Consider the following 680,981-nt stretch of genomic DNA (forward strand, 5'->3'; position numbering starts at 1 on the left):
TGATCTTCACCGGGATCGCCACCAACGTCTGTGTGGAATCAACACTGCGCGACGGCTTTTTCCTGGAATATTTCGGCGTGGTGCTGGAGGACGCGACCCATCAGGCCGGGCCGGAGTTTGCGCAGAAAGCCGCGTTATTCAATATCGAAACCTTCTTTGGCTGGGTCAGCACTGTCGCCGATTTTTGCGATGCCGTCTCGCCGCCTTCATTAGCCCGCATCGCCTGAGGAGCAACACTATGCCGAAATCCGTGATTATTCCCGCGGGCACCAGCACGCCCATTGCCCCGTTTGTTCCAGGCACTCTCGCCGACGGCGTGGTGTACGTTTCGGGCACGCTGCCGTTCGATGAGTTTAACAACGTGGTCTATCCCGATGACCCAAAGGCGCAAACCCGCCACGTGCTCGAGACTATCAGGCGCGTTATCGAGACGGCGGGTGGCACGATGGAGGACGTGACCTTCAACAGCATCTTTATCACCGACTGGAAAAACTACGCCGCGATTAATGAAATCTACGCGGAATTTTTCCCCGGCGATAAACCGGCGCGTTTTTGCATCCAGTGCGGGCTGGTAAAGCCAGAAGCGTTGGTTGAAATCGCCAGCGTTGCACACATCGCAAAGTGAGGCTGCCATGAAAATATCTCTCTCGCCGCCCCCTTTTGCCGACGCGCCCGTGGTGGTTCTGATTGCCGGACTCGGCGGGAACGGCAGCTACTGGCTGCCACAGCTCGCCGCGCTGGAGCAGGAATATCAGGTGGTGTGCTACGACCAACGCGGCACCGGCAATAACGCCGGGGAACTCCCCCACGGCTACACGCTGGGAAATATGGCCGACGAACTGTATCAGGCTTTGCTTAACGCTGGCATCCCGCGATTCACCGTGATCGGTCACGCGCTGGGGGCATTGGTCGGATTGCAGCTGGCTATTGCGCATCCCGACGCCGTGCGCGCGCTGGTGTGCGTAAACGGCTGGCTGTCGCTGAACGCCCATACCCGCCGCTGCTTCCAGATCCGCGAACGCCTGCTCCACGCAGGAGGTGAGCAGGCGTGGGTCGAGGCCCAACCGCTGTTTCTTTATCCGGCGGACTGGATGGCGGCGCGCGCCCCGCGCATGGAGGCCGAAGAGGCGCTGGCGCTCGCCCATTTTCAGGGAACCAATAATCTCCAACGCAGGCTGCAGGCCCTGAAACAGGCGGACTTTCGCGCTCAGGCCAAGCACGTTCGCTGCCCGGTGCAGATTATCTGCTCCACCGACGATCTGCTGGTGCCCTCCGTCTGCTCGACTGAGCTACACGCCGCCTTACCCGGCAGCCATAAGACGGTCATGCGCCAGGGCGGACACGCCTGCAACGTGACCGATCCCGATACGTTTAACGCGTTGTTGCTCAACGGGCTCGCCAGCCTGATGCACAACCCAGAACCGGTTTTTAAGGAGTCTCAATGAGCGAAGCCATCACCCCGACGGCAATGAAGACGCTGTTTACCGAGGCCAGGACGCACAACGGCTGGCAAGAAATGCCGGTCAGCGACGAGACGCTGCGCGAGATTTACGACCTGATGAAATGGGGTCCTACCTCCGCCAACTGCTCCCCCGCGCGAATAGTGTTTGTCCGCACGCCTGAGGGCAAAGAGAAGCTGCGTCCGTCACTCTCGAGCGGCAACCTGGCGAAAACGCTGGCCGCGCCTGTGACCGCCATCATTGCCTGGGACAGTGAGTTTTACGAGCGTCTGCCGGAGCTGTTCCCGCACGGCGATGCGCGCAGCTGGTTTACCTCAAGCCCGGCGCTTGCCGAAGAGACCGCCTTTCGCAACAGCGCCATGCAGGCGGCGTACCTGATTTTTGCCTGTCGGGCGCTGGGGCTGGATACCGGCCCGATGTCCGGTTTCGATCGGCAAAAGGTAGACGAGGCCTTTTTCACCGGCACCACGCTGAAAAGCAATCTGTTGATCAACATTGGCTACGGCGACGTCAGCAAAGTGTATGGCCGCCTGCCGCGGCTCTCCTTTGAAGACGCCTGTGGGCTGGTATAAGGAGCGAACATGAGCACTCTGGACGTACAAACCTTTCGCGATGCGATGGCCTGCGTGGGCGCAGCGGTCAATATTATTACCACCGATGGCCCTGCCGGGCAGGCCGGTTTTACCGCCAGCGCCGTGTGCAGCGTGACCGATTCGCCCCCAACCCTGCTGGTGTGTTTGAACCGCGGGGCCTCCGTCTGGCCGACGTTCAACGAAAACCGTACCCTGTGCGTGAACACGCTCAGCGCCGGACAGGAGCCGCTTTCCAATCTGTTTGGCGGCAAAACGCCCATGGCTGAACGCTTCGCTGCCGCACGCTGGCAAACCGGCGAGACGGGCTGTCCGAGGCTGGAAGACGCGCTCGCCTCGTTCGACTGCCGCATCAGCCAGGTGGTGAGCGTAGGCACGCACGACATTCTGTTTTGCACCATCGAGTCCATTACCCGCCACCCTGCGCCGCAAGGCCTGGTGTGGTTCGACCGCGGCTATCACGCACTGTTGCGACCCGCCTGTTAACCCTCCTTAAGGAGATAGCTCATGGCAATGTTCGGTTTTCCCCACTGGCAGTTGAAATCGACCTCTACTGAACACGGCGTGGTCGCGCCGGATGAACGGCTTCCCTTTGCCCAAACCGCCGTCATGGGGGTGCAGCACGCGGTCGCCATGTTTGGCGCGACGGTACTGATGCCCATCTTGATGGGGCTGGATCCTAACCTGTCGATTCTGATGTCGGGCGTCGGCACGCTGCTGTTCTTCCTGATAACCGGTGGACGTGTGCCGAGCTATCTCGGGTCAAGCGCCGCATTTGTGGGGGTGGTGATTGCCGCAACGGGCTTTAACGGCCAGGGCATCAACCCCAACATTAGCGTGGCGCTCGGGGGGATTATCGCCTGCGGATTCATCTATACCCTTATCGGGCTGGTAGTGATGAAGGTCGGCACCCGCTGGATCGAACGGCTGATGCCGCCGGTGGTGACGGGCGCGGTGGTGATGGCGATTGGCCTGAATCTCGCGCCGATTGCGGTGAAAGGCGTTTCGGGCTCATCGTTTGACAGCTGGATGGCAGTGATGACGGTGCTGTGCATTGGACTGGTTGCCGTCTTCACGCGCGGAATGATCCAGCGCCTGCTGATTCTGGTCGGGCTGATCGTTGCCTGTCTGGTCTATGCGCTGGTGACCAGCGTATTTGCCGTCGGAACGCCGGTGGATTTTACGCTGATGCAAAACGCCGCCTGGTTTGGCCTGCCGCACTTCACTTCGCCGACCTTTAACGGGCAGGCAATCATGCTTATCGCCCCGGTGGCGGTGATACTGGTCGCAGAAAACTTAGGCCATCTGAAAGCGGTCGCAGGGATGACAGGGCGCAATATGGACCCGTACATGGGCCGGGCGTTCGTTGGCGACGGGCTGGCCACTATGCTCTCCGGCTCGGTCGGCGGCAGCGGCGTGACCACGTATGCCGAGAACATCGGCGTGATGGCCGTGACCAAGGTTTACTCTACGCTGGTGTTTGTCGCTGCGGCGGTGATTGCGCTACTGCTCGGTTTCTCGCCAAAATTCGGCGCGCTGATCCACACCATTCCGGCCCCAGTCATCGGCGGCGCATCAATTGTGGTGTTTGGCCTGATTGCCGTTGCCGGAGCGCGTATCTGGGTGCAGCATCATGTCGATCTCAGCCAGAACGGTAATTTGATTATGGTCGCCGTCACGCTGGTCCTGGGGGCGGGAGATTTCGCCCTCACCATCGGCGGTTTTACGCTGGGCGGGATCGGCACGGCTACCTTCGGCGCAATATTACTGAATGCGTTGTTAAGTCGCCGAGGAGCGGGTTTACCGCAGACTGATGCCGTTCATCAGGATTCTTGATTAGCCGTGGCGCTGTCGGCTTCCGCCAGCGCCCTTTTCTTTCTTTTCAGCTTTAACTCACTGACCAGCACGCCCAGGATGATAAAGGCCGCACCGAGCAGCGCCAGCATCGGCAGGCGTTCGCCGGCAAGACGGCCAAAAATCCCTGCCCAAACCGGTTCACCGGTGTAGATAACCGTCGCGCGCGTGGGTGAAACGCTGCGCTGCGCCCAGTTCATCGTGACCTGAATAATGGCGCTGAAAATGCCCAGTCCCAGCGCGACAATTACTAGCCCCGGGGACATCGGCGGAACAGATTCCCCCGCTGGGACCATCGCGATAAACGCCACCAGCGACGCCGTCGCCAGTTGCACAACGGTAACGCGCTTGACGTCTACTTTCCCAGCCCAGGCGCTGATCAGGATAATTTCCGCCGCAATCGCCACTGCGCCAATCAGGGTAATGATTTCGCCCGGCCCCATGACCAGCAGGCTGTCGCCCGGTCCCGCGAGCAGGATCAGTCCAATAAACGCCAGCACGATGCCGATGCAGGACATCAGCCCAGGCATTCTGCCCAGACATAACCACTGCAACAACGGAACCAGCGGAACATACATGGCGGTGATGAATGCCGATTTGCTGCTGGGGATGGTCTGGAGGCCCCAGGTTTGCAGGCTATAGCCCATCGCAATCGAAATGCCAATTACCACGCCCGCTTTCAGCTCGACTAACGTCAGCCCACGTAAGGTTTTAAGCGATATCAGCGCGACCGCGATGGCTGCCGTCGCAAACCGCAGACCGACAAAGAAAAACGGGTCACTCAGCGTCACCGCATACTGTACCGCGAGGAAGGTTCCACCCCAGAACATGGTGATTAAAATCAGGATCGCTTCCTGCGGTTTGATAGAAAAGGCGTAACGAGAGAGGGACATCAGGCACCAGCAGCAAGAATGAAAAGCACGAGTCAATCCGGTAGTGTGCGTTGCCCTGGCTTTTTGTTCAACATCGCGGCAATAAAAAACCGCCGGGAGACCCGGCGGCAGGGGGGTATTTCAGGTTATCGGGCACTGAAATGGGGAGACAACGCGCTAACTTTTGTTACTCCCATGACTATTTTTACCCCCTTTTTTGCCAGCTTCGGATGCGCGCTGAGGATCATTTTTGAAGTTCCCCCCGCTCTGCTGGCCACCTTTACGACCTGCTTCTGATGCTCTGTCACGGTCTTCAGCGAAATTACCTGACCCACCACGATGGTTTGCCATCTCTAACCTCCAGAGTGTAAACATTAGACATCATACTGCATTCAGTAAAAGAGAATTCTTTCACCTGGCGGCGTAGGCCAGCACCTTTTCATCTGTCTGCGCCGCGTGAAACTAAGCTTAGCGGAATGCACCAGGCCAGCCAGTGAACGGTAATATTCTGCAACATGATATCAGCCATTCGGGTGAGATTTCGGGGGCCACATCCATAAGTTTCTCTTATCATTCATAAAAGACGATCCCGTAAAAATGTTTCATTTTGCGACAAAGAAAAATCTTAAATATATTGTTATAAATCAAAGAAATGGCTTTCAGATTTGCAGTCTGCCTGTGACGTCATATCTTTAAATGAACGCAGCGATTCGCTGCCAGCAACCCTAAACGAGGAGTAGTGCAAGATGGCTAAAGTTCTGGTGCTCTATTATTCCATGTACGGACACATCGAAACCATGGCTCACGCCATTGCGGAAGGTGCGAATAAAGTTGATGGCGTTGAGGTGGTGATAAAGCGCGTTCCTGAAACCATGAATGCGGAAGCGTTCCTGAAAGCTGGCGGTAAAACGCAGAATGCCCCGCAAGCGACGCCACAAGAGCTGGCTGACTATGATGCGATTATTTTTGGTACGCCAACCCGTTTCGGCAATATGTCTGGTCAAATGCGGACGTTCCTCGATCAAACCGGCGGCCTGTGGGCATCGGGCGCGCTGTACGGCAAACTCGCCAGCGTCTTTAGCTCAACCGGCACCGGTGGCGGCCAGGAACAGACCATCACCTCAACCTGGACGACGCTTGCGCATCACGGGATGGTGATTGTGCCGATTGGCTACGGGGCACAAGAGTTGTTTGATGTTTCGGCGGTTCGCGGCGGCACGCCTTACGGCGCAACGACGATTGCAGGCGGTGACGGTTCGCGTCAGCCGAGCCAGGAAGAGCTGGCTATTGCGCGTTTCCAGGGTGAACACGTCGCGGGTCTTGCCAAAAAACTGAACGGTTAACCCCAACAGGAGGACATGCATGCCAACTCAACAATCTAAAGCTCATCACGTCGGTGAGTGGGCAAGTCTACGGAATACCTCTCCAGAAATTGCTGAGGCCATCTTTGAAGTCGCGGAATACGACGAAAAACTGGCGGAGAAAATTTGGGAAGAAGGTAATGATGAAGTGCTGGTGCGCGCCTTCGAAAAAACGGACAAAGACTCGCTGTTCTGGGGCGAGCAAACCATCGAACGTAAAAACGTCTGATCGTTCCCCCCGCCTGGGCGGGGGGTTTACTCTTATTTTGCCGCGTCGTTCATGAGCGTATTGAATTGATCAATCGGACAGAAGCCGTTGGCATCGATTGGGCACCCCTTCAGCTCAAGCGTCACGCGCTGGGCGGGTGATTTCAGGGACAGCACATCGGCATTACGTAACTGCTCCGAGCTTTGATACACATACTCAATTTTCATCAGTTCGCGATTTGCGTTCTTGTCATGCCAGCGCTGGAAGACGATTTTCCCGCCAATCGGCGTGCGCTCGTGCTGGTCATGAAGTTGATACGGCTTGAAATCCAGCGCAGTCAGCAACGAGGCGATATTGGAATCATGCCCCACCAGCACCGTAATTTTGGGTGCTTTTGCCTGATCGGTCACCAGCGCGTTATCAATGTATTTTACCAGCGGTTTAGCGACGTTACGCGCGACTTCAGTCGAGGTGAACAGCGAATCCTGATAGCCATTTTTCAGCTGTGACAATACGCGCCACTGCTGATCGGTTTTAATTTCACCCCAGGCCACCTGGTCCAGCGGGAAGCCTTCGTAATATTGCAGAGTAAAAGCATCCACCAGCGAATTGCCCACTTTCAGCGGACCAGAAACGCCCGGCTCTTTTTCATATTCCGCGCTAAATGTGTCTTTCGCCTCGGTCAGAGAGCAGACTTTTTTCTCTTTGCAGGACGGAGAGTTGGCAAAATTCGTCATCTGCTCCAGCAGCTTGTAGCTTTCATCAAGCTTCATGCCCTGCCGCTCAGTTTCCATCGCTTTTAATGCTTTTTCGCGGAATTCAGGCGAGTTATCGGTAATCACCGGGTTAAAGGTCGGGTCCATAGTGCCCATTTTTTCCTGATGATGGACCGGGACATCACAGCCAGGGAACGCGCCGGTGATAAAGAACTGCGCGGTAGCAACGGTGCGCTGCAGGCTGTTGGCATAGGTATAGACCGCGTTGGCCGGTGGACATTCCCCCGTCGTCACCATCCCCTGCTCTGCCAACCATTCACGCATGTAATGACCCATATACACTTCGAGCACGCCGCCCTTAGTGGTTAGTTGTCCGCCCGGCACTTCCCATTCCGGCCATTTTTTGGGTGTTGACTGTTCAAGAACGCTGCCGTTGTTGCCCAGCGGTGCGCGCAGATTGTGGCGGCTCATGATCAAGACCTGTTGCAGCTGATAGCCTTCCGGGGCGGTTTGCGCCTGTACACCAGAAGTCATCATCACCGATCCTGCCACTGCGATTGCCAGTAGTGCTTTTCTCATCCCTACTTCCTCACGTCTTGTTATGGTCGATTTTAGTGTGACAGATTTATGACATATTTCCGGGAACCATTTCTCAAACTGATAGAAAACGCTTTTTACGGCGACGCAAAATGGTTTTATAATAAAACTAACAATGAAGGAGCCACTGTGAAACGAACCCGTCTTGAAGAAAGCACCTGCCCTGTCGCCCGCTCGCTGGATATCATCGGCGACTGGTGGTCGTTGCTGATTGTTCGCGACGCGCTGCGCGGTCTCAAACGCTTCGGTGAATTCCAAAAAAGCCTTGGGATTGCAAAAAATATGCTCGCCTCCCGCCTCAAACAGCTGGTTGAAGAAGGCATTCTCGTCCTGCAACCCGCCTCCGACGGCAGCGCCTGGCAGGAATATGTTCTGACCGAAAAAGGCCGCGCCCTGCAAACCGTGCTGGTTGCGCTGTCGCAATGGGGAAATGATTTCCTGTTTGCTGACAATGAGTTTGGCAGTGTTCTGGTGGATGCGCAAAATCGCCGGCCGCTGCGCAGGCTGACCATCGTGTCGAACGACGGACGCGAATTGTCCCCCGACGATGTGGTGACAAAACTGCCTTAATCGCACTGTTTCAAACAGTTAGTGTCACCTCGTGAAGCAGAAGGAAAATATTTCGCGCAAATTGGTTGCATTATAAAACCAATTAACACAATCTTAATTCAGTTTCATATTGAAACCAATCAATCTACTCTGCTTCGAGGCTACACATCATGACGACCCAACACGCTACCGCATTGATTACAGGCGCTTCATCCGGGATTGGCGCCGTTTACGCCGATCGTCTTGCCGCTCGCGGTTATGATTTAGTGTTGGTCGCCCGTCGCGAATCGCGGTTACAAACGCTGGCAGCCCAGTTGCGCGAACGCTATAGCGTCGCGGTCGAAATACTGGTCGCGGACCTGACCGAAGACGCAGGCATCCGCGCCGTAGAAGAGGTGCTTCAGAGCAACGCGGCGATCGGCACCCTCGTCAACAACGCAGGTACCGCGCAGATGGCCCCATTCCTGGCGGGCGATATTGCACAACATCAGACAATCAACACTCTCAATACCACCGCGCTGATGCGTCTGACTTACGCCATTTTGCCGCGTCTGGCACAAAATAATCGCGGTACGCTGATCAACATTGCGTCGGTGTTGTCTCTGCACGCCCGTGCTGGCAGCGCGCTGTATAGCGCCACGAAAGCCTGGGTTCTGAATTTCACCCGCGGTTTGCAGGAAGAGTTTGCCCAAAGCGAGATCCGCATTCAGGCCGTGTTACCTGCCGCCACCGCCACGGAGATCTGGGAGATTTCCGGCGTGTCGATGAACGATCTACCGGAAGGTTCGGTCATGACCACCGACAATATGGTGGATGCAGCGCTTGCCGGGCTCGATCAGGGCGAGCTGATAACGATTCCGCCTATGCATGATGTGCAGCTCTGGGAACGTTATGAACAGGCTCGACTGGAGCTGTTTAGCAGCGCCCGCACAGGCGTTCCGGCCCCACGTTATTTCAAACGCTAATCAGTGCTCCAGCTGTCCGCCGTATTCCTGCATCCAGGCGGCCAGCGGCGAAAGCGCCCCTTGAAGCGTCAGCCCCAGCGGCGTGATTTGATATTCCACGCGCGGCGGGATCTCGGGGAATATCGTGCGTGAGACCAGCCCGCGCTGTTCAAATAAACGCAGCTGTTTGGTCAGCTCTTTTTGCGTTATCGGCGCTGCTGCGCGCAGCAACTCGCCAAATCGCACGGGTGCGTTGAGCACAATCAGTCGGTAAAGAATGGGTATCGCCCATTTTCCTGAGATCAGGCTGACGAACTGCGTCATCGGGCAGGATTCGGTCGCAGATTTTTTTTCACAGCACAGTTCAAGTGTTTCCGCCATAGCACACCGTTCGCCTCGTTAGTATCCAAATGGTACGTGGTTTCTTTTGGATACTAACGTTTCTATAGTGCTTTCTCCAGTGACATTTCAGGAGAACAGCATGAGTCGTTTAGCAGGTAAATACACCCTGATTACCGGTGGCACCACCGGGATTGGGCTGGCGACAGCGCAGGAGTTTATCGCCGAGGGGGCCCACGTTGCAGTCACAGGACGCAACCCGGAAACGCTCGCCGAGGCGAAGCGAATTTTGGGTGATAGCGCCTGGGTGATCCCTGCTGATGCAGGCGACATTGCGGCGCAAAAGCAGCTGGCAGAAACGATAGCTGCCCGCTGGCCACGGCTGGATGCGGTGTTTATCAACGCCGGAGATGTGACGCATGGACTCATCGAAGAGTGGCGTGAAGATGCCTGGGATCGCCTGATGGGCATCAACCTTAAAGGCCCGTTCTTTTTAATTCAGGCGCTGCTGCCGCTGCTGAATAATCCGTCGTCCGTGATCCTGTGCGGGTCCGTCAGCGCGAGGATTGGGCTGCCTACCAGTAGCGTTTACTCGGCCAGCAAAGCCGGTTTACTGTCACTTGCGCGCACGCTGTCGGCGGAACTGTTACCGCGCGGAATTCGCGTCAACGGCTTAAGCCCAGGTCCGGTGGAAACCCCGGCGATGAACAAGCTTGGCCTGAGCGAAGACGCGCAAAAAGCCATGCAGGCTGACATCATCAATCTGGTTCCATTGGGACGGATGGGAACGCCTAACGAGCTGGCAAAAGCCGCGCTTTATCTGGCATCCGATGAATCGAGTTATACGGTGGGCACAGACCTGCTGGTCGATGGCGGCACGGGGAGCTTGTAGTCATCAAAGGGGAGCATCACTCCCCTTTTCCATTGCCACGGTCAATAACGACCCGTCAAAGCATTAGCCAAATAGCGGCAGTTTATACATGCGGAAGCACGTGATGTTATAGCGATAAAATCCGGTCTGTGAAGGTGGAATATTTCCGATATTTCTATAAAGCCCTGAGCTGATCGTAATATCCTGCAGAATTATGCCCTCTGCATTCATTTCACGAAGCGGCAGCCGCCCTTCCACTTCACCGTTTCCTGGTTCTAAAGCCACATCGCTGTAGCCCGGATCGCAGGTGAGCGGCAGTCCGTTGCTGTCGAACAGCGCGCCGCCGAAGCTGACGACGATATTCCCGTTGGGCATTTCCTGCTTACAGCCGCACAAGCTGCTGTAGCCCTCTGCGCCAGAGGTGTACTCAGCCAGCATTTGTACCGTCATGGTATTCAGATTAATGCGGTAGTGGCCAATTCGGCTCTCATTGTCCTGCGGCAACACGCTGTTGGCGTCAGATCGCGAGCGATAGTTGCTGTTATTGAACAGCGAAATATCAATGATGCCCGGCGTCGCATTGGGGATTTCCAGTACATTGTGTTGACCCCAGTTCCAGAACACGGCATCCGCTTCTTGCGCCTGTTGAGGATCGGTAAGGTCGTATGGCGTCCCGTCGGCTCTCAAAGGTGTCAGCAGATAACGGCTCAGTTCTTCAGGCCAGTCACCGTGAGTCCCCATAATGAAGCTCAGGTCGTATGTCCCCACTTTCAGGCCAAAGACGGCACTCTGATTACGACCGGATGTGATCAACATATTATTCGTTTCGTTGATATACGCCTGGTTAATGTGCAGCCAGTCAAGCGTACCACCGGCCGTATCCGGTGGGTTAGATGGACGAGTTGCGCGACTCAACCCTAAAACCTGCACCATATCGTAGTAATCAATCTCCTCACCGGTTTCGAGACTGATGATGGATACGCCATCCTCAATGCTTAATCCGCCGTCAGGCCGCGTGCCCGGCATATATTCCGATGCAGCAACCAAACAGTTATTCACGCCTTTATAGGCGTATGTGGAAGACTGCTGATATAACGAATGATGACAGGCGTTATCAAGATCGTACATGGCATGAACGCGGCCAACCATATCGAATTCATACATCTTCAGATAACTGCTTTGGGCGACAGCGGAAGAGACGAAATTCCCATTTGCCAGACGCAATAAATTATTCGATGGCATCGATTTCACCGTATACCAGCGCACATTTCCTTTGTTATCCAGCGCAAGATTATTACGATCAAAATACGAGATAAAATAAAGCCCGTCGGCCAGGAGTGATTCATCGGTTGCGAGTGAATTCACCGTAATCTGCGGGAATAAATTATAGTTGGCGGGGTCGGTCGGATCGCTGACTTCTGCATCGGTCGGGGGTAAAGGCGCGGTTTCAATTAACGGCAAAAGCGTTGAGCCTGATGCAGAAATCACCGTAATCTTATTTTGAATGCCAGGCAGTAATCCGGCAGCGGGAATTAAATTGGCACCCGCCACAACGGGTTGGGTAAACGTCAATATAGGGAATTTACCCTGTGCGTCAGATACGCTAATGGTGGCCGTATCGCTGGCGTCAGACCACAGGCCAATATAAAAACTTAACGGTGACGTGGTAAAGGGATCCAAAAATACGAGGGCATTATCCTGGGTATGCGAAGTCGTCACTTGTTCCATTAAAGCGCTGTAAATCTGGTTATGGCTCACCACAATAGGATCGTCAGGATTAATCCCCTGAGCAATTGACGGACGGGGCGCGGGCGCAGCATTGACATGAGAGAGCGTCATAATTTATTTCCTTATTAATATATGATTTATAGAGCTGGACGTACTAACCGGATCCTGAGTGTATTTATTACCGTCCCCGGTTATATTCTGCCGCCAGATATTCCAGCAGATGCACAATGTTACGCGGTGCGAGCCGGGTTAACTGCGGCCAAATAGGGTGTCTGAAAAGATATTCCTGAAATGCGCGTGCGGGCTTGAGTGTCGCCTGGCGAAATGACGACCGGTTTGTTTTCCCGGTAAGATGACAGACAGCAAGATTGTAATTTCTCTGCGAATAACAATTCCATGTATCACGCCAGACAATATCCGATCTCACCGTCTCACTGCGCAGGCGTTGTGTTGCATCTAAGGCCCCCTCCTCATAGACAAAACTAATGCCGCAGCGCTGCTGTGCGATATCCACACGATTGGCCATTAAGCACGCCCCGTAAATAAAGCACTCGTGCTCCAGCCAGTGATGTACCGACAGCAAACGATGATCGGTCAATGCATGTACCAGTGCAAAATGGCGATAAGCGGCAAGAACCGGTTTGACAATGGTGCCAGGGTCATTCGTCCGAACATTAGCGGGACCGTACGCAATATCAAACAAAAAGGGTCGTCGACTAATGACTCTGTCCTTATCAAACACTTTTCTCACCAGAATGGGGGAAACACCGCTTTCGGCGGGCATTGACGGATACCACCATTCCGGAGAAATACCGTTCTTGAGCGCCACGTAGTTGGTTGAAATCGCGATCACACATCCTGTTTTATTGTCAGCCGTGGCAATAACGAAAAGTTTATTGTGACTGTCATTAAATTCTACGGTAAATGTGATGGTTGAATATTCTCCGCTCAATGAGCCTGTCGGCAGATAAACTTGTTCTACTCTGGCTGAAAATGCCAGCCGCGTAAAATGGCGACTTAATGTCTGACTTTTTTCTCCTAATAACGTGAAATCTCCCCCGGCGGCAATGCACTCTGCGAGTGGTTGAAGTCCTGAAATATCCTTCATGAGGGTTGATTCATCCGTAAATGAGCTATTACAGGTGCGACAACGCCAGCGTTGCGCGCCCCTGAGTCCGCATCCGTTACGAATCAGCGCATCGCCCTGCCCACACGTCGGGCAATGTAGTAATACCTGTGGATAGAATTTATTACTTTGCTGATTAAACGCACTCAGCGCTGATGGTGATATGATCGGGAAAATATCACCACATTCCGGGCATAATCCATTTTGCCCGATATATTGATAATGCACCGTGTTAAACACACCAAAAAGGGAACACTCTACGTTTTTGCAACAATTGACATGTTCCCATTGATTCATTGTATTTATTCTCTATTCACACAATGTATGACGAATATCTGACGGCGAATATCCTTCATCGAGAAGAGATTTCATCATCAGCATATAAGGCTCGGTATATCTAAAAAATGTCTGGTAGCTGCTACAAAAATAATTGAGCTCAGCAATACCTCGTGAAGAGAGAGAAATACGATCTTTTGGACATCCCCCGTGGCACGCGAATTTAACGTTGCAGTGCAGGCATTCGGGTGCCGCCGGTTGTTTATTTTGTCCAAATAGACGGCTGGCATCGCTGTCCAACATTTCACCAATCGTGCTGTGCTGAATGTTACCCAGTAAATGTGCGCTATTCACGAAATGGTCACACTGATAGAGATCACCATTTTGTTCCAGCGCAAAAGCGTTGCCGCACGTCGGGGAAAACACGCACGTCAGCGGCGGTAAACCACACCAGGCGGCAAACGTATGTTCAAAAAAGGGAATTTCTATTACGCCAATATCGCGACGTATCCAGTGATAAAATATCGTTTTCAGAAAAATACCAAAACTCGACGGCGTCACGCTGCGTTTATTTACCCCTTCGGTGGTGGTTTCCAGCAGGGGAATAAACTGCATATGATGGCTGCCTAAACTTTTTAGAAATTCATACACCCGGATAGGATACTGGCTATTTAGGGCATTAACTACCGTCAGTGTATTAAACTGCACCTTGTATTTTTTAAGTAAATCGACCGCTTCCACAACGCGCTGATGGGTGGGTTTCCCAGAAACAGTTTTACGAAAAGCATCGTGCAGAATCGCATCGCCATCTATCGAAATACCAATCAGAAAATTGTGCTGATAAAAGAAACGACACCAATCATCATTCAGAAGAAGCCCGTTGGTCTGAAAGGTGTTCAGGATCGTCTTACCTTGCGAGAATTGTTTTTGCAATGCCACTGCACGTTGGAAAAACGCTAAACCCGCCAGCGTCGGTTCACCGCCCTGCCAGGCGAAAATAACCTCATCGGTTTCCTGAGCAGCAATATGCTGGCTAATAAATCTCGTCAGTGTTTCATCATTCATAGTGCGGTTTTTTCGTTCTGGATAAAGCTGTGCTTTTTCCAGATAAAAACAGTAATCGCAGGCAAGATTGCATGTCGCACCGGTAGGTTTGACCATGACATGGCAACTTTTCATTTTAACTCCCTTGTATCATGGCCTCATGAAATTCATCACAAGGCCATGAAAATCCTTTAGTTCCAGTCTACTGGTGTCGGTTTATCGCCCCTGGCCTTCATAAGTGAATCATTTTCAATACTGGACTGATAACGAGCTAACGCGGCTATCATTTTTTGCTCCAGCACGGGTTGTTTACCCAGTTGATTCATTGTCTCGCCACGATCCAGCTTGAGGTTATAGAGATATTTAGGTTTGCTATTGCGGTCAAATATCATCTTCCAGTCGCCGTCGCGTAGTGCCCACATATCCGTCGGATCATCCTGGAACGGCATATCAATCGCGAATAACAAAGGTTGCTGACGGTTCATCGTTTGTCCCTCAAGTACGGGCACAATAGATTCTCCATCAATAATCCGGTCGGTCGGCAAGTTAAAATGCGTCAGTTCTGCAAGAGTGGGTAATATATCCAGGCCGCTTACAGGCGTGTCGGTTACCGTGCCGGCGTGTAAATGCTGACCATATTTAATGATCGCTGGTACGCGTATTCCTCCCTCCCACAAATTATCTTTGCGGCCCCGTAAGCCATCCGTTTCACCCGCCATATTAAGTTCGTACCATTTACGCGCTTCGCGCGTGACAGGACCGTTATCGCTGGTAAAGATGACTATCGTGTTGTCCTCCTGCCCCATTGATTTGATTTTTGCGAGGACTTTACCAACCTGTTCATCCATGTAACTGATATTGGCGTAGTATTCTCCCGGACCACGATAAGGCTTATCCGCCCAGTCGGCATAAAACATATCGGGATGCTGCTTTTCATACTCGCTCATATAATTTTTATAAATTTCGAGATATTTTTTGGGTGACGCCAGTGGCGTATGGACCTCTGTGAAAGCCACATACATAAAGAAAGGTTTGTTATCTTTTTTATCGTTTAGCCAGTTAATGGCTTCCTGACTGACAAATTCACCGCTGATTTGGTTAACGGTCCCCAGCGCTTTACCGTTTCGATAAAACCCATTCGGGTACACCACGCCATTACGCGGACGCTCTTTCGCCTTATCCAGATCGCTGGTGACAAAACCAGCAGCATTGACCAACGTATAGTCGAAACCAGCATCTTCAGCCTGGGGCTGATCGTGGCGGTCAACACCGGCATTAAGATGCCATTTACCCATCATTGCCGTGTCGTAACCCTGGTCTTTCAGGTAACTGGCTATGGTCTTTTCGTTACGCCCCAGCGCGATATTTTTATTGGTCGGGATCCAGGATCGAATCCCCGTTCTGAAGGGGGTGCGCCCGGTCAGTAAACCTGCACGTGAAGGCGAACACAGTGGCGCGGGTGCGTAATATTGCGAAAACCTCACCCCTTCCTGCGCGAGTTTATCGATATTCGGGGTTTTAACGATAGGATGCCCATATATGCCTAAATCGCCATAGCCCAGGTCGTCGGCTAAAATAATCACGACGTTAGGCTTATTTAATTGATTCGCTGATTGCTCTGCCGCCAGAACATTTTCCATTCCCCCAGTCATGCCAATGACCGCGCTGACAAACACTGCTAACGTTGTCTTTCTCATTATCGTTCCTTATTATTTATTTTAGAAATCGTAACCGAGCATATAAATCAACTGGTCGCCAAAACCGTCGTAACCTAACTTGTTATCGAAATAACGCCATGTAGCACTGGCTTTAAAGTGGGGGTAAAATTTCCATGTTAAGGTCAACCCGCCATTAATACCGTTTTTACTGTGTTGTTGTTCGGCGTATGCGTCATTGCGATCCAACTCAAATTCATTCCAGTCGGAGAGCACCATTTTTTCGCCCCACAAATCGAAAAACCAGGCGCTTGTCCAGCCGACAACATATCCATTCAGACCACTGGCCTGACCATATTTGCTGGAGACATAGTCATTTGAAAGATTATGCAATGCCACATAGGGCTTAAAAAAACCAGATGGCCCGGACCAGCCTAAATAACCTAATCCGTACATCATATTCAGTTCATCACCCCACGTATTTTCAAACTGACCGTAGAGTTTTCCCATAAAACTGAAATCAGAATCGAATAACCGAATATGGGTCTGTGCAGAAAGCACATGGTTTCGACCTTCAACGGCATGATTTAATACGTTACTTTCATAAAATGAGTAAAATTCTCCTTTATCAAATATCGCACCAAAGTCAGCGGTTGCTTTCCAGACTTCCCCTCGGTGCGTATTTTCAAATCCCGTATTCCAGTTGGCATAACCCGCATTAATAGACCCATAAGAGGTTTTTAATTCGAGAGCATGCGCCTGGCAGGCAAATAAAATAGAGAGTGTCAGTAACGCTTTCTTGAAATGTTGATCTTTCATTATTATTCCTGCTCCATGCAGTATCCCAGATTAATATTCATTCCAGGCAACATAGTAATGAGAGACCTTCGGGACCAATGTGATGATTTTCACGCATTTTTTGTGGCAGGACGCGCAAAGCCAGGAGGTCACAGAATGTGGGTTTATTGCTCCACTAACCTATTGATTTACCGTATCGCTGATCCACAATTTCCTTTCACAATCCGATCTGTACCCCGCATTAACCGTTTTTTCGTTAAATCCGCCACCGACGGGACTTTTCATCGTCGTTTTGTGGCAAGCTGACGAAACGGTTAATCCCAACGCCCTTAGGCATCGCACATACAGCGTCTACGCCTTGAGGCAAGCTGGGTTTGTTAAGACGCTGAAGAAGGGTGTGAACTTATTCTGACGGTCACGCATTCGAGAGGTAAACGATGTTTTCAAAAACTATCCAGTTACAGGTTACTGAATCCCCGAAAAAATTTATCGATGTCGCTCCCGTAACGTTGAGTGACGCCACAATGCTGGAGCGCAAAAATAAAGTTCTGACACGTATGAATGATGAAGGATATGACGCGCTCATCATCTATGCGGATAAAGAGCATGGGGGGAATTTCGAGTACCTGACGGGTTTTGTTCCGCGCTTCGAAGAGGGTTTACTGATAGTCAAAAAAACCGGTGATGCGATACTGATTCTGGGTAACGAAAACCTCAAGATGGCGAACTATTCCCGCATCCCGGCGGCGTTAAAACATTGCCCACATTTCTCACTGCCTAACCAGCCGATGGACCACGAACGCCCTCTCGAGGAGATTTTCATCGAAACGGGTCTTAACACGATATCCAAAATCGGTTTGGTCGGCTGGAAAATGTTTACATCGACAACGGCGAATAATAAACACCTTTTCGACATTCCCTGGTTTATTGTCGACGCCGTGAAGAACAGTATTGCTTCGAACACTGTGCTGGAAAATGCCGCGCATCTTTTCATCCGGGGCGATCGTGGCGCAAGAATTACCAATAACGAAAACGAAATTGCGCACTATGAATATGGTGCCAATCTGGCCTCGAATTGTATCCTCGATGCGATGAACGCCGTTGAACCCGGCCTGCGGGAAACCGAGCTGGGTGCTCTGTTGGCTGCTGAAGGTCAATACCAGACGGTCGTGACTATCGCGGCGACGGGCCAACGTTTCGAGAAGGCGAATTTTTACCCTTCCTATAAAACGCTGGAGCGCGGACAACCGCTGTCGATGACAACCGGCTTTAAAGGCGGGCTTTCAAGCCGTACCGGGTTTGTTATCGCGGATGAAAGCGAACTGCCTGACAATCAAAAAGACTACCTTGAGAGAGTCGCAAAACCTTATTTTGGCGCTGTCGCCACCTGGCTTGAAAATATCAAAATAGGGATGCGCGGTGGCGAAATGTACGATCTGATTGAGAATGTCCTCAGCAAAGAAAAATACGGTTGGCACCTGAACCCAGGTCATCTCAGTGCTGATGAAGAGTGGATGTCGTCCCCCATTTATAAAAATTCGGCTGAGACACTGAAAAGCGGCATGATTATGCAGATTGATATTATCCCCTCTGTACCGGGATATACGGGCGTCAGCGCTGAAGAAAGTATTGCCCTTGCGGATGAAGAACTGCAGCAGAAAATTCAGCAGGTTTATCCACAATTATGGGCGCGAATCATCGCTCGCCGCGAATACATCCGTCAGGTTTTAAACATTCAGCTCACCGACGATGTCATTCCGCTGTCCAATACTGTGGCCTATCTTCGCCCGTTTCTGCTCGCAAAAAACAGGTCCTTCACGGTTAATTAAAGATGTCCTCATAGAAAAAGGCCTCGCGATGAGGCCTGCTAATAAGCGTGATTGATTCGAATGCACAAAAAGAGGGAATCGCTTTATTCCCTCTCTTTGCAGAGACTCAATGAGGAACTTACGATTGAGTCAAATCAATGCGCAAAATGCGCTCTTTAGCGCCCTCCACAAACACATCAGGATCCCATTCACGGTTGAAGCCTTCTTTGATGCCGATAAAAAGAGTATCAAAGTCCGGGGACAGCACCATCTGATTCGGGTAGACCGGCACGCTGAATTGTTTTTTTATCGCATAATGCGTGGCATCAATAACGCTTATCGTCCCGCTGGTAAAATTGGTGACGTAAACTTCGTTATATTTCGGGTTATATTTCACCGCATTGGTTCCAGCGCCGGTGTGAACATAACCGAGTTGCTTGCCGCTCTGGAGATCAAATACGTACAAACCGTCGTTTTCGCCCCGGCGATCTTCATGATCAAAGACCACCACAAATATGCGGTTGGAGGCGGAGTCCACCGCCAGATTTTGCGCACTGGTGATTTGCGGTTTAGCGTCTTTCAGGCTGATGGTGCGTAATACTTTTTGTTTTTTCGCATCAATTTCATTGACGTAATCTTTACCACCGATGTAAATCTTTTGCGTTTTATCATCCTGGGTTAGACCATAGGCTGTCCCGTTATACGCCCCTTTGACCTCGCCTTTCATCGCCAGAGAGGTGCCGTCCAGCATCAACAATTTATGCACCGACGTCATACCTTCGGCGGTCTTCAGCATATTGCTGTAGCTGACAAAAAGCGTGTTGGTTGACTTGTTGTAAACCATGTGGCGCAGGTGTTCAAAGCGTGAATCGGCGGCGTTCGCCTCTTTAAAACTCAACTTCTCGCTGGTTTTCGTCAGCTTGCCGGTCTGGGTGTTCACAGCGCTGATGCGCAAGGAAGCCGACTGCGTATGCCCCACATAGAGCTGTTGCTGGTCCTGATTCATCGCCAGCGAAAACGCGCGGTACGGCATATCAAGCCGGTTTTCGATTTTCAGCGATGCCGGGTTAAAGGTATATAAAAATCCTTTATTGGCTTCGCGATTTACGCGATCAGTCGCTGCAGCATAAAGTTTATGATGGGTATTATCGAAAGCCATTTCATAAATACCTTCATTGGCTTCCTGAAGATAATTGGTTTTCATCGCAAAGCGCGAGAGTTCACGCTGTGGCGGGTCAATGGCCAATGCGGCAGTGGAGAATAACGTCGCGATGAAAAAGCATCCCAACTGCTGTGTTACGTTTCGGCAATTCATGATTTATTCCTGCTAGTCATATTAATTTCAACGTCATACATGGGGACAAATACCCCTTGTGTTGCCAGGGCTTAAAATTGTATTTCCCCACCGAAAATATAAGTGCGCCCACGCGCGGTGGTATTAATCGTTGACCCTTCTTTGGCGTAATCAAGACTCTGGTTCATGCGGTTTAACGCTTCGGAATAATCACGATTAGTCACGTTCTGAACGCTAAAGCGCAGCAGCACGCTGTCAGTCATCTGCAGGGTGCTGTAGAGATCGATAACAGTTGGAATATCCGGCATTTTCTCTTTCGGCACGGTGTTGCTGTCGGTGCTGATCCCTTCGGTACTCAGACGTTTGGATTTGCCAGTGAATTTCACCAGGCTACCGATGGTCAGGCGCTGATCAAACAGGCGTCCACCCACATCTAACGTAGCGTAGCTGTCCGGCAAATCGCTGATATCGCTGTAGGCAAAGCTGTAAACGGTGCTGGCGATTGAGGTTGGCTGATCCGTGTGTTGTTTGCTCCACGAGATGTTCGCGTAGGCAAAGCCCATGTCGTATCCGGCTTCAATTTCATAGCCTTTGGTGGTGACCGGCGACGTGGTGTTGACATACACGTTGGCGTTAAAGCCACCAAATGAGTTGTCGAAGTCATGACACAATTGCCCGTCATAGCAGAGCATGAAGGATTCGCTGGTAATGTAGTCCTTAATGCGGGACTGGTACGCGAGCGCCTTCATGTGGAAACTGTCTTTCTCCACCAGCAGACCTTTTTTGTTGATGTTAAAGCCCGCTTCCCAGGTTTCAGCTTTTTCAGGCTTGAGGAACGGGTTCATTGAGGCCCCGCCTTCGTTAGCAAAAAAGACTTCCTGTACGTTTGGCGCGCGAGATGAGCGGCTCCAGCTCACGAAAGGTTGTAACCACGGCGTGACCTGAGCAGAAAACGTGGCTGACGGATTGAAAGCGTTGTCATCCAGGTTGAGATTGGCTTCACCCTGTGGGAAACACTTTTCGTTAGCGGAACAGGCCGGTTTATGGCCCTCAACCTGGCTGCGGGTATAATTTAGATTCAGATCCAGCTGATAAATATCTTTGTTCAGCGTCAATCCGGTATATAAAGACGAAATCTTTTGCGTGCCTGCGGGGGCAAACGCGTTACGGTCGGTTTCGGTCGATTGCACGAAACTGCGACTGTAACGGGTATCCATTAATTTGCCGCCGAGCTGATAGGTCGCGTAAAAATCATCCGCGAAGGTAAACCGGCTGGTATTGCTGATATCAAGGGCGTTGGATTTATTCGTCGTCGATGAGCTGTTGAAATTATACATGGACTCAGGTTTGTAATCCTGATTACCGCGGCTAGTGCTGGCCAGCACGTTTAAATCTACCAGTTCATTGAGTGGTGCGTAGTTATAACGCAGATAATAATCGTCGCTGGTAATATCGCGTCGAGTGAAAGAATTGCTGTAATTTCTGGCAGAGAATTCAAATTTATTGAATTGGTCCAGATTGAAATTCAATTTATAAAGCTGTGATTGCGGTTCCTGACGCAGATATTTATTGTCTTCGCCAATGAAATCTTTACTGCTGCGACCACCACCGTTTTTATAGGTTGCATAGGTACGAGTGCCGCTGATACCCACCAGCGCGCCAACCCCGCCGCCATTTTCAAAGGTTTCGGTTTTACCCGCCACCGCGATCATGCCTGTACGCCCCAGCCCGTTATCGCCCACTGAGAATCGAGACAGCACGCCGGTCTGGCGTCCCTCTTTTAACACGTCATCCACGCCAATCGTGCGCATATTCGCGCTGCCCGCCAAAGCGTTAACGCCCTGGGAACCGGCACTGCTGCCGCGTGTGACGTCAACTTCCGCGAGGAAATTGGGATCAAGCGGGACGCCCGCAGCGGTATTAGAGCCGCCGTGATAGTTTGCCGGTGCCATACCAAAATAAGTCTGGGTAACGCCATCGACCATGGTATTGACGCGCCCGAGACCGTTCATCCCGCGAATATTCACGCTGATCGAACCCTGCAACGGATCGATTTGAGTATAAGTGCCCGCCATGCTGCGCAGTGAGGCATCGAGGCTCTGTAAATTCTTATTTAGTGTGCGAGAACTGTACGCGCCCGGACGGGTATAAGTTTCTTCCGAGGAGCCCACCTGATTTTTATCGTCCAGCGAGTTGTCGATAATCGTTAACGGAGAAAAGACGGATTCCCCCTCTTTTTCTGCCGCATAGGCGTGGCTGTGCACAATAAGAAGCCCGGTCAAAAGCCCCTTGACCATTTGAGGTTTTTTCATAATCAAGTCCTGAGTTTAATTATCTTTAGCGCAAAAAATGAATAGCCCCACGCATCGCCCTTATTCTTTCAGACGATGGGAAAGCACCCATAATAAATTCATGTCATTAATGCGGTTGAGCAGGTGCGATAAATCACCCTGCTCTTATTCAGCGATTAACAAATATTATCTAAACCAAATTTACATCTCAGGCGAAATAATAAGCCTGATAATAGAAGACGTATTTTCTATATTTCTAACAAGCCAAATTCAACCGGGAGCGTCACTTTTTGTACGCCATTTTTCACCAGTTCTTTTGGGGGAGGCGGCAGCGGCCGCGCGCTGATTAGCGCGTTTAATGCCGCTCTATCCAGCGAAAGCGTGCCGGATGACGTGACTAACTTGGTGCTGAGTATTTCACCCTGCGCATCCACACTGAACGCAATCACGGCCGTCCCGGTACGTTTGCGACGTCGTGCATCCTCAGGATAGTGACGCATTTTGTTGATTTTGCCTTTCACCAGCGATTCCCAGCTGATTTCGCTTTTGCTGATCCGAGAAGAGTCCGTATCTAACGGAGCGGCATTGCGCTGAGTCTGCACCGTCTGAACCGGCGGTGCGGCCAGACTGGTGGTCGTTGAATTGCCTTTCTCTTCTTTCTGCTCGCGCTGGCTTTTTTTCTTCGTTTCCGTTTTCTTTTTGGCTTTCGGTTCGGGCTTTGCGGCGGCAATTTTGAGTTCAGCCTCTTCATGCACCAGCAGCTTTGGCATCTCTTTTTCTGGCCTGCGCTCTTCCTCCGTCATCGCCTCCACTTTACGCTGCTGACTGACACCAGGCGGCAGATCGGGTCTGACAAGGGAGACTTCAAACTCAGGTGAGTATTCCACCATCACCGCGGCAGGGGTTGCTATTGGCTGCTCCTGCGCAAAATGAAGGACAAATGGCAGGACTATCGCCACATGGAAAACGACACTGGTGGCCGTGCTTCTCATCCAGGGCGTGCGCGGCATGACGAGTTGTACATTCATATTAAGGTGCTTTTTCCACTGGCACGGACCAGACGTAATCCGCCTGTTTGGCGGTCAGCGTTGTTCCCTCGGTGGTGAGCATCACAACGACAGGTTTTTCGACATTCAGATCCGCCAGATGCAGTGGCACGCCGATATCTTTTGCCGCGTGATAGCCGCCCGCAATCAATAGTGCCGGGCGAGGTGCTTTGCGAATTTGTTCAGCCATAAAACGGTCGCGATGTTGCTGGATGGCGACCATGGCCTTGACCTGTTCGCCACTGATTTGGCCGTCATGCATCAGGTAAATAATGGCAGATAAGGATTCGCGGACCTGCGAACGAGACGATAAATCACCGCGTGGGAAATCAGGATTGTTATACAGCTCAGTGACCTGGCTACGGGTGATATTTGCCGCCAGCAGCGGGTAAGGCCCTTTCAATGCGGTCATGACGACATCACGGTAAAGCTCCCACGGCCAGCCACTTTTCCAGCGCATGGCCTCCGCCGCCCTGGTCGGGCTGAGGGTTGCGCCCATCAGGCTTTCCGCTTTTAAGCGATCCACTACGGCCTGCTGATCGCTATCGATCATTTCCATCAGCACACTTCCCTGCGCACGGGATTGATTCAGATGTTGCAGTAACCAGTGTTCAATCTGGTGGTGTCGCACATTGGTGTGCTCTTCACCGACGATCACAATGGGGGCGCTGGAGATCTTAGCGATGAGCTGCTCAGGCGTCATTACCGTACCGCTCGCTGCGTCTTTGATGCATAGGCACTCAATTGCGTTAGCGTTTTGCGCTGGCGTATCCTTCGGCGGGCTATGACATGCTGCGATCATTAAAACGCTGCCGAGAACCAGTGGTTTTAAGAAGTCATCCATATTTATCATAAGTTTCCGTTTACGCTTTAGCGCTTATTTTACGCTGCAAATTTTGGCGGGATTATAGCCATTGATGATAATGATTATCAAGATCATTCGCATTATCAATTATAGATCTGGGTGAAAAAGAAGGGAATTAACCGCCCATACGTTGCAATAGCCCTGCCACATCACAGCGTATCGGCGTCGCTTGTCGCTATCATGGTTTAGCCTGGCATCGTGGGTCATCGAGACTTAACGGCTATCGCGGTGTATTCCTGTGTACAAAGGCGCGGAACGAATATGCACTATCATTTATGCAATGCGAAATAACCGACGTCTTACTTAAACGGTGAGCATCCTTGAAATGGTGTCATATCGTGGATAAATGCATTCAGTTCATGACCACTTATCTTAAGGCAGGACGTCGGCGCGGATGCGCGTTATTGCTGAAAGAAATCTTCGCGATTCAGGTGATTATCGCGCTGCTATTATCAGTGGTCATTTCTGACCGGCTGGGCCTTGACTACCCAGGTTGGGCCGCGCTGAGCAGCTTTGCCGTGATGAATACGTCCGTAAAGACATCCACGGTTCGTGCTTTTCATCGCGTGTTAGGAACTGCGATCGGCGGAGGTTTGGCCCTGATGCTGAGCCCTTTTCTTATTCATAATTCTGTTTTTCTTGTGCTGTTTTGCGCAGCAATCGGAAGCGTGGCGGTATGGCGAGCGGAAGTCTCAACCTGGTCTTATTCGTGGGTGCTCGGCGCGGTAACCTCCATGATGGTGATGGCCCAAGCGCAGAAGGCCAGCGACTTACTCCATCTTTCCCGCTTTACGTTTAGCCGCATCGAAGAGGTGATATTAGGATGTGCGGTATGTGTTTGCGTCAGCTTGATTTTCACCCCTATTAACCGGCGCTCGCAGCGCGTATCGACTCAACAGAGTGAGCCTCAACCCTCACAACACTTTCTGTTACCCCTGCAGGCCGGTATTACGCTATTGCTGGTTACCCCTCTCCTGCTGATCTTTCATATGACGGGATTCTGGCAGGCGATGGTGTCCGTTCTGGCACTTTTTGTCCTTCCGCCCTCGACTCAGCCCGCGCAGCAGCAGATCAATCAGCGAATGCAGCAACGCTTTGCGGGATGTATGGCCGCGACGCTGCTAAGTTTGGTTCTGTTAGCGTTAATGCCCCCTTCCCCGCCAATTTATCTGGTTACGTTGACCGCAGGCGTGTGGCTAGGGTGCCACCTACAGCAGGGAAAACCCTCCGTCAGCTACTTTGGAAGACAGTTTACCGTCGCATGGATTATTGTTTTCATTCAGGATACGTTATGGGTAACTGAGCCCGTTCAGGCCGTCATGCGCACTCTCAGTATTGTGATGGCGATGATTATCATCGCAATGGTTATGCTATTTTTTCGGTCGCTAAAGATAACGCTCTGAGCATTATTTCCCATGATTAATCACAGGTCTGGAAGATATTTTATCCTGCCAGATGCAATAAAAGGATTTCCCCATGATCGTACTTCGCCCTATGCATGAAAAGGAATTTTCAGGCTATCTGGACTATTTCATTCCAGATTATGCACAGGAAATTGCCTCGAATTATCGACTTTCTGCTGATGAATCCCTAGCAAAAGCAAAACAGGAAATCGCTACCGATCTTCCTGATGGCGTTAATTCCTCCGGGCAGGTTTTGCTGTGTCTGTTTATCCAACAGGATGAACTGGACAGCCATGTTGGCTACCTGTGGTACAAACCGGATTCGGCTACGCGCACAGCCTTCATCTACGATTTTCATATCTTCAACGCGCGCCAGGGACAAGGTCTGGGCAAACAGGCGCTGCGCGCGTTTGAACAGATGTTGCAGGAACAGGGTTTTGAACATATCAGACTGCGAGTTGCTGGAGACAACGCCCGTGCCCGCCACGTCTACGAAGCCAGGGGTTTTGGGGTAACGGGATTTAACATGAGCAAGACGATAGCGGGTTAATATTTCCTCCGGGTAGACCTTACGTCCGCCGCTTCTGGCGTCTTTTCGACGTAAAGGATCTTAACCTGCCGCCAAATTCACCATGACATCTTCCTGCGAAAGATATACGCTTTATATATAAAATATAATAGAGTGTATGCTATGGGTATTGTTAAAATTTCTGACTTGCTGCATGAAGATGTCCGTGACGCCAGCAAAGCCATGTCACGTTCAGTGAATGCACAGGCTGAATATTGGATCCGCCTGGGAATGATGAGCGAGCTTTACCCGGAGCTTAACTATCAGCAAATTAAAATGATGATGCTGAAATCTGGCTCTGACCGTTTAATGGAGGTGATCAATGCCATCAATTCCCATTAAAACTGCTGATGAACTCGCCCGACAGCGGCATGCGGGCGCGTTACTTGCTTCCGTATTCGAAATGCTGGACACCTTTATTGTGCCGGGCGTGACCACCCTGGAAATCAATAATCGTGCAGAGGCATTTATTGTTGATACGTTACAGTCCCGCCCCGCCAGCAAAGGTCAATACGATTATCCTTATGTACTGAATACTTCGGTGAATGAAGTCGTGTGTCACGGCATCCCGAAAGCGAACGAACACCTTAAATCTGGCGCTATCGTCAATGTCGATATCACGCTGGAGAAAGAGGGCCTGATAGCGGATTCCAGCAAAATGTACCTCATCGGAGATGTCTCTCCGCTGGCGCGTCGGTTGGTCGAAAAAACATGGGAAGCCATGTGGCTCGGCATTAAAACGGTAAAACCGGGTGCGAGGTTAGGTGATGTTGGACATGCTATCCAGACGCATGTTGAAAAATGCGGCTATAGCGTTGTCAGGGAATATTGTGGGCACGGGATAGGCAAAGAGATGCATGAGGAACCGACGGTGCTGCACTACGGTATACCCGGGACGGGCGAAGTGTTGCAGGAGGGGATGGTTTTTACCATCGAACCAATGGTCAATCAGGGCAGCAGCAAAATAAAAACCAAAAAAGACGGTTGGACGGTCGTGACCCGGGATAAAAAACTCTCGGCCCAATGGGAACATACTATCGCTGTGACCGCAGACGGTTTTGAAGTATTAACGCTGCGAAAAGATGAGATTATTCCGGACCACATCGTATAAGACTGATGGCGCTCAGTTGAGCGCCCAGACTCCACACCCCATCCATAATCCGAACATTATAAATCAATTATCCTCCGGCACACTGTTCATTGTGCTTAGGGGGAACCATGAACAGCGTAAATTACATACTGAAATACACCGAATATTTAATCAGAAAATCTCGGGTGTTTTTTATTACAGACCTGAATTATCATTCTGCCGCTCTGAATAAAATATCCGGAAGGCATTCGAATTTAAAAAAACCAGAAACCCTGAATGAGAAGATTTGCCACCGACTTGTCTTTGATCATAACGAATTGTATACCTTACTCGCTGATAAACTGGCAGTACGAGAATATGTCCATGCACGTACACGGTTGGTCAAAACTGTGCCCTTGATTGGCATCTACAAAAAAGTAGAAGAGATCAATTTCAATCAACTGCCCGAAAAGTTCGTTTTGAAATGTAATCATGACAGTGGCAGCGTTGTAATCTGCAAAGACAGAAAAAAATTCAGCCCTGTGAAAGCATTAAACAGGCTTAAACTGGCACTCAAGAAAAACATGTATTATACAACCCGAGAGTGGCAGTATAAATCCATAAAGCCGGTCATTCTATGCGAGCCGTTTATCGATATATTTTCAGGACAGGCTAAAAACAGTACGCCAGAAATGTTAAGGATACATTGTTTCCACGGTGTCGCGTGTTTTCTTGAAGCTGACTTCACGGATGAGAGCGGAAATGAATTTATTAATGTCTACGACCGTTCATGGAATCTGCAACCTTTTCAGATGGAATATCCCAATACTCCGCAGGCTATTCCGGAGCCCAATTTATTCCATAACGCGATAACGGCAGCTCAAGAGTTAGCAAAGGATATTGACTATTGCCGTGTCGATTTAATGCTGAAGGGTGATGAAATTTACTTTAGCGAGATAACCTTAAGTCCTAAACGTGGGAAGCTTAAAATTACCCCCGCGATCTGGGATGCTAAGTTAGGCGAAATGTGGAATTTACCATCGGCTCAAAGCAGGTTTAATTAAACCTGCTCTGCCCTTCTACTTTTTGCACTCAAGAACGGGCCAGGACAACTCAAAAACTGAGTGGTTGTCTCGCGTGAGTTTGTAGCTCGCATTCCCTTTGTGGGCGAGCATAATGGCTCTGACCACAGATAACCCTAACCCACATCCCTCCGGGTTAATATTTCGTGCAAGTTCTCCCCGCTGGAAGGGCTGAAATAAATCCCCCTGGAATTCCTCAGGAATTCCAGGGCCTTTATCCTGAACGAGGATGAAATTATCTTTCCCATACGAGCCGTTTTTTATAATAAGCGTTCGTGATGTGGAATATTTTAATGCATTATCAAAAAGAACGGTCAGACACTGAATAATACGTAAAGGATCGCAGACACAATGCTGAGATTTCAATTCAGTTATGAGCGTAAATTGCTTACGCTGAAATTCTGGTAAGAAGTTTTCCAGTGCATTCCTGATGGTTTCTTCGAGATCGATCTCACGGAGTTTGAGCGAATAATCGGCGCCTCCGGAGGAACTGACAACCCGAAGATCCTCAATTAAATTAGTCAGACCTTCGGTTTGCTTGAGCAGATTTCTGAAGAGAGCTGGGTCTGGCTCGAACACACCGTCAACCAGCCCCTGAAGCCTCCCACGAAGAATCGTCACAGGCGTCCTCAGCTCATGCGCAATGGCAGCATTCCATAAATTCCGCTGGACATCCAACTTCTGCAATTTCTCAGCCATATCGTTGAAATTATTGACGAGATTATTCATTTCTCCCAGCTGAGAGTTCGTACAAGATGCCCTTGCGTCAAGATTCCCTTTCGATATTTGTTTCAGACTGTATGCGACTGCATTCAGTGGCGTCAGTATTCTTGATGAGAGTTTAACGGTAAAGAAGAGTGAAACGGCCAGGCTGATGGCTGAGGCAATCGCGATCCATGTCCAGTCCAGTCCAGTCCAGTCCAGGAGGGTCATCTCATCTTCATTTGCTGCGAGGCCGCCCCCCGGAAGATAATCAATCAAAAAACTATAAAATAACCAGGACCCCAATATGGCGATAACAATAATAATGAAGGTCAGCGAAAGCATGTACGTCAATATTTGACGACTGAGAATGGCTTCTTTATTCATTTATTCTCACCCAACCGATAGCCAAGTCCTCTGATACTATCCGGGACGCCTTTAAGCCCCGCGTTTTCTAGCTTTTTCCGAAGCTTACTCATGTGGCTGTCGACGGTGCGATCAAGTGAATCGCCTTCAGATAAACAGGCATCAAGTAATTCTTCGCATGAGCAGACCTTTCTGGGGTTCCTGGCCAGATGCGTCAGGAGCTTAAACTCAGTCGTGGTCAACACAGGCGTAACCACCTCACCCGCGACCGTGCATGCCATCAACAGGAAAATACCGCCAATTCCCCAGTACCAGGCGATACCGCCGCCGATCAACGCCGTTAAGAAATTCCCGGCATGGTTGAAGGCTTCATTTTTGCCCATCTGGGCGCTAAATCCATTTTGCCCCGTCAGACCCAACGTAATACCGGTGATAAGTGGGCCGACAAACGCCGCGCAGACACCGCTGATAATTTGGGAGAACGCGGCGATACCGTCACCTTGACTGAACCAAATCAGCAGAGTGCTCACGGTGATCATCACGCAAAGTACGGCCAGCAGAGCGCGTTTATTTTTAGAGGTGTCAGTGATAAATCCAGCAGGCAGTGTGGCCAGCAGTCCTGCGACGCCGCCTGCTGTCATTAAAAATCCCACCTCATCAGGTTGCCAGTGACGTTCAGTGAGAAATATCCCCAGAAAGGGACCCAAACCATCACGCACATCAGCAATAAAAAAACTGGTCAGGCACAGCGCCTGCAGTGAACGAAGAGACATATTTCTCGCCTTGAATGTTGTTATTGACTCTGATCGCGACGGTTTATGCTCAGCATTCGTCCACCCAAAACATCATGGAATATATCGATGTTCAATGAATATAAGATGTCTTCCGAAATTCTGCTCTGTTAAGCCATCCTCAACGGTGCAGCCTACGCCGCTTTAAAAAAACGTCAAAAACCCGACTAAAAGTACCGATCACAACCATCTGATAAACATCAAAAATAAAAAATATACAATTCTAAACTTGGACAAATAATCGTATTTGTGTAAGTTTTAAGTATGCAGTTACGTCACGTTATTTACAGTCAGGGTGAGACTCATGAGCACTATGCCGTCGGTTATCAATCGATTTATGGACTATTACGCAGAGCTCGATAGCCAGCCACCGTCGGCGCTGGCGGCGCTCTATCATCCTGATGCGGCCCTCATCGACCCATTCGGCGAGCATCAGGGGCTGTTTGCGCTCCAGCGTTACTTCACGCATCTGCTGGCGAACGTGGATCACTGCCGCTTTGTTATTGATGCCCCGCTCTGCGTCACCGACCGTTTTGCCGTGACATGGACCATGCACTGGTCTCACCCGCGCATTTCCGGAGGGGAGAAACTTGCCCTGCCTGGGTGCTCGGTGGTGGACGTGCAGGACGACCAGATTATTCGCCAACGCGACTACTACGATGCCGGGGAGATGATCTACGAACATCTTCCCGTGCTGGGCTGGGCGGTGCGTGGCGTCAAAAGGAGGGTGCGCTCATGATGACTGTCCTCATCACTGGCGCAAGCTCTGGCATTGGGGCTGGGCTGGCAAAATCCTGGGCGGATGAAGGGTGTCACGTTATCGCCTGCGGCCGGGATCCAGCCCGGCTGGAAGCGCTGCATCAGTACAACGCCAATATTACGGTTCGTCTGTTTGATATGACGGACAAAGCGTCCTGTCTTCAGGCGCTAGCCGGATGTCATGCCGATCTGGTGATTCTCTGCGCGGGCACCTGCGAGTACCTGGATAACGGTGTCGTGGATGCCGCGCTGGTCGAACGGGTGATGAACACGAATTTTTTGGGGCCCGTGAACTGCATCGCGGCACTTCAGTCGCAGCTGGTGGCGGGCAACCGCGTGGTGTTGGTCAGCTCGATGGCGCACTGGCTCCCCTTCCCTCGCGCAGAGGCCTATGGCGCGTCAAAAGCGGCATTGACGTGGTTTGCCGAGAGTTTGCGTCTGGACTGGGAGCCGAAGGGAATTGCCGTCACGGTAGTCTCGCCGGGTTTTGTCGACACGCCCCTCACCCGCAAAAATGATTTCTCCATGCCCGGTCAGGTCAGCGTAGACAGCGCCGTGAAAGCAATCCGTCGCGGTCTGGCAAAAGGGAAAAACCACATCGCGTTTCCCACGGGTTTCAGTCTGATTTTACGCCTGCTGGCAGGCTTACCCGGTTTTCTTCAACGCGCCCTGCTGCGCCGGATGGTGCGCTCATGAATATCGCAATTATTGGCAGCGGCATTGCCGGAATGACCTGCGCCTGGCGTCTGGCCGGGCATCATAATGTCACGATTTTCGAGGCAGAAGCGACACCGGGCGGGCATACCGCGACGGTCGATGTCACCACGCCACAAGGCACCTATGCGATTGATACGGGGTTTATTGTTTACAACGATCGTACCTATCCGCGCTTTATGGGTCTGCTCAGCGAGTTGGGTATTCACGGGCAAAAAACCCAGATGAGTTTCTCGGTGCACAATCCGCAAAGCGGTCTGGAATACAACGGGCACACCCTGACGTCGCTTTTTGCCCAGCGGCGTAATCTGCTCAACCCCAGATTCTGGGGTCTGCTGAAAGACATCACGCGCTTTAACCGTGAGGCGAAAGCCGCGCTGGCAAGCCGTGTTGACGAGAACGCCACGCTCCAGACGTTCCTGGAACAGCACGGCTTCAGCCCGTTTTTTGCCCGTCATTACATTTTGCCAATGGGCGCTGCCATCTGGTCGTGCTCTCTTCAGGAGATGCGTCGTTTTCCGCTGCCGCTGTTTTTGCGCTTCTTTGAACATCACGGCCTGCTGGATATCACCGATCGCCCGCAGTGGTATGTGGTGCCGGGCGGCTCACGAGAGTATCTCCGCGCCATGCTGGCGCAACTGGGCGATCGCGTGACCCTGCATCTTAACGCGCCAGTGCAGCAGGTATTCCGTCATGAAAAGGGCGTGAAGATTCAACTAGAGGCAACAAGCCATGCCTTTGACCAGGTGATCTTCGCCTGTCATTCCTCACAGGCGCTGGCGATGCTTGACGACCCAACCCCTGCTGAACGCGAGGTGCTGGGAAATATCGGCTGGCAGCGTAATGAGGTGGTTTTGCACAGCGATCCGCACTGGCTGCCGGTGCGCGAGCGCGCCTGGGCCAGCTGGAACTATCGCCTGAGCGAGCGCGATCAGGCCAGCGCGTGCGTCACCTACAACATGAATATTTTGCAGGGATTGCCAGCCGGAAGCCCGTTGTTCTGCGTCACGCTTAACCCCGAAACCGCCGTGGACGAGCGCTATGTCCTGAAACGTTTTGTCTATGAGCACCCGCTGTTTAATCCGAAAAGCTGGCGCGCACAGGCCCGTCGCCACGAGATTAACGGCCACCAGCGGAGCTGGTATTGCGGAGCCTACTGGTACAACGGGTTTCATGAGGATGGCGTTCGCAGCGCACTTGATGTAGTGCACGGCATTGCCTGCGGAGAGGGAAACTGAGATGAACAGTTGCCTGTATCAGGGGATTTTACGCCATCGCCGTCTCCAGCCTAAAGCGCACCATTTTCGCTATACCGTTTTTATGGCCTGGATCGATCTCGATGAGCTTGATGCGCTGCCTTCGGTCGGGATCCGGCGTAACCGGTTTGCTGCCGCAGCCTTTTACGATGCGGATTATCCCCTCGGCGCGCCGCTGAAAGAGAACGCGCTCAACCGTATTGAAAGCCTGACCGGTGAACGTCCCGATGGCCGCGTGATGCTCCTGACTCAGCTGCGTTATCTCGGTTTTCACTTTAATCCGGTCAATTTTTACTATTGCTATGACGCAACAGACACCCTGCGCTGGGTGCTGGCCGAGGTACGCAACACGCCGTGGAATGAGCGTCATTACTATGCCGTGGATGGCCAGACGACACGCCCAATTGAAAAAGCTTTTCACGTTTCACCGTTTAACCCAATGGACATGGTCTATCACTGGCGCTTTAACAATCCCAATAAAACGCTGCATATGCATATTGAAAACCATCAGGAATCGAAGGTCTTTGACGCCACGCTGATGCTGAAACGTGAGCCACTCACGCGCGCGGCCCTGCGATCCCTGCTGTTGCGTATTCCGTTGATGACCTTAAAAACCGTCCTGACGATTTACTGGCAAGCGCTGCGGCTATGGTTGAAGCGCGTGCCTCTTCACAACCACCCCGTTAGCAGGAGTGAACGCTCATGACCGATCCTGCCTTTGCGCTTGATCCCGATATTCCGCGCAACGTCCGTCTCGCTCGCTGGCTGCTCTTTCGTCTTTTAGGCGGTATCAGCAGCGGTTCGCTTACCGTACGAGAAGGGACGCAGGCCTTCCATTTTGGCGACTCGTCTTCCGCGCTGCGCGCTGAAGTGCAGATTCTGGCCCCGGACGTTTACTGGCGGCTGCTGACCGGCGGAAGCCTTGCCGCCGCTGAAGCCTGGATGGATGGGGAATGGGAAACACATGACCTGACATCGCTGTTGCAGTTGCTGGCGCTAAACAGCAGCGTGCTGGGGCGGCTTGAAAGCGGTTTTCGCGTGCTGGGCAAACCCGTGGAGCGCCTTCGACACTGGATGCGTCGCAACCACCGCGATCAGGCGCGGGAAAATATCGCCGCCCATTACGATCTCGGCAATGAGTTTTATGCGCACTTTCTCGACCAGGAGCTGCTCTACTCCAGCGCATTATTTACCGCTGATGAGCAGGATCTGACCCTCGCGCAACAGGCAAAAATGGCGCGACTGTGTGAACAGTTGTCCCTTAGCGCAAGCGATCATCTGCTGGAAATCGGTACCGGCTGGGGCGCGATGGCGGAATACGCCGCGCTTCACTATGGCTGTCGCGTCACCACCACCACGTTATCGCAGGAGCAATTCAACTGGGCAAAAGAGCGGATCGCCCGCGCGGGATTGCAGGATCGGGTTCAGGTATTGCTCTGCGATTATCGCGACTTGACGGGTGAATACGACAAGCTGGTGTCGATTGAGATGATAGAAGCAGTGGGTCAGCACTATTTGCCCGCGTTCTTCAGCACCTGCCAGGCACGCCTGCGCCCGGGCGGCAAAATGGCGATTCAGGCCATTACCATTCAGGATCAACGCTATCGCGACTACAGCAAAAGCGTTGATTTCATTCAGCGTTATATCTTCCCCGGCGGATTTTTACCGAGCATTACCGCGATGAGCGAGCTGATGACGCGCCACACGGATTTTGTTGTCCGCAATTTGTTCGACATGGGGCCCGATTACGCGCGCACGCTGGCTCACTGGCGGCAACGTTTTCTCCACGCCTGGCAGGATATTGAAAAACTGGGCTTTGATGAACGCTTCCGCCGGATGTGGCTCTATTATTTTGCCTACTGCGAAGCCGGATTTAATGCACGCACCATTAGCGTGGTGCAGTTGACTGCGGAGCGCGTATGAACCGCCACGTGCAGGTGTTTCTGATAGCGATTGCGTTCGATCTTTACTGGACGCTGGTGGTGCTGTTTCGCGAGCGTGGGCTGTTTTTGTGGCTCGCACTCGCGGTTCTGGCCTGCCTGATGCTCTCGCCTGCACATCGGCTTTATGCGCTTCTGCTGGCGGCGATGGGCAGCGGTCTGGATACCCTCTGGGCGTTGACGGGGTTGATCGACTTTCACGGGGAGGCGTTGTTACCGCTTTGGATGATGGCGCTGTGGCTGATGTTCGCCACCGTCTGGACCCATCTGACCCGAACAACCACGCTCCCGGGATGGATCCTTACGCTGATGGGAACCCTCGGCGGCCCGGTGGCGTACATCATTGGCGAACGGTTAGGCGCAATGACTTTTCTGGAACCGGCCTTTGTCGTCGTCAGTTGGATGGCGCTGGGGTGGCTTACCCTGATGCTGTTATTTCATATTCTGATGGGGAGACGACCATGCGATCCGCTTTAATGGCGCTGCTGTTGCTGGTTATCATCACGCCGGTGACCCATGCCGCCGACTGGTTAAGCTGGCGCAAAGTGGGCGATGCGACTCTCACCTGGGGGCCCTTTTCCGTCTACACCTCACAGCTGCGCACGCCGGACGGCATCTACACCGGGCCGGGGAAAAATCAGGCGCTAATCATTACCTATAAACGTGACATCAGTAGTGACGATTTGGTCGACGCCACGCGTGACCAGTGGCAGGCGTTGGGCATTATGGCGCGTGAACCGCAGAGTGAATCCTGGCTGCGTATGTTGCAATCGCTTTGGCCCGATGTGGTGCCAGGCACCCAATTAGCATTTGTTTTTAACGATCGGCAGGGACAGTTCTGGTATCGCGCCTCCGCGGCGCAAAAAACCTTCACTCCGCTCGGTCCGCGCCAGTCTGAAGTCTTTAGCACCCATTTTTTGGCGATATGGCTTGACCCCAATACGCAATATCCCGCGCTGCGTGAGCAGTTAATCGGAGGTAAAAAATGAAACGCATTCTGGCATTGGGCGCAGCCCTGATGATGTTACTGGCGGGCTGTAGCGCGGACATTAGCGATTATCGAAGCCAACAGCCGTCACTCGATATCTTCCGCTATTTCCAGGGGAAAACCGAGGCGTGGGGCATGGTACAAGATCGCAGCGGCAAGCAGTTGCGTCGCTTTCACGTTGAGATTGCTGGTGATGTCATCGGTGATACGCTGACGCTGAATGAACATTTTGTCTATGACGATGGCGAGAAGCAGCATCGGGTCTGGCACATTCGCCGCGTAAGCGCCGATCGGTACGAAGGGACTGCGGGCGATATTGAAGGCGTGGCAACGGGCCAGGCGGCAGGTAACGCCTTTAACTGGCGCTACAGCATGAACGTGAAAGCGGACGGCAAAACCTGGCTGCTGCACTTTGACGACTGGATGTACTTGCAGGACGGCACGCATCTGTTTAACAAGACAGAGATGAAAAAGTTCGGCGTCACCGTCGCAACCGTCACGCTGTTCTTCACCCGAAAAGAGCCGTAGCAGGTTTTTTAAAATCGGTTTTACAGATGACGAACGTTGCCATAGCCGTAAATGAAAAAACCCCTCGATATTGCTATCGAGGGGTTTTTCGTATTTGGCGGAAGCGTAGAGATTCGAACTCTAGAACCCTTTCGGGTCGCCGGTTTTCAAGACCGGTGCCTTCAACCGCTCGGCCACGCTTCCTAAGTGAGGCGCAATATAAACGTCTATTAGCGCCTTGTAAAGCAGGAATTTTTCTAAGTTTACTCGCGTGCATTTTTGCAACGTGTAAAATCAAAAAACCCTGCGATATTGCTATCGCAGGGTTTTCGAATTTGGCGGAAGCGTAGAGATTCGAACTCTAGAACCCTTTCGGGTCGCCGGTTTTCAAGACCGGTGCCTTCAACCGCTCGGCCACGCTTCCTAAGTGAGGCGCATCATAAACACCTCACCTTGCGCTGTAAAGAGTGATGTCATTCATTCGCTTCAAAAATAGCCAAAACGTGATTAATTGGTTGAAATAAAAACGCATTGACCATTTTATCAGCATGAAATCTCACTTGTTCGCCTTAATGCTTTTTGATGTACATATCTTTGGTGTAATAAAAGCCCAGTTTATCGGGCGTAAATCCACCGACCCATGGTTTCACCAGATGGGTTCTGACATAGTGATACACCGGAATGGCGGGCACATCCTGCGCCAGCAGATCTTCGGCTTGCTGGTAGAACTTGCCGCGCTCTTCAGGGGTTTTCGCTTTTGCCGCCTCCACCAGCGCATTGTCATAAGCCGGATTACTGTACTGGCTGGTGTTTTCACTATCACCGGTACGGAAGTTATTCAGGAAAGTCGCGGCATCGTCATAATCCGCAATCCATGCGTAACGCACCGCATCAAAATTATGGGTGTGCATGGTATCCAGCATGGTTTTCCACTCCTGATTTTGCAGCTTGGCTTCCACGCCCAGGTTTTTCTTCCACATCGAACTCGCCGCAATAGCGATGCGCTGATGCGATTCCGAGGTGTTATAGAGCAAATTAAAGCTGAGTGGATGGGTGTCGTTGAAACCCGCGTCGTTCAACAGTTTTTTCGCCTCCGCGATACGCTTGTCGATTGGCCAGCTCGCGTAGTCCGGGTTCTTAAGCTTAACGCCGCCAATGTCCGGCTGACTGACAAGCCATGCCGGACGCTGACCCTGCCCCAACACTTTGTCGGCAATAATGTCTTTATCCAGCGCCAAGTTCAGCGCTTTGCGCACGCGCACATCATTAAACGGCGGTCGGGTGGTATTGAATTCGTAATAATAGGTGGCGAGCTGCGGCGACACGTCCAGCTCCGTTCCCAGCGTTTTTTTAAGCTGAGCGAACTGGTTGATAGGCACCGTATAGACGATGTCGATCTCACCGGCCTTGTAGCGGTTCACATCGGACGCTTCAGATGTAATCGGCAGATACGTGACCTTGTTGATTACCGTATGTGCATTATCCCAGTAGCGCGGGTTACGTTCGGCGACAATGCGCTCGTTGACCACCCACTGCGAGAGCTTATACGCCCCGCTACTGACGAAATGCTCCGGTTTCGTCCACTTTTCACCAAAGCGGCCGATCAGCACTTTATCAACCGGGACGAGTGAGGGGTGCGCCAGCATGGCGAGAAATGCCGCATTAGGCTGGTTCAGCGTGACTTCCAGCGTGGTGTCGTTGATGGCTTTCACGCCCAGCGAATCCGGCGTTTTCTTGCCCTGCGCGATATCTGCGGCGTTGACGAGATGCATATTGCCCGGATAGCTGGCGTAAGGTGACGCCGTTTTCGGGTCAACCAGACGCTGCCAGCTCCAGACCACATCCTGCGCGGTGATGGCGGTGCCGTCGCTCCAGGTGATGCCAGGACGTAAATGGAAAGTCCAGACGGTGTTGTCTTTATTCTCCCATTTCTCTGCCAGTCGCGGCACAATCTCACCGCCTGGCGAGACGCTGACAAGCCCTTCGAACAAATCACTGATAATATTGAATTCGACGTCGCTTTCGACTTTATGCGGATCGAGCGATGCCGGTTCACTGCCGTTGTTTCTGACCAGTTCCTGTTTTTCTGCCAGTTGGGTTCCTGCTGGCACGCTAGCGGCCCAGCTCGCTGTGCTTGCGCACAGGATGCTCGCGGCCAGCAAAGAGAGTGTAAAGTTAATGCGTGATGGTGATTTCATTTATTCGCCTTATTGTCTATTTTTTGACGATGCGCATTCACTCTTAGCGCTCTAACTGTATTAAGGCAATATTTTTCAGTAACCTATAAGAGGTTGATCTGAATAAATTCGTCAAACCACGCTTCCTGCTAGTGAAACAAATTTATTCGGGATAAAGCTTCAGCACCGCCCCTAAGGTGTTGAGTAAAGATGGGTAAAACCATTTTGCTACAGGCGCAACCTTTCCTATTCTTGCCGTTAATTACATCTGTCATAAGAGAGTGGCTCATGGATCGTATTATTAGTTCTTCACGCGACCGCACGTCGCTACTCAGCACCCATAAAGTGCTGCGCAACACCTATTTCATGTTAAGCCTGACGCTGGCGTTTTCTGCGCTAACGGCGACAGCCAGCACCGTGCTGATGCTGCCATCTCCGGGCCTGATTCTGACGCTGGTGGGCATGTATGGTTTGATGTTCCTGACCTATAAAACCGCTGACAAACCAATCGGTATTCTGTCCGCGTTCGCCTTTACCGGCTTCCTGGGGTATATCCTCGGCCCAATGCTGAATTCTTATCTGTCTGCGGGCATGGGCGACCTCATCGGCATGGCACTGGGCGGTACGGCACTGGTGTTCTTCTGCTGCTCGGCGTACGTTCTGACGACCCGTAAAGACATGTCTTTCCTGGGTGGGATGTTGATGGCAGGTGTCATCGTTGTGCTGGTGGGCATGGTGGCGAACATCTTCCTGCAATTGCCAGCGCTGCATCTGGCGATAAGCGCGGTGTTCATTCTGATCTCTTCAGGCGCAATCCTGTGGGAAACCAGCAACATCATTCACGGCGGTGAAACGAACTATATTCGCGCAACCGTGAGCCTGTATGTGTCGCTGTACAACATCTTTGTCAGCCTGCTGAGCATCCTGGGCTTCGCAAGCCGCGATTAACCCCACACGCTTTGAACAGAGCCTCGCTTATGCGGGGCTTTGTTTTTTGGTACACTGCGCGGGTTTTGACTGACGTGTGAATGATTATGCTGAGCTTTGAAGGTAAAGAGATAGAAACCGATAACGACGGTTATCTGAAAGAGAGCAGCCAGTGGAGTGAAGCGCTGGCCGTCGCGATTGCTGAAAAAGAGTCGATTACGCTGTCGCCTGAGCACTGGGAAGTGGTGCGGTTTGTGCGTGAGTTCTATCTGGAATTCAACACGTCGCCTGCGATCCGCATGCTGGTGAAAGCGATGGCTAAAAAATTTGGCGAAGAGAAAGGCAACAGCCGTTACCTGTATCGCCTCTTCCCGAAAGGCCCGGCCAAACAGGCGACCAAAATCGCCGGCCTGCCAAAACCGGTGAAATGTATTTAATAGCGAATACTGAATTTGTCATATTCGCGGTCGGGTTGGTGAGGTTCCGTTAAGACTTTTTCAACCCGGGCGCTGCGCGGCCCGCCTGCTTTCAACCAGGCAATCAGTTGCTCAATGTTATCCGCCTCACCACAGGCAACAACTTCGACACTGCCGTCATCCAGATTGCGCGCGTAGCCCGTTAACCCGAGCTTTAACGCCTCGCGTTGCGTGCTGTAACGAAACCCGACGCCCTGGACCGTGCCGTGAACCCACGCGATTGTGCAGACTTTTGACATCATCGTTTCCCCTATCCTGCTCTGGCGCGTTGCTTTTCCTGACTGAACTCGGGAAAATAGCGGCCATTTTATTGAATCGACAGAAAAGCAAATTATGAGTGTACGTTTAGTGTTAACCAAAGGACGCGAGAAGTCATTACTGCGTCGTCATCCCTGGGTGTTTTCCGGCGCGGTTGCGCGCATGGAAGGCAAAGCCAGCCTCGGTGAAACCATCGATATCGTTGACCATCAGGGAAAATGGTTAGCTCGCGGCGCATACTCGCCTGCCTCGCAGATTCGCGCGCGCGTCTGGACGTTCGATAAAGACGAAACCATCGACATCGCGTTCTTTACCCGTCGTTTACAGCAGGCGCAGCAGTGGCGCGACTGGCTGGCGAAACGTGACGGGCTGGACAGCTATCGTCTGATCGCCGGTGAATCCGACGGCATGCCGGGCGTGACGATCGATCGTTTTGCCAATTTCCTGGTGCTGCAGCTCTTAAGCGCTGGCGCAGAATACCAGCGTGCTGCGCTGATCAGCGCGCTGCAAACGTTGTACCCGGAATGCGCCATTTACGATCGCAGCGATGTGGCGGTGCGTAAGAAAGAGGGTATGGAGCTCACGCAAGGCACCGTCACCGGTGAACTGCCACCTGCCCTGCTGCCAATCGAAGAGCACGGCATGAAGCTGTTTGTCGATATTCAGGGTGGGCACAAGACCGGTTACTACCTCGATCAGCGCGACAGCCGTCTGGCCACGCGCCAGTATGTTAAAGATAAACGCGTGCTGAACTGCTTCTCCTACACGGGTGGCTTTGCCGTTTCGGCGCTGATGGGCGGTTGCAGCCAGGTAGTGAGCGTTGACACTTCACAGGAAGCGCTGGATGTCGCTAAGCAGAACGTTGAACTGAACAAGCTGGATCTGAGCAAAGCGGAATTCGTTCGCGATGACGTGTTCAAGCTGTTGCGTAAATATCGTGACCAGGGTGAGAAATTCGACGTCATCGTGATGGATCCTCCGAAGTTCGTCGAAAACAAAAGCCAGCTGATGGGCGCGTGCCGCGGCTATAAAGATATCAACATGCTGGCGATCCAGTTGCTGAATCCTGGTGGCATTTTGCTGACGTTCTCCTGTTCTGGCCTGATGACGACCGATTTATTTCAGAAACTCGTCGCAGATGCCGCTGTAGATGCGGGTCGTGATGTACAATTTATAGAACAGTTCCGCCAGGCAGCCGACCATCCTGTGATCGCTACCTACCCGGAAGGGCTCTATCTGAAAGGGTTTGCCTGTCGCGTCATGTAACTTGAAAAGTGAAATGTTGCCCACACATCTTGTGTATGTAACATTTTTCGGGAGGTGACAATGATTGCCAGCAAATACGGTATCGGCCAGCAGGTTCGCCACTCTCTCCTGGGGTATCTGGGTGTGGTGGTGGATATAGACCCGGAATACTCACTTGACGAACCCTCAGCCGATGAGCTGGCGGCTAACGCGGAACTTCGCGCAACGCCCTGGTATCATGTGGTGATGGAAGACGATGATGGCCAACCCCTTCACACTTATCTGGCAGAAGCACAGTTAAGCAGTGAACCGCAGGACGAGCATCCGGAGCAGCCGTCGATGGACGAATTGGCGCAAACTATCCGTAAACAGCTCCAGGCCCCGCGCCTGCGAAATTAACCCATAAAAAAGCCCGGAATGCGCCGGGCTTTTTTTATTTCGCCAGACCTAAACGCGGTATATCAATTGCCGGACAACGATCCATCACCACATTCAATCCCGCATCACGCGCCAATACCGCCGCCTGCTCGTTGATAACTCCAAGCTGCATCCACAGCGTTTTCGCACCAATCGCAATCGCCTCCTGCGCTACGCCCCACGCCGCTTCAGAGTTTCGGAAGACGTCGACCATATCTACCTTTTCTGGAACATCCGCCAGCGTGGCATAGCCTTGCTGCCCCAATAGCGTTTTACCGGCCACTTTCGGTGATACAGGAATGACGTGATACCCCTGATCGAGAAGATATTTCATCACCCGATAGCTTGGGCGATCGGGTTTGTCACTTGCGCCTACCAGTGCGATGGTGCGGGTCGAGGTCAGAATGCCGATAATATCGTTCTCTTTCATGGTGTTTCTCCTGGCTTTTTTTAAAGTGTACGCCAAAGAACCGCAGGCAACCATTCATCCCATACATCTGTATGAGGGCAAAACGTCGGAATATGTCTATATGTTAGTAAACGTGTTTATCGAAAAATTTAGATACATTATTACGACGAAAGTATATTCGACGGGAGCGCCCTATGAAGACTGGCATTGTCTCAGCTGTACTTGCGTTAGTGATGCCGGTTTGCGTGTATGCCACGACGCTTCGGTTATCAACCGACATCGACCTGCTGGTTCTGGACGGAAAAAAAGTCTCCAGTTCATTACTGCGGGGGGCGGACAGTATTGAGCTGGATAATGGGCCGCATCAGATCGTCTTTCGTATCGAAAAAAATATTCGCCTCTCCAATCATGAACAACGCCTTTATATTTCTCCCCCGCTGGTAGTGAGTTTCAACACCCAAAAAATCAGCCAGGTGAATTTTAATTTGCCGCGTCTGGAAAACGAACAGGAATCCGAGGCGTTTGAGGCAGCGCCGCGAATTGAATTACTGGATGGCGATGCCATGCCCATTCCCGTGAAGCTGGATATTTTGGCATTAACCAAAACGCCGAAGGGAACGGATTATGAAGCGGACACCGAACGCTACAACAAAGCGGGCAAAAGCGCGTCGTTACCGGGATTCGCCACCATGATGGCCGACGACAGCACGCTTTTATCCGGCGTATCGGAACTGGATGTGATCCCCCCGCAATCTCAAACGCTGACCGAACAGCGGCTTAAATTCTGGTTCCAGCAGGCCGATCCCGAGACCCGCACGCGATTTTTGCAATGGGCGAAGCAGCAACCTTCGTCATAAGCCGCATTTTTTTGCCCTTTCTCTTGCAGCATCAGGCGCTTCCCGTCATCTTGTAGCCAGTTAACCTGACGGAAAGAGATTATGGAACTGACGACACGTACCCTACCAGAACGTAAGCACATTGCGCTGGTGGCACACGATCATTGCAAAAAAATGCTGCTTAACTGGGTTCAGCGCCACCAGCCGTTGCTGGAAAAACACAACCTGTCGGCGACAGGCACCACGGGCAATCTGATTCATCGTGAAACAGGGCTGGAAGTGAATGCGATGCTGAGCGGCCCGTTGGGTGGCGACCAGCAGGTCGGCGCGCAGATTTCGGAAGGCAAAATTGATGTGCTGATTTTCTTCTGGGATCCGCTGAACGCAGTCCCACACGATCCGGATGTGAAAGCCTTGCTACGCCTCGCAACGGTATGGAATATCCCTGTGGCCACTAACCTTTCAACCGCAGACTTTATTATTGAGTCACCGCACTTCAACTCATCGGTTGAGATTCTGATCCCTGATTACCCGCGTTATCTGGCCGAGCGTCTCAAGTAAAAAGATGCCGGGCTAACATTGAGCCCGGCACACACTAGGGTTTTCTCGCCACTGGTACATCGATATTTTTCAGAATATCCACAAAACAGGATGGATTATCCTTAGCGAACAGCAGCCAAACCCGGTGACGCGCACGGGTCATCGCGACATAGAGCAGCCGACGTTCTTCCGCATCGGGGTAATCTTCTGTCTCGGGCAACAGCGCCTGTTCCATAACTGACTCCCGCGCCGGTGCCGGGAAACCATCGCTCCCGTCCTGTAAGCCGAGCACAATCACGAAATCTGCCTCCTGCCCTTTGCTGGCGTGGATGGTCATGAAATCAAGCTGTAGCTTGGGCCAGCGCATGGCCGCTTTTTCCAGAAGTGACGGTTTAAGATGATGATAGCGCGCCAGAATCAGAATCCGTTCGTCTGCTTTGACAAATCCGCTCAACTTATCAAGCAGGGCTTCAAGCTGATCGTCTGGCAGCAGCATGACGGCTTTTTTATCGCCCGATGAAAGACTGTTGAGCGGTTTTGCCAGCTGATGGGGGTTTTGCTGAATAAACCGGTTAGCGATTTCACCGATGCGCGAGTTAAAGCGATAGGTGGTATCCAGATCGCTGCGATCGCCTTCGCCAAAGTAGTGGTGGAACGCGGTCGTTAACGACAGTTGAGCCCCACTGAATCGATAAATGGCCTGCCAGTCGTCACCTACTGCAAATAACGAGGTGTGTTTATTTTGTGCTCGTAATGCGGCCAGCAAAGCGGCGCGCTGCGGAGAGATATCCTGAAATTCGTCCACCAGAATATGCTTCCAGGGGCTGACGAAACGGCCCTTCTCGAGAATGATAATGGCCTGATGAATCAGCCCGGAGAAATCCACCGCGTTTTCTTCTTTCAGCGCGGTTTTCCAGGCTTTCACTAGCGGCGCCATCAGTTTGACGCGTTTTGTAAAGAGCGCGCGCACTTCCTCGGGCGCACTCTCAATCATCTCCGCCTGTGAACCACCATGCATGCGCATCAGACTCACCCAGCGGTCCAGACGCGATCCCAGACGCCGCATCAGTTTTTCATCCTGCCAGAAACTGCCTTCAGGTACCGTCCAGTTGAGTTCTTCTTCAAGCCACTGTCGCCATCCCTTTGCCATGGCCTTTTTTTCGCTACACTGCTGCTGCAACGTCTTAATAAACAAAGAAAGCCTGGCCTGGGTGTCGTTTTCCAGTTTACTGATAACAGGCGCTTTTTTACTGCCCTGCTGAATGATGTGCAGGGCCAGTGCGTGGAATGTTCTGGCCGTGATGTCTCGCGTATGCAACCGGTCGTGAATACGTTCGTCCATTTCTTGCGCGGCTTTACGCCCAAACGCCAACAGCAGAATTTGCTCGGCTGTCGCTTCGCCTCTGGCGAGCAACCATCCTGCGCGGGCCACCAGCACTGATGTTTTTCCGCTGCCTGCGCCCGCCAGCACCAGCAGTGAATGCTCCCCGTTGACCACGGCTCGCGCCTGCGCAGGGTTTAAAGGCGAAGATTCGATTTGGCTGAAGAATTCCGCGTGCTGCGCCAGCATCTCGTCGGTCCATGCCTGATTATGCGCGAGCCTGCTTTTATCTATATCGGTTAACCACGCCTGGCATTGACGCCAGGCATCGCGGCAATTTTCAAACTCATCAAGTCGTGAAACCGGAAGCGGAAGCGCGGTAAGGGCCTGGTGAATGCGTTGCTGCATGTCAGCCGTTTGGGCGCGCGTGAGCCATTTTTTTTGTTCACTGCTCTGCGCGATATCGGCTAAAACCTGCTGGAGCACTTGCCTCGCGACCTCGCTCATCTCATCGCTCCACTTTTGCCAGAGCGTATTGAGCTGATGATGAAATCGCTGGGTTTCGGCCCATTCCGTTCCATGCAAACGAACCACTTTATCCGCAGGTAAGACAAACTCCAGTTCGCCCCACACCAGGCCGCGCTTGCAATGAATAGCTAATAACTGATTGAACGGAATGAGGTACTCGTGACGCTCGCCCGAGACTTTCACGCCAGCGTTGAGCAGAACAACTTTATCGTAAGGATGTTGCGCCAGGCGTTTGCCTAATGATGTTGCTTTTAGTTCCATGTCCAGCCTGATCCACGCAGTGATAGTTTACGCATTAGTTTACCTGCCAGTTTTCAGGTGCTCCAGCCTAAAAAAACGTTACAATCATCAGGCTTTAATCATATCGAAAAGAAGTGAGGGTTTATGCGTACCGTTCTGAATATTTTGAACTTTGTCCTTGGCGGTTTTGCCACGACGCTTTCCTGGCTTTTTGCCACGCTGGTCAGCATTGTGCTGATTTTTACACTTCCGCTAACGCGCTCGTGCTGGGAAATCACCAAACTGTCCTTTGTGCCTTACGGCAATGAAGCCATTCATGTTGATGAACTCGAGCCCGGCAACAAAAATGTCCTGATGAATACTGGCGGAACATTGCTGAATATTTTATGGCTGATCTTCTTTGGCTGGTGGTTGTGCCTGATGCACATCGCAGTAGGCATTACACAGTGTATTACGATTATCGGTATTCCGGTTGGGATCGCCAACTTCAAGATTGCGGCTATTGCTCTGTGGCCGGTAGGTCGACGCGTAGTCGCCGTGGAAGTTGCGCAGGCTGCACGTGAATCCAATGCCCGCCGTCGTTTTCAGTAAATAAGGATAAGCCGCCCACATGCTAAGCCCATTGCTTCGCAGATACACATGGAACAGTGCCTGGCTCTATAACGTCAGGATTTTTATCGCGCTTTGCGGCGCGGCAGCGCTGCCGTGGTGGCTCGGCGACGTTAAACTCACTATCCCGCTGATACTCGGCGTGGTTGCAGGCGCACTCGCCGATCTTGACGATCGGCTTGTTGGTCGCTTGCGAAACCTCGTGATTACACTGGTCTGCTTTTTTATTGCTTCCGCATCGGTCGAGCTGCTTTTCCCGTGGCCGTGGTTATTCGCCCTCGGGTTGATGGTTTCTACCACCGGGTTTATTTTGCTGGGGGGGCTTGGGCAGCGCTATGCAACCATTGCGTTTGGCGCGCTGCTGATCGCGATTTATACCATGTTGGGCATATCGCTTTATGACCAGTGGTATCAGCAGCCACTCCTGCTGCTAATGGGGGCCATCTGGTACAACGTACTTACGCTGACCGGGCACCTCATTTTCCCGATTCGCCCGTTGCAGGATAATCTCGCCCGGAGTTACGAACAGCTGGCGCACTATCTGGAACTCAAGTCCCGACTTTTCGATCCCGATATAGAAGAAGAGAGTCAGTCGCCGCTATACGATCTCGCTCTGGCGAACGGACAGCTTGTGGCCACGCTCAACCAAACTAAAGTCTCCTTGCTCACCCGCTTACGTGGCGACCGCGGTCAGCGAGGAACCCGGCAAACGCTGCACTATTACTTTGTCGCTCAGGATATTCATGAGCGCGCCAGTTCATCGCATATTCAGTACGCTGCGTTGCGCGAGAAGTTTCGTTATAGCGACGTGATGTTCCGCTTCCAGCGACTGCTTTCGATGCAATCCCAGGCTTGTCAGCAACTGGCTCGTTCCATTTTGCTGCGAACGCCGTATCAACACGACCAGCGGTTTGAGCGCGCTTTTACTCATCTCGACGCCGCTCTGGATCGCGTTCAGGCAAGCGGTACATCGCCGGATCAGATGAAAGCCCTCGGCTTCTTGCTGAACAACCTGCGCGCCATCGATGCGCAGCTCGCGACAATCGAGTCGGAGCAGGCGTTGGCAAGGCCGGGTCATGATACTGAAAACCAACTTGCCGATGACGGACTGCATGGTGTTTCAGATATATGGCTTCGTTTGAGCCGTAACATTACGCCCGAGTCGGCACTTTTTCGTCATGCGGTGCGGATGTCTGCCGTGCTTTGCACAGGTTATGCTTTTATCCAAATAACGGGCTTAAACCATGGCTATTGGATTCTGCTGACCAGCCTGTTTGTCTGTCAGCCAAACTATAATGCGACGCGTCACCGGCTCGCGTTAAGAATCATCGGAACCCTTGTGGGGGTCGCCATTGGGCTTCCTGTGCTCTATTTCGTCCCGTCAATTGAAGGACAACTGATCCTTATAGTGATTACCGGGGTCCTGTTTTTCGCATTTCGTCACGTCCAGTATGCGCACGCTACGATGTTCATCACCCTGCTGGTTCTGCTTTGCTTCAACCTGCTAGGTGAAGGCTTTGAAGTTGCGCTGCCACGCGTGATTGACACGCTAATTGGTTGCGCCATTGCCTGGGCAGCAGTGAGCTTTATCTGGCCAGACTGGCGTTTCAGGAACTTACCGCGCGCACTGGATCTCGCGATCAATGCGAACTGCCGCTATCTCGACGCTATTCTTGAGCAGTACCATCAGGGTCGTGACAACCGTCTGGCGTATCGTATTGCCAGACGTGATGCGCACAACCGTGATGCGGAACTGGCTTCAGTTGTCTCGAACATGTCAACGGAACCCCGTGCAACACCAGAAATTCGCGAGGTAGCCTTCCGGCTTCTATGTCTTAACCACACCTTCACCAGCTATATTTCGACCCTGGGTGCGCATCGTGAACAGTTAACTAATCCCAACATCCTAGCCTTACTTGATGACACCGTATGTTACGTTGACGATGCGCTTCATCATCGTCCCGCTGACGAGCCACGTGTACAAATGGCGATTGACGAACTCAGCCAGCGCATCGCGCATTTTGATCCCGGTACAGACAGCAAAGCTCCGCTTATCCTCCAGCAAACGGGCTTGCTCATTGCCCTTCTGCCCGAGATCTGTCGACTACAACAACAAATCGCTACTTATCGGAATGATTATCAGGCTTTACAGAAAGCGCATTAAACCACTCATTAAGCTCCCGACGCCTGGCAGTCGGGAGTGCCGCCTCATGTAACCCTTCGATAGCCCCCGCGAGAGCAAACAGGACCTTAATGCCGAGGTGCTTGTTTTTAGCTCTAATTTTCAGCCAACTTTCTTCAGCGCCTAACATTCGGAGCATCGTTTCACTGGTAATACCCGCTTCGTAGAGGAGAACTTCAATCTGGAAAGTCAGGTTGGGCAAATCTTTGAGCCTGTGCCGATTATCCCGCTCGACACGTTCCAGTCGTGCTGCTTCTAATGCAAAGCTGGAAAGTTGCAGGAGCTTTTCCCGATCCTGCCAAAGCCCCTCATCCACGCGGTAATAGTTCAACAGAACGGGCCTGCCACGTTTTACCAATTCCAGATATGCCGAATTATGTTTTACACAGTACTGCGCGCTCTCTTCACACGCTCGCAGATACAGTTCGCCCTCCGACACCATGGCGAACACAGCCTCATTTACCGCTAATGTATAGCCACCAAAAAGTGCCCTATGGTGGATATCACCCAAAGATGAGAGGTATTCTTGGGATTTATAGATCCGTTCGTATGATATCTTTTTCATGATATTATCCTTTAAAATCATGCAGTAACAACGCCATTAATTACTATCGGATCCGCTAGCAGAAAAATAGGCAACTTATTGTCACTCGGCAAGATGAATTTTCCATATTGGCCGATCTCGAACGAAATTTGCGAGGCGCTTTCCGAAATTGAGGTTGATCTTTAGTCATACAGGGGTTACTGTATATTCATACAGTAACTACAGGGCTGGAATGATTATGCACACTTCAATCTATGCAAATCGCTCAACATCTTTTTCTCCATCCGCGGGAAATGACACGCAAAATACTTTCGAGCGTGTTTCGACCGGGATGATAAGTGAAGTGGTTTATCGTGAAGACCAGCCCTTGATGACACAGTTGCTGTTGTTGCCGTTATTGCAGCAGCTCGGTCAACAGTCACGCTGGCAGCTCTGGTTAACGCCAAAGCAAAAATTGAGTCGCGAATGGGTTCAATCTGCTGGATTACCGCTCGCGAAAGTGATGCAGATTAGCCAACTCGCCCCATGCCATACGGTAGATTCAATGATTCGCGCATTGCGCACTGGGAATTACAGCGTGGTGATTGGCTGGCTATCAGAAGAATTAACGGAAGATGAACATTTTCGTTTGGTTGAAGCCGCCGAAGAAGGTAACGCGATCGGCTTGATAATGCGTCCAGTTAATCCCGATTCTCTCGGCAGAGGACACCTGTCTGGGCTAAAAATTCACTCTAATTTGTATCATTAAGTAAATTTAAGATTTTTCCTGGAACTTTTTTTGACAGTTGGACAGCCGATTAGTTCCATAAGAAAAAACTTCGTCAACGCCTGTCTGGCGCGGTTTCCCTTAATTTTACAGCATAAAATCCGCATTCAAAATGTTAAATATTATGTATACGGAGCTTTTTTTTTCATATGCCTGACGGAGTTCACACTTGTAAGTTTTGAACTACGTTGTAGACTTTACATCGCCAGGGGTGCTCGGTCTAAGCCGAAGATATCGGTAGAGTTACTAGTTTGAGCTCGCCCCCCGGTGAAGGATTTAACCGTGATTTCTCAACGAGATCTTCATGGCGATTTTTGGATGATAACGAGGCGCAAAAAATGAAAAAGACAGCTATCGCGATTGCAGTGGCACTGGCTGGCTTCGCTACCGTAGCGCAGGCCGCTCCGAAAGATAATACCTGGTATGCAGGTGGCAAACTGGGCTGGTCTCAGTTCCACGACACTGGCTGGTACAACAGCACCCTGAACAACGATGGCCCAACTCATGAAAGCCAGCTCGGTGCAGGTGCGTTTGGTGGCTATCAGGTTAACCCGTATGTTGGCTTTGAAATGGGTTACGACTGGTTAGGTCGTATGCCATACAAAGGCGACAACGTTAACGGCGCATTCAAAGCTCAAGGCGTACAGCTGACCGCTAAACTGGGTTACCCGGTAACTGACGATCTGGACGTGTATACCCGTCTGGGCGGCATGGTATGGCGCGCAGACTCCAGCAACAGCATCCGTGGCGACGACCATGACACTGGCGTATCTCCAGTATTCGCTGGTGGCGTAGAGTGGGCAATGACCCGCGATATCGCTACCCGTCTGGAATACCAGTGGGTTAACAACATCGGCGACGGCAACACCGTTGGTGTTCGTCCAGACAACGGCATGCTGAGCGTAGGTGTTTCCTATCGTTTCGGCCAGCAGGAAGAAGCAGCGCCAATCGTTGCTCCAGCTCCGGCACCTGCTCCAGAAGTACAGACCAAGCACTTCACTCTGAAGTCTGACGTTCTGTTCAACTTCAACAAAGCGACTCTGAAACCAGAAGGTCAGCAGGCACTGGATCAGCTGTACACTCAGCTGAGCAATCTGGATCCTAAAGACGGTTCAGTAGTGGTTCTGGGTTACACCGACCGTATCGGTTCTGACGCTTACAACCAGGGTCTGTCCGAGAAACGTGCACAGTCTGTAGTTGATTACCTCGTGTCTAAAGGTATCCCAGCTAACAAGATCTCTCCACGTGGTATGGGCGAATCCAACCCAGTGACTGGCGCTACCTGTGACAACGTGAAACCTCGCGCTGCACTGATCGACTGCCTGGCACCAGATCGTCGCGTAGAGATCGAAGTTAAAGGTATCAAAGACGTTGTAACTCAGCCTGCGGCATAAGTTATCGTCTTATAAAAAAACCCCGCCATGCGGGGTTTTTTATTATCTGAAGAAACGTGGTTCACTCTTTTTTTCCCAGCATCGCCTGAAGATCGTTTTTCAGCGTAGACATCTGGTTGGCATATTTCTCTTTGTGCTCCGCATCTTCAATCAACTGTACGACCGTTTCAGAAAGCGTTTTACCCCGCCGTTGAGCAAGCCCCGCTAATCGTTGCCAGACCATGAACTCAAGATCGATTGATTTCTTGCGAGTGTGCTGATGCTCAGCGTTAAAGTGCCGTTTGCGGCGAGCGCGGATGGTCTGTTTCATACGGTTCAGTAATGCTGGGTTGATATGCTTCTCTATCCAGCTATTAACATGCACCGGTTCGTTTTCGAGTGTCAGTAATAAATCCACCGCTTCTTTTGCAGCACTGGCTTCGATGTAGCAGGTGATCAGCTCCCCTTCACGGTGCTTTTTGACCAGGTACTTCCATTTCCAGCCGCTTTCGAGATTTTCCAGTTGTTGATATTTCATTGCGATCTCAGTGTTACCTCGTAACTCTGTTCAGAATATCAGTTTTTTGACAATCTGCTGAAAAGAAATCATATCCTGTGAGCTGTTACGCCGCTTTCGCTGCCTGATTTACCTAATCCCGGTTGGGCAGAGACCGATGCTTACGGTATACTCCACGGTTTTACATCTAACTAAAAAACATCAACTTTGACCATTACGAAACTAGCATGGCGTGATTTAGTTCCTGATACCGAAAGCTATCAGACGCTATTTACACAGCCAAACCTCGCAAAAGAGCACGACTTCATACTTAGCGATACGCAACCGCGTTTGCACTACGCGCTTGAGCAGGTGTTAAGTCCATGGACAACCTCCCCTTTCATGCTGCTGAAGGCTCCTGAAGAAGCTGAGTATTTGGCGCTGATTGCCGATGCTGCGCGTGAGTTGCGGCCTGAAGAAAGCACTGTATATGGCGGCCAATACCGTATCGCGGGACGTGATGTTACTTTCGAGCCAGCCGCACACGCTGAAGATGACTTCGCCGCCATGGGCGAAGTCATAACGGCCGAGTGGGCTGAAGCTGAACAACTCTTTGGCTGCCTGCGTCATTTTAACGGCGAGTTGAGCTTACAACCGGGGCTGGTGCATAAAGCCAACGGTGGTGTCCTGATTATCTCGCTGCGCACGCTTATGGCACAACCGCTGCTGTGGATGCGTCTGAAGACAATTGTGACTCATCAGCGTTTCGACTGGCTCTCCTATGACGAATCGCGCCCATTGCCAGTTTCCGTGCCTTCGATGCCCGTTTCGTTAAAAGTGATTTTGACTGGCGATCGCGAGTCGCTGGCTGATTTCCAGGAAATGGAGCCGGAATTAGCCGAACAGGCTGTCTATTCCGAATTTGAAGATAACATCCAGATTGCCGATGCCGACGATATGTCGCAATGGGGTCAGTGGGTGATGGCCATGGCTGAGCGTTACGAATTGCCAATACCAGCGGAAGATGCATGGCCGAGTTTAATTCGTGAGGCCACGCGCTACACGGGTGACCAGGAAACGCTCCCGCTATGCCCTCTGTGGATTGGAAAGCAATTACGCGAAGTGGGCGTTATCTGTGGGCAGGAATCGTTTACGGGCGAACAGTTCTCGCAGATGCTGGCGCAGCGTGAATGGCGAGAAGGGTATCTTGCCGATCGTATGCAGGATGAAATCCTGTTTGAGCAAATCCTGGTCGAAACCGAAGGCGAACGAGTAGGCCAGATTAACGCGTTGTCAGTCGTTGAGTTCCCCGGACATCCGCGTGCCTTTGGCGAACCCTCGCGCATCAGTTGCGTCGTACACATTGGCGATGGTGAGTTTACTGACGTCGAACGTAAAGCTGAGCTAGGCGGGAATATTCATGCTAAGGGCATGATGATTATGCAAGCGTTCCTGATGTCAGAACTTCAACTTGAACAGCAAATCCCCTTCTCCGCCTCACTGACGTTTGAGCAGTCCTATGGCGAAGTCGACGGGGACAGTGCTTCGATGGCTGAGCTGTGTGCGTTAATCAGTGCCCTTGCCGATGTCCCGATTAACCAGAGCATCGCTATCACCGGTTCAGTCGATCAGTTTGGCCGCGCTCAACCCGTTGGCGGGCTGAACGAGAAAATTGAAGGTTTCTTCAATATTTGCCAGCAACGTGAGTTTAGCGGCAAGCAAGGAGTCATTATCCCTGCGCCAAACGCTCGCCATCTGAGTCTGAGTCAGGGCGTACTTGACGCAGTTGAGGCTGGACAATTTTCTATCTGGGCCATTGACGATATTACAGATGCGCTACCCTTACTGACCAATCTGGTCTGGGATGCAGAAGGTCAAACAACGCTGATGCAGGCTATCCAGGAACGTATTGCTCAGGCAATGCAACAGGATGCTCGTCATCGTTATCCGTGGCCGTTACGCTGGTTGAGCTGGTTTAGTCCCAACTGATCGGACTTGTTCAGCGTACACGTGTTAGCTATCCTGCGTGCTTCACTAAAATAAGGCTTACTGAGAACATGGTAGATAAACGCGAATCCTATACAAAAGAAGATCTTCTTGCCTCTGGTCGTGGTGAACTGTTTGGTGCTAAAGGCCCGCAGTTACCTGCTCCAAGCATGCTGATGATGGACCGTGTCGTGAAAATGACCGAAACCGGCGGCAACTTTGACAAGGGTTACGTTGAAGCGGAACTCGATATCAACCCAGAACTGTGGTTCTTCGGTTGCCACTTTATCGGCGATCCGGTCATGCCTGGCTGTTTAGGCCTGGATGCAATGTGGCAGTTGGTTGGTTTTTATCTGGGCTGGCTGGGTGGCGAAGGCAAAGGCCGCGCACTGGGCGTAGGCGAGGTGAAATTCACCGGTCAGGTTCTGCCGTCTGCGAAAAAAGTCACCTACCGAATCCACTTCAAGCGCATTGTGAACCGTCGTCTGGTGATGGGTCTGGCGGATGGTGAAGTGCTGGTAGATGGTCGCGTGATTTATACCGCAAACGATCTGAAAGTCGGCCTGTTCCAGGACACTTCTGCGTTCTGATTGCTGCTATGACAAGAGCATAAAGGCGAAACCTCCGCGATGCGGAGGTTTCTGTTTCTAAAGAGACGTGTCACGCAAGTAGAACCCTATCCCCAATGGCTTCTCGCCAGCCCCCTAACCAGTAAGAACGTTGATTTAACGTTTGGTAAGGACACATTTCTTTTGAGCGTCCGGCGATTCCAGCCTGGTATCCACGTTGGTGCGCCCGTTCCAGGCGATCTCGTTTCTGTCTCTTCATGCCTCGTTTCCCTCATTCTTTGGTCTGGTGGAAAGAAAACAGTGGCTGCAAAATACGCAAGCACAGTAAACGAATAACCTGAATCCCTCCCTGCGTCAATGCGCAAAATTCACGCCAGTGTCATATTTGTGAGCTACATGGAATATCATTTGTACAAAAATTGTGACGCCGCACAAGTATCAGCCTGAAATGAAAACGAAAAAAAGCCGCAATCAGCGAAACGCGAATTGCGGCTTTAGGTAATGAATTTTACTTATGGCAGGCGAGAAATTTCTTTCGCTATACTCGCCGACTCCTGGACCCAACCTTGCGCCAGCATCTTGACCATCTCGTCGTATCCGTCTTGCTGCTGTTTCAGCTCAAGATGGAACGGACGCTTAATCAGCTGCCCCTGGCGATTCAGAAGCCATTCTCCGCTAATGATAACCTTCCCATCATAACGGCCATGGAAGCCCGTTACGGTGACGTTGAGCGTATCCTGATCGCTACCCAGCGGCTGAGAAGCCACTATCCAACCCGGCAACTGACTGTTCAGATTCGCCACCAGCGTATTGCGTAGCTGCTGATCCAACGGGCTCGCCCATAAATTATTATTCGCAATCACGTATTGCACGTCGCTGGTCTGATACACCACGCCGTTGCCAGCGAGTGAATCAGGAATCACAACTTGCTCAACCCACAGCAGACGGTTGCCCTGAGAAGTACTTGTTTGCCCGCCCGTTTGCGCGGCGAGTGGCAGCTGGTAGTAACTTTTATTATCACTTCCTGAGCTACAGGCCGTTAAAACCATGACGCCAACGATGAATAGCCACTTTTTCATTATTTTGCCCTCTTCGGCTCAGGATCTTTTTTGTCCTTCGCTTCAAATACCAGCGCGTTACTCTTCTCATTCAGCGTTTTCAATACAGGCTGCAGTTCACGTAAGACCTGATCCAGGCGCTGCATGTCCGCCACCATTTTATTGTAAGCCGCTGAGCCAGGCTGGAAGCCCTGCATACTGCGATTAAGCTCGCGCAACGTTTTCTGCATGTCCTGTGGAAGCTGCTGCATCGACTGATTCGCGGTGATCTTATTGATATTATCCAGCGTGGTTTGCAAACGACGCATCGTCGCCTGGCTTTCCGCCAGGCTGTTTGTCGCTTGCTCAAGCATCGGATTTAGCGGCAGATTATTAATCTTATCAAGCGTTTCCATCAGGCGTTGCTGGATTTGTGCCAGACCACTGCTCACCGTCGGAATAATCTTGTAACCACCAAACTCGCGCACACCCGTCATCGCAGGCGCTTTCGGATAGAAGTCCATATCAACGTATAGCGCGCCTGTAACCAGATTACCGGTTTTCAGCGAGCCACGCAGACCACGGTTCATGAGGTCATTAATATGCCCACTGATATCTTTCGCTTCGCCTATTTGATTCAGTAAACGCTCCGGTTCGATACGAATCAGCACGGGAATTCGATAATCATCATCAAGAGACTGACGCAGACCAGGGACGAAATACGGGACCTGGCCGACGGTACCCAGACGGATGCCACGGAATTCGACCGGTGCGCCAGGCTGCAAACCGCGAACGGAATCTTTGAAGAACATCAGGTAATCAATATGATCGGTATAAAGCGCATCCTGAATGCTTTTCTGATCGTCGAAGAGTCTGAACGGCGTTTTTGCCGCTACCGGCTGACCAAGCTCCATGCCTTCCGGAACATCAAAACTCACACCGCCACCGAACAGCGTGGTTAACGAGCCCATTTCGACACGCATCCCCGCCGACGTCAGATCCACCGCAATACCGCTGTCTTTCCAGAAACGAACATTGCTGGTCACCAGACGATCGTTTGGCGCGTTAATAAATAGCTGATAGCTGATGGTGCGTTTTTGCGGATCGAACGTACTGGTTTCGACTGAACCCACACGGTATCCGCGGAACAATACCGGATCGCCAGGGCTTAGCTGCCCCGCTTTTTTACTGTCCAGAATCACCCGGATACCTTTCGCATCAGGCGGGGCCAGCGGCGGTGCATCAAGCAAATCATACCGGCCAGGCTGGTTTCCTTTCGATCCCGGTTGCAGCTCAATATATGCCCCCGACAGTAACGTTCCCAGACCGCTAATCCCTTCACGGCCTACTTGCGGTTTAACCACCCAGAATACGGAATCGCTGTGCAGCAGCTTTTCCATGCCGGCGTTCAGGCGAGCCTTAATTTCAACATGCGTTAAATCGTCAGTCAGCGTTGCGCTCTCCACGACGCCCACATCTACGCTACGGCTCTTGATGGTGGTTTTCCCGCCCTCAATGCCTTCAGCGTTGGTGGTGATAAGCGTCACTTCTGGCCCCTGATGACTGTAATGATAAAACAGGATCCAGGCCCCGATCAGCGCCGTCACGATGGGGAAGATCCACACTGGCGACCAGTTTTTGACCTTCTGAACTTTCGCCTCTCCACTCTTATTTTCCATGCTCTCACTCTTCCTCATGGCTTGACTCTGGCTCACGATCCCACGATAAACGAGGGTCGAAGGTCATGGCCGCAAACATCGTCATCACAACAACCAACGCAAACATCAGCGCACCCATAGCGGGATAAATACTCATCAGTCCGCCCATGCGCACCAGCGCAGAGAGAACGGCAATCACAAACACGTCGATCATTGACCAGCGGCCCACAAACTCGACAACTTCGTAAATCAAATGCATTCGTTCACTGTCGCGTTTACCGTGGCCGTTAGCATCCCAACACAGCCACGCGATCGCGATCATTTTCAACGTCGGCACCATGATACTGGCGATAAAAATCACCATCGCCACGGGATACGATCCTTCGCCCCACAGCAACACCACACCGGCGAGGATTGTCGACGGCATTTTGTCGCCCAGCAAATCTGTAATCATGATAGGCAAAATATTGGCGGGCAGATAAAGCATGATAGACGTCACCAGCAACGCTAACGTCCACTGAAGGCTATTTTTACGCCGGGCATGCCCTTTGGTCCCGCAGCGGGGACATTCTTCAAGATCGACTGGCAGCACCGCAGTACAGCATGAACATGAGCGTAATCCCTGACGAATACCGGGAACCCCCACTTTCACTGTTTGCGCTAACGTGGGCGCGGGGGCGATATCATCCCAGGCCCAGCGGCGGTCAACACACTGAAAAGCCCGAAGCTGCAGTACGCAGTAAAGACACCAGGGAATAAAACTGCTGCCGATCCCCACGTCACCATACGCCATTAGCTTGACGAAACTCACCAGAATACCGGCGAGGAAAATCTCCGCCATTCCCCAGCTTTTGAGCTGGAACAGGATTCGGGCGAGCGTGATTTTAAGCTTTATCGGCATCCGCACGCGATTGACCAGCAGCAAAATCACAGTGAGACAAAACGCGGGCACAATTTGAACAAACAGAAGGAAGAAGGTGCCAAGACTGGCGTAATCTTCCGAAAACATCACGCCAGGGATTTCCAGCAGATCCACTTCGCTGGTCATACCGCCGACTTTCATATAAATGAAAGGAAAAAGGTTCGAGAGTAAAAGCATAAACAACGCAGCAAGTGCGTAAGCAGTGGGACGCTGCCTTGGCGCGTCCCACTCCGTTGTCAGCGTTGCCCCACAGCGTGGGCATGCCGCCTTATGTCCGCGACCCATATCAGGCAGCGCCACGAGCATATCGCATTGCGAGCATAAAATATGCCGGTCGGCATGGTGCTGATCACACATAGTTTATCCCTGGTTATGCGCCGTTTTTCAGAGCCTCAAGGTACTCCCAGCGCTCGAATGCTTCCTCCAGCGCCTTTTCAGCCTGGGAAAGATCTGCCAATATTTTCTGAGTATAGTCGTGCGGTTGGCTAAAGAAGGATGCATCAGCAACCAGAGCCTGCAGAGTTTCCAGATTACCTTCCAGCTCTTCGAGGCGCTGCGGCAAAACATCGAGCTCACGCTGCAGGTTATAGCTCATTTTGGCCGTCGATTTTTTGACAGTTTCGGTTTTCGCGACAGCGCTTTCCGATCCAATATTAGCTTTTGCTTGTTTTATCGTCCGCGACTGTGACTGCTGTCCACGTGCATCGTGATACCCGCCGACATAACGACCGATGTGCCCTTCACCTTCGAAAATCCAGCACTCGGTCACGGTGTTATCAACAAACTGACGATCGTGGCTCACCAGCATAACGGTACCCTGATAGCCGTCGATCAGCTCTTCGAGCAACTCCAGCGTTTCAACATCCAGGTCGTTTGTCGGTTCATCGAGAATCAACAGGTTACTTGGTTTCAGGAACAGACGCGCCAGCAGAAGTCGGTTACGCTCTCCACCTGACAACGCTCGCACCGGCGTCATCGCACGTTTAGGATGGAACAAGAAGTCCTGTAGATAGCCCAGAACGTGACGGGGTTTACCGTTCACCATCACTTCCTGCTTACCTTCCGCCAGGTTGTCCATCACTGTTCTGTCGGGATCCAGCTCCGCACGGTGCTGATCGAAATACGCGACTTCCAGCTTGGTTCCGCAATGCACACGTCCGCTGTCAGCTTGCAACTGGCTCAACATCAATTTTAGCAACGTTGTTTTACCGCAACCGTTCGGGCCAATCAGCGCGATTTTATCGCCACGCTGAACCTGTGCGGAGAAGTCATTCACCAGCACTTTGCCATCAATCTGATAATTAACGTTTTCCATTTCGAAGACGATTTTGCCGGATCGGGACGCTTCTTCGACCTGCATTTTCGCCGTGCCCATCACTTCGCGGCGCTCGCTACGTTCGTTACGCATCGCTTTCAGTGCGCGCACGCGGCCTTCGTTACGGGTACGACGGGCTTTGATGCCCTGACGGATCCAGACTTCTTCCTGCGCCAGTTTGCGATCAAACTCGGCGTTCTGCAGCTCTTCGACGCGCAGGTTTTCTTCTTTTTCCAGCAGATAAGTGTCGTAACTTCCTGGATATGTCACCAGCTTGCCGCGGTCCAAATCGACAATGCGCGTCGCCATATTGCGAATAAACGAGCGGTCATGCGAAATGAAGATAATGGTGCCATTGAAGGTTTTCAGGAACCCTTCCAGCCAGTCAATCGCTTCAATATCCAGGTGGTTGGTTGGCTCATCAAGCAGCAGCACTTTCGGGCCGCTGACCAGCGCACGCCCGAGCGCCGCTTTACGCAGCCAGCCGCCTGAAAGCGACGCCAGCTCCATGTCCGCTTCCAGACCTAACTGATCCAGAACTTCAGTGATGCGACTTTCGAGCTGCCACAAACCGTGGTGATCAAGCAGGTCCTGCAGACGCGCCATTTCGTTAAGGTTTTTTTCACTCGGATCGGTCATTACCAGATGAGAGATCTCGTGATAGCCCTTCAGGTATTCGGCCTGTTCTGAGATGCCCTCGGCAACAAAATCATAAACAGTGCCCGCGACGTTGCGTGGTGGGTCTTGCTGCAAACGCGAAACAATCAGATCTTGTTCGTAAACAATACGTCCGTCATCCAGACCCTGTTCGCGGTTCAGAATTTTCATCAGCGTAGACTTGCCTGCGCCGTTACGGCCAACCAGACAGACGCGTTCGTTATCTTCGATGTGCAGTTCTGTATCATCGAGGAGGGGCGCATCGCTAAAGGACAGCCAGGCGCCGTGCATACTAATTAATGACATTTATATTTCCTTTCAGACCGCGGTAATCAACCAGCAGTTGTGAATTTGACGGTTACGGGCAAAGTCCTGAGACAGTGTTTTTTGGCTAATTTCTTGTGCTTTCAGTCCCAGCGCTGCCAGCCCGTCGTTGTCCATACGGAAGCCGCGTTTGTTATTTGAGAACATGATGGTGCCGCCTTTGCGCAGCAGACGTTTCAGGTCCGACATCAGACGGATGTGGTCGCGCTGAACGTCAAACGTATCTTCCATACGCTTGGAGTTAGAGAAGGTCGGCGGATCGATAAAGATCAGGTCGAACTGCTCGTCGGTATCACGCAACCAGCCCAGCACATCGGCTTGCAGCAGACGATGCTGACGCCCGGTCAGGCCGTTGAGGCGCAAGTTGCGCTCCGCCCATTCAAGATAGGTTCGTGACATATCCATCGTTGTCGTGCTGCGCGCGCCACCCAAACCAGCGTGCACGCTCGCGCTGCCGGTATAGGCGAACAGGTTGAGGAAGTCTTTACCCTTGCTCATCTGGCCCAGCATACGACGGGCGATGCGGTGATCCAGGAACAGACCGGTATCCAGATAATCAGTGAGGTTCACCCACAGGCGAGCGTTATATTCGCCCACTTCGATAAAGTCGCCTTTATCGCTCATCTTTTGATACTGATTGGTCCCTTTTTGACGCTCACGGGTTTTGAGCACCAGTTTGTTAGGCGCGATGCCCAGAACACCAATGGTGGCGGCAATAATATCCAGCAGACGCTGACGGGCTTTTTGCGCATCGATCGTCTTCGGCGCGGCATATTCCTGCACCACGATCCAGTCAGCGTAGCGATCTACCGCTACGTTGTACTCTGGCAAATCGGCATCGTACAGGCGATAGCATTCGATCCCTTCCTGCTTCGCCCATTTTTCGAATTTCTTCAGATTCTTACGCAGACGGTTCGCATAGTCTTCTGCCACGGTTGAGGGCTTGCTGTCGCCCTCTTTCTCCGTGAGATGATAGTTTTTCTGTACGCAATCCAGCGGGCCGTTTTTGGCTTTAAACTGACGCTCCGCACGCAGTTGCAGGCAGCTCAGCAGTTCCGGAGATCCGCTGAACAGCGACAGATTCCAGCCGCCGAAATAATCTTTCATTGAGCGGCCCAGCAGGCTGTGCAGCGCAATCAGCGCCGGTTCGCTATCGAGACGCTCACCATACGGTGGGTTGCTGATAACCGTTCCGTACGGGCCTTTTGGCAGCGGATTGGTCAGTTGTGCAACATCTTTCACTTCAAACGAGATCAGCTCACCAATGCCAGCACGACGGGCGTTGCTGGCTGCGCGTTCAATCACGCGCGCGTCGCTGTCTGAGCCGTAGAAACGTGAACCGTAATCAGCCAGGCCTTTGCGCGCGCGGACCTGCGCTTCGGCTTTGACTTCTTTCCAGATAGCGTCGTCGTGCTGCGCCCAACCGTTAAAGCCCCACTGCCCGCGGTGCAGGCCAGGCGCGCGATCGGTTGCCATCATCGCCGCTTCAATCAGCAACGTACCGGAACCGCACATCGGATCCAGCAGTGGCGTGCCCGGCTGCCAGCCAGAACGCATAACAATCGCGGCCGCCAGGTTTTCTTTAATCGGAGCAATACCCGCACGATCGCGGTAGCCGCGCTGATGCAAGCCTTCCCCACACAGATCCAGCGAAATGTGCGCAGTCTCTTTGTTCAGCCACACGTTAATACGCAGATCCGGGTTTTCGCGATCCACGTTCGGGCGTTCAAGATTTTTGCGCGTGAAGCTATCCACAATCGCATCTTTCACTTTCAGCGCACCGTACTGGCTGTTGCGGATTTCGTCGTTCAGCCCGCTAAAATGCACAGCAAAGGTCGCGCCTGGAGCAAAAATCTCTGTCCAGTCAGTCGCCTGCACGCCGAGATACAGGTCAAGGTCGCTGTAGACTTTGCACGCACCCAAAGGCAGCATGATGCGCGACGCCAGACGGCTCCACATCAGGCTCTGGTAAATAAGCCGCGTGTCGCCCTCAAAATGGACACCACCCTGAACGACCTGACACTCGCGTGCGCCAAGGCTTTCCAGTTCAGTTTTTAACAGCTCTTCCAGCCCACGGGCCGTACTGGCAAACAGAGAATTCATATCGTCACTTATTACTCATAGAAAATTGTTGCGCATTATACACAAATTCAATCGATTTGCCTCGCGCCAGCATGGTGGTCAAGCCAACAAAACAGCGCTGCAGCGAATAAAGTGTATATAGATAATCCGGGTGATATGTCATAAAGTTGAAGGCTTATTTTTATTGAAGGGAGTGTGCAGTGGCGACGTTATCCAGGCTTTTCATTCATCCAGTCAAATCAATGCGCGGCATTGGCCTGACGCATGCACTCGCAGACGTCAGCGGTTTTGCCTTCGATCGCATTTTTATGGTCACAGAGCCTGACGGGACGTTCATCACTGCGCGCCAGTTTCCGCAAATGGTGCGGTTCATTCCCGCGCCGCTGCATGACGGATTACATCTGACGGCGCCAGACGGTTCCAGCGTCATTGTGCGCTTCAATGATTTCTCGTCGGTTGATGCACCGACCGAAGTCTGGCGCAATCATTTCACCGCCCGTATTGCCCCCGAAGAGATCAACCGCTGGCTAAGCGGCTTTTTCTCTCGTCCGGTACAGTTACGCTGGGTAGGCCCAGAATTGACGCGCCGCGTTCAGCACTTTGAATCCGTTCCGCTTTCCTTTGCTGACGGTTTTCCTTTCCTGCTCACCAACGAGGCCTCACTACGAGATTTACAGAATCGTTGTTCCGCGAGTGTGCAAATGGAACAGTTTCGCCCAAATCTGGTGGTGACCGGTGCGCAAGCGTGGGAAGAAGATACCTGGAAAGTGATTCGCATTGGCAGCGTTATCTTCGATGTCGTGAAACCCTGCAGCCGGTGTATTTTCACCACCATCAGCCCAGAGAAAGGTCAAAAGCACCCTTCCGGCGAACCGCTGAAAACATTGCAGTCATTCCGAACCGCGCAGGATAACGGCGATGTCGATTTTGGTCAGAACCTGATCCCTCGCTCCAGCGGTGTTATTCGCGTGGGCGATGAAGTCGAAATCCTCTCCACTGGACCAGGTCGAATTTACGGAGCGGGCGCAGATGCAGATGAAGAAACGGCAGAAGTGGAAGTGCAACCCGCAACAGCGGTGACCCTTCAGTGGCAAGGGCAAACGGTGAAGGGAAACAATCAGCAAGTCTTGCTCGAGCAACTGGAGCAAGCCGGAATACGCGTTCCTTACTCGTGTCGCGCGGGGATTTGCGGTTGCTGTCGTATCAAACTGATAGAGGGTGAAGTCACGGCATTGAAGAAATCAGCGGTGGGCGAAGACGGCACCATTCTTTGCTGCAGCTGTGTTCCTAAAACATCGCTACAGCTAGAGCTTTAAACGGCCTGTTCCAGGCTAAATGAATCCACACGGAGCTGCGGTTTGAGTCTGTCATTCATGACTTTAATCGCATCACCCAGCTGCATCGTACGCCCGGCAATGATCACGCCGGGCTGTGCCAGCAAACAGAGCGCTGCATTTTCGCCAGGCTCGACCACCAGCAAACTTACCTCTTCCGACGTATCGCTGAGATGCACGCACGCTGCATCTCCCGTACCCGGCGTCCACGCCTGTCCATGAGCCAGAAAATGCCAGCTTTTCGGCATCTGCGGTTTGAGGAAACGAATAGCCACCAGCGCGTTCAATACCAGTTCGGCACGCTGTTCCTTCGTTAGCACGAAGTCGCGGCACTTCTCTTCAAACGAGAAATAAAGGGCGGCATCATCAACACAAAAGCCCGATGGGGCAAAGGCATCAGGAGTCAGCATTCGGCGGGCATAGCGAGAACGAAATAACATGCCATTGGCTAAATCGAGCATCATTCGATCGTGCTCTTCACAAAAATACCAGCGCCAGTTATCGTCAGGTTTAATTCGCATTTTCCTCTCCCGTCCCTCACATCCTGTACTAAAAATGTCCTGATTATCGCTTCGCTTATAACATCAATAAATAGAAGACCATAATGTCTAAATAAGCAACAATGACGGAATATAAAACAACCAGGGCCGGAAATAAAGCACTGGTTGTCTTATAGAGAGAAAAGTTTAGATATGATTAACGATTTCTTTAATCAATTGAGGGCCTTTAAAAATAAAACCAGAATAGATTTGTACAAGCGTCGCACCCGCAGCCATCTTCTCACGCGCAGCGATGACAGAGTCGATACCACCCACGCCAATAATCGGTAAACGCCCTTTTAATTCTGCGGACAATGCGCGAATAATTTCGGTGCTTTTTAATTGTACCGGACGGCCGCTTAACCCACCCATTTCATCACAATGTTTCATTCCATTTACCAGCGAACGATCGAGTGTCGTATTGGTCGCAATAACACCATCAATATTATGGCGAACCAAACTATCGGCAACCTGGATCAATTCTTCAACGGAAAGATCCGGAGCGATCTTTACCGCGACCGGAACATATTTATGGTGAATTGCCTGCAGTTCATTTTGTTTATTTTTAATGGCTGATAACAGATCGTCCAGCGCTTCACCATATTGCAGCGTACGCAAGCCAGGGGTATTTGGCGATGAGATATTCACCGCAATATAACCCGCATAAGCATAGACTTTTTCCATACAAATCAGATAGTCATCTTTACCGTGCTCTACCGGCGTGTCTTTATTTTTGCCGATATTAATTCCCAGCACGCCGTCAAAATGCGCTTTTTTTACGTTCTCGATCAGATGATCGACGCCGTGATTATTAAAGCCCATTCGATTGATCAACCCTTCGGCTTCAATCAGACGGAACAGTCGCGGTTTGTCGTTACCCGCTTGTGGACGTGGAGTGACCGTGCCGACTTCGATGGAACCAAATCCCATCGCGCCCAGCGCATCAATACACTCGCCGTTCTTGTCCAGGCCAGCAGCCAGACCCAGGGGATTCTTAAACGTCAGCCCCATACATTGAACAGGTTTTTCTTGCACTTTCTGGCGCACCAGCGCTTCCAAAGGTGTGCCTGTGATGCGACGTAACTGCTGGAATGTCAATTCATGAGCGCGCTCGGGATCGAGCTGGAAAAGGGCTTTACGTACGAAGGGGTAATACATGAACTCTCCTGGATTCCGGTGTGCAAACCGGACACGGATTATCAGCGATCGCGGCGTGAAAGGGAATTGACCTGAGGCAAAAAAACGTCTTTCTGCGCAATCGTTTTCCTTTCTGGCGGTTTCTTATGCAATTTCTGGATTTTTAATTCCAGATAAATCATTTAGTGGAATAACCCCGCAATGTCACACTCCTGAAAATTGTTATCAATGTTAGATAAAAGCAAACAAATAGTTATAAGGAGCATACATGCGCGTCATCACGTTGGCTGGAAGTCCGCGTTTTCCCTCACGTTCCAGTGCCCTACTGGAATATGCCCGCGAACAGCTGAATTCGCGGGATGTCGAAGTCTGTCACTGGAATCTGCATAACTTTGAGCCTGAAGATTTGTTGTATGCCCGGTTTGAAAGTCCGGCGCTTCAGGCACTGATTGAACAACTGAAGGGGGCTGATGGTCTGATTGTAGCGACGCCGATTTACAAAGCCTCGTTTTCCGGCGCGCTAAAGACGCTTCTCGATCTGCTGCCTGAACGTGCTCTGCAGGGAAAAGTCGTCCTTCCGCTGGCAACCGGCGGCACCGTCGCCCATATGCTGGCCGTCGATTATGCCCTCAAGCCGGTGCTCAATGCGTTAAAAGCCCAGGAAATCCTGCACGGCGTGTTCGCTGATGATACTCAGGTTATCGATTATCAGCACAAACCGCAGTTCACCCCCAACTTGCATTCGCGTCTTGATAGCGCACTCGAAACGTTCTGGCAGGCATTGCATCGCCGGGATGCTCAAGCCCCGACCTTTGGCCGTCTGAAAGGAGTCGCCCATGTTTAAATACCTCTTTCGTCTTGGGCTAACGAGTTTGCTGGCCGTCTCCGCTCTGGCTCATGCGGCAAACTCTGCGCCAGAAAGTTTACGTATCGGCTACCAGAAAGGCAGCATCAGCATGGTGCTGGCAAAGAGTCATCAGCTGCTGGAAAAACGTTATCCTCAGACCCAGTTTTCGTGGATTGAATTCCCTGCTGGCCCGCAAATGCTCGAGGCACTCAATGTGGGCAGCATTGATATAGGCAGTACGGGCGATATACCGCCGATATTCGCCCAAGCCGCGGGTGCAGATTTGGTCTACGTCGGCGTCGAACCCGCTAAGCCTAAAGCCGAAGTCATTCTGGTGCCTGAAAACAGTCCGATTAAGACCGTCGCGGATCTTAAAGGCCATAAAGTTGCATTCCAGAAAGGTTCCAGTTCGCACAACCTGCTGCTCCGTGCGCTGCAACAGGCGGGCCTGACGTTCAAGGATATTCAGCCGATCTACTTAAGCCCGGCCGATGCGCGCGCTGCTTTCCAGCAAAATAACGTGGATGCCTGGGCTATTTGGGATCCGTACTATTCTGCGGCTCTGTTGCAGGGTGGCGTTCGCGTTCTGAAAGATGGCGAAACGCTTAAACAGACCGGTTCGTTCTATCTTGCGGCGCGACCTTATGCCGAAAAGAACGGTGAATTTGTTCAAGGTGTGCTGAATACCTTCAGTGAAGCGGATGCGCTCACCCAAAGCCAACGTCAGGAGAGTATCGCCCTGCTGGCAAAAACCATGGGCCTGCCCGAACCGGTGATCGCCAGCTATCTGGATCATCGGCCAATCACCGTGATCAAACCAGTTGATGCCCACACGGCGGTATTACAGCAACAAACCGCGGATCTGTTTTATGAAAACCGTCTGCTCCCGAAAAAGATCGATATTCGCGACCGTATCTGGCAACCCGCTGGCAAAGAAGGATCGAAATCATGAGTCTGAATCTGTTCTGGTTTTTACCGACCCACGGTGATGGGCATTATCTTGGTACTGAGGAAGGGGCGCGTCCGGTCGATTACGGCTACCTGCAACAAATCGCGCAAGCCGCAGACAGAATCGGATTCACTGGCGTGCTGATCCCCACTGGCCGCTCCTGCGAAGATGCCTGGCTGGTGGCTGCGGCCATGATCCCGGTTACGCAGCGCCTGAAGTTTTTGGTCGCCCTGCGCCCAAGCGTAGTTTCACCCACCGTTGCTGCACGCCAGGCCGCCACGCTTGACCGACTCTCCAATGGACGTGCGCTGTTTAATCTGGTCACCGGCAGCGACCCGACGGAACTCGCGGGAGACGGCGTTTTCCTTGACCACACCGAACGCTATGAGGCCTCGGCAGAATTCACCCGCGTCTGGCGTCGTCTGCTTGAGGGCGACACCGTCACCTATGAAGGCAAACACATTCGCGTACGTGATGCGAAACTCTATTTCCCGCCCGTGCAGCAGCCGCGCCCTCCTCTTTACTTTGGCGGATCGTCGGACGTTGCACAGGATCTGGCGGCGGAACAGGTCGATCTGTATCTCACCTGGGGCGAACCGCCTGAACAGGTGAAAGAGAAAATTGAACAGGTCCGCGCCAAAGCTGCAGCACATGGCCGTAAAGTGCGTTTCGGCATCCGTCTGCACGTCATTGTGCGAGAGACGAATCAGGAAGCCTGGCAGGCCGCCGATCGTCTGATTTCACACCTTGATGATGACACCATCGCCAAAGCGCAGGCCGCCCTGGCCAAAACCGATTCAGTGGGCCAGCACCGGATGGCCTCCCTTCACAACGGCAAACGCGAAAATCTCGAAATCAGCCCGAACCTGTGGGCAGGCGTTGGCCTGGTGCGTGGTGGTGCGGGAACCGCGTTAGTGGGTGACGGCCCAACGGTGGCGGCACGCATCAATGAATATGCCGATCTGGGGATCGACAGCTTTATTTTGTCTGGTTATCCGCATCTGGAAGAGGCGTATAACGTCGGCGAGCTGCTGTTCCCGCATCTGGACGTCGCCATCCCGGAAATTCCGCAGCCGCGTCCGCTGCAGGTTCAGGGCGAAGCGGTGGCGAATGAATTTATTCCCCGCAAAACGGCACAGAGCTAACGAGGTCAGTATGGCGAATCCATCCCGAAAATGGCTCCTGCGTCTGGCGCCCTGGTTCTTGCCCGTTGGCATTGTCATTATCTGGCAAATCGCGTCGTCTGTGGGCTGGTTGTCGAGTCGTATTCTACCCTCGCCCGAGGGCGTGGTGGAGGCGTTCTGGTCACTCAGTGCCAGCGGTGAACTGTGGCAGCATCTGGCGATCAGTTCCTGGCGTGCGGCGATTGGGTTTTCCATCGGCGGCTCGATTGGGCTGACGCTTGGCCTGATCAGCGGGTTGTCTCGCTGGGGTGAGCGCTTGCTGGATACGTCGATTCAGATGCTGCGTAACGTGCCGCATCTGGCGCTGATCCCGCTGGTGATTTTATGGTTCGGCATTGATGAGAGCGCCAAGATTTTCCTCGTCGCGCTCGGCACGTTGTTCCCCATTTATATCAACACCTGGCACGGTATCCGCAACATTGACCGGGGATTAGTGGAGATGGCGCGCAGCTACGGTTTATCGGGCTTTTCTCTGTTCATTCATGTGATTCTGCCAGGTGCCCTGCCGTCGATTATGGTGGGTGTACGTTTCGCGCTCGGCCTGATGTGGCTGACGCTGATCGTCGCGGAAACCATCTCTGCCAATTCCGGTATTGGTTACCTGGCGATGAACGCCCGTGAATTTCTGCAAACTGACGTGGTGGTGGTTGCCATCATTCTTTATGCCCTGCTTGGCAAACTCGCTGACGTCAGCGCTCAGTGGCTTGAGCGCAGCTGGCTGCGCTGGAATCCGGCCTATTCCTTGAAGGAGGCAAACGCATGAACACGGCTCGCTTAACCCAGGGAACGCCTTTATTGCTCAACGGCGTGACAAAACGCTACGGCGAGAACACGATTCTGAACGCGCTGGATCTGCATATTCCCGCCGGCCAATTTGTTGCTGTGGTCGGGCGCAGCGGCGGAGGTAAAAGTACGCTACTGCGCTTGCTTGCCGGGCTTGAAGTGCCCAACAACGGAGAACTGCTGGCCGGAAATACCCCGCTTGCCGAACTCCAGGACGACACGCGCATGATGTTCCAGGATGCTCGCCTGCTGCCCTGGAAAACGGTTATCGACAATGTCGGGCTGGGGCTAAAAGGCCACTGGCGAGACGCGGCGCGGCAAGCGCTGGCATCCGTCGGGCTCGAAAATCGCGCAGGCGAATGGCCCGCGGCGCTTTCGGGCGGACAAAAGCAGCGCGTGGCACTGGCGCGGGCGCTTATTCATCGCCCTGGCTTGCTGTTGCTCGACGAACCGCTGGGTGCCCTTGATGCCCTGACGCGTATCGAGATGCAGGATTTGATTGAATCCCTGTGGCAGGCGCACGGTTTTACCGTGCTGCTGGTCACGCATGACGTGAGTGAAGCGGTGGCGATGGCCGATCGGGTATTGTTAATCGAAGACGGGAAAATCGGGCTGGACGTGACGGTTGATATTGCTCGCCCGCGTCGTCTGGGATCGGTCCGGCTGGCAGAACTGGAAGCAGAAGTGCTGGAGCGGGTCATGAAGCGGGGAGCAACAGAACGACAGCGTATTCAGGCAAATGCCTGATGCCCTGTCCTGCGGACTCAGGACAACCATTAAAAACGGCAACCCAGGGTTGCCGTTTTGCTTTTATCGTACCGCCGAGCCTTTTAACATCAGGCCAGTGCTTTGCTGATTTTCTCGAACAGATCGCCCGACAAATTCTCCAGCCCTTTTAGCTTCTCCAGCGCTGCTCGCATTTTCTCCTGACGCTTCGCATCGTAGCGTTTCAGGCGAATCAGCGGCTCAATCAGACGCGATGCAACCTGCGGGTTGCGGCTGTTGAGCTCAGTCAGCATCTCCACCATAAACTGATAACCGCTGCCGTCTTCTGCATGGAACGCCGCCGGGTTGCTCCCGGCGAACGCGCCAATCAGCGAACGGACACGGTTTGGGTTGCTCATGGTAAAGGAGCGGTGCTTCAGCAGGTTACGGACGTTGCTCAGCACATCGGCAGACGGGCTGGTGGATTGCAGAATAAACCACTTATCCATCACCAGACCGTCCTGATGCCATTTGTCATCATACTCTTGCATCAGCGCGTCGCGGCATGGCAACTCGGCGGCAACGGCGGCACCCAACGCGGCCAGCGCATCGGTCATGTTATCGGCGTCGTGATACTGCTTGCTGACTAACGCATCGGCGAATTCGGTGTCACCAAATGCCAGATAGCGCAGACAGGTATTACGCAGCGAGCGTTTGCCGATATCCGCGTGTTCGACGCGATATTCATCTAGCCTGTTGGCGGTGTAAATCGCCAGAAACTCATCCGCCAGCTCAGTCGCAAGCGTTCTGGTCAGCGCTTCACGCACAGCGGTGATGGCAATCGGATCGATGATATCGAACAGCTCAGCGATTTCATTCGCTGAAGGCAGAGTCAGAATTTCTGCGGCCAGCGCCGGATCGATGTGTTCATCAAGCAAAATAGCGCGGAACGCATCGGCAACGTGCACCGGCAATGACAGCGGCTGGCCCTGCTGATGACGATTCACGTTCAGCTTGATATAGGTCGCCAGCAGGCTTTGTGCCGCATCCCAACGAGAGAAATCGTTGCGCGCATGACGCATCAGGAACGTCAACTGCTGGTCGCTCCATTTGTATTCCAGCTTAACCGGTGCAGAGAATTCGCACAGCAGTGCCGGAACCGGCTGGAAGTAGACGTTATCAAAGATGAACGTCTGCTCGGCCTGGGTGACGTTCAGAACGTGATGCACCGGATGACCGCCTTTTTGCAGCGGGATCACGTTTCCTTCGTTATCGTAAAGCTCGATACTGAACGGAATATGCAGCGGATGTTTTTCTTCTTGCTCAGCCGTCGGCGGCGTGCGCTGGCTGATGGTCAGCGTGTACTGCTCGGTTTCTGGATTGTAATCGTCTTTCACAGTGACAATCGGCGTCCCGGCCTGGCTGTACCAGCGGCGGAAATGCGACAGGTCAACGTTAGACGCGTCTTCCATGGCCTGCACGAAGTCATCGCAGGTGGCTGCACTGCCATCGTGACGCTCAAAGTAAAGCTGCATCCCTTTCTGGAAGTTCTCTTCGCCCAGCAACGTATGGATCATACGAATAATTTCAGAACCCTTTTCATACACCGTCAGGGTGTAGAAGTTGTTCATTTCGATCACTTTATCCGGACGAATCGGGTGCGCCATTGGGCTTGCGTCTTCAGCAAACTGCAGGCCACGCATGGTGCGCACGTTGCTGATGCGGTTAACAGCGCGTGACCCCAAGTCAGAACTGAACTCCTGATCGCGGAAAACCGTTAAACCCTCTTTCAGGCTTAACTGGAACCAGTCGCGGCAGGTCACGCGGTTGCCAGTCCAGTTATGGAAATATTCATGACCAATCACGCGCTCGATATCGAGATAATCTTTATCCGTTGCGGTGTCGGTACGCGCCAGAACGTATTTGGAGTTGAAGACGTTAAGACCTTTGTTCTCCATCGCGCCCATATTAAAGAAGTCGACGGCCACGATCATATAGATGTCGAGATCGTATTCGAGGCCAAAGCGCTCTTCATCCCACTTCATTGAATTGATCAGTGAGGTCATTGCCCACGGCGCACGATCCAGATTACCGCGATCAACAAACAGCTCCAGCGCGACATCGCGGCCAGAGCGCGTTTTGTAGGTATCGCGCAGTACATCGAAATCACCGGCCACCAGCGCAAACAGGTAACACGGTTTTGGGAACGGGTCCTGCCACTGGGTCCAGTGACGGCCATTTTCCAGCTCGCCCTGCCCTATACGGTTACCGTTAGAGAGCAGATACGGATATTTTGTTTTATCGGCAATAATTTTGGTGGTGAAGCGCGCAAGCACATCCGGGCGATCCAGATACCAGGTAATATGGCGGAAACCTTCGGCCTCACACTGGGTACAAAGTGCTTCGCCCGACTGATACAGGCCTTCCAGCGCCGTATTTGCTGCCGGGCTAATTTCGGTCACGATGCGCAGCGAGAAACGCTCTGGCAGATTGTTAAGGACCAGCTGGTTCTCTTCTTCTTTATAGTCAGACCAGGCTTCATCATTAACATGGACAGAAACCAGCGTCAGATCTTCACCATCAAGACGCAGCGGAACCGCCGTCGCGCTTTGGCGGGTCACCTGGCTTACGGCCGTCACGACGGTTTTTGTGGCATCCAGGTCAAAAGTCAGATCGATATCGCTAATCAGGTATTCCGGCGCACGGTAGTCGTGGCGGTATTTGGCTTGTGGCTGTTGTGTCATAGAAAACCTTATGCATCGTTTGTCGAATAACGAGTCAGTCTATTCCTGTTGCGCAAAACGCGCTACGCAGAATCTTCATCTTTTCAGCAACAAAACCCTTTTTTGCTACATTTGTATAACACGGGGCACGAAATGCCCTCGACCATAACGATGGCTTATGTTGTGATCGGGGTTCAATAAATCGCTAAACAAGGTATACTCCAGCGGTTTCAATAGTTGTTTATTGTACTAAACGCTCCCGTGAGAGGATGCTACGGCGCACCTATGACTCAATTCGCTTCTCCTGTTCTGCATACGTTGCTGGATACCGATGCGTATAAATTGCACATGCAGCAAGCCGTTTTTCACCATTACTACGACGTACAGGTAGCGGCCGAGTTTCGTTGCCGTGGTGATGACCTGCTCGGTATTTACGCCGACTCCATTCGTGAACAGGTCGATGCTATGCAGCATCTGGCGCTGCAGGACGACGAATACCAGTGGCTCTCTGGCCTGCCGTTCTTTAAAGCCGACTATTTAGACTGGCTGCGCGATTTCCGCTTCAACCCTGAACAAGTCACGATTACCAACGATAACGGCAAGCTGAATATCCGTCTTGCTGGCCCGTGGCGTGAAGTAATTATGTGGGAAGTGCCGCTGCTGGCGGTCATTAGCGAGATTGTGCACCGCTATCGCTCTCCCGAAATGGGCGTTGAACATGCGCTCGCGACGCTTGAAAGCAAACTCGGCGAATTCGCCCAGATGACAGAATCCGTGGACATGTCCCGTTTCCGCCTGATGGATTTTGGTACCCGCCGCCGTTTCTCACGCGAAGTACAACAAGCCATTGTCGAGCGCTTACAGCAGGAGCCGTGGTTCGTTGGCACCAGCAATTATGATTTAGCTCGCCGCCGCAATCTGACACCAATGGGAACACAAGCCCATGAGTGGTTCCAGGCGCACCAGCAAATCAGCCCCGATCTTGCCACCAGCCAACGTGCTGCGCTGGCGGCCTGGCTGGAAGAGTATCCGGATCAGCTCGGTATTGCGCTGACCGACTGTATTACCATGGACGCGTTCCTGCGCGATTTTGGTCCTGAATTTGCACAGCGCTATCAGGGCCTGCGCCATGATTCAGGGGATCCGGTTGAGTGGGGCGAAAAAGCGATCGCGCATTACAAAAAACTCGGCATTGATCCGCTGAGCAAAGTGTTGGTTTTTTCTGATAATTTGGATCTGTCTAAAGCCCTCGAGCTTTATCGCCACTTTTCATCCAGAGTGAATTTGAGCTTTGGAATTGGTACGCGTTTAACCTGCGATATCCCTCAGGTAAAACCACTGAATATCGTTATTAAGCTAGTGGAATGTAACGGTAAGCCAGTCGCCAAACTGTCTGACAGCCCAGGCAAAACCATTTGCCATGACAAAGCCTTTGTTCGCGCATTGCGTAAAGCCTTCGATCTGCCGCAAATCAAAAAAGCCAGTTAACCTGTTGGGGGCCATTCCTGGCCCCTCCCCTCATATTTTTCTCTTTTCTTCTCTATTCTCTGCGAATTCTACTTGTCTGATGGCGGATGCCAGGTAACATAGATATCCCCCCGATATGGGCGGACAAGTGTCTATACCCTAAATAATAGGGTTGCAGGAAGGCGGCAAGGGAGTGGATCCCCGGAGCTTACATAAGTAAGAACGAGCGCAGCCAACCCACATGCAACCTGAAGTATGACGGGTATTTTTTCCGACTATTAACAGAGAGATTATTATGAGCGTTGTGCCTGTAGCCGACGTACTCCAGGGCCGCGTCGCCGTTGACCAAGAAGTCACCGTGCGCGGATGGGTGCGTACTCGCCGAGATTCTAAAGCTGGCATCTCCTTCCTCGCCGTCTATGACGGTTCCTGCTTTGATCCTGTACAGGCCGTCATTAATAATTCTCTGCCCAATTACAATGACGACGTTCTGCACCTGACGACCGGTTGCTCCGTCATCGTTACGGGCGTTGTGGTCGCTTCCCCGGGTCAAGGCCAGAGCTTTGAACTGCAGGCGACGGCAATTGAAGTCACTGGCTGGGTTGAAGATCCTGACACCTACCCAATGGCTGCTAAACGCCATAGCATTGAGTATCTGCGTGAAGTCGCTCACCTGCGCCCGCGCACCAACATGATCGGCGCCGTGGCCCGTGTGCGCCACACTCTGGCGCAGGCCCTGCATCGCTTCTTTGATGAGCAGGGTTACTTCTGGGTTTCCACCCCACTGATTACCGCATCAGATACCGAAGGTGCGGGCGAAATGTTCCGCGTTTCAACATTAGATCTGGAAAACTTACCGCGTACGCCTGAAGGCAAAGTCGATTTCGACAAAGACTTCTTTGGTAAAGAAGCATTCCTGACCGTATCCGGCCAGTTGAACGGCGAAACTTACGCCTGTGCGCTGTCAAAGATCTATACCTTCGGCCCTACTTTCCGCGCGGAAAACTCTAACACCAGCCGCCACCTGGCGGAGTTCTGGATGCTTGAGCCAGAAGTGGCTTTCGCGAACCTGAACGATGTTGCAGGTCTGGCAGAAGCGATGCTGAAGTACGTCTTCAAAGCGGTTCTGGAAGAACGTGCTGATGACATGAAATTCTTCGCTGAGCGTGTCGACAGCGATGCGGTTGCACGTCTGGAGCGTTTCGTCTCCGCTGATTTCGCTCAGGTGGATTACACCGACGCGGTGGCTATTCTGGAAAAATGCGGAGAGAAATTCGAGAACCCGGTTTATTGGGGCGTGGATTTATCTTCCGAACACGAACGTTATCTGGCTGAGAAACACTTTAAAGCTCCGGTCGTGGTGAAAAACTATCCGAAAGACATTAAGGCCTTCTATATGCGCCTTAACGAAGACGGGAAAACCGTCGCCGCAATGGACGTTCTTGCACCAGGCATCGGTGAAATCATCGGTGGTTCCCAGCGTGAAGAGCGTCTGGACGTGCTGGACGCACGTATGGAAGAGATGGGTCTGAACCCGGCAGATTACAGCTGGTATCGCGACCTTCGTCGTTACGGCACCGTGCCACACTCAGGCTTTGGTCTGGGCTTCGAACGTCTGATCGCCTATGTCACCGGTGTTCAGAACGTACGTGACGTAATCGCCTTCCCAAGAACGCCGCGCAACGCCAGTTTCTAATATCTAAATTAATAACGGTCAGCAATTGCTGACCGTTATTTTATTCTGCAGTGTCAATTAATGTCAGTCAAAAGTCAGCGTTTCTAAAGTGCAACCCCGTCATTTCCCCTAGCTGTTACGTTTTATTTCCACGAAATATCCATGTACAAAAAATAAACCGCATTCTTATTGCGTCTAATCACGAATCATTGCATTAGCACAAATTTCAATCAAAAACACAGACGTTCAGACGGCTAATGTTGACAATAAGAAAAACAGGGTTGTTTAGGTTCTGTTGATATGAAACGCCTTTATTGAAATTAAATATAAGCAATTCATATATATAGCAATGCGCCAGTCTTTTTATTCAGCAATCAGTTCTGAAATTTGAGGTGGTTCACAAAGTTCCAGTAAATTCACATTTAGTTACACATAATTGCTTTTTGTTACTCAATCTTTATATTTGTAGCACTTTCAGGCTAGCGAAACGGTTCTTTGAATGGAAAGATGCCTGTCAGATACATAAAGACACCAAACTCTCATCAATAGTTCCGGAAATATTTATTGACAGAATTTATTGAGGGCAGTGGCGAGTGTCATAAAAAAAAACCAATGAGGGTAATAAATAATGATGAAGCGCAATATCCTGGCAGTGGTTATCCCTGCCCTGCTGGTAGCCGGTGCAGCAAACGCTGCAGAAATCTATAACAAAAGCGGCAACAAACTGGATCTTTACGGAAAAGTTGTAGGTGAGCATGATTTCGTTACCTCTGGTGACAACACCAACAACAATGACAACACCTACGCTCAGATTGGTTTTAAAGGCGAAACTCAGATCAACAACGATCTGACTGGTTATGGTCAATGGGAATACCGTGCTCTGGCAAGCCAAGCAGAAAGCTCTCAGTCTCAGCGTACTCGTCTGGCATTCGCTGGTCTGAAAGCAGGTGATGCTGGTTCCATCGATTATGGCCGTAACTACGGTATCGTATACGATGTTGAAGGTCTGACCGATATGGCTCCATCATTCTCCGGTATGACTTGGGCTAACTATTCTGACAACTTCATGACTGGCCGTACCACTGGCGTTCTGACATACCGCAACACTGACTTCTTCGGTCTGGTTGATGGTCTGAGCGTGGGTCTGCAGTATCAGGGCAAAAACGAACGTGACGATGTTAAAACGTCAAACGGTGACGGTTTTGGTACTTCTGTGGGTTATGAATTCGGCGAAGGTTTCGGCCTGATCGGTGCATACAGCAACTCTGACCGTACTAACGCTCAAGAACTGGATGGCAACGGTAAGAAAGCTGAAGCATGGGCTGTTGGTGCTAAATACGATGCGAACAACATCTACCTGGCAACGGTTTATGCTGAAACTCGCAACATGACCCGTGAAGCTGACGGTGACTTCGCTAACAAAACTCAGAACTTTGAAGCAATCGCACAGTACCAGTTCGACTTTGGTCTGCGTCCATCCCTTTCTTACGTTCAGTCTAAAGGCAAAAACCTGGCTCAACGTGGCACCTTCACAGGCGGCGATGCTGACCTGCAGAAATACGTTGAAATCGGTGCAACTTACTACTTCAATAAAAACTTCAACATCTTCGTTGATTATCAGTTGAACCTTATTGACGATACTGACTACTCTCGCTCTGCTGGTATCGTAAATGGTAAAGACGACCAGGTTGCAATGGCTGTAACTTACCAGTTCTAATAAGCAGCCCTCTCTGCTAAATGCCTAGAAAACAGGACTTCGGTCCTGTTTTTTTTATGTCTGAAAGCAATAAATGGCGACTTTTGAAAAGGCGCACGCTTTTTGTCGCAAACGGTTGGCATTTTGTAGATCAACCGTTAACCTGATAGCGGATTTCACTTCTGTAATCACAATGGAACCTCGTCATGTTTGAGAACATTACCGCTGCCCCTGCCGACCCAATCCTGGGCCTGGCCGATCTGTTTCGTGCTGATGACCGCCCTTCAAAAATTAATCTGGGTATTGGTGTCTATAAAGATGAGACCGGCAAGACTCCGGTTCTGACCAGTGTTAAAAAAGCCGAGCAGTATCTGCTGGAAAACGAAAACACCAAAAATTACCTCGGCATTGATGGTATTCCGGAATTTGGTCATTGCACTCAGGAACTGCTGTTTGGCAAAGGCAACGCGATTATCAGCGATAAACGTGCTCGCACAGCGCAAACGCCTGGCGGTACTGGCGCACTGCGCGTCGCGGCGGATTTCCTTGCGAAAAACACCTCAGCCAAGCGCGTCTGGGTAAGTAACCCGAGCTGGCCGAACCATAAAAGCGTGTTTAATTCCGCAGGTCTGGAAGTGTGTGAATACGCCTATTATGACGCGGCAAATCACACCCTGGATTTTGACGGCCTGCTGGCAAGCCTGAATGATGCGCAAGCGGGTGACGTGGTTCTGTTCCATGGCTGCTGCCACAACCCTACCGGTATCGATCCTACGCTTGAGCAGTGGGAAACGCTGGCAAAACTGTCTGCTGAAAAAGGCTGGCTGCCGCTGTTCGACTTCGCCTACCAGGGCTTTGCTCGCGGCCTGGAAGAAGACGCCGAAGGCCTGCGCGCCTTTGCTGCGCTGCATCAGGAGCTGATTGTTGCAAGTTCCTATTCCAAGAACTTTGGCCTGTACAATGAGCGCGTAGGTGCTTGTACGCTGGTTGCGTCTGACGAGCAAACCGTTGACCGCGCCTTTAGCCAGATGAAATCCGTTATTCGTGCTAACTACTCGAACCCACCGGCGCACGGCGCTTCCGTGGTCGCGACGATTCTCAGCAATGACGCGCTGCGTGCCATCTGGGAACAAGAGCTAAACGATATGCGCCAGCGCATCCAGCGTATGCGTCTGCTGTTCGTGAATACTCTGGCGGAGAAAGGCGCAGATCGCGATTTTAGCTTCATCATCAAGCAGAACGGGATGTTCTCGTTTAGCGGCTTGACCAAAGAGCAGGTTCTGCGTCTGCGTGAGGAGTTCGGTGTCTACGCCGTTGCTTCTGGTCGCGTCAACGTTGCGGGTATGACGCCGGACAACATGGCGCCACTGTGCGAAGCGATTGTCGCTGTACTATAAGCTTCGATAGATAAAAATAAAGCCCGCTGATGCGGGCTTTTTTATTCGTCTTTACCAGACAGGCATTTCATCCTGCAGGAACGGATTGTGCAAACGTTCATATCCTAGCGTCGACATCGGTCCATGCCCCGCGATAAACGTTACGTCGTCGCCCAACGGCAACAGCTTCTGTTTAATCGACTGAATTAACTGTCCGTGATCGCCGCGTGGAAAATCGCTGCGTCCTACGCCACCTTTGAAAATCACGTCGCCTGAGATCAGCAAACGCGATTGGTCATCAAAGAAGACGATATGCCCCGGCGTGTGGCCCGGGCAATGCAATATCTGTAACGTCACATTCCCAACGTTCACGCTTTCGCCCTCATTTAGCCAACGATCGGGTGTCAAGGGTAGACACTCATCGAGACCAAACATGCGGCTTTGGGCGGGCAACCCTTGCAGCCAGAACTCATCTTCTTTTTCCGGTCCAATGACCGGCACACCGTAATGTTGCGCCAGTTCAGCCGCCGCCCCCACATGATCAAGGTGACCATGGGTTAGCAAAATCTGCATCAACGTCACGCCGGACGCTGCGACTTCTTGCTTGATCTTCTCAGCATCTCCGCCGGGATCGACAAGCGCGGCCAGTTTGGTTTGTTCACACCAGATAAGCGAACAGTTCTGGGAGAACGCAGTTACCGGAATAATACGATAGTTCATACTGCTCCTTCATTATTACCAGTGCCGATTTGGCCCGGTATCAATATGCACAAAGTTGCTACGTGGGTAATATCCTACACCACCTGCGCGCAGAGATAACGCGGCTTTGCGTACATTGGCTAATGAAATGCCTTCAATATGAAAATCCATCGCCTGCCCTTTCGTGTGATAACTTTTTTTAGCTACCCCACGGCTATGAGCTCGCAGTTCATTATTGGTATCGAGCGAACGATAACCAGAAACGAGTTGCACGGGCTTACGCGTTCCAAGCAATCCCTGAAGGCGAAAAAGCTGATCAAATAATCCTGGATCGATGGCTTTTATTTTATTCGCGCGATAGTCACGGAAAAAATGGTTAAGTTTTGCTAATTCATCCTGAATATAGCCTCTGCCATCGAAAAACTCCGCCTTAATTGACTCACCGGTGTGCAGGTTGTTTAAAGTCAAAATACGCGGACGAGGTGTCGAGAGGGTGGCAAATGCTGGCGTAGGCAAGATGGCCGCTGCGCCGAGCGCAACACCACCTAACGCCAGCAGTTTGCGGCGATTAGCGTCAAATTTGTCCATGGTAATCAGGTCTACAGGTCAATGTTATCGTAAATATGCTTAGCGCACGAAGGGCACCTTAACTGGCTCAACAGCCTGCGTCAAGGCGCCCAACCCCAGTAAACACGGGGCTTGCAGCGATTTAGCCCCATCTTCACCATAACTTACGACAATCATTTTTCCCGAACTACTTCATTTACCTGATTAATTGTTCAGCTTTTGGCAAAATTTGTGCGCCTGATCGCGCGGTGAGATCATAATTGTAAATATCTGTACGATACTGAGTACGCCCATCTTCGCCAACAAACGCAGTCAGATAGTAAAGGTTAACCGGAATATTGTGTCGAATATTAACGTAGCGCGTATTCCCCTCTTTGAGGGTGTCGGAAATCCGTGTGTCGTTCCACCCCGCATCGCCCAACAACATATTTGCCAGTTCAGACGCTTTATTCACGCGCACACAGCCGGAACTCAGCGCGCGTGCATCCTTCTGGAACAAGTTATGGTTCGGCGTATCGTGCAGATAGATCGCATCCGAGCTCGGCATATTGAATTTGTACCGGCCTAGCGAATTGCGCTCACCCGGCGCTTGCTGGAAGCGGAATGGCAGGTTTGACGGCGTAATCGTTGCCCAGTCAACCTGATACGGATCGATCGCCTGGCTGCTGTTCCAGCCGCGCATCACGGTATAGCCGTGACGTTCCAGGTAGCCTGGGTCATCCCACAACTTCGGCAGAATATCTTTGCGCGCCAGCGTTGGCGGGACATTCCATGGCGGATTGACGACCACATTGTTCAGCGCGCTGCTCATCATCGGCGTTTTACGATCCGGGCGTCCAACGATGACGCGTGACGCCAGAACTTCACTGCCATTCTGGTAATACACCAGCGAATAAGCCGGTATGTTCACCATTATGCCAGTAGAGAGTGTTCCTGGAAGCAGTCTCAGACGCTGAATATTGAGTGCCAAAACCCCTGCTCGCTGCGCCGGAGAGACATTTAACCAGTCGCGCGTTGATGGGCCAATTACGCCATCTGCGCCTAAACCTTGCGTCATCTGGAAGGTTTTGACTGCCGCCACCAGTTCGCGATCGTATGCCGCGGGTTTACCGGTCGGTAGCGCGGCTTTTACTTCAGGCGCAGGTGCGGATGGGCTAACCACGACGCCTTGCGGATCATCACCGGGGAGTGCAATTTTCGGTTCTGCCCCTGTTGCGCCTGAACGCAACAGAATTTCACGCAATGCAGGCACATCGCTGCTCCATTGACCCGGTCGCAGCGTGGCGGTACCGCGCAGTTGCGGCCACGGTCGCGTATCGGCCACCAGCTTCAGTAATGACTGATGCATCGTGGCATATTGCGGGTGTGCTGGCGCAAGGCTGGCAATAAAACGCGGTAAGGTTCCCTGATCCAGTGCCAGTTGCCACTGGTTAATCACGGAGAGCGCAGGTGTCGCTAATTTGTAGGCTTTATCGCTATAAAGCCAACGGTTGCCATTAACCGTAATCCCGGCGACAAACTGAAGATAACCCATCATGGCGTCGGAGAGTACGATATCCCGCGCCATTCCGGTGACAGCTGGATCGGTCAACAGCTCAACCCAGGCGGTAAATTGTGGTTGAAAACCCGCAATCGCTACCTCGGCCAGTTGCTGCTGGAAAGCGCGCACAGCATCGCGGTCTTCCCACATCGGCTTCATGTCGCGCGCGGCATACAGCAATGTAAGTTGACTGGTATACGCGGGTGTATAACCCGACGGCAGCTCGGACTGCAACTGCTGGTGCAGGGCTGCGGTATCGACACCGGCTGGCAAAAGTTTAATACCTGCCATAATGGCTGTGGCGGGAGACTGTTCCAGTGGTTGCGACAGCGAAGTTGGCTGCGTGCCCATCGTCGCGGAGCTATCAACCGGAACCACTTCAGGCTCATCGGCCTGCGCGTTAAACAGTGGAGCGAATATTACGGTCAGGCACACAGTCAGTGCTGATAGCTGACAACCACGGATTTTCTTTAGCAACATCCCTTGCCCCCTGTTTTCTTACGACTTGCCCACAACACTGGGGCTATTCTTAATTATAGAAAGGCATATACGCTGTTGCCTGACCTTATGTAAAGAAGTTTAAAGATAACGTAGTCTGGAATACAAGTTAAACAAATAAAAAGGGCGACACCAGAGTGCCGCCCTTTTCGTCAAAGCGCCTTACGACGCGTCAGCTGCTTCGGGTAATGATTCTGGCGGTTGCGGTGCAAAGCCGCGCAGACCCACGACATGAACATGCTCAGTATTCTGGAATACTTTACGCACCAGCTTATAGGTTGTGCCTTTCTCAGGGCTGATGTTTTCTGGCGCAGCGATGATCAGCTGCATGCCCAGACGATCGCACAGCTCGAACAGCGTAGCGATAGATCGCGCATCCAGTCGCGCGGCCTCATCGAGGAACAGCAGACGGCAAGGCGAAATATCTTTCCCGCGCAGGCGACGCGATTCGTCTTCCCAGCTCTGCACAACCATCACCAGAATCGACATCCCGGTACCGATCGCTTCCCCGGTCGACAACGCACCGGATTCGGCACGCAGCCAGCCGTCGGAGCCGCGGTTAACCTCAACTTCCATTTCCAGATAGTTGCGGTAATCCAGCAGTTCTTCACCGATAGTTTGTGGCGTACGCTGCCCCATATCGATCTGTGGATTGAGGCGCTGATAGAGTTTGGCCAGCGCTTCAGAGAAGGTCAGACGATTGCTGTTGAACAGATCCTGGTGTTGCTCATGCTGTTCTGAAAGCACATCCAACAGCGTAGCGTGAGCTTCGCGGACGTTAACGTTCAGACGCACGCTGTTCACCTGGCCAAACGACACGCTTTGCAGCCCCTGGTTGAGCATCCGAATACGGTTCTGCTCGCGCTGGATCGTTTTCCGAATAATATTCGCCACGCTGCGAGAGCTAATCGCCAGCGTCTGTTCACGAGACGTCAGCTCTTCGGTCAGACGGCCCAGCTCGATCTCCATTTGCTCAATAGCTTCGACCGGATCGTCCGTGCGGATAATATCCTGGCGGATACGCTCGCGCAGGTGCTGATACACTGCCACAAAGAACTGAATTTTACGTTCCGGACGTTTTGGATCTTCTGACATGCGCAGCACGTCGCGCAGATGTTCGTTGTCCGCCACTGCAGGGCGCAGCGCACCTAATGCCTTATCCGACATGGAACGCAGCTCATCGCCGGAAAGGTACGCCAGCTCACGGCGATGCAGACGGCGCTCAACGCCACTGTCTTTCACCAGACGCATCACCGCACACCATCCCGCTTTTGCGGTCACAACCTGCTCGCGCATTTCGTGATAATCACGTTCCAGCTTGCGCAGGCGACGGGTGAGATTATCCATCTCCGCTTCACACAGAGTCAGGGCTTTTTCCAGCTGATTACGACGTGAACGGTTATTGCTCAACTGGCTGTGCAGCTCATCACGACGAATACGCGCCCGCTCTTCAGCCCCGCTATCCGCACGCACACCGATATCCTGGAGCTCTTTTTGTAGATCGGTTAATAGCTCTTTTTTGGTATCAAATGAGCTTTTCAGCGACGCCAGAACCTGGCCATATTGGTTCAGTTGAGCCGCATGACTGCGCAAAGCGTCACGCGTACGGCTACGTTCTGTTTCCGCCTGCTCCAGACGATGACGCAGTTTTTCGTTGAGATCACTGTTACCGCTCAGCATTTCCGCTGAGTCGCTATAGCCAAAGTGAGCTCGGCGCTGCACTACTTCAGCCAGTGCAAACGCCTGCTGACGCGCATCACGCTGCACCTGCTGAGAATACGCGTAGTCTTCTTTCAGCTGTTCAAACTGTTCCGGGTCGCTTTGCAGAACGGACAATACCGGCTCAAGTTTCGCCAGTTGATTCCCATGCTGCTGGACAAAGCGAGCAGCTTCCTGCGCTTCATCCAGGCGTTCCTGAATTTCATCTACGCGGTCAGCGAGCGTGTCATCGGCCAGCAGATTCAGGCGCGGCAGGATGCGGTTAAGTGCTGCTACGCCCTCTTTCGCCTGTTCGAACTGAACGCGACTCTGCTGATTGTCGTTTTCATGAAGGCTTATCGCACGCTCAAGCTCACCGCGACGGGTGTTGAGCTTGCGGATCTCCGCTTCTGGATCGGGCTCGAACGCGACAGCGACGTGGCTACCGATAAAACGACTGAACGACTGGTGTAAACGCTGGGTTTTCTGCACGTCAAAGGATAACGTCGCGAAGCGCTCAGAAAGCGTTTCACGTTCCGCATGCAGACTTTCGATACGGTTTTCGCGCGCGGCACGACCAAACAGCGGCAGCGTTGGGAAACGGGAATAGCGCCACTGACGATCGGCGATTTTCACCACGACGGCTTTTTCAAGCTCATCGACGCTAAAGACGCTGTCATCAAAGGACTGCGGATCGCCTTCGATCAGATAGAGATCTTCCGGGCAATCTTCCAGGCCTTCGAGCTGGTCGGCGATCAGGGACAAGTCCGGTACAACGATGGCATTGCGGGATGGGCCGTAAAGCGCAGAGAAGTACGGCGCATCGTCCAGGCTCACGTCATCATAAATTTCAGAAAGCAGCACGCCGCCAAAACGTTCAGCGAGCGCATTGAGGCGAGAATCTTCCGCGCCGCCGGGCTGGCTTAAGCGCTCAATTTCTTCGTCAATGGCACGTTTACGCGCGCCAACTTCATCGCGTTCAACAATCGCTTCACGCTCGCGTTCCAGCAGTTGTTGCAAATATTCAGTGACATCCTGGCTGGATTCAAACTCTTCGCCGCACTGCTCGCTGAGCTGATTGAGGCTACTTTGCGCGGCTAACCAGACTGGTGCACGTTGCAGCAGTTTCTGAGTGCGTGACTGAAGTTGCTCCAGCTCCTGTCGCAGCGACATCCGTTGCTCACCGGCGTTTGAAACGCTGTCAGAAAGAGAGGCAATACGGGCTTCGAGTTCCTGATGCAGGGCTTCCAGATCGTCAATATCGACACGTTTTCCGTAACGCTTGCAGAATTCAGCCAGCAGACGATCGGCTTCCTGCTGTTCACGAAGACGCTGTTCCAGTTCGTTCAGGCGCATACGCAACGGCTGAACCTGTTCAGCCAGATGGCGCTGGTTTACACCGTCACGCAGAAGTTCACGTGCGACTTCCCACGCATCGCTTCGCGCCAACGGGCCGTTGATCGCGGTGACCAACTGGTAAGCCTGTTCGAACTGGCTGTGCGCAGTTTGCGCCACGCTCATTTTCTGATCGAGAGAGAGTAATTTATCTGTCGCTTCTTGCTGTTTAGCCTGGAAAGTCTCCAGCCATTCGTCCGCGCTTTCTGGCGTTAGATCCGGAAGATGGCACAGCTCTTTCGCGCGCTGCAACGCTTGCAGCGCCTGGGTGTACTGGATCGCACGCGTTTGCTGAACATCTAGCGCCTGCTGATAGTCGGCAAGCTGGTTTTTCAGCTCATCCACTTCCAGCTCAGCGGCTTCGGCGCGCGCTTCGTTCTCTTCCTGCATCTCGGTGGCTTCGGCCACCACTTCATTTTGTTCTTCGAGACGAATCTGCAGCTCATCGAGATCAGATTCGTAACGCTCGATTTTTTCCTGCTGACGCAGTGCGGTTTGCACCAAATTCAGGTGATCGCTGGCCGCCTGATAATCGGCTTCCAGATCGCCTTCTGCACCGTTTTGTTCGCCCAGTTCACGCGCCATCTCAACGTGTTTATACTGCTCTGCCACCAGCTGTTTACGCGAGGTGAACAGCTCGCGGCGATATTCAAGCGCCTTATCCAGATGAATCCGACGCTCATTCGCGTGGCGCATATAATCCGCCGCCACGTAGTTGGTCGCTTCACTGATCAGGTGCTTAAACAGGTCGCGGTCAGACTGGGTGACGCGAATGGCTTCCAGCGTCATGCGGTTTTCACGCAGCGCGGCTTCCATATCCTGGAAAGCTTTACGTACGCCACTGTTTTCCGGCAACAGGTAATCGCGCAACGAGCGGGTGATGGCGCTGGAAATACCGCCATACAAAGAGGCTTCAATCAGGCGATAGTATTTGCTACGGTCCGAGGCACTGCGCAGACGACGCGCAACAATGCCCAGATCGAACATCAGTGAGTGGTAATCGGTAATCGAGTTGAACTGTTTGAACTGAACCCCTTCGATCTCCTCAAGCTTCTCTTTCAGTTCCTGGAGAGAGAGGACTCGCGCCTGGCGGTCGTTCAGCGTTTCCGTCAGCATTGCGGTTGGCTGAACGGAGGTCGGCAAACCTTGAATCGCGAACGGTTTGATGTCCACTTTACGGTCACGGCCCGCGACCTGTTGCAAGCGAACACCCACCACTACGCGCTGGTGACGGGAGTTGATGACATCCAGAACGGAATAACAGACGCCAGCTTTCAGCTTACCGTGCAGACCTTTATCACGTGAGCCGCTCGTGGCCCCCGCTTCAGTGGTGTTACGAAAGTGCAGCAGCGTCAAATCGGGAATCAGCGCCGTAACAAACGCCGCCATGGTGGTGGATTTACCCGCACCGTTACCCCCGGAGAGCGTTGTAACCAGCTCATCCAGATCAAAGGTTCGGGCAAAGAAACCATTCCAGTTAATCAGCGTCAGTGAACGAAATTTACCACGTTCAATCATTACTCTTCCTCCCCGCTTTCCGTCTGACTCTCTTCAGGCTCGTCATTGAGCTGCAAATGGTTTTCGACCGGCATGGCTTCACCGTCACGGATCATGCGCAGCTGCGCTTCACGCGGATCGTCGCCCGCACGCACATCAGCACCAAAGCGGAAAACCGCTTCTGTGATACGGAATTTGCTGCTGTCATGCCCCATAAACCACACCATGCCGAGACGACGCAGACGGCTCAGGGAAGAGCGCACTTTTTCCTGTAATTTCTGACGATCGAGATCTGAACCGGTGGAACGATTATTCACCAGCTTCAGCAACTTGCCCTCTTCTGCCAGGGTCAGCAGCTCATCGTACAGCTCTTGCTGGGTGAAAATCCCCTCGTTGGCCAGACGCTCAGGGCTGAGATAGAGATAGCAAAGAATTTTGCCCACCATCATATCCAGCTCAGAGAGAACCGAACGCGGGATCAACGTGGTTGAGCGCGGGCGCAGATAGAAGAAACCTTCCGGCGCGCGGATCAGCTCCACGTTATAGCGGGCGTAAAACTCTTCCAGATACTCCTGGAAATCCATCAGAAAGGCGTGATTATCCAGTTCATCAAGCCCAATGTGGCGACCGGCACGCAATTGGCTATCCAGCGCCGGAAATAACGGATTCGCCAGCGCCTGGGCCAGCTTAACTGGCATCATTTGTTCAATATTTGTCAATGACATGCGCCTGTACCTTGGCTCCGTAATCGTTAATCGGCTGCCATTTTGGCGGCAGTCCGGTGAAATCTGCTTGCGCGACGCCCAGACGCACGGCCTGGTCGACGACGATGCGGGCAATATCGAAATGGCGCGCACGCGGGTATTGCACCAGATAGTCGCGCACCACGAGACCAAGATCTAGCGGCACTTGTCTGGATTTATAGACTGCCAGCTGTTCTTCGATCATGGCCGCAAGCTGTTCACGAATTTCGTTGAACTCTTCAAACTCCAGATCCGGCGGCAGTTCACCGGTGACCTCTTCATCGCGAAGCGTCATCTCTTCGTCACGCATGTCCAGCAGACGGTCGGCATTGGCGTAGGTCAGCGCCCATGGCGCATCGAAATAGGTTTGTACCGACTGACGCAGACGCTGCGCGAACACACGGTTTTTATCCATATCAATCGCGGTACGGATAAATTTATGTACGTGACGGTCATAGCCGATCCACAGGTCAATCGACTGTTGACCCCAGCTGATAATACGGTCGAGTTTACTTTGCAGATCGAACACCAGCTTGTCGACGAAATGCAGATTGTCATGCGCCATCGTCGCATCCTGGATGCGCAACAAATTGGCCTGGAGCTTATCGCCTGCTGCTTCCAGCGTATCCTGCAGTTCTCGCAGCGTACCGGAGGTTTCTGACAATAAAAGTTCACAGCTGGAGATCGCGGCACGCCAGTCTTTATTAAGCAACTGCGCGATGTCGTCTTTCACCTGCTGTTGCTGCTCATCCATCAAGCGCTGGGTCAGATCGATGCTGTCAAAAATCTCGGCGACAGAGTATTTCAGCGGAGCATAAACATTGCGATGCCAGTGGAATTCATCTCCATTTTCATCCGCCGCATCCGCTGCACGCTTGAGTTCGTCCGCAACGATCGACAGCTGCATGGAAAGGCGCAGCGTAGAAAACTCGCGCTGACGAATGTAATAATCCGTGATGCCGATGCCCAGAGGCGTCAAACGATAAATGGCGTTGCCTTCGGCCTGCTCGCTGGTAAAGCGGTTCAGCAGACGTTGACGCACCATATCGTTAATTGCGTTGTTGGCACGCACGCTAATGGTTTCGCTGGTTTGCTCAAACGCATCACTCACATGGCGGAAGGCATCCACCAGTTCACCCTCGCTCATTTCACCATCCAGGCGCTCGCCGTTCAGCGTGGCAATAGCCAGCAGAAAAGAGAGTCTGTCGACCGGCAGCGCGATGGAGAAATCGTTTTTTCTGGCCCAGGCAACCAGTTCGGGGACTGTCTGGGAAAAATCACTCATAGGTTTTCCTTGCATCTGCGGTGTAAGCCTAACTGTCCAGGCTTTTAATCGCGGTGACGTGTATATAGCGGCCAAGGCTCACAAACGGCTCCTGGCGGCAATACCGCGTTTCTATTTCTGTTAAGGCGTCCAGACATTCATGCTGTTTTTGTTTATCGCGCAGATAATCATGAAACACCCTGACGCCCGTTTTGCCGGTAATTTCCCAGCCAATCTCCTCCAGCCAGCCATAGACTTGCTGGGGATCGCGCGGAAAATCTGGCGAAAGCGTGCGTCGTTTCTTTTTATACATGCCCTGCTGCACATAACCGAAATTGCCCACCAGCACATTGCGCATCAATAGGCCATTGGCATTGTAGAACATCAGCGACAGTGCGCCGCCGGGGCTTAGCACAGTCCACAGCGTGTTTAACATAGCTTGCGGTTCAGCGACCCATTCAAGCACCGCGTGAAACAATATCAGATCAACCTGCGTTTCCAAATGCTGGGCAATGTCCTGAGCGGCGCAATGTATAAAATGCATGTTGTCGCTCACACCTTTCTCGTGTGCCGCGCGTTTCGCGCGTGCGACCATCTCAGCGGAAAGATCGCAAAACGTCACGTGATGACCGCGCTCGGCCATTAAAATGGCCGTCTGACCTTCACCGCCGCCGGCATCGAGAACGCGCAACTTTCGGCTACCGTAGGTGGCAAGCAGCGTATCCAGATCCTGCCAGAGGATCGTCTGACGCAACTGCCCTTTGGTGGTGCCGTAAATATTGCGCGAAAACTTTTCCGCGATGTCATCGAAATTGCGATCCCGCATTGGGAGAGTTCCACCCGCTACCAGCAAAACCGCTATTTTGTCACACCCGCGCGGATAATGAACCTCTCTGGTGTAATATCGCGGGTAATCGCCTGCTGTATGGTTAAAAAAGGAGCCAAAAAGGATGCTTTTTACCCTTAAGAAAGTTATTGGAGGCATGATGCTTCCTCTTCCACTCTTGCTGTTGCTGATGGCGCTCGGACTACTGCTGCTTTGGTTGACTCGTTTTCAGAAAACGGCAAAAACCGTGATGACAGCGGCCTGGCTGATGCTGCTGCTGCTGAGCCTGCAACCTGTCGCTGATGGGCTGTTGCGCCCTATTGAAGATAAGTACACGACGTGGCAGGGGAAACAGAAGGTGGATTACATCGTGGTGCTGGGTGGCGGTTACACCTGGGATCCCAATTGGGCGCCCAGTTCAAACTTAATCAATAACAGTCTGCCGCGTTTAAACGAAGGCATACGCCTGTGGCTGGCGAATCCGGGGTCTAAAATGATCTTTACGGGTGCGCCCGCAAAAAACAATCCGGTGAGTACCGCTGAAGCCGGGGCGCGCGTGGCTGAATCACTTGGCGTGCCGCGCTCGGCGATAATCACTCTCGACAGCCCTAAAGATACGGAAGAAGAAGCCGCAGCGGTGAAACAGGCCATCGGAAATGCCCCGTTCCTGCTGGTGACGTCCGCCTCGCATTTACCCCGCGCGATGATTTTCTTTGAACATGCCGGGTTACATCCTCTCCCCGCGCCAGCTAATCAACTGGCCGTTGATGCGCCTCTGAACCCATGGGAACGCGCGATCCCGTCACCGGTGTGGCTGATGCACAGCGATCGCGTGGGCTATGAAACGCTCGGACGCCTCTGGCAATGGTTGAAAGGATCGTCAGGCGAGCCAGGGCAAGAGTGATTTCGAGGCGAGATCGAAATTGGCGCGATTAAAGCGCCCGGTGTTGACGAGCTGCGCCACTTCATCCCACATGAGATAGACCCAGCGCCGCCAGAGGAAAGATTCCGAGACGGGCGCGCGCTGGAGATAATGCCAAAGCAAACCCTCTGCCAGGCCACTGTCGCTTAAACGGAAAAGCTCATATTCCCGCGGTGCCCAGAGCATAATTCCCGGCCCAACCATCGCCAGTAGCTGATCGCTGCGTGAATCCTTAAGCATGCTGCGCAGGGTGAAATTGCCATGAATCAACACGCAATTGTCGTTAAAACCGTCGAACAGCGCTGGCAGACATTCGCGCGTGCGGAATAAAATTCGCTTATCCTGCATCGTCAGGCCGGTATTACTGAATTGATTGAGCGTGCCCCACAATACTTCGACACGCTGGCGATACCAGTGAGGCCAGATATTTTCCTGGGTGCTGTCCACCGGGCCAACCAGGCCACGGCTATCCTGCCGGTGCCAGGCAAGCAGCGCTTCAACGATTTGGTCTTTCAGTTGCTCCCATCTGTCCGGCGTACGAGCGGGTGCCTCAACGGGAACACCGCGCAACCGTTCAATCAACAAAACATCCGGACCGGGATGTTCTTCATGCGTCATCACGCCATAGACGGTCGGCATACGCACCGTTCCGCTACGTGCGAGCAGAGACATTTTCCACGCCAGCTGTCTGGCGACACCGGGGGAAGAAAAACTCCTTGCCATTAGCGGCATCGGATTACCGTGACTGTCATACAGCGACCACAGCGAAGTGTCCGCCTTTTCATTCACACACTCCACCCGGCTGAGTTGTTCACCCAGCAGGTGGCTTAGCTCGGCACGCAGCTGTTCCATATCAGATTGTCCCCATCAAAACTACTGCTTTTATAATGAGCGCGTCGCAGACGGATGTCACCCTGATAAGATCAATTTGGATGAAGAAAAATGAGGGAAAACCTAGCGGTAGAGCATCCCCTCGAGTGAGGGGATGTGGGGATATTAATGCAGTTCAGCACGCACGCGTTCGAGATCTTCGGGTGTATCAACGCCCGTTCCAGGCACTTCCTGGGCAACCGCAACGTGGATTTTTTCGCCATACCAGAGCACACGCAGCTGTTCGAGCATTTCGATATGCTCCAGCGGACTTGCCGCCCAGGTTACATAGCGACGGATAAAGCCTGCACGATAGCCATAAATGCCCAAGTGTCGCAGGAACGTGTCGCCAATCACCTCTTGAGAGGCGGCAAAACGGTCGCGATCCCAAGGAATAGCCGCGCGGGAGAAATAGAGCGCGTAGCCTTCAGCATCCATCACCACTTTAACCGCATTCGGATTAAACGCTTCTTCAGCATGATGAATGGGCACGGCAAGCGTGGCCATTCCCACCTGACGCTGCGCGAGGTTTTCCGCGACCTGACGAATAATAGCCGCCGGAATCATCGGTTCATCGCCCTGCACGTTAACGATAACGGTGTCATCGCTAAAACCACATTTTTCGACGACTTCGGCCAGTCTTTCCGTGCCGGACTGATGATCGGCGCGAGTCATGCATACTTCGCCACCGGCCGCTTCGACAGCACGGGCAACGTCTTCGTGATCCGTGGCAACAATCACGCGATCGGCACCTGACTCACGTGCTCTTTCAAGCACATGGACAATCATCGGTTTGCCATTAATATCCACCAGCGGCTTACCTGGTAAACGCGTGGAGGCAAAACGCGCCGGAATAATGACGACAAAACTCATGGTCGGCTCTCTTCTGCCGCCAGCGAGCGGGCTTCCGTTTCAAGCAGGACCGGAATGCCATCGCGCAGCGGAAACGCCAGATTGTCCAGTTTGCAAATAAGTTCTTGTTTATCCTGGCTGTAATAGAGTTTGCCGTTGCACACCGGGCAGGCAATGATTTCAAGTAAACGGTGATCCATAGTTCCTCCGTATCAATAATGATGAAAGCTTACCACATTCCTTTTTCAGGCTATGTCTATTTCCCAGCCACTCCGACACGCGTCGAAAAGTTGATCGGGTAATCGCGAAAGGCTGACCCGATTTGCCCCCTGCCAACTGGCGAAATGGTTAAGTGCGGAGAAAAGCCCTTTTTCCAGCGCTGAACTGACTTTGACGCCCTCTTCCAGATACAACGCAATCACTTCCAGTACACCTGTTTTTCGGTGCATTTTGGCATCCATACGCCCCACCAGTTGGCCTTTATGCAGCAACGGCAAAACAAAGTAGCCATACTGACGCTTTGGCGCGGGGGTGTAACATTCAAGACGATACGTGAAGCCGAACAGCTGTTCAGCGCGCTTGCGGTCCCAGACGATGGGATCAAACGGTGACAATACGCTACTGTGCGACGCGCTCAACTTCCCGTCCAGAGCCTGGGGCAAGAGCGGTAATAAATCTGCATGCAGCCACATTTCACCTAACGTTTCTACCTCCACCTGCACGACGCGCTGCTTTTCTTGCCAGCATTCAAGCAGCGGTTTCAGGACGGGTTGTCGAAGCCGATAGTAATCCGCCAGCCACTGCGCACGGAAAATACCTAAACTACGGGCGCTATTCTCCAGCATGATGGCCTCTGCTGCGGTTTGACCAAGCAGATCGCGTGCATCGTCCCAGTGAGGCATCACACGATGAGTAAGATCGTAAACTCGCTGGAAGTTACGCCGCTCAACCACCATGACTTTTCCGGACGTAAACAGCCCCTCGAGATGGCGTTTATGCGGCTTCCACTCCCACCAGCCGCTTGTGCCTTTGCAGGGATGTTCAAAATCTGCTGAGCGGACCGGGCCGTTTTCGTGAATGTGCTCAATGAGTTTTTCGATTTCGTCCGCATTTTCGTGCATCCACTCCTGACGGTATTTCCAGCCCATTTTTTCTGGCGCCAGCATCCGATGACGGACCAGGCCAAAATCACTTCGCGGCAGGAAACATGCCTCATGAGCCCAATATTCCATGAGTTCTCCCCGACTCAGCGCGTCATCAAGCCATTGGGAAGGATAATCGCCCAGGCGACTAAAAAGGACGAGATAAGGGCTACGGGCAACGATGTTGATCGTATCGATTTGCAACAGCGACATACGCTGAACAGTAGAGAGAATATCCGAGGGTTGCGCACGGCGACGGGGTTTCTTTAAAAGGCCCTGTGCGGCAAGGTGCAGATTACGTGCTGCCTGGAGCGAGAGGTGCGGTAAGGGCATGCGTTTTCCTGTTCGTCATCGCGCTACCAGAACCGCATGCGCTTAACGCACCAGCGACATTAGTTCCTGGAGCAAGAGTTCTGGCTTTTCACCGCTGAATTCAGCATCCACCGGAAGATACCACCAGTTAGATTTTGCGAAAGCGCGGCATTTGACCGCATCTTTCTCGGTCATGATCAGGTTTTGGTTAACGGTCACCAATGGGTCAACATCCACAATGCTAAGAGCCTGATGATCGGCAAGAGGAATCCTGGCTTCAAGATGGGCACCACATTGCTCCAGCGTCGCAAAGAAACGAGGTGGATGTCCAATCCCAGCCATCGCAACCAGGGCGGGCAGTTGCGAAACCTCCCGCCTTTCTCCGGTCAGTAGATTCACGGCCTGACTGGGGATTAATCGCATCGGAATTTCACCTGGCAGCGCTTCACCGCCGTTGACGATTACGGCGTCGACCGTGCGCAGTCGCGACGCTCGTTCACGCATCGGACCCGCGGGTAACCACCAGCCATTACCGAAACGACGCACGCCGTCAATAACCACGATTTCTTTGTCACGTGCGAGAGCATAATGCTGCAAGCCATCGTCCGTGATGACGATGTCAACCGGATGTGCGGCCAGCAACGCCTGAACGGCTTCGCTTCGATTTGGTGAAACAGCAACCGGAGCACCGGTTCGCTGAAAGATAAGCACAGGCTCGTCGCCCGCTTGTTCCGTTGTAGTCTGGGATGTCAGCAGCAGAGGATAACTTTCCGCTTTTCCACCATAGCCCCGTGACACAACGCCAGCCTGAATACCCCGCTGAGCGAGTTGTTCCACCAGCCAAATGACCACGGGTGTTTTACCATTTCCCCCGGCCGTGAGATTGCCGACAACAACAACGGGTACTGGTGCACGCCACGGACGTTTAATGCCAATTCGGTAGCAAAGACGGATGATGCCGCTCACCAGGCCATACAGCCAGGAAAGCGGCAATAGCAGCAGCCACAGAGGTGATTCTCCGGACCAGATGCGTGCAATCATGCGCCAAACTGCATTTTATGAAGCTGCGCATAGACGCCGCGTTGCTCGATAAGATCCGCATGGCTTCCACGCTCGACGATCAAGCCATCTTCCACCACGACGATTTCATCGGCTTGCTCGATCGTGGACAAGCGGTGTGCAATCACCAGCGATGTACGGTTTTTCTGCAGTTCATCCAGCGCCGACTGAATCGCGCGCTCAGACTCGGTATCCAGCGCAGAGGTTGCTTCATCCAGAATCAGAATCGGACTGTCGCGCAACAGCGCGCGAGCTATCGCGATTCGCTGACGCTGACCGCCTGAAAGCAACACGCCGTTCTCGCCGATAATGGTGTCGAGACCGTTATCCATCTTGTTGATGAAGTCCATCGCATAAGCCATACGAGCCGCATTTTCGATTGCTTCACGACTGTACTCTTCCGTACGTGCATAAGCGATGTTATTGGCTACCGTATCGTTGAACAGATGGACGTTTTGAGAGACCAGCGCCACCTGATTACGCAGCGACTGAAGCGTATACTCTCTCAGGTCATGACCGTCCAGCAGAATTTCACCTTCATCGATATCGTAGAAACGGGTCATCAGGCTGGCAATCGTCGATTTACCTGATCCTGAACGTCCGACAAGCGCAACTGTTTTACCTGCTGGAATGCTCAGGTTGATATTGCGCAAGGCAGGGATTTCGCGGCCAGGATAGGTGAAGGTCACATTGCGGAACTCCACATCACCGTGAGCGCGTTCGATAACACGTTTGCCTTCGTCTTTTTCTTGTTCGGAGTCCAAAATACTGAACAGCGTCTGACATGCTGCCATACCGCGCTGGAACTGGGCATTAACGTTGGTCAATGATTTCAGTGGGCGCATCAGAGCAATCATCGATGAGAACACCACAGTTATCGTGCCCGCAGTTAATGTCTCCATAACGCTTGGGAAGCTGGCAGCATAAAGAACAAATGCCAGAGCCAGAGAGGCAATCAGCTGAATGATCGGATCCGAGATTGAAGAGGCTGAAACCAGCTTCATCCCCTGTAAACGCATTTTGTTGCTGACCTTGTCAAAGCGTTTAGTTTCGACATCCTGCCCACCGAAGATTAATACCTCTTTGTGGCCTTTCAGCATTTGCTCGGCACTGGTCGTCACCTGCCCCATCGTATTCTGCATATTCTTACTGATGCTACGAAAACGCTTGGATACGACGCGAATAGCGATTGAAACAATGGGTGCCAGGACGATTAGGATGATCGACAACTGCCAACTGTAATAGAACATCAAAACGAAGAGGCCGATAATCGAAGCCCCTTCACGTACGACGGTAATCAGCGCACTTGAAGATGACGACGCTACTTGCTCGGAATCATAAGTGATACGCGACAGTAAAGTGCCGGTAGATTGCTTATCGAAGAAAGCAACAGGCATTCCCATCATGTGGCTGAAGAGTCGACGACGCATGGTCATCACCACTTTGCCTGATACCCAGGAGATGCAGTAGCTAGAGACATAACTGGTCACGCCGCGAAGGATCATCAGCCCGATAACCACCAGAGGCATCCATAGCAACACTGAGCGATCCGTTTTACCAAAACCGTCGTCCAGTAACGGTTTGAGGAGCGATAGCATAAAGGTATCGCTTGCTGCGTTGAGGATTAATGCAACACCCGCCACGAGCAGACCTGTTTTAAAGGGTGCAATCATCGGCCAGAGTCGGCGGAAGGTCTGCCACGTGGAGAGATCTTTGTCGTTATGCATTCAAAAAACCAGCATTTGTTGAAATAGCCGCATATTCTACCCGTTATCTACGGGCACGCCAAACCACTGATGATACCAACGCGGTAAAATTTGATCTCGTAAGCGGCGGATTTGCCAACCTTGTGATGAAAAACTGACTGAGATTTGCCCATATTGCGGTGTATCGAACCAAGAGTAGCCTTCCTGTTTGTAACGTGTAACCACTTTGAAAGACGGAAATCGCCATGCGTTGTAACGCGCCGCCGAGGCTAACGCAATTTTCCCTGCAACACGCTGTACCAGCGCCTGAGACGAAGACGTGTTACTGCCATGATGTGGCACCTGGATAAGTGTAGACGCTAGAAACTGCCAGTGGTGACTGAGCATCGCTAACTCGGCCTTTGCTTCAATATCGCCCGTTAACAATGCACTGTGCTTGCCATCATCGATTTTCACCACGCATGAACGGTTATTACCTAACGCCTTGTACTCTCTCGGCGGCCAGTGAACCGTAAAGGTCAAGCCTTGCCACTGCCAGTGTTGCCCCTTGAAACAGGGCTGATGATTGGCCCAACCTAGCGGGCTTCTTATCCACATCATTGGCCACACCTCACGTAATGAATTCAACCCACCGATATGATCGCTGTGGTCATGGCTAATGATTACCCCTTCAGGGGTTAGATGGTGCCAGCGCAGCCAGGGAATAATGTGCTGCTTCGCGCTGTCTCCGCCCGGCCAGGCTAATCCGGTATCGTACAAAATGGCTCTGCCATTATGCTCGATGACCATTGCCAGACCCTGCCCAATATCCAGCATATGGACCGTCCAACCTTCTGATTTCACGGGGCGCCACAACAGATACGTGAGCAAAACACTGCTGACAATACTTATCACAGGAGCCGATACCCAGGCCCGAAATCGCCAGCCAATAATTGCGAGCCATGGCAAGAGCGTGACCGGTAGCCAGCGTTCATCAATATCTATCCAGCCGTCCGGTAGCCCTTTCAACAGCCAGAAGAGAACAGCCAGAGATTTATCCGCTAACAGCCAAACACACTCCTCGAACAGGTGTAAGGGACAAAGGTGTAACAGCATTCCTACCAGGATCAGCGGTACTGAAATAAACGTCACCAGCGGGACGGCAAAAATATTGGCGACTAACGATGAAATGCTCATCCCGTGAAAAATACTGACCTGAAGCGGTAACAGTAAAAACAGCATCCCCAATTGCAGATGCAGCAGAGTAATCAAGGGCTTTATCCACCGCGGATAGCCCCCTTCCGGCAAAGGCAGCCACTGATACCAAAAAATAAGCGCGACGACGGCAAAGGCGGAAAGCGCGAGGCTTTGTGAAAGGACCGCCAGAGGGTCGACAAAAAGAATTGCCGCTACACAGCATAACCACACCTGCCACGGAGACCACTGACGACCGCTGAAACGGAGTGATGCCAGTGCAACGAGCGAAACGACGGTGCGTAGCGCTGGCGGCTGCATACCGGTGAGCCACGCATAGAACGCAGCGAAACAGACGCCCGCCAGAAGTGGCATGCGCCATCCCGTCCAGCGACACGAAAGGAAGAACTGAATGCCTCGCACGATAAGCCATACGAGTGATGCCGCAAAGGCAATGTGTAACCCGGAAATCGCCATCAGGTGTAACGTACCCGTTTCCCGCATCAGGTTTTTGATCTCAGGAGAGATCGCTAATCGTTCCCCCATTCCGAGCCCGAGAATGACTGAGCCCCATGAATAAGGCGCTAAAGCTGAAGTGAGCGAAGAAAGATAGCGAGCCCGTAAGCTGCAGGTGAGATCTACTGCTTCTGCATGGGTGAAGCGCCCGCTCAGCGGCTGATGCATGCTTAGCACATAGCGCTGTGAATCAAATCCCCCATCATTGAGTTCGCCGTGCACAGCGCGAAGGCGTAACGTCATGGCCCACCGCTGTCCCGCGCATGATGGTTGCGGTAAATAGTTACCGTATAGAGTGACGCCTGTTGTTGAAAACCAGGGTTTTCCGTTGAGGCTCACGATTCGCCCTTGATGAGTGGTTGCGCCATCGGTCGATGTAATAACCATCTCAACTTGCTGCGGTCCTGCCGTTAAATGCTGCATAGGCCAAACGGATTCAAGAGCGGCTAACACTCCCCACGCAAAGAAAATCAACCACAAACCGACATAGCGTAGCCATCTCAACCGCTGGAATCCCAGCAAAGTCCCGGCGGTGATACAGACCCAGGTCATCCAAATATCGGGAAGTGAAGGCAACCACAACAGCGGTAAAATCGCTGTTATCAGACATGCACTTATCGCCGGAATACCCATAACACCTCCCTGTTCAGGACAGTGTGGTACGGTAATAGTGCAGAGTCAGCCCCGAAAAGGAGAAAATACGCGCAGTGCAGAAGGGATTCTTTCAGTGTGCAGTAACGACAAAGGGTACTTGCGAAGCGGCTTCAGGTTTATAGCTAAACCCATAAAAAAAGCACCCGAAGGTGCTTTCATTAGATAACCCAGTTTTGCCCGCAGGCAAACTCAGTTCCCGTAAATATTGGCGCGATCGCGCAGTTCTTTACCGGGTTTAAAGTGCGGAACATATTTGCCTTCCAGATCCACTTTATCGCCAGTCTTCGGGTTACGCCCGGTTCGTGGTGCACGATAGTGCAGAGAGAAACTACCGAAACCGCGGATTTCAATGCGCTCGCCCTGTGCAAGAGTCGAGGCCATATGCTCCAGCATCTCTTTAACTGCATCTTCCACTGCTTTTGCAGGAATGTGCGATTGCTGGCTGGCAAGTCTTTCAATCAATTCTGACTTGGTCATGATTCCTCCGGTTCCTTCAAACCATTTAGCTGAACAGCTTATTAAACAAGGGCGGCCGTAGCCGCCCTTTGTTATTGATTACAGGACGAATCCTGCAATCTGTCAAGTCTGCTCGTCATCCTTCGAGATGTAACAGAGTTACATCTCAATAAGATGCAGAGAACTTGATATTACTCGCCTTTAGCTGCTTTGAAAGCTTCAGCCATTGCGTTGTTGGAGAAACCAGCATCTTCCTGTTTGTTAACAGTTGCGATTGCATCTTTCTCATCAGCTTCGTCTTTAGCACGAACAGACAGGCTGATTGCACGGTTCTTACGGTCAACACCGGTGAACTTAGCTTCAACATCGTCGCCAACGTTCAGAACCAGAGTCGCATCTTCAACGCGGTCACGTGAAGCTTCAGAAGCGCGCAGGTAACCTTCAACGCCGTCAGCCAGTTCTACGGTTGCGCCTTTAGCGTCAACTGCAGTCACTTTACCGTTTACGATTGCGCCTTTCTTATTCACAGCAACCCAGTTGTTGAACGGATCTTCTGCGAGCTGTTTAACGCCCAGAGAGATACGCTCACGTTCTGCGTCAACCTGCAGAACAACCGCTGCGATTTCGTCGCCTTTTTTGTATTCACGAACTGCTTCTTCGCCTGTAGCGTTCCAGGAGATGTCAGACAGGTGAACCAGGCCGTCGATGCCGCCGTCCAGGCCGATGAAGATACCGAAGTCAGTGATAGACTTGATTTTACCTTCAACACGGTCGCCCTTGTTGTGGGTTTCCGCGAACTGCTGCCATGGGTTGTTTTTGCACTGTTTCAGGCCCAGGGAGATACGACGACGTTCTTCGTCGATATCCAGAACCATAACTTCCACTACATCACCAACGTTAACAACTTTGGATGGGTGGATGTTTTTGTTGGTCCAATCCATTTCGGAAACGTGAACCAGGCCTTCAACGCCTTCTTCGATTTCAACGAAGCAGCCGTAATCGGTCAGGTTGGTAACGCGACCAGTCAGTTTAGTACCTTCTGGGTAACGTTTAGCGATAGCGACCCATGGATCTTCGCCAAGCTGTTTCAGGCCCAGGGAAACACGGGTACGCTCGCGGTCGAACTTCAGCACTTTAACAGTGATTTCGTCGCCAACGTTTACGATTTCGCTTGGATGCTTAACGCGTTTCCACGCCATGTCGGTGATGTGCAACAGGCCATCAACGCCACCCAGATCAACGAATGCGCCGTAGTCAGTGAGGTTCTTAACGATACCTTTGACTTCCATGCCTTCCTGCAGGTTTTCCAGCAGCTGATCGCGCTCTGCGCTGTTCTCGGATTCGATAACTGCACGACGAGAAACAACAACGTTGTTACGCTTCTGGTCCAGCTTGATGACTTTGAACTCGAGCTCTTTGCCTTCGAGGTGCAGAGTATCGCGAACAGGACGAACGTCTACCAGTGAACCTGGCAGGAACGCGCGAATACCGTTCAGCTCAACAGTGAAGCCACCTTTAACTTTGCCGTTGATAACACCGACGACAGTTTCAGCTTCTTCGTAAGCTTTTTCCAGCGTGATCCAAGCTTCGTGACGTTTAGCTTTCTCACGGGACAGCAGAGTTTCACCGAAGCCGTCTTCTACTGCATCCAGTGCAACGTCAACTTCGTCACCCACCTGGATTTCCAGCTCGCCCTGGGCGTTTTTGAACTGCTCTGCCGGAATGGCAGACTCAGATTTCAGACCGGCGTCAACCAGTACGATATCTTTGTCGATAGCAACAACAACACCACGAACGATGGAACCCGGACGGGTTTCGATTGTTTTTAAGGATTCTTCAAATAGTTGAGCAAAAGATTCAGTCATGTTTAATCTTCAGGTTAATATAACGTCCACCTGGCTCCGTGCCGGATGGGGTTGTTTCACATACCCGCCGTCAATCCATTGCAGCGGGGGTACTACCAATTCTGTCGCAGTTAAGCGAGTGCCAATTTCTGGCGCGCATATTGTAACGCTTTTTCAATCACTTGCTCAATAGTTAAACTGGTCGAATCCAGAACTAGGGCATCTTCTGCCGGAACAAGCGGTGCTACAGCGCGGTTACGATCGCGGTCGTCGCGCTCTTTTATCTCGGATAAAAGGCGATCAAAGTTAACACTAAACCCCTTTTCCTGCAACTGAAGCATGCGACGTTGCGCGCGTTCTTCCGATGAGGCGTCAAGGAAAATTTTAACAGGCGCATCAGGGAAGACCACTGTGCCCATGTCGCGGCCATCAGCAATGAGCCCCGGCGCTTCACGGAATGCCCGCTGACGACGCAACAGCGCCTCTCGAACGCGCGGGAAGGCAGCGACCTGTGAAGCCGCATTCGCCACTTCCTGGGTGCGGATTTCACCGCTCACGTCTTCGCCTTCAAGAATGACTTCAAGGTTGCCATGCGTAGAGATAAAACGTACGTCCAGATGCGCAGCCAGAGGCACCAGCGCTTCTTCAGAGGCTACATCGACATGGTGATGCAACGCCGCTAAAGCCAGTACGCGATAGATTGCTCCCGAGTCTAAAAGATGCCATTGCAATGCTTCTGCCATCGCTTTACACAGAGTACCTTTCCCTGCGCCACTTGGCCCATCAATGGTGATTACCGGGGCAGCTGCCGTCATCGTTTTCTCCTTCATTAAGGCATACCGTTAACATGAACGCCGCGCATTATACGCGCCAAAGCAGGCAACTGTTATCTTTGCATGCAAATTACGGAATTAATGAACCAGAGTGTAGAAGAAATGGGCGGGAACACTGTCAGGAAGCGTAAGTCTTTGCCGCATCCGAAGATGCGGCAGGGATTTATCAAGCAAGAGTACTGATGCGTGCGAGCTGTTCGAAATAATCCGGGAAGGTTTTCGCGGTGCATTTCGGATCAAGAATCGTCACTGGCGTGTCGGATAACGCCACCAGCGAGAAGCACATCGCCATGCGATGATCGTTGTAGGTGCCTATCTCAGCGACCTGCAGTTTTGCAGGAGGCGTGACGCGAATATAATCTTCGCCCTCCTCTACCTGTGCCCCGACTTTGCGCAGCTCAGTCGCCATCGCAAACAAGCGGTCCGTTTCTTTGACGCGCCAGTTGTAAATATTTCGAAGCGTTGTTGTTCCTTTGGCAAACAGCGCCGCCGTCGCAATGGTCATTGCCGCATCCGGAATATGGTTCATGTCCATATCAACCGCATTGAGCTCGCCTTGCGTACAGGAGATGAAATCATCGCCCCAGGTCACCACCGCGCCCATTTTTTCCAGCACATCGGCAAAGCGAATATCGCCCTGCACGCTGTTACGCCCGATTCCTGTAACTTTAACCGTGCCGCCTTTAATCGCACCTGCGGCCAGGAAATAGGACGCTGAAGATGCATCGCCTTCAACAAGATAATTGCTCGGAGATTGATATTGCTGGGCACCGCGAACCACAAAGCGCTGGTACGTCTGGTTTTCGACCTCGACGCCAAACGTTTTCATCAGATGCAGCGTGATATCGATATAAGGTTTAGACACCAGATCGCCTTTGATGCTAATCACCGTATCCTGCGGGGCCAGCGGCGCAGTCATTAAAAGCGCGGTCAGGAATTGACTGGATACGCTGCCGTCGACTTCCACATTGCCGCCGGTAAACCCACCGCGTAAACGTACTGGCGGATAGTTTTTCTGCTCAAGGTAGTCAATCTGCGCGCCGCCCTGACGCAGTGCGTCGACCAGATGGCCAATTGGACGCTCTTTCATGCGCGGTTCGCCGGTCAGCACGATATCGTTACTTCCCAGACACAACGCAGCTGCCAGCGGGCGCATCGCCGTTCCCGCGTTACCTAAAAACAACTCCAGCTCGGTAGCCGATTTGAGCGCACCGTCGTTACCCACGACTTCGCAGCGGGTACGATCGGCAGACAGCGTGAACTGAACACCCAACGCCTTCAGCGCATTGAGCATATGGCGAACGTCATCGCTATCCAGCAAGTTAGTAAGGACAGTGGTGCCGTTTGCCAAAGCGGCCAGCAGCAGCGCGCGGTTCGAGACACTTTTTGAGCCAGGCAGATTAATGGTGCCATCGACTCGCGCGATAGGTTGTAACGTCAGGGATTCCATGAAGCTTAACTCTCAACTCGACATAATAAAAAACCCCGCAGCGACGCTACGGGGTGAACATAGCGCGATTAACCGTGGCGACGTTCGAAGTCGACCATAAAATCGGTCAGCGCGTTGACGCCTTCAAGAGGCATCGCATTGTAGATAGAAGCACGCATGCCGCCCACAACGCGGTGGCCTTTAAGCGCATGCAAACCTGCGGCGAAAGACTCTTCAAGGAAGACTTTATCCAGATTGCTGTCCGCAAGCTGGAACGGCACGTTCATGCGCGAGCGGTTGGCTTTCGCGACATCGTTACGATAGAAATCACTGCCATCAATTGTGCTGTAAAGCAGCTCGGCTTTTTGCTGATTGATCTTGTCCATCTGCGCCACGCCACCGTTTTTCTTGAGCCATTTAAAAACAAGGCCAGAAAGATACCAGGCGAACGTTGGCGGGGTGTTGAACATCGAGTCGTTATCGTTCAGCACGGTGTAGTCGAGAATAGAAGGACACGCCTTATGCGCTTTGCCTAAAAGATCTTCACGCACAATCACCAACGTCAAGCCAGCCGGACCGATATTTTTTTGCGCACCCGCATAGATGACGCCGTAGCGGCTTACGTCCAGCGGACCGGAGAGAATGGTGGAAGAAAGATCCGCAGTGACCACCACATCATTGCCAAAGTTTGGCTCTTCATGAATGGCGATGCCGTCGATCGTTTCATTCGGGCAGTAGTGCAGATATGCGGCATTGTCGGATAGCTGCCACTCGCTCATGGGTTTAACTGCGCGCAAGCCATCAACCGTCACTTTGGCATCGATCACATTGGGTGTGCAGTATTTATGCGCTTCTTTGACCGCACTGGCAGCCCAGTAACCGGCATCGACATAATCTGCGGCCGTTTTGTCGCCCAGCAGATTTAACGGAATTCCTGCAAACTGACCACGACCGCCGCCATGACAGAACAATACTTTGTAGTTCGAGGGAATATTCAGCAGATCGCGAAAATCCTTTTCTGCCTCTTCCGCCACGTGGATAAATTCTTTACCACGGTGGCTAATTTCCATCACCGATGTACCAAGGCCCTGCCAGTCGCAAAGCTCCTGCTGGGCTTGTTTAAGTACATCTACCGGTAACATTGCCGGACCTGAACTGAAATTGAAGACCTGAGCCATTTACCCTCACCACGCTAAAAGCACTAAGTTATAACTGTGGATATCGGTTTTATCATTCAGTGACACGCGCCGCAATGTCTAAAACTTATGACCCGGAAAATGTGTCCACCGTCACACAAAACATTCTGCCACCACATAGGCACAAAACCGACAAAATGGCTGTCAGGTGATACGTTTAGCCCTGCTAACCTTCGTCCATTCTGGGTGCGCACAGCGGGGACATAATTGATGTTCCCCCACCTGCATGGTGACAACATGGCTACAACGTATACAGGCATACTCGCCTGATTCTGGCACGACCATAAATCGCTTCACGCACTCATCGGGCAAAATACACAGACCCGGTTTTACATCTTCGTCGTCGTAGTAATACACGCTGATCTGGCCGTTGGTTTCCATAATAGCCAGTCGTACTTGCCCCAACTGCTCCACGCTGTTGAGGCGTAACTCCATGAAAAACTCAAATTCGGTCATGTTAGCGCTACGGACTTTCTCCCAGGCGAGCTGCCCCTCTTGCACAATCACCACCGGTTTACCTTCCAGCAAATCCTCAAGTTTTTCACTTTTCGACATCAGCCACATCACCAGGCGATACAGTAACGCTAGTGTGACAAAAACGATCAACACCGGGATCATCGGTACGTCATCGTAAAAGGCAACGTCCCCAGCCGCCGAGCCGAGGGTAAGGATGATTAATACCTCAAACAGCGACATCTGCCGTACGCCGCGGCGGCCCGTAATCTTGAGAAACAAAAAAACCAATATAAAGGTATAGAGGCTGCGAAGAGCCACTTCCCCTAAAAACTCTAACGGAACTTTGTCGAATGCCATCCGTTGAAGATCAAACGCTTTCATTTTTTCTATGCCTTAACAGTGAGTTACTGCCTGTAAGCATAGTCCAGCCTTTTATTTTCGCCGTATCCTTCGCGAAGATAGCGCCAGTCACGCAAAACCCGTATCATTGCGCGCTTTCCGTACGATAAAAGTGATAGCTATGACTCAAACATTCATCCCCGGCAAAGACGCCGCCCTGGAAGATTCCATCGCTCGCTTCCAGCAAAAACTGACCGACCTGGGCTTTAATATCGAAGAAGCCTCCTGGCTCAATCCAGTTCCGCACGTCTGGTCTGTTCATATTCGTGATACCGATTGCGCGCTTTGCTTTACCAACGGTAAAGGTGCCACCAAAAAAGCGGCTTTGGCTTCTGCGCTGGGTGAGTATTTTGAGCGTCTGTCCACGAACTATTTCTTTGCGGATTTCTGGCTGGGCGACACGATCGCCAACGGCCCGTTCGTGCATTACCCGAATGAAAAATGGTTCCCGCTGACGGAAGACGATGAATTGCCAGACGGCATTCTGGATACGCGCCTGCGTGCATTTTACGATCCTGACAACGAACTGACCGCCGGTATGCTGATCGATCTGCAATCCGGTAACGACGAGCGGGGTATTTGCGCCCTGCCGTTTACCCGTCAGTCTGATGAACAAACTGTCTATATTCCGATGAACATCGTCGGTAACCTGTATGTTTCTAACGGTATGTCTGCCGGTAACACCCGCAACGAAGCTCGCGTTCAGGGCCTTTCTGAAGTGTTTGAGCGCCATATCAAAAATCGCATTATTGCGGAATCCATCAGCCTGCCGGAAATCCCGAGCGACGTGCTGGCGCGCTATCCGGGCGTGGTGGAATCCATCGCTAAACTGGAAGCCGAAGGCTTCCCGATCTTTGCTTACGACGGTTCACTGGGCGGCAAATACCCGGTTATCTGCGTGGTGCTGTTCAACCCAGCTAACGGGACGTGTTTCGCCTCATTTGGCGCGCACCCTGATTTTGGCGTAGCGCTGGAACGTACCGTGACCGAGCTGCTGCAAGGCCGTAGCCTGAAAGATCTGGACGTGTTTACGCCACCGACCTTTGATGATGAAGAAGTGGGCGAACACACTAATCTGGAAACTCACTTCATTGATTCCAGCGGTTTGATCTCCTGGGACATGTTCAAACAGGACGCTGACTACCCGTTCGTGGACTGGAATTTCTCCGGCACAACCGAAGAAGAGTTCGCCACGCTAATGGCCATCTTCAAAGCCGAAGATAAAGAAGTGTACATCGCCGATTACGAACACCTGAGCGTTTACGCTTGCCGTATTCTGGTTCCTGGCATGTCTGATATTTATCCAGCAGAAGATCTGTGGCTGGCAAATAACGCAATGGGCAGCCATCTTCGCGAAACCTTGCTCGCCTTGCCGGGCAGCGAATGGGAAAAAGAAGAGTATTTGAACCTGATTGCCCAAATGGACGATGAAGGTCACGATGATATGACCCGCGTGCGTGAGTTGCTGGGTCTGGCGACCGGTAAAGACACTGGCTGGTACACGCTGCGTATTGGCGAACTGAAAGCAATGCTGGCGCTGGCCGGTGGCGATCTGGATCAGGCTTTGGCCTGGACCGAGTGGACCATTGAGTACAACCAGTCTGTATTCAGCGCTGAGCGTGCAAATTATTACCGCTGCCTGCAAACCTTGCTGCTGCTCTCTCAGGAAGAAGATCGCCAGCCGCTGCAATATTTGAACGCGTTCGTGCGTATGTATGGTGCTGATGCCGTTGAAGCCGCGAGTGCCGCCCTGAGCGGTGAAGCGCCATTCTATGGCCTTCAGCCTGTCGACAACGACCTCAAAGCGTTCCCGGCACATCAGTCACTGCTGAAAGCATACGAAAAACTGCAGCGTGCGAAAGCTGCTCACTGGTCAAAATAAGCGCACATAACACCATAGACTGTAGGCGTATCTAATCCGCTGAGCTATATTACGGGGCAATTTCATTGCCCCGTTTTTTATATTTATTCGCAATGAATTTTAATTGTAATAATAACGTTAATCACAGGTAAATATAATTATGTTTACTTGCGTTTTACTGTTACTTTTTAGGGCAATTACTCCATTTTAATTAACTGCCATCGGGAGCCTTCAGGAAATAATTCAACTCTTTTCATAACTTTTAAAATTTATTTTTATACGGATAATCAAAAACTTACGCCGCAATCGTAGCAAAACCATACGCTTTGCGGGCCTATAAGCCAGGCGAGATATGATCTATATCAATTTCTCTTCTATAATGCTTTGTTAGTATCTCGTCGCCGACTTAATAAAGAGAGAGTTAGTGTGAAAGCTGACAACCCTTTTGATCTAATACTCCCAGCAGCGATGGCCAAAGTGGCCGAAGAAGCGGGTGTCTATAAAGCAACAAAGCACCCGATGACGACGTTCTATCTGGCGATTACCGCTGGTGTGTTCATCTCCATCGCATTTGTCTTCTACATCACTGCGACCACCGGTACTGCTGCGATGCCTTTCGGTATTGCAAAATTAATTGGCGGTATCTGTTTCTCACTGGGTTTGATTCTGTGCGTCATCTGTGGCGCTGACCTCTTTACCTCAACAGTCCTTATCGTTGTGGCAAAAGCGAGCGGAAGAATCACCTGGGGCCAACTGGCGCGCAACTGGCTCAACGTCTACGTTGGCAACCTGATTGGCTGTTTGCTCTTTGTTCTGCTCATGTGGTTGTCTGGCGAGTACATGGCCGCCAACGGTGGCTGGGGGCTTAACGTCCTTCAAACCGCCGACCACAAAATGCACCACACATTTATCGAAGCCGTCGCTCTGGGTATCCTCGCAAACCTGATGGTGTGCCTGGCTGTCTGGATGAGCTACTCCGGACGTAGCCTGATGGACAAAGCCATGATTATGGTTCTGCCCGTCACCATGTTCGTCGCCAGCGGCTTTGAACACAGCATCGCAAACATGTTTATGATCCCGATGGGGATCGTCATCCGCAACTTTGCGAGCCCGGAGTTCTGGACCGCTGTTGGTTCAAGCCCGGAAAGTTTCTCTCACCTGACTATTATGAATTTCATCACAGATAATCTGATCCCAGTCACCATTGGGAATATTATCGGTGGGGGTCTGTTGGTTGGGTTGACATACTGGGTCATTTACCTGCGTGGCGACAATCATCATTGATGGTTTCTCAGGCAGTAAATAAAAAATCCACTTAAGAAGGTAGGTATCACATGTCCGAACTTAATGAAAAGTTAGCCACAGCCTGGGAAGGTTTCGCGAAAGGTGACTGGCAGAAAGAAGTCAACGTGCGTGACTTTATTCAGAAAAACTATACCCCGTATGAAGGTGACGAATCCTTCCTGGCTGGTGCAACTGACGCAACCACCAAGCTTTGGGACAACGTAATGGAAGGCGTTAAACTGGAAAACCGCACTCACGCGCCAGTTGATTTCGATACTTCCGTTGCCTCTACCATCACTTCTCACGATGCTGGCTATATCAATAAAGCCCTTGAGAAAATCGTTGGTCTGCAGACTGAAGCCCCACTGAAACGTGCAATTATTCCGTTCGGTGGCATCAAAATGGTTGAGAGTTCATGCAAAGCGTACGATCGCGAGCTGGACCCAATGCTGAAAAAAATCTTCAGCGAATACCGCAAGACTCACAACCAGGGCGTGTTTGATGTTTACACTAAAGACATCCTGAACTGCCGTAAATCTGGCGTTCTGACTGGTCTGCCAGATGCTTATGGCCGTGGTCGTATCATCGGTGACTACCGTCGCGTTGCGCTGTACGGCATCGACTTCCTGATGAAAGACAAATACGCTCAATTCTTGTCTCTGCAATCCGATCTGGAAAACGGCGTAAACCTGGAAGCAACTATCCGTCTGCGCGAAGAGATCTCTGAACAGTACCGCGCACTGGGCCAGATCAAAGAGATGGCAGCGAAATACGGCTGTGATATCTCTGGTCCTGCGACCAATGCTCAGGAAGCAATTCAGTGGACTTACTTCGGCTACCTGGCTGCTGTTAAGTCTCAGAACGGCGCAGCAATGTCCTTTGGTCGCGTATCCACCTTCCTGGATGCTTACATCGAACGTGATATCAAAGCTGGCAAAATCAACGAACAAGACGCTCAGGAAATGATTGACCACCTGGTCATGAAACTGCGTATGGTTCGCTTCCTGCGTACGCCTGAATATGATGAACTGTTCTCCGGTGACCCAATCTGGGCAACTGAATCCATCGCTGGTATGGGTGTTGATGGCCGTACTCTGGTCACCAAAAACAGCTTCCGTTTCCTGAACACCCTGTACACCATGGGCCCGTCTCCGGAACCAAACATCACTGTTCTGTGGTCTGAAAAACTGCCTCTGAACTTCAAGAAATTCGCGGCTAAAGTGTCCATCGATACCTCTTCTCTGCAGTATGAGAACGATGATCTGATGCGTCCTGACTTCAACAACGATGACTACGCTATCGCGTGTTGTGTAAGCCCGATGATTGTTGGTAAGCAAATGCAGTTCTTCGGTGCTCGCGCTAACCTCGCGAAAACCATGCTGTACGCTATCAACGGCGGCGTTGATGAAAAACTGAAAATCCAGGTTGGTCCTAAATCTGAACCAATCAAAGGTGACGTTCTGAACTTCGACGAAGTCATGGAACGTATGGATCACTTCATGGATTGGCTGGCTAAGCAGTATGTCACTGCCCTGAACATCATCCATTACATGCATGACAAATACAGCTACGAAGCCTCTCTGATGGCACTGCACGACCGTGACGTGGTTCGCACCATGGCATGTGGTATCGCAGGTCTGTCTGTTGCAGCTGACTCCCTGTCTGCTATCAAATATGCGAAAGTTAAACCAATTCGTGACGAAGACGGTCTGGCTGTCGACTTCGCTATCGAAGGCGAATACCCGCAGTTTGGTAACAACGACTCGCGTGTTGATGACATGGCGGTTGACCTGGTTGAACGTTTCATGAAGAAAATTCAGAAACTGACTACCTACCGTAACGCTATCCCGACTCAGTCTGTTCTGACCATCACCTCTAACGTTGTGTACGGTAAGAAAACCGGTAATACCCCAGACGGTCGTCGCGCTGGTGCGCCATTCGGCCCAGGTGCTAACCCAATGCACGGTCGTGACCAGAAAGGTGCTGTTGCCTCTCTGACTTCCGTTGCTAAACTGCCGTTTGCCTACGCGAAAGATGGTATCTCTTATACCTTCTCTATCGTTCCAAATGCGCTGGGTAAAGACGACGAAGTGCGTAAAACCAACCTGGCTGGCCTGATGGATGGTTACTTCCATCACGAATCATCCATCGAAGGTGGTCAACACCTGAACGTGAACGTGATGAACCGTGAAATGCTGCTTGATGCGATGGAAAACCCGGAGAAATATCCGCAGCTGACCATCCGTGTATCTGGCTACGCGGTACGTTTTAACTCCCTGACTAAAGAACAGCAGCAGGACGTTATCACTCGTACCTTCACTCAATCCATCTAACTGGAATTGACTGAAATCACGCCGTAAAAAGCGTACAATAAAGGCTCCACATCCGTGGGGCCTTTTTAACACCCTCTCCACGTTAGTCTCTTTTGCCCGGTATCTATACTGAATGGATAACAGCCAAAACAGACTCGACATAGCCAACTGAGCTATGCATATAAACAGGCCCCGGACGGGCCGAATCTGGAGATATCACCGCAATGTCAATTATTGGTCGTATTCACTCCTTTGAATCCTGTGGCACTGTCGATGGCCCAGGCATCCGCTTTATTACCTTCTTCCAGGGTTGTCTGATGCGTTGCCTGTATTGCCATAACCGCGATACATGGGACACGCACGGCGGCAAGGAAATCACCGTTGAAGAGTTAATGAAAGAGGTGGTGACCTATCGCCACTTTATGAATGCCTCTGGCGGTGGCGTCACCGCATCCGGTGGAGAAGCCATTCTCCAGGCAGAATTCGTCCGTGACTGGTTCCGCGCCTGTCGAAAAGAGGGTATTCATACCTGTCTGGATACCAATGGCTTTGTGCGTCGCTACGATCCGGTCATTGATGAGTTACTCGAAGTGACCGACCTGGTCATGCTCGATCTGAAGCAAATGAACGACGAAATCCACCAGAATCTGGTCGGCGTCTCAAATCACCGTACGCTGGAATTTGCCAAATACATTGCAGGCAAAGGAATCAAAACCTGGATTCGTTATGTCGTCGTGCCGGGCTGGTCAGATGATGATGATTCTGCTCATCGCCTGGGTGAATTCACCCGCGATATGGGTAACGTCGAGAAAATCGAACTGCTGCCGTACCATGAGCTGGGCAAGCACAAATGGGTGGCGATGGGCGAAGAATACAAGCTTGATGGCGTTAAGCCGCCGAAGAAAGAGACCATGGAGCGGGTGAAAGGTATTCTTGAGCAATACGGTCACAAGGTAATGTATTAATAAAAAAGCCCGGGCAATCGCACCGGGCTTTTTTTATCATGCATGCGCGACAGGCGTTGGATGCTCACCGGCTTTGCGCAGCAGCATCAGAAGATAAATAAACGCCACGCTGGCAATCATGATAAACAGCAAATTATCGGAATAATTCTGCATCAACATAGCGGTGAACGTAGGTCCCAGCAGACTGCCAATGGTGTAACTCAGCAGTAACGCCTGATTCATCGCCACCAACTGATGGTTCTCCACCTTTTCACACGCCCAGGCCATGGCAACAGGATAGAGCGTAAAGCCCGCCGCACCGAGAATAAACAAGGCAGGTGCCATTGCTGCATTTCCCAGCATCGCAAGACAACCCAAAATCACCACGAATACTTGAACACGCAGCACCAGCAAGCGACCGTAGCGATCCGCCAGTTTACCAATTGGCCATTGACCGACGATACCCGCACTCACCATTACCGCCATCCAGAATCCAATTCCGGAGTCGCTCACGCCCTGATGATTCAGATACAGCGGCATCAGGCCATACAGCGAACCCAGCACGATACCGGAGATAATGCAGCCATTGACACCAAGACGTGCATGGCGAAGCCTCAGCATTGGCCAGACCTGCGTGGCCTCGTGGTGTTCGCTGCCTTGATTCACAATACGGGTAAATAACAACGGCAGAATAGCGGCCAGCACCATGCCAGTGACCCATGGCAAAACGCTCATCAAATCGGTTGGCAGTTTGCTGATCATTAGCTGGCCCAGCACGGTACCGACGTAATAGACCATCATATACGCTGCCAGCAGACGCCCACGGTTCCGCGATGTACCGCTGCACATCAACGCACTTTCCACGACCACCCAGATCATTGCGCAGCCCACGCCCGCAATAAACCGCCATGTCATCCAGCTCCAGAACCCGACCATCAGGCCCAACCCCACGCATCCGGCAGCAAAAATCAGTGAGGCCAGGTAATAGCTACGATTAAAGCCAAAGCGCTTAATTAATTTACCCGTCAGCAATGTACCGAGCAGGTTGCCGGTAAAATAGGACGAACTCACCATGCCCACTTGCCATGTCGGTAAGTTTTCATGGGCGAGCCAAAGCGGGACGAGCGTATTTAAAACCGCAATCGCCAGGGTCAACAAAAGCAGGCCGCAGAGCAACAGCAGCACTGGCCGGGAATAGGTGGACATGGATTAAAAACCGTGAGGAAGTAAAGATTTCGAGCGCATCATGCCACCAGTAAAAACAAAGTCAATCCATAGGCTTAGCGGCCTCGCACGATTTGTTCTCTGTCGATTTAAAAAATTCATCCTCCTTAAGCGCCTAACGGCATACGCATTAATTATCTAACTGTTTTCATTCATCTAAGCGGTAAATAAGCCACGAGGCTCAGTTGAAAACTTTCATGATAGAAAATAAAAAAGCCGGAGCAATTCGCCCCGGCTCGATATAACCGAAAAATACGTTAGTTCGCGATGGCCACGCCCACAGTCATATGCAGACCGTAGAACACGCCACGACCGATCAACTCTCCGGCCAGCACTAATACAAATGCGAAGGACAGCAAAGGTAACGCGGGCTGATGTCCCTTGATCTGCGGAAGTACCCAGCAGGTCAGCGCAGCGGCCAGTAACACAATGCGCCACGCCATCAGCGAGCCATAATCCGGCACTAGCGAGGAGGCCTGCTGGATAGAGCTGTGGATTGCGGCCAGCTCTGCACCTTGCATCAACGCAACGACCGCGCTGGCGACCAACACTAACAATGATACCGCCGGCAACAGGCGCATCGCCCAGCCATCAATTCCGGCCACACGCAGAAGCAAGAAGCCCAATAGTGGCCCACCCATCAGCATCGTCAGGAAGAAACTGAGCGGCGTCCAGATGCTGTACCAGGTAGGTACGGTGTCGATAGTGTTATAAACGCGCACCATCATCCATACAAACACCACGCCCAGCACCATAGTGACAATCAGCCACAGGCTGCGTAAACCAGAAGGCAGTTTTTTTAGCGCCGCCAGCAACCAGCCCAGGCCACCCACCGCAAAGAAGATCGCGCCGCTGGCAATTTCGTTACTGAGTGATGATGCGCCGATGCGGTTTAGCGAGTTAAACGCACGCATCGGGGATCCAAGGTGAAGCGTTGAGGCAATAAAACCAATCCCCATCAGCACCCACAGGCCAAACATACTCATGACCAGGCGCTGCTGCTGGTCAGCCCGTAAATCACCTTTGAGTAAGGCTACCGCGAGGACGATAAACCCGCCTGCGACGCATTGGCCAAAGACGGTGAAAATCATCAGCGGCCACTCATGCCATCCACTTCCCATTTTACACCTCCTTCGGATTAGCCAGATAGCCGGTGGTATCACCTGTCGGACGGCTATTGGCATTCGGTTTAATGACGATACTCGGCTTGGTAAAACGTGCTCCCGGCAGTGGAGCAACCGCTGCAAGCTGACCGTGCTTCTGACGCAACTCTTCAATTGGGCCAAAGTCCAGTGCGCGCAGGGGGCAAGAATCCACGCAGATTGGCTTTTTACCGCCTGCAACTCGGGAATGACAGCCATCGCATTTCGTCATGTGGCCTTTTGCAGCGTTGTACTGCGGGGCACCGTACGGGCACGCCATGTGGCAGTAACGACAGCCGATGCAGACATCTTCATCTACGACGACAAAACCGTCATCACGCTTGTGCATCGCGCCACTCGGGCACACTTTGGTACACGCAGGATCTTCGCAGTGGTTACAGGCAATCGACAGATAGTAGGCAAACACGTTCTGATTCCAGACGCCGTTGTCCTCCTGCCAGTCTCCACCCGCGTATTCGTAAATACGTCGGAAGCTAACATCCGGGGTTAAGTCTTTGTAATCTTTACAAGCCAGTTCGCAGGTTTTACAACCGGTGCACCGACTAGAATCAATAAAAAATCCATATTGGGTGGTCATCGGTTACTCCTTACACCTTTTCAACCTGAACGAGGTTCGTGTGGGACGGATTGCCTTTCGCCAGTGGCGACGGGCGCTGCGTAGTCAGCACGTTAATGCTACCTTCCTGGTCGATACGATTTGCATCAGGGCTATACCAGGCCCCTTCCCCAAGCGCGACCACGCCAGGCATCATGCGCGGCGTTACTTTCGCTTCAATATGGACCTCTCCGCGATCGTTAAAAATTCGGATACGATCGCCGTTTGCGATGCCGCGCTTGCGGGCATCCAGCGGGTTAATCCACATCTCCTGGCGACAGGATGCTTTCAGCACGTCCACATTGCCGTAGGTAGAGTGAACGCGCGCTTTATAATGGAACCCGGTCAGCTGTAGCGGATATTTTGCCGTGAGAGGGTCGTTATAGTTTTCGAAACCCGGGGTGTAGATCGGGAGTGGATCGATGACATCGCCTTCCGGCAATTCCCAACTGGACGCGATTTTCGCCAGCGCTTCGGAATAAATTTCGATTTTTCCCGATGGTGTCGTCAGTGGATTCGCCTGGGGATCCTGACGGAATTCCTTGTAGGCCACATGATGCCCTTCGGGATCGCGCTGCTTAAACATGCCTTGCTTGCGGAATGTGTCGAAATCCGGCAGTTCAGGAACCGCTTTGCGAGACTGCTCGTGCAGATAACGCATCCAACCTTCCTGCGTGCGACCTTCTGTGAACTGCTGCTCAACACCCAGACGTTTCGCCAGCTCAGTGGTCATGTCGTAGATGGTTTTACACTCAAAGCGTGGTTTGATGACCTGGTCGGTGAAAATGACGTAGGACATGTTGCCGCATGAAGCATCAAGGGCAAAATCCATCTGCTCAGAGGCGGTGCAGTCCGGCAATAGAATATCGGCATATTTGGCCGAGGAGGTCATGTGACAGTCGATCACCACAATCATCTCGCACTTCTTATCATCCTGAAGAATGTCATGCGTGCGGTTGATGTCGGAGTGCTGGTTGATAATGCAGTTGCCTGCATAGTTCCAGATCATTTTGATAGGCACATCGAGTTTATCTTTACCGCGCACACCGTCACGCAGCGCCGTCATCTCCGGGCCACGCTCAATCGCGTCGGTCCACATAAACATCGAAATACTGGTCTGCACTGGATTTTCCAGCGTCGGCATGCGCTCAAATGGCACTTCATAGGAGCCTTCGCGCGCACCACTATTCCCCCCATGGATGCCAACGTTACCGGTCAGAATCGAGAGCATTGAAATCGCGCGAGTCGCAATTTCACCATTAGCATGGCGCTGAGGTCCCCAACCCTGGCTGATGTAGGCAGGTTTAGCCGAGCCGATTTCGCGAGCCAACTGTACGATACGCTCGACAGGAATCCCCGTAATCGTAGATGCCCACTGCGGGGTCTTCGCTACGCCATCAGTGCCCTGTCCAAGAATGTAAGCCTTATAATGCCCGTTTGCAGGCGCACTGGCTGGCAAGGTTTTCTCGTCGTATCCAACGCAGTATTTATCCAGGAATTGCTGATCAACAAGGTTCTCAGTGATCATGACCCACGCCAGCGCGTTAACCAGCGCAGCATCCGTACCCGGGCGGATCGGGATCCACTCGTCTTCACGGCCAGCGCCTGTATCGGTGTAGCGCGGATCAATGATGATCATTCGGGCATTCGATTTCGCACGGGCCTGTTCCAGATAGTAGGTCACCCCACCGCCACTCATGCGCGTTTCGCCAGGGTTATTACCAAACAAGACCACCAGCTTACTGTTTTCGATATCTGACGGGCTGTTGCCATCGGCCCAACCGCCGTAGGTGTAATTCAGCCCCGCCGCGATCTGCGCAGAAGAGTAGTCACCGTAATGGTTAAGATATCCGCCGCAACAGTTCATCAGACGTGCAATCAGCGTTTTGCCTGGCGGCCAGGAGCGGGTCATTGTCCCGCCAAGCGTGCCGGTTCCGTAGTTCAGGTAGATAGACTCGTTGCCATGCTCTTTAATCAGGCGTTGCATGTTGTCGGCAATCGTATCAAAGGCTTCCTCCCAACTGATACGCTCAAACTTGCCTTCGCCGCGTTTACCCACACGTTTCATCGGGTATTTCAGACGATCCGGATTGTAAACGCGACGGCGCATGGAACGGCCACGTAAACAGGCGCGAACCTGATGTAACCCTTCGTAGTTATCATCACCCGTGTTGTCCGTCTCAACGTATTTGATTTCGCCATCGACAACATGCATCCGCAGCGGGCAACGGCTGCCGCAGTTAACGGTACAGGCGCTCCACACCACTTTTTCAGCCACAGTCTTCGGCGCAATAACGTCAGCCGCCGATGCGATACGTGAGAAGGGTAAGGTGAACGCACTGCTGGCAACGGCCAGGCCGCCAATCGCGGTCGTTTTGACTAATCCGCGACGGCTCACCTCGGCAGCCAGTAAAGCATCAGGCGCTTTGATTTTCATAGATACTCACTTTGGTTGCTCACAAAAAAGATGCGGCATATACCGCTATATAGTTTTTTATATAGAGAAACAGTTATTCAGACACATAACGTGCTGGGTTTCATTCAAAGGAGTATTACTACTTTAGGAGGAGCAGACATTGCCTGGAGTCAAAGCAGAGGCATAAAAAAAGCGCCCTCAGGCGCTTTTTATTTTTAAAACAGATTAACCGATGTATTGCTGGCCTTTCATGTAAGGACGCAACACTTCAGGAATTTCGATACGGCCATCTGCCTGCTGGTAGTTTTCCAGCACCGCAACCAACGCGCGGCCAACAGCCAAACCAGAACCATTTAGCGTGTGAACCAAACGGGTCTTCTTGTCAGCCTTGGTGCGGCAACGCGCTTGCATACGACGCGCCTGGAAATCGCCCACGTTCGAGCAAGAAGAGATTTCGCGGTAGGTGTTCTGCGCAGGAACCCAAACTTCCAGGTCGAACGTTTTGGTTGCGCCAAAGCCCATGTCGCCTGTGCAAAGCGCCATACGACGATACGGTAAGCCTAACAGCTCCAGAACCTTCTCAGCATGGGCGGTCATTTCTTCCAGTGCATCCATCGACACTTCCGGGCGAACGATCTGTACCATCTCAACTTTGTCAAACTGGTGCATACGGATCAGACCGCGTGTGTCACGACCGTAAGATCCCGCTTCGGAACGGAAGCATGGAGAATGTGCGGTCAGTTTGATAGGCAGATCGTCTTCGTCGATAATTTCATCACGCACGAGGTTAGTCAGCGGCACTTCAGCCGTTGGGATCAGTGCGTAGTTGCTGCTCTCGGCTTCTTCGTCAAGCGGACGCGTATGGAACAGATCACCGGCAAACTTAGGCAACTGGCCAGTACCATACAGCGTATCGTGGTTTACCAGATACGGGACGTAGGTTTCGCTGTAGCCGTGTTGCTCGGTGTGAAGATCCAGCATGAATTGCGCCAATGCGCGATGCAGATGCGCAATTTGACCTTTCATCACGACAAAGCGAGCACCGGTCAATTTCACCGCGGCCGCAAAGTCCAGACCGGAGTGCATTTCGCCCAGCGTCACGTGATCGCGAACCTCAAAGTCGAATTCACGAGGAGTGCCCCAGCGTTTTACTTCAACGTTGTCGTTTTCGTCTTTACCGACAGGAACGCTATCATCAGGTGTGTTCGGGATCGCCAGTGCAATATCACGAATTTCAGCCAGGAGAAGTTCCAGCTCAGCTTTCGCCTGATCCAGTTCTTCGCCCAGTTTGTTCACTTCCAGACGCAATGGCTCAATATCTTCCCCGCGTGCTTTCGCCTGGCCAATGGATTTCGATCGAGAATTACGCTCAGCCTGCAGATTTTCAGTTTGTACCTGCAGAACTTTACGACGCTCTTCAAGAGCGCGCAGCTTATCTACATCCAGCTTAAAGCCCCGGCGTGCCAGTTTTTCAGCGACTGCGTCTGGCTCGTTACGCAAAAGATTGGGATCGAGCATGCTTATCCTGTGCTTATCGAATTAAATGAGGGAAATGTGACCACAGCCTGCGGCCACAGGGATACTATGCCAACATTACCGCAACGATCGCGCTAACGGTAGCGTTTTATAGGGCTATTTTGATCCTGTCCGGTAAGCCAGGCGAGCTTTTCGCCAATCTTGCCTTCAAGACCTCTGTTTGTCGGGCGATAATAGCGCGTTTGTGCCATCTCATGCGGGAAATATTCCTCGCCAGCGGCATAGGCATTTGGCTCATCATGCGCGTAGCGATATTCCTGCCCATACCCCATCTCTTTCATGAGTTTGGTCGGCGCATTGCGTAGATGAATCGGCACGTCATAATCCGGCCGCTCCCGCGCATCCGCCATCGCGGCTTTAAAGGCGGTATAGACGGCATTACTTTTTGGTGCACATGCCAGATAAACAATGGCTTGTGCAATGGCGCGCTCACCTTCTGAAGGACCCACTCGCGTAAAGCAATCCCAGGCTGAAATGGCGACCTGCATGGCTCGCGGATCCGCGTTACCGACATCCTCTGACGCTATCGCCAGACAGCGACGCGCAACATAGAGAGGGTCACCACCCGCTGTGATAATACGTGCATACCAGTACAATGCAGCATCTGGCGCGCTACCGCGAACAGACTTATGCAGGGCAGAAATCAAGTCGTAAAACCGATCGCCTTTATTATCAAAACGCGCGCTGCGTTCTCCAGCGATTTCCGTCAGCAACTCAGATTTCAGTACGCGTTTGCCCGCGTCACCCAACTCGGCCATATCAGCCATCATTTCCAGGGTATTCAATGCCCGGCGCGCATCGCCGTTCACTAACTCAGCAATTGCGCGACGCGTATCGTCCGGAAGAACAACGTCCTGCCCGCCATAGCCACGTGCTTTGTCTTCCATCGCCTGAGTGAGCACTTGTTCAATATCTTCCGTCGTTAACGACTTCAAAAGGTATACGCGAGCACGCGAGAGAAGTGCAGAGTTAAGTTCGAAGGAAGGATTTTCGGTGGTTGCACCGATAAAGAAGATAGTCCCGTCTTCAATATGCGGCAAAAAGGCATCCTGCTGACTCTTATTAAAACGATGAACTTCATCAACGAAAAGGATGGTGCGACGACCAGCGTTGCGGTTTTGCCGGGCACGTTCGATAGCCTCGCGGATCTCTTTCACACCGGAGGTAACGGCAGACAAACGTTCGACGTCAGCATCAGCATAGCGAGCAATCACTTCTGCCAGCGTGGTCTTGCCGGTGCCTGGCGGCCCCCATAAGATCATTGAGTGCAGATGCCCGGCTTCAATAGCGCGCGGCAACGGCTTCCCGGGAGCCAGCAGATGCTGCTGGCCGATATACTGCGCTAAATTTTCTGGCCGCATGCTAGCGGCCAGAGGTTGAAACGCATTCTCAGAAAAATCGAGCGAAAGATTGCCCACTCACGCCTCTTACTTATTGCGTTGATCATCCACCGTTACGCCCTGCGGCGGGGTAAAGGTGAATTTGGATGCATCAATAGCGCCATTTTGCTGGGATTTAAGCTGATAGCTACTACGCTGCTCATCTTGTTCCACAGCGCTAAACTGATTAATTGTCCCGTTGTTGCTCACATTAATTGTGAACTGCTTCAGGTTACCGTTGCTGGTCTTCGGCGTCAGAACAAAGTCATCACCGTTTTGTTTGATATTGTACTGCTGCCAGTCACTGGTCTGGTTACGCGCAATCAGCATAAACGGCGTATTGCTGGTCGCGTCTTTCAATAATGTCGCGGTAGCCTGTTCGACAAACGGATTGTAGAACCACAGGGTTTTACCATCGGAGACCAGAATGCTTTCATCCGGCTGCGTCATATGCCAGTTGAACAGATTGGGGCGCTTAACCCACAAATCGCCCTGACCTTCCTGCACTGCATTTCCGCTGCCATCAGTCACTTTCTGAGTGAAGCTAGCATGGAAGCTACTGACTTTATCCAGGCGGCTTTTAAGGTCACTTGCGGCATCGGCCCAGACGCTGCTGGCAACAAAGCTGGTCAATAATGCTCCGACGATTGCGATTTTTTTCATTATCAGTCCTTAAATTCGTCATCCCGAAATGGGGTTCTGTCATCCATTCTGAACCTGCCAACTGGCAGGTAACAGAAGAAAATGCTTAATTTTTACTGTTTTACCCATCTTTGCAAACGATGACATGTTACTCAAACGGCGGGGGAGCAAGTACTTCGCGGTTACCGTTGTGGCCGGGCTCGCTCACGATACCCTGTGCTTCCATCTGTTCAATGATACGCGCCGCACGGTTGTAACCAATACGGAACTGACGCTGCACGCCAGAAATGGACGCTTTACGTTTTTCCGTAATGAAGTTAACTGCCTGATCGAATAAAGGATCGAGCTCTTCAGCGCCATCATAGCCACCGCTGCCGCCCCCCTCACTTTCACTTTCCGAGGTGATACCGTCAACGTATTGCGGGCGACCGCGCGCTTTCCAGTCCTGCACGACGGCATGAACTTCCTGATCCCGAACAAACGCACCGTGCACACGCACCGGCGTTGTTGAGTTCGGACCGGAGTAGAGCATGTCACCCATGCCGAGCAGCGATTCCGCGCCGCCCTGATCAAGAATAGTTCGCGAGTCGATTTTGCTCGATACGGTAAAGGCGATACGCGTTGGAATGTTAGCTTTGATCAAACCGGTAATGACGTCGACAGAAGGACGCTGCGTCGCGAGAACAAGGTGGATACCCGCAGCACGCGCTTTCTGTGCCAGGCGAGCGATCAGCTCTTCCACTTTTTTACCAACCGTCATCATCAGGTCGGCGAATTCATCCACCAGCACAACGATATAAGGCAGTTTTTCCAGAACCGGATGCTCAGTAGCCATGCTGTCACCTGGCTTCCAGTAAGGATCGGGAATCGGACGACCCATGCGCGCCGCTTCTGCGATTTTATCGTTGTAACCTGCAAGATTACGCACGCCGAGCGCCGACATCAGTTTGTAGCGGCGTTCCATCTCATTGACGCTCCAGCGCAAGGCGTTGGCTGCGTCCTTCATGTCGGTAACCACTTCGGTCAGCAGATGCGGAATACCTTCATAAACAGAAAGCTCCAGCATTTTTGGGTCGATCATGATGAAACGTACGTCTTCCGGCTGGGCTTTATAAAGCATGCTCAGAATCATGGCGTTGACGCCGACAGACTTACCGGAACCTGTTGTACCCGCGACCAGCAGATGGGGCATTTTCGCCAGATCCGCAACCACAGGTTCACCCGCAATGTCTTTACCCAGCACGATAGTGAGCGGCGATGGATTATCACGGAATTTCGCGTTATCCAGAACCTCACGCAAATAGACGGTCTGACGTTTTTTGTTAGGCAGTTCCAGGCCGACATAGGGTTTGCCCGGAATCACTTCAACCACACGTACTGCGACAGTCGAGAGCGAACGTGCCAGATCCCGGGACAGGTTTGAAATTCGCGCAGCTTTAACGCCCGGCGCCAGGTTCAGTTCAAAACGCGTGATGACTGGGCCCGGAGAATAGTTCACCACATCCGCTTTAATGCGGAAATCCGCCAGACGCGTTTCAACCAGTCTCGCCATTTGCTCAAGTGCAAAGGTATCTACCGGCTCCACTTCAGAAGGCGGAGAGGTCAATAAATCCAGCGAAGGCAACGGCGTCGTTGGTCTTTGTACAGGACGGTTGTCACCATTACGCATCAGCAACGGGTGAATCAAACTTTCCTGCGCTTGTGCACGAGACGGCTGATGCTGCGCATATTGCGGCGGTGCAACGGCAGGCTGTTGCACCGCGACAGGTTGCTGAACATGTTGTGGCTGTGGCGGGGCGAACGACTGACGCGGTTGCTCCTGTTCTGGCATGACGCTCGGCGTAAATAACGGCGCACTCGGCGTATCATCAATCAAATCTTTTATCGGAGAGAATTCAAAATCTGACAATGAGAACGCATTCGCACCCGAAGGCTGATCGCCAGAATAACGTTGCTGCTGCGTCGCGGCGAACTGGCGCGCCAGTTCAGCTTCGGCTGCATCATCTTCACTGTCCTGGGCAGGATAATGCGACGCGTCATGTTGATGTTCTTCGCCATAACGCTGGTTCTGTTGCGCGGCAAACTGGCGAGCCAGCTCATCCTGATGCATTTCTTCAGCGTCGTCATAATCTTCTTCAGCCATTCTCTCTTCTGATGTTTGCTGAGAAGGAATTTTGATGCCAAAGGAGGCCGAAGCCAGTTCACGGCGGGTTGGCACACGCACACGGTTTGGTCGTGGTAACTGCGGTCCAATCCCCTCTTTCACCTGAGGGCGTGGTGCAGCGCCTGCCGCCAGATTAAATACTGGCGCAGCGACGCCTGCAGCGGTTGTCGCATGTGAAGTTGCCTGCTGAACACTCGCCGCAACAGGCGCAACGGTGGAGGCGGAACCCATACCAGAAGCAACGGAAGGGGAAAATGCAGGCGTGCTGGCTGGCTCTTTCGCAGGCTCAGGCACTGGCTGGTACCAGGCAGCGAGCTGCTCACGCTCACGTGCACGTCGCTCTTCCACTTCCTCAAAGTAATACATTGGTGGACGAGACGGTTTTGTCTCCTCCACTTCTGGCACAGGCTCAACATAATCCTGAATAGGCTCGACATATTCAGGCGCATGTTCCTGATACGGCTGAACTACAGGTTGTACAACAGGCTGTTCAAACTGCTGATATGCTTGCGGTTCATATAGCGAGTCAGGTTGATACGGCTGTTGCCAGTGCTCCTGATGCGGAGCAGGCGTGTAACTTTCTGGCTGAGGTGCAATAGACGGCTCCGGCGTGTGAACGCCAGGTGCGGTTTGCCAGTCAATAATAGGCTGCTGCAAATCGGTATCTGCCGTGAGTACAGGAGCAGAAGGCGTGACGGCTTCTACTGGCGCGGCGTAAACCTGCGCTGCCGTGGTTGCAATTGCAGCGGCGGCAACCGGTGTCGTCACCGATTGGCCATTTAATAAGGGATCATACTCATCATAATCGCCATGCATTGCCCGGCGACCAGAGAACAAAACATCATCCGGATCGGCGGCGACACCTGCGGCGCTGTACTCGACATGCTCTTCATCATCCATGCGTTTGCCGGAGAAAAGCGCTGCATCGGTTTTGCGGCCCAGAGGATTCGCGAATTTTTCAGCAACGCGTTTACGACGCTCCAGCGCACCTCGCATAATACGCGTGCGGCGAGACTCACGACGGTCTGCTGTTGACGATGCCTCTTCATCATCTTCGTATTCGTCTTCATCAACCCACGTATCGTCACGACGCGTACGATTGCTGGCGAAGGTCAAAATATTGAGGATAAAGTTACCCAGTTTTTCGGCAATGCTGACCCATGACCACCCTGTAAACAGCGTCAGGCCCGCAGCCCAGATGCACAGTAAGGTAATGGTGCCGCCGCTGCTGTGAAGCATAGGCTTGAGTGCAGTGCTTAAGAGACTGCCGATCACCCCACCGGAGGCAAAATACCAGATATCATCGGCATTGATCGCGGCCAAACCGCAGGACGTCAGGATCAATGCTAATGCACCAATAAGACGCAGTGATACCGCAAAATAGTCGATGTAATCTTCGTTCTGACGGTGACGCCAGGCGAACCAACACCCCCCGACGATAATCACAGGGATGGTGTAAGCCATGACGCCAAACACGAAGAACAGCGTATCTGCCAGCCACGCGCCAGGCACCCCACCCAGATTATGGATAGGTTCATGCCATGCAGTCTGCGACCAGCTAGGGTCGGAAGGGTTGAAACTGAGTAAGGCTGCCATCAACCAGACGGCAAAAAGGGCAACAAGAATCAGTAACGCCTCCAGGAGTCGGCGCCCGCTGCTTAACTTTGTTAAAGTGACTTCTTTGTCTTCAGTATATTCCTGGCTCAAAAAAGGCTCTCCAGGTATCAGGCATTTCCTGCCTGTTTGCTAAAACGGACAACAGCGCCGGGATACCCGGCACTGTTGCTGTATGGATTAACAGGAGTGTAATCAAATTACACTGATTTTGCACCTGTTCCGTATTAGCGTGTCTTAATTACCAGACGATTGCTCTGTTTGACTTCTTCCATTACCACGTAGGTACGGGTGTCGTTCACACCAGGCAGTCGCAGCAAGGTTTCACCTAACAGTTTACGATAGGCTGACATGTCAGGTACGCGGGTTTTCAACAAGTAGTCGAAATCGCCTGAAACCAAGTGACACTCTTGAATTTCTTCAAGTTTTTGTACAGCGGTATTAAATTGTTCAAACACATCTGGTGCGCCACGATTCAGAGTAATCTCAACAAAAACGAGAAGTGAGGCATCCAGATAATGCGGGTTTAACAGAGCCGTATAGCCCTGAATAAAACCCTGTCTTTCCAGTCGGCGCACACGCTCAAGGCACGGCGTCGGAGAAAGTCCCACACGTTTTGAAAGCTCGACGTTGGAAATACGCCCATCCTTTTGCAACTCATTAAGAATGTTACGATCGATGCGGTCGAGATCTTTGCCAGGGCGCTTTTTGCTATCTACCATTATTATTGTCTCTCTGTATTCCTTCCCTACTCCTGCCTGGACCCTTTGCACTTCACTGTTCAGAGTCTGTACCCGTTGCTTATCGCATCGCCTTTTATAATGTGTACGCGATGCAGATTCGGGTTCTACGGTAAGAAGACCGTTGCCCAGAGGCTGTCATGGATATCACTTAGGGTATCTGTCCACACCCTATGCAATTTTCGCTGACCCGGTAAAAATGGCGTATATGTGCATGTCTATGCGACACACCGTTAGCGCAGATTTTTTCTTCCTTCAATGTTTTCGCAAAAGCGCAGGGGATTGTCAAAGCAAAACATTGTTTTTTAGTACAACGTGCCAGTTATTCATTGCGCTCGGGTATTAATCCTCATTTTGTCGCCTTATAAACGACCGATTTGCATCAGAAAACGTTATATTGTTACGCTTTTAACGCCGCATCATCGCCGATGGCTATTGCACAAATCGTTTACAAAATTGCTGTGCTCTTTTTTTACGGCAACAAATTCCCTACAATCCGAGCAAATGTCTGCCAACACTAATGAGGATCTCATGGGCACGGCCAAACACAGTAAGCTGCTAATCCTTGGTTCTGGACCTGCGGGATATACCGCAGCGGTCTACGCTGCACGCGCTAACCTGCAACCGGTTCTGATCACCGGCATGGAAAAAGGCGGTCAGTTGACCACCACAACGGAAGTGGAAAACTGGCCAGGCGATCCGCATGACCTGACCGGGCCGCTGCTGATGGAGCGCATGCACGAGCACGCGACCAAGTTCGACACAGAAATTTTGTTCGATCACATCAACAAAGTTGATCTGCAAAACCGTCCTTTCCGTCTGACCGGTGACAACGGCGAGTACACCTGTGACGCGCTCATCATCGCGACAGGTGCGTCTGCTCGTTATCTGGGGTTGCCTTCGGAAGAAGCGTTTAAAGGCCGCGGTGTCTCTGCCTGCGCGACCTGTGATGGTTTCTTCTACCGCAATCAGAAAGTGGCGGTCATCGGTGGTGGTAACACAGCGGTTGAAGAAGCCCTGTACCTGGCGAATATCGCCTCTGAAGTGCATCTGATTCACCGTCGCGACACCTTTCGTGCCGAAAAAATCCTAATCAAACGTCTGATGGATAAAGTCGCCAGCGGCAATATCGTGCTGCATACCCACCGCACGTTGGAAGAAGTGACCGGCGATCAAATGGGTGTATCTGGCCTGCGCCTGCGCGATACGCAAAACAGCGATAATGTCGAATCTCTGGAAGTGGCTGGCCTGTTTGTCGCCATCGGCCACAGCCCAAATACCGGTATTTTTGACGGTCAACTGGAGCTGGAAAACGGCTACATCAAAGTGCAGTCGGGTATCCACGGCAATGCCACCCAAACCAGCATCCCTGGCGTCTTTGCTGCGGGAGATGTCATGGACCACATCTATCGTCAAGCGATCACCTCAGCGGGTACAGGCTGTATGGCTGCGCTGGATGCCGAACGCTATCTGGACGGACTGGCTGAACGGAGCAAATAATCTTTACAAGTCAGTAACAAACGTAAATAAAGGCGACGATAGGTCGCCTTTATTTTGCCTGGCATGTAACATTGCGAAGCCCAATTCTAATAATGTTACCTGCAAAGTACGCAATGGAAAAAAACCGTCAACAAGAGTTAACTCGCTGGCTTAAACAGCAAAGCGTTCTTTCGCGCCGCTGGCTGAATATTTCCCGCCTTTTGGGTTTTATCAGCGGTTTGTTGATTGTCGCCCAGGCATGGCTGCTGGCCCGCATTCTCAACCATATGATTATGGAAAACATCCCGCGCGAGGCGCTGTTGATGCCTTTTGTCGTGCTGGTGTTGGTCTTTGTTCTTCGCGCCTGGGTCGTCTGGCTACGCGAGCGCGTAGGCTTTCATGCCGGGCAGCAAATTCGCTATGAAATCCGACGCAAAGTACTCGACAGGCTTCAGGAAGCCGGACCCGCCTGGATTCAGGGAAAACCCGCCGGAAGCTGGGCGACGCTTATTCTCGAACAAATCGACGATATGCACGATTACTATGCCCGTTATCTCCCTCAGATGGCGCTGGCGGTTTTTGTTCCGCTGCTCATTGTGCTCGCCATTTTCCCAACCAACTGGGTTGCTGCGTTAATTTTGCTGGGGACTGCGCCGCTTATCCCGATGTTTATGGCAATGGTCGGAATGGGCGCTGCTGATGCCAACCGACGCAATTTCCTTGCGCTTGGCCGCCTGAGCGGACATTTCCTGGACCGACTGCGTGGGATGGAAACCCTGCGCGTCTTTGGTCGTGGTGAAGCCGAAATTGACAATATTCGCCTCGCGTCACAGGATTTCCGCCAGCGTACGATGGAAGTGCTGCGAATGGCCTTCCTGTCATCCGGCGTACTTGAATTCTTTACTTCGCTTTCGATTGCCCTGGTGGCCGTTTACTTCGGTTTCTCGTATCTCGGCGCGCTCGATTTTGGTCACTACGGCACGGCAGTAACGCTGTCTGCCGGTTTCCTCGCGCTCATTCTGGCACCCGAATTTTTCCAACCGCTGCGCGATCTGGGCACGTTTTATCATGCCAAAGCGCAGGCCGTTGGTGCCGCTGATAGCCTGAAAACATTCCTCGAAACACCGCTTGCCCATCCCGAGCGCGGTGATATCACGCTCAACAGCAAAGATCCGGTCACTCTGGAAGCCCACGATTTTTCGGTGCTTTCGCCAGAAGGCAAAATGCTGGCTGGTCCACTCAACTTCACGCTTGCTGCGGGCCAGCGCGTCGTTTTAGTCGGCACGAGTGGCTCGGGGAAGAGTTCGTTGCTGAATGCTTTATCCGGATTTATGGCTTACACCGGTTCGTTGCAGGTCAATCGAACCGAACTGCGCTCGCTTGAGCCTGATGCCTGGCGCAAACAGTTAAGCTGGGTGGGGCAAAACCCACAGTTACCAGCTTCTACGCTGCGCGAAAACGTCTTACTGGCGCGCCCGGATGCGCACGAAGATGAGCTCAAATCGGTGCTCGATCGCGCCTGGGTTAGCGAGTTCCTGCCGGGTCTGCCTAACGGCGTCGATACCGTGGTGGGCGATCAGTCGGCAGGACTTTCCGTTGGCCAGGCACAGCGCATCGCCGTGGCACGCGCCCTGCTTAACACCAGCCAACTCATGTTGCTCGACGAACCGGCCGCAAGCTTGGATGCGCACAGCGAACAGCGCGTTATGCAGGCGCTGAATGACGCGTCAAAGCAGCAGACGACACTCATGGTGACGCATCAGCTGGAAGGCATTGCCGACTGGGATCAGATTTGGGTGATGGAAAACGGCCGTATTGTTGAGCAAGGCGATTACGCTACGCTCGCAGCCGCTCAGGGGCCCTTTGCGGCTCTGCTGGCGAATCGTCAGGAGGATATTTAATGCGTGCCCTACTCCCCTATCTCGCGCTTTATAAACGCCATAAATGGATGCTCACGCTCGGCGTTGTGCTTGCCATTGTCACGCTTCTGGCAAGCATTGGCCTGCTGACGCTTTCAGGCTGGTTCCTGTCCGCCTCTGCCGTCGCAGGCTTCGCCGGGTTATACAGCTTCAACTATATGCTGCCCGCTGCAGGCGTGCGTGGTACGGCTATCGTACGTACCGCAGGTCGCTATTTCGAGCGTCTGGTCAGCCACGACGCGACTTTCCGCGTCCTGCAGCATCTGCGTATTTTCACTTTCAGCAAACTCCTGCCGCTCTCTCCTGCCGGCCTGGCGCGTTTTCGCCAGGGTGAACTACTGAACCGTGTTGTAGCTGACGTCGATACGCTGGATCACCTTTACCTGCGCGTGATTTCCCCGCTGGTGGGTGCTTTTGTGGTTATCGTCGTTGTCACGCTCGGGCTAAGCGTGCTTGATGTGCCGATTGCCCTCACGCTCGGCGGCATAATGTTACTCACGCTTCTCGTGTTGCCACCGCTGTTTTATCGCGCGGGCAAAGCAACGGGTGAAAAACTCACACGTTTGCGCGGGGACTACCGTCAGCAGTTGACATCATGGCTGCAAGGCCAAGCCGAATTAACTATTTTTGGTGCCAGCCGACGCTATCGCGCCCGGATGGAAAGCACTGAGCTGAGCTGGCATGAAGCCCAGCGCAGGCAATCGGAACTGACGGCGCTCTCTCAGGCGTTGATGTTGTTGATTGGCGGTTTCGCCGTGATTGCGATGCTGTGGATGGCCGCCGGAGGCGTGGGGGGAAATACCCAGCCCGGTGCGCTGATTGCTCTGTTCGTCTTTTGTGCACTGGCAGCATTTGAGGCGCTCGCGCCTGTGACCGGTGCATTCCAGCATCTTGGGCAGGTCATCGCTTCTGCGGTGCGAATCACGCAACTCGTTGAGCAAACGCCGGAAGTCAAGTTCAAGGAAGGCCACTCAGTCGTGCCAGAGCGCGTTGCTGTGCAATTGACGGATGTGACGTTTGCCTATGATGGGCAAACGCAAAATGCGCTTGATGGAATCACTCTGACAGTCCAGGCCGGACAGCATGTCGCCATTTTGGGCCGCACGGGCTGTGGCAAATCGACGCTTTTACAGTTGCTGACCCGTGCGTGGGATCCGCGCCAGGGACAGATTATTTTTAATACCACACCACTCACCGACTTTAACGAGCAGGCGCTGCGCAAAATGGTCAGCGTCGTTCCGCAGCGCGTGCATCTCTTTAGTGCGACCCTGCGCGACAATCTATTGCTGGCCTCCCCTACCGCTTCTGATGAAGCGTTATGCGCTGTTCTTGAACAAGTGGGTTTGCACAAGCTGCTCGAGGATGACGGTTTGAACGCCTGGCTTGGCGAAGGCGGGCGTCAGCTTTCCGGTGGTGAATTGCGCCGTCTGGCAGTCGCAAGAGCATTACTGCACGATGCGCCCTTCATGTTATTGGATGAACCGACAGAAGGCCTGGACGCAACAACTGAAAGCCAAGTCCTTGATTTACTTGCGCATACCATGAAAAACAAAACCGTGCTGATGGTGACTCACCGCCTGCGCGGGCTGGCGAATTTTGATCAAATAATTGTCATGGACAACGGACAGATTATTGAGCAAGGTAGTCACGCAGAATTGTTAGCGAAACAGGGTCGTTATTACCAGTTTAAACAACGTCTGTAGACTATATTTGAACCGATCCTAACTCGCGTATTGGAGTTCTGCTGTCATGCGCCTGGTCCAGCTTTCTCGTCATAATATTGCGTTCCCTTCGCCAGAGGGAGCGCTACGTGAACCCAATGGGCTGCTCGCACTCGGCGGGGATTTAAGCCCGGCACGCCTGTTAATGGCCTACCAGCGCGGGATTTTTCCGTGGTTTTCACCTGGAGATCCCATTTTGTGGTGGTCGCCCGATCCCCGCGCGATACTGGAACCATCGCAGTTTCACCTCAGTCGCAGCATGAAGCGCTTTCATGCCAAATCACCCTACCGCGTCACGCTTAATTATGCCTTTGGGCAGGTCATTGAGGGATGCGCGGCGGATCGTGATGAAGGCACCTGGATTACCCACGATATTATCAACGCCTATCTTCGCTTACATGAACTGGGCTATGCGCACTCGATTGAAGTCTGGGACAACGACACGCTGGTTGGCGGAATGTATGGCGTGGCGCAAGGGACATTATTCTGCGGTGAATCGATGTTTAGCCGCGCCGTCAATGCGTCTAAAACGGCATTGCTGGTTTTCTGCCAGGAGTTTTCCCTGCGCGGCGGCCAACTGATGGATTGTCAGGTGCTAAACGAACACACTGCGTCATTGGGTGCGGTAGAAATTACTCGTCGCCATTACCTTGATGAACTGGACAATCTGCGCCAGCAAAAGCTCCCACAAAACTTTTGGGTGCCCAGAACACTCTTTATGCCTCAGGTGTAAATGTTTTCCGCCCATTTTTGATGAGGAGTGTTATAATTGGTGCCGCAGAGTAGCTTCTGCCTGTTGCCCCGCCGCCGTTTGGGAATTCTTCGCATCAGATAACGTCCTGACGTTTATCCTGTCGTCACCCCTTTACGAATGCGCTTCTCGTACGGTTATACCGTGACGACTGGGCAATGCGCCGAAACTGTTTTGTTGCGTTTTAAACGCGCAATTCTTTACTTAATTGATGAATTTCGGCATTATCTTGCCGGTTCAAAACTTGGTAGTGATACCCCAGAGGATTAGATGGCCAAAGAAGACAATATTGAAATGCAGGGCACCGTACTTGATACGTTGCCTAACACCATGTTTCGCGTAGAACTGGAAAACGGTCACGTGGTAACCGCGCACATCTCCGGAAAGATGCGCAAAAACTACATCCGCATCCTGACGGGCGACAAAGTGACTGTCGAGCTGACCCCGTACGACCTGAGCAAAGGCCGCATTGTCTTCCGTAGTCGCTAATAGTTTTCGCCTGTAATGGCAGATGAATATTGAAAAGGCCGGGATAATTGCCGGCCTTTTTTATTATGCTTTTACAACATGCTGCTATTAACGATGCCGGGCAGGCGATAACAAAACGCAGCCTATATACGGATGCAGCCGGGATATATTAGAACCAAGGAATCGTCGCGGTTGCGCTTAATCCATAGCTGGAGAATTCGCCACACATTGGCATATCGACAATATCGCCGTGGCGAATAAATAACCGGAACGATTGGCCAGTTGAAAGACTCTGCAGATTCAGCCACGGCAAATCGGTACGTGCTTCCTGAAGGTTCAGCAGCCTTTGCTGAGCTTCCTCCTCGGTCAGCCAGCCTTTTTTGACGGATCGACGCATCAGACGCTGCGGGCTGCTTTTAACCTGCACGCGGCTCACGCATCTCCAGGCGTTGACATCTATAGCAGGCAATACCCCTTTACAGAGACAGTAATCGCTCAGCCCTTTTCGCCACGCCATCTTTTCCAGTTCATCCAACGACTGAGCGCTGCCGTGCAGTCGCAGCGTGTCTCCGGGTTTAAGAGAATATCGCGGGAAACTAACACCAATATCACCTTGGCCTCTCGCCCCTAGCGCACGATGCAGTTTGGCGAAAAGTGCCGCCATCAGTGTCTCTTCACTGAATTCGGGATCGGAAAGAACCCGGATCTCCAGATAATGATCCATTCCCGCTCCTTATTCGCTCTTCTCACCAAACACGCCACCGCGAATAAGCACTGCCATAACGTAATGCTGCTGATCTACGTCCGGCGTCTGTCCTTTTGTCACCCAATTATCAAGCAAGGTATAAAAATCCATTTTCTCTTTTGGCTGACGACAGGCAACGCCGCGACTGGTCACCGATCCATACGGCTCAACAGCAATCGCCCCCAACTCCTCGACATAAGAATGCCAGGTGTCAATTGTGCGCACCGCATTACCGATTTTCTGCGAGTGCATTCCCGCAACATTATCAACCTGATACAACAGGCGGCTCTTGGTGCTGTTACTGTCCAACACCAGCTCCTGCGACGGAAAAATCTCTTGCCCTGCGCCCAAAAGTACCTGCGCTTCGACATTCAACAAAACAAACCCCTTACCGCATAAACCCTTTTCAATCTCCTTTGCCAGCTCTTTCAGCTTGTCATCTTTGGCCGTAAAATCGCGGAGTGCAAAATCATACGCGTCAAACTCCCAGAGTTTGCTCCCTTTCACCTTCACGGTGATTTTTTCTGCGCCAATGCGGTTGCGCCATAAAAAACGGCCATTCGCCAGATTTGTTGCATATCGATGCGCAAGTTCGGCAAATCCATGCTCGCTGATATAGCCATCAATGACCTGCTGTAATTCAGTCTGATAAATCCGGTCATTGCATACGGACGGCGTAGAGAGATTCCCCAGCACACGAAGCGTGAATTTTACCTGCAGCGTATCTGCGTCTGCAGGTAATGCCGCCACATCAACGCGCTGTAAATTCGCCTTTTGGATTTCCGAATCCAGCTTAGCCGGATCGCTGGCGAGGGCATTTTTCAGGCGATTGGATATCGTGCCGCGCACTGCTTTTTCCTGGATACGAATGGGCTGCCAGCGTTCGCTTTGCCAGTGACCTGAAAACATGACGGCGTCAGAAGTTGCCAGCTTGCGTTCAAATGCCAGTACAGAAGCCGTTTTGACGGCGGTTGGAGCCTTTGCCATGAGAGAGTCCCTTTTCAGTTTTGATGTTGAGTTGCCAACGGTGCATCCGCGCCCTGGCAGTAATAGCCGGTTTCGGTGGTGTGATAACGCCAGAAGATCTCTTCCAGCGATTTGATGCGATGCAGTCCGCACCACTCACCCACCCCATAAACCGCTTCGGTAAAAGCGAACGGCGTCTGATCATCGCGCGCATTGGCGACGACACCCGGCGCATAGAGCTCAGAAATACGCTGATAACCGGTCATCAGCGGAACCAGATAACCGGGTTTGGGTTTAGGTATATGTTTCCATTGCGCCGAATCGCCCTCGTTGATATCACCTTCTTCTGGTGTTTCTGCCTGCATTTTTAGCGCCGCAAAATCAAGCCACGCATCCAGTAAAGTGGCATGTGGATGGTTACGGCAGTGAACTACGACAATATCGGCGTCGGCGCCGGTGTTAATTTCTAAGCTGCCTGTACGGCAGTGAACCCCTCCCGACGACTGACAAGTCGCCCCGTCATTTTCTAAGCTGCCTGTACGGCAGTGAACCACGACTAAGCGACCGATTCACGTTGCGATGGTTTCTAAGCTGCCTGTACGGCAGTGAACATGCAGATATAACGGGCGTGTTTTCCCGCCTCTTTCTAAGCTGCCTGTACGGCAGTGAACGAAGCGGGCAGCACGCCAGCCTGGGTTATTCAGTTTCTAAGCTGCCTGTACGGCAGTGAACATTGTCCCTGCGTAAATCGCTGCTTGATAAGCTTTCTAAGCTGCCTGTACGGCAGTGAACCGCCGTGATTCGAAACCGAAGTTGTGCTCTTTGTTTCTAAGCTGCCTGTACGGCAGTGAACATAGCTGGGATGACATTGAGCGTTGCAGCTTTCTTTCTAAGCTGCCTGTACGGCAGTGAACAGCCAGTCTGTCTTATGCTCTTCACCCGTTGTTTTCTAAGCTGCCTGTACGGCAGTGAACTGAATATGCCGCGCTCCATGACTTTAGCGAGATTTCTAAGCTGCCTGTACGGCAGTGAACTGGTGATAGTGGCTGGCGATTTTCCCCGCAGCTTTCTAAGCTGCCTGTACGGCAGTGAACAACTACAGTGAGAACAACCGCTGGGAGTATCATTTCTAAGCTGCCTGTACGGCAGTGAACCCGCAACTGGTTGGCGTGGGCATGCAAATCCCTTTCTAAGCTGCCTGTACGGCAGTGAACTCATCGCGCAATGCGTCATCCCGGCGGCTAGCTTTCTAAGCTGCCTGTACGGCAGTGAACGTGTATCGCTGCTGGTCCATCGTCGCGCGCTTTTTCTAAGCTGCCTGTACGGCAGTGAACCTATGACGTAGGGGGTGCAGGTATCGAGACGTTTTCTAAGCTGCCTGTACGGCAGTGAACCATGATGGGTGCCATTGCATCAGCCCACTGCTTTTCTAAGCTGCCTGTACGGCAGTGAACTCTAAGGACATGGCGCGCGAATTTATCGACGCTTTCTAAGCTGCCTGTACGGCAGTGAACTGGAGCGGATCGTGGACATCTTATTGTTCCAAAAGAAAATAATCAACTTTTGGAGTTTTAACCCTTTTTTCTGCAATCTTTTATAGCTGATTAAAATCAATATGTTACGAAGGCGTCAAAAAATAGGGTTTTGATAAACGCGCCGGGAGATGGCTCCCGGCGGGGAGCGTACAAAATTAGCAATGAATGATGTTAATGGATTTTTCCTGAGCTGATGCCGCAAGACCATCTGCCATTGCGTGGGCGATATCATGCAGCAAGCCGGTCAGATGCGGGAGCATATCGCGGTCAAAATGCGAGATCAGCAGCACATGATTTAAGGCACGACAATAGTTGCACTGTGTCTCTGTATCCTCCAGAAGCCAAACGCCTGGCTGAGGGAGCGACTGCTCATTAGAAAACTCAAGGATGCGGAAGTCAGCCATCGATTTATCTAACTCAGTCTGGAAAACATCCAGATACACCGCAAGACAGCGGCTAACAGGTTGTACTTGCGGAAGCGAAGTGCAGTCGAGCAGGATTTCGGTGAGCAATTTGCAGCGCTCGGCAAGCGTTGCAAGATCGGGAGTAAGGCTAAGTTCGCTATAAAGCTGAGTAAAATTGTTTTCTGTATTCATTGGGTAATTCCTTCACACACATTGAATTTACCACCGCAGGAAACGCCAGGTTCGCTGGCGGCGGGCGAAAAGGAATTGGCGTACCAGTGTGTGTGCATACTGGCGCTTCAAAAGAAGCTCCCGATTCGCCCGCCAGATGCAGAAGTATACCCTTTTACTTAGGGCGAACGAAGCTATGGCAGATTACTGCCAGACACACACTTTCAGGACGCCAATCCTGACACCTGTTTTTGCAGGTGCGTCGCCATTCTATTACTGTGAATTCATCCAGCAATAACCGTATCAAAATTCTGGAAAGCGCCTCGCAAGATTTCAGCTGTGGCCAATTTTTAATGGAATCCAGGCTTGCGGCGATGGCATGGTCTGGCTGTAAATCGCTGTGTCATTCACCAAAGGCCTTGCGACGCGCAGAGATGCACGGACTGTCATGAACCATAGAAAAAGATGATTCTGGAAGTGAATGGAATAACCTCCTGAGCGGTATGTTCCCCCTCACCCCAGCCCTCTCCCTAAATGGAGAGGGAGTACATCGTGCAAATCGTCATGATGAAACTCTGCGTGCGACTGAGCCGCTCTGACACGTTCAACGTTGCCGGAATCATAGAAAGGCACGAGTCTGGAAGTGAATGGAATAACCTCCTGAGCGGCATGTTCCCCCTCACCCCAGCCCCCTAAATGGAGAGGGAGTGCATCGTGCAAATCATCCATTACCGGAGAGGTCACCGTATGACAGGCATAAAAAAACCGGGTTAAAAACCCGGTTTTTAGACCAACGTTAGAAATTAGTGTGCTGCTTCCGGCTTGTGCTTCGCCGCACTCTGGAAGTCATACGTCAGTTCGCCCTTCGCCTGATCCAGCGCCACAGTCACCTGCCCGCCGTCCACTAAAGAACCAAACAGCAGTTCGTTAGCCAGCGGTTTTTTCAGGTTATCCTGAATGGCTCGCGCCATTGGACGCGCGCCCATCGCACGGTCGTAGCCTTTCTCGGCCAGCCAGTTGCGGGCCTCCTGGCTCACTTCCAGCGATACGCCTTTCTGATCAAGCTGAACCTGCAACTCGACGATAAACTTGTCCACAACCTGGTGAATCACCTCGGTAGACAAGTGATCGAACCAGATAATGTTATCCAGACGGTTACGGAATTCCGGCGTAAAGATCTTCTTGATCTCTTCCATCGCATCGGTGCTGTTATCCTGGTGGATCAGGCCGATCGATTTACGCTCGGTTTCACGCACACCGGCGTTGGTGGTCATCACCAGCACCACATTGCGGAAGTCCGCTTTGCGCCCGTTGTTATCGGTCAGCGTGCCGTTGTCCATCACCTGCAGCAGGATATTGAACACATCCGGGTGCGCTTTCTCGATTTCATCAAGCAGCAGCACCGCATGTGGATGTTTGATCACCGCATCGGTAAGCAAACCGCCCTGATCAAAGCCCACGTATCCCGGAGGCGCACCGATCAAACGGCTAACGGTATGGCGCTCCATATACTCGGACATATCGAAACGCAGCAGCTCAATGCCGAGCGCTTTGGAAAGCTGAACCGTCACCTCGGTTTTCCCCACACCGGTCGGACCGGCGAACAGGAAGGAACCGACGGGTTTATGTTCGTGGCCCAGCCCCGCACGCGCCATTTTGATGGCTTCGGTTAAGGCTTCAATCGCTTTATCCTGCCCGAAGACCAGCATTTTCAGGCGATTGCCGAGGGTACGCAGCGTGTCGCGATCGCTCTGAGAAACGCTCTTCTCAGGGATACGCGCAATACGCGCCACCACGGATTCAATGTCCGCTACGTTGACGGTTTTCTTGCGCTTGCTGACCGGCATCAGACGCGCACGCGCGCCCGCTTCGTCGATCACATCAATCGCTTTATCCGGCAGATGACGATCATTAATGTATTTCACCGCCAGCTCCACTGCCGCACGCACCGCTTTCGCGGTATAACGCACGTCGTGGTGCGCTTCGTACTTCGGTTTCAGGCCGTTGATGATCTGGACCGTTTCTTCAACGGACGGCTCAGTAATATCAATTTTCTGGAAGCGACGCGCTAATGCACGGTCTTTCTCGAAAATGTTGCTGAATTCCTGGTACGTCGTCGAGCCCATCACGCGGATCTTACCGCTCGACAGCAGCGGTTTAATCAGGTTAGCCGCATCCACCTGGCCGCCAGACGCCGCACCCGCACCGATAATGGTATGGATTTCATCGATAAACAGGATGCTGCTGGTGTCTTGTTCCAGCTGTTTCAGCAAGGCTTTGAAACGTTTTTCGAAATCACCGCGGTATTTTGTACCCGCCAGCAGTGAACCGATATCCAGCGAGTAGATGGTGCAATCCGACATGATTTCCGGAACGTCGCCCTGCACGATACGCCAGGCCAGCCCTTCGGCAATCGCGGTTTTACCCACGCCCGATTCACCCACCAGCAGCGGGTTGTTTTTGCGGCGACGGCACAGCACCTGAATCGCGCGTTCCAGCTCTTTGTCGCGGCCTATCAGCGGATCGATTCCGCCAACGCGAGCAAGCTGATTAAGGTTGGTGGTGAAGTTTTCCATACGATCCTCCCCGCCTGCTTGCTCTTCAGGATTGCTCGCCTGACTGCTGGAATCTGACGCCTGATTCGGCTCGTCTTTTCGCGTTCCGTGAGAGATAAAGTTGACCACGTCGAGTCGGCTGACTTCGTGTTTGCGCAGCAGATACGCCGCTTGCGACTCCTGCTCGCTGAAGATGGCAACCAGCACGTTTGCGCCGGTCACTTCGTTACGACCAGAAGACTGGACGTGGAACACCGCGCGCTGCAATACGCGCTGGAAGCTGAGCGTCGGCTGAGTGTCGCGCTCCTCCTCACTGACGGGCAGCACCGGTGTCGTTTGTTCGATGAAGGCTTCGAGTTCCTGACGTAACGCCACCAGATCCACAGAACACGCTTCCAGCGCTTCACGAGCAGATGGGTTGCTGAGCAGTGCCAGAAGCAGGTGCTCGACGGTCATAAACTCATGTCGGTGCTCACGCGCTCTGGCGAAAGCCATGTTTAAACTGAGTTCCAGTTCTTGATTGAGCATAGGCACCTCCCCCAATTTTATGCCTTTTCAGGCTTTTTCCAGCGTACACAGCAACGGATGCTCATTCTCCCTGGCATATTCGTTCACCATCGCCACTTTGGTTTCAGCCACTTCGGCGGTAAAAATGCCGCAGATGGCTTTGCCACGATAGTGAACGGTAAGCATCAGTTGCGTTGCACGTTCAACATCATAAGAAAAGAACTTTTGTAGCACGTCAATAACAAATTCCATCGGCGTGTAATCATCGTTCATTAACATAACTTTATACATAGATGGCGGTTTTAGCGCGTCGCGCACTTTATCTTCCGCCAGCTGGTCAAAATCCAGCCAGTCGTTCTTCTTACTCATTGTCAGTCGTCATCATCGGTTACGGTTTCCGGCAGAACATTTCGCTGACAGGAGTCGGTACATACTCTGAATCTACCTCAGATATCAGATAACAAACATCTATTAATGCCATCCGCGATATCTGTCACATTCCCGTCATTAGCGTTAACTGCTTCAAAAATTTGGTTGATTATTGTCCCAACTCCAGCGCCTGACACTTGACGCAATGGTTGGTTTATCTAAATTGTACAGGCGTGAGTTGGCGAGGTTTTGAACAGCCCCCACTCCACCACCGGTTCATTCCATCTTACTTAATAAGATATACGAAGGATGTCGAAGCATGGAAATGGGTACTGTTAAGTGGTTCAACAACGCCAAAGGGTTCGGGTTCATCTGCCCTGAAGGCGGCGGCGAAGATATCTTCGCTCATTATTCCACCATCCAGATGGATGGTTACAGAACGCTAAAAGCCGGGCAGTCGGTTCAGTTTGATGTTCACCTGGGGCCAAAAGGCAATCATGCCAGCGTCATTGTGCCCATCGAAGCAGAAGCCGTTGCATAGCCCTCTGATTCATTGTGTACATCCTCCAGTCAAAATGCCAGCCCGATCGGCTGGCATTTTTATTTCCGCTACTCGCGCGCCAGCGCATCCACCGGGTCGAGCCGCGCCGCATTGCGTGCCGGGAGCCAGCCAAACAAAACGCCCGTCGCTGTTGAACATAAAAATGCCGTCAGCAGCGCAAACGGTGAGAACCCAATTTCCCAGCCGGGTAAAAACAGTTGCAGCGTGAAGGCAATCAGCATCGACAACGCAATCCCCAGCGCACCGCCCACCAGACATACCAGCACCGCTTCAATCAAAAACTGCTGCAGCACATCACTTGCCCGCGCGCCGACAGCCATACGAATGCCGATTTCACGCGTGCGTTCCGTCACGGACACCAGCATGATATTCATCACGCCAATTCCCCCCACCACGAGCGAGATAACCGCTACAAGCGTCAGGAACATCTGAAGAGTACGTGTGGTCTTTTCAGCCGTTTTCAAGACCCCGTCCATGTTCCAGGTGAAGAAATCTTTCTTGCCGTGGCGCAGCGTAAGCAGACGCTCAATCTGTTGCTCAGCCTGGGTGCTGTCGTATCCCTCTTTCACCCTTACGGTGATGGAGTTCAGCCACGACTGGCCCATAATGCGCCCAGAAATTGTGGTGTATGGCAGCCAGACGCGCAAAATTTTGCTGCTGCCAAACATCGACTGCTTTTCTTCTGCCACGCCAATCACCGTTGCGGGCATGTTGCCCACCAGGATCACTTCACCCACTACGCTGGATTTGGTGGGAAACAGCTGTTTACGCGAGTTTGCATCCAGCACGACCACCTGCGCTCTGCCTGCGAGCTGCTCTGCGTTGAAGGTTGCCCCTTCACTGAACGTCATGCCGTAAACGTTGAAATAGTCGCCGCTGACGCCGTTCGCACTGGCCGCGACGTCAATATTCCCGTAGCGCAGGCGCAAATTTTGCGAAACGGCCGGTGTCGCCGAGTTCACCCACGGCTGCTTCTGAATTGCCGCCAGATCGTCATATTTGAGCGCCTGCTGATTCTGCGGCTCATCGTCACCAAAATCTTTGCCAGGGTAAATATCTATGGTGTTCGTGCCAATCGCACGAATATCCGCCAGCACCAACTGTTTGGCGGCATCACCCACCACCACAATCGACACCACCGACGCGATGCCGATAATAATCCCGAGCATGGTGAGCAGCGTGCGCATTTTGTTCGCCGCCATCGCCAGCCAGGCCATGGTTAACGCCTCGCGAAAGCCGCTGACAAACTGCCCCCATCCCGTCGGCAGCGGGAGCACCTCTTTGTGCACGCCCGCGTGGTTTTTTTTGGCCGGTGGATTGCTCACCAGTTCGCCGTCATGGATCTCAATGATCCGCTCTGCCTGCGCGGCGACCTGCGGATCGTGGGTCACAATAATCACCGTGTGCCCCTGATCGCGCAGCTGATGCAGGATCGCCATGACCTCTTCACCGGAATGACTGTCGAGCGCGCCGGTCGGTTCATCGGCCAGAATCACCTGTCCGCCATTCATCAGCGCGCGGGCAATGCTCACGCGCTGCTGCTGACCACCGGACAGCTGCGAAGGTTGATAATCAACGCGCTCCGCCAGCCCCAGGCGGGTTAACAGTGCCTGCGCCCGTTCGAGTCGTTTTTTGCGTTCAACACCGGCATAAACCGCGGGAACTTCAACGTTTTGCGCTGCCGTCAGATGCGAGAGCAAATGATAGCGCTGGAAAATAAATCCAAAGTGCTCGCGCCGCAGTCGTGCCAGCGCATCGCTGTCGAGAGTGGAAATATCAGTTCCCGCCACGCGATATGTGCCGCTGGTTGGTTTATCCAGACAACCCAGAATGTTCATCAGCGTGGATTTACCGGAACCTGACGCGCCGACAATAGCAACCATCTCGCCAGGCTCGACCTGAAGCGTAATACCCTTCAACACTTCCACCGCGCCATCCCCGGAAGGATAGCTCCGGCGAATATTATTCAGCTCCAGCAATGCCGTCATTTAGCGGCTCCGGACTGACTTTCGCCGATGACGACTTCCTCGCCCTCTTCCAGACCTTTGACTATCACCACGTCAGTATCATTGCGCTCGCCAATTTCAACCTCACGCTCGCGGGTTTCGCCGTTACGCAGCACTTTGACTTTATAACGATTCGCGCCCACCGGGTCACCCAGCGCCGCCAGCGGCACGGTCAGAACGTCTTTCACACCGGTGAGTTGAATATGGACCTGAGCGGTCATCTCCAGACGCAGTACGCCTTTTGGATTGGGCACTTCAAAACGGGCGTGATAGAAAATAGCGTCGTTGACTTTTTCCGGCGTCGGCAAGATGTCTTTCAGCACCCCTTCGTAACGCGTCAGCGGATCGCCCAGCACCGTAAACCACGCCTTTTGGCCCGGTTTGAGATGGATAACGTCAGCTTCCGAAACTTGGGCTTTGACCAGCATCGTGCCCATATCCGCGAGTGTCAGTATGTTCGGCGCTTGCTGCGCGGCGATCACCGTCTGACCCTGAAGCGTGGTGATTTGCGTCACTTCACCCGCCATTGGGGCCACGATACGAGTGTATTCGAGATTCGCTTTGGCCGTATCCAGCGACGCCTGGTTACGTTTTATTTGTGCATCAATCGTGCCAATCTGCGCCTGTTTGACCGCCAGCTCAGTGGCTGCGGTATCCAGATCCTGGCGGGAAACCGCCTGCGTTTTGGCCAGCGCCTGCTGACGACCGAGCGTGACCTGTGCAAGTTTACGTTCCGCTTCGGCCTGACCCCGCTGAGCGCGCAGTTCCATGAGCGTGGCTTCTACTTCGCGAATTTGGTTTTCTGCCTGCTCAGGATCGATAACCCCCAAAAGCTGGCCTTTTGTCACTTTGTCACCAATCTCGACAGAGAGCGTTTTTAACTGACCACTCACCTGCGCACCGACATCAACTTTGCGCAGCGCGTCCAGCTTTCCGGTTGCCAGCACGTTTTGCTGCAGCTCACCAGGTCGGACAATCAGCGTTTGGTATTGCGGCACAGGCGCGTTGAGAAGCTGCCAAAGCCAGAAACCACCGATGAATACCACCACTGCCAGCAGAAGATAGAGCTTCCTGCGTTTTCCCTTAAGGTTCATAAATATTCCAAATAAATGTTCTGGCAATCATAACCGTTGATTCTATCTAAACTGTTCGTCAACGAAACCCCTGTTTTTTGTCTCGTGAAACCTTTGTTGAAGCGTTGTTGATTATAGGCCTGCTGAAATACAGATCTTTTCCAGAAGCCGGTAATCATCATGTCTTCCATCGTCGATACACCTTATTCACAGCAGCCTCAGCCAAAATCGGGCTGGCAGCTTTTTAAAAGTCTTGCATCCGGTGAATATATGCCTGGCCTCGCCTGGCAAAACCCGTCGTATCGACGTAAATTCATGTTACGTTCACTGGCAACACCATTCAGTACCACACGCCTGCTGGCAAGCCTGGCAAAACAACCACGCCTGATGCAAATGATGCAGGTCCAGCCTGGGTTGCCGTGCCGTTTACATCGCCCGTGGCTGTCTGTGAACATGAATCGTCAGAAAACCCTCGACGCACTGGCCTGGCATTATCAGACAATGAATTCAGTTCTTCCCACCGCGTTGATGAATGGGTATTTATCCAAACAGGGTGTGACGTTACTGACTCTGACGGGAAAAGACGAGCAACAGTTTACCATTCGCCTTTGCGCCGATGCGTTCCTTGATAAAGAGGGCGAAGCGACGCTGGCGTTTTGCGATCGGGAAAACACCGTTCTGGCCGAGATGACCTTTACGCTTTGCCAGTTTGAGGGGAAATCGACGCTGTTTATCGGTGGCATGCAGGGCGCAAAAGCCTTTGTGCCGCATGAACTGATTCAAGGTGCAACCAAAGCCTGCCACGGCCTGTTCCCGAAACGTCTGCTGGTGGAAGCCGCCATGACCCTGGGCGCAGTCTTCCCGGTTGAGCAAATTTTAGCGGTCAGTAACGCTACGCATATTTATCGCAGTTGGCGTTATCGCAAGAAAAAAGAAGGCAAACTGCTGGCGGATTACGACAGTTTCTGGCGCTCCATCGGTGGCGAACAGCACTCAACCGGGAATTTCTCGCTCTCGCTCGCAATGCCCCGCAAGCCTATGGAAGATATCGCGAGCAAGAAACGCTCCGAATACCGCCGCCGCTATGAGCTTCTGGACAGCCTGATCGATCAGGTCAATCAGGCCGCACGCAGCTAATCGGCTTTCCCGCGTGCCAGCCACAGCACGCGGGAAAACATTTTCCGCAGCAGCGTTGGCACGGACTCAACGCCCCTTCTTCCTGCCTCCGCCGCAACTTCTATCGCCAGATCGGGTTTTGACGAGCGATGAATCGCTTTTGTAATTACCCGTCGCATGTTCATCGGCACATTAACCGGAATCATCGCCACCCGGTGAAAAACGTCATCAAAACCCTGACGATACATAAAGTGTTCCATGTCCATCGCCGGTAATGCCGTGAGATGCACGCGCTCCTCTTCCCCGCTATTACTCAGCACACTGCGCACGGTACTGGCATACTTTTTCCCGGCTTCATCACCATCCACCAACACGTGCCATTCGATGCCCATACGGCTCGCGAACTTGAGCAACGGCTTTAGCCCCGACTGGGCGAACTCAATGACTTTGATGCCTTCTGCATCGAAATGATGCCCACACTGTCGCGCCAGTTCGTTGATCACCCAGGTTTCAGTTTCCCCTTCAACCAGGAGCCAGCAGCGAGCAAACAACGACGACGCGCGATTGAAACGGATATGAAATGCAATGCGGCGACCATCTTCGGCGCTCAGGCCGCCAGGGCCGAGGCGGAACGCCGTGACGCGGGAAGACTCACGTACCAACCTACAGACGTGCTCGACGGGCGTTAATGAAAGCAGTTCACCGGAATTGGTGGTGGTAATGCGCTGGAGCGGCAGTAAATTGAGCAGATGCCACGCTACCGAGAGCATGATTGGATGCAGCCGCGTTTCCGGATCTTCGACGAGCAGCAGCGGACGGGCATCTTTGTCGAGCTGAACGTTGCCTTTCGCCTGCAACAGCGTGGAGAACAATCCCAACAGGATGACGCGATGCGTGCGCCCGCCGGGTTTATCGATCATCCGGTTGATAATATCCAGATAGCGCCAGCTGCGCTGCTCGTCATGCGAACGGCGGCGCATCAGGCGGATATGCGTTTGCGATGTTCCCTGCTCAGAAAAGTAGTGCTCCAGCAGTTGCACCATCGCTGACAGCCCCTGACGAATCTGCCCGTCAGTCAGATTCTGCGGACGCGCCACCAGCTCGCGCGCCAGAAAATCCAGCTCCCGGGCCGTCACTTCGACTTCAGGCAAATGAGGCACCGTACCGTTACGGATCCGGCGCATAAAACGCGCATCCCGTAGACGTAACACCGGCATCAGGCGCACCAGATGGCGAGCCTGTTCGTCGATATTTTCAAGCTCAATTTGATGACCTTTGGCATCCATAAACCCGCGCAGCGTCAGTACGGTGTCGTCTTGCGCCAGTTCACCTTCCAGACGGTAAAAAATGCGCTGGTAATTGTCGTCACACGGCACCCAGCAGGGGGAAAGCGGACGGTAGCGCCGAACGCGATGGCGACCGGGTTCAAGTTCGCGGAAGGTCAGAATGATATGCAGATGACGTTCTCGCCCCTGAATATCGCCGGGCGGGAACCAGAAATCTTCCCGAACAAAGCTGTACAGTTCCGATTCGGGCGCAAGCAATAAGGTTAATGCATCCAGAAGACTGGATTTACCCCAGGCGTTTTCACCGATCAGAACGTTGTTCTGTTCCAGCATCAGCGACAAACGATTAATGCCGCGAAACCCGACAATCTCCACACGCTCGAGAAGCATATAACCCCCGCGAATCAGCCACTTTTTCCTTTAAGTTATCAGGAGTATAGCGCCCAGCAGCAAGACAGAACACTTTGGCGTCGGTTTGTTAATTGTCCCATTGACTTAAAATCAGAATTTGCTCGCAAGCTTTCGTTTGAAATAGGCCCAATCGCGAAAGATACTACGCGTCCAGAATTGGGCTACGCTTTATTTTTGTCCAATTCCAATAATGATTAACATCACATTGCCTTAAATCAAATTAACAGAATTTATTTAAGTGGCGAGGCTAGGTTATTGCTTTTTAAAATATCGGCTCTTTGAGTCGTCATCCCTTTAGGCGATAGATAACCATACGCAGAACAGCATATGGAATTTAACGAGGTGGTTATGTTTAGAAAATTAGCGGCGGAATGCTTTGGTACATTCTGGTTGGTATTTGGTGGCTGCGGTAGCGCAGTGCTAGCGGCAGCATTTCCGGAATTAGGAATTGGTTTTGCAGGTGTGGCCTTAGCCTTTGGTTTAACAGTTTTAACCATGGCATTTGCAGTCGGTCATATTTCTGGTGGTCACTTTAACCCTGCCGTGACATTAGGTCTGTGGGCTGGTGGTCGTTTCCCGGCAAAAGAAGTGATTGGCTATATTATTGCCCAGGTTGTCGGCGGCATTATTGCGGCGGCGGTTCTGTATGTTGTCGCCAGCGGTAAAGCGGGCTTTGATGCGGCAGCGAGCGGTTTTGCCTCAAACGGTTATGGCGAACACTCTCCAGGCGGCTTCTCAATGCTGTCAGCGATTGTGATTGAAATTGTGCTCACCGCCGGTTTCTTGCTGGTGATTCACGGCGCGACGGACAAAAATGCGCCAGCGGGTTTTGCGCCGATTGCTATCGGCCTGGCGTTAACCCTGATTCACCTGATCAGCATTCCGGTGACCAATACGTCGGTTAACCCGGCACGCAGTACCGCCGTCGCTATCTTCCAGGGTGGCTGGGCGCTTGAGCAGCTGTGGCTGTTCTGGGTGATGCCAATCATCGGCGGTATTTTGGGTGGCGTGCTGTACCGTACCCTGCTTGAAAAGCGTAACTAATTCCGTTCTTTACTCTGCCGGGTAGCCATTGCGCCACCCGGCATTTATTTTGCATCTTTACTGAGCAGTCTTTATTGGGTAGTGTCTCTGGCGCTATTCAGTTACTTATAAAGGACAGGCTGTTCATGTTTTCAGGACTTTTAATCATTCTGCTGCCGCTGGTAGTGGGCTACCTTATTCCCCTTCGTCACGCCTCCGCATTAAAACTCATTAATCGCTTTTTGAGTTGGATTGTTTACGTCATCCTTTTTTTCATGGGGATAAGCCTAGCATTCCTGGATAATTTGGCCGCCAATCTGCTGTCTATTCTCCATTATTCCATTGTCACTATTGTGGTTATTCTGGTGTGTAATATTGCCGCACTACTGTGGCTGGAACGGACGATTCCGTGGAGAAATCATCACCAGCAAGAAAAATTGCCCTCAAGAATTGCAATGGCGCTCGAATCATTAAAACTGTGCGGCGTAGTATTGCTGGGTTTTCTGCTCGGCCTGATGGGGTTTGCATTTTTACAGCACGCGACGGAAGCCAGTGAATATACATTGATTTTCCTGCTGTTCCTGATAGGCATCCAACTGCGTAATAACGGCATGACGCTGAAACAAATTGTGCTGAATCGCCGAGGAATGATGGTCGCCGTAGTCGTCGTGGCAAGCTCTATGGTCGCGGGTGTCATTAACGCATTTATTCTCGATCTGCCGCTGAAAACGGGCCTGGCGATGGCATCCGGATTTGGCTGGTATTCGTTGTCCGGTATTCTACTCACCGAATCATTTGGCCCAGTTATTGGTAGCGCCGCGTTCTTTAACGATCTGGGGCGAGAACTGATCGCGATTATGCTCATTCCGGGGCTGGTGCGTCAAAGCCGCTCTACGGCGCTCGGCCTGTGCGGAGCCACGTCGATGGACTTTACGCTGCCTGTTTTACAGCGTTCGGGTGGGCTGGAGCTGGTGCCCGCCGCCATCGTTCATGGTTTTATATTGAGTCTGCTGGTGCCGATTCTGATGGCTGTTTTCTCCGCCTGATACCTCTCTGGCGGTAGCTCTCTACCGCCAAAATTGCGCTAAATCAATATCCCTCTACTTTATAGAAGAAAGACCTTTTCTACGTCCCGCCATGCGCATAACCTTAAACATGTATCTAAAATATAACTTTAACAGGTGTGATTATGTTTTGTGTGCAATGTGAACAAACCATCCGTACCCCTGCCGGAAACGGCTGCTCCTACTCGCAAGGTATGTGCGGTAAAACCGCAGAAACGTCTGACCTGCAAGATCTCCTGATTGCGGCCCTGCAAGGCCTGTCCGCCTGGGCCGCAAAAGCGCGTGAATACGGCATTGTGGATCACTATGTCGATAACTTCGCACCGCGCGCTTTTTTCTCCACGCTGACTAACGTTAACTTCGACTCTCCACGCATCGTGGGCTACGCGCGTGAAGCCATTGCCCTGCGCGAAGCGCTGAAAGCACAAAGCCTGAATGCAGATGCCAATGCTGCGGTAGATAACCCAATGGCTGACCTGCAGCTGGTGAGCGACGATCTGGGCGACCTGCAACGTCAGGCGGCAGAATTCACCCCGAACAAAGATAAAGCGGCCATCGGTGAGAACATTCTCGGCCTGCGCCTGCTGTGCCTGTACGGCCTGAAAGGTGCGGCGGCCTATATGGAACACGCCCACGTCCTCGGTCAGTACGACAACAACATTTACGCCCAGTACCACAAAATCATGGCGTGGCTGGGTACCTGGCCTTCCGATATGAACGCTCTGCTGGAGTGCTCAATGGAAATCGGCCAGATGAACTTCAAAGTGATGAGCATCCTGGATGCAGGCGAAACCGACACCTACGGTCACCCAACGCCAACGCAGGTGAACGTCAAAGCGACTGCCGGTAAGTGTATTTTGATCTCCGGTCACGATCTGAAAGACCTCTACAATTTGCTGCAACAAACCGAAGGGACAGGCGTTAACGTCTACACCCACGGCGAAATGCTGCCCGCACACGGCTATCCTGAGCTGCGCAAATTCAAACATCTGGTCGGGAACTACGGTAGCGGCTGGCAGAATCAGCAGGTGGAATTTGCTCGCTTCCCCGGCCCAATCGTGATGACCTCAAACTGCATTATCGATCCGACCGTCGGCTCTTATGACGATCGTATCTGGACCCGCAGCATCGTCGGCTGGCCGGGTGTCAGTCACCTCGAAGGTGATGATTTCGCACCGGTTATCACCCAGGCGCAGCAGATGGCGGGCTTCCCGTTCAGCGAAATCGAGCACATGATCACCGTGGGCTTTGGTCGCGAGACGCTGCTGGGCGCTGCTGATTCTCTGATCGATCTGGTGAGCCGCGAAAAACTGCGTCACATCTTCCTGGTTGGCGGCTGTGACGGCGCACGCGGCGAACGTAACTACTTCACCGATTTTGCCACCAGCGTCCCGCAGGATTGCCTGATCCTGACCCTGGCCTGCGGTAAATACCGTTTCAACAAACTGGACTTCGGCGATATCGAAGGCCTGCCGCGTCTGATTGATGCCGGTCAGTGTAACGATGCCTACTCAGCGATCATTCTGGCCGTGACGCTTGCAGAGAAACTGGGCTGCGGCGTGAACGATCTGCCGCTGTCTCTGGTGCTTTCCTGGTTCGAGCAGAAAGCGATCGTGATCCTGCTGACCCTGCTGTCGCTGGGCGTCACCAATATCGTCACCGGCCCGACCGCGCCAGGCTTCCTGACCCCGGATCTGCTGGCCGTGTTGAACGAAAAATTCGGTCTGCGTTCCGTGACGACCGTAGAAGAAGACATGCAGCAACTGCTGAGCGCGTAAGGAGGATTTATGACGATGCCAACCTCACAATGTCCGTGGCGGATGCAGGTTCATCACATCCATCAGGAGACGCCGGATGTGTGGACGCTTTCACTGCTGTGCCATGACTTTTATCCGTACCGTGCCGGTCAGTATGCGCTGGTCAGCGTTCGCAACGCGGCGGATACCCTGCGCGCATACACGATTTCCTCGACGCCGGGCGTGAGCGAGTACATTACGCTCACCATCCGCCGTATTGATGAGGGCGCTGGCTCGCAGTGGCTGACCAACGACGTCAAGCGCGGGGATTATATTTGGCTCTCCGACGCGCAGGGTGATTTCACCTGCGACGACAAAGCCGATGATAAATTCCTGATGCTGGCTGCGGGTTGTGGCGTGACGCCGGTGATGTCGATGCGTCGCTGGCTGGCAAAAAATCGTCCGCACGCTGACGTGCAGGTTATTTTTAGCGTGCGCTCTCCCGAAGATGTGATTTTTGCCGACGAATGGCGAAATTATCCTGTGACGATGGTGGCAGAAAATAATGCGACTCACGGCTTTGTGGCCGGTCGTCTGAGCCGTGAACTGCTGCAAAGTGTGCCGGACATCGCATCGCGTACGGTGATGACCTGCGGCCCCGCGCCGTACATGGACATCGTCGAAAAAGAGGTACAAGCGCTCGGCGTCACTCGCTTCTTCAAAGAGCAATTCTTTACGCCCGTAGCTGAAGCCGCGACCAGCGGCGTGAAATTCACCAGGCTGCAACCGGCGCAGACCTTTTTTGGACGCGTTGGCACCACGCTGCTGGAAGCGCTGGAAAGCAACAAGGTTCCGATTGTCGCTGCCTGCCGCGCTGGCGTGTGCGGTTGCTGCAAAACGAAAGTGGTTTCCGGTGAATATACCGTCAACAGCACCATGACGCTGACGGAGGCAGAAATCGCCGACGGCTACGTGCTGGCCTGTTCCTGCCATCCGCAGGGAGATTTGGTGCTGGCGTAACGTCGTTCCCGCCTGTTAAAACGCAAAAGGCCAGCATCAGCTGGCCTTTTTATTGAGATTATTTCTACGCGGCTTGTGCAGCAGTGAACATCTGAAGGCATGCAACACACATCGTGCGTCCCTTTCTAAGCCGCCTGTACGGCAGTGAACGACGCCCGGCGGTGACATCTGCGCATGTAATTTTTCTAAGCTGCCTGTACGGCAGTGAACCGCTTGTTGTCAGTGAACAACGCCAGCACTGTTTTCTAAGCTGCCTGTACGGCAGTGAACAGGGCGCTCAGCTGATGTGATCGACGCATTCGTTTCTAAGCTGCCTGTACGGCAGTGAACAGGGGCCGAGGTTCCTGATAATGACTTATTTTTTTCTAAGCTGCCTGTACGGCAGTGAACCAATTCCAATGGTGGGATCTGAACTCGGGGTATTTCTAAGCTGCCTGTACGGCAGTGAACTTGTATCCTGGAAATACCGTTACCGGGTCGGGTTTCTAAGCTGCCTGTACGGCAGTGAACCGTGTACTGGCACAACCGCATGAACGGGGAATTTTCTAAGCTGCCTGTACGGCAGTGAACAATTCAACTATACATTCCGGGTCGTCCCCTTCTTTCTAAGCTGCCTGTACGGCAGTGAACCCTCGCACAGCGTCATTATCGCAACTGAGCATTTTCTAAGCTGCCTGTACGGCAGTGAACGTCTGCGTACTGTCTGGTCAGTGTCCTTAAGTTTTCTAAGCTGCCTGTACGGCAGTGAACAGTGAAGTTGTGAATTTTTACAGCGATGGAAATTTCTAAGCTGCCTGTACGGCAGTGAACAGCGCTTCGGCCAATGTGATATCTTCTGTTGTTTTCTAAGCTGCCTGTACGGCAGTGAACACAATGTCGATACGATGCCAGTCACTGGCGCATTTCTAAGCTGCCTGTACGGCAGTGAACGCGTCAGAGATTTGACGCTGTTTATCGGTCAGTTTCTAAGCTGCCTGTACGGCAGTGAACCTTCTAGGGTAGACCGTCATTTTAGTTGGATCTTTCTAAGCTGCCTGTACGGCAGTGAACCGGGGTAATCACGTACATCATCAACGATGCGCTTTCTAAGCTGCCTGTACGGCAGTGAACGCGGTGTTCTATCATGGCGTTGTAGCGCGCAATTTCTAAGCTGCCTGTACGGCAGTGAACATTTACGTGGTGGATACTTTTCTGTGGTACATTTTCTAAGCTGCCTGTACGGCAGTGAACATGCGCTGAAAGCCGCTGGTAAGCCGACTGATTTTCTAAGCTGCCTGTACGGCAGTGAACTGAAGCAATCTACAACTTTCTTTTTGATATACAAAGTGAAATTCGATTCCAGCTAGCCAAACCCTTTTTTCGCAGATGTTTATTCCACTTATAAATATCAATAACTTAAATAGCACCCACAAAAAAGGGTTCCGAAGAACCCTTTTTATAGATGCTCGTTTTTATCTCGACATCACACTCGCGCTGTCCGGATAAAACCTTATTTCCAGGCCGGATCTTTGGCTAAGGCATAACGCCCTGCACCCAAGAACGCGACGGCCAACGCGCCAATAAAGAAATACACCAGGCTTTCGATCGCCCATGCGCCTACTGCATCCAGCGCGAACGTTTTGCCTGTGCCAACCATCAGCCAGGCGACAATCATCGTGAAGGCCAATACCAGCGCTGCCGGACGCGTCAGAATGCCCAGCACAATCAGCACAGGCGCAACCACTTCACCAATTAACACACCATAAGCGATAAACCCGGGTAATCCTTTAGCCACCAGCATGCCGCTAATGCCATCCACGCCGCCAATCAGCTTGTGCAGCCCGTGAAACAGCATGAGTCCGCCCACCGCCAGTCGCAGTAACAGCTTGCCAAAATCTTCATGCGTTAGCGTTTTATTAACAGCAATTAACAATGATTTAACCATCTGAAATGATTCCTGTTTTTACTTGAAGTTTCATCAGAATATGACGAATTGTTGCACAATGAAAGTAACTATTAATCAGGGGGATTTGACGGGCAGAACGGCCATTTTCTTCTAAGCTTGTAAGCGTTATCACATAACGGAGATGGACACCCATGAAACAGACCGTAGCGGCTTACGTCGCGAAAACGCTGGAACAAGCCGGAGTGAAACGCATTTGGGGCGTGACTGGCGATTCTCTGAACGGATTAAGCGACAGCCTGAACCGAATGGGCACCATCGAATGGATGCCGACGCGCCATGAAGAGGTCGCCGCGTTCGCCGCTGGCGCGGAAGCGCAGTTGACAGGTGAATTAGCCGTTTGCGCCGGATCGTGCGGCCCAGGCAATTTGCATTTGATTAACGGCTTGTTCGACTGCCATCGCAACCACGTTCCGGTGCTGGCCATTGCGGCGCATATTCCGTCGAGCGAAATTGGCAGCGGCTATTTTCAGGAGACGCATCCGCAGGAGCTGTTCCGTGAATGTAGCCACTACTGCGAGCTGGTTTCCACCCCCGAGCAAATCCCGCAGGTGATGGCGATTGCGATGCGCAAAGCGATCCTCAATCGCGGCGTTTCGGTCGTGGTTTTACCGGGCGATGTGGCCTTGAAAGCCGCGCCAGAAGGAGCAAGCACGCACTGGTATCCCGCGCCGCAGCCGGTTGTCACGCCAGCTGAAGAAGAGCTGAAAAAACTGGCGCAGCTTTTACGCTACTCCAGCAACATTGCCCTGATGTGCGGCAGCGGCTGCGCGGGCGCGCATAAAGAACTGCTGGAATTTGCCGGAAAATTAAAAGCACCGATTGTTCACGCCCTGCGCGGCAAAGAACATGTGGAGTATGACAACCCTTACGACGTGGGGATGACCGGCCTGATCGGTTTCTCCAGCGGCTTCCATACGATGATGAACGCCGACACGCTGGTGCTGCTCGGCACGCAGTTTCCCTATCGCGCGTTCTATCCCACGGACGCGAAAATCATCCAGATCGATATTAATCCCGGCAGCATTGGTTCGCACAGCAAGGTCGATATGGCGCTGATTGGCGATATCAAAGCCACACTCACGGCCCTGCTCCCGCATCTGGAAGAGAAAACCGATCGCAAATTCCTCGACAAAGCGCTCAGTGATTATCGCGACGCACGCAAAGGGCTGGACGATCTCGCTAAACCAAGCGAAAAGGCGATTCATCCGCAGTATCTGGCACAGCAGATCAGCCATTTCGCCGCTGATGACGCCATCTTTACCTGCGATGTGGGCACCCCCACCGTCTGGGCCGCGCGTTATCTGAAAATGAACGGGAAGCGCCGACTCATCGGCTCCTTCAACCACGGTTCAATGGCCAACGCCATGCCGCAAGCGCTGGGCGCAAAAGCCACCGCGCCAGAGCGTCAGGTTGTCGCCATGTGCGGCGACGGCGGATTCAGCATGTTGATGGGCGATTTTTTGTCGGTAGTGCAAATGAAACTGCCGTTGAAAATTGTGGTGTTCAATAACAGCGTGCTGGGATTCGTGGCGATGGAGATGAAGGCCGGTGGCTATCTGACTGACGGCACGGATCTGCACGATACCAACTTTGCAAAAATCGCCGAAGCCTGCGGTATCACGGGCATTCGCGTGGAAAAAGCTGCGGACGTGGACGAAGCACTACAACGCGCATTTTCCATCGACGGCCCGGTGCTGGTGGATGTCGTGGTGGCCAAAGAAGAACTGGCGATCCCGCCGCAAATCAAACTGGAGCAGGCCAAAGGCTTTAGCCTCTATATGCTGCGCGCCATTATTAGCGGTCGCGGTGACGAAGTGATGGAGCTAGCAAAAACCAACTGGCTCAGGTAAAAATATCCTTTTAAAGTCATACGCAAAATCATTCGTGATGCGTCAAGGCGGCGAGCCTGAAAACCCCAGGAACACAGAACGTGACTGGGGTTTGCGGGTGCCGCTAACGCGAAGGCGTGAAAGATGCGTGTATATAAGGATATGCCATGATTGATTTACGCAGTGATACCGTTACCCGTCCGAGTCGAGCCATGCTTGAAGAGATGATGGCCGCGCCGGTCGGGGACGACGTGTACGGTGATGACCCAACGGTCAACGAACTCCAGCGCTACGCCGCGGAATTAAGCGGTAAAGAGGCGGCGCTGTTCCTGCCCACCGGCACGCAGGCCAATCTGGTGGCATTGCTCAGCCATTGCGAGCGCGGCGAAGAGTACATTGTTGGCCAGGGCGCGCATAACTATCTGTACGAAGCCGGTGGCGCAGCGGTGCTCGGCAGCATTCAGCCGCAGCCGATTGACGCCGCGTCTGACGGCTCCCTGCCGCTGGATAAAGTCGCGGCCAAAATCAAAGCCGACGATATTCACTTCGCACGGACCAAACTGCTCAGTCTGGAAAATACCCATAACGGGAAAGTGCTTCCGCGTGAATACCTGAAAGCCGCGTGGGAGTTTACCCGCGAGCGCCATCTGGGGCTGCACGTCGACGGCGCGCGCATCTTTAACGCCGTGGTGGAGTATGGCTGCGAGCTGAAAGAGATCACCCAATACTGCGATACGTTCACCATTTGTCTTTCCAAAGGTCTGGGAACGCCGGTCGGCTCGCTGCTGGTGGGCGATGCGGATTACATCAAGCGCGCCAATCGCTGGCGTAAAATGACCGGCGGCGGCATGCGTCAGGCCGGGATTTTGGCCGCAGCCGGATTGTATGCGCTGAAAAACAACGTCGCGCGTCTGAAAGACGATCATGACAATGCCGCGTGGATGGCGACTCAACTGCGTGAAATCGGCGCGGACGTGATGCGTCACGACACCAATATGCTGTTCATTCGCGTGGGTGATGAAAACGCTGCCGCGCTGGGTGAATTTATGAAATCCCGTGGCGTGCTGATCAACGCTTCCCCAGTAGTGCGCCTGGTGATGCACCTTGACGTGAGTCGCGAACAGCTTTCTGACGTGGTGAAACACTGGCAGGCCTTTTTACAGCGCTAAGGAGCACACCGTGCCGCAACGTATTCTGGTGCTCGGCGCCAGTGGCTATATCGGTCAGCATTTGACGTCCGCATTAAGTGAGCAAGGACATCAGGTGCTGGCGGCGGCACGCAACACTGAGCGCCTCCAGAAGCTAAACCTGCCCAACGTCAGCTGTCACAATGTCGATCTCAACTGGCCGAAGGAACTGCCCGTCCTGCTGGAAGGCGTCGATACGCTCTATTACCTGGTGCACAGCATGGGCGAAGGCGGTGATTTTATCGCGCACGAGCGCCAGGTGGCGTTGAACGTACGCGATGCTCTGCTGGAAACGCCCGTTAAGCAGATTATTTTCTTAAGCTCGTTGCAGGCGCCTGAAAGCGAGCAGTCCGATCACCTGCGCGCGCGCCAGCTTACGGCGGAAACGCTGCGCAGTGCCGATATTCCGCTCACCGAATTACGTGCCGGGATCATCGTGGGCGCAGGGTCAGCGGCTTTTGAAGTGATGCGCGATATGGTTTACAACCTACCGATTCTGACGCCGCCGCGCTGGGTGCGCTCCCGCACCACGCCGATTGCGCTAGAAAATCTGCTGCATTATCTGATGGAACTGCTGAATCATCCCAGCACGCAACATCGCGTGCTGGAAGCGGCCGGACCGGAAGTGCTGAGCTATCAGGAACAGTTTGAGCATTTTATGAGGGTCAGCGGGCGTCGCCGCTTGCTGGTGCCCATCCCCTTCCCGACCAGTTGGATCTCCGTCTGGTTTTTGAATGTGATTACGTCCGTTCCGCCAACGACGGCCAAAGCGCTGATCCAGGGGCTGAAACACGATCTGCTGGCCGATGACCGCGAACTGCGCGCGCTGATCCCCCAGGATCTGATTCGTTTCGACGACGCCGTGCGCAACACGTTAAAAGAAGAAGAAAAACTGGTGAACTCCAGCGACTGGGGTTACGACGCGCAGGCCTTTGCACGCTGGCGTCCGGAGTACGGTTATTACGCCAAACAGGCGGGATTCACGGTGAAAACCAGCGCCAGCCTTGAAGCCCTCTGGGAAGTGGTCAATCAAATTGGCGGCAAAGAGCGCTATTTCTTTGGCAATATTCTTTGGCAAACGCGCGGGATGCTGGATCTGCTGGTAGGACACAAGCTGGCAAAAGGCCGTCCAGCACACGCCATGCTCCAGCCAGGCGATACGGTCGATAGCTGGAAAGTAATCATCGTTGAGCCAGAAAAACAGCTGGCGCTGCTGTTCGGCATGAAAGCGCCCGGCCTTGGGCGGTTATGCTTTACGCTGAAAGACAAAGGCGATCATCGTGAACTGGACGTGCGCGCGTGGTGGCATCCGCACGGAATGCCGGGGCTTTTTTACTGGCTGTTGATGATCCCGGCGCACCTGTTTATCTTCCGTGGCATGGCAAAACGGATTGCGCATCTTGCAGAACACAAGTCAGAAAAAGTCTGATTAAAACTCTGATTCTTTCACCTTTCCCATTGCATCGTGGCGTGATTCACGGAAGAATGCGCACGAAATTCTTTTCAACACAGTGGATTGATATGAAGGTACTGGTTACCGGCGCCACCAGCGGCTTAGGCCGAAATGCGGTCGAGTTTCTGCGCAACAAAGGCATCAGCGTTAGAGCCACCGGTCGCAACGAAGCGATGGGTAAACTCCTGCAAAAAATGGGGGCTGAATTCATCCAGGCCGACCTGACGGAGCTGGTTTCTTCGCAGGCAAAAGTGATGCTCGCCGGAATCGATACGCTGTGGCACTGCTCCAGTTTTACCTCGCCCTGGGGAACGCAGGAAGCCTTTGACCTCGCGAACGTTCGCGCCACCCGCCGTCTGGGCGAATGGTCTGTCGCGTGGGGGGTGCGTAATTTTATTCATGTCTCCTCGCCGTCGCTCTATTTTGACTATCACCATCATCGCGACATTCAAGAAGATTTCCGCCCCGCGCGGTTCGCCTGTGAATTTGCACGCAGCAAAGCTGCCAGCGAAGAGGTCATCGATCTGCTGGCGCAGTCAAACCCACATACGCGCTTTACCGTCCTGCGTCCGCAAAGCCTGTTTGGGCCGCACGATAAAGTGTTTATCCCGCGTCTGGCGCAGATGATGCATCACTACGGCAGCGTGCTGTTGCCGCGCGGTGGCGATGCGCTGGTGGATATGACCTATTTTGAAAATGCGATTCATGCGATGTGGCTGGCGAGTCAGCCGGAGTGCGATCATCTTGTTTCAGGGCGCGCGTATAACATCACCAACGGCGAACCGCAGAGCCTGCGTAACATCGTGCAGCGTCTGATTGACGAGCTGAATATTCACTGCCGCATTCGTTCTGTGCCGTACCCGATGCTGGACATGATCGCCCGCAGCATGGAGCGTTTTGGCAATAAATCGGCCAAAGAGCCCGCACTGACCCATTACGGCGTGTCGAAGCTCAATTTTGATTTTACGCTGGACACCACGCGTGCTGAAAATGAGTTGGGGTATAAGCCGATCGTCACGCTGGACGAAGGCATTGTGCGCACGGCGGCGTGGCTGCGCGATCACGGCAAACTGCACCGCTAACGCGAATTATCCCTGCCCGTACTTTTCTAATAACGCCTCGGCAATCGCCATGGACTGCGCATCCGCAATACCGTTCCAGACCTCGGGACGGTAGTGCATCTGAAACGCCATAATGACCCGTTTCTTCTGTGCCTCAGTGCTATTTTCCGGCACTTCATACCCGTAACGCGCCAGCAGATCGAGCAGTGCGTCAGGCTCTACGCTCTGATACGGGGGCTTTCCGTTGAGATAAAACGCGACGCGGGCCGGATCGGGCCATGCGCCAATCCCCTGCTGGGCGAGGGCGTGCCACGGGAATAGCGGGCCGGGATCGTCTTTGCGCTGCGGGGCTATATCAGAATGCGCCACCACGTTCTGCGGCTTGATGTCGTACCGGGCGATAATGTCTTTGGCGAGCGGAATGAGCGCGGCGATTTGCGCAGGTTCAAACGGGGTAAAGGTCTTCACGCTACCCGTTTTCTGCCAGCCCCGATTTTCCAGCTCAATGCCAATCGACGTATCGTTAATACGGTTCGTTCCGCGCCAGAAACTCACGCCCGCATGCCAGGCCAGTTCGCTTTCAGGCACCAGTTGCCAGATGCGCGGTTTGCCATCCGGTGCAGGCGGTTTTGCGGGAATAAGATAATGGGAACTAACGTGTTTATCGGTCAGCGTGGCCAGCGAACTGTCGAAATCATCAGCCGTATAATGGATGACCAGCACTTTGATGCGCGGATACGCTGCCTGCGCCTGATGGCGAGTATCCAGCTCATACGCCCCTTTATCGACGATGCCCTTTTCTCCCGCGCATCCCACAAGCAGCAACGCCAGCAGGGAAAGGGACAGCAAACGTTTCATCGACGCGTTTTCACCGCGGTACCGCTGACGCTCACCATCAGCATGCTGGCGTCTTTACCGACCGTTTCATAGTCGATATCAATCCCCACCACAGCGTCAGCGCCCAACGCTTTGGCCTGCTCGCCCAGCTCTTTAAACGCAATTTCACGCGCTTTGCGTAGCTCTTTTTCATAGGCTCCGGAACGTCCACCGACGATATCGCGGATGCCCGCAAAAAAGTCGCGGAAAATATTCGCACCCAGGATCGCCTCACCCGTCACCACGCCGCAATACTCGACAATCGGTTGTCCTTCCAGCGTAGGGGTTGTTGAAAATTGCATTGTGTCTCTCCTTTTTACCTATCCTGAACCCGCCGTGTGGCGACATCACATCGGCAACCCGACGAATGACGGGTATACCGTTCAATGCCTTAGCGCATCACTTCCCCAGCATTATCGGTTCGTTACGCTATGATTGAAAGGATAGTTAATCATTAAGGAAATCAACATGCGCTATTCTGCTTTGACGCTTTTGGTGCCCTGCGCGCTGCTGCTCAGCGCCTGCACCACGCCTGTTACACCGGCTTTCAAGGATATCGGAACCCGCAGCGGCCCTTGTATTGACGGCGGTCCTGATGCGGTAGCCCAGCAGTTCTACGACTACCGAATTCAGCATCGCAACAACGACATCACCGCCCTGCGCCCGTATCTGAGCGACAACCTGGCGAAACTGCTGAGCGATGCCACCCGCGACCCGCAGCACAACGCGCTGCTTCAGTCCGATCCGTTCTCCAGTCGCACCACGCCGCCTGACAGTGCGAAGGTTGCCAGCGCCTCGACCATCCCAAATACCGACGCGCGAAACATCCCGTTAAGAGTGAAACTGACTCAAGGCGACCAGTCCTGGCAGGACGAAGTTCTGATGATTCGCGAAGGCCAATGCTGGGCAATTGATGACGTCCGCTATATCGGTGGCAGCGTCCACGCCCCGGCTGGCACGCTGCGCCAGTCGATTGAAAATCGCTGAGTAAAAACCGTAACCCCCGTAAAATGTCCGGCATTTCATGAGGAATGCCGACATTTATTCTCGCCCCATTTGCCTTCCGCTATTTTGTGCTATGTTTAGATAGAATTACGGGTTATATTTAACTTTTAACGCATAAATATTGCATAACTATTCTGTCAACGGTACTATCTGCGGCCTCAATTGCTATAGATTGCCTGGATGAGTAAAGACTGCCCCGATGAGTATTCAACTAAACGGCATTAACTGCTTCTACGGCGCACACCAGGCGCTGTTCGACATCACGCTGAACTGCCCCGAGGGCGAAACGCTGGTTTTACTTGGCCCAAGCGGCGCAGGTAAAAGCTCGCTGCTGCGCGTCCTCAATCTGCTTGAAATGCCACGTTCCGGCACGCTTGCTATCGCCGGAAATCACTTTGATTTTGCCAAAACGCCGTCTGAGAAAGCGATCCGCGATTTGCGTCAGAACGTCGGCATGGTCTTTCAGCAATATAATCTCTGGCCGCATCTGACCGTGCAGCAAAACCTGATTGAAGCGCCCTGCCGCGTGCTGGGTTTAAGCAAAGATCAGGCGCTGGCGCGTGCCGAAAAGTTACTGGAACGTCTGCGCCTGAAACCGTACAGCGACCGCTATCCACTGCATCTTTCTGGTGGTCAACAGCAGCGCGTCGCCATTGCCCGTGCGCTAATGATGGAACCCGCTGTACTGCTGTTCGATGAGCCAACTGCCGCGCTGGATCCGGAAATTACCGCCCAGATCGTCAGCATCATCCGCGAACTGGCTGAAACGAATATCACGCAAGTCATCGTGACGCACGAAGTGGAAGTGGCGCGCAAAACCGCCAGCCGCGTGGTGTATATGGAAAACGGTCTTATCGTCGAGCAAGGGGATGCGAGCTGCTTCACCGCTCCGCAAACTGACGCCTTTAAAAACTATTTATCTCACTGATGTGTTAGGGAAAATGATAATGAAAAAAGTATTGATTGCCGCACTGCTTGCTAGCATCAGCCTTTCCGCTACCGCAGCACAGAGCATCCGCTTTGCCACTGAAGCCTCGTATCCTCCGTTTGAGTCTATCGATGCGAACAACAAAATTGTCGGCTTTGACGTGGACCTGGCCAACGCGCTGTGTAAAGAGATCGACGCGACCTGCACCTTCGCCAACCAGTCTTTCGATAGCCTGATCCCAAGCCTGAAATTCAAGCGCATCGACGCAGTGATGGCCGGTATGGACATCACCCCAGAGCGTGAAAAACAGGTTCTGTTCTCAACGCCTTACTACGACAACTCCGCCCTGTTCATCGGTCAGAAAGGCAAATTTGCCTCTATTGATCTGCTGAAAGGCAAAAAAGTCGGCGTACAGAACGGCACGACGCACCAGAAATTTATCATGGATAAACATCCGGAAATCACCACCGTGCCTTACGACAGCTACCAGAATGCGAAACTGGATCTGCAGAATGGTCGTATCGACGCGGTCTTTGGTGATACTGCGGTAGTCACCGAATGGCTGAAAGCCAACGATAAGCTGGCGCCAGTCGGCGATAAAGTGACCGACAAAGATTACTTCGGCACAGGTCTGGGCATCGCGGTACGTCAGGGCAACACTGAATTGCAGCAGAAATTCAACGCTGCTCTCGAAAAAGTGAAAAAAGACGGCACCTACGAAACCATCTATGCCAAATGGTTCCAGAAGTAAGATCTGATGAACGAATTTTTTCCTCTAGCAAGCGCCGCCGGGATGACCGTCGGCCTTGCCGTTTGTGCACTCATTATCGGTCTGGCGCTGGCGATGGTCTTTGCGGTGTGGGAGTCAGCGAAATGGCGCCCAATCGCATGGATTGGCTCCGCGTTGGTCACCGTCCTGCGCGGACTGCCAGAAATTCTGGTGGTCCTGTTTATCTATTTCGGCTCTTCACAGCTGCTGCTGACGCTGTCTGACGGCTTCACGCTAAACCTGGGTTTTGCCCAGATTCCCGTGCAAATGCAGATCGAGAACTTTGACGTCAGCCCGTTCCTGTGCGGCGTGATCGCGCTTTCTCTGCTCTATTCCGCCTACGCGTCGCAAACGCTACGCGGTGCGCTGAAAGCGGTTCCGATTGGGCAGTGGGAATCCGGTCAGGCGTTGGGTTTATCTAAGACGGCGATTTTCTTCCGTCTGGTAATGCCTCAGATGTGGCGTCATGCCCTGCCGGGCCTGGGAAATCAGTGGCTGGTATTGCTGAAAGATACCGCGCTGGTGAGCCTGATAAGCGTGAACGATTTAATGCTACAGACCAAAAGCATTGCCACCCGCACCCAGGAGCCCTTCACCTGGTATATCGTTGCGGCGGCTATCTACCTGGTGATCACGTTACTCAGTCAGTACGTTCTGAAACGCATTGACCTGCGCGCCACGCGCTTTGAACGGAGACCCGGCTGATGCTTGAGTATTTACCTGAGCTGATGAAAGGGCTGCACACCAGCCTGACGCTCACCGTGGCGTCCATCGTGGTGGCTCTGATTCTGGCGCTGATTTTTACCATCGTTCTGACGCTCAAAACGCCGGTGCTGGTGTGGATTGTTCGTGCGTACATCACTCTGTTTACGGGTACGCCGCTGCTGGTGCAGATCTTCCTGATTTACTACGGTCCGGGCCAGTTCCCGACGCTGCAGGAATACCCGGTTATCTGGCATCTGCTGTCTGAACCCTGGCTTTGCGCGTTGATTGCCCTGTCGCTAAACAGCGCGGCGTATACCACGCAGCTTTTCTATGGCGCGATCCGCGCCATTCCAGAAGGCCAGTGGCAATCCTGCGGCGCGCTGGGGATGAGCAAGAAAGACACGTTGGCGATCCTGCTGCCGTATGCGTTTAAACGCGCGCTCTCTTCCTATTCCAACGAAGTGGTTCTGGTGTTTAAAAGCACCTCTTTGGCTTACACCATCACATTGATGGAAGTAATGGGTCACGGACAGCTGCTGTACGGTCGCACCTATGACGTCATGGTGTTTGGTGCTGCAGGCCTGGTTTATCTGATTGTGAACGGTCTGCTGACGCTGATGATGCGCCTTATTGAGAACAACGCGCTGGCCTTTGAGCGCAGAAATTAATCAATAAACTGCATAAACTGTGAATTTGAAAGACGGGCAAGTCTAACCACTGCCCGTCTTTTTTTATAAACTAAATAATATTTAATCATTTTTATTGCATACAAATTCAATAAATGGCATTGTTGATTTATGCCGAAGACACGGCGCATAAGACAGATTGACAGACGGGAGCAGTAAAATGAAAAAGTACGTTCTGGCCGCATTACTGGCAACTTTCGCCGCTGGCGCATCAGCCGCAGATAAAATCAGCTTCGGCGTTTCCGCCACCTATCCGCCATTTGAATCGCTGGATGCCAGCAACCAGATCGTGGGTTTTGATATCGACCTGGCGAAAGCGCTGTGCAAACAAATGCAGGCCGACTGCACTTTTACCAACCACGCGTTCGACAGCCTGATCCCGGCGCTGAAATTTAAAAAATACGATGCGGTCATTTCCGGCATGGACATCACGCCAGATCGTAGCAAACAGGTCTCTTTCACCGACCCGTACTACGCTAACTCTGCGGTCGTTATTGCGAAAAAAGACGCCTACAAATCCTTCGCCGATCTGAAAGGCAAACGCATCGGGATGGAAAATGGCACCACGCACCAGAAATATCTGCAGGACCAACATCCTGAAGTCAAAACCGTGGCTTACGATAGCTACCAGAACGCGATTATCGACCTGAAAAATGGCCGTATTGATGGTGTGTTTGGCGATACCGCCGTGGTGAATGAGTGGCTGAAAACCAACCCTCAGTTGGGTAAAGCGACGGAAAAAGTGACCGACGCGCAGTACTTTGGTACAGGCCTTGGCATCGCGGTTCGCCCGGATAACAAAGCCCTACTGGAAAAACTGAACGGCGCGCTGAAAGCGATTAAAGCCGACGGCACTTACCAGAAAATCAGTGACCAGTGGTTCCCACAATAATCACGTCTCGCCGGGCACTCGCCCGGCTTTTTATTACCGATTTACAACGGTACATAAAAGCGGAAACGCGCCCCGCTCGCCGCCTCCATCAGGTTAATCCCGCCGCCGTGCAGCTCCAGCATCCTTTTCACGATCAGCAGCCCTAAGCCACCACGATTTTCTCGCGATGCCTGCTGACTCAGCGCAGACGGGCGCTGGAATAGATCGTCCCGTAACGCTGCTGCAATTCCCGGTCCGCTGTCCGTCACTTCTACCTGCAATTGCTGATTTTCCTGCCACACCGCCAGGCGAATATCACCGCCCGCAGGGGTATGACGCATGGCGTTATCCAGCAGATTCGTCACCACCCGCTCGATCATAGAGACGTCGGCATTGACCAGCGGCAGCCGCCCAGGCACATCAATATGCAGGCGAAGCTCGCGGGTCTGCGCGGTCAGCTCGAACTTCTGCGCCACATCGGAAATCAGCTCGCCCATCGCAAAGCGTTCGCGCTGCGGTTTGATGCCGCCATATTCCAGGCGCGCCAGCTCAAACAGCTGCTGCGAAAGATGCCGCACCTTTTGCCCCTGTCGCAGCGCCGTGGCCAGATACTTCTGGCTCTCTTCTGCCGTCAGGGTCGCAGATTTCATCGACAGCGTCTCCAGATACCCCAACAGCGAAGTGAGCGGCGTGCGCAAATCGTGAGAAATATTGGCGATAAACTCCCGGCGCTGGCGGTCACTGTCGGCCAGCTGATCCCACTGAGACGTAATCTTGCGCGCCAGTTCGATAAAGGTGTTGCGCAGCAGCGTCACCTCATCACCCGTGCTGTTTTCGAGCGGCTGGTCTGCAAGCTGTTTAATCGCGCTGATGCTGTCCTGCTCCAGACCGGAGACTTCCGCCGTCAGGCGCTTGACCGGTTGCGTCACCCAATAGCGCACCAGCAGGCCCGCCAGCAGGCCAAACAGGGCCACCAGCAGCAACGACCACATCGCGGTGCTCCACAGCGTTTTGTGCCACGCCATGTCCGCGAGTGCATTAAATTCTTCACCTTGCAGGATGATGTACAAATAGCCGCGAAGCTGGCCGTCCTGGCGAAGCGGCGTGGCGCTGAAGACTTTTTGCTTATCGAGACTGCGCGGATCGTCGCCATACACCGGCCACGTTTCGCCGCTAAGGAAATTTTGCAGCGGCTCAATCGCAATGCGTTGCCGCTGAATGTGCCCCGGCGGGGCCGCATCAGCCAGCAGCTCGCCGTCCGGCGAAATCACATACAGCTCAACGCTGGGGTTGAAGGTCATCAGCCGATCGAAAAGCGGTTTAAGACGACTGCGATCAACCTTGCCTTGCGCATCAAGAATCGACTCGCGCTGGGCAATCTGCTGCGCCAGCCCACCCGACAGGCGCTGGACCATGGCGTTGCCGTACTGCATGCTGGTGTAGAGCTGCACCACGCAGGCCACAGCCGCGCTAAGCATCAGCAACAGAATAAACAGCAGCGTGAGCCGCTGGCTGAGGCTAAACCGCCGCGTCATGAGTCAACTCCGCAAATTTATAGCCTTTGCCCCAGACGGTACGAATAATTTCCGGCTCGGCGGCGTCTTTTTCTATCTTGATCCGCAGGCGGTTGATATGGGTGTTGACGGTGTGTTCGTAGCCTTCGTGCTGATAGCCCCAGACCTGCTCAAGCAAAGCCAGACGCGAGAAAACCTCGCCGGGATGTCGGGCAAAGAAATACAGCAGCTCAAATTCGCGTGGGGTGAGCACCACCTCTTTGCCGTTCAACTGTACGCTGCGCAAAAGCGGATCCAGCGCCAGGCCGTGCGCACAAATTTGCCCGTTGGTTTGCGCCTGCCCCATCGCCTGCTGGCGACGAAACAGCGCTTTAATGCGGGCAATCAGCTCCTGCACGGAAAAGGGTTTCGCGAGATAGTCATCCGCGCCGGTTTCCAGCCCCGTGATGCGGTCGGTTTCGCTGCTGCGGGCGCTGATAATAATGATGGGCAGATATCGGGTGAGCTGGCGAATGCGACGACAAATCTCCAGCCCGTCAACGTGAGGCAACATCAGATCGAGGATCACCGCATCCCATTGCGCCTGCTCAAGCAGCAGCAACGCTTTGGCACCGTCGACCTCATGGGTGATGACGTAACCTTCGTCTTCAAGATGTAAACGCAGGAGAGACGCGATATCGCCGTCGTCTTCCACCAGCAGAATCTGTTTTGCCGCCGCCATCAGTAAGCCTTTTTCAGTGTTTAACCGTTAAAGCTTACCTGATTTTGGGCGGCAGAAGAGTTCACATTTTGTTTAAGATTTAACGAGCAGCGTCAACACTTCGTAGTGCGCGGTGTGCGGGAACATATCGAAAAGCTGCACGCGTTCTACACGGTAGCCCGGCAAATGGCCAAAATCCTTTGCCATGGTCTGAGCGTTACAGCTGGAATAGATGATGAAGTCAGGCGCCATCTGGCTCAGATAATCGCACAGCGTTTTACCGATGCCCCGACGCGGAGGATTCACCAGCACCAGTTCAGGCACGCGTCCCTGGCCGGTGGCGAACTCAGCAGAATCGAGCGCCTGAAAATGAAGATCGGTTAAGCCCAATTGCGCGGCAGATTGTTTGGCGCAGGCAATGGCCTCTGGTGAAATCTCAATCCCTGTCAGCGTCATCTGCGGCGTAGCACAGTGCAGGCCAAAGCCGCCAACGCCACAGAATAAATCCCACATATGATGAATATTTAGCGCCCGTATCCAGTCGCGCGCTGTGGCATAGAGCTGACTCGCCACCGTCGGGTTGGTCTGGAAGAAACTGTGCGGACGGATCCACAGCGGGACGTCGTTAAAGCGTTCCGCCAGCGCCTGCTGGTCGGTGAAGAAAATCTCTTTCTCCCCTTCCATAATCGCCATATGCACTGGCTGAATATTCGCCGTGATCACTTTCAGCTGCGGTAACTGCTGCTGAAGCCACGGCAGCGCCGCGCGCAGTTGTTCAAGTTTGGCTTCGGAACGCAGAACAAAGCGCAGCATCATTCCGCCGTTGAGCTGGCTTTCGGTTAACAGCAGGTATTTGAGTTCACCGCGTTTGCGCTCGACGTTATAGGGCGTTAAACCCGCGCGGGCGATAAAAGGTTTCAGCGCCGCGAAGACCGGCTCAAACGAAGCGGGATAGAGCGGACAGTCGGTCAAATCCTCTGGCGTACCGTCGCGATGCAACATCCCCAGCAGCGGTTTTTCGACGCTCCCACTCACCACCATTTTGGCTTTATTGCGAAAGCCCTGCTCCGGCCCGCTGACGGGTGCGCACCACTCCGCCACCGGGTGCGCAGCAAGTAACTGCTGCAAATCGGTCATTTTGGCAGAGAGTTGTTGGGAGACCGGCTGCTCTATCCACTGACAGGAGCGGCAACGACCGGCATCAAAGAGTGCGCACTGCATAGGAAAACCTTAAGAATAACGGGGCTGCGATTATATACACAAAATCATTCAAGTTGTATCAAGGCGGCAAGTCTGAGGATCCCCAGGAGTTTACTCAAGCCAGTGACTGGGGTGAGCAGACGCCGCCAACGCAGCGACAGCGTGAAGGATGACGTGTATATACGTTATTGCAGACGGAAAAACCGTCGACTGGAAGCGGGAACAAAGAGGAGGAACAACACCAGCAGATCCGGAAGTTTTTGCAGCATCAGCGAGCGGAAAATGTCCCGTTTCGACTCACCGGCAATACTGAACAGCTCGGGATAACCATAGCCGATCGACGCAGCCCAAAGATAGCCGGTGGCAATTACCTGCGTTAGCAGAAACACCCACCGCGCCCAGTTCCGCCCTTTCGCCAGGGAAAAAGCGCAGTAGATCTCAACGAAAACCAGCGCCAGGCTGCCCATGAAAACGAGCGTTAAATTCCACGTTTGCACGCTGCGATGGATAAATTCCCCCACGCCGCGCAGACCCAGCATATTAAACAGCATCACCAAATCCAGACAGCGGATCATGATAATGGCGAGCGCCGCTACCTGCACAAAAGCAGGTACGTTCAGGCGAGCATGTGCTTGTCGCGATTTAGTAAAGAATCCCAATGTTTTTACTTCCCTGAAAAACAGTGCCGCGACACGCGCGGCACTTCATTGAGAATTTTAAATGCTTCAGCCGCGTCTTGCACGCTGGATATCACGCACGCGCTGTTTTTCCGCGCGCGCCATCAGATACCAGGCGATAAAGCCCACGACGCCCACGACACCTAAAATGATTGACGCCAGGGCGTTAATCTCAGGGTTAACACCCATGCGCACGCTGGAGAAAACCAGCATCGGCAGCGTCGTAGCACCCGGGCCAGAAACGAAGCTGGCGATCACCAAATCATCGAGCGACAACGTGAACGCCAGCAGCCAGCCGGAGATCACCGCAGGCATAATCATCGGCAGCGTAATGATGAAGAAGACTTTCACCGGCGTGGCCCCGAGATCCATCGCCGCCTCTTCAATCGAATGGTCCAGCTCGCGCAGACGCGATGAAATCACCACCGCCACATAGGCTGTGCAGAAAGTGACGTGCGCCAGCCAGATGGTCAACATGCCACGATCCGCCGGCCAGCCAATCGCATGCGCGAGGGCGACAAACAGCAGCAGCAGCGACAAACCGGTAATGACGTCCGGCATAACCAGCGGAGCCGTAATCATAAACGCAAAGCCCGTTGAGCCGCGGAAGCGACCGAATCGCACCATCACCAGCGCGGCAATCGTACCGAGTACGCAGGCCATGGTGGCCGCGCAGGCGGCAATCGTCAGGCTCAACCCCACCGCGCTCATCATGGCGCTATCGCGGAACAGTTCGCCGTACCAGCGTGTCGACCAGCCCGCCCAGACGGTCACCAGTTTGGAACTGTTAAACGAGTAGATGACCAGCATCAACATCGGGGCATAAAGGAACGTGAAGCTCAGTACCAGAATCAGAATGCGCCACGGAGAGCGTACGACCGGTAAATTATTCATCCGTTACCTCCCATCTGTTTTTGCTGATGCTTGTGGAACCACATGATTGGCACGATCAGCAACAGCAGCATGACAATCGCGACCGCAGAGGCCACCGGCCAGTCGCGGTTATTAAAGAACTCCTGCCACAGCACGCGACCAATCATAATGCTGTCCGGGCCGCCGAGCAGTTCCGGGATAACAAACTCACCGACAGCCGGGATAAACACCAGCATTGACCCCGCGATAATGCCGCCTTTGGTGAGCGGGACAATCACGTTGAAAAACGTTTTCAGCGGACGGGCACCGAGATCCAGTGAGGCTTCGACCAGCGAGTAATCAATACGCGTCAGCGCCGTATAAATCGGCAGCACCATAAACGGCAGATAGGCGTACACAATGCCGATATACACCGCCAGATTGGTGTGCAATATCGTCAGCGGCTGATCGATAACGCCGAGCCACAGCAAGAAATTATTGAGCACACCGTTGTTTTTCAGGATCCCCATCCACGCGTACACGCGGATCAGAAACGAGGTCCAGGACGGCAGAATCACCAGCAGCAGCAAAATATTGCGCGTCGACGGTTTGCTATGCGCCACCGCCCACGCAAGCGGATAGCCGATCGCCAGACAGCAGATCGTCGACACCGCAGCTATCTGCAATGACTGCAAGTAGGCTTCGAAATAGAGCGGATCGTCGGTGAGCTGCAGGTAATTGCCCAAATTCAGCGCGATCGTCAGCGTTCCGTCCGCCCACTCCATCAGATTGGTATACGGCGGGATCGCCCGCGCCATTTCGGCGAGACTGATCTTGAAGACAATCAGGAACGGCAGCAGGAACAGCAGGATCAGCCATACGTACGGCATAGCGATCACCAGCTTGCGGCCATGCGCCATCTGCATATGCGTCAGCCATTTCGCGAATCCGCTGGTTTTAGGCTCGCGGACAGGGGGTTCAAGTGTACTCATTGCCGCTCCTTATACCGTCAGCACGACGCAACTGTCCGCGTCCCAGTAAAGACGCACTTCGTCGCCCCACGTAGGCAGCCCTTTTCGGTAACGGTGCTCGTTCTGCAACTGGGCGCTGATCATCTGTCCACTTTTGAGTCGAACGTGATAAATCGAGAGATCGCCAAGGTAAGCAATATGCACCACTTCACCGACGGCGAAGTTATAGCCATCAGCAGGCGATTCCTCGCAGAGCATGATTTTTTCTGGACGCAGCGCCACGTAAACCGGCACGTTATCCACGACCGAGGCGTCAGGATCCACTTTCAGCGGATGGACTAACCCTGGCGCTTCAATCACCAGTCCATCTTCCTGACGTTCTTTCAGCAGCCCTTCAAACACATTGACCGAGCCGATAAATTCCGCGCTGTAGCGCGTGGTCGGGTGCTCATAAATCTCTTCCGGCTCGCCGATTTGCACGAACTTACCGCGGTTCATGATCGCGATACGTCCGGCCATGGTCATGGCCTCTTCCTGATCGTGCGTCACCATCACACAGGTCGCGCCCACGCGCTCAAGAATATCCACCACTTCAAGCTGCATGCGGTCGCGCAGCTTTTTATCCAGCGCCCCCATCGGCTCGTCGAGCAGCAACAGTTTTGGCCGTTTTGCCAGGCTACGCGCCAGCGCCACGCGCTGACGCTGACCGCCAGAAAGCTGATGCGGCTTGCGCTTCGCGAATTCCTGCATGTGCACCAGGCTGAGCATTTCGGCCACGCGTGCCGTGATTTCTGCTTTAGGCAGTTTGTCCTGCTTCAGGCCAAACGCGATGTTCTGCTCCACCGTCATGTGCGGGAACAGGGCGTAAGACTGAAACATCATATTGATCGGGCGCTCGTAAGGCGGCACACGGGAGAGATCGACGCCATCCAGCATAATTTGCCCGGCGGTAGGTTGTTCGAAACCGGCCAACATCCGCAACAGCGTCGATTTACCACAGCCAGACGCGCCAAGCAGCGCAAAGATCTCGCCTTTGTAGATGGTGAGGCTGACATCGTCCACGGCATGCTGACCATCAAAGGACTTCGTCAGGTTACGGATTTCAAGAAGCGGGGTCAGCGCTTTACGGGTTTTCGCCTGCGGGCGGGGGGTCGCTTCATTCACGGGGTGCTCTCCGGCATCAATCTAAACTGGTGCAGGCGCACCCTTTCGGTGCGCCTGTTGCCGGGATGTTCTGCACATTCCCGGCCTGGAAAAAGTCGGTGAATGAATTATTTACCGCTTTTCACCTTCGTCCACGCACGGGTACGCACGCGGTCGATTTTCGGGTCTTGTACTTTCAGCGTGAACAGCTTGGCGAACACGTCTGCCGGCGGGAAGATAGCCGGATTGTCACGCACTTCAGCGCTGATCAGCGGCACCGACGCTTTGTTACCGTTGGCATAGAAGACGTGATCGCTGATATGGGCAATCACTTCCGGACGCAGCAGGTAGTTCAGGAACTGATAGGCTTCATCTTTGTTTTTCGCATCCGCAGGCATCGCGAAGACGTCAAAGAACGCCAGCGCACCCTCTTTCGGGATCGTATACGTCACGTTCACGCCATTCTTCGCTTCTTTCGCACGGTTAGCCGCTTGCCATACGTCACCCGCCCAGCCGATAGCGACGCAGATATCGCCGTTAGCAAGATCGTTAATGTACTGAGAAGAGTGGAAGTAGCGAATGTTTGGACGCAGCTTCAGCAGCAGGTCGGTAGCCGGCCCGGTGTAGTCATCTGCTTTGGTGCTGTTCGGATCTTTGCCGAGGTAATTCAGCACGGTGGCAAAAATCTCTTCAGGCGCATCCAGGAATGAGACGCCGCAGCTTTTCAGTTTTGCCAGGTTTTCCGGTTTCAGCACCATATCCCAGCTGTCCAGCGGTACGTCGGTTCCCAGCGCTTTTTTGACTTTATCAACGTTGTAGCCAATCCCGGTTGTCGCCCACAAATACGGTAAAGCGTACTTGTTGTCCGGATCGTGCTTCGCGACCATCTTCAGCACTTCAGGATCGAGGTTTTTCCAGTTCGGCATCTTGCTTTTGTCCAACGGCTGGAAAACACCGGCCGCCAGCTGGCGCTCGAGGAAACTGGCCGATGGAACCACCAAGTCAAAGCCGGTGCTACCCGCCATCAGTTTGCCTTCCAGCACTTCGTTGGAATCAAAGACGTCATAAACCACTTTAATCCCGGTCTCTTTTTCGAAATTCGCCACCGTATCCGGCGCGATATAATCAGACCAGTTATAAATGTGCAGCGTTTTTTGTTCCGCAGCGAGCGTACCGGCAGAGACAGCCATCAGAGCGCCCGCAACCAGACCCGATAACCATTTTTTATTAAAGGCGACCATATCGTTATTCCTTATGAAAGCTCGTTAACTGTTGTTAACAAACGAACTAAAAGCATGCATTGGGGGATATGCAAGAATCGTGCATATTTTGTCGCTCTGCCTGACGCAAAAGAAAAAACCTTCTGGCAGTTTTCGCTCGCTTTTTTAAGCTCCGCAAGAATAACTGTAGCCTGTGCCCCAGGCTATAGCCCAGATTAAAAAGCGGTTTTTATCAATTTTTTATGCAGAAAGGGTCTATGTGATAAGCCGAACTGGCCCGGAGATAGGTGAAATATTCTTTAAAGGAAGGTTAAAAGCAGCAGAATAAAGGGTGTTTTGCAGCCGCTGCGGTAGCGACTGCGTGAGTATCATTGTGTTTTAGTGCAGAAAGGGGTCGCGTGACTCGTTATTCTCGATTTCTTCATCTTCAGGCGTAAACAGCAGATGATGCGCGCTGGCCTCTAACATCACCATCGAGATTTGCTCTTCGCTCTGGCGCATAAACCAGGAAAACTGCTGAAATGATAGCCCCGCTCCGGCGCAGAAAGACTGGCAAACCACCAATTTTGGCAGATTATCATCCTGAATATCGAGAAATGCTTTTACGGTCAAAGAACCGGCATTGATCGCTGATAAATCAGAGGCCAGGGCCAGCAGTGCCGACGGTTTTACTTCAGCCAGCGCCGAGAAGAGAATCACGTCGTTGATCAGGTCGATTTTGGCGTCAAAAATGCCGTCGAAATTTTGCATGTGCGGCAGGTGCAACGCCTGACAGGAATCACACTCAAAGTAAGTGATACCCGCATCGTCGAGCCAGTGACGTAACGTATCCAGAGTTGGAACGACCTGTAAATCCATAGCAGTGCAGCCTCTTAATAAAAAACTTTTCCTAGAGTACGCAAAAAGCGCGTTCCTAACCACCCGTTTTAAGGCAATAGCCCGGCGTGGCGTGGCGCTCAATCCATGAGATCATTTTACCCGCAATGTCGACGCCCGTGGTTTTCTCTATCCCTTCAAGACCCGGCGAGGCATTCACTTCCATCACCAGCGGCCCCCGATTCGCGCGCAAAATATCCACGCCCGCAATATCCAGGCCCAGGGTTTGCGCCGCTGTGATGGCGATTTCACGTTCGCGCTCGGTGATGTCCGCGATTCGCGCCACGCCGCCACGGTGCAAATTCGAGCGAAAATCGCCGTCTTTCGCCTGACGTTCAATCGCCGCCACCACTTCATTACCAACGACCAGACAGCGGATGTCGCGCCCTTTCGCCTCTTCGATATATTCCTGCACCAGAATATGCGCGTTCAGGCCGCGAAATGCATCAATCACGCTTTCAGCCGCCTGACGCGTTTCGGCCAGCACGACACCAATGCCCTGAGTCCCTTCCACCAGCTTCACCACCAGCGGCGCGCCGCCCACCATCGCAATTAAATCGCTGGTGTCGTCGGGTGAATGAGCAATGCCGGTCATCGGTAAATCGATGCCCTGTCTCGCGAGTAGCTGCAGGGAGCGCAGTTTGTCGCGCGCGCGGGTGATGGCAACGGATTCATTCAGGGGGTAACTGCCGAGCATCTCGAACTGACGCAAAGCGGCGGTGCCGTAGAAGGTCATTTGGGAACCAATGCGCGGGATCACCGCGTCAAAGTGCGGTAAATGACGACCTTTATAATGAATAGAAGACGCCGCCGGGCTGATGTTCATATAGCACGACAGCGGATCGAGGATCTCAACCACATGGCCACGCTTATTCGCCGCGTCAAGCAGGCGCTTACAAGAATAGAGCGTTCCATCCCGGGACAAAATGGCAATTTTCACCCTGCACCTCTCCAAAATCTCAATAAGAGCCTGCGTATCATATACGCAGCCAGGCGCAGGATAAATGCGCTATCGCACGGCCCAGCCCTGTTTATGCAAATACTCGAGAATAAACGGACGGTTTTCTTTAATGATGGTGCGACGAATATGATCGCTCCAGGTGTCACGGCGATTATTGCTATCGCGCGTCAGATAATAGTTGGCAAGGTCTTCATCGTACTGCGCCAGTACGTCAGCATCCACGGGTTGATAGTGATTTTCATGCATCAGCATCGCGGCAGGGATGCGCGGCTTCACATCCGGATTATCAGCGGGCCAGCCAAGGCACAGGCCAAACAGCGGTAAAACATGTTTTGGCAGTTGCAGGAGTTCCGTCACACTTTCAATGTTGTTGCGAATGCCACCGATATACACGCCACCTAAACCCAGCGATTCGGCGGCTGTCAGCGCATTTTGCGCCATCATTGCGGTATCCACGACGCCCAGCAGAAGCTGTTCTGCCAACCCCAGCTGCGCATCCGGGCAAATTTGCAGATGGCGATTAAAGTCTGCGCAGAACACCCAAAACTCAGCCGCCTGTCCGACATGCTTTTGCCCGCCCGTGAGCGTCACCAGTTGTTCGCGCATGGCCGGATCGGTAATGCGGATAATGGAGGTGCACTGCAAAAAACTGGAGCTGGACGTCCCCTGCGCACTCGCGATAATCGCCTCCCGCTGGGCATCCGTAATCGGTTTGTCGGTGTAATGGCGGATAGAACGGTGGGAACGGATCACATCAATCGTCGGGGTCATTGGGTCTCTCTTTTCTCTCTCTTTATGCGGTTTCCAGCCAGTATAGGCAAAGATGGCGGACGTGTAATTGGCGAAATATAGCCTGAAGATATCAAAGCAACAGGTGAAACCTGCTTTTCATGAGGGCAGGTTATCGTGCACTATAAGCGTCATTCGCCGTCGGGCTTACGTTTTAGGAGAGAGATATGTTTGCAGTGATTTTTGGACGTCCGGGTTGCCCTTACTGCGTGCGCGCTAAAGAACTGGCAGAAAAACTGACCGCTGAGCGTGATGACTTTAACTTCCGCTACGTCGATATCCACGCGGAAGGCATCAGCAAATCTGACCTCGAAAAAACCGTGGGTAAACCGGTTGAAACCGTACCGCAGATTTTCCTCGATCAGACGCACATTGGTGGTTTCACTGATTTCGAAGCCTATGCGAAAGAGAATCTGGGTCTTTTTGCTGCCCAGTAACGTGTGAAGCGCCCTCTCTTGAGGGCGTTTTTATTTGTGACGCAGACGCCGAATCAAACTGCGCGCAAAGAGAAAACACAACGCGCCCAGCGCACACCAGAATATCCCGCTCATCAGCCACGCCAGTTCCTGCCACAGCGAACGAGACGGCACAAACACCCAACGCATCACCACCAGGCATAGCGGTGCCGCCAGGATCGCGCCAATCAGCGGTTTGAATACCTCTTCACCGCGCGTCAGAAAACTGGCCGCCATCCCAGGGAGAATGAAAAACAGTAACCCCAGCTCAGGATGGCCTGAAGACCGAAATGCGCCCTTCACATTCGCTAAAACAAGGCAAACCGCGGTAAACAACAAGAAACAGCAGGCGACCCCCGCCCAGTTCCGTTTTATGTTCAAAAATCCTCCTGACTTCATCTCTATCGAATAAACATTCGTCCAGCGGACGCCCAGTCAGATAAAGCAACGTGGCACTCCTTGCCAAAGCCCATAGGTGATATGCGATCTTTACTGGCTCTGAATATCCAATGCGATTAGACTATCGGCCAGTTATTGTTCTGCGGATATATTCTTAGTGTGTGGAAAGTGTATTTTTCAGCTCGCACACGGGACAAAACAGTAGCCTAAATAACCCTTCCTTTCAACAGCTTAACGGTAAACAAGAAGTTAGCCTCCGTGAATATAAACGTCGCAGATTTGTTAAACAGGAATTACATCCTGTTATTATTTGTTGTACTGGCATTGGGTCTGTGTCTGGGCAAATTACGCCTGGGTTCAGTTCAACTTGGTAATTCCATTGGCGTTTTAGTCGTCTCATTATTATTAGGCCAACAACATTTCAGCATTAACACCGACGCGCTAAATCTTGGGTTTATGCTGTTTATTTTTTGCGTCGGCGTGGAAGCTGGCCCGAACTTTTTTTCAATTTTCTTTCGCGACGGCAAAAATTATCTGATGCTGGCGCTGGTGATGGTCGGTAGCGCACTGATTATCGCGTTAGGGTTGGGCAAACTGTTTGGCTGGGATATTGGGTTAACCGCAGGCATGCTGGCAGGATCGATGACCTCGACGCCCGTTCTCGTCGGTGCTGGCGACACCTTGCGCCATTCGGGGATGGAAGGGAGCCAACTTTCCGTTGCGCTCGATCATCTGAGTTTAGGCTACGCCCTGACCTATCTGATCGGTCTGGTCAGCCTGATTGTCGCCGCACGCTATTTGCCAAAATTACAGCATCAGGATTTGCAGACCAGCGCCCAACAAATCGCCCGTGAACGCGGCCTGGATACCGACACCAAACGCAAAGTCTATTTACCGGTGATTCGCGCCTATCGCGTGGGCCCGGAGCTGGTTGCCTGGGCCGACGGTAAAAATTTACGTGAGCTGGGGATCTATCGCCAGACCGGCTGTTACATCGAACGCATTCGCCGCAACGGCATTCTGGCGAACCCGGACGGCGACGCGGTGTTGCAGATGGGCGATGATATCGCGCTGGTGGGTTATCCCGATGCGCATGCCCGTCTCGATCCCAGCTTCCGTAACGGCAAAGAGGTGTTTGACCGCGATCTGCTCGACATGCGCATCGTCACCGAAGAAATTGTGGTCAAAAACCACAACGCCGTGGGCCGCCGCCTGGCGCAACTCAAGCTGACCGATCACGGTTGCTTCTTAAACCGTGTGATCCGCAGCCAGATTGAAATGCCAATCGACGACAATGTGGTTCTCAATAAAGGTGACGTCCTGCAGGTGAGCGGCGACGCGCGCCGTGTGAAAACCGTTGCCGACCGCATCGGCTTTATCTCCATCCACAGCCAGGTGACCGATCTGCTGGCGTTCTGCGCCTTCTTTATTGTCGGTCTGATGATTGGGATGATCACGTTCCAGTTCAGCAACTTCAGCTTCGGCGTCGGCAACGCTGCAGGCCTCTTATTCGCCGGGATTATGCTTGGCTTCCTGCGTGCTAACCATCCCACCTTCGGCTATATCCCGCAGGGCGCGCTAAATATGGTGAAAGAGTTTGGCCTGATGGTCTTTATGGCGGGCGTCGGTTTAAGCGCGGGCAGCGGTATTGGGCACAGTCTCGGTGCCGTCGGCTGGCAGATGCTGGTCGCCGGTTTGATTGTCAGCCTGCTGCCGGTGGTGATCTGTTTCCTGTTCGGCGCTTACGTCCTGCGCATGAACCGCGCGATGTTATTTGGCGCCATGATGGGTGCCCGCACCTGCGCCCCGGCGATGGAAATCATCAGCGATACTGCGCGCAGTAACATACCCGCGTTGGGCTACGCGGGCACATACGCCATTGCTAACGTGCTGCTCACACTGGCCGGTACGCTAATCATCATCATCTGGCCGGGACTCGGATAACTCTCAAGTTTGCGCATTGATAAAATTATTTTGGTTATGCGCAGAACTTTTGCAAAAGGAGGCAGTCATAATTAGTGCCACTGCTTTTCTTTGATGTCCCCCATTTTGTGGAGCCCATCAACCCCGCCATTTTGGTTCAAGGTTGATGGGTTTTTTGTTGCCTGAAATTCATAGCATCTCCAGTCAAGCATCTTGATTCCTACCTTTCCGGTATCAAATACTGTCATCTGCATCAACAATTTTCACCCGCGATCCGTCCCACCATCTGTCGAATATCGTCTCGCGAGAGCGGCTGCCTGTCCGTCACAAAATGCAGCGTCATCCCTTCGATAAAGGCATCCAACGCGCGGGCGGTCACTGGATCAAACCACTGCTCAAGCGTCGACTGACTGGTTTGCATCCAGTCCTGCATCACCTTTTTTAACGCGGGCTTACGGCTCATCAGCGCGTAAAGTTGATACATCAGCTCCATATTATGTGGCGTGGTGACTTCGGAACTGTGGATCAGCGTGGTAATGGATTCACAGGCCATTTCCGGCCCGGTCACGCCCGCAAAAAAGTCGCAATATTGCTGTGACATATCACAGGTAAAACGCGTGAACGCCTCTTCCAGCAGTGAATCCATACCGTCGAAATAATAGGTCATCGACCCTAGCGGCACGCCTGCGCAGGTGGCGATTTTACGGTGCGTGACGGCATCTATCCCATGCTCTGCTATGGTCTCCAGAGTCGCCTGAAGTATTCTTTCACGGCGCAGTGGATCGTTCGGTCGTCTGCTCATAAATTCCTCTTTCACTTTGTGTACAAATGTACACAACCTTGCTAGTGTTGTCGCTATTGTTATGCTTCTGGTGTGATTCGAATGACCTTAACTTCTCCACGTAAGGCCCTGCAGCGACGCATGTGGGCGCTCTTTATGTTCTTCTTTATTCCCGGATTGCTGATGGCGTCCTGGGCCACGCGCACGCCCGCCATCCGCGACATTTTGACGGTATCTACCGCAGAAATGGGCATCGTGCTGTTTGGCCTGTCGATTGGCTCGATGAGCGGCATTCTGTGCTCCGCGTGGCTGGTTAAGCGCTTTGGCACACGTACCGTCATCCGCACCACCATGTGCTGCGCGGTACTGGGAATGGTGTTCCTGAGCGTGGCGCTGTGGTTTGCCTCGCCGCTGATGTTTGCCCTCGGCCTGACGGTCTTTGGCGGCAGCTTTGGCGCGGCAGAAGTGGCCATTAACGTAGAAGGCGCCGCCGTTGAACGCGAGATGAATAAAACCGTGCTGCCGATGATGCACGGCTTTTACAGCCTCGGCACGCTGGCAGGCGCTGGCGTGGGTATGGCGCTGACAGCGTTCGGCGTCGCGGCGAATTTACATATTTTACTGGCGGCACTGGTCTGCATTATCCCGATTCTCACCGGCATCACCGCCATTCCTGACGGCACCGGTAAAAACACGGCGGAAGAGCAAAAATCGGCGGAGAAAGGTTTGCCGTTTTATCGCGATATGCAGTTGATGCTGATTGGCGTCGTGGTTCTGGCGATGGCCTTTGCCGAAGGCTCCGCTAACGACTGGCTCCCGCTGTTGATGGTCGACGGCCACGGTTTTAGCCCGACCTCTGGCTCGCTGATTTACGCTGGATTCACGCTCGGTATGACCGTCGGGCGCTTTACCGGCGGCTGGTTTATCGATCGCTACAGCCGCGTGGCCGTGGTCCGCGCCAGTGCGCTGATGGGTGCGTTGGGCATCGCATTAATTATCTTTGTCGACGTGGACTGGATAGCAGGCGTATCGGTGATTCTTTGGGGCGCAGGCGCATCGCTGGGCTTCCCACTGACCATTTCCGCCGCCAGCGACACCGGCCCGGATGCGCCGACGCGCGTCAGCGTGGTGGCGACGACGGGCTATCTGGCCTTCCTGGTCGGCCCGCCGCTGCTCGGTTTCCTCGGCGAGCATTACGGGTTACGCAGTGCCATGCTGGTGGTGTTAGCGTTAGTCATCGTTGCCGCGCTGGTGGCCAAAGCCGTCGCCAAACCGGATTCGCAAGACTCAGCTATGGAGAAGGGATATGAGCGTTAAGTTAATCGCAGTCGACATGGATGGCACCTTTTTAAGCGATGCCAAAACCTACAATCGCGAACGCTTTCTGGCGCAATATGAACGCATGAAACAGCAAGGCATTCGCTTCGTGGTCGCCAGTGGAAATCAGTATTATCAGTTGATCTCTTTCTTCCCTGAGATCGCGCATGAAATCGCCTTCGTCGCCGAAAATGGCGGCTGGGTGGTGAATGCCCGTGAAGATGTGTTCAACGGCGAGCTGAGCAAAACGCAGTTTGACACGGTTGCGCGCTTTCTCTGTTCCCTCCCCGAAGTGGACGTTATCGCCTGCGGGAAAAACAGCGCTTACACCCTGAAATCTTACGATGATTCACTGAAAGAAATGGCGGCGAAATATTACCATCGGCTCGAAATGGTCGAGAATTTCGAGAATTTGAACGACATCTTCTTTAAGTTTGGGCTGAACCTGCCGGACAGTGAAATCCCACGCATTCAGGCCATGATTCATGCGGAGCTCAGCGATATTATGGTGCCGGTTACCACCGGGCACGGCAATATCGACCTGATTATTCCGGGTGTGCACAAAGCGAACGGCCTGCGTATTTTGCAGAAGCTGTGGGACATTGAGGACAGTGAAGTGGTGGCCTTCGGCGACAGCGGGAACGACATCGAAATGCTGCGTCAGTCAGGCTTTAGCTTTGCGATGGCGAATGCCAAAACGCATATCAAAGATGTCGCGCGTTTTGAGGCGCCGCACAATAACGAAGAAGGCGTGCTGGACGTGATCGAGAAAGTGTTAACTAAAGAAGCGCCGTTCAACTGATGGATTCGCCCGGTCGCACATAAATGCTGACCGGGCTACTCATACTGTTACGGCTGTAGCGCGTTGCCGACGCGTTTATTTTTCAGGAATATCACCATCAAACCTACCCACAGCACGCCGTTCGCCAGATTAAACAGGCTGAACAGGCCGTTACCGCCGACGATGTAAGCATGTTTACTGACTTCGATGCCGACGGTAAAAATCAACATTTGCAGCATACCCATCGCAGCCGACACCGTTCCTTTACTCATCTCGCTGGCAAACAGCGTCAGGCGCACAAGGCCTGCGTTGGCAAGACCAATCCCAAACGCGTAAATGCTCAGGCCAGCGGTCATCCACAAATAAGCATGCGAAGAAGCCACTGTGGCAACAGCGGCGAGAATCAAACCGCCTGCAATCGGCCAGCCGCCCAGGATGATTAGCGAGCGCACGGAGCGGCGTGACGTGAGACGCGCAAGCACCAGGTTACCGATAATCAGTGCGCCAAAAATCGGCACCTGTAACAGGCCATATTCATAGCTGCTGAGTTTCTCGCCGCTGATAATGATCACTGGCGACTGCGCAATCCACGCCAGCAGCGGCAGGCTGACAAAGCCGGTTGCCAGAGCGCCCGCCACGAAGCGGACGTTTTTCAGCACTTCTTTGTAATCGCGGCCTAACTCTTTGAGCGACAATTTTTCGCCCAGTCGGGTCGCGGTTTCTGGCATTGCGCGATGCAGCCCGAAGTAGGAGATCGCGGCGAGCAGCGCGAAGAGGATGAACATCCCTTCCCACGGAGCTACGTGTACCCAGGCCGCGCCCACCAGCGGGCCGAGCAGCGGCGCTATCAGCGCTACGTTCGCCATCAGCGCGGTAATTTTGATGCACACCGCCTCTTCAAACGACTCTTGAATGGCGGCATACCCCACGGCACCGATAAAGCACAGGCTCACGCCCTGCAAAAAGCGCAGCACCATGAATTGTTCGATCGTTTGCGCCAGCAAAATGGCGAGGCAGGTGACGATAAACCACACCACGCCCGTCAGCATCACCGGACGGCGGCCAATACGGTCCGACAGCGGTCCGAGCAACCACTGCAAAAACATGCCCCCCGCCAGATAGGCGGTCATGGATGTGGGTACCCACTCGATCCCGGCGTTGTATTGCGCGACGACCGTCAGCATACCGGGCTGGATCATATCGTTAGCGATATAGGTCGAGAATTCGTAAAGCACCAGACACAGCGGGAACAGTAACGCCTGGCGACCCAGACGATGACCGGAAGAAGAAGAACGGTTTAACATGCGGTCTCTTTATGATGAAAAATCGCGATGATTTTAATGAATTGGCCGTTATCGAGATAGTGAATTATTGAAGATAAACAGAAATACAGCACATATCGCTGTCGTTTAAGGTTTCCTTAAGTTGCCCCCCCTATGATAACCCTATTTCTCGTCATCGAATGTCATCATGGCCCAATTACCTGTCGCATCAGAATTATCTAAGTCACAGACAACTAAGACAAAACCGCTTTACCGTTTGCCGGCACGCTTTTATGGTTATCAACTTTTTGTGCTAGGCGTTCTGGCGGTGCTGTTTACCTGGCTTTCGCGCGACGAAATGCTGGACCGCTGGATAACGGGCTTTTGGTTTGACGCGGCAACGCACCGTTTTCCGCTGCAACAGAACCCCTTGCTCGATTTACTCAATCACCGACTGGCAAAGTACATCGCCATTGCCTTGGCTGCCGTCGCGCTGATTTACGGCGCCTATCGTCGCAACGCGCCGCTGGTAACCGGTGCGTTATTGATGGGGCTCGGCACGCTGGTGGTTGGCGTCCTGAAAAGCATGAGCCATCACAGCTGCCCGTGGGATCTGGTGGAATACGGCGGTAAGGCGGTTTCGTATCCCCTGTTCGGCAGCACACCGGTTGATAGCGGCCCCGGCCGTTGTTTCCCCGGCGGGCATGCGTCCAGCGGTTTTATGGTGATGGGGCTGTTTTTTGCGTTCTGGCGCGAGCGTCCACGTCTGGCCTGGGGCTTTGTCGCACTCGGCATCATCTTTGGACTGTTGATGGGTTATGGCCAGGTGATGCGCGGCGCGCATTTTTTCTCTCACAACCTGTGGTCAGGTTGGTGGGTGTGGTTTTCTCAGGTTTTGGCCTATGGCCTTGTTTCTGCCTGGTTTGCAAAAGAGTGATGATGGAATGCTAGAGAATCTCAATTTAGGACTGTTTTATCTGATTAATGCGACTCCGGCCTCGTCAGAGTGGACTATCGTCTTCGCCAAATTTATCGCCAAAGATCTGATTAACATTGTCCCGGCGCTGGTGGTGATCCTCTGGCTGTGGGGGCCGCGTAAACAGGTCAGCGCGCAGCGCCAACTGGTGATTAAAGTCGCCATGGCGCTTGCTGTCAGCATGACGGCCTCGTGGATGCTGGGGCATCTGTTCCCGCACGATCGTCCGTTTGTCGACCATATCGGCTCCAATTTCCTGCATCATTCGGCGGATGACTCCTTCCCAAGCGATCACGGCACGGTGATCTTCACCTTCGCATTGGCTTTCCTGTTCTGGCATCGCGTCTGGTCTGGCGTTGTCATGATGGGCATCGCGATAGCTATTGCCTGGTCGCGCGTCTATCTGGGCGTTCACTGGCCGCTCGATATGCTCGGCGGTCTGCTGGTCGGCATGATTGGCTGCCTGAGCGCGCAAATCCTGTGGAATCTGTTTGGTCAGCAGCTGTATCGCGGGCTCCAGCAGGTCTACCGCGTCTGCTTTGCCTTTCCTATCCGCAAAGGCTGGGTACGTGACTAATCCCGGTGCGACAGGTTACACTTGAGCCCCCGCGTTGCGGGGTTCACTTTTGATCCTGAGGACCTATGGAAACACGACGCGACGACCGCATTGCCCAGCTACTGCAGGCGCTGAAGCGCAGCGATAAGCTGCATCTCAAAGAAGCCGCGACGTTACTTGGCGTCTCTGAGATGACTATTCGTCGCGATCTGAACAGCGAAAGTGCCCCTGTGGTGCTGCTGGGTGGGTATATCGTTCTCGAACCGCGCAGCGGTAGTCACTACCTTATCAGCGATCAAAAAACCCGTCTGGTTGAAGAAAAACGCAAAGCCGCGCGCCAGGCAGCGTCGTTAGTCCAGCCGCATCAAACTCTGTTTTTTGATTGTGGTACTACCACGCCCTGGATTATCGAAGCCATCGACAGCGAACTGCCGTTTACCGGCGTCTGTTATTCGCTGAACACTTTTCTGGCCTTACAGGAAAAACCCGAGTGCCGGGTGATTCTCTGCGGTGGAGAATTCCACGCCAGCAACGCGATTTTCAAGCCGCTGAATCTGCAAGACACCCTGAGCAACCTGTGCCCGGATATCGCCTTTTATTCTGCGGCGGGCGTGAGCGTGCGCCAGGGTGCGACCTGTTTTAATCTCGAAGAATTGACGGTGAAGCATTGGGCGATGAACGCCGCGCAATATCATGTGCTGGTGGTGGATCACAGCAAGTTCGGGAAAGTGCGTTCGGCAAGAATGGGTGAACTGTCGCGTTTTGATGCGATTGTGAGTGATTGTCGCCCGGATGACGAACTGGTCGCTCATGCAAAAGAGCAGCAAATTAAGCTGATGTACTAGGCTGATGCCCTCACCCCCCCTCTCCCAAGGGTAGAGCGAGTAAACACTAAAACGGCAACCCTCGGGTTGCCGTTTGCTTTTACCTAGAACCAGCTCCCGAACCACTGGTGGAATTTCATCAGGACAAAATCCCACATCCGGCTAATAAAGCCGCCCTCGTCCACCGCTTGCATCACAATCAGCGGACGCTGCTCGATGGATTTGCCGTTAAGCTGGAAGTCGATTGTCCCGACTACCTGGCCCTTTTTCAGCGGCGCAGTGAGCTGCGGGTCGGTCAACGTATAGCTGGCTTTCAGGTTTTTCAGCTGCCCGCGCGGAATGGTCACTGAACCGGCTTCACCCGCCCCCAGATTGACTTCGCTCTTATCACCAAACCACACGCGCTGGCTGATAAACGTCGCATCCGGTTTAATCGGGGTGACGGTTTCGAAGAAGCGGAAGCCCCAGGTCAGCAGTTTTTCTGATTCGTTGAAGCGGATACGATCCGTTTTGGTCCCCAGCACAACGGAGATCAGGCGCATATCGCCCTGCGTTGCCGAGGCCACAAGGTTATAACCCGCGCCCGCCGTGGTGCCGGTTTTCATCCCGTCCACATTCACGTTGCTGCTCCACAACAGGCGGTTGCGGTTCGGCTGACGAATCTTGTTGAAGGTAAACTCTTTTTCTTTATGGATGGCGTACTCTTCTGGCACATCGTGAATCAGCGCCTTGCCGAGCAATGCCATATCACGTGCGGTACTGAATTGCCCTGGTGCATCTAAACCGTGAACGGTTTTGAACGTGGTTTTGGTCAAGCCCAGTCTTTGCGCGTAACCATTCATCAAACCAATGAACGAATCCTGACTGCCCGCTACATAATCGGCCAACGCGATACAGGCGTCATTGCCTGACTGAATGATTACGCCTTTATTCAGGTCGGAAACGGACACCTGATCGCCCGGTTTCAGGAACATAACGGACGATCCGCGCAGTGCCGGGTTACCGGTGGCCCAGGCGTCTTTGCCGATGGTGACCATATCGTCGAGTTTGATTTTGCCTGCTTTCAGCGCTTGACCCACCACATAGCTGGTCATGATTTTGGTCAGACTCGCCGGATCGAGCTGTTCGTCCGCATTGCCTTCCGCCAGCACTTTGCCGCTGGCGTAATCCATCAAAATCCAGGCGCGCGCGTCAACCGGAGGCGCTTCAGGCGCGGCTTGTTCAGCTGCATAAAGTGTTGGAGAGAACAGGAAAAGTAGCGCGGAGCCAGCTGCCAGGCCGCGCAGAGAAGAAGTTAGTTGCGTCATACATGCCCACCCGAGTGTCCATTCTAAAAATCACGTCACATCACCGTGTCGCAAGAAGCGATGAGTAATAGCGCACAAATGCGTTCAAAGAAACCTAAACGAGGTAAAGTTTTTAAAGTTTACGCAATAACATTCAGATACGCTTTGATAGAGACGATTTTTTTGTCACCTGTTGCGTAATTGTTGGGTTTATCTCACCATGGAATTCGTTAGATTTCATTCACAAAACCGATGGTTTGATGATTTCAGGAGTCAGTATGATTACGCTGTGGGGCAGGAATAACTCCACCAACGTCAAGAAAGTCCTCTGGACGCTGGAAGAGCTGGATTTACCGTTTAACCTGGTGATGGCAGGTTTGCAGTTCGGCGTGAATAAAGACGCCGACTATCTGGCAATGAATCCGAACGGCCTGGTGCCGCTGTTACGTGACGATGAGACGGATTTAACGCTGTGGGAATCCAATGCCATTGTGCGTTATCTGGCGGCGCAGTACGGCCAGAATCGCCTGTGGGTCGACGCCCCCGCGCAACGCGCTCAGGGTGAAAAATGGATGGATTGGGCGAACCAGACGCTTTCTCCTGCCCACCGCGTGATCCTGATGGGGCTGGTAAGAACCGCTGAACCCGACCGCGATTATCCCGCCATTCACGCGGCGCAAGACACCTGCGAAACGCTGTTCGCGATGATGGATGCCGAACTGGCCGACAACCCGTGGTTCTCCGGGGAAAACTTCGGCGTGGGTGATATTGCGGTGGCACCGTTCGTCTGGAACCTGACCCAGATTGGCCTGACCTGGGCACCACGCCCGAATCTTGAGCGCTGGCTGAAACAGCTCAGCGAGCGCCCTGCGTATCAGAACGTGGTGATGATCCCCGTCAGCTAATCACTGTTTAGACGGGCTGACTTTCCAAAGTTGCCCGTCTGATTCATCTGTCAGTACGTATAAATATCCATCTGGCCCGACGCGGACATCGCGGATACGGGAGTCTTTATCGCCCAGAATCCTGCCGTCTTCCGTCACCTTATCGCCGTTCACGCTCAGCACAATCACGTCTTTCTCTTTCAACGCGCCGATAAACAGCTTGTTTTTCCACTGCGGGAATACGTCGCTGTTGTAGAACGCCATCCCGCTGACTGCCGGCGATTTTTTCCAGACAAACAGCGGCGGCTCGGTGCCGTCGTGGTGCTCGCCTGTCGCTTCTGGGATCTTCAGGCCGCTGTAGTTGATGCCGTGTGTCGCCAGCGGCCAGCCGTAATTTTTACCTTTTTCCGGGATATTAATTTCATCGCCGCCGCGCGGGCCGTGTTCATTCAGCCACAGCGTATCGCTCCAGGGATTCATCGCCATCCCCTGCGGATTGCGGATGCCGTAGGACCAGATTTCTGGCCGCGCACCGGCTTTATCGACAAACGGGTTGTCGGCAGGCACTTTACCCTGATCGGTCAGACGCACCACTTTGCCCTGCAGTTTATCCAGATCCTGCGCGGTCGGACGCTGGTTGTTTTCACCCAGTCCGATAAACAGATATCCCTTACCATCAAAGACTAATCGCCCGCCGAAGTGGTTGCCGGTGGACAGTTTTGGCATCTGGCGCAACACCACCTGGAATGCTTCGATGCGCGACAGGTCATCGCTAAGACGGCCATATCCCACCGCCGTGCCCGCTTTACCGTCATTTCCGACTTCGGCGTAGCTCATCCAGATGCGGCGTGATTGTTCAAAATCGGGTGCGAGAACCACGTCGAAAAGCCCACCCTGCCCGCTATCCCACACTTTTGGAATACCCACAATCGGATCGGATAGCCCTTTACCCGCCTGCCAGTGCTTAAGCTGCCCGCCTTTCAGAGTGATCAGCATGCCCTGATTATCGGGCAAAAAGGCCAGCGACCAGGGGTGATCCAGTTTAGTCTGGAGAACATCGACCTTAACCGCTGCGGGAGCCGCTATTACCGACGTGGAAATCAATAAGACAGATATAGAAATAAGCGAGGATCGACGCATAACGCACTCCTTTTTCGACGTATGGCATAAAGACTAGCCAGATCGCACGGGCGCGTTAGCGTTTTTACAAAAGCTTAATCAGAAGGGGGAGTTGCCTCCCCCGTGGCTTAGTGCTGTTGGAGCGGAGTGTGCTCTTTCAGGCACATAATGCAGAGAGTGAGTGTTGTCAGGCAGTTTTCAAGCTTATCTGCGCTAACGGCTACAAACGTTGGGCAATCATGGTGCCCGGTCATCAAACAGACGGCGGCTTTAGAAAGCGCGTCTGCTGCGCGACGCAGAACGAGTTGTTCATTCGCATCATAATGATCCTTCAGGATCGGCGCGTGTTGACGCATGTAGGCGCTCAGTTCAAAACAATTTTCGCGCAGATGGTCGCTTTCGCTGACTGACATATACCCTTTTGCCACCCTTAACTGCAGATAAGCTGCAAGGTCAATTCGGGCATTGATCAGCTTGTTCAGCAGATCGCGTTTCAGTCTGTCAACGGACATGCTATTTCCTCCCTAATCAGCCATTGTGCACAGAAAGCATAAGTTCATTTTTTGTACAGATCACTGCCTGAGATCAATAAATGGCAACTGTTTAACATCTTTTACAATGTTAACACTTTCGTGCTAATGCTTTTTCTGACACAGGGGAAATCATCCCCGCGCTTAGCCTTTGATTCTGGGGTCCAGCGCATCGCGCAGTCCGTCGCCCAGCAGGTTAAACGCCAGCACCGTCAGGAAAATGGCCATGCTCGGGAAGAGCGCGACGTGCGGCGCAATCACCATATCGGCCCTCGCTTCGTTCAGCATCGCGCCCCACTCTGGCGTCGGCGGTTGTGCGCCCAATCCTAAGAACGACAGACTCGCCGCCGAGATAATCGACACGCCGATGCGCATCGTGAAATAGACCACAATGGATGACACGGTGCCGGGCAAAATGTGGTTGAAGAGGATGGTCGCGTCGCTGGCGCCGATGCTTCGCGCCGACTCGATAAACGTCTGCTGCTTGAGCACCAGCGTATTGCCGCGCACCAGACGGGCAAACGCCGGGATGGAAAACACTGCCACGGCAATTATCACGTTTGCCATGCCGTTGCCCATAATCGCCACCACCGCAATCGCCAGCAAAATACCCGGAAAGGCAAACAGCACATCGCAGATGCGCATGATAATGCGATCCCACCAGCCTTCGTAATACCCCGCCAGCAGCCCCAGCACCGTGCCTATCGCTGCGCCAATCAGCACAGCGAAAACACCTGCGGCCAGCGAAATCTGCGCCCCCACCAGCACGCGGCTGAAGATATCGCGTCCCAGCGAATCCACGCCAAACCAGTGCATCATTGACGGGCCGTCGTTCAGGCGGTCGTAGTCAAAATAATTTTCCGCATCAAACGGCGTTATCCAGGGCGCCAGAATCGCCACGACGATCAACAGCAAAACGAACAGCCCTGCGGTCATCGCCACGGGTTGACGGCGAAATCGCCGCCAGAATTCGAGCCACGGCGTGCGGATATGGTCCGGTTTTATCCCCGGCATCGCGTTTAACATGGCCTGACGGCGCCAGTGCAACAATCTCATTTACTTGTACCTGATTGCCGGATTAATGGCGGCGTACAGCATATCCACCACTAAATTGATAAGAATAAACTCCAGTGAAAACAACAGGACTTCCGCCTGAATTACCGGATAGTCGCGCATGTCGACCGAATCGACCAGTAAGCGACCCAGCCCCGGCCAGTTAAACACCTTCTCGACCACAATCGAGCCGCCCAACAAAAAGCCAAACTGCAGGCCCATCATCGTGACCACTGGGATCATCGCATTGCGCAGACCATGCTTGAGGATGACCCACTTTTCACTGACGCCTTTGGCGCGCGCGGTCCGCATATAATCTTCACTCAACACATCCACGAACGAGGCGCGCGTAAAGCGCGCCATCACGGCGGACACCGCAGCACCCAGCGTGATCGACGGCAGAATGTAGTGCTTCCAGGTGTCAGCCCCGACCGTCGGCAACCAGCCCAGCTCCACCGAGAAAATCTGCATCAGCAGCATGCCGAGCGCGAACGCCGGGAATGAAATTCCCGTGACGGCCAGCGCCATGCCGAGTTTATCCGGCCAGCGGTTGCGCCAGACGGCCGCAATAATCCCCGCCGCAAGACCAAATACCATCGCCCACAGCATACTGGCGATGGTGAGCCAAAACGTCGGCATAAAGCGGCTGGCAATTTCTTCGGACACCGGACGACGCGACACCATCGACGTGCCGAAATCGCCCTGTAAAACGTTGGTGATGTAATGCCAGAACTGGACATACAGCGGTTGATCGAGACCCAGCTGCTTGCGCACCATCTCAATGACCGTGGCATCCGCCTCTGGCCCGGCAATTAATCGCGCCGGATCGCCCGGCAGCATATGGACAAACAAAAACACCAGCACCGCCACGATCAGTAGCGTTGGAATCAGCCCCAGCAGGCGTTTAATAACGTAATTCAGCATGCCTTTCCCTCTCATCCCGCAAGCCGTCGCCTGCGGGAATGAGTTCTGTTATTTCAAATCCGCATCGTCAAAGCTAAAGCCCGTATCCGGCATAATGTAGAAACCCGTCAGCGCTTTGTTATGCGCGGAAACCAGTTTTTCCACCACCAACGGGATCCACGGCGACTCTTTCCAGATAGTATCCTGCGCGTCTTTATACAGCCGCGCTTTCTCTTCCGGTTTAGTGGTTTTCAGGGCGTCAGCCAGATCTTTATCCACCTGCGGATTGCTGTAAAACGCGGTGTTAAACAGCGTTGGCGGCCAGTTCTGCGAAGCAAACAGCGGCGACAGCGCCCAGTCTGCTTCGCCCGTTGAGGCTGACCAGCCGGTGTAGAACATTCTCACACCGCTCTCTTTCTGGCTTTTGCCTTCTACTTCTGCGGCACGCTGCCCCGCATCCATCGCGGTTAACTGCGCTTTAATGCCCACCTGTGCCAGCTGCTGTTGGGTGAACTGCAATACTTTCTGCGCGGTACTGTGATTGTGCGACGACCACAGCGTGGTGCTGAAGCCGTTCGGGAATCCGGCCTCTTTTAACAGCTCGCGCGCCTTGGCCGGATCGTACGGCCACGGCTTGAAGGTTTCGGCATATTGAATTGACGGCGGCACAACGCCGGTGGCTGGCGTCGCGTAGCCCGCAAAGGCCACTTTCACCAGCGCCTGACGGTTAATCGCGTAGTTGATCGCCTCACGCACTTTTGGGTTATCAAACGGCTTTTGTGTGACGTTCATGCTGATATAACGCTGCATGATCGACGGGCTGGCGACCAGCTCCAGCTTGCTGTTTTTTTGCAGGATCGCCGCCTGCTCGTAAGGGATCGGGAAGGCAAACTGTGCTTCGCCGGTTTGCAGCATCGCCGCGCGGGTGTTGTTATCCACCACCGGACGCCAGGTGATGGAGTCCAGCTTTGGCAGCCCTTTCTGCCAGTACCCAGCGAATTTCTTCACCTTCACGAAATCGGTTTGGTTCCAGGTGACCAGCTCATACGGGCCAGTTCCGACCGGATGGAAACCAATCTCTTTGCCGTATTTTTTCAGCGCGTCTGGCGAAATCATCGCCGTCGCCGGGTGCGCCAGAATATTGATAAACGCCGAGAACGGCTCTTTTAAGGTAATTTTAACGGTCGTGGGATCGACGGTCTCGGTGCTGGCGATATTCTTGTACAGGTTATAGCGCTTGAGGCTGTTCTCCTTGTTGCTGGCGCGATCCAGGTTCACTTTGACCGCTTCGGCATTGAAGTCTGTCCCGTCCTGGAACTTCACACCGCTGCGCAGTTTGAGGGTGTACACCAGGCCGTCATTGGAGACGGTATAGCTCTCCGCCAGCACGTTTTTCAGCTTCATCTCTTTATCAAGGCCAAACAGTCCCTGATAAAACGACTTCGCCACCGCCTGCGACAGCGTGTCGTTGGCGTCATACGGATCGAGCGTAGTGAAGTTTGATGCCACCGCAACAACCACATCTTTGGCAGCAAAGGCAGGGCTTGCCGCCAGCGCCGCCGTGACACTCGCGGCTAACAGCCATGGTCGAGCAACAAATTTTGTCATTTTATTCTCCTGTTGTTCCCTGTCTGTCAAACGTTATAAACGCGAAAACGCATTGTTCTGACGCGGAGGTGCGACGAAATGGCCGGGGCCAACCTCGCGTAATTCAACCCGTTCCGCGCGCTCACCGCGTTTACGAATATTGCCCGGCATTTCATCCTGGAGCAGTACGCGCTGGCCGTGGCGATGCGCCGGATCGGCGACCGGTACGGCCGCCATCAGCTTACGGGTATAAGGATGCTGCGGATTTTCAAACACCGCGCGACGTGGACCAATTTCAACAATTTGCCCCATGTACATCACCGCCACGCGATGGCTGATGCGCTCCACTACTGCCATATCGTGTGAAATAAACAAAAAGGCGATGCCCAAGTCGCGCTGCAAATCGAGCAGTAAGTTGATGATTTGTGCCCGGATTGAGACGTCCAGCGCAGACACGGACTCATCCGCGATCACCACTTTCGGGTTCAGCGCCAGCGCGCGGGCAATGCAAATTCGTTGCCGCTGACCGCCAGAAAATTCGTGCGGATAACGCCAGGCATGTTCCGGTTTAAGCCCTACGCGTTCCAGCAACCACGACACGCGCCGCTGGGCCTCTTCGCCCTGCAGCAAACCGTGCACCCGCAGCGGCTCCATAATCGAGTACCCCACCGTCTGGCGCGGATCGAGCGACGCATACGGGTCCTGGAAGATAAACTGAATATCACGCCGCAGCGGTTGCAGCTGGCTCGCCGACAGCGTGTCGATGCGCTTGCCGTTAAAGATAATGCTGCCTTCCTGCGACTCAACCAGCCGCAGCAACGCGCGTCCGGTGGTCGATTTGCCGCAGCCCGACTCGCCCACCAGCGCGAGCGTTTCGCCGGGCCACAAATCAAAGCTGACGTTTTCGACCGCATGCACTTCGCGCTTCACGCGGTTCAAAATGCCGCCACGCAGCGGGAAGCGCGTCACTAAATCACGGACCTGTAAAATCGGTTCCCCCGCCACCACCGTATCTTGCTCCGTTTCGGCTTCCTGATGCTGCGACTCGTTCATGGAGATCAGCGGGAAACGACGCGGTAAATCGCTACCGTTCATCGCCCCCAGACGTGGCACTGCCGCCAGCAGCGCTTTGGTATAGGGGTGCTGCGGCGCATGGAAAATCTGCTCGACGCTGCCCGTCTCCACCGCTTCGCCCTGATACATCACCAGCACCCGGTCGGCGATATCCGCCACCACGCCCATATCGTGAGTGATAAAAATCACCCCCATGTCCATATCCTGTTGCAGCACTTTAATGAGCTGCAAAATTTGCGCCTGAATCGTGACGTCCAGCGCCGTGGTCGGTTCATCGGCAATCAGCACCGCCGGACGGCATGACAGCGCCATCGCAATCATCACCCGCTGGCGCATCCCGCCGGAGAGCTGATGCGGATAACGCGAAAGGATCGTCTGCGCCTCCGGGATGCGGACCTGTTCCAGCATGCGTTTGGCTTCTGCCAGTGCATCTTCCCGGTTTAAACCCTGATGTAAGCGGATCGACTCGGCAATTTGCTCGCCCACCGGAAACACCGGATTGAGCGACGTCATCGGTTCCTGGAATATCATCGCCATGTCTGCGCCGCGCACGCTCTGCATTTGCGACTGACTCATGTCCATCAGGCTCACCACTTTCTGGCTGCGCTTGCGCAGCAGCATGCTGTCACACTCGACAGTAGCGCCAGACTGTTCCAGCAAGCGCATGAGCGACAGCGCCGTCACCGATTTACCGGAGCCGGATTCACCAACAATCGCCAGCGTCTCTCCGCGTTTGAGTGAAAACGAGAGTTGCTTTACCGCCGGTACGGGCCGCCGCTCTTCCTGAAACGCGATGTTCAGGTTGTGAACCGCCAGGACCTGCTGGCTGTCCAGATCGTTACGTTGCGGCACCCATAACCCCCTTATTCACGATAAATCCCCGTTGTTGGTGCATCGCCTGCATAACCCCAGGCGCGATACATGCCTTCACTGTTGAACGGCAACGCAACGTTGCCTTCGCGATCGACAGCGATAAGCCCGCCGCTCCCGCCCAGTGCGGGCAATTTTTCCATCACCACGCGCTCGCAGGCCTCAGCGAGACTTAAATTACCGTAATCCATTAGCGCCGCAATATCGTAGGCGGCGAGCGTGCGGATAAACACTTCCCCCGTGCCGGTGCATGAGACCGCCACGTTGGCGTTATTGGCGTAGCATCCCGCGCCAGGTAAAGGGCTGTCCCCTACCCGACCGGGTAATTTATTGGTCATGCCGCCAGTGGACGTCGCCGCCGCCAGGTTGCCCTCTTTATCGAGCGCCACCGCGCCAACTGTCCCCATTTTGGTGCTCTCTTCCAGCGGGGCCGAATGATCCAACTGGGTGATCCCCGCCGTGCGCGCGTCCAGTAATTGCTGATAGCGTTCAGGCGTGGAGAAAATGTCAGGTTGAACCGCTTCCATTCCGTGCTCAGCGGCAAATTTTTCTGCTCCGGCACCAATCAGCAACACATGCGGGCTTTGCTCCATCACCAGACGCGCCGCCAGAATCGGGTTGCGCAGATGGCTAACACCCGCAACGGCCCCTGCTTTTAGCGTGTTGCCGTCCATCACGCAAGCATCCAGTTCATGCGTTTCGTCGCGCGTAAACACCGCGCCAATGCCCGCATTAAACAGCGGACACTCCTCCAGAAGACGCACCGCTTCGGTGACCACGTCCAGCGCGCTGGCTCCCGCTTCCAGCATTTGCTGACCGGTTTCGACAATCGCAGACAGCGCATTGACGTAGCGTTTTTCCTGCTCAGGACTCAGCTTTGATCGGGTAATTGCCCCTGCTCCGCCGTGTATTGCGATAACCGCATTCACCATATCAATCACCCATCAGCGTAAAGGCGCTGCTTTTTCTATAAATATCATTATCGTGGCCGGAGCTTCAGATGATTTTTGAATATAGAAAGACGCAACTGTGATGTAAAGCGTACACCATCAGAGTCATACAGTTAGCGGCACTTTTCTGCCATAATGCCCGCTTTCGTTGCAATCCCGCAGGAGTGACCCATGGATTTTACCGCCGGACTGATGCCGCTTGAGACGGCACTCACGCAGATGCTCGACCGGATTTCGCCGCTGAAAGAGCACGAAACGCTACCTTTACTGCGCTGTTTTGGTCGCGTGACGGCGAGCGATATCGTCTCTCCGCTGAACGTGCCGGGATTTGATAACTCCGCGATGGACGGTTATGCGGTGCGTCTTGCAGACATTCAGGCGGGAAATGCATTGCCGGTCGCCGGAAAAGCCTTCGCGGGCCAGCCTTTCCAGGGCGAATGGCCGCAGGGAACCTGTATTCGCATTATGACGGGTGCCCCGGTGCCAGCGGGTTGCGACGCGGTGGTGATGCAAGAAGAGACCGAGCAAACCGACGACGGCGTGCGTTTTACCGCCAGCGTTAAACCGAACCAGAACATCCGCCGCGCCGGAGAAGATATCACGCTGGGCGCGGCTGTGTTTGCCGCCGGGAAACCGCTGACGGTCGCTGAACTGCCGGTGCTGGCGTCGCTGGGTATTGCGGAAATCGACGTGGTGCGCAAAGTGCGCGTTGCCCTGTTCTCGACGGGCGATGAGCTGCAGTTGCCGGGTCAGCCGCTGAAAGAGGGGCAAATTTATGACACCAACCGTCTGGCCGTACATCTGATGCTTGAACAGCTGGGCTGCGAGGTCATTAACCTCGGCATTATTCCTGACAATCCGGAAAAACTGCGCGCCGCATTTATCGAAGCGGACACATCCGCAGATGTGGTGATAAGTTCTGGCGGCGTATCCGTTGGCGAAGCGGATTATACCAAAACCATGCTCGATGAGCTGGGTGAAATCGGCTTCTGGAAACTGGCGATTAAACCCGGAAAACCGTTCGCTTTCGGTAAACTTGAACACAGCTGGTTCTGCGGCCTGCCGGGTAATCCGGTGTCGGCGGCGCTGACGTTTTATCAGCTGGTGCAGCCGCTGCTGGCGAAATTGTCCGGGAATACGGCGCAGGATCTGCCTGTGCGTCAACGCGTGCGGGCCGCTACGCGCCTGAAGAAATCACCGGGGCGTCTTGATTTCCAGCGCGGGATTTTGGCGCGAAACGCCGTGGGCGATTTGGAAGTGAGCACCACCGGCCATCAGGGTTCACATATTTTCAGCTCCTTCAGCCAGGGCAACTGCTTTATCGTCCTTGAGCGCGAGCGCGGGAACGTCGACGCGGGCGAATGGGTTGAGGTCGAAGCCTTTAACCACCTGTTCGGAGGCTGAGCATGACGGTTGAACTGAGCGACCAGGAGATGCTGCGCTACAACCGCCAGATCGTCCTGCGTGGTTTTGATTTTGACGGTCAGGAAGCGCTCAAAGCCGCCCGCGTGTTAGTGGTTGGTTTGGGTGGTTTGGGCTGTGCGGCGGCGCAATATCTGTCCGCAGCGGGCGTCGGGCACATGACGTTGCTGGATTTCGACACCGTGTCGGTATCCAATTTGCAGCGCCAGACGCTACACAGCGATGCAACGATTGGCGAGCCAAAAGTCGCCTCCGCGCACGCCGCACTGGCGCGTATTAATCCTCACGTTCAGTTCACGTTGATTGACGCGTTGCTCGATGACACCGCGCTGTACGCGCACATCGCGCATCACGACCTGGTGCTTGATTGCACCGATAACGTCACTATTCGCAATCAGCTCAACGCGGGCTGTTTTACCCATAAAACTCCGCTGGTTTCCGGCGCGGCGATTCGTATGGAGGGCCAGATCAGCGTATTTACTTACGCCGACGGCGAGCCGTGCTATCGCTGTCTGAGCCGTCTGTTTGGCGAGAATGCGCTGACCTGCGTCGAGGCGGGCGTGATGGCTCCGCTGGTCGGCGTGATCGGGTCATTGCAGGCGATGGAAGCAATTAAAGTACTGACGCATTACGGAACACCAGCGGCGGGGAAAATCGTGATGTACGACGCGATGACCTGTCAGTTCCGCGAGATGAAACTGATGCGCCATCCGGGATGCGAGGTGTGCGGAGGGTAACAGCAACGCGGATTGTTGTTGTGTGTGCCTGTTTCCCCTCACCCTACCCCTCTCCCGGAGGGAGAGGGAACTGTTCGCTGCCCTATTTTCTCCGCTGACACCTTTCTCCCCCTCCCCGTGGAAGAGGGAACTGTTCGCTGCCCTATTTTTTTCTGCTGGCATCTTTCTCCCCCTCCCCGTGGAAGAGGGAACTGTTCGCTGCCCTATTTTCTCCGCTGACACCTTTCTCCCTCTCCCCGTGGGAGGGGAAACTGTCCGATGCCCTATTTTCTCTGCTGACACCTTTCTCCCTCTCCCCGTGGGAGGGGAAACTGTCCGATGCCCTATTTTTTTCTGCTGGCATCTTTCTCCCCCTCCCCGTGGAAGAGGGAACTGTTCGCTGCCCTATTTTCTCTGCTGACACCTTTCTCCCTCTCCCCGTGGGAGAGGGAATTGCCACTGCCCTATTCTCTCCGCTGGCACCTTTCTCCCTCTCCCTGTGGGAGAGGGTCGGGGTGAGGGCATCAGGCAGCACAATCAAATAGACGTCCGGCCAAACGCGCTCTGCCAGTCCTGCTCAAACTTCGCCACAGCCGCATCCACCGCGGGAGCGCTAATAAACTGCTGCGCCACATCCAACGGCAAAGTGATGGCCTCGCAGCCCGCCAGCAAACAGTCCAGTGCCTGACGCGGCGTTTTAAAACTCGCGGCCAGCACTTTTGCGTGCGGGGCATGCAGCGTCAGCAGTTGCTGTAATTCCACCACCGTTTGAATACCGTCACCGCCCTGTGCATCCAGGCGGTTCACATACGGCGCAACATATTCCGCACCCGCCAGCGCCGACAGCATGCCCTGCGTAGCGCCGTACACCGCCGTGCCCAGCGTTGGGATCCCTTCGGCTTTCAGCATTTTAATGGCGGCCAGCCCTTCTGCCGTGACGGGCACTTTGACCACCAGATCGTTAATGATGGCGCGTAATTTTCTCGCATCTTCGACCATCGCTTCCGCCGAGGTTGCCATCACCTGCGCGAACAACTGGCCTTTTCCCCCCAGCGCGTCATGCAGCTCCGGCAACAGCACGTCCAGCGGCTTTTTACCCGCCGCCACAATACTGGGGTTAGTGGTTACACCCGCCAGCGGGAAAATACGCGCCAGTTTTTTGACTGCGGCAACGTCGGAAGTATCGAGATAAAGTTCCATGATCAAACCCTCAAAATTAGCCTGCCATAACACTACCACGTAAAAACCCGCCGCAGAGTTGATGTACATCAAAATAACTTTCATTCGAAAGTTATTTAATCTTCATACGCAATAAGAGGCGATATTATGATTTTCAATATTCAGCGCTACTCGACTCATGACGGCCCCGGTATTCGTACCGTGGTGTTCCTGAAAGGCTGCTCACTAAGCTGCCGCTGGTGTCAAAACCCTGAGAGCCGCTCTCGTACCCGAGACGTCCTGTTTGATGCCCGCCAGTGCCTGGAAGGCTGTGACCTTTGCCAGCAGGCGGCGCCAGGGATTATCGAGCGTGCGCTGAATGGACTGATTATTCATCGCGAAAAACTCGACGACGCAACGCTCAACGCCCTCACCGATTGTTGCCCTACGCAAGCGATGACCGTCTGCGGTGAGGATCAACAGGTCGCCGATATTATGGCCACCGTACTGCGCGATAAACCTTTTTACGATCGCAGCGGCGGCGGTCTCACGCTCTCCGGCGGCGAACCGTTTATGAACCCGGATCTGGCCCTCTCGCTGTTCAAAGCCAGCCATGGACAAGGCATACATACCGCCGTCGAAACCTGTCTGCATGTCCCGTGGCACGCTATTGAGCCCTCGCTGCCGTATGTTGATCTGTTTCTCGCCGACCTAAAACATGTCGATGGTGAGGTGTTTAAACAATGGGCTGGCGGCTCGGCTAAGCGCGTTCTGGAAAACCTGAAACGTCTTGCGGCAGCGGGCAAAAAAATCACGATTCGCGTCCCGCTGATTCCCGGTTTTAACGCAGATGAAGCGTCCATCAAAGCCATTACCCGTTTTGCTGCGGATGAACTCAACGTCCGCGAGATCCATTTTCTGCCCTACCACACCCTTGGCATGAACAAATATACCCTGCTCGGCCAACCCTACTCTGCCCCTGATAAACCGCTCGATAACCCAGCGTTACTGGACTTTGCCCTGGCGTGTGCTGGCCAGAATGGGTTAACCGCGACCTTACGAGGATAATGTTATGACACAGCTGAATCTGAACACCCTGACCGATCGTATTAAGGCGCATAAAACCGCTCTGGTGCATATCGTTAAGCCGCCCGTTTGTACCGAACGCGCGCAGCATTACACCGAAATGTACCAGCAGCACATGGACAAACCTATCCCGGTACGTCGCGCGCTGGCGCTGGCGCATCATCTGGCGAAGCGCACCATCTGGATCAAACACGACGAGCTAATCATCGGCAACCAGGCAAGCGAAGTCCGCGCCGCGCCGATTTTTCCGGAATATACCGTGTCGTGGATTGAAAAAGAGATCGACGACCTGGCCGACCGTCCGGGCGCGGGCTTTGCCGTTAGCGAAGAGAATAAACGCATTCTGCATGATATTTGCCCGTGGTGGCGCGGCCAGACGGTGCAGGATCGCTGCTACGGCATGTTTACTGACGAGCAAAAAGGGCTTCTGGAAACCGGGATTATCAAAGCCGAAGGCAATATGACCTCTGGCGACGCCCATCTGGCGGTGAATTTCCCGCTGCTGCTGGAAAAAGGCCTCGACGGGATGCGTGCCAAAGTGGCCGAGCGCCGTACTCGCATTAACCTGACCGTACTGGACGATTTGCACGGCGATCAGTTCCTGAAAGCGATTGATATCGTGCTGGACGCCGTGAGCCTGCATATCCAACGTTTTGCCAGCCTGGCGCGTGAAATGGCGAGCAACGAGATCCGCGAAAGTCGTCGCGACGAGCTGCTGGCGATAGCGGAAAACTGCGATGTGATTGCCCATCAGCCGCCAAAAACCTTCTGGCAGGCGCTGCAGCTGTGCTATTTCATCCAGCTGATTCTGCAAATTGAATCCAACGGTCACTCCGTCTCCTTCGCCCGTATGGACCAGTATCTGTATCCGTTCTACCGCCGTGACGTTGAGTTGGATCAGTCGCTCAACCGCGAACACGCGATTGAAATGCTGCACAGCTGCTGGCTGAAATTGCTGGAAGTGAACAAAATTCGTTCCGGCTCGCACTCAAAAGCGTCGGCGGGCAGTCCGCTGTATCAGAACGTCACCATTGGCGGACAGAAGCTGGTCAATGGCGAAGCGATGGACGCGGTGAACCCGCTCTCTTACGCGATTCTGGAATCCTGCGGTCGCCTGCGTTCTACCCAGCCAAACCTCAGCGTGCGTTACCACGCCGGTATGAGCAATGATTTCCTCGACGCCTGCGTGCAGGTGATCCGCTGCGGCTTTGGCATGCCCGCGTTTAACAATGATGAAATTGTGATTTCCGAATTCATCAAGCTCGGCGTCGAAAAAGAAGATGCTTACGACTATGCGGCGATCGGGTGTATCGAAACCGCCGTGGGCGGCAAATGGGGATATCGCTGTACCGGTATGAGCTTTATCAACTTCGCCCGCGTGATGCTGGCGGCGATGGAAGGCGGTCGCGATGCCACCAGCGGCAAGGTTTTCCTGCCGCAGGATAAAGCGCTTTCCGCCGGTAACTTCGATAATTTCGAACAAGTGATGGAATCCTGGGATAACCAGATTCGCTACTACACGCGTAAATCCATCGAGATTGAATACGTGGTGGACACCATGCTGGAAGAAAACGTCCACGATATTCTCTGCTCTGCGCTGGTGGACGACTGCATTGAGCGCGCGAAAAGTATTAAAGAAGGCGGCGCGAAATACGACTGGGTGTCGGGTTTGCAGGTCGGTATCGCCAACCTTGGGAACAGCCTGGCTGCGGTGAAGAAGCTGGTCTTTGAACAGGGCACGATCGGTCAGCAGCAGCTGGCAGCCGCGCTGGCGGATGATTACGAAGGGCTGACGCATGAGCAGTTGCGCCAGCGTCTTATTAACGGCGCACCGAAATACGGCAACGATGACGACAGCGTTGATTTGCTGCTGGCCCGCGCCTACCAGACCTATATCGAAGAGCTGAAGCAGTACCACAACCCGCGCTACGGCCGTGGTCCGATTGGCGGTAACTATTACGCGGGTACGTCGTCTATTTCGGCAAACGTGCCGTTTGGTGCGGCGACGATGGCAACGCCGGATGGACGTAAAGCGCATACCCCGCTGGCGGAAGGCGCAAGCCCGGCGTCGGGCACCGATCATCTCGGTCCGACCGCGGTTATCGGTTCCGTGGGTAAACTGCCGACGGAAGCGATTCTGGGTGGCGTGCTGTTAAATCAGAAGCTCAATCCGGCAACGCTTGAGAACGATTCGGACCGTCAGAAGCTGATGATCCTGCTGCGCACTTTCTTCGAGGTGCATAAAGGCTGGCATATTCAGTACAACATTGTGTCGCGTGAAACGCTGCTGGAAGCGAAACGGCATCCGGATCAGTATCGTGACCTGGTGGTGCGCGTAGCGGGTTATTCGGCGTTCTTTACCGCGCTGTCGCCGGACGCACAGGACGATATCATCGCCCGTACGGAGCATACGCTCTAACCTTTGCGGTCTGATGCCCTCACCCCGCCCCTCTCCCACAGGAGAGGGAGCACACACTAAAAACGGCAACTGGGGTTGCCGTTTTGCTTTACCTCCTCTGCTGTCTGATGTCCTCACCCCAACCCTCTCCCACGGGAGAGGGAGCGAACACTAAAAACGGCAACTTGGTTGTCGTTTTTAGTTTTTGGTTTCGAATGAAATAGATTTGTGGTTCGGGTCACATTGTTATTAGAATGTTTCTTGGTCGCAGTAATATTCTGGAGAACAATGTATGACCGTTAAAGTTATCGTCACCGATATGGACGGAACTTTCCTTGATGATGCCAAGCAGTACGATCGTGAACGCTTTCAGGCACAATTCGAGCAGCTTAAGGCACGTGATATTGAATTTGTTGTCGCCAGCGGTAACCAGTATTACCAGCTCATCTCGTTCTTCCCGGAACTGAAAGAACACATTTCTTTCGTCGCTGAAAACGGCGCGCTGGTGTTTGATCACGGCGAGCAGATTTTCCACGGCGAACTGACCCGCCACGAATCACAAATCGTGATCGGCGAATTGCTCAAAGATAAACAGCTGAATTTCGTCGCCTGTGGATTAGAGAGCGCATACGTGAGCAATAACGCGCCCGATGAGTTTGTAGCGCTGATGTCAAAACACTATCACCGTTTAAAGCGTATCAGTGATTATCAGGACATTGACGACGTCCTGTTCAAGTTCTCACTTAACCTGCCGGATAGCGATATCCCGGATCTCATCGACCAACTGCATGTGTCGCTGGACGGCATCATGAAGCCCGTCACCAGCGGTTTTGGCTTTGTCGATCTGATTATCCCTGGCCTGCATAAAGCCAATGGCATCAGCCGCCTGCTCAAACGCTGGGGCATTTCCCCGCAGGAGTGCGTAGGTATTGGTGACAGTGGTAATGACGCCGAAATGCTCAAGCTGGTGAAATATTCGTTTGCGATGGGTAATGCAGCGGAAAGCATTAAATCCATTAGCCGTTTTCGTGCTGACGATAACAATCATCAGGGCGCGCTGAATGTCATCCAGGCCGTGCTCGACAATACCGACCCTTTCAACGCGTAATCCCCTTCTGGCCGGGGCTAAGCTCCGGCACATCACTCTTTTTCGATCCTGCGGCATACGTCAATTTTTTAAACTTGCATTAACTAATTTTTAACTTAAAGTATCATTTGTAGATAACTTTACTTTCGAATGAAAGATGCGAGGCGGTTATGACGTTAACGTTTACCAGTGAAATTTTGCCTGCGGACCCTAAAGCCGCGATTCGCCAGATGAAACGCGAGTTACGCGCGCAGATCGGTGACGTTCAGGCGGTTTTCGACCGGCTGAGTGATAAAATTGCGACTCGTGTGGCGGAAATTAATGAACTGAAAAGCAAAGGGGAATCCGTCTGGCCGGTCATCCCTTTTGAAGATGTGAAGAACGGTCAGATAACGGCTGCGCAGCGTGAAGCGGTAAAACGTCGGGGTTGTGCGGTCATCAAATGTCATTTCCCGCGCGAGCAAGCGCTGGCGTGGGATAATTCAATGCTCGACTATCTCGATCTCAACCAGTTCGACGAGGTCTACAAAGGGCCAGGCGATAACTTCTTTGGCTCCTTAACCGCATCGCGTCCGGAAATTTATCCGATTTACTGGTCGCAGGCGCAAATGCAGGCGCGTCAGAGCGAACAAATGGCGCAGGTGCAATCGTTCCTGAATCGTTTGTGGACGTTCGAGAGCAACGGAAAACAGTGGTTTAACCCGGATGTCAGCGTGATTTATCCGGATCGCATCCGCCGCCGCCCGCCAGGAACAACGTCCAAAGGTTTAGGCGCACATACTGATTCCGGGGCGCTGGAACGCTGGCTGCTTCCGGCTTATCAGCAGGTCTTTGCGCGGGTGTTTGACGGGAATCTCGATCAATACGATCCATGGAATGCTGCGCATCGCACGGAAGTGGAAGAGTACACCGTGGATAACACCACCAAGTGCTCCGTGTTCCGCACCTTCCAGGGCTGGACGGCGCTGTCAGATATGATCCCAGACCAGGGATTGCTGCACGTCGTGCCGATCCCGGAGGCGATGGCGTACATTCTGTTGCGTCCGCTGCTCGACGACGTGCCGGAAGACGAGCTTTGCGGCGTGGCACCTGGCCGCGTACTGCCGATTTCCGAGAAGTGGCATCCGCTGTTGATCGAGGCGTTAACCAGCATTCCGGCACTGGAAGCGGGTGATTCGGTGTGGTGGCATTGCGATGTGATTCACTCCGTCGCCCCCGTGGAGAATCAGCAAGGCTGGGGCAACGTGATGTACATCCCTGCCGCGCCGATGTGCGAGAAAAATCTCGCCTACGCGAAAAAAGTCAAAGCGGCGCTGGAAACGGGCGCATCGCCGGGCGATTTCCCGCGCGAAGATTACGAAAAAACCTGGCAGGACCGCTTTACCGTGAGCGACCTGAATATCCACGGCAAGCGCGCGCTCGGCATGGTCTAAGCGTCGTAAAGCCCTTCCCGCTCCACGGCGGTGCGTCGTTTTCCCTGACGTATCCGCCGTACTGATTCCCGCACCGTCAGCGTTCCGTTTAGCAACAACGTTCCCACCGGCGCGTCCGGGCGCATCAGACGCTGCTGGAGCATATGCACCGCTTCCGTACCCAGCTCATCGCGCGGAACATGCACCGCCGTTAACGGAACATCCTGAATCGCTGCCAGATTAAAACCGTCGATGCTCATCACCGAGACATCCTGCGGCACCCGCAGACCATGCTTTTGTAACGCGCTAATGGTGCCCGCCGCCATGAAATCGCCCCCCACCAGAAACGCCGTTGGCAGGTTTTTGGCCGGCGTTCGGCTGAGCCATTCGCTGACCTGCTGTTCCGTTTCTGTAGCGCTGAAGCTGGGCACCACCAGCAGATCGCGTTTATCGTTAAATTTCAGATTGTGCGTCTGCCAGCTATCACGGATGCCCGCCAGACGCAGCTCCATGGTATACCGGCGCAGGCACAGTACATTCATGATCTCCCGATGACCCATTTCGAACAGGTACTCCGCGGCCCGTTCACCAATGGCGCGGTGATCGGGGGCGACGGCAGGCAAGCGCATCCGACTGTCACGACAGTTAATGAGCATGCAGGGCTTGGCAATATCAACGGCCAGATCGTGAATATGGGGATCGTCAATGCCCAGTAATATAGCGGCCTGGGTGTCCGTTTCATTCATACGAGCGAGAAAGAGCTGCGCGTCGCTGTCGTTCTCCTCCAGCGCACAGTAGCGAAGCCTGACTTCATGAGAGGCGAGCCCTTTGCTCACACTCTGGATCACGCGGTAGTAAAAGATGTCGGACCGCTCGTCAAATGCACGCTGCGGCGCGAAGACCACCAGGCTATTCAGCAGCAACCGCCCCGCAGCCATGCCATCCATGACGCCCAGTTCCCGCGCACATTCCAGCACTTTCTGGCGGGCTTTTTCGCTGGTGTTGGCCTTCCCAGCCAAAACACGAGAAACCGTGCTGATCGAGAGCTGCGTACGGGCGGCAATTTCGGCGATTTTTAGCCTTTTATCCATTTTGTGATCTCGCTCCATTTGCTAAATGCAAAAATTTTCATAGTGTGGAATTCGCATAAAAACAGGCTTACATGGCATCTTGCCAAAATATTAATGCCACTTATGAGAAAGCTTGCACAAAATCCACTATTGCCTGCTCATTTTCTGCCATAAGGTGAACTTGTCACACAACTTCCATACTAGTTGTATATCAACTTGAAGCGAAAAACAGATAACTTTCAACGTCATAATAATCTGTGTGACAACCGAAACGTACCTTCCCCCTACCGTCCGTCTTGTGGAGAGAGAAAATGAGTCAGGACATTAATACACCGGTTGTGGCAAGCAAAACCCGCCGCGTCATCAAAAACCTGCGCTGGTATGTACTGGTGCTGTTTTTGCTGGGCGTCACCGTTAACTACATTACCCGTAACTCCCTGGGCATTTTGGCACCCGAGCTGAAAGCGACGATGGGGATTACCACCGAGCAATACTCCTGGATTGTCGGCGCGTTTCAGATTGCCTATACCATTTTCCAGCCCTTATGCGGCTGGCTGATCGACGTGATTGGCCTGAAAATTGGCTTTATGGTTTGCGCCGGGATCTGGGCATTAATGTGTATTTTCCACGCTGGTGCGGGCAGTTGGGTGCACCTGGCTATCCTGCGCTTCTTCATGGGGGCATCGGAAGCCGCCGCTACGCCTGCAAACGCCAAAACCATTGGCGAATGGTTCCCAAAATCTGAGCGTCCGATTGCTGCCGGTTGGGCAGGCGTAGGCTTCTCGATCGGTGCGATGCTGGCACCGCCCATTATTTACTTTGCTCACGCGTCATTCGGCTGGCAAGGTGCGTTCATGTTTACCGGCGTGCTGGCTCTGCTGTGGGTGATTTTGTGGTGGGCGTTCTACCACAACCCGGAACAGCACCCGAATCTGGGCAAAGACGAGCTGGCGTTCATCAAACAGGATAACGAGCCACCAGCCGTTAAGCTGCCGTTCCTGACCGCACTCAAAACCGTGTCCAAAAATAAGCGTTTCTACGGTATCGCTATTCCCGCTTTCATGGCTGAACCGGCCTGGGCCGTGCTGAGCTTCTGGGTTCCGCTGTATCTTGCCAAAGAACACGGCATGGACCTGAAACAGATCGCGATGTTTGCCTGGCTGCCGTTCCTGGCCGCCGATCTCGGCAGCGTGGTCAGCGGATATCTTACCCGTCTTTATACCCGTCTTTTCGGCTGCTCGCGTGTTAACTCCGTGGTGGCCAGCTCTGTGACCGGCGCGTTCTTGATGATTTCTCTGGCTGCGGTTGCTATCACCCGCGACCCGTATATCACGATTGCGCTTATCTCTATCGGCGGGTTCGGTCATCAGATCATCTCCTGCATGCTCAGCGCCCTGGTGGTGGAATCGTTCGACAAAGGTCAGATGGCGACCGTCAACGGCATGCGCGGCTCGGCGGCCTGGATCGCCAGCTTCCTGTTCTCACTGTTAATCGGCGTCACCGCCGACAAAATCGGCTTTAACCCGCTGTTCATTGCCATGGGTTTCTTTGACCTTGTTGGCGCATTTTTCCTGGTCGCATTTATTGCTGAACGTCGCGCTAAGCGCGCCTGATACTGGATGTATTGCATATGAAAACGTTGAAAAACTGGACGCTGGCGAAGCAGTCAGCGAATCATCTGGAACTGCTGGTTGATTCTCAACATCACCTGAATCTGTATGTGCTGGAAGAGAATCTGTTCCGCGTGCTGATTAAGCGCAAAGGCGAGCTGGCGCTGGAGAAAACCTGGAGCATTGCGCCAGAACAGGACGTTCCGTGGGAAGGTCGGCATCGAGAAGATCTCAGCGGATTTAGCTGCCCGACGTGGACGCTCACGCAGCAGGGCGACGCGCTGGTAATTGCCACCCAACAGCTGCGCGTCACCGTGCATCAGCCGCTGTGGCTGGAGTGGCATTATCGCAATGACGCGGGTGAATGGCAGGCGCTGGTGAATGACCGCCCGACAAGTGCTTATCTGCTGAACGCTCACGGCGACGGCGCGGCCCACTACCTGAGCCGTCGTAAAGATGAGCGCTTTTATGGCCTGGGTGAGAAAGCCGGTGATTTGCAGCGCAACGGTAAACGCTATGAGATGCGCAATCTGGATGCGATGGGGTACAACGCCGTCAGCACCGATCCGCTGTACAAGCATATTCCGTTTACCATCGCCCGCCGCGATGACGTGAGCTACGGCGTGTTTTACGACAACCTGAGCAGCTGCTGGCTGGATCTGGGCAACGAAATCGACAATTACCACACCGCCTATCGCCGCTGGCAGGCCGAAGCGGGTGATATTGATTACTACATTTTTACCGGCAAACGCGTGCTGGACGTCACCAAAGCCTTCGTGCGCTTGACCGGGAAAACGCTTTTTGGCCCGAAATGGAGCCTGGGCTACAGCGGTTCGACCATGCACTACACCGACGCACCCGACGCGCAAAATCAGCTGATGAACTTCATCCGCCTGTGCGAAGAACACGCGATCCCGTGCGACTCGTTCCAGCTGTCGTCCGGGTATACCTCGATAAACGGCAAGCGCTACGTCTTTAACTGGAACTATGACAAAGTGCCGCAGCCCAAAGTGATGACTCAGGCGTTCCACGACGCGGGTCTCAAACTTGCGGCAAACATCAAACCGTGCCTGCTACAGGATCACCCGCGCTACAGCGAAGTGGCGGAAAAAGGCCTGTTTATCCGCGACTCAGAAACCGATGCGCCAGAACGCTCAAGCTTCTGGGACGACGAAGGCTCGCACCTCGACTTTACGAACCCACAAACGGTCGAGTGGTGGCAGAACGGTGTCACGACTCAAATCCTGGAAATGGGGATCGATTCCACCTGGAATGATAACAACGAGTTTGAAGTCTGGGATGGTGAGGCGCGCTGTCACGGCTTCGGTCAGGAAATTGCGATCAAGCACATTCGCCCGGTGATGCCGCTGCTGATGATGCGCGCGTCGATAGAAGCGCAACAGAAATTTGCACCAGAAAAACGGCCGTATTTGATTTCGCGTTCAGGCTGCGCCGGGATGCAGCGCTACGTCCAGACCTGGAGCGGCGATAACCGGACCAACTGGGAGACGCTGCGCTATAACACCCGTATGGGTCTGGGCATGAGCCTGTCCGGCTTGTTTAACGTCGGCCACGATGTGGGCGGTTTCTCAGGCGATAAACCTGATGCCGAGCTGTTTGTGCGCTGGGTACAGAACGGCGTGATGCATCCACGCTTCACCATTCACTCGTGGAATGACGATCAGACGGTAAATGAGCCGTGGATGTATCCGGGCGTGACGCCGGCCATTCGCGGTGCCATCGAGCTGCGCTATCGGCTGCTGCCATATTTATACACCCTGCTCTGGCAGGCTCATGCTGACGACGAGCCGATGCTGCGCCCAACGTTTCTCGATCACGAGCATGATGCGCAGACGTTCGAAGAGTGTGACGACTTCCTGCTGGGCCGCGATGTGCTTGTCGCGAGCGTCGTCGAAGCGGGACAACGTGAGCGCCGCCTCTGGCTGCCAGACAACGAAACTGGCTGGTATGATTTTTACACCCACGAATGGTTCTCCGGCGGTCAGTGGATTACCCGCGATGCGCCTCTGGAAAAACTGCCATTGCTGGTGCGCGCCGGGGCGGGTCTACCGCTGAGTGAACGCATTACGCATGTGTCAGCTGAAAAAGATGATATGCGCGAGCTGAAATTGTTCCCGCTGAAAGGCGTGGGGACGACGTCTGGCCTGCTGTTTGAAGACGACGGCGAAAGCTGGGGTTATCAAAAGGGCAACGCGTTGTGGCTGAACTGGGAAATGGTGTGTGAAGGGTCAACGATTGATCTGAAGGTGGAAGCGTGCGGTGATTATCGTCCGGCGTGGAATACGCTGAACGTGTCGTTACCGGTAGGCGAGAAACGTAAGCTGCTGGTGAATGGCGTTGAAGGGAGTGAGTGGGTGTTATAAAGCGGTCTGATGCCCTAACCCTCTCCCACGGGGAGAGGGAAAAGGACACGTTGATTTCCCTCGTATTTCTCGCTGCAGTATGGCGACAAACCTGCAAATCCCCGGAATCTTACATAAGTCAGTGACCGGGGCGAGCAGGTGCAGCCAACGCCTCTGCAGCGCGAAAGACGACGGGAAATTAGCCGTCGATGCCTTTGCTACGCAGATAATCTTCGTAGTTACCGGTGAAGTCCACGATGCGCTCTGGCGTAATCTCAATCACGCGGGTCGCCAGCGAGCTAACAAACTCACGGTCGTGAGAAACGAAGACCAGTGTCCCCTGATACATCTCCAGCGCCATGTTCAGCGATTCGATAGATTCCATATCCAGGTGGTTCGTTGGTTCATCCATCACCAGAATGTTTGGTTTTTCCAGCATCAGCTTGCCAAACAGCATGCGACCCTTCTCACCACCGGAAAGCACTTTCGCAGGCTTTTTGATATCGTCCTGGCTGAACAGCAGACGGCCAAGAATGCCGCGAATAACCTGCTCGTCGTCGCCTTCCTGTTTCCACTGGCTCATCCAGTCAAATACGGTCAGATCATTTTCGAATTCATATTCGTGATCCTGCGCGTAATAGCCAATTTGCGCATTTTCAGACCATTTCACCGTACCGTGATCGGGCTGAAGCTCAGCCACCAGGGTTTTCAGCAGCGTGGATTTACCGACGCCGTTGGCCCCGAGAACCGCAATTTTCTCGCCCACTTCCAGCAGCAAATTGAAGTTTTTGAACAGCGGACCGTTATCAAAACCTTTGGTCAGTGCTTCGACTTCTAACGCATTACGGAACAATTTCTTGTCCTGCTCGAAGCGAATGAACGGGTTCTGACGGCTGGACGCTTTCACTTCGTCCAGCTTGATTTTGTCAATCTGACGGGCACGAGACGTTGCCTGACGAGATTTAGAGGCGTTGGCGCTAAAGCGGCTCACGAAGGATTGCAGGTCGGCAATCTGCGCTTTTTTCTTGGCGTTATCAGACAACAAACGCTCGCGCGCTTGGGTCGCAGCCGTCATGTATTCATCGTAGTTGCCTGGGTAAACGCGCAGTTCGCCGTAGTCCAGATCAGCCATATGGGTGCAGACCATGTTCAGGAAGTGACGGTCGTGCGAAATGATGATCATGGTGCTGCCACGTTCGTTCAGCACCTGCTCCAGCCAGCGAATGGTATCGATGTCCAGGTTGTTTGTCGGTTCATCAAGCAGCAGAATTTCTGGGTTAGAGAACAGCGCCTGTGCTAACAGCACACGCAGCTTCCAGCCTGGCGCGACTTCGCTCATCAGGCCGTAATGTTGCTCAACGGGAATGCCGACACCGAGCAGCAGCTCGCCTGCGCGGGATTCGGAAGAGTAACCGTCCATTTCGCCGTAGAGGACTTCGAGGTCGGCCACTTTATAGCCGTCTTCTTCACTCATTTCTGCCAGAGCGTAAATGCGGTCACGCTCCTGTTTCACTTCCCACAGTTCCCCGTGTCCCATGATCACAGTGTCGAGCACCGAAAACTCTTCAAAGGCGAACTGGTCCTGGCGAAGCTTACCGAGACGTTCGTTCGGATCCAGCGACACGTTACCGAGCGTTGGCTCTAAATCGCCGCCGAGAATCTTCATAAAGGTGGATTTTCCGCTACCGTTGGCACCAATCAGGCCGTAACGGTTGCCGCCGCCAAACTTGACGGAAATGTTTTCAAACAGCGGCTTACTGCCAAACTGCATAGTGATGTTGCTGGTAACTAACACGGGAGATTCCTGCGAAAAAGTGTGATAAACACGTCATTATGCCACAATTCCTAAATGAGATCCCGTGTTGCAGCGAACCACTAAACTTTAACAAAAGTGAAAAAAATGTGATTTCGTACACATCTGAATTCCCAGTGGGCGGGAATGCACATATAATGCGCTCCCATCACTGACTCAGACTCATCAACTAATCGCCAGAGTGGCAAAGATACCTCGCATAACATGAATATGAAATTATCAACGCTTTTTGCGGCGGCGTTAGCCGTAGTAGGTTTTTGCAATACCGCTTCTGCGGTAACTTATCCGCTGCCGACAGACGGTAGCCGTCTGGTGGGTCAAAACCAGGTGGTTATCGTGCCGGAAGGCAACGACCAGCCGCTGGAATATTTTGCAGCTGAATATCAGCTGGGCCTGTCCAACATGCTGGAAGCAAACCCGGGCGTTGACCCGTATCTGCCGAAAGCGGGCACTGTGCTGAACATTCCTCAGCAGTTGATTCTGCCGGACACCGTCCATGAAGGCATCGTGATCAACAGCGCGGAAATGCGTCTGTACTATTACCCAAAAGGCACTAACACCGTGATCGTTCTGCCGATTGGTATCGGTCAGTTGGGCAAAGATACCCCAATGAACTGGACCACCAAAGTCGAACGTAAGAAAGCGGGTCCAACCTGGACGCCAACCGCGAAAATGCACGCAGAATACATCGCTGCCGGTGAACCACTGCCAGCCGTTGTGCCCGCTGGCCCGGACAACCCGATGGGTCTGTACGCGCTGTACATTGGCCGTCTGTATGCGATCCACGGAACCAACGCCAACTTTGGTATCGGCCTGCGCGTCAGCCACGGCTGTGTGCGTCTGCGTAACGAAGATATCAAATTCCTGTTCGAGAACGTGCCTGTTGGGACGCGCGTACAGTTTATCAATGAGCCTGTCAAAGCCACTTCCGAGCCGGATGGCAGCCGCTACATTGAAGTGCATAACCCGCTCTCTACCAGCGAAGACCAGATTAATAACAATGAAATCGTACCGATTAATCTGAAGAGCAACGTGCAGGCTGTCACTACCCAGCCAGACGTTGAAGCGACGGTTGTTGATCAGGCCGTGCAGAACCGCTCAGGGATGCCGGTTCGTTTGAACTGATTCAAATCGAGACATAAAAAAAGCGGGCTTTTTAGCCCGCTTTTTTATTATCCGTTATTCACGATGACGATTCCGCCATGATCGTAGCGGTAGTGGCAGTGGGCATATTCCAGCGGCGTACCGTCTTCCAGATAGATAACCTGCTCCACTTCCAGCACCGGATCGGTTTGTTCACATATCAAATGCTGCATATCGAGCGCCGTCGGTTTTAACGCACGAACCACCCGATACGACCCCATAATTTTCAGCCCCAGCGTCTCCTGAACGTACTGAAACACCGAGCTTTCTAGGTGGGTTTTATTCAGGCCCGGAACCAGATTCAGCGGCATTACGGTTGAATCCAGCGACATCGGCTCGCCGTTGAGCGAACGCAAACGGATAAAATCATACACTGGCGTATCGACATTAATCATCAGCGAAGACTGCTCTTTCTCATTCGGAAAACGCAGTTCGAAATGCACCACTTTGCTGCTGACAGTTCCAAGATGTTCCCAGGTTTTGGTCGCACCAAAATAGTCGCTGCCGGAAAGATCCCACTGCGACAGCTGCAGGAAGTTTTTACGGATAAACGTCCCCTGCCCCTGGCGCGTATACACCAGCCCTTCCACAATCAGCTGACGCATGGCCTGCTGAATCGTCATACGACTGGTGCTGAACTCCGCCGCCAGCGCAAACTGGTCGGGCAACGGTTCGTTGGCGGCATACTGCTGACTAATAATGCGTTTTTTAATTTCCCGCGCTATGGTGATGTACTTCGCCGCCATCGCCTTTTCCTTATGATTGATCCGCTATCACACTGTTTTTTAACGCCACTCGCTCAGCAATCTTGAGGAAAGGCAGGTAGAAGAATACACCAAATACAATGATTGCCAACTGCACCACCACCGCGCGCCAGTCCCCCGCCGTCGCCAGCCAGGCGCTGAGTATTGGCGGCGTGGTCCATGGGATCATGACCACGCAGCGCGACATCAGCCCTAGCGTGGTACAGAGCCAGGCAAAATAAATGCCGATGGCCGGCAGCAGGACAAACGGGATCATCAGCGGCAGGTTGAACACGATCGGCAAGCCAAAAATCACTGGCTCGTTGATATTGAACAATCCCGGCGCCAGCGACAGCCGCGCCACCTGCTTTGATGACTTTTGACGTGCAAAGATAAAAATCGCAATCAGCAGGGAAATGGTACTCCCGGTTCCGCCAATCATGCCGAACGTAGGGACAAAGATATTATTGATAATGTGCGGAATCGGCTGTCCGTTAGCGAACGCGATCATGTTCTCGTTGGTGTTGATCAATAAGAACGGTTCCAGAATCACGCTGTTCACGACCGACTGATGAATCCCCAGCGTAAACAAGAAATTACCAAAGCTGTAGATAAAAAGCGTGCCCGGCAGGCTGGTATTGATCAACCGCAGCGGCTGCTGGATAAACGTGGTGATCAGGTGAATCAGGTCCGTGTGCAGCACGTTGGCGAGCAGCGCCGCCAGCACGGCAAACAGAGAGAGCGTAATAATCGTCGGGATCAGCGTGGTGAACGATTTACTCACCGCGGGCGGCACGTTCTCTCCCAGCGAAATATGCAGCGATTTTAAGCGTGATATGGCGATAAAAATTTCGGTAGAAAGCAGGCCAATGAGCACACCCGCAAAGATCCCCGTCGAGCCAATATTGCTGAACGTCAGCACCTGCGTGACGTTCACCGCCGTCTGACTCCCCACGGGAACCAGCTGTAACTGCATCGGCATCATAATGATAAAACTGCTGACAGCGATAACCACTGCCGAGACCGGATTGTCGAAGTCTTTGTTGCGTGCCAGCGACCAGGCAATCATCGGCGCTAACAGCAGCGCCGCAATATTCAGCGTGCCGTTAATGATCGCCTCGCCCCACACTTTAAACTGGGCAAGCGTGTCGCCCTCCAGCACCCACGGAAACACCACGTTATTCACCAGCACCGCAAGTCCGGCAAGGATGAAAATGGGCATGACCGTGGCAAAAGCGTCGCGCAGAGAACGTAAGTGCACCTGATTTGCCAGGCGCGCTGAGAACTCAACAAACTTATCAACAAAAGACTGCATCGCAGGTGTAATTTTTGTATCAGACATAGCGGATATTCCCATCAATCAGTCACAAAAACGGTCCGGCAGCGTACGACTTACAACTCGCGTCCGTTACTATGGATAACCTGTTTCAACCAGGCGTAGCTCTTTTTCGGCACGCGTTTCAGGTCTTTCAGATCGTGGTTTTCACGGTTGACATACACCACACCGTAGCGCTTACGCATATCACCCTGTGAACTGAGAATATCGATCAACCCCCAGCCGAGATAACCGATGACCTGCGCGCCGTCTTCAAACATGGCCGCTTTCATGGCGTCAAAATGTTTGCGGTGATAGTCGATGCGATAGTCGTCTTCGACCTGATTGACCCCATCCCAGGATTCGATAACGCCGATCCCGTTTTCAATCGGGAATACCGGTAAACGCCAGTCGTTGTAATAGCGGGTGATAATGGTGCGAAAGCCCAGCGGATCGATTTGCCAGTTCCATTCGGTGGCTTTCAGGAACGGGTTATTTTTTTCGCCGTGCGCGAGATAATAATTAACAGGTGTGCCTTCTGGAATCGGATCGCTGTCCAGCGTTTTGCTGGCGTAATAGCTAAAGGCCATGTAGTCATTTTTGGTACGTGCCAGCAGCGCCAGATCCTCTGCGCGATAAATATCGCTGAAACCCTGCTGTTCCACCACCGCCATTACCGCAGGGCTATAGCCCTGACCGGCAAAGACGCGCAGCAGATTCTGGTTGAGGAATTCGTCATATTGCTGCGCGCAGAAGATGTCGCGCGGCTTGCAGGTAGCGGGGTAAATCAGCTGATGCGCCAGCATACCGCCCATTAACTGACCCGGTTTCGCCTGATGCAAATATTCGGTCAGCGCCATGTGCCCCACCATCGTGTGGTGCTGGATTTGATACAGCTCGCGCAGGGTTTGCTCGCCTTTCATATACCCTGAAACACGGAACGCTTCCGGCATATGGAAGATATTTTGCTCGTTGTAGGTCAACCAGTACTTCACGCGGTCTCCGTAGCAGTCGATCATTTTTTTGCCGTAACGGATAAATGCGTCCATCACTCGCCGGTCCATAAATCCGTTGTATTCGTTCGCCAGCGCCAGCGGCATGTCGAAGTGATACAGGCACACCATCGGCTCAATACCGCGCGCGATCAGATCGTTGATGAACCGATCGTAAAAAGCGATACCCTCTTCGTTAAATTCGCCGTCGCCTTGCGGACAGACGCGGCTCCAGGAGATCTGGAAACGGTAGCAGTTCATGCCCAGATCCTGCATTAAATCAAAGTCTTCTTTGTAGCGGTGGTACGAGTCGGTCGCCACTTTCCAGTCGGATGCGTTTTCGCCGGCTTCACGAATGTCGTACACCGACATCCCTTTTCCGCCCTCATTCCACGCGCCTTCCGTCTGCATGCTGGAAACTGAGTTTCCCCATAAAAAATTCGCCGGTAGTGATTGATTCATGTTCGCTCCTATATGACTAGTCATTTAAGTTTCATGACTAGTCATATAGCTAAAGATGAAAAATCAATCAAAGATAAGGATCGTTTTTTGTGAGCGGGATAGAAATAAAAAAGCCGGATGCGCAATGCGAATCCGGCTTGAAGATCAGAACTCAATATTACTGCTGAGCTAACTGATTACGGCGATACTCGCCCTGACGCTCCAGCATCCAGCCCGGATATTCACGCGGCAATGCGCTGACAGCATCCAGCTGTATTAACTCATCGTCGCTCAGGCGAATGTCCGTTGCAGCAATATTATCGTCGAGCTGATCGACGCGTTTTGCGCCAATAATCACGCTGCTGACCACTTTCTGATGCAGCAGCCACGCCAGCGCGATTTGCGCGACGGAGACGCCTTTGCTGTCGGCAATGGTGCGCATCACATCGACACAATCGAATGCACGGTCTTTATCCACCGGCGGGAAATCAAACTCAAGGCGGCGTCCGCCGGTTTCGCTTTTACCGTCGCGATCGTATTTGCCGCTCAGCAATCCCCCTGCTAATGGACTCCAGACCATTAACCCCACGTCTTCGCTTTGCATCATCGGCACCAGTTCACGCTCAAGGTCACGCCCAGCGATAGTGTAATATGCCTGTAACGACGCAAAACGGGCCAACCCAAGACGTTCAGAAATCCCCAGCGCTTTGGCGATTTGCCAGGCTGCCCAGTTTGACACGCCGATGTAGCGCACATGACCGTGCTGGACGAGATTATCCAGAGCGTAAAGTGTCTCTTCGATTGGTGTGGCCGGGTCAAAACCATGGAGTTGGTAGAGATCGATATGATCGAGCTGCATGCGTCGCAGGCTCTCTTTCGCGCTATTGATGATGTGATATCGCGAGCTGCCGCGAGAGTTAACGCCCGCCGTGCCGGTTTCGCCAAAGACTTTGGTGGCGACAACCACATTTTCACGCGGAATTTTCAGGTTCTTCAGCGCTTGCCCGGTGATGATTTCCGAGCGTCCTTCCGAATAGACATTGGCGGTATCAATAAAGTTGATACCCGCATCCAGCGCACGCCCCACCAGCTTTTCGGCATCGCTTTGCTGAAGCTGGCCAATCTTGCCCCACATGCCGTCTTCACCCCCGAACGTCATGGTGCCAAGGCACAGCTCGGAAACAAACAGACCCGTATTACCCAGTTTTTGATAACGCATACGACGTTCCTCGCAATCTTCGTTTAAAAGCTACCAGAGAGTTATACCTCTCTGGTCCCGATTGCGAATGTGTCGTTCCTGTCTATTTCTTGCCCATTTCTCTAAACCAGCATAAAGCCAATCAAAGCCGCCCAAATCAGCATCGGCAGCGACCAGACGTGAAAACGCCACCAGATACGCCGATCGTTCGCCATTCTGAGCGCGATCAGGTTCGCCAGAGACCCAGGCAACAGGCCAAATCCTCCGACGTTCACGGCCCAGGCCAACAGAGCGGTTGGCGGCACATAGTTGATCAGCAAAATGGTAGACGGCACGTTACTGATGAATTGCGACAATCCGATTGCCGTCAGCCACAGCCCGAGGGGGGACAAATCGGTCACGCTGTGTAGCGCGCCCTGCAAAGCGGGCAGTTGAATCAGCAGATGCACATCGATAAACATGGCGATAAACACCAGCAGCAACGTCCAGTCGACGCTTATCAGTACACGACGCGCCAGCACCAAAAAGCCCGCCGCCACCAGCAACGCGCCCCAGAGGGCGAACTTCAGTTCAAGAGCCGTCAGGAAAACGATATACAGCGCCAGACAAGCCCATACCAGGCGCGGCTTCCACTGGGGAGTGACGCTTCCGCTATGATAATTCAGCGCTTTATTGGGAAAAGCAAACCAACACACCACCAGCAGCGACGCCATCATGGCCAGCGCCAGCGGCGCCATTTGCCAGGTAAAGGCCGCGAACGACAGCCCCGAGCGCCCCCACAGCAAAATGTTTTGCGGGTTGCCGATTGGCGTCAGCAACGATCCGGCATTAACGGCCAGCGCTTCAAAGATAATCAGCCGGTTAACCGGGATTTCGCACAGCTTGCGTAACGTCAGGGTGAGCGGCACCACGATGAAAAGCGCCACATCATTGGTCAGAAACGTGGATAGCAGCGCGGCGGCCAGCACCATAAAAAGGGCTAATTTGCGCTCGGTGGCAAACCGACGCACCGTTTTTCGCCCCAGCACGTCAAAATAACCGCTGAGCTCTACGCCTTTGGTGAGCATCATCAGCCCGCTGAGGGTGATGATCGTGTGCCAGTCGATGGCCTCAGGCCAGTTTTTTGGCGCAAAGGGCACGAAAAAGCTCAGCCCGACACCAATGACTAATAGAAGGTGGAAAAAACGATCTCGGGCAAGCGCCTGCAGTCCAGGGATGTTCATTCTGCGGGCGCACCGTATTTAAGGGTAAATTCGCGGAATCTCTCCAGCGTCTCTGCACTGACGTGATGCTCGATCCCTTCCGAATCACGACGGGCCGTATCCTGACTCACACCCAGCACCAGCAAAAAGTTTTCGACGATCTGATGGCGCTCCCGGCTCTCCTGGGCCAGTTTTTCACCTTCCGGTGTCAGGAAAACACCGCGCCAGGGGATCATTTCGATCAGTCCTACTGACGCCAGGCGTTTTAACATTTTCGCGACCGTAGGCTGAGAAACGCCAAGGCGCGCGGCCATATCCACCTGACGGGCTTCACCGACTTCACGAAAGAGATCGGAAATCAGCTCGACGTAGTCATCAATCAATTCGCGACGGTGCGCCTCACGCACCTGACGAAACCCTTCAACATGCTCTTCAACATTCACCAGTTGCGTCTTTTTTTTTGTAGTTGGCTTACCTGCGCGACTGTTCATTGTACTTCCTCAGTGGGGTGACGCCCGTGGCGTCCTATAACGAGAGCGCACAGTGTAAACCATAGCTCTACAAGCACAAAAAATTAACGAATTAGCCATAGCTATACAATATAGCCTGTGCTATATCTGTATGTAATGCAGTCACCCTTCACGGATCGAAGGGATCTGAAATCAGGAGGTCACATGAACGAATTCAAGAGGTGCATGAACGTGTTTAGCCACTCCCCCTTTAAAGTGCGGTTAATGCTGTTGAACATGCTATGCGACATTTTTAACGGCAAGCCACAGCAGAACGACAAACCCAATCACTAAGCGGCGTTGCGGTACGCTGCTTCATTTTTCTGTCATATTCCCCACGTATTCTGGTCGTTTGCCCCCCATTCCCCGATCTTTTTTACGGATTTGCAGCCCCTCTCGCAAAACATCTTATTAGCAACTGTTGACCTAATTGCCGACTGGCTCTATCTTCTTGCAGCCCTGCACCATTTGCGGCTCGCTGAAGCGGACCCTCATTCCCTCTCCACGCACTGTCAGGCAGGCTTTGACCCTCGACGCCAGGGTGAGCACATGGCGTTTTATGATAGTGACCTATGAATTTAACCCTGAAAGACACGATCGTTACCCGCAGTCGGGCCTTAAGCCCGTGGACGGGATTCTACTTTCTGCAATCACTGCTGATTAACTTTGCGCTTGGCTATCCCTATAGCCTGCTATACGCCGTTGCGTTTACCTGCCTGCTGCATCTGATGTGGCGAAGCGCACCGCGTGTGCAAAAAGTGGTGGTGGGAATATGCTCTGTGGTTGCCGCAATGTATTACCCGTTTGGTCAGGCTTATGGCGCACCCAACTTTAATACCCTGCTCGCGCTGCACTCCACCAATATGGAAGAGTCGACGGAGATCCTGACGATTTTCCCGTGGTACAGCTACGTCATTGGCCTGTTCATTTTTGCGCTGGGCGTGATTGCCGTGCGTCGTCAGCCGCAAGAGAAAAAGTCATGGAGCAAAATTGATAACCTGTGCCTGATCGTAAGCATCGCGGCATTTTTTGTCGCACCGGTACAAAACCTGGCATGGGGCGGTGTTTTCAAGCTGAAAGACACGGGTTATCCGGTTTTCCGCTTCGTAAAAGATATCGTGGTGAACAATAAAGAAGTGATCGACGAGCAGGCGCGTATGGCTGAGCTTTCAAACATGAAAGACACCTGGAACGTGCTGGCCGTGAAGCCGAAGTACCATACTTATGTGGTCGTGATTGGCGAAAGTGCACGCCGCGATGCGCTGGGCGCCTTTGGCGGTCACTGGAATAACACACCGTTTGCCAGCTCAGTGAACGGTACGCTGTTTACGGATTACATCGCAGCAAGCGGATCCACGCAAAAGTCACTCGGCCTGACGTTAAGCCGCGTGATCGATGGGAAACCGCAGTATCAGGATAACTTTGTCACGCTGGCCAACCGTGCCGGTTTCCAGACGTGGTGGTTTTCCAATCAGGGCCAAATCGGTGAATATGACACGGCGATTGCCAGCATTGCCAAACGTGCAGACGAAGCCCAGTTTCTGAAAAATGGCGATTTCGAGGCGGATAAAAACACCAAAGATGAAGCCCTGTTAAAGATGACGTCGCAGGTATTTGCTTCTCAACGCACCCAGCCTCAGCTGATCGTCCTGCATCTGATGGGATCGCACCCGCAAGCTTGCGATCGCACGCAGGGGAAATACGCAGAATTCGTGCAATCAAAAGAGACGTCCTGCTATCTCTATACGATGACGCAAACCGACGATCTGTTGAGCAAACTGTACACCCAGTTACAAAACACGGGTGACAGCTTCTCTATGGTGTACTTCTCGGATCATGGTCTGGCGTTCAAAGAACGGGGTAAAGCAGTGCAGTACCTGGCGCACGATGATAAGTTTCAGCAGAACTTTCAGGTGCCGTTTATGGTGCTGTCGAGCGATGATAAAAAGCATCGTGTGATTAAAGCGCGCCGGTCAGCGAACGATTTCCTGAACTTTTTCGCGCAGTGGACCGGGATTTCAGCAAAAGAGATCGCCAACAATTATCCGTTTGTATCAAACAAGAAAGCGCCCCCTGCCTACATTACCAACTTTAAGTTACAGAAAGTGGAGTACACGCATTTGGGGACCGATGCGTTTGAGATAAAAAGTCGCTAACTTGTGCGGCCTGCTACTCTCTCCAGGTGTGAGAAAGTACAAATACAAAACGGCAACCCAAGGGTTGCCGTTTTTGCTGTTACCTTCAAAAAAAATCCGCCACAGTGGGCGGATTTTTATTTCATCACCGAAGTGATTAGAAGCGGTAACCCACGCCTGCGATCCAGGTGCCAACGTCAACGTTGCGGATGCGGCTCTGCTCATAGGAGAAGTCCAGAGCAACGTTTTCGATTGGGTTGAACTGCATACCTGCGCCGTAAGAGAAACCGTAATCGCTAGTGCTTGCGCTGCGGTTCAGGCTTTCGTTCTCGGTCTGCTGGAATTTACCGTAGCCAACACCTACAACACCGTAGATGCTTGCCCAGTCATTCAGGCGGAAAGCTGGACCTGCGGTAACACCGTAGTACTGAGCTTTGTTATATGCGCCATCTTCAAAGCGATCTTTCTCGGTGTAAGTGAAAGAACCGATCACGCCCAGCGGGTTATTGTCTTGCTCGTAACGATACTTCAGGTTGAAACCGTTAGCTTTGTTGACAACGCCCTGCATATCGCTCTGAGCGTAACCACCGGTAACGGTAGAAGTAGCAGCTACAGCAGTACCTGCGGAAACAGCCAGAACAGCGGCCAGTGCTGAAAGACATGCAATTTTTTTCATAACCACCTCAAATGTGCTTCAAGTAAATCCGTAAGTTTTAAATATATCAAAAAATCTGGTGAAACTCTTTGTGATTCGTAATGTCTAACCGAGTCTTTGATGTAACAGAACATTTCAACGAGCAGCTATCTCTTTCAAATAACTCCGAATTTCCACATTTATTCGCTAATTTTGCGCGTCAATGACGTTACATTCATCCAGATTATTCCTAATCTATTAGCTGATAAATTCATCAACTCGCCGCCATTTTACGGATTTACGGCAACTTTTTTTCAACAAAGTCTCAACCGCTCACCTTTTATTTCCATTACACTGCGGCTTTTACTCCCTTTGACATAAATTGACAGGAGAAAGGATGCCTGGTTTGTCTCGTAAAGCGCCGGTCTGGTTGCCCATCGTCGTGATACTTATTGCTATGCTCTCAATCCAGAGCGGCGCGTCGCTGGCAAAATCGCTCTTCCCTATTATAGGTGCACCCGGCGTGACCGCGCTGCGTATCGCGCTTGGCACCCTGATTCTGGTGATTATTTTTAAACCCTGGCGTTTGCGGTTTAAAAAAGAGCAACGTCCGCCGCTGCTGTTCTATGGCCTGTCGCTGGGGGCGATGAACTATCTCTTCTACCTGTCGATACAAACCGTACCGCTCGGGGTTGCCGTCGCGCTGGAATTCACCGGGCCGCTGGCGGTCGCGCTATTTTCTTCCCGTCGTCCCGTGGATTTTGTGTGGGTTGTACTCGCAGTGCTTGGGCTGTGGTTCCTGTTGCCGCTTGGGCAGAATATTTCCCACGTCGATTTAACCGGTGCCGCGCTGGCGCTGGGTGCAGGCGCTTGTTGGGCGGTGTATATCCTGACAGGACAACGGGCAGGCGAAGAGCATGGGCCCGCCACGGTGGCGTTAGGCTCACTGATTGCCGCCATCATTTTTGTTCCGCTCGGCATGGCGCAAGCGACTGAATCCATCTGGCAATGGTCTGTGTTGCCGATCGGCCTTGCGGTCGCCGTGCTCTCTACCGCGCTGCCCTATTCACTCGAAATGATTGCGCTGACGCGGCTGCCCACGCGTATTTTCGGCACGCTGATGAGTATGGAACCCGCACTGGCGGCGATGTCCGGCATGGTATTTCTGGGCGAAAGCCTGACGCTGGTTCAGGTGCTGGCGCTGTGCTCGATTATTGCCGCCTCAATGGGTTCAACGCTGACCATGCGATCTGAACCTAAAATCAAAGAAATCGACATACATTAATATGCCCTATTCTGCATGGTTTCTTGCCATGCAGAATATACGCCAATTCTTGCCCCCCGTTATTTCCGCACATACTTTGTCATCAAGGTGAAATATTTTTGTGTATTTCACATGATTTCGTGAAATTAAGACTCATCCGCAACAAATAAAATAAAAACCTATAAAATCAATGCATTAAAAAAATACATTATTATCACTATTAAATCGATAGGCACAGTCAACCCTGCAGAATGAAAAAGCGGTGCTATACTTATTTCCGGTAATTACCTGGAACACAAAACATCAAGAGGATATGAGATTATGAGTACCGCTAAACTGGTAAAAACGAAAGCGTCTAATCTGCTTTATACCCGCAACGATGTATCGGACAGTGATAAGAAAGCGACGATTGAGTTGCTGAATCGCCAGGTGATCCAGTTCATTGACCTGTCATTAATCACCAAACAGGCCCACTGGAACATGCGCGGCGCAAACTTCATTGCCGTCCATGAAATGCTGGATGGCTTCCGTACTGCGCTGGTGACTCACCTTGATACCATGGCGGAGCGGGCTGTACAGCTTGGCGGTGTGGCCTTGGGTACGACCCAGGTGATTAACAGCAAAACGGCGCTGAAAAGCTATCCGCTGGACATTCACTCTGTACAGGATCACCTGAAAGAGTTGGCCGATCGCTATGCCATCGTTGCTAACGACGTGCGCAAAGCCATTGGCGAAGCGAAAGACGAAGACACAGCCGATATCCTGACTGCGGCTTCCCGCGACCTGGATCAGTTCCTGTGGTTTATCGAATCTAACATCGAATAATCCATACGGAATTTCAATCAAACCCTCGCCTTACGGTGGGGGTTTTGCACATTTATGGTGCACACTTTTTCCTGCGACGCCTGCAAAAGTAAAAAAGTTGTAATAATCACCTCACAAAATCGTTAACGAACGATTGTTTTATCGTCGTTAATTGCGCTTAATATCCTTCCGTCTATTGACTACATTGAAACGCACCAAAATAGTGCCTCACTTTGGTGCAAATCGATACTCTTGCAACGATTATTGTGCAACGTAAGTATATATCCTCTTTGCAAAACAATAGGTTGTAAAGTTGGCACGATTTTTTCATATAGCCGTTTGCTCCCGCAGGGGATCGCCCCGTGGATATAAAAGGAAATACTATGAAGTCTGTATTAAAAGTTTCACTGGCTGCACTTACCCTGGCGTTCGCGGTATCTTCTCAGGCCGCAGACAAACTCGTTGTGGCAACTGACACCGCTTTCGTTCCTTTCGAATTCAAGCAGGGTGATAAGTACGTTGGTTTTGACGTGGATTTGTGGGCGGCAATCGCAAAAGAATTGAAACTGGATTACACCCTGAAGCCAATGGATTTCAGCGGCATCATCCCGGCTCTGCAAACCAAAAATATCGACCTGGCGCTGGCGGGTATCACGATCACCGAAGAACGTAAAAAAGCGATCGAATTCTCTGACGGCTACTACAAAAGCGGTCTGCTGTTGATGGTTAAAGCCGACAACAACGACGTGAAAAGCGTGAAAGACCTCGACGGCAAAATCGTGGCAGTGAAGAGCGGCACCGGTTCTGTTGATTACGCGAAAGCGAATATCAAAACCAAAGACTTGCGCCAGTTCCCTAACATCGACAACGCCTATATGGAACTCGGCACTAACCGCGCTGACGCTGTACTGCACGATACCCCTAACATTCTGTACTTCATCAAAACTGCAGGCAACGGCAAGTTCAAAGCGGTTGGTGAGTCACTGGAAGCACAGCAGTACGGCATCGCTTTCCCTAAAGGCAGCGACGAGCTGCGTAATAAAGTGAACGGCGCGCTGAAAACGCTGCGTGAAAACGGCACTTACAACGAAATCTACAAAAAATGGTTCGGTACTGAACCAAAATAATTATTATTAAAGACGTTGTACGCTCAGGGGCGGCTTTCGCCCCTGCATTTTTTAGAACCACGGTTACAGGAAATTATCATGCAGTTTGACTGGAGCGCCATCTGGCCTGCCATTCCTCTCTTGCTTGAAGGCGCTAAAATGACCCTGTGGATTTCGGTCCTCGGTCTGGCTGGCGGGTTGATTATCGGTCTTGTGGCCGGTTTCGCTCGTAGCTACGGTGGCTGGATTGCAAACCATATCGCACTGGTTTTCATCGAAGTGATCCGCGGTACGCCCATCGTCGTACAGGTCATGTTTATCTACTTCGCCCTGCCTATGGCATTTAACGATCTGCGCATCGATCCGTTCAGCGCTGCGGTCGTGACCATTATGATCAACTCCGGTGCCTACATTGCGGAAATCACCCGTGGCGCGGTGCTGTCGATCCATAAAGGCTTCAGTGAAGCCGGTCTGGCGCTGGGCCTGTCCCGTCGCGAAACCATTCGCCACGTTATTCTGCCGCTGGCTCTGCGTCGTATGCTGCCACCGCTGGGCAACCAGTGGATCATCAGTATCAAAGATACCTCGCTGTTTATCGTTATCGGGGTGGCTGAATTAACCCGTCAGGGCCAGGAGATCATTGCCGGTAACTTCCGTGCACTGGAAATCTGGAGCGCCGTTGCGGTGGTTTATCTGATTATTACGCTGCTGCTGAGCTTTGTTCTGCGCCGTCTTGAAAGAAGGATGAAAATCCTGTGATTGAATTTAAAAACGTTTCCAAGCACTTCGGTCCCACGAAAGTGCTGCACGATATCGATCTGAATATTAAACAGGGCGAAGTGGTGGTCATTATCGGGCCGTCAGGTTCCGGTAAATCAACGCTGCTGCGCTGCATCAACAAGCTGGAAGAGATCACCAGCGGCGATCTGTTTGTCGATGGTTTGAAAGTGAACGACCCGAAAGTGGACGAGCGTTTGATTCGTCAGGAAGCGGGTATGGTGTTCCAGCAGTTTTATCTGTTCCCGCACCTGACGGCGCTGGAAAACGTGATGTTCGGCCCACTGCGCGTGCGTGGAGCCAACAAAGCGGCAGCTGAGAAACTGGCGAAAGAGCTGCTGGCGAAAGTCGGCCTTGCCGAGCGTGCGCATCACTACCCTTCTGAACTTTCCGGTGGTCAACAACAGCGCGTGGCAATCGCCCGTGCGCTAGCGGTGAAACCGAAAATGATGCTTTTCGATGAGCCGACCTCTGCGCTGGATCCAGAACTGCGTCATGAAGTATTGAAAGTTATGCAGGATTTGGCGGAAGAAGGCATGACGATGGTGATCGTGACGCACGAAATCGGCTTTGCCGAGAAAGTGGCGTCCCGTCTGATTTTCATTGATAAAGGCCGTATTGCCGAAGATGGCAATCCGCAGGCGCTGATCGAAAATCCGCCGAGCCAGCGTTTGCAGGAATTCTTGCAGCACGTCTCCTGATATTTTCACGCTAATCATCCAAAGCCGGGCACATTATCGCCCGGCTTTTTAATGCCAGATTGTTCCCAAAAACTTCCCTCCCCCGTGCTCCTTCTATACTTATCATTTTGCTGAGCATTTTCTTCATCGGAGGAAGCCGTGCCGTGGATCCTGCTGCTACTGTTTTGCCTTTTCTGCGCGCCCGCGCAGGCGGTCACTATTCCGGGCGTCACGACCGGCGCGTCAACCTCCCAGCAAACCACGCCAGCCCCTGAACCTGACGTTGAACAAAAGAAAGCCGCCTACAGTGCGCTCGCGGATGTGCTCGAGAATGACACCTCGCGCCAGGAGCTGATCGAACAACTCCGTACCGTTGCTGCGACGCCACCGCAGGATCCGGTCCCAAAAATCACGCCTCCGGACGTGGTTGAACAAAAAACCGTGCTGGAAAACGTCACCGACGTGGGCCGTCATTATGGCGACGCGCTATCAGCACGCTTCGCTCAGCTCTATCGCAATCTGATCGGTTCCCCGCACAAGGCCTTTAATCCGCAAACGTTCAATAACGCCGCCAGCCATTTTCTGATGCTGGCCGCGATGGTCTTTGCCTTCTACTGGCTGGTGCGTCTGTGCGCCTGGCCGCTGTACCGCAAAATGGGGCAATGGGGACGCAAAAAGAATCGGGAAAGAAGCAGCTGGTTTCACTTACCGCTGATGATTGCCGGGGCGTTCATTATCGATTTGCTGCTACTGGCGCTGACGCTGTTTGTCGGTCAAATTCTCAGTGATAATCTCGATGCCGGGAACCACACCATCGCCTTTCAGCAAAGCCTATTCCTTAACGCCTTCGCCCTGATTGAATTTTTCAAAGCGCTTTTACGTTTGCTGTTTTGCCCACGCGTGGCGGATTTACGGCCTTTCTCCCTCAGCGATGAGCACGCGAAATATTGGGCGCTTCGCCTGAGCATTCTCAGCGGGCTGATTGGTTACGGTCTGCTGGTCGCAGTGCCGATTATCTCAAACCAGGTCAATGTCCAGATTGGCGCGCTGGCCAACGTGCTTATCATGATCTGCATTACCGTCTGGGCGTTGTACCTGATTTTTCACAACAAAAAAGCCATCACCGACGGGCTATTGCATCTCGCCGATCGGTCGCTCTCTTTCTTTAGCCTGTTTATCCGTGCGTTTGCGCTGATATGGCACTGGCTGGCCAGCGCCTATTTTATTGTGCTGTGCTTCTTCTCGCTGTTCGATCCGGGCAACAGCCTGAAGTTTATGATGGGGGCTACATTCCACAGCCTGGCGATTATTGGTATCGCGGCGTTTGTGTCGGGTTTGCTGTCGCGCTGGATTTCGAAAACCGTCACGCTTTCTCCACAGGTGCAGCGAAATTATCCCGAATTGCAGAAACGGGTGAACAGCTGGATCTCAACGTCGTTGAAAGTCGCGCGCATTCTGACGGTTTGCGTGTCCATTATGCTGCTGCTTAACGCCTGGGGGTTGTTTGACTTCTGGAACTGGCTGCACAACGGCGCGGGCGAGAAAACGGTGGATATCCTGATTCGTATCGCGCTGATCCTGTTCTTCTCGGCGGTTGGCTGGACGCTTTTGGCGAGTCTGATTGAGAACCGGCTGGTGTCAGATATTCACGGACGCCCTCTGCCCAGCGCGCGAGCCCGCACGCTGTTAACGTTATTCCGCAATGCGCTGGCCGTTATTATCAGTACCATCACCATCATGATTGTGCTTTCTGAAATTGGCGTGAATATCGCGCCGCTGCTGGCAGGTGCGGGTGCACTCGGCCTGGCGATTTCGTTCGGGTCACAAACGCTGGTGAAAGACATTATTACCGGGATTTTCATTCAGTTTGAGAACGGGATGAACACCGGCGATCTGGTGACCATTGGGCCATTAACCGGCACCGTGGAGCGGATGTCGATCCGTTCCGTTGGCGTACGACAAGACACTGGCGCGTATCACATCATTCCGTGGTCTTCGATTACCACCTTCGCCAACTTCGTGCGAGGTATCGGGTCTGTGGTGGCAAATTACGACGTGGATCGCCATGAGGACGCAGACAAAGCCAAACAGGCGCTCAGATCGGCGGTAGAGGAGCTGATGGAGATGGAGGATATCCGAGGGCTGGTGATCGGTGAACCGTCGTTTGCGGGGATTGTGGGGCTGACGAATACCGCCTTTACGCTGCGCGTCTCATTCACTACCCAGCCGCTGAAACAGTGGACGGTACGCTTTGCGCTCGACAGCATGGTGAAGAAACACTTTGATCTGGCTGAAGTGCGAACACCCGTTCAAACGTATCAGGTGCTGTCGCCTGCTGGCGCACTTCCGCCACCGCAGGAACCGACGCTTTAAAACAGGCCGGGCATTGTTGCCCGGCACATCAACAATACATCACGCTTAAAACGATTTGCGGCGTTTGGCGTCGTCCATAAATGTCCAGGCGATAAAGCGGCTTTGCTTCTGCCCTTGCGCCATCTCTTTTTTCACCACTTTTACCGCGCCTACGGCAGTCAAAGCACGATACAGCGGTGGTAAATTATCGCCACGAGAAACCAGCGTCGTAAACCATTTCACGTGACGGGCAAACAATTTGCTTTCCGCAATCATCTTCTCGATGAAAGCCACTTCGCCGCCTTCACACCACAGCTCGTGCTGTTGACCGCCAAAGTTCAGCGCACCATCTTCTGCCTGACCGAGGTTGCGACGCTTACGTTCGCTGCCTGCGCGGGCCGTCTCGGCTGAATCATGGAAAGGGGGATTACACATCGTGGCGTCGTAGCTTTCATTCTTATGAATGATGCCGTTGAAAATGTCGGACGCCTCTTTCTGACGACGTAATCGAATCGCGCGGGTCAGCCCCTCGTTCCCGTTCACGATCGCCTGTGCGCTGGCATACGCCTCTTTCCCGGTTTCGCTTCCGGTAAAGCGCCAGCCGTATTCCGCGACACCAATCAGCGGATAAATCAGATTCGCGCCCGTGCCAATATCGAGCACCGTCGCTTGCGGCGGGATCGTCCCGGCATTATCTTCCGCCAGCAAATCGGCGAGATGATGAACGTAATCAGCACGTCCAGGAACAGGCGGGCAGAGAAAACCTTCCGGAATGTCCCACTGCGTAACGCCGTAAAAATGGGCCAGCAGCGCCTTGTTCAGCGCTTTTACCGCCAGCGGGTCGGCAAAATTCACTGAGGGTTCACCCGCAGGCGTCTGCACGATGAACGCTTGCAGTTGAGGGCAGCTCTGACACAGGGCATTCATGTCGTAGCGGTTGCGGTGGCGGTTACGCGGGTGTAATCCCGGCTTTTCGGCAGTCATGGTATTCTCCTTTTAACAGCGGCGTAAGATACCCTCTGGCGGCGCAACGGTAAATAACTCTCTTCCGTGCACAATAATCCGTCAAAAATCAGCAACCTGTATGTCTATGATATGTCAATATTTTGTCAATAAACATCGTTCAAAAAACACGCAGATCACCATCAAATTTTTACGCTAAATCACATCAGGATTACTTCTAAACTTAGTCTGCATTACCCGTTGTCATTCAGAGGATGTGATTATGAAGAAATACCTGACACTACTTGTACTTGCTGGTTCGCTGGCGTCGGCCTCGTTCTCCGCCTGGTCAGCTGAATCACTCTCCCGCAGCGATACCGGGCAGCTTCGCCCGGCAGGCACTGTCTCCGTCACCGGCGCAGCAAACCTCGACGACCTGCAGTCTAAGCTCGCTGAAAAAGCCAAAGATGAAGGCGCAACAGGATTTGTGGTGAACTCTGCTGGCGGTGAAAACCGCATGTTCGGCACGGCCACGATCTATAAATGAGAGTTAATGCTCATATAGCTGCATCTGCCCCCCAACAGATGCAGTTCTCACTGACCCCACCTTGACTGTCTATTTTTTAACCCCATATTCATTATATGAATGTCTATCGTGCATGAGGAGGCTGGCATGGCATCCGGTTGGGCCAATGATGACGCCGTCAACGAACAGATCAACAGTACTATTGAAGATGCTGTCGCGCGTGTTCGCGGTGAATTAGCGCAGGGCGAGAGTTTATGTGAGTGCGAGGAATGCGGCGATCCCATCCCTGAAGCCCGGCGTAAAGCCGTGCCAGGTGTGCGGTTTTGCATTACTTGTCAGCAGAATAAAGATTCAAAAAACACTTCACACTCAGGATATAATCGCAGGGGATCGAAAGACAGCCAGTTGCGCTGACTCTTCTTTACCTTAAACAAAGTCACCCACATTTAGCTTTACGCTCACGCTTTTTTCCGTGTCGCGTAGCAAAACGTGCCCTCGATGCGCGTTGTGTAAAGCGAAACGGCAAGAACGGTAAAGCGAGGATATGAATTTATTAATATTCAATAAGTTATTTGTCATTCAGTTTTTTTGAGCAATGCTGTCAATTCTCTTAGATTATATCTTCCGCAAAAAAACGTGATACTTATCACATCGACGGAACATCGTCCCCTTAACAGAACAACCTGCGAGAGATTAACTATGAAAACCATCAAATATGCTGTTGCCGCTATCGCCCTGACTACCCTTTCTTTCGGCGCATTCGCCGCGCAGTCAGTGACTGAAGCTCAGGCACAAAACATGAATAAATTGGGTGTTGTCAGTGCTGAAGGCGCGACCACACTGGATGGTCTGGAAGCGAAACTGGCTGAGAAAGCGTCTGTTGCAGGTGCAAGTGGTTACACCATCACGTCTGCGAACAGCAACAACAAACTCAGCGGTACTGCGGTAATTTACCAGTAAGCCAAACGATTTAATGCTCGACCCTCGCTAACCCCTCTGGCGAGTTGCTCCAACCCTCATTGACCCTGTTGTTGTTACCCTTTGTTTGCCCGTTCAGGATTGGACGGGTTTTTTTTTATTTAAAATGTCTGGGCAATACGCGCAAGCCCGGCATCCACGGTTTCCACTTCACCCGTAGCCAGCAGGCAGCACGCCATCTGAAGCTTGAGAGAGTGAGGTACCGGCTCGCTTCCCGCAAGGCAACGCTCAATCCAGCGGGCCGTGGTCGCAGGATCTTTTGCCTCGGGCAGCGCAATCTCCCCGGCGGATTCTTCCGCGCGTTCAAGCACCACACGCGTTCCAGCATTGTCGATCAACGTCATCTGCGGGCAGCGCTGCGGATTCGCATACGCCTCTCCTTCCGTTCCGTGCATCAGTAGTGCTCTGCCACCGATATCGGCAAAAAAACCAGCGACACGGGTGACATATTCCGGGTGAGACACGCTGGACAGACGCAGCGCCGCATCTTCCGCGAACGGCGTCGCCAGTTTCGCCAGCGTATGCGCGCTGTTACGCACGCCCATCCGCCAGCGCATATCCAGCTGCTTTTCGAGCGGCGGACACAAGGCGTTAACCGGAATGTAAACGGGGTGAGGTCCATCGAGTTTGGCCTGAGCCTGACCGGCATGAAGCGTAGGCGCAACACCAAGCAGGGTAAAAATGGTTTCGGTCAGCACGCGAGTTGGATCGGCGCTCACCCCGTGCACCACCACCGGGAATCCCAGTTTGTGGAGCAACATCGCCAGCAGAGGCGTCAGGTTCGCCTGTTTGCGTGCGCCGTTATAACTGGGGATCACAATCGGCATCGGCTTGCCCACCGGCGGCGTCAGTTGCAGGGTGTGAGCCTGCATCGCCTCGTAAAAGCCCCGCATTTCCGCTTCGCCTTCCCCTTTGATGCGCAGCGCAATTAATATGCCGCCCATTTCAAGCTCTGGCACATCGCCATTCAGCATATGGGTATACAGCGCACGGGCGGTTTCCTGGTCCAGATCGCGAGCATGATTTTTCCCGCGCCCTACCTCTTTGATAATTTTGCGATAATCCACGACATTTCTCCTGGCGACATCTTTTTAACAATATAGCCCCGAAGAAGCGTTCGCCGACAGGTTTTTATTTACCTGCGGGACGACGCCCACGGGCACGCGGACTTTTTTTAGACGCGGGCACGACCTGAGTCGGACGCTTTTTGACTTCCGGCACGTCGGGCTGCTCGATAGGGAACACCGGCAGGGCATTCAGCAAACGCTGACCGTAGTTTTTTGTCAGCAGACGACGGTCATAAATGACGATTTCGCCCCAGCAGCCGCGGCTACGGATCAGTCGCCCGACCTGCTGAATCAAATTAAACGACGCAGCCGGCAGGCTTTGCACTTCAAACGGATAGCGATTCAGACTTTTCAGCCACTCGCCCTCAGTGATCACCACCGGACTGTCGATCGGAGGGAAGGCAATTTTGTGGATATGCACCTGCGTCAGATAATCGCCTTTCAAATCCAGACCTTCAGCGAAAGATTGCAAGCCCACCAGCACGCTGCGCTCACCGTTATCAATACGCTTACGGTGCGCTTCCACAAGGCGATAGCGTGGCTGATCGCCCTGCACCAGCAGCAGCAAACGCAGATCGGTGACGAACGTTAAGAACAGCTGCAGGGCACGGTTGCTAGCGAACAGCACCAGCATGCCGGGATATTTCTTGCTCTCCACCTGCTCGCGGAAATAGGCGGCCATTTCGGCAATATGCTGCTCTTCGTGCTCCATCAGCGGCTCATGCTGCATTTTGGGGATAACCAGTTTGCCCTGCTCACAGTGGTTAAATGGCGAATCCAGCGAGACAAAACGGTCACCCGCCTTCTCTTTTAGACCGCTCATCTCCTGCAAACGCGAGAAGCTGTTCAGCGAACGCAGCGTCGCCGACGTCACAACCACATGCGGCACGCTACGCCAGATCAGCTTTTCCAGCTGATCGCTCACGCGAATGCCCACGCAGTGGAAGAACAGATGGATTTGCCCATCTTTCACTTCGCGCGTCGCCCATTTGGTGACCGGCGCGCCAGATGCCTGGGCCATTGACGCCAGTCGCCACAGCTTGCTTTGGCTTTCAAACATGCTTAACGCGCGATTCATCTGTAATAACACGCGGTGCACGCGCACCACGTCGTGGGTACCGGTTTTCTCGCTGAGATCGTTCAAGAACATTTCGGCAAGCCCACGCAATTTTTCCAGCAGTTTCGCCAGCTGCTTGCAGATCGCCATCACCTCATCCGGCAGCTCGCCCATCGCAAAGCGGTGCTCCGCCTGCTGAGCCGCAGGAAGATAAAGGTCGAGGATAGCGTTCAGGGACGCAATCAGCGCGTAAACCTCTTCGCAGTGCTCGCTAAGACGTTCAGGCACTGCCAGCGGTGGCGTCGTTTTGGGGCGGAACTGCTCCATGCAGGTGGCGATCAGTTTGCAGAACAGATCGAGCTGGACACGGAACCACGGCGCGGTGATCTCCGCGCTCATTTCGAGTGCATCGCGCGCCACGTCCGGCAGATGGTGTCCTTCATCGAGCACCAGCAGTAAGTTTTTGGGATCGGGAAGCACCGCTTCGCTCTCGAGTGCCGCCATCACCAGCGCGTGGTTGGCGACCACAACTTCCGCTTCCTGAATTTCGCGGCGGGCAACAAAGAACGGACATTCACGGTAATAGTGGCAGTTGCGGTTAAGACAGCTGGCTTTATCGGTGCTCAGGCGTCGCCACAAATCGTCGCTGACAGCCTTATCAGTGTGATCGCGCAGGCCGTCCCATTTATAGCCGTCGAGATCGACCTTCAGCTTTGCGCACAGATCCTGTTCGGCTTTGTTGTTCGGGGTTAAATCGTCATCGAGGAACGCCAGCAAATCCTGCTGCGTCGCGTCGCTGCTGGCAAGCCCCGCCAGATTACGCGGGCAGACATAACGTCCACGGCCAAACGCCGCGGTAAACCGCAGATCGGGAATAATTTTGCGCAGTAGAGGTAAATCTTTGCTGTAAATCTGATCCTGAAGCGCCACGTTGGCGGTACTGATCACCAGCGTTTTTTGCTCTTCGCGGGCAATGGCGATCCCAGGAATTAAATAGGAGAGTGTTTTGCCGACGCCGGTCGGCGCTTCAATCGCCAGATGCCGCCCTTCGTCCCCGGCGAGCGTCTTCGCCACATCGGCAATCATCTGTCGCTGTGGGGCTCGGGGAATAAAGTCGGGGATCTGTTCCTGCAACGCCTTATACCAGGCGGCAATTTGCGCTTTGAGCGCAGCGGTTAAAGCCATCGGGGAACCTGAAATACTGTATAAACAGCCACTATTGTGGCACGTTCGAGGCGTTGTCGCAAAAAGAAAAGCCCGGCTTCAGAGCCGGGCTTCCAGATTACTGCGCGGAGGCAGGTTTACGCGGTTTGCGTCGGCGTTGGCCTTCGCCTGCGGGTTTGGCTTCTCCGCTGCGCCACGGGTTTTCGCCCGCCGGCTTTGCGTCACCGCTTCGGCGCGGAGGCTTACCTGACGCTTTCGGTGCGCCTCCTTCGGAACGACGCGGCTGCTGGCTGCGTCCACCGCCACCACCCTGTCCACGACCACCGCCGCCCTGACGACCGTTTTGAATCGGATCAGCTTTGATGGACTTATCCACTTCATAGCCTTCAATGGCGATGCGCGGAATCTCTTTCTTCAGCAGACGTTCAATGTCATGCAGCAGTTTGTGTTCATCGACGCAAACCAGTGAAAGCGCTTCACCGGTGGCCGCAGCACGACCGGTACGGCCGATACGGTGTACGTAATCTTCCGGTACGTTTGGCAGCTCATAGTTCACAACGTGCGGCAGCTCTTCGATATCCAGACCGCGCGCGGCGATATCCGTTGCCACCAGCACGCGAATGTCACCGGATTTGAAATCAGCTAATGCACGCGTACGGGCACCCTGGCTCTTGTTGCCATGGATTGCCGCACTGCGAATGCCGTCTTTATTTAGCTGTTCAGCCAGATGATTAGCGCCGTGTTTGGTACGGGTGAAGACCAGCACCTGCTGCCAATTGCCTTCGCCAATCATCTGCGAGAGCAGTTCCCGCTTACGCTTCTTATCGACGAAGTGAACGTACTGTGAAACCTGCTCAGACGCGGTGTTACGACGCGCGACTTCAATTTCCAGCGGGTTACGCAGCAGTTTTTCCGCCAGGCCTTTGATCTCATCAGAGAAGGTGGCGGAGAACAGCAGGTTCTGACGCTTAGCAGGCAGTTTCGCCAGCACGCGACGAATGTCATGGATAAAGCCCATGTCCAGCATACGGTCAGCTTCATCCAGCACCAGGATTTCGACCTGATCCAGTTTGACCGCGTTTTGATGTTCCAGATCCAGCAAACGGCCTGGCGTCGCGACTAAAACGTCAACGCCGCTGCGCAGTTTCATCATCTGTGGGTTAATGCTCACACCGCCGAAAACCACCAGCGAGCGGATATCGAGATAGCGGCTGTACTCACGCACGTTCTCGCCGATCTGCGCCGCCAGTTCACGGGTTGGCGTCAGGATCAACGCACGCACAGGGCGACGGCCCTTCGCGTGCGGCTCGTTCTGCACCAGACGTTGCAGCAGCGGCAGCGTAAAGCCCGCCGTTTTGCCGGTACCGGTCTGTGCGCTGGCCATCAGGTCACGGCCTTCCAGCACCGCAGGGATCGCCTGCTGCTGAATTGGGGTTGGCTCGAGGTAGCCCTGTTCTGCGACGGCGCGCAGAATTTCCGGGTTCAGGCCAAGGGTATCAAAAGACATAAAAACTCCGAACCGCCCCGACCGTCACAGGTGTAGTTTTCAGGGAGATAAGACGAATAGAAGAGGACAAAAACCACAATGTCACGAAGCTTCGGAGTGTAGCAGATTTTGTGACACGGCGCATAAAATATCCCTCCGTGATTCCTCAGCGAAATATTGCACCATGCGACTGGACAAGGTGAAAATTTATACATAATCTTAATCAATCGATTGATTAACTTTTAATGACGAGATGAATCCGACACCGACCACCACCAAAGGGGAACAGGCGAAAAGCCAGCTGATTGCGGCGGCACTGGCCCAGTTCGGCGAATACGGACTGCACGCCACAACGCGCGATATCGCTGCGCAAGCCGGGCAAAACATCGCGGCTATTCCGTACTACTTCGGTTCAAAGGAAGATTTGTATCTCGCCTGCGCACAGTCTATTGCTGATTTCATTGGCAGCAATTTTCGCCCACATGTCGAAGCCGCCACTGCGCTGCTTGACGCGCCATCGCCAGATCGCGACGCCATTCGTGGGCTGCTTCATGACGCGTGCAACAACATGATCCGGCTGCTGACCCATGACGATACGATGAACCTCAGTAAGTTTATCTCACGGGAACAACTTTCGCCCACGGCCGCCTATCAACTGGTCCACGAGCAGGTCATTTCCCCGATGCACACCCATTTGACCCGGCTGATCGCGGCATATACCGGTCGCGACCCCAACGATACGCAAACCATTTTGCACACCCATGCGCTGCTCGGCGAAATCCTCGCCTTTCGCCTGGGACGAGAAACGATTTTGTTACGCACTGGCTGGACACAATTTGATGAGGATAAAGCCGCGCAGATTAGCCAGGTTATCACCTGTCATCTCGATCTTATCCTGCACGGTTTAACGCTAAGGAGCCTGGAGTCATGAAAAAACCTGTCGTGGTCATACTGGCGGTCGTTGTTCTGCTGGCAGCCGGTATCGGCGGTTGGCTGTGGTATCAAAGCCAGCAGGATCGAGGTCTTACGCTTTACGGTAACGTCGATATTCGCACGCTGAATATGAGTTTCCGCGTGGGCGGGCGTCTGGAATCGCTCGCCGTTGACGAGGGCGATACGGTAAAAAGTGGGCAACTGCTCGGCCAGCTTGATAAAGCCCCGTATGAAAATGCGCTGATGCAGGCCAAAGCCAGCGTGTCGGTGGCGCAGGCCCAGTATGATTTGATGCTGGCGGGCTACCGTGACGAAGAGGTCGCGCAGGCAGAAGCCGCCGTCAAACAGGCGAAAGCGGCTTACGATTATTCGCAAAACTTCTATAACCGCCAGCAGGGGTTGTGGAAAAGCCGCACGATTTCCGCCAACGATCTGGAAAACGCTCGCTCCTCACGCGATCAGGCCCAGGCCACGCTCAAATCTGCCCAGGATAAATTGAGTCAGTACCGCACCGGTAACCGCCCGCAGGATATTGCCCAGGCAAAAGCCAACCTCGAACAGGCACAGGCGCAGCTGGCGCAGGCGGAACTGGATCTGCACGATACGACGCTTATCGCGCCATCAAACGGCACGCTGATGACCCGCGCCGTCGAGCCGGGCAGCATGTTAAGCGCGGGCAGCACAGTGCTGACCCTTTCGCTCACCCGTCCGGTGTGGGTGCGCGCCTATATTGACGAGCCGAATCTCAGCCAGGCGAAGCCGGGACGCGAAATTTTGCTGTATACCGATGGCCGTCCGGATAAGCCGTATCACGGCAAAATCGGATTTGTTTCCCCGACGGCTGAATTCACACCGAAAACCGTCGAGACGCCGGATCTGCGCACCGACCTGGTTTATCGCCTGCGTATTATCGTGACTGACGCCGACGATGCGCTGCGTCAGGGCATGCCAATCACCGTCAAATTCAACGATGGGGAAGGACATGAATGACGCGGTTATTCAACTCAACAGTCTGGTAAAACGCTTTGCGGGAATGGATAAACCCGCCGTCGCGCCACTGAACTGTACGTTGCAAAAAGGCTACGTGACCGGGCTGGTCGGCCCGGACGGCGCGGGGAAAACCACGCTCATGCGTATGCTCGCCGGGTTGCTAAAACCGGATGAAGGCAGCGCCACGGTGCTCGGGCTTGATCCGATTAAAAACGACAGTGAACTGCACGCCATCATGGGTTACATGCCGCAGAAGTTTGGTCTGTACGAAGATCTGACGGTAATGGAAAACCTGAATTTATACGCCGATTTGCGCAGCGTAACCGGCAAAACGCGGAAAACCACGTTTGCACGGCTGCTGGAATTTACCTCTCTGGGTCCGTTCACTGACCGACTGGCGGGCAAGCTTTCGGGCGGGATGAAGCAAAAGCTGGGGCTGGCCTGTACGCTGGTCGGCGAACCCAAAGTGCTGCTGCTCGATGAACCCGGCGTGGGCGTGGACCCGATTTCGCGCCGCGAGCTGTGGCAGATGGTTCACGAGCTGGCGGGCGACGGGATGCTCATTCTCTGGAGCACCTCTTATCTGGATGAAGCCGAGCAGTGCCGCGACGTGCTGTTGATGAACGAAGGCGAGCTGCTGTATCAGGGCGAGCCAACGGCGCTGACGCAGCAGATGGCGGGACGCTGCTTTCTGCTGCACAGCCCGGAGGAGACCAACCGCAAATTATTGCAGCGCGTACTGAAACTCCCTCAGGTCAGCGACGGCATGATTCAGGGGCGTTCGGTGCGAGTGATCCTCAAAAAAGAGGCCACTGCCGACGACATTCGTCATGCCCCGAAGATGCCGCCCATTGAAATGGACGAAACCGCCCCGCGCTTTGAAGATGCGTTTATCGACTTGCTCGGCGGTGCGGGCACGTCAGAGTCACCGCTCGGCGCAATTTTACATACCGTTGAAGGCACGCCCGGCGAAACGGTGATCGAGGCGAAAGCCCTGACCAAAAAATTCGGCGATTTCGCCGCGACCGATAACGTGGATTTTGCCGTCAAGCGCGGGGAGATTTTCGGCCTGCTGGGCCCGAACGGTGCGGGGAAATCCACTACGTTTAAAATGATGTGCGGCCTGCTGGTGCCGACCTCCGGCAAAGCGCTGGTACTGGGCATGGACCTGAAGGTCAGCTCAGGAAAAGCGCGCCAGCATCTGGGCTATATGGCGCAAAAATTCTCGCTGTACGGCAACCTCACCGTTGAACAAAATCTGCGATTTTTCTCCGGCGTGTATGGCCTGCGCGGGAAAGCGCAGAACGAGAAAATCACCCGCATGAGCGATGCGTTTAGCCTGACCAATATTGCTACCCACGCCACGGATGAACTGCCGCTCGGGTTTAAGCAGCGGCTGGCGCTGGCCTGTTCGCTGATGCACGAGCCGGACATTCTGTTTCTCGACGAACCGACGTCCGGCGTGGATCCCATCACCCGCCGCGAGTTTTGGCTGCATATCAACAGCATGGTCGAGAAAGGCGTGACCGTGATGGTGACCACCCACTTTATGGATGAGGCGGAATATTGCGATCGCATCGGGCTGGTCTATCGCGGCAAGCTGATTGCACACGGTACGCCGGACGATTTAAAAGCCCAGGCCGCTGATGATGACAATCAAGACCTCACCATGGAGCAGGCGTTTATCACGCTTATCAATGACTGGGATAAGGAGCACGCCAGTGAGTCATAACAGCTTATCCTGGCGCCGGGTGCGCGCCTTGTGCGTCAAAGAGACGCGGCAGATCGTCCGCGACCCGAGCAGTTGGCTGATTGCGGTGGTGATCCCCCTGCTGCTGCTGTTTATCTTCGGCTACGGCATTAACCTCGACTCTAGCAAGCTGCGGGTGGGGATTTTGCTGGAACAGCAGAGCGAAGACGCACTCGATTTTACCCACGCCCTGACCGGCTCGCCGTATATTGACGCCACCATCAGCGATAACCGGCAGGAACTGGTTCAGAAAATGCAGGCCGGGCGCATTCGCGGGCTGATCGTCATTCCGGTCGATTTTGCCGCCAATATGGCGCGGGCAAATACCGACGCACCGATTCAGGTGATCACCGACGGCAGCGAGCCGAATACCGCTAACTTTGTGCAGGGCTACGCCGAGGGGATCTGGCAGCTGTGGCAAATGCAGCGCGCCGAAGATCGCGGGGAAAAATTTGAACCGCTGATCGACGTGCAAACCCGCTACTGGTTTAACCCGGCGGCGATCAGCCAGCACTTTATTATTCCCGGCGCGGTGACGATTATCATGACCGTGATTGGCGCGATCCTGACCTCGCTGGTGATCGCCCGCGAATGGGAGCGCGGCACGATGGAAGCGTTGCTCTCCACCGAAGTCACCCGCGTGGAGCTGCTGCTGTGTAAACTGATTCCGTACTATTTTCTCGGCATGCTGGCGATGCTGCTCTGCATGCTGGTGTCGGTATTTATCCTCGGCGTGCCCTATCGCGGCTCGCTGATTCTGCTGTTCCTGATAACCAGCCTGTTTTTACTCAGCACGCTGGGGATGGGGCTGTTGATTTCGACCATTACCCGCAACCAGTTTAACGCCGCGCAGGTGGCGCTGAACGCCGCGTTTCTGCCGTCGATTATGCTGTCCGGGTTTATTTTCCAGATTGACAGCATGCCAGCGATTATCCGCGCGGTGACCTATATCATTCCGGCGCGTTATTTCGTCAACACGCTGCAAAGCCTGTTTCTGGCGGGCAACATTCCGTCGGTGTTAGTGGTCAATATTCTGTTTTTGATGGCGTCGGCGGTGATGTTTATCGGCCTGACATGGATGAAAACTAAGCGGCGGCTGGATTAAGGGGAAATTATGTTTCATCGTCTATGGACGTTAATTCGCAAAGAGCTGCAATCCCTGCTGCGTGAGCCGCAGACCCGTGCGATTCTGGTGCTGCCGGTGCTGATTCAGGTGCTGCTGTTTCCGTTTGCCGCCACGCTTGAGGTCACCAACGCCACGATCGCGATTTACAACGAAGACAACGGTAAACACTCGGTCGAGCTGACCCAGCGTTTTGCTCGCGCCAAAGCCTTTACCCACGTGCTGCTGCTGAAAAGTCCGCAGGAGATCAAGCCGACTATCGACACGCAAAAGGCGCTGCTGCTGGTGCGTTTCCCGGCTGATTTCTCGCGGAACCTGGATACCTTCCAGACCGCGCCAATGCAGCTGATTCTTGACGGGCGCAACTCCAACAGCGCGCAGATTGCAGCGAATTACCTGCAACAGGTGGTGAAAAATTATCAGCAGGAGCTGATGGATGGTAAGCCGAAACCGAATAACAGCGAGCTAGTAGTGCGCAACTGGTACAACCCGAATCTGGATTACAAATGGTTTGTCGTGCCGTCGCTTATCGCCATGATCACCACCATTGGCGTGATGATCGTGACGTCGCTGTCGGTAGCGCGTGAACGTGAACAAGGGACGCTCGATCAGTTGCTGGTGTCACCGCTCGCCACGTGGCAGATATTTGTCGGAAAAGCGGTTCCCGCGCTGATCGTCGCCACGTTCCAGGCCAGCATTGTGCTGGGAATTGGTATCTGGGCGTATCAGATTCCGTTTGCCGGATCGCTGGCGCTGTTTTATTTCACGATGCTTATCTACGGGTTATCGCTGGTGGGATTCGGTCTGCTGATTTCAGCGCTGTGTTCTACGCAGCAGCAGGCGTTTATCGGCGTATTTGTCTTTATGATGCCAGCGATTTTGCTGTCGGGATACGTGTCGCCGGTCGAAAATATGCCGGTCTGGCTGCAAAATCTGACGTGGGTAAATCCCATCAGGCACTTTACGGATATCACGAAGCAAATTTATCTGAAGGATGCGAGCATGGATATTGTGTGGGGAAGTTTGTGGCCGCTACTGGTCATAGCGGCCACGACAGGCTCAGTGGCGTACGCGATGTTTAGACGAAATATTGCGTAACTTTTTCTCTTTGGTCAGTAACGAAACCACTGCGGGTCCTGCAAGGATTGCCAGACCCGCCAGGGCCAGCAACAGGTTGTTTTGCAGCACGCGTGACAACAGCCACAGCACGATCATTGCCGCACCAAAATACCAGGTGGTGGTGAGCTCTTCGAGCACATCACCCACTTCGCGCCAGCGTGCTTCGTGGTGACGCTGTAAAAACAGCATCGACAGCACGGTCACGCCATACATGACGCATAGCCCTAAGCCGACACGCACCAGCGCGCCGCTCATCCAGCCCATTACCAGTACCGCCACGACCAGTAAATGCAACATAATCTGCCAGCAACTGAGGCCAGTTGTGACGCGAATGCGTTGTTGCCACTTCATGGCTTCTCTCCTGAAGGATATTTCTCTGCTAGTTCAGAGTACCGCACTTTACGGAAAATTCCGTAACGCCGCATCTTTTTGTGACGCCGACTACACTTTATTTTCATCAGGATAGTGACGCTGGCAGGAAAATATGACGCAAAAAAACCGGCATTTTTCATTAAAAATATTGACGATAAACACACACAAGGGCTTCACGGCATTTAACCGCCGCTTCATTTTACCCGAGCTACGGGATGCGGTACGTACCGTCGGTGCAGACATCGTGTGCCTGCAAGAAGTCATGGGCGCGCATGAGATTCACCCCATGCATGTCGAAAACTGGCCGGATACCACCCATTACGAATTTTTGGCCGACACCATGTGGAGCGACTATGCCTACGGGCGCAACGCCGTCTACCCTGAAGGGCATCACGGCAATGCGGTCCTGTCACGCTTTCCCATCGAACATTATGAAAATCGCGACGTTTCGGTGGGCGAAAGCGAAAAACGCGGGCTACTTTACTGTCGGATTACGCCGCCAGAACTGGCGTTTCCGATTCACGTTGGGTGCGTGCATCTGGGCCTGCGCGAAGCGCATCGTCAGGCGCAGCTGAACATGATGGCGAAATGGGTGAATGCCCTGCCGGAAGGCGAACCTGTGGTCGTCGCGGGCGATTTCAACGACTGGCGGCAGCGCGCCAACCATCCGCTGAAAGCTCAGGCTGGGCTGGATGAAATCTTTACTCGCGCACACGGCCGCCCGGCCCGCACCTTCCCGGTGAGTTTCCCGGTGCTTCGCCTCGACCGAATTTATGTGAAAAACGCGCACGCCAGCAGCCCAACCGCGCTGGCGCTGCGCACATGGCGTCATTTATCCGACCACGCCCCTTTAAGTGCGGAGATCCACTTATGAAAAGTTCATGGCGAGAAGGAAACCGGATCACGCTGCTGGAAAATGGTGACGAGTATTATCCAGCCGTGTATGCCGCTCTTGATAAGGCCCAGCACAGGGTGATTCTGGAAACGTTTATCTGGTTCGAAGATGGCGTGGGGCGTCAGCTTCATGAGGCCGTTTTGCGTGCCGCACAGCGCGGCGTCAAAGTTGAAGTGCTGCTCGATGGCTACGGCTCACCCGATCTGAGCGACGCGTTTGTCAACGAACTCACCTCGGCGGGCGTGGTGTTTCGTTATTACGATCCACGCCCTCCTCTGCTGGGCATGCGCACCAACGTGTTCCGCCGTATGCACCGCAAAATTGTGGTGGTGGATGATACGGTTGCGTTTGTCGGCGGGATTAACTATTCCGATGAGCACATGTCCGATTACGGTCCTGAAGCCAAACAGGATTACGCGATACGCGTTGAAGGCCCGGTGGTTCTGGATATTTTGCAGTTCGAACTGGAAAACCTGCCCGGCGAATCCGTGACGCGTCGCTGGTGGAAACGCCGTCACCGTCCGGAAGAAAACCGTCAGCCGGGCGAAGCGCAGGCGCTGTTCATCTGGCGCGATAACGATGAGCATCGTGACGATATCGAACGGCATTATTTGAAAATGCTGGCCAACGCGAAGCGTGAAGTGATTATCGCGAACGCCTATTTCTTCCCGGGCTACCGCCTGCTGCACGCTATGCGCAATGCCGCACGACGCGGTGTGCGGGTCAAACTGATTGTACAGGGCGAGCCGGATATGCCGATTGTCACCGTTGGCGCGCGTCTGCTGTACGATTATCTGGTCAAAGGCGGCGTGCAGATTTATGAATATCGCCGTCGTCCCCTGCACGGCAAAGTCGCGCTGATGGACGATCACTGGGCGACGGTCGGCTCCAGTAATCTCGATCCGCTAAGCCTGTCGCTGAATCTTGAGGCCAACTTGATTATCCACGATCGCGAATTTAACCAGACCTTGCGCGATAACCTGAGCGGGATTATCGCCCGCGACTGCGTGCGGGTGGACGATTCAATGGTGCCCAAACGGACCTGGTGGAACTTGACCAAAAGCGTGGTGGTGTTCCACTTCCTGCGCCACTTCCCGGCTCTCGTCGGCTGGCTGCCCGCCCACACGCCTAAACTGGCGCAGGTCCCGGCACCGGTTCAACCTGCCATGGAAACCCAGGATCGCGTCGAAGCCGAAAACACGGGGGTGAAGCCGTAATGAGCAAATCACATCCTCGCTGGCGAATGGCCAAAAAAATCCTCACCTGGCTCTTTTTTGTGGCGGTCATCGTCCTACTGGTGGTGTACGCGCAAAAAATTGACTGGGAAGAGGTCTGGAAAGTCATCCGCAACTATAACCGTACGGTGCTGCTCAGCGCCGTCGGGCTGGTTGTCGTGAGCTATCTGATTTATGGCTGTTACGACTTACTTGGACGCGCATATTGCGGGCATAAGCTGGCGAAACGCCAGGTCATGCTGGTGTCGTTTATCTGCTATGCCTTTAACCTTACGCTCAGCACCTGGGTGGGCGGTATCGGAATGCGTTACCGGCTTTACTCGCGGCTTGGGCTGCCGAGCAGCACCATCACGCGCATTTTCTCACTGAGCATTACCACCAACTGGCTGGGCTATATTCTGCTCGGCGGGGTGATTTTTACCATCGGCGTGGTGCAGTTACCGGCGCACTGGTATATCGACGAAACCACGCTGCGGATTTTGGGCATCGTTCTGCTGCTGATTATCGCGGTGTATCTGTGGGCCTGCGCATTCGCAAAACACCGTCACATGACCATCAAAGGGCAAAAGCTGGTTCTGCCGACGTGGAAGTTTGCCCTGATGCAGATGGCGATTTCCAGCGCCAACTGGATGGTGATGGGCACGATTATTTGGCTGTTGATCGGCGAAGACGTGAACTATTTCTTTATCCTGGGCGTACTGCTAGTGAGCAGTATCGCGGGCGTCATCGTGCATATTCCGGCGGGGATCGGCGTACTCGAAGCGGTGTTTATCGCGCTGCTGGCAGGGGAACATGTTTCTCACGGCAAGATTATCGCCGCGCTGCTGGCCTATCGCATGCTGTACTACTTCTTACCGCTTGCGCTGGCAACGGTTTGCTATCTACTTCTGGAAAGTCGGGCGAAGAAATTGCGGGCGAAAAACGAGAAGGCGATGGCGAAATAAAAGTAAAACGGCAACCTCGTTGCCGTTTTTCGTGTTGGTTCCCTCTCCCGTGGGAGAGGGTCAGGGTGAGAGCGCGAGACCGCACCGCCACCCGGCAAAACAACATTAACGACGGTTGCCGAAAATACGCAGCAGCATCAGGAACAGGTTGATGAAGTCCAGATACAGCGTCAAAGCACCAAGAATGGCGTATTTGCGCAGGTTTGAACTGTCGCGCACGTCGATTTGCTCGCCGATGTTTTTCAGCTTTTGGGTGTCGTACGCGGTCAGACCGACAAAGACGATCACCCCGATGTAGGTCACGGCCCACATCAGCGCTTCACTTTTCAACCAGAAGTTCACCAGCGACGCCAGCACGATACCGATCAGCGCCATAAACAGCATGTTGCCAAAACCGCTCAAATCACGTTTGGTGGTGTAGCCGTAAAGGCTCATCGCACCAAACATCCCGCCGGCAACCACGAAGGTGCTGGCGATAGACGAGTAGGTATAGACGATAAAGATGCTGGAAAGCGTCAGGCCGGTGAGCGCGGAATAGAGCATAAACAGCGTGGTCGCCATTCCCGCGCTGAGCTTTTGCACGAGACCAGAGAGCACAAAGACCAGCGCCAGTTGCGCGATAATCAGCCCAAAGAAGGTGATTTTGCTGGAGAAGACAAACATCATCACTGCGGGCGTATTTGCGGCATACCATGCGATAAACGCGGTTAACAGCAAGCCACAGGTCATCCAGCCGTACACCTGCGCCATATACGTTTGCAGGCCGCTACGGGTCTGCTGAACGATTGAATCCGAACGTGGAAATCGGTCCATGATAACTCCTCATTAAGTGGACATTTACCGTTAAGATTAACACATCTGCGGGCGTCGGTTACCAGCGGCTGGCGGCGTCTTTATCGCTGTCGCGTGATTCGACCCAGCGTTCGCCTTCCGGCGTGGCCTCGCGCTTCCAGAATGGTGCCCGGGTTTTAAGATAATCCATGATAAATTCCCCCGCTTCAAACGCGCTGCTGCGGTGAGAACTGGTGACGCCAACAAAAACAATTTCTTCACCCGGCCACATTTCGCCGATACGGTGAATCACCGTGATGCGTCCCAACGTCCAGCGCGAGCGCGCCTCTTGCACGATGTCCGCCAGCGATTTTTCGGTCATCCCGGGATAATGTTCGAGCGTCAGCGCTTTGACGCTGTCGCCCAAATTATGGTTGCGGACTTTGCCCGTAAAGGTGACGACCGCGCCGTCTTCATCGCGCTCGGCAAGCCAGGTGTATTCTTCCCCGACACTAAAACGCGCGGGACTGACGATGATTCGCGTGTCACTCATCGTTAACCCCCTGTCACTGGCGGGAAAAACGCAACTTCATCGCCAGTCTTAACGGGATGGCTGAAATCCACCAGCGTCTGGTTAACGGCGGCTAATAATTTACCCTCTTCCAGCGCGAGCGCCCAACGGTCGCTTTGCGTCGCCAGGTGCGCACGCAGCGCGTCAACGGTATCGAAAGAGCCGTCCACAGTCAGAGCGTCGGTATTCACCAGCTCGCGAACCTGCGCGAAAAACAGAACCTTAATCATGACTGTCGGCCTTAAAATCGCCGGATTTCCCGCCGCTTTTCGTCAGCAGTCGAACCGGACCAATCACCATATCTTTTTGCACTGCTTTGCACATGTCGTAAATGGTCAGTGCCGCGACAGAGGCCGCCGTTAAGGCTTCCATTTCTACGCCGGTTTTACCGGTCAAGCGGCATAACGATTCGATACGCACGCGGCTGTGTTCTGGTTCGGCCAGCAGGTTTACTTCGACCTTGCTCAGCATCAGCGGATGGCAGAGCGGGATGAGATCCCAGGTGCGTTTCGCCGCCTGAATCCCGGCGATGCGCGCCGTGGCAAACACGTCGCCTTTGTGGTGGCTGCCGTCGATAATCATCGCCAGCGTTTCAGGCAGCATGGTGACAAAAGCTTCGGCACGCGCTTCGCGCACTGTTTCGGCTTTGGCAGAAACATCCACCATATGGGCTTCGCCCGCGGCGTTAATGTGGGTGAGTTGCGACATAATTATTTCTTTAAATGAGGATGGAAATTACACGGACCGGTGCGGGCATCAAGCTGCGGGGCGATGATATTTTCCCAGGCCGTACGGCAGGCTTTGGTGGATCCAGGCATCGCAAAAATCAGCGTTTTGTTGGCAATCCCCGCGACAGCACGCGATTGCAGCGTCGAGGTGCCGATCTCTTCAAATGACAGCATGCGGAACACTTCGCCAAACCCTTCGACCTCGCGGTCAAACAGCGGCAGCAGCGCTTCCGGGACCTGATCGCCTGCGGTCAACCCCGTTCCACCGTTAATCAACACCACCTGCACGTCATCGCTGGCGATCCACTGTGAAACCTGCGCGCGGATGGCGTAGCGGTTCTCTTTGACGATGGCTTTATCGACGATATGGTGTCCCACCTCATGCGCCGCGTCACGCAGCCAGTGGCCAGAGGTATCGTCCTCTTCGCCACGGCGTTCTGAAACCGTAAGAATAGCAATACGCGTCGGGATAAACTCTGCGCTGACCTGACTCATTTTCTGATTCCTTTTAAGCCAATTACCCGCCGATGTAGGACAGGTTTTGTGTGATTCCTGTGTCGCCCTGGTGCAGGAAGTGGGTCTGCTTTTTGTGCGTCAACGCAGTAGAGATACGCGCTTCAAGGGCGTTCTGCTGCGCATCGTCTTCCAGCAAATCACGGAGATCGACGCCGCCGTCGCCAAACAGGCACAGGTGCAGCTTGCCAACCGACGAGACGCGCAGACGATTACAGCTGGCGCAGAAGTCTTTCTCATACGGCATGATAAGCCCGATTTCCCCTTCATAATCCGGGTGACAAAAGACCTGCGCCGGGCCGTCGCTGCGTTGGCGAATCTGATGGATCCAACCGCGTCTCAGCAGGGCATCACGCAACACCATCCCGGAAATATGATGGCGACGGAACAGGTCACTGCCCTCACCTGTCTCCATCAGCTCAATGAAACGCAGCTGAATGCGGCGCGGTTTGATCCAGGCCAGGAAGGTATCTAGCTGATGGTGATTCACATCGCGCATCAGTACGGTGTTGACTTTGACTTTATCGAATCCGGCCTCGAAAGCAGCGTCAATGCCGTCCATCACCTGCTGGAATTTATCCTGCCCGGTAATGGCGTGAAACTGGCGTGCATCAAGGCTATCGACGCTGACGTTAATCGCCGTTAATCCGGCCTCGCGCCAGCTTGCGACATCGCGCGCCATACGATAGCCATTGGTGGTGACGGCGATTTGACGAATGCTCTCGTTTTCACGAATAGCAGCAATAATGTCAGGAAAGTCACGACGAAGTGAGGGTTCTCCGCCCGTCAGGCGCACTTTTTCGGTGCCGAGTTCAGAGAATGCGCGCGTGATACGCCGCACTTCTGCCACGGAGAGAAATCCGTTATTGGTGACGCTGCCAGGCTTGTAACCGTTCGGCAGGCAATAGGTGCAACGGAAGTTGCACACATCGGTAATCGACAGACGTAAATAGAAAAACTTACGCGCGAAAGCATCAGTGAGTTGTGAAGCCATGTACACCTTTCCAGATACGGGAGGCACAGTCATTTCTTTCTGTACCCTGGTGGCGAAACCGCCACGGCCAGGGCGCCATATCATGTGACACAGGCGTCAAGGCTAGAGTGTATGTTTTCATCAGCGAAAACGTGGTTATGCCGATAGTAGCGCGGAAATGACGCTTCCGCCATTTTGCTTTCGCTGTATAATTCTATACATAGCGACATTATCGAACACTTTCACTACAGGATACGTAAAACTCAACGTTTCGCATTGATATACGTCATTTTGACGGGCGTAGGGCATCGTCTTTTAGGGGTAGTTGGGTTACTGTTACGCTGATCATTATGATAAGGAATGTGTATGCGCAATCGCACTTTTGCGGATCTTGACCGTGTCGTCGCTCTCGGTGGCGGGCACGGGCTGGGACGCGTTATGTCATCGTTATCGTCGCTGGGTTCCCGGCTGACCGGTATCGTGACCACCACGGATAACGGTGGTTCAACAGGACGTATTCGTCGTGCGGAAGGCGGTATTGCCTGGGGCGACATGCGCAACTGTCTTAATCAATTAATTACCGAGCAAAGCGTCGCGTCGGCGATGTTTGAATATCGTTTTAGCGGTAACGGTGAACTTTCGGGCCATAACCTCGGAAACCTGATGTTAAAGGCGCTGGATCACCTGAGCGTCAGGCCTCTTGAAGCGATCAATTTGATCAGAAACCTGCTGAAAGTCGATGCATTCCTTATCCCAATGTCAGAACAACCGGTCGATTTGATGGCGATTGATGTGGATGGCCATGAAGTCTACGGAGAAGTGAATATCGATCAGCTTGTCGTGCCACCAAAAGAGCTGATGACCTATCCGAATGTTCCCGCCACGCGTGAAGCGATCGAAGCCATTGCCGAAGCCGACCTGATCCTGATCGGCCCTGGCAGCTTCTACACCAGTCTGATGCCGCTTTTGCTGGTCAAAGAGTTGGCGCAAGCGCTACGCAGAACCCCTGCGCCGATGGTCTATATCGGCAATCTGGGGCGCGAACTGAGTCCCGCCGCCGCTAGCCTGTCGCTGGCAGATAAACTGCATCTGATGGAACAGTATGTCGGGAAGAAAATTATCGACGGTGTCGTCGTAGGGCCAAACGTCGATGTTTCCGGCATGGAAGGCCGCGTCGTGGTTCAGGAGCCGCTGGAAGCAAGCGATATCAAGTATCGCCATGACCGCCATTTACTGCGCCTGGCGCTGGAAAAAGCCATTCAGGAATTGGGTTAGCGCGAGTCATTGTGCAAATGATCACTTTGCGGGGATTTCTTAGCCCACAGGGACACTAAAAATGGCAGCCTCGCGCTGCCATTTTGCTTTGAGCTACGACGCCGCAATAAACAGTTGCCGTAGTTGATGAAGCTGATCGCGGACTTGCGCGGCTTCTTCAAACTCCAGGTTTTGTGCGTGCTGCATCATCTGCCCTTCCAGCTCATGAATTTTCTGCTGCAGCGCTTTTGGCGTCAGCACAAGTTCAACCGGATCGGCCTCAACCGGTGAGCGCGATTTGCCACGGCCTTTGGCTTTGGTTTTCGCCAGCCCCTGGCCCAGCGCCAAAATATCCACCACTTTCTTGTTCAAGCCCTGCGGCACAATGCCGTTATCCAGGTTGTACTGATGCTGCTTCTCACGGCGACGCTCTGTTTCGCTAATCGCTTTCGCCATCGACGCCGTAATTCTATCGCCATACAAAATGGCTTTACCGTTGATGTTACGCGCCGCACGGCCAATGGTCTGAATAAGCGAACGCTCAGAACGCAGGAAGCCCTCTTTATCGGCATCCAGAATCGCCACCAGCGACACTTCTGGCATGTCCAGACCTTCTCGTAACAGGTTGATCCCGACCAGCACGTCAAATTCACCGAGTCGTAAATCGCGGATGATCTCCATACGCTCGACGGTGTCGATATCCGAGTGCAGATAACGCACGCGCTCGCCGTGCTCTTCAAGGTATTCGGTCAGATCTTCCGCCATACGCTTGGTAAGCGTAGTGACCAGCACGCGCTCGTTGATAATGGCGCGCGCACGGATTTCAGAAAGCAGATCGTCCACCTGGGTTCCCACAGGACGGACTTCGATAATGGGATCCAGCAGGCCGGTCGGACGCACCACCTGATCCACCACATCTTCGCCTGATTTTTCCAGCTCGTAGTTGCCCGGCGTTGCTGAGACATAGATAGTCTGCGGGGCCAGCGCTTCGAACTCTTCAAACTTCATTGGACGGTTATCCAGCGCCGAGGGCAGGCGGAAACCATACTCCACCAACGTCTCTTTACGCGCACGGTCGCCACGGTACATGCCGCCAATTTGCGGAATCGTCACGTGGGATTCGTCCACCACCAGCAGCCCATCGGCAGGCAGATAATCAAACAGCGTCGGTGGCGCTTCACCAGGCCCACGGCCCGAAAGGTAGCGTGAATAGTTTTCGATACCCGAGCAGTAGCCCAGCTCGTTCATCATCTCCAGATCGAACTGCGTACGCTGGCTTAAACGCTGCTCTTCGAGCAGTTTGTTATTTTCCAGCAGCACTTTGCGTCGCTCAGCCAGTTCGACCTTGATGTCTTCCATCGCCTGCACAATACGCTCGCGCGGGGTGACGTAGTGGGTTTTCGGATAGACGGTGAAGCGCTGAATAACCGAATCAACATGGCCGGTGAGCGGATCGAAAAGCGACAGCCGCTCGACTTCTTCGTCAAAAAGCTCAACGCGTAACGCCAGATCGTCGGATTCTGCCGGGAAGATATCAATGACTTCGCCCCGCACGCGGAACGTCCCGCGCTGGAACGCCTGATCGTTACGGGCATATTGCAGCTCCGCCAGTCGCCGCAAAATGGCGCGCTGATCGATGATCATCCCGTTGGTCAGGTGCAGCATCATTTTCAGATACAGATCGGGATCGCCCAGGCCGTAAATAGCGGACACAGAGGCCACCACAATGACGTCTCGACGCTCAAGCAATGCCTTGGTCGCCGACAGACGCATCTGTTCGATATGCTCGTTCACAGACGCATCTTTCTCGATAAAGGTATCCGAGCTCGGGACGTAGGCTTCGGGCTGATAATAATCGTAGTAGGAGACGAAATATTCCACGGCGTTATCCGGGAAGAACTCTTTCATCTCACCATAAAGCTGCGCCGCCAGCGTTTTGTTGGGTGCCAGCACCATCGTGGGGCGCTGCAGATCGGCAATCACATTGGCGACGGTAAACGTTTTACCCGATCCGGTTACGCCCAGCAGCGTTTGATGTGCAAGCCCGTCTTCCAGCCCTTCTTTCAGGCGACGGATCGCCTCTGGCTGATCGCCAGAAGGACGGAAGGCAGAATTCAATTTGAACATTTTACTCATGGGCAACAACCTGATGACGATAAAAGCGGCAGGTGAGTAATTTTACGCGTGACTGGCAAATTTGCCAGTAAAAAATACTGGATGTAAATCCAGTGGCATGTAACGATATTTGGTACTGCATCCGGTGAATCAGCGAAAAAGTGGTCAATATCCAGACTACGGCACTATAAAACACCACTCTGAGGGGTTTATCCCCAGAACATTTCCATTTTTAACATTTGTCAAGCAGGGTAAAGTCAGATTTAAGCCCGCAGATGACACTTTCATTACGATGATTGCTTTTGTCTAACGCATTAATTAATAGAAGATATTTCTTAAAGCCGCGTTTCGCATCAATTCATGCGCAGGCCGCGTATTCTCTCGCTTACCTGAAGTTTTCTAACCCTAATGCACATGGTTATCCACAGGAATAGTGGATAACTGCTTCCAGCCCAAGTAGACAGCCACTCCGCAAAGTCCCGGTTTTTCCCAAAAGCCTGTCCGTAAAAAATATTTATAGCTCTTTTTCGATGATTAACAGTTGAGCGGATCATATACGACCGGTGAGATCTTACTCACATTTCCGCGATCCTCGCTGCACCACGACCCATCCTCTGTAGCACCGAAGGTGTGCAAATCCGCTCCTGTGTATCGCGTTAGCAGTGACATAGTCCGAAAAAAACAGCTTATTCAAGTCGATTTTCGGATATGGCAAGGGTTTTGCAGAATCATGATGACATCTCGCCCACGCGTTTTTTAAGGAGTGAATTATGCTGAGTCTGCGCGCAATAAATCAGTTTTACGGGAGCGAACACACGCTGTGGAACATTGATCTCGATTTGCCGCCAGGGATGTGTACAGGCGTGGTCGGGCTGCCCGGAATGGGAAAAACCACCCTGATCAACTGCATCACCGGGCAACTTCCGGTAGAGAGCGGTTCCATTATCTGGCATGAAGCGGGCGCACCACCACAGGATCTGCTGGGCGCTACGCGTGAGCGCAGCGAATTACCAGGGATCGGGTATGTCACGCAGGATCGGCGGATATTTTCGCAGCTCACGGTTGAGGAAAATTTGCATGTTGCAATGCGCGCGCAGGGGAAATCTGACGCGACGGCCAGCAGCGAAATGTACGACCTGCTGCCGCAACTGTGGCCGCTGCGACAGGCCCGTGCGATGGGGTTATCACCGGATGACAAATACCAGCTGGCGCTGGCGAATGCGCTGGTCAGTCGCCCTCGCCTGCTGATTCTGGACGAACCAATGCACGGGGCCAGCCCGACGTTTGCCCACAGGCTGGGGCTACTTCTGGCGCGTTTAAATCGAGATTTGGGAATGACGGTTTTACTGGCGGAACAACAGCTGTCGTTTATCCGCCGTGTCGCCGACCGTTTTTGCATGCTTTATCGCGGACGTAACGTGGCACAGGGCCACGTTACTGAGCTGAATGACGAACTTATTGCCCACTGGATGACGCTGGATGCAAGGCGCTGAGATCGAGATAATGTCCCGTCTTTGCGTTTTCAGCCGCGTCGGCAAGCCAGGGAATTTCGCCGAGAAATGGCGCATGAATGCAGTTCTTAAGCGTCGCCAGATACTCATGATGACGTTTTCCCGGCGCAACCACATCGTTGGCAATCCAGCCTGCGAGACGCAGACCTGACTGTTTCACCGCTAATGCGGTGAGCATCGCATGATTAATACAGCCGAGTTTTATTCCGACGACCAAAATTACCGGCAGCTGTTCGCCCGCCACCCAGTCGGCAAACGTCAGGTCATCACTGAGCGGGGTAAACCAGCCGCCCGCCCCTTCAACCAGCACCCATTCAGCTTGTTCCTCAAGCGACCGCAGACCCGCAGAAAGCACAGAAAACGAGATTGGGCGCTGCTCATCGGCGCTCACAATGTGCGGCGAGGTCGGTTCCGCAAAGGTATAGGGATTCACGGCCTGATACGACAGTGCCACGCTGCTGTTTCGTTGCAGCGCTAACGCGTCGGTATTGCGCAGCCCTTCTGCCGTCATTTCGCTGCCAGAGGCGACCGGTTTGTATCCAACGGTCTCGAATCCCTGTAAACGCGCGGCCTGCAACAAGGCACAGCTGGCCACGGTTTTCCCTACTTCGGTATCTGTCCCGGTGACAAAATAGCGTTCAATCACGTTCGATAATTCCATGGAAAAGTTGATAAGAGAGCGGGAATTCACCCCGCTGCTGCGGCCAGGCGAACTCCAGTCGCTGAAGCTCACCGCGCGTCAATGGTTTGCGCCCGCGCCCGTCATGCAAATGCGTTGCGCCAATGCCCTTCAGCGATCGCATGGCGCTGAGCGCATCCACGAAGGTCAGCGTCACTGTCTGCGTGGTCGCCCGATACCGCCAACCCTGCAGGGCGGAAATCACCTCTGCCTCGGACAAAAACCGGTTGGCATGAGGCCGCTCATCCACCGCCTGCCACGCCTGATTGAGTTCCGGCAGCGAATGGGCCAGCAGCGTGGTAAAGGCCAGCGTACCGCCTGGACGCGTCACCCGATACAGCTCCCGCAGCGCCTGCGGCAGGCTGGCGCACCATTGCAACGCCAGGTGGCTCCAGACCAGGTCAAACTGGGCGTCAGACAGGGTCATGGATTCGATGTCCCCCACCTGATAATCGTCTGCTGCCTGCTGATAACGGGCCTGCTCGATCATCTGCGGGGAAAGGTCGAACGCCGTGACGTGGCTGCCTCTTTCCCGCCAGACGCGGCTGTTTGTCCCCGGTCCACACCCGGCATCCAGCACGGCGTTAAAACGTTGATCACCGAGAAATGCGTGCAGCCCCTGCGCGCTCTGGCGCTGGAGTTCATCGTGTTGGGAATAGCATCGCGCCGCCCGGCCAAAGGCGGACGCAATGGCCTGCTTGTTAACCTGCGGCATACAGCGCCTCCAGCACGTTATCGATATCCTGCGTCTGGTGCGCCGCCGTCAGCGTCAGACGCAGCCGAGCGGTTCCCGCCGGGACGGTTGGCGGGCGAATCGCCGTCACCCACATATTGTGCTCACGCAACTGTTGCGCCAGCGTCAGCGCACGACGGTTTTCGCCCACGATCAGGGGCTGAATCGCGCTGTGAGAATCGGTGGTCTGATAGGGTAAATCCCGAACGCCTGTGCGGAAACGCTGAATGAGCGCCGCCAGCGTTTGCCGCCGCTGCTCACCGTCATCGCTTCGAATAACCTTCAACGCGGCCTGGAGGGCCACGGCCTGCGCGGGCGGCATACTGGTGCTGTAGATCAGATGTCGCGCGAACTGCAGCAGATAATCAGCAACGGAATCGCTGCACAGCACCGCCGCACCGCTCACGCCAAAGCCTTTGCCGAAAGTCACCACCAAAACCTCCGGCTGAACATGCTGGCTGAACGCGCTGCCGCGCCCCTCGTCGCCCAGCACGCCAATTCCGTGGGCATCATCGACCAATAGCCAGGCGTTATGCCGCTGAGCGGTTGCCTGCACATCGGATAACGGCGCGCTGTCACCGTCCATGCTAAACACCCCCTCCGTCACCACTAGCTGTTGCCCGTCGCAGGGCTTTTCCAGCAGCGTATTGAGCTGCGACGCGTCATTGTGCGCAAAGCGGCGCAATTGAGCCGGGCTGAGATTTGCCGCTTCCAGCAGCGAGGCGTGACTCAGCCTATCAGCAACAATCCGGTCGTCTTTCTCCATCAGGGCGGCAATGAGCGCCTGATTCGCGGCGAATCCCGAGATAAACAGCAGCGCGCGGGAATAGCCGAGCCAGTCGGCGAGCGATTCTTCCAGCGCATGATGCGCGGTGGTGTAACCGCTGACGTGACCGGAGCCGCCGCTGCCGACGCCGTACCGTTCAGCACCATCTTGCCAGGCGCGAACAATCGCCGGATGCTGGCTCAGGCCGAGATAATCGTTGCTGGAGAAATTGCAGAACTGACGCTGGTCGCGGATGATAAAGCGTCCAGCGCCGCCCTCGACTACCGTACGCACGCGAAACGCCTCTGTCGCCCGACGTTTCTCCAGCGCGGTCGTGATGCGCTGCTGCCAGGTCATACGGTGGCCGCGTTGTAATACTGTTCGGTATCGGCGTTGAAAAGCTGCTGCTCAAGGCGTTGCTGCTGTTCGTTATCGCCCGTCAGCACGTCCGTTTGCGTCGGGTTCAGCCCTAGTTTGCGGAACAGCTGAACGTCTTTGTCCTCTTCCGGGTTTGGCGTGGTCAACAGTTTGCAGCCGTAGAAAATTGAGTTCGCGCCCGCCATAAAGCACATCGCCTGCGTCTGCTCGCTCATCTGCTCGCGGCCTGCGGATAAGCGCACGAACGAGGTTGGCATCATGATGCGCGCCACGGCGATGGTGCGAATAAAATCGAACGCGTCCACATCGTCGTTATCGGCCATCGGCGTGCCTTTGACTTTGACCAGCATGTTGATCGGCACGCTTTCCGGTGGCGTCGGTAAATTGGCCAGCTGTAACAGCAGACCGGCGCGATCGTTCACCGTTTCGCCCAGACCAACGATACCGCCAGAACAGACTTTGATACCCGCCTCGCGCACTTTTTCCAGCGTATCCAGACGCTCCTGATAGGTACGGGTGGTAATAATATTGCCGTAGAATTCCGGCGAGGTATCGAGGTTGTGGTTGTAATAATCCAGCCCCGCTGCCGACAGGCGCTGCGCCTGGCTGTCATTGAGCGTGCCAAGCGTCATGCACGCCTCAAGCCCCATCTCTTTGACGCCCTGGACCATTTGTTCCAGATACGGCATATCGCGGTCGTGCGGGTTTTTCCACGCCGCACCCATGCAGAAACGGGTCGATCCGGCATTTTTGGCTTTACGCGCCGAGTCCAGCACCTGCTCCACTTCCATCAGGCGCTCGGCTTCCAGCCCTGTTTTGTAGCGCGCGCTCTGCGGGCAATATTTGCAATCTTCCGGGCATGCGCCGGTTTTGATCGACAGCAGCGTGCTGACCTGCACATGGCGTGGGTCGAAGTGCTGACGGTGGATCTGCTGCGCTTCAAACATCAGTTCCAGGAAAGGTTTGTTAAATAATTCGGTGACTTGCGACATTGTCCAGCGCGGGTGGTGAGCCATTGGGCTTCTCCAAAGGGTTTTGTTAATTGTCGGTTCAGTTTATAATGGTAAACCTAAATTAATACAAAATGGTTTACAAGTCGATTATGTTACAAGACGATCTCGCCTTCGATCAACGCCATATCTGGCATCCTTACACCTCTATGACTCAGCCCCTGCCCGTTTATCCAGTGGCGTCCGCGCACGGCTGCGAGCTGCATCTGGCGACGGGTGAAACGCTGATCGACGGGATGTCATCGTGGTGGGCGACGATTCATGGCTACAACCATCCGCGCCTGAATGCGGCAATGAAAACGCAAATCGACCAGATGTCACACGTGATGTTTGGCGGGATCACTCACCAGCCAGCGATTGATGTCTGCCGCCGTCTGGTGGCGATGACCCCAGAAAATCTGGAGTGCGTTTTCCTTGCCGATTCGGGGTCAGTCGCGGTCGAAGTGGCGATGAAAATGGCGTTACAGTACTGGCACGCAAAGGGCGAAACGCGACAGCGGTTTATGACGTTCCGCAACGGCTATCACGGTGACACCTTTGGCGCGATGTCGGTCTGCGATCCGGACAATTCGATGCACAGCTTATGGAAGGGTTATCTGCCGGAAAACCTGTTCGCCCCGGCCCCGCAGAGTCGTTTTGACGGCGAATGGGACGAGGCCGATATGGTGGGATTTGCGCGAACGATGGCGGCGCATCGTCACGACATCGCCGCCGTGATTCTGGAGCCCATCGTTCAGGGCGCAGGCGGCATGCGGATGTATCACCCTGAGTGGCTAAAACGCATCCGCAAGATGTGCGACCGCGAAGGGATTCTGTTGATTGCCGATGAGATAGCCACCGGATTTGGCCGCACCGGCAAGCTGTTCGCCTGCGAACATGCGGGCATCGCGCCGGATATTTTGTGTATTGGTAAAGCGCTGACGGGCGGGACGATGACTCTTTCTGCCACGCTCACCACGCGTCATGTGGCCGAAACCATCAGCGACGGCGACGCGGGCTGCTTTATGCACGGCCCAACGTTTATGGGCAATCCGCTCGCTTGCGCAGCGGCCAGTGAAAGTCTGGCGATCCTTGAAAGTGGCGAGTGGCAGGCGCAGGTGGCGGCTATCGAAGCGCAGCTTAAACGGGAACTGGCGAAGGCAACAGCGTCTGAATTTGTGGCCGACGTGCGCGTTCTGGGCGCGATTGGCGTGGTGGAAACCCGCTATCCGGTGAACATGGCAGCGTTGCAGCGTTTCTTCGTCGAGCAAGGCGTGTGGGTGCGTCCGTTCGGCAAGCTGATTTATCTGATGCCGCCTTACATCATCACCGCAGAGCAGTTGCAAAAACTGACTAGCACCGTGGTCAACGCGGTGAAGTATCCCGACCACTTTGTGATGTAATCCAGGACGCAAAAAGATGCCCGGTCAGATAGCTCTGCCGGGCATTTTTTTATAACACCGGTGGCAACAGCGCCACCAGACGCCCGTCATCCAGCAGTTCCATGGCCTTTTCGATGTCCGGCGCAAAGAAACGGTCATCGTCGTAGTGCGAAACCGCCTCGCGCAGAGTCTGGCGCGCCTGCTCCAGCAGTGGGCTGGATTTTAACCCTTCGCGCAAATCAATACCCTGCACCGCTGCGAGCCATTCCACCGCCAGCACGCCGCGCGTGTTCGACGCCATTTCCCACAGGCGACGCCCTGCGGCCGGTGCCATGGAAACGTGATCTTCCTGATTCGCCGATGTCGGTAGACTGTCGACGCTGTGCGGGTGCGACAGCGCTTTGTTTTCGCTCGCCAGCGCCGCCGCTGTAACCTGGGCAATCATAAACCCGGAGTTCACGCCGCCGTTGCGCACCAGGAACGGCGGCAACTGCGACATGTGTTTATCCATCATCAACGCGATACGGCGTTCGGATAATGCGCCGATTTCGGCAATCGCCAGCGCCAGATTATCCGCCGCCATCGCCACCGGCTCGGCGTGGAAATTGCCGCCGGAAACCACTTCATTTTGCTCGGCAAAGACCAGCGGGTTATCGGACACCGCGTTGGATTCGACCAGTAAAACCTCTGCGGCGTGGCGCAACTGGGTTAAACACGCACCCATCACCTGCGGCTGACAGCGCAGCGAATACGGGTCCTGCACTTTGTCGCAATTATGATGGGAATCCGCGATTTCACTGGTGTCCGTCAGAACATGGCGATACATCGCCGCCGCATCAATTTGCCCGCGCTGACCGCGCACCGCATGAATCCGCGCATCAAACGGACTCCGCGAGCCAAGCACCGCTTCGGTCGTTAACGCGCCGCACACCACCGCCGACGCGAACAGATCTTCGGCTTCGAATAATCCACGCAGCGCAAACGCGGTTGACGCCTGCGTACCGTTCAGCAGCGCCAGACCCTCTTTCGCAGCAAGGGTGATCGGCTCCAGTCCGGCTTTTTTCAGCGCGTCTTTAGCGGGCAGCCATTCGCCCTGCCAGCGGGCTTTGCCCTCGCCGAGCAACAGCAACGACATATGCGCCAGCGGAGCCAAATCGCCTGACGCGCCCACGGAGCCTTTCGACGGGATCCACGGATACACCTGAGCATTCACCAGTGCAATCAGCGCCAGAATCACGCTCAGTCGGATGCCGGAAAAGCCGCGCGCCAGGCTGTTGATTTTCAGCACCATCATCAGACGCACCATGTTGTCGTCCAGCGGAGCGCCTACGCCCGCGGCATGCGACAGCACCAGCGAGCGTTGGAGATTTTCCAGATCGTGCGTGGCAATGCGCGTTTGCGCCAGCAGGCCAAAACCGGTGTTAATCCCGTAGGCGGTCCGGTCTTCAGCCACGATCGCTTCGACGCAGGCCACGCTTTGGTTGATGGCTTCATGGGCGTTTTCATCGAGCACCAGCGGCGTCGGGTGACGCCAGACGCTGCGCAGCTGTTTCAGCGTCAGTGCGCCAGGAGTTAGGGTTAACGCATTCATCAGTGCTTTCCTTGTGTGGCGGCGATCATCGGCAAGTTCAGTCCCTGCTCTTTGGCGCAATCAATCGCGATGTCGTAACCCGCATCGGCATGGCGCATCACGCCTGTCGCCGGGTCGTTATGTAAGACGCGGGCAATGCGCGCGGCTGCTTCGTCGGTACCGTCGCAGACGATCACCATTCCCGCATGCTGAGAAAAGCCCATTCCCACGCCGCCGCCGTGGTGCAATGACACCCAAGTGGCCCCGCTGGCGGTGTTCAGCAGCGCGTTGAGCAATGGCCAGTCGGAGACCGCGTCGGAGCCGTCCTGCATCGCTTCGGTTTCGCGATTTGGGCTGGCAACGGAACCTGAATCCAGATGGTCGCGGCCGATGACAATCGGCGCAGAGACTTCACCGCTGCGCACCATTTCGTTAAACGCCAGGCCGAGTTTTTGTCGCCACTCCAGCCCCACCCAGCAGATACGCGCCGGTAACCCCTGGAAGTTGATACGTTCGCGGGCCATATCCAGCCAGTGATGCAGATGCGCGTCGTCGGCAACGATCTCTTTCACTTTGGCATCGGTTTTATAGATATCCTGCGGATCGCCAGAGAGCGCAACCCAGCGGAATGGCCCGATGCCGCGGCAGAACAGCGGGCGAATATAGGCGGGGACGAAGCCGGGGAAATCAAAGGCGTTTTCGACTCCCATCTCTTTCGCCATCTGGCGAATATTGTTGCCGTAGTCGAAGGTCGGGACGCCCATGTCGCTGAACGCCAGCATCGCGCGAATGTGTTCAGCCATCGATTTTTTGGCGGCCAGAACGGTGCCTTCCGGATCGGTTTTCGCTTTCTGCTGGTACTCTTCCCAGCTCCAGCCGGTGGGCAGATAGCCGTGCAGCGGGTCGTGGGCGCTGGTCTGGTCGGTGACCAGATCCGGGCGAACGCCGCGCGCGACCAGTTCCGGGACAATATCCGCCGCATTGCCGCACAGGGCAATCGACACGGTTTTTCCCTGGGACGTGTATTTATTGATGCGCGCCAGCGCGTCGTCCAGATTGTCTGCCTGCTCATCGACATAGCGGGTGCGCAGACGGAAATCGATGCGGCTCTGCTGGCATTCAATGTTCAGGGAACACGCGCCCGCAAGCGTAGCGGCCAGCGGCTGTGCACCGCCCATGCCGCCCAACCCTGCGGTCAGCACCCAGCGGCCTTTCAGCGAACCGTTATAGTGCTGGCGACCGGCTTCCACGAAGGTTTCGTAGGTGCCCTGCACAATCCCCTGACTGCCGATATAGATCCAACTGCCCGCTGTCATCTGGCCGTACATCGCCAGCCCTTTCGCATCCAGCTCGTTAAAATGTTCCCACGTCGCCCAGTGCGGCACGAGGTTCGAGTTGGCTATCAACACGCGCGGGGCATTTTCATGGGTTTTGAAGACGCCGACCGGTTTTCCGGATTGCACCAGCAGCGTTTCGTCGCTTTCAAGATGGGTCAGAGAGTCCACAATGGCGTCGTAACATTCCCAGTTGCGCGCTGCGCGACCGATGCCGCCGTACACCACCAGCTCGTTCGGATTTTCGGCAACCTCCGGATCGAGATTGTTCATCAACATGCGCAGCGGCGCTTCGGTGAGCCAGCTTTTGGCAGTCAGCGTGGTGCCGCGCGGGGCACGGATCTCCTGCTGGCGGTATTTACCTGACGACATTGTGTGGTCCTCATACGGGATGAAAGATACAAATAGATATACTTGTATAGACAACCCCACACAAGAATGGATTTAACAAAAAAGATACAATTTTGTTATATTGCGTTAGCTATCACGCTTTTAAAACTTATGACGTAAAGTGGCCCTGCAACCTATAGCGATCGCCGGGAAACAGCAGCCGCGCGTGGGATACGATTTGCGAGCCAGACCAGGTGCGGCGGCGGATGAGCAGGCATGGATCGTGCTCCTTGATGCGCAGCAGTTCACACTCCTGCAACGTGGCGCGCACCGCTTCGACGATGTGTTCGCCTTCGGTCAGCGGGGCGACCTGCGACAGCCAGGCATGCGGCGTGGTCTGGGTGTAATCCTGTTCAAGATAGTCCGGCACACGTGCGGCATTGACGCAGCGGTCTTCAATTTGTACCGGAATGTCGTTCTCAAAATGCACCATCACCGAGTGAAAAATCCGCGTCCCCTCATTGACGTTCAGCGCTAACGCCTGCTCAGCGCTGGCCTGCGTCTCTTCAAGAATTAAAACCTCACAATGATGCTGATGATTGCGTGCGGCGATCTCATCGGCGATGCTGCGGATGGCAAAGAGCGCGGACTCCCCTTTTGGCTCAGCGACAAAAGTCCCGACCCCCTGCAATCGCACCAGCATGCCTTCGTCGGTCAGTTCACGCAGCGCGCGGTTGACGGTCATGCGGCTAAAGCCAAACTGCGCCACCAGTTCCGCTTCGGAGGGAATGCGGTCGTGCGGCTTCCAGACGCCAGCAGCAATTTTCTCGCTGATCGCCTGTTTCACCTTTTCGTAAAAAGGTGCGGGCGCGCCGGGTGGCTGATTCGGTGAGCGTGTAAACATCGTGACTCCTCTAAACGTGTTATGCCCACCAGTGAGCAATTTGCCAGGCCAGACGCGCAGCGAGTCGTGCGCCCTGACCCTCGCGATCGTACAACGGATTAAACTCGACCAAATCGGCGGCCTGCAGTTTACCGCTCCGGCAGATTTGCTCAATCACTGGCATCAGATCCAACGCCGGGATACCGAGCGCCGCCGGGGCTGAAACCGCTGGCATTTCTCCTGCGGGCAGGACGTCCAGATCGAGGGTGAGATAAACGCGATCCGCCTGTGCTAAAACGGCATCTAGCGTGGATAACGCATCGCGGCGAAAATGCAGGTCTTCCACCAGCGTGACGTTCAGGCGACCCGCCTCATCCCACAGCGCCTGCGTATTCCCCGCGCGGCTGACGCCAAAGCAGGCGTACCGAAATTCACGCTGACGCGCTGCGCAATACTGCGCAAGCTGGCGGAATGGCGTACCGGAGGTGGCCCTTTCGGCGTTGCGCAGATCGAGATGCGCATCGAGATTAATGATGACAACGCGATCATCCGGGAATGCCTCCAGCACGCCGCGCCCGTGCGCCCACGCGGTTTCGTGCCCGCCGCCGAAAACCAGCGTACGCATCCCCGCTTGCTGGCAGGCCTGAACCCCATCGCTGAGCGCGTGCTGCGCGGCTTCAAGCTGGTCTGCTTCAACGGTGAACGTCCCCATATCCACCAGCCGATCGTGCCCGTGATGGCTGGCCATGTTCGCCAGCGCCTTGCGCAGCACGTCAGGTGCCTGTGCCGCGCCGGTTCTGCCGTGATTGCGCTTCACGCCCTCATCGCTGGCAAAACCCATCAGCGCGATACCGGAACTTACCGGAATAAAATGCTCAGACTGGCGCAGCGTCTGGAAAATACGCAGCGCATTGCTGGCCTCAGCGCGATCGTCTCGCCCTTGCCAGATATCGGAAGGCGTCGGTCGCCAGAGCGTCATGTTATTTTCCCGCGAAAAACACGTTGATAAAGTGGATTCCGTCCCGGCTCATACACCATTTCCACCGGACGCTCGGCATCCCAGACAATAAAATCGGCGACAAAACCCGCGGCTAATTGCCCGTGCGTGGCTCCGCGTCCCAGCGCCTGTGCAGCATGGCGCGTGACGCCAGCCCACGCCTCTTCCGGCGTTAAGCCAAACTGGACGCAGGCCATGTTCATTGCCAGATGCAGACTGGCAAACGGGCTGGTGCCGGGGTTGTAATCGGTCGCCACGGCCATCGGCACGCCCTGTTTTCTAAGCTGTGCAACCGGTGGGCGCTGGCGCTCCTGTAAGAAATAGAACGCGCCCGGGAGTAGCACCGCGACCGTGCCGTTTTGCGCCATCGCGGCAACGCCCGCATCGTCCAGATATTCGATATGATCGGCGGACAAACCTTTATAGCGGCTGACAAGTGCTGCACCGCCGAGGTTTGAAAGCTGCTCGACGTGGCCTTTGACGGGTATACCCAGTGCCACAGCGGCCTGAAAAACCCGCTCGGTTTGTGCAGGGGTGAACCCGACGTTTTCGCAAAAGACATCCACCGCGTCAAATAAGCGCTGCGCCCAGAGCGCGGGCATGATTTGCTCGCAAACCAGCGTCAGATAAGCATCCGGATCGTGACGGTATTCCGCTGGCACGGCATGCGCCGCCAGCAGCGTCGGGCTGATCTCGACCGCATGGCTTTGCGCAAGGTGCTGTGCCACGCGCAGCATTTTCGCTTCGGCCTCGTGATTCAGACCGTAACCGGATTTGATCTCAAGCGTGGTGACGCCCTCTTGCATCAGGCGTTGCAACCGCTGTTGCGCCAGCGCCAGCAGGGTTTCCGCTGAGCTTTCGCGCGTCGCCGCGACCGTAGCGTTAATCCCGCCACCTTGTGCGCTGATGGTTTGATACGAAACGCCGTTCAGCCGCTGCTCCCACTCGGCGGCCCGGTCGCCGCCGAACACCAGATGGGTGTGACAGTCAATCAGGCCCGGCGTGACTAATCGGCCTTCAAGATCGACCTGATTCACATGATTTGCCGGAATGTCAGTTTCCGGAATCAGCGCCAGGATTTTCTCGCCGCGCACAATCAGCGCGACGTTTTCCAGCATACCGTAAGGCTCAGGATTGGCCGGATTCAGGGTTGCCAGCCTTGCGTGATGCCAGATAACGTCATCGGGATGAAGCTGCTGCATAGGGCGTCCGCTTGTCATGAATTGTATAGACATTTATTTTCATTCGATCGCCCCTGTCAACCCGCTTTATCGAAAATGTTATTTATTTGTGACGACTTCCGCGCCAACTACAGGTGAAAAATGCAACTTTTTGCCAATTCGTCTTCCCGTTTCGCTCAACTTAGTATAAAAAAGCAGGCTATTTCGATTATCCCGTTAAGACTCGCGAAGCAAGGAGCTTTCCCTTGAACATTTCCAGGATTTCCCGTCTGGCGTTGGCGCTCGCATTTGGCGTGACGTTATCCGCCTGTAGCTCAACGCCTGCGGATCAGTTGCCTTCTGAGCAAGCTGCACCAGGTACGGCGTCTCGCCCGATTCTGTCTGCTGGCGAAGCAAAGAACTTCACCGCTGCACATTATTACTCAGCCATGGATCCAAACGCTGCGCCGTGGACGCCGTCCTCTATTCGTCTGCCTGAGCAGCCAAACTTCGTAGTTGGCCCAGCAGGCGCACAGGGCGTGACGCACACCAGCATTCAGGCTGCTGTTGACGCGGCTATCACCAAACACAGCGCGTCTCGCCAGTACATTGCGATTTTACCGGGTGAATACGAAGGAACCGTTTATGTTCCTGCCGCACCGGGCAGCATCACAATTTATGGTACCGGTGAGAAAGCGGTCGACGTGAAAATTGGCCTGGCGATCGACTCCGAAATCGACCGTAACACCTGGCGTCATCTGGTGAATCCGGCCGGTAAATACATGCCAGGCAAACCGGCGTGGTATATGTTTGATAACTGCCAGAGCAAGCAGAGCGCGACCGTGGGCGTAATGTGTTCTGCGGTAGTCTGGTCACAGAACAACGGTCTGCAACTGCAAAACCTGACCATCCAGAACACCGTGGGTGACAGCGTGGATGCGGGGAATCACCAGGCGGTTGCCCTGCGTACCGACGGCGATCAAGTGCAGATCAACAACGTGAACATTCTGGGTCGCCAGAACACCTTCTTTGTGACCAACAGCGGTGTGCAGAATACGCTGCAAAATAACCGTCTGACGCGCACGCAGGTGACCAATAGCTACATTGAAGGCGATGTGGATATTGTCTCTGGTCGTGGCGCAGTGGTGTTTGATAACACCGAATTCCGCGTCGTGAACACCCGCACTCAGCAGGAAGGTTACGTGTTTGCGCCGGCAACGCTGTCGAACATGTTCTACGGCTTCCTGGCCGTGAACAGCCGCTTCACCGCGTCCGGTGACGGCGTGGCGCAGTTGGGTCGTTCTCTGGATGTGGATTCAGCGACGAACGGTCAGGTGGTGATTCGCGACAGCGTGATCAACGAAGGCTTTAACATGGCAAAACCGTGGGCCGATGCCGCTATCTCCAAACGTCCGTTCTCTGGCAACACCGGCGCGGTGGATGATAAAGGCAACGTGCAGCGCAACCTGAACGACGCTAACTTCAACCGCATGTGGGAATTCAATAACCGCGGCGTGGGCAGTAAAGTCGTGGCTGAGCCTAAGAAGTAATCCGACATTCGGACATAAAAAAACCTCGCATTAGCGAGGTTTTTTATTTTCTCGCGCTTAGTACGCGTTCACCACCACCCACATTGGGCCCTGGCCGACGGCGTAGCGCCCTTTCTCTTCCAGCAGCCCTTGCACGCCTTGGATTTCATATAGCGCGATGTGATGGGATTTCTGCCCCGCCGCAATCAGGAATTTGCCGCTGTTATCGATATTAAAGCCGCGCGGCTGGGTTTCGGTTGGCTGGAAACCTTCGATAGCCAGCACGCTGCCGTCTTCAGAAATGCTGAACACGGTGATCAGGCTCGAGGTGCGATCGCAGGCGTACAGATGACGGCCATCCGGGGTGATATGAATATCAGCCGCCCAGCGGGTGTCGGCAAAGTCCGCAGGCATCATATCCAGCGTCTGGATGCACTCGATCTGGCCGTTCGGATTGTGCAGTTCCCACACGTCAACAGAGCTGTTTAGCTCATTCACCACGTAGGCGTACTGTTGATTCGGATGGAACACCATGTGACGCGGACCCGCGCCCTCAACGGTAGTGACTTCTGCTTGGTTTTGCGCCTGCAGGTGGCCATCGTCGCTCAAGGTAAACAGGCAAATGCGATCCTGCTTCAGCGCGGGAACCCACAGCGTGCGGTTATCCGGAGAGATATTGGCGGAGTGGCAGCCTTCCAGGCCTTCGACAATATCCACGGTTTCAATCGGAATGCCATCTTCCAGACGCGTCACGCTGACGCTGCCCGCATTGTAAGAGCCGCTGAAAATGAAACGCCCCTGGCGATCGGTGGAAATATGCGTCGGGCTGCCCGGCAGTGGCGCTTCGGCGGCGAAGGTCAGCGCGCCATCGTCCGGGGAAATACGGTAAGCCAGAACGCGGAATTCAGGACGCACGCCAACATACAAAAAACGTTTATCCGGACTGACGACCATTGGCTGGACCTGCCCAGGCACATCGACAACCTGCACCAGCGTGAGCGAGCCTTCGGTATTCAGACGCCAGACGTGGATCTGCTGGCTTTCAGGACTGGCGGTATAAACGGTTTGTTTCATGAATTCTCCTTTCCTCACTGCGCGTGAAAGTAATTAACTTTTAACGGTGAATGCTGAATTCTAGCCTGGCATTTTGCCGGCATCCTCTCTCGGTGTACCATACCAGAAGACGTTAAATTCAATATTAACCCGGAAGAACAAATGACCTCGCGTGTGATTGCACTGGATTTAGACGGTACACTGCTAACCCCTCAAAAAACCCTGCGTCCCTCTTCGCTTGAAGCACTTAAACGTGCCCAGGAAGCGGGATATCAACTCCTGATCGTCACGGGTCGACATCACGTTGCCATTCATCCTTTTTATCAGGCACTGGCGTTAGATACACCTGCAATTTGTTGTAACGGGACTTATTTGTATGATTATCAAACAAAAACGGTTCTTGAGTCCGATCCGCTGCCTGTCGCTCAGGCGCTGCAACTGATTGACCTGCTGGATGAACATGACGTTCACGGGCTGATGTACGTCGACGATGCGATGCTGTACGAACGCCCAACCGGGCATGTGATCCGCACCAGCAACTGGGCGCTGACGCTGCCCGAAGCCCAGCGTCCGGTGTTTATCCAGGTGTCGACTTTGCGTCAGGCCGCGCAGGATGTGAACGCTATCTGGAAATTCGCGCTGACGGATGAAAACACGCAAAAGCTGAACGAATTCGCGGCGCACGTGGAGCAAACGCTGGGGCTGGAGTGCGAGTGGTCGTGGCACGATCAGGTGGATATCGCCCGCAAAGGCAACAGCAAAGGCAAACGTCTGACGCAGTTTGTCGAATCTCAGGGCGGTTCAATGCGCGATGTGATTGCCTTTGGCGATAACTATAACGACATCAGCATGCTGGAAGCGGCGGGTACGGGTGTGGCGATGGGCAATGCCGACGATGCGGTGAAAGCGCGCGCTAACGTGGTGATTGGCGACAACACCACCGATAGCATCGCGCAGTATATTTATACTCACCTGCTGTAATCAGGTGGTGATCGAGACGCTCTTGATTTGCGCGTAAAGCCACAGGCCAGGCTTGATACCGAGTTCATCCCTGGCCCACGGGCTGATGCGCGCCCAGAGCGTCTTGCTGCCGATTTCAAGCTGTACTTCCACCTGCCCGTTATCATCGAAACATTGCGCCACTTTGGCGCGCAGAATATTTCGGATGCTGGATTGCAGCGGCGGCTGCAGCACCAGCGAAACGTCAGACGCCTGAATGCGGATCCGCAGCGCAGTCTGCAACGGTTTTTCAATCTTATTGACCCACAGATGCTGATCGCCCAGCGCCAGCGCCGTCATGGCGTAGTGCGGGTGGTGCTCAAGCACGCTCACTTTCAGCACGCTGCTTTGCTGCTCTTTCGGCAACCACGGGTGCATGACGCTGCTACCCCACACCTCTTCCAGATTGCCAAAGGCTTTCACGCTGCCGTTTTCCAGCACCAGCACCTTATCTGCCAGATGTAAAATCTCATCCAGAGAATGGCTGACATACAGCATCGGAATGTTAATTTCGCGCGCCAGACGCTGGAGATACGGCAACAGCTCACGTTTACGCGGGATGTCGAGCGAGGCCAGCGGCTCATCGAGCAGCAGCAGTTCTGGCGCAGTCAGCAGCGCGCGACCGATGGCGACGCGCTGTTTTTCACCGCCAGAAAGCGACGACGGCAGACGCTCAAGTAAGGTTTCAATCCCGAGCAACGCCACCAGCTTATCAAACTGACCGGCCATGCTTTTTGCCATGCCGTAGCGCAGATTGCCGCGCACGTTGTAATGCGGGAACAGTCGGGCATCCTGGAACACATAGCCAATGCGACGCTTCTCAGGGGCCAGGTAAATCTTCTTTTCGACGTCGTTCAGCACGCGGTCATTAAGCGCAATGCGGCCCGTTTGCGGGCGCGTCAGGCCGCTAATCGCGTTGATAAGCGACGTTTTACCCGCACCCGATACGCCAAAAACGGCGGTGATCCCTGTTGCAGGCAGCGTTTCGTTGAGCGTCAGCGTGTGCTCGCCCAGCGTTTGGGTGAAATTGAGTTCCAGCATGATTATTTCCCCATCCGCTCGCGGCTAAGACGCGCCAGCCATTCAGAAATCAACAGTGACACCAGCGCAAGGACGATGGAAATAATGCACAGTCGGGCCGCCGCGCTTTCGCCGCCAGGCGTCTGGATCAGGGTATACATGGCCGACGGGATGGTGCGCGTTTCGCCAGGTATGTTTGACACAAACGTGATGGTCGCACCGAATTCGCCCAGCGATCGGGCAAAAGCCAGCACCGTACCAACAATAATTCCCGGCAGGGTCAGCGGCAGCGTGATGGTGAAGAAGACGCGCCAGCGCCCGGCACCGAGCGTACGCGCAGCTTGTTCAAGTTTGATATCCACCCCTTCCAGCGCGAGGCGAATCGCCCGCACCATCAGCGGGAAGGACATCACCGCCGCTGCCAGCACCGCACCGCGCCAGGTGAACGCCAGCGTCAGGCCAAACCAGTCATACAGCCATTCGCCGATAAAACCACGGCGACCCATGGCGATCAGCAATAAATAGCCGACGACCACCGGCGGCAACACCAAGGGAAGATGAAGAATACTGTCGAGCAACGTTTTGCCCGGAAACTGGCAGCGAACCAGCAGCCAGGCAAAAAAGATCCCAAAGGGCAAACTAAAGGCTACGGCCAGGGAAGAGACTTTAAGGCTGAGAATCACAGCCTGCCATTCAGGATCGGTCAATATCATCAGTGAGTCGTAAATCCGTAACGTTTAAAGATAGCTGACGCTTCAGGCCCCTTCAGATAGTCATAGAAGGCGCTGACCGTCGCATTTTTGTGTCCATCAACAATCGCAATCGGGTACTCGACTTTCTTATGAGAGTCTTCAGGGAACGTACCGACCACTTTCACGCCTTTACCGGCAACCGCATCAGAGCCGTAAACGATACCCAGCGGGGCTTCGTTCCGCTCGACCAGCGCCAGCGCACCGCGCACATCTTCGGCGGGTGCCAGTTTCGGAGATAATGTATCCCAGGCACCCAGTTTTTGCAGCGCTTCTTTGGCATAGATCCCGGCTGGAACATGATCCGGATCGCCCACCGCCAGACGCCCGTCTTTCAGCAGGCGGGTCCAGTGGGTCTCTTTGTTAATCGCTACCTCGCCCTGTGCGCTCGCTTTAGGTGCGATAACAACCAGACTGTTGCCCAGCAGCGTTTCACGGGTTGCGGTGTCGATAGATTTCTTCTCGACCGCATAATCCATCCATTTCTGATCGGCAGAAATAAACAGATCGGCAGGTGCGCCCGCTTCAATCTGGCGCGCCAGCGTTGACGACGATGCGAAAGAAGAGACCACATCGACGTTTTTATCTTTCTTGTACTGCGCCGCGATATCCTGCAGGGCATTGGTCAGCGATGCCGCGGCAAAGACCGTGATTTTGCTTTCTTCTGCCAGTGCATGTCCGGTGAGAGAAAGCGTCAGCGTTGCCCCTGCAAGAAGGCGTAGTAATGTACGTGCCATTTTTATCTCCTGTTAGCTTCGTTATATACAAATAAATATAACGATATCTGCAGGGAAGTCCTAGCGTTAAATCGTACCGATTAATGAGTAACGCGTTCTGACATTGGGAATACTATCGGCGCAGGAGGGAGAAACTTGAGAGCAAAACGCCCGGTCAGACCGGGCGTTTAGAAAGGAATCAATGCTGCTTTTTAGGGTGGTCTTTATGACCGATGTTCGAAAATACGTTGAACACTTCACCCAGGCCGTAGATGGCGCCGAGGATGATGGCCATCACTACGGGTACCATGATCACGGCGAATACCAGACTTTTCAACAACTCTAACATGGTGTTCTCCAGACATTGTGAGTCACGTATTCTACCCTGAAAAGTGAGAAAAACATCCCCTTTTGTGCGGTAGTCTTTGCGCATCCGAGCAATTGGGTCACAATACTCTTTTTGCCAGGACTTTGTTATGCAGGCCGAAATTCTCCTTACCCTTCGACTTCAGCAGAAGCTTTTCGCCGATCCGCGACGCATTGCCCTGCTTAAACAAATAGAGCAAACCGGCTCAATTAGCCAGGGGGCGAAAAACGCCGGTATCAGCTACAAAAGCGCGTGGGACGCCATCAATGAGATGAATACTCTGAGCGAGCAAACGCTGGTCGATAGAGCAACGGGCGGTAAAGGGGGCGGTGGCGCGGTGTTAACGCGATACGGCCAACGCCTGATTAAGCTGTACGATCTGCTGGCGCAAATTCAGCAAAAAGCCTTCGATGTTCTGAGCGATGACGATGCCCTTCCACTCGACAGCTTGCTGGCAGCCATCTCCCGTTTCTCGCTGCAAACCAGTGCACGCAATCAGTGGTTTGGCACTGTGACCGCTCGCGATCGCGCTCAGGTGCAACAGCACGTGGATATTCTTCTCGCCGATGGCACCACGCGTCTGAAAGTGGCGATTACGGCACAAAGCGGTGAACGACTCGGACTCGACGAAGGCAAAGAGGTGCTGGTGCTGCTCAAGGCACCGTGGGTGAATATCACGCGAGATGCCGAACAGGCCAAAACGGCGGATAACCAGCTGCGCGGCACGATCAGCCAGATAGAACGCGGTGAAGAGCAATCAGAAGTGCTGATGACGCTGCCAGACGGACAGACCCTGTGCGCGACGATCCCGGCCGCTGGCGCAGACGATCTGACAGAAGGTGGCGAAGTGACCGCATATTTCAATGCTGACCGGGTGATTATCGCCACGTTATGCTGAGTACATTGACAAACCGGCCGACAGTGCGTATCCCTGAAGATTATCGCTGCACTAAATGGGATACTTCATGTCATCATTGCATATTTCGCAAGGCACGTTTCGTCTTAGCGACACCCAGACGCTGGCCCTTCCTGATATCACTTTGCGCGCAGGCGAAAGCTGGGCATTTGTGGGCACTAACGGTAGCGGAAAATCCGCACTCGCACGTGCGCTGGCAGGCGAACTGACGCAGTTGAAAGGCGAACGTCAGTGCAGCTTTACGCGCCTGACGCGTCTTTCCTTTGAGCAGTTGCAAAAACTGGTCAGCGACGAATGGCAGCGCAACAACACCGATCTGCTCAGTCCTGGCGAAGACGATACCGGCCGTACCACGGCGCAGATTATCCAGGACGAGATTAAAGACGACGCCCGCTGTCGACAGCTGGCTGAGCAATTCGGTATCTCCGCACTGCTGGGGAGGCGTTTTAAATATCTCTCCACGGGTGAAACCCGAAAAACCCTGCTATGCCAGGCGCTAATGAGCGCCCCTGACCTGCTGATTCTTGATGAACCTTTCGACGGGCTGGATGTGCAATCCCGCACGCAGCTGGCGTCCCTGCTAGCCACGTTGAATCAGGAAGGTTATACCCTCGTTCTGGTGTTAAACCGTTTTGATGAGATCCCCGATTTTGTGCAATTTGCAGGCGTGCTGGCCGATTGCGCTCTGGTGGAAACTGGCGAAAAAACAGCGCTGCTACAGCAAGCGCTGATCTCGCAGCTGGCACACAGCGAAAAGCTGGACGGTATCGCACTTCCGGAACCGGACGCGCCCGCTGCTCAGCACGAATTAGATAGCCATCAGCCGCGCATTCAACTGCACAATGGCGTCGTGTCCTACGACGATCGCCCTATTCTTAATCAGCTCACCTGGACCGTGAATCCGCACGAGCACTGGCAAATTACCGGCCCCAATGGCGCGGGTAAGTCGACGCTCTTGAGCCTGATCACGGGCGATCATCCCCAGGGATATAGCAACGACTTAACGCTGTTTGGCCGCCGTCGCGGAAGCGGTGAAACCATCTGGGATATTAAGAAACATATTGGCTACGTCAGCAGTAGCCTGCATCTGGATTACCGCGTTAGCATCACGGTGAGAAACGTGATTTTGTCAGGCTATTTCGACTCTATCGGAATTTATCAGGCGGTGTCTGACAGGCAGCAAAAACTGGCGCAGCAATGGCTCGATATTCTGGGTATGGATAAACGCGTGGCGGATGCACCTTTTCACAGTTTGTCGTGGGGGCAGCAGCGTCTGGCGCTCATTGTGCGCGCGCTGGTCAAGCACCCTACGCTGCTGATCCTCGACGAACCGCTACAGGGTCTTGACCCGCTCAACCGGCAGCTGGTCCGTCGCTTTGTGGACATTCTGATTAGCGAGGGTGAAACGCAGCTGTTGTTTGTTTCACACCATGCAGAAGACGCCCCGTCTTGCATTACCCATCGCCTGGCCTTTGTGCCGGAGGGCGAAGGCTATCGCTACGAATTCACCCGCATTGGCTGACATCACACAGGGGCCTCGACCCCTTTTTCAGACAAGTGGCATCATTACATCCCTATCTCTTTGATTTAAAATGCCTGAACATCGGCAGAAAGCGTGCATGACAATCGGTGTAACCGATTCCACTATTTTATCCCATGTCACACTTTTCGCGTCTCTGTTATGCTATGGTTAATACATACCATAAGCCTAATGGAGCGAAAAATGCGAGTTCTGGTAACAGGTGGTAGCGGTTACATTGGGAGTCATACCTGTGTACAACTGCTGCAAAATGGCCATGACGTCATCATCCTCGATAACCTGTGCAACAGTAAGCGCAGCGTTCTGTCCGTTATCGAACGCCTTGGCGGCAAGCAGCCCACTTTTGTGGAAGGCGATATCCGCAACGAAGCGTTGATGACCGAAATTCTTCACGATCACGCGATCGATACGGTTATCCACTTTGCCGGTCTGAAAGCCGTCGGCGAATCCGTCGCGAAGCCGCTTGAATACTACGATAACAACGTTAACGGCACCCTGCGTCTGGTCGCTGCGATGCGCTCCGCGAACGTGAAAAACTTCATCTTTAGCTCTTCTGCGACCGTCTATGGCGACCAGCCAAAAATTCCTTACGCTGAAAGCTTCCCGACCGGCACGCCGCAAAGCCCATACGGGAAAAGTAAATTGATGGTGGAGCAGATCCTGACTGACCTGCAAAAAGCGCAGCCGGAATGGAGCATCGCCCTGCTGCGCTATTTCAATCCGGTCGGCGCGCATCCATCAGGAGATATGGGCGAAGACCCGCAGGGCATTCCTAATAACCTGATGCCTTACATCGCGCAGGTTGCCGTGGGTCGTCGTGATTCTCTGGCGGTCTTTGGCAATGATTACCCAACGGAAGACGGCACGGGCGTGCGTGATTACATCCACGTCATGGATTTGGCCGACGGACATGTGGCTGCGATGCAGCAGCTGGCGCACAAGCCTGGTGTGCATATTTATAACCTCGGCGCAGGCATTGGCAGCAGCGTGCTGGATGTCATCAACGCGTTCAGCAAAGCCTGCGGTAAGCCAGTAGCCCATCACTTCGCGCCACGCCGCGATGGCGATCTTCCCGCTTACTGGGCTGATGCCACCAAGGCCGATAAAGAGCTTAACTGGCGTGTGACCCGCACGCTCGATGAAATGGCACAAGATACCTGGCGCTGGCAGTCACGCCATCCCCAGGGCTATCCGGACTAAGGATCATCCGTCATGACGCAATTCAATCCCGTCGATCATCCGCATCGGCGTTTTAACCCGTTAACCGGCCAGTGGATTTTGGTTTCACCACATCGCGCTAAGCGTCCGTGGCAAGGGGCGCAAGAAACGCCGGCCAAACAGACGCTGCCACAGCACGATCCGGATTGTTTCTTATGTCCGGGCAATACCCGCGTCACGGGCGATAAAAACCCCGATTATCAAAGCACTTACGTTTTCACTAACGATTTTGCTGCACTGATGACCGACACACCGGACGCGCCGGAAAGCGCGGATCCGCTGATGCGCTGTGAAAGCGCACGCGGCACCAGCCGGGTGATTTGTTTCTCGCCCGATCACAGCAAAACGCTGCCAGAACTGAGCGTCAATGCGCTGACCGACGTGATCAAAACCTGGCAAGATCAGACCGCTGAGCTTGGTCAAACCTATCCCTGGGTGCAGGTGTTTGAGAATAAAGGTGCGGCGATGGGCTGTTCTAACCCACATCCGCACGGCCAGGTATGGGCGAACAGTTTTCTGCCGAACGAAGTTGAGCGCGAAGACCGCCTGCAAAAAGCCTATTTCACCGAAAATCACTCCGTGCTGCTGGCCGATTACGTGCAGCGTGAAATGACCGACGGTAGCCGTACGGTTGTCGAGACTGAACACTGGCTCGCTGTGGTGCCGTACTGGGCAGCGTGGCCGTTCGAGACGCTGCTGCTGCCAAAAGCACACGTTCTGCGCCTTACCGATCTGACGGAAGAGCAGCGCGATGATTTGGCGCTGGCGCTGAAAAAACTGACCAGCCGCTACGACAATCTTTTCCAGTGCTCTTTCCCGTATTCGATGGGCTGGCACGGCGCGCCGTTTAATGATGAAGATAATCAGCACTGGCAATTGCACGCCCATTTCTACCCGCCGCTGCTGCGTTCAGCGACGGTACGCAAATTTATGGTCGGCTACGAGATGCTGGCAGAAACCCAGCGTGATTTGACGGCAGAACAAGCAGCTGAACGTCTGCGTGCCGTTAGCGATGTGCATTACCGCGAATCAGGAGTCTAAAAAATGAGTCTCAAAGATAAAACACAATCCCTGTTTGCTGAAACATTCGGCTACCCTGCCACCCACGCAATTCAGGCGCCTGGCCGCGTGAACCTGATTGGTGAGCACACCGATTACAACGACGGTTTTGTGCTGCCGTGTGCGATCGATTATCAAACCGTTATCAGCTGTGCAAAACGCGATGACCGCATCGTGCGCGTCATTGCGGCGGATTACGATAATCAAACCGACGAGTTTTCGCTCGACGCGCCGATCGTGGCACACGATACGCAGCAGTGGTCTAACTACGTACGTGGCGTGGTGAAGCACCTGCAAATGCGTAATAAGGGCTTTGGCGGCGCGGACCTGGTGATCGCCGGTAACGTGCCGCAGGGCGCGGGGTTAAGCTCTTCTGCGTCTCTTGAAGTGGCCGTTGGGACGGTCTTCCAGCAGCTGTATCACCTGCCGCTGGACGGCGCGCAAATTGCCCTGAATGGCCAGGAAGCTGAGAACCAGTTCGTGGGCTGCAACTGCGGCATCATGGACCAGCTGATCTCTGCTCTTGGTAAAAAAGAGCACGCGCTACTGATCGACTGCCGCTCGCTCGGTACCAAAGCGGTTCCCCTGCCAAAAGGCGCGGCGGTGGTGATCATCAACAGTAATTTCAAACGCACGCTGGTGGGCAGCGAATACAACACCCGCCGCGAGCAGTGCGAAACCGGGGCGCGTTTCTTCCAACAACCGGCGCTGCGTGATGTCTCTCTAAACGAGTTCAATAAAGTGGCTCACGAGCTGGATCCCGTCGTGACCAAACGCGTTCGCCACGTGTTGACCGAAAATGCACGCACCGTTGAAGCCGCGTCAGCACTGGCGCAGGGCGATTTGAAACGGATGGGCGAACTGATGGCTGAATCGCACGCGTCAATGCGCGACGACTTCGAAATCACCGTTCCGCAAATCGACACGCTGGTGGAGATCGTCAAAGCGACTATCGGCGATAAAGGCGGCGTACGCATGACCGGTGGCGGCTTCGGCGGTTGTGTTGTCGCCCTCATCCCGGAAGAGTGGGTCCCTGCCGTCCAGGACGCCGTTTCACAGCAATACGAAGCGAAAACCGGAATCAAAGAAACCTTCTACGTCTGCAAACCTTCACAAGGAGCGGGTCAGTGCTAAACGAAACACCTACGCTTGCCGCCGATGGCCTGCCGTACCGCCTGTTAACCCTGCGCAACAGCGCGGGGATGGTGGTCACGGTCATGGATTGGGGCGCAACTTTACTTTCTGCTCGCGTTCCGATGCCTGACGGCAGCGTGCGCGAAACGCTGCTCGGCTGCGCGTCGCCGGAGCAGTATGTGAATCAGGCCGCTTATCTCGGTGCATCCGTGGGCCGTTACGCGAACCGCATCGCGAAAAGCCGTTTTACGCTCGATGGTACAGATTACGCGCTTTTACCAAGCCAGGGTGAAAACCAGCTCCACGGTGGGCCTGAAGGGTTCGACAAACGCCGCTGGCGTATCGTGCAGCAGAATGACTGTGAGGTCCTGTTTGCCCTGGAATCTGCTGATGGCGATCAGGGCTTTCCTGGCAACCTGTCTGCGTCAGCGAAATTTACGCTGACAGAAGATAACCGCATCTCAATTGAGTACCGTGCGACAGTCGATAAGCCATGCCCGGTGAACATGACCAATCATGCGTATTTCAATCTGGATGGCGACCAGTCCGACGTTCGTCAGCATAAGCTCCAGCTGCTGGCCGATGCCTGGTTGCCGGTCGATGAAATGGGTATTCCTTCTGAAGGGCTAAAAGCCGTTGCCGGTACGAGCTTTGACTTCCGCACACCTAAAACCATCGCGAAAGAGTTCCTGAGCGATGATGACCAGCGCAAGGTGAAAGGCTACGATCACGCGTTCTTGCTGCAGGCGAAAGGGGATGTCACCCAGCCCGCCGCGCAGGTGTGGTCTGCAGATGAAAAACTGCAAATGACGGTGTTCACCAATGCCCCTGCGTTGCAGTTCTATTCGGGTAACTACCTCGGCGGAACGCCAGCGCGCGAGCAAGGTGATTACAGTGACTGGCAGGGTCTGGCGCTGGAAAGTGAGTTTTTGCCTGATAGCCCGAATCATCCAGAATACCCGCAGCCTGACTGCATTCTGCGACCGGGCTCGGAGTACGTCAGCCTGACGGAATATCAGTTTATAACGCATTAATCTCAAGCCCTCCGCTCGGAGGGCTTTTTTTGTCCATCTTGCTGAAAATAGCGCCATTCACAGACAAAATCATAACCCGCAATTCACAAGCAGCTTACACTGGGCCACTATTTTCGCTATGGTTAGGGTTAAGCGTTGCCGCTGGCCCCGCCACGGCAATATAATGAGAATTGTTATCATTCAACGCGTACAATCATTCATGCTGCGTCAAACCGGATAGCCTGAAAAAGCCAGGAGCAAATCTGTGACTGGGTTTTGAGAGCGATGCCAACGCAGAGGCAGCGTGAGAGATGAAGCGCAAATAAAGCTTATGAGGAGTGAGATATGGCTGTAACTAAGCTGGTTCTGGTGCGCCACGGCGAAAGTCAGTGGAACAACGAAAACCGCTTCACCGGTTGGTATGATGTTGATCTGTCTGAGAAAGGCGTTGGCGAAGCAAAAGCTGCAGGTAAACTGCTGAAAGATGAAGGCTTTAGCTTTGATTTTGCTTACACCTCAGTGCTGAAACGTGCCATCCATACTCTGTGGAACGTGCTGGATGAACTGGATCAAGCCTGGCTGCCAGTTGAGAAATCCTGGAAGCTGAATGAGCGTCACTACGGTGCGCTGCAGGGTCTGAACAAAGCTGAAACCGCTGAAAAATACGGTGACGAGCAGGTTAAGCAGTGGCGTCGCGGCTTTGCGGTGACTCCACCTGAGCTGACCAAGGACGACGAGCGCTATCCGGGCCACGATCCGCGTTACGCTAAACTGACCGATGCCGAGCTGCCCCAGACCGAGAGCCTGGCGCTGACCATCGATCGCGTTGTGCCTTACTGGAACGACACGATTCTGCCACGCGTGAAAAGCGGTGAGCGCGTGATCGTCGCCGCTCACGGTAACTCCCTGCGTGCGCTGGTGAAATACCTGGACAACCTGGGCGAAGAAGAAATTCTCGAACTGAACATCCCGACTGGCGTACCGCTGGTGTATGAGTTCGATGAAAACTTCAAACCTATCAAACGTTACTATCTGGGTAACGCTGACGAAATCGCAGCAAAAGCAGCGGCCGTAGCGAACCAGGGTAAAGCGAAGTAATTTTCGCCAGAGTAAAAAAAAAAGCGTGGAGCAATCCACGCTTTTTTATTTGGCCGGATAATTATCCGCGACGCGCTTTTACCGCATCTGCCAACTGACGCAGGATCGTATCGGTATCATCCCAGCCAATACAAGCATCCGTCACGCTCTTGCCGTAGACCAGCGGTTCGCCGCTCTCCAGATTTTGATTACCTTCTACCAGATGGCTCTCAATCATCACGCCAATCACCGCTTTCTCGCCGCTAATCAGTTGCTGACAAACGTCTGCGCCGACTTCCATCTGCTTTTTGAACTGTTTGCTGGAGTTGGCATGACTGAAATCAATCATCACTTTCGCTGAAAGGCCTGCTTTTTCCAGCCCCGCTTTAACTTCTTCGACATGCTTAGCGCTGTAGTTTGGCTCCTTGCCGCCACGCAGAATAATGTGGCAGTCGCCGTTACCGCTGGTATTCACGATCGCGGAGTGACCCCATTTGGTCACGGACAGGAAGCAGTGCGGCGCACCCGCTGCGTTGATAGCATCGATAGCCACTTTAATCGTGCCGTCCGTTCCGTTTTTAAAACCAACCGGACAAGACAGGCCTGACGCCAATTCGCGGTGCACCTGGGATTCGGTGGTACGAGCACCAATTGCCCCCCAGCTCATCAAATCGGCAAGGTATTGCGGGGTGATCATATCCAGGAACTCACCTGCCGCAGGTAGGCCAGCATCGTTAATTTCCAGAAGCAGTTTGCGCGCAATGCGCAGTCCGTCGTTGATCTGGAAGCTGTTGTCCATGTGCGGATCGTTGATCAACCCTTTCCAGCCCACCGTGGTACGCGGTTTTTCAAAATAGACGCGCATGACCACTTCCAGCTCACCTTTCAATTCCTCGCGAAGCGTGAGCAGACGCGCGGCATACTCTTTCGCTGCAGCGGGATCGTGAATGGAACAGGGACCGATGACGACCAGCAAACGATCGTCATTGCCGTTAAGGATTTTGTGGATCGCTTTACGGGCATGAGAAACGGTGTTCGCAGCGTTTTCAGTGGCGGGGAATTTTTCAAGGAGCGCTACAGGAGGTAATAACTCATTGATCTCTTTGATGCGTAAATCGTCATTCTGATAATTCATGATCGTTCCGGCTTAGCCATATATTTGGTAATGAATGCAATCCTTTCAATCTAACTTGTCGGCCAGGAAGTGTAAACGGGCTTTTACACTTCTCACGGATAATTCCTGGAATTACGCTAATAAACGCCACAAAGTAGCGAAAAGCGAGATGTACCCTACACTTTTTAAATGTAACCACTCTATTTATATGTTTTAACATGATTCTATTCTGACATAACGCCAGACTTCAGAATCTTTCACCATTGAGCGAAACCCTCTTTCTTTCGCCTTTGCACTGTTGGACGAAGTTATCCAGCAAATAACAACCAGAACAGGAGCATCATGATGAAAATGACTAAACTGGCAACGCTTTTCCTGACAGCAACGCTGACAATGGCAAGCGGCGCAGCACTGGCTGCCGATTCCGTAGGTTCAAACAGTAATGGACAAGCAAATGCTGCAGCTGACGCGGGTCAGGTTGCCCCAGATGCCAAAGAGAACGTTGCACCCAATAATGTTGATAACAACAATATCAACACCGGGAGCGGCAACAGCAGCGGAACGATGCTGCATCCGAACGGTACCGATTCAGGCACGATGAACCATGAAGGCATGACCAAAGACGAAGTGCACAAAAACTCAATGTGTAAAGACGGTAAATGCCCAGACATGAACAAAAAAGTGGAAACCGGCAGCGGTGACAACAGCGAAGTAGACACCAAAACGGACGGTACAACTCAATAACGGGTTGTTTTACGAACGTGTCGCCTGAAAATAAAAGGAGAGCTGAGGCTCTCCTTTTTTTGTGCAAAATTTTGTGCAAAGTGTTAAAAATTCAAGGTGTAATACATTTACTCATCAGGACATTTTCATGGCGCATGCTCATTCTCACTCCGATTCGCCGCGGGACGACAACGCTAAGCGCTTGATGCTCGCTTTTGGCATCACCGCGACCTTTATGGTGGTCGAGGTGATAGGCGGGTTGATCTCTGGCTCGCTCGCTTTGCTGGCTGATGCGGGCCATATGCTCACCGATGCCGCCGCTCTGCTGTTCGCTCTCATCGCAGTGCATTTTTCCCGTCGCCCGCCCAATACGCGCCATACTTTCGGCTGGCTTAGGCTCACGACGCTCGCGGCTTTCGTCAATGCTATCGCGCTGGTCGTCATAACGATTTTGATTGTGTGGGAAGCTTTCCAGCGTTTTCGCCATCCGCAACCCATCGCCGGAATGACGATGATGGTGATTGCCATTACCGGATTGCTGGCAAATATCGCAGCATTCTGGATCTTGCATCGTGGCAGCGGAGAGAAGAACCTGAACGTGCGCGCAGCAGCGCTACATGTCTTGGGCGATCTGCTCGGGTCGGTGGGTGCCATTGTGGCGGCGCTGGTGATTATCTATACCGGCTGGACACCCATTGATCCGATTTTGTCGGTCCTGGTGTCATGTCTGGTCTTACGTAGCGCCTGGGGTTTATTGCGGGAGAGCGTGAATGAACTGCTGGAAGGCGCGCCGGTTTCGATGGATATTCCTGCGCTAAAACGCAATCTGTCTCGCTCCATCCCGGAAGTGCGTAATGTCCACCACGTTCACGTCTGGCAGGTGGGCGAGAAACCCGTCATGACGCTGCACGTGCAGGTTGTTCCTCCGCATGACCATGATGCGTTGCTGGGCCGTATTCAGCACTTTCTTGAGCATCACTACACTATTTCACACGTCACCATTCAGATGGAGTATCAGCCCTGTAATGGACCGGACTGCCATCTCAATGAGACGCAGCCCGATCATTCACATCATCACCATCATTAACGGGAAAGTGCGCGTGAGCCACGCTGACGCGCACTGTTAATCCACATCCGACTGCCGTTGAGGGCGATAAATGTGAGAAGCAGATATTCCAGAGACATCGCGTAAACGCCCTGCAAGGCAAAGATCACCACGCTTATTACATTGATGATGACCCACAGCAGCCAGTTTTCGACGTATTTTCGCGTCATCAAAATCATCGCTGCGATGGAAAGCACCATCATGCAGGAATCCCAAAATGGGAAGGCGTCAGGCTGCAGCTCAGGCATTGTTACGTTGAGTCCAAGGCTGCTCATTACCGAGACGGCGATGTGCGTGAGATAGCCAAATACCGGGTTGATGTAGACCGTCATCAGACCGATGGCGACGACGCAAGCCGCAAGCCATGCGATAGCCTTAGGCAGCGGTAGCCAGCGAATTTGCAGTTCTGCCTCCTGCTGGCTGTTTTGCCGTGACCACGCGTACCAGCCGTAAATATTGGCAGCAAAGAAAAAAAGTTGCAGCAAGAGACTGGCATAGAGCTGAATCTGGAAAAAAATAATCGCAAAGAGCGTCACGTTGACCAGGCCGAACGCATAGTTACTGATCTTCTCCAGACTCGCCAGCCAGATACAGAGCAGGCCCGCTATCGTGCCAACAGCTTCAATCCATGACAGGTCGTAGCCACCCGCCCCGATCGGAATATGAACCAGAATATTCTGCGTGCTAAAAAAATCCATCTCTTCCCCTGAGCGCGTATAACGCGTTGTCTTAAATCAAGAACGTAGTGTAGCCGCAAATTCCAGCATCCGGTTAAGCGGAAGTAATGCGCCTTCACGTAAAGCTGCATCAATATGGATTTCGTGTGCCGCGCCGCCAGTCTCGAGGCCGTCGGCAATCGCTTTAAGCCCGTTCATCGCCATCCACGGACAATGCGCACAGCTGCGGCAAGTTGCCCCTTCCCCGGCTGTGGGTGCCTCAAATAGCTCTTTTTCCGGCACCGCTTGCTGCATCTTATAAAAAATACCGCGATCGGTCGCGACGATAAGCTTCTGCTGCGGTAACGTTTTCGCCGCGTTGATCAGTTGGCTGGTAGAACCGACGGCATCTGCCATGTCGACAATCGACTGGGGTGACTCGGGATGAACCAGAATGGCGGCTTCGGGATAGAGTGCCTTCATGCGTGCCAGCGCCTGGGTTTTAAACTCGTCATGGACGATACAGGCTCCCTGCCAGCAAAGCACATCCGCGCCCGTTTGCTTTTGCACATAGTTTCCCAGATGTTTATCTGGTGCCCAAATGATCTTCTGGCCGAGGCTATCGAGATGCTCGATCAGCTCGACGGCAATACTGGAGGTAACAACCCAGTCAGCACGGGCTTTGACCGCAGCGGAGGTATTGGCATACACCACGACGGTCCTGTCAGGATGCGCATCGCAAAATGCGCTGAACTCTTCGATCGGGCAGCCCAGATCAAGCGAGCATTCCGCATTCAGCGTCGGCATCAAAATAGTCTTTTCCGGACTCAAGATTTTCGCCGTCTCGCCCATAAAGCGAACCCCTGCCACCAGAAGCGTTGACGCAGAATGCTTTGCCCCAAAACGCGCCATCTCAAGAGAATCAGAAATACATCCGCCGGTCTCTTCAGCCAGCTGTTGAATTTCAGGATCGGTATAATAATGCGCCACCATCACGGCATCACGCTCTTTCAGCATACGTTTGATTTTTTCACGATAAAACTGTTTTTCGTCCAGATTTAACGGCAAAGGTTTAGGCGGAAAAGGATAGATTGCGGCTTCAGGATCAAACATCACGCTCATCAATTGTATCTCGTTTTGCTGGCTTAACCGTTTTGCGTTATTTCCTGTGAACTTAGCAAAAAGGTCAGCAACCATGTTTTATATACTAAACAAGATAGCGAATTTGAGGTGAAAAGTCACAGAAATTGAAAAGCAAAAAGTCGCCTTTTTACTTTGTTGGATCGCGTGGGATGATCCGAGTCTGCTCTAGAACGGAGGGCTTCGCCTGCGGCTCCGGTGCCTCACTGCGTTCGGCTCGAACCTGCCGCAGATTCGAATTGCTCAAATCGCAGATAGCAAAAAAGCGCCTTTAGGGCGCTTTTTTACATTGGTGGGTCGTGCAGGATTCGAACCTGCGACCAATTGATTAAAAGTCAACTGCTCTACCAACTGAGCTAACGACCCCTTTCGGGATTTACTTATCTTTATTCAGGCTGGTGGGTCGTGCAGGATGACTCGGCTTTGCCTCGCCCTACGGGCCGTTGCTTTCGCAACGTTATCCTTCACGTTCACACTCTTGCAATCCACCAGAAATTGGTGGGTCGTGCAGGATTCGAACCTGCGACCAATTGATTAAAAGTCAACTGCTCTACCAACTGAGCTAACGACCCATTCGGGTGCTGCCTGAATTTTACATTTTACCAATCTAAATTGGTGGGTCGTGCAGGATTCGAACCTGCGACCAATTGATTAAAAGTCAACTGCTCTACCAACTGAGCTAACGACCCAAATGGTGGGTGATGACGGGCTCGAACCGCCGACCCCCTCCGTGTAAAGGAGGTGCTCTACCAACTGAGCTAATCACCCTTGTACTGCTGTAATTTTTTGTGGTGTGTCGTGCAGGATGACTCGGCTTCGCCTCGCCCTACTGGCCGTTGCTGACGCAACATTATCCTTCACGTTTTACTATCGCGTTCCACCAGAACGATTGGTGGGTCGTGCAGGATTCGAACCTGCGACCAATTGATTAAAAGTCAACTGCTCTACCAACTGAGCTAACGACCCACTATTTTGCTGCTTTTGGGGTGTTTGATATCCCTTGGCAACGGCGGCATATATTACTGATTTAAGAATTGAGCGCAACAAAAATTTCGATGAAGATCACTTAACTGCTTACGAATCAGGCGGCACGACCAGAAAAAACGCGATTTCTGGTCATGCGATACTCATCCCATCGAACCAAGACGTTTTTGCGCTTGTTTAGCGCCTTCAGTACCTGGGTACTTACTGACCACCTGCTGATACACAGCCTTCGCTTTTGCAGTATCGCCTTTATCCTGCATGATCACGCCGACCTTAAACATTGCATCAGATGCTTTTGGTGATTTGGGGTAGTTTTTTACCACTGAGGCAAAATAAAACGCCGCATCATCCTTTTTCCCTTTATTGTAATTCAGCTGACCGAGCCAATAATTTGCGTTTGGCTGGTAAGTCGAATCAGGGTATTTCTTCACGAAGCTTTGAAACGCCGCGATTGCATCGTCCTGACGAGATTTGTCCTGAACCAGGGCAATCGCTGCATTGTAGTCAGTATTCGCGTCACCGCTTTGTACAGGAGCGCCAGCAGAGGCCGACGCACCGGTTGACGGTGCAGGCGTTGCTGTTGCAGCGCCTGTTTGATCTCCAGCCGCAGGTTGCGCACCCGCAGCACCGCTGCTGAGGCTATCCATCTGCAACAAAATCTGCTTCTGACGTTCGACAACCTGGTTTAACTGATACTGACTTTCCTGGATTTGTCCACGAAGAGAATCGATATCATTTTGGTTATCAGAAAGTTGCTGCTGAAGTTGGGTTAAAAGCTGACTGTGAGCATTAGAAATACGCTCGAGTTGGGTGACACGGTCTTCGACCGAGCCTGAGCCGACACTACTGATTGGCGCCTGAGCAAAAGCGGCCCAGGGGGCCGCTATACCAATCAGTAACGACAGACTCAACAAGTGATGTCTGAAGTTACTGCTCATGCAATTCTCTTAGTAAACCAGTACAGCACGACGGTTTTTGGAGTAAGCCGCTTCGTCGTGACCCAGTACTGCAGGTTTTTCTTTACCGTAAGAAACGATGGAGATCTGGTCAGCAGAAACGCCTTTACCCTGCAGGTACATTTTAACGGCGTTAGCACGACGTTCACCCAGGGAGATGTTGTACTCTGGAGTACCACGTTCGTCAGCATGACCTTCTACGGTGACTTTGTAAGATGGGTTGCTACGCAGGAAGTTAGCGTGTGCATCCAGCATCGCAGCGAAGTCAGAACGGATATCGAATTTATCCAGATCGAAGTAAACGATGTTGTTCTGCTGCAGCTGTTGCATCTGAAGACGAGCTTGTTCTTCAGAAGACATGTTGCCGCTACCGTTAGCGTCCATACCAGTACCAGCGCCCATCATGCCTTCGCCGCTCTGGTCGTTGCTTGCATTCTTGTTAGAAGAACACGCTGCGATTGCCATTACAGGCAGAGCGATCATCAGCCCCTTCAGCACTTTGTTCAGTTGCATTTCTAAGATTCCTTTAGTAATCAATTAATTATTATTTAGAGATACGGCGACCAGGCAGGTGATTTTACCTGTCCATCAGTTGCCGGAAGACGCGCTTTGAAACGCCCATCTGTAGAAACCAGATTCAACACGGATCCCATCCCCTGAGAAGAGCTGTAGATTACCATCGTGCCGTTAGGTGCCAGACTTGGCGTTTCGTCCAGGAACGTTGACGACAATACTTGTACGCCACCCGTCACCAGATCTTGTTTGGCAATGTGCTGCTGACCGCCAGCTGAACTCACCATTACCATCGTTTTACCGTCGCTGCTAACATCGGCGTCCTGGTTCTGAGAACCTTCCCAGGTAATGCGCTGCGGTGCGCCGCCATTGACGTTAACTTTGTAAACCTGTGGACGTCCCGCCTGATCGGACGTAAACGCCAGATTCTGGCTGTCCGGGAACCAGGTTGGCTCAGTGTTGTTACTGCGACCATCCGTCACCTGACGAATCTGACCGGAACCAACGTCCATGACATAAAGATTCAGGCTGCCTGTTTTAGACAGGGCAAACGCCAGCTTGGAGCCATCCGGAGAGAATGCTGGAGCACCGTTGTGACGCGGGAACGAAGCGACCTGACGGACAGCGCCATTGGACAACGTCTGGATAACCAGTGCTGAACGTCCGCTTTCGAAAGTCACGTATGCCAGTTTAGAACCGTCTGGAGTCCAGGCCGGTGACATCAGTGGTTGCGGAGAGCGATGCACGGTGAACTGGTTGTAACCGTCGTAGTCAGAAACGCGAAGCTCGTACGGGAACTGGCCGCCGTTGGTCTGAACGACATAAGCGATACGGGTACGGAAAGCGCCTTTAATACCGGTCAGTTTCTCGAACACTTCATCACTCGCGGTGTGACCCGCATAGCGCAGCCATTTCTTGTTCACTTTATAAGTGTTCTGAGCCAGCACTGTACCTGGCGCGCCACCGGTATCCACCAGCTGGTAAGTCACGTTGTAGTCGCCATCCGGGCTTGGGGTAACTTGCCCTACCACCACCGCATCAATACCCAGCGCAGACCATGCAGCAGGTTGAACTTCCTGCGCGGTTCCTGGCTGCTGTGGCAAACGAGAGCGATCTAATGGGTTAAATTTCCCGCTGTTACGTAAGTCAGCAGCGACGATGCCGCCAATGTCTTCAGGTGCGGCGCCAGGGCCCGCCCACTGGAACGGAACAACACCAATCGGACGTGCCGAGTCCACCCCTTGGGTGATCTCAATACGTACTTCTGCGTGCAGCACAGCTGCCCACAGCATAAAGAAACTCACAGCTACACGTAATGCCTGCTTCATTATATCTCCCTTATCTGAGTAACATTACCCACGATAATTAGCAGAATGTTAACAAACTCAAATAAACAAAACTACCGACACCCTGCGACTAAACCTGGCCTATTTTTTCTACTTTGCACAGAAAAAATGACTTAAGGTTTGAAGTCCAGCGGTGCATTTTTAAAGACTTCATAAACCGCCTGCGAAGGTGGTTTTGGCATTTTCGCCTGGCGTGCCGCAGCAAGAGCTGCAGTACACAAGGCTGGATCGCCCCCTTCGGACTGAATATCGAGCAACATACCATCTGGCGCCAGTTTTATACGCAACGTGCACGTTTTGCCGGCGTAAGATGAGGCATCATAAAATCGACTTTCAATAGCGGATTTAATCTGCCCGGCATAACCACTGATTTCAGCACCCGAAGCGCCGTTATTCTTAGTGTTACCGCTTCCTGCTGGTGACGCATTGTTTCCTTTCGCCCCACCGCCCGTTTTCGGTGCATTCTTACCTGAGCTCAAATCACCGAAAAGGTCGTCAACATCTGACGCAGAGGCTTTATCCGCCGCGGCTTTTTTGGCTGCGGCGGCTTTTGCTGCAGCAGCTTTATCGGCAGCCGCTTTCTTATCTGCGGCAGCTTTTTCGGCAGCCGCGGCTTTTTTATCGGCGGCAGCCTTCTCAGCAGCAGCCGCTTTTTCTGCGGCGGCTTTCTCTGCTGCTGCAGCTTTCTTAGCTGCCTCAGCAGTGGCTTTTTTCTCGGCTTCCTGAGCAGCCTTCTTAGCGGCTTCGGCTTCCGCTTTTTTCTGCGCATCAGCGGCAGCTTTTTTCGCGGCTTCAGCTTCGGCTTGTTTTTGCGCATCGGCAGCAGCTTTCTTCGCTGCGTCAGCGGCTACTTTTGCCTGAGCATCTGCTTTCGCTTTTGCATCCGCTGCAGCTTTGGCGGCCGCCTCTTCAGCTTGCTTCTGCTGCTGTTGTGCTTTCTTCGCGGCGTCTTCAGCTTGTTTTTGCTGATCCGCCTGCTCTTTTGCCGCTTCTTGCGCCTGCAAACGTTCTTTCTCGAGCTGTTTCAGACGCTCTTGCTCCGCGGCCTGCTTTTCACGCAGTTCTTCGGCTTGCTGTTGCGCCTGTTTATCACGCTGCTCTTCAGCACGTTTCGCACTCGCCTGTTGCTGCTGCTCACGGTTATAGTTTTGCACTACCGCACCAGGATCTACCATGACGGCGTCGATGGAAGATCCACCGCCAGCTGCTGCATCTATATGCTCATCGAACGAACTCCAGATCAGTGCTGCAAATAAAATGACGTGCAGCACTGCCGAGATAATTATCGCTCGCTTAAGCTTGTCGTTTTGTTCGGTTGCCTTTGACACTATCGGTTCCCAAAAACTGTGCAGATGATCAAATAGGTTGCGTCATCAAGCCAACCGACTTAACACCCGCGCTATGAAGCAAGTTCAGCGCTTTAATTATTTCATCGTAAGGCACGTCTTTCGCCCCGCCGATCAGGAAGACCGTTTTCGGATCGGCTCCCAGACGACGCTGCGCTTCAGCGATAACCTGCTCTGGTGGAAGCTGATCCATACGATCTTTTTCGACCACAACGCTGTATTGCCCTACGCCGGAAACCTCAATGATCACCGGTGGATTGTCATTGGAGCTGACCGCCTGTGATTCTGTTGCATCCGGCAGATCAACTTCCACGCTCTGGGTGATAATGGGCGCTGTCGCCATGAAAATCAGCAGTAACACCAGCAGTACGTCCAGCAACGGTACAATATTGATTTCGGACTTGAGTTCGCGACGACCTCGCCGTCCACGCGATCTGGCCATGGTTTACCCCTTGTTACTCTCGGTGCTGGTAAACGCCTGACGGTGCAGAATCGCAGTGAACTCTTCCATGAAGTTGTCGTAGTTCAACTCAAGTTTGTTCACGCGCTGGTTCAGTCGGTTATAAGCCATAACTGCAGGAATAGCGGCAAACAGACCAATTGCGGTCGCGATCAGTGCTTCTGCGATACCCGGTGCAACCATTTGCAGCGTTGCCTGCTTCACCGCGCCCAGCGCGATAAAGGCATGCATAATCCCCCACACGGTACCAAACAGGCCGATATACGGACTGATAGAACCCACTGTGCCGAGGAACGGAATATGGTTTTCAAGCGTTTCCAACTCACGGTTCATGGAAATGCGCATCGCGCGCGACGCGCCTTCGACTACGGCTTCCGGCGCATGGTTGTTAGCGCGATGGAGACGAGCGAACTCTTTGAAACCGCTATAGAAAATTTGTTCGGAGCCTGAAAGATTTTCGCGACGCCCTTGGCTTTCCTGATACAAGCGAGAAAGCTCAATACCAGACCAGAACTTATCTTCAAAGGCTTCAGCTTCACGACTGGCCGCGTTGAGGATACGGGTTCTCTGAATAATGATGGCCCAGGATGCGATTGAAAAACCAATCAAAATCAACATGATAAGTTTAACCAGAAGGCTTGCCTTCAGGAACAAATCAAGGATATTCATGTCAGTCACTGCTTAAACTCCGCGACAATAGACTTAGGAAGCGCACGAGGCTTCATAATGAGTGGATCAACACAAACAATCAGTACTTCTGCTTCGTTCAGCACTGTGTTCTCTGCATTGACGATCCGTTGCGTGAACACCATTGAGGTTCCGCGCATAGATGTTATTTCCGTTTGGACTTCGAGCATATCGTCGAGTCTGGCGGGTGCAAAATACTCCAGCGTCATCTTGCGTACCACGAAGGCAACACGCTCAGCCAACAAAACCTGCTGGCTAAAATGATGATGGCGCAGCATCTCAGTGCGTGCTCGTTCATAGAAAGCAACGTAGCTGGCGTGGTAAACCACACCACCGGCATCAGTATCTTCGTAATAGACCCGAACCGGCCATCGAAACAGCGTTGTATTCACTTTACATCCCGGTAATGCAACAAAAGTTGGAGCTTTCAAACTTCGCTACTATACGCGCGGGACTGATGGTTTGGAATGGGGGAAAGTAAACGGAGAGTAAATTTTTATGGGCTCAGGTAAGCCCATAAGATTAACGGACAGTTCTTATTCAGTTGAAGAAAAAGATCAATCCTGCAAGGAGCACCACATCTGCGATCAGTGGGCAGAAGATCCCCTGCCAGTGTACCGCTTTTGGACGAAATCCCACGCCGTGAATGATACCTGCGCAAACCGCCCACATGATGAGTAAACCATGCCAGATTTCCAGGTCACTTGTTTTCGCTGCAAAGCGCGAAGGATCCCAGAAAATACAACCCGCCAGCAGTAATGCCATCACTAAGGAAAGCGCCCTTAACGGACGCTTATCCATTACCGCATAAAGCATTGCGATAATTTTCATCATCAGTGATTTTCTTCGCCCGCGTTAGACGCTTCAACATGTTCAAGCGCCAGGGCAGTGATGACACCAAATGCACAGGCAAGAAGCGTCCCTAAAATCCATGCGAAATACCACATATTCAGCTCCTTACTTAGTACAGGGAATGGGTGTTGCTTTCGATGTCTTCTTTCGTGATTCGACCGAACATTTTCCAATAACACCAGGAGGTGTACAGCAGAATAATCGGTACAAACACACCAGCAACATAGGTCATCAAGTTCAGCGTCAGCTGGCTGGATGTCGCATCCCACATGGTCAGGCTTGCATTAAGCATCGTGCTGGACGGCATCACGAATGGGAACATCGCAATACCGGCAGTCAGGATGATGCATGCCAGGGTCAGTGAAGAGAACACGAATGCCCACGCACCTTTTTCCAGACGAGACATCAGTACGGTCAGCAACGGCAGCAACACACCCAGAGCAGGAATAGCCCACAGCGCTGGCATAGTGTTGAAGTTCACCAGCCATGCACCCGCCTGGCGAGCCACTTCTTTCGTCAGCGGGTTAGACGGCGCCGCGTGATTAATGGCAGATGTCACCACGTAACCATCAATACCGTATACAACCCAAACGCCAGCCAGTGCGAAGCAAACCAGTGTCACCAGCGCAGCAACCTGCGCAGTAGCACGTGAACGCAGGTGCAGTTCACCAACAGTACGCATTTGCAGATAAGTTGCGCCCTGAGTAATGATCATCCCTACGCTGACTACGCCTGCCAGCAGGCCGAACGGGTTCAGCAACTGGAAGAAGTTACCGGTGTAGTACAGACGCATATACTCGTCGAGATGGAACGGCACGCCCTGCAACAGGTTGCCGAACGCCACGCCAATCACCAGCGGCGGCACAAAGCTACCGATGAAGATGCCCCAGTCCCACATGTTGCGCCAGCGAGTGTCTTCAATCTTGGAGCGGTAATCAAAACCGACCGGACGGAAGAACAAAGACGCCAACACCAGTATCATCGCCACATAGAAGCCAGAAAACGCAGCGGCATAGACCATCGGCCAGGCAGCAAACAGCGCGCCGCCTGCGGTGATCAGCCACACCTGGTTACCGTCCCAGTGCGGGGCGATGGAGTTGATCATGATTCGACGCTCGGTGTCATTACGACCGAGGAAACGGGTGAGCATGCCCACCCCCATGTCGAAACCGTCAGTGACCGCAAAACCAATCAGTAAAATACCGACCAGCAGCCACCAGATAAAACGCAATACTTCATAATCGATCATTTCACGACTCCTGTCTTAGCGTGCCGGCTGAGTAGCCACAGTGGACTGTTCGTAGTGATAGCGACCGGTTTTCAGGCTGCTCGGACCAAGGCGTGCGAACTTGAACATCAGGAACAGTTCAGCCACCAGGAACAGGGTGTACAGACCACAAATCAGCAGCATTGAGAAGATCAGATCGCCTGCGGTCAGGGACGAGTTAGCCACTGCCGTTGGCAGCACCTCACCAATCGCCCATGGCTGACGACCATACTCCGCAACAAACCAGCCTGATTCGATAGCAATCCACGGCAGCGGCATACCATACAGCGCGGAGCGCAGCAGCCATTTTCTCTGGCCGATACGGTTACGAATCACGGACCAGAACGACGCACCAATAATCAGCAACATAATGATGCCGCTGCCCACCATGATACGGAAGGCGAAGTACAACGGTGCAACGCGAGGAATCGAGTCTTTGGTGGCCAGTTGGATCTGCGCTTCGGTCGCATCGGAAACGTTTGGTGTATAACGTTTCAACAGCAGGCCGTAACCTAGGTCTTTTTTCACATCATTAAACTGGTCACGAACAGACTGATCGGTAGAACCAGAACGCAGCTGTTCGAGCAGCGCGTAAGCCTTCATCCCGTTACGGATACGCTCTTCATGCTGCACCAGCAGATCTTTCAGGCCAGTCACCTGCTTATCGACCGAGCGGGTGGCGATGATGCCCAGCGCGTAAGGAATCTGGATAGCAAAGCGGTTTTCCTGCGCATCCTGGTCAGGAATACCAAACAGGGTAAAGGCTGCCGGTGCAGGCTGGGTTTCCCATTCTGCTTCGATAGCGGCCAGTTTGGTTTTCTGTACGTCGCCCATTTCGTAACCGGATTCATCACCCAGAACAATAACGGAGAGGATTGCCGCCATGCCAAAACTCGCCGCAATGGCGAAAGAACGTTTAGCGAAAGCGAAGTCACGACCGCGCAGCATATAGTAGGCACTGATACCCAGAACGAACATCGCGCCGCACACATAGCCAGATGCTACGGTGTGGACGAATTTCACCTGTGCGACCGGGTTCAAGACCAGCTCAGAGAAGCTAACCATCTCCATACGCATGGTTTCGAAGTTGAAATCAGACGCGATAGGGTTCTGCATCCAGCCGTTCGCCACCAGAATCCACAGTGCGGACAGGTTCGAACCGAGTGCCACCAGCCAGGTTACGGCCATATGCTGGACTTTGCCCAGACGGTCCCAACCGAAGAAGAACAGACCTACAAAGGTGGATTCGAGGAAGAAGGCCATCAGACCTTCAATGGCCAGCGGCGCACCGAAGATATCCCCAACATAGTGAGAATAGTAAGACCAGTTAGTCCCGAACTGGAACTCCATGGTCAAACCGGTAGCCACGCCCAGTGCAAAGTTGATACCAAACAACTTGCCCCAGAACTTGGTCATATCTTTATAAATCTGTTTGCCGGAGAGGACGTAGACCGTTTCCATAATGGCCAGCAAGAACGCCATACCGAGCGTTAGTGGCACAAACAGGAAGTGGTACATCGCGGTCAAGGCAAACTGTAAGCGCGACAGTTCGACTATATCTAACATCATGACTCCTTGCTCATCGCATGAAGACTCCGAGAGTGAATCACGCCCTAAAGCGGTTCACACGCATGCCCCAATACAAAATTATCTGCGTCCCTACTTCGTCACTCACTTCAGCAAAAGAAGAAAGTCATGATGAAAGGTTGCAAATACGTTAATTAAAAACTCAAATTGATCCCGTAAATATAATACGCTGCAAAGCCCTTACAATAAACAGGTTTTTATTGAATCAGATTTACGTTTTACGACGGTGATCAATATATAGCGAATTTACTACTTTTCAGCCAATTTGATCGGGGACAATTTAACGCCTTTTGTGGCCTTTTTCCAAGGATTAAACATTGATTTAAATCAAAGTCACTGCTTAATGTTAAAAGGTGTATAAGTCAGGTGATCATGGTAAAGACCATGTTAATGATATGTATGCCTGCCAGCTGCTGAGGTTATCAAGTGCGGGAATTCATATAAACAGAAGTCATTTTTATTAACTCAGTAAATTGTCCCTTTTTTTAAAAAACAAACAACTTTTGATATTAGTGATGCTACGTGACTTTTTCCTCTTTTCCCTTATCTAAATTTAATAACAAATAATTCACCTTTCTTAACTTGTTAATTAACACATTTTCTTCGCACCAAATTGCGAAGCTATCAATAAAAAAGGCCGCTCTTCAGCGGCCAACCATGTCGAAACGGACATTTATTATGTCAAAGCTCCCCTTCCGGAGAGCAGAGAGGATTTACTTAATGATAGCTTTCAGCGCGTCGCCGATATCCGCCAGGCTGCGAACGGTTTTCACGCCTGCCGCTTCCAGCGCAGCGAATTTTTCATCCGCAGTGCCTTTACCACCCGCGATGATAGCGCCCGCGTGGCCCATACGTTTGCCTTTCGGCGCAGTCACACCCGCGATATAACCCACAACAGGTTTGGTCACGTGGTCTTTGATATACGCAGCCGCTTCTTCTTCCGCGCTACCGCCGATCTCGCCGATCATCACGATCGCTTCGGTCTGCGGATCTTCCTGGAACAGCTTCAGGATGTCGATGAAGTTAGAGCCAGGGATCGGGTCACCGCCGATGCCCACACAGGTGGACTGGCCAAAACCGTAATCCGTGGTCTGTTTAACCGCTTCATAGGTCAGCGTACCGGAGCGAGACACGATACCCACTTTGCCCGGCTTGTGAATGTGGCCCGGCATGATGCCGATTTTGCATTCGCCTGGGGTGATAACACCTGGGCAGTTCGGGCCAATCATGCGCACGCCCGCTTCATCCAGCTTCACTTTCACGGTCAGCATATCCAGCGTCGGGATGCCTTCGGTGATGGTGATGATGAGCTTGATGCCTGCGTCGATGGCTTCCAGAATGGAATCTTTGCAGAACGGAGCCGGAACGTAGATAACGGTCGCGGTAGCGCCCGTTGCTTCTACGGCTTCACGCACGGTGTTAAACACCGGCAGGCCCAGATGCGTGGTGCCGCCTTTGCCCGGCGTTACGCCGCCAACCATCTGCGTACCGTAAGCAATCGCTTGTTCGGAGTGGAAAGTCCCCTGGCTACCGGTGAAGCCCTGGCAGATAACTTTAGTGTTCTTATCAATCAAAACGGACATTATTTCCCCTCCACGGCGGCAACAACCTGCTGAGCTGCATCCGTCAGACTTTTCGCTGCAATAATATTCAGGCCGCTGTCAGCCAGTTTTTTCGCGCCGAGTTCAGCGTTGTTCCCTTCCAGACGAACCACAACCGGGACGTTCACGCCCACTTCTTCGACCGCACCGATAATGCCGTCAGCGATCAGGTCGCAACGCACAATACCGCCGAAGATGTTCACCAGAACGGCTTTGACTTTGTCGTCAGAGAGAATGATTTTGAACGCTTCGGTCACGCGTTCTTTAGTCGCGCCACCGCCGACATCGAGGAAGTTTGCCGGCTCGCCGCCGTGCAGTTTAACGATGTCCATGGTGCCCATTGCCAGGCCCGCACCGTTAACCATGCAGCCGATGTTACCGTCCAGCGCCACGTAGTTCAGTTCCCACTGTGCAGCCTGCGCTTCACGCGGGTCTTCCTGAGACTGGTCACGCATTTCGCGCAGGTCAGACTGGCGGAACAGGGCGTTACCATCAGCGCCGAGTTTGCCATCGAGGCAGATCAGGTCGCCCTGCGTGGTGATAACCAGCGGGTTGATTTCGATCAGCGCCAGATCGCGTTCGAGGAAAATCTTCGCCAGGCCCATGAAGATTTTGGTGAACTGTTGAACCAGTTTACCTTCCAGACCCAGTTTGAATGCCAGCTCGCGACCCTGGTAAGGCATAGGGCCTGCCAGCGGATCGATAGCCACTTTGTGAATCAGATGCGGCGTTTCTTCCGCTACTTTTTCGATTTCCACGCCGCCTTCGGTAGACGCCATGAACACCACGCGACGTGAGCTACGGTCTACCACTGCGCCGAGGTACAATTCTTTGGCGATATCGGTCGCCGCTTCCACCAGAATCTGATTGACCGGCTGGCCGTTCGCATCTGTTTGATACGTCACCAGGCGTTTGCCAAGCCAATGCTCGGCAAAAGCACGAATCTCTTCTTTGCTCTTAACCACTTTCACGCCGCCCGCTTTACCGCGGCCGCCAGCGTGAACCTGACACTTAACTACCCAAGGGCCGGAACCGATTTTAGATGCGGCTTCTTCTGCTTCGCGTGGGGTATTACAAGCATAACCCACCGGAGCCGGTAAGCCATACCGGGCAAACAGCTGTTTGGCCTGATATTCATGTAAGTTCATGTGTTCTATCCATCCTTCAGGTAATCGTTAGGTGAGGCTTTTTATAGGCCCGGCAAACGCTGTGTCGCCGGGCAATACTGCAAAAACTACACGTCCAGCAGAAGACGCGTTGGATCTTCCAGCAGCTCTTTAATCGCCACCAGATAACCAACCGACTCACGGCCATCAATCAGACGGTGATCGTAAGAGAGCGCCAGGTACATCATTGGCAGGATCTCTACTTTACCGTCGACCGCCATTGGACGATCTTTAATGGCATGCATGCCCAGGATCGCGCTCTGCGGCGGGTTGATAATTGGCGTAGACATTAACGAACCAAACACACCGCCGTTGGTAATGGTGAAGTTACCGCCAGTCAGGTCTTCAACGGTCAGTTTGCCGTCACGGCCTTTCAGGGCCAGCTCTTTGATGCGTTTCTCGATGTCAGCCATGCCCAGGGTATCCACATCACGCAGAACTGGGGTCACCAGGCCACGCGGTGTAGAAACAGCCATGCTCACATCGAAATAGTTGTGATACACCACGTCTTCGCCGTCGATAGACGCGTTGACTTCCGGATAGCGTTTCAGCGCTTCAACAACCGCTTTCACATAGAAAGACATAAAGCCCAAACGAATACCGTGGCGTTTTTCAAACGCATCACCGTACTGCTTACGCAGATCCATGATCGGCTTCATGTTGACTTCGTTGAAGGTCGTCAGCATCGCGGTGGAGTTTTTCGCTTCCAGCAGACGCTCAGCCACACGCTTACGCAAGCGCGTCATCGGCACGCGTTTTTCGCTACGTGCACCCAGAGCAGGCTGTGCGGTAGCTGGAGCAGACGCGGCTGCCGGCGCTTTGGCTTCTTCTTTGGCTGGTGCTTTCGCCAGATGTTTTTCAACATCTTCACGCGTCAGACGGCCACCCACGCCAGTGCCTTTGATAGCGCTGGCTTCGAGGTTATGTTCACTCAGCAGGCGACGGATCGCTGGGCTAAGTGCATCGTTGCTCTGCTCTTCCAGAGAGGCTTGCTGACGCTGAGCCGGCGTGGACTCTTTGCTTTCAGACTTAGCGCTGGACTCTTTACCACCGCTATTGCCTTCACGCAGGCGACCCAGAATCTGGCGAGAGGTCACGGTCGTGCCTTCATCTTCTAGCACTGCATCCAGAATGCCATCCGCCGATGCCGGTACTTCCAGTACCACTTTGTCAGTTTCGATTTCTACCAGCACTTCATCGCGCTTAACGCTATCGCCCGGTTTTTTATGCCAGGTCGCTACCGTTGCGTCAGCCACGGATTCAGGCAGGTCGGGAACAAGAATATCTACGCTACTCATTATGTATCCTTTAATTAATCGACGTTCAGCGCGTCATTGACCAGATCTTGCTGTTGCTTCTGGTGAACGGACATATACCCTACCGCAGGTGAAGCGGAGGCCGGGCGACCTGCATAACGCAGACCAGACCCAAATGGAATCACATCACGGAAATGATGCTGACTGCAGTACCATGCGCCCTGGTTAAGCGGCTCTTCCTGGCACCAGACAAAATCATGTACGTGTGCGTACGGTTTCAGCGCTTCCTGCACCGCCTGGTGCGGGAACGGATAAAGCTGCTCGATGCGCACGATGGCGACATCTTTCTGATCGTTTTTACGGCGCTGTTCAAGCAGGTCGTAATAAACCTTACCAGAACACATCACAACACGCTTCACGGCCTGCGGATCCAGCGCGTCAATCTCGCCAATCGCTGGCTGGAAGGCGCCGTTCGCCAGTTCATCCAGCGTAGACACCGCCAGCGGGTGACGCAGCAGAGATTTCGGCGACATCACAATCAGTGGACGGCGCATACCGCGCAGCGCCTGACGACGCAGCATGTGGTAAACCTGCGCTGGCGTTGACGGCACGCAAACCTGCATATTCTGTTCAGCGCAGAGTTGCAAATAACGTTCCAGACGCGCAGAGGAGTGCTCTGGGCCCTGTCCTTCGTAGCCGTGCGGCAGCAGCATCACCAGGCCACACATACGGCCCCATTTCTGCTCGCCGGAGCTAATGAACTGGTCGATAACCACCTGCGCACCGTTGGCAAAGTCACCAAACTGCGCTTCCCAGATGGTCAGCGTGCGCGGCTCAGCCGTGGCGTAACCGTATTCGAAGGCCAGCACCGCTTCTTCAGACAGCACGGAATCCCAGACTCTGAACGAGCCCTGACCGTTATGCACATGCTGCAGCGGGGTGTACGTTGAACCGTTAGTCTGGTTGTGAATCACCGCATGGCGGTGGAAGAATGTGCCACGGCCCGCATCTTCACCGGAAAGACGTACCGGAATGCCTTCATCTACCAGCGTGGCGTAGGCCAGATTTTCTGCGCCACCCCAGTCGAACAGCTTCTCACCTGCCGCCATGGACTGACGATCGGTGTATATTTTCGACACGCGCGCCTGCATTTCGATAGCGTCTGGCACGGTGCTGATGCGCTTCGCCAGCTCTTGCAGGCGCTTGGTTTCCACCTTGTTCGGGTAGCTCTCGTCCCATTCGTGGTTGAGGTACGGCGACCATGTAAAAGAGTGCATATTCATCGGACGCAGCTCTTTCACCACACATTCGCCTGCGTCCAGCGCATCACGGTAAAGATTCACCAGCTCAGTGGCATCTTCCAGCGTCGCGGTTTTTTCAGCTTCTAGTTTGTCAGCGTAGATCTTACGCGGCGTCGGATGCTTTTTGATTTTCTGATACATCAGCGGCTGAGTTGCACTCGGTTCGTCCGCTTCGTTATGGCCATGACGGCGATAGCAGAACAGGTCGATGAACACATCGCGTTTGAACGTATTGCGGAAGTCCAGCGCCAGACGGGTCACGAAAGCGACCGCTTCCGGATCGTCGGCATTAACGTGGAAGATTGGTGCCTGTACCATTTTACCGATATCGGTACAGTACGGGCTGGAGCGCGCATCCAGTGGGTTAGAGGTCGTAAAGCCCACCTGGTTGTTGATAACGATGCGAACCGTACCGCCCACTTCGTAACCACGTGCTTTAGACATGTTCAGGGTTTCCTGAACCACGCCCTGGCCGGTTACCGCGGCATCACCGTGAATGGTGATTGGCAGCACTTTATTGCTGCTTGGCTCGTCGAGTCTGTCCAGACGCGCACGCACGGAACCGATAACCACCGGGCTGACGATCTCCAGGTGCGACGGGTTAAACGCCAGCGCCAGGTGAACCAAACCGCCGTCGGTTTCGATATCAGACGAGAAGCCCATGTGGTACTTCACATCGCCCGTACCGAGATGTTCTTTATGTTTGCCTGCAAATTCGTCGAACAGGTCCTGCGGTTTTTTACCCAGCACGTTGACCAGCACGTTCAGACGACCGCGGTGCGCCATACCCAGCACCACTTCGCGAGTACCGCTGTTGCCCGCATGGCGGATCAGCTCTTTCAGCATCGGCACTAACGCATCGCCGCCTTCCAGAGAGAAGCGTTTTGCACCCGGGAATTTCGCACCGAGGTAACGCTCAAGGCCTTCCGCAGCAGTCAGTTCATTCAGGAAGCGCTTTTTCTCATCCGTGCTGAAGCTCGGACGACCGGCTACTGACTCAATACGCTGCTGGATCCAGCGCTTTTCATCAGTAGACATGATATGCATGTATTCCGCACCGATGGAGCCACAATAGGTTTGTTTGAGCGCGTCAAGCAGCTCGCCCAGCTTCATCGTGTCTTTGCCGCTGGCAAAAGAGCCCACGTTAAAGGTTTCCTGGAAATCGGCCTCGGTCAGATCGTGGTAAGCCGGATCGAGATCCGAGACACGTTCTTGCTGCCACAGTCCCAGCGGATCAAGGTTCGCATGCTGGTGACCGCGGAAGCGATAAGCATTGATGAGCTGCAGGACTTTAACCTGCTTCACATTGGTATCAGGGTCAGAGATCGAGGAGGAGTAACGTGAGGCATCCTTCGCCAGACGACGGAAATAATCACGTGTTTTGGAATGGAATTGATCCGGTTTGACTCCCGTTCCAGGTAACTGCTGGAACATGGAACGCCAGTTAGCGTCCACTGAGTCAGGATCGGTTAAGAAGTCTTCATAGAGCTGTTCAATCCAGCTTTGGTTTGCACCAGAGAGGAAAGAAGAGTCCAGCCAGGCTTTCATTGCGCCGTTCTGCATCGTGATCCCTTAAGCATGTTTATGCTTATTTCGCCGTAGAAACTACCACGCACACCTCGTGTACGTGCCGGGGTTCACCTGCGAGCTCTTGTTGGCTCGCGAAGGAACCTTTAAAAACTGCCATTCATCTTTGTCGTTCAGGCTGCGACTTCGTTGGCTGCCTTCGCTTATCCCAATCACATAGTTAACTATGCTCCTGGGAATGCGCTCAGTTGCCGCCTTGTCTCGCTCAGAACGACTCGATGACTGGAACTGCCATGTGGCGGTTTTTAAAGATTTCCTGCTTTTCCGTCCCCTCTCCTGTTGGGAGAGGGTCAGGCGAGGGGAAAACGCTCCCCTCTTCTTACTTATGCACTGCGTTGCAACAGCATCGACTTAATGTGGCCGATGGCGCGCGTCGGGTTCAGTCCTTTAGGACATACACTGACGCAGTTCATAATGCTATGGCAGCGGAATACGCTGAAAGCATCACTCAACCCTTCCAGACGACTATCGGTTTCGGTATCGCGGCTATCAATCAGGAAACGATACGCAGCGAGCAGACCCGCAGGGCCGATAAACTTGTCCGGATTCCACCAGAATGACGGACAAGACGTCGAACAACACGCACAAAGAATACACTCATACAGGCCATCGAGTTTTTCACGCTGCTCTGGAGACTGTAAATGCTCGCGAGCCGGTGGATTTTGCCCATTATTCAACAAGTAAGGCTTAATCTTCTCATATTGTGCATAGAATTGTCCCATGTCCACCACCAAATCGCGCACGACCGGCAGACCAGGCAAAGGACGGATAACAATTTTCTGTCCCGCACGCTGCAACGCTGAAATCGGGGTGATACAGGCCAGACCGTTTTTGCCGTTCATGTTTAGACCGTCGGAGCCACACACCCCTTCACGGCAGGAACGACGAAACGACAGTGTCGGATCCTTTTCTTTCAGCAGCATTAATGCGTCAAGCAGCATCATGTCGCGACCTTCTTCCGCCTCCAGGACGTAATCCTGCATATGCGGAGCGTCATCAACATCCGGGTTATAACGATAAACTGAGAATTCGAGTTTCATTGTCCTGTCTCCGCATTAATAGGTACGAATCTTCGGCGGGAACGCCGGACGCAGTTTCGGTTCCATATTGACTTCACGTCGTGTCATGGATTCCGACTCTGGCAGATACAGGGAATGGCACAGCCAGTTAGCATCATCACGATCCGGATAGTCAAAGCGGCTATGCGCGCCACGACTTTCAGTACGGAAGTTTGCGGATACAGCCGTCGCGTAGGCGGTTTCCATCAGGTTATCCAACTCCAGACACTCAACGCGCTGGGTGTTGAACTCGCTGGAGGTATCGTCCAGACGCGCATTTTTCAGACGCTCGCGGATGGCTTTCAACTGCTCAAGCCCTTTCGCCATCGCGTCACCTTCACGGAAGACCGAGAAGTTGTGCTGCATACATTCCTGCAGCGCTTTGCGGATTTCGACCGGATCTTCACCGTCACGATTACCGTTCCAGCGGTTCAGGCGCTCAAGAGAAGCGTCAATATTCGCCTCAGTCGCATCACGCAGTTCACCCTGCTCGGCAATCGACTCTTGCAGATGTATCCCCACCGCACGACCGAACACCACCAGGTCGAGCAGAGAGTTACCGCCCAGGCGGTTAGCGCCATGTACCGATACGCAGGCGATTTCGCCGACTGCGAACAGGCCTGGAATCACCACGTCTTCGCCCTGCTCATTCACGGTCAACGCCTGACCAGTCACTTTGGTCGGAATACCGCCCATCATGTAGTGGCAGGTTGGGATAACCGGGATAGGCTCTTTGATCGGGTCGACGTGAGCAAAGGTACGGGACAATTCCAGGATGCCCGGCAGACGGGATTCCAGAACCTCTTTACCCAGATGATCGAGTTTCAGTTTGGCATGCGGACCCCATGGGCCGTCGCAGCCGCGACCTTCACGGATTTCGATCATGATGGAACGCGCCACCACGTCGCGACCCGCCAGATCTTTAGCATTTGGCGCGTAACGCTCCATGAAGCGCTCGCCGTGTTTGTTCAGCAGATATCCGCCTTCACCACGACAGCCTTCTGTGACCAATACACCCGCACCGGCGATACCGGTCGGGTGGAACTGCCACATTTCCATATCCTGCACCGGAACACCGGCGCGGATCGCCATACCAACGCCGTCACCGGTGTTGATGTGCGCGTTCGTGGTGGACTGATAAATACGGCCTGCGCCGCCGGTGGCCAGCACCGTTGCGCGCGCTTTGAAGTAAACCACTTCACCGGTTTCGATACACAACGCGGTACACCCGACCACTGCGCCATCTTCATTTTTCACCAGATCGAGTGCATACCACTCAGAGAAAATCGTGGTGTGGTTTTTCAGGTTCTGCTGATAGAGCGTGTGCAGCAAAGCGTGACCGGTACGGTCAGCCGCTGCGGCAGTTCGTGCCGCCTGCTCGCCGCCGAAGTTCTTCGACTGGCCGCCAAACGGACGCTGATAAATGGTGCCATCATCCAGACGGGAGAATGGCAGGCCCATGTGGTCAAGCTCGAGAATCGCTTCAGGGCCGGTCTTGCACATATATTCAATGGCGTCCTGGTCACCGATATAATCGGAGCCTTTCACCGTGTCATACATGTGCCATTCCCAGTTATCTTCATGGGTATTACCGAGCGCAACGGTGATGCCACCCTGGGCAGAAACCGTATGCGAGCGGGTTGGGAAAACTTTTGAGAGCAGCGCACAGGTCTGGCCGCTCTGGGAAATTTGCAGTGCTGCGCGCATACCTGCGCCACCCGCACCAATCACAACAGCATCAAATTCTCTGACTGGCAGTTTCATCACACACCCCACACCACAACAAATCCATAAATAACGTAAACCACCAGAGCAACAACGATAGCCAGTTGCAGAGGCAGGCGAATCGCCAACGGTTTAACGTAATCGGTCAACACCTGCCACATGCCAATCCAGGCATGAATAAGGATTGAGAACAGCGCCAGCAGGGTGAACACTTTGGTGAAGGCAGATCCGAAGAACCCGCTCCAGATTTCCCACGTCAGCTCGCCGCTGGTCGCAAAGAAACCGATCATATAGATGATGTAAAGCGTGAGGACGATGGCGGTAGCGCGGACCAGAATAAAGTCATGTACGCCGTTGCGTCCTAATGCGGAGGCGTTGCTTACCATACGAGGACTCCTGCGAGAATTGAAAACACGACAGTAATGGCAAACGAAATATAGGCAGAGCGTTTCCCTGCTTCGAATGTTTCTTCCAGATAACCAAAGTCCATCAGCATATGGCGAACACCCACAACCACGTGGAATGCCAGCGCGGTCAAAATGCCCCACATGATAAATTTCACGAAGAAGCTGCTCATGATGGCCGAAGCCTGGAGGAATCCTTCAGGAGAAGAGAGGCTCGTTCCCAGTAACCACAGCAAAATGCCGACCGCCACAAACGTAATCACACCGGATGCACGGTGGAGAATGGACGCTATTGCCGTTACAGGGAACCGGATCGTTTTCAGATCCAGATTGACAGGTCTTTGTTTTTTCACATTTCTTATCATGAATAACGCCCACATGCTGTTCTTATTATTCCCTTTGGATTTCGCGTAACAGGAAGGCGGCAAGTCCGGGAGACCCGAGATCATAGTGAACTATGTAACCGGGGTGAGCGGGCGCAGCCAACGCACCTGTAGCGTGAAAGACTATGGGATTTCCTTACTCCGGCTGCGATGCGGGTCAGACAGCGTCCTTTTCTATAACTGCGCGTCATGCAAAACATTGCTTCCAAATGCTAAAACGACACGTTACAACGCTGGGTGGCTCGGGATTGCAGGGTGTTCCGGAGACCTGGCGGCAGTATAGGTCGTTCACAAAACCATTACAATTAACCTACATACAGTTTGTCGGGTTTTATGCGGAACAGTGATCACAGTCACGATAACAACATTATTTTAAATTTTAATCATCAGATTTGACAAAGATTAAACAATATTGTTACAAACGTCAGCGGAAAAGGCATATAATGCGCAAAAGTTATGAGGTCTCTCTTTCACCTGAGATTTAGTTATGTAACAGTGTGATGGTATTGACCGAAGTTATCAGGACAGTTATTAGTGGTATACAGGTTTGAATAATTCGGACTGCGAAGACACTGATTTGCTGTTGTTTCTCTGATTTTTCATTCGTTTACCTGCAAGGCGCCATAGCTCTGTACCCTGGTTTCTCCTCGCGAGCTGAGCGGCAAGCCAAATAACAAACTGGTAACGGTGATTAACAGCTGAATGCAAATCCCAACACAGCGTCATTCGCGCTAGATCAAGGCGGCAAGTCGGTGAATCCGAGGCATCATCCATCGCGGTGTGACCCGGTTTCGTGGCGTTGCCAACGCAGAGATAGCGTGAAAACGAAGTGTTTTGGCAGTCTTAAGCAATAAGGCGCTAAGGAGACCGTAAATGGCTGATACAAAGGCAACGCTCACCCTAAATGGTGACACTGCTATTGAACTGGATGTGCTAAAAGGCACGCTCGGTCAGGATGTTATTGATATTCGTACTTTGGGCTCAAAAGGGGTGTTTACCTTTGATCCTGGTTTCACTTCTACCGCATCTTGCGAATCCAAAATCACCTTCATCGACGGTGACGAAGGTATCCTGCTCCACCGCGGTTTCCCCATCGATCAATTAGCCACTCAATCCAACTATCTGGAAGTGTGCTACATCCTGCTGAACGGCGAAAAACCGACGCAGGCACAGTTCGATGAATTCCAGACGACCGTCACCCGCCACACCATGATTCACGAGCAGATTACCCGTCTGTTCCACGCCTTCCGTCGTGACTCTCACCCGATGGCTGTGATGTGCGGTATTACCGGTGCGCTGGCGGCGTTCTACCATGACTCGCTGGACGTCAATAACCAACGCCATCGTGACATCGCAGCGTTCCGCCTGCTGTCCAAAATGCCAACCATGGCGGCGATGTGTTACAAATATTCTATCGGTCAGCCATTCGTTTATCCGCGCAACGATCTCTCCTATTCAGGCAACTTCCTGAACATGATGTTCTCCACGCCGTGCGAGCCTTACGAGGTTAATCCGGTGCTTGAGCGCGCGATGGACCGTATTTTAATCCTGCACGCCGACCACGAACAAAACGCATCGACCTCCACCGTCCGTACCGCAGGCTCTTCAGGCGCGAACCCGTTCGCCTGTATCGCTGCCGGTATCGCCTCCCTGTGGGGACCGGCGCACGGTGGCGCGAACGAAGCCGCACTGAAGATGCTGGAAGAGATCAGCTCTGTTGAGCACATTCCTGAATTCGTGCGTCGTGCGAAAGACAAAAATGACTCCTTCCGTCTGATGGGCTTCGGTCACCGTGTTTACAAAAACTACGACCCGCGCGCAACCGTCATGCGTGAAACTTGCCACGAAGTGCTGAAAGAGCTGGGTACGAAAGATGATCTGCTGGAAGTGGCGATGGAACTGGAACACATCGCGCTGAACGACCCGTACTTCATCGAGAAAAAACTGTACCCGAACGTCGATTTCTACTCTGGCATTATTCTGAAAGCGATGGGCATTCCGTCTACCATGTTCACCGTAATCTTTGCCATGGCGCGTACCGTGGGCTGGATTGCACACTGGAACGAAATGCACACCGACGGCATGAAAATCGCCCGTCCTCGTCAGCTGTACACCGGCTACGAGCAGCGTGATTTCAAATCAGACATCAAGCAATAATTCGATTTGTCTGTTAAAACGCGCCGGCTGGCGCGTTTTTTATTTGTACGGTCTGATGCTCTCTCACCGGGATAAGGTGAAAACATCAAAAACGGTAACCCTTAGGTTATCGTTTTACTTTTGACACACCGGACACCCGTAAAACGGTCGTGAAGAAAGCGTGCTGCGCTCAATCACCCCGCCGCACCGCTCGCAGGCTTTACCCTCTCGATGAAACACCTTAAAGCGAAACAACGCACCGTGATGCTTATTGTCATCCACCACGCCACGCGTGTTGTACGACAGACGCGGAATTTCCAGCAGGGCATGTGAAAGCGCATCAAGTTGTTCCTCGCTGAGCTGCGAAGCCTTACGCTGCGCCGCCAGCCCCACTTCCCAGAGAATTTCGACACGCAAATAATTGCCCAATCCGGCAAGAAAGGCCTGATCCAGCAGCAATCCTGAAAACTGTCGATTGCGGAATTTCGGCGACAACAACCGCGCTTTCACCTTTTCTGCCGTCAACCGCATATCCAGCACATCCGGCCTGACGCGTTGCAGGAAGGGGTGAGTGAGCAGTTGCTCCGGCGTTAACATCTCTATGTCAGATGCGCTGTAGAGCAAAATCGCTTTATCCGCTGTTTGCAGCCTGACGCGCAATATCCTTGAGGTTTGTGGGTGCTCACCTGCATCAACCACCCGCCAGACCCCATAAAGTTGATTGTGGCTATATAACGTCAGGTTATGGGAAAAATGTGTCAGCAACGCTTTGCCACGCGTTTCAATCTGCGTGACTTTTTGCCCAATTAACGACGACTCGAAAGATTTTAACTGAGGAAAAGCAAACCACGCATTGGTGAGGGGTTTGCCCTTTATCGCCGCCTCCAGGCTATCCGCCGCACGGCGGATCTCCGGTCCTTCTGGCATGTTTACATCCTTTTTTAGTGCATCGTTAGTGCGTTGCACCGCCCACGGCATTGATGTCAGATGCCTGGCGTAGCGCCACGGTCAAGGCGATTTCCAGCGCCGCTTTCACCGTCTGCGCCGCCATACTCGGTGCGCCAGCATGCGCCGCGGCCTGTTCAGGTAAGTACGGAATATGAATAAACCCGCCCTTCACGTTGGTGCGTTCACGGATTTTATGCAGCAAACCGTACATCACGTGATTACAGACGAATGTCCCCGCCGTCTGCGACACTGAAGCGGGAATGCCTTTTTTGCGCATCGCCGCCACCATTGCTTTGATGGGCAGCGAGCTAAACCATGCCGCAGGCCCGTTCGGCACAATGGCAACATCAATCGGTTGCTGCCCACGATTATCAGGAATTCGTGCATCATCGACGTTAATGCCGACACGCTCGACGGTAATATCCACACGACCGCCCGCCTGCCCAACGGCAATCACCACGATAGGATTCAGTTCGTCGATAGCAGAATTGAGCACCGTTAGTGACTCGCCAAACACGCAAGGCAACTGCCGCGTCACTACGCGACAGTCATCAATGGTCATCCCCTCGAGCTGTTTCACCACTTCCCAGGAAGGGTTCAGGGTCTCACCGCCAAAAGGCTCAAAACCGGTCACTAAAATATGACGCATCGCGCCTCCTTATAAGAACATCAGGAAGTACATCAGGAACACGTTGACGATCAGCAACAGCACGCCGGTCGGTATCTGCGCCTTGATCACCGCATTTTTATCCGGCAATTCCAGCAACGCAGCGGGCACAATATTGAAGTTCGCCGCCATCGGCGTCATCAGCGTTCCGCAATAGCCGGAGAACATCCCAATCGCCGCCATCACGGCCGGATTACCGCCGTGTTGCAGCACCAGAATCGGAATACCGATCCCCGCCGTCACAATCGGGAACGCGGCAAACGCATTGCCCATCACCATCGTCAGCACAGCCATCCCAATCGCATAGACCGCCACGGCGATAAAGCGGCTATCTACCGCGAGATAGGTTTTCGTGAGCCAGGAAATTCCATCGCCCACGCCTGCGGCGGTAAACAACAGCCCCAGCGTCGCCAAAATTTGCGGCAGGATAAACGCCCAGCCGATGGAGTCCAGCAGACGACGCGCTTCCTGTAGCGGTTGATGCACTTTTTCGTGCGTCATTTTTACCGCCATCGCCAGACCAATCAGCGAGCCTACGGTCATGGAAAACAGCGTCACCAGCGTCGAATGGTTGCCTGGCCCAAACAGCGTCTCCTGCATTCCAGGAATATTGTTGAACATCAGCACGCCGACAACGGTCACCACGGGAATGGCGAGCGCCGGAAAGAACAGTCGGTTACCCAGACGCGTTGCGCTGGCTTCACGTTCTTCCTGCTTGCGTTGATGATAGCTGCCCAGACGCACGCCGCCGAAACCGGCAATCAGCGCCAGCCCCACCACCGCAACGCCCACCGCAATATGCACGGTACGCTTATCGCCCACCAGCTGATACGTCCAGTCACCCAACAGGAACATCAGGCCGTAAATACCCCAGAACATTCCGGTCGTCACGCGGCGCGGGTTAGCTTTATCGCGAAATGACATCACCGCGACGATCAGCAGGATCAGCCCCGCCAGCCAGTACAAATAACTTTGCTGGAAATTCATGAGGCATCTCCCTGCGTCGGCGTGGTTTTCGCCAGCTCACGTTCAAGATGCTTATCCAGCCGCCACAGGCGAGTGGCGTGAATGATAAAGGCACAGATCGCCGTCGGGATGCCCCACAAGGCAATGTGCAGCGGCTCGGTCTGAATACCGCCAGACTCGAGCATAAAGTTATGCATAAAGATGATCGCGCCAAAGGCGACAAAAATGTCTTCGCCGAAGAACAACCCGACGTTATCGGTCGCCGCCGACATGGCGCGCAGACGGTAACGCACCGCGCCCGGCAGTTCGCCGTATTTTTTCTCTGCCGCACCTTCCGCCATCGGAGCCAGCAGCGGGCGCACCATCTGCGGATGACCGCCGAGGCTGGTCAGTCCCATCGCGGCTGACGCTTCGCGCACGAACAGATAGACAATCAGCAAGCGGCCCGCGGTGGCGCTGTGAATTTTGGCAATCCACGCCTGCGCGCGCTCTTTCAACCCATGGCGCTCCAGCAGACCGATCACCGCAAGAGGAATCAGCAGGATATACGGCAGATTACGGGTGTTCAGGAACCCCTCGCCGAGTTTTTCGAGGATAGTGGCGACCGGCATATGCGCCGCCAGGCCGGTCACGATACCGGCGACAATCACCACCAGCACCGGATTAAAACGTAATAAAAACCCGACCACAATCACCGCAATACCGATGAGTGGCCAGAGCGATAGCGTCTCTGCCATGTTCTCTTTCCTGTTGTTAAGTTGTGTTTGCGTTTGTGCGTTATGCACTGATTTTTATATTTTTAGCATCAAATTCTTTGCGCAGGCGACGGGCAAACGCCAGGGCGTGTTCGCCATCGCCATGCAGACAGACGGTCTGCGCCTGCACGCTGGCCCATTCCCCGGTGATACTTTTCACCCGACCCTGTTGCACCATTTCCAGGGTTTGGGCCAGCGCCTGTTCTTCATCCTCAATCAGCGCGCCCGGCGCAGTGCGCGGCACGAGGCTTCCATCCGCCTGATAACCGCGATCGGCAAACACCTCCTCACGCGTCACCAAACCATAGCGTTCCCCGGCGCGAATCAGTTCGCTGCCAGCCAGTCCCACCAGAATCAACGTCGGGCTAACGGCATGAACCGCACGCGCGATAGCATCCGCCAGCGTGGCATCTTTTGCCGCCTGGTTATAGAGCATCCCGTGCGGCTTAACGTGACGAAGTTGCCCTCCTTCGGCGCGCGCGATAGCCTCTAGCGCACCAATTTGATACAGCATTTGCGCGTACACCGTTTCCGGCGGCAGGTTCATCGCCGTGCGACCAAAGTTTTCCCGATCGGGAAAGCTTGGGTGCGCGCCTGGTGCCACACCATTTTTTAACGCCTCGCGAACGCACGTCTGCATGGTTTGCGCGTCTCCGGCGTGAAAGCCGCAGGCAATATTGGCGGAAGAAACAAGCGTCAATAATTCAGCATCGCTCGCGCAGCCTTCCCCTAAATCCGCATTCAAATCAACGACGATCATTCAACCTCCATGCCAGTTGTTCGATATGTTGCTTTTGTACGCGTCGCGCTTCAAGCGCCTCTTCCAGCGTGCATTGCACAAAGTGAATCGGCTGACCCAGCGGAATTTGCGCCAGATGGTACATATCCGCCTCGATGATGCAGGCGATACGCGGATATCCCCCCGTGGTTTGAGCATCATTCATCAGGACAATCGGTTGGCCGTTGTGCGGCACCTGAATCACGCCCGGCAGCAGACCATGTGACAGCATTTCGCGATCGGTAGTGCGCGCCAGCTGCTGGCCCTGTAAACGGTACCCCATGCGGTTACTTTGCGGGCTGAGCTTCCACGGCAGACGCCAGAAAGCATCCTGCGAAGGCTGGTCAAACTCATGGTATTCCGGCCCCGGCAGCGCGCGAATACGGTTGGTCCACAGCAGTTGCTTAACCCCCTGGGTTTCAGCAAATTCCCGCAAACCTGGACGAAGCGGCACTCTGTCGCCATCTTTCAGCAAACGGCCTTCAAACCCGCCGATTCCCGTTTTGAGATCGGTGCTGCATGAATTCATCATTTCCGGTACGTCAATGCCGCCATCGACAGCCAAATAGCTGCGCATCCCGTGCAACGGGCGATTCAGCGTCAGGCGCTGCCCGGCTTTGGCCTTCAAGCGCCAGCCGGTCCAGACCGCTGCGCCATCAAGCGTCGCGTCGCAACCTGCGCCAGTCAGGGCGAACCAGCTGTCGCGCTCAAACTCGACGCTGCATTGACCCAGTGTTATTTCCAGCGCCGCCGTATTCGGATCGTTGCCCACCAGCAGATTCGCAATCTGCAACGCCGGTTTATCCAGCGCGCCGCAATAGCTGATCCCCGACTGACGCAGGCCGATACGGCCCTCGTCTTGCACCGAGGTGTACAGCCCCGCACGAATAACCTTCAACATACCCCCTCCTTCTGCGGCACAAACCGCACGGTATCTCCCGGTCGCAACAGCACCGGCTCATCGCGTCTGGAATCAAATAGCGGCAGGCTGGTATGGCCAATCAGCTGCCAGCCGCCCGGCGAGGCCAGCGGGTAAATCCCGGTCTGTGCTCCGCCGATGCCGACCGAACCGGCCGGGACTTGCAGGCGCGGCTCAGCGCGACGCGGCGTGGCCAACTGTTCCGGCAACCCGCCCAGATAGGGGAATCCCGGCTGGAAGCCCAGGAACCACACCACGTAATCATTCGCGCTGTGCAGCTCGACCACCTGTTTTTCAGACAGTCCGGCATGTCGCGCCACCTCGCCCAGATCCGGGCCAACCGCCCCGCCGTATACCACCGGGATTTCGATAAAGCGTGACTCCGGCTCCAGCGCCTCGCTCTCTTCCCACCAGAGTTGCAACCGTTCGATTGCATCCAGCGCCAGAGACTGCGGATTGCGTAATACGACCGTAATGTTATTCATCCCCGGAATGGCTTCCACCACTTCGGGGATCTCCGCTAGCCGCTGCGTTAAGCGCCAGATCCTTTTTTGCGTCGCCAGCGTGACCGGAGGCTCAAGCTCCAGCACCACGGCGGTTTCGCCTAATAAATAACAACGCGCTCGCTGCACTTACGTACCTCTCATCAGGCAGGATTAGGAATATCAATAAAGGTCACGTCCAGATCGGTATTTTCCGTCAACCACTCGCTCAGGGCGCGAATGCCGCCGCGTTCAGTGGCGTGATGCCCCGCGGCATAGAAATGCAGGCCCTGTTCACGGGCGGAATGGATCGTCTGTTCAGACACTTCGCCGGTAATAAACGCATCAACGCCAAAGCGCGCGGCGTTATCGATAAAGCCCTGGCCGCCGCCCGTACACCAGGCGACGCGTTTGACCCGATCCGGGCCAGTATCACCGCTCCACAGCGGACGACGCCCCAGACGCGCCTCGATCCAGGAGGCCAGCTCCAGGCCAGGGACCGGCATTGACAGCTCGCCCCACGGGAGCAGCTCTTCAATTTCGCCCATCACGGTGATGCCGAGCAGCGCGGCCAGCTGCACGTTATTACCCAGCTCCGGGTGCGCATCCAGCGGCAAATGCCAGCCATACAGGTTGATGTCGTTTGCCAGCAGCGTTTTCAGGCGATTGCGCTTCATGCCCCGAATCACGGGCGCTTCGTTTTTCCAGAAATAACCGTGATGCACGATCACCGCATCGGCTTGCAGACGCACGGCTTCATCCAGCAGCGCCTGGCTTGCCGTGACGCCCGTGACAATCTTTTGCACCGTGTCGCGCCCTTCCACCTGCAGGCCGTTCGGACCATAGTCGCTAAAGCTGGCGCTGTTCAGTTTTTCGTTGATCAGTTGTTCAAGTTCGGTGTTTTTCATCATGACTCTCTTACACTTTGCGGGCGGCTTCATAGGCCGCCAGTGTGGCGACGCGCGCCTGTTTATGGTCGACAATCGGACGCGGATAATCGAGCGTCACGCCCGTTTTATCGGCCCACACCCAAGGTTCATGAAGGGATTTAATCGGCACATCACGAAGTGATGGCAGCCACTTACGGATAAACTCGCCCGTGGCGTCAAACCGCTGCCCCTGAGTGGTCGGATTAAAAATACGAAAATAAGGCGCGGCGTCCGTTCCGGTTGAGGCCGCCCACTGCCAGCCGCCATTGTTGGCGGCCAAATCGCCATCAATCAGCTGTGCCATAAAATATCGCTCTCCGGCACGCCAGTCGATAAGCAAGTCTTTCACCAGAAAACTCGCCACAATCATCCGCAGACGATTGTGCATCCATCCCGTTTCGTTGAGTTGGCGCATTGCCGCATCGACAATCGGATAACCCGTTTTCCCGTCCTGCCAGGCCTGCAACAGCACATCGTCGTGCTGCCACTGCACGTTGTCAGTCCAGCGAATGAAGGGCCGATGTTTACATAAATCAGGATGATAGGTCATCAGATGGCGATAGAATTCTCGCCAGATAAGTTCGTTCAGCCACACCGCGCCCTCACCGCCGTCCAGCGCTCTGGGCTGCTCCGCCAGCAGACGGTGCAAACACTGACGTGGCGAGAGCACGCCCAACGCTAAACAGGCCGATAACCGGCTGGTGCCGTCGATAGAGGGGAAATCGCGTCGCGCTTCGTACTCACCCGCGCCGTTTTGACAGAAATGGCGCAGCTGCGCGATGGCGGCTTTCTCGCTGGCAGGAAACAGCTCAGCATCAAAATCCTGCTGTGGGTAGTTGAATTCGATTTCAGCGGGCGGCGGCAGCTTTTGTTCTCTGACAGCGGGCGCGGCCACGCATTCCGGCAGCCCCTCTTTCAGGCGCTTGACGTACGCATTTTTGAACGGGGTAAACACTTTGTACATCTCGTGATTCCCGGTCATAACGCTACCTGGCGGCAACATCACGCTGTCGTCAAAGCCCTGACAGACCACGCCGTCGAGCATTTTTTCGAGCTGTCGGTCGCGCTGCTGTTCGTTGAATTCGTATTGATAGTTGTAGAAAAGATGGGTGACGTCGTGCTGCTGGCAAAGCTGCTGCACTTTTGCGCTTTGCGCCGCAAAATCACTCACCTCATCATAGATGAGCGGAATGCCTCTCTCCGCCAGCCCCTGCTGCAAACCGTTAAGATGCGCGCGCAGATATGCCGTCTGTCGCGGGGCCATGTCATGCTGTCGCCATTGATCGGGCGTGGCGATAAACACGGCCAGTACCCGCGCGTGTTGACTTCGGCAGGCAGCCGCGAGGGCGATATTGTCATGAAGGCGCAGATCCGCGCGAAACCAGACCAGATGCGTGGTCATAACACTCCTGAATAATTGTCCATAACCTAAGCGTAGCGTTTCCGGTCGCACGCTAACATCGCGTCGTCCGAAACAGCGTCGGAATACCTGACGCTATAATGTTTAAGTTATGTTACTGGAGCAAGCAGTACAACACCGTTAATGCAGGTTAACGGCGGAAGATTCCTGACAATCTGAAGGGATAAACCTTTAGCGCGGGCATAAAAAAACCGCCACATCTCTGTGGCGGCTCTGACATTGCTGTGTGTCATCTTTGTATTAATAGAAGTCGCAGGTCGCTTTTTCGGCCTGATCCATCCAGACCGGTTTCTCGCTGGTTTTCGCCCAGACGCGGTGCAGATAGCTGTAAAAACGGGCACGGTCTTTCCAGAAAAGCATCACCGGTAACGCCAGAACACCCGCCACTACAGCGAAGGTGCGACGTAAAAAGACAACATGTGCTGGATACTCTTTGTAAAGGTCCATTATTTTCTCCCCTATAGTTGGCCGGAAACGTTATCCGGAAAATTCAAAAGTGGTTATCTGGCTAAAATAGTACCGTTTTGTTTGTAATTTTACTACTCATCCGACCACTTATTTGCATTCATTTAATGAATATTTACACTTCGCCTGTAATTAAGTTACGAAAAAGTTAACAAAATACTTACCAATAGTTAAATCATGGTTTTAGCGTTTTTATACTTTTTTTACACCTCCCCCGCCGATTTTTGCAAAATCTTTGCGCCGTAAATCCTACCTTTTGCACAAAGACAAATGTCACCCGGAGGTGAATTGTGAGTGCAGGTCTGATTGCCGGCATCGTGTTGGTTTTCCTGTTATTAGGGTATCTGGTCTACGCCTTGTTTAATGCGGAGGCATTCTGATGGCCGCTCAAGGATTTTTACTTATCGCCAGTTTTTTATTGCTGCTATTTCTGCTGGCACGACCGCTGGGAAACGTGCTAGCGCGGATGATTAACGGCGTCCCGCTGCCCCTGGTTGGCGGTGTGGAAAACGGAGTGTGGCGCGTACTCGGCATCCAAAATCAGGAGATGAACTGGCGGCAATATCTGCTCGCTATTCTGCTGCTGAATGTGTTCGGCCTGTTTGTCCTCTTCGCGATGCTGATGTTGCAGGGCATTTTGCCGCTCAACCCACAGCAGTTGCCGGGGTTAAGCTGGCATCTGGCGCTGAATACCGCCGTCAGTTTCGTCAGCAATACCAACTGGCAATCGTATGCAGGTGAAACCACGCTCAGCTATTTCAGCCAGATGGTGGGGTTAACCGTACAAAACTTCCTGTCGGCAGCCAGCGGCATCGCGGTGATTTTTGCCCTGACGCGCGCTTTTGCCCGACAAAAAGTGAACACACTCGGCAACGCCTGGGTCGATCTCACGCGAATTATACTGTGGGTCCTTCTGCCCATTTCATTGGTTATCGCCCTGTTCTTTATTCAGCAAGGTACGCTGCAAAACCTGCTGCCGTATGCGTCTTACACCTCGCTTGAGGGGGTAAAACAGATGCTGCCGATGGGGCCGGTGGCCTCGCAGGAAGCCATCAAAATGCTCGGCACGAACGGCGGCGGTTTTTTTAATGCCAACTCCTCGCACCCGTTCGAAAACCCCACCGCGCTGACTAACTTTGTGCAAATGCTGGCGATCTTCCTGATCCCCGCCGCGCTCTGCTTCGCCTTTGGCGATGTGGTGAACGACCGCCGCCAGGGGCGCACGTTGCTCTGGGCGATGTCGCTGATTTTTGTGGTCTGCGCCGCGCTGGTGATGTGGGCTGAATGGCATGGCAACGCGCACTTTATGCAGCTCGGTGTCGACAGCAACATCAATATGGAAGGCAAAGAGAGCCGTTTCGGCATTCTCGCCAGCAGTCTGTACGCGGTGGTCACCACGGCGGCCTCCTGCGGCGCGGTGAATGCGATGCATGACTCCTTCACCGCGCTCGGCGGCATGATCCCGCTGTGGCTGATGCAGATCGGTGAAGTGGTGTTTGGCGGGGTGGGATCCGGTTTGTACGGCATGCTGCTGTTTGTCCTGCTGGCGGTGTTTATCGCCGGGCTGATGATTGGCCGCACGCCAGAATATCTGGGCAAAAAAATCGACGTGCGGGAGATGAAGCTGACCGCGCTGGCGATCCTGGTAACCCCTGCGCTGGTGCTGATGGGCACGGCGCTGGCGCTGATGACCGACGCCGGACGCAGTGGCATTTTCAACCCTGGCATTCACGGCTTTAGCGAAGTGCTGTACGCCGTCTCATCTGCCGCCAACAACAACGGCAGCGCCTTCGCCGGATTAAGCGCTAACTCTCCGTTCTGGAACTGCCTGCTGGCGTTCTGCATGTTCGTCGGTCGCTTTGGGGTGATCGTCCCGGTGATGGCTATCGCCGGATCGCTGGTCAGCAAAAACATTCAGCCCACCTCCAGCGGAACGCTGCCAACCCACGGGGCGCTGTTTGTCGGCCTGCTGATTGGCACCGTGCTGCTGGTGGGGGCATTGACCTTTATCCCCGCCCTCGCGTTAGGCCCGGTCGCGGAACATCTTTCTTTACGCTAATTGAGCGGAGACATAAGTCATGAGTCGTAAACAACTGGCCCTTTTAGAACCCGCGCTGGTTCGCCAGGCGTTGATGGATGCGGTCAAAAAACTCAGCCCGCGTGTGCAATGGCACAACCCGGTGATGTTTATTGTCTGGATTGGCAGCGTGGTCACCACCGCGCTGGCAGTGGCGATGGCAACCGGGCATCTGTCGGGCGATGCGGGCTTTACCGGCGCGATTAGCGTCTGGCTGTGGTTTACGGTGCTTTTCGCCAACGTAGCCGAAGCGCTGGCGGAAGGCCGCAGTAAGGCACAGGCCAACAGCCTGAAAGGCATCAATAAGACGGCATTTGCCCGCAAACTGCGCGAGCCAAAATATGGCGCGCAGATGGACCACGTCCCGGCTGACGAGCTGCGCAAAGGCGACGTCGTGCTGGTCGAAGCGGGCGATATTATCCCGTGCGACGGGGAAGTCATCGAAGGCGGCGCATCGGTCGATGAGAGCGCGATCACCGGGGAATCTGCACCGGTGATCCGTGAGTCTGGCGGTGATTTCGCCTCCGTCACCGGCGGGACGCGGATTCTCTCCGACTGGCTGGTTGTCCAGTGCAGCGTCAACCCAGGCGAAACCTTCCTCGACCGCATGATCGCGATGGTTGAAGGGGCACAACGTCGCAAAACGCCAAACGAAATTGCGCTGACCATTTTACTGGTGGCTCTGACGATTGTTTTCCTGCTGGCAACCGCCACCCTGTGGCCGTTCTCCGCCTACGGCGGCACGGCGGTCAGCGTTACGGTATTGGTGGCACTGCTGGTCTGCCTGATCCCAACGACCATCGGCGGATTGCTGTCGGCGATTGGCGTGGCGGGGATGAGCCGGATGCTCGGCGCAAACGTCATCGCCACCAGCGGCCGTGCCGTAGAAGCGGCGGGCGACGTGGATGTGTTGCTGCTGGATAAAACCGGGACCATTACCCTCGGCAACCGCCAGGCATCCGAATTTTTGCCCGCGCCCGGCGTGGATGAAAAAACGCTGGCCGACGCCGCGCAGCTCTCATCGCTGGCCGATGAAACGCCGGAAGGCCGCAGCATCGTGATCCTCGCGAAGCAGCGCTTTAACCTGCGCCAACGGGATGTTCAAAGTCTGCAGGCCACCTTTGTACCGTTCACCGCGCAAACGCGCATGAGCGGGATTAACATCCAGGATCGCATGATCCGCAAAGGCTCTGTTGATGCCATTCGTCGCCACATTGAAGCCAACAACGGCCACTTCCCGCCTGAAGTCGATCGTCTGGTGGAGAACGTGGCGCGTCAGGGTGCAACGCCGCTGGTGGTCGCCGAAGGCGCAACCGTGCTTGGTGTCATAGCCCTGAAAGATATCGTGAAAGGCGGCATTAAAGAGCGCTTTGCCCAGCTGCGTAAAATGGGGATTAAAACGGTGATGATCACCGGGGATAACCGTTTGACCGCCGCCGCAATCGCCGCCGAAGCGGGCGTGGACGATTTCCTGTCTGAAGCCACGCCGGAAGCCAAACTGGCGCTGATTCGTCAGTACCAGGCCGAAGGACGTCTGGTAGCGATGACGGGCGACGGGACCAACGACGCCCCCGCCCTGGCGCAGGCGGACGTGGCGGTAGCGATGAACTCGGGCACCCAGGCGGCGAAAGAAGCGGGCAATATGGTCGATCTCGACTCTAACCCCACCAAGCTAATTGAAGTGGTGCACATCGGCAAACAGATGCTGATGACGCGCGGGTCGCTGACCACGTTCAGTATCGCCAATGACGTGGCGAAGTATTTCGCCATTATCCCGGCGGCGTTTGCGGCGACCTATCCGCAGCTCAACGCCCTGAACGTCATGCACCTGCACTCTCCGGCGTCGGCCATTCTTAGCGCCGTGATTTTTAACGCGCTGATTATTGTCTTCCTGATCCCGCTGGCGCTCAAAGGCGTGAGCTATAAACCGCTGACGGCGGCCGCTATGCTGCGCCGCAACCTGTGGATTTATGGTCTGGGCGGGCTGGTGGTGCCGTTTATCGGGATCAAGATTATCGACATGCTGCTGACCGTGTTCGGGCTGGTTTAAAAGGTAAATCAAATGACTATGTTACGCCCCGCTATACTGCTGTTTATTCTGTTAACGCTGGTGACTGGCGGGCTTTATCCGCTGCTCACGACGGCGCTTGGCCAGTGGTGGTTTACCGATCAGGCCAACGGTTCGCTGATCATTCAGAACGGTGAAAATCGCGGCTCGCGCCTGATTGGGCAAAATTTTACTGACGCGGGCTACTTTCAGGGACGTCCTTCCGCCACTGCGGAAAGCCCGTATAATCCGATGGCGTCTGGCGGGAGTAATCTGGCAGGGAGCAATCCCGAGCTGGATAACGCGATCGGCGAACGCGTTTCTGCACTGCGCGCTGCCAATCCGCAGGCCAGCCGTGATGTGCCGGTTGAGCTGGTTACGGCCTCAGCCAGCGGGCTGGATTACAGCCTGACGCCCGAATCGGTCGCATGGCAGATCCCGCGCGTGGCGGCTGCCCGCCAGTTGACCACCGAACAGGTGCGCAAGGTGGTAGAGGAACATACGCAAAAACCGCTGGTCAATTTTATCGGTATGCCGGTAGTAAATATTGTTGAGCTGAATCTGGCGCTGGACGCGCAGAGGAAAAACTAAATGACCGACGAGCCTGTGCGCCCGGATCCTGACCGACTGCTTGAACAGACAGCCGCCCCTCATCGCGGCAAGCTTAAGGTGTTTTTTGGTGCCTGCGCGGGCGTCGGGAAAACTTACGCCATGCTGGCGGAAGCGCAGCGGTTACGGGCGCAGGGTTTAGATATTGTGATCGGCGTGGTGGAAACGCACGGACGCAAAGAAACGGCAGCGCTACTGGAAGGCTTAGCCACGCAGCCCGCCCGGCGAACCAGCCATCGCGGTCGTCTGGTGACGGAATTTGATCTCGACGCCGCCCTCGCCCGCCGTCCGGCGCTGATCCTGATGGATGAACTGGCGCACAGCAATGCGCCAGGCTCACGTCATCCAAAGCGCTGGCAGGATGTCGAGGAGTTGCTGGAAGCAGGTATCGACGTCTTTACCACCGTTAACGTGCAGCATCTGGAAAGCCTGAACGATGTGGTTAGCGGCGTCACCGGTATTCAGGTGCGCGAAACCGTACCCGATCCCTTTTTTGATTCCGCCGATGAAGTGGTGTTGGTCGATCTGCCGCCTGACGATCTGCGCCAGCGCCTGCACGAGGGCAAAGTCTATATTACCGGGCAGGCCGAACGGGCCATCGAACATTTCTTCCGCAAAGGGAATCTGATCGCCCTGCGCGAACTGGCGCTCAGACGTACCGCCGATCGGGTGGACGATCAGATGCGTGCCTGGCGTGACCGACAGGGACAGGATCGCGTCTGGCACACCCGCGACGCGATTTTACTGTGCATCGGCCATGGGAGCGGCAACGAAAAGCTGGTGCGCACCGCCGCACGGCTGGCGGCAAAATTCGGCAGCGTCTGGCATGCGGTTTATGTCGAAACGCCGCATCTGCATGCGCTGCCTGAACATCAACGTCGCGCGATTTTGAGCGCCTTACGTCTGGCGCAAGAGTTGGGCGCAGAAACCGCCACCCTGTCCGATCCCGCTGAAGACAAAGCCATTCTCCGCTACGCCCGCGAACACAACCTGGGTAAAATTGTGATTGGCCGTCGCCATCACCGCCGCTGGTTTAGCCGCGAGTCGTTCGCCGACAAACTGGCAAAACGCGCGCCCGACCTGGATTTAGTGATAGTCGCCCTTGACGACAAACCCTCTCCCCTGCCAAACCGGACAACAGATGTGCGCCCTTTCGGTGAGAAATGGCGCATTCAGCTTCGTGGCTGTCTGGTCGCGACGGTCCTGTGTGCGCTGATCACGTTCGTGGCCAGCCAGTGGCTTGTCGCGTTTGACGCGGCCAATCTGGTGATGATTTATCTGCTCGGCGTGGTGATTGTCGCTCTGCTTTACGGACGCTGGCCGTCAGTGCTCGCCACGGTGATAAACGTTGCCAGCTTTGATCTGTTTTTTATTGCCCCACGCGGAACGCTGGCGGTGTCGGACGTGCAGTATATTCTGACGTTCGCGGTGATGCTCACCGTCGGGCTGATCGTCGGGAATCTCACCGCGGGCGTGCGTTATCAGGCACGAATCGCCCGCTATCGTGAGCAGCGCACGCGTCATCTTTATGAGATGTCGAAATCGCTGGCGGTGGGCCGCACGTCGCACGATATCGTGCAGACCAGCGAGCAGTTTATTCGCTCAACGTTCCACGCCAACAGCCTGATTTTGCTGCCCGATGAGCACGGGAAACTGCGCCCGTTGACCTCGGCAAGCGGCATGACGCCGTGGGATGACGCGATTGCCCGCTGGAGTTTTGATAAAGGTTTACCCGCAGGCGCGGGCACGGACACCTTACCCGGTGTGCCCTATTTGATTTTGCCACTGCGCAGCGCCGGCAAGAATCTGGGGCTGGTTATCGTTGAACCGACCCATCTGCGACAGCTGATGATCCCGGAACAGCAGCGTCTTCTGGAAACCTTCACGCTGCTCGTCGCCAGCGCCCTTGAACGCCTGGCGCTGACAGCCAGCGAAGAACAGGCGCGAATGGCGAGCGAGCGCGAAAGCATCCGCAACTCCCTGCTGGCGGCGCTCTCTCACGATCTGCGCACGCCGCTGACCGTTCTGTTTGGCCAGGCGGAAATTTTAACGCTCGATCTGGCGGCTGAAAATTCCCCGCACGCACCGCAGGCTAGTGAGATCCGCCAGCACGTGCTCAACACTACGCGGCTGGTGAATAATCTGCTGGATATGGCGCGCATTCAGTCCGGCGGATTTAACCTCAAAAAAGAGTGGCTGACGCTGGAAGAGGTGGTTGGCAGCGCCCTGAAAATGCTGGAACCTGGCCTTGGTGGACGCCACATTTCTCTGAACATGCCGGAACCGCTGGCGCTGATTCACGTCGACGGGCCGCTGTTTGAGCGTGTGCTGATTAATCTGCTGGAAAACGCGGCGAAATATGCCGGTTCCAAAGCAGAGATCGGGCTGAATGCAGACGTGGCAAATCAGGCATTACGGCTTGAGATTTGGGACGATGGCCCCGGCATTCCGGTTGGGCAGGAAGCCGCTATTTTTGAGAAGTTTGCCCGAGGGAATAAAGAGTCTGCCATTCCGGGCGTCGGGCTTGGGCTGGCGATCTGCCAGGCCATTGTCGAGGTTCACTGTGGGACGATCGCCGCGCATAACCGTCCGGAAGGCGGGGCTTGTTTTTGTGTTACACTTCCGCTGGACACCCCGCCGGAACTGGATGAATTACCAGAGGATTTGTGATTAACGTTCTGATTGTCGAAGACGAACATGCTATTAGCCGATTCCTGCGCGCCGCGCTGGAAGGAGACGGATTGCGCGTGTTTGACGCCGGAACGTTACAGCGTGGCCTGATTGAAGCCGCGACGCGCAAACCCGATCTGGTGATCCTCGATTTAGGTTTGCCTGATGGCGACGGTATCGATTTTATCCGCGAGGTTCGCCAGTGGAGTCAGATGCCGATTATTGTGCTTTCTGCCCGCGCGGAAGAGATGGATAAAATTGCCGCGCTGGATGCCGGTGCCGATGATTATCTCAGCAAACCGTTTGGCATCGGCGAACTGCAGGCGCGGCTGCGCGTCGCATTACGTCGCCACAGCGCCACGACGCCCGCTGAACCGGTGTTTACCTTCTCGGATATTCAGGTTGATCTCGCCGCGCGGCGCATTCTTCGCGGTGCGCAAGAGATTCACCTCACCCCGATTGAATTTCGCCTGCTGGCCATTCTCCTGAACAATCACGGCAAGGTGCTGACGCAACGCCAGCTCCTGAATCAGGTCTGGGGCCCGAACGCCGTCGAGCATAGTCATTATTTACGCATATATATGGGCCACCTTCGTCAGAAACTCGAAGTTGACCCTGCGCGCCCCCGCCATTTATTAACTGAAACCGGTATCGGTTATCGATTTATGCTTTGAATAAATATTCACTTTATTTAAATCGCCAACTTAAAATCTCTCTTTTTATATTCCCATAATAACGAAAAGTTTATAGATGATTTATTTAGGATAAAACAACACATCCATTAAACATGGTGTTAACACCATCACTACAACACAGAATTTTGATCTGCACTATTCACTCAAAACGAATATTTATTTCTGATTTGATCTTTTAAGGGTGATCATCCTCACGGTTTGCAGCCTTTTCCTGGATAAAATGACCGTGCTTTCAATTACTGAAAGGAAAATAAGCATGGAAAACAATAATCGTTTAATGCCTCACATCAGGCGGACAACGCATATTATGATGTTCGCCCACCGCAACAGCTTTGATTTTCATTTCTTCAACGCCCGGTAGAGACCCTTCTGCTGGCGTGTCCGTACACAGGTCATCCTGAACCCTTTGTTTTACAGGCATATGCCTGTGAACGCGCACGCTCATTCTTTTAAATCCTGAGATCTTCGTCACCGGACGATTAGGGTTTAACTCATCAAAAAAAGCAAATTTACTGATTATTTTATCAGCGGGCACACTTTGTTTTTTTCCGGGAAATATCGATTTCTTATTTAAAAGAAACCGATGGGTGAATATTGCCAAAAATAAAGAGATGAATATGAAACTGCTAAAAATTGCCGTAAGTCGCGCCTGTCCAGATTGTTTTACCACCACACGTGAAATGGTCGACATCAGCGCCTCCGATTATATTGATATCGCCGCCGTGGTTTTGGCCGTCAGTGATATTTTCAACGGCACAATAGAAGAAATTGAAGCCACCGGATTTGGCATTCCGGTATTTATTGCTACTCATAAAGAAGAAATGGTTCCGGCAGAATATTTGTCACGCATTCAGGGCGTGTTTGAGTGCAATGACACCAGCAACGACTTTTACGGACGCCAACTGGAAGCCGCCGCACAGAAGTACGAAATTCAGCTGCGCCCGCCGTTCTTCCGCGCGCTGGTGGACTACGTTAAACAGGGCAACAGCGCGTTCGACTGTCCGGGGCATCAGGGCGGCCAGTTTTTCCGCCGCCATCCTGCCGGCAATCAGTTCGTGGATTTCTTCGGTGAGACGCTGTTCCGCTCCGATCTGTGCAACGCCGATGTGGCAATGGGCGATCTGTTGATCCACGAGGGCGCGCCCTGCACGGCCCAAAAACACGCCGCAAAAGTTTTCAACGCAGATAAAACCTATTTCGTGCTGAACGGGACGTCATCGTCCAATAAAGTGGTGTTGAATGCCCTGCTTACGCCGGGCGATTTAGTGCTTTTCGACCGCAATAATCACAAATCTAACCACCACGGCGCGCTCATTCAGGCAGGCGCGACGCCGGTTTATCTGGAAACTGCACGCAACCCTTACGGCTTTATTGGCGGTATCGACGCGCACTGTTTCGAAGAAAATTATCTGCGCGAGCTGGTGAGTGAAGTGGCGCCTGGCCGCGCCCGCGATGAGCGCCCTTTCCGTCTGGCGGTGATTCAACTGGGAACCTATGACGGCACCATTTATAACGCCCGTCAGGTGGTCGATAAAATTGGTCATCTCTGCGACTACATTCTGTTTGATTCCGCATGGGTCGGCTATGAACAGTTTATCCCAATGATGGCGGATTGTTCCCCGCTGCTGCTGGATCTGAATGAAAACGATCCGGGTATTTTGGTGACGCAATCTGTGCACAAACAGCAGGCTGGATTCTCGCAAACCTCGCAGATCCACAAGAAAGACAGCCACATCAAAGGTCAGCAGCGTTACGTTCCGCACAAACGGTTGAACAACGCTTTTATGATGCACGCCTCCACCAGCCCGTTCTACCCGCTGTTTGCGGCCCTGGATATTAATGCCCGCATGCACGAGGGACAGAGTGGACGCAACATGTGGATGGACTGCGTGGTCAATGGCATTGAAGCGCGCAAACTGATCCTGCAAAACTGCCAGTTTATCCGTCCGTTTGTTCCGGAGACTGTGGACGGCAAAGCGTGGGAAAGTTGGCCGACGGCCAATATTTCATCAGATTTGCGCTTCTTCCACTTCGTTCCCGGCGAACAGTGGCACGCCTTTGAGGGTTATGCCGAACATCAATATTTTATCGACCCGTGCAAATTACTGCTCACGACGCCGGGCATCAACGCGCGCACCGGTGAGTACGATGATTTCGGTGTGCCCGCCACCATCCTGGCTAACTTCCTGCGCGAGAACGGGATTGTCCCGGAGAAGTGCGATCTCAACTCAATTCTGTTCCTGCTCACGCCAGCCGAAGACATGGGCAAGCTGCAGCAGCTCATTGCGCAACTGGTGCGTTTCGAAAAACTCCTGGAAACCGACGCACCGCTGAAAGAGGTGCTGCCGTCGTTGTATAAACAGCATCCTGAACGCTACGCCGATTATTCGCTGCGCCAGATTTGCCAGGAGATGCACGATCTCTACGCCCGTCACAACGTGAAGCAGCTGCAAAAAGAGATGTTCCGCAAAGCGCATTTCCCGCAGGTGATGATGAATCCGCAGGAAGCCAACTACGCCTATCTGCGCGGTGAAGTCGAGCTGGTTTCTCTGCGCGATGCCGAAGGTCGAATTGCCGCCGAAGGCGCGCTCCCTTACCCACCGGGCGTGCTGTGCGTCGTCCCTGGCGAAGTTTGGGGTGATGCGGTCCTGCGCTATTTCACCGCGCTGGAAGAAGGCATCAACCTGCTGCCGGGCTTCGCGCCGGAACTGCAGGGCGTGTATATCGAAGAGTGTGACGGACACAAACAGGTACGTTGCTACGTGATTAAACAACCCGTTGCGCAGCCCGCGCTGCTGAAAGGGGAAAAACTATGAGCAAATCCAATAAGATGGGGGTGGTGCAGCTCACTATTCTGACAATGGTGAACATGATGGGATCGGGCATCATCATGCTGCCCACCAAACTTGCGGAAGTGGGGACGATCTCGATTATCTCCTGGCTGGTCACAGCCGTCGGGTCGATGGCGCTGGCGTGGGCGTTTGCTAAATGCGGAATGTTCAGCCGCAAGACCGGCGGGATGGGCGGTTACGCCGAATATGCCTTCGGTAAGTCGGGCAATTTTATGGCGAACTACACCTACGGCGTGTCGCTGCTGATCGCTAACGTGGCAATTGCCATTTCTGCTGTCGGCTATGGCACGGAGCTGTTTGGTGCAGCGCTTACGCCGGTGCAGATCGGCCTCGCGACCATTGGCGTACTGTGGCTTTGTACTATCGCCAACTTTGGCGGCGCGCGCATTACCGGGCAAATCAGCAGCGTGACCGTCTGGGGAGTGATCATCCCGGTCGTCGGGCTGTGCATTATCGGCTGGTTCTGGTTTAGTCCAACGCTCTACGCCAACTCCTGGAACCCACATCACGTACCGTTCTTTACCGCGGTCGGGTCGTCGATTGCCATGACGCTGTGGGCATTTCTTGGGCTGGAATCGGCGTGTGCCAACGCCGAAGTGGTGGAAAACCCAGAGCGCAACGTGCCGATTGCGGTGCTGGGTGGTACGCTGGGCGCGGCGGTGATTTACATCGTTTCAACCAACGTGATCGCCGGGATTGTGCCGAATATGGATCTGGCAAACTCCACCGCGCCGTTTGGTCTGGCTTTTGCGCAGATGTTTACGCCAGAAGTCGGGAAAGTGATCATGGGGCTGATGGTGATGTCCTGCTGCGGTTCACTGCTCGGCTGGCAGTTCACGATTGCGCAGGTGTTCAAATCCTCCGCGGACTCCGGTTATTTCCCAAAAATCTTCTCGCGTGTGAGCAAGTCAGAAGCGCCGATTCAGGGAATGCTGGCGATTGTTATTTTCCAGAGCGGTTTGTCGCTGATGACCATTAGCCCGTCGCTGAGCAGTCAATTCAACGTGCTGGTCAATTTGGCCGTGGTGACTAATATCATTCCGTATATCTTGTCGATGGCGGCGCTGGTGATCATACAGAAAATGGCCAATGTCGAACCCGGCAAAGCGAAAGTGGCCAATATTGTGGCGCTGGTCGGGGCCATTTACAGCTTCTATGCACTTTACTCTTCCGGCCAGGAAGCGATGCTGTATGGCGCAATGGTGACGTTTATGGGTTGGACGCTGTACGGTCTGGTGTCACCGCGTTTTGAACTGAAAAATAAGCACAGTTAAGATAACAGTTAATATAAAAGTAAAACGGCAACCCTGGGGTTGCCGTTTTTTTCCCCTCTTCCGTGGAAGAAGGTTGCGGGGAGGATATCAGCCCCGCGCAATCAAACACATTTACGCGTTTTTCAGCACTTCGCTGACAATCTCTACCGCTTCTTTCTCAATCAGCTGACGGTGTTCGTCGCCGAGGAAACTTTCGCAATAGATTTTGTACGCATCTTCCGTACCGGACGGACGCGCTGCGAACCAGCCGTTTTCAGTCATCACTTTCAGACCGCCGATGGACGCACCGTTACCCGGCGCCGCTGTCAAACGTGCGGTAATCGGGTCACCCGCCAGCGTGTTTGCACTCACCATCTCAGGAGAGAGCTTAGAGAGTGCGGCTTTCTGCGCCGAGGTCGCGCTAGCCTGAATACGGTTGTAGCTCGGTGCGCCAAATCGCGCAGCCAGTTCGTTGTAATGTTCCTGCGGGTTTTTACCGGTCACGGCGGTGATTTCGGCGGCCAGCAGGCACATGATGATGCCGTCTTTATCCGTCGACCACGGCGTGCCGTCGAAACGCAGGAACGAAGCACCCGCGCTCTCTTCGCCACCAAAACCGAAGCTGCCGTCATGCAGACCGTCAACGAACCATTTGAAACCAACCGGCACTTCCACCAGCTTACGGCCCAGATCGTTTACCACGCGGTCAATCATCGCCGATGACACCAGCGTTTTACCTACCGCAACGTCTTTGCCCCACTGAGGGCGATGCTGGAACAGATAGTTAATCGCCACCGCCAGATAATGGTTTGGGTTCATCAGACCCGCAGGCGTGACGATACCGTGACGGTCATAATCCGGGTCGTTAGCAAATGCCAGATCGAACTTGTCGCGCAGTGCCAGCAGACCGGCCATCGCGCACTCGGAAGAGCAGTCCATACGGATTGCGCCATCTTTATCCAGATGCATAAAGCGGAACGTCTGATCGACCTGATCGTTAACGATGGTCAGATCCAGCTTGTAGAACTCCGCGATACGTTTCCAGTATTCGATACCGGAGCCGCCCAGCGGATCGACGCCCAGCTTGAGTCCCGCTTTTTGGATCGCCGCGATATCCACGATATCCGCCAGTCCTTCGATAAATGGCTGAACCAGATCGATCGCTTTCACGTGACCAGAAGCCATCGCAGCATCCAGAGAAATACGCTTAACGCCTTTCAGGCCATCAGCCAGCAGCGCGTTCGCACGGTCCTCAACCACTTTGGTGACGTTAGTATCAGCCGGGCCACCGTTAGGCGGATTGTATTTGATACCGCCATCGTCCGGCGGGTTGTGCGATGGCGTGATAACGATACCGTCCGCCTGCGCGCCGCCTTTTTTGTTGTGCACCAGAATAGCGTTCGAGACCGCAGGCGTTGGGGTATAGCCGTTGTCTTCCTGGATAACGACATCCACACCATTCGCTGCCAGCACTTCCAGAACGGAAATGAAGGCCGGTTCGGACAGAGCGTGGGTGTCTTTACCGACGAAGCACGGACCGGTAATACCGTTTTTGGCGCGTTCTTCAGCGATGGCCTGAGCAATGGCCAGAATATGCGGTTCGTTAAAGCTGTGGCGTGCCGCGCCGCCGCGGTGGCCAGACGTACCAAACTTCACTGCGTGTTCTGCGTTGCCCACTTCCGGCTTCAATACATAGTACTGAGAGGTAAGCTGAGCGACGTTAATCAAATCGCTTTGTTGTGCAGGCTGACCCGCACGTTCGTGATTTGCCATTGCCTGGTCCTTCTTATGCAAGGGTTAAATTGTTCCGCAAACCTTTTCAATCAATTCCGCCGGGAATTGCATCGACTGCATGATGTGTTCGACCATGCTGCGTTTGCGTCCGGTGTTGGTATTGGTGATGACCCAATATGGGGTACCCGGAACCTGTTTTGGTTTGGTTTGGTTACCGTTTTGAATCAGCGTCTGCTCATCCGCCGCGAAGTACACGCGCGTACGGCCGTGGAGCGACTCGGTCGCCTCAGCAAACGCTTTGTTATCCAGTGAATAAAGTGTAGTCAGCACCAGCAGAAAACGGTTAACCGCTTTCTTTTGCTCTGCGTATTCATCGGAGAGCAGCAGTTCACGTACCGCACGCACTTTGTCTTTAACCGGCGCAACGGTTTTTGCTTCCGCCACGACGTTCGACGCGCGAACCTCTTTTGAAACCGGAGTTGCAGGCTGTGAAGCGGCAGAAAATTTCAGCATGCGACGTAAAATGTCGGACGCACTCTCGCCAATATGTCGCGTGTGGCTGGCAATATACGCATAGAGCTCATCATCAACTTCGATTGTTTTCATCTTAATCCAGTGCAATATCTTATCTGAATACAAGTCGTTGGGATTATAGGGGCTAATCCCAACCGCGGATAGGGTCAAGCCAGGGTGGCGGCAAAAGTCAGAATAAACTGGATCCTTGCAGCCGGGCGGCAGAATGGTCAACATAATACCCTAACCTGACATACGTAAAAAAAGAACTTTGCCATGAAATTGAATAGCCGAGCGCAATCTGCACAATCGCCGAACAATAATTCTCCCATCGTACTGGTTCACGGCCTTTTTGGCAGCCTTGATAATTTGGGCGTGCTGGCGCGCGATCTGGTTACCGATCACGATATTTTGCAGGTCGATATGCGCAACCACGGTATTTCAGCCCGCGATCCGGAGATGACTTATGCGGCGATGGCCCAGGATCTGCTGGATACGCTTGATGCGAATAACATCGAAAAAGCGACGCTGATTGGGCATTCAATGGGCGGTAAAGCGGTGATGGCCCTGACGGCCATTGCGCCAGAGCGCATCAACCAGCTGGTGGTGATTGACGTGGCGCCCGTGGATTACGATGTTCGTCGCCACGATGAAATCTTTGCGGCGATCAACGCTGTCACTGAAGCGGGCGCTGCAACCCGCCAGCAGGCGGCGGCGATTATGCGCGGGCAGTTAGATGAAGAAGGCGTGGTGCAATTTCTGCTGAAGTCGTTCGTCGAGGGCGCGTGGCGATTTAACGTGCCGGTGCTGTGGGATCAGTACGATAACATTGTCGGCTGGCAGCCGGTTCCCGCCTGGCAGTCCCCTACGCTCTTTATTCGCGGCGGTAATTCACCGTATGTCACCGAAGCCTATCGCGATGCGCTGCTGGCGCAATTCCCGCAGGCGCGTGCGCATGTGATTGCCGGTGCGGGCCACTGGGTTCACGCCGAAAAACCGGAAGCGGTGCTGCGCGCCATCCGTCGTTATCTCTCTGAGAACGCGATTTGATTAAAATGTCAGCGACTGGACGCCTGTTGGCCTCCAGTCGTTGGCGTGCTGATATCAGTAATGTATGATGTCGCGCTCATCGCCCCGGCAATAGCAGGGCCGCTCGTTTTCCCCGAATTATCTGAATCATGGCCAAAGAACAAACGGACCGTACGACATTAGATCTGTTCGCGACTGAACGTCGACCGGGACGACCTAAAACCAATCCGCTTTCGCGCGATGAACAGTTGCGCATCAATAAGCGCAACCAGCTTAAACGCGACAAAAGTCGTGGGCTTAAACGCGTCGAGTTAAAACTCAATGCGGACGCCGTCGATGCCCTAAGCGAACTGGCTGAGGCCCGTGAAATCAGCCGCAGCGAGCTGATCGAAGAGATGCTTATGCTGCAACTGCAGGCATTGCGCCATTCTCAGTAAAAGTCTGAAAAACCACCCTTACCCCACTTTCATGTAGCACAGAGTGCAGTCCCGCGTGATAGCTGTTTCCGCTGACTTCTCTGTTCTGCTATGATTGCCCTTATCCGTGGACAATTTGTGCCACCATACCATTAAGTTTCAAGAGGTTATTTTACTCATGGCAATCATCGGCATTTTCTTCGGCAGCGATACCGGTAATACCGAAAACATCGCAAAAAACATTCAAAAACAGCTTGGTAAAGACGTTGCCGACGTCCATGACATTGCGAAGAGCAGCAAAGAAGATCTCGAAGGCTACGATATTCTGCTGCTGGGCATTCCTACCTGGTACTACGGCGAAGCGCAGTGTGACTGGGATGATTTTTTCCCAACGCTGGAAGAAGTCGACTTCAACGGTAAGCTGGTCGCGCTGTTCGGCTGCGGTGACCAGGAAGATTACGCAGAGTACTTCTGTGATGCGCTGGGCACCATCCGCGACATCATCGAACCGCGCGGCGCGGCGATTGTCGGTCATTGGCCAACGGCGGGTTACCACTTTGAAGCGTCTAAAGGCCTGGCGGATGACGATCACTTTGTGGGCCTGGCGATTGACGAAGACCGTCAACCAGAACTCACCGCAGAACGCGTAAACCAATGGGTTAAGCAGATCCGCGAAGAACTTCACCTCGACGATATCCTGAATGCCTGATTGATCGTGCGGCGCTGCAAAACTGTTGCGCCGCATTGATAGGTATTTCCAATTAAAATAATTGCTACAAATTTTTAACTTTTGCTTTCAGACCTGTACAATATCCCAGGTTAAAGTGGATGCCTTCGCTCAACTTTGTTGGCGATACCACGTTTTTATAAGCATACTTTGCTTGAGACTTGCAGTTTTCATTTAAGCATGGCAGTTCTATAATGAAACGCATTATCCCAAGTGCATTTTCTGTCACTTCTTCTTTAGAAGTGAATCGTTTAGCAACAGGACAGATTCCGCATGACTGACAACAATACCGCATTAAAGAAGGCTGGCCTGAAAGTGACGCTTCCTCGTTTAAAAATCCTGGAAGTACTGCAAGGGCCGGACAATCACCATGTCAGTGCGGAAGACTTGTATAAACGTCTGATCGACATGGGCGAAGAGATTGGCCTGGCGACCGTTTATCGCGTTCTGAACCAATTTGATGACGCCGGGATTGTCACCCGTCATAATTTTGAAGGCGGTAAATCCGTTTTTGAACTGACACAACAGCATCACCACGATCACCTCATTTGCCTGGATTGCGGCAAGGTGATTGAGTTTAGCGATGAATCTATCGAATCTCGTCAGCGTGAGATTGCCACTCGTCATGGTATCCGTCTGACCAACCACAGCCTGTACCTCTACGGTCACTGTGCAGAAGGCGATTGCCGCGAAAACGATCACGCGCACGACACCAAATAATCGTATTTCATACTCTGAGCCAACCTAACGGTTGGCTTTTTTTTGCCTGCTATAAATGAAAAAGCCCGGTTGCGCTTCATCCTGCGAATTTCAGGATGAAGCACAACCGGGCGTGGCAAAAGAAGATTACTTGCTGTTGTTGCTGCGGATCTCCTGCCAGATCTTGTCACAACGCTTTGCCACTTCCTGATCGTTACCGGTTTGACGCGCCTGAATACAGGCCTGGTAATCCAGCACCCGCACATTTTCCTGCGTCGCAAACTGCTCGTGCGCTTTCTCTTTTTTCAGCACAGTCAGCACGCTCTGACAGGCCTGGATTTTGTCTGGCGATCCTTCGGCGGTGTTAATACAGGCGCTGTACGCCTCTTTCAGTCGTGAGTCTTCTTTTGGTGCCTGAGGCTGTGCGCAGGCGACCAGCCCCGATGCGAGCACCGCGACGATAATCAATTTTTTCAGCATTTCAGTCTCCATTCCGGCGGGATGGGGGGAATCACCCCGCCGGCGCGTTCATCAGAAAATGGTGAATGGCGCGATGACCATGAATTTCACGTCACGCTCATCCTGGAAGATGTTGCCGTAACCGCCCGAGTAGCTTGGAATATCGGAGTGGTTGTCGTACTGGGTGAAGTGCAGTTTGAACATCGTGCCCTTCGCGCGACCCTCCTGGAGGGTGTAGATCGCATCGAGGCTATATGAGGACTCTTTCAGGCGATAGTTCGGGTCATAGTAAGCGTCCGGCGTAGCCATATCTGCAGGTTTTGCGTCCCATGCATACGCGTAAGATGCGCCAACCGCCCAGCCCGGCAGATTCCAGTTTTTCAGGTCATACATGGCGCCGAAGAATACAGCTTTCTCACCATCGGCGTTGAAATCCGAACGGTTATCCCACCAGATATCCAGGCGACCATTTGATGACGCGTAGGTCGGTGTCATACGCTGCAAGAAGTAGCCCTGCTGGCCTTCGGCCTTCACGTATGTTCCTTCCAGACGCAAATCAACTTGCCCGACTTTGTAGCCGAAGGTCAATGCTTGCAGCCATGCCGTGCCGTTATACAGATCGTTCACGCTGCCATCGCTGACTTTGTCACGCGTGCCGTAGAACTGATAGCTGGTGGACAGCGGGCCGCCGACGATATCGAATTTATAGCTGGCTTTGGCGAAGTATTGATCCACGTATCCTTCTGCCTGACCAAAAGCCGCTTCCAGCACTAAATCGTTTTTAAAGTCATATTTCGCCCCTAACGAGTGGAGGTATTCGACTTTGGTTTTCTTGTCATTCTGATAGAACTTATCCATCTCCAGATGCCACGGGGCTTTATATTCGTTGGTCCACATGTAGGAGAAACTCAACGCGCCCGCATCACCGTAGTCAAAGTTTGCCCCGGCTTCGGCACCCTGATATGTACCAGGCATAAAGCTCCAGTGTGGGGCTAGCAGCGTCTGACCGGTTGGCTGAATATACCCGCCGCGAGCCCAAACCGGGCCGTATTTGAACTTAGCGGCCGCTTTATAGAGGCTTATTCCGCTCTTATCACCCGACCAGTCTTCTTTGTAGGCTTTGTTACTCGAGGAGAACGCGATTTCGTTCGGGTGCGCGCTGTCGCCATTTTCTGCCATCTCAATGGCAGTGAACGCCGCAATGTCCAACCCGAACATGTCCGCAGCATAACCTGACTGGAAATCGAGGTTGGCGTTCCAGGTGGAATGGGACAAGTTGGTTTTGTATTTGTCTTCGGTAACATCTTTACGGTCACGTTCACGTTGCCAGTAATAGATACCGCCCGTGAGCGTGGAATCATCGATAAAGCCTGCTGCCTGAGCCTGCGGTGAAGCGATAAAGCCAGACATTGCTGTCACACCGGCAATAGCCAGCGCCAGCGCACTACGTTTGCCACTGAACGTACGCATAGTTGTTCCTCTTTGACGAATTAAAGCGCCTTAAACGGCGAAAAATCTAAAAAGACCAAACGGTCAGGGGTAGTTATAAATACCCTCGAATTAACTACCGTCTTTAGACTATTTTTCGCGACGCGAATTATCAATGCTTTTCAGTGGGCAAAATGCAGGATTATGACGAAGTGCACATAATTGGTAGTGATTTGTAACATATAGGTCAGGAAGGGTTTTTACATTAAAAAATCAACTAAATTCAATCACTAATAATTATTGATAGCGATTACATCGTTTTATTTTACTCTCCTCATGCGCATCAAATTTTATTTAATAAAATAAGTAGCAGCTCATTGACCTCAATGTTAAACGTCTCTTTTTCGATGAAATACTAACAGCCTGATCGACAAGCAAAAAAAACGCCGCAATATGCGGCGTTTGTCTCTCATTGACCTGGATTACTCGCCAGCTTTGGCCCACGTGTCACGCAGACCTACTGTACGGTTGAAGACCAGTTTGGTAGCGGTTGCATAACGACTGTCAAGACAGAAGTACCCTTCACGCTCAAACTGGTAAGCCTTGCCGGTTTCCGCATTTTTCAGCGACGGCTCAGCGTAGCCCTGTTTGATCAGCAGGGATTCCGGATTGATCGTCGCCAGGAAATCTTCCGCAGCGCCCGGATTTGGCACGCTGAACAGACGATCGTAAAGACGAATTTCAACCGGCAGCGCGTGCGCAGCGCTGACCCAGTGAATAACGCCTTTCACTTTACGACCATCTGCCGGATCTTTGCTGAGAGTTTCCGCATCATAGCTGCAGAAAATCGTGGTGATATTGCCTTCTGCGTCCTTTTCGACGCGCTCAGCTTTGATCACGTAGGCATTGCGCAGGCGCACTTCTTTGCCCATCACCAGACGTTTGTACTGCTTGTTGGCTTCTTCGCGGAAATCGGCGCGGTCGATCCAGATTTCAGCACTGAATGGCACTTCGCGGCTGCCCATTTCCGGTTTGCTCGGATGGTTAGGCATCGTCACCAGCTCGCTTTCGCCCTGCGGATAGTTTTCGATAATCAGTTTAACCGGATCGATAACGGCCATTGCGCGCGGCGCATTTTCGTTCAAATCTTCGCGAATACAGGATTCCAGCGACGCCATTTCAATGGTGTTGTCTTGCTTGGTCACGCCGATACGCTTGATGAATTCGCGGATCGATGAGGCGCTGTAACCACGGCGACGCAGACCGGAAATGGTCGGCATACGCGGATCATCCCAGCCTTCAACGTGCTTATCCGTCACCAGCAGGTTCAGCTTACGCTTGGACATCACCGTGTATTCCAGATTCAGACGAGAGAACTCGTACTGACGCGGATGCACAGGAATGGTGATGTTATCCAGCACCCAGTCGTACAGACGACGGTTGTCCTGGAATTCCAGCGTACACAGAGAGTGCGTGATGCCTTCCAGCGCATCGCTGATGCAATGGGTGAAGTCGTACATCGGGTAGATGCACCACTTGTTGCCGGTCTGATGGTGCTCGGCAAATTTAATACGGTACAGAACCGGATCGCGCATCACGATGAAAGGTGATGCCATGTCGATTTTGGCACGCAGACACGCTTTACCTTCTTCGAAGCCACCCGCACGCATTTTTTCGAACAGGGCGAGGTTTTCTTCGACGCTACGATCGCGGTATGGGCTGTTTTTGCCCGGCGCGGTCAGCGAGCCGCGATATTCACGGATTTCGTCAGCAGACAGTTCGTCAACGTAGGCCAGACCTTTGTTGATCAGCTCCACCGCATAGGCAAAGAGCTGATCAAAATAGTCTGAAGAGTAGCAAATGTCGCCTGACCAGTTGAATCCTAACCACTGCACATCGTTCTTAATGGACTCAACGTATTCGATGTCTTCTTTTACTGGGTTGGTGTCATCGAAACGCAGGTTGCATTGGCCCTGATAGTCTTGCGCAATGCCAAAGTTCAGGCAGATGGATTTCGCATGGCCAATGTGCAGGTAGCCATTAGGCTCCGGCGGAAAACGGGTATGCACTGTGGTGTGCTTACCACTGGCCAGATCTTCATCGATGATCTGACGAATAAAGTTACTCGGGCGGGCTTCAGCCTCACTCATCGTGGATTCCTCAAAGGCGTAAATAACGTATAGCGGCGTATGATCTTATAAGCCGGACGTAGTGACAACCCTTTATACGTCCAGGAGGAAAATAATGGGGGCGATTGATGCAAAAAAAAGCGGCGGAGGATAACCCCCGCCGCTTAAGGCATGAACTCTACTCAGGAGCGATTACTTGCCTTTAATCTCATACAGCGGGGTCTGGCCTGCAACAACCTGACCTTTTGCCTGAATGACCAAGCCGCTAAAGTCGTCGATATTACTACAGACAACCGGGCTTATCATCGAGCGCGCATGGGCGTTCAGATAGTCCAGATCCATTTCCAGAATCGGTTCACCGGCAACCACTTCTGCGCCCTCTTCAACCAGACGCGTAAAGCCTTTACCACCCAAAGCGACCGTATCAATGCCCATGTGGACAACGATTTCGGCACCCTTTTCGGTTTCCAGGCAGAACGCATGGTTGGTGTTGAAGATTTTAACGATAGTGCCCGCTGCCGGTGATACCACGAGTTTTTCCGTTGGTACCACTGCCACGCCATCACCCACCGCTTTGCTGGCAAACGCTTCGTCAGGAACCTGTTCAATCGCGACGACTTCGCCGGTCACTGGCGAAACCAACGCTGCGATAGTTGTTGCGTTAGGCACCGCCTGTGGTTTCGCGGTGGTTGGCGCTGCAACCGGAGCAGAAGCGGATTCTGATGCGGCTACCGGACCGGTGGTTTTCATTGCGTTAGCGATTTTTTCTGCAACGAAGCCCACAATAATCTGCACGCTGGTTTTGTTCAGACGAATCACGCCTGATGCACCCAGGCGTTTTGCCAGCGCTTCGTTAACCAGAGAGGAGTCTTTCACGTTCAGTCGCAGACGGGTGATGCATGCATCAATACCCGTCAGGTTATCAGAACCGCCCACTGCGGCGATGTACTGACGCGCCAGACCGGCTACGTCCTGGTCTGCGTTAGCGCTCACATTCACGTCCTGACCATCCGCTTCGCTACCGGCAACAGCCAGTTCACGACCCGGAGTCATCAGGTTGAATTTAGTGATCGTGAAGCGGAACACCACGTAGTAGATCGCGAAGAACACCAGGCCCTGCGGGATCAGCATCCACCAGTGTGTCGCCAACGGGTTACGGGAGGACAGCACCATATCCACCAGACCTGCACTGAAGCCGAAACCTGCAATCCAGTGCATCGACGCGGCGATGAACACAGAGATACCGGTCAGCACGGCGTGGATGAAGTACAGCACCGGCGCAACGAACATGAAGGAGAATTCCAGCGGCTCGGTGATACCGGTGAAGAAGGCTGCAAATGCACCCGCCATCATGATACCCAGAACTTTCGCTTTATTCTCTGGACGCGCGCAGTGGTAGATGGCGAGCGCCGCACCCGGCAGACCGAACATCATGATCGGGAAGAAGCCCGCCTGGTAACGACCTGTAATACCGACAACCGCTTTACCTGATTCGATGGACTGTGCGCCACCCAGGAAGTTAGGGATATCGTTAATACCCGCGACGTCAAACCAGAATACGGAGTTCAGCGCGTGATGCAGACCGACTGGAATCAGCAAACGGTTGAAGAATGCATACACACCCGCACCGGCAGAACCCAGTTTCTGGATGTGTTCACCAAAGTTCACCAGACCGTCAAAGATCAGCGGCCAGATGTACATCATGATGAAAGCAACAAAAATCATCACGAAAGAGGTCAGAATCGGCACCAGACGACGGCCGCTGAAGAAGGAGAGCGCTTTTGGCAACTCTACGCTGCTGAAGCGGTTGTAAAGTTCTGCGGAGATAATACCCACCAGAATACCCACGAACTGGTTGCTGATCTTACCGAACGCAGCAGGCACCTGGTCTGCTGGGATCTTCTGGATCATCGCCACCGCTGCCGGTGAGCAAAGCGTGGTCAACACGAGGAAGCCCACAAAACCGGTCAGCGCCGCAGCACCGTCTTTATCTTTGGACATGCCGTACGCGACACCAATCGCAAACAAAACGGACATGTTGTCGATGATGGCGGCACCCGATTTAATGAAGAGCGCCGCTAATGCGTTGTCTCCACCCCAGCTAACCGGGTCAATCCAGTAACCAACACCCATCAGAATTGCTGCCGCTGGCAGCGTGGCAACCGGCACCATCAGTGCGCGGCCAACCTTTTGTAAATAACCTAGAATACTCACTTTCTTCCCCCTTGAGACCCCGTTTAAGGCACGTTCTCAGCTGTTTTTTATTGTGTCACTAACTTATCTATACAGTTGATGAATCACTGGCATTCTGAGTGTGTGAAAAATTAATTCGTATCGCAAATTAAATGCGTACTTTTTGTGAGTTTTGTCACCAAATATCGTTATTAACCCTCCCTTCCACTGGCTAACAGGCAAAACTTATTTTATCATTCAAAAAATCAAGACGGATTGCCCCTGCTTGACGTTATCCAGGTTACGCTTATTAAAGCTCCAGGTGCGCCATCCGCCCACTCTTTTACTTTAACTTAGAGGTGAACAATGAGACTGATTCCCCTGGCAACAGCTGAACAAGTCGGTAAATGGGCCGCTCGCCATATCGTTAATCGCATCAATGCGTTTAAACCGACTGCCGATCGTCCTTTCGTTCTGGGTCTTCCAACCGGCGGCACTCCGCTGACGGCGTATAAAGCATTAGTCGAAATGCATAAAGCGGGCCAGGTTAGCTTCAAACATGTGGTGACTTTCAATATGGACGAATATGTCGGCCTGGCGAAAGAACATCCGGAAAGCTATCACAGCTTCATGCACCGTAATTTCTTTGATCATGTTGATATCCCAGCTGAAAATATTAACCTGCTTAATGGGAACGCGCCTGATATTGACGCAGAATGCCGTCAGTACGAAGAAAAAATCCGCTCATACGGCAAAATTAACCTGTTTATGGGTGGCGTAGGCAACGACGGGCACATTGCGTTTAACGAACCTGCGTCGTCTCTGGCTTCTCGCACCCGTATTAAAACGCTGACGCATGACACTCGCGTGGCAAACTCTCGCTTCTTCGACGGCGATGTCAGCCAGGTGCCTAAATATGCACTGACTGTAGGCGTGGGTACGCTGCTGGATGCGGAAGAAGTGATGATTCTGGTGCTGGGCAACGTGAAGGCACAAGCGCTTCAGGCTGCCGTCGAAGGCAACGTGAATCACATGTGGACCATCAGCTGCCTGCAGTTGCATCCTAAAGCCGTCGTCGTGTGCGATGAGCCATCCACGATGGAACTGAAAGTGAAAACGCTGAAATACTTCAACGAGCTAGAAGCTGAAAACATCAAAGGTCTGTAATTGAATTACCGTCTCTTCATAATATAAAGAGACGGTCGTATTTTTAACCGGGGGTCGTTATGTACGCTTTAACCCACGGTCGGATTTATACCGGCCATGAAATTCTGGATGACCATGCGATTGTTATCGCTAATGGCCTGATTGAACGTGTCTGCCCACTGGCTGCCTTACCGCCAGGGATCGAACAGCGCTCACTCAATGGAGCAATACTCTCCCCCGGTTTTATTGACGTTCAGCTCAACGGCTGCGGCGGCGTGCAGTTTAATGATACCGCGGAGGCCGTTACGGTCGACACGCTGGAGATAATGCAACACGCCAATGAGAAATCGGGCTGCACCAGCTATCTGCCGACGCTTATCACCACCAGCGATGACCTGATGAAACAAGGTATCCGCGTGATGCGCGAATACCTGGCAAAACATCCGAATCAGGCATTGGGCCTGCATCTGGAAGGACCGTGGCTGAACATCGTCAAAAAAGGGACGCACAATCCAAGCTTCGTGCGTAAACCCGATGCCGAGCTGGTCGATTTCATGTGCGCGAACGCAGATGTGATCACCAAAGTGACACTCGCCCCCGAAATGACTGGCCCAGACGTGATCAGCAAACTGGCGGCGGCAGGCATTGTGGTATCGGCAGGTCACTCAAATGCCACATTAAAAGAGGCCAAAACCGGCTTCCGCGCAGGGATTACCTTTGCCACTCATCTGTACAATGCGATGCCGTACATTACGGGCCGCGAACCAGGGCTGGTAGGCGCAATTCTGGATGAGCCGGACGTTTACTGCGGCATTATCGCCGACGGTCTGCACGTGGATTACACCAATATCCGCAATGCCAAACGCCTCAAGGGCGATAAGCTGTGCCTGGTGACTGACGCGACCGCGCCAGCAGGGGCAAACATTGAACAGTTCATTTTTGCTGGTAAAACAATATACTACCGTAATGGATTGTGTGTGGATGAGAACGGTACGCTGAGCGGCTCTGCGCTGACGATGATCGAAGGGGTACGCAACCTGGTTGAACATTGCGGCATTGCACTGGACGAAGTGCTGCGTATGGCAACGCTCTATCCGGCTCGCGCTATCGGTGTAGACAAACAGCTGGGCGGCATTGCGCCGGGCATGGTTGCCAACCTGACCGCCTTCACGCACGATTATAAAATTACTAAGACCATCGTTAATGGTAACGAGGTCGTCACTGAGTAAGTAAAAGTATGACATCTGGCGGACAAGCTCAAATCGGTAACGTTGACCTCGTTAAACAACTTAACAGTGCGGCAGTGTATCGCCTGATTGACCAGCACGGTCCAATCTCGCGCATACAGATTGCTGAACAGAGCCAGCTTGCTCCCGCCAGCGTGACAAAAATCACCCGTCAGCTTATTGAGCGCGGATTGATCAAAGAAGTCGATCAGCAGGCCTCCACCGGAGGCCGACGCGCCATCTCTATTATTACCGAAACCCGCAATTTCCACGCCATCGGCGTGCGCCTGGGCCGTCACGACACCACGCTGACGCTGTACGATTTGAGTAGCAAAGTGATTGCTGAAGAGCACTACCCACTTCCAGAACGCACTCAGGAAACGCTTGAGCATGCGTTGCTCAATACCATCGCGCAATTTATTGAAAACAGTCAGCGCAAAATCCGTGAGCTGATTGCTATCTCTGTCATTCTGCCGGGTCTCGTGGATCCGGAAACTGGCGTGATTCGCTATATGCCGCACATTCAGGTTGAAAACTGGGGTCTGGTGGGCGCACTCGAAAAACGTTTTAACGTCACCTGTTACGTCGGCCATGACATTCGGAGTCTGGCGCTGGCTGAGCACTATTTTGGTGCGAGTCAGGACTGTGAAGACTCCATCCTGGTGCGGGTACATCGCGGAACCGGCGCGGGAATTATCTCTAATGGGCGCATTTTTATTGGCCGTAACGGCAACGTCGGTGAGATTGGTCATATCCAGGTCGATCCGCTCGGTGAGCGCTGCCATTGCGGCAATTTCGGCTGTCTGGAAACGGTGGCGGCTAACGCGGCTATTGAACACCGCGTCCGTCATTTACTTGAACAGGGTTACCAGAGCCGTATCACGCTCGAAGATTGTAAGATCCATACCATTTGCAAAGCCGCCAACAAAGGCGATGCTCTGGCATGTGAAGTTATAGAACAGGTGGGCCGCCATTTGGGTAAAACCATTGCTATCGCCATCAACCTGTTTAACCCCCAAAAAGTGGTGATCGCAGGCGAAATTACAGAAGCAGAAAAAGTCCTGCTTCCGGCGATTGAAGGCTGCATTAATGCTCAGGCGCTGAAAGCCTTTCGCCAGAATTTACCTGTCGTGCGCTCAACGCTCGATCACCGCTCGGCGATTGGCGCATTTGCGCTGGTCAAACGCGCGATGCTTAACGGTCTGCTGCTCCAGCGTTTGCTGGAAAGCTAAGCACCCTTTATAGTGACCCCTTCTTTTTTCGAGATGCCAGGTAGTCCATGACCATTCAGAATGTGATTTGTGATATTGACGGCGTGCTGATGCACGATAACGTTGCTGTGCCCGGTGCAGCTGAGTTTCTGAACCGCATCATGGAAAAAGGGATGCCGCTGGTACTGCTCACGAATTATCCGTCACAAACTGGGCAGGATCTGGCAAACCGCTTTGCCACCGCTGGCGTGAATGTGCCGGACAGCGTGTTCTATACCTCAGCGATGGCTACCGCTGACTTTCTGAAACGTCAGGAAGGCAAAAAAGCCTACGTCGTGGGTGAAGGCGCATTAATCCACGAACTGTATAAAGCGGGATTTACCATCACTGATGTGAATCCAGATTTTGTGATTGTGGGTGAAACACGTTCCTATAACTGGGAAATGATGCATAAAGCGTCTTACTTTGTCGCCAACGGCGCACGCTTTATCGCTACCAATCCAGATACCCATGGCCGCGGTTTTTATCCCGCCTGTGGCGCACTCTGCGCGGGTATCGAGAAGATTTCGGGACGCAAGCCTTTCGTTGTCGGGAAGCCTAGCCCGTGGATTATCCGCGCGGCGCTGAACAAAATGCAGGCCCATTCCGAGCACACGGTGATCGTGGGTGATAACCTTCGCACCGATATTCTGGCTGGATTCCAGGCCGGGCTTGAAACCATCCTCGTGCTTTCCGGTGTGTCGACCATAGATGACATCGACGCCATGCCGTTCCGACCAAGTTGGATCTACCCTTCCGTCGAAGAAATTGACGTTATCTGAAAATAAACCACGCCTAAGAGCGTGATTTTTCATTTTTAAGGCTCCCAAACGCAACCCCATCTAACAAAAAGCCTCAAAAACTGAATTATCATCAATAAAACCGCCTGCTAAGTGTTCGTTTTTCAACATTCAGCAATCACTATTGCACTTTTTACGTTTTACTCAGCAAAAGCCTTGCGCGCGCCCCCCTTTTTGCGGCATTTTCATAAGCAAGCAACATCACAATGCAACAGGGTTAACGGAGAAGGTTATGTGTTCAATTTTTGGCGTACTGGATATTAAAACTGACGCAGTCGAACTGCGTAAAAAGGCACTTGAGCTGTCTCGCCTGATGCGCCATCGCGGTCCGGACTGGTCCGGCGTTTATGCCAGTGATAAAGCGATTCTGGCTCACGAACGTTTGTCGATTGTTGACGTCAACGCAGGCGCACAGCCGCTGTATAACGATAAAAAAACGCACGCGCTGGCCGTAAACGGTGAAATCTACAACCATCAGGCGCTGCGTGCAGAATATGGCGATCGCTACGCATTCCAGACCGGTTCAGACTGTGAAGTTATTTTGGCGTTGTATCAGGAAAAAGGTCCTGAATTCCTCGACGATTTGCAGGGAATGTTTGCTTTCGCTTTATACGATAGCGAGAAGGACGCCTACCTGATTGCCCGTGACCATATCGGTATTATCCCTCTGTACATGGGCCACGACGAACACGGCAACTTCTATGTTGCCTCTGAAATGAAAGCCCTGGTGCCGGTTTGCCGCACCATCAAAGAATTCCCGGCGGGCAGTTTCCTGTGGAGTAAAGACGGTGAAATCCGTTCTTACTACCAGCGTGACTGGTTCGATTACGATGCCGTTAAGGACAACGTGACCGACAAAGCCGAGCTGGCGCAAGCGCTGGAAGATGCAGTGAAAAGCCATTTGATGTCAGACGTTCCTTACGGCGTACTGCTGTCTGGCGGTCTGGATTCTTCCGTTATCTCGGCAATCACCAAAAAATTTGCGGCGCGTCGCGTTGAAGATCAAGAACGATCTGAAGCCTGGTGGCCACAGCTGCACTCTTTTGCCGTTGGCCTTGAAGGTGCGCCGGATCTGAAAGCCGCGCAGGAAGTCGCCAACCATTTGGGCACCGTGCACCATGAAATTCACTTCACCGTGCAGGAAGGTCTGGACGCGATCCGCGACGTTATTTATCACATTGAAACCTATGATGTGACAACCATTCGCGCCTCAACGCCGATGTATTTGATGTCCCGTAAAATCAAAGCGATGGGCATTAAAATGGTCCTGTCAGGCGAAGGTTCTGACGAAGTGTTCGGCGGTTACTTGTACTTCCATAAAGCGCCAAATGCCAAAGAACTGCATGAAGAAACCGTGCGCAAACTGCAGGCATTGCATATGTTTGACTGCGCTCGCGCCAACAAAGCGATGTCTGCATGGGGCGTGGAAGCACGCGTACCGTTCCTGGATAAAAACTTCCTCGACGTGGCAATGCGGATCAACCCGCAGGATAAAATGTGTGGCAACGGCAAAATGGAAAAACACGTTTTGCGCGAATGTTTTGAATCCTATTTGCCAGCAAGCGTTGCATGGCGTCAGAAAGAGCAGTTCTCAGACGGCGTGGGTTACAGCTGGATCGACACCCTGAAAGAGGTGGCGGCGAAGCAGGTTTCAGATAAGCAACTGGAAACCGCGAGCTTCCGCTTCCCGTATAACACGCCAGGCTCAAAAGAAGCTTATTTGTACCGTGAGGTTTTCGAAGAACTGTTCCCGGTGCCAAGTGCAGCAGAATGCGTACCAGGCGGTCCGTCAGTGGCCTGCTCTTCTGCAAAAGCCATCGAATGGGACGAATCGTTCAAATCCATGAACGATCCATCAGGTCGCGCTGTAGGCGTGCATCAGTCTGCTTACAAATGATCCAAATGATTGACAACAGGCCCTTCGGGGCCTTTTTTATTGCGCGTGTTTCGTTAAATAAAATCGATTAATAACCAATAATTGCCGAATATTCGGTCACGCTGTTCGCAACCTAACCAAACACTCACATTCTGGCCATTTTCGTTGAAAAAGGTGTTGACGCTGCAAGGGTCTATACGCATAATGCGCCCCGCAACGCCGATAAGGTAGCGTGAAAAAAGATGGCTACGTAGCTCAGTTGGTTAGAGCACATCACTCATAATGATGGGGTCACAGGTTCGAATCCCGTCGTAGCCACCATCTTTTTTTGCGGGAGTGGCGAAATTGGTAGACGCACCAGATTTAGGTTCTGGCGCCGCAAGGTGTGCGAGTTCAAGTCTCGCCTCCCGCACCATTCTCAGTTAGCGTTGCACGGATGGGGTATCGCCAAGCGGTAAGGCACCGGTTTTTGATACCGGCATTCCCTGGTTCGAATCCAGGTACCCCAGCCATTTTTCTTCGATTTGCGGTTCTCCGTGGTTATTGGGGTATCGCCAAGCGGTAAGGCACCGGTTTTTGATACCGGCATTCCCTGGTTCGAATCCAGGTACCCCAGCCATCGAAGAAAGCAGTTTGGCTACGTAGCTCAGTTGGTTAGAGCACATCACTCATAATGATGGGGTCACAGGTTCGAATCCCGTCGTAGCCACCAAATTAGGGACGTATCGATTTACTTCGGTCACCCAGAAAAAATTGTTGGGGTATCGCCAAGCGGTAAGGCTCTGGTTTCTGATACCAGCATTCCGAGGTTCGAATCCTCGTACCCCAGCCAATTTTAAAAAGTCGTTGACCCTTTTGTTTAACGCAATTGGGGTGTCGCCAAGCGGTAAGGCACTGGTTTCTGATACCAGCATTCCGGGGTTCGAATCCCTGCACCCCAGCCAATAAGTTACAAAAAAGCCCGCTCTGCGGGCTTTTTTGTTTTTGCCGTATAGTTGGCTCTAGGCCCTCTCCCCGAAGGGATAAGGGCATTGTCGGTACAAAGATTAAAGACCCAGGGCGTACTTCAAAGCCTGACGCTTAAGACCACCGGCACGTTCCGCTGCCATTAAGCCTAAATTACGCAGAATACGTACCGGTCCTAAATCGTTGCTGAATCCCGCGTAAAACAGATCCATCCCCGACTGCATCAGGAAATTATCCGCCATACGCCGCGTCTGGTAGCGCTTAAGCACCGCTGCACTCGCCCAGGGCTCTGCGTGTCCTCGCGCACTGTGTAATACATCCAGCAAAGCCTCGACATCACGATAACCGAGATTCACGCCCTGCCCTGCCAGCGGATGAATGGTATGCGCCGCATCGCCCACCAGCGCCAGTCCGTCCTGGGCATATTGCAGCGCATGCCGACGCGTTAACGGGAAACCGCCCGCCGCAACCGGAGTCACCTTACCGAGCCGTGCCGGGAAGTGGTGCTCAATTTCGCGCTGTAACTGCTCCATCGACAGCCCCTGAAGCTGACGAATTCGCGCAGGTGTGTCGTACCACACCAGTGACGCCCAGTGTTCAAAAAGCGGCAAAAAGGCATGCGGACCGTTTGGCGTAAAATGCTGCCAGGTGCTGTTACCTGGATCGTTCTCGCATTTAACCGTAATAAGCATACAAGACTGCTGATACTGCCAGGCATGAATACCAATCCCCGCCATCTGGCGAACCTGCGAATTCGCGCCGTCCGCCCCAACGATCAGCTTCACCGCCAGCTCATCGCCGTTATCCAATTCGAGCAAATACCCACCGTCGTGACGATGAAGTGCTTTCAGCGAAGCCGGGACGCGCAACATGACGTTGGGATGTGCTTCAAGCGCCTGCCAGAGCGCCAGTTGCAGAACATTATTTTCCACCATGTAACCCAGCAGCGGCAGTTTGAGCTCAGAAGCGTCAAACGTGACATGGGCATTTTCCCACTCCCAAGTTTCGAGACGACGATACGGATGGGCGCGCATCGCCAGAATTGCATCCCATATCCCTAGCCCACGCAGAAGATCCACCGATGCCGCACTGATCGCGGAGATCCGCACATCGGGTTGCTGCGTATTATCAAACGCAGGTGGCGCGGCCTGTTCGATGACCGTTACCTGAAATCCCTGTTGTGCCAGCCCGAGCGCTAGTGCGCCGCCGACCATCCCGCCGCCGACCACGGCGATTTCGGTTTGTTGGAGTGTCATGGTCAATAATCCTTTTAAGAGAATCCCTTAAGTTTACCGGATTTTTACGCCCTTGCGGCTGCCAACCTTCATACTGGTCACAACCCCACCAAAGCATTACAATACGCGGCTTGCAATCCTGAGCCTGAGCAAGTCGATGACTAAAAAACTCCATATAAAAACCTGGGGCTGTCAGATGAACGAATACGATTCATCGAAGATGGCCGATCTGCTGAATGCGACCCACGGGTATGAACTGACCGAACTCGCAGAAGAAGCCGATGTGCTGCTGCTTAACACCTGCTCAATTCGTGAAAAAGCGCAGGAAAAAGTCTTCCATCTGTTAGGCCGCTGGAAACTTCTCAAAAAGAAAAATCCGGATCTGATCATCGGTGTCGGCGGTTGCGTGGCCTCCCAAGAAGGCAAACTGATTCGCACCCGCTCCCCTTACGTTGATATCGTATTTGGCCCGCAGACCTTGCATCGCCTGCCGGAAATGATCAACTCGGTGCGCGGCGACCGCAGCCCGGTTGTCGATGTCAGCTTCCCGGAAATCGAAAAATTCGACCGCCTGCCGGAGCCCCGTGCAGACGGGCCGAGCGCGTTTGTCTCTATCATGGAAGGCTGCAATAAATACTGCACCTACTGCGTGGTGCCGTACACCCGCGGCGAAGAAGTCAGCCGTCCGTGCGATGACATCCTGTTTGAAGTCGCCCAGCTTGCGGCGCAAGGCGTACGTGAAGTTAACCTGCTAGGACAGAACGTTAACGCCTGGCGCGGCGAAAACTACGATGGCAGCATCGGTACTTTTGCCGAACTGCTGCGTCTGGTTGCCGCTATCGACGGTATCGATCGCGTGCGCTTTACCACCAGCCATCCGATCGAATTCACGGATGACATCATCGACGTTTATCGCGATACCCCAGAGCTGGTAAGTTTCTTGCACCTTCCGGTTCAGTGCGGGTCTGACCGCGTGCTGAACCTGATGGGCCGCACCCATACCGTGCTGGAGTACAAAGCTATCATCCGTAAGCTGCGTGAAGCGCGCCCGGATATTCAGATAAGTTCCGATTTTATCGTCGGCTTCCCTGGCGAAACGACCGATGATTTTGAGCGCACCATGAAGCTTATCGGGGAAATCAATTTCGACGTCAGCTTTAGCTTTATCTTCTCCGCGCGTCCGGGAACACCTGCTGCCGATATGGTTGACGATGTGCCGGAAGAAGAGAAGAAACAGCGCCTGTATATTTTGCAAGAGCGTATTAACCAGCAGGTTACGGCCTGGAGTCGTCGCATGCTTGGCACGACCCAACGTATTCTGGTGGAAGGCACGTCGCGTAAAAGCGTTATGCAGCTTTCAGGCCGCACCGAGAACAACCGCGTGGTCAACTTTGAAGGCACGCCGGACATGATCGGTAAGTTTGTCGACATTGAAATTCTGGAAGTACTCACCAACTCCATGCGTGGCAAAGTGGTCCGTACAGAAGATCAGATGGGACTGCGGGTAGCGGAAACACCTGCCTCCGTCATTGCCCGTACGCGCAAAGAAAATGATTCCGGCGCGGTGGTGTATCAGCCGTGATGCGTCAGGCCTGCCCGTCTGGCAGGCCTTGTAATTCCCTTCTGCGTCCCCAATATGCAAGCATAAGCTTGCGCCTTTAATCTGTGGCGTGAATAATTTCGTTATGACGACTCGTCTGTAGGCCGGATTTGCATTTCGCAGTCCGGCAATACACACATTAAGAGGAACAGTTTGAATACAGAAACGCGTGAAATGTCCCTTGAGCCAGCAGACAACGCTCGCCTGCTGAGCCTGTGCGGGCCGTTTGATGACAACATCAAACAACTGGAGCGACGTCTGGGTATTGAAATCAATCGTCGCGATAATCACTTCAAACTCACCGGACGCACCATCTGCGTCAACGCCGCGGCAGATATCCTGCGCAGCCTGTATGTCGATACCGCCCCGATGCGCGGAGAGACGCAGGATATTGAGCCAGAAAAAATTCACCTCGCGATTAAAGAAGCACGCGTGCTGGAACAGAGCGCGGACAGCGTTCCTGAATACGGCAAAGTGATTAACATCAAAACCAAGCGCGGCGTCATCAAGCCACGCACGCCAAATCAGGCGCAGTACATCGCCAACATTCTTGATCATGACATCACGTTTGGCGTCGGCCCTGCGGGTACGGGTAAAACCTATCTGGCCGTTGCGGCGGCGGTCGATGCGCTGGAACGCCAGGACATTCGTCGAATTCTGCTGACCCGCCCTGCGGTTGAAGCGGGTGAAAAACTGGGCTTCCTGCCCGGCGATTTGAGCCAGAAAGTCGATCCGTATCTCCGCCCACTGTATGACGCCCTGTTCGAAATGCTGGGCTTTGAAAAAGTCGAAAAGCTGATTGAACGAAACGTCATCGAAGTCGCCCCGCTGGCTTATATGCGCGGCCGTACGCTGAATGACGCGTTTATTATTCTTGATGAAAGCCAGAACACCACCATCGAACAGATGAAGATGTTCCTGACGCGTATTGGCTTCAACTCGAAAGCAGTGATTACCGGCGATATTACCCAGATCGACCTGCCGCGCAGCACGAAATCCGGTCTGCGCCACGCCATCGAAGTGCTGGCGGATGTAGACGAAATCAGCTTTAACTTCTTCAACAGCGAAGACGTGGTCCGCCATCCGGTGGTAGCGCGCATCGTTAACGCCTATGAGGTGTGGGAAGAAGCAGAGCAAAAACGTAAAGAAGAACAGGCAGCGGAACGCAAACGCGAATCCCAGGAGCAAGAGAATAAATGAGTCAGGTGATCCTCGATTTACAGCTGGCATGTGAAGACAATTCCGGTTTGCCGGAAGAGAGTCAGTTCCAGAAATGGCTGGACGCGGTGATTCCCCAGTTCCAGGAAGAGTCAGAAGTGACGATTCGTGTGGTGGATGAAGCAGAAAGCCACGAGCTCAACCTGACCTATCGCGGGAAAGATAAGCCAACCAACGTGCTCTCGTTCCCGTTTGAAGCGCCTCCAGGTATTGAGTTGCCGTTGCTGGGCGATTTGATTATCTGCCGCCAGGTGGTTGAACAGGAAGCCAAAGAACAGCAAAAACCGCTCGACGCGCACTGGGCGCATATGGTCATTCACGGTAGCCTGCATCTGCTTGGCTACGATCATATCGAAGACGAAGAAGCGGAAGAGATGGAATCCCTTGAGACAGAGATAATGCTTGCTCTGGGCTATGAGGATCCGTACATTGCCGAGAAAGAATAGTCAGTTAAGCTTCAATAGCTGAACTGACAAATCATGCCGCCGCAAAGGGATATTTCCTGCGGCGGTGCGCTTTACACTGACGAGAGAACCCTTAACAAACGCCATGAGCGACGACAATTCACACAGTAGCGACACGACAACCAGTAAGAAGGGATTTTTCTCCCTCATTCTGAGCCAGCTTTTCCACGGTGAACCGAAAAATCGTGATGAACTTCTGGAGCTGATTCGTGATTCCGGGCAGAACGATCTTATCGACGAAGATACGCGCGAAATGCTCGAAGGGGTCATGGACATCGCCGACCAGCGCGTTCGCGATATCATGATTCCCCGCTCGCAGATGATTACCCTGAAACGCAACCAAACGTTGGACGAGTGCCTCGATGTCATTATCGAATCCGCCCACTCGCGTTTCCCTGTCATCAGCGAAGACAAAGATCACATCGAAGGGATTCTGATGGCGAAAGATCTGCTGCCGTTTATGCGCAGCGATTCCGAAGCCTTCAGCATGGAAAAAGTGTTACGCCAGGCGGTGGTGGTTCCGGAAAGTAAGCGTGTTGACCGCATGCTGAAAGAGTTCCGCTCCCAACGCTACCACATGGCGATTGTTATCGATGAATTTGGCGGCGTTTCTGGCCTTGTTACGATTGAAGACATTCTCGAACTGATTGTCGGCGAAATTGAAGACGAATATGACGAAGAAGACGATATCGAATTCCGTCAGCTAAGTCGTCATACCTGGACCGTGCGCGCGCTGGCCTCTATTGAAGAGTTCAACGAGACATTCGGCACCCACTTCAGCGATGAAGAAGTCGATACCATCGGTGGTTTGGTGATGCAGGCGTTTGGTCATCTTCCTGCGCGTGGCGAATCCGTTGAAATCGACGGTTACCAGTTTAAGGTCGCCATGGCCGACAGTCGCCGTATTATACAGGTTCACGTCAGAATGCCGGACGACTCCCCGGTACCAAAACTGGAAGACTAATGTAAATGGCATTTGCCCCATTATTTGAACGCCAGCGCGTACGTTTGCTGCTGGCGCTGTTACTCGGAGCCAGCGGAACGCTGGCTTTTTCTCCTTACGACATCTGGCCCGCAGCCCTTATTTCGCTGATGGGTTTGCAAGGATTAACGCTTAACCGTCGTCCGGTACAGGCCGCCGCAATCGGCTACTTCTGGGGGCTTGGCCTGTTCGGTTCAGGCATCAATTGGGTGTACGTCAGTATCGCGCAGTTTGGCGGAATGCCGGGGCCGGTTAACGTGTTCCTTGTGGTGCTGCTGGCCGCTTATCTTTCACTGTATACCGGTTTGTTTGCAGGCATTCTTTCTCGCCTGTGGCCTAAAACGACCTGGATTCGTGTGGCCATTGCTGCGCCTGTCGTCTGGCAAATCACCGAATTCCTGCGCGGATGGGTCTTAACCGGGTTCCCGTGGCTCCAGTTCGGTTACAGCCAGATTGATGGTCCATTGAAAGGGCTGGCACCTGTCATGGGCGTTGAGGCGATCAACTTCCTGCTGATGGTGGTCAGCAGCCTGCTCGTTCTGGCGCTGATTAAACGTCACTGGAAACCACTGGTTATCGCGGTTGTGCTGTTCGCACTGCCCTTCCCGCTGCGTTATATCCAGTGGTTTACGCTGGAGCCTGAACGCGCCACCCAGGTGTCTATGGTGCAGGGCAATATCCCTCAGTCCCTGAAGTGGGACGAGAATCAGCTGATTAACACCCTGAAAATCTATCTCGATGCGACGCAAAAAGAGATGGGTAAATCGCAGCTGATTATCTGGCCTGAATCTGCGATTCCGGATCTGGAAATCAATCAGCAACGTTTTCTGAGCATGATGGACGATCTGCTGCGTGCCCGTAATAGCACCCTGATCACCGGGATTGTCGACGCGCGGCTGAACAAGCAAAACCGTTACGACACCTACAACACCATCATTACGCTCGGGAAAGACAATCCGTACAGCTACGAGTCGACCAACCGCTACAACAAAAACCATCTGGTTCCGTTTGGCGAATTTGTCCCTCTGGAATCGATTCTGCGACCGTTGGCACCCTTCTTCGATCTGCCGATGTCGTCGTTTAGCCGCGGCCCCTACGTTCAGCCACAACTGCATGCGCATGGGTTAGCGCTGACCCCTGCTATTTGCTACGAAATCATTCTTGGCGAGCAGGTCCGCGACAACTTCCGCCCGGACACCGATTATCTGCTGACCATTTCGAATGATGCCTGGTTTGGTAAGTCGATTGGCCCATGGCAACACTTCCAGATGGCGCGTATGCGTTCGCTGGAACTGGCCCGACCGCTACTGCGCAGCACCAATAACGGCATCACCGCAGTGATTGGTCCGCAGGGCGAAATCCAGGCAATGATCCCGCAGTTTACCCGTGCGGTATTAACCACGAAAGTCACGCCGACCACTGGCCTGACGCCATACGCTCGTACCGGGAACTGGCCGCTGTGGATCCTGACTGCGCTGTTTGGTTTTGGCGCGCTGCTCATGAGTTTACGCCAGCGTCGTCGTTAAGCCCTTCCTCTAGCCCGGCCACGCGTTGTGTGCCGGGCAAACAAATCCTGCCTTATCTGCCATTTCTGGCACACCTATTGCTTTGTTAAATCACATATTCAGTCGTTTGGCTTAACGTGCAACTCAGTCGCACCATCGCAGTTCATAGGTAGCACCGAAACGGTGCAACGAGAGATTTTTGCCTTTGAATGGTGCGGCGCGCTTCGCAAAAATAAACAATAACGCAGCAAAATCTTTACATTAAGCCAGACTAAATGTTAACAAGCTTGCATAACACTGCACTCGCATAGCGCGAGATATAACAACATCACAATGGGTATCGATGCGTCTCTGGCGCAGATAATAAAAGGAGTTGGGTATGCAATTACGTAAACTGGCCACAGCAATGCTGGTGATGGGAATGTCCGCAAGCGTCGTTCACGCTGAAGACGCCCCGGCTGCCGGGAGCACTCTCGACAAGATTGCCAAAAATGGCGTGATCGTGGTCGGCCACCGTGAATCTTCCGTCCCGTTCTCATACTACGACAACACGCAAAAAGTCGTGGGTTACTCACAGGATTACTCCAACGCAATCGTTGAAGCCGTCAAGAAAAAGCTGAACAAGCCCGATCTTGAGGTGAAGCTGATTCCAATTACCTCACAAAACCGTATTCCGCTGCTGCAAAACGGCACCTTCGATTTTGAATGTGGTTCTACAACGAACAACCTTGAGCGTCAAAAACAAGCGGCCTTCTCCGACACCATTTTCGTGGTGGGTACGCGTCTGCTGACCAAAAAAGGCGGCGACATCAAAGACTTCGCGGACCTGAAAGGCAAAGCGGTTGTTGTGACCTCGGGTACCACTTCTGAAGTTCTGCTGCACAAGCTGAATGAAGAGAAGAAAATGGACATGCGCATCATCAGCGCGAAAGACCACGGTGACTCCTTCCGTACGCTGGAAAGCGGTCGTGCGGTAGCCTTCATGATGGATGATGCTCTGCTGGCTGGCGAACGTGCGAAAGCGAAGAAACCAGACAACTGGGAAATCGTTGGCACAGCGCAGTCCAAAGAAGCTTACGGCTGCATGCTGCGTAAAGACGATGCGGACTTCAAAAAGCTGATCGATGACACCATCGCGAAGACGCAGACGTCTGGCGAAGCGGAAAAATGGTTCGATAAGTGGTTCAAGAACCCGATTCCACCAAAAAATCTCAACATGAACTTTGAACTGTCTAGCGACATGAAAGCCCTGTTCAAAGAACCAAACGACAAAGCACTTAACTAATTAGAACCATAGGGGCGGGATCTCCTGCCCTCTCGATTGTCGGGAAGCGTGGACAGACTATACGCTGAGTGGTCGTTCCCCACTCAGCGCGAAAATTGAGCTTCTCACCAATCTTCGAGGGTAGCGCTGCTACCCTTTTTTTTCTGGAGTTGATTATGTCAATAGACTGGAACTGGGGCATTTTTCTGCAACAAGCCCCGTTCGGCAACACAACCTATCTCGGCTGGCTGTGGAGCGGTTTTCAGGTCACCGTTGCGCTGTCGATAACAGCCTGGATTATCGCTTTCCTTGTCGGCTCACTGTTCGGTATTTTGCGTACCGTACCTAACCGCTTTCTCTCTTCTCTTGGCACACTTTACGTTGAACTGTTCCGTAACGTTCCGTTAATCGTGCAGTTCTTTACGTGGTATCTGGTCGTTCCTGAACTGCTACCTGAAAATCTCGGGATGTGGTTTAAGTCGGAACTGGACCCTAACATTCAGTTCTTCGTCTCCTCCATGCTCTGCCTTGGATTGTTCACCGCGGCGCGCGTCTGTGAGCAGGTTCGTTCGGGCATCCAGTCTCTGCCGCGCGGGCAAAAAAATGCCGCGCTGGCGATGGGGCTGACGCTGCCACAAGCCTACCGCTACGTGCTGCTGCCAAACGCCTATCGCGTGATCGTGCCACCAATGACCTCAGAGATGATGAACCTGGTGAAGAATTCCGCCATCGCCTCGACCATCGGTCTGGTCGATATGGCGGCGCAAGCGGGCAAGCTTTTGGATTACTCCGCGCACGCGTGGGAATCCTTCACCGCAATCACGCTCGCCTATGTGCTGATTAATACTGTCATCATGCTGGTGATGAACTTGGTTGAACGTAAAACTCGCCTGCCGGGCAATCTGGGGGGCAAATAATGTACGAGTTTGACTGGAGTTCCATCGTCCCATCGATGCCGTATCTGTTGGACGGGCTGTTGATTACCTTAAAAATCACCGTCATCGCCATCGTTATCGGTATTGTCTGGGGCACAATTCTGGCGGTCATGCGCCTGTCGAGCTTTAAACCGTTCGCCTGGTTCGCCACGGCTTATGTCAATGTTTTCCGCTCCATTCCACTGGTAATGGTGCTGCTGTGGTTTTATCTGATCGTACCGGGTCTGTTGCAAAATGTACTTGGGCTTTCGCCGAAAGCGGATATCCGCCTGATCTCTGCGATGGTCGCTTTCTCGATGTTTGAGGCGGCTTATTATTCCGAAATTATTCGCGCAGGTATTCAGAGCATTTCGCGTGGGCAATCCAGCGCAGCGCTTGCGCTGGGGATGACTCACTGGCAGTCAATGAAGCTCATTATTCTGCCGCAGGCGTTTCGCGCCATGGTTCCACTGCTGCTCACGCAGGGCATAGTCCTCTTCCAGGATACGTCGCTGGTGTATGTGCTGAGCCTCGCGGACTTCTTCCGTACAGCCTCCACAATCGGTGAGCGTGACGGTACGCAGGTGGAGATGATCCTGTTCGCAGGTGCGGTTTATTTTGCAATTAGTTTAAGTGCATCGCTATTGGTCAGCTGGCTGAAGAAAAGGACAGTGCAATGATTTCCCTGAAAAATGTTTCAAAATGGTATGGGCACTTTCAGGTGCTGACCGACTGCTCAACGGAAGTGAAAAAAGGCGAAGTGGTGGTGGTTTGCGGACCGTCAGGTTCCGGTAAATCTACGCTTATCAAAACCGTTAACGGTCTTGAACCTGTTCAGCAGGGTGAGATTACGGTCGATGGCACTAAAGTGAACGCCAAAAGCACGGACCTCGCCAAGTTGCGTTCTCATGTCGGCATGGTGTTCCAGCACTTTGAGCTGTTCCCGCATCTGTCGATCATCGAGAACCTGACACTGGCGCAGATTAAAGTGCTCAAGCGCAACAAAACTGCCGCGCGTGAAAAAGGGTTAAAGCTTCTGGAACGTGTCGGGTTGTCTGCCCATGCGAATAAGTTCCCGGCGCAGCTTTCTGGCGGCCAGCAGCAACGCGTGGCTATCGCCCGCGCGCTGTGTATGGATCCGATTGCCATGCTGTTCGATGAACCCACTTCCGCACTCGATCCAGAGATGATTAACGAAGTGCTGGACGTCATGGTTGAGCTGGCTCACGAAGGCATGACCATGATGGTGGTGACCCACGAAATGGGCTTTGCCCGTAAAGTGGCGAATCGCGTGATCTTTATGGATGAAGGCAAGATTGTCGAAGATTCTCCGAAAGAGGATTTCTTTGCCAATCCGCAATCCGATCGCGCTAAAGACTTCCTCGCAAAAATCCTGCATTAATCAATACCGTGCGCAATCTTTGGATTGCGCACGACTTCACGCTTTGCCTCTCTTTTTCTCGTCTGTTTCACATCGCGGCGTTAACCTTGTCACAAACTCACGCTCAGAATGGAGAACAGAACGCTATGGCACTGCCTATTATTCTCGATTGCGATCCGGGTCATGATGACGCTATCGCACTTGTTCTTGCCCTCGCGTCACCGGAGTTAGCACTCAAAGCCGTGACCTCTTCCGCTGGAAATCAAACGCCCGACAAAACGCTGCGTAACGTATTGCGCATGTTGACGTTGCTTAACCGTACCGATATCCCGGTGGCGGGTGGCGCGCGCAAGCCCCTGATGCGCGACTTGATTATTGCTGACAACGTCCATGGTGAGACCGGCCTTGATGGCCCTGCACTGCCAGAACCGGCTTTCAAACCCCAGGCTTGTACGGCGGTTGAGCTGATGGCCAAGGTGCTGCGCGAAAGCGATGAGCCTGTCACGCTAGTGGCAACCGGCCCGCAAACGAACGTGGCGCTGCTGCTCAATAGCCATCCAGAGCTGCACCGTAAGATCGCGCGCATTGTGATCATGGGCGGATCAATGGGGCTAGGAAACTGGACGCCTGCCGCCGAATTCAACATGTTTGTCGATCCCGAAGCGGCTGAGATCGTGTTCCAGTCTGGCTTACCGATTGTGATGGCAGGCCTGGACGTCACCCATCGCGCGCAAATTATGTCAGCCGACGTTGAGCGTTTCCGCGCGATTGGCAACCCCGTTGCGACCACCGTAGCTGAATTGCTCGACTTCTTTATGGAATACCATAAAGCGGAAAAATGGGGATTCCATGGCGCGCCGTTACACGATCCGTGCACGATTGCCTGGCTGTTAAAACCAGAACTGTTTACCACTGTTGATCGTTGGGTCGGTGTGGAAACGCAGGGGAAATACACGCAAGGGATGACGGTGGTGGATTATTATTCGCTGACCGGTAACAAACCGAATACAACGCTGATGGTCGATATCGACAGGCAGGGCTTTGTGGATTTACTGGCGGAGCGGCTTGCACAGTTTAGTATACGCTAATGCCCTCACCGCAGCCCTCTCCCACAAGGAGAGGGAGCAAACATCAAAAAACGGCAACGAAGTTGCCGTTTTGCTTTTACCATGTGCGGTCTGATGCCCTCACCCCAGCCCTCTCCCACGGGAGAGGGAGCAAACATCAAAAACGGCAACAGGGTTGCCGTTTTGCTTCTACCTACGGCTCAAACGGCCGTCTCTGGAATTGATCGTGGCCACATTTAGGGCAGCGCGGCAGCACGTCGGGGGTGTACACCGCCAGGTGGAAGTGACAGTTTTCGCACACCAGATTCCCCAATCCCACCACTTCGCCGCTGTGATACACGCCGTGGTGATTTAGATCCTGGAAAACTTCGCGCCATTCCAGCTGGGTTTTATCGGTAATATCCGCCAGCTCCTGCCACAGACTTTCTTTGATGACGCGCATAAATACGCTGTCAGTGACCTCATTTTGGCTCTCCTGGTAGCTTCGCGCGAACTCTTCAAGATCGCGCCGCACGGCCCGCGTCACCTCTTCGACTTCGGTACGCGTTAATTCACCCGTTTGCACGACCCGCGCACGAGCCTGTTCCACCAGCGCGTCGATATCGCGTTCTCCGTTGCGCAGCCGTTCCGTCAGTGTGGCTACCAGTTCGCGGTAATATTGAGCAACCTTGTTCATCATTTCGCCTCCCGGGTAAGTAACTGTCTCTAATGATAGACCTTATTTGCGAAGCGCTGTGTCAGGTCATCCACACTCTGCGTAAATTCCTGCAAGCGCGTTTTTTGGGAAAGGCTGTTTTGAGGCGGACGTTTGGGCTATGCTAGGCGGATCTGAAATTCCCCATCCATTGGCTACGTTTGTAGCTGTATTGAGAACAGGACCACTGGCTGCCATGCAAGAGCAATACCGCCCGGAAGAGATAGAAACAAAAGTCCAGCAACACTGGGACGAGAAGCGTACTTTCGAAGTCACTGAAGACGAGAGCAAAGAGAAGTATTACTGCCTGTCGATGCTTCCCTATCCTTCTGGTCGACTACATATGGGCCACGTGCGTAACTACACCATCGGTGATGTGATCGCGCGCTACCAGCGTATGCTCGGTAAAAACGTCCTGCAACCGATTGGCTGGGATGCGTTTGGCCTGCCTGCGGAAGGCGCGGCGGTGAAAAACAACACGGCCCCTGCGCCGTGGACTTACGACAACATCGCGTACATGAAAAACCAGCTCAAAATGCTGGGCTTCGGTTATGACTGGAGCCGCGAGCTGGCGACCTGCACCCCAGAGTATTATCGTTGGGAGCAAAAATTCTTCACCGAGCTGTACAAAAAAGGCCTGGTGTACAAGAAAACCTCTGCGGTGAACTGGTGTCCGAACGACCAGACCGTTCTCGCGAACGAACAGGTTATCGACGGCTGCTGCTGGCGCTGCGATACCAAAGTTGAGCGCAAAGAGATCCCACAGTGGTTCATCAAAATCACCGCTTACGCTGACGAGTTGCTGCGCGACCTGGACAATCTGGATCACTGGCCAGACACCGTTAAAACCATGCAGCGCAACTGGATTGGCCGTTCTGAAGGCGTAGAAATCACCTTCAACGTTGAAAACAGCGATCAGAAACTCACGGTGTATACCACGCGTCCTGACACCTTCATGGGTGCAACTTACCTGGCCGTTGCCGCGGGTCATCCGTTGGCACAGCAGGCTGCTGCGAACAATCCTGAGCTGGCCGCTTTCATCGACGAATGCCGCAATACCAAAGTGGCAGAAGCCGACATGGCCACGATGGAGAAAAAAGGCGTCGCGACCGGGTTTAACGCGATTCACCCACTCACAGGTGAAGCGGTTCCCGTTTGGGCTGCCAACTTTGTGCTGATGGAATACGGCACGGGTGCAGTCATGGCCGTTCCGGGCCACGATCAGCGCGATTACGAATTTGCGACCAAATACGGTCTCAACATCAAGCCGGTTATCCTGGCCGCCGACGGTTCTGAACCGGATCTGTCTGAGCAAGCGCTGACCGAAAAAGGCACCCTGTTTAACTCTGGTGAATTCAGCGGATTGAGCTTCGAAGACGGCTTCAATGCCATCGCGGATAAACTGGCTGCCCTGGGCGTCGGCGAGCGTAAAGTGAACTATCGTCTGCGCGACTGGGGTGTTTCCCGTCAGCGTTACTGGGGGGCGCCGATTCCAATGGTCACCCTGGAAGATGGCACCGTGCTGCCAACGCCAGAAGACCAACTGCCGGTGATTTTGCCGGAAGACGTAGTCATGGACGGTATCAGCAGCCCGATTAAAGCCGATCCTGAGTGGGCGAAAACCACCGTTAACGGTCAGCCAGCGCTGCGTGAGACGGATACGTTCGACACCTTTATGGAATCATCCTGGTATTACGCGCGCTACACTTGCCCGCAGTATCAGGAAGGTATGCTGGATTCCAAAGCCGCGAACTACTGGCTGCCGGTGGATATTTACATCGGCGGTATTGAACACGCCATCATGCACCTGCTCTACTTCCGCTTCTTCCACAAGTTGATGCGTGATGCGGGTCTGGTTAACTCTGACGAGCCAGCAAAACAGCTGCTGTGTCAGGGCATGGTTCTCGCGGATGCGTTCTACTATGTCGGCGTGAACGGTGAGCGTAACTGGGTCTCCCCTGTTGATGCGATCGTTGAGCGCGACGAGAAAGGCCGTATCGTGAAAGCGAAAGACGCGGCGGGCAATGAGCTGGTTTATACCGGCATGAGCAAGATGTCCAAGTCCAAAAACAACGGCATCGACCCGCAGGTCATGGTTGAACGTTACGGTGCCGATACCGTGCGTTTGTTCATGATGTTTGCATCCCCGGCGGATATGACGCTGGAATGGCAGGAATCTGGCGTAGAAGGCGCGAACCGCTTCCTGAAACGCGTCTGGAAACTGGTCTACGAGCATACGTCTCAAGGTGAAGCGCCAGCCCTGAACGTCGGTGCGCTGAGCGAAGATCAGCAGGCACTGCGTCGCGATGTTCACAAAACCATCGCAAAAGTAACCGATGATATTGGTCGTCGTCAGACCTTCAATACTGCAATTGCGGCTATTATGGAACTGATGAACAAGCTGGCGAGAGCACCGCAGGAAGGCGAGCAGGATCGTGCCTTGATGCGTGAGGCGCTGTTGGCCGTCGTTCGTATGCTGAACCCGTTCACACCACATGCGTGCTTTACCTTGTGGCAGGAACTGAAAGGCGAAGGCGATATCGATAACGCACCGTGGCCTGTTGCTGATGAGTCAGCGATGGTTGAAAACACCACGCTGGTGGTGGTTCAGGTTAACGGTAAAGTGCGTGGTAAAATTACCGTTGCAGTCGATGCAACTGAAGAACAGGTTCGTGAACGCGCAGGCCAGGAACATCTGGTTGCGAAATACCTTGAGGGCGTTACCGTGCGTAAAGTGATCTACGTACCCGGTAAACTGCTGAATCTGGTCGTTGGCTAAGCGCGGGAGGAAACGTGCGACAACTGGCAACATTACTCTTATCCCTGACGGTGCTCGTCACCGCAGGTTGTGGCTGGCATCTGCGTAACACTACTGCAGTGCCTGAACAAATGAAAACGATGATCTTCGATTCGGGGGACCCAAATGGTCCACTGAGCCGTGCGATTCGTAACCAGCTGCGTCTCAATGGCGTTGAGCTGATCGAGAAAGGAACGCTGCGCCAGGATATTCCATCATTCCGTGTATTAAGCTCTTCACTGAGCAAAGATACCGCGTCCATCTTCCAGGATGGCCGTACCGCGGAATACCAGATGGTGATGTCGGTGAGTGCTGCCGTGCTGATTCCGGGTCGCGACATTTACCCGATAAGTACCAAGGTCTATCGTTCGTTCTTTGATAACCCACAAACTGCACTGGCAAAAGACGCCGAGCAGCAAATTATCATTAATGAAATGTACGACAAGGCTGCGGAACAGCTGATCCGCAAACTGCCAAGCATCCAGGTTGCTTCTAAAGAAGCGACAGCGGACCAGCCTGAACCGGCTGAAACCGCACCTCGCGTCTCTACGACGCTGGGTAACTAATGCTTCGGTTGTATCCTGAACAACTCCGCGCGCAGCTCAACGAAGGGCTGCGCGCGGCGTATCTGTTATTCGGAAACGATCCGCTTTTGCTCCAGGAAAGTCAGGACGCTGTGCGTCAGGCTGCTGTTTCTCAGGGCTTTGACGAACACCATACTTTCCAGCTTGATAACAGCACCGACTGGCAGACGATCTTTTCGCTTTGCCAGGCGATGAGCCTTTTTGCATCCCGCCAGACGCTCCTGATCCAGCTCCCGGAAAATGGTCCTAACGCGGCCATTAACGAGCAGCTCGCGACGCTGGTGAGCCTTCTGCACTCTGATTTATTGTTGATTGTTCGCGGCAATAAGCTCACCAAAGCGCAGGAAAATGCCGCCTGGTTTACCCAGTTGGCGACCCATTCCGTTCAAGTCACCTGCCAGACGCCTGAACAGGCGCAACTGCCAAAATGGGTTGCGGTCCGGGCAAAACAACTGAATCTCCAGCTGGATGACGCCGCGAATCAGCTGCTTTGTTATTGCTATGAGGGAAACCTGCTGGCACTCGCACAAGCGCTGGATCGGCTGTCGCTGCTGTGGCCAGATGGCAAACTCACCTTACCTCGCGTTGAACAGGCGGTGAACGACGCGGCGCACTTTACCCCGTTCTATTGGGTCGATGCTCTGCTGGCGGCGAAAAGTAAACGCGCACTGCACATTTTGCAGCAGCTGCGTCTGGAAGGCAGCGAGCCGGTCATTTTGCTGCGCACTATCCAGCGCGAATTGTTACTGCTTAACACCTTAAAACGCCAGTCAGCTAACACCCCGCTACGCGCGCTTTTTGATAAACATCGTGTCTGGCAAAACCGTCGGGCAATGACCACCGAAGCGGTCAACCGACTGAGCCACGAACAGCTTCGTCAGGCAGTACAACTTCTGACGCGCGCGGAGCTGACGCTGAAACAGGATTATGGTCAGTCGGTTTGGGCCGAACTGGAAAGCCTCTCGCTGCTGCTGTGTCATAAGGCGCTGGCAGACGTGTTTATTGATGGTTGAGATGAACTCTTTACAGGCACTTTTTGGCGGTACGTTCGATCCTGTCCATTATGGGCATTTGAAACCGGTTGAAATACTGGCGAATCTGATTGGCCTGCAGCGCGTGACAATCATGCCGAATAATGTTCCGCCGCATCGTCCTCAACCCGAAGCCACAAGTGAACAGCGTAAGTACATGCTGGAACTGGCCATCGCGGATAAACCTCTTTTTCAGTTAGACGAGCGAGAACTGCGCCGCGATACGCCTTCGTACACTTCGCAAACTCTGATGGAGTGGCGCGCAGAACAAGGCCCGATCCGGCCATTAGGATTCATCATCGGCCAGGACTCATTGCTGAACTTCCCCACCTGGCATCAGTATGAAACCATTCTGCAAAACAGCCATCTCATCGTTTGCCGTCGTCCAGGCTATCCGCTCACGATGAAAGACGAGCAGTATCAGTCCTGGCTTGAAGCGCATCTGACGCACAATGCGGACGATTTGCATAATTTGCCAGCCGGTAAAATTTATCTGGCCGAAACGCCATGGTTTGATATCTCTGCTACGTTGATACGTGAACGGCTGCAAAACGCACTTCCCTGCGATGAATTGCTGCCCACGCCCGTGCTTGACTACATTCGCCAGCAAGGTTTGTATCAGAAAAGCACAGATGCATCAGGCTAAGCGCGAAAAATCGGCTAATTCAATGCCGTGCCATTGACAGCCCCTTCCAGGCTGATATCCTCCGCAGCCTGACTTCTGCCAGTCATAGCTTTACAGAAATTGTTTTACAAAAATGGCGATGCATTGTCAGGCCGAGGATGGGATGATACCCGCCTTAAAAATTCCGTCTGGTGACATTTGTCCCGACACAGCCGTCAGTTCAGGTATACTGCCAGGCTACTCACTCATTGCTCAACTTCATTCACCCAGGGGGAAAACTTGCAGGGTAAAGAACTCCAGGATTTTGTTATAGACAAAATTGATGACCTGAAAGGTCAGGACATCATCGCTATCGACGTTCACGGTCGTTCCAGTATCACCGACTGCATGATTATTTGCACCGGTACTTCCACTCGCCACGTTGCCTCAATTGCTGACCACGTTGTTCAGGAATCTCGCGCTGCAGGGCTTATGCCACTGGGTGTGGAAGGCGAAGCCATTGCTGACTGGGTTGTTGTTGACCTCGGTGATGTGATTGTCCATGTCATGCAGGACGAAAGCCGTCGTCTGTATGAGCTGGAAAAGCTCTGGGGTTGATGCGTGAAGTTGCAACTGGTAGCCGTCGGCACAAAAATGCCAGACTGGGTACAGACGGGTTTTACTGAATATCTGCGTCGTTTTCCTAAAGACATGCCGTTCGAACTGGTGGAAATTCCAGCAGGAAAACGCGGTAAAAACGCAGATATCAAGCGTATTCTCGATAAAGAGGGTGAGTTGATGCTGGCTGCCGCTGGCAAGAACCGCATCGTTACCCTTGATATCCCAGGCAAACCCTGGGATACGCCGCAGCTGGCGCAAGAACTGGAGCGCTGGAAGCTGGATGGCCGTGACGTCAGCCTGCTGATCGGCGGGCCAGAAGGATTATCCTCAGCTTGTAAAGCGGCCGCAGAACAAAGTTGGTCCCTCTCCGCGCTTACGCTTCCTCACCCGCTTGTCCGGGTTTTGGTCGCGGAAAGCCTTTACCGCGCGTGGAGCATTACTACCAACCACCCTTATCACCGTGAGTAATGATTGACCAGGGCAAATTAAGCAGCGGATGAAACTACAGAATTCTTTTCGCGACTATTCGGCTGAGTCCGCGCTGTTTGTGCGTCGGGCTTTGGTCGCCTTTATCGGGATTTTGCTGCTGACTGGCGTGCTGATCGCCAACCTCTATAATCTGCAAATCGTCCGCTTTACCGACTATCAAACGCGCTCCAACGAAAACCGCATCAAGCTGGTGCCTATCGCGCCTAGCCGCGGCATTATCTACGACCGTAACGGCACGCCGCTGGCGTTAAACCGTACCATCTACCAAATCGAGATGATGCCGGAGAAAGTGGATAATGTGCAGGACGCGCTGGATGCGCTGAAAGGGGTGGTCGACCTCACCGATGATGACATCGCCACCTTTAAGAAAGAGCGCGCGCGTTCCCACCGTTTTACCTCGATTCCGGTGAAAACCAATTTGACGGAAGTCCAGGTCGCCCGCTTTGCGGTGAACCAGTATCGCTTCCCGGGTGTTGAGGTTAAAGGCTATAAGCGTCGCTATTATCCTTACGGCTCCGCGCTGACGCACGTCATTGGCTACGTTTCTAAGATTAACGATAAAGACGTTGAGCGCCTCGATAAAGACGGCAAGCTAGCAAACTACGCCGCGACCCATGATATCGGCAAGCTCGGCATTGAACGCTATTATGAAGACGTGCTGCACGGGCAGACGGGCTATGAAGAGGTTGAAGTTAACAACCGCGGTCGCGTTATCCGTCAGCTCAAAGAAGTGCCTCCACAAGCAGGCCACGACGTCTACCTGACGCTCGATCTCAAGCTCCAGCAGTATATTGAAACGCTACTGGCCGGCAGCCGTGCGGCCGTGGTCGTGACCGACCCGCGTAGCGGGGGAATTCTGGCTCTGGTTTCGATGCCAAGCTACGATCCCAATCTGTTTGTTGATGGCATCTCAAGCAAAGAATATTCCGGCTTGCTTAACGATCCGAACACCCCACTGATTAACCGTGCAACGCAAGGCGTCTACCCGCCAGCGTCCACCGTTAAGCCTTACGTCGCCGTCTCGGCGTTGAGTGCGGGCGTGATCAACCGCAATACCAGCCTGTTTGACCCTGGCTGGTGGCAGTTGCCTGGTTCTGAAAAACGTTATCGTGACTGGAAAAAATGGGGTCACGGTCATCTCAATATCACCAAATCGCTGGAAGAGTCGGCAGATACCTTCTTCTACCAGGTGGCCTATGATTTGGGCATCGATCGCCTCTCCGCGTGGATGAGCAAATTTGGTTACGGTCATTACACCGGCATTGACCTGGCGGAAGAGCGCTCAGGGAACATGCCGACACGTGAGTGGAAGCTCAAACGCTTTAAAAAACCGTGGTATCAAGGCGACACCATTCCGGTCGGCATCGGCCAGGGTTACTGGACCGCTACGCCCATTCAGATGAGCAAAGCGATGATGATCCTCATTAACGATGGCGTGGTGAAAGTACCGCACCTGCTGATGAGCACCGTTGAAGATGGTAAGCAAGTGCCGTGGTCGCAACCGCATGAAGCCCCGGTGGGCGATATTCATTCCGGCTTCTGGGAAATTGCCAAAGACGGCATGTATGGCGTGGCGAATCGTCCGAACGGCACCGCACATAAATACTTCGCAGGCGCACCGTACAAAGTGGCGGCGAAATCAGGTACCGCGCAGGTCTTTGGCCTGAAGGCGAACGAAACGTATAACGCGCACAAAATTGCTGAACGTCTGCGTGACCATAAGCTCATGACGGCATTTGCGCCTTATGATAATCCGCAGGTTGCGGTAGCGATGATTCTCGAGAACGGTGGTGCTGGCCCGGCAGTCGGGACAATCATGCGCCAAATCCTCGACCATATTATGCTGGGCGATAACAACACCGAGCTACCTGCTGAAACCCCAGCCGCCACCGCAGCGGAGGACCAATAATCATGAAGGATAATCCGAACAGAAAATCGCTGTGGGACAAAATCCACATCGACCCGGCGATGCTGCTGATCCTGCTGGCATTGCTGACGTATAGCGCCCTCGTCATCTGGAGCGCCAGCGGGCAGGATATCGGCATGATGGAGCGCAAAATCGGCCAGATCGCGATGGGCCTGGTGATCATGGTAGTAATGGCGCAAATTCCGCCGCGCGTTTACGAAGGCTGGGCGCCCTATCTATACTTTGTCTGTATCATTCTGCTGATCGCTGTCGATGCGTTCGGGGCGATTTCAAAAGGGGCACAGCGCTGGCTGGACTTGGGGATTGTGCGTTTCCAGCCGTCTGAAATTGCTAAAATCGCCGTACCGCTGATGGTGGCCCGCTTTATCAACCGTGACGTCTGCCCGCCCTCGCTGAAAAATACCGCTATCGCGCTGGTGCTGATTTTCTTGCCAACGCTCCTGGTGGCAGCGCAGCCAGACCTGGGGACATCAATTCTCGTCGCATTATCTGGCCTGTTCGTCCTGTTCTTATCCGGGTTGAGCTGGCGGTTGATTGGGATCGCGGTAGTGTTGATCGCCGCCTTTATACCGATACTGTGGTTCTTCCTGATGCACGATTATCAGCGACAGCGTGTCATGATGCTGCTTGATCCGGAAACCGATCCGCTCGGCGCGGGCTATCATATTATTCAGTCAAAGATTGCCATTGGTTCCGGTGGATTGCGGGGGAAAGGCTGGCTGCACGGTACGCAGTCGCAGCTTGAATTCCTGCCGGAGCGCCACACGGACTTTATCTTCGCCGTTCTGGCTGAAGAGTTGGGTCTGGTGGGCATCTTGATTTTACTGGGGTTATACCTGCTGCTGATTATGCGTGGCCTGTGGATTGCCGCACATGCGCAAACCACATTCGGGCGCGTCATGGCCGGTGGGTTGATGTTGATTCTGTTCGTTTATGTCTTCGTAAATATTGGTATGGTGAGTGGAATTCTGCCCGTCGTTGGCGTGCCGCTCCCGCTGGTAAGCTACGGAGGCTCGGCACTGATCGTCTTGATGGCTGGGTTCGGGATAGTCATGTCTATCCATACCCACAGAAAAATGTTGTCCAAGAGCGTATAAAAATAAGGGGATTGCAATGCGCAAGCAGTGGCTGGGTGTCTGCATCGCAGCAAGTTTACTTGCTGCCTGTTCAAGTGATGATGGTCAACAGCAGGCGACCATAGCGCCGCCGCAGCCTGCGGTTTGTAACGCTCCGGTGGTTGAAATCAGCGGTGCCGATCCGGTTTACGAGCCGCTGAATGCGACCGCTAATCAGGATTACGAGCGCGACGGTAAGCGATATAAAATCGTTCAGGATCCGTCCCGTTTCAGCCAGGCCGGCTTTGCGGCGATTTATGACGCAGAGCCTGGCAGCAACCAGACTGCATCCGGTGAAGCGTTTGATCCCATGCAAATCACCGCTGCGCATGCGACCTTACCTATCCCAAGCTACGTGCGCGTCACTAACCTCGCCAACGGTCGCATGATTGTGGTGCGTATTAATGACCGCGGGCCGTACGGCACTGACCGCGTGATTTCGCTGTCGCGCGCGGCGGCTGACCGTCTTAATACCTCGAACAATACCAAAGTGCGCATCGATCCTATTATTGTCGCGCAAGACGGGACGCTTTCCGGCCCGGGCACGGTGTGTACCACCGTCGCGAAACAGACTTATGCTCTGCCGTCACGCCCGGATTTAAGCGGGGGTATGGGCAGCGCTTCTTCGGCTTCTGAGCCGATGCCGCCTCAGGGCGACGTACGTGAGATCAGCAACGATACGCTGAAAAGTGACGATACGACTGGCGCTCCTGTAAGCAGTAGCGGTTTCCTGGGCGCACCGACCACGCTCGCTTCTGGTGTGCTGGAAGGGAGTGAACCCACGCCAGCACCCGTCGTTGCGACACCTGCCGCGCAACCTGCTCCCGTTGTGGCTCCGGTCGCTGCACAGAATACGGCTACCCCAGCCGCAGCCTCTACCGCAGGTGGATTTGTGGTTCAGGTTGGCGCTGTGAGCGATCAGGCACGTGCGCAGCAGTATCAACAACGTCTGACGCAGCAGTTCGACGTTCCGGGTCGTGTGGTGCAAAACGGCGCCGTCTGGCGTATCCAGATGGGACCATTCGCCAGCAAGTCACAGGCCAGCGCGTTACAGCAACGTCTGCAAAGCGAAGCGCAATTACAGTCGTTTATCGCTGTTGCAAACTAATTAATCGGCGGTATCCGAATTGTCAGCTTGTGTAACCAACGTTCACAAACTCGTGCTGAAAGTCGGATGCCTGCCTGTATAGCTTTTGCTATAGTAAGGCACTTTTTTTAATTCCATCACGGATGTCGTTGTTCTGACCATGAAGACCACTTTCTCCGCTCGTTTTCTGCAGCGCATGGCGCTGACCACGGCCCTTTGCGCAGCAACGCTGTCAGTTGCTCACGCTGATGACCTGAATATCAAGACCATGATCCCTGGCGTTCCGCAAATTGACGCGGAATCGTATATCCTGATCGACTACAACTCTGGCAAAGTGCTGGCTGAAATGAACGCGGATTCACGCCGTGACCCGGCTAGCCTCACCAAGATGATGACCAGCTATGTCATCGGTCAGGCCATGAAAGCGGGCAAGTTCAAAGAGACTGATCTGGTTACCGTGGGTAACGATGCATGGGCTACCGGTAACCCGGTGTTCAAAGGCTCTTCCCTAATGTTCCTGAAACCAGGCATGCAGGTTCCCGTATCGCAGCTGATCCGGGGTATCAACCTGCAATCAGGTAACGATGCCTGTGTTGCGATGGCCGATTTTGCGGCGGGCAGCCAGGATGCGTTCGTGGGCTTGATGAACAGCTACGTTTCCGCGCTGGGTCTGAAAAACAGCCACTTCCAGACCGTTCACGGCCTTGATGCTGAAGGTCAGTACAGTTCTGCACGTGACATGGCGCTGATTGGTCAGGCACTTATCCGCGACGTTCCCAACGAATACACCATCTATAAAGAAAAAGAATTTACCTTTAACGGTATCCGTCAGACCAACCGCAACGGCTTACTGTGGGATAACAGCCTGAAGGTTGACGGCATCAAAACAGGCCATACGGATAAAGCCGGTTACAACCTGGTGGCGTCCGCAACGGAAGGTCAGATGCGTTTGATCTCCGCCGTGATGGGGGGGCGCACCTTTAAAGGCCGTGAAACCGAAAGTAAAAAACTTCTGACCTGGGGCTTCCGTTTCTTCGAAACCGTGAACCCACTGAAAGCCGGTAAAGAGTTTGCCTCTGAGCCAGTGTGGTTTGGCGACAACGACCGCGCGTCGCTGGGTGTTGATAAAGATCTGTACCTGACAATACCTCGTGGCCGTATGAAAGACCTGAAAGCTAGCTACGTGCTCAACACCAGTGAACTCCACGCACCACTGAAGAAAAACCAGGTTGTTGGTACTATCAACTTCCAGTTGGATGGAAAAACCATCGATCAGCGCCCTCTGGTTGTTCTTGACGAAATTCCTGAAGGCAATTTCTTCAGCAAAATCATTGATTACATTAAATTGATGTTCCATCACTGGTTTGGTTAATAATTGAACACTTGAAAGTGTGATTTCCATCCCCATATACTAGGTATCCAGATAACTCCCACCCGTTGTGGGAGTTATTATTTTTGATGTACTGCCGGAGCTGACATGAAAACCAAACTTAACGAACTGCTTGAATTCCCAACCTCATTTACTTACAAAGTAATGGGTCAGGCATTGCCGGAGCTGGTTGACCAAGTGGTTGAAGTGGTACAGCGCCATGCGCCAGGTGACTACTCTCCGACGGTAAAACCGAGCAGCAAAGGCAACTACCATTCCGTCTCAATTACCATTACTGCCACGCATATTGAGCAGGTTGAGACGCTGTACGAAGAGCTTGGTAATATCGACATCGTACGTATGGTGCTGTAATCCCCGTGGTTACCCGCTTTGCCGGGTAACCCACTTTAGCCTCTGTGATATACTCCCCACACCCTTTTGTCGCCATATCCCCGGAGTTGCTGTTTTGTATCAGGATAAAATTCTTGTCCGCCATCTCGGGCTGCAACCCTATGAGCCTGTCTCTCAGGCCATGCATGATTTCACCGATTCTCGCGATGACCACACGCCTGACGAAATCTGGCTGGTAGAACATCATCCCGTTTTCACTCAAGGCCAGGCTGGAAAAGCAGAGCACGTATTAGTTCCAGGTGACATTCCTGTTATCCAAAGTGACCGCGGCGGGCAAGTGACCTATCACGGACCTGGTCAGCAGGTCATGTACGTTCTCCTGAATCTGAAGCGTCGTAAGCTGGGTGTCCGCGAATTGGTCACTTTGCTCGAACAAACCGTGGTTGATACCCTGGCTGAGTACGGTATTGACGCTCATCCGCGTGCTGATGCGCCGGGGGTGTATGTCGGTGAGATGAAGATCTGCTCGTTAGGTTTGCGAATCAGAAAAGGGTGCTCATTTCATGGGCTTGCGCTCAATATCAACATGGATCTATCCCCCTTCCTGCGCATCAATCCTTGCGGTTATGCAGGAATGGAAATGACCCAAATGCGTCAGTGGGTAGAAAACGTCACACCGGGTATTATTGGCCCCCTCCTGGTGAGTAAACTTTTAGCGCTGCTAAACAATCCCCCGCACGAATATATTCCCGCTTAATATATAATACATGATGGCCTCTTTATTTAGCCGGCCATCGCGTATTTGCCGCTTTTCAGCTTTACAATAATCCGCAGATTCTATATTTTCGAAGCGCTTGAGCGAGTGGAACTAATTTCATCATTCTTTATTCAGTAAATGAATATTTACTGAATAAATGGTCATCATTTGATCGGTAATTTTTCAACTGATTGATTTTGATAAACAAGTGAAATCCGCAAAACACTTTAAAAATCACTACAAGCATAATATATAAATTCAACTATCATTCATATTGTGAATGAATACGGAGTGACAGCGTGGATTATAATAATTTACCAGCTAAACGACTGATTGATCCCGGCGGACAAGACAAGCCGCAAGTTTTTCGGACTTTACGCAATATTGACCTCAATTTATTAACGATCTTTGAGGCAGTATATGTCCATAAGGGTATCGTTAATGCTGCGAAAATTCTTAATCTCACCCCGTCGGCAATTAGTCAGTCCATTCAAAAATTGCGTGCCATTTTTCCTGATCCTCTTTTTATACGTAAAGGTCAGGGAGTCACACCCACTGCGTATGCCACTCACCTGCATGAGTACATTAGCCAGGGGCTAGAGTCGATTCTCGGCGCGCTGGATCTGACCGGAAGTTATGATAAGCAACGGACCATTACCATTGGCACCTCCCCTTCGGTAGGTGCGCTGGTCTTGCCCACGATTTATCAGGCAGTCAAACGTGAAGCGCCGCAATTATTGCTGCGAAATATTCAGGTTAATGACACCGAAACGCAGCTTGCTCAGTTTCAGACAGACCTGATCATCGACAGCAACTCTTTCGGCTCTCGCGCCCTGGCTCACAGTGTCCTTTATGCCGATGGATTGCTGCTGGTTTGCCGCAAAAATCATCCTGCGCTAAGCCAGACCGCGACCATGGAAAATTTGCGCGACTATGAATACGCTTTATTCATGAATGATGGGCATAACCTAAACCATCTTCGCCAGCGTATTAACGATCTGTTCCCGGATCGCCAGATTAGCTTTAGCAGTTACAATATGTTCACGATTGCCGCGCTGATTGGCAGCAGCGATTTGATCACCATCATGCCTGCGCGACTGTACAATCTGCTGCGCCACTGTTGGCCGCTCGAGCAAATTCCTTTCGCGCCTCTAAATGCAGAATCTATCGAGATCTCACTGCATTACAACAAGCTCAGTCTTCGCGATCCGGTGCTGGAAAATGTTATCAACATTGTCCGCCAGGCTTTTTGAGGATCCGCCCAACACACGGCCTGCCCCAATAGGGGCAAAGGCACAAAACAACAACTATTTTACAATTTGGCGACCTCACAGGCTGCTTTATCGTCCGTATCAATGATATACTGCCTGTCGTTCGTTCAAAAATAGTTGATAAATACAACATTCCCTTGAATTGAAACGCTTTCCCTCGATTTCGCAACTGGAACACGCACGCTATGAGTAAACCCATTGTGATGGAACGCGGTGTTAAGTACCGCGACGCCGATAAAATGGCCCTTATCCCGGTTAAAAACGTGGTTACGGAGCGCGAAGCGCTGTTAAGAAAACCGGAATGGATGAAAATCAAACTTCCGGCTGACTCTTCACGCATTCAGGGTATCAAAGCGGCGATGCGTAAGAATGGCCTTCATTCTGTATGTGAAGAAGCGTCTTGCCCTAACCTTGCGGAATGTTTCAACCACGGTACCGCCACCTTCATGATCCTGGGAGCTATCTGCACCCGTCGCTGCCCGTTCTGCGATGTGGCGCATGGTCGTCCAGTCGCGCCCGACGCCAACGAACCGCTGAAGCTGGCTCAGACCATTGCTGACATGGCGCTTCGCTACGTGGTGATTACCTCCGTTGACCGTGACGATCTCCGTGATGGTGGCGCGCAGCACTTTGCAGATTGTATCAGTGCCATCCGCGAGAAAAGCCCAAGCATCAAGATTGAAACGTTGGTCCCTGATTTCCGTGGTCGTATGGATCGTGCGCTGGAGATTCTCACCGCGACGCCACCAGATGTGTTTAACCACAACCTGGAAAACGTTCCACGTGTTTATCGTCAGGTACGACCAGGCGCTGACTACAACTGGTCCCTGAAGCTGCTGGAGCGCTTTAAAGAAGCACATCCGCATATTCCGACTAAATCAGGTCTGATGGTCGGCTTGGGCGAAACCAACGCTGAAATTATCGAAGTAATGCGCGACCTGCGTCGCCATGGCGTAACCATGCTGACCCTGGGCCAATATCTGCAGCCAAGCCGCCACCACTTGCCGGTTCAGCGTTATGTTAGCCCTGATGAGTTTGATGAGATGAAAGCCGAAGCGATGGCGATGGGCTTTACCCACGCAGCCTGCGGCCCGTTTGTTCGCTCGTCTTACCATGCTGATATGCAGGCGAAAGGCGAAGAAGTGAAGTAACAAGTTATTACACTTCACCCATAAAAAAACCGGCTTATAAGCCGGTTTTTTTCTTTCCGAATGCCTGGAAAGATTTTGCCATTACTCTTTGTGCGAGAGCTTTTCCGCCGTAACGTCGCCATCTGCGGTTTTCTTCGCATTAGCGTCGTCATCGTTCATCGCTTTTTTGAAGCCTTTAATGGCCGTACCCAGGTCTCCGCCCAGCGTACGTAACTTCTTGGTACCAAACAGCAGAACAACCAGCGCCGCGACCACCAGCAGTTTGGTAATACTAATCTCACCCATAGATACCTTCTTTCACTGAAAACAGGCTGCATACTGCGCCAAAAAACCTGATCTAATTAACGGACATTCGACGCGCGGACACAATAGCAATCTGTAACAAGGTGAATCAAGCACTGATGAAAAAAACGTCATAATAATTGCGGTGGCGCAAACCGTCTGTTGCGTAGCACCGGTAATTGTCGACGCGCGAGTGCGATTCGCTCGCGATCAATCTCCGCCATCAGAAGCGCGGGTGCCTCGCCTGCCGCCGCGATAGTCACCCCGAGCGGATCAACCACACGGCTTTGCCCGATATTTTTATTGCCGCACTCTCCAGACGCCACCACATAGCAGGTTGTATCCAGCGCCCGTGCAGTGAGCAATGTTGCCCAATGATGCTCTTTAAGCGGGCCTTTCACCCATGCCGCAGGCAGAACCAATACATCAGCCCCTGCCAGGGCAAGGTTCAGTGCCATCTCCGGGAAACGTAAATCGTAGCAAGTCATCAATCCAAAACGGATGCCGTCGATATCAATCAGCGGCGGAATCTGATTCCCTGGGTCAACCAGTCGGGATTCCTGAATATTGAACGCATCGTAGAGATGGAGTTTTGCATAGTGCGCAATGATTTTCCCTTCACGCAAAACGACAAGCGTGTTTTCGGCTCTGCCCTGAGTCGTCGGAACGTGGACCGTTAAAATCGTGGTGAGTCTGTTACTTTTGCTCTCTGCCAGTAACAGCGTCAAAAAACCGCCGTCCAGCCGCTGCGCAGACTTAACGGAGAGATCAGGATCGTTATCATCACGCGCCAAAAGCGCTTCAGGCAGCACCAGCAATGCAGCGTCCTGTCTTGCAGACTGCGCCATCAATGCGATACAGAGACGCGCATTTTCATGCCAGTCTGCCGTTACGGCGAACTGCCCAACTGCAACAATCATATTTATCCCCTACGTAAATTAGCGCTACACTTGGCCCCTTACTACATCAAATAGCAGGAACTGACCGTGTTACAACTCTTTTTAGCGGTTTTTATTGGTGGTGGGACAGGTAGCGTAGCGCGATGGTTTCTCAGCATGCGCTTTAACCCTATGCATCAGGCCATTCCATTGGGGACGCTTACGGCAAACCTGATAGGCGCTTTTATCATTGGAATGGGGCTGGCCTGGTTTAATCGAATGACCCATATCGACCCGATGTGGAAACTGCTGATCACCACCGGATTCTGTGGCGGCCTGACGACCTTTTCAACCTTCTCTGCCGAAGTGGTCTTTTTGTTGCAGGATGGTCGCATAAACTGGGCACTGGCAAACATTGCCGTCAATATGCTGGGTTCGTTTGCGATGACGGCGCTCGCATTTTGGTTATTTTCCGCCGCAAGCGCGCACTAAACACAACAGCGTTAATGTTGGCTTAATTTTTCTCTGTCACTCTTGTCGCAATATTGATTGAGGGTGATGGCATGAAAGAAAATTTGATGAGCGCGGGAATGGTATTACTGAGCGTGTTGATCGTCGCCAGTTTTCTAAGATTATATTTATTTAGCTGATGATACGCCAAAAAAAACCCGCTCATTGAGCGGGTTTTGAAGTTCTTGCTGACCTGTCTGAATTACAGAGCAGTTACGTTAGCAGCAGAAGGACCTTTGGCACCGTTAGTGATTTCGAACTCAACGCGCTGGCCTTCAGCCAGGGTTTTGAAACCATTAGTCTGGATTGCAGAGAAGTGAACGAACACATCTTTGCTGCCATCTTCCGGAGTAATGAAACCGAATCCTTTGGACTCATTAAACCACTTAACGTTACCTTTAATCTTAGACATCAAAATTACCTTTGCATGAAAAATGGACACAAATGCTGTGTCGGGTATCAGTACAACAATTGTGGCGCATTTTGTCCAGAGGTTCTTTGTTAAAAAGTGACAAAAGTCGCGTTAATTTTATCGACTGGCAGTTTGTCCTTAACCCACGCAAAACAGGTCTGTTTTTACACTAATTTGTGGACAATTTTCAGTTAAAACTGGAAGCGCATCCAGGCGAAGTACACGTTTCCGTTGTTATACGTTCCAGGAATGTAGGTCATCTGGAAGGTCGCCGGGCCGTAGCCGATTGATGCCAGCGGTAACAGCACCGGAATGGGGATGTATTTCCAGTTATCACGCGCCGTAAAGCCTGCCGTGTACCCCAGACCCAAATGGAAATTATCATCCGCCAGCGGACGCCAGGTTTTCTCCCAGCCATAGCCGCCGATAGGTTCCCATTTGTTATAGGAATCTTTAAACGCCATCAGATACAAACCGTGCCAGTTGCCTTTGTCATCCCAACGTGACTGACCAAAACCCGCACCCCATGGGCGCTCGTTGTAACGGTCCGTTTTCTCTTTGTCGTACGCAAAACGGGCATGCCACGTTATAGCTGGCACATACAGATCGTAATGCTCTGGCTCATTCCATGTCTGAGTCACGTTGCCGGTGAACGTCGAGAACCACCCTTTTTGCGATGTCGTCTCATCTGCGACTGCCGATGTTGAAAGCGTAAGCTGTGCAAAAATAAACAACACAAACAAATAAATATTATTTTTTACCGTCACAATACAATTACCATTTTTAGTATTCGGCAGAATTTTAACAAACTTTAATTGAATGAAACCATAACGACATCGGTGAAAGTCCGAATTATTAAGTTACAAAATGGGAATAATCCTACAGAACGTGACGATGCGCCTTGAAATAAGCAAGGCGCTTACGCTACCTAACTTTTATGCAACAATTTATACAGTGCGGGAATAACTAACATCGACAACAAAGGCGCAGTGACCATTCCCCCTATCATCGGCGCGGCGATGCGCTGCATGACCTCGGAACCGCTGCCACCGCCCCACATAATCGGCAGTAAGCCCGCCATAATCGTCGCGACGGTCATCACTTTTGGCCGCACGCGCAGGACTGCTCCTTCATGGATCGCACGCATTACCATCCTGTTTCCACCCTCAGGATCTCGCTGACGATATTTATCAAGCGCCTGATTGAGATACAGCACCATAATAACGCCAAACTCGGCAGCAACACCGGCAAGCGCTATAAAGCCGACGGCACCCGCAACGGAAAGATTATATCCCAGCAGCCAAAGCAACCACACCCCGCCGATAAGCGCAAAAGGTAATGTCCCCATTATTAATAAGACATCAGAAATACGTTTAAAGGTCAGCCACAAAAGAATAAAGATAATCATTAAGGTTATTGGGAGAACGATTTTCAATTTCTCTGTGGCACGCTCCAGATATTCAAATTGCCCGGACCACGACAGCGATACCCCCTGTGGAAGCGCGATCGTCTCCGCCACCCGCTGTTGCATTTCGGTCACCGCCGACTTTAAATCTCGTCCACGCAGATCCACATAAATCCAGTTCGAGAGCCGCGCATTCTCACTTTTCAGCATTGGCGGGCCTTCGGTGACGACGATATCCGCCAGTTCACCCAGTGCAATCTGGCTCCCATTCGTGGTGATAACGGGTAACATTCGGAGCTTTTCGACGCTGTCACGAACGTCGCGGGGGTAGCGCACATTGATGGGGTAACGTTCTCGGCCCTGAAGCACTTCGCCGATATTGTCACCGCCAACCAAGGTGGAGACCATCCCCTGCAACTCGTCAACCGACACGCCATACCGTGCGGCTTTTTGCCTGTCGATACGGATATCCACGTAGCGCCCACCCGCCAGCCGCTCGGCCAGCGCAGACGTCACGCCCGGTACCTGTTTCACAATCTGCTCAATCTGAGCAGCGACACGTTCGATATCGGCAATATTGCTGCCGTTCACCTTAATCCCCACCGGGCTTTTGATGCCCGTCGCCAGCATATCAAGGCGATTGCGAATCGGTGGCACCCACACGTTCGCGATACCGGGTATTGAGACGATTTTATCCAGTTCTTCGACCAATTTCGCGGGCGTCATGCCCGACCGCCATTGTTCACGCGGGATAAAGTGGATCGTTGTTTCCAGCATCGTGAGCGGCGCGGGATCGGTCGCGGTGTCCGCCCGTCCAGCCTTACCAAACACGCTCGCCACTTCCGGTACGCTTTTAATTAACCGATCCGTTTGTTGCAGCAAACGGCTGGCTTCGCGCGCCGAAATTCCCGGCAGCGTAGACGGCATATACAGCAGATCGCCTTCGTCCAGCGGGGGCATAAACTCACTGCCAAGACGACTCAGCGGCCACAGCGTCACCAGTAAAAGCAGCAATGCCAGCGCCAGCGTCGTTTTGGGAAACGCCAGAACTTTATCGAGCAGCGGTTCATAAAGCCGAATCAAAAAACGGTTAATCGGATTGGCTTTTTCGTCAGGAATTTTACCGCGAATAAAATAGCCCATCAGCACCGGAATGAGCGTAATGCCCAGCCCTGCCGCCATGGCCATCGCCCAGGTTTTGGTAAACGCCAGCGGCGAAAACATCCGCCCTTCCTGCGCCTCAAGGGAAAATACCGGAATGAACGACAGCGTAATGATCAGCAGGCTACAAAACAGCGCAGGTCCCACTTCCACTGCGGCACGCTCCGCCAGACGCCAGTAGTCCGCCGATGCCGGTTCTTCGTCTGGATGATCGTGCCGCCACTGCTCGAGCACTTTGTGCATGTTCTCGATCATCACGATCGCGGCATCCACCATCGCCCCGATGGCAATGGCAATCCCGCCCAGCGACATAATGTTGGCGTTGATACCCTGATAGTGCATCACCACAAACGCGCCCAAAATCCCCAGCGGCAGCGAAACAATCGCCACCAGCGCGGAACGGAAGTGAAACAGAAACAGCGCACACACCAGAACGACGACGGCGAACTCCTCCAGCAGTTTGTGCGTCAGCGTTTTGACCGATTCCTCAATCAGCTTCGATCGGTCGTACACCGGAACAATCTCAACCCCTTCTGGCAACGTTTTTTGCAGCGCGCTGAGTTTTTCTTTCACAGCATGAAGCGTTTCAAGCGCGTTCTGGCCGTATCGCATCACCACCACGCCGCCCGCGACTTCGCCCTCGCCGTTAAGCTCCGCCACACCCCGACGGATCTCCGGCCCCAGGCCGACCGTCGCCACGTCTTTTAGCAATACAGGGATCCCGTCGCGCGTGGCGATCACCACGTTCCTGAAATCATCCAGCGTGCGCAGATAACCGGTGGTACGCACCATGTATTCCGCTTCGCCGCTCTCCAGCAACGCGCCGCCGCTCTCCTTGTTTGCCGCCTGTAACGCGCTCACGATCTGCCCGTGGGTGATATTGAGCGCACGCATTTTCTCGGGGGCGACCACAATTTGATACTGACGCACCATCCCGCCGATGCTCGCCACTTCCGACACATTCGGTACCGTTTTCAGCTCAAACTTGAGCGTCCAGTCCTGAAGTGCGCGTAAATCGGCCAGGCTGTGCTTACCCGTGCGAGCGACGAGCGCGTACTCATAGATCCAGCCCACGCCCGTCGCATCCGGTCCCAGAGAGGCTTTCACTCCCGCCGGTAACTGCGACTGCACCTGGCTTAAATACTCCAGCACCCGTGAGCGCGCCCAGTAGAGATCGGTGCCATCTTCAAACAGCACATATACATAGGCATCGCCAAACATCGAAAAACCGCGCACAGTTTTAGCACCAGGCACTGACAGCATTGACGTCGTTAGCGGCCAGGTCACCTGATCCTCAATCACCTGCGGCGCTTTACCCGGATAACTGGCTTTGACGATAACCTGCACATCCGACAGGTCGGGCAACGCATCCAGCGGTGCGCGTTGCACCGCCCACCAGCCCCAGCCCGCCATCACACAGGCCGCCAGAATAACCAGCAGACGGTTACGTAACGACGCACGAATCACGGCAGCAATCATTTCGTCACCTCCGGCAATGCGCTACGCAGACTGGCTTCAGAGTCGATCAGGAATTGCCCCGACGTCACCACGGTGTCGCCCGCCTGCACCCCTGTGAGAATCTCCGTCCAGCCATCGGCGCTCACACCCGTAGTAACGTTCACCGGATGGAAAAAGCCTTCGCCGCTTGCCAGCAGCACACGCTGCGATGCCCCGCTATTGATCACCGATTCCTCCGGTACCGCCAGCACCGACGCCTCCGTTTTTTGCCCTGCACGAACGACGTTCAGGAACATCCCCGGCTTAAGCGTGTGTTGCGGATTGTCCATCACAACGCGTGCCTTGAGGGTTCGCGTGGCGGTATCCAGCTGCGGCAATAGCTCGCTGACGGTGCCGTGAAAGCGCTGGCCCGGAAAGCTTTCCGACGTCGCCATCATTTCGCTGCCCACCGTGAGCGCTTGCACCTGATTTTGCGGGTAATCGACCACCAGCCAGACGCTGTCCAGCGAAGCCATATCAAACACCGGTGCAGTGGCCGCCACCTGCGCGCCCTCCCGGACGTTCAGCTTTGCCACATACCCCGCTTGTTCTGACCGCAGAGTTAATCGGGTTTGAGGTTTTCCACTGCGCTCCAGCGCGCGGATCGTCTCTTCTGGCATAAACTGGAGCGCCAGCCTGTCGCGTGCGGCGCGGGTTAACATCGCATCGCCAAGCTGACGGACGGCCAGATATTCCTGCTGCGCGGTCGTCCACTGCGGGACCCAGATCTCTGCCAGCGCCTCACCGGCCTTGACCTGCTGTTGCTCGGCGCGCACGTACAGTTTTGAAATCACGCCCGTGGTAGGCGCAGGGATCGTGGTCAGCATCCGCTCGTTGATCGACACGGTCGCAAATGCCGTAAACGGATGCGTAAGCTGACGCATCTGCACTTTGGCGGTCTTCATCCCGAGGTTTTGCTGCTGTTGAGCGCTCACTCCTACGCCCGTCGCTGCTTTCTCTTCGTCGGCATAACGCGCCACCAATTCCATGTCCATAAACGGTGATTTGCCCGGCTTATCAAAACGCTGTCCGGGCATCATCGGGTCGTACCAGTAGAGCACGTTGCGCTCCGCCGTTTTCACAACTTCAGGTGTGGCATGCGACTGGCGCTGTCCAAGGAAATATCCCCCGCCAGCAGCCAGCAGTACGGCGAGCGCCACAGCGGTTAATGTTGTTGTTTTCATTGTGTGATTTCCTGTGGGCTCAGCCATTGAATCGCGGCCCAGGTACGCGCCATTTCGCGCTCGGTCTGATTTACGGCCAGTTCGGTATCCAACACGCTGCGACGCGCCTCAAGCAATGCGGGCAGCGCCGACTGCCCGGAGCGATACTGCGCGGCGAGTACATTCAGCCGCGCGTACTGCAACGGTAAAATGTCATCGCGCTGGCGTAGCCACAGCGTTTGCGCGGCCTGATACTGCGCCACCAGAGACTGCACCTGCGCCAGATGTTCGCGTTGAATCAACGTCAACTGATCCACCGCCTGCATCGAGCGCGACACGTCAGCGGCATACTCTTTATCCTGTCGACGCGACTGAAACAGCGGCAGATCGACCGTAAACATCACCCCGGCCATATCGTCGTATCCTTCGGCGCGATGGGAATAGAACACTTCCACGTCCACATCAGGAATCGCTGCAACGGCCGACTGCGCCGAGCGGGCTTTCGCCGTTTCTGATTCGCGCTGCGCCGCCTCGACTTCGGGATGTCGGACTATCGCGTCGGCCAGCGTTTTTTCATCCGCCGGTAACCGCTGATAGCGTGGCAACGGGCCTTGCACCTCGGTTATCGCCTGGCCGGTCAACTGAAACAGACGGCTTTGCGCCAGTTGCACATCCCGTTTCGCCAGCGTCACGCTGTCGCGCATCGCGCTAAGCGTCATCTGGAGCGACAACACGCTGTCGGGTGTGGCGCTGCCTGCTGCCACGCTCGCCTTCTGCACGCCCTGCTGGCGCTCTGTTTCGCTCACGCGTTGATGAGCGATTGTTAGCGCCTGCTGAGCAAGCGCTAAATCGAGCCACGCCTGCGCGGTATCTCGCTGAAGCGCGGCGCGGATGGTCGCCGACTTCGCCACCACACCGCGGGCCTGCGCCTGCAAGGTCTGCGATTTACGCTCGCGCTTTTCGGCACTCACGTAACTCTGCATGATGCCAATCCGCTGCATGGTCATGCCTTCGCGGGTAAAGCGCTGGTCGTTACTGCCCTGAACCGGCACGTTTTCGATGCCGAACTTCAGTTTGGGATCGGGAAGTTGGGTGGCGGATTCCGCCATCGCATCCAGCGCCTGCGCTTCATTACGGCTGGCGGAAAGTTCGGCTGAATAGCGCTGGGCCACGGAAAGGGTTTGCGCCAGCGTCCATGGCTCCGCCTGAGCGGCGGAGCAAAACACGCCGAGCAGCACCCCACCGAGCCAGATGCTCAGTGTCGTTTTTTTCATGATGTCCTCGCTTAGTGCAGCGGCGTCAGAGAGCGTATCTGAAAGCCATCGCCCGCCCGCTCAAGCGTGAAGGTGACGCGATCGCCGGGCTTCACTAAGGACGTCTCAGCGGTTTTCGCGAGGGTGAAAGGCATGGTCATCGCAGGCCATTTCAGTTCAGGAATGGCCTGATGCTCAAGGATGATTTTGGGTGGTGAGATTTCCAGAACGCGTCCCTCCCCCTGCCAGCGCTGTGCGGCGGCAGACGGTTCGGTTGCCTGAACGGAAAAAGAAGAAAGGGAAAACAACGCGCCCATCAGCGCGGAAATAAATAAAGCTCGCATGATAAAACTCCTGTTAAACGTAAATTAAAAAATCAATTCAACGAATGAACAGGTTTCTACTCCCGGAACCGGCAAAAACGGATCGTTGCCGGTGGCCCCACAGCGGGAGGGGTGAGTGACCACACAGAATGCGCTATTTCGCTGCATTGTGGCGTGGTAAGGGCGAGCGTCATGACGGCGGGTAAGGCCACCAGATGCGGCTGCGCAGGATCTTTTTGTACCTGATCCGGCACGCAATGTTTTTCACACAGTGGGGAGGCACTGACGACATCGTGGGAAAGCGGTTTTGCCGTCATGTCCATATGCTGGATTGTGGCGGTTGCACCGCGCGGATCCAGCGAACAATCATGCGAAGCAATCGCCACCTGACTCTGGATCACCAGCCAGCCAAACGCGCATAAAAACATCAAAAGATGCTTTTTAAGAAATCGCAGGCGATAGGGCCAGTTGGCGTGCATATTCGCGTCGTCGGGTCATAAAAGGAATGCGAGTATAAGAACAGCTTTCGCAGAAATTAAAGTTATTTTAATCAGTTTTACGTTCTTAATCCGTTGCGCGGCAAAAGCACCGAATACCCTCAACAATATATTATCAATCCGATGACATACGTTAATGATTGATTCGGTCAATACTGTGATGACATAAATGGCACACTAATGGCAAAATATCGCTGATTACTCCTTTAGTAGTCGTTTTATTGATTTTAGTCATCAATGACTGACCATTAATTCGGCACATTCTCACCCTTCATTTTTTTGATTTTCCGTGCTCTCTGGGGAGCGCATTAACAGGGGAAACCATGCTTACCTTTCTCGAACTCCTCATGGGAGTTGTCGTCATTGTTGGCGTCGCACGCTACATCATTAAAGGCTATTCCGCGACCGGCGTTCTCTTTGTCGGTGGCTTGATACTGCTGATTGTTAGCGCGCTAATGGGCCATAAAGTATTACCCGCCAGCGCAGAGAGCACCGGTTATTCCGCTACGGATATTGTGGAATATATTAAAATCCTGCTGATGAGCCGCGGTGGCGATCTCGGCATGATGATTATGATGCTGTGTGGTTTCGCGGCGTATATGACACATATTGGCGCCAACGATATGGTGGTGAAACTGGCCTCCAAACCGCTGCAATATATTAATTCCCCGTACATCCTGATGATTGCCGCTTATTTCGTTGCCTGCCTGATGTCTCTGGCGGTGTCGTCTGCGACCGGTCTGGGCGTATTGCTGATGGCCACCCTGTTCCCGGTGATGGTGAACGTCGGGATTAGCCGTGGTGCCGCTGCGGCCATTTGTGCCTCCCCCGCTGCCATTATCCTCTCCCCAACCTCAGGTGACGTGGTCCTCGCCGCTAAAGCCGCGGAAATGCCGCTGATTGATTTCGCCTTTAAAACCACGCTGCCGATCTCCATTGCCGCGATTATCGGCATGGCGGTTGCTCACTATTTCTGGCAGAAGTATCTCGATAAAAAAGAAAACATCAGCCACGAGATGCTGGATGTCAGCGAAATCACCACCACCGCCCCGTCGTTTTACGCCATCCTGCCGTTCACTCCTATCGTGGGCGTACTGATTTTTGACGGCAAATGGGGCCCGCAGCTGCACATCATCACCATTCTGGTGATCTGCATGTTGCTGGCCGCGGTACTGGAATTCGTGCGCGGGTTTAACACGCAAAAGGTCTATTCCGGTCTGGAAGTGGCGTATCGCGGCATGGCGGATGCCTTTGCAAGCGTGGTGATGCTGCTGGTTGCGGCGGGCGTATTTGCCCAAGGTCTGAGCACCATCGGCTTTATTCAGAGCCTGATCTCTATCGCCACCTCGTTCGGTTCCGCAAGCATCATTTTAATGCTGGTGTTGGTGATCCTCACCATGCTGGCGGCGATGACCACCGGGTCCGGTAACGCACCGTTCTATGCGTTCGTGGAGATGATTCCAAAACTGGCGCACTCTTCCGGCATCAACCCGGCGTACCTTTCTATCCCAATGCTGCAGGCATCTAACCTGGGCCGTACTATTTCGCCGGTTTCAGGCGTGGTGGTGGCGGTTGCGGGAATGGCGAAAATCTCCCCATTCGAAGTCGTGAAACGCACCTCCGTCCCTGTTCTTGTGGGGCTGGTGATTGTGATTGTCGCGACCGAAATTCTGGTTCCCGCCACGATCGCAGGCTAAGCGTCACAGTTCTCAAAAGCGCCTTCGGGCGCTTTTTGTGCTTTAATAAGTTCCTGGAATTAATTTGCGTTAAATCGTCAGGAATTCACATGTTCAGGAAGGATATCGTTAGTCGATTCAGTGCGGCGGCCCTCGCCCTGTGCGCGTTCTCCGTAGAATCAGCCCCGCTACAGGCCACCCAGTACGCCGATTTTGATCGCTATGTTCTTGCCCTGTCGTGGCAAACAGGATTTTGCCAGAGCATGCACGAGCGCGATCGCAACGAGCCTGACGAGTGTCGTCTGCAAAAAGAGAGCAAAACCAAAACCGATTTCCTGACGGTTCACGGCCTCTGGCCGAGCCTGCCAAAATCCATCTCTGCACGGGGCGTAGACGACCGCCGATGGATGCGCTTCGGCTGCGCCACACGCCCTCTTCCTAACATGCCCGAGGCCAGAGGTAACCGCAAATGTGCAGCCGCCGAAACTGGCCTGTCGCTGGAATCTGCGGCAAAACTGAGTGGTGTGATGCCCGGCGCGGGCGGTAACTCTTGTCTGGAACGCTACGAATACGCCAAGCACGGCGTGTGCTTTGGTTTTGACCCGGATGCCTATTTTGGCACCATGGTGCGCATGAATCAGGAAGTGAAAGCCAGCGAGTTGGGCAAAGTGCTGGCAGATAACTACGGCAAAACGGTCAGCCGTAAAACCATTGATCGCGCCATCGCGAAAAGCTGGGGCAACGCGTCAGTCAAAGCCGTTAAGTTGACCTGCAGCGGCAATCCCGCTTATCTGACTGAGATGCAAATTTCCCTTAACGCCGCGACCATTAATGCTCCGCTGTCTGCCGCGTCGTTTGCCGAGCAGCCGCATCCCGGCAACTGTGGCAAACAGTTCGTCATCGATAAAGTCGGTTACTGATAATTGACCCGGCGCAGGCGCTGTGCCGGGTTAAAAAATCAGCCTCTGCTGCGTGCATCCGGGCGCACCAGGTCAAACCGCTGCGCTTCGCTTATCGAGTAATACGCGGTTGGGCCACCCGCGCGCAGAATCGGATTCGCTTTGGCAGTCTGATAAATTCCCTCCTCCAGCAGCGTTTCGCGGATATGAACCCCGACGACTTCGCCCAGCACCAGCCAGGTTTCAATCGGCGTACCGTCTGCGCCGGTAAGCTGAATGCACTGTGACAGACGACATTCAAAATTCACCGGGCTTTCCGCCACGCGCGGCGCTTTCACCAGCTGGCTGGCGACGGGCGTTAAGCCGGAAAAGGAAAATTCGTCTTCCTCATGCGGGAGCGTGGCGGAGGTTTCATTCATCGCCTGCGCCAGTTCAACCGTGGCCAGATTCCAGACGAACTCACCGGTCTGAACGATATTTTGCACGCTGTCTTTCCAGCCATTGCTGGAAAAACCAATGATCGGCGGGCGATAGTTGAAGCAATTAAAAAAGCTGTACGGGGCAAGATTGAGCCGCCCTTCGCTGTCCTGGCTTGAAATCCAGCCGATAGGACGGGGGCCGACAATGGCATTTAAGGGATCGTGTGGCAGGCCGTGTCCCTGGGATGGTTGATAGAAATACATGGCACTCTCTGCGTGAAATTTGACAGGCACGAATTACGCTTCGCTCATTCCCCTGATTCAGGACAATCAGCGTAGCGCAATCCGTTAAAAATTATGACTGAATAAATTTCAGTAAGTCTTCATTGATCTGGTGTTTATGCGTGGTGCAAATGCCGTGCGAACCGCCCTCGTACACCTTGAGCTGGGAATCAGGCAGGATCTCCGCTGCCACTTTTCCGCAGGTTTCAAACGGCACGATTTGATCGTCATCGCCGTGGATCACAAGCGTCGGGATGGTCATCTTTTTCAGATCGACACGCAGGTCGGTTTCCGAAAATGCTTTGATGCAGTCATATAACCCTTTAATCGATCCCTGAAGCCCTTGCTCGACAAAGCTTTCACGAACCGCTTTAGACTCTTTCGCGCCCGTGCGGTTATAGCCATAAAAGGCCGCTGTCAGTTCATAAAAGAACGCTGCGCGGTCGTTAACCACGCCTTCCCGAATACCATCAAACACCTCTTTCGGCACCCCATTGGGGTTGAAATCGGTTTTGATCATAATCGGCGTCACCGCGCTAATCAGCACGGCTTTTGCGACCCGTTCGGTTCCGTGCCGGCCAATATAGCGCGCCACTTCACCGCCGCCGGTGGAATGGCCGACATGCACCGCATCCTTAAGATTCAGATGCGCGGTCAGTTCCGCCAGATCGTCAGCGTACTGATCCATATGGTTCCCGTCCCAGGTCTGGGCAGAACGCCCGTGTCCACGCCGATCGTGTGCGATCACGCGAAATCCTTTCGACCCCAGATAAAACATTTGATCTTCAAAGGCATCAGCCGTTAACGGCCAGCCATGACTAAAGACAATGGGCTGCCCGCTGCCCCAGTCTTTGAAATGCAAATAACTGCCGTCTTTCAAGGTAAGTTTGTCGTAATCGCTCATGAGATCTCCTGAATGGAACACCGTGTGCAGATCGTCGCCCGTAAAAGGGCGCTTAAAAAGCATACTGCAAATCTGAGAACGATCACGTTTTTCGCCAAAAATTCATCTGCGCGATGAATGTGACATTCATCACTTCAAACTTCGGTGTTCAGCCAGTATCATCAGGAGAGATAAAACCCTCGCTGCCATACGGCGAGGGTTTTCTTTTGGATTGGTTTCTGCGCGACACGCAGCACTAAAGACATGGAGTAATAAATGTCCAGACCCACCATCATTATCAATGAACTTGATGCAGAACGTATCGACCGTCTGCTGGAGAAACCCGCGTTCGCGTCGCTGCCCATTGCCGATGCGCTGAACGACGAACTGGACCGCGCGCAGATGTGTACGGCAGAGTCGATGCCGCATGATGTCGTCACCATGAACAGCCAGGTAAGATTCCGCGATCTCACCTCCGGTGAAGAGCACACCCGCACGCTGGTTTATCCTGCGCAGATGACCGACAGCAGCACCCAGCTCTCTGTTCTGGCCCCCGTCGGCGCCGCGCTCCTTGGCCTGCGCACGGGCGATACCATTCACTGGGAACTGCCTGGTGGCGCCTCTGCACACCTTGAAGTGCTGGAACTACTCTACCAGCCAGAAGCTGCCGGCGATTACCTGCGTTAATCCCATCTGAATAAGCGTTAACCGCTTTGCCCAGAGGATGCGTCTGCATCCTCTTTCCGCAAAATCACCCATTTGTCCTATAGCGCGTAAAATCCCCTTAATCCAGGCTTAACCCGTTTCAGTGCCGCGGGGACGGTCATGAATGAGATATTGGGCATAACGCTGGTATATTTCATTTTTTTGGCGATTATCGTCACGGCCGTGCTGTATCTTGAACGCCACTGGTAGACCGTCTTCCTCTCATTTCTCCGCAAAGTTAAGTCAATAAACGCCAAAACGTGAAAAACTGCCTGACAGATATCAGAAACAGATAATATTTTATGTTTGAATGTTTTCAGTGTTTATAAACAAGGAGAAACGGGTATGTATCAGACAATCATTATGCCGGTTGATGTTTTTGAAATGGAACTGAGCGACAAGGCCGTGCGCCACGCAGAATTCCTGGCGCAGCAGGACGGCATCATTCATCTTTTACACGTCTTGCCAGGCTCTGCCAGCCTGAGTTTGCATCGCTTCGCCGCTGACGTGCGCCGCTTTGAGGAGCATCTGCAACGCGAAGCAGAAACCCGCCTGCAAACCATGGTGGGACATTTCAGCATCGATCCCGCGCGCATCAGAACCCATGTGCGGTTTGGCAGCGTTCGCGACGCGGTGAACGAAATGGCGAATGAACTCAACGCCGACGTGGTGGTGATCGGTTCGCGCAATCCTTCTATCTCTACCCACCTGCTGGGTTCGAATGCCTCCAGCGTCATCCGCCACACGCATATTCCGGTGCTGGTCGTCAGATAACGCGCATAAAAAACCCCGCTTTCGCGGGGTTTTTATTTTTGCAGGTGAAGCCTTACTTTCTTTTATTATGCTGTTTTGGTGCGAATCAGGTAATCAAACGCGCTGAGTGACGCTTTCGCCCCTTCGCCCGTCGCGATGATAATCTGTTTGTACGGCACGGTCGTACAGTCGCCCGCCGCAAAAACGCCTTTCACGCTGGTTTCGCATTTGGCATCAATCATGATTTCGCCCATGCGGTTGCGCTCAATCGCCCCTTCCAGCCAGGTGGTGTTTGGCAGCAAACCGATCTGCACGAAAATGCCTGACAGCGCCACGTTGTGTACATCACCGCTCACGCGGTCACGGTATTCCAGACCGGTAACTTTACTGCCGTCGCCTTTCACTTCCGTGGTCTGCGCATTCAGGACGATATCGACGTTTTTCAGGCTGCGGACTTTATCCTGCAATACCTGATCCGCTTTCATTTCAGGGGCAAATTCCAGCAGCGTGACGTGCTCAACCAGTCCTGCCAGATCAATGGCCGCTTCCACACCGGAGTTACCACCGCCGATCACCGCCACGCGTTTGCCTTTAAACAGCGGGCCGTCGCAGTGCGGACAGTAGGTGACGCCTTTGGTGCGATACTGATCTTCGCCCGGCACGTTCATGTTGCGCCATTTCGCACCCGTCGCGATGATCACGCTGCGCGCTTTTAGTACCGCACCGGAAGCCGTTTCAATCTGATGCAAACCGCCTTCTGTCACAGCCGGAACCAGTTTGCTGGCGCTTTGGCTGTCGATCACATCGACATCGTAATCATCGACATGCGCTTTCAGTGCGCCCGCCAGCTTTTGGCCTTCGGTTTTTGGCACGGAAATGTAGTTTTCGATATCCACGGTATCCAGAACCTGGCCGCCAAAGCGCTCACCCATCAGGCCGGTACGAATCCCTTTACGTGCAGAGTACACCGCTGCCGCAGCACCCGCAGGGCCGGAACCGACAATCAGCACGTCGTAAACATCACGCTTGTTGAGCTCTTCCACCGCGCGTTTTTCCGCACCGGTATCAATTTTGGCCACGATTTCGGTCAGCGTCATACGGCCCTGACCAAACTCTTTCCCGTTCACAAACACCGCCGGAACGCCCATCACATTACGTTCGGTGATTTCATTCTGGAACACGCCGCCGTCAATCGCAGTGTGTTTGATGCGCGGATTCAGCACGGCCATCAGGTTCAGAGCCTGCACCACGTCCGGGCAGTTATGGCATGAGAGCGAGTAGTACGTTTCAAACTCGAAATCGCCGTCGATATCGCGGATTTGCTCCAGCAGCGTCTGGGCTTCTTTCGATGGATGACCACCGGTCCACAGCAGCGCCAGCACCAGCGATGTAAATTCGTGCCCCAACGGAGAACCAGCAAAACGCGGGCCTTGGTCAGAACCTGGATTGGTAATCAGGAATGACGGCTTACGCACCGCCAGGCTGTTGTCTTCTTTAAAGGTCACTTTTGGTGACAGTTCGGCGATTTCCGCCAGCAGTTCCTTGATTTCTGCCGATCTGGCGCTGTCATCCAGCGTGGCAATCAACTCAACAGGTTTGGTCAGTTTCTCAAGGTAGGCCTTGAGCTGGGTTTTCATGTTGGTGTCGAGCATCGTTAATCTCCTGCTTTACGCTTCCTCATTTAAGCCGCCTCTTATTGGCGACCGCCGCGATGCGGCTTAAATGAGATTGCGTAATGAAATTTGAAAATCGGGTGCAAAATTTTGCACCCGAAAATGTATTTCCCTAAGTATTTCGCGCCAGAGTAAGGCGGCTAGCCTGAGAATCCCCGGGAGCTGACACAAGTCAGTGACCGGGGTGAACAGGCGACGCCAACGCCGCTATGGCGCAATAACCGAAGAAACTGTATTTCCCTAAGTATTTTGCGCCAGAGCAAGGCGGCTAGCCTGAGAATCCCCGGGAGCTGACACAGGTCAGTGACCGGGGTGAACAGGCGACGCCAACGTCGCTATGGCGCAATAACCAAAGAAACTGTATTTCCCTAAGTATTTCGCGCCAGAGCAAGGCGGCTAGCCTGAGAATCCCCGGGAGCTGACACAAGTCAGTGACCGGGGTGAACAGGTGACGCCAACGCCGCTATGGCGCGAAAGACGACGGGAAATTAGATTTTGCCGACCAGGTCGAGAGACGGAGCCAAGGTCGCATCGCCCTCTTTCCATTTCGCCGGGCACACTTCGCCTGGGTGAGACGCAACGTACTGAGCTGCTTTCACTTTACGCAGCAGGTCAGAAGCATCACGGCCGATACCTTCAGCGGTAACTTCGATTGCCTGGATGATGCCCTGCGGGTCAACAACGAAGGTTGCACGATCTGCCAGGCCTTCATCTTCACGCATGTTGTCGAAGTTACGGGTCAGGGCGCCAGTCGGGTCGCCGATCATCGCGTATTTGATTTTCGCGATGGTGTCGGAACTGCCGTGCCACGCTTTGTGGGTGAAGTGGGTGTCAGTGGAAACAGAGTAAACGTCCACGCCCAGCTTCTGCAGTTCGTCGTAATGATCTGCTACGTCGCCCAGTTCGGTCGGGCAAACGAAGGTGAAGTCAGCCGGATAGAAGAAGAACACGCTCCAGCGGCCTTCGGTGTCTTTCTCGGTCACTTCGATGAATTCGCCGTTTTTAAACGCCTGGTTTTTGAATGGTTTAATTTTGGTGTTAATCAAGGACATCTGTACTTCCTCCGTGTTTTCGTTGAGAGCTAAGGTAACGAACTTCATCTGATGGGGCCAATGCGTTTGCCGTATCAAATCAATCAGCGATACCTTACAACCCGACAATGACTTGCTGAACGTTGCTTTTCGGTCTGCAAAACGTAAAAAGGCCGCCTCAATGGGCGGCCCTGTTACCTGAACGTCCCGCAGGTCGATTCAGTGCCAGATGAACTGGCGATGCGTTGCGCTCTACAGGACCTTAGCCGATCCGTTACAGCGATGTGATTACACCACCCACGCAGGCGTTGGGCAATGCGCAGCAGCGGCATTCGTGCCTATGGCTGTGATAGGAATGACCGAATATCGTTATTCAGAAGCATGGACCGTCAAACAGTTACAGCATATTCAGACGCTCTGCCGCGGCTAACAGCGTCGATTCCTGCTTCGCAAAACAGAGACGAATCAGTTTATGCGGGAACGGATCGGCGCAAAACACCGATAACGGAATGGCAGCCACGCCCGCCTCTTTGGTGAGCCATTGGCAAAAACTCACGTCGTCCAGATCCGAAATGGCGCTGTAATCCGCCAGCAAAAAGTAGGTCCCTTCACACGGCAAAATCTCCAGACGGCTGGCGCCTAACGCGCTCACAAACAGGTCACGACGCGCGCGATAGAATTCGGGTAACTCACGGTAGTGTTCCGGCTCGGCGCGAAGCATATCCGCCAGCGCCAGCTGCGCCGGGGTATTTACCGCAAACGTCAGATACTGATGCACTTTGCGCAGTTCTGCGCTGATGGCAGCGGGCGCAACGCAATACCCCACTTTCCAGCCGGTCATGTGATAGGTTTTGCCGAAGGACGACACGGCAATCGCACGCTCGCGCAGCTGCGGATGCGCCAATACGCTGGCGTGCCCCTCTTCAGCAAAACAAATATGTTCGTAAACTTCATCGCTCAGAACATAAATTTCGCGTTCGGCGATCGCCTCCCACAGCGCGGCAAAATCGGCTTTTCGCCAGACCGTGGCCGACGGATTGTGCGGTGTATTCAGGATCACCAGCCGGGTTTTGTCGCTGAGTAACGCCGCAAATGCATGCCAGTCCGGGCGAAAATGCGGCGGCTGGAGCGCAATGCGTTTTACCACACCGCCCGATAATTCAATCGCTGGCGCATAGCTGTCGTAGCTCGGGTCAAAGCAAATCACCTCATCGCCCGCTCTCACCAATGCCGTAATCGCCGCGTATAACGCTTCCGTCGCTCCCGCCGTGACCGTCACATCGCTGCTGGCATCCGGTTTGTAGCCGTAAAGTTCCTGCGTTTTATCGGCAATGGCTTCACGCAGCGGCTGCGCGCCCGTCATGGGTGCATACTGGTTAGCGCCCTGTGCTACGTGGTACGCCAGGCGTTCCTGCAAATATTTTGGCCCGTCAAAATCCGGAAATCCCTGCGACAAGTTAATGGCGTTATGCTGCTGCGCCAACGCACTCATTTGCGTGAAGATTGTGGTGCCAAGGTTGGGAAGTTTGCTTTTCGGAATCAACGGGTTATTGCTCATGGTGTCATGCCTGCGTGTAATACTTATGTTGCTGACACTATAACACGATGTTAGTCTTTGGCAATCAAGACGCTTAGACGTCTAAATCATATCAATATTCCTGACCGACAGAGGGAAAAGGAAAATGACAGACAACCTGCAACTCACGCACCTGGTCGACGCCTGCCGCTGGATCGGCGCAAAAGGCTGGGCACCCGCGACCGGCGGAAATATGTCGATTCGCCAGAACGACGCCTTTTGCTGGCTCAGCGAATCGGGCAAAGACAAAGGCAGCCTGACGATTGACGATTTCCTGCAAGTGGACATCGCCAGCAACCGCGCGCCGTCTGGCCGTAAACCCTCGGCGGAAACCGGGTTACACGCGCTGATTTATCGCCTGTTCCCCGAGGCCAACGCGGTACTACACGTTCACACCGTCAACGCCACCGTGCTCTCGCGCCTGGTGAAAGAGACAGAGCTGCGTATCAGCGGGTTTGAAATGCAAAAATCCCTCACCGGACAAAGCACGCATCTGGACACGGTGACCATCCCGGTTTTCGATAATGATCAGGATATTGATGCTCTCGCGTCGCGAATCGCCCACTACGCGCAAGAACGCCCCTTTAATTATGGTTTTCTTCTGCGCGGTCATGGCTTAACCTGCTGGGGACGCGATGTGGCAGAAGCCCGCCGTCATCTGGAAGGTTTAGAATTCTTATTTGAATGCGAAATGCGTTTACGACAACTGGAGAAAATATGATTCGCGCGATTGTGACGGATATTGAAGGCACCACCAGCGATATTCGTTTTGTGCATAATGTGTTGTTTCCCTACGCGCGTGAGCGACTGGCGGCGTTTGTCACCGCCCAGCAATACGCCGAGCCGGTGAAATCCATTCTGGACAACCTGCGTGATGAAATCGCGGCACCACACGCCACTATTGGCGAGCTGGTCGACGCGTTGTTTACCTTTATGGATGAAGATCGTAAATCCACGGCGTTAAAGGCGTTGCAGGGAATTATCTGGCAGGACGGGTACGTTAACGGTGATTTTACCGGCCAGCTCTACCCGGACGTTTTGCCCGCGCTTGAAAAATGGAAAGCACAAGGCATTGATCTCTATGTTTATTCCTCAGGCTCCGTCGCCGCGCAGAAACTGTTATTTGGCTACAGCGATGAAGGTGATATTACTCATCTGTTCAGCGGCTATTTTGATACCCGCGTCGGTGCCAAGCGCGACGTTCAGTCTTATCAGAACATTGCAGCGCAAATCGGCGTATCGCCTTCGCAGATCCTGTTCCTCTCGGATATTCATGAAGAGCTGGACGCAGCTGAACAGGCAGGTTTTCGCACCCTGCAGCTGATTCGCGGCGATGATGACGGCGCAAGCCATCACCATCAGGTCCATCAATTTGACGAGATAAATCCGGAGCAGATCCCTTCATGAGTGCATTGACCATTTATTCGGAAACAGAAACCCGTGAGCCGCTGTGGCACAGTACCGACGCCGCAGAGATTGCCGATAAGCTGAACGCGCGCGGCGTGCGCTTTGAGCGCTGGGAAGCCGACCGCGACTTGGGTCAGGATCCGGCAGCGGAAACAGTGATCAACGCTTATCAGCACGCGATTGACAAACTGGTTGCCGAAAAAGGCTATCAGAGCTGGGATGTGATCAGCCTGCGCGCGGACAATCCGCAGAAAGAGGCGCTGCGTGCCAAATTCCTTAATGAACACACCCACGGCGAAGACGAAGTGCGCTTCTTCGTGGAAGGTGCAGGGCTTTTTTGCCTGCATATCGATGACCAGGTTTATCAGGTGCTGTGCGAGAAAAACGATCTGATTTCAGTGCCCGCGGGGACACCGCACTGGTTTGATATGGGCTCCGAGCCAAACTTCACCGCCATCCGTATTTTCGATAATCCCGAAGGCTGGATAGCCCAGTTTACCGGCGACGCCATCGCCGATGCCTACCCGCGACTGCCATAGGTAAATGCAAATGGCAGAAGGTGAATGTAAAACGGCAGAAGGTAAATGCGAAAGCTGCCGTTTTTAGTCTTTGCCCCCTCTCCCGTGGGAGAGGGCCGGGGTGAGGGCATCAAACATCACAACGTAAAAAAACAAACGGCAGCCCACGCTGCCGTTTTTAGTATTAGTTCCCTCTCCCTGTGGGAGAGGGTCAGGGTGAGGGCATCAGACCGCACTGCCATTTTAATGTTTGTTCCCTCTTCCCTGGAAGGGTCAAGGTAAGCTGCGGTTTTAGTGTTTGTTCCCTCTCCCCGTGGGAGAGGGCTAGGGTGAGGGCATCAAACGGCGCTGCTCTTAAACACGCCCTGCTCCACCGCTTCTGGCAATACCACGCCCGTATCCAGCACCCAACCGCTGATCAGCGCCGCTGGCGTCACGTCAAACGCCGGGTTATACACCTGCGCATTTTCAGGCGCCCACTGCACCGCACCAAAACTGCCCGCTACGCCGGTCACTTCACGCGCATCGCGCTGTTCAATCGGGATCGCCTCCCCGTTCGGACAGTGCGGATCCAGCGTGGTCTGCGGCGCGGCAACATAAAACGGAATACCGTGGAATTTTGCCAGCACGGCCAGAGAATAGGTGCCGATTTTGTTCGCCACGTCGCCGTTGGCAGCAATACGATCCGCGCCGACCCACACCGCATCGACCTGCCCTTTCGCCATCAGGCTGGCAGCCATTGAATCGGTGATCAGCTGATACGGCACGCCCAGCTCGCCCAGCTCCCACGCCGTCAGCCTGCCGCCCTGCAACAGCGGACGCGTTTCATCCACCCAGACGTTACTGACATTTCCCGCAGCAAAAGCGTGTGCAATCACCCCCAGCGCTGTCCCCACGCCCGCCGTCGCCAGCCCGCCGGTATTGCAATGAGTCAGCAACCGGCTGCCCGGTTTCACCAGTTGGCTTCCTGCCCGCGCAATCGCATCGCAGAGCTGCTTATCTTCCTCAATCAGGCGCAGCGCCTCCGTCACCAATGCCGGAACAAAATCTTCCTGCCAAAGCGCCTGCTTCATGCGATCGAGATTGTTCATCAGATTGACCGCCGTCGGGCGCGAAGCGCGTAGCGTGTCCAGCGCCACGGCCAGTTGGTCACGGCTGTGACCGTTTTCCGCTAACAGCGCCAACAGCAGGCTTGCAGAAAGTCCGATCAGCGGTGCGCCGCGCACGCGCAGGGCGTGAATGTGCCCCACCAGGGCTTCGACGGTGGAAGCATCCAGCCAGCGTTTCTCCTGCGGAAGCGCCTGCTGATCGAGAATAAATAGCTGATTATCCGCCACCCGCAGGCTGGTCGTCTGTAATGTCTGCATGTCGTTAATTCTCTGTTGCGTTGATGTATCACATTGTGTCAGGATAAAATTCAGATGTATAGACGTCTAAATGTCTTTATTAGCAAACCCATGAGGAACACGCAATGTCGCAATACCGTACCTTTACCGCCCAGGATGCCGTGGAGTATGCAAAGCAGTTTGGCGGCCTCGATAACCCATCATCGCTGGTAGAGGCGCAGGAGATAGGCGACGGAAACCTCAATCTGGTGTTTAAAATTTTCGACGCACAAGGCGTGAGCCGCATCATCGTCAAGCAGGCGCTGCCTTACGTGCGTTGCGTCGGTGAATCATGGCCATTAACGCTGGACCGCGCGCGTCTCGAAGCGCAAACGCTGGTCGAACACTACAAGCACAGCCCACAGCACACGGTCAAAATCCATCATTACGACCCGGAACTGGCGGTGATGGTGATGGAAGATCTCTCCAGCCATAAAATCTGGCGCGGCGAACTGATTGGCGGCGTGTATTATCCGCAGGCCTCACGCCAGTTGGGTGAATATCTGGCGCATACGCTGTTCCACACCAGCGATTTTTATCTGCATCCGCACGCTAAAAAAGCGCAGGTCGCAAAATACATTAACCCGGAAATGTGCGAGATCACTGAAGACCTGTTCTTCAACGATCCGTATCAGATTCACGAGCGCAATAATTATCCGACTGATCTGGAGGCTGACGTCGCCGCGCTGCGCAGTGACGACCAGCTAAAAATTGCCGTCGCGTCGTTGAAGCACCGTTTCTTTTCGCAGGCCGAAGCGCTTCTGCACGGGGATATCCACAGCGGCTCTATTTTTGTCGCCGAGGACAGCCTGAAAGCGATCGATGCCGAATTCGGATATTACGGTCCGATTGGTTTTGATATCGGCACGGCTATCGGCAACCTGCTGCTGAACTTCTGCGGCCTGCCGGGGCATTTGGGGATTCGCGATGCCGCGGCCGCGCGCGAGCAGCGTCTGACGGATATTCAGGAACTGTGGAATACCTTTTCTGAACGCTTCCAGGCGCTGGCGACCGAGAAAACCCGCGATGCCGCGCTGTCGGTGCCAGGCTACGCCTCTCAGTTCCTGAAAAAAGTCTGGACCGATGCGATTGGTTTTTGCGGCACGGAGTTGATTCGCCGCAGCGTGGGGCTGTCGCACGTCGCGGATATCGACACCATCAAAGACGACGCGATGCGACACGAATGCCTGCGCCACGCCATTACGCTTGGCAAAGCGCTGATCGTGATTGCCGACCGGATTGATAGCGCAGAAGCGCTGGTGGCAAGGGTGCGTCAGTACAGCTAAATCTTTGGATTTTTTCCTTCTTGTACAGCAATGCCTTTAGATATGCCCTGGTCCGGCTGTAAATCGCTGAATCGTTTTCCGCAGGCCGGGGCGACGCGACGAGGGCGCATTTACAGGGATGTTACAGCGCCCGTCCCCGAAAGCCGAAGGGAATAAGACGAAGACAAAATTGCCGGGAGCAATTTTGAACAGCGCTCTCGCTGGCCCCGAAGAGGCGAGCGCCATGGATGGGGCGAGTAATCCGCGAAGCGGCGATTTTCTTGCCGGGAGCCGGGATTGTTAAGGAGGCGGCGATAGCCCTCTTAACACGTTCACAAGTGCAATTGTTCAACTCAGCAGAAATCATGAAGTGAACGGAACACACCGGCGAACCGCCTGCTCCCCCTCACCCCAACCCTCTCCCTAAATGGAGAGGGAGAAAGGCAGAGCCACCTGCTCCCCCTCACCCCAGCCCTCTCCCTAAATGGAGAGGGAGAAAGTCAGAGCCGCCTGCTCCCCCCTCACCTCGACCCTCTCCCTAATGGAGAGGGAGAAAGCTTGTCTCCGGGCCGCCTGCTCCGCCTCACCCCGGCCCTCTCGCTGAATGGAGAGGGGTAATTTACGCGCGCACTTAAGCTTTAGCGATCCCTCATCCCAAATACTCAATCACCGACAAGCCGCCGTTATAATCCGTGCTGTAAATAATGCCCTGTGCATCCACAAACACATCACAAGACTGAATCACTTGCGGGCGGTTCGGGCGGGTATCCATCATTTTCGCGGGAGCCGCCGGCACCAGCGCACCGGTTTCAACAGGACGATAAGGATTGGAAATATCATACGCACGCACGCCAGCGTTTTGATAGGTCGCAAAAATCAGCGTCGAGCTGATGAAGCTGCCGGGGCGATTTTCGTGCAAATTATGCGGCCCGAAGTGCGCGCCTTTCGCCACGTAATCCCGTTCATCCGGCTGTGGGAACGTGGAAATACTGACCGGATTCGACGGCTCACGAATATCAAACAGCCAGATCAGCTTTTCGCCATCTTCCTGATTATCGAGCACCGCTTCGTCCAGCACCACCAGCAGATCGCGATCCGGTAACGGCAGCGCCGTATGCGTGCCGCCGCCAAACGGCGGACTCCAGTTGCGATGGCTGATAAGTTTCGGCTGCGTGCGGTCTTTCACGTCCAGCAGCGTCAAACCGCCATCGCGCCAGCTGCCGTAGGCCGTATCACCGGCAATAATCGCGTGATGCAGCGCATAGCGTTTTCCTTCCGGGAAAGAAGGCTTTTCGCCTTGCGCCTGATTCATCCCCGGCAGCCACCAGCGTCCGGCCACTTCGGGTTTGCGCGGATCCGCCAGATCGATAGTCAGGAAAATATAGTCGGTAAACCCGTCGATCAGTGCTGAGACATAGGCCCAGCGCCCGCCGACGTACCAGATGCGGTGAATGCCGATCCCGTCGAGTGACAAGAAGCTGATTTCGCGTGGTTTATCTGGCGTCGAAATATCAAAAATGCGCAGCCCTGCGCTCCAGCCTTTGTCCTGCACGTCGCTGACGGTTTCACCCACCTCACGGGTGTAATAAACCTTTTCGTCGGCAAAACGCGCATCGGCAAATAGATCGCGGGCGTTGATCACCAGCAGGAGATCGTCATGAGCCTGAAGATGCACATTCCAGGTGCCCGGCGGCGCAGGCACATAGCCCGCTGCTTTTGGATTTTTCGGGTCGCGCACGTCCACAATCGAAAACCCCTGCGACACCATATGACCGATATAGGCAAAGCCGCGATGCACCATCAGCTGAACGCCGTCCGGGCGACCGCCCTGATCGCTATGGCCGATCAGCCGCATATTGCGGCTGTATTCAGGGGTGGGTAATGAAGAGTTCATATCAAGTCCCTGTTGATTTTTACCCTCTCCCGCAGTGAGAGGGTGGGCGTGATTCTTTTCCCCCTCTCCCGTGGGAGAGGGCCGGGGTGAGGGCATCAGACCGCACCGCACTATTAATGATTTTTCGCTTCCAGCGTCGCAAACCATGGCGCGATAAAGTCTTCGGTCTGGCCCCAGCCTGGAATGATTTTGCCAAGGGAAGCTACGTTAACCGCACCCGGTTGCGCCGCCAGCAGCGCCTGCGGAATGGCAGCCGCTTTAAAATCATACGTCGCAGGCGTCGTCTCACCGGCAATTTTGTTCGCGATCAGACGCACGTTGGTCGCACCAATCAGCTTAGGATCCACCGCCACGCTCACTTTCCACGGGCTGCCGGACTCACGCATCAGCTGCAAATCCTGGTTGGAAATATCGATGCTGTAGAGTTTGATTTCGGTACGGCCATTCTCTTTCAGCGCCTTATACGCGCCCTGGCTAAACGCATCCCAGGTACCCCAGATCGCGTCGATCTGGCCTTTCGGATATTTCGCCAGCACCGCGCCGACTTTGTTCGCCGTATCGCCCTGCACGTCAGAAGAGACTGCGCCGATAGACTCCAGCTCTTTAATGCCCGGATACTGCTTTTGCAGTTCCTGATACGCCGCCTGACGGCGCTCCATCGGCGGGAAACCGGCAACCCACAGTTTGATGATATTGGCCTTGCCGTTGAAATCTTTCGCCAACTGGCCAAACGAAAGATTGGTCAGCGACGCGTCATCCTGCTGGGTAACCGTCACGCCGGGAATGTCACCGTTAACGGCAGTATCAAACACTGCCACTTTGATTCCCGCATCGACGGCTTTTTTCACCAGCGCGGTGGAATACGGGTCGCGGCCCTGAGACAAAATAATCCCGTCATATTTCTGGCTGATCGCCTGATTTACAAAGTCCTGGAATTTAGCGTCATCACCGTTACTCAGAAAAGTGCTGACCTTAAAGCCGAGCTTTTTACCTTCCTGAATCGCCCCCGAGACAAACTGCGTGGTGTTGTCATCGGAGCCCAGGTTACGGATCACCGCGATGCGGATCGGGCCTTCATGGTTAGCGATCGCCGCTGGAACCGGCGCAGGCGTTGCCGCGTAGCCAGGCAACGAACTCAGTAAACCCAGCGCCACCAAAGAGAGTGCGATTTTTTTCATTTTGTTATCCCGTTGTGTTGTGAAATGTTATTAGCGTTTTTGTATGTAGGTAATCGCCAGAGCCACGGCCAGCACCAGCCCTTTTATAATGTCCATCGCGTAATACGGCACCGAAAGCATCACCAGCCCGTTAGACAACACGCCGAGGATCACCGCCCCCACCAGCGTGCCGAGCGCGTTGGGCTTACCGGAACCCGCCAGCGAAAAGCCGATCCACGCCGCCGCGACCGCATCCATCAGATAGCCACCGCCCGCATTCACCTGCGACGAACCAATGCGTGACGCCAGCAAAATGCCGCCCAACCCCGCCAGCAGCGACGCAATCACGTATGCCGCCACTTTGTAACGGGTGGTGCGAATGCCGGAAAGGCGCGCCGCTTCCGGATTGCCGCCAATGGCGTACATACGGCGTCCATGCGTGGTCAGCGATAAGCCAAGCTGCGCCAGCAGCGTCACTGCCAGCATGATAATCACAATCGTGGGCACCTGACCCAGCAGGCCGAACGCTGCCGGAATGGTTCCTTCGGCCATGTCGCCGCTCGGCAGAACCATGTTTTCGGTAATCGATCCGCCGTAGCTGTAGGTCATCGCCACGCCCTGAATCACAAACAGGCTGGCAAGCGTCGCCAGCATGTCCGGAATACGCAGGATCACGATGAGAAAGCCGTTGAACAACCCAACCAGCGTACACAGCGCCAGGGTGATCAGAATCGACTCGGTAGTGCCAAAGCCGTGCCAGACAAACAGCGAAATCACCAGCGCGTTCGCCAGCGATGCCGTCGATCCGACCGACAGATCAAAGCCGCCGACGGTCAACGAGACAGAAACGCCAATGGCGATCACCGTCACGATGGCGATCGATCGCAGAATATTGATGATGTTAAAGGGATCGAGGAAGTTGTCCGATGCGATGCCAAAAATCGCGACCAGCGCGACAACGGTCAGCAACATGCCCCATTTATAGAGAAAATCGAAAAACTGCTGACGGCCCGACGCCGCTGTATTGACTGAAAGGGCCTTGCTCACGACGCCGTACCTCCGGTTGAATAATAAAGTAATGTCTCTTCGCGGGCCTCGGCACCGGCGATTTCCGCCACGATGCGTCCGTCCCACAGCACGCAGATGCGGTCGCACAATCCGACCAGTTCAGCGAACTCACCCGAGGCGTAAATCACCCCTTTGCCTTCGCGCGCCAGGCCATCAATAAGCTGGAAGAGATCGGTTTTGGCTTTGATGTCCACGCCTTTGGTGGGCTCGTCAAAAATCAGCACGCTGGCTTCATTGCGCAGCCATTTGCCGATCGCCACTTTTTGCTGGTTGCCGCCGGAAAGACGGCGCAACACCTGCCCAGGACCACGCGCACGCACGCCGACGCGGGCAATGACTTCCTCAGCCCAGCGCCACGCCTGACGATGACCGAACAGGCTCCAGCGCGAAAAGCTGTTATCAGCGCTCACTGACAAATTCATGCTCACCGGCTCGTCGATAAAAATGCCCTCTTTGCGCCGCTCCTCCGGGACCAGCGCCAGTCCGCGAAGCACGGAATCCGCCGGGTCACGTGGCTTCCAGGGTTGTTGATACAGTTCACCGCGCTCGACGCGGCTTTTGCTCGCGCCAAACAACGCCTTGCACAGCTCGGTTTTTCCCGCGCCCGCCAGCCCGGCGATGCCGAGAATTTCACCTTTGCGCAGATGCAGAGAGATATCTTTCAGCAGCGCGTCGTCGTGCAGCCCTTCTACGCGCAGCAGCGTTTCGTCGCTGTATTTTGGCCGCGCGGGCGGGTAGATATCGCTCAGCTCGTGACCGAGCATTTTTTCGACGATCGCTTCGCCGCTCAAATTCGCCATCGGGCCGGATTCAATTAATTTGCCGTCACGCAGCACGGTTAAAGTGTCGCAAATCGCTTTCAGTTCGTGGATGCGATGGGAGATAAACACCACGCCGATGCCCTGCTGTTGCAGGCGTTTGACCACCGCAAACAGGCGTTCGCTTTCGTGAGCATCAAGCGGCGCGGTCGGCTCATCGAGGATCAGAAAACGGCAGTGATGCGACAGCGCACGCGCCAGCAAAATTTGCTGTTTTTCCGCCAGCGAGCAGCTGTCTATCGAGCGACGCACGTTCAGGGACACATCGAGCTGCGCCAGCGCCAGCTTTGCCTGCTCGCGAATGGCGCTCCAGCGATAGCGATGCCCCGGGTGTGCCAGGTTGTCGAGCATGATATTTTCAGCGATGCTCAATCCGGGGATCAGCGCCACGTCGACTTCCTGCTGCACCAAATGAATACCGAGCCGTTTGGCGTCGAGCGGTTCGCGAATCGCTACCGGCTGATTATTAATGCTGATTTCACCCTCGTAGTGATCGTGGGTGCCGCACAGCACCGCCATCAGCGTTGATTTCCCTGCGCCGTTTGCGCCCGTTAGCGCGTGCACGGATCCGCCCGTCAGCGTGAAATCCACACGCGACAGCGCCTGAAACCCGGAAAAGGCCAGGCTGATACCGCGCATCTCAAGGCGACTGGATACCATCCGCGTAAATCCTTCATTAATATTTTGATTTATGGAATTTTTCACAGGTCGGGTTGACTGGCAATGATAGAAAAGGCATAAGATAAAGCTAAATATTATTAGCCATCCGGATGTCCAGACATAACATCAGGTTAGCGCTTCGCAAAAAAGGACACCCAAAATGAGCAATACCGATATTCGTGTCGTACCCGGCCCGGCCAACTACTTTTCCCACAGCGGCAGCCTTGCGCGCCTGAACGATTTCTTCACGCCTGAACAACTTTCCCATGCGGTGTGGATTTACGGCGAACGCGCAATTGAAGGGGCGCGCCCTTTCCTGCCAGAAAGCTTTAACGCCGATGGCGCAAAACATCTGCTGTTCAAGGGCCACTGCAGCGAGCGCGATGTCACCCATCTGGTGAATGAATCCGGCAGTGACGCCAGCGTGGTGATTGGCGTAGGCGGCGGCGCGGTCATGGACACGGTCAAAGCCGTGGCGCGTCGTCTAAACGTGCCGTTCGTCGGTATTCCAACCATTGCCGCCACCTGTGCCGCCTGGACACCGCTTTCCGTCTGGTATAACGACGCCGGTCAGGCGTTGCAGTTTGAGATCTTCGATGACGCTAATTTCCTGGTGCTGGTCGAGCCGCAAATCATTCTGAACGCCCCGGCGGAATACCTGCTGGCGGGCATCGGCGATACGCTGGCGAAATGGTACGAAGCGGTGGTGTTAGCGCCAAAACCGGAAGAGCTTTCGCTTACCGTTCGCCTCGGCATCAACGGTGCGTTGGCGATCCGTGACGTGCTGCTGGAGAGCAGCGAACAGGCGCTGGCGGATCAGGCGCGCGGGGAGCAAACGCAGGCGTTTCGCGATGTGGTGGATGCCATTATCGCGGGCGGCGGTATGGTCGGCGGGCTGGGCGAACGCTATACCCGCGTGGCGGCGGCGCATGCCGTACATAACGGTTTGACCGTGTTACCGCAAACCGACAAGTTCCTGCACGGCACCAAAGTCGCTTACGGCATTCTGGTGCAAAGCGCCCTGCTCGGTCAGGACGACGTTCTGGCGCAACTGATCGCCGCGTATGAGCGTTTCAATCTGCCGACCACCCTGCGCGAACTGGACGTGGACATCAACAACCGTGCGGAGCTGGATAAAGTGATCACCCATACGCTGCGCCCAGTCGAATCCATTCATTATCTGCCGGTTGCGCTCTCGCCTGAAGTTTTACGCGCCGCATTTGAGAAAGTGGAATCCTTCCGCCAATAATTGCCCTCCCCCGTTCAGCGCATTGACGGGGGAAAAACTCCCTCTATACCTAATGATGAATCTCACCACTCTCGTCAGAGGTCATCATGCAGATCGATTTAACAGGTAAAAAGGCGCTGGTCACCGGAGCCAGCCGTGGGCTGGGGCGCGCCATTGCGTTGTCGCTGGCACACGCAGGGGCCGATGTGGTTATAACCTATGAAAAATCCGCCGATAAAGCCCAGGCTGTCGCCGATGAAATCGCCGCGCTTGGACGGCACAGCGAAGCCATTCAGGCAGACAGCGCGAGCGCTCAGGCGATTCAGCATGCGGTTAATCAGACGGTGCAGACGCTCGGCGGGCTGGATATTCTGGTCAACAATGCTGGCATCGCGCGCGGCGGTCCACTGGAATCCATGTCCCTGGAGGATATCGATGCGGTGATCAACGTGAATATTCGCGGCGTCGTGATCGCCATTCAGGCCGCCCTTGCGCATCTTAAAGAGGGCGGGCGCATCATCAATATTGGCAGCTGTCTGGCCAATCGCGTTGCTCAGCCGGGAATCTCCGTTTATTCAATGAGCAAATCCGCGCTTAATTCCCTGACGCGTGGTCTGGCGCGCGACCTGGGACCACGGGGAATCACTGTCAATCTGGTGCATCCTGGCCCTACGGATAGCGATATGAATCCGGCGGACGGCGAACAGGCCGACTCACAGCGCCAGCTGATTGCCACCGGCCATTACGGCACGCCGGAGGATATTGCGGCGGCAGTCACGTTTCTCGCCAGTCCTCAGGCGGGACAGATTTCTGGTACCGGCCTCGATGTGGATGGCGGGTTAAACGCCTGACGGAAATTTGCGATCGCAATTCCGCTTTTTTGCACGCCTCTGTCGACTCACAGAGGCGTTTGCGAGCCATCCCGACGCGCTGCATTTTGCCTCTTTCACCCGCAGTCTCTCCGCTCTACAGTACCTGTATAAGAAAATCAGAATTTAACTAATAACCTTATTATTTCCTTATAAAATGCAGGGGCGTACAGTGGAGGTACGGATGAAGATTATCTGGTCAAGATCTGCAAAAAGAGATCTAGCCAAAATTGAGGTGTGCGCTCAAAAGAGAATCGAGGAGAAAGTGAACGCGATAACCGATAAAAATACGCCTCGACCGGATATTAAAAAGCTATCGTTGCCCGGCAATTACTATCGGCTTAGAGCAGGCGAATACCGCGTAATCTTCATGATTCAGGGCGAATCACGAGATGTTTGCTACATCGTGGCAGTCAAGCGAAGAAGCTCAACGGCCTATCTTCACGAGGAAAGTGTTCCCTATGGATGTACAACTGATCGCTGATGCTGATGGAAAACCACAGTACGCAGTCATTCCTTATGATGACTATCTTCGTATGGTCCTGCAAACGGCTGAATATGATGATGAAAATGAGGAAAACTGGGAAAGCGTTGATGACGAAAAGGATATCTACGATGATGTTGGATTACCTGCTGACGTTTGCAGCCTCATGACGTATCAGCAAGTCAGCCTGCAGGCCGCATGGCGAATTCTGCGCGGATTATCGCAGCAGGAAGTGGCCGACAAACTCGGCATCAGCCAGTCTGCCGTCTCGCAACTTGAAGCGGTAGATTCCCGCCCGCAGAAACGCACGCGTGAAAAGCTGGCTGCTATTTACGGCTGCACGCAGGAACAAATCAGTCTCTATCTGCCTAAAGAGGGCTAACAGCACTTCACGCCGCCTTTGGCACCGTAGCGAGCGTCCTGACGATCGCGGAAAAATTCTTCATAGGTCATCGGCGACTGATCGGGATGGGTGACGCGCATGTGCTCGACGTAGTTGTCGTAGTCCGGCACGCCAATCATCATTTTTGCTGCCTGGCCTAAGTATTTCCCTGCTTTGGATAACGTGTCGAACATGATGTTTCTCTCTTTCAATCCCTCTCTCATGAGAGCGAGGGTTTTCTATGTTCCCTCTCCCCGCAGGGGAGAGGGTTAGAGGGGGATTAGTTAATGCGCCCCTTTCGCCTGAGTCACAATGTCATCCAGGTTTTCTGGCATTGGCTCGTATGGCGTCTCTTTCGCCGTCGGTTTGTCTTCTTTGAGTGCCGCCAGCGCGGTCTTCAGAGAGTACAACGCCAGCACCACAACCACCACCATAAAGAAAATGGTGAGTCCGGCATCCAGACGGTTATTGAACACCAGCTGTGAAAGCTGAGACTCAGTATATTGCGCCGGGATTTTGCCGCTGTCGATCATCGCCTGGAACTTGTTAGCAATCGCCAGGAACCCGACTTTGTTGTCCGGGCTAAAGGCTTTTTGCCAGCCTGCCGTCAGCGTACAAATCAGCAGCCACGAGGTTGGCAACAGCGCCACCCATGCGTAACGCTGACGCTTCATTTTGAACAGCACGACCGCGCAGAGCATCAGCGCCATGCCTGCCAGCATCTGGTTGGCGATACCGAACAGCGGCCACAGGGTATTGATGCCGCCTAGCGGATCGACCACGCCCTGATGCAGGAAGTAGCCCCAGGCCAGGACGCACAGTGCCGTTGCCAGCAGGTTCGCTGGCAACGAATCGGTACGTTTCAGCCCCGGTGAGATCACCCCCAGCAGATCCTGCAACATAAAGCGCGCCGCACGTGTACCGGCGTCGACCGCCGTCAGGATAAACAGCGCTTCGAACAGGATCGCAAAGTGATACCAGAACGACACATCCATCAGCCCGCCGAGCGCACCGTGGAGGATGTACGCCATCCCCACCGCCAGCGTCGGTGCGCCGCCTGCACGGGAGATAATCGACTGCTCCCCCACCTCATTGGCAATGTGCGTTAGCGTTTCCGGTGTAATGGCAAAGCCCCAGCCGCTCACAACCTGCGCCGCAGAAGCGACCACGTCAACCGTGCCAGCAGGTGCCAGAACCGCCATTGGGCTGTTCATCGCAAAGTACACGCCCGGATCGATAATGCAGGCAGAAACCAGCGCCATGATGGCGACGAAGGATTCCATCAACATGCCGCCGTAACCAATCAGGCAAGCCTGATTCTCGTTCGCCAGCATTTTCGGCGTCGTGCCCGATGCAATCAGCGCATGGAAGCCCGATACCGCGCCACAGGCAATGGTGATAAACAAGAACGGGAACATATTACCGGTCCAGACCGGGCCGGTGCCGTCAATAAATTTGGTCAGCGCAGGCATGGTCAGCGTCGGGCGCATGATCAGAATACCAATCGCCAGACCAACAATTGTGCCGATTTTGAGGAAGGTAGAGAGATAATCGCGTGGGGCCAGCAGCAGCCAGACCGGCAGAACCGCAGCCACAAACCCGTAACCCACCAGCATCCAGGTCAGCTGTACGCCAGTAAAGTCAAAATACGGTGCCCAGGTTGAGCTTTCCGCCACCCAGCCGCCAGAAATAATCGCAAACACCAGGAAGAACAGGCCAATGATTGAGACTTCACCAATGCGCCCCGGACGGATGTAGCGAATGTAGATCCCCATGAACAGCGCCAGCGGAATGGTGAACGCCACGGTATAGGTTCCCCACGGGCTGTGGGTCAGGGCTTTCACCACGATCATCGCCAGCACCGCCAGGATGATCACCATGATCATAAAGGTGGCGATCAGCGCGATAACCCCGGCCGTTGCGCCCATCTCCTCTTTCACCAGCTCACCGAGCGAGCGCCCGTCGCGACGAGTCGAGACGAACAGCACCATGAAGTCCTGCACAGCGCCCGCCAGCACGACACCCGCCAGGATCCAAATCATGCCCGGCAAGTACCCCATCTGCGCCGCCAGTACCGGCCCGACTAACGGACCCGCCCCGGCAATCGCCGCAAAGTGGTGACCAAACAGCACTTTTTTATCCGTTGGAACATAATCCAGGCCGTCGTTATGCCGAACAGCTGGCGTCATGCGCGTACCGTCTACCACCAGCACTTTGTCGGCGATAAAACGTCCGTAGAAACGATACGCGATCAGATAAATGCAGACGGAAGCCACGACTATCCATAGCGCATTGATCTGTTCACCACGATTGAGGGCGATGTAGCCCAGAGCAAATGCGCCTACAACGGAGAGCATTGCCCAGATGAGGTATTTCCCTGAGTTGTTCATAGTTGTTGTCCGTTAGCGAGAAACAGTGAGATGTTACATTTTGTTTCTAGATCACGCCTTTAAATTTAACAACTTTGAAACGCAATAATGCGTGGTCAAACCAGATATTTACTTCACTGTGTTAAGCGGATCACTTTAGCGCGTGCCGGGATGGAAAATAGCACTGAGTTGATGTTTGCCCCTCACCCCAGCCCTCTCCCCAAGGGAGAGGGAGAATCGCGGAACGCATTAGGAGTGTTAGCGAGGAGGAAAAACCGCACAAGCGATTCCCTCTCCCCGTGGGAGAGGGTTAGGGTGAGGGCATCAAACCGCACCCACTACCCCAGCACCATCGTGCTCAATCGACAGGTACAGCAGCGCCGTCCCTGTTCGTCGAACACCACGATCTCCCAGCTCTGGTTCTGACGCCCAAGATGCAGCGGCTGACAAACACCGCGCACTTTTCCCTGCGACACCGCGCGATGATGGGTCGCGTTAAGCTCGGTCCCCACCACGTTTTGCCCATCACGGGTCATCAGAAAACCGGCCATCGAACCGAGCGTTTCCGCCAGCGCCGCGGACGCCCCGCCGTGCAGCAGGCCAAACGGCTGATGTGTCCGCGCATCCACCGGCATTTCGGCTTCCAGCGTGTCGTCGCCGATGCGCGTGTAAACCATGCCCAGATGCGCCACCATCGTGTTCAGGCTGGTGGCGTTGAGTTCTTCAAGCGATAAGTGACGTTTCCAGATCATTACGCCCCCAGCGTTGAGCCGCCATCCACCACGATGTCCTGCAGCGTGATGTGGCTGGCGTGGTCTGATGCAAGGAACAAAATCGTGCTTGCGATCTCCTGCGGACGCGCAATTTTGCCGAGTGGAATACCCAGCTTAAACTGCTCGCCAAAGCCGCGAATGCGCTGCTGTTCGGCGTCGTCGCTCACCCACAGCGTGCGCTGCATGTCGGTGTCGGTCGATCCTGGTGAGACGATGTTACAGCGCACGCCGCTGCCTGCCAGCTCAAGGCCGACGGTCAGCGCCAGGCTTTTCAGCGCGGCTTTCGATGCGCCGTAAGCGCTCATCCCGATACGTGGGGTGCGCGCGGCGTCAGAGGCCACGGTAACAATCGCCCCGCTCTGCTGGCGACGGAACTGGACCATCGTCTGCTGGAACAGGTTAAACGCCCCGCCGACGTTCACCGCAAAGGTCTGCTGCCAGTCGTCTTGCGACAGCTGATCGGTCGCGCCCATGCGCAAAATACCCGCCGCATTGACCAGCACGTCCAGGCGTTCCATCTTTGCCAGCACGCGCCCACAAACGTCATTTACCTGCGTCGCGTCCGCCACGTTCAGCGTTTCGGTGGCGAACGGATAATCGTTCGCCGGGAAGGCGAGATCAAAGCCAGTCACCCGCGCACCCGCCTCGACAAACGCCAGCGCCGCGGCGTAACCGATGCCCTTACCCGCGCCCGTTACCCAGACGGTTTTGCCGGAAAAATCAAATCCGGCCATCACTTCACCTCGCGGGACAGCAGCGCCCACCAGGCATCGAGGGTCGGATTTTTCGCCAGCATCACGAAGTCGATATCGCCGTGAACTTTGCGCCAGCGGGCGGCCAGCGCCATCATGCGCACGGAGTCGAGACCGTAATCAATCAGGTTTTCGTCGTCCATCGGTTCGTCGGATTCGTCCAGCAGCGGCAGAATCACAGCGCGTAGCGCCGCTTTGCTGGCGGGTACGGATGGCAGCAGCTCGTCGGTCATCACCACGCGTCCGGTGCGCCCCGCCACGTAGTTCAACGACATCAGATGCTCTTCACGGCTGAAATCGGCCAGCGCGTCGGCGATAAAGAACGGTTTGATATCGCGCATAAAAGCGTCGGTGGCGGTAGTCATACAGCCGATGTGCGCGTAAACGCCGGTGATCAGCAGCTGATTGCGACCGGTCTCTTTCAGCATCTGCTCCAGCGGCGAGCGGTGGAACGCGCTGTAGCGCCATTTCACCAGCACGGTATCGGCTTCATCAGGGGTCAGTTCCGATACGATACGCTGCTGCTCCGGCGAGCGGGTCAGGCCCGGTCCCCACATGTCGTTCAGCAACGCGCGGTCTTCGTCGCTCTGCTCTTTTGGCTGCGCGGTGTAATAGACCGGAATAGTGTGCTTTTTGCAGTAATCGCGAAGTTGCGCGATGTTCGCGACCACTTGCTCCATCATCGGGCAGTTTTCGCCCCAGAAGTTGAGGAAATATTCCTGCATGTCGTGGATCAGCAGCGCAGCACGCTCAGGCTCGAACGCCCAGCTCACTTTGTTGTTCGGCAGCTCAGCCGCCGTCGGCAGCGCGTAACCGGTTAATTTTGGAATCGCCATAATCTGTTCCTCAGCCCTGGGCGCGTTCAGCGAGCCACAGGCGCAATTGTTTCTTGTCTACTTTCCCGACCGGCGTCAGCGGCAGCGCGTCCACGCACTCGACCCTGTCCGGCAGTTTGAATTCTGCAATCCCCTGCTCCCGCAGGAATCGACGCACATCCACCGCGCGCAGGTTTTTTTTCACCACCAGATACGCGCAGCTTTTTTCGCCCAGCAGGCTGTCTTCCATGCTGACCAGCGCCGCTTGGATCACCGATTCGTGACGCAGCAATAAATTCTCGATCTCTTCCGCCGCGATCTTCTCGCCTCCACGGTTGATCTGATCTTTTTCGCGCCCCTGTACGGTGATGTAACCCTGCTCATCAATGGCGATCAGATCCCCGGAGCAGTAAAAACCGTCGGCATCAAAAGCGCTGGCGTTGTGTTCCGGGCTGTTGAAATAGCCACGGAAGGTGTACGGCCCGCGCGTCATCAAACGCCCGACTTCACCGCGCGGCAGCGGTTGTCCGTTTTCATCCGCCACCCACACTTCGTCATCCGGACACATTGGACGGCCCTGAGTGTTCATGATGCGTTCCGGGGTGTCGTCGAGGGCGGTGTAGTTCACCAGCCCTTCCGCCATGCCAAAAACCTGCTGCAGCTGACAGCCAATTTCCGCCGGAATGCGCGCCGCAAGCGTGGCGGAAAGCCGTGCTCCGCCCACCTGTAACAGCGTCAGTGATGCCAGTTGAGCGTTACCCGCCCCTTCTGCAATGGCCTGCAACCACAGGCTGACCGCTGGAGGAACCAAAGACGCAACGTTGAGCTGGTGTTTTTCGATCAGCGGGAAGCAGATCGTGGCACTCGGATCGTTCGCCAGCGCCACGCACCCACCGGCCATAAACACGCCCAGCGATCCTGGGGAACTCATCGCAAAGTTGTGCGCCGCGGGCAGCGCGTTCAGGTAGCGAGTGTCAGCCGTAATCCCGCAAATCTCGTTGCTGCGCAAAACGCTGTAGTAGTAGTCGTTGTGCGTGCGCGGGATCAGTTTTGGCGTGCCGGTGCTCCCGCCGGAAAGCTGAAAAAACGCCACTTCATCAGATGGCGTTGGGCTGGCGATAAAGTTGTCAGCCGGACGCGCGATGGCCTTCTCCAGCGCGTGTTCACCGTTATCGCCGCGCAGCAGCACCACACGCACAGAGCGATGTTCATCGACAAACGTATTCAGGAAATCATCGCCCGCAAACAGCGCGTGCTGGCGATCGGCAATCACCAGCGCAGGCGCGATTTGAAGTGCGTACGCGTTCAGCTCGCTGCGTTGATGGCTAAAGAGCGCATTCACCGGGGCAATGCCTGCCTGCAGTAGGGCAAAGAAAGTGATGTAAAACTCGGCCACGTTGCCCAACTGCACCAGCGCCGTTTCGCCGCGCTTAATCCCCTGCGCCTGCAGTGCGGAGGCAAGATTATTCGCTGCCTGGTGGAGCTGACGGTAGGTGTAGTGCCGTTCACCGTCGATCACCGCCGTCGCGTCGTTGTCAGCATGACGCGTCAAAATGTCGGTCAGCGGCACATCCTGCCAGTAGCCTTTTTCACGGTAGCGCCGGGAAAATTCCTCAGGCCAACGGGTAAAGGGAAGAGTCATGATTGTTCCTCAGTGCAAACCAAAAACGTTGAGCATGGTGGAGAGTTTGACGCCGGTTTCGCGCCATTCGCCGACGGGCGATGAGGCCGGGACAATGCCCGCGCCCGCAAACAGGCGAACCGTGTTTTCATGAATGCGCGCGCAGCGGATCGTCACGACCCATTCACCGTTGCCTTCGCTGTCGCACCAGCCTACGATCCCGCCGAACAGTTCGCGGTCAAACGGCTCGAGAGAGGCGATTATCTCTTTGGCGGCCTGATGCGGGAAACCGCTCAGCGCAGGCGTCGGGTGCAGCAGACAGGCCAGCGTCAGGGCGTTTTCGTTCTCTCGCGCTTCGCCTTCAATCGGGGTCGCCAGATGCCAGAGCGTAGGCGTGGTGATCAGCTGCGGAGAAGACGGCATCGCCAGTTTATGGCTGCGTTTTTCCAGCACCGTTTTCATCGCCTGCGTCACCAGATCGTGCTCGTGGCGATCTTTTTCAGACGCCAGCAGCTTGTTTCCGGCTTCGCGATCCAGCATATCGTCCGGCTGACGACGCGCGGAACCGGCCAGCGGCAGCGAGCTAAAATGTGCGCCCTCTTTGCGCAGCAGCAGCTCAGGGCTTGCCCCCAGCAGCACACCACCGTCTTCGAGTGGAACGTGGAAGTTAAAGCTCGCCGGGTTTTGCGCGATCAGGCGTTCTAATAACGCACCGCTGTCGATGTGCCGATCTGTGGCAATATCAATCAGGCGCGAGAGCACCACTTTATTGACCTGCGGCGTTGCTGTGAGCGCGGCGGCGCGGGCCACCATCTCTTCAAATACGGGCTGTGGCGGGATTTCCGTGCGGCTTACGACCGTCAGTTCCTGCGAGTCGGAATGGTAGCGTGCGGATTTCTGTCGCGCCGGGCGCGAAAAGGTTTGCCAGCTTTGCGGAATAAACAGTGACGACGGTTTGCGGGTATCAAACGGAATGGCGCCAACCATAATGGGATGCGAAATCCCGCTGGCTTTGGCGTCATTGAAGGCCTGCGCCAGCTTTTGCTGGAAGGCACCAGCCGGATCGTCGCCGCCTGCTGCGGACTCCGAAAAACGGGTAAAACAGCCAGATGTGGTGAAACTGCGGTTCGGCGACATAAAGAAAAAGCTGTCTGATTGCAGCGTGGTCGCGGTGTGTTGAACTTCCTCAGCCAATGACGTATCCATATCATCCTCCTAAAATGATAAACGCAGTAAGAATAATTATCATTTATATTTTCGATGGCTAACCTAATAGCAGAGCGCGACTCTGTCAACCGCCGACAGCGCATCTTGTGCGACTATCGCTTGCATCCCTTCGTCGCATTCATGAAAATGAGAAGCATTAACCTCAACAAAAACAGGATGCCGCTTTGTGAAACTCCCTGCTGTTTGTCGTCACGCCCTGCTTTTAGCAGGACTTTTTGTTTTAGGACTAACCTCAGCCACCGCCGCCGACTGGCCCCGTCAGGTGACCGACAGCCGTGGCGTTCATACGCTGGAAAGCAAGCCGATGCGCATTGTTTCTACCAGCGTGACGCTGACCGGTTCGCTGCTGGCGATTGACGCGCCGGTTGTCGCCAGCGGCGCGACAACGCCGAATAACCGCGTGGCGGATGCGCAAGGTTTTATGCGCCAGTGGGGGGATATCGCCAAAAAACGGCAGGTTTCGCGTCTCTATATCGGCGAGCCAAGCGCTGAAGCCGTTGCCGCGCAAATGCCGGATCTGATTCTCATCAGCGCGACCGGCGGAGATTCTGCCGTAGCGCTTTACGATCAGCTCTCGGCCATTGCGCCGACGCTTGTCATCAATTACGACGACAAAAGCTGGCAGGAACTGCTGACTCAACTCGGCACGCTGACCGGACACGAAAAGCAGGCCGCCGCGCGCATCGCCGAATTTGATCAACAGCTGACGTTGGTGAAGCAGCAAATGAAACTGCCGCCACAGCCGGTGAATGCGATTGTCTACACCGCCGCCGCGCACAGCGCGAATCTGTGGACCGCCGAATCGGCGCAGGGCAAGTTCCTGCAACAGCTCGGATTCCAGCTGGCTGAGTTGCCTGCTGGGCTGAACACCTCAAAAAGTCAGGGTAAGCGCCACGACATTATCCAGTTGGGGGGTGAGAATCTGGCGGCAGGGCTGAATGGACAAGGGCTATTTTTGTTTGCGGGCGACCAGAAAGACGTCGATGCGATCTACGCTAATCCGCTGCTGGCGCACCTGCCTGCGGTGCAAAACAAACGCGTCTGGGCGCTGGGAACGGAGACCTTCCGTCTGGATTATTACAGCGCCATGCTGGTGCTGGAACGTTTAAATGCGTTGTTCAAGTAAGCACGAAATTGATTGTCTTCTCCCTCTCCGGTCGGAAAGAAGATCTCAGGTTTACTCCCTCTCCCCGTGGGAAGGGATCGGGATGAGGGCATCCGACCGCACGAGGTAAAAGCAAAACGGCAATCCAGCTGCCGTTTTTTGTGTTTTCACCCTCTCCCTGTGGGAAAGAGGTCGGGGTGAGGGAATCAGTCTGCACAAGCTAAAAGCAAAACGGCAACCCAGTTGCCGTTTTAGTGTTTTCACCCTCTCCCTGTGGGTGAGGGCATCAGGCTGCACTATCCTTCAACACCGGTTCCTGACGGAATCGGCGCAGCTCCACCAACGTCATCAGCAAAATCACACCGACAATCGCCAGCACAAATCCACTGCTGCTGGCCGATGCCACCGGCGTCATAATCACGCCAAGCCCGCCCAGGATCGCTGCGCCAATCGCATCGCCCGTCACGTTCTGCGCCGTCCATAAACCGTTGATGCGCCCCAGCATTCCTTCCGGTGTCTGAGTCTGAATCAGGGTGTATTGCAGCAGCGAACTCACCGCGCTCAGCCAGCCAAACAGTGCCAGACACACCACGCCCAACGCCCAGAACGGCATCAGGCTAAAGAAAGCGATGGCGATAAACGAAGCGACGGTTGCAGAGAGCATAATCAGCCCCGGACGCGCGCTGTGCGCCAGATTGCCACTGGTCAGCGCGCCAAACGCCGCACCGAGCGGAATCGCCGCATACAGCAGGCCAATCTGCGAGGCGCTCATCTGCCACTCAATCGCCAGCGCCGGATAGAGCACGCGCACCGCACTCGCCATCGTCAGCAGCCCGCCCAACAGCGCGATGCCGCCAATCAGCGGATTGCTAAACAGAAAACGAATCGCCGCCATCAACGATTTCAGCGGGTGTTCGCGCGGCTGTGGCGGGGGTGGCAAAAGCGGCAAACGCAGCAGAGTTAACGTAGTGATAAAAGTGCCCGCTGCCGCCAGACCGTAGTTCCATGCCACGTTGCCGGTTGCCAGCAACAGGCCGCCCACCATCGGCGAAATAACCGAGCCGAGACGCACGGTGAGCATAGTGATTCCGCCCGCCTGCATCAAATTTTCACGCCCGACCAGCGCAGGCGTAGCCGCCAGCAGTGCCGTCACGCCCAGCGAGGCGAAGAAACCGTCCCATAATCCCAGCGCATAAATTGCAATGAGTGACGGCTCCGGGAGCATGGCGTTCAGGCACAGGCCAATAAAGCCAATGCCGCACGTGCCGCGCGCCAGCAGAATCAATTTTTTGCGCTCGTAGCGATCCGCCAGCACCCCGCCGACCATCAGCCCAATAAACATCGCGCTGCCCGTCAAGGTCACAGACAAACCAACCAGCCAGCTGGATTGCGTCATGGCCTGGATCTGTACCGGCACGGCAACGCCGAGCAGTCCGAGGGATAAAATGGAGATAAAACGCGCAATAAAAACGGCACGAAACGCGGGATGCGTCTTGAGCAGGCTGAGATTAAGCAGCCAGGATTTTTGATTCATGACAAGGCCTTGAGGTCTAACTCTCTACCAATTTCGTGGTCGCACATGCTAACATAGCCAAATAAGATAGATAACGATAATTACTATCATTATCAAATCATGGACGTTGCTATGTTGTCTTCTCCTCTCGCGGTACGCGCCGTTGCGCTGCCCGCTTTGTTGATGCTGTTAATTCTTGCTATGGCGCTCAGCCTGCTGGTCGGCGCAAAACCGCTGTCGGCATCCGTCATTGTTGATGCCCTTTCCGGCACATGCCAAAGCGCCGACTGCACGATTGTGCTCGACGCACGACTGCCGCGCACGCTCGCCGGATTGCTGGCCGGTGCGGCGCTTGGCCTGGCGGGAGCGCTCATGCAAACGCTGACTCGCAATCCGCTGGCCGATCCCGGCATTCTGGGCGTCAACGCGGGCGCCAGTTTCGCGATTGTGCTCGGCGCAGCGCTGTTTGGCTTCTCCTCCCCCACGGAACAACTGGTGATGGCCTTTTGCGGCGCGCTTGCCGCATCGTTGATCGTCGCGTTTACCGGCAGTCAGGGCGGTGGACAGTTAAGCCCGGTACGCCTGACGCTGGCGGGCGTCGCGCTTGGCGCGGTGCTCGAAGGGTTATCGAGCGGCATTGCGCTGCTCAATCCCGATGCCTGGGATCAGCTGCGCTTCTGGCAGGCTGGATCGCTGGATATTCGCACGCTACAGACGTTGCAAATTGTCACAATCCCGGTACTTATCGCCGCCGCCGTTGCGCTGTTTTTAAGCCGCGCACTCAACAGCCTGAGCCTCGGCAGCGACACCGCCACCGCGCTCGGTAGCCGCGTGGCGCGAACGCAATTAATTGGATTATTAACGATAACCGTGTTGTGCGGCAGCGCGACGGCGGTCGTCGGGCCGATTGCCTTTATTGGCCTGATGATGCCGCACATGGCACGCTGGCTGGTGGGGGCCGATCACCGCTGGTCGCTCCCCGTTACGCTGCTCGCGACGCCCGTTCTGCTGCTGTTTGCCGATATTATTGGCCGTCTGCTGGTGCCGGGCGAGCTGCGCGTGTCGGTGGTGAGCGCCTTTATCGGCGCACCGGTGCTGATTTTCCTGGTTCGCCGTAAGCGTGGAGGTGCGCTGTGATAACCCCTTCCCGCCGATTAGTCAGCACCTGCCTGCTGCTGGTGCTCGCCAGCCTGGTGGCCGCCGTCTGGAGTTTGCGCAGCGGTGCGGTGACGCTCGATTTCACCCAGGTCTTTAACGCCCTCACCGGCAGCGCCCCGCGCAATATCACGATGGTGGTCACCGAATGGCGTTTGCCGCGCGTGGTGATGGCAATTTTGGTGGGCGCCGCGCTTGGCGTAAGCGGTGCGATTTTCCAGTCGCTGCTGCGCAACCCGCTGGGCAGTCCGGACGTGATGGGCTTCAATACTGGCGCGTGGAGCGGCGTGTTGGTCGCGATGGTGCTGTTTGGTCAGCATCTCACGGCGATTGCCTTTGCGGCGATGGCGGGCGGCGTGCTGACCTCGCTTGTCGTCTGGGCGCTAGCCTGGCGCAACGGAATCGAGACCTTCCGCCTGATCATTATCGGCATTGGTATTCGTGCCATGCTGATGGCGTTTAACACCTGGCTGCTGTTGCGTGCGTCGCTTGAAACGTCGCTCACCGCCGGGCTGTGGAACGCCGGGTCGCTAAACGGCCTGACGTGGGCCAAAACGCTACCCGCCACGCCGATTATCATGATGATGCTTGTCTGTGCGTGGCTGCTGGTGCGCCGCATGCGCCTGCTGGAGATGGGTGACGATAGCGCCTGCGCGCTGGGCGTGAGCGTTGAACGCTCGCGTCTGACGCTGATGCTGGTCGCCGTTGTCCTCACCGCAGCCGCCACCGCCATTGCGGGGCCGATTTCGTTTATCGCGCTGGTTGCCCCACATATCGCCCGCCGCATCAGCGGCACGGCGCGCTGGGGTCTCACACAGTCGGCGCTGTGCGGCGCGCTTTTATTGCTGGTCGCGGATCTCTGCGCCCAGCAGCTGTTTATGCCTTATCAACTGCCGGTGGGCGTCGTGACCGTCAGTCTTGGCGGTATCTATCTCATCGTGTTGTTAGTTCAGGAGTCCCGCAAGAAATGATCCAGACAGCGACCCGCTTGCGCGGCGAAAACCTCACCCTCGGCTACGGCAAAAAAACCGTGGCGCAGGCGTTAAATGTGTCGATTCCCGACGGCCATTTTACGGCGATTATCGGCCCGAACGGCTGCGGGAAATCCACGCTGCTGCGCACGCTAAGCCGTCTGATGACGCCGCAGCACGGGAGCGTGTATCTCGACGGCGAACAGATTCAGCAGTTCGCCAGTAAAGAGGTGGCGCGGCGCATTGGGCTGCTGGCGCAAAACGCCACGACGCCGGGCGACATCACCGTGCAAGAGCTGGTCGCCCGCGGGCGTTATCCGCATCAGCCGATGTTTACCCGCTGGCGTAAAGAGGATGAAGCGGCGGTGACCGCCGCAATGCGGGCGACGGGCATTACCGATCTCGCCGGGCAAAGCGTCGATACGCTCTCCGGCGGGCAGCGACAGCGCGCGTGGATTGCGATGGTGCTGGCGCAAGAGACGTCGATCATGCTGCTGGATGAGCCGACGACCTGGCTGGATATCAGCCACCAGATTGATCTCCTGGAACTGCTGAGTGAACTGAACCGCACGCAGGGGTATACCCTGGCGGCAGTGTTGCACGATTTGAATCAGGCGTGCCGCTACGCCACGCATTTGATTGCATTGCGCGACGGGAAAATCGTCGCGGAAGGCGCGCCGAAAGAGATTGTGACGCCAGAGCTGATCGAGCGGATCTACGGGATGCGCTGCATGATTATCGACGATCCGATTGCCGGTACACCGCTGGTGGTGCCGATAGGACGGCGTGCGGTCTGATTCATCCCACCACAAAAAGGTGAAAGAGAAATATTAACGGCAACTTCGTGTTGCCGTTTTGCTTTGCTTCGTGCGCTGTGGTGCCCTCACCCCGCCCCTCTCCCACAGGGAGAGGGAGAAAAAATATCAGCGCTCCCACACCGGGGGAGAGGCCGAAACCCATTGGCGCTACCGATTCGCCGGAAGTTATCTGCCGGGCTGAATAGCTGCGCAGAACGGTTCCTTCCCGCATACAGAGAGGGAGAAAAACCACCAGCGATCCAGATTCGCCGGAAGTTATCTGCCGAGCTGAATGCCTGCGCAGAACGGTTCCTTCCCTCATACAGAGAGGGAGAAAACCCACTAGCGCTACCGATTTGCCGGGAGGTTATCTGCCGAGCTGAACGCCTGCGCAGAACGGTTCCTTCCCCCATATAGAGAGGGAGAAAAATCACCAGCGCTCCAGATTTGCCGGAAGTGACCTGCCGGACTGAATGACTGCGCAGAACGGTTCCTTCCCGCATACAGAGAGGGAGAAAAAACACCAGCGATCCAGATTCGCCGGAAGTGACCTGCCGGACTGAATGACTGCGCAGAACGGTTCCTTCCCTCATACAGAGAGGGAGAAAACCCACTAGCGCTACCGATTCGCCGGAAGTTATCTGCCGGACTGAATGACTGCGCAGAACGGTTCCTTCCCTCATACAGAGAGGGAGAGGGCTGGGGTGAGGGGGAAATCTACCCCAAAATCTCTTTCAGCACGGGGCCAATCTGCTCGAACGCCTGCGGGGAGATGATATCGACGTGGGCGCAATCCTGATGATAAACCACCAGCTCATTCACCCACGGCTCCCACGCCTGCTGCGGCTCCATCGTTCGCGTACGCTCGGCGACAAACAGCGTCGCTTTACCGTCAAATCGTGCACTGTGTGCGGTCGTCAGCAAGCGCACCGCATCCGCGTAGTTGCCTTCAATCGCGTTAAACAGCTCGCTGGATGCCTGCCCCTGCTGCGCCACAACGAACGCTTCGCGCTCGCGCTCGATTTCCGCCAGCACTTCAGGATCAAGACCGTTGGCCTCTTTCTCCGCCCAGTTTTGCGTCTCCGGCGGCCAGGTGTCCAACAGCCCCAGGAAAGCGACCTCTTCGCCCTGCTCGCGCAGACGCGCCGCGATCCCCTGCGCTAACGTCCCGCCGAGGGAATAGCCGAAAAGATAATACGGTCCGTGCGGCTGCTGCGCGCGCAGAGTATTGAGATGATGCGCGATCACCTCATCCAGCGTCGCACACTGCGCCATCGGTCCTTCCGGACGTGGCGACTGAATACCGGTAATCGACCAGCGCGGGCTGAGATAGCGCGCCAGCACGCTGAACTGCCACGCAAACCCGGACGCCGGATGGAAGCAGAACAGCGTCGGGCCATCGCTTTGACGCAGCGGCAAAATCGTCTCAAAGCCCAGACGCTGCGCCTGCTCATCGCTGATTTGTGACGCCAGCAGTGTGCTCAGTTGATTGACCGTGGACGCCACCATAATTTGTCCCGGCGTCACTTTGCGGGAAAACGCACGGCTCAGCTGTGCCGCCAGGCGCATTGCCAGCAGCGAGTGGCCGCCGAGCGCAAAGAAATCCGCCTCGATGTCATTCACGTCGCAGCCCAGAAGATCGGAAAATGCCTGCGCGACGGCGATTTCCGTTGCCGTTTCCGGCGCGCGCCCGGAGGTTTTGCGGGTCAGATCCGGCAGCGGCAGCGCTTTGCGATCCAGCTTACCGTTGGCCGATAGCGGCAGTTCGCTGATTTGCAACAACACCACTGGGACCATGTGCGCCGGGAGTTGCGCTTTTAATGCGTCAAGCAGCGCCTCGCGATCCAGCGGCAAACCGGATTCGGACACCACGTAGCCCACCAGCTGACGCGCATCGCCGCCCGTGGCCGCCGCCTGATTAAACACGCAGGCATGCGCCACCGCCTGCGCCACATCAGGAAGCGATAACATCGCACGGTCAATTTCGCCCAACTCAATACGCTGACCGCGAATTTTCAGCTGATCGTCGCTCCGGCCCAGATATTCCACCGCGCCATTATCCAACCAGCGGGCGACGTCACCGGTGCGATACATACGCTCGCCCGGGGAAAACGGATCGGCGATAAAGCGGCTGGCGGTCAGATCCGGTCGTCCCAGATAACCCTGCGCCAGCTGAATGCCGGTGAGATACAGGTCGCCCGCCACGCCAAACGGCACCGGGCGCATCAGGCCATCGAGAATACGCAGGCCGGTATTCCACACAGGGAAACCAATCGGCACGCTGTTGCCTGACACCGCCGCCAGCTCGTCGCCAAAGGCCGGATACCAGCTCACGTCCACCGCCGCTTCCGTCGGGCCATACAGGTTATGCAGCGGCGCGTGCGTCAGCTGTTCCCACTCGCGGCACAGCTCGGTCGGCAGCGCTTCGCCGCTACAGAACACCTGTTTCAGACTCACGCAGCAGTCCGCATTTTCTGGCGTCAATAAGGCGACAAACGCCGCCAGCATTGACGGTACAAAGTGGGTAGTGGTGACGCCGTTATGCGCAAAGAATTGCTGCATCGCGAGCGGATCGCGGTGCGCGTCCGGCTCGGCCATGACCAGTTTTGCTCCGGCGATAAACGGCCACCAGAATTCCCACACCGAGACGTCAAAACTGCACGGCGTTTTCTGCGCCACCACGTCCTGCGCGGTGAGCGGATAGTGGTTTTGCATCCACAGCAGACGGTTGACGATGGCGGTTTGCCCCACCATGACCCCTTTCGGGCGTCCGGTCGAACCGGAGGTAAAGATGATATACGCGGTCTGCTGCGGGGCACTCAGGCCCAACGGTTCACCGTCCGCAGCGGGTAAGAGTGTGTTGTAACTAAACGACGAAATCGGCAGGTCGCTAAAGCGCGGGAGCTGATCGTCGGTGGTGATCAGAAGCGATGGCCGCGCGTCTTCCAGCATCATGCGCAGGCGATCGTCCGGATAGCCGGTGTCGAGTGGCAGCCAGGCGGCACCTGCTTCGACGATGCCGTGCAGCGCCAGAGCCAGAAATACCGAACGCGGCAAGGCAACCGCCACGCTGTCGCCCGGCTTCACCCCACGTTCGCGCAGTAATGTCGCCAGCGCCACCACCTGCTCGCGCATCTGGCGATAGCTGAGTTCAATGTTGGCATCCGCCAGCGCGGGCGCATCCGGCGTTTTTTGCGCCTGCTCCGCCACCAGCGCACTCAGCGTGGTGAGCGGTAGCGCAACGCCCGTATCGTTAACGCGCTCGAGCTGCTGGTATTCCTGCGGCGAGACGGTTTCGGCGTCACCACATCTCAGGTCGACGTTGGCCGCAAATTGCGCCAGCAGCCTGTCCAGACGCGCAACGTGTCGCGTGAGCGTTGCTTCGTCGTAGCGCTGCTTGTTCGCCAGAATTTCAATACTCAAACCGCCCTGCTCGTCCGGGAAAAGCGCCAATTCCAGATCGTTGACCGGACCGGTCGCCAGCATGTGCGTTGTCGCCAGCACGCCGTCCAGCGCCAGTTGATAATCAAAGACTTTGACGTTCAATACCGGGCCAAACAGCGCTTCGTCGCCCGCTGTGCGACCACTGTCACGAACAATCTGCTCGGCGTCGTAGCGCTGGTGGCGACGCATCTTTTTCAGCTGATTCGCCAGACGCTGCGCCAGAGCTGGCAGCGTTTCGTTTGGATCAATATTCACCGCCATCGGCAGGACGTTCAGTACCGGGCCGGTCGCGGTGAGCGCCGCCGATCCCATACGGCGCATAAAGATGAATCCAGCGGCGTAATCAAGTCGGCCGGTCAGACGCCCCAACCACAGCGCGACCAGCGCCAGCGCCAGATCGGTGCGCTGAACCTGGCCTGATGCGCGGACAAGCTGGCTAAATGCGCGGCTATCGGCGGCTAGCTTAAGTCGTAAAATATCCGTCGTGACGGCACGCCCCGGCAGCGGCGCGGCAGAGAGCGACACTGGCGGTGGCAGCTGTTTGCGCTGCTCGGCCCAGAACGCGCCATCACGCTTGTAGGCCTCGCTTTCACGATAGCGGTGGTATTCATCCACCACGTCGGCAAACGGCGTAAACGGGGATTCGGGCGTCGGTTGGTTTGCAGACCACGCGCGATAAATAGTCACGATCTGGCGGGTAATGGCCGGGAAACTGAAGCCATCAACTACTAAATGGTGATAGCGCTGATACCAGTACCAGTGGTTTTCGCCCACGTGAATCAGCAGATGAAACGCCAGCGGTTGACCGCTGTCGACGCGCAGGTTCTGGTTAAGATCGGCCTCCATCAGCACCATCGCCGCCGCGTGCGGATCGGTGTGGTGACGCAAATCGATAATCTGCGGTTCAGCGAAAACCATCGACTCATCAATCCACTGCCACACTTCGCCGTTGTCTTCGCTAAAGCGCGTGCGCAACGTATCGGCCTGCATCATGCCTGCCACTATCGCTTTTGCCAGCAGCGGCGCGTTGATTTCGCCGTTCAGCTCGGTGTAGTGGGCCACGCTCCAGGCGTTTGGCAGCGTTGAAAGCTGCTCTGCCATCCAGATCCCCGTCTGGGCCGCCACAAGCGGAAGACGCGCGCTCATGCCTTGTCCTCCGCAAAATGAGAGGGCACAAGCGTCTGCCAGTTTTCGGTCAGCCATTGTTCGCAGGCTTGCGGCGATTGCGGCTCACAGATCACACGCCAGCCAGCGGGCAATGCGCACGCCTGCGGCCACAGGCTGTACTCACCGTGGTGATTTTGCAAAATAGCGAATTGCCCCTGTGGATTGTCGAAGGGATTACTGAATTCCATACCAAACTCCTGTCGAGAGAAATCGCCAGCCTGGCGTTAATGAATGAGCGGCTGCCAGAGGGTCATTAGCCCCTGCGTCAGCCCGCCACGCCAGCAAAGCGCATCATGTCCGCCGTCGACCTGACGCCAGAAAACCGTTTGCTGCGAGTGCTGTAGTTGGGCGTAAAGCGCCTGATTGGCGCGGAAAATCAGCGGCTCGCGGCGACCCGCTTCAAGCACGATACGCAGGCCCGTCGCCGATTTCTCACCCGCTTTGAGTTGTTCGATAAGCAGCCCGTCCTGATTCGCGCCGCGATGCGGCCACCAGTACGACCCCGACTGGCTGAGCACGCAGCCAAACCGATGCGGCCAGTTGAGCGCGGCATACAGTGATGACAGGCCACCAAAACTCTGCCCGGCAACCACGGTGCGATCCGCGCGCGCGCTGAAAGGCGTTAGCGCCTGTATTTGCGGGAGTAACTCTTCCTGTAACGCCAGCCAGAAATCGGGGTTGCAGGGCAACTCACGACTGCGGTGCGCGGTGTCGATAACATCAATCAGCACGTACACCGCGGGTGGCAGGTGGCCCTCTTGCGTCAGGGCGGTTAGCGGCGACCAGACCGGCATGCTTTCAGCCCAGAACTGACCGTCGAGCAGCACCGCCAGCGGACGTTCAGCCGGGTTCTTCTCATCGCCGGTGGTAAAAATCCACACGCGGCGGGAATTGCCCAGGCGCGGGCTGTGCCAGTCGATACATTTAGGTGGGGAATACGGTGTATCAGGATGATTCCAGCCGGGCTGCACTGCCGCGTGCGGCATTTCGAGCGCCGAAACCGGGTGCCCGCGCCCCCCGCGCCAGCTTTGCGGATTAAGCGGATCGGAAATCGCCTTTGGCAGCAGTTTGCGCCAGCCTTCGCGCAGCGCCATGCGATCGGGCGTTGCGGCGTTGAAAACCGCTTCGGCAAAATCCTGTTCGTTTTCAGAGGGGATAAAACAGTAACTGCCGCGCCATTCCGGGCTGAAATCGCCCTGCCACTGCCAGACGTCGGTATCGGGAATGCGTTCGAGTGATTGCGGCTGCGCGTTTTGATGGTGATCGGTGACGCCAGTGATGTAAATCCACACCCGTTTTATCGCCGATGAACGCGCCGTGCCAACCGGATCGCGCCACCAAAAGGTGACACGATAAAGGTCTTTTTCACGCGCCCATTCCGGACCGTTTTTCGACTGCCACCAGGCTTCACTTCCCGTTGTTAACGCCGTCACCCGCTTAACCTCATGTTTAACAGTATTTTGTTTCAGGACAAATTTTGTTGATAATATTATTGATAACTATTTTCATTTGCAATAGCGTAGTGCCCGCGCTGTGGGAAGCGCGCTCATAAAATAACCATGCCATGCATTGTGTGCGCTCGAGGACAGGGCTGCTTACGCAATATGCGGGTGACAACTTGCCGCCTCCTCTCCCATTCGGGAATGGAGCCAAGGGGACGCGGCACTGAAAAGCAGGACGTACAATGAATAACAAGATTCACTCCCTGGCCTTGCTGGTCAATCTGGGAATTTACGGGGTTGCATTGCCCGCGATGGCAGACGATGCCACCGCCAGCGGCGCATCGCACGAAGACACCATGGTGATCACTGCCGCAGAGCAGAATTTACAGGCACCGGGCGTTTCTAAAATCACTGCCGACGAAATTCGTAAAAATCCTCCTGCGCGAGACTTAGCTGAAATTATCCGTACCATGCCAGGCGTCAACCTGACCGGCAACTCCACCAGCGGCCAGCGCGGCAACAACCGTCAGATCGACATTCGCGGCATGGGACCGGAAAACACCCTGATCCTGATTGACGGCAAACCCGTCACCAGCCGCAATTCCATCCGTCTGGGCTGGCGTGGCGAGCGCGATACCCGCGGTGATACCGGCTGGGTTCCTCCTGAAATGGTTGAAAGCATCGAAGTGATTCGCGGCCCGGCAGCAGCGCGTTACGGTAATGGTGCAGCGGGTGGCGTGGTGAATATCATCACCAAGAAATTCGATGACCAGTGGCATGGTTCCTGGAACACTTATCTGAACGCGCCTGAGCACAAAGAGGAAGGTTCAACAAAACGCACCAACTTCAACCTGAGCGGCCCTCTGGGCGGCGATTTTAGCTTCCGCCTTTACGGCAATCTGGATAAAACCCAGGCCGACGCATGGGATATCAACCAGGGTCATCAGTCTGAACGTACGGGTATGTATGCCGACACGCTCCCGGCCGGTCGTGAAGGGGTCGAGAACAAAGACGTCAACGGCGTGGTGCGCTGGGACTTCGCCCCGATGCAGTCGCTGGAGTTTGAAGCGGGCTACAGCCGTCAGAATAACCTCTACGCAGGTGACACCCAGAACACCAACAACGATAACAGCAGCAACGGTCTGGTGAAAAAAAATTACGGTAAAGAGACTAACCGTATTTATCGCCAGAACTTTGCCGTCACCTGGAACGGCGGCTGGGATAATGGCGTGACCACCAGCAACTGGGCGCAGTACGAACACACCCGCAATTCACGTCTGGGTGAAGGCCTGGCAGGCGGTCTGGAAGGGTTGTTCAACAGCAATAAATTTACCGATACCGATCTGTCAGACGTGATGTTGCACAGTGAGGTGAACCTGCCGATCGATTTCCTGGTGAATCAAAACCTGACCCTGGGAACCGAGTGGAATCAGCAGCGCATGAAGGATATGTCCTCCAACGGACAGGCCCAGCAAGGCGGCACGATCCCTGGCATGAGCGACAATCGCAGCCCATATTCGCGGGCTGAAATCTTCTCTCTGTTCGCCGAAAACAACATGGAACTGACCGACAGTACCATGCTGACACCGGCGCTGCGCTTCGATCATCACACGATCGTGGGCAATAACTGGAGCCCGTCCCTGAACCTGTCTCAGGGCTTAGGCGATGACTTCACCCTGAAAATGGGTATCGCGCGCGCATACAAAGCGCCAAGCCTGTATCAGACCAACCCGAACTATTTGCTCTATAGCAAAGGCCAGGGCTGCTACGCCAGCGGTGACGGCGTCGGGTGCTACATGATGGGCAACGACGATCTTAAAGCCGAGACCAGCATCAACAAAGAGATCGGTCTGGAGTTCAAACGTGACGGCTGGATGGCGGGCGTGACGTGGTTCCGCAACGATTACCGCGATAAAATCGAAGCCGGTTATGCCCCGATTGATCAGACCTCTCTCGGCAAAACCAAAACCGATATTTATCAGTGGGAAAACGTGCCGAAAGCGGTCGTAGAAGGCCTGGAGGGGACGTTGAATGTGCCGGTTACCGAGACGGTGAACTGGACCAACAACATTACTTACATGCTACAAAGTAAGAACAAAGAGACCGGCGATCGTCTGTCGATCATCCCGGAGTACACGCTGAACTCAACGCTGAGCTGGCAAGTACATCAGGATGTATCGGTGCAATCTACCTTTACGTGGTACGGCAAACAGCAGCCGAAGAAATACAACTACAAAGGTCAACCGGTGACCGGTTCTGAGAGCGACGAAGTCAGCCCGTACAGCATCGTAGGCCTGAGCGCGAGCTGGGATGTGACTAAAAACGTTAGCCTGACCGGTGGCGTGGATAACGTCTTCGATAAACGCCAGTGGCGCGCGGGTAATGCGCAAACCACCGGCAACGACAAAACCGGAGCGTATATGTACGGCGCAGGCGCGTACACCTATAACGAGCCGGGTCGAACCTGGTATATGAGCGTTAATACGCACTTCTGATAGACTGTAAGCCCTCTTCCACCGAAGGGGGCTTTTTGCATCTAAGGGGATCCATGCGCACGCTTCACACCACCTTTTCCCTTGCCAGCCAAACTGTTCACCAAATCGCGTTTGAACCCGACACCTTTACTGACGCCGATTTGTTGTGGCTGCCCCATCATCAACACCTTGCTCACGCCGCCCACAAACGTAAAGCCGAACATCTCGCCGGACGCATCGCCGCAGCCCATGCGTTGCAGCATTTAGGTGTCTCCGCTATTCCCGGCATCGGTATTAATGGCGAACCGCTGTGGCAGACGGGGTGCGTCGGCAGTATCACTCATACCGCCGCCTGCGCGCTGGCCGTCGTATCGAATCACACGAAGCAGCTGTTGGGGATTGATTGCGAACAGATCCTGGATGCGCTTGAGGCACAAGAGATCAAAGACGGAATTATCGACCACGAAGAAGAGACGCTTTTACGTCGCACATCCTTGCCGTTTGCGCTGGCGCTCACCCTGACATTCAGCGCTAAAGAGAGCGTGTTTAAAGCGCTGTTTCCCAACGTTAATGCCCTGATGGGTTTTGACAGCGCACGCGTCATCGCGCTCGCAGCCGGGAGCCTGACGCTGGCACTGACCCGTCCACTAGCAGGCTTTCACGAAGGCACGCAGTTCACACTTCACTGGCTGCGCGATGACGATCGGGTGATTACCCTGCTGTCATATTTTCCCGCCGCTTAGCGTTCACGCTGGTCACGGCAAAAGTGATGATAAACACCAGCGCAAACAGCACTACGATGGTCGGCGCAGGCGCGCTGTCGAGGTAAAACGACAGGTATACGCCGCTGACGCACACCAGCATGGATATCATCACCGCCACCAGCAGCGCGACGTGGAAGCGCGTCGTTACCAGCACCGCTATCGCCCCAGGGGCAATCAGCAGCGAAATCGACAGAATAATCCCCACCGCTTTTAGCGTCGCCACGATGGTGAGCGAGACCATGCACAGCAGGCCATAGTGCAGCCACCGGGTGCGTAAACCGCTCACCTGCGCCTGCTGATAGTCAAAGCAGAACAGCAGGAAATCGCGCCATTTAAGGCCAATGACCAGCGTAATCAGCGCCGCCACGATCCCGCTCTGGGCGATATCCATTGCGTTAATCCCCAGCATATCGCCAAACAGAATATGGTCGAGATGCACTTCCGGCTTAACGGCGATATAGAGAATCAACCCTGCGGCGAACATGCCGGAAAACACGATGCCCATGACGGTATCTTGCTTGATACGGCTGTTATCTTTCAGGTATCCCGTGGCGACGGCGCAGAATAATCCCGCCACGAACGCGCCTAACGCCAGCGGCAGGCCGAGCATCCAGGCCAGCACCACGCCCGGAAAGACCGCATGACTCATGGCATCGCCCATCAGCGCCCAGCCCTTCAGGACCAAAAAGACCGACAGCAGCGCGCAGGGCACGGCGACCATCAGTGAAATCAGCATCGCATTATTCATAAAAGCGAACTGGAAGGGTTCGAGCAGTAGCGCGATCATTCCTGTACCTCCACCGCCTGACGCGCCCGACGACGGTTTGCCAGCAGGCCGTGCTTCGGTGCAAAAACAAAGGCCAGCAGGAACAGCAGCGTCTGCGCGACCACAATAATGCCGCCCGTTGCGCCGTCCAGATAATAGCTGGCCCACGCGCCGAGGAAACTGGTGAGACTGCCAATCGCCACCGCAATCATCAGCAAACGCGGAAAACGATCGGTGAGCAGCCACGCGGTGGCACCGGGCGTCACCACCAGACAGATCACCAGAAAAGCGCCGACCGTTTGTAGCGCCGCCACGGTGGAGACCGCCAGCAGCGTAAAGAACAGGATTTTCAGGCGCTCGGGACGCAAGCCGATGGCGCGAGCGTGATTCTCATCGAAAAACGTCACCATCAGATCCTTCCATTTGAACAGCAGAACCAGAATCGAGACCACGCCAATGATCGTGAGCTGCAGGATATCTTCTGGCGCGATGGCCAGAATATTGCCCAGCACGATGGTTTGAATATTCACGGAGGTCGGATTGAGCGACACCATAAAGAGCCCCAGCCCGAAAAAGGAGGAGAAAATCAGCCCAATAATGGCGTCTTCTTTCAGGCGGCTTCGCTGGTTGAGAAACAGCATGCTGGCAGCCGCCAGCCCACCCGACAAAAATGCCCCCAGCGAGAACGGCAGCCCGAGCATGTACGCCCCTGCCACACCCGGCACAATCGAGTGCGAGAGCGCGTCACCAATCAGCGACCAGCCCTTGAGCATCAAATAGCAAGAGAGAAACGCGCACAGACCGCCCACCATCGCCGACACCCACATCGCATTGAGCATGTACTCATAGCCAAAAGGTTCCAGGAGTGCATTCATGATGGTTCCCGCTTATCCGCAGGCAGACGATGCGAGACAAAAGGACGCTCGTCATCGGTAATAATGCGGTCTTCCGAACCGCTGAGCACCACGTGGCGCAGCACGCCGCTAAAGGCGCGCTCGAGGTTATCGGCCGTAAAGGTGGTTTCCGTCGGACCACTTGCCAGCACAGTACCTTTCACCATCACGGTGTAATCGCAAAACTCGGTCACTGAACCCAAATTGTGGGTCGAGACCAGCATTGTTTTACCTTCGTTACGCAACTCTCGTAGCAAGCTGATAATTCTGGCTTCGGTTTTGACATCCACGCCGGTAAACGGCTCATCCAGCAGGATAACTTCGCCCTGCTGCGCGATAGCGCGTGCCAGGAAGATGCGTTTTTTCTGCCCGCCAGACAGTTCGCCGATTTGTCGATGGCGTAACTCGAGCATATCGACGCGAGCCAGCGCTTCGGTGACAATCTGGCGATCCTTCTCTTTGGGGATGCGCATGAATCCCATGTGGCCGTAGCGCCCCATCATCACCGCATCTTCGACCAACACCGGAAACGACCAGTCCACCTCTTCCGACTGAGGGACGTAAGCGACCAGATTCTGACGCAGCGCCTGCTGGGTGGGCATGCCCAGAATCGCGATATTGCCGCTCGCCGCCCGAACAAATCCCATCACCGCTTTAAATAACGTTGATTTACCGGAACCATTCACGCCAACAAGCGCCGCAATGGAGCCACCCGGTACGCTGAACGTGGCGTTCCGTAAGGCGGTGTGACCATTGCGATAGGTCACCGTCACATCGGATACGACAATCCCCTGAGCCTGCATATTTTACTCCTTCATGCCGTCGTGAATGCCCTGCACCAGCGTGCGGGTCGTGACATTGAGCAGATCGAGATAGGTTGGCACCGGGCCGTTTTCGGCGCTCAGAGAATCCACATACAGCACGCCGCCGTAGTGGGTGTCGGTTTCACGCGCCACCTGACGAGCCGGTTTATCGGAAACGGTACTTTCACTGAACACCGCCGGAATGTGATTTTTCTTCACCAGGTCGATCACTTTGCGCACCTGCTGCGGCGTACCCTGCTGATCGGCGTTGATCGGCCAGAGATAAAGTTCCTTCAGGCCCAAATCCCGCGCGAGGTAGGAAAACGCCCCTTCACTGGTAACCATCCAGCGCTTGTCTTCTGGGATGTCAGCCACCTGCTTGCGCAGCGGTTCAAGCGTCTGGGTAATTTTTTGCTTATAAACCTCAGCGTTACGCTGATAAATTTGGGTATTCGTCGGATCGTACTTCACCAGTGCATCGCGAATGTTATCGACGTAAATCAGCGCGTTGTCCGGGGACATCCACGCATGCGGGTTGGGTTTGCCGTTATACGGCCCTTCGTTTATCCCCATCGGCGTGATCCCTTTCGTGACTTCCACTTCCGGCACGCCATTCAGATGCTGGAAGAAGCGCTGGAACCACAGCTCCAGATTCATGCCATTCGACAGAATAAGCTGTGCCTTTTGCGCGCGTTTGATGTCGCCGGGAGTAGGCTGATATTCGTGGATTTCTGCGCCAGGTTTGGTGATCGAGGTGACTTCAGCTGCATCGCCTGCGACGTTTTTCGCCATATCAGCAATGACGGTAAACGTGGTGATTACCCTGAATTTTTCCGCCGCAAATGCTCCCGAGGTGCTTACCGCGGTGAACAGTATGCCGAACAGCACCTTTTTAAATCCTTGCCATGGTCGCATCGCGAGAGCCTCCTGAAGTGGTTAAATTCAAAGCAAAATTAGCCTGTGCTATCTTATATAGCATAGGCTATATTTAAATGAAAATAATTATCATTAAAATTGTGTCAGTTCAGGCCTCTCTGTCGGAACGTGGCGTTTGTGTGCTTGTGCCTCTGCCATACTTTGTCGTTCTCACGATTAACGTTGCCGTCTCTATTATAACGCCATGGATAAATCCACAGTGTCGTATTATTGGCGAATGTTAATAATTGCGAAGCGGCTCGAATATAAAGTGAAATAGATTTGCCTTACATCGGTAATATTCCAGGCGCATATGTTGATTATTCAAATCGGTAATCATTGTCTCTTCGAAAAACAGCCAAAAACCGGAGTTTACACAGGGTTTTTAAAGGCGTTCAATGGTTTGTGGGTGAGTCATTCGGCCGTCCCCCCAGATTTCCTGGAATCGTACTGCTCAATACTGGAGTCAGAATCATGATCAAACGTATATTTCTTTGTGCTTTCATGCTGTTTAGCTTTTCAGTCAGTGCCGCAAATGGTGGGAATGGTGGCGACGGCGGAAACGGGGCTGACGGTGGGAATGGTTCAGACGGAGGCAGCGCAAATAACACCCCTGGCCGTTCAGGTTGCCCTGGAGGAACAGCGCCGAATAAAGCGGGGAAATTTTATCTTCCTGGAACTCACGAGCAATGTAATCCAGGTAAGCAGGACGCACTACGTACGAGGTAACGCTTTGTGACTGTGCCGCAAACAAAGGCTGAATTACGTTCAGCGATTGATAAAAATTTCAGTAAATTAATGGGCTATCTCAACACCATCCCTGAAGAGATGACGTTGGATAATGCCATGGATGGGCATGCGAAAGGCACGCAGATAAGTGTTCGCGATCTGGTTTCTTATCTGCTCGGCTGGAACCATCTGGTAGTGAAGTGGATCACTGCTGACGAAAAAGGGTTGCCCGTTGATTTCCCGGAAACCGGATTTAAGTGGAATCAACTGGGCCTTCTGGCGCAAAAATTTTATGCGGATTATAAAGAATTAAATTATCACGCGTTACTCACTGAACTCGAATCAGCAAAAGAAAATATAGTGAGACTGATTGATGAACGCTCGGATGATATTCTTTATGGTAAACCCTGGTATACGAAATGGACGATGGGACGCATGATCTCTTTTAATACATCATCACCGTATGCCAATGCGAATGGAAGAATAAGACAGTGGGCCAAAAATAATCAGTTCAGTCTAAAATAAAAGCCCACGCAGACAGATCTGTGCGGGCTTTTACTTTTCGGTGCAGAAATCCCCTCACCGAAAAGCATATTCATTACTCGCGAGCGTTAACTTTAGAGCGGCAATCTATATTCGATAACGCCTGGTTTTTCTGCCACCCAGTTATACAATCTTTGCGCCGTCACGTTTTTCTCCTGCGTATGCCAATATAACCGGCCACACTCACGCTCTTTGGCTTTTTGTTGGACATATTCAATCAGCTGTTTGCCGATATTATTTCCCCGGCTATTTTCAGCGACAAATAAATCCTCTAAATAACAAAAGTCATTTACAGACCAAGTTGAGCCATGAAAAACGTAGTGAACAAACCCAAGAACGGTTTGCCCTTTTTTCGCCACCGCACAATGCATGTCTTTATCGGCATCAAAAAAGCGCTTCCAGGTTTCAGAGGTCGTCTCTTCAGGCAACTGGACCTCATAAAATTGCTGATACTTCACCCAGTAAGGCAGCCACTTTGCATAATCGTCCTCTTGAACGGGAGCCACAGAGATTTTTAAATTTTCATCCATCATATCAATCACCTTATAGAACCTTATCAATCTTGATAGTGAAAGAGTACGCCCCTTAGTGGTATCATATAAGACACACTTTTTGATTTTTTCAGGGATCCACTTTGTGAACAAAAAAAGCGTTGTGAGTTTTCCCGGTTTAATACTTAAAAAAGGAAAAATCAAAGAGCAGTTTTATTTGACGATTAAAGAACTGATTCTCAATGGTCAACTGAAGGCGGGCAGTAAACTCCCCTCCAGCAGGACATTTTCTGAGATGATGTCAATTTCCAGAAACTCGGTGATAGCCGGTATCGATCGCCTTATCGATGAAGGTTATCTCACGACCAAACACGGCTCAGGAACCTTTGTCACCTCAACTGTTCCGGATGATGTGATTCATATTAAAGCCACCGCCCCTGACCAGGACACCAGCTCCGAAAATAGTGTGCCCACTATTCATCCCGACCGGGATGCACTGACAAAAATATGGGAGAAAACCGCGCCGCTCTCCGGGAACAATATGACGTTTAATATTGGTATCGGCTGTGTCGATTTATTTCCCTATGAGCTTTGGGGACGCATGTTAGGGCGAATCTGGCGTCAGTTTCGTCATCAGGATGGCAAACTCCATGAAGCCCTGGGATATAAACCCTTAAGAGCCGCGATTGGCGAATACGTACGCGCAACGCGAGGTTTGCATTGCTCTGACGAGCAGATTCTTATCGTCAATGGCACCCAGCAGGCGATGAATCTTACGGCGCACGTCCTTTTACAAAGAGGCGACGAAGTGTGGCTGGACGAGCCGGGTTACGATGGGGCGTTAGGCGCATTTACGTCCATGGGGGCCACAGTCCGCCCTGTCATCAGTGATAACAAGGGTATGGATATTTCGTATGCGATAAAACACTGGCCACAGGCAAAAATGATTTTCACGTCGCCCTCTCATCAATTTCCTCTTGGCGGCACATTAAGTTTATCCAGAAGAATTGCGCTGCTTGACTGGGCTTCAGAAAATAAGATGTGGATTTTTGAAGATGATTATAACAGTGAATTCAGATATACCGCACAACCCATACAAGCCCTTCAAGGACTGGATAAACAACAGCGGGTAATATATGCCGGCTCATTTTCTAAAATGATGTTCCCCGGATTTCATTTGGGTTTTTTAGTGATACCCGAGAGTCTCGTGGAGTCATTTAAAATCGCCAAATATTACGGCGATACGCGTACCCCTTATTTGGAACAAATGATACTTGCCGCATTTATTTCCGAAGGGCATTACGCGCGTCACGTCAGACGGGTAAGAAAAGCCTGTCATGAACGCCAGCGCGTAATGATCGAAGCCATACAGTTGTACTTACCAGAAATCACTCTCGCCGAACCTTTCGATTCAGGCATTCACATCGTGTGTTGGTTAGCCGATGGGATTCAGGAATTGTACATGATCGATAAATGCCGTAAAGCCGGTTTAGGCGCACAACCTCTTTCGCGGTACTGCCAAACAAAGCCCACGAAGCAGGCTATTCTGTTCGGTTTTGCAGCGCATACCCCCTCAGAAATAGTTGACGGTATAAAAAAACTGGCTCAAACAATGACGCGGTAAAATCATCTATGCCCACGACACCACAGCGCCGCGGGCCTGTTTTCTATTTCTGCGCTAACCGTTTGTTCAAAGCATCGAGATACCGCTGAGCACTGCGGGCTTCGGAAGGATCAGCCTGCTGGCTGGCGGCTTTTTCATACCAGTAACGCGCCTGCTCATTATCCTGCGGCACACCGCTACCGTTTTCGTAAAGAAAACCCAGTAACTTTTGATCGCCCGGGCTACCTTGGTCCGCCGCTTTGCGAGTCCAGCACGCCGCCTGTACCGGGTCTTTCGTGACGCCTTCACCCATCGCATATTTAGTGGCAATACTGGTTTGTGCGTACAAATAGTTTTGTTCGGCTGCGCGCTTCATCCATTCAAACGATTGCTGCTCGTTTTTTTCAACACCATGACCGTACCGGTAGCGTTCGCTTAACGCATACTGCGCTGGCGCATAGCCTTGCTCGGCGGCTTTGGTAAACCAGGATACGGCTCTGGGCGCATCAATACTCACGCCAATGCCGTTGTAGTAACAGTTGGCCAAATCGTGCTGCGCGACTTTATTACCGCGATTCGCCTTTTCAGTGGTTTGCTGAATATCGTTACACGCGGGGAAATGAGGATTAGCGGCACTGGCCGCTGCGCTCCATAACATCACGACGGCGCAGGCAACTTGCCAGGGAAAACGGGTGTTTTTCACTTTTTGTTTCTCTCTTCTTGGGATCGTGCCTTCGGGCATTCTAAGGTGATAGCGAGCGTCGCTCATTGTCAGGATAACCGATAACGAAACTCCTCAAGACGCTTTATCTGCCGCCCTTCTGCGTCAAAATTCTCCGCCGCCAGCCACGCGCGAAATTCCGCATCACGTTCCGGCCATTCGGCATCAATAATAGAAAGCATGTCACTATCGCGGTTGCGCGCTTTACGCACCAGTTTTTGCCGCAATCGCCCTTCCCAGACGAATCCGAGCCGTTCTGCCGCATTGCGTGACGCAACGTTCATCGAATCACATTTCCACTCCAGCCGACGATAATCATGCTCGAAGGCATTTTTCAGCAGAAGCCAGACAGCTTCGGTGCCCATCGCGGTGTTTTTCATTTTGCGCGACCAGGTGACGTGGCCGATTTCCACCGAGCCCATCATTCGTTCAATCGCCATGTAACTCACCAGCCCCACGGCCCGCTCTGAGTTCACATCCATCACGGCATAAGGTACCAGCCCGTCATCCATCACTTTGCCGATAATCCAGTGGGCCGTCGCCTCCACGTTTTCAGGCTGGGTGCTGGCAAGCCACGTCCAGTCGCTGTCATCGCCCATTGAATAGGCATCGAAAAGGTCGGCGGCGTGAAGTGCGGCATCCAGCGGTTCAAGCCGACAGAATCGCCCGATGAGCGGCGTGCGGGTTAAAAGCTGTGCCCCTTTCCAGTCCGGGACAATATCGTTAACGGTTTGACCATGTTGATTGATTTCCGGCACGTCTGTGACTCCCTGATATGTAATGCATTTGTTATATCAGGACAAAAAGCAGGCGGGAAGGGTTTGTTTGTTCGCAGCGCTTAATAGCCATTACGCATGCCTTATACCGTGCAGGCATAAGCAAAGCAGAATTTGAACTTTGCGGAATTTCTGACTGCGCCTAACGTAACGGAGCCTAAAACAATCACAATAAATCACTTCCAGGGATCGCTATGACGAAAAAATTGCTGCCGTTACTGGTGCTGGCTGCGCTGTCTGCCGCCGCCCACGCCGCTACTCCGCCAAATACACTGGTTGTCGCACAGGGTCTTGATGACATCGTCAGCCTCGATCCCGCCGAAGCCAATGAGCTTTCGAGTATTCAGACGGTGCCAAGCCTCTACCAGCGTCTGGTTCAGCCGGACCGCGATAATCCGGAAAAAATCACCCCAATTCTGGCAGAAAGCTGGCAGGAAGATGCCGCCGCCAAAACGCTCACAATCAAGCTGAAACCCGACACGAAATTTGCCTCCGGCAACCCATTGCGCCCGGAAGACGTGATTTTCTCGTATACCCGCGCGGTCACGCTGAACAAATCCCCGGCATTTATTCTGAACGTGCTGGGCTGGGAGCCAAGCAATATCGCCAGCCAGCTGAAAAAAGTGGATGACCATACGCTCACGCTGCACTGGACGGCGGACGTCAGCCCGGCGGTGGCGCTGAATATTCTCTCCACGCCGATCGCCTCGATCGTGGATGAGAAGCAAGTGTCCGCGAATGTGAAAGACAACGACTTCGGCAACGCATGGCTGAAAATGCACTCTGCGGGTAGTGGCGCATTCAAAATGAAGGTTTACCAGCCGCATCAGGCCATCGTGCTGGAGGCCAACGAAACGGCGCCTGGTGGCGCACCGAAGCTGAAAAATATCATTATTAAAAACGTACCGGATCCGGCCTCTCGCCGCCTGCTGATCCAGCAGGGCGATGCAGATGTGGCGCGCGATCTGGGTGCTGACCAAATCAGCGCGCTGGAAGGCAAAGCGGGTGTGAAGGTGCTGAGCATACCGTCCGCCGAGCAAAACTATCTGGTGTTTAACGCCGGCAATAGCGCCAACCCGCTGCTGAATAATCCGGCGTTCTGGGAAGCTTCGCGCTGGCTGGTAGATTATGAAGGCATCACCAAAAATCTGCTGAAGGGCCAATATTTTGTCCATCAGAGCTTCCTGCCGGTCGGTCTGCCGGGCGCGCTGGAAGATAACCCGTTTAAATTCGATCCGGCCAAAGCGAAAGAAATCCTCGCCAAAGCGGGCATCAAAGACGCGCACTTCACGCTGGATGTGGAGAACAAACCGCCGTTTATCACTATCGCCCAGTCGATGCAGGCGAGCTTTGCTCAGGGCGGTGTAAAAGTGGATCTCCTCCCGGCCGCGGGTAGCCAGGTCTATGCGCGCGTGCGCGCGAAGCAGCATCAGGCCGCGATTCGCCTGTGGATCCCGGATTATTTCGATGCGCACTCTAACGCGAGCGCCTTTGCGTGGAACGACGGGAAATCCAGCACCGTGGCAGGGCTGAACGGCTGGAAAATCCCCGAGCTGACCAAAGCCACGCTGGCAGCGGTCGCCGAACCGGATCCGGCGAAACGTCTGGATTTGTACACTAAAATGCAGCAGGAATTGCAGCATAACTCCCCGTACGTGTTTGTCGATCAGGGCAAAACCCAGATTGTGGTGCGCGACAACGTGAAGGGTTATCAGCAGGGGCTGAATGCGGATATGGTTTGGTACGATCGGGTGACGAAATAAATAAAACAGCGATGAAATATTAAAGTGACTAGAAGACATGCAGCAAGGGTTTTGATCCGGCTGTAAATCGCCGAAGCGTTTCCGAAAGGCCGGGGCGACGCGCAGGGATGCGCGGAGAGGGCGTGACCTGCAGGGATGCAGGATCGCGCCCGACCCGATAGCCTGAAGGAAAAAGCTGAGGGAATCGCGTAGCGACGATTTTCGTGCCGGGAGCCCGGGTCGCCAGGGCTGTGGCGATTGAGCCGCCCTGGCACGTTCACTGATCCGAATCGCCCAGAGAAGCAATGGACATGAGGTGAACGGAATCCCCCCTGGTATTGCATGTTTCCCCTCACCCCAACCCTCTCCCAAAGGAGAGGGAGAAGTAATACAGCTGATAAATAATAAAGAGTTTTTATGCCACATCTTTCTTCCGGCGTGACGCGCTTTTTACAAGGTCTCGTCACCCTACTCCTCACGCTGCTCGGGCTTTTGCTCGTCACCTTTGCGCTCTCCGCGTTTTCTCCCGTTGATCGCGTTTTACAGATCGTCGGGGATCACGCCAGCCAGTCCACGTACGATCAGGTTCGTCATCAGCTTGGGCTGGATCAGCCGCTGCCGGTGCAGTTCTGGCACTATCTGCAAAATCTTGCCCACGGCGATTTAGGGATTGCCAGCGCGACCGGACAGCCGGTGTTGCAAGATCTCCTGCACGCGTTTCCCGCGACCTTAGAGCTTGCCACGCTGGCGCTGATTATCGGTTCCGTTCTCGGCGTGATCGCGGGCGTTCTGTGCGCGCGCTTTGCAGGTTCGCCGCTCGATTTAGCTATTCGCACGCTGACGCTACTCGGCAACTCGGTGCCCATTTTTTGGCTCGGTCTGCTGATGCTGGCGCTGTTCTACGCGAATCTGCAATGGAGCGCCGGACCCGGCAGGCTGGATGATATCTGGCAATATACCGTCGAACCGCGCACCGGGTTTGCGCTGATTGATACGTGGCTGTCGGGCGACAGCGCGGCGTTCAAAAATGCGGTCAGCCATCTGGTGCTACCGGTGCTGCTGCTGGCCTATTATTCGCTGGCAAGCATCACCCGCCTCACGCGCTCCGCGTGCCTGAGCGAAATGAATAAAGAGTACATCCTGCTGGCGCGCGCCAAAGGTGCCGGGGAGATGACCATTCTGCTGCGCCATGTGCTGCCGAATATTCGCAGCACGCTGTTCACCGTGATTGCGCTGTCGTACACCAGCATGCTGGAGGGCGCGGTACTGACCGAAACGGTCTTCTCCTGGCCGGGTATTGGCCGCTATCTCACCACCGCGCTGTTCGCGGGCGATACCACCGCCATCATGGGCGGGACGCTGGTGATTGGCGTGTGCTTTGTGCTGATTAATAACCTCACTGACCTGCTCGTGCGGGCAACCGATCCCAGGGTGCGCTGATGCCGTTTTATCTTTTTTTGCGCCGCCTGCGCCGCTCTCCCGCTGCGTTTTGCGGGCTTATTGCTATCGCGATTTTAGTTTTTATCGCCCTGTTCGCGCCGTGGCTCGCACCGCTCGATCCCAACTGGCAGGATGCGGCTTCGCGTCTGCAAGCACCGAACAGTGCCCATTGGCTGGGCACCGACAGCTACGGGCGTGACCTGCTTTCGCGCCTGATTTACGGCAGTCGCCCGGCGTTGGGTCTTGTCGCGCTGGTCACCGTTATCACCCTGCCTGCCGGATTGCTGATCGGGATTATGTCCGGCTATTACGGCGGCTGGGTAGAGCGCGTGCTGATGCGCTTTACCGACGTGGTGATGTCGATGCCGCGCCTGATTCTGGCTTTTGCGTTCGTCGCCATGCTCGGCCCCGGCCTGGTGAATGGCGCGCTGGCGTTAGCGCTCACGACCTGGCCGGCATATGCGCGTCAGGCGCGGAGTGAAATCCAGCGTTTGCGCCACAGCGATTATCTGGCTGCCGCCGAGATGATGGGGATTCGCGGCGGGCGATTATTGCTCGGGCACATTCTGCCGCTGTGTTTACCCTCTGCGATTGTGCGTCTGGCGCTCGATCTGGCGGGGATTATTTTGGCTGCCGCCGGGCTGGGTTTCCTCGGTTTGGGCGCGCGTCCGCCGATGGCCGAATGGGGAGCAATGATCGCCGACGGCATGCAGGTGATTTTCGATCAGTGGTGGATTGCCGCCATTCCGGGCGGGGCGATTTTGTTCGCCAGCCTGGCGTTTAATTTATTGGGCGATGGCCTGCGCGACATACTGGAGCCGCATCATGACTGAACCCCGCGTCATCGTCGAGGCGCTGAATATCGACTACCCCGCCGCACGCGTGGTCAACAATTTGAGCTTTACGTTGGGCAACGAACGGCTGGCGCTGGTCGGCGAATCCGGTTCGGGCAAATCCATGTCAGCCCGTGCGTTAATGGGTCTGGTGCGCCAACCCGGCGTGGTGAGCGCTCGCCAACTTAACGTGCTGGGCAACGATCTCCTGACCCTGAATAACCGCCGCTGGCAGGCGCTGCGCGGCAATGGCATTGCGATGGTGCTTCAGGATCCGCGCTACGCGCTCAATCCGGTAAAAAACGTTGCGGCACAGTTGGAAGAAGCACTCACGCTGCATCAATCTTTGTCGCGTAAAGAGCGGGCAGAACGCGTTCGCGAGATGATCCACGCCGTCGGGCTAAACGATGCGGTATTGGCCCGTTACCCCGGGGAATTATCAGGCGGCATGGGCCAGCGCGTCATGATCGCCATTGCACTGATGAATAACCCGCAGGTGCTGATTGCCGATGAGCCGACTTCTGCGCTTGATGCGCGGCTGCGCAATCAAATCCTTGAGCTGCTGGTGCAACAGTGTGAACAGCGCCAGATGGCCATGCTGCTGATCAGCCACGATTTGCCGCTGGTGGCGGAGCATTGCGACCGGGTGCTGGTGATGTATCAGGGTGAAAAGGTCGATGAAATGGCGGCGAATCAGTTGCCACAGGCCACGCACCCGTATACCCGTACGCTGTGGACCTGTCGGCCCGATGCCAGTACCTACGGGCAAATGTTGCCCACGCTGGATCGCACTCAGTCATGGGAGGAGTCGAACAATGGCGCTCGTTGAAGTCAGTCAGTTACAGGTCGCGTTTGGCGAGAAAACGGCGGTATCGGCCGCCAGTTTTACGATTGAAAAAGGCGAAACGTTTAGCCTGATCGGTGAATCCGGCTGTGGCAAATCCACCCTGCTTCGCGTGCTCGCTGGGCTGCAGCGCCAGTGGAGCGGCAATCTCCGGCTGCTGGGCGAAAACCTGAAACCCGAAGCCCGGTTTACAGGCGCGCTGCGTCGCAACGTGCAGATGGTTTTTCAGGACCCGTGGGCGTCGCTGCATCCAAACCATACGATTTCGCGCACGCTGTCGGAACCGTTAAAAATCCACGGCGAAACGCAGATTGCGGAAAAAGTGGCCGAGGCCTTAGAGCAGGTCGGGCTTGCGGCAGATGCAGCGAAACGCTATCCGCATCAGCTCTCCGGCGGCCAACGCCAGCGCGTAGCTATCGCCCGCGCGCTGCTCCTTCGCCCGCAACTGTTGCTGCTGGATGAGCCCACGTCAGCGCTGGATATGTCGGTGCAGGCGGAAATTCTCAATTTACTCAACCGCCTGAAACAGCAGCATGGCATGACCTATTTGCTGGTGAGCCATGATGCGGACGTTATCGCGCATATGTCCGATCGCGCGGCGTTTATGGCGCACGGGCAAATTCAGCGGGTGTTTGATCGCCAGGCCATGCTGAACGGTGAACATCGCATGGGCTAACGCTTTGCCTTCAAGCCGGGCAGGTTCAACAGCCCGGCTCTTTTCCTCCTCCCTCAATCACATTTCCCGTGTGCCTAAAACCTGTTTCCGATCACAAGTCAAAAACTGGTAGGTAATTTGATAACTATTTACAATTGTAAATGATATACATTTTCATTATCATTTTTCGTTACGTAAGCAACTGTAAAGAAAAATGACATGATGACCTCAACGCTAAAAAAAACCACCTACTGTGCGCTGGCCATTTCTATGGCGATACACTCAGGCGCTGTATTCGCTAAGCAATTCACCGATAAGGATTTTCAGTCTCAGCCGCTGGGGCATGGCGTTTACGAACTGGCGTATGATAATGCGCAAAAGGCGCTGTACGCGGCGTCTGCGCCCTCTTTTGAAGCAGACAAAAAGGCCGGTCTGGTTTTCCGTCTGAATGCCGATTCCCTTCAAATCGATCAAAAAATCGCGACTGAACGCCGTACGTTTGCCGTCGCACTGGATGAAGCAAACCACATTCTGTATCTCGGTAACGCGATGGAAGGGTCAGTCACCCTGCTTGATACCCGCACCAACAAAGTGATCAAAACCATTCAGCTGAGTGATGACTCAAACCCGGACCGACAAGCGCACGTTCGCGAAGTGGTGCTGGATAAAAAACATCACCGCCTGTACGTCTCCGGAATCGGCAGCAAGGACAAAGGCCTGTTGTGGGTTGTCGATACGCAAAAACAAGCGCTTGCACAGACAATTGAGAAGCTAGAGCCCGTCGGCTTTGCGGTGGATGAAGCGGGTGACAAAGTGTACGTGGTCACCGGAACTGGCGAGCTGATCACGCTCGACGGAAAAACGTCAAAAACCCTCAAACGCGTGAAGGTCGATCCTGCTGACCCTGAACATTACTTCCTGAATATTGCCCTGAACACGTCCAAAGGTGTGGGCTATATCGCCGACACCAACACCGCGGATGTGCTGGTTGTCGAACTGGATTCTGGCAAGCTTATCCATCGAATCCCTTCGCCGAACTCCATCGCCGTGGTTTACCACCCTGCGTGCAACGAAATCTACGTTACCCACCGCAACGCTCATCAAATCAGCGTTATCGACGCGAACAGCTATGCCGTGAAGCACACCATTAAAACCGCCGCCATGCCGAACAGTCTGGTGCTTTCTGCCGATGCCAGCACGCTGTATGTGAGCGTTAAACAGGACGAAAAAGCGAAAGAAGCGGACTACGTGCTCAAGATTGATTTAACCCAATTCTAAGGATTCTGTTGTGATGATTCAGACACGCACGGCGGTGGCGGTTGCGCTCGCCCTGACCACCTCCCCGGCCGCTGTTTATGCAGCAGAGACCGCACCACTCAACGAAGATCAGATTGTCGTCACCGCGACCGGTTTCAGCCAGGAACGCCGCGAAGCCCCGGCAACCATTTCTGTCGTCAATGAAAAGGAACTCAATACCCGCTCGAATCAGAATGTGACGGAAGCGATTCGTGAGATGCCGGGCGTGCTGGTCGGCAATGGTCACGGAAGCCTGGCAACCGGTGACGTGCAGATGCGCGGCATGGATTCGACCTACACGTCGTACATGGTTAACGGCATTAAACAAGCCACCCGCGAATCGCGCCCTTACGGACACCATATTGGGACGGAAGCGGCCTTTATGCCACCGATAGCGGCCATCGAGCGCATCGAGGTGATCCGTGGGCCGATGTCTTCTCTGTATGGGTCTGACTCCATCGGCGGCGTGGTCAATGTCATCACCAAAAAAGCCTATAGCCTCGAAAACTGGACCGGGGTGCTGGAAAATAACTATTTCCTGCAGGAAAAGAGCGAATACGGCAACACCAACCAGACCAATGCTTTCTTAATGGGGCCGATTATCCCGGGTAAGCTTGGCGTCAGCGTGGCCGCGGATTATCTGGATCGCCGTGACGATGACAGCCAGTCGGATGAACGCTTCGTGAAGCATGAAGCCGGAAATCTGGATGCGACTATCGCCATGTCACCGACCGATACCCAGCTCTGGGATCTGAACGTCACAAAGGGTAATCAGGAAAAATCACATAATAATAAAGAATGGTATTGGGGCTTCGACCGCGATGCGGCGTCACTTTCTCAGCACGCATGGTATGGCGACGACCTGCTGGAAGTGAAGAACTACATCAGCTATGAAAAAGCTAAAACGGAGTATCGCGTGCCGGGGATGAGCTCGCAGTTTATCAAGCAGCGTAACTTTGAAGCGAACAGCGCGAATACCTTCTCGCTGGGCGATCACAAGCTGACGCTTGGCGCGAACTGGACGCGCAATGAGCTGGATGACACCTTTGGCATCGAGGACAAAGAAGCGCCTGGCGTCACGCCGGTCAGTAAAATCACTCGCGATGGTTGGGCGGTGTTTGCTGAAGATGCCTGGATGATAGTGCCAGACTTCACGTTGACCAGCTCCGCACGTCTGGATCACGACAGCTATTTTGGCTACCACGTCACGCCAAAGCTCTATGGCAACTGGACAATCGACGAAAGCTGGGCGCTGAAAGGCGGCGTGTCGGCTGGCTATAAGAAACCGGATTTACGTCAAAATAACGAAGGCTTTACCAGCGTTTATGGCAGCTATCCCTATTCTGAAATCAGCATCGGGAATGATGATCTGAAGCCAGAGCAGAGCGTGAACACCGAGGTGGGGGTTTACTGGCAACAGGACGCGCTGGCGCTGGATGCGACCCTTTTCTACACCAGGTTTAAGGACAAAATCAGCGACTACACCATCTGTACCCAGACGGCCACGCAAAAATGCGTATACAACGGTTACACCGCGGACAGCGTTTATCAGTACTTTAACGTCAGCGATGCGGAAATCTATGGTATTGAGCTTAACGGCGACTGGCAGGTGACCGCCTCGCTGAGAGCCAACGCCAACTACACCTACACGCACAGCGAGCAGAAAAGCGGTGATTACAAAGGCTATGCGCTGAGTGATTTCCCAACCAGTATGGCTAACGTGTCGCTGACCTGGAATGTGCTGAATGACCTGGAGTTGTGGACCAAATCGAGCTGGCGCAGCAATTCGCCGGACATTGGCAAATCCACTTCGACGGAAGCTTATGCGCTGGTGGATCTGGGCGCTCGCTACCATCTGAACAAGAACATCACGCTGATGACCGGGATTAACAACCTGTTCGATGCAAACCCGGTTTACACCACCACTTACAACCAGTCGGCCATGCTGGAAGGCCGTCGTTATAACCTTGGCGCTCGCTACGAGTTCTAACCTCATCCACCGGAGCCATCGGGCTCCGGTATCCTCTTTCCCCGCTTAAAAGGCTCAATCGCGCAAGATTCTGGAAGACGCCTCGCAAACCAAAAAGTTAGCGCGTGTAATGACTTTTCTTTGCCATTTCAGGGTCGTAAAGTGCGTGCATTGCGGCACATCCGCAATCGGGTGTAGGAACCCAGACTTCACGATACGACAATGTTTGTCGCAACAGTGCGTGTCCCATTAAGATCATGGCGGCGCTGGTGGAGCAGCCGAAAAGCTGGCCGTTTTTATCGTGTACGGTATTCCTACCTCCGTCAGCGCTACCATCCCTGAGCGTCGTAACTCGTGTGGTGGTCAGGAGATATTTACTCAAAAGGAAAACCACATGGCGATTATCCCAACTTTGCCTACTTCACAATCCGCTGACAGTTTTACTCACCAATTGCTTGCGCTGTCGCTTCCCGCATCTGCCGGTTCACTGCAAATTGCGGATGCCTGCACCGCATTTGCGAGCGTACTGGTTGAAACGGACGATACCGAAACACGCCGTGCGCTGTGCGAGCGTTTGCTGGATGCGCTTGGTCAGCTGCATTCACTCTGCAGCGATCTCTCGCCCTATCTGGTAAAGCATTTGCTTGAAGGCGAAAAAATCGACTCCTGCGCGCCCGACTGCTGGCAGAACACCGCTACACAGGTGGAGAACGCGCAGGCGCTCACACAGGCTATTCAAGGGGGAACACTTTCTGCAAGCGTAGAGAAAACGTTAACAGGATTGCTGCATGATATGGTCTGGCTGCTGGCGGAGTTTGTGAGGGAGTCTTCTGTCACGCAGGCGGCCTGATAGCCACCCCAACGTTCAATCAGCGGTGCCGAAATTCTGCACGCGTTAGCAGGATTTCGGCACTGGGTCGGTCTGAATAATGTTAGATCTTGAGCATTTTTACCGTGGCTTCGATGTCTATCTCATCGGCGGTGAAAATGAGCGTTGAGCCCTGGAAGGTGGTGATCGCCAGTTTTTTCAGCGAGCGCATTTCGCCAGGTTTAGCGGCGGCAGATTTCGGGCTGATGCTACTCATCAGTATGCCCACTGACAGCACGGCATTCTCTTTATCAATGCGGGTTTCAACAGGCACCTCTTCGCTGTACACCACGAAGGACTTGATGGACGTGAGCTTGATTTTCTCGCCCGCAATATAGATGTATTTGCTTTCGGGAAGGACTTTCACCGCGAACGCCGACAGCCCTTTATTATTGGTCGTCGGTTCAAACGTCACGGCGGCATCTTTTTTGATGAGCTCTGGGTTGGCGACCTTGATCACATGAAAATAACGGTTATCACCGTTTTCATCTTTGATAAATCCAAAACCTTTGTCTTCAAACCAGGTTGTGATTGTTCCGTTCATCGCCATTACCGCCTAATTAATCGTTCATCATCTCAATTTTTGCAGCGCGCAGTTTAAAGCACAATGCCCGCGCAGACCACGCCTTTGGGTTAAGTGTGGACAATAATTTTCTGCTGCGCGAGGGGATACCGATATCCTGAAGGCGGCCGTTCGATTCGCCAGTCGGCTGAAAAATGGTTATGATCCGCTCCCACTCGCCATCCGGGCAGCCCGATGTCTACCATTCTCGATACCTTTATCGCCCCGCCGTGCCATGACACGATAGAGATTCTCTATCAGGATGAGCATCTGGTGATTATCAATAAACCCAGCGGGCTGTTGAGCCTTTCGGGGAAGAATCCGCAAAATCTCGACTCCGTGCATTATCGGCTGGTCAAAACCTTTCCTGGCTGCACGCTTATCCATCGGCTGGATTTCGGCACGTCCGGATTAATGGTGATCGCCCGCAACAAGACGATCAATGCCGCACTTTGCCAGCAGTTCAGCCAGCGCACGGTGACCAAAATATACAGCGCCCTGCTCTGCGGGCATCTTGAGAACAATGAAGGCGCGATCGACGCGCCAATAGCCAAAGATCCGGCGCTGTTCCCGCTGATGTCGATTTGTGCCATCACCGGCAAGCCCGCTCGCTCGCGCTATCGGGTGATCGAGCGTTTTAATCGTGTAGGGGAAGACGGGACGGAACTGCCGCTGACGCGGGTTGAGCTGACCCCAGAAACAGGGCGTACCCATCAACTGCGCATTCACTGTCAGCAGTTGGGCCACCCTATTCTGGGCTGCGATCTGTACGGCGGTCTGCTACGGCCAGGGACCGAAAAGACGCCACGGCTGATGCTGCACGCTAGCGAGTTGCACTTTGTTCATCCCGTCAGTGAAGAGATAATCAAAGCGCAAAATGCCAGTCCGTTTTAAACGCAAAGAGAAGATTGACGATGCGCCGAAAGCAATTCGGCGCCGTGTTCAGAACAGACAGGAATGTGTTTGTCGCGGGCTGAATATGTGATGCGTGCGTTCAATAAATGCGGCTTACCACATCAAATCGTCAGGCACTTTAAAGTCAGCATACGGATCGTCTTCATCCTGCTCTTCCTGACTCAGCGCACTGTTTAAAACAATGCTGTTTGCATCGCGCTGGGCAATTTTATCGGCCACAACCGCAGGAATAATGGCATATTCGCTCTCGCCATTTTTATCCGTTGCCAGACGCGCAATCGCCAGGCGGCCGCTGATCAACTGCGCCTGAGTGGTCTTATCGACAAACACTTTTTTAATTAAATTACCGTCGGTGAAGTTAAAACCAATATCACCTTTTGAATCGGTAATTTTATTCATTTCAATAAGCTGTTTAACCTGAGCTTTATATTCTTTCGATAACACAGCCAGTTTTTGCTGTTCGCTCAACTGCTTATCACGCTCAAGCTGTGACTTTTTATTCTCTTCCACCGCCTCTCTTGCCTCACGGGCCTGAACGCGAGACTTTTTCGCTGTTCTCTGGACTTTGGCCATTTTTTTGCTGCTCACGAGACCCGCTTTTAGCATCTGCTCTTGTAAGGTAAGTTTTGTCATTTTCGCTTCTAAACCTGATGAATAATGAGTGGGATTATACCTGCAATTCTGGAGACTGTACCACTTTACAGGGCCCGCGCGCGCAGCGACTTTCGGAACGCCGGGCACGAATGGCGCTCGTTACGCTCTGTTTTTTCCGGCATCGGATTGCCAGTAAAGCGGCGTCCCGAACGCTTCAACGAAGTAATCAATCGCCGCCCTGACGTTCAACGGCGGGTGGCGGGTATGGGGATAAATCGCGGCAATACTCTGCGGCTCCGTCTTAATGGAGGTCTCTATCTCTGGCAACAACGCCACCAGCTCACCGCGTTGTAACCGCTCGCCAATCAACCAGTCCGGGAAAAGAACGATGCCCATTCCCCCGAGCGCCGCGATAAGCAGCGTTTCCGCATTATTGGAAGATAACCGCGGCGTGACCGGATAATGCACCCACGCCCCGCCCGGTTGACGCGCCAGCCAACGGTTTGGGCCGGAAGAGCCACGGTAGACAAGGCATTGATGCCGGGCCAAATCGGCGGGCCCTTCGGGTGCGCCATGCTTTTGCACATACGCCGGTGACGCAGCCAGATGGTAAAACTGCTGGCCGAAAATGCGCGCGTGGAAGGAGGAATCCGTCAGCTCACCGATGCGAAAGATCACGTCGGCAGCATCCTTGTGCGGATCGATATAATCGTCCGTCAGCGTCAGATCCAGGTTCAGCCGGGGATAGCGTTCTGCCAACGCGGGCAGCCAGGGGGCGATGTGCCGCTGCCCAAAAAACACGGGCGCATTCATGCGGATCACCCCGGACGGCTCACGCGTGCGTTCGTCGAGTTCCCGCCGCGCATCCTCCAGACTCCCCGTCACGGTTCGCGCATAACGGACGAAGAGATGACCACTTTCAGTCGGCATGACCGCGCGGGTATTGCGATAGAAAAGCTGCTGGCCGATCGCATCTTCAAGCTGATGGATAACGCGCGACACCTGAGACGCTGAAATCCCTTCGCGCCGCGCCACCACAGAAAAATTCTGCGTCTCATACACGTCAATAAAAAAGCGCAGCCAGCGGATACTGATGTTGGCGAAATCGTACATTGATGCATTTCCTGCACAGGTGTTTATCGCATTATGGCATTTTTCTCACCGATGTTTCGCCGTAGTCTTCCCGGCTCGACAACGTGGGACGGTGTGTTATGCAACTGGTATTCATTCTAATGGTGATCGCGGGCGGCATGGGGCTGTCTGTAGAAGCGGGCTTGCTGGGGCCGCTGGGCGGTGAAGTCGGTGATTTGTGGGCGACGTTCAGCGTCTTTGGCGTCGGTGCTGCGCTGACCTTTCTGCTGATGCTGTTTTTCAGCCCGCGCAACAGCCCGTCATTTTTCGCCCAGCCTTCGTGGCAACTTTTGGGCGGCGTGCTCGGCCCGGTCTACGTCATCATTCTGACCGTCGCTACACCCGCGATCGGCGTGGCGATGACCATGATTAGCGTTCTGGCCGGTCAGGTGTTTAAGAGCCTGATTATCGATCACTTCGGGCTGCTGGGAACGCCGCACCGTAAAATTGACAGTAAACGTATCATCGCACTGATGTTTATCATCGCGGCGCTGGTTCTCGTGGCTCAGGGATAACGTACAATGACGATAATCATGATTATTTTGGCCGTCATCGGCGGCGCGACGCTCAGCATTCAGGCCGCCATTAATGGGCAGTTGGGCAGTCGAGTTGGGGTGTTCAAGAGTGCATTTCTGACGTTTTCCGTCGGGGCGTTGATCACCGGGCTGCTGATTTTCTTCTTCGAGTCTCCCCACGCGGTCAGCCTGCTGGACGTGCCGAAATGGCAGCTATTGGGGGCGATGTTCGGGGTACCGTACATTGTCATCATGGTGCTCGCCGTGCAGCGCATTGGGGCTGCGGTCGCCACCGTCGCGGTGATATTCGGGCAGTTAACCATGAGTATGCTTATCGATAACTTTGGCTGGCTGCACAATCCGTCCATTCCGTTTTCGATGAGCCGTCTGGGGGCCATTGTGTGCCTGGGCCTCGCGCTGTGCTTTATTTACGCCAGCAGCAAGACCAAAACAGCGCCGACTAAAAAGTCACTGCGCCACACCGCGACGAACGAATAATCGCGTTTTACAGGCAATTAAAAAATAGAACTCTACAATTAGGAAAACGCGTATAACCGAGACGAAAATAAAAATGAAGGCAAACGTGGTGGCTTATGGCTTGGCTGTGCTGTGTTCAAGCCCAGCCTGGAGCGCTGACTATATTACGGGTCAGCAACAACAGTATATTCATGATGGCTTTTCACTTTCGTCTTCGCTCGGTTATTTGGGCGGTGAATCCAAAGAGTTTGTTTATGATAATGGCAGGCAGCTCAGCCGTCTCGACTGGAAAATCAACAACGCGGCCATCATTAAAGCCGAAGCCAATTACGATCTTCTGCCCTGGCTGAGTATCAATGCGGCGGGCTGGACGACGATTGCGTCAAATTCCGGTCATATGAATGATTACGACTGGCAGAATCCTAACTCCTCGCAAAATACCGACAGCTCATCGAGCGCAGCCACGTTAAATGAAGCCAATGAATACGATCTGAGCCTGCGGGGCTGGTTGCTCAACGCCGACAACTATAAAGCGGGCGTGATCGCCGGTTATCAGGAAACCCGTTTCAGCATGACGGCGAAAAACGGCACCTATGATTACGCAGGCACTGACGCCGACGGTAATTATGATCCCAACGCCCCGCGCGATCGCGGTACCTTTCCGCGCAATCAGTCGCTGGTGGGGTACAAACAAACCTATCGCACTCCATATATTGGCCTGGTCGGGAAATACACCGTCAACGACATTGAATTGAACGCACTGATGAAATACAGCCATTGGGTCGACGGCAAAGATAACGACAATCACTATATGACGGGAGCGACCAGCGCCACGAGCACCAGCAGCGCCGAGCTGTGGGCGGGACAGGTCAATGCGGGTTATTGGGTCACGTCGCACGCAAAAGTATTTACCGAAGCCACCTATACCTATTATCCCAACAAAAAGGGCGAGATTAAGCAGTGGGATAACGATGGCTATCAGTCAGAAAGCAATGGGGGCGGCATGCAAAACCGCAACTGGACGATTAGCGCAGGCGTGCAGTATCTCTGGTAAAACGGCGAATCCCGCTTATGTTAGTGAATAAACGTCTGATCGCCGTGATCTTTTCGGTCACGGTTTTTAGCCTGACCTACGGACTCAGCTCGCCGTTGATCGCCTTTAAGCTGCTCAACGCCGGGGTGAGTGAAAGCGTGATCGGCTTTAATGCCGCTATGCACGCCGTCGGGGTGTTTCTGATTGCGCCGTTTTTACCCGCCTTGTTCCGGCGATTCCGCCCTCTTACGCTCATTGTGGTGTCGCTCTGCGCCATCGCGCTTATTTTTGTGCTGTTCGGCGTCGTCTCATTCCCGATGTGGTTTTTGCTGCGAATGGGGCTGGGGCTGTTTAGCGAAATCATCATGGTGCAGACCGAAACCTGGCTTAACGGCAGCACGGTTGAACGCGCCAGAGGAAAAGTGCTGGCGCTCTACACCGCCGGAATGTCATTGGGATTTGCCACCGGACCGCTGATTCTGGCGTGGACCGGCAGCGACGGGAATCTCGCCTTTTACGTCGCCAGCATTCTGGCTGCGCTCGCTATCGTTTTCATTTTCACTTCCGGGATGCCCCGCGTCGAAGGGCACGAAGAGAACCCCGAAACGCTGCGTAACAGCCTGAAACTGGCCGCGCTTCCGGTAATGGCCACGGTGCTGAATGCCGCCGTGGAAGTGCTGGGAATGAATTTTCTTTCGTTATACGCCATCAAGCTGGGCTGGAGCGAATCCGCCTCCGCGCTGTTGATTTCGGTGCTGATGTTTGGCGCCATCATTTTACAGCTGCCCATCGGCTGGCTGGCCGACAGAGTCGATCGGCTCAGGCTGATGACCACGCTGGCCTTTATCGCCGCTGCGCTGGCGTTTGTCTGGCCGCATATTCTCGCGTTCCATCTGCTCTCTTACGTCATGCTGTTTATCTGGGGCGGGATTTTCGTGGGGATCTATACCGTCGCGATTACCTGGGTAGGCGAACGGTTCAAAGGCGGTCAACTGGCGGGGATTTACGCAGCGATGTCGGTGGCCTGGGGCGCTGGCGCGCTGGCTGGGCCGCTGTTGGGTGGTTTCGCGATGACGTTTTCACTGCATGGCTTGCCCTGGCTGACCGGCGCGCTGTGCCTTGTGTTTGCGCTGCTGAGCCTCTCCGGTCCGCTCAAAAGTCGTAGCTAAAACCGACGGTCAGCTCGGCAATCGCGTCCTTATTGACCATTGGGCTGTCGGTAATGGTGGACGAGTAGAAACGCCCCGTCACTTCAGCCCAGGTATTCCAGTTTTTTTGCCAGTTATAGTTAACCGCCAGCGAAACAAACGGAATCGCGCTGCTGTGAGGCCGCCAGGCGGATAACCCTGATGCCGACGCTTCATCATCCGAGACGCCATAGTAATAGCGGTTTTGCTGCCCGTTGTTCCAGTCCACACCCGCGATGGGCACAAGCGTAAAGCCGCCCCACTGCTTCATGACTATCCACGAAAAATTCGCGGTGACGCCTTTGCTCTGATTTAGCGCATCGACGCCAAGCGTGGTCTCAAAACCGCCAACGGGGGTCGTCAGAAGATAACTTGCGCCCGCCAGCATGGTGCTGTGGCGGTTGTTTAAACGGCGCAGCGCGGCGGTGCGCCCTTGAGACGCATCGTATTGCACGTCGAGATACCAGACCTTGAGTTTCAGCGTGTTGACCGGGTCGTCCACCAGCGTGAACCCCATCTCCGTGCCATCAATGTAAAACGGTTTATACTCCAGGCCGACATACGGCAGCACCCAGTTTTCTGCGTGGCGATCGTTGTACGGCGTGCCGTAACTCCCGCCCTCCAGGCCCAGCGAGACCGCCCCAGCCGTTCCCGGCGTGAACGCCACCAAAGCCGTCGCGACACACATGCCCACGTGCGTTTTCTGTTTTATCAGCATTCAAGCCGCCCTTTTGGTGGCATGCGCGCAAGCGGTTCGATCACGCGGGTGCAACGCGATGGTTATAAAGAGGCTGATGATTCAACCTCCACTTTCACTCGGGGTTTGGACAACAGGATCATAATCAGCTCCGTAAAGGGTACGGGCTTGAAGAAGTAGAATCCCTGCATAAAGGCGATGTTATTGCGGTTGAGATATTCCAGCTGCTCCTGCGTTTCGACGCCCTCGGCAACAATACTTATTTTAAGTTTACGCGCGAGATCGAGCACGGAATCCAGAATTCGCGTCGAGTCCTCATGGGCATTCACGCGGCCCACAAAACTGCGATCAATTTTGATGTAATCGATATTCAGATCATAAAGGTAAGAGATCCCGGAATACCCGGTCCCGAAATCGTCCAGCGCAATCGCAAAGCCATTTTCATGGAGGGTATTCAGGGTCTGGACAAGATGCTCATCAACATCCAGCGGCTCACGTTCCGTCACCTCAATCACCAGATTCAAATCAGGCCGGATAAAACTGTCTTTATATTTTAGGCACTCTTCCACGAAGGAAGGCGCGGCAATATGCGACGCGCTGAAATTAATTCCGACGTGAAACCCTTCGGGTAATTTACTGGCAATGGCATTCATATGAGCCGAGACCTGCGCCATCAGGCTCTGCGTGAGCGGCACGATCAGTCCTGTTTTTTCTGCCACAGGGATAAAGGAGGCCGGCGAAATATACCCGCCTTGCGGATGTTTCCAGCGAGCCAGCACTTCGACACCGCGCAACGTGCCCTCTTTGCCATTCACGATAGGTTGATAAAAAGGAACGATCTCGTTTCTGAAGATGGCCCGGCGAAGAGACTCTTCCGGCAGCGTATTTTTATTCAGGTATTTGTGCAGCAGGTAAGCGGAGAGACCAGAAATAAGCATTAAAAAAAGTAACACCCCTCCGGCCCCGTCGATTAATTTTTTCAGGCTGAATAACGGCGGCGAGTCGAAATCGATGCTGTAAGGGAAGTCAGTCGCCTGCACGCTTAAATCAGCACGGTGGGCATCGTTAACGGTCTCGACATCCCCCGTCATACCCAAAATATTTTTGCCCACTTTTATTGAATACAAAATGCCGTTTAACGGAATATCCATTGCGTCCCGAATATGACTGTCGCTCATGCTGATCATAATGCGGCTTCCGGCATATTCCGTTTGGTAAATCAGCACCGGGCGGCCATTGACCGTGCTTCGCGCAGGCACAAGAAGGAGTGAGGATTTCGGCAGCGCGGCGCTGTTTACCAGTAAGATACGGTTGCCTGGCAGAGAGGAACACCAGACCGCATCCTTTTTGAGAATGACGATGGTTCTGAGATGCGGTTGCAACGCCGCCTCGGTGCCCAGCCGGTACTGGCCTTCCACATCGCATTCGTTGTCAGCCAGCAGTATCGCCGTGCGGGTCGCATGACGGGCTTCCTCAAGAATGATGTTCATGTTTTTGACCGCATAGCGAGCGCCCGCCAGGCTGTCTACGCGTGCCGAATACCAAATCTGCGTATTAATAATAAAAACACCCAACAGAAACATTGCCACGGCCACAGCGAGAGGGATAAGTGCCTTGCGCATTGATATGTCCTGAGAATGAGAGAGACGAGGACGTCGAAAGTGTCTGATTTATAATTATATTGAGCATGGTCGACAAAATAAAAAATAACCATGCTCCAGGTAGAATTTTCTAACGAAGGCGGGCGTTTATTAATAAAAGCGGTGCATCCGATCTCATGCCGAATAAAAGGTTTCGTGCAGGTGTCGCCACATCACACACCCATCCGGATTGATGTCAAACACCGCTGTCGCAAAACGTTGCGTTGTGTTTTGCCCAGGTATTATCTGTCGTTCCGTATAGGTGACCGTCGCTCCCCTTTCGCTTTCCGCGATAATTTGCAGATCAATAATCTCAATAGTTAACCCGGCGCGCGCGCCCAGCTGCGCGCGGAAGAAACGGTTTAACGCATTAAAATCGAAAAACACGCCACTCGGAGGGACCATCGAGAAGTCAGGACTAAAACGCGATAATAAATCATCGCATGTCTCCACAGGCGTTTCGGCATTGCCCAGCCAGTCGCGGATCAGTTCATGCGTATCCAATACTTCTTTAAAATAACGATTCATTTTTGTTCCTGATTAAGGGTGAAAATAAGGGTTTTGTTCGCGATGCGCAAACAGCACAACAGCGGAATCACCGCGCTACAAGCCGCTAACACAAAGCTCAAATGATAGGCCTGGTCTACGGGCAACCCGGTATCTGCAATCACATTAAACAGCAGGCTGATGAGCGTCACGCCCAGGCAGAAACTCAGTTGCCGGTTAATGTTCCACAACGCGCTGGCATCGGCCAGATCCTCGTTAGTCATCCGAATAAATGCGGCACTTTGCGCCGTACTGCTGCACAAGCTGCTGCCGAATCCCATCAAGATGAACGCGAGTACCGCCACCAGGGTATGCGCGGTGTGGCCTGTCAGCGCCAGCAGTCCGATGCCCACACTGTGTATCAGGCAACCGGTGATAAACAGCGGACGTGGCCCCAGAACGTTGAAGATCTTCCCCGTCAACGTTATCGCCACAAAAGACGCCAACGCCCACGGGAGCATCATCGCGCCTACCTTCGCGGCTGACATGCCCAACTGGTTCTGCAGGTAAAACATGGCGATCAAACTCACCCCAGTAAAAATACCCGGAACGAACTGATAAATCAGCATTGAGGTCCGGAACAGAGGTTCCTTTATCAGCCGCAGGTTGAGCAATGGACTGGATTTTTTCATCGCGCCACGCACATACCCGCCCATGACGACAATGCCGATTAACAACAGCACAGCGCCCAGTTGTGCATGATGCGATTCGCCCAACACGGTCAGCCCAACAAGAATCAACGTTAGCGCCACACTGGCGCTCGCCAGACCGGACAGATCCAGCCGTGCACCTTTTTCGGCAGGGACATCGGGTTTAAGCCAGCATCTGGCCAGAATCAATGCCACCACGGCGAACGGTAAGCTTGCCAGAAATACCCATCGCCAGCTCAGGCTGTCAACGAAGAGACCCCCGATGGCGGGCGAGAGCGCGGGAGCCAGCAGCGCCACTAACATCACGGCGGATGACAGCTTTGCCCTTTCATGGCTGCGGTACAGCGCATAAGTCATCGTCTGACCAATGGGTATCAACAACCCGCCGCCCATCCCCTGCACGCCTCGCCACGCAATAAGCTGAGGAACCGAGAATGACGCACTTACGCCGCAGGTCGCAATAATGAATACCAGCAAAGAGAACATCAGCAAACGCCTCGACCCAATACGTTTTGCCAGCCAGCTGCTCAGCGGAATCACTAGCGTGAGGCCCAAAATATAACTGTTACTGATCCACGCCAGCTGGCTGACGGGGGCGTCAAATTGCCGACCTATTTCAGGATACGCCACGCTGGCGATAAACATATTCACCAGATCGACAAAGAACCCCAGCAGATAAACGCTGGCAACACGTGCGCGATACGTCATTTCATTCTCACTCAAAACAGCCAGGCCGCGCAGTATAGGCGCATGACGCCACGGGAAAAATCCACGTTTGCGGGTTACACTGTCAACGTGTTTTTGACAATTGACTGAGCAGAACGGGCAACAACATGATCAACATGCAGCGTCTTGGGATGTATGTGGCGGTGGTAGACGCCGGAAGTTTCACCGGTGCGGCGCAAACGCTGGGGCTGACCAAAGCCGTGGTGAGCTTCAACATTAAACAGCTGGAGCAGGAGCTTGGGGTTTCACTCCTCACGCGAAGCACCCGCCATGTGGCGACGACGGATGCGGGTGAACGGTTTTATCATCGCTGCCAGCAGTTGCTTCAGGATGCAGAGCGTGTGTTAGATGAAGTCCGAAGCGATCACGGCGGATTAAGCGGGTTACTGCGCATTACCACGACGCCGGAATACGGCGCGCGCGTGGTGGTGCCCGCGCTGGCGGCGTTTGCGGCTCAGTATCCTCACCTGCGCATCCAGCATGTCTCCTCATCAAAAAGTGACAATCTTATTTCCGGTCGCTTTGATGTGGCGATCCGACTCGGCCAACTGGCTGATTCGACTCATCACGCCAGACTTATCGATCAATTCGATATTTACCCTGTCGCGTCTCCCGCCTACCTGGACTCGCTCAGCGAAAAAGGCATCAACACGTTAGAGCAACTTGCCAGTGCAAAGTGGATTGCACACAGCCGCCTGTCCACGCCGTTAAACTGGCAGGTCTTGACGCCTGACGGCGACCACGTGATGTTTGCCGCCCACCAGCCCGTGACGATCATGGCCGACAGCGCCGCCACGCTGCTGGCGTTTTCGCTTAATCATGCCGGGGTGGCGCTGCTTCCTTCGTGGCTCGCGCAAGATTCGCTGGCAAAAGGCACGTTGCGCCGGGTGCTGCCGGATCACGTTTTCCCTCGCCAGGGCATTTATGCGCTTTACCCCAACACCCGCCATGTCCCTGAAAAGGTGAGAACGTTTATCGACTTTTTGCATAGCCGCGTGAATATGGCGCAACCGAATGAGAAATAAAGGGCAGCGCCTATACTCAAAGCATCCCACTCAACGGAGCGCGCTATGCCATTACCCGACTTTCACTCTTCCGATCCGTTCACTCTGGGCATTGAACTCGAACTGCAGGTGGTTAACCCGCCGGGCTACGATCTCAGCCAGGACTCTTCGGCGCTGATTGCCGCCGTCAAAAACGACATCAAAGCCGGTGAGGTCAAACACGATATCACCGAAAGCATGCTCGAAATCGCCACCGGGGTTTGTCAGAACATCGACCAGGCGGCGGCGCAGTTTTCTGCCATGCAGCAGGCGATCCTGCGTGCGGCGGGCGATCAGCATATTCAGATTGCGGGCGGCGGGACGCACCCGTTCCAGAAGTGGCAGCGTCAGGAAGTGTGTGACGATGAGCGGTACAATCACAATCTGGAGCTGTTTGGTTATCTCATTTTGCAGGCGACGGTGTTTGGTCAGCACGTGCACGTAGGCTGTCGAAACGGCGATGACGCCATCTATTTGCTGCACGGCCTGTCGCGCTTCGTCCCCCATTTTATTGCCCTGTCGGCCTCGTCGCCTTATATGCAGGGCAGCGATACGAAGTTTGCATCGTCACGGCTCAACATCTTCTCGGGGTTCCCGGATAACGGCAAAATGCCGTGGGTGAGCAACTGGCAAGGGTTCGAAGGATTGTTCCGCCGCCTGAGCTACACCAGCATGATCGACACCATCAAAGACGTGCACTGGGATATTCGCCCCAGCCCGCATTTTGGTACCGTCGAAGTGCGGGTGATGGACACGCCGCTGACGCTGGCGCACGCCATTAATATTGCCGGACTGATTCAGGCGACCGCGCACTGGCTGCTGACCGAGCGACCGTATAAGCATCAGGAACAGGATTATTTGCTGTATAAATTCAACCGTTTCCAGGCGTGTCGCTACGGTTTAGACGGGCTGCTCACCGATGTAAATACCGGCGAACAGAAAACCATTGCCGAAGATATGAAATGGCTGCTGGATCGCGTTGCGCCCTCCGCTGAAAAGCTGGGGGGCGCAAGCGCGATTGCCGAAATTGCCCTGATGTTAAAACAGGGCAAAAGTGAAGCCCAGCGGATGCGGGACTTTATTGCCGACGGCGGCTCGCTCATCTCGCTGGTGCAAAAGCACTGTGAGCTGTGGGCTACTCACCCGTAAGCCGATGCCCCCACTCGCGCAGGCGTTGGAACAGAACAAACAGCGCCGGGATAAAGACGATCCCCACCACGGTGGCCACCAGCATCCCGCTGAACACCGTGGTGCCGATGATCCGGCGGCTCTGCGCACCTGCCCCGGTCGCCAGCATCATTGGCAGGACGCCGATAATAAACGACACGGCGGTCATCATCACCGCGCGAAAACGGCGCGACGCCCCTTCGCGTGCCGCATCGACAATCGCCATCCCTTCATTACGCCGTGCACGGGCGAATTCAACAATCAGAATGGCGTTTTTCGCCGCCAGCGCAATCAGCAGTACCAGCCCAATCTGCACGTAAACGTCGTTGGCATATCCGGCCGTCCATAGCCACGTCAGCGCGCCGCCGATGGCGAACAGCACCGAGAGCATGACGCTCGCGGGCAGCGTCCAGCTTTCATACTGGGCAACGAGAAACAGCCACGCCATCACCACCGCCGCCAGCACAATCCAGACCGCCTGATTGCCCGTCTGCTGCTCCTGATACGACATTCCGCTCCACGCGTAGTCATAACCTGCTGGCAGATTGTCGACCAGCAGCTGGCCCATCGCCGCCATGGCGGTGCTGCTGCTCACGCCCGGCGCGGCAGACCCGCTGACCGAAACGGACGGGAACTGGTTGTATTGCTGCAAAAACGGCGCGCCAACGGTCGGCGTAATCGTCACCAGATTGCTCAAACGCACCCGCTCGCCGTTATTGCTGCGCACGTACAGCTCGCTGATTTGCTCCGCGCGCTCACGCCACTGCATCTCGTTTTGCATCACCACGTGATAAACCCGGTTGTTGATGCTGAAATCTCCAGCGCGTGTGCCGCCAAACGCCGTTTGCAGACTGCTGAAAATGCGTGAAACCGGCACATCCAGACGCGCGGCGCGCTCGCGATCCACGCTCAGCGTCAGCTGCGGCACGTTGCTGCTCCAGGTGGTGAAGACCCGGCTGAGCTGCGGATGCTGGTTGGCTTTCGCCAGAACCTCACGCGTGACGCGCTCAAGATCCGCCGGGCTTTGCCCCGCCTGCGCCTGAATACGCAGATCAAATCCAGACGCGTTACCCAGGCCAGGCAGCGTTGGCGGCGCAAAGGTCATGATCGTCGCTTCCGGCAGCGCCAACAGCTGGCGTTGCAGCGTACCCATCACCTCATCCAGCGGCGGACGTTCGCTCCAGTCTTTCAGCATCACCGAGATAAACCCGCCGTTCGAGGCGCTGGTGCCGTTAAGTAAATTAAAACCAGAAACCTGAATCACGTCGGCCACGGCCGGATTGGCCGCAATCAGCTGGCGCGCCGTGGACATCACCGCTTCGGTGCGCTCCAGAGACGCGGCCTCCGGCAACTGCACGCTGGCAAAGAAATAGCCCTGGTCTTCCTGCGGCAGGAAGGCTTTTGGCATGGCGGTAAAGCTGAAAACCACCACTGCCGCTGCGCCTGCGGTGGCGATAAGCGCCAGCAAAGGCCGATGATTCAATACGTTGACCAGACGCGCGTAAGCATCGCGCGTAGCATCAAGACCGCGATTAAAACCACGGAAAATCGCTGCCGGACGCGCGGGACGCGGGCGCAACAACATGGCGCACAGCGCGGGCGTCAGCGTCAGCGCCACCAGGCTCGACAGCGTCACGGCGGTGGAAAGCGTCACCGCAAACTGGCGGTACAACTCGCCAACAATGCCTGGCAGCAGCGCTACCGGAATAAACACCGCCAGCAGCACCAGCGTGGTGGCGATCACCGGTCCGGCAATCTGGCGCAGCGCAAGCGCGGTGGCCGCCGTCCGGCTTTGCCCTTCGGCCATCAGGGTTTCGACGTTTTCGACCACCACAATCGCATCGTCCACCACCATCGTCAGCGCCAGAATAATGGCGAACAGGCTCAGCGTATTGGCGGAATAACCCAGCGCATACAGCACGGCGAAGGTGCCGATCAGCGACACCGGGATTGCGATGGCGACAATCAGCGTCGCGCGCCAGCTTTGCAGGAACAGAGACACGATCACCACCACGGCCAGCAGGGTCAGCGCCAGCGAGACGCCAATCTCTTTGATAGTGGCGGCCACAAACTCGGTGGTGTCGAATTTCACTTCATAGGTGAGATCCGCCGGGAAACGAGCGGACAGGCGCTCAAGCTCGCCGCGCACCGCTTCCGCCACCCGCAAGGCGTTGGCCGACGGCGTGGGATAGATACCCAAATAGGCGGAGTCGTGGCCGTTAAGCTGCGCGCCAGAACTGTAGCTGCGCGATCCCAGCTCGATATTCGCGACGTCTTTCAGGCGCACCAGTTGCCCCATTTCTCCGGCGCGAATAATGATATTGCCAAAGGCGTCGGCTTCGTTCAGTCGCCCCAGCCCGTTGATGGTCAGCGTTTGCTGTTGACCGTTAAACACCGGCGGCGTGCCGACCTGCCCCGCCGCGCCCTGCACGTTTTGCTCGCGCAGCGCCTGCGAAATATCATCCGTCGTGACGTTCAGGGCATTCATGCGATCCGGACGCAGCCAGATGCGCATGCTGAAATCACGCGCACCAAAGATCTGCACCTGACCCACGCCCGGCAGACGCGCCAGCGCTTCGCGGATTTGCGTGCTGGCGTAGTTACTGACAAACAGCGGCGAATGGGTTTGTTCCGGTGAGTAAAGGCTTACCCCCATCATCAGATTGGTGGCGCGCTTGCGCACCTGAACGCCGTTTTGCTGCGCATCGGCAGGCAGTTGCGCCACGGCCTGCGCCACGCGGTTTTGCACGTCGATCGCCGCCAAATCCGCGTCGGTTCCCGCCGCAAAAGTGATATTCAGGCTGTACGCGCCCTCATCGGAACTGGTCGATTCCATATACAGCATGTGGTCCACGCCGTTGATCTGCGTCTCCAGCGGCGTGGCGATGGCCTCCGCCACATCAGCCGCACTGGCTCCCGGCCAGCTCGCGCTGACATTCACCACTGGCGGCGTGATCTGCGGATATTGCTCAACGGGGATCAGCTTCAGCGCGATAGCCCCAAGCAGGGTGATCACCAGCGCAATCACCATGGCGAAACGCGGGCGTTTAATGAAAAACGTCAGCATAGTAGCTCCTTAATTCGCAACCTGAACGGCAACACCGGGCTGCAAGCGCTGCGCGCCGTCGGTCACCACGCGCTCATTCGGTTTTACGCCGCTTTGCACAATAAACTGCTGGCCGATTTGCCCCCCGAGGGTCAGCGTGCGTTTTTCGGCCTTGTCGCGATCGTTAACGACCCAGGCGTAAAAACCGGCGTCGTTTTGCTGAACCGCGGCCGCCGGAATCACCAGCATCTTTTGCTCGCTCTGCGGGCGCAGAAACACATTCACGTTGCCGCCGGGCAGCAAACGATGCTGCGGGTTGGCGAATTCGGCGCGAAGCATCACGCTCGCCGTGCGGGGATCGATGCGGTTATCCACCGAGGTCAGCGTGCCGTTTACACGCTGGTCGCCGTTCGGTATTTGCGCCAGCCAAGCGCTTTTCATGGCGCTGAGATCCGCGTGTGCTCCGGCTTTCGCCGCAAAGACGCCTTCTTCGACAGCAAAGGCGACACGCACCGGATCGAGCTGGACGATCTCGACCAGCACACCGCTTGCCGGATTGACCAGACTGCCGGTGTGGAACTGGCTGTGCCCCATCCGTCCACTGATAGGCGCGGTGATCCGGGTAAAGCCGAGCGTGACGTTGCGGGCTTCAAGGCGCGCTTTGGCCTGTTCGAGCGCAGCGCGTGCCACGTCACGCTGCATCAGGGCGTTATCGACGTCGTGTCGGCTGATGGCGTTGCTGGTACCGAGGCTTTGAAAGCGCGTGAGCTGCTGCTGCGCCTGGCGTAGCGTGGCTTCAGCGCTCTTTACTTCGGCCTGCGCCAGTCGCACCGCCGCACGCGGTTCAGCGTCATCAAGTTCAAAAAGGGCGTCGCCTTGTCGGACGTATTGCCCGTCGCGGAAATGAACCTGGGTGATCACCCCTTCCGTGCGGGCGCGAAGTTCAACGGTGTGGATCGCCTCGACGCGGCCAGGGATCTGGCGTTCGGCGGCGTGATCCGTTTGATTAACGGTGGTGACACGTACCGGAATGGCCGCAGCCACGGCGGTTTGCAGGGTGCAGGCCAGGAACGCGCAGGCCGTGGCGATGCGCAGGAAAGTCGTTTTCATGGAAGTGCCTCGTTGAAATCCCTCACCCCGGCCCTCTCCCGGAGGGAGAGGGAGGTTAACGCCCCCGTCGCCCGCAGTGAGTGTGGTTAGAGTCCCCTCTCACACTCCGGGTGTGATCAGAGTTCCCTCTCACACACCGGGTGCGATCAGAGTCCCCTCTCACACACCGGGTGCGATCAGAGTTCCCTCTCACACACCGGGTGTGGTCAGAGTTCCCTCTCACACACCGGGTGTAATCAGAGTTCCCTCTCACACACCGGGTGTAATCAGAGTTCCCTCTCACACACCGGGTGTAATCAGAGTTCCCTCTCACACACCGGGTGTAATCAGAGTTCCCTCTCACACACCGGGTGTGGTCAGAGTTCCCTCTCCCCGTGGGAGAGGGTTAGGGTGAGGGCAAAGGTTATGCAGCCTTACGGAACCGGCGCGTCAGTCGCTTCTCGATCTCGACGATAAAGAACATCGCCCCGGCAATCACCAGCGTAATGCCCCAGTAGCGCAGCGGCAGCGCTTCGGTGCCGAACAGCATCTGCATAAACGGCAGGTAGATAATCGCCAGCTGCAGCAGAAGCAGCACGCCCGTTACCAGCCAAATCCCTTTGTTCGCCAGCAGACCCCGGTTCAGAGAGAAACCGTTGGTGTTACGACAGTTGATCATGTAGACCCACTGCGCGCTCACCAGCATTTGCAGCAGCACGGTGCGGATGAACTCTGCGCTGTGGCCGCGCGGGGCGAGCCAGGCTTCGAGGGCAAACGCCGCAATCGCAATCAGCGTACCGACGAACGCCACACGCCAGACCGCAAAGGCATCCATAACGTGCTGTCCGGTCTGACGCGGCGGACGCTTCATGATGTTGCGCTCGGCGGCTTCAAACGCCAGGCCGAAGGAGAGCGTGGCGGACGTCGCCATGTTCATCCATAAAATCAGCACCGGCGTCAGCGGAATGATATTTCCCGCCAGCAGTGCAATCACAATCAGCAACCCCTGCGCCAGGTTGGTTGGCATGATGAACAAAATGGTTTTCTTCAGGTTGTCGTAGACGCGACGCCCCTCTTTGACCGCGCTGGCGATGGTGGCAAAGTTGTCATCGGTGAGCACCATGTCAGCGGCCTCTTTGGTCACTTCCGTGCCTTTGATGCCCATCGCGATGCCGACATCCGCCTGACGCAACGCGGGCGCATCGTTCACCCCATCTCCGGTCATGCCAACGATTTCACCTTTCTGCTGCAAGGCCCTGACGAGACGCAGCTTATGCTCCGGGCTGGTACGGGCGAAAATGTCATATTCCACCGCCGCCTCTGCCAGCTCGGCATCGTTCATGTGCTCCAGCTCATAGCCCGTCACCGCCTGCGCGCTGTTGGTGATGCCCAGCATCTGACCAATACTCATCGCCGTTTGCGGGTGGTCGCCAGTGATCATCTTCACGCGAATTCCGGCCTGCTGACAGGCGTGGATGGCGTCGATAGCCTCCGGGCGTGGCGGATCCATCATCCCCGCGATACCCAGGAAAATCAGACCGTTTTGCAGATCGTCATGACTCAGCGCCTGCTGCCCCGCTGGTGCGGGCTTAAAAGCCGCGGCAACCATACGCAGGCCCTGACGCGCATAGCGCTCCATTTCGGTTTCCCAGTACGCGCGGTTAAACGCTTCGGCACCAGTGCGGGTTTGCTGCTGGTCGCACAGGTCGAAAATCACGTCCGGCGCGCCGGTTATCAGGATTTGCGCTTCACTGCCAATCAAGTAGTGAGTGCTCATGTACTTGTACTGCGAGTCGAACGGGATTTTACCGATAAGCGTGGTCACAACAGGCGCGAGATTCGCTTTCGCCGCCAGCACTTTCAGTGCGCCTTCGGTCGGCCCGCCGGTGATACCCCACAGACCGCGCTCATCCTGCATCATCTGGCTGTCGTTGCAGAGATCAATGGTGCGCAAATAGTGCTCCAGCACCGTTCCCTGCTGGATTTGCACCGGCTCGTCACTGCCCTCCAGACAGATATCGCCCACCGGCTCGTAGCTATTCCCTTCGACGCGATAGCAGCTGTCAGCGGTGATAATCGCTTTGACGGTCATTTCGTTCATGGTCAGCGTGCCGGTTTTATCGGAGCAGACCACGGTCATCGCGCCCAGCGTTTCCACGGTTGGCAGCTTGCGGATAATGGCTTTTTTGCTCGCCATCGCCTGTACGCCAAGGGACAAAATAATGGAGATAATCGCAGGAAGACCTTCCGGAACGGACGCTACCGCGAGGCTGATCAGGGACAGCAGCAGCTCGCCCAGCGGAATATCACGCAACAGCATGCTGAAGACAAACAGCGCGGCCATCATCACCAGAATCAGCGCGAAGATCGCTTTACCGAGTTTGTCCATCTGCACCAGCAGCGGCGTACGGTGCTTTTCGATGCCCGCCATCATCTGATTGATGTGACCAAGCTCGGTGTCCTGCCCGGTGGCAATGACTACGCCCACGCCACCGCCTGCGCTCACGGTCGTACCGGAGAACACCAGGTTGGTGCGATCGCCCAGCGATAATTCACCGCTCAGGGGAAGAATATGTTTATCCACGACCGTGGATTCACCGGTCAGAATAGCTTCTTCTACGCGTAAATTATGCGCTTCTATGAGACGCATATCGGCAGGAATTCGGTCCCCCGCACGCAGAACAATAATATCGCCCGGGACAATATCAGTCGTCGGAATGGTTTCGTGCGCCCCATTTCGAATAACCCGCGCTTCACTCGAAAGCATATTTCGAATACTTTGCAGTGATTTCTCGGCGTTACTTTCCTGAATATGGCCAATTAATGCGTTGATCACCGCCACACCTAAAATGACCAGCGTATCGACCCAATGGCCCATGAGCGCGGTTAATAATGCTGCCGCTAACAGAACATAAATCAGCACATCGTTAAAATGGGCCAGAAAACGCAGCCATGCCGGTTTGCCTTTTTTCTCTGGCAACGCGTTGGGGCCGTACTGCTGCAATCGAGCCTGAGCCTCATCACGGCTCAACCCATTGGTGTTACTCTTTTTTTCTGCGAGAACCTGCTCAACCGTCTGATGGTAAGGCCGATTTTCGGTGTTCATTTTGTTGGTCATAGATACATTTCCTTTAATATCCGGTGGACGTAAGCCTGAATTCCTTTCTGGCTTTAATTATTCAACTTTTACTCTTTTTAACGCTTGCAGAGTTATTTTCAGCATCGCAATATAATGACAGTTGCGTAATTAAATTCTGTGGGTCATTATTTCGATAAGATGATTTTTGCAAAATGTTTCTAAACGATAACTAAACGAGGGATAGCATGTTTGGGATTAATAGCACGCGGCGTCTGGCTTTGTATGTCGTTGTTGCAATTGTTATTGCGACGTTAATTGGATATAGCACTTATACGTTTGTAAAATTCTTCGCCTGAGCGTGACAATAATTTACATTACGACAGAGTAATTTAATTTCGGGGGCGTAATTAAATTAATTCGCGAATATTTGGCGGGTCATTTAGGGTTTATTATCGGAATACGTTAATCCGGGTGGATATTGCTTTACGTTGCAAGATGCCGGACAATAACTTTTTTAACTGATGATTAACATTAATATGAAGCACCCGTTAGAGTCACTGTTAACGGCAGGAGGCATTTTGCTGATGGCATTGCTCTCCTGCCTGCTGCTCCCCGCGCCCTCTTTTGGGCTGGCCGTCGCGCAGAAACTGGTCGCACAGTTCCATCTGATGGATTTGAATCAGCTGTACACGATTGTGTTCTGCCTGTGGTTTTTACTGCTCGGCGCCATAGAATTCTTTGTGCTGCGATTCGTCTGGCGCCGCTGGTTTTCACTGGCCGCGTAAGCCGCTGAAATCCCGCATCCCGTGGATCAGCGCTTCACACCAGGCCGCATAATCATGGCCGCTTGACCACGGATGGAAGCTCACGCGATAGCCTTTCTCACGCAATACCTGTTCGAACGCCTCGGTATTGCGATAGATCCCCCCGCCCGGCCCGGTCGTTTCGAATCGCCCAGCCTGCAACCAGAAGTGAATCGGATACTGCGGAGACTGCGCATACTGACGCGTCAGCCAGCCCGGCGCTTCGCCTTTCGGCGCCCACCAGTACGAACCGGACAAACTCAGAACGTTACCAAACAGCTGCGGATAGCGCAGCGCCACCCACGACGACGCAATGCCGCCGTAGCTTGAACCTGCCAGAACCGTTTTTTGACGCTGCATCGCTATTCCCTGTCCACGCAGCCACGGCATTAACTCTTGCCCCATAAAGTCGGCGTAATCGGGATTCGGCGGAAGCTCTTTGCCACGGCGGGCATGATCGAGACTGTCGATAAAGACCACGTTAACCGGCGGCACATGGTGACGGGCAATCAGCCCATCCAGCACGTTGGCAAAGTGGTATTCGTCCTGGTAAATCTGCCCGTCGAACAGGATCAGCGTCCAGCGCGCGGGCTGTGTACCACGCGGTTGGTAAATCATCACTTCCCGCCCGTTGCCCAGTATTTTGCTGGTAAATGCGTGTCGTGTGAGCGAACCGTGCGCCAGCGGCTGTGCGGCGGCAGCAGCGGAGCAGTAGCGCACGGGGCTGAGATCCAACAACGAATAGCGATTCCAGCGATCCGCTTTTTGATCGCCAAAGGTTTGCGGGTTAAGCGGATCGGCCTGCGCGCTGACCAGAATGGCACGGCGCTGATCGCGGGCGCTGCCTTCGATACGCGGGACATCTGGCGCGAGTTTGTACTGCGTCAGCGTATCAGCCGGCACAACGTAGCTGCGGAACCAGACGTCGGTTTTCCCCAGACGGAACAGCGGATCGTGATCGCCCGCGGGCGATCCGAGAATAAACACGTTATCGCGCGCACCGCGCCATAAAAACGTGATGCGCTTATGGCTGGCATCGAAAGGCTCCACCATCGGCGTTCCCTGCCGAATTTGCGCCTGCCAGAACGCATCAGTATTTCCACCGGCAGCAATCGTTTTAGCCAGTTTTTGCAGCGTCGGGCTTTCCGGCTCAATCATCTGTGTGCGTGGTAACGGCGCGGTTTCTTTCATTCGCCACTGAAAACGCCACGGCTTTCCCGCTTCGCCGTGCAACACCAGCGAGGTGTTTTGCTGAACAGGAAGCGCAAAAAGCAGAGAGTGCTCGCCATCCGCCGGGCCATTTTCAATCAGCGTGCGGATACGGCGGTTTTTGCCGTCCAGCAGACGGGCATCCGTCACGCCGTGCAGCGTCGCGGAGACATAGTTTTCACCGAGCGCGGGCAGGATAAAACAGACCTCGCCGCTGGCATCAAATTTCCCCTGCTGCTCGCCCTTAATGGAAGGGTGTTCACACGTCGCCGCCAGCGCTGGCAGCGTACTTATCCCTAATAACAGCCCACTCCATGCCCTCTTCATTCACACCCGCTTCCTGTAAAAATTTGTTACTTACGCTAATGCAAATGGGAATGATTTGCAATATCATCCTATCCGTTAAAGGGTGTTATGCCTGATTTTTAGCCACTTCAAATCAGGCATTTTATGGCGATAGCAACCAAGGAAGTTCAATTAACATGTTTAATAAGAATAAGATAATGCAACTCTGGCTGTTGAGTCTGGCCACCGTTAGCGTGGCCGCGCAGGCGCAAACCAAAGAAGAAACCATAGTAGTAACGCAGAGCGTCAGCGAAGAACCAACCGCGCCGGTGAAAGGGATCGTGGCGACCAAAACGCTCTCCGCCACCAAAACCAGCGCGGACATTGTGAAAACGCCGCAGTCGGTTTCCGTGATCACGCGTGACCAAATGGCGCAACTGGACGTCACCTCAGTGTCCCAGGCGCTGCGCTATTCCGCAGGGGTGTTCACTGAATATCGCGGCTCGTCGAACCGTAACGATGAGGTGTTTGTGCGCGGTTTTAGCTACGTGCCCAAATTCCTCGACGGGCTAAGCTTTGGCGCGACGGCGTCTTCGCAAACCGGCTCCGTTGATCCGTGGCTGCTCGAACGCGTCGAGCTGGTCCGTGGCCCAGCGTCGGTCTTATTTGGTCAGGTTAACCCAGGCGGGTTGATCAGCATGACCAGCAAACTCCCCACCAGCGAGCCGATTCACCACGTGCAGTTCCGCACCGGGAATCACGATCTGGCGGAAGGCGCGTTTGATTTTGGCGGGCCGCTGAGCGATGACGGCCGCGTGCTGTATCGCGTAAACGGTATCGCCCGCACCCAGCACAATCAGGTGGAAGATTATAAAGAAACGCGCATGGCGATTGCCCCGGCGATCACCTGGTATCCAAACGATCAAACGCGTTTTACCCTGCTGACCAGCTATCAGAAAGATCCCGACGCCGGTTATCGCAACTTCCTGCCAGCGTACGGCACGGTGACCAGCGCGAATGGCCGCTATATTCCGCGCGACTTTAACGTCAGCGATCCGGATTACAACCAGTCGTGGCGCGAGCAGACCATGATCGGCTACGAGCTGGAGCACCAGTTTGCCGATAACCTCACCTTCCGCCAGAACGCGCGTTACGCGTCCATCAAGCAGAAATATCGCTATCTGGTGTACGCAAACAGCGCGGCGGACAGCACGGTGCTGACCCGTCGCGCCCAGCACGAAGAGCGCACCACCAATGAGTTTGGCATCGATAACCAGCTTGAATCGCTGTTTGCGACGGGCGATGTCAATCACACCCTGCTCGGCGGTCTGGATTACAAAACGTCGAAAGATAAGCAATTGCTGGAGCGCGGGATGGGCGCGCAATATAACCTGGACTGGACGAACCCGGTTTACGGCATTAACGTCGATGAAAGCACCTTCAGCACCGCCACCGACGAACAGCAAAATCTCGATCAGATGGGGCTGTATCTGCAGGATCAAATGAGCTGGAATAACTGGGAGTGGCTGGTTTCCGGGCGCTACGACTGGACTGAAGTGCGCACCACGGATTTTGACGGCGGCACGCAAACTCAGCAAAACGACAATAAATTCACCTGGCGCACCGGTCTGCTGTACGCCTTTGATTTTGGTCTGTCACCGTACATCAGCTACAGCACGTCGTTTGAACCCAGCCTGCAAACTAACCGTGCGCCGGGCGTGGCGCCGTTTAAACCAACGACCGGCAAGCAAACCGAAATTGGCCTGAAGTATCAACCGGTCGACTCCACGCTGATGACGCTGGCGCTGTACGATCTGACCCAGAGCAACGTGGCGACGTACAACAGCGCCGAAGGCTGGTTTGAAAACGCGGGTGAAGTGCGCTCGAAAGGGGTGGAAGCCGAAATTCACTCCACGCTGATGGACAGCATCAACCTGATCGGCTCTTACACTTACACCGATGCGGAAACCCAGAGCACCACGGTGGCAGGAACCGAAGGCAAAACGCCCGCGCGTATCCCAACGCATATGGCGTCGGCTTTCGCGAGCTACACCGTACCTGGCGGCACGCTGAAAAGCCTGACCGCAGGCGTGGGAATGCGTTACATCGGCACCAGCTATGGCGATGCGAAAAACACCTTCAAAGTGGGATCGGTGGATCTGTATGACGCGATGGTGAGCTATCAGTTGGGCGAACTGAACAGCAGCCTGAAAGGGGCGAGCGTGCAGTTCAACGTCAATAACGTGGCGGATACGAAGTACGTGGCGTCGTGCGCCAGCGATACGGCGTGCTTCTACGGCATTGGCAGGACGATGACCGCAACGGTGAATTACAGCTGGTAAACCGTGCGGTCTGGGCCCCTCACCCTAACCCTCTCCCCAAGGGAGAGGGGATCGTCGGTGCGGTTTTTATCCCCTCGCCCTTTTGGGGTGAGGGGATCGTCGGTGCGGTCTTTTATCCCTCGCCCTTTGAAGTAGGAATTTCTTTCCCCTAACCCCTTTGGGATGAGGGGGCGTTTCAGTGCGTCTGGCTATGATTTTCTTTGCGGTACGCACCTGGTGGCAGGTTGAACGTACGCGTGAAGATGCGGGTAAACGTCTGCTGAGAATCAAACCCGTAGCGCAGACAGATGTCGTACACCCGCTCGTCCGATTCACGCAGATCCTTCGCCGCCAGCAGCAATTTACGCTCGCGAATATAACGCCCCAGGCTTTCGCCTTTGTATTGCATAAACAGACGCTGCAAATGCCATTTGGAATACCCCGCGTGGCGGGCGATCTCTTCAATGCGCAGCGGCTGATGAAGATTATCGTCAATCCATTCGACGATAGTATCGATGACCTGAGCGGAAATAGTCATGCTGCTCTCCCCCTCTGTTGCGTGATTAATCATTATTCCCACCACTCACGAAATTGCTGCGTCGCATCATTAACATGCACAGGCTCACCCAACTCAGGGGTCAGCAAACGATAATTTTTGTCCTGGCTGGCGCGCGTCAGCTGAATCACCGGATCGTTCCAGGTGTGTTTTGCCAGCACAAATCGCCCGTAATGCCCCGGCACCACCGCTTTAGCGTTGATGTCCGCCGCGGCCTGCGCCGTCTGTTCGGGCAGCATATGAATGTATTTCCAGTCCTGGTCGTATTGTCCGTTTTCCATAATCGCCAGATCGACCTCACCAAACTGCTCGCCGATGGCCTTGAAGTGCGGGCCGTAGCCGGAATCACCGCTGTAATAAACTTTCTGCTCAGGGGTGACGAACATAAAGCTGGCCCACAGCGTCTGATTGCGCTTCAGCCCGCGTCCGGAGAAATGACGCGCCGGAAGCACATGAATCATCAGATCATCGTTAATGCGTACCGTCTGATTCCAGTCGCGTTCGTCAATTATTGATGCGTCCATACCCCAGTAACGTAGGTGCGATCCCACGCCAAGCGGCGTGACAACGCGCTTCACTTTGGGCATCAGCGCTTTGATGGTGGCGTAATCGAGATGGTCATAATGGTCATGCGAAATAATCAGCAGATCGATTTCCGGCATGTTTTCGGCACGCCACGGATATTCCCCGGCGAAGGCTTTGTTCAGGAACGAAAACGGCGCGGCGTAATTGCTGAAAACCGGATCGATGAGGATGCGTTTGCCCGCCAGCTGTAAATACCAGGACGAGTGGCCGAGCCACACCAGCGTGTCCTGCTCCAGCGGCAGGCTGGCCAGATCGGTTTTGATAAGCGGTAACGGTTGCGCAGGACGGGCGTTTTCGCGTTTGGTGACGAGAAATTCCCACCACGCCGCCAGCATGCTTTTGTCGCCGCTGTAGCCCGGCGTCGGGAGTTGGTTATGGAACTGCCCGTCGCGATAATGCGGCGAAGCCTCAATTTCACTAAGCTGCTCACCCTGCGGCGGCTGGCCAAATCCGGCATTCAGTACAAAGGGTAAACTTGCCGCGGACGCTATAATCATGACAAACACCATGCTGATGAGAAGAGACTTTTTCATATCCTGACCCGACTACGCGCCCCATCCGATGGTTTACGCGGGTTAAACTTGATTATGAGTGAGTAAGCACTCATTATAGATGTGATGAATTTATCGTCAAGACGTTTTCGATCTTTGACATTCCGCGTTGCAGCGTGGAAGAGAGCATGTTTCAATCGTGGTTTTTGTAAATTTGATGCACACAATCATTCAACCTGAATCAGCGCGGCCAGGGAGATAACCTCAGAAACACATCACGAGTGTGGCTGAGATTTTCGAGCACCGCCAACGCAGAGCCAGAGTGAAGGATGACGCGTATGGAGGAGAATGAGTGGCACGTCCGAAGAGTGAAGATAAACGACAAGCGTTACTGGAAGCGGCAACTGTGGCCTTTGCGCAGTCAGGCGTTGCGGCGTCGACCGCGCTGATCGCCCGAAACGCGGGCGTTGCTGAAGGCACCCTGTTTCGCTACTTCGCGACCAAAGACGATCTGCTGAATGCCCTCTATCTGCACCTGAAACAGGACCTGTGCCAGACCATGCTGGCGAATCTCGATCGCGCCCTGAGCACGCCGAAAGAACATACCCGCAATATCTGGAACAGCTACGTTGACTGGGGGATCCGCAATCCGATTGCCCACGGCGCAATCCGCCAGCTGGGCGTGAGCGAGAAAATCAACGCCGAAACCGAACAGGCAGTGCATGAAATGTTCCCGGAACTTCATGAGCTGTGCCGCCGCTCGGTGCGCCAGGTATTTATGTCAGACGAATTCCGTACCTTTGGCGATGCGATTTTCTTATCGCTTGCCGAGACGACGATGGCGTTCGCCACCCGCGATCCGTCGCGCGCGGTAGAATTTAAAGCCCTCGGATTTGAATCAATGTGGCGCGCAATCGCCATCGAGGATGTGAATGGACAGTAAGTCACTGAAGGAACACGCGCATCGCGTGGCGCTGGAACTGCCTTTTATCGAGCATTGCTGGCCGTTTGGCCCGGAGTACGATGTGTTTAAGGTCGGCGGCAAAATTTTCATGCTCACCGCCGTTGCCCACGGGCGTCAGCACGTCAGTCTGAAATCCGATCCTGAAAAATCCCTGCTTAATCAGCAAATTTATCGCGGCATTGAACCCGGTTATCACCTGAACAAAAAGCACTGGATTTCGATTTACGCCGCCGATGACATCACTCCGGATTTGGTCACCGATTTGGTGCTCGATTCCTGGAATCTGGTTGTCGATAAGCTGCCTAAAAAAGACCAAAAACGCATTCGACCAGTCTGATTGTTCATTTCAAACGAACAGTGTAAGCGCATTTAACGCACTTATCTTTTCCCGCTTACGCTTGTATTCTGCTTTTCTTTCGCGCCCGCACATGGGCGAACTTCACTCCAGGAGCCGTTATGGATATCATTTCCGTTGCCCGCAAGCGCCACTCAACGAAGGCGTTCGACCCAACGTTCAAACTGACTGCAGAACAAGCAGAAAAAATTCAAACTCTGCTGCAATTCAGCCCGTCCAGCACCAACTCTCAGCCGTGGCACTTTATCGTGGCCAGCACTGAAGAAGGCAAAGCACGCGTCGCAAAATCGGCAGCGGGCACTTTCGTGTTCAACGAACGCAAAATGCTCGATGCATCCCATGTGATCGTGTTCTGCGCCAAAACCGCAATGGACGACGCATGGCTTGAGCGCGTGGTGGATCAGGAAGACGCCGATGGGCGTTTTAACACCCCAGAAGCCAAAGCCGCCAACCACAAAGGCCGCTGCTATTTCGCGGATATGCACCGCGTTGATCTGAAAGATGACGATCAGTGGATGGCAAAACAGGTTTACCTGAACGTCGGCAACTTCCTGCTGGGCGTTGGCGCACTGGGTCTGGACGCCGTACCGATTGAAGGCTTCGACGCCGCAATCCTCGACGCCGAATTTGGTCTGAAAGAAAAAGGCTTCACCAGCCTGGTGGTTGTGCCCGTGGGCCGCCACAGCGTGGAGGATTTCAACGCCTCCCTGCCGAAATCCCGCCTGCCGCTGAGCACCATTATCACCGAGTGTTAATCGCTTTTGGCACGCCGTTCTGCGGTGTGCCAAATCTTCTCGGCGTATCGCCCGATCACCGCCAACGACCCCGCCAGAATCAGGAAGAAAATCACTTTATTCATCCCGTCCCAGAAATATTCGAAATAACGGGTATACAGGTTGATTGCCAGAAACGTCAGGCCAAAACCGCGCAGCATCCCGTCGTCCGTTTTCAGGCTGATGTAAATACACACTACCGCTGCGACAGCGAACAGCAGCGCCCACGGAAGTAATGCTTCGCGCGTCATGCCATACCAGCTATCGATATCGTAGTTGCCGAAAATGGACATAATCCACAGCGCGACAAATAAATACGTCAGCCCCATCGCTTTGCTGGTCGTGTACAGATTGCGCTGTTGCAGCACCGCGCGCAAAACCCAGCACAACGCCAGCAGCGCACCGCCGAAGAAGATAAAGCGCACCGGATAATTCATTCCGAGCCAGTATGCACCCCAGCCGGACATATACCCTGTTTCCGCGCCAAACCAGTTGCCGAGCGATAACAAGAAGAACAGCCACACCAGCCCCGAGCGCCCAAAGAATCCCACCAGGCCATACACCGCGCAGCCCGCCAGGAAGAGCGGCGCAATGTGCCCGCTGCCGTTATCCAGCCGTTCGCCGAGTTGCCACAGTGCGATGGCGGTAAACAGCACGCCGAGAAACAGAATTGCTTCGGTAGAGTAGTGCCACTGGGTTTCGCGCCGCTGTCGGCTGAATCCCCAAAGATAAAACACAACAGCCAGCACGGCGGGTAATCCGATACGGGCGAGTGAAGAAAAAGCAAAGAATTCGATAAGGCGGGCCATCATCTCGCTGTCAGCAAACAGGCTGCCAACGGCAATAATGACGCAGGCCAGCGCAGTCCAGAAGGCGTAACGGCTGAGGCGTTGCCAGTCCAGCGTCACGCGCTTTAAGGTGCCAGCCAGGCGCAGATGTTCCTCATTGCTGAGCGTGCCATCCTGTTCCCATTCGCTGAGTGCGCGGCGCAGCAGACGTTCTTGTTTGCGGGTGACGTTCATTTCCATTCTCTGTTAAGGGTGACAACATAAAGTATATCAAACCCCTTACCGAAAAGTGTCCTGGCAAATTATTTTACTGGTGAACTAAGCAAATAATAATATTAAAAATAGATTACCTGCTTGGTCATATCTAAAACAAAATTACTGAAACGTAATATTCAAAACCGCCGTTGCATTTCCCACTCCCGCAACCACCTGTTCTTGAGTTTGGATATACCGAGCACTGAAATTAATTTCTACTGCGCCTCCAGTCGCCTCCATAATGTTCATTGTTTTATTGAGTGATAAAGGTGCATTGTTATAAAGAATTTGCACACCGATTCCTTTCGCCGAATTAGCACCAGGCGTCAGGGCAAGTACAGTATCGTCCGAAACTGAATTGGACTCAGCCGTACCCGTCAGAACAATATTTATATTCGTTCCTTTTTCACAATTCAGACCGACTTTGGAGGGACTGGATTCTCGTGAAAGGGTTCCTCGGCCTTTAAAAGTTGAAACCTCTATATTTCCGATATCCAATCGGATTGCAGGAGCATTAATGTCACATTTTAGTGTGGTCACTGAACCAGACAAAACAACGTTAATTAGCCCGACAGAGGCATCATCAGAACCCACGGCCGTCACGTCTCCATCTTGAACAAAGACGCTTTGCAAAGAATATGATCCGCTTAATGATCCGCTTCCACTTTCTGCATATTTGACTAAAGCCACTTGCGCTTCAACGGCACCATACCATTGGCGAGATGAATTTCCCCAGTTCGAGGTTAAAGCGGTATATGAAATTCCTGTTGGAGCAACAATAAACTCCCCCAGCCTGAATCCCAGTTCATTTGTGCATCAATCACAACCCCTCGTGACTTTACAATATACCCTATTCCCGCAATGTTTGTAGGGAAGACGGGAAAAGCCATTCCGTTGTAATAGATCGTATTGGGTCCACCCAAGGAATTGACCAGCGCATCAATCATAATCATTCCCCCGTCGGATGAATTACAGTTCAACCAATGGTCGCTACTTTTAATATTCACCCAACCTGAAATTACGCCGGTAGGCGAATCCTTTTGAACGGTATAATTCCCGGTTAAGGTGAGTGTTAAGGCTGCAGGATTGGTACATACTGCCGCTGGATTAACCGCCGCCACGGCTCTATTTGAAGAACATGTAAATAGGCAGAGATAAATCAAAAAATAAAAAACATTACGCGTCAAAATATTTTTGTGATGCATAACCCTATTCACCCTGTATCATTAATTTCATAATTAACCATTACTGATTGGTTATTTACATTCAATTTTTCTCTGAATAATCCCGGTGGTATCTGATGTTTCAGGGAAATCATAATCCAGGGAGCATTTTTGGTCCGGCTCGTCGCCCCATTGCACGTTCAGTGTCCCTTCCGGTGCAAGTCCCGATAAATAAACCTGCCCGCCATCAGCCACGATACTGCCCTCACCGCCCTCTTGTGTCGTGACGCTCGCGCCAAAGGGTACAGGCACATTGTTATGCATGAGCGTCAGCAGCGCGCGATTCCCCACATGTGTGATAAAACTGGCGCGAACCAGCGCACCTTTCGTCGGGACGACATCCACCACAGCATCATCAACCTCCACTTTATCGCCAAGCGAGGTGGTATCCAGCGCAATACGGTTTTTACGATAGGTCGTAGCAAACGGAACCACGGCGTAACCGCGCCAGTCGGTTTTAATGCCGGTCGCATTTTCCACTTTCACCCGATTTGCACCCGGCGCTTCCACCAGAACGTTCGTTTCACCCAGCGGCTGACTAAAGGTGACGCCATGTCGGTGAGCGATGACTCCACCCGCCACGCCGTAGTTCACCTGCTGCGAATTGCCATTCTCACTGTAGTTGTATGCGACGTTGGAATTACCGTAGCCGCCCTGATGCGAAAGGCTGGCGCTTCCGTTACTTCCCGCCCCCTGGTTTGCATGCCCTTGCTGAACGCTGTAGCTCAGGTTATTTCCATCCAGCAGCGTTCCGCTCACACCCGCGTTTCGGGTCACGCTACCCTGATTGTCCTGGTTCATATTGAGAGTGGTAAAAGCATTGTTAGTAGCAGTGCTCCCCGCAGGAGAGAGCCATTTCCCAAGCGGCAATGAGACGTTAAACGCAATGGCCTGGTCAGCTTTTGGCTGAGTGGACGATGCGCTGTAGTTAAAACTCACCCCCATATTGATGTCGTGCCACGAGGTGTTGTAGCCCAGTTGCAACAGCATCATTTTGCCATCGGTATGCCAGTACGTTTGCTGGCTACCGGTCGCATACAGTGAGCCTAATTTGCCAAGCTGCTGCGAAATATTGACCTGCAATTTTCCACGTTTGGTGTAATACAGGTTGTAGTAATCAAACCAGTGAGGTCGGTCGTTATCAGGATCGTCAAAATCATCGTCCGGATCGCTGTCGTACCCGTTCATATGCTTATAGGTCGTGTCGGTGAAAGTGTAAAAACCGGCCGTTGAGTATCGATATCCCGTCAGTTGAAAATTGGTCCCCGACTTGTTCAAGGATTTTGCATACAGCATTCGCCAGGATTGCCCGGTGTGGACGGTGTCATCGATAAGCGTACTCTTGGCCTGGGTCACGTCAACAGACACCGCGCCCCAGTTGCCCATGTTTAGCCCTGTACCGGTAGCCATCGCCTGGTAATTATCAGAAAGCTGAGTCCCGCCATAAAGCGTAAATCCCCGTGGTAAACCCCAGATAAGCGTGGCTTGTGTAAAGGGAACGGCCTCCTGCTGAGTGTTACTTGTGCGGTATGTTGCCGCCGTCAGCGCGTATTTAACGTGCCCTTCACGCTGCATTAACGGCACGGTAGAGTACGGAACTGAAAAGGTGACGATCTTCCCTTTTTGTTCTTTTATTTCCACCACCAGATCGCCGCTGGAGGAGGTCGGGAACAGATCGGTTATTTCAAACGCGCCGGGCGCGACATAGGTTTGATAAACGATGTAGCCATTTTGTTTAATCGTCACCTGCGCGCTTTGCTTCGCGATACCGCGTACGGTAGGTGCAAAACCTTTCAGACTGTCCGGTAACATATTATCGTCGGAGGCCAGTTGCAGACCGTGAAAACTGATGCTGTCAAAGACATCGCTCGCAGTGTAGCTATCCCCCACCGTCAACTGCCCTTTCAGCGCAATAATCGTGCGTGACAACGAGCCATTCACATGATCTAAGCGATGGGTACTTTGCCCGTTACTGGTGCTGCGGTTGAAGGTGGTGTAATGGCGGTAGCGCCATGCCCCAAGATTAGCGCCGCCATTCAGGCCGAGAAAATCGCTGCCGCTTTTGCTGTTACCGTCCTGGCTGTTGGAACCGCTATAGCTGTAATTTAACAACAACGCGGGGATCCCTTGATCCCATTTATCCGGTGAAATCAGTCCTCGCGCCGTGTTTTTCAATGCGATCTGCGGGACGCTCAGGTCCAGGCGCTGGCGACCAAAATCAAAACTCGATGTTGCCCCCTCAATCAATGACGCAATGGCGATGCATTCACCGTCACCGGCCTTTTTTTTCTCATCGGGAATATTGAGATCAATGCCCATATCGCTGAGGGTTTTTACGGAAAGGCAGGCTACGAGCCCCGTATCATCAGACGCTTTTGCGGTGCTGGCACTGAGGGACTTTTCATCCTTAAACACCACATCGTGACTGGTGATGAATTCATCATTCAGAATAATATCAACGCGATAGGTACCCGGAGCCTGACCTGCACCATTTTCAAAGCTGGACAGGTCCGCAACCAGCCCTTTGCCATCAGACAAAAAAGCTGGGTTAAAGTACTCATCGGCGCTCACGTTGCCAGCCAATAGACTGGCACCCATCGTGAGTGCCAGCGGAGATAGACGCCAACGTAATGCCGGTAGATATCGCGTTGTGCTTTCAAACCCCATCATATCTCCGCCTGCGATCACGCTTTACACATCAGTGCGGGGGTTAACGCGCCGTAGTCATTGAGCGTTTGATATGAGATTGAACCCTGAGGAATACCCGCCACGTTGACCTTCTGGCTCTCCATTGGGGGAACCATGGTGTTAGGCAATTTTTTGCCCGCGAGGGTAAAGTTAGTGATCGAGATAAAGTACGGCGAAGGGTTTGTCACTGTGACAGCCCCATCGGAAAGTTGGCATTTCAACATAGCTGGTGCATCTGACGGCTTGACCGATAAATGCTGAGGACGTACGAACAATTTAGTCACTGACTGCGTTGCAATCTGCAGCGTATTCATCGCCTTAATTTTTTCCATTACCGATGGAATAGCTTTGTTATAGAGATAAAAAATAGATTCTTTATCTTCGGGTAATGCGGAGCCAATATACATAATACGTAGAATATTTTTCTTTTCTGGCTTCAGGGAAAAGAGTGGCGGCGTAATAATGAAGGTATTTAATGTAGTTCCGTTTTGGTCTGCTACCCATGACTGCACCAGAAACGTCTCTTTTTTATCAAAGTTACTGATATTGACGCTAATCTGTTTCTCACCCATAGGATAGATTACACGTGTTGAATTTAGCGCAATCCCCCCCGCCATAACTGAAGGCGCCCCCCCAAGGAAAAGCAAAGAACAAATAGCCGGTGCAACGATGCTTTGTAAGACACTTGACGTAATAAATTTCATTTAATTATCTCGATATCACTTCAAATCAGAAATAGGTAATTTGAATAGTGGCCACTGACTCAACCGCACCCGCTGTCAATTTGTCGCCAGTCTTAACGTAATCCACACTCATCGGAATTTTGTTGGTTCCACTGACCAGTACCTGCTTTGACGAATCGGCACCGAGATCCAGGGCATTTCCGTCAGGTCCAAATAGCTCCAGCGCGACGCCTGTAGCGGCCCCAGCGCCCGCAGTGTTTGCCAGCGCCCCCGCAAGAGCTGGAGTAGACTGGCCGTTAAACACTACCGTGGCATTGGCATAGGTCGTGATATCACAGTCGTCGAGCACAATATTGAAAGATTTTGCCTGGCCAGATGGCTCCCCTTTTTCACCCATACTTTCCAGAGTGACCTGGTCAAGTTTGATAATGCCGTTCTCCGAGTCCGCATTGACGGCACAGGGCGCGTCGACGACAGACCCCACAAACTCGATGGTGCCACCGCTTACGGTTGTTTTATCCGCCGCTTGAGCAGCGCTAAAACCGACACCTGAAAATACAGACGCCATCACAACCAATTGAATATATTTATTCATAATGCAAATTCCCCTGGTATTTAAACTAAATTTATCCCTATTACTCTGTCTATCTACATGCTTATAAAAATATATTAATAGATCTATTTTAATAATATTAACCTCACGACTGGTAATATTGACAACCAAAATAAAATCCTAAAAAAGACTTTAAACAAGACCATAAAACCTAAGACACTTCCGAGGCACAAAGATAAATTAAGCATCTCAGATGGAACTGTCTTTTTATTGACGTTAAGGAATTATGTTTTGGATCACTCTGGAGTCATACTTTGAACACAATATTGCGTATAGTCGTGAGCTGCATTATTTTTTCCGTCATGCAGAACGCCAGTGCAACCGTAAATATAGGCGGAACCCGTGTCATTTACGATGGGTCGAAAAAAGAAGTTTCATTAAGCGTTCGTAATCCAGATGCCACCCCATATTTGATGCAAACCATTGTCGAAAATCTCGATAATAACCCGCAAAAACCGCCTTTTATTATTACGCCACCGCTGTACCGTCTTAACGGCGGAAAAGAGAACCTGATGCGCATTATCCTGGCGGGGAATTTGCCGCAGGATAAAGAATCGATGTATTGGTTACGGGTAAAAGCGATACCCTCTGCACCAAAAAGCAAAAACACCTTACAGATCGCCGTCGCAACCAGCGTAAAATTAATTTATCGCCCAGAAGCGCTGAAGAATATTGATGTCGAAAAAGAGAGTAATAAACTCGTTTGGCATATTTCAGGAAATAATCTGGAAGTCAAAAACCCATCTTCTTGCTTTATTAACTTTAATGAAGTCATGGTTTCAGGCAAAAAACTGTCGAATGTTTCTTATGTCGCACCGGGCGGCACTGCAACCTTTGCGCTGCCTGCTGGGGTGAATGCCGGAAACATCGAATTCAGCGTCATTAGCGACTTTGGTGCCGTTGGGAAACTGCATTCAGTATCAGCGTAAAGGGAATACGAATATGAAAATGGAAACGTTAAAGAAACATCTTTTATCCTCCACAGTGAGTCTTATTCTCGCTGCCTCTCTGGCGCAATTAGCCCAAGCGGCGGACCCTGTGGCTCTGAATATTACGGGAAATGTGATTGCATCACCGTGTGAAGTGAGTTCTGCCAGCAAGAATATGAATATCGATTTGGGCAATGGGACTGACTTACAGACTTCCAGCCTGAATGCTGCGGGGAGCTCTTCACCTTGGGTGAAATTCAGCGTCGGGCTTGAAAACTGTCCTGCCGGGACGTCGAGCGTCACCGCAACGTTCCACGGAACATCCGACCCGGCCGATCCTGAAACACTCTATTCGAATACCGGAACAGCGACCAATGTGGCCGTACAGTTAGAAGGCGAAGCCAGCGAGCCATACGGTGACGGGAAAACATCGACTATCGATATCGCCTCCGCACCAGACGCAAAACCCACGTGGAAATTACAAACTCGCGCATTCACTAAAAATGGCAGCGTCACGCCAGGCACGATTAATTCTGTTATTACCGTCTCGTTTGTTTATAACTAAAATATACGTTTTACTCGATACCCTGAAACGGGGCTGACAGGGATGTCGGCCCCTTTTCAACTTATCGCTCTGAAATGTTAAAAGCGCTTCTGGAAGGTTAAATATCTGTAATATCCAGACCCATCAAGTTTTTATTCTAAAAACTTAACGTTCAATAGTGAGATACTCAGTCCCCAAATACCCCAGCCTGTATAAATACCGACTTTCTGCTGCACGGATTTACACCTCCCTCTGGTATAATTCTGAGATATCTTTTTAAGAATCCTGTGACATGAAACCAGAAGCCATTATAAAAACACTGATCAATGAAATCTCCGATCCGTCCTGTATTCGGCACGGCCGGGAGCGCACGATTATATCGCTTGATAATTACGATCACGATATGACGTTTATTTTACATGCCGGAACCGTGGCTGTTCATCGAAGTAATGATCAATTGCTATTGAAATTCACTGAAGCGCCGATGATCATTGGAATGAACGATCTGTTCAATGCTCATGAAGGAATGTATTATCAGGTTTATGGCAATGTTGAATATGAAATAAGAAATAAAAGCGACATTCTTGCCATGATTGACAGTAAAAACCTTTGGAAAGAAGCCGCTTATTGCTATATGCATGGCGTAAAAAAATTGCTTGAGGCCCATAAAAAATCCGCGGGTCTAACAACTTACGAACTGATACGTCAGAGTTTAATGAGCTTAATGGGTAAAAAAGAGGCGTTACGCCAGACGATCAATACCTGCGACTATATTCAGGAAAAGACACATATCTCGCGTAGCCGCGTCATGAAAATCCTAAGCGATCTCAAAACAGGTGATTATATTGTCATCGAGCGCGGAGTGCTTATCAAAATCAATAAACTTCCAGAAACATATTAATCAACATAAAAGCCCTTAATCAATCAGAAGGGCTTTCGGTTAGTCATGATTTTCCGCCAGCCACGCCAGTACCTTTTCCCCTTCATCATCGACGGGCAAATACACCAGCAGCCGCGAGCCGTTACGCGGTGCGGAATACCAGTACATCTGCTGCAAATAAAAATCGCCCAGCTGCGGATGGGTAAAGAGCTTCTGCTGATTCTCAACCCCACGCACGTCATAGCCCTGATGCCACAAGGCTTCGAACTCTTCTGAGACCGCAAAGAACCGTGCCAGCTTGGCTTCCCACTGCGGATCGCCGCGATGCTCCGCCATTGCCGCGCGGAAATAGGAGACAAAAATCGGCAGCGCGTCGGCGCGCTTGCCAAGTCGACTGCGCCACGCGGGGTGAGTGAGAAAAAGGTAAATACAGTTGCGGTCTTCTTCGGGGATCGCGTTGAAATCCACGCCCATCAAATGACCAAAACTGTCATTCCACGCCACAATATCGAAATTCGGTTTCTGAATGCTGGCAGGTTTTGGCATCAACGTGTCGAGTAAACGCCGCGTGCCTTCGCTGATCCCTTCGCAGGGTACTTGCTGCGGTACTTCGCCCAAGGGCAATCCAGCCAGAACGAACAGATGACGCGTTTCGGTGGCGGTGCATTGCAGCGCTTTCGCGACCGCCAGCATAACCACGCTGGACGGGTTCACGTCCCTTCCCTGCTCAAGCCAGGTGTACCAGGTCACGCCGACATCGGCCAGCATGGCGACCTCTTCACGGCGCAGGCCCGGCGTGCGTCGCCGTCCACTTCGCGGTAAACCCAGACGCTGCGGATCGAGACTTTCCCGGCGCGCACGTAAAAAAGCGCCGAGTTGCTTGCGGTTGTCATCCTGCAACGAAGATACCGGTTCGGTCATCAGCGTCATACAGCCCCCTGCGTGGTAGTGCCAGTACCAGTATAAGCAAGAACTGGTACCCGTTTTTAATTTCCCTGATGCTACGACCATCTGCTGAATGACGCAATGGAGTTACCATGAATACGTCTGTTGTTTCACCAGGCCGTGCAGGCCTGATATTGCTTTTAACGGGCCAGATGCTGCCGCTGATTGATACGTCGATCACCAACGTTGCGCTGGATTCCATCACGCAATCGCTGCATACCAGTCCGACGCAGCTCGAACTGATCGTCGCCCTGTACGGCGTCGCATTTGCAGTCTGTCTGGCGCTGGGTAGTAAACTGGGCGATAACCTTGGCCGTCGTCGGCTGTTTATGTGGGGCGTTGCGGCATTTGGCGTGGCGTCGTTATTGTGCGGGATGGCGGGAACCGTTGAGCAACTGCTGGCTGCGCGCGTATTACAGGGCGCGGGCGCGGCGCTGATCGTCCCGCAAATCCTCGCGACGCTCCACGTCACGCTGAAAGGCACGGCGCATGCCAAAGCGATCAGCCTGTTTGGCGGCATCGGCGGGATTGCCTTTATCGTCGGGCAGATGGGCGGCGGCTGGCTGGTGTCGGCGGATATCGCCGGGCTGGGCTGGCGGAACGCCTTTTTTATTAACGTGCCGATCTGCCTGGTGGTCCTGGCCTTGAGCCGTTACTACGTCCCGGAAACCCGCCGTGAAACGCCCTCGCGCATTGACTGGCTAGGCACCGCGCTGCTGGCCGCTATCCTCTGCTGCCTGCTTTTTCCGATGGCGCTCGGCGCGGAGCTTCACTGGCCATGGTTCCTGCAACTGGCGCTGATTGCGGTGATCCCGCTTGGGCTGTGGATGCGCACCAGCGCGTTGCAAAAACAGCAGCGCGGCGAACATCCTCTGCTGCCCCCTCGCTTGCTCAAACTGACCAGCATTCGTTTTGGAATGCTCATTGCCCTGCTGTTTTTCAGCGCCTGGTCGGGATTTATGTTCTGCATGGCGCTCACGATGCAGTCCGGTCTGGGTATGGCCCCGTGGCAATCAGGGAATAGTTTTATCGCGCTGGGCGTGGCCTATTTTGTCTCGGCCTGGTATGCGCCAAAACTGATCACCCGCCACAGCATGGGGCGCATTTTACTGACGGGTTTGACGATACAAATCGCAGGTTTACTGCTGTTAATGGCGACGTTCTGGCGCTTTGGGCAGGCCAATACTGCCTTGACGCTGGCGCCTGCCACCATCCTGATTGGCTATGGTCAGGCGCTGATCGTGAACAGCTTTTACCGAATTGGGATGCGCGACATCAGCAGCTGTGACGCGGGGGCCGGAAGCGCCATTCTGAGTACCTTGCAGCAGGCAACCGTGGGTCTTGGTCCCGCCGTGCTCGGCACGTTGTTCCTGATGCTTGAGCGGCATAACGGCGGGCACTATCCGCAGGCGATGATCGGTTTTCTCGGCATTGAAGTGCTGATGATGCTGGCGCTGGGCGGTGTTGCGTTGTGGTTGCGCCGCCAGTTGAATGCGGGCCCACTCCCCGCCGCCTCGTAAAATCCGGCATAACGCCTCCGGGTTGCATAATAAAAGCGCAGCCTTCATGATAAAAAGGAATATATTCAGGAGACGTTATGCAGGAATTAATTGCTCAGGTTGAAGAACTGGGGATCGAAATTAACCACACCACTTCGCTGGTGATTATCTTTGGCATCATTTTACTCACTGCCGTGATTGTCCACCTTATATTGCATAAGGTGGTTTTACGTCTGTTCGAAAAACGGGCGCAGGCCAGTTCCCATTTATGGCTGCAAATCATTACGCAGAATAAATTATTTCACCGTCTGGCCTTCACTCTACAAGGGATTATTGTCAACATACAGGCGGCGCTGTGGTTACAAAAAGGCAGTGAAGCCGCAGAAATAACCATGACCTGCGCCAAACTGTGGGTCATGGTCTATGCCCTGCTGTCGTTCTTCTCTCTGCTGGATGTGATATTCAATTTTTCGCAAAAATTAGCGACGGCATCTCAGCTTCCGCTTAAAGGCATATTCCAGGGCGTCAAACTGGTCAGCGCCATTGTGGTTGGGATCCTGATTATTTCTCTGTTGATTGGTCAGTCTCCGGCCATTCTGATCAGCGGTTTAGGTGCTATGGCCGCCGTGCTGATGTTGGTCTTCAAAGACCCGATTCTTGGCCTTGTTGCTGGTATTCAGCTGTCTGCCAACGATATGCTCAAGCCCGGCGACTGGCTGGAAATGCCGAAATACGGCGCAGACGGGGCGGTCACGGATATCGGTCTGACCACCGTCAAAGTGCGCAACTGGGATAACACCATCAGCAATATTCCCACCTGGGCGCTGGTCTCTGATTCGTTTAAAAACTGGAGCGGCATGTCGGCATCGGGTGGACGGCGAATTAAGCGCAGCCTGAGTATTGATACCACCAGCATTCATTTTTTGGATGAGGACGAACAGCAATGTCTGATTAAGGCAAAACTGCTCAAGCCCTATATGGCCGCACGCCACGAAGAAATTAATCTGTGGAATCAGGAAAATGGCGAAGGCGAATCGGTATTAAATCTGCGCAAGATGACCAATATCGGGACGTTCCGCGCTTACCTGAATGAATATCTGCGCAACCACCCGCGCATTCGCAAAGATATGACGCTGATGGTTCGTCAGTTAGCGCCGGACGCGAACGGTTTGCCGATTGAAATTTATGCGTTTACCAACACGGTGATCTGGGCGGAATATGAAACCATTCAGGCGGATATTTTCGATCATATCTATGCCGTGGTGGAAGAATTTGGCTTGAGAATACATCAGTCGCCCACAGGAAACGATATCCGTTCACTGGCGGACGCCTTCGCGAAATAAGCCTCAGGTACTGGCGCGCGCCACATAGCGCCAGTCCAGCATCACTCGCTCGGTGGGCGCATCCGGATTATCGATTTTGTTGAGCAGCAGATCGACCGCTTTGCGCCCAATATCTTGCGACGGCTGCTCGATGGTGCTGAGCTGCGGAGAGACCATTTCTGCCAGTTCGGTGCCATCAAAACCCACAACGGCGATGTCCTGAGGAACGCGTAATCCCGCCTGTTCAATGGCACGCATCGCCCCCGCCGCCAACGTGTCCGACACCGCAAACACGGCATCCGGCGGATTATCCGCCAGCAGCTTTTTCATCGCCGCCATGCCCGCGCTGGAGCTGAGATCGCTCGCGTACTCCACCACCTGATAATCCAGATTGCGCAGATGCACCACGCTTATATAGCCGCGCTCGCGCAGACGTGCATATTTGTAGCTTAAATCATGGTTGATCAGCGCAATGCGGCTTCTCCCGCTGTCCGCCAGCTGGCTGACAACGTGCTGCGACGCGTCCACATCGTTGATCCCCACGCAGGAAACGGTGCCTGAATCGGCGTATTCGGCGCACTGCACCCACGGCGCATTGCCGATTAGCGCGGAGAGTTCCGGAAGTTTTGAGAACGCGTCCATAGTGATAATGCCGTCAACGATTTTACCGGAGAGCAGGCTCAAGCCAGAGCGCGAACGTTCGATATTGGAACCGGAGTTGCACAGCAGAATGCGGTAGCCCTTTTTCTCGGCTTCGGCTTCAATGCCTTTCACCACTTCGGCGCAGAACGGGTTAGCGATGTTCGAGACCATCACCAGAATCATATAGCTGCGGGATGTACGGAGCTGACGCGCCAGTAAGTTCGGCTGATAGTTGCTCTCTTTAATCGCCTGCAAAACGCGCTCGCGGTTGTTCGCTTTGACCTTATCGCTGTTATTAAGCACACGCGAAACGGTAGCGACCGAGACACCGGCCAACTGGGCGATTTTCTGAATTGACATAACGACGGCACATCCTGCGGTTAGCGTTTTACTCAGGCTAACATAAATTTGCTGCCCGGCGAACCGGGCAACGGGTCATCGCGCGACGCTGACCCAGCGCTGCTGCTGATGACTTTTCACTATGGCATCAATGATATACATTACGTTCTCGCCGTCATGGAAGGTCGCAAACAGCGGTTTTTCGGGCATGAAGCCTGTCTGCACCGCACGATAAAACTGCGCCATCATGTTCTTAAACGCGTCCGGCCAGCCTTCGATATGCCCGCCAGGGAAGTGGGCGCTGTCGGCGGCATCACGATTCATCAGGCTCGGATCGTCAGACAGCGTCTGATTGGCCTGCGCGCGATGGCCAATCCAAAGCTGTTGCGGCACTTCCTGATCCCACGCAAGCGACTTTTCGCTGCCGTTGATTTCAAAGCTCAGGCGATTTTTACGCCCGGCGCTGACTTGTGAAACGCTGAAGCTGCCTTTGCTGCCATCGTCGAAGCGGAACAGCACTGAGCCAAAATCTTCCGTGGTCACCGCTTTGTCCTCAAAGACCGCAGAATCGTCCTGCGTGAACGTCTGGTTGCCCGCCACATTCGCCTTGCGCGTCGGCCAGACGATAGACAGATCGGCCATTACCTCGACGATCCGTCGCCCGGTGACAAACTGCACCGTATCGCACCAGTGCGAGCCAATATCAGCGACGGCGCGGGACGCACCACCGAGCGCAGCATCCACGCGCCAATTGTAGTCGGTTTCGAGCAGCATCCAGTCCTGCAAATAGCTGCCCTGCGAAGCAAATAACCGCCCGATGCTACCCTCGCGCATCATGCTCTGCGCCTGGCGCACCATCGCAAACTGGCGGTAGACAAAACTGACGCCGTGGACAACGCCTGCCTGCACTGCTAATTCCACCAGCTCGCGCGCTTCATCTGGCGTCATGCACAGCGGTTTTTCCGAGAACACATGTTTGCCCGCGCGCAGAATCTGGCGATTGATTTGCGCATGCAGATGGTTTGGCGTGCAGTTATGCACGACGTGTAAATCCGGATGCGCAAGCAGTTCTTCTACGTTCCCGTAAGCGTGAGGAATGTTCAACGCCTGCGCCTTTTCCTGCGCTTGCTCGAGCGTGCCGTCGCACAGCGCGACGACCTGCACAAAACCGAGACGCCGCAGCGCCTCGATATGCGCCGGGCCGATAAACCCGCTGCCGATAATCCCGACGTTAATCATTCGTCTTTCCTGCAGCAAAGTCGTCAAATGCCCGCGCCGACACCGGAATAATATGGCGGCGGATGAATTCACTGCCTTCGCTCGCGCCCGTCTCGCCGTCCTTCATGCAGCATTCCCACTCCAGCACTGCCCAGCCTACAAAATCGTACTCGGTGAGCTTGCTGAAAATGCCTTTAAAATCGATCTGCCCGTCGCCCAGGGAGCGGAAGCGTCCGGCGCGGTTGAGCCACGGCTGATAGCCGCCGTACACGCCGCTGCGCCCGCTCGGACGGTACTCCGCGTCTTTAACGTGAAACGCTTTGATCCGCGAATGGTAGATGTCGATAAAGGCCAGATAATCCATTTGCTGCAACAGCATGTGGCTAGGATCGTAGAGAATATTGCAGCGCGGGTGGTTATCAACCAGCGCGAGAAAGCGCTCAAACGTCACGCCATCGTGCAGATCTTCGCCCGGATGCAGCTCAAAACAGAGATCCACGCCGTGCTCATCGAAGCAATCCAGAATCGGTCGCCAGCGATTCGCCAGCTCGCCAAATGCCTCGCGAAAACGCTGCTCATTGTGCGGCGGCCACGGGTAGACAAACGGCCAGGCCAGCGATCCTGAGAACGTGGCGTGAGCCGTGAGGCCCAGCTTCGCCGACGCCGCTGCCGCTTGCTTGAGCTTTTCTGTCGCCCATGCCTGACGCGCCGTATCGTTGCCACGCACCGCTGGCGGGGCAAAGTGATCAAACGCCTCGTTATACGCGGGATTGACCGCAATCAGTTGCCCTTCCAGATGCGTGGACAGTTCGCTGATCGCCAACCCGTATTCGGCCAGTTTGCCCGCGATCTCATCGCAATAGGTCTGGCTTTTGGCTGCCTTTTCCAGATCGAAAATCTGCGGATGGTGACAGGGAATTTGCACCGCCTTGTAGCCTTTGCCAGCCGCCCAACCCGCCAGCCCGTCGAGCGAGTTAAACGGGGCTTGGTTTCCAATAAATTGCGTCAGGAAAATGCCCGGTCCCTTAATCGTTTTCATACCACCTCCAGAACATTACGCCTTGTCGTCGTCGTATTTGAACGCGACCAGGAAAATCAGGGCAATCACCGCCGCAGCAACCGCCGGGATCCACCAGAATGTGACCCACGCCTGCGGTACGGTCTGTCCCGCCACCAGGCTGTTATACAACGCGCCGGAAATCTGCGACCCGAGCAGCATGCCGATACCGTAAGTGAACATCACGATCATGCTCTGCGCCTGGCCTTTCACCTTTTCGCCCGCCACGCGGTCGGTGTAGATGAAGCCGACAACAAAGAAGAAGTCATAGCACACGCCGTGCAGCAGAATACCGAGATACAGCAGGAAGCGCCCTTCTTCGCTGACGCCGAGCGCAAAGAACGCGTAGCGTACAAACCACGCCAGCATGCCGATCAGCAGCATGTATTTCACGCCGAGACGGCGGAACAGCAGCGGGATAACCAGCATAAAGACGATTTCAGACATCTGACCGAAGGACATCGCGGTGCTGACATCGGCGATTCCGGCATCAGCCAGATACGACGCGGTGTAGGCGTAGTACGTGCCCAGCGGAACGGAAATCAGCATTGCGCAAAGAGAGAAGATAAAGAAGTGACGGGTTTTGAGCAGTGCGAACGCGTCTGCACAGAACAGATCGCGAAGTTGCACCGGCAGACCTTTGGCAGGCGCTGGCGTATGCGGCAACGTCAGGCTGTAGAGCGCCAGCAGCACGGAACTTGCTGCCGCGACCTGGAAAATCGTGACGCTAGACGATACGCCCGTGACACCAATAAACACGCCCGCCACAATCCAACCGATAGTGCCAAACACGCGCACCACCGGGAACGTCTTATCGACATTATTCAGGCTGTGGAAGGCAATGTTATTCGTGAGCGCCAGCGTCGGCATGTAGCAGAGCGTATAGCCAAACAGCAGGCCGATCAGCAGCGCGCCGTTTTCAGCAATCAGCGCGCCAGGGACGAACATTAAGATCGCCGCGCCCGCCAGATGCATGACTGCCATCACTTTTTGCGACGGGAAGAAACGGTCAACCAGCATGCCGAGCACAAACGGCGAGAGAATCGAGGCGATTGGTCCGGCGGAAAACGCGTCGCCAATCAGCAAAGACATGTTGTGCTGCGTCATCACCAGACCGAGCGTGACGGACCAGCTACCCCAGATAAAAAATTGTAAAAACATCATCAGCGACAGACGCGGAACCAGCATTCGGTGCTGGGCTATCGCCTTTCCACTACTTTCAGTTGTTGACACCATGATGAGCCTCACCCAGAAAAAGTAATCGATTACAAAACAGTTCAAATAAAAAGTAATCGATTACAAAACAAAGATCTTGTGGATCGAGACAGAACTGGGAGAGGAGTCACGATAATGCTGCGAATGGATACTGAGGGGGGGTGTTCTGTGGGGCCTGATGCCCTCACCCCAGCCCTCTCCCACGGGAGAGGGAGAAAAAAATTAAAAAGCTACGTGCGTTGCCTTTTGCGTTGGCCTGATGCGGTTTGATGCCCTCACCCCAGCCTTTCCCGCGGGGAGAGGGAGAAAAAACTAAAAAGGCAACATGCGTTGCCTTTCGCTTTGGCCTTTTGCGCCCTGATGCCCTCACCTACGGTGAGAGGGAGAAAGGCAATGTGCATTGCCCTCCTCAGAGAGAGGGCGAAGAGAAAATCACTTTTTACGTGACAATTTGAACGCCACAAACAGGAAGACAATCCATACCGGCAGCAGGAAGGCTGACAGGCGCATGTCGTCGAGAGTGCACATCAGCACGAGGATCATCGCCAGGAAAGCGATGCAAATGTAGTTACCGGCCGGATAAAGCAGCGCTTTGAACTGCGTCTCGCGCCCTTTGCGGCGCATCGCCGCGCGGAATCGCAGGTGCGCCAGACAGATCATGATCCAGTTCAGCAGCAGCGTCGCGACAACCAGCGCCATCAGCAGACCAAAGGCCTCTTTCGGCAGCAAATAGTTGATCAGCACCACCAGCGACGTGATCCCACCGGAAAGCAGCAGCGAATTTACCGGTACGCCGCGACGGCTCACGCGGGTCAAGAACTTCGGTGCATTACCCTGAACGGACAGACCAAACAGCATGCGGCTATTGGAGTAGACGCCGCTGTTATACACGGACAGCGAAGCCACAAGAATGACGAAATTCAGCGCAGATGCCACCAGGTTGCTGTTCATATCGTGGAAGATCATCACGAACGGGCTGCTGTCGGATTTCACCTCGACCCAGGGATAGAGGGCGAGTAATACCACCAGCGAACCGATATAAAACAGCAGGATGCGGTACACCACCTGATTGACCGCTTTCGGAATGCTTTTCTGCGGATCGCGCGCTTCAGCGGCTGTAATCCCGATAAGCTCAAGCCCGCCGAAGGAGAACATAATGACCGCCAGCGACATGATAAGCCCATTCCAGCCGGTCGCCAGGAAGCCGCCGTGTTTCCATAAGTTGTCGATGTTCGCGCGCTCGCCGCCGTGACCGGAGAACAGCAGCCACAGGCCAAAGCCGATCATGCCGATAATCGCCAACACTTTTATCAGCGCAAACCAGAACTCGGTTTCACCGTACAGACGCACGTTAACCAGGTTGACGGCGTTGATGATAATGAAGAAGGCGGCGGCCCAAATCCAGGTCGGGACGTCCGGCAGCCAGTACTGCATGTAGATGCCAGCGGCGGTGAGTTCTGCCATGCCCACCAGCACAAACATCACCCAGTAGTTCCAGCCAGACAGGAAACCGGCGAACGGCCCCCAGTATTTGTAGGCAAAGTGCGCAAATGAGCCCGAGACCGGCTCTTCAACGACCATTTCACCCAGCTGGCGCATGATCAGAAAAGCAATCACGCCCGCAATGCCGTAGCCCAACAGAACGGCAGGACCGGCCATTTGAATCGCCGGCCCAATGCCGAGAAACAGCCCGGTACCGATCGCACCGCCGAGGGCAATTAATTGAATATGTCGATTTTGCAAACCACGTTGCAGCGTCGGTGTCTGTTCCGACGAGGCTTCAGATAAACCGTTTCCTGAAGCGGATGACGCGTTTTTCACGTCCTACCCCTGTGTATTTATAGAGAAGGGGCACCTTTTAACACTTCGTGTCAGCAGGAGCAAGTTATAGGATTGATGAATGGATGGGGCATCCGTGCCCCTGATAACGAGGGTAAAGCTTAGAACTCGTAGCCGACAGAAACCTTAAAGGTGCGCGCTTCGCCCTGGAACAGGTAAGTGCCGGAGTCGTCAACGCTCGACCAGTAGTTTTCGTCAGTGACGTTGTCGATGCCCGCGCGCACGGTCATCTGATTCTGGTTCTGATTAACCGCAAAGCGATAACGCATGCCCAGATCCAGCGTGGTGTAGCTGTCTAACTTTTTGGTATTGGTGAGATTCGCATACTGTGAACCGGAGTGGTTGACGCGCGCCGTGGCGGTCAGACCGTCAATCGGTTTGATGTCATATTCCGCGCCCAGAACGGCATAGAAATTAGGCACGCCAACCGCATCGTTACCCTGGTTCAGGCCGTTGTTGGTTTTGGTCAGCTCCGCCTGCAGCCAGGTGGCGCTGGCATTCAGACGCATGCCTAACATTGGTTCGCCGAATATATTCAGCTCCACGCCACGGTTACGTTGCTCGGCGTCAAGACCGTAATGTTTGGTCACGCTGTCGAGAATTGCCGAGGGCATTTTGATTTCGAACAGCGCCAGAGAGCCGCCGACGCGACCAAAATCGGCCTTCACGCCCACTTCGTTCTGTTTTGAATGCACGATGCCGGTGCTCTGGCCGTAGTTGGTTGCAGCTTCTGGTGCGGTTTTACCCGGCTGCAGCGCTTCGGTGTGGTTAGCGTAGAGCGACAGCTCATTCCACGGCTTATACACGACGCCGTAGGTCGGCATCCAGCGGCTGCCGTCGAAGCTATCCGCCTGGTTTTCTGCGCCTGTTACTTTGTTATAGCCGCGAATCACCACTTTCTGATGACGTGCGCCCACGGTGAACAGCAGTTTGTCGTCCAGCACGCCGAGGGTGTCACTCAGCAGCCAGCCCTGAGTACGGGTGCGACCGCTGGTCAGCGGGTCACTGTAATTCCCGCCGCTACCGCCTAAGTTGGTGCTGTCAGGCTTGTCCACGCCGGTATTGTGATAGATGTTGGTGATCGGATTGTCCGCCGCTTTTGACATCTTCCATGCGATTTTTTCATTTTTGGTCTGCGCCGAATAGCCGACGTTGACTTTGTGCGAGACAAATCCGGTATCGAAGTTGCCGCGAAGGCCCGCCATGCCGCTCACGCTGTCACTGATGCGGTTGGTGTCCAGACGCGTTGCCGTAGCTTTGCCGCTTTTATCGATAAGCTTCGCGCCGCTGTACAACCCCTCTTCATGCGCGTGCTGCGCGCCAAGGCCGGTGTAAGCCGTCCAGTTGTCGGTAATGTCGTATTCGCTGCGCCACATCCCGAATTCGTTTTCGATATTGCTATAAGCCCATTTCTGGGAATAGTTGCGATCGTTTTTCGGTGGCGTTGGTACGAAATCCACCGCGGAAATGTTGACGCCCGTTTCGCTGCCGTAGAAGGTTTTCTTCTGATAGCCCATGTCTAAGGACGTACGGAAGTTGTCGCCTTTGTAATCCAGGCCGGTAGAGAGCAGCGTGGTGCGGCGGCGATCGTTCGCTATAGGCGCTTCGCCCTCGCGATGGACCAGGTTTACGCGCGCGCCAAACTGGTCGCTCTCGCCAAAGCGACGGCCCGCGTCCAGCGTGGTACCGATCTGCGAATCAGAAGTGTAATCCACGCCGATTTTCGCCTGCGGCGTGTCGCCCGCGTGTTTTGGCTCGAGGTTGATCATCCCGCCGACGCCAGAGCTCGCCGCTCCGTTCATCAGGGCGTTAGCCCCTTTGAAAATTTCAATTCGGTCAACCATTTGTGCGTCAACCACCTGACGAGGCAGAACGCCGGACAGCCCGCCAAAAGTCATGTCGTCGCCGTCGAATTTCAGGCCACGAATACGGAAACTTTCCGCACTGTTGCCGTAGCCCTGCACGGACTGCACGCCCGCATCGTTCGCAACCACATCAGCGATGGTTTTCGCCTGCTGATCGTCAACCAGTTTTGAGGTGTAGCTGATAATGTTAAACGGCACATCCATGGCGCTTTGCTGACCCAGCATCCCCATGCGTCCGCCGTTTGCGACCTGCCCGTCAAGGAAAGCCGGCACCAGCCGATCGCCGCCCGGTTTGAAATCGCTCGCCGGGGCAGCCTGGACCACGAGGGTGTCTTCTTTTGGGGTTTCCGCGGCAGAAGCGGAGTGCATAACCGCGCCGATAGCGAGCGCCAGCAGCGTTTTATTCATGGTGGTGTTGTTCATAGTTAACTCGTTCAAGTACGCGCAAAATGGCCCGTTTCCGGGCCTAGTTATTTTTATTTCAAAGCGATTCTGACGACGCTGTCCGGACCGTTAGTGGAGTGATCTTTATTGAATGCCTGCTTAACAGTGACATACAGGGTCTGCCCGTCTTCCGACAGCAACAGGCTGTTTGGATTAGGCGGCAGATCCCAGCGCTGTTTCACCGCATACGTGGTGGCGTCCAGACTCAGCAGTTTTCCGCTTTCGCGCTGAGTGATGTAGATCTCGTTGCGTTTGGCGTTGAATTTCACCGCCATCGAGTCGCCCACATCCAGTTGTTTGAGCACTTTTCCGGTGTGAATATCCAGCACCAGCGTGGTTTTGGCTTTGGAGTTATCGGTTACGAACAGACGGCCTGTCGCGGTGTCCTCCGCCATATTCAGCAGCAGTGCGGGCTTGTCGCCCAGCGGTTTCCAGCGTTTTTCAATACGGTTGGTACGTGGATTGACCGTCAGGATCTCACCGCCACCGTTGGCCACGTAAATGCGCTGCGTCTGCTCCGACCACAGCAAACCCGTGACCCACTGGCCGGCATTTTTGATGGTTTTTTTCAGCTTCAGCGTGTTGGTATCCACCACCCAGACGACCGCCGGATCGCCGACACCGCCGATGTACAGTACGTCGCCATGAAGCAGAACCTGACGCGCGCCGTACGGATAACCTTCTTTGTTACGCTCGGTGAACAGCAGACGGTTTTTCACTTTGCCGTCAGCGGTATTGATCGCGGTGATGCCGCCATCCAGTGAATTGGTCGCATAAAGAGTTTGACCGTCAGGCGAGATCGCCAGCGCGAAGTTTTTCAGATCGGTATGGCTGCGGCCAATGGTTTTCAGCGTGGTCGGATCGAGTTTATAGACAACACCGCCCTGCACATCCTTGAAGCCCTCTGAGCTGGCGACATACAGCGCGTCGCCTTTCGGGCTGAGCACCATTTCGTATAAGCCGTCGGCCAGTTCGCGTGCCACCACACCCGTCTCTGCCGGTGCGGCGACGGCGGTTTTCGCTTCAGGCGCAGGGGTGGGTTTTACTGCGTGCTGCGCGGCGCAACCGGAAAGAGAGGCAGCAACAAGCAGTGCCAGCGCGGACAATTTTTTGGTCATCAGGAACATCCTTTACCATTCAGAAAGTGAATTCAGGCGGGAAACTGCGTCGCATGCGGCTTGGCGATTTTGGTTATATTGACAGGCGGTTAAGCCAGTGCAGATTCCACTGTTTACACTCAGTGTTCCGTGTGAGATCTGCGCTCACTGTTGATGCGGGAAGAGTCCGTCTGCGCCCACAAACACTAAAGAGAATGAGAACTATACTCATTATCTTTGTATGATCAAGTGTAAATAGGGGAAACAAACGGAAAAAGTGCGGGTTAAAGAGAAGCTAACGCCCCGCTTATCCTTTCGTACAATAAAATATAGGGAAATTCGCGTATATAAAGAAATAACTCGATGCGTTGGCAGACGTTAATTTAAATCTCAAACCGCGATCGCGGGCATGATAAAAATCTGGGATAGTTAATCTGTACGCTTCATCTTTTTTAGGGAGTTCATTGGTTTCATTAGAAATGAGCACTACTTCGCCATTTTCCCGCCACGCATTAAACAAAACTTTATTACTGACCGCCACGGGAGGGGCATTCAATGGAATATATTCCCCCGATGTTTCCAGCGTGCCAGAGTCGCCATGGAAAGTATAATCCATTATCGCGTCGACAACATACTTGTCATCTACGATAGTGGTATGCACCTCGCAGCTAAAATTACTGCGCTGGTAGTGAATATATCCGGCATAGAGTAAAGGAAAAAGGATAGCCAGCATTATGAGTGACCAGCGCAGAGCTTGTTTATTCATTGTCATCGTTTTGCTGCCTGTAAAATATTGAATTACATTGCGCCTGGGTATCGTGCGGGTTACGGTCACAAATCATTACCGAGCTCCCCCGCTGCGCATGATTTAACGTCATCCACACCATCCCCCCCGTATTACAATTAATCGGGTAACGTTTGGATAAAGAGGTAAACATACTGAGGCTTTTCTCTTTTTCATGCCACGACGAAAATATATCGCACTCATTAATCTTGCCGATATGTTGATAATTTTCAAAGGCAGGCTCATTACCTTTAAGCGTGAGGTAAAGCACGCTGCAAGAGAAGATAAACAGCGCGCCTGCCACGGCATATGCCAGTGGCGAAGCAAAAAAAGAGGCTTTCTGCGATGTCACAGACACCACTTTGCCGGGAATCGTCATTTCAGAAGATATGTCGGTTAAAGCTACCTCTGGTGACGCTTTCTGCGAGAGAACAAATTCATCGCGTTCGCCAGCACGTACCTGAGCAATCGACTTAAACCCTTCTTTTGGTATGGTTTTAATGATGTTTTCGTCGAGTCCCGATGACTTCAACGCTTTACGTATTGAAGCAATGGTTTGATAGAGGGCATTAGTGCTGACGATCGCCCCCTGCTTTTCCCATACGGAGGCAAATAAAAAGCGCTGGGTCAGCACCTGATCATTATGTTCCAGAAGCAGAAGCAGGCATTCATTAACGGGTCCATGCAGCGTCATGGCCCTGTGTGGGTATCCTTCCAGCGGTCCCAGACGGCGCAGATCAGGTTCAAAAAGCAAAGTATCGTTGATCAAAAAGACTTTCTTCATGGCTTCATCGCTAGTGGTCACAGAAAACCTGATTCAGATTTTAATTATTATATATCAGCAAGTTGAAAACGCCCAATTTCAGCAAAAAGAGTATTCTGATCGCCACAACCCAAGACTTCATTCAGTATAAATCATATAACTTCACTCCTCTTTATCTCAGGCAATTCTTAAACTTGTGGTCATCAAGTCCGGGACGTGGATGAACAATGAGCCTGAACCGTGACAGTCAGCGATTGATGCTGAGCATCAGTTGAAATTCGCAACATAATGTTGAGCGATAAGTTAAGTACGAAAATCTGGTACATAACACTGCATACAATGTCATGTGTGGAGTTAAAAACTATAAGCAGCACTTATGAAAATAGAAACTCTAGCAAACCGATCAGTCTACCAGGTTTCTGATAGCGCATAGAGTTGTGGATTGGATTGCCTTTATCGCAGCCCTATAATCCACCCTATAAACGATGTGGGTTATTCAGAAGTGTATATATCGTGGTGCAAGTCAGTTTACTCTAAAGTAGGTATTTAAGAGATGGGCTATCGTCTATATGGATTTATGATCGGTGATGAAATTCATTTCGATATTTCTAATCGCAGGCTATATCGACTCACCGGTAGCCATACCGATAAAAGTGTGGCGTTCGCATCAATATATTTTAATGAAACCATGTTAAGGCTTTTTCTTTACTTGCTCGAACATGGTCGTAAAAAAGTTGTCGCTAAAGAAGAGTTATTTGAGAAAATTTGGGAGGAGAATAATTTAAGTCCTTCCACGCAACGGTTATGGCAAGTGCTTCATAACCTGAACGGTAAACTCAATCTTCTTGGGCTGCCCGAAGATTTTATTCGAAATATTCGCGGGCACGGTTACATCATCAATTATCAAGATGTAACCCCAGTATATTACAGGATGAGTGAACTCCCAGCTCCTCCTGTTAAAAATAGAGGAGAAGACAGATACCCTGAGTGAGTGATGTCAATTCAGTGGTTTTCGCCCTGCGCATTTAATGCTAAGGGCTTTTTTTTTATGAGACATCAGGACGTCCTACCCATTTTTTAAAACGGCATATATCGCAAATTGACTGTTTATCGGTGGAACCCGATACTGGAAAAATATATGAGTATTATGAATCGCTTTGTAAACTTAAAAGTCAGTAAGAAATTATTCTTCGGCTTCACAACCGTTTTACTCGTTACCGTTGCCATTCTGGCATCGGGCCTGACAGGTCTTATCTCTGTGCAGGATCGCGTCGAAAAAAACGGTCACACCACCAATCTGTTTAACTCCCTTTCTGCTGTGCGTTTGAACCGTTTTAATTACCAGTACACGCTTGAGCAAAAGTATCTGGATAACACAACCGCTGCCGCGCAACAGATGCAGGGGATTGTTAAAGAGCTGCAAAACCATTCGTGGACTTCAGATGGACAGGCAATGCTGGATACCACGGCAAACGCTGTGAATAGCTACATTGAAACGCTGACGCCGTTTACCAGCGCGCTGACGGCTAAAAAAGCGAGTGAAGTCAAGCTCAGCACCAAAACGCTGGCGGATGACTCCGAGACCGCCTACAAGCTTGGCAGCAGCAACACACTGGATCTCCAGCACTCTTTGTTGGCAACGCAGGTAGCGTTTATTTACAGTGACATCGACTCTCAGGTCACCGTTTTTAAACAGCACCCTACAACTGCACTTCGACAGGCCATTTTGACACGTATCGCCTCAGCCACAACCAATTCACAACAGCTTTTACAGTCTGTTCCTGAAGAGCATAAAGCCTGGCTGCTGGCGGGAATTGCAGAAATGCAGCAAATTTCTGCAGAGCTTGATAACTATGAGCAAGTCTGGAATGCGCAGTCTGATATGTCCGACACTTTAAACACGAAAGCCGTGGTTCTGACTAAAGCAATCCAGGACATGTTTGCCCGACAGCAAATGATGGTGGTTTCGACGGTCGACCACGTGCAGATTCAGATGGGTATTGTGGCGGCTATCGGCATCGCGCTAGGCATTTTACTGGCGATGGGCATTACTGCATCGATCACCCGCCCACTGAATGAAACGTTACGCGTCGCTGAACTTATCGCTAAGGGTGATCTCACCGGCTCATTAAGCAGCAATCGCCGCGACGAGCCAGGCCTGTTAATGCAGGCCGTATCAACCATGAACGATAACCTGAAAAACATCATCAACGATGTGCGTGATGGCGTTGAGAGCGTGGCGCGGTCGTCTACGGAAATCGCCGCAGGCAATATGGATTTATCCGCTCGCACCGAGCAACAGTCTGCCGCCGTGGTTGAAACGGCTGCCAGTATGGAAGAGTTAACCTCAACCGTTGCGCTGAACGCCGAGAACGCGAACCACGCCCGCATGCTGGCCGAAGAAGCCTCTCAGAACGCGAGCGAAGGCAGCCAGATTTCGAAGAAAGTGATCGACACAATGAAAAACGTGCGCACCAGTTCGCACCGTATTTCAGAGATTACGACGGTCATCAACAGCATTGCTTTCCAGACCAATATCCTGGCCCTGAACGCCGCGGTGGAAGCGGCCCGTGCAGGCGATCAGGGTAAAGGCTTTGCGGTGGTAGCCGCGGAAGTGCGCACCCTGGCACAACGTAGCGCCCAGTCAGCGAAAGAGATTGAAAGCCTGATCAACGAATCGGTTATTCACGTCGATACCGGATTTACGCTGGTGGAAGGCGCGGGTGATGCGATGTCTAAAATCGAGACATCCGTCGCTCAGGTGCGCGACATCATGAGTGAAATCGCCGCAGCCACTGACGAGCAAAGCCGCGGAATTTCGCAGATTGCTCAGGCAATGGCGGAGATGGATACGACGACACAGCAGAACGCCGCGCTGGTGGAAGAATCCTCCGCTGCCGCCAGTTCGCTGGAAGATCAGGCCGTACAGCTTGAAAAAGTGGTGTCGATCTTCCGCGTGTCGAACGTACCGCATCAGCGTAAAGAAACCCGACCGGCGAGCAAGGCGGGCAGTGTTGTTGCGATGAACGCGGTCAAAAAAGACAGCCACCACGATCAAAACGACTGGGTTCAATTTTAACTCCAGCCCGATGTTTTAGCCCAACGCCGCCAGGCAGCCACATTTTAGGCTGTCTGGCGAGAGTGCGAGGAAAGCGACCCATGGAAAATATCCTTAATAACAACCAATCTGTACCTGCTGGCATGGGTTCAATTTTGACCCGCACTTTCTCCTGGCTAAAAAAATCAGGCTCAACGTCGCCCCTAAAAACGCTGCAAACTGCGATTGACCAGCGGCAGATCACCCCCTTTTACCAGCCTTTTATCAATGGTATCACCGGCGAAATTGCTGGCGTAGAAGTGCTCGCCCGATGGAAACATCCTTCTTATGGTTATGTTTCGCCAGACATTTTTATTCCTTTGGCGGAAAAACATAACCTCATCATTCCGCTAACGCACTCCCTTATCCAGCAGGTGATTGCAGATCTTCAACATCAGATCCACCGTTTTCCTGTGGGCACTTACATTTGCATTAATATCAGCGCACAAAACTGCCTCGACCCCAGTTTTGAAGTTGATACCTGCGAGCTTTTACAGAAGTTCACCGCCAATCAAAGCCATGTGGTAATGGAAATCACCGAACGCGATCCGCTGCATTTTACCCCTGAGCTAAGCGAGTGGTTCGCGGCGCTGCGACGCTCTGATATTTCAGTGGCGCTGGATGATTTTGGAACCGGATATTCGAACCTGTCGTATATTTCGGCGCTGAACCCTGAATTTATCAAAATCGACAAAATGTTTGTCAGCCAGATAGGCGTGAGCGACGATACGCGTTTGGTGGATAGCCTGATTGACTTGGCGAAAAATATGCACCTGAAAATCATCGCTGAAGGCGTTGAGACACAAGTGCAGGCCGATTATTTGCGCGCGAAACAGATCGACTTTATGCAGGGATTTTATTTTTGCAAACCCCTGCCAGTAGAAGAGTTGATGCGCGTTGTGATGGCGCAAGCGCTACCCCCACACTGAATGTGCAGGGGCGCTGCTTAGAACGCGTAGCTCATGCTGACGGAGAGATTTCGCGGTTCACCGTACACCGCAGAATCATCCAGATACGAGTAATATTCGCGATCAAACAGGTTGCTAATATTGGCCTGAACCGCAAGCTGTTTGGTCAGTTGATACTGGGCAAAGAGATCCACCAGCGGGTAACTTCCCTGATATAAGCGCTGCGTTTCGCCATCCGGTCCTGTCACATCCTTATACACGCGGTTTTGCCAGTTTACGCCGCCGCCCACCGTCAGCTCCGGCAGCACGGGCAACCGGTAGCGGCTAAAGAGTTTTAGCTGCGTTTGCGGCGCGTAACTGTTGAAGCGTCCATCCGTATCACGCGCAACGTAGCGCGTAGCGCTAAAGGTCAGCTGCAAATTATCGGTGACCGCACCGTTAACCTCAAACTCGACGCCTTTACTCACCGCCCCTTTTGTCGCGCGATACGCCTGTTCGCTGGAACCGTTCACAAACTCACCGCTAATCGCTTCTGCGGCATTTTCCTGCTCGATACGGAAAATGGCGACGTTAGTGGTCAGGCGACCGTCCATCCAGTCGGCTTTCAGGCCGGTTTCGTAGTTTTTACCCGTCACCGGCGAAAGCCACGCGCCGTCGTGGCTGCGCTTAGTTTGCGGTGCAAAAATCGAGGTGTAGCTTGCATACGCCGACAGGCTGTCGGTGATGTCGTACACCACGCCACCGTACGGCGTAGTGTTGTATTTACGCATGTCGCCGCTGCTGCCGTTGGTGCTGTACTGGGTGTAACGTGCCCCCAGGATCAGCGCGAGCGGATCGGCCAGCGAAAAACGCGCCGCCGTGTAGGCTGATTTTTGACGCACGATATCATCCGCATTCTGGTACCAGTCGCCCCACGTCGGCTCGGCTACGCTGCCGTCCCAATGGTTGTTAAAGATACCGATCTGGTCGCTGTCCATCGGGCCATCTTTACTGAACGTGGCGTTGTGCTGGCGGCTGTAACTTGCGCCCGCCATCAACTGATGCTGTCGGCCCAACAGATCAAAAGGACCGCTGACGTAGGAATCGAAGGAATCCAGGGTCCGTTTACCCCGATCTTTACTCCCCCACCCGCTCGCGCCCTCGCCCGTACTGGCGTCTGGATTGCCCATCACATACAGCAATGTGTCGTTAAAGGTTTGCTCACCATGAGTGCCGTTGAAGCGGAACGCCCAACCGTTGTCCCAGCGGTGAGTCAGATTGGCGAAGACTTTTCTGGACTCAATGTTATAGCCCGTCCAGTCCGCGGATGTATTGACGTTGCGATCGTAATGGGTGCGTGAACCGTTGCTGTACAAACTTGGCAGGCCGCCCCAGGTAGGATTAGCGGTGTTCGTTTGCTGGTAATCCCAGCCCAGAGAAAGTGTCGTGCGTTCGGTTAGATCGGCATCCATTACACCGTAGAGGAATTTTTTACGCTTACCGTAGCGGTCAAGCCAACTGTCCTGATCCTGATAACCGGCGATCACACGCCCACGCACACTGCCATCCGAATTTAAAGGCGCAGAGAGATCGGCGACATAGCGTTGCTTATTCCAACTGCCGTAACTGGCGCTCACGTTTCCAGTAAACTGTTTACTTTCGGCGCGTTTACGCACCATATTCACTGACGCGCCCGGATCGCCTGCGCCTGTCATTAATCCTGCAGCACCGCGGACAACTTCTATACGATCGTAAATCGCCGTGTCTTCTGTTGCGTCACCGAAATTCCACGCATCGCCCATGGATGTCGGGATTTCGTCATACGAGAAGTTGGTGATTTCAAAACCGCGAGAGACGTAGTTAGAGCGTTCGCTGTCTATTTGCTGCGACGATACGCCCGTTGCGTTGGTCAGAACCTCATCGATATTTTGCAGATTTTGATCTTTCATACGCTGCTGCGTGACCACGCTAACGGATTGCGGTACATCGCGAGGAGCCAGCAACATTTTGGTCCCTGCGCGCGTGGTTTTTACAGCGTAATCCTGCTGTTCGTCGGCGGCGCTGTTTGTACCGCCATAGACTACGATATCCTGTTCACTGCTATTTTCAGCCGCACGCGCTGGGTTGACCACCGCATGTATCGCCAGCGTAATAAGTGAAACAGTTAACGTTGTCGTGTTTGCCAACGCGGGAGATTTCCCGCCGAGATCCCTGCCCTTAAAAAACATCATTTTCTCATCTGGAATTATTTTTGTGTGTGCGTAAATTACACAAATGAGAATGGCAATGATAATTATTTAACTTACTGATTGGCGACTGGTTCGAGATTTAAATGTAAATAAATGTGTAAACATTGAATATCAAAGAATTAGGACTTTATCGACAGAAACAATGTTAAACGGCTGTGATGCAGTTTTGAGGGTATACGCAATTGTGCAAAGGCAGGCAGAGAGGGGGGATTGAGGCCACCCCAGAAAATGGGGTGGCTGTAAAAATAGTTACTTTTTCTTGTAGATATCGGCCGTGCCATGGATTTTGTTTTCGGTATTCCCGGAGGTTAATACCAGCACATCAGCGCCTTTTTCATCGGCTTTTTTGATGAGTTCTTCTTTAGCATCAGCAATCGCAGTCTCGCCAGAGGTCGACACAGAACCAATCTTTTCATACTGGGACTCAACTTTTTTGAAGTCTTCACGCGTGAGCAGCTCAGCAGCAAACGCATTCGTGGTGAAGAAAATCGCAGTTCCCAGCAAAAGGGCAGTCGTCTTTTTCATAACCTAATTCCTTGTGATTAATAAGAAACAACATCATCCTCACGATGAACAGCAAGGTTTAATCAGCATGGTAGAGAAATGACAGAAATGCCATTAAGGTTAGCCAAATCGTTTATAGCAAAACGTTAGAAGCTATATCCTGCGGGAATCGTTTTTTGAATACGAGTGGGTTTTGAGCGTGTTTTGGAATGGCAGAAAACAGATGGTACGCCCTGTAGGATTCGAACCTACGACCTACGGCTTAGAAGGCCGTTGCTCTATCCAACTGAGCTAAGGGCGCACGGATAGCGTGCACTTGCGGGGTGAAGCGCGTGGAATTATACGGCCAATGACAAGTGAGTCAATGCCTTTTAGCGCAATCGCCTGCCTTCTCAACAGCATCTCTCACATCCACTGTAAATACGTCTAATTTTTCAACATTCCGTCGATTTTCCTCGCATTTCATGTCACTACGAAAAGGCTTAAGCCTCTTTAAGTAACGCCTGGTATTTTCTTAAACGGATGACCCGCACACTAGCCTGCGGTAATCCGGCGCCTGGGAGCCCGGAAGATAACAGGACAGTGCAGTGACCGCGTTTGCCTCCTCCCCATTTGCAGCCCCCTCGACGAACAAATTCGCCAAACTGCGCAGCGTGTCGCGAGAAATCATTGGCATCAAATTAGAACCCATTGTCGCCCTTTCATCATCACGCATCGTCGGCATGGAGTTGTTGAGCGTTCTCGCTTCGCCTGAGAAAAGTGAACAATTTTTCCAGCATCAGTCAGCTAATCAGTCGCTTATGTTGCTTGAAACGCAACTCGCAGCCTTAAAAAACACGCCCTATAGCCGCAACCTTTTCATTAATCTGCCGATAACCGTATTTGTCGAGACAGAATATTTCGTCCGGATCCTGCCGTTGCTGGCCTCCGGACAAAATATTGAGATAGTTGACCCCCACTCATTCCTCCTTCTTTCAGTTGAATCAAGGGCGTGCGTGACCCAACGCCTGCAGACCCTCTCCAATCGCGGTTGCCGCATCTGGCTTGACGACGTAAACGACAGTCTGATCCGCTCCTTTTTACACTGCCGTTTACCCTTGAACGGTATCAAGATCGATAAACTTGTGTTCTGGCGCCAAAGGGGAACGCCTGCGTTGGCACAGCTGGTAAGTCGCTGCGCGCAGGTCGCCAGCAATGTGCTTATAGAAGGTATCGAATCACATTGGGATCGGGAGTGCGCACTGCAAGCAGGAGCGGGATTCGGTCAGGGATATTACTGGCCCTCCGTGGGCTGGTCTGAAGAGTAAAAGGACATTAGCCTGAGAGAGAATCTATGCGCATGACAGTACGCCGCTATCGGCGTCGTCGCAAAGGAAGCGATGCGCTGGGATTCTCGTTTTCACATTCCAGCCCCCCTTTTTTTGATCGCCTCGTGTCGCTGAGTCAGTCCATCAATCAGACACGTAAAACGGATACTCCCTTTCTTATTCTGGTTACACGCGATAATTTTCTGCACACGGGTGTACAGCATGGGCCTTCGCCATTGAGTCATTGCTGCGGTTTTGACGCGCTAGAGCCCGCATTTCATGCCCTGAAAAATTGGCCTACGGCAAGACTGGTGGTTGATGTTGATGGCCGATCGTCGCCCCTTCTGGAATTGCTCGATGCTTTACGAAGATTAATTCTTTATCCCCCTTTTATACCCATCAGCTTGCTGGTTCGCGCAGACGATTACGATACCCGTCTTTTTTGTAAGACCACCGGCCCTTTTGAGGTGCTTGAGCGCCAGGTTTCAGCCCCAGCTTTACATCAGGCGTTGGTGGCCACCAACCCACTGACTACAAACCGTAACCACTGGTTTTCACGCGAAGAGTGGACCATCCTGCAGTTTTTATCCCAGGGGCAGTCACTGCGGAACATCGCTCTCCTGCGTCAGCGCCCCTACAGCCGCATTGTTTATCGCCTTGGGCGTATTCTGGATAAATTGGGCTTAAATCATCGTCAGGAATTGCTGCATCTTCTCCATCGGCTGTCCGATCCCCTTCTTTAAGCCCTTAATTCCTAAAGGGGTTTAGGAAATGACTTACGATAATTATTAAAAACATGTTTTGATTTAACATTTTATTAATGATTACAACTATTCCTAATCCTCCCTCTCCCGCCACGTTTAACGCTGCTCCGCCTGAGGAAAGTAGGGATTTCATCCAAAAGTTAACTCTTCATAAAATCTGTTACTGCGATGTTCGGGATGTAAAAACCTTACTATTCAAGGTGTCACAAATAAGCCCATAGACGTCAGACAGTCGATTCTGCTGTCGGCCCTGATGGTGATCCTGAAGTGAGTGAATATCTTTCAAATGAAGCTTTAATGCGGGTAGGGACACTGAATTTGACTTAAAGATGGGCGAGTAGGTCTACGTATCGAAATCCTCAAAAAGAAACATAATATTAACATTGAGTCATTTGTATTATTTTTTGCAATTACATAAATATCATCACCCGCCTTCACTTCGACAATTGGTTATTTAGCCTGAATTTAAAATGAACGATTTCGCTCTTCAGAAGATTATATTAAGCAAGGAGCCTCAGATAATTTACAGGGTTTTCGGAGAAAACTTACAAGGTATAATAAGCCTGTTCCGGACCAAAATAAGAAATAGCACTACCTGGCCGTTAAATTTCAATTCAACCATCACGTTGAGGAAATGTTTCATTACAACATAACAAGGATGCTTTCGCTCTTTCCAGGGAAATACCCCGTATAAGGATCTGCAAAATTATCCTTCCGGCTTACCCGCGCTTTTACATTGCGTGTTAACCACCTGAGGCATAAAAAATGAAACCTGCATCCATTATCATCATGGACGAACACCCTATCGTCAGAATGTCGATAGAGGTCCTGTTAGAGAAAAATAAAAACATCGCGGTAAAACTCAAATCCGGCGACAGCCATGAAGTGCTCGATTACATTCGAAATTACCCTATCGATCTAGTGATCCTCGACATTGAGATGACGGGCTCAGATGGATTTACTTTATTAAAAAGAATCAAGAACTTAAACGAAAGCATAAAAGTTCTTTTTCTATCCGCCAAATCAGAATCCTTTTACGCCGGGCGCGCTATGCGTGCAGGGGCAAACGGCTTTGTGAGCAAAAGAAAAGATTTAAGCGATATCTATAATGCCGTTGAGATGTTGCTCTCGGGATATTCCTTCTTTCCCTATGAAACGCTGAGCTTTATAAATCATCACGGCTCGCACAAAGGGGCGCTAAATGATATGCCATTATCAAACAGGGAGGTGACCGTTTTACGTTTTCTGGCGAATGGATTGTCAAACAAAGAAATTGCAGAGCAATTATTACTTAGCAACAAAACAATTAGCGCGCACAAGTCAAATATTTACACGAAATTAGGCGTGCAGACAATTGTTGAGCTAATTGATTATGCTAAAGCTCACGAGCTGCTCTAAAATAAAGGTACTCCCGCCGCGCAGTCGCGTTTCAGGGAGTACCGTTCGGCTCAATAATAATTAATCATAAATGTCGCATCCGCGTTAGCACGACCTGGCTGAGGGTTATTTGCGGTGGCGATGTAATTGGCATAAAACGCCAGAACCGCATTTCCCTGCGCATCCACAACGACCTCCTGACTCGCCTGCTGAAGTGGCAAACGCATTTTATCCTGATCCCGAATCTCTATGGCGACATTGCTCGCCTGACTGTCATCATTGAGCGCAAGCAGTTGCGGATCGTGCGTATCGACCTTTCCCGTAAACGTTATCGAGGCTGCTCCCGGCGGGCAGCCGGTCAATTTTAGCGTAAAGGGCATCGCTTGCGTCCTGCTGCCCGTGGTGCTCAATTGCTTTGTCGGCCAGGTACCCAGCGTCACCGATTTGTTACTGTCGCTGCCCTCCGCCACGCAGGTGAAATCTATAATGTTCCCGTACAGTTCAATATTGATTTCACCCAGCGGCGTTGCCGCCAGCGATCCTTGCATCGGGGCACCTAACAAAGTCATTACCGCGATTAACATCGTCTTGCGCATCGTTCCCCCTCAGTCGTAATCCACACGCAGATATCCGCGTGAACGAAAGCGCCCTTCACCTGGTTTTTTGCCTGTAATGCTCACCGGCCAAGCGCTAATCCCCACCACCGCCGAGGCGTTATCATCCAGACGGAAAGGGATTTTGCTGGTGAGGCTATTCGGCGTGAGCGGCGTACCGCTGGCTGTTGCCACAATAAAACCTAAATCAGGGTTGTCAGAAATCAACGCGTTGCCAGACACTTTTTCCGCTTCAACGCGCATAGTGAGATACGCGTTTGCCTCCACGTTGGTGCACTTAATAGCGATGGTTTGCGTTTTGGGGTTCACATTTTGGGGACGATTCCCCGCACCGGCCTGGCTAAACAGTGACGCTCCGATATCACCAAAATCGAACTCGACGACTTTACCGGCGTTAATCGCGCAGCTTTGCGGCACCTGAATCGTGCCGCTGTAGCTGATGGTGTAAACCGGCGTCGTCAGCGGATCGGAGGATGTTGTCGTGACGTAAACGCGAAACATCGTCTGGCGCGGGATCTCGACCATGTTGATAAACCGCCGCGTCACTTTGAGGCGAAACACCAGTTTTGAATCCTGAACGCCAAAAGGCTTATTTTTTGAGACGTTAGGGTGATTACCCATCTGAATAAAACGCTGCGGAGGATAAAACACGCCCGCGTAGCTGTCGGTAATTTTCATCGCGCCATCGAGATAATCATTGAGCTTCAGGTACTTATAGCTGTCGATGGTGCTGGTAATGGGAAAATCGGTGACGTAACTGCGCTTAGTCGTATTGCCCGACGTCCCTTTCGGGCATACCGCATTCACGCCCACCCACTGTGATTTTTCCGCCAGCGTGACGATCTGCCCAATCTGATTATTCGAGCTGTTAAATTTATCCGTTAAGTCATAGTACACATCGGTCGGGACACCGTTTTCGTTGGCACAGACGGTCGCCAACGCCTGCGTCGCGGGCATAAGCGCCAGCAGTGCCGCGGCCAAACAGCGGGTCTTAATCACAGCGAATCTCCTTATGGGTGATGGCCTGTTGCAGGCTCTCTTCCGGCAGGGTGTAAGGCGCGCGGCATTGCGCGTTGGAACCATTGCCCCACTGAATCAATAACGTCCCCGCCAGCGGTAAACCGCTCAGGTAAATTTGTCCGTCATCACCCACCATGCTGGTCACGCCGCTTTGGGTTTCGCGTACCACCGCCCCAAATGGCACGGGCTGATTGCCGCGCATGACGGTCAGGAGCGCACGCACGCCGATGCGCGCGTCAAAACTGGCACGCACCAGCGCACCTTTGGTGGGGACGACGCTGCTGACGTTATTTTCAATATCGGTATTGTTATTCATGCTGTTGGTATCCAGCGCAACGCGGTTATAGCGATAGACCGTGGCGTAAGGCATCACCGCATAACCACGCCAGTCAGTTTTAACCCCGGTCTGGTTTTCGACGTTCACGCCCGACGCGCCTGGCGCTTTGATCAACACGTTGGTGTCGCCAAGAGGCTGACTGAACGTCACGCCGTCCGAGTGGCCCACCACGCCGCCAGACATCTGCCAGTTAAGATCGTGCTGCTCGCGCGAATAGTTGTAACCCGCGCCAAATGTGCCGTAGGCCGCCTGCCAGTTGGCACTGGCGCTACCGCTGCCACCGTTATTGCTGGTGTGCCCCTGCGTCACGCTGTAGGTGAGGTTTCTGTCCTCAAGAAGCGTGCCGCTGATCCCCGTTTGCCAGCTGCTGTCGCCTTCACTGTTCCGGCTGGCGGAGGCGGTTGCGTAGGCGCGATCGAAAGCGCTGTCGCGACGATAGCCGTGGCGGGTAAACAGGCTGAACGGAACGGAGACGTTAAACGAGGCAATTTTATCCGTACCGCCCATGCCCACCGCCTGGTTCCATGACCACGAGACTGAATAGCTCACCCCCTGCACGCCACCGGCGTATCCCAACTGATACCAGACGCTGGAATCGCTGGTTCCCCAGTACGTTTGCTCGCTGCCCGAGACGTAAACTGAACCGTAATCCCCCAACGATTGAGAGATGTTGAGCTGAAATCGCCCTTTTTTATTCCACGTCAGATTGTGATAGCTCTGCACATCCGCGACGCCGTTGTCATCTTTGGTATCGCTGTACTGATAGCCTTCCATCGATTTCCACGCTACGTCATCGAGCGTGTAAAACCCTTTTGTCGAGTAGCGATAGCCCAGTAGCTGGAAGTTGGTGCCAAAATCGTTCAACGATTTTGCATAAAGGAAACGCAAGGATTGGCCTTCATGACGGCTGTCATCGGCCAGCTGACTGCGAGCATGGGTCAAATCGACCGAAACGGCGCCCCAGTCGCCGAGATTTTTCCCCGCGCCTATTGCCAACGCGGTGTAGCGTGATGCCAGCTGCGTGCCGCCATACAGCGTATAACCATTGGCCAGGCCAGTAATCAGGGTGCCCTGGGTGAAAAATGGCGTCTCCTGATCGCGGTTGCCGCTGCGGTAGTCGCCAGCGACCAGATCGTATTTCACCCGCCCTTCACGCTGTAATAACGGCACGGTGGAATACGGCACGGTATAGCGCTGCGGATTACCGTCTTTCTCTTCCACCGTTACGTCGAGATCGCCGCTCGATGACGTCGGGTTCAGATCGCTGATGGCAAACGCCCCCGGCTGCACGTAGCTTTGATAAATCACGTAACCGTTTTGACGTATCACCACTTTTGCAGGCGTTCTGGCGATGCCGCGCACGGTTGGTGCGTAGCCCTGCATGCTGTCCGGGTACATGCTGTCCGACGAAAAGAGCCGTAAACCGCGGAATCCCATACTGTCAAAAACATCATTGCCACTGTTGCTGTCGCCTAAGACCAGCTCGCTTTTGAGCGGAATGACCGTACGTTCAGCCGACGTGCTGATGTTTTGCCATTCGCGATGGCTATTTCCGTTGCTTTGCGTGGCGCGCCACGCGCCGGTGTTTCGCACACGCCAGGCCCCGTAGTTCAGGCCAGTTTGCAGATTCAGGTAGTAGCTGTTGTCATCGTCATTCCCCTTGTTTCCGCTAAAGCTGTAGTTCAGCAAAATCGCCGGAATGCCCTCGTCCCACTGTTCAGGAGGAATATAGCCGCGTGCGCTGTTGTGCATCGCCACCTGCGGCAAACTGATGTTGAGGCGCAGAGAGGCAAAGTTGAATCCGATTTCGCTGCCAGGAATGGCCGTCGCCAGGGGAATACAGGTGTCGTCTGCCACCTGGGTCAGTTCAGGAAATGCGCTGATATTCACACCCAGGCGGTCAAGCATTGCGCGGGTGATACAGGGTGACAGCCCTCCCGCTACGGGAGCCGTGCTTTTTTCGTCCGTCTCAAAAAGCACATCCTGCGTGCCGATAAACTCCTCGTTACGCCAGATATCCACGCGGTAAATGCCCGGTGCCTGTTGATGCCCTTGCTCAAAGCGTGACAAATCCGCCACACCGGCAGTGTCATCGGATAAAAAACCCGGGTTGAAATAGCTTTCGCCCCATCCCACTTGCGGAAAGAGGATCGCCGCCAACGCCAGTGCACACGGGCAGTAACGCCATCGTGGAATGTTCATCGCCCTGACTCTGCTCACAGTGCGACGCGACGCGCCGGCGTGATGGCACCGTAATCATTTACGCTCTGCCAGGAAAGCGTGCCGCTGACGCCTGCCGGAAGGACCTGCTGCGCAGAGTTTTTCGGGGCAATCATCAGATTTTCCAGCTTCTGTCCGCCCAGCTGAAGATTGACCAGCGTGATGTAGTACGGCGACGCATTACTGACTTTCAGGTGGTTTCCAGCACGTTCAAACTTGAGCTGGGAAAGGGCCTCTTCCGGCTGCTTCGCTAGATTTTTTGGGCGTACGAAAAGCTTTATCCGCGACAGGATCGCCAGTTGCAGGACGTTTTTCCCTTCCAGATTCGCTTTATTTACTGAAGGAATGGCTTTTACGTTCATGAAAAACAGGGATTCGCGATCGGTTGCCAGCGGCGGACCCGCGTAAATAATGCGCAGCGTGTTTTCACTGTCGGGCTCACTCACAAACAGCGGCGGCGTAACGGCAAAGGTTTTTTCTTTTTGCCCGCGATCGTTTTCTATCCACGCGTTAATTAAATAGCGTTCTTGCTTATTGCTGTTCGTAATAGCCAGCGATGTTTGTTTGGCATCCGCTGGATATATCACGCGCGTCGCACCCAACGCGATCCCACCGGAAGCCTCTACGGACAGAGAAACCATCATTAAAATAATCGATAAAATGAGTCCGGGTTTATTCAAGGAGTTCATCACAACAATACCTTTAATATTATGTTCGCAGGTGTGTATACCGTCAGGGATAAATCAACGCGAACCAGACATCCGACTGGATATTGCCCGGCACAAGGTGTTCAGAAATAACCCGATAGCGTGCGCTGAAATGTAAGTCCAGCTCAGAAGTCTCTATTGGCCGCCAGTTATTCGCCGCCGCATTGGGGATAATTTGCCGCTTCTGCGAATCAAATAATGCCAGTCCCACACCGCTACTGACGCGGCTTTCGCCGGGTTGAGAGGTCGCCAGAAATACTTGCGGATCCTCAGTGGGCGTGACGCCCTCAAACATGACGCCGACCGTGCGCGAGACATCGACGCTGCACTCCACCAGCCGCAGGATGAAGGGCACATTGACCGTCGAAAAACTGCCCACACCGGCAAATGAATTGGTGCGGTATTGCCCCATTTCGATGCGCAGGTTTTGGCTATCGGGCGCGACGGCGCAGCCACCGTTCACCAGCTCGCCTTTCATATGCACTTTCCCGCCATCCACTACCACGGTATGCGCCATCACAGGCGTCACCACAGATAACAGCAGCAGAAAAAGTTGCCTTAATCTGGTCATACCCGACCCTCAAATTCGAATAGCTGGCCTCTTCCGTGAGGCCAAATCGTCCCTGAAAGCAGGTTATTCGTATTTCATTACGAAGGTGGCATCGGCGTTTGCCTGGCCTGGTGCGGTTGTTGCCGCGGTGGATTTATAGCGGGCAGTGAAATTCAGGGTGTTGGTGCCTTCAATCAGGGCTTTCGCTGCGGAGAATGTCGCGCCATCAGGGGTCAGCGTGCTGGACTGGCTATCGAGGATCTCAATGCCAACACCTTGTGCGGTGTTGTCGTTATTGCCTGACGTGACGGCCAGCAGCGTTTTATCTGTCGGGTCGATTTGACCAGTGAAGGCCACAGACGCCGTTTTAGCCACTTCTGGATCACAATCATTCAGTTCAATATTGAAAGGAATATTAGAGGTGGTGTCGCCCACTTTCGTAAATTTAGCCGTACGGTATTGGCCCAAATTAACGATCTGATCGGCAGATTCAGTATTCACCGCGCACGCTGCATTCACTAATTCACCTTTAAAATGCACAGTACCGCCATTAACGGAAACCGGCGGGACAGGATCTTCTGCATGAACGGCACCCGCAACGAATACCAGCGAAGCAATAACGGAAGAAGCAATATTGCTAAATTTCATATCTATTCCTTTGAAATGTAAAAAGCCCTTCCCGCGTAAAACGGGAATAAAAAATACATTCAATTGCGTAATTGAAAGTTTATTTTGGAAGAGACAAAGTAGCGTATGGAGGAATATTAAAACAGGTCAAAACACTGCGATTCAGCCAGGTCACATCCTAATTTACCTTAGGAAAAGACCCATCAAAGCGCAGGGTCAATGCGACACCGCGAGGCTGATTGTGGAAATCTCACAATGGGTGACTGACAGCAGCGCCCGCTTCTGACAAAATATAGGCAATTCCCCCTTTAAACGTTACAGACGGAATCTTCTCTCTGATGGCAGCAAAGATTATTGACGGTAAAACGATTGCGCAGCAGGTGCGCTATGAGGTCGCGGTAAAAGTGAAGGCGCGTACAGCGGCCGGAAAACGCGCTCCAGGGTTGGCTGTCGTGCTGGTTGGTAGTAACCCGGCATCACAAATTTACGTCGGCAGCAAACGCAAAGCATGTGAAGAGGTCGGTTTTGTCTCTCGCTCTTATGATTTGCCGGAAACGACCACCGAGGCAGAATTGCTTGAGCTGATTGATACGCTGAACGCCGATGAGGTTATCGACGGCATTCTGGTGCAGTTGCCGCTCCCTGCAGGCATCGACAATGTGAAAGTGCTGGAACGCATCGCACCGGATAAAGACGTGGACGGTTTCCATCCGTATAACGTTGGCCGCCTGTGTCAGCGCGCCCCGCGTCTGCGTCCGTGCACGCCGCGCGGCATCGTGACGCTGCTGGAGCGCTATAACATCGACACTTACGGACTGAACGCCGTGGTGATTGGCGCGTCCAACATCGTTGGCCGTCCGATGAGTATGGAACTGCTGCTGGCAGGCTGTACGACCACGGTCACCCATCGTTTCACTAAGAACCTGCGCCAGCACGTCGAAAATGCTGACCTGCTGATTGTTGCGGTCGGTAAGCCGGGCTTTATTCCTGGCGAATGGATTAAAGAAGGCGCGATCGTGGTGGACGTGGGCATCAATCGTCTGGAAAACGGCAAAGTCGTTGGCGATGTCGTGTATGAAGATGCCGCCGCGCGCGCGTCTTACATCACTCCCGTTCCGGGCGGCGTCGGTCCTATGACCGTCGCGACCCTGATTCAAAATACTTTGCAGGCATGCGAAGAGTACCACGATGTAGAGGAAGCGTAAGATGACCACATTTTCATTAGGTAAACACCCGCACGTAGAACTGTGCGATCTGCTCAAGCTGGAAGGCTGGAGCGAAAGCGGCGCGCAGGCAAAAATTTTCATCGCTGACGGGCTGGTCAAAGTCGATGGCAAAGTGGAAACCCGTAAACGCTGCAAAATTGTCGCGGGTCAAACCGTGAGTTTCGCCAGCCAGAGCATTACCGTTACGGCATAATCCCTTCGTATAACCCTCTCCTGCCTGGAGAGGGAATTTCTTCACATCACGCCAAACGCCCCTAAATCCATCACGGCTAATTATCGATCAACTTCAAAGAATCACTATTTCGTCTATTGAAATGTGAAAATTAAGTTGCGCGAAATTCACGCTTCTCTCACGATAAGTAGAACGTTCTACTAAAACGTTCTACTTACAATAACAGCGCCAATAAAAGCGCTTCTCGGGGGAAGTCAGCATGAGTCTGATATCAGGGTTTGTTAAATCGTTGTCAAAATTATCGATGATTGGTCGCGCATTAATGCTGCCAATTTCACTGCTTCCTGCCGCGGGTTTGTTACTGGCCTTCGGTGATAAATTCCATATGCCGCTGATGATGAACGCAGGCGGCGTCATTTTTGATAACTTGCCGATGCTCTTCGCAATCGGTTCCGCCGTGGGTCTGGCATCTGAATCCGGGATTGCAGCGCTGTCCGCTGCAGTGTCGGTGTTTGTCACCAACATCACCATTGGTACGGTTCTGAGCATCACGCCAGAGATGGCCTCATCAGGCGGAAAATACGCCATGGTGGTCGGTATTCCGACGCTGCAAATGGGCGTTTTTGGCGGCCTCATCTGCGGTATCCTTGCCGCGTGGTGTTATAACCGCTTCCACACGCTGCAGTTGCCCGAATTCCTGGGCTTCTTCTCCGGTAAGCGTTTTGTCGCGATTGCGACGGCCTTTCTGTCGTTCATTCTGGGTCTGCTATTGCCGTACGTCTGGCAGCATATTCAGTCTGGCATCGATGCGCTGTCGGTTATTGTTAACGGAGACAATCAGGCCGCATCGACCTTTATTTTTGGTCTGGTCGAACGCGCGTTAATCCCTCTGGGTCTGCACCACATCTGGTATCCCTCCTTCTGGTATTCATTTGGGGATTACACCACGCAGGCGGGTCAGGTCATCCATGGCGATCAGACAATCTGGTTCAAAATGCTGGAAGAAGGCGTTAAATCCTTTAGCAGCGATACCTATCAGAACGCCGGTAAATTCATGCAGGGTGAATTCCCGCTGATGCTGTTCGCGCTGCCTGCGGCCTGTCTGGCGATGTATCACGAAGCACATACCAAAAATAAAAAAATTGCTGCCGGTATTCTGTTCTCCGCCGCGCTGACCTGTTTCCTGACAGGGATCACCGAGCCGGTAGAGTTCACCTTTATCTTCGTGGCGCCAATCCTGTACGTCTTTAACGCCATCATGGCGGGCCTGGCGTATATGACCATGTATCTGTTGCATGCCCACATTGCCAAATCATTCTCTGCGGGCTTTATCGACTACCTGTCATTCGGCATTCTCCCGTCGTTCAACGGCTATCAGACCAACTTCCTGAGCGCGATTATTATCGGTATTCCGATGGCGCTGATTTACTACTTCACCTTCCGCTTCGTTATCCGCCGTTTTGATGTGAAAACGCCAGGCCGTACGGAAGTGACCGCGACAACTGACGATAAAACCGATAGCGAAATTGCGACCGACATTATCGGCCTGCTGGGCGGCGCGCAGAACATTAACTCTGTCGGTTCCTGTATCACGCGTCTGCGCCTGGAAGTGGCGAAAAGCGATGCGGTGGATAAAGACGGCCTTAATGGTTTAGGTGCGCGCGGCGTGGTGTTTGTGGGTGACAATGGTATTCAGGTGATTTTTGGTGCCAGAGCACAATTTATTGCCCAAACCATGTCCACGATGATCGGTAAATAATAAGATGTCTGACTGACACGTCTCCTGTACTCTGGGAGACGTTGTCATATCAGGCTGATAATAGAGAAATTTCAGGGAGCGGGTTTGAAGAAAGTCAGCATAATTGATGTTGCAAAACTGGCAGGTGTTTCGGTTTCAACCGTCTCGCTGGTTTTACGCCAGAAGGGGAAAATCTCAGAGGCAACGATTGAGAAAGTCCACGCTGCCATCACCACACTTGGCTATGTTCATAACGTCGCCGCTGCCAACCTTCGCGCCAACACCTCCAATCTTATCGGCCTGATTCTCCGCGATTTCAGCGACAGTTTTTCTATCAAAGTGATGGCGAGCATCGTTCAGGAACTGGAAAAGCAAGGCTTTATGGTTTTCCTCGGACAGCCGCTGAACGATCATGAACATCTTGAGCGCTGTCTGCTTTCGTTTAAACAACAGGGCGTTGCCGGCGTCATTTATCTCTCCTCCGAGACGCGAACGCCTACCCTGCCGAAACAGATCAGTGAGTGCCTGCTGCCATTGGTTGTGGTCTCACAGTCTTTAGTGAATGAGCCCTGCAATCTCGTGATGCGTGACAATCGTCAGGCAGCCAATCTTGCCACGCGTTACTTGATTGAACGGGGCCACCGTAATATCGCCTATATCGGCGGTCGCGAGGGGTGTCTTATCCGCGAGCAACGCCTTTTAGGTTTTCGCAGTGCGATGACGCAGTATGGCCTGGTGAATCGAGAGGAATCCGCGCCCGTATGTAGCGATGATACTCAGGCCGCGGGTTTTATTACGCGTCAGCTTCTGGATAAAAACAACACCATCACGGCTCTCCTGTGTCATTCACCCGATGCGATGATCGGCTCGATCTCAGGCATTCATCAGGTGGGACGCACCGTCGGGAAGGATGTGTTTCTGACGCAGCAGGTCGCTTTGGTAGGGTTTGAAGATATGTTACACGTAAATCTCACCTCTCCGTCATTCACCTATGTGTCGTCCGCCAGTGAAGAGACGGGCCGCCAGGCTGCGGGGCTAATGATTCGTAAACTGAAAGAGCCGGAACTTCAAACGCAGCGGATTACGCTGTCGGGGCAACTGATCGCGCGGGAATCAGCCTAAAAAAATGCGCCCCTACTGTGGGCGCATTTTTTCATTAGTTACTGTGTTTTTGCTTTCGGATTCACATCCATAACCTGAATCTCATAAACCATCGTCGCATTTGGTGGGATATCAGGAGCGCTACCCTCCTCACCGTACGCAAGCTCTGGTGGCACGACCATCTGGAGCCGACCCTGTTTATTCATTTTCATAATGGCGGACTGGAACAGCGGCGGGAATTTATCCAGCGGCAGAACCAACGCTTTGCCCATTTTGCTCATGTCTTTTATGACTTTGCCACCCGCGAGGCTTTCCTTCACAACAATCGCAACAGTGTCTGTCTTTTCAATTTTACCTTTGCCCTTCGCAGTCACACGGTAGTAATAGCCCATTTCGGATTTTTTAGCGCCCGGCTGTTTGCTGAAGGAAGTCATATAATTCTGACCTTTATCCTCGGCCACCTCTTTCTTCGCGTCCGACGGATGCGAGGTGACTTCTTTATCCATTTCTTTAAGTGATGCCACCATCTTTTCTTTAGGTATCTTGAACTTGCCCTGCAAGAAATCAGAGACACCACTCGCCACGTGCTGGCGCGAGAGAATAAGGCCGTCCGCTTCCATTTTATTCAACGATCCCAGAACCTCTTGTCCCCAGAACGCCCCCAATGAATAGGCTCGTACATCTTCCTTAGTCTGAGGTACTGGAGCATCGGTAGATGCGGCTTTGACATCGCTGCGCAGAGACGCGAGTTGTTTATCCTGCTCTCCCAGTTTGGAACTGGCGTCATCCCATTTTTTCTTCAGCTCATTTCGCTGACTCTCGCTATCCGTCAGCGCTTTCTGGGCATCCGCAATCGCCTTTTCTTTCAGAGAGTTATCAGCAGAGAGCGTTGCCATTTTTTTATCTTGCTCTACAGATTGCTTTTGATTGCCGTCAAGCGACTTTTGCAACTGCGCAAGTTTCGCTTCGCTTGCTGTGAGACTCGCGCCGAGCGTCGCAAGCTCAGTCGTCTTACCGCTTAACTGTTGGTTGGTTTTCTGCGAAGCGTTCTGCAATTCCGCGCGCTGTTTTTCGCTTTCGGCAAGGGATTTCTGTGTCGCCGCCAGGTCTTTGGCCTGTTTGTCCTGCTCTTGTTTAAGATCGCTTATCTGTTTCAGCATCTCTTTGGCGCGACTCTGACTTTCCGTCAGAGACTTGTTCAGCTGCGCGACCGCGCCTTCTTTATCAGCACCGGCGCTCATCAGCGACGCCATTTTCGTCGTGGCATCGTCACGTTGCTGGGAGGCCTCTTGATACTGTGTTTGCAGTTTACTGCGCTGCTGTTCGCTATCCGCCAGTGCTTTCCCGGCATCAGCAATTGCTTTCTCTTTAAGGGCGATAACGTCACTCAACGCTGCCAGTTTTTTATCTTGTTCAACGGATTGCTGTCGATTGCTATCAAGCGATTTTTGCAACTGCGCAAGTTTCGCTTCGCTGGCTGTAAGACTCGCACCAAGCGTTGCAAGCTCACGGGCCTTGTCGCTTAGCTGCTGGGTCGTTTTCTGGGAAGTATTCTGTAATTCCGCGCGCTGTTTCTCGCTGTCGGAAAGGGATTTCTCTGTTGCCGCCAGGGCTTTGGCCTGCTTGTCCTGCTCTTGCTTGAGCTCGCTTATCTGTTTAAGCATCTCTTTGGCACGAGCCTGACTTTCCGTCAGTGATTTGTTCAGTTGCGCGACCGCGCCTTCTTTATCAGCACCAGCATTCATCAGCGACGCCATTTTCTTCGTGGCATCGTCACGTTGCTGAGCGGCAGCCTGGTATTGCAACTGTAGCGCGCTGCGCTGTTTTTCGCTCTCTGCTAGCGCGTTCCGGGCATCTATAATCGCTTTCTCTTTTACGCCCATATCCGCAGTCAATGCAGCCATTTTTTTATTCTGCGTGGAGGATTCATTTTGATTTCCATCCAGCGATTTTTGCAGCTGCGCAAGTTTCGCTTCACTAGCGGAGAGGCTCGCACCGAGCGTCTCTAGCTGACTGGTTTTGTCGCTTAGCTGCTGGGTGGTTTTCTGCGAAGTATTCTGTAATTCCGCGCGCTGTTTTTCGCTGTCGGAAAGGGATTTCTCTGTCGCCGCCAGGGCTTTGGTCTGTTTGTCCTGCTCCTGCTTGAACTCGCTAATCTGTTTAAGCATCTCTTTAGCACGACTCTGGCTTTCCGCCAGTGATTTTTTCAGTTGCGCGACGGCACCTTCTTTATCAGCTCCGACGTTCATCAGCGACGCCATTTTCGTCGTGGCATCGTCAAGTTGCTGAGTGGTAGCTTGATATTGTGCGAGCAGTTCGCTGCGCTGTTTTTCGCTTTCTGCTTGCGCTTTCTGAGCGTCGGCAATCGCTTTCTCACTGGCCGTTTGCTCAGCTGCATATTTTGCTTTCAGCTCAGCTATGACTTTTTCTTGTTCAGCTTTGAGAGCAGACAGTTCAGTACTGGCCGTACCTGGTTGCGTTGGAGGAGTGTGTAATCGAAGACGCGCGATCTTCTTTGCCGGCGTTTTGTGATGCCGTTCCTCCGGAACCGCAGATGATTCCGGAGGTGCAGCGGGTGCTGCAAATAATATAGCGGGAATCTCGCTGGATTGAGCCGTTATTGAATCCAGCGATTTTATTGTCTCTCCATTATCACTCGCCTGAGCGAGTGGAGTGACGGTGCTAATGATTAAAGCGGGTAATGCAAAAAAAAAAGAGGCTTCATGCTGAACGCACTCATTTAAAGTTTTCTCCACGACTTATAAGTGCTTGTTGCACTGTTTGCTGAATATCGCTACACAGCTTTTGGGTTCGGTATTTAAAAAGCGCATCCATGGTATCTTTGGTTTGCGAAGCAATATCCCCGCGAACAGAGGCGTAAACGGACGCACTTGCTAATAAATCATCAAAGGCTGCCTTTTTTTGAACATACAAACGGCCATTGATTTTTGATAAGGCAGTCAACTCACGCTGACAGTTAGTCACGGAGCTATCGGACGCCATTTCAACAGGTGTTCCCGCAGGCTTGATATTCGTGTTAGTTGAGCCACCCTGCGCGGGTACGGAGCTTGAAACTGCCTGAGCGGATTGACCCGCTGGCGTCACTTTACTCTTCGGCTTACTCTGACAACCCGTTACCACCAGAATTGTTGAAATCGCAACCAACGCTAAAAAAGGCTTTCCCGCACAGTTATTGAGTTTGTCAAACAAAGTCACAATATTACCCTCATAAAATCCATTCTGGATCACATTACAAAACTGCACGCCTAACATTATCTGGAATGGAAAGCGCAGCATTATAGGATGAATAAGATTGCGTAAACAATCCCCGCCATTATCAACTAAACCCTGTTTGTTGTCCAAAAATGGACGCTAACAATAATGTCCTTTATAACTCAAGCCCCTATCCAAAATCATCCGATTCCCTTTATCCGTTAAAATAAATCTAATGAAACCCTTCAACAATTCATCACTAAAATTAATATTTCACTGATAAATATCGCGCATTGTTTTGGGCCAATAATGGGAACATTGTTTTACGGGGAAAGAGACGCTGTGAACGGGGTGTTTAGGCAGAGTGATGTTAAAAGCGAGGTTGCCCGGCAAGCATTGCGCCGCCGGGCATGGCAGAATTATTTACGACGCCAGATAGTGCCCTGCGGCCCATCTTCCAGAACAATGCCCATTTCCGTCAGACGATTACGTGCAGCATCTGCTGCCGCCCAGTCTTTCGCCTGACGCGCTTCCAGGCGTGCAGTGATCAACGCTTCGATTTCGGCCACTTCGTCACCATCATTCTGCGCACCGCTTTGCAGGAAGGTTTCTGGATCTTGCTCCAGCAGCCCCAGCACCGCTGCAAGCTTACGCAGATGAGAAGCCAACGCATCCGCCGCCGACACGTCTTCGACTTTCAGACGGTTTATCTCACGCGCCATGTCAAATAGCACTGAGTAGGCTTCCGGCGTGTTGAAATCATCGTTCATCACGTCGATGAAACGTGCTTCGAATGCTTCGCCGCCAGCAGGTGCGACGGATTTGTCAGTGCCACGTACCGCAATGTACAGGCGCTCCAGCGCAGAGCGAGCCTGTTTCAGGTTCTCTTCGCTGTAGTTCAACTGGCTGCGGTAGTGGCCAGACATCAGGAAATAACGCACCGTTTCGGCATCGTAATATTTCAGCACGTCACGCACAGTGAAGAAGTTATCCAGTGATTTGGACATCTTCTCGCGATCGACCATCACCATACCGGAGTGCATCCAGTAATTAACGTACTCGCCGCCGTGTGCACAGGTAGACTGCGCAATTTCGTTCTCATGGTGCGGGAACATCAGGTCAGAACCGCCGCCGTGAATGTCGAAATGGTTACCCAACTGTTTACAGTTCATCGCTGAGCACTCGATGTGCCAGCCCGGACGCCCTTCACCCCATGGCGATGGCCAGCTCGGCTCACCTTCTTTGGACATCTTCCACAGCACAAAGTCCATCGGATTACGTTTAACGTCGACGACATCGACGCGCGCGCCAGCCTGAAGTTGCTCAAGATCCTGACGTGAAAGCTGACCGTAACCTGGATCGGTTGGGACCGAGAACATCACGTCGCCGTTGCTGGCCACATAGGCATGACCGCGCTCGATGAGCTTTTCGGTGATCTCGATGATTTCATGAATATGGTGGGTCGCACGCGGTTCGCTGTCCGGACGCAGAATATTTAATGCATCAAAATCTTTATGCATTTCGGCGATCATGCGATCCACCAGCGCGACAAAGCTTTCACCATTTTCATTAGCGCGTTTAATGATTTTATCATCAATATCGGTGATATTGCGCACGTACTTCAGGGTGTAACCTAAGAAACGCAGGTAGCGAGAAACCACGTCGAATGAGACGAAGGTACGGCCATGACCAATGTGACAGAGATCGTAGACGGTAATACCACACACGTACATGCCGACTTCCCCGGCATGAATAGGTTTGAATTCCTCTTTTTGGCGCGTCAGAGTATTAAAGATTTTTAACATCAAAGATTCCATGTAAACGTGTGTGGATCGTAAAGACCGTATAATACCTATAATTCGGGATAGGATCAGCACGCAATGCAAGGTGATCGCATCCTGCGGTTATGCTATAACAAACCCCTATATGTGACCCTTATATGGGTCGAAGCACCACTATAACGGAACAGGATGAAAAAATGGTTACTTTCCACACTAATCATGGCGATATCGTCGTCAAAACTTTTGATGATAAAGCGCCTGAAACAGTTAAAAACTTCCTGGACTACTGTCGCGAAGGCTTCTACAACAACACGATTTTCCACCGTGTGATTAACGGCTTTATGATCCAGGGCGGCGGTTTCGAGCCTGGCATGATCCAGAAAGACACCAAAGAAGCGATCAAAAACGAAGCGAATAACGGTCTGAAAAATACCCGCGGTACGCTGGCAATGGCCCGTACTCAGGCTCCGCACTCTGCAACTGCGCAGTTCTTCATCAACGTAGCAGACAACGACTTCCTGAACTTCTCCGGCGAGAATCTGCAGGGTTGGGGTTATTGCGTGTTCGCAGAAGTGGTTGAAGGTATGGACGTTGTTGAGAAGATCAAAGGCGTTTCTACTGGCCGCAGCGGTATGCATCAGGACGTTCCAAAAGAAGACGTTATCATTACAAGCGTGACTGTCAGCGAGTAATTGGTGGCGACACTCTTTATTGCGGATCTGCATCTGCAAACAGAAGAACCGGCGATCACCGCCGGTTTTCTGCATTTTTTACAGGGTGAAGCGCGTTCAGCGGACGCCCTGTACATTCTGGGCGATTTGTTTGAGGCCTGGATTGGCGACGACGACCCGAATCCCCTGCATCATGACATGGCTGCGGCGATCAAAGCCCTGGTCGACTCCGGCGTTCCCTGCTATTTCATTCACGGCAATCGCGATTTTCTGATCGGCAAACGCTTCGCTCGCGAAAGCGGCATGACGTTGTTGCCCGACGAAAACGTGCTCGAATTATATGACCGCAAGGTCCTGATTATGCACGGCGACACGCTTTGCACCGACGACACGGGCTATCTGGCATTTCGCGCTAAAGTCCACACGCCCTGGATTCAAACCCTGTTTCTGGCCCTGCCTCTGTTTATCCGCAACCGTATCGCCGCCAAAATGCGTGCGGGCAGTAAAGCGGCAAACAGCAGCAAATCCATGACGATCATGGACGTCAACCCGCAAGCGGTCGTTGAGGCGATGGAAAAACATCGCGTGCAGTGGTTAATTCATGGTCACACCCATCGCCCGGACGTGCATCAACTCACCGCCAACGGCGAACCTGCGCATCGCGTTGTATTGGGTGCCTGGCACAGCGAAGGTTCGATGGTAAAAGTCACGTCAGAAGGCGTAGAACTCATCCAGTTTCCGTTTTAATCAACTCGCCTTTTTGCCGCCATTCCGGTGACGCAACCGTTTTCCTTGCCTGTATATCATGCTATTCTCTGTGCCCTAAAAGCAGTGTGTTCCGCACCACAGGAGTTTTAAGACGCATGTCCTCCCGCAATAATCCGGCGCGTGTCGCCATCGTGATGGGGTCCAAAAGCGACTGGGCTACCATGCAGTTTGCCGCCGAAATCTTCGAAATCCTGAACGTTCCGCACCACGTTGAAGTGGTCTCCGCGCACCGCACCCCCGATAAACTGTTCAGCTTTGCCGAAGGCGCAGAAGAGAACGGCTATCAGGTGATTATTGCCGGTGCGGGCGGTGCAGCACACCTGCCCGGCATGATTGCCGCCAAAACGCTGGTTCCGGTTCTCGGCGTACCGGTGCAAAGCGCAGCCCTGAGCGGCGTCGACAGCCTTTACTCCATTGTTCAGATGCCACGCGGCATTCCGGTCGGTACGCTGGCGATTGGTAAAGCGGGCGCGGCGAATGCAGCTCTGCTGGCGGCACAAATTCTGGCGACGCACGATAAAGCCTTGCATCAGCGCCTGGTGGAATGGCGTCAATCGCAGACCGACGAGGTGCTGGAAAACCCAGACCCACGAGGTGCAGCATGAAACAAGTTTGCGTTCTCGGTAACGGTCAGTTGGGTCGAATGCTGCGTCAGGCAGGTGAACCGCTGGGTATCGCCGTCTGGCCCGTTGGGTTGGATGCAGAACCAGAAGCCGTGCCCTTTCAGCAAAGCGTCATCACCGCTGAAATTGAGCGCTGGCCCGAAACGGCATTAACGCGTGAACTGGCGCGTCACAACGCCTTTGTTAACCGCGATGTCTTCCCCATTATTGCTGACCGTCTGACACAAAAACAGCTGTTCGATAGGCTGAATCTCGCCACCGCGCCGTGGCAATTACTCGCGAGTGAAAGCGAATGGCCTGCCGTTTACGATAAGCTGGGCGACTTGGCTATCGTGAAACGTCGCACGGGCGGCTACGACGGACGCGGCCAGTGGCGTTTGCGCCAGCACGAAACCGCAGAACTGCCGACGGATTGCTACGGTGAATGTATCGTTGAACAAGGCATCAATTTTAGCGGTGAAGTCTCGCTGGTTGGCGCGCGTGCGCATGACGGCAGCACAGTTTTTTACCCACTGACGCACAACCTGCATCAGGACGGAATTCTGCGCACCAGCGTCGTATTCCCGCACGCCGATGCCGGGCAGCAGGCGCAGGCAGAAGCCATGCTCTCAGCCATCATGCAAGAGCTGGGTTACGTGGGCGTTATGGCGATGGAATGCTTTATCACGCCTGCGGGTTTGCTGATTAATGAGCTTGCTCCGCGCGTGCACAACAGCGGGCACTGGACGCAAAACGGCGCGTCCATCAGCCAGTTCGAATTGCATCTGCGGGCGATTACCGACTTGCCACTGCCGCAGCCGGTGGTGAACAGCCCGTCGGTGATGATCAATCTGATTGGTACTGCGCTGAACTATGACTGGCTGAAGCTGCCGCTGGTTCATCTGCACTGGTACGACAAAGAGGTGCGTGAAGGGCGTAAAGTCGGTCACCTGAACCTCAACGATGACGATACGGATCGTCTGAGCGCAACGCTCGAAGCCATCGTTCCCCTGTTGCCGCCAGAATACGCCAGCGGCATTGCCTGGGCGCAGAGTAAGCTTAACTAGTTCACTTGCTCTAACTCTTTCGCATTTCAGAAGTGAATCCCCGGTCACAGTGACCGGGGTGAGCGAGCGCTGCCCACGCCTATGAAACGTGGATAATAACGGGTAAGTTGACCTTCCCTTTCCCCGGCGTACAATCCCCGCCCATTGCTATTTTGCTTTCCTCAGGAATTCATCATGAACGATGGGATGGACTATCGTGCGATCCTCGCGAACGATACCCCTTTAATTGACGTGCGCGCGCCCGTCGAATTTGCGCAGGGCGCGATGCCCGCGGCACTCAACCTCCCGCTGATGAACGACACCGAACGCGCTGCCGTAGGCACCTGCTATAAACGTCAGGGACCAGAAGCCGCGCTCGCGCTCGGCCATCGCCTGGTGAACGGTGAAACCCGCGAACAGCGTATTCACGCCTGGCGCGAAATCTGTCTGGCGAATCCGCACGGCTATTTTTGCTGCGCGCGCGGCGGACAACGCTCGCACATCGCGCAGGCATGGGTGAAAGAGAGCGGGATTGATTATCCGTTGATCGCAGGCGGCTACAAAGCGCTGCGCCAGGCGGCGATTCAGGCGACCGACGCGCAGGTGCAAAAGCCAATGGTGCTGATTGGTGGCTGCACGGGGAGTGGAAAAACATTGCTGGTAAAACAGCATCCCGACGGGATTGATCTCGAAGGGCTGGCGCATCATCGCGGCTCATCGTTCGGTCGCACGCTTCAGCCTCAGCTATCACAAGCCACGTTTGAAAATCATCTCGCGGTTGATCTGCTAAAGAAAGATGCGGCCCGCTGGGTGTTTGAAGACGAAGGACGGATGATCGGCTCTAACCATTTGCCGGAATGCCTGCGTGAACGTATGGCGCAGTCAATGATTGCGGTGGTAGAGGATCCCTTCGAGGTGCGTCTTGAGCGTCTGCGCGAGGAGTATTTCGAGCGCATGTGGCAGGACTTTGCGTCGGCTTATGGCGAAGACGCAGGCTGGCAGGAATACGGCGAGTATCTGCACCACGGTCTTTTCGCCATCCGCCGCCGCCTGGGGTTACAGCGTTTTGCCGAGCTAACCGCATGGCTGGATTGCGCTCTCATCGAGCAGCGGCAGACAGGCAGTACCGAGGCGCACTATGCCTGGCTTGCGCCGCTGCTCAATGACTATTACGACCCGATGTACCGTTATCAGCTTGAGAAAAAAGCCGACAAGATTGTCTATCGCGGGACGTTTAACGACGTGGCCGCCTGGCTGGCGGCCTAATGCGCTAGCGCCGATCCCGTTTATCGGCACGTTTCGCCAGCCAGTCACCCAGCACCTGAACGATCTGCACCAGAATAATCAGCGCAATCACCGTGACCACCATGACCTGGGTTTCGTAGCGGTAATAGCCGTAGCGGATCGCCAGATCCCCTACTCCGCCGCCGCCGACAATCCCCGCCATCGCAGAGTAGCCGATCAGGCTCACCAGAGTGATGGTCAAACCGCGCAGCAGTCCGGCGCTCGCTTCCGGCAATAATACCGTGCAGATGATGCGCATCGGGCTGGCACCAAAGGCTTCCGCCGCTTCGATAATGCCTTTATCCACTTCGCGCAGCGCGCCGTCCACCAGACGGGCATAAAAGGCAATCGCCGCCACGGAAAGCGGAACAGACGCCGCAATCGGACCAATGGTGTTGCCCAGCAGCAGTTGTGTGAGCGGCAACAGCAGCACCAGCAGAATGACAAACGGCACCGAGCGGATGATATTGACCAGCACGGAGCTGACCAGATACACAACGCGGTTTTGCCAGAACAGATTTCGGTCGGTGACAAAAATCAAAAAGCCCAGCGGCAGACCGCCAATAATCGCCAGTACCGTTGAAATGCTCAACATCTGGAAAGTTTCGTTAAACGCCAGGCCCAGATCGGCCACTAAATCATCCACGGATCACCTCCACCTGTGCGGTACGTTGACGGATATGTTCCACAGCCAGCTCCACGGCGGACGGGTTGTCCTGCGCGGTCAATTGCACCACCAGAATCCCCAACGCGCGTTCACCGATGTACTCAATCTTGCCGTGCAGAATATTCACCGCGACGCCAAACTTCACTGCCACCTCCGATAACACCGGCTGTTCAGCAGAATCGCCAATAAACAGAATCTTCAGCAGCTGTCCCGGAAGATGCTGGCGCAAACGTTCGGGTAACGTCAGATTCAGCGTGTGCGACACCAGTTGCTGGGTAAACGCGTGTTGCGGATGCGCAAACACATCGAACACCTCGCCCAGCTCGACCACTTCGCCACCGGACATCACCGCCACGCGATCGCAAATGGATTTGATCACGTTCATCTCGTGGGTGATCAGCACGATCGTGATCCCCATCTGCTCGTTGATCTTTTTCAGGAGCGCCAGAATGGTGGCCGAGGTTTCCAGATCCAGCGCAGAGGTCGGTTCATCGCAGAGCAATACGTCAGGATGATTCGCAATACCGCGAGCAATACCTACGCGCTGTTTCTGCCCGCCGCTCAGTTGTACCGGATAACGATTAGCTTTATCGGTCAGCCCGACTAATGCCAGAATTTCCGCGACGCGCGGCGCAATTTTACTGCGCTCCCAGCCTGCGGCTTTGAGGCTGAACGCCACGTTTTGCGCCACCGTGCGGGTATGCATCAGGTTGAAATGCTGGAAAATCATGCCGATACGCTGACGCGCTTTGCGCAGATTTGCGCCGTCGAGCGCTGAAATTTCTACACCGTTAACGTTCACGCTACCGGCGCTTGGGCGTTGTAGCGCGTTCAGCGTACGTAATAGCGTGCTCTTGCCCGCCCCGCTGGTGCCGACAATGCCAAAAATCTCGCCCGCCGCAATGGTCAGGCTGACGTCTGATACCGCGCGGGTAGAAGGTCCGCGTCCCGTTGAAAAATCAACGCACACCTTATCTAACTTAATCATGACTACCTCAGAAATGCGAAAAGGGCAGACTCGGCTGCCCTGTTTTTCAAACACGCGATTACGGTTTTGCTGCCGTCATCCAGTCTGGTTTCTGGAAAGCGGTATAAACATTTTTCGGATCGTCGATAACGGCGCGATACGCCGGGGACTGCACCACTGCCACGATATCTTTGGCGAAGGGTTTATCCGCATCTTCCGTACGCACGGCAATAATGTTTTTCAGATTTTCGTCGAGGTGTTCCTGCGCCAGAGCGCTGGAAAGATCTAACCCGGCAGCAATCGCAAAGTTCCCGTTGACCAGCGAAGCGGTCACGCTATCCAGCGTGCGTGGCAGCTGCGCGGCTTCCAGCGGCTTGAACACCAGCCCTTTTGGGTTACTGGCAATATCACGCTCGGAGGCTTTGGTCGGATCGATATTGTCTTTGATGGTAATCAGCTTCAGCGATTGCAGGAACCGCAGGCCACGCGCCAGATTGGTGGGGTCGTTAGACAGCGTGACGATATCGCCCTTTTTCAGTTCATCCAGGCTCTTGACCTGACGCGAATAAAAGCCCATTCCGGCCGTGGGTACGGTCAGCAGTTTGGTGAGCTTAAGCCCTTTATCGGCAGTAAATTTGTTGAAATACAGCGAGTGCTGGAACAGGTTGGCATCGATACTGCCGTTGGACAGCGCCATATTGGGCTGGACGTAATCGCTAAATTCACGCACGACCACTTTATAGCCTTTCTCTTTCAGTGAAGGGGCAATCGCCTGCTTCACCATATCGCCGTACGGCCCCGGCGCAACGCCGAAGACGATAGTGTGCGGATCGCTGTTAGCGTGAGCGGCCTGCATACCGCAGACCAACAAAAGTGCACCGACTGCGGCGCGAAACGTGTGACGTAATCCCATGAGATCTCCATTTCAAAGCGGTGTAGCGTTGTGTGAGTGCCCCGTACGATGCGGCGCAGTTCCCGTTAACATGACACAGATCACAGGCCGCGTCCTTGAAATTATTTCATGATGTTGCTGAATATGTCTTTGAATGTACAGGAGATGGGTTATGCGAAAGGTGAATAAGCAGAGGTCAAAAATGGGAATGCCGGGCGGCAAAATACCGCCCGGGCAGACGACTTAGAAGTCGTAGCGCAGACGCACCAGGTTCATATCGCCCAGATTGTCGGTGCTGGAGGTAAATACGTGTTCGTAATCAACACGGAAACCGTAATCCAGCTGGAAACTAATACCCACGCCGTTGTCGATGCGTTGGTAGTTGCGACCATTCACATACTCAATGCGATCGCCCATGAAGTAAGGCTGTACGGATTTAAGCGCATACTGACCCACCGGGATTTTGTAGCCCGCAAAGTACTCAATACCCCACGCATCACCGGCGAAGTAATCATTCACTGACACTTTTTTGGTGGTCATAAAGTTCTGATACCAGCCGCCGCCGACGGAGAAGGTCCAGTTGTCCGGCGTCCAGCTCAGCGCCGTACCCAGGATGTTCTGGTCGTACGTTTTGCTGTCGCCATTATCCGGGTTACGCATATCCGCGCGAGTGTAGTTCCACGCTGCACCCCAGGTCAGATCGGTGGTCAGATGATAATCCAGACCCAGTGAACCGCCGCCTTTACGCTTGTAACGCAGGCCGTTGCCCGGCAGGTATTCGCTGTCTTCAAACAGGTATGAGGCGTAAATATCCGCATCGCCGACGGTTTTCTTGTATTTCAGCATCTGGCGTGAACGATAAGAGCCGTCGTAGTCGCCGTTGATCCCGTTACCGGATGCCTGGCCGACCATATCGTAGTCCCAGATATCAGTCTTCGCGCCCACTACATCATAGTAAACACTGTTCTGTTGACCGAAGGTCAGCGTACCCCAGGTGTCGCTTTTCAGGCCGGTGTAGAGCATGCGGCGAGAGGTATCATGCGCACCTTCTGCATAGTGATGATCCCAGTTGAACTGCGCAGGAATATTCACGCCCAGCTCGTAGTAGCTCACCCAGCTGATGTCATCAAACAGGTAATAATCGGTCGCAAAGCGGAAACGCGTACCGCCGTCAAAACCGTTACGTTTATAGCTGTTTTTACCGTCGTCGCCGGTCATATTCTGGAACTGTGGACGAATACTGCCGCCTACGGTGAAGTTGAGGCGGCTCAGCGGATTACCCGCCTGAGGATCTTGCTTAAGAACGGTGATTTCCGCTTGTGCTGCGAAAGACATCAATGCCACTGCTGCGCCGATCGTTGTCGCCAGCGCTGTTTTAGTTATTGTCATTATTATTCCTTGATAGACACGCTGCTAATTATTTAGCAGCAGAATAATATCCGGAATTAAACGACTCGTGGGGACGGTTTTTAAATGATTTGTGCTGCTAAAAGGTGAGGTATTATCGTTTTGTGCTATTAAATGATTACGCACCAGTATATAAACCGGTGCGTAATCATCACGAAAGGTAACTAACTCACGAACTGGCGGAACAGCGCTTTGCCTTTTAGCAGACGTGTGCCAAGCCAACCGCCACACAGCGACAGCAGCAGCGCGCCGCACACCGGCAGAATCAGCCACAGACGCCAGTCAGGCTCCCACGGGAAATCGAACACCCGTGTTTGCAGCACCGCCAGCGCGGTCTCTGCGCCTATCGCCGCCACCAGCCCCGAGACAAATCCCAGCAGGGCAAACTCGCACCACAGCGTTGTACGCAGCAGTTTTTTGCCTGCCCCCAGCGTGCGATAAACCACCAGCTCCTGATGGCGCTGACGCATTCCCACCTGCACCTGCGCCAGCAACAGCAACACGCCGCAGGCCGTCACCAACACCACCATCACTTCCAGCGCACGGCTGACCTGCTCCAGCACCTGCCCGACCTGTTTCAGGATCGCGCCGATATCCAGCAGGCTGACCGTCGGGAACTCGCGGTTAAGCTGCGTCAGCATGCCGTTACCGTTTTCCCAGCGGAAGCTGGTGAGCCAGCTTTGCGGCTGTCCTTCCAGCGCGCCGGATGGGAAGATAAAGAAGAAGTTCGGGCGCAGACTTTCCCAGTCCACTTTGCGCAGGCTGGTCACTTTGGCGCTAAAGTCCTGCGTGTCGCCGGTGAACGTGACCGTATCGCCAAGCCCCACTTTCAGACGCCCTGCCAGCCCCTCTTCCATCGACACTTCACCCGCTTTCGGCGGCCAGCTTCCGGCGGTGATCGGGTTGTGATCCGGGCGTTTGTCCTGCCATGTCAGGTTCAGCTCGCGGTTGAGTGACTCATCCTCACTGCCTTCCGTCGCCTGCCCGTTGATTTGCGTCAGACGCGCGCGAACGATCGGATAGAACGATTCCGGCACAATCTGGTGCTCAGACAAGAACCCTTTCAACGGCGTGACCTGTTCCGGCGCGATGTTGATCAGGAAGTAGTTCGGGCTTTCCGGCGGAAGCTGTTGCTGCCAGCGGTCAAGCAGATCGCCGCGCAGCACCAGCAGCATCGCCAGCAGCATAAACGACAGCGAGAACGCCGACAGCTGGCTGAGCGTGGACCACGGCTGGCGCAGCAGTCGGTTTATTGCCAGACGTACCGGCAGCGATTTGACCGTCAGTCCTTTCAGGACGTTGAGCAACATCCAGCCCAGCACGCCGCACAGCAGCGCCAGTACCACCGCACCCGCCAGCACGGCCCACAGCAGCATACTGCCGCCCATCAGCCAGGCGAGTAAAAGCACCACAATGGCGACAACAATCGGCAGGTAGAACTTCATCGGCCAGACGCTGGCGACCGCATCGCGACGCAACACGCGCAGCGGCTGGGTGGCGAGCAACAGCCGATACGGGCGTAAGCCCACCAGCAACGAAATCACCACCATCGCGCCGATAGACCACAGCCACGGCCACAGGCTGGCAGGCGGGAGCTCCGCGGGCAGGACCGGTTTGAGCAGCAGCATCAGCAGGTTTTCAAACAGCAGGCCGATTATCCCCCCCGTGGCGGCGGAGAGCGCCAGCACCATTAGCCATTGGCCGACGATCAGCTTGCGCAGTTGCGCTCTGCCCGCCCCCAGCGTTTTGAGGATCGCCACCAGATCGTAGCGGCTGCGGCAATAATGCCCCATCGCCACCGCAACGGCGGCCACCGCCAGCAGCATGGTCAGCAGCGCTGAAAGCAGTAAAAATTGCTGCGAACGTTCAAGGGATTTGCCCAGTGCACCGTCGTCCTGCTCAAGACCGATCCAGCGATGCTCCGGTTTTAACTGCGGCAAAAGCCACTTTTCGTAGGACTCAAGCTGAGCAGGCGTGCCGCCAAACTTGTAGCGCCACGTGACGCGACTGCCCGGCTGAACCGCACCGGTTTTTTCCACGTCCGCCGTGTTCATCAGCAGGCGCGGCGCCATCTGGAATGGGTTAAATCCGGAGTCCGGTTCCTGAACCACTTCTCCTGAGATTTTCAGGGTGGCGTCACCCACATCAATATTGTCGCCGGTTTTCAGATTCAGCAGCGCCATCAGACGCGGGGCAAGCAGCACGGAACCAGCGCTTGGCTTCAGGCCCGGCGGATTGGTCTGCAAATCACCGTACATCGGATAGACATCGTCGACGGCTTTAACGCTGGCTAGCTGCGGGGTATCGGCAGCAAACGTCATGGTCTGGAAAGTCAGCTGTTTGCCCACTTTCAGTCCAAGCGTGCGCGCTTCATCAATCCAGGCCTGCGGTACGTCGCGCGAGCTGCTCAGCGTTCTGTCGCCAGCCATAAACTCGCGGCTTTGCTGACTCAGCCCTTTCTCCATGCGATCGCTCACGCTGCCGAGCGCCAGCACGCAGGCCACCGCCAGACTCAGCGCCAGCCAGACAATCAGCAGCGAAGGCGAACGCCATTCTCGCCAGAACCAGCGTGCAATCATGCTTCCTCCTGCAATTGCCCGTTCACCAGACGCAGACGCCGATCGCAGCGTGCCGCCAGTTGTGGATCGTGCGTGACCAGAATCAGCGTGGTGCCGTGTTCACGGTTGAGCGAGAACAGCAGATCGGCAATTTTGTCCCCGGTCTGCCTGTCCAGATTGCCCGTGGGTTCATCGGCGAACAACACATCCGGGCGACCATTAAAGGCGCGCGCCAGGGCGACGCGCTGCTGCTCGCCGCCGGAAAGCTGCGCCGGAAGATGATCAAGGCGCTTACCCAGCCCGAGCTGTTCCAGCAACGCTTTGGCGCTGGCACGGCTCTGGCGGGAATTTTCCCCCCGTAGCAGGCCGGGCAGTTCCACGTTTTCCAGCGCGTTAAGTGTGGGGATCAACATGAACGACTGAAAGACAAAACCGATATGCCTGGCCCGCAGCGCGGCACGCGCCTCTTCGTCCAGTTTGTGCAACGGCTGTCCGACAAGATTGACCTCGCCGCTGCTGCCGTCATCCAGACCGGCCAGGATTGCCAGCAGCGTGGATTTACCGGAACCGGATTCACCAATCAACGCGATGGTCTGCGCGCGTTTGACAACGAGTTCAACTCCGGTGAGGATGGACAGCTCGTGCTCACCCTGACCGACGGACTTCTTAAGATGATGAACTGCAACAATGTTTTCCGCTGGCATTTGCCCTTCCTGTTTCTGATTCTGATGACGTTTCGCGCCGCGGCGGCGGACACGTTACTGGTGCTGGGTGACAGCCTGAGCGCGGGCTATCGAATGGCGGCCACAGCCGCATGGCCCGCGCTGCTCAACGATAAATGGCAAACTAAAACGCCAGTGCTGAATGCCAGCATCAGCGGCGATACTTCGCAGCAGGGGCTTGCGCGTCTACCTGCCCTGCTCAAACAACATCAACCACGCTGGGTGTTAGTGGAACTGGGCGGTAACGATGGTTTACGCGGATTCCAACCGCAGCAAACTGAACAAACGCTGCGCAAAATTATTCAGGATATTCAGGCCGCCAATGCGCAACCGCTATTAATGCAAATTCGTCTGCCCGCTAACTACGGTCGCCGTTATAATGAGTCCTTTAGCGCCATCTATCCCAAGCTTGCCAAAGAATTCGATATTCCGCTGCTGCCATTTTTCATGGAAGAGGTCTATCTGAAGCCGCAATGGATGCAGGATGACGGTATACACCCCAATCGCGACGCCCAGCCGTTTATCGCCGACTGGATGGCAACACGGCTGGCCCCACTAGTTAAACATGACTCTTAATTCAGCGGAGATCCTGACAGGTAAAGTTATGCAAAAATCGGTCTTAATAACAGGATGTTCCAGCGGAATTGGCCTCGAAAGCGCCCTTGAACTCAAACGCCAGGGATTTTGGGTGTTGGCCGCTTGCCGAAAACCCGAAGACGTCGAACGGATGAACAACAAAGGCTTTAAGGCCGTTTTACTGGATCTGGACTCCTCAGAGAGTATTGAACAGGCCGCCGCCGACGTGATTGCTCTGACCGGAAATCGTTTATATGGCCTGTTTAATAATGCAGGCTACGGCGTTTACGGCCCGCTGCAAACTATCTCGCGCGAGCAGTTAGAACAGCAGTTTTCAGCCAATTTCTTTGGTATCCACCAGCTCACGATGGCGCTGTTACCGGCTATGCTCCCGCACGGTGAAGGCCGTATCGTGATGACCTCTTCCGTGATGGGGCTCATTTCTACGCCAGGTCGCGGGGCTTACGCCGCCAGTAAATATGCGCTGGAAGCCTGGTCCGACGCACTGCGTATGGAGCTGCGTCATAGCGGCATCAAAGTCAGTCTGATTGAGCCGGGTCCCATTCGTACGCGCTTCACCGAAAACGTCAACCAGACGCAGTCTGATAAGCCGGTTGAAAACCCCGGGATTGCCGCACGTTTTACCCTTGGTCCAGAGGCCGTTGTGGCCAAAGTGCGCCATGCTTTTGAAAGCGATCGTCCCAAATTACGCTATCCGGTGACGCTGGTCACTCATGCCGTCGGCTGGCTAAAACGCCTGCTGCCAGGCCGCATGATGGATAAAATTTTACGCGGTTGAGTTGAAGCCTCGCTCCTCACCCCCATGTATTTATCAAACCGATAAAAGAGAATGCCGTATGTCCGTACAGAATATCGTCAACATTACCGAAGCTAACCTGCAGCAGACCCTGGAATTGTCGATGACAAAACCGGTGCTGTTCTATTTCTGGTCTGAACGCAGCCAGCACTGTCTGGAGCTGACGCCCGTGCTGGAAAGCCTTGCAGCCCAGTACAATGGTCAGTTCGTTCTGGCAAAACTGGACTGTGACGCCGAGCAAAGAGTGGCCTCGCAGTTTGGTCTGCGCGCTATTCCTACCGTCTATCTGTTCCAGAACGGTCAACCGGTGGATGGATTCCAGGGTCCGCAGCCGGAAGAAGCGGTTCGCGCCCTGCTGGATAAAGTGTTGCCGCGTGAAGAAGAGCTGAAAGCGCAGCAGGCGCTGGAACTGATTCAGGAAGGGAAACACGATGAAGCGCTGCCGTTACTGAAAGACGCGTGGCAGCTGTCGAATCAGGATAGCCAGATTGGCCTGCTGCTGGCACAAACGCAGATCGAGCTGAACCGTTCTGAAGACGCCGAAGCGGTGTTAAAAACCATTCCTTTGCAGGATCAGGACACGCGCTATCAGGGTTTGCTCGCGAAGATCGACCTGTTGAAACAGGCCGCCGACACGCCAGAGATCCAGCAGTTGCAGCAGCAAGTGGCGAACAACCCAGATGACGCCGCGCTGGCAAGTCAGCTGGCGTTGCAGCTGCATCAGGTGGGTCGTAACGAAGAAGCGCTGGAACTGTTGTTCAGCCATCTGAAGACCGATCTGGCTGCCGCCGATGGTCAGGCGCGTAAAATGTTCCAGGAAATTCTGGCGGCGTTGGGCACCGGCGATGCGTTGGCGTCTAAATATCGTCGTCAGCTGTACGCACTGCTGTACTAACGTAAAGTCCCCTCTTCTCTACCGGGAGAGGGGAAACTCCCCGCTGCGCACTGAGACTTTTTACTCAACGTTACTGCCTGATACAACGCCCCCTTGCTTCTCTCACAATATGCCCCTGCCGCCCTTTCCCTTTGTTGATTCTGCCGCGACCAAATATTGTAGCCACGTTAATGGATTAGGGGCGAATTCCCCTGCAATAGCCGATATACTGTCGTTCAACAAACGAACAATTTTTGTTGTGACACGGAATGCAAAACAGGAGGTTTTTATATGTTGATCGTTATCCCTATCCTTATCTTCGTCGCGCTGGTGATCGTTGGCGCGGGCGTAAAGATCGTGCCGCAGGGTTATCAGTGGACGGTTGAACGCTTTGGACGCTACACCAATACCCTTCAGCCGGGCTTAAGTCTCGTGGTCCCGTTTATGGATCGTATCGGGCGTAAGATCAACATGATGGAGCAGGTGCTTGATATCCCCTCGCAGGAGATCATTTCGAAAGACAACGCCAACGTCACGATTGATGCCGTCTGTTTTATTCAGGTGATCGACGCCCCGAAAGCCGCTTATGAAGTCAGCAATCTTGAGTCGGCAATCATGAACCTGACGATGACCAACATTCGTACCGTGCTCGGCTCCATGGAGCTGGACGAAATGCTCTCACAGCGCGACAGCATCAATACACGCCTGCTGCATATCGTCGATGAAGCGACCAATCCATGGGGCATTAAGGTGACGCGTATTGAGATCCGCGACGTACGCCCACCTGCAGAACTGATTTCCTCGATGAACGCGCAGATGAAAGCTGAACGTACCAAACGAGCTTACATTCTTGAGGCCGAAGGTATCCGTCAGGCCGAAATACTCAAAGCCGAAGGGGAAAAACAGTCGCAGATCTTAAAGGCGGAAGGTGAGCGTCAGTCCGCGTTCTTGCAGGCGGAAGCGCGCGAACGTTCTGCCGAGGCTGAGGCCCGCGCCACGCAAATGGTCTCAGAGGCTATCGCGGCAGGGGACATTCAGGCGGTGAATTACTTTATCGCGCAGAAATACACCGATGCGCTGCAGCAGATTGGCTCAGCCAATAACAGCAAAGTCGTGATGATGCCGCTTGATGCCAGCAGCCTGATGGGCTCAATCGCCGGTATCGCGGAACTGGTTAAAGACAGCGGAAATGAGCGCAAAAAATGATTGAGATGATGGTGGCACACCCACACGTTTTCTGGCTCAGCCTGGGTGGCTTATTGCTGGCAGCGGAAATGCTCGGCGGTAATGGCTATCTACTGTGGAGCGGCGTGGCGGCAGTCATTACCGGCCTGCTCGTCTGGCTGTTGCCGTTCGGTTGGGAGTGGCAGGGCGCACTCTTTGCCGTGCTGACGCTGGTCGCAGCGTGGCTGTGGTGGCGATGGCTAAATCGCCAGGTGCGCAACCAAAAACCCGCCAACGCCGCGCTCAATCAGCGCGGACAACAGCTGATGGGTAAACGCTATACGCTGGATGATACGCTGATCAATGGTCGCGGACATGTGCGCATCGGTGACAGTTCATGGCCGGTCGTCGCTGATGACGATCTGGTTGCCGGAACACGCGTAGAAGTGATCGCGGTCGAAGGGATTACGCTTCGCGTCAAAGCCTGTTAAGCGCTCGTCTTACGATGGCAGCAGCCGGAAAGATTATCAATAATCGGGCACTCGGCGCTGTCATCACCCGGACAAGATTCCGCCAGTGCCAGCAACTGTTCACGCATCGCCTGCAGCTCAACAATGTGGCGTTCGATCTCCGCCACCTTTTCCAGCGTTCTGCTTTTGACATCCGCGCTATGACGCTCAGGATCGTTGAACAGATTAACTAGCTCGCCACACTCTTCAAGATTGAACCCCACCTGACGGGCCTGACGCAGTAGCGTGAGCTCATCCAGATGCCGTTGCGTATAGCTGCGATAGCCGTTTTCGCTTCGCAATGGCGGCGTCACCAGCCCTTTCTCTTCGTAAAAACGAATCGCTTTGCTGGTCAATCCGGTTTTTTTCGCCACATCACTGATATTCACATTTCCCCCTTGACCTTAACCTTGCTGGAAGGTTTAACCTTTATAACACTCAGTCAAAGCATTATTTTGGTCAATCGTTGACCGGATAACTATACAGGAGTTTTGTTATGTCTCACACAATCAACCTGACGCTGGATGGCCTCACCTGCGGTCACTGCGTCAAACGCGTTAAAGAGAGCCTGGAGCAGCGCCCGGACGTTGACCATGCTGAAGTGACCGTTGAGCACGCAGAAGTCACCGGCAGCGCGAGCGCCGATGCGCTGATCGATACGATCAAACAGGCCGGATACGGGGCGGAGCTCAGCCACCCAAAGGCTAACCCGCTGACAGAGTCATCAATCCCGTCGGAAGCACTGACAGCGGACACCCCTGAGCTTCCGGCAGCCAGCGATATCGATGACAGCCAACAGCTGTTGATCAACGGCATGAGCTGCGCCAGCTGCGTCTCCCGCGTACAAAAAGCCTTGCAGGCCGTACCGGGTGTGTCGCAGGCACGGGTAAACCTCGCGGAACGCACTGCGCTGATTATGGGCAGCGCGTCCGCTACAGAATTAGTCCAGGCGGTTGAAAAAGCGGGTTACGGTGCCGAGGCGATCGAAGATGAAGCCGAGCGCCGTGAACGCCAGCAGGAAACCGCCCTCGCCACCATGAAGCGTTTTCGCTGGCAGGCGATAGTCGCACTGCTGGTCGGTATTCCGGTGATGGTGTGGGGCATGCTCGGCGACAACATGATGGTCACCGATGAGAACCGCACGCTGTGGCTGGTGATTGGTGTGGTGACGCTCGGCGTTATGGTTTTTGCCGGCGGACATTTTTATACCAGCGCCTGGAAAAGCCTGAAGAATCGCACCGCCACCATGGATACGCTGGTGGCGCTGGGAACCGGCGCGGCATGGCTCTACTCCATGAGCGTGAACGTTTGGCCGCAGTGGTTCCCGATGGAAGCGCGTCATCTCTATTACGAAGCGAGCGCGATGATTATCGGCCTGATCAATCTCGGCCATATGCTTGAAGCCCGCGCGCGTCAGCGCTCATCAAAAGCGCTGGAACGATTACTCGACTTAACGCCGCCGTCCGCACGTGTCGTGACGGAAGACGGTGAAAAAACGCTGCCGCTTGCCGACGTGCAGCCGGGAATGACGCTGCGCCTCACCACTGGCGATCGCGTCCCGGTAGACGGTGAAATAACGCAAGGTGAAGCCTGGCTAGATGAAGCCATGCTCACCGGCGAACCGATCCCGCAGCAAAAAAGCGCGGGTGACGCGGTACATGCCGGAACCGTGGTACAGGACGGCAGCGTGCTGTTCCGCGCCAGCGCGGTAGGCAGCCACACGACCCTGTCGCGCATCATTCGCATGGTACGTCAGGCGCAGAGCAGCAAACCGGAAATTGGACAGCTGGCCGATAAAATCTCCGCCATTTTTGTGCCGGTCGTAGTCGGTATCGCGCTGTTTAGCGCTGCTATCTGGTACTTTTTTGGCCCCGCCCCGCAGATTGTGTACACGTTGGTGATCGCCACAACGGTGCTGATCATCGCCTGCCCTTGCGCGCTCGGCCTGGCAACGCCAATGTCGATTATTTCCGGCGTCGGCCGTGCCGCCGAGTTTGGCGTGCTGGTTCGTGATGCCGATGCGCTCCAGCGCGCAAGCACGCTCGATACATTGGTGTTTGATAAAACCGGTACGTTAACGGAAGGCCGGCCGCAGGTTGTGGCGGTGCGGACGATTAACCTGGCGGTTACCGACGCGCTGCGTCTGGCGGCGGCGCTTGAACAAGGTTCCAGCCATCCGCTGGCAAGGGCGATTATCGAGAAAGCCGGTAACGGGACGCTGCCGCAGGTGGATAATTTCCGCACGCTGCGCGGTTTGGGCGTGAGTGGCGATGTGGAAAATCATGCTGTGCTGCTCGGCAATCAGGCGCTGTTGCGCGAAAGCGGCATTGATACCGCTGCGCTGGACGATGAGCTGAACGCTCAGGCTTCACAGGGTGCGACGCCGGTTCTGCTGGCGGTTGACGGCCAGGCGGTTGCACTGTTTGCGATCCGCGATCCGTTGCGTCAGGACAGCGTGGCCGCACTTTCGCGTCTGCATCGCGCGGGTTATCGTCTGGTGATGCTGACCGGCGATAACCCCACGACGGCCAACGCCATTGCCAAAGAGGCAGGCATTGATGAAGTGATTGCAGGCGTGATGCCGGACGGGAAAGCTGACGCCATCAAAACGCTGCAAAGTCAGGGCCATCAGGTGGCGATGATCGGCGATGGCATCAACGATGCACCGGCTCTGGCGCAGGCTGATGTCGGGATTGCGATGGGCGGCGGTAGCGACGTGGCGATTGAAACGGCGGCGATTACGCTGATGCGTCACAGCCTGATGGGCGTGGCTGACGCGCTGGCGATTTCAAAAACCACGCTGCGCAATATGAAGCAAAACTTGCTCGGTGCGTTTATCTATAACGCGTTCGGCATTCCGATTGCTGCCGGCATTTTATGGCCGCTAACCGGAACCTTGTTGAACCCGGTTGTCGCGGGGGCCGCCATGGCGCTCTCGTCCATCACCGTGGTGAGTAACGCCAACCGGCTACTACGCTTTACGCCGAAGGATTGAACCTTAACCTCCTACGCGCTAGCATGAACCTTTGCATTCATGGAGCGCGTATGAGCCTGTTTAATCGTATAAAAACCACATTCCGCGCTCGGTTTCCCCGCCGTTATCCCTGGCCGGGGCTGGATATGATGCTCCCTGGCGGACAGCATTTGCATCTGGTCGGCAGCATTCATATGGGCACGCGTGACATGTCACCGCTGCCGCCTGCGCTGGTTGAAAAACTCAGTACCGCCGATGCGCTGATCGTTGAGGCGGATATTTCCGGCAACGAATTCCCCTTTGCAAACCTTGATATTCCGCCCCCCCTCAACGAGCGACTCAACGAGGCGCAGCTGGCCGAGCTTGAACGCGTTGCCGACGAGCTGGGGCTTTCCCTGTCGATGCTTGAAACCCAGCCGCTGTGGCAACTCGCCATGGTATTGCAGGCTACGCAGGCTCAACGGCTGGGATTGCGCGGCGAATACGGTATCGACTATCAGCTTCTCAACGCCGCGCGAGCCAGAAATCTCAGGGTCATCGAGCTGGAAGGCGCTGAAAGTCAGATTGCGCTGCTGCGTCAGCTCCCGGGCGACGGGTTGTCGCTGCTGGATGATACGTTAACGCACTGGCACACCAACGCGCGGCTGTTACAGATGATGATTAGCTGGTGGCTGGACGCGCCGCCCGCCGACAGCAAGATGGAGCTGCCCTCGACGTTTAGCGAATCGCTGTACGATGTGTTGATGCATGAACGTAATCAGGCCTGGCAAAAAACCTTGCAGGCGTTGCCCGCCGGGCACTATGTGGTCGCCGTCGGCGCGCTGCATTTATACGGGGAAGGGAATTTGCCGTCGCTGTTAAAATAAAAAAATGGCCAATATTTCTATTGGCCCGTCAAAGAGGAATTTCATCGTTATTATTATGCCGAAGGAGACCCTCGGTTGAGCCGATTGTCGCTCAAAGTCATCATCTCCGCCAATACTATTGCGCAAGATGGTGCTATTTTTTAGACAGCCGTCAGGCGTATGCTGAACGCGAAAATTGTCTGTCGTCAGAAGGATCACTATGACTCCCGCCGTTAAATTACTCGAAAAAAACAACATTCCTTTCAAGATTCATACCTACGATCACGACCCCGCCGAAACCAACTTTGGTGATGAAGTGGTGCGCAAGCTGGGGCTGAATGCCGACCAGGTGTATAAAACGCTGCTGGTTGCCGTGAATGGCGATATGAAACATCTTGCGGTGGCGGTCACGCCCGTCGCAGGCCAGCTGGATTTGAAAAAAGTCGCCAAAGCGCTGGGCGCGAAAAAGGTCGATATGGCGGATCCGATGGTGGCACAGCGCACCACGGGATATCTGGTCGGCGGCATCAGCCCGCTTGGTCAGAAAAAACGCCTACCGACGCTGATTGATGCCCCTTCTCAGACGTTTGAAACGATCTTTATTTCAGGCGGAAAGCGTGGGCTGGATATTGAGCTTGCTGCAGGTGATTTAGCGAAAATTCTTGATGCCCAATTTGCGGATATTGCGCGGCGGGATTGATCCTTCTGTACAAAAAAAAGGGCGTTATTGGTGAAGTCAGTTTGGACGCGGACAGCGCGCAGGAACCGGAGCGTACAGAGAGTACGTGAGGATTCCGAGCACTGCCCGCGTTCAAAATGGCGAACAAAATAGCCCTGTTATTGCCAGGTCACTTCACCTTTCGGCTCATACACATTCACATCCAGCGGTGAATTTTGCTGGATAAACTGCTTCAGCACTTCGGCGTCGATAAAGCCAGTATTCACATACCCCGGTTTATCATCGATATGCGGATAGCCGTCACCGCCGGTGGCGTTAAAACTCAGCGTCGCCATGCGGTAAGTTTTGGCGGGATCAATCGGTTCGCCTTTGATCTTCAGATCGTTCAGCTTGCCGTCTTTGGCGGTAAAACTGACGTTAGCAAACTGCGGATAGGCACCGGAATCAGGCTTCATTTGCGCCACGGCGGTCAGATAGTCGATCACTTCTTTACCACTCATATCGACGTACACCACGATGTTGCCAAACGGCTGAACCTTCAGCACATCTTTGTAGGTAATATCACCGCCATCAATGGAATCACGAATGCCGCCGCCGCTCATCACGGCAAAATCAGCACTGGTACGCGCCATTTGCGCTGCCAGCAACAGATGTCCCATATTGGTTTGCACAAAGCGAACTTTGCTGCGATCCCCTTCCAGACGACCATTAATATTGCCGATCTTCACATCCAGCTGCGCTTTGCCTTTATTCTGGAACGGCGTCAGGAGCGACAGCATTTGCGCGTTTTCGGCAATTTCTGGCGTGTAAAGTACGCGCTCACTTTTGCCGTCATCGTAAGTCACTTTCTTCTTCAGGTTCACCGGGATCAGCTGGTAATTCACCAGTTTCATCTCGCCGTTGCGGAACTCAAAGTCAGCACGGCCCACGTATTTGCCCCATTCATGAGCCTGAACAATCCAGATCCCGTTCTGACGATCGGGCGCGCATGGCGTTCCCGGCACGTAATCAACCTGCTTTTTATTCTCGGCAGCCATGCAAACTGGGTTTTGTGAGTGACCGCCCACAATCATTGCCAGCGCGCCCGCTGGCAGGCTGCGCGCCATTTCCACATCACCCGGCGCGTTTGAGCCGTGCTCGCCGTTATCGTAATGCCCCATATGAGTGGTCGCGATAATCACGTCTGGCTTTTCGTTTTGATTCAGCTCCTGAATCACCAGCTTGGCTTCATCAGCAGGTTTACGGAATTCAATGTCCGTAAAATATTCCGGGTTGCCGATTTTCGCGGTGTCGTCGGTGGTTAAGCCGATCACGGCGATTTTTAAATCTTCACGTTTGAAGAGTGCCCAGGGCTTAAACAGGCGCTCGCCGGTACTTTTTTGATAAATATTGGCGGAGAGGAACGGGAATTTAGACCACTTTTCCTGCTGGCGCAGTACGGTTAACGGATTATCAAATTCATGGTTGCCGACGGCCATCGCGTCATAACCAATTAAATTCATGCCACGGAAATCGGGTTCCGCGTCCTGTAAATCGGACTCCGGTACGCCGGTATTAATGTCGCCGCCAGACAGTAACAATACGCTGCCGCCCTGCGCCGCCACGTCTTTGCGAATCCCATCCACCAGCGTTTTTTGCGCCGACAGGCCGTATTCACCGTATTCGCTGCGCCAGAAATGACCGTGGTGGTCGTTGGTATGCAGAATAGTGATTTTGTAGATTTTATCTTTTTCGTATGCCTGCGCTTGCTGGCTTGCCAACGCCCATGTGGCTATCAGCGCCAATGCGACGCCTCGCTTCATTAACTTCATATTCTCGCTCCCTGACTAAAAGACAAACGCAAAAATTACAATGAGTAACAAGAATAGACAAATATGTTTTCAGAATTGCGACTTTCCTCAAATCTCACGGAAAGGTATGTTAGCGAGATAATAATGACATCCTGCATTTCTTATAAATAAAAGACGTGGAATTTTATGGCAATCAGTGAATCAACCCAGCCCACCACGGGCTCTCCGGCGTCACCGCCAAAAGCGCGCACCTCATTTGGTATTTTGGGCGCGATCAGTTTGTCGCATCTGCTGAACGATATGATTCAGTCGCTGATTCTGGCGATTTATCCCCTGTTACAGTCAGAATTTTCATTAACCTTCGTTCAGATCGGGATGATAACGCTGACTTTCCAGATGGCATCGTCTCTGTTACAGCCCGTCGTGGGCTACTGGACAGATAAATATCCGATGCCGTGGTCACTGCCGATTGGGATGTGTTTCACGCTCAGCGGGTTGGTACTGCTGGCGCTGGCCGGGAGCTTTGAGATGGTCCTGGTTGCTGCGGCCCTGGTCGGGACGGGCTCGTCAGTATTCCATCCGGAATCCTCGCGTGTGGCGCGTATGGCCTCAGGGGGTCGCCACGGCCTGGCGCAGTCGTTGTTCCAGGTGGGCGGCAACTTCGGTAGCTCGCTCGGTCCTCTGCTGGCCGCTGTCATCATCGCGCCATACGGAAAAGGTAATGTGGCCTGGTTTGTGCTGGCCGCATTGCTGGCGATTGTCGTATTGATTCAGATCAGCCGCTGGTATTCCGCACAGCATCGAGTGAACAAAGGAAAACCGAAGGTCGCCGTGGTGAATCCGCTGCCGCGCGACAAGGTCATTCTGGCCGTCGGAATACTGTTAGTGCTGATTTTCTCTAAATATTTCTATATGGCGAGCATCAGCAGCTATTACACCTTTTATCTGATGGAAAAATTCGGATTATCGGTACAAAACGCGCAGTTTCATCTGTTTGCGTTCTTGTTCGCGGTTGCAGCCGGTACGGTGATTGGCGGCCCTGTCGGCGATAAAATTGGGCGTAAATACGTGATTTGGGGCTCTATCCTCGGCGTTGCGCCCTTTACCCTTATTTTGCCGTACGCATCCCTTGAATGGACGGGGATTTTGACGGTGATAATTGGTTTTATCCTCGCGTCAGCGTTTTCAGCCATTCTGGTGTATGCCCAGGAGCTAATGCCGGGACGTATCGGTATGGTTTCTGGACTCTTTTTCGGCTTTGCTTTTGGGATGGGAGGCCTTGGAGCCGCCGTTCTGGGGCTGGTTGCTGACCACACCAGTATCTTCCTGGTCTACAAAATCTGTGCTTTCCTGCCACTTCTGGGGATACTGACCATATTCCTGCCTGATTATCGGCATAAGGCCTAGTTTCTCTGCGGCCAAAGTCAAACTTTGGCCGCACTCAGCACCTACTGCCGTAAGGCTTCCCTCTCGATCCTCGTGTTAATTTGTCCTAATTTGCTTTTTTTAACGCTTATTGCTGTTTTCTTCAAATTTCAACAATTATTCATAAACATAACGGTCAAAATTGTCATAAACTATTAATCGGGTTTTTGGCATTCACGCCAAAAATGGATCACCACACGACGAAAGGAGACGGAATGCATCACGCCACACCGCTTATCACCACCATTGTTGGTGGCCTTGTGCTCGCTTTTATCCTTGGCATGCTTGCCAACAAGTTACGTATTTCTCCTCTCGTGGGCTATTTATTAGCAGGTGTGCTGGCAGGTCCGTTTACGCCCGGTTTTGTGGCAGATACCAAACTGGCGCCAGAACTGGCGGAATTAGGCGTGATTCTGCTGATGTTTGGCGTGGGTCTTCATTTCTCCCTAAAGGATTTGATGGCGGTAAAGGCCATCGCCATCCCCGGTGCGATCGCCCAGATAGGCGTGGCGACGTTATTGGGTATGGCGCTTTCTGCGGTGATAGGTTGGCCGCTGATGACCGGCATTGTGTTTGGATTATGTCTCTCAACCGCCAGTACCGTGGTGCTGCTGCGCGCGCTTGAAGAACGACAGCTTATCGACAGCCAGCGTGGGCAAATCGCTATCGGCTGGCTGATTGTGGAAGATTTGGTGATGGTGTTGACGCTGGTTCTGTTGCCTGCCGTCGCCGGAATGCTTGAAAAAGATAACGTCGGCTTCGCATCGCTGGCGCTGGACATGAGTATCACTATCGGGAAGGTGATTGCGTTCATCGCCATCATGATGGTCGTGGGCCGCCGTCTGGTTCCCTGGATTATGTCGCGCAGCGCCGCCACCGGCTCACGCGAACTGTTTACCCTTTCCGTACTGGCGCTGGCGCTGGGCATTGCCTTCGGGGCGGTCGAGTTCTTTGACGTCTCCTTTGCTCTGGGCGCGTTCTTCGCCGGGATGGTGTTGAACGAGTCAGAGCTGAGCCACCGTGCAGCGCACGACACGCTGCCGCTGCGTGATGCATTTGCGGTGCTGTTCTTTGTCTCCGTCGGCATGCTGTTCGATCCGTGGATCCTCTTAGAGCAGCCGCTGGCGGTACTGGCAACGCTGGCGATCATTATCTTCGGTAAATCTGTTGTCGCGTTCCTCCTGGTGCGCATGTTTGGCCACTCTCCGCGTACCGCGCTGACCATCGCGGCAAGCCTGGCGCAGATTGGTGAGTTCGCCTTTATCCTGGCGGGTCTGGGCATGGCGCTGAATCTGCTGCCACAGGCCGGACAAAATCTGGTGCTGGCAGGCGCTATCCTCTCCATCATGCTCAACCCGGTGCTGTTTGCGGTGCTGGAAAAATATCTCGATAAAACCGAGACGCTGGAAGAGCAGACGCTGGAAGAGGCGACCGAAGAAGAGAAACAGATCCCGGTGGATATCTGTAATCACGCGCTGCTGGTCGGGTTTGGCCGCGTCGGTAGCCTGCTTGGCGAGAAGCTGATGGCTCAGGGCATTCCGCTGGTGGTTATCGAGACATCACGTTCCCGCGTGGATGAGCTGCGTGCGCGCGGTATCCGCGCCGTGTTAGGCAACGCCGCTAACGAAGAGATCATGAATCTGGCGCACCTGGACTGCGCGCGCTGGCTGCTGCTGACTATTCCTAATGGTTACGAGGCGGGTGAAATTGTCGCGACCGCGCGTGAGAAATGCCCGACGATTGAAATTATCGCCCGCGCGCATTATGACGACGAGGTGGAATACATTACCGAACGCGGTGCGAATCAGGTGGTGATGGGTGAGCGTGAGATTGCTAACACCATGATTACGCTGATTGAAAAGCCGCCAATTGAAGAGGCGGTGACGGGGTAAGATTGCAGCTGTCTGGTGCCCTCACCCCAGCCCTCTCCCACAGGGAGAGGGAGTAAACACAAAAAAGCAACTGACGTTGCCTTTTTGTTTTGACCCTGTGCAGCCTGATGCCCTCACCCTGGCCCTCTCCCACGGGGAGAGGGAGTAAACACAAAAAAGCAACTGACGTTGCCTTTTTGTTTTGACCCTGTGCAGCCTGATGCCCTCACCCTGGCCCTCTCCCACAGGGAGAGGGAGTAAACATAAAAAAGACAACTGACGTTGCCTTTTTGCTTTGACTCTGTGCGGTCTGATGCCCTCAACCAATAGATACGAGGAATAAAAGACGATTCCGTGCCATCCCCTCTCCCTTAGGAAGAGGGTTAGGGTGAGGGGTTATCTTTTAGCGATCCCAGTACGACTCTTCCAGACTGTCCTCTCTCTCCGGCAGCCCACGCGTTAAGCGCGGTGAATGCTGATTCAACACCTGATAGCTTACGCGGTTCGCGTATTTACATACTTGCGCCAGCGATGAATAGGTTAGCCAGTTGGATTTGTGCTTGCTGGAGTTCGGGACGTTAGAGCGGTGATAGGCATTCGCGGTGATATCGTGCAGCAGTGCCGCCAGCGCGCCATCGCCAGCACCGTTGGTGTTCATGATCTTCTCCGGTCCGCCCATGTAAGGCGCGATATGGGAGAAAATGCGCAGCGGATTTTCACAGTCTTTGTGGCGCATCGCGCGGCTGAATTCGTACTGGTTGAACTCGGCAATCGCGCCCGGCAATAACGGATGCTGAGTTTTGCGTTTGCTCTCTTCTTCCGTAAAGCCCGCCATAAACAGCCCCACAGGACCGGCGGTGCAAAGCACTAAATCGACCCAATCCAGCGCTTTATCAGACGCCAGCAGCGGATCGCTTTCGCCGGTCAACGCTTCGGCCTCTTCTTCATTCATCGCCAGAATGGAAACATGCTCTTTCAGGAACGCCTGCCACCACTCGGGGTTATCTGCAATCACGAATTTAGTCCCCAGCGTCAACACCACCGGCACATTGTATTTTTTCGCGTATTCAATCGCCTGCATGGTCGCTTCCGGCATCGGTTCACCGGGCTTACAGCGCACCAGATAGGAGGTCAACACCAGGGCAGAAGCGCCCGCGATCACCTCTTCCGGGATGCTCTCCGCGCGCAGCTTATTCATGTGACCAGGACTGATGGCAAACGTGCGCTCGCCGGAATCGCTGATCAGCGTAAAGCAGCGGCCAATCGCCCCGTCAACACCCTGCAGATAGTTCAGATCGGTACGGCTGGAGGTGTTGCAGAGATAGCGGTAGGCGTATCCGCCGATTTCAATGTTGCTGCACATCACGCCCAGCAGGACCGAACGGTCATCCGCCAGCACGGAATAGTTGTGCATCGTATTCCCGATAGTGCCACCGGCAAACTGATGGGTGATCAGGTTTTCGCGCACCAGCTCCTGATACAGCGCCTCAGCGACATCATCTTCAATCACCAGCGAATGACCGGAACTCAACCCATAACGTGCAACAAATGCATCATCTACTTTCGCTTCAATGTCGACCAGCGTCTGATCGATACCGACCACCCACGCCGCGCTGGTTTCATTTTCTGGCTGAATCTGTTGCAAGAGAGGATCGCGTGCGTTGACGGGGAAATAGTGTTTGGATTTGCGCTTACCGGGAAATTTCATGTTCAGGGCTACGAGTGACTAATGGGCCGGAAATGGTAGCACAAACCCGGCCCAATACGCGATTAGCGACGCGTCGTTACCAGCGAGACCATCATCTCGATATGCTCTGGCGAGTCATTCAGGGCTGGAATGTATTCGTACTTCGTTCCGCCAGCTTCGAGGAAAAACTCCCGGTTCTGCACCGCGATCTCTTCCAGCGTTTCCAGACAGTCCGCCGAAAAGCCCGGGGACATCACCTGAACGTGCTTCACGCCCTTTTCACCGAGCATTTTCAGCGTTTCATCGGTGTAAGGTGTCAGCCAGGGTTCGCGGCCAAAGCGTGACTGGAAGGTCATCATCACTTTTTCTGGCGGCAGGCCCAGCGCCGAAACCAGTTCGCGCGTGGTGTCGCGACAGCGTTGCGGGTAGTCATCACCTTCATCAGCGTAACGCTGAGGAATCCCATGATAGGAGAGTAAAAGCAGATCCGGCTCGCCGTGCTTAGCGAACGATGCGCGCGCGCTGTTCACCAGAGCCGCAATGTACATCTCATCATCGGCGTAATCGCGGATAAAGGTAATGCCAGGAATATGACGGCGCGTCGCAAGAATGCGCGCCAGCTCATCCCAGACTGCAGCGACCGTCGAGCAGGAATATTGCGGATACAGTGCCAACACCACGATATGCTCAACGTCCTGTGACAACAGATTTTCGACCGCACTTTCCAGCGACGGTTTGCCATAGCTCATGCCGAGCGCGACAGGCATATCCGGCAAACGGGCAGCAAGCGCTTTCTCCTGACGACGGCTGTAGACCATCAGCGGAGAGCCCTCTTCCATCCACACGGACTGGTAAAGTTTAGCAACGCGTGGGGAGCGAATCGGCAGAATGACGCCACGCAATAGCGGCCACCACAAGACTCGTGGGGTATCGACGACGCGCGTGTCGCTTAAAAACTGTCGCAGGTAACGCTTAACTGCTGCTGGAGTGGGTGCTTCTGGAGTGCCCAGATTGGCAAGCAGGATGCCGGTTTTCGCCTGACTCATTCACGCCTCTTAACCATTTGAATGGCTGATGATTGTAACTGAAAAGCGTGTAAACGGAACCCATTGCTGCGATAGGAAAGAGGAGAGAATATCTCACCCGAAGCGTTTCGGGTGAGTCCACGTCATCTTTCAGGCTGCCTCTTTGCTGGCTGCCCCCTCTCCCCCGGTCACAGAGTTATCTCTATTCCAGGGAGTCGAGTCCTTGCCGCCGTGATGCAGCCCGAATGATTGAGTGGCGAAAAGCGATTAGCCGAGGATCTTTTCCAGCTCTGCACGCACTTCAGCGACTGGCTTGGTGCCGTCAACTTTAGCGTATTGGGTGTTACCCGCCTGCGCTTCTTTAGAGTAGTAGCCGATCAGCGGCGCGGTCATCTGATGGTATTCCACCAGGCGTTTACGCACGGTCTCTTCCTGATCGTCTTTACGCGTGGTCAGCTCTTCGCCGGTCACGTCGTCTTTGCCTTCAACCTTCGGTGGGTTGAATTTGATGTGGTAAACGCGACCGGATGCAGCGTGGACGCGACGACCGATAATACGGTCAACGATCAGCTCGTCAGGAACGGCAAATTCCAGAACGTAATCCACGTTGATACCCGCTTCTTTCATGGCGTCAGCCTGCGGAATGGTACGCGGGAAGCCGTCGAGCAGGAAACCGTTACGGCAATCTTCCTGAGTGATGCGTTCTTTTACCAGGGCGATAACCAGTTCGTCAGTCACCAGTTTGCCAGCGTCCATGATGTCTTTCGCTTTTTTACCCAGCTCGGAGCCAGATTTAACAGCGGCACGCAGCATGTCACCCGTAGAGATTTGCGGAATACCGTATTTCTCCATGATGAACTGAGCCTGAGTTCCTTTACCCGCGCCCGGAGCGCCAAGCAGAATAATACGCATTGCGAAAATCCCCTCAAAAGTTGGTTCAATTTTTCAAAAGCGCTAAACAATACCATCAGAACGGGTATGGCTCAAGGAAGGCGGGGAGGCTGAAACGGTTAACGGGGGGATTATTTGGGATGATACAGTCTGATGCCCTCACCCCGGCCCTCTCCCACGGGAGAGGAGAAGACCAGGGGAGCGTGGTTAATTACGCCAGCAGCAATGCATTCACGCGCTTGATGAACTGGTTTGGATCTTCCAGCGTACCGCGCTCAGCTAGCAGGGATTGATCCAGCAGCAGCTCAACCCACTCGGAGAAGCGTGCTTCATCCTGCGTGTCTGCCGCGCGTTTAACCAGCGGGTGATCCGGGTTCAGCTCGAAGATGTATTTCACTTCTGGCATCGCCTGGCCCGCAGCAGCGAACAGTTTTGCCATCTGTGTACCCATTTCGTCGGCGTCAGTGGTGACGATTGCCGGGGTGTCGGTCAGACGATGGGTGAAACGCACCTCTTTGACGCGATCGCCCAGCAGGGTTTTCACGCGCTCTACGAAAGGCTCCAGCGCTTTCTCGGCTTCTTTCGCGGTTTCGTCCACTTCATCCGCCAGTTTATCGATGGATTCGTCCGCTTTCGCCACAGACTGGAACGCTTTACCGTCGAACTCCGTCAGGTAGTTCATCATCCACTCATCAATGCGGTCGGAAAGCAGCAGCACTTCGATGCCTTTCTTACGCAGCAGCTCCAGATGCGGGCTGCTCTTCGCAGCAGCGTAGCTGTCAGCGGTGATGTAGTAGATTTTCTCCTGCCCTTCTTTCATACGAGATACGTAATCTTCGAGCGACACGGTCTGCTCGGAAGAGTCGGTGTGCGTAGAGGCAAAGCGCAGCAGTTTGGCAATAGATTCCACGTTGCCCGAATCTTCCGCTGGGCCTTCTTTCAGTACCAGGCCGAACTGTTTCCAGAAGGTCTGGTATTTTTCCGCGTCGTCTTTCGCCAGTTTTTCCAGCATCTGCAGCGTACGTTTGGTCAGCGCGTTACGCAGATTGCGCGTCACGGTGCTGTCCTGCAGGATTTCGCGCGAAACGTTCAGCGGCAGATCGTTGGAATCAATCAGACCACGGGTGAAGCGCAGGTAATTCGGCATGAACTGCTCAGCGTCATCCATGATGAACACGCGCTGCACGTACAGTTTCAGGCCGTGCTTGTGATCGCGGTTCCACATGTCCCACGGTGCCTGCGCCGGGATATACAGCAGGCTGGTGTATTCCTGCTTACCTTCTACACGGTTGTGGCTCCAGGTCAGCGGATCGGTAAAGTCGTGGGCGATGTGCTTATAGAATTCGTTGTATTCGTCGTCTTTGATTTCAGACTTGTTACGCGTCCACAGCGCCTGCGCCTTGTTGATTTTTTCCCAGGAGACAACGGTTTCCCCGTCCTGCTCTTCCCGTTTTTCGATCTCAACAGGCAATGCGATGTGGTCGGAATATTTGCTGATGATCGAGCGCACGCGCCAGTCATTCAGGAAATCGTCTTCGCCTTCGCGCAGGTGCAGGGTGATTTCGGTACCGCGATCGGCTTTGGTGATGTCATCAACGGTGTATTCACCTTCACCGTGAGATTCCCAAAACACGCCGTTTTCAGCGCTGTCGCCCGCCGCGCGGGTGCGCACGGTGACTTTGTCCGCCACGATAAACGCAGAGTAGAAGCCCACGCCGAACTGGCCGATCAGTTGGCTGTCTTTCGCCTGATCTGAACCCATAGATTCGAGGAAGGATTTGGTGCCGGATTTGGCAATCGTACCGAGATGATCGATCACCTCGTCGCGATTCATGCCGATACCGTTATCAGCGATGGTCAGGGTGCGGTTGTCTTTATCGAAAGAGACACGCACGCGCAATTCACCGTCACCTTCATACAGATCCGGGTTGGACAACGCGCGGAAGCGCAGTTTGTCCGCCGCATCCGAGGCGTTGGAAATCAGTTCGCGCAGGAAAATTTCTTTATTGGAATACAGGGAATGGATCATCAGGTGCAGAAGCTGTTTGACCTCTGACTGGAAACCACGGGTTTCTTGTCCTTTCATATTCAATCGACCTCAACAATGCCATTTAATGAAGTGGATACCCTAAATAATTTGCGTTGCAGGAAGGCGGCAAGTAAGAGAATCCCCGGGAGCTTACTTAAGTAAGTGACTGGGGTGAACGAACGCAGCCAACGCACCTGTGACGTAAAGTATGACGGGTATAACGAGTTGAGTGAGAGATGGGGATAAGAACAGAATATTTCAAGCGGAGGCCACGAATGCAGCCTCCGTTTGGTCAGAAAATAAGCTTGTGACGTCCAGCCAGAGAGTGAGACAGCGTGGTGCCGTCCACCATTTCCAGCTCACCGCCAACCGGCACGCCGTGGGCGATTCGGCTGGCGCTCACGCCGTACTGCGCGCACAGCTCACCGATATAGTTCGCTGTCGCCTCGCCTTCCACCGTCGGGTTGGTGGCGAGAATCACCTCGGTCAGCGTCTCAGATTCAAGACGCTGTTCAAGACGATCCAGACCGATATCATCCGGGCCAATCCCATCCAGTGGAGACAGATGCCCCATCAGCACGAAATAACGGCCCGAAAACTGCCCGGTTTGCTCAATGGCGTAGATGTCCGCTGGACTCTCCACCACGCAAATCTGACCGTTTTCCTGACGACGCGGATTGGTGCAGATATTGCACACATCCTGCTCGGTAAATGTACGACAATCCGCACAGTGACCAATTTCTGACATGGCGCGGGTCAGTGCCTGCGCCAGGCGCATCCCGCCGCTGCGGTCGCGCTGTAACAGCGTAAACGCCATACGTTGCGCTGATTTCGGGCCAACGCCCGGCAAACAGCGCAGCGCTTCCATTAACTGCGTGAGCAGCGGACTGGTTTGCATCAGAACGGCATCTTGAAGCCCGGCGGCAATTGCATACCGCTGGAAACAGAGGCCATTTTCTCTTTCTGAGTTTCGTCGATACGGCGCGCAGCATCGTTAAATGCAGCAGCAACCAGATCTTCCAGCATGTCTTTGTCGTCTTCGAGCAGGCTCGGATCGATCTCCACGCGGCGGCAGTTGTGTGCGCCGTTAATAGTGACTTTCACCAGACCAGCACCAGATTCACCCGTGACTTCCAGCTGGGCGATCTCTTCCTGTGCCTTCTGCATTTTTTCCTGCATCTGCTGAGCCTGCTTCATCAGGCCACCCAGACCGCCTTTTCCACCAAACATAGGCTTCTCTCTCTTTCACGTTTAACGATTAAAACCGTAAGTCAGACTCACGATCAAAGGGGGCGAATACTTTCTTCATCCAGATCTGCGTCGAAGAAACGACGCAGAGTCTGGATATTGTTATCCGCAATAATCGACTCGCGCGCTTGCGCAAGCTTCTCTTCATAAATGGCCTGTCGCCACTCCAGCGGAGTTCGCATCTCGGGATTATCATCTTCAATGATAGTCAATTCAACCGGTGCACCGTGCAATGTGGCGAGCGCCTCCGTCAACACCTTTTGCGCTGACGGGGAATTAAGATGCCGCTGACTCGGACGCAGATGCAGGCGGATATGATTCCCGTCCTGCTCTTTCCAGGCATTCAGCGCAACTTGTTCCACCAGCTTCGGCAGCTGCAATTTGCTGACCTCAGCGGCCCATGCATCACGCTCAAGCGACTCTTCGGCGAGCTTTGCTGACAGCTCTGGCGTCTTCTCATGTTCGAGCGCTTTTTTAAGCGCTTTCGGCGTGGCAACTTCGACTTTCACCTCTACTGCGGTGTTGGTCGATTTCCAGCGGTAAGCCTCTTTCTTCGCCGGGGCTTTGACTTCGGCTGCGCTGGATGCGGGGCGCGATTGCACGCGCTCCGTTACCGATGCGAGTCGTTCGAGTGCGGCGTTATTAACCGGCCGCGCTCTTCCTGGCGCTGCCGGTTCACTCTTTTTTGGCTTGGTTGCCCCCTGCGCGCGCTGGAGCTGATTGCGGGCGGCGAGCACCGAACTGGTGGCATCCGGCAGCGAGACGTCCTGCCGGGGTGGTGGCGCAGCTTCCTGCGGCACTTGCGGCGGCGTCAACACGGCGGTTGGCGCGACCGGAGCAAAAGATGGTTGCGTGACTTCAGGCTCTGGCAGCGGCTTGCGCGGATGGAACGCCAGCGCACGCAGCAGCGTCATTTCGACACCCATACGGCGGTCCGGCGCAAACGGCAGCTCTTTACGGCCAATCAGCAGCGTCTGATAGTAAAGCTGAACGTCAGTTGGCGGCACGATGCGGGCAAGTTCGCGCATCCGCTGTTCTATCGCGGCCATATCTGCGCCAATGGCGGCAGGCGAAAGCTGCAACATGGCCACGCGGTGCAGCAAGGCGAGCATTTCTACTAACAGCGCTTCCCACTCCACACCGCGAGACGCCGCGACGTTGACCAGCGACATCACACGTTCACCGTTCGCCTCGATCACCGCTTCGACCAGCGACAGCGCCTGATCGTCGTCGAGCGTGCCAAGCATCGTGCTGACCGCGACCGTTGAAAGCTGGCCGTCACCGCTGGCAATCGCCTGATCGGTGAGGCTTAACGCATCACGCAGGCTACCGTCTGCAGCACGCGCCAGCAGTTGCAGCGCACGCGGTTCGTGGACGATTTTTTCTTCGTCAAGAATATGTTCGAGCTGCGCGCGGATCTGTTCAACGTCCAGCGCCTTCAGATGGAACTGCAGGCAACGCGACAGAATCGTGACCGGCAGCTTTTGCGGATCGGTGGTCGCCAGCAGGAATTTGACGTGCGATGGCGGCTCTTCCAACGTTTTCAGCAGGGCGTTAAAGCTGTGGCGCGACAGCATGTGCACTTCATCGATCAGATAGACCTTGAAGCGGCCACGCGCCGGGGCGTACTGCACATTATCCAGCAGATCGCGGGTGTCTTCGACTTTTGTGCGCGACGCAGCATCGATCTCAATCAGATCGACAAAACGCCCCTGCTCGATTTCACGGCAGTTATCACATACGCCGCACGGTGTGGCGGTGATTCCGGTTTCGCAGTTGAGGCCTTTTGCCAGCAAACGGGCAATAGACGTTTTGCCGACGCCGCGCGTGCCGGAGAATAGATACGCGTGATGAATACGTCCTAGCGATAAACCGTTCGCCAGGGCGGTCAGCACATGTTCCTGGCCGACAACGTCAGCGAAGGTTTGGGGTCGCCATTTTCGGGCTAACACCTGATAACTCATGGGCAGGCTCTGCAACGCTGGAAGGTGGAATTCAGGGGGGTCATGCTAACACAACCTCACCCGTTGGGCGAGGTTGCGGGAGTCGGGATTAATGACCCGGGAAAGGAACGAGACTGTAGCTGGTGATGCCCTGTTTTTCCAGGCGCTGTTCGCCGCCCAGATCGAACAGATTGATGATGAAGGCCGCGTCGGTCACTTCGCCACCCAGACGGCGGATCAGTTTCACGGTCGCTTCGATCGTGCCACCCGTTGCCAGCAGATCGTCGACAACCAGCACTTTATCGCCCGGTTTAATCGCATCAACATGGATTTCCAGCTGATCGGTGCCGTATTCCAGCTCATAACTTTCAGCAATGGTTTCACGTGGCAATTTACGCGGTTTACGTACCGGTACAAAGCCCACGCCCATCTCGAGCGCAACCGGTGCGCCAAACAGGAAGCCACGTGCTTCTGTTCCTACGACTTTGGTGATCCCGGCGTTTTTGTAGCGCTCAACCAGCAGTTCGATGCTGAGAGCGTACGCTTTCGGGTCTTCCAGCAAGCTGGTGACATCACGGAAAAGAATGCCAGGCTTTGGATAATCCTGGATGCTTTTGATGCTGTTTTTCAGATATTCAAGCTGCTGCGCAGTTGCGGTCATAAATGTATGCCTGGTTAAAAACGGTGTTACCCACGGTGTGCATAAAAGTACGGTCAAAGTTACAATTGATTAACCTTTGACCAGGCGCACCTGTGCTCGAAAACGGTCGAATTTACTGGCTACGCGGGATAAATGCAACAGCCATCAGCGCTCTTCAGTGCTTTTGTTGTTTTTCATCAACGACGGGAATTCGCCACATAAAGAATAGCAGGCAGGAGAGAATCACCAGCAACAGGATGCGTACCCACATCATCTTGACCAGCCATAATGAAATGGCAAAGGTAATGAGGATTACCGCAATGGCGCGAGGCTTTGCCCCAGGCGGCATCGCCCGGTATTGTTGCCAGTGGCGCAGATAGCCACCAAACCACGAGCGATAAAGCAGCCATTGGTGGAATCGCGGCGACGAGCGGGCAAAACACCAGGCCGCCAGCAGAATAAACGGCGTGGTCGGCAAGAGCGGTAAAACCACACCCAACGTGCCAAGCACTACCGCAAGCCAGCCAATGATGATTAAAATAGTACGCTTCATAATGCGAATCGTTATCAAACTGAACGGCTACTTTACCACTGGAGAGCGGATTGAAAACAGCCTTGCTTTTGGAAACCCTGCAAAATCAGCTGATCGCCCTGCGTGTGCAGGCCTCACCGCTGATGCAGCACGCGACGCTGAAACCCCGCTTTGACAGGCAGTTGTTCCGCACCCGCAGCACGCTCATGAAAGATTATCTTGATGAAGCGCAGGCTCACTTTGATGAGTTGCAGCGCGCCGTTAATCAGGCTCAGCCTGAGCAGGTGGCGTGGCTTGCAGGGCATCTGACCGAACAGATCACCGCCCTGCATCGCGAGATTACCGCATGGCCGCTGCGCGCCTGGGATAGCGCGTCGGCCGGCGCAGGAAAATGGCAACGCAAACGGCTGGAGCATCAGGAATTTGAGCGTCGGCTGTTTGAGATGAAACGGGATCGAGAAAAGCAGCTAGAATCCGCCGAAACGCTGGACGATCAGCAGCGCTTAATGCGTGAAGTCAGCACACTGGAAGGCCGTATCACGCGTTGTCGTCAGGCGCTAGAAGAGATCGAACGCGTGATTGCGCGTATGACCCGTTAATGGAGAGAAAAATGTCGCTGGAAAACGCACCGGATGAGGTCAAACTGGCCGTCGATCTGATTATGCTGCTGGAAAATCACGATCTTCCGCCCGAAACGGTGCTGAAAGCGCTGGAAATTGTGACGCAGGATTTTGAAAGCAAGGTGAAGGCTGCATGCCTTCACCCTACCCCTCTGCCACCGGGAGAGGGAATGTAATCAAGCCAGCTTTCCAGAATCAAGCCAGCGTTCAAGCCGGGAAAAATCAGGCTGGCGTAGGGTCGTCGCCCTTAATTTCGCGCTTCACTTCCGTATGCTCATCACCTTTCTCATTGCGCAGGTGAACTTCAAGTTGGTTGAAGGCGATATTAATGCCGTTTTCGCGGCACAGGCGGTCGATGGTGCGGTTCAGCTCATCAACGGCATAGCTGCGATCGCGCAGTTCACGCACATATAAACGCAGCTCGTGATCCAGCGTGCTTGGGCCAAAGGTGGTGAAGAACACCGCCGGAGCCGGATCGTGCATCACTTTTGGATGCTCCATCGCTGCCTGCAGCAGAACTTCTTTCACCCTGTCGAGATCGGAACCGTACGCTACGCCGAGACGGATCACCACGCGCGTGATGGTGTCGGAAAGCGACCAGTTGATCAGACGCTCGGTCACAAACGCCTTGTTTGGGATGATCACCTCTTTGCGATCGAAATCGGTAATCGTGGTCGCACGAATGCGGATCTTGCTGACCGTACCGGAGAAGGTGCCGATGGTCACGGTGTCGCCGATACGCACCGGGCGCTCGAACAGGATAATCAGACCAGAAACGAAGTTACCGAAGATCTCCTGCAAGCCAAAACCGAGACCCACGGAGAGCGCGGCAGCCAGCCATTGAAGTTTATCCCACGAGACGCCAAGCGACCCGAAGACGGTCATTGCCCCCGCCACCAGAATCACGTAGTTCAGGATAGTGGTGATGGCGTACGAAGAGCCCTGTCGCATGTTCAGACGCGAGAGCACCAGCACTTCCAGCAAGCCAGGCAAGTTGCGGATCAGCGCCCACGCAACCATCGACGAAACCAGTGCAAACAGCAGGCTGCCCATGGTGACGCTTTTCATCACCGCCGTACCGGCTTCGGTGCCGTTGTACTGCCACAGGGTGATGCTGTCGAGATAGGCGAATACGGTGATCAGGTCTGACCAAATCGCCCAGAACACCACGCCAAACAGCGCCACCATTACCAACATGGTGATACGCAACGTCTGCTGGTTAACCTGTTCGAGCGCGATGGTCGGCTCTTCTTGCGGCTCTGCCCCTTCTGCACCCTCTTTCACCATATTCTGCCGACGCGCCAGCGCACGGCGATAGGCAATACGGCGCGCTGCAACGCTCAGGCCACGCAGCACCGTCTGATACAGCAGGTTCCAGAGGATTACCAGATAAACGGTTTCAATCCAGCGGCCCGACAGGCGCAGCGTGGTGTAGAAATAGCCCGTCGCGGTGAGTACCATCAGCGCCAGCGGAATGATCGCCAGCACGGTAACGGTGATCAGCCGGATGTTGTGCGACTCTTTGTCGCGCCAGCTGTCGCGGCACATCGGCCACATCAGCACGGCAATCAGCAGCAGGTTGAGGAAAATAGCTAGCTGGCCGAGCACATCGTCCATCAGATGCAGCGGAGAAAGCTCTGCCACAACCGACCAGAAATGCAGCGGTAACAGCGCCAGACTCACGCGCACAATCTGGCGACGCCAGTGGCTGGTGAGCTGCTCAGGCATATTGAAGTGACGCACTGCCACGCCGTCTTTTTCCAGCACTTTCCAGCACAAGCCGAATACCAGCCAGAACAGCGCCAGTTTTTTACTGAACGCCCACAGCAGATCGCTGATGTTCAGCTGCATGGTCAGCAGAATAAGGCCAACGGCCAGAATCACCAGGCAGATCGGCATCGCGCGGATCAGATCGATAAGGATCGCTTTTGGCGTGTGAAGCTGGCTGTCATTACGCAGTTGCCCCACTTCGTCAGCCAGCTTCTCCTGGTATTTTCTCATCCAGCCGAGACGCCAGCGAATCAAGCCCGCAATCAACAGCAACGGCAAACCTGCGAGGAAGGCAATCATCACCGCAGGCCAGGCTTTCTCCCAGTTCACGGTAATTTTCATGCTCTTGATCTGTGATTTCAGCGTTTCAGGGAAGGATTTCACCCAGTCCCAGTCCATCGGTTTATTGCTGTTCACCCAGAAGATTTGCTGAGTCAGAATTTCCTGCAGACTTTTCGATACGCTCACCAGCTGCTGCTGGTTGATTTGCAGATTGATCGCCATCATCAGCTGATTGCCCAGCTGTTTGTTGAGCTGGTCGAGCAGCTCGCGGCGCATATCCACTACCTGCAACAGCGCATCGTGGACTTCGTCATTCACTTCGCTGGAATGGCCATCTTCCACTTTCGCGACAAAAGCGTCGCTCTGGAAAAGCGCATCGCGCTGCTGGTTCACTTCAAACTGCTCAAGACGCAAATCGGCAATACGATTCGTCATGTCTTCCAGCTCATCGGCGGAAGGCAGCGTCTGCTGCTGCTGATAGAGAATGCGCGATAACAACAGACTGCCCTTCAGCACCGCAATCTGTTCTTTGATATTGCGTTCCGCCTGCAGTGCGCGATCCAGCCAGTTTTTAACTTTAATATTTTGCTGAACCAGCGAGTTCCCGCTCTCCGTCGCCTGGATCAGGCGCTGGCTGAGCTGATGGTTCACATCCAACTCTTGCTTAACCAGGGGATTCGTCTGGATGCGCGTGGTTTCGTCCGGCGAGACGGCTTCCTGCGCGGTTTTTTCAGTGAGCGTCAGACGTTTGCTGTTCACCGCTTCCTGCAAGAGCTGAAGCTGGTGTTCCAGACGATTAATGTTCGCCGTGACATAATCACGTTGCTTTTGCAGGGTATCCTGCAAAACGGTATTGCCTTCCAGACTTTTACGCTGCTGGTCAATTTGCGCGTTGAGCAGCGCTTGCTGTGCCAGCAAAAGCGTTTGTTGAGTGGGACGCAGCGCGCCCTCTCCCATCGTCGTCCCGTTCAGGCGGTTACGAATCTGCTGAAGCTGTTGCGAGGCGGTGTACATCGCGTTCTGAACGCGTTCCGGCTGCGTTTGCAGGGAGACCAGTTGGCTGTTGTACGTCGCGAGATCGCTCTGCCCGGTTTGTAAATCGTCGAGCAGTTGCGTCATCCGCGATTCAAGCTGGCGCAGCGAGAGTGTCGTCAGCGTTTTGCGGGTTTCATCGTCGTTATCCACGTCGCTCAACGCGCTAAGCGATGCGGTAGCCTGACGCATTTTCGCAGGCGCTTCGGCCACTTTCTGACGCAACTGAGTGGTTTCCGTCTTCACGCGCTCGAGTTTATCGAGCGTCTCCAGCGTTTCCGTCAGATCGGCCAGGACGAGTTTATCCTGCGGCGTGAGGTCTTTTTGTTTGTTGAGCGTGTCCACTTGCGACTGTACATCCGCACGCGCCGGGAGCTCGGAGCTGTTTTCAGCTCGCGCCCAGGAGGCAGGTGCCGTCATCAAGAAAACCAGCACGGAGAAAATTAAGGCAAAAACAGGGTTTTGCAAGCGAGAATAGTGCAACATAGTTATGAGTTTGCTGTGAGAAGATGACCAAAAATAGCCAGGTGCGGAGAATATCACGCGCACAAGATGCAGAATAGCGAGAACGCCAAGCTCCAGGAAAATTCCTGGATGGATTAAAGCTGAGGGGTGGCGGAACCGGCGCGAAGCGTTGGGCAGAACTGGCACATCTCGAGTAAAATCTCGACGTAACTGCGCGCTTCATTTTTGAGGTCAAACGACTGCGGAGAAAAAAGCCAGTTTTCCATCAGACCGGAAATATAGCTGCGCATCAGAATGGCCGTCCGGCGAGTCAGCAGATCGGCAGGCAACATTTTCGCCTGAATACACTGATTGAGGGTGTACTCGATGCGGTCGTAGCTCTCCAGGCACAGGCTTCTTTGCGCCTGTTGCACGCTCTCCATTTCACCGACAAACTCACATTTATGGAAGATGATTTCCATCATCAGGCGGCGTCGTTCTTCAATGACTGTCGCCTCAAGAACATATACCAGTATTTCTCTCAAAACTGAGAGTGGATCGTCAGGGAATTTTGCCCGATACTCAGTCTCAAGATCGGTAATACTAGATTCTGACAACTCCCAGATTTCACTGAACAAGTCTGACTTATTTTTGAAATGCCAGTAAATCGCTCCCCGTGTGACACCCGCGGCCTGAGCAATCTGCGCCAGCGAGGTCGATGACACACCCTGCTGCGAAAACAGACGCAACGCCACATCAAGAATGTGTTGTCGAGTTTCAAGCGCTTGTTGTTTGGTTTTTCGTGCCATACGTGAGTGAATTTACAGTAGTCAGATTTACATACATTTATGAATGTATGTAACATAGCACGACGATAATATAAACGCAGCAATGGGTTTGCGGACTTTTGATCCATTGATCAATTTGAAATCGGACACTCGAGGTTTACATATGAACAAAAACAGAGGGTTAACGCCTCTGGCGATCGTTCTGATGCTCTCAGGCGGCTTAGCGCTTACAGGATGTGATGAGAAACAGGCTCAACAAGGAGCGCAGCAGGCACCCGAAGTCGGTGTCGTGACGCTTAAAACCGAACCTCTGCAAATCACAACAGAATTACCAGGCCGTACAAGCGCTTACCGCGTTGCGGAAGTTCGTCCTCAGGTGAATGGGATTATCCTGAAACGTAACTTCACCGAGGGTGGTGATGTAAAAGCAGGTGAGTCTCTGTATCAGATTGATCCGGCAACCTATCAGGCTGCTTACGAAAGCGCGAAAGGCGATTTGGCGAAAGCAGAAGCGGCAGCCCGAATTTCTCAGGTCACGCTTAACCGTTATAAGAAACTGCTCGGTACGCAATACATCAGTCAACAAGACTATGACACTGCGCAGGCAGATTCCCAACAAGCCAACGCTGCGGTTGTCGCCGCCAAGGCCACTGTTGAAACCGCCCGCATTAACCTGGCGTATACCAAAGTGACCTCCCCTATCAGTGGTCGTATTGGTAAATCCTCCGTTACTGAAGGCGCATTGGTTCAGAACGGTCAAGCGACCGCGCTGGCGACTGTCCAGCAGCTTGACCCGATCTACGTTGACGTCACGCAATCCAGCAACGATTTCCTGCGTCTGCAGAAAGAGCTGGCGAGCGGTGCGCTGAAGCAAGAGAACGGCAAAGCGAAAGTGCAACTGGTGACCAATGATGGCAGCAAGTTCGCACAGGAAGGTACGCTGGAATTCTCTGACGTGACCGTCGATCAGACCACAGGCTCCATCACCTTACGTGCCATTTTCCCGAACCCTGACCACACGCTGTTGCCCGGTATGTTCGTGCGTGCCCGTCTTGAAGAAGGGATTAACCCAACCGCACTTCTGGTCCCACAGCAGGGCGTAACGCGTACGCCACGCGGCGATGCCAGCGCGCTGGTTGTCGGTGCGGATGACAAGGTTGAGATGCGTCAAATCACTGCGGCGCAGGCGATTGGCGACAAATGGCTGGTGACCCAAGGTTTGAAAGATGGCGATCGCGTAATTATTACTGGTTTGCAAAAAGTACGACCTGGCGCGCAAGTGAAGGCCCAGGAAGTTAAATCTGACGAGAAACAACAAGCCGCAGCCGGTGGCGAGTCAGAACAAACCAAGTCTTAACTTAAACAGGAGCCGTTAAGACATGCCTAATTTCTTTATCGATCGCCCCATATTCGCGTGGGTGATCGCCATCATTATCATGCTTGCAGGGGGACTGGCGATCCTGAAGCTGCCCGTGGCGCAATATCCAACGATTGCGCCGCCAGCAGTTTCAATCACCGCCGTCTACCCTGGTGCTGATGCGAAAACGGTGCAGGATACCGTGACTCAGGTTATCGAACAGAACATGAACGGTATCGATAAACTGATGTACATGTCCTCCAACAGTGACTCCACCGGTACGGTTCAGATAACCCTGACCTTCGAGTCTGGTACTGATGCGGATATCGCGCAGGTTCAGGTGCAGAACAAACTGCAGCTGGCCATGCCGTTACTGCCGCAAGAAGTCCAGCAGCAGGGTGTAAGCGTCGAGAAATCGTCCAGTAGCTTCCTGATGGTTGTCGGCGTTATTAACACCAATGGCACCATGACGCAGGAGGATATTTCCGACTACGTGGGCGCCAACATGAAGGACGCGATCAGCCGTACTTCAGGTGTCGGTGACGTCCAACTGTTTGGTTCCCAGTACGCGATGCGTATCTGGATGGACCCGAACAAACTGAACAACTTCCAGCTTACGCCGGTCGACGTTATTGCCGCCATTAAAGCGCAGAACGCCCAGGTGGCAGCCGGTCAGTTAGGCGGTACACCGCCGGTGAAAGGCCAGCAGTTGAACGCCTCCATCATCGCGCAAACCCGTTTAACCTCCGCGGATGAGTTCAGCAAAATTCTGCTGAAAGTGAATCAGGACGGTTCACAGGTTCGCCTGCGCGATGTTGCGAAGGTTGAACTGGGTGGTGAGAACTACGACGTCATTGCGAAATTTAATGGCCAGCCGGCATCCGGTCTGGGTATTAAGCTGGCAACTGGCGCAAACGCCCTGGATACCGCCACAGCGATTCGTGCTGAACTGAAGAAAATGGAACCGTTCTTCCCATCAGGCCTGAAAATCGTTTACCCGTATGACACCACTCCGTTCGTGAAAATCTCCATTCACGAAGTGGTGAAAACGCTGGTCGAAGCGATCATTCTGGTATTCCTGGTGATGTATTTGTTCCTGCAAAACTTCCGCGCGACGTTGATTCCAACCATCGCCGTACCGGTTGTTCTGTTAGGCACCTTTGCCATCCTGTCGATATTCGGCTTCTCGATAAACACCCTAACGATGTTCGGGATGGTGCTGGCGATAGGCTTGCTCGTCGATGACGCCATCGTGGTGGTCGAAAACGTCGAGCGTGTGATGGCCGAAGAGGGTCTTCCGCCGAAAGAAGCTACCCGTAAATCCATGGGCCAGATCCAGGGCGCACTGGTGGGTATCGCGATGGTACTGTCAGCAGTATTTATCCCGATGGCTTTCTTCGGTGGCTCAACCGGTGCGATTTACCGTCAGTTCTCCATCACCATCGTTTCTGCGATGGCGCTGTCGGTACTGGTGGCATTAATCCTGACGCCAGCGCTGTGCGCAACCATGCTAAAACCTATCGCCAAAGGCGATCACGGTGAGAACAAGAAAGGGTTCTTCGGCTGGTTCAACCGTATGTTTGATAAGAGCACGAATCACTACACGGACAGCATCGGCGGCATCTTGCGCAGCACGGGTCGTTATTTGCTGCTCTACATCATCATCGTCGTAGGGATGGCGTTCCTGTTCGTTCGTCTGCCAAGCTCCTTCTTGCCGGATGAAGATCAGGGTGTATTCCTGACGATGGCGCAGCTTCCTGCGGGTGCATCGCAAGAACGTACGCAGAAAGTGCTGGATGAAGTGACCGATTACTACCTGACCAAAGAAAAAGCCAACGTTGAATCGGTGTTTGCGGTTAACGGCTTTGGCTTTGCGGGTCGTGGTCAGAACACCGGTATTGCGTTCGTTTCCTTGAAAGATTGGTCTGAACGTTCGGGCGATGAAAACAAAGTTGAAGCGATTACGGGCCGTGCCATGGGCACGTTCTCACAGATTAAAGATGCGATGGTGTTCGCCTTTAACCTGCCCGCGATCGTCGAACTGGGTACCGCAACGGGCTTTGACTTCCAGCTGATCGATCAGGGCGGTTTGGGTCACGAAAAACTGACTCAGGCACGTAACCAACTGTTTGGCGAAATAGCGAAACACCCTGACCTGTTGGTCGGTGTGCGCCCTAACGGTATGGAAGATACGCCGCAGTACAAGATCGATATCGATCAGGAAAAAGCACAGGCGCTGGGCGTTTCTATCAGTGACATCAATACCACACTGGGCGCAGCCTGGGGCGGTAGCTATGTGAACGACTTCATCGACCGTGGCCGTGTGAAGAAAGTCTACATCATGTCTGAAGCGCAGTACCGTATGTTGCCGAACGATATCAACAACTGGTTTGTGCGCGGTAGCGATGGTCAGATGGTTCCGTTCTCTGCCTTCTCAACCTCGCATTGGGAATACGGTTCACCGCGTCTGGAACGTTACAACGGCTTACCGTCGATGGAAATTCTGGGCCAGGCTGCACCAGGGAAAAGTACAGGTGAAGCAATGAACCTGATGGAAGAACTCGCCAGCAAGCTGCCTTCGGGTATTGGCTATGACTGGACGGGGATGTCCTATCAGGAACGTCTGTCGGGCAACCAGGCCCCTGCCCTGTACGCCATTTCTCTGATTGTGGTGTTCCTGTGTCTGGCGGCATTGTACGAGAGCTGGTCGATTCCGTTCTCCGTTATGCTGGTTGTTCCGTTGGGGGTTATCGGTGCACTGCTGGCCGCAACGTTCCGTGGACTGACAAACGACGTTTACTTCCAGGTGGGCCTCCTCACAACCATTGGTTTGTCGGCGAAGAACGCGATACTTATCGTGGAATTCGCCAAAGATCTGATGGATAAAGAGGGCAAAGGTCTGATTGAAGCAACGCTGGAAGCGGTACGTATGCGTCTGCGTCCCATCCTGATGACATCGCTGGCGTTTATCCTTGGGGTAATGCCGCTGGTTATCAGCACTGGCGCTGGCTCTGGTGCACAGAACGCCGTGGGTACAGGCGTAATGGGCGGTATGATTACCGCGACCGTACTGGCTATCTTCTTCGTTCCGGTGTTCTTCGTGGTGGTACGCCGCCGCTTTAGCCGCAAGAATGAAGACGTTGAACACAGTCACTCAGTAGATCATCACTGATACCGGTTTCACCCGATAAAAAGGCCGCAATAGCGGCCTTTTTCTTTTCCGTAAAATCATAAATTACGCTTAGTGTCAGTTCATTTATTTTCTGCCAACGTAATAAGGCATATCCTATTTAATAGAGAAATTAAGCCATAAATTCTGGGTTATTTAATTGGATCGCATTTCAGTATTATTAGGATTATTCCTGGTCGATTAAGTAAGGGCGACGTGTACCGATCCCGAGTTCATACGCAACAACAAGGTAACGTGATGAATCTTAAGGTAGCATTAAAAATGCCAATGCTGATTTAGAAAGTATTTACCCTGGCAGCGATAAGCATTCATTTAACTGTCACCATTACGGGTTTAATTGTAATTTTTCGTAATAGCGCGATGAAATTTTGATCCGAGTGGATTATAGTTAAAGACATCAGGAGAACTGCACCCGTAAAGGCTACGCTAGTTGTATCCATCCCGACATTGATGCTCGGTGAGTAAAGAATCACTCAAAAGGGGATGCGCTATGGACGAGTACTCGCCAAAAAGGCATGATATTGCGCAGTTGAAATTTCTCTGCGAATCCTTGTACCATGACTGCCTTGCCAATCTTGATGAAAGCAACCATGGCTGGGTTAATGATCCGACCTCTGCAATCAACTTACAGCTTAATGAGCTGATAGAGCATATCGCAACCTTCGCACTTAATTATAAAATTAAGTACAATGAAGATAATAAGCTGATTGAGCAAATTGATGAATATCTGGACGACACCTTTATGTTGTTCAGTAGTTATGGCATTAACACACAAGACTTGCAAAAATGGCGTAAATCAGGAAATCGGCTATTCCGTTGTTTCAGCAACGTCAGCAGAGCTAATCCGGTAAGTCATTCCTGTTAGAATTATTACAAATACTAAGGTGAATTTATGTCTGATAAACCATTAACCAAGACAGATTATTTGATGCGTTTGCGTCGCTGTCAGTCACTCGACACCCTTGAACGTGTTATTGAAAAGAATAAATATGAGCTGCCCGATCATGAACTGGCTGTATTTTATTCAGCCGCCGACCATCGTCTTGCCGAGCTCACTATGAATAAGCTGTATGACAAAATCCCGGTTTCTGTATGGAAATTTGTCCGTTAATTCCAGAGTTTGTTTTAGAGGCAGTATCGTTATCTTCTTACGCTGAATTCACCTTTCGATTTACGATCCCTGCGTGAAAGCAGGTCCACCGTTTCAAACGTGCGCGTCGGCAATTATGCTGTGACTCCGATCACATCAACCTATCGGGAACGTTCCCTTTCTGGATGAGGTTATTTACGCTGCTACCGAGCGTATCATTCCAGTGAGGCATTCCATGAGTGAAGAAAAACAAAAAATGATCGCCGGAGAGCTTTACCGCCCTTCGGACGAGACCCTGCGTGCGGAGCGCCTTCAGGCCCGCCATCTGATTCACCGCTACAATCACACTGCACCGGATGCGAAATCTGAGCGTCAGGCTTTGCTACACGAATTATTGGGACAAAGCGAAGGCGCTTATATTGAGCCAACCTTTCGGTGCGATTACGGCTACAACATTTATCTCGGCAAAGGGTTTTACGCGAACTTTGATTGCGTGATGCTGGATGTGTGCCCGATAAATATTGGTGACAATTGCATGCTCGCGCCTGGCGTGCATATTTATACCGCGACGCATCCACTGGACGCGACCGAACGTAACAGCGGCCTGGAATTAGGTAAACCCGTCACCATCGGCCATAATGTCTGGATTGGCGGACGTGCGGTAATTAATCCTGGCGTCACGATTGGTGATAATGTGGTGGTGGCCTCCGGAGCCGTTGTCACAAAAGACGTGCCGGCTAATGTCGTCGTGGGCGGCAACCCAGCCAAAATCATCAAAACACTGTAAACCTGAAATGAGTAACTGTTATGCTTTTTCCCGGCATAACTGTTACTTTTTTCCACCAAACCACTCCCCTAAAATGGGCAGATCCCCTGTATTTTGCAAAATTCATGAAGGTTATAAATGACAGAGATACAGCGCCTGCTTACCGAAACCATCGACGATCTCAATGCCCGCGAGAAACGCGATAATCGCCCGCGCTTTAGCATCAGCTTTATCCGTAAACATACTGGCCTGTTTTTGGCGATGTATGCCGCCCTGCTGGCAACACTCATCGTTATGCTATTGTCAGAAACGCTCATCGACTCGGTGTGGTTACTGATCGTTTTATTCGTCGTCTTTAACGCGTTCTTCTTCTTCGACGTTAATCCGCGCTATCGCTATGAAGATATCGACGTGCTTGATTTCCGCGTTTGCTATAACGGCGAGTGGTACAACACCCGCTATGTCCCGTCGGAGCTGATCACTCGCATTTTGCATTCGCCAAATGTGGAAGAAGAGCAAAAGTCTAAATTGCAGAAAATGGTCTCCACGAAAGGCGAACTGTCTTTCTACGACGTCTTCACCCTTTCTCGCCCCGAGACTGCATAATTAACGTCTGCAAGCGCCTGATGCAAGGCGTAAACTGAGACGCGGGGGTATTTCCGTACCCCAAAACCAAACCGGTTTGCCCCTGCCGCTCGTCAAGGTAATACCCGCTCAGCGCAGCGGGTGCCATCTGATACTGACTTGCCTGCCGTGCCACGGCTTTATCATCAATACCGTCGATAGCGACGGTCAGGTGCATGCCCCCTTCTCCGGCTAAAACCCGATGTGGAACATGGAGTTCCGCGTGAAGCGCATCGCGCAGCTGTTTATAGCGCTTGCGGTACAGACGCCGCATCGCGGCAAGATGTCGGGCGTAATGCCCCTCTTCGATAAACAACGCCAGCGTGCGCTGCTCAGCGCGATGCCCACCCCGCAGCAGCGAGCCAATCGCGGGCTGTGCGGCGTTCGCCAATGCCTTTGGCATCACCATAAAACCGATGCGTAGCGAGGGAAATAGCGTTTTGCTAAATGTCCCTAAATAGACCACGGGCGCATTTTTCTGCATGCCCATCATCGCGGGAACGGGTTCGCCGCTATAGCGAAATTCACTGTCGTAATCATCCTCAATAATCCACGCGTTATGCTGGCGCGCGAATTCCAACAGCGCGAATCGTCGATGGATGCTTAACACGCTCCCGTATGGAAACTGATGAGAAGGAGAGGTGAATATCAGAGTGGGTGAGTGCTCACCTTCTGTTTCCAGTCGCATGCCTTCTTCGTCGACAGGCATCCCAACCATGGTCAGGCCCGATTTCGCAAAAGCGCTTTTCGCACCGGCGTAACCCGGATCTTCTATCCAGGCAATATCGCCCGTCTCGCTCAGAAGTTGAGTGCACAGGTTCACCCCTTCAAGCGCGCCTTCGGTAATCACTATCTGGCTGGCATCGCACTCAATTCCACGTGAAAGCGCCAGATGGCGGGCGATGGCGCTACGCAGCGATCGTTCCCCCGCCGGATCGCCATAGCCTAACAGCGCGCTGCCTTCTTCTCGCAAAACGCGATCGTATAAACGTCGCCATAGCGGTAATGGAAAATAGTGAATCGCGGGCGTACCGGGCGTGAATGCAGGAACGGGTATGGCGCGAGATGTCGGCGCAGGGAGCCGCGCGACGCGCTGCGCAAGCTTAACCTCCAGCACCTGCGCGGGCTGGACGCTATCACGATGCCCGACGTGGGCCACGCGCGTTCCCTGCCGATTACGGTGTAAAAAGCCTTCCAGCGTGAGTTGCTCTAGTGCAGCATTCACTGTATTACGCGAAATCCCCAGCTGTTCAGCGATGATTCGGGAACCCGGCAAACGGCTCTCTGCCAGCAACCTGCCGCTTAATATGGCTTCTCGCAAACCCCGATACAGCGTCCGCTGAAGCGTCTCTGCACCGCGTCGCTGCAGCATGTCGCTGATTAATGCGTAAAAATCATCGCCTGAAATATTCATTGTTGCCTCCGTGGTACCACATTATTATACCCATGTGGATCTTCTTGTGGGGCCACAAATTTCCTAATCTGGAATTCACATCAGACAACGGGAATCAACATGAATCAATTCAATCAGTTTGGTCAGCCAGTGGGTAAAGCGATGAGCGACTGGCAGCCTCGGCCACATCCGAATCGCGTGGATTTAAAAGGGCATTATTGCACGCTCACGCCGTTAGGCCCGGAACATGCTGACGCACTTTTTGCTGCCTATCAGCAGGCTGAAGACACCCGCAGCTGGACGTGGCTTTTGCGTGAACCGGATGCGAATGCACAAGACTTTGCCGCGTGGGTGGAGAGCGTTTCTGAACTGTCCGATCCGATTCATTTCACGGTCATCAACAACCAGACGAAATTACCTGTCGGCACATTAGCCTTGATGCGTATCGATGCGAAAAACGGCGTGATCGAAGTTGGACATGTCCATTTTTCACCGCTGCTCAGCGGCACGCCGATGTCCACCGAAGCGCAGTATTTACTGATGCGTCATGTGTTTACTACGCTGGGATATCGTCGCTACGAATGGAAATGCAACAGTCTGAATGAGCCTTCACGCCGCGCGGCGCAACGTCTCGGGTTCCAGTATGAAGGGCGTTTTCGCCAGGCGCTGGTTATCAAAGGACACAACCGCGACACCGACTGGTTTTCGATTATCGATAGCGAATGGCCAGGCCTGGAAAGCGCATTTCAGAACTGGCTTGCCGCCGACAATTTCACTGCCGACGGCAAGCAGATAAGGTCCCTGGAAAATTGGCGCGAATCACGTCGTTAACGTCTTTTCTTTCTTCCCTGCACCGCTTTAAAGCGCGGGTTAGATTTGCAAATCACGTACAGGCGTCCTTTGCGTTTTACGATCTGGCAGTCCGGATGACGCTGTTTGGCGCTGCGTAGCGAGTTAAGTACCTGCATGGTTAGCCTCGCTTCGCATTGATAAAGCCACTAAAGCGCTGGCGGAAACGAGCAGCGCTGCCCTCTGTCGAGAAGGTTTTCTGCTTCCCGGTGTAGTATGGGTGCGATTTTGACGAGACATCGAGAGTAATGTACGGATACGTCTGGCCGTCGAGTTCAATTTCGCGATCGGTTTTAATCGTCGATCCCACTTTAAAAAATTCATCAACGCTGGTGTCGTGAAAAACGACGGTGCGGTAGTACGGATGGATATCAGGTTTCATCTTATGCTCGATATGTTTTGTTATAACATAACAAAAGTCTATCCGAGTCACAGGATAAAAACAACCCCCGCCCGAGTGGGCGAGGGAAACCACACTATGCGTCTTGCGAAGCCTGCTCTTTGCCCACCAGCAAAGTGGTCAGGAAAAACGACAGCACCAACGCCATCATTACGCCCGCGAGCGCAAAGATAAAATACGGGCCAATATAAGCAGGCAAACTGAAGATGCTCGACAGAATATAGCCGTAGAGCCGCACGCCGAAGAACGCGATAAAGGCTGAGGCCAGTGAACTGGCGACGGTAGCCGCAATAAACGCTTTTTTGTAGCGCGTCAGAACACCAAACAGCGCCGGTTCGGTAATGCCCAGCAGTGCGGAAATCGCGGCGGAAAGGGTAACGGTTCTCTCCTGGCGATCTCGGCTTAAACGCCAGATGGCAAACGTCGAACCGGCAATCGCCATATTGGCCATAAACATCATCGGCATCAGCATGTCGTATCCGCGATCGCTAAAGTTTTGCAGCGCGATCGGCGTCATCGCATGGTGCATGCCGGTCAGGATCGCCACCGGGCGAATCGCGCCCACAATCAGCCCGGCAAAACTTGCTGACACGCTAAACAGCCCTTCGATAAACAACGCCAGCCCTTTACCCAACCAAATGCCAATCGGGCCGATCACCACCAGCGCGGCCAGAGCGCCGATAAACAGCGTTAGCGTGGGGGTGAACACGGTTTTCAGCACGTCCGGCATGATGCTATCGACCCAGCGGTGTATATAGCTCAAGGCCAGAATCGAGAAAATTACCGGGATCACGCTGGAAGAGTAGTTGAACACCGAAACGGGTATCGCATTGAGCAACCAGAGCGCACTGACCGCCCCTTCCTGATGCGTTGCCAGCGCTTTGGCCGCGTCAATCAGCGACGGATACATCAGGCACGCCGCGACGGCCGCCGCCAGATACTCATTGGTTTTGAAGATTTTCGCCGCCGATACCGCGAGGAAAAACGGCAGGAAATAAAACACGCCGCTGGCAATCAGATCGATAACCATCACGGTATCGCTTTTGGCGGAAACCACTTTCAGTGCGATCAAACCTGCCAGCAGACCTTTGATCATCCCTGCGCCAGCGATGGCCGGAACGATCGGACCAAACACGCCCGACACGGTATCCATAAACAGCGATATCAGGCTCTTACGCCCCTTGGTCGCTGCGGGTGCCGCCGTATCGTTATTGCCCAATACGGTGAGCATCTGTTCATACCAGCTGTTCACTTTCGGGCCAATAATGACCTGAAACTGATCGCTTTGCAGCTGCGCGCCCAGCACACCGGGCAGTTTTTTTATCTCGTTTTGATCGACTTTATTATCGTCAATGAGATCAAAGCGCAGCCGCGTCATACAGTGCCAGACTTTATTAATATTCCCCTGGCCGCCGACCAGACGAATAATATTATTGATCGCTTCGTGCGTCCCCATAAAGACTCCTGCCCGATGTTGTTGTCGTTTTAATGTCGCCATGAAGAATAATTAAAGCATGACAACAAAACAAACCAATAAAATTAGACTTTGCTCACAATTACCCAGCAGAAAGCCACAAAATCGTAAAAGAGGACAAATTGGTACGGTTTTAAATTACATTTACGACAAATAACTGACCAAAATAAATAGTCAAAAAAACGGTTTACCCACTCACGATTTTAGGGCGATGATATTCGCCATAACGTATTCCCACAGTGCAGCAAAGGAGTTATTTCGTGACGCCTGTGATCATTAAAAATATTGAGTGTTTTATTACCCGCCCGGACCGACATAATCTGGTCACCGTCCGTGTGACCACCGAGCAGGGTATCACGGGACATGGCTGTGCCACCTTTCAGCAGCGCCCCCTGGCAGTCAAAACGCTGGTTGATGAATATCTGCAGCCGCTGCTGATTGGGCGCGATGCAAACAATATTGAAGACCTGTGGCAGATGATGAACGTCAACGCCTACTGGCGTAACGGCCCGTTGATGAACAATGCCATTTCAGGCGTCGACATGGCCCTGTGGGACATCAAGGGCCAGCTGGCCGGTATGCCGCTCTATCAGCTATTTGGCGGTAAATCCCGTGACGCGATCCCAGCCTACAGCCACGCCAGCGGAGAAACTCTGCAAGCGTTATTTGCCTCCGTTGATGCGCTCATTGCGCAGGGCTATCGTCATATCCGCTGCCAGCTCGGCTTTTATGGCGGTACGCCATCCGCACTCCACGCCCCGGATAACCCCACGCCGGGCGCATGGTTCGATCAGCAAGAGTACATGAGCAATACCGTCGAAATGTTCCGCGCCCTGCGCGAAAAATATGGCTGGAAGCTGCATATTTTGCATGATGTCCACGAGCGATTGTTCCCGCAGCAGGCCGTGCACCTGGCAAAGCAGCTCGAGCCGTTCCAGCCCTACTTTATTGAAGATATTTTGCCGCCACAGCAAAGCGCATGGCTGGAACAGGTGCGTCAGCAAAGCTGCGTTCCGCTGGCGCTGGGAGAGTTATTTAATAACCCTGCTGAATGGCACGATCTGATTGTGAATCGTCGTATCGACTTTATACGCTGCCACGTCTCGCAAATCGGCGGGATCACACCGGCGCTGAAGCTGGCGCATCTGTGTCAGGCCTTTGGCGTGCGCCTCGCCTGGCATGGCCCAGGCGATATGACGCCGATCGGCGTCGCGGTGAATACGCACCTGAATATTCATCTGCACAATGCGGCAATTCAGGAATTTATTCCTCGTTCTGCCACGACAAACGACGTGTTCCCCGGCGCGCCAGAGGTGAAAGAGGGATTTGTCTATCCTCCCGTACAGCCCGGTATCGGCGTGGGTTTCAACGAAGCGTTGGCGCTGGCGCACCCGGTTCTCTATCGACCGCACGAATGGACGCAAAGTCGCCTGCCTGACGGCACTATTCATACCCCCTGATTTTGACGCCAGGCCAGATTGTCGCGGTTGTACGGAATGACGTAGGTGCATGTGTAGTTGATATCAATAATATCGCTCACCTCAAACACGCGCCCGCCATCCAGAATACCGCGGTTATTGATGTGCATTGCCGGGCTGCCTTTCTTGCAGCCCAGAATAACCGCCTGTTCACGGCCTACGCTCACCGCGCGATAGGTGGTCAGCATATGAGAAATGGTAAACCCTTTGCTCAGAACATACTGCTGGATTGAGCGCTCAATGGCCTGCTGATTCAGATCCGGGAAATCGGCGGTAGGCATACTCGATATTTCCAGCTGTACGGGCACGTCATCGACGTAGCGCAAGCGGCAGAAATGCCAGATAAAACTTTCCTCATCAATACCGAAAATCTGCTGCGCCGCGCGATCGGGGCGTTTCTTATGCAGGCTGATCATCCGGTAACGAATCTGATCGAAACGCTTTTCCGTGATCGAGTTATAAACCAGAGGATTATTACGTGCTTGCTCGTTGATCCAGATCCCCGAACCCTGCACAATCCGCACCACGCCAATGCTGACCAGCTTTTCGAGCGCCTGTCGAATAGTGAAACGTGACACACCATATTCTTCCGCGAGCTGTCGTTCCGGCGAGAGTTTGCGCGGGCCAGGCGTGGTGTCCTGATAAATTTTGCTCAGGAGATCTTGCGTCACAAATTCTTTTTTCTTCATTACTTTTCCCTGAATGAAATCAATCACCGCGGCATGCTATAAGATTATCATTTTGAGGCGATTTAATTCAGCACTGCAGAAAGGATAACCCTGCATGACAACCCGCCATTTGGTCAGCCTGGTGACTGGTGTTCTGATTTTTTCCGTGCTGATCCCCATCAGCCTGAGTGTTTGGCTCGCGCATCGCCAGGCAGAAGACAAATTTGTCCAGGATTTGGATCGCTACTCATCGCGCGTGCTGATCCGCACGAACAAAGTGGTTGATCAGGCTAAAGAAGCGTTAACGCAGATCCAGTCGTTTAACGGCCAGCCGTGCAGCTACCAGCATTTACTGGCAATACGCCGGATCTCTTTCTCCTTCCGCTACGTTCAGGAAGTGATGTACGTCAATAACCGCCAGCCTGTGTGTTCCTCGCTCGAACAGGCCAGCAAAGCGACCGCATTTCCGCTTCCTATGCGCACCACGCACGACGGCTATGATGCGTGGCTAACGCAGCAAAACGATCTCGGCATTCAGCGCTATATGGCTGTGCTGGGTCTCGGAAATTATCTGGTCCTGTTGGATCCAGAATCGCTGATTGATGTCATTCCTTTCGGCGCCTGGCCGATCGAAGCCGCGCTGGTCGGCTTTGACAGCAATATTGTTTTTTCCAGCAGCAGTCCTCTCCCGCAGCACGTCTGGCAGCAATTACAGAAACAGAATTTTGCGCCTCTGCAGTACCGGGGGTCGATGTACGTCGTCAAATCCGTTCCTGATTTACGCTTCGCGGTCGTCGCCTGGGCTTCTCTCGAGCCGCTCAAGGAGAGCTGGCATCAGCAGTTGCTGTTCTGGTTCCCGTTTGGTGTTCTGGTCAGCCTGGTGGCCGCGGCCTTTGTGATGCGACTTTTACGCCGCCTGCAATCCCCGCGCAATCGCCTGCTGGATGCGATACACGCCCGTGAATTTGTTATCCATTATCAGCCCATCGTGGCGCTCGACAGCGGCAAGATAACCGGTGCCGAGGCCCTCTCCCGCTGGCCCCAGCCAGACGGCAGCCTGCTCTCGCCAAACATTTTTATTCCGCTGGCAGAGCAAACGGGCCTGACGTCTAAATTAACCCGGCTGGTGATTGAAAAGGTCTTTGAGGATATGGGCGAATGGCTGCGCCATCACCCACATCAACATGTTTCCATTAACCTTTCCCCGGCAGATCTGTTTTGCGTCGAGCTGCCGCAGGTGCTGAGTCGTCTTCTAAATCACTGGCAGATTCAGCCGCAACAAATTGCGCTGGAGCTGACCGAACGGGGATTTGCCGATCCTACGGTGAGCGCGCCGCTCATCGCCAGTTTGCGCCGCTCAGGCCACCCCATCTATATCGACGATTTTGGTACCGGCTACTCCAGCCTCAGTTATCTCCAGGATCTGGATGTCGATACGTTGAAAATTGATAAGTCGTTCGTGGACGCGCTTGAGTACAAAAACGTCACGCCGCACATTATTGAAATGGCAAAATCGCTAAACATGGCGATGGTCGCTGAAGGTATCGAAACCGAAGGGCAATTAGAGTGGCTGCGTCGCCACGGCGTGCAGTATGGGCAAGGCTGGTTGTACAGTAAAGCGCTGCCAAAAGGGGAGTTCATTGTATGGGCAGAGAACAATCTCGACCCGGGTGAATAAGTGGCCCGGCGCGCGATGCGTCGCCGGGCGCGAACCATCACTCATCCAGTAACGGCATAAACCCGCCGTAGATCATTCGCTTGCCGTCGAAAGGCATCGAATCCCCCCACTCTTTCATGCGTGGGTCGGACATCAGCTTTTTGTTCGCCTCATCGCGGACCTCTTTCGACGGGTATTCAATCCAGCTAAAAACGACTTCTTCGCCCTCTTCCGCTTTGACCGCCATGCGAAAATCGGTCAATTTTCCATCCGGAACGTCCTCGGCCCAACACTCAACAACCCGCGTCGCGCCAAACTCTTTAAACAGTGGAGCCGCCTTGGCCGCCATCTCGCGATAAGCCTCCTTATTTGCTGCAGGAACGGCAACCACAAAACCATCGACATACTTCATGAGTCAAACCTCCGAAGTGAGCGTGCGGCCACCAGCTGTGACCGCAACCGACGAGGTTAAGTTTAGTCCTGTCGCCAGCTAAACGCGTAACGCATCTCTCGGCGTTGCAGGATAAATTCCGGCGACACACTTGGGCTCCAGGAGTCATCGCCGCCCACGCCCATATGGAAGGCGTCGATATTGAGCCAGCAGCCCGGCTCTGCTTCCAGCAAATGATGATGGCTGGTATCACGCAACTGTTGCTGACTGTAGCGGCTTAATGAAAAGTGGAAATCACCCTGCATCTGATGAGTATCGAAAGTCAGTTCGCGCGTATCGCAGCGCAGGCCATTATCGGTCGGGAAAATATACGCCGTATGCAGCGCGTCGAGCGGCAACGTCCAGCGTCCCTGGCGGGCAGCCAGCTTTCTGTCCGGGTAGTTCTCGTCCGGCCCCAGGCCCAGCCAACTTGCCGTTTGCGGCGTTTGTGCCAGCTGACAACTCAGGCCAATACGCGCGGGCTGCGGAATATCATTTGCCACTTGCACCTGCACGTCACCATGCAGCACGCCAGCTCGGTCAATTTTCCAGACCTTACGGCTCAGGAACAGCGCTTTACCGTTGAATTCCCAGGCATGCAGCGTGGTAATTGTCACAGCCTGCGCGAGTTGTTCTCCTTCGCAGATCAACAGACGCGGCGTGAGGTTGTACATACCCGCCGCTTTCCAGCGCTCAACCCACGCATTCGGATCAATACGCGTGGCTTCGCTGACGCCGATATCATTATCGAGCGGCGCACGGGTGAAATTATCATTCAGCGGAGCGAGGAGCGTTGCGGTGCCGTTATTCCACCATTGGGTCAGATTTCCGCTGGCGCGGTCAAAGTGCCAGCGCTGCGACTGGTGGCTGACCTCAAGCACATCCTCTTTTACCTTCAGGTCTGGCTTAGCCGTTCCCTCAACGGGTGGCGCAATATAGAGCGGCGCGGGCAGTTGCCATTGATCCCAGGCGCAGCGATGATCTGCTGGAGACCAGGCGGTCGCCGCCGTTTGGACAATATCCACATTCAGCCAGATTTCGCCTGCCGCCGCGGCAAATTCCGGCGCGTCGATTTCAATCCGCTGCGTTTGCTGCGGGGCAATCGTCAGCGCCACTTCCCCGCTCGCCAGCACTTCGCCGTCGCGGGCAATATTCCAGCGCAACTGCTCGTTATCACACTGACGGAACAGATAATCGCTGTGCACGTCGATCACCAGAGGTGAGGTGCTGACCAGCGTAAAGGTGAAAAACTGCTGCGCGCGCTGCGCTTCAAACAGCGCCGGATGCGGTGTGCGATCCGGGAACACTAGCCCGTTCAGACAGAACTGACGATCATTCGGTGTATCACCAAAATCGCCGCCATACGCCCAGAAAGCGTTGCCGTTGTCGTCTTTTTTGGTCAGCGCCTGATCTACCCAGTCCCAGACGAATCCGCCCTGCAAGCGAGGGTGATTGCGAAACGCCTGCCAGTATTTTGCAAATCCACCAAAACTGTTTCCCATGGCATGGGCGTACTCGCACAGGATCAGCGGACGCGTCTCATCCGGCATGCCGATCCACTTTTTCAGTGACCATTTCGGTACGGCTTCAAACGGTTGATCCTGATCGACACGGGCGTACATCGGGCAGACAATATCGGTCGCAGCGGTGTTCGCGCCGCCGCCTTCATACTGCACAGGACGCGTAGGATCGGTGGTTTTCACCCAGCGGTAGAGCGCGTCGTGGTTAGCACCGTGCCCGGATTCATTGCCCAGTGACCAGATGATAATCGACGGATGGTTACGATCGCGCAGCACCATGCGCGTCACGCGTTCGCTCATCGCGGGCAGCCAGCGCGGATCGTCAGCCAGACGGCTCATCGGCACCATGCCGTGCGTTTCAATATTCGCTTCGTCCACCACGTACAATCCATATCGATCGCACAGCGTGTACCACAGCGGATGGTTCGGGTAATGTGAGCAGCGCACGGCGTTAAAGTTGTGCTGTTTCATCATCTCAATGTCACGGCGCATGGTGGCTTCGTCCATCACCTGCCCGTTTTCCGGATGGTGCTCATGGCGGTTGACGCCACGGATCAGCAGCGGTTTGCCGTTCACTTTTAACAAGCCGTTGCTGATTTCCACGCGACGGAAACCAACGTCGCAAGCCTCTACGTCGAGAATCTCACCTTGCCCGTCACGCAGTGCAAGGGTTAAGCGATACAGCTCCGGGGTTTCGGCGCTCCACAGTGCCGGATCATTCACCGGCAACGTGACGTTTAAACGCTCCGCCCAATTGCCACGCTCATCAATAATGGCTGAACCGGGTTTGGCGCTGGCCGTCGCGACTGAGAGCCCGTCACTCCACAGGGTCACCGTCACTTCGCAATCGGCAAACTGCTCACCAGCGAGCGCCACTTCAACCTGTAATTTTGCGCGGTCGTAATCAGCATTCAGCTCCGTCACGGCATGATAATCCGCGATATGGGTGTGCGGTTTATGCAGCAGCGACACGTCGCGGAAAATGCCGCTCATCCGCCACATGTCCTGATCTTCAAGATAGCTCCCGTCGCACCAGCGCAGCACCAGTACCGCCAGACGGTTGGTTCCTGGGCGCAAAACCGCGCTTAAATCAAACTCTGCGGGCAGGCGGCTGTCCTGCGAATAGCCCATCCACTTGCCGTTGCACCAGAGATAAAACGCTGAGTTCACGCCATCAAAAACAAGGCGCGTTTGCCCGCTTTCGAGCCACTGCTCATCCACTTCAAATGTGAGCGAGTAACAACCGGTTGGGTTCTCTGCTGGCACAAACGGTGGATTCACCGGAATCGGATAGGTAACGTTAGTGTAAATGGGCGTATCAAAGCCCTGCATCTGCCAGTTTGATGGAACCGGCGTCGTCACCGCGTCAGCGCAATCTTCTGTAACCCAGCAGTCTGGCACCTGCTCTGGTGCCGCGTAATAGCTAAACTGCCAGTCACCGTTCAGCGAGCGCTTACGGGAGGAGTTTTCATCGGCCCGCGCGGATGCTTCATCGCGCCAGCTATTGAACGGGGCATGGGCAGGCAAGCGATGCCATTGGGTCACGCCTGGGTTTTCCCAGTCGCGGCGGGCTAAGATTTTGCTAAGTGGCATCGGGGATGCAGTAAACATATAGACCTCTTTTGCGAAGCGCTCACAATTTTAGTCACAATGCCCTGGAGAAATGATCCGGTAAAGGATCGAACCCCTGCAAAGCGAAGTCGATCACAAAAGCGTTATTGCCGCGCCAGCTGTTCGGCCATGATGGCGAGTGATTTTAACTGCTGTGCCAGCGCTTCGCGATCGGCCTGCTGCGGCGAGAATCGCGCGCTGGAGTGCCGCTCGACCAGCGTCACGGGCAGCTGAGTTTGCCACAGTTCATTCGTTGCAGAAGAAAGCAGCCATTCGACGCTGCGCTCACCGGCATCGCGAAAGGCCTGGCGAATGGTGGTCAGCGGCGGTGAAAACCAGGCGCTGTCGGCGGTGTCATCGAAACCCACCACAGAAATTTGCCCCGGCACGGCGATCCCTTTTTCTGCGCAGGCGCGCATCACGCCCAGCGCCATCTGATCGTTGGCCACCAGAATGGCGTCGGGAAGCGTTGCGCCAGACAGAAGCTGATGCCCTTTCTCGTACCCGGAGGCGGCGCTCCAGTCACCGTGAGCGATGGCACACGGCGTGACATTCGCCTGCCCCAGCCGCGCCTGCCATCCAGATAAGCGCGCGCGGGAAGAGACCGAGCTTTCTGGCCCGGCAAGCAGTGCGATATGTTGATGCCCAAGTGAAAGCAGGTGTTCTGCACCCAACGTCGCGCCCTGCTCAGCATCAAAAGCCAGACGATGGACGTTCGCAGAAGGAGAAACATCAAAGAACAGAACCGGAACCGGTGCGGCCAGATGGCGAATTTTCTCCGCTTCGGCGTCGTCCAACGGAACGTTCACCAGCAAGCCCTCAACACGCTGCGCCAGTAATTCCTGCAATGCAGCCTGACAAAATTCGGGCTGTTCCACCATCGAGATCATCACGCTCGCGCCGCGCTCACCCGCACGGGATTTTACCGCAGAGGCAATTTGCGACGGCGCATGCAAGGCCAGATCGGTGGTAATCAGCCCGAGCGTGCGGGTGCGTTTCCCGGCGAGCTGCTGCGCGCCGCGATTGGGCACGTAATGCAGCTCGGCCATTGCCTGCTGCACTTTTTCACGGGTGCGTGAAGAGACGTGTTCCGCATCGTTAATCACGCGGGAAACCGTTTGATAAGAAACGCCCGCCATGCGGGCAACGTCATAGAGTGTAATGGCTTTCATGCTGTCTACATTGCAACGGGAGATGCCGATATTCTGGCATAGCCCGTCCGTTAAAGCATGTGAGCGCTTCGCAAAATTAAACAGCGCTTTCCGGTTGCGGGGCCACACTCATTTTTGGTTTCTGACGAAACCACGGCAGACAAATTTGAATCAGTGGGCCGATGGCGAGCGCATACAGCACGGTGCCGACGCCGAACGTGCCACCCAGCACACAGCCAATCAGCAATACCGAGACTTCAATCGCCGTACGCACACTGCGCACTGACCAGCCTGTACGGGCGTTGATGCCGGTCATCAGGCCGTCTCGCGGGCCAGAGCCAAAACCCGCGCCGATGTACATTCCGGTGGCGAGCGCATTCACCACTACCGCTGACAGCAACAGCACGCTGCGCGCCACCAGCGAACTCATTTCAGGGAGCAACGCCAGCGCGGCATCAGCCGCCAGGCCAATCACAATCACATTGCTGATGGTCCCAAGGCCTGGACGCTGACGCAGCGGAATCCAAAACAGCAACACCAGCGCGCCGGTTAAAATCATCACCGTACCGATGTCCATCGCCAGCAGTTTGGCTACGCCAAGGTGAAACACGTTCCACGGATCAGCACCCAGATCGGCGCGGACGAACATCGCGGTGGAAAGCCCGTAAAATCCCAGCCCGACGTAAAGTTGCAGTAAGCGACGCAGCATTCTTTTTCTCCTGAAGTTTATGCTTTCATCTTCGCCGGAAATGGCCCTATGATTAATGTCCAGTTTTCAAATAGTGGACTGCATATGTCATCACGTCGCTTTGGTAGCCAGTCGCTGGTGCGCCTGTTGGGTCACTGGCAGCAAATTACTTCGCGCACGCCGCTGTGGCGTCAGTTAGCCGATGCGCTGCGCCTGCTCATTCTGGACGGCAGGCTGGCGCTGGATACACGCCTGCCCGGCGAGCGGGAACTGGCGAGCGCGCTGAATGTCAGCCGTACCACCGTCAGTAGCGCACTGGCGCACCTGCGCGACGAAGGTTATCTGGAAAGCCGTCATGGCAGCGGGTCGCGCGTGATTCTGCCGGAAAGTCACGCCGTCCCGACTCGCGCAGCCATCACGTCGGCACTGGATCTCTCCACTGCCGCGCTCAGCGCCGGACCAGAAATTCATCAGGCTTATACCCACGCGCTCACCGCCATGACGCAGCATCTGTCGCTGACGGGTTACGATCAGATGGGTTTGCTGGCGCTGCGCGAGGCGATTGCTGCACGCTACAGCGCGCGTGGATTGCCGACGCGCGCGGATGAAGTGATGGTGGTTAATGGCGCGGTCAGCGGGCTGGCATTAGTATTGCGAATGCTTACCGGCCCTGGCGATCGGGTGGTGGTGGATCATCCGACCTATCCGCTGGCGATCGCTGCGATTCAAGGGGCATCGTGTCGTCCCGTCGGTGTTTCGCTGCCGGAATCGGGATGGGACACCGCTGGTTTTGCCGCCACGCTGGCGCAAACCGCGCCCCGTCTGGCGTACCTGATGCCGGATTTCCATAATCCGACGGGACGTTGTATGGACGCCGCCACCCGTCAGACGATAACGGATATCGCCGCCCAGACCCGCACGACACTGGTTGTCGATGAGACCATGGTTGACCTGTGGTTTGATGCGCCACCACCGGCACCGCTGGCGGCATTTAACTCGCAGGCCAGCGTTATCACATTGGGTTCTGCAGGAAAAAGCTTCTGGGGGGGATTACGCCTTGGCTGGATCCGCGCGTCTTCGCGCACCATCGCGACGCTTGCGCAAACGCGCGATACGCTCGATCTTGGATCACCGTTGCTGGAACAGCTTGCTACGCTCTGGCTGATTGAGAATTCAGCGTCGTTCCTGTCAGCAAGACGAGAGATGCTGCTTGAACGCCGGAACCGATGTGGCGCGTTGATGCGCGAGCATTTTCCTGAGTGGCGTTTCTGTGAGCCAGAAGGGGGGCTTTCTTACTGGGTAGAACTTCCAGGGATGGTGGCGACTCAGCTAGCGGCGCGAGCAGAAGCGCTGGGAATTCATCTGGGTACCGGCACGCGGTTTGGTGTCTCGGGGGCGTTTGATCGCTACCTGCGGATGCCTTTTTCATTGGATCCCGAGGAGCTTGAGAAAGCACTTTTGCAAATTAAACCACTATGGGCAAATTTGAATAAAACAGACGTTTTTTTAAAACGCGCTGTTATATAGCGCTTTAGAAATAATAAAAACTGCTGGCTGCAATGCATGCAGTCAGCAGTTTTCACAGGTTTGTTCTCAGTGCTGAGGAGGAATTGGGAAACCCTTCAGAGAAATAACAAAACTTTCTCCTTCTTTCTTTATTTTTGCGCCTGTGTCACACCAGTCAGATGCAATACGAAAGAACTCATCACTTCCTACATTCCAGCCAAGACGTACATGCTTTACATAGCCTGAGCGGAGCAGATCGCAGGCCTCTTTGTAGTCACTGGCATTAGACAGTTGTTGTTTCATTTTCTCTTCTTCAGAATTTTTCGTAGTGCTTTGATTTCTTTAGGAGTAAATGGCGCTACACTCTCTTCTTCCGTATGCTGATTATCGATATCCTCTTCCGATACTCCCGCCTCTTCTACTGCTTCAAAGGCCAGCAGCAGCAGTTTTTCTGTGGTGACACTTAAATTCTCGTTATTCACTTCTGCGTAATGGCGAAGTCTTTCTTTCAGCGCTTCATCTATTTTTACGTTAAGTACCGCAGTGACCATGTTTGTAACTTCCCTTCGGAATAAGTTATTTATTTAATACACGAAGTTATCAGCGCAATCCACATATATATTTTTTGCTTATGACAGAATAAAAACACCCAACAATAATTTGCCAGTCTATTATTACAGGTTTATGACAATAATATTTCAGATGAATGAATGATATATTACATAACCCATTTAAATGTAGGGCTAATAACGAGAATATCAATTGTGGGTTCTGTGGACGGTAGTGAAGTGTGGAAGGCCAGTGAAGATCGAAGGTGTTACGCGAGCGAGAAAGTCGAGACAGGTAGAAATGGGTGGGGGCCCTGCCAGCTAACAATAAGCCTTATTTTTCAATGCAATAGAAGCAAGTGAAACACACCATTTGTACCACCAGAAAGGAGAAGGAATGAATCACGGCAGGAGCAGAAGCCAACGCCGCCAGTAACCTTATGCTAAACATCTTCGCCGCTATGTCACAGATAGAACGTGAAATGATGTTAGAGCGTCAGGCAGAAGGATATGCCGCAGCCAAAGCCGCAGGGCGCAAAGGCGCTCGCGGTAATGGTGTATCGGTTGACCGTTTTGGAATTGTATCAGCACTCGCCGCTGGCGCGTCAATCCGTACCATTGCGAAGGATTTCAGCGTATCAAGGCTGAACAAGTTTCCTAAGTGTTCGACGAGGCCACCAGCGCCCCTGATATTTGGAGATGGCCCGGCGTGGAAATGGGTGCCTTCTTCGAACGACGTTAAGCGACTCACGCAATGGCGTAACTGACAACACCACCGACACATCTTACTCTATCGGATTAGGCAAATTCATTGACTGCGAGATCAGCTCTGAGCGAATACAATCAAGTTGAAAAGCGACAGTTTTGGCAGGACCAATAGGCGCTGAATGTCTGGCCCGCAGGAAATAAAACCATGTGAGTTTTTATCTGATTGACCTCATAGCATTTCGGACAAAATGCAGTTTCATCACCATCCTTCCAGTACAGCCCATGTTTGAAGGTGAAAGTTGATTTATCTTTTAAACTCCCCTCAAGATCTTTGATCTTTTGCTCGGCATCGAACAAAAGTGTTTGCATTGTCACGGCTTCTATCTTGGCGTTAGCAAGTTCAACCATCAGATTAGCTAACACAAGTTTGAGCGTTGCCTTGTCCAGTTCATCGCTGTTATTCGCCAGCTTTTGGGTGATGATCACCGCTTTATCGAGAATTCCTACCGCAGCCGCCATGCTTGCCAATACACCTGCCATAGCATCCCCTGCCTAAGATTTATCAAAGATCAACCGTCGCTACTTTTCCGGATAACGTTCTGTTACGAATAGAAATTTCTCTTAATCCTGCTATTTGTTGCGCATGTGATTATTGCTTGTAAAATGACCGCCATGATTATTCCCACAATAAGTAAATGGACTTATGCAGCAATACACCAATGAGCTAACCACCGAAATTATAAAATCATGCGCTCAACCACCATTCACACCAGAAGAGATCGCCACATTTGACGAAAGCACGGAGCAAGAAGTTTTAAACCTGATCACACGATTAGCCACCTACCCTGTCAAACTAATCTTCAGGATTGCAACGGTCGGGAGCCTTACCCGTAATGGTGGCGTTCTTCAAAAAGCATCGGGTAAGTGCACTGCCGGGGGATTTCAGGTTGCAAGGGTAGGAGATAAGGTTGTATACGCTGACGGAAGTGAAGCCACTATTATTTCCGGTGCTGGTGCAGCACGAGTCATGCAAGGAGCATCCGCCGCACTGGTTGGAAGTATGCTTGATAATGGCGATGAAATAATCTCAACGCCGCAATCCAGCAATCGACTGGTATTTCGCGAAGCTGACGAACTCCCGAATGGATTTTTAACCATGCCAGGGAGTAAGCACTAATGGGAGCTAAAGGAAACTATCTGTTCAGGGGTGATAAAACTGTTTGCGGTGGCAGGATTCTTGAAGGATGTACCGATCACCAGTTTTTCGACAAAGACATGGCCTGTGAAGGTCATAAAGTGACCTGTGGCAAACATCCAGGATATTACCGTATTTGTGGCGGTCTTAATAACGATGACATACATGGAAAAAGAATAGCTGGAACACTGCACAGCTATAGCTCCTGCCCATGCAAATCGAAATTCGTTCCTTCAAATTTCGTTGATGATTATGAACTTGAAAGCCAGTCAACAACAACCGCAGACAATTATCACAAGGTAGAGTTTCCAGTTCTGCCTGGCCCGATTGAGTCAGAACCAGATCAGCACGCCCAGGCAGCGAAAAAGAAAACAGGCATCGACGCAGGTTTTGCCGTTCTCCCCTACGGCGGCACCACAGAAGCCTGGCAACGTCTGCTATTCACCGAAAACCCACCAGCGGGGGCAAAGGAACTATTCGCTACGCTGAACGGCCCGGATCAAAGATACAAAGCTGGTTCGATCATGCTTCTGGTTGATCCTGAGAAGCAGGACGACGAACAAATCGCCCACATGAAAGCCGCGAAAGCACGAGTTGATGCGGCGTTAGAACCGCTGACAATCCAGGAAGCTAACTTTCTTCATAAGAACAAAGACACCATTGATCTTTTTACCTCTCACGCCAGTACGACAACAGGGATCGCCTCAGAAGCTGCGGGAAAATACTTTGAGAAGATCGAGAGTGTTCTGAGCAAGATTCAGCAAGCATACAAAAATCAGTACATAACCAGTGGGTCATTGATCAGCGAACAATTTTATGTTCAGAGACGGCAACTGTTCGGTGAACTCGATGGCATTCTGACGGATTTCACGCGCCACAAACTCGCATTGCAGGACTACCCAGACATTAAACGGGCGTTGGGGCTTTCAACCAATTCGATTACACATCGCTGGAATCAGACCGGAGTTGCAGACATTGAGGGCTACGCCACCTTCATCGAGAAAGCTGCTAAGTATGTGAAAATGATGAAAGCAGTTGGCTATGTCGGTATTGCTCTCGATGGGGCTAACAGGCTGGATAAGATTTATGAAGCCTGCACAGTCGGGTCTGACTGCGAGAAAACGGCGTATACCGAGGTTGAAAGTTTTAGCGTCGGCTTAGGTACCGGAATGGGCGCAGGTGCGCTTGTATCTGGTTCTGTGTCTACTACAGTTTGCTCGGTTGTCTTGGGTACACTAACGATTGAAGCTGCCGGTGCTGGAATGTTGGCCTGCGGCGTGATCTTCACTGGTTCGGTTGGCTATGCTGCAGGGGAGTTAGGTGGTAAGTTTGGCGAAATGATAGGTGAAAAAATTTATGAGGTAACAAAGTGACGGTCTCCGCTTTTGATGTCCTCGTTATTGGTACTGGGGGAGTCATACTGATCTCTACTGTTACTATGGTTGTACTATCAATCTTGAACAAAAAGCGCTTCCTTGAGGTGTGCCGTTTGTATGAAGGGGAATTTGGCTCCGTGCCACTTGCTGCCACGGTGTTAAGAGATGCTGATTTACTCGGTTTCACCGCTGGATACTCCACAAAAATGGACTTCATTATCCATCCATTGATCTTTGGCAAAAAGTCTATCCAGAGCAAAAATGATGATGTAGATTTTATACGAGGGCTGCCTGCAAACATCAAGTACTGGTTTATAGCCGAATTCTTGTGTTCATTGGTTATTTTTATTGGCCTTATTATTGGTAGCATCTGTCTTTGGGTCGATAAATGATTAATTCAGCAGACTGAGCATCTGCGGATTTGGAGGATTAAGCCTCATCTGCGGTATAGCTGTTGCGGTGCTCTCATTTATCAACAAAAAGCGTTTCTCCGCGATCTGCACGCTATATAAAGAAAAGTTTGGTTCTCTCCCTGTCGGAGCAATAATCTTCGATTATGCTGATTTCATAGGGTTTAGCTCAGGTTATGCAGCGAAGATCAACTTTATCGTGAATCATCTGATCTTTGGTAGAAGCTCAGTTGACAGTACAAATGATGATGTTGCATTCATCAGAGGCTTGCCACCTAACCTCAAAAACTGGTTCATAGTCGAATACGCATTCTCTTTCCTGGGATTGCTATCAATAGCTATCGCTGGATCGGTGTTGTACTTTCGATAAGATCCCCTGATCAAGCCAGCATAACTGCTGGCTCCCTTTATACATGGCTCAAAGAGTCTCTATCACTTCCACCAACCGCGAGACATCAACGCCCTTCCCGTATCGATTATAAGTGATCGTGGCGTTCGAGCACCTGGGAGGCGAATTGTTCGGGGAAGCTATTCTGCTTAAATGTTGTGGCGGCATCGTGTGGCAGCGAATGGTACTCAGGCAAACCATACTTGCCCCTGAACCTCGTAAACCAACGGCTGAAATAGTGACCATAGCTCCCAAGATGCAGTGTTAGCTCAGGGAACAGATGTCCTTTTCTTTCTTTGATGAAATCAAGTAGACCAAGTGTCAGCAGTTGCGAATTGATCGGAACGAATCGGCGCGAACTGTCCGTTTTAAGCGTCTGATTCGCATTCAAGTTATCAACACGGAAGCACCAAACTCCGTCAACTGTCATCACGTCATTGTGGTAAAGCTGGCAAATCTCGTTTTGCCTCATGCCTGAGTAACGAGCGATTAAAATAATCCAGCGCTTCCAATCCTTCGCACCACTCAAAGCGATGTGCAGACGTTTTAGATCGTTGAGAGTGAACGCAGGGCGGCGATCCATCGGTGCCGTGGTTTCTTTCACGCTCATACCTTCAAATGGGTTTCGGATATCTTCATCCGTGCGCGCGGCAAGCCATTTGAAAAATGCTGCATTCTTCTTGATGTAACGGTTTCTGGTGGATGCAGAACCTTCAAGTCTATCGACAAACTCAGCAGCACTACGCTTACTAAAAGGTTCTTTCGTGGCAGCAAGATACGACTTCACGCATCTATTGATCGTCAAAATCTCGCGTTCACCTACCGCTCCCTTTTTAGCATTGATGTACTTCTCAAGTTCTCTCCTGAGATCCGGAAATAATTGCCTCTTCTTTTTCACCAGGTCAGAAGCAGCAGAAGATGAGTGTGCCGGGATGGCCTGTGGAACACAGGCGAAAGGCTGTGAGGTGATGTATTGCTCTGCACGTTTCATAGCTTCACGCTTTGAACGTGTACGCAGAGAAATGCGAATCTCACGCCGTCTCCGAGGTGTTAGATATACTCTGCGGTAGTACCAGATTCCGTGAAGGGATAGCATCAGATGTGACATTGATTAGTCTTCTAAGTGATACACAAAAGTTGTACCACCAACGGATCAATGCAAAGAAATGAGATTTTTAGCTATAAAAATCATAGCGTTAGTAGAAATGGGTGGGGGCCCTGCCAGCTACATCCCGGCACACACGTCATCCGCTTTGGCTGCTTCCTTCCGGATCTGACCTGGTAAACAGAGTAGTGTTGCGGGAGAACCAACAGAGCCCCCATTGAGAGCGTTGTTCCCAACGCGCTGGCGCATTATCCCTGCACAGGATCGCAATTGCAAGTTAACCGCGCTCGGATGTTGGTTTATTGCGCAAACCCCATCATTTATCCGCTATTATCGTCATCCCGGCATGAAATGAGCGCAAGGATGAAGCATGGCAGTAAAAATAAGACTCGCAGTTCCAGGCGATGTTCCCGGTTTATTCGACGTCCGCACATCGGTCACGGAAAACGCCATGAACCAGGAAGAGATGCAGACGCTGGGCATTACGCCTGAAGCGATAACATCTATGATTCTGGCTTCTGACTGCACATGGGTCGCAGTTGATGACGAGCGCATCGTGGGTTTTTCCATGATTATCCCCGAGGATAACTGTCTTTTCGCCGCGTTTGTTCTTCCACAATTTGAAGGTTTAGGGCTGGGTAAAAAGCTGGTGCACATTGCTGAGCAGGCGCTTTTCACACACAGCGCTACGATTTGGCTGGAAACGGGAAAGCATACGCGAGCCGCGGGCTTCTATCGCCATCTAGGATGGGGCAATGAACAGGATGCTGGCGACGGCGATATCCGTTTAGAGAAACGCCGACAGGGCTAACGCATGGATAATAACGATACCTTCCCGCAACGGGTATGGCAGATTGTGGCCTCGATTCCGCAAGGATTTGTCACGACCTATGGCGACGTTGCCCGGCTGGCGGGTTCGCCACGCGCGGCGCGTCAGGTGGGCGGCGTACTCAAGCGCTTGCCGGAAGGCAGCACGTTACCCTGGTATCGGGTCGTGAATCGTCACGGAGAGATTTCCCTGATGGGGCCTGATCTACAGCGTCAGCGCCAGGCGTTGCTGTCAGAAGGCGTGCAGGTCTCGGGGAAAGGCCAAATCGATATGAAGAAATATCGGTGGGTGTATTAAAACCCTCTCCCCGCAAGGAGAGAGGGCGAGAGACGAGATTAGTACTGCGTCGGGGCAGGAACCGCTGAAGACGGATTAACTTGCGTTGGTGAGGTTGACGGAACGGTTGTTACCGAACCACCGCCCTGCTGCATCGGAACGGCTGTCTGCTGAACCGGTACCAGCGTCAGATCGGCTTTTGTCCCGCCCTGATTAATCACCGGCTGAACCGTATCGGTGATAAACACCAATTTGTCATTAACCGTCACCGCTGCGCTCAACAAGATGCGCGCGTTTGGCTGAATGTCTGCCGGGTTAAAGGGCAGCACGAAGCTGAACGGGGACTGTTTACCTTCGGTTCGTACCGCTTTCTGCGACAGCACTTTTGACGGTGCGTCAGCCAGCGAAGCATCCGACAGGGTCACGGTCAACACGGCATCCGGCGGCAGTGCCACTTTCTGACGGATCCAAACCGTACCGGAAACATTCGGTTGCTGCATGGTCGGCTGCGTTGTCGCCCCTGCCGCATTAGGGTTTGGCGCTGGCGTCTGAATGTCTGCACTTTTGTCCGCACACGCAGACAGAGCAACCGCTACCGCTAAACCACTTAACATGTGCACGAGTTTCATTGAGTTCTCCTTATCTTCAATGCCCAAGCGGGATCGATCCCGCCCGAAGTCGTTAACAAAAACATAACGTGACTAAGTGTGGCACATATCACTTATTTATGCCTGGTTTCGCCTCGTTATTCAGATTATTGCACCCATCGGACCACTTGCCATTCTGCGTTATAATCAGCGTACCTTTCGCGATGGCGCTTTATTGAGGACGACTATGAGTCAAGCACTGAACAATCTGCTGACATTACTGAATCTGGAAAAAATTGAAGAAGGACTCTTCCGCGGACAGAGCGAAGATCTCGGCTTGCGCCAGGTCTTCGGCGGTCAGGTCGTGGGTCAGGCGCTTTACGCAGCCAAAGAGACCGTGCCCGAAGATCGTCTGGTGCACTCTTTTCACAGCTATTTTTTGCGTCCCGGCGACAGCGCAAAACCGATTATTTATGATGTAGAAGTCCTTCGCGACGGCAACAGTTTTAGTGCCCGCCGCGTGGCCGCCATTCAAAATGGTAAACCGATTTTTTACATGACGGCCTCATTCCAGGCCTCGGAGCCGGGATATGAGCATCAAAAAACGATGCCGTCCGCCCCTGCTCCTGATGAGCTGAAATCAGAAACGGATATCGCGCGTGCGCTGGCGCATTTGTTGCCGCCGCAGGTCAAAGAAAAATTCCTGTGTGATAAGCCACTGGAAATCCGCCCGGTCGAGTTCCACAACCCGATGAAAGGCCATATCGCCGAGCCGAAGCGTCAGGTGTGGATGCGCGCTAATGGCGCGATGCCGGAAGATCTTCGCGTTCATCAATATTTGCTGGGCTATGCCTCTGATTTCAATTTCTTGCCGGTGGCATTGCAGCCGCACGGCGTGGGCTTCCTGGAGAAGGGAATGCAGGTGGCGACTATCGACCACTCCATGTGGTTCCATCGCCCGTTTGATATGAATGAATGGCTGCTGTATAGCGTGGAAAGTACGTCGGCATCCAGCGCGCGCGGCTTTGTGCGCGGCGAGTTTTATACTCAGGATGGCATTCTGGTGGCCTCGACGGTGCAGGAAGGGGTGATGCGAAATCGAGGTTAAGTCTGGAGCTGGCTGATGCCCTCACCCTGGCCCTCTCCCGTGGGAGAGGGAACAAACATTAAAAAAGGCAACTGACGTTGCCTTTTTGTTTTGACCTTGTGCGGTCGGATGCCCTCACCCCAGCCCTCTCCCACGGGAGAGGGTGACGACACAAAAAACGGCAACTGAAGTTGCCGTTTTGCTTTGACCTTGTGCGGTCTGATGCCCTCACCCCAGCCCTCTCCCACGGGAGAGGGTGAAGACACAAAAAACGGCAACTGAAGTTGCCGTTTTGCTTTTATTAGGCGTTATACGCATTCTCGCCGTGGCTGTTGACGTCCAGACCTTCGCGTTCCTGCTCTTCCGGTACACGCAGACCCACGGTCATATCAGCAAGTTTGTATGCGATGAAGGCGACGACACCAGACCAAACGATTGTCACGCCGATGCTTTCCAGCTGAACCAGAACCTGATGGCCCATGGTGACACCTTCTGCATAACCCACACCGCCCAGCGACGTCGAGGCAAAGATACCGGTCATGATGCAGCCAACAATGCCGCACACGCCGTGCACACCGAACACGTCGCAAGGGTCATCGACACGCAGAACACGTTTCAGTGCAGTCACGCCCCACAGACCAGCCAGACCGGCAACCAGACCGACGATCAGCGCTCCACCTACACCCACATAACCACAGGCTGGCGTGATACCGACCAGACCAGCAATCGCACCGGAACACGCGCCCAGCAGAGACGGTTTACCACGTACCACCCACTCGCCCAACACCCATGAAAGGATTGCGCCCGCGGTTGCGACAACGGTGTTCACAAAGGCCAGAGCGGCGATTTCGTTCGCGGCGCTCGCAGAGCCAGCGTTGAAGCCAAACCAGCCAAAGTACAGAATCGCAGTGCCCGTGAAGACCATCGGCAGGTTGTGCGGTTTGAACGCTTCTTTGCCAAAGCCCACACGCTTGCCAACAAGGTATGCACCCACCAAGCCTGCTACCGCGGCGTTAATGTGAACAACCGTACCGCCTGCAAAGTCCAGCGCGCCATGGGAAGCCAGCAGACCGCCGCCCCAGACCATATGCGCAATTGGCACGTAAGAGAGCGTCAGCCACACCACCACAAAAATTAGCACCGCTGAGAAGCGAATACGTTCCGCTAGTGCGCCGACAATCAGGCCAACCGTAATCGCGGCGAAAGACCCCTGGAACGCGACGTGGATGTACTGATAGAAACTGCCCATCAAGGCGGTCAGTTCAATATTTTTCAGCATCACCCAGTTAAAGTTGCCGAAGAAGGCGTTGCCTTCACCGAACGCGAGTGAATAACCGTAAACCACCCACAGCACACAGACCAGCGCGAACGTCACGGCAACCTGGGTCAGCATCGACAGGACGTTTTTACCGCGGATCAAGCCGCCGTAGAACAGCGCGATGCCCGGAATAGTCATGAACAGCACCAGCGCGGTGCAGATCATCATAAAAGCGTTATCGGCTTTATCAGCCACCGCAGGGGCTGCCATCGCCAGGCCCGGCAGCAGTGCCAGAGACCCCAGAGCCAGTTTGATTGTTGTTTTCTTCATTTTCTCGATCCCTATCACTGTGTGCCAGGAGTTACTTACAGTGCCGCTTCGTCAGCTTCGCCCGTACGGATGCGAATGACGCGCTGCAATTCGGCAACGAAAATTTTGCCGTCGCCAATTTTGCCGGTGTAGGCCGCTTTGCTGACCACATCAATCACTTCATCAAGCTGATCGTCAGCAATCGCCACATCAATCTTCACTTTAGGCAGGAAGTTGACGCTGTATTCTGCTCCGCGATAGAGCTCCGCATGACCCTTCTGACGCCCAAAGCCTTTCACTTCGGTGACCGTCAGCCCCTGAATACCCATTGAAGACAACGCTTCACGCACGTCTTCGAGTTTGAATGGTTTGATGACAACCGTAACCAGCTTCATAGATCCCCTCCAGTCAGAATTCAATAATGGCCGCAGCGCTTACGAAAGAGATATTGCAAGCGCTGTGCCAGAGTTGAAAAAGAGGACAAAATCAGGCTGGAGAGGTGAAGCGAGGGAGGATTTTGGTCTTAACGAAAAAAAACGCACCATGACAGTGCATGATGCGTTGTATTTTTGCACCAACAGAAAATCCCTGTTAGCGATGTGCTTAATTCTGGTGCATCACGCGCTCAGTGATTCCTCTTCACGCGTGCTGGCGGCCAGCTCTTCACCGGCGAGCTGCAACTGATACATTTGCCAATAGCGCCCTTTGGCCTCCAGCAGCTGGCGGTGATTCCCGCGCTCAACGGCTTGCCCGCGATGTAGCACCAGAATGGTGTCCGCATCAACAATCGTCGAGAGGCGGTGCGCAATCACCACAAGCGTGGTGTGCTCTCTGACGGCAGCCAGCGCCTGCTGAATGGCCTGCTCGGTACCCGAATCAATACTGGCAGTCGCTTCATCCAGAATCAGCACCTGCGGCGTCTCTATCAGCACGCGCGCCAGCGCCAGCAGCTGTTTCTGCCCGACGGAAAGCGTATTCCCCTGCTCACCGAGCATCGTGAAGAGTCCATCGTTCATACCGCGAACCAGATCGGCGAGCTGGACTTTCTCCAGCACTTCCCAGACCTGTTCTTCCGTAAAAGGCCGTCCCAGCGTGACGTTGGCAAAGAACGAGTCGGCCATCACCACCGGATCCTGCTGCACCATCGCGACCCCTTTGCGCAGCACGCTGTGACTCAGGGAGGCTAGCGGTCGGCCATCAATGCGGATTTCGCCGTGGCTCAGCGGATAGTAGCCCATCAATAAGCTTGCGAGCGTACTCTTCCCACTCCCCGTGTGCCCCACCAGCGCCACAAAGCTGTGCGACGGGATTTCAAGGTTGATGTCCTGAAGCACCAGCCGATCCTCACGATAGGCGAAGGAGACATTTTCAATCGCAATTGAGCCGCTTTGCAGCTCACGCTCATCATCGCCATAGGTCTGACGTGGGCGATCCATCAGCTCAAATACGCGTTCACCCGCCACCACCGCCTGTTGCAGCATGGATTGCTGCGTTGTCAGCTCGATCAACGGCTCGTTGAGACGCCCCAGATAGCTAATAAACGCATATAGCACGCCGACTTCAATTGTGCCGCCGGAGCCAAAACCAAACAGCATCAGCAGGCCACACAGCACCAGCGCCGAAAACAGGCTCAGGAGCGGACGCAGCAGGAAGCCATCCAGACGCAGCGTTTGCATTCGCGCCATGTAGTGCGAGCGACTCGCCTCGCCCATGCGCTCGCCAAAACGCCCCTGCTGGCGGAACTGTTGAATCACGCTCATACCATTAATGACTTCGTTGAAGCCGTCATTAATATCGGCGAGATAGGCGCGCAGTCGACGCACAATAGGCGTGCTGTAGCGCTGATAAATCACCATCACAATCATCACGGCCGGGAAAATAGTGATCGCCACCAGCGCCATGCGCCATTCGAGGCTGAACATTGCCACCAGCATAGCGCCAATCAATGCAGCGCTGCGCAGAACCGTGGCCACGACGGTGACGTACAGATCGCGGATCACTTCGGTGTCATTGGTGACGCGCGAAATCACCTGCCCGACGGGTTGGGTATCGAATTCACTCAGCGGCTGGCGCAGCGCGGCGTCCATAACGTCCGTACGTAGCTGCTGCACAACGCCAACCGCCGCCTGGTTAAACAGCAGCGATTGCGCATAATGCAGCGAGGCGGCGAGCAGCTGCAGGCCGATATAGGCCACACCCAGTCCGGCCACCAGCCCCAATGGCATGTAGCTTTTCGCGACCATATTGTCGATAAAATAGCTGATCAGCAGCGGACCGCTGACTTCGGCAATCGCCGCTATCCACAGCATCACGACCGCAATAGAAAGCGGTTTACGCCATGGCGAACCGTAGGCCAGCAGACGTTTTAGCGTCGGCCAAAGTTGCACGAATTTACGCATCGGTGGCCTCCTCATTCAGATCTGGCGCATCATTCAACGCTGCTTCCAACTGCTGATAGCGATACATATCGCGATACCAACCCGCCTGTTCGGCAAGCTGGTCGTGATGTCCGCGCTGGGCGATATGCCCGTGCTGCATCACCAGAATTTCGTTCGCTTCGGTCAATGCCGATAAGCGGTGAGCGCTGATGATCACCGTGCGTCCCTCACCCCACTGGCGCAGGTTGTGCAAAATCTGGTGTTCCGTCCGACCATCAACGGCAGAAAGGGCATCGTCCAGAATCAAAATTTCGGCGTTGAGCAGTAACGCGCGGGCAATGGAAATGCGCTGTTTCTGCCCGCCGGAGAGCATCACGCCGCGCTCGCCAACTTCGGTTTCATAACCTTGCGGCAGGCGCAGAATATCGTCGTGGACGCTGGCAAGCCGCGCCACATGCTCAATCTCTTCTTGTGTCGCATTCGGATGTCCCAACGCAATATTGTTCGCCACCGTATCGGAGAACAAAAATGGCGTTTGGCTGACGACCGCCAGGCGGCTGCGCCAGGCGTCGAGCTGCAAACGCGTCAGCGGGAGATCGTGAAAACAAATCTCGCCCTGCGTGACATCAAAGTGACGCTGAATCAGTGACAATACGGTACTTTTCCCCGCACCTGTCGGGCCGCAGATCCCCAGCATTTGTCCCGGACGCAGCGTGAAGTTCACGTTCTCAAGCGTCGGTTTTTCGGTTTGCGGATAGGTGAATTGACGGATGGCCACGTCCAGCACACCACGCCCTTCCGGGACGGATTCGGTGCCGTCGTTAACGACGGGCGCTTCGGCGAGCATCGCGCGAATACGGCTGTACGCCGCGCTGCCGCGTTCGACAATGTTAAACATCCACGCCAGCGCCAGCATCGGCCAAATCATCAGGCCAAGATACATGGCAAAGCTGGTCAGTTGGCCGAGCGTCATGGAGCCGTTGACGACCATCCAGCTTCCGCCGCCGATCGCCAGCAGGTTCGCCGTACCGATGGCGATATAAATCGTGGGATCAAACCGGGCGTCAATCCGCGCCACGCGCAGGTTTTTCGCGCCGGTGTCCGCGGCATCTGCGGCAAACAGCGCCGACTGGCGATCCTCAAGACCAAAGGCTTTGATCATCCGGATGCTGGTCATGCTCTCCTGGGTTCTGTCGTTCAGCGATGAGAACGCCGCCTGCGCCAGCTTGAAACGCTCGTGCAGCTGGTCGCCATAGCGCTTGATCGCCAGCGCCATAATCGGCATCGGCAACAGCGCCAGCAGCGTAAGCTGCCAGCTGATTTGCGTCGACATGACAATCAGCACCGCGCAGCCCATCACCAGCGAATCCACCAGCGTTAAGACGCCTTCCCCGGCGGCAAAGACCACGCGATCCACGTCGTTGGTGGCGCGCGCAATAAGATCGCCGGTGCGATGGCGAAGGTAAAACTCAGGATGCTGACGGCTCAACTGGCGATAAAAATCCTCGCGCAGCTCGACGGCCAACTGATAGGACGCACCGAACAGCAGCACGCGCCAGACGTAGCGCAACAGGTAGACAATCACCGCGGTCAGGACCAGCGTGCCGATCCACATCATCACCCGTGCGGTGGTGTAATGTTGTTCCGTGACGCCATCCACCACATATCCCACCACTTTGGGCGGAATCAGTTGCAGAATGGCAATGATAATAAGCAGGGCTACTGCGCCGAGATAGCGTCGCCACTCCCGGCGGAAGTACCAGCTTAATTGAGCAAATAATCGCACGCGGTAAATTCCTGAAGGTATTGTTCCGGCAAAGTCCGGATGTTATTCAATGGGTAAAGCTGTGGTGTATTTTATCTGTTCCATGGCAAAACTCGAGGTGACATCCGAGAGGCCCGGTACGCTGTTGACCAGCCGTTTGTAGAAATCATCATAGCGTTTCATGTCCGCCACCTGGACGCGCATCAGATAGTCATACTCACCCGCCATGCGCCAGAACCCGAGCACCTCTGGCATCTCCGAGACTTCGGTGACAAATCGGCAGTACCAGTCGCTACTGTGATGCTGCGTTTTTATCAGAACAAACGCGGTCAGTCCAAGCCCCAGTTTTTCGGGATCCAGCAGGGCCACTCGGCCCAGTAAAACGCCGTCATCTTCGAGACGTTTGAGTCGTTTCCAGCAGGGCGTGGTGGTCAGATTAACGGCATCAGCGAGTGCCTGCAAAGAGAGGGTGCAGTCCTTTTGCAGCAAAGAGAGCAGCTTGCGGTCAATTTTATCTAACATACCCCACCTCACAGAGAATATTTTTCTCCTGACATTCTATTTTAAAGGCCAGATAGCAACAATTTTTTCCGTGCTATTCGCTATGCTGGGCACAAAATGACAAACGGATTCCTACGATGAATAGCTCTTGGGTCAAACATGCGATTAGCGAGATCAATGCAGATTATCAACGTTCGGCGGATACGCATCTGATTCGCCTCGCGCTGCCGGGTTTTGCAGGCATTCAGCTCTATCTAAAAGATGAAAGTACTCACCCTACGGGCAGCCTCAAGCATCGTCTGGCGCGATCGCTGTTTTTGTATGGTTTGTGCAACGGCTGGATCAAAGAAGGCACAACGATCATTGAATCGTCATCGGGTTCAACGGCCGTGTCAGAAGCCTATTTCGCGCGCCTGCTTGGCCTGCCGTTTATCGCCGTGATGCCCTCCTGTACCGCGAAACGCAAAATCGAACAGATCGAATTCTACGGCGGCCGCTGCCACTTTGTGGAAAGCGCCTGCGAGATTTACGCCGCCTCGGAAATGCTCGCCCGTGAGCTGAACGGTCACTATATGGACCAGTTTACGTTTGCCGAGCGTGCGACCGACTGGCGCGGGAACAACAACATTGCTGACAGTATTTTCCGTCAGATGAACAATGAGCCGCACCCCCAGCCGTCGTATATCGTCATGAGCGCCGGGACGGGCGGCACCTCGGCGACGATTGGCCGCTATATACGCTGCCAGGGCTATGACACTCAACTGATGGTGGTTGATCCGCAGAATTCTGTGTTTATGGATTACTGGCAGAGCCGCGATGCCACGCTTCGCAGCCCAGTGGGCAGCAAAATCGAAGGGATTGGCCGCCCGCGCGTAGAGCCTTCTTTCATTCCTGATGTCGTCGATGAGATGTTGCGTGTGCCAGATGCGGCAAGCGTGGCGACGGCACACTGGCTGGAAACGCAGCTTGGCCGCAAAGTGGGCGCGTCAACCGGGACCAATATGTGGGGCGTTCTGCACCTGGCTTCACGGATGCGCGAGGAAGGCCGCACCGGTTCTATCGTTACCCTGCTGTGCGACAGCGGCGAGCGCTATCTCGACACCTATTACAACGCAGAGTGGGTGAAAACCCATATCGGGGATATTGAGCCGTGGAAAGCGCAGATCGCGCAGATGCTGAAATAAAAAAAGCCAGACCTCGGTCTGGCTTGCTGGAAGGGTCTCACTATTCGGGGGAATACGGGAGGTTTGGTTGATCCAGCCAATGTGTCAAAAAATGGGACACCGCTTCGTTACGGCAATGCCCGATAACCGGTAGATGGGATAGCTCCGCCATAAGCTGCGGCATCGCATTCCCCATAATCAGACCGCGACCCACGCTTCCCAGCATTTCGCGGTCGTTCATGGCGTCGCCAAACGCCATACAATCCTGCAGGGTTAAGCCCAGGTGGTCGCTCAGCACTGCCAGGGCGGAGCCTTTGTTACATCCCACGGGCAGCACCTCCAGACAATCCATCGCCGAAAACGTGAGATGCGCGCGGCGGCCTAACGCATCGTTAAGCTGAATGCGCAGGCGGCAGAGATCGTCGTGATCGCCGCAGAAACAAATTTTCGTCACCGAGTGCGAGGGAATACGGCGCAAGTCTGTCAGCTGATAGCGAAATCCGCTGTAAACATGGGCATGCAGCAGCTCAGGGATCTCTTTGCCCGTTAACCAACCCGTATCATTGAAGACGTGAATACTCGCCTCGGTCTCCCAGGTACTGTGCAGAACTAAATCTGCGACGTCAGGATCGAGATCCTGACGGTGTAATACCTCACCTTCGACAGAGTGAATGCGTGTGCCATTGCCGGTTATCAGAAACGCATCTAACGAAAGCGCCCCCAGCAAATGGCGCATCTCCAACACATGACGACCGGTGGCAAACGTCAGCGTGATATCACGATCATGCAGGCGCTTCAGCGTGCTCAGAGTTTTATCCCCTAAGCTGTGGTCCGGCATTAAAAGCGTGCCGTCCATATCAAATGCTGCAAGCCGCGCCATGATGACTCCTGAAATGTGATGGGATTATCTTGTGGTTCAGTATTGCCTGAGATATACGGAAGTAATAGTGAAAAGATGACAATAATTGTTCCGGGTTTAATATGCGCCAGCTAAATCGTCTCAACCAATATCAACGACTGTGGCAACCGTCTGCGGGTGCCACTCAACACATTACGGTAAACGAACTTGCCAGCCGCTGCTTTTGCAGCGAACGGCATGTACGAACGCTGTTGCGACAGGCACAGGATGCCGGTTGGCTAAGCTGGCGAGCGCAATCCGGGCGCGGCAAACGAGGGGAGCTGACCTTCCACGTTTCGCCAGACTCGCTGCGCAATATCATGATGGAAGAGGCGCTAAAAAACGGGCATCAGCATAACGCGCTGGAACTGGCACAAATTGCGCCGCAGGAACTCCGCACGCTGCTGCATCCGTTCTTGGGCGGTCAGTGGCAAAACGATACGCCCACGCTGCGTATTCCTTACTATCGCTCGCTTGATCCGCTGCACGCAGGATTTTTACCCGGGCGGGCTGAGCAGCATCTTGTGGGGCAAGTCTTCTCGGGGCTCACACGGTTCAACGGCAACAGTAGCGAACCCACGGGGGATCTGGCTCATCACTGGGAGGTGTCGGCCGACGGGTTACGCTGGCATTTTTACATTCGCTCGACGCTGCACTGGCATAACGGCGATAAGGTCGAGACGGCACAGCTTCAGTCCAGCTTGATAAAATTGCTCGATCTCCCTGCGCTGCGCCGATTGTTCAACAGCGTATTGCGCATCGATGTGACACATCCGCAATGCCTGACATTTGTTTTACATAAGCCGGATTACTGGATCGCCCATCGCCTGGCAAGTTATTGCAGCCGCCTGGCCCATCCCGATCGCCCGTTGACCGGCAGCGGTCCGTTTCGTTTGACGGCATACGAGCCTGATTTGGTCCGGCTCGTATGCCACGAGCAGTACCACCTCAGTCACCCTTTGCTGAAGGCCATTGAATACTGGATCACCCCGCAACTTTTTGAACAGAATTTAGGCACCAGCTGTCGCCACCCCGTGCAAATCGCCATTGGTGAGCCGGATGAACTGGCCAATCTGAGTCTGGTCAGCAGCAGTACCAGCCTGGGATTCTGTTATCTCACGCTGAAACAAAGCCCGCGTCTTAGCCAAATGCAGGCGCAGCGGCTCATCACTATCATCCATCAAACCACGCTGCTGCATACGCTCCCGCTGGATGAAAACCTGATTACGCCTGCACAGGAGTTGCTGCCGGGCTGGACTATTCCCGGCTGGCCAACGCTGAATACGGTCGCGCTGCCTGAGACGCTGACCCTGGTTTATCATTTGCCCGTTGAACTTCATTCCATGGCAGAGCAGCTCAAACGTTATCTGGCCAATCTGGGCTGCAACCTGACGGTCGTTTTTCATGACGCCAAAACCTGGGACGTATGCAGCGCGCTTGCCGATGCCGATCTGATGATGGGCGACAGGCTGATAGGTGAAGCGCCGGGCTATACGCTGGAGCAATGGCTCCGCTGCGATACGCTGTGGCCGCACCTGTTAAGCGCGCCGCAATATGCTCATCTCCAGGCGACACTGGATGCGGTGCAGATACAGACTGATGAGCAAGCGCGTCATGCGGGGCTGAAAGCCATCTTCACAAATCTAATGGAAAATGCCGTACTGACGCCACTGTTTAACTATCAATATCAAATCAGCGCTCCGCCAGGGGTTAACGGTATCCGCCTTAACACCCGTGGCTGGTTTGATTTCACGCAGGCGTGGCTTCCGGCGCCAAATACGTGAAGAAGCTGGTCGGCGCGATTATCAGACGTTACCATGACACCTTTACCGTTACTGATGAGATTATTTATGAAACGTGCCGTCGTCGTGTTCAGCGGAGGACAAGATTCCACCACCTGCCTGATTCAGGCTTTGCATCAATATGATGAAGTGCATTGCGTCACGTTTGATTATGGTCAGCGTCATCGGGCAGAAATCGACGTGGCTCGGGAACTGGCGCTGAAGCTTGGTGCACGTGCGCATAAAGTCCTGGACGTTACGCTGTTAAACGAACTGGCCGTCAGTAGCCTCACCCGCGACAGTATTCCCGTGCCCGACTACGAACCCGATGCCGACGGCATTCCGAATACCTTCGTGCCTGGTCGCAATATTCTGTTCCTCACGCTGACAGCGATTTATGCCTATCAGGTGAAAGCCGAAGCGATCATTACGGGCGTCTGCGAAACCGATTTCTCCGGCTATCCAGATTGCCGTGACGAGTTCGTTAAAGCGCTCAACCATGCCGTCGATTTGGGTATGGCAAAAGTGATTCGCTTCGAAACGCCGCTCATGTGGCTCGATAAAGCTGAGACCTGGGCGCTGGCAGATTACTGGGAAAAACTGGAACTGGTCCGCACTGAAACGCTAACCTGTTATAACGGGATTAAAGGCGACGGATGCGGACACTGTGCCGCCTGTAATTTGCGATCCAACGGGCTCAATCATTATCTGACGAATAAGCCCGCTGTGATGTCTGCAATGAAAGCCAAAACAGGGCTGAAATAACGCTCTTTGACGACCGTGCTGTCGAACAGTTTGCCGCGCCAGCACGGTCATGAAAATCCTTCCAGCCCCGCGCCTTCCAGGGGCGTTATACGATCATCAACTCGAGCTTTTCTCGCAACTCTCCTTCCAGCGGCAGCGCTTTCTGCGTTTTGAGATCGATACAGACGAAAGTGATCAGCGCATCCGCCACCACCTGCCCTTCGGGATCCAGCGTTACTATCTGACTCAGCACCCCGCTTTTGCCGTTTAGCTGCTGCACCTGGCTTGTTACCGTTAGCCTGTCGCCCAGGACTGCCGGGCGGCGATAGTTGATATTGATGTTCGCGACCACAAAAGCAATGTTGTGCGCCGTGAGCCACTGGAAGCTTTCGCTGTTTTCCAGCCCGTCCCAACGCGCTTCCTCCAGAAACTCCAGATAACGTGCATTATTCACGTGCTGGTAAACATCAAGATGATAACCGCGAACTTTAATTTGGGTCTGCATAGCGCAATAGCCTTTACTGTTGTTATAGGATGAGAGGTCACGACTGGTATGACCTCTTTATCCTGGCAAATTTTTGCTGCTCTGCAAGCTATTACATGATTACAGCGTTAAGTGTGTGAGGTTACGCTCAACCAGTGAGTTGCCAATGCCGGGAACTTGCTTGAGATCGTCGATGGTTTTAAAGGGGCCGTACTCATCGCGATAGGCAATAATCGCCTGCGCTTTTTTCAGACCTACACCGTTCATGGCATGGGCCAGATCTTCTGCTGATGCAGAGTTGATGCTGACCTGCGTGCCCTCTTCGTCCGTGGCTTTGGCGCTTGCCTTCGCCTTGGTTTGTTCAGATGCCGATGCCGACGGCGTCGCTGAATCCGCCGCAGATGAAGTGGCATGCGTTTTCGCCACGGGTGTCGCCGCCATAGCGCTAAAGCTCATTCCCGCCGTAGCGATTGCAAGCGTAATAAAAAGTGCTTTGATTCCACGTTTCATGCTGTTTTCTCCTTGTTTGTTGACAGCCAGGTGACGATAGCGCCCAAGCAAAACAAGAACAAACGGCAGATTGCAGAAATGGAAAAGGCCGCGAAAGCGGCCTTTGAATTTTGCAGTGCGTTACGAAAATCTGCGAGCAGCGACGTAATTACTGCTGCTGAGTGATGATATCGCCCAGCTTGATTTTCGCTTCTTTACGCAGGTTACTCATCAATGCTTCGAAAGCGATCTGAGCGTTGTTCTGAGTGATACCCTGAACCATCGCCTTTTTCTGCTCATCCGGCATTGTGCCTGCTTTCACTTCATCAAGCGCCAGCACAACGATGTTGCCCTGCATGTCGGATGCGGTGCCGTAGCTTGGCTTATCTTTCGCTGACAGGCTCAGACCAAAAGCCGCCTGACTAATCGGATCCTGACCGGTACGGCTTAAGGTTTTCGCTTCACCGAAGCTCAGACCTGCCGCTTTCAGCGCTGCGTCACCCTTGCCTGCTTTCAGTTCAGCCAGCAGTTTTTCAGCATCAAGCTTCGCCTGCTGTTCCGCTTTGGTGTGTTTCACCAGAGTAGCAATCTGATCTTTGACGTCTTCCAGCGGTTTAATGGCTTCTGCTTTATGTTCGGTAACACGAAGCACAAAGGCGCGATCGCCGTCGACCGTGATGATGTCAGAGTTGTTGCCCGGCGTACCGTTGTCACCTAACAGACCACCGTTGAAGATGGCATCAGAAACCGGTTTGAAGTTCAGTTCGTCCGGCAGGTTATCGTGCCCAAACCAACCGGTCACAACGGCTTTAACGCCTGCGGCTTGCTCAGCACCCGCCAGAGATTCGTTGTCATTGCTCGCAGCGTCGCTCACTTTCTGCTGCAGCGCATAGTAGGCGTCCAGCGCTTTTTCCTGCTTCACTTTCGCCGCGATATCATCACGAACCTCAGCCAGCGGTTTGGTTTTCGCAGGCTGGATATCATCCAGACGCACAACCAGGAAACCAACGGAGGATTTAATGACACCGGACAGTTGGCCTTTTTCTTTCAGGCCCGCATTTTTCAGCTCTTCTGGCGTGGTGGCATCTTCCAGCCAACCCATATCACCGCCATTTTTTGCAGAGATGATGTCGGTGGATTTTGCTTTCGCCACGGTCGCAAAATCTGCGCCTTTAGCGAGTTCGTCAACGACAGCCTTCGCGTCGGCTTCCGTTTTCGTCTGAATCACGCTGTAACGGTTACGCTGCGCCTGAGTGAACTGATCCTGATGCTGGTCGTAGTAGGACTGAATATCGCTGTCAGAAGCGGTTTCCGGCATGGTCGCCGCGTCCAGCTTGATATAGCTCACGCGGAACTGCTCAGGTGCGGTGAAGTTGTTTTTATTCTGCTCATAATAAGCTTTAACTTCTTCGTCGCTGGCCTGCTGTTTTGCCGCCAGGGCATTCACGTCGATCGTGGCTGCACGCACTACGCGCTGCTGTGACACCAGGGCCGCCAGCTCGTCGGTTTCGCCTTTGAGCATGAAATCGGTACCCACTACTGCGTTGATCAGTTGCTGAGAAGTCAGCTGATTACGCAGAGCCTGCGCATACTGATCCGCCGTCATCCCCATCTGGTTGACGATAGCGTTATAGCGGGTGTTGTCGAATTTGCCGTTTGTCTGGAAAGCCTGAGTGGAGAAAATGGCTTTTTTGACCTGGTCATCGCTGATGCCCAGACCCAAATGTTTGGCGTATTGATCCAACAGCGCTTCGTCGATAAGGCGATTTACCGTCTGCTGGCGTAAGGTTTTCATGTAGCCTTCGTTCGCTGCAAGCTCAGAAAACTGGTCGCCGAGCTGCTGCTGCATGCGATTACGTTCCCCGGCAAAGGCATTTTCGAACTGCCCGCGGCTAATTTCCTGGCCATTCACTTCAGCGGCGTAGTTGCTGCTACCGCCAATCAGGTATCCACTCACGCCGGTCAAAATGAATGACAGGATAATGATACCGAAAATAATCTTGAGCACGAGACTGTTAGCAGCCGTGCGTAAGCTGTCCATCATGGTGTGACCACACTCCGCTGTAGGTGACTGGTGACCTGACGCTGGCGGAAATCCTGACCGCAGCGCATAAAGTCGTATTGTGACAAGAAACCGGGGCAATTGTCAGCCCACAACTCGCATAAACTCGTATAAAGTCGTACTGGACAAACAAAAAAGGCACATCAAATGATGCGCCCTTGTACTTTTCAACTTCCCTTGAACGAGAATTCGATCAGTTTACTGCGTCTTTCAGTGCTTTACCTGCACGGAAACCCGGTACTTTGGCGGCAGCGATGGTGATCTCTTTACCGGTCTGAGGGTTGCGGCCAGTACGGGCAGCACGCTCTTTAACAGCAAAAGTACCAAAACCTACCAGCGCAACGTCATCCCCAGACTGCAGAGTTTCGGTTACAGAGGCAATTAATGCATCTAACGCACGTCCAGCCGCAGCTTTAGAGATATCAGCACCCGCAGCAATTTTGTCAATCAGTTGAGATTTATTCACTGTTCTCTTCCTCTCTTTATAATTTATATCGCGTCTGAATCCTTCACGACGCGACCGCGCAGCAGTTATATCAGGCCTGCCATGACCTTACAACACCCGTTGTTGATGGCTAGCCCAATCAGCAATCTAAATTAGCTATACAAAAAAAGGCTGGCAAGTGCGAATTCACCTACCAGCCCTGTTTTTATTGACGCTCTTTGCGCGAGGTCACTATTTTGCGGTCACAACCTGCATTCCTGAAGGCTCATTCTGCAATGCGAGGGTCAAAACCTCTTCAATACGCTTCACCGGATGAATATCCAGATCGGCAATAACATTGTCAGGAATCTCTTCCAGATCACGTTTGTTCTCGTGCGGAATCAATACGGTTTTGATACCACCGCGATGCGCAGCCAGCAGTTTTTCTTTTAGACCACCGATCGGCAGCACCAAACCACGCAGCGTGATTTCACCCGTCATCGCCACATCGGCGCGAACAGGGTTGCCCGTCAGGCAAGAAACCAGCGCTGTACACATGGCGATACCGGCGCTTGGACCGTCTTTCGGCGTCGCGCCTTCCGGAACGTGAACGTGAATGTCGCGCTTTTCGTAAAAGTCAGGATTAATACCCAGTTTTTCCGCACGCGCACGCACCACGGTCAGCGCTGCCTGAATGGATTCCTGCATGACTTCGCCGAGAGAACCGGTATAGGTCAGTTTTCCTTTGCCTGGTACACAGGCGGTTTCAATGGTCAGCAAATCGCCGCCCACTTCCGTCCATGCCAGACCAGTGACCTGACCCACGCGGTTTTCATTGTCCGCACGGCCGTAATCGAAGCGCTGTACGCCCAGATACTCGTGCAGATTGTCGCCGTTAATCTCGATATGTTTCAGGGATTTATCCAGCAACAGCTGTTTAACCGCCTTACGACACAGTTTAGAGATTTCACGTTCCAGGCTACGCACACCCGCTTCACGCGTGTAATAACGAATAATGCTGACAATCGCGCTATCGTCGACGGTAATTTCATTTTCTTTCAGAGCGTTACGCTCAATCTGCTTAGACAACAGATGGCGTTTAGCAATATTCAGCTTTTCATCTTCGGTGTAACCGGAAAGACGGATCACTTCCATACGATCCAGCAGCGGTGCTGGAATGTTCATGGAGTTGGACGTTGCCACGAACATAACATCACTCAGATCGTAGTCAACTTCCAGATAATGATCGCTAAATGCCACGTTCTGTTCTGGATCTAACACTTCCAGCAGAGCTGAGGCCGGATCGCCACGCATGTCTGAAGACATTTTGTCGATCTCATCCAGCAGGAACAGCGGGTTTTTAACGCCCACTTTTGCCATTTTTTGGATCAGTTTACCCGGCATAGAGCCGATGTAAGTACGACGGTGACCGCGGATTTCAGCTTCGTCACGCACGCCGCCCAGCGCCATACGGATGTATTTGCGTCCGGTCGCTTTGGCGATCGACTGCCCCAGAGAGGTTTTACCCACCCCCGGCGGTCCGACCAGGCACAGAATCGGGCCTTTAAGCTTGTTCACACGGCTTTGAACCGCGAGATACTCAAGAATACGGTCTTTGACGCGCTCCAGCCCGTAATGGTCGGTATCAAGGATTTCCTGCGCCTGGCGCAGGTCTTTTTTAACCTTGCTACGCGCATTCCACGGAACCTGAACCATCCATTCGATATAGCCACGAACAACGGTCGCTTCAGCTGACATCGGAGACATCATTTTAAGCTTCTGCAGTTCTGCTTCAGCTTTCTCTTTTGCCTCTTTCGGCATTTTTGCCGCGTCAATCCGGCGCTTCAGCGCTTCGTTTTCATCAGGAGCATCATCCATTTCACCGAGTTCTTTCTGAATCGCTTTCATTTGCTCGTTCAGATAGTACTCGCGCTGGGATTTCTCCATCTGCTTTTTAACGCGGTTACGGATGCGTTTCTCGACCTGAAGCAGATCGATTTCGGATTCCATCATCGCCATCAGATATTCCAGACGTTCATTCACGTCGGACATCTCTAACACTGACTGTTTGTCTGCCAGTTTTAACGGCATATGTGCTGCGATGGTATCCGCCAGACGCGCAGGATCGTCGATGCTATTCAGCGACGTCAGCACTTCTGGTGGGATTTTCTTGTTCAGCTTGATATAGCCTTCGAACTGGCTAATCGCGGTGCGCACCAATACTTCCTGCTCACGCTCGTCAAGCTGCGGCGACTCAAGGTACTCCGCTTTAGCAGAGAAGTGTTCGCCATCGTCAGAAAGTGTGGTGATACGCGCACGCTGCAGGCCTTCTACCAGCACCTTAACGGTGCCGTCAGGCAGCTTAAGCATTTGTAAAATAGAGGCCACGGTCCCGACGGTGAAAAGATCGTTAACACCCGGCTCATCCGTTGATGCTTCTTTCTGCGCAACCAGCATGATTTTTTTATCATGATCCATGGCAGCTTCAAGGCAACGGATGGATTTTTCCCGCCCTACAAATAAGGGTATGACCATGTGCGGATAAACCACCACATCGCGCAACGGCAATACGGGGATTTCAATGCGTTCAGAACGCTCAGGATTCATAGAGCTCTCTCTTAGTTTAGTGTCCGCCAGGGAAACTGGTTCTGCAACTGTGCTTTACACAACCATTAACATGTAACCAGTATATGGGGATGTTTCCCACACATTCAACGCTATGAATACGGAAAAATAAAAGGGGAGATAAAATCCCCCCTTTTTGATTAACTGCTTGTATGATTTGGTGAATTATTCGCCAGATGCCTGTTGCGCTTCTGGTTTGCCATAAATCAGTAGCGGCTTGGTTTGCCCACTGATAACGGCCTCATCGATAACCACTTTCTCGACATCTTCCATGGACGGTAAATCGTACATGGTGTCCAGCAGCGCCGCTTCAACAATAGAGCGCAGACCACGCGCACCGGTTTTACGGATCATCGCTTTCTTAGCAATGGCAATCAGGGCTTCGTCGCGGAATTCCAGATCAACACCTTCGAGGTTAAACAGCGCCTGATACTGCTTGGTCAGGGCGTTTTTCGGCTCTTTCAGGATCTGAATCAGCGCATCTTCACTCAGTTCGTTCAGCGTTGCCACAACAGGCAGACGACCAATGAACTCAGGAATCAGACCGAATTTGATCAAATCTTCTGGCTCAACCTGAGACAGCAGCTCACCTTCGTTTGCTTTCTCAGACTTCGCTTTCACCGTCGCGCCGAAACCAATGCCAGAGCCGGTTTCTACACGATGGGAAATGACTTTATCCAGGCCGGCAAACGCACCGCCACAAATGAAGAGGATCTTAGAGGTATCCACCTGCAAGAATTCCTGCTGCGGATGCTTACGACCACCTTGTGGCGGAACCGCTGCAACCGTGCCTTCGATCAGTTTCAGCAGGGCCTGCTGCACGCCTTCACCTGAAACGTCACGGGTGATTGACGGGTTATCGGATTTACGGGAGATCTTGTCGATCTCATCGATATACACGATACCGCGCTGGGCTTTCTGCACGTCGTAATCGCACTTCTGGAGCAGTTTCTGGATGATGTTTTCAACGTCTTCACCCACATAACCGGCTTCGGTCAGCGTGGTAGCATCAGCCATGGTAAAGGGAACGTCGAGCAGGCGTGCCAGCGTTTCAGCCAGCAGCGTCTTACCAGAACCGGTTGGGCCAATCAGCAAAATGTTACTTTTGCCCAGCTCAACGCCATTGCTGGTATCGCCATTGCGCAGACGTTTGTAATGGTTGTACACCGCAACAGCCAGCACTTTCTTAGCCGGTTCCTGGCCGATAACGTAATCATCAAGATGATGACGAATCTCGTGCGGAGTCGGCAATGCGCTGCGCTCACGGTGCGGGGCTACTTCTTTAATCTCTTCGCGGATGATGTCGTTACATAAATCGACACATTCGTCGCAGATATACACGGACGGTCCGGCAATCAATTTACGCACTTCATGCTGGCTTTTGCCGCAAAAAGAGCAATACAGCAGTTTGCCCGAACCATCTTTGCGTTTATCTGTCATGAGTCCAAACCTCTTTTTAAGTTCTTTGTGCCGCACATGACGACGCAAATGCCATTCTCGGACGCAAGTCGCTGTTCAGCAAAGTGCCGCCCTACCTTAGTATAGCGGCACACTCGCGCCGTGGGCATCAATTACGATGGGTCAAAATGGAGTCGACTAAGCCGTACTCAACTGCCTCTGATGCGGAGAGGAAGCGATCGCGCTCGGTATCACGCTCGATCTGCTCAAGTGATTGACCCGTGTGGTGCGCCATAAGTTCATTCATGCGCCCTTTTACCTTCAGGATTTCACGCGCATGAATTTCAATATCGGTTGCCTGACCCTGGTATCCGCCCAGCGGTTGGTGAATCATCACGCGGGAATTAGGCAAACAGAATCGCTTACCTTTAGCGCCTGCCGTAAGCAAGAACGCCCCCATGGATGCCGCCTGCCCCATACAAATGGTGCTGACATCAGGCTTGATAAACTGCATGGTGTCATAAATTGACATCCCAGCAGTAATGACGCCGCCCGGAGAGTTAATATACAGGTAAATGTCTTTTTCCGGGTTTTCCGCTTCCAGGAACAGCATCTGCGCCACGATCAGGTTTGCCATGTGGTCTTCAACCTGACCAGTCAGAAAAATGACGCGCTCCTTGAGCAGACGGGAATAGATATCAAAAGAACGTTCACCGCGAGATGTCTGTTCGATAACCATTGGCACCAAAGCCATATGGGGTGCAATGTTATCTCGTTCGCCATTGTATGACATTTCCGTCTCCTGGATAAAAATTGGAAAATACCTGCTGTACTGATTGTAACCTTATGGACGGATTATCAGCCAGTCTCATTCATCGTGATTACACACTTATGGGGACGGCAGCGCCATATTTCAAGCATAACAATATTTTGCTGTTACGCTAACACTGAAAGGGCGTTTTAGCACTCTTCCTGGTCTATTACAGCGATAAAAAAACCCGTCACCGGAAGGCAACGGGTTTTTGTTCAAACTTTAAACCGCTTGGGCAGAATTACGCCTGCTGGTTCATCAGTTCGTTGAAAGAAGTCGCTTTTTCAGAAACTTTAGCTTTCGCAAGAACCGCTTCAACAGCTTGTTCTTCCAGCGCTACGTTGCGCATGTTGTCCATCAGTTCTTTATTGCTGCCGTAGAACTGAACAACTTCGCTTGGATCTTCGTAAGCTGAAGCCATTTCTTCGATCAGACCTTTCACGCGCTCATCGTCAGCTTTCAGCTCGTGGGTACGAATCACTTCGCCCAACAGCAGACCAACAACAACGCGGCGTTTAGCCTGCTCTTCAAACAGTTCGCGTGGAAGTTCCAGCGCTTGCTGCTGGTTGCCACCGAAACGCTGAGCAGCCTGACGACGCAGAACGTCGATTTCGCTGTCGATCAGTGCAGCAGGGACGTCGATTTCGTTCGCTTTTACCAGACCGTCAATAGCCTGAGATTTCACGCGGTTGCGCACAGCGCCGTTCAGTTCGCGTTCCATGTTTTTACGCACTTCAGCACGCAGACCAGCAACGGAACCATCTTCAACGCCGAAACGTTTGATGAACTCTTCAGTCAGTTCTGGCAGTTCGCGCTCTTCAACTTTCTTCAGGTTGATAACGAACTTCGCTGCTTTACCTTTCAGGTTTTCAGCGTGGTATTCTTCAGGGAAAGTCACGTCGATAGTGAACTCTTCGCCCGCTTTGTGGCCTTTGATACCTTCTTCGAAGCCTGGGATCATACGACCCTGGCCCATCGCCAGTACGAAGTCAGACGCTTTGCCGCCTTCAAACTCTTCACCGTCTACAGAACCGGAGAAATCGATGGTAACACGGTCTTCAGCGTCAACAGCGCCGTCTTTGTCTTTCCAGTTCGCCTGCTGCTTGCGCAGGGTGTCCAGCATGCCATCAACATCAGCATCGGTTACTTCAACAACCGGTTTTTCAACTTCGATCGTTTCCAGACCTTTCAGCTCAACTTCTGGGTACACTTCGAACTCTACGGAGTAGGTGAAGTCTTCGCCCTGCTTGTATTCGCCTGGAACGTAGTTAGGTGCGCCAGCTGGATTGATTTTTTCTTTGATGATGGCATCAATGAAGTTGCGGCTCATCAGCTCGCCCAGCACGTCCTGGCGTACAGACGCGCCATAACGCTGAGCTACAACGTTCATCGGTACTTTACCTTTACGGAAGCCGTCAATACGTACCTTTTTTGCTACGTTGACCAGCTCGCTTTTCACAGCAGTTTCGATGCTGTCAGCAGCGATAGTAATCGTTACACGGCGGCCAAGGCCTTGAGTGGTTTCAACTGAAACTTGCATCTTGTTACCTCAAAAAAATCACGGTGCTCGGTCAACTCTGAATTTGTCTCGCAATCCCGGGATGCTCACTATTAGCAGATTCACATTCCCTGTCGCCAGAATCATCCCGAAGACATTCATTAAGACGCGGCATTATAGCGGCATCACATAGGTGAGTCGAGAACGGTTGGGGTATCTTCCTGCGGCTTTTTTCACAATTTAAGGCTATTTTTGGCCTAAAATCCGCCCCACACGCTCAAAACGCAGACAAAACAAAACGGCCCGCAGGCCGTCTTGATATCATTCTGCATGCAACATACTGGAAAAACTCCCGCCGTTGCAACCAGGATTTATTAAGCGATGCTTCCCGCGCCTCGACAAGGCGGAGAGGCGAATATGGTATCCTGCAACCCTTCCCACTCCTTAATGGTGTAGGTATGCAACGCTAGCGCATGCACGGTAGTGGAAAGCTCTTCCGTCAATGTCCCGTAAATCATACGGTGACGATTGAGAAAACGTTCGCCAGCGAAGCGATCGCTCACAAGCACCACTTTGAAATGACTCTCAGAACCAGCCGGTACATTATGACGGTAGCTCTCGTCGACGACTTCGAGAAACACGGGATTAAACGCTGTCCTTAGTTTTTCTTCGATCTGTTCACGTATCATCATGAAATTACTCCTCCGACAACGCTGATATGTCACCCATCCCTTTAAATGTTAGCCGCTTTTACCGCTTCCATTACATCAAGGCAACAAATATTTAGCTTTCGTCTGATTTTCTCAGTCAAACGGATGAAGTTAACTGTGTTGCTCATACGTTTTGTCTCGAATGAGCATAAGAAAGGACATAGGGTGGTCATATTTCAGACAAGGCGATGAATTTACATGCGTTGACCACTTCCCCTTGCCGATTGCGATGTTATGATGGCGGCAATTTCCTCTTTACTATGCTTACGATCCGTTGAGAACCTGAAATGTTAAAAAAACTCTTCTTTCCGTTGGTAGCACTCTTTATGTTGGCTGGTTGTGCAACACCACCGACGACTATTGATGTATCCCCAAAAATTACCCTGCCGCAGCAAGACCCTAGCCTGATGGGCGTAACCGTAAGTATTAACGGTGCCGATCAGCGTCAGGATCAAGCGCTGGCAAAAGTCACTCGCGACAACCAGCAAGTTACGCTGACAGCCTCTCGTGACCTGCGCTTCCTGCTGCAGGAAGTGCTTGAGAAGCAAATGACCTCTCGCGGTTACATGGTTGGCCCAAGCGGTGCCGTTGACCTGCAAATCATCGTGAACAACCTGTACGCAGATGTCTCTCAGGGCAACGTGCGCTACAACATCGCCACGAAGGCCGATATCGCCATCATCGCCACCGCGAAGAACGGCAACAAAATGAACAAAAACTACCGTGCTAGCTACTCTGTTGAAGGCGCTTTCCAGGCCACCAACAAGAATATTGCTGACGCGGTGAACAGCGTGCTGACCGATACCATCGCCGATATGGCACAGGACACCAGCATTCACGATTTCATCAAGCAGAACGCACGTTAATTCTGCACACTGACCCGGCGTTCCGTCGGGTCAGTTCTGTCTACTCATGCCCAATAATTACTTACGCATTTTCCAGCAACCTAAATCAGCCATTCTGCTGATTCTCGGTTTTGCCTCCGGTTTACCGCTCGCCCTCACTTCCGGCACGCTTCAGGCATGGATGACCGTGGAGAATATCGATCTTAAAACCATCGGTTTTTTCTCTCTCGTCGGTCAGGCTTACGTCTTTAAGTTCTTGTGGTCGCCAGTGATGGACCGTTACACTCCGCCGTTTCTGGGTCGCCGCCGCGGCTGGTTAATCATGACGCAGGTTATGCTGCTGCTGGCCATCGCTGCGATGGGGTTCCTGGAGCCTTCCACGCAGTTGCGCTGGATGGCGGCGTTGGCGGTCGTTATTGCCTTTTGTTCAGCCTCGCAAGATATCGTATTTGACGCCTGGAAAACGGATGTTTTACCTGCCGAAGAACGCGGTGCCGGTGCGGCGATCAGCGTCCTGGGCTATCGTCTGGGAATGCTCGTCTCCGGCGGATTAGCGCTGTGGCTGGCCGACCGATATCTCGGCTGGCAAGGTATGTACTGGCTGATGGCCGTGCTGTTAATCCCCTGCATTATCGCCACCATATTTGCGCCTGAACCCAGCGATGTCATTCCTGTTCCGCGATCGTTAGAGCAAGCCGTTGCAGAACCGCTGAAAGATTTCTTTGGCCGCAACAACGCCTGGCTGATTTTACTGCTGATCGTCCTTTATAAGCTTGGTGACGCCTTTGCCATGAGCCTGACCACCACATTCCTGATTCGTGGTGTCGGATTTGATGCGGGTGAAGTGGGTGTGGTCAATAAATCACTGGGGCTGCTGGCGACGATTGTCGGCGCGCTTTACGGCGGCGTGCTGATGCAGCGTCTGACGCTGTTCCGCGCGCTGCTCATCTTCGGCATTTTGCAGGGCATTTCCAACGCGGGCTATTGGCTGCTAGCCATAACTGATAAACACATGATCAGTATGGCAACCGCGGTGTTCTTCGAAAACTTATGCGGCGGGATGGGGACGGCAGCGTTCGTGGCGCTTCTCATGACACTCTGCAATAAGTCCTTTTCTGCCACCCAGTTTGCGCTCCTCTCTGCCCTATCTGCCGTGGGCCGCGTTTATGTGGGTCCGATTGCGGGCTGGTTTGTTGAAGCGCATGGCTGGTCAACGTTCTATCTCTTCTCCGTCATTGCCGCAGTGCCAGGGATACTTCTTTTATTAGTTTGTCGGCAGACTCTGGAATATACCCAGAAGACTGAACATTTTATGCCTCGCACGGAATATCACTCTGCCTACCGGTTTGCTCTGCGTTTATTGATGGCGGGTTGCCTGCTACTCACCCTGTGGCTGATAGTGCTTATCATCAGTGCAACAACGACGCTCGAAGTGCCGTTTGAAGCGCTTTTGCTGGATATCGGTGCTCTGCTCGCGGTGTCAGGAATCGTTACCGGCGGTGTCCTTGATTTTATGGCGCTACGTAAAACGCAGATGACCTAAAAAATACTCCCGACAGTTATTTCCCGTTGTAATCACGGCTCGAAATTATAACGGAGAAATAACCACGTCTGACGAAAAAAATATTTGTTGTTTTGTGCGGGATAGTTTCCGGAAATTACTGGAAAGCTGAACAAGCGCTCATTTTTCATTAACCGATTCAGCATCCAAAAGATTAAATTCCCGTATTTTAATTGTCTCTCAATTGGTGCTTTATTGTTAATTAATTGTATATTTCCAGCAATGGTTATACCAATTGCCCCTTTTAGGGTATCCTTGAGACTCCATTAGTTATAACTCCCGTCTCATGCGGCTTTTGTCTTAAAATTAGACATAATTTGCAACACATGTGACATGTGCGGCAGAACCCGGTAACACCTTCCTGACACAGGGCTAATGATGTTTACAGTAATGTAACCTTCCCGTAAAATGCCCCCACACTTTAAACGCCACCAAGGTCCCCGTGGAATTGAGGTCGTTAAATGACACTTAGGAAATACAATAAAAGTTTGGGATGGTTGTCGTTATTTGCAGGCACTGTATTACTCAGTGGCTGTGATTCTGCGCTTCTTGACCCCAAAGGACAGATTGGACTGGAACAACGTTCACTGATTCTGACGGCTTTTGGCCTGATGATGATTGTCGTCATTCCTGCCATTTTGATGGCAGTAGGTTTCGCCTGGAAGTACCGTGCAAGCAATAAAGATGCGAAGTATAGCCCTAACTGGTCGCACTCCAATAAAGTGGAAGCTGTGGTCTGGACGGTGCCTATTCTGATCATCCTGTTCCTGGCCGTACTGACCTGGAAAACCACTCACGCGCTTGAGCCGAGCAAACCACTGGTTCACGATGAAAAACCGATTACCATTGAAGTGGTCTCCATGGACTGGAAATGGTTCTTCATCTATCCGGAACAGGGTATTGCTACCGTGAATGAAATCGCCTTCCCGGCGAACACTCCGGTTCAGTTCAAAGTGACGTCTAACTCCGTGATGAACTCCTTCTTTATTCCGCGTCTGGGCAGCCAGATTTACGCGATGGCCGGCATGCAGACTAATTTGCATCTGATCGCGAATGAAGCAGGCACCTACGATGGTATCTCCGCCAGCTATAGTGGCCCGGGCTTCTCAGGTATGAAGTTCAAAGCTATCGCTACGCCGGACCGTGCCGCTTTCGACCAGTGGGTTGAAAAAGCGAAGCAGTCTACCAGCACCATGTCTGACATGGCGGCATTCGATAAAGTGGCAACACCTAGCGAATACAACAAGGTGGAGTACTTCTCTAACGTGAAACCAGATTTGTTCAAAGACGTTATTGGCAAATTTATGGACCACGGCAAGAGCATGAACGTGACCCAACCAGAAGGTGAGCACAGCTCGCACGAAGGTATGGAAGGCATGGACATGAGCCACGCGGAAACCTCTCACTAAGGGGCCGAGGAAGAAAATGTTCGGAAAATTGACACTGGATGCGGTGCCGTACCATGAGCCTATTATCGTGGTTACGATCGCTGCAATTATCATTGGCGGCGCGGCCTTACTGGGCCTGATCACTTACTTTGGTAAGTGGAGCTACCTGTGGAATGAGTGGCTGACCTCGGTTGACCACAAAAAACTCGGCATCATGTACTGCATCGTCGGTATCGTCATGTTAATTCGTGGCTTTGCCGATGCGATCATGATGCGTAGCCAGCAGGTGCTTGCCTCTGCGGGTGAAGCGGGCTTCTTGCCACCGCACCACTACGACCAGATCTTTACCGCGCATGGCGTGATTATGATCTTCTTCGTGGCGATGCCGCTGGTTATCGGTCTGATGAACGTTGTCGTTCCGCTGCAGATTGGCGCACGTGACGTTGCGTATCCGTTCCTGAACAACCTGAGCTTCTGGTTCACGGTTGTCGGTGTAATCCTGGTTAACTTGTCTCTGGGCGTGGGTGAATTCGCGCAGACGGGTTGGCTGGCTTATCCGCCGCTTTCGGGAATTGAATACAGTCCTGGCGTTGGCGTCGATTACTGGATATGGGCGATTCAGCTCTCCGGTATCGGTACGACCCTGACCGGTATTAACTTCTTTGTGACCATTATCAAGATGCGTGCCCCTGGCATGACGATGTTCAAGATGCCGGTATTTACCTGGGCATCTCTGTGCGCAAACATCCTGATTATTGCGTCATTCCCAATCTTGACTGTCACCGTCGCGTTGCTCACCCTGGATCGTTATCTGGGCACCCATTTCTTCACCAATGATATGGGCGGCAACATGATGATGTACATCAACCTGATTTGGGCATGGGGTCACCCTGAAGTGTACATCCTGGTTCTGCCGGTCTTCGGTGTGTTCTCCGAAATCGCCGCGACCTTCTCGCGTAAGCGCCTGTTTGGTTACACCTCGCTGGTGTGGGCAACCGTGTGTATTACCGTTCTGTCGTTCATCGTTTGGCTGCACCACTTCTTCACTATGGGTGCAGGCGCGAACGTAAACGCCTTCTTCGGTATTACAACGATGATTATCGCCATCCCGACAGGGGTGAAGATCTTCAACTGGTTGTTCACCATGTATCAGGGCCGTATCGTGTTCCACTCAGCAATGCTGTGGACCATTGGCTTCATTGTCACCTTCTCTGTAGGTGGGATGACCGGCGTACTGCTGGCGGTGCCAGGTGCTGACTTCGTTCTGCACAACAGTTTGTTCCTGATTGCGCACTTCCATAACGTGATCATCGGCGGCGTCGTCTTCGGCTGCTTCGCAGGTGTAACGTACTGGTGGCCTAAAGCGTTTGGCTACACGCTGAACGAAACCTGGGGCAAACGCGCATTCTGGCTCTGGATCATCGGCTTCTTCGTCGCATTTATGCCGCTGTATGTGCTGGGCTTCATGGGCATGACCCGTCGCCTGAGCCAGCAGATTGATCCGCAGTTCCACCCAATGCTGGTAATCGCAGCCTGTGGTGCGGTGCTGATTGCTTGCGGTATCGCGTGTCAGCTGATTCAGTTCTACGTTTCTATTCGCGACCGCGAGCAGAACCGTGACCTGACCGGTGACCCGTGGGGTGGTCGTACGCTGGAGTGGGCAACGTCTTCTCCGCCTCCGTTCTATAACTTTGCCATTGTGCCGCAGATTCACGAGCGTGACGCATTCTGGGAAATGAAAGAAAAAGGCGAAGCGTACAAGCAACCTGAGCATTACGAAGAGATCCACATGCCGAAAAACAGCGGTGCAGGTATTGTTATTGCTGCCTTCGCAACGGTATTTGGCTTCGCCATGATCTGGCACATCTGGTGGCTGGCGATCGTTGGCTTTGCTGGCGTGATCATCAGCTGGATTGTGAAGAGCTTTGACGAGGACGTGGACTACTACGTACCAGTCCGTGAAGTTGAAAAACTGGAAAACCAGCATTTCGACGAGATTTCTAAAGCGGGGCTGAAAAATGGCAACTGATACTTTGGCGCACTCAACTGCCCATGCGCATGAACACGCGCACCACGATACAGGACCGATGAAAGTCTTCGGTTTCTGGATCTACCTGATGAGCGACTGCATTCTGTTCTGCTGTCTGTTCGCGACCTATGCCGTTCTGGTGAACGGCACGGCTGGCGGCCCGACCGGTAAAGACATTTTCGAACTGCCGTTCGTTCTGGTTGAAACAGGTCTGCTGCTGTTCAGTTCCATCACCTACGGCATGGCGGCTATCGCCATGTACAAAAACAACAAGAGCCAGGTTATCTCCTGGCTGGCGTTGACCTGGCTGTTTGGTGCTGGATTTATCGGGATGGAAATCTATGAATTCCATCACCTGATTGCTGAAGGCTTTGGCCCGGATCGCAGTGGTTTCCTGTCAGCGTTCTTCGCATTGGTAGGGACTCACGGTCTGCACGTGACATCTGGTTTGATCTGGATGGCGGTGCTGATGTTCCAGGTTTATCGTCGTGGCCTGACCAATACTAACCGCACGCGTATCATGTGCCTGAGCTTGTTCTGGCACTTCCTGGACGTTGTGTGGATCTGTGTGTTCTCGGTTGTCTATCTGATGGGGGCGATGTAATGAGTCATTCAAACGATCATGGCGCTTCCCACGGTAGCGTCAAAACCTACATGACAGGTTTTATCCTGTCGATCATCCTGACGGTCATTCCGTTCTGGATGGTGATGAGCGGTTCTGCTTCTAAGCCGGTACTTCTGGGCGTTGTCCTGGTTACCGCCGTGATTCAGATTCTGGTGCATCTGGTTTGCTTCCTGCACATGAACACCAAATCCGATGAAGGCTGGAACATGACGGCCTTTGTCTTTACCGTGATTATCATCGCTATCCTGGTAGTCGGTTCCATCTGGATTATGTGGAACCTCAACTACAACATGATGGTTCACTAAGAGCGGCGAGTATGTTTAAGCAATACCTGCAAGTCACAAAACCAGGCATCATCTTTGGTAACCTCATCTCCGTGATCGGAGGGTTCCTGCTGGCCTCCAAGGGCAGCATCGATTACACCCTCTTTGCATCGACGTTGGTCGGGGTATCACTGGTGGTTGCGTCCGGTTGTGTATTTAACAACTACATCGACATGGATATCGACAGGAAGATGGAAAGGACCAAAAATCGGGTGCTCGTCAAAGGCCTGATGTCCCCTACCGTCTCGCTGGTGTACGCCACCTTGCTGGGTATTGCTGGCTTTATGCTGCTGTGGTTTGGCGCTAATCCTCTGGCCTGCTGGCTGGGGGTGATGGGTTTCGTGGTGTATGTGGGCGTCTACAGCCTGTATATGAAACGTCACTCCGTCTATGGCACGCTGATTGGTTCTCTCTCCGGCGCTGCGCCGCCGGTGATTGGCTACTGCGCCGTCACGAATGAGTTCGACAGTGGTGCGCTCATCCTGCTGGCTATCTTTAGCCTGTGGCAGATGCCGCACTCTTACGCCATTGCGATTTTCCGCTTTAAGGATTATCAGGCGGCGAACATCCCGGTTCTGCCGGTCGTGAAAGGCATCTCTGTCGCCAAGAACCACATCACGCTGTACATCATCGCTTTCGCCGTGGCGACGCTGATGCTCTCTCTGGGTGGCTACGCTGGATACAAATATCTGGTCGTGGCGGCTGCGGTGAGCGTCTGGTGGCTCGGTATGGCGCTGCGCGGTTACAAAGTGGAAGACGATAAAGTCTGGGCTCGCAAACTGTTTGTGTTCTCAATTGTCGCGATCACCTCGTTATCCGTGATGATGTCCGTAGACTTTATGGTGCCGGATTCACATAGCTTGCTGACTTACGTCTGGTAAGACATCGGTCAGGTCATAAAAGGGTGCTTCGGCACCCTTTTTCATTCATCGAATCCATTAATTATGCATGCATTCCCTAAATGCGCGCAGCCAACGCGCCTGCTGCTTGAAGTATGACGGGGGTAATATTTGTTAAATAACCCTTTGTTGTCCCCGCCCCTTCCCCACACTACACTAGTGCCTGCTTTTGAACTGAGGTGGTAATGAACGATTATAAAATGACGCCAGGCGAATTGCGCGCGACCTGGGGCTTAGGGACTGTTTTCTCGCTGCGTATGCTTGGCATGTTTATGGTCCTGCCGGTTCTGACCACTTACGGAATGGCACTTCAGGGGGCCAGCGAAGCGTTGATTGGTCTGGCGATCGGTATTTACGGTCTCGCGCAGGCTATTTTCCAAATTCCATTCGGGCTGCTTTCCGATCGCGTGGGCCGTAAGCCGCTGATCGTGGGCGGACTGATTATCTTTGTTATCGGCAGCATCATTGCCGCGCTGTCGCACTCCATTTGGGGCATCATTCTTGGGCGTGCGCTGCAAGGCTCTGGGGCTATTGCCGCCGCCGTCATGGCGCTGCTTTCCGATTTAACGCGTGAGCAGAACCGTACCAAAGCGATGGCCTTTATCGGCGTCAGTTTTGGCGTGACCTTTGCCATCGCCATGGTGCTTGGCCCTGTCATTACCCATAAACTGGGGCTGAACGCACTGTTCTGGATGATTGCCGTTTTAGCCACCATCGGGATTGCGCTAACGATTTGGGTGGTGCCGGACAGCAAAAATCATGTGCTGAACCGTGAATCAGGCATGGTGAAAGGCTGCTTTAGCAAAGTGCTTGTTGAGCCGCGCCTGCTTAAACTCAACTTTGGCATTATGTGTCTGCACATTCTGCTGATGTCCACGTTCGTGGCCCTGCCCGGGCAGTTGGCGGCAGCAGGATTCCCCGCTGCTGAACATTGGAAAGTTTATCTGGTGACGATGCTCATCTCTTTCGTCTCCGTCGTGCCTTTCATTATTTACGCCGAAGTAAAACGACGCATGAAGCGCGTGTTCCTGACGTGTGTCGCGCTGCTCCTGATTGCCGAAATCGTGCTCTGGGGATCCGGTCCGCACTTCTGGGAACTGGTCATCGGCGTGCAGATTTTCTTCCTCGCCTTTAACCTCATGGAAGCCCTGCTGCCCTCGCTTATCAGTAAAGAGTCTCCCGCGGGCTACAAAGGTACGGCGATGGGGATTTACTCCACCAGCCAGTTTCTCGGCGTCGCCATTGGCGGTTCGCTGGGCGGTTGGATCGATGGCTTCTTTGATTCGCAGACGGTATTTCTTGCCGGTGCGCTGTTAGCGATGGCTTGGCTGCTGGTTGCCAGCACCATGAAAGAACCGCGCTACGTCAGCAGCTTGCGAATCGAGATCCCGGAAGGCGTCGATATTAGTGACGCGCTGAAACAGCGACTGGAGACAAAAGAGGGTATTAGCGAAGTGCTGCTTGTCCCGGAAGAGCGCAGCGCGTATGTCAAAATCGACAGCAAAGTGACAAACCGCTTTGAAGTGGAGCAGGCGATAAAGGCCTAAAAAAATGCCCGGCTTGCCGGGCATTTTCATCTTAATCGCGGAAGTTTTTAAACTGGAACGGTTGCCCCAAATCGCCACCACGCACCAGCGCCATCGCACCCTGCAGGTCGTCACGGGATTTACCGGTCACACGAATCTCTTCACCCTGAATTTGCGACTGCACCTTTAGCTTGCTGTCTTTGATGAGTTTAACGATTTTCTTCTGCATCGCGCTCTCAATACCCTGCTTCAGTTTCGCTTCAACGAACCAGGTTTTGCCGCTGTGCACGAACTCTTCAGGTACATCAAGAGACGCGCCCTCAATGCCGCGCTTTAACAGCTTCGCGCGTAAGATGTCGAGTAACTGATTCACCTGGAAATCAGATTCACTCAGCACCTTAATTGTCTTATTTGCGTCGTTCAGCTCAAAAGTCGCTTCAACACCGCGAAAATCAAAACGCGTCTCGAGTTCGCGGCTTGCGTTATCCACCGCGTTACGCACTTCCTGGATATCAACTTCTGAAACAATATCGAAAGATGGCATCTTTTCTTCTCCCTTCACTTTTGTTGCGTTGCATAATACCCGCAACGAGACATTTACCCCAAATAATTCGAGTTAAAGGAAGGCCAACGGCCATGCAACTTGAAGTATGAGCGGGTTGACTGAATAGAAGCTTAGCTGACAACGCTATACTTAGGCTGTAACACCTGGCGCAGTTGCAGGTGAGGAGGAACAATGAAAATTACTGTGCTCGGATGCGGGGCCTTGGGACAACTTTGGCTTACCGCACTGTGCAAACATGGACATGAGGTACAAGGTTGGCTACGTGTGCCGCAACCGTATTGCAGTGTAAATCTGATTGGTGAAGACGGGAGTATTTTCAACGAGTCTCTCATCGCTAACGATCCCGATTTTCTGGCACTAAGCGATCTTCTGCTGGTGACGTTAAAAGCGTGGCAGGTGTCGGACGCGGTAAAAGCGCTCAGTGCAACGCTTCCTCACACCACGCCCATTTTGCTCTTGCATAACGGCATGGGCACGATTGATGAGCTTAAAAACATTCCTCAGCCACTGCTGATGGCCATTACCACCCACGCGGCGCGGCGCGATGGCAACATCATTGTTCACGTCGCTAGCGGCGTGACGCATATGGGGCCGGCTCGCGAGCAGAATGGCGATTACAGTTATCTGGCGGACGTTCTGCAGAATGTGCTTCCAGATGTGGCCTGGTACAACACAATCCGCCCGCAAGTGTGGCGCAAGCTGGCGGTCAGCTGCGTGATTAATCCGCTTACCGCGCTGTGGGATTGTCCAAACGGCGAGCTTAAAAACCATCCTGAGGAGGTGGCAGCGCTTTGCGCTGAGGTCGCCGCCGTAATGGAGCGAGAAGGCATCCATACCTCGGCAGAAGACGTTCGCTATTACGTCGAGCAGGTCATCGACAGTACGGCTGAGAACATCTCGTCAATGCTGCAGGACGTTCGCGCATTGCGGCACACGGAGATCGACTACATCACAGGTTACCTGCTTAAACGCGCCCGCGCACACGGCATCAGCGTGCCGGAAAATATCCGCCTGTATGACATGGTTAAACGTAAGGAGAGTGAGTATGAGCGCGTCGGCACTGATTTGCCTCGCCCCTGGTAGCGAAGAAACAGAGGCAGTAACCACGATTGATTTACTGGTTCGCGCAGGAATTGCCGTCACAACGGCAAGCGTCGCCAGCGATGGCAATCTGACCATCACCTGCTCACGCGGCGTAAAGATTTTGGCGGATGCCCCGCTGGTCGAAGTGGCAGATGGTGACTACGACGTGATTGTGCTGCCTGGCGGACTGCAAGGCGCAGAGTGTTTCCGTGACAGTCCGCTGCTGGTTGAAACAGTCAGACAATTTCACCTGTCGGGCCGAATTGTGGCCGCTATTTGCGCTTCGGCCGCAACCGTGCTGGTGCCGCATCAGCTCTTCCCAGTCGGGAATATGACCGGTTTCCCGACGCTCAAAGACCAGATTCCGGAAGAACAGTGGGTGGATAAACGCGTTGTATGGGATCCCCGCGTTAACCTGCTGACCAGCCAGGGTCCTGGCACGTCGATTGATTTTGCGCTCAAGATTATCGACCTGGTAGTGGGGCGTGAAAAAGCGCACGAGGTGGCGTCATCCCTGGTGATCGCTGCGGGAATTTATAATTACTACGGCTCGTGATGAATTTCGCCAGTCAGAAAAACAAAACGGCAACCCTGAGGTTGCCGTTTTTGATCTGCGAGGAATAAAGCCGGTTACGGGCGATACACCTTCACATTGGCAAAGCCCTGCTCGCGCAGATACAGCGCCTGCAAACGACTCATCACGCCGCGCTCACACCACAGAAGATAAGTTTTATCCTGCGGGAGATCGCCGAACTTGGTGCTCAGCTTGTAGAAAGGCAGAGACATCACCTCGACGCCGTCCACTTTCAGCGGGCTGGCATCCTGTTCATCAACAGAGCGAATATCCAGAATCACGTCATTTGCGCTGAAACCGCTGACGGTTTCGACTTCGACAACGTCCTGCGCGGTCTGGGTCGCGATTTCACGGATATCCACGTTAGTGGCTTCGGCGACAACTTTATCGAGAATCGCAAAATCAAAGTTCTGCTCTTCGGCTTCGATTTTCGCCTTCACCGCTTTCACCGTTGGGCTTTTCGAGATCACGCCGCAGTATTCCGGCATGGTACGGGCAAAGTCTTCGGTACCGATTTCACGCGCCATATCAATGATATGTTCTTTGTCGTGAGAAATCAGCGGACGCAGAATCAGCGTATCGGACACGTTGTCGATCAGACGCAGGTTGGTGAGCGTCTGGCTGGAGACCTGGCCCAGCGCTTCGCCGGTCACCAGCGCCTGTACGCCGTAGCGCTCTGCCACCTGAGAGGCCGCACGCACCATCATGCGCTTCAGCACCACGCCCATCTGGCCGTCGTCCACTTTTTCGAGGATTTCGCCGACAACCGGTTCAAAGTTAATTGCGACAAAACGCACGCGATGGGAGCTGCCAAAGCGCTTCCACAGATAATGCGCCACCTGACGCACGCCGATTTCATGCGCAGCGCCGCCCAGGTTAAAGAAGCAGTAGTGCACGCGGCAGCCGCGACGCATCAGCATATAGCTGGACACGCCGGAGTCAAAACCGCCGGAGATCAGCGACAGCACATCTTCCTGGGTACCGATAGGGTAGCCGCCGATGCCTTCGTAGCGGCCTTTTACCAGCAGCAGGCGATCGTTCTCGATTTCGAGATTGACGGTCACGTCCGGACGCGTCAGTTTTACGCGCGCGGATTCAATATGCTGATTTAAACCGCCGCCAATATAGCGTTCGGCTTCAATAGAGGTGAATTCATGCTTGCCGCGGCGCTTGACGCGCACGCAGAACGATTTACCTTCAACTTCAGCGCGGAACTGTTCCAGCGCTTTTTCGAAGATATCGTGAAGCGAGGTGAACGGTACATCTTCGACGTCAAGAATGTGGTGAATCCCCGGAATACGCGTCAGCGCATCGCGGATATCCAGACGTTGGCTTTCGTCTTTGGCGCGCACTTCAATGTGATCCCAGTGGCGCACGATCGCGAGCGTTTCTTCATACTCTTTTAATACGTTTCGAATGTTTCCGGTCAGCATTTTAATAAAGCGCAAACGCACAGATTGGCTTTTGATGGTGATTTCCGGGAACAATTTAATGATAAACTTCATGGCGGCAATGTTTCGTTGGCAAGCCCGCAAAGGCTTGTGATGGAAAGAGACAGCAACCCACACCCGTGGTTGCATCCAGGCGCAGGAGTATACCACCATCGCGACGCTCCTGTGCACATTGCGCGTTATTTGATAATTGTCCCGAGTCCGTTACCATGGCGGGGCTTAAAATATGAGAGTCAATATTCACTATGCCGAAGAAAAATGACGCCCCCGCCAGTTTTGAAACTGCGCTGAATGAACTGGAACAGATTGTGAACCGTCTTGAAAGCGGCGATCTCCCGCTGGAAGATGCGCTCAATGAATTCGAACGCGGCGTACAGCTTGCGCGCCAGGGGCAGGTCAAGCTGCAACAGGCGGAACAACGCGTGCAGATCCTGCTTTCCGACAGCGAAGATGCCGCCCCAACGCCTTTCACAACGGACGCTGAGTAAATGGATTTTTCCACAGAGCTTCAGGCGTGTGTTGAGCGTGCCAACGATGCGTTGCGCCGTTTTATTGAGCCACAGCCTTTTCAGAACACTCCTCTGGTTGCCGCCATGCACTATGGCGCACTCTTAGGTGGAAAGCGCTTGCGCCCGTTTTTAGTGTACGCAACGGGAAATATGTTTGGCATCAGCAGCAACACCCTGGATGCACCCGCCGCCGCCGTTGAATGTATTCACGCTTATTCGCTCATTCATGATGATTTACCAGCCATGGACGACGACGATCTGCGTCGCGGTCAGCCAACCTGCCACATTAAGTTTGGCGAGGCGAATGCGATTCTGGCGGGCGATGCATTACAAACGCTGGCGTTCTCCATTTTAAGCGATGCGCCGATGATCGAAGTGGCCGATCGCGACCGTCTGGCGATGGTTTCTGAGCTGGCAATGGCCAGCGGCGTCGCAGGGATGTGCGGCGGACAAGCGCTGGATCTTGAGGCCGAAGGGCATCAGGTTAATCTGGAACAGCTTGAGCGTATTCATCGCCATAAAACCGGTGCGTTGATTCGCGCAGCCGTTCGTTTGGGTGCGCTGAGCGCCGGTGAACGAGGCCGCAAAGCCTTGCCCATTCTGGATCGTTACGCTGAGAGTATCGGCCTCGCGTTCCAGGTACAGGATGACATTCTGGATGTGGTGGGCGATACTGCAACATTGGGAAAACGTCAGGGAGCGGATCAGCAACTTGGCAAAAGTACCTATCCCGCCCTACTGGGCCTTGAGCAAGCCCAACAAAAAGCCCGGGATCTGATTGATGATGCCCGCCAGTCGCTGAATGCGCTGGCCGCACAGTCACTTGATACCTCGGCACTGGAAGCGCTAGCGGACTACATAATCCAGCGTGATAAATAAACACACTTTCTCGATGAGCCTTTGATGAGTTTTGATATTGCCAAATACCCGACACTGGCGTTGGTTGACTCCACCCAGGAGTTACGTCTGTTGCCGAAAGAGAGCCTGCCGAAGCTGAGTGACGAATTACGTCGCTACTTGCTCGACAGCGTGAGTCGTTCCAGCGGACATTTCGCCTCCGGACTTGGCACGGTGGAGCTGACCGTGGCGCTTCACTACGTCTATAACACCCCGTTCGATCAGCTGATCTGGGACGTCGGGCATCAGGCTTATCCCCACAAAATTTTGACCGGACGTCGCGATAAAATCGGCACAATTCGCCAGAAAGGCGGCCTGCATCCGTTCCCGTGGCGCGGTGAGAGCGAATTCGACGTGTTAAGCGTGGGACACTCCTCAACCTCTATTTCTGCGGGCATCGGCATCGCCGTTGCCGCGGAGAAAGAGAATAAACAGCGCCGCACCGTGTGCGTGATTGGCGATGGCGCGATCACCGCTGGCATGGCGTTTGAAGCGATGAACCATGCCGGTGACATCAAGCCGGATATGCTGGTGATTCTCAACGATAACGAAATGTCGATCTCCGAGAACGTCGGTGCGCTGAACAATCACCTGGCACAACTGTTGTCCGGCAAGCTTTACTCCACCCTGCGCGAAGGCGGCAAAAAAGTCTTCTCGGGCGTACCGCCGATCAAAGAACTGCTCAAACGCACTGAAGAACACATTAAAGGCATGGTGGTGCCGGGCACGCTGTTTGAAGAGCTGGGCTTTAACTACATCGGCCCGGTTGACGGGCACGATGTGCTTGGCCTGGTGACGACGCTCAAAAACATGCGCGACCTGAAAGGCCCGCAGTTCCTGCACATCATGACGAAAAAAGGGCGTGGCTACGAACCAGCGGAAAAAGATCCGATCACTTTCCATGCCGTGCCAAAATTCGATCCCACCAGCGGCTGTCTGCCGAAAAGCAGCGGTGGTATGCCGAGCTATTCTAAAATCTTTGGCGACTGGCTGTGTGAAACGGCGGCCAAAGACAACAAGCTGATGGCCGTAACGCCCGCCATGCGCGAAGGCTCCGGCATGGTGGAATTTTCCAAAAAATACCCGGATCAGTATTTTGACGTCGCGATTGCTGAACAGCACGCGGTGACATTCGCCGCAGGTCTGGCGATTGGTGGCTATAAACCGATTGTGGCGATCTATTCGACCTTCCTGCAGCGCGCGTACGATCAGGTGATCCATGATGTCGCGATCCAGAAACTGCCTGTGCTGTTTGCTATCGATCGCGCAGGTATCGTCGGTGCCGACGGCCAGACGCACCAGGGCGCGTTTGATCTCTCCTTCCTGCGCTGTGTGCCCGATATGGTGGTCATGACGCCGAGCGACGAGAACGAATGCCGTCAGATGCTGTTCACCGGCTATCACTATCAGGATGGTCCAAGCGCAGTACGTTATCCACGCGGCAACGCCGTGGGTGTCGAGCTGGAACCGCTGACCAAAATGCCGATTGGCAAAGGTATCGTGAAACGTCATGGTGAAAAGCTGGCGATTCTGAATTTCGGGACGTTAATGCCAGAAGCGGCAAAAGTCGCCGAGTCGATGAACGCGACACTCGTGGATATGCGCTTCGTCAAACCGCTCGACGAAACGTTGATTCTGGAAATGGCTTCCCGTCATGAAGTGCTGATTACGCTCGAGGAAAACGCCATTATGGGCGGCGCGGGCAGCGGCGTGAACGAAGTGCTGATGGCGAATCGCAAGCCGGTTCCGGTACTCAATCTCGGTCTGCCCGATCGCTTTATTCCGCAGGGCACGCAGGACGAAGCCCGCGCGGAGATTGGTCTTGATGCCGTGGGAATCGAAGCAAAAATCCGCACCTGGCTCGCCTAATCCCTCCCCTTTCCGCTCCTGCTATGCTTAAAGGTAATTTTTTAAGTGAACAGCAGGAGTGGAACCATGCAATACAATACATTAGGAAAAACAGACCTTAAGGTTTCCCGTCTTTGTCTGGGCTGTATGACATTTGGCGAGCCCGACCGGGGGAATCACGCCTGGACGCTGCCGGAAGAGAGTAGCCGTCTCATCATCAAACGTGCCCTTGAGGGCGGGATTAACTTTTTTGATACGGCGAACAGCTATTCCGACGGGAGCAGCGAGGAGATCGTGGGCCGTGCGCTGCGGGATTTCGCCCGCCGCGAAGATGTGGTGGTCGCCACCAAGGTTTACTATCCATCTGGTGAATTACGCGAAGGCCTTTCACGTGCGCAGATCCTTCAGTCCATTGACGACAGCCTGAGACGTCTGAACATGGATCATGTCGATCTCCTGCAAATCCACCGCTGGGATTACAACACGCCAATTGAAGAAACCCTCGAAGCGCTGAATGACGTGGTGAAAGCCGGTAAAGCGCGTTATATCGGCGCGTCATCCATGCATGCCTCCCAGTTTGCCGAAGCGCTCAATCTTCAGGCGCAGCACGGCTGGGCACGATTTGTCACCATGCAGGATCACTACAATCTTATCTATCGCGAAGAAGAACGTGAAATGCTACCGCTGTGCTATCAGGAAGGCGTGGCGGTGATTCCGTGGAGCCCGCTGGCGCGCGGACGTTTAACCCGTCCATGGGGCGAAACGACCGCCCGCTCTGTTTCCGATGAGGTCGGTAAAAAACTGTATAACGATACTGAAGCCAGCGATGCCCAGATCGCTGAGCGTCTGGCTGCCATTGCGGAAGACACGGGCGCAACGCGTGCGCAGGTCGCGCTGGCGTGGCTGCTCAGCAAACGCGGCGTCGCCGCGCCAATTATCGGCACATCGCGAGAAGAACAGCTAGATGAGTTACTGAATGCGGTGGATTTAACGCTGACACCTGAGCAAATCGCTGAACTCGAAACGCCGTATCAGCCACATCCGGTGGTGGGATTTAAATAACCGTCACGCATGTTGCTCCCCTCTCCCAAAGAGAGAGGGGATTGATTGGCCGCAATGTATTACGCGAAGTGATCGTAACCTTTCCAGTCGAGCGTAACGGGCGCACCGTTGCGGGTAAATTGCAGCCCTTCACTTTCCGGAAGAATTTGTCCAATACAGGTAAACGGCGCGCCAAGATTATTCAGCGCAACATCCAGCGTGCCACGATTGAGTTCCGGCACGGTGAAGCACAGCTCATAATCTTCGCCACCGGAAAGCGCCCAGCGCAGTGCCTGCTCAGGTTCAACGTGTCGGCGAAGTTGTTCTGACAGTGGGAACGCATCCAGATCAACGCGCGCGCCCACGCCGCTGGCTTTCAGGATATGGCCTAAATCAGAGATCAAACCATCGGAGAGATCAATGGCCGAGTTGGCACGATCGCGCAGTGCCTGGCCGTGTAAAATACGCGGCGTTGGGCGCAAATGACGCTTCACCAGATAGGCCGCGTCAGCCGCGTCGCTCACCGTTAAACGGTCCTGCAAAATGGCCAGCCCCGCCGCACTGTCGCCCGGCGTACCGGTGACATAAATCCAGTCTCCGGGTTTCGCTCCCGAGCGTTTCAGCGCACGGCCAACGGGCACATAGCCGTGGATCGCCAACGTCATCGACAATGGACCGGCCGTCGTATCACCGCCAATCAGCTGCATATCGTAGTAATTGAGCTGGTCAAACAGCGCGTCGCTAAACGCTTCGAGCCAGGCTTCATCCACGTTGGGTAACGTCAGAGCCAGCGTTAACCACGCCGGATCGGCTCCCATCGCTGCCAGATCGCTCACGTTGACCGCCAGCGCTTTGTAGGCCAAATCGGCTGGATTGATATCCGCGAGAAAATGACGCCCACACACTAAGGTGTCGGTGCTGATCGCAAGAGTCTGTTTTTCAGGAATATTAAGCAGTGCGCAGTCATCGCCGATACCGGTTTCAACATCAAGACGAGAGGTTCGGACACGGTCAAAATAACGGGCAATCAGGGAGAATTCGCCGCAAGCCATACGTTATGCCTCAGCAAAGAAAAGAAAAAACCGGAGCCCACGCTGCCCAACGGCAACGCAGAACTCCGGCTTACGGATCACTTTTTACGGGGACGGATCGCAGGTGCGGCTTTATCCAGCACGCCGTTCACAAACTTGTGGCTGTCTTCAGCGCCGAAGGTTTTCGCCAGTTCGATCGCTTCGTTGATCGCCACTTTATAGGGCACATCATCACGTTTAGCCAGCTCGAACAGCGCAATGCGCAGCACCGCTTTCTCAACCTGACCCAGCTCTTCGAGCAGACGGGACAGGTACGGCTTCATCAGACCATCGAGATACGCGCTATTAGTCGCCACTCCCGACAGCAGTTCACGGAAGTACAGGACATCAACGTCTTTGACGTCTTGTTCCGCCAGGAACTGGTATTCGACATCAGCGATGTCGTTCTGGGACAACTGCCAGGAGTAGAGTGCCTGGACAGCACACTCACGGGCGCGGCGACGAGCAGCAGGTTTCACGGATTTCCCCTTACAAAAATCAGGCCTTAATGGCTTTCAATACGTTGATCATTTCAAGCGCAGTCAGTGCAGCTTCTGCACCTTTGTTGCCAGCTTTGGTGCCAGCACGTTCAATGGCTTGTTCAATACTTTCAGTGGTCAGCACGCCGAAAGCGACAGGAATTTCAGCTTCCTGCGCAACGTGCGCCAGACCATTACTTGCACCACCCGCAACGTATTCGAAGTGAGCAGTGCCGCCGCGAATAACCGTACCCAGTGCAATCACCGCGTCGTATTTACCCGTTTTCGCCAAAGCACCCGCTGCCAACGGCAGTTCGTAAGCACCTGGAACCCAAACAACGGTAATGTTTTCGTCTTTCACCTGACCAATACGTTTCAGTGCGTCAATCGCACCGTCCAGCAGGCTGTCGTTGATGAAGTTGTTGAAACGCGCAATGGTGATGGCGACGCGAGCGTCCGGGGTAGCAACAGCAGCTTCAATAATGTTCATACTCTTCCTTTACGGGTTCATTTGGCCCCGCAGGGGGGCGGATTTTATCATAATACTTCGCGTACTGCTTCCCTATTTCGGAAGGCATTACAAAGGTGTTAAATGCAGACAAACATCCGGACCGACCGGGCGAATGTCGCTGAATTTGAGTTGCGGCGCATCAGCCAGTTTTTCGAGACCAGGCAGAGCAAACAAGCCACGCGCCTCGTGACCTAACAATTTAGGCGCAACGTAGACGATCAGTTCATCCACCAGCCCGGCCTGCAATAGCGCGCCCGCAAGCGTCGGACCCGCCTCAACCCAGATACTGTTGACCTGCTGTTTGCCGAGTAGCATCATCAGGACGACTAAATCGAGATGACCTTTGTGCTCCGGCACCATAATGCTGCGCACATGTTCTGGCCACTGGCGATCGTCTTCTTTTGTGCGCGCAAAAAGCGTTTCACCAGGTTGCTGCACGATACGATGCGCAGGGGTGACGCGGTTCTGGCTATCAATCACAATTCGCAGCGGCTGACGCAAATTCTCTTGCGGATAAAGCGCCTGCGTATCCTGATTCAGTTCGTCCCAGCGCACGGTCATGGCAGGATCATCAGCCAAAACCGTTTCGCTGCTGGTGAGAATAGCATGGCTTTGCGCACGCAGACGTTGCACATCGCGCCTTGATTGCGGTGAGGTTACCCACTGGCTTTCACCGTTTGCCATCGCCGTTCGCCCATCAAGCGAAGCACCGAGCTTTAACTGAATATAGGGGAAACCGGTACGCATTCGTTTGAGGAAGCCCTTATTAAGTGCTTCAGTATCAGCCATCATCAAGCCATGGCTGACGTCGATACCTTCCTGCTGCAGGCGATACAGGCCGCGTCCGGCAACCTGAGGATTGGGATCTTGCATCGCAGCGACAACGCGCGCCACGCCTGCATCAATCAGCGCCTCGCAGCACGGCGGCGTTCGCCCATGATGGCTACAGGGTTCAAGCGTGACATAGGCCGTGGCACCCTGCGCCTTTTCGCCCGCTATACGCAAAGCGTGGACTTCGGCATGAGGCTCACCGGCGCGATAGTGGAATCCTTCGCCGACAATTACGCCGTCGTTGACGATAACGCAGCCAACGTTAGGATTGGGATGGGTTGTGAACCGTCCACGCTGCGCAAGTTTCAGCGCGCGCGCCATGTAAATCTCATCCTGCATGCGCTTAATCCTGTAGACGGGCGATCTCTTCGCCAAATTCTTTGATATCTTCGAAGCTGCGATAGACAGACGCGAAGCGGATGTAGGCCACTTTATCGAGCTTTTTCAATTGCTCCATGACCAGATTGCCGATCATTTTGCTCGGAACCTCGCGTTCGCCGGTCCCACGCAAATACGATTTGATGTGATTCAACGCCATTTCAACGTCATCTGCGCTGACTGGCCGTTTTTCCAGTGCTTTCAACATCCCTTTGCGCAGTTTTTCTTCGTTAAACGGCTCGCGCACGTCGTTACTTTTCACGACGCGCGGCATTACCAGCTCCGCCACTTCAAAAGTCGTAAAACGTTCGTTGCAGACCAGACACTGCCGACGACGGCGAACAGAGGAGCCTTCCCCTACGAGACGAGAGTCGATTACTTTGGTATCCACGGCGGAACAGAATGGGCAATGCATACGGTGTCCTGACTATCTGGTTAACTGAACTCTATTTTAACCCGAACTGGGCTGACAACAAAGGAAGAGCGCTTTTTGAGATAAAGGATCTATACCAGACGGCATCTTACTGACTACCATTACGATAATCCGTTATTTTTATGGAAATAAACGCAATGACAAGACGTTACCTAAGAATACTCGCGCTGGGAAGTCTCTTCACGCTAAGCGCCTGCGCACAGCAAAGCGAAGTTCGTCAAATGAACCAAAGCGTCAGTACACTTAACAGCGCAATGACGAAACTGAACCAGGAAACGGTAAAGATCACCCAGCAAAATGCGCTGAATGCCAAATCCAGCAGCGGTGTCTATCTGTTACCCGGAGCTAACACGCCAGCACGCCTGCAAAGCCAGGTCGGTACGCTGAAAATGTCTCTGATCAATATTGCGCCGAACGCGGAGGGGACAAGTGCCACCTTGCGTATTCAGGGCGAATCTAACGATCCGCTGCCTGCGTTTAGCGGCACAGTAGAATGGGGACAAATTCAGGGAACCACCGAAAGCTTCCAGGAAGTGAACGTGAAAAATCAGCTGATTAGCGCCCCAGCAAGCGTGCTTGCGCCGAGCGATGTGGATATCCCGCTCCAATTGAGCGGCATTACGCCCGAGCAATTAGGTTTCATCCGCATCCACGATATCCAGCCTGTCGTTCAGTAATCCTTTTTAGCGAAACGCGTGTCACGCGTTTCGCTCCCCTTCCTTCCCTTCCGCAAAGATTGGCAACTTATCGGTTTGCCATTACAATCCCCGCCGTTTAAAGTACGCAAACGTGAACGCAATCGATTACGTAAATGAGAGATATGTGAAACAACACATATTTTTGTGAGCAAGGATTCCTATAATAGGCTCCGCAGAAACACGAAATATTTTGAAACGCAAATCGCGCATTTTTCACTCCCGGAAGGGAATTTCAATCAGTGGCATGATTATGAAAAAAACATTATTAGCAGCCGGTGCAGCGCTGGCACTTTCCTCTTCTTTCGCTGTTAACGCAGCAGAGAACGCAAAACCTGAGTATGTTTCCGACTGGTGGCACCAGAGCGTCAACGTCGTTGGTAGCTACCACACCCGTTTTGGGCCGCAAATCCGTAACGATACCTATCTGGAATATGAAGCTTTCGCAAAGAAAGACTGGTTTGATTTCTATGGTTACATGGATGCGCCAGTATTCTTCGGTGGTAACACCGATGCGAAAGGTATCTGGAACCATGGTTCTCCACTGTTCATGGAAATCGAACCGCGCTTCTCTATCGACAAGCTGACAGGCGCAGATCTGAGCTTCGGTCCATTTAAAGAGTGGTATATCGCGAACAACTATATCTACGATATGGGTCGCAACGCTTCCGGTCGCCAGAGCACCTGGTATATGGGTCTGGGTACTGACATCGACACCGGTCTGCCGATGAGCCTGTCCATGAACGTGTATGCGAAATACCAGTGGCAGAACTACGGCGCAGCAAACGAGAACGAGTGGGATGGCTACCGTTTCAAAGTGAAATACTTTGTGCCTATCACCCAGCTGTGGGGCGGTAACCTGAGCTACATCGGTTTCACCAACTTCGATTGGGGTTCCGATCTGGGCGACAACGACTTCCGCGATCTGAACGGTAAAAAAGCACGTACTAACGACTCTATCGCATCCAGCCACATTCTGGCCCTGAACTACGATCACTGGCATTACTCAGTGGTTGCGCGTTACTGGCACAACGGCGGCCAGTGGAACGACGATGCGAGCCTGAACTTCGGTAACGGTGATTTCAGCGTCCGTTCTACCGGTTGGGGTGGTTACCTGGTCGTAGGTTACAACTTCTAATCCCGGTAACGCTTGAGTGCGCTTCGCTTTATCGGCCTTGCGCCTCTACGATAAAAAGCCAGCTATGCTGGCTTTTTTATTTGTCGAATCCAGCTCCACCATTCTGATTGAGTGAAGGAGATCGGCTAACAGTCTGAATACCGTACATAAAAAATCCCGGCCTTACGACCGGGATTTCAGTGTCAGAATGCAATTGCCATTACGGCAGGATAGACGGCTGATCCGCCCCTTCCTTTTCAACTTTCTGCTGGATCAGGTGTTCACGCTTCATACCCAGTTTCAACGCCAGCGCGGACGCGACGTAGATTGAGGACGCCGTACCGATGGAAACACCGATCAGCATGGTCAGCGAGAAGCCTTCCAGAATCGGGCCACCGAAGAGGAACAGCATCAGGATAACCATCAAGGTCGTGCCGGATGTGATCAACGTACGGTGCAGCGTTTGAGTCAGTGAAACGTTAAAGATTTCATACGGCGTACCGCGACGGATCTTACGGAAGTTCTCACGAATACGGTCCGATACCACGATACTGTCGTTCAGTGAGTAACCGATAACCGACATCAGAGATGCCACAATCGTCAGGTCGACCTCAATATGGAACAGCGACAGCACGCCCATGGTAATGACCACGTCGTGCGCCAGTGAGATAACCACCCCCGCAGCAAGACGCCACTCGAAGCGAAAACCGACGTACACCAGAATGGAAATCAGCGCCACCAACAGTGCCATGGCACCGTTTTGCGCCAGATCCGCACCGACGCTCGGGCCGACGAATTCGATACGCTTAACGGTAGCATCCTGGCTGGTCGCTTCGTTAATCACGTTAACGACCTTGCTTCCCAGTTCCTGACTGCCGTTGGCATCGTGAACCGGAGGCATACGCACCATGATGTCGCGGCTGCTACCGAAGTTCTGCAGCTGCGGCTCTTCAAAGCCCGCCTTCTGCAGCGCTTCGCGCATTTGGTCCATATCAGCCGGTTTTTCCAGCGTGATTTCAATCACCGTACCACCGGTGAAATCAAGACCCCAGTTAAAACCTCGGACGCCAATGATGGCAATCGAGACAATCAGCAGAAAACCTGAAATGCCGAAAGCCCAGTAGTCCCAGCGCATAAAGTCCCAGACTTTACGGCCGTGGTTCAATTGTTCAACAGTATATTCCTGTGCCACAACGCACTCCTCAGATAGACAGCTTTTTGACGCGCTTGCCGCCATACAGCAGGTTCACGATGGCACGGGTGCCGACAATAGCGGTAAACATTGACGTTGCCACACCGATACCGGTTGTAATAGCAAAGCCTTTGATTGCGCCAGTCCCCACTGCATACAGGATAAGAACCTTAATCAGTGTTGTTACGTTTGCATCGAAGATGGAGCTGAAAGCGCCTTTATAGCCTTCGTCGATCGCTTGTTGTACGGAGCGACCGTTGCTCAACTCTTCTTTAATACGTTCGTTTATCAATACGTTGGCATCGACCGCCACCGCAAGGGTGAGAACGATACCTGCAATACCCGGCATGGTCAGCGTCGCCCCTGGCAGCAGGGACATAATGCCAATGATCAATACCAGGTTTGCGATCAGCGCGGTGGTCGCAATCAGGCCAAACTTCTTATAGAAGAACAGCATGAAGAGAATCGAAACCGCCAGACCTGCCAGACACGCTTCCAGGCCCTGAGTGATGTTCTGCATCCCCAGCGTTGGACCAATGGTACGTTCTTCAACGATCTGAATAGGCGCAATCAGCGCACCGGCACGCAGCAGCAGAGAGAGCTGACGCGCTTCGTTCGGGTTACTGATGCCGGTAATACGGAAGCTGTTACCCAGGCGAGACTGGATATTGGCGACGTTGATCACCTCTTCCTCTTTCACCAGGATTGCACGACCGTTAGCATCTTTCTTACCGCTGTCTTTGTACTCCACGAACAAGGTCGCCATCGGTTTACCGATGTTATCCTTGGTGAAGTTCGACATGATGTTACCACCGGCGCTATCAAGCGAGATGTTAACCTGCGGCTGGTTGTATTCGTCCTGATTAGACGTGGAGTCAGTAATGTGGTCACCGGTGAGAATCACACGCTTGTACAGCACAACAGGCTGACCTTCACGCGTTTCTTTCACTTCGGAATCACCAGGCACACGACCAGACGCCGCGGCAGATTGGTCCACATTGGTATTCACCAGACGGAATTCCAGCGTCGCTGTCGCACCCAAAATTTCTTTGGCGCGCGCAGTGTCCTGGATACCCGGCAGTTCTACCACGATACGGTCTGAACCCTGGCGCTGTACAAGCGGCTCAGCAACACCAAGCTGGTTTACACGGTTACGCAGGATATTGATGTTCTGCTGTACCGCATATTCGCGCGCTTCGCTCAGACGGGCATCGGTCATCACGGCACGCAGCTGGTTGCTACCCTGACGTGAAATCACCAGATCGCGGTGACGCGTAGAGAGATAATCTACCGCCTGATCGCGAGCGGCAGCATCACGGAAAGTGATGCTCATTCCGTAGTTATCTTCCTTACGCACGGTGGTGTAAGGAATGCCTTTTTCGCGCAGATCGCTGCGCAGGCCGTCCATATTCTGTTCCTGCAGTTTGCCAAGCGCGGTATCCATATCCACTTCCATCAGGAAATGAACGCCACCACGCAGATCAAGACCGAGTTTCATCGGCTCTGCATTGATAGAGGCTAACCAACGCGGGGTTGCAGGAGCAAGGTTCAGCGCCACGACATATTTATCACCCAGCACGCTCACCAGCGCTTCACGGGCGCGGAGCTGCGTGTCGGTGGTGTCGAAGCGAGCAAGAATAGCGCCCTCTTCCAGTGCCACAGACTTAGCGGTAATTTTTTCTTGTTGTAAAGTGTTCTGGACCTGGATCAGCGTTTGCTCACTGGCGGCGACACCGCGCGCGCCAGTGATTTGAACAGCCGGATCCTCACCATACAGGTTGGGAAGCGCGTACAGCAGGCCGACGATAATCACGACGACCAGCATGATGTACTTCCACAAAGGATAACGGTTTAACACGGCAGTTCCCTTTGGGAGAAGTTAGATTACAGCGCTTTCATAGTGCCTTTCGGCAGTACGGCAGCGACAAAGTCACGTTTGATAACCACTTCAGTGGTGTCGTTCAGCGCAATAGAGATATAGCCAGTTTCAGCCACTTTCGTTACGCGACCGACCAGACCGCCGTTGGTCAGAACTTCATCACCTTTCGCGATGGAGCTCATCAGGTTTTTGTGTTCTTTGGTACGTTTCTGCTGTGGACGCAAGATCATGAAATAGAAAATCAGACCAAACACCGCCAGCATTAGAATCAGAGACATCGGGCTGCCCTGCGACGGAGCGCCTGTTGCTGCTACCGCATCAGAAATAAAAAAGCTCATTCAAATTCCCTCATTTATAAAATTAGTCAACGTTCAAAGGTGGAACATCACGTCCCTGACGTTGGTAAAAATCAGTTACGAAGCTCTCTAATTTACCCTCTTCGATAGCCTTACGTAAACCAGCCATTAAGCGCTGATAATAACGAAGATTATGAATGGTATTAAGACGCGCCCCTAAAATCTCATTGCAACGATCGAGATGATAAAGATACGCGCGAGAATAGTGACGACAGGTATAGCAATCACACTCGGCGTCAAGCGTACTGGTATCGCTTTTATGCTTCGCATTACGAATTTTCACCACGCCATCGGTCACAAAAAGATGTCCGTTACGCGCGTTACGGGTTGGCATAACGCAATCGAACATATCAATGCCGCGACGTACACCTTCAACCAGATCTTCTGGTTTGCCTACGCCCATCAGGTATCGTGGTTTGTCTTCAGGGATTTGCGGGCAAACATGCTCCAGAATACGGTGCATGTCTTCCTTTGGCTCACCCACAGCCAAACCGCCGACAGCGTAGCCATCAAAACCTATCTCTACCAGACCTTTAACCGAGATATCACGTAAATCTTCGTAAACACTGCCCTGAATAATGCCGAACAGCGCATTTTTGTTTTCAAGGGAGTCAAAACGGTCACGGCTACGCTGCGCCCAGCGCAGGGACATTTCCATCGAACGCTTCGCGTAATCCCAGTCCGCCGGGTATGGCGTACATTCGTCGAAGATCATGACGATATCGGAACCGAGATCGTACTGAATCTCCATCGATTTTTCTGGATCGAGGAAAATAGGATCGCCGTTGATCGGGTTGCGGAAGTGCACACCCTTTTCAGTGATCTTGCGAATATCACCGAGGCTGAAGACCTGGAAGCCGCCGGAATCGGTCAGAATCGGGCCTTTCCACTGCATAAAGTCATGCAGGTCGCCGTGCAGCTTCATCACTTCCTGGCCCGGGCGCAGCCACAGGTGGAAGGTGTTTCCGAGGATAATCTGCGCGCCAGTGGCTTCAACTTCTTCCGGCGTCATCCCTTTTACGGTGCCGTAAGTGCCCACAGGCATAAATGCTGGCGTTTCGACCACGCCGCGATCAAACACCAGGCGACCGCGGCGAGCGCGTCCGTCGGTGGTATCGAGTTCAAATTTCATTTTTTCTCCGGCGTCAGAAAAACAGTCCAACGCAATTTCTCGTCATATGCCGAGAAGTTTATGTGCCGCGGACTTATTCCCCGACACGCTCATTCAAAGCCTGCGGATTGTACGTGATAAACATCGCGTCCCCGTAGCTAAAAAAGCGATAATTTTGTTCTACCGCAGCCTTGTACGCATTCATTGTATTCTGATAACCCGCAAACGCGGAAACCAGCATAATCAATGTCGATTCAGGCAGATGGAAATTGGTCACCAGTGCATCAATCACAGTGTATTGATAGCCCGGGTAAATAAAGATTTGCGTGTCGCCAAAGAACGGCTCGATCAGATCTTTTTTGGCCGCCTGGGCCGCACTTTCGAGCGAACGTACCGACGTCGTCCCCACTGCGATCACGCGGCTGCCACGGGCTTTGGCGGCCAGCACCGCATCAACTACATCCTGCGGCACTTCGGCATATTCGGAGTGCATAATGTGATCTTCAATAGTGTCCACACGCACCGGCTGGAACGTCCCCGCACCGACATGCAGCGTCACAAACGCCATTTCGATGCCTTTTTCGCGCAGTCTTTCCAGAAGCGGCTCATCAAAATGCAGCCCCGCCGTTGGCGCGGCTACTGCGCCTGGCTTCTGGCTGTAAACGGTCTGATAAAGTTCGCGGTCTGCGTCTTCATCCGGACGGTCGATATAAGGCGGCAGCGGCATATGGCCGATAGCATTCAGAATATCCAGCACGGGACGCGCGTCATTAAACTCCACTTCGAACAGCGCATCGTGACGGGCGACCATGGTGGCGTTAATGCTTTCGTCGTCGCCCAGCAGCAGTTCCGCGCCCGGCTTTGGCGCTTTGGATGCGCGAATATGTGCCAGAATACGTTTGTCATCGAGCATACGCTCGACCAGCACTTCAATCTTGCCACCGCTGGCTTTGCGGCCAAACAGACGCGCCGGGATCACGCGGGTATTGTTAAAGACCAGCAAATCACCGGGGTTGAGCTTGTCGAGTAAATCGGTGAAAGTACCGTGCGTCAGCGCGCCCGTTGGCCCGTCCAGCGACAGCAAGCGGCAACCACTGCGCTCAGGCTGCGGATAGTGGGCAATCAGGGATTCAGGTAATTCAAAGGAGAAATCGGCGACGCGCATGACTTATACTCGTGACTTAAAAACAGGCGGCTTAGTCTAGTGCTCGCGCCTCTTTGCTGCAACACCTAGCCGTAATCGGACACTAAAACGCATGAATTTTCTCGCTCACCTGCACCTCGCCCATCTCGCGGACAGCTCACTTTCCGGCAATTTGCTGGCTGATTTTGTGCGCGGCAACCCCACGCAAACCTATCCCGCCGACGTGGTGGACGGTATTTTCATGCATCGCCGCATTGATGTGCTGACCGATAATCTGCCCGAAGTGAAAGAAGCCAAAGAGTGGTTCCGCCCCGAGACGCGTCGCGTCGCGCCGATCACGCTGGACGTGATGTGGGATCATTTTCTCTCGCGTCACTGGGCGCAGCTTTCGCCTGAGATGCCGTTACCGGAATTTGTGCGTTACGCCCACTCCCAGGTCGCGATGATTTTACCGGACTCACCGCCGCGCTTCGTCAATCTGAACGAATACCTGTGGTCGGAACGCTGGCTGGAGCGCTATCGCGAGATGGATTTCATCCAGCGGGTGCTGAATGGAATGGCGAGCCGCCGCCCGCGTCTGGATGCACTTCGTGACTCCTGGCAGGACTTAGACACTCATTATGACGCACTGGAGAGCCGCTTCTGGCAGTTCTATCCGCGAATGATGGTGCAAGCGAAAAACAAACAACTGTAATATTAAGAGACGCGATTGATAGGTAAAAGCTCGTTGAACGATTGCTCACGCCTCTTTGTCTTAATCGCAATCCCTCTCTATAATGGCCCGCGTTGCGTTCCAAAATAACCTTAGTCACTACAGGAGAATCACATGGTTCTGGTAACTCGTCCGGCTCCGGATTTTACAGCTGCAGCAGTTCTGGGCAACGGTGAAATCGTTGAAAACTTCAATTTCAAACAGCACACCAACGGTAAAGCGACCGTCCTGTTCTTCTGGCCGATGGATTTCACCTTCGTTTGCCCGTCTGAACTGATCGCATTCGACAAACGTTACGAAGAATTCCAGAAACGTGGCGTTGAAGTTGTGGGTGTTTCCTTCGACTCTGAGTTTGTACACAACGCATGGCGTAACACCCCTGTCGACAAAGGCGGCATCGGTGCAGTGAAATACGCAATGGTTGCGGACATCAAACGCGAAATCCAGCAGGCTTACGGTATCGAACATCCGGACGCTGGCGTTGCACTGCGCGGTTCTTTCCTGATCGACGCAAATGGCATCGTTCGTCACCAGGTCGTGAACGATCTGCCACTGGGTCGTAACGTTGACGAAATGCTGCGCATGGTTGACGCGCTGCAGTTCCACGAAGAGCACGGCGAAGTGTGCCCTGCTCAGTGGGAAAAAGGTAAAGAAGGTATGAACGCGTCTCCAGACGGCGTGGCAAAATACCTGTCTGAGAACGTATCCAGCCTGTAATTATTTAGACTGTTTACGCAAAAAGCCCGCGGATGCGGGCTTTTTTGTGTCTGTTATGCAAAGCCGTAGAAACGTTAATTACCGAACCACACCGACGCAGAAATCGCAGGTAAAGAAAGCACACCTTCTTGCAGATCTGCTTTGCCCTCTTTTAGCAGCCAGCGTTCAACGTTAAGCAACGGCGAATCGTCCAGCACCACTTCACACGCCTCGCCGCGGTTAATCGCCACCAGCACGCGCTGCTGGTTATACACCCGCGCAAACACCACCACGTTTGCGTGCGCATACACCACCTGACAGCCCCCGTAGCGCAGCGCCTGACTGTGCTTACGCAGTTTCGCCAGCCGTTGATAAAGTGCAAACAGGTTTTTATTCTGCTTGTCGGGATCCCACGGGAAGGTCTTGCGACAGAACGGATCGTTATTGCCGTCCAGCCCGATCTCATCACCGTAGTAAATGCACGGTACGCCCGGCCAGGTAAACAGCCAGGTCACCGCCAACGGCAAGCGCGCCACGTCTTTACCGAGTAACGATTTAAAGCGCGCAGTATCGTGGCTATCCAGCTGGTTAAACATGCGTAACTGCTGCTGATGCGACAGGCTGGCGCGATAGTTATCCATCCACTTGATGCATATTTCTGCGTCAATTAGCTGAGGATCGTACGAAATATCGGTGTTGGCGAGAAATCCCCATAACGGGAACGTAAAGCCGCGATAGTTCATCGCCGAATCTTCCGCATCCGCCTGTAACCACTGGCGCGCATCGCCAAAATGCTCGCCAAACACAAGCGCGTCTGGATTTGCCGCCTTAGCCGACTGGGTGATGCCGGTGACATGCTGAATGTTATTCCTCGCCCCGCCGCCCTCGCCAAGCATATGCACCACGTCCAGTCGCCAGCCGTCCATATTCCACGGCGCTTTTAACCAGTGGCGAACAATGCTGTCTTCACCGCCGTAAATCTCGCCAACTAATGACGGCGACTGGAAATCCAGTTTCGGCAGGCTGGCATACCCCAGCCAGTCAAGCGCATGACCGTCATCGCTAAAGCTGTACCAGTCCCGCTGCGGTGAATCCGGGTTGTGACACGCGCCGCCCATCGTTTGATTGTGGCGGTCAAACCAGGCGTGGGAATCGCCGCTATGGTTGAACACACCGTCCAGAATCAAACGCATTCCCTCACGCCGCGTATTTTGCCGCAGGCGCAGCAGGGCTTCGTCACCGCCAAACTGTTCATCAACGTGGCGATAATCCTCGGTGTCGTATTTATGCACGCTGGGCGCTTTGAATACCGGATTGAGATACAGCGCGGTTACGCCCAGCTTTTTCAGATACGGCAGTTTCTCGCTGATCCCATCCAGATCGCCGCCGTAAAACGTCGATCCGCCCGCCTGAGCGGTCAGCGGCTCATCCCACGCTTTACGAATAATATCGTGCCCTGCAGCGTGATGGTAGTAGACCTTATCCTGCTCAGACGTCCGCTTTTCGCTACGCGCAAACCGGTCGGGAAAGATTTGATAAAAGACCTGATCGTTAACCCACTGCGGACCGTTGTCCGGATAATCGACGGCAAACTGTTCCATTCGCGTCGGCGGGAAATGGCTAAACCCTTGCGGGGTAAACCACAGCTGGCGGTTATTCCACAGCAGCTTAAAGCTGTAGCGACGACGTGGCTGACCGGAGCGTAAATCGATTGTTGCCCGCCACGCCGTGACGCCTGGCTGTGGCTGACTGCGCTGTTTGTGCATCGGCAGCGACGTTTCTTCATTATCGACTTCTGCGCGCAGTGTGACACGCTGGGGCTGATTTTCCCCCGTCAGCCACAGCGTTATCACCAGCTTATCGTTGTTTTGCTTAACAAATGGGGCAACCGGAAGGTGCCAGGCGTTCAACATCACGAATCCCCTTTAATGAAATTGAGGCCACCTTGCCACAGCGTAGTGGAGGATCACTCATCATGAAAAGGTTTATTGGGGGAGGAGGATGGGGGAGGAGAAAAAATGCCCGACAGAGGTCGGGCACGTTTCTTTATGCTTGTGCTAACTGACGCTCGCGGCGGCGTTTAAACACCCAACCGATCAGCAGCAGCGCGATCCAGGCAAAACCGACATACAGCGAAATACGCGTATCCGGATGGTAACCAATCAGGCCGATAATAAAGACCAGGAAGATCAGGCCAACCACCGTCGTCGGCACGCCGCCCGGCACTTTGAATTTCAGCGCTTTTACCTCTTCAGGCGGCAGACGGCGGCGGAACGCAATCTGCGACAGCAAAATCATAATCCACACCCACACCGTCGCAAAGGTCGCCAGTGACGCAATCACCAGGAAGACGTTTTCCGGCATGATGTAGTTCAGATAAACCGAGAGCAGCAGCGCAACGGTCATCACCAGCACGGTGACCCACGGCGTACCGCGACGCGACGTTTTGGCGAACACTTTCGGTGCGTTCCCCTGCTCTACCATGCCGTGAAGCATGCGTCCCACGCCAAATACATCGCTGTTGATGGCTGAAAATGACGCCGTCAGCACCACAAAGTTAAGAATGCTGGCCGCGAACGCAATGCCCAAATGCTGGAAAGTGAGGACAAACGGACTGCCATTAGTGCCCACCTGATTCCATGGATAAATGGACATAATCACAAACAGCGTTCCCACGTAGAACACCAGAATGCGCATCGGCACGGAGTTAATCGCGCGCGGAATGGATTTCTCCGGGTCTTTCGCTTCACCGGCGGTGATCCCGATAATCTCGATACCGCCATAGGCAAACATCACCATTTGCAGCGACATCACCATCCCGAGCCAACCGTTGCTAAAGAAGCCGCCGTTGGTCCACAGATTATGGATCCCGGTCGGCTGTCCGCCGTTACCAATACCCCAGATAATGATGCCAAAACCGACAGCAATCATGATGATAATCGTCGCGACTTTGAAGAAGGAGAACCAAAACTCCAGCTCACCAAATACCTTAACGCTCATCAGGTTGACGCCGCAGATGATCAGCACCACGCTCAACACCCAAATCCAGTTCGGTACCAGCGGGAACCAGACGCCCATATAAATGCCAAAGGCCGTCACGTCGGCAATCGCCACAATCAGGATTTCGAAACAGTAGGTCCAACCGGTGATATAGCCTGCCAACGGGCCTAAGTTTTCCTGCGCGTAGCGAGAGAATGAGCTGGCAGAGGGGTTGTGAACCGACATCTCGCCCAGCGCGCGCATAATGATATACGCCGCCACGCCGCCGATAATATAGGCCAGCAGGACGCTCGGGCCGGCCATTTTGATGGCATCTGCCGAGCCATAAAAAAGACCCGTTCCGATCGCAGAACCCAGCGCCATAAAACGAATATGACGGGTGCTCAATCCACGTTTTAGTTTGTTAGTGCTTTCCATTTAAATCTTGCCATTCAACACGAAAAAAACAAAAAACCACGGGGCCATAAGCCCCGTGGTTAAACAATTTGTGATTGATTAATGCGCGCTGGAAGTGACCTGCCGCCCTGCTGCTCGATCCCAGATAATCGCCAGAATCAGCGCCACAACGGAAGGCATTAACCAGGCCAGCCCCTGCTCTGACAGCGGTAAACGCTGAGTCCAGGCCGGAAGTATACCGCCAATGGCCGACGCTTTAATCCCGTCAAGGATACCAAAAATAAAGCTGATAAACATGGCAGGCGCAATAATTCGGGAGGAATTGTTCCACCACGGGCGGGTGAAGCTTAACACCACCAGAACGATACACGGCGGATAAATCGCGGTCAGCACCGGGATAGAGACCTGAATCAGGTGGCTCAGCCCCAGGTTAGAAACCGCCATCGAAAAGCCGCCGAGGATAAACACCAGCGTGCGATAAGAGAGCGGAACGTACTGCGCAAAGAACTCTGCACAGGCGCATGTCAGGCCAACGGCCGTGACCAGACACGCCAGGAAAATCAGAATCGCCAGCATGAAGCTGCCCGCGCCACCAAAGGTGTGCTGAACGTAAGCATGCAGAATGGCGGCACCGTTTGCGCTCTGATCGACCAGAGATGCGCTATCGGAACCCAGGCGGAACAGCGCCAGATACAACAGTGCCAGACCCGCACCGGCCATCAGGCCAGCCCAGACGGTATACCGCGTTAACAGTCGCGCTTCGGTCACGCCGCGAGAACGTGCTGCGTTGACGATAACAATACCGAACGCCATAGCACCCAGCGTATCCATCGTCAGATAGCCGTTAACGAAACCGTTCGAGAACGCCGCATTCTTATAAGCGTCCATGGCATCGCTGATCGGACCCGCAGGCCAAATCACCGCGGCAACCGCCAGCACAATCAGCGCCAGAATTTTCAGCGGAGCAAGGAAATTGCCGACGGTATCCAGCAATTTACCGGGATAGAGCGAAACCAGAATGACAATCGCGAAGTACACCACGCTGTAAATCAGCAGCGGCAGCGGACCGTCACCGGTCAACGGCGCGATACCGACTTCAAAGGAGACCGTCGCGGTACGCGGCGTTGCAAACAGCGGCCCGATGGCCAGATAGCACACGACTGCCAGTAACACACCGGCCACTTTGCCAATCGGTGCGCTGAGGCTATCCACGCCGCCGCCCACTTTCGCGAGTGCGACAACGGTAAGCACCGGCAAACCCACAGCCGTAATCAGGAAGCCAAACGCCGCCATCCAGACGTGTTCACCCGCCTGCAAGCCAACCATGGGAGGAAAAATGATATTACCTGCGCCGACGAACAGCGCAAAAGTCATAAAGCCCAGCGCGATGATGTCACGCGATTTTAAATGATGGGTCATAGAACCTTACTGCCTGTGGATGTGGTGTTGAAAACGTTGAGATTTTCGCCATCCCTCTCGGGACGATACGGCGGAAAATTAACTCAATTTCAGCGGGATATGCTCCCGTCCTGGCGCAGCGAAGAATAGTTTTTCGGTTTACCGCGCAAATACAGTCGGTCTGACAGTATATGGGGCGCAATTTAAACGCTTATAACGTTTAAAGGCAAGGAGGGATCTTAAAACCAGAACAATATGCCAGCATGGGAAAACAGACCAGCACAATCCGCTAAGTATAAGAAAAACTCATGGCTAATCATGCGAACAAAAAAGCATCAGCCGTATAAAATTCATCCGCGTTTCGCTTGACTGCAAAGCAAACAGGCCAGCAAACGCTGGCCTGTGGAAAGGAAGGCTGACACACCTGCTGTCAGGCACTTTTTTTGGCAATTAATCGTTCCGGGATGACAAAACTGAATCGCGTTCCTTTACCCGGCGTACTCTGAATATCAAGTCGGCTATCGTGATGATTCAATGCATGCTTCACAATCGCCAGGCCCAGCCCACTGCCGCCCGTTTGTCGTGAGCGTGCTTTATCGACGCGATAGAAACGCTCAGTCAGACGCGGAATGTGCTCCGGCCCAATGCCCGGTCCGTTGTCTTCGACGCTAAATTCGGCCCCCGTCGGCACATGCTGCCAGCGCACTACAATGTGGGTGCCTTCCGGCGTGTGATTTACGGCGTTATAGACCAGATTCGATATCGCACTGCGCAGTTGCTCTTCACTGCCGAGAACTTTCAGCGCGCTATCAACCTCAAACGTCAGCTGATGCTTTTTATGGCTCAACGTTTGCGCTTCCCGCTCCACCACGCGCAGCATCATCGGAACATCAATAGTTTCATTCAGTGCCAGGGTCGGGGCGGCTTCAATTTTCGACAGCGTCAGGAGTTGCTTGACCAGTCCTTCCATGCGATGCGTTTGCTCGCGCATCGTATGTAGTGCTTTCTCTCGCGGCGCGCCTTCCAGCGTTTGCTCCTGCATCATCTCCAGATACCCCTGAAGCACGGTCAACGGCGTGCGCAGCTCGTGGCTGACGTTGGCAAAGAAATTACGACGAGCCCCTTCAAGCTGGTGCATTTGGGTCACATCACGCGCCACCATCAACCACTGCTTGTCGCTGTAAGGCATGATGCGAATCTCAAGGTGACGGCCATTATTCAGCACCAGATTGTGCGGGCGAGTAAATTCACGTTTTTTCAGATACAGCGTGAATTCGGGGTAACGCAGAAGGTTCAGGATATTCTGGCCGTTATCGTCTGGCCAGCGGAGTCCAAGCAGCTGTTGTGCAAGACCATTACACCAGAAAATCGTCCCTTCTTCGGTGGTGAGGATCACCGCATCCGGCAGTGATTCTGCGCCGCTACGAAAGCGCTTGATCAGGCTTCCCAGCTCGCGACGACGCTTTTTATTACGCATCTGCATCTGGTGTAAGCCGTAAAGCAACGGCTCCCAGCTTCCGCTCCCCGGCGGCGGCGTCATGCTGCGATCCACCCACAGCCACCACGACAGACGCAGTAAATTCCAGAAATGCCAGATCAACAGGCCGGTCACTGCCGCCAGTAAAAACCACGGCAGATAGCCAAAAATAGCCCCCAAAATGAAGGCCGGGAGACAGCATAAGATCAGTTCAAAAACGAGCCTTTTCCATGACAGACGTTCCAGCACGCGTCACACTCCTGTCAGTGTTCAGAAACGGGTCGAAAAACGATAACCCGTACCGCGCACCGTTTGCACCATGCGATCGTGGCCGCTGTGTTCCAGCGCTTTTCGCAAGCGGCGAATATGCACATCAACCGTTCTGTCCTCAACATACACGTTTGTTCCCCAAACGTTATTCAGCAACTGCTCACGACTGTAAACGCGTTCCGGATGCGTCATAAAGAAGTGCAACAGCTTAAATTCGGTCGGTCCCATGTCGAGCGGATTTTCACCCGTCATCACGCGATGCGACGTAGGATCCAGACTCAGCCCCTGCATCTCAATCACCTCTTCCACCGCCATGGGTGAAATCCGGCGCATCACCGCTTTAATACGTGCCACCAGCTCCTTCGGTGAAAACGGCTTGGTGATATAATCATCTGCACCCGTTTCCAGCCCGCGCACGCGATCTTCTTCTTCACCGCGCGCCGTGAGCATAACGACAGGAATATCGCGGGTCATCGCTTCACGTTTGATGTGTTTGATAAATTGCAGTCCAGAGCCGCCAGGCAACATCCAGTCAAGCAGAATCAAATCAGGCCAGGGTTCGTTCAGCTGATTCACCGCGCTGTCATAATCTTCAGCTTCTATCGGCTGAAAACCGTTTTGTTCGAGCACGAAGCACACCATTTCACGAATTGGAGCTTCATCTTCTACGACCAGAATACGTCTCGCCATACTTTACCCTGTCTTATTGAGGTTAAAAGTTTGTAATGCGGCGTCATTATGCGTCAGATTTATGACAGATTTATGAAAAACATTGCCTCTATGAATAGCAAACTATTGTTTTATTACAGCTGTTATTTCCCCTTCCCTCGACATTTATCGCCATAAAAGCCGCGAAGTTGCCGCATGTCGGCACATCTCACAGCCCCATGCTGACACCTGTAATCATCAGGATTGAGCTGATGCAGCCAACACAGAGGCAGCCTGAAGGATCAAGTGTATAATCCCTTTCACCTTTTTTTGCCACGGATCTGTTATGCGCATACTTCACACCTCGGACTGGCATCTGGGTCAAAATTTTTACAGCAAAAGCCGCGCGGCCGAACACGAAGCGTTCCTGAACTGGCTGCTGGAAACAGCGCTGACGCACCAGGTTGACGCAATCATTGTCGCCGGTGATATTTTTGACACCGGATCGCCGCCCAGCTATGCGCGCGAAATCTATAACCGCTTCGTGGTCAATTTACAGAAAACGGGCTGTCATCTGGTCATCGTCGCGGGCAATCACGACTCGGTGGCAACGCTGAATGAGTCACGCGATATTCTGGCCTTTCTGAATACCACTGTAGTGGCAAACGCCGGGCACGCACCGCAAATCATCAAAAAACGCGACGGCACGCCGGGCGCCGTTATCTGCCCGATTCCCTTTTTGCGTCCACGTGACATCGTTCAAAGTCAGGCCGGTCTGACCGGCGGCGAAAAGCAAAAGCACCTGCTGCAGGCCATTACCGACTACTATCAGCAGCAATTTTTCGACGCCTGCGCCTTGCGCGGTGAAGCGGCGCTGCCCGTTATCGCCACCGGCCATTTAACCACCGTCGGCGCCAGTAAAAGTGACGCGGTACGCGAAATTTATATCGGTACGCTGGATGCGTTCCCGGCGCAGAATTTCCCACCCGCCGATTACATCGCACTCGGCCATATCCACAGGGCGCAGAAGATTGGTGGCAGCGAACATATTCGCTACTGCGGATCGCCCATTTCGCTCAGCTTTGACGAAACGGGCAAACCCAAAAGCGTGCATCTGGTCAGTTTTATCGACGGGAAACTCAGCGCGGTAGACACGCTGGAAGTGCCGGTGACGCAGCCGCTGGCGGTGCTAAAAGGCGATCTGGCGGCCATTACCGCACAGCTTGAGCAGTGGCGCGACGTGGAGCAAATCCCGCCCGTCTGGCTGGATATCGAAATCACGACAGACGACTATCTGCATGATATGCAGCGCAAAATCCAGGCACTCACGGAAACGCTGCCGGTTGAGGTTTTACTGGTGCGCCGCAGTCGAGAACAGCGCGAGAAAATTCTGCTCAGTGCGCAACGCGAAACGCTCAGCGAGCTGAAAGTCGAAGAGGTTTTTGAACGCCGACTGGCGCAGGAAGAGATTGACGACGCGCAGCGCGCCAGACTGAACGAGCTGTTCACCCATACGCTGCATGCGCTCAATGATGAGGAAGAAAACGCATGAAAATTCTCAGCCTGCGTTTGAAAAACATCAACTCCCTGAAGAGCGAATGGAAAATTGATTTCACCGCCGAGCCGTTCGCCAGTAACGGTCTTTTCGCAATTACCGGCGCGACCGGCGCAGGCAAAACCACCCTGCTCGACGCCATCTGCCTCGCGCTGTATCACCAGACGCCGCGTCTGAATAAAGTCACACAATCACAAAATGATCTCATGACGCGCGACACCGCTGAATGTCTGGCAGAGGTGGAATTTGAGGTCAAGGGCACCGCTTATCGCGCTTTCTGGAGCCAAAGCCGCGCGCGTAATCAGCCTGACGGGAATTTACAGGCACCGCGCGTGGAGCTGGCGCGCTGCGAAGACGGTAAAATTCTGTCTGACAAAGCCACAGACAAAATTGAGCAAACGGCCACGCTGACCGGTCTGGATTACGATCGTTTCACGCGCTCTATGCTGTTGTCGCAGGGGCAATTTGCCGCCTTCCTCAATGCCAAACCTGGCGAACGCGCCGAGCTGCTGGAAGAACTTACCGGAACCGAGATTTACGGTCAGATTTCCGCAAGGGTCTTTGAACAACACAAAGCCGCACGCACGGAGCTCGAAAAGCGCGAAGCGCAAGCGGCTGGTGTGATTTTACTGAGCGAAGAGCAGCAACAGCAGCTCACCCAGAGTTTGCAGGCACTTACTGACGAAGAGAAAATGCTGCTGGTACAGCAACAGAATCACCAGCGCGATTTTCACTGGTTGACCCGTCATGAGGAACTCCAGCGTGAACAGCAGCGCGCGTTAACCTCGCAACAGGAGGCGCAACAGGCGCTCACCGACGCCGCACCAGACCTGGATAAATTGCTTCACGCCCAGCCCGCCGCAGTGCTGCGCCCACTCTGGGAACGTCAGCAGGAACAGACGACGCGTCTCACACAAACCCAACAGCAGACTCAGGAAGTGAATACTCGCTTACTGTCTCGGACAGCACTGCGCGCGCGCATTCGCAACGGTGCGCTGCGCACCCGCGACCGGTTGCAAACCGAGCGTTCGGCACTGACACAGTGGCTAACCGGGCATGACCGTTTCCGCCTGTGGGGGCAGGAAATCGCAGGCTGGCGGGCGCATTTTGCTCAGCTTAATCGCGACAAAAGCCAGATAGCGACGCTGACCGGGCGCATCACCGAGCTGCGGCAAAAACTGGCGAACGCGCCAGAGATCGCCCTGACGCTGACCGCTGATGAAGTCGCTGCGGCGATGGACCAGCAAACGGCGTCGCGTGCATCTCGCCAGCAGCTGACCACCCTTCATGCCCGTTATCAACCGCTGCAAAAACGCATCGTTCAAAACGCGGAAAGCGTGCAAAAGGCGCAGGCGGAGCAGATAAAACTGAACGAGACGTTGGCCCTGCGTCGACAGCAGTATAAAGAGAAACACCAGCATTTTCTGGATGTTAAAGCCTTATGCGAGCGAGAAGCTGAGATTAAAGATCTCGAGAGTTATCGAGCCCGACTTGAAGCGGGAAAACCCTGCTTGCTCTGCGGTTCAACTGAGCATCCTGCGGTGAAGCAATACCAGGCGTTGGAAATAACAGAAAACCAGCGCCGCCGTGATGCGATGGAAAAAGAGGTCGCAGCGCTAAAAGAGGAGGGGCTGCTGGTGTTGGGGCAAGTCAATGCCCTGACCGGTCAGATTCAGCGCGACACCGAAGAGGCGCAGACGCTCGCCCAGGAAGCGCAAACGCTCACGAGCGCGTGGCGCGAACTGTGTGCAACCCTGAACGTTACTTTGAATATTCAGGATGATATTGCTCCGTGGCTGAACGAACAGGAGCAGTACGAGCGCCAGCTGTATCAACTTAGTCAGCGCCTGGCCTTACAAAGCCAGTTGAATGAACAGGAACACCAGGAGCGGCAACTCCAGCAGCAGATTGCTACAACACGCCTGACGCTGGAAAACGCGCTGAATGCGCTGGCGTTGAAGGTCCCCGATGAGGGTGCTGAAACGCTCTGGCTCACCGAGCGCGAAAGCGAATCGTCGCACTGGCAGGCGCAGCAGAATCAGCTCACCGCCCTTCAGGAACGTATCAACGCCCTAACGCCGCTGTTGGATACGCTGCCCGCGACGGACACAGAAGACGCGGAATCCGTTATTCCGGATAACTGGCGCGAGATCCACAATGAATGCGTCTCGCTGCAAAGCCAACTTGCAACATTGCAGCAGCAGGAAAGCCTGGAAACCGAGCGCATGCAGCAAGCGCAGGCGCAATTTGCCGCTGCGCTTGCGGGAAGCGCATTCCCCGACTGCGATGCGTTCCTGCGCGCTTTGCTTGATGCCGACACGATGCAGCGTCTGGAAACGTTAAAGCAAACGCTGGAAAACCGGATTCAGCAAGCGACAGCGCTGGTGCGTCAGGCAAATCAATTGCTGAGCGAGCATCTGGCGCAGCGGCCGGAAGGATTGCAGTCGGATGTGCCGACACTGCAGCTTGAACTCCAGCAACTGGCGCAACGTCTGCGTGAAAATAGCACCCGTCAGGGTGAGATCAGCCAGCAGCTCAGGCAGGATGGCGAGAACCGGCAGCATCAGCAGGCGCTTATCCAGCAGATTGACGAGGCGGCACGCCTTGCGGATGATTGGGGATATCTGAACGCGCTGATCGGCTCCAGTACGGGCGATCGTTTCCGTAAATTCGCTCAGGGGTTGACGCTCGACAATCTGGTATGGCTGGCGAATCAGCAGTTGAATCGCTTGCATGGCCGCTATCTTCTGCAACGCAAAGCGAGCGACGCGCTGGAGCTGGAAGTGGTGGATACGTGGCAGGCCGACGCGGTACGCGACACGCGAACCCTCTCCGGAGGCGAGAGTTTCCTGGTGAGCCTGGCGCTGGCGCTGGCGCTTTCTGACCTGGTGAGCCACAAAACGCGCATTGATTCCCTGTTCCTCGACGAGGGATTTGGTACGCTGGATAGCGAAACGCTGGATACCGCACTCGACGCGCTCGATGCGCTGAACGCGACGGGAAAAACCATCGGCGTGATCAGTCATGTGGAAGCAATGAAAGAGCGCATTCCTGTGCAGATCAAAGTGAAGAAAATCAACGGGCTGGGATACAGCAAGCTGGATAAGGTGTTTGCGGTGGAGTGAGTGAGGGATTTGTGCGGTCTGGTACCCTCACCCTAACCCTCTCCCACAAGGAGAGGGAATAAACATTAAAACCGCCAACATACGTCGCCGTTTTGCTTTTACTTTGCCTCATCCTCTCCCACAGGGAGAGGGAACAAACACTAAAAACGGTAACATTCGTTACCGTTTTGCTTTTATTCCGGCCACAGCCATGCCGCGCCGCGCACGCCGCTCGAATCCCCATGCACTGCTTTGCGGATTGGGGTTTCACATTCGCCGCCAAAGACCCACTGCTTCATTAGATGCGGAACCGTGGTGTAGATCCGGTCAACATTACTCATTCCGCCGCCGAGGACGATCACGTCCGGGTCGAGAATGTTCACCACATGAGCCAGCGATTTCGCCAGACGCATTTCGTAGCGATTGAGCGCCAGTTCGGCAACCGCATCGTGCTCTTCGACAAGACGCATAATCTCGTTGCCTTTTAACGCATGTCCGCTCAAACGACGATAATCGGTGGCGAATCCGGTTCCGGAAATAAAGGTTTCGATACAGCCCTGCTTACCGCAATAACACGGCACTTCGGCGCGGTATTTCAGTTCGTCTTCGTCCATCCACGGCAGCGGATTATGTCCCCACTCGCCCGCGGTGCCATTGCCGCCAATGTGCGCGCGTCCGCCAAACGCTAAGCCAGAACCGCAGCCCGTACCAATAATCACCGCAAATACCGTCTGCGCGCCTGCCGCTGCGCCGTCTATCGCTTCCGAAACAGCAAGACAGTTGGCATCGTTCGCCAGACGCACCTCGCGATGGAGGCGCACGCTCAAATCTTTATCGAACGGCTGGCCGTTAAGCCACGTGGAGTTCGCGTTTTTCACCACTCCGGTATAGGGCGAAATCGACCCTGGAATCCCCATCCCGACAGTGCCAGTCTGCCCCGTTGCCTTTTCCGCCATCTCCACCAGCGAGGCGATCGTTTCAATGGTTTGCTGATAATCATCACGCGGCGTAGGCAGGCGGTGTCGGAACAATTGTTCGCCCTGATCGCTAAGCGCAATGACTTCTGTTTTGGTGCCGCCCAAATCAATACCAATACGCACAGGACTCTCCTCATTATTTTGATTATCAACAGAGTAGAAGCAGGCCACCTGATTAGCAATGCAAGCCATGCCACAATTCGTTATCATGCCCGCTGATTTAACGACAAGGCCGTGGAAATTATCATGCTGTGGTTCAAAAATTTGATGGTTTACCGTCTCAGCCGCGAGGTTTCGCTGCAGGCTGAAGAGATGGAAAAACAGTTAGCCGCGTACACGTTTACCCCTTGCGGTAGCCAGGATATGGCGAAAACCGGTTGGGTTGCACCGATGGGTTCACAAAGTGATGCACTGACCCACACGACCAATGGTCAAATCATCCTTTGCGCGCGTAAAGAAGAGAAAATCCTGCCATCCCCCGTGGTGAAGCAGGCGCTCGAAGCCAAGATTTTCAAGCTGGAGGCCGAACAGGGCCGCAAGCTGAAAAAAACGGAAAAAGACTCACTGAAGGATGAAGTGCTGCACTCACTGTTGCCGCGCGCCTTTAGCCGTTTCAACCAGACCATGATGTGGATCGACACCGTCAACGATTTGATTATGGTTGACTGCGCCAGTGCCAAAAAAGCGGAAGATACGCTGGCCCTGCTGCGTAAGAGCCTGGGTTCACTGCCGGTAGTTCCGCTGACGATGGAAAATCCTATCGAACTGACGCTCACCGAATGGGTGCGTAGCGGCAGCCCAGCGCAAGGGTTCCAGCTGCTCGATGAAGCCGAATTAAAAGCGATCCTTGAAGATGGCGGCGTGATCCGCGCGAAGAAACAGGATCTGGTGTGTGACGAAATTGCGGTACACATTGAAGCTGGCAAACTGGTGACCAAGCTGGCGCTCGACTGGCAGCAGCGAATTCAGTTTGTGATGTGCGATGACGGCTCGATTAAACGTCTGAAGTTCTGCGATGAATTGCGCGATCAAAACGAAGATATTGAGCGTGAAGATGTCAGCGGACGCTTTGATGCCGACTTCATCCTGATGACGGGTGAGCTGGCGGCGCTGATTAAAAACCTGGTCGAAGGTTTAGGCGGAGAAGCACAGCGTTAATGCTGTGAAACCCTCTCCCCACGGGGAGAGGGAGAATCACTATTTCAAATAGCGGCACAGATAAGACGTCGGTTCCGCAACCTGCAGATGGAACTCGCTGTGGCCAGGGACGTTGAAAACTTGTCCAGCGGTATACACTTTCCACTCGGTTTCACCCGGTAACAGCACGTTTAACGCCCCGCTAATCACCGTCATCTCTTCTGGCTCTGCGGTACCAAAGGTGTATTCCCCTTCAGCCATCACGCCGACACTGGCACGGCCAGTACTGCTGCTGGTAAAACCAATGGATTTCACTTTACCGGAAAAGTATTCGTTACTCTGAAGCATGAACTGGCCCTTATGTCTTTGGAGAAAAATCCACTATAGGGGCCATCCTTCGTGCCTGTCACGCAAAATCATCAGGCCAATAATTCAGACGCTAGCCGCGTCACCAGCACGTTTGATAACAGCACAGGCACATCGAGCGCTTTTTGCAGCAAATCGCGATGGCGCTGGTGGAATCCCAAACAATCGAGCATTAAAACGTCTGCGCCCTGGTCGAGAAGTTCACGTCCTGCGGCGATGAGCTTTGTTTCGCTGTCCCAGATGGGGTTGGCCAGCGCAAAGAGCGGCATTTTTTGCAGAACTTTCCATTTATTCGCCTGATTATCCAGCAGTTCCTGGATAGGGACAATGACGCCCACCTGATGACCATCCACGATAGAGGCCACCAACGGCGGAATAATGCGCATGGGTTCAAGCAGGATAGAATTTCGTGCGACCAGCCCGGAAATCGGGGCGGTGCTCATCAGCAGAATAACGTCATACCCTTGATTATCGAGAACTTCGATGATGCCCTGTAGCGCTCGCTCCACTTTCTGGTGGGAGACGTGTGCCAGCTCACCGTCGCTTAACATGGTCGGCAGCGGATCCTCCCCGGTCCCAATCGCGTAGTCTTCCATGACCTCTTCCCGACTGATCCCAGCGAGCAGGCTGAGATGCGTAATCTGTTGTTCAGAGACATGCTCGGTTAAGAGCGGTAACACTTCGCTAACAGGAACCACACCAATGGTGAGGATCGCCAATGTTGCCTTCATTTTCGTTGTCGCCTTTCATCACTGCCACTGCACTTATACGGGCACAAGCTCACTACGCTGCGCGGCTCTTGTTTCAGGTTAAACAGCTCAAAAGCGTAGCAGCAGATCTTTACACCGAAGTGTAAAGATCGTTAGCCGTTTCCGAATCTAACTGTAATAACTAAATATTAACTCTCACTTAACATTCGCGGTGAGTCAAAAGTGTGATGCAGGCACGTTTATGCCGTCTTTCAGATTAATGTCAGGTCTTATCGGGATCTTCGTAGCGGCGCTTCGCATCCAGCGCTTCCTGCTCAGTTTCATGTTCACTGATGAGCGAGTTTGGCTTCGGGTGATCCGCCCGCAGTTGATACCAGGTAACGGTCAGATCGCCGTTACCTTTTTCAATGGTTTCGATTCGCGCTTCGCGTGGATAGGGAGGTCTGGTTGGCATAGTTCATCCTTTTTTAACGTTGAACTATGAGTATAGACGCCTGCTAGCTGGCGCAAGCCAGACGCAGCGCGGTAACGATATGGCTGACAACCTGTTCCGGCGTCTGAGACGCATCGACCACGTGATGCGCGGCCTCACGGTAAAGCGCGTCGCGCTCGGCAAGCACTTCGCTCACTTCGTCGCTGATCGGCTTTCCGGTAAGCGTAGGGCGTTGCCCCTCTTCCGGAAACGCTTCGAGCCGCTCCACAAGGGTGGCGACGGGCGCACACAGATAAATGACGATACCGTGCTCGCGCATAAAGCCGCGGTTATGTTCCGCCAGGATAATGCCCCCGCCAGTCGCAATGACGGTGGAGGGTGCCGAGACGGCTTTCAGGGTTTCGGTCTCAAGCGCACGAAAAGTTTCCCAGCCCTCTTTTTCCACAATCTCAGCGATAGTTCGCCCGGCTTTCGTTTGCAGCCAGTGATCGGTATCGACAAATTGGCTTTGACAGGCGCGCGCCAGTTCGAGGCCGACGGTGGTTTTCCCGCAGCCGCGAGGGCCAACTAAAAAGATGGGTTGGGTCATAACCAGGTGTTCCCCTTGATACCGCGAGGTTGCGGCGTGTGAAATCAAAAAACGAGCAATAATACCATTAAACTAGTACGCAAAGTAATTGTAAAAATTGGATTACAGCAAGAAATGTATGTATGACAGAGAGCGTAAAGACTGAGAATATCACTCGCACTCTGTAAAGAAATCATTGCATATGTGGGTGCGTTTACTTTACTGCAAAGCATCTGATGATGACAACCCTGCGGTTGTCATACTCTATCACATTTTAGCAATGGTTATCATTACGCGGTACGGCGTTTCACTTCCAGCAGCCATTTATCCAGCTCAGCAGCAAACTGCTGCCGGTCACGTTGGGAAAGCGTGTCTGGTCCGCCCGTCTGCACGCCGCTTGCGCGCAGGGTATCCATGAAATCACGCATAGTGAGTATCTGACGAATGGTCGATGGGGAGTAACGCTCGCCGCGCGGATTCAGCGCCGCCGCCCCTTTTTCCAGAACTTCCGCCGCCAGTGGGATATCCGCCGTAATCACTAAATCTTCCGGACTGCACAGACGCACAATTTCGTTATCCGCCACGTCAAAACCCGCCGGTACGCGCATCGAGCGAATAAATTTTGACGGCGGAATGCGCAAACTCTGGTTTGCCACCAGCGTTAACGGCATCTGCACGCGCTCGGCGGCGCGAAATAAAATCTCTTTGATGACATTCGGACACGCATCCGCATCCACCCAAATCGCCATAGTGTCTCCCCTGTTTAACATGACCGGCTATTGTCGCCTGCTTTTCGTCGACAGGCAAAGCAGCGTAAGCTTTAGCCCTGAAGAAAAATCCACGTTAAGCTATAGAGTAGAACGCACAACGCATAATAACGGAGAGACGTGATGGATAAGAAAATCGGTTTTATCGGCTGCGGTAACATGGGGAAAGCCATTCTCGGCGGCCTGATCGCTAGCGGCCAGGTGTTGCCGGGACAAATTTGGGTGTACACCCCGTCACCGGACAAAGTGGCGGCTCTTCGCGATCAGTACGGTATTAACGCTGCCGAAAGCGCACAGGAAGTGGCCCAGATTGCCGATATCGTCTTCGGTGCCGTCAAACCTAACATCATGATCAAAGTGCTGAGCGACATCACTTCCAGCCTGAACAAAGAGACGCTGGTGGTGTCGATTGCGGCGGGCGTCACGCTGGATCAGCTTGCACGCGCGCTGGGTCACGACCGTAAAATTGTCCGCGCCATGCCAAACACGCCGTCGCTGGTGAATGCGGGCATGACCTCTGTGACGCCAAATGCGTTGGTGACCTCCGAAGACGTGGCAGACGTGCTGAATATTTTCCGCTGCTTTGGCGAAGCCGAAGTGATTGCCGAGGCGATGATCCATCCGGTGGTCGGCGTCAGTGGATCTGCCCCGGCCTACGTGTTTATGTTTATTGAAGCGATGGCTGACGCTGCCGTACTGGGTGGAATGCCGCGCGCGCAGGCGTACAAATTTGCCGCTCAGGCGGTAATGGGCTCTGCAAAAATGGTGCTGGAAACGGGTAAACATCCTGGTGAGCTGAAAGATATGGTGTGCTCGCCTGGCGGGACCACTATTGAAGCCGTGCGGGTGCTTGAGGAGCGTGGATTCCGCTCTGCGGTGATCGAAGCGATGAGCAAATGCATGGAAAAGTCAGAACAGCTCAGTAAATCCTGATGAATCTTGCCGGGCGTCAGGCGGCCACTTCGGTGCGGTTGCGTCCGGCGTTTTTCGCTTTGTAGAGCGCGACGTCGGCGGCTTTAAGCCATTCGCGGTAATGTCCAAATTCCGGTGTTAACGGTGCCACGCCCACGCTGATCCGCAAGCGCACCTGCGGCGCACAGGGTAAGGTTAAGGCCGCCAGCCGTTCATGTACGCGAGACATCGCGGCTATCGCACTCTCCGCAGGTGTTCCACTCATCACCACCGCAAATTCATCGCCGCCAAAACGGCCTATCAGATCCCCGGCGCGTAACGTCAATTGCAGCTGACGCGTGACGGCGATAATCGCCTCATCCCCCACGTCGTGGCCCCACGTATCATTGATATCTTTGAAATGATCAATATCGATAATCAAAATGGCGGCGTCGCGATGACCCCGCAGGCAGGCGTCGTATTCATTGCGGAGCAAAATTTCCCAGTGCCGACGGTTAAACACACCGGTCATTCCATCGCGGGTACTCATCAACTCCAGACGACGCTTGTGCTCCGCCAGTCGGATGGCAGTCTGATGGCTCACCCAGGCAAAAATCAGCGGATAAAGCACCAGGACCGGTAACGATAGCCATAATTCGAGCGGAGTCAGCGTAAAGGCAGGCGTGGTGCCGGTGAGTTGCAGCGTGATCAACGTAGTAATAACGGCAATCATGGCGCCAGCGCCAAACAACCTCACGCCACCCGCCCCCATCAGGTTCATTCCAACCATCATGACCAGCGCGACCGTCGGCAACACGTCAACACCCATTAACCCCATCCAGACGCCCGCCACCATCGCATCCGCTTTGAGATTCAAAATTTCACTGCTGCGCGGATCGGCGGAGCGGTAAGCCAGCTGCCAGGCCAGATGTGGCCAGATGAACGCCCAACCGACCAGCAATAACCACCAGCCTCCAGGCGGAGCATGCGCCACCATTGCGCCTGCAATCGGGAAGAACATCGCGGCCAGCCCCAACACGCGCGGCAATCGAACTCGCCGGGCAAACCGAATGCCGGAACGGTGGTGGTCATCCTGAGAAAGGTCCTGTTGCCACTCTTCTCGGGTGACGCCTTTATTGTAAAAGTTTTCGTCATTCATAATTTTTGGGAACATTCTGAAACATTTCCCAAATTATAGAGAGGGGGAGAGCGGGGAAAGTATGATATTTCGGGTGAGCCAATACTCAGGCTCACCCGTAAGGACTACGCTGATTTCTTAAGGCACGCACTCATAAACTTGCTGCGGTCTTCTCCTTTGAGCATCTGTTGTGTCGCCTGAGAATTACACTCGCGCATTTTTTGCTGCTGTGGCGTCAGGCTCTTCTCGCCAGGTTTTGTGTCTTTGTTTTTCAGGCAATCGCTCATATAGGTTTTACGGGCATCGCCTTTCAGCGTCTGGGATGTGGCCTGCTGATTACAGGTTGTCATCCGCTGCTGTTGAGGGGTAAGCGTTTTCTCCGCCGCCGTTGCCGTGGACATCAGGAACATAGCGGAAAGTAGAGTCACAGACAGGGTCAGTTTCATAGCACCATCCTTTCGTGAAGGTTCACACTAAGTCTGGTTCGTGGCGGGGAAAAAACCACCCGGCAGAAAGGAATTTCCGCCGGGTTTCTCTTTTATTTCAATCCGAGCGCCGCTTTCATGGTGTAGAACAGATCGGTTTGATCCGTCAGACCTACCACGTTTGCGGCATGAGGACCATACGCCGCAATGCGTAGCTGCGAGCCAGTATGTTCCATCGAGTCTTCTTCGGAGTTGCCATAACTCATCACCATCACCGCACCGTCTTTGGTGTTCAGCGCCTGAGTCAGGCCCGGCGCTTTGGTGTCTGGCGCTACGATTTGGCTGGCGTGAGCGTGGTCAGCCGTAACCACCACCAGGGTGTTGCCGTCTTTCTTCGCAAACTCCAGCGCCTTTTGCACCGCTTCATCCAGATCGACCGTTTCGCCAATCTGACCGCACGGATTCGCAGCGTGATCCTGCTTGTCGATCGACGCGCCTTCTACCTGCAGGAAGAAGCCCTTATCGCCTTTGTTTAGCAGGGTGATGGCTTTATCCGTCATCTGCGCCAGCGTCGGGATGCTTTCATTGCGTTTCGGATTCGGCGCACAGGTGACCACAGGCTTGTCGAGGTTACCGTGATAAGAGGCTTTTGGCCCTTCCCAGCGCACCGGCATATTCCCGTCCGAAAACAGGCCAAGCAGCGGTTTACCCTGATTTGCTTCGGTAATCGCCGCCAGAGAGGTGGCGTCGCTCACCATCTGATAGCCCCGAGCCTGCGCCTGCTCGCGCAGCGTTTTGCCCTGCCAGTCACCCGCTGTTGCGGTTTCGGCGAAGGTCTTCGCTCCGCCGCCCAGGGTGACATCAGCGCGCGCATTCAGAAGCTGCTCGGTGATAGAGCCTTTACCGCCTTTTTCCAGCGCGTTAGACGGACATTTTTCGCTGGTCGCGATCGGGCCGTAGCATTTACGCGACGTCACATGCGCCACCAGCGCGGCAGGGGTGGCATCCTGAAGCTCAGCCGTGGAGACGTTCCCCGTTGAAAGCCCTGCGGCTTTTGCCATCTCCAGAATGGTCTGGTGATCTTTTTCGTGAATATCGACGCCCAGCGCGCCGTTATACGATTTAACCCCGGTGGTCCAGGCCGTTGCAGAAGCCGCAGAGTCGGTCACGTAATCCGGCTTGCCGGTTTTTTTGTCCAGTGCGTAATGGGTATATTGACCGGTCAACGGCAACGCATCGATGCCTTTAAAGAAACCACCCGCACCCTCGGCATAATTACGCGCGGCGGTAATTTCGGAATCACCCATGCCGTCGCCAATTAACAGAATAATATTTTTAGCCGGTTTATCATTAAGCGATGCGCGGATAGCCGCGGTTTGATCTTCCGACAAACGGCGAGCACCGCCAGGTTGGGTGATATCCCCGTGCGCAGCACGATTGTCCAGGACGCGGGTATCGGTGGTTTCGGCGTGTGACGTTGCGGTGAATAACAACGGAATTAATGCGATGAATAGTGCGCTCTGTTTCACTTTATTTTCTCCATGTACAAATACATAAAAAATAAACAGAGCGACTATAGGCAGTCCACATGACAACTCTATGACAGCGTTTTCGTTTCCGTGAAAGATTAATTACGTGGATGCCGCAACAACTTTTTTACGTATTGCTGTAGCATCTCGCTATCTTGAACCGGCACCTGAGAGCCGGGCCGGGCATCCTCCAGAGCGCTTTCGATACTTTGTATCAGCGCCTGTTGGTCAGTCTGTGCCATTTGTCGTAACAACGCCGTGACGACAATCTCTAACGCTTCAACCTGGGCAACCAGCTCTTTTGACTCTTCTTCCTTTTGCGCAAGCTTCACCAGCAACTCTGCAATGAGGTTTTTCATCGGGGTATTTCCTTATCAGATTTTTGCTGAACTTATCATTCCGATGGAATATTGCAAAGAGGCGAAAACTATTATCGTTATGAAAAAACACGCTATGTCGCAAATAACGATGATTTAGCCCGAGCGAAACGTTTTGCTATTATAAAAACTGATTACACTGCTTATGAAGAGTAGAAATTTAATGCCTCATTTTTATTCATAAAATTTAGCCACTCTTAAATACATAATATATTGTGGCTTCATTATTATCGGGATTATCGGGCTCCTGCACTTGCGGCTTTTTGACGTCGACGCCGTAAGGCAATGGCGAGCTGAATAATATTGAGTAAAACGACCACCGCCGTGGCGGCAAACACCCAGCGGAATCCGGCCATCGCCGAGACAGATGCGCCAATCAGTGGGCCAATGACATTTCCCAGATACATAAATGACTGGTTATACCCAAAGATCCGGCCGGTTACCTGATCGCTGGAGTACTTCACCAGCAGCGTTTGTACCGCCGGGAGCATGGCACCGTCGGCAAATCCCAGCAGAAAACGCAAAACGCCAAGCTGGAGAGGTGACGTGACAAATGACATCGCGAAAAACAGCACGACGGCAAAAATAAGCGTCGCCATTAATATCCGTGCCGTGCCGATCCGATCGCCCAGCTTGCCCAATTTTGGTGCAGACATCAGCGCAGAAACACCGGGCACGGCGGCGATCATGCCGCTCAGAAACGCAATATTGTTGCTGTCCGGGGCCATCGATTTAATGAACAGCGTCAAAATCGGCCCAATCGACCCGTTACAAAGCTGAATCACCATCGTGGTGACAAACAGGCTAATCATCAGCCCAGGATAAGGAAGCGTGGCGAAAACGGCTTTACCGCTCAGACGTCCGGCTTTGCTGATCGTAGGGCGCACGCCCTCTTTGATCAGGAAAAAGGTGACCAGAAAACTCACCATCAGCAGCAGCGCGGTGATGAAAAACACGGCACGCAGACCGACGTGGTCAGCCAAAAAACCCCCCATCAGTGGGCCGCCAATCACGCCGCTAATCTGCGCGGTGGAAAGCGTACTGATCGCCCACCCGCTGCGCTCGCGCGGAACTTGCGACGCCACCAGCGCCATCGCGTTAGGAATATAGCCGGATGTCAGCCCCATCAGCCCGCGCAGCAAAAACAGCTGCCAGACGTTGGTTGCGTAAGCCTGAAGCAGAATGGCGATCGCCATCCCCAGCGAGGCGCGCAGCAGCATCAGTTTGCGCCCTTTACGATCCGCCAGGCTGCCCCACATGGGCGAAACAATTGCTGAAACCAGGAAAGTGATGCTGAACGTCAGACCGGACCACATCGACAGCGCCTCGTGCGACGAGACACCGAGCTGCGAGACATACAGCGGCAGGAACGGCAAAATCTGGCTGATGGCGAGGCCGGTAAAAAAGCAGCCAAACCAGACGGAGATGAGGTTTACTTTCCAGGATTCCATAACAGGCGGTATCTTCATTTTTAGGCGAATTCGCCGATAGATTAGCAAGTTACGTTATGTCACATGGCACCAGAGATGCGATGCCGATGACTTTGGTGTTTTATCTCCCCAGTCATCATATTTGTGAAATAAGTCACATTTTATCCACTTTATGCTGGTGATTTATGCTTTAACGGCACAGGCCAAACCCGCGCATTCCCAGATGGAAATGGTTGGCGTGCGCGGCGTTATATTCCGGGCCTAAACCATTGCCATAATAATCGCAGCTGGCACTTAACAGCGCTTGAAGCCAGGGCTGCGTTTTGTCTTCGCGCCAGCCGCGCAGCACCGTCACCCGCTGCCCATCAGAGAGCTGAAACGCGCTGATATCGAGCGCTTCCGCACTGGCGTGTTCGCTGCGACGCGCATCGGGGCGATGATAAATATTGCGGCAGGCAAAGCTGCCCAGATGGTCGATGCGTTTGAGTTCGCTGCCCATCATCGATTGGGTCAGCGGGCGCGCCTGCTGCTGTACAAACAGCGCAGAGCTCAACGCCAGCGGGCAACTGGCGATAAAACTGCTGCTCAGCGTCACCGGGCCAAAATTTCGCACGCGCACCACGTCAGTCAGCGGACAGTCCCCCGCACTATCGGCCATCGACTGAGTCTGGATCCACTGCTTTTGATTCGCCTCTGCCAGCAGAGTCGTACAGGCCTCGGGCGACAGGCGACGCAGTTTAAACTGGGTTACCTTGCCAGGCTTGTCGTCGAGCTGAAGGGGCGTAAAAGGATTGTAATATGACGGTAGCCAGCGATAACCCACTACGGCAGCACCCACAATAATCGCGCAGACAAACAGACTTTTCCCTCTCACATTTTCTCCTCTTTTATGCGTCAAAACATTATGGCAGAAGGCGGCGAATCCCACAGGGCATGTGGTATGTTATAGGCTTTGAGACAGACTGGAAGAGTGTGAGATGGCGAAGCAGCGGGTAGGAATTGTCTTTGGGGGAAAATCAGCAGAACACGAAGTGTCGCTGCAATCGGCTAAAAATATCGTGGATGCGATTGATAAAAGCCGCTTTGACGTGGTCCTGCTGGGCATTGATAAGCAAGGCCAATGGCATGTTAACGATGCCAGCCAGTATCTGCTGAATGCAGACGACCCGGCGCATATCGCGCTCAATCCTTCAGAAATCAGCGTGGCGACCGTGCCTGGCGTCATCCACGGCCAGCTGATCAACGCGGGCAATGCCCAAACGTTGGCGCAGATTGATGTCATTTTCCCGATTGTTCACGGCACGTTGGGCGAAGATGGCTCCATGCAAGGGATGCTGCGCATGGCTAACCTGCCGTTTGTCGGCTCAGACGTGCTCGGCTCCGCCGCCTGCATGGATAAAGATGTCACCAAGCGCTTGCTGCGTGACGCCGGTCTGAACATTGCGCCGTTTGTGACCCTGACCCGCGCCAACCGCGACAAGCACAGTTTCGCCCAGATCACGGCCCAGCTTGGCCTGCCATTGTTTGTGAAACCCGCCAACCAGGGTTCATCCGTTGGCGTCAGTAAAGTGACCAGCGAAGCACAATTCGCAGACGCAGTGCGCCTGGCGTTTGAATTCGATCATAAAGTGGTGGTTGAACAAGGCATTAAAGGTCGCGAAATCGAATGCGCCGTTTTAGGCAACGATTTCCCACAGGCCAGCACCTGCGGTGAAGTGGTGTTGAACAGTGATTTCTACTCTTACGACACCAAATATATTGATGATAAAGGCGCTCAGGTCGTGGTGCCGGCAGTTTTGGATCCTGAAATTAACGACAAGATCCGCGCGATCGCCATCGACGCGTATCAGGCGCTCGGCTGCGGCGGTATGGCGCGAGTCGATGTTTTCCTGACGGCAGAAAATGAAGTTATTATTAACGAAATCAACACGCTGCCAGGCTTCACCAACATCAGCATGTATCCAAAACTTTGGCAGGCCAGCGGGATAAGCTATCCAGAGTTAATTACGCGTCTTATCGAACTGGCGCTGGAGCGACACACCGCCGACAGCGCCCTGAAAAGCTCAGTAAACGGTTAATCCGCTTTCTCAGAACGCTCTGCGTTTTCCGTCGTCGTGTCTTCAGGCCGACGGCGGATAATTAACCCTGCCAGCCAGAAACAAATCACCCACGTCACCAGCCCCAGCGCATAGGTTTGCCAGCCTTTTGCTTCAAACCCAAGCAGCCCAATCACACCGTTAAGAATAAAAATCAGCCCAATCGCAAAGGCATAGTAATGCCAGTCACGGCGTAGTTTGTCAGACAGCTTCATGGCAACTCCGGCAGGATAAAAAGACATCCTCTCACAGTTTCGTGATGCGGTCTGTGGCGGATGCGGAAATTCTTAAACACGGGCAAATTTACGTTAAGTTAAAAAACTGTGATGTGATGCAGAAATCGACAATCCAGGAGGAATCCTGAGCGTAAATTACCACGATTCTGATATTGACAAATGTTATGACCTGTCAAACTCACCTTGTACGACTGGCACTCGGCCAGAATCTATATCGGGAGGTTTATATGGCAGACTTTACACTGGCGAAGCCGATTTTTGGCAGCAAGCGTTCCAAAACCTCCGCGCCGGGTAATATCGCTTATGCCCTGTTTGTGCTGTTCTGCTTCTGGGCGGGTTCCCAACTTCTGAACATTCTGGTGCACGCACCAGGCGTTTATGAACACCTGATGCAAGTTCAGGACACCGGTCGACCGCGCGTCGATATTGGTTTAGGCGTCAGCACCATTTTCGGTGTGATTCCGTTCCTGATTGGATGCGTCATTCTCGGTGTGGTTGGGTTGGTCCTGCGCTGGCGGCGTTACCACGCATCCCGTTTAGTTGAGTGACATACAGCGAGCCCGACGGTCATCGACCCGTTTTGCAAACCACGCCGTGGTGAGATTGCGGGTGATTTTTGGGCTTTCAAGCTGAATGCCAGGCAGTAGTTCTCGCGGTAACGCTTTGCCGCTTTTCTGTTCCGCAAGCTTATAAACCTGCTGGTAGAGATCCGTTTTCTCAAACGCCAGACTGTCGCCTTTTTCCAGCTGATGGCGGATCTCGCTGTTGGTCATATCCAGCTTTATTGCCAGCTTGCGCACCGCGAGCTCCGTGGTTCCTGCTTCGCTGCTGCCATAAGCAATCAGATCGCCATCCAGCGCCAGTTTTGTTCCTGTTGCGCGGCTCACCGCATTCTGGAATGCAGCGTTGCGGCTCGCATACCATCCCGCGTTGAAATCGGCAAAACGGTAAAGCGGCTCGCTGTAATTAACCGGATAATTCAGCAGATGATAGGTGCCAAACCACAGTCCGCCGCGCAGGGAGAACACTTCCTGGCGCACCGTGCCGTCGATTTTCCACGGATAACCGTTGGTGTGTTTCTCTGCAAAATCAATGCTGACCTGCATCGGCCCGCCGGTATGCACGGGATTGAGCGATCCAAACAGCGTCTGCCCCATCGGCACCGTATTGATAAAGTCATCAAAAATGGCGCTGAGCTGTTTCTCTGTTTTCACCGTATCCAGCCGCTCGCTGTAGCTTTTGCCGTTTGGCGAGGTGATTTTGAGCGCCGTATGCACCAGGAACACCGGGACGTGCATTTTTTCGGCACGTCGGTCGATCTCTTTCCAGGCAATTTTGTTCAGCCCGGGAACCGCGGGATCGGACTGATACATCGATTCCTGCTGCGCCACCGCCAGCACCGAGCAGATATTCTCCACGGTCGGCGCAATTTTTTGACTCTCGAAGGTTTTCGCCAGCACGATCGCCCAATCGTCACGGTCTTTCACGCTGGCCGGCATTTTTTGCCGCACCACGCTTGCCACATCAACCGGCTTTTCACCCTTTTTCAGCGGTGCCGCGCCCTTTTCGGCGCATCCCGCCAGCACCAGGGCGGCGAGCAGCGATAAAGGTAACGTTCGTGATACGGCAAATGGCATAGCGATTCCCTGTTTTAACCTAATGTATGTGTGACTTCCTGCAAATCCTGCCCGTCCAGCTCGCGCTCAAAGCTGCGCAAACGCTTATAGATAGACATCAGCTCGACAAGCGTAGTCCACGAATTAATTAAATACTGGAAAGAAGTTCTAACCTGCTCAAATACATTTGTTATCTGAGTCATCAGCCCCAGCGTAATAGTCCCTGCCACGATCGATGGAAAGAGCAAGACTAAACCGAAAACCGTATCCACCTGTAAATACAGAATTCGCGCGATATTAAAATACATGTAATGGAAGTAGAGCTTGAAATAGTTAAAACGAACATGCTTGAACAATTCTTGGACGGTTGGAGGCGTTGCACGCGTGGGATCATCTTCACCATAGACAAGTTCTTTACGATATGCCGCCTCAACACGCTGATTCTTAAACTGTAAACCAGGTAACTTTATCCCTACGACAGCTAACAACCCCGTTCCCATAATGGACCATATGAGTGCGGCGAACACTAAACCATATGGAAGATGACCCACCACAGGAAGCTCAGGCACATGTGCCGATAGCGCGACAAGTATCGGCAGAAACGCGATCAGTTTCATAACCGCATTGAGAAAACTGACACCCATATCCTCAACAGTCGAAGCAAAGCGCATGGTATCTTCCTGAACACGCTGAGAAGCACCTTCGATATGACGCAATCTTTGCCAGTTATCCATGTAATATTCGTTCATGGCAGTTCGCCAACGAAAAACATAGTGACTCACGAAAAAGTTATTCAATACGGCTACGGTTACAGCAATCAGTGCAATACCGAGAAAAATATTCAGCCCACTATAAAATTCTCCAATCGTCACCTTGTGAGGCGCGCTGAGAGCTTTTTGGATGAGGTCATAGAATGGCGCGTACCATGCATTTATGGCCACGCTAACTTCCACCAAAAACCAGGTGACAAAAATAATCAGCGCCGTACCTAAAACGGACCATTTTTGCCAGCGATGCGGGGAATAGGTAAACCAAAACAGGGTGAACAGGCCGACGCACAGGGCGTAATAGGCATAAAACAGCAGATAGCTCCGCGACCAAAAACGTGCGGCGCTGATAGGGACATCGCCCGTCGCCCCAACCAGGCGCTCAAGCCATGCCCCACCGCCCGCCTGCCAGAAAATGACTGCGATCAGTGCCCAAATAAAGGCCGAAAGAAAAAACGGTCCCGGCTTTGGGAAAAAAGACTTAAACATAGGATTTCCTTCTTGTTGTTATCTCATTGCTATGCACGACACATGACTTCCACGAGCCGCTCACCGGCTCGTGCAAAAAATAGACCAGGGCTTTAGGGGTTAGTTCGCTTTCCAGTCGTCCAGAATTGTTTCTGTGGGTTTCACGGTCGGTGGGTTGTCCGGTGCCGTCAACGTACGCCAGACGTCGTTATAGTGCTGAATCAGGATGTGCGCCTGCGCGGCCGGGCGATTGGCCGTGGTATGGGCATCCTCCGCGGCGGTAATGTGATATCCCCTGCTAACGCCATTTTTAAGCGTGGTATCGACGCAATAGTCGGTTGCACACCCGCAAATCACAAAATGCGTGATGTCCTGTTCGCGCAGCAGAGCATCAAGCGGGGTGTGATAAAACGCATCGCAGGCGGTTTTAGTCACATAGAATGCGCCGGACGGCTGATCGATTTCCGGCAACAGGGCAAACCCTTCGCTCCCCTCTTCCAGCCCACCCACTTCGGTATGCTGAATAAAAATCACCGTATCGGCGGCCTGAACAAGCTGGTTAATCCGCGACACGCAGGCTTCGCGTTGAATACGGGGCGTTTCGAAAACTCCTTGCTGCATATCGACAACCATTACCACACGCTTTTTAACCATCAACGTTCTCCGCAAATTGAGCCGCACCTACGCTTATCATAAGCCTGATGTCACAAAATTGGAGAATGCGTGCAACGAAAATGTTCATATTTACTCGTGGTTACGTTTTTCCCGCTATCGTTATGCTATTCGGCCCATTGCGCCGTGCCGTTTAGTAGTATAAATACGCATTACTTTCTTCATTCACTTCATGGATGCTTTCGTTGAAACGTTGTCTGTTTTCCATTGCCGCGCTGTGTGCGGTAAGCCTCTCCACAGTTCAGGCTGCTCAGCCGATCACGGCCCCCGTTTTTGCCTCCGACATTGCGGATCGTTACGCCAATCTGATTTATTACGGCAGCGGTGCCACCGGCATGGCAATGGTCGTGATTGACGGCAACCAGCGCGTTTTCCGCAGCTTTGGCGAAACGCGACCGGGTAACAATGTCCATCCGCAGCTGGATTCCGTGATCCGCATTGCATCGTTAACGAAGCTGATGACCAGCGAAATGCTGGTGAAACTGCTCGATCAAGGCGTGGTAAAACTCAACGATCCCTTAAGCAAATATGCTCCGCCGGGTTACCGCGTCCCGACATATCAGGGCACACCTATTTCTCTGGTGAATCTGGCAACGCATACCAGCGCGCTGCCGCGTGAGCAGCCAGGCGGTGCAGCGCATCGTCCTGTTTTCGTCTGGCCCACGCGCGAACAGCGCTGGACCTACCTGACGACAGCGACGCTGAAAACCGCGCCGGGCGCACAGGCGGCCTATTCAAACCTGGCATTTGATTTACTCGCCGATGCGTTAGCCACAGCATCCGGCAAGCCCTATCCGCAGCTGTTTGAAGACAACATCACCCGTCCGCTGGGCATGAAGGACACCACTTTTACGCCGTCACCGGATCAGTGCAAACGCCTGATGGTGGCGGAAAAAGGGGCCAGCCCGTGTAACAACACCCTCGCAGCCATCGGCAGCGGCGGCGTTTACTCCACGCCTGGCGATATGATGCGCTGGATGCAGCAGTTCCTGTCGTCTGATTTCCACGCGCGCAGCAATCAGGCTGACCGCATGCAAACGCTCATCTACAAACGCAACCAGCTGACCCGCGTTATCGGTATGGACGTGCCGGGTAAAGCCGATGCGCTTGGCCTGGGCTGGGTGTACATGGCACCAAAAGATGGCCGCCCTGGCATTATTCAGAAAACGGGTGGCGGCGGCGGATTCATTACCTACATGGCGATGATCCCGCAGTCCAATGTCGGGGCATTCGTGGTCGTGACCCGATCGCCGAATACCCGTTTCACCAATATGAGCGACGGGATTAATAATTTGGTCGCTGAACTGAGCGAGAATAAGGCGAAAGTGATCCCCGCCTCTTGATCGTTTAGTACGCCGGGGTAAAACGGTTAGTGTTGACCCGTTTTCCCCGGTTCATCTTCCTGCCAGAATCCAGCCGCCACACCGCCCGATGCCGTTCAAAACATGGCGCACTGCATCAAACGCGCGGGCGCACACCCACACATTTCGTCAACATTTGACGGCGCATTCATCGCGAATGCCTGACGCTAAAAGAACCACTTTCGTAAAACAGCCTGCAGGCATTTCGAGTACACTAACCCGCATTGTTCTCCAGACATCAGGCATATTATGACCGATTTAATTGCACGTCCCCGTCGCCTACGCCAATCCCCTGCGTTGCGCGCTATGTTTGAAGAGACAACACTGACCTTAAACGATCTGGTGTTGCCGATTTTTGTCGAAGAAGAGATCGATGACTACAAAGCCATCGAGGCGATGCCAGGCGTGATGCGCATCCCCGAAAAGCATCTGGCGCGTGAAATCGAACGCATTGCCAACGCGGGGATCCGCTCGGTGATGACTTTCGGCATCTCGCACCACACCGACGCCACCGGCAGCGATGCGATGAAAGAAAATGGTCTGGTCGCGCGCATGTCCCGTATCTGCAAAGAGACGGTGCCGGAAATGATCGTCATGTCCGATACCTGCTTCTGCGAATACACCTCACACGGTCACTGCGGTGTCTTGTGCGATCACGGCGTCGATAACGATGCAACCTTGCTGAACCTGGGCAAACAGGCGGTCGTGGCTGCGGCTGCCGGGGCGGATTTTATTGCGCCTTCCGCCGCAATGGATGGTCAGGTGCAGGCAATCCGTCAGGCGCTGGACGCAGCGGGTTTCACCGATACCGCCATCATGTCCTACTCCACCAAATTCGCCTCCTCCTTCTACGGCCCGTTCCGTGAAGCTGCAGGCACGTCGCTGAAGGGCGATCGTAAAACCTATCAGATGAACCCGCTCAACCGCCGCGAAGCGATCCGCGAATCCCTGCTCGACGAAGCGCAAGGCGCAGATTGCCTGATGGTCAAACCGGCGGGCGCATATCTGGATATTCTGCGCGATATCCGCGAGCGCACCACTCTGCCGCTGGGTGCCTACCAGGTAAGCGGCGAATACGCGATGATCAAATTCGCCGCGCAGGCCGGGGCGATTGACGAAGAGAAAGTCGTTCTGGAAAGTCTTGGCGCGATTAAACGCGCAGGCGCAGATCTGATCTTCAGCTACTTCGCACTCGATCTGGCTGAGAAAAAAATCCTGCGTTAACGCGCTCCCCCCTCTCCTGAACGGGGAGGGGAATCGCCCCCCCTCACAAAACTTCACCCAACTGCAATACAAACGACATCTCGCCCTTCTACTGTCTCGGCAAGACGGTAGGAGAAACCCTCATGTTTAGTCTCGATAGCGTTCTTGATGATCTTTGGCCTCAGGCGAGGCCTGCACCCTGGCAAAAAAGTCTGTTAAAACGGTTATTCCACGAAGAAGAGTTCCAGCAGTTCGCCGCAACCCACCGCCACCTGAAAGGGCTGGATATGGTGGAACAGGTTCTTGAACACCTCGATATTATCTGCACCATCCCCGCTCACGACCTCGAACAAATCCCTGAACATGGCCCGCTGGTCATTATCGCTAACCACCCCACCGGCACGCTGGATGGTCTGGCGCTGATGTACGCCGTGTCGCGCGTTCGCCGCGATGTCAAAGTGGTGACCAATCGTCTGTTATCGCACCTCGAACCGCTGACTTCGCTGTTTATCCCGGTGGATAACATGGGCGGTAAAACCGCGAAATCCTCGCTGCTGCAAATGGAACAGCACCTGCAAAACGCGGGCGTACTGATTTTCTTCCCCGCTGGCGAAGTCTCGCGCCCAACGCGCACAGGTATTCGCGATAAAAAATGGCACTCGGGCTTTATCAAACTGGCGAACAAACTGCGTGTGCCGCTGCTGCCCATGCACATTCAGGCGCACAACAGCCTGCTGTTTTACGCCAGCACGCTGGTATCCCCTACGCTGTCAATGCTGCTGCTCATGCAGCAGATGTTCCGCCGTCAGCACAGTCGATTGCCGATCAAAATCGGTCAGCAGATTGCCTGGAGCCACTGGTTCAGCGCCACGCATTCACCCCGTGAAATGGCCGAGCAGTGCCGCCAGCATGTCATGCGTCTTGGTAAAGGGCTGCCGGGGATGTTCAAAACGCAGTGCGCGATTGCGCGCCCGGAAGACCGGGCAACGCTTAAGCGCGAACTGATGCGCGCCGAATGCCTCGGCACCACCAGCGACGGCAAATCGATTTACCTGTGGCAGCGCAACGGGCAGGAAGATGCCCCGATTTTGCGCGAGCTGGGACGGTTGCGCGAAATCTCCTTCCGCGCCGTGGACGAAGGCAGCGGAAAGCGTCGGGACACCGACAGCTATGACGACGATTACCTGCATTTGATTCTGTGGGACAACGACGATCTGGAGATCGTCGGCGCATATCGTTTTATGCCCACGGCAAAACAGGTCGAAGATCGGGGGCTGGGCGGGTTGTACAGTTTCAGCTTGTTCCAGTATGACGACAAAATGGAAGACGTACTGGAACACGGGATCGAGCTTGGCCGCAGCTTTATCCAGCCGCGCTACTGGGGCCGCCGTGGCCTGGATTATTTGTGGTCAGGGATTGGCGCTTATCTGGCGCGTTACCCGCAGTATCGCTACCTGTTCGGCCCGGTTTCGATTTCAGGCGGACTGCCCCCCGCCGCACGCGATCTGCTGGTGGCGTTTTACCGTCTGTGGTTTCCGGCGAATCATCCGTTAGCCGTGTCGCGCCAGCCGTATCCCGCGTCATTGCCCGACGTGCTCGCTCAGTTTGACGGTCAGGATTACGTCGACGACCTGACAAAGCTCAAATCCCTGCTCGGCAATCTGGGCTGCGGCATTCCACCGCTCTATAAACAGTATTCCGAGCTCTGCGAACCGGGTGGCGTGCAGTTTATCGATTTCGGCAGCGATCCAGCGTTCAACAACTGCGTGGATGGGCTGGTGCTGGTGGACTTGTGTTATCTGAAAGCACATCGCTATCAGCGGTATATTGGTGTGCACTCTGAGGGATAACGGGGCCGCTTTTCTCCCTCTCCATTAGGGAGAGGGTTAGGGTGAGGGGGAACAGGCAGCTCTGATTTTCTCTCTCTCCATTTAGGGAGAGGGCCGGGGAGAGGGGGAGCAGGCAGCTCTGGCTTTCTCCCTCTCCATTAGGGAGAGGGTTGGGGTGAGGGGGAACAGGCGGCTCTTGCTTTCTCCCTCTCCATTAGGGAGAGGGTTGGGGTGAGGGAGAGCAGGCAGCTCTGGCTTTCTCCCTCTCCATTAGGGAGAGGGTTGGGGTGAGGGAGAGCAGGCGGCTCTGGTTTGCTCCCTCTCCATTTAGGGAGAGGGTTGGGGTGAGGGGGAACAGTTGGTTCGGTAGTTTGTTCCGTTCATCTTACGCACTCAGTTCATCTGCCATACCTGAACCGGCACACGTCATATCCAATATATCAGCACAGAATTTGCCCATCAGAATTTCGGGATTAAAGCGCTGCCCTTGGTCCGGCTGTAAATCGCTGAGTCGTTTTCTGAGGCCGGGGCGACGCGCATGGATGCGCGGCGAGGGCGCATTTACAGGGACGTTACCTGCGCCCGTCCCCGAAAAGCCGTAAGAAAAAAGACGAAGGCATCGCAAAGCGACGATTTTCTTGCCGGGAGCCCGGGTCGCCAGGGCGGTGGCGATTGAGCCGCCCTGGCACGTTCACACGTGCCGTAGCCAAAGAGAAACTTGGAACATGAAGTGAACGGAACGGCCTACAGAGCCGCATATTCCCCTCACCCCGCCCGATAAAACGGCTTATCCCCCAGAATTGTGGCGCGCTCCATAATCCTGCGCTGCGGCAGATAATCGGCGTTGGCGTAGTGCTGTGTCACACGGTTATCCCAGATCGCCAGATCGTTTTGCTGCCAGCGCCAGCGCACCTGGAACTCCGGTTTGGTGATGTGCGCAAACAGAAACGTTAAGAGCGTTTCGCTCTCTTTCTCGCTCACGTCAACAATGCGCGTTGTGAATCCTTCGTTCACAAACAGCGCCTGCTTACCCGTCACGGGATGCGTGCGGATCACCGGATGCAGCAGCGGCGGATGTTTCGCTACCGCCTCCAGCCAGCGCTGATGCTCTTCTTCCGTTTTACGGTATTTGTATTCCTGGAACGATTTTCTGAAATCGTGCTCTGCGCGCAGGCCACTCAGTAACTGCTTAAACGGCTCAGAAAGTGCGTTAAACGCCGCAACACCGCTGGTCCATAACGTATCGCCCCCGCTTTCAGGCAGCTGTTTTGCCGCCAGAATCGCCCCTGCGGGCGGCGTCTCAATAAACGTCACATCGGTGTGCCAGTTGTCATTGTCCGGCGGGTTATCGTTGTGGGTGTCCAGCACGATGATTTCTTCCACCCCTTCCGCATGCGGATACACCGGGTGAATGTGCAGATCGCCGAAACGCAACGCTAGCGCGCGCTGCTGCTGAGCCGTCACCACCTGCTCACGCAGAAACACCACCTGATGGCGCAAAACCGCGTGATAGAGTTGCTCGAACTGGTTATCGCTCAGCGGGCGGGCCACGTCGAGACCCGAAATTTGCGCGCCGATATGCGGCCCCAGCGGGGTAATGGTCAGACGTTCACTCATTGTATTTCTCCATGCCAGGGCGTCAGGCGGCGCTGTAACGCGCGCAGCCCCAGTTCTAAACCAAAGGCAATCACGGCGATCACCATGATCCCTGCCAATACCACGTCGGTTGCCAAAAACTCACCCGCCGACTGCACCATAAAACCGAGCCCGCGCGTGGCGGCGATAAGCTCCGCTGCCACCAGCGTCGACCAGCCCACGCCCAAACCAATGCGCAAGCCGGTTAAAATTTCCGGCAACGCGCCGGGTAAAATCACAAACCACAGCACCTGAGCGCGACTCGCTCCCAGCGACTGGGCAGCGCGCAAACGCACCTGCTGTGCACTTTTTACTCCGGCGACCGCCGACATGGCGACAGGGGCAAAAATCGCCAGATAGATAAGCAAAATCTTCGACGTTTCACCGATGCCAAACCAAATCACCATCAGCGGCAAATAGGCCAGCGGCGGCACCGGGCGATACAGCTCAATCAGCGGGTCGAGAATCCCGCGCACCGTTGGGCTTAACCCCATCGCGATACCCACTGGGATCCCTAAAACCACCGCCGCCAGCAGCGCCACCAGAATACGACCCAGACTTGCCGCAAGATGCTGCCAGAGCGTCGCATCCATAAAGCCCTGCGGCCCGGCGATACTGATGAGTTTCGCCAGCACCTGTCCCGGCGGCGGCAAGAACAGCGGGCTCACCCACTGCTTCGCGGCCACTGCCCACCAGATGGCTAACAGCACCAGCAAAGTGAGCGTGCTTAAGGTGATTTGACGGGAAAACGGCCAGCGCAAAGTGATGCGTTTTCCTGCCCGCTTTTCGCTAAATACGATGCTCATGAGAAGGCCTCCCGCTGCTCAAACACGCGGCTCAGCACATATTCGCGCTGGGCAATAAACTGCGGATCCGATTTGATGCTGCGCACCGGTTCTCCCGCGACGTAGCGTCGTGCAAAATCCAGCGGTAAACGTTCCAGTACGCGCCCCGGCCCTGGCGACAGCAGCACCAGTTCGGTCGCCATAAACACCGCTTCTTCAATATCATGGGTAATCAGCAACACCTGCTTGCCGGTGTCGTGCCACAGGCGCAGCAGCAAAGTTTGCATCTGCTCGCGGGTGAAGGCATCCAGCGCGCCAAAAGGTTCGTCCAGAAGCAACAACTGTGGATTAGCCGCCAGCGCGCGAGCAATGCCCACACGCTGACGCTGACCGCCGGACAACTGCCAGATAAAGCGTTTTCCCGCCCCTTCGAGACCCACTTTTTTAAGCATCTGACGCGCGGTGTCTAACCGCTGTTCGCGGGGTATTCCTGCCAGTTGCAGGCCAAAGGCCACGTTTTCCTGCACGTTGCGCCAGGGCAACAGCCCTTCGCTCTGAAAGACCACGCCGCGCTCCGCGCCCGGGCCGTCCACGCGTTGCCCTTCCAACTGAATAGTCCCGTGCTGATAAGGTACAAACCCGGCAATCAGATTCAGCAGCGTGGTTTTGCCGCAACCGGATGGCCCCAGCACCACCAGCAGCTCGCCGCTCTCCAGCGTCAGATTGATATCGTCCAGCGCGGGTTTCCCGCCGTAGCTGGCGGACAGGTTTGTAATATTCAGCATCGCGATCCCCTTATTTCACAAAGCGATCGGTCACGAACTGGCTATAATCCGCCGCCACCGCAGGCACTTTGCCCTGCTCTTTCAGGAACCCGGCGGTGTCGATAATCGCTTTATTCACCGGACCAGAAAGCTGCTGGACCTGCTGCGCGGGCGTCAGATAGGTATTGCCCTTGACCAGACCCGGCACATCCGCTTCTGGCACGCCGCTGAGACGCGAGAGTTTTTCCAGATTGGCGGGCTGTTTCAGCCATTCATCAGGATTAGCAATGTAGGGCTGTTGCGCGTCGATGGCGCTTTTCGCAAAGGCTTCCACCACCTCAGGATGCTTCTCGGCAAAGTCTTTACGCACCACCCACACGTCGAGCGTTGGCGCGCCCCACTCTGCCACTTTTTCGGAATCGGTCAGCACCGTGCCGTCTTTTTCCAGCGCGTTCACCGCCGGTGCCCAGACATACGCGCCATCAATATCTCCACGCTGCCAGGCTGCAATTATCGCAGGCGGTTGCAGGTTAAGGATTTCCACCTGACCCGGCTTGATACCCCAGTGTTTGAGCGCCGCCAGCAGGCTGTAGTGGGTGGTAGAGATAAACGGCACGGCGATACGTTTGCCGATCAAATCTTCGGGTTTGGTGATCCCTTTCTTCACCACCAGCGCTTCGGAATTCCCGAGCTGCGAGGCAAGAAGAAACACTTCAATGGGCACTTGCTGGCTCGCAGCAACCGCCAGCGGGCTGGAGCCGAGATTCCCGATCTGCACATCGCCGGACGCCAATGCCCGCACAATGCTTGCGCCGCTGTCGAACTTACGCCAGTCCACTTTCGCGCCGCTTTCTTTCGCAAACGTCCCATCCGCCTGAGCGACTTTTGCCGGTTCCGCGGAAGTTTGATACGCGACGGTGACATCAACCGCCTGCGCCTGAAATGCCCACAGCGCCAGAGCGCCGAGTAGTGTGATACGCGATGAAATTGCCATGGTGTCTGCTCCCCTCTTTTGTTATGGGTGCAGTATTTCCGGCGCGAGAATTTTGATAAAGGAATAAAAAAGCATCGTTAATGCCGAAAGGTTTTTAGAAAAAAAACGGCAAAGGATAGTGAATTTTGTGGGGTCTGGCGCTTAGGGATTTTTGTTATTCGCTATCACCGCGACACGGACATTCAGAAGGATAACAATCTTGCCGCGCTACCCTGGTCCGGCTGTAAATCGCTGAGTCGTTTTCCGCAGGCCGGGGCGACGCGCATGGATGCGCGGCGAGGGCGCATTTACAGGGACGTTACAGCGCCCGTCCCGGAAAGCCGAAGGGAATAAGACGAAGGCACCGCGAAGCGGCGATTTTCTTGCCGGGAGCCGGGATTGTTAAGGGGGCGGCGATGTATGAACCGGTCACATGGGTTACAGATCTGACCGGTCACATAGGTAACACTTTTTGACTTAATCGGCCCGGA

Annotated in this window: 616 protein-coding genes, 15 tRNA genes, 1 other RNA gene, 4 pseudogenes, 2 CRISPR repeat arrays, 1 riboswitch and 1 other annotated feature (1 of these 640 running past the window's edge); of the genes and pseudogenes, 295 read left to right on the top strand and 341 right to left on the bottom strand. The window is 53.7% G+C overall.

The annotated features are described in order from the left end of the window. The 6 genes in view from rutB to rutG are tightly spaced (at most 21 nt apart) and all read left to right on the top strand, a layout consistent with a single transcriptional unit that may run on beyond the window. On the top strand, positions 1-227 hold the final stretch of the coding sequence (rutB, locus tag AC07RN_RS02310) for a pyrimidine utilization protein B (protein ID WP_012016921.1). It extends 466 nt beyond the left edge of the window; the window shows 227 of its 693 coding nt (coding positions 467-693); its start codon lies beyond the left edge, outside the window; the stop codon is at positions 225-227. 11 nt (positions 228-238) lie between these two features. Beyond that, the gene (gene rutC, locus AC07RN_RS02315; RefSeq protein ID WP_012016920.1) at positions 239-625 is read left to right on the top strand and encodes a pyrimidine utilization protein C; all 387 of its coding nucleotides are present in this window, start codon (positions 239-241) and stop codon (positions 623-625) included. Positions 626-632: 7 nt separating this feature from the next. Beyond that, positions 633-1,445 carry a pyrimidine utilization protein D gene (gene rutD / locus AC07RN_RS02320; RefSeq protein ID WP_478335467.1) on the top strand — a complete coding sequence of 271 codons (813 nt, stop codon included), beginning with the start codon at positions 633-635 and terminating at the stop codon, positions 1,443-1,445. Then, complete coding sequence (locus AC07RN_RS02325; RefSeq protein WP_478335468.1) at positions 1,442-2,032, top strand: malonic semialdehyde reductase; 591 nt, start codon at positions 1,442-1,444, stop codon at positions 2,030-2,032. Before rutD ends, AC07RN_RS02325 begins: the two co-directional genes overlap by 4 nt. A gap of 9 nt (positions 2,033-2,041) precedes the next feature. Beyond that, positions 2,042-2,536, top strand: coding sequence for an NADH-dependent FMN reductase RutF (gene rutF, locus AC07RN_RS02330; protein ID WP_235135280.1), 495 nt, complete (start codon positions 2,042-2,044; stop codon positions 2,534-2,536). A 21-nt stretch (positions 2,537-2,557) separates the two neighbouring features. After that, a complete protein-coding gene (gene rutG / locus AC07RN_RS02335; RefSeq protein ID WP_478335469.1) occupies positions 2,558-3,886 on the top strand; it encodes a pyrimidine utilization transport protein G in 1,329 nt (442 codons plus the stop codon). Here rutG and AC07RN_RS02340 read toward each other — a convergent pair. Both AC07RN_RS02340 and AC07RN_RS02345 read right to left on the bottom strand, forming a co-directional pair. After that, positions 3,874-4,797, bottom strand: a complete 924-nt coding sequence (locus AC07RN_RS02340) for a DMT family transporter (protein WP_235135278.1) — start codon at positions 4,795-4,797, stop codon at positions 3,874-3,876. The two genes, rutG and AC07RN_RS02340, sit on opposite strands and share 13 nt — an antisense overlap. Positions 4,798-4,953: 156 nt before the next feature. Next, positions 4,954-5,127: a con-10 family general stress protein gene (locus AC07RN_RS02345; protein WP_012016914.1), complete on the bottom strand. Its 174-nt coding sequence runs from the start codon at positions 5,125-5,127 to the stop codon at positions 4,954-4,956. 395 nt (positions 5,128-5,522) lie between these two features. Between AC07RN_RS02345 and wrbA the strand changes: the two genes are divergently transcribed. Together wrbA and AC07RN_RS02355 are read left to right on the top strand one after the other, a co-directional pair. Then, positions 5,523-6,119, top strand: a complete 597-nt coding sequence (gene wrbA / locus AC07RN_RS02350) for an NAD(P)H:quinone oxidoreductase (protein ID WP_059178377.1) — start codon at positions 5,523-5,525, stop codon at positions 6,117-6,119. Positions 6,120-6,138: 19 nt separating this feature from the next. Next, the gene (locus AC07RN_RS02355) at positions 6,139-6,366 is read left to right on the top strand and encodes a YccJ family protein (protein WP_012016912.1); all 228 of its coding nucleotides are present in this window, start codon (positions 6,139-6,141) and stop codon (positions 6,364-6,366) included. 32 nt (positions 6,367-6,398) lie between these two features. Here the strand turns inward: AC07RN_RS02355 and agp are convergent, their stop codons facing one another. After that, on the bottom strand, positions 6,399-7,640 hold the full coding sequence (agp, locus tag AC07RN_RS02360; protein WP_012016911.1) for a bifunctional glucose-1-phosphatase/inositol phosphatase: 1,242 nt from the start codon (positions 7,638-7,640) through the stop codon (positions 6,399-6,401). A 147-nt stretch (positions 7,641-7,787) separates the two neighbouring features. Here agp and AC07RN_RS02365 point away from each other — a divergent pair, with 147 nt between their 5' ends. Further along, a complete protein-coding gene (locus tag AC07RN_RS02365; protein WP_041689635.1) occupies positions 7,788-8,228 on the top strand; it encodes a winged helix-turn-helix transcriptional regulator in 441 nt (146 codons plus the stop codon). A 149-nt stretch (positions 8,229-8,377) separates the two neighbouring features. Beyond that, positions 8,378-9,172, top strand: coding sequence for an SDR family NAD(P)-dependent oxidoreductase (locus AC07RN_RS02370; protein ID WP_478335470.1), 795 nt, complete (start codon positions 8,378-8,380; stop codon positions 9,170-9,172). Here AC07RN_RS02370 and AC07RN_RS02375 read toward each other — a convergent pair whose 3' ends face one another. Then, positions 9,173-9,532, bottom strand: a complete 360-nt coding sequence (locus tag AC07RN_RS02375; RefSeq protein ID WP_012016908.1) for a winged helix-turn-helix transcriptional regulator — start codon at positions 9,530-9,532, stop codon at positions 9,173-9,175. Positions 9,533-9,632: 100 nt separating this feature from the next. Between AC07RN_RS02375 and AC07RN_RS02380 the strand changes: the two genes are divergently transcribed. Further along, positions 9,633-10,382 (top strand): SDR family oxidoreductase, encoded by a 750-nt coding sequence (locus tag AC07RN_RS02380; protein ID WP_012016907.1) that lies wholly within the window; start codon positions 9,633-9,635, stop codon positions 10,380-10,382. A gap of 63 nt (positions 10,383-10,445) precedes the next feature. Here the strand turns inward: AC07RN_RS02380 and AC07RN_RS02385 are convergent, their stop codons facing one another. From AC07RN_RS02385 to AC07RN_RS02405, 5 genes are all read right to left on the bottom strand, one after another. Next, positions 10,446-12,200, bottom strand: coding sequence for an aryl-sulfate sulfotransferase (locus tag AC07RN_RS02385; protein WP_478335471.1), 1,755 nt, complete (start codon positions 12,198-12,200; stop codon positions 10,446-10,448). A 67-nt stretch (positions 12,201-12,267) separates the two neighbouring features. Next, the gene (locus tag AC07RN_RS02390; RefSeq protein WP_478335472.1) at positions 12,268-13,512 is read right to left on the bottom strand and encodes an IS1/IS1595 family N-terminal zinc-binding domain-containing protein; all 1,245 of its coding nucleotides are present in this window, start codon (positions 13,510-13,512) and stop codon (positions 12,268-12,270) included. 12 nt (positions 13,513-13,524) lie between these two features. Further along, positions 13,525-14,670: an anaerobic sulfatase maturase gene (locus tag AC07RN_RS02395; protein WP_478335473.1), complete on the bottom strand. Its 1,146-nt coding sequence runs from the start codon at positions 14,668-14,670 to the stop codon at positions 13,525-13,527. Positions 14,671-14,726: 56 nt separating this feature from the next. After that, positions 14,727-16,187: a sulfatase family protein gene (locus AC07RN_RS02400; protein ID WP_478335793.1), complete on the bottom strand. Its 1,461-nt coding sequence runs from the start codon at positions 16,185-16,187 to the stop codon at positions 14,727-14,729. A 66-nt stretch (positions 16,188-16,253) separates the two neighbouring features. Continuing rightward, a complete protein-coding gene (locus AC07RN_RS02405) occupies positions 16,254-17,009 on the bottom strand; it encodes an outer membrane protein OmpK (RefSeq protein WP_478335474.1) in 756 nt (251 codons plus the stop codon). A 416-nt stretch (positions 17,010-17,425) separates the two neighbouring features. Between AC07RN_RS02405 and AC07RN_RS02410 the strand changes: the two genes are divergently transcribed. After that, positions 17,426-18,817, top strand: coding sequence for a M24 family metallopeptidase (locus AC07RN_RS02410; RefSeq protein WP_478335475.1), 1,392 nt, complete (start codon positions 17,426-17,428; stop codon positions 18,815-18,817). A 118-nt stretch (positions 18,818-18,935) separates the two neighbouring features. Here AC07RN_RS02410 and AC07RN_RS02415 read toward each other — a convergent pair whose 3' ends face one another. The 4 genes from AC07RN_RS02415 to AC07RN_RS02430 all read right to left on the bottom strand — a co-directional run bounded on the left by AC07RN_RS02415 (position 18,936) and on the right by AC07RN_RS02430 (position 24,271). Next, entirely contained in the window at positions 18,936-20,111 is a 1,176-nt protein-coding gene (locus AC07RN_RS02415; RefSeq protein ID WP_478335476.1) for a YncE family protein, read from the bottom strand. 71 nt (positions 20,112-20,182) lie between these two features. Continuing rightward, positions 20,183-22,402: a TonB-dependent receptor domain-containing protein gene (locus tag AC07RN_RS02420; RefSeq protein WP_478335477.1), complete on the bottom strand. Its 2,220-nt coding sequence runs from the start codon at positions 22,400-22,402 to the stop codon at positions 20,183-20,185. Between the two features lie 227 nt (positions 22,403-22,629). Continuing rightward, entirely contained in the window at positions 22,630-23,409 is a 780-nt protein-coding gene (locus tag AC07RN_RS02425; RefSeq protein ID WP_478335478.1) for an energy transducer TonB, read from the bottom strand. A 1-nt stretch (position 23,410) separates the two neighbouring features. Continuing rightward, the gene (locus AC07RN_RS02430) at positions 23,411-24,271 is read right to left on the bottom strand and encodes a ChaN family lipoprotein (protein WP_478335479.1); all 861 of its coding nucleotides are present in this window, start codon (positions 24,269-24,271) and stop codon (positions 23,411-23,413) included. Between the two features lie 359 nt (positions 24,272-24,630). Here AC07RN_RS02430 and AC07RN_RS02435 point away from each other — a divergent pair, with 359 nt between their 5' ends. The 5 genes from AC07RN_RS02435 to AC07RN_RS02455 all read left to right on the top strand — a co-directional run bounded on the left by AC07RN_RS02435 (position 24,631) and on the right by AC07RN_RS02455 (position 28,396). Further along, positions 24,631-25,695 carry an FUSC family protein gene (locus AC07RN_RS02435; protein WP_478335480.1) on the top strand — a complete coding sequence of 355 codons (1,065 nt, stop codon included), beginning with the start codon at positions 24,631-24,633 and terminating at the stop codon, positions 25,693-25,695. Positions 25,696-25,768: 73 nt separating this feature from the next. Beyond that, positions 25,769-26,245 carry a GNAT family N-acetyltransferase gene (locus tag AC07RN_RS02440; protein WP_478335481.1) on the top strand — a complete coding sequence of 159 codons (477 nt, stop codon included), beginning with the start codon at positions 25,769-25,771 and terminating at the stop codon, positions 26,243-26,245. Positions 26,246-26,386: 141 nt separating this feature from the next. Continuing rightward, positions 26,387-26,605, top strand: a complete 219-nt coding sequence (locus AC07RN_RS02445) for a ParD-like family protein (protein ID WP_012016898.1) — start codon at positions 26,387-26,389, stop codon at positions 26,603-26,605. After that, the gene (map, locus tag AC07RN_RS02450) at positions 26,586-27,374 is read left to right on the top strand and encodes a type I methionyl aminopeptidase (protein WP_478335482.1); all 789 of its coding nucleotides are present in this window, start codon (positions 26,586-26,588) and stop codon (positions 27,372-27,374) included. The genes AC07RN_RS02445 and map overlap by 20 nt, the downstream gene beginning before the upstream one ends. A 107-nt stretch (positions 27,375-27,481) precedes the next feature. Further along, positions 27,482-28,396 carry an ATP-grasp fold amidoligase family protein gene (locus tag AC07RN_RS02455; protein WP_478335483.1) on the top strand — a complete coding sequence of 305 codons (915 nt, stop codon included), beginning with the start codon at positions 27,482-27,484 and terminating at the stop codon, positions 28,394-28,396. 15 nt (positions 28,397-28,411) lie between these two features. Here the strand turns inward: AC07RN_RS02455 and AC07RN_RS02460 are convergent, their stop codons facing one another. From AC07RN_RS02460 to AC07RN_RS02470, 3 genes and pseudogenes are all read right to left on the bottom strand, one after another. Further along, entirely contained in the window at positions 28,412-29,503 is a 1,092-nt protein-coding gene (locus AC07RN_RS02460; protein ID WP_478335484.1) for an ATP-binding protein, read from the bottom strand. Beyond that, positions 29,500-29,754 (bottom strand): annotated as a pseudogene (locus AC07RN_RS02465) (winged helix-turn-helix domain-containing protein); the annotation flags it as partial. The gene AC07RN_RS02460 and the pseudogene AC07RN_RS02465, both read right to left, overlap by 4 nt. Continuing rightward, positions 29,752-30,255, bottom strand: a pseudogene (locus AC07RN_RS02470) (MFS transporter); the annotation flags it as partial. The pseudogenes AC07RN_RS02470 and AC07RN_RS02465, both read right to left, overlap by 3 nt. A 322-nt stretch (positions 30,256-30,577) precedes the next feature. On the opposite strand from AC07RN_RS02470, the gene AC07RN_RS02475 reads away from it, so the two are divergent. Genes AC07RN_RS02475 through AC07RN_RS02510 form a run of 8 tightly spaced genes read left to right on the top strand, consistent with a single transcriptional unit; the run spans position 30,578 to position 36,458 of the window. After that, positions 30,578-31,012 carry a nuclear transport factor 2 family protein gene (locus AC07RN_RS02475; protein ID WP_407436554.1) on the top strand — a complete coding sequence of 145 codons (435 nt, stop codon included), beginning with the start codon at positions 30,578-30,580 and terminating at the stop codon, positions 31,010-31,012. Further along, positions 31,009-31,728 carry an SDR family NAD(P)-dependent oxidoreductase gene (locus AC07RN_RS02480; protein ID WP_235135261.1) on the top strand — a complete coding sequence of 240 codons (720 nt, stop codon included), beginning with the start codon at positions 31,009-31,011 and terminating at the stop codon, positions 31,726-31,728. The genes AC07RN_RS02475 and AC07RN_RS02480 overlap by 4 nt, the downstream gene beginning before the upstream one ends. Further along, entirely contained in the window at positions 31,725-32,984 is a 1,260-nt protein-coding gene (locus AC07RN_RS02485; protein WP_478335485.1) for an NAD(P)/FAD-dependent oxidoreductase, read from the top strand. Before AC07RN_RS02480 ends, AC07RN_RS02485 begins: the two co-directional genes overlap by 4 nt. A gap of 1 nt (position 32,985) precedes the next feature. After that, the gene (locus tag AC07RN_RS02490; protein ID WP_478335486.1) at positions 32,986-33,708 is read left to right on the top strand and encodes a DUF1365 domain-containing protein; all 723 of its coding nucleotides are present in this window, start codon (positions 32,986-32,988) and stop codon (positions 33,706-33,708) included. Beyond that, positions 33,705-34,925, top strand: coding sequence for a class I SAM-dependent methyltransferase (locus AC07RN_RS02495; protein ID WP_478335487.1), 1,221 nt, complete (start codon positions 33,705-33,707; stop codon positions 34,923-34,925). Before AC07RN_RS02490 ends, AC07RN_RS02495 begins: the two co-directional genes overlap by 4 nt. Next, positions 34,922-35,419, top strand: a complete 498-nt coding sequence (locus AC07RN_RS02500) for a DUF2878 domain-containing protein (protein WP_478335488.1) — start codon at positions 34,922-34,924, stop codon at positions 35,417-35,419. Before AC07RN_RS02495 ends, AC07RN_RS02500 begins: the two co-directional genes overlap by 4 nt. Continuing rightward, positions 35,404-35,931 carry a chalcone isomerase family protein gene (locus AC07RN_RS02505; protein WP_478335489.1) on the top strand — a complete coding sequence of 176 codons (528 nt, stop codon included), beginning with the start codon at positions 35,404-35,406 and terminating at the stop codon, positions 35,929-35,931. Before AC07RN_RS02500 ends, AC07RN_RS02505 begins: the two co-directional genes overlap by 16 nt. Then, complete coding sequence (locus AC07RN_RS02510) at positions 35,928-36,458, top strand: DUF3833 domain-containing protein (RefSeq protein ID WP_012016881.1); 531 nt, start codon at positions 35,928-35,930, stop codon at positions 36,456-36,458. Before AC07RN_RS02505 ends, AC07RN_RS02510 begins: the two co-directional genes overlap by 4 nt. Positions 36,459-36,553: 95 nt before the next feature. On the opposite strand, the gene AC07RN_RS02515 is transcribed toward AC07RN_RS02510, so the two are convergent. From AC07RN_RS02515 to AC07RN_RS02525, 3 genes are all read right to left on the bottom strand, one after another. Beyond that, positions 36,554-36,641: transfer RNA gene (locus AC07RN_RS02515), tRNA-Ser, on the bottom strand. Positions 36,642-36,773: 132 nt separating this feature from the next. After that, a tRNA-Ser gene (locus AC07RN_RS02520) sits at positions 36,774-36,861 on the bottom strand. A 145-nt stretch (positions 36,862-37,006) separates the two neighbouring features. Further along, entirely contained in the window at positions 37,007-38,635 is a 1,629-nt protein-coding gene (locus tag AC07RN_RS02525) for an ABC transporter substrate-binding protein (protein WP_478335490.1), read from the bottom strand. A 267-nt stretch (positions 38,636-38,902) separates the two neighbouring features. Here AC07RN_RS02525 and yccA point away from each other — a divergent pair, with 267 nt between their 5' ends. Both yccA and tusE read left to right on the top strand, forming a co-directional pair. Next, positions 38,903-39,562 (top strand): FtsH protease modulator YccA, encoded by a 660-nt coding sequence (gene yccA / locus AC07RN_RS02530; protein ID WP_407436537.1) that lies wholly within the window; start codon positions 38,903-38,905, stop codon positions 39,560-39,562. Between the two features lie 86 nt (positions 39,563-39,648). Next, positions 39,649-39,978, top strand: coding sequence for a sulfurtransferase TusE (gene tusE / locus AC07RN_RS02535; protein WP_478335794.1), 330 nt, complete (start codon positions 39,649-39,651; stop codon positions 39,976-39,978). On the opposite strand, the gene yccX is transcribed toward tusE, so the two are convergent. Continuing rightward, the gene (yccX, locus tag AC07RN_RS02540; RefSeq protein ID WP_478335795.1) at positions 39,975-40,256 is read right to left on the bottom strand and encodes an acylphosphatase; all 282 of its coding nucleotides are present in this window, start codon (positions 40,254-40,256) and stop codon (positions 39,975-39,977) included. The two genes, tusE and yccX, sit on opposite strands and share 4 nt — an antisense overlap. A 94-nt stretch (positions 40,257-40,350) precedes the next feature. On the opposite strand from yccX, the gene rlmI reads away from it, so the two are divergent. Both rlmI and hspQ read left to right on the top strand, forming a co-directional pair. Continuing rightward, positions 40,351-41,541 carry a 23S rRNA (cytosine(1962)-C(5))-methyltransferase RlmI gene (gene rlmI / locus AC07RN_RS02545; RefSeq protein ID WP_012016876.1) on the top strand — a complete coding sequence of 397 codons (1,191 nt, stop codon included), beginning with the start codon at positions 40,351-40,353 and terminating at the stop codon, positions 41,539-41,541. A gap of 60 nt (positions 41,542-41,601) precedes the next feature. Continuing rightward, positions 41,602-41,919, top strand: a complete 318-nt coding sequence (gene hspQ / locus AC07RN_RS02550; RefSeq protein ID WP_012016875.1) for a heat shock protein HspQ — start codon at positions 41,602-41,604, stop codon at positions 41,917-41,919. Between the two features lie 34 nt (positions 41,920-41,953). On the opposite strand, the gene AC07RN_RS02555 is transcribed toward hspQ, so the two are convergent. After that, positions 41,954-42,367, bottom strand: a complete 414-nt coding sequence (locus AC07RN_RS02555) for a CoA-binding protein (RefSeq protein ID WP_012016874.1) — start codon at positions 42,365-42,367, stop codon at positions 41,954-41,956. Between the two features lie 173 nt (positions 42,368-42,540). Between AC07RN_RS02555 and csgI the strand changes: the two genes are divergently transcribed. Together csgI and mgsA are read left to right on the top strand one after the other, a co-directional pair. Continuing rightward, complete coding sequence (gene csgI, locus AC07RN_RS02560; protein ID WP_012016873.1) at positions 42,541-43,203, top strand: curli synthesis inhibitor; 663 nt, start codon at positions 42,541-42,543, stop codon at positions 43,201-43,203. An 81-nt stretch (positions 43,204-43,284) separates the two neighbouring features. Further along, positions 43,285-43,743 carry a methylglyoxal synthase gene (gene mgsA, locus AC07RN_RS02565; protein WP_133630646.1) on the top strand — a complete coding sequence of 153 codons (459 nt, stop codon included), beginning with the start codon at positions 43,285-43,287 and terminating at the stop codon, positions 43,741-43,743. A gap of 34 nt (positions 43,744-43,777) precedes the next feature. Here mgsA and helD read toward each other — a convergent pair whose 3' ends face one another. Continuing rightward, positions 43,778-45,832: a DNA helicase IV gene (helD, locus tag AC07RN_RS02570; RefSeq protein ID WP_478335491.1), complete on the bottom strand. Its 2,055-nt coding sequence runs from the start codon at positions 45,830-45,832 to the stop codon at positions 43,778-43,780. A 123-nt stretch (positions 45,833-45,955) separates the two neighbouring features. On the opposite strand from helD, the gene AC07RN_RS02575 reads away from it, so the two are divergent. Then, positions 45,956-46,402: a YccF domain-containing protein gene (locus AC07RN_RS02575; RefSeq protein ID WP_012016870.1), complete on the top strand. Its 447-nt coding sequence runs from the start codon at positions 45,956-45,958 to the stop codon at positions 46,400-46,402. A 19-nt stretch (positions 46,403-46,421) separates the two neighbouring features. Next, positions 46,422-48,584: a YccS family putative transporter gene (yccS, locus tag AC07RN_RS02580; RefSeq protein WP_478335492.1), complete on the top strand. Its 2,163-nt coding sequence runs from the start codon at positions 46,422-46,424 to the stop codon at positions 48,582-48,584. Here yccS and AC07RN_RS02585 read toward each other — a convergent pair. Beyond that, positions 48,541-49,167 carry a TfoX/Sxy family DNA transformation protein gene (locus AC07RN_RS02585; RefSeq protein WP_449553558.1) on the bottom strand — a complete coding sequence of 209 codons (627 nt, stop codon included), beginning with the start codon at positions 49,165-49,167 and terminating at the stop codon, positions 48,541-48,543. The genes yccS and AC07RN_RS02585 overlap by 44 nt on opposite strands. 217 nt (positions 49,168-49,384) lie before the next feature. Here AC07RN_RS02585 and sulA point away from each other — a divergent pair, with 217 nt between their 5' ends. Together sulA and ompA are read left to right on the top strand one after the other, a co-directional pair. After that, a complete protein-coding gene (sulA, locus tag AC07RN_RS02590; RefSeq protein ID WP_478335493.1) occupies positions 49,385-49,894 on the top strand; it encodes an SOS-induced cell division inhibitor SulA in 510 nt (169 codons plus the stop codon). Positions 49,895-50,250: 356 nt separating this feature from the next. Then, positions 50,251-51,306 (top strand): porin OmpA, encoded by a 1,056-nt coding sequence (ompA, locus tag AC07RN_RS02595; RefSeq protein WP_478335494.1) that lies wholly within the window; start codon positions 50,251-50,253, stop codon positions 51,304-51,306. A 61-nt stretch (positions 51,307-51,367) separates the two neighbouring features. Here ompA and matP read toward each other — a convergent pair whose 3' ends face one another. Further along, positions 51,368-51,823, bottom strand: a complete 456-nt coding sequence (gene matP, locus AC07RN_RS02600; RefSeq protein WP_012016865.1) for a macrodomain Ter protein MatP — start codon at positions 51,821-51,823, stop codon at positions 51,368-51,370. A 186-nt stretch (positions 51,824-52,009) separates the two neighbouring features. Between matP and AC07RN_RS02605 the strand changes: the two genes are divergently transcribed. Further along, on the top strand, positions 52,010-53,770 hold the full coding sequence (locus AC07RN_RS02605; RefSeq protein WP_478335495.1) for an AAA family ATPase: 1,761 nt from the start codon (positions 52,010-52,012) through the stop codon (positions 53,768-53,770). Positions 53,771-53,838: 68 nt separating this feature from the next. After that, a complete protein-coding gene (fabA, locus tag AC07RN_RS02610; RefSeq protein ID WP_012016863.1) occupies positions 53,839-54,357 on the top strand; it encodes a bifunctional 3-hydroxydecanoyl-ACP dehydratase/trans-2-decenoyl-ACP isomerase in 519 nt (172 codons plus the stop codon). A 70-nt stretch (positions 54,358-54,427) separates the two neighbouring features. On the opposite strand, the gene rmf is transcribed toward fabA, so the two are convergent. From rmf to rlmKL, 6 genes are all read right to left on the bottom strand, one after another. Then, positions 54,428-54,595, bottom strand: a complete 168-nt coding sequence (gene rmf, locus AC07RN_RS02615; protein ID WP_012016862.1) for a ribosome modulation factor — start codon at positions 54,593-54,595, stop codon at positions 54,428-54,430. 253 nt (positions 54,596-54,848) lie between these two features. Next, positions 54,849-55,415 (bottom strand): membrane integrity-associated transporter subunit PqiC, encoded by a 567-nt coding sequence (pqiC, locus tag AC07RN_RS02620; RefSeq protein WP_478335496.1) that lies wholly within the window; start codon positions 55,413-55,415, stop codon positions 54,849-54,851. Beyond that, on the bottom strand, positions 55,415-57,052 hold the full coding sequence (pqiB, locus tag AC07RN_RS02625) for an intermembrane transport protein PqiB (RefSeq protein WP_478335497.1): 1,638 nt from the start codon (positions 57,050-57,052) through the stop codon (positions 55,415-55,417). Before pqiB ends, pqiC begins: the two co-directional genes overlap by 1 nt. Before the next feature lie 4 nt (positions 57,053-57,056). Next, complete coding sequence (gene pqiA, locus AC07RN_RS02630) at positions 57,057-58,310, bottom strand: membrane integrity-associated transporter subunit PqiA (RefSeq protein ID WP_478335498.1); 1,254 nt, start codon at positions 58,308-58,310, stop codon at positions 57,057-57,059. Between the two features lie 13 nt (positions 58,311-58,323). After that, complete coding sequence (locus AC07RN_RS02635) at positions 58,324-60,231, bottom strand: ABC transporter ATP-binding protein (RefSeq protein WP_012016858.1); 1,908 nt, start codon at positions 60,229-60,231, stop codon at positions 58,324-58,326. 12 nt (positions 60,232-60,243) lie between these two features. Then, positions 60,244-62,352 (bottom strand): bifunctional 23S rRNA (guanine(2069)-N(7))-methyltransferase RlmK/23S rRNA (guanine(2445)-N(2))-methyltransferase RlmL, encoded by a 2,109-nt coding sequence (gene rlmKL, locus AC07RN_RS02640; protein WP_012016857.1) that lies wholly within the window; start codon positions 62,350-62,352, stop codon positions 60,244-60,246. Positions 62,353-62,531: 179 nt separating this feature from the next. Here rlmKL and AC07RN_RS02645 point away from each other — a divergent pair, with 179 nt between their 5' ends. Continuing rightward, positions 62,532-63,647 (top strand): YcbX family protein, encoded by a 1,116-nt coding sequence (locus tag AC07RN_RS02645; RefSeq protein ID WP_012016856.1) that lies wholly within the window; start codon positions 62,532-62,534, stop codon positions 63,645-63,647. Here AC07RN_RS02645 and zapC read toward each other — a convergent pair. Both zapC and pyrD read right to left on the bottom strand, forming a co-directional pair. Beyond that, positions 63,644-64,186, bottom strand: a complete 543-nt coding sequence (zapC, locus tag AC07RN_RS02650) for a cell division protein ZapC (protein ID WP_012016855.1) — start codon at positions 64,184-64,186, stop codon at positions 63,644-63,646. The two genes, AC07RN_RS02645 and zapC, sit on opposite strands and share 4 nt — an antisense overlap. Positions 64,187-64,351: 165 nt before the next feature. Continuing rightward, a complete protein-coding gene (gene pyrD, locus AC07RN_RS02655; protein WP_478335499.1) occupies positions 64,352-65,362 on the bottom strand; it encodes a quinone-dependent dihydroorotate dehydrogenase in 1,011 nt (336 codons plus the stop codon). Positions 65,363-65,609: 247 nt separating this feature from the next. On the opposite strand from pyrD, the gene ssuE reads away from it, so the two are divergent. The 5 genes from ssuE to ssuB are packed head-to-tail and all read left to right on the top strand — an operon-like array spanning position 65,610 to position 69,851. Next, positions 65,610-66,185: an NADPH-dependent FMN reductase gene (gene ssuE, locus AC07RN_RS02660; RefSeq protein WP_478335500.1), complete on the top strand. Its 576-nt coding sequence runs from the start codon at positions 65,610-65,612 to the stop codon at positions 66,183-66,185. Continuing rightward, positions 66,178-67,140 (top strand): aliphatic sulfonate ABC transporter substrate-binding protein, encoded by a 963-nt coding sequence (locus AC07RN_RS02665; RefSeq protein WP_478335501.1) that lies wholly within the window; start codon positions 66,178-66,180, stop codon positions 67,138-67,140. The genes ssuE and AC07RN_RS02665 overlap by 8 nt, the downstream gene beginning before the upstream one ends. Further along, a complete protein-coding gene (gene ssuD, locus AC07RN_RS02670; protein WP_012016851.1) occupies positions 67,137-68,282 on the top strand; it encodes an FMNH2-dependent alkanesulfonate monooxygenase in 1,146 nt (381 codons plus the stop codon). The genes AC07RN_RS02665 and ssuD overlap by 4 nt, the downstream gene beginning before the upstream one ends. A gap of 10 nt (positions 68,283-68,292) precedes the next feature. Beyond that, positions 68,293-69,084, top strand: a complete 792-nt coding sequence (ssuC, locus tag AC07RN_RS02675) for an aliphatic sulfonate ABC transporter permease SsuC (RefSeq protein ID WP_012016850.1) — start codon at positions 68,293-68,295, stop codon at positions 69,082-69,084. Beyond that, on the top strand, positions 69,081-69,851 hold the full coding sequence (gene ssuB, locus AC07RN_RS02680) for an aliphatic sulfonates ABC transporter ATP-binding protein (protein ID WP_478335502.1): 771 nt from the start codon (positions 69,081-69,083) through the stop codon (positions 69,849-69,851). Before ssuC ends, ssuB begins: the two co-directional genes overlap by 4 nt. Before the next feature lie 89 nt (positions 69,852-69,940). Here ssuB and pepN read toward each other — a convergent pair whose 3' ends face one another. Then, a complete protein-coding gene (gene pepN / locus AC07RN_RS02685) occupies positions 69,941-72,553 on the bottom strand; it encodes an aminopeptidase N (protein ID WP_478335503.1) in 2,613 nt (870 codons plus the stop codon). Between the two features lie 264 nt (positions 72,554-72,817). On the opposite strand from pepN, the gene pncB reads away from it, so the two are divergent. The 4 genes from pncB to AC07RN_RS02705 all read left to right on the top strand — a co-directional run bounded on the left by pncB (position 72,818) and on the right by AC07RN_RS02705 (position 78,767). After that, positions 72,818-74,020, top strand: a complete 1,203-nt coding sequence (pncB, locus tag AC07RN_RS02690; protein WP_478335504.1) for a nicotinate phosphoribosyltransferase — start codon at positions 72,818-72,820, stop codon at positions 74,018-74,020. Between the two features lie 274 nt (positions 74,021-74,294). After that, positions 74,295-75,695: an asparagine--tRNA ligase gene (asnS, locus tag AC07RN_RS02695; RefSeq protein WP_012016846.1), complete on the top strand. Its 1,401-nt coding sequence runs from the start codon at positions 74,295-74,297 to the stop codon at positions 75,693-75,695. A 607-nt stretch (positions 75,696-76,302) separates the two neighbouring features. Beyond that, positions 76,303-77,391, top strand: a complete 1,089-nt coding sequence (locus tag AC07RN_RS02700) for a porin (protein ID WP_478335505.1) — start codon at positions 76,303-76,305, stop codon at positions 77,389-77,391. Positions 77,392-77,576: 185 nt separating this feature from the next. Further along, positions 77,577-78,767, top strand: a complete 1,191-nt coding sequence (locus AC07RN_RS02705) for an amino acid aminotransferase (protein WP_012016844.1) — start codon at positions 77,577-77,579, stop codon at positions 78,765-78,767. Positions 78,768-78,818: 51 nt separating this feature from the next. On the opposite strand, the gene AC07RN_RS02710 is transcribed toward AC07RN_RS02705, so the two are convergent. The 7 genes from AC07RN_RS02710 to cmoM all read right to left on the bottom strand — a co-directional run bounded on the left by AC07RN_RS02710 (position 78,819) and on the right by cmoM (position 89,473). After that, complete coding sequence (locus AC07RN_RS02710) at positions 78,819-79,466, bottom strand: MBL fold metallo-hydrolase (protein WP_235135237.1); 648 nt, start codon at positions 79,464-79,466, stop codon at positions 78,819-78,821. A gap of 15 nt (positions 79,467-79,481) precedes the next feature. After that, complete coding sequence (mepK, locus tag AC07RN_RS02715) at positions 79,482-80,033, bottom strand: peptidoglycan L,D-endopeptidase MepK (RefSeq protein WP_012016842.1); 552 nt, start codon at positions 80,031-80,033, stop codon at positions 79,482-79,484. Between the two features lie 175 nt (positions 80,034-80,208). After that, the gene (gene ldtD / locus AC07RN_RS02720; RefSeq protein ID WP_478335506.1) at positions 80,209-82,032 is read right to left on the bottom strand and encodes a L,D-transpeptidase; all 1,824 of its coding nucleotides are present in this window, start codon (positions 82,030-82,032) and stop codon (positions 80,209-80,211) included. A 180-nt stretch (positions 82,033-82,212) separates the two neighbouring features. Then, entirely contained in the window at positions 82,213-86,661 is a 4,449-nt protein-coding gene (mukB, locus tag AC07RN_RS02725) for a chromosome partition protein MukB (protein ID WP_478335507.1), read from the bottom strand. Beyond that, complete coding sequence (gene mukE, locus AC07RN_RS02730) at positions 86,661-87,365, bottom strand: chromosome partition protein MukE (protein WP_012016839.1); 705 nt, start codon at positions 87,363-87,365, stop codon at positions 86,661-86,663. The genes mukB and mukE overlap by 1 nt, the downstream gene beginning before the upstream one ends. Beyond that, positions 87,346-88,668 (bottom strand): chromosome partition protein MukF, encoded by a 1,323-nt coding sequence (gene mukF, locus AC07RN_RS02735; protein ID WP_012016838.1) that lies wholly within the window; start codon positions 88,666-88,668, stop codon positions 87,346-87,348. Before mukF ends, mukE begins: the two co-directional genes overlap by 20 nt. A 28-nt stretch (positions 88,669-88,696) precedes the next feature. After that, the gene (gene cmoM / locus AC07RN_RS02740) at positions 88,697-89,473 is read right to left on the bottom strand and encodes a tRNA uridine 5-oxyacetic acid(34) methyltransferase CmoM (RefSeq protein WP_235135234.1); all 777 of its coding nucleotides are present in this window, start codon (positions 89,471-89,473) and stop codon (positions 88,697-88,699) included. A 124-nt stretch (positions 89,474-89,597) separates the two neighbouring features. Between cmoM and elyC the strand changes: the two genes are divergently transcribed. Continuing rightward, complete coding sequence (elyC, locus tag AC07RN_RS02745) at positions 89,598-90,377, top strand: envelope biogenesis factor ElyC (RefSeq protein WP_478335508.1); 780 nt, start codon at positions 89,598-89,600, stop codon at positions 90,375-90,377. Here the strand turns inward: elyC and AC07RN_RS02750 are convergent. The 13 genes from AC07RN_RS02750 to AC07RN_RS02810 form a co-directional block, all read right to left on the bottom strand. After that, the gene (locus AC07RN_RS02750; protein WP_012016835.1) at positions 90,354-91,247 is read right to left on the bottom strand and encodes a YcbJ family phosphotransferase; all 894 of its coding nucleotides are present in this window, start codon (positions 91,245-91,247) and stop codon (positions 90,354-90,356) included. The genes elyC and AC07RN_RS02750 overlap by 24 nt on opposite strands. 144 nt (positions 91,248-91,391) lie before the next feature. Beyond that, positions 91,392-92,138: a 3-deoxy-manno-octulosonate cytidylyltransferase gene (kdsB, locus tag AC07RN_RS02755; RefSeq protein WP_478335509.1), complete on the bottom strand. Its 747-nt coding sequence runs from the start codon at positions 92,136-92,138 to the stop codon at positions 91,392-91,394. Further along, positions 92,135-92,317, bottom strand: a complete 183-nt coding sequence (gene ycaR, locus AC07RN_RS02760) for a protein YcaR (protein WP_012016833.1) — start codon at positions 92,315-92,317, stop codon at positions 92,135-92,137. The genes kdsB and ycaR overlap by 4 nt, the downstream gene beginning before the upstream one ends. A gap of 45 nt (positions 92,318-92,362) precedes the next feature. Beyond that, positions 92,363-93,592: a winged helix-turn-helix domain-containing protein gene (locus tag AC07RN_RS02765; RefSeq protein ID WP_478335510.1), complete on the bottom strand. Its 1,230-nt coding sequence runs from the start codon at positions 93,590-93,592 to the stop codon at positions 92,363-92,365. Between the two features lie 42 nt (positions 93,593-93,634). Beyond that, positions 93,635-94,612 carry a tetraacyldisaccharide 4'-kinase gene (gene lpxK, locus AC07RN_RS02770; protein WP_478335511.1) on the bottom strand — a complete coding sequence of 326 codons (978 nt, stop codon included), beginning with the start codon at positions 94,610-94,612 and terminating at the stop codon, positions 93,635-93,637. Further along, positions 94,609-96,357: a lipid A ABC transporter ATP-binding protein/permease MsbA gene (gene msbA, locus AC07RN_RS02775; RefSeq protein ID WP_012016830.1), complete on the bottom strand. Its 1,749-nt coding sequence runs from the start codon at positions 96,355-96,357 to the stop codon at positions 94,609-94,611. The genes lpxK and msbA overlap by 4 nt, the downstream gene beginning before the upstream one ends. Before the next feature lie 36 nt (positions 96,358-96,393). Next, positions 96,394-98,658: a ComEC family protein gene (locus AC07RN_RS02780; RefSeq protein WP_478335512.1), complete on the bottom strand. Its 2,265-nt coding sequence runs from the start codon at positions 98,656-98,658 to the stop codon at positions 96,394-96,396. Between the two features lie 210 nt (positions 98,659-98,868). After that, positions 98,869-99,156, bottom strand: a complete 288-nt coding sequence (gene ihfB / locus AC07RN_RS02785; protein WP_012016828.1) for an integration host factor subunit beta — start codon at positions 99,154-99,156, stop codon at positions 98,869-98,871. A gap of 170 nt (positions 99,157-99,326) precedes the next feature. Next, positions 99,327-101,000 (bottom strand): 30S ribosomal protein S1, encoded by a 1,674-nt coding sequence (gene rpsA, locus AC07RN_RS02790; protein ID WP_012016827.1) that lies wholly within the window; start codon positions 100,998-101,000, stop codon positions 99,327-99,329. 110 nt (positions 101,001-101,110) lie between these two features. Further along, positions 101,111-101,794, bottom strand: coding sequence for a (d)CMP kinase (cmk, locus tag AC07RN_RS02795; RefSeq protein ID WP_012016826.1), 684 nt, complete (start codon positions 101,792-101,794; stop codon positions 101,111-101,113). 184 nt (positions 101,795-101,978) lie between these two features. Further along, a complete protein-coding gene (gene aroA, locus AC07RN_RS02800; RefSeq protein ID WP_478335513.1) occupies positions 101,979-103,262 on the bottom strand; it encodes a 3-phosphoshikimate 1-carboxyvinyltransferase in 1,284 nt (427 codons plus the stop codon). A 68-nt stretch (positions 103,263-103,330) separates the two neighbouring features. Further along, the gene (gene serC, locus AC07RN_RS02805) at positions 103,331-104,419 is read right to left on the bottom strand and encodes a 3-phosphoserine/phosphohydroxythreonine transaminase (protein ID WP_478335514.1); all 1,089 of its coding nucleotides are present in this window, start codon (positions 104,417-104,419) and stop codon (positions 103,331-103,333) included. Between the two features lie 162 nt (positions 104,420-104,581). Then, positions 104,582-105,274: a DUF421 domain-containing protein gene (locus AC07RN_RS02810; RefSeq protein ID WP_478335515.1), complete on the bottom strand. Its 693-nt coding sequence runs from the start codon at positions 105,272-105,274 to the stop codon at positions 104,582-104,584. 139 nt (positions 105,275-105,413) lie between these two features. Between AC07RN_RS02810 and ycaO the strand changes: the two genes are divergently transcribed. From ycaO to pflA, 4 genes are all read left to right on the top strand, one after another. Next, on the top strand, positions 105,414-107,174 hold the full coding sequence (gene ycaO / locus AC07RN_RS02815) for a 30S ribosomal protein S12 methylthiotransferase accessory factor YcaO (RefSeq protein WP_478335516.1): 1,761 nt from the start codon (positions 105,414-105,416) through the stop codon (positions 107,172-107,174). 405 nt (positions 107,175-107,579) lie between these two features. Then, a complete protein-coding gene (gene focA, locus AC07RN_RS02820) occupies positions 107,580-108,437 on the top strand; it encodes a formate transporter FocA (protein WP_478335517.1) in 858 nt (285 codons plus the stop codon). Positions 108,438-108,487: 50 nt separating this feature from the next. Further along, entirely contained in the window at positions 108,488-110,770 is a 2,283-nt protein-coding gene (pflB, locus tag AC07RN_RS02825; RefSeq protein ID WP_012016820.1) for a formate C-acetyltransferase, read from the top strand. A 203-nt stretch (positions 110,771-110,973) separates the two neighbouring features. Continuing rightward, positions 110,974-111,714, top strand: coding sequence for a pyruvate formate lyase 1-activating protein (pflA, locus tag AC07RN_RS02830; RefSeq protein WP_012016819.1), 741 nt, complete (start codon positions 110,974-110,976; stop codon positions 111,712-111,714). 36 nt (positions 111,715-111,750) lie between these two features. Here the strand turns inward: pflA and AC07RN_RS02835 are convergent, their stop codons facing one another. The 9 genes from AC07RN_RS02835 to lrp all read right to left on the bottom strand — a co-directional run bounded on the left by AC07RN_RS02835 (position 111,751) and on the right by lrp (position 125,148). After that, complete coding sequence (locus tag AC07RN_RS02835; protein WP_012016818.1) at positions 111,751-112,899, bottom strand: MFS transporter; 1,149 nt, start codon at positions 112,897-112,899, stop codon at positions 111,751-111,753. Between the two features lie 275 nt (positions 112,900-113,174). Further along, positions 113,175-114,038, bottom strand: a complete 864-nt coding sequence (locus tag AC07RN_RS02840) for a dimethyl sulfoxide reductase anchor subunit family protein (protein WP_478335518.1) — start codon at positions 114,036-114,038, stop codon at positions 113,175-113,177. A gap of 1 nt (position 114,039) precedes the next feature. After that, positions 114,040-114,657, bottom strand: a complete 618-nt coding sequence (locus AC07RN_RS02845; RefSeq protein WP_478335519.1) for a DMSO/selenate family reductase complex B subunit — start codon at positions 114,655-114,657, stop codon at positions 114,040-114,042. Between the two features lie 10 nt (positions 114,658-114,667). Then, on the bottom strand, positions 114,668-117,112 hold the full coding sequence (gene dmsA / locus AC07RN_RS02850) for a dimethylsulfoxide reductase subunit A (protein WP_478335520.1): 2,445 nt from the start codon (positions 117,110-117,112) through the stop codon (positions 114,668-114,670). A gap of 204 nt (positions 117,113-117,316) precedes the next feature. Continuing rightward, complete coding sequence (serS, locus tag AC07RN_RS02855; RefSeq protein WP_478335521.1) at positions 117,317-118,609, bottom strand: serine--tRNA ligase; 1,293 nt, start codon at positions 118,607-118,609, stop codon at positions 117,317-117,319. A gap of 92 nt (positions 118,610-118,701) precedes the next feature. Further along, positions 118,702-120,045, bottom strand: coding sequence for a replication-associated recombination protein A (locus tag AC07RN_RS02860; protein WP_478335522.1), 1,344 nt, complete (start codon positions 120,043-120,045; stop codon positions 118,702-118,704). A gap of 9 nt (positions 120,046-120,054) precedes the next feature. Next, positions 120,055-120,669, bottom strand: a complete 615-nt coding sequence (gene lolA / locus AC07RN_RS02865) for an outer membrane lipoprotein periplasmic chaperone LolA (RefSeq protein WP_012016812.1) — start codon at positions 120,667-120,669, stop codon at positions 120,055-120,057. Between the two features lie 127 nt (positions 120,670-120,796). After that, positions 120,797-124,519, bottom strand: coding sequence for a DNA translocase FtsK (locus AC07RN_RS02870; RefSeq protein ID WP_478335523.1), 3,723 nt, complete (start codon positions 124,517-124,519; stop codon positions 120,797-120,799). 134 nt (positions 124,520-124,653) lie between these two features. Beyond that, on the bottom strand, positions 124,654-125,148 hold the full coding sequence (gene lrp, locus AC07RN_RS02875; protein WP_000228473.1) for a leucine-responsive transcriptional regulator Lrp: 495 nt from the start codon (positions 125,146-125,148) through the stop codon (positions 124,654-124,656). Between the two features lie 549 nt (positions 125,149-125,697). Between lrp and trxB the strand changes: the two genes are divergently transcribed. The 5 genes from trxB to infA all read left to right on the top strand — a co-directional run bounded on the left by trxB (position 125,698) and on the right by infA (position 131,525). Continuing rightward, the gene (gene trxB / locus AC07RN_RS02880) at positions 125,698-126,666 is read left to right on the top strand and encodes a thioredoxin-disulfide reductase (protein ID WP_478335524.1); all 969 of its coding nucleotides are present in this window, start codon (positions 125,698-125,700) and stop codon (positions 126,664-126,666) included. Between the two features lie 113 nt (positions 126,667-126,779). Further along, positions 126,780-128,546: a heme ABC transporter permease/ATP-binding protein CydD gene (gene cydD / locus AC07RN_RS02885; RefSeq protein ID WP_478335525.1), complete on the top strand. Its 1,767-nt coding sequence runs from the start codon at positions 126,780-126,782 to the stop codon at positions 128,544-128,546. Next, on the top strand, positions 128,546-130,267 hold the full coding sequence (cydC, locus tag AC07RN_RS02890) for a heme ABC transporter ATP-binding protein/permease CydC (protein WP_478335526.1): 1,722 nt from the start codon (positions 128,546-128,548) through the stop codon (positions 130,265-130,267). Before cydD ends, cydC begins: the two co-directional genes overlap by 1 nt. Positions 130,268-130,313: 46 nt before the next feature. Then, positions 130,314-131,018, top strand: coding sequence for a leucyl/phenylalanyl-tRNA--protein transferase (gene aat / locus AC07RN_RS02895; RefSeq protein WP_449553597.1), 705 nt, complete (start codon positions 130,314-130,316; stop codon positions 131,016-131,018). 288 nt (positions 131,019-131,306) lie between these two features. Then, positions 131,307-131,525 (top strand): translation initiation factor IF-1, encoded by a 219-nt coding sequence (infA, locus tag AC07RN_RS02900; protein ID WP_002211347.1) that lies wholly within the window; start codon positions 131,307-131,309, stop codon positions 131,523-131,525. A 148-nt stretch (positions 131,526-131,673) separates the two neighbouring features. On the opposite strand, the gene cas6f is transcribed toward infA, so the two are convergent. The 6 genes from cas6f to clpS form a co-directional block, all read right to left on the bottom strand. Continuing rightward, positions 131,674-132,228, bottom strand: coding sequence for a type I-F CRISPR-associated endoribonuclease Cas6/Csy4 (gene cas6f, locus AC07RN_RS02905; protein ID WP_478335527.1), 555 nt, complete (start codon positions 132,226-132,228; stop codon positions 131,674-131,676). 9 nt (positions 132,229-132,237) lie between these two features. Beyond that, positions 132,238-133,236: a type I-F CRISPR-associated protein Csy3 gene (csy3, locus tag AC07RN_RS02910; protein WP_478335528.1), complete on the bottom strand. Its 999-nt coding sequence runs from the start codon at positions 133,234-133,236 to the stop codon at positions 132,238-132,240. A gap of 14 nt (positions 133,237-133,250) precedes the next feature. Beyond that, positions 133,251-133,655, bottom strand: coding sequence for a type I-F CRISPR-associated protein Csy2 (locus AC07RN_RS02915; protein ID WP_478335796.1), 405 nt, complete (start codon positions 133,653-133,655; stop codon positions 133,251-133,253). A gap of 23 nt (positions 133,656-133,678) precedes the next feature. After that, positions 133,679-134,729: direct repeats of the CRISPR family, unit length 28 nt; unit sequence TTTCTAAGCTGCCTGTACGGCAGTGAAC. A gap of 176 nt (positions 134,730-134,905) precedes the next feature. After that, positions 134,906-135,346 (bottom strand): hypothetical protein, encoded by a 441-nt coding sequence (locus AC07RN_RS02920; protein WP_478335529.1) that lies wholly within the window; start codon positions 135,344-135,346, stop codon positions 134,906-134,908. A gap of 782 nt (positions 135,347-136,128) precedes the next feature. Beyond that, positions 136,129-138,408: an ATP-dependent Clp protease ATP-binding subunit ClpA gene (clpA, locus tag AC07RN_RS02925; RefSeq protein WP_133630698.1), complete on the bottom strand. Its 2,280-nt coding sequence runs from the start codon at positions 138,406-138,408 to the stop codon at positions 136,129-136,131. 27 nt (positions 138,409-138,435) lie between these two features. Next, entirely contained in the window at positions 138,436-138,756 is a 321-nt protein-coding gene (gene clpS / locus AC07RN_RS02930; RefSeq protein WP_012016798.1) for an ATP-dependent Clp protease adapter ClpS, read from the bottom strand. A gap of 319 nt (positions 138,757-139,075) precedes the next feature. On the opposite strand from clpS, the gene cspD reads away from it, so the two are divergent. Then, the gene (gene cspD, locus AC07RN_RS02935) at positions 139,076-139,297 is read left to right on the top strand and encodes a cold shock-like protein CspD (RefSeq protein WP_012016797.1); all 222 of its coding nucleotides are present in this window, start codon (positions 139,076-139,078) and stop codon (positions 139,295-139,297) included. 68 nt (positions 139,298-139,365) lie between these two features. Here cspD and macB read toward each other — a convergent pair whose 3' ends face one another. After that, a complete protein-coding gene (macB, locus tag AC07RN_RS02940; RefSeq protein WP_478335530.1) occupies positions 139,366-141,306 on the bottom strand; it encodes a macrolide ABC transporter ATP-binding protein/permease MacB in 1,941 nt (646 codons plus the stop codon). Continuing rightward, positions 141,303-142,418: a macrolide transporter subunit MacA gene (gene macA / locus AC07RN_RS02945; protein ID WP_478335531.1), complete on the bottom strand. Its 1,116-nt coding sequence runs from the start codon at positions 142,416-142,418 to the stop codon at positions 141,303-141,305. The genes macB and macA overlap by 4 nt, the downstream gene beginning before the upstream one ends. A 159-nt stretch (positions 142,419-142,577) precedes the next feature. Between macA and AC07RN_RS02950 the strand changes: the two genes are divergently transcribed. Next, entirely contained in the window at positions 142,578-143,534 is a 957-nt protein-coding gene (locus AC07RN_RS02950) for a VirK/YbjX family protein (protein ID WP_478335532.1), read from the top strand. Here the strand turns inward: AC07RN_RS02950 and AC07RN_RS02955 are convergent. Then, positions 143,531-145,189 (bottom strand): ATP-dependent endonuclease, encoded by a 1,659-nt coding sequence (locus tag AC07RN_RS02955; RefSeq protein WP_478335533.1) that lies wholly within the window; start codon positions 145,187-145,189, stop codon positions 143,531-143,533. The two genes, AC07RN_RS02950 and AC07RN_RS02955, sit on opposite strands and share 4 nt — an antisense overlap. 348 nt (positions 145,190-145,537) lie before the next feature. Between AC07RN_RS02955 and aqpZ the strand changes: the two genes are divergently transcribed. The 4 genes from aqpZ to hcr all read left to right on the top strand — a co-directional run bounded on the left by aqpZ (position 145,538) and on the right by hcr (position 150,053). Next, complete coding sequence (gene aqpZ, locus AC07RN_RS02960; RefSeq protein WP_478335534.1) at positions 145,538-146,254, top strand: aquaporin Z; 717 nt, start codon at positions 145,538-145,540, stop codon at positions 146,252-146,254. A 125-nt stretch (positions 146,255-146,379) separates the two neighbouring features. Then, entirely contained in the window at positions 146,380-147,279 is a 900-nt protein-coding gene (locus AC07RN_RS02965) for a LysO family transporter (RefSeq protein ID WP_478335535.1), read from the top strand. Between the two features lie 143 nt (positions 147,280-147,422). Next, positions 147,423-149,075, top strand: coding sequence for a hydroxylamine reductase (hcp, locus tag AC07RN_RS02970; protein WP_478335536.1), 1,653 nt, complete (start codon positions 147,423-147,425; stop codon positions 149,073-149,075). A 9-nt stretch (positions 149,076-149,084) separates the two neighbouring features. Continuing rightward, positions 149,085-150,053 (top strand): NADH oxidoreductase, encoded by a 969-nt coding sequence (hcr, locus tag AC07RN_RS02975; protein WP_012016789.1) that lies wholly within the window; start codon positions 149,085-149,087, stop codon positions 150,051-150,053. A 61-nt stretch (positions 150,054-150,114) separates the two neighbouring features. Further along, positions 150,115-151,343: direct repeats of the CRISPR family, unit length 28 nt; unit sequence TTTCTAAGCTGCCTGTACGGCAGTGAAC. Positions 151,344-151,542: 199 nt separating this feature from the next. On the opposite strand, the gene AC07RN_RS02980 is transcribed toward hcr, so the two are convergent. Further along, complete coding sequence (locus AC07RN_RS02980; RefSeq protein ID WP_012016788.1) at positions 151,543-151,977, bottom strand: DoxX family protein; 435 nt, start codon at positions 151,975-151,977, stop codon at positions 151,543-151,545. A gap of 152 nt (positions 151,978-152,129) precedes the next feature. Between AC07RN_RS02980 and poxB the strand changes: the two genes are divergently transcribed. The 4 genes from poxB to AC07RN_RS03000 all read left to right on the top strand — a co-directional run bounded on the left by poxB (position 152,130) and on the right by AC07RN_RS03000 (position 157,549). Beyond that, a complete protein-coding gene (gene poxB / locus AC07RN_RS02985) occupies positions 152,130-153,848 on the top strand; it encodes a ubiquinone-dependent pyruvate dehydrogenase (RefSeq protein WP_012016787.1) in 1,719 nt (572 codons plus the stop codon). A 146-nt stretch (positions 153,849-153,994) separates the two neighbouring features. Beyond that, complete coding sequence (gene ltaE / locus AC07RN_RS02990) at positions 153,995-154,996, top strand: low-specificity L-threonine aldolase (RefSeq protein WP_478335537.1); 1,002 nt, start codon at positions 153,995-153,997, stop codon at positions 154,994-154,996. 10 nt (positions 154,997-155,006) lie between these two features. Next, positions 155,007-156,443 (top strand): SDR family oxidoreductase, encoded by a 1,437-nt coding sequence (locus AC07RN_RS02995; RefSeq protein WP_012016785.1) that lies wholly within the window; start codon positions 155,007-155,009, stop codon positions 156,441-156,443. 92 nt (positions 156,444-156,535) lie between these two features. Beyond that, positions 156,536-157,549 (top strand): NAD-dependent epimerase/dehydratase family protein, encoded by a 1,014-nt coding sequence (locus AC07RN_RS03000; RefSeq protein WP_235135201.1) that lies wholly within the window; start codon positions 156,536-156,538, stop codon positions 157,547-157,549. 6 nt (positions 157,550-157,555) lie between these two features. Here AC07RN_RS03000 and AC07RN_RS03005 read toward each other — a convergent pair whose 3' ends face one another. Further along, positions 157,556-158,386 carry an N-acetylmuramoyl-L-alanine amidase gene (locus tag AC07RN_RS03005; RefSeq protein ID WP_449553613.1) on the bottom strand — a complete coding sequence of 277 codons (831 nt, stop codon included), beginning with the start codon at positions 158,384-158,386 and terminating at the stop codon, positions 157,556-157,558. Beyond that, positions 158,383-158,706, bottom strand: coding sequence for a heavy metal-binding domain-containing protein (locus AC07RN_RS03010; protein WP_012016782.1), 324 nt, complete (start codon positions 158,704-158,706; stop codon positions 158,383-158,385). The genes AC07RN_RS03005 and AC07RN_RS03010 overlap by 4 nt, the downstream gene beginning before the upstream one ends. 166 nt (positions 158,707-158,872) lie before the next feature. Here AC07RN_RS03010 and AC07RN_RS03015 point away from each other — a divergent pair, with 166 nt between their 5' ends. The 6 genes from AC07RN_RS03015 (at position 158,873) to artJ (ending at position 163,389) form a co-directional block, all read left to right on the top strand. Beyond that, complete coding sequence (locus AC07RN_RS03015) at positions 158,873-159,391, top strand: lipoprotein (RefSeq protein WP_235135199.1); 519 nt, start codon at positions 158,873-158,875, stop codon at positions 159,389-159,391. Between the two features lie 217 nt (positions 159,392-159,608). Beyond that, on the top strand, positions 159,609-160,337 hold the full coding sequence (gene artP / locus AC07RN_RS03020; RefSeq protein WP_012016780.1) for an arginine ABC transporter ATP-binding protein ArtP: 729 nt from the start codon (positions 159,609-159,611) through the stop codon (positions 160,335-160,337). A 19-nt stretch (positions 160,338-160,356) separates the two neighbouring features. Beyond that, positions 160,357-161,088 carry an arginine ABC transporter substrate-binding protein ArtI gene (artI, locus tag AC07RN_RS03025; RefSeq protein WP_478335538.1) on the top strand — a complete coding sequence of 244 codons (732 nt, stop codon included), beginning with the start codon at positions 160,357-160,359 and terminating at the stop codon, positions 161,086-161,088. A 6-nt stretch (positions 161,089-161,094) separates the two neighbouring features. Next, positions 161,095-161,811 (top strand): arginine ABC transporter permease ArtQ, encoded by a 717-nt coding sequence (gene artQ / locus AC07RN_RS03030; RefSeq protein WP_012016778.1) that lies wholly within the window; start codon positions 161,095-161,097, stop codon positions 161,809-161,811. Then, complete coding sequence (gene artM / locus AC07RN_RS03035) at positions 161,811-162,479, top strand: arginine ABC transporter permease ArtM (RefSeq protein ID WP_478335539.1); 669 nt, start codon at positions 161,811-161,813, stop codon at positions 162,477-162,479. Before artQ ends, artM begins: the two co-directional genes overlap by 1 nt. 178 nt (positions 162,480-162,657) lie before the next feature. Then, complete coding sequence (gene artJ / locus AC07RN_RS03040; RefSeq protein WP_478335540.1) at positions 162,658-163,389, top strand: arginine ABC transporter substrate-binding protein ArtJ; 732 nt, start codon at positions 162,658-162,660, stop codon at positions 163,387-163,389. Positions 163,390-163,430: 41 nt separating this feature from the next. Here artJ and AC07RN_RS03045 read toward each other — a convergent pair whose 3' ends face one another. The 11 genes from AC07RN_RS03045 to nfsA form a co-directional block, all read right to left on the bottom strand. Then, on the bottom strand, positions 163,431-164,903 hold the full coding sequence (locus AC07RN_RS03045) for a sensor histidine kinase (RefSeq protein ID WP_478335541.1): 1,473 nt from the start codon (positions 164,901-164,903) through the stop codon (positions 163,431-163,433). Then, positions 164,887-165,603, bottom strand: a complete 717-nt coding sequence (locus AC07RN_RS03050) for a response regulator transcription factor (protein WP_478335542.1) — start codon at positions 165,601-165,603, stop codon at positions 164,887-164,889. Before AC07RN_RS03050 ends, AC07RN_RS03045 begins: the two co-directional genes overlap by 17 nt. 72 nt (positions 165,604-165,675) lie before the next feature. Next, positions 165,676-166,803: a 23S rRNA (uracil(747)-C(5))-methyltransferase RlmC gene (gene rlmC / locus AC07RN_RS03055; protein WP_478335543.1), complete on the bottom strand. Its 1,128-nt coding sequence runs from the start codon at positions 166,801-166,803 to the stop codon at positions 165,676-165,678. 164 nt (positions 166,804-166,967) lie between these two features. After that, the gene (locus AC07RN_RS03060; protein WP_150099565.1) at positions 166,968-167,465 is read right to left on the bottom strand and encodes a YbjO family protein; all 498 of its coding nucleotides are present in this window, start codon (positions 167,463-167,465) and stop codon (positions 166,968-166,970) included. Between the two features lie 42 nt (positions 167,466-167,507). Continuing rightward, positions 167,508-168,353 (bottom strand): putrescine ABC transporter permease PotI, encoded by an 846-nt coding sequence (gene potI / locus AC07RN_RS03065; RefSeq protein WP_235135194.1) that lies wholly within the window; start codon positions 168,351-168,353, stop codon positions 167,508-167,510. Then, positions 168,350-169,303, bottom strand: coding sequence for a putrescine ABC transporter permease PotH (potH, locus tag AC07RN_RS03070; protein WP_012016770.1), 954 nt, complete (start codon positions 169,301-169,303; stop codon positions 168,350-168,352). The genes potI and potH overlap by 4 nt, the downstream gene beginning before the upstream one ends. A gap of 9 nt (positions 169,304-169,312) precedes the next feature. After that, entirely contained in the window at positions 169,313-170,446 is a 1,134-nt protein-coding gene (gene potG, locus AC07RN_RS03075; RefSeq protein WP_012016769.1) for a putrescine ABC transporter ATP-binding subunit PotG, read from the bottom strand. Positions 170,447-170,553: 107 nt separating this feature from the next. Beyond that, positions 170,554-171,666, bottom strand: coding sequence for a spermidine/putrescine ABC transporter substrate-binding protein PotF (gene potF, locus AC07RN_RS03080; RefSeq protein ID WP_012016768.1), 1,113 nt, complete (start codon positions 171,664-171,666; stop codon positions 170,554-170,556). A gap of 357 nt (positions 171,667-172,023) precedes the next feature. After that, positions 172,024-172,503, bottom strand: coding sequence for a YbjN domain-containing protein (locus AC07RN_RS03085; RefSeq protein WP_235135192.1), 480 nt, complete (start codon positions 172,501-172,503; stop codon positions 172,024-172,026). A gap of 55 nt (positions 172,504-172,558) precedes the next feature. Next, positions 172,559-173,461: a 30S ribosomal protein S6--L-glutamate ligase gene (gene rimK / locus AC07RN_RS03090; RefSeq protein ID WP_407436352.1), complete on the bottom strand. Its 903-nt coding sequence runs from the start codon at positions 173,459-173,461 to the stop codon at positions 172,559-172,561. A 69-nt stretch (positions 173,462-173,530) separates the two neighbouring features. Continuing rightward, complete coding sequence (gene nfsA / locus AC07RN_RS03095; protein ID WP_012016765.1) at positions 173,531-174,253, bottom strand: oxygen-insensitive NADPH nitroreductase; 723 nt, start codon at positions 174,251-174,253, stop codon at positions 173,531-173,533. Between the two features lie 185 nt (positions 174,254-174,438). On the opposite strand from nfsA, the gene AC07RN_RS03100 reads away from it, so the two are divergent. Then, positions 174,439-174,708, top strand: a complete 270-nt coding sequence (locus AC07RN_RS03100) for a GrxA family glutaredoxin (RefSeq protein ID WP_012016764.1) — start codon at positions 174,439-174,441, stop codon at positions 174,706-174,708. A gap of 30 nt (positions 174,709-174,738) precedes the next feature. On the opposite strand, the gene AC07RN_RS03105 is transcribed toward AC07RN_RS03100, so the two are convergent. Then, a complete protein-coding gene (locus tag AC07RN_RS03105) occupies positions 174,739-175,107 on the bottom strand; it encodes an inner membrane protein YbjM (protein WP_041689356.1) in 369 nt (122 codons plus the stop codon). Positions 175,108-175,383: 276 nt separating this feature from the next. Here AC07RN_RS03105 and AC07RN_RS03110 point away from each other — a divergent pair, with 276 nt between their 5' ends. Beyond that, positions 175,384-177,069 carry an aspartate:alanine antiporter gene (locus AC07RN_RS03110; RefSeq protein WP_478335544.1) on the top strand — a complete coding sequence of 562 codons (1,686 nt, stop codon included), beginning with the start codon at positions 175,384-175,386 and terminating at the stop codon, positions 177,067-177,069. 232 nt (positions 177,070-177,301) lie between these two features. On the opposite strand, the gene AC07RN_RS03115 is transcribed toward AC07RN_RS03110, so the two are convergent. After that, positions 177,302-177,850, bottom strand: a complete 549-nt coding sequence (locus tag AC07RN_RS03115) for a TetR/AcrR family transcriptional regulator (protein ID WP_478335545.1) — start codon at positions 177,848-177,850, stop codon at positions 177,302-177,304. An 81-nt stretch (positions 177,851-177,931) separates the two neighbouring features. Between AC07RN_RS03115 and AC07RN_RS03120 the strand changes: the two genes are divergently transcribed. Together AC07RN_RS03120 and AC07RN_RS03125 are read left to right on the top strand one after the other, a co-directional pair. Beyond that, positions 177,932-179,146: an MFS transporter gene (locus AC07RN_RS03120; protein WP_012016736.1), complete on the top strand. Its 1,215-nt coding sequence runs from the start codon at positions 177,932-177,934 to the stop codon at positions 179,144-179,146. After that, entirely contained in the window at positions 179,136-179,948 is an 813-nt protein-coding gene (locus tag AC07RN_RS03125; protein ID WP_478335546.1) for a Cof-type HAD-IIB family hydrolase, read from the top strand. The genes AC07RN_RS03120 and AC07RN_RS03125 overlap by 11 nt, the downstream gene beginning before the upstream one ends. 47 nt (positions 179,949-179,995) lie before the next feature. On the opposite strand, the gene AC07RN_RS03130 is transcribed toward AC07RN_RS03125, so the two are convergent. Further along, positions 179,996-181,231: an MFS transporter gene (locus AC07RN_RS03130; RefSeq protein WP_449553621.1), complete on the bottom strand. Its 1,236-nt coding sequence runs from the start codon at positions 181,229-181,231 to the stop codon at positions 179,996-179,998. Positions 181,232-181,397: 166 nt separating this feature from the next. On the opposite strand from AC07RN_RS03130, the gene AC07RN_RS03135 reads away from it, so the two are divergent. From AC07RN_RS03135 to deoR, 3 genes are all read left to right on the top strand, one after another. Then, positions 181,398-182,126 (top strand): phosphatase PAP2 family protein, encoded by a 729-nt coding sequence (locus tag AC07RN_RS03135; protein WP_012016733.1) that lies wholly within the window; start codon positions 181,398-181,400, stop codon positions 182,124-182,126. Positions 182,127-182,133: 7 nt separating this feature from the next. Then, positions 182,134-182,742, top strand: coding sequence for an undecaprenyl-diphosphate phosphatase (gene ybjG / locus AC07RN_RS03140; protein ID WP_449553623.1), 609 nt, complete (start codon positions 182,134-182,136; stop codon positions 182,740-182,742). A 65-nt stretch (positions 182,743-182,807) separates the two neighbouring features. Then, positions 182,808-183,566, top strand: a complete 759-nt coding sequence (deoR, locus tag AC07RN_RS03145; RefSeq protein WP_133630733.1) for a DNA-binding transcriptional repressor DeoR — start codon at positions 182,808-182,810, stop codon at positions 183,564-183,566. An 83-nt stretch (positions 183,567-183,649) separates the two neighbouring features. Here deoR and dacC read toward each other — a convergent pair whose 3' ends face one another. Then, the gene (gene dacC / locus AC07RN_RS03150; protein ID WP_012016730.1) at positions 183,650-184,852 is read right to left on the bottom strand and encodes a serine-type D-Ala-D-Ala carboxypeptidase; all 1,203 of its coding nucleotides are present in this window, start codon (positions 184,850-184,852) and stop codon (positions 183,650-183,652) included. Positions 184,853-185,109: 257 nt separating this feature from the next. Here dacC and AC07RN_RS03155 point away from each other — a divergent pair, with 257 nt between their 5' ends. Next, positions 185,110-185,736 carry a glutathione S-transferase family protein gene (locus AC07RN_RS03155; protein ID WP_478335547.1) on the top strand — a complete coding sequence of 209 codons (627 nt, stop codon included), beginning with the start codon at positions 185,110-185,112 and terminating at the stop codon, positions 185,734-185,736. On the opposite strand, the gene AC07RN_RS03160 is transcribed toward AC07RN_RS03155, so the two are convergent. From AC07RN_RS03160 to iaaA, 7 genes are all read right to left on the bottom strand, one after another. Continuing rightward, entirely contained in the window at positions 185,737-186,855 is a 1,119-nt protein-coding gene (locus AC07RN_RS03160; protein ID WP_478335548.1) for a PQQ-dependent sugar dehydrogenase, read from the bottom strand. It abuts the gene before it with no gap. A 107-nt stretch (positions 186,856-186,962) separates the two neighbouring features. Then, positions 186,963-187,346: a biofilm formation regulator BssR gene (gene bssR / locus AC07RN_RS03165; RefSeq protein WP_012016727.1), complete on the bottom strand. Its 384-nt coding sequence runs from the start codon at positions 187,344-187,346 to the stop codon at positions 186,963-186,965. Positions 187,347-187,508: 162 nt separating this feature from the next. Beyond that, a complete protein-coding gene (gsiD, locus tag AC07RN_RS03170) occupies positions 187,509-188,420 on the bottom strand; it encodes a glutathione ABC transporter permease GsiD (protein ID WP_012016726.1) in 912 nt (303 codons plus the stop codon). Next, entirely contained in the window at positions 188,421-189,341 is a 921-nt protein-coding gene (gene gsiC / locus AC07RN_RS03175) for a glutathione ABC transporter permease GsiC (RefSeq protein WP_478335549.1), read from the bottom strand. Positions 189,342-189,389: 48 nt separating this feature from the next. Further along, positions 189,390-190,928, bottom strand: a complete 1,539-nt coding sequence (gsiB, locus tag AC07RN_RS03180) for a glutathione ABC transporter substrate-binding protein GsiB (protein WP_478335550.1) — start codon at positions 190,926-190,928, stop codon at positions 189,390-189,392. Positions 190,929-190,961: 33 nt separating this feature from the next. Then, positions 190,962-192,833: a glutathione ABC transporter ATP-binding protein GsiA gene (gsiA, locus tag AC07RN_RS03185; RefSeq protein WP_478335551.1), complete on the bottom strand. Its 1,872-nt coding sequence runs from the start codon at positions 192,831-192,833 to the stop codon at positions 190,962-190,964. An 11-nt stretch (positions 192,834-192,844) separates the two neighbouring features. Then, entirely contained in the window at positions 192,845-193,783 is a 939-nt protein-coding gene (iaaA, locus tag AC07RN_RS03190; protein ID WP_012016722.1) for a beta-aspartyl-peptidase, read from the bottom strand. A gap of 189 nt (positions 193,784-193,972) precedes the next feature. Between iaaA and moeA the strand changes: the two genes are divergently transcribed. Continuing rightward, a complete protein-coding gene (gene moeA, locus AC07RN_RS03195; RefSeq protein ID WP_478335552.1) occupies positions 193,973-195,205 on the top strand; it encodes a molybdopterin molybdotransferase MoeA in 1,233 nt (410 codons plus the stop codon). Positions 195,206-195,207: 2 nt separating this feature from the next. Then, on the top strand, positions 195,208-195,960 hold the full coding sequence (gene moeB / locus AC07RN_RS03200; protein WP_478335553.1) for a molybdopterin-synthase adenylyltransferase MoeB: 753 nt from the start codon (positions 195,208-195,210) through the stop codon (positions 195,958-195,960). Positions 195,961-196,476: 516 nt separating this feature from the next. Here moeB and fsa read toward each other — a convergent pair. After that, entirely contained in the window at positions 196,477-197,139 is a 663-nt protein-coding gene (gene fsa, locus AC07RN_RS03205; RefSeq protein ID WP_478335554.1) for a fructose-6-phosphate aldolase, read from the bottom strand. Positions 197,140-197,265: 126 nt separating this feature from the next. Here fsa and AC07RN_RS03210 point away from each other — a divergent pair, with 126 nt between their 5' ends. From AC07RN_RS03210 to AC07RN_RS03225, 4 genes are all read left to right on the top strand, one after another. Further along, the gene (locus AC07RN_RS03210; protein ID WP_478335555.1) at positions 197,266-198,165 is read left to right on the top strand and encodes a glycyl-radical enzyme activating protein; all 900 of its coding nucleotides are present in this window, start codon (positions 197,266-197,268) and stop codon (positions 198,163-198,165) included. Between the two features lie 4 nt (positions 198,166-198,169). Continuing rightward, positions 198,170-200,602 carry a formate C-acetyltransferase/glycerol dehydratase family glycyl radical enzyme gene (locus tag AC07RN_RS03215; RefSeq protein WP_478335556.1) on the top strand — a complete coding sequence of 811 codons (2,433 nt, stop codon included), beginning with the start codon at positions 198,170-198,172 and terminating at the stop codon, positions 200,600-200,602. 271 nt (positions 200,603-200,873) lie between these two features. Further along, a complete protein-coding gene (locus AC07RN_RS03220; protein WP_235135162.1) occupies positions 200,874-201,689 on the top strand; it encodes a Cof-type HAD-IIB family hydrolase in 816 nt (271 codons plus the stop codon). Between the two features lie 149 nt (positions 201,690-201,838). Further along, positions 201,839-203,101 (top strand): DUF1479 domain-containing protein, encoded by a 1,263-nt coding sequence (locus tag AC07RN_RS03225; RefSeq protein ID WP_478335557.1) that lies wholly within the window; start codon positions 201,839-201,841, stop codon positions 203,099-203,101. On the opposite strand, the gene AC07RN_RS03230 is transcribed toward AC07RN_RS03225, so the two are convergent. Further along, a complete protein-coding gene (locus tag AC07RN_RS03230) occupies positions 203,098-204,171 on the bottom strand; it encodes a LacI family DNA-binding transcriptional regulator (RefSeq protein WP_235135160.1) in 1,074 nt (357 codons plus the stop codon). The genes AC07RN_RS03225 and AC07RN_RS03230 overlap by 4 nt on opposite strands. 290 nt (positions 204,172-204,461) lie before the next feature. On the opposite strand from AC07RN_RS03230, the gene AC07RN_RS03235 reads away from it, so the two are divergent. Both AC07RN_RS03235 and AC07RN_RS03240 read left to right on the top strand, forming a co-directional pair. Then, positions 204,462-205,763: an MFS transporter gene (locus tag AC07RN_RS03235; protein ID WP_012016713.1), complete on the top strand. Its 1,302-nt coding sequence runs from the start codon at positions 204,462-204,464 to the stop codon at positions 205,761-205,763. A gap of 17 nt (positions 205,764-205,780) precedes the next feature. After that, positions 205,781-208,144 carry a glycoside hydrolase family 31 protein gene (locus AC07RN_RS03240; RefSeq protein WP_478335558.1) on the top strand — a complete coding sequence of 788 codons (2,364 nt, stop codon included), beginning with the start codon at positions 205,781-205,783 and terminating at the stop codon, positions 208,142-208,144. Between the two features lie 178 nt (positions 208,145-208,322). Here AC07RN_RS03240 and AC07RN_RS03245 read toward each other — a convergent pair whose 3' ends face one another. Beyond that, positions 208,323-209,918 (bottom strand): ABC-F family ATPase, encoded by a 1,596-nt coding sequence (locus tag AC07RN_RS03245; RefSeq protein ID WP_012016711.1) that lies wholly within the window; start codon positions 209,916-209,918, stop codon positions 208,323-208,325. Between the two features lie 222 nt (positions 209,919-210,140). On the opposite strand from AC07RN_RS03245, the gene ldtB reads away from it, so the two are divergent. After that, positions 210,141-211,061, top strand: a complete 921-nt coding sequence (gene ldtB / locus AC07RN_RS03250) for a L,D-transpeptidase (RefSeq protein ID WP_012016710.1) — start codon at positions 210,141-210,143, stop codon at positions 211,059-211,061. Positions 211,062-211,108: 47 nt separating this feature from the next. Here the strand turns inward: ldtB and AC07RN_RS03255 are convergent, their stop codons facing one another. From AC07RN_RS03255 to mntR, 6 genes are all read right to left on the bottom strand, one after another. Next, positions 211,109-211,825 (bottom strand): GntR family transcriptional regulator, encoded by a 717-nt coding sequence (locus tag AC07RN_RS03255; protein ID WP_012016709.1) that lies wholly within the window; start codon positions 211,823-211,825, stop codon positions 211,109-211,111. Between the two features lie 10 nt (positions 211,826-211,835). Next, the gene (locus tag AC07RN_RS03260) at positions 211,836-213,164 is read right to left on the bottom strand and encodes a PTS sugar transporter subunit IIC (RefSeq protein ID WP_478335559.1); all 1,329 of its coding nucleotides are present in this window, start codon (positions 213,162-213,164) and stop codon (positions 211,836-211,838) included. Between the two features lie 50 nt (positions 213,165-213,214). Further along, positions 213,215-214,591 (bottom strand): glycoside hydrolase family 1 protein, encoded by a 1,377-nt coding sequence (locus AC07RN_RS03265; protein ID WP_478335560.1) that lies wholly within the window; start codon positions 214,589-214,591, stop codon positions 213,215-213,217. Positions 214,592-214,748: 157 nt separating this feature from the next. Beyond that, complete coding sequence (locus AC07RN_RS03270; RefSeq protein WP_478335561.1) at positions 214,749-215,789, bottom strand: aldo/keto reductase; 1,041 nt, start codon at positions 215,787-215,789, stop codon at positions 214,749-214,751. Positions 215,790-215,890: 101 nt separating this feature from the next. Then, positions 215,891-216,991, bottom strand: coding sequence for an anion transporter (locus AC07RN_RS03275; RefSeq protein ID WP_478335562.1), 1,101 nt, complete (start codon positions 216,989-216,991; stop codon positions 215,891-215,893). Continuing rightward, positions 216,988-217,461: a manganese-binding transcriptional regulator MntR gene (mntR, locus tag AC07RN_RS03280; protein WP_012016704.1), complete on the bottom strand. Its 474-nt coding sequence runs from the start codon at positions 217,459-217,461 to the stop codon at positions 216,988-216,990. Before mntR ends, AC07RN_RS03275 begins: the two co-directional genes overlap by 4 nt. Before the next feature lie 183 nt (positions 217,462-217,644). Here mntR and mntS point away from each other — a divergent pair, with 183 nt between their 5' ends. Beyond that, entirely contained in the window at positions 217,645-217,773 is a 129-nt protein-coding gene (mntS, locus tag AC07RN_RS03285) for a manganase accumulation protein MntS (RefSeq protein WP_041689350.1), read from the top strand. Positions 217,774-218,051: 278 nt separating this feature from the next. After that, positions 218,052-219,635 (top strand): phosphoethanolamine transferase, encoded by a 1,584-nt coding sequence (locus AC07RN_RS03290; protein ID WP_478335563.1) that lies wholly within the window; start codon positions 218,052-218,054, stop codon positions 219,633-219,635. Between the two features lie 136 nt (positions 219,636-219,771). Here the strand turns inward: AC07RN_RS03290 and ompX are convergent, their stop codons facing one another. Beyond that, entirely contained in the window at positions 219,772-220,290 is a 519-nt protein-coding gene (gene ompX / locus AC07RN_RS03295; RefSeq protein WP_012016701.1) for an outer membrane protein OmpX, read from the bottom strand. 355 nt (positions 220,291-220,645) lie between these two features. On the opposite strand from ompX, the gene rhtA reads away from it, so the two are divergent. The 6 genes from rhtA to ybiO all read left to right on the top strand — a co-directional run bounded on the left by rhtA (position 220,646) and on the right by ybiO (position 227,252). Further along, positions 220,646-221,533 (top strand): threonine/homoserine exporter RhtA, encoded by an 888-nt coding sequence (gene rhtA / locus AC07RN_RS03300; RefSeq protein WP_478335564.1) that lies wholly within the window; start codon positions 220,646-220,648, stop codon positions 221,531-221,533. A gap of 300 nt (positions 221,534-221,833) precedes the next feature. Beyond that, positions 221,834-222,337, top strand: a complete 504-nt coding sequence (dps, locus tag AC07RN_RS03305) for a DNA starvation/stationary phase protection protein Dps (RefSeq protein WP_012016699.1) — start codon at positions 221,834-221,836, stop codon at positions 222,335-222,337. A 362-nt stretch (positions 222,338-222,699) separates the two neighbouring features. Then, on the top strand, positions 222,700-223,443 hold the full coding sequence (gene glnH / locus AC07RN_RS03310) for a glutamine ABC transporter substrate-binding protein GlnH (protein ID WP_012016698.1): 744 nt from the start codon (positions 222,700-222,702) through the stop codon (positions 223,441-223,443). 78 nt (positions 223,444-223,521) lie between these two features. Then, positions 223,522-224,181, top strand: a complete 660-nt coding sequence (glnP, locus tag AC07RN_RS03315; RefSeq protein ID WP_012016697.1) for a glutamine ABC transporter permease GlnP — start codon at positions 223,522-223,524, stop codon at positions 224,179-224,181. Further along, the gene (gene glnQ / locus AC07RN_RS03320) at positions 224,178-224,900 is read left to right on the top strand and encodes a glutamine ABC transporter ATP-binding protein GlnQ (protein WP_012016696.1); all 723 of its coding nucleotides are present in this window, start codon (positions 224,178-224,180) and stop codon (positions 224,898-224,900) included. Before glnP ends, glnQ begins: the two co-directional genes overlap by 4 nt. Before the next feature lie 138 nt (positions 224,901-225,038). Next, positions 225,039-227,252, top strand: coding sequence for a mechanosensitive channel protein (gene ybiO, locus AC07RN_RS03325; protein ID WP_478335565.1), 2,214 nt, complete (start codon positions 225,039-225,041; stop codon positions 227,250-227,252). 45 nt (positions 227,253-227,297) lie between these two features. Here ybiO and rlmF read toward each other — a convergent pair whose 3' ends face one another. Further along, a complete protein-coding gene (gene rlmF / locus AC07RN_RS03330) occupies positions 227,298-228,215 on the bottom strand; it encodes a 23S rRNA (adenine(1618)-N(6))-methyltransferase RlmF (RefSeq protein ID WP_478335566.1) in 918 nt (305 codons plus the stop codon). A gap of 241 nt (positions 228,216-228,456) precedes the next feature. Here rlmF and mcbA point away from each other — a divergent pair, with 241 nt between their 5' ends. The 3 genes from mcbA to ybiJ all read left to right on the top strand — a co-directional run bounded on the left by mcbA (position 228,457) and on the right by ybiJ (position 229,659). Next, on the top strand, positions 228,457-228,720 hold the full coding sequence (gene mcbA, locus AC07RN_RS03335; RefSeq protein WP_478335567.1) for a DUF1471 family periplasmic protein McbA: 264 nt from the start codon (positions 228,457-228,459) through the stop codon (positions 228,718-228,720). Positions 228,721-228,846: 126 nt separating this feature from the next. Next, a complete protein-coding gene (locus tag AC07RN_RS03340) occupies positions 228,847-229,113 on the top strand; it encodes a DksA/TraR family C4-type zinc finger protein (RefSeq protein WP_478335568.1) in 267 nt (88 codons plus the stop codon). Positions 229,114-229,398: 285 nt separating this feature from the next. Beyond that, a complete protein-coding gene (gene ybiJ / locus AC07RN_RS03345; RefSeq protein WP_478335569.1) occupies positions 229,399-229,659 on the top strand; it encodes a DUF1471 family protein YbiJ in 261 nt (86 codons plus the stop codon). A gap of 119 nt (positions 229,660-229,778) precedes the next feature. Here ybiJ and ybiB read toward each other — a convergent pair whose 3' ends face one another. The 3 genes from ybiB to rhlE all read right to left on the bottom strand — a co-directional run bounded on the left by ybiB (position 229,779) and on the right by rhlE (position 234,472). Then, the gene (ybiB, locus tag AC07RN_RS03350; RefSeq protein WP_012016690.1) at positions 229,779-230,744 is read right to left on the bottom strand and encodes a DNA-binding protein YbiB; all 966 of its coding nucleotides are present in this window, start codon (positions 230,742-230,744) and stop codon (positions 229,779-229,781) included. 64 nt (positions 230,745-230,808) lie between these two features. Continuing rightward, entirely contained in the window at positions 230,809-232,986 is a 2,178-nt protein-coding gene (dinG, locus tag AC07RN_RS03355; protein ID WP_478335570.1) for an ATP-dependent DNA helicase DinG, read from the bottom strand. Positions 232,987-233,083: 97 nt separating this feature from the next. Then, a complete protein-coding gene (rhlE, locus tag AC07RN_RS03360) occupies positions 233,084-234,472 on the bottom strand; it encodes an ATP-dependent RNA helicase RhlE (RefSeq protein ID WP_235135148.1) in 1,389 nt (462 codons plus the stop codon). A 232-nt stretch (positions 234,473-234,704) separates the two neighbouring features. On the opposite strand from rhlE, the gene cecR reads away from it, so the two are divergent. Genes cecR through AC07RN_RS03385 form a run of 5 tightly spaced genes read left to right on the top strand, consistent with a single transcriptional unit; the run spans position 234,705 to position 240,345 of the window. Continuing rightward, entirely contained in the window at positions 234,705-235,382 is a 678-nt protein-coding gene (cecR, locus tag AC07RN_RS03365) for a transcriptional regulator CecR (protein WP_478335571.1), read from the top strand. Continuing rightward, positions 235,379-236,374, top strand: coding sequence for a secretion protein HlyD (gene hlyD, locus AC07RN_RS03370; RefSeq protein ID WP_449553643.1), 996 nt, complete (start codon positions 235,379-235,381; stop codon positions 236,372-236,374). Before cecR ends, hlyD begins: the two co-directional genes overlap by 4 nt. Then, a complete protein-coding gene (locus AC07RN_RS03375) occupies positions 236,367-238,106 on the top strand; it encodes an ATP-binding cassette domain-containing protein (protein ID WP_478335572.1) in 1,740 nt (579 codons plus the stop codon). The genes hlyD and AC07RN_RS03375 overlap by 8 nt, the downstream gene beginning before the upstream one ends. Continuing rightward, complete coding sequence (locus tag AC07RN_RS03380) at positions 238,072-239,229, top strand: ABC transporter permease (RefSeq protein ID WP_190275372.1); 1,158 nt, start codon at positions 238,072-238,074, stop codon at positions 239,227-239,229. Before AC07RN_RS03375 ends, AC07RN_RS03380 begins: the two co-directional genes overlap by 35 nt. 9 nt (positions 239,230-239,238) lie before the next feature. Continuing rightward, entirely contained in the window at positions 239,239-240,345 is a 1,107-nt protein-coding gene (locus tag AC07RN_RS03385; RefSeq protein WP_012016683.1) for an ABC transporter permease, read from the top strand. On the opposite strand, the gene AC07RN_RS03390 is transcribed toward AC07RN_RS03385, so the two are convergent. Then, the gene (locus tag AC07RN_RS03390) at positions 240,307-240,717 is read right to left on the bottom strand and encodes a YbhQ family protein (protein ID WP_012016682.1); all 411 of its coding nucleotides are present in this window, start codon (positions 240,715-240,717) and stop codon (positions 240,307-240,309) included. The genes AC07RN_RS03385 and AC07RN_RS03390 overlap by 39 nt on opposite strands. A 133-nt stretch (positions 240,718-240,850) precedes the next feature. Here AC07RN_RS03390 and AC07RN_RS03395 point away from each other — a divergent pair, with 133 nt between their 5' ends. Genes AC07RN_RS03395 through AC07RN_RS03405 form a run of 3 tightly spaced genes read left to right on the top strand, consistent with a single transcriptional unit; the run spans position 240,851 to position 243,812 of the window. After that, complete coding sequence (locus tag AC07RN_RS03395) at positions 240,851-241,612, top strand: endonuclease/exonuclease/phosphatase family protein (RefSeq protein WP_012016681.1); 762 nt, start codon at positions 240,851-240,853, stop codon at positions 241,610-241,612. After that, a complete protein-coding gene (clsB, locus tag AC07RN_RS03400; RefSeq protein ID WP_478335573.1) occupies positions 241,609-242,850 on the top strand; it encodes a cardiolipin synthase ClsB in 1,242 nt (413 codons plus the stop codon). The genes AC07RN_RS03395 and clsB overlap by 4 nt, the downstream gene beginning before the upstream one ends. Next, complete coding sequence (locus AC07RN_RS03405; RefSeq protein ID WP_478335574.1) at positions 242,850-243,812, top strand: lysylphosphatidylglycerol synthase transmembrane domain-containing protein; 963 nt, start codon at positions 242,850-242,852, stop codon at positions 243,810-243,812. Before clsB ends, AC07RN_RS03405 begins: the two co-directional genes overlap by 1 nt. 105 nt (positions 243,813-243,917) lie before the next feature. Here AC07RN_RS03405 and AC07RN_RS03410 read toward each other — a convergent pair whose 3' ends face one another. From AC07RN_RS03410 to moaA, 6 genes are all read right to left on the bottom strand, one after another. Continuing rightward, positions 243,918-244,625, bottom strand: coding sequence for a Bax inhibitor-1/YccA family protein (locus tag AC07RN_RS03410; protein WP_012016678.1), 708 nt, complete (start codon positions 244,623-244,625; stop codon positions 243,918-243,920). Between the two features lie 58 nt (positions 244,626-244,683). Further along, positions 244,684-245,136: a molybdopterin synthase catalytic subunit MoaE gene (gene moaE, locus AC07RN_RS03415; protein ID WP_478335575.1), complete on the bottom strand. Its 453-nt coding sequence runs from the start codon at positions 245,134-245,136 to the stop codon at positions 244,684-244,686. A 2-nt stretch (positions 245,137-245,138) separates the two neighbouring features. Then, on the bottom strand, positions 245,139-245,384 hold the full coding sequence (moaD, locus tag AC07RN_RS03420; RefSeq protein ID WP_012016676.1) for a molybdopterin synthase sulfur carrier subunit: 246 nt from the start codon (positions 245,382-245,384) through the stop codon (positions 245,139-245,141). Then, entirely contained in the window at positions 245,377-245,862 is a 486-nt protein-coding gene (gene moaC / locus AC07RN_RS03425; protein ID WP_478335576.1) for a cyclic pyranopterin monophosphate synthase MoaC, read from the bottom strand. The genes moaD and moaC overlap by 8 nt, the downstream gene beginning before the upstream one ends. Positions 245,863-245,864: 2 nt before the next feature. Further along, entirely contained in the window at positions 245,865-246,377 is a 513-nt protein-coding gene (moaB, locus tag AC07RN_RS03430) for a molybdenum cofactor biosynthesis protein B (RefSeq protein ID WP_449553650.1), read from the bottom strand. A 22-nt stretch (positions 246,378-246,399) separates the two neighbouring features. Then, positions 246,400-247,389 (bottom strand): GTP 3',8-cyclase MoaA, encoded by a 990-nt coding sequence (gene moaA / locus AC07RN_RS03435; RefSeq protein ID WP_478335577.1) that lies wholly within the window; start codon positions 247,387-247,389, stop codon positions 246,400-246,402. Then, positions 247,377-247,511, bottom strand: a riboswitch (molybdenum cofactor riboswitch). Its footprint overlaps the gene before it by 13 nt. A 223-nt stretch (positions 247,512-247,734) precedes the next feature. Here moaA and yvcK point away from each other — a divergent pair. Continuing rightward, positions 247,735-248,643 carry a uridine diphosphate-N-acetylglucosamine-binding protein YvcK gene (yvcK, locus tag AC07RN_RS03440; protein ID WP_012016672.1) on the top strand — a complete coding sequence of 303 codons (909 nt, stop codon included), beginning with the start codon at positions 247,735-247,737 and terminating at the stop codon, positions 248,641-248,643. A 93-nt stretch (positions 248,644-248,736) separates the two neighbouring features. Here yvcK and uvrB read toward each other — a convergent pair whose 3' ends face one another. After that, entirely contained in the window at positions 248,737-250,758 is a 2,022-nt protein-coding gene (gene uvrB, locus AC07RN_RS03445; RefSeq protein WP_235135140.1) for an excinuclease ABC subunit UvrB, read from the bottom strand. 749 nt (positions 250,759-251,507) lie between these two features. On the opposite strand from uvrB, the gene AC07RN_RS03450 reads away from it, so the two are divergent. Next, on the top strand, positions 251,508-252,230 hold the full coding sequence (locus tag AC07RN_RS03450; protein ID WP_012016670.1) for an ABC transporter ATP-binding protein: 723 nt from the start codon (positions 251,508-251,510) through the stop codon (positions 252,228-252,230). Here AC07RN_RS03450 and bioD read toward each other — a convergent pair. Genes bioD through bioB form a run of 4 tightly spaced genes read right to left on the bottom strand, consistent with a single transcriptional unit; the run spans position 252,193 to position 255,820 of the window. Next, complete coding sequence (gene bioD / locus AC07RN_RS03455; RefSeq protein WP_478335578.1) at positions 252,193-252,894, bottom strand: dethiobiotin synthase; 702 nt, start codon at positions 252,892-252,894, stop codon at positions 252,193-252,195. The two genes, AC07RN_RS03450 and bioD, sit on opposite strands and share 38 nt — an antisense overlap. Next, complete coding sequence (bioC, locus tag AC07RN_RS03460; RefSeq protein WP_478335579.1) at positions 252,887-253,642, bottom strand: malonyl-ACP O-methyltransferase BioC; 756 nt, start codon at positions 253,640-253,642, stop codon at positions 252,887-252,889. Before bioC ends, bioD begins: the two co-directional genes overlap by 8 nt. Further along, positions 253,629-254,783 carry an 8-amino-7-oxononanoate synthase gene (gene bioF / locus AC07RN_RS03465; RefSeq protein ID WP_478335580.1) on the bottom strand — a complete coding sequence of 385 codons (1,155 nt, stop codon included), beginning with the start codon at positions 254,781-254,783 and terminating at the stop codon, positions 253,629-253,631. The genes bioC and bioF overlap by 14 nt, the downstream gene beginning before the upstream one ends. After that, positions 254,780-255,820, bottom strand: coding sequence for a biotin synthase BioB (bioB, locus tag AC07RN_RS03470; RefSeq protein ID WP_012016666.1), 1,041 nt, complete (start codon positions 255,818-255,820; stop codon positions 254,780-254,782). The genes bioF and bioB overlap by 4 nt, the downstream gene beginning before the upstream one ends. 86 nt (positions 255,821-255,906) lie before the next feature. Between bioB and bioA the strand changes: the two genes are divergently transcribed. Beyond that, positions 255,907-257,196 carry an adenosylmethionine--8-amino-7-oxononanoate transaminase gene (gene bioA, locus AC07RN_RS03475; RefSeq protein WP_478335581.1) on the top strand — a complete coding sequence of 430 codons (1,290 nt, stop codon included), beginning with the start codon at positions 255,907-255,909 and terminating at the stop codon, positions 257,194-257,196. Between the two features lie 49 nt (positions 257,197-257,245). Here the strand turns inward: bioA and hutH are convergent, their stop codons facing one another. From hutH to hutI, 5 genes are all read right to left on the bottom strand, one after another. Continuing rightward, positions 257,246-258,766 (bottom strand): histidine ammonia-lyase, encoded by a 1,521-nt coding sequence (gene hutH / locus AC07RN_RS03480; protein ID WP_478335582.1) that lies wholly within the window; start codon positions 258,764-258,766, stop codon positions 257,246-257,248. Next, on the bottom strand, positions 258,766-260,451 hold the full coding sequence (gene hutU / locus AC07RN_RS03485) for a urocanate hydratase (RefSeq protein ID WP_478335583.1): 1,686 nt from the start codon (positions 260,449-260,451) through the stop codon (positions 258,766-258,768). The genes hutH and hutU overlap by 1 nt, the downstream gene beginning before the upstream one ends. Before the next feature lie 127 nt (positions 260,452-260,578). Then, positions 260,579-261,313, bottom strand: coding sequence for a histidine utilization repressor (locus tag AC07RN_RS03490; RefSeq protein WP_478335584.1), 735 nt, complete (start codon positions 261,311-261,313; stop codon positions 260,579-260,581). 19 nt (positions 261,314-261,332) lie between these two features. Further along, complete coding sequence (hutG, locus tag AC07RN_RS03495; RefSeq protein ID WP_478335585.1) at positions 261,333-262,271, bottom strand: formimidoylglutamase; 939 nt, start codon at positions 262,269-262,271, stop codon at positions 261,333-261,335. Then, entirely contained in the window at positions 262,268-263,491 is a 1,224-nt protein-coding gene (hutI, locus tag AC07RN_RS03500) for an imidazolonepropionase (protein WP_478335797.1), read from the bottom strand. The genes hutG and hutI overlap by 4 nt, the downstream gene beginning before the upstream one ends. Positions 263,492-263,715: 224 nt before the next feature. On the opposite strand from hutI, the gene AC07RN_RS03505 reads away from it, so the two are divergent. Then, complete coding sequence (locus AC07RN_RS03505; RefSeq protein ID WP_235135132.1) at positions 263,716-264,999, top strand: putative acyl-CoA thioester hydrolase; 1,284 nt, start codon at positions 263,716-263,718, stop codon at positions 264,997-264,999. Positions 265,000-265,056: 57 nt separating this feature from the next. Here AC07RN_RS03505 and pgl read toward each other — a convergent pair whose 3' ends face one another. After that, a complete protein-coding gene (pgl, locus tag AC07RN_RS03510; RefSeq protein WP_478335586.1) occupies positions 265,057-266,052 on the bottom strand; it encodes a 6-phosphogluconolactonase in 996 nt (331 codons plus the stop codon). 141 nt (positions 266,053-266,193) lie between these two features. Here pgl and AC07RN_RS03515 point away from each other — a divergent pair, with 141 nt between their 5' ends. Further along, positions 266,194-267,012, top strand: a complete 819-nt coding sequence (locus tag AC07RN_RS03515; protein WP_478335587.1) for a pyridoxal phosphatase — start codon at positions 266,194-266,196, stop codon at positions 267,010-267,012. Here AC07RN_RS03515 and modC read toward each other — a convergent pair whose 3' ends face one another. The 4 genes from modC to AC07RN_RS03535 all read right to left on the bottom strand — a co-directional run bounded on the left by modC (position 267,013) and on the right by AC07RN_RS03535 (position 269,864). Next, a complete protein-coding gene (gene modC / locus AC07RN_RS03520) occupies positions 267,013-268,071 on the bottom strand; it encodes a molybdenum ABC transporter ATP-binding protein ModC (RefSeq protein ID WP_478335588.1) in 1,059 nt (352 codons plus the stop codon). It lies immediately after the preceding gene. Between the two features lie 2 nt (positions 268,072-268,073). After that, entirely contained in the window at positions 268,074-268,763 is a 690-nt protein-coding gene (gene modB / locus AC07RN_RS03525) for a molybdate ABC transporter permease subunit (RefSeq protein ID WP_012016655.1), read from the bottom strand. Then, positions 268,763-269,536 carry a molybdate ABC transporter substrate-binding protein gene (modA, locus tag AC07RN_RS03530; protein ID WP_478335589.1) on the bottom strand — a complete coding sequence of 258 codons (774 nt, stop codon included), beginning with the start codon at positions 269,534-269,536 and terminating at the stop codon, positions 268,763-268,765. The genes modB and modA overlap by 1 nt, the downstream gene beginning before the upstream one ends. Before the next feature lie 178 nt (positions 269,537-269,714). After that, the gene (locus tag AC07RN_RS03535; RefSeq protein WP_012016653.1) at positions 269,715-269,864 is read right to left on the bottom strand and encodes an AcrZ family multidrug efflux pump-associated protein; all 150 of its coding nucleotides are present in this window, start codon (positions 269,862-269,864) and stop codon (positions 269,715-269,717) included. Between the two features lie 127 nt (positions 269,865-269,991). On the opposite strand from AC07RN_RS03535, the gene modE reads away from it, so the two are divergent. The 7 genes from modE to gpmA all read left to right on the top strand — a co-directional run bounded on the left by modE (position 269,992) and on the right by gpmA (position 277,860). Next, on the top strand, positions 269,992-270,780 hold the full coding sequence (modE, locus tag AC07RN_RS03540) for a molybdenum-dependent transcriptional regulator (protein ID WP_012016652.1): 789 nt from the start codon (positions 269,992-269,994) through the stop codon (positions 270,778-270,780). Positions 270,781-270,847: 67 nt separating this feature from the next. Further along, positions 270,848-272,320, top strand: a complete 1,473-nt coding sequence (modF, locus tag AC07RN_RS03545) for a molybdate ABC transporter ATP-binding protein ModF (protein WP_478335590.1) — start codon at positions 270,848-270,850, stop codon at positions 272,318-272,320. A gap of 201 nt (positions 272,321-272,521) precedes the next feature. Further along, positions 272,522-273,538, top strand: coding sequence for a UDP-glucose 4-epimerase GalE (gene galE / locus AC07RN_RS03550; RefSeq protein ID WP_012016650.1), 1,017 nt, complete (start codon positions 272,522-272,524; stop codon positions 273,536-273,538). Positions 273,539-273,550: 12 nt separating this feature from the next. Next, on the top strand, positions 273,551-274,597 hold the full coding sequence (gene galT / locus AC07RN_RS03555; RefSeq protein WP_478335591.1) for a galactose-1-phosphate uridylyltransferase: 1,047 nt from the start codon (positions 273,551-273,553) through the stop codon (positions 274,595-274,597). Between the two features lie 3 nt (positions 274,598-274,600). After that, positions 274,601-275,749: a galactokinase gene (gene galK, locus AC07RN_RS03560; RefSeq protein ID WP_478335592.1), complete on the top strand. Its 1,149-nt coding sequence runs from the start codon at positions 274,601-274,603 to the stop codon at positions 275,747-275,749. Continuing rightward, on the top strand, positions 275,743-276,783 hold the full coding sequence (gene galM, locus AC07RN_RS03565) for a galactose-1-epimerase (RefSeq protein WP_478335593.1): 1,041 nt from the start codon (positions 275,743-275,745) through the stop codon (positions 276,781-276,783). The genes galK and galM overlap by 7 nt, the downstream gene beginning before the upstream one ends. 324 nt (positions 276,784-277,107) lie before the next feature. Then, positions 277,108-277,860, top strand: coding sequence for a 2,3-diphosphoglycerate-dependent phosphoglycerate mutase (gene gpmA, locus AC07RN_RS03570; protein ID WP_012016646.1), 753 nt, complete (start codon positions 277,108-277,110; stop codon positions 277,858-277,860). A 61-nt stretch (positions 277,861-277,921) separates the two neighbouring features. On the opposite strand, the gene aroG is transcribed toward gpmA, so the two are convergent. Next, entirely contained in the window at positions 277,922-278,974 is a 1,053-nt protein-coding gene (gene aroG, locus AC07RN_RS03575; protein WP_235135120.1) for a 3-deoxy-7-phosphoheptulonate synthase AroG, read from the bottom strand. Between the two features lie 324 nt (positions 278,975-279,298). On the opposite strand from aroG, the gene AC07RN_RS03580 reads away from it, so the two are divergent. Together AC07RN_RS03580 and zitB are read left to right on the top strand one after the other, a co-directional pair. Beyond that, complete coding sequence (locus tag AC07RN_RS03580) at positions 279,299-279,697, top strand: YbgS-like family protein (RefSeq protein ID WP_478335798.1); 399 nt, start codon at positions 279,299-279,301, stop codon at positions 279,695-279,697. A 127-nt stretch (positions 279,698-279,824) separates the two neighbouring features. Next, positions 279,825-280,763 (top strand): CDF family zinc transporter ZitB, encoded by a 939-nt coding sequence (zitB, locus tag AC07RN_RS03585; RefSeq protein ID WP_478335594.1) that lies wholly within the window; start codon positions 279,825-279,827, stop codon positions 280,761-280,763. On the opposite strand, the gene pnuC is transcribed toward zitB, so the two are convergent. From pnuC to sdhC, 26 genes are all read right to left on the bottom strand, one after another. Further along, positions 280,760-281,479: a nicotinamide riboside transporter PnuC gene (pnuC, locus tag AC07RN_RS03590; protein ID WP_012016642.1), complete on the bottom strand. Its 720-nt coding sequence runs from the start codon at positions 281,477-281,479 to the stop codon at positions 280,760-280,762. The genes zitB and pnuC overlap by 4 nt on opposite strands. A gap of 36 nt (positions 281,480-281,515) precedes the next feature. After that, positions 281,516-282,559: a quinolinate synthase NadA gene (nadA, locus tag AC07RN_RS03595; RefSeq protein WP_478335595.1), complete on the bottom strand. Its 1,044-nt coding sequence runs from the start codon at positions 282,557-282,559 to the stop codon at positions 281,516-281,518. Positions 282,560-282,867: 308 nt separating this feature from the next. Then, a tRNA-Lys gene (locus tag AC07RN_RS03600) sits at positions 282,868-282,943 on the bottom strand. A 130-nt stretch (positions 282,944-283,073) separates the two neighbouring features. Then, positions 283,074-283,149 (bottom strand) — tRNA-Lys (locus tag AC07RN_RS03605). 41 nt (positions 283,150-283,190) lie between these two features. After that, positions 283,191-283,266, bottom strand: a tRNA-Lys gene (locus AC07RN_RS03610). 3 nt (positions 283,267-283,269) lie between these two features. Beyond that, positions 283,270-283,345: transfer RNA gene (locus AC07RN_RS03615), tRNA-Val, on the bottom strand. Between the two features lie 122 nt (positions 283,346-283,467). Then, positions 283,468-283,543: transfer RNA gene (locus AC07RN_RS03620), tRNA-Lys, on the bottom strand. Between the two features lie 161 nt (positions 283,544-283,704). Beyond that, on the bottom strand, positions 283,705-284,499 hold the full coding sequence (cpoB, locus tag AC07RN_RS03625; protein WP_012016640.1) for a cell division protein CpoB: 795 nt from the start codon (positions 284,497-284,499) through the stop codon (positions 283,705-283,707). Between the two features lie 9 nt (positions 284,500-284,508). Next, a complete protein-coding gene (pal, locus tag AC07RN_RS03630) occupies positions 284,509-285,030 on the bottom strand; it encodes a peptidoglycan-associated lipoprotein Pal (protein WP_012016639.1) in 522 nt (173 codons plus the stop codon). A 35-nt stretch (positions 285,031-285,065) separates the two neighbouring features. Beyond that, positions 285,066-286,358: a Tol-Pal system beta propeller repeat protein TolB gene (gene tolB / locus AC07RN_RS03635; protein ID WP_478335596.1), complete on the bottom strand. Its 1,293-nt coding sequence runs from the start codon at positions 286,356-286,358 to the stop codon at positions 285,066-285,068. A gap of 131 nt (positions 286,359-286,489) precedes the next feature. After that, on the bottom strand, positions 286,490-287,704 hold the full coding sequence (gene tolA / locus AC07RN_RS03640; RefSeq protein ID WP_478335597.1) for a cell envelope integrity protein TolA: 1,215 nt from the start codon (positions 287,702-287,704) through the stop codon (positions 286,490-286,492). A gap of 28 nt (positions 287,705-287,732) precedes the next feature. Next, positions 287,733-288,164, bottom strand: a complete 432-nt coding sequence (tolR, locus tag AC07RN_RS03645) for a colicin uptake protein TolR (RefSeq protein WP_012016636.1) — start codon at positions 288,162-288,164, stop codon at positions 287,733-287,735. 3 nt (positions 288,165-288,167) lie between these two features. Then, positions 288,168-288,860 (bottom strand): Tol-Pal system protein TolQ, encoded by a 693-nt coding sequence (gene tolQ / locus AC07RN_RS03650; RefSeq protein WP_071818725.1) that lies wholly within the window; start codon positions 288,858-288,860, stop codon positions 288,168-288,170. Further along, positions 288,857-289,261, bottom strand: a complete 405-nt coding sequence (ybgC, locus tag AC07RN_RS03655; protein ID WP_012016634.1) for a tol-pal system-associated acyl-CoA thioesterase — start codon at positions 289,259-289,261, stop codon at positions 288,857-288,859. The genes tolQ and ybgC overlap by 4 nt, the downstream gene beginning before the upstream one ends. A gap of 148 nt (positions 289,262-289,409) precedes the next feature. Beyond that, the gene (ybgE, locus tag AC07RN_RS03660; protein WP_131487663.1) at positions 289,410-289,703 is read right to left on the bottom strand and encodes a cyd operon protein YbgE; all 294 of its coding nucleotides are present in this window, start codon (positions 289,701-289,703) and stop codon (positions 289,410-289,412) included. Further along, entirely contained in the window at positions 289,703-289,816 is a 114-nt protein-coding gene (gene cydX, locus AC07RN_RS03665) for a cytochrome bd-I oxidase subunit CydX (protein WP_478335598.1), read from the bottom strand. The genes ybgE and cydX overlap by 1 nt, the downstream gene beginning before the upstream one ends. 14 nt (positions 289,817-289,830) lie before the next feature. After that, positions 289,831-290,970, bottom strand: a complete 1,140-nt coding sequence (cydB, locus tag AC07RN_RS03670; RefSeq protein ID WP_012016631.1) for a cytochrome d ubiquinol oxidase subunit II — start codon at positions 290,968-290,970, stop codon at positions 289,831-289,833. Positions 290,971-290,985: 15 nt separating this feature from the next. Beyond that, positions 290,986-292,554, bottom strand: coding sequence for a cytochrome ubiquinol oxidase subunit I (gene cydA / locus AC07RN_RS03675; RefSeq protein ID WP_012016630.1), 1,569 nt, complete (start codon positions 292,552-292,554; stop codon positions 290,986-290,988). Between the two features lie 734 nt (positions 292,555-293,288). Further along, positions 293,289-294,158 (bottom strand): succinate--CoA ligase subunit alpha, encoded by an 870-nt coding sequence (gene sucD, locus AC07RN_RS03680; protein ID WP_012016629.1) that lies wholly within the window; start codon positions 294,156-294,158, stop codon positions 293,289-293,291. Further along, positions 294,158-295,324: an ADP-forming succinate--CoA ligase subunit beta gene (gene sucC, locus AC07RN_RS03685; RefSeq protein WP_012016628.1), complete on the bottom strand. Its 1,167-nt coding sequence runs from the start codon at positions 295,322-295,324 to the stop codon at positions 294,158-294,160. The genes sucD and sucC overlap by 1 nt, the downstream gene beginning before the upstream one ends. A gap of 86 nt (positions 295,325-295,410) precedes the next feature. Further along, positions 295,411-296,640: a 2-oxoglutarate dehydrogenase complex dihydrolipoyllysine-residue succinyltransferase gene (gene odhB, locus AC07RN_RS03690; RefSeq protein WP_478335599.1), complete on the bottom strand. Its 1,230-nt coding sequence runs from the start codon at positions 296,638-296,640 to the stop codon at positions 295,411-295,413. Positions 296,641-296,654: 14 nt separating this feature from the next. Next, the gene (gene sucA / locus AC07RN_RS03695) at positions 296,655-299,462 is read right to left on the bottom strand and encodes a 2-oxoglutarate dehydrogenase E1 component (protein ID WP_012016626.1); all 2,808 of its coding nucleotides are present in this window, start codon (positions 299,460-299,462) and stop codon (positions 296,655-296,657) included. Between the two features lie 347 nt (positions 299,463-299,809). After that, positions 299,810-300,526, bottom strand: a complete 717-nt coding sequence (locus tag AC07RN_RS03700; protein WP_012016625.1) for a succinate dehydrogenase iron-sulfur subunit — start codon at positions 300,524-300,526, stop codon at positions 299,810-299,812. Between the two features lie 15 nt (positions 300,527-300,541). After that, on the bottom strand, positions 300,542-302,308 hold the full coding sequence (sdhA, locus tag AC07RN_RS03705) for a succinate dehydrogenase flavoprotein subunit (protein ID WP_012016624.1): 1,767 nt from the start codon (positions 302,306-302,308) through the stop codon (positions 300,542-300,544). Next, complete coding sequence (gene sdhD / locus AC07RN_RS03710) at positions 302,308-302,655, bottom strand: succinate dehydrogenase membrane anchor subunit (RefSeq protein ID WP_012016623.1); 348 nt, start codon at positions 302,653-302,655, stop codon at positions 302,308-302,310. Before sdhD ends, sdhA begins: the two co-directional genes overlap by 1 nt. Continuing rightward, a complete protein-coding gene (gene sdhC, locus AC07RN_RS03715) occupies positions 302,649-303,053 on the bottom strand; it encodes a succinate dehydrogenase cytochrome b556 subunit (RefSeq protein ID WP_041689345.1) in 405 nt (134 codons plus the stop codon). The genes sdhD and sdhC overlap by 7 nt, the downstream gene beginning before the upstream one ends. A gap of 491 nt (positions 303,054-303,544) precedes the next feature. On the opposite strand from sdhC, the pseudogene AC07RN_RS03720 reads away from it, so the two are divergent. Both AC07RN_RS03720 and AC07RN_RS03725 read left to right on the top strand, forming a co-directional pair. Then, a pseudogene (locus tag AC07RN_RS03720) lies at positions 303,545-303,607 on the top strand (hypothetical protein); the annotation flags it as partial. Positions 303,608-303,929: 322 nt separating this feature from the next. Next, the gene (locus tag AC07RN_RS03725; RefSeq protein WP_012016621.1) at positions 303,930-305,213 is read left to right on the top strand and encodes a citrate synthase; all 1,284 of its coding nucleotides are present in this window, start codon (positions 303,930-303,932) and stop codon (positions 305,211-305,213) included. Between the two features lie 114 nt (positions 305,214-305,327). Here the strand turns inward: AC07RN_RS03725 and nei are convergent, their stop codons facing one another. The 10 genes from nei to AC07RN_RS03775 form a co-directional block, all read right to left on the bottom strand. Then, positions 305,328-306,119, bottom strand: a complete 792-nt coding sequence (nei, locus tag AC07RN_RS03730) for an endonuclease VIII (RefSeq protein WP_478335600.1) — start codon at positions 306,117-306,119, stop codon at positions 305,328-305,330. Between the two features lie 25 nt (positions 306,120-306,144). After that, on the bottom strand, positions 306,145-306,789 hold the full coding sequence (gene pcp / locus AC07RN_RS03735) for a pyroglutamyl-peptidase I (protein ID WP_478335601.1): 645 nt from the start codon (positions 306,787-306,789) through the stop codon (positions 306,145-306,147). 9 nt (positions 306,790-306,798) lie between these two features. Next, complete coding sequence (locus AC07RN_RS03740; RefSeq protein ID WP_012016618.1) at positions 306,799-307,794, bottom strand: DUF979 domain-containing protein; 996 nt, start codon at positions 307,792-307,794, stop codon at positions 306,799-306,801. Next, positions 307,791-308,510, bottom strand: a complete 720-nt coding sequence (locus AC07RN_RS03745) for a DUF969 domain-containing protein (RefSeq protein WP_235135110.1) — start codon at positions 308,508-308,510, stop codon at positions 307,791-307,793. The genes AC07RN_RS03740 and AC07RN_RS03745 overlap by 4 nt, the downstream gene beginning before the upstream one ends. Positions 308,511-308,550: 40 nt before the next feature. Continuing rightward, positions 308,551-309,285 carry a 5-oxoprolinase subunit PxpA gene (gene pxpA / locus AC07RN_RS03750; RefSeq protein WP_478335799.1) on the bottom strand — a complete coding sequence of 245 codons (735 nt, stop codon included), beginning with the start codon at positions 309,283-309,285 and terminating at the stop codon, positions 308,551-308,553. Beyond that, positions 309,275-310,207 carry a 5-oxoprolinase subunit PxpC gene (gene pxpC, locus AC07RN_RS03755; RefSeq protein WP_478335602.1) on the bottom strand — a complete coding sequence of 311 codons (933 nt, stop codon included), beginning with the start codon at positions 310,205-310,207 and terminating at the stop codon, positions 309,275-309,277. Before pxpC ends, pxpA begins: the two co-directional genes overlap by 11 nt. Further along, entirely contained in the window at positions 310,201-310,857 is a 657-nt protein-coding gene (gene pxpB, locus AC07RN_RS03760) for a 5-oxoprolinase subunit PxpB (RefSeq protein WP_478335603.1), read from the bottom strand. Before pxpB ends, pxpC begins: the two co-directional genes overlap by 7 nt. 14 nt (positions 310,858-310,871) lie before the next feature. Next, positions 310,872-311,615, bottom strand: coding sequence for a type 2 GTP cyclohydrolase I (locus AC07RN_RS03765; RefSeq protein ID WP_041689344.1), 744 nt, complete (start codon positions 311,613-311,615; stop codon positions 310,872-310,874). Positions 311,616-311,625: 10 nt separating this feature from the next. Next, the gene (gene phrB, locus AC07RN_RS03770) at positions 311,626-313,038 is read right to left on the bottom strand and encodes a deoxyribodipyrimidine photo-lyase (protein ID WP_478335604.1); all 1,413 of its coding nucleotides are present in this window, start codon (positions 313,036-313,038) and stop codon (positions 311,626-311,628) included. A 258-nt stretch (positions 313,039-313,296) separates the two neighbouring features. Further along, positions 313,297-313,503, bottom strand: coding sequence for a YbfA family protein (locus AC07RN_RS03775; protein WP_012016611.1), 207 nt, complete (start codon positions 313,501-313,503; stop codon positions 313,297-313,299). Positions 313,504-313,811: 308 nt separating this feature from the next. On the opposite strand from AC07RN_RS03775, the gene kdpF reads away from it, so the two are divergent. From kdpF to potE, 9 genes are all read left to right on the top strand, one after another. After that, the gene (kdpF, locus tag AC07RN_RS03780; protein WP_071818723.1) at positions 313,812-313,901 is read left to right on the top strand and encodes a K(+)-transporting ATPase subunit F; all 90 of its coding nucleotides are present in this window, start codon (positions 313,812-313,814) and stop codon (positions 313,899-313,901) included. Then, positions 313,901-315,580, top strand: coding sequence for a potassium-transporting ATPase subunit KdpA (gene kdpA / locus AC07RN_RS03785; protein WP_478335605.1), 1,680 nt, complete (start codon positions 313,901-313,903; stop codon positions 315,578-315,580). The genes kdpF and kdpA overlap by 1 nt, the downstream gene beginning before the upstream one ends. 19 nt (positions 315,581-315,599) lie before the next feature. Further along, positions 315,600-317,648, top strand: a complete 2,049-nt coding sequence (gene kdpB, locus AC07RN_RS03790; protein ID WP_478335606.1) for a potassium-transporting ATPase subunit KdpB — start codon at positions 315,600-315,602, stop codon at positions 317,646-317,648. A 12-nt stretch (positions 317,649-317,660) separates the two neighbouring features. Further along, a complete protein-coding gene (gene kdpC / locus AC07RN_RS03795) occupies positions 317,661-318,236 on the top strand; it encodes a potassium-transporting ATPase subunit KdpC (protein ID WP_478335607.1) in 576 nt (191 codons plus the stop codon). After that, on the top strand, positions 318,237-320,924 hold the full coding sequence (gene kdpD, locus AC07RN_RS03800; RefSeq protein WP_478335608.1) for a two-component system sensor histidine kinase KdpD: 2,688 nt from the start codon (positions 318,237-318,239) through the stop codon (positions 320,922-320,924). Then, positions 320,921-321,598, top strand: a complete 678-nt coding sequence (gene kdpE / locus AC07RN_RS03805; protein WP_012016606.1) for a two-component system response regulator KdpE — start codon at positions 320,921-320,923, stop codon at positions 321,596-321,598. Before kdpD ends, kdpE begins: the two co-directional genes overlap by 4 nt. Positions 321,599-321,875: 277 nt before the next feature. Then, positions 321,876-321,980 carry a leader peptide SpeFL gene (gene speFL, locus AC07RN_RS03810; RefSeq protein ID WP_106875989.1) on the top strand — a complete coding sequence of 35 codons (105 nt, stop codon included), beginning with the start codon at positions 321,876-321,878 and terminating at the stop codon, positions 321,978-321,980. Between the two features lie 256 nt (positions 321,981-322,236). After that, positions 322,237-324,435, top strand: coding sequence for an ornithine decarboxylase SpeF (gene speF, locus AC07RN_RS03815; protein ID WP_478335609.1), 2,199 nt, complete (start codon positions 322,237-322,239; stop codon positions 324,433-324,435). Further along, a complete protein-coding gene (potE, locus tag AC07RN_RS03820; RefSeq protein WP_012016604.1) occupies positions 324,432-325,745 on the top strand; it encodes a putrescine-ornithine antiporter in 1,314 nt (437 codons plus the stop codon). The genes speF and potE overlap by 4 nt, the downstream gene beginning before the upstream one ends. Before the next feature lie 111 nt (positions 325,746-325,856). On the opposite strand, the gene pgm is transcribed toward potE, so the two are convergent. Both pgm and seqA read right to left on the bottom strand, forming a co-directional pair. Continuing rightward, positions 325,857-327,497: a phosphoglucomutase (alpha-D-glucose-1,6-bisphosphate-dependent) gene (gene pgm / locus AC07RN_RS03825; protein ID WP_012016603.1), complete on the bottom strand. Its 1,641-nt coding sequence runs from the start codon at positions 327,495-327,497 to the stop codon at positions 325,857-325,859. Positions 327,498-327,521: 24 nt separating this feature from the next. After that, positions 327,522-328,064 (bottom strand): replication initiation negative regulator SeqA, encoded by a 543-nt coding sequence (gene seqA / locus AC07RN_RS03830; protein ID WP_041689343.1) that lies wholly within the window; start codon positions 328,062-328,064, stop codon positions 327,522-327,524. A 183-nt stretch (positions 328,065-328,247) separates the two neighbouring features. On the opposite strand from seqA, the gene ybfF reads away from it, so the two are divergent. The 4 genes from ybfF to fur all read left to right on the top strand — a co-directional run bounded on the left by ybfF (position 328,248) and on the right by fur (position 330,863). Continuing rightward, on the top strand, positions 328,248-329,021 hold the full coding sequence (ybfF, locus tag AC07RN_RS03835) for an esterase (RefSeq protein WP_478335610.1): 774 nt from the start codon (positions 328,248-328,250) through the stop codon (positions 329,019-329,021). Positions 329,022-329,149: 128 nt separating this feature from the next. Continuing rightward, entirely contained in the window at positions 329,150-329,437 is a 288-nt protein-coding gene (ybfE, locus tag AC07RN_RS03840) for a LexA regulated protein (RefSeq protein ID WP_012016600.1), read from the top strand. 157 nt (positions 329,438-329,594) lie between these two features. Then, on the top strand, positions 329,595-330,125 hold the full coding sequence (fldA, locus tag AC07RN_RS03845; protein ID WP_012016599.1) for a flavodoxin FldA: 531 nt from the start codon (positions 329,595-329,597) through the stop codon (positions 330,123-330,125). Positions 330,126-330,416: 291 nt separating this feature from the next. Then, positions 330,417-330,863: a ferric iron uptake transcriptional regulator gene (fur, locus tag AC07RN_RS03850; RefSeq protein ID WP_012016598.1), complete on the top strand. Its 447-nt coding sequence runs from the start codon at positions 330,417-330,419 to the stop codon at positions 330,861-330,863. A gap of 126 nt (positions 330,864-330,989) precedes the next feature. On the opposite strand, the gene chiQ is transcribed toward fur, so the two are convergent. The 4 genes from chiQ to nagE all read right to left on the bottom strand — a co-directional run bounded on the left by chiQ (position 330,990) and on the right by nagE (position 337,072). Continuing rightward, entirely contained in the window at positions 330,990-331,319 is a 330-nt protein-coding gene (chiQ, locus tag AC07RN_RS03855; protein WP_478335800.1) for a ChiQ/YbfN family lipoprotein, read from the bottom strand. A gap of 54 nt (positions 331,320-331,373) precedes the next feature. Continuing rightward, positions 331,374-332,771, bottom strand: a complete 1,398-nt coding sequence (chiP, locus tag AC07RN_RS03860) for a chitoporin ChiP (RefSeq protein ID WP_012016596.1) — start codon at positions 332,769-332,771, stop codon at positions 331,374-331,376. Positions 332,772-333,211: 440 nt separating this feature from the next. After that, positions 333,212-334,879: a glutamine--tRNA ligase gene (glnS, locus tag AC07RN_RS03865; protein ID WP_478335611.1), complete on the bottom strand. Its 1,668-nt coding sequence runs from the start codon at positions 334,877-334,879 to the stop codon at positions 333,212-333,214. A 171-nt stretch (positions 334,880-335,050) separates the two neighbouring features. Continuing rightward, the gene (gene nagE / locus AC07RN_RS03870; RefSeq protein ID WP_478335612.1) at positions 335,051-337,072 is read right to left on the bottom strand and encodes an N-acetylglucosamine-specific PTS transporter subunit IIBC; all 2,022 of its coding nucleotides are present in this window, start codon (positions 337,070-337,072) and stop codon (positions 335,051-335,053) included. Positions 337,073-337,396: 324 nt separating this feature from the next. Between nagE and nagB the strand changes: the two genes are divergently transcribed. The 12 genes from nagB (at position 337,397) to AC07RN_RS03930 (ending at position 344,272) form a co-directional block, all read left to right on the top strand. Beyond that, a complete protein-coding gene (gene nagB, locus AC07RN_RS03875) occupies positions 337,397-338,197 on the top strand; it encodes a glucosamine-6-phosphate deaminase (protein WP_012016593.1) in 801 nt (266 codons plus the stop codon). A 59-nt stretch (positions 338,198-338,256) separates the two neighbouring features. Continuing rightward, the gene (gene nagA / locus AC07RN_RS03880) at positions 338,257-339,405 is read left to right on the top strand and encodes an N-acetylglucosamine-6-phosphate deacetylase (protein WP_012016592.1); all 1,149 of its coding nucleotides are present in this window, start codon (positions 338,257-338,259) and stop codon (positions 339,403-339,405) included. A gap of 8 nt (positions 339,406-339,413) precedes the next feature. Then, on the top strand, positions 339,414-340,634 hold the full coding sequence (gene nagC, locus AC07RN_RS03885) for a DNA-binding transcriptional regulator NagC (RefSeq protein WP_012016591.1): 1,221 nt from the start codon (positions 339,414-339,416) through the stop codon (positions 340,632-340,634). Positions 340,635-340,681: 47 nt separating this feature from the next. Next, on the top strand, positions 340,682-341,434 hold the full coding sequence (gene nagD, locus AC07RN_RS03890; RefSeq protein WP_012016590.1) for a ribonucleotide monophosphatase NagD: 753 nt from the start codon (positions 340,682-340,684) through the stop codon (positions 341,432-341,434). A 250-nt stretch (positions 341,435-341,684) separates the two neighbouring features. Next, the gene (gene asnB, locus AC07RN_RS03895) at positions 341,685-343,349 is read left to right on the top strand and encodes an asparagine synthase B (protein ID WP_478335613.1); all 1,665 of its coding nucleotides are present in this window, start codon (positions 341,685-341,687) and stop codon (positions 343,347-343,349) included. Between the two features lie 223 nt (positions 343,350-343,572). Next, positions 343,573-343,649, top strand: a tRNA-Met gene (locus AC07RN_RS03900). Positions 343,650-343,658: 9 nt separating this feature from the next. Then, positions 343,659-343,743: transfer RNA gene (locus tag AC07RN_RS03905), tRNA-Leu, on the top strand. A gap of 22 nt (positions 343,744-343,765) precedes the next feature. Beyond that, positions 343,766-343,840: transfer RNA gene (locus tag AC07RN_RS03910), tRNA-Gln, on the top strand. Between the two features lie 32 nt (positions 343,841-343,872). Continuing rightward, positions 343,873-343,947, top strand: a tRNA-Gln gene (locus tag AC07RN_RS03915). A gap of 16 nt (positions 343,948-343,963) precedes the next feature. After that, a tRNA-Met gene (locus AC07RN_RS03920) sits at positions 343,964-344,040 on the top strand. A 45-nt stretch (positions 344,041-344,085) separates the two neighbouring features. Then, positions 344,086-344,160: transfer RNA gene (locus AC07RN_RS03925), tRNA-Gln, on the top strand. A gap of 37 nt (positions 344,161-344,197) precedes the next feature. After that, positions 344,198-344,272 (top strand) — tRNA-Gln (locus AC07RN_RS03930). A gap of 102 nt (positions 344,273-344,374) precedes the next feature. On the opposite strand, the gene ubiF is transcribed toward AC07RN_RS03930, so the two are convergent. Continuing rightward, positions 344,375-345,550, bottom strand: coding sequence for a 3-demethoxyubiquinol 3-hydroxylase (ubiF, locus tag AC07RN_RS03935; RefSeq protein ID WP_478335614.1), 1,176 nt, complete (start codon positions 345,548-345,550; stop codon positions 344,375-344,377). Between the two features lie 136 nt (positions 345,551-345,686). Between ubiF and miaB the strand changes: the two genes are divergently transcribed. The 10 genes from miaB (at position 345,687) to rihA (ending at position 355,945) form a co-directional block, all read left to right on the top strand. Beyond that, positions 345,687-347,111 (top strand): tRNA (N6-isopentenyl adenosine(37)-C2)-methylthiotransferase MiaB, encoded by a 1,425-nt coding sequence (gene miaB / locus AC07RN_RS03940; RefSeq protein WP_012016587.1) that lies wholly within the window; start codon positions 345,687-345,689, stop codon positions 347,109-347,111. 171 nt (positions 347,112-347,282) lie between these two features. After that, positions 347,283-348,329 (top strand): PhoH family protein, encoded by a 1,047-nt coding sequence (locus AC07RN_RS03945; RefSeq protein WP_478335615.1) that lies wholly within the window; start codon positions 347,283-347,285, stop codon positions 348,327-348,329. Then, positions 348,326-348,793, top strand: a complete 468-nt coding sequence (ybeY, locus tag AC07RN_RS03950) for an rRNA maturation RNase YbeY (RefSeq protein WP_012016585.1) — start codon at positions 348,326-348,328, stop codon at positions 348,791-348,793. Before AC07RN_RS03945 ends, ybeY begins: the two co-directional genes overlap by 4 nt. A gap of 103 nt (positions 348,794-348,896) precedes the next feature. Beyond that, positions 348,897-349,775: a CNNM family magnesium/cobalt transport protein CorC gene (corC, locus tag AC07RN_RS03955; RefSeq protein WP_012016584.1), complete on the top strand. Its 879-nt coding sequence runs from the start codon at positions 348,897-348,899 to the stop codon at positions 349,773-349,775. Between the two features lie 5 nt (positions 349,776-349,780). Then, the gene (gene lnt, locus AC07RN_RS03960; protein WP_478335616.1) at positions 349,781-351,319 is read left to right on the top strand and encodes an apolipoprotein N-acyltransferase; all 1,539 of its coding nucleotides are present in this window, start codon (positions 349,781-349,783) and stop codon (positions 351,317-351,319) included. Positions 351,320-351,677: 358 nt separating this feature from the next. Beyond that, complete coding sequence (locus AC07RN_RS03965; protein ID WP_012016582.1) at positions 351,678-352,583, top strand: amino acid ABC transporter substrate-binding protein; 906 nt, start codon at positions 351,678-351,680, stop codon at positions 352,581-352,583. Positions 352,584-352,738: 155 nt separating this feature from the next. Beyond that, positions 352,739-353,479 (top strand): amino acid ABC transporter permease, encoded by a 741-nt coding sequence (locus AC07RN_RS03970; protein ID WP_012016581.1) that lies wholly within the window; start codon positions 352,739-352,741, stop codon positions 353,477-353,479. Beyond that, a complete protein-coding gene (gene gltK, locus AC07RN_RS03975; protein WP_012016580.1) occupies positions 353,479-354,156 on the top strand; it encodes a glutamate/aspartate ABC transporter permease GltK in 678 nt (225 codons plus the stop codon). The genes AC07RN_RS03970 and gltK overlap by 1 nt, the downstream gene beginning before the upstream one ends. Then, positions 354,153-354,878 (top strand): amino acid ABC transporter ATP-binding protein, encoded by a 726-nt coding sequence (locus AC07RN_RS03980; RefSeq protein ID WP_012016579.1) that lies wholly within the window; start codon positions 354,153-354,155, stop codon positions 354,876-354,878. The genes gltK and AC07RN_RS03980 overlap by 4 nt, the downstream gene beginning before the upstream one ends. A 125-nt stretch (positions 354,879-355,003) precedes the next feature. Next, the gene (gene rihA, locus AC07RN_RS03985; protein ID WP_478335617.1) at positions 355,004-355,945 is read left to right on the top strand and encodes a pyrimidine-specific ribonucleoside hydrolase RihA; all 942 of its coding nucleotides are present in this window, start codon (positions 355,004-355,006) and stop codon (positions 355,943-355,945) included. A 172-nt stretch (positions 355,946-356,117) separates the two neighbouring features. On the opposite strand, the gene AC07RN_RS03990 is transcribed toward rihA, so the two are convergent. Beyond that, positions 356,118-356,600, bottom strand: a complete 483-nt coding sequence (locus AC07RN_RS03990) for a zinc ribbon-containing protein (RefSeq protein WP_041689626.1) — start codon at positions 356,598-356,600, stop codon at positions 356,118-356,120. 214 nt (positions 356,601-356,814) lie between these two features. Between AC07RN_RS03990 and leuS the strand changes: the two genes are divergently transcribed. The 14 genes from leuS to lipA all read left to right on the top strand — a co-directional run bounded on the left by leuS (position 356,815) and on the right by lipA (position 371,772). Continuing rightward, positions 356,815-359,397, top strand: a complete 2,583-nt coding sequence (gene leuS, locus AC07RN_RS03995; RefSeq protein WP_478335618.1) for a leucine--tRNA ligase — start codon at positions 356,815-356,817, stop codon at positions 359,395-359,397. 14 nt (positions 359,398-359,411) lie between these two features. Then, positions 359,412-359,981, top strand: coding sequence for an LPS assembly lipoprotein LptE (gene lptE / locus AC07RN_RS04000; protein WP_478335619.1), 570 nt, complete (start codon positions 359,412-359,414; stop codon positions 359,979-359,981). Then, on the top strand, positions 359,981-361,012 hold the full coding sequence (gene holA, locus AC07RN_RS04005) for a DNA polymerase III subunit delta (protein WP_478335620.1): 1,032 nt from the start codon (positions 359,981-359,983) through the stop codon (positions 361,010-361,012). Before lptE ends, holA begins: the two co-directional genes overlap by 1 nt. After that, on the top strand, positions 361,005-361,676 hold the full coding sequence (gene nadD / locus AC07RN_RS04010) for a nicotinate-nucleotide adenylyltransferase (RefSeq protein WP_235135084.1): 672 nt from the start codon (positions 361,005-361,007) through the stop codon (positions 361,674-361,676). The genes holA and nadD overlap by 8 nt, the downstream gene beginning before the upstream one ends. 258 nt (positions 361,677-361,934) lie before the next feature. Beyond that, the gene (gene rsfS, locus AC07RN_RS04015) at positions 361,935-362,252 is read left to right on the top strand and encodes a ribosome silencing factor (protein ID WP_012016572.1); all 318 of its coding nucleotides are present in this window, start codon (positions 361,935-361,937) and stop codon (positions 362,250-362,252) included. Between the two features lie 3 nt (positions 362,253-362,255). Further along, the gene (rlmH, locus tag AC07RN_RS04020; RefSeq protein WP_012016571.1) at positions 362,256-362,723 is read left to right on the top strand and encodes a 23S rRNA (pseudouridine(1915)-N(3))-methyltransferase RlmH; all 468 of its coding nucleotides are present in this window, start codon (positions 362,256-362,258) and stop codon (positions 362,721-362,723) included. Between the two features lie 28 nt (positions 362,724-362,751). Next, on the top strand, positions 362,752-364,653 hold the full coding sequence (gene mrdA / locus AC07RN_RS04025) for a peptidoglycan DD-transpeptidase MrdA (protein ID WP_133630853.1): 1,902 nt from the start codon (positions 362,752-362,754) through the stop codon (positions 364,651-364,653). A 2-nt stretch (positions 364,654-364,655) separates the two neighbouring features. Continuing rightward, positions 364,656-365,768, top strand: a complete 1,113-nt coding sequence (gene mrdB / locus AC07RN_RS04030) for a peptidoglycan glycosyltransferase MrdB (protein ID WP_478335621.1) — start codon at positions 364,656-364,658, stop codon at positions 365,766-365,768. A gap of 16 nt (positions 365,769-365,784) precedes the next feature. Next, a complete protein-coding gene (rlpA, locus tag AC07RN_RS04035) occupies positions 365,785-366,894 on the top strand; it encodes an endolytic peptidoglycan transglycosylase RlpA (RefSeq protein ID WP_235135083.1) in 1,110 nt (369 codons plus the stop codon). A gap of 139 nt (positions 366,895-367,033) precedes the next feature. Continuing rightward, on the top strand, positions 367,034-368,245 hold the full coding sequence (dacA, locus tag AC07RN_RS04040) for a D-alanyl-D-alanine carboxypeptidase DacA (protein WP_478335622.1): 1,212 nt from the start codon (positions 367,034-367,036) through the stop codon (positions 368,243-368,245). Between the two features lie 105 nt (positions 368,246-368,350). Next, positions 368,351-368,614 carry a DUF493 family protein YbeD gene (gene ybeD, locus AC07RN_RS04045; protein ID WP_012016566.1) on the top strand — a complete coding sequence of 88 codons (264 nt, stop codon included), beginning with the start codon at positions 368,351-368,353 and terminating at the stop codon, positions 368,612-368,614. 94 nt (positions 368,615-368,708) lie between these two features. Continuing rightward, positions 368,709-369,350, top strand: coding sequence for a lipoyl(octanoyl) transferase LipB (gene lipB, locus AC07RN_RS04050; protein ID WP_478335623.1), 642 nt, complete (start codon positions 368,709-368,711; stop codon positions 369,348-369,350). A gap of 299 nt (positions 369,351-369,649) precedes the next feature. Beyond that, complete coding sequence (locus AC07RN_RS04055) at positions 369,650-370,603, top strand: YbeF family transcriptional regulator (RefSeq protein ID WP_012016564.1); 954 nt, start codon at positions 369,650-369,652, stop codon at positions 370,601-370,603. Between the two features lie 203 nt (positions 370,604-370,806). Then, positions 370,807-371,772: a lipoyl synthase gene (gene lipA / locus AC07RN_RS04060; protein ID WP_012016563.1), complete on the top strand. Its 966-nt coding sequence runs from the start codon at positions 370,807-370,809 to the stop codon at positions 371,770-371,772. 81 nt (positions 371,773-371,853) lie between these two features. Here the strand turns inward: lipA and tatE are convergent, their stop codons facing one another. Both tatE and AC07RN_RS04070 read right to left on the bottom strand, forming a co-directional pair. Further along, positions 371,854-372,057 carry a twin-arginine translocase subunit TatE gene (gene tatE, locus AC07RN_RS04065; RefSeq protein WP_012016562.1) on the bottom strand — a complete coding sequence of 68 codons (204 nt, stop codon included), beginning with the start codon at positions 372,055-372,057 and terminating at the stop codon, positions 371,854-371,856. A 128-nt stretch (positions 372,058-372,185) separates the two neighbouring features. Then, positions 372,186-372,974 carry a deaminated glutathione amidase gene (locus AC07RN_RS04070; RefSeq protein WP_478335624.1) on the bottom strand — a complete coding sequence of 263 codons (789 nt, stop codon included), beginning with the start codon at positions 372,972-372,974 and terminating at the stop codon, positions 372,186-372,188. A gap of 66 nt (positions 372,975-373,040) precedes the next feature. Here AC07RN_RS04070 and crcB point away from each other — a divergent pair, with 66 nt between their 5' ends. Then, complete coding sequence (crcB, locus tag AC07RN_RS04075; RefSeq protein ID WP_478335625.1) at positions 373,041-373,424, top strand: fluoride efflux transporter CrcB; 384 nt, start codon at positions 373,041-373,043, stop codon at positions 373,422-373,424. 220 nt (positions 373,425-373,644) lie between these two features. Here the strand turns inward: crcB and cspE are convergent, their stop codons facing one another. The 7 genes from cspE to AC07RN_RS04110 all read right to left on the bottom strand — a co-directional run bounded on the left by cspE (position 373,645) and on the right by AC07RN_RS04110 (position 381,135). Beyond that, positions 373,645-373,854, bottom strand: coding sequence for a transcription antiterminator/RNA stability regulator CspE (gene cspE, locus AC07RN_RS04080; RefSeq protein ID WP_000034826.1), 210 nt, complete (start codon positions 373,852-373,854; stop codon positions 373,645-373,647). Positions 373,855-374,045: 191 nt separating this feature from the next. Next, positions 374,046-374,621: a lipid IV(A) palmitoyltransferase PagP gene (gene pagP, locus AC07RN_RS04085; RefSeq protein ID WP_478335626.1), complete on the bottom strand. Its 576-nt coding sequence runs from the start codon at positions 374,619-374,621 to the stop codon at positions 374,046-374,048. A 161-nt stretch (positions 374,622-374,782) separates the two neighbouring features. Next, positions 374,783-377,899, bottom strand: a complete 3,117-nt coding sequence (locus AC07RN_RS04090; RefSeq protein WP_478335627.1) for an efflux RND transporter permease subunit — start codon at positions 377,897-377,899, stop codon at positions 374,783-374,785. Continuing rightward, complete coding sequence (locus AC07RN_RS04095; RefSeq protein ID WP_478335628.1) at positions 377,896-379,101, bottom strand: efflux RND transporter periplasmic adaptor subunit; 1,206 nt, start codon at positions 379,099-379,101, stop codon at positions 377,896-377,898. Before AC07RN_RS04095 ends, AC07RN_RS04090 begins: the two co-directional genes overlap by 4 nt. Continuing rightward, positions 379,098-380,354 carry a TolC family protein gene (locus tag AC07RN_RS04100; protein WP_478335629.1) on the bottom strand — a complete coding sequence of 419 codons (1,257 nt, stop codon included), beginning with the start codon at positions 380,352-380,354 and terminating at the stop codon, positions 379,098-379,100. The genes AC07RN_RS04095 and AC07RN_RS04100 overlap by 4 nt, the downstream gene beginning before the upstream one ends. 11 nt (positions 380,355-380,365) lie before the next feature. Next, a complete protein-coding gene (locus tag AC07RN_RS04105; RefSeq protein WP_235135075.1) occupies positions 380,366-380,677 on the bottom strand; it encodes a copper-binding protein in 312 nt (103 codons plus the stop codon). 56 nt (positions 380,678-380,733) lie between these two features. Continuing rightward, positions 380,734-381,135 (bottom strand): hypothetical protein, encoded by a 402-nt coding sequence (locus AC07RN_RS04110; RefSeq protein ID WP_478335630.1) that lies wholly within the window; start codon positions 381,133-381,135, stop codon positions 380,734-380,736. A gap of 341 nt (positions 381,136-381,476) precedes the next feature. On the opposite strand from AC07RN_RS04110, the gene dcuC reads away from it, so the two are divergent. Next, positions 381,477-382,850, top strand: coding sequence for an anaerobic C4-dicarboxylate transporter DcuC (gene dcuC / locus AC07RN_RS04115; protein ID WP_012016553.1), 1,374 nt, complete (start codon positions 381,477-381,479; stop codon positions 382,848-382,850). A gap of 89 nt (positions 382,851-382,939) precedes the next feature. Beyond that, entirely contained in the window at positions 382,940-383,749 is an 810-nt protein-coding gene (rna, locus tag AC07RN_RS04120) for a ribonuclease I (protein WP_235135073.1), read from the top strand. Between the two features lie 38 nt (positions 383,750-383,787). On the opposite strand, the gene AC07RN_RS04125 is transcribed toward rna, so the two are convergent. Both AC07RN_RS04125 and AC07RN_RS04130 read right to left on the bottom strand, forming a co-directional pair. Beyond that, positions 383,788-384,411, bottom strand: coding sequence for a flavin reductase family protein (locus AC07RN_RS04125; protein ID WP_012016551.1), 624 nt, complete (start codon positions 384,409-384,411; stop codon positions 383,788-383,790). A 91-nt stretch (positions 384,412-384,502) separates the two neighbouring features. Further along, entirely contained in the window at positions 384,503-385,333 is an 831-nt protein-coding gene (locus AC07RN_RS04130) for an alpha/beta fold hydrolase (RefSeq protein WP_478335631.1), read from the bottom strand. Positions 385,334-385,588: 255 nt separating this feature from the next. Between AC07RN_RS04130 and rnk the strand changes: the two genes are divergently transcribed. From rnk to uspG, 3 genes are all read left to right on the top strand, one after another. Beyond that, positions 385,589-385,999 carry a nucleoside diphosphate kinase regulator gene (gene rnk, locus AC07RN_RS04135; protein WP_012016549.1) on the top strand — a complete coding sequence of 137 codons (411 nt, stop codon included), beginning with the start codon at positions 385,589-385,591 and terminating at the stop codon, positions 385,997-385,999. A gap of 138 nt (positions 386,000-386,137) precedes the next feature. Next, entirely contained in the window at positions 386,138-386,227 is a 90-nt protein-coding gene (yldA, locus tag AC07RN_RS04140) for a small membrane protein YldA (RefSeq protein ID WP_328284161.1), read from the top strand. Positions 386,228-386,362: 135 nt separating this feature from the next. Further along, positions 386,363-386,791, top strand: coding sequence for a universal stress protein UspG (gene uspG / locus AC07RN_RS04145; protein ID WP_235135071.1), 429 nt, complete (start codon positions 386,363-386,365; stop codon positions 386,789-386,791). A 65-nt stretch (positions 386,792-386,856) separates the two neighbouring features. On the opposite strand, the gene ahpF is transcribed toward uspG, so the two are convergent. From ahpF to AC07RN_RS04160, 3 genes are all read right to left on the bottom strand, one after another. Next, a complete protein-coding gene (ahpF, locus tag AC07RN_RS04150) occupies positions 386,857-388,422 on the bottom strand; it encodes an alkyl hydroperoxide reductase subunit F (RefSeq protein ID WP_478335632.1) in 1,566 nt (521 codons plus the stop codon). Between the two features lie 509 nt (positions 388,423-388,931). Further along, the gene (gene ahpC / locus AC07RN_RS04155) at positions 388,932-389,495 is read right to left on the bottom strand and encodes an alkyl hydroperoxide reductase subunit C (RefSeq protein WP_012016546.1); all 564 of its coding nucleotides are present in this window, start codon (positions 389,493-389,495) and stop codon (positions 388,932-388,934) included. Positions 389,496-389,871: 376 nt separating this feature from the next. Further along, positions 389,872-391,032 carry a pyridoxal phosphate-dependent aminotransferase gene (locus AC07RN_RS04160; protein WP_478335633.1) on the bottom strand — a complete coding sequence of 387 codons (1,161 nt, stop codon included), beginning with the start codon at positions 391,030-391,032 and terminating at the stop codon, positions 389,872-389,874. A gap of 124 nt (positions 391,033-391,156) precedes the next feature. On the opposite strand from AC07RN_RS04160, the gene AC07RN_RS04165 reads away from it, so the two are divergent. From AC07RN_RS04165 to AC07RN_RS04175, 3 genes are read left to right on the top strand one after another with little or no spacing between them, the layout of a single operon-like run. After that, complete coding sequence (locus tag AC07RN_RS04165) at positions 391,157-391,771, top strand: methylthioribulose 1-phosphate dehydratase (RefSeq protein ID WP_478335634.1); 615 nt, start codon at positions 391,157-391,159, stop codon at positions 391,769-391,771. Next, entirely contained in the window at positions 391,768-392,457 is a 690-nt protein-coding gene (gene mtnC, locus AC07RN_RS04170; protein ID WP_012016543.1) for an acireductone synthase, read from the top strand. The genes AC07RN_RS04165 and mtnC overlap by 4 nt, the downstream gene beginning before the upstream one ends. Then, complete coding sequence (locus tag AC07RN_RS04175) at positions 392,454-392,996, top strand: 1,2-dihydroxy-3-keto-5-methylthiopentene dioxygenase (protein ID WP_012016542.1); 543 nt, start codon at positions 392,454-392,456, stop codon at positions 392,994-392,996. Before mtnC ends, AC07RN_RS04175 begins: the two co-directional genes overlap by 4 nt. Positions 392,997-393,313: 317 nt before the next feature. Here the strand turns inward: AC07RN_RS04175 and mtnA are convergent, their stop codons facing one another. Further along, entirely contained in the window at positions 393,314-394,342 is a 1,029-nt protein-coding gene (gene mtnA / locus AC07RN_RS04180) for an S-methyl-5-thioribose-1-phosphate isomerase (protein ID WP_478335635.1), read from the bottom strand. Positions 394,343-394,446: 104 nt separating this feature from the next. Here mtnA and mtnK point away from each other — a divergent pair, with 104 nt between their 5' ends. Next, complete coding sequence (mtnK, locus tag AC07RN_RS04185; RefSeq protein ID WP_478335636.1) at positions 394,447-395,646, top strand: S-methyl-5-thioribose kinase; 1,200 nt, start codon at positions 394,447-394,449, stop codon at positions 395,644-395,646. 628 nt (positions 395,647-396,274) lie between these two features. On the opposite strand, the gene AC07RN_RS04190 is transcribed toward mtnK, so the two are convergent. The 4 genes from AC07RN_RS04190 to AC07RN_RS04205 all read right to left on the bottom strand — a co-directional run bounded on the left by AC07RN_RS04190 (position 396,275) and on the right by AC07RN_RS04205 (position 401,222). Continuing rightward, entirely contained in the window at positions 396,275-397,519 is a 1,245-nt protein-coding gene (locus AC07RN_RS04190) for an LVIVD repeat-containing protein (RefSeq protein WP_478335637.1), read from the bottom strand. Between the two features lie 113 nt (positions 397,520-397,632). Further along, positions 397,633-398,697 (bottom strand): sugar ABC transporter substrate-binding protein, encoded by a 1,065-nt coding sequence (locus AC07RN_RS04195; RefSeq protein ID WP_012016538.1) that lies wholly within the window; start codon positions 398,695-398,697, stop codon positions 397,633-397,635. 30 nt (positions 398,698-398,727) lie between these two features. Continuing rightward, positions 398,728-399,723, bottom strand: a complete 996-nt coding sequence (locus AC07RN_RS04200) for an ABC transporter permease (RefSeq protein WP_478335638.1) — start codon at positions 399,721-399,723, stop codon at positions 398,728-398,730. Beyond that, a complete protein-coding gene (locus tag AC07RN_RS04205; RefSeq protein WP_478335639.1) occupies positions 399,720-401,222 on the bottom strand; it encodes a sugar ABC transporter ATP-binding protein in 1,503 nt (500 codons plus the stop codon). Before AC07RN_RS04205 ends, AC07RN_RS04200 begins: the two co-directional genes overlap by 4 nt. A 160-nt stretch (positions 401,223-401,382) precedes the next feature. Between AC07RN_RS04205 and AC07RN_RS04210 the strand changes: the two genes are divergently transcribed. The 4 genes from AC07RN_RS04210 to AC07RN_RS04225 all read left to right on the top strand — a co-directional run bounded on the left by AC07RN_RS04210 (position 401,383) and on the right by AC07RN_RS04225 (position 404,185). Next, positions 401,383-402,471 (top strand): oxidoreductase, encoded by a 1,089-nt coding sequence (locus tag AC07RN_RS04210; protein ID WP_449553712.1) that lies wholly within the window; start codon positions 401,383-401,385, stop codon positions 402,469-402,471. A gap of 86 nt (positions 402,472-402,557) precedes the next feature. Continuing rightward, complete coding sequence (locus tag AC07RN_RS04215; RefSeq protein ID WP_478335640.1) at positions 402,558-403,301, top strand: SDR family NAD(P)-dependent oxidoreductase; 744 nt, start codon at positions 402,558-402,560, stop codon at positions 403,299-403,301. Between the two features lie 202 nt (positions 403,302-403,503). Next, positions 403,504-403,803: a type II toxin-antitoxin system RelE family toxin gene (locus tag AC07RN_RS04220; RefSeq protein WP_478335641.1), complete on the top strand. Its 300-nt coding sequence runs from the start codon at positions 403,504-403,506 to the stop codon at positions 403,801-403,803. Further along, on the top strand, positions 403,781-404,185 hold the full coding sequence (locus AC07RN_RS04225) for a helix-turn-helix domain-containing protein (RefSeq protein ID WP_041689340.1): 405 nt from the start codon (positions 403,781-403,783) through the stop codon (positions 404,183-404,185). Before AC07RN_RS04220 ends, AC07RN_RS04225 begins: the two co-directional genes overlap by 23 nt. On the opposite strand, the gene AC07RN_RS04230 is transcribed toward AC07RN_RS04225, so the two are convergent. The 7 genes from AC07RN_RS04230 to entC form a co-directional block, all read right to left on the bottom strand. Next, positions 404,182-404,379, bottom strand: coding sequence for a YbdD/YjiX family protein (locus tag AC07RN_RS04230; RefSeq protein WP_041689339.1), 198 nt, complete (start codon positions 404,377-404,379; stop codon positions 404,182-404,184). The two genes, AC07RN_RS04225 and AC07RN_RS04230, sit on opposite strands and share 4 nt — an antisense overlap. A gap of 90 nt (positions 404,380-404,469) precedes the next feature. Then, entirely contained in the window at positions 404,470-406,575 is a 2,106-nt protein-coding gene (cstA, locus tag AC07RN_RS04235) for a pyruvate/proton symporter CstA (protein ID WP_235135058.1), read from the bottom strand. A gap of 317 nt (positions 406,576-406,892) precedes the next feature. Next, the gene (entH, locus tag AC07RN_RS04240) at positions 406,893-407,306 is read right to left on the bottom strand and encodes a proofreading thioesterase EntH (protein ID WP_012016530.1); all 414 of its coding nucleotides are present in this window, start codon (positions 407,304-407,306) and stop codon (positions 406,893-406,895) included. Further along, positions 407,306-408,061, bottom strand: coding sequence for a 2,3-dihydro-2,3-dihydroxybenzoate dehydrogenase EntA (entA, locus tag AC07RN_RS04245; RefSeq protein WP_478335642.1), 756 nt, complete (start codon positions 408,059-408,061; stop codon positions 407,306-407,308). The genes entH and entA overlap by 1 nt, the downstream gene beginning before the upstream one ends. Then, positions 408,061-408,915, bottom strand: a complete 855-nt coding sequence (locus tag AC07RN_RS04250; protein ID WP_478335643.1) for an isochorismatase — start codon at positions 408,913-408,915, stop codon at positions 408,061-408,063. Before AC07RN_RS04250 ends, entA begins: the two co-directional genes overlap by 1 nt. Positions 408,916-408,925: 10 nt before the next feature. After that, on the bottom strand, positions 408,926-410,536 hold the full coding sequence (gene entE / locus AC07RN_RS04255) for a (2,3-dihydroxybenzoyl)adenylate synthase EntE (RefSeq protein ID WP_478335644.1): 1,611 nt from the start codon (positions 410,534-410,536) through the stop codon (positions 408,926-408,928). A gap of 9 nt (positions 410,537-410,545) precedes the next feature. Next, on the bottom strand, positions 410,546-411,721 hold the full coding sequence (gene entC / locus AC07RN_RS04260; RefSeq protein ID WP_478335645.1) for an isochorismate synthase EntC: 1,176 nt from the start codon (positions 411,719-411,721) through the stop codon (positions 410,546-410,548). A 187-nt stretch (positions 411,722-411,908) separates the two neighbouring features. Between entC and fepB the strand changes: the two genes are divergently transcribed. Further along, positions 411,909-412,868, top strand: a complete 960-nt coding sequence (gene fepB / locus AC07RN_RS04265) for a Fe2+-enterobactin ABC transporter substrate-binding protein (RefSeq protein WP_478335646.1) — start codon at positions 411,909-411,911, stop codon at positions 412,866-412,868. 265 nt (positions 412,869-413,133) lie between these two features. On the opposite strand, the gene entS is transcribed toward fepB, so the two are convergent. After that, entirely contained in the window at positions 413,134-414,381 is a 1,248-nt protein-coding gene (gene entS, locus AC07RN_RS04270) for an enterobactin transporter EntS (protein WP_478335647.1), read from the bottom strand. Between the two features lie 111 nt (positions 414,382-414,492). On the opposite strand from entS, the gene fepD reads away from it, so the two are divergent. Genes fepD through fepC form a run of 3 tightly spaced genes read left to right on the top strand, consistent with a single transcriptional unit; the run spans position 414,493 to position 417,283 of the window. Beyond that, on the top strand, positions 414,493-415,497 hold the full coding sequence (gene fepD / locus AC07RN_RS04275) for a Fe(3+)-siderophore ABC transporter permease (protein ID WP_478335648.1): 1,005 nt from the start codon (positions 414,493-414,495) through the stop codon (positions 415,495-415,497). After that, the gene (gene fepG / locus AC07RN_RS04280; RefSeq protein WP_449553719.1) at positions 415,494-416,486 is read left to right on the top strand and encodes an iron-enterobactin ABC transporter permease; all 993 of its coding nucleotides are present in this window, start codon (positions 415,494-415,496) and stop codon (positions 416,484-416,486) included. The genes fepD and fepG overlap by 4 nt, the downstream gene beginning before the upstream one ends. After that, positions 416,483-417,283: an iron-enterobactin ABC transporter ATP-binding protein gene (fepC, locus tag AC07RN_RS04285; RefSeq protein ID WP_012016521.1), complete on the top strand. Its 801-nt coding sequence runs from the start codon at positions 416,483-416,485 to the stop codon at positions 417,281-417,283. Before fepG ends, fepC begins: the two co-directional genes overlap by 4 nt. Positions 417,284-418,000: 717 nt before the next feature. On the opposite strand, the gene entF is transcribed toward fepC, so the two are convergent. From entF to fes, 3 genes are read right to left on the bottom strand one after another with little or no spacing between them, the layout of a single operon-like run. Further along, positions 418,001-421,873: an enterobactin non-ribosomal peptide synthetase EntF gene (entF, locus tag AC07RN_RS04290; RefSeq protein WP_478335649.1), complete on the bottom strand. Its 3,873-nt coding sequence runs from the start codon at positions 421,871-421,873 to the stop codon at positions 418,001-418,003. Beyond that, on the bottom strand, positions 421,870-422,082 hold the full coding sequence (locus AC07RN_RS04295) for an MbtH family protein (RefSeq protein ID WP_012016519.1): 213 nt from the start codon (positions 422,080-422,082) through the stop codon (positions 421,870-421,872). The genes entF and AC07RN_RS04295 overlap by 4 nt, the downstream gene beginning before the upstream one ends. 36 nt (positions 422,083-422,118) lie before the next feature. Beyond that, positions 422,119-423,363 carry an enterochelin esterase gene (gene fes, locus AC07RN_RS04300; protein ID WP_478335801.1) on the bottom strand — a complete coding sequence of 415 codons (1,245 nt, stop codon included), beginning with the start codon at positions 423,361-423,363 and terminating at the stop codon, positions 422,119-422,121. Between the two features lie 215 nt (positions 423,364-423,578). Here fes and AC07RN_RS04305 point away from each other — a divergent pair, with 215 nt between their 5' ends. Next, positions 423,579-425,831, top strand: a complete 2,253-nt coding sequence (locus tag AC07RN_RS04305; RefSeq protein WP_478335650.1) for a TonB-dependent siderophore receptor — start codon at positions 423,579-423,581, stop codon at positions 425,829-425,831. 53 nt (positions 425,832-425,884) lie between these two features. After that, a complete protein-coding gene (gene entD / locus AC07RN_RS04310) occupies positions 425,885-426,553 on the top strand; it encodes an enterobactin synthase subunit EntD (protein WP_478335651.1) in 669 nt (222 codons plus the stop codon). Here the strand turns inward: entD and sitD are convergent. From sitD to AC07RN_RS04330, 4 genes are read right to left on the bottom strand one after another with little or no spacing between them, the layout of a single operon-like run. Beyond that, on the bottom strand, positions 426,522-427,361 hold the full coding sequence (gene sitD / locus AC07RN_RS04315) for an iron/manganese ABC transporter permease subunit SitD (RefSeq protein WP_235135044.1): 840 nt from the start codon (positions 427,359-427,361) through the stop codon (positions 426,522-426,524). The genes entD and sitD overlap by 32 nt on opposite strands. Next, positions 427,358-428,215, bottom strand: coding sequence for an iron/manganese ABC transporter permease subunit SitC (sitC, locus tag AC07RN_RS04320; RefSeq protein ID WP_012016514.1), 858 nt, complete (start codon positions 428,213-428,215; stop codon positions 427,358-427,360). The genes sitD and sitC overlap by 4 nt, the downstream gene beginning before the upstream one ends. Beyond that, the gene (locus tag AC07RN_RS04325) at positions 428,212-429,036 is read right to left on the bottom strand and encodes a manganese/iron ABC transporter ATP-binding protein (protein ID WP_478335652.1); all 825 of its coding nucleotides are present in this window, start codon (positions 429,034-429,036) and stop codon (positions 428,212-428,214) included. Before AC07RN_RS04325 ends, sitC begins: the two co-directional genes overlap by 4 nt. Before the next feature lie 3 nt (positions 429,037-429,039). Beyond that, complete coding sequence (locus tag AC07RN_RS04330) at positions 429,040-429,951, bottom strand: metal ABC transporter substrate-binding protein (protein WP_478335653.1); 912 nt, start codon at positions 429,949-429,951, stop codon at positions 429,040-429,042. 735 nt (positions 429,952-430,686) lie between these two features. Between AC07RN_RS04330 and AC07RN_RS04335 the strand changes: the two genes are divergently transcribed. Further along, entirely contained in the window at positions 430,687-431,205 is a 519-nt protein-coding gene (locus AC07RN_RS04335; RefSeq protein ID WP_478335654.1) for a ClbS/DfsB family four-helix bundle protein, read from the top strand. Positions 431,206-431,297: 92 nt separating this feature from the next. Here AC07RN_RS04335 and AC07RN_RS04340 read toward each other — a convergent pair whose 3' ends face one another. After that, positions 431,298-431,756 (bottom strand): GNAT family N-acetyltransferase, encoded by a 459-nt coding sequence (locus tag AC07RN_RS04340; protein WP_478335655.1) that lies wholly within the window; start codon positions 431,754-431,756, stop codon positions 431,298-431,300. Positions 431,757-431,859: 103 nt separating this feature from the next. On the opposite strand from AC07RN_RS04340, the gene pdxR (AC07RN_RS04345) reads away from it, so the two are divergent. After that, the gene (gene pdxR, locus AC07RN_RS04345; protein ID WP_478335656.1) at positions 431,860-433,338 is read left to right on the top strand and encodes a MocR-like pyridoxine biosynthesis transcription factor PdxR; all 1,479 of its coding nucleotides are present in this window, start codon (positions 431,860-431,862) and stop codon (positions 433,336-433,338) included. Between the two features lie 43 nt (positions 433,339-433,381). Here the strand turns inward: pdxR (AC07RN_RS04345) and AC07RN_RS04350 are convergent, their stop codons facing one another. Together AC07RN_RS04350 and AC07RN_RS04355 are read right to left on the bottom strand one after the other, a co-directional pair. Beyond that, positions 433,382-434,020 (bottom strand): tetratricopeptide repeat protein, encoded by a 639-nt coding sequence (locus AC07RN_RS04350; protein WP_478335657.1) that lies wholly within the window; start codon positions 434,018-434,020, stop codon positions 433,382-433,384. A 68-nt stretch (positions 434,021-434,088) separates the two neighbouring features. Further along, the gene (locus AC07RN_RS04355; protein ID WP_478335658.1) at positions 434,089-434,796 is read right to left on the bottom strand and encodes a GNAT family N-acetyltransferase; all 708 of its coding nucleotides are present in this window, start codon (positions 434,794-434,796) and stop codon (positions 434,089-434,091) included. A 212-nt stretch (positions 434,797-435,008) separates the two neighbouring features. Between AC07RN_RS04355 and AC07RN_RS04360 the strand changes: the two genes are divergently transcribed. From AC07RN_RS04360 to AC07RN_RS04395, 8 genes are all read left to right on the top strand, one after another. Continuing rightward, on the top strand, positions 435,009-436,577 hold the full coding sequence (locus AC07RN_RS04360) for an ABC transporter substrate-binding protein (protein ID WP_478335659.1): 1,569 nt from the start codon (positions 435,009-435,011) through the stop codon (positions 436,575-436,577). A 396-nt stretch (positions 436,578-436,973) separates the two neighbouring features. Further along, complete coding sequence (locus AC07RN_RS04365) at positions 436,974-437,996, top strand: ABC transporter permease (RefSeq protein ID WP_012016505.1); 1,023 nt, start codon at positions 436,974-436,976, stop codon at positions 437,994-437,996. Further along, on the top strand, positions 437,996-438,829 hold the full coding sequence (locus AC07RN_RS04370) for an ABC transporter permease (RefSeq protein ID WP_012016504.1): 834 nt from the start codon (positions 437,996-437,998) through the stop codon (positions 438,827-438,829). The genes AC07RN_RS04365 and AC07RN_RS04370 overlap by 1 nt, the downstream gene beginning before the upstream one ends. Beyond that, a complete protein-coding gene (locus AC07RN_RS04375; RefSeq protein WP_478335660.1) occupies positions 438,822-439,658 on the top strand; it encodes an ABC transporter ATP-binding protein in 837 nt (278 codons plus the stop codon). Before AC07RN_RS04370 ends, AC07RN_RS04375 begins: the two co-directional genes overlap by 8 nt. Beyond that, on the top strand, positions 439,645-440,349 hold the full coding sequence (locus AC07RN_RS04380) for an ABC transporter ATP-binding protein (RefSeq protein WP_449553730.1): 705 nt from the start codon (positions 439,645-439,647) through the stop codon (positions 440,347-440,349). Before AC07RN_RS04375 ends, AC07RN_RS04380 begins: the two co-directional genes overlap by 14 nt. Before the next feature lie 198 nt (positions 440,350-440,547). Next, positions 440,548-441,606, top strand: coding sequence for a 7-bladed beta-propeller protein YncE (gene yncE / locus AC07RN_RS04385; protein WP_478335661.1), 1,059 nt, complete (start codon positions 440,548-440,550; stop codon positions 441,604-441,606). Between the two features lie 10 nt (positions 441,607-441,616). Then, entirely contained in the window at positions 441,617-443,614 is a 1,998-nt protein-coding gene (locus tag AC07RN_RS04390) for a TonB-dependent receptor domain-containing protein (protein ID WP_478335662.1), read from the top strand. A 373-nt stretch (positions 443,615-443,987) separates the two neighbouring features. After that, positions 443,988-444,443: a hypothetical protein gene (locus AC07RN_RS04395; RefSeq protein WP_478335663.1), complete on the top strand. Its 456-nt coding sequence runs from the start codon at positions 443,988-443,990 to the stop codon at positions 444,441-444,443. Between the two features lie 82 nt (positions 444,444-444,525). Here AC07RN_RS04395 and AC07RN_RS04400 read toward each other — a convergent pair whose 3' ends face one another. Further along, complete coding sequence (locus AC07RN_RS04400; protein WP_012016498.1) at positions 444,526-445,011, bottom strand: cold-shock protein; 486 nt, start codon at positions 445,009-445,011, stop codon at positions 444,526-444,528. A 207-nt stretch (positions 445,012-445,218) separates the two neighbouring features. Here AC07RN_RS04400 and AC07RN_RS04405 point away from each other — a divergent pair, with 207 nt between their 5' ends. Continuing rightward, a complete protein-coding gene (locus AC07RN_RS04405; RefSeq protein ID WP_478335664.1) occupies positions 445,219-445,917 on the top strand; it encodes an RluA family pseudouridine synthase in 699 nt (232 codons plus the stop codon). 114 nt (positions 445,918-446,031) lie between these two features. Here AC07RN_RS04405 and AC07RN_RS04410 read toward each other — a convergent pair whose 3' ends face one another. After that, entirely contained in the window at positions 446,032-446,571 is a 540-nt protein-coding gene (locus tag AC07RN_RS04410) for a DUF2058 domain-containing protein (RefSeq protein ID WP_012016496.1), read from the bottom strand. 120 nt (positions 446,572-446,691) lie between these two features. After that, positions 446,692-447,645 carry a LysR family transcriptional regulator gene (locus AC07RN_RS04415; RefSeq protein WP_012016495.1) on the bottom strand — a complete coding sequence of 318 codons (954 nt, stop codon included), beginning with the start codon at positions 447,643-447,645 and terminating at the stop codon, positions 446,692-446,694. Between the two features lie 98 nt (positions 447,646-447,743). Here AC07RN_RS04415 and AC07RN_RS04420 point away from each other — a divergent pair, with 98 nt between their 5' ends. The 4 genes from AC07RN_RS04420 (at position 447,744) to AC07RN_RS04435 (ending at position 450,857) form a co-directional block, all read left to right on the top strand. Beyond that, the gene (locus AC07RN_RS04420; protein ID WP_478335665.1) at positions 447,744-448,178 is read left to right on the top strand and encodes a DMT family transporter; all 435 of its coding nucleotides are present in this window, start codon (positions 447,744-447,746) and stop codon (positions 448,176-448,178) included. Between the two features lie 6 nt (positions 448,179-448,184). After that, positions 448,185-448,676: a DMT family transporter gene (locus tag AC07RN_RS04425; protein ID WP_012016493.1), complete on the top strand. Its 492-nt coding sequence runs from the start codon at positions 448,185-448,187 to the stop codon at positions 448,674-448,676. 73 nt (positions 448,677-448,749) lie between these two features. Further along, entirely contained in the window at positions 448,750-449,709 is a 960-nt protein-coding gene (locus tag AC07RN_RS04430) for an omptin family outer membrane protease (protein WP_449553736.1), read from the top strand. 17 nt (positions 449,710-449,726) lie between these two features. Continuing rightward, the gene (locus tag AC07RN_RS04435) at positions 449,727-450,857 is read left to right on the top strand and encodes an MFS transporter (RefSeq protein WP_478335666.1); all 1,131 of its coding nucleotides are present in this window, start codon (positions 449,727-449,729) and stop codon (positions 450,855-450,857) included. Here the strand turns inward: AC07RN_RS04435 and AC07RN_RS04440 are convergent. The 4 genes from AC07RN_RS04440 to AC07RN_RS04455 form a co-directional block, all read right to left on the bottom strand. Next, the gene (locus tag AC07RN_RS04440; protein WP_478335667.1) at positions 450,841-451,593 is read right to left on the bottom strand and encodes a MipA/OmpV family protein; all 753 of its coding nucleotides are present in this window, start codon (positions 451,591-451,593) and stop codon (positions 450,841-450,843) included. The two genes, AC07RN_RS04435 and AC07RN_RS04440, sit on opposite strands and share 17 nt — an antisense overlap. 62 nt (positions 451,594-451,655) lie before the next feature. Then, the gene (locus AC07RN_RS04445; protein WP_012016490.1) at positions 451,656-453,194 is read right to left on the bottom strand and encodes an EAL domain-containing protein; all 1,539 of its coding nucleotides are present in this window, start codon (positions 453,192-453,194) and stop codon (positions 451,656-451,658) included. A gap of 153 nt (positions 453,195-453,347) precedes the next feature. Beyond that, the gene (locus AC07RN_RS04450; RefSeq protein ID WP_478335668.1) at positions 453,348-453,740 is read right to left on the bottom strand and encodes a DUF4440 domain-containing protein; all 393 of its coding nucleotides are present in this window, start codon (positions 453,738-453,740) and stop codon (positions 453,348-453,350) included. Continuing rightward, positions 453,737-455,116 carry an MFS transporter gene (locus AC07RN_RS04455; RefSeq protein ID WP_478335669.1) on the bottom strand — a complete coding sequence of 460 codons (1,380 nt, stop codon included), beginning with the start codon at positions 455,114-455,116 and terminating at the stop codon, positions 453,737-453,739. The genes AC07RN_RS04450 and AC07RN_RS04455 overlap by 4 nt, the downstream gene beginning before the upstream one ends. Before the next feature lie 125 nt (positions 455,117-455,241). Between AC07RN_RS04455 and AC07RN_RS04460 the strand changes: the two genes are divergently transcribed. Together AC07RN_RS04460 and AC07RN_RS04465 are read left to right on the top strand one after the other, a co-directional pair. Beyond that, entirely contained in the window at positions 455,242-456,159 is a 918-nt protein-coding gene (locus AC07RN_RS04460; protein ID WP_012016487.1) for a LysR family transcriptional regulator, read from the top strand. A 45-nt stretch (positions 456,160-456,204) separates the two neighbouring features. After that, positions 456,205-457,326 (top strand): YbdK family carboxylate-amine ligase, encoded by a 1,122-nt coding sequence (locus AC07RN_RS04465; RefSeq protein WP_012016486.1) that lies wholly within the window; start codon positions 456,205-456,207, stop codon positions 457,324-457,326. On the opposite strand, the gene AC07RN_RS04470 is transcribed toward AC07RN_RS04465, so the two are convergent. From AC07RN_RS04470 to AC07RN_RS04480, 3 genes are all read right to left on the bottom strand, one after another. Next, complete coding sequence (locus AC07RN_RS04470) at positions 457,313-460,411, bottom strand: efflux RND transporter permease subunit (protein WP_235135026.1); 3,099 nt, start codon at positions 460,409-460,411, stop codon at positions 457,313-457,315. The two genes, AC07RN_RS04465 and AC07RN_RS04470, sit on opposite strands and share 14 nt — an antisense overlap. Before the next feature lie 9 nt (positions 460,412-460,420). After that, complete coding sequence (locus AC07RN_RS04475) at positions 460,421-461,500, bottom strand: efflux RND transporter periplasmic adaptor subunit (protein WP_478335670.1); 1,080 nt, start codon at positions 461,498-461,500, stop codon at positions 460,421-460,423. A 403-nt stretch (positions 461,501-461,903) separates the two neighbouring features. After that, positions 461,904-464,597: a cation-transporting P-type ATPase gene (locus AC07RN_RS04480; protein ID WP_478335671.1), complete on the bottom strand. Its 2,694-nt coding sequence runs from the start codon at positions 464,595-464,597 to the stop codon at positions 461,904-461,906. A gap of 497 nt (positions 464,598-465,094) precedes the next feature. On the opposite strand from AC07RN_RS04480, the gene AC07RN_RS04485 reads away from it, so the two are divergent. Continuing rightward, entirely contained in the window at positions 465,095-465,343 is a 249-nt protein-coding gene (locus AC07RN_RS04485; protein WP_041689622.1) for a DUF1158 domain-containing protein, read from the top strand. Here AC07RN_RS04485 and AC07RN_RS04490 read toward each other — a convergent pair. Then, complete coding sequence (locus tag AC07RN_RS04490; protein WP_478335672.1) at positions 465,329-466,897, bottom strand: alpha/beta hydrolase-fold protein; 1,569 nt, start codon at positions 466,895-466,897, stop codon at positions 465,329-465,331. The genes AC07RN_RS04485 and AC07RN_RS04490 overlap by 15 nt on opposite strands. A 155-nt stretch (positions 466,898-467,052) precedes the next feature. On the opposite strand from AC07RN_RS04490, the gene AC07RN_RS04495 reads away from it, so the two are divergent. Continuing rightward, entirely contained in the window at positions 467,053-469,197 is a 2,145-nt protein-coding gene (locus tag AC07RN_RS04495; RefSeq protein WP_478335673.1) for a TonB-dependent siderophore receptor, read from the top strand. Positions 469,198-469,372: 175 nt separating this feature from the next. Here the strand turns inward: AC07RN_RS04495 and AC07RN_RS04500 are convergent, their stop codons facing one another. Both AC07RN_RS04500 and AC07RN_RS04505 read right to left on the bottom strand, forming a co-directional pair. Further along, a complete protein-coding gene (locus tag AC07RN_RS04500) occupies positions 469,373-469,714 on the bottom strand; it encodes a RamA family antibiotic efflux transcriptional regulator (RefSeq protein WP_012016479.1) in 342 nt (113 codons plus the stop codon). Positions 469,715-469,746: 32 nt separating this feature from the next. After that, entirely contained in the window at positions 469,747-470,850 is a 1,104-nt protein-coding gene (locus AC07RN_RS04505; protein ID WP_235135021.1) for an MBL fold metallo-hydrolase, read from the bottom strand. 310 nt (positions 470,851-471,160) lie between these two features. Between AC07RN_RS04505 and AC07RN_RS04510 the strand changes: the two genes are divergently transcribed. The 3 genes from AC07RN_RS04510 to nfsB all read left to right on the top strand — a co-directional run bounded on the left by AC07RN_RS04510 (position 471,161) and on the right by nfsB (position 472,882). Next, the gene (locus tag AC07RN_RS04510; protein WP_012016477.1) at positions 471,161-471,751 is read left to right on the top strand and encodes a TetR/AcrR family transcriptional regulator; all 591 of its coding nucleotides are present in this window, start codon (positions 471,161-471,163) and stop codon (positions 471,749-471,751) included. Beyond that, positions 471,741-472,109 carry an MmcQ/YjbR family DNA-binding protein gene (locus AC07RN_RS04515; RefSeq protein ID WP_478335674.1) on the top strand — a complete coding sequence of 123 codons (369 nt, stop codon included), beginning with the start codon at positions 471,741-471,743 and terminating at the stop codon, positions 472,107-472,109. Before AC07RN_RS04510 ends, AC07RN_RS04515 begins: the two co-directional genes overlap by 11 nt. A 119-nt stretch (positions 472,110-472,228) precedes the next feature. Then, the gene (nfsB, locus tag AC07RN_RS04520) at positions 472,229-472,882 is read left to right on the top strand and encodes an oxygen-insensitive NAD(P)H nitroreductase (protein ID WP_478335675.1); all 654 of its coding nucleotides are present in this window, start codon (positions 472,229-472,231) and stop codon (positions 472,880-472,882) included. Here nfsB and AC07RN_RS04525 read toward each other — a convergent pair. The 6 genes from AC07RN_RS04525 to AC07RN_RS04550 form a co-directional block, all read right to left on the bottom strand. After that, positions 472,879-473,922, bottom strand: coding sequence for a DUF2157 domain-containing protein (locus AC07RN_RS04525; protein WP_478335676.1), 1,044 nt, complete (start codon positions 473,920-473,922; stop codon positions 472,879-472,881). The two genes, nfsB and AC07RN_RS04525, sit on opposite strands and share 4 nt — an antisense overlap. A gap of 141 nt (positions 473,923-474,063) precedes the next feature. After that, a complete protein-coding gene (locus tag AC07RN_RS04530) occupies positions 474,064-474,633 on the bottom strand; it encodes a fimbrial protein (protein ID WP_478335677.1) in 570 nt (189 codons plus the stop codon). Positions 474,634-474,686: 53 nt separating this feature from the next. Then, on the bottom strand, positions 474,687-475,148 hold the full coding sequence (locus tag AC07RN_RS04535; protein ID WP_478335678.1) for a hypothetical protein: 462 nt from the start codon (positions 475,146-475,148) through the stop codon (positions 474,687-474,689). A 51-nt stretch (positions 475,149-475,199) separates the two neighbouring features. Beyond that, complete coding sequence (locus AC07RN_RS04540; protein WP_478335679.1) at positions 475,200-477,836, bottom strand: fimbrial biogenesis usher protein; 2,637 nt, start codon at positions 477,834-477,836, stop codon at positions 475,200-475,202. A 14-nt stretch (positions 477,837-477,850) separates the two neighbouring features. Then, entirely contained in the window at positions 477,851-478,558 is a 708-nt protein-coding gene (locus tag AC07RN_RS04545; protein ID WP_478335680.1) for a fimbria/pilus periplasmic chaperone, read from the bottom strand. Between the two features lie 25 nt (positions 478,559-478,583). Continuing rightward, the gene (locus AC07RN_RS04550; RefSeq protein WP_478335681.1) at positions 478,584-479,132 is read right to left on the bottom strand and encodes a fimbrial protein; all 549 of its coding nucleotides are present in this window, start codon (positions 479,130-479,132) and stop codon (positions 478,584-478,586) included. 272 nt (positions 479,133-479,404) lie between these two features. Here AC07RN_RS04550 and AC07RN_RS04555 point away from each other — a divergent pair, with 272 nt between their 5' ends. From AC07RN_RS04555 to AC07RN_RS04565, 3 genes are all read left to right on the top strand, one after another. Next, entirely contained in the window at positions 479,405-480,079 is a 675-nt protein-coding gene (locus AC07RN_RS04555; RefSeq protein WP_478335682.1) for a fimbrial biogenesis chaperone, read from the top strand. Between the two features lie 109 nt (positions 480,080-480,188). Beyond that, positions 480,189-480,644 (top strand): fimbrial protein, encoded by a 456-nt coding sequence (locus AC07RN_RS04560; protein ID WP_478335683.1) that lies wholly within the window; start codon positions 480,189-480,191, stop codon positions 480,642-480,644. 271 nt (positions 480,645-480,915) lie between these two features. Further along, positions 480,916-481,524, top strand: a complete 609-nt coding sequence (locus AC07RN_RS04565) for a helix-turn-helix domain-containing protein (protein ID WP_478335684.1) — start codon at positions 480,916-480,918, stop codon at positions 481,522-481,524. Positions 481,525-481,563: 39 nt separating this feature from the next. Here the strand turns inward: AC07RN_RS04565 and AC07RN_RS04570 are convergent, their stop codons facing one another. Further along, a complete protein-coding gene (locus tag AC07RN_RS04570; protein ID WP_012016468.1) occupies positions 481,564-482,433 on the bottom strand; it encodes a helix-turn-helix transcriptional regulator in 870 nt (289 codons plus the stop codon). 107 nt (positions 482,434-482,540) lie between these two features. On the opposite strand from AC07RN_RS04570, the gene AC07RN_RS04575 reads away from it, so the two are divergent. Continuing rightward, a complete protein-coding gene (locus AC07RN_RS04575) occupies positions 482,541-483,968 on the top strand; it encodes an MFS transporter (protein WP_478335685.1) in 1,428 nt (475 codons plus the stop codon). A 77-nt stretch (positions 483,969-484,045) separates the two neighbouring features. Next, positions 484,046-485,290: a mechanosensitive ion channel family protein gene (locus AC07RN_RS04580; RefSeq protein WP_012016466.1), complete on the top strand. Its 1,245-nt coding sequence runs from the start codon at positions 484,046-484,048 to the stop codon at positions 485,288-485,290. Positions 485,291-485,293: 3 nt separating this feature from the next. Here the strand turns inward: AC07RN_RS04580 and AC07RN_RS04585 are convergent, their stop codons facing one another. The 9 genes from AC07RN_RS04585 to AC07RN_RS04625 all read right to left on the bottom strand — a co-directional run bounded on the left by AC07RN_RS04585 (position 485,294) and on the right by AC07RN_RS04625 (position 496,574). Further along, complete coding sequence (locus tag AC07RN_RS04585) at positions 485,294-486,271, bottom strand: LacI family DNA-binding transcriptional regulator (protein ID WP_478335686.1); 978 nt, start codon at positions 486,269-486,271, stop codon at positions 485,294-485,296. A 75-nt stretch (positions 486,272-486,346) separates the two neighbouring features. Next, positions 486,347-487,489, bottom strand: a complete 1,143-nt coding sequence (locus AC07RN_RS04590; RefSeq protein WP_478335687.1) for a Gfo/Idh/MocA family protein — start codon at positions 487,487-487,489, stop codon at positions 486,347-486,349. Then, positions 487,482-488,507 carry a sugar phosphate isomerase/epimerase family protein gene (locus AC07RN_RS04595; RefSeq protein ID WP_478335688.1) on the bottom strand — a complete coding sequence of 342 codons (1,026 nt, stop codon included), beginning with the start codon at positions 488,505-488,507 and terminating at the stop codon, positions 487,482-487,484. Before AC07RN_RS04595 ends, AC07RN_RS04590 begins: the two co-directional genes overlap by 8 nt. A gap of 15 nt (positions 488,508-488,522) precedes the next feature. Beyond that, on the bottom strand, positions 488,523-489,761 hold the full coding sequence (locus AC07RN_RS04600; RefSeq protein ID WP_235135007.1) for an MFS transporter: 1,239 nt from the start codon (positions 489,759-489,761) through the stop codon (positions 488,523-488,525). A gap of 411 nt (positions 489,762-490,172) precedes the next feature. After that, positions 490,173-491,561: a phenylalanine transporter gene (pheP, locus tag AC07RN_RS04605; protein WP_012016461.1), complete on the bottom strand. Its 1,389-nt coding sequence runs from the start codon at positions 491,559-491,561 to the stop codon at positions 490,173-490,175. A gap of 119 nt (positions 491,562-491,680) precedes the next feature. Further along, positions 491,681-493,867 (bottom strand): TonB-dependent receptor, encoded by a 2,187-nt coding sequence (locus AC07RN_RS04610; protein ID WP_478335689.1) that lies wholly within the window; start codon positions 493,865-493,867, stop codon positions 491,681-491,683. 53 nt (positions 493,868-493,920) lie between these two features. Beyond that, a complete protein-coding gene (locus AC07RN_RS04615; RefSeq protein WP_478335690.1) occupies positions 493,921-495,006 on the bottom strand; it encodes a YncE family protein in 1,086 nt (361 codons plus the stop codon). Positions 495,007-495,292: 286 nt separating this feature from the next. Further along, positions 495,293-495,757 (bottom strand): hypothetical protein, encoded by a 465-nt coding sequence (locus AC07RN_RS04620; protein WP_478335691.1) that lies wholly within the window; start codon positions 495,755-495,757, stop codon positions 495,293-495,295. Beyond that, complete coding sequence (locus AC07RN_RS04625) at positions 495,744-496,574, bottom strand: winged helix-turn-helix domain-containing protein (RefSeq protein WP_478335692.1); 831 nt, start codon at positions 496,572-496,574, stop codon at positions 495,744-495,746. The genes AC07RN_RS04620 and AC07RN_RS04625 overlap by 14 nt, the downstream gene beginning before the upstream one ends. A gap of 511 nt (positions 496,575-497,085) precedes the next feature. On the opposite strand from AC07RN_RS04625, the gene AC07RN_RS04630 reads away from it, so the two are divergent. The 3 genes from AC07RN_RS04630 (at position 497,086) to AC07RN_RS04640 (ending at position 500,558) form a co-directional block, all read left to right on the top strand. Further along, on the top strand, positions 497,086-497,523 hold the full coding sequence (locus AC07RN_RS04630) for a winged helix-turn-helix domain-containing protein (protein WP_449554194.1): 438 nt from the start codon (positions 497,086-497,088) through the stop codon (positions 497,521-497,523). Positions 497,524-497,670: 147 nt separating this feature from the next. After that, positions 497,671-499,611: a methyl-accepting chemotaxis protein gene (locus AC07RN_RS04635; RefSeq protein WP_478335693.1), complete on the top strand. Its 1,941-nt coding sequence runs from the start codon at positions 497,671-497,673 to the stop codon at positions 499,609-499,611. 80 nt (positions 499,612-499,691) lie between these two features. Next, complete coding sequence (locus AC07RN_RS04640; RefSeq protein ID WP_449554196.1) at positions 499,692-500,558, top strand: EAL domain-containing protein; 867 nt, start codon at positions 499,692-499,694, stop codon at positions 500,556-500,558. 17 nt (positions 500,559-500,575) lie between these two features. Here AC07RN_RS04640 and fhuE read toward each other — a convergent pair whose 3' ends face one another. The 3 genes from fhuE to AC07RN_RS04655 all read right to left on the bottom strand — a co-directional run bounded on the left by fhuE (position 500,576) and on the right by AC07RN_RS04655 (position 503,570). Beyond that, on the bottom strand, positions 500,576-502,744 hold the full coding sequence (fhuE, locus tag AC07RN_RS04645; RefSeq protein WP_478335802.1) for a ferric-rhodotorulic acid/ferric-coprogen receptor FhuE: 2,169 nt from the start codon (positions 502,742-502,744) through the stop codon (positions 500,576-500,578). A gap of 270 nt (positions 502,745-503,014) precedes the next feature. Then, positions 503,015-503,290 carry a DUF1471 family periplasmic protein YahO gene (gene yahO, locus AC07RN_RS04650; RefSeq protein WP_478335694.1) on the bottom strand — a complete coding sequence of 92 codons (276 nt, stop codon included), beginning with the start codon at positions 503,288-503,290 and terminating at the stop codon, positions 503,015-503,017. A 203-nt stretch (positions 503,291-503,493) separates the two neighbouring features. Continuing rightward, positions 503,494-503,570: transfer RNA gene (locus AC07RN_RS04655), tRNA-Arg, on the bottom strand. A 286-nt stretch (positions 503,571-503,856) separates the two neighbouring features. Between AC07RN_RS04655 and AC07RN_RS04660 the strand changes: the two genes are divergently transcribed. From AC07RN_RS04660 to fimZ, 3 genes are all read left to right on the top strand, one after another. Next, a complete protein-coding gene (locus tag AC07RN_RS04660; protein ID WP_449554197.1) occupies positions 503,857-504,576 on the top strand; it encodes an EAL domain-containing protein in 720 nt (239 codons plus the stop codon). A gap of 26 nt (positions 504,577-504,602) precedes the next feature. After that, entirely contained in the window at positions 504,603-505,319 is a 717-nt protein-coding gene (locus AC07RN_RS04665) for a helix-turn-helix transcriptional regulator (RefSeq protein WP_478335695.1), read from the top strand. 786 nt (positions 505,320-506,105) lie between these two features. Continuing rightward, positions 506,106-506,738 carry a fimbria biosynthesis transcriptional regulator FimZ gene (gene fimZ / locus AC07RN_RS04670; RefSeq protein ID WP_478335696.1) on the top strand — a complete coding sequence of 211 codons (633 nt, stop codon included), beginning with the start codon at positions 506,106-506,108 and terminating at the stop codon, positions 506,736-506,738. 50 nt (positions 506,739-506,788) lie between these two features. On the opposite strand, the gene sfmF is transcribed toward fimZ, so the two are convergent. The 6 genes from sfmF to fimA form a co-directional block, all read right to left on the bottom strand. Further along, on the bottom strand, positions 506,789-507,301 hold the full coding sequence (sfmF, locus tag AC07RN_RS04675) for a fimbria assembly protein (protein ID WP_478335803.1): 513 nt from the start codon (positions 507,299-507,301) through the stop codon (positions 506,789-506,791). Positions 507,302-507,322: 21 nt separating this feature from the next. Then, positions 507,323-508,330, bottom strand: a complete 1,008-nt coding sequence (gene fimH / locus AC07RN_RS04680) for a type 1 fimbria D-mannose specific adhesin FimH (RefSeq protein ID WP_012016395.1) — start codon at positions 508,328-508,330, stop codon at positions 507,323-507,325. Further along, positions 508,323-510,890: a fimbrial biogenesis usher protein gene (locus AC07RN_RS04685; RefSeq protein WP_478335697.1), complete on the bottom strand. Its 2,568-nt coding sequence runs from the start codon at positions 510,888-510,890 to the stop codon at positions 508,323-508,325. The genes fimH and AC07RN_RS04685 overlap by 8 nt, the downstream gene beginning before the upstream one ends. Positions 510,891-510,904: 14 nt before the next feature. Then, a complete protein-coding gene (fimC, locus tag AC07RN_RS04690) occupies positions 510,905-511,597 on the bottom strand; it encodes a type 1 fimbria chaperone FimC (protein ID WP_478335698.1) in 693 nt (230 codons plus the stop codon). A gap of 43 nt (positions 511,598-511,640) precedes the next feature. Next, the gene (gene fimI / locus AC07RN_RS04695; RefSeq protein WP_478335699.1) at positions 511,641-512,186 is read right to left on the bottom strand and encodes a type 1 fimbrial protein subunit FimI; all 546 of its coding nucleotides are present in this window, start codon (positions 512,184-512,186) and stop codon (positions 511,641-511,643) included. 63 nt (positions 512,187-512,249) lie between these two features. Next, positions 512,250-512,813, bottom strand: a complete 564-nt coding sequence (gene fimA / locus AC07RN_RS04700; RefSeq protein WP_012016391.1) for a type 1 fimbrial major subunit FimA — start codon at positions 512,811-512,813, stop codon at positions 512,250-512,252. A gap of 317 nt (positions 512,814-513,130) precedes the next feature. Here fimA and folD point away from each other — a divergent pair, with 317 nt between their 5' ends. The 4 genes from folD to malI all read left to right on the top strand — a co-directional run bounded on the left by folD (position 513,131) and on the right by malI (position 517,050). Further along, positions 513,131-513,997: a bifunctional methylenetetrahydrofolate dehydrogenase/methenyltetrahydrofolate cyclohydrolase FolD gene (gene folD, locus AC07RN_RS04705; protein ID WP_478335700.1), complete on the top strand. Its 867-nt coding sequence runs from the start codon at positions 513,131-513,133 to the stop codon at positions 513,995-513,997. 1 nt (position 513,998) lies between these two features. Next, entirely contained in the window at positions 513,999-514,211 is a 213-nt protein-coding gene (gene ybcJ, locus AC07RN_RS04710; RefSeq protein WP_012016389.1) for a ribosome-associated protein YbcJ, read from the top strand. 238 nt (positions 514,212-514,449) lie between these two features. Next, positions 514,450-515,949: a PTS transporter subunit EIIC gene (locus AC07RN_RS04715; RefSeq protein ID WP_012016388.1), complete on the top strand. Its 1,500-nt coding sequence runs from the start codon at positions 514,450-514,452 to the stop codon at positions 515,947-515,949. An 84-nt stretch (positions 515,950-516,033) separates the two neighbouring features. Next, a complete protein-coding gene (gene malI, locus AC07RN_RS04720; protein WP_012016387.1) occupies positions 516,034-517,050 on the top strand; it encodes a Mal regulon transcriptional regulator MalI in 1,017 nt (338 codons plus the stop codon). 38 nt (positions 517,051-517,088) lie between these two features. Here the strand turns inward: malI and AC07RN_RS04725 are convergent, their stop codons facing one another. The 3 genes from AC07RN_RS04725 to cysS all read right to left on the bottom strand — a co-directional run bounded on the left by AC07RN_RS04725 (position 517,089) and on the right by cysS (position 522,047). Beyond that, positions 517,089-519,785, bottom strand: a complete 2,697-nt coding sequence (locus AC07RN_RS04725) for an FKBP-type peptidyl-prolyl cis-trans isomerase (protein WP_478335701.1) — start codon at positions 519,783-519,785, stop codon at positions 517,089-517,091. Then, complete coding sequence (locus tag AC07RN_RS04730; protein WP_012016385.1) at positions 519,766-520,392, bottom strand: hypothetical protein; 627 nt, start codon at positions 520,390-520,392, stop codon at positions 519,766-519,768. The genes AC07RN_RS04725 and AC07RN_RS04730 overlap by 20 nt, the downstream gene beginning before the upstream one ends. A gap of 269 nt (positions 520,393-520,661) precedes the next feature. Beyond that, positions 520,662-522,047 carry a cysteine--tRNA ligase gene (gene cysS, locus AC07RN_RS04735; protein WP_478335702.1) on the bottom strand — a complete coding sequence of 462 codons (1,386 nt, stop codon included), beginning with the start codon at positions 522,045-522,047 and terminating at the stop codon, positions 520,662-520,664. Positions 522,048-522,220: 173 nt separating this feature from the next. Here cysS and ppiB point away from each other — a divergent pair, with 173 nt between their 5' ends. The 5 genes from ppiB to mnmH all read left to right on the top strand — a co-directional run bounded on the left by ppiB (position 522,221) and on the right by mnmH (position 526,376). Further along, positions 522,221-522,715 carry a peptidylprolyl isomerase B gene (gene ppiB, locus AC07RN_RS04740; RefSeq protein ID WP_059177961.1) on the top strand — a complete coding sequence of 165 codons (495 nt, stop codon included), beginning with the start codon at positions 522,221-522,223 and terminating at the stop codon, positions 522,713-522,715. Between the two features lie 3 nt (positions 522,716-522,718). Continuing rightward, the gene (gene lpxH, locus AC07RN_RS04745) at positions 522,719-523,441 is read left to right on the top strand and encodes a UDP-2,3-diacylglucosamine diphosphatase (RefSeq protein WP_478335703.1); all 723 of its coding nucleotides are present in this window, start codon (positions 522,719-522,721) and stop codon (positions 523,439-523,441) included. Positions 523,442-523,557: 116 nt separating this feature from the next. After that, positions 523,558-524,067 (top strand): 5-(carboxyamino)imidazole ribonucleotide mutase, encoded by a 510-nt coding sequence (gene purE / locus AC07RN_RS04750; protein WP_012016381.1) that lies wholly within the window; start codon positions 523,558-523,560, stop codon positions 524,065-524,067. Continuing rightward, a complete protein-coding gene (gene purK, locus AC07RN_RS04755; RefSeq protein ID WP_478335704.1) occupies positions 524,064-525,131 on the top strand; it encodes a 5-(carboxyamino)imidazole ribonucleotide synthase in 1,068 nt (355 codons plus the stop codon). Before purE ends, purK begins: the two co-directional genes overlap by 4 nt. Before the next feature lie 174 nt (positions 525,132-525,305). Further along, the gene (mnmH, locus tag AC07RN_RS04760) at positions 525,306-526,376 is read left to right on the top strand and encodes a tRNA 2-selenouridine(34) synthase MnmH (RefSeq protein ID WP_478335705.1); all 1,071 of its coding nucleotides are present in this window, start codon (positions 525,306-525,308) and stop codon (positions 526,374-526,376) included. 4 nt (positions 526,377-526,380) lie between these two features. On the opposite strand, the gene AC07RN_RS04765 is transcribed toward mnmH, so the two are convergent. The 6 genes from AC07RN_RS04765 to ybbA form a co-directional block, all read right to left on the bottom strand. Further along, positions 526,381-527,040 (bottom strand): methionine ABC transporter permease, encoded by a 660-nt coding sequence (locus AC07RN_RS04765; protein ID WP_012016378.1) that lies wholly within the window; start codon positions 527,038-527,040, stop codon positions 526,381-526,383. Continuing rightward, positions 527,033-528,049, bottom strand: coding sequence for a virulence-associated ABC transporter ATP-binding protein SfbB (sfbB, locus tag AC07RN_RS04770; protein ID WP_478335706.1), 1,017 nt, complete (start codon positions 528,047-528,049; stop codon positions 527,033-527,035). The genes AC07RN_RS04765 and sfbB overlap by 8 nt, the downstream gene beginning before the upstream one ends. A gap of 58 nt (positions 528,050-528,107) precedes the next feature. Next, the gene (locus tag AC07RN_RS04775) at positions 528,108-528,941 is read right to left on the bottom strand and encodes a MetQ/NlpA family ABC transporter substrate-binding protein (RefSeq protein WP_478335707.1); all 834 of its coding nucleotides are present in this window, start codon (positions 528,939-528,941) and stop codon (positions 528,108-528,110) included. 222 nt (positions 528,942-529,163) lie between these two features. Then, on the bottom strand, positions 529,164-530,309 hold the full coding sequence (locus AC07RN_RS04780) for a porin (protein WP_478335708.1): 1,146 nt from the start codon (positions 530,307-530,309) through the stop codon (positions 529,164-529,166). A 182-nt stretch (positions 530,310-530,491) separates the two neighbouring features. Then, positions 530,492-532,906 carry a putative ABC transporter permease subunit YbbP gene (gene ybbP / locus AC07RN_RS04785; protein WP_478335709.1) on the bottom strand — a complete coding sequence of 805 codons (2,415 nt, stop codon included), beginning with the start codon at positions 532,904-532,906 and terminating at the stop codon, positions 530,492-530,494. Continuing rightward, on the bottom strand, positions 532,903-533,589 hold the full coding sequence (ybbA, locus tag AC07RN_RS04790; protein ID WP_478335710.1) for a putative ABC transporter ATP-binding protein YbbA: 687 nt from the start codon (positions 533,587-533,589) through the stop codon (positions 532,903-532,905). Before ybbA ends, ybbP begins: the two co-directional genes overlap by 4 nt. Between ybbA and tesA the strand changes: the two genes are divergently transcribed. From tesA to AC07RN_RS04815, 5 genes are all read left to right on the top strand, one after another. Further along, positions 533,560-534,183, top strand: coding sequence for a multifunctional acyl-CoA thioesterase I/protease I/lysophospholipase L1 (tesA, locus tag AC07RN_RS04795; RefSeq protein WP_041689607.1), 624 nt, complete (start codon positions 533,560-533,562; stop codon positions 534,181-534,183). The two genes, ybbA and tesA, sit on opposite strands and share 30 nt — an antisense overlap. After that, on the top strand, positions 534,173-534,982 hold the full coding sequence (locus tag AC07RN_RS04800; RefSeq protein WP_478335711.1) for an SDR family oxidoreductase: 810 nt from the start codon (positions 534,173-534,175) through the stop codon (positions 534,980-534,982). Before tesA ends, AC07RN_RS04800 begins: the two co-directional genes overlap by 11 nt. A gap of 58 nt (positions 534,983-535,040) precedes the next feature. After that, the gene (locus AC07RN_RS04805) at positions 535,041-535,895 is read left to right on the top strand and encodes a co-chaperone YbbN (protein ID WP_407435606.1); all 855 of its coding nucleotides are present in this window, start codon (positions 535,041-535,043) and stop codon (positions 535,893-535,895) included. Positions 535,896-536,165: 270 nt separating this feature from the next. Beyond that, a complete protein-coding gene (locus AC07RN_RS04810) occupies positions 536,166-537,080 on the top strand; it encodes an SPFH domain-containing protein (protein WP_012016369.1) in 915 nt (304 codons plus the stop codon). After that, entirely contained in the window at positions 537,077-537,529 is a 453-nt protein-coding gene (locus tag AC07RN_RS04815) for an NfeD family protein (protein WP_012016368.1), read from the top strand. Before AC07RN_RS04810 ends, AC07RN_RS04815 begins: the two co-directional genes overlap by 4 nt. Here the strand turns inward: AC07RN_RS04815 and cueR are convergent. After that, positions 537,526-537,936, bottom strand: coding sequence for a Cu(I)-responsive transcriptional regulator (gene cueR / locus AC07RN_RS04820; RefSeq protein WP_478335712.1), 411 nt, complete (start codon positions 537,934-537,936; stop codon positions 537,526-537,528). The two genes, AC07RN_RS04815 and cueR, sit on opposite strands and share 4 nt — an antisense overlap. Positions 537,937-538,043: 107 nt before the next feature. Between cueR and copA the strand changes: the two genes are divergently transcribed. The 3 genes from copA (at position 538,044) to ybaK (ending at position 542,066) form a co-directional block, all read left to right on the top strand. Continuing rightward, positions 538,044-540,542 carry a copper-exporting P-type ATPase CopA gene (copA, locus tag AC07RN_RS04825; RefSeq protein WP_478335713.1) on the top strand — a complete coding sequence of 833 codons (2,499 nt, stop codon included), beginning with the start codon at positions 538,044-538,046 and terminating at the stop codon, positions 540,540-540,542. Positions 540,543-540,592: 50 nt separating this feature from the next. Beyond that, positions 540,593-541,387 (top strand): TraB/GumN family protein, encoded by a 795-nt coding sequence (locus tag AC07RN_RS04830; protein ID WP_478335714.1) that lies wholly within the window; start codon positions 540,593-540,595, stop codon positions 541,385-541,387. A 199-nt stretch (positions 541,388-541,586) separates the two neighbouring features. Next, entirely contained in the window at positions 541,587-542,066 is a 480-nt protein-coding gene (gene ybaK / locus AC07RN_RS04835) for a Cys-tRNA(Pro)/Cys-tRNA(Cys) deacylase YbaK (protein WP_012016364.1), read from the top strand. Between the two features lie 137 nt (positions 542,067-542,203). Here ybaK and ushA read toward each other — a convergent pair whose 3' ends face one another. Further along, positions 542,204-543,856 carry a bifunctional UDP-sugar hydrolase/5'-nucleotidase UshA gene (gene ushA, locus AC07RN_RS04840; RefSeq protein ID WP_478335715.1) on the bottom strand — a complete coding sequence of 551 codons (1,653 nt, stop codon included), beginning with the start codon at positions 543,854-543,856 and terminating at the stop codon, positions 542,204-542,206. 165 nt (positions 543,857-544,021) lie between these two features. On the opposite strand from ushA, the gene AC07RN_RS04845 reads away from it, so the two are divergent. Together AC07RN_RS04845 and ybaL are read left to right on the top strand one after the other, a co-directional pair. Continuing rightward, complete coding sequence (locus AC07RN_RS04845; protein ID WP_012016362.1) at positions 544,022-545,242, top strand: MFS transporter; 1,221 nt, start codon at positions 544,022-544,024, stop codon at positions 545,240-545,242. A 233-nt stretch (positions 545,243-545,475) separates the two neighbouring features. Beyond that, complete coding sequence (gene ybaL, locus AC07RN_RS04850) at positions 545,476-547,152, top strand: YbaL family putative K(+) efflux transporter (RefSeq protein ID WP_235134886.1); 1,677 nt, start codon at positions 545,476-545,478, stop codon at positions 547,150-547,152. Positions 547,153-547,534: 382 nt separating this feature from the next. Here ybaL and AC07RN_RS04855 read toward each other — a convergent pair whose 3' ends face one another. The 9 genes from AC07RN_RS04855 to AC07RN_RS04895 all read right to left on the bottom strand — a co-directional run bounded on the left by AC07RN_RS04855 (position 547,535) and on the right by AC07RN_RS04895 (position 557,147). After that, on the bottom strand, positions 547,535-548,839 hold the full coding sequence (locus AC07RN_RS04855; protein ID WP_478335716.1) for an inosine/guanosine kinase: 1,305 nt from the start codon (positions 548,837-548,839) through the stop codon (positions 547,535-547,537). A 62-nt stretch (positions 548,840-548,901) separates the two neighbouring features. Then, positions 548,902-549,864, bottom strand: coding sequence for a ferrochelatase (gene hemH / locus AC07RN_RS04860; RefSeq protein ID WP_012016359.1), 963 nt, complete (start codon positions 549,862-549,864; stop codon positions 548,902-548,904). Between the two features lie 246 nt (positions 549,865-550,110). After that, on the bottom strand, positions 550,111-550,755 hold the full coding sequence (adk, locus tag AC07RN_RS04865) for an adenylate kinase (RefSeq protein WP_012016358.1): 645 nt from the start codon (positions 550,753-550,755) through the stop codon (positions 550,111-550,113). Between the two features lie 190 nt (positions 550,756-550,945). Next, positions 550,946-552,820, bottom strand: coding sequence for a molecular chaperone HtpG (htpG, locus tag AC07RN_RS04870; RefSeq protein WP_407435626.1), 1,875 nt, complete (start codon positions 552,818-552,820; stop codon positions 550,946-550,948). Between the two features lie 235 nt (positions 552,821-553,055). Beyond that, on the bottom strand, positions 553,056-553,661 hold the full coding sequence (gene recR, locus AC07RN_RS04875; RefSeq protein ID WP_012016356.1) for a recombination mediator RecR: 606 nt from the start codon (positions 553,659-553,661) through the stop codon (positions 553,056-553,058). Then, positions 553,661-553,993, bottom strand: a complete 333-nt coding sequence (locus AC07RN_RS04880; protein WP_012016355.1) for a YbaB/EbfC family nucleoid-associated protein — start codon at positions 553,991-553,993, stop codon at positions 553,661-553,663. The genes recR and AC07RN_RS04880 overlap by 1 nt, the downstream gene beginning before the upstream one ends. A gap of 53 nt (positions 553,994-554,046) precedes the next feature. Next, entirely contained in the window at positions 554,047-555,975 is a 1,929-nt protein-coding gene (gene dnaX, locus AC07RN_RS04885) for a DNA polymerase III subunit gamma/tau (RefSeq protein ID WP_478335717.1), read from the bottom strand. Continuing rightward, positions 554,653-554,717, bottom strand: a sequence feature (DnaX frameshifting element). Its footprint overlaps the gene before it by 65 nt. 88 nt (positions 555,976-556,063) lie before the next feature. Further along, positions 556,064-556,615 carry an adenine phosphoribosyltransferase gene (apt, locus tag AC07RN_RS04890; protein WP_012016353.1) on the bottom strand — a complete coding sequence of 184 codons (552 nt, stop codon included), beginning with the start codon at positions 556,613-556,615 and terminating at the stop codon, positions 556,064-556,066. Between the two features lie 154 nt (positions 556,616-556,769). Further along, the gene (locus AC07RN_RS04895; RefSeq protein ID WP_059177935.1) at positions 556,770-557,147 is read right to left on the bottom strand and encodes a DUF454 family protein; all 378 of its coding nucleotides are present in this window, start codon (positions 557,145-557,147) and stop codon (positions 556,770-556,772) included. Between the two features lie 50 nt (positions 557,148-557,197). Between AC07RN_RS04895 and priC the strand changes: the two genes are divergently transcribed. Both priC and rsmS read left to right on the top strand, forming a co-directional pair. Continuing rightward, positions 557,198-557,725 carry a primosomal replication protein N'' gene (priC, locus tag AC07RN_RS04900; RefSeq protein ID WP_478335718.1) on the top strand — a complete coding sequence of 176 codons (528 nt, stop codon included), beginning with the start codon at positions 557,198-557,200 and terminating at the stop codon, positions 557,723-557,725. A gap of 11 nt (positions 557,726-557,736) precedes the next feature. Continuing rightward, positions 557,737-557,922, top strand: coding sequence for a pleiotropic regulatory protein RsmS (rsmS, locus tag AC07RN_RS04905; protein WP_478335719.1), 186 nt, complete (start codon positions 557,737-557,739; stop codon positions 557,920-557,922). Positions 557,923-557,968: 46 nt separating this feature from the next. On the opposite strand, the gene mscK is transcribed toward rsmS, so the two are convergent. Together mscK and acrR are read right to left on the bottom strand one after the other, a co-directional pair. Continuing rightward, positions 557,969-561,316: a mechanosensitive channel MscK gene (gene mscK, locus AC07RN_RS04910; protein ID WP_478335720.1), complete on the bottom strand. Its 3,348-nt coding sequence runs from the start codon at positions 561,314-561,316 to the stop codon at positions 557,969-557,971. A gap of 113 nt (positions 561,317-561,429) precedes the next feature. Next, positions 561,430-562,083, bottom strand: a complete 654-nt coding sequence (gene acrR, locus AC07RN_RS04915) for a multidrug efflux transporter transcriptional repressor AcrR (RefSeq protein ID WP_012016348.1) — start codon at positions 562,081-562,083, stop codon at positions 561,430-561,432. Positions 562,084-562,225: 142 nt separating this feature from the next. Between acrR and acrA the strand changes: the two genes are divergently transcribed. The 6 genes from acrA (at position 562,226) to AC07RN_RS04945 (ending at position 569,071) form a co-directional block, all read left to right on the top strand. After that, on the top strand, positions 562,226-563,419 hold the full coding sequence (gene acrA, locus AC07RN_RS04920; protein ID WP_235134881.1) for a multidrug efflux RND transporter periplasmic adaptor subunit AcrA: 1,194 nt from the start codon (positions 562,226-562,228) through the stop codon (positions 563,417-563,419). Between the two features lie 22 nt (positions 563,420-563,441). Beyond that, on the top strand, positions 563,442-566,591 hold the full coding sequence (gene acrB, locus AC07RN_RS04925; RefSeq protein WP_012016346.1) for a multidrug efflux RND transporter permease subunit AcrB: 3,150 nt from the start codon (positions 563,442-563,444) through the stop codon (positions 566,589-566,591). A gap of 508 nt (positions 566,592-567,099) precedes the next feature. Further along, a complete protein-coding gene (gene tomB / locus AC07RN_RS04930) occupies positions 567,100-567,474 on the top strand; it encodes an Hha toxicity modulator TomB (protein WP_012016345.1) in 375 nt (124 codons plus the stop codon). A gap of 27 nt (positions 567,475-567,501) precedes the next feature. Then, positions 567,502-567,720: an HHA domain-containing protein gene (locus AC07RN_RS04935; RefSeq protein WP_012016344.1), complete on the top strand. Its 219-nt coding sequence runs from the start codon at positions 567,502-567,504 to the stop codon at positions 567,718-567,720. Positions 567,721-567,934: 214 nt separating this feature from the next. After that, positions 567,935-568,486, top strand: coding sequence for a maltose O-acetyltransferase (gene maa / locus AC07RN_RS04940; protein WP_407435645.1), 552 nt, complete (start codon positions 567,935-567,937; stop codon positions 568,484-568,486). 117 nt (positions 568,487-568,603) lie between these two features. Further along, positions 568,604-569,071 carry a YlaC family protein gene (locus AC07RN_RS04945; protein ID WP_012016342.1) on the top strand — a complete coding sequence of 156 codons (468 nt, stop codon included), beginning with the start codon at positions 568,604-568,606 and terminating at the stop codon, positions 569,069-569,071. Here AC07RN_RS04945 and pdxR (AC07RN_RS04950) read toward each other — a convergent pair. Then, positions 569,043-570,503 (bottom strand): MocR-like pyridoxine biosynthesis transcription factor PdxR, encoded by a 1,461-nt coding sequence (gene pdxR, locus AC07RN_RS04950; RefSeq protein WP_478335721.1) that lies wholly within the window; start codon positions 570,501-570,503, stop codon positions 569,043-569,045. The two genes, AC07RN_RS04945 and pdxR (AC07RN_RS04950), sit on opposite strands and share 29 nt — an antisense overlap. Before the next feature lie 99 nt (positions 570,504-570,602). On the opposite strand from pdxR (AC07RN_RS04950), the gene AC07RN_RS04955 reads away from it, so the two are divergent. After that, complete coding sequence (locus AC07RN_RS04955; RefSeq protein WP_478335722.1) at positions 570,603-571,313, top strand: GNAT family N-acetyltransferase; 711 nt, start codon at positions 570,603-570,605, stop codon at positions 571,311-571,313. Here AC07RN_RS04955 and ykgO read toward each other — a convergent pair. From ykgO to AC07RN_RS04970, 3 genes are all read right to left on the bottom strand, one after another. Continuing rightward, on the bottom strand, positions 571,310-571,450 hold the full coding sequence (gene ykgO, locus AC07RN_RS04960) for a type B 50S ribosomal protein L36 (RefSeq protein WP_003859006.1): 141 nt from the start codon (positions 571,448-571,450) through the stop codon (positions 571,310-571,312). The two genes, AC07RN_RS04955 and ykgO, sit on opposite strands and share 4 nt — an antisense overlap. A 2-nt stretch (positions 571,451-571,452) precedes the next feature. Further along, entirely contained in the window at positions 571,453-571,713 is a 261-nt protein-coding gene (locus AC07RN_RS04965) for a type B 50S ribosomal protein L31 (protein ID WP_478335723.1), read from the bottom strand. 94 nt (positions 571,714-571,807) lie between these two features. Further along, positions 571,808-573,187 (bottom strand): PTS transporter subunit EIIC, encoded by a 1,380-nt coding sequence (locus AC07RN_RS04970; RefSeq protein ID WP_478335724.1) that lies wholly within the window; start codon positions 573,185-573,187, stop codon positions 571,808-571,810. Positions 573,188-573,465: 278 nt separating this feature from the next. On the opposite strand from AC07RN_RS04970, the gene AC07RN_RS04975 reads away from it, so the two are divergent. Next, positions 573,466-574,665, top strand: a complete 1,200-nt coding sequence (locus AC07RN_RS04975; RefSeq protein ID WP_478335725.1) for an enolase C-terminal domain-like protein — start codon at positions 573,466-573,468, stop codon at positions 574,663-574,665. Here the strand turns inward: AC07RN_RS04975 and AC07RN_RS04980 are convergent. After that, positions 574,653-575,372 (bottom strand): GntR family transcriptional regulator, encoded by a 720-nt coding sequence (locus AC07RN_RS04980; protein WP_478335726.1) that lies wholly within the window; start codon positions 575,370-575,372, stop codon positions 574,653-574,655. The genes AC07RN_RS04975 and AC07RN_RS04980 overlap by 13 nt on opposite strands. A gap of 94 nt (positions 575,373-575,466) precedes the next feature. On the opposite strand from AC07RN_RS04980, the gene AC07RN_RS04985 reads away from it, so the two are divergent. Continuing rightward, complete coding sequence (locus tag AC07RN_RS04985; protein ID WP_478335727.1) at positions 575,467-577,029, top strand: EAL domain-containing protein; 1,563 nt, start codon at positions 575,467-575,469, stop codon at positions 577,027-577,029. Between the two features lie 37 nt (positions 577,030-577,066). On the opposite strand, the gene AC07RN_RS04990 is transcribed toward AC07RN_RS04985, so the two are convergent. The 4 genes from AC07RN_RS04990 to yczE form a co-directional block, all read right to left on the bottom strand. Continuing rightward, on the bottom strand, positions 577,067-577,420 hold the full coding sequence (locus tag AC07RN_RS04990; RefSeq protein ID WP_012016334.1) for a DUF1428 domain-containing protein: 354 nt from the start codon (positions 577,418-577,420) through the stop codon (positions 577,067-577,069). A 62-nt stretch (positions 577,421-577,482) separates the two neighbouring features. After that, positions 577,483-580,569 (bottom strand): beta-galactosidase, encoded by a 3,087-nt coding sequence (locus AC07RN_RS04995; RefSeq protein ID WP_478335728.1) that lies wholly within the window; start codon positions 580,567-580,569, stop codon positions 577,483-577,485. A 104-nt stretch (positions 580,570-580,673) separates the two neighbouring features. Beyond that, on the bottom strand, positions 580,674-581,741 hold the full coding sequence (locus AC07RN_RS05000; RefSeq protein WP_478335729.1) for a LacI family DNA-binding transcriptional regulator: 1,068 nt from the start codon (positions 581,739-581,741) through the stop codon (positions 580,674-580,676). Between the two features lie 76 nt (positions 581,742-581,817). Further along, the gene (yczE, locus tag AC07RN_RS05005) at positions 581,818-582,429 is read right to left on the bottom strand and encodes a membrane protein YczE (RefSeq protein WP_012016331.1); all 612 of its coding nucleotides are present in this window, start codon (positions 582,427-582,429) and stop codon (positions 581,818-581,820) included. Positions 582,430-582,513: 84 nt separating this feature from the next. On the opposite strand from yczE, the gene yczR reads away from it, so the two are divergent. Further along, positions 582,514-583,935 (top strand): MocR-like transcription factor YczR, encoded by a 1,422-nt coding sequence (gene yczR, locus AC07RN_RS05010; protein ID WP_478335730.1) that lies wholly within the window; start codon positions 582,514-582,516, stop codon positions 583,933-583,935. A gap of 66 nt (positions 583,936-584,001) precedes the next feature. Here the strand turns inward: yczR and AC07RN_RS05015 are convergent, their stop codons facing one another. Both AC07RN_RS05015 and AC07RN_RS05020 read right to left on the bottom strand, forming a co-directional pair. Next, the gene (locus tag AC07RN_RS05015; RefSeq protein WP_041689306.1) at positions 584,002-584,217 is read right to left on the bottom strand and encodes a hypothetical protein; all 216 of its coding nucleotides are present in this window, start codon (positions 584,215-584,217) and stop codon (positions 584,002-584,004) included. After that, positions 584,214-584,465 (bottom strand): hypothetical protein, encoded by a 252-nt coding sequence (locus AC07RN_RS05020; RefSeq protein WP_012016329.1) that lies wholly within the window; start codon positions 584,463-584,465, stop codon positions 584,214-584,216. The genes AC07RN_RS05015 and AC07RN_RS05020 overlap by 4 nt, the downstream gene beginning before the upstream one ends. Before the next feature lie 425 nt (positions 584,466-584,890). Here AC07RN_RS05020 and AC07RN_RS05025 point away from each other — a divergent pair. Beyond that, positions 584,891-585,103: pseudogene (locus AC07RN_RS05025) on the top strand (recombinase family protein); the annotation flags it as partial. Positions 585,104-585,305: 202 nt separating this feature from the next. On the opposite strand, the gene AC07RN_RS05030 reads toward AC07RN_RS05025, so the two are convergent. Then, positions 585,306-585,710, bottom strand: a complete 405-nt coding sequence (locus AC07RN_RS05030) for a hypothetical protein (RefSeq protein ID WP_478335731.1) — start codon at positions 585,708-585,710, stop codon at positions 585,306-585,308. 163 nt (positions 585,711-585,873) lie between these two features. Here AC07RN_RS05030 and AC07RN_RS05035 point away from each other — a divergent pair, with 163 nt between their 5' ends. The 3 genes from AC07RN_RS05035 to AC07RN_RS05045 are packed head-to-tail and all read left to right on the top strand — an operon-like array spanning position 585,874 to position 588,133. Then, positions 585,874-586,347 (top strand): PAAR domain-containing protein, encoded by a 474-nt coding sequence (locus AC07RN_RS05035; protein ID WP_478335732.1) that lies wholly within the window; start codon positions 585,874-585,876, stop codon positions 586,345-586,347. Beyond that, entirely contained in the window at positions 586,347-587,738 is a 1,392-nt protein-coding gene (locus tag AC07RN_RS05040) for a PAAR domain-containing protein (RefSeq protein ID WP_478335733.1), read from the top strand. Before AC07RN_RS05035 ends, AC07RN_RS05040 begins: the two co-directional genes overlap by 1 nt. After that, on the top strand, positions 587,735-588,133 hold the full coding sequence (locus tag AC07RN_RS05045; RefSeq protein WP_478335734.1) for a hypothetical protein: 399 nt from the start codon (positions 587,735-587,737) through the stop codon (positions 588,131-588,133). The genes AC07RN_RS05040 and AC07RN_RS05045 overlap by 4 nt, the downstream gene beginning before the upstream one ends. A gap of 494 nt (positions 588,134-588,627) precedes the next feature. Here AC07RN_RS05045 and AC07RN_RS05050 read toward each other — a convergent pair whose 3' ends face one another. Both AC07RN_RS05050 and ffs read right to left on the bottom strand, forming a co-directional pair. Beyond that, positions 588,628-589,530 carry a site-specific integrase gene (locus AC07RN_RS05050; protein WP_478335735.1) on the bottom strand — a complete coding sequence of 301 codons (903 nt, stop codon included), beginning with the start codon at positions 589,528-589,530 and terminating at the stop codon, positions 588,628-588,630. A gap of 225 nt (positions 589,531-589,755) precedes the next feature. Further along, positions 589,756-589,852, bottom strand: an RNA gene (ffs, locus tag AC07RN_RS05055) — signal recognition particle sRNA small type. A 162-nt stretch (positions 589,853-590,014) separates the two neighbouring features. Between ffs and AC07RN_RS05060 the strand changes: the two genes are divergently transcribed. After that, a complete protein-coding gene (locus tag AC07RN_RS05060; RefSeq protein WP_478335736.1) occupies positions 590,015-590,455 on the top strand; it encodes a GNAT family N-acetyltransferase in 441 nt (146 codons plus the stop codon). 3 nt (positions 590,456-590,458) lie between these two features. Next, complete coding sequence (locus tag AC07RN_RS05065) at positions 590,459-590,770, top strand: MGMT family protein (RefSeq protein WP_478335737.1); 312 nt, start codon at positions 590,459-590,461, stop codon at positions 590,768-590,770. Positions 590,771-590,808: 38 nt separating this feature from the next. Here AC07RN_RS05065 and AC07RN_RS05070 read toward each other — a convergent pair whose 3' ends face one another. Next, the gene (locus AC07RN_RS05070; protein ID WP_012016326.1) at positions 590,809-591,378 is read right to left on the bottom strand and encodes a YbaY family lipoprotein; all 570 of its coding nucleotides are present in this window, start codon (positions 591,376-591,378) and stop codon (positions 590,809-590,811) included. A gap of 205 nt (positions 591,379-591,583) precedes the next feature. Here AC07RN_RS05070 and tesB point away from each other — a divergent pair, with 205 nt between their 5' ends. Then, on the top strand, positions 591,584-592,444 hold the full coding sequence (gene tesB, locus AC07RN_RS05075) for an acyl-CoA thioesterase II (protein ID WP_478335738.1): 861 nt from the start codon (positions 591,584-591,586) through the stop codon (positions 592,442-592,444). 280 nt (positions 592,445-592,724) lie between these two features. On the opposite strand, the gene amtB is transcribed toward tesB, so the two are convergent. The 5 genes from amtB to AC07RN_RS05100 all read right to left on the bottom strand — a co-directional run bounded on the left by amtB (position 592,725) and on the right by AC07RN_RS05100 (position 598,655). After that, positions 592,725-594,011: an ammonium transporter AmtB gene (gene amtB / locus AC07RN_RS05080; protein ID WP_478335739.1), complete on the bottom strand. Its 1,287-nt coding sequence runs from the start codon at positions 594,009-594,011 to the stop codon at positions 592,725-592,727. A gap of 35 nt (positions 594,012-594,046) precedes the next feature. Continuing rightward, complete coding sequence (glnK, locus tag AC07RN_RS05085; RefSeq protein WP_012016323.1) at positions 594,047-594,385, bottom strand: P-II family nitrogen regulator; 339 nt, start codon at positions 594,383-594,385, stop codon at positions 594,047-594,049. 222 nt (positions 594,386-594,607) lie between these two features. Then, positions 594,608-596,389 (bottom strand): SmdB family multidrug efflux ABC transporter permease/ATP-binding protein, encoded by a 1,782-nt coding sequence (locus tag AC07RN_RS05090; RefSeq protein ID WP_478335740.1) that lies wholly within the window; start codon positions 596,387-596,389, stop codon positions 594,608-594,610. After that, positions 596,382-598,154 carry a SmdA family multidrug ABC transporter permease/ATP-binding protein gene (locus AC07RN_RS05095; protein ID WP_012016321.1) on the bottom strand — a complete coding sequence of 591 codons (1,773 nt, stop codon included), beginning with the start codon at positions 598,152-598,154 and terminating at the stop codon, positions 596,382-596,384. Before AC07RN_RS05095 ends, AC07RN_RS05090 begins: the two co-directional genes overlap by 8 nt. Positions 598,155-598,196: 42 nt before the next feature. Continuing rightward, positions 598,197-598,655 carry an Lrp/AsnC family transcriptional regulator gene (locus tag AC07RN_RS05100; RefSeq protein WP_012016320.1) on the bottom strand — a complete coding sequence of 153 codons (459 nt, stop codon included), beginning with the start codon at positions 598,653-598,655 and terminating at the stop codon, positions 598,197-598,199. Positions 598,656-598,771: 116 nt separating this feature from the next. Between AC07RN_RS05100 and AC07RN_RS05105 the strand changes: the two genes are divergently transcribed. After that, positions 598,772-599,818, top strand: a complete 1,047-nt coding sequence (locus tag AC07RN_RS05105; protein WP_449554236.1) for a PLP-dependent cysteine synthase family protein — start codon at positions 598,772-598,774, stop codon at positions 599,816-599,818. Between the two features lie 40 nt (positions 599,819-599,858). Here AC07RN_RS05105 and cof read toward each other — a convergent pair whose 3' ends face one another. Then, positions 599,859-600,677 (bottom strand): HMP-PP phosphatase, encoded by an 819-nt coding sequence (gene cof / locus AC07RN_RS05110; protein WP_478335741.1) that lies wholly within the window; start codon positions 600,675-600,677, stop codon positions 599,859-599,861. Positions 600,678-600,778: 101 nt separating this feature from the next. Here cof and AC07RN_RS05115 point away from each other — a divergent pair, with 101 nt between their 5' ends. Together AC07RN_RS05115 and queC are read left to right on the top strand one after the other, a co-directional pair. Beyond that, positions 600,779-602,479 (top strand): SgrR family transcriptional regulator, encoded by a 1,701-nt coding sequence (locus AC07RN_RS05115; RefSeq protein ID WP_478335742.1) that lies wholly within the window; start codon positions 600,779-600,781, stop codon positions 602,477-602,479. A gap of 66 nt (positions 602,480-602,545) precedes the next feature. Beyond that, positions 602,546-603,241, top strand: a complete 696-nt coding sequence (gene queC, locus AC07RN_RS05120; protein ID WP_478335743.1) for a 7-cyano-7-deazaguanine synthase QueC — start codon at positions 602,546-602,548, stop codon at positions 603,239-603,241. 85 nt (positions 603,242-603,326) lie between these two features. Here the strand turns inward: queC and AC07RN_RS05125 are convergent, their stop codons facing one another. The 9 genes from AC07RN_RS05125 to bolA form a co-directional block, all read right to left on the bottom strand. Continuing rightward, positions 603,327-603,725, bottom strand: a complete 399-nt coding sequence (locus tag AC07RN_RS05125) for a YbgC/FadM family acyl-CoA thioesterase (protein ID WP_012016315.1) — start codon at positions 603,723-603,725, stop codon at positions 603,327-603,329. Between the two features lie 99 nt (positions 603,726-603,824). After that, on the bottom strand, positions 603,825-604,214 hold the full coding sequence (locus AC07RN_RS05130; protein WP_012016314.1) for a helix-hairpin-helix domain-containing protein: 390 nt from the start codon (positions 604,212-604,214) through the stop codon (positions 603,825-603,827). A gap of 148 nt (positions 604,215-604,362) precedes the next feature. Beyond that, entirely contained in the window at positions 604,363-606,237 is a 1,875-nt protein-coding gene (gene ppiD, locus AC07RN_RS05135; protein WP_478335744.1) for a peptidylprolyl isomerase, read from the bottom strand. 211 nt (positions 606,238-606,448) lie between these two features. Then, the gene (gene hupB / locus AC07RN_RS05140) at positions 606,449-606,721 is read right to left on the bottom strand and encodes a nucleoid-associated protein HU-beta (RefSeq protein ID WP_012016312.1); all 273 of its coding nucleotides are present in this window, start codon (positions 606,719-606,721) and stop codon (positions 606,449-606,451) included. 210 nt (positions 606,722-606,931) lie between these two features. Next, positions 606,932-609,286 carry an endopeptidase La gene (gene lon / locus AC07RN_RS05145; protein ID WP_478335745.1) on the bottom strand — a complete coding sequence of 785 codons (2,355 nt, stop codon included), beginning with the start codon at positions 609,284-609,286 and terminating at the stop codon, positions 606,932-606,934. A gap of 183 nt (positions 609,287-609,469) precedes the next feature. Next, entirely contained in the window at positions 609,470-610,744 is a 1,275-nt protein-coding gene (gene clpX / locus AC07RN_RS05150) for an ATP-dependent protease ATP-binding subunit ClpX (RefSeq protein WP_012016310.1), read from the bottom strand. 127 nt (positions 610,745-610,871) lie between these two features. After that, complete coding sequence (clpP, locus tag AC07RN_RS05155; RefSeq protein ID WP_012016309.1) at positions 610,872-611,495, bottom strand: ATP-dependent Clp endopeptidase proteolytic subunit ClpP; 624 nt, start codon at positions 611,493-611,495, stop codon at positions 610,872-610,874. A gap of 259 nt (positions 611,496-611,754) precedes the next feature. Further along, entirely contained in the window at positions 611,755-613,053 is a 1,299-nt protein-coding gene (tig, locus tag AC07RN_RS05160) for a trigger factor (protein WP_012016308.1), read from the bottom strand. 332 nt (positions 613,054-613,385) lie between these two features. Further along, positions 613,386-613,703 (bottom strand): transcriptional regulator BolA, encoded by a 318-nt coding sequence (gene bolA, locus AC07RN_RS05165; RefSeq protein WP_012016307.1) that lies wholly within the window; start codon positions 613,701-613,703, stop codon positions 613,386-613,388. Between the two features lie 305 nt (positions 613,704-614,008). Here bolA and AC07RN_RS05170 point away from each other — a divergent pair, with 305 nt between their 5' ends. The 8 genes from AC07RN_RS05170 to AC07RN_RS05205 all read left to right on the top strand — a co-directional run bounded on the left by AC07RN_RS05170 (position 614,009) and on the right by AC07RN_RS05205 (position 622,938). Then, positions 614,009-614,587 carry a lipoprotein gene (locus AC07RN_RS05170; protein WP_478335746.1) on the top strand — a complete coding sequence of 193 codons (579 nt, stop codon included), beginning with the start codon at positions 614,009-614,011 and terminating at the stop codon, positions 614,585-614,587. Positions 614,588-614,633: 46 nt separating this feature from the next. Next, the gene (gene ampG, locus AC07RN_RS05175) at positions 614,634-616,109 is read left to right on the top strand and encodes a muropeptide MFS transporter AmpG (protein ID WP_478335747.1); all 1,476 of its coding nucleotides are present in this window, start codon (positions 614,634-614,636) and stop codon (positions 616,107-616,109) included. Between the two features lie 479 nt (positions 616,110-616,588). Next, positions 616,589-617,536, top strand: coding sequence for a cytochrome o ubiquinol oxidase subunit II (gene cyoA, locus AC07RN_RS05180; protein WP_478335748.1), 948 nt, complete (start codon positions 616,589-616,591; stop codon positions 617,534-617,536). Between the two features lie 16 nt (positions 617,537-617,552). Beyond that, positions 617,553-619,544: a cytochrome o ubiquinol oxidase subunit I gene (gene cyoB, locus AC07RN_RS05185; RefSeq protein WP_012016303.1), complete on the top strand. Its 1,992-nt coding sequence runs from the start codon at positions 617,553-617,555 to the stop codon at positions 619,542-619,544. Then, on the top strand, positions 619,534-620,148 hold the full coding sequence (locus tag AC07RN_RS05190) for a cytochrome o ubiquinol oxidase subunit III (RefSeq protein WP_012016302.1): 615 nt from the start codon (positions 619,534-619,536) through the stop codon (positions 620,146-620,148). Before cyoB ends, AC07RN_RS05190 begins: the two co-directional genes overlap by 11 nt. Then, positions 620,148-620,474, top strand: a complete 327-nt coding sequence (locus AC07RN_RS05195; protein WP_478335749.1) for a cytochrome o ubiquinol oxidase subunit IV — start codon at positions 620,148-620,150, stop codon at positions 620,472-620,474. Before AC07RN_RS05190 ends, AC07RN_RS05195 begins: the two co-directional genes overlap by 1 nt. Positions 620,475-620,485: 11 nt before the next feature. Continuing rightward, on the top strand, positions 620,486-621,373 hold the full coding sequence (cyoE, locus tag AC07RN_RS05200; protein ID WP_059177890.1) for a heme o synthase: 888 nt from the start codon (positions 620,486-620,488) through the stop codon (positions 621,371-621,373). 203 nt (positions 621,374-621,576) lie between these two features. After that, positions 621,577-622,938, top strand: coding sequence for an MFS transporter (locus AC07RN_RS05205; protein WP_478335750.1), 1,362 nt, complete (start codon positions 621,577-621,579; stop codon positions 622,936-622,938). Positions 622,939-622,969: 31 nt separating this feature from the next. Here the strand turns inward: AC07RN_RS05205 and AC07RN_RS05210 are convergent, their stop codons facing one another. Beyond that, positions 622,970-623,461, bottom strand: coding sequence for a YajQ family cyclic di-GMP-binding protein (locus AC07RN_RS05210; protein ID WP_012016298.1), 492 nt, complete (start codon positions 623,459-623,461; stop codon positions 622,970-622,972). Positions 623,462-623,653: 192 nt separating this feature from the next. Between AC07RN_RS05210 and panE the strand changes: the two genes are divergently transcribed. Then, positions 623,654-624,565 (top strand): 2-dehydropantoate 2-reductase, encoded by a 912-nt coding sequence (gene panE, locus AC07RN_RS05215; RefSeq protein WP_478335751.1) that lies wholly within the window; start codon positions 623,654-623,656, stop codon positions 624,563-624,565. Beyond that, positions 624,528-625,121, top strand: coding sequence for a protein deglycase YajL (gene yajL / locus AC07RN_RS05220; RefSeq protein WP_478335752.1), 594 nt, complete (start codon positions 624,528-624,530; stop codon positions 625,119-625,121). Before panE ends, yajL begins: the two co-directional genes overlap by 38 nt. 74 nt (positions 625,122-625,195) lie before the next feature. On the opposite strand, the gene thiI is transcribed toward yajL, so the two are convergent. Beyond that, entirely contained in the window at positions 625,196-626,644 is a 1,449-nt protein-coding gene (thiI, locus tag AC07RN_RS05225; RefSeq protein WP_478335804.1) for a tRNA uracil 4-sulfurtransferase ThiI, read from the bottom strand. 191 nt (positions 626,645-626,835) lie between these two features. Here thiI and xseB point away from each other — a divergent pair, with 191 nt between their 5' ends. The 4 genes from xseB to AC07RN_RS05245 all read left to right on the top strand — a co-directional run bounded on the left by xseB (position 626,836) and on the right by AC07RN_RS05245 (position 630,906). After that, a complete protein-coding gene (xseB, locus tag AC07RN_RS05230; protein ID WP_478335753.1) occupies positions 626,836-627,078 on the top strand; it encodes an exodeoxyribonuclease VII small subunit in 243 nt (80 codons plus the stop codon). Continuing rightward, positions 627,079-627,978 (top strand): (2E,6E)-farnesyl diphosphate synthase, encoded by a 900-nt coding sequence (gene ispA / locus AC07RN_RS05235; protein ID WP_133631038.1) that lies wholly within the window; start codon positions 627,079-627,081, stop codon positions 627,976-627,978. Positions 627,979-628,002: 24 nt separating this feature from the next. After that, complete coding sequence (gene dxs / locus AC07RN_RS05240) at positions 628,003-629,865, top strand: 1-deoxy-D-xylulose-5-phosphate synthase (RefSeq protein WP_478335754.1); 1,863 nt, start codon at positions 628,003-628,005, stop codon at positions 629,863-629,865. A gap of 66 nt (positions 629,866-629,931) precedes the next feature. Next, complete coding sequence (locus tag AC07RN_RS05245) at positions 629,932-630,906, top strand: aldo/keto reductase (RefSeq protein WP_478335755.1); 975 nt, start codon at positions 629,932-629,934, stop codon at positions 630,904-630,906. A gap of 59 nt (positions 630,907-630,965) precedes the next feature. Here AC07RN_RS05245 and thiL read toward each other — a convergent pair whose 3' ends face one another. The 5 genes from thiL to nrdR all read right to left on the bottom strand — a co-directional run bounded on the left by thiL (position 630,966) and on the right by nrdR (position 634,569). After that, positions 630,966-631,937, bottom strand: a complete 972-nt coding sequence (thiL, locus tag AC07RN_RS05250) for a thiamine-phosphate kinase (protein WP_478335756.1) — start codon at positions 631,935-631,937, stop codon at positions 630,966-630,968. 77 nt (positions 631,938-632,014) lie between these two features. Next, positions 632,015-632,434: a transcription antitermination factor NusB gene (gene nusB / locus AC07RN_RS05255; RefSeq protein ID WP_012016289.1), complete on the bottom strand. Its 420-nt coding sequence runs from the start codon at positions 632,432-632,434 to the stop codon at positions 632,015-632,017. Positions 632,435-632,453: 19 nt separating this feature from the next. Further along, positions 632,454-632,924, bottom strand: coding sequence for a 6,7-dimethyl-8-ribityllumazine synthase (gene ribH / locus AC07RN_RS05260; RefSeq protein WP_012016288.1), 471 nt, complete (start codon positions 632,922-632,924; stop codon positions 632,454-632,456). A gap of 87 nt (positions 632,925-633,011) precedes the next feature. Continuing rightward, a complete protein-coding gene (gene ribD / locus AC07RN_RS05265) occupies positions 633,012-634,115 on the bottom strand; it encodes a bifunctional diaminohydroxyphosphoribosylaminopyrimidine deaminase/5-amino-6-(5-phosphoribosylamino)uracil reductase RibD (protein WP_478335757.1) in 1,104 nt (367 codons plus the stop codon). Positions 634,116-634,119: 4 nt separating this feature from the next. Continuing rightward, the gene (nrdR, locus tag AC07RN_RS05270; RefSeq protein WP_012016286.1) at positions 634,120-634,569 is read right to left on the bottom strand and encodes a transcriptional regulator NrdR; all 450 of its coding nucleotides are present in this window, start codon (positions 634,567-634,569) and stop codon (positions 634,120-634,122) included. A 155-nt stretch (positions 634,570-634,724) separates the two neighbouring features. On the opposite strand from nrdR, the gene AC07RN_RS05275 reads away from it, so the two are divergent. After that, the gene (locus AC07RN_RS05275; protein ID WP_478335758.1) at positions 634,725-635,264 is read left to right on the top strand and encodes a SadB/YajI family lipoprotein; all 540 of its coding nucleotides are present in this window, start codon (positions 634,725-634,727) and stop codon (positions 635,262-635,264) included. 271 nt (positions 635,265-635,535) lie between these two features. Continuing rightward, positions 635,536-636,420, top strand: a complete 885-nt coding sequence (locus AC07RN_RS05280) for a nucleoside-specific channel-forming protein Tsx (RefSeq protein ID WP_478335759.1) — start codon at positions 635,536-635,538, stop codon at positions 636,418-636,420. Positions 636,421-636,619: 199 nt separating this feature from the next. Here AC07RN_RS05280 and secF read toward each other — a convergent pair whose 3' ends face one another. The 5 genes from secF to queA form a co-directional block, all read right to left on the bottom strand. After that, entirely contained in the window at positions 636,620-637,591 is a 972-nt protein-coding gene (gene secF / locus AC07RN_RS05285) for a protein translocase subunit SecF (RefSeq protein ID WP_012016283.1), read from the bottom strand. A gap of 10 nt (positions 637,592-637,601) precedes the next feature. After that, positions 637,602-639,449 (bottom strand): protein translocase subunit SecD, encoded by a 1,848-nt coding sequence (secD, locus tag AC07RN_RS05290; protein WP_012016282.1) that lies wholly within the window; start codon positions 639,447-639,449, stop codon positions 637,602-637,604. A gap of 26 nt (positions 639,450-639,475) precedes the next feature. Further along, entirely contained in the window at positions 639,476-639,808 is a 333-nt protein-coding gene (gene yajC / locus AC07RN_RS05295) for a preprotein translocase subunit YajC (protein ID WP_012016281.1), read from the bottom strand. Between the two features lie 22 nt (positions 639,809-639,830). Beyond that, complete coding sequence (gene tgt, locus AC07RN_RS05300) at positions 639,831-640,958, bottom strand: tRNA guanosine(34) transglycosylase Tgt (RefSeq protein WP_012016280.1); 1,128 nt, start codon at positions 640,956-640,958, stop codon at positions 639,831-639,833. 73 nt (positions 640,959-641,031) lie between these two features. Next, a complete protein-coding gene (queA, locus tag AC07RN_RS05305; protein WP_235134847.1) occupies positions 641,032-642,102 on the bottom strand; it encodes a tRNA preQ1(34) S-adenosylmethionine ribosyltransferase-isomerase QueA in 1,071 nt (356 codons plus the stop codon). A gap of 91 nt (positions 642,103-642,193) precedes the next feature. Here queA and acpH point away from each other — a divergent pair, with 91 nt between their 5' ends. Both acpH and AC07RN_RS05315 read left to right on the top strand, forming a co-directional pair. After that, entirely contained in the window at positions 642,194-642,775 is a 582-nt protein-coding gene (gene acpH, locus AC07RN_RS05310) for an ACP phosphodiesterase (RefSeq protein ID WP_478335760.1), read from the top strand. Between the two features lie 132 nt (positions 642,776-642,907). Continuing rightward, the gene (locus AC07RN_RS05315) at positions 642,908-643,510 is read left to right on the top strand and encodes a peroxiredoxin (protein WP_012016277.1); all 603 of its coding nucleotides are present in this window, start codon (positions 642,908-642,910) and stop codon (positions 643,508-643,510) included. Positions 643,511-643,584: 74 nt separating this feature from the next. Here the strand turns inward: AC07RN_RS05315 and malZ are convergent, their stop codons facing one another. The 5 genes from malZ to phoB all read right to left on the bottom strand — a co-directional run bounded on the left by malZ (position 643,585) and on the right by phoB (position 650,720). Next, positions 643,585-645,402, bottom strand: a complete 1,818-nt coding sequence (gene malZ, locus AC07RN_RS05320) for a maltodextrin glucosidase (protein ID WP_478335761.1) — start codon at positions 645,400-645,402, stop codon at positions 643,585-643,587. A 133-nt stretch (positions 645,403-645,535) separates the two neighbouring features. Next, on the bottom strand, positions 645,536-646,906 hold the full coding sequence (gene proY, locus AC07RN_RS05325) for a proline-specific permease ProY (protein WP_478335762.1): 1,371 nt from the start codon (positions 646,904-646,906) through the stop codon (positions 645,536-645,538). Positions 646,907-646,984: 78 nt separating this feature from the next. Beyond that, a complete protein-coding gene (gene brnQ / locus AC07RN_RS05330) occupies positions 646,985-648,304 on the bottom strand; it encodes a branched-chain amino acid transporter carrier protein BrnQ (RefSeq protein WP_012016274.1) in 1,320 nt (439 codons plus the stop codon). Between the two features lie 409 nt (positions 648,305-648,713). Beyond that, entirely contained in the window at positions 648,714-650,009 is a 1,296-nt protein-coding gene (gene phoR, locus AC07RN_RS05335; protein ID WP_478335763.1) for a phosphate regulon sensor histidine kinase PhoR, read from the bottom strand. A gap of 21 nt (positions 650,010-650,030) precedes the next feature. After that, positions 650,031-650,720 carry a phosphate response regulator transcription factor PhoB gene (gene phoB / locus AC07RN_RS05340; protein WP_012016272.1) on the bottom strand — a complete coding sequence of 230 codons (690 nt, stop codon included), beginning with the start codon at positions 650,718-650,720 and terminating at the stop codon, positions 650,031-650,033. A 304-nt stretch (positions 650,721-651,024) separates the two neighbouring features. Between phoB and sbcD the strand changes: the two genes are divergently transcribed. Together sbcD and sbcC are read left to right on the top strand one after the other, a co-directional pair. Beyond that, complete coding sequence (gene sbcD, locus AC07RN_RS05345) at positions 651,025-652,230, top strand: exonuclease subunit SbcD (RefSeq protein ID WP_449554254.1); 1,206 nt, start codon at positions 651,025-651,027, stop codon at positions 652,228-652,230. Then, on the top strand, positions 652,227-655,358 hold the full coding sequence (sbcC, locus tag AC07RN_RS05350) for an exonuclease subunit SbcC (protein ID WP_478335764.1): 3,132 nt from the start codon (positions 652,227-652,229) through the stop codon (positions 655,356-655,358). The genes sbcD and sbcC overlap by 4 nt, the downstream gene beginning before the upstream one ends. A 173-nt stretch (positions 655,359-655,531) precedes the next feature. Here the strand turns inward: sbcC and mak are convergent, their stop codons facing one another. After that, positions 655,532-656,437 (bottom strand): fructokinase, encoded by a 906-nt coding sequence (gene mak, locus AC07RN_RS05355; protein WP_478335765.1) that lies wholly within the window; start codon positions 656,435-656,437, stop codon positions 655,532-655,534. Positions 656,438-656,560: 123 nt separating this feature from the next. Here mak and rdgC point away from each other — a divergent pair, with 123 nt between their 5' ends. Further along, complete coding sequence (gene rdgC, locus AC07RN_RS05360) at positions 656,561-657,472, top strand: recombination-associated protein RdgC (protein WP_012016268.1); 912 nt, start codon at positions 656,561-656,563, stop codon at positions 657,470-657,472. A 39-nt stretch (positions 657,473-657,511) separates the two neighbouring features. Here rdgC and ppnP read toward each other — a convergent pair whose 3' ends face one another. The 5 genes from ppnP to AC07RN_RS05385 all read right to left on the bottom strand — a co-directional run bounded on the left by ppnP (position 657,512) and on the right by AC07RN_RS05385 (position 660,277). Next, entirely contained in the window at positions 657,512-657,799 is a 288-nt protein-coding gene (gene ppnP, locus AC07RN_RS05365) for a pyrimidine/purine nucleoside phosphorylase (RefSeq protein ID WP_012016267.1), read from the bottom strand. A 71-nt stretch (positions 657,800-657,870) separates the two neighbouring features. Then, on the bottom strand, positions 657,871-658,548 hold the full coding sequence (locus AC07RN_RS05370; protein ID WP_012016266.1) for an AroM family protein: 678 nt from the start codon (positions 658,546-658,548) through the stop codon (positions 657,871-657,873). Between the two features lie 241 nt (positions 658,549-658,789). Beyond that, positions 658,790-658,981, bottom strand: coding sequence for a protein YaiA (gene yaiA / locus AC07RN_RS05375; protein ID WP_012016265.1), 192 nt, complete (start codon positions 658,979-658,981; stop codon positions 658,790-658,792). A gap of 43 nt (positions 658,982-659,024) precedes the next feature. Beyond that, complete coding sequence (gene aroL / locus AC07RN_RS05380) at positions 659,025-659,549, bottom strand: shikimate kinase AroL (RefSeq protein ID WP_012016264.1); 525 nt, start codon at positions 659,547-659,549, stop codon at positions 659,025-659,027. Positions 659,550-659,818: 269 nt separating this feature from the next. Beyond that, positions 659,819-660,277: a YaiI/YqxD family protein gene (locus AC07RN_RS05385; RefSeq protein WP_235134837.1), complete on the bottom strand. Its 459-nt coding sequence runs from the start codon at positions 660,275-660,277 to the stop codon at positions 659,819-659,821. Positions 660,278-660,418: 141 nt separating this feature from the next. Here AC07RN_RS05385 and proC point away from each other — a divergent pair, with 141 nt between their 5' ends. Then, positions 660,419-661,228 (top strand): pyrroline-5-carboxylate reductase, encoded by an 810-nt coding sequence (proC, locus tag AC07RN_RS05390; protein ID WP_407435745.1) that lies wholly within the window; start codon positions 660,419-660,421, stop codon positions 661,226-661,228. Positions 661,229-661,244: 16 nt separating this feature from the next. On the opposite strand, the gene adrA is transcribed toward proC, so the two are convergent. The 6 genes from adrA to AC07RN_RS05420 form a co-directional block, all read right to left on the bottom strand. Further along, positions 661,245-662,360, bottom strand: coding sequence for a diguanylate cyclase AdrA (gene adrA, locus AC07RN_RS05395; RefSeq protein ID WP_478335766.1), 1,116 nt, complete (start codon positions 662,358-662,360; stop codon positions 661,245-661,247). A gap of 89 nt (positions 662,361-662,449) precedes the next feature. Then, complete coding sequence (gene psiF / locus AC07RN_RS05400) at positions 662,450-662,770, bottom strand: phosphate starvation-inducible protein PsiF (protein WP_133631059.1); 321 nt, start codon at positions 662,768-662,770, stop codon at positions 662,450-662,452. Positions 662,771-662,862: 92 nt separating this feature from the next. Continuing rightward, positions 662,863-664,278, bottom strand: a complete 1,416-nt coding sequence (gene phoA, locus AC07RN_RS05405; protein WP_478335767.1) for an alkaline phosphatase — start codon at positions 664,276-664,278, stop codon at positions 662,863-662,865. A gap of 98 nt (positions 664,279-664,376) precedes the next feature. Then, the gene (gene iraP / locus AC07RN_RS05410) at positions 664,377-664,637 is read right to left on the bottom strand and encodes an anti-adapter protein IraP (RefSeq protein ID WP_012016258.1); all 261 of its coding nucleotides are present in this window, start codon (positions 664,635-664,637) and stop codon (positions 664,377-664,379) included. Positions 664,638-664,891: 254 nt separating this feature from the next. Next, entirely contained in the window at positions 664,892-666,106 is a 1,215-nt protein-coding gene (locus AC07RN_RS05415) for a multidrug efflux MFS transporter (protein ID WP_478335768.1), read from the bottom strand. A 169-nt stretch (positions 666,107-666,275) separates the two neighbouring features. Continuing rightward, complete coding sequence (locus AC07RN_RS05420; RefSeq protein WP_478335769.1) at positions 666,276-666,959, bottom strand: extensin-like domain-containing protein; 684 nt, start codon at positions 666,957-666,959, stop codon at positions 666,276-666,278. A gap of 103 nt (positions 666,960-667,062) precedes the next feature. Between AC07RN_RS05420 and ddlA the strand changes: the two genes are divergently transcribed. Then, positions 667,063-668,163 (top strand): D-alanine--D-alanine ligase, encoded by a 1,101-nt coding sequence (ddlA, locus tag AC07RN_RS05425; RefSeq protein ID WP_478335770.1) that lies wholly within the window; start codon positions 667,063-667,065, stop codon positions 668,161-668,163. On the opposite strand, the gene AC07RN_RS05430 is transcribed toward ddlA, so the two are convergent. Continuing rightward, positions 668,160-668,396 (bottom strand): DUF2754 domain-containing protein, encoded by a 237-nt coding sequence (locus tag AC07RN_RS05430; protein ID WP_012016254.1) that lies wholly within the window; start codon positions 668,394-668,396, stop codon positions 668,160-668,162. The genes ddlA and AC07RN_RS05430 overlap by 4 nt on opposite strands. A gap of 248 nt (positions 668,397-668,644) precedes the next feature. Between AC07RN_RS05430 and AC07RN_RS05435 the strand changes: the two genes are divergently transcribed. After that, entirely contained in the window at positions 668,645-668,965 is a 321-nt protein-coding gene (locus AC07RN_RS05435) for a DUF2755 family protein (RefSeq protein WP_478335771.1), read from the top strand. Here the strand turns inward: AC07RN_RS05435 and AC07RN_RS05440 are convergent. From AC07RN_RS05440 to AC07RN_RS05450, 3 genes are all read right to left on the bottom strand, one after another. Further along, a complete protein-coding gene (locus AC07RN_RS05440) occupies positions 668,954-670,054 on the bottom strand; it encodes a DUF1615 domain-containing protein (protein ID WP_478335772.1) in 1,101 nt (366 codons plus the stop codon). The genes AC07RN_RS05435 and AC07RN_RS05440 overlap by 12 nt on opposite strands. A gap of 14 nt (positions 670,055-670,068) precedes the next feature. Then, a complete protein-coding gene (gene sbmA, locus AC07RN_RS05445; protein ID WP_478335773.1) occupies positions 670,069-671,289 on the bottom strand; it encodes a peptide antibiotic transporter SbmA in 1,221 nt (406 codons plus the stop codon). Between the two features lie 99 nt (positions 671,290-671,388). After that, entirely contained in the window at positions 671,389-671,922 is a 534-nt protein-coding gene (locus AC07RN_RS05450; protein ID WP_478335774.1) for an isochorismatase family protein, read from the bottom strand. A gap of 194 nt (positions 671,923-672,116) precedes the next feature. Here AC07RN_RS05450 and ampH point away from each other — a divergent pair, with 194 nt between their 5' ends. The 3 genes from ampH to olsF all read left to right on the top strand — a co-directional run bounded on the left by ampH (position 672,117) and on the right by olsF (position 676,354). Next, positions 672,117-673,283, top strand: coding sequence for a D-alanyl-D-alanine-carboxypeptidase/endopeptidase AmpH (gene ampH / locus AC07RN_RS05455; RefSeq protein ID WP_012016249.1), 1,167 nt, complete (start codon positions 672,117-672,119; stop codon positions 673,281-673,283). 267 nt (positions 673,284-673,550) lie between these two features. Then, a complete protein-coding gene (gene hemB, locus AC07RN_RS05460) occupies positions 673,551-674,525 on the top strand; it encodes a porphobilinogen synthase (RefSeq protein WP_012016248.1) in 975 nt (324 codons plus the stop codon). Positions 674,526-674,647: 122 nt separating this feature from the next. Then, positions 674,648-676,354: a bifunctional ornithine lipid synthase OlsF gene (gene olsF / locus AC07RN_RS05465; RefSeq protein ID WP_478335775.1), complete on the top strand. Its 1,707-nt coding sequence runs from the start codon at positions 674,648-674,650 to the stop codon at positions 676,352-676,354. A gap of 744 nt (positions 676,355-677,098) precedes the next feature. Here olsF and tauD read toward each other — a convergent pair. Genes tauD through tauA form a run of 4 tightly spaced genes read right to left on the bottom strand, consistent with a single transcriptional unit; the run spans position 677,099 to position 680,511 of the window. After that, positions 677,099-677,950 (bottom strand): taurine dioxygenase, encoded by an 852-nt coding sequence (gene tauD / locus AC07RN_RS05470; protein ID WP_478335776.1) that lies wholly within the window; start codon positions 677,948-677,950, stop codon positions 677,099-677,101. After that, a complete protein-coding gene (tauC, locus tag AC07RN_RS05475) occupies positions 677,947-678,774 on the bottom strand; it encodes a taurine ABC transporter permease TauC (RefSeq protein WP_235134824.1) in 828 nt (275 codons plus the stop codon). Before tauC ends, tauD begins: the two co-directional genes overlap by 4 nt. After that, positions 678,771-679,538, bottom strand: coding sequence for a taurine ABC transporter ATP-binding subunit (gene tauB, locus AC07RN_RS05480; RefSeq protein ID WP_478335777.1), 768 nt, complete (start codon positions 679,536-679,538; stop codon positions 678,771-678,773). The genes tauC and tauB overlap by 4 nt, the downstream gene beginning before the upstream one ends. Positions 679,539-679,548: 10 nt before the next feature. After that, entirely contained in the window at positions 679,549-680,511 is a 963-nt protein-coding gene (gene tauA, locus AC07RN_RS05485) for a taurine ABC transporter substrate-binding protein (RefSeq protein WP_478335778.1), read from the bottom strand. Between the last annotated feature and the right edge of the window lie 470 nt (positions 680,512-680,981).

The sequence above is a fragment of the Lelliottia sp. GFLA7 genome (assembly GCF_056490165.1).

Coding starts and splice junctions, on each gene's coding strand:
- AC07RN_RS04215 (WP_478335640.1), top strand. CDS start 402,558: ATGCAGATCGATTTAACAGGTAAAAAGGCGCTGGTCACCGGAGCCAGC.
- pqiB (WP_478335497.1), bottom strand. CDS start 57,052: ATGGAAAATAAGAGTGGAGAGGCGAAAGTTCAGAAGGTCAAAAACTGG.
- hutU (WP_478335583.1), bottom strand. CDS start 260,451: ATGTCGTCAGGTAAATACCGCCAGCAGGAGATCCGTGCCCCGCGCGGC.
- AC07RN_RS04110 (WP_478335630.1), bottom strand. CDS start 381,135: ATGCACGCCAACTGGCCCTATCGCCTGCGATTTCTTAAAAAGCATCTT.
- macB (WP_478335530.1), bottom strand. CDS start 141,306: ATGACGGCATTGCTGGAGCTGAATAATATTCGCCGGAGCTATCCTTCC.
- mepK (WP_012016842.1), bottom strand. CDS start 80,033: ATGGACAAATTTGACGCTAATCGCCGCAAACTGCTGGCGTTAGGTGGT.
- ribH (WP_012016288.1), bottom strand. CDS start 632,924: ATGAACATTATTGAAGCTGCTGTTGCTACCCCGGACGCTCGCGTCGCC.
- bioF (WP_478335580.1), bottom strand. CDS start 254,783: ATGACCTGGCAGCAGCGCATCACGACCGCGCTGGAGAAACGTCGGGCG.
- cstA (WP_235135058.1), bottom strand. CDS start 406,575: ATGAACAACTCAGGGAAATACCTCATCTGGGCAATGCTCTCCGTTGTA.
- AC07RN_RS03115 (WP_478335545.1), bottom strand. CDS start 177,850: ATGAGCAGACGACCGAACGATCCACTGCGCCGTGAAAGAATACTTCAG.
- AC07RN_RS04375 (WP_478335660.1), top strand. CDS start 438,822: ATGACTGAACCCCGCGTCATCGTCGAGGCGCTGAATATCGACTACCCC.
- AC07RN_RS03490 (WP_478335584.1), bottom strand. CDS start 261,313: ATGTTTACACGCTCACCGAATCAGCCACCCGGCGCGCCCGCACCTTTT.
- AC07RN_RS04810 (WP_012016369.1), top strand. CDS start 536,166: ATGTTGATCGTTATCCCTATCCTTATCTTCGTCGCGCTGGTGATCGTT.
- AC07RN_RS03980 (WP_012016579.1), top strand. CDS start 354,153: ATGATTTCCCTGAAAAATGTTTCAAAATGGTATGGGCACTTTCAGGTG.
- AC07RN_RS02415 (WP_478335476.1), bottom strand. CDS start 20,111: ATGAATTGCCGAAACGTAACACAGCAGTTGGGATGCTTTTTCATCGCG.
- AC07RN_RS04095 (WP_478335628.1), bottom strand. CDS start 379,101: ATGAAAACAACAACATTAACCGCTGTGGCGCTCGCCGTACTGCTGGCT.
- asnS (WP_012016846.1), top strand. CDS start 74,295: ATGAGCGTTGTGCCTGTAGCCGACGTACTCCAGGGCCGCGTCGCCGTT.
- nagC (WP_012016591.1), top strand. CDS start 339,414: ATGACATCTGGCGGACAAGCTCAAATCGGTAACGTTGACCTCGTTAAA.
- rlmC (WP_478335543.1), bottom strand. CDS start 166,803: ATGCAGTGCGCACTCTTTGATGCCGGTCGTTGCCGCTCCTGTCAGTGG.
- agp (WP_012016911.1), bottom strand. CDS start 7,640: ATGAGAAAAGCACTACTGGCAATCGCAGTGGCAGGATCGGTGATGATG.
- AC07RN_RS02780 (WP_478335512.1), bottom strand. CDS start 98,658: ATGGGTATTCCGGCGATAAGTGCATGTCTGATAACAGCGATTTTACCG.
- AC07RN_RS04420 (WP_478335665.1), top strand. CDS start 447,744: ATGCAACTGGTATTCATTCTAATGGTGATCGCGGGCGGCATGGGGCTG.
- AC07RN_RS04465 (WP_012016486.1), top strand. CDS start 456,205: ATGCCATTACCCGACTTTCACTCTTCCGATCCGTTCACTCTGGGCATT.
- fepD (WP_478335648.1), top strand. CDS start 414,493: ATGTTGTCTTCTCCTCTCGCGGTACGCGCCGTTGCGCTGCCCGCTTTG.
- purE (WP_012016381.1), top strand. CDS start 523,558: ATGTCCTCCCGCAATAATCCGGCGCGTGTCGCCATCGTGATGGGGTCC.
- aroL (WP_012016264.1), bottom strand. CDS start 659,549: ATGACCCAACCCATCTTTTTAGTTGGCCCTCGCGGCTGCGGGAAAACC.
- AC07RN_RS04985 (WP_478335727.1), top strand. CDS start 575,467: ATGACAACCCGCCATTTGGTCAGCCTGGTGACTGGTGTTCTGATTTTT.
- AC07RN_RS04425 (WP_012016493.1), top strand. CDS start 448,185: ATGACGATAATCATGATTATTTTGGCCGTCATCGGCGGCGCGACGCTC.
- ybiJ (WP_478335569.1), top strand. CDS start 229,399: ATGAAAACCATCAAATATGCTGTTGCCGCTATCGCCCTGACTACCCTT.
- galK (WP_478335592.1), top strand. CDS start 274,601: ATGAGTCTCAAAGATAAAACACAATCCCTGTTTGCTGAAACATTCGGC.
- AC07RN_RS04440 (WP_478335667.1), bottom strand. CDS start 451,593: ATGCTGATAAAACAGAAAACGCACGTGGGCATGTGTGTCGCGACGGCT.
- AC07RN_RS02950 (WP_478335532.1), top strand. CDS start 142,578: ATGTCTTCCATCGTCGATACACCTTATTCACAGCAGCCTCAGCCAAAA.
- AC07RN_RS04715 (WP_012016388.1), top strand. CDS start 514,450: ATGAGTCTGATATCAGGGTTTGTTAAATCGTTGTCAAAATTATCGATG.
- cmoM (WP_235135234.1), bottom strand. CDS start 89,473: ATGCGGGATCGCAATTTCGATGACATCGCGGAAAAGTTTTCGCGCAAT.
- AC07RN_RS03745 (WP_235135110.1), bottom strand. CDS start 308,510: ATGGCAGAGACGCTATCGCTCTGGCCACTCATCGGTATTGCGGTGATT.
- mntS (WP_041689350.1), top strand. CDS start 217,645: ATGAACGAATTCAAGAGGTGCATGAACGTGTTTAGCCACTCCCCCTTT.
- AC07RN_RS03225 (WP_478335557.1), top strand. CDS start 201,839: ATGACGTTAACGTTTACCAGTGAAATTTTGCCTGCGGACCCTAAAGCC.
- AC07RN_RS04475 (WP_478335670.1), bottom strand. CDS start 461,500: ATGAAAACGACTTTCCTGCGCATCGCCACGGCCTGCGCGTTCCTGGCC.
- AC07RN_RS04205 (WP_478335639.1), bottom strand. CDS start 401,222: ATGGTATCCAGTCGCCTTGAGATGCGCGGTATCAGCCTGGCCTTTTCC.
- modF (WP_478335590.1), top strand. CDS start 270,848: ATGTCATCATTGCATATTTCGCAAGGCACGTTTCGTCTTAGCGACACC.
- ushA (WP_478335715.1), bottom strand. CDS start 543,856: ATGAAGTTAATGAAGCGAGGCGTCGCATTGGCGCTGATAGCCACATGG.
- nrdR (WP_012016286.1), bottom strand. CDS start 634,569: ATGCATTGCCCATTCTGTTCCGCCGTGGATACCAAAGTAATCGACTCT.
- AC07RN_RS04370 (WP_012016504.1), top strand. CDS start 437,996: ATGCCGTTTTATCTTTTTTTGCGCCGCCTGCGCCGCTCTCCCGCTGCG.
- AC07RN_RS03290 (WP_478335563.1), top strand. CDS start 218,052: ATGAATTTAACCCTGAAAGACACGATCGTTACCCGCAGTCGGGCCTTA.
- ybcJ (WP_012016389.1), top strand. CDS start 513,999: ATGACCACATTTTCATTAGGTAAACACCCGCACGTAGAACTGTGCGAT.
- AC07RN_RS04780 (WP_478335708.1), bottom strand. CDS start 530,309: ATGACAATAACTAAAACAGCGCTGGCGACAACGATCGGCGCAGCAGTG.
- miaB (WP_012016587.1), top strand. CDS start 345,687: ATGACTAAAAAACTCCATATAAAAACCTGGGGCTGTCAGATGAACGAA.
- AC07RN_RS02490 (WP_478335486.1), top strand. CDS start 32,986: ATGAACAGTTGCCTGTATCAGGGGATTTTACGCCATCGCCGTCTCCAG.
- AC07RN_RS03050 (WP_478335542.1), bottom strand. CDS start 165,603: ATGGCGGCGGCAAAACAGATTCTGCTGGTGGAAGACGACGGCGATATC.
- entC (WP_478335645.1), bottom strand. CDS start 411,721: ATGGATACGTCATTGGCTGAGGAAGTTCAACACACCGCGACCACGCTG.
- AC07RN_RS04935 (WP_012016344.1), top strand. CDS start 567,502: ATGTCTGATAAACCATTAACCAAGACAGATTATTTGATGCGTTTGCGT.
- tig (WP_012016308.1), bottom strand. CDS start 613,053: ATGCAAGTTTCAGTTGAAACCACTCAAGGCCTTGGCCGCCGTGTAACG.
- AC07RN_RS05210 (WP_012016298.1), bottom strand. CDS start 623,461: ATGCCATCTTTCGATATTGTTTCAGAAGTTGATATCCAGGAAGTGCGT.
- sitC (WP_012016514.1), bottom strand. CDS start 428,215: ATGAATGCACTCCTGGAACCTTTTGGCTATGAGTACATGCTCAATGCG.
- moaE (WP_478335575.1), bottom strand. CDS start 245,136: ATGAGTGACACGCGAATCATCGTCAGTCCCGCGCGTTTTAGTGTCGGG.
- AC07RN_RS03260 (WP_478335559.1), bottom strand. CDS start 213,164: ATGTCTGATACAAAAATTACACCTGCGATGCAGTCTTTTGTTGATAAG.
- glnS (WP_478335611.1), bottom strand. CDS start 334,879: ATGAGTGAGGCTGAAGCCCGCCCGAGTAACTTTATTCGTCAGATCATC.
- mrdA (WP_133630853.1), top strand. CDS start 362,752: ATGAAACTACAGAATTCTTTTCGCGACTATTCGGCTGAGTCCGCGCTG.
- proY (WP_478335762.1), bottom strand. CDS start 646,906: ATGGAAAGCACTAACAAACTAAAACGTGGATTGAGCACCCGTCATATT.
- nadA (WP_478335595.1), bottom strand. CDS start 282,559: ATGAGCGTGATGTTTGATCCTGAAGCCGCAATCTATCCTTTTCCGCCT.
- rlmKL (WP_012016857.1), bottom strand. CDS start 62,352: ATGAATTCTCTGTTTGCCAGTACGGCCCGTGGGCTGGAAGAGCTGTTA.
- AC07RN_RS02405 (WP_478335474.1), bottom strand. CDS start 17,009: ATGAAAGATCAACATTTCAAGAAAGCGTTACTGACACTCTCTATTTTA.
- AC07RN_RS03375 (WP_478335572.1), top strand. CDS start 236,367: ATGAATGACGCGGTTATTCAACTCAACAGTCTGGTAAAACGCTTTGCG.
- fhuE (WP_478335802.1), bottom strand. CDS start 502,744: ATGTTTTTTAAGGGCAGGGATCTCGGCGGGAAATCTCCCGCGTTGGCA.
- AC07RN_RS03775 (WP_012016611.1), bottom strand. CDS start 313,503: ATGGACCTTTACAAAGAGTATCCAGCACATGTTGTCTTTTTACGTCGC.
- AC07RN_RS04620 (WP_478335691.1), bottom strand. CDS start 495,757: ATGACAATGAATAAACAAGCTCTGCGCTGGTCACTCATAATGCTGGCT.
- AC07RN_RS03405 (WP_478335574.1), top strand. CDS start 242,850: ATGAGCAAATCACATCCTCGCTGGCGAATGGCCAAAAAAATCCTCACC.
- sdhA (WP_012016624.1), bottom strand. CDS start 302,308: ATGAAACTGCCAGTCAGAGAATTTGATGCTGTTGTGATTGGTGCGGGT.
- fimA (WP_012016391.1), bottom strand. CDS start 512,813: ATGAAATTTAGCAATATTGCTTCTTCCGTTATTGCTTCGCTGGTATTC.
- rhtA (WP_478335564.1), top strand. CDS start 220,646: ATGCCTGGTTTGTCTCGTAAAGCGCCGGTCTGGTTGCCCATCGTCGTG.
- lolA (WP_012016812.1), bottom strand. CDS start 120,669: ATGAAAAAAATCGCAATCGTCGGAGCATTATTGACCAGCTTTGTTGCC.
- AC07RN_RS04505 (WP_235135021.1), bottom strand. CDS start 470,850: ATGAAAAAGTCTCTTCTCATCAGCATGGTGTTTGTCATGATTATAGCG.
- AC07RN_RS02495 (WP_478335487.1), top strand. CDS start 33,705: ATGACCGATCCTGCCTTTGCGCTTGATCCCGATATTCCGCGCAACGTC.
- mntR (WP_012016704.1), bottom strand. CDS start 217,461: ATGAACAGTCGCGCAGGTAAGCCAACTACAAAAAAAAAGACGCAACTG.
- AC07RN_RS03230 (WP_235135160.1), bottom strand. CDS start 204,171: ATGGATAAAAGGCTAAAAATCGCCGAAATTGCCGCCCGTACGCAGCTC.
- iraP (WP_012016258.1), bottom strand. CDS start 664,637: ATGAAAAACCTCATTGCAGAGTTGCTGGTGAAGCTTGCGCAAAAGGAA.
- AC07RN_RS04070 (WP_478335624.1), bottom strand. CDS start 372,974: ATGATTGTTGCAGTTGGGCAGTTCGCCGTAACGGCAGACTGGCATGAA.
- AC07RN_RS05030 (WP_478335731.1), bottom strand. CDS start 585,710: ATGGCAGGTGTATTGGCAAGCATGGCGGCTGCGGTAGGAATTCTCGAT.
- AC07RN_RS04945 (WP_012016342.1), top strand. CDS start 568,604: ATGACAGAGATACAGCGCCTGCTTACCGAAACCATCGACGATCTCAAT.
- AC07RN_RS04590 (WP_478335687.1), bottom strand. CDS start 487,489: ATGATTAACGTCGGGATTATCGGCAGCGGGTTTATCGGCCCGGCGCAT.
- AC07RN_RS03210 (WP_478335555.1), top strand. CDS start 197,266: ATGATTTTCAATATTCAGCGCTACTCGACTCATGACGGCCCCGGTATT.
- AC07RN_RS04480 (WP_478335671.1), bottom strand. CDS start 464,597: ATGACCAACAAAATGAACACCGAAAATCGGCCTTACCATCAGACGGTT.
- AC07RN_RS04400 (WP_012016498.1), bottom strand. CDS start 445,011: ATGGCGATGAACGGAACAATCACAACCTGGTTTGAAGACAAAGGTTTT.
- AC07RN_RS04980 (WP_478335726.1), bottom strand. CDS start 575,372: ATGAAGAAAAAAGAATTTGTGACGCAAGATCTCCTGAGCAAAATTTAT.
- clpA (WP_133630698.1), bottom strand. CDS start 138,408: ATGCTCAATCAAGAACTGGAACTCAGTTTAAACATGGCTTTCGCCAGA.
- AC07RN_RS05130 (WP_012016314.1), bottom strand. CDS start 604,214: ATGAAACGTGGAATCAAAGCACTTTTTATTACGCTTGCAATCGCTACG.
- AC07RN_RS04830 (WP_478335714.1), top strand. CDS start 540,593: ATGAGCCTGTTTAATCGTATAAAAACCACATTCCGCGCTCGGTTTCCC.
- AC07RN_RS04965 (WP_478335723.1), bottom strand. CDS start 571,713: ATGAAACCTGATATCCATCCGTACTACCGCACCGTCGTTTTTCACGAC.
- AC07RN_RS04450 (WP_478335668.1), bottom strand. CDS start 453,740: ATGAATCGTTATTTTAAAGAAGTATTGGATACGCATGAACTGATCCGC.
- AC07RN_RS04495 (WP_478335673.1), top strand. CDS start 467,053: ATGTTTAATAAGAATAAGATAATGCAACTCTGGCTGTTGAGTCTGGCC.
- AC07RN_RS04365 (WP_012016505.1), top strand. CDS start 436,974: ATGCCACATCTTTCTTCCGGCGTGACGCGCTTTTTACAAGGTCTCGTC.
- entS (WP_478335647.1), bottom strand. CDS start 414,381: ATGAATCAAAAATCCTGGCTGCTTAATCTCAGCCTGCTCAAGACGCAT.
- aqpZ (WP_478335534.1), top strand. CDS start 145,538: ATGGAATTTAACGAGGTGGTTATGTTTAGAAAATTAGCGGCGGAATGC.
- folD (WP_478335700.1), top strand. CDS start 513,131: ATGGCAGCAAAGATTATTGACGGTAAAACGATTGCGCAGCAGGTGCGC.
- AC07RN_RS03215 (WP_478335556.1), top strand. CDS start 198,170: ATGACACAGCTGAATCTGAACACCCTGACCGATCGTATTAAGGCGCAT.
- AC07RN_RS05450 (WP_478335774.1), bottom strand. CDS start 671,922: ATGGTTAAAAAGCGTGTGGTAATGGTTGTCGATATGCAGCAAGGAGTT.
- modA (WP_478335589.1), bottom strand. CDS start 269,536: ATGGCACGTACATTACTACGCCTTCTTGCAGGGGCAACGCTGACGCTT.
- AC07RN_RS03010 (WP_012016782.1), bottom strand. CDS start 158,706: ATGCAATTTTCAACAACCCCTACGCTGGAAGGACAACCGATTGTCGAG.
- uvrB (WP_235135140.1), bottom strand. CDS start 250,758: ATGAGTAAAATGTTCAAATTGAATTCTGCCTTCCGTCCTTCTGGCGAT.
- AC07RN_RS04880 (WP_012016355.1), bottom strand. CDS start 553,993: ATGTTTGGTGGAAAAGGCGGTCTGGGTGGCCTGATGAAGCAGGCTCAG.
- ycaO (WP_478335516.1), top strand. CDS start 105,414: ATGACTCAAACATTCATCCCCGGCAAAGACGCCGCCCTGGAAGATTCC.
- fur (WP_012016598.1), top strand. CDS start 330,417: ATGACTGACAACAATACCGCATTAAAGAAGGCTGGCCTGAAAGTGACG.
- ppnP (WP_012016267.1), bottom strand. CDS start 657,799: ATGCTTCAGAGTAACGAATACTTTTCCGGTAAAGTGAAATCCATTGGT.
- thiL (WP_478335756.1), bottom strand. CDS start 631,937: ATGGCTTGCGGCGAATTCTCCCTGATTGCCCGTTATTTTGACCGTGTC.
- AC07RN_RS03970 (WP_012016581.1), top strand. CDS start 352,739: ATGTCAATAGACTGGAACTGGGGCATTTTTCTGCAACAAGCCCCGTTC.
- hlyD (WP_449553643.1), top strand. CDS start 235,379: ATGAAAAAACCTGTCGTGGTCATACTGGCGGTCGTTGTTCTGCTGGCA.
- potF (WP_012016768.1), bottom strand. CDS start 171,666: ATGGTCGCCTTTAATAAAAAATGGTTATCGGGTCTGGTTGCGGGCGCT.
- cydX (WP_478335598.1), bottom strand. CDS start 289,816: ATGTGGTATTTCGCATGGATTTTAGGGACGCTTCTTGCCTGTGCATTT.
- cas6f (WP_478335527.1), bottom strand. CDS start 132,228: ATGGATCATTATCTGGAGATCCGGGTTCTTTCCGATCCCGAATTCAGT.
- AC07RN_RS05040 (WP_478335733.1), top strand. CDS start 586,347: ATGGGAGCTAAAGGAAACTATCTGTTCAGGGGTGATAAAACTGTTTGC.
- AC07RN_RS04610 (WP_478335689.1), bottom strand. CDS start 493,867: ATGAACAACACCACCATGAATAAAACGCTGCTGGCGCTCGCTATCGGC.
- cecR (WP_478335571.1), top strand. CDS start 234,705: ATGAATCCGACACCGACCACCACCAAAGGGGAACAGGCGAAAAGCCAG.
- pflA (WP_012016819.1), top strand. CDS start 110,974: ATGTCAATTATTGGTCGTATTCACTCCTTTGAATCCTGTGGCACTGTC.
- nadD (WP_235135084.1), top strand. CDS start 361,005: ATGGTTGAGATGAACTCTTTACAGGCACTTTTTGGCGGTACGTTCGAT.
- AC07RN_RS02665 (WP_478335501.1), top strand. CDS start 66,178: ATGTTTAAATACCTCTTTCGTCTTGGGCTAACGAGTTTGCTGGCCGTC.
- acpH (WP_478335760.1), top strand. CDS start 642,194: ATGAATTTTCTCGCTCACCTGCACCTCGCCCATCTCGCGGACAGCTCA.
- AC07RN_RS02420 (WP_478335477.1), bottom strand. CDS start 22,402: ATGAAAAAACCTCAAATGGTCAAGGGGCTTTTGACCGGGCTTCTTATT.
- AC07RN_RS04430 (WP_449553736.1), top strand. CDS start 448,750: ATGAAGGCAAACGTGGTGGCTTATGGCTTGGCTGTGCTGTGTTCAAGC.
- AC07RN_RS04640 (WP_449554196.1), top strand. CDS start 499,692: ATGGAAAATATCCTTAATAACAACCAATCTGTACCTGCTGGCATGGGT.
- rutD (WP_478335467.1), top strand. CDS start 633: ATGAAAATATCTCTCTCGCCGCCCCCTTTTGCCGACGCGCCCGTGGTG.
- AC07RN_RS05385 (WP_235134837.1), bottom strand. CDS start 660,277: ATGGCGATTTGGGTGGATGCGGATGCGTGTCCGAATGTCATCAAAGAG.
- dacA (WP_478335622.1), top strand. CDS start 367,034: ATGAAGACCACTTTCTCCGCTCGTTTTCTGCAGCGCATGGCGCTGACC.
- AC07RN_RS02955 (WP_478335533.1), bottom strand. CDS start 145,189: ATGCTTCTCGAGCGTGTGGAGATTGTCGGGTTTCGCGGCATTAATCGT.
- AC07RN_RS04305 (WP_478335650.1), top strand. CDS start 423,579: ATGAATAACAAGATTCACTCCCTGGCCTTGCTGGTCAATCTGGGAATT.
- AC07RN_RS04600 (WP_235135007.1), bottom strand. CDS start 489,761: ATGGTGTCAACAACTGAAAGTAGTGGAAAGGCGATAGCCCAGCACCGA.
- dinG (WP_478335570.1), bottom strand. CDS start 232,986: ATGGCTTTAACCGCTGCGCTCAAAGCGCAAATTGCCGCCTGGTATAAG.
- map (WP_478335482.1), top strand. CDS start 26,586: ATGCCATCAATTCCCATTAAAACTGCTGATGAACTCGCCCGACAGCGG.
- AC07RN_RS03380 (WP_190275372.1), top strand. CDS start 238,072: ATGACTGGGATAAGGAGCACGCCAGTGAGTCATAACAGCTTATCCTGG.
- hcp (WP_478335536.1), top strand. CDS start 147,423: ATGTTTTGTGTGCAATGTGAACAAACCATCCGTACCCCTGCCGGAAAC.
- aroA (WP_478335513.1), bottom strand. CDS start 103,262: ATGGAATCCCTGACGTTACAACCTATCGCGCGAGTCGATGGCACCATT.
- clpX (WP_012016310.1), bottom strand. CDS start 610,744: ATGACAGATAAACGCAAAGATGGTTCGGGCAAACTGCTGTATTGCTCT.
- AC07RN_RS04565 (WP_478335684.1), top strand. CDS start 480,916: ATGAAACCAGAAGCCATTATAAAAACACTGATCAATGAAATCTCCGAT.
- modE (WP_012016652.1), top strand. CDS start 269,992: ATGCAGGCCGAAATTCTCCTTACCCTTCGACTTCAGCAGAAGCTTTTC.
- AC07RN_RS04895 (WP_059177935.1), bottom strand. CDS start 557,147: ATGAAGCGTACTATTTTAATCATCATTGGCTGGCTTGCGGTAGTGCTT.
- AC07RN_RS04805 (WP_407435606.1), top strand. CDS start 535,041: ATGTCCGTACAGAATATCGTCAACATTACCGAAGCTAACCTGCAGCAG.
- cyoB (WP_012016303.1), top strand. CDS start 617,553: ATGTTCGGAAAATTGACACTGGATGCGGTGCCGTACCATGAGCCTATT.
- clpS (WP_012016798.1), bottom strand. CDS start 138,756: ATGAGTAAGAAGAACGACTGGCTGGATTTTGACCAGCTGGCGGAAGAT.
- ycaR (WP_012016833.1), bottom strand. CDS start 92,317: ATGGATCACCGTTTACTTGAAATCATTGCCTGCCCGGTGTGCAACGGC.
- malZ (WP_478335761.1), bottom strand. CDS start 645,402: ATGTTGAACGCCTGGCACCTTCCGGTTGCCCCATTTGTTAAGCAAAAC.
- dnaX (WP_478335717.1), bottom strand. CDS start 555,975: ATGAGTTATCAGGTGTTAGCCCGAAAATGGCGACCCCAAACCTTCGCT.
- mtnA (WP_478335635.1), bottom strand. CDS start 394,342: ATGCAGACATTACAGACGACCAGCCTGCGGGTGGCGGATAATCAGCTA.
- sdhC (WP_041689345.1), bottom strand. CDS start 303,053: ATGTGGGCGTTATTCATGATAAGAAATGTGAAAAAACAAAGACCTGTC.
- pcp (WP_478335601.1), bottom strand. CDS start 306,789: ATGCGTCATATTTTAGTGACCGGTTTTGAGCCTTTTGGCGGTGAGACC.
- hspQ (WP_012016875.1), top strand. CDS start 41,602: ATGATTGCCAGCAAATACGGTATCGGCCAGCAGGTTCGCCACTCTCTC.
- ppiD (WP_478335744.1), bottom strand. CDS start 606,237: ATGATGGACAGCTTACGCACGGCTGCTAACAGTCTCGTGCTCAAGATT.
- AC07RN_RS04955 (WP_478335722.1), top strand. CDS start 570,603: ATGAATCAATTCAATCAGTTTGGTCAGCCAGTGGGTAAAGCGATGAGC.
- AC07RN_RS02965 (WP_478335535.1), top strand. CDS start 146,380: ATGTTTTCAGGACTTTTAATCATTCTGCTGCCGCTGGTAGTGGGCTAC.
- AC07RN_RS03275 (WP_478335562.1), bottom strand. CDS start 216,991: ATGAACATCCCTGGACTGCAGGCGCTTGCCCGAGATCGTTTTTTCCAC.
- yczE (WP_012016331.1), bottom strand. CDS start 582,429: ATGCTGCGTCGCTTACTGCAACTTTACGTCGGGCTGGGATTTTACGGG.
- AC07RN_RS05020 (WP_012016329.1), bottom strand. CDS start 584,465: ATGGTCACTGCGGTACTTAACGTAAAAATAGATGAAGCGCTGAAAGAA.
- AC07RN_RS03135 (WP_012016733.1), top strand. CDS start 181,398: ATGGCCCAATTACCTGTCGCATCAGAATTATCTAAGTCACAGACAACT.
- ybfF (WP_478335610.1), top strand. CDS start 328,248: ATGAAATTGAATAGCCGAGCGCAATCTGCACAATCGCCGAACAATAAT.
- iaaA (WP_012016722.1), bottom strand. CDS start 193,783: ATGGTGAATGCGGTTATCGCAATACACGGCGGAGCAGGGGCAATTACC.
- fimZ (WP_478335696.1), top strand. CDS start 506,106: ATGAAACCTGCATCCATTATCATCATGGACGAACACCCTATCGTCAGA.
- AC07RN_RS04295 (WP_012016519.1), bottom strand. CDS start 422,082: ATGGAATTCAGTAATCCCTTCGACAATCCACAGGGGCAATTCGCTATT.
- sfbB (WP_478335706.1), bottom strand. CDS start 528,049: ATGATTAAGTTAGATAAGGTGTGCGTTGATTTTTCAACGGGACGCGGA.
- AC07RN_RS03765 (WP_041689344.1), bottom strand. CDS start 311,615: ATGAAAAACACCGAACTTGAACAACTGATCAACGAAAAACTGAACAGC.
- AC07RN_RS02355 (WP_012016912.1), top strand. CDS start 6,139: ATGCCAACTCAACAATCTAAAGCTCATCACGTCGGTGAGTGGGCAAGT.
- infA (WP_002211347.1), top strand. CDS start 131,307: ATGGCCAAAGAAGACAATATTGAAATGCAGGGCACCGTACTTGATACG.
- ykgO (WP_003859006.1), bottom strand. CDS start 571,450: ATGCAGGTACTTAACTCGCTACGCAGCGCCAAACAGCGTCATCCGGAC.
- cydB (WP_012016631.1), bottom strand. CDS start 290,970: ATGATCGATTATGAAGTATTGCGTTTTATCTGGTGGCTGCTGGTCGGT.
- moaA (WP_478335577.1), bottom strand. CDS start 247,389: ATGGCTTCACAACTCACTGATGCTTTCGCGCGTAAGTTTTTCTATTTA.
- serS (WP_478335521.1), bottom strand. CDS start 118,609: ATGCTCGATCCCAATCTTTTGCGTAACGAGCCAGACGCAGTCGCTGAA.
- yahO (WP_478335694.1), bottom strand. CDS start 503,290: ATGAAAAAGACGACTGCCCTTTTGCTGGGAACTGCGATTTTCTTCACC.
- thiI (WP_478335804.1), bottom strand. CDS start 626,644: ATGAAGTTTATCATTAAATTGTTCCCGGAAATCACCATCAAAAGCCAA.
- maa (WP_407435645.1), top strand. CDS start 567,935: ATGAGTGAAGAAAAACAAAAAATGATCGCCGGAGAGCTTTACCGCCCT.
- AC07RN_RS04190 (WP_478335637.1), bottom strand. CDS start 397,519: ATGAACTCTTCATTACCCACCCCTGAATACAGCCGCAATATGCGGCTG.
- AC07RN_RS02445 (WP_012016898.1), top strand. CDS start 26,387: ATGGGTATTGTTAAAATTTCTGACTTGCTGCATGAAGATGTCCGTGAC.
- kdpC (WP_478335607.1), top strand. CDS start 317,661: ATGACTATGTTACGCCCCGCTATACTGCTGTTTATTCTGTTAACGCTG.
- AC07RN_RS02840 (WP_478335518.1), bottom strand. CDS start 114,038: ATGGGAAGTGGATGGCATGAGTGGCCGCTGATGATTTTCACCGTCTTT.
- AC07RN_RS03340 (WP_478335568.1), top strand. CDS start 228,847: ATGGCATCCGGTTGGGCCAATGATGACGCCGTCAACGAACAGATCAAC.
- yncE (WP_478335661.1), top strand. CDS start 440,548: ATGATGACCTCAACGCTAAAAAAAACCACCTACTGTGCGCTGGCCATT.
- AC07RN_RS03390 (WP_012016682.1), bottom strand. CDS start 240,717: ATGAAGTGGCAACAACGCATTCGCGTCACAACTGGCCTCAGTTGCTGG.
- AC07RN_RS04990 (WP_012016334.1), bottom strand. CDS start 577,420: ATGAAGTATGTCGATGGTTTTGTGGTTGCCGTTCCTGCAGCAAATAAG.
- tauB (WP_478335777.1), bottom strand. CDS start 679,538: ATGCTGAATATTACAAACCTGTCCGCCAGCTACGGCGGGAAACCCGCG.
- AC07RN_RS02440 (WP_478335481.1), top strand. CDS start 25,769: ATGATCGTACTTCGCCCTATGCATGAAAAGGAATTTTCAGGCTATCTG.
- yccX (WP_478335795.1), bottom strand. CDS start 40,256: ATGTCAAAAGTCTGCACAATCGCGTGGGTTCACGGCACGGTCCAGGGC.
- AC07RN_RS04575 (WP_478335685.1), top strand. CDS start 482,541: ATGAATACGTCTGTTGTTTCACCAGGCCGTGCAGGCCTGATATTGCTT.
- AC07RN_RS05440 (WP_478335772.1), bottom strand. CDS start 670,054: ATGCCATTTGCCGTATCACGAACGTTACCTTTATCGCTGCTCGCCGCC.
- cydA (WP_012016630.1), bottom strand. CDS start 292,554: ATGTTAGATATAGTCGAACTGTCGCGCTTACAGTTTGCCTTGACCGCG.
- AC07RN_RS02575 (WP_012016870.1), top strand. CDS start 45,956: ATGCGTACCGTTCTGAATATTTTGAACTTTGTCCTTGGCGGTTTTGCC.
- AC07RN_RS02480 (WP_235135261.1), top strand. CDS start 31,009: ATGATGACTGTCCTCATCACTGGCGCAAGCTCTGGCATTGGGGCTGGG.
- fsa (WP_478335554.1), bottom strand. CDS start 197,139: ATGGAACTTTATCTCGATACTTCCGACGTTGCCGCAGTCAAAAAACTG.
- yajC (WP_012016281.1), bottom strand. CDS start 639,808: ATGAGCTTTTTTATTTCTGATGCGGTAGCAGCAACAGGCGCTCCGTCG.
- sucC (WP_012016628.1), bottom strand. CDS start 295,324: ATGAACTTACATGAATATCAGGCCAAACAGCTGTTTGCCCGGTATGGC.
- AC07RN_RS04340 (WP_478335655.1), bottom strand. CDS start 431,756: ATGATGGATGAAAATTTAAAAATCTCTGTGGCTCCCGTTCAAGAGGAC.
- yldA (WP_328284161.1), top strand. CDS start 386,138: ATGAATGAGATATTGGGCATAACGCTGGTATATTTCATTTTTTTGGCG.
- AC07RN_RS05090 (WP_478335740.1), bottom strand. CDS start 596,389: ATGCGTAAATTCGTGCAACTTTGGCCGACGCTAAAACGTCTGCTGGCC.
- tatE (WP_012016562.1), bottom strand. CDS start 372,057: ATGGGTGAGATTAGTATTACCAAACTGCTGGTGGTCGCGGCGCTGGTT.
- AC07RN_RS04845 (WP_012016362.1), top strand. CDS start 544,022: ATGGCAATCAGTGAATCAACCCAGCCCACCACGGGCTCTCCGGCGTCA.
- AC07RN_RS05205 (WP_478335750.1), top strand. CDS start 621,577: ATGAACGATTATAAAATGACGCCAGGCGAATTGCGCGCGACCTGGGGC.
- AC07RN_RS05415 (WP_478335768.1), bottom strand. CDS start 666,106: ATGGAATCCTGGAAAGTAAACCTCATCTCCGTCTGGTTTGGCTGCTTT.
- AC07RN_RS02425 (WP_478335478.1), bottom strand. CDS start 23,409: ATGAATGTACAACTCGTCATGCCGCGCACGCCCTGGATGAGAAGCACG.
- pncB (WP_478335504.1), top strand. CDS start 72,818: ATGACTCAATTCGCTTCTCCTGTTCTGCATACGTTGCTGGATACCGAT.
- zapC (WP_012016855.1), bottom strand. CDS start 64,186: ATGCGAATTAAACCTGACGATAACTGGCGCTGGTATTTTTGTGAAGAG.
- adrA (WP_478335766.1), bottom strand. CDS start 662,360: ATGTTCCCAAAAATTATGAATGACGAAAACTTTTACAATAAAGGCGTC.
- AC07RN_RS02635 (WP_012016858.1), bottom strand. CDS start 60,231: ATGTCATTAATTAGTATGCACGGCGCCTGGCTGTCCTTTAGCGATGCG.
- ltaE (WP_478335537.1), top strand. CDS start 153,995: ATGATTGATTTACGCAGTGATACCGTTACCCGTCCGAGTCGAGCCATG.
- AC07RN_RS02845 (WP_478335519.1), bottom strand. CDS start 114,657: ATGACCACCCAATATGGATTTTTTATTGATTCTAGTCGGTGCACCGGT.
- seqA (WP_041689343.1), bottom strand. CDS start 328,064: ATGAAAACAATCGAAGTTGATGATGAGCTCTATGCGTATATTGCCAGC.
- AC07RN_RS04325 (WP_478335652.1), bottom strand. CDS start 429,036: ATGCAGGCTCAGGGGATTGTCGTATCCGATGTGACGGTGACCTATCGC.
- ompA (WP_478335494.1), top strand. CDS start 50,251: ATGAAAAAGACAGCTATCGCGATTGCAGTGGCACTGGCTGGCTTCGCT.
- AC07RN_RS03120 (WP_012016736.1), top strand. CDS start 177,932: ATGACCTTAACTTCTCCACGTAAGGCCCTGCAGCGACGCATGTGGGCG.
- sucA (WP_012016626.1), bottom strand. CDS start 299,462: ATGCAGAACGGCGCAATGAAAGCCTGGCTGGACTCTTCTTTCCTCTCT.
- gsiD (WP_012016726.1), bottom strand. CDS start 188,420: ATGAGATTGTTGCACTGGCGCCGTCAGGCCATGTTAAACGCGATGCCG.
- ybbA (WP_478335710.1), bottom strand. CDS start 533,589: ATGCCAGCGGAAAACATTGTTGCAGTTCATCATCTTAAGAAGTCCGTC.
- bioB (WP_012016666.1), bottom strand. CDS start 255,820: ATGGCTCACCACCCGCGCTGGACAATGTCGCAAGTCACCGAATTATTT.
- AC07RN_RS04545 (WP_478335680.1), bottom strand. CDS start 478,558: ATGAAATTTATTACGTCAAGTGTCTTACAAAGCATCGTTGCACCGGCT.
- rlmF (WP_478335566.1), bottom strand. CDS start 228,215: ATGACTGCCGAAAAGCCGGGATTACACCCGCGTAACCGCCACCGCAAC.
- mukE (WP_012016839.1), bottom strand. CDS start 87,365: ATGTCATTGACAAATATTGAACAAATGATGCCAGTTAAGCTGGCCCAG.
- rpsA (WP_012016827.1), bottom strand. CDS start 101,000: ATGACTGAATCTTTTGCTCAACTATTTGAAGAATCCTTAAAAACAATC.
- AC07RN_RS04160 (WP_478335633.1), bottom strand. CDS start 391,032: ATGAGCAATAACCCGTTGATTCCGAAAAGCAAACTTCCCAACCTTGGC.
- queA (WP_235134847.1), bottom strand. CDS start 642,102: ATGCGCGTCGCCGATTTCTCCTTTGAATTACCTGAATCCCTGATTGCC.
- hemB (WP_012016248.1), top strand. CDS start 673,551: ATGACCGATTTAATTGCACGTCCCCGTCGCCTACGCCAATCCCCTGCG.
- dacC (WP_012016730.1), bottom strand. CDS start 184,852: ATGACGCAACTAACTTCTTCTCTGCGCGGCCTGGCAGCTGGCTCCGCG.
- AC07RN_RS03100 (WP_012016764.1), top strand. CDS start 174,439: ATGTTTGCAGTGATTTTTGGACGTCCGGGTTGCCCTTACTGCGTGCGC.
- artM (WP_478335539.1), top strand. CDS start 161,811: ATGCTTGAGTATTTACCTGAGCTGATGAAAGGGCTGCACACCAGCCTG.
- artP (WP_012016780.1), top strand. CDS start 159,609: ATGAGTATTCAACTAAACGGCATTAACTGCTTCTACGGCGCACACCAG.
- deoR (WP_133630733.1), top strand. CDS start 182,808: ATGGAAACACGACGCGACGACCGCATTGCCCAGCTACTGCAGGCGCTG.
- AC07RN_RS02555 (WP_012016874.1), bottom strand. CDS start 42,367: ATGAAAGAGAACGATATTATCGGCATTCTGACCTCGACCCGCACCATC.
- nfsA (WP_012016765.1), bottom strand. CDS start 174,253: ATGACCCCGACGATTGATGTGATCCGTTCCCACCGTTCTATCCGCCAT.
- AC07RN_RS04570 (WP_012016468.1), bottom strand. CDS start 482,433: ATGACGCTGATGACCGAACCGGTATCTTCGTTGCAGGATGACAACCGC.
- AC07RN_RS05280 (WP_478335759.1), top strand. CDS start 635,536: ATGAAAAAAACATTATTAGCAGCCGGTGCAGCGCTGGCACTTTCCTCT.
- AC07RN_RS03450 (WP_012016670.1), top strand. CDS start 251,508: ATGCTGAGTCTGCGCGCAATAAATCAGTTTTACGGGAGCGAACACACG.
- AC07RN_RS04360 (WP_478335659.1), top strand. CDS start 435,009: ATGACGAAAAAATTGCTGCCGTTACTGGTGCTGGCTGCGCTGTCTGCC.
- AC07RN_RS04665 (WP_478335695.1), top strand. CDS start 504,603: ATGCGCATGACAGTACGCCGCTATCGGCGTCGTCGCAAAGGAAGCGAT.
- AC07RN_RS04445 (WP_012016490.1), bottom strand. CDS start 453,194: ATGCGCAAGGCACTTATCCCTCTCGCTGTGGCCGTGGCAATGTTTCTG.
- mtnK (WP_478335636.1), top strand. CDS start 394,447: ATGTCGCAATACCGTACCTTTACCGCCCAGGATGCCGTGGAGTATGCA.
- tgt (WP_012016280.1), bottom strand. CDS start 640,958: ATGAAATTTGAACTCGATACCACCGACGGACGCGCTCGCCGCGGTCGC.
- AC07RN_RS04230 (WP_041689339.1), bottom strand. CDS start 404,379: ATGTTCGACACGTTATCCAAAGCAGGGAAATACTTAGGCCAGGCAGCA.
- corC (WP_012016584.1), top strand. CDS start 348,897: ATGAGCGACGACAATTCACACAGTAGCGACACGACAACCAGTAAGAAG.
- nagA (WP_012016592.1), top strand. CDS start 338,257: ATGTACGCTTTAACCCACGGTCGGATTTATACCGGCCATGAAATTCTG.
- moaD (WP_012016676.1), bottom strand. CDS start 245,384: ATGATTAAGGTTCTGTTTTTCGCGCAGGTTCGCGAGCTGGTGAATACC.
- AC07RN_RS04250 (WP_478335643.1), bottom strand. CDS start 408,915: ATGGCGATTCCAAAATTAACCGGTTACGCGCTGCCGACGGCGGCTGAG.
- ssuB (WP_478335502.1), top strand. CDS start 69,081: ATGAACACGGCTCGCTTAACCCAGGGAACGCCTTTATTGCTCAACGGC.
- pflB (WP_012016820.1), top strand. CDS start 108,488: ATGTCCGAACTTAATGAAAAGTTAGCCACAGCCTGGGAAGGTTTCGCG.
- rnk (WP_012016549.1), top strand. CDS start 385,589: ATGTCCAGACCCACCATCATTATCAATGAACTTGATGCAGAACGTATC.
- AC07RN_RS03700 (WP_012016625.1), bottom strand. CDS start 300,526: ATGAAACTCGAATTCTCAGTTTATCGTTATAACCCGGATGTTGATGAC.
- speF (WP_478335609.1), top strand. CDS start 322,237: ATGAAACTGCTAAAAATTGCCGTAAGTCGCGCCTGTCCAGATTGTTTT.
- gsiC (WP_478335549.1), bottom strand. CDS start 189,341: ATGCTGAATTACGTTATTAAACGCCTGCTGGGGCTGATTCCAACGCTA.
- AC07RN_RS04550 (WP_478335681.1), bottom strand. CDS start 479,132: ATGAATAAATATATTCAATTGGTTGTGATGGCGTCTGTATTTTCAGGT.
- ybaK (WP_012016364.1), top strand. CDS start 541,587: ATGACTCCCGCCGTTAAATTACTCGAAAAAAACAACATTCCTTTCAAG.
- rdgC (WP_012016268.1), top strand. CDS start 656,561: ATGCTGTGGTTCAAAAATTTGATGGTTTACCGTCTCAGCCGCGAGGTT.
- ampH (WP_012016249.1), top strand. CDS start 672,117: ATGCTTTCGTTGAAACGTTGTCTGTTTTCCATTGCCGCGCTGTGTGCG.
- sbcD (WP_449554254.1), top strand. CDS start 651,025: ATGCGCATACTTCACACCTCGGACTGGCATCTGGGTCAAAATTTTTAC.
- entA (WP_478335642.1), bottom strand. CDS start 408,061: ATGGCCGGATTTGATTTTTCCGGCAAAACCGTCTGGGTAACGGGCGCG.
- ispA (WP_133631038.1), top strand. CDS start 627,079: ATGGATTTTTCCACAGAGCTTCAGGCGTGTGTTGAGCGTGCCAACGAT.
- AC07RN_RS03535 (WP_012016653.1), bottom strand. CDS start 269,864: ATGTTAGAGTTGTTGAAAAGTCTGGTATTCGCCGTGATCATGGTACCC.
- AC07RN_RS04435 (WP_478335666.1), top strand. CDS start 449,727: ATGTTAGTGAATAAACGTCTGATCGCCGTGATCTTTTCGGTCACGGTT.
- odhB (WP_478335599.1), bottom strand. CDS start 296,640: ATGAGTAGCGTAGATATTCTTGTTCCCGACCTGCCTGAATCCGTGGCT.
- ahpC (WP_012016546.1), bottom strand. CDS start 389,495: ATGTCCTTGATTAACACCAAAATTAAACCATTCAAAAACCAGGCGTTT.
- AC07RN_RS03045 (WP_478335541.1), bottom strand. CDS start 164,903: ATGACGCGGCGGTTTAGCCTCAGCCAGCGGCTCACGCTGCTGTTTATT.
- ssuE (WP_478335500.1), top strand. CDS start 65,610: ATGCGCGTCATCACGTTGGCTGGAAGTCCGCGTTTTCCCTCACGTTCC.
- ybbP (WP_478335709.1), bottom strand. CDS start 532,906: ATGATTGCACGCTGGTTCTGGCGAGAATGGCGTTCGCCTTCGCTGCTG.
- htpG (WP_407435626.1), bottom strand. CDS start 552,820: ATGAAAGGACAAGAAACCCGTGGTTTCCAGTCAGAGGTCAAACAGCTT.
- AC07RN_RS04380 (WP_449553730.1), top strand. CDS start 439,645: ATGGCGCTCGTTGAAGTCAGTCAGTTACAGGTCGCGTTTGGCGAGAAA.
- AC07RN_RS05125 (WP_012016315.1), bottom strand. CDS start 603,725: ATGCAGACCCAAATTAAAGTTCGCGGTTATCATCTTGATGTTTACCAG.
- potI (WP_235135194.1), bottom strand. CDS start 168,353: ATGAATAATTTACCGGTCGTACGCTCTCCGTGGCGCATTCTGATTCTG.
- AC07RN_RS02710 (WP_235135237.1), bottom strand. CDS start 79,466: ATGAACTATCGTATTATTCCGGTAACTGCGTTCTCCCAGAACTGTTCG.
- tusE (WP_478335794.1), top strand. CDS start 39,649: ATGCTGAGCTTTGAAGGTAAAGAGATAGAAACCGATAACGACGGTTAT.
- potE (WP_012016604.1), top strand. CDS start 324,432: ATGAGCAAATCCAATAAGATGGGGGTGGTGCAGCTCACTATTCTGACA.
- AC07RN_RS03125 (WP_478335546.1), top strand. CDS start 179,136: ATGAGCGTTAAGTTAATCGCAGTCGACATGGATGGCACCTTTTTAAGC.
- moaC (WP_478335576.1), bottom strand. CDS start 245,862: ATGTCGCAACTCACCCACATTAACGCCGCGGGCGAAGCCCATATGGTG.
- rna (WP_235135073.1), top strand. CDS start 382,940: ATGTTCAGGAAGGATATCGTTAGTCGATTCAGTGCGGCGGCCCTCGCC.
- AC07RN_RS04685 (WP_478335697.1), bottom strand. CDS start 510,890: ATGAACATTCCACGATGGCGTTACTGCCCGTGTGCACTGGCGTTGGCG.
- AC07RN_RS03740 (WP_012016618.1), bottom strand. CDS start 307,794: ATGAATTTCCAGCAAAGTTATTTGTACTGGCTGGCGGGGCTGATCCTG.
- cyoA (WP_478335748.1), top strand. CDS start 616,589: ATGACACTTAGGAAATACAATAAAAGTTTGGGATGGTTGTCGTTATTT.
- kdpA (WP_478335605.1), top strand. CDS start 313,901: ATGGCCGCTCAAGGATTTTTACTTATCGCCAGTTTTTTATTGCTGCTA.
- rutC (WP_012016920.1), top strand. CDS start 239: ATGCCGAAATCCGTGATTATTCCCGCGGGCACCAGCACGCCCATTGCC.
- AC07RN_RS02385 (WP_478335471.1), bottom strand. CDS start 12,200: ATGACGCTCTCTCATGTCAATGCTGCGCCCGCGCCCCGTCCGTCAATT.
- entE (WP_478335644.1), bottom strand. CDS start 410,536: ATGACTCTTCCCTTTACCCGTTGGCCTGAGGAATTTTCCCGGCGCTAC.
- kdpD (WP_478335608.1), top strand. CDS start 318,237: ATGACCGACGAGCCTGTGCGCCCGGATCCTGACCGACTGCTTGAACAG.
- cspE (WP_000034826.1), bottom strand. CDS start 373,854: ATGTCTAAGATTAAAGGTAACGTTAAGTGGTTTAATGAGTCCAAAGGA.
- rlpA (WP_235135083.1), top strand. CDS start 365,785: ATGCGCAAGCAGTGGCTGGGTGTCTGCATCGCAGCAAGTTTACTTGCT.
- galE (WP_012016650.1), top strand. CDS start 272,522: ATGCGAGTTCTGGTAACAGGTGGTAGCGGTTACATTGGGAGTCATACC.
- pgl (WP_478335586.1), bottom strand. CDS start 266,052: ATGAAACAAACCGTTTATACCGCCAGTCCTGAAAGCCAGCAGATCCAC.
- AC07RN_RS04815 (WP_012016368.1), top strand. CDS start 537,077: ATGATTGAGATGATGGTGGCACACCCACACGTTTTCTGGCTCAGCCTG.
- AC07RN_RS03160 (WP_478335548.1), bottom strand. CDS start 186,855: ATGCGTCGATCCTCGCTTATTTCTATATCTGTCTTATTGATTTCCACG.
- pqiA (WP_478335498.1), bottom strand. CDS start 58,310: ATGTGTGATCAGCACCATGCCGACCGGCATATTTTATGCTCGCAATGC.
- purK (WP_478335704.1), top strand. CDS start 524,064: ATGAAACAAGTTTGCGTTCTCGGTAACGGTCAGTTGGGTCGAATGCTG.
- AC07RN_RS05065 (WP_478335737.1), top strand. CDS start 590,459: ATGGATAATAACGATACCTTCCCGCAACGGGTATGGCAGATTGTGGCC.
- AC07RN_RS03395 (WP_012016681.1), top strand. CDS start 240,851: ATGACGCAAAAAAACCGGCATTTTTCATTAAAAATATTGACGATAAAC.
- ybjG (WP_449553623.1), top strand. CDS start 182,134: ATGCTAGAGAATCTCAATTTAGGACTGTTTTATCTGATTAATGCGACT.
- entH (WP_012016530.1), bottom strand. CDS start 407,306: ATGATCTGGAAACGTCACTTATCGCTTGAAGAACTCAACGCCACCAGC.
- gsiB (WP_478335550.1), bottom strand. CDS start 190,928: ATGACAAAATTTGTTGCTCGACCATGGCTGTTAGCCGCGAGTGTCACG.
- AC07RN_RS05000 (WP_478335729.1), bottom strand. CDS start 581,741: ATGAAAGCCATTACACTCTATGACGTTGCCCGCATGGCGGGCGTTTCT.
- zitB (WP_478335594.1), top strand. CDS start 279,825: ATGGCGCATGCTCATTCTCACTCCGATTCGCCGCGGGACGACAACGCT.
- glnH (WP_012016698.1), top strand. CDS start 222,700: ATGAAGTCTGTATTAAAAGTTTCACTGGCTGCACTTACCCTGGCGTTC.
- AC07RN_RS02750 (WP_012016835.1), bottom strand. CDS start 91,247: ATGGAACAGCTGCGTGCCGAGCTAAGCCACCTGCTGGGTGAACAACTC.
- AC07RN_RS05435 (WP_478335771.1), top strand. CDS start 668,645: ATGGCAGACTTTACACTGGCGAAGCCGATTTTTGGCAGCAAGCGTTCC.
- moeA (WP_478335552.1), top strand. CDS start 193,973: ATGGATTTTACCGCCGGACTGATGCCGCTTGAGACGGCACTCACGCAG.
- modB (WP_012016655.1), bottom strand. CDS start 268,763: ATGATATTGACCGATCCTGAATGGCAGGCTGTGATTCTCAGCCTTAAA.
- acrA (WP_235134881.1), top strand. CDS start 562,226: ATGAACAAAAACAGAGGGTTAACGCCTCTGGCGATCGTTCTGATGCTC.
- acrB (WP_012016346.1), top strand. CDS start 563,442: ATGCCTAATTTCTTTATCGATCGCCCCATATTCGCGTGGGTGATCGCC.
- sbmA (WP_478335773.1), bottom strand. CDS start 671,289: ATGTTTAAGTCTTTTTTCCCAAAGCCGGGACCGTTTTTTCTTTCGGCC.
- AC07RN_RS02920 (WP_478335529.1), bottom strand. CDS start 135,346: ATGAATACAGAAAACAATTTTACTCAGCTTTATAGCGAACTTAGCCTT.
- AC07RN_RS05115 (WP_478335742.1), top strand. CDS start 600,779: ATGCGCCAGCTAAATCGTCTCAACCAATATCAACGACTGTGGCAACCG.
- AC07RN_RS05370 (WP_012016266.1), bottom strand. CDS start 658,548: ATGAAGGCAACATTGGCGATCCTCACCATTGGTGTGGTTCCTGTTAGC.
- AC07RN_RS04330 (WP_478335653.1), bottom strand. CDS start 429,951: ATGCGACCATGGCAAGGATTTAAAAAGGTGCTGTTCGGCATACTGTTC.
- ahpF (WP_478335632.1), bottom strand. CDS start 388,422: ATGCTCGACACCAACATGAAAACCCAGCTCAAGGCCTACCTTGAGAAA.
- ldtD (WP_478335506.1), bottom strand. CDS start 82,032: ATGTTGCTAAAGAAAATCCGTGGTTGTCAGCTATCAGCACTGACTGTG.
- AC07RN_RS03385 (WP_012016683.1), top strand. CDS start 239,239: ATGTTTCATCGTCTATGGACGTTAATTCGCAAAGAGCTGCAATCCCTG.
- tauC (WP_235134824.1), bottom strand. CDS start 678,774: ATGAGCATCGTATTTAGCGAAAAGCGGGCAGGAAAACGCATCACTTTG.
- AC07RN_RS02325 (WP_478335468.1), top strand. CDS start 1,442: ATGAGCGAAGCCATCACCCCGACGGCAATGAAGACGCTGTTTACCGAG.
- ompX (WP_012016701.1), bottom strand. CDS start 220,290: ATGAAAAAAATTGCATGTCTTTCAGCACTGGCCGCTGTTCTGGCTGTT.
- leuS (WP_478335618.1), top strand. CDS start 356,815: ATGCAAGAGCAATACCGCCCGGAAGAGATAGAAACAAAAGTCCAGCAA.
- aat (WP_449553597.1), top strand. CDS start 130,314: ATGCGCCTGGTCCAGCTTTCTCGTCATAATATTGCGTTCCCTTCGCCA.
- AC07RN_RS03265 (WP_478335560.1), bottom strand. CDS start 214,591: ATGAATCAATCACTACCGGCGAATTTTTTATGGGGAAACTCAGTTTCC.
- AC07RN_RS04125 (WP_012016551.1), bottom strand. CDS start 384,411: ATGTATTTCTATCAACCATCCCAGGGACACGGCCTGCCACACGATCCC.
- AC07RN_RS05190 (WP_012016302.1), top strand. CDS start 619,534: ATGGCAACTGATACTTTGGCGCACTCAACTGCCCATGCGCATGAACAC.
- proC (WP_407435745.1), top strand. CDS start 660,419: ATGGATAAGAAAATCGGTTTTATCGGCTGCGGTAACATGGGGAAAGCC.
- AC07RN_RS03580 (WP_478335798.1), top strand. CDS start 279,299: ATGAAAATGACTAAACTGGCAACGCTTTTCCTGACAGCAACGCTGACA.
- fimC (WP_478335698.1), bottom strand. CDS start 511,597: ATGAACTCCTTGAATAAACCCGGACTCATTTTATCGATTATTTTAATG.
- rlmI (WP_012016876.1), top strand. CDS start 40,351: ATGAGTGTACGTTTAGTGTTAACCAAAGGACGCGAGAAGTCATTACTG.
- adk (WP_012016358.1), bottom strand. CDS start 550,755: ATGCGTATTATTCTGCTTGGCGCTCCGGGCGCGGGTAAAGGAACTCAG.
- apt (WP_012016353.1), bottom strand. CDS start 556,615: ATGACCGCAACTGCGCAGCAGCTTGAATATCTGAAAAACAGCATCAAA.
- AC07RN_RS02395 (WP_478335473.1), bottom strand. CDS start 14,670: ATGAAAAGTTGCCATGTCATGGTCAAACCTACCGGTGCGACATGCAAT.
- entF (WP_478335649.1), bottom strand. CDS start 421,873: ATGAGCGCGCGTCTTCCGCTTGTGGCGGCCCAGACGGGGATCTGGATG.
- artQ (WP_012016778.1), top strand. CDS start 161,095: ATGAACGAATTTTTTCCTCTAGCAAGCGCCGCCGGGATGACCGTCGGC.
- AC07RN_RS04105 (WP_235135075.1), bottom strand. CDS start 380,677: ATGCGAGCTTTATTTATTTCCGCGCTGATGGGCGCGTTGTTTTCCCTT.
- AC07RN_RS02400 (WP_478335793.1), bottom strand. CDS start 16,187: ATGACTGGGGGAATGGAAAATGTTCTGGCGGCAGAGCAATCAGCGAAT.
- yccS (WP_478335492.1), top strand. CDS start 46,422: ATGCTAAGCCCATTGCTTCGCAGATACACATGGAACAGTGCCTGGCTC.
- glnK (WP_012016323.1), bottom strand. CDS start 594,385: ATGAAGCTGGTTACGGTTGTCATCAAACCATTCAAACTCGAAGACGTG.
- AC07RN_RS04090 (WP_478335627.1), bottom strand. CDS start 377,899: ATGATTGCTGCCGTGATTCGTGCGTCGTTACGTAACCGTCTGCTGGTT.
- brnQ (WP_012016274.1), bottom strand. CDS start 648,304: ATGACCCATCATTTAAAATCGCGTGACATCATCGCGCTGGGCTTTATG.
- dps (WP_012016699.1), top strand. CDS start 221,834: ATGAGTACCGCTAAACTGGTAAAAACGAAAGCGTCTAATCTGCTTTAT.
- cydC (WP_478335526.1), top strand. CDS start 128,546: ATGCGTGCCCTACTCCCCTATCTCGCGCTTTATAAACGCCATAAATGG.
- rutF (WP_235135280.1), top strand. CDS start 2,042: ATGAGCACTCTGGACGTACAAACCTTTCGCGATGCGATGGCCTGCGTG.
- mnmH (WP_478335705.1), top strand. CDS start 525,306: ATGAACGATGGGATGGACTATCGTGCGATCCTCGCGAACGATACCCCT.
- yczR (WP_478335730.1), top strand. CDS start 582,514: ATGTCATCACGTCGCTTTGGTAGCCAGTCGCTGGTGCGCCTGTTGGGT.
- yajL (WP_478335752.1), top strand. CDS start 624,528: ATGAGCGCGTCGGCACTGATTTGCCTCGCCCCTGGTAGCGAAGAAACA.
- asnB (WP_478335613.1), top strand. CDS start 341,685: ATGTGTTCAATTTTTGGCGTACTGGATATTAAAACTGACGCAGTCGAA.
- AC07RN_RS04195 (WP_012016538.1), bottom strand. CDS start 398,697: ATGAAAAAAATCGCACTCTCTTTGGTGGCGCTGGGTTTACTGAGTTCG.
- AC07RN_RS04500 (WP_012016479.1), bottom strand. CDS start 469,714: ATGACTATTTCCGCTCAGGTCATCGATACTATCGTCGAATGGATTGAC.
- AC07RN_RS04130 (WP_478335631.1), bottom strand. CDS start 385,333: ATGAGCGATTACGACAAACTTACCTTGAAAGACGGCAGTTATTTGCAT.
- copA (WP_478335713.1), top strand. CDS start 538,044: ATGTCTCACACAATCAACCTGACGCTGGATGGCCTCACCTGCGGTCAC.
- AC07RN_RS02430 (WP_478335479.1), bottom strand. CDS start 24,271: ATGGATGACTTCTTAAAACCACTGGTTCTCGGCAGCGTTTTAATGATC.
- phrB (WP_478335604.1), bottom strand. CDS start 313,038: ATGACCACGCATCTGGTCTGGTTTCGCGCGGATCTGCGCCTTCATGAC.
- AC07RN_RS04995 (WP_478335728.1), bottom strand. CDS start 580,569: ATGTTTACTGCATCCCCGATGCCACTTAGCAAAATCTTAGCCCGCCGC.
- matP (WP_012016865.1), bottom strand. CDS start 51,823: ATGAAATATCAACAACTGGAAAATCTCGAAAGCGGCTGGAAATGGAAG.
- AC07RN_RS02810 (WP_478335515.1), bottom strand. CDS start 105,274: ATGAAAGCGTTTGATCTTCAACGGATGGCATTCGACAAAGTTCCGTTA.
- AC07RN_RS04220 (WP_478335641.1), top strand. CDS start 403,504: ATGAAGATTATCTGGTCAAGATCTGCAAAAAGAGATCTAGCCAAAATT.
- AC07RN_RS04630 (WP_449554194.1), top strand. CDS start 497,086: ATGGGCTATCGTCTATATGGATTTATGATCGGTGATGAAATTCATTTC.
- AC07RN_RS04540 (WP_478335679.1), bottom strand. CDS start 477,836: ATGATGGGGTTTGAAAGCACAACGCGATATCTACCGGCATTACGTTGG.
- lon (WP_478335745.1), bottom strand. CDS start 609,286: ATGAATCCTGAGCGTTCTGAACGCATTGAAATCCCCGTATTGCCGTTG.
- fimI (WP_478335699.1), bottom strand. CDS start 512,186: ATGACCAGATTAAGGCAACTTTTTCTGCTGCTGTTATCTGTGGTGACG.
- cof (WP_478335741.1), bottom strand. CDS start 600,677: ATGGCGCGGCTTGCAGCATTTGATATGGACGGCACGCTTTTAATGCCG.
- modC (WP_478335588.1), bottom strand. CDS start 268,071: ATGCTGGAACTCAATTTCACCCAAACGCTGGGCGAGCACACGCTGACG.
- pal (WP_012016639.1), bottom strand. CDS start 285,030: ATGCAACTGAACAAAGTGCTGAAGGGGCTGATGATCGCTCTGCCTGTA.
- nagB (WP_012016593.1), top strand. CDS start 337,397: ATGAGACTGATTCCCCTGGCAACAGCTGAACAAGTCGGTAAATGGGCC.
- AC07RN_RS02455 (WP_478335483.1), top strand. CDS start 27,482: ATGAACAGCGTAAATTACATACTGAAATACACCGAATATTTAATCAGA.
- AC07RN_RS05060 (WP_478335736.1), top strand. CDS start 590,015: ATGGCAGTAAAAATAAGACTCGCAGTTCCAGGCGATGTTCCCGGTTTA.
- AC07RN_RS02980 (WP_012016788.1), bottom strand. CDS start 151,977: ATGGTTAAATCATTGTTAATTGCTGTTAATAAAACGCTAACGCATGAA.
- kdpB (WP_478335606.1), top strand. CDS start 315,600: ATGAGTCGTAAACAACTGGCCCTTTTAGAACCCGCGCTGGTTCGCCAG.
- AC07RN_RS03220 (WP_235135162.1), top strand. CDS start 200,874: ATGACCGTTAAAGTTATCGTCACCGATATGGACGGAACTTTCCTTGAT.
- mcbA (WP_478335567.1), top strand. CDS start 228,457: ATGAAGAAATACCTGACACTACTTGTACTTGCTGGTTCGCTGGCGTCG.
- ybeY (WP_012016585.1), top strand. CDS start 348,326: ATGAGTCAGGTGATCCTCGATTTACAGCTGGCATGTGAAGACAATTCC.
- cspD (WP_012016797.1), top strand. CDS start 139,076: ATGGAAATGGGTACTGTTAAGTGGTTCAACAACGCCAAAGGGTTCGGG.
- AC07RN_RS04395 (WP_478335663.1), top strand. CDS start 443,988: ATGGCGATTATCCCAACTTTGCCTACTTCACAATCCGCTGACAGTTTT.
- sulA (WP_478335493.1), top strand. CDS start 49,385: ATGCACACTTCAATCTATGCAAATCGCTCAACATCTTTTTCTCCATCC.
- AC07RN_RS04800 (WP_478335711.1), top strand. CDS start 534,173: ATGACTCTTAATTCAGCGGAGATCCTGACAGGTAAAGTTATGCAAAAA.
- pgm (WP_012016603.1), bottom strand. CDS start 327,497: ATGGCAAATCACGAACGTGCGGGTCAGCCTGCACAACAAAGCGATTTG.
- bolA (WP_012016307.1), bottom strand. CDS start 613,703: ATGATGATACGTGAACAGATCGAAGAAAAACTAAGGACAGCGTTTAAT.
- olsF (WP_478335775.1), top strand. CDS start 674,648: ATGTTTAGTCTCGATAGCGTTCTTGATGATCTTTGGCCTCAGGCGAGG.
- AC07RN_RS02705 (WP_012016844.1), top strand. CDS start 77,577: ATGTTTGAGAACATTACCGCTGCCCCTGCCGACCCAATCCTGGGCCTG.
- ihfB (WP_012016828.1), bottom strand. CDS start 99,156: ATGACCAAGTCAGAATTGATTGAAAGACTTGCCAGCCAGCAATCGCAC.
- cyoE (WP_059177890.1), top strand. CDS start 620,486: ATGTTTAAGCAATACCTGCAAGTCACAAAACCAGGCATCATCTTTGGT.
- hutH (WP_478335582.1), bottom strand. CDS start 258,766: ATGAATGCGTTAACCCTAACTCCTGGCGCACTGACGCTGAAACAGCTG.
- AC07RN_RS04535 (WP_478335678.1), bottom strand. CDS start 475,148: ATGCATCACAAAAATATTTTGACGCGTAATGTTTTTTATTTTTTGATT.
- helD (WP_478335491.1), bottom strand. CDS start 45,832: ATGGAACTAAAAGCAACATCATTAGGCAAACGCCTGGCGCAACATCCT.
- clsB (WP_478335573.1), top strand. CDS start 241,609: ATGAAAAGTTCATGGCGAGAAGGAAACCGGATCACGCTGCTGGAAAAT.
- hemH (WP_012016359.1), bottom strand. CDS start 549,864: ATGAGTCAGGCGAAAACCGGCATCCTGCTTGCCAATCTGGGCACTCCA.
- yvcK (WP_012016672.1), top strand. CDS start 247,735: ATGCGCAATCGCACTTTTGCGGATCTTGACCGTGTCGTCGCTCTCGGT.
- yaiA (WP_012016265.1), bottom strand. CDS start 658,981: ATGCCAACCAGACCTCCCTATCCACGCGAAGCGCGAATCGAAACCATT.
- rutG (WP_478335469.1), top strand. CDS start 2,558: ATGGCAATGTTCGGTTTTCCCCACTGGCAGTTGAAATCGACCTCTACT.
- galT (WP_478335591.1), top strand. CDS start 273,551: ATGACGCAATTCAATCCCGTCGATCATCCGCATCGGCGTTTTAACCCG.
- artJ (WP_478335540.1), top strand. CDS start 162,658: ATGAAAAAGTACGTTCTGGCCGCATTACTGGCAACTTTCGCCGCTGGC.
- ybfE (WP_012016600.1), top strand. CDS start 329,150: ATGGCCAAAGAACAAACGGACCGTACGACATTAGATCTGTTCGCGACT.
- AC07RN_RS03270 (WP_478335561.1), bottom strand. CDS start 215,789: ATGCGTTATCAAAAACTGGGTAATACGGGTCTGTTTGTTTCCGAGCTG.
- AC07RN_RS02765 (WP_478335510.1), bottom strand. CDS start 93,592: ATGCCCTTACCGCACCTCTCGCTCCAGGCAGCACGTAATCTGCACCTT.
- pepN (WP_478335503.1), bottom strand. CDS start 72,553: ATGACACAACAGCCACAAGCCAAATACCGCCACGACTACCGTGCGCCG.
- gpmA (WP_012016646.1), top strand. CDS start 277,108: ATGGCTGTAACTAAGCTGGTTCTGGTGCGCCACGGCGAAAGTCAGTGG.
- pdxR (WP_478335721.1), bottom strand. CDS start 570,503: ATGAATATTTCAGGCGATGATTTTTACGCATTAATCAGCGACATGCTG.
- AC07RN_RS03965 (WP_012016582.1), top strand. CDS start 351,678: ATGCAATTACGTAAACTGGCCACAGCAATGCTGGTGATGGGAATGTCC.
- AC07RN_RS02585 (WP_449553558.1), bottom strand. CDS start 49,167: ATGAAAAAGATATCATACGAACGGATCTATAAATCCCAAGAATACCTC.
- AC07RN_RS02700 (WP_478335505.1), top strand. CDS start 76,303: ATGATGAAGCGCAATATCCTGGCAGTGGTTATCCCTGCCCTGCTGGTA.
- AC07RN_RS04485 (WP_041689622.1), top strand. CDS start 465,095: ATGAAGCACCCGTTAGAGTCACTGTTAACGGCAGGAGGCATTTTGCTG.
- psiF (WP_133631059.1), bottom strand. CDS start 662,770: ATGAAACTGACCCTGTCTGTGACTCTACTTTCCGCTATGTTCCTGATG.
- rmf (WP_012016862.1), bottom strand. CDS start 54,595: ATGAAGAGACAGAAACGAGATCGCCTGGAACGGGCGCACCAACGTGGA.
- xseB (WP_478335753.1), top strand. CDS start 626,836: ATGCCGAAGAAAAATGACGCCCCCGCCAGTTTTGAAACTGCGCTGAAT.
- mtnC (WP_012016543.1), top strand. CDS start 391,768: ATGATTCGCGCGATTGTGACGGATATTGAAGGCACCACCAGCGATATT.
- poxB (WP_012016787.1), top strand. CDS start 152,130: ATGAAACAGACCGTAGCGGCTTACGTCGCGAAAACGCTGGAACAAGCC.
- pqiC (WP_478335496.1), bottom strand. CDS start 55,415: ATGAAAAAGTGGCTATTCATCGTTGGCGTCATGGTTTTAACGGCCTGT.
- AC07RN_RS02370 (WP_478335470.1), top strand. CDS start 8,378: ATGACGACCCAACACGCTACCGCATTGATTACAGGCGCTTCATCCGGG.
- AC07RN_RS04100 (WP_478335629.1), bottom strand. CDS start 380,354: ATGAAAAAAACGACACTGAGCATCTGGCTCGGTGGGGTGCTGCTCGGC.
- cmk (WP_012016826.1), bottom strand. CDS start 101,794: ATGACGGCAGCTGCCCCGGTAATCACCATTGATGGGCCAAGTGGCGCA.
- AC07RN_RS05070 (WP_012016326.1), bottom strand. CDS start 591,378: ATGAAACTCGTGCACATGTTAAGTGGTTTAGCGGTAGCGGTTGCTCTG.
- bioA (WP_478335581.1), top strand. CDS start 255,907: ATGTTACAAGACGATCTCGCCTTCGATCAACGCCATATCTGGCATCCT.
- AC07RN_RS03515 (WP_478335587.1), top strand. CDS start 266,194: ATGACCTCGCGTGTGATTGCACTGGATTTAGACGGTACACTGCTAACC.
- sucD (WP_012016629.1), bottom strand. CDS start 294,158: ATGTCCGTTTTGATTGATAAGAACACTAAAGTTATCTGCCAGGGCTTC.
- holA (WP_478335620.1), top strand. CDS start 359,981: ATGCTTCGGTTGTATCCTGAACAACTCCGCGCGCAGCTCAACGAAGGG.
- AC07RN_RS02510 (WP_012016881.1), top strand. CDS start 35,928: ATGAAACGCATTCTGGCATTGGGCGCAGCCCTGATGATGTTACTGGCG.
- sitD (WP_235135044.1), bottom strand. CDS start 427,361: ATGATCGCGCTACTGCTCGAACCCTTCCAGTTCGCTTTTATGAATAAT.
- tesB (WP_478335738.1), top strand. CDS start 591,584: ATGAGTCAAGCACTGAACAATCTGCTGACATTACTGAATCTGGAAAAA.
- fepC (WP_012016521.1), top strand. CDS start 416,483: ATGATCCAGACAGCGACCCGCTTGCGCGGCGAAAACCTCACCCTCGGC.
- mgsA (WP_133630646.1), top strand. CDS start 43,285: ATGGAACTGACGACACGTACCCTACCAGAACGTAAGCACATTGCGCTG.
- AC07RN_RS03725 (WP_012016621.1), top strand. CDS start 303,930: ATGGCTGATACAAAGGCAACGCTCACCCTAAATGGTGACACTGCTATT.
- AC07RN_RS04415 (WP_012016495.1), bottom strand. CDS start 447,645: ATGTACGATTTCGCCAACATCAGTATCCGCTGGCTGCGCTTTTTTATT.
- AC07RN_RS05430 (WP_012016254.1), bottom strand. CDS start 668,396: ATGAAGCTGTCTGACAAACTACGCCGTGACTGGCATTACTATGCCTTT.
- gltK (WP_012016580.1), top strand. CDS start 353,479: ATGTACGAGTTTGACTGGAGTTCCATCGTCCCATCGATGCCGTATCTG.
- mukB (WP_478335507.1), bottom strand. CDS start 86,661: ATGATTGAACGTGGTAAATTTCGTTCACTGACGCTGATTAACTGGAAT.
- AC07RN_RS05050 (WP_478335735.1), bottom strand. CDS start 589,530: ATGAAACGTGCAGAGCAATACATCACCTCACAGCCTTTCGCCTGTGTT.
- nei (WP_478335600.1), bottom strand. CDS start 306,119: ATGCCAGAAGGACCGGAGATCCGCCGTGCGGCGGATAGCCTGGAGGCG.
- dmsA (WP_478335520.1), bottom strand. CDS start 117,112: ATGAAAATCAAAGCGCCTGATGCTTTACTGGCTGCCGAGGTGAGCCGT.
- AC07RN_RS05275 (WP_478335758.1), top strand. CDS start 634,725: ATGACAAGACGTTACCTAAGAATACTCGCGCTGGGAAGTCTCTTCACG.
- AC07RN_RS03410 (WP_012016678.1), bottom strand. CDS start 244,625: ATGGACCGATTTCCACGTTCGGATTCAATCGTTCAGCAGACCCGTAGC.
- AC07RN_RS02475 (WP_407436554.1), top strand. CDS start 30,578: ATGAGCACTATGCCGTCGGTTATCAATCGATTTATGGACTATTACGCA.
- ybaL (WP_235134886.1), top strand. CDS start 545,476: ATGCATCACGCCACACCGCTTATCACCACCATTGTTGGTGGCCTTGTG.
- AC07RN_RS02375 (WP_012016908.1), bottom strand. CDS start 9,532: ATGGCGGAAACACTTGAACTGTGCTGTGAAAAAAAATCTGCGACCGAA.
- pxpC (WP_478335602.1), bottom strand. CDS start 310,207: ATGTTGAAGGTTATTCGTGCGGGGCTGTACACCTCGGTGCAAGACGAG.
- AC07RN_RS05170 (WP_478335746.1), top strand. CDS start 614,009: ATGTTAAAAAAACTCTTCTTTCCGTTGGTAGCACTCTTTATGTTGGCT.
- AC07RN_RS02525 (WP_478335490.1), bottom strand. CDS start 38,635: ATGAAATCACCATCACGCATTAACTTTACACTCTCTTTGCTGGCCGCG.
- AC07RN_RS02410 (WP_478335475.1), top strand. CDS start 17,426: ATGTTTTCAAAAACTATCCAGTTACAGGTTACTGAATCCCCGAAAAAA.
- AC07RN_RS04970 (WP_478335724.1), bottom strand. CDS start 573,187: ATGGGGACGCACGAAGCGATCAATAATATTATTCGTCTGGTCGGCGGC.
- ybgE (WP_131487663.1), bottom strand. CDS start 289,703: ATGATGAAAATTATCGCAATGCTTTATGCGGTAATGGATAAGCGTCCG.
- fabA (WP_012016863.1), top strand. CDS start 53,839: ATGGTAGATAAACGCGAATCCTATACAAAAGAAGATCTTCTTGCCTCT.
- potH (WP_012016770.1), bottom strand. CDS start 169,303: ATGAGTACACTTGAACCCCCTGTCCGCGAGCCTAAAACCAGCGGATTC.
- ssuD (WP_012016851.1), top strand. CDS start 67,137: ATGAGTCTGAATCTGTTCTGGTTTTTACCGACCCACGGTGATGGGCAT.
- fldA (WP_012016599.1), top strand. CDS start 329,595: ATGGCAATCATCGGCATTTTCTTCGGCAGCGATACCGGTAATACCGAA.
- AC07RN_RS02380 (WP_012016907.1), top strand. CDS start 9,633: ATGAGTCGTTTAGCAGGTAAATACACCCTGATTACCGGTGGCACCACC.
- AC07RN_RS03015 (WP_235135199.1), top strand. CDS start 158,873: ATGCGCTATTCTGCTTTGACGCTTTTGGTGCCCTGCGCGCTGCTGCTC.
- AC07RN_RS03000 (WP_235135201.1), top strand. CDS start 156,536: ATGAAGGTACTGGTTACCGGCGCCACCAGCGGCTTAGGCCGAAATGCG.
- cydD (WP_478335525.1), top strand. CDS start 126,780: ATGGAAAAAAACCGTCAACAAGAGTTAACTCGCTGGCTTAAACAGCAA.
- tomB (WP_012016345.1), top strand. CDS start 567,100: ATGGACGAGTACTCGCCAAAAAGGCATGATATTGCGCAGTTGAAATTT.
- AC07RN_RS04775 (WP_478335707.1), bottom strand. CDS start 528,941: ATGGGATTACGTCACACGTTTCGCGCCGCAGTCGGTGCACTTTTGTTG.
- AC07RN_RS03240 (WP_478335558.1), top strand. CDS start 205,781: ATGAAAACGTTGAAAAACTGGACGCTGGCGAAGCAGTCAGCGAATCAT.
- AC07RN_RS03155 (WP_478335547.1), top strand. CDS start 185,110: ATGATTACGCTGTGGGGCAGGAATAACTCCACCAACGTCAAGAAAGTC.
- AC07RN_RS04615 (WP_478335690.1), bottom strand. CDS start 495,006: ATGACCAAAAAATTGTCCGCGCTGGCACTGCTTGTTGCTGCCTCTCTT.
- AC07RN_RS05195 (WP_478335749.1), top strand. CDS start 620,148: ATGAGTCATTCAAACGATCATGGCGCTTCCCACGGTAGCGTCAAAACC.
- AC07RN_RS04585 (WP_478335686.1), bottom strand. CDS start 486,271: ATGTCAATTCAGAAAATCGCCCAGTTGGCCGGTGTCTCGGTCGCTACC.
- AC07RN_RS04855 (WP_478335716.1), bottom strand. CDS start 548,839: ATGAAATTTCCCGGTAAGCGCAAATCCAAACACTATTTCCCCGTCAAC.
- moaB (WP_449553650.1), bottom strand. CDS start 246,377: ATGAGTCAGGTCAGCGCAGAGTTTATCCCGACGCGTATTGCTATTCTT.
- rihA (WP_478335617.1), top strand. CDS start 355,004: ATGGCACTGCCTATTATTCTCGATTGCGATCCGGGTCATGATGACGCT.
- mscK (WP_478335720.1), bottom strand. CDS start 561,316: ATGTTGCACTATTCTCGCTTGCAAAACCCTGTTTTTGCCTTAATTTTC.
- panE (WP_478335751.1), top strand. CDS start 623,654: ATGAAAATTACTGTGCTCGGATGCGGGGCCTTGGGACAACTTTGGCTT.
- artI (WP_478335538.1), top strand. CDS start 160,357: ATGAAAAAAGTATTGATTGCCGCACTGCTTGCTAGCATCAGCCTTTCC.
- AC07RN_RS02390 (WP_478335472.1), bottom strand. CDS start 13,512: ATGAATCAATGGGAACATGTCAATTGTTGCAAAAACGTAGAGTGTTCC.
- sbcC (WP_478335764.1), top strand. CDS start 652,227: ATGAAAATTCTCAGCCTGCGTTTGAAAAACATCAACTCCCTGAAGAGC.
- moeB (WP_478335553.1), top strand. CDS start 195,208: ATGACGGTTGAACTGAGCGACCAGGAGATGCTGCGCTACAACCGCCAG.
- AC07RN_RS04580 (WP_012016466.1), top strand. CDS start 484,046: ATGCAGGAATTAATTGCTCAGGTTGAAGAACTGGGGATCGAAATTAAC.
- dcuC (WP_012016553.1), top strand. CDS start 381,477: ATGCTTACCTTTCTCGAACTCCTCATGGGAGTTGTCGTCATTGTTGGC.
- trxB (WP_478335524.1), top strand. CDS start 125,698: ATGGGCACGGCCAAACACAGTAAGCTGCTAATCCTTGGTTCTGGACCT.
- ddlA (WP_478335770.1), top strand. CDS start 667,063: ATGGCGAAGCAGCGGGTAGGAATTGTCTTTGGGGGAAAATCAGCAGAA.
- lrp (WP_000228473.1), bottom strand. CDS start 125,148: ATGGTAGATAGCAAAAAGCGCCCTGGCAAAGATCTCGACCGCATCGAT.
- phoB (WP_012016272.1), bottom strand. CDS start 650,720: ATGGCGAGACGTATTCTGGTCGTAGAAGATGAAGCTCCAATTCGTGAA.
- cysS (WP_478335702.1), bottom strand. CDS start 522,047: ATGTTAAAAATCTTTAATACTCTGACGCGCCAAAAAGAGGAATTCAAA.
- ampG (WP_478335747.1), top strand. CDS start 614,634: ATGCCCAATAATTACTTACGCATTTTCCAGCAACCTAAATCAGCCATT.
- serC (WP_478335514.1), bottom strand. CDS start 104,419: ATGGCTCAGGTCTTCAATTTCAGTTCAGGTCCGGCAATGTTACCGGTA.
- elyC (WP_478335508.1), top strand. CDS start 89,598: ATGCTTTTTACCCTTAAGAAAGTTATTGGAGGCATGATGCTTCCTCTT.
- tolR (WP_012016636.1), bottom strand. CDS start 288,164: ATGGCCAGATCGCGTGGACGGCGAGGTCGTCGCGAACTCAAGTCCGAA.
- glnP (WP_012016697.1), top strand. CDS start 223,522: ATGCAGTTTGACTGGAGCGCCATCTGGCCTGCCATTCCTCTCTTGCTT.
- AC07RN_RS05315 (WP_012016277.1), top strand. CDS start 642,908: ATGGTTCTGGTAACTCGTCCGGCTCCGGATTTTACAGCTGCAGCAGTT.
- msbA (WP_012016830.1), bottom strand. CDS start 96,357: ATGCATAACGACAAAGATCTCTCCACGTGGCAGACCTTCCGCCGACTC.
- AC07RN_RS02835 (WP_012016818.1), bottom strand. CDS start 112,899: ATGTCCACCTATTCCCGGCCAGTGCTGCTGTTGCTCTGCGGCCTGCTT.
- AC07RN_RS04635 (WP_478335693.1), top strand. CDS start 497,671: ATGAGTATTATGAATCGCTTTGTAAACTTAAAAGTCAGTAAGAAATTA.
- AC07RN_RS04470 (WP_235135026.1), bottom strand. CDS start 460,411: ATGCTGACGTTTTTCATTAAACGCCCGCGTTTCGCCATGGTGATTGCG.
- AC07RN_RS03085 (WP_235135192.1), bottom strand. CDS start 172,503: ATGGATTTACAGGTCGTTCCAACTCTGGATACGTTACGTCACTGGCTC.
- AC07RN_RS02485 (WP_478335485.1), top strand. CDS start 31,725: ATGAATATCGCAATTATTGGCAGCGGCATTGCCGGAATGACCTGCGCC.
- nfsB (WP_478335675.1), top strand. CDS start 472,229: ATGGATATCATTTCCGTTGCCCGCAAGCGCCACTCAACGAAGGCGTTC.
- AC07RN_RS02505 (WP_478335489.1), top strand. CDS start 35,404: ATGCGATCCGCTTTAATGGCGCTGCTGTTGCTGGTTATCATCACGCCG.
- AC07RN_RS04405 (WP_478335664.1), top strand. CDS start 445,219: ATGTCTACCATTCTCGATACCTTTATCGCCCCGCCGTGCCATGACACG.
- rsmS (WP_478335719.1), top strand. CDS start 557,737: ATGTCGCTGGAAAACGCACCGGATGAGGTCAAACTGGCCGTCGATCTG.
- hutI (WP_478335797.1), bottom strand. CDS start 263,491: ATGCAGCAGCTTCATCCCGATGACGTTATCTGGCATCACGCAAGGCTG.
- ubiF (WP_478335614.1), bottom strand. CDS start 345,550: ATGACACTCCAACAAACCGAAATCGCCGTGGTCGGCGGCGGGATGGTC.
- AC07RN_RS02340 (WP_235135278.1), bottom strand. CDS start 4,797: ATGTCCCTCTCTCGTTACGCCTTTTCTATCAAACCGCAGGAAGCGATC.
- AC07RN_RS05100 (WP_012016320.1), bottom strand. CDS start 598,655: ATGTTAGATAAAATTGACCGCAAGCTGCTCTCTTTGCTGCAAAAGGAC.
- AC07RN_RS04210 (WP_449553712.1), top strand. CDS start 401,383: ATGAGCAATACCGATATTCGTGTCGTACCCGGCCCGGCCAACTACTTT.
- tesA (WP_041689607.1), top strand. CDS start 533,560: ATGAACTGCAACAATGTTTTCCGCTGGCATTTGCCCTTCCTGTTTCTG.
- acrR (WP_012016348.1), bottom strand. CDS start 562,083: ATGGCACGAAAAACCAAACAACAAGCGCTTGAAACTCGACAACACATT.
- recR (WP_012016356.1), bottom strand. CDS start 553,661: ATGCAAACCAGTCCGCTGCTCACGCAGTTAATGGAAGCGCTGCGCTGT.
- cpoB (WP_012016640.1), bottom strand. CDS start 284,499: ATGAGCAGTAACTTCAGACATCACTTGTTGAGTCTGTCGTTACTGATT.
- csgI (WP_012016873.1), top strand. CDS start 42,541: ATGAAGACTGGCATTGTCTCAGCTGTACTTGCGTTAGTGATGCCGGTT.
- ribD (WP_478335757.1), bottom strand. CDS start 634,115: ATGCAGGATGAGATTTACATGGCGCGCGCGCTGAAACTTGCGCAGCGT.
- yccA (WP_407436537.1), top strand. CDS start 38,903: ATGGATCGTATTATTAGTTCTTCACGCGACCGCACGTCGCTACTCAGC.
- lnt (WP_478335616.1), top strand. CDS start 349,781: ATGGCATTTGCCCCATTATTTGAACGCCAGCGCGTACGTTTGCTGCTG.
- macA (WP_478335531.1), bottom strand. CDS start 142,418: ATGAACCTTAAGGGAAAACGCAGGAAGCTCTATCTTCTGCTGGCAGTG.
- hutG (WP_478335585.1), bottom strand. CDS start 262,271: ATGACGCTCTGGCGACCGACGCCTTCCGATATCTGGCAAGGGCGAGAC.
- aroG (WP_235135120.1), bottom strand. CDS start 278,974: ATGAATTATCAGAATGACGATTTACGCATCAAAGAGATCAATGAGTTA.
- AC07RN_RS04460 (WP_012016487.1), top strand. CDS start 455,242: ATGATCAACATGCAGCGTCTTGGGATGTATGTGGCGGTGGTAGACGCC.
- pnuC (WP_012016642.1), bottom strand. CDS start 281,479: ATGGATTTTTTTAGCACGCAGAATATTCTGGTTCATATTCCGATCGGG.
- bssR (WP_012016727.1), bottom strand. CDS start 187,346: ATGTCCGTTGACAGACTGAAACGCGATCTGCTGAACAAGCTGATCAAT.
- wrbA (WP_059178377.1), top strand. CDS start 5,523: ATGGCTAAAGTTCTGGTGCTCTATTATTCCATGTACGGACACATCGAA.
- sfmF (WP_478335803.1), bottom strand. CDS start 507,301: ATGTTAATCGCGGTAATGACTTTGTTAGGTGCCCCGATGCAAGGATCG.
- AC07RN_RS02460 (WP_478335484.1), bottom strand. CDS start 29,503: ATGAATAAAGAAGCCATTCTCAGTCGTCAAATATTGACGTACATGCTT.
- mrdB (WP_478335621.1), top strand. CDS start 364,656: ATGAAGGATAATCCGAACAGAAAATCGCTGTGGGACAAAATCCACATC.
- ppiB (WP_059177961.1), top strand. CDS start 522,221: ATGGTTACTTTCCACACTAATCATGGCGATATCGTCGTCAAAACTTTT.
- ybeD (WP_012016566.1), top strand. CDS start 368,351: ATGAAAACCAAACTTAACGAACTGCTTGAATTCCCAACCTCATTTACT.
- pyrD (WP_478335499.1), bottom strand. CDS start 65,362: ATGTATTACCCCTTCGTACGTAAAGCCCTTTTCCAGCTCGATCCCGAG.
- entD (WP_478335651.1), top strand. CDS start 425,885: ATGCGCACGCTTCACACCACCTTTTCCCTTGCCAGCCAAACTGTTCAC.
- ldtB (WP_012016710.1), top strand. CDS start 210,141: ATGAATATGAAATTATCAACGCTTTTTGCGGCGGCGTTAGCCGTAGTA.
- tolB (WP_478335596.1), bottom strand. CDS start 286,358: ATGAAGCAGGCATTACGTGTAGCTGTGAGTTTCTTTATGCTGTGGGCA.
- AC07RN_RS02500 (WP_478335488.1), top strand. CDS start 34,922: ATGAACCGCCACGTGCAGGTGTTTCTGATAGCGATTGCGTTCGATCTT.
- tauD (WP_478335776.1), bottom strand. CDS start 677,950: ATGAGTGAACGTCTGACCATTACCCCGCTGGGGCCGCATATCGGCGCG.
- AC07RN_RS03255 (WP_012016709.1), bottom strand. CDS start 211,825: ATGGCGGCGAAGTACATCACCATAGCGCGGGAAATTAAAAAACGCATT.
- lpxK (WP_478335511.1), bottom strand. CDS start 94,612: ATGATTGCACGCATCTGGTCCGGAGAATCACCTCTGTGGCTGCTGCTA.
- AC07RN_RS04515 (WP_478335674.1), top strand. CDS start 471,741: ATGGACAGTAAGTCACTGAAGGAACACGCGCATCGCGTGGCGCTGGAA.
- AC07RN_RS03235 (WP_012016713.1), top strand. CDS start 204,462: ATGAGTCAGGACATTAATACACCGGTTGTGGCAAGCAAAACCCGCCGC.
- AC07RN_RS04490 (WP_478335672.1), bottom strand. CDS start 466,897: ATGAAGAGGGCATGGAGTGGGCTGTTATTAGGGATAAGTACGCTGCCA.
- AC07RN_RS04225 (WP_041689340.1), top strand. CDS start 403,781: ATGGATGTACAACTGATCGCTGATGCTGATGGAAAACCACAGTACGCA.
- sdhD (WP_012016623.1), bottom strand. CDS start 302,655: ATGGTAAGCAACGCCTCCGCATTAGGACGCAACGGCGTACATGACTTT.
- clpP (WP_012016309.1), bottom strand. CDS start 611,495: ATGTCATACAATGGCGAACGAGATAACATTGCACCCCATATGGCTTTG.
- csy3 (WP_478335528.1), bottom strand. CDS start 133,236: ATGGCAAAGGCTCCAACCGCCGTCAAAACGGCTTCTGTACTGGCATTT.
- AC07RN_RS03005 (WP_449553613.1), bottom strand. CDS start 158,386: ATGAAACGTTTGCTGTCCCTTTCCCTGCTGGCGTTGCTGCTTGTGGGA.
- AC07RN_RS05105 (WP_449554236.1), top strand. CDS start 598,772: ATGAATAGCTCTTGGGTCAAACATGCGATTAGCGAGATCAATGCAGAT.
- kdsB (WP_478335509.1), bottom strand. CDS start 92,138: ATGAGTTTTGTCGTCATTATTCCGGCGCGTTTTGCCTCCACGCGTTTA.
- nagD (WP_012016590.1), top strand. CDS start 340,682: ATGACCATTCAGAATGTGATTTGTGATATTGACGGCGTGCTGATGCAC.
- uspG (WP_235135071.1), top strand. CDS start 386,363: ATGTATCAGACAATCATTATGCCGGTTGATGTTTTTGAAATGGAACTG.
- AC07RN_RS04525 (WP_478335676.1), bottom strand. CDS start 473,922: ATGAACGTCACCCGCAAACAAGAACGTCTGCTGCGCCGCGCACTCAGC.
- ssuC (WP_012016850.1), top strand. CDS start 68,293: ATGGCGAATCCATCCCGAAAATGGCTCCTGCGTCTGGCGCCCTGGTTC.
- lipA (WP_012016563.1), top strand. CDS start 370,807: ATGAGTAAACCCATTGTGATGGAACGCGGTGTTAAGTACCGCGACGCC.
- mukF (WP_012016838.1), bottom strand. CDS start 88,668: ATGAGTGATTTTTCCCAGACAGTCCCCGAACTGGTTGCCTGGGCCAGA.
- amtB (WP_478335739.1), bottom strand. CDS start 594,011: ATGAAGAAAACAACAATCAAACTGGCTCTGGGGTCTCTGGCACTGCTG.
- speFL (WP_106875989.1), top strand. CDS start 321,876: ATGGAAAACAATAATCGTTTAATGCCTCACATCAGGCGGACAACGCAT.
- AC07RN_RS02345 (WP_012016914.1), bottom strand. CDS start 5,127: ATGGCAAACCATCGTGGTGGGTCAGGTAATTTCGCTGAAGACCGTGAC.
- tauA (WP_478335778.1), bottom strand. CDS start 680,511: ATGGCAATTTCATCGCGTATCACACTACTCGGCGCTCTGGCGCTGTGG.
- dxs (WP_478335754.1), top strand. CDS start 628,003: ATGAGTTTTGATATTGCCAAATACCCGACACTGGCGTTGGTTGACTCC.
- AC07RN_RS04175 (WP_012016542.1), top strand. CDS start 392,454: ATGAGTGCATTGACCATTTATTCGGAAACAGAAACCCGTGAGCCGCTG.
- AC07RN_RS04165 (WP_478335634.1), top strand. CDS start 391,157: ATGACAGACAACCTGCAACTCACGCACCTGGTCGACGCCTGCCGCTGG.
- AC07RN_RS05035 (WP_478335732.1), top strand. CDS start 585,874: ATGCAGCAATACACCAATGAGCTAACCACCGAAATTATAAAATCATGC.
- AC07RN_RS04455 (WP_478335669.1), bottom strand. CDS start 455,116: ATGACGTATCGCGCACGTGTTGCCAGCGTTTATCTGCTGGGGTTCTTT.
- AC07RN_RS03130 (WP_449553621.1), bottom strand. CDS start 181,231: ATGTTAAACCGTTCTTCTTCTTCCGGTCATCGTCTGGGTCGCCAGGCG.
- hcr (WP_012016789.1), top strand. CDS start 149,085: ATGACGATGCCAACCTCACAATGTCCGTGGCGGATGCAGGTTCATCAC.
- AC07RN_RS03990 (WP_041689626.1), bottom strand. CDS start 356,600: ATGAACAAGGTTGCTCAATATTACCGCGAACTGGTAGCCACACTGACG.
- AC07RN_RS05015 (WP_041689306.1), bottom strand. CDS start 584,217: ATGAAACAACAACTGTCTAATGCCAGTGACTACAAAGAGGCCTGCGAT.
- rhlE (WP_235135148.1), bottom strand. CDS start 234,472: ATGTCTTTTGATACCCTTGGCCTGAACCCGGAAATTCTGCGCGCCGTC.
- queC (WP_478335743.1), top strand. CDS start 602,546: ATGAAACGTGCCGTCGTCGTGTTCAGCGGAGGACAAGATTCCACCACC.
- chiP (WP_012016596.1), bottom strand. CDS start 332,771: ATGCGTACGTTCAGTGGCAAACGTAGTGCGCTGGCGCTGGCTATTGCC.
- AC07RN_RS04410 (WP_012016496.1), bottom strand. CDS start 446,571: ATGACAAAACTTACCTTACAAGAGCAGATGCTAAAAGCGGGTCTCGTG.
- AC07RN_RS04595 (WP_478335688.1), bottom strand. CDS start 488,507: ATGAAAACGATTAAGGGACCGGGCATTTTCCTGACGCAATTTATTGGA.
- bioC (WP_478335579.1), bottom strand. CDS start 253,642: ATGCCGCAGGTTAACAAGCAGGCCATTGCGTCCGCCTTTGGCCGGGCG.
- AC07RN_RS05245 (WP_478335755.1), top strand. CDS start 629,932: ATGCAATACAATACATTAGGAAAAACAGACCTTAAGGTTTCCCGTCTT.